Below are 894,146 nucleotides of genomic sequence, written 5' to 3' on the forward strand. Positions count from 1 at the left end.
CGCGCTGCTCGATGCCCCGCAGCCTGGCCTCTTCCTGGCCGATATAGTCGCGGGTGATCGGCACGACGCCCTGCCGCTTGGTGAGCTGGAGCTGGAAGTTCATCATGTTCTGCTTGCGGAACGACATTTCCGACGCCGCGAAGTAGAACTCCCACATCCGCGCAAAGCGCTCGTCATAGAGGCGGACGGCCTCTTCGCGCCGCGCCATGAAGCGCTCCCGCCAGGCCTTCAGGGTCTCCGCATAGTGCAGGCGGAGGATCTCCATGTCGCAGACCAGGAGCCCGGCCTTCTCGATCGCGGGCATGACTTCGGAGAGCGCCGGGATATAGCCGCCGGGGAAGATGTACTTCTCGATCCAGGGACTCGTCACGTCAGGCCCCGTCGACCGGCCGATCGAGTGCAGCACCATGACGCCGTCGTCGGTCAGCAACTCGGCGCAGCGGCGGAAATAGGTTTCGTAGAAGTCGACGCCGACATGTTCGAACATGCCGACCGAGACGATGCGATCGAACGGACCGGGGATGTCGCGATAGTCCTCGAGCAGGAAGCGCGCCGACTGCGACAGGTTCTTCTCCGCCGCCCGCGCGTTCGACACCTGGAGCTGCTCGGTGGAGAGCGTGACGCCGGTGACGTCGGCCCCCGTCATTTCGGCGAGGTAGAGGCCAAGCCCACCCCAGCCTGAACCGATATCGAGCACGCGCTGGCCCGGCCGCACCACGAGCTTGGCGGCGAGGTGGCGCTTCTTGGCGAGCTGGGCGTCGTCCAGCGTCGCGTCCGGGGCTTCGAAGTAGGCGCAGCTATATTGCTTGTCGGCGTCAAGGAAGAGGGAATAGAGTCGGCCGTCCAGGTCGTAGTGATGGGCGACGTTGCGCCTCGACCGGCCGCGCGGATTGAACTGCCAGATGTGCCTGCCAAGGTAACGCAGCAGCCATTGCGGCTTGGCCCAGCCCGGCAACATGTCGGGCTGATCCATCAGGATGGCCAGCGCGTCCGCGATCGAGCCATTCTCGACAACGAAAGTGCCGTCCATATAGGCTTCGCCGAGATGGAGCTCGGGATCGAGCAGGATCCGCCGCTCGGCGCTTGCCGTCTTGAACCGTACCGAGACCGGCTGGCCGGAGCCGTCACCGCAGGTGAACTTCGCCCCTCTCGCAGTCGTGACGGTCAGCGCGCCACGGCGAATGTATTGTTCCAAGAAATAACGCAATAAACGGTCCATCGAAGCACCACAGAGCGACTGGCCGTTACCCCTGACGCGCAGTGGAACAGATGGTTCCAATGTGAGTCAACATCACGATAGGTATGATCAGGGAGAAGCGCTATTGCGTTGTAGTCAAAGCGGATATTCCCGAATGTGACAATTGCGTGGATGGGTCATAACTGCGCTTCCATTCGCCCGATAATCGGCTAAAAGGGGCGCGCCGCGACCGGATCGAGCAGGGCCGGAGGGCGTTTCCATGATCAGGAGAATGGGGGATGTGGGGCCGAGCGCTCATTTTCGCGACGGTGATTCTTGTTGTCGCCGGCCTTGCGGCGAACTCGGCACATGCCCAGCCGACCAACCTTGAGGCCGGCAAGAGCCCCTCGCAGATCTTTGCGGGCACCTGCAGCGCCTGCCACAAGTCTCCGCGCGGCCTGCTCAAGAGCGTCAGCTCGTCCGCGCTCCCGGGTTTCCTCCGCCAGCACTACACCACCAGCAGCGATATGGCCTCGCTGCTGGCGTCCTATCTCGTTTCCAACGGCGCCAGCGATACGCGATATCAGGGCCGGCAGGAGCAGGCCAAGCACGGCAAGGATGCGAAGCAGCAGCAGGAGGCCGCGCGGCCGGCCAACCCACCGGAACCGGACCGGCCCAGCCGCAGGTTCTTGTTTCCATGGAGCACGCCCGAGCCCGCACCCGACGCGCAGCAGGCCGCCAAGCCTGATGCTGACGGCCTCAATCCACAAGGCGAGGGCAGACGGCAGCGGCGCAACGCCAAGCGGTCGCCGCCGCCGAGCGAGGGGGCGCCTGACGCAACCAATCCGGAGCAGGCAACCGAGTCCAAGCCGGGTGCAAAGCAGAAGCTGGGCAAGCGAAATAAGCCCAGCGAGGAAATCCAGCCGGAGCCTGCCAAGCAGTCCGAGCCCGCTGGAGACGCGACGCCGAAGGACAATGCGGCCAAGGTTGATGGCAGCAAGGGCGAAATCGACAAGCCAGCCGAAAGCGCCAAGCCTGCCTCCGAAAGCAAGCCGGATACGGCCAAGGCTGATGCTCCGAAGGAGAACGGCGGCAGCGCGCCGGCATCGCCAGCCGCCGCTGCAGCGCCGAGTGCGCCGGAACCGCCCGCAAGCCCGTCTGCAGCTACTCCAGCGGCTCCTGCACCTCAGCAGTGACGGCGTCACGCCGACCTCGCGTAGCCTCGACAGAATGCAGTTCCGCACTACCGCGGAACTTGACCGCGACTAGAGTGTTGCTCTAGAGTGCGCCTCTAGAGAGGCGGAGCATGGCTACCACAGCGCGAGATGACCTGTTGGCCGCGGGTCTCGCGGTCTTCGACCGCGATGGGTTTGAGGGCGCGACAGTTGCGGCCATCCGAACCCATGCACGGGCCTCCAACGGCAGCTTCCTTCCACTTCTTCGGATCGAAGAAGGAGCTTGCCGGCACTCTGTTTCTGGACATCCTGCAGCGCTATCACGCCGCCATGCTCGCGGTGCTCGATCGATCCTGCGGAGCGCGGGAAGGGGTCAGGCGGCTGATCCGCGCGCATCTCGACTGGGTCGTGAGCGAACGGCGCGAAGCGCGCTTTCTGTTCGAGATATCCCGCAGCGAATGGAGCGACGAGCTTCGTGACGCACAGCGCGCCGAGAATGTGCGGCTCGCTGACGGGATCGAGCGCTGGCGAGCGCCGCTGCTTGCGAGCGGCGAGCTCTTGCCGACGCCGCCGACCGTTTTCATCAGCCAGATCATCGGGCCAGCGCAGATCTTTTGCCGTGCCTTCCTGTCGGGCCGCGACCGCACAGATCCGAGGGAGCAGACCGACGCGCTGATTGCCTGCGCGATCCGCGCCGTTGTCGCTCCCAGTGCAGCAGACAGAAGCGGAGATACGCCATGACGGAGGATTTGGATTCCGATTTCAAGCCGATCGCGACGCGCATCCGCGACAATGTCGGTCGCCAGGGATTCATGGATCATATCGGCGCGGAATTGTCCGAGCTTGCCCGCGGCGCCTGCACGATCGAGGTCGGGCGGCGGCCGGAGCTATTGCAGCAGCATGGTCTGTTCCACGGCGGCGTCACCGCCTTCCTGGTCGACAATGCAACCACCATCGCGGCGGCGACCACGCGCGGCCAGGCAGCGCTCACGGCCGAATACAAACTGAACCTGTTGTCGCCGGCATCCGGCGATCGCCTGATCTGCCGCGCGCGGGTGATCAAGCCGGGGCGGCAGGTCGCCGTCGTCGCAGCCGACGTGTTCTGCGTGATCGACGGCAAAGAGAAGCACACCGCGACCGCGCTCGCTTCGATTGCCATGCTGGATGAGAAGGCGGCGGCCCGAATCGAAAGCCCGGCCTGATCGAGGCCGGGCTTTTGATCCTGTAGTAGCAGACGAAGAGGCTTACTTCTCTTCAGTCGCCGGCGCCGGCTCCGCCGGCTCCTCGTGCTGCGCTTCCGGATCGAAGAACTCGCCGGCGGCGGCAAGCGCCTCGGCTGCGGCGTCCTGGTCTTCCTGGCGGGTCGAGATGTCCTCGCCGCGCTTGATGCGCTCAGCCTCGTCGGCACTGCGCGCGACGATGACGGCGATGCTGGTCTCGACCTCGGGGTGGACGGCGATCGTCACCTTCTGCTGGCCGATCACCTTGATCGGCGAGTCCAGCCAGACTTGCGGCCGGCTGACGGTGACGCCGTCGGTCGCCAGCGCCGCGACGATGTCGCGTACCGAGACCGAGCCGAATAGCTGACCGCTCTCGGAGGCCTGGCGAATGATCACGATCTCACGGCCGTCGATCTTCTCCGCCACCTTGCTGGCTTCGGACTTGGCCTTGAGGTTGTTCGCCTCGAGCTCGGCCTTCATGCCCTCGAACTTGGCGCGGTTATCGGCGGTGGCGCGCAGCGCCTTGCCGCGCTTCAAGAGGAAATTGCGCGCAAAGCCGTCGCGCACTTTCACGACCTCGCCCATCTGGCCGAGTTTGGCGACACGTTCCAAAAGAATGACTTCCATATTGCTTCTCCTTCAATCTTGGTTGGGTTGATCGGTTGAGTTCAGGACACAGGGAGCGGCGGCGGCCTTCTGCGCAGATAGCGTTGGCGCAATCCGAACAGCGCATCGGCTATTCCGAGCACCACCATCGCCACCACAGGCCAGGTGAAGATCACGACCACGGCATAGGCGCAGCTCAGCCAGAACGCGCGGCTATTGAGCGATTGCGTCACCGTGTGCAGGACGGCGAAACCGGTGAGCGCATAAGCCGCCATCAGGGCTGTGGTCGTGACCTGTGCGAGGATGGCCAATAGGCCACTGGTGAAGCAGAAGGCGATGGCGACGCACGAGGCCACCAGCGTCATCGCCGGGAGCGCCGTCGCCCGCAGGTCGGGCCATGGACGTCGCAGGCGGCCCGAGGTCGCCGTGATCAGGGTCGCGAGCCAGAGATTGATCGTCAGAGATATCATCGTGACAATGACCGCGGCGAGGGGCGCGATCGCGACCATTGCGTCGACCACGCGTTCCATGTCGCCGCTCGCCGTCACCATGCGCGAGTCCAGGACCCGCAGCAGGCCGCGCTTCATGGCAGCCGAGATGCTGGCGGCGTCGGTGCCCAGCGTGAGCAGGGCCGCCATCGTGGTGAGTACGGCGAAGCCCGCGATCCAGAGCAGGATACGGCCGACCGGGTACCATTCGAGATTGACGGCCGCCGGCGCAGGTGCGCCGCCCGGGTTCGGCTCGGCAACCGAGCGTCCCAACAGCGCGAGGTGCCCGAGCCACCAGGCCGGCAGCGCAACCATGATGACAAAGGTGATGCAGTAGGGCAGGCCGAAGATCGCGCCGAGGCCCAGCGCGGCCGCGATCCCACCAATACTTGCCGTGAGCGGACCCCAGCCGAGCCCCGCCACCATCAATGGCAGCGGCGCCAGCCAGAACAGCAACAGCGAGATCATCGCGCCCGAAACGAGCGAGGCGAACATCAACGCCGACGCGCAGCCCGCTGCGATAGCAATGAACAACGTCACGATCATCAGCTGTCCCGCTCCTTTCGAGCGGTTAGAGGTCCTGCCTGCGAACCCCAACCATCGGCGACCGGACGACCCGGAAGCCTTATGAGTAAATGGTCCGCGGTGCGAGAGGCGCCGCGGACCGGATCGATTAGCGAATCACGTAGGGCAAGAGGCCGAGGAAGCGCGCGCGCTTGATGGCGCGGGCGAGCTCACGCTGCTTCTTGGCGGAAACGGCCGTGATGCGGCTCGGCACGATCTTGCCGCGCTCGGAGACGTAACGCATCAACAGCTTGGAATCCTTGTAGTCGATCTTCGGCGCATTCGGACCCGTGAACGGGCAGGTCTTGCGGCGACGGAAAAACGGACGGCGTGCACCAGCATCAGCCATGATTCTTACTCCTCTTCCGCCGCTGCTGCTTCTTCGTCGCGCGGACGGCGCGGGCCACGGTCGCCCCGGAAGCCGCCACCGTCGCGATCACCACGGAAGCCACCGCCATCGCGGTCACCCCGGAAACCGCCGCCACGATCATCGCGCTCGCGGTCACGGTCGGCCTTGCGCATCATCGCGGACGGGCCTTCCTCGAGCTCTTCGACGCGGACGGTGAGATAGCGGATGACGTCTTCGCTGATCCGCTCCTGACGCTCGATCTCGCTGATCGCGGCAGACGGCGCGTCGATGTTCAACAGCACGAAATGCGCCTTGCGGTTCTTGTTCATCCGGTAGGTGAGGGAGCGCACGCCCCAGCTCTCGGTCTTGGTGACCTTGCCGCCGGCCTGTTCGACGATGCCGGTCATCTGCGCGGTCAGCTCGTCAACCTGCTGGGTGCTCGCGTCCTGGCGCGCGAGAAAAACATGCTCGTAAAGAGGCATGGATGTCCTTTCTAAAGTCGTTGGCGCGGTTCCCGGCGACAAGCCCTTCGAGACCTTCGGAAAGGACTCGATGTTGCTCAGAAGGCGGAAGCACGGGACGACGGGCCGACTGGCCCTGCCACATCAAAATCAACGAGTGAGATTGCTGAGACCGTCCGTTCAGCTCCCGGCCGGGACCCACGGATGGCGCGCTTTATAAGGATTTTGCGCGCCTTGGCAAGGTTGCCGGGCGAGGTTTTCAGCCTGTCGGCGGGTCTATCTGCCCCGAATCGGATGGTCTAGCTCGATCTTGATTTATTTGTTTGTATATCATACAAATAATTCGGGAGATGTCCAATGGCGGCCAGACCGACTTCCGAACCGTCGGCCACTGATCCAAAGCACGCTGTTCGCGCCACGCGTGCGGCCGGGCGCAAGATGCGTTCGTTGCTGCTCGACGCCGCAAGCCGCCTGTTCAAGGACCACGGGCTCGCCGGCGCCTCGATCACCGATATCGCTGCGGCGGCGGACGCCTTTCCGAGCCAGATCACCTACTACTTCCGCACCAAGGAAGCGCTGTTCGTCGAGGCCGCCTGCCGCGATATGCTCTATGTCGCGCGCGCGGCGGAGCAGGCCGCGCTGCGGGCGGAGACGCCGCGGGACTACACGCGGGCGCTGGTCGAGACGGTGACGGCCACCGATTCGGTCGCCTTCTTTGCGGAGGCGCTGACCCTGACGCGACGCCGCCAGGATCTCGCGCCGCTGGTGGAGCGCACCATCGAGCGACTGCACAGCGAAGGGCTGCGCGCCTATGCGGGGCAGATCGAGCGGCACGGCTGGCGCACGCTGCGCGACCCCGCGGCGACCTCACGGCGGTTCTGGGCGGTCGCGATCGGCGTCATCCTCGAAGGCTACGCGATGGGCCGCTCGGCGGAGGAATTGTGCAGCGAGATGCTGCGCGTGCTGGGCGAGCAGGCCACCGCCACATCCGGCAGCGACAACAGGCGACTGCGCCTGGTCGGCGATCCCAACACATCCACTTCCACCTCACGCGACGAGGAGGCTTCGTCATGACCGCGCTTCGCATCCGTGCCCGCGACTTCCTGACCGAGGATCAATTGATCGCCGTCCGCCAGCGCTCGACGTTGAAAGGCGTCGCACTGATTGCGCATGCCTGGGCGCTGATATCAGGCGCGATCGCGCTGGTGGCGTGGTGGCCGAATCCGCTGACATATCTCCTCGCGGTCGCGGTCATCGGCTCGCGCCAGCTCGGGCTCGCGATCCTGATGCACGACGGCGCGCACGGATGCCTTTCGGCTGACGAGAGGGCCAATCTGACATTGAGCCAATGGTTCTGCGCCTATCCGATCTTCGCGGAGACGCGGGCCTATCGCCGCTATCACCTGCAGCATCACGCACGGACGCAGCAGGAGGATGATCCCGACCTCGTGCTGTCGGCGCCGTTTCCGATCACCAAGATGAGCTACCGCCGCAAGTTCATTCGCGACATCACCGGTCAGACCGGCTATCAGCAGCGCAAGGCGCAACTGCTCAATGCGCTCGGGCCGAAGCAATGGCCATGGCGGCAGCGTGCCGCGCATTTCTGGGAAAAGCTCGGGCCGCAGTTCGTCGTCAACGGGCTGCTGTTTGCAGCGCTTGCCGCCGCCGGCGTGTGGTGGGCTTATCCACTGCTATGGCTGGTTCCGCTGCTCACCTGGATGATGGTGATCACCCGCATCCGCAATATCGCCGAGCACGCCGTTGTTCCCGACAGCCACGATCCCCTGCGCAACACCCGGACCACGCATGCCAGCTTCCTCGAGCGGCTGTTCATCGCCCCGTATTACGTGAACTATCACCTCGAGCATCACCTGCTGTTCTACGTCCCGTGCTACAATCTGCCACTGGTTCACCGCATTCTCAGCGAAAGCCGGCATGCCGGCCACATGGAGGTGCAGCCGGGCTATCTCGCAGTGCTGAGACTGGCGACCGCGAAGCCGGACCATGAGGATCGGCCGGGGCAATTGGTGAGCAGCGCACGCAGGGCGAGGGCCGGCGCGGAAGTGGGCGCGGACCAGAGGGCCGGCGGGTTCTAGGGGAAAGTCCCCGTTTCGATGCCGCAACGCGGCTTGACATCCCAGCCCCGGACAGTGTCTTACGCGCCCGTCCAGAGCATGATCCGGAGGAGCGGAAACCGGCTTTCCGGAGATCATGCCCAAACAGGTTGGGAGCGCCATGACGGCAGCATTCACTTTTCCGGGGCAGGGGTCGCAGGCGGTCGGCATGGGCAAGGCCCTCGCCGATGCCTTTCCAGTGGCCCGGGCGGTGTTCGACGAGGTCGACGCCGCGCTGGGAGAGAAGCTGACCGGGATCATCTGGGATGGTCCGGCTGAAACCCTGCAGCTAACCGAGAACGCCCAGCCGGCGCTGATGGCGGTCTCGATCGCGACGCTGCGGGTGCTCGAGACCGAGGCCGGCTTCTCGGTCGGTCGCGACGCCGCCTATGTCGCGGGCCATTCGCTCGGCGAGTATTCCGCGCTGGCCGCTGCCGGCAGCCTCAGCGTCAGCGATACCGCGCGCCTGCTGCGCACCCGTGGCCTTGCGATGCAGAAGGCGGTGCCGGTCGGCGTCGGCGCCATGGCCGCGCTGCTCGGCCTCGACTACGAGGCGGCGATGGCGGTCGCCAACGAAGCCGCGCAGGGCCAAGTCTGCCAGGCTGCCAATGACAATGGCGGCGGACAGGTTGTGGTTTCCGGCGACAAGGCCGCCGTCGATCGCGCGGTCGAAATCGCCAAAGGCAAGGGCGCCAAGCGCGCGATGCTGTTGCCAGTGTCGGCTCCCTTCCATTGCAAATTGATGCAGCCGGCGGCCGACGCCATGGCCGAGGCGTTATCCGGCGTTACCATCAAGGCGCCGGCCGCGCCGTTGGTCTCGAACGTGCTGGCGAGCGCCATCACCGATCCCGACGAGATCCGCCGCCAGCTGATCGAGCAGGTCACCGGCACGGTGCGCTGGCGCGAGTCGGTCGCCTATATGGCAAGCAAGGGCGTGACGCATTTCTTCGAGATCGGTGCCGGCAAGGTCCTGACCGGTCTGGTCAAGCGCATCGCCGACGGTGCGGTCGGGATTTCCGTCAGCGGACCGGGCGATATCGCCGCCGCCAAGGATGCGTTGGCCGCTTCGGCCTGAAGCATAATCCGGCTCCAAGAGAGCCGAGAGGAGACAGTAATGTTCGATTTGACGGGTAGGACCGCGCTGGTCACCGGCGCGACCGGCGGCATAGGCGGCGCGATCGCGCAGGCGCTGCACGCGCAGGGCGCGACGGTTGCGATCTCGGGCACGCGGCGTGAGGTGCTGGATGCGTTCGCGGCCAAGCTCGGCGAGCGTGTTCACGTTCTGCCGTGCAATCTCTCCAACACTGCCGAGGTCGAGGCACTGGTGCCTGCGGCGGAGACCGCGCTGGGGCAGGTCGACATCCTCGTCGCCAATGCCGGGATCACGCGCGACAATCTGTTCGTGCAGTTGCGCGACGAGGATTGGGACGAGGTGATCGCGATCAACCTGACCGCGACGTTCCGCCTCGCGCGCGCCGCCACCAAATTGATGATGCGCAAGCGTTTCGGCCGCATCATCGCCCTTACCTCGATCGTCGGCGTCACCGGCAATCCGGGCCAGGCCAACTACACTGCGTCGAAGGCCGGTATCATCGGCCTGATCAAGACGCTGGGCGCCGAATACGCCAAGCGTGGCGTGACCGCCAATTGCATTGCGCCGGGCTTCATCAAGACGCCGATGACCGATGCACTGAACGACAAGCAGCGCGAGGCCATCCTGGCAAAGGTTCCTGCGGCGCGACTCGGAACGCCCGAGGACATCGCCGCCGCAGCCGTCTATCTCGCTTCCAACGAGGCCGCCTACGTGACCGGACAGACGATTCACGTCAATGGCGGAATGGCCATGTTTTGAGCGGGTTACCGGAGCGTTTTTGCGTGGCGGAATGCCCTACCGGGGGCCGGGCGGGGCTTATAGTCAAGGTGAGGGAATTATGATAACCGAACCAGCCGCGGATGGGCAAAGAACGCCATTGCAGGATGTTGAAACCCTGTATATTGGCGTGGCGACGCCTGCCGTTCGCCGGGACTTAGTCGGCCACGACCGCCGAATCAAGACTATGCGCGACAGCTTAGGGAAACTACACGACCACGATGGCTCGTATCGTCTTGGGGTCGGGTCCAATGGAACAAGCACGAGGGTGAACGATGAGTGAGATTGGCGAGCGGGTAAAGAAGATTGTGGTCGAGCACCTTGGCGTTGAGCCGGAGAAGGTGGTCGACAGCGCAAGTTTCATTGATGACCTCGGCGCTGACAGTCTCGACACCGTCGAGCTCGTGATGGCATTTGAAGAAGAATTTGGTTGTGAGATTCCCGACGACGCGGCGGAAACGATCCTGACGGTCGGCGACGCGACGAAGTTTCTCGAGAAGAACGCGAAAAGCTGACGCCGTTCGCGGTGCCGATGAAGCCGGACGGACCGTTGTCAGGCGGTCCCCCGGTTTCTTGTTATTCACCGCGCATTTCGGGACGGAGTTCTTGATATGAGACGTGTTGTCGTCACCGGGCTGGGCATGGTTACACCACTCGGCTGTGGCGTCGACACTAGCTGGGCACGTATCCTTGAGGGCCGCAGCGGGGCGCGCAGGATCGAGACCTTCGATGTCTCCGACCTGCCGAGCCAAGTCGCCTGCGTGGTGCCGCGCGGCGATGGCAGCGAGGGTACCTTCAATCCCGACCTGTGGATGGAGCCGAAGGACCAGCGCAAGGTCGATGACTTCATCATCTTCGCGATGTGCGCTGCGACGCAGGCGCTCGACGATGCCGGCTGGCATCCGGAGAGCGAAGAGGACAAGTGCGCGACCGGCACCCTGATCGGCTCCGGCATCGGCGGCCTCTCCGGCATCGCCGACACGGCGGTGCTGCTCAAGGAGCGCGGCCCGCGCAAGGTGTCGCCGTTCTTCATTCCGGGCCGGCTGATCAATCTGGCATCCGGCTACGTCTCGATCGAGCACGGCCTGAAGGGGCCGAACCATTCGGTCGTCACCGCCTGTTCGACCGGCGCGCATGCGATCGGCGATGCCGCGCGGCTGATCGCGCTGGGAGATGCCGAGGTGATGGTCGCCGGCGGCACCGAGTCGCCGATCTGCCGCATCGGCATGGCCGGCTTCTGCGCGGCGCGCGCGCTGTCCACAGGCTTCAACGAGACGCCGACCAAGGCGTCGCGTCCCTACGACAAGGATCGCGACGGCTTCGTGATGGGCGAGGGCGCCGGCATCGTCGTGCTCGAGGAATATGAGCATGCGAAACGGCGCGGCGCGAAGATCTATGCGGAGGTCGTCGGCTACGGACTGTCTGGTGACGCCTACCACATCACCTCGCCCTCGCCGGATGGAGACGGCGGTTTTCGCAGCATGTCGGCGGCGCTGAAGCGCGCCGGCATGACGCCGTCCGATATCGACTACATCAACGCCCATGGCACCTCGACGCTGGTCGGCGACGAGATCGAACTCGGCGCGGTCGAGCGGCTGCTCGGCAATGCAGCGTCGAAAGTGTCGATGTCGTCGACGAAGTCGTCGACCGGACATCTGCTGGGCGCCGCCGGCGCGATCGAGGCGATCTTCAGCATCCTGGCGATTCGCGACAACGTCGCCCCGCCGACCATCAATCTCGACAATCCGTCGGTGGAGACGGCGATCGATCTCGTGCCGCACACGCCGCGCAAGCGCGAGATCAACGTCGCGTTGTCCAACTCGTTCGGCTTCGGAGGCACTAACGCTTCCGTGATCCTGCAACGTGTTATCAACTAGATCATGATCCGATTGGCCGAATCGGGTCATGATCTGATCTCTTTGTTTGGGCATGATCCCCGCGCAAGCACTGTGCGTTTGTCACAAGGGGAAACCGGTTTCGACTTTTCCGGATCATGCCGTAGCAGGCGGGTTGGAGCCGATTCACCGTTTTGCCGCAATCGCCGATGACTTCTAGGCGCGGGCGCATACTCGTATAGTATTGATCGTATTGGCAGGACTTTAGATTTGTCAGGTCACGATTGAACCGGCAGGATTCAGGTCGAATCGATGAGTGAGAGGCCGCCCATTTCACCGCGAAGCCCGCGCGCCGCGCTGGAGCCTGAACAGGTCCCGCCGCCGCCGAAACGGTCGGACCGTGCCCGCAATCCGTTCGTCGTGGTCGGCAATGCCATCATCACCCTCCTGATCCTTCTGATGATCGGGGCCGGCACCGCCTACTACTACGGAAAGCAGACCCTGGAAGCGCCGGGGCCGCTGCAGGAGGACAAGATCGTCAACATTCCGCAGCGGGCCGGCAAGCGCGATATCGCCGACATCCTGCAGCGTGAGGGCGTGATCGACGTCAATCCCTGGGTCTTCATCGGCAGCGTGTTTGCGATGAAGGCAAGTTCCGATCTCAAGCCGGGCGAATATTCGTTCCAGAAGAGCGCGAGCCTGCGCGACGTCATCGGCACCATCGTCGAGGGCAAGGTGGTGCAGCATGCGGTTACCATTCCCGAAGGGCTGACCTCCGAGCAGATCGTGGCGCGGCTCTCGGACAACGATATCTTCACGGGTTCGGTGCGCGAGATACCGCGCGAGGGCACGCTGTTGCCGGAGACCTATAAATTCCCGCGCGGTACCACGCGCGAGCAGGTGATCCAGCGGATGCAGCAGACCCAGAAGCGCGTGCTGGCGGAAATCTGGGAACGCCGCAATCCGGACATTCCGGTCCGAACGCCGGAGCAGCTCGTGACGCTGGCGTCGATCGTCGAGAAGGAGACCGGCAGGGCCGATGAACGCAGCCGCGTCTCGGCGGTGTTCGTCAATCGTCTCCGGCAGAAGATCAAGCTGCAATCGGACCCGACCATCATTTACGGCCTGGTCGGCGGCAAGGGAACGCTGGGTCGGCCGATCAAGCGCAGCGAGATCACCCAGCCGTCGCCGTACAACACCTACGTCATCGACGGCCTGCCGCCGGGCCCGATCGCCAATCCCGGCCGCGCTTCACTGGAAGCAGCAGCCAATCCGGCCCGCACCCGCGATCTCTTCTTCGTTGCCGACGGCAGCGGCGGGCACGCCTTCACCGAGACCTACGATCAGCACCAGAAGAACGTGGCGAAGCTGCGTTCGATGGAAAAGCAGATCCAGAACGACACGGTCGAGCCGGCGGACGATCCGCCGCCTGCCGCCGGCGCGCCGGCTGACACCAATCCGACTGCAACCACGACGCCCAAGCCGCCGGCCAACTCGAAGAAACCGTCGAGGCCGGCCCGGCAGGGCGCGGCGCAGTCGACCACGTCGCCGCCGGTCCTGCAGCGCTAGCCCGTTGTGCCGAACGTAATTCCACTTTCGGGGAAATCGGCCTAAGGTCGCACGCGTTTTCGCCGAGTCTCACATCTCTTGCCAGAAAGTCCTATGCGATGGCCCTATCGAGCATGACCGGTTTTGCCCGAAGCCATGGCGCGAGCGGCCCCTACACCTTCGAGTGGGAACTGAAGTCGGTCAATGCCAAGGGCTTTGACCTGCGGCTGCGGCTGCCGCCGGGCTGGGACGAACTCGAGGCCGTCGTGAAGAAGCGCGCGGCCGAAGTGCTGTCGCGCGGAACCGTCTATGCCAATCTCAATATCAAGCGCACCAACGCCGTGTCGGCGGTGCGCATCAACGAGGACGTGCTGGCCTCGATCGTGAAGGTCGCGGGCACACTGGCGCAGAAGATCGACGCGGTGGCGCCGAGCATCGACGGCCTGCTCGGCATCAAGGGCGTGATCGAGGTGGTCGAGCCGGAAAGCGACGAGGCCGAGGACAAGGCGGCACGAGAGGCCGCCGCGCTGGCCTTCGAGCAGGCGCTCACCAATCTCGTCGAGATGCGCCGCCGCGAGGGCACGGCGCTCGGGCAGGTGCTGATCCAGCGGATGGACGAGATCGAGCGGCTCGCCAAGAAGGCGGAAGCAGCGCCAGGCCGCAAGCCGGAGGCGATCCGCGCGCGACTCGCCGAACAGATCGCGGCGCTGCTCGAAACCTCCGATCGGTTCGACGCTGATCGGCTGAACCAGGAGGCTATCCTGATTGCGACCAAGGCCGACATCCGCGAGGAACTCGACCGCATCGCTTCCCACATCGCGCAGGCGCGTGAGATGATCGGCAAGGGCGGACCGATCGGACGCCGGCTCGATTTCCTGGCGCAGGAGTTCAATCGGGAGGTCAACACCTGCTGCTCGAAATCGAACGATATCGAGCTCACCAATACCGGGCTCGAGATGAAGAACGTGGTCGAGCAGTTCCGCGAGCAGGTGCAGAATCTGGAGTGAGGATAATGGTGGCCCAAGGAGAGGCCCGCGGGTTGGATGGGGCGTTTGACGGGGTCGAGCGGCGCGGGCTGATGTTCGTGCTGTCGTCGCCATCAGGCGCCGGCAAGACCACGCTGTCGCGGCTGTTGATCGAGCGGATGCCTGGCCTGAAAATGTCGGTGTCGGCGACGACGCGGCCGATGCGGCCGGGCGAGGTCGAGGGCCGCGACTATTTCTTCGTCGACAAGGCGAAGTTCGAGAAGATGGTCGCGCAGGGCGAATTGCTCGAATGGGCGACCGTGTTCGACAATCGCTATGGCACGCCGCGCCGGCCGGTCGAGGCCGCGCTATCGGCCGGGCAGGACGTGCTGTTCGACATCGACTGGCAGGGCACCCAGCAACTGCGCGAGAAGGCGCGCGCCGATGTGGTCAGCGTCTTCATCCTGCCGCCCTCGGCGGACGATCTCGAGAAGCGGCTGCACACACGCGCGCAGGATTCCGCCGAAGTGATCCGCGGGCGGATGAATCGCGCCACCCATGAGCTCAGCCATTGGGCCGAGTACGATTACATCGTCATCAACCAGAACATCGAGTACGCGTTCGCCGAGGTGCAGTCGATCCTGAAGGCGGAACGGTTGAAGCGCGAGCGCCGCACCGGCCTGACCGAGTTCGTGCGCAACCTGCAGCGCCAGCTCGAGAAGTAATCTTCTCCGTTCAGGCCGTCGCGCTTTTCGCCAGACGTGCCAGCATTTCCTTGATCTGCCGCTGCGTATCTTCAAACGAAGGCTCCGGCTGCGCGACCTCGACGCGACGCGGGCGCGGCGGTTCGACCGGCCGCGGCGGGATCTCCTTGTGCTGCTCGGCGGCCAACTGCGGGGCGCGCTCAGCGTGGTCGCGATCCCAGGGCGCACGCCATTCGTTCTCGACTTCGTAGGGCGGTGCGCTTGCGCGGTTGAGCCGGAAGATGAGGCCGCCGACCAGGCCCGCGAGCGCAAGCGTGCCTGCCATGATGAACAACAGCGTCTGTGTCGAGGTCGATTGCTTGTCACCCGTCGCATGCGCGGTCGCGGCGGGCGCCGGCGGCGGCGCGGGTTGCGGCTCTGCCTGGGGCTCTTCCGGCGGGCTCGCAGCCGTATCGTTGGCAGCGAGCTTGGTGCCGGATGAGGCCATGCTCGACTGGTCAAGCCAGCGCGCAGAGACGAGCGAGCCGGAACCGGGTGCGCCGACGTTGGACGGCGCGCTGTCGAGCGCGGAGGCCGGCTTCTGTCCTGTGCCCGCCTGGGCTGAGGTTAGTTCGGCGCGCGCATCCGCGACCGATGGGCTGATGCTGGCGGCTGGCTGCGGCGGGTTGGCGGCTTCGGCCGGCGGCGGAGATTCCTGCTGTACGGGCGCGGCCTTCGCCGCCTTGTTGTTCTCTTCGCGCACATACCAGCACTTGCGCTTGCTGGAGCGTTCAAGGCGATAATACCAATGGCTTCCTGCGGGTGCGGTTCCCTTTGGAGCCGACAGGCAAGTGTCGGCGGCCTTGGCGCTATCGGCATTCTCGGTGGCGTTCTCCGCGCTGGCAGTGAAGCTGGCGCCCGCCAGCATGGTGGCGACAAGTGCTGAAATGAATTGCGCGGTACGCTTTGACATCTACTTCCCCGATAACAGCGGCTACCCCTTAACCCCTAACTCTCGGTAGGAAGTTGGGTGGCAATGCGCCGCAAATCCGGAACGGGTAGGGCTTAATTGAGGCTCGCCGGCCGCCTCAATTGCGGTAAATCGGGGCTGCAGAGGGGGGCCTGGATCTCGTTATTGCTTCGAGGCGGTCCAGCGACCGACGCAGCCGTCGGACTGCCGAAAGCTCCCTGACCCGGAACGGGCCGAGATGCGGCCGGTGCTGATCACTGTGATCCCGTTGGCATTGCCGACAGCGCTCACCGCGCCGCTTGGACTGACGCGGCCGCTGACGCCCTGACCGATGATCTTGCCGCTTGAGACAACCACCGCCGTGGTGCTGCCGCCGGAGCAGGTGGTGCCGACGCTGACCACGACCCACGCCCCGTCGAAGCCGCCGCCGCCTCCTCCTTCGCCACCGCTCTTGCGCGAGGCGCGGCGAGACTCCTCGCTCTCGGGCTTGCTGCGTCGTGCGGGGCGATCGGATTCGACCGTGCGCGGTGCCTCGCGCGATCCGGACAGCGATTTCTCGTCATTGCCGATGCTGCCGCCGGCGCTGCCGGACTGGGCATACCCGGCGCCGGTGCCAGCGGAAACCAAAACCGAAACGAGGATCGTTCGAAGCGCGCGTTGAATGACGTTCTGCATAAGGCCCTTAATCCAAAATCTCAAAAGTGCGCCCGCAGCCTGGGATTATCGGGACGGTTGTCTCACTGTTTCGATGACGTCCACCTTCCCGAACAGCCATCGGATCGTCTGAACGTTCCGGAGCCGCTACGGCCGGACGCATGGCCGGTACTGATGACGGTGATACCGTTGTAATTACCGACGGACCTGCTGGCGCCGCTGGGACTGATGGTTCCGGTGAGGCCCTCGCCGATGATCTTGCCGCTGGTCACGACGACAGCCGTCGTGCTGCTGCCGCCACAGCCGACCGCGACGACCACCCACGCGCCATCGAAATTGCTGCCACCGCCGCCACCGCTCTTGCGCGAGGCGCGACGCGGCTCGTCGGCGTCTGGTCTGCTGCGCCTGGGCGGTCGATCGGATTCAACCGAGCGCGGCGCTTCGCGTGAACCGGAGAGGGATTTTTCGTCATTGCCGATGCTGCCGCCGGCGCTGCCGGATTGCGCAAGCGCCGCGCCGCTAGCGGCAATTGAAATCAGCGCAGCGAGGAGGGCGGCTCGGAGCGAGCCTTGAACAGTATTTGACATAAGCACTTAATCCAAAATCTTAAGTCTAGCGGCCCGAACCGTCGGCACAGATCGCACCAATAATGCGACAAGCTTTGCCACCCTTGCCGCACTCGTCAAGCGCGGCATCCCGCGCGCGCTCGACGCTGTCTCGCTGCACCAGCGACCACGACTTTCCGGAGATCGCGAACGCGCCGCAGCGCGCTCCGTAGAAGCTCAGTTCGATCGGACATTTGGCGGCTCCGCAATTGGAGCGTGCATCGTCGACCGCAGCACGGCGCGAATTATGATTCCAGGACATGCCCCATTTGTCGCTGTCGGGCCCATAGACGATCGAGCCCCAGGGCTTCAGGTCGTCGAGCTTGCGCAGCCGGATCAGGACTCCTTCGGTGGCTTCGCCCGTCGGCGTCATGTTGCTCTTCTCCTGGAACTTGCTGATCGCAAGCCGCATGCCGTTCTTGCTGTCGAGCGGCTCCGGATCGAAATTGTGCTCGTAGAGGCGGTCGCTCAGCTCTCGCAGGAGTGCGACGTCCTTGATCGGCACGCGGTCGGGATCAGGCCGCAGCGTGCCGGCGACAGGCTGCTCCGGCGGCGCGGCCACGGCGACCTGCGGCGATGTGGGCGCGCTCGGAGGAACGAAATAGAAAGTGCCGTCGATCGGCGACGAGGAGACCCAGGGCTGCTGCGAGCCGCCGGTTGCGCGCTTCACGGCAAGGCCGACCTGGTTGAAGGTCTGGAAGATGTCGAGCCCAGCCTGCTTGATCGTGGTCGCGAGTGCCCTCGTATAGGGGCTGTGGCCGTCGCTGCCGTCCTGGGCGACGTTGCCGGGCTGCGTCGCATAGGAGATCAACGTACCTTCCGGCGCGCGCATCTGCGCCAGTCCGCCATCGGCCGCGCGCAATCCGCGCGCGCCAAACGGGTTGTTCCGGCAGGCATCCAGGATCACCATGTTGAGCCGCGTGCCTGAGCCCTGCATCTGCCGCAGCACCAGGTTCACATCCGTCATCTGGAAGTCGACATCGGCTTCGCGCGACGGATTGGCACCGACCGGCACCAGATAGTTCGAGCCGGAGACCTGGACGCCGTGGCCGGCGTAATAGAACAGCGCGACGTCGGCGCCCTGGACCTGCCGGCCGAAATTCTGCACCGCAACGTCCATCGCCGTCTTGTCGAGATCGAGCTGGGCGCGGCCGCCGATCAGCGTGAAGCCGAGGCTGGCGAGCGTATCGGCCATCAGCTTCGCGTCATTGCGCGGATTGTCGAGCCGGGTGACGTTCTGGTAGGCCGAATTGCCGATCACCAGCGCGATGCGCTTTTCGGCCGCGGCGGGACCGGCTACGACTAGCGTCAGCAAGCCGATCAGCGCCGCAAACGCCAAGCCGTTGATAGCCCCGCGCATCCCCCGTGCTCCCGTGACGCCGGGATACACTAGCAGCGAGCGGGTCGGCCGAAAAGCGTCAGCACTTTGGCAGAGTGAGGCAGGTCACTTAGTTCTTCAGCACGATGCGTCCGACGACCTTGCCGGCGCGCAACTGGTCGATCCACTTCTGGACGTCGGCCATCGGCTCTTCCCGCATCGGTGTCGGCTTGATCTTGCCGGCACGCGCGAGGGCCATCAATTCCTGGCCCTCGGCCAGCGTTCCCACCATGAAGCCCTCGATGGTCATCCGCTTGTAGACCCATTGTACCATCGGCAGGTTGAAATTGCCGCCCATCAGGCCGGAGACCACGACCTTGCCGCCGCGCGCCAGCACGGAGACTGCGAACGCCATGGACTTCTCGTTCCCGGCGAAATCGACGACTTCGTCAAATCCGCCTTCCGTCTCTTTCAGGATACGCTTGACGACGTCGGGCTCGGCCGGGTCGTAGGCGACGGAAGCGCCGTTCTGCAGCGCGGTCTCACGCGCGGCCGGGCTGAGGTCGGCGACCGCGATCGGTTGCTTGAACATCGCCTGCGCGAACGAGAGCCCCATCATGCCGACGCCGCCGAGCCCGATCAGCAGCAGGTTGCGCTGCCGAGGGCGGTCCACCAATCGTTTCAGCGCGCCGTAGGCGGTGACGCCCGAGCACATCAGCGTCGCCGCCTGATTGACCGGCAGCGGATCGTAGTCGAGCAGGTATTTTGCGTCGGGTACGAGCACGTGGGTGGCGAAGCCGCCATCGATGGAGACGCCGAGGAAACGCTGCTTGACGCAGAGGTTCTCATCGCCGTTCAGGCAGTCGCGGCACTGACCGCAGCCGATCCATGGAAAGACGGCTTTCTTCTTGCCGATCAGGCCAGCCGGAACGTCGGGACCGACTTCGTCCACCACACCCGCAATTTCGTGGCCGAGCGTGAAGGGCAGCGTCATGCCGCGTGTGGTATCGAGCTTCTTGCCGCCGCCGAGATCGGCATAGCCATCCTGGATGTGCAGGTCGGAATGGCAGAGCCCGCAACGCTCGATGCGGACCAGCACTTCGCGTCCTTGCGGCTTCGGCGTCTCGATGATGGTCTCGCACAACGGCGCATCAAATTTGACGAGGGACTGGCGTACCATTTGCGCCATGGCGTTCACTCCTTAGGCAACGTTCGATGTTGTGTTTCGTATATTGGCCAATTCACGGGCCATGGCAACAAAGCCGGAGATGGGAACAGTTTCGGCGCGGCGGGTGGTATCGATATGTGCGGCCGCAGCGAGCTGGGCCGGGTCGACCGCAAGTGACTTCAGGCTTTGGCGCAGCATCTTGCGGCGCTGGCCGAAGGCTGCAGCGGCCACTTGTTCCAGCGCACGACGGTCGCAGGGCTCGGGGGTGGCGCGTGGTATCAATCGTACCAGCGACGAGGTGACCTTCGGCTGCGGCACGAAGGCTGCCGGCGAAATGTCGAACAGGATCTTTGTCTCGGCGCGCCAGTTGGCGAGCACGGCAAGCCGGCCATAGGCCTCGCTGTTCTCCTGCGCGACGATCCGCTCGGCGACCTCGCGCTGGAACATCAGCACCATCGTGTCGTACCAGGGTGGCCAGGGTTCGATCGAGAGCCAGTCGACCAGAAGCTGGGTCGCGATGTTGTAGGGCAGGTTGGCGACGATCTTTGCCTTGCCGCCATCGAGCAGGGGACGGGGATCGAAATGCTGCGCGTCGGCATGCACGATCTCGAGCCGTCCCGGGTATCGCTTGACGATGTAATCGAGCGCAACCAGCGCCCGTTCGTCGCGCTCGATGGCGATTACGCGTTTTGCGCCGAGCGCGAGCAGTGCCCGGGTCAATCCGCCTGGGCCGGGGCCGACCTCGATCACGGTAGAGTCCTCGAGCGGACCTGCGGCGCGGGCGATCCGCGCGGTGAGATTGAGGTCGAGCAGGAAATTCTGTCCCAGCGACTTGCGCGCCGACAAGGAGTGTTCGCGAATGATGTCGCGCAGCGGCGGCAGATCGTCGATCGCGCTCATTCAGGCTTCGTCGCGGCCATCCTTGCGGCCAGCCGCAGCGCCGCGATCAGGCTCGACGGATTGGCGCGGCCGGTGCCGGCGATGTCGAATGCGGTGCCATGATCCGGCGAGGTCCGGATGAACGGCAGGCCCAGCGTGACATTGACCGCGTCCTCGAAAGCGATGGTCTTGATCGGGATCAGTGCCTGATCGTGATACATGCATATCGCGCAGTCATAGGTGGCGCGCGCAGCCTTGTGGAACAGTGTATCCGCCGGCAGCGGTCCACGGACGTCGATGCCGTCGCCGCGCAGGATTTCGACGGCCGGCGCCACGATCTCGATATCTTCGGCGCCGAGCGTACCGTCTTCGCCGGCATGCGGATTGAGGCCCGACACCGCGAGACGCGGACGGGCAAGCCCGAAACGCGCTTTCATGTCGGCCACCACGATGCGCGCCGTCGAGACGATCAAGTCGGTCGTGAGCAATACGAGCGCTTCGCGCAGCGAAAGGTGGATCGTCACGGGCACGACGGCGAGCTCAGGCGACCACAGCATCATCACAGGCTGCGGCGCGACCCCGTCTTTGGCCGCGAGCTCGGCGAGGAATTCGGTATGGCCGGGGTGACCGAAGCCGGCGCGATAGAGCACGTTCTTGGCGATCGGGTTGGTGACGACGGCAGCGGCCTTGCCGGCCATGACGTCGGCGACCGCGCGTCGGATCGAGGATAGCGCGGCATCCGCGCTGGTCGCATCCGGCGTGCCGGGCCGTGCTGTTGCTGGTTTGCCGGCCGGAACGACGGGCAAGGCTCGCGCAAACGTCGTGAGTGCCTCCTCGGGGCAGGCATCGGCAAGCTCGACTGCGAGGCCAAGACGGCGAGCGCGGTCGGCGAGGAAATCGCGGTCGCCGAGCAGATAGAAGGGCGGAAGCTTCAGTTCATCACGCCGCAGCCACGCGGCAAGCGCAATGTCGGGGCCGATGCCTGCGGGTTCGCCGGATGTCAGCGCAAGGGGCTTCGACATCATCAGCGATATTCGATCATGGCCGCTTTGCGGACTTCCTGCAGGTAGGATTTCGATTTCGCCTCGTACTTCTGGGCGTACATCTTCTCGCGGATTTCCTTCTTCTTCGGCGAGTCGATCATCGTCGTCTTGCGGCCGCACAGCACGACCATCTCCACGCCCTGTTTGGTGATCTCCGGCGGAGTCAGGTGGCCGATCGGCGTCTTGTCGAGTACCTCGCGAATGGGCGGCGGCAGGTCGGCCGTCGTCTTGGTCACGGTGTCGCGGATCGCGGCGTTCGGTATGGTCTTGAAATAGGAGTTGGCTTCGTCGCAGCTCGTGATGCGCTCGCGCAGCCCCTCGGCTTCCTTCTTGCGCGCTTCGATCAGTGCAGGCGTCGAGCCGCGCGGCACGATCAGCACAATGGGCTGCATCTTGTATTCGAAAGCTTCGACCTCGGTCTTCTCGCCGCCTTCCTGCGCGGCGGCGGCGACATCCTTCTCGCCGACCTGGAGGCTTTCCTTGTAGCGGCCGCGGACCAGGCTGGTCCAAACCATGTCGGCCCTGATGCGGGACTTCAGCGTGTCTGCGCGGATGCCCTGGCTCTCCAGCGACTTCGTCAGTTGCTCCGGCGAGATCCGCATTCGCGCGCTCATTGCGGCATAGGATTGATCGATGTCGGAGGAGGAGGGGTCGACGCCGAACTTCTTGGCTTCCTTGATCTTCACCTTTTCGTCGATCAGTTCCTCGATCACTTCCTGCCGGTTCGCCTGCTTGTGCGTGGTCAGGAAGTTCAGCTTGCTGCGCTGCTCGATGTCGTAGTTGGTGATCGGCTCGCCATTGACCATGACGGCCACGGTCTGCGCTTTCAGCGGCGAAGTGCCGCAGAACATCAGCGCAAGCGCAATGGCGCACGCGGGGGCGAGGGCCGAAAGGCGATTGGGCAAGGTCGTCATGGTCATCTCAGCCATATGGTCATATCAGCCATATCAACCAATTCGCACCGAATTTCGGAGGTGCGGATCACGCTCTACTGATAGCCGCTTGCGCTGCTCGACGACGTGGTCGAGTTCGCGATGGTCCGCAGCCCGATTTGCAGCATGAACGCGTGGCTGAGGACCGGCGGCGTCGTGCCGGCAGAGTAGGTGTAGGACGTGATATAGTTCGCGGCCAGCACGAAGCAGTCGTCCACATAGCCGGCGCCGATGACGTACTGGTTGATCTTGTTCGCTTCAAGGTCCCAACGCGCCGAGCCAGATACCACCCAGTTCGACGCGACCTTGACCGAGGCGCTGGTCAGGATGCCTTCGCGACGAGTGAGATAGCCGAGTTCCGGTTGCGCCGCGTAGTTGCCGTAGAGCAGGCTGACTGCCCAGCGGTCGAAGTTTGCGCGTCCCTCGGCCTCGAAGCGGTTGATGTTCCAGGTCGCCTCGTCCATTCGCGAGCGGACGCTGAACGTGTAGGTCCGGTTGGGCGAATAGCTGACGCTGCCGACATAGTCGGAACGGGGGTTCTGCAGGCCGGAATCGAGGCCGGTGTTGGTGGCGTCGGCGACTGCGAACGAGTTCAGGCCGAATAGCTGGTAGGACTGTCCGAACAGCACCTTGACGGCACCGCCTCGATCGAACTGCGTGGTCGCCTGCACGCCGACATTGGCGCGGCCGCCGCCCTCGACACGGTCGTAGCCGGAGAACTTGTCGACGGAGAACAGGTTGCTGGTGTCGAACACCAGGCTCTGCGCGTCCTCGTTCGGCAGCTTGCCGGCGTAGGTCTCGTTCGGGCGGATGATGACCTGTGCGATCGGCTCGAGCGTGGTGGTGCCCCACGGCTGGACGTTGATGAACGGGTAGCGATATTCGAGGCCGACGGTCGGCATCAGGCGCAGCGCCTGCGTATCGCCGACCGGAAGGAAGTTCGAGACGCCCGGCTGGTTCGAGACCGAGGCATCGATCGCGTCGGCGCGAAGGATCGCGAACGGCGTCCAGATCTGGCCGAGCGGGTCGGTGTACGATCGCCGCCATTGAGCTTCGGCCGTCAGGCGCGTGTAGGTGCCGGGGAAGCCGCGCAACAGGCATTGCGAGGGTAGCCGGGCGAGCGGATCGGCGGATGCCGTGAGGCACAGGCCGGCGGTATTGGCGAGCGTCGTGATCGGGTCGAAGACCGCCTGGTCGCGCGTCAGGCTGGTGAAGTTCATCTTGTAGCTGAACTCGCCGCCGAAGATCGGGCTGTTGATCACGTTGTTATAGTCGATCACCGGATGGATCACCGGCACCTGGCCCTGGTTGCCGGAGAAGCTCAGGTAATAGATCGTGCGCGCATCGAAGAAGCTGCGATTGCCGACGCCGGTCAGATAGAGCTGCGAAATCGCTTCGGTCGGCAGGCTCAGGAATGCTGCGAACGGGTCTCGATACTGGGCGAGGCGATAGTCCGACATGAAGAAGTAGTCGGACAGGAGCACGCCGTCCCAGCCCCAGACCCATTTGTCGTTGATCGCGAATTGGCCATGGGTATCGATGCCGCCTCGGAACTGGCGGTCGCCCGGCTGGCCGGCGAAGGCGCCGGGGTCGAGCTGGTCGATGCCGTAAGCGCGGATCGAGTAGGAGCCGTCCAACAAGCGCTGGCGGAATTCGCCCTGCAACAAGACGCCCTGACGCGAGGTGAAGCGCGGGTTGAACGTCGCGTCATAGTCTGGCGCGAGCGCAAAATAGTAGGGGACCTCGACGGCGTAACCATAGGTCGACGCCTGGCTGATGCCCGGCATCAGGAAGCCGCTCTTGCGCTTCACGGTCGGGTCCGGCGTCGAGAAATAGGGCATATACGCCATCGGAACGCCGAAGAATTCGAGCTGGGCGTTCTCGAAATAGAGCATCTTCTCGGTCTGGTTATGGATGATGCGAGCGCCCTTGACCTGCCATAGCGGCGGTTTCTTCGGGTCGTCTTTACACGGCGCGCAGGCCGTATAGACGCCATTCTCGAACACCGTGTAGTTGCCGGCGGAGCGATCGGCGCGGGTCGCCGCCATGCGCGTCTGATCCTCGGTGTCGACGCGCAGCGAATCGACGAAACCGTCCCGGTAGTCGTCGCTGAGATCCATGATGTTGGCGTAGGTGATCTTGCCCTGCGCATCCGTGAAGCGGATGTTGCCCTCCGCATGGAGGCGCTTGGTCTTCTGGTCGTAGATGACCTTGTCAGCCTCGACGCTGGTGCCGTTGTAGAACATCTGCACGTTGCCGACCGCGGAGACGCGCTGATTGTTGTAGTCGTAATCGACTTCGGTCGCCTGCACGAGCATCTGCCCGTCGTTGCGTGGCGGGGCCGGCGTCGGCTTCGGCGGCCGCGGATTGTAGGTGAAGCTTTGCGCGGCAGCAGGCGTCGTCAGGCCAACGCCGATCGTCCCCGTAAGAATGAATCCGGCGGTCAGGGTTAGCAGGAAGCCGGCCAAGCGGGTTCGAAGACGGCGCACGAGACTGCGCCGCCTGAACGCAAGCGACTCCAACTGGCGGGCGGCGACAACGGCCACTACCCGTCCTCCTGATACAGCAAGGCCAAGAAACCGGTGAGGCCGCCTACGCACACAGGCAGCCACGCCGCAGCGATGGGATGCATCAACTCAGCCTTGCTCAAATCCTCAGTTACTTTCGAGAGCACGTAGAGCAGAAAGCCCGCACCCACGCCACTCAAAACCATCTTTTGCACGCCGCCGAACCGGAAGAAGCGCAAGCTCACCGAAGCAGCCAAAAGCACCATTGCAGCCAGCAAAAACGGCTGTGCAATGAGCTTGTGGTACTGCAGCCGGTAGCCGGCGGTCGCGAAGCCCGAGCTCTCCGACGAACGGATGTAGCTCGGTAGTTGCCAAAACGACACAGTTTCTGGAGTGGAAAAGCTGTTACGGACCTGGGCCGGCGTCAGCGTTGTGGCCAGGTAGAAGGTGTCCTGGTCGACTGAAGGCTTGTCGAGAGAGTATCGGCGTACCCCTTTGAACACCCAGCGGCCTTCTTCAAGGGAGGCTTCGCGGGCTTCGATTCGCTCCTTGAACTGCAGCCCGGTATCGAATCGGAAAACGGTCAGCCCGGTCAGGCGCTCGCCCTGCTGCTCGCTGCGGGCGGCGTTGATGATCGACTGGCCTTCGCTGTTGACCTGGTTGAGCCAGAAGCCGGAGGCGTCCTGGATGCCGCCGCCGGGCGCCGAGCCGAACAGCTCCGCCTCCATCTGCTTGGAGAGCTCGCGCAGATTTGCCGACATCGGATTGTAAGCGGTGGTCGCCGCGATCCCCAGCACGATCGCGCTCGCCAGCGCGGGTGCGATGAACTGCCAGGCCGAAACGCCGGCGGCGCGCGCGACCACGAGTTCGAGCCGGCGTGACAGCGCGAGATAGCAGGTCATGGCCCCGATCAGCACGCAGAACGGCATCAGCTTTTCGAGCAACTGCGGCACGCGAAACAGCGAGGTCTCGGCGACCGTGATCGCAGAGGCCGTGACCAGCCCGGAGGTCTTGCGCACCATCTCGATGTAGTCGACCAGGACCAGCAGCACGAAAATGCCGACGAACACGCCGACGGCCGAGATCACGAAGCGGCCGGCGAAATAGCGCCCGAGCGTATTGGTGACCATGCTCATGCGGTTGCCGGCCTCCCAAAGAGGCGCGCGAGCCGCGCATTCGACTTGTTGATGGCCTCGATCAATCCGGCGGGTGGCTCCACCACCACGCCGCCGATGATCATCCAGAGCCCGACGCCGATGCCGCCGAGCAGCATCAGGTACTGTGCGCCGACGGCAAGCGAGGATTTCACCGCCATCACCGAGCAGGCAAATCCGGCCATGCGCAGGCCGAGCACGGCGAGCACCGAACCGCCGATCGAGAAATTGCGACTCTGGCGCGTCGTCCGCGGCGCGCCCAGGAAGGCAAATGTGAGTGCGGCAAACGCGAACGGATAGATCGGCGCCATGAAGCGATCGTGCAACTCGGCGCGGAACTGGCCGGACAGTTGATCAAAGGTCGGATCATCAGCCGCAGGCCAGATCAATTCCCACAGATATCGCTCGCGAATCCCCAATGTGACGTCGCGCTGGTTGGAGAATTTCGACATGTCGAACGCGTAGCGGCCGAAGGCGACGAGGGCCGGGTCGCGCTTGCCGGCTTCGAATCGCTCGAGATTGCCGTCCTCCAGGACCAGATACGAACCGTTCTCGTTCTTCAGCACCGTGCCACGGTCGGCGATGATCGTGACGCGCTCCTTGGGATCGCGGCGATCGTCGACGAAGATGCCGCCGAGGACGCCGCCCGGCAGCCGCTCACGAATCCGAATCGTCAGGTTCTGGTCGAGCTGGGCGAAGCGGCCGGGCTGCAGGATGTTGGTGAGTACGTCGGCGGTGATCTCGGCGTCCCATTGCTTGATCCGCCGCATGCCGTCCGGGGCGAGATAGGCACCGATGAAGGCGACCATCGCGGCTACGACGCAGGTGGCATAGAAGAATGGGCGGAACAGCCGGAATGGCGAAAAGCCCGCGGCGTTCATCACGATGATCTCGGAATCGGTCGCGAGCTTGTTCAGCGTGTGCGAGACCGCGATCATCAGCGCAATCGGCGCGATGATCAGGACGAGCGCCGGAATCACGAGGCCAGTGATGCCGAGGAAGGTGATGATGGTCTGACCCTGGCTGGTCATCAGGTCGATGCCGCGCAGCGCTTGGGTAATCCAGATCACGCCGGTGAGGCTGACCAGGACTACCGCAAACGACGCGAGCGTCGTGCGGAAAATATACCTGTCAATCGACCCCATCGATACCGCAAGTCCCACCTGGCGCGCCAAAACACGCGGCTTCCCGGCCAATCCCGTTGAAGGGCTCCCCTTTGGCCGTGCCGCTTATCCGTCCAGCCGTCAATCTCTCATTACCATCCCTTTGATCCGTCAACAAAATGGCTGGGCCAAGGCACTCTTTCCATATGGTTAATTATTCCCCTTTGTGGCCTTCCGGCCACGCCGCGCTTGGCAGTGCGGCGGCTGGCAGGCCATAGTGTTGCTGAACCTCGGGGCTGACCAAATCTGGACAGCCGCGAGCCAACATCACACCTACTAGCCACGCCAGCGGATCCCGCCCGCGACAGCCCTGATTCTGGAGGATTTTCCTATGTCCGACGCCGTTAAGGTCGGCTTTGTCCCGTTTTCCGCGCCCGTCCGGGGCGTGATGGTGGTGTTTTGCGACGAGGCACTGAAGGTCGGCGCGGCGACCGAGAAGGCGCTCGGGAAGGCGGCGGAAACCGTGAAGCGGGCGGCGGCGGCCAACCAGTTCAAGGGCAAGAGCGGCGCCGCTCTCGACATCCTGGCGCCTGAGGGAATCAAAGCCGAGCGTCTGATCGTCGTCGGAACCGGCAAGACGTCGGCGCTGAAGGAGAAGGATTTTCTCAGGTTCGGTGGTGTCGCGGCCGGCAAGCTGAACGCGGCGACCGATACGGTCACCGTGATCGCCGAGACGCCTGAGGGCGCGATGAAGCCGGAGCAGGCGGCCGCCATCGCCTCTGGTATTCGGCTCCGGGCCTACAAGTTCGATCGCTACAAGACCAAGAAGAAGGACGGCGAGAACGACCAGGTGCGCGCCGACGTCTCGATCGCAACTGACGATGTCGCCGCTACCAGGAAGACGTTTGCGCCTGACGCCTCCATTGTCGAGGGCGTCGTGATCGCGCGCGACCTCGTGAACGAGCCGCCGAACGTACTCTATCCCGAGGAGTTCGCGCGCCGCGCCAGCCAATTGCGCAAGATCGGCGTCGACGTCGAGGTGCTGGACGTCAAGGCGATGACCAAGCTCGGCATGGGCGCGCTGCTCGGCGTCGCGCAGGGCTCGGCGCGGCCGGGCCGCGTCGTGATCATGCGCTGGAACGGCGGCAAGAAGAGCGAGCAGCCGGTAGCCTTCGTCGGCAAGGGCGTCTGCTTCGACACCGGCGGCATCTCGATCAAGCCGGCCGGAAGCATGGAGGACATGAAAGGCGACATGGGCGGCGCAGCCTGCGTGGTCGGGCTGATGCACGCGCTGGCCGCACGCAAAGCCAAGGTCAACGCGGTCGGCGCCATCGGCCTCGTCGAAAACATGCCCGACGGCAACGCGCAGCGTCCCGGCGATATCGTCAAGTCGATGTCGGGCCAGACCATCGAGATCATCAACACCGACGCCGAAGGCCGCCTCGTGCTCGCCGACGTGCTCTGGTACGTGGCCAAGAAGTTCAAGCCGAAGTTCATGGTCGACCTTGCGACGCTGACCGGCGCGATCATGGTCGCGCTCGGCACCGAGCATGCCGGCCTGTTCTCCAATAATGACGAACTGGCCGATCGGCTCATCAAGGTCGGGCAGGAGACCGGCGAGCGGGTGTGGCGCATGCCGCTCGGTCCCGAATATGACAAGCTGATCGATTCGCAGTTCGCCGACATGAAGAATACCGGCGGCCGCCACGGCGGCTCGGTCACCGCCGCGCAGTTCCTGCAACGCTTCGTCGACGGCACGCCCTGGGCGCATCTCGATATCGCGGGAACCGCGATGGGCGCGCCGAAGACCGACACCAACCAGAGTTGGGGCTCGGGCTACGGCGTTCGCCTGCTGGAACGCCTGGTCGCGGACTATTACGAGACGAAGAAATAGCCTGATATGACCGAGGTCCTGTTCTATCATCTGCAGAGCATGTCGCTGGAGAGCGTGTTGCCGCCGCTGCTCGAGAAATCGCTGGAGCGCGGCTGGCGCGTGGTGGTGCAATCGACTTCGCTGGAGCGGGCCGAAGCGCTCGACGCGCATCTGTGGACCTACAGCGACGATTCCTTCCTGCCGCACGCCACCTGGCGTGTCGCCGATGCATCGGACCAGCCGATCATCCTCGCAATCGATGACGGCAATCCGAATCGCGCCAATGTCCGCTTCCTGGTCGACAACGCGGCGCTGCCGGAAGACTGCGACAGCTACGCGCGGGTGGTGCTGGTGTTCAACGGCGACGATGCCGAGGCCGTGGCGGCGGCGCGCGAGAGCTGGACCGCCTGCAAGGCGAGGGGATTCGACGTGACCTATTGGCAGACCGACGAGCGCGGCCGCTGGCAGCGCCGGCAATAGAAAGTTGCGAAATTAATGATAATTTGCACTTTGTGGCCCGGAGTCGGCGCCCAGCCACGGTCATGCCGCAAAGGGATGTTCGGACAAAGGTTTTACGGTGAAAGCGCGCGGCGCGCGTGACGCTTGGGGATCGCTTCGCGCGAAAAGGCGCGACGGGACAAGAGGGTAGAGACGGGAGCCCAATCGATCGTGCGAGACGGAACACTGATTCGGAAACCGCTGGTGGCCCTGCTTCTGCTTGCGCCGGTCCTCGCCGGCTGCTCCGGGGGCTCGTCCATTTTCGGGGGCTCGGAGATTTTCTCGAAGGATGCCGAGTGGTTCTCGCGCTCGGGCCGGGTGTTCATCCGCAACATTTCGATCGAGACGCCGCCGCTGACGCCGACCAAGCCGGTCACTGCCGAAGACATGGTCAGCGCCGATGGCGGTTGCCCTGGGATGGCGCCGGCGGGACCTGCGAATGCCAATGCGCTCGCTGACGGCGCAACCGGCGCGCCACCGCCGCAGAACGTTGGATCGGTCGCGCTCGGACATACCGAGTGCGATGTGGTGCGCGGCATCGGCGCGCCCGACAATGTCAGCCTCTCCAACAATGCGCGCGGCGATCGCGTCGCGGTCATCACGTATACGCACGGCCCGCGTGCCGGTCTCTACACGTTCACCTCCGGCCGCTTGTCGTCGATCGAGCGCGTTGACGTGCCTGCGCCGCAACCGAAGCCCGGCAAGCCGAAGGCAAAGAAGCACGCGGCGACCGGCTGAGACTTCTGATTCAACTGTCAAACAGCTTTCCGCTGTCATCGTCCGCGAAGGCGGACGATCCAGTATTCCAGAGACGTCTCGGCTTAAGTTGAGAGGCCGCCGGATACTGGATGCCCGCCTTCGCGGGCATGACGGTGGAGCGTGGGGAGAGGATGTGAGTCGGCATTCTCGCGGCATGGATTGCCCGAGCTTTGCGTCTCGTTTCGCCCTCCTCGATATCAGAGGGCGCAGGGAAAGCCGGGTGCCGGTTGCACCCGTGGGCCCCGTGCAACAAAAAGCACGGGGGTAGGACCACAGGTCAACCGGAGCAACACCGGCTTTCCCTGCGCGATGGTTTTACGGCTTACTTCGTGCTCTTCCCGGTGACCGGGCTTTCTTGCCACCGTCGCCTCTCGCGCGAACTTCTTCGCGCAAAAAACTTAGCGCCAGCGTCGGGGCGCCAGAACCACACGACTTCGCCGTCCGCGTTACATGCGCTCGTCAGTCGCACGCAACACGTCCACCGCATCTCACCGCAACGTTCGTGACGATCGCGAGCCGCCCCTCATCTGGGTGAGACGCGGGAGTCATAGTGCTGATTTGCCCGACGACGGAAGTGGAATGTTTTTTGCGCGAGGGCTGGACAGACTTTTGGTGATTTGCCCGTCGGGTTGTTTTGTCGCACCCAAAGCAACCACATTGTCCTTGCGAGCCATCGGGTCGGCGCGAAGCGCCGCTCGATCTTGCATCGCTTCCTGAGGTCTCACCTCAGGAAGCGCACCAGACCAATACTTATCAGCAGGAGCAGAGCGAGCGACAGGATCACGGCCGCACTGACGCGTCCGCCAACATTGGAGAGTACGCGAATGTCGACTCCCAGGCCAAGCGCAGCCATCGAGATGACGGTCAGCACGGTCGCAAGCTTGGTGACTGGCGCGACAACACCATCCGGGATGACCTGAAACGATCGCAGCGCCGCCATGACAAGAAAGCCAATGATGAACCACGGGACCAGCTTGAGCGGGCCGATGGATTTGATGCGTCCGCTTCCGGCGTCTCCGCGCAAACGAGGCGCGAACAGCGATATGACGACGACCAGTGGTCCGAGCATCAGCACGCGGACCAGCTTGACCAGCGTGCCGATCTGGGTGCTGACCAGCCCGGCCGGCACTGTGGCCGCAAGAACCTGGGGAACCGCGTAAACTGTCAGACCGGCCAGAATTCCGTATTGCGTCGCGGACAACTGCAACAGCGGAATAAGCAACGGAAGACCCAACACCATCAGCACACCAAGAACGGCCGTGAACGAAATGGAGGATGCGATATCGTCGCCATCCGCAGCGATGACCGGAGCGACCGCTGCTATTGCGGAGTTGCCGCAGATCGAATTGCCGCATGCGATCAAGATCGACAGCTTGGTTGGCAAACCCAGTAGCCGGCTCACACCAAAGCTCGCGGCTAACGTCGCGCATACCGTTGCGAGGATCGCGCCAATGATGACCGGACCGAACGCTGCTATCGCGGCGAAACTGATCGACGAGCCAAGCAGCATCACCGCAGTCTCCAGGAGCTGCTTCGCGCTGAACGCGATTCCACTCCGCCAACGTTCCGACGGCGTGATGACCGTGCGGATTGCCATTCCAAGCAGGATCGCGGCTACCAGGGCTTCGATGTACGGATGTCCGAAGGCGCGCTCCTCCAGATGCTGGATGCCCATCGAGATCAGCGCGATCAGGACGCAAAGAGTGAGGCCCGGGATCCGGCCGGCGAGACTACCGAACCAACCGGCCATGACCTGCCCGATAACGGGCGATCCGCCCATGTAGTCCTTCTGGAGCGAGTGATCGAATGAGATCAGCCAGATCGGCATTGTTCGTATCAACGCGGGTAACGCGCAGCAAGTCGGCAGCCGCGTTGTGGGACAGCCCTTCATGCTGGGCCATCAGATGCTCGGCGGTCGGAAGCAGTTCCGACTCGTCTACCAGATGCGTCAGGAGACCCGCCTCCAGAGCCTCTTCCGCCGACAATGTGCGGTTTTCAAGCAGGATCGCCCGCGCTCCATCGGCTCCGACGATGTTCACGAGCCGCCTTGTGCCAAGCGCGACGCCGAAGCGAAAGCCCGGAAAGCGGAACTTCGTCCGCGACGTTCCAATCCGATAGGCACAGGCTGCGGCAAGGTCCGCTCCAGCGCCGAACGCGGCTCCGTTGAGCAGCGCAAATGAGACCACAGGCGCGGAACTGACTGCCTGGAGAAGGAGTTCGATCCGTACGAAACGCAGCAGAAGATCGCCTGCGCTTTGTTGCTCGATACAAGTAAAATCGAAACCGCCGCAGAAGGCCTTCCCGTCACTTGCCAGCGCGAAAGAGCTGCCCTCGGCAATTGTTGCGAGGACTGCTTCGTGCAGATTTGCGACCGTTGCGGCATCAAGCGCGTTCGCTTTCTCCGGCCGATCGATCTTGATCAGACTTGGCACCCGGCCAAGGGCCGGGATTCTGCTCACAGAACCTGCGCTGAACGGCGTTGTATCCATTCGTCGAAGACCTCTTCACTGTGCTCGCCAAGCTGCGGAGGCGTGCGGGTGATTTCGAATGCAAAATCGGAAATGCCGATTGGAAACCCGACAGTTTCTGTCCCTGCGCCGTTCGGCATCGTGATCGGTTGAACCCAGCCCATCTTGCGAACATGCGGGTCGGCGAGAATTTCCGCGAAATTGTTTATCGGCGCGCACGGGATGCCCTTGGCATCGAAGTCTGCGATCCACTCGGCCGCGCTCCGGGTCGAGAAGATAGGCTGCAGGATGGCAGCGAGCTCGTCCTGATTCCTGGCGCGCAGGGACTGGGTGATGAAGCGGGGGTCGTCCGGCAGATCCGGCCGGCCGACAATCGCGCAAGTGTCGCGCCACAGCTTGTCATTGCCGGCTGCGATGGTGAACGGCCCGTCCGCGCTATCGAAGCCCGCGTAGGGCGCATTGCGCGGATGAGCCGAGCCAAGACGGGATGGCGGGACGCCGGTGCCGAAATATTCGCTCGTCTGCAGTGCGGCGATGCCCAGCAAGGATCCGAGGATCGAACAGTCGATGTGAGCGCCTTGGCCTGTCTGGCGCGCACGCATCACTGCAGCGAGAATCACGAAAGCGGCATAAAGACCGGTCGCAAAATCGCCAACCGGCACACCGCATTTTACTGGTGGTCCATCAGGCTCGCCCGTGACGCTCATCATCCCGCTCATGGCCTGGACGGTGACATCGAAGGCGCCCTTCTGAGCATAGGGGCCGGTCTGCCCGTAGCCTGTGATAGAGCAGTAGACCAGCCGCCGATTGCGCGACTTGACCTGCTCATAGCCGAGACCGGCGCGGACAAGGACTCCGGGGCGAAAGTTCTCGATGAACACGTCCGCATTTTCAATCAGAGCATAAAGGCGCTCCAGATCCGACTCGTTCTTGATGTCGAGCGCGATCGAGCGCTTGTTGCGGTTCACCGAGGTGAAGTTGCCGCTGAATGGGTCGGCATGGTTCTCACCACGATGCAGCGGAGGCCATCCCCGCATGCCGTCACCACCATCGGGCCGCTCAATCTTGACAACGTCCGCGCCGAGGTCCGCGAGAAGACAGCCCGTGAAGGGACCCGCGGCAATCTGGGCAAACTCCAGGACGCGGAGTCCGGCCAGCGGCTTGGGTAAGGCAGATCGTGCTTTGCTCACGCAACCATCCTCTCGCTTTTGAGGGCGGCGTAGTTGCCACGGTGATAGAGCAGCGGTTCTCCGCCAAAGACATGGATGTTGTCGACCGCGCCGATAATGATGGCGTGGTCTCCGCCCGAGCACACATCAGACAGGCTGCATTCGGCAGCCGCAACCACGCCCTCGATGAGCGGACTGCCGCGCCGGCCTTGTCGGAAAGAGACATTCGCGAACTTGTCGTCCCGCTTGGACGCGAAGACCTGCGAGATCTCGGTCTGCTCACGCGACAGGAAATGCAGCCCGAAATGGCGGCTGGCGAGCAACGCCGCCAGCGTGTTGGAATTGTGGTTGAGGCAGACGAGGAACAGCGGCGGATCCAGCGAGAGCGAGGTCACCGCGTTGAGCGTCACGCCATGCAGCGCACCGTCGGGATGGGCAGTGGTGACGACAGCCACGCCTGTCGCAAAATGGCCGGCGAAGTCGCGCAGTTCTCTCGGCGAGACGTTGAGCGACGAAGTCATGGCGGGATCATTCATGTGAAGCACCTCGGCTGAACGTGGACACGCGACTCAGGCCGCAGCGGTGAACGTAGCGGGAAGACGCAACCCGGCCTCCTGCATCAACGGCATCACCCGCTCGCCGAAAAATTTCAGATCAGGGATGAAGTCGAAGAAGTTGACCTGGACGCCGTCGCAGCCGGCTTCCCTCAGACGCCTGAAACCGTCGACGACCTGCGCAGGCGTACCCACGATGTGGACGTTGCCGCCGATCGTCCATTCTTCCAGCGTGGCGGCCTTCCATGAAGCCTGATCACCGCCGGTGAAGGTCTTGTAGAAGTTCTCCGCCGCCACGCAATCCTGGTGCTTCAGGATCGCATTGTATTGCGCCCATGCCTCAGCTTCCGTTTCTCGGCAAATCACATGGGGATTGATGAGAATGCGGACGTCGCGGCCTTGAGCCGCCGCCGCCTCCTTGATCCGGGCGGTATGGGTCGGAAGCGCAGCACATGCCTTGTCGAGATTGGCACCCGCGGGGCTCGTCACGAAGATCAGATCCGAATGCTTCGCCGCGTAGGTGAGACCCGCACCGGACGACGACGCGTTGACGAGGATACACTGGCCTCCGGCGGGTTTGGGGGCGACGAACGCATCCTTCATTTTCCAGAAGCGCCCATTGATCGTCAGGTTCTCATCCTCCGACCACAGCCGCTTCATCATGGTGACGAACTCGTCCGCCATCACATAACGATGATCGTGCTCGATCGACTCCAGCCCGAACATCTCGAATTCGCTTTTCTTGTAGCCGGTGACCATGTTGAGTCCCCAGCGTCCACCGCTCATCTCCGAGATCGTGGCGCCGAACTTGGCCAGTTGGAGCGGGTGCCAGCCATAGAGGATGTGGACTGTCGATACCAACAGGATCCGCTTGGTCAGCCCGGCAAGGCCCGCGGTGACCAGGAGCGGATCCGTCGCCATTTCGCGGAATTTCATCTTGCCGCCGTAGCCGCCTTTTCCCAGCCACTGGGCGAGCCCAAAGACGAGATCGAAACCGAGGTTCTCCGCCATCACGGTGCAGCGCGCATTGTAGTCGAACGTCCAGGAGGTCTCGCGCGGCGCAAGTGACGGGCTCCAGGCTCCCGATTGAATCGGCAGAAACAGTCCGAGCATCAGCGGCTGGCGCTTGGCCATTGCAAGCGGCGACAATCCCGCACTGCCACTCACATTGTTCTTCGGCATGGATCTCTCCCTCGATTTCAGATTTGCTGATCCCGACAACGCGCGGCGTCGCGAGACAACGTGGTCAAGGCCGATACTAGGTGGTTGCGCATCGACTAAAAGCGATAGTTTTCGATATGATTTGTTCGACATAGTCGATGATGTCTGCGCACACGGACACAGCGGCGTGCTGTGCCCGTGAGCTGTCATCGATGAAGTCAGGTTTGAATCGATGGCGAGGCCGCACTAGCCGCAAGGGATGCAGGCTCGTCGCGCACCCAACCTTCGTTGCTGGCGTAGTCGTCTTGCGAACGATCGCGGAGGAACAGCGCCGAGATGAAGCTGATGGCCGCGATTATAGCGAGATAGGCGCTGATCGCCGTCGACGTTCCATAGACGTGCAGCAGATAGGCGGCGATCATCGGCGCGGGCCCGCCGGATGTGATCGAGGCAAGCTGATAGCCGATCGAAGACCCTGAATAGCGCACACTCGGCGGGAAGCTTTCGGCAATGAACGCCGCCTGCGGCGCGTATTGCATGTCGTGGATAGGGAGGGACAACACGATGGCGAGCACGATGAAGAACGGAATCTTCGTATCGAGCATCCAGAAATAGGGGAAGGCGAACGCCAGCATGGTGAACGCGCCGATCAGATACATGCGCTTTCGCCCAATGCGATCGGAGACATAACCGAAGAACGGTGTAGTGAACAGCGAGATCGCCGCTGCCACCAATACACAGTTAAAGAGAAACGACTTTTGCAGGCCAAGCCTGCTTGTGCCGTAGGAGAGAAGGAACGTCGTGAACAGGACGAAGGGCGCCTGTTGGCCAGTGCGGATCAGGCAAGTGAGGAGAATTTCTCGCCAGTAGCCGCGAACGGCATCGATGACCGGCGCGCGGACGATCTGCTTTTTCTCCTGTATCTGTCGGAAGACCGGCGTTTCGAGCACGCCAAGCCGAATATAGAGGCCTACGACGATCAGAGCGGAACTGATCAGGAAGGGAATGCGCCAACCGATCGTTTCGAACCATTCCGGCGAGCCGGCATAGGAGGTGACCGTCAGCGCAGTCACCGCGAGCAGCATGCCTAGCGGCGAGCCGAACTGAGGCCAACTCGCGGCGAGGCCGCGCCGCGTGTTGAACTTCGACCATTCCGTCGCAACCGCGATGGCGCCGCCCCATTCACCGCCAACACCGATGCCCTGAAGCAGGCGCAAGACCGTGAGCGAAACGGCGCCCCAGATGCCGATTTGCTCATAGGTCGGGACCAGACCAATGAGCACCGTGCTGATCCCCATCAGAAGCAGCGTTGCCACCAGGGTGCCTTTGCGCCCGATCCGATCCCCGAAGTGACCGAAGATCAGGGCGCCGACGGGACGGGCCACGAAGCCGAGGAAGAATGTGGAGAAGGCGAGCAGCGTCGCCGAATAGGGGTCCTGGGATGGAAAGTAGAGCTTGCCGAAAACAATGGCTGCGACCAGCCCGTACAGATAAAAATCGTACCACTCGATCATTGTGCCTACGGTCGACGCAATAACTGCGCGCCGCGCATGTCGTGCGGAATCGGCGTCGTTCAAAGGCGACAATTTCAGATGCGAAGCCATCAACTCCTCCTAAATGACTCCCTTCTTCGGGAGCGGTGCGTTTCCCATGCGTGCAGCGACGCCAGCGTTTCCCGATCCTTGCTAACGACGCATGGAGCGGGCCACCGCAGGCGGCGCAGACGTCATCAATGCGTTTCGTACGGCTGCGAAACGCGTTTCATTTTTGTTTTATGCAGACGAGGCGAACTGGCACCCCATCAAGGGACAGGTTAGGAGATTGACTTTTCGGTTGAAAACGATTGTTTTCGATCAGTACTGTGCAAGATAATCGATGGGAGGAGGGGAAGCCGCTCGATGAACTTCCGGCAGCTCGAGACATTTATCGAGATCGTGCGCCTCGGCAGTTTCGCAGCGGCTGCAACCAAACTCAACGCCACGCAATCCACGATTTCGGCACGCGTTCAGGAGCTGGAGAGCGATCTCGGCGTCGTTCTTTTCGACCGTAGCCAACGCAAGGCCACGGTCACCGCCAAGGGGCGCGAGTTGATCGGCTATGCCGAGCGCGCGCTGCAGCTTCAGTCCGAGATCCGTCAGCAGATCGCTCCGAGCCAGTCGCTTTCCGGCGTCATTCGCGTCGGCGTCGCCGAACTCGTGGCAGTGACCTGGCTGCCGAACCTTGTGGCGATGCTACGTCAACGTTATCCGAACATCACTCTGGAACTCGACGTTTCACTCACCTTGCCACTTCGATCACGGCTTCAGTCCGGAGAACTCGATATCGCCCTCATCCCCGGCGAAACGTTCGACCCGATAATGGTCGTCTGCCCGCTTGGATCGGTGGTGTTCCGGTGGATGAGAGGAGCTGATCTGGCCGTTCCGGACGATGCGCACGAACCTGCAGATCTCGCCTCTGTTCGTGTTCTCTCGCTGGGAGAGAGCTCTGTTCATTACGAGAGTGTCTCGACCTGGCTGGAGCAGAGCGGCTCTGTGCAGCGGCCCGACCTGTGCAATAGCATGACCGTTCTTTCGACACTTACGATGGCCAATGTTGGAGTTAGCCTTCTGCCGCCGATCTGCTACGAAAAGGAACTCAGCGAAGGACGGCTGCAGATCATTCCCACCAGATCGGAGCCACCGCCCGTTCCGTTCGCGGCTGTCTACAAGCGCAGCCGCCTCGCACTGCTCCAGCGAGTGATCGCTGAGGCGGCCATGGAGGCGACCACATTCTTGCGCAGTGCGCGACTTCCAATGGGGGAGTCGGACTCAACGGCACCCGCCGCGACTAAGGCCGGTGAAAAGCACGAGTCGCGAGAGTGATGCGCTCGGCGGTTAGTTAACCCGCCGCCTCATCCGAGAGCGAGCTCGCTTCGAGCCATTCTTCCTCGGCGCGCTGCAGCGCGCTTTCGGCGCCGGCGCGTGCCTTGGCGAGTTGCGCCGCCTGCTTCGGATCGCGCGTGAACAGGTCCGGCAGCGCGAGCGCCGCGTCGATCTTGGCGATGATGCCGGTGATGCGTTCGATCTCGGCCTCGGCCTGCGTGATCCGCTGCTTCAGCGGGGTGCGCTTCTCGTTTTTCGGACGCTCGGGCTTTGCGCTCTCCTTGCTGCGTTCGCGCGAAGCCGGTCGCACATCATTCGCCGAGAGGATCGTCCTGCGGTAGTCGTCGAGATCGCCGTCATAGCTCGTCACGGTCTGGTTGGCGACGACCCAGAGCCGCTCGGCGCAGGACTCGATCAGGTAACGGTCGTGCGAGACCATCAGCACCGCGCCGGGGAAATCGTTGATCGCTTCGGCGAGCGCGGCGCGACTGTCGATGTCGAGATGGTTGGTCGGCTCGTCCAGGATTATCATGTTGGGAGCGGCGAAGGTGGCAAGGCCGAGCAGCAGCCGCGCCTTCTCGCCGCCCGACAGGCTCTTCACCAGGGTATCGCCAGCCTTTCCGGAAAAGCCGATCGCGCCGACGCGGGCGCGCACCTTGCTCTCCGGCGCATCCGGCATCAGCTTGCGGACGTGGTCATAAGGCGAGCCGTCGAGATTGAGCTCATCGACCTGATGCTGCGCGAAATAGCCGACCGAGAGCTTCTCCGCCCGCGTGATCTTGCCGGAAAAGGGCGCGAGCCGGCCCGCAAGCAGCTTCACCAGGGTCGACTTGCCGTTGCCGTTGGCACCCAACAGCGCAATGCGGTCGTCGGTATCGACGCGCAGTGTCACCCGGTTCAGCACCGGCTTGTTCGCATCATAGCCGACGGCGACGTCGTCGACGGCGATGATCGGCGGCGACAGCGTCCGCTCGGGCACCGGAAACGAGATCTCATGCACGTCCTGCGTCACCAGCGCGGTGACCGGCTTCATCCGCTCCAGCATCTTCATGCGCGATTGCGCCTGGCGGGCTTTCGAAGCCTTGGCCTTGAAACGGTCGACGAAGGCCTGGAGCCGCTTGCGCTCCTCGGCCTGTCGCTTGGCGTGCTTTGCATCGAGCATCTCGCGCGCGGCGCGCTGCTCCTCGAACGAGGAGTAGGTCCCCTTGTAGAGCGTCAGTCCGCGGTGATCGAGATGCAGGATCTGGTCCACCGACGTATCGAGCAGGTCGCGGTCATGGCTGATCACGATCACGGTACGCGGATAGTGCGCAAGATGATCCTCCAGCCACAACGTGCCTTCGAGGTCGAGATAGTTGGTCGGCTCGTCCAGCAGCAGCAGATCCGGCGCCGCAAACAGCGTCGCGGCGAGCGCAACCCGCATGCGCCAGCCGCCGGAAAATTCGGCGCATGGCCGCGCCTGGTCGGCCGCCGAAAATCCGAGGCCGCTGAGAATTGCGGCCGCGCGGGCAGGGGCGGAATGGGCGTCGATGTCGACAAGCCGGGTCTGGATTTCGGCGATCCGGTGCGGATCGTGCGCAGTCTCTGCCTCGCGCAGCAGCGCGTCGCGTTCGAGATCCGCCTTCAGCACGATCCTCGATCAGGCTTTCCGGACCATTGGGCGCTTCCTGCGCCAGGCTGCCGATCCGCCAGCGCGGCGGGATGGTGATGCTGCCGGCTTCAAGCGGGATATCGCCGCGGATGGCATGAAACAGCGTCGACTTGCCGACGCCGTTGCGGCCGACAAAGCCGACACGGGCGCCGGGGATGATCTGTACCGAGCTGTTCTCGATCAGAAGCCGCCCGGCGATGCGGACGGAGATGTCGGAGATGGAGAGCATGCGGCGTTGTCACCGGAGCCGCGGCCAAAGGCAACCCACCAATCCGGTAAATTATGCTCCAGCTTTCCAACTTCGCAGAGTTGCCCGAGCTCACCCGCGAGGGCGGCCTCTTTCAATGCAGGCTCTCTTCCTCGCGCCGGCGCAGCTCGTCCAGCAGGTGTTGCAAATGAGAGGTCAGTGACGTCTCCGGGCGCAAGCTTTGCTGCAGCCGTTCGCCGACCGCGTCGCAAATGGATCGGCAGGTCTTGTGATCGAGCAGCTCAAAATCAGCGTGGCTTCGGTTATTCATGATCGGTCTCTCGGCGAGTTCCACCTCGCCTTGCTTGAACGAAAGCTCGCAAGATCAAGTCCCAAGGGCCGAATTTGTTTCCGATGGTCGCGCCGCCCGTGCCCTCGCTCGCAGGTAGCGGACCCGCAGGTTCCAGGCGCAAAAAAAGCCCCGGCATTGCGGCCGGGGCGCTCAAGTCTGGGGGAGTTCAGGTCAGGTCAATAGCAACGGTTGATGAGGCGCCAGCGGGGGCCCCAGGGCGTCGGCACCAGGCGCCGGACGTAGCAGCCGCCAGCGCCATAATAAGCGGGCCCACCGTAGTAGGCGGGGCCGCCGACAACGACGCGCGGACCCCAGCCCCAGCCGTGACGCCAGCCGCCGTGCCAACCGCCCCACGCCGAGGCGGAGGTCGGCGCCAGCGCGGCCGCGCCAAGCGAGGCCGCGGCAAGAGCGACAAGCGAGAATTTGCGCAGCATGGTCGTCTCCTCGAGTTTCGGCGCCAGTTGGAAGCGCCGGCGGTGACAATGTCTCCCGTGGCGCCCTCGCTTTAGCTGAGCAGATGAGCTTCGAAGGCGTCCGAGATCGGTGAGCAGCCTAGGCCGCGCGAGCTGAACGGAAGCGCGACGGCGGTTACAGAATGGGTTCACGTTCGTGAAATTTTCGAAATCTTACTAGCGGCGCCCCCTTGTTCCGCAAGGATTTCCGAGGCTTGGCGCATCTTCGGGAAGATTTCCAACCCCATAATGGCGCCGAGCCGGGCGTGGGGGGTTACCTCACAGGGTTTCCGCTTTTCGGTAGGATGGACCACGATCCGCTCGAAAACGTTCCGGAAGGCCGCCCGGAACGGGGCAAGCTGTTTGACATCATCCTCGCCGCTGGTGAGGGCCTTGTGCATTTCCTCCATGGCGGTCGCGAATTGATCGATGGCCTTCGGGTGCAAATCGACAACGTTCGTTTCCCGATCGATCAGACGAAGCTTTTCGGTAAGGCTGGCTCGTTGGACTTCCAACTGCTTTAACTTATCCAGCAGCGCCTTGACCGGGTCGTCGCTATCGCTGATCGCGGTCACAACCCGGTCTATCTGAACTGTCACCCGGTTAAGTTGCTTTTGGGTGGCGTGCCGGTCAGCGCGCGCCGCTTTCTGACGTTCCGCCCATCGGGCGTGATAAGACCGAGTGAGTTCGAGCAGCACCCTTCGGTCGGTAAGCTTGGTCTTAACGCCATCCATCACCGTGGCCTCAAGTTGCTTGAGGCAATAACTGCGGCGATGGGTGCAACCAACAGTCCGGTGGCCCTGGGAGCAAATGACGCGCGGCGAGCCATCGGCATTGTTCTGGCCGATGATCATGGTGCCGCCGCATTCCGCACACGTAAGAAGGCCAATGAGCAACTGGTCTCGATTGACGAATTTGTAGGTGCGCGGGCCATAACGGCCCTTTGCGCTGCGCCGGCCAGAACGCACCGCTTCGACCCGATCCCAAAGCTTCTGCGGGATAATCCGCAATTCTGGAACGTCGGTCGTGATTAAGTCCTCGGGCTGTCCCCGGCGGAAATGCCGCTTGCCGGTATCCGGGTTCTTGATCGAGGTGGTCGCGTTCCAAACAACCTTGCCGATGTAAAGCTGGTTTGCGAGCATCGCGCCAATCGTGCCGCTGTTCCATACGCGATTGTTGCCGGGGGCAGGGACCTTTTCTCGGGTAAGGTCAGCGGCGATATCGCGCGTTGGCTTGCCGTCAGCATACTCCTCGAATATCCAGCGCACGATCTTAGCCGGCGCCGGATCGATTTCCCGTTCGCATGCCTTGCCGCCGCGACGATAGCCGTAAGCTATTCGGCCGGGGACCAGCCCCTCGCGGACGAGACCATTGAACGAGCGGCGAACCGAGATGCGAAGATTTTTGATGAATTGCGAATTGACAATGGTTCCAACGCCGACGTGGACTTCGCTCACCTCGCCGTTGGTATCGATGATCTTGATCTCGTGATATTTGAGCCGCTTATAGATTGCCGGCATGTCAACCTCGTCGCGTGACAGGCGGGAGAGGCTTTCGGTGAAAACGGCGTTGAATTTTCGCGCGATGGCTGCATTCATCAGCGCGAGAAGTCCGTCGCGCTCAAACATACTCTCGCCGGAAATGGCGCGGTCAGCATAAACATCTATGACCTTATAGCCGTGGCGAGCCGCAAGCTGGCGGCAGTGCGAGATTTGGTCGTCAATCGATCGCTCCTTTTGATTATCGCTTGAATATCTTGCGTAAATGACGGCGGTCCTCATCAGTTTTCCCTTCGCGCTCTAGCCGATCAAAATCCCGATCCGCCATTGCGCGGCCCAAGGCCCTCGCCAGTTCGAGCCAGCGCTCGTCGTGGCTAGGATGATCGGGGTTTCGCGGGTCGGATGGATCAAGTTTGCGGATGATCCCCGGAGCCGGCCCCCTCGGCCTTGCGGGCTTGCGTCGCGCTGGGCGGGTACGCATTACTGAAACTCTGTCGGACATGGGGGACAGGGGCAAAGAAGGCAACAATCCCGCTATCTCCCGACAGTCCCCACATTTTTTGGGTCGGATTTTCCGGCCTCGGCGGCCGGGCCGACTCACTCAATGCTGATTTGCGGCCGGGCGGCCATCGGGCCTAATCCCGTCCTCGGCCCGCTTGTCGGGCCTTTCGCATATTCCGAAAAACGCGCCTCGTGGTATCGATACAGACCTGCATGCGATGTCGCGCGACTGATCTGTTTGAGGTGCCGCCCACTGGTCGTGAGTGCGGGCAGTGACGCCGTGGCGAGGGTGCTGGTCGTAGCTCTTGCGACCAGCACCGCGTAACTTTTTTCTGCTGCGCGTTGAGAGTCAACATAGCGCCGAAAAAAAATGGGAAGAAGGAACGACCCAGCAAGGCACCGTGAGAAGTTCAAATTCCGCCGGAGCAAACGATCGCATCGCGCACCGCGTGCGGCGAACCTTTTGAAGTATTTGATTTACGCAATTAGTCGGAAGAACCTGCGATTTACACCGTGACGAGAAGGCAAACTGTACCTATCATTCATGCGATGGGGCGCTGCGGGCGCGCCGCTGGACGGTTACGACGGTGGCGGCGGCGCGCGACTACGCAACACCACGGGGCCTGACCACGTTGCAAAGCCTGGTCCGAAAGGCGCGGAGGGCGGTCAGCGCGGAGGGAGACATCCGCGATAAGTAGCGCGCCAACATGATCCGCACTCCCGCGCGATCATGGCCCAAAGCGACGGCATGGCTCCGGCCGACAGATCGCAAGGGTACGGACCAGCCCGACATCTTTGCCGGGGCTGGTCGTCCTGTGCCCTTCGCTCAAGCATCCACCAACCGACAGGGACCGTGCTTAAGTATAGGAAGGGTATCAGCCAATTCGGAAAGGGCGCGCCGAATTCTCCCAAAGGCACCGACACCGGCCCGTGACGGCATAACCCGACCAGCGTAACGTCGAACCTATGCTTCCGATCGTTCAATCCTGGCCAGTCCGCTGCGCCAAGTGCGGCCACACCGGCACGATCAGCGCGGCGACGATCGATCTTGCGGCGAAGCCGCTGCGCTGCGGATCATGCGGCCATCGGCAAGCGTTCGCGCCAGAGACAATTGTCCGCGCGCCGCGCCGACCGAACGGGCGCAGGGCGAGAGCCGAGCGGCGGGCGGCCTATCCGGGGAATTCCCCAGTTGCGACCGATCCGCTGCTGAACGATCGGCTGGACGATCTGGCGTGGGCGGGGTGACTTCGGGGGCATACCCATCGTTCCGGCGCATCCATGGTTCAGGCGATAGCAATGACACGAGAGCAACGGGTTCGGGCATACGCAAATCACCTTGGCCTCATGGTGCGAGGGAACAACGGCGCGTTCAGATTGGTCGAGCGCTACGGCAAGAAACGGATCATCGGAACGTATCGTTCAACCGACACGCTTGAGCGTGGCATTTATCGGTACGGCGAGCGAGTGCTGGCCGCAGCGGATCGCCAAGGTTAGGACCCGCCCGATCGATCAAGGTTCTGATCGGCGGCTGCCCGGCGCGGGAACGCGCCACCCGGCATATCGGTCTTTGAAGAATTTTTCGGACAAAGCAGGCGGCACATAAATTCGCCGCCGTCCCGCTCTAAGTGTTTTGTTTGCGAACACGGCGCTTCAAAAGAAACACTTACGTAATGAGCCGGGGGAACGGACGTATACAGCGCGACCTCGTCGCAGCGCTGGAAAGTCGGGACAAGCTGGTCGATACGTTCCAGCTTACGGCGGAAGTCTATCGGCTCGAACCAAACGACGAAGGCGTGATCATGTTGAACGACGCCATGCTGGTCAGCGTCCGGCGGGCGCTCGTCAAGCTTGCTGCCGAACGCAAAATCTTCAAGGTCATGCGCGGCCACAATAAGCGGGCGTATTGGGCGAACGAACGGCTTGGTCTCTGGTACACGGTGCGAGAGATGCGACGCCAAACCATGGCCCTGTCGCAGACGGGAGACATTGAAGCCGCCCGCACCCATGCTGATCGGTTGCTGCCGCTGATCAACCGCGCGCATGAACTTGGCATTGACATCAACCAATCATCGTTTTCGCGCCGGGCTTAGAGATCTTCGCCATGATCAAGGCATCCGGCCGTACCGCGCCGCCGAAAGGGCCCACGATCGAGCGCGGCGGGCTCGCCGCCGCGCAAGCTGTTCTGACGACGATCAAGGCGCAAAACCCGCGCGGCGAATTGGTCGAGGCTGCCGCCGTTGAAGCGGAATGGTCGGACGTGCTGCGGACGTCGCGCCGCATGCTCTCCGTGCCGTCGCGCGTCGCCGTGAGGTTGCCGCATCTGAGCGAACACGACGTTGCCGAGATCGATGCTTGAGATCAGGCAGGCATTGGGCGAGAACGGCTGACCGCGATCACGTGTGACCAACAATGACTGTGCCTATCTGGCTTGATCTCGCCTCGCTCTCGCTGGATGAACTGGCGGCCTTGCGGGACGCGCTGCGCACGAAACCGGGCCAGCGGTCACCGGAAACGCGAGCGGCGATTGAGCGCAGCGATAATCTCATTTGCGAGTACGCGCGCCGGTTCTATCCCGGCTTGACCCGAAACCAGCAGGCTGAACATACGGCGCGCGATTTGGCTCGCTATGAGACAACGAGTTGGCAGCATGCTCGCGCCGACGTCGAATGTCCTCACAACGACGCTCGTCGCCAATTGCTGTGGCGAATTCTCAAAGAGCGCGGCCGAGCACTGCGAGTAAGGGCAATCACCGAAATCCTGTCCCGACGTCCGTGAGCACGGCTGTTTGCAGTGAGCTACCCGGATTTCACTGCAAAGACGATGTGCTTCGATGCGCCAGCGTTCATCAACGAGGCACATCATGACGCGCAACCCATTCCGAAACGAAACTGGCTTTCCCACTGCACCCCCGGGTTCTGTTTATGCGAGCGTGGTCGAGGGACCGCTCCAAACGATGATGACGATGCGGACTGGCGACCCGATGGAGGTGTTGCCGGCCGAGGCGCGCGAGAAGTACCGGGAGTTTGAGCAGAAGCGTTCCGAAGCCAGCATCCTCATTCGCGCGGTCGTGGAGGACGAGCAGCAACTGCGGATTGATATTCAGCGACATAGGAACCGGCTCAAGGAATTGCAGGCGCCACGCGGCGCAGGCGGCTTCGGGCTGAGCGACGACGCGCCACAAGTGGCAGCAGAACGTAGCGTGCTTGAGGAAAAGCTTGCGGAACAGCACCGCCTCGCTGCGCTGAACAACGCGCGGTCGGCGGTCTACCAACGGGCCGGCGAGCTAGTCCGCAACATCGAGCAAGCCGTAGCGGCACGCCCGGCCGGACGCATGGGGCAGATGGTCAAGTTTGATCTTCCGGCCTTCAAAGGGAATATCCCCGACGCGATCGAGGATCGCCGCCGCCGTGGCCGCGAGCTAATGGCCGATCTCAACCGCGTTCGCTCGGCACCGTGGCCGTCGTCTCTGGCGAAAAAGAAAATGCGCGAACAGATCGCGCGGTTGGCCGAGAGCGGCGCGCCGCGCGCGGATGACGCGATCGAGCATGATGAACCGATCGGGTTTCCGACCAAGTCCCATCGGGTCAGGATTTTCAACGCCGACCCGAGCGCGATCGGATTTGTCGAGTTGCCCGATACACTCGGCTTATTCGCGTGGCTCCATCGCGATGCGCTGATTGCGGCGCTCGACCGCGAGATCGACTTGGCGGCCGACGATGACAGCGCGTTGACGGCCGAGCAACGGCGCGAGGCGGAGGTCGAAATTCAGCGCGATCTACTTGCCGTCGAGCGTGAAGAATGTCGGCTGGTCGAGGTAGCGCGGTCACAGGGATTGCCGGCCGAGTACCGGATCGATTGCGACCCGCGCGCAATCCTCGGCTTTGAATGGGTCAGCGCGCCGCCGCTCGCCCGGCAAGAGGTGGGTCAGACAGGTGTGGTTCGCCAGGTGGGCCCGTGAACGTTCAGGGATGCGCCGCTGTCTTGCGAGCATTGGACATGGCGGCGCGGCACCGGCGGGTGGGCAATTCCGATAGGGCTCACCCGCCGGGAGCCGGTCTGGCGCTGCCAGCCGTTTACCCGGGCCGGTAAACGGGCTTTCCTGCGTTTACGCAACCCGCCCGGCCCGGAGAGCCGGCGGCCGAAAGACTCACCAGCGGCGCTCTAAACCCAACTCGGTGGCAGTCACCGTCAAGTCCGTCAGACTTTCGACCCTCGCGCCATGGACGGCATGCCCATTCTTCCGCCGCACCGCCGCGCGGTCGCGTGCATACGCCTCGCGGAATAGCGTGAGAAACTGCGCCTTCTCGGTCCTCGAAAGCGCCCGCCACGCCCACCATGCTCGGTCCAGATTGGTCATCGCCTGCTACCTCGCGGATTTGGCAATACTAGCCGGCCGAACAAATCCGGAAACCCCAAACCGCAGATATGCTGAAACGGGGCGGTCCCGCGTACCCGCGCGGCGTCTCGCTATCGGTAGGACCCGCAAAACGCATGGTGGGGGAAAACTGCCACCGCGCTCTGTCGCCTCCTTTTCGGGCTGATAGGATGTGCGGCAGATGCGACCTTTGATCGAACTCGGGGCCTTTCGCAGCCTCGATTGAGCGACCTTATAGTACATGTCGAAACATTTTAGTTGGAAGGCTGGCTGCAACCGCAACCTATTGCTGAGTAAAATAGCGAGTGCGCGGAATATCCAGAACGGCCAGTGTTCATTTAATGCCGGGGACTATGAATTTTGGTTACCGGTACTTAGTTCGGCGATCCAGGCCGCCGCTGCTGCCGAGCCGCTAAAAGACCGATGCATCACGCAATCGCTGTCGGACGCTTCCGTCACATTGAACAATCCCGACGCATTCCTGCTTCGTTGCGATGACGCATATGCCAGTCTATCCAAACGACCCAAATCGACCTTCGTTCTTTACACCACGATCACCTATTCCGGTCCCAAATTGATCGAGTCGATCGTTGAGGGGCCTCACAGGATTTCGTGGCCGAGTAAGACAGCGAAATTGGTCCGCAAAGCCACCGAGGCGCGCAAGAGCCTCGAGTTTTATCGAACCGCTCGTAAGATAGCCAGCGAAGGAGAGGAATTGACCCCTCTCCTAGCATACGTTTCCGGATACGATGCATCCGACGCGTTTGAGACGGCCAACGACTGCATTGATCGCTTTCGAGGAATGGTCAACCTGTTGGTCAATTCGACGAATGCGATACATCCGCTCGGTGGACTTGCGCCGCCGCATGCGATCAATCGAGTTCGGCGAGGTCCAATGCACACGCTTCACCGTCCTGATGGCTCGCTCGCGACCGAGACGTTTTGGTACGAGCCGAGATGGGACCACAATCAGCCAACGGTGAAGTTTGCGAGTGACGTTGGCCGAAAGTTACGAGGATGGTGGAACAAGCTCCAGGATAATCCCATGAAGGATTTCGTGGGCAACGCTTTGCTGCGCTATTGTCGTGCTCTGGACCTGCACGAGGCGGACGCCGCGTTGCTGGGGTTGTGGCAAGTGCTTGAGAAGATGACTGGCACCGATAGGTACGATCAGCTTATTAGCCGCATCTCCCGATTGTTTCGAGACCATGAGGAGGCGCGCGAGATTGCAAATCACCTTAGAATTCGGAGAAATCAAACGGTCCATTCTGCTCACAACATTAGCCGTGAGGCACACGTCATCCTGCATCAGGCGGAGGTATTGGCCGGTCAAATCCTTTTCTTTTGTATCAAGAACGGTGCAAAATTCAGCAGCCAAGCTGAGTTGGTCGAATTCTTGGACCTGCCGCTAGACTTAACGAAACTGACTCGTCACCAGCAGTTAGTGGACTACTTCATGAGGTACCAAAACCGGCCATAAGAGTGCAGTGCTGGTCGGGGCACCACCAGTCGAACTCGTTCGGGCCGCCTCCAACTTTTCAATATGGCCTCAAGCTCCTTTGACCATGCGGCTGGTAGTCCGCCTCAAGCATTCGCGGAACCGTCACGACATAGCTGCCGGCCCATATTCGCGATCGTTGTGCCGCGCGCCCCGACTCGTGGTAAAGCAAGGGCCGATCATCCCGGATTGGTCCACCATGTTGCAGTCTACGCCCGACGAGAGACAGGCCATCATTGACTATATGACCTGGCAGGCGCCTGATCTAGCTGTCGAGTTTTTGCAGAAAGTCTACGCCGAGAACGTTCTGAGCCATCAGCATGTCGTTTGGGATGTTCACACCAACGTCGATCGCTGGTGGGTGATCACCAATCCGACCAACCTGTACTCGCAAGAACAGTTTCCGAATATGGACTTGGCCGTTACGTTTCATGTTGGTCTCTGCTTGCGTATCCCCCGGGGCCAAAAGATCAAGTTATCAGAACTTCCTGTCGAGCCACTTGCGGCATGTTTCCGTCACCTGACCGAAGCGTCTGATGCTCTAGCCTGCGCACAAGAGGTCAGCGACTTTCAAACCATAGGCGTTCGTTGTCGTGAGGCATTGCTTGCGTTCACGAGCGCTGCGCAAGTGATCGTGCCTTGGGAGGGCGATGAAGGCACCAAACCTAAGCAGGGCGACTTCAAAGCTTGGGCGGACTACATCTGTTCGACTTGCCTCGGTGGGCAGACCCACGAGCACCGCCGCCATTTATTCAAGATGTTGCTGGATGAGTCGTGGCGCTTCTCCAACTGGCTCACCCACGCCAAGGCTTCAACGTGGCATGACGCCGAGGCGGCGACGACCACAGTTGAACATGCGCTCGGCTTGGCGGGGTCCCTCGCTATCCGGCATCTCCGTGGCGTGCCCGACGCATGTCCCGCCTGCGGCTCGAACCGGCTATCTCCGCAGCGCGGATTTCATTCAAGCGTCCCCGACGTCGAATGGGAGCGGCCGACATGCGACAAGTGCGGGTGGAGCGGTGAGCCGGTGCCGATCCTAGGCGATCCGGAAGCCTACGCTGCGCAGGAGGAAGATCGTCCGCCGCCCGAAGGCGAGTGCGCTATACCAAGCATCCCGTTGCGGGAACTTCGCAAGCCAACGCGGAGGGGATAACTAGCAACCATGAAGTCCGCCTCTACACAATTGGGCCCCATAAGAAAGGAAGAATTTCTGAGATCGATTTTTCGCATGTCAAATCGGGGATAATCGCCGCCGCTTCGTTGGCGAAGTCCTTTTCGCGTCTGATGTCCTCGTCGGTCCAATGAGATATGCGCACCAGTTGTTCATACATCTCCCGATCACGCCGGACGCCATACTTGGCCCATATCGCCACACAACCGGCCTTCTTCGCCATCAAAATATCTCGTGAAATGCTGTCTCCGATGTAGGCAATCGACGAGATTGCGATGCGTTCGGTCCTTGCTATGTCGAGGAGCACGCGCGGATCAGGCTTTGCTTCGTCTGCCGGAAGCTCGATCGTTATTGCGTGCAAACTATCCTCGGGGTCCGCAACAAACTGCCGATCAGCAAGGCTGCTCTTGCTTCTTGCACGGCAGAATATGTGCCTGAACGAATTCGCGAGTTCCAGTTGACGGATGCGGCGCAAGGCGGCGAAGTAGCTGCTATCTGTAAATGCCACTAGCTTGATATTTCGGCGTTCTAGTTCTTTGAGCGTCTCCCGCACTTCCGGGAATAGTTTCAGATTGTCTTTTCTGGACTTGTTGAAAGCATAGAATGCGGGATCAAGGGCCTCTCGCGCATTCTTGCCGAGAAGTTGCTGAACAATTGGCGTCTCGAGCAAGCTATATGGGTGCTCGACATCGTGGTGCCTGACATGGATGGACCGGAGTTGATCCAATAGCAGTTCGCGATCACAGCATAGGATCGAGGTCGCCGCGTCGACCATTGAATAGAAGGCAGGCAGAAAAGACGCATACCAATCATATAAGGTGTTATCGAGGTCAAATACGGCGAGATCGACGTTCTTCATCAGACGGCTTTCAGAAAATTGCTCGCCACGAAGATAGCTGCACCGAAAACTGCCAAGAAGCCTAGAATGATGTTGTAGAAGCCCGCCAACTTGTCACCTGCATTCTTTCTGTCGTCGCCCAAGTAAACATAGCTACCGTCATCACCTGTTGACGTCCGAGCGTCGCTGTTGCGGCTAAAATGGGAAATGGACTGAGTCATGCCCTTTTGTAGTCCCACGAGCGGTCGGATGTGCTTCTCCTCTAGGTCCTCGCCGAACGTAACGGCGCCGCGAAGCATCTGGTGGTAAACGCCCAAATCAAGCTTTTTAACCGCGATAACCGCCGCTATGGCGGCTAAAATGATTGCGAGTGAAACGTGCAGAACGATCGAGTGGCCGCCGACATCGAAGGCATATGCATAGACCGGGACAACGGAACTACCTGCGCCGCCTTCGCTCGTACCACCGGGCGTTCGGATGAAAAGATACAGGGCGGCGCCCAAACTCGCTGCCACGAACGTTAGCCCAAGCTGGCGCGACTTACCGCACATATCATTGAAATGTTTTTGGGTATCAACAGCCTGCTTCCAGATCTCGACAAGAAGCTTTTGACGAGTATCTGCGCCCTCGTCATCTGATTGTGCCGAGTGGCGAGATGACTGTTCCTCAGTTTCGTCAGCAGAGATTTCGGACATGCACCCTCCTGTATTCTTCCGGCCCATCGACCATCAATGATGCCGTTGCGCTCATGGCTCGGCGATTATTCGTTCACGCAGCCGCACGATCTTCCTTTTCGTCGCCGCGCATCACGATCTTGAGCAAGTTATCGGGCAATGGACGCTGCAACTCCTTCGCTTCGCCCCACGGCGCGCGCATCCAGACGTCGCGCTCTTCATCCGTCGTCAGGATCACCGGCATCGCCTTCGGATGGATTGGCTTGACGACGGCGTTCGGTGCCGTAGTCAAGAAGCCATAGACGAGATGCGGCCCGGGGATCGGCTTGGACTTGGTGCCTCGGTTGCCCTTGAACTCGGTCCATATGCCGGCAAAGGCAAACAGGGGGCGGTCCTCGTTGAGCGCGAACCAGACAACGTCCTTTTTCTTGGTCTCGGGGTTTGGCTCGGGCGCGTACTCGGCAAAGCTGTTCGCCGGGACCAAGGAGCGGTTCTCCGGCTTGAGCCATCCGCGCCAGTGCGGCGACGACGTGTTGCGGATGTTCGTCACGGGCGGTCCCGGCGTCCGCGGCGCTGACGGCATTCCCCACCGCATCAGCACCATCTCGCGGCCGACGTCGGTGTTGCGGACGACCGGCGCTGGGTAGTCGGGGAACACACCCGGCATCGGCGGAAGATTGCCTACGTACTGGTTGACCACGCGGAAAAGCGCGCGGATGGCCTCTTGGTTTGTGGTGATCGAATAAAGATTGCACACGGCCGAGCCGAAAATCAGATTGATGGGTTCCAAGCTAACGTAACAGTTTCAACTACGCCGCTCGACGAATTTTCGAGCTTCTCAATGAACCCTGCATGCTCAGCGATCTTTATGCAGCCGTAGTCCATGCGCTTTGGGGTTCCGTCATGCGTCAAAAATTCAATAGGAAGTGTCCTCGACCCTGTTTGTTCAGCGAGGCGAACCAGATTTCTATAGAACGCCGACTGACGAGCCGTCTGCTTGGCCGGAGCATCGGCAAATCGATCTGCAGACCGCGCGTTGCCGGGATTGCTCAGGGTCCTTGCTCCCGGCGCTTCTTCCCATTCGAAATTCAAAGTGAGAGGCATGGTTTCAACTGTCCTCTAAGTCACCGCTCGCCGGGCCACCAATGTGACGCCGGATCGTCGGCGGATATTTTTGTCGGCCGCAACGCAACGAGATGGCTGCGCTTGTATGGGTAGCCGCGTTCTTCCGAGCATAGTTTGCAGCGCATGTAGCGCTCAAGCTCGTGGACCGGCGTCGCCTTCGGCCGGCGGATGATGTCGAGTGCGACCGTCTGGTGCGTCTCGCAGCCGAGGCACTTCACTTCGAGATAGATGTAACCGGCGTTGAGCGCGTCGCCGAGCGCTGGCGAAGGCTGTGCCGGGCCCTGAAACGCCAGCATGCGCTTGTTCCAGGCCTCACAGGCGAGCCGGTCGGCTTCCTTGCGCGCCTGGGCCGCTTGCTCGGCAGATGCGCGCACGGTCGCGCCGAAAAGTCTCTCGCGTGATTTCGACCCCATAGCCGGAATGATGCGTTGGGCAGTCATTCGCGGCAAGCCGCTAGGGATTGCGGTGGATAAATTCGAGACACCTAGCTGTCTGTCGAGCCACGGGACGTTCGCGATGATCAGGCGCCGGCCGGTCCCTGCGAGACGTCGATCACGTGGCGCTCGGTGCCGATAGTGATGATGATGGTGTAGCTCTTTGCCGCGCCGCCCTGATCGGTCGGCGGGGCCAGATGCAGTTGGCCGCCGTACCATTCGCCCGGCATCAGCGTGTTGTCCTTGATGACCGACTGCTCAAGGGCGGCCATGTTGCGTTGCCCGGTTTCAATCGTCGCGGCGACCATGGCCTCGTTCTGAGCGGAGGCGTTACCTTGGGCGATCGCAGCGGCGGTCGGGCTGTAGAACGTTCCGGTGTGGCCCCTCGGAGTCGTATAGCTACCGTACCCGGCCTGTGATGCGCTGTAGGCGTTGCCGGCCGCCGCGAGGCCGGTGAAGATGGCAGCCGCAACCTGCCGGTTCTTCTCCTCCTGGACCAGCATCTCGTAGGTGACGACTTGCATCGGATAGTCGGAGCCGGCGACGTGCTGCATCGCCTCAACTTGAGAGACCCGGAAATCTACGGGGGTCTTGCCGAGATTGTTGATACCGACGACAAACACCGGACGGCCGTTAGTCTGCAATTGCCGCGAAGCCGGGCCGACCAGAACGACCGAATTCTTCTGGCGGGAAACCAAGGCCGGCCGCCCATCCCTTACGAGCGCCTGCTGCTGCGGATTGGATGCTCGAAACTGGACTGTCTCGCCGCTTGTTACGCAACCGCCTAGCGTGGCGCACAGCGCCACGATGCCCCACCTATGCATCGATACACCCCTCAGACCCGGACGGCATAGAAGCTCAACCGGCCGGCGAGTCAATAGGGACAGGTGCGAAGCGGCAGCAACACGACTAGATGTTAGTTGGTGTAAACACCCGCCTGCTCGACGAGCGGGTGCCTCGCGGAGTCAGGGAGCGGGCCTACGCTCTCCCCATGATGAGCTTCTCGCGAGCAATCTGTTGCTCCGTCAGTCGCTTCCGCTCCGCAATATACCATTTTGCGGCTTTGATCAGGCAGGCGCGCGTAGCGCTCGGCCCGACGCGCTTTCGCGGGTCCCAGTGGCCTTTGAAAGAGAAGTTGCAGGTTCGGCAGGTGGCGGCGAGGTTGTCAAAGTCTTCCGAACCTCCACGCCTTCTCGGGACGATATGATCGCACTGCCATTGCTTGTAGTTTTCCGGCGACGCTAGAAAATCCAGACCGCAATATTCGCATTTGAAGTCGGCCCGAAGGCTCAACCTAACAAATCTATCTGACCACTTTCCGGTCGCCACCATCTGCTGGATAACTTGCTCGGTGTCCCGCCCCATGATCTTCTTTCTCCGTTGGTCCTCATCTACAATTAATGCGATCACTGAACTGATAGTCACAAGATGTTGCGACAGTTGCACGCGCGGCGACCGGATCAGCGAGCGCAGCGCGGAGGTCGTCGATCCCGTCCAGCGTGCCCCGGTATCAACCTTGCGATTTACTTCGGGAATAGCTTGTCGCGGATGTAGCGCGAGGTCGGCGTCAGCCGCACGCCGCGCGGTTTGCGCCATATCGCGCGGTCGATCTCTTGTTTGTCGCCAATCTTGAGCGCGCCGGAAGCCTTATTCGCGATGAAGATCGCGTCGCTCATCTTGCGACCGGAGCGGCGGTTCTTGGCCCTTACCTCTTTCCAAAGCTTTAGCTGTCCAACCTTTAGCTTTGGCAATTCTTCCTTGATTTCGCGTCGCAAGCACTGTTTCTCGGTCTCGCTTCCGCGCTTGCGTCCGCCGGGAAACATCCACAGCCTGTCACGCCGTCGTCTGACGAGAAGTACGCGACCGCGCTTCGAGGCCACCAGCTTTGAGGACTTCGCCATTTCCTGTTGGACCGCTCTGGTCGAAAAATTCATCGAGAACTCACTCGATACTAACGGGAGCAAACGATCGCAGAAGCTGCTGATCGATCTCCACCGGATTTGTCCGGACATGGAACCAGTACGGCGGCCCGGCGGCTGCCGATTTCGTCGTGCGCGGCAGCCCCGGGGAGGCTAGGCGGCGAGCCACAATCCGGCTTCCGCTTGTCTGGCGGGCTGGCCGATGTAGACCTTGCCGGTGACGGTCTGCATCATCTGCCGTTTGCTCCTTGGGCGGGCACATGTCCCATATCGGGCACATGGGCGGTCCCACTCAAAGCCCGTAGGACGGCCGCCGGCTGGTCGGCCGGACGCCGCCTATCGACCGGGCGATCCGTCAAAACGCATGCGCGCGTCTAGTTTCCCCGCTCCCGGTCAGGGGCGGCCCGAATAGGTGAGGGATGGGCGAAGGCGGAACAAGGCGGCCAGGCTCCAAATGCCCAGCGGCACGATGGCCGCCTCGCTATTACAATCCCGCGCATTTCGCTTTCGTGAAATTGTCGTAATCCGGGCCGGTTAACGCCCCGGCAGCCGGGGCCCGAGGCTGATCCTGGTCGCCAAATCGCGCTGAAAACTAAAGGCGTGAGGGCGACACCGGGTCGCTTGCCGTCCCGAGATCGCGCCGATATAAGCCCCCGCAACTCGTTAACCAGCGTTTGCAAGGACGAAATCATGGCGACTGAACGCACTTTCTCGATCATCAAGCCCGACGCGACGGAGCGTAACCTGACCGGCGCGGTCAACGCGCTGATCGAGAAGGCCGGGCTGCGGATCGTGGCCCAGAAGCGGATTCGCATGACCCGCGAGCAGGCCGAGACTTTCTATGCGGTCCACAAGGCGCGCCCGTTCTTCGGCGAACTGGTCGAGTTCATGACCTCCGGTCCCGTCGTGGTCCAGGTGCTGGAAGGCGAGGGGGCGATCGCCAAATATCGCGACGTGATGGGCGCCACCGACCCGTCCAAGGCGGCCGAAGGCACGATCCGCAAGCTCCATGCGAAATCGATCGGCGAGAATTCCGTGCACGGATCCGACGCCCCGGAGACGGCCGTGATCGAGATCGCGCAGTTCTTCTCGGGTAACGAGATCGTCGGCTAGAGCGTTTTCTTCACGCGAACGGATATCCACTCCGCTCGAAAACGCTCTAGTGCAACAAGGTTGCGGCGGCCTGACCGCCGCGTGAGGGGCGGCCGCAAAGGCCGAAAGGAACCGCTGTGGACTGGCTGTCGCAGATCGTTGATCCCGCGAATCTCGCGGCTTTCTTCACGCAGTTCAAGAGCGAGATGGCGACCACCACGTTCTGGGTCGCCGTCGGCAAGATCATCTGGATCAACGTGCTCTTGTCGGGCGACAACGCATTGGTGATCGCGCTGGCCTGCCGCGGGCTCGCGCCGCGGCAGCGGCTGTGGGGGATGATCTTCGGCGCGGCGGCCGCGGTGCTGCTGCGCATCATCTTCACCGGCATCGTCGCGACCTTGATGGAATTCCCTTACCTCAAGCTGATCGGCGGGCTGGCGTTGCTCGTGATTGCGGCAAAGCTGCTCGTTCCCGAACACGATGACGAGGACAGCGTGGATGCGGCCGCGCATCTGTGGGCGGCAGTGCAGATCGTCGTCGTCGCCGACATCGTCATGAGCCTCGACAACGTGATCGCGGTTGCCGCCGCGGCCAATGGCAGCGTGCCGCTTCTGGTCTTGGGCCTTGCGATCAGCGTGCCCCTGATCGTCGCGGGCGCGGCGCTGATCATGGCGCTGCTCAACAAGCTGCCGGTCCTGGTCTGGGCCGGCGCAGCGCTGCTCGGCTGGATCGCCGGCGACGTGATCGCGACCGACCCGGCAGTGGATCCGAAGCTCGATGCGCTGTTTGCCGGACCGGTCGGCGACAAGCTCGATTCCTGGCTGGGCGCGCTCGGCATCGGTCCGCATTTTGCCAGTGGCGGCCATGGCGGCGAGATCGCGCTGGCGCTGCTTGGCGTCATCGTGGTGCTGGTGGTCGGATCGATCTGGCGCCGGCGCGCGCTGCATCACGCCGAGCGGGCCGCCAAGGCGGCCTAATACAACTCCCTCAACCCAGCGGAGGTCTTGATAAGGGCCCGGTAACGGTGCTGCTCTCCCTCCTGAACGCGCGGCGGGTCTTGCAGGCCAAGTGTTTCATGAGCGGCTTTGACCGTTGTCGGGTCCGGATGTTCGACCGAGAATTCGACAAGTGACAGGTCGAGATTCGTCATCGTCTTCGCAGGATGTCCGCGCTCTCCCCAGTCGATGACTGACGGCGCAATGCCGCTCATGGGCAATGATCCGTCGTAAGGCACCGAGAAAGACCAGGAGCGATCCCCGCGCGACACACGCGTCTTCTGCCCGAGGATAGCCCCGTGAGCAGAAAGGACTGCGTCGATATTGCTCGTCCGGACGACCCATCCGCGAAGACGACGCCCGGCATCCCAAGCACGTTTGACATTGGCCGGATCGCTCAAGCCAAACCAGCGAATGCGTCCCGGATCTCCTGCGTCCGGATCAACGGCTATGACCTCGAGGAACACATCGTCGCCCAAGCGCAAGAGCAGATTATGGGTCCCCATCTCTGGATGGCGGCCTCCGAACTGCATTTCGACACCAAGCAGATTGCGGACATGCTCGGCGCCCGCCTCAAGATTGGGGGCAATGATCGTCAGGTGGTCGAGTTGCAAGGGAGGCTCCCTTTCGTCCGGCTTGCGAGCTTATGCGGCGAGTGGTGAAGCGAAGGCGTCATTTCTCGCCGCCCTTACGCTCCCATGTGCGGACGCGGACGACGCTGCATATTTGGTATTTGAAGGCGCTGAAGAACTTTGTGAAGCCAAGCTTTTTGGCCTCGATGTGGTCTGGATGTCCTTTCCATTGGCGAAGCGCTTCCTCGGATTCGAACTCCACGATGGTCACCCTTTCACCGTCCTCTGCAACAAACCCTTTGTGGGACACGTAGCCGGGCACGGTACGCGCCAACTCGCCCATGCGCTTTGCCATAGCGCCGTATTCTTCTTGCGCCTGCATGTTGAGACGGGACCGAAAGACTGTGACGATCATGAAACGTGGACCCCTGCAATCGAAGTGAAAGCGCAGGCTCGCGTCGCCTCGATCTAGACCGATCCCTTGCGCAGTGAGGGGACTATGGAGGCCACGAGAATATCGATCAAATGCATATTTCAGATAATGATTATGCGTTGTCATTATCATCAAGCTTGGCCTTCAGCTCTTGTGCCAGCAACTCGATTGCGGGATCGAAACGGCTGGGCACCACGTTGCGGATCAGTGTCACCGTTGCGGATATCTGGAAGTCAGCCACGTCGAGGGCCTGGAGGCGGGCGCGATGAGGGCTCCGCTCAAATTGCCGATAAGGCACAAGCCCCAGTCCGCCACTGTGGGCAAGGAGCGACAGCTGAAGGTCTTCGCCAAAGACTTCAGCCGCTATGTGGACGGGAGTGTTGTGCCGGTCAAACGCGCGCTCGAGGGCGGCGCGGCAGCCGCAGCCTCGCGGATTAAGGAGCCAGCCCTCTTGCGCCAAATCACGTAGCCGCCACGGACCGCCATCTCGCTTGGTCGACGCTCGCGAAGAAGACACGACAATGACCCGCTCGCTCCCTAGCGAAACGCGCAACAGGCTAGTTGGCACGGCATGCGCGTCCGTCAGCAATCCAATGGCGCAATCGATGGCGCCGCCACGGACTTCCTCAATCAAACCGGTGCTCCAGTTTGAGCTGACTTGCATCCGGATGCGTGGATATGATCGTCGCAGCGCATCGAGTGGAGAGGTCAGGACCATTTCGCCCAGCCCGTGAGCTACGCCGACCCTCAGTTCGCCCGTAGGATTGGCTGCGCTTGTTGCGCACGCCTCCAACTCGGCAACCGCGACGAGAACGCGCCGACAATGTTCGAGCACATGGTTCCCGTGTGCAGTCAGGATCGCCGGCTTCACCGATCGGTCGAACAGAGGATCTCCGCGGAGGGCGGCCTCAAAATTCTGAATTCGTCGCGTGGTGGCAGGCTGGGTCAGGTTGAGCCGAACCGCGGCACGATTGACCGAACCCGTTTCTGCCACCGCAATGAACGCCTGAATGTCCTGGATGTTCATAAACAGAAAGCATAAACCATGGATGTTTATGCGAGAAGCACATTAGAAGCGTCTCTCAGCGCCGCACGATCGAACCGGTGCGTCCGACCAGGCGCGCCAATTGCTTGAAGCGGCTGCCGACGCGATCGGCGACGAGATCGACCATCTGGTGCTCGAACACCAGCATGAGTTTACGTCCGTCGGTGCGGAAATGCGTCGCCGGCAGCACACCGGGTCGTGCCGCCGAGATCAGGTGGGCGACCCGAAACGCGGCGCCGAGCAGGCGGGCGCGTTCGAGCATCGTGTGCGGCACCATCTCCTGCACGATTTCCGGCGGTTCGTTCTCCAGGCTCAAGCCGGCATAGCGATAGAACACCGAGAGCGCGACGAAGGTGCGGCCCTGATGGGTGATGGAGCCGAAATTGCCGTTGGTGATGAGGCTGAGCGTCTCCTCGCCGCGGTGATCGGGATGCACCCGCCACCCGATGTCCGACAGCAGGCAGGCGGCATGACGCAGCCTGCGGTCCTCGTCGGTTTCGCGCAGCCTCACGACGCGCACCAGCCGATCGGTCCAGGCGATCAGTTCCTCGGCATGGCGCGCCGATCGCGAGAGCAGGCCGTTCATCGTCTGCGCCGCGCAGATCAGGCCATCCTTGGCGCGCTCGGCTGGCGGCAGCATTTCGTAGAGCAGGCCCTCGCGCACGCCGAAGGTGGAGAACACGATCGTCTTCGGCTTTGCCACCCGGATGATGTATTCAAGAACGAGCGCAGCGTAGGTGAGCAGCGGCCGCCGCGCATCGGCCACCGCCTCGATATTGGCGAGCATGTTGGCTGCCGCCAGCCGGCGCAGGCGCTGCGCGAAATCGAGCGCGTCGGCAGCGGGAATCGAATAGCCGTGCATCACCTTGAGCGGATAGCCGCTCTGGATGATGTGGATCCGCGCCAGCGCGCGCCAGGTGCCGCCGACCGCGTAGAAGCTGCGGCCGCGGCCCGCCTTGAGTTGCGGAACGTTGGACAGTTCGTTGCGAACGATGCGCTCGGCGCGCTTCAGCGATTTGTGCGAGAGGTCCTGCAGGGCGAGGCTGCCGAGCGGCAGCGTCACGCCGCTGTGGACGCGATTGCCCTTGACGTCGATCAGTTCGACCGAGCCGCCACCGAGATCGCCGACGATGCCGTCGGGCTTGTGCACGCCGGAGACGACACCCAGCGCGGAGAGCTTGGCTTCCCGTGGGCCCGATAGAATTTCGATCCGCGTTCCGCAGATGCGTTCGGCCTCGGCAATGAAATCGGGACCGTTCTTGGCGTCGCGACAGGCCGCCGTCGCGATCGCATAGACGCGGCCGACCCTCTGGATCCGGCACAGCGCGCGAAACCGCCGCAACGCCGTCAGCGCCTTCGCGACCGCATCCTCCGCGAGAAGCCCGGTGCTCTGCACTTCGCGGCCGAGACCGCACAACGCCTTCTCGTTGAACAACGTGATGAGGCTGCGCGACAGCGACTCGTAGACCACGAGACGCACCGAGTTGGAGCCAATGTCGATGACAGCGACGCTGGTAGCGCGCTTGCGCGGTCGCTTCACCGGAAAGTCCCCTTGTGGCGGCTAGCGCTCGTTGCGGCGAGTAAGTCGGCGCGGCGAAGATTCCTTGAGAGACTTTCCACGGCCGGACAGACTCGGATTCGTCATGAAGTAATTATGAAGGTTGAAAGGCTCTTCGCCTTTCGCGGCCTTCATACGCGTTGACGATCCGTCGGGCAACAATCGCCAGCTCTGCTCGGTATCCTTCAGATTCGCGACCATGATCTGTTCGAGAACCTGCTGATGAACCGTGGGATTTTGCAGCGGACAGAGCACCTCGACGCGACGGTCGAGGTTCCGCGGCATCATGTCGGCGGAGGAGATATACACAGCCGCTTTCGCGCTCGGCAGGCCATATCCCATGCCGAAGCAATAGATTCGCCCGTGTTCCAGGAAGCGGCCGATCACCGATTTGACGCGGATGTTCTCGGAGAGTCCCGGCAGGCCCGGCCTGAGGCAGCAGATGCCGCGGACCACGAGTTCGATCGGCACTCCCGCTTGCGATGCTTCGTAGAGCGCGTCGATGATATCGGGGTCGACGAGCGAGTTCATCTTCATCCAGATCGCGGCGGGCCGGCCATGACGCGCATGACCGATCTCGCCCTGGATATGCTCGATGATGCGCTTGCGCAGCGTCAGCGGCGACACCGCCATCTTTTCGATGTCGCTCGGCTCGGCATAGCCGGTGACGTAGTTGAACACGCGCGCGGCGTCGCGGCCGATGATCGGGTCGGAGGTGAAGTAGGAGAGATCGGTATAGATGCGCGCGGTCACCGGATGGTAGTTGCCGGTACCGGTGTGGACATAGGTGGTGAGATTGCCGCCCTCGCGGCGCACCACCATCGACAATTTGGCGTGGGTCTTGAGCTCGATGAAGCCGTAGACCACCTGCACGCCGGCGCGTTCGAGGTCGCGCGCCCAGCGGATGTTGGCTTCCTCGTCGAAGCGAGCCTTCAGCTCGATCAGCGCCGTGACCGACTTGCCGGCTTCAGCCGCCTCCGCCAGCGCGCGCACGATCGGCGAATTCTGCGAGGTGCGATAGAGCGTCTGCTTGATCGCAACGACGTCGGGATCGCGCGCGGCCTGCTGCAGGAACTGCACCACGACGTCGAAGGATTCGTAGGGGTGGTGGACGATCAGGTCCTTCTGCCGGATCGCGGCAAAGATATCGCCGCCGTGGTCGCGCACCCGTTCCGGATGGCGCGGCACATAGGGGGTGAATTCGAGATCGGGCCGGTCGAGCCGGGTGAGCTGCGACAGCTCGTTCATGGCCAGCACGCCGTCGACCAGGAAAACCTCGTCGTCGGCGGCATTGAGCGCGTGCTGCACGAACAGGCGCAGCTCTTCCGGCATCTTGGCCTCGATCTCCAGCCGGATCACCGATCCGCGCCGGCGCCGCTTCAGCGCGGTCTCGAAGGTGCGGACGAGGTCTTCGGCTTCTTCCTCGATTTCGATTTCGGAGTCGCGGATGACGCGGAAGGCGCCCTGGCCATTGACCGTGTAGCCCGGGAACAGACGGCCGATGAAGAGGCCGGTGGCCTGCTCCAACGTGATCAGGCGCAGCCGGCCTTCACTGGGGATGCGGATGAAGCGGTCGATCTTGCCGGGCATGCGGATCAGCGCGTTCATCGCCTTGCCGTCGGAGATCCGCGACAATTGCAGGGCCACCGTGAAGCCGAGGTTGGGGATGAACGGGAAGGGATGCGCCGGATCGATCGCAAGCGGCGTCAGCAGTGGGAAGATGCTGTGGAGGAAATGGTCCTCGATCCAGGCCCGCTCCATCTTGGTGACCTCTCGCCCGTCGACGAGGTCGATGCCGACTTCCGAGAGCATCGTGCGCAGGTCGCTCCAGATCGCTTGCTGGTCGGAGGCGAGCTTGGAAACGGTCTGGTTGATCAGGACGAGCTGTTCGGATGGCGTCAGCCCGTCGGGGCTGCGCTCCGGGATGCCCTCACGGACCTGCGCCTTGATACCGGCGACGCGGACCATGAAGAACTCGTCGAGGTTATTGGCCGATATCGACAGGAATCTCACCCGCTCGAGCGCGGGATGGCCGGGATTGACAGACTCTTCCAGCACGCGGCGGTTGAAATGCAGCCAGGAAAGTTCGCGGTTGATGAAGCGTTCGGGGCTCGTCGCGATCGCCGGCAGACGCTCAACAACCTGCTCTTTCTCTTGTACTTCAATAGGTTGTGCCGATTCCATGAAGTTCTCGATCCGTTCGAGGGAGGCCAGAGCCAGTTAAACAAATGCAGCGCAAACCATGTGATAAACGGATGACGTTTCGATGACATTGACGTTCCGCCACCTTGCGCCGTCAAGTCGCCGCAGGGTCAGGCGTTGCGCCACAATTCCGCGGCCAGTGCCCGCGTCACCGGACGGCCGAGCCGCAGCGCTTCGGTGTCGAGCAGCTCCACCGCCTGACGCGCGGCGGCGTAGGAGCGCTCGATCCGGCTGGCGAGATAGCTCACCAATGGTTCGTCCACGGCCATCTGGCGATCGGTGCAGTATTTGACGATCAGTCCGCGAAACAGGAGATCGTCGGGCGGCAGCAGCGACACGGTCGGCACCGCACGCAGCCGCGACCGGAGGTCGCGCAATTCGATCTCGAAGGCTGAGGGCGGAATGCGAGCGGTCATCAGCACGAAGGCTTCGTCCTGGCGGGCGAGATTGAGCAGATGAAACATCGCGCGCTCGTCAAAGCCGTGCGGCTTCAGGTCTTCAACCACGAGTGCTCCGGTTGCGAGGTCCGCTGGCACGCTCTCGGCTGACAGCGCGTGCGCCGATGTCGAACGCGCGCCGGCGCGCTCGGCCCAGATCGCGGCCAGGTGGCTTTTCCCTGATCCCTCAGGGCCGACCAGCAGCATGATGCGGTTCGGCCAGTCCGGCCAGCTCTCGATCAAGGCGAGGCCGGCCTCGTTCGCCGTTCCCTCGAGGAAGTCATCGCGGGTCAGGCTCTCCGCATGCGGCAGCGCCAACGCAAGCTGACGAGGGTGAACGCTACCTGCCACGCAAAACTCTCCGGGGCCTTCCGTTCTTGTTTGACGCGTTTTCTTCACGCGAACCGGTGCCCACTTCGCTCGAAAACGCTTTAGCGCGCTTCGATCGTGCTCATGTGCCGCACCCACTCCACGAGATAGAGGGAGACGGAAACCAAAGTAAAGATGGTGACAAATCCCATCAGGATCAGATCATAAGGCCTTGGCTGGAAACCGAAACCGAGCGAGGCCAGCACCAGCGCCGCGAACGCGACCTGAGCCACCGTGTTAAGTTTCGAGACCATCAGCGGTTTTATCTCGACCGGCTTGTCGAACAGCCAGGACACGATCACGGCTGCCACGATCATGATGTCGCGCGACACCACGAGGATGACAAGCCAGCGCGGCACCGCGCCCCAGATCCCGAGCGCCACATAGATCGAGACCAGCAGCGCCTTGTCGGCCAGCGGATCGAGCAGGGCGCCGAGCTCGCTCGTCATGTTGAAGCGCTTGGCGAGGAAACCGTCGACGGCGTCGCTGACGCCGGCGATCACGAAGATCGCAAACGCGATTTCCATCTGGCTGGAGACGATCGCCCAGACGATGACCGGCACCAGAATGATGCGGCCCAGGGTGATGATATTCGGAATGCTCAACTCGGTCGCTTCCCGGCTACCGGCCTGAATTCACGGAAGATTCGGCTCTTTTGGGGGCTGAGCCGGTTGTTATCTACATAGTATACCGCCGGCCGCCTTGCGAGCCATTGCGCAGGCGCGGAATTCCTCGTAACCAGCCCTCTTCAACTGGAATTTTCCATGACCGAGCGCAAGAACGGCCTCACTTACGCGGATTCCGGCGTCGACATCGATGCCGGCAATCGGCTGGTCGACTTGATCAAGCCGATGGTCCGCGCCACCGCGCGCGCCGGCGCTGACGCCGAGATCGGCGGTTTCGGCGGCCTGTTCGACCTGAAAGCGGCCGGCTTCAAGGACCCCGTGCTGGTGGCCGCGACCGACGGCGTCGGCACCAAGGTCAAGATCGCGATCGAGACCGGGCTGCATGACGGGATCGGCATCGACTTGGTGGCGATGTCGGTCAACGACCTTGTCGTACAGGGCGCGGAACCGCTGTTCTTCCTGGACTATTTTGCCTGCGGCAAGCTCGATCCGGAGGCGACGGCCGCGATCGTCGCCGGCGTCGCCGAGGGCTGCCGCGAATCCGGCTGCGCACTGATCGGCGGCGAGACCGCCGAGATGCCGGGGCTCTACAAGGACGGCGATTACGACCTCGCCGGGTTTGCGGTAGGGGCCGCCGAGCGCGGGACGCTGCTGCCGCGACCGGATATCGCCATCGGCGATGCCGTGATCGGGCTTGCCTCCTCCGGCGTTCACTCCAACGGATTTTCGCTGGTGCGCAAGATCGTCGAGCAGTCGCGCGTCAGCTTCGACGCTCCGGCGCCGTTCTCGCCGGTCATGACGCTCGGCGGCGCCTTGCTGACGCCGACGCGGCTTTACGTCAAATCCTGCCTGCGTGCGATCCGCGAGACCGGGGCGGTCAAGGGGCTGGCCCACATCACCGGCGGCGGCTTCACCGACAACATTCCGCGGGTATTGCCGAAGCATCTGGGTGTCGGCATCGATCTCGCCCGGCTGCCGGTGCTGCCGGTGTTCAAATGGCTGGCGGAGGCGGGCGGCATTGCCGAGCTCGAGCTGCTGCGCACGTTCAATTGCGGCATCGGCATGATCGCGATCGTGAAAGCGGATGCGGTCGACCGGGTCACGGAGGTCTTCACCGAAAGCGGCGAGACCGCGACATTGCTTGGCGAAGTGATCCACGCGACGGGCGAGCATCGCGTGGTCTACAACGGCCATCTCGATCTTTCGCAATGAAGCGCCGCGTCGCCATCCTGATTTCCGGGCGCGGATCGAACATGGTCGCGCTGATCGAGGCCGCGAAGGCGGAAGACTTTCCGGCCGAGATCGTCGTGGTGATCTCCAACCGCAGCGACGCCGCGGGCCTCGCGAAAGCCAGTGCGAGCGGTATCCCGACCATCGTCATCGAGAGCAAGCCGTTCGGCAAGGACCGCGCCGGCTTCGAGGCGATGCTGCAGCGCGCGCTCGACGAGAATAACGTGGAGCTGATCTGCCTCGGCGGCTTCATGCGGCTGTTCACTGCGGAATTCGTCCAGCGTTGGTACGGCAAGATGCTCAACATCCATCCGTCGCTATTGCCGTGCTTCCCCGGCCTCGATCCGCATGGCCAGGCGCTCAAGGCAGGCGTGAAGATCTCGGGAGCCACGGTGCATTTCGTGATCCCGGAGACCGATGCCGGGCCGATCGTGGTGCAGGGCGCGGTCGTGGTCGCCGATGACGACACGCCGGAGACGCTGGCGGCCCGCGTCATCCAGATCGAGCATCAAATCTATCCGGAAGCGCTGCGGTTGCTTGCGGCAGGCCGGCTCAGGCTGGAAGGCGATGTCTGCAAGACAGCGGGAAACGCGGCGTCAGGCGGCACGCTGATTTCGCCCGCGGCGAGGTAGTGCAGCGCCCGCGTCCGTCAAAGAAATCCCCCCGGGGTGATGCCGGGGGTCACAATCATGATTGCCTGAGCGGATCGTGACTGAAGTCTAGGAGACCTTGAGGTTTTCCGCGGATGACTTGCCGCGGTTCTCCACCAGGTCGTACTCGATCGTCTGGTTTTCGTTGAGCGTAGAGAGTCCTGCGCGCTCAACCGCCGAGATGTGGACGAAGACGTCCTTGTCGCCGACGGCCGGCTTGATGAACCCATAACCCTTGGTCGGGTTGAACCACTTGACGGTACCCTTCGGCATCGCCTGTCTCCTCGTCTAGACATAAAAAAGACGCGGCCACGCTTCGCGCGTACCACGCCACAAACCGGTTTTCGGCAGTCTGATCAAATTTCGATTCTTAGACTTCAAGGTCACGAAACGCACAGTCGAACGGCCCAATCCGATTGTGCCTGAGATTGCAACACGAAAATTGCAAGTTAGCAAGCCTCTGGTGTGCCAAGGGAAATCGGTGCGCCGCGGCAACTCCCTGTGGCCGATGGACCACAATGCTGTTGCCTCGGCCGCAGTGCGCGAGGCCGCCAATTGACGCTCCCGGCGAAGTAGGGGCAAATCGGCCGATATCGATCGCTGTTTTTGCGCATTTTCAGGCTCGCGTCGTTTGGGAATTACATGCATGCGCTCATGGCGCCCGTCGCGAGCAAGCTCCGTCAGAGGCGGCCGCGGCCCGGCATGGGCATTTGTGGTTGCGCTTGTTCTGGCCATCGGCACGATCTGTTCGGCGCAGGCGCAATCCCCGACGCCGACGCCCACACCAACCCCGACGCCCAGCCCGAGCCCTATTCCTGCGCCCACCCCGTCGCCGACGGCCAGCATGGTTAACGCCGATCTTGCGGCGGGCTCGGCGATGACCAATCTCGGCAGCAATTTCCTGGAGCGGATCGGCAATCAGGCGACCAACGGCTTCAACCGCATGTCGCGGAACAATCCCGGCGGGGGAGGTGCCTCCGAGAGCCTGGAGGCGCCTGGCTTCCGCACCTGGTTCGAGGGCTACGGCATCTCGGCGCGCAACGACGCAGTCGGCGATTTCGTCGGCGACCGTCGCAAGACCTGGGGCGGGGTGGCCGGCATCGGCGCCCGGATCGCGCCTGGCGTCAATCTCGGCTTCTCCATCGACCAGAGCCGCACCGATATCGACGTGCCGCTCGCACTGCAATCGGCGGCCATCGACCTGACCCAGTTCGGCGCCCACGCCACCGTCGACAAGGGGCCGTGGACCTGGGTCATCGCCGTGGTGCACGGATTCGGCAACATCCGCTCCAGCCGCGACACCGGTTTTGGTTTTGCGACAGCGGGTTACAACGCCAAGCTCGATGGCGCGCTGAGCGAGCTCAGCTACTACTGGGACAAGGACCAGAGCCGCATCGTGCCGAAGGCGAGCCTCGAATATGTCCGCGCCAGGACCGGATCATTCCAGGAATTCGGCGGCCTCGATCCCGTCTTCGCCGGCGCCGCCACCGTGGAGCGGATGCGGGTGATGATCGGGGCGGAAGTCGGACACTACTGGATATTCGACCAGAAGGTGTTCGACCTCTCGGCCTATGGCAAGTTCGTCGACAATGTCGCGCAGAACTTTGGCGATATCACCGTGAGTCTCGGCAGCCAGAGCGTCACGCTGCAGGGCATTGCCGAAAGCCGATATGGCGCGGATGCCGGCGCGTCGGCGTCGCTCAGCCTGACCAATACCGCGCGGCTTTACCTCAACTACGACGGCAAGTTCCGCGCCGCGATGCAGTCGCACCAGGGGACCGTCGGCGTCGAGTTCAAGTGGTAGTCGCCTCGATCGGGAACGGCTTGGGCGCCACGTAGTTCTGCAATCCAAAATGCTCGCGCGATCCCACCATCAACGGCGTCAATTCGTCGGGATGGATGAATTCGTCGCGGAAGCAGGCATAGACCTTGGGGTCGAAGATGCTCTTCAGCCATTCGATCATCAGCCTGTGGCGGTCGGATTGGCGGAACTGGCGATGATAGCAGAGCCACAGATCCAGTTGATGGTTGACGCCGAGATCGACCGCGACCAGAGGCGCGCCGAGCGCAATCACCGAACTCGGCAGGAAGCCAATTCCCGCGCCCTGTTCGACCGCGTAGAGCACGGCCACGCTGGAATTGGTGGAGATGCCGACGATGCCCTCCAGCGAGTCCACGCCGAGGATCCGCTTGTAGGTGCCGTCGCCATGCGGCACCCCATCCTGCTTGACGATGCGGTGGTGCTTCAGTTCGTCGAGCGATGCCGGCAGGCCGTAGGCATCGCGATAGGCTTTCGAGGCGAAGGCGTAAATGTGCAACCGGCCGATCTTAGTCGCGATCAGTTCGGGATCGTTCGGCCGCTCGATCTGAAGCGAGATGTCCGCCTCCTGCCGCGGAACTTCCGCGCAGCCGGATACGCAACGCAGCTCGACGATGATATTGCGGTAGGTCCGCTCGAACGTGATCAGCCGCGGCAGCACCCAGAAGTTCCCGGGTCCCTCGGTCACCGCGATCCGCACGGTGCCGCTCACCTCCGCCGGTGCCCGCGCACGCCTGGCGATGTTCAGGCTGAGACGCTCCATCTGCTCGACATCGAACAGCAGCGCCCGGCCTTCGCCGGTCAGCGTCAGTTGCGCCTCGTCGCGCGAAAACAGCTTGCAGCCGAGATCGTCCTCGAGCTTGTCGATCTTGCGCATCATTGCGGTTGCGGGAACGCCGAGGACGTCGGCGGCGCGGCTGAAGCTGCGGTTCCGCGCGCACAGCAGGAACACCCGCAAATCTCCCCACGCAGGGCGAAGCGCGTCTTCAAGTTTCTTGCGCTGCATGGGCGCAGCGCTGCCGGCCAGATCATGCGGCATGCGTTTCTTGTCCCGTGTAAAGGGAAGATGCCGCAACCTATGGGATGAGTGTGCACAAAGTGTTGCTTGCGACCCGGAATTTCAACATAAGTGCGCGGGTCTGCGCAGGGGTCGCATAACTACTCCATTACTCCTTGCTGCGTTCGACCTTCACCACGCGTCCCTTGTCGATCGCAAGCGCCAGCCGGCCGTGCTTGAGCTTGAGCGCCGACTCGCCGAACAATTCGCGCCGCCAGCCGTGCAGGGCGGCGACGTCGGCATGATCGTCGGCGGCGATCTGCTCGAGATCGTCGACGGTCGCGATCACCTTGCTCGCGACCGCATGGCGCTCCGACGTCATCCTGAGCAGCACCTTCAACAGTTCGACGATCGCCGCACCGTTGGCGTTGTTGCGCGGCTTCTCGATCTTCGGCAGTTTCGCGAAGTCGCGGGCGAGCCCGCGCTGCACGGCGGCGATGATGTCGGCGCCCCATTTCGAGCGCTCGAATCCTTTCGGCAGCGAGCGCAGGTTGGCAAGCTTCTCCAGCGACGTCGGCGCATGCGTTGCGATATCGCCGACCGCCTCGTCCTTCAGCACGCGCGAGCGCGGCACGTCGCGGCCTTGCGCCTCCTGTTCGCGCCACGCGGCGACCTCGATCAGCACCGCGAGTTCGCGCGGCTTCCGCACCCTGGTTTTCAACCGCTCCCAGGCGCGCTCCGGATGGAAATCGTAGGTGCGGGGCGAGGTCAATATCTCCATCTCCTCGCTGACCCAGTCGTTGCGGCCGCGCTTCTTCAGGTCGGCATCGAGCGCGGTGAAGACGTCGCGCAAATGCGTGACGTCTGAGACCGCGTATTGGACCTGCTCGGCGCTGAGCGGCCGACGTGACCAGTCCGTGAAGCGGTGGGTCTTGTCCGGCCGGTGGCCGGTGATGCGCTCGACGAGCTGGTCGTAGGCGATGCTGTCGCCATAGCCGAGCACCATGGCCGCAACCTGCGTGTCGAAGATCGGGTGCGGGATGGTGTTGGCACGGTGCCAGACGATCTCGATGTCCTGCCGGGCGGCGTGGAAGACCTTCAGCACCTTCTCATTGGCCATCAATTCGAAGAACGGCTTCAAATCGATGCCGGGGGCGAGCGCGTCGATTACGGCGGCCTCGTCCGGGCTTGCCATTTGCAGCACGCAGAGCAGGGGATAGTAGGTCGTCTCCCGCAGGAACTCAGTATCGACGGTGATGACGGGGTGAGCGGCCAAGCGGTCGCAGGCCGCCTGCAGTTCCCAGGTGGTGGTAATCAGATCCATGAACAGTCCATGACGCTTCCGACACGCGTTCTGCCGAAAGCGCAGGTATGTCAAGGGTCTTGGCTGCAATTCTGGCCTTGCATAGGCTCAGGCCAGGTCATCCGGAACAGGTTGCGAACGCGCCCGATGGGCGGCGCGGGGCACGAAACGGTGGTCGAACCGCCGCCTTACTCGTGCCGCGGGTGCTTGGACGGCCGCCGGGCCGCGGGCATCGCGAGCACGATCAGGCAGAGCGCCACCATTGCCATTCCTATGAACTCGAGAGCAAAGGCGTCCATTGGCAATCTCCCTAACAAAGTCGTTAGACTTGTCGGGATCAGATTGACGGTCTGTTAAGGGATTTGGTTACCGGCCGCCGCCCGCCGCGATGGTGGACGAAGGGTTAATGGCGGATCTGCGTGACGGTCGCCGCTGGCCTGCGCCGCAATGATAAGGCTGGCACCTATGTCGCCCCTCATGGTGAGGAGCGCCACCGGGTCCGCGCGAAGCGCGGCCCGATGACAGGCTCCGCGCGTCTCGAACCATGAGGCCCCGCCGGTGGCCTCGGCCTTCGAGACGGTTGCTGCGCAACCTCCTCAGGCTGAGGGGACACTTTGAGTGCGCTTCGCTCTACCCATCCTACGGCTGCGGCTATGCGGCTCATATACCGCTGCGAGACGGTCGCTCTCGAAATCATATCCGGCTGCGAAGATATTACGTGCGGCCCGACACGCGCGGGCGAGAGCGAATGCAATAGGTGATGTCATGTCTTCCCTTCAGGTTGGCACTGGCGACAGGATCATTGATCCGATGATCCAACTGGCGGGCTGCTCGATGCAGCACCGAATCGTCGTCGCGGGGTCCAAGAGCTTTGAGCTGATGCTCGAGCTGCAGCGGCGCGGCTATTTGCGCGCGGCCGCGACGGGCAATTGCGGGCGTCCGGCCGGGCAGTACGACGTTGCGCTTGTCGACTGGCGCCGACGTCCGCTGCGCACGCTCGAGGCGACGCTGGACTGGCTGGTGAAATGCCTGAGCGCCAGCGGCGTGCTGGTGGTCTGGGTCGACGCCCAGAAACCGGCAGCGAACGATAGCCTCCGTGCCTTGCTGGAGAGGCGCCGCTTCGTCGTTGAGCACAGCACCGTGCATGACTACGGTTGCGCGCTTTCGGCACGGCGCCTGCAGACTTATCCGCTGCAGAAGGCGGCCTAGACTCTTCGATGTATCCAAACGAAAAGCCCGGCAGTGTTGGCTGCCGGGCGAACGTGAATATCATTACATGAACACTTCATCCTAGACCGAAGGCGACCGGAGCCCTATCCGGGAAAACACTGGTCGAGCGACGGAACATGCTCGTTGCGAGCCGAGCTGGTTCTGACAGGCGCGTCACAGGATCGCCGCGCCCATTCCCGCGATCGCACTGAAGGCGACGACCACGAGCGGAGGTGCGCGCCAGGCGATGAGCAGTACAAATCCGACGAGGGCGATCGCAAAGTCCCCGGGCGTCTGCACCGTGCTGGTCCACACCGGATCGTAGAGCGCCGCGCCAAGGATGCCGACGACCGCCGCGTTCACGCCGCGCATCATCGCCTGGGCGCTGGGGTGTTTGCGAAAGCCGTCCCAGTACGGCAGCGCCGCAAACAGGATCAGCACGCCCGGAAGGAATATGCCGAGCAGGCCGACGATGGCGCCGGCGACGCCGTGCGGCGACGTCTTGACGACCGCGCCCAGATAGGCGGCGAAGGTGAAGAGCGGTCCGGGGACGGCCTGGGCCGCGCCATAGCCGGTCAGAAACACGTCGTCGCCGACCCAGCCCGGCGTAACCACTGCCTCGCGCAGCAGCGGCAGCACCACATGACCGCCGCCAAACACAAGGGCGCCCGAGCGATAGAACGCGTCGAACAGGGCGATGCCGGAGGATGGCCATAGCCGGGCCAGGATCGGCAGGCCGACGAGCAGGACGAAGAACGCCGCCAGTGCGGCAAGCGCGGCGGCGCGCGACACCGGCACGGCGAAATGGCTTTCCCCGCTCGGCTGCGCGGCGCGGCAGAGCCACAACCCGGCAAGTCCGCCGAGCAGGATGGCGCCGATCTGCGCCACCGATGACGTGCTGAACAGGATAATGACTGCCGCGATCGTCGCGATCGAGGCCCGCTCGCGGTCGGGGCACAACGTGCGCGCCATGCCCCATACGGCTTGCGCCACGATCGCGACCGCCACCAGCTTCAGGCCGTGCACCAGTCCCGTTCCGACCGGTCCGCTCAATGCGCTGGCGCCATAGGCAAACAGCACGAGCGCGATGGCCGACGGCAGCGTGAAACCCGTCCACGCCGCCAGCGCGCCGCGATAACCGGCGCGCATCAATCCGAGCGCGAAGCCGACCTGGCTGCTTGCCGGACCGGGCAGGAACTGGCAGAGCGCCACGAGGTCCGCATAGGATTGTTCGTCAAGCCATTTGCGGCGCTCGACGAACTCGCTGCGGAAATATCCGATATGGGCGATCGGGCCGCCGAACGACGTCAGCCCGAGCTTGAGGAAGACCAGCAGCACTTCGAGCGGCGTGCCCGCGCGCGGGGGCGAAGATTTTGCTTCGCTATCTGAAATCCGCTCAATGTCCATCGTCCAGAGTTCCTGTCAGCGGGGTCGAAATTCGCCCGAGCTATCTCTTCTATCGGAGCATAGTCGGACAGGTCGCGACAACAAGCTTCAGGTACTGGATTGGGATCGGCAATTGCTCGTGATTCACTTCGCGGTGAAACGCTCGCGGCGACGCTGCAGGGTGGGCAAAGCGCAGCGTGCCCACCGTCAGCGCTTGCTCGGAATGGTGGGCACGCTTCGCTTTGCCCACCCTCATATGGGGCTTTGTGAGTCAAGGCTCTTGAACCGGTGCGGGTTGGGTTTTTGCAGTGAGAGGGCGGCGCGCGGAGCCATGCGTAGCGCAGCGCGACGACCGGGCCCCGGGCGAGGATTGGCTTCCGAAGATTTCTGCAGCTCACTGCATCACCTCATATCCGGTCGGATCGGCTGATCCGTACCCACATTCCGCATGCTTGCGGCGAGGAAGCCAAGAGGATGAGACCCATCTACAAAGCGGCCTGGTTGGGCCCCTGGGTGGCACGGTCATCATCCATCCTGTACGGGGCGCGCGGCGCGGAGCCGCCTCGCCCTGGTGGCGTGGTCCGGTGCTAGGCCTTCATCACGGCCTGCTCCGGAACAAGGCCGGTGGTGAGATAGCGCCACAGCGCCACGATCAGCTTGCGCGCCAGCGCGACGATGGCGATGCGCTTGGCGCGCTTGCCGGCGTTTTCGGTGCGGGTGCGGAACCAGCGGCTGAGCGCGCTGTCCGGCTGATGGCGCAGCCAGAGCCAGGCCAGTTCGATCGTCTTGTGGCGGGCGCGCCGGTTGCCGGCCTTGCTGATCCCCTGCTCGCGATCGATGCTGCCGCTTTGCCAGGGACTGGGCGCCAATCCGCAATAGCTGGCGACCTCGCGCCGGTTGCGGAAGTCCTTGTAGAACACCTCGTTCACCAGCGTCGTGGCAAACGCCGGGCCGAGCGCCTTGAGCTGCTGCAACTGATCCCGTCGCTTCGCCATCGGCGCCGGCGCCGCGGCGGCTTCCGCCGCGACTTCTGCCGCGACTTCTGTAGCGACTTGGGCCTGCTCCAGCGCCTTGAGCTGGTCGCGCACCAGCATCAGCCGGGCATGCTCGCGCTTCACTTCGGCCAGAAGCTGCGGCGGCAGCGGCTGCCCTTGCCAGTCCCGCTGCTGCTCCAGCCAGGCGAGCCAGGTCCGTCGTCGCAAGGTGCCGGCCGCCATGCCCAACAGGCGCAGCAGCGCCTTGATCCGGTTGGTGTGCCCCGTCTGCTCATTCACCAGTCGTTCGCGTTCGCGGCTGGCGCGCCGGGCGTCCTCCTCGGCCACGCTCGGCACCCGGACGATTCGCACCACCCGCGGCTCGCCTCGCAAATGGGCCATCAAGGTGCGCAGCAGAAGCTCACCATCGATCCGGTCTGTCTTCGCCCGCCGCGCCCGTTGCTCCACCGCGATGCTCGCCGGGTCGAAGATGAAGTTGGTGATCCCAGCCGCCGCGAGCAGCCGGTGCAGCCAGAAGCCGTCATAGCCAGCCTCGTAGCAGCTCACCACCCGCGGCGCCGCTCCAAGCTTCGCAGTCGCCCGGGCCTTGACCTGCTCGATCAGCGCCAGCAGCCCGGCGTGATCGCCGCCTTCCAGCTTGTGGCGCGATATCCGGTCCCGATCCGGACTGTGCAGCGTCACCAGCCACGTCTTCTGACTCAGTTCGATCGCAACGAAAATCGTGCCACAATGCCCGGCGGTGGGCGTGTTCTTGGTCAATGCTTGCATCAGACTCTCCGATGGTTCGAGTGTGGAAACCCAAACCTACCGGAAAGGGCGCGCTCACCGCCCCATGGAATCTACAGCGCTACGGCTGAGCATCATCGTTCGATCGTGCCGGTGCGCCGGATCTTCTTCTGCAATAACATGATGCCGTAGAGCAGGGCCTCCGCGGTCGGCGGGCAGCCGGGAACGTAGACGTCCACCGGAACGATGCGATCGCAGCCGCGCACGACCGAATAGGAATAGTGATAGTAACCGCCGCCGTTGGCGCAGGAGCCCATCGAGATCACGTAGCGCGGCTCCGGCATCTGGTCGTAGACCTTGCGCAATGCGGGGGCCATCTTGTTGCAGAGGGTTCCCGAGACGATCATGACATCGGACTGTCGCGGCGAGGCGCGTGGCGCGGCACCGAAGCGCTCGACGTCATAGCGCGGCATCGACACCTGCATCTGCTCGATGGCGCAGCAGGCAAGACCGAACGTCATCCACATCAGCGAACCGGATCTCGCCCATGTCACGAGGTCGTCGAGCGGCGCGACGAAATAGCCGCGATCGCTGAGGTCATATTGCACATTTTCCACCAGTGGCCGGGTATCCAGCATTGGCGGTCTCCCAACACTCAGGCGGTGTGGCCACCGGGATCAGCATTCGCCGGCGTCTTCTTGGCCCGTTGCGGCGTCATCCTTGCCGGATCCGCTTGCCCCGGCACCCCGCGCGGCCCGAATTGCTGTCTTTGAAGATCATCCTCGGAGAATTCCGGCTCGACGCCGTTAGGCTCGACCCGCTTTAAAGGAGTTCCCGGATTGTGATCGCGCTCGTTCATGCCCTGCTCCATCGCTGTCTGACGTACGGCCAACGATCCGAATGGCAAATTGTTGCTAGGAATGTGAGCTTCGTAGATTCCATGGGGCGGTGAGCGCGCCCTTTCCGGTAGGTTTGGGTTTCCACACTCGAACCATCGGAGAGTCTGATGCAAGCATTGACCAAGAACACGCCCACCGCCGGGCATTGTGGCACGATTTTCGTTGCGATCGAACTGAGTCAGAAGACGTGGCTGGTGACGCTGCACAGTCCGGATCGGGACCGGATATCGCGCCACAAGCTGGAAGGCGGCGATCACGCCGGGCTGCTGGCGCTGATCGAGCAGGTCAAGGCCCGGGCGACTGCGAAGCTTGGAGCGGCGCCGCGGGTGGTGAGCTGCTACGAGGCTGGCTATGACGGCTTCTGGCTGCACCGGCTGCTCGCGGCGGCTGGGATCACCAACTTCATCTTCGACCCGGCGAGCATCGCGGTGGAGCAACGGGCGCGGCGGGCGAAGACAGACCGGATCGATGGTGAGCTTCTGCTGCGCACCTTGATGGCCCATTTGCGAGGCGAGCCGCGGGTGGTGCGAATCGTCCGGGTGCCGAGCGTGGCCGAGGAGGACGCCCGGCGCGCCAGCCGCGAACGCGAACGACTGGTGAATGAGCAGACGGGGCACACCAACCGGATCAAGGCGCTGCTGCGCCTGTTGGGCATGGCGGCCGGCACCTTGCGACGACGGACCTGGCTCGCCTGGCTGGAGCAGCAGCGGGACTGGCAAGGGCAGCCGCTGCCGCCGCAGCTTCTGGCCGAAGTGAAGCGCGAGCATGCCCGGCTGATGCTGGTGCGCGACCAGCTCAAGGCGCTGGAGCAGGCCCAAGTCGCTACAGAAGTCGCGGCAGAAGTCGCGGCGGAAGCCGCCGCGGCGCCGGCGCCGATGGCGAAGCGACGGGATCAGTTGCAGCAGCTCAAGGCGCTCGGCCCGGCGTTTGCCGCGACGCTGGTGAACGAGGTGTTCTACAAGGACTTCCGCAACCGGCGCGAGGTCGCCAGCTATTGCGGATTGGCGCCCAGTCCCTGGCAAAGCGGCAGCATCGATCGCGAGCAGGGGATCAGCAAGGCCGGCAACCGGCGCGCCCGCCACAAGACGATCGAACTGGCCTGGCTCTGGCTGCGCCATCAGCCGGACAGCGCGCTCAGCCGCTGGTTCCGCACCCGCACCGAAAACGCCGGCAAGCGCGCCAAGCGCATCGCCATCGTCGCGCTGGCGCGCAAGCTGATCGTGGCGCTGTGGCGCTATCTCACCACCGGCCTTGTTCCGGAGCAGGCCGTGATGAAGGCCTAGCACCGGACCACGCCACCAGGGCGAGGCGGCTCCGCGCCGCGCGCCCCGTACAGGATGGATGATGACCGTGCCACCCAGGGGCCCAACCAGGCCGCTTTGTAGATGGGTCTCATCCTCTTGGCTTCCTCGCCGCAAGCATGCGGAATGTGGGTACGGATCAGCCGATCCGACCGGATATGAGGTGATGCAGTGAGCTGCAGAAATCTTCGGAAGCCAATCCTCGCCCGGGGCCCGGTCGTCGCGCTACGCTACGCATGGCTCCGCGCGCCGCCCTCTCACTGCAAAAACCCAACCCGCACCGGTTCAAGAGCCTTGACTCACAAAGCCCCATATGAGGGTGGGCAAAGGCGCGCATGCGCCGTGCCCACCATCCACCCGCATGCTGCGAATGGTGGGCGCGCTGCGCTTTGCCCACCCTACAAGGCTGCCATTACGTTCCGCAGAAGGTCTGCAGCACGCGCTGATCGGGGAGGGGCGGATCAGCGTAGGCTGCGTATTGCGGCTGATCGTCATACGGCTTTGACAGCACCGTCAACAGTTCCTCGAACGGCGCGTAGTTGTCGTCGTTCGTTGCGGCCGCGATCACCGCTTCGACACGGTGGTTGCGCGGGATGAAGGCCGGGTTGACGGCGTGCATCGCGGACTGACGCTCGGACGGCGTCTGCGGCTCGAGGGCGAGGCGTTCGCGCCAGCGCGTGGCCCACTCGTCGAAGGCTTGCGGATCCATGAACTGCGCGCGGACGCTCTCGTCGCCCGACTGATCTCGCGCGGCGTCGCCGAGGCGGCGGAAGGTGAGGGTGAAGTCGGCCTGGTTTTTCGCCATGGCGTCCAGCAGGCCCTCGATCAGCGCCTCGTCACCGTCGCGTTCGGTGAACAGGCCGATCTTCCGACGCAGACCGGCTGCATAGGCCGCGCTGAACTTCTCGGAGAAATCGCCGAGGATGAATTGCGCCTGTTCGATTGCTTTCTCCTGGTCGTCGGAGAACAGCGGCAGCAGGCATTCGGCGAGGCGCGTCAGGTTCCAGAGCGCGATCCGCGGCTGGTTGCCATAGGCGTAACGGCCCATCTCGTCGATCGAGCTATAGACCTGCGCGGGATTGTAGTCGTCCATGAAGGCGCACGGACCATAGTCGATGGTCTCGCCCGATATCGAGGTGTTGTCGGTGTTCATCACGCCGTGAATGAAGCCGATGAGCAGCCAGCGCGCGATGAGCTCGGCCTGGCGCGCAACGACGCCTTCGAGCAAAGCGTGATAGGGGCGGTCCGTCTTCGCGATGTCCGGATAGTGCCGCGCAATCACATGGTCGGCCAGCGCCCGCACGCCATCAGTGTCGCCGCGGGCGGCGAAGAACTGGAAGGTGCCGACGCGGACATGGCTTGCCGCCACACGCGTCAGCACGGCGCCGGGAAGCGCGGTCTCGCGGATCACATGCTCGCCGGTGATGACGGCGGCAAGCGAGCGCGTGGTCGGAATGCCCAAAGCGAACATGGCTTCGCTGACGATGTATTCGCGCAGGACAGGCCCGAGCGCGGCACGACCGTCGCCGCGGCGGGAGAACGGGGTCGGCCCGGAACCCTTGAGCTGGATGTCGCGGCGGACGCCGTCCCGGTCGATGACCTCACCGAGCAGGATGGCGCGGCCATCGCCAAGCTGCGGAACGAATTGGCCGAACTGGTGGCCCGCATAGGCCATGGCGATGGGATCTGCCCCCTCGGGCAGGCGCTTGCCGGCGAGGATTTCCGCGCCCTCCGGGGTTTCCAGCAGGTCCGGATCGAGCCCGAGTTGGACCGCGAGCGGCCGGTTGAGCTTGATCAGGCGGGGGGCGGCAACCGGGGTGGGCGCAACGCGGGCGAAAAAGTTCGCCGGCAGCGCCGCATAGGAGTTTTGGAAGGGGAAATGCACCGTCATGCCCCAAAGATAGGCTCGGCCCTCGAATAGGCAAACACTTCGCGCCATCGGGGCCGAAAATGTCCGGTTCGGGCGCAAATCAGGGCGTTCCCTTGGTTGCCGCACCCCGCGGCCTCGGGTAAACCCTGCGCAAATTCGGGCAGGCTGTTGGCCGCCCGATTCCACCCTCCGACATCTGTTTGGGAAGTCCATGCATCGCTACCGGTCACATACATGCGGCGCGCTCCGCGAGAGCCATATCGGCGAGACGGTCCGCCTTTCCGGCTGGGTCCACCGCGTTCGCGACCATGGCGGTGTGCTGTTCATCGACCTGCGCGACCATTACGGCATCACCCAATGCGTGGCGGACCCGGATTCGGCAGCGTTCCACGATGCCGAGAAGCTGCGCTCCGAATGGGTGGTGCGGATGGACGGCAAGGTCCGCCGCCGCCCTGAAGGTACCGACAATCCGGAGCTTCCGACCGGGCAGGTCGAGATCTATGTCAGCGAGATCGAGGTGCTCGGCCCCGCGGCCGAGCTGCCGCTGCCGGTGTTCGGCGAGCAGGAATATCCTGAGGACATAAGGCTTAAGTACCGTTTCCTCGACCTGCGTCGCGAGAAGCTGCACCAGAATATCATGACCCGCGGCGCGATCGTCGATTCCATGCGCAAGCGGATGAAGGAGCAGGGCTTCTTCGAATTCCAGACGCCGATTCTGACGGCGTCCTCGCCGGAAGGCGCGCGCGACTTCCTGGTGCCTTCGCGTATCCATCCCGGGAAATTCTACGCACTGCCGCAGGCGCCGCAGCAATACAAGCAGCTCATCATGATGTCGGGCTTCGATCGCTATTTCCAGATCGCGCCCTGCTTCCGCGACGAGGACCCGCGCGCCGACCGGCTGCCGGGCGAGTTCTACCAGCTTGACGTCGAAATGAGCTTCGTCACGCAGGACGACGTGTTCGCGGCGATGGAGCCTGTGATCACGGGCGTGTTCGAAGATTTTGCCAAGGGCAAGCCGGTGACGAAGAACTGGCCGCGCATTCCCTTTGCCGAAGCGATCCGCAAATACGGCACCGACAAACCCGACCTGCGCAACCCGATCGTGATGCAGGAGGTCTCCGAGCATTTCCGCGGCTCCGGCTTCAAGGTGTTCGCGCGGATGCTTGAAGATCCGAAGAACCAGGTGTGGGCGATTCCCGCCAAGGGCGGCGGCAGCCGCGCGTTCGCCGACCGCATGAACTCCTGGGCGCAGGGCGAGGGACAGCCGGGCCTCGGCTACATCTTCTGGCGCGAAGGCAGCGAGGGCGCCGGCCCGCTTGCGAACAACATCGGCCCCGAACGAACCGCCGCGGTTCGTGAACAACTCGGCCTCCAGGAAGGCGACGCGGCGTTCTTCGTCGCCGGCGAGCCCGACAAGTTCTGGAAATTCGCCGGCCTTGCGCGGACAAAACTCGGCGAGGAGTTGAACCTGATCGACAAGGACCGGTTCGAGCTCGCCTGGATCGTCGATTTCCCGATGTATGAGTACAACGAGGAAGACAAGAAGGTCGACTTCTCGCACAACCCGTTCTCGATGCCGCAGGGCGGATTGGAAGCGCTGCAGACGCAGGATCCGCTGACGATCAAGGCGTTCCAGTACGACATCGCCTGCAACGGCTACGAGATCGCCTCCGGCGGCATCCGTAACCACAAGCCGGAGGCGATGGTGAAGGCGTTCCAGATCGCGGGCTATGGCGAAGAGGACGTGGTCGAGCGCTTCGGCGGCATGTACCGCGCCTTCCAGTACGGCGCGCCGCCGCATGGCGGCATGGCGGCGGGACTTGATCGCATCGTGATGCTGTTGTGCGGCACCACGAATCTGCGCGAGATCTCGATGTTCCCGATGAACCAGCAGGCCGTCGATCTGCTGATGGGCGCGCCGTCGGAAGCGACGACCAAGCAGCTCCGCGAGCTTCACATCAGGGTCAACCTGCCGAACAAGGGTTAGGTGGCGCGCGAGCTTCTTCACCTCTCCCGCTTGCGGGGGAGGTCGCTGCGCTCGAAGAGCGCAGCGGGTGGGGGCTGTCTCCCCACGGTCGGACAGCGTGAATCGCCCCACCCCAGCCCTCCACCGCAAGCGGGAGAGGGAGCGGAGCTTCACCGCGGACGCAAATCGATCTAATTCGGCAGCGCCTATAGCCCCGTCGAGGCCTCGACGCGGAATTGCGCGAGCGCGATCAGCGGGTCGGTTTTGAGGAGTTGAACGAGCTGGAGTCCCGGCACCTTGCCGAGCGGCGTCAGCTTGATGATGAGCGTTTGTCCGGGACTCTCGACAAAGCGGACCACGGCATCCACCGCGATGGCGGCATCGGGGTTGGCGGCGACGTTTTGGCCAAACGCCTTGATCTGGTCGATGATTGCGCCTCTCGCCGCCTCGCGACTGACGTTGTGGGCGCGAGCATATTGCGCAACCGCAAGATCGACGCAGCCACTGTCGTGCAGGGTGAGCTCGATTGTCCCTGCTTCGATCTGGGTCGCCAGGCTCGCCGCTTGCACCGGATCGGAGGAGAACACGCCGCGGGGCACATTGGCGAGCGCAATGCGGGCTGACGCCTTCAGCAGGTTGCCGATTTCAAGGCTTGCGGGCGCGAGCACGAAAGCGCCTGACTGTTCGGTCCAACCTGCGCCGAGATCGATGTCGATGGCCGCCCGGTCGATGCCGGCCGCGCGCAGTGGCTGCATCGCCGGATCGGTCGCATCTACGGGCAGGTTCAGCTTTGCCACCAGATGCGCCTTGCTTGGGACGGGGCCGATGAACTGGCCCCAGCCCAGGCTGAGGGTGTCGATGTTGATGAGCTTGTTGGTGTCGCGGAAGGGGGTGGCGGCGCCCTTGACCTCGACGCCCTCGAACACCCCGAATAACCCAAAGATTTCGTCCGGCGTGGGCGTTGCCCCTGCGTTGGCGCGCGCCGCAAAGCGCATCAGTTGCGGAATGTCGAACGAGTTCACCGTAAAACGGTCGAATCTGAATGGCCCCTTTGGCGTTGCGACGTCCAGGCCCTCAAGCGCCAATTGGCCGCGGCCGTTTTCCAGGTTGGTCCGGATAGCCGCCAGCTTGAAGGGCCCTTGCGGCGTCCGCATCGTGTGTCCGCGCAATTCCGCATTGCCGATGCGAATGCCCTCATAGAGGCCGGCCATTTTTTCCATGATCTCGCGCGCCTGGGCCTGGGTCGGAGGGCCGGCCGCAGGCTGCGGCATCAGCGCAAGGATCGCCGCCAGTTGCAGCTTTGACGGGCGCACCGCGATATCCTCGACCGTGATGCTGTCGATCTGCGCCCGCATGCCCTGGTCGGTGGCCAGCACGTAAGGGCCGGCCGAGACTTGCCGGTAGACGCGGTGATAGCTGTCGTCGTTCGATGTCTCGGGATCCAGCACGGTCCCGGCCGCCGCCGCGTCGAAATCATGGGCGACGAGATTGGAGAGCGTGCCGGTAAGCTTCTCGCGCCGGCCCGCCTGCGGCGTGTTCACCGTGAAGGTGAACCCCTCCGCTTTGGTAATGACGACCTTGCCATCCCTGATGCCCTGCAGCGCAATCCCCGAATAGGCAAACTCGCCGCCACCCGGCGTCGCCGCGCCGCCGTTGATGGTGCCGGTCACCGATGGGACCGTGATCGATGAAGCCGCGACGGCGGCGAATTGCTGGAGCGCAAAGCGATAGACGTCGATCAGGGATTCCGAGGCGGGCAGTTGCGCCGGGTTGGCGGGGCCGGAATAGTCCCTCACCGTGAAGCGCGGCACCTTGTAGGTGACCTTTGCCGGGACCTTGTCGGTCACCTCGGTTGCGAGCTCGATGTCGGAAAGTTCGATGTTGTCGGCCGAGATGCGCGCCCGGTCGGGCTGGCGGATGCCGGTGGCGGTCAGGCTCGCGATCCGCAGGCGCGCCGGCGGCTGCGCTGCCGATTCGGCCACGATGTCCACGACCGTGACGGTGCGCGCCAGCATGTCCACGGTCACCTTGCCATGGCTCGCCTTGCCGCCGGCGGCGCGGACCTGCGCGAAGGCGGCCTCGATGCCGCTGGTCATGCGATGCTGCACGTAGAGATTGAAGCCGAGCAGGGCGGCGGCGGCGACCACGACCGCGGCGATCAGGCCGATCAAAATCCGTATCATCCGGTCAGCTCCGAATTACCGATCATGCGGGGGACAAATTGCCATGTTCTCAAGGAGGTGACCGGGGAAGGAAAGGGCGGTATGGCTTCAAATATTGCGCTGCCGGACGGTTGTTGACGGGGCTGCGATCCGATGTTGCATCAGGGGGGTCCGGCGTGCTTCACATCCGGGCTCCATCTGCCGGACAACTGGCCTTGTCAGACTGCACAGAACAACACTTGCACAGAATAAGAGCTTGAGGCCGGAAACGCGAGAGTACGATGTCATCCTCTTCTGAAGATCTTCATTCGGCGGCGCTGGCCTATCACCGGCTGCCGCGACCGGGCAAACTCGAGATTCAGGCGATCAAGCCGCTCGCCAACCAGCGCGACCTCGCGCTCGCCTATTCGCCCGGCGTCGCCGCCGCCTGCACGGAGATCGCAAAAAACCCCGCCGAGGCCGCCTCGCTGACGGCGCGCGCGAACCTGGTCGCGGTGGTCAGTAACGGTACCGCGGTGCTCGGGCTCGGCAATATCGGGCCGCTGGCGTCGAAGCCGGTGATGGAAGGCAAGGCGGTCCTGTTCAAGAAATTCGCCGGCATCGACGTGTTCGACATCGAGATCAAGGCCGACACGATCGAGCGCGTGGTCGAGACGGTGGCGGCGCTGGAGCCGACCTTCGGCGGCATCAATCTGGAGGACATCCGCGGGCCGGAATGTTTCGAGATCGAGGCGCAGCTCAAGGAGCGAATGAGGATCCCGGTCTTCCACGACGACCAGCACGGCACCGCGATCATCGTCGGGGCTGCGATCGTCAATGCGCTGCTGCTGAACGGCAAGAAGCTTCCCGAGGTGAAGATCGTCTGCTCGGGCGCGGGCGCGGCGGCGATCGCCTGCCTCAATCTGCTGGTGTCGATGGGAGCGCGGCGCAAGAACATCTGGGTCTGCGACATCGACGGTGTCGTGCATGAGGGCCGCAACACCTCGATGGACCGCTGGAAGGCGGTCTACGCGCAGAAGACGGATGCGCGGGTTTTGGCCGACGTGATCGGCGGCGCCGACATCTTCCTAGGCCTCTCAGCGCCGAATGTGCTGAAGCCGGAAATGGCAAAACAGATGGCGGAGAAGCCGCTGATCATGGCGCTCGCCAACCCGGTGCCGGAGATCATGCCGGACGAGGCGCGGAAGGCGCGCCCCGACGCCATGATCTGCACGGGACGTTCGGACTTCCCGAACCAGGTGAACAACGTCCTGTGCTTTCCCTTCATCTTCCGCGGTGCGCTCGACGTCGGCGCGACCGCGATCAACGAGGCGATGAAGCATGCGGCGGTGGACGCGATCGCGCAGCTCGCGCGCGATCCGCCGTCGGATGCGGTCGCCTCGCGTTACGACAGCGGTGAGACGCAGGGTTTCGGGCCGGGCTCGCTGATTCCAAGCCCGTTCGACCCCCGCCTGATCTTGCGTATCGCGCCGGCGGTGGCGAGGGCGGCGATGGAATCGGGCGTGGCGACGCGGCCGATCAAGAATTTCGACGAATATACCGCGCTGCTCGAGCGCTTCGCGTTCCGCTCCGGCCTCGTCATGAAACCGGTGTTTGCCAAGGCCAAGACGCAGCCGGTGCGCGTGATCTATGCCGAAGGCGAGGACGAGCGTGTGCTGCGCGCCACGCAAGTGGTGCTGGAAGAGAAACTGGCGCGGCCGATCCTGGTCGGGCGGCCCTCGGTGGTCGAAGCCCGCATCAAGCGCTTTGGCCTCGCGATCAAGGCCGGCAAGGATTTCGACCTCGTCAATCCCGAGGACGATCCGCGCTACCGCTCCTATGTGCAGTCCTATATCGAGGTCGCCGGCCGGCGCGGCGTGACGCCGGATGCGGCGCGCACGGTGGTGCGCACCAACAACACGGTGATCGCCGCGCTCGCGGTGGTGCGCGGCGAGGCGGATGCCATGCTGTGTGGCGTCGAAGGCCGCTACATGAGCCATCTGCGCCACGTGCGCGAGATCATCGGCTTCCTGCCTGGAGTGAGCGACTATGCGGCGCTGGCGCTGATGATCTCGACCAAGGGCGCCTATTTCATCGCGGATACGCAGGTCCGGCCGAATCCCAGCCCGGAAGAGCTGTCGGAGATGGCGTCGCTCGCGGCGATCCACGTCCAGCGCTTCAATTTCAAGCCCAAGGTCGCGTTCGTGTCGCATTCGGATTTCGGCAGCTACGACACCGAATCCTCGCGCAAGATGCGGCGCGCCACGCAACTCCTCAAGGAGAAGCATCCGGAGATCGAGGCCGACGGCGAGATGCAGGGCGACACCGCGCTGTCGCAGGCCGTGCGAGACCTGGTGCTGCCGGACTCGAAGTTGCAAGGCGAGGCCAACATCCTGATCATGCCGAATCTCGACGCCGCCAATATCGCCTACCAAATGATAAAGGCGTTGGGTGATGCGCTTCCCGTCGGCCCGATCCTGATCGGCCCGGCGCGGCCGGCGCATATCCTCACGCCGTCGGTCACGGCGCGCGGTGTCCTCAACATGACGGCGGTCGCCGCCGTCGAGGCGCAGGAGCGTGCAGGCCGCGCACAGCCGACGCTATTTGGCTAGTTCAAGGCAAGGAGCATTCGGCGCAGGCGGATTCGAATTGCTCGCAGCGGGCGGAACGACCATAATCGTTCCGCGCTTGGTTCATGACTGCGATCAATGGGGAAGACCATGCCGGGGTTCATTGCTTTCGGACGAGTCTTGTTCGCCGTGCTGTTCATCTATTCGGGAGCAAGCAAGCTGTTGGCGATCCAGGCGACCGCGGATTCCCTTGCAGCCAAGATCGCGATTCCGGCGATTGCAGCGCCTTATGCGCAGCAGCTCGAAACCATGGCGGCAATGCCGATCATGCAACTGATCGCGATCTCGGTCGGCGCCTTCGAGATCATCGCCGGCCTGATGATCGCGCTGAACTGGCTGGTGCGCTTCTTCTCGATCCTGCTGATCATCCTCGTGGTCGGCGCGACCTTCTATTTCCACGATTTCTGGAATCAGCCGGCGCCGGACAACGCCCATACGCTGACGGAGGCGCTAAAGAACCTGTCGATCATCGGCGCGCTGTTCATCTTGGCCGGCTACGGCCGCACGCCGCGCAGTGCCGAGACCGCCTACGGCGACGTTTAGTCTTGTAGGGTGGGCAAAGCGCAGCGTGCCCACCATTCAAGTTCGAGCGCGGACGGTGGGCACGCTTCCGTCTTCGCTCGTGCTGACTACGGCGCAAGAAGTCGCTTTGCCCACCCTACGGCATCGCTGTCGCAGCTAAGTGTCGCGCCGCCACGGCGTGACGGTGACATCCGGCTCCAGCAGCTTTGGCTCGCCAGACTTCAGGCCGTGGGATGCGAGGATTTGCTGCGGCGAGCGGGCAGGGACGCCGGGAAAACAGGGCTCCCCGTCCGGTAGAGTAACCCGCGAGGCCTGCGACAGCCAGAATGTGTCGTAGCGGTCCATGAACATGTCGAACACCGAAGGACCGCCGATGATGGCGACGGTGCCGGAGGTGACGCCGGCTTCCGCGCGCGCTGTCTCGAACGAGGCGCCGGCGGGATTCCACAGCGTGGCGTTCGGATTTGCGGGATCGGGCGCGGTGGCGTGCACCTTGCGCGTGACGATGATGCGCTTTCGCTGTGGTGAGTTCGGCTGGTCCTCGTAGGAATTGCGGCCATGCACGATCAGGTCAGCACGGTCGAGGGCGGCGGTGAAGAACCTCTTGTCGCCCTCGAACTTCAATTCGTTCGGCATCTCGTTATCGGCATTGGCCAGCCGGCCGTCGGCGGAGACGATGACATAGCCTTCGAAACGCAACGCCGGCCCGACCACGCGGGACGCTATTCGGAGACCGTCGTGACGACGCTGTTGACCGGCCGCGCGCTCACCGTCGGCAGCTTGGCGTCCTTGGCGAGCTCTTGCTCGTACTGCGGCAGCACCTGCACCGGGAACTTGGCGCGCATCGCGACGACCTTGTAGCCGCCGGCCTTCAGCCGGCTCAACAGTTCGGGCAAGGCCTCCGCGGTGTGCTTCTGGAAGTCGTGCATCAGGATGATGCCCTTGCCGAGCTTGTCGACCTTCTTCATCACGGTGTCGATCACCGCCTGCGGCTTGCTCGCCTTGAAGTCGAACGAGTCGAGGTCGCAGGAGAAGATCGCGATGTTGCGGGTGCCGAGATAGGTCACCATTTCCGGCGGGTGCTGCAGCGCAGGGAAGCGGAAGAACGGCGCGGGCGAGACGCCGAGCGCCCATTTGACCGCGGCGAAGCCTTTCTCGATCTCGTCCTTGCGCTGGTCTTCGGTCAGCTTCTTGTTGTTCAGGTTGGCATGCGACCAGGTGTGCGCGCCGACGGTGTGGCCGGCGTTGTAAACCTGCTTGAGGATTTCGGGATGGTAGGTCGCATGCTTGCCGATCGGAAAGAAGATGCCGGTGGTGCATTCGTCCGCCAGCGCCTTCAGCACGGCAGGCGTGTTGTTCGGCCACGGACCGTCGTCGAAGGTGAGGACCACCTCGTGGTCGCGCAGGAAGTCGAGTTGCTTGAAATGCTCGAAGCCGAAGCCGGGGCCGCCCGTGGTATCGATCTCGACGGTGCGGCCGACGCCGAGCGCATTCGGATTGTTGCACGCGGCGCGCGCGGGCTGCGGTGGCTGCGCGGGGGCTGCGGCGGGAACCGGCGCAGGTGCCGCTTGCGGAGCGGCCGCCTGCTGCGCGGGCGCAGGGACAGGAGCGGCGTTCGCACCCTTGGCGGCTGGAGCGCCTTTGGTGGGGGGTGGGGTCTGCGACCAAGCCGCGGTGGACGAGAGCAGTGAAACCACGCCCGCAAAAATCAGACCTGCCGCAATGCGCATGGCTGTGTTCCCTAGAGCTATCGTGCGGATGGAGGTATCCAATGCCCGCCCGAACCGCCTCCTACCCCAACTAATAGTAGCCTAGTCGCTCGCCCGCCGCCAATGCAATGGAGGCGGGTTTCCTGCACAGGTTAATTGCGGGGAATCAGGCGGCCGCCAGCGCCCGCGCGATGGTGGTCTTGACCCTCGTGTCCTCGGGCGCGACCTGCTCAGGGAAGACGTCGGCGATGTAGCCGTCGCGGCCGATCAGATATTTGTGAAAGTTCCAGCGCGGGACATCCTTCGGGCGCGCTTCGGCAGCCCATCTGTAGAACGGATGCGCATTGGGGCCCTTCACCACGGCTTTGGCCGCCATCGGGAAGGTGACGCCATATTGGTGATGCGCGGTCTCGGCGATCTCGGTTGCCCCGCCGGGTTCCTGGCTGCCGAAATCATTCGAGGGGACGCCGATAATGATCAGGCCGCGATCGCGGAATTCTGTCCACAGGGCCTGCAGCCCCGCATATTGCGGGGTGAAGCCGCACAGCGAGGCGGTGTTGACGACCATGAGCGGACGACCGGCATGCTCGGCGAGGCGGATGTCACCGCCCTGCAGCGCAGGAAACGAGAAGGCATAGGCGGTGATCCGGCTCATCGCCGGCTCCGCCTGCAAGGCCCCGGAGCATAAAGGTTCGGCCAATACCGCGACCGCACCCGCGATAAAGATTCTGCGGCTGATCATGGCATTCCCCTTCGCGTGAAGATTCACGGAACAATAACCCGACCGGGCGGGAGACGGCCTTCAACAAGCCGTTACGGACGTAGTGGGACTTCGCTAACGGAGAGACGCGTCATTCCGGGGCGCGCGAAGCGCGAGCCCGGAATCCATTCATCCACGCGTTTTGCGGCCCGATGGATTCCGGGCCTGCGCCTTCGGCGCATCCCGGAATGACGAGGGAGAAGTGTTCATCGCGCTGGTGGCGGTCGGAAGGCTGGCCGGTGCGACCCGTGCTCCGCCGCGAGCCGAGACGCTTAGCGCAGCGGGATGATGAAGTCGGTGCCTTCGCCGGTTTCGCCCTGGTTGATGCCCTGGTCGGAGACGATGATCGAGCCGCCTGACGTGAGTGCCTCGTTGACGCGCGCCATCGCATCCTGCGGGATGGTGATGCGGTCGAGCGCTTCCGCCGGGCTGCTGGCGAGCGGCTGCGGCTTGACCTCGACGGACCCGGCAGCGGTGCGGCGCCGTCGTGCCGGATAAGCGTCGTCCTCGAGACGCGCGGCTGTGCGCGCGGTCGGCAGCGAGACTACCGACCAGCGCAGGAGGTTGGGATCGCTCTTGTCGAGCTGGGCGGTGAACACGTGCGTGCCCAGCGGCCGGTCGCCGGGCGCGATCACCACAGGCACCTCGAACAGCGGCGCAAAGTTCTGTCGCACGTAGAGCTTGGAATCCTTGCGGCTGATCAGGACGGCGATCTGGCCGGTTCGCTTCGGCAGATCGAGCTTTGCGGCGCCCGGCAAACGTGAAGCATCCTTCTTGGCGTCGGCCGCGGGCGCGTCGCCCGACTTGGCGGGCTCGGCCGGTTGCCCGGCAGGTTTTTGTTCAGTCGCGTTTGCCGCGTTGATCTTGGGTGCATCCTGCTTGACCGCTTCGGCCGTTGTCTCGGCTGTCACGCCTTCGGTCTTCGAAGCTTCCGTGCTGGCGGTGATCTCTGTCGGACTTTGGTCGCCGCCGGCGGATTTCGACTCGCCGATCGTGCTGTCGTCCAGCTTGACGTCGGAAGCGGTCACCGCGGCGGTTTTGATGAGCGCAGTTTCGGTTTCTGCCTTCACTTCATCTGATGCCGCGCCCGTCACTTCGCTCTTCAAGACCTCGTCAGCCTTTGCGATGGCCACACCGGACAATGCGAGGGAAGGGCGATCGGCCGCCATCGCGCCACTGGCGTCCGCGGTATGGGTCTGCTCGCGCAGCGGCGTTTGCAGCTCAGCATGACCTACCGTCGCGCGCAGCTCAAGACTGGTTTCGTTGGCAGGTTTGAGCTCCGCGCCCTTGTCGCCCTTGACGCCGAGCGGAGCATCCACCTTCGGTTCTTCTGCGACTGGCTGCGGCACCACTTTCTGCGTGGCGAGGAGTGGATGCGAAAAAGCTGCAGGCGTGATCTCGCCGGGCGTGATGATGACGCGCGCGCCCATCTTGGTCCAATTCCACATCTTGATCGCGAATGACATCGGCATCCGGATGCAGCCGTGCGACGCCGGATAGCCGGGCAGCACGCCGGCATGCATCGCGACACCCGACCAGGTGATCCGCTGCATGTAGGGCATCGGCGCGTTGCTATAGATGTTGGAGTGATGGAATTTGTGTTTCTGGATGACGCTGAAGATACCCATCGGGGTGGAGTGGCCCTTCATGCCGGTCGAGACCGGGCTCTCGGCGAACAGGCCGTTGGCGTCAAAGACGCGCATCTTCTGGTCATGGATCGAGACCGTGACGATCAGCGGCGCCTGCGGCTTGACGCCGGTCTCTTTCTCGGGGGCCGCGGCCTTTGCGGCGGGCTTGCGCGGCTTCTGCCGCCGCGGCTGGATCTGGGGCTCCGGCTGGTAGTAGCTGGGATCATAGTTATTCCAGTAGTAGAGCGCGGCATCGGCCTGCGACGTCGCGCCGAGCGTGCCCAGCGTCGCCAGGATCGCAATCTTCCAAGCCCGCTCATTTGCAGTATGCGAAATCCGACGCCCACTCACACGCATAGTCCTTAAGATTCCCAGTCCAATATTGGTTGGTTGTCGCAGACGCGAAAAACGTTCACCAGCGCAGGTACTTTAACCCTTCTGTGATCGTAGTGCTTTTCGTCGAAAGCGTAGCAAAAAAGCCTCACATTAGGTTAAACCGGTCACTGCGCCTCTCAATGCGCGCAGCCTTCCTCTGCAGCCTTTTCGCCATACATAGGCCGCGCCAACAACGTAGCGGAGCCATCATGCGCGCCAACGCCATCACTTCTCCTCAAATGCCTTGGAAGAGGCTGGCTTTGGCCATAGTCGTCGCGACGCTCGGACTGGTACAGGCAGCGGCGGCCGCCGACGAGCCCGACCTGATCTTCCGCCGCTCCACCGTGTTCAAATGGATCTCGCCCAACGACAAGCTCGCGACCTATGGCGTCGACGATCCCGAGGTCGAGGGCGTGGCCTGTCATTTCACGGTGCCGGAGAAGGGCGGCTTCAAGGGTTGGCTGGGGTTGGCGGAGGAGGTGTCCGACATTTCGCTGGCCTGCCGGCAGATCGGTCCGATCCGCTTCAAGGACAAGATGAGCCAGGGCGACGACATGTTCCGCCAGCGCCGGTCGCTGTTCTTCAAGAAGATGCAGATCGTCCGCGGCTGCGATGCCAAGCGCAACGTATTGGTCTACATGGTCTATTCTGACAAGCTGATCGAAGGCTCGCCGAAAAACTCCACCTCATCGGTGCCGATCATGCCCTGGGGTGCAGCCGACACCGTGGTGCAGAAGTGCGGCGACTTCATCCAGTAGTGGAAGGAAGAGTTAGAACTGCCGCTTCTTCAAGTCGGCTCCCCGCACGCCGGCCTGAAGACGGGCTTGAGGATCGCGACAGCCTACGAGGCGCACAAGCTTCTGCTGCGCGCATTCATTGTCACCCATGACGTGAGGGCCCTGCTGCGACATCTCACCCGCCATCTGCTGCTGGCCGGGTTTGGGGGTCGCGGTTTCCTTGCCAACATCGATGTTGCCATTGCCCACGACTGCGATCCTTCGTTGGATTGGGGAGAAGAAACAACGCGCGACCATCAACAAAGGTTGCGGGTTGTTCGACTGAGTCGGCGGAGTAAGCTGTTGCGTTCAGTTTGCTGCAGCGCTCCTAGCGGCCAAAGATTAAGAACTCGCGACGTTTGCGCTCAGTGCGGTGACAATCTAGCGCGAACCTGTGGTTGCCGGCGTTGATCTATGTCATTCGCGCGATGAATCATTTCGTCGCTGCCGGTGAGGCGCGGCTCGGGGGCGCTGGTGTACCAGGATTGTGGCTACTGAAATCATTGAGTTTTTTGCCCCAATGTTTCGTCGCGCGGAGCCGACGAAACAATTCTGCAGTGGAATGAAACCATTTTGCGCTTTTGGTGCAGATGTCCGGAAACAGGCCGTGGATATCAAATCGCCAATGAGACGGCGGGGACGCTGGAAGACCGGAGACAATCAATGCGGACGATCAGCTTCATCCTTGCCTTCGCCTTCGTCCTGGCTGGACCCTCGATGGCCGGGTCCTCCAACAGCGACCTTCCGGGCATCGGCACCTTTTCGTATACGGGTTCGCCGGTCGCAGGCGCCGCGACGCAGACGATCGTCGTCGCCGCCAACTAAGCGTCGTAGAGAAGTCTGCAAGAAAGCCGACGGTAAATGAACTGCAACCTCTTGCGCACCTGTCTCGCCGTCATCGCAGCATCGATCGCTTTTGTTGGTTCCGCGCAGGCACAGGTGCCGACAACGCTTCAGACCCAGCCGGTGCAATTCCGCACCCTGTTCAAGGTGCTGCCGGATCCGCGCGGTGAGTTCGTGCGTCAGTGCGCGCCCCACATGCTCGGCCGCTGGGCGCATCCGGAAACAGTCTGCGGCTGCCTGCACGATTATGCCGCCGCCACCGTCGAGGATCCCGATCTGCGTGAAGCCTTGCTGCGCGGCATCAGCGAGACCGGCGTGCCGACGATCGAGACCGACTGGGTACCGCCGTCAAAGCAGTCCGAGATCGGCCCGACCTTCACCAAGATCGCCAAGCCCACGCTGCAGTGCATGTTCGATCCGGCGACGGAGTAACGGCCTCAGCGTTTCTTGGTGCCGAGCCGCGGGACGCATTTGCGCACGCGCGTCACGCCATGGCTCGTCATCTGTGAGCCCGAGACTTCCTTGATCTGGCCCGCGGGGCACGATCCGTCGTCGACCAGCACGCGCTGCCCCAATCGCAGATCGACGATGTCCTGCTCGCGTCCCATCACCTGCGCCGACGCCGCTAGCGGCGATGCAAGCCAGCCGAGCAGCACGATGCCGCCGACGCATGGAAGTTTTCTCGACATCATCAGCATCGCTTGAACATTACTTTCCTTGGATCTTCAAGCCGTCGGGACCGACATTGATCTGGAAACCTTCGGGCTGCTTCTTGGCCTGGTAGAGCTGGTAGCTGAGCACGCCGATGACGGCGAGTAGCGCACCGATGATCAGATACAGGACGTTGCGATTGCCGGGCATCCGGTATTTCCGCCGTGAAGACTTGTCATTTTCAGCTTAGTGAGGCGCCGGCGATTCTCATAGAGCGGCGCTTCGTGCGCAGCTCCGCGAGCGATGCTTTCGCCAGTCGTTCGGCCGCTGCTTTCAGTTGCGGAAGGTCGTGGCCGGCAAATCCCAGCACGAAGCCGGGCAGGGGACGCGCGCGATGATAGGTTTCCGCGAGCAGCCAGCCCTCGACGCCGGCCGCGCTCCTGGCCTCCGACGCTATGACCGGTTCGGTCGATGGATCGAACCCGCGCCACCAGATGCAGGCCCTGCGAGGGCACCGGTACCGACAGCTCACCATCGGAAGCCGTCGACAGCGTCGAGGCCAGCACGTCGCGGGCTTCGCGGTAGAGCCTGCGCACCTTCTTCAGGTTTGCGGCGAAGGCACCGGAATTCAGCATATCGGCGACGGCGCCTTCCATCAGCGTGCCGGGAAAGCGGTCGAGCGCGGCGCGGGCCGTCGTCACCGCACCGATCAATTTCTCGGGGAGCGCGCAGTAGCCGATGCGCAATCCCGGAAACAGCGTCTTGGCAAACGTGCCCATGTAGATGACGCGCTGGAGATGATCGATGCCGGCGAGCGACAGCAGGGGAGCGCCGTCATATCTGAACTCGCTGTCGTAATCGTCCTCGAACACGAAGGCATCGGCCGCCTTGGCCCAGTCGAGCAGTTCCAGCCGGCGCGGCATCGACATCTGCACGCCGAGCGGAAATTGATGTGAGGGCGTGACATAGGCCGCACGCGCTGCCGGCGCGCGAGCACGGCCGTTTGCCACCACCAGGCCCGATGCGTCGACAGGAACGGAAACGGCGCGATAGCCGCAATGCTCGATGGTCCTGCGCGCGATTGGGTAGCCCGGGTCCTCGCACCAGATCTGGTCGCTCGGCTTGAGGATCGCGCTCAACACGATGCGCAGGGCGTGCAGCGTACCCGAGGCCAGCATGATCTGCTCGGGATCGCAGCGCAGTCCTCGCGCCGAGAGCAAGTGGTCCGCGATCGCAGCGCGAAGCTGATGGCTTCCCCTGGGATCACCGTAGTGAAGATGCTCGGTGCCAAAGGCGCGCATGCGTCGTCCGACGAAGGCCCGGAAGCGCTGCAGGGCACGCTCGTCGATATGGGTGCAGCCAAGCGCCAGCGCGCCTTGTTGGGGCGCATCGATGGTGATCTTCGGCTTCGGCGCCTCGCGGGCTCGCGCCGGGATGCGCGCCGCGACGAACGTCCCAGCGCCTGTGGTCGCCACCGCGAAGCCATCGGCAATCAAGCGCTCATAGGCGGTGACGACGGCATTGCGGCGAAAGCCGGTCTGCCGTGCCAGCGTGCGGGAGGGCGGCAGCGGCTCGCCCGGCTTGACGATGCCGCCAAGGATCGCATGGCACAGCGCCTGGTAGAGGCGCTGCTGGGCGGAGGCGCCTGGTGTGACGTGCGGTCCGGAAAGGTCGAGCGGCAGCTCGGCCTTGCGGGGCGACGTGGAATTGGTCGAAATTTTTCGCATGGAATTGGCACTATCGCAGACCAAATCCGGCGCTACAACTGCTTCGAAACGTTCAAAACTGCAATAGGAGCCGCCGTGAGCGAAGGTGCTGCCGCCTCATATCCGCTGTCACCACGAAACCAGGTGAAGCGCCGCCATGATCGCGGCTTCTATGATCACGCCACCGTGCACCGCATCCTCGACTCCTCGATGCTGTGCCACGTCTCCTATGCGATCGACGGTCAGCCCTATTGCACGCCGACCTTCTTCTGGCGGGAGGGGACAAGGCTGTACTGGCACGGCAGCAGCGCGAGCCGCATGCTGCGGAGCCAGTCCGCAGGTGAGAGGGTCTGTCTCACGGTCGCGCATCTCGACAGCCTGGTGCTGGCGCGCTGCGGCTTCAATCATTCGGCCGACTACCGCGCGGTGATGGCGTTCGGCACGGCCTATCTCGTCACCGATCCGGAGGAGAAGCAGCGCGCGCTGGTCGCGATGGTCGACCGCTTCTTTCCCGATCGAACCGCGAGCCTGCGGCCGAGCAATACGCAGGAGATCAAGGCGACATCCTTCATCGCGATGGAGATCGAGGAGGCTTCCGCCAAGATCCGCGCCAAAGGCGTCGCCGACGACGACGAGGATTACGAGCTGCCGATTTATGCCGAGCGCATCCCGGTGCGCACCGTGCTCGGCGCGGCGGAACCCTGCCCGCGGCTGCTTGAAGGCGTGACGCGGCCGGCGTCGCTCGACGGTTATTCGGAGGGCCGTCTGCTCGAAGACGCATTACGGGATGCCTATTTTGTGCAGTACCCCGGCGGCTGAGATCACGCTATAGCGTTGCAGGCCAAGCGCCCGTACGCTTGATGATCGAACCTGGAGCTGGAGCCGCCGCATGAATGCCGATACGCAACAAAGGATCCTGGACGCGGTTGATGCCGGCTTCGATGCGCAGCTTGCGACCACGAAGGAATTCGTTGCGATCCCCTCGACCCGAGGCGCGGAAGGTCCGTGCCAGGACATGATCGGCGATCTCCTGCGGGCTCGTGGCTACGAGGTCGACGACTGGCATATCAATGTCGATGATCTGAAGGACCTGCGCGGCTTCGGCCCGATCGAGCATGATTTCTCCAGGGCGCGCACGGTGGTCGGCACCTACCGGCCATCAAGCAATGGCGGCAAATCGCTGATCCTGCAGGGGCACTGCGACGTGGTGCCGACCGGCCCGCTCGACATGTGGGAGACGCCGCCATTCTCGCCGACGGTCAAGGACGGGCGGATGTACGGCCGCGGCGCCTGCGACATGAAGTCGGGTACGATCGGTGCGCTCTATGCGCTTGATGCGATCAAGGCGGCGGGCTTTCGGCCAACGGCGCGGATCCACTTCCAGTCCGTGATCGAGGAGGAGAGCACCGGCGTCGGTGCGCTCTCGACCCTGCAGCGCGGCTATCGGGCCGACGCCTGCTTCATCCCGGAGCCGACCGACGGCAAGATGATCCGCTCGCAGGTCGGCGTGATCTGGTTTCGCCTGAAGGTGCGCGGCTTCCCGGTGCATGTGTTCGAGGCCGGCGCCGGCTCCAACGCGATCATGGCGGCGTATCATCTGATCCACGCGCTGGAGAAGCTCGAAGCCGAATGGAACGAGCGCGCCAAGGCTGACCGCCACTTCAAGGAGGTCGCGCATCCCATCAACTTCAATCCGGGAATCATCAAGGGCGGCGACTGGGCTTCCAGCGTGCCGGCCTGGTGCGATGTCGACTGCCGCATCGCGGTGCTGCCGGGCTGGTCGATCGCGGAGTGCCAGAAGGAGATCCTGGCCTGCGTGTCGGCGGCCGCGCGCGACCATCGCTTCCTCTCCAACAATCCGCCTGAAGTGCAGTGGTCGGGCTTCCTGTCCGAGGGCTATGAGCTGACTGACGCGGCCGCCCCGGAGGCGGCGTTCGCGAAGGCGTTCGGCGCGGTCTATGGCGGCACGGTGGAAGACCGCGCCTTTACCGCGCTCACCGACACCCGCTTCTACGGATTGAACTACAACATCCCGAGCCTGTGCTTCGGCGCCAGCGGCGCGGCGATGCACGGGTTCAACGAATATGTGGATCTGGAGTCGCTGCGGAAATCGACCAAGGCCACCGCGCTATTCATCGCGGAATGGTGCGGGGTGGAGAAGGTGTAGACCCTCATCCTGAGGAGCCGCGTAGCGGCGTCTCGAAGGATGAGGCCAGTGGCCGGGCCTCATGGTTCGAGACGCGCTGCGCGCTCCTCACCATGAGGATTTGGCATCGGTCGGCCACAACGCTTTGACGATCGCATCCAATCCATCGGTGAGCGCGGCCGGGCCCGGTTGCAAAATGATCGTCGACTTGATCTCGACGATGCGGTCGTTGCGTACGGCGGGAATATCGCTCCAGCCGGGACGGTTGCGGATGCGGTCGGGCACGACCTTCTTGCCGCACCAGGAGGCGAGGATCACGTCGGGCGCGGCGTCGCGCACGATTTCGGGCGCGATGATGCGATCCTTCGCGGCCTTCTGGTGCCGCAAGCCTGGCAGCGCGTCTTCGCCGCCAGCGATCTCGATCAGTTCGGAGACCCAGCCGATGCCGCTGATCAAGGGATCGTCCCATTCCTCGAAATAGACTTTTGGCTTCGGCTGTGAACGCGGCGTCGCGGCGATGGCGGCAAGGCGCTGCTCGAAGGTTGTCGCAAGCTGGTCGGCGCGTTCCGCGGCGCCGACGATGGCGCCGAGGGTGCGAGTCATCGCCATGATGCCGGCAATGTCGCGCTGGTTGAAGACGTGGACGTCGACGCCGGCCCGCACGAGATCGGCGACGATGTCAGCCTGGATGTCGGAGAATGCGAGCACGAGGTCCGGCTCGAGCGCCAGGATTTTCGGGATGTCGGCCGAGATGAACGCCGCGACGCGCGGCTTCTCGCGGCGGACCTGCGGCGGCCGCACCGCGTAGCCGGAGACGCCGACGACGCGGTCCTGCTCGCCGAGCAGGTACATCGTCTCCACGGTCTCCTCGGTGAGACAGACGATCCGGCTGGGAGGGAAGTGGCGCATCGGCGAACTCTCGAGTTGGCGCATCGTCACGCCGGCCATTACCTCCGACGTCATTGCCTGATTTACCGGCTCCGTCCATTCTCTGTCGCTGCTGCGCGCACAACAAAACGGGAGGACGCATGACGCCGCTGGAGAAGATCCAATCGATGAAGATGCCATTTGCGGAACTGAAGGGCGTCACCTTCACGGAGGCAGGCAAGGATCGGGTGGTGGCGAAGATGCTGGTGCGGCCGGATCTCTGCACGCTGCATCACACCATTCACGGTGGCGCGGTGATGGCGTTTGCGGACTCGGTCGGGGCGGCGGCGACGGTGATCAATCTGCCCGAGGACGCCAAGGGGACCACCACGATCGAGAGCAAGACCAATTTCATCGGCGGCGCCAAGGAGGGGAGCACGGTCATCGCCATCACCACGCCCGTGCATCGCGGCCGACGCACGCAGGTTTGGCAGACCCGGTTGGAGACTGAGGACGGCAAGCTGATTGCCATCGTGACCCAGACCCAGATGGTACTTTAGTACGCGCACGGTCTTGAATTCATCAATGAATTCAACGTGAAAGATTAAGTGAATCCGAGTGCAGGATTCGGTGAATCTATGTACTTGAATTTCATGCTGCGACGCACAATATTGGGCGTCTAGGGATTCGACGCCTCCTCGAGGGCCACCACGAGGAGCTATGGAATGAACTACGATTCTACCCGTTCGGCACCGGCTAAAGGCACCGTTCGGACTCTCAGCCAGTCGGAATTGCCGCTTCTGCGGGATCATCTGCTGAGGCTGGACCGAACCAGCCGCTATGATCGCTTCCATGGCTTCATGGACGACGGCTTCATCAAGCGCTACGCCGAGAAATGCGCCAATGACGGCACCGTCATCATCGCCTATTTCGAGAACGGCACGGTGCGTGGCGCGGCCGAACTGCATCCGCCGGAGCAGTCGCCTGATGGCGAGCCTGAGATCGCCTTCAGCGTGGAGCGCACGGCGCGCCGGAAGGGCGTCGGCAGCATCCTGTTCCGCAAGTTGATCGGAGAGGCGCGGGCGAGGGGCTATCGCTCGCTTCGGATCACCACCGGCGCGCAGAACGAGGCGATGCGTGCGCTCGCGAGCAAGTTCGGCGCGAACCTGACGTTCCGCCACGGTGAATCTACCGGCAGCATCGATCTCGCGCGGCATGGCCAGCCGGAACCGGTCCCCGCGGCGACGGTCGCGCCGCTGGAGGCAGCGCGCGCGATCGCCAGTCTCAACCACGCCTATTGGCAGATGGTGTTCAAGATGTACGGCTGGAACCGCGCCGCCTGACTAGAGCTTCGATTCTGATTCAATCAGAACCGAAGCTCTAGATTCTTGTCTTAACGCGTTTCTTTACGCGAACCGGTGTCCACTTCGCTCGAAAACGCTCTAACGCGCGGCCGCGCCCGGGCAATTCGCTCGGATGAAGGAATTGCCAGTCGGAGTTCAGGTGCCGGTGCGCTTGTCGTTGCCGAACCGACGGACCACGCGGCGCTCGACCACGACGGCGCGCTGTGCGCCTTGCTCGCCCGCGATCACGCGGGTTGCCGACCTCGCCATGGTGCGAGACGTCTTCTTCACCTCGGCCAGCACATCCTCGTAAGGAAGGCCCATCAAGGCGGACGCGATCTCGGCCTGCTGTTCGAGGTCGTCGGTGATGCCGACGGCAGCGAAGATCGCTTCCTCCAGCGTGGGCGGATCGCGCCTCACGCGCCGGGGACCATATTTCGTTTGCCAGTCTTCGCTCATTGGGGCCTCGCTGGGAGCGCGACGACGGTTTTACGAGTCATCGTCCGCCCGCCTCTTTGTCTTGAGCATGATCTCCGCGCAGACGCTTCGTATCTGTCGCAAGGAAAAGCCGGTAGCTACTTTTTCCGGATCATGCTTTGGGCCGGATACCTAGGCGGCATATTGTTGCATTGCAATATGAAACTGACATGGCAATCCAGCCATGCGCTGTAGACTTTCTCTGGTTTGCGTCCTCATCGCGCGATCGTTACCGGTTATCCACTGCAATCGACCGCAATCGTGCGTCGCTACGCCGTGGTCATTCGCATCGAAGCCGCCGTCTCGATGGTTTTGGAGTCAACCGCCGGCTGCGGCCAGCGTTGCAACGCGGCGCGGCCTGCGTCGGTCAGCACATAAATGCCGCGCTCGGCGCGGTCGAACCAGCCATAGACATTGTGCAGCAGGATCTTGCCGGCATCCGGAATATCGATCCGGAGGTCGCGCACGCGCCGTGGTCCATTTGCGAGCGCAGACGCACAGGCGAGCGCCTGCTGGCGGTAGGCGGTCATGATCGGTGCGCGCGTGCTGCCGCCCATCACGGGATCGCCCTTGCGGCGATTGTGCTCGGCAACCAGGCGGGAGCGCTTCTTCGGATTGCGGCGCGGCGCCGTGGTCGGCGGTTTCACCAGCACCTCGACCTCGCCGGCGCTGGTCACTCCGAGCATGCCGAAGCCGAGACGGCGGCAGAGATTGCGGTAGCGCGCATCGCTTTCGCGGCCCTTGCCGCGTGTTGATAATCTTGCGGCGATCCATATCTCGTCGCAGGCGCCGGCGCGATCGACCGCCTGCAGGATCAGTTCCAGATTGAAGGTGAGCTTCAGCTCACCGACCACCACGACCGGCGGATCGTCGCCGCTCAGCGCCACCAGGTCGCAGCCGCCGATCTCGCCCTTCACCGTGAAGCCGAGCTTTTCGAGGAACCGTTTGACGGGCAGATAGAGCGAGGTTTCCACGCGCAGAGCTCCAGCCGCGGAATGCCGCGACTCAATTTGCAGGAGTCTACCGCAAAGCGTTTGCCGGGACGGTGGCAAAACGGCTAGTCTTGGTGCGGGACAAGATCAAATGGCAATCGGCGAGCCGGCGCGGGCAAACGGTCTGCGCGGGCGCTGACGTATTTTTCGCATAAGAAACGGGGCGCCAGAGTGCTGCAGGGGCTGTACAAATTCTCGTTCAGGACGGTGCGGGGCACTGGTTGTGGCGTGATGGTCGCAACCGCCTCCGGCAAGCTGTATGGCGGCAATTCCGGTTCGTCCTTCATCGGTAGCTATACAGAGGAGGGCGGCATCATCTCGTCCGAGCTGAAGATGTCGCGCCACAACCATGACCCGAACTATGTGCCGATGTTTCCGGTCGACAACATCGTCATGACCTTCAAGGGTGCGCACAAAGGCGATGAGGTTCACTTCGAAGGTGGGACCGCTGCGTTGCCCGGCATCGTGTTCACGGCGATCCTGACTCCGATCAACGACAAGGATGCGCCCGCGCCCGGCAGGGTCGGACCCGACGGCATCAGCAACGGACTCTATTCCATCCACATCCGCATGCTCGATGGACTCGACGGCGGCAATACCGGTGTAATGCTGCTGCATGACGGCCGTATCCGCGGCGGCGATGCCTATTTCGACTATATCGGCTCCTACAGCGCCGCGGATGGCCGGTGGAAGGGCGAGCTCGTCAATCGCGAGCATACGCCGAGCCTGGGCGAGCGGCCGCTGTTCGGCGGCCACGAAGTCGGCATCGGCTTCTCCGGCACATACGATTCCGAAGGCGCCGAGGCCGAGGCTACCGCGCTCGCGGGCAAGCGCAGCGTTCGCTTCAAGGCAGTGCTGAAGAAGCTGGTGGAGGCGTGAGCTTCAAAGGTCTCGACATTTGCCAGCGCGATAGGCGCTGATTGCTGCGATGGCTAACGGATCGAGCTTGCCCGCGCAGGCGTCACGCTCGATTTCCGTATCGAAGCTGCCGGCATCGAATGTTTCAAACCATGCGCGAAAGCGCGCCAGCTCTCCAATAGGGAGCTGTTCAACGGCTCGCGCAATGTCTTTGGCGGTCCTCATCTCGAAAAACGTTGCTAAACGCGCCCATTCACCGGCAGCAGCGTGCCGGTGACCGCGCTGGCCGCGTCGCTGGCGAGGAACAGGATGACGTCGGCGAGTTCCTTCGGCGCCACCCATTTTGAGAAATCCGCCTTCGGCATGCTGGCGCGGTTGGCGGCCGTGTCGATGATCGAAGGCAGCACGGCGTTGACCGTGATCTTGCCCTTGTGCTCGGCGGCGAGCGCTTCGGTCAGGCGGTGCACGCCGGATTTCGAAGCCGCATAGGCGCCCATGCCGGCGCCGGCCTGCAGTGCACCGAGCGCGCCGATATTGATGATGCGTGCGGCGCTGGACGCAAGCAGATGCGGGATCGCCGCGCGCGAGGCGTTGAGCGCGGTCGTGACGTTGAGCGCATACATCCGTTGCCAGGTTGCGGGATCGCCCTCCGAGACCGTCTCGAAGGCAAAGCCGCCGGCGATGTTGATGAGCGCGTCGAGCCGGCCGAAATGCGAAGCCGCCGCGTCGATCGCTTTTTTCGCCTGCGCCGCGTCCGTCAGATCAACGCGACCGAGCTCGATCCGGCTCGACGTCGGGAGGAGCGATGGTGGCGCGTGATCGACGGCGGCCACGCGTGCGCCGCGCGCCAGGGCCTCCTCGACGACCACCTTGCCGAGCGCGCCCAATGCGCCGGTGATGATGACGACCTTTTCCTGCATGACTACTCCCGGGTCAGTAACCTGCAGGCCACACTATGATCAGGAGAATGTCATTTGCAATGTCCAGTGCTTCATCGCCAAATACGAGTATATTTCGTACTTTTCTCGTAGAGGATGTTCACAATGGCTAACGCGCTACAGCCCTGCAACAATCACCTCGAACTCTTCGAATTTAAACCGCTGACCCATTTCGCGAAGGCGCTGAAACATCAACGGAAGGTCAAGGTCGTGGCGATCGGATCGTCCTCGACCGCTGGCACCGAAGGCGTGCTGCCTTATCCGCCGAGACTCGAAATGCTGTTGCGGCAAGGCAATGTTCCTCGGATAGATGTCCCTCGGATAGAAGGCTTCTATGGCCGCCTAATCGACGTTCTCAACCGCGGTATCGGCGGGCAGGAGGCCCCTGAAGAACTGTCGCGCTTCGAATCCGATGTTCTCGGCGAGGCACCCGCGCTAGTGATCTGGCAGGTCGGCACCAACGCGGTCTATCGCGACCACTATAGCCCAGACGACGTCAGGGCAGCGATCGAGGTTGGACTCGACTTGCTGTCCACGTTGTCGGCGGATGTTGTGATCATGGATTCCCAGTGCACAAGGGCTGTCGTTGAAAAGCCCGAGAAGCTGGAACGATCCAAACAGATGACTGCTTTGATCTCGACCGTCGCCAACGCAAAAGGCGTTAACTTATTCAGTCGTTTTGCGCTGATGCAGCGCTGGGTGGAGCAAGACAAGGTCCCGCTCGCGGAACTGGACGATGGCGGGCAGTCCCAACTTCACACCAGCGAGTGGGCGACGGAATGTGTCACGCATGCCCTGTTCGACGTGATCAAGCAGGCGGTAGACGCGGCCAAGCCGGCGGCAGAGGCCGCGCCGTCCACGTAAGACTACGGCTCTGCCGTTGATCGGTAAAATTTGCCGAACTTCTGTAAGTCGATCGCAGAACCATGTCGCTACAAGCGAGGTCCCATCAAGGCAGGGGATCAGACCATGGGAAACTTACCCGATCACGGTTTACCGCTCGTTCAGCTTAAGGAGCAGCGGCGGGACTTGGTCGTCGCGCTGCAGAATCGCACCGGTCCGGTCAGCGGCTGGGAGCTGATGCAGATCGCGGCCGTACAGCAGGCGATCTCGGCCTTTGAGGAAGTCATCGCCGACCTCGACGCCGAGCTGGAAGCGGCTGCTTAAATTCTCTCGAGATAGAGCGCGGCAAGCTGCTTGTGCTCGGCTTCTCCGATGCCAAGGCCGTCGCGGATATAATTGTCGAGACCGCCGTAATCGGCGTTGATGGCCTCGAACGACGTGGCCAGGAATGCCGCCCGCACCGTGCCGATCACCTGCAGGACACTGTCGGGCAGGTCGCTGGTGACGGAGGGATCGCGCCGATAGAAGCGGTTGGTCAGCAGATAGTCTTCCGAGATCATCTCGTCGGGAACGCCGAGCGTGTGCAGGATCAGCGCGCAGGCGAAGCCGGTGCGGTCCTTGCCGGCGCTGCAATGGATGACGAGCGGCGCGCGGTCCTCCAACAGATGCGCAAACAGCGCACGGAAGCGCGGCGTGTTCTCCTGCACATAGCTGCGGTAGGAATCACGCATCACCTCGATGGCATCGTTCTCGGTCGGCGGTCTGCCGGCGGCGGCGATGGCGCGCAGCGCGGCGATCACCGTCGGTTCGACCGGCAACGAATGCACGGTGATATCGGCCACGCCGCACAGCCCCTCCGCGCGCTCCTCGCGTCCACGGAAATCGAACGCGCTGCGGACGCCGAGGCCGCGGACCACTGCGACATCGTCGTCGGTGAGCCGGCCGAGATGGTTGGAGCGAAAGATCTGGCGCCAGCGGACGCTGCGGCCGTCGCGTGTGAGGTAGCCGCCGAGGTCGCGGAAATTGCTGGCGCCGGCGAGATTGAAATGTCGGGCAGGAGAGTCTGGCATCGGGCTGACTTAAGCAATCTTCTACGGCAGGCAGATGACCGGATAAGAGATGGTGCGCGTCCCGCGCTCGTCTATACTCAAGCCGGCTCCAGGGGCGAAGGATGAATCATCGGCAGGCAGCTATTTTTGCGGTGGTGTTGGTGGCGGGAACCCTGGCCGGCAGGTCGCAAGCGCCGGCCCAGAGCGCGTTTCAGAACTATCGCTGCGCCGACGGCACGCAGTTCATCGTCGGGTTTTTCCAATACGATTCCCGCGCCCATCTGCAGCTCGACGGCAAGGCGGTGACGCTGTTGAAGCGGCTGACGCTGTCGGGCGCACGCTACTCCGGCACCGGCGTTACGCTGAGGATCACGAAAGCCGGCCTCGCCACGCTCAAGCACGCCAAACGGCCGGCTACGGCCTGCGAACTGGCATGAAAAAGGGCCGAAACGCGCTTGTTCCGACCCTCTTCTACGCTGCCGATCCCCGACATTTCCGTCGGGAGGCTATCCGACATCTGCACGGCATTAGTGGTCACGCGCCGGCTTGGATTCGTCGATAGCCGCCTGGTGGTACCAGCTACCGCTGCAATCGGCCTTGTTCACCTGTGAAGCGGCAATCTCGAGCGCGGACCTGGTCTCGCCATAGCGGCGTCCCGCGAGGGAGGCCCGGCCGCCGACCGGGAATTGGTAGATCGTGGCAGATCCCTGATTCAAACCCGTAGTCATGTCGTTCTCTCCTCTGATCGGAGCCGCGATCCTCCATGGTGCGCCCGACTCGTTCTCGTGTGGTTACTTCGACGGTTACTGGACCTGCGATATCGGCCGTGCCCCGCTCGGATGCAAGATGATGAAAAAATGTCACTCGGTGATCATTCTATAGGCATTTTCGGTTTTGCTTCGTGCAAGGCAACGAGCAGGTGACCAACGCTTGAGCCGGGCCGAAGGTTGCGGGCGCGGGGCCGGGCATCTGAGGAACGGTGCGGGCGTCTGCCAACGCTTTAATCGGACGATGGGCGCCTGGCGGAATTGCCGGAGAATCGGGCGCTGGCGGTATCCTCGGATGGCCATTTGGCCGCTCAGCGTGCATGCCAGCCGCGCTCCTATGTCGCAGCGAAAATGACAGCGCCCCGTCTGGACTTTTCCCCAGGAGCTCGATCCCGCACCGCAGCGATTGGCACTCAAATTGCTTGGTAAATCCTCGGCCGATGGTGGCCGGGTACGCGTGGGGCGAGCTGGCTTCGGCCCCTCGCGTTTTGCATCATCAACAGAGAGGCTCAATGACCAAGTACAAGCTCGAGTATATTTGGCTCGACGGGTATACGCCGACCCCGAATTTGCGCGGCAAGACTCAGATCAAGGAATTCGCGTCGTTCCCGACGCTCGAGCAGCTTCCGCTCTGGGGCTTCGACGGCTCCTCCACGATGCAGGCCGAAGGCCACAGCTCTGATTGCGTGCTGAAGCCGGTTGCGGTCTACCCCGACGCGGCGCGCACCAATGGCGCCCTGGTGATGTGCGAAGTCATGATGCCCGACGGCGTCACCCCGCATCCCTCCAACAAGCGCGCCACCATCCTCGATGACGCAGGTGCCTGGTTCGGCTTCGAGCAGGAATACTTCTTCTACAAGGACGGCCGTCCGCTCGGCTTCCCCTCGAGCGGCTATCCCGCTCCGCAGGGCCCGTACTACACCGGCGTCGGCTACAAGAACGTCGGTGATGTCGCCCGCAAGATCGTGGAAGAGCATCTCGACCTCTGCCTCGCGGCCGGCATCAACCACGAAGGCATCAACGCCGAAGTGGCGAAGGGCCAGTGGGAATTCCAGATCTTCGGCAAGGGCTCCAAGAAGGCCGCCGACGAAATGTGGATGGCGCGCTACCTGATGCTGCGCCTGACCGAGAGCTACGGCATCGACATCGAATTCCACTGCAAGCCGCTTGGCGACACCGACTGGAACGGCTCCGGCATGCACGCCAACTTCTCGACCCAGTATATGCGCGAAGTCGGCGGCAAGGAGTACTTCGAGGCGCTGATGGAAGCCTTCAAGGCAAACCGCGCTGACCACATCGCGGTCTACGGTCCGGACAACCACATGCGCCTGACCGGCAAGCACGAGACGGCCTCGATCGATACCTTCAGCTACGGCGTGGCCGATCGCGGCGCTTCGATCCGCGTTCCGCACTCCTTCGTCAACAACGGCTACAAGGGCTATCTGGAAGACCGCCGTCCGAACTCGCAGGGCGACCCCTACCAGATCGCTTCGCAGATACTGAAGACCATTTCCCAGGTCCCGACCGGCAAGAAGGCCGCGGCCTAAGCCCAACACCGCTCCCGGCCAGGGCTGGGGGCGCCCGGGCCGCAATCAAGTCCGCCAAAGCCGTCCGGCTTTGGCGGACTTTGCATTTTAATGACAGTGGACCGGTTGCACTTGTGGGTGTCGACACGTTTTGTTCAGCGTAAGCCGGTATCGACCTCGCCGAAAGCGCGATAGACTGCATTTGGATGCGCGCAGGCCGAGGACCGACGTGGGTTTCGGAGGCTTCTACAAGGTCAGGTTTCAGCTCAACGATGCGGTCGGCCGCAGCGTGATGCATGCCCACGATGGCAAGATGCTCGGCGGTAACTCAGCCTTCGCCCATATCGGCACCTACGAGGAGAGCGGCGACGAGGTCTCGGTCGTGGTCAGGACCGTGCGCCACAACCCGGATCCCAACTATCCCGCCATGGCCGGCACTGATGATGCCACGCTGGTGGCGCAGGGCCGGCCCGATGGCGACACCTATCGCTTCGAGGGAGGGTTGCGGGAGGTGCCCGGCGTCCCGTTCCAGGCAGTGTTGACGCCGATCGAGGAGCAGGAGATCCCGATTGCCGGCGGCGTCGGCGAGGGCGGGATCGCCAACGGCCTCTATTCCATCCATCTTCGCCTGCTCGACGGGGTCTCGGGCGGGTTGACCGGTGTGATGTTGCTCAAGGATGGCCGCATCGTCGGCGGTGACGCGTGCTTCTATTATCTTGGGACCTACGTCTCGGAGAACGGCCGCTGGAAGGGCCAGATCCTCAACCAGGAGCATACGCCGGCCAGGGGCGAGAATCCGATCTTCGGCGGCCACGAAGTCGGCATCGGCTTTTCCGGCACCTGTAATGAAGAAGGAGCGGTGCTGGAAGCAACCGCGCTCGCCGGCAAGCGCAGCCTGCGTTTGATGGCAGTGCTGAAGCTGATGCGCCGTCTGTAAGACGCGATGCCCGACACCATTCGCCTGCTCTCCACCTTGGCGCTGAGAGGCGCAGTTGCCAATCTTGCCGGACGATATGAGGCCTCCAGCGGCGCGCGGATCGACGCCGATTTCGCGCCGACGCTGGCGCTGCTCGATCGGATCAGGCGCGGCGAGGCCGCCGACATCCTCATCCTGACGCAAGAGGGACTCGCCGAGCTCGTGCGCGAAGGCCGCGTGATCGCGGCGAGCTGCGTTGATCTTGCGCGCTCTTATGTCGGCCTTGCCGTGAAGGCCGGAGCCCTTCATCCCGACATCGCCAGCGAGGCGGCGTTGTGCGCGACGCTCCTGGCTGCGCGCTCGGTGGCTTATTCTAGAATTGGCGCCAGCGGGATTCTGTTCGCGCAACTGATCGAGCGTTTGGGCGTCGCGGCCGAGGTCAACGCGCGCGCAACCATTATTCCATCGGGCTTCACCGCGGAACGGCTCATCACTGATGAGGCCGATCTCGCCGTGCAGCAGATCAGTGAATTGAAGCAGGTTGTGGGCATCGAGGTCGTCGGACCAATTCCGCGTGAATTGCAGACGCCGGCGGTGTTCTCCGCCGGCCTCATGACGGGCTCGGAGAAGGTGGGGCAGGCGGGTCGGCTGCTGCGCTATCTCGCTTCCGCCGATGTTGCGCCGGTGCTGCGCGAGTCGGGGCTCGAGCCTTGAATTTGCCGGTCCTTCGACGCAACTTGCCGGCCATGATCAAGCAAATTCACCTAGCCGCACTCCTCGTAATCACCCTGGTTGCGGCGCCGGGGCTCGCCCACGCGCAATCAGCCGACCTTGTGCTGTGCGACCGCATCGCGGCTGATCCCTCCGATCCCGACAAGCCCGCTGACGTCAAGGGCGTGCCCGAGGTGGCGCTGGCCGACACTGCGACCGCAATCAAATACTGCGCTGTTGCTGCGAAATCCTCGCGCCGGGCGATGTATCAGCTCGGGCGCGCCTATGCCGCCAATCGGCAAACGGCGGAAGCGGTCGCGGCCTGGCGCAAGGCGGCAGACAAGGGATCGACCTCGGCGATGGTCGAACTCGGCGTGCTCTACGGAACCGGCGCGGGCATCGCGAAAGACGAGGCGCAGGCGCGCAAATTGTTCGAGCGCGCTGCGCAGGCCGGCAATCCGCGCGGCGTCACCAACCTCGCAGCGCTCGGCGGCTCCTCGGCGGCCGACCCAGTGCGCGCCCGCGAATTACTTGCGAAGGCCGCCGAAACCAACCCCGAGGCGCAATATCAGCTCGGCCTGATGCTTTCCGAAGGCACCGGCGGCGAGAAGGACGATGTCGCGGCGCGCACGCTGTTCGAGAAGGCGGCGGCGCAAAATCACCCGGGTGCGCTGGAGCGGATGGGCGCCTTCGCGCAATCCGGCCGCGGTGGCCCGAAGGACTCGGATGCTGCGAAAGCCTATTACGAGCGCGCCGCCGCACTTGGCGATGAGGACGCCAAGAAGGCGCTGGAGCGGGCGCGATGTCCGATGACGATCAAGGACAAGCGCGGCAACGTCGTGACGAATCTCTGCTTCTAGCAACGCGGGATCATCGGCAATCCCGGCGAATGGCCTGATTCCGCAAGCGGCTTTGATCGAGCGCAAAACTTCCGCAACTCGACTCGATAGGCTCTGAGCAAACCAATGTTCTGCGCGGTCGCTGCCGCGGGAAGAAATGGAGTTTGCGATGAAACGACGCGGCGTAGTGGGGGCTGTGCTTCTGTTGATGGCATCGATACCGTTGGCGATGGCACAGTCGGACCTGAAAACGCCCTCTTCGAGCGACCGATATGTTCCGCGGCTTGGCGACATCATGAGTGCTGCGCAACGGCAGCACCAGAAGCTGTGGCTGGCCGCCACGGGTCAGAATTGGGAGCTTGCGGCTTACGAACTGAGCCAGCTCGAGTCCAGCCTCGCGGAGGCGGCCATGCTGTACTCCGGTATCCCCGTCAGCAATGTCACGACGCTGAAGGATCCATTGCAGTCGGTGTCCGACGCGATCGCAGCGAAGGATGGCCGCAAGTTTGCGAAGGCTTATGGCTATCTGACCGAGGGCTGCAATTCCTGCCACGCATCGATGAGCCGAAGCTTCATCGCCATCCGTGTTCCGACGGGCCCGCAGCCTTTTGCCAATCAGCTATTTCCCCCGCAGCGCAAGCCGTGAATGGAACCGAGGCGGCGCACCGTGGTTGATCGGGCAAAGGAGACCCGACCATGATCCGCAAGTTGCGATCCGGCGAATACCGCCTCTATTCGCGGAAGGTCAATCCGAAGACCGGCAAACGCCGCAATCTCGGCACCTTCAAGACTCGCGCCGCGGCCGAAAGGCACGAGCGCGACGTGCAGTATTTCAAGCGCCATTAGCCGGAGGGAAATTCGCGTCTGATGCGGGCGGCGTAACATCTTTGCGCCGGCGGGCGAAATCGACTAAGAGCGCCTGCACAGATGTCCCACCAGATAGCGCAATGATCCGTCTCGATAACGTCAGCAAGCAGGCCGGCCACCAAATCCTCTTCATCGAAGCTTCCGCAGCGCTCAACCGGGGTGAGAAGATCGGCCTGGTCGGGCCGAACGGCGCCGGCAAGTCGACGCTGTTCCGCATGATCGCAGGCCAGGACGCGCCCGATGAAGGGCAGGTGGCGGTCGATCGCGGCATCACGATCGGCTATTTCAGCCAGGATGTCGGCGAAATGTCCGGCCGCAGCGCGGTCGCCGAGGTGATGGATGGCGCAGGTCCCGTCAGCGTCGTTGCGGCCGAGCTGAAGGAGCTCGAGGCCGCGATGGCCGATCCTGATCGTGCCGACGAGATGGACGACATCATCGCGCGCTATGGCGAGGTGCAGGGGCGCTTCGAGGAACTGGACGGCTACGCGCTCGACGGGCGGGCGCGCGAGGCGCTGGCCGGCCTTGGCTTCAGCCAGGAGATGATGGATGGCGACGTCGGCGCGCTCTCGGGCGGCTGGAAGATGCGCGTCGCGCTGGCGCGCATCTTGCTGATGCGTCCGGATGTGATGCTGCTGGACGAGCCGAGCAACCATCTCGATCTCGAAAGTCTGATCTGGCTCGAGCAGTTCCTGAAAGGGTATGAGGGCGCCCTATTGATGACGTCGCACGACCGCGCTTTCATCAACCGCGTGATCGGCAAGGTGATCGAGATCGACGGCGGCGCGCTCACAACTTACTCCGGCGACTACGAATTCTACGAGCAGCAGCGTGCGATGGCGGACAAGCAGCAGCAGGCGCAGTTCGAGCGCCAGCAGGCGATGCTGGCGAAGGAGATCAAGTTCATCGAGCGCTTCAAGGCACGGGCCTCCCACGCGGCCCAGGTGCAAAGCCGCGTCAAGAAGCTCGACAAGATCGAGCGGGTCGAGCCTCCGAGACGCCGGCAAACCGTGGCATTCGAATTCCAACAGGCGCCGCGCTCCGGCGAAGACGTCGTCGCGCTGAAGAAGGTCGACAAGGGCTACGGCAGCAAGCGGATCTATGAAGGACTGGACTTCATGATCCGCCGGCGCGAGCGCTGGTGCGTGATGGGAGTCAATGGCGCGGGAAAGTCGACCTTGTTGAAGCTGGTGGCCGGCTCGACCGAGCCGGACAACGGTGCGGTCGTGCTCGGCGGCAGCGTCAAGATGGGCTATTTCGCGCAGCACGCGATGGATCTGCTTGACGGCGAGCGCACGGTGTTTCAGTCGCTCGAAGACGCGTTTCCGCAGGCAGGGCAGGGCTCGCTCCGCGCGCTCGCCGGATGCTTCGGATTCTCCGGCGATGATGTCGAGAAGAAGTGCCGGGTGCTGTCGGGCGGCGAGAGGGCGCGGCTGGTGATGGCGAAGATGCTTTACGATCCGCCGAACTTCCTGGTGCTGGACGAGCCCACCAACCACCTTGATCTCGCCACCAAGGAGATGCTGATCAACGCGCTGTCGGAGTTTGAGGGCACGATGCTGTTCGTCTCGCACGACCGGCATTTTCTCGCCGCGCTCTCCAACCGCGTTCTGGAGCTGACGCCGGACGGTATCCACCAATATGGCGGTGGCTACACGGAGTATGTCGCTCGCACCGGCCAGGAAGCGCCGGGGCTGCGGAGCTAGCTTTGGCCGCTTGGTAGCGGCGAGGGCGGATCAACGGTTCAAGGCGACGTCCCTGAACGCTTCGACCAGCGGCCGTTCGAGCTTGCCCTTCATGCCCTGCAGGACTTCGTAGGCGGTTGCCCGCGACATCGCCTGTTTGTAGGTCCGCTGTTCGATCAGCGCGGCGAAGATGTCGGAGATGGTCAGGATGCGGACGATATCGGAGATGCTCTCGGCGCAAAGCCCGTCCGGATAGCCGCTGCCATCAAGAAACTCGTGATGATGCCGTACCGCATCGAGGATTTCGGCCGAGATGCCAGGCGTTGCTTTCAGCACGGCATGGCCTGTGGCAGGATGGGTCTCGATCAGCGCACGTTCTTCGGCATCGAGCTTGCCAGGCTTGTCCAGGACGGCGAGCGGAATCCTCGCCTTGCCGAGATCGTGAAACATCGCGGCTGCATAGAGCCGCTCGATATCAGCCTTCGCTATGCCGAGGCTGAGGCCGAAATCGACGGCGATGCCGGTCACCAGCAAACAGTGCTGGTACGTGCCCTCGTGGTGACGGCGAACCGTCGCGAGCCAGTCGGACAGCCCATGCTCGGCGATCGTCTCCGCGATCACGTTGCCGGCGTCCTTGGCCTCCGCAACGTTGACGGCCCAGCCGCACGTGACCGCCGAGAACATCGAGGCGAAGCTGGCCGCTCCGACCGACGCAGCCTCCCGGGTGCTCGATGCCGGTTCGCTCGGAACGATCGATGGCGTCTCGCCGCGCGCGAGCTTTGCCAATAACTGGGCCGGCTTGACCGGACTGAGCAACGCATGCGTCGCGCCGAGCGCATAGGCCTGCACGACCGCCAGCCTGGTCCGCTCGTTGATGACGAAGATGCGCTTGGGGACACGCGAGAACGTGCTCGACATGGCTTTCAGCGCCGTGATGTTGTCGATGACACGCAGATCAGCGTTAACGACAATGGCCGCGACGTCATTGCCGGGAATGCTGGCAGCGCCAAGCAGGTCCCCCGCGACGGGATGCTTTGGCTCCAGCATGGCGAGCAACGACGAGAGCCTGTCCTGCGTATCGGCTACAACGTAAACGGACATCGAGACGGTGTTGTTGGCATTGCTTCAGATCTTGTCGAAAGCCCGCTGCCGGGCCTGGGTGAGAAAATGATCGAGATCGCTGCAGAGACTATGCGCGATATCCTCGTTGAGTTCGAATCGCAGCGTCGTTCCGGCCATGTCGATCTCGACGATTCCGCGCAGCGGCTCCGCGCAATTCGTGGTGACGGAGAAGGCTGCGATCTTGTGGACGGCCATCGGTCGTTCCTCCCTGGAAATTGTGTCGCGGACATGCTCACTTTGGAATGATGGCGCGCCCTTTCTTCTTTCTTTCGGCGACAAACTTCACACCGATCTGCATCCCGTCGACCCGAACCAATTCGCATCGACGGAAGGCAAGTCCTCTCGATGACAGGATCAGGAAGAATTCCTGCGCCCGCAGCACGTCGAGTGGGCCCTCGACCTCCAGCTTGGCGCCGGTCTGGGATACGTCGAGAAGAATGCAGGTTCGTTGCCAGGTGCCATCGACGCCCATCAGGTTGACCGGATAGCGGTGCTCGAAGTGGACACGCTCGGCTTTGCGGTTTCCGTAAGCCATCAATGCACTCCCCCAGCGGACGGTATGTCGGCGGATAAGGGCTTGGCGCCGCCCTCGCTTGCGGATCCGAAGCGGATGGCGCGCTGCGCGGTGGAAAGCGCAAGTGTGTCAAAGGCCTCCTTGGCCAGTTCGAGTTGTTCCGGCGAAACCGGCTTGACGCCTCTACGACTCCTGATGATGGCGACCGCGGTCTGCCAATCGAGCCGCGACGCCCGGCAGGCGAGGATCAGGCCGTAGCAATCCTCGGTCTCCATCAGCGGCTCGATGGTTTCGATCGGAACGGTTGCCAGTAGCGACAGCGCGGCGATGACACTCGGATGGTCGCGCCGGATCGCAAAACGGTTGACGGTGGAATCGTTCAGTTGGCCGGCATTGTTGAGCGCCAGCACTGTCGCTCTTGCTTCGGAATAGTCGACGGGGACGAGCTTGCGAGCGCGCCCGCGTGCGGCGGTCTCTTCGATCAGGGTTCTGATCGCGACGTGTCGCTCGGGCGGTGCGGTCTTGAGCAGTCGGGCCTGCGCGAACGGGCTGCACTTTGCCACCAACTCGCAAAGCACATCGCGCGGTAGATCCAGCCGCTGCACCAGCGCGTAGGCGATATCATCGTCGCGCAGGGCCATATCGACGAGGGTCGCAAAGCCCACAACGGAGAACTGCGCGCCGGGATTCCTCGCAAGGATGCAACAGATGGCGGCGTCGCCGCGCATCAGCAGGGCATCCGTGAGGCTGCGGCCGACGGCGCTGCGTCCGGCGATGGCGCCGAGGTGTTTTTCACCGCGGGTCCGGGCGATCTCGATGAGGTCGTCCTCGGACAGGCATTCGCACTTGCGAAGGATCGGGACGGCGACTGCCGCGTCCTCGTGTTGGGCGAGGCGGCGCACCACCTCCTTCGGCGCCGACTTCAGATCGGCCAGGGGGGCGCTGAGCTTGGTCAGCGTGCGCGCTTCGACGGCCCCGATCAGACGGACCAGGACGTCGTCGAATATATCGATCTGGTGCTCGCTGAGCCGGTCGGCGTCCGCGAGGAACAGGCTCGCCACCTGCCGCAATATCCGGATGCGGCGTTCGGGTGAGCCGGCTCTTACAACATCTTCAAGTTCTGCAATAAGCTCGGTCGAGGCAATGGCAGTCATGGCGGCACCAATAATCCGCTGCAGGACGTCAGGGTCCCTCAGCCGATTTCGCGCCTAGATTGTTAATTACCACTGTAAATTGGTGTTTTAAGGTTGTGCCCTCCTGAAAATTCTACCAGAAAACAGTATCGAAATTCGGCAATGGTACTTTGCCGCGTTGTCTTTCTGGGGACCCGCGGCCCAACTAGCGAAGAGGAGGGGGACGGAACGAGTCGTTGAGCGAAGATCACCGCTTTTTTGCGTTGCGGCATGTGTGCCGCCGCCATCGACGGATCTTACTCTTACAGAACTATTTTCAATGAATGATCATTCACCGGCGCCAACGCTGGTGCCAAAGGTATTTCGATTCGATGACATCGACACGTTTCGGAGCTTCATTCGGAACGTGCAGGTCGAGTGTATTCCGCTCGCCCGGGAGATTTCAGCCGAGCAAACCATCCTGAATTTGCCGGGCTGCGACCTGAACTACACAAAGGCGTTCCCGCGCGTCATCGATGTGCAGCTTGCGCCGAACACGACGGCCGTCGGGTTCCCGATGGACGAGGGCGCTGCCATTCGCTTCAACGGCGTCGAGCACGACCGTTCGTTGCTGGTGATCGGCAACGGTGGGGCCTCCTATAGCGCTCTCGAGCGAACCCCACGACAGTATGCCTCGATCGTTTTCAAGCCGACGGTCGAGGATCGCGGCTGGCCCAAGACCGGGCTGAGCTTCAATCTCTACGAGACCAGCGATACGGCGAAACGGCGGCTGCGCCAACTGGTGCGGGAGGTCCTGGCGATCGCACCGCACCTGGCCGAAGCGCCTGAGGTTCCCGGAGTAGCGGTCGCGATCCGCGAATCCCTGATGGCTGCGATCGATCATGCGTTCGCCGAGGTCGTGCCGGCAAAGTGGACGGCGCGGGCGAACGCCGCCCGGCAGTTCAAGGTTTTCAAGGAGGTGCAGGCTATCCTGTCCGGCGATCTCGCGCAGCCGATCTACAGCAGCGACCTCGCCAGGGAGGTCGGCGTGTCTGTCCGTACCATGCACGATGCGGTGCAGCGCTATCGGGGAATGAGCCTGCACCGATATCTCCGCTTGCGGCGGCTCTGGCTCGTTCGCCAAAATCTCTTGGCCGGTGCCCACAGCGTCAAGGCCTGCGCGCTCGCCTATGGCTTTTGGCACCTCAGCGACTTTTCCAGAATATACCGGTCGCACTTCGGCGAATCGCCGTCCGAGACCCTTTCGAAGTCGCGGCGATCCTGAGCTCAGTTGGCCACGAGCGGCTATGCGCCGCTCTGGCACTTCTTCATGAAGCTGGTCTTGGCGGCGCCGGCGAGCTTCTTGCCGTCGGACCCGACCGCTTTGGCCTCGCAGGACTCGGTGGTGCATTTCTTCATGAACGAGGTCTTTGCCGCGCCCGACAGCGGTTTGCCGTCCTTGCCGATGGCTTTGCTCTCGCAGGACTCCTGCGCGAACGCCGAGCCGATCGCAAAGGTGGTGACGACCGCTGCCAACAAGATCCGCTTGAGCATGGGCTTCCCTCCCGATTTGCCAAAATAGCGGTGCGGATTGGATATCGGAATTTTGCCGCGATCAAGCTGGTAGCCCGCGGATTCCTCCGCGAAATCGACAACCCATACCCGCGATTACGCCGCCCGGACTTCCGCGAGGAAGCGGTTGACTTGGCCCTGCGAGGTCGCGCGACTGCGTGGAAAGTTGTTCAGCGGCGCCGAGCACCTGGCCGGCGGCGGTCCCGGTGTCGTCGGCGGCACGCTGCACGCCGGAGATGTTCGAATTGACTTCCTGCGTGCCGCGCGCCGCTTCCTGGACGCTGCGCGAGATCTCCTTGGTGGCCGAGCCTTGTTCCTCGATCGCGGCGGCGATCGCGGTGCCGATCTGGTCGATCTCGGTAATGACGTCGACGACGTTCTGGATCGCTTTCACCGTCTCGTCGCTTGCGGCCTGAATGGTGGCAATCTGCTCGGAAATCTCGGTGGTCGCCTTCGCGGTCTGGCCGGCCAGCGACTTCACTTCCGAGGCTACCACGGCAAAGCCGCGTCCGGCATCGCCGGCGCGTGCCGCCTCGATCGTCGCATTCAGCGCGAGCAGGTTGGTTTGCGCCGCGATGTTCTGGATCAGCGTGACGACATCGCCGATCTTCTGCGCGCCTTCGGCGAGCGAGCGGGCGGTATCGCCGGTGCGGCGCGCATTCTCCACGGCGCGCGCCGCGATCTCGGTCGACTGGGTGACCTGACGGCCGATTTCCGAGATCGAGGACGTCAGCTCTTCGGTCGCGCTTGCGACTGTCTGCACATTGGTCGAGGTCTGGTCGGAGGCCGCTGCAACGACAGCGGCCTGCCGGTTGGTGGCAGATGCCGTCGAGGACATCGACTGCGCGGTCTCCTCCATGGTGGCAGAGGCGGCCGAGAGCCCGCCGACGAGCTCGCTGACCTTCGCCTCGAACGCGTGGGTCAGGTTGTCGAGCACTTGCGCGCGGCGCATCTTGACCTGGTTCTCGGCTTCCTTCTCGGCGGCCAGGCGGTCGGCCTTGATCATGTTGTCCTTGAAGACGCGCACGGCCTGCGCCATCGCGCCGATCTCATCGCCGCGTTCGGCGCCGGCGATCTCGTCCGCGACGTCGCCGGCGGCAAGCCGCGACATCCTGGCGGTCAATTCCACGATCGGCCTGCAGACCCGGCGGAGCACCATCATCACAAGCGCGACGCTCGCTGCGAGCACGGCGATGAGGCCGGCGAGCGCGATCAGGAAGCTGAGACGCGCGGAGGAGTAAGCGGAAGACAGCACCTGCTCGGCATTGTCATAGAAGGCGTCGCGCACCTCGATGATCGAATTGAGCCCACGCTGCGATTCCGCGTAGAAGGTATCGACATCGTGCTCGTACTTGCCGCTGGCCGCGCCTTCCTTCACGAGCTTCAACTCCTTGCCGAACCGATCGACATAGGCCTCGTTCATGCGGTCGAGCGCGGCTGTGACATTGGCGGGCAGGTTGGGATTGCCGCGCAGTTCCTGCAGTGACATCAACACCTGGTCCGCACGGCCCTGGGCGCGGGCGAGATCGACCTTCTCGGTTTCGGTCGCCGCGCGCCTGGCGCCGACGAGGTTCTTGTGCTGGCTTGCATTGAAGCCGCCGACGTCGCGCAGCGACCAGGCGATATTGGCATAGACCGCCTGCCGATAGGCGTCGCCCTCGATCAGGGCCATCTTGCGCACCTGGCCGTCGAGCAGGGAGGCGGCGGCGTTGTTGAGCACCGCATTGTCGGCGATGATCTTCTTGGCGGCGTCCTTGCGCGCTTCCGCCGGGCCATCGATCGCCTTGTCCATCGCCTCGCGCAGCGCATTGAATTTCGCGTTCACTCCATCGATGCCAGCGCCGATCGCTTCGCCGTCGTCGAGCGAGCCAGGCAAGGCCTTGCGCAGCGTGGTCATCTTGTCGCGGGCGCGGTCGGTAGCTGTCCGCATCTTCTCGTTCAGATCGGCCCGCTGCTTCGGATCGACCGTCGGCGGCCCGAACAGGATATTGGTGGCGAAGCCACGCTCGGAATTAAGGTAGCGCGGGATGTCACTGATCGCGCGCGCGATTGCGAGCCGCTCCTGCGCCACTGACACATTCTGCATCGTCTGGTATTTCGAGGCCGCGACATAGACGGCCAGTCCACCACCCACGGCCGACAGCGAGACGATAGCGGTGGTCAGGAGCGTTCCGATTTTCATGGTATTGGTGCCATTCTGGACAATAGAGGAGCTTCAAGCTCCATGGTAACCAGCGCGGCTTAATCCCGCGTTTACGCTTCCCGATCGGAGTGAACGGCATGGCCCACCGCATTCTCGTCTTCTACGGCTCCTATCGCTCCGACCGCATGGGCATTCGGCTTGCGAGCTTCGTGGTCGAGGGCCTGCGCGCCCGCGGCGAGGACGTCGAATTCATCGACGCCAAGGAGGTTGGATTGTCCATGCTCGACCGCATGTACAAGGAATACCCGAAGGGTGCGGCGCCCGCTGCGCTGGAGAAGCTTGCCGGCCAGATCCGCGAAGCCGACGGTTTCGTGTTCATCACCGGTGAATACAATTGGGGCATCCAGCCGGGGCTGAAGAACCTCACCGACCATTTCCTGGAGGAGTGGTTCTGGCGGCCTGCCGCGATCGCAAGCTATTCCGCCGGACGCCTCTCTGGCGCGCGCGCCGCCACCGCCTGGCACGGCACGCTCTCCGAAATGGGCATGGTGGTGATTTCAAGCACGATCGGCGTTGGGCCGATCGCGCAGACGCTGGCGGCGGATGGAAAACCGATCGGCGAGGGCGGCAAGGCGCTGGAGCGGGCCTTTCCGCGCTTTGCCGATGACCTCATGTGGTGGGTCGAAGCCGCCAAGGAGCAGCGGGCGCGCAAACAGCCGCCTTATTGAGTTGAGGCGAGTGGCCGTACCGACTCAGCGCGTTCGCTGATCCGAGTTTCCAGTAGCCGATTTGCGTTTGGTCTCGGCAGGCGCGCCCATCTCCTGGCATGGCATTTCCTGCCATGAACCGTCGGCTGCCTTCTGATAGGCGCGGCACGGCGAGGTCACCTGCTTGTCGTCGGCCTTCTGGGTGTCTGACTGGGTTTCTGAGTTCTTCGCAAGGACCGGTGCTGCAAAATGTGCAAGCGCGGCCACCGAACCGGCAAAGATCACTGTTGCGATCCGCATCGGAGGTTCTCCTTTTCGATGCAGACTTTTCTAGAAGCAATTGTGGAAATTTTTTGCCAAACGGCCCCACGCGCCTGACCTTGCTTAACAATCGGAAAATGACCGGTGAGCCGGGAGGAACGAGGCCGCCGTTCGGCGGTTAAAAAAAGCTGCGGCCCAACCAACCGGGACGGTGCGACGACGGGAGCAAGCAACATCGGGAGAGCGACATGATGCCAGAGACGCAGATTCACATGATCGCGCGGCAGATGTTGGAGCAGCACGGCTTTGAGGCGATCGCCCGGGCCGCGCAAAAGGCGCAGGCCTGCGAGAGCCAGGGCGAGGCCGACGAGGCCCGCGAATGGCGCCACATCGAAGCCGCCATGAAGATCATGCGCGGCCCACGCCAGAGTTGACGGGCTAGAGCTTCGGTTCTGATTGAATCAGAACCGAAGCTCTAGATTCTGGTTTTGTCGCGCTTTCTTGACGTGAATCGGCGTCCACTTCGCTTGAAAACGCTCTATCGTACCGGCATCGGCGGCCGCACCACCGGTCCGCCGTCCTGCGCCTGCGGCTCGGGCAGTGTTTGCACCGGGGCAGGGGCTGGCGCGGGCGGTGGCGGCAGCGGCGGAGCAGCGGTAGCGGTTTGCGCGGATGGGTATGCGGGCGGCTTCGGCCTACGCACAGGCGCTGCGACCGGCCGCGGCGGCGGAGCCGGCCGCGGCTGCGCGGCTTGCGCCGAAACCCTGGCGTCGGAATTCCTGGCCTCAGAATTTCTGGCCTCAGAATTTCTGGCCATGTCGCGGGCCATCTGATCCTGGCCCGCCTTGAGCTGCTCGATGGTGGCTTTGAGTTGCTGGATCTGTTGACCCATCGTCGCGAGATCGTGCGCCATCGACTGCAGCAACTGCGACGAATCAGGGGAGAGGGCGGCAGCCGTTGTCGGCGTAGCGGCTTCCGCGGGCTGAGCCTGAGCCTGAGGCGGGGTGTCCGGCTGAGCGACCGCCTGATCTGTCGAGGCGGTTTGAACGGCGGGTGAAGCCGGCTGCTCCGTAGCGGTTTGAACGGGTGGCGGGGCCGGCTCCTCCGCGGCCGCCGTCGAATCTCCCGAAGGTGGCGACGAGAACTGATCTGTCGAGGCGGTTTGAACGGCGGGTGAAGCCGGCTGCTCCGTAGCGGTTTGAACGGGTGGCGGGGCCGGCTCCTCCGCGGCCGCCGTCGAATCTCCCGAAGGTGGCGACGAGAACGACGACAACAGCGAGACCTGCGGTATCCAGTCCGCAATCATCTGCTTGGCGGTGTCGCCATGATGCTTCCAGGCCGCCGCCCCGAAAGCGCTGAGCAGTGCGAACAGGAAGGCTATCGCGGAACGTTTGGCCCATTTGGCGAACGGCGAAGGCTCGCTCGGGAGCTGGATGTGATCGCTGGCCGTCACGCGAAAGCTGGTATCGAGCGAAGGTGCTGAGGCGCTGGATGCCACGTAGCCCTGCGGTGCCGGTGCGTGATTTACGTCGGCGCGCGGCGTTGGCGGTGCACGATCGCCGCGCGCGGCCAGAACAACTTCGGGATCGATCACGAATACATCGTGCGGATCGGAGTCTTTAGCATTCAGCGTGGAAAGCATTGGCGCTCCATCTTCAGTCCAATGCCACCCGCTTAAGGAAGCGGCCGGCGGATTTACGCTACGTCAACCATCCTCTGCCCGGCCCCACGACTCCAGCCAGGTTTGACCAAAGCAAGGCGAGAGGAGGGAGAGTCTGGGGCCGCCCACGGCGACGGGCTTTCCGGGAACTCGGGAAGCAGCCGTGAAATAGGACGTGCGCGCAGCTAGTTCTTCGGACGGATGAAACCGGCGAGGTGGGTCTTTTGCGCTTCGCACCAGGTCGTCATCCCCAGCCGCCGCTGGTCGAGATCAGTGGCCTGTGTGGCGACCGCGACTTCGGCCATCAGTTCGTCGTCCTGGCGCTCGCCCATCTTGCCGCCCGTGTGCATGAAAGCGATCGCCTTGCGCACTTTCTCCGTGGTTCCGTCGGGCAGATGCATCTCTTCGGCCTTCTGCACGAGGTCCTGATAGACGAGATCGGTATTGGGACATTCGACCTTGGCGGCGAACGCCTGCAGCACCAGCGTGACATAGGCCGAGCGCGGATCGGCCTGCGCAGGCTGAGCCGCAAGCACAAGCAACAGGCCTGCGATTAACGGAGTATGGCGCATCCTCGGGAACCTCCTGTTTTTCGGGGAGGCTAGCGTTGGCCGAGGCGCTGTGCAACCGATGCAACACACAGCCCGCCGTCTCAATCAAACAGACGTGTTCCAACATCCTTTGCCATGATTTCAGCACTATTCTGGCAGCAACTGGGTAATAGGTTAACGCAGGGGAGACGTGCGGTGTCGAGACTGGGGCTCGCAGTTTTGCTGACGGGGGCGGTGTCGCTGGCCGGCTGCATGCAGGCGACGTTGTCGCCATCCACCGATGCCAATATGACGCCGCGCGACCGGCAATTGCTGGCCCATCCACCTTACGCGCAGGCTTCCATTCCGCAGCAGTTCCAGCGCCACATTGTCGACTATACGCGCAAGGAACAGCCGGGCTCGATCCTGGTCGATACCGACGCGCGCTATCTCTATTACGTGCTGCCAGACGGCAAGGCGATACGCTACGGCGTGGCGGTCGGCGAGGAGGCGATGGCTTTCTCCGGCGTCGCCACCGTTGGCCGCATGGCCGAGTGGCCGGACTGGGTTCCGACCAGGGAGATCCAGGAGCGGCTCGGGCCTTATCCGTCGCGTGTTGCTGGTGGCCCGGCCAATCCGCTCGGCGCGCGGGCGCTCTATCTCTACCAGGGCAACAAGGACACGCTGTATCGCATCCACGGGACCAATCAGCCGGAGTACATCGGACAGGCGATTTCCTCCGGTTGTATCCGCATGGCCAATGCCGACGTGATCGATCTGTTCGGCCGGGTGAAGCCGGGCGCGACCGTCGTCGTGCTGCCGCCTGCCGCCGGTACCGCGTCGGTCGGGCCGTTCAGCCCCCGCCGCGGCTGATTTGATCTAAGCCAAGCCACCATCCGTCATTCCGGGGCGACGCGTTAGGCGTCGAACCCGGAATTTGGCGTTTGCACCTGCAGCCCAATTGATTCCAGGCGTGCGCATTTCGCGCGCGTCTCGGCCGGAATGACAGCGCTGGCTGTGGCGCAATCACCACACCTCGAGGGAATTGCGTAACGGTAAACGCGCTCTGAGGCCTCCTGCCCCGGTTACGCCCCGATTGGAGTTCGCCCTAGGAACGTTGGATTTCGGCTTGGGCTAGGGGCGCGAGTTGGGGATGCAACATGTGTTTCGACCGTGCCGTGAATTCGTACGTCGACATCAGAGGGCGGGCGCAGGTTGAAGCGCACTTGGTGTCATCCGGTCCCCTGTGGAGAGCCACGCGGCTCATCGCGGTTGTTCTCGGGGCCGCTTCGTTGGCGGCCTGTGCGCAATCGACCGTCGTCAGCCAGCGATCGGAGATCGGCGCGAGCAGGCAGGCATCGTTCGTGCACACCCGCACCGCGGCGGTAGCGATGAAGAAGCGGGTGGCGGCGACGCGGAAGTACACGCGGGCCGCATCGCGCAAGGATGGCGATGCCAAAGTCGCATCCCAGGGTGTCGCGAGCTTCTACAGCGAGGATACGCAGACCGCGAGCGGAGAGAAGTTCGACAAGAACGAATTGACTGCGGCGCATCGGACCTTGCCGTTCGGTACCAAGCTTCGCGTCACCGACGTCAAGAGCGGCCGTTCGGTGACGGTGCGGGTCAACGACCGTGGTCCGTATGTGCGGGGGCGGGTCGTCGACGTCTCCTATTCCGCCGCGCAAGAACTCGGAATGGTCGGCAAGGGTCTCACGAACGTCAGGCTTGATGTGCTCCATTAGCTGATGGTCCCGTAGCTCGGGAATTTTCTTCGTCGTCGTCGGGAAAATCTCCCTCGCGCTCGGCGCTTTAATCACGTTGCCGCCGCCCATCGTCACGATAGATTCGAAACGCTACGTCCCGCGCCTTGAACTTATCCATTGCGTGCGGATTTCTTACCCAATGAACTTCAACCCCGCCTTCCATTCGTGGAGGCGGGGCTTTTCCTTTTGCGCAGCGCCAATTGTCGGCGGTGCCGTCGCCAGCGATTGGCATTCCTTCCCTTGATACCTCTGATCTTGATTAGACGAATTCCAAGCAACGTAGCGCCTTCGAGACGATCCGCTTCTGGTTGCGCGGCAACACGCGCCCGTCTATGTGGATTGCGCTATCAAGGACGGCGGGCTGGACGGCTGGGGCTTCGGCGGTGGTATCCGCTACCACTACCGTCAGCCGAACGGCATTCAACTTGGCACTCAACGTGAAGAACATTCCCGAACGCGTCACTACGGCCTGCACCATGAGTGGCGGCTGTCAATGCTCGAGCCCGCGCACCATCACGGGCACGGTCAGCTATCGCTGGTAAACACGCCGATGGCTCGACCGCAAACGATCCGGCTGTGGTCGCGCATTCACACGTGGACCTCACTGGTCAGCATGGTGTTTCTGCTGATGCTGTGCGTGACCGGCCTGCCGCTGGTTTTCCATGACGAGATCGACGAGCTCCTCGAAGAGGAGATCGCGGCGCCTGAGATGCCGGCCGACACGCCGCGCGCATCGCTTGATCGCCTGATCGAGGTCGCGAAGCAGCGCTATCCCGGCCAGTTCGTCCTCCTCGCCAATCTGAAACAGACGGAGCCGCTGGTCACGGTGGCGATGTCGCCGACCGCCATTCCCGTGCCTGGCCGGTTTCATCGCGTGACCATCGATGCGCGCACGGCCGTGGTGCTCGGCGAGGAGACGCCGCATCAGGACGTGATGGATTTCGTGCTGCGCATCCACAAGGACATGTTCACGGGTTTGCCGGGCGAATTGTTCCTCGGCGTGATGGGGCTTGTCTTCGTGGTGTCACTGATCTCGGGCATCGTCGTGTACTGGCCGTTCATGCGGCGGCTGGATTTTGGCACGATCCGACGCGGGTCGTCGCCGCGGCTCAGATGGCTCGATACGCACAATCTGCTTGGCATCGTCACAGTGATCTGGGCGTTGGTGGTCGGCTTGACCGGGACGATCAACACGCTGGCGACGCCGCTGTTCGACCTGTGGCGCGCGCAACTCGTGCCGGTCCTGCTTGCCCCTTACCAGGGCAAACCGGTCGCGCCGCTTCCCTCCGTTCAATCCGCCGTCAGCCGCGTGCGTGAAAAATTTCCGGATAGGCTGGTGACATCCATCACCATGCCGACATCGGCTCGTTTCGGCAGCCCGCAACATGTGATCGTCTGGACCAAGGGCGCAACGCCGTTCACGGCGCGCATGCTGCAACCGGTGCTGGTCGACGCCAACAATGGCGAGAACATCATTGCGCCGCAGGTGCCCTGGTATCTGAGGGCGCTGCAGGTCTCGCGACCGCTGCATTTCGGCGACTATGGCGGACTGCCGCTCAAGATCGTCTGGGCGCTGCTCGATCTCGTCACTATCATCGTCCTGGGTAGCGGCATTCATCTCTGGATCGCCAAGCGGCGCGCCGCGCCGGCGCGGAGCAGATTGCCGGGTGTGCGGCACGCTCTGGAGACCAAAGTCTAGCCATCTGGCGTGCGCCCGAAGCGCGGAGGAACCGGAACTTCACGGCCCGTTGAACGAACCATGGGAACGGCATCCGCACCCCATCGTTGCCGCTTTCGAAGAGGCACATTGGAGGAGGACCGATGAAGAAGCTTGCATTATTGGGCGCCGCCGCCGTGTTAACGACGACGTTCGCCACCCCGCTGATGGCGCAGGGCGTCACGCAGGAACCCGGCTCGATCGGATTCAACTATCCGAACTCGCGCTACCTGACCGGCAGCTACGGCGTCGGTACGCCCTATAACACCGGCCGCTACCCCCGCATGGGTTATTATTATCGGCAGGTCTATTACGGGCCCGTTTATCACCGACCCTACTACGGGCCGGGACCGGGCGAGGTCGCAGCCGGCGTCATCGGCGGCGCGATCGGTACCGCAGCCGCGATCGCCGCTGCGCCGTTCGAGCCGGATGATTCCTACGCCTATTACAGCTACGATCCTTACTGAGGAGCGAAGTAGCGACAGGAGAGCGGCCCACGGGCCGCTTTTTTGTTGCGTTTCGTCGTGCGCCCGTCGCGACGGTCGGGGCGGCGTCGGTGCCGTTCCATCAAATCGTCACGTTCCCGGCGAATTGCGGCCAAAGGCTGTTGGCTATTGGCGAGCCGGGCAGAGCAAGAACACGGGATAAAGAAATTGTCCTACAGGATGATCGCAGAACGCGACAACGAGAAGGTCAAGGTCGAACGACAGAGTTCATTGGTCATCGTCGCCAAGGCGCGTGTCTTCGCGAGCGCCGGCTGGCAGGTCGTGATCACGGACGACGAGGGCAAGTCGTACGCCCCCGCGGAGTTTGATCAATTGTTGGCGGCTTGATTTTCGCGGTTTATGTAGGGCGGATTGCGCTTGCACCAGTCCGCGTCTGGATTCTGCATTCGCGCAAATCTGCGGCCGGTGGACGGCGCGATTATCGCATTGAATTTTAGAACGTGATAGCGCGCTAGGCGATCAAAGCGTGATCGCGTCATGCTGCCGGCGCCGGCAATTCAGCAAAACGTGAACGCCTGATCGATATCGTGAGAGGCGGCCTGAATTGAGCGCGGGGTGCATCGGCGGTCGGTGCCCGGGAAGATCATTCTATTTCAGGCCGCGATTAAGAACGTCCCGTTCGTCGGCCGGCGGTCACAGCGAAGCTTCTTCTGAGGATGATTGGGGCGCGATGCGCCGGCCGCTCTGCGCGCACGCGTCCATCGTGATCGATCACGATGATGTTTTTAGATGATGAATGTCATTCTATTGAACGTGAACATCCGATCGCTATCTGCAGGGGCGAACGCCACGATGACTTCGAAGCGTTGGCGAGAGTTCAAACGCTACTCGTTTGGTCAAGTCGAAAGGGGAATAGGCAATGACTAGGTTCAAGCTTTTCAGCGCGGTTGCATTGGTATCGGCGGCGATCGTCACTCCGGCGGTTGCGCAGCAGGCGGTCCAGGAACCTGGCGCGCAGGCATTCTATCAGAGCCTGGGTGTCGGCTCCCATTCCTATCCGCAGAATGCGCTGGCATCCGTTGGGCGCGTCGATCTGTCGGTTGCAACGCCTCCGGCGCGCCATGCGCGCCGGTCCGCGAGGCATCACGTGTCTCGACAGTGACGTGGCAACGAGGTCGGCGAGCACGGTGTAGGCCGCCGCCTTCTTCATACGAAGGCGGATCATACGAAGGCGGATAGCGTTCGCGCGCCGTCCGCCTTCACCTCGATTGACGCGCGCCGCTACTCAAATCCGCCTTGCGGAGCGCCACGCCGGAATAGGATCGAGCGGCGTGCGATAGAGCTCGACGTTGTCGACGTCGGTGACGCGAACCGCGCAGCCTTTGGCTTTCAACTCGGGCTTGACTTGCGAGAGCTCGTTGGCGAGCTGGTCGGCTCTGTCGGAGGCGACGTGCAGGTCTTCGAGGATGATCGAGCCCTGATTCCTGAACTCTTCCCCAACGACGAGATCGAAGCTGTAGCAAGGCATCCGAAGCGCTCCTGTTTCGGTATGCACTGCATGGTACCACTGAGTCGGTGGTTCCCTAGGACTGGCAACGCGCAATGGTTAAGCTTCGCGCGCAAACAGTGTGCAGCGATGCGCGAATGCATCACGCGACTCGTCGCGCGATGAAGGCTCCGTAGTTTTCCGGTGACGTGTAGCGAGTGTGATCCAGGCCACTATTGCTTTGTTAAGACTTTATTAAATTTATCGGCGTCAGCCTAAGGGCAGAGGAATTTGCAGCGGAACCGGACTCCGGGAGCCGGCAGCTACAAGAGAAGGCCGGCGGCGTAACGCCCGCCGGTCTTTTCTCTGGGGCGGAGTGCTCCGGCGCAAGGTCAAAGAAGCCTCTGCACAATCCTCGGTCCCCAGTGCAAGGCCGTGAAATAATACGTGCTCACTGCGATGAACGCGGCGGCGACACCCATGCAAATCGCCGCTCCCACTTTGACGTAAGCAGGAGAGCGGAGCTGGCGCGCGCGAATGAAGACCTCTGCGACGATCAGATTGGGAATGTAGAAAAAGAAGGCCATCACGACGTCAAAGCCGCCATCGAACGTCGGCGTGTGACCCATGTTGTGGCCGAGCAAATGCCAGAATCCGTAGTCCATCCGGTAGAGCCAGGACCCGATCACCAGCGCAAACAATCGGATCGCCCAGGCGCGATGCTGCTCGAAGCGTTTCCCTCGCGCGTGCCAGAACGTTGCGACGGCGGCGATGGCCGTGAGCGCGCCATAGAGGCTGAAACCGATGTTCATCGGTGTGCCGCCGATCGTGCCCTGCATGGCGATAAACGCGAGCCCGCCCAGGCCCGCCATGAATGCCGACAACGCGTAGAGCCGGCCGACCCACCGATGAAACGTCGGCGCTTTCGCCCGCACAGCCCCGATCAGTTGCAATGGGCCGAGCAGAAGGAGCACCGTGCCCGCCGCAAAATGCAATCCGATACCCATCGTCGCCACGAACGAATTCGGATCGTGAAGGCGCGGCAGATCCCTGTTCCACTGATCGAGATTTCCGTCCGCCAGCGCGCCGAGGTAGATCGCAACAATATAGAAACCGAAGATCGCCGCGCTGATCCAGACGGCCGCCACAAGGGCGATCATCGTCCATCGCAGCGCCGCCGCGCCGGCGGCATTTGCGCTGATCGAGCCGCTCTGCTGCCGATCGAGTTCGAATTGCAAGGACACCGCGATAGCCCCAATCTGCCAGACCATCAATCGCGCAGCGTAACTCTTGCGCGCCACGAACAGGCTTTAGGGCCGATTGAGGCATTGGGATGGCTGCAACGTCCAGCGGCCGGCCGACAACGTTACTGTTGTAATCCGGAGCGCGTGTGACCGATCGAGCGCAACTTCCCTGGTCTCCAGCGCGTTGTGACGACGGCGATTGCGGGTAGGCGGGACATGAGCGCCCGGCCGGTCGTACTTTCCGTGGTTGCCTCGGGCGGCAAGGGCGGATATCCGTCCGCTGGTCCGGGCCAGCCCAAATTTCCGACGATCGGCCCGGCCAGACCACGATCGGACGACCGATGCCCCTCTCTCTGCCCAAGCAAAAGATCCGCGTCCTGCTGCTGGAGGGCGTGAACGTATCCGCCGTTCGCCTGTTCGACACCAACGGCTATACCGAGGTCGAGCGTCTGCCGAAGGCGCTCGGCGCCAAGGAGCTGAAGCGGGCGCTGTCGGGCGTGCACATGCTGGGCATTCGTTCCAGGACCCAGCTCACCGCCGACGTGATCGAGGCGGCGGACCGGCTGATCGCGGTCGGCTGCTTTTCGGTCGGCACCAACCAGGTCGATCTCGACGCGGCGCGGCGGCTTGGCATTCCCGTGTTCAATGCGCCTTATTCCAACACCCGGAGCGTCGCGGAACTCACCATCGCCGAGGTGGTGATGCTGCTCCGAAGGGTGTTCCCGCGCTCGGTGGCGGCGCATGGCGGCGGCTGGGACAAATCGGCGGAGGGCAGCCGCGAGGTGCGCGGCAAGACGCTCGGCATCGTCGGCTACGGCAATATCGGCTCGCAATTGTCCAACCTCGCCGAAGCCATGGGCATGCGCGTGATCTTCTTCGACCAGACCGACAAGCTCCGTCACGGCAACACCGAGCCGGTCGAGACGCTGGACGAACTGCTTGCGGCAAGCGACGTCGTCTCCCTGCACGTGCCGGAGACGCCGGCCACCGCCAACATGATCGGCGAGCGCGAGCTGCGGCAGATGAGGCAGGGCGCCTATCTCATCAACAACTCGCGCGGCACCGTCGTCGATCTCGATGCGCTGGCCCGCGTGCTGGGCGAAGGCTGGCTCGCCGGCGCGGCGGTCGACGTCTTCCCCGTGGAGCCGGCCTCGAATGCGGACCGCTTCGTCTCGCCGCTGCAGGGCCTTTCCAACGTGATCCTGACCCCGCACATCGGCGGCTCGACCGAGGAAGCCCAGGACCGCATCGGCGGCGAGGTCGCGCGCAAGCTGATCGATTATTCCGATGTCGGCTCGACGTTCGGCGCCGTCAATTTCCCGCAGGTGCAGCTCCCGGCCCGGCCGACCGGCACCCGCTTCATCCACGTGCACCGCAACGTCCCCGGCGTGCTCCGCCAGGTGAACGACGCCGTCGCCCGCCATGGCATCAACATCCTCGCGCAATACCTGCAGACCGATCCGGAAGTCGGCTATGTCGTGCTCGAGACCGATGTCGTCGGCGGCGAGGGCGAGGGATTGCTGGCGGACTTAAGGGCCGTCGACGGCACCATTCGCGTCCGCGTGCTGTACGATCATGACCGGCCGGTGGCGCGGTGAGGGGAATGGGGCGCGTACGGGTTGAGGCTGTAGGGTTGGCAAAGGCGCACTTGCGCCGTGCCCACCATCCAGCACCACGCTCGTGATGGTGGGCACGCTTCGCTTTGCCCACCCTACGGCGCCGCCGCAGACTTCTGATTCAAATATCAAACAACGGAAGGGATATGAGTCCGCATTCTCGCGGCGCGATGCGTCCGAGCTTTGCGTCTCGTTCCACCCTCTCATCGAACAGAGGGCGCAGGGAAAGCCGGGTGCTGGTTGCACCCGTGGGCCCCGTGCAACAAAAAGCACGGGGGTAGGACCACAGGTCAACCGAAGCAACTCCGGCTTTCCCTGCGCGATGGTTTTACAGCTTACTTCGTGCTCTTCCCGGTGACCGGGCTTTCTTGCCACCGTCATCTCTCGCGTGAATTTGTTCACGCAAAAAACTTAGCGCCAGCGTCGGGGCGCCAGAACCACACGACTTCGCCGTCCGCGAGTGCCACGCTCGTCAGTCGTGACACTCTCGTCCACCGCATCTCACCGCAACGTTCGTGACGATCGCGACCCGCCCCTCATTTGGGTGAGACGCGCGGATTAATAGTGCTGATTTGCCCGACGACGGAAGCGGAATATTTTTCGCTGATAGTCTGGACAGACTTTTGGTGATTTGCCCGTCGGGTTGATTTGTCGCACCCAAACTAGCCACATCGTCATTCCGGGGCATCGCGAAGCATCGAGCCCGGAATCCATTTCGCCGCTTGAGGTCGTGGACGAATGGATTCCGGGCTCGCGCCAAGAGGGCGCCCCGGAATGACGGAGGTATTCTGTTTCGGTGCGAATTTCAGCGGTCTGATGCTGTGCTTCGTGCGGGCGGCGAAAGAAATCGCTACGCGAGGCGATGGATCGCAATCCTGCATTGTTGCAATGCAACAAGATGCGTACCGCAATGCAATAAGAGGCTTATCTCCTGGCTTCGAACCTACCCAGGAGAATTGCAGTGAAGAAGACTTCCCTCACCATCGCAGCCGTGGTCGCGGTCTCGATCGCAGGCGGCACTGCCAGCTTCGCTGCGGAGTTGCCGACCTACGCAGTGAAGGGGCTGCCGATTTCGCCCGTACAAGTCGGGCTATTGGGAGCCGCAAATGTCCAGGAGCAGCCGCAGGTCGCCCCCTCGGCGGCTTCCCCGCACCAGCTCAGCGTACTCACGCCGCGCCCGAAGGTAAGGGCAGCGACGGCCTCGCGGACCGAAACCGGGCTCGCATCCCGCTGACCGAGGCGTCCCAAGCCTTGTGACGGTAAAAGGCCCGCGACCATGTCGCGGGCCTTTTACATTGATGGGGTGTTGCTCGATCGCGAATTGCGCCGATGTGCGGCCCGCCAATCCGCTTTACGAGGCCCGATGCCTTGCGTGCCATCTCGGGCCGCGCCCTCGCATGTAATGAAGCTCGGGCCGATAGGGGTCCCAGACGGCTTCGATCAGCTTGTGGCAGCTTGCGATGATCGCGTGCAGGCGTCGGCGCAGCGGCCGCCAGGAAGCTTTAGCGAGCGGCATGGCGCCCGCCTCAGTGCAACTTGCCGAGCACGGACGTGAACGGCACGTCGAGGAGTTCGTTGCCGAGCTCGTCGGTGACGTGCAGGATCCAGCTCCGCCAATCTTCATCGCTCGGCGTCATGATGAGCGCGCGCACCAGGCCTTCCGCGTGCTCGCGCGCCTCGGCCAGGTCCATGGCGTGACCGCATTCATCGATCAGAACGTGTTCGGCGTCAGAGCAATGGAAATAGAGTTCAGCCATGTTCCGCCTCCTGCGGCTAGCGACCTCAGGCTCTATCGATAGCAGCACGGACGGCGGCGGAGAATCCGGGTGATCCCCCATCGGGAAATTACGGAGAATGTTGAGGATTCGACTTAAGTCGACGGGGGTCAATGTGATCAGCCTCAGGCTGATCCGCCATGCGGCTGGCTCTGGCGAGCGCTGCTCGCAGCGGGCTCTTGGGTTAACAAATTGGTCATTTCTTTACCCGCATTTTCACGACCTCATTCAGCAAAGAGGCACCATGTCTGACATCACCATTCCCGGCGGGCGTATTCGTTCCTTCGTCGAGCGGATCGAGAATCTGGACACCGAATTGCAGGAGTTGAACGAGCAGAAGAAAGAAGTCTTCTCGGAAGCCAAGGGCGAAGGCTTCGACGTGAAGATCCTCAAGGAAATCATCAAGCTGCGGAAAGAGGATAAGGAAGAGCGCGACGAGCGCGAAAGCCTGCTCGATCTCTACATGCGCGCCATGGAAACCGCACCAGCGGAGAAGACCGCCAAGGCGGCGTGATGCAATCGAAGTGAAGTGCATAGGGCGGCTCAGCCACCGGGTCTGCGTTTCGCGCGGCCCGGTGACAGGCTCCGCGTAACCCGCCGACGCGCCAAGAGTGTGCGGCGGAATAGGCCGACGCCAATCCGTTCTACGGGTTCATGGCTGCGCGCCTGATATCACCGAAACAGCGCGACGTAGATCACGTAGAGCCAGCCCAGGATGCCATGGATGATTGCCCACAGGATCGAATGGTTGTTGGTGTAGGAGATCGCGATGGCCAGGGCGGAGCCGAAGCCCACGCCGTATTTCGCGCCCTCGACCCGAACTCCGTAGTATCGATTTCCGTTCATGGTGATCCTTTCAGCCCATAGGGAGGAATATCCAAACTAGAGCACGTTGTTTTTTAGCAGAATCGGGATTCCCAATTGTACGGCGCCAATCGGCCTCTGCGCCCGTCAGCCTTGCATGGCCGTGGGTTGATCCGCTGTGACGGCTGACGTAAGCGTCGGCGATGACCAAGCCGACCATCGGCGCCAATGCTCCAGCCCAAAAATCGGATGCGAAACCGGCCCTGCTTGGGGTCGCCTGCGGCCTTGGCGCGGCGTTGTTCTGGGCGCTCGGCTTCGTTTCGACACGGCACGGGCTGAAAGTCGGATTCACGCCCGCGGACCTGCTGATGCATCGCTACGTGTGGTCGGGCATCGCGTTCCTGCCGCTCGTGCTTCGCGCCGGAATAGGCAATCTCTGCGGCATCGGATGGGGCCGCGGACTGGTGCTGATGGTGCTCGGCGGACCTGTGATGTCGATCATCAGCTATACCGGCTTCCTGTTCGTGCCATTGGGGCATGGCAGCGTCATCCAGCCTTCCTGCGCGACGCTCGGCGGCGTGTTTCTCGCGGCCGCTTTCCTGAAGGAGCGGATCTCGTTTTCGCGGGTGTTCGGGGCGGTCGTCATCGTCGGCGGCCTTGCCGTGATCGGCGCTGAATCGATCGGCCATATCGGGCCCGACGGCGTCCTGGGCGATCTGATCTTCGTGCTGACCGGATTGATGTTCGCGGTCTTCGGCACGCTGCTGCGCCGTTGGCGCGTCTCCGCTTTCTCCGCGGCCACCGTCATCAGCGTGCTGTCGCTCTCGCTGCTGCCGGTCTATGCGGCATCCGGCGGTCTCGGCCGCGTGATGGCGCTGGGCCTCGGCGAAAACGCGCTGCAGGCGATGGGGCAGGGGGTCCTGGCCGGCCCCGCGGCGCTGTATCTGTTCGCATTCTCGATCCAGCTTCTCGGCGTTGCCCGCGCCGCCGTCTTCCCGGCGATGGTGCCGGCGCTGACCCTGCTCGTCGGCTGGCTCCTGCTCGGCGAGCCCCCGACCGCGCTGCAGGCGACGGGGCTGGTCGTGGTGCTGTCCGGATTCTATCTGGCGCAACGGCAGCGGTAGAGGATCACCCGGCCTTTGGGCGACAGTGCATCCAATCCGCCCTGCGAGCTACTTTTCCCCGCGTGGATCATTCAGTTGCATGGTGATCACATCCATCGGTCGCCAGTACGTCTCAAATCCATTGTCGTAATCGGCACGAATGGTGTGGATGTTGAGTTTGCAGTCGCCCGTCTGCCGATAGATCGGCCCCGCAAGTCCATTTTCCACCCACGCACACACGTGCCTGCCAAAGCGAATTGCGCCTGATGAGCTATCGTAGATAAGGCCAGCAACTCTGATTTTGTGCTGGTTGTATAGTTTGCAGTCGGACGCTGCCCAATCTCCAGTGACGTATTTATCGCACAGGGTCGCTGACACCCACGCACGATTTTGATCGGGATTGCCACGGAATTCCAAAAACGCCGCACCGTTGGGCGTGCGCCAGACGCTGGGCACTTTTGCAACAAAAACGGATTCGGAATGCGCTTCCCCAGATACGACCAGCATGAAAATCGTCGACAATAACGCAATCACTGTCTTCATTTTTGCCTCCGCTGGCATGTGCCTCAACGTCGAAATGTTCGCAGCAGTTTGCGCCGGAGAGAAATAAACTCAGCGTTTGTATTCGTCGGTGTGTCCATCACTTTCGTTCGATCCGAGGCCGCCAGTATTGCGCGTATATTGCGCACCTCACCAATACGGATCGTCCCAGGGTTCGGCCATATACGGCGGCGGCCTCCAGGGCGCTGGCGGCCGCCTGGGCCGCAGAGGTGCGGCTGCGGGCAGGCGCGGGCGCGCAGCAGCATCGTTTTCCTTCTTCACGGTCGGCGCGGAAGATTTCGCGGACAAGGCGGCAAGCTGTGCTTGCAGCGCCTGTATCTGCGCAGCGATGCGCGCGCTGTCCCGGGCACCTTGCTCCTGCGTCGTCTTGAGCTGTTGAATGGCGTCGGAATGCTCGCGAAGCGTCTGGTCGTGACTGCTTTTCAGTTGCTCCAGCTTTTCGTTGATGTTCGCAAGGCCCTGCGCGATGGTCTTCAGCGATTGTGCCACGTCGGCGGATGTCGAGTCGGCGGATGGGGTGGCGGCGGGCGGAACGTCTTTCGTTTCCTTGCCGCTCGAAGGCGCCGGCACGTCTTTCTGGCTCGCAGGAGCTGGCGGGGAGGGCTGTTCGCCCGCATCGGCGACCTGGACCATCAGCGACTTCGTCGAAGCGCGAGGCTCGGACGCCGCCGAGGGCGCGATCGAGGCTTGCGGGATCCATCGCGCCATGATCGCCTTGGCCTCATTGCCATATCGCGCAGCGAAGGCAGCACCAACGATGCCTATCGCCAGGAGAAGGCCGACGAGGACTCGCAGCATCGGCCGGCCCCGTCTCGGGCCTGGGGGAGGAGCCTGGTTCTCCGATGCTGGCGCCTCGTTCACGGCAGCGTCGCGTCGCTCCGCCTCGGCGCTTTTCTGCTGGTTTGGTGGGCTGTCGCCGCCGCGCTCCAGTCCGGCGACCATTCGGTCCAACCGTGCAAGGTCTTCCTCGGCGCTCTTGATCCGTTCATAGGCGCGGGCCAGCTCGCCATCGGCGGGTTTCATGCCGTGCGGTTCGTCCGGCTTCGGGTCATCCGTCTGAGGCACCGATGCGCTCTCCATTCAGTCTTGCATCAACGGAATGAGTGCGGCAGTCCGAGATTGTCGAGAAGGATAGGCCCCGCCGCCGCTTTGATCAAGACAACGCGGGCGTGAGGGAGAATTTATGGCGACCTCGGCCGGACGCTTCCGCCGGGTTCATGCCCCCGGCGCAGCAGACGCAGCTCCCATCAACGCCGAGCTGTTTGCGCCTTCGACAAGTCCCGTAGAAACCAATCGTTAGGCTTTCATCGCGACCGATTTACTCGATTCCGATTCGTTCTTTGGGAACGAAATAGAGTCAGATGCAGAACGTTTCGGGTCGGCCGTGCCTGCTCGATTTGCCTTTCGTGGCCGATCGCACAATTGAGCTGCGCAGATTCCGAATCCGCATAGCGCGCCGCTCCTGGTGGGCCCACGCTGGCCGGGCGCCCTGGTTCTCGGACGGACCTCTTTCCTTCCCTGGTGCGCACCTTCGGGCCTGTGCTCGATTGGTTCGAAATCGATGGCGCTGCTTTTCGGCAACATCGCAACAACGACTTCCTCCGTCGAACCAGGCACCAATTCTCAGGAGGTATCTCATGCGGCGTCTTTTGTTCGCCCTGTCCGTGGCCGTTCCGGTAGCTGTGGGCGCAATCGCGCCAGCCGCCGCGCAGGACTACCCTTACTGCCTGCAGGGAAAGGACTATGGCCTTCCGGGCCTTTGCTACTACTGGACCTACCAGCAATGCCTGGCGAGCGCATCCGGCACGTTCTCATATTGCGGGATCAACCCGCGCTTCGCCTTTTTCTACGCGCAGCCAGGCCGCTGGCCGCCGCCGCGCTGAGATCGTGTTGACCTAGAGCATGAGCCGATCAGGTTGAATCGGCTGCGGATTGATTTCACCTCTCCCGCAAGCGGGAGAGGGAGCGCAGCCTCGCCGGTTCTGCGTTTGAACCTGATCGCCGATTCCTCTAGGGGAAGGCCTCGCGGCGGGCTGACGAGTTATCGTCGTGTCGTGAACTCATGCGAAGGGTGTCGATATTCCCAACCTGCTTGTTCAAGCTCGGGATGGTCAAGCTCCATCTGGGGATAGCCCACGCAGAGATAAGCGACGAGTTTCTGAGAGCTTGGCACGTCCAGAATTTCATTGATCCGCACCGGGTTCAGGATCGACACCCATCCGAGCCCGATTCCTTCGGCCCGCGCGGCGAGCCACATCGAGCAGATGGCGGCGACGACCGAATATTCGATCGTTTCCGGCATGGTTGCGCGTCCGAGGCCGTGGCCGATATCGCCGGCCTTGTCCGCGAAGACAGCCAGATGACCCGGCGCCTCCTCGAGACCTGACAGCTTCAGTGCGGCATATCGGGCCGCGCGATCGCCCGAATAGGATGCCAGGGCATCGGCGTTGCAGGCCCTGAAATCGTCGATTACGGCGCTGCGTCTTGCCGGGTCCTCCACGATGACGAACCGCCACGGCTGGCTCAGGCCGACCGATGGGGACAGGCAGGCGATATCGATGAGCCGCTCCAAGGCGCCGTCAGGCAGCGGATCGGTCCGGAATCGCCGCACGTCGCGACGCCAGATGAGGAGTTCGCGAAGTTGCCGGCGAAATTGCTTGTCGAAGGTGACCATCAGAGTTGCAGATTCGGATGAAAGAGCGCGGCGGGCAAGCAGTGGCCGCACAACGTTCCGAGCTAACCATAATAATATTGCCACGAGCCACGGCGACACGAGAACGACAATCTGCGACATCGCTCCAAAATTGATCGGTTTTCGACCTAAAATGGGAGCTGAGCCATGAAATGCACTAAGCAGTCGTTTGCGCGCTGCTGGCAGTGTCTCTGTCCTTGAGTATTGGAAGACTCAATGCGCGCGATTCCGATCTCGCCACTGATACGTTGGCAGCCGCTCAGACCGCCAGGCAGCAATGCATGAATACCTGTCGTGCGCGATATCGCGATTGTCGTCGTCTGAAACAGCGGCCATCGTTCGAGTGTCGGGGTGTTTACCAGGACTGCACACGATTCACTTGTAGTGGTTCAGGACCGGGGTAACCTGCCTTCTGCGGCCATCAGCGGCAACGCCCGCACCCGACGGTCTATCCCTTGACGCTCTGCTGATCGCGTCGACGAACAGCAAGTGGGGCGGGGTAGTTAGTGGAGTGTAACCCGCTGATCTTGAGAAACGAACGGCGGATTACGCCTTCGGCTAAGCGCTCTACGCGCTGGTTGCCCGTCACCGGTGCGAGCATCGCTGTCTTTCAGGCAAGTTTTGGACTCGATGCCCGCTTGGAATGTCCACTGATTGCAACCTAGCTTGTCCTCTGTCGACGCGACAATGCGTTGCCGACAACCGACAGGCAAAAAAACTGCGATGTGACTGAAAGTCCCAGGCGGCCGACTGAAGACTTGGTCCCAGTCTCTGGTCGATATCTTCCAACGACTTTTCCTGACATAGAACGCTAGGCAAGATTCATCACAGACGCGCAGACGCCGCGCATCGATGGCTCACCGAACGCGCGCAACTTGAAGCCGCAACGCTTCAAGGCGTTCGATACATATTTCTTTGAATCTCATTTCCCCACGTTACTCCTCATAAGCTCTGCAAAACGATTGTTGCGCGACCACCTGAAGGACTAGTGGCGACGCACGATCAAACTATCTAAAGTTGTGTATGGGAACAGGCCTCGACCGGACCGGAGCCGAACCACAGCGAACGCAAGAAGATCCCACGGTATTTTAGCGGCTTGCGATGCAAGTCGCCGAATAGAAGGACTGTTCCCATGACCTTTCGACTCCTCGCAGATCAGTCGCTACTCAACCAGGGCGGGAGATTCTCCGCAGAACTTGGCTTGGCGGCATTGCCGCTTGGCCTCTTTCTCGATCGTTCCGACCTTTATCGATGGGAGGTTTAATGTCGACGCAGGAAGCAGTTTTGAACTTGGGCTATGATCCGACGATCGTCGAAACAGGGCCGTCGATCAGGCCCGTCTTTACGGGAACGCTCCCGACAAATGCGACGGTTAATCCGGACTATTTGCCACCGCCGAAAGCCCAGGGGACGGCACAGCACGAGGGCAGCCCCGGCAGTTGCGCGGCATGGGCATCGACTTATGGCCTCGCCACCTACACGGCTGCCGCTACGTCTGGCCAGTCGCCATCGAGCACGTCGCTGCAGGCGAGTCCTGCCCACATCTATATTCAAGTCATGAAGAGCTACGGAGCCACGACCTGCCAGGGCTCGCAGCTCGGTTCCTATCTCAATATTCTGAAACAGGGCGGGACACCGAACTTGGCGACGTCGCGTTACTATCCTAATTGCAAGGAGCTTTGGTCGAGCTACGACCCGAACGCGACTATCGACCCGAACTTCCAGATACCCGGTTGGGCCATCGTGGAGACGTCCGATCTCGATGCCGTCAAGGCGGTCATCGCCAATGGCGGGGCGCTCTGCTATGGCACCGCGCTTAACGAGGGCTTCATGACCTACAGCAGCTCTTCCCCGAGCCCGATGACCGGTCCCTTCAACAAGGTTACGAACCCAAGCGGCCAACTTGTCGGCCACTGCATGCTCATCATTGGCTACGATGACGCCAACGAGGCCATTCTGATCCAGAATAGCTTCGGCGAGAGCTGGGGTCACCAGTGGAACGGCAGGGGTGGCTATATTTGGATGAACTATAAGCTCTTCCAGTATCTCGCGCAGGGGCAGGCGGCGTACGTCACATCCTAAGCGCCGGCAGCGTTGCCAGATCAGACCTACGTTTGGAAAGTGGATGTCAGGCCCACGACAGGGCTCGCGAATGGCGATAGCGAGCCCATGCTGATGGTGCCCAACGCAACCCTATTAAAGCCACCGTCGTTCGAGTGTCGGGTGTCTACCAGGACTGCGCCCGATTCACTTGTACTGGTTCAGGACCGGGGTGGCCGACTTGCCTTTTGTGGCTGTCAGCGGCGAAAGTGCAAGGCAGATTACGCTGGCGCTAATCGTACTGAGTCAGACGGTCGCAGTCATTGAGGCTGAGAATCAAGTAATTGAGGAGATTCAATATTTGGCGCGGAGGGCCAGATGAATCTCGATCAGGGTGGCGATAGCGAAACGCGGTTTGCGGAGTATGTAGCCGGTCTTGGAAGCGTGATCGGTCACGTGGAGCGGACGAGACCGCTGCGCGACTATTGCACGGGCCTGATGCTGCCTGGGGAACGCAAGAGCGTTGAGCCGATGGCGGCGCGGACGGCTCCAGCGCGCACGGCGGCACAGCACCAGTCGTTGCTGCATTTTGTCGCCAACGCGGCATGGTCGGATGAGGACGTGCTGGCGAAGGTGCGCGAGATGGTGCTGCCGGCGATCGAGAAGAGCGGACCGATCGAGGCGTGGATCATCGATGACACCTCGTTCCCCAAGCAAGGCAAGCATTCGGTCGGCGTGCACCACCAATATTGCGGGCAGCTCGGCAAGCAGGCCAATTGCCAGGTGGCGGTGTCGCTGTCGGTTGCCAATCATGCCGCCAGCCTTCCGGTGGCCTATCGGCTGTACTTGCCGGAAGCCTGGACGAAGGATCGTGCCCGGCGGAAGAAGGCAGGCGTGCCGAAACAGATCAAGTTCAAGACCAAGCCGCAGATCGCGCTGGAGCAAATCCGCGGGGCCTGCGAGAGCGGCCTGCCACGCGGCGTCGCGTTGATGGATGCGGCCTACGGCAGGGACGCGCGGCTGCGTGCAGGCATGACGGAATTGGGTGTGCCTTACGTGGTCGGCATCGTGCCGACCATCTTGATGTGGGCCCCTGGCAGCGGCCCACGGCGGATGGACAAGCCGATGAACAACACCGGCCGCCGCGACGAGCCCGAACTGGTCTCGGCCAAAAAAGTGGCACTCGGTCTACCGAAGCAGGCTTGGCGCACGGTGACGTGGCGGGAAGGCTCGGCCGACCAGCTATCCTCGCGCTTCGCCCGTGTGCGTGTCCGCGTCGGGTACAACAAGCTGATCCCCGAGAAGCTGTCGCCTGAGTGGCTGTTGATCGAATGGCCGGAGGGCGAAGCCGAGCCGACCAAATACTGGCTCTCCACGCTGCCGGAGAACGTCAGCTTCACGCAGCTCGTCGATCTGGCCAAGCTGCGCTGGCGCATCGAGCGCGACTATCAGGAGCTCAAGCAGGAGGTCGGACTCGGTCACTACGAAGGGCGCGGCTGGCGTGGCTTCCATCATCACGCAACCCTGTGTATCGCGGCCTACGGCTTCCTCATCGCCGAACAGGCGACGATTCCCCCCTCAGGACCTCGTTCCGCCTCGCCAGTCCAGGTCCCTCCCTTACCCGACAACTATCGACCCAGAGGATCTGCCCTTGCGGCCTGAACGCCTCGTCCCGAACTCGATTGCAACCATGCGCGTGCGGCTGAGCCGTGCCCTCAGCAAAACGATCACACGATGCCCTTGTTGCGGCGTCCTCGCCGCATCACGCACGCGCAGAAAAATCATGACGCAGTAAGACTAATCCGCCCTACGAGCTACGCTAATGCATATGCGGGTAAGCCGCGATCTGGCAACGCGGCTGCGGTCGGCGAACGATAAACGATGACTTCCTCGTCGTGATAGGTCGCTCCGCGCTCAAGGATGAAATTTGATTTCTCCAAGACGCGACGCGATGCGCAATTCTTGGCGGAAACCACTCCGATAAGAGACGGCAAGCGAAGCTCCCGCAGCCCGATACTGGTCAGCGCATATGCGATTTCGCTCGCGAATCCTCGCCCCCAAAGCATTCGCTTGAACGTGTAGGCAACCTCAACCTCTTCAACGCCTTCAACGAAAATGTGCCGGATTCCAGCGCGCCCCGCGAATTCGCCGGTCCGAGTTCTCAACGCCCAGAGCCCAAAGCCATGACGGTCCCAATGGGCAATGTTGAGGCTCAGATAGGCCCGCGTTGTCTCGGGCGAGCGCACGCCACCCAAATAGCGAGATACTTCCGGATCCAAGTGCAGCGCGACCAAGTCCTCAAGGTGACATTCGTGCAACCTCTCGGCGGTCAATCTACTCGTGGTGAAGTGCTCCATAGGGTTCAAACCCGCGCGCAGTGCAGCGCGAGGAGGATTACGCCTACGGCTAATCGGCCCTGCGGGCTAGTCCGCCCACATGGTTTGATGCGATGTTAGTCAAGCTGCATGCTGCGTGGATCGAGTGACATCCCCGTGACCGGCCAGGAGGCCTGCGATGGAGATGTCCTCATCGATCGCCTCCCAGTGCAGCCCGACTCTGCTTAGCTCAACCTGCTCACGCTCCGCAGGCGTTGCGTGCAGCAGTCGTGGAAACCACGCGATGGGGACGCCCAGCGTCCGTCCGTCGGACAGCTCGACCCACATCGTGTGCTCGTCGAACCGAACACTAGTTGGCGAAGTGCTCATGCCACGCTCTCAAGATAAGATCCCGGTTCTCGGCGACAACTCGCAGGATATTCGAAAGCTCGCGCGGATTAAAGCCGTAACTGTCGGCTAGCGTAATCTCCGGCTCGAGCCAGACTTTGGCATCTCTTCCACCACCCTTGATGTGGACATGGGCCGGTTCCGGTGGCTGCCCCTCGTTCGAGAAGAAATAGTAGCGCAAGCCGCTGTTGCGAAACACGACAGGCATGAAGGCCTCCGAGCGGCTTGCGCCTAAGTCAGATCACGAACACCCCGTCGTCGACCCGCACGTATCGCACTTCATGCACGTGCCATTCCGCACCAGCGTGAAGTTGCCGCACTCTGAGCACATCTCGCCTTCGTAGCCTTTGGCTTTCGCCTCAGCGCGACGTTCGGCCTTGCTGGGGGCGAGGGCAGCGGCGGTGCCGGCCTTGCTCCAGTGTCCTACCTTCTCCGCGGGCGAAAGGTCGTGCTCGGTCTCCTGCTTCAGCGCCACGGCGCCTTCGATGGTGTCGGAGACGCGAGACGCGCCTTGGGAGGAGAGGGCGGTGACGCGGGAGCCGCCGGCGGGGGCGTTGTCGGCGGTCTGGCTGACTGCGGTCGAGCCGCCGCGCATGACGACGAGGTTGTCGGTGCGCGAGCGGGTGAGGCCGCGTGACAGGTACTTCGTCGCCTGGTGCTGCGGCCCCTCCGGGTCCTTGCCTTCCTCGACGCCCTTGCCGAGCGCGTCGAAGCCGCTCTCGTTGGGGTCGACATGGGCGAGGTCGAAGCGGGCGAGATAGCTCACCGCGAGCTCGCGGAAGACATAGTCGAGGATCGAGGTCGCATACTTGATGGAGTCGTTGCCCTGCACCGGGCCCGCCGGCTCAAAGCGGGTGAAGGTGAAGGCGTCGACATATTCATCGAGCGGCACGCCGTATTGCAGGCCGAGCGAGACCGCGATCGCGAAGTTGTTGATGAAGGAGCGGAGCGCGGCGCCTTCCTTGTGCATGTCGATGAAGATCTCGCCGAGACGGCCGTCGTCATATTCGCCGGTGCGCAAGTAGACCTTGTGGCCGCCGACCACCGCCTTCTGGGTGTAGCCCTTGCGGCGATCCGGCATCTTCTCGCGCTCGCGCATCACGACGATGCGCTCGACCAGCTTCTCGACGATCTTCTCGGAGACCTGCGCGGCACGCGCGGCCACCGGCTTCTCGTAGAGCGCCTCCACCGCATCGTCCTCGTCTTCATCATCGCTGATGAGCTGCGAGTTGAGCGGCTGCGACAGTTTCGAGCCGTCGCGGTAGAGTGCGTTGGCCTTCAGCGCCAGCTTCCAGGACAGCATGTAGGCTGCCTTGCAGTCCTCGACCGTGGCGTCGTTCGGCATGTTGATGGTCTTGGAGATCGCGCCCGAGATGAACGGCTGCGCCGCCGCCATCATGCGGATGTGGCTCTCGACCGAGAGATAGCGCTTGCCGATCTTGCCGCAGGGATTGGCGCAGTCGAACACCGGATAGTGCTCGGCCTTCAGATGCGGGGCGCCTTCCACGGTCATCGCGCCGCAGATGTGGACGTTCGCCGCTTCGATCTCGCGCCTGGAGAAGCCGATCGCCGACAGCAGGTCGAAACCGGGCGCTGCGATCGCTTCCGCGCCGATGCCGAGCTGGTCGCGGATGAAGTCCTCGCCGAAGGTCCATTTGTTGAAGGCGAACTTGATGTCGAACGCGGTCGGCAGCGCCTTCTCCACCTTGGCAATCGCCTCGTCGGTGAAGCCTTTGGCCTTGAGGGTCGAGGCATTGATGCCCGGCGCGTTGGACAGCGAGCCGTGGCCGACGGCGTAAGCCTCGATCTCCGCGATCTCGCTCTCGCGATAGCCGAGCGCGCGCAAGGCTTCCGGCACCGCCTGGTTGATGATCTTGAAGTAGCCGCCGCCGGCGAGCTTCTTGAACTTCACCAGCGCGAAATCGGGCTCAATGCCGGTGGTGTCGCAATCCATCACGAGGCCGATGGTGCCGGTCGGCGCCACCACGGTGGTCTGGGCGTTGCGATAGCCGTTGATCTCGCCGAGGGCCAGCGCATCGTCCCAGGCCCTGGTCGCGTGCGTGACGATGTCGGCCTGCGGGCAGGAGGCGTGGTCGAGCGGCACCGGGTTGACCGCGAGCGCCTCATAGCCCGACGCATTCCCATGCGCGGCGCGGCGATGGTTGCGGATCACCCGCAGCATGTGGGCCGCGTTCTTCTTGTAGCCGGGGAAGGTGCCGAGCTCGGCCGCCATCTCGGCCGAGGTCTTGTAGGCGATGCCGGTCATCACGGCGGTCAGCGCGCCGCAGAGCGCGCGGCCTTCCTTGGAGTCGTAGGGCAGACCCATGGTCATCAGGAGGCCGCCGATATTGGCGAAGCCGAGGCCGAGCGTGCGGAACTCGTAGGACAGCTCCGCGATCGCCTTCGACGGGAATTGCGCCATCAGCACGGAGATCTCGAGCACGATGGTCCAGAGCCGGCACAGGTGCTCGTATGACTCGACGTCGAAGCGTCCCCCACCCAACCCTCCTCCGCCTGCGGGGGAGGGAAGGGAGGGGGTGTAGAAGGTCAGCAGGTTCGCGGACGCCAGGTTGCAGGCGGTGTCGTCCAGGAACATGTATTCCGAGCACGGGTTCGACGCGCGGATGTCGCCGGACGCCTTGCAGGTGTGCCAGTCGTTCATCGTGGTGTTGAAGTGCAGACCCGGATCGGCGCTGGCCCAGGCGGCGTAGCCGATCTTCTCCCAGAGATCGCGCGCCTTCAGCGTCTTCGTCACCTTCTTGTTGGTGCGGGCGATCAGGTTCCAGTCGCCGTCGGTCTCGACCGCGCGCAGGAAGTCATCCTTCAGCGACACCGAGTTGTTGGAGTTCTGGCCGGAGACGGTGAGATAGGCTTCCGAATCCCAATCGGTGTCGTAGATGTCGAACTGCAGGTCCTTGTAGCCCTGCTTGGCGAACTGGATCACCCGCTTGATGTAGTTGTCGGGCACCATGGCGCGGCGCGCGAGCTTGATCTCGCGGCGGAGCGCCGGGTTCTTCTCGGGATCGAAGCAGTCGTCGCCCGAGCCTTCGCAGTTGACGCAGGCCTTCAGCACCGCCTTCAGATGCTTCTGGTTGATCTTGGAGCCGGTGACGAGGGCGGCGACCTTCTGCTCTTCCTTCACCTTCCAGTCGATATAGGTCTCGATGTCGGGGTGATCGATGTCGACCACAACCATCTTGGCCGCGCGGCGGGTGGTGCCGCCGGACTTGATCGCGCCCGCAGCGCGGTCGCCGATCTTGAGGAAACTCATCAGGCCCGACGAGCGGCCGCCGCCGGACAGCCGTTCGCCTTCGCCGCGCAGGCGCGAGAAATTCGAGCCGGTGCCGGAGCCGTATTTGAACAGGCGCGCCTCGCGCACCCAGAGGTCCATGATGCCGCCATCGTTGACGAGGTCGTCCTCGATGCCCTGGATGAAGCAGGCGTGCGGCTGCGGATGCTCGTAAGCCGATTTCGACTTGGTCAGCTTGCCGGTCTTGTGGTCGACGTAATAGTGGCCCTGGCCGGGGCCGTCGATGCCGTACGCCCAGTGCAGGCCGGTGTTGAACCATTGCGGCGAGTTCGGCGCCACCATCTGTTTCGCGAGCTGATAGCGGATCTCGTCGAAGAAGGCCTGTGCGTCCTCATCCGAGGAGAAATAGCCGCCCTTCCAGCCCCAATAGGTCCAGCAGCCGGCCAGGCGATCGAACACCTGCTTGGCCGAGGTCTCGCCGACATAGCGCTCGTTCTCGGGCAGCAGCGCGAGCGCCTCGGTGTCGGGCACCGAGCGCCACAGCCAGGAGGGGACGGTCTCTTCCTCGACCTTCTTCAGGCGCGCGGCGACGCCGGCTTTGCGGAAATATTTCTGCGCGAGCACGTCGGAGGCGACCTGCGACCAGAACTCGGGCACCTCGACATTGTCAGCCCGGAACACGACGGAGCCATCGGGATTGCGGATCTCAGACGTGGTCAGCCTGAAATTGATCCCACCGTAAGGAGACTGTCCAGCTGTGGTGTTGCGCCGTTCGATAATCATGCGTCGTGCCCCGTCTTCTGCCCGGCCTCCCTGCATTGCCGCGAGGGATGGTCCGGAAATGTTATTCCCAAAGCGAGTCCCTGGTCCCATCCTTCCGTCCAAAGGGTGGGGGCCAGAGCCCCGCAAGCTCAGCCGGTGGACCGGCCTGTTTCTCTCGACCGCAGGATTCGGCTGGCACCGATCCGGCGGCGGCATGTCCCTGACCGGCCCAGGCGGACCGTTCGGGTCATGCGTTCAACGCCCCAAAACTCGTAACGCGACAGGTCACCGCTGGGCCTTTTCCGGCCCGTTTTGGCGTCCCAAAATGCCCGGGAAATTCCGGGAGGAATTTCCGAAATTGCGGGCTGCAAAGCCCTTCACCCGCAGCCTGTTCGGCTGACGGAGTGGTCGTTCTGGACCCTTTTGGGAGCGACCGGCGGGGACCCGAAACACACTCGCGCCGAACAGGAGGAAAGCTAGGCCAAGTCCGTGACGCCCGTCAAGGACTAGTACGAGTTCCTGAATCAAATACTAAATATGGTGGAAAAGGGAGGAAAACAGGGGCAGTGCCACGCCTGTGATACCGCCAAGTATCAGTGAGTCCTGAAGGATTCCCAAGAGAAAAAAATCTCATGGCGCTGTGGAACAACGCTTCGCCCGCTTTTCACAGGACAGGTATTTTTTGGCAGCCCACGGATTGCATTCCGAAGACTCACGTGGGCTTACGGAGAAACAACGGGCAGGCATGCCGGCAGGCCCGTGGCTGGCCGCCCCAAATCACTTCGAGAAGCGAGTCGATGCCGCTGATTGGCGAAGGCATTCGTTGACAGTGGTGATCAGCGCCTTCGGCGTGAATGGCTTGCGCAGGCAGCGCGCCGCGCCGATCTCGAGGGTCATGCGCAAAAAATCCGGCGCGCGCTCGGCATTGGCGAAGGCGTAGCCGGACATCGCGATGATCGGGATATCGGGTGCGCGCTCGTGAAAGATCCGGATCGATTCGAAGCCGCTCATGTGCGGCATGAAGACGTCGATCAGCATCACATCGAAGCTGCGATCTTCGAGCGCAACCATCCCGGCGTCACCGCCGTCGGCGACGGTGACGTCAAAGCCCTTGCGCTTCAGACAGACCTCGATGGCGGCGCACACCATCGGGTCATCATCGACCACGAGAACGCGCGGCACGAGGGATCCTCTTGTTGAGACGATACCGATACAGGTTTGATTAGGCGGAAGCGCGGTAGCACGTCTGCAAGATGCTGTGCATATGAGATTCGGTTACAGCCGAATTCATGTTCGCGACGCTGGAGGTGGCCTCTCAACAGAAAAGGGCGGCTTTCGCCGCCCCTTTTCACGCGAAACGCATCAAATCGGTCAGGGGCAGGGATGACGCTTGCCGTCATAACCGAGATAGGTGCCCGACGCCGGGTCGTAGGACTTGTAGCGCTGCTGGCAGTAGGCGACGTCACCGCCGCCAGGCGCGGCCGCAACCGCCGCGCTGTCATCATAGTAGTAGCTGTCGTCGTAATAGCCCGGCCCATACCCGTAGCCATAGTAGTTGTCGTAATAGGCGCTCGACGCGAGCGCGCCACCGATCAGGGCACCCGCAGCAACGCCGGGCCAAACTCCGTAGCGGCGGTGACCATAGTAGCCGCCGCGCCAGCCAGGCCGATACCCACCACTCCATCCAGGCCGGCCGCCGCTCCAACCGGGACTGGCGATCGCGCCGCCGCGGAAGGCGGGAGCGCCTGCGAACTTGGTGCCAAGGCCTGCGCCACCGCCGGCAAAGCCGCCTCGGTAGCCGCCGCCACCGGCAAACCCGCCTCCGCGGAATCCACCACCGCCGCCTCCGATGGCTGCTCCACCGCCGAAGCCGCCTCCGCGGAATCCACCACCGCCGCCTCCAATGGCCGCTCCGCCGCCGCCGACTCGCCCGGCGGAAAACTTGGTACCCTGGGCAAAACCTTCGCTAGGCGCCACGAGCGGCACTACCAGCGCGAGCGCAGCGGCGGTGCTTAAAATCTTGAGATTGATCATCGTTGGGACTCCATCTGCGGGACATGGCCCAACCCTTTCCGGGGGCCGGCGTTCCAGAGCCGCGCGCAACCTTGGTGCGCGGGCCCTCAACCTCTCAGATAGGAACTGTATGGCGAATGAACGGGTTAGACCGAATTCCGCGACAATTGGCCGCCAACACTGCGCCGTGATGTTCCGCTCTGGTCACAACTCGTGCGGCAATCTGGACAATTCGATCCGCCGATGGCATCAGAGCCCAACGATCCCGAACCGGCCGGCGCTTCATGAAACAATTCCTGCTCAAATTCTTCACGTGGTGGAACGGCCAGACCTTTGGCACGCAGCTCTGGACTTGGCGGTTCGGCGAACTGGTCGGTACGGACGAGCAGGGCAATCGCTACTATCGCACCCGCGGCGGCAAGATCGATCCGGTCCTGCACTTCGAGCGCCGCTGGGTGATCTATAACGGCTATGCCGAAGCCTCGCGCGTGCCGCCATCATGGCATGGCTGGCTGCATCATGTCGTCGACGTGCCGCCGACCGAAGAGAAATACACGCCGCGGGAATGGGAAAAGCCGCATGTGCCGAACATGACGGGCACGCCGGCGGCGTATCGTCCGTCCGGCTCGACGCTGGCGAGCGGCCGCCGCCCGAAGGCGACCGGCGACTATCAGCCCTGGACGCCTGCGAGCTGAATCAAACTCATTCGTACGTTGTGCGAGCGCGCAATTGCGCGTGCAGCGCACGCGTGCCTGTGAACAACGGTAACAGCGGGGACGGGCGCTACAGCGTTCTTGCGCTTCACGCGGGGTCGGAGCTCAATAAGGTCATCTTACGGAGGTGGATGACCATCGCGTCGGATCGGGCTCCAGAATCGCGACTGCCCCGATGAGCAGCGGCCTCCGAGTGGGATGCGGCCGGGACATAGGCCCCCGGTGCAGACGTCCTGAAATCGCCCGTTAATGTGAGGCCACCGTAAGAGAGGAAAGGCCGCCCGGGAAACTTGGCGGCCTTTTTCTTTGCCTCGAGGTTCTTATCCGAGCCGCGCGGCGGCGCGGGCGATCATCTCGCCGCGGCGCGCCTGTGACGATGCCATCTTCTCTTTCATGAAGGCGAGGATCTCGGCCGGCGCGGTGTCCGGCGAGCCGGCGTCGAACGGCGGCTTCGGATTGTATTCGAGCCGAAGCTGGATCGCCTCCGCCGTCCTGCGGTCGACGAGCTCCGACACCAGCGTCAGTGCGAAATCAATACCGGCGGTGACGCCGCCGCCGGTGATGCGGTTGCGATCGACACACACTCGCGTCCGCGTCGGGATCGCACCGAAGGCTGAGAGAAAATCCATCGCCGACCAGTGCGTCGTGGCGCGATAACCCTTGAGCAGGCCGGCGGCGCCGAGCACCAGCGAGCCCGTGCAGACCGAGGTGACATACTTTGCGCCCTCCGCCTGCTTGCGCAGGAAGGCGAGCATCTCCTCGTCATCAGTCATGTCGTCGGCGCCCATGCCGCCGGGGACGCAGATCACGTCGAGTTGCGGGCAGTCGGCAAAGCTGACGGTGGGCATCAGCGCCAGCGCGGTATCGCTCGGCACCGGTTCGATACGTTTCCACACCAGATGCACTTTGGCCCCGGGCACGGAGGAGAACACCTGCAGCGGGCCGGTGAGGTCGAGTTGCGTCACCTTTGGAAACACCAGAAGTCCGATTTGTAGCGGGGTCGACATGGGAGCGCCTCAAATATCCGTTGACCGCGACACAATGGCATGGTGGCCTCATGTCCAAAATGGCATAATTCCCTCATTTCAGGACAATCGTGCGTTCTGAAGATCGACAGGAGAAGCCCCGATGATCGGCGTCCTCATCTTCCCGGAGTTTCAATTGCTGGATGCCGCCGGTCCGATTTCGGCGTTCGAGATCGCCGCGCGCTTTGCCGACAGTCCGCCCGCGCTCAAGGTGATCGCGGTGACGCCAGGGCCGGTGCGTTCGTCCTCGGGCGCCGAGATGTTTGCGCGCGGGCTGCGACCGTCAGCGGCTCTCACAACGCTGATGGTCGCGGGCGGCGAGGGCGTACGTACGGCGGCGAAATGCGAAAAGACGCTGGCGTTCGTGCGCGGGCTCGCCAAGCGCGGTGTCCGCATCGCGAGCGTCTGCTCGGGCGCCTATGTTCTCGCGGAAGCCGGCCTGCTCGACGGCCGCCGCGCCACCACGCATTGGCAGCGGACCAAGCATTTCCTGGCTGCCTATCCGAAAGTGAAACTGGAGCCGGATCGCATCTTCACCCGCGACGACAACATCTGGACCTCGGCCGGCATCACCGCCGGGATCGACCTGGCACTGGCGATGATCACCGAGGACTATGGCGAGGAGATCGCGCAGAAGACTGCGCGGCAACTCGTGCTCTATCATCGCCGCAGCGGCGGCCAGTCGCAGTTCTCCTCGCTATTGGAGTTGAAGGCTTCAAACGGCCGCTTCGGCCCGCTGCTCGCCTGGGCGCGCGAGCATCTCGATGCGCCGCTGACAGTCGAGGACATGGCGGAGAAGGCCGGCATGAGCTCGCGCCACTTCACCCGCGCCTTCGTCGCCGAGACCGGCACGACGCCATCGAAAGCGGTCGAGCGCCTGCGCATCGAGGTGGCGCGGCAGCGCGTGCAGTCTTCCGCCGAAGCCATTGAGCGCGTCGCGGAGGCCACCGGTTTCCGCGATCCCGAGCGGATGCGCCGCGCCTTCATCCGCGCCTTCGGCCAGCCGCCGCAATCGCTGCGGCGGGCGGCGAGGGCGGGTTAGCAGTTGTCGCTTCAAGCCGCTAACACGAGCAAGATTGATGCACATCACTATCGACATCGACGATATCGTTCTTGAGAAGATTCAGACGATCCGCGAACGTGAAGGTCGTCCCATCAGCGCGATTATCTCCGAATTGCTTACGGAGGCGCTCGCCGCGCGCCGCGCGGCTGGCGCAACGTCGCCCTTCTGCTGGACAGCCCGTCCAATGAACGCACTGGTGGATATCTCAGATAAGGAGACGTTGCGCGCGCGGCTGAGTGACAATCCGATCGACTAAGGCGACAGTTTAGCCGTTCAGCGCCCTCAGCCACGCGCCGATATCGGTCGCTGCGACATTCGCCTGATTGAGCAATTTGCCCATGGTGAAGAAGCCGTGGAACTGGCCGGGAAAGTGCTTGTAGGTGACGGGCACGCCGGCCGCCTTGAGGCGTTCGGCATATTCGTCGCCTTCATCGCGCAAGGGATCGGCGCCGGCGGTCAGCACATAGGCCGGCGGCAGGCCGATTAGGGTGTTCGCACGTGCCGGTGAAGCCCGCCAATCGTGCGTGTCGGCGGCGCCGTTGAGATAGTGATCGCGAAACCAGCGGATGACGGAGTGCGTCAGCAGGATGCTGGTTTCCGGCTCGCTGTGCGAAGGATGCGTCATCGCGAAATCGACGGCCGGATAGATCAGCACCTGTCCCGCGATCGCAGGGCCGTTGCGGTCGCGCGCAGCGATCGATACGACCGCGGCGAGGTTGCCGCCGGCGCTGTCGCCGCCGACGCAGAGCCGCGCAGCATCGATGCCGAGCTGCTTTGCGTTTGCCGCCACCCATTTCGTCGCGGCGATGGCATCGTCGACGGCCGCGGGGAATTTGTGCTCGGGCGCGAGACGATAGTCGACGGAGATCACGATCAGCTCGCCTTCATCGGCAAGCTTCCGGCAGACCACATCATGGGTGTCGAGATCGCCGATCACCCAGCCGCCGCCGTGGAAGAACACCAGCGCCGGCGACAGCCCGTGCTTCTGGCGCAGCTTCTTCGGCCTGTAGATCCGCGCCGGGATCGCGCCGTGGGGAGCGGGGATCGACAGCGGATCGACCTGGGCCAGCTCCGGCGGCTCGGGATTGGAGACGAAGCGCGCCTGCAGGTAGTACTCACGCGCTTCGGGCGCGGTCAGGGTTTCGTAAGCCGGGCGTCCGGCTTCCTGAAAGGCCTTGAAAACGGCGGCGGCATCGGGATCGAGAACGACAGGCATGTTGTACGGGCTTCCTCTGGATCTTCCGGTACGGATGCCGGATTTTTTGCTTTTTCCGCGTTGCGGTCTTGCGGACGTCGGTGGAGCCGGAACTATTCCATGGGGCGCCGAGGCTGACCAGTGGCCGGTGCCGCCCTTTCCCCGCCGTATTCGGCGTGTTAACCGGTGGTCCTGCGAGCGGCCCATAGCCAATAATCGATTAGTATGTTGAAAGTCCGATTCGCTCCTTGAAGCCGCGCGAGATGCTCCGAACCGTTGCCCTGACTGGCTTTGCGGCCCTGATCGCCGCCTCAACCCTCGCGCTTGCACCGCCAGCACGCGCGCAGATCGGCACGATTTTCTCCGATCCTGCGCCGCGTCCACCGGGCGCGATTCCGCGCGGCGGGCAACCGGCGCCTTCCGATGATGAGGAGGAAGTGCCGGAGTTGCCGCGCGGCCGGCTGTTGCCGACGCCGAACCGGCCGCTGCCGGGGCAGGGCGTGCCGCCACCCGGCAGCGTCCAGTCGCAGCCTCTGGCGCCGCCGCCGGGCACCCAGGGACCTGCTCCGAATGCGCCGCCCCCAGTCGCCGTGCAGCCGCCGTCGCCCGGGGCGCCCAACGTCGCCAATACACCGCCAGGTGCCAATCCGTTGCCGGGACTGCCGCCCGGACAGCGCCAGCCCAAGAACGTGCCGCAGACGCCGGCGACGCTACAGCCCGGCGACGAGGTGGTGAGCGAACCGCCGTCGACCAAGATCGCGAACAAGAAGGCGAGCTTCTCCGGGCTCGACAAGATCACCGGGCGCATCATCAATTTCGAGGAGGATATCGGCGAGACCGTGCAGTTCGGCGCGCTCCGCGTGAAGACGGACGCCTGCTACACGCGGCCCTCGACCGAAGCCGCCAACACCGATGCGTTTGTCGAGGTCGACGAGATCACGCTGCAGGGCGAGGTGAAGCGGATCTTTTCGGGCTGGATGTTTGCCGCAAGTCCGGGCCTGCACGGTGTCGAGCACCCGATCTACGATATCTGGCTGACCGACTGCAAAGGGCCGGAGCAGACCATCGTCAACGCGGCGCCGGATCTGCCGAAGCAGCCGACTCCACCGCCGGCACAGAAGAAGCCGCCGCAGAAGCAGGCCGCCCCGCGTCCGCCACCGCAGCAGCAGCCGCAATTCCAGCAGCCGCCGGCGCAGCCCCAACCGCCGCCACCTCCACCGCAACAGCGGCCGGGCGGGCTCTTCAGCATATTCGGGAATTAGAGAATCTTCGGTTCTGATTGAATCAGAGCCGGACTAGAGCTCGATGCGATAAGATCGAATTGTGTCCGCCATGGGCGCCGGCTCTTTTTCACCTCTCCCATAGGGAGAGGTCGGCGCGCAGCGCCGGGTGAGGGGACCTGCTCTATCGAGGGACCGTAACCCCTCACCCGCGCCTCCGGCGCGACCTCTCCCTACGGGAGAGGTGGACTCGCGGCCACGCCGATTCAACCAAATGACATCGCGCTCATGCGCGCTCGGCGATGATCGCGAGCGCTTCAGTCCCCTTGATTGGCTGATCGGTCGGCAACTTCAGGAAATCCGCGGGCGCGCCTGCGATTGCCTGGTCGAGCAGCGCGCGATAGCGGCGGCGCGGGATTTCGAGCGCACCGAAGCTGCGCAGGTGCTCGGTGACATATTGCGTGTCGAGCAACTCAAAGCCGCCGGCAATGAGCCGCGCCACCAGATGCACCAGGGCGACCTTGGAGGCGTCGCGTGCCGTGTGGAACATGCTCTCGCCGAAGAAGGCGCGGCCCAGGCTGACGCCGTAGAGACCGCCGACCAGTTCGTCGTCCTGCCACGCCTCGACGCTATGGCAGTGGCCGAGCTGATGCAGTCCGATATAGAGTTCGCGGATGCGGTTGTTGATCCAGGTGTCCTCGCGTCCATCCGCCGGCGCCGCGCAGCCGGCGATGACGGCCTTGAACGCGGTGTTGACCGTCACGGTGAACGCATCGGAGCGCACCGTGCGCGCCAGCCGCGAAGTGACGCGAAACCCGTCGAGCGGGATCACGCCGCGCATTTCCGGCTCGACCCAGAACAGGGTGGGGTCGTCGGCGCTCTCGGCCATCGGAAAGATGCCGCAGGCATAGGCGCGCAGCAGCACGTCGGGTGTGATCTCGGATGCGGCGGAGTCGCGCGATGTCATGGTTGCAGGATAGCAGGCGAGGGCGGGCGGCGCGATGGGGCGATGCCTGGAGGCTAGCTCGCGGCGGCGCTGGTGGATGTCGTCGTTGCGGCGCTGGCGCGGGGAAAGCGCACCAGGATGCGCGTGCCGCTATGGTCGGGATCGCGCTCGACGCTGGCCTCGAGCTTGGAGGCCATGGCGCTGACGATGCGCTGGCCCAGGCCCGTGGAGCGCGGATCGGCCTTGACGTTGAGGCCGACGCCGTCATCGGAAATCGTCAGCAGCAGATCGTCGCCCTCGGCCTTGAGCTCGACATGGATCGGGCCGGCGCCATCGGGATAGGCATATTTCACCGCGTTCATCACCAGCTCGTTGACGATGATGCCGATCGCGACCGCGCGATCCGGATCGATCTCGATCGGCTCGGCCTTCAAGGTCAGCCGCGACATCCGGTTGCCTTCGGCCGAGCGGCGGAGATCTTCGAGCAGCGATTCCAGATACTGGTTCAGCAGCACGCTCTTCAGGTCGTGCGAGGTATAGAGGCGGCGGTGCACCTGGGCGACAGCGGCGACGCGGCCCATTGCGTTGGTGAGCGCCGCCTTGACGTCGTCCTGCGTCGCGGAACTCGCCTGCAGGTGCAGCAGCGAGGCGATGATCTGCAGCGAATTGCCGACGCGGTGATTGACCTCGCGGAGCAGCACCTCGCGCTCGGCGGCGAGCGCGGCGAAGCGGTCGCGCGAGGCGTGGATCTCGGCTTCCGCCTCGTCGCGCGCGCGCTGCAATTCCGCCTGACGCAGCGCGCCGTTGACGGCGACCTGGAGCAGCGGGATGAATTCGCCGTGGATGTCCTTGACGAGATAGTCCGCTGCGCCGGCCTTGAGCGCGGTGACGGCGATCGCGGAATCCTGCGAGGCTGTGACGAACACGACCGGAGGGGCGTCAGGAATTTTCAGGATCTGCTCGAGCGTCTCGAGCCCGTCGAGGCCGGGCATGTACTGGTCGAGCGCGACCACGTCGATGCCGCCTTTGGCGATACGGTCCAGCCCCTCCTGGCCGCTCGCGGCATGCACCACGTTCAGCCCGAGCCGCGTCAGGCCGCGGTCGACAAGCCGCGCCAGCGCCTCGTCATCGTCGATATAGAGCAGGGTGGGGCTTGTGGTGCTCATGCTGCGGCTGGCGGAACCTGGATGACCGAGAAGAACAGGCCGAGCTGGCGGATCGCGTTGGCAAAGCTCTCGTAGTTCACCGGCTTCGTGATGTAGACGTTGCAGCCGAACTCGTAGCATCGCTTGATCTCCTGCGAATCGTCCGTGGTGGTCAGCACCACCACCGGGGTCGACTTCAGGTGCTTGTTCTCCTTGACCCGCCTCAGAATATCGATGCCGGTCATGTCAGGCAGGTTGAGATCAAGCAGGATGAGCAGCGCCTGGCCCTTTTGGTCAGTGCCGCTTCCATCCGGGCCGAAGAGATAGCTGACCGCGTCTGTACCGTTCGTGAACGGCAAGATCTCATTGTTGACACCGGATCGGCGAATATTCCGCTCAATCAGCCGCGCGTGGCCTTCATCGTCTTCGATCATGATGATGGTGACTGGATTGCTCATGCATCTGCCTTCCGGTTGGCGGCCCAGTTGACTGGAAGTGTTATCGTGAATGTGCTGCCCTTGTGAAGTTCAGAGGCGACCGACATGGTTCCTCCGAGACGCCGCACCAGCGCACGCACATGCGCCAGGCCGATGCCCTGGCCAGGCTTGTCCTGGGTTCCCGCCCGGCGGAACAATTCGAAAATGCGCTGGTGATCCTTGGGATCGATGCCGCGGCCATTGTCGCTGATTTCGAAGATCGCAAAGCCGAGCTTGTTGCGCCCGCGGATGGCGATGTCGCCGGGAACACCGTCCCTCAGATATTTGAGCGCATTGTCGATCAGATTGGAGAAAATCTGCTCCAGCGCAAGACGGTCACTGGTGATATCAGGTAGTGGCTCGACGCGGATTTGCGCATTCGCCTCGGCGGCCTGATGCGCCACCGTGGCGGCGATGCCCTCGATCAGCTCGCGGCTATTGATCCGTTCCGGTTTGAACTCGCGCCGCCCCTCGCGGGTGAGATTGAGGATCGCGGAGATCAGGCGGTCCATCTTGGCGATCGAGGATTTGATGAAGCCGAGCGCCTCGGAGAAATCGTCGGAGAGCTGCTTGTCGGCGCCCTCGAGCGCAGGCTCGGCGCTGTCGGTGGCGTTCTCCGGCAGCGCGGCTGCTTCCGAGCCGGTGTGGCTCAGGGTCGCGATCCGCTTGAAGATGTCGCCGCGCAATTCCTCGAGTTCGCTGGTGAAGCCCATGATGTTGACGAGCGGCGAGCGCAGGTCGTGGCTGACGATATAGGCGAAGCGCTGGATCTCGTCATTGGCTTCGCGCAGATCGGCGGTACGCTCCTGGACGCTGGTCTCCAGCGTGACATTGAGGTCCCGCAATTTGGTTGCGGCCTCATCGCGGACGCGCGAGGAGCGGCGCACCTGGAACGCCGCGATCGCGCCGAGCGCGATCACGATGCACGAGCCGGCGATGGTGACGGAGGACGCCAGTATCTGCGAGCGGTCGGCATTGGCCGTCCGCAGATCGAACAATCGCGCTTCCTCGGCGCGCATCTTGTCCGTCACGTCGCGAATGATGGCATTGGTGTTGCCCGCGGCCGCCTCGCGGACCAGGGCCGCGGCACTGGCCGGTTCGTCGCGCTTGATGAAATCCATCTCGCGCCTGAACTGATCGAGCCGGATGTCGATCGCCGCGCGCATCTTCTTCACGTGCTCGACCTCGAGCGGATTGTCGGCCGTGAGCTGCGCCAGCTTGTCCGCATAGGGGATGACGTTGGCCACGGCCTGTTCGTGATCGGTGAGGAATTCCGGCCAGCGGGTCAGGAGATAGGCGCGCGCCGAGCTTTCGGCGCGGCGGAGTTCGAGCAGGAGGGCATTGATCTGGTTTTCCACCTCGACAGTGTGGACCACCCAGGCGTTGTCCTGGCGTGCCTTGTTCACCAGCAGGACGGACGCGGCGCTGATGGCAACCAGCACCAGGAGCCCCGCAGCAAGCAACAGTATTTGGCCCAATGCGCGTCGGCGCTTGGCGTCAGACGTCACGGTGCCTTGTGTCATCGATCCAGTGGGGTGCAAGCGGTCCTTGGGCGTGGGAAATCCCGGTCGCTGCAAACGCGCGGTTCCGCGCTTTGTTCCATCCGGAATGGAACTGATCGAGGCCCTCAGCCGACGGTCGGCTGCCCGGCGAGATACTGCTCCAGCCAATGGATGTGATAGTCGCCGTCGATGATGGAGGGCTCGCGGACCAGGGCGCGGAACAGCGGCAACGTGGTCTCGATGCCGTCGACCACCATCTCGTCCAGCGCCCGGCGCAGCCGCATCAGGCATTCGCCGCGGGTCTTGCCGTGCACGATCAGCTTGCCGACGAGCGAGTCGTAATAGGGCGGAATGACATAGCCCTGGTACACCGCCGAATCGATCCGCACGCCCAGGCCACCGGGCGGGTGGTATTGCGAGATGCGCCCCGGTGAGGGGCGGAAGGTCTGCGGGTTCTCCGCATTGATGCGGCATTCGATGGCGTGGCCGATGATCGCGACCTCGTCCTGCTTCGCCGGCAGGTCGCCGCCGGCGGCAATCCGGATCTGCTCGAGCACGAGGTCGATATCGGTGATGCTCTCGGTGACGGGATGCTCGACCTGGATGCGGGTGTTCATCTCGATGAAATAGAACTCGCCGTCCTCGTAGAGGAATTCGATCGTGCCGGCGCCGAGATATTTCAGGTCCCGCATCGCCTTCGCGCAGGTCTCGCCGATCCTTGCGCGCGCCGCGGCCGAGAGGACCGGCGAGGGGCCTTCTTCCCAGACCTTCTGGTGGCGCCGCTGCAGCGAACAGTCGCGCTCGCCGAGATGGATGGCGCCGCCGCGGCCGTCGCCGAGCACCTGGATCTCGATGTGGCGCGGCTTCTGCAGGTATTTCTCGAGATAGACCGAGGCGTCGCCGAAAGCGGATTTCGCTTCGGTCGCGGCGGTGGAAAGCGCCAGCGCCAGATCGGCTTCGCTATGGGCGACCTTCATGCCGCGCCCGCCGCCGCCGGCGGCGGCCTTGACCAGCACCGGGAAGCCGATCGACCGGGCGATGGCCATCGCATCGTTATCGGAGCTCACGGCGCCGTCGGAGCCGGGAACGACGGGAATGCCGAGCCGCTTGGCGGTCTTCTTGGCCTCGATCTTGTCGCCCATCAGGCGGATGTGCTCGGCCTTCGGGCCGATGAAATGCAGATTGTGCTCGGCCAGGATCTCGGCGAAGCGGGCATTTTCGGACAGAAAGCCGTAGCCCGGATGCACCGCCTCGGCGCCCGTGATCTCGCAGGCGGCAAGCAGGGCGGGAATGTTGAGATAGGAATCCTTCGACGGCGGCGGCCCGATGCAGACGCTCTCGTCCGCAAGCCGCACATGCATGGCGTCCGCGTCCGCGGTCGAATGCACGGCCACCGTCGAAATGCCGAGCTCCTTGCAGGCGCGCAGCACGCGCAGCGCGATTTCACCGCGGTTGGCTATGAGGATCTTGTCGAACATCGCCTATTCGATAATTACCAGCGGTTCGCCGAATTCGACCGGCTGGCCGTCCTCGACAAGGATCTGCGTCACGGTGCCCGCGCGCGGCGATGGAATCTGGTTCATCGTCTTCATCGCTTCGATGATCAGCAGCGTCTGTCCGGCTGATACCTTGCTGCCGACCTCGATGAAGGGTTTTGCGCCCGGCTCCGGCGCCCAATAGGCGGTGCCGACCATGGGCGAGGGTACCACGCCGGGATGTTTGGCGAGATCGGTTGCCGCCGCGGGAGCTGCGGCCACGGGCCCAGCCACCGGCGAAGCCGGTGCGACGGCCGCTGGCACGTGTGCAGCGATGCTGACGTTGCGCGCGACCCGCAGCCGGACGCCCGCGCGCTCGATCTCGATCTCGGTCAGGTTGGTCTCGTCGAGCAGGAGCGCGAGTTCGCGGATGAGCGCGGCGTCATCCTTGTCGTTCTCTTTGCCGGGCTTTGCGGCGGGTTTGTCGTCAGGCTGGCGCGCCATGATCTTGGTCCGAAACTCTCTGTCTGATGACGGGGAATGCGTCAGGCTCTCGCCTTGGCGCCGATCTTGGCGGCGAGGCCTGATATCGCGAGGCGATAGCCATCGATGCCGAAGCCGCAAAGCGACGCGAAGGCGGCTTTAGCAGTGAAGGAATGATGCCGGAAGCTCTCGCGGGCATAAATGTTGCTGATATGCACTTCGACGGTCGGAATTTTCACCCCGACCAGCGCGTCATGCAGCGCGATCGAGGTGTGGGAGTAGGCGCCGGCATTGATGATGATCCCGGCCGCCTGCTTCGAATGCGCCTCATGGATGAAGTCGATCAGCTCGCCCTCGCGATTGGATTGCCGGCAGTCCGCGGTGAGGCCAAATTGGGCCGCGGTCTCCCTGCAGAGCTTCTCGACGTCGGCGAGCGTGGCATGGCCATAGGTCTCAGGCTCGCGGGTCCCAAGCAGATTGAGGTTCGGGCCGTTGAGCACGTAGATCGTCGCGGCAGGGGCCTGGGCCATCCAGAACTCCAAGAAATAGCGCTAAAGCGTTTTGAGCGGGACCCTTTCGGAAACCGGGTTTCCCGATCCTGCTCCAAGTCGCGGGGTTTATAGGTAACAACGGACCAGAGGGAAAGCTTTAGGTTTGTTGGAATGTGGTTCAAACGGCTCATTCGGGCTGTCAGATTGCGCCGCTAACTCACGGAAAACACTGATTAACCAACTTCTGTGGAAAAGCCCGGCCGCCCGGCTGCGACCTGCGCGCCTGCGGGCAGGATAACGCGAGGACGGGTTGGACCCCGTCCTCGCGTTCGAGCTGCTGCTAGCCCTCGAGGATGTAGACGATCTCATGCGTCTGCGGACGCACGATCACGTAGCGGCCGCCGACCAGGATGAACTGGTAGCCGCGCCACTCCGGATAGATTTCGACGATCCGGGATGGGAGCGGATGGAAGCGCACGGTCGTGGGCACGGTGGCGCCGACCGAGACGTTGAAGTTCACGTTCCTGACCTCCTCGACCCGCTCCGACCTGATCGCGGAGACGATCTGGGTCCGCTTTTCGGCCGGCGGAGCCGCGGTCGCCGAGGTGGCTGCATTGCCGGTCGTGGTCTGCGAGCGGCTGGTGTCGGTCGCGCCCTTCTGAGGCTGCATGCCGCTCTTGTCGCGAGGCTCGGCATTCATGCGATCACGACCTTCGCGGCCTTCCGCCTTCATGCCCTTGTCGCTCTTGGTCCTCTCATTGTCCGAGCTCATGCTCTTAGATTTCTGACCGGGCGCGGTGTCCTGCGCGTTCCTGTCGGCTGCGCCGCCTCTGTCGGAATCCGACCTCATGCCAGAAGAGCCCGAGCCCTTGCCGGATTGCTCGGCGCCACTCATACCCGAGGTGCCGCCGCTATCGCGGTTCATCGTGCCTGAAGACGCGCCGCCGCCGGATGGTGCGCTGTGCTGCGTCGTAGCGCCGCCGCCGGACGACGGCGATTCACGGCCCATGCCGGTGCCCTGCGCGTTCGCAAAGCCGGTTCCCGCGATCAAGGCCGCTGTCGCGACCGAAATCAACAAGCGGTTAGTCATTTCGATTCCTCCTCACAAGTCCTGCATTGCCCGCGCGACAACGAAAGGAGGAGAGCGACGTTCCGCGCCGACAGCGGTTCCACGCGGTTTGTTTTGTGAATGCGCGATGAATGGAAGTGTGCAGAATCGCACAGATAAAAGGCCGGCTGCAGAGCCGGCCTTTTTGCATCCGATGTTTGTCTTGCTGTTACGTCAGCACGTCGCCTTGCCGCAGCGGGCGATGCCGATCTTCTCCTTCAGATTCTCGAGCCCGACCGCGCCGATCACAACCTGCTTGCCGATCACGTAGCTCGGCGTGCCGTTCATGCCCATGGCTTCGGCGAGCTTGAAATTCTCTTCGATCGTCGCCTTCGCTTCCGGGCCCGCCATGTCCTTCTCGAGTCTCGTCATGTCGAGGCCGACTTCCTTGGCGACAGCCATCGCGCGCGCCTTGTCGGCGGCGCCGCGGCCGCCGAGCAGTTTCTGGTGGAAGTCGAGATATTTCTTCCCCGTCGGATCCTGCATGCGCACGGCGACGGCGACTTGCGCGGCTTCCACCGAGCCCTGGCTCAGCACCGGAAATTCCTTCAGCACGACCTTCAGCTTGGGATCGGCCTTCATGAGGTCGAGCATGTCGGCCATCGCGCGTTTGCAGTAGCCGCAATTATAGTCGAAGAATTCAACGAAGGTGACGTCGCCGTCCTTGTTGCCGAGCGTCACGCCGCGCGGCGAGTTGAAGATCACGTCGGCATTCTTCTCGATGCTCGCCTGATGCTTCTCGGCCTCGGCCGCGGCCTGGCGCTTGGCGAGTTCGTTCATCGCCTCCTCGAGCACCTCGGGATGCGCGATCAGGTAATTGCGCACGATGCTCTCGATGTCGCTGCGTTGCGTATCGGAGAAGCCCTGCGCGGATGCCGGGAGCGATGCGCCTGCGAGCGCGGCGGCGAGCAGGGCGGGAGCAAGAAAGCGGAGCGGGCGCATGGGCAAATCCTTGTGCGGCTTTACGGTTTGGGGCCGGTTTCGCAATCGTTGTAGACGATTTACGTTGATGGCTAGTTGTTTTTCTGACCCGGCATCGGCCGGGCGCTCACAATATCGTCAGCCTTGACCCAACCGGGGGTTCCGACGGCAAAGCGCGTCTTGGCACGCGAGGCCAATTCGCGCGCGGTCTTGCTGTCGCCGCGCAGATAGGCGGCCTGGGCGGAAGCAAGGTCAGCCTGCGCGTAATCGCCCTTGCGGCCATAGGCCATGGCGAGCTGGGTGTAGCCGATCGGCGCCTCGCTTTCGCGCGCCACCGCGGCGCGCAGGATGTTGATGGCTTCATCGGTGTAGGCGTTGTTGTTGCTCGCAACCAGCGCCTGGCCGAGCAGCATCTCGATCAGGGGCGCGTTGCCCGAGAGCTGCACGCCCCTGCGCAACGGCGCGATCGCCTCCGCCGGCCTGCCGCCCTCGAGCAGCGCCTGGCCGCGCAATTCGTAGAAATAGGCGTTGTTGGGCTGCACCTGGATCAGGCCGTCGATCTGCGCCAGCGCGCTGCGGAGATCGCCGTGCAGATAGGTCGTGATCGCCCGCGCATAGCGGGCGGGCAGGCTGTTGTTGGACGAGGGATATCGGCGATAGACGGTGTCCGGCCGCTCCATGAAGGCGGAGATCTTGGCGCGCACCATGTCATGGCGCAATTGCAGCGCCGGGTCATCCTTCTTGTCCCAATAGGGGCTGGAACGGGCGATCTCCGCCAGCGCAGCGACACGATCGGCCGGCATCGGGTGGGACATCAGGTAGGGATCGGCACCGCGTGCCGCGAACAGGCTCTCGTCGGTGAAGCGCTTGAACGTCTCGTACATGCCCTTGGCGGACTGGCCGGTCGCGTTCAGGAATTTCACACCGGCGCGGTCGGCGTTCTCTTCCTGCTGGCGCTGATAGGAGAGCAGCGTTCGGCGGATCGCCTCCTGCGGCGCAGCCACTGCCGCAGCGCCGGCATTGGCGAGGCCGTTGTTGCTGCCGCCGCGCGCGCCTGCGACCATCGCACCGGCGCCGAGCAGCATGGCGATGATCATCTGGGTCTGCGCCTGCGCCAGTTGCTCGCGGAGCTTTGCGAGATGGCCGCCGGCAAGATGCCCCGTCTCGTGCGCGAGCACGCCGATGATCTGGTTCGGCGTCTCCGACTGCATGATCGCGCCGTAATTGACGAAGATGCGGCGGCCGTCGGCAACGAAAGCGTTGAAGGCGCTGTCGTTGATGATGACCATCTGGATGTTCTGCTTCTCCAGTCCCGCGGCGCGCAGGATCGGCCTCGTATAGTCGCGCAGCAATTGCTCGGCCTCGGTGTCGCGCAGGATCGGCGGACCCTTGTTCTGCTGCGCCAGCGCCATCGTGGGCGCGACCGCCAGTGCAATTGCGGTGGCGAGCGCGGTCAATTTCAGGGTCTTCTTGCGCAGCGCGAGATGGAGCAACATGGAGCGGTCTTGGCGATTGGCGGCGGGCCGCGGACAATATATGCCCTAACAAACCGCCGAATGCGGCCAGTCTGGGGCGCAACCGGTCGTTACGGAACCCGGAACCGGCGACGCCGGCCCAAATAGCAGATATCCATGGTCGAAGCGACACTTAGACACCGCGTGAATCACCTTTTGACCGCCTCGGGACGGAGCGAAGTTCCGCCCTTCATGGTGATGGACGTGATGGCCGCGGCCGCGCGAATCGAAGCGGCCGGCGGGCATGTGATCCACATGGAGGTCGGCCAGCCCGCGCCGCCGGCGCCGAAGGCGGCGATCGCAGCCGCCCATGCGGCGCTCGATGATGGACGTATCGACTATACCTCGGCGCTCGGCATTCCCTCGCTGCGCGCGCGCATTGCGCGGCATTATCGCGAGACATATGGATGCGACGTCGATGCCGAGCGCATCGTGGTCACGACGGGCTCGTCGGGCGGCTTCATCCTGGCGTTTCTCGCGATGTTCGAGCCGGGCGATCGCGTGGCGGTCACCGTGCCCGGCTATCCGCCATACCGGCACATCCTCAGCGCGCTCGGCTGCGAGCCGGTGCTGATCGAGACGACGAACGAAACGCGGCATGCACTGACCGGCGAGGCGTTGCTTGAGGCGCATCGCAAGGCGCCGCTCAAGGGCGTTCTGGTGGGCAGCCCCGCCAACCCGACGGGCACGATGATGTCGCGCGAGGCGCTTGCAAGCCTGATGGCGGCGGCGGAAAGCGCCGGCATTCGCTTCATCTCGGACGAGATCTATCACGGGCTCGACTACGCCTTTCCGGCGGTGACGGCGGCCGAATTGTCCCCACACGCGCTCGTGATCAATTCGTTCTCGAAATATTTCTGCATGACCGGCTGGCGGGTCGGCTGGATGGTCGCGCCTGAGCCGTTGGTGCGCCCGATCGAGCGATTGCAGCAGAATCTCTCGATCTCGGTGCCGACGCTGTCGCAGATCGCAGCCGAAGCCGCCTTCGATGGCCGCGAGGAGATGGAAGCGATCAAGCGCGGTTATCAGGAGAACCGGCGCATCCTGATCGAAGGACTGCCGAAGGCAGGGCTGACCAGGTTCCTGCCCGCAGATGGCGCATTTTACCTCTATGCCGATGTGTCGGACTTTACCGCCGACAGCTTCGAATTTGCCCGCGAGATGTTGGAAAAGGCCTATGTCGCGGCGACGCCGGGCGTCGATTTCGATCCGATCCGCGGCCGCTCCTTCATCCGTTTTTCCTATGCACGGTCCGCAGAGGAGATGCAGGAAGCGGTTGCGCGGATCGCTGGTTGGCTTAAATAGCGCGCCAGTTTGTCGCACCTCCCGGAGTTGGCCTTGTCAGTCAGATCGGTATCGCAGTCCGCCGCCGCCAGGCATTTTCCTCTTGCGTCGGTGCTGTGGCCGAACCGGTCGGGTGAATTCTCCTCGCTATGGCGTGGAATCATCCTGGCGTTCCTGGGCACGGTGCTGCTGACACTGTCGGCCAAGGTCAGTCTGCCGCTGCCCTATGTGCCGATGACGCTGCAGACGCTGGTGGTGCTGATGATCGGCGCCGCCTATGGCTCGTGGCTTGGAGCTGCGACCATGATCGCCTATCTGGCGGAAGGCGCGATCGGCTTTCCGGTGTTTGCCGGACCGGTCGGCGGCCTCGCGCCGCTGATGGGGCCGACGGCCGGTTATCTGTTTGGCTTCGTGGCGGCGGCGTTCGTCACCGGCTGGCTCGCCGAGCGTGGCTGGGACCGCAGCATCGTCTGGCTGTTTGCGGCGATGGCGCTGGGCCACCTCATCATCCTCGCAGCCGGTTTTGCCTGGCTCGCCTTCGGCGTCGGCCTGGGTGCCGAGAAGGCGTGGCTGGTCGGGATCGTGCCGTTCATTGCGGGCACGATCGTCAAGACCGCGCTCGGGGCGGCGCTGCTGCCGGCCGCGCGGCGGCTCACCGATCGCCGCATGTAAAGAGGGGCCTCGGCCGAGGCGCCTGCCAATCTGATTTTTCGAGATGGTCATCCCCGGATAGCCCGGCGGACCGGCCTTGCGCATCTTCGAGTAGGAGTAAGAGTCATGGCAACGATTGCGACGAGCGGGCCTGCCGAGGTCAGCGCAGCAAAACCGTGGTACCGAATCCTCTATGTCCAGGTGCTGATCGCGATCGTGCTTGGCGCCGTGGTTGGCTGGCTGTGGCCGAGCCTTGCGACCAACGACTGGATCAAGGCGCTCGGCGACGGCTTCATCAAGCTGATCAAGATGGTGATCGCTCCGATCATCTTCTGCACGGTGGTCTCGGGGATCTCGCATATCCAGGACGCCAGCAAGGTCGGCCGCGTCGGCGTCAAGGCGCTGGTCTATTTCGAGATCGTCTCTACCTTCGCGCTGACCCTTGGCCTGATCATGGGCAACCTGTTCCAGATCGGCCATGGGCTGGCAGCAAAGCCGGACGCGGCGGCGGTCGCGAGCTACGTCAAGCAGGCGGAAGCGCAGAAGAGCGTCGATTTCGTCCTCAACATCATCCCCGACAGCGTGTTCGGCGCGTTCGCGCGCGGCGACATCCTGCAGGTGCTGCTGTTCGCGATCCTCTTCGGCTTCGCGCTGATGGCGATGGGCAAGCGCGGCGAGCGGCTGCGCGACATCATCGACGACGGCGCCCATGCGGTGTTCGGCGTGATCAGCATCGTCATGAAAGCGGCGCCCGTCGGCGCGTTCGGCGCGATGGCCTTCACCATCGGCAAGTTCGGTCCCGCAGCGCTCGGCAACCTGATCGGCCTGATCGGGCTGTTCTACGGCACCGCCGCGCTGTTCGTGGTCCTGGTGCTCGGCCTGATCGCGCGGGTGATGGGCTTCAGCATCTTCAAGTTCATCGCCTACATCAAGGATGAGCTGTTGATCGTGCTTGGCACCAGCTCGTCCGAAAGCGCGCTGCCGCAATTGATGGAGAAGCTGGAGCGGCTCGGCTGCTCCAAGCCGGTGGTCGGGTTGGTGGTTCCGACCGGATACTCCTTCAATCTCGACGGCACCAACATCTACATGACGCTGGCAACGCTGTTCATCGCGCAGGCGCTCGGCGTCGATCTCAGCTTCGGCCAGCAACTGACCATCCTGATCGTGGCGATGCTGACCTCGAAGGGGGCGAGCGGCGTCACCGGCGCGGGCTTCATCACGCTCGCGGCGACGCTGACTGTGGTCAATCCAGCGTTGGTGCCGGGCATGGCCATCGTATTCTCGATCGACAAGTTCATGAGCGAGGTGCGCGCGCTCACCAACATCACCGGCAACGGCATTGCCGCGGTGTTCGTCTCATGGTGGGAGGGCGAGCTCGACCACGCGAAGCTGCACGCCAACCTGAACAAGCAGATCGATCCGTCCGACGTCGAGACGGCGATTACTACAGGTTGACCTGCCAGCGAGCTTTTCGCCGCGGCAAACCAAACGATGACGGGGCGCACCATTTTCATGGTGCGCCCCGTTCCGCATAGTTTTGCGCGAAATGCGCAATAAGGCTTGAATACTGCGCGATGCGGGCATATACGGCGGCCGTTTGCTCATTTCTCTGGCAGAAATGCGCAAAATGATCGGATGGGCGCCGTGCGTGGGAGAAAAACAGAAATGCAGGTTCCAATTAAGCGGGCGATCGAGAAGGTGCCTGGCGGGATGATGGTGGTTCCGCTGTTGGTCGGGGCGCTTATTGCGACCTTCTTTCCCGATACACCGAAGTTCTTTGGCTCCTTCACCGGCGCACTGTTCTCCGGCGCACTGACGATTCTCGCCGTGTTCTACGTTTGCATGGGCGCGAGCATCGACTTCCGCGCGACCCCCTACATTGTGAAGAAGGGCGGCACCCTGCTGATCGTGAAGGTTGGCGTTGCCGTTGTCCTCGGCCTGATCTTCGGCCGCATTTTGGGAGAAGCGCCGGTCGCGGCCGGCATGTTCGCGGGTGTTTCGACTCTCGCGATCGTCGCGGCCATGAACGACACCAATGGCGGACTCTACATGGCGTTGATGGGCCAATATGGACGTCCGCGTGACGTCGGCGCCTATACCGTCATGTCGCTGGAGAGCGGTCCTTTCCTCACCATGATCACCTTGGGCGTCGCCGGCCTCTCGGCATTTCCATGGCAGACCCTCGTCGGCGCTATCTTGCCTCTGATGGTGGGCATGATCATCGGCAATCTCGATCGCGAGATGCGCGACTTCCTGGGCCGCGCGGTGCCTGTGATGATCCCGTTCTTTGCCTTCGCGCTCGGCGCCGGCCTCGATCTGTCGAAGGTCTGGCACGCCGGTCTGCTCGGGCTCGGCATGGGAGTGGGCGTGGTGGTTCTGACCGGCATCCCGCTGTTCTTGGCCGATCGCATCACTGGCGGGAATGGTGTCGCGGGTGTTGCGGCGGCCTCGACGGCCGGTAATGCGGCGGCCGTCCCGGCGATTGTCGCCGCGGCCAATCCGGCCTATGCAGACGCGGCGCGGCCTGCGACCATCCTCGTCGCGGCGTGCGTCGTGGTCACCGCAATCCTCGTGCCGATCGTCACCGCCTGGACGGCCCGCGTTGTTGGTCGCGACGTCGAGGAGCCTGCAGAAGAGAACGTGGCTTCTGCCGGCAAGGTGACCCCCGCGGCGCGCTCGGTTGTCACGGAGGCAGGTCACTGAAGATGGCCCCTAAAGCGTTTTCGAGCGAAGTGGATACCGGTTCGCGCCAAGAAAATGCATCAAGCCAAAGCTGGCTGATCGTCGCCGACGATCTCACCGGTGCCGCAGACTGCGCGATCGCCTTCGGCAGAAGGGGGCGTGCGGCGGCGGTGACGTGGGGTGAGGTGACCGACGCGTCGGGTTACCAGCTACCCGTCCTGGCCTACGATGCAGCGAGCCGAGGCCTTTCGGCCGGGGCCGCTGCAGCCCGCCATGCCGATGTGCTGGCGCGCCTGTGCGAACCCGGGCGTATTCTTTTCAAGAAAATCGACTCGACGCTGCGGGGACAACCTGCAGCGGAGACTGCCGCCGCGCTTGCGCATCTCAAGTCACGGTCGGGTCCGGCCTTCGGCGTGTTCGCGCCGGCCTTTCCGGCCACCGGCCGCACCACCATCGACGGGCGCATCCTGGTCAAAGGCCGGCCCCTCGAGGAGGCCGAGGTCTGGCGGCGCGATCACACCTATCCGAATGCCGATCTTGTCGACGTTCTCGCGACCGCGGGCATTTGCGGTGAGAAGGTCAAGCTCGCTGCCGTGCGCGGTGGCGATCTCAAAGCCACGTTCGCGAGGCTCGCCGGGGAGGGCGATGTGGTCGCTGCCTGCGACGCCGAAACTGAACACGATCTGCATTTGATCGCGGAGGCGAGCCTGCATGCATCGCCCGCAACCTTCTTCATCGGCAGCGCCGGCCTCGCACACGCGCTGGCCGGCCTCGAAGCCAGCCATGCCGCCGAGCCGCTGTGCATTCCGAGGAGCGCATCCGGCACCCTGATCGTGGTGGGATCGCTCGCCGGCGCGTCTCGCACCGCCGCGCGCGAACTGGAGGCGACCGGCACCGTGGCGCATTTCACGGTCGCGCCGGAGACGCTGCTCAACGATGGTGCCGGCCGGGCGGCGCTCGCCGCGGACGTGATGAAACGACTTGCCGGCGGCGGCGATGCACTGGTTGAGATCATGATGGATGATCACCCCGACATGTCGCTCGGCCCGCAGCTCGCCAATGGTCTCGCCGACGCTCTGGAGGCCGTCGCACCCGCGATCGGCGCCTTTGCTGCGACCGGCGGCGAAACCGCCGCGGCGATGCTGTCGCGCTTCGGCGTCAACGGCATCCGTCTTGCCGACGAAATCGAGCCGGGCGTGTCGCTCGGCCTCACTTTTGGCCGATTGTCCGTTCCGATCGCCACCAAAGCGGGCGCGTTCGGTGACGAGCGCAGCCTCATCCGCATCAGCGAGCGCCTTCGCGCCGTCCGAACCAGAGGAAGTTTCATATGACGCGTCCGACCATTGCGATCACCATGGGAGATCCGGCCGGTATCGGGCCCGAGGTGATCATGAAGGCGCTGGCGCAGCCGGAGGTGCAGGCGATCTGCAATGCGCTGGTGATCGGCGACGCCAACCGTCTGCGCAAGGCCGGTCAGATCGTCAGCGTGCCGCTCAAGGTCGATGCGTTGAGCGACGCGAAGGAGGCGAATTTTGCGTCGAAGGCCGTGCAGTGCGTTGACCTGAAGCTGGTGCCGGACGATCTGCCGTTCGGCAAAGTTTCCGCGACGGCAGGTGAGGCGGCGTATCGCTACATCGAGAAAGCCGTGCAGGTGGTGCAGGCAGGGCTCGCTCAGGGCATCTGCACCGCGCCGCTCTCCAAGGAAGCGCTGCATGCGGCCGGCCACAAATATCCCGGCCATACCGAGCTCCTCGCGCATCTGACCGGCACGCCGGAAGTGTCGATGATGCTGGTGTCGCCGAAACTCCGCGTCATTCACGTGACCACTCACATCGGCCTGCTCGATGCGATCGAGAAGATCGAGCCCGGCCTCGTCGAGCGTGTCATCGCACGCGGACATGACGTGCTGGTGCGCGCCGGCATCGCCAATCCGAAGATCGGCGTCTGCGCCATCAATCCGCATGCCGGCGAGAACGGGTTGTTCGGTCGCGGCGAGGAAGCCGCGAAGATCACGCCGGCCGTGGAAGCCTGTCAGCGCAAGAGCTGGGACGTGCGCGGCCCGCTGCCTGCCGACACGCTGTTCTTCCTGGCCGGCCGCGGCGACTACGACATGGTGGTCGCGATGTACCACGATCAGGGCCATGGACCCATCAAGGTGCTGGGGCTGGAAGCCGGTGTGAACATCACTGTTGGCCTGCCGGTGATCCGCACCTCGGTCGATCACGGAACCGCCTTCGACATCGCGGGCAAGGGGATCGCCGACGAGCGCAGCCTGATCGAGGCGCTGCGGCAGGCGGTCTATCTCGCGCCGAAGAAGGCGGCTTGAGGGGACTGCCTGAGAAAGGCAGGGCTATCGCATACGAAATAGAACTTGGTGGGCGGTCCCTTCGCGGCCCATCCTTCGAGACGCCGCTTCGCGGCTCCTCAGGATGAGGAGCTAGACGTGGGTTAAGCGCTGATATTGCGCGGCCGATGCATCGTGGTATCCATCGGCTGCGCCGTGAAGCCGACACGGTCGATCTCGGCTGACGGCAATGAATCTGGGGGCTGAGGTTCGATGTCGATGCGCAGCAAGGAGCGTCACGCTCGTCTGTTGGAGGCACTGAACGCGGGAGAGATCGATGTCGACGATCTCGCGCGGCGCTTCGACGTCTCTGCCTCCACCGTGCGGCGCGACCTGCAGCATCTCTCCAAGAACAATGCCGTGCGCCGCACCTATGGCGGCGCCATTCTCACCGTCCACGCAAGCGAGACGACGCTCGAGCAGCGCCTTGCGGTCCAGGGCAAACAGAAGCAGGCGATCGCGCGCGCGGCGATCGATCTGATCGAGGACGGCGATACGCTGATTCTCGATGCCGGCTCGACGGTCGCAGCCTTCGGCCGACTGCTGCAGCAGCGGCGGCTGCGCATCATCACCAACAATCTCGCGCTGCTGCCCTTCCTCGCCAAGGCTCCGACGATAGAGCTTGTGGTGCTGGGCGGCGCGCTGCGCACCACCAGCATGAGCACCATGGGGCCGCTCGCCAATGAGGCGCTGCGCCGCATGACCGCGGACCGCGCCATCATGAGCGCCGACGGCGTGGTGCATGGCCGTGGCCTGTGCGAAGCGGATCTCGATCAGGTCGCACTGAAGTCGCTGATGATGCAGCAGTCGAAAGAAGTCATCGTTCTCGCCGACGCCAGCAAGCTCGGCCGCGCCGAACAAATGGCCTGGGCGCCGCTGCCGCCGCGCTGGACTCTGGTGACTGATGTCGGCGCATCCGAGGAGCAGTGCAAGCGTCTTGCCGACGCGGGAGCGCGGTTGATCGTTGCTGGCGTTCGCTGAGCCGGCATCGCATTTTCCGCGTGATCGGAGAAAAATAGCGATCGAGGCGGGGTTGCGCTCCCTCTCCCGCTTGCGGGAGATGGCTGGGGTGAGGGTGTCTCAGCATTGGGATTCCCCCGAGTGGAGAGAGCCCTCACCCGGCGCGGAGCCTGTGCTCGGACGGCGCGAAGCGCCGATCCGAGTGCGCCGACCTCTCCCGCAAGCGGGAGAGGTGAAGATTTAGTCCGATCTGATCATGCTCTGGTCTAGCCACCGCCACCAAAGCGGCGCGACCACCAGCCGGCCTTGCGCGGCGGGGCTTCGGTGGTTGCAGCAGGGGCGGGCTCTGCGACCGCCGCGGGAGCGGGTTCTGCTGCTTCTGGAATCGGCTCGGCCTCGCTCTGCACCACGACGGGCGTGGGCTCGGCATGGGAGGCGAAGCTCACTTTTTCGCGCACGGTCGAGCGGCGACGTGTCGCACGATCGTTCTCCTGCGCGGGCTCCTCGGGCGCGGCGACGCTCACCGGCTCCGGCTGGGAGCTCTCGGCCGGCTGCAGTTCGGGCTCTGCGACCGGCTCGGGCTGTACCAACGCCGGCTCGGGCTGAACCAATGTCTGCGCAGGCTCGGACCAACCGCCGTCGAAATCGGCGACAGCCTCCGTTGCTTCCGACTCCGCACGCGGGCCGAGTTCGTCGGCAATCGAGGCGGCAAGCCCCTCATCTGCGCCCTGGCCGCCGCCACGACGGCGGCGTCCGCCGCGCCGTCCACGCCGGCGCGGACGCCGTTCGCCGCTCTGGCCTTCGTCACGAGCGAAAGCCGACTGCTCTTCGCTCTCGTCCTCATCGGTCTCGGCTTCCTCGGCGGCGGTGCCGTCGGCGGTCTCGGGCGCAAGCGGCAAAGCCTCGCCATCCTCGCGCGGCACACCGCCTTCGCGGGCTTCGCCGCCGCCACCGCGGCCGCGCCGCCGCCGGCGGCGCCGGCGCCGCGGCCCCTCGGCCTCTTCGCCAGCTCCCGCTTCGTCGCTCAGGCCTTCCGTCTCCTCGGTCTCGATCTCCGCCTCGATGTCGAACGGCTCCTCGTCGTCATAGGACTCCTCGACTTGAGGCGGCGCGGACGCGGCCTGCGCCGCGAGCAGCGCCTTGGCGGCTTCCAGCGTATGCACCTGCTCGCCGCGGTCGATGATGTAGGACTGCTGGCCGCTCACGGTCGCGTCCGCCGCCACCGAGATCTGGACCTTGAAGGCGGTTTCGAGATCGCGCAGATGGCCGCGCTTGTGGTTGAGGACGTAGAGCGCGACGTCGGTGCGTGTGCGCACCACGAGATTGTGGGTTGCGCCCTTCATCAGGATTTCCTCGATGCCGCGCAGAAGCTGCAGCGCCACCGACGAAACCGAGCGGACATGGCCGGAGCCGCCGCAATGCGGGCAGGGCTCGGTCGAGCTCTCGAGCACGCTGGCGCGGATGCGCTGGCGCGACATCTCGAGCAGGCCGAAATGCGAGATGCGCCCGACCTGGATGCGCGCGCGGTCCTGCCGCAGGCAATCCGAGAGCTTGCGCTCGACCGCGCGGTTGTTGCGCTTCTCGTCCATGTCGATGAAGTCGATGACGATCAGGCCTGCGAGATCGCGAAGGCGCAACTGCCGCGCGACTTCCTCCGCCGCCTCGAGATTGGTCTTGAGCGCGGTGTCCTCGATGTGATGTTCGCGGGTGGCGCGGCCGGAGTTGACGTCGATCGAGACCAGCGCCTCGGTCTGGTTGATGACGATGTAGCCGCCGGAGCGCAGTTGCACGGTCGGAGAGAACATCGCATCGAGCTGGCTCTCGACGCCCATGCGCGAGAATAATGGCTGGCCGTCGCGGTACTGTTTCACCGCGCGCACGTTCTCTGGCATCAGCATCTTCATGAAATCGCGCGCTTCCCGGTAGCCGGCTTCACCGGCAACCATGATCTCGTCGATCTCCTTGTTGTAGAGGTCGCGCAGCGAACGCTTGATCAGCGAGCCTTCCTCGTAGACGAGGGTAGGGGCCTGCGACTTCAGGGTCAGGTCGCGCACGGTTTCCCACATGCGGATCAGATATTCGAAGTCGCGCTTGATCTCCTGCTTCGACCGCGAGGCGCCGGCGGTGCGCAGGATGATGCCCATGCCCTCGGGCACGTCGAGATCCTGCACCACTTCCTTGAGCCGCGAACGGTCCTGGGCCGAGGTGATCTTGCGGCTGATGCCGCCGCCGCGCGCCGTGTTGGGCATCAGCACCGCGTAGCGGCCGGCGAGCGAGAGGTACGTCGTCAGCGCCGCGCCCTTGTTGCCGCGCTCTTCCTTGACGACCTGCACCAGCATCACCTGCCGGCGCTTGATGACTTCCTGAATCTTGTACTGGCGGCGCGGCCGGAACGTACGCTCCGGCACCTCTTCGAGCACGTCGTCGCCGCCGACGGATTCGACGACTTCCTCTTCTTCTTCTTCGCCGTCTTCGCCTTCCTCGTCGTCCTCATCGTCATGCGCTTCGTCGCCGAGCGGCTCGGCGCCATGCTCGTCGTGCGGCGCAGCCCCCACGGCGAGTTCCGCCGGGGCATGCTCGTCGGACACAGGATGCTCCTCGCTGGGCGGCGTGGTGTGTTCCGCATCCTCGGCGTGGGCGGTGTTTTCCTCGACCCGCTCCTCCCGGGCACGTTCGGGCTCGTGGCTCACCTCGATGTCGGCCCCGACCTCGGGAGCGGCAGCGGCGACCGATGCCTCGACCGCGGCGACAACCGGGTCGGGTTGCGCTTCCGCAGTGGCGGTTTCGCTCAGAGCGGGGGCATGATCATGGTCGTCATGAGCATGTTCGTGCTCGCCGCGCTCGCGCCCGCCATGATCGTGCTCGTCATGACGGTCGTGATCGTCGGGATACTCGTGGTGATCCTCAGGATGCTGGTGTGCTTCGGGCTCGTGGTGTTCATGCGCTTCGGAGCCAAGGTCGTGCTGCCCGGCCTCCGCATGCAGCGCGTGATCCTCATCGGCTTGAGGATCGAGCGGTTCGGCGCTCTCGACGACCTCGCTCTGCACGCGCTCGCCGTGGCCGCGGCGGCGGGCATTGCGGTGGCGCGAGCGGCGGCGGTGAGGCCGGCTTTCGCTCTCCTCCTCGGCCTCGCGATGGGCGCGTTCTTCGGCCTCGATCAGCGCCTGACGGTCGGCGACCGGGATCTGGTAATAGTCGGGATGGATTTCGCTGAAGGCAAGGAAGCCATGGCGGTTGCCGCCATACTCGATGAACGCCGCCTGCAGCGACGGCTCTACGCGCGTCACCTTGGCGAGGTAGATATTGCCGCGCAGTTGCTTGCGTTGGGCAGTCTCGAAATCAAATTCTTCGACGCGATTGCCGCGGACCACGACGACCCGGGTCTCTTCCGGGTGGGTGGCATCGATCAACATCTTGTTGGGCATTTTGGAGCTCTTGAAGGCGGCGGGCGCGTAGCATGGCGCGCGCAAATTGCGCCGCCCGGTGACGCGACGGTCCACCTGATTCGGGGGTGAGGGGAAGGCCAAAACGCAAATCGGAGCGCCGTGCCGAGCCCGTGCCCACCGGAACAACGCGGCGTGCGGAGCTTTCGCCTCGCGTAGTCGCGATTGTCTGGGGGCTGTTGGTCGGCAACACAGTCTGGCGCATCAAGCGGTTGGCCCGTCTGAACATATTTTGGCGGCAAAGAATACCGCCGCATCCTTCGCTGAAGGCCCGGCGCGGCGCGAACGCGCTCGCCGGCCAATCGCATATCCGGCCCGTTGTTTGAGCGTGATCTGTTCGGAAAACCGGTATCCAGTTTTCCGGATCATGCTCCAGGGCCGAATAATCAGTTCTGCCGTGTCTCAAACCGCCCCTTGCCACACAGAATGTGTCTGGGACCGGACGCCGCTCGGGCTCAAACCGCCACTCCATGTCAGCCGCGCGCAGCGCTGGCTGGGGAGGGACCGGGAAAACACGCTGGCTCCTTCGGGCTTGAAGGTTCCACCGCTGCACCGGGAGGCTGAACGCGACACAACCGGGAGTATTAGCCGTCAGCACTCCGTACATACGTGGATTGGTCGCCGCACGCAAGGGAGCGTCGCGGCGGGGCAACACTCGAACCATTTAGCAAGCGCGGTATTATGGTCTCGTTAACCCTGTGGTTCTAATGCGGTATGACGACGGCTCGGAGGGCGCCGAATCGTGGCGGACCGCGCAAATCGACGGGTTTTACTGGGATGCGGGCTATTGTGCGCCGCAGCACTGTTGTGCGGCCCTGTCGTTGTTCCCAGCACGGCTGAGGAAACGCCGCCAAACCCCTCTGTAAGCACCGATTTTCCTGTCGTTTCCGATGCCCGGCTGGCCGGAGACGCCAAACAGACCCGATTTATCGTCGACCTCGACAAGAAGATCCAGTTCCGCGCCTTCACGCTGGCCGATCCCTACCGGGTGGTCGTGGATATTCCCCAGGTAACGTTCCACCTTCCCTCCGGAACCGGCAATACCGGGCGCGGGCTGGTGAAGGCATTCCGCTACGGGCTGGTGATGCCGGGCGGTTCGCGAATCGTCTTCGACCTGACGGGTCCGGCAAAGATCGCCAATTCCTATGTGCTGGACGCGGCCAACGGCCAGCCGCCCCGCCTGGTCCTGGAACTGGAGCAGGTCGATCGCAGTGCCTTCACCCAGCAACTCGCGCCGGAAGACCGGCCGGAGCTCAAGCCGACCATTGCGGATGCCAAGGCGGCGGCGCCGGCTGACGCCGCGGGCGCCACAAAACCGGGCGAGCCGCCGGATTCGCGGCCCCTGATCGTGATCGATCCTGGCCACGGCGGCATCGACAACGGCACCCAGTCGAACGGCGAGATGGAAAAGAACCTCGTGCTCGACTTCGGGCTCGCGTTGCGCGACCGGATCGAGAAGTCGGGCAAATACCGGGTCGTCATGACCCGTACCGACGATACCTTCATCCCCCTGAACGACCGCGTCAAAGTCGCCCGCAGCCAGTCGGCGGCGCTGTTCGTCTCGATCCATGCCGACGCGCTGCCGCGCCGGGAGGGCGATGCCCAGGGCGCCACCATCTACACACTCTCGGACAAGGCCTCCGACGCCGAAGCGGAGCGGCTGGCGGAAGCCGAGAATAAGGCGGACGCCATCGCCGGGGTGAACCTGTCCGATGAGCCGACAGAGGTCGCCGATATCCTGATCGATCTCGCCCGCCGCGAGACCAAGACATTCTCCAACCGCTTTGCGCGGCTGTTGGTGTCGGAGATGAAGACCACGGCGCGGATGCACAAGCGTCCGCTGAAATCGGCGGGCTTTCGGGTCTTGAAGGCGCCCGACGTGCCCTCGGTCCTGGTCGAACTCGGCTATGTCTCCAACAAGGGCGACCTGGAGCACCTGGTATCGGAGAACTGGCGCAACAAGGCGGTCGGATCGATGCTGCAGGCCATTGATGCCTTTTTCGCCAAGCGACTCGCAACAGCCACACCGGACAAGTGACTCCGCGGGGAAGTGACACGGCCGAGAAAAGGCGCGGCTTGGAACCGGGAGGCCCTAGTTTGGCCACAGCGGCAACGGTATAGGGAATTGGCTGAGGGCCTCGCGGAATCAGCCGATTTCGTCCGCGAAGCGCTGCGTTGTTCGCCTCAAGCACCGGCAGGCTGTTAGAGCCGGACGCATTCGCAACGAGGAACTGTCGCCGGCTGGTCCGGCACAATAGGGTTGGAACGGAACTTCGATAATGCGCTTGCTGGTGCGGTTCATGGGTTTCTTGTTCGCCGCAGGGACCGTCGTGTTCCTGGTTGGCGTAGCCGGCGTCGCAGGCGCGATCTGGCATTTCTCCAAGGACCTGCCTGACTATTCGCAGCTTCAGGACTATGAGCCGCCGGTGATGACGCGGGTGCATGCGTCCGACGGTTCGCTGCTCGGTGAATATTCCAAGGAGCGACGGCTCTATCTGCCGATCCAGGCGGTGCCCAAGCTCGTCATCAACGCCTTCCTCGCGGCCGAGGACAAGAATTTCTACGAGCACGGCGGCATCGACTTCCAGGGCATGGCGCGCGCCGCGATGCTGTACGCGCAGAACTATGGCTCGGGCCGCCGGCCGCAAGGTGCGTCGACGATCACCCAGCAGGTCGCCAAGAACTTCCTGCTCACCAACGAGGTCTCGTTCTCGCGCAAGATCAAGGAAGCGCTGCTCGCGATGCGCATCGAGCGCGCCTATTCCAAGGATCGCATCCTCGAACTCTATTTGAACGAGATCTATCTCGGCCTTGGTGCCTACGGCGTCGCGGCAGCCTCGCTGGTCTATTTCGACAAGTCGGTGAATGAACTGACCGTCGCCGAAGCTGCCTATCTCGCCGCGCTGCCGAAGGCGCCGGCGGCGCTGCATCCGGTGCGCAACCGCGACCGCGCGATCGAGCGCCGCAACTACGTGATCGACCGCCTGCTCGAAAATGGCTGGATCAAGCAGGCCGACGCCGACAAGGCGCGCAAGGAGCCGCTGGTCGTCACCAACCGCAGCAACGGCGCGCACACCTTCGCCGGCGAATACTTTGCCGAGGAAGTCCGTCGCGACATCTTCGAGCGCTATGGCGAGAAGAAGCTTTACGAGGGTGGCCTGTCGGTGCGCACCTCGCTTGATCCGAAGATCCAGGTGATGGCGCGCAAGACCATGGCCGCCGGCCTCGTCAACTACGACGAAGGGCAGGGCTGGCGCGGCCCGATCACCAAGCTCGATGTTTCCGGCGATTGGGGCGTGAAGCTCGCCGACGTCAAATCGCTCTCCGATATCTCGCCGTGGCGGATGGCGGTGGTGCTCGAGACCAGCGAGCAGTCGGCGCGGATCGGATTCCAGCCCGGCCGCGAACTCGGCGGCGCCGTCAGCAAGCAGCGGCAGACCGGCATTATCACGCTCGACGGCGTGCGCTGGGCCAAGGCGGCTTCCGGTCCGGCGCGCGGGCGGACGCCAACGGCGGTGTCCCAGGTGCTCTCGCCCGGTGACGTCATCTATGCCGACCCCCTGGTCACCAAGGAGGGCACGGCAGTGGAGGGCCAGTACCGGCTGCGGCAATTGCCGGAGATTTCCGGCGCCATGGTCGCGATGGATCCCTGGACCGGCCGCGTGCTGGCCATGGTCGGCGGCTTCTCGTTCGACCAGAGTCAGTTCAACCGTGCGACCCAGGCCTATCGGCAGCCGGGCTCGTCGTTCAAGCCGATCGTCTATTCGACGGCGCTCGATAATGGCTACACACCATCCACCGTGGTGGTCGATGCGCCCATCGAAATCGACCAGGGGCAGGGGGCGGGCGTCTGGCGTCCGGAGAACTATTCGACCGGCAAGTATTACGGTCCGACCACGCTGCGCAATGCGCTGGCGCGCTCGCTCAACACCGTCACGGTGCGGCTGGCGCAGGACATCGGCATGCCCCTGATCGGCGAATACGCCAAGCGCTTCGGCGTCTATGACGAACTGCCGAACTATCTCTCCTACGCGCTCGGCGCCGGCGAGACCACGGTGATGCGGATGGTCACGGCCTATTCGATGTTCGCCAATGGGGGCCGCCGCGTGAAGCCGACGCTGATCGACCGCATCCAGGATCGTTACGGTCACACCATCTACCGGCATGACCAGCGCGAATGCCGCGGCTGTGACGCGCCCGGAGGATGGAAGAACCAGCCCGAGCCGCAACTCGTCGATCGCCGCGAGCAGGTGCTCGATCCGATGACGGCCTACCAGATCACCTCGATGATGGAGGGCGTGGTCCAGTACGGAACCGCCACGGCGGTGAAGGAGGTCGGCAAGCCGATCGCCGGCAAGACCGGCACCACCAACGACGAGAAGGACGTCTGGTTCATCGGCTTCTCGCCGGATCTCGTGGTCGGCGTCTATCTGGGTTACGACAAGCCGCGTAATCTCGGTCGCAAAGCCACCGGTGGCGCGTTGGCTGCGCCGGTCGCACGCGACTTCCTGAAGCTCGCGCTGGCGGAGAAGCCGGCGACGCCGTTCAAGATCCCGGCCGGCATCAAGCTCGTCCGTGTCGATTCCAAGAGCGGCATGCGGGCTGGCCCCGGCGATGGTGGACGCACTATCCTGGAGGCCTTCAAGCCGGGCACGGCGCCGCCGGATAATTACTCCGCGATCGGGGTTGCTGACGCTGAGGGACGGATGGCACCGGCCGCCGCGCCCGATCCCGGTGCCATCATGCGTCCGGGCGGGCTGTGGTAGCGGGCTGAAGTTCCGGATCATCAACGGGTAAAGAAGTCGCGGCGGATTGCGCTTCGGCGCTTCGGCCGCTACATCGCTAGCATCACAATTGAGACCAGAAAGACCATGCGCGCGGAAGTCGAACGCCTTGTTGAAGAGATCAAGCAGTCGGTCGGGCTGCTGAGGAGGCATCTTTGACGTCGAGAAATCGACGGCACGGCTGGCCGAGCTGAACAAGCTCGCCGAAGATCCCGATCTCTGGAACGATCCCCAGAAAGCCCAGAAACTGATGCAGGAGCGCACCTCGCTGGAGGATGCGCTGTCCGGCATCAGCAAGGTCGAGCGCGAGCTCGAAGACAATGTCGGCATGATCGAGCTCGGCGAGGCCGAGAACGATGAAGGCGTCGTCGCGGAAGCCGAGAAGGCGCTCAAGGACCTCAAGAAGGAAGTCGCCCGGCGCGAGCTGGAAGCGCTGCTGTCAGGCGAGGCCGACAAGTTCGACTCCTATCTCGAAGTCCATGCCGGCGCCGGCGGTACCGAGAGCCAGGACTGGGCGCAGATGCTGCTCCGCATGTACACGCGCTGGGCGGAGAAGCATGGCTTCAAGGTCGAGTTTCTCGAGGAATCCCAGGGCGAAGAGGCTGGCATCAAATCCGCCACCATCCAGATCAGCGGCCACAACGCCTATGGCTGGCTGAAGACGGAAGCCGGCGTGCATCGCCTCGTCCGGATCTCGCCATTCGATTCCAATGCGCGCCGCCACACCTCGTTCTCGAGCGTGACAATCTTTCCAGTGGTCGACGACAGCATCAAGATCGACATCAAGGAGTCGGATGTGCGCACCGACACCATGCGCTCCGGCGGCGCCGGCGGCCAGCACGTCAACAAGACCGAATCCGCGGTGCGCCTCACTCACATCCCGACCGGCATCGCCGTGGTCTGCCAGGCCGGCCGCTCCCAGCACAAGAACCGCGCGCAGGCGTGGGACATGCTGCGCGCCCGGCTCTACGAGATCGAACTGAAAAAGCGCGAGGAGCAGGCGGCCGCCGATCAGGCCGCCAAGACCGATATCGGCTGGGGCCACCAGATCCGCTCCTACGTGCTGCAGCCCTACCAGATGGTGAAGGACCTGCGCACGGGCGTGCAGACTTCCGACACCGAGGGCGTGCTCGACGGCGACCTCGATGAGTTCATGGCGGCAACGCTGGCGCAAAAGGCTTTCGGCACCACGGCCGGCGCGATCGAGGATGTCGACTAGGCGACGGTGAGAGAAGTCGTATCGTGGCCGGAATAGCCGACGCGCTGGTCGGAAATCGGGTGGGAAAGTCCGCGATTGCGAGGTAGGTGCCCGGTGGGTCACCGACATGAAACGCGATGCTTTCCACGACACCCGGATCGACGCGAGAGACTGGTCGCTGCTCGCGCTGCTCTCGATGCTCTGGGGCGGCTCGTTCTTCTTTAACGGCGCGGCTTTGCGCGAACTGCCGCCGCTGACTCTCGTGTTCCTGCGCGTGGCAATCGCTGCCACCATCCTGGTGCCGCTGCTGCGCGTGTACCGGGTCAGCTTTCCGAACAATGCGGCGGCCTGGATGCCATTCCTTGCGATCGCGCTGTTCAACAATGTGCTGCCGTTTTCGCTGATCGTGACGGGACAGACCCTCATCTCAAGCGGATTGGCCTCGATCCTGAATGCGACCACGCCATTGTTCACTGTGGTCGTCATGGCGGCGGCCGGAGAAGAGCCGCTGCACGCCCGGCGGATCGCAGGCGTCGTTGTCGGGCTGACCGGTGTCATTATTCTCCGGGGCGCGGGGATTGAACAAGTGAGCGGCCAGGCCATCGGCATCGTACTTTGCCTCGCTGCAGCCTTCAGCTATGGGCTGTCCGCTCTGATCGCGCGGCGATGGCTGTCGAATTCACCGCCGCTGGGAACGGCGGCGTTCCAGATGCTGGCCTCGACGGCTGTGATGGCGATCGTCGCCGGCGCGATCGAGCGGCCGTGGCAATTGCCGATGCCGGGTGTTGCGACGTGGCTTGCCGTGCTTGGTCTGGCGGGCTTGTCGACGGCATTCGCATACATCGTCTTCTTCCAGATCCTCAGACGTTCCGGCGCGACCAATGTGATGTTGGTGACGCTGCTCATTCCGGTGACCGCGATCCTGCTCGGCTGCGTCGTGCTGGGCGAGCCGATTTCGCCGCGCGAGATCGCGGGCGCACTGGTGATCGGCAGTGCGCTGCTCCTGATCGATGGGCGCGCGCTAGAGTTCCTGCGGCGATAGGCCAAGCTCGGCCTTCCATTGCGAATGCCACCCCGTGAACCGTCCGCTATCGCGCTCGCCACCGTGCCACGCAGCGTACACGGTCCCATCGCTTGCAACCATGATGACGGCGTCCAGCCCCTTGGAGCGGCGCAGCGTCTCGATGGCCTGGCTTGGCGTCTGCGCGATGGGACCTGCGACATTGAACGACGTGTTGACCGACACTTCGACACCGATGCGGCGGCCGAGTGCCTTGAGATAGGCGTAGGTGAGGGGATCGTCCTTCTCGCGTACGATCTGGATGCGGCCGGTGCCATCGGCGTGGATGACTGCCGGGATCCTGTCGCGCGCGTGCGGCTTCGACCGCGCCGTCAGCACCATGTAGTTATAGGCGTTGTAGTCGTCGTCGGAGGCGCCCGGCAGCAGTTCGAAGTAGTATTGCGCCGCCTCCAGCGTGGCCATCGGCGCCAGGGGTCGGATCGCCTCGCGATATTTCACCCGTTCATTCAGCCGCTCACGCGTGTCGGGATCGCAGGGGTTGGCGAGGATCGAGCGATGGCCAAGCGCGCGTGGCCCGGTCTCGGCCGCGCCCTGATAGATCGCGATGACGCCGTTCTGCGCCACCATTGATGCCATCAGGTCGGCGATGGCGTCGCGTCCCTCGGGCGTCGAGATGTCGCCGATCCGCTGCGAGGCGATGTCGTCCGCTTTCAGCGCGGCCGCGATGTCGTCAGAGGCCGGCGGCGTGCCGCAGTAGAACGCATGCGTCATCGGCGCGCCGCGCGGTGCGCCAGCGAGATGCGCGAACAGCCAGGCGGCGCCGATGGTGACGCCGGGATCGCCGGGCACCGGCGGCACCCACAGATGCAAGTGCGTGCGCCGGCCCTGCGCGTTGGCAAACCATGTCTCATCGAAATGCTCGATCAGCCGCATGTTGCCGACGGCATTGAGCGCGACGCCCCCGGTCAGCACCAGCCGGTGCGCGCCGGTCGCACGCAACAGATGATCCACGACATGGATCATCGCGTCCTCGAACACGAGTTGCGTCGCGGCAGCCTTGTCGAGACGGTCCTGGGTGTCGGGGCGGTGCTTGATGTCCTCGACGCGCAGCACCGCATCCGGATTCCAGAGTTGATCCGGCCTGAGCGGTTCGCCGAGGATATCGGTCAACGCGGCCTTGTAGGGATTATCGAACGGGTCGCAGTACCAATTCGCCATCGCGCGATTGAGCCAGACTTCACCGTCAGCGCCGAGATGCAGCACCTTGCGGAGCCGCCGATAATAGGGATTGCTCGATCGGCTCATATCGCCCCAGGCCGCCGCGCCCATGTAGCGTCCCTCGCAGGACAGCCAGGTCCAGCCGCCCTGGGTCGAAGAGATCACGCTGTAGAAAGCGCCGAGTGAATCGAACATGCTCTCGTTGCAGTAGAGCCGGCGCATCGCGCCGTTCTCGACGACATAGAGCGAGACCGAGCCGAGATCACCGGTGCCGTCGAGCACGGCGATGGCGACCGGCTCGCCGTCATCCTTGAACGGGGAAGCCGCAAACGAGAACCAGGCATGGTTGTCGTGGTGGGGCAGGCAGATCAAAGGGACGCGCTCGGAAACCTTGAGCTGGCGGGCGAGAATCTTTGGCGTTCGCGTCATCTGCTCGAGGCGGCGGCTGTCGAAGCCGGCGGCCTCCGTGGTGCGAAGCAGTTTCAGGCTCTGCGGCAACTCCTCCAGCACCGAGCGCGCCAGCGTGCCGGCGAGCGTCGGATAGTCCCAGCTCGTCAGCCAGGCATCGATCGCGCCGATATCGCGCCCCATGTCTCGCAGCGTCGCGACAATGGCGTCGATTGATTTTTCCGGATATTCCGTAGTGTGCTTGTTGCCGGAAAAGCGTTCTTCCTCGTTGTTGACGATCAGGCGCGGGCCGTTCTGCTGCGTCACCTCGACCAGTGCGATGCCCGAATTGTGGGTGCCGGGAGCGCCGAGGCCCGCAAGATAAACGGTCTCGCCGCGCGCGAGCTTGTTGCGTACGGCGGCAATCCGCGCGTTGGCGAACTCGGAGCCGAGCTGATGGAAGCCGGCCGCTCCCATCGTCTTCGCCGCCAGCCATCGGGCGGCACGAAAGCCGGCGGCGGCGAGCCTGCGATGTCGCGGACCAATTCGCGTGTTCGGTTCCAAGTCGGGCGCCCCTGTCATTGGTGATCGCCAGCATCAATCACAATTGGCGCTGCGCAACAATGCCGTTTCGTCGCGCGGAATAAGCGCGTCCTTGCAGGGTGGCCGAAGCCTTGCAACACTCGGGCAAAAACAAAAATCGAAAAGAACAAAATTGAAAAGGGAGAAAACAATGCCGCCTCGAACGCAGATGCTTGTGGTGCAGACCGTATTTGCCGTCGCAATGGCCCTCGCGACGGCGGCCAACGCCCAGAAGAAATACGACCCCGGTGCTGGCGATACCGAGATCAAGGTTGGCAACATCATGCCCTATAGTGGGCCTGCGTCGTCCTACGGCGTGATCGGAAAGACCGAAGCCGCCTATTTCAACATGGTCAATGCCGAGGGCGGCATCAACGGACGCAAGATCAATTTCATCTCCTATGACGACGCCTATAGCCCGCCGAAAGCGATCGAGCAGGCGCGCAAGCTGGTCGAGAGCGACGAAGTGCTCCTGATCTTCCAGCCGCTCGGCACGCCCTCCAATTCGGCGATCATGAAATACATGAACGCCAAGAAGGTGCCGCAGCTATTCGTCGCCTCCGGCGGCACCAAATTCGGCGATCCGAAGAATTTTCCGTGGACCATGGGCTTTCAACCCAACTACCAAAGCGAGGGGAGGATCTACGCCAAATACATCCTCACGCATTTTCCAAACAGCAAGATCGCCGTGTTCTGGCAAAACGACGACGCCGGCAAGGATCAGTTCAAGGGCCTGAAGGATGGGCTTGGCGATAAGGCCAACATGATTATCGCCGACAAATCTTACGAGGTGAGCGATCCCAGTGTCGATTCCCAGATCGTTGCGTTGCACGATTCAGGTGCTGACATCTTCTTCTCCTGGGCCGCACCAAAGGGCTCGGCACAGGCGATCCGCAAGGTCGGCGAGCTCAGTTGGAAGCCGAAATTCTTTCTCGCCAACACCGCAACCTCGGTCGCATCGGTATTGAAGCCGGCCGGCCTGCAATACGCGAAAGACATCATCTCCACGGCCTACCTGAAGGATCCGACTGATCCGACCTGGAAGGACGATCCCGGCGTGAAAGCCTGGCGAGCCTTCATGGACAAGTATTATCCCGATGGAGACAAGGCCAATGCAAACAATGTCTATGGCTATGTCCAGGCGCAGGCGATGGCCCAGGTTCTAAAGCAGTGCGGCGACAATCTTACGCGCGAGAATGTCATGAAGCAGGCTGCGAACCTGAAGAACTTCCACTCCGACCTGATGCTGCCGGGCATCATGGTCAATACCTCTCCCGACGACTATTTCCCGATCGAGCAGATGCAACTGATGCGGTTCAACGGCGAGGCCTGGGAGCTGTTCGGCGACGTCATCACTGGCGAGGTCGGCCACGAGGCTTCGCGCTGAATGTCCGTGGCACGTCAGCCGGCGCTCAGGCGCACGCCGGCGCGCAGGAATTTCTGCGGGTCGACCGCGTCGCCGTCGATGCGCGTCTCGTAGTGGAGATGCGGGCCGGTCGAACGGCCGGTCGAGCCGACGGCGCCGATCACCTGGCCGATCTTCACGGTTTCGCCGACCTTGACGTTGATCTCCGACAGATGGCCGTAGCGGGTCGAGAGGCCGTTGCCGTGATCGACCTCGACCATGCGGCCGTAACCGCCGGCCCAACCTGATGACACCACCTTGCCGTTGGCGGTGGCGCGGACCGGATCGCCCATCGCGGCGCGGAAATCGAGGCCGGTATGCATCGCCGGGCGACCGAGGAAGGGATCGGTGCGGACGCCGAAGCCCGAGGTAAACTCGACTTCGCCGATCACGGGCTTGCGGTAGGGCACCAGCGTCAGCGTCGCATTCAAGCGCTGCATCTGCGCGCGGGTGATGTTGATGCGGTTGAGCTGCCGCTCGAACGGACCGGCGTCGGCGGGCAGCTTGACGGGCACGAAGGGACCGCCGATGGCCGAGCGCGGGGTCGCGGCTTCGAGTTGCGACATGTCCAGGCCAAGATCGGTGATCACGCCGCGCATCCGGCGCACACGCGATTCCATGGTCTCCTCGGCGGAGCTCAGCGCCGCCATCTGGCGCCGCTCGACCTGATCGAGCGAGGTCTGGAGGCGGACCAGGACATTGTCGAAGCCTTGCAGCTTGGCGAACTGATTCATCGGCGCCGCCGGCTTGATCGGGGCGCGCGATTCCAGTCGCGCCTCGCGATCCGGAGGCGCCACGAAGATCACGGTGTCGCTGATCGGCGAGGGTTTGGGCGCTGCCCCCGATTCCGGTGCGGCATTGCGCGCGGGCGGGCGGATCGAGCCGGTCGTCGCGACATCCGGCATCGAACCCAGCGCGGTGGCGCGGGCCTCGAGAGCGGTCTGCCGGCGCATGATCTGTTCGAGCTTCTGGTCGAACTGCTCCTGGTCCAGGAGCTGCCGGCTGGTGGTGCGATCGACCTTGGCGCGCAATTCCGCGATCCGGTCTTCATAGGCGAATTGCATCTCGGCCTGGCGGGCGAGCAGCCGGGTCAGGACGTCGTCGCGGAACGCAAAATAGGTCGCGGTCGCCGCCGACCAAATGCCGAGCAGGACTACCGAGCCGACCGCAGCCCAGAACAGGACCGGACCAATGCGAACCTGCTTGCCCGCATGCGCGAAGGTATAGTCGTTCGCCGGCTGCGCGACGGCTGCAGCGTGGGGAGCAGGGCGGCGAGGGGACGCCCGCCCGTGCTCTCGTGGATGATGGTGCTGCTGGTGATGGTCGAAATGGTGACCGGAACGATAGGACATCGGCACTCCCGCGCCGGTCGGATCAAGTTCCGTACGGCCTCAGTTCGGGAGCGATTTGAGCCGGTCATGGTTAATTTTCCGGAAACGGAACCTGGTCGATCAGAGCGACCGCGCGGCGGCCAGGACCTCGTCGGCATGGCCGTCGACCCGCACATTGCGCCAGATCCTGGCGATCCGGCCGTCGGCATCGACCAGAACCGTGGTGCGAAGAATCCCCAGGAAGGTCCTGCCATACATGGATTTCTCGCCCCAGGCCCCATAGGCTTCCAACATCTCGTGCTGCTCATCCGAACCAAGCGGAATGGCGAGCTGATGCTTGTTCCTGAACGATTCCTGCGCCTTCACGGTGTCGCCGGAGACGCCGAGGACCTCGGTGCCATCATCGGCAAACGCATCCTTCAGCCGCGTGAAATCGATCGCTTCCTTGGTGCAGCCGGGCGTGTCGGCACGCGGGTAGAAGAACAGCACCAGCTTCTTGCCGGCGAAGTCGGTGAGTGAAACCTCACCGCCGCCGTCACGGGGCAGGTGGAAGTCGGGCGCCTTGGCGCCCTCGACCAGGGCTGTCGATTTGGTCGCGGCCGGTGCAGCGGATTTTAACGATTTCGATGCGTCCTTGTGGGACGCTTTCGCGGGAGCGGCTTTGGCCGCCTTGCTGGATTTCTTTGCGACCGCCTTGCGCGCCTTTGCCGCGGGCGGCTTGACCGATGCGACGGCCTTGCTGCTGACAGCCTTAGGCCGAGACGATTTGGCCGGGGACGACTTGGCTGTGGTCTTGGAGGATTTCTTGCGCGTTTTCTTGGACATACGCCTTCCTTTCGTCGCTTTCCGGGGCTCAACCATTGAATCAGTGCGGGTCTTGTCCCCGGCGATCGGATTTGCGCCGACTGCTGGGCAAGTCTGATGGCGGCGGAGTATGGTCACAAGGATTTCGACGCGTCACCTATCCGCTCGCCGACCTGGCCTTCGAAAGTTCGCTCAAATGTTCGCTCAAATGTTCACTTGGGGCTGACGGCGAGTAACAGTATTAATCGAGGATTGGCAGCGATGCCGGCACAGGAGCGCTCGATACGGATCGACGGGCGCGCCTTGGGCGGCGATCAACCTCAACGCCTGCACCGAGAGGCAATGGCAAGGAATTCGTCGTCCCAAGGATCGCTCCAAGGCCACAGCCCGAATTCGCGTGCCGACGCCCCTGACTGCGGCTGGGACGACGAGATCGGCTGGGATGAGCAGGACGAGGCGGCCGGCCGTCGCGCGCGGCGGCTGTTGTCGCGCTCGGATACCAGCCTGCATCGGATCGGCGATTTCTTCGGCGCTACGCAGCGATCGGTTCACGGCGCGCGCTGGGTCAAGCGCATCGCGCTGGTGCTTGGTGTGCTGGCGGTGATCTTCATCGGCTGCTTTGGCGCGCTGTGGTGGCGGCTGGGGGCAGGGCCGATCAATCTCGACATGGCGACGCCGTGGCTCGCGGCTGCGATCGAGGACAATATCGGCCACGGCAACACGGTCGAGGTCGGCGGCACTCAGATCGAGCGCGCCGGCCATGTCCGAATCGCCGTGCGCATCCGCGACATCATCGTGCGCGACCGCGACCATGCGATCGTCGCCAGCGCGCCGAAAGCCGAGGTCAAGCTGTCCGGCACCGCGCTCCTGATGGGCCAGCTCCGCGCCGAAAGCCTCAACCTCGTCGATGCCGAGCTGGCGATCCGGATCACGCCGGACGGCTACGTGACCGTTTCCGCCGGCGACACCGCCAAGCCGCTCGCGACCGGTGTCGCGTCCAAGCATGAGGCGGGCCTGCCGCCGACATTCCCGCGCCCGGCCCCCCCGCAGGGGCCGCTATCGCCGCCGTCCTCGCCGTCCGTCAGCGTCCCGGCACCGCCCGAGAGCACGCAGAGCGGATTGCTCGCCGGTCTCGATTGGCTCGACAGCCTCAGCATGACCGGCCTCGACGGCCAGAACCTCAACGAGATCGGCCTGAAGAACGGCAACCTGATCGTCGACGATCAGCAGCGCGGCGGCAAATGGACCTTCGAGAATATCAGCCTGAGCCTGCGGCGGCCGAGCAGCGGCGGCGTGGCGCTGAGCGTCGGTGAAGAGGGCGCCCGTCCGTGGTCGCTGCGTGTCGCGGTCGGGCCGCTCAAGGACGGCGTGCGCTCGGTCGACCTGCGCGCCGACAAGCTGCCGTCTGCCAATATCCTGCTCGCGCTCAGGGTGAAGGACCTCACCTATAACGCCGAGCTGCCGCTATCCGGCGAACTGAAGGGTGAACTCGGCCGCGACGGCCTGCCGACCTATTTCCGCGGCAAGATCACCGCCGGCGCCGGCAACCTGATCGACACCGATACGCCCGACTATCCGATGGCGATCGATTCGGCGGAAGTGAATGTCGAATGGGACGCCGGACGCCGCGTGCTGCTGGCGCCGTTCAAGGTCATCTCCGGCGCCAACCGGGTCACGCTGCTTGCCCATCTCGAGCCGCCGAATGACGATATCAACGACTGGCAGCTTGGCCTCAGCGGCGGCACCATCCTGCTCGCGGGCATCGACGACGAGCCGCCGCTGATCTTCAACCGCATCGCGGTTGGCTTTCGTTTCGACACCGACAAGAAGCGCGTGCTGCTGACGCAGGCCGATATCAGCAACGGCGAGATCGGCATCGCCGGCACCGGCAGCATCGACTATTCCGCCGAGCCGCGGCTGCAGCTCGGTTTTGCGGGCACGCCGATGTCGGCCTCGGCATTGAAGCGGATCTGGCCGGCCCTGATCGTGCCGGAGTTGCGCGAATGGGTGATCGAGCGGATCGAACGCGGCACGCTCCAGCGCATCGAGGTCGGCGTCAACTCGCCGGTGCGCAACCTGTCGCGCAAGGGGCCTCCGATCCCGGATGAAGGGCTTGCCGTCAACATCGTCGCGAGCGGTGTGACGGTGCGTCCGGTGGACGAGCTGCCCGTGGTTCATGATGCCGATTTGCGGGCGCGGGTGACCGGCCGCACTGCCACCGTCAACATTACCCAGGGCATCGCCGACACGCCGGGCGGGCGCAAGATCACGCTGTCGGACTTCTCTTTCGAAGTCCCGGATATGGTGCCGAAACCTTCGCCGGCGAAGATAAGATTCCGCGTCGATTGTCCGGTGCCGGCCTGCGCCGAAATCCTCGCCTCCGACCGCCTCAGCGATGTGTCGGGCACGACGTTTGTCGATCCCAATGCGAGCAAGGGAACCGTCTCGGCCATCATCAATCTCGGCCTGCCGGTCAAGGGCGTGCTGACCAAGGAGGACACCACCTACGCCGTCACCGCCGATCTCGGCGGCGTCGCGATCGACAAACTGGTGATGAACCAGAAGCTCGAGGCCAACGCGCTGAAGGTCGTCGCCAACAATGCGGGCTATCAGGTCAAGGGCGACGTCAAGATCGGCGGGCAGCCAGCCTCGCTGGATTACCGCAAGCCGAGCGAGGGCGACGCCGACATCCGCCTGCAGTCGACGCTCGACGACGCAGGTCGCGCGCGGCTCGGGCTCGACCTTGGCTCCGCGGTGAGCGGCTCAATCCCGGTCAAGGTCGTGGGCAAGATCGCAAACAGCAGCGATCACGACAGCAAGCTCGGTGTCGAGGCCGATCTCACCCAGCTCAGGATCGATAATGTCCTGCCCGGCTGGGTCAAGTCATCAGGCAAGTCGGGCAAGGTCACCTTCAACGTGGTGCAGAAGCCGCAATCGACACGCTTTGAGGACATCGTGGCCGAAGGCGCCGGCTCCTCGATCAAGGGATCGGTGGAGATCGACCAGAACGGCGATCTCATGAACGTCAACTTCCCGACCTATTCGCCTTCGGAAGGCGACAAGACCACGCTGCGCGCCGACCGCGGGCCCGACGGTGTCCTGAAGGTCTCCATGCGCGGCGATGTGTTCGATGGCCGCGGCTTCCTTCGCACGGCGATTTCGGGGCGTGACGACCCCAAGAACAAGACCAAGAACATGGATTACGACATCGACCTCAAGCTCGGCGCCGTTGCCGGCTTCAACGGCGAAGCGTTGCGCAGCGTCGATGCAAAGGTGTCCAAGCGCAACGGCGCCATCAAGAGTTTTGCGCTGACGGGCAAGATCGGGCGCGATACGCCCGTCACTGCGGATCTGCGCGGGCGCCAGCAGGGGCGCGAGGTGGTCTACCTGCAGACCAATGACGCCGGCGCGTTCTTCCGCTTCACCGATTTCTATTCCAAGATCGTGGGCGGTCAGCTCACGCTCGCGATGGAGCCGCCGGCAGCGGAGCCGAACCCCAAGGAGGGGCTGATCAACATCCGCGACTTCTACGTCAAAGGCCAGCCCGAGCTCGACCGCATCGCGGCTGGCGGGTCGCCCGGCACGACGGGCGGCGTTGCCTTCAGCGCCTTGCGCGCCGAGTTCACGCGGCAGAGCGGACTGCTCACGATCCGCGACGGCGTCGTGAAGGGGCCGTCGATCGGCGCAACCATCGAAGGCAGCATCGACAACATCGTCAATCAGGTGCGCATGAGCGGCACGTTCGTGCCGATGTACGGGCTGAACAACATGTTCGGCCAGTTGCCCGTACTCGGCCTGTTCCTCGGCGGCGGCAGCAACGAGGGCCTGATCGGCGTGACCTACGAGGTTGTGGGGACACCGGCGCAACCGGTACTGCGCGTCAACCCGATATCGGCGATGGCGCCGGGTGTGTTGCGCAAGATCTTCGAGTTCAACACCGGCAAGCAGAACAACCAGATAGAATTCCCGCCGAACAACTGAGCGGGGTGGCTTAGCCGACTACGCCTCTGCTGCCCGCAACCACGGTGCTTTCGTTTTCCTGAAATCCTGCCACGTGTCTCGCAGGCGTGCCGCAACGCCGATCGATGCATGTGCCTGCCAGCCGGCGATCGCGGCTGTCGCTGTGCCGCTCTCCGAGAGCTCGCCACCGAGCTCAGCGAAAAGGCTGTCGGTGATCGCCATGTCGTTAAAGGAACCAAGTTCCTCCTGTAAGTCGGCCAGGCTGCGAGAGAAACGCCTGACGGACTTGCGGTCTCCATACAGCGGTAACAGGAAGTCGGCGACGTAACGCAGTCTCTTTGCAGCGAGCCTCAAGCGATGCAGCTTTTCCGCCGGAAGCGACTTGAAGCGGCGGCCGCGCTTGAGCACCCTTGCATACTGATCCGACAGGATGTGTCCGGCGAAGTTGATGGCAGGCTCGGCCAGTCGTCCGAGATCTTCGGGAGCGACGTCGCTACGCCACCCCCTAGCCTCAATCCAACCGCCGAGACCGATCAGGAAAGATGAGCATCGACGGTCAGCCAGCGCGAGACGTACCTTCTCGTAGGCGGCTGACCGGCGTTTCTCTGCGACCTGTTCCAGGGCATCAAAGCCCGCGACCGAGGAACAGGCCTGCGCGATAGTCGGCAGCGTTCCCCGTTGAAACATGTCCCAATCACGTGCGGCGGAAAGGTTTTGCGCCAGCCATCTTGCTTCCGACCGGAGCGAGTCGAGGTTGCTCAACGGTCCAACGGATCTCATCAAATCCAGGGCCGCGCGAAGGCGGCGCAGCGACACGCGAAGCTGATGGACCCCCTCTGGATCGCGACCGTCCTCGGCGGCCGCCAGAGATCCAAGAAGATGGTGAAGGCAGGAGCGCAGAATCTTTGCGAAGGCCTCATCGAGGGATATCGATGGGTCGAGGCGAAGCTTTCGCGGCTTCCGCAGGGCTGGCGACGTCTCGGCCGCAAGGTCAAAGCCGCGCGCCGACTTGCTGCGGATTGACGGTCTCACTGACCCATAGTCCGCGAGACGAAGCGCGAGGTCGTAGATTGCGCTGGCGCTTCCATCCTTGAGCTCCAACTCAATCTCGCTCACGGGCATCGATCGATCGCCCGACTTCAGCAATCCCTGATCGAAAGCGACCTCGATCGTTCCGGATGGCAGCTCAACGATCCGCGCGTGCCGGTGGATATCAGCGGTGAAGGCCGCCTCGAGCTGACGACGTCTGAGATCCGAGCGAAGCTTGGCGGGGATGAAAGGCATCGCCAGTTCGACATCGGGAGCAATCGACGGAACGTTCGCCTCCCACTCGCCGCGACGGAGCGGATCGTCTGCGAATTCGGCTTTCACGGTCTGCACGAAACGCGCGCCGTTCTGGCGAACCCGCAAACTCAATCCGTGTCGTCTCAGTGTCCGCTCGGGCGTATCGTAATAGACGGACTTGAGGTGCTTTCGCGTGCCCTTGCTGCGTGCATTCGTCGCGATGATCGGAGCGGCGTTGAAATCCGCCATGCGATCGGCATCGACAAGAAGCTTGAGTTCGATCTCACCGCCGGGAAACGTGGCAACCTCTTGCGCTGCGATTTCCGATGTTGCATCGCCGTGACGCTGCGCTTCAGGAAGCTGCGGCTCATCAAGGAGAGTTTTCGGCGGCTCCTGCGAACGGGGTTCCGCGACGCTGTGTTGCCCGGAGGCAACAGAGTTTTCCAGTCTCTTGTTGTCCTGCGGGGCAGGGGCGCTATCGAGCCCGGGCACGGCGCGTGCACTTTCCCGGGCGGGCGTCGGCGTGTCGGGTTCTGACATCTACGATTGTGTGACGGTTGGATGACGATTCGATAACACATCGCAGCGCGATCCAAAAGGAAGAACGACTTCAATCTAGCTGGAGAGATCATCGGTCTGTGAGTGAGCCAGATCAAGCCGGGATCTCCGCTCCCGAAGCTTTCAGTCCGGTCCTCTCGATGGAACCGACGCACCGTCGCGGCTCAGGAAGATGGTTGATGTCCCAGGTTTGCAACGCTGGATGCTGCCGGACCGAGCTTTCACCGCTCGGCGGAGCCGGGCGCAAAACGAGGAAAGCCGCCCAAAGCCTAACTCTGCAGCGCGAATCCATTTGCCGCCATCCGATGCGAGTGGTTGAATTGTTTGCCAATTCGACTCGTTGAAATCCGGAAACACAAAGGTCAGCGAGGTTTACGCTATGCTTGCCGAAAAGTTTTTTCTGGTATTGGAAACGCTAAGGAGCCACGCATCGGATGGTGCACCGCAGATCGCAATAAGCACCACGCAGCATGTTCCGATCGCTCCGCCGCGCAGGAAGCCAGTCAAAGGCTGAGCCACGTCGCTCTCTGGAGAAGGAAGACCAGGTCTTGCGGGGTTACCAAGTCTTGCGGGGTTCACGACGTCCGAGTCTGGCTGTGAGCCAAACCGCGCTCGAGCTTCCACCATGTCGGCTGTCTCCTGACGAATACACCACGCGGATGCCATCGCTGGATCAACTGATCGTCTGAGAGCGAGACGCGCTATCCCAGCTCGAAGGTGGTGACACCGAATACCCGCTCCAGCCGCAATGGCGGCACCGCGCCGGTATACATGCGCGCGGTCTCGAACACCGGCGCAAGGCCCAAGTCTTGCGCCAACGCGACCGCGTCGCCATTGATGCAGGGAACGTCGAGGAATATCTCGCCGTCGCCCACGCGGGCCAGCAAAGCCGATAGAACCACCTCGGCGCTGGCGCGGTCGTCGGCGACCAGCGGGCCGATCTTGCGGCCGTTCCGGCACGGACGGATCACGCCCCATCCGGCAAGCTCGCCATCGCGCACGAGCGCGCAACCGACATGACCGGGCGCGCCGATCCAGGCGCGCAGGAACGCGGTGCGCCGAGCCGGAAACACCGTCGCGTCATCCGCCTCCACAGTCGCCAACGGGACGTCGGTGAGCGTGATCACATTTGCCTGCGGCGCATCCAGGGCCACGGGGGTGCCGCCGTAGCGGACGTTGGTATAAGCGAGCTCGAACCCGGATTTCCTGTAGTTGTCCTGCTGCGCCACCACGCCGTCGAGCCCGATCACACGACGGCCAGCGTGCGCAATCGCCGCGTTCCACATGCGCAGACCGTAGCCACGGCCGCGCAAGTCATTTCGGACGATGTAGAAGCCGAGGAACGCAAAGCTCTCATCGTAATTGACGCAGGAGACGGTCGCGACCGGAGCGCCGTCGAGTTCGCCGATGAAGAAGCCTTCCGGATCGGCCGCGGCGAAGCAGGTGGCGTCTGCGAGGCCCGGATTCCAGCCTTCGGCCGCCGCCCAGTTCACGGCTATCGAGATCTCGTCCGGCCGCATCGTCCGGATGCGCAGGCCATTCGCGGCGGGCGGTGGTACGGATGGACTCATGAACCGATATCAGCACGAGTGAGTTGCTACCGGCAACGCTGGTGAAATGGAAATTTCACCCCCGTGCGTGTCTGACCCAACACCGAAAAGGGATAAAATCCCCCAGGGTCACATCCGAGGAGCAACGACATGACCCGACAAATCTCCAAGGTAGTTTCCACCAGGATCGACTGGCGTGTGTTCGCGATCATGGGCAACACGATGCCGCCCCGAGATCCTGATGATGACGACGAAGAGGACGAGGACGAAGAACAAGACGACGAAGAGAACGAAACCGACGAACCGCCGGTCGTGCGCGAGCCGGACGAAGACTAAGCAGGATACTCTGGGATTGGCATAGCCTGAGCGTCGGAGAGCGTGATCCGCATCCACGTGCGGCCAGACGTCGAATGGACGACGGTTCTCGGCGGTGCAACCTCTCGGCGTTCACCGGTGCAGGAGGCGAGCATGACCCTCATATGGCTTGGTGTGCTCCTTGTTTTCGGCGGCGTACTCCAGATGGCGTTTCAGCCAATCTGGCGAGGCCGATTAAGCGGTGGAAGGCGGCTTGGCTCAGACCGCGACACGCTGGAACCTGAAAGACCGGCGAGCGGCTTTGAAATCAAATCAAATTGGCCTGGACTCGTGCTGATCGCGCTCGGCGCGGCCTTCTTGCTGGCCGGGGCCGTTATTTAAGTCGAAACAAACCTCGTTAACGCCTCGCCCGCCTACGGCTCGGCATCAAGCCTGATCACAACATCGGCATCGCTGCAGGGGCCAATGCCCCGCCTTCACCATGATTTGGGGCGTAAATCCGACGCGTGTCGAGCAAAGCATGGGCAGGGCAGCGCCAATGACGGCTCAGCTCCATAAGACGGCGGAAGAGGAGCACGAGGAGCAGCTTCGCAACCTCGTCCGCGTCGTTTCAGCCTGCACCTTGGGGCTTTGGTCCTTTGCCGCGGGCATCCTGATCGGGACCTTCTTTCTGTTTTGAACAGTGTTGCACGTCGCCTGACTCGCCGTTCGTATGCGTGTGCGGCGCAATCATCGACCCGGCCGACGTCCTCGCGGGCTCATCGATGCGGCCATTAAATCGAAGCCGTTTGGTTCGTCTCGTTTGTTTATGCCGCTTCGCCTAAGTTGTGGACGCTGCCTCCATGTCTGTTTCCCGAGTGAGATAGTGTGATGTCATCATTCTAGATACACCGCCGAGGAGAATCCGGATCGGCGTTGATGTAGACCAAATTTCATTGGCGCTTGTTCCTCCCATGCTGCAACCGTCTTGTTTCCGAGTGTACGGCGAGGCGTCACTTGGCGCGCGCCGGAAGAGCAATCCCTCAGCTTCATCAGCGCGTCGGTAACCGTCCGGCCCAATTGCTCAATCGCCTCGTCGGTCAGGATCGATCCTGCGCTTGCCAGCCGGTCGACGCTGATATTCAACACGGTCAGTGCCTCCTTCAGTTGCTCGATCTCCGATCGAAGGGCCGGGTGTTCTCCTGCCTTGATGTCCCGAAGGGAGTTGCCAAGCGTGCGGACTTCCGCCGTCAGGTTTTGGAGATTCGCCAGCACGTCTTTCGGCGGCAGATCGACTTTCGCCAGCACGGCCTCTGTCATCGTCGCCGCGACGTTCTTGGCAAAATGATTGATGCGCGCCATCGCGACGAGTGCAAGAATCGCAGCGACAATCACCAGGATCGCCGTGGCATTGATCAGCGCCAGCAGCAACTGCCCAGGGACCCTCCACAACCGCGCGGAAATCCCATTGCGATCGGGCTTGGCCATGGTTGCCTCCTGTCGTCTCCGGTGCAGGGCTCTTCCCTTCGCATCTGCTTTCAAAAGTGAAGGGGCTCTTTTCAGACTTCGCGCGATGTTCGACCAGATGGCGATGCGCTAGCCCGGGTCATGTGCGCGGGTTGATAGGAAATCGAGACGAATTGCCGTCGCGATTCATAAGCGTGACATATGTGGAAGATCGCAGTTCAACGTGTTCGACGGGCCGGGAGTGGCGATATTGAACGCCGCTCCCGGTCCAAGATCATCAGGTTCATTCGGCTGCAATTGGGTGCAGCGTTCCGCCCTGGTCTTCGCTCGTGAAGATGAAGCCCTCGTAGCCCTTCTCGGCGATCTCGGCGCACTTCCTGCGGTAGCCGGCGACACCTTCGGGGCCGAGATAGGGCAGGAAGCGGTGCGCCTTGCCGGCGATGTTGGCTCCCATGTACCACGAATTGGCGGTGGTCATCAGCGTTGAGTTGACCACCTCCGCGACATGCGTGCCCCACGCGTCTTGCGCCTGCGGGCTCGCTTCGATGGTCGCCAGCTTGCTTCGCCGCATGTGGGCGATGCATTCGGTGATCCACTCGACATGCTGCTCGATCGATACCGGCATGTTCGAAAGCACCGAGGGGCTCTGTGGGCCGGTGATCATGAACAGGTTCGGGTAGCCGGAGATCGCCAGACCGAGATAGGTCAGCGGACCGTCTTCCCACTCCTGCGCCAGCGTCCTGCCGCCACGCCCCTTGATACCGAGGCTCTTCAGGGGGCCGGTAAGGGCATCGAAGCCGGTGGCGACGACGATGATGTCGAGCGGGTATTCTTTGCCGCCGGCGCGAATGCCATTCGGCGTGATCTCCTCGATCGGCCCGTCCGTGCTCGCATCCACCAAAGTTACGTTCTTCTTGTTGAAAGTCTCGAAGTAGTTGGAGTCGAGTGGCTGGCGCTTGGTGCCGTAAGGATAGGTCTTGGGTATCAGCTTCTCGGCCGTGACCGGATCGTTGACGGTGGATCGAATCTTTCGCTTGAGGTAGTCGGCAATCATATCGTTCGCCTCCTTGGAGAAGAACATGTCCTGGTAGTTGGCCAGCCAGAAGCTAAAGCCTCCCACATCCCACATCCTGTCGAACTCTCGCTCGCGTTCCTCAGGCGTCGCTTCGAGCACCGACTTCGGAATGAAATCCAGCTCGAAGCCGAAGAACGAGTCCTTGATGCGCCGGCGGATCCCGTCGTAATCGGCCTTGCGTGCTCTGGCGACCTCGGGATCGACACTGCCGTTGCGTGCCGGCACGCAGAAGGCCGGTGTGCGCTGGAACACCGTCAGGTGCTTGGCCTGCTGCGCGATCTCCGGAACCGCCTGCACTGCGGTAGCGCCGGTGCCGATGACGCCAACGCGCTTTGCGGTAAAGTCGACGCCGTCGTGCGGCCACTGGCTGGTGTGGTAGCACTTGCCCTGGAAGGTGTTCAGCCCCTTGAACGGCGGCACGTTGGGGGCCGACAGCGCGCCGACCGCGGTGATGACGAAACGTGCTCTGGCGACGTCGCCTTTGTCGGTGCGCACCGTCCAGAGCCCGGCGTCGTCGTCGAGGACGACCTCGATGACGCGCTTGCCGAACTGGATGTCGGGCTTGAGGTCGAAACGCTCCGCGCAGTGCTCGAGGTAGCGCAGGATCTCGTCCTGCTCCGGATAGCGCTCGGACCAGTTCCATTCCTGCAACAGGTTCTTGTCGAACGTGTAGCAGTAAATGTAGCTGTCCGAGTCGCAGCGCGCGCCGGGATAGCGGTTCCAGTACCAGGTGCCGCCGACGCCGTCGCCGGCCTCAAACACGGTGACATTCATGTCGAGCTTGTCGCGCAACGAATGCAGCATATACATGCCGGAGAACCCGGCGCCGATGATGATCGCATCGTAGTCTGCTTTCGCACCTGCGCTGCGCGACTCACCTTGCACGTTCGTCATGACACTTCTCCTCTCCTGAGCAGTCTCCCTGAAGTCCGGCCAGTCTTCTTGCCGTGATCGCAATGCCCTCTCGACGCCGCGCGGCCGATGGATCGCTCGCACCATTCGAATTGAGGATGGCAGCGGCCAGCCTGCCGAACGACAGACTGGCCGACTGCATGTGGTTCCGGCCGGAAACGTCGCAAACCCACGCAGATTCAAGAGCCGGGAAGCGTGGCGGCGCGAGGAAGGCCGCTTCGCTTCATCGGCACTACGCTGCTGCGCGCACCTCGCCGGTTGCATAGGCGGCAGTCTCGAAATCCAGGTAGCCGCCGAACGATGTCGGATCTCCGAACGGCAGGATCTGCGTCGCCCAATATCCTCCGAACCCGTTCTTTCGATCGATCCAATAGAACAGGTTGGCGAGTCCGGCCCAGCCGATCGAACCGGCCGGTCGGCCGGTCGGCGCGTCCTCGTCGTTGACCATGAAGGTGTAGGACCAGGATTTCTTCAGTCCGGGGAAGAACTCCGCATCGTTCGACAGCGTCGGAATCACGCCGGGCAGCATCACCACGGTCTGGTGCGCCTCAAGGCCATTACGAACCGCGGCCTCCACCGTCTCCTGCTTCAGCACGCGGCCCTGCGGTCCCGCTCCGTCGTTCAGCCACATGCGGATGAATTTCATGTACTCGCCGATCGAGGCGTAAAGTCCGTGACCGCCCATGTCGACCTCGGGCTCGGGCGGCAATTGCAGATCGGGAAGCGGGGTCAGCGCGCCATCGGCTTCGCGCTGGTGGATGACGGCAAGGCGCTCGCGCATCGAGGGCGTCAGCGAGAAAGCGATGTCCTCCATGCCGAGCGGCGCAAAAATCCGCTCCGCCATCACCTCGCCGAGGCGCTTGCCGCGAATGCGCTCGACGACCTGGCCGCACCAGTCGAGGTTGCTGCCATACTCCCACTTGTCGCCGGGATCGAACAGGAGCGGCGTCATCAGTGATGCCCTTGAGCAGGTGATCACGCTTGGCTGGCCATGTTCTTGCGCCAGGCGAAAGTAATTGGCGTTGAAGAAGTCGTAGCCGAAGCCGGCTGTGTGCAGCATCAGCATGCGCGTGGTGATGTCGCGTTTCGGTGCCCGCAGCGTTGGCTTGCCTTGCGCGTCGAAGCCTTCGAGCACCTCAAGCTTGCCGATCTCGGGAACGTAGGTCTTGGCCGGGGCGTCCAGATCGAGCTTGCCTTCTTCGACACATTGCAGGATCGCCGTCCCCGTGATTGCCTTTGTGGTCGAAAAGATCGCAAAGACGGTGTCGGTCGTCATTGCCTGGCTGCCGCCAATGCTACGCTCGCCGGCGGCGCCTTCGTAGGTGTTGGCTGAGCGGTCGGTGACCATCGCCACCACGCCCGGAACGCGGCTCTTTCCGGTCACAACTTTCTGCAGGATACCGTCACACGCGGCTTTCAACTCGTTACCCATTGCCGTTCCTCCCGTTTTGGAATTGACCAAGCTCGATCCCGTCGCTTGTCGACAGGCCGCCGTCGGTCTCCGCGGAACGATATCAACCGTTGTAACGTATCAAGATCGGGCTGCAGTCCGATTGCCCCAGCGACGGTTGCGCGAACGAAGGCCGACCGTGGCCGTAGCAGCCATAGCGATTGGCGTCTTCACCATCCTTGCATTGAGGTTCTACTCACGCGTCGGGAAGACTAGACCGATTTCTTTTTGTCGGCCACGCATTTCACCCCTGGCATCTCAAGTGCCAGGAATTTTTCGCTGAGACATGTCAGCGAAGTTGACAGGTGCAACTTCCTTTGGGTCGCATCAGACGGCGCGACACAGGCTCACGCGGCGCGTACGCCGGCGAGGAAGGTCGAGACTTCGCCCGAGAGCTGTTCGGCCTGCTTGGACAAATTGCTGGCCGCGGCGAGAACGAGGCCTGCGGCGTTGCCGGTTTCGTTGGCTGCGGTGCTGACGCCACCGATATTGGTCGTGACCTCCTTGGTCGCTTCCGCCGTCTGCGACACGCTGCGCGCGATTTCGGCCGTCGCTGCGCCCTGTTGCTCGATCGCGGAGCCGATCGAGGTTGCGATCGTGCTGACCTCTTCGATGGTGGCGGTGATCCCGTCGATCGCCTCGACCGCTTCCTTGGTCGCGCCCTGGATCTGCGCGATGCGCGTGCCGATCTCCTTGGTGGCCTCGGCGGTCTGGCTTGCCAGGCTCTTGACCTCGGATGCGACCACGGCAAAGCCTCGGCCAGCTTCACCGGCGCGCGCGGCTTCGATGGTGGCATTGAGCGCCAGGAGGTTGGTCTGCTCCGCAATGCTGGAGATCAGCTCGGCGACATGCTCGATCTGTTGGGCGCCATCGGCGAGCGCTCGCACGATGGTATCGGTGCGGCGGGCGCTTTCGACGGCGCGGCCGGTGATATTGGCCGACTGCGTGACCTGACGGCTGATCTCGGAGATCGACGAGGACAATTCCTCCGCAGCCGAGGCCACGGTCTGAACGCGCGAGCTTGCCTCCGTTGCCGCCGAGCCGACCACGGACGCGCGATGATTGGTACCCTCGGCGGTCGCGGACATCGATTTTGCAGTGGCTTCCAGTTCGCTCGATCCCGACGCCATCAGTCCGACAAGCTGACCGACCGATGCATCAAAGCGATCGGCGAGCGCGATCAGGGCGTCGCGCTTCTCCTTCTCGCTCTGCTGCTTGGTCGCAACCTGTTCCGCTTCCAGCGCCCGCGCGGTGATCGCGGTCTGCCGCAGGACTTCCAGCGTTTCCGCCATGCGGCCGATCTCGTCACGGCGTCCGGTCTCCTCGACCGCTTCGTCGAGCGAGCCTTCGGCGATGCGCTGCATGCGGTTCTTCTGGCGCTCCAGTGCGCCCACGACGTCGCGGGCAATCAGCCACGACAACAGCCCCATCAGCAGCATAAGGCCGCCGCCGATCGCGCCGAGCTGCAGCAGCACGGCATTCATGTCGGCGTCGATGTCATCCACATAGAGGCCGTAGCTCATGACGATGTTCCACGGCTCGAAGGCGCGAACATAGGTCATCTTTCGCGCCGGCACGGTCTGCCCGGGGCGCGGATAGAGGTAGGATGTGGTGCCACCTTCCGGGCTCTGGCGACTGGCAGCGATCTGGGCATCGGCGATCAGGACGCCATTGGCGTCCTTGGTGCCGTTGATCTTGCCTTCGAGCTTGGGATTGGCGCTGTTCAATAGCAGCGATGTGTCGGCGACGTTGTAGGCGTTCGGATATCCCTGGCCATTGTTGAATGTCATTTTCCGGCCGCGCTGACGAAACTGCTCCTTCGCCTCGGCAACGGTCATCTTTCCGGCGGCGACATCCTCCTGCAGCGACTGTGCCACGCCGTAGAGCAGGTCAGCCGCCGTCCGCATCTGTGCGACGCGGTCGTCGAGCATGCGGTTTCGGTTGATCCAGGCTGCACCCGCGACGATCGCAAAGACGGTCATGGCCGCGAGAACCACCATGCTGGCGAGTTTGGTGCGGATCGTCAGTCGGCTGAGAAGGTTCATGGTGGCCTCTACGGGAATTGTTTCCCGAGGCGTAGCAGAAACTGTCTTACCAATCGTGAATACGGTATGCCATCAAGGAATACCTCTGAGACGCCCTTGATCAGCGACGCAGCGCCGGTACGACCAGGAACGGAATCATTCCCAGGATCACGCTGACCAGCGCGAATGCGATCACCGGATTGTAGCTGTGGCTGACGTCGTGGATCAGGCCGCCGGCCCAGGAGCCGAACGCGGAGCCGAGCCCGCTGCCGATCGAGATCGTGCCGTAGATCGTACCGACCCGCTTGCCGCGGAAGATCTTCATTGCGGTGGCCGTGATCAGCGGGCCGCGCGAGCCGATCATGCTGCCGAAGCAGACGACGAAGCCGGTGAGCAGCCAGAAGTTCGGGTACCACTGCAACAGCCAGAGCAGGATGATGCCGACGATCGAGATCGCATAGCTGAGCAGGACCGACGGCCGGCGGCCGATGATGCTGTCGAGTTCGGAAACGCCGAGCATGCCGAACAATAGCACGATGCCGCTGAAGCCCCAGGCGGTCGCGGCCTGCAGCGGCGGAAAGCCGGCGTCGATCAGATAGGCCACGATCTGCGCCGAGATCGCGTACATGCCGATCGCGGTGAAGAAGAAGGTCGCAAACAGCGCCCAGAAGGCGTGGTGACGCATCGCGCCGACGAGCGTCCAGCCTTCGTCGACAACGTCAGGATCGGCCTTCTTCACCACATGCGGCGAGCCGCGCGAGAACAGCCGCCAGGGTAACAGCAAGAGCGGCGCCAACAGGCACAGCGCCGTGATGCCGAATATCTGGTACGCGCCGCGCCAGCCGACGCCATCGATGAGAAGCTGCGAGGCCGGCAACAGCACCAGCACCCCGGCGCCGGTCGCTGAATAGACCACCGCCATCGCGGTCGGCAGGCGCGGGCCGAACCAGCGGCCGAGCAGGATCGAATTCGGCACGTTGCCGATGAAGGCGATCCCGATTCCGACGCACAGCCCAATGCTGAACTGCAATTGCCAGAGATATTGCGCATGCGCCGCCACCAGGAACGCGCCACCGAGCAGGAGCAGTCCCAACGAATAGACGGCTCGCGGCCCCGAATGATCGAACAGGCGGCCGATCAGCGGCGCTGTCAGGCCGCCCGCAAGCCAGGTCAGCGAATAGACCGAGACGATCTGCGCGCGATCCCAGCCGAAGCTTTCCGAGATCGGTTTGAGGAAGACGGTGAAACTCTCGCCGAGGCCGCGGCCGATCACCGAGAGCGCAAAGCACAACGCGAGCACGTTGAGCGCGATGCGCGTCGGCGGCTGCGCCGCGATTTGCTCCCCGGGCGTGTTCTTGTCCATGAGCAGAGGGAGCGCGTTTCCGCGCCTCCCCACAAGCCGCAAAAAGCGAATGCGCCTATGCAGCCTTCAGCAGGACGTGCCGCTTCTTGCCGAGCGACAGCTTGATCACGCCCTCAGTGGTGAGGTCGGACGGCGTCAGCACCATCTTCTCGTCGGTAACTGCTATGTCGTTAACGCGCAATCCGCCGCCCTTGATCTGGCGCCGCGCCTCGCCATTGGAGGCGACGAGGCCGGCCTTCACATAGGCAGCCAGCACGCCGATGCCTGCGTCCAGTTCGCCACGCGGAATTTCGATCGTCGGCAGCGTCTCCGCCAGCGCGCCTTCCTCGAAAGTGCGCCGCGCGGTCTCGGCGGCCTCAACGGCGGCGTCGCGGCCGTGGAGCATGGCGGTCGCCTCCGTCGCCAGCACCTTCTTGGCCTCGTTGATCTCCGAGCCCTGCAGCGCCTCCAGCTTCCCGATCTCGCTCATCGAAAGCGTCGTGAACAATTTCAGGAATCGTCCGACGTCGGCGTCTTCCGTGTTGCGCCAGTATTGCCAGTAATCATAGGGGCTGAACTGGTCGGCATTCAGCCAGACCGCGCCGGCCGCGGTCTTGCCCATCTTGGCGCCGGAAGCGGTGGTCAACAGCGGCGTCGTTAATGCGTAGAGCTGATGGGTGCCCATGCGGCGGCCGAGGTCAACACCGGTCACGATGTTCCCCCATTGATCGGAGCCGCCCATCTGCAGATTGCAACCGTACCGACGCGCCAGTTCGACGAAGTCGTAGGATTGCAGGATCATGTAGTTGAATTCGATGAAGCTCATCTCCTGATCGCGATCGAGGCGGAGCTTGACTGAGTCCATGGAAAGCATGCGGTTCACGGAGAAATGCCGGCCGATGTCCCGCAACATCTCGATGTAATTGAGCTTGGTCAGCCACTCCGCATTGTCGGCCATCACGGCATCGGTCTTGCCGTCGCCGAACTTCAGGAAGCGCTTGAAGACGTGCTTGATGGATTCCTTGTTCGCGTCGATTTGCTCGATGGAGAGAATTTGACGCGTTTCGTCCTTGCCCGAGGGGTCGCCGACGCGCGTGGTGCCGCCGCCCATCAGCGTGATCGGTTTGCCCGCACCGGTTTCCTGCAGCCAGTGCAGCATCATGGCCGACAACAAATGGCCGATGTGCAGGGACGGGGCCGTGCAATCGTAGCCCACATAAGCCACGATACCGCCCTTGGCGGCGAGTGCGTCGATGCCCGCGGCGTCCGACGCCTGATGAATGAAGCCACGCCACTGGAGCTCATTCATGAAATCTGATTTAAATGCAGTCATCTGTCGGCAGGCCCAATCATTCTTATTTTACGGTAATTGCAGCCGGTTGGGGAACCTTGACCGAACGGGCTGCCGCCGCGAGGCGCGCTGTGGCATTATAAGATGTGCTTGTTTGATACAAGCCGGGCGTCAGGGCAGGGCAAAAGGGGCGTCGAAGGCACACGGATGATATTGACCGCACTCGGTCTGATGAGCGGGACCTCGCTCGACGGGGTCGACGTCGCACTGATCGAAACCGATGGAAAGCTGGTCAAGTCGTTCGGGCCGTCCGGCTACCGGCCCTACAGCAATGCCGAGCGCAGCCTGCTGCGCCAGGCGCTGACCGAGGCCGTCCATCTGTCGCACCGCGACGCCCGGCCCGGAATCCTGGCCGAGGCCGAACGCGCCGTGACGCTGGCGCATGCCGAGGCGGTCGCCGCCTTCCTCGCGCAGAATCGAATCACGCCGGAGGAGATCGATATCGTCGGCTTCCACGGCCAGACCGTGCTGCACCGGCCGGAGCGCCGATTGACGGTGCAGATCGGCGACGCAGCGGCGCTGGCGAAGGCGATCCACATTCCCGTGATGCATGATTTCCGCGCCGCCGATGTCGCCTCCGGCGGTCAGGGTGCGCCGTTCGTGCCGGTCTATCACCGGGCGCTGGTGCAATCGGTGCAGCGCGAGGAGCCGACCGTCGTGGTCAATGTCGGCGGCGTCTCCAACATCACCTATATCGACGGCACCGACACGCTGATCGCCTGCGACACCGGTCCCGGCAACGCGCTGCTCGACGACTACATGTTCCGCGTCATGAACCAGCCGTTCGACTCCGACGGCCGCTTCGCCGCGCAGGGCAGGGTCGATGAGGCCTGGATTGCGCGCGCGTTGGAATTGCCGTTCTTCGCGCTGCCGCCGCCGAAATCGCTGGACCGCAATGATTTCACCGCATTGAAGTTCGGTGACGTCGCGCCCGCCGATGGCGCGGCGACGCTGACCGCCTTCACTGCGGCCGCGATCGCCCGCGTGGTGCCGCTACTGCCGAAGCTGCCGAAGAGCTGGATCGTCGCCGGCGGCGGCGCGCGCAACCTGACCATGCTGCGAATGCTGCGCGAACGGGTTGCGCCCGCGACTGTCGAACCGGCCGATGCGCTCGGCTGGTCGGCAGACGCGATCGAGGCGCAGGCTTTCGGCTTCCTCGCGGTGCGCGGCATGAAGGGGCTGCCGCTCAGTTATCCCGCCACCACGGGCGTACCGATCCCGATGACCGGGGGCGTCATCGCGCGGCCTTAAGGGTAGATGCAGTTGCATCTATCTTGATTGTTCATGCGGATGCATTTAAATATATGCATCTGCATGAAACCAAGGAGTGCGCCTATGGCCGCCGCGTTGAAACTGATCAGCCACAAGCTCTGTCCCTATGTGCAGCGCGCGGTGATCGCGCTCACGGAGAAGGGCGTCGCCTTCGAACGGATCGATATCGATCTCGGCAACAAGCCGGACTGGTTCCTGAAAATATCGCCGCTCGGCAAGGTGCCGGTGCTGACAGTGGCGACCGACAAGGGCGAGGTGGCGCTGTTCGAGAGCAACGTGATCTGCGAATATATCGAGGAGACGCAAACGGGCGCCAAGCTGCATCCGCAGGATCCGCTCGCGCGTGCCGAGCATCGCGCCTGGATGGAATTCGGCTCCGCGATCTTAAGCGATCTCTGGGGCCTCGAGACCGCCAAGGACGCCGCGACCTTCGAGGCCAAGCGCCGGGCAGTCGCCGCCAAATTTGCCCGCGTCGAGGCAGCGCTCGGCTCGGGTCCGTACTTTGCGGGCGAAAAGTTCAGCCTGGTGGATGCAGTGTTCGCGCCCATCTTCCGCTATTTCGACGTGTTCGATGAGTTCATCGACCTTGCGGTGTTCAAGGACTTGCCAAAGGTGCGGAAGTGGCGCGCGGAGCTGGCGAAGCGTCCGAGCGTGGAGGCAGCGGTCGGCGCCGACTATCCGCAATTGCTGCGCACCTTCCTCAAGCAGCATGATGCGCATTTGCTGAAGCTCGCGGCGTAGCATGTCGTAGATGGTGGGTTACGCTACGCTAACCCACCCCTACGCAGCGCGTGCTTAGCGCACGTTGGCGAGGCGCATGTCGAGATAGCCGGTGACCGTTTCCATCAACGGCTCGAGCTTGCCGTCGAAGAAATGGTTGGCGCCGGGGATGACCTGCTGATCGATCACGATGCCCTTCTGCGTCTTCAGTTTCTCGACCAGCGTGTTGACGTCCTTGGGCGGCACCACGGCATCCTTGTCGCCGTGCACGATCAGGCCCGAGGACGGGCAGGGCGCCAGGAACGAGAAGTCGTAGAGGTTGGCGGGCGGCGCGATCGAGATGAAGCCCTCGACCTCGGGCCGGCGCATCAGAAGCTGCATGCCGATCCAGGCGCCGAACGAGAAGCCCGCGACCCAGCAGGCGCGCGCCTCGGGATTGATGCTCTGCGCCCAGTCGAGCGCGGAGGCCGCGTCCGACAATTCGCCGGTGCCATGGTCGAACGACCCCTGGCTGCGGCCGACGCCGCGGAAGTTGAAACGCAGCACCGAAAAGCCGCGATGCGCGAAGGCATAGTAGCACTGGTAGACGATCTGATGATTCATCGTGCCGTGAAACTGCGGGTGTGGATGCAGGATCATGGCGATCGGCGCATTCTTTTGCTTGGCCGGGTGGTAACGGCCTTCGAGACGGCCCGCCGGGCCGTTGAAAATAACTTCAGGCATCCGTGATCCCTTGAGTGATCCTACGCTTGACCCTTGGTTGGCGCTGGGCAATCAACCGAGTTGTGCTGACTTCATCGGCCCCCGGCAGACAAAGTGGCTGGATTACCGTGATCGGCGTCGTCAGGCGGCTTCCCGCGAACGAACGGCGCCTCTCGGTTGGTTTTTGAGGCCCGCGTTCTAGCATGAGGCGAGGGGCAAAAAGCAAGCATCTTGAACATCGCCAAGCGTGTTCAATGCGTTAGCTGGTGATTGCGGGCGGCGTTACAATCACCAACTGGCATAACGCCGGCAAGACTCGAGCGAAGATTGCAGGCAAGAGCCCGGAAGAAGCGTTGAGGTATTATAATACTCCATGACGGACCGCGTCTATCTCGACTGGAATGCGACCACGCCGCTTCGCCCCGAGGCGAAGGCGGCGATGGCGGCGGCATGGGAGCTGTGCGGCAATCCGTCCTCGGTGCATGCCGAGGGACGGCAGGCGCGACGACTGGTCGAGGACGCCAGGGGCGCGATTGCCGCAGCGGTCGGCGGCAGGGCGCAGGATGTGGTGTTTACCTCATGCGGCACGGAGGCGAATGCGCTGGCGTTGACGCCGGGCGTGCGACGCGGCGGCGGTGCCCCTGTCCAGCGGCTCCTGGTGTCGGCAATCGAGCACGCCTCGGTGCTGTCAGGGGGGCGCTTTGCGGCTGAGGCGATCGAAACGATCGCGGTGACACCGTCAGGCGTGCTGGACCTTGATGATCTCCGCAGCAAGCTTGCTGACGGACCGCCTGCGCTGGTGTCGGTCATGCTGGCCAACAACGAGACCGGCGCACTGCAGCCGGTCTCGGAGGCGGCCGAGATCGTTCATGCCGCTGGCGGACTGCTCCACGTCGATGCGATCCAGGCCTTCGGCAAAATTGGCTTCGACCTCGAATCGTTGCAGGCGGATCTGGTGACGCTGTCCGCGCACAAGATCGGTGGCCCCAAGGGCGTCGGGGCCATGGTTCTGGTCGAAGGCGTGGAGAGGCTCGAACCCCTTCTGCATGGCGGTGGCCAGGAACTCGGGCGCCGTGCCGGCACGGAAAATGTTGCCGGCATTTCGGCTTTCGGCGCGGCCACCAGGGCCGCGATGGCGGCCCTCTCGAACGATACCGTCCGGGTGCGGTCACTGAGGGACCGTCTTGAGGCCGGCCTGAGGGAGGTTGACGGTATTATCGTATTCTCAGATAGCGTGCCGAGGCTGCCTAACACCACGCTCTTTACCGCACCCGGTCTGAAGGCCGAAACGGCTGTCATCGGCTTCGATCTCGCCGGTATCGCGGTATCCTCGGGTTCCGCGTGTTCCTCGGGAAAAGTCCAGCCGTCGCATGTGCTGGCCGCGATGGGGTTCCGGCCGGACCTCGCCCAGGGAGCAGTGCGGCTTAGTCTTGGCTGGTCTACATCCGGAACAGATGTAGATTTGGCCGTTAAGGCTTGGCGAAAGCTCGCCAATACCTTACTTAGAGGGGGACGAAACACAGCTTGAACGGTTCTAAGCGGGTGTTTCGTCCACTAAACAACCGTACCACTCTTAGAACTGATCCACCGCGGTCCTTGAAACCGCGAGCGGAGGATTGAATGCCTGCTGTACAGGAGACGGTCGACCGTGTCCGACGGATCGACGTCGATCAGTATCGATATGGGTTCGAGACGCTTATCGAGTCCGAAAAGGCCCCCAAGGGGCTCTCGGAAGATATCGTCCGCTTCATCTCAGAGAAAAAGAACGAACCGGCCTGGATGCTGGAATGGCGCCTGGAGGCGTATCGCCGCTGGCTGACCATGACCGAGCCGACCTGGGCGCGCGTCAACTATCCGAAGATCGACTACCAGGACATCTATTATTACGCGGCGCCAAAGCCGAAGAAGACGCTGTCGTCGATCGACGAGATCGATCCGGAGATTCTGAAGACCTACGAGAAGCTCGGCATTCCCTTGAGGGAAGTCGCGATTCTCGAGGGCGTCGAGCCGCCGCCGGGCGCGGAGCCGACGGAGCAGCGCAAGATCGCGGTCGACGCCGTCTTCGATTCGGTGTCGGTTGCGACCACCTTCCAGAAGGAATTGAAGAAGGCCGGCGTGATCTTCATGCCGATCTCGGAAGCGATCCGCGAGCATCCTGAACTCGTGCGGAAGTATCTCGGCAGCGTGGTGCCGACGTCGGACAACTTCTTCGCCACCTTGAATTCGGCGGTGTTCTCCGACGGTTCGTTCGTCTACGTGCCGCCGGGCGTGCGCTGCCCGATGGAATTGTCGACCTATTTCCGCATCAACGAGCGCAACACCGGCCAGTTCGAGCGCACGCTGATCATCGCCGACAAGGGCTCGTATGTCTCCTACCTCGAGGGCTGCACCGCGCCGCAGCGCGACGAGAACCAGTTGCACGCCGCCGTAGTCGAGCTCGTCGCACTCGATGACGCCGAGATCAAATATTCGACGGTGCAGAACTGGTATCCGGGCAACTCGGAAGGCAAGGGCGGCATCTACAACTTCGTCACCAAGCGTGGCGATTGCCGTGGCGACCACTCGAAGATCTCCTGGACCCAGGTCGAGACCGGATCTGCGATCACCTGGAAATATCCGAGCTGCATCCTGCGCGGCGACAATTCGCGCGGCGAGTTCTACTCGATCGCGATCTCGAACGGTTACCAGCAGGTCGATAGCGGCACCAAGATGCTCCATCTCGGCAAGAACACGTCGAGCCGGATCATCTCCAAGGGCATCGCCGCCGGCAAGTCGCAGAATACCTATCGCGGCCTCGTCACCGCGCACCGCAAAGCCATCGGCGCGCGCAACTACACCGCCTGCGACTCGCTCCTGATCGGCGACAAATGCGGTGCGCACACCGTGCCCTACGTCGAGGCGAAGAACTCGTCGGCGACGTTCGAGCACGAGGCGACGACCTCGAAGATCTCCGAGGACGTGCTGTTCTACTGTACTCAGCGCGGGCTGTCGCAGGAGGAGGCGGTCGGCCTCGTCGTCAACGGCTTCGTCAAGGACGTGCTGCAACAGCTCCCGATGGAGTTCGCGGTCGAGGCGCAGAAGCTGATCTCGATCTCGCTGGAAGGTTCGGTTGGATAATCCTCATCCTTCGCGGGCCTGCCGCAGCGGCGCCTTAAGGATGCTACCCTGGGAAAAACTGTAATGGCATTGCTTGAAGTGAAAGATCTCCAGGTTCGTGTCGAGGATCGCGAAATCCTCCACGGCCTGTCGCTGACCGTAAACGAAGGCGAGGTGCACGCGATCATGGGGCCGAACGGCTCCGGCAAATCGACGCTGTCGCACGTGATCGCCGGCAAGCCGGGCTATGAGGTCACCGGCGGGCAGATCCTGTTCCGTGGCGAGGACCTCTTGGAGATGGAGCCGGACGAGCGCGCCGCCAAGGGCGTGTTCCTGGCGTTCCAGTATCCGGTGGAAATCCCCGGCGTCGCCACCATGAACTTCCTGCGCACCGCGTTGAATGCGCAGCGCAAGGCGCGCGACGAAAGCGAATATTCGACGCCGGACTTCCTGAAGAAAGTCCGCGAGGTCGCGAAGACCCTCAACATCCCGCAGGACATGCTCAAGCGCGGCGTCAATGTCGGCTTCTCCGGCGGCGAGAAGAAGCGCAACGAGATCCTGCAGATGGCGTTGTTCGAGCCGAGCCTCTGCATCCTGGACGAGATGGACTCCGGCCTCGACATCGACGCGCTCCGGATCGCGGCCGACGGCGTCAACGCGCTGCGTTCGCCCGAGCGCGCCATGGTCGTGATCACTCACTACCAGCGGCTACTCAACTACATCGTGCCGGATTTCGTGCATGTGATGGCCAAGGGCTCGGTGGTGAAGACTGGCGGCAAGGAGCTGGCGCTGCAGTTGGAAGAATCCGGCTATGCGCAGTTCGAAGACGCCTAAGCCTGAACGGAATTCGTGATGAACGTCGTGTTGGCAAAAACCGATACCGGGCGCGCGGTGAGCACCAGCTTTGCGCTCGCGCGCGAACGGTTGCCCGGCTCGGGCAAGGTCGCCGAGCAGAGGCGGCAGGCCTTTGAGGCCTTTGAGCGCGCAGGCCTCCCGCACCGCCGGATCGAGGACTGGAAATATACCGACCTGCGGGTCTTGATGCGCGAGGTGTTGCCGCTGGCGGCAGCGCCCGATACGGCGGCGCTGTCGCGCGCGGAAGCCACGCTCAAGCTGCACACTATTGAGGGTACACGCCGGCTGGTGCTGGTCGACGGCGTATTCGCGCCAAAGCTTTCCGATCTCGGCAAGGCCGAGAAGGGCCTTTCCGTCCGCACGCTGCGCGAGGTGCTGGAGGCAGGCGACGGCGCGCTGCAGGAGCAGTTGCTGGCGTCGGATAACTCCAATCCCATGATAGCGCTGAACACGGCAATGGCGACCGACGGCGTCGTGATCGAAATTGCGAGCGGCACCGTGCTGGAGCAGCCGCTGCATGTGATCCATGTCGCGAGCGCGAGCACACCGGCTGCGATGTACACGCGTTCGCTATTCCGGCTGGGCCGCGATGTGAGCGCGACGCTGGTCGAAAGCTTTGTCGCCAGCGAAGGTGCAAAGGCGTACCAGACCTACGACTCCCTGATCGTTGCACTCGGCGACAACGCGCGGCTCGATCATCTCCGCCTGGTCGAGGACGGGCTGGAAGCCTTCAACATTTCTTCCGCAGTGGTGACGCTCGGCGCGCATGCGCAGCTCAACACCTTCGGCATGGTGTCGGGTGCGGGCGTCAGTCGTTACCAGCCGACCATCCTGTTCGCGGGAGAGGGCGCCCGGGTCGACACCAACGGCGTCAACCTGATCAAGGGCCGGCAGCATGCCGACACCACGCTGTTCATGGATCACGCGGTGCCGCACTGCGCCAGCCGCGAGGTGTTCCGCGCCGTGATCGACGACCGCGCCCATTCGGTGTTCCAGGGCCGCATCGTGGTCCGTCCCGACGCGCAGAAGACCGACGCCAAGATGATGACGCGGGCGCTGCTGCTCTCCGATGAGGCCGAGGCCGACAACAAGCCGGAGCTCGAGATTTTTGCCGACGACGTGACCTGCGGCCATGGCGCGACCACCGGTGCGCTCGACGAGAGCCTCCTGTTCTATCTGCGTGCGCGCGGACTCCCGGAGAAGGAAGCGCAGGCGCTCCTGATCCAGGCCTTTGTCGGCGAGGCCATCGAATCCATCACGAGCGACTCGCTGCGCGAGCATGTGATCGCGGCGGCACGGCGCTGGCTGGAGGCACGGGGATGAGCACGCATCCGGCGGTTGCCAACGGCGCCTACGATATCGCGCGGGTGCGCGAGGACTTTCCGGCACTGGCGCTCAAGGTCTACGGCAGGCCGTTGGTCTATCTCGACAACGCGGCCTCCGCGCAGAAACCGAATGCGGTGCTCGACCGTATGGCCGAGGCCTACAGGACCGAATACGCCAATGTGCATCGCGGCCTGCATTACCTCGCCAATGCCGCGACGGAGGCTTACGAAGGCGCCCGCACCAAGGTTGCGCAGTTCGTCAATGCCCGGCGCAGCGAAGAGATCATCTTCACCCGGAACGTCACCGAGGCGATCAACCTCGTCGCCTCGTCATGGGGCGAGCCCAATATCGGGCAGGGCGACGAGATCGTGCTCTCGATCATGGAGCACCATTCCAACATCGTGCCCTGGCATTTCCTGCGGGAGCGGCATGGCGCCGTCATCAAATGGGCGCCGGTCGATGACGACGGCAATTTCCTGATCGACGAATTCGAGAAGTTGCTCTCACCGCGCACCAAGCTGGTCGCGATCACGCAGATGTCGAACGCGCTCGGAACGCTGGTTCCGGTCAAGGAGGTCGTCAGGATCGCGCATGACCGCGGCATTCCCGTGCTGGTCGATGGCGCCCAGGGTGCGGTGCACCTGCCGGTCGACGTCCAGGACCTCGACTGCGATTTCTACGCCTTCACCGGACACAAGGTTTACGGCCCGACCGGCATCGGCGCACTCTATGCCAAGCATGAGCTTCTGGTCGCTATGCGGCCGTATAACGGCGGCGGCGAGATGATCCGCGAGGTCGCAAAGGACTGGATCACCTATGGCGACCCGCCGCACAAGTTCGAGGCTGGAACCCCGCCGATCGTCCAGGCGATCGGGCTCGGCGCTGCTATCGACTACGTCAATTCGATCGGCAAGGAGCGCATCGCCGCTCACGAGCACAGCCTGCTCACCTATGCCCAGGAGCGTCTGCGCGAGATCAATTCGCTGCGGCTGATCGGCACCGCCCGGCAGAAAGGGCCAATTATTTCCTTCGAGATGAAGGGCGCCCATCCCCATGACGTCGCGACCGTGATCGACCGCCAGGGCATTGCGGTGCGCGCCGGCACCCATTGCGTGATGCCGCTCTTAGAGCGGTTCAATGTCACAGCCACCTGCCGGGCCTCGTTCGGCATGTATAATACGAGGGAAGAGGTCGACCATCTGGCGCAAGCCTTGATCAAGGCCGGGGAATTGTTTGCATGACCGAGACAGCCGACGACGTCAAAACCGCCCATGTGGAGACGAACTCCGCCTTGCCGCCGGAGGAGACCGAGCGTCTCAGCCAGGAGATCGTGGCTGCGCTGAAGACGGTATTCGACCCGGAAATCCCCGCCGACATCTACGAGCTCGGATTGATCTACAAGGTCGACCTCAAGGACGACCGCGGCGTCGACGTGGTGATGACGCTGACCACGCCGAACTGCCCGGCGGCCGGCGAATTGCCGACCATGGTGGAGAATGCGCTGGCCAGTGTTCCCGGCGTCGGCGTCGTCAATGTCAACCTGGTCTGGGAGCCGGCCTGGACGCCGGATCGGATGAGCGACGAGGCCCGCCTCGTGCTCAACATGTGGTGAGGTTCGTTGCCAAAGCTATCCGGTGTCATCGAGACCGCGCTCTATGTCGATGATCTCGACCGCGCCCGCGCGTTCTACACCGATGTGCTTGGTCTTGAGCCACTGACGAGCGATTCGCGGTTTCTGGCCTTCGACGTGGGAGGCCGCAACGTGCTGCTGCTGTTTCGTCGCGGCGCCACGCTCGATACGGTCCATCTGCCCGGCGGCACCATTCCGCCGCACGACGGCAACGGTCCGACCCATGCGGCCTTTGCCATTGCCGCCGATGAACTGCCGGCCTGGGAAAAGCGGCTGGGCGAGCGTGATGTCGCGATCGAGGGCAGGACCGATTGGCCGCGCGGCGGCAAGAGCATCTACTTCCGCGATCCGGACAATCACCTCCTGGAATTGGTCACGCCGGGAGTATGGGCGATCTACTAGCAATGACCGGGAAAGATGAAACGAGTTTTCCGGACAGGTTCTAGGACGAGTTGGAACATGAGACCTTCACAGCCGGAATTTCGTTGCTATTTTTAGAGGTAACAGACTTCGCCGCCGTGCGGCGGCAAGGAGATCCACTGCAATGGACACCATCGCACCAGTTGCCAAGCCGAAGCCCCGGCCGCGCCCGCAGGTGATGAAGCTGACGGACGCCGCGGCCGCGCGGATCACGGAACTGACCAGGCGCGCCGATTCCGAGATCGTCGGCCTTCGCGTCGGCATCAAGAATGGCGGCTGCGCCGGACAGTCCTATACCGTCGAATACGCCCACGAGATCCGGCCCACCGACGAGGTGGTCGAGGACAAGGGCGTGAAGATCCTGGTCGATCCCAAGGCGGTCCTGTTCCTGCTCGGCACCGAGATGGACTACAAGGCCGACAAGATGCAGGCGCAGTTCATCTTCAACAACCCGAACCAGGTTTCCGCCTGCGGCTGCGGCGAGTCGGTGCAGCTCACGCCGGCGAAAGTGTAAGCCGCTCGCCAAGTATACGGGACCTCATCCCGAGGAGGCCGCGTAGCGGCCGTCTCGAAGGATGGCCACGGGCGAGAGCGGGGGCCTCATGGTTCGAGACGCGCTGGCGCGCTCCTCACCATGAGGGGTCGCAGTGGGGGGCTGTCGTGGACCGCGAATTCCTGATCGATCTGTTTGCCGATTTCGGGCCGGTCACCATCCGCCGGATGTTCTCCGGCTACGGCATCTCCGCCGACGGCACCAACTTCGCGCTATCGCTGCGCGCCGGGCTCTATTTCCGCGCCGATGACGAGACCATTCCGCGGTTCGAAGCGGAGGGCTCGAAGCCATTCCAATATCAGACCAGCACCAGGACCGTCACCGTGAACTCCTACTGGCAGTTGCCGGCGCGGCTGTTCGACGATTCGGAAGAGCTGGCGCAATGGGCGAGGGCGGCACTTGCAGCCGCGCAGCGCGCCGCATTGCGCAAGCGGCCGAAGGGAAGGAAGGCGGCGAAGGCTACGGCTGGTAAGGCAAAGGCGAAAAAGCCAGTCGAGAAAAAGAAAGTAGCGAAGAAAATCAGACAGAGCCGGCCGCGCAAAAGGTCCTCGTCCTGAGGAGGCCGCGCAGCGGCCGTCTCGAAGGATGGGCCACGGGTGAGATCGGGGCCTCATGGTTCGAGACGCGCTGACGCGCTCCTCACCATGAGGGGCTGATATCACGCCACGCGGCTGCGGATTTCGGCGGTGTATTCGGGGTCGACTTCGCAGACCACGCGGTTGCGGCCGGCGCGTTTGGCGGCGTAGAGGCAGGCATCGGCGCGCTCAATCAGCGAATCCGTGTCGTCGCCCGGCTTCAGCATGGAGACGCCGACCGAGATGGTGACGCGGCCGAGGATCTCGCCGGTGGACTTCTTCTTCAATTCCTTCGCCATCACGGCGCGGCGGATGTGGTCGGCCACCGTCAGCGCCTGGCGCAGCCCGGTGTTGGGCAGCACGACCGCGAATTCCTCGCCGCCGTAGCGCGCGGTGATGTCCTGGCCCTTGATGGTCTGCTTCAAGGACATGCCGACCAGCCGCAGCACCTGGTCGCCGGTGAGATGGCCGTAGGAATCGTTGAACGATTTGAAATGGTCGATGTCGAACATCAGCAGCGACAGCGGCTCATCATTGGCGATCGCGGTCTGCACTGCCATCTCGATCGAGCGGTCGAAATATTTGCGGTTGCCAAGCCCGGTCAGCGGATCGGTCAGGCTTTCGGCGCGGATCGCCTCCAGGCTGTGCTGGAGATTGCTGATCTCGGTCTTTGATAGCGCGAGGCGATTCTCCAGCGCCTTGTTGATTTCGCGCATCTCGTGCGTGGACTTCACGAGCTGCTCGATGATCGGCTTGAGCTGGTCGCGGTTCTTCGCGCTAGCGAGCTTTTCGCTGGCGCCGCTCAGGCTTGCGTCATAGCTCGCGGACATGCCGAGCGCGTCCGAGATCAGCGTCACGACATCGTCGATCTCGCCGATCACGCGCGCGCCGACCTTGTCGATGCGATCGGAGGTCTTGATGTGGGAGAGATAGGTTTCGTAGATCTGCTCGAGATCGGCTTCGCTCAGCTTGCCGTTGCGCGCGAGAGTCTCGTTGATGATCTTGTTGAGCGGAGCGTTATATCCGGTCGCGTAGACGTACCAGATTTCGTAATTGCGGGGGACGGCGGTCTGACGAAGCGACCTGATCTGGCCAAGCGCAACCTCGGCAAAAGCCATCGTGCGTTCGTGTTCGTCCAGCAGCTTGACCACTGATCAAGTCCCCAATGCCGAGCCGCGCCGCTCAGCCGCAATGACTAAAAGTATCGTTGTTACGCTAATGGAGGATAATGAACGCCGCGTAAACAGGGGAATCGCACGCTACGCGCTGACGGAAGAATCGGCGGCACGAAAAAACGAACCGCAGCAAAAGATTACAGCGTCGGCTCGATTCGAGCCAACGCTGTGCAAAGCGTTAGACGCGGGCCCGCACGGGGCGCAGCAGAAACGCGGGGAGATGCGAGTGATCGGCTGGCTCTGAGTCGATGTCGCGCGGTGCGCGTCGCGGCTCTGCGCGTCCGATCGAAGGTACACGCGGGCTAGCTGCCTGCGGCTGTGAATTGCCGTTGAGTCCTTCGCGGCCATGGCCATGACGCGGCTCGCGTTCGCGCCGCGAGTTGCGGCCGCTGCGCTCGCGCGAACCGTCGCGCCGGCGCGACTCACGCGGCCGCTCGTCACTCTCGTTCGCATCCGATTGAACCGCGAAGTCGCCTTCGGCGCGCGGGATCGGCTGGCCGATCAGCTTCTCGATCGCGGCAACCGACTTGGCGTCGAGCGGCGTGACAATCGAGATTGCGGTACCGGTGCGGCCCGCGCGGCCGGTGCGGCCGATGCGGTGAACATAGTCGTCGGGATGATGCGGGACGTCGAAATTGAACACGTGGCTGACGGCGGGGATGTCGAGGCCGCGGGCGGCGACGTCGGAGGCGACCAGGAGCGGGAGTTCGCCCTTGCGGAATTGATCGAGCGCCGCCATGCGCGCGCTCTGATCCATATCGCCGTGCAGCGCACCGACACTGAAGCCGTGCTTCTGCAGCGACTTGTGAAGAATGGCGACTTCGCGCTTGCGATTGCAGAAGATAATCGCGTTGTTGAGGTCTTTGGCCTCACGCAGCAGACGGCGGAGGATTTCGCGCTTCTGGTGCGGCTCGCGCCCGGCGGGCACCTGCGATTGGGTGACGGTGACGGCGGTGGTGGCGGGCTTGGAGACCTCGACCCGGACGGGGTTGTGGAGGAAGGCTTCGGTGACGCGCCGGATTTCCGGAGGCATGGTGGCGGTGAAGAACAGCGTCTGCCGGGTGAAGGGCACCAGTTTGCAGATGCGCTCGATATCGGGGATGAAGCCCATGTCCAGCATGCGGTCCGCTTCATCGATCACGAGCAATTCGACGCCGGTGAGCAATAGTCCGCCGCGCTCGGTATGGTCGAGCAGCCGGCCGGGGGTTGCGATCAGGACGTCGACGCCGCGGGTCAGCTTGGAGTCCTGGTCGCCGAACGAGACGCCCCCGATCAGGAGCGCGACGTTGAGCTTCTGGCCGGCGCCATAGCGGTCGAAGCTTTCCTTCACTTGGGCGGCGAGCTCGCGCGTCGGCTCGAGGATCAGGGTCCGAGGCATCCGCGCCCTGGCCCTTCCTTTCTCAAGGATGGTGAGCATCGGAAGCACGAAGGCGGCGGTCTTGCCGGTACCGGTCTGGGCGATGCCGAGGACATCGCGGCGGGCGAGGACGTGGGGGATCGCCTGTTCCTGGATGGGGGTCGGATTGGTGTATCCGGAGGCCGCTACGGCGGCCAAGACCTTGTCAGAAAGGCCAAGATTGGAAAAAGACATTGAGCCTCTTGTCGACACCGCCGTTCGGAATCGAGGGTAAAAAGGCTGGTCGCGTTTCGCCCCGAAACGGCGCGCTTCTCAAAAAAGCTCGGGGGCTCTGACTGACGCTGACGGGCGGCAAACTCGGGGAATCGCGCTTCGATCCAAGGCCGCGTTGCCCGGAACATAGGTTCGAAATCGCCAAAGTCAATCTGGGAACCGCCCAAATGGCCGAAAAAGCTTAATGTTTTCGCACAAATAACGGGCGAGCTGTCATTTGGCCGTCAAACGGCGGGTCGGTATTGGCGGAGCGCGAAAGGTCATACACTGAACCGGTTGGGGCGGTTTGCCGACTACGCCATCGGCGGTCGCGCGGCCTTACGGCGCTTGGTGAGACGGGGCAGAGAATGGCTGGCTTTATTTCGCGGGTTCTGACGATGGCGGGTATTGCCCTGGCATCGGCCACTCTCATCGCGCCCGCGCAGGCCGAAAAGCGGGTTGCGCTGGTCGTCGGCAATAATGACTACAAATACGTCCCTAAGCTGCAGAAGGCCGTCAACGACGCCCGCACCATGGGGGACACGCTGAAGCAGCTTGGCTTCTCCGTGATGATTGCCGAGAACCAGAACCGGCAGCAATTCTCCGAGACGCTGCTCGCCTTCGACAAGGCGATCGAACCCGGCGACACCGCGTTCTTCTTCTATGCCGGCCATGGCTTCGAGATCGCCGGCCAGAATTTCCTGCTGCCGACCGACGTACCGGCGGCGACCGAGGGCCAGGAAGAATTGGTGCGCGACGCATCGATCCTTGCCGACCGCATCGTCGAGCGCCTGCAGAACAAGAAGGCGCGCAGCTCGATCCTGGTGTTCGACGCCTGCCGCAACAATCCGTTCGAGCGGCCGGGAACGCGCGCGGTCGCGGGCGGCGGCGGGCTTGCGCCGATGACGCAACTGCCGGAGGGCGTGTTCTCGGTGTTCTCGGCCGGCCCGCGCCAGACCGCCCTCGATCGGCTGTCGAACGACGATACCAATCCCAATTCGGTATTCACGCGTACCTTTGCGAAGGAGTTGCTGCAGCCCGGCAAGAATCTCGTCCAGGTCGCCCAGCACACACGGCGCCTGGTCAGCGAGGCGGCTGAGACCATCAGGCACAAGCAGATCCCGGTCTATTTCGACCAGATGGTGGACGACGTGTTCCTGAACGGCATGGCGAAAGGGCCGGATATGGCGGGAGCTGCCGAGGCACCGCAGAAGCTTGCAGCATTGCCGCCGGTCTCGGTGCCGCGTATCCCGAAGGACGATTCAATCAACGCGCCGATCGCGAGTTTCTCCCGCCATAATGGCGGCTGGACGGTGGTCTTCTCGATCGCCGACCCCGCGCTCGGGATCTCCTGGCGGATGGGCGACAGCGGCGATTTCCGCGAGACCGGGTTCATTGACACACTTGATCCGCGCACCCGCAAGCGCATGCCCAATCCCTCGATCGAATTGGCGGGCGATGCGCCGGCCGGCACTATCCAGGTCCGCTATGTCGATGCGAGCGGCGAGATGCAGGGGCCGTTTCCGATCCGGTTCGACCCTGAAGCGGCCTTGATCCGCGACCAGCGCAAGATCCTCGACATGACCGCGACGAGCTGGCTGTCGTTCCGCGAGTTCAATGGGCTCCTGGTTTATTACACCCATCTGATGTCCTATCGCTGCGCGATCCGCGAGGTGCGCGTCGGCATCGACAGCGCGGTGCCGGACAAGGTGCTGAAGATGCCACCCTGCGATCCCCGCGACCCCAGCGTGATCCCGCACGAGGCGCAGCCCTATCTGAAGCTCGCACCGCAGACCAGGTCGGTCTCGGTGGAGCTGACCTATCGCGACGGCAGCGTGTCCGAGATCAAGACGTTCCGGCGCTAGCCGTTCGCGTTATAATTCAGGTCGAGTCTCGACGAGGGCATCATGAGCGGCAATGTGTTGCAGCATCCGTCAGCGCGCAGGATGAAGGTACGCTGCTGCATCGTCGGCGGTGGGCCGGCGGGTATGATGCTCGGCTATCTGCTGGGCCGTGCCGGAATCGATGTGGTGGTGCTGGAGAAGCACGCCGACTTCTTTCGCGATTTTCGCGGCGACACCGTGCATCCCTCGACCTTGCAGGTGATGGATGAACTCGGGCTGATCGACGGTTTTCTGAAGCTGCCGCACCAGCAATTGCAGAAGCTCGACGGCATGTTTGGCGGCAGCAAGGTGCGGATCGCCGATCTCTCCCGCCTCGATGCAAGGTACCCGTTCATCGCCCTGATGCCGCAATGGGATTTTCTCAATTTCCTGCGCGAGAGCGGCAAGCGCTTGGCCTCGCTGCAGGTACTGATGAGCACGGAGGCGACCGACCTGATCCGCAATGGCGAAGCGGTCGCCGGCGTGAGGGCGAAGACGCCGGAGGGTACGCTCGACATCGAGGCCGATCTGACGATTGCCTGCGACGGCCGTCATTCGACCGTGCGCGAGCGCGCCGGACTTGCAGTCGAGGAGATCGGCGCGCCCATGGACGTGTTGTGGTTTCGGGTCGGGCGGCAGCCGGACGAGCGCGAGAACCTGTTCGCGCGCGTCGAGCCCGGCAAGATGATGGTTACCTTCGATCGCGGCGACTACTGGCAATGCGCCTATGTCATCGCCAAGGGACAATACGATGCGGTGAAGGCGAGGGGGCTCGCGGCGCTGCTGGATGAGGTGGTGCGGCTCGCGCCGATCCTGAAATCAGGCATATCCGACGTCAGAAGCTGGGATGACGTGAAGCTCCTGACGGTTGCGATCAATCGCCTGAAACGCTGGACGCTGCCGGGACTGCTCTGCATCGGCGACGCCGCGCATGCGATGTCGCCGGTCGGCGGCGTCGGCGTCAACCTGGCGGTGCAGGACGCGGTCGCGACCGCCAATCTGCTCGCCGCAAAGCTTGCGGGCGGCTGTCCGACCGAGGATGAACTCGACGCGGTGCGCAAGCGGCGCGAATTTCCGATGAAGATGACGCAGACGATGCAGGTGATCGTGCAGAACAATATCATCAGCGGCGCGCTGAGGCCGGGCAACCAGCCGCTCAAGATTCCGCTCGTGGTCCGGCTGATCACGGCCGTGCCATGGCTGCAGGGCATCACCGCTCGCTTCGTTGGGATTGGCGTGCGACCCGAACATGTGCAGTCGCCGGCCCTTTCCTGACGCGGCGTCTAGCCCATGATCGAATAGCCGCCGTCGACGGGAATGGCGGTGCCGGTGACGAAGTCGGAAGCCTGTGAGGCGAGGAATACGGCGATCCCCGAGAAATCGCCGATATCGCCCCAGCGCGCCGCTGGCGTTCGCGCCAGCACCCTCTCATGCAGCCCGGCGATCTCGCTGCGGCCGCGCCGGGTCAGGTCGGTGTCGATCCAGCCGGGCAGGATCGCGTTGACCTGGACGTTGTCGGCAGCCCAAGCGCAGGCACATGAGCGCGTGAACTGCACGATGCCGCCTTTGCTCGCCGCGTAGGCCGGCGCGAAGCTGGCGCCGAAGATCGACATCATCGAACCGATATTGATGATCTTGCCGCCGCCGGCCTCTTTCATCGCCGGATGCACCGCCTGCGAGCACAGGAAGGCGCTGGTGAGGTTGGTCGCGATCACGCTGTCCCATTCGCCGATATCGAGCGCATGCGGCGGCTTGCGGATGTTGATGCCGGCATTGTTGACGAGGATGTCGATCGGCCCGAGCTCGCCTTTGACGCGCGCCACCATGTCGGCGACGGCCTTGCCATCGGCGACATCGGCGGCCACGGCAATGGCCTTGCCGCCGCGCTGCTTAAGCTCAGCGACCGCGGCCGCCGATTTTGCCTCGTTGCGGCCGACGACGGCAATCGCAGCACCGGAATCCGCCAGCCCGCGCGCCATCCCAAGCCCGATTCCACCATTACCGCCAGTGACGATCGCAACCTTGCCCGTGATGTCGAAGGGGGACGTTCCCATTGTTGCTTTCCGTTTCTGTTGAGATTGGGGGAGGATGCCGACTCGGGCGCGCCGTTGCCAGCCCCGGATGTCGCAGAGGTGTCAGTCCTCGAGCGCTAGCCTCAGACGCAAAAAAGCCCCGGACAATGCCGGGGCTTTTGCCTGCTGATTTAGCCGAGATCAGTACTTGCCGACAACCGGGGCGCCCCAGTTGAAGCGGTAGACGATCGATGTGCTGATGGTCTGCACCCAGGGCTTGAAGGTCGTCGAAATTCCCGTCGGCGCACCAAGGAACGACTCCGGCAGGGAGATACGGTCGTAGAATGCGGAGCGGTATTCGGTCTTCATGAACCAGCCGGGTGCGCTGATGCCGAAGATGTCGAGGTTGTTCTCAACGCCACCACCGACGAACCAGCCATCACGACGGAACGAATCGGTGGTCACCCCGGTCGGGTTCCCAGCCAAGTCGTTCATAGCGGTGCCCGACCATTCCGAGCCTGAATAGCCGCCGTTGACGTAGGAGTAGACATTCGGTGCAACGAGATAGCCGAGGCGCACACCAGCCGCATAGCTGGTCCGAAGCTTCTCGCGTCCCTCAATATTGCCGATCGGATCGGTCAGCGAACCGCGAATGCTGCCGAACTGGCCATCGGCGAACACGCCGGCAACCCACCGGCCGCTGAACTGCCAGTCATAGCCGATACCAACGGTACCGAACCAGCCGTCGCCGCCGAGCCGCGTGTCGCGCGACAGCGGAATCCCGCCAACGGTGGTTTCAATGTTGCTGTCGGCATTCCACAGACCGCCGCCGCCACCGCCGAAGATGTAGAAGCCCGTCCAATTGTAGGCCGGCGCAACCGGGGGAGGCGCCTTCGTATACGGCCGAGCGCCAAGATCGGCCGCCGAGGCCGACCCCGTCAGTGCTGCGACCGTAGCCACAGCGAGCGCCAATTTCTTCATGTCCAAATCCCCAACTTTGCTAGACGAACGCCTGACGGCCGCGTCGAATCCATTCCGTAGCTGCACAAACTATAGCTATTTCAACCAGGAATGCTGTTGCGGGACAGGCACACTTACCCGAAAACGCTCCGGTATTTTGCGGCCTGGAACCGTCCGCGTGCTGCGGCAGGATCAAAATCCGCTGCTTGCACATAGGGTTAGGTTAGGTGGAAAGCGGAGGTCAGACGTCCAGCAGATCGTCGCTGGCGAATTCCGCCTTGTCCGAGATGAACGCAAAGCGCGCCTCGGCCTTGGTGCCCATCAGCCGCTCGACTGAATCGGCGGTGCCCTCACGGTCGTCGGCAAGCAGAACGACCCGCAACAGGGTGCGCTTGGCCGGGTCCATGGTGGTTTCCTTGAGCTGTGCCGGCATCATTTCGCCGAGACCCTTGAAGCGGTTGACCTCGACCTTGGCGTTGGCATTGAACTCGCTCTTGATCAGCGCGTCCTTGTGCGCATCGTCGCGGGCATAGACCGATTTGGAGCCGTGGGTGAGCTTATAGAGCGGCGGCACCGCCAGATAGAGATGCCCTTCGTCGATCAGCCGCGGCATCTGGCGGTAAAAGAAGGTGATCAGCAGCGAAGCGATATGGGCGCCGTCAACGTCGGCGTCGGTCATGATGATGATGCGATGATACCGCAGATCCTCTTCGCGATAATGCGCGCCGGTGCCGCAGCCGATCGCCTGCACGAGGTCGCTGAGTTGGACATTGCCCATCAGCTTGTCCTTGCCAGCAGAGGCGACGTTGAGAATCTTGCCGCGCAGGGGCAGCACGGCCTGCAGCTTGCGATCGCGCGCCTGCTTGGCGCTGCCGCCGGCCGAGTCGCCCTCGACGATGAAGAGCTCGGAGCCTGCAAGTCCGGCGTCGGTACAATCGGCGAGCTTGCCGGGCAGGCGGGCCTTCTTGCCCGCGGTCTTGCGCGCGACCTCCTTCTCCTGGCGCCGGCGCAGCCGTTCCTCAGCACGCTCGATCACGAAATCGAGCAGCCTGTTGGCCTGCACCGGATTGCCCGACAGCCAGTGATCGAATGGGTCCTTGATCGCCTGCTCGACGATACGCTGAGCCTCTGCCGTGGCCAGCCGGTCCTTGGTCTGGCCCTGGAATTCCGGCTCGCGCACGAACACGCTGAGCATCACCGCGGCGCCGACCATGACGTCTTCCGAGGTGACGGACGCAGCCCGCTTGCCCTGGCCGACGCGTTCGGCGTGGTCCTTCAGGCCGCGCAGCAGCGCGCTGCGCATGCCGGATTCATGGGTGCCGCCATCGGGGGTCGGAACCGTGTTGCAGTACGAGGAGAGGAAGCCATCGGCGTCCGCCGTCCAGGCCACCGCCCATTCGCAGGCGCCATGGGCGCCGTTGCGGCCTGACTTGCCGGAGAAGATATCCGGATGCACCAGCGTGTCGGCATGGATCGCAGCGGCGAGGTAATCCTTCAGGCCGCCGGGGAAGTGGAAGGTTGCTTCCGCCGGAACGTCCTCGACGCCCTTCAGGAGTTCCTCGTCGCAATGCCAACGGATCTCGACACCGCCGAACAGATACGCCTTCGAGCGCGTCATCTTGAACAGGCGCTGCGGCTTGAACGTCGCCTTGGCGCCGAAGATGTCGGTATCGGGCTTGAAGCGGATGCGCGTGCCGCGGCGGTTATTGACCTTGCCGAGGTCTTCGAGCTTGCCCTTGGGATGGCCGCGCTCGAACGTCATGCGGTGAAGCTTCTGGCCGCGCGCGACCTCGACTTCGAGCCGCGAGGAGAGGGCATTGACCACGGAAATGCCGACGCCGTGCAGGCCGCCCGAGGTCTCGTAGACCTTGGAATCGAACTTACCGCCCGAATGCAGCGTGCACATGATGACTTCGAGCGCGGACTTCTTCGGGAATTTCGGGTGCGGATCGACCGGGATACCGCGGCCATTGTCGGTGACCGTCAGGAAGCCGTCCGCGGTCAACTCCACCTCGATGAAGGTGGCGTGCCCCGCCAGCGCCTCGTCCATTGAGTTGTCGATGACTTCGGCGAACAGATGGTGCAGCGCCTTTTCGTCGGTGCCGCCGATATACATGCCGGGCCGCCGTCGGACCGGTTCCAGCCCTTCGAGCACCTCGATATCAGCAGCGGTATAGTCGGCCTCAGCGGAACCCGACCGCGCAGCGACCTTCAACGCCGCCCGACCCTTGGGCTCGGCGCCGGCGAACAAGTCGTCATTTGATTTTGTTTTTGCAGCGGATTTCAGTGATTTGGACATGGCTCTTTATAGATTACGCGAACGGCGCACAGCGAATCAGTCAATACTGACTATGCCATGGATAGGCTTAAAAGGTGACGGCCGGGAGAGGAGCAGCCGATCCCCTTCATCCGGCCGTCACAGCAGAGATAGGAACCCCTGATCAGACGCGGGAGGTGCGGAACACGATCAGGGCAAACAGGGCCATGGAGGCCACCACCATCAATGAGCCCACGACCGGTGCGATCTCGAACGAGGGTCCCTTCAGGAGCACGACAGCCACGCCGGCCGGGAACAGGATCGCACCCATAATGTGCAGCCAGCCCTGGATCCGGGCCAGCATCGTCGTCCCGGCGGCCGGAATCAGGTGGTAATAGAGCCCAAACAGGAACAAAAGCACCCCGCCGACGAGGTTGAGGTGCGCATGCGCCGGCGCCAGGGCGAAGTTTTGCTGGATACCCATGGCAATGCCGGCGAGCATTCCGAGCAAGAGAACGACAGCACTCACGCACATCATCAATGATCCAATCATCAAAAAACCTCGTCTTGTGGAAAAAAAACGGCCCGGCCGGGGGGCCGGAACTGAAATCACGCCCCTTCCATCGGCTTTGTGACTTGATTGTCACGCAGGGGGCTGGCTTACCTGTCCTTAGGCTATGGGCCCGCAGAAAGGTTCAAGCCGCCAGAGCGGGGCGGGGAAGGCGTTCACTACATGGAAGAATTTGCGCGTGCCGTGGCCGATTTCGTGCGCCACCACCAGGTTTGGGCCGCGCCTATCGTGCTCGTGCTGGCGTTCGGCGAGTCGCTCGCCTTCGTTTCGCTGGTGATCCCGGCTTGGGGCGCGCTGGTCGCAATCGGCGCACTGATCGGGGTGACCGGCATCAGCTTCTGGCCGGTCTGGATCGCCGGCGGCATCGGCGCGGCACTAGGCGACTGGGTCTCCTATTGGTTCGGCTACCGCTACAAGGAGAAGGTCGCGCAGGTGTGGCCGCTATCCTGCTATCCGGACATCCTGGCGCGCGGCGAGGCGTTCGTGCGCAAATGGGGCGTGCCCAGCATTTTCATCGGGCGCTTCTTCGGGCCGTTGCGTGCCTCGGTTCCGCTCGCGGCCGGCATTTTCGAGATGTCATATTGGCCATTCCAGATCGCCAATTTCGTTTCGGCGCTGGTGTGGTCGGCGGTGCTGCTGCTGTTCGGGGACGTGATGGCGCATATCGCCGAGTGGTTGTGGCGGACGGTGTGAGGCATGGAATAAGCGAGCGAGCCGGGGGTTAGGCCCGTCGATACCGGGCGCTCAATTTCCGGTAGCTGGGACTTGCAGGAAGCCGACGCGGACAACGCCGCAGTCATCGTTTCACTGGGAGAGCATCATGGAAATCACACGTCGTCACGCCCTCACGGGCGCAGCCGCCATTGCGGCTGCGCCGCTGTTGCCGAACATTCCCGCACAGGCCTCGGCGCCGCTCGCTGACAAGCAGGCGCCGAGCTTCTACCGCTACAAGGTCGGTGACACCCAGGTCACCGTGGTGTCCGATGGCAAGAACGTCTTCAAGCTGGAAGACTCCTTCATCACCAATGCGAAGAAGGAGGAAGTGAATGCGGCACTGGAAAAGGCGTTCCTGCCGCGCGACGTATTCACGATCCATTTCGCCCCGCTCGTGATCAACACCGGCAGCAAGCTCATCGTGCTCGACACCGGCAACGGCCCCACGGCGAAAGCCAACAGCAAAGGCGCCAATGGATTGTTCATCGACCATATGACAGCGGCGGGATTCGATCCCAAGGCCGTCGACATGGTCGTGATCTCCCACTTCCACGGCGACCATGTGAACGGGCTGCTGACGGCGGACGGCACGCCGGCATTTCCGAACGCCGAGGTGCTGGTGCCTGCGGTGGAATGGAAGTTCTGGATGGACGATGGCGAGATGAGCCGCGCGCCGGCCGGTCGCATGCAGAATCTTTTCAAGAACAACCGCAGCGTCTTCGAGGCAAGCCTCAAGAAGAAGGTGACGCCCTACGAGTGGGGCAAGGAGGTCGCACCGGGACTGCTCGCGGTCGAGACCCCCGGCCACACGCCGGGCCACACCTCCTACGTGTTGTCGTCGGGTTCGGGGAAGGTGTTCATCCAGTCCGACGTCACCAACAATCCGAATCCGTTCGCGACCAATCCGGGCTGGCACGCCTTCTTCGACCAGGACGCCGCTATGGCCGAAAAGACCCGTCGCCGGGTCTACGACATGGTGGCCGCTGAGAAGCTGCAATTGCAGGGCTTCCACTATCCGTTCCCCGGGCTCGCCAATATCGAGAAGGACGGTAATGGCTACCGGGTGGTCCCGGCGCCGTGGAATCCCGTGATCTGACTTGGGCCCACGCTCGTCATTCCGGCGCGCGCGCCTTTGGCGCGTGAACCCGGAAGCCAGAAGTTGTGGCGCTAGATTCCGGGTTCGACGCCACCGCGTCGCCCCGGAATGACGGCGTTGCGCCTTGACGATCAGGCTCCGCGCCCCTATAGCGTCGCGCATGATCTACGTCGCGACCAATTTCATCGCCCGCCGCCGCGCTTGCGCGGTATGGGCGGTCGTCTGCGTTTAAGATCATCGCCTCTGCCGCCGGATCACTTCCCGCGGCATCTTTCCCAAGAAAAGAAACGCGGTCGGTCTGGCGGCTCCTAGCCACCTCCGGAGTTCGACATGTATACGCCACCGCCGTTCAAGCCCGACCGCGCCGCAAGTCTCGCCTTCGCCGAAGCGCGCGGGTTCGGTCTTGTCTGCGCCTGGGACGGCGCCAAACCGATCGCTTCGCCGCTGCCGTTCTACCTGTCCTATGCCGCGGACGGGACGCCGCGCGCGGTGTTTCATCTGGCCCGTCACAATCCGCTGATAAAGCTTGCGGGGACTTCGTCCTGGCTGCTGGCCGTCACCGGATCGGATGCCTATGTGTCGGCGGACTGGTATGTCTCGCCGGATCAGGTGCCGACCTGGCTCTATCAGGCTGTGCACCTGGCTGGTCCGGTGCGGCGGCTATCGGACGACGAGCTTGCGGTGCAGATCGACACGCTCAGCGCCAAGTTCGAGAATCGGCTGCTGCCGAAGAAGCCGTGGACGTCGGCGAAGATGACCGCCGCGCGGCTGGAGGCGATGAAGAAGGCAATCGTGGGCCTTGAGATGACGATTGAAGAGATCGAGGGTAGCTTCAAGCTCAACCAGCACAAATCCGAAACCGACTACGCGGCGGTGGCGGGCGCGCTCGCCTCGCAGACTGACGCGGGCGCCCAGCAGATTGCGCATCTGATGCGGGAAGCGCGGCCGCAGGCCTTTGCAAGTGAAACGAACAAGCTCGAAAGGACCGAGCCATGACCCTCTCGGACGTCAAGCAATCCGCAGCCGTCGGCAGCGCAACCAGGCCTGCCGTGTTCGTCGACGGTGCCAGTGGAACAACGGGCCTCGGCATCAACGAGCGGCTTCGGCTGCAGAACGACGTGGTGGTGAAGAGCATCGCCGAGGACAAGCGCAAGGACGCAGGCGCCAAGCGCGCGCTGATGGAGAAGGTGGATCTCGTGATCCTCTGCCTGCCGGACGATGCCGCCAAAGAGACCATTGCGCTGATCGACAGCATGGGCGCCGCAGCACCCAGGGTGCTTGACGCGTCGACGGCATTTCGCGTCGCCAGCGACTGGGCTTACGGCTTTCCGGAGCTCGCGCCGGATCAGGCGGACAAGATCCGCACCGCTCGAAAGGTCTCCAACCCCGGCTGTTATCCGACCGGCGCGATCGCTCTGCTCCGCCCGCTGGTCGACGGCGGACTCCTGCCTGCGGATTATCCGGTCACCATCAATGCCGTCAGCGGCTATTCCGGCGGTGGAAAGTCGATGATCGCAAGCTTCGAGGACGGCACGGCGCCAGCCTTCGAACTCTATGGCCTTGGCTTCGAGCACAAGCACGTGCCGGAGATGCAGCTTTACTCGCGGCTGACGCGGCGGCCCATCTTTGTGCCGTCGGTGGGCAACTACCGGCAGGGCATGCTGGTGTCGGTGCCGTTGCAGCTTGAGACGCTGCCGGGCAAGCCCGGCGCGGCCGCCCTCCACGCTGCGCTCGCGAAACGCTACGCCGGAAGCCGCTACGTCTCGGTCATGCCGCTCGAGAATGAGGCTGCCAAGAGCGGGCGGATCGAGCCCGAGGCGCTGAACGAGACCAACAGGCTCGAACTGTATGTCTTTGCCAGCGACAAGCACCAACAGGCGGTGCTGGTCGCGCGTCTGGACAATCTGGGCAAAGGGGCCTCGGGCGCGGCGGTGCAAAACATGCGGCTGATGCTGGGGCTGCCCGACAAGTAGCCCCGACGCCCGCTGCTCGTCTCATCATGGCCGGGCTCGTCCCGGCCAGATGGCCTTTGGCGCAAGTCAGAACGCCCTGAAGATCGCCAGGGCGAGCACGGCCTGCGCGAGGAAGCCGATCAAGAAGGCCAGCGTCCGGAACACCGGCAGGCCAAGCGTGTAGACGATCAGGTGTGCGACGCGCGACCAGAAATAGACGGCGCAGGCGAGCACCGTCCATGTGCTGGAATAGTCGATTGCGTTCAGGATCAGGACCAGCGGGGCGAAGACGATGAGGTTCTCGACCGCATTGTCATGCGCGAACATCAGCCGGTTCGCCCATTCGGCCTGAGGCTTGTCGTTGCGCGACGGATTGGCCATGCTGCCCGTGAGGCCGCGGACCTGACAGCGGTTGATCATGTAGGGGATCCACAATACGCCGGTCAGAATCACCGTCAGCGTCAGCCAGAACAGTTCGCGCGTCATTGGTTTCCCCCTCGATTGATCTGCATACGGGACGCTCGCTTATACCGAAGCGGCGCGCGTCGCGCTATGCGCGCACCCGGACATAGCTGCCGGGGGCTTCCTCGATCGGCGGCTGTGTCTCCGAGCCGACCGTGCGCGCGGAGACTTTCTCGGCATCGATGCTTTCCAGCCATTCGCGCCAATCGGGCCACCACGATCCCTTGTGCTCCTTGGCGCTCTTCAGCCAGTCGGAAAGCTTGGCATCCCTGATGTTGTCGTTGGTCCAGTACTGATACTTGTTGGCCGCGGGCGGATTGACCACGCCGGCGATATGGCCGGAGCCGGACAGCACGTATTTCACCGGCCCGCCGAAGAACTGCGAGCCGTACAGCACTGACTCGGCCGGCGCGATGTGGTCCTCGCGGGTCGCGAGATTGTAGACCGGCACCTTCACCTTGGAGAGATCGAGCAGCGTGTTGTCCAGCACCATGCTGCCGGAGGTAAGCCGGTTCTCCAGATAGCAGTTGCGCAGGTAATAGGAATGGTTCGCCGCCGGCATCCGCGTCGCATCTGAGTTCCAGTGCAACAGGTCGAAGGCGGAGGGCGGCTGCCCCTTCAGATAGTTGCTGACGACATAGGACCAGATCAGGTCGTTCGAGCGCAGCATGTTGAAGGCCATCGCCATCTTGCTGCCCTCGAGCACGCCCCGCTGCTCCATGTCGCGCTCGAGCGCGGAGATCTGGTCCTCGTCGACGAACACCAGGAGGTCGCCGGCATGGGTGAAGTCGACCTGCGCGGCGAAGAACGTGGCTGACGTCGCGCGCACGCGGCGCTTCTCTGCGAGCCAGGCGAGCGTCGCTGCGAGCAGGGTGCCGCCCACGCAATAGCCGACGGTGTGAACCTTCATCTCGCCCGTCACCTTCTCGATGACGTCCATCGCGGTCAGCGGACCTTCGGTCATGTAGTCGGCAAAGGTCTTCTTGCCGAGCTCGCGATCGGGATTGACCCAGGAGATCACGAATACGGTCAGTCCCTGGTCGACACACCATTTGATGAAGGACTTCTCCGGCCTGAGATCGAGGATGTAGTACTTGTTGATCCAGGGCGGCACGATCAGGAGCGGCGTGCGCAGCACCGTCTCCGTGGTCGGCGAGTACTGGATCAACTGCATCAAATCGTTCTGGTAGATCACCTTGCCCGGCGTCGTCGCCATGTTGACGCCGACCGCGAGATTGGTCGGGTCGGACTGGCGGATCCGCAGCGTGCCGTGGCCGGCCTCGATGTCCTCCGCCAGCATCTTCATGCCGCGAACGAGGTTGTCGCCATTCGTCTCCACCGTGGTGCGCAGCACTTCCGGATTGGTCAGAACGAAATTCGACGGTGCCAGCGCGTTGGTGATCTGCTGGACGTAGAACTCGGCCTTCTTGCGGGTGTGCGGATCGACGCCCTCGGCGTTGCGCACCAGCTCCTGCGCCCATTGCGTCGTGAGCAGATAGAGCTGCAGGATGAAGTCGAAGAACTGGTTCTTCCGCCATTCCGGGTCGGCGAAGCGCTTGTCGCGCGGTGCCGGTTCGATCGCGGGCTTGGCGTCCTGGCCGGCCATGCGGCGCGCGGCCGAGCCGAACAGGTCAAGATAGGCCTTGCCGAGCTTGGTCTGCAGCTCGGCGGCCCGGTCCTGGTCCGAGAGCCAATATTCGGCGACCGTGGTGAAGGTCTTGATCACCTCGGCAAACTCGCCTCCCGCCTTGTCCTTGAGGTCAGCGCCCTCGCGCGGCTTCAAATAGGCCGCAAGCGCCTGGCCGGAGCTCTCCAGCGCACGCGCAATATTCATTGCGAAGGCTTCGCCGTCGAACTTCTTCGTGGCCTGGGTTTCGATGGTAACGTCGCTCATGCACTGGACACTATCGCTTCAGTTCAGCCGCGTCATCGCGCGGTGCGGCAAGGAAGATGTAGGATTTCTCTAGGCTTTCGCATTGTTGCACTGCGACAAATTCCTCCCAGTTCCGACACATTGAAGCCGCATCAATCGGATTTGTTGTTCACGGCTTAGTCGTTTCGGGCGACAATGGTTTGACCGCTTGGGGCAGAGCCGACGCAGCCAGACGATTTGTCGCTGCAAGGCTCGTACCAGTGATTAGTTACCGGCAAGTGGGGACTTCCGGACGTATGCGTATCGATCGAATGACAAGGCTGCTCGCGGCCAGTGCGCTGCTCGCGTCGGCGGTTGCGGTTGGCGGCTGCTCCACGTCTATCGCGGATCTTCCCGGGGTCGGCGTTCCCGCCGATGCTCCGGCGCGTCCGAAGGAAGCCGGCGGCTATCTGCCGGTGCACGACATGCCGCCGGATCGCGAGGAAGCGCCGATGAAGCCGGCGGAGCAGGCCAAGATCGAGGCCGAGCTGAAGGCAGCGCGCGACCGCCAGGCCGCAGCCGCGCAAAACGCCGGCAAGTGAGCGGGCGTCACGCTAATCGCTGGCGCCGCTCCCGCTACATGCTAAAAGAGCGTCAATTCAACCGCATATCCGGTCGCCGAGCCCAGATTTTGCGTCTGGAGACGCTCTAAGTCATTGATTGGGCGTAATTTCCGGGCCAAACCGGGCTTGGTTTCGGCAAAGCGCGCAAATGTCCGCGATTCTGTCGTGCCGGTCGTCGGAGCAAAGGTCCCATGGAAGAGTTTTATCGCATTCGCCGTCTGCCGCCTTACGTCTTCGAAAAGGTCAATCAGGCCAAGGCAGCCGCGCGAAATGCCGGGGCCGATATCATCGACATGGGCATGGGCAACCCGGACCTGCCGACGCCGCCCCATGTGCTTGAGAAGCTCAAGGAAACCCTCGGCAAGCCGCGGACCGACCGCTACTCGGCTTCGCGCGGCATCAACGGCCTCCGCAAAGCGCAGGCCGCGTACTATGCGCGGCGTTTCGGCGTGAAGCTCAATCCGGACACCCAGGTGGTGGCGACGCTGGGCTCGAAGGAGGGCTTTGCCAATGTGGCGCAGGCGATCACCGCGCCCGGCGACGTCATCCTGTGTCCAAATCCAAGCTATCCAATTCACGCCTTCGGCTTCCTGATGGCGGGCGGGGTGATCCGCTCGGTGCCGTCGGAGCCGACGCCGCAATTCTTCGAGGCCGTGGAGCGCGCGATTATCCATTCGATCCCGAAGCCGCTCGCGCTCGTGGTCTGCTATCCCTCCAATCCGACGGCCTATGTCGCCGATCTCGACTTCTACAAAGACCTCGTCGCGTTCGCGAAGAAGCACGAGATCTTCATCCTGTCGGATCTCGCTTACGCCGAAGTCTATTTCGACGACAACAATCCGCCGCCGTCGGTGCTGCAGGTGCCGGGCGCGATGGACGTCACCGTCGAATTCACCTCGATGTCGAAGACCTATTCGATGGCCGGCTGGCGCATGGGCTTTGCGGTCGGCAACGAGCGCATCATCGCGGCGCTGGCGCGGGTCAAATCCTATCTCGATTATGGCGCTTTCACGCCGATCCAGGTGGCCGCGACCGCGGCGCTGAACGGGCCGGACGACTGTATCCGCGAGATGCGCGACACCTATCGCCGCCGGCGCGATACGCTGGTGGAAGCCTTCGGCCGCGCCGGCTGGGAGATCCCGCCGCCGCAAGCTTCGATGTTCGCCTGGGCGCCGTTGCCGAAAGCGTTCGAGGATGTCGGCAGCATGCAGTTCGCAACTCTGTTGGTGGAGAAGTCCGGCGTGGTGGTGTCGCCCGGCGTTGCCTTCGGCGAGCACGGCGAAGGCTTCGTCCGCATCGCGATGGTGGAAAACGAGCAACGTATTCGCCAGGCCGCGCGCGGTGTGCGCCGCTTCCTTGAAAGCGGCATCGAAACGTTGCACAACGTGGTTCCTCTCGCCAACCGGCGCTAGTCTTTTTCCGGCAGGTTTTCCTCGATGATCGCACCGCTAAAAGTGGGCATAGCGGGGCTCGGCACCGTTGGCGCCGAAGTCGTCCGCCTGATTGAGCAGCAGGGAGCAGCCTTAGCGGCGCGCAGTGGCCGCGGCGTGCGCGTCGTCGCGGTCACCGCGCGCTCGAAGGCGAAGAAGCGCGGGCTCGATTTGCGCGGCGTCGACTGGGCCAAAAGCCCGCAGGCGCTGGCCGAGGATTCCAATGTCGACTGCTTCGTCGAATTGATGGGCGGCGCCGATGATCCCGCCTTCTCGGCGATCGAGACCGCGCTGAAGGCCGGCAAGTCGGTGGTGACAGCCAACAAGGCGCTGATCGCCAAGCACGGGCTGCGGCTCGCCAAGGCCGCGGAGCAGAATGGTGGCGCGCTGAATTTCGAGGCCGCGGTCGGCGCGGCTATTCCGGTGATCAAGACGCTGCGCGAGGGGCTCTCCGGCACCAGCGTCAACCGCGTCTATGGGATCCTCAACGGCACCTGCAATTACATCCTGACGCGGATGGAGCACGAAGGGCTGTCGTTCGAGGAGTGTTTGAAGGACGCGCAGCGGCTCGGTTATGCCGAAGCCAATCCGTCCTTCGACGTCGACGGACACGACACCGCGCAAAAGCTTGCGATCCTGGCGAGCCTCGCCTTCGGCACCAAGGTCGCGCAAACCGCTGTCTATGTCGAAGGCATTTCCTCGATCACGCCCGAAGACCTGCGTGCGGCGGAGGAACTCGGATATCGCGTCAAGCTGCTCGGCGTTGCGGTGCGGACCGCGAAGGGCATCGAGCAGCGCGTGCATCCGACCATGGTGCCGAAATCTTCGTCGATTGCCCAAGTGATGGGCGTCACCAATGCAGTGACGATTGACGGCGAGGGCATTCCGCCGATCACCCTGGTCGGTCCGGGCGCGGGCGGTGCGGCGACCGCGTCCGCCGTGGTGGCTGATATCGCCGATGTCGCGCGCGGCATCCGTGCAACGCCGTTCGGCCGGCCGGTCGACAGCCTGCGCGCGACGACCAAAGCGCCGATGGAGCGCCATGAGGGCGGATATTACATCCGCCTTCTGGCCCGTGACCACGCCGGCACCGCTGCGACCATCGCAAGGCGGCTCGCGGATGAGAAGATTTCGCTGGAATCGATCGTGCAGCGCCACCGTAATGACAGCGATGTTAACGGTTCGGCCAAAAAAGCTTCACCGGTTCCGGTCATTCTGATTACCTATGCGACCAGTGAAGACGCGGTTCATCGGGCGCTGAAGGCCGTGCAGCGTGACAGGGTCATCAGCGGTCGCCCGCAGGTGATACGAATTGAGAAAAATTAGTGTGCGATAGCGAACGCCTTCTGCGTTAGATCATTGAATGCGGGCGAGGGGCCCGAAGGCTTAAGGAGTGCAGAGATGTCGACCCATATTTCCGTCCCGCCGCAACTCTTGCTCGAGCGCATTCTCACGCTCGAAATCGTGCGGGTAACGGAGCGGGCGGCGGTGTCGGCCGCGCGGCTGCGCGGCCACGGCCAGGAGAAGGCGGCCGACCAGGCTGCGGTCGACGCGATGCGCCGCGAGCTCAACAAATTGCCGATCGAGGGCACCGTCGTGATCGGCGAGGGCGAGCGCGATGAAGCGCCGATGCTGTTCATCGGGGAGAAAGTCGGGCTCAATGCCGGCCCGCAGGTCGATATCGCCGTCGATCCGCTGGAAGGCACCACGCTTTGCGCGAAGAATATGCCGGGCGCGATCGCGACCATGGCGATGGCCGATGGCGGCACGCTGCTGCATGCGCCTGACGTCTACATGGAAAAGATCGCGATCGGTCCGGGCTACGACAAGAACGTGATCGAGCTCGACGCCTCGCCCGCCGACAACATCCAGCGGCTCGCCAAGGCCAAGGGCGTGCCGGCCGCGGCGATAACAGCGCTGGTGCTCGACCGTCCGCGCCATGCCGACATCATCGCAAGCATCCGCTCGACCGGCGCGGCCGTGCGCCTGATCACCGACGGCGACGTGGCCGGTGTGATCCACACCACCAACCCGGATGAAACCGGCGTCGACATCTACATGGGCACCGGCGGTGCGCCCGAGGGCGTGCTGGCGGCGGCAGCGCTGCGCTGCATCGGCGGCCAGATGCAGTGCCGCCTCATCCTCGACAGCGACGAGAAGCGCGAGCGCGCGCAGAAGATGGGCATCACCGATCCGAAGATGATTTACGGCATCGAGGACATGGCGCGCGGCGACTGCCTGTTCGCCGCCACCGGCGTTACCACGGGCTCGCTGCTGACAGGCGTCAAGTTCAAGAAGGACACGATCGAGACCGAGACGGTGGTGATGCGCTCGGTCACCGGCACCGTGCGCTACATCAAGGCGGAGCACCGCCAGCTCGAGAAGTTCCATCTCGACTAATGTTCCGTTGTTCCGGGTTCGATGCTTCGCATCGCACCCGGAATGACAACGAGAATAAACGGGAGGCGAGCATGGCCGATCTTTCGGCGGTGAAGGCGCTGGTGTTCGACGTGTTCGGCACCGTCGTCGACTGGCGTACCAGCCTGATCACCGACTTCACCAAGTGGTCGAAGACGCGCGGCATCGAAGCGGACTGGACCGCCCTCGTCGACGGTTGGCGCGCGGTCTACGTCGCCTCGATGGACGAGGTGCGCAAACATCCCGAACGCGGCTATGTCATTCTCGACGTGCTGCACCGTCGCTCGCTCGAGAAGCTGGTCGAGCAGCAGGGCATCAAGGGATTGACGGACGCGGACCTGCACCACCTGACCATGGGATGGCACCGCCTGCATCCCTGGCCCGACAGCGTGGCGGGGCTTGCGCGGCTGAAGACGAAATACATCATCTCGCCGCTCTCGAACGGCAACGTCGCGCTGCTGACCAACATGGCGAAGTTCGCAAGGCTGCCCTGGGACCTCATCATGTCGGCCGAACTGTTCGAGCACTACAAGCCCGATCCCGAAACCTATCTTGGCGCGGCGAAATTGCTGTGCCTGCCGCCGGAGCAGGTCATGATGGTCGCCGCGCACAACGGCGACCTCAAGCATGCGCAACAGAACGGCCTGAAGACCGCCTTTGTGGCGCGCCCGACCGAATACGGCCCGCTGCAGAAAGTCGACTTCGAAGCCACCGGCGACTGGGACATCGTCGCCAAGGATTTCGGCGCAATCGCCGATCGGCTAGGCTGCTAGCTAAGAAGTGCGCCACGTAAGAGGTCCTCATCCTGAGAGCGTGAGAATCTTTAGGCAATGAGCATTTGCCACAGCCGCGGTGCTGTGATTCGCTTGCGTTGCGCGCGAGGCAGGGGCTGACGATGGCTGACGAGCAATTGTTCGAGGGGTTACCTGAGCAGGAAAGACCGCAGGCCGAAGGGCGTGGTGCGCTGCGGCTGCGGGTGCCGGAACGCAGTCAGATCGGCATGCAGGTGGCGGCATTGGACGATCTGATCTCGGAGGATCATCCGGTCCGCTCGGTCTGGGCGTTCGTCGAGGGGCTGGATCTGTCGGCGTTGCACGAGGTGATCAAGGCGCGCGAGGGCCAGCCCGGACATCCGCCAGCAGCACCGGAACTGATGTTGGCGCTTTGGCTGTGGGCCACGGTCGATGGGGTGGGCAGCGCCCGCCAACTGGATCGGCTGTGCCGCGATCATCTGGTCTATCGCTGGTTATGCGGCGGGGTGTCGATGAACTATCACAGCCTGTCGAACTTCCGGATCGCGCATATGGCAGTTCTGGAGCGGCTGCTGGCGCAGGGGGTCGCATCCATGGTGGAAGCTGGCCTGGTGTCGCTCGACACGTTGGCGCAGGATGGCTTGCGGGTGCGCGCGGGTGCCGGGGCGAGTTCCTTCCGCCGGCGCGCGCGGCTTGATGATCTGCTCACCGCGGCGCAGACGCGGGTGGCGCGCCTGCGCGCTGAAGCCGAGACGGATCCGGCGGCTGGCGATCGTCGCCAGCGGGCGGCGAAGGCGCGTGGCGCCCGCGAGCGCGAGGCGCGGATCGCGGCGGCGCAGCAGCGCATGAAGGAACTGGAGGTCGAGCGGGAGCGGCGCGAGAAGACCAACAAGAACCAGGTGGCCAAGCAGAAGGAGCCGCGCGCTTCGACCACCGATACCGACGCGCGGGTGATGAAGATGGCCGATGGTGGGTGGCGTCCGGCTTATAACATGCAGATCATCTCGGCGCCGGAACACCAGGTGATCGTTGCGGTCGACATCGATACCAGCGGCTCGGATCGCGGCCTGGCGCAACCGGGGATCGAGACGGTGCACGCTGAAGGCTACGACCCCTCCAACTATCTGGTCGACGGCGGCTTCACCAAGAACGACGACATCGAGTGGGCCCACGCCAAAGATATCAAACTGTGGTGCCCGGCGGGGCAAACCAGGCACGGCACCGACCCTTATGCGCCGAAGCAGGGTGACGGTGTTGGCGTCGCGGATTGGCGTGAACGCATGCAGAGCAAGGACGGTAAGGCATTCTACCGACTGCGCGCCGAGCACGAATGCATCAATGCCCATGCCCGCCGCATGGGACTGCGCCAGCTAACCCTGCGCGGCAAGATCAAGGCCCGCCTCCATCTGCTGTGGTTCGCCGTCGCTCACAACATGATGCGCTTCCTCGCCTTGCACGCCAAGGCGCAGGTCGCGGCATGAACAGAGGCGTCCACGCCAGCAGGTGCCCACAAAGCGCCGCAGCAGCCGCAGCACCGGCCCGGAGGTCAGATCGCGGTCATTCGGCGCCGGCTCAACCGAAAAGCTTTACGGTCTGTGCCTTCCAGCCCATCACATGTAAAATTCTCCGGACAAGGCGAATCATTCTCACCCTCTGAGGAGCGGCCGTCAGGCCGCGTCTCGAAGGATGGCCGCGGGTGACATCGGGGCCTCATGGTTCTCCCGGCGATGCGAAGCATCGTCCGGAGACGCCGCTGCGCGGCTCCTCACCATGAGGGATGCACAGCGCAGGTCGCAACACTCGCTTAAGAAGCCGCCCCGCAGAGAATGACGCCGTACCAGCCGAGACCCTTGTAGGTCTCGTAGCCCGGCGTGGCGTGGAAGGCGACCAGCGCGCCTGTGCGGTCCTGGTAGAAGCCGCTGCGCTGGCCGTTCAGCGAGAGCGAGACGTGCTCCGTCAAAATGCCCTGGCCGTCGGAAGCCGCGATCACCCGGAAATTGGAATCGATCAGCAGCACGCGCGCTCTGTCGGCGGCACCGACGCGCACGCCCTGGACGATGGCGCGCGCCTGCGGCTCCCAGTCGAAATGGATGGCGAGCACGCCGGTTGGTTTGCCATGAGCCTTGCCGCCTTCGCGGACGCTGGCGCAATAGGTTGCGACCTGAGCGTTGCCGAGCAGCGGCTGGCACTCGATGTCGCCGGCGACATAGTCGTCGCCCGAGCGCAGATCGCGCGCCTGGCGAAACCATTTTGTCGCGGCAACATTCTGGCCGATCACCTTGAAGCGATCGGCGCGCCCGTTGGCAATCACATTGCCCTCGAGGTCGCAAAGCCAGAGATCGAGATAGACGGTGTAGGCGGAAAGGATCACGCCGAGTCGCTCGGACGCGTGCGCGACCACCGCCGGTTGAGGTGAGGCGGCGCAGTCGACGACGGCGGAATCGGTCGCCCACCAGCGCACGTCGCAGGTGCGCTCATAGAGGTTGCGGTCGATCAGCTCGATCGCGTTCAGCGACAGGTCCACCATGCGCTCGCCACGCGAGCGGTCGGTCATGCGCTCGATCGAACTCATGAGACTGCCGGTGCGCCGCGTCAGTTGGGTCTCGAGCTCGCGGGCGATGGTCTCGACCTGCTGGCCGACGCCGCGCACTTCCTGCGCCACCACCGCAAAGCCCGCGCCTTGCGCGCCGGCACGTGAGCTCTCGATCAGCGCGTTCAGCGCCAGCATCTTCATCTGGTTGGTGATCTTCTGGATCGACCTGGTCTTCTCGCAGGCGATCTGGTTGACCTCCGCGGTGAGCCGCGCGATCAGGGCCGAAATGTCGGATTCATCATCGATATCAGGCGAGACCGCCGATTCGCTCGCGATTGATTTCGCGCGCGCAAGCGCGATGGACATAGGCGGACTTCCCCTGCGTTATGCCTTTGACCGCTTCCAGCGGACGGAACTGAACCAAGAAATCGCACATTAAACACACATCCTTTCTCGGGGATTTCGGCTAACGTCGGCTTAATTTTCCGAATTTGCCACCTATGTAGAGCTGCACTTTATTTGGGCATCCCGCTGTTTCTTGTCGTGAATCCCGCTGCAAGCCAAGTCCGTGCCATCCGTCTCCTGCGAAAAGCGGGCAAAACCGGCTGGCAGCGCTTCGCGATCGGCCGCTCAGGGGCGAGGATGGAAGCACTGATTCGCTCTGTTGCCAGCGCTGCTCGTCGGGACCGTTATGACGCTTCACACCGCCATCCTGCCTGTGGAGATGCCGCCGGCCTTTCTCGGCGTGGCGCGCTCGCTCACGGGCAAATTCTGGCGCGACCGCCTGGACGCCCGCGGTGCCGCGCGCGCGCTTGCGATCGCGCAGCGCCACCAATTGCCGGAAATGTTGGCGCGGGTGCTCGCGGGCCGCGATGTCGCGATCGATGACGTCCCGGATTTCCTTGATCCGACCATCCGCAAATTGATGCCGGATCCCTTCACCGTGACTGCGATGGAAGCGGCGGCGAAGCGGATCGCGGATGCGGCGATCCGTAACGAGAAGGTCGCGATCTTCGGCGATTACGACGTCGACGGCGCGACCTCGGCGGCGCTGCTCGCCTGGCACTTGCGGCATTGCGGCCTCGATCCGCTGATCCACATTCCCGACCGCCTGTTCGAGGGCTATGGCCCGAACACGGAGGCCGTGCGTGCGCTCGCAGCCAAGGGAGCGACATTGCTGGTTACCGTCGACTGCGGCACGACGAGCCTGGAGCCGCTGGCCGAGGCGCGACGGCTCGGCATGTCGGTGGTCGTCATCGATCACCATCAATGCGGTGAGGCGCTGCCCGAGGTCGATGCGCTGGTCAATCCGAACCGGCTCGACGATCTCTCCGGTCTTGGTCATCTCGCGGCCGTCGGCCTCGTGCTGGTGACGCTGGTTGCGGTGAATCGGGAATTGCGCCAGCGCGGTTTCTGGACTTCGGAAATGCCGGAGCCGGATCTACTCAGCATGCTGCATCACGTTGCGCTTGGCACGGTGGCCGACGTCGCGCCGCTGATCGGCCTCAATCGCGCGCTCGTCGCCAAGGGATTGATCGCGCTACGCAGGCGCGACCATATCGGGCACACCGCGCTGATGGATGTCGCCCGGCTCAACGGCCCGCCGGAGGCCTGGCATCTCGGCTTCATGCTGGGGCCGCGCATCAACGCCGGCGGCCGCATCGGACGCGCCGATCTTGGCGTGCGGCTGCTGCTGGAAGGCGATCCCTCGGAGGCCGCGCGGATCGCGGCCGAGCTCGACCGCCTCAACAGCGAGCGGCGTGTCATCGAGCAGGCGGCCGAAGCGCAGGCCGAGGCGGAGGCGCTGGCCTCGCTTGGATTGGAGGACAAGGGCTCAGTCATCGTCACGGCCGCCGAGGGCTGGCATCCCGGCGTCGTCGGTCTCGTGGCCTCGCGCTTGAAGGAGAAATTCGGCAGGCCCGCCTTTGCCATCGCGCTCGAGCCGGGCGGCATCGGCACCGGCTCGGGGCGCTCGATCGGCGGTGTCGATCTCGGCAAGGCGGTGCGGCAGGCGGTGGCGGACGGCCTGCTGCTGAAGGGCGGCGGCCACGCGATGGCAGCGGGCGTAACGCTGCGCAAGGAGAAGCTCGCGGAGTTCCGCGCCTATCTGGAGAGCGTGCTTGCCGCCGATGTCGCCAATTCACGTCACGAGAACGAATTGTTCATCGACGGCGCGGTCAGCGCGCGCGGCGTCACGGTGGAATTTGCCGCGATGCTGAACCGCGCCGGCCCGTTCGGCAGCGGCAATCCGGAGCCGGTGATTGCGCTGCCGTCGCACCAGCTCGTCTATGCCGATGAAGTCGGCCAGGCGCACTTACGGCTGCGCTTCAAATCGGGCGACGGCTCGATCGTGAACGGCATGGCCTTCCGTTCCGTCGGCCAAAAGCTCGGCAATGCGCTGATACAGAATCGCGGCCAGCCGCTCCATGTCGCAGGCTCGCTTGCGATCGACCGTTGGCAAGGCAGCGAACGTGTGCAATTGCGTGTGCTCGACGTCGCGGTCCCCGATCAGGGGCCCGCGGTGATCAGATAAGAAAACAGTCGGGGAGAGCACATGGCAGGACAGGTTGAAGGCAAGGTGGCGCTGGTCACCGGCGGCGCCTCGGGCATTGGCGCGGCGGTCGCGGAATTGCTGGCGCAGGAGGGTGCGACTGTCGTCGCGACCGATATCGACGAGCTCCGGGGACCCGAACTCGTCGCCGATATCAAGAAGGCTGGCGGCAAGGCGGTCTTTCTGCAGCAGGACGTGACCAGCGAGGCGCGCTGGGTGGAGATCGTCTCGGAGATCGAGAAACGGTTCGGCCGGCTCGATGTGCTGGTCTCCAACGCCGGCATCGGCATCTCCGTACCATCGATTGTCGACATGACCTTCGCCGATTGGCGCCGGCAGACCGCGATCAATCTCGATGGCGTTTTCCTCTCGGTGAAATATTCCCTGCCGCTGATGCGCAAGGGCGGCGGCGGATCCGTCATCATGATGTCCTCGCTCGCGGGCCTGCGCGGCGCGGCGGGGTTGGCGGGCTATTGTGCAACCAAGGGCGGCGTACGGCTGTTTGCGAAAGCGGTCGCGATGGAATGCGCCGCGGCAGACGACGGCATCCGCGTCAACTCGGTGCATCCCGGGATCATCGACACCCCGATCTGGGGCAAGATCCCGACGGAAGCGACGGGCAGGGGGACGAACGCGCCGATCGACCCGGAGGAGCGCGCGAAGCTCGCAACCCCGCTCGGCCGCGCCGGCCAGGCGGCGGAGATCGCGAGTGGCGTGCTGTATCTGGCCTCCGATGCGTCGCGCTACGTGACGGGGACTGAACTCGTCATAGACGGCGGCATGAATGCGGGGGCTATCGCGCGCAAGGCGTGACGCATCAATTCCCCTGCCTCAACCGCGCCAGCACCTTGAGCCCGCCATAGCCGTCGGCGGGCAGCAAGCCCGTCTTAGTCTGATAATCCCGGATCGCCTTCATCGTGTCGTTGCCGACGCGGCCGTCGGTGCCGCCGGTGTCGAAGCCGGCCTTGGTGAGCCGCGTCTGCATCTCCTGCACCTCGGCCAGCGTCAGGGCGCGTTCGGAGCCGGGGAAAGGATGGATGAAGGGTGGCGCGCCCAGAATGCGGTCGCCAAGGTGGCAGATCGCCAGCGCATAATTCATCGAGGGGTTGTAGCTGCGCACGGCGTAGAAATTCGGACCCAACAGGAATGCGGGGCCGCCCGCGACCGGAATCCATAGCTGCGCCGACGCATTCGGTTGAGGGAACGGCTGGCCATCGGCGCGGGCCACACCGGCGCTGGCCCACGCCGCGTAGGTCCGGTTGCCGCTCATGCCGCCATTGGCGCGCACCTCATAACCCCAATGCTCGCCGCGGTGATATTTGCCGCGCTTGACGAGGTATTTCGCGGTTGATCCGAGTGCGTCGTCCGGCCGGCCGAATGGCGAGACCTTGCCATCGCCGTCATAGTCGAAGCCGACATTGAGCCACACTTCCGGCATCCACTGCGAATGCCCCATGGCGCCAGCCCAGGAGCCGCGCATCTCATCTGGCGTGCTCCAGCCGCGGTCGACGATCCTGAGCGCATTGATCAGCTCTGTCTCCCAGTAGGTCTTGCGACGCGGCTCATTCCAGGCGAGCGCGGCGAGGGCAGGGAACACCGGCTTCATGTGGTTCTGCTGCACCAGCGGATCGCCGTAGGCCGATTCAACGCCCCACAATGCCAGCAGGGTGCCGCGCTCAACGCCAAAATCCTTCTCGATCCGCGTGAACAGAGCCTCGTTCTTCTTGAGCGCCTCGCGGCCATTGATGATGCGCCAGTCCGAGACGCGGCGGTTGATGTACTGCCAGATCTGCTCGTTGAATTCCGGCTGCTTCTGCATCTGCCGGAACACGCTCATGTCGGGCTCGATGCGGCCCATCACACGCGTCCAGGTCGCCTCCGAGATTCCCTTCGCGAGCGCGCGGGCGCGAAAATTGTCGCGCCATTGGTCGAAGCCCGGCGGGGCCGCAAGCACAGCGAGAGGGCCGGCAAGCAGGCTGCCGGTCGCGATGCTACCCTGCAGGAAGGTCCGGCGGGTAGGGAATTTCAGAGAATCAAGCTGCTTCATGACCTCAGTCTAGCGGCGCTGTCGGCGCGGACCAAAGGCCACGACGCCGCGGGAACTAGCTATCCTGCAGGTCTGTGGCGATTTTGGACAGCCAGCGCCTCACGACGAGTTCCGCTTTGGCGTTGAGCCCCTCCGCGAGCCGCCGGTCCACGGCATGGGCATGGCGGCGGCATTTCTCCAACAGCCCTGTCCCGCGCCGGGTCAGCGTCCACTGCAGGACGCGGCCATGGACCGGATGCGGTGTCTTCTTGATCGCGCCATCGCGCTCGAGATTGCGGATGATGACGCCGACGGTCTGCGGCGTCAGCAAGGCCACCCGCGCGAGATCGGCGCCTGACAGCCCGGGATAGGCGCGCAGCATCGTCAGCACGACGAATTGCGGCGGGGTGACGCCGAGCGTTCCCAGCGCCCGTTCCATCGTCAGCCGCGTCGCGGCCTGGGCCTGCCGCAGGAGATAAGCGAGGTAGCCTTGCTCGCCACGCTTGCCCTGGCCGGGCGGCGGCGGGCGGATCATCGCGAGCGCCGGATCTGCCTCGGCGGGCGTTTTCCGGTTCCGAGCGGGATTTTTCGATTTTCCGCCTCTTGACCTCTTGCGATCGGCGATCGATTGCTCGCCAGACGATCGTGCAGTCTTGCGCGACATATCAGCACTCTTATAATGTATCAGCATACTGATAACATGAGGCTACACCGATGTCACATGCGAGAGCCGAATACGCCGACTTTCAGAGGCTCACGCCCGATGTTTGCGATGCCGTGCGGGCGCTGGGTCAGATGGCGGCAAAGGCCGGCATCGACAAGCAGTTGCTCGAACTGGTCAAGCTGCGCGCCTCGCAGATCAACGGCTGTGCCTTCTGCGTGCAGTTTCACATCCTGCAGGCCGAGAGCCTCGGTGTATCCGCCGACAAGCTCAACCTCGTCGTGGTCTGGCGGGAGGCCCCGCAATTCTCACGCCGCGAGCGCGCCGCGCTGGCGTGGACCGAAGCCCTGACGAAGCTGGGCGACGGCGTGAATGACGAGGTTTATGCCGAAGCGCACGCGGAATTCTCCGAGCAGGAGCTGAGCTATCTCACCTCGGCGATCGCGGCGATCAACGTCTGGAACAGGTATGGCGTCGCCTATCGCTGGACGCCGCCGACACGGAAGCCGCCGGCGGTCGGCGCAGCCGCGTCGTGAATCCGAAAGACAGAGGGGGCGAATAACGTCTTTCTCCAAAGGAGAACAACATGACATCGATGCTGGCGACAACTCCTTTCGCACCGACGCGGCCGATTTCGCTCGCGGTCATTGCTGGTCTTGCCCGCGCTTTGGTCACCGCAAAGACCGTGCCGGCGATGATGGATGCGGTATCCGGCGCGATAGCGCCGCTTTGTGCAAACGCCGCCGAGGGATCGCCACTCGACAAGGTCGAGCCGATCGGCTCATACGCACTGCCGAACGTGCCGGGCAAACGGGTCACCATCGTGCGCGTGTTCTACGGCCCCGGAGGTTTCACGCGCGCGCATCGGCATGCCGGCTCGGTGACGGCCTATATCACCAAGGGCGAAATCCGCTCGCAGCTCGGCGGCGGACCGCTTGAGACGTTCAAGGTCGGTCAATCCTTCTTCGAGCCGCCGGGCTCGACGCACCTGGTCTCGGCCAATGCCAGCAACACGGAGCCCGCGGAGCTGATCGCCGTGTTCGTGGCGGACGAGGGTGCGCAGCTTACGACGTTGATCGAGTAGCCCGCTGAGCGGCCGCGGATTTGGCCACTAATTGCCGCCGCCTTCCTGCGGATCGAGATGTTTGATCACGTCCTCCGGCTGCGCATGCGCCACCGCGGCCGCCACTGGCGGCTCGGGGCCGATCTCGCGGCCGCGGCCGTGGATCAGGCGTTCATAGGCAGAGACCAGCGTGGTGTAGGGATTGACCCAGAGCCAGCCGTCGCGCGTGAACACCTGGACGTCGAAATGCAGATGGCGCGTGGTGCCGTTGGGGTGATCGAGATAGTTCGAGACCACGCCGATCTTTTCGCCTTCCGTGACGCGGCGTCCATTGAGAAGGCCGTCCGCGTCCATCGTCGATGGGTTCATATGCATATAGCGGAAGCGAATATGCTCGGTCTGGGTGTTGATTTGCAGCGTTGCTCCCTGCTGGCCCGGCGAACGGATCACGACGCCATCGCGCACGGCAACGACCGCCTGCCGCCTGGGATCGCAGGGCTCGTTCCCCTCCTTGTTGGGCGGGCAGGCGCCTGGGCGGATATCCTGCCCCTGGTGGCCAAAGCCGCCCGTGCATTGGCCGACTTCGAAACTGCGCGCCTCGCAAAAACTGTCCTGCCAGGGATATTGGTCGGCGCGTCTGCCAAACGATTGCGAATGGATGAAGGCCGGCGCCTTCGCCAGGGGGAAGCGGATTTGTGAATAGGTGGTCAGGTCGGTGCGGCCGGCCTGCTTGTGGTAACCGCTGTTGGCGACGATGTCGCCGCTCGGCCGGTAGGTGAAGTCAGGTGAAGCGGTTGCCGGCCGCTCGGCACTCACGGAGGCGATATCCCGTCGCGGGCGCGAGGGTTGGCCGCCAGTGATGCGCAGCGCCTTCAGGAAGCGCTCGGCGACCGGATAGGCCTCGCGGCAGGCCAGCCGCCGCGGCCGCGGCGTGCTGTCGAGGCAGTGGATCGAGACCACATACGGCACGCCGAAACGGGTGAAGGCGTAGCGCACATAGCCTTCGCGGATGACGCGCCGGATATCAGGGTACTGCGCCGAAAGCGATTTGACCGGTTCACCCTTGCCGCCGAGCCGATCGTTGAGATCGTAGAGCAGCAGCGAGCCGGTGATATGCACCTCGACGGGTCTTGCGAACGTCCGCTCCGGCATGCCATCACCGGCACCCGGCTCGAGTGCGAACATCGCGTCATAGCCGGCGGCTCCCGCATGGAAGAGATCGGCCGGACGGAAGTCCGCCTGATAGCGTGACACCGACAAGCTTTCCACCGCGCCGCTCCGTCGCGCCTCGAGATAGCTTGCGGTATCGAACGGCAAGAGCACCGGAATCGGGCTGCGGCCGATACCTGGGAACAGTTGCGAAGTGATCGCATTGAGCTGCACCAGCGCGGGCCGCGAGCGCGGATCATAAGAAGGTACGCGGCGCTGGCTCGCAAAGGTGAAGTTCGCAGTAATCGAAGGCTGGGTGTTGATCTCGGCGCGGAGTTGATCGAGCACCGCGCGCCATTCGACGCGCACGGCCGAGATCGAAGGGGTACGGAATTCGTCCGCGGAAGCGGCGAGGGGATCGGCAAGGAGCAATGCGAAAGCTGCCAGCCAAGGTGCGACAAAGCTGACAGCTTTCCCTTTCAACGCGTCGCCCCCCGGCGCGGCACTCCCTTAACCGATCGGCTAATCCTTGGCGCGTTCGACGTAGGAGCCGTCTTCGGTCATCACGACGATGCGCGTGCCGGTGCTGATGTGCGGCGGCACGGCGGTGCGGATCCCGTTCGACAGCACGGCGGGCTTGTAGGAGGAGGAGGCGGTCTGGCCCTTCGTCACCGGCTCGGTCTCGACGACCTCGAGGGTGGCGCGCTGCGGCAACTGGATCGCGACCGGATTGCCCTCATGCATCGAGAGCTTCACGGTCATGTTTTCCTGCAGGTACGGCGCGGACGACCCGACGATGTCCTTCGGCACCTGGACCTGGTCATACGTCTCGCCATTCATGAAATGGAAGCCGTCGGCGTCCTCATAGAGGTAGTTGAAGTTGCGATCCTCGACCGTTGCCTTCTCGACCTGGTCGGTGGTCTTGTAGCGTTCGGAGACCTTCACACCATCGCCGATGCGGCGCATTTCGATCTGGCTGACCGGGGTTCCCTTGCCAGGGTGGATGTTTTCGGCCGACAGGACAATGTAAAGCTTGCCATCCTGCTCGATGACATTGCCTTTGCGGATGGAACTGGCGATGACTTTCAAAGTGGTTTTCCTGAATGGTTCGGCCGCCGGCTCAGCTCGGCTGATGCGCTCGGCGGCCTGGCGGGCAGTTTCGGGCTGCAACATACTGATTTGCCCCCGAGATGCCAGCCTTTTGCGGCCGGTTTTGGCAGGTTGCTGACAGGTGTGGCGTCCTCTGCCGGCTGTCAACCGCGCGAACCGCGGGCCGGAAGGTGGTCCAGCCCCGTCATGTGGACAAAGCATTCGCCGTCGGGCATCAAGGGCTCGCCGCTTGTCGATGGAAATCCAGCGATTTCAATGATCTTTACCGATTTTCTCAACTTGTTGATGGATAACCCGACGCATCGCCTGAAGCGTCCTTTAGCGGGAGCGCGGCCATGAGTGGCGTCGACCGCCCGTCACCTTGGTGGGATCCAGTTCGGTACGCCGACAGAAAGCCGTTTCTCGAGGCGCGCAGCGCCGTGACCAAGGCGGTGCGGGCCTGGTTCGAAGGGCGCGGATTTTCGGAGGTCGAGACCGGCATCCTGCAGGTTTCGCCCGGCAATGAGACCCATCTGCATGCGCCACGAACGGAGCTGACGAAGCCCGATGGGAGCCGGGTGCCACGCTACTTGCGGACGTCGCCCGAATTCGCCTGCAAGAAGCTGCTCGCCGCGGGCGAAACCAAGATTTTCGAATTCGCGCGCGTGTTCCGCGATCGCGAACGCGGTGACCTCCATCTGCCTGAGTTCACCATGCTGGAATGGTACCGCGCCAATGATGACATCCACGCTGTGGTGACCGACACCCTCTATGTCATCACCGAGGCCGCGCACGCGACCGGCATCGAGCGATTCTCGTTTCGTGGCAAGACCGCAGAGGTCGGCGGCTTGCCTGAAGAGCTGACGGTCGCGTCCGCGTTTGAGCGCTTCGCCGGGATCGATCTCCTGGACACCATCGTTGACGGCGAGGGCGACCGCGCGGCGCTTGCGGATGCGGCGCGGGACCGGGTACGGATTGCCGAGGATGACACTTGGTCGGATATTTTCAGCAAGGTTCTGGTCGAGCATGTCGAGCCGCATCTCGGGCAGGGACGCCTGACCGTGCTGTCCGACTATCCGATTCCGGAAGCGGCGCTGGCGCGCGCAGATCCTTCCGATCAGCGTGTCGCCGAGCGGTTCGAGGTCTATGCCTGCGGCGTCGAACTCGCCAACGGATTCGGTGAATTGACCGATGCCGCCGAGCAGCGCCGTCGCTTCGCCGCAGCCATGGATGAGAAGGAGCGACGCTACGGCGAGCGCTATCCGCTGGATGAGGATTTTATCGTCGCCGTGGGCGAGATGCCCGAGGCGAGCGGCGTGGCGCTCGGCTTCGACCGGCTGGTGATGCTGGCAAGCGGCGCGCTGCGGATCGACCAGGTGGTGTGGACGCCGCCGGCAGGTGAGACATGAACCAGATCGACCGAAATCTGACCGCAACGCTGCGCCAGCCCGCCGAACTCGTCGAGCGCGGCCTTGCGCCAGAGACAGCGCTTGCCGATCTCGAGCAGGTCGCGGTGCGCTATGCGATCGCAGTGACGCCTGACATTGCGGCGCTGATCGATCCAGACGATCCAAACGATCCGATCGCGCGGCAGTTCATCCCGGCCGCGAACGAACTCCTCACGCAAGTGGGCGAGAACGCCGATCCGATCGGCGACGATGCGCATTCGGCTGTTCCTGGCATCGTACACCGCTATCCCGACCGGGTGCTGTTCAAGCTCGTGCATGTCTGCGCGGTCTATTGCCGGTTCTGCTTCCGCCGCGAGATGGTCGGGCCGGGGAAGGCGACTGCGCTGTCGGAAGACGCCTATCGCGACGCGCTTTCCTATATCCGCTCGCGCCCGCAGATCTGGGAGGTGATCCTGACCGGCGGCGATCCATTGATGCTGTCGCCGCGGCGGCTCGCCGAGATCATGGCCGATATCGCTGCGATCGATCACGTGAAGATCGTCCGCCTGCACACGCGCGTGCCGGTGGCCGATCCGGCCCGCGTCAGTCCGGAGATGGCCCGCGCGCTGCGCGTGAAGGGCGCGACGACCTGGATCGCGATCCACGCCAATCATCCACGCGAACTGACGCCCGAGGCGCGCGCCGCCTGCGCGCGGCTGGCGGATGCCGGCATTCCCCTGGTGAGCCAGACTGTGCTGCTCAAGGGCGTCAACGACGATGCCGCCACATTGGAAGCTTTGATGCGGGCCTTCGTCGAATGCCGGATCAAGCCCTATTACCTGCACCACGGCGATCTTGCGCCGGGCACCGCGCATCTGCGCACGACCATCGAAGAGGGCCAGGAACTGATGCGATCGTTGCGGGGCCGCGTCTCCGGCCTGTGCCAGCCCGATTACGTGCTCGACATTCCCGGCGGCCATGGCAAGGCGCCGATCGGGCCGCGCTATTTGTCGCAGGAGAATCCGTCACATCGTGAAGGAACTGACGAAACACGCTATCGTGTCGTTGATTATTGCGGTGACGTGCATCTCTATCCACCTAGAGCATGATCCGGAAAAGTGGAGACCGGTTTTCCGAAAAGATCATGCTCAAGCAAAGAGATGGAATCGGAGACTCGTGAATATCGACGTTGCGGAACCGGCGCGATAGAGTGTTGAGAGGCAGGAGAATCAGGATGCGGAAAACAATCTTGTCGATGGCACTTGTGACCCTGATCGGTGCGCCTGCCTTTGCGCAGGGCGGGACCACGACAGTGCCGAAAACCGGTCCCGAGATGAGGCCGATTCCGGCGGCGCCGATTGGCCATCGTCAGCCGCGCCGCTCGGACGTGCCGAGCGAGAGCAATATCAACGACCCGAACAATCCGGTGAACAAGGAAGACGCTGCCCTTGATCGCAAGATCAAGAGCATCTGCAGGGGTTGCTGAGCGAGCCGCCGGACGCTGCGACGCCCAGCGGCCCCGTGCCGACTAGCGTCTAGGCCAGCCGTTCCCGGACATCGCGGCGTTGCGCCTTGCGCCGTGCCTCGACGGCATCGGCGAGCACGTTGAGCGAGGAGACCGTCGTCTCCCAATCGATGCAACCGTCGGTGATGCTCTGCCCGTAGGTGAGCGCCACTCCCGGCACCACGTCCTGCCGCCCGGCGACCAGGTTGCTCTCGATCATCACGCCCATGATGCGCATCTCGCCGCCGGAAACCTGGTCGGCGATGTCGGCGACGACCAGAGGCTGGTTCTCCGGCTTCTTGCTGCTGTTGGCGTGGCTGGCGTCGATCATCATGCGCTGGTTGACGCCTGAGCGCGCCAGCTCGGTCGAGGCGGCGTCGACGCTTGCCGCATCATAGTTTGGAGCGCGGCCGCCGCGCAGGATGATGTGGCAGTCCTCGTTGCCGCTGGTCGCCGCGATCGCCGAGCGCCCGCCCTTCGTCACCGCCATGAAATGGTGCGGGTGGGAAGCTGATTTGACGGCGTCGGCGGCGATGCGCACATTGCCGTCGGTGCCGTTCTTGAAGCCGACGGGGCAGGAGAGTCCGGAGGCGAGCTCGCGATGGATTTGGCTCTCGGTCGTGCGCGCGCCGATCGCAGCCCAGCTCACGAGATCGGCGATATATTGCGGCGTCGTCATATCCAGGAATTCGGCGCCGGCAGGCAGGCCGAGATTGTTGACGGCGGAGAGTACGCTGCGGGCAAGCCGCAGGCCCTTGTTGATGTCGAAACTGCCGTCGAGGTTGGGATCGTTGATCAGCCCTTTCCAGCCCACCGTGGTGCGCGGCTTCTCGAAATAGACCCGCATCACGATCTCGAGCCGGTCGGAGAGCTGCTCGCGCAAGGTAGCGAGGCGCTCAGCGTAATCGATCGCCGCTTCGGGATCGTGCACGGAGCAGGGGCCGACGACGACCAGCAGGCGGTCGTCCTTGCCGTTCAGGATGGCGTGGATGGCGTTGCGCGCCGCCATCACCACCCGCGTCGCCGTCAAGGTGCGCGGGACCTCTCGCATCACCTCTTCGGGCGTACTCAGCTCTTTCAGTTCTCTAATTCGAAGATCGTCAGTTGTACTCAACACGGCGGGCTCCTTTGACTTTTGGACCTGCCGGCCAACAAAAAAGCCGCCAGGTCTGGCGGCTGTTCGGACGTCTTGCTGCAATTTCACTAAATTGAGCGCGATCCTCCCGCCGCCAGCGAGCTGTCGTAGCTAAAGTACCAAAAATAGCTGGTGGCGACGTTGATCATGGCGGGCTCTATAGCGGAAGGATTCGGTCTTGTCACCTCCAAAGATTCGGTTCTGATTTAATCAGAACCGAATCTTTAGTTTCTTTTTTTGACGCGTTTTCTTCACGCGAACCGGTATCCACTTCGCTCGAAAACGCTCTAAATCATGGGTCGGTGCTGTGGGCGGCGAGCGCCATGCCGATCAGCGTGGCCCCGCCGAATAGGAGATTGAGGCCGACCAGGAGCCCGAGCGCCCATTCAGCTGAGCCGGGCAGGCCGGCGATGATGATGAAGGCGATCACGATGTCCATCAGTCCCGCGATCAGGAGCCACGACCAGCGCCCGGTTAATTCGCGCCGGTGCTCCAACGCATACATGATGGTGGCGACTCCCTCGGCGACGAAATAGGCGCCGACCACGATGGTCAGCGTCAGCACGCCCTGCATCGGCCGCGCCAGCAGGAGGAGACCGGCGAGCACGGCAAGCGCAGCAGAGATCAGCGACCACCAGAAGCCCGGCATCTCACGCGCCCAGTAGGTGAGGATCAAGCCGCCAATCCCCGAGATCAGGAACATCCAGCCGAGGAAGATGGTGACGGCGAGGCTCGCGAAGGGCGGTACGATCATCGCGGCGAGGCCAAGAACCGCGAGCAGGATGCCTTCGAACAGGAAGGCCTTCCAATGCGCCTTCACCGCGGCGTTCACTTCGGACTGCAGCTTGTCGAAGTTGTCTGGAATGGTCATCTCAGCTCTCCGGGCAGGCGCGTGATTGCACGAAATCCTAGAGCATATTCGGTTCTGATTATATCAGATTAGCCCGGTCCCGGCGCCGACGAAAAGCCCTCCGATGTCGTGCGAATCCGATTTCGCCCGAAGATGTAGATCGCCGTGGTCGCGATCAGGAGCGCTACGCCGATCACGATCGAAATCGCCGCGACCGGGACCAGGATCGCCGCCGGATTGTGCTCGGGATTGATCAGCCAGCGGCGGATCGACGTCAGCACGAAGGCCAGCCCGAGAAAGCCGGCGCCGCTGCCGAGGACGAGCACGGCCCACATCCGCCGCAACTGGCTCAGCCGTTCACGCGCGAGCGCGGTTCGCGGGGCATGATGGCGGCCGACCCGGTAGACCAGGCGGATGGCGAAGCCGATCGAGCTGAACCCGATCAGGACGCTCGCCGAGCCCAGGATCATCCGCAGCGTGGAGCCGAGATCGCCGCCCCGCTGCAGGGTCAGGAGCGGGAAATCGAACGCGGCATGCAGCAAGACCGGGGCGAGCAGCACCATGGCCCAGCTCGACAACCGCGCCCAGGCACGGTTCTGGCGGTGTGCGCCGAGCGCGGTGCCGGAGCGCGCGATCGCGACATAGGCGCCGGCGATGATGCCGAGCGCGCCGTGAAACGGCACGGTGAGCACGCTGCGCAGCACGGCGAGCGCGCGCCACATCTCGGCGTGCTGGACGAGGTAGGCGAGGTTCTCGTATGCGGCGAAGCCGAGCCCTACGGCGGCGCCGTAGACCACCGGGTCCATCGGGTCGGCGGAGGCGCGGCGCCGCGACGAGACAGCGATGATCACCGCGATCTTCACGATCTCCTCGGGCAGGGCGACGCCGAACAGCGAGCGCAGCACCAGCGTCATCCAGGGGTTTTCCGGTATCGCCAGCAATGCATTGAACGGCGCCCGCACCAGCCCAAGCAGCGAGATGCTGGCCGCGCCGAGCAGGAAAGCGAGCCAGACCTGCGCCGGCGGGCCCGGGCGTTCATCGGCGGCGATGACGAGCCAAAGCATCAGAAGCGCCGGCGCAATGGCGGCGGCGCCGATGACGGTTGGGAGAGACTCGAGCAACAGCATCTGCAGGCAATCAAACCGGGTACAGCTCAGGAAAATGGCCACAAAGCGAGCGCTTGGCAAGGCAACGTAACCGCTTTGCGATGAGTTCGGCGCGCCACATTCACGGCTTTTTGTCGCATTGCAGCGCCCATCCCACGGCCGTCCCCCGCGGAAAGCGGGGACCCATAACCACAGTCGCTTGTGATGTGCTCAGCCGCAACCGCTTGCTCGCGCACAATGCCTTCCTGTGGTTATGGGTCCCGGGTCAAGCCCGTGACGACGTGGGATGAAGCGCGCTTCGCTGTGCTCACATCACCAGCAAGCGCCGGCACGCATCGACGAAAACCTTCGCGCCCGTGACGATGTCGGCGTCGTTGGTGTTCTCGCTCCAGTGGTGGCTGATGCCGCCGATCGAGGGCACGAACAGCATGCCGGATGGCATGATGGTGGCCAGGACCTGGGCGTCGTGGCCGGCGCCGCTTGGTATCCGGATCGACTTGCCGTCGGCAAAGCGTGCGCTTGCGGCTTCGATGGCGTCCTGGAACGCGGCATCCATCATCGCCGGCGCGCCGGTGCGGATGCGCTCGACCTCGATGCTGCAGCGGCCTTCCGCCGTGACCTCGGCGGCCATGCGGCGCAAATGCGCTTCCAGGCGTTCGATCACGCTCGCGTCGTCGTCGCGCATCTGGAACAGCATTTCGGCGCGGCCCGGGATGATGCTGGGCGCGCCGGGGTCGAGCGTGATGCGGCCGGTGGTCCATACCGTGCGCGGGCCACACAGGGCAGGGAAGCTGTCGTCGATCGCGACGCAGAACTTGGCGAGCGCAAGTCCGGCATCGCGGCGGATCGCCATCCGCGTGGTGCCGGCATGGTTCTGTTCGCCGGTGAACGTGATGCGATATTGCCAGATGCCGACGATCGAGGTGACGACGCCGATCTTGAGGCCGCTGTCTTCGAGCGTCCTGCCCTGCTCGATATGGGCCTCGAGATATCCGACGTGCCGCCCGCGCTCGGCGGTCAGGCGCGGGCGGCCGGCAAGCCCGGCGCTCTCCAGCGCCTGGCGCATGGTGCGATCGCTGCTGCGGTCGCGCGCGGCATCGATCTCCGCTTCCGTCACGGCACCAACGTAGGAGCGGCTGCCGAGGAAATGGCCGAAATGTCCTTCCTCGTCGCACCAGGCGGCGACCTCGACGGCACCTTTGAGGTCCGCGTCGGGATTGATGACGCGAGCGGCCCTCGAGCGCGTAGATGACGCCGAGCGGCCCATCGAGCCAGCCCGCGAAATTCTGACTTTCGAGATGCGAGCCGGCCAAAAGTTTCGGACCGGGTTTTGCGCTGGTGCCGAGAACGTTGCCGATGCCGTCGATCGCGGAGGCGAGGCCGGCTTCCGGAAGCTTTGCGGCAAGCCACTCGATCGAGCGCATATGCGGTTCCGAAAATGTCGGCTTGTGCACGCCGGTCTTGTACGCGCCGATGGCGCGGAGAGCATTGAGATCGGCGAGAACGCGTGCGCCGTCGACAGGCAGGTTTGGATCAGGCATAGGAATGCACCCGTGAATGGTTTCTTCCATCCAGGCTCGCACACGGCGCGCAACAGGGAAAGCCGGCTTCCATCGGGGGCGGCGTTCGATCGGCGCGGACGAAGGGGTCGCCCTCTGGTCTCCGCAGCCAGAATGCATAGATGACGGATTGGTGAAGCGAATATTGATTTGGCGCAAGCCGGGACAACCCTGACTTGCTTCCAATGCGATCAGCCCCAAGTAGACGGGCAGCAAAAAAATCGGGAAACGGCCGTGGGCGAGATCACTCACTTTGTCGCCATGCCATTCGACCTGACCGACGATGGTCTCGTCGCCGGCGAGCCCTTCAAATGCGCCAGTCCCGCGGCGGCGATCGAGCGTGCGAAAGGCTATTGGCAGGTCCTGGGCCATGCCGGAGCCGTCGCGTTCGTCCGCGTCGGCTATCCGGAATCGACGACGACCGTGCTGCGCGCGTTCGGCAACGTGCCTGACGATCTGTTGCACGGCTAATGTGGCAGCAGCGGCATCACGCAGTCAGCCACGCAAATGCACGGCGCAGGTACGCGTGGGCATCCTTTTCCACGGGTATGCCGTGGGCCATCAGCACCTTCTTGGCTGGCCACGCGAGAATATGTTCCAGAGACTTTCGCGCGGCGCGGCGGTTGGTAAAGGCTATACGAAATTTCCGCGGCACCGATGGCTCGGGCCCTACCATCAGGTCGAGCTTTGCCACCATGGCGCGCCAGCCGGAATTGCGGTCGGCCGGAATCTGCTGGATCAGATCGGTAAAGAGCACGGTGCCGCTCTTGATGTGAAAAAACACCACCTCCGTCGTGATAAGGTTGCCGTGCATCAGGACCTGATCGATCTCCTCGATCCAATCCGAGCTCGGCACACTTCCGAGGTCGGCATCAAAGACGATGTCATAGCGTTTCTTTCGCAATCCCGGTGGAGCGTAGAGCTTGGCGCCGGGATAGGCGCGCTTCCACTCTGGAAGAAACAAATGATGAAGTGAATTGGGAGCAATAATGTGCCGCACCTGACCGACGGCATCGACCTCTGCCCGTAGGCCATCGGTGAGCCGTATCGGCGACCAGATGAAGAGGCTTCCGTCCGACAGTCTGATGGCAGCCATCCGAGTGGGATAATGAAATCCGGCCACCGCGACGTCAGGTCCGTCCGCAGTCCAGATATCGCGATCGAATTCCTTCAACATGGCTGATCCAATTGGTACCGACGGAGGTTAGCTGTCGCAGGCTGTGATAGGTGGCGGACTCACTAAAGCACAGCCATAGTTGCATCTTGCTTATCGGTTCCCGATAAAGCCTCAGTCCTGAGCATCAAGTTCTTTTGTTTCCAGAGGTGCCGTGCCCGGCTGTCTCCGGACACGCAATTGGTGCTAGTTCAACGTGTCTACCCGTAACGGGAGTACGCGATGGCAAGGCTCGGTCGAGACGAAGGATGCCGGACGCAGCCGCTCTTGAGCCGCAGGGCATTACTTCGCGGCGCGCAAGCCGGCGCATTCTCGCTTGTGGCGGCCCAAACCACGCCAGTTGCGCGCGCTCAGAGGCAGCCGAATGAGACGGCCGATCATAAAATCCGGATCGCTCCGACCTCGCTGGAAATCGCGCCCGGAAAGGTAATCAAGACCACGGCCTACAATGGGACCGTCCCCGGCCCGGTGCTGCGCCTGAAGGAAGGACGACCGGTACGGATCGACGTCACCAACGATTCCGGGTACCCGAACCTGATCCACTCGCATGGCCTGATGATTCCTTCGCTTCAGGACGGCGCAGTCGAGGAGGGCTCGCCGATCATCGAGCCGGGAAAGTCGCTGACATATTCATACGTTCCCAAGCCTTTCGGGACGCGCTGGTATCACAGCCACGCGATGGCGATGACCGATCTCGCCAAGAGCACCTATTCGGGCGAGTTCGGCTTTCTGATCGTCGAGCCTGCTGCCGGCGATCCCGGCAGCTACGATCGCGAGGTGTTGCTTGCCGCCCACCATTGGGACGGCCACTGGGTCAGCATGCAGGATATCAAGAAGGGGCCGCCACCGGACAACGGCCTCGAAGTCATGTATCACGCCGCCACCCTGGGCGATCGCATGCTCGGCCACGGCGAGCCGGTCCGGGTGCGCGAAGGCGAGCGCGTGCTGTTTCGCGTGCTCAATGCGAGCGGCAACATGGGCATCTCGCTCGCGCTGTCGGGGCATCGCTTCAAGGTCCTGGCGCTCGATGGCAATCCCGTTCCGACGCCCGCGACAGTCGATGTGTTGAAGCTGGACGTCGCCGAGCGGGCCGACGTGATCGTGGAGATGAACAACCCCGGCGTCTGGGTGTTCGGCGCGACGGATGACGAAGACCGCAACATGGGGATGGGCGTGGTCGTCGAGTACGCCAATCGACGTGGCGAACCGACCTGGTCGGCGCCCGTCAATTCCAGATGGGACTATACCGTCTTCGGTCAGCCGGGCGCGGCCGCTGCGGCTCCCGACGAAACGATCAGCCTCAAATTCGAGAAGATCCCGGGCGGACGCGGCGGGTACAATCGCTGGACCATCAACGGCAAGTCGTGGCCGGACACAAATCCCCTGTTCACCGTCGAGCGAGGCAGGCGGTATCGCCTCCTTCTGAATAACAACAGCGGCGACGAGCACCCGGTGCACCTTCACCGGCACTCTTTCGAGATCACGAAGGTTGGCGACAAGCCGACATCCGGTGTGATCAAGGACACGATCAGCTTGCCTCGCTTTTCCACGGCCGAGGTCGATTTCGTCGCCGACGACCCCGGGCCGACCTTCTTCCACTGCCATCACCAGGACCACATGGACGAAGGCTTTGCGGGACTGATCACGTATGGATGACAGCGTGAAATGTGATCCAAATTTAAGATGACGCGCCGGTGCAGCGGGCTAGTTTCGCTGCACATGGTTCGATGAGTTGGGTCCGCAGAAATGGGACGTTTTGCAACTACAGTTGGCCTCTACGAGCAATTCCGGCCGCCTTATCCTGTCGCATTCTTCAGTGAGGTCGCCCAGCGCCTGGGGCTCGCAGGGCGGCATGCGCTGATCGATCTCGGTACGGGGCCTGGCCTGCTCGCGCTCGGCTTTGCGGACTATGTCGGACGCATTGTCGCCGTCGATCCCGAGCCGAATATGCTTGCGGCCGCGCGGCAGACGGCCAAGCGGGCCGGACGGGACGTGACACTGGTCGAAAGCAGGGCGGAGGACTTGCCTGAAGGCATCGGCCGCTTCGATCTCGTTACCATCGGACGAGCGCTCCATTGGTTGGACGAGAGCACCCTGGGCCCGCTGTTCGAACGGCTGGTGGCGCCGGGTGGCGTCGTGGCCGTATGCGCGTCCTCCTCGGCGACAGACGGGCGCAATGTGTGGCTCGAGGAATACACCACAGCGCGGCGTGACTGGTCGGATCAAAAGCTATGGTCCGAGTCGCGCTCGGGTCAGCGCGTGCGTCGCGAGCTTTCCTCGCTGCTGCAAGGCACCGCATTTCAGGCCGCCGAGGTGATCCGGGTCGAGAGCGTGAACGAAACCAGTGTGGCTGACCTGGCGCAACGCATGTTGACCTTCTCGTCTTCCTCGCCGGCCGCCTTGGGCGAGAAGGTCGAGCCGATGCTGCGCGATGTAAAGGCGCGCTTGATGCCGATGAGCCGGAACGGCGTGCTCACCGAGTTCGTTATATCGACCGCGCAGATCGCGCGCCGTCGGTGAAGAGAAAAGGCCGCGGTCGCAGAGCTTGCTTCTCACTGGCTTGCACATTGTTCGCGGCGATCCGCATCGCAGCTTCGGCCATCTTTTGGCTTTACTCGGCAAGTATCTGACAAAAACGATTTGTTAGCCCTTCTGCTTTTAGCTCACAGCATCAGTTGCGTCAGAGTATCGCCATGCGCCATGTTCGGAACCGGTTCAGCCGGATCGCCATCCTGCTTCTTCCGCTCACGCTTGGCGCCTGCGCGCAATATGGCGTGATGAATACGGCCTCGACCGGGCCGGGAGCGTTCGCCTGGGACGGAGCGGGAGAGGATCCGAACCAGCCGCGGCGAACGCCCAGGCGCGCAGTGAACGTATCTCAGGCGATCGCGCCATCCGCGGATGAGCCGGAGTTGGCCTTTGACGCCGATGCCGATCGCAAGCTCGCCAGCAAACTTGTGATCTGCAAAGGCTGCATCAAGCCGTCGGAAACGGCCGAGCAGGCTGATGGATCGCGCGTCGCCAGCCGCTAATCCCGGGTGATACACACGTGCGCATCGCGCGTTGCGTTTGGTTGCCGATCTGTTAATTCGATCGCGCTCACGTTGCATTCGCCGATTGCTTCGGCGGGCTTGTCTCGTTAGGCAATGCCGACAGCCTACTCGGCCGCGCTCAATCATCAAAAGGTCTGGAACGACGGCTCGGGCATCGTCCGCTCCGACGTCTATGCGATCGGCAATCTGCATTACGAGTTCCTCAACGACACCAGATCGATGTCGCGAGCACCAGCTTCGCCAATGCAATCGACCGGCTTTGGGGGCACCGGCGGCTTCCGCATCGTCTGGTGATCGGGCTGCAGGCCGCAGCCTCAGGCAAGTCAGCCACGCTATTTGTTGAACCACTGTAATCCTGGTTTCTCTGGAAATTGGTCGCCCCGGCGACCATATTTCGATTGGGTCCAATGAGGCGAAGAGCGGAGGATCGATGGCCGACGCTGTGGAACTTCGGAAGCGAGCGGAAATGTTCGAGCGACGCGCGGAGGAGGCGCAGGATCCGATCTCGCGGGCGCATTACCGGGAGATGGCTGCGCATTACCGAACACTGGCCGTCGAGCACCAGCGTGTTCGCAACGAGGAATCGGCCGATCACTAAAGCATGATGGCGCGCAGCTTCGCTGGAGAGCTGGCGGTGGACCGGCTCGCGGAGTGCCAGGCCGAAGGGCGGCAAATCCAGCGCGGCTTGGGCTTTTGCAGGTGCACAGGAACAATGACTCGCTAACCCCGGCGAGGAGGCGTAGGCTTTTGCTTTTACCGCTGAGGGGGCAAGAGGGCGACAACTCTCACGCGCTATTGCAATTGGACCCGCCCTTGGTTTGCAAAAATGCCCAGCGAAATGATGATCCGCAGGCTGCGGGTCAATTCCAGACTGAGCGAGGATGATGTTGCAGCGCTCCGCTCCTTGCGTGTTCAGGTAAAAGAATTCCCGGAAGAAACGGTCGTCGTTCGCGAAGGCGAACGCGCGACGCATTGCAGCGTGATCTTGAGGGGCTTTGCCTATCGCGCCAAGGTGGCGGAGAACGGCAAGCGACAGATCCTCTCGTTCCACCCTGCAGGGGATATGCCGGACCTGCAGGGTCTTTACCTGGATCGCATGGACCATGATCTGGTGACGCTGTCGCGCGCCCATATCGCCTTCATTGAGCACCGCGCCATCCATCAGCTCATCGAAGCCAGGCCATCCATAGCGCAGGCGCTCTGGCGCGAAACGCTCGTGGACGCGGCTGTCTTCAGGGAATGGATCGTAAGCCTGGGCACGAGAACGGCCGCGGGACGCATGGCCCATCTCATTGCGGAACTCCGCCAGCGGCTGACTGCAATCGGGCTGGCCGCCGATGACGAGTTCGAATTTCCGATCACGCAATCGAAGCTCGCGGAGGCGCTGGGGCTAAGCGCTGTACATGTCAACAGGGTGCTGCAGTCCTTTCGTGCGGAGGGCGTGCTCGACATTCAAAAGAACATGGTGAAGCTGAGCGACATCGAGAAGCTGGTGGAGATCGGAGGGTTCAACGATACCTACTTGCACCAGCAATGAAGCTTTTGCGGAACGAGAGGGAGCTGCGCCGCGTTGGCGCAAAATGCATACCTATCAGTTTCACATTGGCGGGCTCAGGCCTTTCCATGATGTGGAGGGCATGGAACTGCCGGATGCCGAAACCGCCTGGGCGGAAGCTCTGCGACTGGTGCGCGATATCGAGGGAGCGCTGCAACCGGGGGAAGGCTGGGCGCTGGACGTGGTCGAAGACGGCGCAACGATTTTCCGCATCAGCCTTGAGACTGCAGACCTTCGGTTCGGGCGTGACAGCCGTCCCATCAAAACAGTGAGGCGTCTCGGCTAGAGGTCTTTGATCGCGGCAAGCCAATCCGCTCCGGCAATGCTTCTGTTCAAAAGTGCACAAACCGGCCGATCTGAACGCCGGAGCATGCGCTGAGAGGACGCGATCTCCGGAAATCTGGAATCACATGGGTTATTGCAAAGGCCCTGGCTCATGGGAAAAGCTAGCGGCATTTCGCAGGGGAGGGGTAGCCAATGCGACGACCATGCGGGCCTCTGATGTCCGAGGCGCATTTTTATCTCAATACCACCAGCCTGTTTGATCTTCAGCGCGAAGTGACGGCGCTGTTTGCCCTTCGCAAGCGTGTCGCGGATGCCGAATTGGCAGCCACGCGCCGCGCACGCGAGGTCCGCGCCGCGGTCGACCGGCGCGTCCCACCCCGGGGGCGACGAAAGGCTCATTGATCTCCAGAACTACGTGGCCGATCGCCAGCGAAGCCTTGGTGCGCTGGGCGGCAGTCCTGGGATGCCACATCGGCTGACATAATCCTGTTGTAGGCCGGGCAGAGAGCCGGCCGGCGATCGATCTTTGAGCCAATGCGACAGAGTTGGCAGGATGCGAACTGGGTTGGAATTCGATTGGTTTGTTCAACGAGCTGTCACAAAAGGATCGAGGCGGCGCCTGCGTTCGGGTATGGCATCATCCTGCCGTGCGCTCATTGTAGTGCGGCCGGAAGCCCGGAAGCGAATATCGGATGGCGATCAAGAACGACCCGTTAGGTGATGCAGAGGCGCTGCCGGCGGAGGCATCGAATCCGTTCCTGCAATTCGTTCTGCCGTCGGTAGTCGCCATCATGCTGCTGGCGGGCGGCGTCTATTGGATCAGGCAATTGCCGACCAAGCTGACGCCATCAGGGACCAGCGGTACCATTCAGATCAGTCTCATTCGGACATCTGAGGTCGCCCCACTGCCGGTGCGGGCTGCGGATCAGCCGATCGCTTCCAATCCGGGCGTTCAGTCGGAGCTGCAGGGGCGATCCGAGCAGCAGGCCGAGGATCGGCCGCCGACGCCACCGGCTGATGCGTCGGCCTCGATCGAGCAGCCGGCGACACCAACCGTCAGCGCGCTGCAATCATCCGTCAGCTTGCCGCCGAACAGCGTTGCGGTCAGATTTCAGCACGTCTTGATGCGGCATATCGAGCGCTTTCAGCGCTATCCGGGAGCCGCGCGGCGCGGGCACCTCGAGGGGACGGTCAAGGTGGCGTTCGTGATGGACCGCGACGGCAGGATCGTCAACGCGTGGGTGAGGTCAAGCTCGGGCAAAAGCGTCCTGGATAAGGAAGCGGTCGAGGCGCTTCGACGTGCTGAACCCTTGCCGAGCATTCCCGGCGAATTGCCGGGCCGGCTCAGCGTGCTGCTGCCGGTGTCCTTCGCTGCGAACTAAAGCGTGGTGACTTTTCTTCGAATTGTCATGCCGCTTTAGCTTTTTGTTTGAGCATGATCTTTTTGGAAAACCGGTCTCCTCTTTTCCGGATCATGCTCCAGCCAATGCCATGCTATCTGCTGAAGCGCGCCAGACGGTTGCCGATCTGGCTCTTCTTCCGCACCTTGATCCTGAAATCGTCGATCCGTTTTCCCAACCTTAACTGCGCGACCAACCACCGCGGCCTCTTGCCTCGACCGGCCCAGGTTTCTGATGGTTGATCAGGATTGCGGTATTTGGGCTGTACCTCCGGATATGGCCGGCGCGCCGAAGCTGGAGCCCGCAACTGCTTCAGACGATCTTCCAACTGCGCCTTCATCAACCGAATTTTCTGTCGCAGGACGTCAGCGAGTTCGACATGCAACGCCCAAAGGCTGTCAGAACTCATCCGCCTAAGTTTGGTTCGTTTCATGACAACAACTCCATCACGATCCCAACCTCATAATGATCATTATCCATCCGCCTCGCCGGGCACGCTGCGACAAAACGTGCCTCGACAATGACGATTCCGTGTAGAGGTGCATCACTGTCTGCAAGACGACTTGATCATCGGATTTGCACCTCGCGAACGCCTCGCTCTCGACCAGCCGCGTCACGAAATTGCATGAGTAAGCGATCATCTGTATCAATCAGTGCGGCCGTTGCGCCCCTCTCTCAAGCTCGCGATTCTCCCCGATGGCACGTCATCTGTTATTCCTGTGCACCGGCAATTATTACCGCAGCCGGTACGCGGAAGAGCTGTTCAATCACCGCGCAGGGCGCGCCGACTTGGACTGGCGCGCCTTCTCGAGAGGCGCCGCGGAAAGGGGATCGCCTGACAACATCGGTCCAATGTCGCCATTCGCGCTGGAAGGTCTCCAGGCTAAGGGCATCGTGCCGATCGGAAACTTGCGGTACCCTCAACCTTGTACGCCGCCTGACCTGAGGAGCGCGGATCTCATCATCGCACTGAAGGAGGCGGAGCATCGGCCTCTCATCGAACGGCGTTTTCCGGAGATGGCGGGCAGGGTGACATATTGGCACGTGGACGATGTGGACATCGCCAAGCCCGCCATTGCCCTGGCCTTGATCGACGACCTCGTCGACGATCTATTGAACTCGCTCTCGGACCATCGGGCGCCGTAACGGAGCGCGCATCGTTTCCCTGGTCGGCGGCCGGTCTGCTCATGCGTCCACTGCTTGCTCGGCTACGGACCGCGGCCCGATGCCGGCTAACCTCTCCGCATGTGCTTGATTTGCAAGAGATCTGGCGCTCCCTAGCGGAATCGAACCGCTCTCTCCACCGTGAAAGGGTGGCGTCCTGACCGATAGACGAAGGGAGCAAAAACAATCGGCAAATCAACGCGTTAGGCGCAAGATGTGCCGGATTGGCCGCCGACGGTTACTGGCGGCGACGGAGCGAACGTATAGTGGTGATTGGATGGGGGGGCAAGCCGCAGGACGGCCCTTTTTGCAGCCATCCCCGGATGGCCGCGGACCGGCGCCGATACCCGAAAAACCGCGGGTATTTCGCAACGCTTTGTAAAGCCTGATGCCGTAGGCGTCCCCCATGGCGTTCAACAGCAAGAAGCGCGAGGCGCGCAAATCGATGCATCAGCCGGGCTGGATCACGCTGGAGGGCGGATTCGCCGCGCGGCCCTGCGTGGTGCAGGACATGTCATCCACCGGCGCCAAGGTCACGATCAACGATCCCAACACGCTGCCTGGGAAATTGCGCCTGGCATTCTCGCGCGATGCGCGCACCGGACGGCCCTGCGAGGTGGTCTGGCGCCGCGGCAGGACCGTGGGCGTCAAGTTCGTGAACTGAAATCCAGGGTCCTTAGGTCTGAGCCCAGCATGCACACGGTGTATGTCCGGACATCCGTCCCTCTCCGGCAACCGAGGGCAGCAGCGGGCACAGTTCATCCTGAGCACGCTGCAACGAAAACTCACTCCGGCTGAATATTGGCGTCCTTGACGACCTTGGCCCACTTCTGAATTTCTGCGCGAATATGATCCGCGAATTGTGATGGCGTTCCTCCGACGGGTTCTACGCCCTGATCCGCGAAACGGCGCTTCACATCGTCCATTTTGAAGATCGTGTTCATCTCGGCGTTCAGCTTGTGCACGACTTCCGGCCGCATGCCTGCGGGCCCGACGATACCGAACCACACGGTAACCTCGTATCCGGGAACGCCTGCCTCCGAGACCGTCGGTACGTCTCCGGCGAGCGCCGAGCGAGTCTTGCTGCTGACGCCAAGCGCCCGCAGTTTGTCTGCCTTGACCTGGGGCAATACGTTCGGTGTGTTGTCGAAGGCAGCATCGATGTGCCCGCCGAGCAGGTCGTTCACCATCGGCGCACTGCCTTTATAGGGTACGTGCACGATGTCGATTCCGGCCATGCTCTTGAACAATTCCATCGAGAGATGGTTGGACGAGCCGATGCCGGTGGAACCGTAACTGACTTTGCCGGGATTCTTCTTGGCGTAGTCGATCAACTCCTTGACGGAGTTGATCGGCATTGAGGGCCTGACAACGAGGAGATTCTGCGTCTGACCCGCGAAGATCAGCGGCGTAAAGTCCTTCACCGTATCGTAGGGCAGATTCTTGTAGATGCTGGGATTTGCGCTAAAGGGAAACGCGACGCCGAGTAGGGTGTAACCGTCAGGCGGGGCCTTGGCGACGGCTTCGGTGCCGATCAGCGTGCCGCCGCCCGGTCGGTTCTCGACCACGACGGGAACACCCCAGGCCTCGCCGAGCTTTTGCGATACGATACGCGCCAGCGTGTCATTGAATCCGCCCGGCGGGTAGGGAACGATGTAGCGGATGGTCCGGCTCGGGTAATTGTCCGGATCGGCCGCTGTTGAGGCAGTCTGCGCGGACGCGGCGGTGGCGCCGACCAGGAAAGCGAGAAGGGCGCGGCAGGCGAAGTGAACAAGTCGGAGTGCGCTCGAGGCAACTTCAGCCTGCTGCGTTTCAGACATAACAAGGTCCCTCGATCAGCGGATGCGCGTTGATGAACGCCTCGTTGATCTCGACGCCGAGGCCGGGCACTTCCGATGGCTTGACGCATCCGTCGGCGTCGAGCTTGTACGGGACGCCGCCGACCTCGTCGCGGAACGGATTGTGCTTGGCGACGTCGCCCTCGAAATAGCCGGGGGCATCGACGGCCGCGAGCACGTTGATGGTGGCCGCCATGTTGATGCCGGTCGCGGAGGTGTGCGGATTGAAGGATAGCTTCCACGCATAGGCCATCCCGGCGATCCGCATCGCCTCGGTGACGCCGCCGGTCTTGGACAGATCCGGCTGTACGAAGCTGACGGCGCGATCCTCGATCAGGCGAGTGAATTCGAAGCGCGTAAAGTGGTTTTCGCCGGCCGCCAACGGCGTCGAGCCGAGCGAGGCGGCGGTCTGGTACGAACGATAATCCTGCGCCGGGAACGGCTCTTCGAGCCATCCGATCTGCAACTCGTCATAGGCAGGCATCACGCGACGCACGTCATCGACCGTGTAGCCGGTATTGGCGTCGACCAGAATTTCGATGGTATCTCCGACTGCCTTGCGCACCGCGGTGGCGCGGGCGACGTCGTCGCGCGGAGTGTCACCGACGCGGAGCTTGATCGCCCGATAGCCCTGCGCGACGTAGCCCAGCGCTTCCTGCGCCAGCGATTCCGGCGCCTGCCATCCGAGCGAGATGCCGCCCGCATAGGCCTTGACCGGCTTCGAGGCGCCGCCGAGCAGACGATACAGTGGCCAGCCCGCCGCCTTGGCGCGGATATCCCACAGCGCCAGATCGAGGCCGCTGAGCGCCATTGCGGCGGCGTAGCCCATGCCGTGGCTCGAGAGCTGCATCTGGTAGACGCGCTGCCAGACGTCGACGACGTTCATCGCATCCATGCCGACGACCAGTTCGGAGATCGTGGTGTCGATCAGCTTGGCGATCGCACCGGGGCAGCGGCCGTGATGGGCTTCGCCCCATCCAACCAGGCCTTCGTCCGTGATGACCTTGACCAGCACCGCGTCGCGCTTCACCGCGCGGCCGATACCCAACCGGACGTTCTGGCCCTGCGGCACGGGATAGGAGATCGGAACCGCCTTGATCGATGTGATACGCATTTGAAGCCTCAGACCGCCTTGTGTTCGGGATTGACGAGATTGTGCGGCTGCTCGCCGCGCAGGATTCGGAGCATTTCTTCAGCCGAGCCAACCGCCATCGCACGGCCGCTGGCGGCGGTGATCCCCGCGATATGCGGCGTCAGCACCAGGTTGGGACAATCGAACAATGCATCGTTGGGCGGCAGCGGCTGGACATCGAACACATCGAGCGCGGCACCGGCGAGCTTGCCTGACCGCAATGCGTGGATGATGGCGGGCGTGTCGATCACGGCGCCACGCGAAACGTTCACCAGGACGGATTGTGGCCGCATGTGCGCCAGGAGATCGTGGCTGACGAGCTTGCGCGTCTCCTCAGTCAGCGCGCAGCAGACCACCACAGCGTTGCTCCGGGCGAACAGCTCCACCAGCGTAACTTCCTCGACGCCCGGCGGCAGCGACCCCTTGCGGCGCGACGTGCCGAGCACGGTCATTCCAAAACCGTTGCGCGCGATGCTGGCGACACGGCGTCCGATCGTTCCGACGCCGAGGATGCCGAGCGTCGTTCCGCTCAGTTCGGTGAGCCCGTCCGCCATCGCGCGGGCAGGAGCCCAGCCCTCAGCGCGCATCAGCGCATCCACGCGCTGCAACGGCCGGCGCAGATGCATCAAGGCCGACATGACATATTCGGCCACGGCGTTGGTGTTGCTTCCAGGCAGGTTCGCCACCGCGATGCCGCGCGCGGTGGCGGCCGCGACCGGGATGAAGTCGAGGCCGACGCCGTGACGGACGATACCCTTGAGGCGCGGTGCATGATCGACGATGTCGTCGGGCAATTTCGCGCGCACGATGATGCCGTTCGCGTCAGCCGCCCATTGGCGCAGCGTCTCCGGCCTGGTGTCGGGCGCGACGATCAGCCGGACGTGCGGGAGGAGGATTGCCTCGCCATCGCGATGCATGGCGTTGGTCAAGAGGACAACGGGTTTCTCAGGCATCTGGCGGGGGCCCCTCGATGATTGGATTTTGCAGCCGGCCGAGGCCTTGAACCTCGACCTCGACGGTCGAGCCGGGCCTGAGCCATGTCGGCGGCTTGTGCAGCCCGGCCACGCCGGCCGGCGTGCCCGTCGCTATGATGTCGCCGGGGTCGAGGGCCTGTTGCCGCGACAGATAGGAAACGAGGTCGGCGACATCGAACAGCATGTTGGCTGTCGAACCGGACTGCAGCGTGCGGCCGTCGACTTTCAGCGTCACGGTGAGCGCGTGCGGATCTGGCACCTCGTCGCGGGAGACGAGATAGGGTCCGAACGGGCCGAAGGTCGGGTAGTTCTTGCCGCGGTCGAAATGGCCGTCGGCCTTGATGATCTCGCTCGCGCTGACGTCGTTGAAGCAGCCATAGGCGACGACGTGATCGAGCGCATTTTCCTTGCGGACGTTCTCGGCCCGCGTGCCGATGACGGCGGCGAGTTCTGCCTCATAGGTGACGCCGCCGATCGTTGCCGGCAGGACAATCGACTGCTCCGGCCCGATGATCGTTCGCGGCGCCTTCATGAACAGCACTGGTTTCTCCGGCAATGCCATGCCGCGTTCAGCCAGCGCGTCGCGGTAGTTGTGCGCGATTCCGAAAATGCGCCGCGGTGCCGGCAGTGGCGCCATCAGCGTGACCACGTCGCGCGAAAGCCGTGCCGCCGGCGCGAGGCCATGCGCGCGAATGCTCTCCACGATTTTGGACAGGCCGGCCTCGATCAGGGCCTGCATCTGCGGCGCCGTACCGCTAAGGGATTCCCGCATTGCCAAATGCGCGAGGTCGACGATCGTTTCGCCGCCGTTGTCCAGCAACACGCCGGCGCGCGAAAAACCTTGCTCGCTGAAGGTGACGAATTTCATGCGCGGACCATCGGTTCACGCCACGCGGTAGCGATCGATCACGCGGCGATCGATTTCGATGCCCAGCCCGGCGCGGGTCGGGACCGCAATCCTGCCCTTGACCTGAACGATCGGTTCGAGCGCCAGATGATCGCGAAACGGGTTTTCCTCCTGTTCGAATTCCAGCATCGGCGGCATCGGAAACAGGCTCGGCGGCTGGTTCGGGATCGACGCCAGGAAGTGAATGGTGGCGGCAAGGCCGACCGCGGAACCCCAGGCGTGCGGCACACATTCGACCCCATGCGTTGCGGCAAGGCTCGCAATCTTCTTGCATTCGGTGATGCCGCCGGCCGCGCAGACGTCGGGCTGCACGATGTCCATCGCCTTGCGCACGATGGCGTCGCGAAAGCCCCAGCGGGTGAATTCATTCTCGCCGCCGGCGACCGCCATATCGAGCGCGCGCGAGACCTCGACATAGCCGTCGATGTCTTCCGGTGAGATCGGCTCCTCGAACCACTCGATGTCGAGTTCTTCGAGCTTGCGGCCGAGACGGATCGCAGCGGGCACGGTGAAGCAATGATTGGCGTCAACCATCAGCTTGATGCCGGGGCCGATCGCCTCGCGGACGGCTTTCACGCGCTCGAAATCGCGCTTGATCGATCCAAGCCCGATCTTCATCTTGATCGCCTTGAAGCCGGCCTCGACGTAACCTGTCGCTTCCTCGACGGCTTCGTCGACCAGCCGGTCCATGTCGGTGAAATAGAGCCCGGTGGCGTAGGCATTGACCTCGGTGCGGAAGGCGCCGCCGATCAGCTTGTGCAACGGCTTGTTGCAGGCCTTGCCGATAATGTCCCAAAGCGCAATGTCGATGCCGCTGATGGCGGCGATCGACATGCCCTTCGGCCCGTAATCCTTGATCCGGTTGTAGAGGTCTTCCCAGATCACCTCGATGTCGAAGGGATCGTGGCCGATCACGCGCGGGGCGAGCTGGGTGTCGATGAAGGCCTTCGCGACTGCCGACGGGCCGTAGCATTCGCCCCAGCCGACGATGCCGTCATCGGTTTCTATCTCGACCAGGCAGGTGCCGCGCGTCTTGTAGAGCCAGCCGCGCGACGAGGTAAAGGGGCGTTGCACGGGAGCGGCGACGACATGACAGGTGATCTTCTTGATGGACAAGCGCGTGGACCTTGGTTGGAGAATGTCGGAATGGAGGGGAGGGCGACGGTGCTGCCCGCGTCAGTTTATTCCTTCGGAAATACCTGCGAGGCCACCGTGCCGAGCGCGGCTGCAACGCGGTCGACTTCCTTGGTCAGTGCATCGCCCGTCATGTCGTCGACGAGGAATACGTTCTTCTTGGCGAATTCCTTGAAGCGCGGATCCTGAATGGCGGCGCGGAATGCGGTGATCAACCTGGTGCGGACATCGTCGGGCAGGTTTGCGGGACCGACGACATAGGCCATCTGGACGACCGGGCCGTAAGGGAACACGTCGTAGCCCTTCTCCTTGAAGGTCGGCACGTCCGGAAACATCTCAAGTCGCTCATTGGCGAAGATGCCGATCGGTTTCAGCAGTCCTTCCTGGATCTGGCCGAGCGTTTCCGACGGCTTCAGCACGCCGGAATCGACGTGCTGGCCGAGCAGGTCGGCCACCACTTTCGACCCGCCGGTGTAGGGCACGTTGACGAAGTTCACGCCTGCCGCGCGCGCGGTCATCGAGGCGAAGATGTGGTTCAGATTGTAATTGCCGGGGGTGCCGATCGTGACCTTGTCGGGATTGCCCTTCATGTACTTGATGAAGTCGTCGAGCGATTTCTGCTCGGCCTTGGTCGAGACCAGGAGCATCAAGGGATCGGTCGAGACGCGCGCGATGTGGGTGAACTGCGCATTGCTCAGCGGCGCCTTGCCCTGCGCCATCAGCGCCAGCGTCGAACTGGTGCCCATGCCGAGCGTGTAACCGTCCGGGGCTGCGCTCGCGACGCGACGCATGCCGATCACGCCGGTTGCGCCAACGACGTTCTCGATGACGATCTTGATGCCGTGTTCGCGCAGGATCGGATCGAGCGCCCGCGCCGCGACGTCGTTCGAGCCGCCCGCGTTCCAGGGCACGATGAAGGTGATGTCCCGCTGGGGAAAGGCCGACTGGCCGTGGCTGACGGTCGCCTGGAACGCCGAGATCACGCACGCCAAAGCAATCGCAGTAACTTTTCGCATTGTTCTTTCCTCCCGATTTGATGTTTGTTATAACAAACATCGTCAGCAGGTCAAGACAGGCCTGGATAGGGGGATTTGCGCCATGTCGCGCGCTGGGATAGCGAGCGTCGTATGACGGCATTGAAGCGAATCGAGCGTGAACCGCTGTGGGACCTCGCGCACGCCCAGTTGCGCGATGCCCTGCTGGCCGGTCGGTTCGAGCCGGGCACGGTGCTGACCCTGCGTTCGCTGGCCGAGAGTTTCGGCACCTCCATCACGCCGGTACGCGACGCCGTCACCCGTCTGGTGGCGCAAGGCGTGCTGCAACAGGGGCCGCGCAATTCTGCGATCGTGCCGCATCTGTCCCGCCGCGAGCTTTCGGACCTGACGGTGGTGCGTTGTGCCCTGGAGGGCCGCGCATCGCGGGAGGCCGCCTTGCGCCGGCATGACGAGGCGGCATTGCGAAAGCTGAAAGAGCGGCTCTCGACGATGCAGTCGCTGATCTCTGCTCGCAAGCTCGATAGCTATCTCGAACATCACCGCAAGTTTCACTTCGGCATTTATGCGATGTCGGGCATCCCCCTGCTTGTCGAGACCATCGAGAACATGTGGCTGCGTTGCGGGCCGGTGCTGTCCTACGTGATCCCCGAATATGTGGTCCTGCTGAAGGGCTGGGATCATCACACCGCGGCGCTGAAGGCGATCATGGCGGGTGACGCCGATGGCGCCGAACGCGAGATCGTCGCCGACATTAGTGATGCCGCGCACTACCTTGCGAGTCTTGCAGATTCGACGGGGCAATTGAGGCGACCGTCCAGCTAGTCACGTCAGGGCTACGCCTGCGCTAGAATCTCCCGGCCACGGATGCGGTTCGACCTGGTCTCATGATGCGCTGGCTGTTCCCGCCTTCGCGCGGTAGAAGGCCGGATGCGAAAGACGCTGATCCTCATCTTCGCGCTGCTGCCGGCAATCGCGCTCGCCGAGCAGCCAAGCCGACCGAAATCCGGCAAAGCAGCGGCTTCCACAAAGCCGCTCCCGCTGAAGAGAGCCGCGCGGCCAAATCCGTGCGCAGAGTTCGGCGCGGGCTTCGTCAGAATCGAGGGCTCCGACACCTGCATCAAGATCGGCGGCGCCATCGGCATCGGCGGCGGCGTCGCGACCGGCGGGCGCTGAACCCTCACGACATCGGCGGCGCCAGGAATTGGACGAAGCCCGGGCGCGCGGAAATCTCGGCAAACCAGCGCTCGAGGTTGGACAGGCTCGGCTTGGTCACGCCCTCGACGCCGAACCAGCGCCGCGCAAAGGCGCCAATTGCGATGTCGGCGATGGTGAACCCGTCGCCTTCGATGAAGCGCCGGCTCGCCAACTGCGCGTCGGCGATGCGCCACACTTCAGCTTCGGCATCGGCGTCCTTCTGGATCGCAGCCATATCGCGCTTCTCCGGCGGCGTGCGCACCAGAGCCCAGAACACCGGACGGTCGACCGGCTGCAGCGTCGACAGTGTCCAGTCGAGCCAGCGGTCGACGCCGGCGCGCTGGCGTGGCGCGGCCGGATAGATCGGCGAGCCCTCGCCATAGGCGAGGCAGAGATAGCGCATGATCGAATTGGATTCCCACAGCGTGTAGCTGCCGTCGACGAGCGTCGGCACACGGCCGTTGGGGTTCATCGCGAGATAATCGGGCTGGTCGTTCTTGCCGAACTGCATGCCGGCATCGATGCGGTGATAGGGCAGCTCGAGCTCGCTGAGGCACCACAGCACTTTGTGCACGTTGACCGAGTTGGCCCGGCCCCAAACCGTGAGTTGATATTTTTCCGCCACGCGTCTGTCTCCCATCCCTTGCTGTTCGCGTTGACGGCCAAATAGCAGAAAGCGCGATCCCGATCATCCCGCACCAGCAAAAATCAGGCCCGCTGAGCGGCACCTGATTTTATTGTCATGGTTTGCGCGAGGTCTACCAGTGGCCGGTGTTCGGCATCGACAGCCACGGCTCGGCCGGCGGCTTCGGATCGCCCTTCTGCAGCAGCTCGATCGAGTGCAGATCCGGCGAGCGAATGAAGGCCATGTTGCCGTCGCGCGGCGGACGGTTGATGGTGATGCCGAGCTTCATCAGCCGATCGCAGGTCGCGTAGATGTCGTCGACCTCGTAGGCGAGGTGGCCGAAATACCGGTCCTCGCCGTATTTCTCCTCGTCCCAGTTGTAGGTGAGCTCGACCAGCGGCGCGCCGCGCGTGCTCGGCAGGTTCTTCAACTGGTCGACATCCTCGGGCGCGCACAGGAACACCAGCGTGAAGCGACCCTTCTCGCTGTCGGTCCGGCGCACTTCCTTCAGCCCCAGCGCGTCCTGGTAGAATTTCATCGCGGTGTCGAGATTGCGCACGCGCAGCATGGTGTGGAGGTAACGCATGTTTGTTGTCCCTCTGAGACTTGTGAGAATTTCCGCCCGTATCGGCACGACAGGGTAGAAAGTAGCAGCAAATTGGACGAGGGGCAGCCCTCTCACGACCTCGGCCGGAGTTCATTAAGTAACTGCAACGACACATGGTCGTGAGTCTCAGGCTTGTGAGTGGCGGGCAGGGGCGCTCCGACTATTTTCGGCGCGCCGGGAGACTGCGATGCCATACAGTCCTGAACTCATCGAGACCATGCGGGCCGCGCTGGAAGCGGTCATGTCGAAGATTCCCGCCGATCAGTCTGTGTTCGGCGTCAAGGCGGCGGTGGCCGAATGTATTCTGAAGGCCGCAGCCCACGGCCAAACGTCCTTCGATGGCCTCGTCGCGTCAGCCTCTGTGCAGGTGCAGCCGATCATTGCCATGCTGTCGTGAGCGAGTCCGAAAAAGGAAAACCCCGCGCGTGGGGGCACGGGGCTTTCAGGCTGACGGACTGGGGATTCAGGGCGCGAGCCGTCAGCTTCAGGTGTTAACTTAAGGTTGAATTTTCAAAAAGCAACAGCGCCGCCTAGAGGAGTATGTTCTCCGGGCGACGCTGCCGCGAAATACTGGGCCCTGAAATCCCCAGTTCCACTATGTCTGTCGGCGTGCAAATAGGTTCAAAAGAAAACCCCGCGACGGGGGGTATCGCGGGGTTTCTTAGCCGGTAGGCGGCAGGGGGAGTGTCCTACCGGCACTTCCTGATGCTCATTCAATTCGTGAGGGCCAGAAGCGTTCCCGCGGGGGCTGTCACGTGAGTGATCGAGGCGGAATACCGCATGCGGCAATGGCCCGATGTTCTGATCTCACCTTTTTACACGAGCGTTTGAACCTGCATCGCGCTGCCATGCCGCCATGCGCATGTTGGGTTCGAGGCGACGGCACTCAGCGAGGAGCAGATTCATGAAAAGGATCATTCTGGCCACCGCGATCGTCGCAGTGGCCGCAACCTCCGGACAGGCGTTCGCACGTTCGGGCGCCGCAACGCCGCGGCAGGAGGCGGCTGCCGACCAACGGGCCTACATCGACCAACAGGCGTACGATACGCTCAACGCGTTCGATCAGGAGATGGTGCCGCAAATGACCGATGCCGACGCCCACCGCTACCACGGCGGACCGAAATCGAACGACTGAGCGCGAGCGCGCAGTTTTGGCGCTGGCGCCAGGAGAACGCGGCGGCGCTTGTCGCCACGTCAGTGGAAGGCGGCGCCCCTCCGAGTGCTAGCTACGCCTTGCGGTCCAGCAATGCCTCGCGTTCGGCCTGGGCTTGGGCGTCGATGACATTCTGGACGTCGGCATTGATCTGATGCGGCGGTGCTTTGGCAGTCTCGTCGATGACGAGTTGGACCTTCGCCTGCGTCACCGCGACAGGGACGGGGTAGATGACCATGACGGCAACCTCCTGCCTAAAACTCGCAGCTTCGCATTTACGCTTTCTAAAGAGGTTCGGTTAACAGAGGCAGGATTCGGTTGTCCGGCCGTCCGGGAACTCCGATCGCGAGCAGGGGGCGGCGAATGTGGATCGCTGCGCAGCAAGATCGTGAAATCGTTTCGTAAAGGCTGATCCAGTGCGCTGTGGATTTGCTGCGGATAACCTGGGGACGAGAGGCACTAATTACCGCCAGAATGGTGTCCGGGTGCACCGTGTCCTAACGATCCCTTTCGGCGCAGCCGATAACGCTATTCAGTTAGGTTAAGCGCAGTATCGCGTTGCGATCACCGGAGGTTGCGCATAGGGAACAGGCGCGGAACCCGAGCCATGATGATCCCTTCGTTTCACAATGCTGACAGGCGGACTCACCGGCGCGTGATGGTGGTGGGGTTGTTGTTTTGCCTCGCCTTCGTCGCCATCAGCTTTTCGCTGCGACCGCAGACGGACGATGGACGTGTGCTGGTGAAGGCCGATCGCCTGGTGCGCACCGCGGGTGAGCCGCGCAAGGCGAATTAGAGCATGATCAGGAAAAGTGGAAACCGGTCTTCCGAAAAGGTCCTGCTCAAACAAAGAGATGAGATCATGATCCGATTCCTTGGATCATGATCTAGAACGCTCTCAAGCGAAACCCGTCTCGCACTTGATGCGGAATGGGCACCGGTTGGCGTGAAGAAAATGCGTCAGACAAGAATCTAGCGGGAGAGTCGCGCTCCGGCAATTTCTCGCTCGACGACCGGTGATACATCGCGATGGCGATGAACCCGCCATAGCCGATGATGTTGATCAGAATTTCCAGCCAGACCGGCATGGGCCATACCCCTTCTCCGCACAATACGCGCAGAGGTGGTGTTTTGTTCCTGCGCCCAATCCATGGGTGGTCCGGCCGAGTTGCATAGCTCGAGGGCACAGGGCCCGCGCCGAGCGCTGCAAAATGCCTTTTGCGGCAACGTTCCCGTCGGTTCCGGATGCAACCAATCGGGGATTTCTGCGTTGGAGCGCCGGATGAATGTGTGGAGGCGAGGATGAAAAAGGCACTCGCAGTTTTGGCTACGGTCGCCACGGTCGGCGCGATGAGTTCGCCGGCCGAGGCGTACTGGCGCGGCGGCTGGGGTTGGCGGGGCGCAGGTCCGGGGTTGGCATTCGGTCTCGCAGCGGGCGCGCTGATTGCGGGCGCCGCCGCAGCGTCCAGCCCCTACTATTACGGCCCCGGCTACGGTTACGGCGGCTATTACCCGGGCTATTATGGCCCGCGCTACTATGGCTACCCGGCCTATTATGGAGGTTACGGGTACCGACGCTATTACGGCGGTGGCCCTTACGCCTATTGGGGCGGACCGTATTATCGGCGCGCCTACTGGCGCCCCTATTACTGGTGACAAAAAGCCCGGGGCGACGCCCCGGGCTTTTGACTCCGCGTGGGCTGCGAGCTCCTAATCGGTCTCAACAACCGACGCGCGCTGATAGCCGTGCCAGGCGCTGCCGAGCGTGTCGTCGTAGTATTCCTGGCGTTCGCGTTCGAACTTTTGCTGGGTCGCTTTGAAGCTGGCGATGCGAGCGGCGATCTCCTCGCGTTCACGTGCAAGCCGCTCGTCCTTCTCGGTCATGGCGTTTTCGGTCATGGCCCATCCCTGTAATCGTAGTGTCATGCGGGCGAATTCGCCTTCCCATTGGGGCGCCAATGGGGAGGAGCCGGTGCAGGATTGTGGTGAGATGATGGGCAGCGAAGGCGGTGGATAAGGCTCCTCCGCTGCTTGTCGCCCCTCCGCGGCCCCGCTAGCCCAAAAGGGAAACTGGGGAGGCCATCATGGCAAAGATCGATCTGGATTCACTGAGCATCGAAGAGCTCGCAAGCTTGCGCGAGCACGCGACCGACAAGCTGTTCGAGAAGGTCGCCGCGCGCCGCGCCGAACTCGAAGCGGAATTGGAGAAGCTTGCCCAATACGGCAAGCCGGTGAAGAAGTCCGATGCCGCTCCCGTCGCGAAGGCGAAGAAGAGCGACGAGGTCAAGGAGCCGCAAGAGGCGAAGGAGCCGGTCGCCAAAGCGGCGTGACAAAGCCGGCGTGACAAAGGCGGCCTGACACCTGCATGGCAGGTTCGGTCCCTCGCTCCGGTTGGCCGTGCTATAGTGCTTGCGGCCAACTCGGGTTTCTCACGTGATTGCAAAAGATCTGCGCAGTGGCGTCGAGGCGCTCGGCAATTTGATCGCCGACGCCTCCACCATCGTTCCGTTCACCGGTGCGGGCATTTCAACCGAGAGCGGGATTCCCGACTTCCGCTCGCCCGGCGGGCTGTGGACGCGCAACCGGCCAATTCCCTTCGACGAGTTCGTCGCAAGTTCCGACGCGCGCGACGAGGCGTGGCGGCGGCGCTTTGCGATCGAGCCGACCTTTGCGGCGGCGAAGCCCGGGCGCGGGCACCGCGCGCTCGCCTCGCTCTATCGCGCGGGGAAGGTTCCGGCGATCGTCACCCAGAACATCGATAATCTGCATCAGATGAGCGGCTTCAAGTCGGATCATGTGGTCGAGCTGCACGGCAACACGACCTATGCCCGCTGCATCGGTTGCGGCAAGGCGTACGAGTTGCCGTGGGTGAAGCAGCGCTTTGATGAGAACGGCGGTGCGCCCGATTGCACCGACTGCGGCGATCCCATCAAGACCGCAACGATCTCGTTCGGCCAGGCGATGCCGGAGGATGCGATGCGACGGGCGACGGAACTTGCGCAGCACTGCGACCTGTTCCTTGCGATCGGATCTTCGCTGGTGGTGTGGCCCGCGGCGGGATTTCCGATGATGGCGAAGAACTGCGGTGCCAGGCTTGTGATCATCAACAACGAGCCGACCGAGCAGGACGATATTGCGGATCTCGTGATCCGGCACGACATCGGCGAGACCCTTGGGCCATTCGTAGGCAATTGATGCTCAATTGATTCGCGGTTGTGCAAGCCTGTTCATAGTTCCCGCCGGATTCGTTTTTTATCTATGCGGCGCAAGCGGGAGTGTTATCTTTTGATTCGAGATTCGGCGCGTTGTTCATGAGCGGTCGTGCAACAACGTGCTGGTAGGTACCGTCGCAGAGAGACGGGTTGCAGATGATGTGCGGGGTCCGGGGTCATGGGGTCGGACGGATTTGAGTCCAAGAAGCTCGGCGGCCCGCCTTCGGGCGGCGCCGGGCAGGGTAGGCTTGGGCCAAGTGAATATGGGCCAGGCGAATATTCGGATAGAGCGCCGCGCGATCCCGTGGCGGATGCCTTCTCCGGCCTTGGCGATGCCGCGGCCAACCTCGTCGAGATCTCCGGCGTCATCAAATGGTTCGATGCCTCGAAAGGCTACGGCTTCGTCGTTCCTGACAATGGCTGGCCCGATGTGCTTCTGCACGTGACCGTGCTCAGGCGCGACGGCTACCAGACGGCGTACGAGGGCGCTCGCGTGGTGGTTGAGTGCGTGCAGCGCGCCAAGGGCTACCAGGCCTTCCGCATCGTCTCGATGGATGAGTCGACGGCGATCCATCCAGCGCAGATGCTGCCGCCGCGGACCCATGTCACGGTCACCCCGACCAGCGGGCTGGAGCGGGCGCAGGTCAAGTGGTTCAACCGGCTGCGCGGCTTCGGCTTCCTGACCTGCGGCGAAGGGACGCCCGACATCTTCGTGCACATGGAAACGCTGCGCCGCTTCGGCATGACCGAGCTGCGCCCCGGCCAATATGTGCTGGTGCGGTTCGGGCCCGGCTCCAAGGGCATGATGGCGGCCGAGATTCACCCCGAGACCGGCCCGTCGGCGTTGTCATCGCACTGATTTCCCATTCCGGCTCTAACGCAAACGTGAGCCGGATGGTGGGCATCCAGTCTTTGCCCTATGGCCATTGCCGCCGTCGTCGGGTTAGGTTCCCCGCGGTTTGATTTCCCGTGAGTGCTGTTGCCATGACTTTCGATCGTGTCGCCGGGCATCGCCTGCTCGTTGGCCTGTTTGCGTCGCTCGCCCTCCTGCTCGGTGTGATCGCGAGCCCGGCCGCAAGGGCCGCGACGGTCCAGCCGCTTGAGATCGTCACCAAGAACGGCGTGCACGTCTTCTCCGTCGAACTCGCGACGACCGAGGAGGAGAAGACGACGGGGCTGATGTACCGGAAGGAACTGCCCGACGGCAAAGGCATGCTGTTCGACTTCTCGCCGGAGCAGCAGGTCTCGATGTGGATGAAGAACACCTACGTCTCGCTGGACATGATCTTCATCCGCGCCGATGGCCGCATCCTGCGGATCGCCGAGAACACCGAGCCGTTGTCGACCAAGATCATCTCCTCCGGCGGGCTCGCCAAGGGCGTGCTGGAGGTGGTCGCAGGCACGGCGCAGAAATACGGAATCAAACCGGGCGACCGGGTAGCGCACCCGCTATTCAACGGCAAATAGGCGGCGGGCGAGCGGCTTGCTGGCGCCCGTCTAACCGTGTATCGACATCGCCTGCGGATTGCTCGGGGTATAGCGCAGCCTGGTAGCGCGGCAGTTTTGGGTACTGCAGGTCACAGGTTCGAATCCTGTTGCCCCGACCAAAAATATTGTATTATTAAGCACTTAGCGGCGTTGCAGTTTTGGCGTGGCAGTGTTCGGGCCCCTTTGGGGTCCCGTTTCAAGCGATCGGCCGCACCGGTTCATTCGGACTGATCTCGTTCTCAATCGAGTATCGCGCTTTGCGGTTGATCAGATGGATGGCAATGACCTTGGGGTCGGAACAGAACGTAGACGTTGGTAAAGCTGATGTGCACGTTGCAGCCTGCCGCCCTCAGCCTTGTCGGGTTTGCGCCGCGCGGTCTCGCCCCACGGATCTTGAAAACGCTCATATGCCAAGAATAACGCCGTAGCTGCAAGCTCTAGCTCCACAGCATCGGCACTGACCAGTTCTTGCGCAAGCCGTAGGCGCGCCTCAGGCACTCGAACTTCCGGCGGGAGCAACGAATGGTAGATCGAATACACACCGCCCCATGCGGCGTGCGTCTCTTGCTCGTTCAGCATCCCGAAAATGCGCGCAGTCTGTGCAGCATCCGCGAGTTGCTCGGAGTACGGACCGTAATGTTTATAGCGGAACGGGAAGCCCGCTCCGAGCCCAACAGCTTCCAAGATATACGCGATCTTTTGTAGACGCGTACGGCCTACAATTTGGCCGCCCGCATCACGTACGATTTCGGCGGCTCGCTGCGCTTCGTTTAGGCCTGCCATTTTCGTATCTCCGCGTCCATGATGTCAATCAGCTTGGTCTTCGTGTCTTGATCATCCTCGGCATGGTAGACGCGAAACGATTTGTACGTGCCGAGCTTTGATACCACTTCCGATCGTTTGGCGAGATCCTCTAAGCGGTTGCCCTCAGTCCGGATATTCACCTGATTGAGCGGGGCTTTGGGATCTTCGGGAAACATCTTCTTGTAGGGTGACCGTTCTGCTTCATCGACCAAGATCCTCGGTGGGCATCCCGGTTCCTTCTCGGAACGGCTGTCCAAATACTTCGTGATCTCAGCTTTTATATCTTCGCAAACCTTATCGGCGGTCTCGGATAAGGCGTCTGCATCACTTCTATCGTGGGCAATTTTCGTGCGAACGTCGATGCACTTGTAGAGCTTGCGATCTCGCAGCCGTTGGGCGAGGACGCTGATGCAGACGTCATCAGCTTCCGCCATGAGAGAGAGTGCTCCCCAGATGACGGTATCGTCGAGAGCAAGCGCGCATTCGATGTTGTCGGGGGATTGAGCGAATCTCACGAGTGGATGTTTCGGCGGCAGTCCGGTTTTGTCGATATGACCGTCTCTCACGAGGGTAAAGGTCCGCGCGAGTAACTCCACATAGATTTTCTCAGCTCCACGCGTCGCCTTATGGAGGTAGACTGTGGGATAGAGCTGGAATAACCCGAGAACGTACGCTTCAGCCGCGAAGATGGCCTTGCGACCAAGCACGAATGTCTGCACCGGCTGGAGGCGGGTCTCGCCGACACTATGGTCCACTTCGGCGACCTCGAGATTTTCAACGAGCCATCCGAAATCGATACCAGCGTGCTGAGAGCCAGTCATGAGGCGATCGCGGCGCATATAGTCGAGGCGATCCGCATCAAATTGACTAGAGACCACGGCAGAGTAGATGGTGCGCATACCGCTGCCGGTCACCATATCCGCAACGTCATTCGCGAAACCGGATCCCATCTCCTCACGCAGAAGCGGCGTGATTTCACTGTCGCGAATTAACGCGTCGCTCACGGTTTCGTGGTGCGCCATCTTCAAATCGAAGCGCTCGCCGACCGCCTCAAAAGCGTGACTGAACGGACCATGTCCTACGTCGTGCAACAATGCTGCGGCGAGCGCCTGGAAAGCTTTTTGATCTTTCGCGTGCACAAATTTGTCGACCACTGTCATCAAACGCCTCGCGGTATGAAAAACACCCACGCTGTGAAGAAGCCGCGAGTGGGTTGCGCCTGGGTACACAAAGTCCGAAAATCCCAGCTGCTTTATTCTCCGGAGCCGTTGAAAGGGACGCGTCTGGAGTACCCGCCAAAGCACCCGCTCGATCTGCAATCTCTCCACATCAAACTCGATGAGGTCGTGTAGAGGATCCCGGATCCGTTGCTGCTTAGTCATTCCGGACGAATCTCGCCTTTGCAGCACAGTTGTAGCATAGAACAAAAAGAGAACATGTCAATTCAGCTTAGAAATCCTCAGCCGGTACGGTTAATTTTCGGTTCTGACGCGTCGCGTGCCCCGACCGCTGACCTGGTATCGGCTCCTAAGGGTAGGGCGTGCCATCCTTGTGCACGAACCGGCCGTCGGCGCTGGAACTCATCATGTCGATGTCCGAGCAAATCGTAATGTCGGCCGGCGAGCGTGAGCCGACTTCGAGATAGACCGCCATGGCGTCTGATCTGTTGATCAGGTGGTGGCCGTTGCCGGAGTCTTTTGGAAACGCCGCGCAATCGCCGGCGCGGAGCAGCGTCTCGCCGGCATCTTCAATCAGCGTTAGTTCGCCTTCGAGCACATAGACGAATTCGTCTTCGGCCGAATGCCAGTGACGCTGGCTCGACCAATTGCCCGGCGGCAGGCGCATGAGATTGACGCCGAAGTCGGTGAGCCCGCCGGCGTTGCCCAACCGCTGCCGCACGCGTTCGGCACAGGCGGCGTCGAATGGCGGCGGGTAGCCGGAGCCCTTGCGTTTCGGCACGGCGGCGATATCGATCTTGGGCATAGGTCTTTCCAGCGGTTAGCGACCGGGCTTGTGCGCGCCAGCATATCCGCTAGCGTCGATGCGCGCGATTGCATGCCAGGTTAAGAAAATGCGGGATCTCGGCGAGTACTTGCGAGCCTATTGGGCTTATGTCTCGAACAACCTCGGTTGGGGCAAAGCGCTGAGGTTTACACTTCTGTGGCTTGCTGGAATGTTCGTGCCGCTCTTCGCAAGAGGGGTGGTGCAGTTGCCGGAGTGGGCGGCGATAAGTTGGATGATCTGCTGGGCGCTGCTGGGTTATGTTTTCGCGCCTTACGGGATGTGGAAGCACCACCGCGCTCAGATCACGGGCTCGAGCCGGCCAGAGCAAAAATAGCCGCGGCGGCAAAGAGCGAGCAAATGACCGCGCGGCCGTGCTCTTTGCTCAACGCCGACACATCAACCGAGCGAGATGTCCTGATCGGTAGATCAGGAAAAGATCACCGGTGTAGTGGAAATACTCGCCCGTGAAATCCTTGGTTCTGAATTTGAGCTGAATCCTGTTGTTGCTGACGATCGAAGCGCGCTGCGGGCCATTCCCGGTATCGATCGAAACCGGCGGACCGAGGGCAAGCGTCGCAGTTTTTGACGAGGGCGCGGATCCGGATGGATCGAGCAAGGAGCCGCTGCAGGTGACAGGCTGGGCGGCGGCCGAAGCAATCATTGAGGCGAGGGATGACAGAATTATCAAGGACGTTCTGAACATTCATGGCTCCAAAAGGAATTCAAGAATCGCGGCGGGGCTCGCAGCATCGGAGCATAGTAGGCGACGTCTTGGTTTGCCAGCAACGGTTGCGGTTGCCAAATCGCACATTGTCGGTACCGCGCCCACATACAGTCGCAGCGGAAATCCGAGGGTGCAGCGCACTCCCTTCAGGGGAGCGCGGACACCTTAGTCGTTGGACGTAAGGAACGGCAAAACCGGCACGTCGATGCCAATGGCCAATTCGAGCACCGCACCGACCGCAGCGATTGCTGCGGACAATTCAAGCAGGACGAATGCGAATAGCGCGCTGAGCCCGATGACTGCGTTCTTGCGGCCGTTCCACATGATGTCACCTGCAATTCTGGCTCTCGGAAAGAAAGCTCGATTTAGCCCGGTTGGGTCATAGGCCGCAAATCTGCTACAGCGAACTCGCTTTACCATTGCGGCCACTGCGCTCAAGACGATCCTGGTCTTAACCTAACCGATCAACCTTAACGCTCGTGCGGCGCCGCGCGTTGTTCCCTCCGCAGCGTCCTGGGCCGCTTCAGCATCCTCGGCAGATCGATCCGATCATCTTGTCGACCTTCGCATCTTCGCGATCGAGCGAGGGATCGGTGCCAAGCAGCGGACCTTTCTGGGGGCCATTGGCAATGCCCTCGGACGAAAGCGCCGTTCCGAGCGAGTTGGTGCCAGGTGTGGCTGGGCTGGTTCCAAAAGCGCCGCCGGTCACCGGGAGACCACCGCTCATGGGTAAGCCGCTGCTCATGGGCATGCCTCCGTGCATCCCCATGGCGCCCATACCGTGCCCCATGCCGCCTCCGCCGCCGCGCGCGAATGCTGCGGTGGTCGAAAGGCCGACGGCGAGGGCGATGCAAAGAAGGGATAGTTTCTTCATGGCGAGACTCCTGTCTTCGCGAGACAGCGCGGCCGGTCCGTTCGGCCGGCCCAGCGCAAGTAAAAAGTAGGAATTGCGATCTCGCGCGGCGTCGTCGCGCGCATCAAATCCTTTGGCGCGAAGCATCCTGTTGGATCGCGGCCGCGAGAGTTGCAGCGATGCCGCTCATCATTCTCAACGATTTGTAACCAAGGCCTTGCTGTGGGCGGCGATCGCCGCTTCCTCGTCGGTGGGGACTACCAGGGTTGCGACACGCGCAGTTCTTGCGCCGATCCTGAGCTCATTGGCGCTGTTGGCGGCATCATCGAGCTCCACGCCGAGCCAGCCGAGACCGGCGCAGATCTGCTTCCTCACCTCGGGGCTGTTCTCACCGATCCCGGCGGTGAAGATGAGCGCGTCCAGGCCGCCCAGGCTGTGGGCCATCGCCGCGATCGCCGCGCCCGCGCGGAAGGCGAACAGTTCGAGCGCCTCGGCGGCACGGGGATCGGCGCTGTTGGTGAGCACGCGCACGTCGGCGCTGATCCCGGACACGCCGAGCAATCCGGATTCGTAATAGAGCAGGTGCTCGATCTCGTCGGCCGAAAGCCCGCGCTGTTGCTGCAGGTAGAGGGGCAGGCCGGGATCGATCGCGCCGCAGCGCGTGCCCATCATCAGCCCGTCCAGCGTGGTGAAGCTCATCGTCGTATCGACGCTGCGTCCATTGCGCATCGCGCACAGGCTGGCACCGCTGCCGAGATGGGCGACCACCACCCGTCCCATCGCCAGGTCCGGCGCGATCTCGCGCAAATGGCCCGCGATGAACTCGTAGGAGAGCCCATGAAAGCCGTAGCGGCGCACGCCTTCCTGTTCGAAATGCCGCGGCAATGCAAAGCGGCTCATGGGCGGTGCGACGCTGTGGTGGAAGGCGGTGTCGAAGCAGGCGATCTGCGGCAGCTCCGGCCGTAGCGTCTGCATCGCCTCGATCGGGGCGAGGCTGGCCGGCTGGTGCAATGGCGCAAGTGGCGTCAGCTCGCGCAGCGCCTGCAGGATCGCCGGCGTCACTTTCACCGGTTCAAAGAACTTCAGACCGCCATGGACAACGCGGTGACCGACCGCGACGAGTGTTCCACCCGCGAGGAATTCGTCGATCCAGCGCAGGAGATCGGCGAAGAAGCTCTCGTCGTCCGCTTCGGCTGCGGCGCGCCGCTCGAACAGCACGTTGCCCTGCAGGTCCTTCACGATCATCTGCGGCTCATGCTGATGATGGTCGAGCATGCCCTTGCAGAGCAACGCGGGCTCGCGTGAGCCGTCGCTCGCAAACAGCGCCAGCTTGATCGAGGACGATCCCGCGTTGATGACGAGGAGGGCGTTCGGCATCGTCTTGAGCCTCAACGCTTGCGATCAGCCGTCAATCGCCGGCGTTCGCGGCCGTTCCATACGGCCAGGACCACTCGCGGATATCGGGCATATCCTCGCCGTGCTCGCGGACATATTTGCCGTGCTCGATCAGGCGGTCGAGGCAGTGCTGCTTGACGGTTGCCGCGGACGCCGCAAGACCCGGCACGCGCTTGATGACCTCGATCGCCAGATGGAAACGGTCGAGCTCGTTCAGCACAACCATGTCGAACGGTGTCGTCGTCGTTCCCTCTTCCTTGAAGCCGCGCACGTGAATGCCGGAATGGTTGGTACGCGCATAGGTGAGGCGGTGGATCAGATAGGGATAGCCGTGATAGGCGAAGATCACCGGCTTGTCGCGGGTGAACAAGGTGTCGAACTCGCGGTCGGTGAGACCGTGCGGATGCTGTTCGCGCGGCTGCAGGGCCATGAGGTCGACGACGTTGACGACCCTGATCTTGAGATTTGGGATCTGCTTCCGAAGAATGTCGACGGCGGCGAGTGTCTCCAGCGTCGGCACGTCGCCCGCGCAGGCCATCACCACATCGACGTCGCTATCAGGTGTTTCCGTTCCGGCCCAGGCCCACGCGCCGATCCCGGCCGCGCAATGCACCGCGGCTTCCTTGATCGTCAGCCATTGCGGCGCGGGCTGCTTGCCGGCCACGATGACGTTGATCCGGTCGTAGGTGCGCAGGCAGTGGTCGGTGATCCAGAGCAGCGAGTTGGAGTCCGGCGGGAAATAGACGCGGACGATGTCCGCCTTCTTGTTGGCGACGAGATCGACGAAGCCCGGATCCTGGTGGCTGAAGCCGTTGTGATCCTGGCGCCAGACGTGCGAGGTGAGCAGATAGTTCAGCGAGGCGATCGGGCGCCGCCAGGGCAGGCTGCGCGAGACCTTCAGCCATTTGGCGTGCTGGTTGAACATGGAATCCACGATGTGGATGAACGCCTCATAGCAGGAGAACAGTCCATGTCGCCCGGTGAGCAGATAGCCCTCGAGCCATCCCTGGCAGAGATGCTCGCTCAAGACTTCCATCACCCGGCCGTCCCGGGACAAATGGACGTCATAGGACTCGATCTTCTCCATCCAGACGCGATCGGTCGCTTCGAACACGGCATCGAGCCGGTTGGAGGCGGTCTCGTCCGGGCCCATGATGCGGAAGTTGCGGGTGCTCTCGTTGCGCCGCATCACGTCGCGCAGGAATTTCCCCATGGTTCGCGTCGCTTCATCGATGACGCCGCCGGGCGTGGCGACCTCGATGGCGAAGTCGCGATAGTCGGGCAATTCCAGTTCGCGCTTCAGCGTCCCGCCATTGGCGTGCGGGTTGGCGCCCATCCGGCGCGCGCCTGCCGGCGCCAGTTCCTGCAGCTCTGGAACAAGCCTGCCTTGCTCATCGAACAGAGTTTCCGGTTGATAGCCGCGGAGCCACTGCTCCAGCACAGCAAGGTGGCCTGGATTGCTGCGGACCTCGGCAATCGGCACCTGGTGCGCGCGCCAGAAGCCTTCCACCTTGAGCCCGTCGACTTCCTTCGGCCCGGTCCAGCCCTTGGGGCTACGCAGCACGATCATCGGCCATTGCGGCCGCTCGCGCGACGGCGAGGCGCCTCGCGACGCCTGCTGGATGGCGCGGATACGATCCGTCGCCGCGTCCAGCGTGGCTGCCATCTGCCGGTGCATCGTCGCGGGATCGTCGCCCTCGACGAACATCGGCTCATGGCCAAAGCCCAGGAACAGATGACGGATCTCCTCGTCGCTCATCCGTCCGAGCACGGTCGGGTTGGCGATCTTGTAGCCGTTCAGATGCAGGATCGGGAGCACCGCGCCATCGCGCGCGGGATTGAGAAACTTGTTCGAATGCCAGGAGGCGGCGAGCGGCCCGGTCTCGGCTTCACCGTCACCGATCACGCAGGCAACCAGCAGATCGGGATTGTCGAATGCCGCGCCATAGGCATGGGCGAGCGCATAGCCGAGCTCGCCGCCTTCATGGATCGAGCCCGGCGTCTCCGGCGCGGCGTGGCTCGGGATGCCTCCGGGAAAAGAGAACTGCCGAAACAGCTTGCGCAGGCCGTGGGCGTCCCGCGTGATGTCAGGATAAATCTCGCTGTAGGTGCCTTCGAGATAGGTATTCGCCACCATGCCCGGCCCGCCATGGCCGGGGCCGCAGATATAGATGACGTTGAGATCGCGGTGCTTGATCAGGCGATTGAGATGGGCATAGACGAAATTCAAACCGGGCGTCGTGCCCCAATGGCCGAGCAGGCGCGGCTTGATGTGCTCTTTGCGAAGCGGCTCGCGGAGCAGGGGATTGTCGAGCAGATAGATCTGGCCGACGGAGAGGTAGTTGGCGGCGCGCCAGTATCGATCAAGCAGATCGAGTTCGGTGCTATCGAGAACGGCGGACGGGCTGCTTGCATCTTGCATTGGACGCCTCGTTGTTTCCTGGCGACGATTGCCAATCGTGACGGCTTTGCGGGACGCGCCACTGTCCATGCCGGTGCGGCTCGGATGTTGAGCCAAATCAACCGCATCCAGCCATCCTCGATTCCGGCGCCGTCAGAGTATGCGTCGACCGCGCCAGATCTGTGCCATCTGTCCGATGACAACGAGCGCGGATCAGCGCCGTTCCGGCGCGGGAAATGTCAGTTTATAGTGGCGGCGTTTGACGAAACTGCGATGCCGCGCTTTTGACCAGGGGCGTGCCGCCAAACGCCATGCGCGATGCGGCCGGCGCTATCGGCTGGAGACCAGTTTCAGTTGAGGCTGGAGGGTCGCTTCGAGTTCCGTCCGCAGGCGCTGGACTCGTGGATCGCTCGAGCGCTCGGCACAGACGGCATATTGATGGACGGATTGGGCCAGCGCGCGCAGCTCCGGGGCTGTCTTCGACACCGCGGCGAGCTTGAGCACGATGGCGCCGAGGTTCACCAGCATTTCGTCCAGCGTCCGGTCGATCTTGTCGAACTCGTTCTTCATCCGCACTCCTTGCACGTCAATGAAGGCTGGTGAATGACGTTCCTGTGGCAACATCGGTAAAGCTAACCATTGGTAAATGCCGTAGGGTGGGCAAAGCGAAGCGCGCCCACCATCACGAGCGGAGTCTTGACGGTGGGCACGCTTCCACCGGTGTTTGATTGAATGTCGGTGCAAGAAGTCGCTTTGCCTACCCTACTCGCTGCTCACCAGAAACCGAGGAGTCCCCATGGCGCGCAAACTGATCGACATCTCCGTTCCCCTGCAGAACGACGTGCCGGCCGATCCGCCGGGCAACCACCCGACCATCCAGTATATCGATCATCAGCAGGGCCTGCCGCGCATGCTGGAATTCTTCCAGGGGCTGAAGGCGGAAGAGCTGCCGGACGGGCAGAGCTGGGCGGTCGAGCAGGTCAACCTCTCCACCCATAACGGCACGCATCTGGATGCGCCGTGGCACTTCCATCCCACGATGAACCGCGGCGAGCGTTCCTGGACCATCGACGAAGTGCCGCTGGAATGGTGTTTCCAGCCCGCCGTCAAGCTTGACTTCCGGCATCTGCCGGACGGCTATGTCGCCACCGCCAAAGATGTCGAGGAGGAGCTCCAGCGCATCGGCCATACGCTGAGGCCGCTCGAGATCGTCGTGGTCAACACCAGCGCCGGCGCCAAATATGGGCGGCAGGATTATGTCGTCTCAGGTTGCGGCATGGGCTATGAGGCGACGATGTATCTCTTGGAGCGCGGTGTGCGGCTCACCGGCACCGACGGCTGGAGCTGGGATGCGCCGTTCGTCTACACCGCGAAGAAATATGCCGAGACCAGGGATGCCAGCCTGATCTGGGAAGGGCACAAGGCCGGCCGCCATATCGGCTATTGCCACCTCGAGAAGCTGCACAATCTCGAACTATTGCCCCCGACCGGCTTCATGGTGTCGTGCTTCCCGGTCAAGATCGAGCGCGCATCCGCCGGCTGGACGCGGGCGGTCGCGATCATCGAGAGCTGATCTCAGCTTTCGCAATCCGAGTTTGCGGCAAAAGAAAATCAGGTGCGCCGTTTCCGACGCACCTGATTTTTTCATTCGATAGCGTGCAGTAACGTCAGTCGGGCTGCCGTTACCACCTGCAGACGCGAACGCCGCGCGGGGTCCACCAGCAGCGCCGGCCACCATAGCCGTAGTAGCCGTAGCCGCGGGGATACCAGCCTCGGCGATAACCGCCGCGATAACCCCATCCGCCGCCACGATATCCACCGCGATAGCCCCAACCGCCGCCGCGCCCGCGCCACTGCGCCTGCGCCGGCGAGGTGGTCACGCCGACCAGTACCGCGGAGGTGCTGGCCACGTAGACGAAGAGCAGGGCCACCGCGGCAAGGCAGCGCGTCAGCAAATTGTAGCGTTTAGCCATTCCATGAATCTCCCGGTCACTTCCAGACATCCAAACAATCCGAACTGTCTTGCTTAGACGTTTGAGACAGCCACTAGTTCAGATGCACTAAGACAAAATTTTGTCGAAGGTCCTTGCGCTTCGCAAAAACTCTATTGGGCAGGTCGGGTAAGGTCAAGTTACAGTCCCGCTTGCGAAAATGCGTCGCTTGTCTTGCTGTTCATCCGTCGTTCATCTTGTTCATCTTCGTTGTATCCAATGATTTGTGCGCCGCAGAACCGAGGCAAAAAGATTTCGACAAAATCCCGCAGAGAACTTGATGTCGACACGATCGCATTCCTAAGCCACGCGATGATTCCCGCCTGACGAGTCCCCATGCCCAAGCAGCACACCTACGTCCTCGGCCTCAACACTTACGATCACGACGTCAGCGCCTGCCTGTTGCGCGACGGCGCGATCGCCTTTGCGATCGCCAAGGAGCGCATCACACGCGAGAAGCACGCATCCGGATTCCACAAGGAGGCGATCGACTATTGCCTGAAGGCCGAGGGCATCACGCTCGATGACGTCGATCTGGTCGTCAGCAATTGCTACATCCTGCCGGTGCCGGAATTGGAAGAGCGGCTGATCTATCAGGACATGGCCGGCTTCCTTCCGTATCCCGAGCGCCAGGAAGCGGCGAAATATCCGCTGTTTCGGTCGACCTCTAGCAAGGTGGCATCGGTCTCGCACCATCTGGCGCATGCCTACAGCGCGTTCGCGGTGTCGCCGTTCGATGAGGGGGCGGTGATGGTGGTCGACGGGGTCGGCAACTATCAGTCCGACGTCATGGAGAACTATCCGAATGCGGACGCGGTGTCGCCGCTCGCGCGCGAATCCGAAAGCTACTACCACTTCGCGGGCGAGAAGCTGGAATGCCTGAAGAAGGTCTTCATGGAGCCTTCGCGCGGCATGCTCAGCGACGAATTCTACAACATGCCGGGCCTCGGCGCGCTCTACAGCCGCGTCTCGTCCTATGTGTTCGGCGACTGGAACAAATGCGGCGAGTTGATGGGCCTTGCGCCTTACGGCCGCCGCGAGCAGGTCAAGCATCTCCTCGACATGAGCGACGGCAAGTTGCACGTGCCGCCCTGGACCAGTGAATTCCGCGAGCCCTATCTGCTCGACAGCGGAAGCTGGGAGAAGAATCCGGCGATGCGCCACTGGGAGGATATCGCCTGGCGCGTGCAGGACGACACCGAGAACGTGCTGCTCGCCCGCGCCCGCTGGCTGCGCGAGGCCACGGGCGCCAAGAACCTTTGCATCGCCGGCGGCGTCGCGCTGAATTGCGTCGCCAACGGACGGATCGCGCGGGAAGCCGGCTTCGAGAATGTGTGGATCCAGCCCGCGGCAGGCGACGACGGCACCGCGATCGGCTGCGCCTATTATGGCTGGCTCGAGATCCTGAAGCGGCGGCGCAGCTTCGTGATGGAGCACGCCTATGTCGGCAGGCCCTATAGCGATGCAGAGGTTGCCGCCGCGCTGCAGAAGTTCCTGGTGCGCGTGCAGGTGAATGCCAGGCGCAGCGACGATATCTGTCGCGACACCGCGAAACTGCTCGCTGACCAGCGCGTGATCGGCTGGTTCCAGGGGCCGTCCGAGTTCGGGCCGCGCGCGCTCGGCAACCGGAGCCTGATTGCCGATCCGCGCCGGGCTGAGATGAAGGACATCCTTAACAGCCGCGTCAAACACCGGCAGGCGTTCCGCCCGTTCGCGCCGATCGTGCTGGCCGAGCGGATGAAGGAAGTCTTCGAAGGCGAGGAGGATTCGCCGTTCATGCTGATCGCAAAGCCGGTCCGCCCGGAGTGGCGCGACAAGATTCCGGCAGTGGTCCATGTCGACGGCTCGGCGCGCGTGCAGACCGTGCGCGAGGCGACCAACCCGAGGCTCTACCGGCTCCTGAAGGAGTTCGAAGCGCTGACCGGCGTGCCGGTGCTGATCAATACTTCCTTCAACGTCAAGGGTGAGCCGATCATCGAGACGCCGGAGGATGCCGTGAACTGCTTCCTCACCACCGGGGTCGACAACCTGATCCTGCACGACACGATCGTATCGAAGGGCCGGATGCACAAGGTCGTCGCGCCGCTGGTCAGGACCTACGGCGATGTCGCGAACATCGTCGCCTCGACCGCCCCGCCGCCGAACTGACGGCGGGCCGTCGCATCATCCTACGTCGCCTTCGCGGGTGTCGGCGTCTTCGGCAGCGGCTTGTCCTGCCGCTTCGACCAGGAGATGTAGTAGGCCACGATCGTCATGATCGCGATGCCGGTGACGCTGACGAAGATCTGTGCGAACAGCGAGCCCGAGCTCATCGACAGCTCGAAGTGTCCGACAAAGGACAGGAACACGCCGACGCAGAACACCGCGAGCGACTGCTGGCCGCAGACGATCAGGGGATCGAACACCCTCCATTCCAGCGCCGCCCAGTCCTTCGGGATGAAGCGGATCACGAGGATGACGATGACCGCGAAGTGGATGAAACGGTAGGGCGCGAGGTTGGTCTTGTCGTTCGGGTTGAAGGCCGAATAGAGCCAGTCAGGGAACATGGCGCCGAAATCCGGGAAGCGGCCGGCCATGGTCATGATGAGCGCGAAGATCAGATAGGCGACGCAGAACCAGAGCGTGTAGGGCGAGTTGATGATGTTGGCATTCTGGCGTGCGCCGCCGAGCGCGCACCAGGCGCCGAACACGAACAGCACCTGCCAGGCGAACGGGTTGAAGTACCAGACGCCGGCCGGATAGGCCGACAGGTTCCAGCCCATCTGCCGCGATGCCAGCCACAGCACGATCGAGGCGATCATGGTCACGTTCGGTTGCCGCAGCATGAACCAGAGCACCGGCGGGAACAGGCCCATCAGCACGATGTAGAGCGGCAGCACGTCGAGGTTGACCGGCTTGAATTTGAGGAACAGGCCCTGGCGCAGGGTCTCGGTCGCGTTGTCGACGAGGCCGGCGACGTTGAACTCGTTGATGAGGTTGGAATCGCCGAAGCGCAACGCCAGGTAGCTGATTGCGGCGATATAGATCACGAACAGAATGATGTGGGCGACGTAGAGCTGCCAGACGCGCTTGGTCAGCCGGGTCGCGCCGACGATGAAGCCGCGCTCCAGCATCATCCGGGCGTAGACAAAGGAGGCGGTATAGCCGGAGATGAAGACGAAGAGGTCGGCGGCGTCGCTGAAGCCGTAGTTCCTCGTGGTGATCCAATTCACCACATTGTCAGGGATATGATCGAGATAGATCGCCCAGTTCGCGACCCCGCGAAACAGGTCGAGCCGGAGATCGCGTCCCTTTTCGGGCAGGGTGGCGTTGATTTTCATGGGTCCCGCTTCGAAGTGATGCTTTCGAGAAGGCCGCGCCGCGAGGCCGCTGGCGACCATCCGCGGCCAGATTGTCACAGCGCGGTAGAATGGCTATACCGGACGGGAAGGTAACATCCGGGTTCAGGAATCACCCATCACATCCGTGAAAGGTGTCTCTATACTATCCCGGGCGTTCCCTCCACACGCTCCATGTCGCACATCCCCGAAGGTTCGACGATCCATGACGACAGCACGCATTTTTAAGCCCGCCAAAAACGCGATGCAATCAGGGCGTGCCAAGACCAGGGAATGGCAGCTTGACTACGAGCCGGAACAGCCGCGGATGGTCGAACCCCTGATGGGCTGGACCTCGTCCGGCGACATGAAGCAGCAGCTCACCCTCCGTTTCCACACCAAGGAAGAGGCGATCGCCTATTGCGAACGCAAGGGCATCCCCTACCAGGTGATCGAGCCGAAGGAATCGCTCCACCGGCAGATCGCCTATGCCGACAATTTCTCGTTCAGGCGCGGCGAGCCCTGGACGCATTAGCGTAATGAGATCAGGTCGAGTGGTATCCGCAATGGATGCTGCGCTCCCTCTCCCGCTTGCGGGGGAGGGCGGGGTGGGGGTGTCTCCGCGATTCACACTGTTCGACCGTGGGGAGAGAGCCCCCACACCCGGCGCTATGTGCCGACCTCCACCGCAAGCGGGAGAGGTGAAGTGAACTCGCCGTAACGGCGGCCGGCGACCTCAGGGCGCCCGTAGCAGGGAATATTTGCCGACGATGCGGCCGACCCGCTTCCTGGCGCCGAACAGCATGATGCCGAGATATTCGATGCTATCCGGCGTGAGGCCGCTCATCATGCGCCGGAATTCACCGTAGTCGTTGGTCTCTTGTCCCTGCACAGGGAAGTCGACGATCTCGATCCCTGCCTCGGCCGCCTTGTGCCGGATCCGCGGCAAGTCCTCCTTCGGCGCGCCGAGCACGGGAATTCCGATCGGGATCAGTCCCGCATGGGGATTGCCTGCGGCGTCGATCAGCGCGTCGCCCACGAGGTGGGGGTGGCGGGCGCCCATCGTCAGCGCCATCACGGCGGCGGCGTTGGCGGCCTTGCCGAGCGGCAACCCTGCATCGATCACCGCCACGCAGCGCTGCGGCTCGACCGGGTCTTGCTCGTAATCGCGATCAGCAGGATCCACCATCACCAACCTCGCTGTACAAGTAACTCGTATACAAGTAACATGCGTGCGTGAAAACCGTCAACCACCTCGGATGGCTGCAACGGAACGATGGACAAGATCGAAGACTGCATCAGCTTCCTGCTCGGAAAGGCGCAGCAGCGGGTGACACGCCGTGCCAAGGAATTGCTGGCCGAGCACGATGTCACGCCGGTGCAGTACGCCGCGCTATGCGTGCTCTGGGAAAAGGACGCGCAGACGGCGGCCGAGCTGGGCGCGCGGCTCGTGATCGACAGCGCGACCATGACCGGCGTCATCGACCGGCTCGAGCGCTCGAACCTCATCACGCGCGAGGCCCATGCGAGCGACCGACGCATCTACCATCTCTACCTGACCGATCGCGGGCGTGCGCTGCGGGCTCCGCTGGATTCCGCCATGGAGAAGCTCAACTCCGAAGTCGCAGAGCTTCTCGGCAGGGACTGGCCGCGCTTCCACCGCATGCTGCGCAAAGTCGGCGTGTCGAGCTAGGGCAACGGGAGCGGCAGCGGTGCGTCCTTCGAGACGCCGAGCACCGGGAAGCTCCTGATGGTGCGCACTTCGGCCATCGCGGAAAATTGCAGGAGCTGCCGATGCATGCCCTGCACACTGCTCGCCACGCATTTGAGCAGAAAGTCCGCCTCGCCTGAAATGCGCCAGCATTGCTGCACCAAGGGCAGGCGGGCGATCGACGCCTCGAACGCTTCCAGCGTGGCCTGGTTCTGGCTGGTCAACTGAATCAAGACAAAGGACACCACCTCGTAGCCGAGCGTCCGCTCGTCGAGACTCGCGCGGATGTCCCTGATGACGCCGCGGCTACGCAGCGCGCGGACGCGGCGCAGACAGGCCGGCGCGGAGATGCCGACCCGTTGCGCCAAATCGTTGTAGCGCAGCCGGCCGTCCTGCTGCAGCTCGGACAAAATCTTCAGATCGATCTCGTCGAGCTCGGCGCGTTCTGTCATGAATGTCTCGTGCGCTGATAAACGAATTATCCTGCGGCGACGCGCCGTGTGGCCCTGCGGCTGACGCGGGCAGGGGGAGCGGCTGCCTGCGGCGCGATGCCTGATAGCACCAGCTTTTCATGGGTGGCGATGATGGATTCCTTCGAGAGCCGGCCGCCTGGACGATACCAGGTGCAAGGTCCGGTCAACATCGCCAGGATCGCAAAGGTCGCGACCTGGACATCCACCAATTCGAAGACGCCTTGCGCAACACCTTCTTCGAGGATGCCGGCGAGGCGCCGCTCATAGGCCTCGCGCAAGGCGATCACCGCCGCATAATTCTTCGACTCCAGGCTGCGCAGCTCGGAATTGGCGATGTAGACCTCGCGCTTGCGCGTCATGTGATAGCTGACGTGGAAGGCGATGAAAGCGCGGAGTTTTTCTTCCGCGCCACTCTTGCCGTCGAGCGCGAGGTCGAGCTGGCGCAGCAGTTCGTTGATATGGTGCTGCACCAGGTCGAACAGCAATTCCTGCTTGGTGCTGATATGGTTGTAGAGCGATCCCGCCTGGATGCCGACCTCGGCGGCGAGCTGGCGCAGGCTCATGGCCTCATAGCCATGCTCGAAGATCAGGCGCGTTCCGGCTTTCCGGATGGCCTCCAGCGTCGTTGGGCCGTGTGAACCGATCGTGCGCGCCATCGGGACCCTCGCAGGAGCGTTGGAAAAGTAAGGAAACAAGCGAACGATCGTATGTTTATAACCAGAAAACGAAGTGAAATCAACGTGCTATAGCTTAGATATTCGCTCAGTGCGGATGCTCTTGAGACCGCAGTAAAAAAACGTATGATCGTTCGTTATAAAAATCCAGGACGATCGGAGGAATCATGGCCCCGAACCCGGCGGTGATGGTGAATTTCGCAAGACGGGATGGCCCCGATTACGCGTCCGAGCCTATCGCGCGAGGAGCCGCGATATTCTAGTTTGAAGGTTGTCGAAACACGCGGGCAGAAAAGCGCAACATGCAGCTTCATTCCACGATCGATCCCAAATCCCAGGAATTTTCTGGCAATGCCGAAGTGATGCGTGGCCTCGTGGCCGAGCTCCGCGACAAGCTCAGCCAGGTCGCGGGCGGCGGAGGCGAGGCCTCCCGTATCAGGCACACGTCGCGCGGCAAGATGCTGGCACGCGACCGCGTCGACCTCCTGGTCGATCCCGGCACCGCGTTCCTTGAATTGTCGCCGCTCGCGGCCAACGGCCTCTATGGCGGCGATGTGCATTCGGCGAGCGTGATCACCGGAGTGGGGCGCATTGCGGGCCGCGAATGCGTTATCGTCGCCAATGACGCCACCATCAAGGGCGGCACCTATTATCCGATGACGGTGAAGAAGCACCTGCGCGCCCAGGATATCGCGCGGCAGAACAATCTGCCCTGCGTCTATTTGGTCGATTCCGGCGGCGCCTTCCTGCCGTTGCAGGACGAGATCTTCCCGGACGAGCGGCATTTCGGCCGCATCTTCTACAACCAGGCGCAGATGTCGGCTGCCGGCATTCCGCAGATCGCGATCGTTATGGGCTCCTGCACTGCAGGTGGCGCCTACGTGCCGGCGATGTCGGACGAGAGCATCATCGTCCGCAATCAGGGGACAATCTTTCTCGGCGGCCCGCCATTGGTGAAGGCTGCGACCGGCGAGGTCGTCACCGCCGAAGAGCTCGGCGGCGCCGACGTGCATTCGCGGCAATCCGGTGTCACCGACCACTACGCGCAGAACGATGCGCACGCGATCGGCATCGCCCGGCGCATCGTTGCCACATTGAAGCCGCCTGCGCGAGCCGCGCTCAACATGCGCGAGCCGCGCGAGCCGCTTTTTCCGGCCGAGGAGATCTATGGCGTAGTGTCGTCCGATGGCCGCAAGCCGTTCGACGTCCACGACATCATCGCGCGGATCGTCGACGGCTCCGAGTTCGACGAATTCAAGAGGCTCTATGGCACGACGCTGATCTGCGGCTTTGCCCATATCTGGGGTTTCCCGGTCGGCATCATCGCCAACAACGGCATCCTGTTCAGCGAAAGCTCGCTGAAGGGCGCGCATTTCATCGAACTGTGCTGCCAGCGCGGTATCCCGCTGGTGTTTTTGCAGAACATCACCGGCTTCATGGTCGGTAAGAAATACGAGGCCGGCGGCATCGCGCGGGATGGCGCCAAGCTCGTCACCGCGGTTGCGACCGCCGGCGTGCCGAAATTCACCGTCGTGATCGGCGGCTCCTATGGCGCCGGCAATTACGGCATGTGCGGGCGCGCCTACAGCCCGCGCTTCCTCTGGCTGTGGCCGAATGCGCGCATTTCGGTGATGGGCGGCGAACAGGCCTCCATGGTGCTGAGCCAGGTCCGGCGCGACAATATCGAGGCCAAGGGCGACACCTGGTCGGTTGAGGAAGAGGAGAAGTTCCGCGCGCCGATCCGGGAGCAGTATGAGAGCCAGGGCAATCCCTATTACGCGACCGCGCGGCTCTGGGACGACGGCGTGATCGATCCCGCCGACACGCGTCTCGTGCTCGGCCTCGGGCTATCGGCTGCCGCCAATGCGCCGATCGAACCGACGAAGTTCGGCCTGTTCAGGATGTGACGATGAACCGCTCAAAACTCTACCGGCGTTTTCGCACCCTGCTGATCGCCAACCGGGGCGAGATCGCGGCCCGCGTGATCCGCACCGCCAAGGCCATGGGCCTGCGCACGGTCGCCGTCTATTCCGAGGCCGACCGCGATGCCCTGCATGTCGCGCTCGCGGACGAGGCCGTCCTGTTGGGCCCGGCGCGGGCGCGCGACAGCTATCTCAACATCCAGCGCGTGATCGAAGCGGCGCGCGAGACCGGCGCCGAGGCGATCCATCCCGGCTACGGCTTCCTGTCCGAGAACGCCGAATTCGCGCAGGCCTGCTTTGAGGCAGGGCTGGTGTTCGTCGGCCCGGCGGCCGAGATGATGAATGCGATGGGCTCGAAATCAGGCTCCAAGGCGTTGATGGAAAAGGCCGGCGTGCCGCTGGTGCCGGGCTATCACGGTGAGGCGCAGGACGAGGCGACGCTGGCTGACGCCGCCGAGCGTATTGGTTTCCCGGTGCTGGTGAAGGCTTCCGCCGGCGGTGGCGGCCGCGGCATGCGGGTGGTGAATTCGGCGGCCGAGCTGCCGGCTGCGATCGTCAGCGCCAAGCGCGAGGCCAAGGCGGCATTCGGCGACGACCGCATGCTGATCGAGAAATACGTCCAGAATCCGCGCCACATTGAGGTGCAGATCATCGGCGACAGCCACGGCAATCTGCTCTCGCTATGGGAGCGTGAGTGCACGCTGCAGCGTCGGCATCAGAAGGTGATCGAGGAAGCGCCGTCGCCCACGCTGAACGCCACCCAGCGCGAGACGGTCTGCGCCGCCGCGCGGAAGGCGGCCGCGGCCGTGAACTACGTCGGCGCCGGCACCATCGAATTCGTCTCCGACGGCAAGGACGTGTTCTTCATCGAGATGAACACGCGCCTGCAGGTCGAGCATCCCGTCACCGAACTGATCACCGGCGTCGATCTCGTGGAATGGCAGCTCCGCGTCGCCTTCGGCGAAAAGCTGCCCGTCAGCCAGGACGAGATCAAACTGAACGGCCATGCTATCGAGGCGCGGGTCTATGCGGAAAATCCGCAGAAGAACTTCATGCCCTCGGTCGGTCGCATCAGGACCTGGCGCACGCCGCAGGAGGGCGACGGCCTGCGCATCGACGCCGGCTATCGCAGCGGCGATAACGTCTCGCCGTACTACGATGCGATGCTGGCCAAGGTGATCGCGTGGGCGCCAACGCGCGAGGTGGCGATCGAGAAGCTCAACCGCGGCCTGCAGGAGACCGATGTTCGCGGCATCGTCACCAACATCCCGTTCCTGTCGGCGCTGGTGACGCATCCTGCTGTGGTCGCGAATGCGATTGATACTGGCTTCATCGAGCGCGAACTGAAGAGCCTGACGGCGGAACGTGGTGCGGCCGGTGTGTTCGAGCTGTGTGCCGCAGTCGCTGCGATCTTGAACGAGGAGCAGAAAGCCGCGCGGAAGGACGCACATTCGCCGTGGCAGACCTTTGGCTGGATGCCGGTCGGCCAGCGGCAGCGGGTGTTCTCGTTCCGGCAGGGGCAGGGCGCCGAGCAGAAGGCGACGTTGCGCTATGGCAACGGGCCGTCGACGGTCTCGGTCGGCGGTCGCGAGTTCGTGCTGGAGATGGCGCCGTCCGCGGACGGCGGCTTTGATCTGACGCTCGACGGGACGAGATCCCGTGTCATGGCGGTGATCGAAGGGCACGAGCTCTACTTGCGCACCCGCAACGGCCGCTTCGACCTGCATTGGGTCGATCCGTTCGGCGGCGAGACCGAGGAGCAGGTCGGCGAGGACAAGATCGTGGCGCCGCTCCCGGGCACCGTGGTCGCGCTGCTTGCCGAGGAGGGGGCGAAGCTGGAGAAAGGTGCGCCGATCCTGACGCTGGAGGTCATGAAGATGGAGCAGACGCTGCGGGCGCCGTTTGCGGGCGTGTTGACGAAGCTGATGTGCAAGGTCGGCGATATTGTCGGCGAGGGTGTCGAACTCGCCGAAGTCGAGCCGGTGGAAGCGTGATGAGCGGGAACGTCCGCATCGTCGAGGTCGGCCCGCGCGACGGGCTGCAGAACGAGAAGACGCCGATCAGCGTCGCCGATCGGATCACCTTCATCGAGCGCCTGATCGCTGCCGGCCTGCCGATCGTCGAGGTCGGCGCCTTTGTGTCGCCGAAGGCGGTCCCGCAGATGGTGGGATCGGCCGAGGTGCTGCGCGGCGTCAGCAGCCTTCCCGGCGAATTCCACGTGCTGGTGCCGAACGAGAAAGGCTATGAGGCCTCGCAAGCCGCCGGGGCCAAGGTGATCGCGGTTTTCGCGTCCGCCTCCGAAGGGTTCTCGCGCGCTAACATCAATTGCACGGTCGCGGAATCGATCGAGCGCTTCAAGCCGGTGCTGGCGCGTGCCAAGGCCGACGGCATCAAGGTGCGCGGCTATATCTCCTGCGTGCTGGGCTGCCCCTTCGACGGCGAGGTCAAGCCGCAGGCCGTGATCGACGTCGCCAGGACGTTGTGGGATCTCGGCTGCTACGAGATCTCGCTCGCGCGACACCATTGGCGTCGGCACACCGCTGAAGGCGAAGCATCTGATGCGCGCTGTTGCAGCCGAGGTGCCGTTGCAGAACCTCGCGATGCATTTCCACGACACCTACGGCCAGGCGCTCGCCAATCTCTACGCCGGCATGGAGGAGGGCGTCCGCGTCATCGATTCCGCCGCCGGCGGTCTCGGTGGCTGCCCCTACGCGCCCGGCGCGACCGGCAATGTCGCGACGGAGGACGTCGTCTATATGCTCGAAGGCATGGGCATTGCGACCGGCGTCGACATGGACGAGCTGCTCGCCGCGACCAATGAGGTAAGCCGTTTGCTCGGCCGCCCACCGGTGAGCCGCGTCGCCAATGCGCTGAACGCGAAGAAGAAACGTCAGTAGCCCGGACGGTTTTTCGACAAACCTTCGATTGCTGCAGACACGCATTGCGTCCTCATGCAGCTTAAGGTAGTATACCGGAGTTCTGTTTTTTATGATTTTGCGCTCACGCATTGACCAGCGGTGTTATTGCGATGCGAGTAGAAATTTCACTCCCGACCAACGATAGCCAGCAACGAGCATTTCTGACCTGGGTGCCAGTCAAGGCCACGGCGCGAATAGTCGATGCGTCAGGTGCGCCGAATCCGTCGATTGTTACGCTGAAAAACGGAGGGACTGACGGCGGCGGCCGAGTCGTGTTTGACCTCCAGCGAAGTGACGCCGGAGCTGAGGAGATTCAGCTTCAACTGCCGACCAACGGTACCCCGGTGGAATTCTGGGTAGCCGGCCAATTCCAGCATCCAAGCAGCGCGTACGGAGACGCGGCGATAGATGTGGTAGCTTCGGGGGCATCGGTCGGGCGACGCGAGTTGATGATCCGTGTTCGCAAGAACGCGGTAAAATTATCTGATGCCGAACGGGACCGCTTCCTGATTGCGTTGGGTCAGCTCAACGATGCGGGACACGGCATCTTCCAAGGCTTTCGAGATACGCATGTCCAGCAATCGGTGGACGAGGCTCATGGCTATCCGGCCTTCCCGCCGTGGCACCGCGCCTATCTGCTCGATCTCGAACGTTCGCTTCAGGCGATTGATGCGACGGTGACACTGCCCTATTGGCGGTTTGACGAAGCCGCGCCCGCGCTGTTTTCCTCGGCATTTCTCGGTATGCCGCCGACCAATCCCGCTTTGGGCGATACAATCCAGTTTCCGCACGGCCATCCGCTGGAGTTCTGGAAGACCGACGGTACGGATTCGATTGATCGGCGGCCTCGTTTCAACATCAGCGGCCCACCGCCCCAGAGCCTGCAGGACGGAACACCGTGGGTCATTTCGCAGGACGACACCATGGCGCTGGGGACGGACTACGCCGATTTTCGGGAGCTCGAATTCGCGCCCCACGGTAACGCCCATGTGAGCTTCCGCGGACCGATCAGCAGAGTTCCGCAGGCAGCCAAGGATCCGCTGTTCTTTCTCCTGCATGCCAATGTCGATCGTCTCTGGGCTTTTTGGCAATGGCTCAACCGCCGGACCGACGCGAGCGATTCTGCGACATATTCCTTGGGCGGATCGCTGGCAGGCAACCGTCCAGGGCTGATTGGCCATAACCTTGGCGACACCATGTGGCCGTGGAATCAGTCCCGAACACCACCGCGACCCACATTCGTTCCGCCGCGAGGTAAGTTCCCCGAATCGGACGCGGTCAACCGGCCTAGCTCCCGGCCGAGGGTTCAGGATATGATCGATTATCAGGGAGTTCAGGGTGGGGAATCCCTGGGCTTTGACTACGATGATGTGCCGTTTGAACTGCACCCTGGAGCGGTCGCATGAACGTCAAGGAATATCGCGCACAGGTCGAGGCGCAGCTTGGCGGCGCCAACAGGGCTGCTAGCGCCGCGCCAGCGGCCAAATCACCATCACCGGAGAAGATCTGGCAGGACGCGCTCGCCAAGCTGTCCAATGCGGCTTCCTCGGACCAGGAGCGAAAGCAGGCGCTTCAGGTATTGCAGGCGGGGACCTTCCTTGGCCAGAAGTTCGATTCTGTTCGCGCGCAATATACGGATGCGCTCCGAAGAGCGGCGACGGATGCCGACATGGAGATCCGCCATTTTGCGCTCGACGTGCTGGTGGATTCCAAGGACGCCGTTGCTCGCCAGTTGCTGACCGACGGTTTGCAGGGCAAGATGGCGCCGCTGCTTCCCGCGGCGGCCGCGCTATCGCTATTGGCGAGAGACGATCATGGTTCGGCGAGCGCGGTCGCGCGCGATTTGCTGTCGCAAAGCGGTGATGAAGCGACGCGCGCGCAAGCTGTACGCGTGCTCGGTGCCGACCCAAGTGCGACCGATCTGGTCACCGAAATCTTGAAGAACAAGGACGAGTTCAGGGAGGTTCGTCGGGCCGGCGCTGTCGCCTTGAAGGGGCTAAACCCGAACCTGTTTGAGCAGAGCGCCAAAGAAATACTCGACGACGGGACCGACTACGACGACATCAAGTCGACGGTTGGCGGTGCTCTCGAACGTTCCGGGATTTCGTTCGATCGAACTCCTGGCTTGAAATGAGTGAAGCATCTGTTCTGCCGGATGACCTGGCATCCGCATTGGAACAGATCGCGTCCGCCGGTGAATGTCGCAAGGCGCGGTCGAATCTACTTTCGCTGATGAATGAGGATGCCTCGCTCTACCGCGGCAAGGGCACAGTCGAAGTCGAACGGTTGCGCGCTTTCATTGCGGTTAGACTGGGAGAGATCGGCCTCGCCGATGCCCTCATCCCCTATGCCATCGAGGAGCTGGAAACAGGGACCAATGCCTATGCGGTAGCCGCTGCGACCCGCATATTGCGCGCGGCGTCGGAGCTGCCCAACGGCATCGAAAGGTTGATTGGCCGCGCGATCGGCAGGATTCGTTCAGTCGACGAATTTGTTCAATTCGACACCTATCCAGGCTCGCCCGGCATCGCCTCGGTCAGCGCGATCGAGGAAATGAGGGAGGTGCTGTCAACGCTTCGTCCGAAAGCGCGGACAGACTTCGGAAGGATCGATGCGCCGGCATCCGAACATCATTCGTGTTGCGGCCATGACGACGGAATTGCCCCCGATCCGAATCCGATCGTCGGTTCGATTGTCGGCTTGCGCGACGTCGAACTGCAGAATCAGGATGGCGAAGGCGCGACATTCGGAGATATTTTTTTGGGTCGCCCGAGCCTCATCACGTTTTTCTACACGCGATGCATGAATCCGGACAAGTGTTCGCGGACCATCAGTCAGTTGGGCGAGATCCAGCGTGTGATACGCGATCGTGGTGTCGGAAGTTCAGCCATGATTGCAGGCATTACCTATGACCCGCAATATGATCTGCCGCAGCGCCTCCGCCGGTATGGCGAGGATCGTGGGCTGGTATTCGGCGAGAGCTGTCAGCTCCTGCGCACAACAGGCCCCTTCGAGGTTGTTCGAGACAGCCTGCAACTGGGCGTCGGATATGGCTCGGCGACAGTCAATCGGCACCGGATCGAACTGCTGCTGACGGACGCGGCTGGCGCGATCGTTTACTCCAATGTTCGGCGTCTCTGGGATGCGCGGGAAGTCACGGATCTGCTTCTCGCCATCCAAGGATGATTTATCGCGCTCCCTCCGGTCCCATCACGAGATCCGGCAGCCACGTCGAGATCCCCGGGAAGAAGCAAAGCAGCAGCACCGCCAGCATCATCAAGAGCACGAAGGGCAGCGTGCCCCAGATCACTTCGCTCAAGGGAATGTCGGGCGCGACATTGCGGATGACGAAGATGTTCAAGCCCACCGGCGGATGGATCAGGCCCATTTCCATCACGATGGTCATCACAACGCCGAACCAGATGATGTCGAAATTGGCAGCGCGGAGCGGCGGCAGGATGATCGGGGCGGTCATCAGGATGATCGAGACCGGCGGCAGGAAGAAGCCGAGCACGATCACCATGAGCAGGATCGCCGCGAGCAATTCCCAGCGCGGCAGGTGCATCGCGACGATCGCCTCCGCGGCCGATTGCGAGATGTGCAGGTAGCTCATCACGTAGGAGTAGAGCAGCGACATGCCGATGATCATCATCAGCATGGTCGATTCGCGGATGGTGGATTTCAGGATCGGCTCGAGGTCGCTCGGCTTCCAGACGCTGTAGATCACGGCGATCAACCCGAGCGCCAATAGTCCGCCGAGGCCGGCGGTCTCCGACGGCGTCGCATAGCCGCCATAGAGCGCGATCATCACGCCGGTCAGAAGCAGCACGAACGGCAGCACCCGCGGCAGCGCATTGAAGCGGTCGGCCATTGTGAACTCGTCGCGCTGCAGGATCGCGGAGTCCGTACCGGTCGCGTCATAGGCGGCACGCGCGGCCGCATATTCCTTGCGGAAACGCAGCACGGCGTAGACGCCGAACAGCGTCACCAGCAAGAGACCCGGTCCGATGCCGGCAAGGAACAGGCGCCCCAGCGACTTCTCCGCCGCGACCGCGAACAGGATCATGGTGATCGAGGGCGGCAGCAGGATGCCGAGCGTGCCGCCGGCGGCGATGATTCCGGCCGCAAAGCCGCCGGAATAGCCGCGCTTGCGCATTTCGGGGATGCCGGCCGAACCGATCGCCGAGCAGGTCGCCGGCGAGGAGCCCGCCATCGCCGCAAACAGAGCGCAGGCGAACACGTTGGCGACCCCGAGCCCGCCGGGCACGCGATGCAGCCAGGCGTGCAGGGCCGAATAGAGATCCTGCCCCGCGCGGGATTTGCCGATCGCCGCGCCCTTCAGGATGAACAGCGGGATCGACAGCAGCGTGATCGAGGCCATCTCCTCGTAGACGTTTTGCGTCACGGTATCGAGCGAGGCGGTCGGCATGTAGATCGCCATGAACACGACCGCGACCGCGCCCAAAGCAAATGCAATGGGCATGCCCGAGAACATCGCAAACAGAGTGGCAAGCCCGTAACTGATGCCGATGCCAAGTACAGTCATCGGCGCGCACCACCAGTGAGTGGGATAATGATCTGCAGCAGGAGCTGCAGGCAGAGCAGCGTCATGCCAAACGCCATCAGCACATAGGGGATCGCGAGCGGCGGCGACCACATCGAGTTCGAGACCTGGCCGTCGACATAGGCCTCATGCGTCAGCGTCCAGGATTTCCAGGCAAAGAAGGCGCAGAAGGCCAGGCTCGCGGCATCGACAAGCCACAGCCTGATGCGATTTGCGAGCGGCGACATCAGCCCGACGAAAGCCTCGATGCTGACATGGCCGCGCTGGCCCTGCACATAGGCCGCGGTCATGAAGGTGGCGCCGACCAGAAGGAACACCGCGGCCTCGTCCTGCCAGTAGTTCGGGCTGTGGAATAGAGCGCGGCCGAGCACGCTGTAGCTCAGGATCACGCAGGCCGCGACCAGCGCGATGGACGCGAACACGACGATGATGTTGTTGCAGATGGCAAGCCCGCGCGACAGCACCGTCACGAGCGCATTGCCCGTGACGGCGGTCTGGCGTTCGGCTTGATCCGCGACCGGACCATGCATCATGCTGCGACGTCGCTTGCGAGCTTCAACAGATTGGCTGCCGTCGCGGTTTTAGCACCATAGTCCTTCCAGGCGGTATCCCGTGCAATATCGCGCCACTTGTTGACGGTGGCCACATCAAGCGCGGCGACCTTGGCGCCGGCCTTCTCGTAGACCTTGGCGACCTCGATATCGTCGTCCTGCGCGCCCTTCTTGCCGAAGGCTTCGAGCTCGGCGCCGACGGCAATGATGATGTCCTGCTGCTTCTTCGGCAGCTTGTCGAAGATCGCTTTCGACATCATCAACGGCTCCAGCATGAACCAGTAGGAGGTGCCGGCACCGGAGGTCAGGGATTTCGCGACTTCCTCCAGGCGGAACGAGATCAGGCTGGTGGAGGAGGTGATGCCGGCGTCGCAGGCGCCGGTCTGCATCGCCGCATAGAGCTCGTTGGAAGGTACCGACAGCACGGCCGCGCCGGCCGTCTGCAGCACCATGTCCATCTCGCGCGAGCCGCCGCGCACCTTCATGCCCTTGGCGTCCTCGGGCGCCACGATCGGCTTGGAGCGGCTGGCGACGCCGCCGGCCTGCCAGACCCAGGTCAACAGGATGATGCCCTTGTCGGCCAGGAAGTCGGAGAGCGCCTTGCCGACCGGCTCCTTCTTCCAGCGCAGGCCCTGGTCGTAGGTCGTGACCAGGCCCGGCATCAGGCCGATATTGGTCTCCGGCAGTTCGCCGCCGGCATAGGGCATCGGGTAGAGGCTGATGTCGAGTGCGCCCTTGCGCATGGCGGAGAACTGCGCGTTGGTCTTGATCAGCGAGGAGTTCGGATAGACTTCGGCGGATATCTCGCCGCCCGAGCGCTTCGCCACTTCGGCGGCGAACATCCGGCAGAGGCGGTCGCGGAAATCGCCCTTGTCGATGGTGCCGCCGGGGAACTGGTGCGAGATTTTCAGCGTGGTCGCGGCATAGGCGGTACCGACGCCGAAGCGTAGCACCGCGGGCGCGGCAAGCGCCGAGGCAAGGACGTGGCGGCGAGTGAGCATAAAGTTTCTCCCATTGGAAAGGCTGTTCTTGATTGGCGATAAGGCGGAACTTTGAGGGCCGCATTTAGGCGAACTCTGCCAAAATCTCTAGTCCGATAGTTCCAGGCGGCTGATCGATCGGCGCCAAAGCATCACAGCTAACAGAATTGCTGCGCTGCACACTGCGGCTGACGATCGGTCCCAGCGCCTGATTTTCAGGCAGTGCCGGTCCGCGCGCCCTTTCAAGACTTCGTGAAGGGGTAACAACGGTCATTCCGGCTGCGTCGAGGGGAGAGCGGCAGACGTCGCTTCATGTCAATCGTCAGCAAGGATGACCACAATGACCTTCTCGACCCGTATCGGCCTCGGCGTCTCCGCCGCACTCGTTGCCCTCAGCGTCGCGCTGTCGCCGGCCGCCTTTGCCCAGGACAAGATGGGCAAGGACGACGCCATGAAGAAAGACACGATGTCCAAGGACGCCATGTCCAAGGACGCCATGTCGAAGCATGACGGCATGAAGAAAAGCGACGGGATGATGAAGAAGGATGATGCGATGAAGAAAGACGACGGCATGAAGAAGAACTGATTGCCGTCTCTTCTTCACCGCGCGCGGCGCGATAAGAGGACACCACGCCGAGATGCGTCGCCCGGGTGAAGCGCCAGCGTAACCCGGGACCGCTCGTAAACCTTGGCGCAAATGTCCCGGGTTGCGCGTTCCGCTGAACCCGGGCTACGACGGCTCCGCTTCAATTCGCGTGCGGCGAGTCACCTTTTTTTCTTGCCGCGTTCCTTGCGGGCGGCGTAGCGCGCGTCGCGCTTGGCCTTCTGTTCGGCCTCGAGCGCGGCCTGCCGCGCGGCTTCCTCTTCCTTCTCGCGCGCGATTCTTGCCGCTTCCGCGGCGGCAGCCTCTTCCTCGATACGCTTCTGCTCGGCCTTCGCGGTCTCCCGCGCAAGCCTTGCCTGCTCGCGGCTGGCCGCGATCGCGGCGCGCTCGGCGGCGCGCGCCTGCACCGTGGGATCATCGGGCCCGGGGCGGGAACGGAATTTTTCCAGAATGTTCTGCCGGGCCTGCTGCGCCGCCCTCTGGCGGTCGGAAAAGTTCGGTTCCTTGAAGCCGCTCATCGAGAGAGCCTTGTTATCTTCACTGCTGGTTGGAGGAATGACGAAAATCGGGTTGGCGCAGCACATAAGCGAACCCGGGGCAAAATGCCAGCGTCCAATTGGCATGCCAAACAGGCTTGTTCGCAGTGTATGCGCAGCACAAGCGAGCCGATGATTGCCGAAGGCAATACGGTGATCTGCGTCGAACTTCGCTAAAATTCTAGCCGAGCCAGAACAAGCTAGAAGTTGTCGCGCTGGCGGGAGGTTCCCAGCACCCTGGCGACGGTCTGCGCCGTCATGGCCACGCGATCGGAAGTCCGCTGCGCTTCGAGCTTGTCCCGGGCTTTCTCGCGGATCAGAAGCTCGATCAATTCGAGCCGCTTGCTGTCGTCGACCGCTTCCCGCCAGCAATCTCTTGTATCGATGATAGTCGTAGCCCGCGTCCTGTTGACCCATGGCACGCTCCGCACACGCGCTTCCTGAGAAGGCGCGCAGTCTTGAGCAGCGCGCGGACGCGTGCAACGGATTTGCGACACTTATGCCCAGGCTTTGAGAGTTTATCCGTCAGTTGTTGCAGATGTGATCACACCGGCACTTGCGAAGCGGCTAGTGCAACCACGATCTCTGCGGGAACGGTGCGGGAACCGACACGATCATGACAGACCCAAGGGAACGCCCAACGGAGCGCCCAAGGGAAGGCGGCAGCCGCCGCGGCGCGATTGCCGGTCTCCTGATCGCTGCCGCCATGCTGGCGGCCGGCTTGTGGCTGGCGCGCGAGCTGACCGCGGCGAGCAAGATGCAGGACTGCCTGATGTCGGGGCGGACCAACTGCAACGTGATCCAGCCGGCGCAATAGCGCGCGGGGCCAGCGCTAAAACGCCGCGGGCAATTGTGATGCCGATCACAGGGAGAGGGGGCAGCCGGTCCTATGCTCCGCGCAAACTGAACAGGAACGATCGCATGATCCACCAACTCTATAGCCGCAAGGGATTTGCGCTGCTGGCCGTCATCGTCGTGATCGGTTTTGGCGTGGCGCTGCTTTCAGCCGGCAGCCTCTCTCACGAGACGGTCGCGAGCGCGGCGCTCGGCCCGGGGTGGCAATGCAGCCGCATCGCCTTTGTCATGACGACCTGCACCAGAAATGCAAGGCCGCCGGAGCGCGCGCGCGTGCACGTGGAACAGCCGTCCCGCAGCTAGTCTCCCCGAGTGCGACCGCCGCAACATAATCGCGGATACGGTCGCCCTACGTTGAGAAGACCGCGTCGACCCTCCGCGTTGGCGCGAAACGGGCTTTCGCGGTCTCATGCTGCGCATTGCACGACCGCCTGGCGTTCGACACTATTGGAGTTTTCAGAATTGGAGTTTTCAGATGAAAAAGCTTTCCGGCCTCGCCGCGGCCACTGCGGCGCTCATGTTGATGTCCTGCTCGGGTTACGCGCTGGCACAGACCGCGCCGGCGGCCGGAACTGACGCTACCGCGCCCGCAGCGGACACGGCGCCGCCACCTGCCGCGACCACAGCGCCCGCCGCCACGACAACGCCAGCCGCCACTCAGCCGGATACGAATTCGCCGACCACTGAAAAAGCCGCGCCAAAGAAGAAAAAGACCGCGGCAAGGAAACGGACGCGACAGCAGGAGATCGACCATTCGATCGAGACCGGAACCGTGCCGGCCCGCTATCGCAGCTCGGTGCCGAAGCAGTACCAGCGATACATCCCGTTCGCCAAGCAGTGACCCGCGCGTCACCAGGCGACCGACCGCGATCGGCCGTCACCCGGTCCAATGTCAGTCGATGCGCATGCGCTTACTACGCGATGGCCGTGATCGTACGGGCTTGCCCGTCATCGTTTCCTGTCATTCAACTGTATTGTGCGGGCATTCAATCCTTGTGATCGATCGCCACGCGTTCATTCGTCGCTCGATTGGTCGATTCCAATGTCGCATCACCTGCTGAAGGCCATCGACGCCATCTATCAATCCGCAGCGGAACCATCGCATTGGCCGGTGGCGCTGCAGATGATCGCCGATTGCCTCGATGACGTCGGCGCCATTCTGCTCTATGGCAAGGACGACGGAAGTTTTGGCGCCATCCAGTCCGCCTCTCTCGATGCGATCGCGGAAGAATACATGCGCGAGTGGAGCTTTCGGGATATCCGCGCCATCCGCGCGCGCGAGCGTGGCTATTTCTTCAACCGCGATGTCGTGACCGACCGCGACGTCGTCTCCGAACAGGACATCGCAACCGACCCGTTCTATTCCGTGCTGCTTCGGAAGCACGGCCTGAAATATTTCGCCGCCGCAACGGTCTCGCCGGATGCGAAGATCGAAGTGGCGATGAGCATCCAGCGCGCGAGCGGCAAGCCGGTCTATAGCGATGCCGAGCTCGATCTCGTGGCCCAGCTCGGCCGCCACGTCGAGCGGTCGCTCCGCCTTGGCATCCGCCTGATGGATTCGGAACTGAGCAAGCTTGGCCTCGGCGCCGCCCTGGCGAAGTTGGGAACCGGGGTCTTTGTGCTGGATTCGGTTGGCCGCGTGATCTTCTCCAACCCGAAGGCGGAGTCCCTGCTCGGCGATGGTCTCGAGATCGTCGAGGAGAAGCTGGCCGCGGGATCGCTAGCCCTGAATTCGCCGGCCTCGGCGGCGATGAAACGCCTCGCGGCGTACCGCGCCGAGGATCTTCTGGCCGGCGAAAAGCCGATCATCGTGCACCGGCGAACGTCGGGGCGGCCGCTTGCGCTCTATGTCCTGCCTGTCTCGATGGCGGCCAACAGCATCAATCAGTTCCTGACGCAGGCCAGGCTGCTTATCCTGGTCGTCGACCCCGACAACAACAGCCCGCCGGATCCATCGCTGATCCGTGATGTGCTCGGCCTGACGCTGGGCGAGGCGAGGGTGACGGCGCTGGTCGGCACCGGCCAATCGCCGCGCGACGCCGCCGACAAGCTCGGCATCACCGAGGAGAGCGCCCGGACCATTCTCAAGCGCGTGTTCTCGAAGGTGGGCGTGTCGCGGCAGGGCGAACTGGCGGCGCTATTGGCACGGCTGGTGCTCAGATAAAAATGCTCTAGCCGGCGCAAGATACGGGTAGTTTGGCCGTATCACCCTCGCACTGCAGAGAAAATCAGCGGACAGTTCCCATTTGGGGAATGTCGGCGCGCCCGCGACCGGTGAAGAGATCACGTTGGGGCAATGGTCGGGTGATTGAGGCGAGCGGCATTCAACGCCTCACCTCCGACGATCGCAACAAGACAAGCTTTGAGAATTGGCGCGCCCGGGTTTTGCTCGGGGCGTGGTTGGCGGGGCCAAACCACGCGGCGGCATTGATCCTCGCCGCTCGCGTCAGCTCCGCCCCTGCGTTGAGGCCTTCGTTCCAAGGCCGCGAACGGCGGCGAATTTCACCGGCAGGACATTCCGGCTTCCATCTCGCCCCAGAAGCCGCACTGCGTGGCCGGCCTTGCGTGCAGTTCGTTCCGGAGCACCAGCAGGCTGGCTCCCACCAGAAGGGCGGCCGAGAGCGTGACAAGTAGTTTTCGCATCGCGTTCCAGTGAATCATTGACGGCAATTCTGCAGGCGCGCTTAAGGCATGCTGGCGGCGCCGGCAAGGCGCTGCGCGCAAACCTGTTCGTCTTCTCGGGCTGTACGTCAGCGGTAATATGCTGCCTTCAGCCGATTGCAGGTGCGCGCGCCGTCAGTTGGCCCAGCCGTTCCTTCAGCGCCCGAATGGTCGATTTGAGATTGTCCCGGCGCGTCGAAAGCGTTCTGGCGAGCAGCGGATACCGCGGATCCGCAGCATCGCAGATCCCTCCGGTGGCTTCCTCCGTCGCGATATCGCAATCGAGGATCCGGACGGACCTTTGCAGATCCTCCAGCATGGTCTGAATGACGAGGACGTCACGTAACGCAGTAATGCTGGAATTCCCAATCTGAGACGCGGCACCCATGGGCATTGCTCCCGCTTGATCCAACTCGGCGCAGCCCCGTCGGGGACTGCAGTGTCGGAGCAGCGATTAGCAAGACCTTTGCCAAATTCGGCAACCGGGCATTAACCACGCCGGGGGCTACCCGCGTGTCTCTCCAGCGATCGCCCGAGCCGGACCAGCCGCAGAGCGTTCCTCCGGAAGGATGGCCGTCCGGGGTCCCGAGACTCACCAAACGGCCCCAGGTGCGCTGGGGCCGCCAACCTTGGAGGTTTTCCTCCGGCCGGTGGGGGTAGGGGGCGTTCGACCGGAGGCCATGATTCGACTCAGGTCCCGCGGCTTCGTTCCTAGGCTCGGCTGGGAAGATGGTATTCTGGTCGGCCGCCCCAGCCGTTTCGGCGCCACCAGGGCTAAGCAACGGACCGAGTAGAAACTAAAAAGCCCGGGCTTGGCCGGGCTTTTGCTTCGTGTCTTGAGAAGATCAGTACTTCGCGACGACCGGAGTGCCCCAACCGAACCGATAGTTGATGCCGGCCTTGACGGTGTGAACGTCGGCGCCGAAGCCAATGCCGCCCGGCACGAACGCGGTCAGATAGTTCTCGTTGGCGTAGCTGGCGAACATGTATTCGACCTTGCCAGACCAGTTGGGCGCAAATCCGTATTCAAATCCACCGCCGACTGTCCAGCCCGAGTGGAATTGGCTTTCGGAAAAGAGCGTAATTCCCAACGCACCAACCGACATGCGATTGTCGGCCCACGCGTAACCGCCCTTGAGGTACAGCAGCGCAGCATCGACCGCGTATCCCACTCTGCCCGTGACGCTTCCGAAGGCTCTGATCCGATCTTCAAGGGTCACCCCCAGAATCGTTTCGCTGTAGCTGATGTCGGACCACGCGCCATCGGCTTCGATGCCGAATACGACAGGACTGCCGGCGGCCTGCCAATTGTAACCGATGGCGCCGCCGCCGAAGCCGCCCTTGATGTCGTTCGTCGTACCAACAATTCCGGCGATGTCGACGCTCTGCGACCAGCCGTAGCCACCCTGGGCGCCGATATAGAAGCCGGTCCAGTTGTAGGCAGCAACCACCGGCGGAGGCGCCTTGGTGTAAGGCCGTGCGCCGAGATCGGCCGCCGACGCCGAAGACCCGACAGCCGCCAGAGCGGCCACGGCAAGCAAAAACTTCTTCATTTCAAATCCCCCATACGCTTCGAAACGAAGCGCAATCCCCTAGGCGCGAGCGCCAAATTTCAACTCAGCGGTGCAATTCATACCGGATTCCCGGGCTATGTCTGTATCCTGAATGCAACAATGATCAGGAGAGTGATCGCAAGGGATCAACTGTGGGTTGGGAAGCGGTGCGGCCAGAAGGCGAGGCCACAGCTCAGTGAGACCGAGGCCGATGAGGCGGCGCCGAGCCGGGGCTCGGCTCGCATGAACTGAGTCAATCAGCGCCTTAATGGTTTCCGTGGCCAACTGTTACCCATGTCTCCGGTATCAACCGTAACCCATGTGTCCGGAACGGACCGTTTGCCACTGGCGATCCCGGCAGGATTCGAACCTGCAACCCGCGGAGTAGAAATCCGCTACTCTATCCAGTTGAGCTACGGGACCGTCTTGGCACGGCATCGGCCGCCGAGCCTTTCCATAGTATAATCATAGACCTGTCGCCAACATGGCACAGTCCAAGATAACAGTAAAAATAAGGCTGGGGATCCCGGCAGAGCTACCCTAGGCCCGCCTCCCGAGCCCAGGATGCGATTGCCTAGGGCAAGCCGACAAGACCAACATTACAAGCTCGCGCGAAACCAGTCGCCCGATATCCGCTGGGCCGTGGTGGAAACGCCGGCCATGGCGCGTCGTGCCCGTCAGCTCGCGACCAATCGGCTGATGTTCTTCAGCGATATCCAAGAAGCCGCGGACTGGCTCGGAGAGGTCGAGCTGATGCACTCGAGCGGCGCCATCCAATACGTCCCGGATGCAATCGAGACCATCCGGGCGTTGTGCGCCACGCGCCCGATCGCGATGGCATGGTACCGCGTGCCGATCAGCGACGCCAACGCCAAAGCAGAGGTGCAGACATCGTTCCTCAGCGACAATGGTCCGGGATCGCTGGCGACGTCGAAGGACAAGCTCGTCAAATATGCGAGGAACTGGATTTCGGCGGAGGCATTTCTCACGGCGCACGACGGTTATCGCGTTGTCGAGCGCGGTCCAGATCCGCGTGAGCACGACACCCAGCAATTCCGCTTCGTTCGACACTAAGCCAGAGCGGCCGTCGGCTCGTCGCCGGTGTGAAAGATACGATTTTTCGGCGAACCGATCTATCCGGCCTCGTATCGTTACCACGTTCCGGCAGAAACGGCTCAGAACGGCACCGATCCTCGCGCCTTGAAGGTCAAGAGTTGAGTGCCGCTGCCGAGTGGTCCGGTCTCGGCGCCGATTAGCCGGTCTACGGGACATCGCACTAAACGGATGATCAGGTCCCCCAATATCGGAGACATTGGAAGCTCGGCACCAAGCAACCATGGAGGAGGGGCGCGCTGCAACAGAAAACACCCCCGCACTTAACGCCGTGGCGGTCGGTGCATGATGCTCCAACCTTCAATTACTAAGGTTGGAGAAGAACGATGAGCGACGAACTGTCGAAGCGCGACGACCACCACAAGAATGCCAAACCCGAGGCGGAAAAACCCGCGCCACCCTCGTCTGCCCGAGACGAACCGGCGAAACCTGGCCGAAATCGATTGCAGGATTTCGACGTGTTCGCGCCGTCACGGCACGACTTCAATCTGTGGTGACCCTTTTCGAGAGACCGCTCACGGGTGGTCTCTCTTTGCTGTTTCTCTCGTTCGGAAAACCGGTAGCCGCCCTAGGCGATGTCGTCGATATCGACGCGCAGTGCGGCTGCGATCTTCTTGAACGTCTCGATGGTCCCCTCTCGTTTACCGGTCTCGAGCTGCGAGATGTACGGCGCGGCGAGACCGGTTACTTCAGCCAATTCCTTCGCGGACATGCCGCGATACTCGCGCCAAACGCGAAGCTTGTTCTCGCCGTCAATGAGTCGGTCCACGACTTCTGCGGGGATCAATTCCTCTTCGCCGGATGCAAGGCGACGCTTGATCTCATCAATATCACGCGCATCGGTCGTATCCTCGGCGGCTGCGATCAGGCGCTCATACTCCTCGAAAGGAATGAGCACCATGCGGTCCCCGCTCGGAGTGATGATAATATTCGGTTTGCTCATAGTCCTAGTCCTAGTCCTCGTAAGCGCTTCCGCGCGGACGCACGTTCAACACATCCAGAACAACGCCTTCCTGGGTGAAGATGACGCGCCAATCCCCCACACGCAGCCGGTATTCGTCCTCGCGCCCCTGAAGCTTCTTGACGTTGTTTGCCAAGCTTGCCGGGTCCGCCGCATATTGTCGAATTTTTCCCCGGACCAGTTGCGCCGTGTTGGCCGGCATCTTCATCAGGGCCTTGGTGGCAGCTTTGGTGTAGCGAATTTCCATGTGCTGGACATTAGCATGTAGCTAATATCGTTCAACAATGAAATAGCAACTAGCTAACAATACTTTGCCGGCCGATATCGAATCACGAAGGCTGTGCCTGATTGGAGGTCACGCTGGCCATGGTACGTCGTGCCCGTCAGCTGGCGACCGATCGGCTGATGTTCTTCAGCGATATCCATCAAGCCGCGGACTGGCTCGGAGAGATCGAGCTGATGCACTCGAACGGCGCCATCCAATACGTCCCGGATGCAATCGAGACCATCCGGGCGTTGTGCGCCACGCGGCCAGCCGCGATGGCATGGTATCGCGTGCCGATCAGCGACGCCAAGGCGAAAGCAGAGGTGCAGACATCGTTCCTCAGCGACAATGGTCCGGGATCGCTGGCGACGTCGAAGGACAAACTCGTCAAATACGCGAGGAACTGGATTCCGGCGGTGGCATTTCTCACGGCGCACGACGGTTATCGCGTTGTCGAGCGGTCCAGATCCGCGTGAGCACGACACCCAGCAATTCCGCTTCGTTCGACACTAAGCCAGAGTGGCCGTCGGCTCGTCGCCGATTTGAAAAATTCACTCTTTCGGTAGGTAGACTGCGAACCCTTTTCGGCGATCGGGCGACAAAGAGGCGTGCGGGTGGAGCGCGGGTTGCGGTCCACGATCACCGCCTGCCGCGCCGGCGCTCCGCCGGGCGGGCATAGTGACTGGTCTGGCAATGCCTGTTTGCGACCTCCTCGCCACGTTGTTTCCGCGCCATCAGTCTGTCACCTTTTCGCGCCCTTTTATTCGTCGCGCGGCGTTGGTCCGCGGCCCCGGGAGATCCATCATGATCGGTTTGGTTCGTGCCGCAGCTTTTTGCGCAGCGCTGGCGCTTGGCCTTGCGAGCGCGCAGGCGGCTGACAAGGCCTTCAAGCGCGACGACCTCGCCGATTCCGCGATCAAGCTGGAGGCGCAGATCAAGAGTGAGGCGGGGCCGGTCGCCAAGAGCACGGCGACGCTGAAGACCGATGCGGATGCCGCCTTCCGCCGCGCCGACTTCCGCACCGGACTGCAGATCCTCGGCCAGATCGCCGCCACCACGCCGGAGGACAGCGGCAACTGGCTGCGGCTTGCCCGCACCATCTTCCAGATCCGCACGTCCAGCTTGACCGAGCAGACCTTCCTGCTCGAGCGCGCCTCGACCGCCGCCTATATCGCCTATCATCGCGCCGGCAACCAGGCGGAGGAGGCCGATGCGCTGGCCGTGCTCGGCCGGGCGCTGTCGGATCGCAAATTATGGCGGCCGGCGCTCGATGCGCTGCGGATGTCGCTCGACATGCGCGAGGTCGCCGATATCAGAGGCCAGTATGAGAAGATGCGCGACGAGCATGGCTTCCGGCTGCTCGACTACAGCGTGGATTCCGACGGCGCCACGCCGCGGGCCTGCTTCCAGTTCTCCGAGGAATTGGCCAAACGCGTCGATTTCGCGCCGTTCGTGGCGCTTGCCGGCACCGACAAGCCGGCGCTCACCACCGAAGGCAAGCAGCTCTGCGTCGATGGGCTGAAGCACGGCGAGCGGTACAACATCAACCTGCGCGCTGGCCTGCCGTCGACCGTGAAGGAGGTGCTGCCGAAGTCGGCCGAGTTCAACATCTATGTCCGCGACCGCAAGCCGTTCGTGCGCTTCACCGGCCGCGCCTATGTGCTGCCGCGCACCGGTCAGCGCGGCATCCCGGTGGTCAGCGTCAACACGCCGGCGGTCACCATCGACGTGTTCCGGATCGGCGACCGCAACCTGATCAACACCGTGATCGATAGCGACTTCCAGCGCACGCTGAGCAGCTACCAGCTCTCCGATCTCGGCGACCAGCGTGGCATGAAAGTGTGGTCCGGCGAGCTTGCGACGGCCACCACGCTGAACCAGGACGTCGTCACTGCATTCCCGGTCGACCAGGCGCTCGGCGATCTGCAGCCCGGTGTCTACGTCATGACCGCCGCCGCGAAGGGGCCGAGCAGCGACGATGACGGCACGCTGGCGACGCAATGGTTCATCGTCTCCGACATGGGGCTGGCAGCGTTCTCCGGCAATGACGGCATCCATGTCTTCGTCAATTCGCTGGCGTCCACCGAGCCGGTTGCGAAGGCCGAAGTAAAGCTGGTCGCCCGCAACAACGAGATTTTGGCCACCCGCAAGACCGACGAGAGCGGCCACGTGCTGTTCGAGGCGGGGCTGGCGCGCGGCGAGGGCGGGCTGTCGCCGGCGCTGCTCACCGTCATGAGCGACAAGGCGGACTATGCCTTCCTGAGCCTGAAGAGCAACGCCTTCGACCTCACCGACCGCGGCGCCGCGGGCCGGGTGGTGCCTGCGGGCGCCGATGCCTTCGTCTATGCCGAGCGCGGCGTCTACCGCTCCAACGAGACCGTCTATCTCACCGCGCTCTTGCGGGACGGGCAGGGCAACGCCATGACCGGCGGTCCGCTGATGCTCGTGATCGAGCGCCCCGATGGCGTCGAATTCCGCCGTGCCGTGCTGCCGGATCAGGGCGCCGGCGGCCGGACTCTTGCCGTCGCGTTGAATTCGGCGGTGCCGACCGGCACCTGGCGGGCGCGTGCATTCACCGATCCGAAGGGCTCTTCCGTCGGCGAGACCACTTTCATGGTCGAGGACTACGTCCCCGAACGGATCGAATTCGATCTGACCGCCAAGGACAAGGTCATCAAAGCTGAAGTTCCAGTGGAACTTAAGGTCGACGGTCATTTCCTTTACGGCGCGCCGGCTTCCGGGTTGCAGCTCGAGGGCGACATGCTGGTGACGCCGGCGTCTTCGGGGCGTCCCGGCTATCCCGGCTACCAGTTCGGCGTCGCCGACGAGGAGAGTGCCAGCAATGAGCGTACTCCGATCGAGAACCTGCCGGAGTCTGATGCGAAGGGCACGGCCATTTTTCCGGTAAAGCTGGAGAAGGCACCGACCTCGACCCGCCCGCAGGAGGCACAGATCTTCGTCCGCATGGCCGAGACCGGCGGCCGCTCGGTCGAGCGCAAGATCGTGCTGCCCGTGGCGCCGGCGAGCTCGCTGATCGGCATCAAGCCCTTGTTCGGCGACAAGAGCGTGGCCGAGGGCGACAAGGCCGAGTTCGACGTCGTGTTCGTCGATCCCGATGGCAAGCAGCTTGCGCGCAACGGCCTGCGCTACGAACTGCTGAAAATCGAGTCGCGCTACCAGTGGTACCGTCAGGGTTCGTCCTGGGACTATGAGCCGGTCAAGTCGACCAGCCGCGTCGCCGATGGTGATGTCAATCTCGCCGCCGACAAGCCGTCGCGGCTGTCGTTCGCGCCGCAGCCGGGCCGCTACCGCCTCGACGTCAAGTCTGATGATGCTGACGGTCCGCTGACCTCGGTGCAGTTCGATGTCGGCTGGTATTCCGATGGCAGCGCCGATACGCCGGACCTGTTGGAGACCTCGATCGACAAGCCGGAATACCAGTCCGGCGACACCATGGTGGTCTCCGTCAACGCCCGCTCCACCGGCCGGCTGACCGTCAACGTGCTCGGCGATCGCCTGCTGACCACACAGAGCGTCGACGTCAAGGAAGGCACCCAGCAGGTCAGGCTCACCGTCGGCAAGGATTGGGGCACCGGCGCTTATGTGATGACGACCTTGCGCCGTCCGCTCGATACCGCCGCGCAGCGCATGCCGGGCCGTGCGATCGGCCTGAAATGGTTCGGCATCGATAAGAAGGCCCGCACGCTCGCGGTGACGCTGTCGCCGCCGCCGCTGGTGCGGCCGGGCGCGGCGCTGAAGATCCCGGTCAGGCTCGACGGGCTCAATCCCGGCGAGGACGCCAAGGTCGTGGTGGCTGCCGTCGATGTCGGCATCCTCAACCTCACCAATTACAAACCGCCGGCGCCTGACGACTACTATCTCGGCCAGCGCCGCCTCACCGCCGAAATCCGCGATCTCTACGGCCAGTTGATCGACGGCATGCAGGGCACGCGCGGCCAGATCAGGACCGGCGGCGATTCCGGCGGCGCCGAATTGCAGGGCTCGCCGCCCACCCAGAAGCCGCTCGCGCTCTATTCCGGCATCGTCACCGTCGGCGCCGATGGCACCGCCGAGATCAGCTTCGACATCCCGGAATTCGCCGGCACGGCGCGGGTGATGGCGGTGGCGTGGAGCGCGACAAAACTCGGCCGCGCCACCACCGACGTCACCGTGCGCGATCCCGTGGTGCTCACTGCGACGTTGCCGCGCTTTCTGCTCAACGGCGATCACGGCACCATGAGCATGGATATCGACAATGTCGAGGGCGCGGCGGGTGATTACGTCATCAACGTAAAGGCCTCTGGCCCTGTAAGGCTCTCGGGCAATCCAGCCACCACGGTGAGGCTGGTGGCAAAACAGCGCACCTCGCTGTCGCTGGCGCTGGAGGCCGGCGGCGCCGGTGCGGCAAATCTCGACGTCGACATCAGCGGTCCGAACGGCCTGACGCTGGCGCGGCACTACGCGCTCGACGTCAAGGCGGCGACGCAGGTGCTGGCCCGCCGCTCGGTTCGCACGCTGGCGAAGGGCGAAAGCCTGACCCTCGCGTCGGACATGTTCAGCGATCTCGTCCAGGGCACCGGCAGCGTGTCGCTGTCGGCGAGCCTGTCGACCGCGCTCGACGCCGCCACCATCCTCAAGGCGCTCGACCGCTACCCTTACGGCTGCTCGGAGCAGATCACGAGCCGCGCAATGCCGCTGCTCTATGTCAACGATCTCGCCGCCGGCGCGCATCTGGCCATGGACACCGCGGTCGACCAGCGCATCAAGGATGCGATCGAGCGGCTCCTGGCGCGGCAAGGCTCGAACGGCTCGTTCGGCCTGTGGTCCGCCGGCGGCGACGACGCCTGGCTCGATGCTTATGTCACCGACTTCCTCACCCGCGCCCGCGAGAAGGGTTTTGTGGTGCCGGACGTGCTGTTCAAGAACGCGCTCGACCGCATCCGCAATTCGGTCGTGAACGCCAACGAGCCGGAGAAGGACGGCGGCCGCGATCTCGCTTACGGCCTCTACGTGCTCGCCCGCAATGGCGCCGCTCCGATCGGAGACTTGCGCTATCTGGCGGACACCAAGCTGAACAACCTCGCAACGCCAATTGCCAAATCGCAGCTCGCAGCCGCACTGGCGCTGGTCGGCGACAGAGCGAGGGCGGAGCGGGTCTATGCCGCCGCGCTCGATGCGCTCAATCCAAAGCCCGCGCTCGAGTTCGGCCGCACCGACTACGGCTCGGCGCTGCGCGATGCCGCGGCGCTGGTCTCGCTCGCCGGCGAAGGCAATGCGCCACGCGCGACCATGATCGGCGCCGTCGCGCGCGTCGAGGCGGCGCGGGGGCTGACGCCGTACATCTCGACCCAGGAGAACGCCTGGCTGGTGCTGGCCGCCCGCGCGCTCGCCAAGGAGACGCTGAGCCTCGACGTCGACGGCCAGCCGGTCAAGACGGCGGTGTTCCGCAGCTACAAGGCCGAGGCGATGGCAGGCCGACCGATCAAGATCACCAACACCGGCGAGGCGCCGGTGCAGGTCGTGGTCTCCGTGTCCGGCTCGCCGGTGACGCCGGAGCCGGCCGCTTCCAACGGCTTCAAGATCGAGCGCAATTATTTCACGCTCGACGGCAAGCCGGCCGACATCAGCAAGGCCAAGCAGAACGATCGCTTTGCCGTGGTGCTGAAGATCACCGAAGCCAGGCCGGAATACGGGCACATCATCGTGTCGGACTATCTGCCGGCCGGGCTCGAGATCGACAACCCGCACCTGGTGTCCTCCGGCGACTCCGGCACGCTCGACTGGATCGAGGACGGCGAGGAGCCCGAGCATACCGAGTTCCGCGATGACCGCTTCACCGCGGCGATCGACCGCGCCAGCGACGCCAAGTCGGTATTCACCGTGGCCTATGTCGTGCGCGCCGTCTCTCCAGGCAAATACGTGCTGCCGCAGGCCTATGTCGAGGACATGTACAACCCCTCGCGCTACGGCCGCACGGGCACGGGCGCTGTCGAGGTACGCGCGGCAAGATGAGCGGGATGGCAAACAAGCCGCACTGGCGATGGATCGGGAAGACGGTCGTGATGGCGACCGTCGCCGGTGTGGTCGTGATAGCCGCCTTCACCGCCTGGGCCATCTCCCTCGGTCCATTGCCCCTTGCAGAAGCGCGAAAAGTCTCCACCACCATCGTCGACCGCAACGGCAAACTGCTGCGTGCCTACGCGATGGCCGACGGCCGCTGGCGGCTGCCGGTTGACGCGAAGACATCAGTTGATCCGACCTATCTGAAGCTGCTGCTCGCCTATGAAGACCAGCGCTTCTATTCCCACCGCGGCGTCGATCCGCTGGCGCTGTCGCGCGCGGCGTTGCAGCTCGTCACCTCCGGCCACATCGTCTCCGGCGGCTCGACCATCACGATGCAGCTCGCGCGGCTGATGGAGCCGCGGCGCCAGCGCTCGCTCCACGCAAAACTGCGCCAGATCGTACGCGCAATAGAGATTGAACGAGAGCTCGACAAGGACGAGATCCTCGATCTCTATCTCGCGCTGGCGCCGTTCGGCGGCAATCTCGAAGGACTGCGCGCGGCCTCGATCGCCTATTTCGGCAAGGAGCCGAAGCGGCTCACTTTGGCGGAGGCGGCATTACTGGTCGCGCTGCCGCAATCGCCGGAGCACCGCCGGCTCGATCGCCATCCGGAAGCCGCCCGCGAGGGCCGTGACCGCGTGCTCGATCGCATGGTGGAGGAGGGCGTGCTCTCGGCGGAAGACGTGGCGCAAGCCAAGTCGGAAGCGGTGCCGAAATTCCGCAAGCCGATGCCGATCCTGGCGCCGCATGCGGCCGACCAGGCACTGTCGACGATGAAGGATGCTCCCGTCATCAGATTGACGCTGGATTCCACGCTGCAGAAGAGTCTGGAATCTCTGGCCCGCGACCGCGCCATCGCGCAAGGGTCGAACATCTCGGTCGCGATCATCGCAGTCGACAATGAGAGCGGCGACATCCTCGCCCGCGTCGGCTCATCCGATTATTTCGACGAGCGCCGGGCAGGGCAGGTCGACATGACGCGCGCGGTGCGCTCGCCCGGCTCGACGCTGAAGCCGTTCATCTACGGTCTCGCCTTCGAGGATGGCTTTGTGCACCCCGAAAGTCTGATCGATGACCGTCCGATCCGCTTCGGCTCCTACGCGCCGGAGAATTTCGACATGACCTTCCAGGGCACCGTGCCGGTGCGGAAGGCGCTGCAATTGTCGCTCAACGTGCCCGCGATCGCGCTGCTCGACCGCGTCGGCGCGAGCCGATTGTCGTCGCGCCTGAAGCAGGCGGGCACCAGCCTGGTGCTGCCGAAGGACGAGGCGCCCGGCCTTGCGATGGGGTTAGGGGGCGTCGGCATCACCTTGCAGGATCTGGCGCAACTCTATGCCGGCTTCCCCCGGCTTGGCACCACCAAGCCGCTCCGCGAGATCATGCTCGACCAGGACGAGCGCGAGCCGATGCGGCTGATGGACCAGGTTGCCGCCTGGCAGGTCGGCAATGTCCTGATCGGGACGCCACCGCCGGAGAACGGCGTGCACAACCGGATCGCCTTCAAGACCGGCACCAGCTACGGCTATCGCGATGCCTGGTCGGTCGGCTTCGACGGCCGCATCACCATCGGCGTCTGGGTCGGCCGTCCCGACGGCGCGCCGGTGCCCGGCCTGATCGGCCGCAGCGCGGCGGCACCGATCCTGTTCGACGCCTTCGCGCGGACGGGCAGAATTCCGGCAGCACTGCCGAAGGCGCCGAAGGGAACGCTGGTCGCAGGCAATACCAAGCTGCCGCTGCCGCTCCGCCGTTTCCGTCCCATGGGGGAACTCGTGCGCACAAGCAGCGATCAGGCGCCGCACATCCAGTTCCCGATCAACGGCTCGCGCATCGATGTCGATCGCGCGACCGGCGGCGAGGTCACGCCGATGCCGGTCAAGGTCGCGGGCGGTGTGCTGCCGTTAACCATGCTGGTCAACGGGGTCGCGGTTGGCGATCTCGATAGCCGCCGCCAGCGCCTGATCGATCCGCCGGGCCCGGGCTTTGCGCGATTGACCGTGATCGATGCCACCGGAGCCGCCGATACGGTGGTGATCCGGGTGCAGTGACCTGGAGCCCACACTAGGGACAAAACGGAACCGGTGCGGTTGTTTGGCCTATCGTTTCATCGTATGCGAAGCGCATGGTTGAAACCGTCCATGTCAGGCGCTTCGGATCAGGGCAACAGCCTGTAAAACCTGCGCATTCCGGCCGCAGGCTGGCGCTGGCGTTCGAGTTTGCGACCGCCGATCACTGGCGCTCGGTTCTGTTCCTGGTGCTGTGCTGCCTGGTCCTGTTCCTGCCCGGCTTCTTCGCGACCCCGCCGATCGACCGCGACGAGGCACGCTTTGCGCAGGCGACCAGGCAGATGGTCGAGAGCGGCGATTTTGTCGACATCCGCTTCCAGGACGACGTCCGCTACAAGAAGCCGGTCGGCATCTACTGGCTGCAGGCGGCGGTCGTCGAAACTGCATCCGCCCTCGGCATGCCGCGGGCGCAGGCGCGGATCTGGCTCTATCGGGTGCCGTCCCTGATCGGCGCGATCGGCGCCGTGCTTTTGACCTACTGGACCGCGCTTGCCTTCGTCACCCGGCGCGGGGCGGCGCTGGCGGCGCTGATGATGGCGAGTTGTGTCCTGCTCGGCGTCGAGGCGCGGCTTGCAAAAACCGACGCGATGCTGCTGCTCACGGTTACTGCCGCGATGGGCGCGTTGGCGCGGGTGTATCTGTCGTGGCAGCGCGGCGAGGATCCAGCACATCCGCCGTGGTCGGCGCCCGTGATCTTCTGGACCGCGCTGGCCGGCGGCATCCTGCTCAAGGGGCCGCTGATCCTGATGTTCGTGGGGCTCGCCATCGCGGTCCTGGCGATCCTCGATCGCACGCTGGAGTGGTTTGGGCGCATGCGTCCGGTCTGGGGCCTGATGTGGTGCCTGGTGCTGGTGCTGCCGTGGTTCGTCCTGATCTTCCTGCGCGCGGGCGAAACCTTCTTCGCCGACTCCGTCGGCGGCGACATGTTGAGCAAGCTCGGCGCGCAGGAATCCCACGGCGCGCCGCCCGGACTCTATCTCGTCCTGTTCTGGATCACGTTCTGGCCAGGCGCGCCGCTGGCGGGCATGGCGGCACCGGCGGTGTGGCGGGCGCGGCGCGAGCCCGGCGCGCAATTTCTGCTGGCCTGGCTGATCCCGTCCTGGATCGTGTTCGAGGCGGTGCTGACCAAGCTGCCGCATTATGTGCTGCCGCTCTATCCCGCGATCGCGATCCTGACCGTCGGTGCGCTCGAACGGCGTGTGCTGTCGCGGTCCGCCTGGCTGATCCGCGGCTCGGCCTGGTGGTTCGCGATCCCCGCGATCACTGCCGTGATCGCCGTAGCCGGCGCGATCAAGCTGACGCATCAGCCGGCATTTCCGGCCTGGCCGATCCTGGCGGGCGCGATGATCTTCGGCCTGGTTGCGTGGTGGATGTTCGAGGACAGCCGCGCCGAGCGCTCGTTCCTGAATGCGGTGATCGCGGCGATGCTGCTTGCCATCGCCATCTATGGCGTGGTGCTGCCGTCATTGAAGCCGCTGTTTCCGAGCGCCGAGGTCGGGTACCTCCTGCGCTACGCCAATTGCCCGGGTCCAAAGCTGGCCTCGGCCGGCTACCACGAACCGAGCCTGGTCTTCCTGACCGACACCTCGATCGTGCTGACGGACGGCTCGGGCGCCGCGGACTTCCTGGCGCAGGGCGCGTGCCGATTTGCGCTGGTGGAGGCGCGTTCCGAGCGCAATTTCGTGCAGCGGGCGGAGGCGATCGGCTTGCGCTACAACGCGGCGATGCGCATCGATGGCTACAACATCTCGCAGGGGAGGGCGATCTCGATCGCCATCTACCGTTCCGAGGACGCGCAGTAGAGCATGATCCGGAAAAGTGGGAACCGGTTTTCCGAAGAGATCATGCTCAAACAAAGAGATAACATCATGATCCAATTCAACTTGATCGGATCATGATGTCTGCGCCGGTGATCCGCCAGGAATCCGCAACCTATCCGGCGCGTTTGGCCACGCTGACGGGGCGCTCGCTTGCCCAGCTCGTGCGTGCGCCGTCGCATTCGCGGCGTGCGGAAGCTGGCCGGCGCGCGGCGCGGCACGGGCTCGCCCTGATCGCGATCATCGGCGCTGCCATCATCGCGCTGATGCTTGTGTTCGATGTGCCCGAGATCAAGCTGATGCCGCCGCGGGGCACTGCAAGTCTCTGGTGGGTCCGCATCCTCACCGATTTCGGCAAGGATGCTTATGTGCTGTGGACCTTGGCCGGACTGTTGATCCTGATCGCGATCATTGCGCCGGTGTTGCATGGCGTCAGACGATCGCTGCTGCCGGGCCTGGGAACGCGGTTGCAGTTCCTGTTCTTCGCGGTGCTGTTCCCGGTCCTGCTCGGCGACCTCCTGAAATGGATCGTCGGGCGCGGCCGGCCCTTTGTCGGCGGCGAGCCCAACGCCTTCAACTTCTCGCATTTCGCCGGCAGCGAGGCCTATGCGAGCTTTCCTTCCGGGCATGCGACCACCGCCTTTGCCCTGGCCTTTGCGATCTCCGCGCTGTGGCCGCGGGCGCGGTTCGTCATGCTGATCTATGCGCTCGTGATCTGCGCCACCCGCCTGGTATTGCTGGCGCATCACCCGAGCGACGTGGTCGGCGGCGCGCTGGTCGGCGTGATCGGTGCCATGGCGGTGCGGTACTGGTTTGCGGCACGGCGGCTTGGCTTTGCAATCCAGCGCGACGGCACGATCTACCCGCTCGCCGGCCCCTCGCTGGACCGCCTCAAAAGGGTTGCCGGGGGCGCTCCCGCCCCATAAAAGCGGGCGCGGTCTGGCCGCTGGTTTCACTTCACCTCTCCCGCTTGCGGGGGAGGTCGGCGCGTAGCGCCGGGTGGGGGCTCTCTCCCCACGCTCGAGCAGTGTGAATCGCGGCGGCCCCCCCACCCCAACCCTCCCCCGCGCGCGGGGGAGGGAGTGTAGTAAACTCAAGAGTGCCGAATTGCCTTCTTCCGACCAGACCGCGGTGGCCGTCTCCATCGTTGTGCCCGTACGCAACGAGGCCGAGAACGTCGCGCCGCTGATTGCGGAGATCGCCGCCGCGCTCGGCCGACGCTGGGCCTACGAGATCATCTATGTCGACGACGGTTCGACCGATGCGACGGCGGAACGGATCGGCGCGGTCATGAAGGAGCGCTCCAATCTGCGCCAACTCCGCCACGCGGTCTCTTCAGGACAATCGGCGGCGGTGCGCAGCGGCGTTCGCGCCGCGCGCGGCGCGATCGTCGCGACGCTGGATGGCGATGGTCAGAACGATCCCTCGTTCCTGCCGGATCTGATTGCCGCGGTCGAAAGCGGTGGCGGCCGCGTCGGGCTTGCCGCCGGCCAAAGGGTAGGGCGCAAGGATACCGGCTTCAAGAAACTGCAGTCGCGCATCGCCAATGCCGTACGCGGCTCGATCCTGCGCGACGGCACGCGCGACACCGGCTGTGGATTGAAGGCATTCCCGCGCGAGGTGTTCCTGATGATGCCCTATTTCGATGGGCTGCATCGCTTCCTGCCGGCGCTGGTCCGTCGCGAAGGCTGTGAGATCGCCTATGTCGATGTGGTCGATCGTCCCCGCCGTTCCGGTGTCTCGAATTACGGTTTCTTCGACCGGCTCTGGATCGGGATCATGGATCTTCTTGGCGTCTGGTGGCTGATCCGCCGCAAGAAGCCGACGCCCGTGGTCACAGAAGTGACCGTGGTCACTGAGGTGACCGTGGTCACTGAGGTGACCGAAGCGACCAAGGTGACGCCCAATGAATGACTTGCTGAACTACCTGCATGACGTCTTCGTCGTGAAATTCGACGCCTGGGTCGTGCTCGGCTTCATCGCGCAGGGCTTTTTCACCATGCGCTTCGTCGTGCAGTGGATCGCATCCGAACGCGCGCGCAAGAGCGTAATCCCGGTAGCGTTCTGGTTCTTCTCGGTTGGCGGCGGTGCGCTGCTGCTGGTCTACGCGCTCTATCGACGCGACCCCGTCTTCATCGCCGGCCAGGCGCTGGGTTTGCTGGTCTATATCCGCAATCTCTATTTCATCATGCTGAACCGTCCCTCAGTGACGTCGGAGTGACCGTCTCCTGATCCCAGGAGGAGCCGAGTAAGCACGAGGCTCTCACGTGAAGCGCTCGATGATCCCGCAAAGACGGTCGCAGGCTCTCGCAAGATGCTTGTTTGGTACCGTCGCGATGCCCAGGAGAAGTCCGGGTCGTCCGGAAGCCGGCCGTGCGTACCAGGCCGACAAGGGAGCCGGCGCCATTCCGAACGCCAGGGATTCCCTGGCGATGGATGTGTCCGGCGCGCCGTCGGGCAATCGCAGAAGCGCAGCCAATCCCGCTGTTGTGATGCTGGCAGCTTTGACGTGGAGCTGAAGGCACTCCAGCAAGGCGTCACGTTTGGCGGAGTAGGCACGCTTGGTGCGCCGAAGATGGCGCAGGTAGTGGCCTTCGCGCATGAACTCGGCAGTCGCAAGCTGCACGGACGGCCCGGGCGATGGCGCAAGGCACGCCGCGACTTCCGCGAAGCGGGACAACAGCGAAATGGGCGCGACGAGGAAACCGAGCCGCAACGTCGGACTGATGGTCTTGCTGAAGGAGCCGATGTGGATGACGCGCCCGGCGCGATCAAGTGAGGCGAGCGCCGGCGCGGCTCGCCCCTTGAGCTGCAGTTCGCTCAGATAGTCGTCTTCGATCACCCACACGCTTTCTTGAGCGGCCCAATCGAGCAGACGCAATCGACGTTCCAGCGACAGAGTAACCCCGAGCGGCGCCTGCTGCCCTGGAGTCACGACAACCAGCTTCGCATCCGGGACGTGGCGCAGGCCATGGTCGACATCGATGCCGCTGGCGTCGGCCGGTATCGGTGCAAGCGATAATCCTGCGAGCTCCAGGCCTCGACGCGTGAACGGGAAGCCGGGGTCCTCTGTCCAGGCCTTCTGTCCGTCGAGGCCAAGCACGCGAAGCGCCAGTCCCAGGCCGCTGCTGAATCCCCCGGTTATGATGATCTGGGAGGGCGAACATTCGATGCCACGGGCAATGGCAAGATAGCCGGCGATTTCCTGCCTAAGGTCAAGTTCACCGCGAGGGTCCGGATAAATGGGTGCTGCGCGCGCCTCGGCGCGAACGGCGTGCGAGCGAATTCGTGCGAGCAGTGTGGCCGGAAAGGTCTCCTCTGCAGGCACCCCCATCTGAAAGATGGCCGGTCCTTGGGTCATCTCCTGGTACATTTCCATGAACGAGCCCGGATCGGGTGGCTGTTCGGGCCGGGCGACCGCGCGGGGCCGCTCCGCGACATGGGTGCCGGTCGCCCGCGATGCGACGATGAGCTGTGCCGCCAGCAGCTTTTCATAGGCCGCGCGTACGGTGCCGCGGGCGACGCCGAGCTGCGCCGCAAGGTCCTGCCAGGACGGCAGGCGCGCGCCGGGTGCGAGTACGCCGCTCTCGATCGCCGCGCCGATGCCGTTTCGGATCTGCTCGGCCAGAGGCGTCTTCGCAGAGCGGTCGAGTTTCAACTTGAGCGGCTTGGTCACGGCGTCCGTAGTACACGATTTTTGTGCGTTCTTGGTGCTTTTTTCCGACCCAAGAGGAGGACATCTATTTGAGCGAAAGGAGACAGAGCCATGAAGATACGAACTGTCATTAGCGCAGTATTCGCTGCCATTGCCATTGCAACTGCTTCGCCCGCCTTTGCGCATGATGTCGGCGACAAGGTCACGAAGAACTTCGAGCAGGTGATACCCAACATTCCCGGCAAGTCGCTGATCGCCTTTGTCGTCGACTACGCACCGGGTGCGGCCTCCGCTCCGCATACCCACGCAAAGTCGTCGTTCATCTATGCTTACGTCATCTCCGGAGCGATCGAGTCGAAGGTGAACGATGGCACAACGCGGGTCTACAAGGCGGGCGAGAGTTGGTCCGAACCGCCCGGCGCCAGCCATCCCGTCAGCCGCAATGCGAGCAAGACCGAGCCGGCAAAGCTGCTCGCGGTCTTCGTCGTCGATACCGACGACAAGGCACTGACCACGCCCGTCAAATAGAGTCTGACGTCAAATGGAGTCGGAAGATCAGGGAGAACAACAATGACCAAGCGTCTCGATTACAACCAAGTCGCTCCGAACGGCGTAAAAGCCCTTGGCGGGGTCTATGGCTATATCATGCAGAGCGGTCTTCCCGCGGTGCTGGTTGATCTTGTTTACCTGCGGGTTTCGCAGATCAATAACTGTGCCTACTGCCTCGACATGCATACCCGCGACCTCATCAAAAAGGGTGTGAAGATCGAGAAGCTCGCGCTGGTGCAGGCCTGGGCCGAAGCTGGCCATCTCTTCAGCGAGCGTGAGCGTGCCGCGTTTGCCTGGGCCGAAACGGTGACCCGTGTGTCAGAGACCGGCATACCGGATGAAGCGTTCCAGGCCGCGCGCGCAGTCTTCGAGGAAAAGGAGCTGGTCGATCTCACGATCGCGATCGGCCTGATGAATGCCTACAACCGGTTGGCTATCGGCTTCCGGAATACGCCACGGGCGGTACTTGAAAACTAACACGCCGGGCGCCAGCGTCGGAGCAGGCAGCCAGGGAGGTCGTCATGAAGATGTTAGTCGTGGGCGCTTCGCGTCTGGACCACTAGCCGACCGTCGCATGATCCGCTTCAGTGCAGATCCAGTCCTTGAACGCCGCGATTCCCGGGTCGCCGTCGGCGCCGGGCCGATGGACAACATAGTAGCCAAGCTCGCAGCTCATTGCGTCGCCGAAAGGACAAACAAGGCGGCCCGCCTCCAAGTCCAGGGCTACCAGTGTCGTCCTACCAAGAGCAACGCCGCTGCCATTCATCGCCGCTTGGTAGGCTGCCGCGGAATCGTTGATCTGCAGCCCACGGTCGCAGTTGATGTCCGGAAAGCCTGCTGCTTGCAGCCATGTCCGCCATGTCGGGAATGCAGCTTCAAGCGCCATCGAACGATCATGGATAAGCGTGTGATGCTTCAGGTCTTCCGCGCCGCGTAGCGGTTGCGGCCCTTCGAGCAACGCTGGACTACAGACTGGAAAAAATGCGTCACGCAACAGGAAGGTCGATTTGAGGCCTGGCCAGCGACCACGACCGTAACGAATGCCGAGATCCATTCTCTCTGCTGCGAAATCAACGAGCCGGCCGCTGGTATCGATGCGCAGGTCGTATAAGGGATGAGTGGCGGCAAAACGCTCGACGCGCGGCAGTAGCCACTTGTCGGCAAAGGCTGGCGGCACCGTGATATTGATCGTGACTATCCCGCGCGACGCTTTCAAACGTTCAAAGGCTGTCGTCAGGTGATCGAACCCGGTTTGAAGCTCGGGTAGTGCGGCTTGCGCGGCTTCGGTCAGAACAAGTCGTGCGGGACCCGCCTGCGAGCGGTGAAAAAGTTCGACTCCGACAACCGCTTCGAGGGTCCGCACGAGGCTTCCCACCGCCGCTGGCGTCACGTTGAGTTCGTCTGCTGCGGCAACGTAGCTAAGATGCCGGGCAGCCGCCTCGAAGGCGCGGAGCGCGTTTAGGTGGTTGGGAGCCCGCATAAATCTCCGAACAAGTTTTTCTCTGTCGCTCGCATAGATCATCTCTGTTGCGACAGCGAGGGTCAACGATCATGTTTGCTGACAACGGAACGCGCGCTCCGGTCACAAACCCTTGGACCAGGAGAGAACCATGAAACTATCGAACAAGATCGCCCTTGTTACCGGCGGAACCTCTGGCATCGGCCTGGAAGCGGCAAAGCTGTTTCGGGACGAAGGTGCTACCGTGATCATCGTCGGGCAGGATCCGGCCCGGTTGCGGTCGGCGGCAAGTCGACTCGGGGACGGCATCATCGCGTTGCGTGGCGACGTGAGCAAGCCGGCGGAGATTGAAAATATCGTTCGCCAGATCAGCGAGCAGTTCGGCCGTATCGACGTGCTGTTCGCGAACGCTGGCATGGGCATAGCGGCCCCGCTGGAAGCGGTCACGGAAGATCAGGTCGACACGCAGTTCAACGTGAACTTCAAGGGTGTCTTCTTCACCGTTCAGAGGGTTGCCCCACTGCTGGCCAAAGGTGGAAGTGTTGTCATGACGACGTCGTTCCTGAACGAAGTTGGTTCACCGGGCCTTTCCATTTTGTCGGCCACGAAGGCAGCAGTGCGTTCGCTGGTGCGGTCGTTGGGCGCGGAGCTTGCGCCACGCGGCATTCGCGTGAATGCTGTAAGCCCGGGTCCGATCAGCACCCCGTTTCATGGCAAGCTCGGGCTTTCCGAGAAGCAGCTCAATGAAGCGGCCTCGACAATTGAGGATCAGATCCCGCTGCATCGTTTCGGCGAAGCGGAAGAAATCGCCAAGGCTGCCCTGTTCCTGGCGAGCGAGGAATCCTCGTTCATGACCGGATCGGAACTGGTTGTCGACGGCGGCATATCGCAGCTTTGACATGTCATGCGGCTCAGTGATGGCTGCTTCGCCAGGAGGGCAAGGACGATTTCTGCGCGCGGGTGCGACACAACGACCCGACGGGCAAATCACCAAAAGTCTGTCCAGACTCTCAGCGAAAAATATTCCGCTTCCGTCGTCGGGCAAATCAGTGATTTAACTCCGCGCGTCTCACGGTAGATGAGGGGCGGCTCGCGATCGTCACGAACGTTGCGGTGAGATGCGGTGGACGTGATGGGTGTGACTGACGAGCACGCCCATCACGGACGGCGAAGTCGTGTGGTTCTGGCGCCCCGACGCTGGCGCTAAGTTTTTCGCGCAAACAAGTTTGCGCGAGAGATGACGGTGGCAAGAAAGCCCGGTCACCGGGAAGAGCACGAAGTAAGCTGTAAAACCATCGCGCAGGGAAAGCCGGAGCTGCTTCGGTTGACCTGTGGTCCTACCCCCGTGCTTTTTGTTGCACGGGGCCCACGGGTGCAACCGGCACCCGGCTTTCCCTGCGCCCTCTGATATCGAAGAGGGTGAAACGGACGCAAACCTCGGACGCAAAGCGTCGCGAGAATGCGGACTCACATCCTCTCCGCTGTTTGAAAATTGAATCAGAACTCACCCCGCGTCGTCCCGGGCTCGACCCGGGACCCATAACCACAGGCGTTTGTGATGTGCTCCGCTGCAACCGCTTGCGCGTGCCACAACACCTCTCTGTGGTTATGGGTCCCTGCTTTCGCCGGGACGACACCGGAGTCAATTGCCTCTACCGTGCGGATTGGCCGTTCGCAGCGATCAACTACCGCGATGTCGGCTGTGCGATGGTTACCGGCAGCGCATCGACATCCCGCTCGGCGCTGCGATCGGCGGCGAGTTCGCCGGCGGAAACGAGTGCCGTATAGGCCACCGAGCAGATATGCGAATGGATGCGGCGGAGGTCGCGCAGCACGTCGAGGTGCAGCGACGTCGTCTCGATGGTTTCGGGGCGGCCCTCGCGCAGGCGTTCGAGATGCCGCTCGGTGGCGGCGAACTCGGCGTTGCGCAGCGCGGCTTTTTCCGCAACCAGCTTGCGCGCCTCGTTGACGTCGCCCGACATGAACACGCCGAACGCGATGCGGAGCGAGTCCAGCGTGCGCTTGTGGAAGGCCGAGAGTTCCTCGGTGCCTTCGGGCGAGAACTGCAGGCGGCGCTTGATCTTCTTGGTGGCGAGCTCGCTCAGATTCTTGTCGATGATGTCGCCGATATGTTCGAGGTTGATCGCAAACGAGATGATCTCCATCGCGCGCTGGCCTTCGCGCTCGTCGAGACTGCCGCGGGTGAGCTTCGTGACATAGAGCTTGATCGCCTCGTCAAGGCTGTCGACGCTGTTGTCCATCCGCGACACCTGCTCGACCAGCACCCGGTCATCCGTCATCATCGCCGCCATCACCTTGCGCAGCATCTCCTCGACGATGTCGCCCATGCGCAGCGTCTCGCGCGCGGCATCGGCGAGCGCGAGCGACGGCGTCTCCAGCGCGCTCTCGTCGAGATGGCGCGGCCTTGCCGGATCGGTATCGCGGACGCGCCGGGGCAGCAGCCGTTTGAGCAGCCGTGCCAGACTGTCGAGCACGCCGATGAAGAGGACCGCGGTCGCGACGTTGAAAGCGATGTGGAACAGCGCAGTTGCCTTGGCGAGATCGGGCTGGAAGGCCTGCAAATGTGCGGCGATCGGACCAAGGAACGGCGCGACCAGGAGGATGCCGACCACGCGATTGATCAGATTGCCGAGCGGCAGCCGGTAGCTCGCGGGATCGTCGCGCCGCGCGCCTTCGAACAGCGGATTGATCGCGCTGCCGAGATTGGCGCCCAGCACCAGCGCGAACGCCGCATAGGGCGAGATGAATTGCGAATAGGCGAGCGACATCACCAACAGCACGCTGGCGACACTGGAATGCACCAGCCAGGTGACCACGGCGCCGATGAAGATGCAGAGCACGGGATCGCCGGTGATCGCCTTCATGACGACGCGCACGCCGGGCGCATTCTCCGCCGGCGCCAGCGTGTCGAGCAGGATGTGCAGCGACAGCAGCATCAACCCGAGCCCGATCGAGACGCGGCCGACATCCTTGATGCGCGAGCGCGGCCCGCTGCGGAAGGCGACGAGCCCGACGATGAAGAGGAGAGGAGCGACCGCGGCGATGTTGAACGACAGGACCTGGACGATCAGCGTCGTGCCGACATTGGCACCCAGCATAATCGCCAGCGCCGGGACCAGGCTGACGAGTCCCTCGGACGCAAACGAACTTGTGATCAGGGCGGTGGCGGTTGAACTCTGGAGCAGGGCGGTCAGGCCGAGGCCCGCGGCCAAAGCGGTGAATCGGTTGTTCAGCGCGTTCGCCAGCAGGATGCGCAGATCTGGCCCGAACGCGCGCAGAATCCCGCTGTGGACCATGTGCAGGCCCCACAGCAGCAACGCCACGCCGCCCATCAGATCGAGAAGAACCACGCTTCCCATGCTCGTCAGCTTCCCGGCAAAATCGAGTCGAAGGGTCAGGCTATCGCCAAATGACGGTGGATCAACCCCTTTATTCCCAAGGAATGTCCCAAGGAATGGAGGCAGGAATTCATCCGCGCCTGGCCTCTGTTTGCCTGAGATTGCATCAGTTCGAGGAAAAGGCCCGCAGAGCCGGTAAATGGAGTTTGAAGGCGACAGTTCAACTGCGAGCGGTCCCGCTAGCCAGATTCCAACGATTTCCCGCTACAGCAGATGGAGAAACGGGCTAGTCAATGAACAGGGGCCAGGGGTCGACATGTTCGTCAATCGACGGAAGAGCGAGCGTCGTCTGTGCAGGAGTCTCGCCAAAATCCAGTTCGGCACTGGCACCCTGCCGCGGGACTGCATGATCACGGACATTTCCGATGGCGGCGTCAAGGTGATCGCCGAATATCCGGAAATTCCCACTGAATTCACGATCATCCTGTCGAACGGCAGTCCGCGCCAATGCCGTCTCGCCTGGCGGATCGGCTGCGAGTTCGGCGCACAGTTCGTCGATTAGGCGCAGCGCGTGCGCCGCTGCCGATGAGACTTGCCGGCGGCGCGGCGGGCGGCGGGATCGATCGATATCCGCTGCGGATGGAACTCCCTTAACTCGGATTTAGGGTTAAGCTGCCAAGCATTCTGGGCAGTCGCCGACCGTGGTCAGGGTACATGTCCCAGAAGTTGCTTCACCGATCTCCCGCCGCAAGGCTCCTCGCCGGCGCGGCAGCATCGGCGGCCCTGGTGCTGGCGCTGAGCGGCTGCCAGACCTCCAGCCCTTCCGACATCACGGGCTCGCTCGGCGACAAGGCCGAGGCCAGCCGGCCAACTGCCGATCCCCGGCGCGAGCTGGAGACCTATCAGGAGCGCTTCAAGGCCAGCCCGAAGGACGCCGAAGCAGCGCTGCAATACGCCAGGGCGCTGCGCGCCACCAGGCAGCGCGCGCAGGCGGTTGCGATCCTCGAGCAGGCCTCGATGACCCAGCCGAACAACAAGGCGCTGCTCGCCGGCTATGGGCGCGCGCTCGCCGACAACGGCAATTTCCAGCAGGCCTTCGATGTGCTCGGCCGCGCCCACAGCCCGGACGATCCGGATTGGCGGATCCTGTCCGCGCAGGGAGCGGCGCTCGACCAGCTCGACCGTCACGACGAGGCGCGGCAATATTATGCGAGCGCGCTCAAGATCGCGCCCGATGAGCCGTCGGTGCTGTCCAATCTCGGGCTGTCCTACGTGCTGTCGAAGGAATTGCCGCAAGCCGAGGAGACGCTGCGCAAGGCCCGCAGCCGCGCGCCGAACGATCAGCGGATCAAGGCCAACCTGGCGCTCGCGGTCGGTCTGCAGGGCCGCACCGGCGAGGCGGAGAACATCGTGAAGGCGGATTTGCCCCCCGAGGAAGCCGCAGCCAACGTCGCTGCATTGAAGCGTGTGCTGGCCCGGAAGGAGGGGCCGCGGGGCGGCGGAAAGATCCCGGTCGCGGCGGCCGCCGACACCGATTGACGCGCGGCGTCTAGGCCGACGCGCCCTTCGAGCGGCCGCCGACCGCGCGCAATCTCTTGATGATCGGCGACAACAGCGAATTGCGCTGCGCCCTGGTGTCGGCGCGCCCCGTCATCCGCTGCGCGATCTGCAGGAACGTCTTGGTGACACGATGATTGGCGGCGATCTCCGCGATCATCTGGCCGTTGTTGGCGGCGGTGCCGAACAGCTTCGAATCGAAGGGAATGGTGGCGATCGGCTGGCTGTCGATGGTCTTGGCGAAGGCGCGCACCTCGATCTCCGGCCGCTTGGTCATGCCGACCTGGTTGAGGCAGTAGAGCGGAGGACGATCATTGGGCCGCGCCGCCTTCAACGTGTTCATCATGTTCTTGGTGTTGCGCATGTTGGCCAGATCGGGCTCGGCGACGATCAGAATGTCGTCGGCGCCGATCAGGGCGCGGCGCGTCCAGGCGGTCCATTGGTGGGGCACGTCGAGCACGATGCAGGGCGTCGTCATGCGCAGCGTGTCGAAGATCGCATCGAATGCATCGGCGCCGAAATCGTAGACATGGTCGAGCGTCGCCGGCGCCGCCAGCAGGCTGAGATGGTCGGTGCATTTCGCCAGCAGTCGCTCCATCAGCGCGCTGTCAGGGCGCTCCGGCTGGAATACCGCGTTGGCGATGCCCTGCGCCGGGTCCTGGTTGTAATCGAGGCCGGCCGTGCCGAACGCGAGGTCGAGATCGATCACGACCGAATCAAGCCCGATGTCGCGCGCGATCGCCCAGGCGATATTATGTGCGACCGTAGACGCGCCGACGCCGCCCTTGGCGCCGCAGACCGCGATCATCCTGCCGACGGTGATGGCCTCGGACGCCGAGAACAGGCTGCAGATCGAGCGCACCACGTCGAGCACCTCGACGGGGCCGATCACATAATCGTTGACCCCGCGGCGCACCAGTTCGCGATAGGGCGCCTTGTCGTCGGCCCTGCCGATCACGACGACGCGGGTGCCGGGATCGCAGACGGTTGCGAGTTCGTCGAGGCCGGCCAGGAAGTCGCTGCCGCTCTCGGTCTCGAGCAAGATGACGTTCGGGGTCGGCGCCGTGTGATAGGCGTCGATCGCGGCAGTGATGCCGCCCATATGCACCGAGAGATGCGCCTTGGCGAGGCGGCGGTCCTCGCTCGCGGCCTTCACGGTGGTCGCGGTCGCCACCGTCGCGCAGAACGCCTGCACCGACACACGCGGGGCAGGGGCGATGTAGTCGTCGGCATGCGGCGCGGCTTCGGTCTCGTTATCCGGATGTTTGGCGCGGCTGATCATTTGCCTGTATCGCTGAGCTTGGCCTTGTCGGCTTCGGGGTAGTTGGTGGTGGTCGAAACACCCTTTCGGTACTTCTCGAACGCCACGTCACGCCGCGGCGAATAGGCTGGTGTCTCGGCGCGGGGCTGTTCGAGGTCGGCGGGATTGTCGATCATCGCCGCCAGGTTGCGCTGGGTCGCGCAGCCCAGGTTGTAGTACGGCTTGTTCTGGTTGTAGCCGTAGTTGTCGAGCGAGGGACCGAGATCCTCCGGCCACAGCCCGCAGGGACCCGCGACCGCGGTGATCTTCGGGTAGCTCAGGCGGATCGTCGCCAGCGTGCGCGGATCGTCGGGATGGTAGTTGCGCAGCGTGATGGCGCGCGATGGCACGCCGCCGGCCGTGAGCAGTGAGCGGATTTCCTGATAGGTCACGCCCGCCGCCCGCGCGTTCGGCGTGTCGACCGGCACCTCGGCGATGATCGCGCCGGTGCCCTCGCGGGTCCAGGTTCGCGCCAGTCCCATCACATCGGCGCGCTGCGGGGCGGTGAGGCCGGGCCGGCCGTGTCCGACAAAGATGACCATCGAGCGATCGGCTTCGGTAACGGCGATCGGATGCCGCAGACGGTAGTCGTTGGGGACGGTCGCGGTCGTGAGCTCGTCGCCGCCGCTGCGGGCAGGCCGCAAGCGCGACCGACAAGCCGACGAGGGCGCCCAGCCGGTATAATGTGCGATGGTGATGTGTCCTGCCCGTCATCGTCGCCCCCAAAGCTCAGTCAATGATGAAGCCGAAGTTGGCGGGATAGGCTCCGACCGGCTCGGCGCGGGCCGCCACGCCATAGATGCGGTTGATGCGCGCGAGCAGCGTCGATTGGGAATCGGCGGCCGGCGCGAACCCGTCATCGGGCCGCGACAGCTCCTTCTGCGCCACCGCGCGCACGACATAGGGCGTCACCAGCACCATCAGCTCGGTCTCGTTGTTGACGAAGTCCTGGCTCCTGAACAGCGCGCCGAGGATCGGCAACTGGTCGACGCCGGGCATGCCGTTGATCGCCTGCTTGGTCTTCTGCTGGATCAGGCCGGCCATCGCCATCGAGCCGCCGGACGGGATTTCCAGCGTGGTCTCGGCGCGGCGGGTGGTGATCGAAGGAACCGTCAGCGACGTGCCGCCCTGATTGAGGGTGATGGCGTTGTCGGTGGAGAGCTCGGAGACTTCCGTCATCACCCGCAGGCTGATGCGGCCTTCGGTCAGCACCACCGGGGTGAAGTTGAGGGAGATGCCGAACTTCTTGAACTGGATCTGGGTCGTGCAGACATGCGTGACCGGATCGCAGGAATAGCCGGCGGGGATCGGGAATTCGCCGCCGGCAATGAAGGTCGCCGACTCCCCTGAAATCGCGGTCAGGTTGGGCTCGGCCAGCGTGCGCGCGACGCCCGCGCTCTCCATCGCACGTAAAGTTGCGGTGACGGTGGGAATGCCCTTGGCGACAGCCGCAACGGTGCCGCCATTGTCCGGCACCAGCGAGCGGCCGTAAGCCGTGAACGGATTGGTGTTGTTGAAGTTCACGATCGCCGTGCCGTAGTTCATGTTGGCCGAAAGATCGACGCCCATCTGCTTGACGATGTCGCGCCGCACTTCCGAAACATTGACCTTCAGCATCACCTGGTCGCGGCCGCGCACCGTGATGGAGTTGACGACCTTGTCGGCTCCGCCGACCAGCCGGGCCGCGAGGTCGCCGGCCTGCTGAGCCTCGATCGGGGACGACACCGAGCCGGTCAGGATCACGCCGTCGCCGACGCCCTCGATCTGGATGCCCGGCAGCGTCTGCTTCAGGGCGGCGCGTACGCCGTTGAGGTCGCGCTTCACCGCGATGTCATAGGAGGCGACCTGCTGGCCGTCGGCATCGAAGAACACGACGTTGGTCTGTCCGACAGCCGCGCCGATGATGTAGGCGCGCTGGGCGGAGCGGACGACGGCATTGGCGATCTTGGGGTCGGCGACCAGGACGTCCTTCACGTCGCGCGGCAGGTCGACGATCACGGATTTGCCGACGCCGAGCGCCAGGAAGCGGGTCTTGGCCGGCGAATTGGCAATCGACGGCGCGCCCTGCGTCTCGGAATCGGCCGCGATCACGGGCGAAAGCGTCAGTACGGCCGCGGCCGAAAGCCAGAGGATGCGGATCAGCGCGGACCGCACCGCAAATTTGGTTCGACCGCGTCTCATGGCAGGCGTCCTTCTCACTTCTGTGTCGTTGTCGAGCTCGGGACGCCGTAGCGAACCACGTTGATGCTCTGGCCCCGCTTCAGGGGCTGGTCTTGGGAGGCGTTGTCGGCGACGTTGACGTCGGTGATGCTGCGCAGCGCGAGCGAGAGGACGCCGGATTGGCGCGACCGCGCCAGCGTCTCGGTCTGCTCGGGCTTCAGTTCAAGCGTGACGGTCTTGCCGAGCAGGGAATTGGCACCGTCCTTTTCCTTCGGAGCCTGGTCGATGGCGAGCACGCGGATATTGCTCAGGATGATCTCCGAACGGACGAGATCGGCGCTGTTCTGGTCCGGGTTCTTCTCGCGCTTCGTGAGGATGACATCGACGCGGTCGTTCGGCAGGATGAAGCCGCCGGCGGCGGTCTCTGCCGAGATTTCCGTCGAAACCGCGCGGCTGCCTGAGGGCAGGATTGCCGCCATGAAGCCCGATCCGTCCGCCTTGACGAGCTTCTGCTCCCGGATCGGCTCGCCGGCGATCAGCGGCGCGCGCGCAATCGAGCCGACCACGTCCTTGATGGCATCTGGCCTGTCGTTGCGGCGGATGAAACTGCTGCTAGCAGTCGCAGCCGGCCAGGCTTGCCATTGCAGGTTCTCCTGCCTGACCGATTGACCTAGTCCGATATCGGACTGCGCGACCAGAACTTCGACGGTCGGCAGTTGCTGCGCGACCGGCTCGGCCGGACCGGGCTTGGTCTCGGGCTGGCGGACCAAATAGGCCGCGACGCCGCCAGCACCAAGCGCGATGGTCAGGACGACGATACGTGCGATGTTCATACGCTTGACTGCTTACGCTTACCCCAGACTGCCAACGCCGCAGGACGATGGCAGCCCAACCCGGGAGCATGACTAAGGCAGCAAAGGTGTAAGGGAACTTGATGCGCGGGATGATTTGGCTGACGAGGATTTGGAGTTCTTCGTCATGGTGAACGCGTGGTTATTGCACGCGCGAAGAAGCCCGCAAAATACCGGTGCTTGTGTGCCTACATCGCCGCCTTGAGCGCGGCAAAGCCGCGATCGAGATCGGCCTTGAGGTCGTCGATGCTTTCGAGCCCGATATGGAGCCGTAGCGTCGACCCCCCCGGCGCCCATTTGGTGGCCGTGCGATAGTCGCTGCAGTCGAAGGGGATGACCAGGCTTTCGAAGCCGCCCCAGGAATAGCCCATGCCGAACAGCTTGACGGTGTCGAGCAGGGCGTCGACGGCTTTCTGCGGGACCGGTTTCAGCACGATGCTGAACAGGCCGGAGGCGCCGGTGAAATCCCGCTTCCAGATCGCGTGGCCGGGATCGCTCTCGATTGCGGGATGCAGCACCCGCGCCACCTCGGGACGTGCCTGCAGCCAGCGCGCGATCTCCAGACCGGAACGGTAATGCTGCGCTAGCCGGACTGACAGCGTGCGGACGCCGCGCAGCGCCAAATACACGTCATCGGGCCCGGCGCAGACGCCAAGCAGGCGGATGCCCTCGGCGAGCAGCGGCCACGCCTTGGCATTCGCCGAGATGGTGCCAAACATGATGTCGGAATGGCCGCCAATATATTTGGTCGCGGCCTGGATGCTGATGTCGACGCCTTGCTCGAGCGAGCGGTGATAGAGCGGGGTTGCCCAGGTGTTGTCGTCGATCACAAGCGCGCCGCGCGCATGCGCGACGGCGGCGATCGCGGGAATGTCAGGCATTTCGAAGGATTGCGAGCCGGGCGCTTCGACCAGCACCGCACGGGTGTTCGGCTTGAACAGCGCTTCGATGCCGGTGCCGACCAGCGGATCGAAATAGGTGGTCTCCACGCCATAGCGCGCCAGCATGCCGTTGCAGAAATTGCGCGAGGGGCGATAGACGTTGTCGCAGACCAGGAAATGGTCGCCCGTCTTGAGCACCGACAACAGCGCCGTGCTGATCGCCGCCAGGCCCGACGGCGCCAGCCCGACGCCGGCGCATTGCGGCCCCTCCAGCGCCATCAGCACGTCCTGCAGCGCCCGCGTTGTAGGTGTGCCGTGGCGGCCATATTGATATTCACCGCGATGGGCATGGAGGTCGTCCGCGGTCGGATAGAGCACGGTGGAACCGTGGACGACCGGCGGATTGACGAACCCCTTCTGCGCCTCGGCGTCCCGGCCCGCGGTCACCAGGCGGGTTTCGGGCTGTTGTGGATGGACCGGTCCGTCGTTCGAAAAGCTCATGCGCCTCGCCGTTAAAGACTTTTTGCCGCAGCCGCGACGTATCGGAAGAAGCGGGCCCTGGCCCGGGGTTAATAACAAGACATGGAAGAGGCCCGTCAACCCCTTGACCCGGATCGCCAGTCGCTATGTGATGCGGCAACTTCAAGTCGCCGCACGTTGAGGGGCCTGCCGCGACCTTCGATCCATCGCTTGGCTGATTGGCACGCAAGATGCAGGCCAGATCGGCGATTCGCTCGGGATCATCGGTCGGTCCGTTAACGTTTGAGGCGACCGCGAGCAAACCTTCCCGGACGACCCCTTGAAAGGCCTAGCCATGAAACGCGTATCGCTGGTTCTCACCCTTGCCCTGGCCGCCGGCCTCTCGGCGCAGGCCGCTTCGGCGCAAACCCTCAAGACGGTCAAGGACCGGGGCATGCTGTCCTGCGGGGTCAGCCAGGGCCTGCCGGGATTCTCGTCCCCGGACGACAAGGGGAACTGGACAGGACTTGATGTGGACGTGTGCCGCGCGATCGCGGCGGCGATCTTCAACGACGGCACCAAGGTCAAGTTCGTGCCGTTGTCGGCAAAAGACCGCTTCACCGCGCTGCAGTCCGGCGAGATCGACGTGCTCTCGCGCAACACCACCTGGACGCTGTCGCGCGACACCTCGCTCGGCGCCAACTTCACCGGCGTGACCTATTATGACGGGCAGGGCTTCCTGGTGAAGAAATCGCTGAAGGTCAATTCGGCGCTGGAGTTGAACAGTGCCTCGGTTTGCGTGCAGACGGGGACCACGACGGAGCAGAACCTCGCCGACTATTTCAAGGGCAACAACATGAAGTATGAGGTGATCGCGTTCGCCTCTGCCGACGAGACGGTGAAGGCCTATGAATCCGGCCGCTGCGACGTCTTCACCTCCGACGTTTCCCAGCTTTATGCCGAGCGTCTGAAGCTCGCCAATCCCGCCGACCACGTCGTGCTCCCCGAGGTCATCTCGAAAGAGCCGCTCGGCCCGATGGTCCGCCATGGCGACGACCAATGGTTCGATATCGTGAAATGGACGCTGTTTGCGATGGTCGATGCCGAGGAGCTCGGCGTCACCCAGAAGAACGTCGACGAGATGGCGAAATCCGACAAGCCGGAGCTGAAGCGCGCCTTCGGCACCGACGGCAATCTCGGCGAACAGCTTGGCCTGACCAAGGACTGGGTGGCGCGGGTCGTGAAGGCGGTCGGCAATTACGGCGAGTCGTTTGATCGCAACGTCGGCGCCGGCTCGAAGCTCGGCATCGCCCGCGGCCTCAATAACCTCTGGAACAAGGGCGGCATCCAGTACGCGCCGCCAATCCGCTAATCCGACCGCTGGCGGCGGCGATGGCCATCGAGCCCCGGAAACCACCGTCGCAGTTTGTGATCAAGCTGCAACGTGCGCTCGGCGGCCGCGCAGGGTGGGGAGGCTTCGTCCTCCAGCTCCTGTTCGTCGCCGTGCTCGCCTGGATTGCCTATGAGATCGTGGCCAATGCCCGCGCCAACCTGCAGGCGCAGCGGATCACCGCGGGCTTTGGCTTCCTGCAGAACACCGCCGGCTTTGACGTCAGCCAGACCCTGATCCCATACACGGGCTCGGACACCTATACCCGCGTCTTCCTGGTCGGCCTGCTGAATACGCTTCTGGTCTCGGTGATCGGCATCTTCTTCGCCACCGTGATCGGCTTCATGGTGGCGCTCGGGCGGCTGTCGCCGAACTGGCTGTTGTCGCGGATTTCCGGCGGCTATGTCGAACTGGTGCGTAACCTGCCGGTGCTGTTCCAGATCCTGTTCTGGTATCTCGCGGTGCTCGCGGCATTGCCCAGTCCGCGGCAGAGCATCTCCGTGTTCGAGATGTTCTTCCTCAACAACCGCGGCCTGGTGATTCCGAGGCCGATCGGCAATCCCGGATTCGAGCCGTTTGTCGTGGCGGTCTTGATTGCGATCGTGGCGGCGCTGGTGCTTTGGCGCTATGCACGGCGGCAGCTCTACCAACATGGCAGGATGATCACGATCTGGCCCTACCTGCTGGGGCTCCTGATCGGCCTTCCGCTGGCGACGGCGCTGATCTTCGGTCCGCCGGTGACCTTCGAGATGCCGGTGCTGAGGGGCTTCAATTTCGCCGGCGGCTCGCGCCTGATTCCGGAGTTCGTGGCGCTGACGGTTGCGCTGTCGACCTACACCGCCGCTTTCATCGCCGAGATCGTGCGCGCCGGCATCCTGTCCGTGCACAAGGGACAGATGGAGGCGGGCTCCTCGCTCGGGCTGCACCGCGGCGAGGTGCTGCGGCTGATCGTGATCCCGCAGGCGATGCGCGTGATCCTGCCGCCGCTCACCAACCAGTATCTCAACCTCACCAAGAACTCCTCGCTGGCGGTCGCGATCGGCTATCCCGACCTCGTGTCGGTGTTCGCCGGAACGACGCTGAGCCAGACCGGGCAGGCGATCGAAATCATCGGCATCACCATGGGTGTCTACCTGTTGATCTCGCTGGTGACGAGCGCGATCATGAGCTTCTATGGATGGCGGATCAGTCGGAGCATGGGCTGATGAGCGATATCGCCGTTTCCAATTTCGTCCGCGAGGAACTCGTTCCGCAGCGGCCGGCGCCGGTGAAGACCACGGGCTTGGTGGGATTCCTGCGCACGCGGCTGTTCAACTCGCCGACCAACATCCTGATCACGATCGTCAGCGTTCTCCTGCTATGGTTCGTGCTCGTCCCCACGGTCAAATTCCTGTTTGTGGATGCGGTCTGGACCGGCAACGACCGCGCCGCGTGCCTCGCCGAGAATGCCGGGCATCCGGTCGGCGCCTGCTGGCCGTTCATCCAGGCCAAGCTCAGCCAGTTCATTTATGGATTCTACCCGGAGCCCGAGCGCTGGCGGGTCAACCTGACCTTCTTCCTGGCGGCCGTGCTGCTGTTGCCGCTGTTGATTCCCCGGCTTCCGGCCAAGGGCATCAATGCCAGCCTGTTCTTCCTGGCTCTTCCGGTGGTGGCATTCTTCCTGCTGCGTGGCGGCGGGCTCGATGGCTTTGCCGTGAGCTGGATCACATCGCTATTGTCGGGCTTCAACGACAGCATCGGCGATGGCGGGCGCAAGCTCGCCGCCACGGGCGAGGCCACCGCCGTGATCGGACCGGTGCTCTGGGCGCTCGGAAAGCTGATTGTCCTGATCAGCACGGTGGTCTCCTGGGCGCTGTTGCCCCTGCAATGGCTCCGCGGCCAGATCCAGATTGCCGGTCAGCCGGTCTGGATCGATTTTGCAATCACCGCCGTGATCGTCTCGCTGCTGCTGTTCTTCCTCGGCGGCGGCTTTCGCACCGGCTGGCGGCCGCTGGTCGTTAGTCTCGCAACCTTTGCCGGGATTGGCCTCGTCATAGCCGTCATGAAGCTCGATCGCGGCGGCTTCCCCGTGGTCGACACCAGGCTATGGGGCGGCTTGCTGGTGACGCTGGTCGTTTCGGTGACAGGCATCGTCACTTCGATGCCGGTCGGCATTGCCCTGGCGCTGGGCCGACGCTCGACCATCCCCTTGATCCGTATCTTCTCGATCGCCTTCATCGAGTTCTGGCGCGGCGTGCCGCTGATCACGGTGCTGTTCTTTGCGACCTACATGCTGCCGCTGTTCGTGCCGACCGGCTTCACCATCGATGGTCTGGTGCGCGCGCTGATCGGCATTGCGCTGTTCGCCGGCGCCTATCAGGCCGAGGTCATCAGGGGCGGGTTGCAGGCGATCCCGCGGGGCCAGGGGGAGGCGGCAAGCGCGCTCGGCCTGTCCTGGTGGAAGACGACGGCGCTGATCATCCTGCCGCAGGCGCTGCGCCACGTCATTCCCGGCCTCGTCAACAGCTTCATCGCGCTGTTCAAGGATACCTCGCTGGTGTCGATCGTCGCGCTGTTCGACCTGCTCGGCCAATTGCGCGCTTCCTTCAGCGATCCCACCTGGGCGACGCCGACCACGGCTTTCACCGGCTTTGCCTTCACCGGGCTGATCTATTTCGTCTTCTGTTTCGGTATGTCGCGCTATTCTCTGTTCGTCGAGAACAGGCTGAACGCGCACCGGCGCAACTGAGTGCATTCGCCATGAGTTCGAATCCGATCGTCAGCATCAAAGGCCTCAACAAGTGGTACGGCGAGTTCCACGTGCTGCGGGATATCAATCTCGAGGTTGCCCGGGGCGAGCGCATCGTCATCTGCGGTCCTTCGGGCTCTGGCAAGTCGACGCTGATCCGCTGCATCAACGCGCTGGAGGAGTTTCAGGAAGGCGAGATCATCGTCGACAACATCGAGCTTGGTCCGAACTTGCGGCGGGTCGACGAGGTCCGGCGCGAGGTTGGCATGGTGTTCCAGAGCTTCAACCTGTTTCCGCATCTGACCGTGCTCGACAATTGCACGCTGGCGCCGATCTGGGTGCGCAACATCCCGAAGAAGGACGCAGAAGCGGCGGCCATGAAATTCCTGGAGCGGGTCAAGATCCCGCATCAAGCCAACAAATATCCGGGCCAGATGTCAGGCGGCCAGCAGCAGCGCGTCGCGATCGCGCGTGCGCTCACCATGAATCCCAAGGTCATGCTGTTCGACGAGCCGACCTCGGCGCTCGATCCGGAAATGGTCAAGGAAGTCCTGGACACCATGGTCGACCTCGCCAAGGAGGGCATGACCATGCTGGTCGTCACCCACGAGATGGGATTTGCCCGCGAGGTCGCCGACCGCGTCATCTTCATGGACGCCGGCCAGATCATCGAGTCGAATACGCCGAAGGAATTCTTCGCCCATCCGCAGCACGCGCGGACGAAGCTGTTCCTCAGCCAGATCTTGAGATGAGCGAAGTAGCGAATGGCGAGTGGCGAATAGGGCATTCCATTCGCTATTCGCCACTCACCATTCGCACTTTAAACAAACGGCAGGTCGATCTTGGTGCGCTTCTCGAGCCACGCCGGCACCGGCAGATTCTTCGAGCGCATGAAATCCGGATTGAAGAGTTTGGACTGATAGCGGTTGCCGGAGTCGGCGAGGATCGTCACGATCGTCTTTCCGGGCCCGAGCTGCTTTGCCAGCCGGATCGCGCCGGCGATGTTGATGCCGGTCGAACCGCCGAGGCAGAGTCCCTCGTGCTCCAGGAGTTCGTAGATCACGTTGACCGCTTCCTCGTCCGGGATCAGGAAGGCGTCGTCGACCTTGGCGGTCTCGATGATGGACGTGACGCGGCCAAGACCGATGCCCTCGGTAATCGAGTTGCCCGGCGTCGACTTGGCCTCGCCATGCTTGAACAGTTCGTACATCGCAAAGCCTTGCGGATCGGCGCAGGCGACGACGATGCCGTTGTTCTTTTCCTTCAGGTAGCGGCTGGTGCCGGCGAGCGTGCCACCGGTGCCGACCGAGCAGATGAAGCCGTCGACCTTGCCGCCGGTCTGCTGCCAGATCTCCGGACCGGTCGATTCGTAGTGTGCCTTGGCGTTATCGAGATTGTTCCACTGATCGGCGAACAACACGCCATTCGGCTCGCTCTTGCGGAGTTGCTCGGCTAGCCGCTTGCCGACATGTTGATAGTTGTTCGGATTGGCATAGGGCAGTGCCGGCACCTCGACCAATTCGGCGCCGCACAGCCGCAGCGTATCCTTCTTTTCCTGGCTCTGGGTTTCCGGGATCACGATCAGGGTCCGGTAGCCGCGCGCGCTGGCGACGACTGCAAGCCCGATGCCGGTATTGCCGGCGGTCGATTCCACCACCAGCCCGCCCGGCTTGAGCGCGCCACGTTTCTCGGCCTCCAGGATCATCCATTTGCCGGCGCGGTCCTTGACCGACTGGCCGGGATTCATGAACTCGGCCTTGCCCAGGATGGTGCATCCGGTCAGCTCGGAGGCGCGCTTCAACTTGATCAGCGGCGTATTGCCGATGGCTTCGACGACGTCGTTGTTGATTGTCATGTCGGGGGTATTCTTTGCCGGTTATTTCGCTCCCCGGTGACCCTAGTGCGGGGGCGGCAAAAGGGAAAGGCCCTTGCGCCGCGGCGCAAGGCGGCCCGAATCGTTCCCCGGTCCGCGGCAATCCGCCTCGCGACTCCCGGCTTGCGAAACGCGTTGCCGGATAGTGTCGGCGCGATGGGGGATTCGAGGCAACAGGGGCGGGAAATCCCCATGAAATCTTCGTAAGATTCTGACAGCTCCCGGTGCTGACGAAATTGAAGTAAGGCCCGTAAAATAAAGACAACTTGGCCTTTCCGCGGTTCCCCGGTTGAGCTTGGCCACAGTCTCCCGTTGGGTCGTCAGGACTGTCCGCTTGCCATGCCCCCGGGGTAATATGACGGGTCGGTTCCATTGGAAGCATCACTCCGTGACGGTTCTGCAGACCATCCACCAACGCGTTGCGAACTCGTCGCGACTTGATTCGGCGCGCGGAGGAGAACGGAGGTGACCCAGCGCGTCCGGGGGGCTGCTGTCGGCGAACGGCCGCGTGTGCCTGTGCCAAACCTGCGAGGCGTCGTGCGCGCGCTTGCGGGTTTTGTGATCGCCGCCAGCTCGGCCGGCTGCATCCTGACCAGGGACCTTCCCGATCCTGCGCTGGATATTCCCGGCGGCTACAAGGCGACGCGGCAGACGAAGGCCTCCGACGCGCCACCGACGCTCGACTGGTGGCGCGGCTTTCGCTCCACGGAATTGACGACGCTGATGGAAGAAGCCCAGCGGGTCAATCTGGACATTGCAGCGGCAGTGGCGCGTTTCCAGCAAGCGGACGCGCAGGCGCGGATCGCCGGCGCGGCCTTGCTGCCGACGCTCTCAGGCTCCGGATCCGAAACCTATTCGCGCACCTCTGGCTCGAGCGCGAGTGGCCTGAGCATCGGCGGGCGCGAGGTGGTCAACTACAACGCCTCCCTTGCCGCGAGCTATCAGCTCGATTTCTGGGGCCAGAACCGCGACGCCGCGCAGGCGGCGGAAGAGACTGCGGTTGCCAGCCGGTTCGATCGCGAGGTGGTGGCGCTGACCACGCTGACCAGCGTCGCCAACGCCTATTTCCAGGTATTGGCGTCGCAGGATCGGATTCGTACCGCCCAGCGCAACATCGCCAGCGCCGAGCGTGTCCTCAACGCGATCAGGGATCGCTTCAATGCCGGTACCAGCACCGATCTCGACGTTGCGCAGCAGGAGAGCCTGGTGGCCAACCAGCGCGCGCTGGTGCCGCCGCTCCGGCAGACCCTCGACCAGAACATCAATGCGCTGGCCACGCTGGTGTCGCGGCCGCCGGAGAGCGTGCGCGTCACCGGCGGCTCACTCAACAACATTGGCATTCCCCGGGTGACGCCGGGCCTGCCGTCGGAATTGCTGACGCAGCGTCCTGACATCAGGCGGCAGGAGGCGCAGCTCGCGGCCGCGACCGCCAATGTCGGCAGCGCTCGCGCGCAGTTCTTTCCGAGCATCCAGTTGACCGGGCAGGGCGGCTACCAGAGTTCGGCGCTGTCCTCGCTGTTCCAGCCGCATGCGGCGTTCTTCAGCCTGGTCGGCAGCGCGACGCAGCCGATCTTCGACGGCGGGCGGATCCTCGGCAATTTCGAGTTAACGAAAGCGCAGCAGGATGAACTGCTGCAAACCTATCGCAAGACGGTCGTGCAATCCTTTGCCGACGTCGACAACGCGCTGGTGGCGATACGCCAGACCACGATCAGGCTGAGGCTGCAGCGTGACGTCGTAGCGTCGTCACAGCGGGCGTTCCAATTGGCCGAGCAGCAGTTGCGGGCCGGAACTGCCGACATCGTAACTGTGCTACAGACTCAACAGACTCTATTCGTGGCCGAGGACGCGCTGTGGCAGGCGCAACTGGCCCGGCTGCAGGCGATCATCAGCCTGTATCAGGCGCTGGGCGGCGGCTGGGAGCCAAAGGTGGAGAGACCGGTCGATGCTCTTTAAGCCGGAAGCAAAGGACGACGCGAAGGCTGCGGAGCTGAAGAAGCCGGGCTTGTTGTCGCGCCTGCTCAAGCGAATGGTGTCGCTCGCCATTGCCGCCGTGATCCTCGGCGGGCTCGGCTATATCGGCTGGCTGGCCTGGCAGCAGAAGGGCGGCGGCCACAACGCCAACGCCCGGCCGGACCTGCCGGTACCGGTGCTGGCGGCCATGCCGCGCGTGCAGGACATGCCGGTCTATCTCGACGGCGTCGGCTCGGTGCGCGCGCTGAATACGGTCACGGTTCGCTCGCAGGTCGACGGCAAGCTGATCAAGGTGAACTTTGTCGAGGGACAGGACGTCAAGAAGGAGGACGTGCTCGCCGAAATCGATCCTGCGATCTATCAGGCGCAGTACGATCAGGCCGTCGCCAAGAAGGCGCAGGATGAGGCGCTGCTCGCCAACCAGCGGCTCGACCTCGCGCGTTACCAGCAGCTCGCCCAAAGCAACGCGGGTTCGAAGCAGCAGTATGATACCCAGAAGGCGGTGGTCGCGCAGCAGGAAGCGCTGGTGAAGGCCGATCAGGCTGCGATCGACAACGCGGCAGCGACGCTGAGTTATACCAAGATCGTCGCACCGATTGCGGGTCGCGCGGGTCTCCGCCAGGTCGACCAGGGCAACATCATCCATGCCTCCGACACCACGGGCCTCGTCGTTCTCACCCAGTTGCAGCCGATCGCGGTCTGGTTCAGCCTGCCGCAGCAGCAGATCGTGCGGGTGAACGCCGCAGCCGCCAACGGCCAGCTTGCGGTCGACGTGTTCGGCAATGACGGCGTGACCGTGATCGACACCGGCAAACTGACCGGTATCGACAACCAGGTCGACCCGACCACCGGCACGCTGAAACTGAAGGCGGAATTTCCCAACGGCAATTTCCAGCTCTGGCCCGGCCAGTTCGTCAATGTGCGGCTGAAAGTCGAGACGCTGCCGAAGGCGATCGTGGTGCCGACCTCGGCCGTGCAGCGCGGGCCCGCCGGCACCTTCAGCTATGTGATCGGCGAGGACAATATCGTCACCGCGAAGCCGGTGACTGTCATCCAGCAGAACGAGCATGACGCGGTCATTGGCAAAGGGATCGCGGTCTCCGACCGCGTCGTCACCACGGGATTTGCCAATCTCGCCGATGGAGCGAAAGTCATCATCGGCAAGGATGACGCCGCGCCGACCGCCGATCTCGCGCCGCGCAAGCGCAGCCGCAGCCCGGATGCGAAGAACGGCCAGAAGGATGGTCAAGCCAAAGATGGTCAGGCAAAGGACGGCCAGGCCAAGGATGGCGAGCATCGTTCGCGGCGCGAGCGCACACAAGGTGAGGGCGATCAGAAGGGCTCGAGCGGAACGACAACGGGGGGTGATACGTCAGGCGGCGCAGCGAAGTCGCAGCCATGACCGAACGATTAACCTGAATATCTGACTTCGCAAGGACGAGCACGCAAAGCCATGGGCGTCTCTGAACCGTTCATCCGCCGGCCGATCGCGACCTCGCTGCTCGGGATCGCGCTTCTGATTGGCGGCGCGCTCGGCTATTTCGCTCTGCCGGTCTCGGCGCTGCCGCAGGTCGACTTCCCGACGGTGCAGGTGTCGACGCAACTGCCGGGCGCCAGCCCCGACGTGATCGCGTCGCTGATCACCGCACCGCTTGAACGCCAGCTCGGACAGATCCCGTCGCTGTCGTCGATGAACTCGACCAGCTCGTTCGGCGTCAGCCAGATCTCGCTGCAGTTCGACCTCAACCGCGACATCGATGGCGCGACGCAGGATGTTCAGGCCGCGATCAATGCGGCCGCAGGCGTATTGCCGAAGAACCTGCCATACCCGCCGGTGTACGCGAAAGTGAATCCGGCGGACGCGCCGGTCATGACGCTGGCGCTGACGTCGGAGACGATCTCGCTGCGCGCGATGAGCGATCTCGCCGACACGATCCTTGGCCAGCGGCTCAGCCAGATTTCCGGCGTCGGCCGCGTCGCCGTGCTGGGCGGGCTGAAACCGGCGGTGCGGGTGCAGGCCGACCTGGCGCGGCTTGCGGCCTATGGCATCTCGATGGAGGACCTGCGCAACGCGATTGCCGGCGCCAACGTCTCTGGGCCAAAGGGATCGCTCGACGGCGCCCAGCAGGCCTACACGATCGCCGCCAACGACCAGATCGCGGCGGCGGAGGCGTACAAGCCGATCATCATCGCCTATCGCAACGGCTCGCCGGTGACGATCGGCGACGTGGCGGTGATCGTGGACGGGCTCGAGAACGACCGTACCGGCGGCTGGTACCAGGGCATGCCGGCTGTGATCATCGACATTCAGCGCCAACCCGGCGCCAATGTGATTGATGTCGTCCGCCAGATCCGCGACGAAATTCCGCGGTTGCAAAGACTGATTCCGGCCGGCGTCAATCTGACCGTCGTGAGCGATCGCACCGTCACCATCCGCGCCTCGGTTCGCGACGTGCAGTTCACGCTGATCCTGAGCGTCGTGCTGGTGACGCTGGTGGTGCTGTTGTTCCTGCGCTCCCTGCGCGCCACGCTGATTGCGGGCGTCGCACTTCCGCTGTCGCTGATCACGAGTTTCGGCATCATGTATTTTGCCGGCTTCAGCCTCGACAATCTGTCGCTGATGGCGCTGACGATCGGCACCGGCTTCGTAGTCGACGACGCCATCGTGATGATCGAGAACATCGTCCGCCACATGGAGGAGGGCGAGTCGGTCATGGAAGCGGCGCTCAAGGGCGCGAGCGAGATCGGCTTCACCGTGATCTCGCTGACGTTGTCGCTGATCGCCGTCTTCATTCCGCTGTTGTTCATGTCCGGGCTGGTCGGACGCATGTTCCGCGAATTTGCGCTGACGCTGACGATTGCGGTCGTAACTTCGGCGGTGGTGTCGCTGACGCTGACGCCGATGATGTGCTCGCGCCTCTTGAAACATGTCGGTGAGGAATTCGTGCTCCCGGGCCTCGGCGCCATCAGCCGCTTCATCGACCGGATGGTCGACTTCTATCACCGCACGCTGCTGTGGGTGCTGCAGCGCCAGCGCGCCACCCTGCTGGTGACCTTTGCCACCGTCGCGCTGACGCTGTTCATGTATGTGATCGCACCAAAGGGTTTCCTGCCGCTGCAGGATACCTCCTCGATAACAGCGGTGACCGAGGCCGGCCCGGACGTCTCCTTTGCTGAAATGCAGGCGCGGCAAGCCAAGGCGGCGGACCTGATCAAGTCGGACCCCGACGTGACCGGCGTGGTTTCGGTGATCGGCGCCGGTTCTGTCAACCCGACCACCAATGTCGGCCGGCTCGTGATGACGCTGAAGCCGCTCGGCGAGCGGCGCGACGACGTTTCGACAGTGGTTGCACGGCTGAAGCAGAAGACGGCGTCGATCCCCGGCATGACCATCTATTTCCAGCCGGTGCAGGACGTGCAGATCTCGACACAGTCGAGCCGGTCGCAGTACCAGTACACGCTGAACGGCACAGACGCGAAAGAGGTGTCGCTCTGGGCGGGCAAGCTGGTCGCCGAGATGCGGCGTGATCCGATGTTCCGCGACGTATCATCGGAGGCGCAGGAAGCGGGCTTAAGGGCGGCACTCGATATCAATCGCCAGCGCGCCGGCCAGCTCGGCGTCAACCTGCAGGCCGTCAATGACACCCTGAACGACGCGTTCGCGCAGCGCCAGATTTCGACCATTTACGGGCAGGCCAACCAGTACCGTGTGGTGCTGGAGGCGCTGCCGATGTACCAGCGCGATCCATCGATCCTCGACAAGCTGTATTTGCCCGGCGTGAACGGCGCGCAGGTGCCGCTGTCGGCGGTGGCGACCCTGACGCGCACCACGGCGCCGCTCGCGATCTCGCACCAGGCACAGTTCCCGGCGGTGTCGCTCAGCTTCAACCTCGCGCCCGGCGAGGCTCTCGGCGATGCCGTTGAAGCGGTGAAGACGATCGAGACCCGGATCGGCATGCCCAACAGCATCGTTGGGGTTTATTCCGGCGATGCCGCGGAATTTTCCCGATCGCTCGCCGGCCAGCCCTGGCTGATCCTCGCCGCGATCATCACGATCTACATCGTGCTCGGCGTGCTCTATGAGAGCTATATCCACCCGATCACGATCCTGTCGACGCTGCCTTCGGCGGGCGTCGGCGCGATCCTGGCGCTGATGCTGTTCGGGCAGGATCTTTCCGTCATCGGCCTGATCGGCATCATTCTGCTGATGGGCATCGTCAAGAAGAACGCGATCATGATGATCGACTTCGCGCTGGAGGCGGAGCGGCATCAGGGCATGTCGCCCTATGACGCGATCGTCCAGGCCTGCCTGTTGCGCTTCCGGCCGATCATGATGACGACATTGGCGGCGCTGTTCGGCGCCCTTCCGCTCGCCATCGAAAGCGGCACCGGTGCGGAGCTGCGCTTCCCGCTCGGCATTTCCATCATCGGCGGCCTCCTGCTCAGCCAGTTGCTGACGCTCTACACGACGCCGGTGATCTACCTTGCGCTCGACCGGCTGAACCGCAGGATCGAGCACGCGCTGCCGGACCCGGGGCCGCAAGGCCCGCCGGTGGCGGGGGCGACCGAGGGGATGCAGTGATGGCATCGATCTCGATCTCTGAGCCCTTCATTCGTCGTCCGGTCGGCACCACGCTGATGGCGATCGGGCTCTTCCTGGTCGGGATCGTGGCCTACGAGTTCCTGCCGGTGGCGTCGGTTCCGAACGTCGATTTCCCGATGATCCGGGTGGCTGCCACGCGGCCGGGCGCCGACCCCTCGGTGATGGCTGCGACGGTAGCGGCGCCGCTGGAGCGCCGGCTCGGCGAGATCGCGGGCGTCGAGCAGATCACATCGACGAGTTCGCTCGGCACCACCAGCATCCAGGTGCAGTTCGCGATCGGACGCAACATCGATCGTGCCGCGCGCGACGTGCAGGCCGCAATCAACGCCTCAATGGCGGATCTGCCGACCGACCTGCCGACATTGCCGATCTTCAGGAAGGCCAATCCTGCAGCGGCGCCGGTGTTCGTGCTGGCGCTGACGTCGAAGACGATGTCGACCAGTGCGATGTACGACGTTGCGGATACCGTGCTCGCACAGCGCATCTCGCAGGTGCCGGGAGTGGGCGAGGTCACGGTCTCAGGCGCCGATCAGCCGGCGGTGAGGATCTCGCTCAATCCGGTGGCGCTGTCGAACGCCGGCATTGCCACCGAGGACGTCCGCCAGGCCATCGTCAACGCCAATCCGCTCGGGCCAGTCGGTATCTTCAATGGCGGCCGGCAGAGCGAGACGCTCTCGATCAATCCGCAGATGCGGACCGCCGCCGAGTTCCGCAACATCATGATCAAGAGCTCGAGCGGCAATTTCGTCCGCCTCTCGGATGTCGCCGAAATCGAAGACAGCGTGCGCAACGTCCGCTCGATCGCCTGGTTCAACAAGCAGCCGGCGGTGCTGATCCAGATCACCAAGCAGGGCGACGCCAACGTCATCGACACCGTCAACCGGGTGACGGCGATGCTGCCGGAGCTGAAGCAATGGATTCCCGCGGGCCTCGAGATTTCCACCCTCGTGGACCGCACCGGCACCATCCGCGCCAGCGTGCTCGACATGCAACTGACGCTGCTTGCCACGGCCGGGCTGGTCATGGTGGTGGTGTTCGTGTTCCTGCGCCGCTTGACGCCAACGATTGCGGCGGGCGTCTCGGTGCCGCTGGCGCTGGCGGGCACTTGCGCCGGCATGTGGCTTGCCGGTTTCTCGATCGACAACCTGTCGCTGATGGCGCTGGCGATCTCGGTCGGCTTCGTCGTCGACGATGCGATTGTGATGATCGAGAACATGTACCGCAATCTCGAGCAGGGCATGGCGCCTTATCCGGCGGCGCTGGAGGGGGCCAAGCAGATCGGCTTCACCGTGGTTTCGATCTCGCTGTCGCTGATCGCCGCCTTCACGCCGCTGATCTTCATGGACGGCATCGTCGGCCGGCTGCTCCGCGAATTCTCGCTGACGCTGACCTTCGCGATCCTGGTCTCGACCCTGGTGTCGCTGACGATAACCCCGATGATCTGCGCGCATTACATCAAGGAGGCGACCTCCGACCGCGCCACCTGGTTCGACCGCCTGATCGAGGGAACGCTGTCGCGGGTCGTGCGCTTCTATACCTGGACGCTGCGCGGCGTGCTCGAGTTTCCGTTCCTGACGTTGCTCGTGTTCTTCGCCACGATCGCGCTCACCGTGACGCTCTACATCAAGACGCCGAAGGGCTATTTCCCGACCGACGACAGCGGCTTCATCATCGGCGCGACGCGGGCGTCGCCCGACATCTCGTTCCAGGCCATGCTCAAGCTGCAGCAGCAGGTAGCCGACATCGTGATGGCCGATCCCGCGGTCGCGAGCATCGGCTCATCGATCGGGAGCGGCGGCGGGCCTGGTGGCGGCGGGGCAAATCGCGGCACCATGTTCATCAGCCTGAAATCGCCGGAGGAGCGGCGCGGAGTTTCGACGCAGCTCGTGATCGATCGCCTGCGCCGCAACCTCTTCAAGGTGCCGGGTATCCGCCTGTTCATGTTCGCGGCCCAAGACGTCCGCGCCGGCGGGAGACAGAGCGATTCCGACTACCAATACACGCTATCGAGCGCCGATCTCAACTTGTTGCAGAAATGGGCGCCGATCGTCGCCAAGCGCATGGAAACCGTCGAAGGCATCACCGACGTCTCCAGCGATCGCGACCCCGGCGGTTTGCAGCTCAACCTCGTGATCGACCGCAAGACTGCCTCAAGCCTCGGCGTCCGCGTGCAGGATATCGACAACGCGCTCAACAACGCCTTCTCGCAGCGGCAGATCTCGATCGTCTATACCCAGCGCAACCAATACATGGTGGTGCTTCAGATCGATCCGAAATTCCAGACCGATCCGTCCAATCTCGAGCGTATCTACGTGGCCGGTGCCAATGGCGTTCAGGTGCCGTTGTCGGCCGTCGTCCATTACCAGCGCGGGCTGGCTCCGCTCGCCGTCTATCACACGCAGTCGTTCCCCTCGACCACGGTGTCGTTCAATCTTCTGCCAAACGTGCCGCTGGAGGAAGCAACCTCGAATATCCAGCGGGCCATCGACGAATTGCACATGCCTGAAGGCATCCGCGGCAGTTTTGATGGCAATGCCGGTGACTTCAACAAGACCAGCGGAAGGCAGCCGCTGCTGATCCTGGGAGCGCTGATCGCGATGTATATCGTGCTCGGGGTGCTCTATGAGAGCCTGGCGCATCCGCTCACGATCATCTCGACCTTGCCGTCCGCGGGGCTCGGCGCGCTGCTGTCGCTGCAACTGACCAGCACGCCGCTGACCGTGATCGCCTTCGTCGGCATCATCCTCTTGATCGGCATCGTCAAGAAGAACGGCATCATGATGGTCGACTTCGCGCTCGATGCCGAGCGGCAGCGCGGCCTGTCCTCGGCGGATGCGATCTTCGAGGCATGCAGCGCGAGGTTCCGGCCGATCCTGATGACGACCATGGCGGCGCTGTTTGCCGGCATTCCGCTGGTGCTCGCCACCGGTCCCGGGACGGAGTTGCGCCGGCCGCTCGGCATCACCATCATCGGCGGCCTGTTCGTTTCACAGATCCTGACGCTCTACACCACGCCGGTGATCTATCTCCTGATCGACCGGTTGCGGCGACGCCCCGAACCTGCGGCGCTGGCGGCGCCGGCGGAATAGTTGATTTGACGGCCGCGAAGCGTATAGCGGGCGGATGACGCAACCAGATCAGACAATCCTTGCCGAGCCAGTCGCGGACTGTCCACATTGCGGCAAGCCGATGCCGCTGTGCATCTGCGACAGCGTCACGCCGATCGAGAGCCGGATTGCACTCCTGATCCTGCAGCATCCGCAGGAGCAGGATAGGGCGCTCGGTACCGCAGGGCTGACCGCGCGCCATTTCGAGGATGGGGTGGTGCGGATCGGGCTGTCCTGGCCAAGCCTGTCAAAGGCGCTGGGACGACCGGTGGCTGACCCGTCGCGCTGGGCGGTGCTCTATCTCGGCTCCGCCAAGGTCGCCGATCTCGACACCGATGCCGAGGTCGTCGCCATCGACCGCAAGGGCGAACTCGAGCCGAACCAGCGGAGCATTCTCGGACGCATCGAGGGCATCGTGCTGCTCGATGGCACCTGGAGCCAGGCCAAGGCGCTGTGGTGGCGCAATCCCTGGATGCTGAAATGCCAGCGAGTGATTCTGGGCCCCCGGCAGCCGTCACGCTACGGCCAGCTCCGCCGCGAACCGCGCCGCGACGGACTTTCCACCATCGAAGCCGCCGGCATGCTGCTCGCCGCGCTCGAAAAGCGGCCGGACATTGCCGAAACCCTGAACGCCAGCTTTGAGCGGATGCTGGCAAGATATCGCCAGGTACAGCGCACGATGCCGGAACTCGCCCCAAAACCGAAAAAGCGCGATTTTCGGCGGCGGAAACGATGAAGCGACCCTTCATCTATCGGGCGTAAGTCATTGATTGTATGAGTGGAGGCCACGACCAGAATTGAACTGGTGTACACGGTTTTGCAGACCGTTGCGTAACCACTCCGCCACGTGGCCCCAAGCGGGGCGGATCAATACAGAGGTTCAAGGACTTAGGCAACCGGCCCCGAGCCGGTTCCTGCAGAATTCTGAAACTCCGGCTGCGTCGCGGGCACCGCGGCACACAGCGCCTTTCGGCTGGATGACTGGAATGGCGGTCTTCCCGCAACGGTTGGCCGCGGCCGCGTCAGCCGCGACGTTGCGCTCTTCAGGAGGCGGCGAACCAGCCCTCCGGAAATGGGATGAGCGGCCAGGGTGCCTCATTATCATTCGCGGGGCGGGGCGGCGGCTGGAAGCGCGGCAACGGCTGAGCCATGAAATCCTCCTGCGGCGTCGGCGCGACGGCTGTACGCACGGCGTCCAACACCAGATCAAATTCGACTTCGCTCATCGCGCTCTCCCGGATTCGTGAGCGCAACGTCGCAAAATGGCTTTGTGGGCGGATTGAGCGGATCGCTCGAATTTTAGCGATTCCGCAGCCGCTCCGTAACTTGGTTACCAGAGTCTTGATAGCAACGTATGAACGCTATTGCCGGCGGTCCGACCGCACTGTGAGAAAAATCACATTCGACCAAAATCAATTCGCGTAAGTCACAATCACGCCCGCAGTGAAACAGGCCCGGTTTCGAGCTTAGGGAGACGCGGACATGAAGGCAAGCGCTATGCAGTTGGCGGCTCTGAAGAGCCGCGCCTGCACGCCCGACGTCTACCGGCTTTGTGCCGGCGAGATCCCCCAATGTGAAAGCCATCACCGCCTGCCTGCGTCGGCGGAAGGCGAATCTGAGCGCGGCATGCGCCTCCGTGTCCGAGCAATGAATCGCGCGCGCCAAACATCGAACCGTCGCCCGAATACAATTTGAGCAGCCTTTGCCCAAACCGCGGGCCCGCTCCATCCAATTTTTTGTACGCCGGCAGACAAGCTTTTGCGGGGCGGTTCCCCGTAGCTTTCCCTTTGAGCTTTGGAACATGGCCGTGGCCATGACAATTTCGGAGGAGCTGGCAACATGCAGAAATGGCTTTGTGGGGAAGCACGGCACGGGTCACTTCCGTGGCGCCGGGCGATTCTGGGCGCAATCGTCGCCGCTGGATTTCTGGCGCCGCTAAACGCTCAGGCGGCGGTGCCGGCGGCGTGCGCGGCGCTGCAGGAGAAATATCCGGACTGGAAGGGCAAGACGCTCGTCAATGCGATCAACCCGCATACGCCGGGCTATGAATCGATCGACCCGAAGGACCCCAGCAAATATGTCGGCTTCGACATCGATCTCGGCGAGAGAGATGATCGGCGAATGCCTTGGCTTCAAGTTGACCTACAAAGCGGTGACCTTTGCCGCGTTGCTGACGACGCTCGCCAGCGGACAGGCCGACATCGTGATCTCCGACATCTACGCGACCGAGGAGCGCGCCAAGGCGGCCGACTTCATCACCTATTCGAAGGTTTTCGACGGCGTTCTGGTCGCCAAGGGCAATCCGAAGGGGATCAACGGCATCAATCTCTCGCTCTGTGGCGCGGCGGCGGCCGAAAACACCGGCTTCGTCGAAGTGCCGTTGGTGCAAGCCCTCGTTCCCCAGTGCAAGGCTGCCGGCAAGCCCGAGCCGACGCTGCAGCTCTATGACAACAACGCCAACTGCATCCAGGCCATCCTGGCTGGCCGCGCCGACACGTACATCAACGACGTCAACACCGTCGACAACGCGGTGAAGGCCTATCCGGACAAGCTCGAGAAGGCGATCGCGGTGACGATCCCGTACTCGGTCGGCATCGCCGTGCCCAAGGACAAGCCGAAGTTTCGCGACGCGGTAATGGCCGCCCTGACGGAGATCTACAAGTCCGGCGATCAGCTCGCGCTGCTCAAGAAGTGGGGACTTGATCCCGACAATCTCAAGGAGCCGGGCCTGCTCACCGTCAACTGATGTCCCTGTTCCTGCACTATCTCAGCCTGCCTTACCTGCTCGCGGGCATCGAGCTCACCCTGGAGGTGACCGCCCTCGGGCTCGCAGGCGGGCTGATCCTCGGCCTGATCCTAGCCTGGATGCAGCTCAGCCACCTCTGGTGGCTGTCGGCGATCGCACGCGGCTACACCGTGATCTTCCGCGGCACGCCGCTGATCCTGCAGATGGTGTTCGCCTACGACGCGCTGCCGCATATCGGCATCAAATTGCCGGCCGTGCTCGCGGCCGGCCTCGCGCTCGCCTGCAACGAGGCGCCCTTCATTGCCGAGATGCTGCGCGCCGGCGTGCTCGGCGTCGATCGCGGACAGATATCGGCGGGACAGGCGCTCGGCATGACGCCGGCAGTGCTGATGCGGCGGGTGATCGCACCGCAGGCGATCCGCACGATGATCCCGGCCTTCGGCAATGAGTCGGTCAGCGCGTTGAAGAATTCGTCGCTGGCCTCCGTGATCGCGGTCCAGGAATTGACACTGCGAAGCACGCAGCTTGCGTCTTCGACCTTCGATTTCTTCTCGATCTTCTTCGCCTCCGGCTTGATCTATCTCCTCCTGACCGGCGCGATCAGCGGCATCCAGCTCGCCTTGGAATGGTTGCTCGATCTCGACCGCACCTCGCGCGAACGCAAGCTTGCCGACTATCTGCCCTGGCGCCGGGTCGATCTCCTGACCAAGCTGGAGCTTACGGAGAAGACCGCGCCGGCGATCGACGTTGCGGCTGGCATGGAGCCGGAATTCCCGGTGCCACCATCCAGGATGCTCACGCCGGAGGAACGCGCCAGGCGCACCGCGACGATCGCGCGCAACAACGTCGCGGTCGAGGTCAAGGGCCTCCGCAAGAGCTATGGCGCGCAGAGCGTGCTCGACGGCCTGGATCTCACGGTTCGCGTCGGCGAAGTCATCGCGCTGCTCGGACCCAGCGGCTCCGGCAAGAGCACGCTGCTCCGCTGCATCAATCATCTGGAGAACTGGGATGCCGGAACGGTGCGGGTTGGGGGACGGCGGCTCGGCTTCGACGACGACGGCAGGCCCCTCTCGCCGCGCGCGATCGCCAACGAGCGCGCCAATGTCGGCGTCGGCATGGTGTTCCAGCAGTTCAACCTGTTCAGCCACCTGACGGCGAAGGAGAATGTCGCCGGACCCCTGCGCTGGGTCCACGGCATGACGCGAATTGATGCCGACCGTCGCGCGCGCGAACTGCTTGACCGCGTCGGCTTGAGCCATCGTGCCGACGCGCTGCCGCGGCATCTGTCGGGTGGGCAACAGCAGCGGGTGGCGATCGCCCGCGCGCTGGCGCCAAACCCGAGCGTGCTGCTGCTGGACGAGCCGACCTCGGCGCTCGATCCTGAACTCGTCAACGAAGTCCTGGAAGTGATCCGGCGGCTCGCCATCGACGACGGGCTGACCATGATCATCTCGACGCATCAGATCCGCTTCGCTGACGAGGTGGCCGACCGCGTCGCCTTCCTCAGCGGCGGCAGGATCCTGGAGGAGGGGCCGGCGCATGAAGTGCTCTCCAACCCGCGCAACCCCGTCACCGCGCGCTTCCTCAGCGTGATGGAGGCCGACAAGACGCTGGAGCCGGTGAGATGAAGCTTCGCGCGCCAGAACTTCGATCGTCCCAATTCCCTGAAGAGGCACTTGCATGAGGCACTTTACCCTGCCGGTCTCGCCGGCCACCGTTCATTGGGGCTACTTCAGCAAGAAGGTTCAGCCTGCGCTGACGCTGCGCTCGGGTGACCGCGCCACCATCGAGACGCTGACCCATCACGCCAATGACGATTACGAGCGCATGATTGCGGGTGATCCCGGCGCCGAGAGCGTGTTCCTCTGGACCCGCGAGCACAAAGCGGTTGTGCGCCGCGGCTCCGGTCCAACTGAGGGCCCGTTCATCCGCGGCGCTGGCGAGGGGCTTGGCGTGCATCTTTTGACCGGGCCGGTCGCGATCGAGCACGCCGAGCCGGGCGACGTGCTGGAGGTGCGCATCCTCGACATCAGGCCGCGGCCGAGCTGCAGCGCCTGCCACGCCGGCAAATGCTTCGGCTCGAACGCCGCGGCCAATTGGGGCTTCCATTATCATGATCTCATCGAAGAGCCGAAGCCGCGCGAGGTGATCACGATCTTCGAGCTCGACACTTCCGGCGAGCCGTTCGCGAAGGCCGTCTACAATTACGTCTGGACGCCGCAGACCGACCCCGACGGCATCGTGCATGCGACCATCGACTATCCCGGCGTGCGGGTCGACCATGCGACCATCCGCAAGCGTGAGAACATCCTCTCCGGCGTCAAGGTGCCGGCGCGGCTGCATTTCGGCACCATGGGACTCGCTCCCTCCGAAGCGGACTACGTCAGCTCGATCCCGCCGAGCTATACCGGCGGCAACATCGACGACTGGCGGATCGGGAAGGGCGCGCGGATGTATTATCCGGTCGCCGTCCCCGGCGCGTTCTTCTCGGTCGGCGATCCCCACGCCGCGCAGGGCGACAGCGAACTCGGCGGCACCGCGATCGAAACCTCGCTGACCGGGGATTTCGAATTCATCCTGCACAAGAAGAACGATCTCGCTGGAACCGCGCTCGAGGGCCTCACGCATCCGATGCTGGAGACTGATCACGCCTGGTCGGTCTATGGCTTCACCTATCCGAACTATCTCGCCGAACTCGGCGCCAGTGCGCAGACGGAGATTGCCAACCATTCCAGCCTCGACCGTGCGATGCGCGATGCGTTCCGCAAGCTGCGTCGGTTCCTGATGACGGTGCACCGGCTGAGCGAAGATGAGGCGATCTCGTTGATGTCGGTCGGGGCCGATTTCGGCGTCACCCAGGTGGTCGACGCCAATTGGGGCGTGCACGGCACGATCCGCAAGAACGTCTTCAGGTGCGACTAATGCATTGAACAAGGGCAGCTTTCCTTCGGCGTCGTTTTGACGCCGCCATTTTGCGGGAGGATGACGTTTGTCTGGCACGCGGGTTGCTTCGATCGACCCTGATTGGGTCGAGCCGATGAGCTTCCGTCCGTTCACGAGTGAATCCTACGCGCGAGACGACCGCCTGGAGGCCTGGCGGGACGTCCTGGCCGCGCTCGGCCTGCAGCCGGCTTCCACAAGCTCGTTCGATGACGGTCACGCGACGGCCTCGCACCGCAACGCCGTCGGCGTGGCGCTGACCCGGATCGCGGCGGGATCGCAGGGGATCGCGCCGCTGCCGCAATCGGGTGAGGGATTGCCGATCGCGCTGCTCCCGATCGAGGACGGCGTGATGCTGCGGCAAGGCGCGAGCCACCGTATCGTTCCGGTGGGCCACCTCCTGCTGCTGCCGCGCCACGGCGACTGGAGCCTCATGTTCCAGCGCGACATGCGCGCGATCATCCTCGCTGTCACGGCCGAAGCGCTGCACGGCCGCCTCATCGGCAGGCCGATCGCGTCCGAAGCACGCGTCGTCGCGCCGGGCGGGCTCGCCGACGTTTTCTCGCGATTGCTGGATGCAACCTCCCGCACCTTGGAGACGCTGAACGACGTCGAATGGGCGGCCATTGCGCAAAGCCTCGTCGATCTCCTGCTCACGCTCGCGCACCAGTCCGCCTCTCCCGCCTCAGAGGTGGCCGGTACGGCGACGCAAGCCGCGATCCTGCACCGGATCTGCCAGACCATCGAACGCAACCTCGACGATCCCGAGCTTGCGCCTTCGCGCGTCGCGCAGGCCGAAGGCATTTCCGAGCGCTATCTGCAGAAGCTGTTCGAGGGCGTCGGCGACAATTTCTCCCATTATGTGCGCGAGCGGCGGCTGCAGCGCGCCTGGGCCGATCTGTCGAACCCGGCGGAGGCGCATCAATCGATTTCGGAGATCGCCTATCGCTGCGGCTTTAATGACTCCGCGCATTTCAGCCGCGCGTTCCGTCATCGGTTTGGCCTGCCGCCGCGCGAGTTTCGCCAGCAGGAGGCCGAGCGCACAGCGCCGCCGTCGATCGCCGCGGGCCAGCGCGGCTGGCCGCTGGAGGCACTTGCGCAATTGCGGTCGCATCAGCCGTCGAGTGTCGGAAGGAATATGGCCGGCGTCCCAGCGGAGCCGGCGCAAGACGGCGAGCGGGAGTATCGCCCGACCCACCACCATCTCTCCGTTGACGCGAGCCGCGTGCATTGGGGTTATTTCAGCCGCACGCTCGCGCCGCAGGCCGAGATCAATTCCGGCGACACGATCACGATCGAGACCCTGACCCAGCATGCATCTGACGACCCGGAAAGAATGATCACGGGCGATCCGGGCGCCGAAAGCGTGTTCGGCTGGACCAAGGACCGCAAGAATGTCGACCGGCGCGGCGCCGGACCGATGGACGCCTCGGTGTTCGGGCGCGGCGCGGGGGAGGGGTTCGGCGTGCACATCTGCACCGGCCCGATCGCGGTGAAGGACGCACAGCCCGGCGATGTCCTGGAGGTGCGCATCCTCGACATCGTGCCGCGGCGGAGCCGCAATCCGCATTATGAGGGCAGGGTGTTCGGCTCCAGCGTCGCGGCGTGGTGGGGCTATCACTACAACGAGTTCCTCGCTGGTCCCAAGCCGCGCGAAGCGGTGACAATTTACGAGATATGCCTCGCGGGGCGCGAAGGCGGCCATGACGAGACGCCGCATGCGCGCGCGCTCTATTCCTACCGCTGGGAGCCGCAGACCGATCCGTTCGGCGTGGTCCACACCACCTACGATTATCCCGGCATTCCCATAGCACCAGGTTCGGTGAGGCGCCGGCACGCCGTGCTCGACGGCATCCGCATTCCGCTGCGGCCGCATTTCGGCGTGATCGCGGTCGCGCCGCGCGAAGTCGATTTCGTCGATTCCGTGCCGCCGTCCTATTTCGGCGGCAATCTCGACAATTGGCGGCTCGGCAAGGGGGCGACCGTCTACCTTCCGGTCTCGGTGCCTGGCGCGCTGCTCTCGGTCGGCGATCCCCATGCAGCCCAAGGCGACGGCGAGTTGAGCGGGACGGCGATCGAATGCTCGATGACCGGGACGTTCCAGGTGATCCTGCACAAGAAGGGCAATCTGGCCGGCCAACCCTTTGCCGATCTCAGCTATCCCCTGATCGAGACGGCGACCGATTGGGTGCTGACCGGCTTCAGCCATCCGAACTATCTCGCCGAGTTCGGCGCGCAGGGACAGAGCGAGGTCTATGCGACGTCCTCGCTCGACCTTGCGATGAAGGATGCCTTCCGCAAGATGCGGCGCTTCCTGATGAACGTCAAAGGCCTCACCGAGGACGAGGCGATCGCGCTGATGTCGGCCGCGGTCGATTTTGGCGTCACCCAGGTCGTCGACGGCAATTGGGGCGTGCACGCAATCCTGAGCAAGCGCCTGTTCGAGGACACGGCCACGTCGCGATAGCAGAAGGATACCGACATTGAAATTCCACATGATCGCGGGCGGGCCCAAGCCCGTCGCGCCGTTCAGCCACGCAGTCGAGACCGACGGCTTTGTCTTCGTCACCGGCCAGATGCCGGACACGCCCGCAACGCCCGGCGTATTGCCCGACGGCATCGTTGCGCAGACCAAGGCGGTGATGGAAAATCTGCGCGTCGTGCTCGAGGGCCTCGGTCTCGGCTTCGAGCACATCGTGATGTCGCGCATCTATCTCACACGCTTCAAGGAGGACTACGCCGCGATGAACGAGACCTATCGCAGCTATTTTCCGCCGGACCGGCTGCCGTCCCGCACTTGCGTCGGCGTCACCGGGCTTGCTTACGACGCGCTGATCGAGATCGATCTGGTGTGCCGCCGGCCGTAATGGACGAACGCGTTCTTCAGGGATTGCGCGGCCCACCGTCATTTACAGAAGCTTGCTTCTGCGAACTTAGCGCCAGCGTCGGGGCGCCAGAACCGCACGACTTCGCCGTCCGTGATGTGTGTGCTCGTCAGTCGCACGCATCGCGTCCACCGCATCTCACCGCAACGTTCGTGACGATCGCGAGCCGCCCCTCATCTGGGTGAGACGCGCGGAGTTAAATCACTGATTTGCCCGACGGCGAAAGCGGAATGTTTTTGCGCGAAGGACTGGACGGGCCAAATCACGTTGAAATCGCTTGGATAATTCGCGTGGCTGTGCACGCGATATCGGCCCCTCCTGGTGAGGGAAGCTCAGATGTTAAGGGCTGGCCCGGTTCAAGGCCGCCCTTGGCAACGTCGTGTGACTAGGTGATCCGCCCCAACACAGATGGGCACCGTTCGCTCCGCCCGTCCGAAAAACCGCTGAAGACGCTCCAAGGGGGCTTGTTCTTATACCTACTAGAAGGTAGATAAATCGCATGACAAACCTTTCTTCCACAGCCGATGACATCCTGGCCTGCGCGCGCGCGCTCGTTACCGCCGGAGGCTATAACGGCTTCAGTTATGCCGATATCGCCAACGTGGTCGGCATTCGCAAGCCGAGCATTCACCATTATTTTCCCAGCAAGGTCGATCTGGTGCGCACGCTCGTTTCTCGTTACCGCGAGGAAGCCGAGGCGGGGATCGCTGATCTCGAACGCCATGTCTCTGATCCGGTCGAACAGCTTCGAAATTATACCGGCTATTGGGAGGCGTGCATCACGGACGCGAGCGCATCCTTCTGTGTCTGTGCCCTCTTGGCCGGCGAACTTCCTGTCTTGCCGGAAGAGGTCGCGCTTGAGGTCAGAGCGCATTTCCGCTCCTTGTCGGCCTGGCTAACCTCCGTGCTGGAGCGTGGGGCGCGGCAGGGCCGTCTCCAGCTCATGAGCACGCCCCGCGTGGAAGCCGAAGCGTTCATGGCGACCGTGCACGGCGCGATGCTGTCCGCCCGGGCCTATGGCGACCCGAAGATGTTCGGGACCATCACCGCTCCACTGCTGGATCGGCTTTCCACCCGGCACTGAACCTGCCTGAGCGGGGTCTTTGCCCAGCTCGCCTTCTTCATCTACCTACTAGTCGAAAGGACGCGTCAATGACGAACCATCGCACGGATTTCGCTCGTGCTAGCCAAGAACGATGGCTGAAGCTCTACTATTTTGTTCGGGCAGCGTTCTCCGCTGCCTGGGTGGCAGCCGCGTTCACGGTGGGACAGCATTCTCCGGCGATCGCGGCAGTTTTGCTCGTCGCCTATCCCGCATGGGATGCTCTGGCCAATTATATCGATGCTTCACGTAGCGGCGGATTGAGCCAGAATCGTACCCAGACCATCAACGTCATTGTGAGTCTGGTGACCACTCTGGCAGTCGTTCTGGCGCTGCGGATGAACATGAATTGGGTACTCGGGGTGTTCGGCGTCTGGGCCACACTCTCTGGATTGCTCCAGCTCGGCACCGCCGTTCGTCGATGGAAGAGTTACGGCGCGCAATGGGCGATGATCCTGAGCGGCGGTCAGTCGGCGCTGGCGGGCGCGTTCTTCATTGTGCAAGCGCAGATGCCGATGCCGCCTTCGATCACGAATGTGGCCGGCTATGCTGCGGTAGGTGCCTTCTATTTCTTGGTTTCGACGGTGTGGCTGTCCGTTAGCGAACTGCGCCGCAAGGCCGCTCGAGCATCCTGAAGAGCGGGGATGAGCGAGCAAGCCTTGGGGACCGAAGCGCCGTTGTAACGTCGTGGCGACAGACTCTTGGCATCACGATCCGACGGCTCGTGATGTTACCTTTTCAGACCATGCGGCGTGGCCCATTTGGTCCTTTGCAATCAGGGAAGGCTTTGTTATAGGGCTGACCGCAAGCGAAACGTCGGTTTCGCCTATTCCTCGGTAGCTCAGCGGTAGAGCATTCGACTGTTAATCGAATGGTCGCTGGTTCGAATCCAGCCCGGGGAGCCAATACCTCAATCAAATCAATTGAGTAGGCGGACTTCCTGAGCTCTTTGTTTCGCGCGCGCGAGGCCGGGCAAGGTCGGTTTCCTATCCGTCGTCCAGGTTCAGGTGACCCTGACGGGCGCGACTCAATCACCTCCGCGTGGGGCTTGGCGGGTTGGTTGCGGACAGCCGCCAAATCGACTCATTCGTCGTCGATCCTCTTCGAGGCAAGGTTCCTCGCGAGGTGATTCCATGCCCGTCTTCGACACTGAGGTGCCGAAAACCACACCCTCGATCGTCCCGAGCGATATCCCGACCATGAGCGATGATGAATGCCTCCGGCGGCTCGCGCAGATCGTCGAAGAGCACGATTCCGCGCATCTTGACGAGGCGGCGAGGCTGATCGGCCGGCTTGCCGTTGCGATCGAATAGGCGGCGTTCCCTGCAAGAACGCACGCGTCCGGCACTGCCCATCGGGCATGTTGCGTTTTGATCCTGCTTGTTCCAAAAGACGGCGGTCTCACTTCCTTCGCGGCCGCGCCGCGCGACTTGCAGGTTTCAGTCCATGTCCGGTTTCTCGACCGCGCGCCAGAAAATGGTCGATGGCCAGGTGCGCACCAGTGACGTCACCGACGCGCGAATCCTCGATGCGATGCTTGCCGTACCGCGCGAGGCCTTTGTTCCCGACAGCAAGCGCGCGCTGGCCTATCTCGACCTCGACCTCGATATCAGTGAGGGCGGGGCGGCGAAGCGCTACCTGATCAAGCCCGCGGTGATGGCCAAGATGCTGCAGGCGGCCGAGATCAATTCGACTGACCGCATTCTGGTCGTCGGTTGCGCCACGGGCTATGCGGCTGCCGTGGTCGCACGCTTCGCCGGAGAGGTGTTCGCCACCGAAAGCGAGACCGGACTCGCCGATCGGGCCAAGGCCGCGCTCGCGGGGGTTGGCGCCACCAACGTCGCAGTCCGCGCTGCGCCGGCGGCCAAGGGCGACGCCGCGGACGCGCCGTTCGACGTCATTATCCTCAATGGTGCCACCGAGATCGTGCCGCAGGAGCTCTACGAGCAACTCCGCGAGGGCGGGCGGCTGGTGGGGGTGTTTGCCTTGTCGCAGCCGCAACGGGCCGCGATTGTGACACATACCCATGGGGATTTCGGGCATCGGCCGCTCTTCGATGCCGTGGCGCCGGTCCTGCCGGGCCTGGAGCGCGTGCCGGCTTTCGTGTTCTAAGGCGGATCGTCCCGGAGGGAGGAAGGCCTCTTTCCCGACGCTTCGGCGAATACCGGTTCACACTATGGGAAGGATTCTGGCGCAAACTCTGCGGAGCGAGTCCGGATCGTGGCGGCCTGGTGGCGATTCGAAGCGTTAAAATCCCGTTCTGAATCAGAAGTGTGGCCCGTTTGCCCCACGTGAAGAGTTTCCACCGGGTTCCGTTGCAGGGTAGTTCCGTCCAGCCTAGCTGCGGAATAAGGTGAGGCGGGACTCACTTCGATCGAAGCGGCGCCCGGTTCATGTTCTCGAGCCGGGTGATGAATAGCAATGGATGGATTATTGGGGATGCGTGGGGTGAAGGTTGTCACCGGAGCCGCGGCAGCGGTCCTATTGTTGGCTTGCATGGGACCGACACCGGTCCTGGCCGACACGATCGAGGCCGCACTGGTTCGCGCCTATCAGAGCAACCCGCAACTCAACGCGCAGCGCGCCTTCGTGCGCTCCACCGACGAGAACGTACCGCAGGCGTTGTCGGGGTACCGGCCGAGGGTGTCGATCACGGCGAGCGGCGGCTATCAATACACTGATGCCACTACGAGTGGGCAGGCTGCGCACGGAGTGCAGATCCCGCGCGCCGTTGGCGCCACGATTTCGCAGACTCTGTTCAACGGATTTCAGACCGGCAACCGGACGCGCGCCGCCGAGAGCCAGGTTTCCGGCGCGCGCGAAGCGTTGCGGAACATCGAACAGACCGTGCTGTTCAGCGCTGCCTCGATCTACATGGATTACTTGCGCGATGCGGCGATCGTCGAGGTCCAGCGCAGCAACACCCGCGTGCTCGAGCAGACGCTCAAACAGACCCGCGACCGATTCAACGTCGGCGAGGTGACGCGCACCGACGTCGCGCAGTCGGAAGCGCAACTTGCGGCCGGCCGCACGCAGCAGCTCACGGCCGAATCCAACTTGACCACCACGCGATCGAATTTCCGGCGCATCATCGGCAGCGAGCCGACGAATCTTGCGCCGGGCTCGCCGGTCGATCGTTTCCTGCCGCCGACCCTCAATGCCGCCATCGAACTCGCGCTGACGCAGAATCCGAACGTGACTGCGGCGATGTTTGGCGTCGACGTCAATTTTCTTAACGTCAAGATTGCCGAAGGCGCGCTCTTCCCGAGCGTGACGCTGCAGGCCAGCGCGCAGCAGGCCTACGAGCAGTCGCTGATCATTCAGCGCCAGTTCCAAGCGTCGGCGATAGCGCAGATCTCGGTACCCATCTACCAGGGCGGCGCCGAATATTCGCTGATCCGCCAAAACAAGGAATCGCTGGCCCAGCAGCGCCTTGTGCTCGAACAGACGCGCGATCAGGCCCGCGCCAATGTCGTTACGGCATGGGGCCAGTTGTTGGCCGGCAAGGCGCAGGTGTCTTCCGCGCAGGCGCAGGTGACGGCATCCGAGATCGCGCTCAACGGCGTGCGCGAGGAAGCCAAGGCCGGGCAGCGCACCACCCTCGACGTGCTGAACGCGCAGCAGGCCCTGGTCAACGCCCGCAACGCTCTCGTGGTCGCGCAGCATGATCGTGTCGTCGCCTCCTACAGCGTGCTGCAGGCGGTGGGCCGGCTGCAGCCGCAGGTGCTCAACCTGCCGACCACGACCTACGATGCGAGCGTGCACTACCAGCAGGTGCGTGATAGCTGGGCCGGGGTCCGAACGCCCGACGGCCGCTGATCGTCGCTTCCGCCTCATTGTGCTCTGAACAGACAATTGGGCCCGCTGCAGCGGGCCCAATGCATTTCAGGGTGCTTGTCTGTCCCACGCGCGACCCTCGAGTCCCTATGTCGCGTGGCGGTCATGAAGACGCCGCAAAACTTCGAAGCGCGCGTTGCTTGCAATCGATTATTGCCCTGACATACCGTTCCCATAGGCAACAGAACGATTCGCAACGTCTTTTTGCGTCCATCGGTGCGGATCGGTTGCGGTGAGGGCGAACGGGCCGCGTGCAACGCACCGGGTGACCGTTGATCTGGGGACAAGTCCGGACTCGAGCGATGAAAAATTCCGGCCGCTTCATCCGGAACCGCCGAATCCCATGTGGCTTGGTGTAGGATAAATTTCGATGTGGAGTCGGAAATGACGCAACCTGCAAAGGTCCAAGAGCCCTCGATGGAGGAGATTCTGGCGTCGATCCGTCGCATCATCGCCGATGATGAGGCCAAGCCCGCTTCCGCCGACAAACCGGCAAACGACAGGCCGGCAAGTGTCGCAGCAGCACCGGAAAAACCGGCGGCCACCGTGGCACCGGTTGCCAAGCCGGTGATGAAGGACATTCCGCCATCGCCGACTCCACCGTCGCCGACTGCGGCGGGGCAAGCTGCGGCAGCGAAGCCGGCGCCGCCATCGCCGAAACCTGCGCCGCCGCCGCCCGCCCAAACCAACAGCCAGGACGATATCGACGCCATGCTGGCGAGCCTCGACGAGGCAACGCAGGAGGCCGAAATCAGGCCGCCGCAACCCGATGGCGACGTATTCGAACTGACCGACGAAATGGCCTTGCCGGATCCGGCGCCGACGCCCAAGCCGCCGCCGCCAACCTTTCAGAAGGTTGAACCGGAGGACGACATCGAGTTCACGGAAGCCACCAAGCCGCCGCCACCGCCTCGGCAGCCGGCCTTTGAGCCGCCGGCGACCGAGAGTTCCTACACGCAGCAGCCGATCCTGTCGCGTACGACCATGAACGCGGTCGAAAGCGCGTTCAATTCGCTGGCCAACACCGTGCTCAGCAACAATGCACGGACGCTGGAAGATCTGGTCAAGGAAATGCTGCGGCCGATGCTCAAATCCTGGCTGGACGACAACCTGCCAGGGCTGGTCGAGCGGATTGTGAAAGCCGAGATCGAGCGGGTTTCCCGGGGGCGCTAGCCGCCCGGGCTGCGGCCACCCCTCAATTCAGCCATCCCAAACGGGTGTTATGGCGGCCTGGACGCGCCGGTCCGGTTGACTCGGCGTGTTCAGGCGGCTTTCTAGCCCTTTCCAGCATCCTCATTTGTAGTGCCATGATCGAGAAAAACTACCAGCCCGCCGATATTGAAAGCCGGATGTCCCGCGTCTGGGAGGAGAGCGGCGCGTTCGCGGCCGGCCGCCCCGAGCGGCGCGACGCCGCCCCGTTCACCATCGTGATCCCGCCGCCGAACGTGACGGGCTCGCTGCATATGGGACATGCGCTCAACAACACGCTGCAGGACATCCTCTGCCGCTTCGAGCGCATGCGCGGCCGCGACGTGCTCTGGCAGCCCGGCACCGACCATGCCGGTATCGCCACCCAGATGGTGGTCGAGCGGCAGTTGATGGAGCGGCAGGAGCCGGGTCGGCGTGAGATGGGCCGCGCCAAATTCCTCGAGCGGGTCTGGCAGTGGAAGGCCGAGAGCGGCGGCACCATCATCAACCAGCTCAAGCGCCTGGGCGCATCCTGCGACTGGTCGCGCGAGCGCTTCACGATGGACGAGGGCCTCTCGCGCGCCGTCGTGAAAGTGTTCGTCGAACTCCACCGCGAAGGGCTGATCTACAAGGACAAGCGGCTGGTCAACTGGGACCCGAAACTGCTCACCGCGATATCCGACCTCGAGGTGCAGCAGGTCGAGCTCAAGGGTCATCTCTGGTATCTGCGCTATCCGATCGAGGGCAGGGCGTTCAGCCCTGACGACCCCGCAAGCTTCATCGTGGTCGCGACCACCCGCCCGGAGACGATGCTCGGCGACACCGCGGTGGCCGTGCATCCGGACGATGAGCGCTACAGCGCGCTGGTCGGCAGCCACGTGATCCTGCCGCTGGTCGGCCGCAGGATTCCGATCGTGGCCGACGCTTATTCCGATCCGGAGAAGGGCTCCGGCGCTGTGAAGGTCACGCCGGCGCACGACTTCAACGACTTCGAGATCGGCAAGCGCCATGGGCTGCCGCAGATCAGCGTGCTCGACCAGGAAGGCAAGCTCTCGCTTGTTGGCAACGAGGACTATCTGCGCGATCTGCCCGAGGGCGCGCTGCAGTTCGCCGAAGAATTCCATGGCGTCGAACGCTTTGCTGCGCGCAAACAGATCGTCGCGCGGCTGGAGGATTTCGGCTTCCTCGAGAAGATCGAGCCGAACACGCATATGGTGCCGCATGGCGACCGCTCCGGCGTGGTCATCGAGCCGTTCCTGACCGATCAATGGTATGTCGATGCCAAGACGATGGCCCAACCGGCGATCGCAGCCGTGCGCGCGGGTGAGACGACCTTCGTGCCGAAGAACTGGGAAAAGACCTATTTCGACTGGATGGAGAACATCCAGCCCTGGTGCATCTCGCGCCAGCTCTGGTGGGGCCACCAGATCCCGGCGTGGTATGGGCCCGACGGCAAGGTCTTCGTCGCCGAGACCGAGGAAGAGGCCGTCGGCAACGCGCTGGGCTATTACGTCGAGCAGGAAGTCATCACGCCGGAGCAGGGCCACGACATGGCGGAGGATCCCGCCAGGCGCGAGGGCTTCATCACCCGTGATGAAGACGTGCTCGACACCTGGTTCTCCTCCGCGCTGTGGCCGTTCTCGACGCTTGGCTGGCCGGACGAGACGCCGGAGCTGCAGCGCTATTATCCGACCGACACGCTCGTCACCGGTTTCGACATCATCTTCTTCTGGGTCGCGCGGATGATGATGATGGGCCTTCACTTGATGAAGGAGGCGCCGTTCTCGACCGTTTACATCCACGCCCTCGTCCGCGACGAGAAGGGCGCCAAGATGTCGAAGTCGAAGGGCAACGTCATCGATCCGCTGCATCTCGTCGACGAATACGGCGCCGACGCGCTGCGCTTCACGCTGGCGGCGATGGCGGCGCAGGGGCGCGACATCAAGCTGTCGACGCAGCGCGTCGAGGGCTACCGGAACTTTGCCACCAAGTTCTGGAACGCCTGCCGCTTCGCCGAGATGAACGGCTGCGTGCTGCCTGACGGTTTCGAGCCGGCGCAGGCCAAGGAGACGCTCAATCGCTGGATCGCGCACGAGACATCCCGCGTCACGCGTGAGGTGACGGAGGGGATCGAGACCTATCGCTTCAACGACGCGGCGAACGCGATCTATCGCTTCGTCTGGAACGTCTATTGCGATTGGTATCTCGAACTCGCAAAGCCTGTGCTTTTGGGCGAGGAGAGCGCGGCGAAGGCCGAGACCCGCGCCATGATCGCCTGGGCGCGGGACGAGATCCTGAAACTGCTGCACCCGTTCATGCCCTTCATCACCGAGGAGCTCTGGGCGGTGACGGCCAAGCGCGATGGCCTGCTGGTGCTCGCGCCATGGCCACGCAAGGCCGCCGCGCTGACCGCAGAGCAATTGGCCACGATCTCGCTGGCAGGTCCAACCGAGCCGATCATCCCGCCCGTTGTCGCCGCGCTCGACGCGGACGACTTCAGCGACCCCGAAGCCGAGGCCGAGATCGGCTGGGTGGTCGACCTCGTCACCGCGATCCGCTCGGTGCGCGCGGAGATGAACATTCCGCCGGCGACGCTGACGCCGCTGGTGCTCGCCGCCGTTTCGGATGAAACGAAGGCGCGCGTGCAGCGCTGGAGCGATGTGGCGAAACGGCTGGCACGGCTCGCGGACATCTCCTTTGCCGATGCCGCTCCCGAAGGGGCCGTGCAGCTATTGGTGCGCGGCGAGGTCGCAGCACTGCCGCTGAAGGGTGTGATCGATCTTGCCGCCGAGCGCACGCGGCTCGAGAAGGAAATCGCGAAGGCCGACGCCGACATCAAGCGCGTCGACGCCAAGCTTTCCAACGAGAAGTTCGTCGCCAACGCGCCGGAAGAGATCGTCGAGGAAGAAAAGGAAAAGCGCGAGGCGGCGCTGGAGCGAAAGGCAAAGATCCTCGAGGCGCTCGAGCGATTGAAGAAGGCCTCTTGAGAAGCGCCGTAGGGTGGGCAAAGCGAAGCGTGCCCACCATTCACGTTCGGTGCAAGCAAGGTGGGCACGCTGCGCTTTGCCCACCCTACAATTCGTCGCGTAACCTCGCTTAGACGAATGTAAAATCGCTCGCGTGGAGCTGATCCAACGTCGTGTTCCTGATCTCGACCGAATTGTTGTCGTCGAAGGTGATCACGACGCTCGTCCCGCTCTGCGCCATGTGCGACTGCACCGCGCTGAAATCCGCAAAGGCCGTGCGGCTGAACTGAATCAGGTCATGGGCGCCGTCGGTGTTCTGGAAGTCGACAATGGCATCCTTGCCGAAGCCGGGGCTGAAGATGAAGGTGTCGTTGCCCGCGCCGCCTGACAAGGTGTCGTTACCGCCGTCGCCGTTGAGCCTGTCGTCGCCACTGCCGCCGTACAGGAGCTCGTTGCCGGTTCCTCCCATCAGCGTGTCGCTGCCGTCATCGCCGGACATCTGGGTCGCGCCCTGACCGCCTTTCATCGAGTCATTGCCGGCGCCGCCGTAGAGGGTGTCGTTACCGCCGCCACTGGAAAGGTAGTCATTGCCGTCGCCGCCATTGATGACATTGGTGGCCCATCCGCCGTAGAGCTGGTCGTTGCCCGCGCCGCCGTCGAGCAGGGCGCCGGTATCGCCGTTGCCGGCCTTGATGATGTCGTTGCCATCGTCGCCATAGAGTTGATCGGTCGCGGTGGCCATGCCGGGACCGCCATTGATCGAGTCGTCACCGGCGCCGCCATGGATCACGTCGGCACCGGCGCCGCCGTTGATCACATCCTTGCCCGGGCCGCCGTCGATGACGTCGTTGTCGGTCGATGAGCCAAAGAACAGGTCCTGGCGGCCGCTCATGTCATAGTGGATCGCCTTGTTCTGATAGAGATTCCAGGTTCCCGGCGAGCTCGGATTGACCGCATCGGCAGTCGATAGATGCTCGCCGTTGACCGTGATGTCCTTGATGTAGAGGTTGCGGTCCCCACCGGCACCCGCGATGTCGTTGATGAAGGCGAGATCGAGGCTGGAGATCGTCGCGGGATTGGCGAATGTGAAGGTGAAGGTCTGGAAGCCCGACGGGTCGGTCGCATTGTGGAACTCGACCGTGTTGCCGACCTGCTGGCCATTGACCAGAAGCTGCATCTGGGCGCCGATGCCGTCGACCACAGAGCTGTAGCCGGTCACCGTGACGGTGGTCTCCGTCAGTTTCGGAATCGTATCGGGACCGCCGGTGATGGTGTCGTTGCCGTCGCCGGCCTTGATCGTATCGTTGCCGACCCCGCCCGACAGCACGTCATTGCCGCCGCCGGTATCCATCAGGTCGGCAGCCGGGGAGCCGGTCAGCGTCTGGCCGGGTGGCTGACGCTCGCCGCCATACCATTCCGTGATGAGCCCCTGCGCTGGCTTGCCCTGGGGCGAGTAGCCGAGTTCCGAATATTTGTTGTCCGCATCCCAGTTCCAGATCGAGGCGCCCCTGAACCAGCTTCCGCCTTCCGATCCCCACACCTGAAAGAAGGCGTTGAACGCGTCATATTGCTCTTGAACGTCTTGCGTCGTGCTCCCGGCCGAGCCCGGGTTGATATTGGTTCCATCGACGCTGCGATAGCCGGTTTCGGTGAAGATCACCTGCTTGCCGTATTGAAGGGCAAGGGAATGGAAGAAATCGACCGGCGACTTGTGATCCATCACCTTGGCCCAGTAGTCATCGGTGGACATGGTGTTCCACGCGTTGACCATTTCCTGGACGGTCGGGTCGCGTTCGGTCGTCAGCGGTGGATAGGCGTTGATGCCGATGACGTCGACCTGGTCCCAGAAGCTGACATTGATGGCCTCGTCGGTCGCGGCGGCGTAGGTGATTTCGCCGTGGTACACGGCGCGCACGGAATCGATGATGTCGACCCAGTAGTCGCGATATTCGGGGCCGGAGAGCTTGGCGAGCTCGTTGCCGATCACGAACATGCTGACGCCGGCCTGCTGGGCAAGCTCCGCCATGTGCACGATCTCGGTCTTGTAGGACGCGAAGAAGGCGGCGGGATCGTCCGGAGTCAGTACGTGTGCAAGCGAGCCATCAAGAGCCGAGACCATCGGTTTCATCGAAACCGAAAGGCCGAGCGCCTGCGCATTGGCGACGGCCTGAAGAATATTGGCGTCGCTTTCGGTCTTCCCGGGATCGGCGAACACGTCGTCCGAATGCCTCGTATTGGTGAAGAGCCGAGGCGCTAGCTCGATCGAATTTGCATTGGTGTCCGCGATGGCCTGCATGGCATCGCGCGCAGCGCTCGTGGCGAATGCGCCATTGTAGTTGGAAGGAAATCCGAATCCTTCGAGAGTAAACACATTCGCCATCGGCACAGCTCCTTAAGTTTCTAAGTTTTCTATTTCGCTGTTTCGGTGGCCAGCATTTGCACAGAGCTTATTCACCTGCGTTGTGTTCCGTCCTTTCAGCAGAGCACAATTCATGAGCACTCACACGCGTGCAGCGAAGCGACGCGCGTTCAATCTGCACGCGCAACGTGGGCGTGTCGTGACAGGATTGCGTCGATGTTGGGATTGTTGATGCGCGCCGCGTTACGATTGCGATGCAAGTTCGACTCAAACTGGAAACGGCTTGCTCAGAAACTTCGAGCCCTTCGCACCGTAACGCCAAGGCAGATCGATTGCCTTGGTGATTCCGATTCGCACGCCTGCGACAACGTCGACACTGCCGACGCGCGCATGCAGCGAGAACGGTGCCTGATCGAGCGGCAGGGCGTTGTGCTCAACCGTTATGCCGAGTGCTTCGGTCAGTTTTCCGGGACCGGAACATAATGCGTGGGCTTCCTTGAGATGACGCCGGCGCCGCATGGTCGCGATCCCGTGCGTGGGCTGCAGCGCGCGGATCAGCACGGCGCTCGCCGAGCCTTCTTCTTCGCAGACGAGATTCACGCACCAGTGGATGCCGTAGGAGCGATAGACATAGGCAAAACCGGGCGGGCCGAACATCACCTGGTTGCGCGCCGTCGGCCCGCGATAGGAATGGGCGGCCGGATCGGTGTGGTGATAGGCCTCCACCTCCACGATGAGGCCGCCGACGCCATTGAAGAGCAGAGTCGCGCCGATCAGGTCGGGCGCGACCTCATGCACGCTGCGGCCAAAGAATGAGCGTTTGAGCGCCTTGCCGAGGCGGGTAGGTGCTTCGCCCGGCAGTCTGGAATTTTGAACCATTTTGGTGGGAATCAGAGGGGAACGCTGGGGAATGCTGCCCATATGTTGCACGTTCTGCTAGCATGCGCGAGCCGGGTTGCGGGTTCGGGCAATACGGATTAGCTAACAGTCTCGAAGATCCGCAGAATTCCCATGGTCACCCTGATCGACACCATTTCAGTCAACCCGGTGCGCCCGCGTCACCCCGAAAAGGTGAACCGGCCCGACGCGCTGTCGCCGCCGAAGCCGGACTGGATCCGGGTGCGCGCGCCGAATACGCGCGGCTACGCCGATACCCGCAAGATCGTCAAGGAGAACGGCCTCGTCACGGTCTGCGAGGAGGCGGGCTGCCCGAATATCGGCGAGTGCTGGGACAAGAAGCACGCCACTTTCATGATCATGGGGGACACCTGCACCCGGGCGTGCGCGTTCTGCAACGTCAAGACCGGCATGCCCGGCGCGCTCGATACTGCTGAGCCGGAGCACGTGGCGGAGGCGACCTTCAAGCTCGGGCTTTCCCATGTCGTCATCACCTCGGTCGACCGCGACGACCTTAAAGACGGTGGCGCCGAGCATTTTGCCCGGACCGTCAGCGCGATCCGCGCGCGCTGCCCGAACACCACGATCGAGATCCTCACCCCCGACTTCCTGCGCAAGGACGGGGCGCTTGAAGTCGTGGTGGCGGCAAAGCCCGATGTCTTCAACCACAATCTCGAAACCGTGCCCTCGCGCTATTTGTCCGTGCGGCCCGGCGCGCGCTATTTCCACTCGATCCGCCTGCTGCAGCGGGTGAAGGAACTTGATCCGACGATCTTCACCAAGTCCGGCATCATGGTGGGCCTCGGCGAGGAGCGGCACGAGGTGCAGCAGGTGATGGACGACCTGCGCTCAGCCGATGTCGATTTCCTCACCATCGGACAATATCTGCAACCGACGCGGAAGCATCACGCCGTGATGCGCTACGTCACGCCGGACGAGTTCGCAGGCTACGAGAAGGTCGCCTATACCAAGGGCTTCCTGATGGTGTCGGCGAGCCCGCTGACGCGCTCGTCCCATCACGCGGGCGACGATTTCGCCAAGCTGCAAGCGGCGCGGGCAGCTTTGTCCCGCTGAGCCAGACATGCCGAGATATTCCAGCAAGCGGCGGGTCCGTCACTCAGCGTCGCAGATGTTCGATCTGGTCGCCGATGTCGAGCGCTATCCGGAATTCGTGCCGCTGTGCCAGGCGCTGAAGATCCGGCAGCGCACGCCGAAGGAGGACGGCACCGAGGTCCTCGTGGCCGATATGACCGTTTCGTTCAAGCTGGTGCGCGAAAGCTTCACCAGCCGGGTCACGCTGGACCGGCCCAACCTGAAGATCACAGTCGAATATCTGCGCGGCCCCTTCAGCAATCTCGAGAACCGCTGGAGCTTTGAGTCGAAATCCGAGACCGAGTGCGACGTTGGCTTCTTCATCTCATATGAGTTCAGAAGCCGGATGCTGGCGATGCTGATGGGATCGATGTTCGATGCCGCATTCCAACGCTTCGCCGCCGCGTTCGAAAAGCGCGCTGACGCCATTTATGGCAAGCCGGCTACGACTATTTAAGCTCGCGGCGGTCGCCGCCGCTTGACGGCACTGCGGCGCGGGGACCTCGCGACGCGGGGACGCAGGCGGCTGGCAGCTTCGCGGCGCGGCTTGACTGCGGCCTGCGGGCCACGCGCCAGTTCCATCAGCATGCGCAGGGCTTCCACCACGGAGCGTTGCCGCACCGTGGTGCGCCCGATCGCACCGAAGCGGTGCTCACGGTGCATGATCCGGCCGTCGCGGGCGGCGACCGCGAAGTGCACCAGGCCGACCGGCTTGCCCGGGGTAGCGCCGCCGGGGCCGGCGATGCCGGTGATGGCGACCGCAAGATCGACGCCGGCGCGCTCGAGCGCGCCGACCGCCATGGCGGTCGCGGTCTCCTTGCTGACCGCGCCGAAGGTCGAAAGCGTGAGCGCGTTGACGCCGAGCATCGCGCGCTTGGCCTCGTTGGAATAGGTGACGAAGCCGCGGTCGATGACGTCGGACGAGCCGGGGATATCGGTGAGCGCGCCCGCGACCAGCCCGCCGGTGCAGGACTCCGCCGTCGCGATGGTCAATTTCCGCATCCGGCACAGGTCGAGCAGCGAGCGGGAGAGGGCGCGCGCGTCGCTGCCGCTCATGTTACTCGCTCCAACCTTTGTCGTTCCAAGGTAGGCGAATAGTGGCGCTCGCGGTGGCTGCGATACCTTCCTCACGGCCGGTGAAGCCGAGTTTCTCGCTGGTGGTCGCCTTCACCGCGATGCGCGAGATATTCACGCCCGAGATCTCGGCGATCTTCGCCCGCATGGTGTCGCGCAGGGGGCCGATCTTCGGCCGCTCGCAGATCAGCGTCACCTCGAGATTGGCGATGCGGCCGCCGCGCGCGGTGACGCGATCGACGGCATATTTCAGGAACCGATCGGAAGAGGCGCCCTTCCACTGCGGATCGCTCGGCGGAAAATGCGAGCCGATGTCGCCGTCCGCGAGCGCGCCGAGGATGGCGTCGACCAGCGCATGCAGGCCGACATCGCCATCGGAATGGGCGAGAAAACCCTTGGTGTGCGGCACCCGCACGCCGCAGATCATCACGTGATCGCCTTCGCCGAAGGCATGCACGTCGTAGCCGGTGCCGGTCCTGATGTCGCCGAGCAGGCTTGCGAGGCGTGCTTCCTCGCGGACGAAGTCTTCGGGTGTGGTGAGTTTCATGTTCGCAGGATCGCCTTCAAAGGTCGCCACCGTCAATCCCGCCCATTCAGCAATTGCGGCATCGTCGGTGAAATCGCTCAAACCCTCGCGCGCGGCGCGGCGATGTGCGTCCAGGATCACATCAAAACGAAAGACCTGTGGCGTCTGCGCGATTCGCAGCCGCGCACGATCGGGCGTCGCTTCGACATCACCGTTCGCACCGGTCAGCTTGATGGTATCGGTGACCGGGACCGCTGGAACGGCGGCACCGGTACGGCCGGCCGCATCGATTGCGCGCGAGATCAGCGCCTGTGTCACGAAGGGCCGCGCGGCATCGTGGATCAGCACGATGTCGGGCTTCTCGCTGGCAAGCGCCTCAAGTCCCGCACGCACCGACGCCTGCCTGGTTGCACCACCGTTCGTCGGCGGCCGGTGGCGAAGGCCCACGACGGCTTCATTGAAGAGGGCGGTATCATCAGGGTTGACGACGGGCTGCACGGCGAAAACATCGGGATGGCGGCTGAACGGCTCCATCGCCCGGAAGATCACCGTCTGTCCGCCGATCACCCGATATTGCTTCGGCCCGCCGGCACCGGCGCGAAGTCCGCGGCCGGCTGCGACAAGGATGGCAGCGGTACGCTCAGGTCTGGGCATCGACGAAACTGCATACGAATCGGGTTGAGGAGGGTGGTGCCGCGCTTTTCGCCGGCGCACAGCCCTTACCATGCTGGATGCGCAATGACAGAGCTATTCCCATTCGCTGTGGGAAAAGCAGTTCTTGTTGCAGTGCACTTGCGCAAATGGTAGAAATGTCTAAACCGTAGGCATAAAGCTTGACTGCACAAGAATTGTGCTCAAAATACAGGGCAGCGGCGCGATGAAGCTGCCGCCAGTAGAACGAGAAGCCCGTGACCGGCCTCGCAAGAACGCGTCGTAACTCATTGAAAATAGGTGACATTGCCGTCGCCAACCCGGTGCTTCTCGCCCCCATGTCCGGCGTGACCGATGCCCCGTTTCGGCGTCTCGCGGCGCGTCTCGGTGCGGGGCTTGTCGTCTCCGAGATGACCGCGAGCGACGACCTTGCGCAGGGCAGGCCGATCTCGCTTTTGCGCTGCGAGGCGGCCGGGATCGGGCCGCACGTGGTCCAACTGGCGGGCTGCGAGACCCGCTGGATGGCCGAGGGCGCGCGGATCGCGGAGGCGGCCGGCGCCGACATCATCGATATCAACATGGGCTGCCCGGCACGCCACGTGACCGGCGGCCAATCCGGCTCCGCTTTGATGCGCGACCTCGACCACGCGACAAGCCTGATCGAGGCGACGATCGCGGCGGTCAGGGTGCCGGTGACGCTGAAGATGCGGCTCGGCTGGGACGACCGCTCGCGCAACGCGCCGGAACTGGCGCGCCGCGCGCAAGCCGCCGGCGTGCAGATGGTGACGGTGCACGGCCGCACCCGCTGCCAGTTCTACAAGGGCGAGGCGGATTGGGCCGCCGTGCGCGAAGTCGGGAGCGCCGTTTCGATCCCGCTCGTCGTCAATGGCGACATCACGTCCTTCGAGAGGGCGGTGACCGCGCTCGAGAAGTCCGGGGCGGATGCGGTCATGATCGGACGCGGCGCGCAGGGCCAGCCCTGGCTGCCCGGGCAGATCGCGCGTCGGCTCGAGACCGGCATCGCGGAGAAGGCACCGCCGCTCGTCGAGCAGCTCAACCATATCCGTGAGCTCTATGATGCCGTCCTGAGCCATTACGGGGTCCGCGTCGGGCTCAAGCATGCGCGCAAACATCTCGGTTGGGCGCTGGAGATCGCCGCCCACTATAGCCGTGCTCCGGCGGCGACGCTGAAGGGCTGGCGGCAAATGATCCTGACCTCCGACGAACCCTCGAGCGTGCATCAATCGCTTCAGAATGCTTACGACGATTTCGCATGGAGTGCTGCTGCATGACATCAGTCGCAGAGACTCGCCGGCGCATGCCCTCCGACAGCGAGGCCATCCTCAATGCGCTGCCGAACCCGGTGCTGCTGGTGGCGCCGGATGGCCGCATCGTCGATGCGAATATCGCCGCTGAATCGTTTTTCGAAATCTCGACGCAATTCCTGCAGCGGCAGTCACTGAAGGAACTGGTGCCGTTCGGCAGCCCGCTGCTCGCGCTGATCGACCAGGTGCGCACCTCGGGCTCGCCGGTCAACGAATACAAGGTCGATCTCGGCACGCCGCGGATCGGCGGCGACCGCCAGGTCGACCTGCATGTGGCGCCGCTCACGGAGCGGCCAGGGCATATCGTCGTGATGCTCCAGGAGCGCACCATCGCCGACAAGATGGACCGGCAGCTCACCCATCGCAGCGCCGCGCGCTCGGTGATCGCGCTGGCGGCGATGCTGGCGCATGAGATCAAGAACCCGCTGTCGGGTATCCGCGGCGCGGCGCAACTCTTGGAGCAGCAGGCCTCCTCGGACGACCGCATGCTGACCCGGCTGATCTGCGACGAGGCCGACCGTATCGTGACGTTGGTCGACCGCATGGAAGTGTTCGGCGACGACCGTCCCGTCGCCCGCGGTCCGGTCAACATCCATTCGGTGCTCGACCACGTCAAACGGCTGGCGCAGTCCGGCTTCGCCCGCAACGTCCGCTTCATCGAGGACTACGACCCGTCGCTGCCGCCGGTGCTCGCCAACCAGGACCAACTGATCCAGGTGTTCCTCAATCTCGTGAAGAACGCCGCCGAGGCGGTGGCCGATCTCGGCACCGATGCCGAAATCCAGCTCACCACCGCGTTCCGCCCCGGCGTCCGGCTGTCGGTGCCCGGCAAGAAATCGCGGGTGTCGCTGCCATTGGAATTCTGCGTCAAGGACAACGGTTCCGGCGTGCCGGAAGACCTGTTGCCCAATCTGTTCGATCCCTTCGTCACCACAAAACAGACCGGCAGTGGCCTCGGGCTTGCGCTGGTGGCCAAAATCGTCGGCGATCACGGCGGCATCATCGAATGCGAATCTCAGCCGCGGAAGACCACCTTCCGCGTGCTGATGCCGATGTACAACCCCGCCAAACAAATCGACCAAAGCAGCCGCGAGGACGTTCCGGGTACGCCGTCGCATGCCTCCCAGGACGCAAGATGAGGAACAACAATGCCCGCAGGTAGCATTCTCGTTGCTGACGACGATACCGCCATCCGGACGGTTCTCAACCAGGCCCTGTCGCGCGCCGGCTATGAGGTGCGATTGACCGGCAACGCGGCGACGCTGTGGCGCTGGGTCAGCCAGGGCGAGGGCGATCTCGTCATCACCGACGTGGTGATGCCCGACGAGAACGCGTTCGACCTGTTGCCGCGCATCAAGAAGATGCGGCCCAACCTGCCCGTCATCGTCATGAGCGCGCAAAACACCTTCATGACGGCGATCAGGGCGTCCGAACGCGGCGCCTACGAATATCTGCCGAAGCCGTTCGACCTGAAGGAACTGATCACCATCGTCGGGCGCGCGCTCGCCGAACCGAAGGAGAGGGTGGCGAGCGCCGCCGACGATTCCGAGTTCGACTCGATCCCGCTGGTCGGGCGCTCGCCGGCGATGCAGGAGATCTACCGCGTGCTGGCGCGGCTGATGCAGACCGACCTCACGGTGATGATCTCGGGCGAATCCGGCACCGGCAAGGAGCTGGTCGCCCGCGCGCTGCACGACTATGGCAAGCGGCGGAACGGCCCGTTTGTTGCCGTCAACATGGCGGCGATCCCGCGCGACCTGATCGAGTCGGAATTGTTCGGCCATGAGCGCGGCGCGTTCACCGGCGCCAATACCCGCGCCTCCGGCCGGTTCGAGCAGGCGGAGGGCGGCACGCTGTTCCTCGACGAGATCGGCGACATGCCGATGGAGGCGCAGACCCGGCTGCTGCGCGTGCTGCAGCAGGGCGAATACACCACCGTCGGCGGACGCACCCCGATCAAGACCGACGTGCGCATTGTCGCCGCCAGCAACAAGGATTTGCGCATCCTGATCCAGCAGGGCCTGTTCCGCGAAGACCTGTTCTTCCGCCTGAACGTGGTGCCGCTGCGGCTGCCGCCCCTGCGCGAGCGGATCGAGGATCTGCCCGACCTCATCCGGCACTTCTTTGCGCTTGCCGAGAAGGACGGCCTGCCGCCGAAGAAGCTCGACACCCAGGCGCTGGAGCGCTTGAAGCAGCACCGTTGGCCCGGCAACGTCCGCGAACTGGAAAACCTCGCACGCCGGCTGGCGGCCCTTTATCCACAGGACGTGATCACTTCGTCCGTGATCGACGGCGAGCTGGCGCCGCCGGCCGTCAACTCCGGCGGTAACACGCAGCACGGGGTGGACAATCTCGGCGGCGCGGTCGAGGCCTATCTGTCGTCGCACTTCTCCGGTTTCCCGAACGGCGTACCGCCCCCGGGCCTTTACCACCGCATCCTCAAGGAGATCGAAGTACCGCTGCTGACGGCCGCGCTCGCCGCCACGCGCGGCAACCAGATCCGCGCCGCCGACCTGCTCGGCCTCAACCGCAACACGCTGCGCAAGAAGATCAGGGACCTCGATATTCAGGTCTACCGGAGCGGGGCGTAAACCCCGATCCGTCATTCCGGGACGCGCGCAGCGTGAACCCGGAATGACAGGACTTTCCGATAGGGCTGTGGACCTTGGTTCAATCTTAAGCAGGCGCCGCGGAAATGTCGCAATTCGGCAACATTGTGATATGATTGCATCAGTCCGCTCAACCAGCGGACGTTGAGGCCTTCAGTTCATCCTTGCCGGGAATGACCAGCCCAGAGACCACGGCTCAGCCGTTCGACCCGCCGCGCACCGAGAAAAGAGGCTTGCCGTTCGCGAAGTGGCTGGCGCCTTTTGCGGTGGCGATTGCGCTGTTGTCGGCGTTCCTGACGTTCGTGGTGCTGACGGGTCTGACCCCGATCGAGCCGACCAAGCACGTCGTCTATTCATTCCTGGCGATCAACGCGGGCACGATCCTGCTGCTGGTCGGGATCATCATCCGCGAGATCTGGCAGGTCATTCAGGCCCGGCGCCGCGGCCGTGCGGCGGCGAGGCTTCACGTCCAGATCGTCAGCCTGTTTTCCATTATTGCGGTGCTGCCTGCGGTGGTGGTCGCCATCGTCGCCAACGTCATGCTCGATCGCGGCCTCGACCGGCTGTTTTCGGGACCGACGCGGGTGGCGATCCAGAATTCGCTCACCGTCGCGCGGGCCTATACCTACGACCACGCCCAGCTTATCGGCGGCGACATTCTGGGGATGGCCAACGACATTTCCCGCGCCCGGCCGCTGTTCGATCAGGACCGCCGTACCTTCCGCGAACTGCTGACCGCAAGCGCCGCTGCTCGGAACCTGCCCGGCGCAATGTTGATCGACAAGGATCGCAACGTCCTGGAGAGGGCAGACACGGGTATCCAGCAGGACTTCACCACGCCGCCGGAGGAATTCCTCAAAGACGTCGGCGAGGACAAACCCGAGATATCGGTGTTCCCGGAAGCGAACTACGTGGCCGCCGTCATTCGTCTGCGCGCCTTCACCGATACCTTTCTGTACGTCGCGCGCCTGCTCGATCCGCGCGTGATCAGCCAACTGAAGCAGACCGAGGCCAGCGCTGCCGAATATGCCGCAATCGAGTCGCAAAGGCTCGGCATCCAGGTGACCTTCGCGCTGGTGTTCGCCGTGATCGCGCTGACCATTCTGGTGGCGTCGGTGCTGATCGGGCTCAATTTCGCCAACTGGCTGGTGTCGCCGATCCGCAGCCTGATGAGTGCGGCCAACCAGGTGTCGACCGGCGATCTCAACATCCAGGTTCCCGTCCACAAGTCCGAGGGCGATCTCGCCCAGCTTGGGCAGACCTTCAACAAGATGACGCAGGAGCTGCGGACCCAGCGCGACGAACTCGTCAATGCCAGCGAACTGATCGACAGCCGCCGCCGCTTCATCGAGGCGGTGCTGTCGTCGGCCAGCGCCGGCATCATCGGCGTCGATGCGTCCGGCAGCGTCGGCATCCTCAACCGCTCGGCGGAGAAGCTGATCGGCCACGCCGAGTCGGAGACCCTGGGCCATCCGTTCTCGGACGTGCTTCCCGAGCTCGACGAGATGATGAAGACGGCACGGGAGGGCACCCAGCGCCTGGTCCAGGGCCAGATCACCATCACCCGCGACGGCCACGAGCGCAATTTGTCGGTCCGCATCTCCGCCGAAAAGACCAGCCACTCCTGGGACAATTACATCATCACGCTCGACGACATCACCGAGCTCGTCTCGGCCCAGCGCACCTCGGCCTGGGGCGACGTGGCCCGCCGTATTGCACACGAGATCAAGAATCCGCTGACGCCGATCCAGCTTTCGGCCGAACGCATCCGCCGCAAGTTCGGCAAGACCATCACCGAGCCGAAGGACAAGTCCATCTTCGACCAATGCACCGACACCATCGTGCGCCAGGTCGACGACATCAGGCGCATGGTCGACGAATTCTCGCGCTTCGCCCGCATGCCGAAGCCGGTGATGGAAGGCGAGGATGTCGCCGACACCGTGCGGCAGGCGGTGTTCCTGATGAAGGTCGCGCACCCCGAGCTCGATATCGAGGCCGACATCAAGCAGGACCCGATGCGGGCGCAGTTCGACCGCCGGCTGATCTCGCAGGCGCTGACCAACATCATCAAGAACGCGACCGAAGCGATCGAGCAGGTGCCGCCGGAAGAACTGGGCAAGGGTCGGATCGACGTCATCGCGCAGCGCGAAGGCGAGGAGATCATCATCGACGTGATCGACAACGGCATCGGCCTGCCGAAGGTCGCGCGCGCGCGCCTGCTCGAGCCCTATGTCACGACGCGCCAGAAGGGCACCGGGCTCGGCCTCGCAATCGTCGGCCGCGTTCTCGAAGACCATGGCGGCCGCATCGAGCTCAAGGATGCCGCCGATTTCCGTCCCGGGCAGCGCGGTGCCTGGATGCGGCTTCGATTCGCCGTCTCCGGCCAGCCGCCGAAGGCGGCGACGAAGGAGCCACCTCCGACCACCGATCCCGAGTCGCAGCAGTCAAGCGCGCCGGACCAAGAAAAAAATCCGCCGGAATCCGCGACCAGCGACCCGGCATCCACGACCAATATCCAAGCAAAAATCAAAGCCGCAACAGGCGACTGACAGGCAGGTGTAACCCATGGCAAGTGACATTCTGATTGTCGACGATGAAGCAGACATTCGCGACCTCGTTGCGGGCATCCTCGAAGACGAAGGCTTTTCCACGCGCACCGCGCGCGACAGCGATTCGGCGCTGGCGGAGATCGCCAACCGCCGTCCGCATCTGGTCTTTCTGGACATCTGGCTGCAGGGCTCGAAGCTCGATGGACTGCAGCTTCTGGAGCAGATCAAGAAGGACAACGCCGACCTGCCGGTGGTGATGATCTCCGGCCACGGCAACATCGAGACCGCGGTCGCCGCGATCAAGCGCGGCGCCTACGACTTCATCGAAAAGCCGTTCAAGTCGGACCGGCTGATCCTGGTCGCGACCCGGGCGCTGGAGAATTCGCGCCTCAAGCGCGAAGTGAAAGAACTCAAGCAACAGGCTCCAACTGCAAGTGTTTTGACCGGCCGTTCCGCCTGCATGAACCAGCTCCGCCAAACCATCGAGCGCGCCGCCAAGGCCAACAGCCGCATCCTGATCGTGGGGCCGGCAGGCTCCGGCAAGGAGCTGGTGGCGCGTACGCTGCACCAGGCCTCGAGCCGTGCCGACGGCCCGTTCGTCGTCATCAACGCGGCTGCGATCACGCCCGAGCGGATGGAGGTCGAGCTGTTCGGCATCGAGGCTTCCAATGGCGAGCAGCCGCGCAAGCCGGGCGCCCTGGAAGAGGCCCATGGCGGCACGTTGTTCATCGACGAAATCGCCGACATGCCGCGCGAAACCCAGAACAAGATCTTGCGCGTGCTGGTCGACCAGACCTTCCAGCGCTCCGGCGGCACTGCAAAGGTCCATGTCGATGTCCGCATCATCTCCTCCACCGCGCGCAACCTGGAGGAGGAGATCGCGGCCGGCCACTTCCGCGAGGATCTCTACCATCGCCTGTCGGTGGTCCCGATCCGCGTGCCGCCGCTATCCGAGCGGCGCGAGGATATCCCCGAATTGATCGACTATTTCATGGACCAGATCTCGGCGGCGACCGGCCTGCCGAAGCGGCAGATCGGCCAGGACGCGATGGCGGTGCTGCAGTCCCATGTCTGGCCCGGCAACGTCCGTCAGCTCCGCAACAATGTCGAGCGGGTGATGATTCTGGCCGGCGGCGGCCCGGAGGCGATCATCACGGCGGACATGTTGCCGCAGGACGTCGGCTCGATGGTGCCGGCGATGCCGACCAGCAGCAATGGGGAGCACATCATGGGGCTGCCGCTGCGCGAGGCGCGCGAAGTGTTCGAGCGCGACTATCTGATTGCCCAGATCAGCCGGTTTTCCGGCAATATCTCGCGCACGGCGGAGTTTGTCGGCATGGAGCGCTCCGCGCTCCATCGCAAACTCAAGGCGCTGGGGGTGGGCTGAGCCATCCGGTCGCACCTCCATGCAATTAACTGGGAATGATCGCTTTTTTCCCCATGCTTTTGCGGCAATTGCCGATTCTTGTTCATGGGTGGCGCGTCAACTGGCTTGCCTAATGAGCGGGCCTGCCCTCTAATCCTACCGCCGAGCTTGTCGGAGGGGGAACTCAGGGCAAGCCGGCGACCGGGGAAAGGCTCCGTCAGAGGGCTCCAACCGGTTCCAACATTCCAATAAGAAGACCCACAAGACGGCGGGACAACAAAAATGGCGGCAGACCGCGCTCAAAATCTACAAGACACCTTCCTAAATCATGTTCGTAAGACCAAGACACCACTGACGATCTTTCTGGTGAATGGCGTGAAACTGCAGGGCATTGTCACCTGGTTTGACAATTTCTGCCTTTTACTCCGGCGCGACGGTCATTCGCAGCTTGTCTACAAGCACGCGATCTCGACCATCATGCCGGGCGCACCGATCCAGTTGTTTGAAGGCGGTGAGGATACACAGGGTTGAGAGTGAACTGATTGGAGCCCCGTGATCGTGAAGGGGCCGCCGACCGGCCACGGTCGGCGGAGGGAGTTGAGACGGGCCGGGTGATTGTCGTCGGCCCGTATACGCGCATGCGCCGCGGCGACGCCGAGGCGCAAATGGAGGCGTCTGTCCGCGACTTCGAGGGTCGGATCGAGGAAGCGGCAGGCCTCGCGCGCGCTATCGACCTCACGGTGATCGACATCGTGGTCGCTCCGGTCAGCCAGATCAGGCCGGCGACCTATCTCGGCAAGGGCAAGGTCGAGGAGATTACCGGCCTCGTTGCCAGCCACGACATCGAACTCGTGGTGATGGATTGCGCGCTGTCGCCGATCCAGCAGCGCAACCTCGAGAAGGCCTGGAACACCAAGGTGCTCGATCGCACCGGCCTGATCCTGGAGATTTTCGGCCGCCGCGCCAAGACCAGCGAAGGCGCGCTGCAGGTCGAGCTCGCGCATCTCAACTACCAGCGCAGCCGGCTGGTGCGGTCATGGACCCATCTGGAGCGCCAGCGCGGCGGCTTCGGTTTCATGGGCGGCCCCGGCGAAACCCAGATCGAAGCCGACCGCCGGCTGATCAGCGAGCGCATCACCAAGCTCGAAAGCGAGCTGAAGAAGGTGCAGGCGACGCGGCGATTGCACCGCGCCGGCCGCCAGCGCGTGCCGTATCGGGTGGTGGCGCTGGTCGGCTACACCAATGCCGGCAAGTCGACGCTGTTCAACCGCCTGACCCGTGCCGATGTCCAGGCCGCCGACATGCTGTTCGCGACGCTCGATCCGACGCTGCGTGCGCTGCATCTGCCGCATGGTGGCAAGGCGATGCTGTCGGACACCGTCGGCTTCATCTCCAACCTGCCGACACAGCTCGTCGCGGCCTTCCGCGCCACGCTGGAAGAGGTGCTGGAAGCCGACCTCATCCTCCACGTCCGCGACATCTCGCACGAGGATGCGGAAGCTCAGGAACGCGATGTCGAGGCGGTGCTGCGCCAGCTCGGCATCGACCCCGATGCCGACGGTGGCCAGCGCATCATCGAAGTCTGGAACAAGATCGACCGCTTCGATCCCGAGGAGCGCGCGAATTTGCGCAACATCGCCGCCCGCCGTCCGCCGGAGCGGCCGGCCTTCCTGGTCTCCGCCTGGAACGGGGAGGGCGTCGATGAACTCCTCGCCGCCATCGAGGATCGGCTGGCGGCAAGGCGCATGACGCTGGATCTGTCGATCGACGCCGCCGACGGCGCCGGCATCAGTTGGCTGCACCGCAATTCCGAGGTGCTCGACAAGAAGCTGCACGACGGCCGCTTCGACATGACGGTGCGCGTCGATGAGACCAAGCGCGACATTGTCGTCTCACGCTTCGACGCCGTGCCGCACGTTCTCTGACGTCGTCCCCGCGAAACGCTGTAGCTACGGACTAACCGTCATTGCGAGCGAAGCGAAGCAATCCATACCGCCACTTGCGGAGAGATGGATTGCTTCGTCGCTTCGCTCCTCGCAATGACGGATGGATTAGTTAGCCTGGCTTACGCTCCATCCGAGCGACCAGCGCGCTTCGCCTCGTTCCACAGCGCATCCATCTCTTCGAGCGACGCATCTTCCAGCGAGCGTCCCTTCGCCTGAAGTGCACGCTCGATATAGGCAAAGCGGCGCTCGAACTTGGCATTGGTGCCGCGGAGCGCGCTCTCAGGATCGGCGCCGACGTGCCGCGCGAGATTGACCACGGCGAACAGGAGGTCGCCGGTTTCTTCCGCCAGCTCATCCGCATCGGCGCCGTCGAGTGCGGCCTCGATCTCGTCGGCCTCCTCGCGGATCTTCTTCAACACCGCGCGCGGATCGCTCCAGTCGAAGCCGACGGTCGAGGCCTTGCGCTGCAGCTCCATGGCGCGCGTGAGGGCAGGCTGGCCGGCCTTGACGCCTGATAGCAGCGATTTGTGCGCGGCCTCTTCCGGCGGCCGGCGGGCCGCACGCTCGGCCTTCTCCTCGGCCTTGATGCGATCCCAGACTTCCTTGACGTGGGAGGGGGCTAGATTGCCGTCCTTGTCGGCGAACACATGTGGGTGCCGCCGGATCATCTTCCTGGTGATCGCCTCCACAACATCGCCGAACGCAAAGGCGTCCTGTTCCTCCGCCATGCGGGCGTGGAACACGACCTGCAGCAGGAGGTCGCCAAGTTCATCCCTGAGATCGTCGAGGTCGCCGCGGGTGATGGCGTCCACCACCTCATAGGCTTCCTCGATCGTGTAAGGGGCGATCGTCGCGAAATTCTGCTCGAGGTCCCAGGGGCAGCCGGTCACCGGCGTGCGTAGCGCCGCCATGATCTCGAGAAGGCGTGAAATGTCGCGGGAAGGGGTCATGCGGGCACCAGAATTCTGCTTGTCTTGCTTTATGCCGTAAGCGACCATCCGATCCCAGCGCAACGCGCCGAAATCGGCCGATTTCCACCGGTTGGCCGCGATCGCTGGCGGTGCTAAAGCGCGCGCCATGAGCGACAATTTATCGTCCGAAACCGCGCTGGTGCTGTTCTCCGGCGGGCAGGACTCCACCACCTGCCTTGCCTGGGCGCTTGAGCATTTCGCACGGGTCGAAATGCTCGGCTTTGCCTATGGTCAGCGCCACGCGATCGAGCTCGAATGCCGGGAACGGCTGGTTTCCGGTATCAAGGCGCTGCGATCGGACTGGGCTTCAAAACTGGGCGAGAGTCACACGCTGGAAATCCCGACGCTCGCCGAAATCTCCGACACCGCGCTGACGCGTGACGTCGCGATCGCGATGGGGGCCGACGGCCTGCCCAATACCTTCGTGCCCGGCCGTAACCTGGTGTTCCTCACCTTCGCCGCCGCGCTGGCCTACCGGCGCGGCATCCGCCACATCATCGGCGGCATGTGCGAGACGGATTATTCCGGCTATCCCGATTGCCGCAACGACACCATCAAGGCGCTGCAGTCGGCGCTCAGCCTCGGCATGGCCAAGGATTTCCAATTGCACACGCCGCTGATGTGGCTGAGCAAGGCCGAAACCTGGAAGCTCGCGCACGACCTCGGCGGTGCCGGCCTGGTCGACCTGATCCGCGAGCACTCCCATACCTGCTATCTCGGCGAACGCGGCGCACCCCACGACTGGGGCTACGGCTGCGGCGAATGCCCGGCGTGCACGCTGCGGGAGAGGGGATGGCGGGAATATGCTGCCGGGCGCTAGCCCGCGAAATCCTCCGGCCGCAGTTCGATCGGCTTGCCGTGCGGGGTGCGGTCGGCGGCGTGGTCCCAGGCGTCGCGGTAGCGGTGCAGGGTTTCGGTGGAGGCGACGCCTTTCTCGGCGATGAGGTGTTCCAGCGTGGCGAGCCAGTGGCGGTAATAGGTCTCGCCGGTGTCGGGATCGCCTTCTGCCTGCGCGCGCTTGATCTGGTCGGCGAGGGCTGCGGCCCATTCGCTCCAGGTGAACAGGCCGCGCTCGTGCAGCGTCAGCGCCATCGCAAAGGCCTGCGCTTCCCAGGGTTCGCGGAACACCGGGCCTTCATCGTCGCGTGGGATGCTTGGCACGGCGGCCGTGGCGCGCGCGGCAGCAGTGCTATCCATCAGGCGCGCTCCAGATAGGGCTCGAAGGCGTCGACCGAGATCTTGACGGTCGGATCGGACTCCGGTCCCCACAATTCAGTCCCGTCGAACACCACGGTGTAGAGCCATTGCGGGTTCTCGCCGGCTTCCATCGCGGCCGAATCCGGGAACACGTGGCAGCCATGGTCGCGCTCGACCGTGCCGACATGGCCGCGCACATAGCGGGGCAGCCGCGTGTGGGTGAGGGGGTGGATATTCTTGGCGCGCACCTTGTCGCCCGGCTTGAACTTTGCGGGCGCCGGCGCCGTGCGGCCGAACTTGCCGCGCACCATCACGCGCTCGACGTCATCGAGCGCGAATTTGCCATGCTTGAGCGGCTTCGCCGGCTGCACCGCATGGCCCGTCGTGACTTCCTCTTTTGCGATGAACCCCTTGTCAAGCAGCAGGTCCTCGAGCCCGAGCAGCCACTTCTTGTAATAGGAGCTCGCGAGATAGACATGCGGCGGCAAGGTCTCGCGATAGTAGCGCGAGGTGTCGATGTTGAAGGCCCCAGTGGCGCCCATCGCGCGCACCATCGCCATCACCCGCGCCTCCCAGTCGGCATGGAACATCGGCTCGTTCGGCTCGGGTTCGACCTTGCCGAACCCGTCCATGCCGCCCATGTCGTGCACGCCGTTCATGACGGCGCTCCCGGCCGCTTCGGAAATCCGGTGCCGATCATGGAATCGCGCGTCACGAGGTCGGCAAGCTGCGCCTCGCTCCAGCCTTCGGTGCCTTCGGGCCGCATCGGCAGCACCAGGAAGCGCGTCTCGGCGGTCGAATCCCAGACCCTGATCTCGGTTTCCTTCGGCAGCGTCACGCCGAAATCGGCAAGCACGCCGCGCGGGTCCTTGACCGCACGCGAGCGGTAGGGCGCGGCCTTGTACCAGACCGGCGGCAGCCCGAGCATTTCCCAGGGGTAGCAGGAGCACAGCGTGCACACGACCATGTTGTGGCGATCAGGCGTGTTCTCGACCACGACGAGGTGGTCGCCGACCCGGCTGACATGACCGAGCGTGCCGACGGCCTTGCTGCCGTCTTCGAGCAGCGCCTGCTTGAACGCAGGATCCGTCCACGCCTTGGCGACGACCCGGGCGCCGTTGTGCGGGCCGATCCGGGTCTCGTAGGCCTGGATGATGGCGTCCAGCGCGGCGGGCTCGACATAACCCTTTTCGGTCAGGATCGTCTCGAGCGCGCGTACGCGCAGCTCGGTCTCCGACAGTTCCGAATGGTCGTGGTCGTGATGATGATCGTGATCGCTCATGGCATGAAGATAGGCGAAAAAAGCCGACCCTGTCGAGACGTGGACTCTGCTAGCATTTCGGACAGGGAGGCAATCGTGGCGGAATACATAAAAATCGAAAAAGGCCTGGGGCCGGAAGGCCGCATCGCGGTCGTGCGCTTCGACCGCGGCGACGGAATCAATGCGCTGTCGCCGGAGGCGCTTCGCCAGCTCACCGATGCCGCGCGCAGCTTCGAGGATGATGCCGCGACGTCCGTCGTCGTGCTCACCGGCGGCGCAAAATCCTTCAGTGCCGGCTTCGACCTCAAGGACGCCGAAGGCCGCTCGCGCCGCACCATGGACATCGGCACGCTGCGCCGCCACCTGAAACTGGGGCCGCGGCTGACGCGGGCCTGGCAAGACATGGAACAGGTCACGATCGGCGCTATCGAGGGCTTCTGCATCGGCGGCGGCGTGGCGCTGGCGGTTGCGCTCGACTTCCGCGTGATGGCGCGCGATGCCCATATGCGCGTGCCCGAGATCGGGCTCGGCATGAACATGAGCTGGCAGAGCGTGCCGCGCATGCTGCACCTGATGGGACCTGCACGGACCAAGCAGGCCGTGATCCTCGCCGACGACCGCATCTCGGCCGCCGAGGCGTACGAATGGGGATTGGTGGAGCAGGTGGCCGATCCCGGCAAGGCGTTTGAGGCCGCCATGGCGCTCGCAACAAAGGTCGCCGCGCAGCCGCCGATCTCGGTTGCCATGACAAAGCTCACGGTGAACCGCCTGGCGCACGCCCTCGACGATCTCGCTGGCCATATGGACGTCGACCAGTTCGCGCTGGCAAGCATGACAGAAGATCACAGGGAGGGCGTCGCGGCATTCCTGGAACGACGCAAGCCGCGGTTCAAGGGACGATAGCGCTATCCGCGCTATCGTCGCGATCCCGTCGCCACACGCGCATCCGAGGCCATTTCGAGGCAGGTTTGGAGTTCGACATAACTCGGCGTGCCATCGATGCTGGACTCGCTGGTGCAAGCCGCTTTGTCTTTCGCCGTGAACTTGCTCCATTGCCCGGCCACTTGCGTTCGGGCCTGCTCTTCGGCCTTCATGCATGACGCCAGGGTCTCTCCGATCCCGACCGTCTCTGCCGTTTCGGCCTTGCAGATCCGGGCGATGTCAAACTTCGGCACCGCGTCCGCCGCGCGCACGCCGTGTGATGCAGTGATTGAAATTGCCGCGCCGAGCGCAGCCAAAATGATGGATTTACGCATGTTCGACCTCCGGTCGCATCAATCATCCCTAGACAAGCTCGTTCGATGTTGACGAAGATCAAGCCGCTGGCCGAGCACGTGAACGTGATCGTCTTCCCTAATTCGATGCTGAACTGAGCGTGGAGCGGAAGCGCAGCAGCGACAGCATCAGGAACAGCGAGGCGATGCCGGCGACGGCGAGGAATTGCGGCCACACCACATCGAGACCGGCGCCGCGATAGAGGATCGCCTGCGCGAAGGAGACGAAGTGAGTCGAAGGCGATGCCTGCATCGCGGTCGCGAGCCAGGTCGGCATGCTCTCCAGCGGCGTCGCGCCGCCGGACAGCACGTTCATGGGAACGGCGACCAGCATGTAGAGCAGGCCGAGTTGCGGCATCGATCGCGCAACCGTGCCCAGGAACAGGCCGATTGCGGTCGCGAAGAAAAGATAGAGGATCGTTCCAAACATGAAGAGCGGGATCGAGCCGGCGATCGGGATCTTCAGGAGCAGGCGGACCACCAGATAGAGCGACAGCCCGACTGCGACCGCGATGACGAACCCGTTGGCCCATATCTTCGACATCGCGATTTCGAACGGGCTCAGCGGCATCACCAGCAGATGATCCATCGTGCCATGCTCGCGCTCGCGCACCAGCGCGGCGCCGGCGAGGATGATCGCAAGCATGGTGACGCTCGAGATGATGCCCATGACACTGGCGAACCAGGCCGTCGTCACATTGGGATTGAAGGCGATCCTGACCGCCAGGTTGACCGGCGATTCGGTCACGCGCTCCACCTGCGATACGAACTGAGCAATCTCGGTATTGATGATCTGTTGCGCGTAGCCCGAGCCCAGGCCGGCCTGGATCATTGCAGTTGCGTCGACAATTGATCTGGAGCCCAGGCTGGCGCCCCGCCAAAACGTCGCGCTGGAAGTTCGGAGGAATATCGATGACGAAGGTGTATTTGCCGGTATCCATGAGATGCTCGATATCGGCCTGCGCGATCGCCACCGGCTCCTTGAAATAGGGCATCAGGAACGCGCGCGTGATCCGGCGGGATAATTCCGAATGGTCTTCATCGACCACGCCGATCGAGGCGTGGAACACTTCCTGGGCATTGCTTTGCGCCTGGCTGATGACAGCGAGCGAGAACGAGTAGATCACGAACCCGAGCAGCACCCAGTCGCTGAAGAAGCTGCGCAGTTCCTTGGTGCCGAGCCAGAAGATGTTGGAGAGAGAGCGCATGGTCTCAGCGCTCCTGCTTGGGGAGCAGCATCATGCTCAGGCACGTCAGCACAGGGACGAAGACGAGGAGCATGAGGATGCTCGAACCGAGATCGGCAAGGCCCAGTCCCTTGGTGAAGGTGCCGACGCTGATCGGGCGGTAATAGCTCATCGGGAAGCAGAGGCCGATGAGCTGCGCCGAGCCGGATAGCGAAGATACGGGCGTCATCATGCCCGAAAACTGCTGGGCCGGCAGAATGGTGAGAATCGCCGTGCCGAACAGCGCGGCGATCTGGGTCGTGCAGAAAGTGGAGATCAGCATGCCGTAACCGGTCGTCGTGAAGACGTAGATGACCGTGCCGGCAAGCAGCGCCACGAAGCTGCCTTTCAGCGGCACGTTGAAGATGAAGACCGCCATCGCGAACATGATGATGAAGTTGATCAGCGCGACGGCGACGTAAGGGAGCTGCTTGCCGACGAGGAATTCCAGCCGCGTCACCGGCGTGACGTAGAGGTTGGTGATCGAGCCGAGTTCCTTCTCGCGAACCACGGCGAGCGCCATCAGGATGGCCGGAAACAGCGCGAGCATCATCGCAAGTGTCGACGGCACCATGGCGTAGATGCTGTCAAAGTCCTGATTGTACTTGAATCGGACCTCGATATTGGCGGGCAGGGGCGCTGCCGCCTGCGTTGTGTTGAGCGCGGGATCGCTCAGATAGAGCTGGTGCATGCCCTGCAGGTACCCCCGAATGGTCGAGGCGCGGAAGGGCATGGCGCCATCGATCCAGGCGGACACGTAGGCGGGCCGCCCGCGCTTGATGTCGAGGCCGAAGTTCGAGGGAATCTCGATGCTGACACTGATGCTGCCGTTCTTCAGGCGGCGATCGAGATCCGCATAGTCGGTCAGCGGAGGTTTTTCGAGGAAATAGGGCGATCCTCTCAGTTCCGACAGATAGGCGCGGCTTTCGGGCGTCTGATCGCGGTCGAGCACGGCAAAGGTGAGATTGTTGACGTCGGCCGAAATGCCGAAACCGAACACGATCATCAGGAGCGCAGTGCCGAACAGGGCGAACATCAGCCGGATGCGATCGCGCACCAGCTCAAGGCCCTCGCGGATCGTATAGGCGAACAATCGCCGGAAGCTGAAAAAGCTGCGCCTGCTATCGCGGCCGGCTGTCGTATCCGGTTGGACGCCGACTGCTTGCGGCTGATCGATAGTCACGGCCGATAGCGCGCCCGGCTTTTCCTGCTCGAGGAAGCTGATGAACGCATCCTCGAGGCTCCTGGCGTCTCTCGCCTTGATCAGTCCGGCCGGCGTGTCGGTGGCAAGCACGCGCCCTTCGTGCATCAGCGACAGCCGATCGCAGCGCGCCGCCTCGTTCATGAAATGCGTCGAGACGAAGATGGTCATCCCTTGATTGCGCGACAGGTCGATCAGAAGCTGCCAGAACTGGTCGCGTGCCAGCGGGTCGACGCCGGAGGTCGGCTCGTCCAGGATCAGGAGGTCGGGCTTGTGGACGACGGCGACAGCAAGCGACAATCGCTGCCTGATCCCGAGGGGAAGTGAAGAGGCGAGATCATCGAGATAGTCGGCGAGGTCGCATTTCTCGATCAGCTCCGCGATGCGCGTCTCGGCGAACGCCGGGGGCAGGTGAAACAGGCGCGCGTGCAGGACAAGGTTCTGGCGAACCGTGAGTTCCCCGTAGAGGGAGAAGGATTGTGACATATAGCCGACATGGCGGCGCGCTTCGAGATCGCCGGCACGCAGCACTTCGCCGAAGATCAGCGCTTCGCCCTCGGATGGCGGCAGAAGTCCGGTGAGCATCTTCATCGTCGTCGTCTTGCCCGATCCGTTCGAGCCGACGAAGCCGAAGATCTCGCCACGGCGGATCGTGAAGTTCACGCGGTCGACGGCCGTGAAGTCGACGAACCGGCAGGTCAGGTCCTTGGCGACAATGACGGGCTCGGCGTGACCGTCGAGCGGTGGACCGATCGGCTTGTCGTTACCAGTAGGCTGTCGCTGCGGAAGCAGGGCGACGAAGGCGTCTTCGATCGATTCGGTGCCGGTTTGCCGTTTGAGATCGGAGGGTGAGCCGTTCGCGAGGATCTTTCCCTCGTTCATCGCAAACAACCAATCGAAGCGCTCGGCCTCTTCCATATAGGCGGTGGCGACCACCACGCTCATTTTCGCGGTGCGCCCTCGTATCCGGTCGATGAGATCCCAGAACTGGCGCCGCGACAGCGGATCGACGCCCGTCGTCGGCTCGTCGAGAATCAGGAGATCGGGATCATGGATCAGCGAACAGCAGAGCCCCAGCTTCTGCCGCATTCCGCCCGACAGCTTGCTGGCCGGCCGGTCGGCGAACGGCGCAAGCCCGGTGCTTTCCAGGAGCTCATTGATGCGCCACTCTCGCTCCTTGCGCGACTGCTCGAACAGGCGGGCGAAGAACTCGACATTCTCCCTGACGCTGAGGTCGGGATAGAGATTCTTGCCGAGCCCCTGCGGCATGTAGGCGATGCGCGGACAGATCAGCGCGCGCTCGGCGGCCTTGGAGATGTCGGTGCCGAGAACAGCGACCGCGCCCTCCTGGATCTTCCGCGCGCCCGCGAGAATGGCGAGCAGCGAGGATTTGCCGACGCCGTCGGGTCCGATCAGCCCGACCAGGCGTCCGGCGGGAATGTCGGCCGATATGCAATCGAGCGCCGTCACCGAGCGATAGCGATGGGAGAGGGCTCGAACGATTGCGACCGGATCGTCGCTGCCGTTCATGGAGTACCCTGCAGCTTCGCCGGCCAGACAATCGCGGGATCCCAACGGACATAGGCTACACCGGGCAGGCCGCTTCTGACTGCGTCCGCGCGCGCAAGCAGGCGTTCCGGGTCGATGCGAACCCGGATGCGAAACATCAGCTTGTCGCGCTCGGTCTTGGTCTCCACCGTCTTCGGCGTGAACTGTGCCTGGCTGGCGACAAAGGAGACCTTTGCCGGGATCGGGTGATCGGGGTAGGCGTCGAGAACGATGCGCGCGTCGGCGCCGACCTTGACCTTGCCGGCCTCCGTCGTCGGCAGGTAGATGTCCATGTAGACATAGGTCAGATCCAGCATCGTGAAGACCTTGCCGCCGGCCGCGAGGACTTCGCCGATATTGGTCAGGCGGTACTGGATCCGGCCTGCTTTCGGCGCCACCAGCGTGTTGTCGGCGATCTGCACCTTGTAGAGCCCTGCGTCATGCTGGGCGGCCTCCAGCGCATGTTGCGTTTCGAGCACCCTGGCCTGGGCCGCGGCAAGCGCACCATTGGCGGCATCGAGCTGTTGCTTGCGCTGGTCCATCAATTCCTTGGTCGCCCAGCCATTCTTGTGGAGGTACTCCGTCCGCTGGTTCTCCTGCTCGGCCAGGGTTTTCTGCGCCTGCTGCTGGCTGAGCACGGCCTGGGCTTCCTCGATCGCGCGCTGCGCCTGCCGGCCCTGCGCCAACGATTTCGAGAGCGACTGCTCGAGATCGCGTGTGTCCATCCGCGCCACGACCTGTCCGGGCGCAACCATGTCGCCGATATCGGCGAGCAGCTCGTATACGCGCCCGGCATACTTCGTGCTGATGTCGATTTCGTCGGCCTCGATACGGCCGTTGCCGACGCTGATACCGACGGGTAGCGGCGGATGCGCTTGCTTCCAGATGTAATAGCCGCCGCCACCGGCGCCGAGCACAACAAGGAGGAGCGCTGCCGCGATCCGCAAACCGCGCCGCTTGCCGTTTCGACGGACCGGCACAGGCAGATGCCGGGAGGCGGGAGCAGGCGTGGGCGAATGAGATGCATCGGCGGCTTGCGCGCCTCCTTTGATCTCTTCGATTTGATCTTGCATCGGTCGGTGCCTTGGGTTGCATAACTTGTTCTTAGTTTGCACCGCCGCATCCGCAGGCTGTTGACGTAACGCAAATTCTGTCGCGGACGCCTCCGAGCCATGCTCCAGTACCGGTTACAGGTTCCAAGGCAACCCGTTCATCGGTACGCGCCGCAAAGTTGATTTCGCTCAACCCACGCCGCAGCGAATGGCTCATGCTTTATCCAGTCGCACAGCAAGACGGCGCGCTTTTCGATCACCGAGGACAGGCCATGGCCGACAAGAAGAACGTGGTTGCCACCGAACCCGGGACAGGCACCCAGGAGAGCCTCCAGAGCAAAGACAAGCAGGCAAAGGAAGTGGGGCGGGTCCTCGATTGTCTGGAAGACGACGAAGTTCGAGAAGCCCTGGACCGTCTCCATGCCCGCGACGAGAGAACGCCTCCCTCGCAAGGCTGAGGCGCTTTCCGTCATCCTGACCGTTTTTGCGGCAGCGGTCGCGTTCGCCTTCATTCTCGACGCCGTCAAGGCGCGTATCTTCCGCGCGCTGGAAATGGAATGAGCGCCGCGCAGGGGGCGCTTGATCCACGTCAACGGCTGTTGTCCTGGCGCGCGCTACGTGTTTTCCATCAATTCGCTGGGGAGTTTTTCCGTGTCGCTGAGAACGATAGCCGTCTTCTTCGATCCGTCGCCTGCCGGCGAAGCACGTGCCGACTATGCCGTCAAACTCGCATTCCGTCATCGCGCGCATCTGGTCGGAATCTTCGTGGTGCCGTTCGGCTGGGATGGCAATCCGTCCGAATCGTTCGTTCGAGGGCAGGCTGCGGTTCGCGAACTCATCCAGCGCCATATGGCAAGCGAACTGGCCGCGACGAAAGCCGCGAGCCAAAGCTTTGCGACCGTCTCCACTCGCGAGGACATCAGTTGCGAGTTTCGTTGCATCCGCCCCGGTGAGGCCAACGAGGGAGCTGCACTGAACGCGCTCCATTCCGATCTCGTGATCGTCGGCAGTCCGCGGTCGGGCGGCCTGCCGCAGGAGTGGTCGGCGGAATCGCTATTGCTTGCGACCGGTGTACCCGTCCTCCTGTTGCCCGAGCAATGGAGTGGGACCGCGGCCGAGCACATCGTTGTCGCCTGGAATGCCAGCCGTGAGGCGCGCCGTGCCATCACTGATGCTCTTCCGCTGCTTGCAGCGGCGCAGTCAGTGACCGTCCTTCTGGTGGATTCCCACAAGAATGACCGCCATGGCGAGGAACCCGGCGCCGATGTGGGGCTGTATCTGTCGCGCCATGGCGTGAAGGTCGCGGTCGAGCGGATCTGGTCCAATGGCGCTTCGGTCGCCGACGCCATCCTTGGTTTTGGCAGGCGACACGCCAGCGATCTGATCGTCGTCGGGGCTTACAGCCACGCGCGAACGAGCCAAATGATGTTCGGCGGCGTGACCCGAGCCTTGCTGCGGGACGCGACCGTCCCGTTGTTGATCGCGCATTGAGAGGTCGGGGGCGCGTTCGTCGCTTAGGACCGCGTCACGTCGCCCGCAGCAGGTCCGCGACAGCTCGCCGGGCGATTGCGTTTTCCTCGGGCAGGCCGATCGAAATTCGTACCCACGTGTCGAGCGGCGGATAGCTGCGGCCGATGTCGATGCCTTGTGCTGCGAGCGTGGACGCGATGGTTTGTTGCGGCCGGCCGGAGTCGAAAAACACGAAGTTGCCCTGCGATTCCGCGAAGCGAACTTTGCGTGTCCGGAACAGCTCGTGCCACGCATCGCGCTCGGCCGCGACCTTCGCGCGAACGGATGCTACATAATCTGTATCTTTCAGACTTGCGTTTGCCGCGACCAGGCTGAGCCGATTGAGGCCGAAAAAGGCACCGATGCTGAGTTGCTTCACCGACTTGGCCAACTCGGCGGGCGCCAGCGTGTAGCCGATGGCAAGGCTCGCAAGCCCGTAGATTTTCGCGAACGTCCTGAAGACGGCGACCTGGTCGCCATTGCGGACGAGGCCGGCGGCAGTTCGCTTCTCGAAATCCGGCGTGAATTCGAGATAGGCCTCATCGACGATTACGAGGGTGCGCCTGGAGAGTTCGTGCACGAATTCGATGAACTGCGCCGCGTCGCTCACCGTGCCGCTCGGATTGTGCGGATTGACGAGATAGACCGCGCGCGTCCGTCCATTGACCTTGCCGGCGATGGCGGGAAGATCGTTCTGAAGCTGGGCGTTGAGGGGAACACCGACGACGCCGCCGCCGGCGGGCGAGACGGCATCCACCAGCGCGGTATAGCCGGGTTCGGAATAGACGAACTCGCCGCCCGGACCGCCGTGGGCCGACAGATACAGGCCGAGCACGTCGAGGATCTCGCCAAGCACGATCTGCTCGGCAGCGACATTCTCGCGCGCGGCAATCGTCTGCGTCAGCTCGGCGAGTTCGTCGCCGGTATAGCGGCTGAGCCCGGCGAGATGGGCCTTGATCGCCTGCAATGCGCGGGGCGAGGGACCGAACGGGTTTTCATTCAAGGAGAGGTGAATTCGGTCGTGTTTCGATGCATCGGCCATGGCTGGATACAGGAGACTGCTGGCTGCGGCGGTACTGATCAACAGCCAATCGCGTCGAGAAAGCTCCGTCAGGGTGCTGCTCCTTACGGTCGATGGCGGTCGCAAAAGATCGCCCCCAATCACCACCGACTATAAGCGACCATTGGGACGATCTGGAACACGTCAGACCGCACCGTCGCGCGATTGTTACGCCTGGTGAAAAGCGGCTCAGGCAAACAGTCAAGCGATGGATGCGGCATCACCACACTTGTTTCCCGATTGGAAAGCTGCAGAGAACAAATGCAATGTCGTAGGGACAAGAACGAATTTTGCGACCATCGAATTGTCGGCCGTTCAGCTTCTTCGATATCAAGCCGGATCTCGACTTCTTCGGCCATCGCGTGCTGCCATTGATGGAGCAGGCGGGACTGCGCCTGCCCGCGCGCCACCTGAGGGCGGTTGGCACGCTCCGTTCCGCCGCTTGCGGAAGGGTTGAGGTTATGGGCGTTCCGATAGGCGTGCGGTGTTCTCGCTCGTGAACGGGGGTGGTTCACGGCCGTGATGTCCGTGCAACGCTCGATCACCAGTCAATCCGACGTGTGCATTTCGAGCTTCACAACGCGGCAGGTGTGCGTTTTATTGCAGAAGCTGTCCGGAGCAGGGGCTTTCATCTCCAAACAATTTTCATTTCCGGAACGGAAGGCCGCCGGCACTGAACCGGCGGCCTTTTCGCAAGGTTGCTTGTTCCAGGTCGCGGAGGCGAACGGTCGGCAGTTCATCGCTCGGCTTGCTTCTTTGGACCGGGTTGGTGGTAGGCTAGCCTGCGTGAAAATTTAGAAACTGCTTGGGGCTCTCCTAATGACGGCCGGGTCAGGCCAGCGCCCCATCTATGCATGCGCGGGATGGGAAATCGATCTTGCCAGGCGGGAGTTGCGCGCTCAGGGTGTGCCCGTGCCGTTGGGGGGACGGGCCTTTGAAATCATTGCGGAATTGGTCCAGGCCGAAGGCGAACTGGTTTCCAGGAGTGATCTGGCCAAGCGGGTTTGGCAGGGAGTGATCGTCGAGGACGGCGCGCTTCGGGTGCACATCGCCGCGATCCGCAAGGCCCTTGGTTCCGATCGCGACATGCTGGCCACGACGGTCGGGCGCGGGTATCGCCTGTTGGGATCGTGGCGGGTCCGGCATGTCGATGCGCTGGCTCAACCGGCTCCGCCCGAACTGTCGCCGTCGACCAACATTCCGGCCGCAACGTTTGATCTCATCGGCCGTGCTACGGCGATCGCTCATCTGTGGGAGCTTCTGTCAGCCTATCGAGTCGTGAGCCTTGTCGGGCCCGGCGGGATCGGCAAAACGGCGCTGGCGATGCAGGCAGCAAGATCGCCGCCGGCAGGCTTCACGGCCGACCGGCTGCTCATCGAACTGGCCTCGCTTTCAAATCCTGAGCTCGTACCTTCGGCGGTTGCGGGCGTACTCGGCATCAAACTGGAAGGAGAAGATATCTCGGCGGAGGCGATAGCGCGTGCCATCGGAGACCGGCAATTGCTGCTCGTTTTCGACAACTGCGAGCACGTCATCGGTGCCGTAGCCACGCTGACGGAGACGATCGTCAGCCGCTGCCCCGGCACCACCATCATTGCGACCAGCCGCGAAGCGTTGCGCATCGATGGCGAACATGTCTATCGCGTGCTTCCACTGGAAGTGCCGCCTGAGCCTCTGCTTGCACCGGACGCGATATTTGAACACACCGCCGTCGAACTGTTCATGACCCGGGCAAAAGCGCAGGGTTCCAGTTTCGAGGGCGATGAGGAGAATCTTGGCGCGATTGCCGCCATTTGCCGCCGGCTGGACGGCATTCCGCTCGCGATCGAATTTGCCGCAGCACGCGCGCCGATGCTTGGCCCGCCCAAGATCGCGGCGCTTCTGGACGACAGATTCAAATTCCTCACGACGGGCCGGCGCACCGCGCTGCCCCGGCAGCAAACGCTGCGCGCGACGCTCGACTGGAGCTATGATCTGCTCCCGGAAACGGAGGCGCGGGTCTTGCGCCGGCTCGGCATATTTGCCGGGGACTTCCTGCTCGATGCGGTGATTGCGGTCGCCGGCGATCACGAGAGGGTCGAAGTCACGGACCACCTTGCCAACCTGGTAGCCAAGTCCCTTGCCGTCGCCGACATTCGCGGCGACCGGCCGCACTACCGCCTCTTGGATACGACGCGGGCTTACGCGCTGGAAAAGCTGCGTGGTTCAGGAGAATATCCCGACGCCGCGCGCCGTCACGCGCAATATTACCGCGGCTTCTTCGCCAATGCAGAAGCCGAAAGCGAGCTGAAGCCGCAAGCTGAGTGGCTTGCCATCTACGGCCGGCACATCGACAACGTGCGTGCTAGCCTTGATTGGGCATTCTCGCCCGGCGGCGATGCGCAGACCGGCGTGGCATTGACCGCGGCCGCGGTGCCGCTGTGGGTCCAACTGTCGCTGCTCGCAGAGTGCCGAGAGCGTACTGAGCTGGCACTAGCAAGGATAGACGAAACCGTCGCTGATGCATCGCGCCTGCGCATGCAACTGTCGGCGGCACGCGCCTGGTCGCTGATGTATGGCGTCGGCAGGGCTCGTGAAGCCGGTCCCGCCTGGGCCTTGGCCTTGCAGCTCGCGGAGCACCTCGGTGACGCCGACTATTTGCTGCGCGCGCTGTGGGGGCTGTGCATCGATCAGTTCAACAATGGCGAGATCGGCAAGGCACTGGAATTCGCGCACCGTTTCGCTGTGGTCGCGGGTGACTCGAGCAACTCCGTCGACCTGATGATGGCTGACCGGCTTCTCGCCACCACGCTGCACTACCTCGGCGACCAGAACCTGGCGCATCATCACATCACGCGGACCTTGTCGCGGCTTTCGGATCTATCGCCAAAGCCGCAGGTGATCCGCTTCCGCTTCGACCTGCGGGTATCGGCGCACTATTTCCAGGCGCGCATCCTGTGGCTCAGGGGACTGGCCGACCAGTCATTGCGCGTCGTCGAACGCAACATCGAGGAAGGCCGAACGAGCGGGCATGCCCTGACATTCTGCAGCGTGCTGGGGCAGGGTGCCTGCCCGATCACTTTCCTTGCCGGCGATCTCGATGCGGCGGAACGTTACTGCGCGCTATTGATCGAGCATACCGAGCGGCACCCGATCCGGCTGTGGAATTTGTGGGCACGCGCCTTCAGGGGCATCGTGATGGCAAGGCGCGGCGGCGTCGCCACGGGATTGCCGGTGCTGCGAAAAGCGCTCGAGGTGGCTGGCGAAGCGCGGTTCCTGCCGCGCTTCCTGCTTCCTCTTGGCGAACTGGCGGCCTGTCTCGGCGAGGCCGGCGACGTCGCCCACGGGCTTGCCGCCGTCAATGAGGCGCTTGCGCGCTGCGAGGCAAGGGACGAGCAGTGGTACCAGGCCGAGCTGCTGCGCATCAAAGGCGAGCTGCTGCTCCACGCAGGCCAACATCGCTTCGTTGCCGGCGCCGAGCAGTCCTTCGACCGGGCGCTCCAGGTGGCGCGTAGCCAAGGCGCGCTGTTCTGGGAGCTGAGGACGGCAATCAGCCTCGCACGATTGAGAGCCAGTCAGGACCGTGCTGCCGACGCACACCACACGCTTGCCTCCGCGTATGGAAAGTTCACCGAGGGTTTTGGGATATCGGATCTGCGAACCGCAAAGGCAATGATGGCGCAGCTATCGACCGAGTGAGCCGCGGTCGCCGAATACAAACGCTGAGCTTATTTCGAAGCGGCTGCGCTGGTCGGGAAATAACTTCAAGACAATTACTGATTGTTGGCGTGACGCAAGTCAACAATTGGCGCGGCTGCAGGCGCGGAATCGTCCTTGAGTAGGTGGCGCGGTGATGAACTGGCCGCTTCGAGGCGACAGATCAGGCAGGTGCGGGCCGGCCGTGGGCGTTTAGCGCATCGCGGAACGGGCCAGAAGAAGCGCTGCTGCCGCGGCGATCAGCGCCGGAACGGCGGCCACCGCGAACAGCGGCTGCGCTTCCATATTGCGGGCAAGCATCACGCCGCCGATCAAAGGGCCGACGATCGACCCGATGCGGCCGATGCCCAGCGCCCAGCCTACGCCGGTTGACCTGATCGCGGTCGGGTAAAACGTCGCGGTTAAGGCATTTGAGGCGATCTGCCCCCCGACGATGCAGAACCCGGCAGCAAAGATCGCGATGGTGACGAGGTTCGTCGAATGACTGGTCAACCCGATTGCCGCCACCGCGACCGCAGCGGAGAGATAGGTGAGCGCGAGTGCGCGGAACGAGAAGCGATCGATAAAGTGACCAAGCGCGAACGTGCCGACCACGCCACCGACTTGCAGCATCGCCCCGATCGCCGCGGCGACCGACACCGAGACGCCGAGATCGTTAAGCACCGTCGGCAGCCAGTTTGAGAGCAGATAGAGATCGAGCAGGCTCATGAAGAATACGATCCAGAGCAGCAACGTGACGGCGCTCCGCTGCTCCGTGAAAAGATGGACCACCGGCAGGCCGGACAATTTCGGCTCCTGCACCGCAAAACGGACGTCGTTCCCAAGATGCGCGGTCCGCGTGATACGCCGCAACAGCCCGGCGACCTCGCTATCGCGCCCTCCTGCCAGTGCAAGGTAGCGGATCGATTCCGGGAGCGCATACAGAAGAACTGGAACGAGCAGGAGCGGCCCGATGCCGCCGACCAGAAACACCGAGCGCCAGCCAAAAGCGGGGATCAGCGCAGCCGTGAGCAAGCCGCCGAGCGCCGCGCCGATCGAAAATCCGGCAAACATCGCCATCACCATGGTCGCTCGACGGCGATGCGGGCTGAACTCGGAGGTCACTGCAACCGCGTTTGGCATCGCGCCGCCGAGTCCAAGACCGGTGAGGAAACGGAGCGCCATCAGCCAAGTGACGTCCTGAACCAGCATCGTGAGCAGGCTTCCGATACCAAATGCAGCGGTGCTGGCCACGATGATCCGCTTGCGCCCGATCCGATCGGCGAGCGGGCCGAAGATCAAGGCGCCGAGCATCAGGCCGAATAACCCGGCGCTGAACACCGGTCCCAGCGCGCCGCGCGGCAGCTTCCATTCTTGCGCCAGGGCGGGCGCGACATATCCGATCGCCTGCGTGTCGAACCCGTCGACGAAGAGCACCGCAGCGCAGATCAGCAACACGCGAATCTGGAACGCGCCGACCAGTTGTTGATCGATGTACGCCGGCACATCGATGACCGTCGGTGCGGACCCGTCCTCAACGCCGATGGTCATTCTGCGATTTCCTCCCGGCGGGGTCGATCACCCGCATCTTGTCTTGTAAATCTCTTATAATGAGATTTTTGTAAGGGCAACCCTGCGGTCATGCCCCATTCCCGGAAGCGCGGGAGGGCGGTATCAGGACGGCACGACGTTGGAACGGACGGACAGGTGGGGAAAAGAAACAGCCAGGATCGGGTGCTCGGTGTGCTGGAACTGTTCAGCGAGGCGCGCCCGCTCTGGACGCCCGACGAACTCATGGGTGAGCTTGGCTATACACGTCCCACGCTCTACCGCTATCTCAAGAGCCTGAGAGAGAGCGGGCTATTGATGTCCGTTCGCGGCGGCCGCTTCGCTCTTGGGCCGAAAGTCGTCGAGATGGACTATTTGAGCCGCCGCGCGGATCCGCTGGTCGCCGCCGCCGCGCCGCATCTGGAGCGTCTGACGGCGGCGCATCCCTGTACTGCTCTGATTGTTCGCTGGTATGGCGACAAGATGCTCTGCGTTGCCTCACAATCGTCAGCGCCCCATCCGGTGAGCAGTTATCCGCGGGGCCGACCGATGCCGATGGGGCGGGGCGCAATTGCCCGCTCGATCATGGCCTTTCTGCCGAAACGCAGTCTGGCTCCGTTGCTTGCCCGTTACGCCGACGATCTTCGCAGTGTCGGCGTCGGTGCGACGGCCGAGGAAGTCGCAACGGTGCTGAAGCGAATCCGGCGAGCAGGCGTCGCGGTCGCCTTCGGCGAAGTGACGCCCGGGGCAATTGGCATCGCCGCTCCCATCCTTGACGCAAACTATCCGGTCGCGAGTCTCTGTCTCACAATCGCTGGACAGCATGCGAATGGTGGCCTGATCGATCGGATCAGCGGGGAAGTGCGCGAAACGGCCCAATCAATCTCTGCCGAGGTCTTTGATAATTCTTAAAAATCTCACATTTTGAGATTTTGTCTTGACCTGAGGCTGGGTCGGTCGCATTGAACTACAGGCCTCTGCTGCAGCCGGCGTCCGGTTGACTGAGAGTGGGTAGGTGAGGGTCTCTCCGGATGCTGAGTTCAGCCGACGTTGTCCCGGTGGTGATCATCGGCGGAGGACCCGTCGGGATCGGGCTTGCGATCGATCTCGGTCTGCGTGGCATCAACTGCACCGTCGTCGAACGCCACGTCGAGCCGCAGCCGATTCCGAAAGGACAGAATCTCACTCAGCGTACCCTCGAGCATTTCCATTTCTGGGGCGCAGAAAAGGAATTGCGCGCCGCCCGAACCATACCGACCGATTATGGCATTGGCGGCATGACCAGCTATGGCACCTTGCTGAGCGGTTACCGTTACGACTGGCTACAGCGCGAACTCGTACGGCCGTTCTATTTCTGCGACAATGAACGCCTGCCGCAATACGCCACCGAGGCGGTGTTGCGCCGAAGGGCGGCGCAGATTCCAAACATCGATACCTTGTACGGCTGGAGCTGTGAGACGATACGTCCCGGTGGAGACGGGGTGAGCATCGACATCGTCAGTCGCGATGGAAACGAACGCAGCTTGCGCGCCGATTATGTCGTCGGTTGCGACGGAAGTCGATCGATCGTGCGCGACCACGCGGGCATTCGCCAGGCCCGTTCCGACCATGACCGCTTGATGGTCCTGCTCGTATTCCGCTCAACCGGCCTCCATCGGTTGCTCGAGCGCTATCCGGGCAAGTCGTTCTACAATGTGCTGCACCCGGAACTTGACGGCTACTGGAAATTCTTCGGCCGCGTGGATCTCGGCACCACGTGGTTCTTCCACGCGCCCGTTCCCGCCGACACCACGCGCGACAATTTCGATTTCCGCCGGCTTCTGCACGAGGCCGCCGGTGCGGAGTTCGACATCGAGTTCGATCATATCGGCTTCTGGGACCTGCGCTTTGCACTCGCCGACAGCTATCGCGCGGGGCGCGTTTTCATCGCCGGCGACGCGGCGCACAGCCATCCCCCTTACGGCGGCTATGGGATCAACAGCGGTCTGGAAGATGCCGTCAACCTCTCCTGGAAGCTCGCGGCGACTGTGCAGGGCTGGGGCGGCTCCGACCTGCTCGACAGCTATGATGCGGAGCGGCGACCTGTCTTCGCCTCGACCGCGCGCGACTTCATCGAGAAGTCGGTCTTCGATGATCGGGATTTTCTCCGCCGGCACAATCCCTCAGTCGACCGAGCCGACTTCGAAGCGGCCTGGCGCGAGCGACAGTCAGGCGCGCGTGCCGAGGTCAACGCCTTTGAGCCCAATTATGAGGGCTCGCCGATCGTGTTCGGACCGCCGGGTACCGTGAGCAGCGCGATCGGCTCCCACAGCTATGCGGCTCGTGCCGGCCACCATCTCACACCGCAGCCTCTCTCGTCGGGCAAGAACCTCTACGAAGAACTAGGGAGCGGTTTCACGCTGCTTGATCTGGGCTCGCCGAGTGCCTTTGTGCAGGAATTCCGGCGTGCCGCCGACAGGCTGCGCCTGCCGCTGAAGGTGATCCACGACAACCGCGCGCAGGGCCGCGAGCTTTACGACGCCTCGCTCGTGCTGGTCCGCCCTGATCAGTTCGTTGCCTGGGCGTCCAACGAGGCAATCGGCGATCCGGCGGATATCCTGCGACGCGTTATAGGCGACCCATGAAGTCAGACCACTCCAGGTCAGAACAAGAACACTGAAAAAGCCGAAACCGGCAGGGAAACGTCAGGGAATTAGGGCATGAGCTCTTACAGCGCCGCGCATTATTTTCTCGAAGGTCTCGTCGACCTCGGAGTGGACTATATCTTCGCCAATCTCGGGACCGACCATGTGTCCCTGATTGAGGAAATCGCGCGGTGGGACAAGCAGGGCCGCAAACGTCCGCAGATCATTCTTTGTCCTCATGAGGTCGTTGCCGTCCATATGGCCGGCGGTTACGCACTAGCAACCGGGAAGGGACAGGCCGTTTTCGTGCATGTCGACGCCGGCACCGCAAATGCATGCATGGCGATCCAGAACATGTTTCGCTACCGTTTGCCCGTGATGTTGTTCGCCGGCCGCGCGCCATTCACGTTGCACGGCGAACTGCCTGGCTCGCGCGACACCTATGTCCATTTCGTGCAGGATCCATTCGACATCGCGAGCATCATTCGTCCGTATGTGAAATGGGAGTACTCGCTGCCGTCCGGCATCGTGGTCAAGGAGGCGCTGGCTCGCGCCAGCGCTTTCATGCACAGCGATCCTCCCGGACCGGTCTATATGATGCTGCCGCGTGAGACGCTGGCGGAGACGTGGGACGAGACGCGGATGCCGGCCTACGACCCCGCCCGCTACGGCGGCGTTCGGTCCGGCGGCATCGATCAGGCAAGAGTCGAGGCCATCGCCGATCAACTGATGGCCGCGGGCAACCCGATCGCGCTGACAGCCTATCTCGGTCGCAAGCCAGAGGCGGTTACGGTGCTCGATCGATTGGCGCGGACCTGCGGCATCCGGGTGGCCGAATTTAATTCAATCGATCTCAATATACCGCAGGACTCGCCCTGCTTTGCGGGCTTCGATCCTCTGCCGCTGCTCGAGCAGGCGGATCTCGGGCTCTTGCTGGACACCGACGTCCCATTCGTTCCGCAGTACGCCAAGCGCATCGATGCGATCCGGTGGATCCAGATCGACGTCGATCCCCTGAAATCGGACTTTCCGATGTGGGGCTTTCCAACCGATATGAGAAGCCAGGGTGACTGCGCAACCGTGCTCCAGCAGGTGCTCGACGTCGTCGAGGCGCGCGCTGACGACAGCTATCGCCGGCGCGTCGCTGAGCGCATCGCGAACTGGGGCGAGGCGCGCAAGGCCGCCGCAAAACGCCGCGCCGCGGCTGCCGCCAACAAGGGCGTTCCGGGTGCGCTCAATCCCAGCTATCTGTTTGCTGTCCTGAATGGCAAGCTGGCGCAGGACGATATCGTTCTCAACGAGGCGATCCGCAACGGCCCGATGCTGCAGGAGCAGATCCGTCGCACGCAACCCCGAAGCTACGTGGGACTCGCCGGTGGTGGCCTCGGTTTCAGCGGCGGCATGGCGCTGGGATTGAAGCTGGCGCAGCCGCATCGGCGCATCGTGCAGATCATCGGCGACGGCGCTTTTCATTTTTCCTCGCCCGACTCCGTCTATGCAACCGCGCAGCAGTACGAGCTTCCGATCCTGACCGTGGTGCTGGACAACGGCGGCTGGCAGGCCGTGAAATCCGCAGTTCAGCGCGTTTATCCCACGGGCGTTGCCGCGGAAACCAACTCGTTCCAGTCCAGCTTGAGGTCGGATCGTCAGGGTGAGCAACGCCGTTTCGCCGACGTCGCACGCGCTTTCGGAGCCCATGGCGAGAGTGTGACCGAACCCGATGAGCTCGCGGGGGCGATCGATCGGTGCCTGGCGGCAGTGGATGACGGCAGGGCCGCGGTCCTGCATGTTCACGTTACGCCGCTTTAGTTCACAACGTTGAACGGTGCCGTCGTCACAACAAGAAAACAAGACGCGGCAATAGCAGGGAGAAACGCCGTCATGAAGGTTTTGAAAAGGCAATTTCTGGCGGGTATCTGTGTTGGATTGTTTGCATTGTTCTTTGTGCACACCGCCGTTGCGGAGGAGGCCGCAAAATATCCGTCGCGACCTATCCATATCATCGTCGGTTTCACGCCGGGCGGCGGCAACGACATTATCGCGCGTCTGTTCGGACAGAAATTGTCAGAGAGCCTTGGTCAACCGGTCATCATCGAAAACAAGCCAGGCGCTGGCGCGATCCTCGCGACCGATTATGTCGCGAAATCGGCGCCCGACGGCTACACGCTGCTGATCGGTGCCAGCGGCGCCATGGTCATCAATCCGGCGGTTTACACGAAGTTGCCGTACGATCCTGTTCGCGATTTCATTCCGATTTCAGAACTTGGCTCGTTTCCGCTGATCCTGATCGTCAACGCCGCGTCGCCGCTCAAGTCCGTATCCGAGCTCGTCGCTTACGCTAAGCAGAATCCGAGCAAAGCGAACTATTCGAGTTCGTCCGCGGCGTTCCAGCTTGCCACCGAGCTGTTCAAGCAGAAGACTGGCGCGCCGATGCAGATGATCCCGTACAAGGGCGCCAACGATTCCGTGGTCGCGGTGATCGCGGGCGAGGTGACAGCAACGATTGCCGACGCCGGTTCGGTTTGGGGCCAGATCACGGGAGGCCAGGTGCGCGCGCTCGCCGTTGCCGCGCCGAAACGCATGGAGGAGCTGCCTGACGTTCCAACCATGAAGGAGGCAGGTGCAGACGTCGATGCCGTGTTGTGGAGCGGCGTTCTTGCGCCCAAAGGAACGCCGCCGGAAGTCGTGGGGAAGCTGCAGGACGAATTCACGCGGATTGCCAAACTTCCGGACGTGGTTTCCCGATTGAAGCTTCTCAATATCGACTCGGTCGGCAGTTCATCGGATGAATTTTCCCGAATGATCGTATCGGATATCGCGCGCTGGACCGAGATAGCACGGATCGGCAACGTCAAGATCGAGCCGTGAACGGCACGGGGGAGCGGTGTGATGGCCGGAATGCTTGAGGCGGACGTCGTGGTTGCCGGCGCGGGGCCGGTCGGGCTCACGCTTGCCATGGATCTGGCTTGGCGCGGCAGACGCGTGATCGTTCTGGAGACGCGCAGACGTGACGAACCGCCCAGCGTCAAATCGAATCACGTCTCGGCGCGCTCGATGGAAATCTTCCGGCGGCTCGGCGTCGCTGCAAAGGTGCGCAACGCCGGCCTGCCACCAGATTATCCGAACGATGTCGCCTATCGGACCTCGTTCCTTGGTCGTGAACTGACCAGGATCAAAATTCCCTGCCGCGCGGAGCGATATAAGTCGGAGGACGGCCCGGATACATGGTGGCCGACGCCGGAGCCGCCGCATCGGATCAACCAGATCTACCTTGAGCCCGTCCTGTTCGAGCATTTGTCCTCGATGCCCGGCGTGCGCATCCTGAGCGGAACGTCGCTCGTTGATTTTCGACAGAGCCCGGAGGGTGTCATCGCATCTGCGCGGGAGCGCGATACGGCGGAAGAGATAGCAATATCCTGCCGATTTCTGGTTGGCTGCGATGGTGGCCGGTCTCTGGTCCGCAACAGGATCGGAGGGCGGCTGAGCGGCGATCCTGTCCTGCAACGCGTGCAGTCGAGCTTTATTCGAGCGCCGAAACTGCTCGAGATGCTGCGACAACTCGGCGGGACGCCGGCGTGGGCTTCCTTTGCGTTGAACCCGCGACAATCCGGCAACGTGTACGCGATCGACGGCAGGGAGACCTGGCTCGTCCATGTCTATCTCAATGCTGATGTGACGGAGTTCGATGCCATTGATCGGGACAGTGCAATCCGAACAGTGCTCGGCGTCGACCGGAATTTTCAGTATGAATTGCTCGCCAAGGAGGACTGGATCGGGCGGCGTCTCATCACGGACAAGGTCCGCGACGGGCGGGTCTTTATATGCGGGGACGCCTGCCACCTGTGGGTTCCTTACGCCGGCTACGGCATGAATGCGGGGATCGCCGATGCCGCAAACCTGGCGTGGTTGCTTGCGGCGCACCTGGAAGGATGGGCTGATGCGCGCATTCTAAATGCCTACGAGGCCGAGCGACTTCCGATCACAGAGCAGGTGTCACATTTCGCCATGAACCACGCCCACGCGATGGCGAAAGCGCGAAAGACCGTTCCACCCGAAATCGAAGTGGCGGGGCCGGAAGGTGACGCCATTCGCAGCTCGATCGGACAATCGGCGTACGACCTCAACGTTCAGCAATATTGCTGTGCGGGGCTCAACTTCGGCTACTATTATCAGGGTTCACCGATCATTGCTTATGACGATGAGATTCCGCCGCCCTATACGATGGGTAACTTCACGCCATCGACCGCTCCTGGCGCGCGCGTTCCTCACTTTTGGCTCGCCGATGGTCGCTCCGTGTACGACGCAATGGGACCTTACTACACACTGCTTCGCAGCGATCCACACGTCGATGTGTCCGGCTTGATGACAGCTGCTTCGGCGGTCGGCATGCCTTTGACTGTTCTCGACATTGGCGCAGCGGAGCCGCCCGACGTCTATCGACACGGTCTCTTGCTCGCTCGTCCGGATCAGCATGTCGCATGGCGCGGCGACCGGCTGCCGGAGAATCCCGCAGCGCTGCTGAACATTATTCGCGGAACCCGAGCGACCAGCACAGACAAACAGGAATATTGACCAACGCCTGACGGGCGCTTGGCCTGCGGTCGCCGCGGAGGCGCCGAACGGCGATTGCGACATCACCGTTCAGTCATCTTGTCTTACTGTCCACTGCCAAGATTTGACAGGAGCCTAAATCAAGAAGCGGCTTGTCAGGTCTATGCGCTGCAAAAAACCTCAGAAGTTACGTTGGGCGCGAAGCTGCAGGTGGAACGTGTCCTGATCGCTGAACTCATAGCGCGCGGCCGGCTTGGGAGCCGAAGGTCCAAGGATGGCGCTGCCCTGGAATTTTTGATCGAGGTGGATCCATAGGAATTCGGCCGAGAAGGTCAGGTTCTCGACCGGGGTCCAGCGGGTGATGACGCCAAGCTGCGACAGGTTGAAGTCGGGGTTGCAGATGTAGTCTGCGCTGACCGCCTTGGCCGGCGTGGTGTAGTTGGCGCACATGAAGGCCTTGGCGGCGCCGTCATAGCGGACGCCCACATACGAGCCGAAGAGACTCGACGACCAATATGGGTTCCAGTTATGGTTGAACGCCCCGCGAACGCCAAAGGCCTCTGTCAGATGCAGCGAGCCGTCGCCGCCGGCTGCGACCGGCAGATAGACGGCGTCGGTCGTCGCACCGAACCCGATGCTCTGATAGGCGCCAAAAGCGCTGGTGCTGCCGAACATCGCAAAGCTCGGCGAGGTTGAAGCCGACGAGACGACGTACTTCGTCGCTCCCTTGGCATAGCTCGCGTCCATCTTGATGTCGTCGCCGGCACCGGTCGGGATGTTCTTGATCTGCAACGCCGCCATCACTGCGCCGCCCCACGAGGTGTCGGGATGTCCGGAAAGCTCGGATGCTGCGGTCGGCGCCGCGCCCGGCAGGCCGACGGCGCCGGCCGGCGCTCCGAGTGCGTTGAGCGTGTTGTAGGAGCCGCTCGCTTCATGGGCCGCGGCCGAAATCTGGAACAGACCCCAGGCCTGGTCGATGCGAATGTTGCCGACCACGTCGGGCGCATGGACGCCGGCATAAGCGTTACCCGTGTTCAGCGTGGCGTTCAGCGGCAGCGACAGGTTGTAGACCGCGGTGCGGTCCCACACGGTTGGATCGTCGAGGCCGATGGTGCCGGTCACTCCGTTGCCGAAATCCGTCGTGTACTGGATGTTCTGGACGCCGGTATCAGTGTTCTGGCCGCCGAGCAGGAAGTCCGTGATGTTGCCGGGATAGCCCTGCCAGGGCGACGCGTAGGCAGACGCCGACTGACCGAAGGTGAAGCCTGCGAACTGGATAAAGAGGTATTGGATGGAAACCTGGCCGCCGCCCGGCGTATCGAGCAACTGCTGGCCGGCCACCGGAAGCGAGCCGTTGATCGAGTTCGGGTTGAAGGTGTTGTTGCCAAGCGTGCTGAACGTAAACCGGCCCTGCCCGAAGGTACGGACCACGCCATATTCGGTGGCGGTGCGGGTATCGATTGACAATAGCATACGGGCGCGGGTGGAGAAGTAGTCGAAGTAGCGGTTATGTTGTCCTGCGTCACCGTTCCAGGCCGGCGTGCCCTGTATGCCGCCATTGAATGTGGTATCGACCCGGAGATAGCCGCCGAGCTTGATGCAGGTGTCGGTGCCGGGAATGAAGAAGAAGCCCGCGCCGTAAGCCGAGCAAATCTTCACATATTCGATGGGCTTTGCTTTGACAGGAAGGTCAGCGCCTGCGGCTCCGCTGGTTGCGAGCAAAAGACTCGCCGCCGGACCGAGGATAAGGATTCGAGTTGTCGCCATGCCGGCCTCCGCCGTGAGACCTGTACGTCCACTCGGAAATCGAACGCTCCCCAACTCTTAGCGCAGGAGCCATGTCGCACAATGCACCGCGACGTGACGCCAGCCGGTTGTTGTCGCCGTGTGACTTTTTCGCAACGCATGCAAGCGCTACTTGGAGCGCATGCAGAGCAGCCCTTGGAACCCGGATCAATGCTGTAGCTACGGTCGCTGCGAAGAGCTTCGCTCCGCTATTCCATGAGAATGATCGTCGGTGATTTCCGCTTGCGCCGCGGCGGCCACGCTCATGCTTTGGCTCCCGAGCCCCTTTATTTTCCTCATGAACTGGGCTGCGACCCTGTAACCAAACGGTACCGGCCCACGAATATAACTTCGTCGGATTGGACCCGCGAAGTTGCGCGCAGGCCGGAGAGGCCGGCGGCGAGGAATTTGGACGTCGCCGGTCTCGATCATTGAATATTTATAGGAGAGAGCAGTGGGACTGTCCTGGCAACAAGGTCCGCTCTCAACGGGAGCAATTGGTCGGTTCCTCGTGCCCGAACCAATGCCCAAGCGACTGTTGTACGTAGAGCGTTTGCGCCGGCGCATGCGCGTGCGATTCGGACCAATGTGGATCGCCGATAGCGAGCAGGTCCTCCTGCTTTTCGAACCGGGCCGCTATCCCGTCGCCTATTTCCCGGAAACCGACGTTTCTCCACACGTCCTGGAACGCACCGAGCATACCATCCAGCATCCCGATCTCGGGCCCACGTCCTGGTACAGCGTCCGGGCGGACGAACAACACATCGCGCCGCGAGGAGCGTGGCAGCACACCAGTCTGCCCGCCCACGCGAGCGAACTGCAGGCACGCGTCGCTTTCGCTTGGCGGGCCATGGATGCTTTCTACGAGGAAGACGAAAGAATCGTGGGCCATGCCGCTGACCCCTACCACCGCATCGACATTCGCCAGGCCTCTCGTCACCTCGTGGTCCGCCATGGTGATCGGATCATCGCCGACACCAAGCGGCCGCTCGTTCTCTACGAGTCCGGCTTCGCGCCGCGCTGGTACGTTCCGCGCGTCGACATAGATGAGTCCGCCCTCACTCCCGTGAAACTCCAGACCTTCTGCCCGTATAAAGGGCTCTGCAGCTATTACTCCATCGAGGATGCACGTCAGGCGGCATGGTCGTATCCTGACGCCTATCCCGAGGTCCGCCGCATCTCCGACTTGGTCTCGTTTGAACCGAACAGCGTCTCGGTGCATCTCGATGGCAAACAGCTCCATCTTGAGCCGGGTCAGACGGTGGTTCCGCACGGCCCCGATCGCAATCTAGACACCGCCGAGGTGGTTCACGATCCCGATAAGGGGCCCTCGGCGGCTGCGAGCGGAGGACCATAAAAACGGAGCGGTACATGGCTCGACTGCTTTCGGTGAACGTCGGACTTCCCCGAGATATCGACTGGAAGGGGCGCACCGTACACACCGGAATCTGGAAAAATCCTGTGCGTGGCCGCTGTTGGGTCGGGCGGCTCAATCTGGACGGAGACGGTCAAGGGGACCTGAGCGGCCACGGGGGTGAGCAGCGCGCCGCCTTCGTCTACCAGATCGAGTCGTATCGCTATTGGCAGGAGCGGCTGAAGCGGACCGACTTCGTCCACGGACAGTTCGGCGAGAACTTCACGATCGAGGGGTTGCCCGACGATGCCGTGTGCATCGGCGACCGTTATCAAATCGGCAGCGCGCTGTTCGAGGTCACTCAGCCTCGCGTGACCTGCTATCGCGTTGGCATTCGGATGAACGAGCCACGGATGCCGGCATTGCTGACATCCAGCGGACGGCCCGGGTTCTACTTCCGCGTCCTGCGGGAAGGGGAGGTCGACGCTGGCGACGAAATCGTGAAGGTGGGAGAGGCGAACGAGCGCATGACGGTGGCAGAGATCAACGCGCTGCTCTATTCGCCCGATCATGTCCGCGACCGATTGGAGCGCGCCTTGCGCATCGAGGCGCTTTCGCCTGGATGGCGCTCCTCGTTTGAGGCATTGCTGCAGGGCCAAACGACTGCCGCGGGAAGTGGCAACGTGGGGCTTGCGCCGGCAGCAGCTTTGCATCCGGTTGCACCAGGATTTCGGCCGCTCGCCGTGTCGGCAATCGATCAGGAGTCCGCGGACGTCCTCTCGCTGTCGATGCAGGATCCGGACGGTCAGCCGCTGCCACCGGCTTTGCCAGGTCAGTACGTCGTCTTGCGTCTTCGACCGACCGGCGGCGGCCCGCCACTCTTTCGCAGCTACTCCCTCTCGGGTCCCCCCTCGACGGAGCGCTATCGGATCAGCGTGAAGATCGAGCCGAATGGGGCGGCTGGAACCTACCTGCGGGACCATATCCAGGTGGGCGATGTTCTCGACGTGAGCTCACCGCGTGGAAGCTTCATTCTGCAGTCCGGGGAGCGGCCGGTGGTGTTGCTCAGCGCGGGAATCGGAGCGACGCCTGTCCTGGCGATGCTGCAGGCGCTGGCGGAGGCCCGCTCGGAACGGCAAGTGGTCTGGCTGCATACGGCGCGCGACCGACAGCATCATCCGTTTGCCGCCGAAGTTCGCCGCCTCATGCTCGGGCTCACCCACGGCCGCAGCTATGTTTGCTACAGCAGGCCGGGCGAGAGCGATAAGATCGGCAAGGACTTCGACACCACTGGTCATCTGTCGCAATCGGCCTTTGACGAAGTCGGCATCCCGCGAGAGGCGGATGTCTACCTCTGCGGGCCGACTCGCTTCATGGCGGACATGAGGGAAGCCCTCGGGACATTCGGCGTGCCGCCGGAGCGGGTTCATGTCGAGATCTTCAACGGCAGCGAGCCGATGACGCCCGGCATTGTCGGCACAGCGATGCGAGCGCCTCATCCGCCGGGGGACGACGCCAATACCGGCCCGCTGGTATCGTTCGCGCGAAGCGGCGTCGCCGCACATTGGAAAGCGTCAGCCTATCAGAGCATTTTGGAGCTGGCCGAAGCGTGCGACGTGCCGGTTCGTTGGTCGTGCCGGACCGGTGTTTGTCATAACTGCGAAAGCGGTTTGGTTTCGGGCGCGGTCGCCTATGGACCGGAGCCGCTCGATAAGCCCGCCGACGGCAACGTTCTGGTTTGCTGCTCGCAACCTGTTCGCGATGTCGTTGTCGATCTGTGAACCCTGAGAGGGCCTATTGGACCAAAGACGGGCAGGGATGAACACAACCAGCACAGCAGTCATGAAGTTCTCAATCGAGGTGCTGATACTGCCGGTCAGCGATGTCGATCGGGCGCTGCGGTTCTATGTCGACAAGGTTGGCTTCACGCTCGACGTCGACTATGCGCCGAGCGACACATTCCGCGTTGTGCAGCTCACTCCGCCGGGCTCTGGCTGCTCGATACAGATCGGCAAAGGAATCACCGACGCGCCTGTAGGATCACTTCGGAACATCTATCTCGTCGTCACCAACATCGAGGATGCGCGGCGTCGCCTGCTCGAGCGCGGAGTCGAAGTTGGTGCGATCCGGCACAAGGTGCCCATTGATGCCTGGGACGGAGGTTTCGTACCCGGGCTCGACCCCGCGCGCAGGGACTACGCCAGCTTCGCCGACTTCTCGGACCCGGATGGCAACGGCTGGGTGCTACAGGAACGGGGCTATCGCACTGCCTGAAGTTCCCTTGGAGGTGTCTCAGGGGAGGCGGTGCCTGCCCGCGACGCGCCAGTGAACATGTTCGACCCGCCCACGCGGACCACGTCCGATCTCGCGCAATCATCTCCCAGTTTTGTTCGCGCAGCTTTCGGTGCGCCGGCATGCGCGGAGCAGAAGGGCCTCGTGCTCAGGCTCGCGCGAACGACTCAGATTCAACCAGAGACGACAATAGCCGCTGAATCTGGTCATTATCGAATTCGCATAAGGTATATTATGGAACATTTTTATCTACAATCAGATCAAATATTTAGGCGAGCTTCCTCATAGAAATGCCGATCTGGGCGTCAGCCCGAAGCCTGCCGTCACGCGATCCTGAGTGACCGTATCGGCCCGTCCGCATGTGAGCATCCAGCCGACCGCCGCCCTGTCTCAAAGCCGATATTGCCGTGGGCTCCAGACGCTGCAATAAGCGCCGGCGAGATCGCTTGCCGACCCCGCGGCACCGACAACAACAAGCCTCGCTAAAGGGAGAAAACCAGATGAGCTTTTCACGACGCGCGCTACTGAAGGCTTCGGCTGCCTCGGCCGTTCTGGGCGGCCTTGGCGCGCCATGGGTGGCCCGCGCGCAGACGGCCGAGTTCACGTACAAATACGCCAACAACCTGCCGGACAGCCATCCCATGAACGTCCGCGCCCGCGAAATGGCGGCGGCGATCAAGACCGAGACCAATGGCCGGTTCGACCTGCAGGTTTTTCCCAACAACCAGCTCGGTTCCGATACCGACGTGCTGAGCCAGATCCGCTCCGGCGGCGTCGAGTTCTTCACGCTATCCGGCCTGATCCTGTCGACGCTGGTGCCGGCGGCGTCCATCAACGGCATCGGCTTCGCGTTCCCGGACTATGACACGGTCTGGAAGGCCATGGACGGCGGGCTCGGCGCCTACGTCCGCGGCGAGATCAAGAAGGCCGGCCTCGAGGTAATGGAAAAGATCTGGGACAACGGGTTCCGCCAGACCACGTCCTCGACCAAGCCGATCAACGGTCCGGAGGATTATAAAGGCTTCAAGATCCGCGTGCCGGTTTCGCCCTTGTGGACCTCGATGTTCAAGGCGTTCGACGCCGCCCCCGCCTCGATCAATTTCAGCGAGGTCTATTCGGCGCTGCAGACCAAGATCGTCGAGGGCCAGGAGAACCCGCTGGCGATCATCTCGACCGCCAAGCTGTACGAGGTGCAGAAGTTCTGCTCGCTGACCAACCACATGTGGGACGGCTTCTGGTTCCTGGCCAACCGCCGCGCCTGGGAGAAACTGCCGGAAGACGTCAAGACCGTCGTCGCCAAGAACGTCAACGCGGCCGCCGTCAACGAGCGCGCCGACGTCGCCAAGCTGAACGCCAATCTGCAGCAGGAACTGGCCGGCAAGGGCCTCGCCTTCAACCAGCCGACCATCACGCCGTTCCGTGACAAGCTGCGCGCTGCGGGCTTCTACGCCGAATGGAAGGGCAAGTATGGCGACCAGGCCTGGGAGCTCCTGGAGAAGTCCGTCGGCAAGCTGTCGTAAGCACGCTGCACGCCAACACAATAATCTCTAGTGCAGGGGGCCGTCATGGCTCATGCCGAACTGAGCGAGATCATGGCCGGCGAGGCGGATCACCCCCCTCGCCGCCGTTCGTTCACGGAGTCGGTCGAACGGGCCCTCGGATGGCTGGTGGAGATCCCGGCCGCGCTGCTGGTCGTGGCCGAGATCGTGATCCTGTTCGCCGGCGTGGTCGCGCGTTATGTGCTGCACAGCCCGCTGATCTGGTCCGACGAACTGGCCTCGATCCTGTTCCTGTGGCTGGCGATGCTTGGCGCTGCGGTTGCGTTCCGCCGCGCCGAGCATATGCGGATGACGGCGATCGTCGCCAATGCGCGTCCGCCGATGCGGGCCTATCTCGATCTCGTCGCGACCGCCGCGGCCCTGGCGTTCCTGCTCTTGATTGCCTGGCCGGCCTACGAATACGCCTACGAGGAAAGCTACATCACGACGCCGGCGCTGCAGATCCTCAATAGCTGGCGGGCGGCGGCGCTGCCGACCGGAATCGGCCTGATGGCGCTGTTCGCGCTGCTGCGGCTCGCGCGCGCTGCCAATATCCGCACCGTGAGCGCCGCAATCGTGTCGGTGGCGGCGGTGATCGCCGTGTTCTGGCTGCTGAAGGGCACCTTGCGGCCGCTCGGCAATCTCAATCTCATCATCTTCTTTGTCGGCGTCACCGGCTTCTCGGTCTTTGCCGGCGTGCCGATCGCGTTCGCCTTCGGGCTCGCGACCTACGGCTATCTGGCGCTGACCACATCTACGCCGCTGATGGTGCTGGTCGGCCGCATGGACGAGGGCATGAGCCACCTGATCCTGCTGTCGGTGCCGCTGTTCGTGTTCCTGGGGCTTCTGATCGAGATGACCGGCATGGCGCGGGCGATGGTCGCATTCCTGGCGAGCCTGCTCGGCCATGTCCGCGGCGGGCTTCACTATGTGCTGGTCGGCGCGATGTACCTGGTCTCGGGCATTTCCGGCTCCAAGGCCGCCGACATGGCGGCCGTCGCGCCGGTCCTGTTTCCGGAGATGAAGGCGCGCGGCGCCCGCCCCGGCGATCTCGTCGCCCTGCTCGCGGCTACCGGCGCCCAGACGGAAACCATCCCGCCGAGCCTCGTGCTGATCACCATCGGCTCGGTCACCGGCGTCTCGATTGCCGCGCTGTTCACCGGGGGCCTGCTGCCCGGCGTCGTGCTGGCGATCACGCTGTCAATGCTGGTCTGGTGGCGCTACCGCAAGGAGGATCTGCAGCACGTCAGGAGGGCGAGCGGCGGCGAGATTTTGCGGGCGCTCATCATTGCCCTGCCCGCGCTCGCGCTGCCTTTCGTGATCCGCTACGCCGTTGTCGAGGGCATCGCCACGGCGACGGAAGTCTCCACGATCGGCATCGTCTATGCCTTCATCGTCGGCTTCTTCATCTATGGCCTCTTGATCTACCGCAATCTCGACTGGCGGCGACTCGTGCCAATGCTGGTCGAGACGGCTTGCCTGTCCGGCGCGATCCTCCTGATCATCGGCACGGCGACCGGGATGGCCTGGGGGCTCACCCAGTCCGGCTTCTCCCGGGCGCTCGCCGCGGCCATGACCGGCCTGCCCGGCGGCTCGGCGAGCTTCATCGCGGTGTCGATCCTAGCATTCGTGATCCTCGGCAGCGTGCTCGAAGGGATACCTGCGATCGTGCTGTTCGGGCCGCTGTTGTTTCCGATTGCGCGCGCCGTCGGCGTCCATGAGGTGCACTATGCCATGATCATCATCCTGGCGATGGGCGTCGGATTGTTCGCGCCGCCCTTCGGCGTCGGCTATTATGCCGCCTGCGCCATCGGGCGCGTCGATCCGGCGCAAGGCATCCGGCCGATCTGGGGCTATCTTCTGGCGCTGATGGTTGGTCTGATCATCGTCGCGATCTTCCCGTGGATTTCCATCGGGTTCCTGTGAGTTCTTAATCTTTAATGGGATCGAGCCATGAGCGCAGCCCAGAACCAGTACGATATCGGATTGGACAAGACGCCGGCCAACTACGTGCCGCTGACGCCGCTCAGCTTCCTGGCGCGTTCGGCCGCCATCTATCCCGACCATCTCAGCACGGTCTATGAAGGCCGCAGCTTCACCTGGGCCGAGACCTATGATCGCTGCCGGCGCTTCGCGTCCTATCTCGCCAGCCGCGGCATCGGGGTCGGCGACACCGTTGCGGCAATGCTGCCGAACATCCCGGCAATGAACGAACTGCATTTCGCGGTGCCGATGACCGGCGCGGTGCTGAATACGTTGAACATCCGGCTCGACGCGCCGTCGATTGCGTTCCAGCTCGATCATGGCGGCGCCAGGATCATCGTGGTCGATCCCGAATTCGCCGGCGTCATTGCCGACGCGCTGGCGCAGATGAAAGGGCCAAAACCCTTCGTGATCGACGTCGATGACGCATCATTCGGCGGTGGCCAGCGCATCGGCGAGATCGAATATGAAGCAGCGCTTGAACTGGGCGATCCCAATTTTGTCGAGCGTCGGCCCGACGACGAATGGGACGCGATCGCGCTGAGCTACACGTCGGGCACCACGGGCAACCCGAAGGGCGTGGTGACGCATCACCGCGGCGCCTATCTCAATGCCGTCAGCAACATCCTGGCCGGCAATCTCGGCCAGCATCCGGTCTATCTCTGGACACTGCCGATGTTCCACTGCAACGGCTGGTGCTTCCCATGGACCGTCGCTGCCGCGGCCGGCGTCAACGTCTGCCTCCGCAAGGTCGAGCCCACCAGGATCTTCGAGCTGATCGCGCAGCACGGCGTCACCCACATGTGCGGCGCGCCGATCGTCTACAACGTTCTGATCAATGCGCCGGACGCGCCGAAGGGCGCGCACGCAAGGCCCGTGATCGGGTTGATCGCCGGCGCTGCTCCCCCGGTCGCCGTACTCGAAGGCGCCGAGCGGATCGGCATCAAGCTCACCCATGTCTACGGCCTGACCGAGGTCTACGGCCCCGCCTCCGTCTGCGCCGAGCAGCCCGGCTGGGACGAATTGCCCGCCGCACAGCGCGCGCAGATGAAGCGGCGGCAGGGCGTGCCCTACCCGCTCGAAGAGGCCGTCACCGTGCTCGATCCCAAGACGATGCAGCCCGTGCCGCGCGACGGCGAGACCATCGGCGAAGTGATGTTCCGCGGCAACATCGTGATGAAGGGCTATCTGAAGAACGAGAAGGCGACGCAGGAAGCCTTCGCCGGCGGCTGGTTCCACACCGGCGATCTCGGCGTGCTCGACGAGCACGGCTATGTCATCATCAAGGATCGCTCCAAGGACATCATCATCTCCGGCGGCGAGAACGTCTCCTCGGTCGAGGTCGAGGACATCCTCTACAAACATCCCGCGGTGCTGTTTGCGGCGGTGGTCGCAAAGCCCGATCCGAAATGGGGCGAAGTGCCCTGCGCCTTCATCGAGCTGAAGCAAGGCGCAAGCGCCACCGAAGCTGAGATCATCGCCTTCTGCCGCGAGCAGATGTCCGGCTTCAAGACCCCGAAGGCAATCGTGTTCGGCCCGATTCCGAAGACCTCGACCGGCAAGATCCAGAAATTCATGCTGCGCGATCAGGTCGGATCGGCAAAGGCGATCTCGGCGTAGTTCTTCGTCGTCCCCGCCTTGAGCCGGGACCCAATAAGGGATCGTTTGCGGGACGGGGCGGAATTCTACGCTAAGGCTTTGGCCAACGATATTCGCCTGTGAGGTCGATGTGTTCCCAGCCGAGCGGAGAGAGATAGGCGAGGAGATCGGGTGACAGCGGTGTTCCTTCGCGTTTCCAACTGGCGGCGACGACTTCACCCAATTTCATGGTGTTCTAGAAGATGATGATGGCCCAGGGTGCTGATCGCAAGCGTTATTGATTGAATGTAGCGTCTGCAAAGCAAGAAGCGATTTCTGTGTTCGCTCCTAATTCTCGGGCCCACTTCGCGATTTTGGGACCTTCGCCCACTTCCGCCGCGCCGCCCCAAACCGTCTTAAACTTTGGTGCCCCACTCGACGCATCAAAGAAGAAGAAGCCGGGATCGGCGATCGGAACGTCGGCGTAAACCACTGTCCATGTGCCCGCTTTCATGAATTTCAGGACACTAATATCTGATGGATTGACTTTCGCGGTCAGGCTCTGGGCGACCAGTTTGGCGTATTCGGATTTGCGCTGTTTGGTAAGCTGCGTATCAACGCCTCGGCATGGCGAGGCCGCAGAAGCTGCTTGAGGCCCTGCCGGGAGTACGGCAGCAACGATGCCAAGCGCCAAAGTCCGTCTGAAGGAGTTATCTGCCATCGTGCAATCCGCTGTCATTTGGTGGTAGCAATAAACCACAGGAGCGATGCTCAATCTATGCTCAACTGCCGGACGACTTGTTGAGGGCTCGGCTCAACCGGCCTTATCCAACACCAGCCGCATCCCATCATATCCCGGCACGACGCCGGCGGGCAGGCTTTGGCGGAGCACCTCGTAATCGAGGTCGGCATGCATGTTGGTGATCACCGCGCGCTTCGGCTTGAAGCGGTCGATCCATGACAGCGCATCGGCCACGCTGAAATGGCTGGAATGCGTCGCATAGCGCAATCCGTCGACGATCCAGAGATCGAGGTTCTCCAGGGCCGGCCAGCTCGTCTCGGGAATGTCGTGGAGATCGGGCGTGTAGGCGGCGCCCCCGACGCGAAAACCGAGCGCGGGAATCTTGCCGTGCTGAACCAGGAAGGCGGAAAGCTTGACCGGACCGCCCTTCCCTTCGGTGGTGTGGTTCTCGCCCGCCTCGATCGAATGACGCGTCAGGATCGGCGGATAGTCGCTGCCCTCGGGCGAGATGAAGCAATAGGAGAACCGCGCCATGATGTCCTTGGCGGTCGACTGGTTGAAGTAGACCGGAATGCGCCGGCGCTGGTGCATCACGACCGAGCGGAGATCATCGATGCCGTGGGTCTGGTCGGCATGTTCATGGGTCAGATACACCGCGTCGATGTGATCGACATTGGCATCGATCAACTGTTCGCGCAGGTCGGGCGACGTGTCGATCACGATCCGCGTGGTGCCGTGCGCGCCGTTGCGCTCGACCAGCAGCGAGCAGCGGCGGCGGCGGTTCTTCGGATTGTTCGGATCGCAGGCGCCCCAGCCGAGTGCCGGGCGCGGCACGCCGGCGGAAGAGCCGCAGCCCAAAATCGTCAGCGTTATCGTCATGCCGCCTCTTTCGGAGCCGGCACTTTCGAGAACAGCCGGAAGAAGTTTTCGGTGGTCTGCCGCGAGATCTCCTCCAGCGAAACCCCGCGCGTCTCGGCGAGGACCTTTGCGACCTCGACCACGTAAGACGGCTCGTTGCGCTTGCCGCGGAATTTGCCGGGCGCAAGATACGGCGAGTCGGTCTCGACCATGATGCGATCGTCAGGCAGTTCTGCCGCCAGCGCCCGCAACGCCTCCGATTTCTTGAAGGTCAGGATGCCCGTGAACGAGATCGACAGGCCAAGCGCAATTGCCTTCATCGCCAGCTCGCGCCCGCCGGTGTAGCAATGCAGCACCGCCTTGAACGGCCCCTTTGCCACCTCGTCTTCCAGGATGCGGCCGCAATCCTCGTCCGCCTCGCGGGTATGGATCACGAGCGGCAGACCGGTCGAGCGCGCAGCGGCGATATGCGCGCGAAAGCCGCGCTCCTGCGCCTGGCGCGAACCATGCTGGTAGAAATAGTCAAGCCCGGCTTCGCCGAGCGCGACCACCTTCGGATGCCTGGTCAGCGCGATCAGTTCGGCCGGCGGAATGCCGTCTTCCTTGTCGGCCTCATGCGGATGGGTGCCGACCGAGCAATAGACGTTCGGGAAACGCTCGGCGATCTTAAGCAGCGCATCGAGCCGCCGAACCCGGGTCGAGATCGTGACCATGCGCCCGACGCCCGCGCTCTCGGCCCGCGCGACGATGGCGTCGAGATCCTCGGCAAAATCCGGAAAATCCAGGTGGCAATGGCTGTCGACCAGCATGTCCTTCCAATCGCTCAATCGGCCTTTGGTTCGACGTAGCGCGGGAACACGCCGACCGGCGGCGGGAGTTGAACGCCAGGTTTGAGCCGCTCACCAAGTGCCGCGAATTCGCGCGACCTCTTATCATCCGTGGGGATGCCGAGGCTATCGAGCAGCTTGGCCGAGGCGTCCGGCATCACCGGTTGCGTCAGGATCGCGATCTGGCGTACGACTTCCGCAGTCACATACAGCACCGTCTTCTGCCTGGCTGGATCGGTCTTGGCCAGCGCCCACGGCGCCTCGCCCGCGAAATAGCGGTTGGCTTCGGCCACCACGGCCCACACCGCGTTCAGCCACTGGTGGATCTGCTGGGTCGCCATCGCATTTCGCGACGCTTCGAGCATGCTATCTGCCTGCGCCAGGATCGCCTTGTCGTTGTCCGAGAACTCGCCGGGCTCCGGCAGCACGCCGCCGAGCTGCTTGGCGATCATCGACAGCGAGCGCTGCGCCAGATTGCCAAGATCGTTGGCGAGGTCGGCATTGATGCGCGCGACGATGGCCTCATGGCTGTAATTGCCGTCCTGCCCGAACGGCACTTCGCGCAGGAAGAAATAGCGCATCTGATCGACGCCGTACTGATCTGCGAGGTTGAAGGGATCGACGACATTGCCGACCGACTTCGACATCTTCTCGCCCCTGCTGAACAGGAAGCCGTGGGCATAGACGCGCTTCTGCACGGGGATGCCGGCCGACATCAGGAAAGCCGGCCAGTACACCGCGTGGAAGCGGATGATGTCCTTGCCGATGATGTGCACGTCCGCCGGCCAATAGCGCCAGTTCGCATCGTTCTCATCGGGATAGCCGACGCCCGTGATGTAGTTGGTGAGCGCGTCGACCCAAACGTACATCACGTGTTCGGGATCGTTGGGCACCTTGACGCCCCAGTCGAAGGTGGTGCGGGAGATCGAGAGATCCTTCAGCCCGCTCCTGACGAAGCTCATGACTTCATTGCGGCGCGAATCCGGCCCGATGAAATCGGGCTGGCTCTCGTAGAGATGAAGCAGCTTGTCCTGATAGGCGGACAGCTTGAAGAAGTAGCTCTTCTCCTCGACCCATTCGACCGGCGTGCCCTGCGGTCCGCGGCGGACATTGTCCTCGCCGACGACGGTCTCGTCCTCGGCGTAATAGGCCTCGTCGCGCACCGAATACCAGCCGGCATAGGTGTCGATATAGATGTCGCCATTCTCCTGCATGCGATCCCAGATCGCCTGCACCGAGCGGTGATGCGCCGGTTCGGAGGTGCGGATGAAGCGATCGAACGAGACGTTCAACCGCTCGTCCATCTCCTTGAACCGGGCGGCGTTGCGGGTGGCGAGTTCGGACGGCGTCAGTCCCTCGCTCTGCGCGGTCTGGATCATCTTCTGGCCGTGCTCGTCGGTGCCGGTCAGGAAGAACACGTCCTTGCCGTCGAGCCGTTGGAAGCGCGCCAGCGCATCGGTCGCGATCGCCTCATAGGCGTGGCCGATATGCGGCTGCCCGTTCGGGTAGGCGATGGCAGTCGTGATGTAGAACAGGTTGCCGCGACCGGTCGATGCCGGCGCAGGCGTCGGTTGGGCGGCGGGAGCGGGTCGCGCCGGCTTCGGCTTTGGTTTCGGAGTCGGCTTCTTCTTCGCTACCGGTGCTGTGTCCACGGGCGCAGGCGGGCTGACCTGCTCGGGAGCTGGAATCTCCTTCTTCGGCGCAGTCTCCTTTTTGGGCGCAGTCTTTTTCGCCGCCTTCCCCGCCGATTTTTTTGTGGTCTTCTTGCTCTTGGCAATCGCTTTCTTGGCTGTTGCCTTCTTGCCCGCGGCTTTCTTGACAGCCGATTTCTTAGCAGCCTTCTTCTTGGCAGCTTTCTTCACAGCCTTCTTGACCGTCTTTTTCGCCTTCTTCGCAGGGGCCTTCTTCTTTTTCGCGCGCGTCTTCACCGCGGCCTCGGCGGCGCGGCGTGCTGCCTTCTTCGTCTTTTTCTTCTTCGAAGCTTTCCGGGCCACAACGAATTCCTTAGACACGTTCAAGCGAAAATGATCGGGATTGGTGAAACGGCGGATTACCGCACGGCTTCCGCGAGCATCGAAAACACCGAGAACACCAGCGGCTTGCGTTCCAGGTTGTAGGATTCGGTATCGCGCGCGGCGAGGACGATCTTTTCCCATACCTCCGCCAGCCGTGCAAGGCGCGGCAGGTTGGCATTGGGATCGCCCGTGCGCAGCTTTTCGCTGATCCAGCGTTCGACGCCCTCGATGAAGGCCGCAAGCGCGACGCGATCGCTCAGGCCGAGCGCATCCCCGAGCGCATGAAGCTCGCGCGGATCGACCTGCGGCAATGTCGCAAGCAGCGCCGCGGTCTTCTGCTGCAGCTTCAGCGCGTCGCCGCCAAGCAGGTTCAGCGCCCGCGCCACGCTGCCCTCCGCCGCCGCAGCGGTCTCGAGCAACGCCGGATCGTCGCCCGCCAGTTCAGCGGCCGCGGAAGCGGCGCGGATCACATCGTCGGCATCAAGCGGCCTGAGCAGCAATTTGCGACAGCGGGACAGGATCGTCGGCAGCACCCGCGACGGCGCGTGGCTGACCAGCAGGAACAGCGATTGCTGCGGCGGCTCCTCGAGAATCTTCAAGAGCGCATTGGCCGCATTCGGGTTGAGCTCGTCGACAGTGTCCACAATGCACACCCGCCAGCCCTCGACCGCCGCGGTCGAGCCGAAGAACGAGATGGTCTCGCGGGTTTCATCGACCGTGATCACCGTCCGCAGCACGCCGCGGTCGTTGAGCCCGCGCTCCAGCACCAGGAGCCCGCCATGGGCGCCGGCCGCGACCTGCCGTGCCACCGGATCCTGCGGATCGACCGCCAGCGTCTCGGCCTGCTGCACGGCCGACCCGAGCGGATCGCGGTGCGCCAGCACGAAGCGCGCCATGCGGTAGGCCAGCGTCGCCTTGCCGATGCCACCAGCGCCGCCGATCAGCCAGGCGTGCGGAATCCGGCCCGAGCGATAGGCGGCGAGCAGGGCCGCCTCCGCCTCGCGATGCCCGAAGAAATCGGGCGTCTCGCGCGGATGCCGGACCGCGATCTCCTGTTCGACCTTGCGCGCGCTCATGCCGTGCTCGCGGCCGGAAAGGCGGCGTGGAGGTGCTTGCGCAGTGCCGTCCAGATGCGTTTGGCCACCTTGTCGGCATCGGCGTTCGCGTTGATCAGTACGCAGCGTTCCGGGTCTTCGGCCGCAAGCTGTTTGTAGGCCGCGCGCAGATCCTGGTGAAACTGGATGTCCTCGGACTCGAACCGATCGGGCGCCGCGTTGCCGCGGCGTGCCGCGGCCCGCTTCAGGCCGACCTCCACGGGCACGTCGAGGATGAAGGTGAGATCCGGCTTGAGGTCGCCGATGGTGACGCGCTGCATGGCGTTGACGAGACCGGGCGGCACCTGCCCGAGCCGGCCCTGATAGACCCGCGTGGAGTCGAAGAAGCGATCGCACAGCACCCAGATGCCCTGGTCCAGCGCCGGCAGGATCACGGAGTGGACATGGTCGTCGCGCGCGGCCGCGAACAGCAGCGTCTCGGCATCCGGCCCGAGCAGCTTGCCCATGCCCGACAGCAAAAGATGGCGGATGATCTCCGCGCCGGGCGAGCCGCCGGGCTCGCGGGTGACGATGGCGCGCAGCCTGGCAGCGTCCAGCCGCTCGGCGAGCCGCCGGATCTGGGTGGATTTTCCGGACCCCTCGCCGCCTTCGAACGTGATGAAGCGCCCGCGCAAGGGTGGTCGCTTGACCGTAGCATCAGCCATGTCAGAGCTTCTCGACGCCCGCGCGGAACGTGCCAATAACCAACTCCTGGGCGCCATCGAGCGCCCGACGTATGGTCGATCCCGTACCGACCGCTTCCGCTGCATAGACCGGTGTCTCCACGGCAAGATTGCCGCTGCGCCAGACCTTGACGACGCCGACCTGCTGCCCGGCTGCGATCGGCGCCCGAACCGGGCCGTTATAGACCACGCGCGCGAGCAGCCGCTCGTTGCCGTTCTTCGACACCATCACCTTGATCGGTTCCGGGCTCGTCAGCTTCACCGAGCGGCTTTCCCCGCCGAACACCCTGGCGTAGCCAATGGTCTGGTTGGCGGCGATCAGCGTGCGGGTCTCGAAACTGCGGAAGCCCCATTCCAGCATCTTCTTGGCTTCGCTCGCGCGGTCGTCGGCGTCCTCCAGCCCGTTGACCACCACGATCAGCCGTGTGTCGTTCTGCACGGCCGAGCCGACCATGCCGTAGCCGCCTTCCTTGGTGTAGCCGGTCTTGAGGCCGTCGGCGCCGTTCAGCGCGTTCAGCAGCGGATTGCGGTTCAACTGGCGGATCTTGTTCCAGGTGAATTCCTTCTCGCCGAACAGTTTATACATGTCGGGATAGGTCAGGATGATGTAGCGCGCCAGCTTGCCGAGCTCGCGAACGGTCATCTTGTTGCCGGGGTCGGGCAGGCCGTTGGAATTGGCGAAGGTCGACTTGGTCAGCCCAAGTTCGCGGGCACGCTTGGTCATGACGTTCGACGCGAAGTCGCGCTCGTTGCCGGCGATGCCTTCGGCGAGCGCGATGCAGGCGTCATTGCCGCTCTGGATGATCGCCCCATGCAGGAGGTCGTCGACCGAGACCTTGCTGTTGATGGCGGCGAACATCGTCGAGCTGCCGGAGGGCGCCCCGCCCCGTCGCCAGGCGTACTCGCTGATCCGGTATTCGTCGGTCGGCTTGATCTCGCCCTTCTTCAGCGCATTGAAGACGACTTCCGCCGTCATCAGCTTCATCATGCTGGAGGGCGCGCGGAGCTCGTCGGCATTCTTCTCGAACAGCACGCTGCCCGAGGACGCCTCGATCAGGATCGCGGTCGGCGCGTCGCCGTCGAAGCCGCCCTCTTCCTTCTTGGCGCCCTGCACGCTGTTGTTGGCGGCATAGACCGCGGTGCCGCAGCCGATCGCAAGCGCGACGGCAGCCGCCGTCACCGCGCGCCAAGGCAAATACCGGGGCCGGCGCGCCAGGAAAGCGGATCGAGAAACAGCGATCATCGGCGATGTCCTGAAACGGTGGCCTTCTACCAGTTGGAAGTATCGCAAACAACTGAGGTTTTGGCCGCAAGGCTAGACGCCGGCGCGCCTCTTCCGCAGTGAAAATGATCCTATCCCGCAAACCGCGCCGGTTTCCTGAAGCAAATCCGGCAAAGACGGCGGAAACGCGTGCGCCTTTGGGGCTCGAAGCTGCAGCCGGCGCTGATCAGGTTTCTCAGATAAGCGCGTGAAGTGCTTGATTCAGTACAGCCCGCGGCCGCTCAGCACTTCCGCCGGGCCGCGCGGGTCGATCGGGACATAGGCCGAGCGGGTGCCAGTCGCGTAGCTGCCATCGGCGTCATACGACACTTGGCGCATATTCTCGGTGCCCCGCCCTCGCCCACGGCCGGAGGCGGACATTTCCGAGGTCGCATTGACCGAGGCGTAATCCGCCGACGTGTTGCCCAGCGAATAGGGCCGTCCCTCCGGCAATGGAACCTCACCGCGGATCCGGCCGGCCGAGGACGACATATCCGGCACGAACGGCCTGGCCGAGGCGACCCGGACCGTGGACGGCGACGGTGCGGGAGCGCCGGTCCGCAGCGTCGCCATCAACTGGCGGTCGTCGGAGCCTTCGAGCGGCGCTCGCCCGACATATTCGACGCGGACGCGGGCGACGCCATTGCCTTTGAATTCAAGCAGTTCGGCGGCCTTGTTCGAGACGTCGATGAGGCGGTTCCCGTGATAAGGGCCGCGATCGTTGACGCGCACGATCAGCGACTTGCCGTTCCGCAAATTCGTCACCCGCGCATAGCAGGGCATCGGCAGCGTCGGATGGGCGGCGGTCAGCGAGGTCATGTCGAACACTTCGCCGTTGGCGGTCAGCCGGCCGTGGAAGTCATCGCCATACCAGGAGGCGAGTCCCTCCGCGCGGTAGTTGGCATCTTCCTCGGGCACATACATGCGTCCGGCCACCATGTAGGGCTTGCCGATCCGATAGGTCCCGCCGCCCTTCGGCACCGGTTCGCCGAAGGCGACCACGCGCGGGCTTGCGGAAACGCCGTATTTCGGATCGACGCGGCTCGCGAACTTGTTCGAGGAGGCGCAGTTGGCGAGCACAAGGCAGGTTGCGACCGCAGCCGCGCTCCGCGCCATCGCCCGAATCGGATATTGCCGCCGCTTCCCCATTGACCCCAACTACCACGCTGTCGGACGCGCGCCCACTTTCGAGGCCCCCTTCGCGTCACTGATCCCCACGATGCGGCCCACCTCCGCATCAGAACGTGAAGATATCGCAACCGGAACACGGCGGAAATGGGGAGAGCCGTACCGTGGTAAATTGTCAGTTGCGCCCTCCCCGGCATTCTACGGGCGCAAGCTGTCCCAGCTTCAGACATCTGTTGCAGCAAATCATCACCTCACGGCCGATCGCAGCCTTGCCCGCAGGATTCTTTTGACTGTGCAAGGCCACGGTCGTTCTCTCCCCCGTGCGCAGGGGGCGCAAAGGAAGTTCTGAAATGATCGAGACGGTTACGGCGGTGATGGGCCTGGTGAGCGCGGGGATCTTTCTGGCCCATGCCTATGAGGGTTTTCGCACCCGGGCGTAAGCCCAACGCGAAACGGAAAGACGCATCACCTCTTTCTCGAAAGGCATGTTCGTAAAGCTTTAATAGATTCGGACGAGCATCGGAGTGTAGCAGGTGCATCATGCGCAAACACGACTTGGTCTCCGACGGATTCCTGACGCTCACAGCAGCAAGCTTCGTGCTGCTGTGCTCGAGCCTGCTGGCCTTCGCGCTGAGCTAGGCTAGGACGGGCCGCTTACGGCTCCCAAACGTTGCGGACATTGCGCTGTCAATGCCCGCCGAACACCTACAGGCAGAGCCTGTCTTTTCTGCAACGAGACCGCGATCGATATTGCGGCAGCATTCCCTGCCCTCGCGAGCCGCTTTCGTCTCCCCCTATTCCGCGTCGTCTCGATCAGTGGGTGGCAAATGACTCCCCTGCTTCAGGCAAGGCGCCATTGAGAAGGACCCGCCAGCCAGGTCCGGGCCGCCCTCACGTCTTGTGAACTACCTCACACGTGAGGTCGCGCGGTCTTGCTAGAATGCTGGTGCTGGGATTTCAGGGCACCAGTTGAGACAAACGCCGCCGGGACGCCGTATTTCGAGCCCGGCGGCGCAATTTTGCGAACCATCAGACGCCCAGGCTAAGCCGACCGAACCGCAATCTGACCAGGGATGCTCGATGACCGACGAGAAAGTCGCCCGTCTGCGGGCCCATAACAACAACATCAGCCGCTATCGGCGGCTGCTTGGGACCAATCTCTCGGATCTTGAGCGTGGGTTTGTCGAAAGGCGCTTGAACGAGGAAAGGTTGGCTGTGCAAAGCTTGGCCAATCCTCCAGTTTCAGCTTGCCGCTTCGACTGGAGCGGCCCGCCAGCGTGAACCGGCGGGCGCAGAACGGCCGATCGCCAGCGCCAGCATGCCTCCGGCCGGGGCCCAGAATTCGATAGGGCTGCGTGCGCGGCTTGGATGCGGGCCAAAGCTCTTGGGCCATCGGGTCCACGTTCGATTTGCGTTCGACCCAGCCCTACGGTAAGCGACTGAATTCCTGATCCGGAAGGGTGGCCGAGTGGTTTAAGGCACCGGTCTTGAAAACCGGCGTGCCCGCAAGGGTACCGTGGGTTCGAATCCCACCCCTTCCGCCATATCACTGCGGTTTTAATAGCGGCATTTTCCGGAAGAAATCGGCGACGCGGTGAAAGGCCTCCTTCGGCGCCCAAGGCGGCATCTGCTTCGACCTCGGATCGTCTTCTGGAAACGTCTTGACCAGCGAGAAGCTCATCATATCGAGGTCCCTCGCGCCTTCACCAAGGCGACAGCTCGGGAACGAAAACACATAGATGAAGACGCCATCGATGCCTGCATTCGACAGGAGCTCGAGTTGCTCTCCGGCATAGTCGGCCTGCTCCCGCTCGCTGCGTGTCGGGACAACGCCGCCTGCGAATTTGCCTGTGCCGTCAGCATTCTGCCCTTCTAAGAGCATGAAGCCGCCAGCGCCACGAGCCGCGGCCCCCTCGTAGGCGCAGGATCCTACCTCCATAACGACGAGCGGCTTGCCGGCGCGGAAACGATCTAATCCGGCAACATACTCGTTCGCCGGCTCCCCATTCCGATAATAGTCGACACCGACAATATCGAACGGGCTCCAGTCGACAGTCTCCCAGGTCCCGGAGGAGTACGTCACGGAGCCACCGAATTCCAAACGCACCGCATCGACGATCGGACGGAGCACGCCATTGATCATCCCCGACTTCTCGAGGAAGTTTTTGAACCTTTCCGTCTCTCTATCGGCCCCACCCAGGGCGCTCATCCACGCCACGCGCTCCATCACCGTGCTACCAGGGAAGATGCCTCGATTGAACAAGGTGATTTCGCAACCGCAAACGAAAACGATGTCGGTGCCTTCCTTTCGGAGCTGCTCGGCCGCTCGCGCCGCCTCCCTGAAATAGGCGGCAAGCTCGCTGGTCGGAACATTCATCTTCCAGGGATTGAAGAAGACGGTCAGGCCGACAGCATGGGCAATGCGGGTCGCCGTTACCAGGCGCTCAATCTCTTCGCCCTCGATCCGCACAGCGTTTGCATGGAGGTTCTTGGCAATTGCAGTGATGTCGTGTTGCACGAGTACGGGGTTGAAGGGCTCGACCGAATAGGGCTGGTCGGCAACGAACCTCAGGCCGACGTCATAAACAACACCCCGATATTTCATGGTCTTCCCGCCTTCCGCTTTCGCTGCGAATATGCCGCCTATGAGCGTAGATAACGCTGCAACGTTCATCGTCGTATTTAACAACTTCCGTCGACTAAGCATAACTTCGGTCGACCTTTCCTTCCCTTTATGTGGCTTGCGTCGGTCCATGGCGCAGTTGGTGACCCGCGTCAAAGACAAGCTTGGCGGCACTTCACGGCAACGGCGCCTCGTGCTGCCCCTCCCGATCATTCAGCGGCCGCCGTCGAATACTCGTTACGCGCGCTCAGTCGCGCCAGGACGGCGAGGCCAAGCGCTACAAAAGACAGGATGGCTCCGGCCCAGTTCGGAGATGCCAGACCAAACCCCGCAGCGATAGTTGCGCCGCCGGCCCATGCGCCGATGGCATTGCCCAGATTGAACATGCCGATGTTTACCGAAGCAACCATTGTAGGAGCGCCGGCCTGGCTGGCCCGGTCCATCACCAGCTTCTGGATGGGAGAAACCGTCGCAAAGCCGAACGCTGCCATGAGGAATACCGAGGCAAAGGCTACCACGCTGCTTTCGACACCCATCCAGAAGATGATGAGCACCAATCCCTGCGCCGCCAGCGTGACAAACAGCGTGCCGAACAGCGAGCGATCCGCGAAACGTCCGCCCATCCAGTTGCCGACCGCCAGACCGAGGCCGAAAAGCACCATCAGCCACGCTACGCCCGCGTCCGAAAACCCAGCCTTTCCGATCACCATCGGGGCGATATAGGTGATGGAGGTGAAAAAGGCCGCTGGACCGAAAATCGTGATCCCCATGACAAGGAGCACCTGAGGATCGATAAAGGCGCGCAGCTCCGCACGCAGTGCGATGGCCTTTCCCTTTTCGATGCGCGGGACCAGCAGGACAACGCTCACGATGGTGAGGAGACCGATCCCGGCAATTATCCAGAACACGAGCCGCCAGTCATAGACCTGAGCGAGCCATGTGCCTACGGGAACGCCTAAGAGATTGGCGAGCGTAAGCCCCGAAAACATGAAGGCAATTGCGCTGGCCTGTCGGCCCGCCGCCACCAACGACGCCGCGATGATCGAACCAATACCGAAAAAGGCGCCATGGTTGAACGAGGTTATGATCCGACCTACCAGCGCAACCTGCAGCGTCGGAGCAAGGGCGGTGATGACGTTGCCGAGCGTAAAGACAAGGGCCAGGCCGATTAACATGGTCTTGCGGGGAACCCTCGCGCCTAGAACCGTCAGAAGCGGCGCGCCCATGAACACACCGAGGGCGTAGGTGGTGGCGACAAGACCGGCAGTCGGAATGTCGACACCGAAGGCAGTGGCAATCTGGGGAAGAATGCCGGCGACGACGAATTCGGTGAGACCTATCCCGAAAGCGCCGACAGCCAGCGCGAGAAGTGCGAGTGGCATGGGAACTCCAATATGCTTTGTCGTCCGAATTTTATTCGGTAGAATTACGCATATGGGAATTCCTGTTCGGAGAGAGGGTCGCTATGGACGAATCTGAGAAAGAAACAGACGTCGTTCGGCAGATACGCCATAATCCGGTCGAACTCGATCGAACCGACCGAAAAATATTAGGCGCGCTCGCAGAGGATGCGTCGCGCAGTTACAACGAACTGAGCAAGACCGTGAACCTCTCCGCTCCTGCCGTACATGACCGCGTGAAACGCTTGAAGCGGGACGGGGTGATCAAGGCAACCGTTGCGATACTCGATGGCTGCAAGCTGGGCCGGACGCTTCTAACGTTCCTCGTGATCGATACGGGCAACTACAAGGCGACGCGTGAACTTCTCAAATTCACCAATCGGCCAGAAGTCGAGGAGCTACACACGGTTGCGGGCGATGGCTGCGTGCTCGTGAAGGTGCGGGCTGCCGACACTGAGTCACTGGAGACTTTCCTTATGGAGATTCAGAGCCTTGATGGCGTCCGATCAGTACGCAGCTATATCGCGCTTTCCACGTTTCTCGAACGTGGACCGTCCCCCGATTGAGGGGGCCTCCGCGCCAAACTTGCATTAAGGAGGGCTCTAGAGGGCTATGGAGAAGATATAGTTCTCATCGGTATCCCGTACGGCCCGCGAGAATATTGCTCTCCACCGTTCGCCGACGTTCAGAAGATTCAATAAAAACAACATTTTATCCCGAAAGATTGTCTCTAGCCATTCGTCAGCGGTGATCACAATCTGCGTGTCGTTCGTGGTTTTTTCCGTGGGCTCCAGGAAAGTAGGCTGATGGTGTTGGCCTCTACCTTAGTGTGACTGCAGTCTCGGCACGCAATCGCCCTTGGCTAAAGGTCAAGGAGCGTTGGCATAGTTCAGGCTCAGTGACCGACGTTTTCTGAGGGAGGCCCGGATTCGCAACCCGGCGGGATCGAATTGTGCTGATCCGCCGACAAGAATTCCGTCCGCACTTTTGGGGAGCGGAATGCGAACCAGTTCACATTCACCGGCGCCGGCGGTGCTATTATTGTAGAGCGGTGACCATCTTTTTCAGCTCGCGCGCCGGCGAGTCCCAGGCAGGTTCAAACCGATGGGGATTAGAGATGAGTCAGGTTTCTAAGCTCATTGACCGATTCTGCATTTTCGCCATCTCGCTGGCCCTAGGGCTCCAGCGTTTCCTGATAGGTCCCCTGCCAACAGGCGGGAACGGCGTGAGAGGCGGAATCACGCAGTTCATTCAAGTTGTGCTGCAGTACCGTCCTCTGCTTTACCGAATGGCCATCGCCATTATGGCGTGCGGCCTCCTTGAATGGCTGGGCTGGCGTCTCGCCGCGAACCTGGCGGCGTTGGCAGCGGAGATCTATGTATCGCTCTTGGCTGTAAGATGGGTCGCCGACGCGCCGCGAGTGCGCCACTACAGCAGGATCGTCGCGGCAATGTGGCTGCCAATAACCGTTATCGTTGCTGCGACCTATCTGTTGCTCTTCAACGATCAAGGACGCGAACTTAGCGTCGGCCTGATGGACCCGTATCAGAAAGGATTCGTCTTCTTAGGCCTCGCACTCATTTACTGGGCTCTGAACAACTGGCTGTCTGCACGCGTCGGCCTCGACAGGTCGTTTCGCAAGCCTGAGAAGGAGCAAGCGCTGCTTTTCTGGGGACCCCGCCTCGTCGGTGTTGGGGCCCATTTTCTCGCGGCGATCAGCCTTTCACTCGCGGCGTGGAATCAGCCCGACACGCAAGGCGCTATCAAATGGTGGCCCATACTAGCGGCACCTCTTGCAATTGTGCTGGCGACGATTTTCGCTTGGCTGTTGGACAAGGGATTTGTGTCACATCGATACCCAAGAGACGAACAATTGAGTGCCCGGAAATGGACGTATGTTACGGGAGTTCTCGAGTTTGCTATCTTGTCGGGCCTTGTTGTCTCGTCGCTGCTTGACAACCAGCCGGGTCTCTCATCGGCAACCTTGTATATAGCCGCCTCCGCCCTGGTCTTTCTGATCGTGATTAGCGTGCTGCGGAACAAGGTGCCGCTCGGCAAAGACGCTCCCTCCGAGGCTCGGAAGCAAGACGAGACGTTCGAGCGCAATGTTACGATTTTCTGCACACTTGTCCTGGCGGCGCCAATGGTGGTGGCCGGAGCGGCGGTTTGGAACTGGCCGGTGCAGATCGGGAGAATGTTCGGATCACTCACAATCGCCTGTTTCTCTTTCGGCGCTTTGCTTGCACTGATCAATCTGCTCGACCTGTCGATAAGCGGACTGGCACGTTATGCGAGAGGCGCCGGCTATAAGGTTGCGCCGCGGGCTGTCACCGCCGTTCTCGCGTGTGTTCTCGTTTGCCTCGCAATCGTGGCGTCGTTTACCCACACCTTCCATCGCGTGCGACTATGCGACGGCGAATGCAGCGCGGCGAAGGCGGGCAAGGATTGGGCGGCCGTTGGAAGTCCTTCCGAACGGCCAGACGTCGCAAGCGCGGCTCGTGCCTGGTACGTGCAGGCCGAACGGGCATACCATTCCGTTCGTCCGAAAGAAGAGCCTGTTCCGCTGTTCATCGTAGCAACGGCAGGCGGCGGCATCCGCGCGGCGTACTGGACCGCAACAATCCTCGAAGCGCTCGAAACGGATTTCAGCCGAGAACACCTCGGCCCCCCGGAACGGAACATCCCTACCGAGAATCTGATGCGCAATCTTCTCTTTGCGATCAGCGGCGTGTCCGGAGGCAGTATCGGTGCGGCCGCCTACACCGCGTCGCTCCACGATCACGAAGTCAACGGCACCAAGGTGCAGCCCACCCGCTATCTCCGGGAGGACTTTCTTGCTCCGGGCCTGGCAGCGATGGTCTTCAGTGACGGACCGGCCAATGTCCTGCCTTACTTCAGGCCGATCGACAGGGGCGAAGCGCTCGAGCTCGGTCTCGAGTATGCGAGCAAGACCGACAATGACACGGATGGGTTGCTATCCCACAAATTCCTCAGTTTCTTTCCTGCCATCAGGCAAGACAGCACGCCTCAATCCTGGAGACCCGCGCTGTTGCTGAACGCCACCCACCTGGAGACCGGGCGGAGGATCATCACCAGCCACCTCAAGATCGAGCGCGACGTGTTCATCGACAGCTACGACGCATTGCAGGTTCTCAACTCCGACGTGCGTCTGAGTACCGCCGCTCACAACAGCTCGCGGTTCACCTACCTGTCGCCGGCCGGAAATCTAAAGAGCGCCACAACGCCGAGCCACAACAGGGGCTATGTCATCGACGGTGGGTATTTCGAGAATTATAGCGCCCAGACTGCGCTCGAGCTCGCCCGCAAAGCGATATTCGCGATCGACGCAATGGATCCCGACCATGGCAAACCTGGTTTCAAAAGCAAGGTCAAGCTGGTCATCCTGCAAATCAGCAGTGACCCCGGGCTGAGGAAGGATCGGACACTTGTGCGCGCCCGGCGAGAGGGAAACGGATGCACGATCTCGATCTTCGAACCGAGGACCGCCAATTCTGACCCAACTGATCAGGCCAATTACCTCAAGCTGATCGATCCCGATCGTTGGTCCAAGAACGAGGGGGAAGGCTTCGGTTTTGGCTTCGTCAATGAATTGAGCGCACCTTTGATCGGCATCATGTCGGTCCGCGAGTCCCATGGCACCATTGCTGCCGAAGAGCTCGCCGCCTCGATCTGCCAAGGCGAGGGAAAAGTCGAACCAGCGCTGCAGGACCCGACGAAACGCAAAGCTACCACCTACCCCAGCGACAGCATTCCAATCGCGCCAAGCGGCGGAAACGACTCGCCGCAATTCGTGCACTTGGCCATGTGCGATGTCTCCCCGGACGGAAAGCCCGGCATCAACCCTCCGCTTGGGCTGGTGCTCTCTGATCGCACTCGCGCAAAATTTGGCGACATACTTGGCGATTGCGGAAACCCCGGAGAACTTGGCGCTTTGAAAACGGCGCTTGGTCTTCCGCCGCGTTCCGAGATCACAATGAATTCCGCGAAGGATGTGGCACGGTAGTGGTACGCCGGACGTTTCCCCCCGAGCTTCGGAGAAACGTCCGACGGCCAAAAGAGTGCTCACTCGGAACGTTCTTGCGGGCTGCAGCGCGGCTCGGTTACTCGGTGCGAAACGTACCGAACATGCGATCCCAGACGCTGGTAATTACCCCGAAATTGCAGGGCGTCCTGCCATAATGGTGGAGCGCATGACGGCGCTTCAATCTCCAGAGATAGGTGCCGCGGCTCGGATGGCTGTGATGGATCCTGTGGTGAAGCAGACCAAACCAGAAATATCCCAGCATGAGTCCCGCCGTCACGCTGCATGCGTCCCTGACACCGATCAGGAGCCAGAGCGGCAAGAGCGCTCCACAACAAAACGCTCCCAGGCTCAGCCAGACGGGTGAGCCGACCAGTGCGCGCGGATTAGAATGATGCATTTCGTGCATGGCGGCAAAGTAAGCGATGCCGTGCAAGGCGAACCTGTGAATGAGGTATTCGAGCAAGCTCCAGACGGCAACCCCGCAGGCGCAACCGGCGGCCAGCTCTGCCCAGTAAGGAGGCGATCGCTGGCGCAACGCAGCCGCGAACAGAATGACGATGACAAGAGGATAGACGACGAAATCGGCAAAATAGACAAATCTGTTCAATCGCATGGGTTTGTCTTTGCCGAACGGCCCAGAATTTCCTTGGCTTCGCGCGCCTCCGGTAGCTCCTGCGCGCTCGCGAATTTCCCCGCCGCGGGGATGAGCACTTGCCGCGCTTGTTCGCTGGCGTCCCTTGCCAGATACAATTTGGCAAGCGAGAGAGCGGCCCGCAGCTCGAACGTTGCGGCCTGCTGGCGACGCGCCGTTTCGATGGCGCGCGCAAAGGCCGCCTCCGCGGCGACCGGATCGCTCCGGTCTTTGCGGAGCAGCAGCTCGCCGCGCCGCCGGTGGATCTCCGCGGTCAACCATTGCTGGCCGGTTCGGTCCACCTCGACGAGTTGTTCATCGAGAATTGTCAGAGCGTCGTCGAACTGCCCCTCGCCGGCCTTTGCCTCAGCAAGTAGTGTCCAGGTCAACGGCACATAGAGCCCCGTCACCATCTTCCCGACGAGCGGCAGCGCGATGCTGTCCTGCATTTCGCGGAGCCCAGCCTCTTTCTCGCCGGTGTGCCAGCGGATCCAGCCGAGCCAGAACTTGCTCGCCCGCGTGTAGAGCAGCAGCCCGTGCTCGCGGCTGAGCTCGATAACGGCATCGACGTTCGGTTTAGCCCGTTTGGGGCTGCCACGAACCGCTTCGAGAACGATTTTGTGGAAATGCGCGTAAACCATCGTCGGGACATGACCGCCGTCCGCGGCACGGTCGATCGCCTCCTGCGCCAACTGTTCGGCCCGGTCCACTTCGCCAAGCGGCCAGAGCACCAGCGCGAGGTAAATCGCCGCCGCGATGCCGTAGTCGTGTCCGTACAGGAATGTGAGATTTCGATCGTGTTCGTATCGATAGATGTCGAGCGCCTGCTCGAGGTGCCGCTTGGCCTCGAAGAAGTTGCCCTCGAACCAGCGGGTCATGCCGCTGACGCGATGTGCGATCCCCGCCTCCGGCGAGCCAGGCCGATCGTCCGCATCGCAAAGGAAAGCCTGTGCGAGCTCCTGCATGGATCCAAGCTCGCTGCGAACCAGGCTGCCCACCCATAGACCATAATAGGCCGCAAAGCGCTCGGGAGCATCCTTGAGCCCCGATGCAAGTTCGCGGGCCCGCGTGAAGGCGACCGATGTCTCCGGGGCTCCGTATCCGCGCGTCGAGATGAGCGCGTTGCCGTAGGCAATCTGCAATTGCAGCCGGCGGAGCTGGCCAGCGCGGCCCTCGCTCAGCGCCTCCGCGAGGCCAATGGCTTTCGTAAGATGCGCGATGGCCTCGTGATAAGCCGAGCTGCGCAAAGCCCGGTCGCCCGCCTTGCCCCACCACTCCACCCCCTCCTCCACCAGTCCCGCTTGCGTGAAGTGATGCGCGGCGATTTCGGGCGCGGCGGCAGCAGTTTCGGGAAAGAGGTCCCGGAGCGTCTCGGCGATCCGCTCATGCAATCTCCGCCGGCGGCTCTTGAGCAGGCTCTCATAAGCTATGTCCTGCACCAGGGCGTGCTTGAAGGCATAGACTGCTTCGGGCGGCTGCTTGCTCTGGAATATCAGTTCGGCGCGTTCGAGTTGGGCGAGTCGGGCATTGAGCTCGGCCTGGTCCTTCTCGGCGATGGCACGCAGCAACACATCCGAGAATTCGCGACCTATGACGGCGCTGATCTGCGCCACTTCCTTCGCCGGTCCGAGACGGTCGAGCCGCGCCATCAACGAATCCTGCAGGGTCGAGGGAATCGAGAAGCGCGGCAGACTGCCGTCGATCCGATAGCGGCCGTTATCTCCTTTGTGAAGGATGCCCATTTCGAGCACGGTTCGCGTCAATTCCTCGACGAACAGGGGAATTCCGTCCGTCCTGTCTGCGATCTGAGTGATAAGTTCGGAAGGCACCGAGCGGCTTCCGATCACCTCCTCAATCATCCGTTCGACATCGGTCTCCTTGAGGCGGCCGAGCGCCAGCGTCGTTGCGTTCGGCAGGCCCGTCCACGGCGGCGAGAATTCGCCTCGGAATGTAATGACAATCAGAAGGCGAAGCCGATCGCTTTGTTTTACTGCAAGATCGAGCAGCTCGAGCGAAGTCGCATCCGCCCAGTGCAGATCTTCGAAGATACAGAATACGGGATCTCGGGCGCTCAAGCGTTGCAAACGCTCGATGAGCGCCGTGAGCGTGTTACGCCGCAACTGCTGCGGCGTCCACTCGAGCGGCGGATATCGCCCGTCCGTGGGTATCGACAGCAAATTCGCAAAGATGGGCACTAGGGTCTGCGCCTGCCCGTCGGCGGGCGCCAGAAGCGTTTCGAGTTTGCGCAGCCGCTCCTCGGTGGTATCGGCGGCGCCGAGCTTCGCGGCCCTCTGGAGCTGAGCGATGATCGGATAAAGCGCGCTGGCGCGGTGATGCGGCGAGCACTGATAGCGCAACCGAATGTGCGGCTCCGAGGCGATCTGCTCGTCGAAGAAATGTGCCGCAAGCCGCGACTTGCCGATGCCGGGTTCGCCGGAAATCAGGACGATCTGGCCTTGGCCTCGCCAAGCCCTCTGCTTGCATTCGGCAAGCCGGTCGATCTCCTGTTCACGACCGACGAACCCGACGAGGCGGGCGGACCGGAAAGCCTCGAAGCGACTTGAGAGCAGAAAGGGGCTTTCCACCGCCCAGACCTCGATGGGCTCGCTGAACCCCTTGATCTCGCGCACTCCCAACTCGCGCAACTGGAACAGGTTTCCCAGCAGCCGGCGCGTGGAGGAAGCGATGACGACGCTGTCCGGATCTGCGAGTGCTTGCATGCGCGCCGCCAGGTTGGGGGGCCCTCCGATCACCTCCTGCTCGCTCGAAGTGCCCTTTCCGATCAGATCGCCGACAACGACGAGCCCGGTCGCGATGCCGATACGGACTTCCAGCCGCTCCTGCCGCCCCGTGTCAATCGCCCGAACCGCGGCGATCGTCTCGAGCCCCGCTCGGACCGCACGCTCGGCATCGTCTTCGTGGGCTGAAGGGTAGCCGAAGTATGAAAGGATCCCGTCGCCCAGGAATCTCGCTACGACTCCGTCATAGCTGGTGATGACCGCCGTGGCGGCGTCACGATACGCTTGTAGAAGCTCGCGAAGCTCCTCGGGATCGAGCCGCTGCGAAAGAGCGGTCGAATCGACGAGGTCGCAGAACATGATCGTGAGCTGGCGGCGCTCCGGCTCCCCAGTGGGCGCCGCTTCGGTTTCCGGCGCAGGAAGGCGCGACTTCGGAGCGTCTAGTTCGGCGATCGAACGCAGCAGTTTGCGCCGATGCCCGAGCAATATGCCCATGCTCTCCAGATCGCGGTCTGTGATCTCCGGAAGGACATCGAAATCAATGCCGTGGTCGGAAAAGGGCTTTAGGTATTGCGGGAGGCCGACCTTCTCCAACCAGGCAGCAACCTGCCCAGTCATGACGCGGGTCCAGCATCAATTGCACCAGTAAAATTAGGGTACACCTCACTTGCGAACGAAGTCAATCGCGTCCGGCGCTCTTCGCCGTTGACGTGTGCCATACCGGGGCGCATCCTTCTGTCGGAAGCGACGCAATTTCGCGTGGGGCTGCTCGCTCGTGAAACAGGATCTGACCCCGACAGGGACGAGCCTCTTCGAAACGGCTGCCCTCAAGCTGTTCTATTCGCGTGCCGCGCACTACCTCTTTACGAATACGTGGTACTCCCTGCTGAGCAAACTCGACAGGCAAGCCGCCGTGACCTTCCTCAATTACGGCTACGCTTCCCTGGACGGACAGCAGATCCCGCTGCAACCAGAGGACGAGCCCAACCGGTATCCGATCCAGCTCTACCACCACGTGCTGTCCGGGACTGCGATCGCAGGAAGGAAAGTTCTGGAAGTGGGAAGCGGCCGGGGCGGCGGGGCATCATACGTCGCGCGGTTCCTGCGTCCCCGTGCCTTTGTCGGAGCCGATATCTGCAAGGCGGCAATCCGATTCAGCACAGCCCATTATGCGGACCAGGAGAACCTGGAATTTTGTGTCGCAGATGCGTGCAATCTTCCTTTTTCGAACGACAGCTTCGATGTGGTGTTGAACATCGAGAGTGCGCAGCACTACGGCGACATGGGACGGTTTCTCGATGAAGTCTATCGGGTCCTCAGGCCCGGTGGCGACTTCTTGATGGCGTGCTTCGAAGACGCGCCAAAAAACGTGTTTCCCCGAGAAGCTTTGCGGCAAGCGCGGTTGCTGCTCATCGACGAGCATGAAATCACAGCCAACGTGGTCCGAGCTCTCGAACTCGACAGTTCGCGACGGCACGCGCTGGCGATGGCGATCTCGCCGCGGCCGCTGCTGAGACTCTCGAAAGAGTTCGCCGGCACTCCGGGCACGGAGCTTTACGCTTCCTTTGCGAGCGGGGAATGCAGATACTTCTGCTTCGCCTGCCGCAAGGAGTGAACGGACCGGGCTGGCGTCCGGCTCACAGCGTCTTGAGATATTCAATAAGCGCCTTGCGATCCTCCTCGCTCAGATCCGTTCCGTATTCATGCCCGGCATTTGAGTTTCCGCGCGCTGCCGTATCGATCGGCAACGCGTCCGGAAACTGGTTCTTCATGTCGTATCCCACGATCTCTGGATTGAACTCCCAGTTGCCGACATAAAGCTTCCTGGGTCGCTGGTCCGGCGGAAGCAAGAGGTCATAGAGCGATGGAACAGAGCCGTTATGCAGATACGGCGCCATCGCCCAGATGCCATTGAGCGGCCTGGCCCTGTATGCGAGCGGCGCCCGGAAGGAGTTTGGACGGCCGCAATTGATCTCCTCCGCGAGAGCTGCATTTGCCGGAGACTGGCTAATCCATTGCTCGTCGATGTGCTTCGTGACGGTTTCGGCTGCCTTGTAATTGGCGATATCGGGCGGCCCATGTATCTTTTCCAGCGATATCCTGCGCTTGTTGAACGTCGTCGCCTGCTCGCGATCGGTCCCGATCGTATCAAGATCGAACAGCGGGATTCGGATCTCCTCACAAGCGCTTCCCTCGGAGCGCGTTCGGGTAGGACGGGCGTCGTGACAGTCGGCGCATGCGTTTGCGTATAGTTGGCCGCCACGTGCAACTTTCTTTTGGTCAAGCATGCCGAGGATCGACTCTGGCCAGGGAGGTGATCGCAAATCCATCAGCATTCGCTGACCCCAGATCACGTTGTCCATCTGGATCGCATGCACCACGCGGTCTCCGAGCATCGTGTTATGCTGGATCGGAGCCTGGACGCCGAGCGCTTCGATGACGTTGCGCGCCAGCGGCTGGCGGATGGAGCCGTTGTACAGCACCCAATTGAAGTACGGAGTATCCCACAGCGCGGGAAACCGGACCGGCGCGACTAGCGGTGCATAATTCTTGACCTCGCCCAGGGGAGCCGCAAGGAGCTGGTTGAGGCCTTTCCCGTGTGCATCCAATCTGCCGAATCCCGCCGCCGTATCATCCTTGCCTTCGCGCACCGCTTCACTGAACACCTTCTGGAGCTTGAAGACGTTAGCAAAACAGGCCAAGCCGCTCCGCACGTCAGCCGCTGGAGCGCGCACCCGCCCTACAAAACTCGCGGTCGCTCTTGGGTCTAGCAGCACCTTGGCCAAGGAACGTTTGATTTGTTCGACAAATCCATCGATGTCGATATGGGCAGGCCCCCCCTCGATACGGATCTGCTGGCCGCGGTAATTGACCTGCCCGGTGTGACACCCGGCGCAGCCCAATCCGAGCCAATTTCCCTTCCAGCACACGTATTTGCTGTCGTCGAAGTTCACCGGCAGCTTGTAAAGCCCGACGGGAAGGCCGTCCTCGTTGTCGCCCGGGCGCGCAGGCTCGGCGAGAAAGCCCAGCCTCTGCAGATTCTCGGGCGAGCGGATCGGCGTCGTGTGCCCCGGCTGTTCGTGTTCGAGCGCTAGAAACCACTCGTAGGGGATGAGCGGCGTGCCCTGAGAAATGAAGTGCCAACGATTGAGGGTGTCGGTACTCCACCCCTGCGGCAGATGCACCGGATTTTGCCGAACCGTGTTGTCTTGGGTTACCGCGATACTGGAAAGAAACAATAACGCTGCAATCGCGAGTAACGGTACGCGCAAACCAACTTTCATGTTCGGCCTCGATTGCAATGAAGCTCTAGGCACCTACACCAAGTCGGTCAGATTGCCGCGATTAACGGGGCAGAAATGGCGTCGAAAAAATCGCGGCCTTTGCCGGCTCAGCGTCATCAGTAAACAATCTTGCTTTAAAGCCTTCTTTGCGTAACCCAATCTGCGATCGTGCGGGATCCCGATATAGCTGCGCCTAGAGCGAGCGCTCCAGACCCATTGTTTGCTTGCATCTCTCAGCGCCGTTGAGTTGAAGCTACACCATACTACCGATTAGAGTAAATAAGGAGTGAGGTCGCCGCCCTGAGCCCGAAGCGCGCACCAAGACGGCGGTCGCTGACAGGAATGAGATCGCCGCGACCTCCCCGGCCAATACGCGTTACGGGTTCAGCGATCGCCATCTTGCACAGTGCTTGAGAACTCATGTGTCAGCATTGCTTTCCTAATGCATGACCGAGTCGGTAACGATCAGCCTATTGTTGGCTCCCTTGGTCACCAGGACGTCAGCTACGCGAACCAAAAATCACTCGCGCCGAGATTCGCAACGCCGGCAATGGTGACGTCATTATTCGCGTCAAAGTGAATGATGGTGTTTCCACCGGTCACTTCGATATTCAAGTCGTCAAAGTCGTGGACGTTGTTCGCTGCCAAGGCCGTAAGGTCGATTTTATCTCGCCCCGTCTCGAAATCGGCCGTGTCATGGCCGTTCTGGGCGGCGAAGACGAACGTATCCGCGCCGCGTTCGCCAAACATGTCGTCGTTTCCGATGCCGCTCGTGAGCGTGTCGCGGCCATCGCCCCCATTGAGGACGTTTCCTGACCCACCAAAGACCGTGAGTTGATCATTGCCTGCGCCGCCGCTGAGGAGGCTTGATCCGATCGAACCCGGCGCAACGGTTGCCGCCAGGACATCGTTTCCGGCGCCGCCATCCAGACGGTTCTCGGCAACAGAGTTGTCGGTAACAGCAGGATTGGGAGTTGCCGAAAGAAACGCGGTGAGGCTCGTCATCTCCAGCTCCGCCATTCAGGACATTCGCGACATTGTAGCGATCGCCGCCGGGACCAATTCCACCGTGAGCCACAGCGTCGAGATGGGCCGTGAGGCTGTCTCTTCCACTGCCCCCCTCGAGCTGATTGAGTGCGCGAACGAATCCGCCAAGCGCGGTGGAGTTCGCAATCAGGCTATCATTGCCTCTCCCGCCATCCAGATAATTGGTGACATCAGTAACGGCGTTCTCCCCATCGGTGGAATGAATAGCCTCGAGGGTGTCGTTGCCGTCATCGCCCCAGAGCTGGTTGATACCGACCGGCGCGCCGGTATTGGAGTCTGTCAGGTTGAAAGCGTGCAATACGTCGTCGCCTCGGCCGCCGTGAAGCTCATTTGTCACCAAATCGGTGGAATTGGATCGCCCCTCAGCGCTCGCATCCAATACGTCGTTGCCGTCGCCACCGAAGAGTACGTTGCTGGCTGTGCCGCCGATCGCATGGAATTCCGTCTCGGCATGAGCTGTGACGTGGTCATCGCCGGATCCGCCGTCGACGGTGTTCTTGGCGATGCTGTTTTTGAGAGCGTTACGACCGTCTGCAACGACATGAATGGTGTCGTCGCCGCTTCCGCCGATCACATCGGTTCTGACGGTTACGCTTCCCAAGATAAAAGGCGCCACATTTGCCGTGACGTTGATCGTGTCGTTTCCGCTGCCGCCGTCGAGCAGCACGTCTGCGGTCAGTTCCGCGCTTTGCGGCGTGGTTGCACCCTGAAGAGTGACAGTGGCGTCGAGGTCGTCGTTGCCTGTTCCGCCGAACTGAATGGCAAGTCCGTGCAGTGGCGCATCGCCCTGCTGCGGGACAACAACATTGGTTGTGAGAGTGTCGTCGCCGCGATCGCCGATCAATGCTGTCCGGTTGAACGCGCTGCTCAAGCGGTCATTGCCGGCAAGGCCCCACACAATGTCGCCGTCAGCCTGTGTGCTAAGGACATCGGCGTGTCTGGTGCCAATGATCCGACTGTTGACGGGATCTATAAGGGAAAGCCAATCGAGCGCTCGGGGATCTGCAAGAGAGTCCGTTCCCACCAATTGCTGGGCCAGGCTTTTAATTTGATTGGTATTCGCCATAGTTTCCTCCTTGGCATCCGGCTAACGATGTCGGTCAAAGCTGAGCGCTCGGATCAATTCCGCGACACGCGAAATAAATGACAATTAAATAATGGAATTCGGCGTTGCCCCCGCACAAATATCAATCTGCCTTCTTAGCGCGCCGCCGCCCGATTGATTAATGTTGCTCTTGCCGTTGAGGCTGCCACTGGCGCCGGAAGCGCATTCATTGCGAATTTGCTGCAGAAAACTGAGAATTTCTGCTGACCGAAATCGGCTTGTACGTATGCATTGGACTTGGCATTCCTGATTTCAGCCATGCTAATTCTCTTTTTGCGGCCCAAAGTGGCGGGCGGGCCGATTTAAATAACGAATAAAAAATTAAATCGGAAGTTGCATAATGTCCAATCACATTTAATGTGCTCGGCGGGAGGGCAAGGATGCTTCAGCGGATCCGGGAGGGTTACGACTTCCCACTCCCTGCTCTGACGCGCTTCGCCCTCGGATGAGTTCCTTCATAAGATCGGAGCTTTCGTTTTTCCGGCATGCTTGCGGCAAGATGCCCCACGCAAACAAAGATTAAGCAAAATGGAACCGTATTTTGCTCAATTGTGTTGGGTTGCATTAGCCACTTCTGGAGGCGACTAGAATGACGGATGAGCAGCTAGCTCTTCAGGCCGTTCGTGATGCCCAGGGCATACTTGAAGAATATTTGCAGCCGCGACCGCGCAATAACGAGCGGGTCATCCTCGATCGATTGGTGGAAGTGTTGGAGCGGCCCGAGCTTCTGGTCGCCGTCAACCGGATGCAGCGCGGCCCGTAGGCGCGTCTTCACCAGACTCTGCGGCCTCATTGGCCTTTGCAAGCGCCAGCCAATCGGCTGCGAGCGTCAGCCAGGCATCTTCGTCCGCCGGACTGCGAGCCTCGGCTGCCCGGTCCTTGCATTCCTGAGCTAGCTGACGAAACCGGATCAAATCTTCCCTCATGGCAGAGCTACGCTCCAACTGAGCAAAAGTTGCAGAGGGGCACTGACCATTAGCGATACACCGGACAATGCCGGCCTATTCCCGCGACGGGATCAAATAAGTCCGTTTTCCGTCATACCCCTGTGGCATACGCGTTGCACTTCAATGGCTACTGGGGATTTCAGGGGCCCAGTATGAGACAGGGCGCCGCCGGGACAGCGTATTTCAAGCCCGGCGGCGTATCTTTCTGGGGCACGTTGAACACGGTCTCGCGTCGAGCTACGGCCCATCGGGACGGACAGAGACAAGGACATGCCCCGGCCAGGGATTGCGGCCGTCCCTGAGCCACAGGAGCGTGTCGGTCCAGAAGCCGGCTGCGTGACTGTCGTGGAAGAGATTGAAATGGCCGATCGTGTTGCGGCCGTAGTCGGACGGCTCGATCAGCACGGCCGTGCGCGGCGCGCCGGTGTAATAGCCAAGCGTGCGGCGGATCGCGGGCACGGTGCCGAGTTCGTCGTCCGACACGGCAATCGCAAGGATCGGCGCCGTCAGCGCCGCCATCCGTGAGAGAACGGCTTGCCTTTCCCCGCGCGGATGGCTGCGCTCGAAGCGCGGCCCGCGAAAACTCCATTCATTGGCGACGCTGGCGGGCAGATCCTCCAGCCAGCCGAGCCTGCGGCCGGGAAAGTAGCCGCAGAGCGCGGTCATGATGGGCATGGCGACATGCCATTTGAGGAACAGGCCGGCGCGCCGGCGCGGCGCATAGTCGCCCCACCAGGCATATTGTGCGCCGGCCGTCAGCATCCGCTCGATCAGGCCAGCGCTTTTGGCCAGGCCCGGCAGGAAACCGCCGATGCTGTGTCCGACAACGATGAGGCGAGCCGACGGCGACCGCTGGTGCATGAAGCAAAGCGCCGCCTCGAAATCGAGTTCTCCCCAGTCGCGCCAGCGATAGCCGCAGCCTCTCAGGCGGGCCGGCCGCGAAGCGCCGATGCCGCGATAGTCATAGGTGAGGACATCGAAGCCGTGGTTGGCCAGGAAGCACGCGTAGCGGTGGTAATAGCGCGCCGCCACTCCCGTGGCCGCATTGACGATAATGCTGCCGAAGGACGCGCCGGCCGGCGCAAGCCACAGATGCCCGCCGATGGTGACGCCATCCCGGCAGGCAATTGTGACGGCTATCCCGTCCTCGATCGATATGCGCAACGCCAGTTTGGTCATGCGCGCGACGATACGAGGTCGACGGCGTTGTGTATATTCACTGGTCGGTATACATAGGGCCATGAGCGAGACTGGCCGTTCGACGCGTGAACGCATCCTTCAAGCCGCCGGCAAGCTGTTCTACGGCGAAGGCATCCGCGCCGTCAGCGTCGATGCGGTGGCGGAGAAGGCCGGCCTCACCAAGCGGACGCTCTACTATCATTTCCGCAGCAAGGACGATCTGATCGCGGCCTATCTCGAAATCCGTGACCAGCCAAATCTGGCCCTGTTCAAGCGCTGGTTCGCCGAGGCCGAGGGCGACGTGGCGGCCAAGGTGGAAGCGATCTTCGGTAATCTCGCGCGGTCGGCGCGACACGCAAAGTGGAAGGGGTGCGGCTTCCTGCGCACCTCGGTCGAGCTGGTCAACCTGCCCGGCCATCCGGCGATGGTGATCGGGCGCGCCCACAAAAAGCGTGTCGAAGACTGGCTCTGCTCCATCTTCGAAGAGGCGATCACCGCGCGGGAAGCCCGGCAGCTCGCGCGGCAGGTCATCCTGCTATTGGATGGCGCATTTGCCGTCGTGCTGCTGCATCGGGATCCAAGCTACATGGAAACCGCCGGAGCAGCGGCCGCCCACTTGGTTCGCGGGCTGATGCCGGCGCCACTCAAGTCAATCAAGGTTGCCAAGGTCCGGCGGACCATCCGAGCCCGGGCTGTCTGACGCCCGATCGAGCGTTCCCGCCACCCAGCGCGCGACGGCCTAAGCCTTGCGCTTCGTCCTGGGCGATACGGCCAGGCCGAGGAAAACGAGGATCGCCTGATTAAGGCGCAGCACATCTCCGTCATCCAGACGACCGATCCGTGTGCCGACCTTGGATTTTGGAACGGTGGTGATCTTGTCCACCATCAGCCGGCAGGTCGCGCGCAGACCGTTGTGCTCGTTCGGCTGAACGGGCAGTCGAAACAAGGGCGCTTCAGTCGCGTCGGTCGTGAATGCGCAGATGGTGATCGAATCCGTCGCGTCGAAACTGTCGTCCTGCACGATGACCACCGGGCGCGGCTTGCCCGCATAATCCTTGCCGCCCGCGACGCTCCAGATGTCGCCGCGTCTCATTCATCGCCTCGATCCGATACCGCATCGATGAATGCCTGATCCTCTTGCGCATGAACGCTCGCCGCCACAGCTAGCGACTGGCGATGCGCTTCCGATCGAAACGATGGTGCACGCACATCCGGCACCCAGATCTGGATAGGGCGCAAACCCTGAGCTCGCAAGCGTGCACGATGTTGCCTCACCTTCCCTCGTGAGGACTTGGGCTTCGATGCCGAGGTCATGACTTCCTTTGAAAGGATTACTTCATGATGGTTACATGTAACTGTATCACAAGCGCCGAGTGCCTGCCTAGCCCAACACTGCGGTTTTCTGCGACGTAGAGAACTCTCTGCGCTACTGGGCGCGTATCGCGCAAAGAGCAAATCGGTGCGCACAGTGAGCGCCTCGGAAGGCGCATCGTTGCCGCTTTCGTGAAAAAAGGTGCGCGTTTTGGGAAGCCCGCCGCGACCAAATTCTGCATGGCAGGCAGCGTTCGCGTTGCGCCAACATCCGGTCGAAGCGGAGGATATCCGATGCGATTTGTTCTTTGCTTGGGCGTGCTGATCATGCTGTGCGCCGCTGCCGAGGCGGCGACGGTCCGTCGCGCCAGACATCCCGAGCGGCACTTCCGTTTCGAACAGCCCGTCCCGCCCCCCATTGCTCCGCCCAAGGGAATTGCCGTTCCCGGCTGGACCGACGAAGAAACACGGCAATGGCTCAACAGCGCCTCGGGGCCCAAGGGGTAGTGAACGCGTGCCCGGCGCGCCACAGTAGCCAAGCTCTGCGCGGAATGTTACGCGACAATGATGGCGGCAGTCCCGGATGGGCAGGTGAGCACAAGCAAGTCAGGAAAACTCGGTTTTCTGCCTCGCCTTGAATCGCTGCGCGGCATCGCGGCGGTCTCGGTCGTCGGCTATCACATCACGAGCCTGTTCACCGACACCTACGTGACGGGCATGGCGCCGGTCGTGATGTTCTTCGTGCTCAGCGGTTTCGTGCTGGCGCGTTCGCTGCAGAACAATCCGAATCCGATCACGTTTCTGCGACATCGCCTGTTCCGGCTCTTCCCGGCAGCGATTGCGGTGGTCGCTTTGCTGACGCTACTCCACCATCAATACGGCTTCTATGTCGGCTACGAGGGGAAATTCGATCCGCTCAACGTCGTGCTCAACGCGATCATGGTCCGCCATGACATCAACGGCGTGATGTGGTCGATGACCGTCGAGTGTTTTGCGACGCCGGTGATCCTGCTGTCGGTCTGGATCTTCCAGCGCTTCGGCCGGCAGCCGCTCATCGTGTCGATCGCAGTGCTGTTCGGCCTCTCCTTCTGGGGCCCTTATGTGCATCTGCTTGGCGGCGTTGCCAGCCTCGCGCCGCTCTACGCCTTTGTCGCCGGCGTCCTTCTGCAGATGCAGGGCGGGCGGACGGCCGAGCGGCTCCGCACGGCTGCCGCCTGGATCCTCTCGATCGCGGCCATCGCCCTGCTCTGCTTCTGCGGATCACAGAAACAGACCGCGCCGATCATTGCGCTGGAGACCTTGAGCTCCTCGCTGCTCGTGCTGCTGGTCGCCTTTCGAAGCTCGATCGGCCTCTTTGCGGTTCTCGATCTCCGCCCTGTCCGCTTCTACGGCCGCATCTCCTACAGCTTCTATCTGCTTCACCCGATCGGCATGGCGCTCGCCATCCGGCTGCTCGACGCGAGGGGGCTGCCCGTCCTGCTCGCGATCTCAGTAGCGACCATCGCGGCGGTCGCGCTGACGACGCCGATGGCCTGGCTCTCCTGGCGCTATATCGAGAAGCCCTTCATCGCCATGGGCCGACGGCTGGCTTCGAAACAGCCCTCGCCGGCGAGCGCAATCGAACCAGGGCAGCAGCAATTGCTGTCTCTCGCTTCGACGTCAAGGCCGCTGGACGCCTGTGGAAATGAATGAAGATATCTGGACTGCCCGGAGCAGAACACCCCAATTGTTCGGATGCACTCCGTCGTGAGTGAGGGCCCGATAGTTGGCCTTGCCGACTCCGCTTGAATTGAAAAGATCGAGACATGGGATGCGGTTTATTGCCGCCACGCGCAGCATGGCGGCGATGTAATCGCGGAGAAAGATTCCTAGCCCATTCGGATATACGTCGCTGTCACGATCGTCGTAGGTTGGCAACCACCAGGGCGTGATGAGAAAGACCCGCGCCGTTGGGTAGGATTTCAGCAGAAGCCTGATCGAATGATTGAGGGCCCCTTTGAAGGTCTCGTCACCGACATCGTCGTCCGATCCGATCGGGCGGTCATAGCGGAATTCGTTAGCGCCATACTCCAGGCCAATGTGAGTGACGCTCGGAAAGTTCGTCGCTTGCAGGTTACCGAGAGACGAATCGTGGACCGGTTCTCCGGTCCGCGTTTGTGCAGACCAATCGCCCGAGGAGATCGCGTTGACGATCGCATAGAGTGAAACGGCGTTGAGCGACGGATATTTATGTTGACCCGCGCACGAGCCCGGAAAGGCGCCGTTTATGGCGAACATTCCGAGCCGCTCACCTATGATGCTTGGTGCAGCACCGCCATGGGTTGAGCCGGTACCTGCACTGATGCTGGTACCGAGCTGAAGATAGCAACCGCCGCGCAAAGCACTCCGGCTGCCAGCCCAAAAGGCTGTGCCCAAACCGACCGCGCCTACTCCGAATGCCCTAAGAAAAGCCCGCCGCTCCATATGGCGGGCTCTCTATCATCCACAACAGGTTCCGAGCAACCGCGCTCCTCATACAAAGGAGCCGCGTAAGCGGCGTATCGAGGGTAAGCGGCGTATCGAGGGATGGGCCAGTGCTCCTCACTCTCCGTCATTCCGAGGCGTCCGAAGGGCAAGCCCCGAAATGACGGCGGAGAAAAATTCGCCAGCGTTTTCAATCTGATTTGCCCTGTCCAGCCCTCGCGCAAAAAACATTCCGCTTTCGCCGTCGGGCAAATCAGTGATTTAACTCCGCGCGTCTCACCCAGATGAGGGGCGGCTCGCGATCGTCACGAACGTTGCGGTGAGATGCGGTGGACGCGGGTGCTGTGAACGACGAGCGCAGCTATCCGCGGACGGCGAAGTCGTGTGGTTCTGGCGCCCCGACGCTGGCGCTAAGTCCTGGGGGATGGAAACATCCCTAAGGGTGACGGTGGCAAAAAAGCCCGGTCACCGGGAAGAGCACGAAGTAAGCCGTAAAACCATCGCGCAGGGAAAGCCGGTGTGAATCGGTTGAACCTGTGGCCCTACCCCCGTGCTTTTTGTTGCACGGGGCCCACGGGTGCAACCAGCACCCGGCTTTCCCTGCGCCCTCTGATATCGAGGAGGGTGAAACGAGACACAAAGCTCGGACGCGATGCGCCGCGAGAATGCGAACGCACATCCCCCCGGCTGTTTGAAAATTGAATTAGAATCCATCCCCACGTCGTCCCGAGGCGGCCGCTCACTGCAGAAACCAGCACGCTTCTGCTGATCGCCAGTTGCGCCTCGGTCGCCGGGTGGTCGGAACCGAGCACGCCGAGCACCGGCGGCTGCAGCACCCGGGACGCCCGGACATCGCCTGCTCCCGCGAGCGCACCGGCGAGCCTCCGCTTCCGCACCACAACAGGCGCCGGCGTATCGGCGACCGATCCGGCCCCTGATCGCATCCGCGTGCCAGGCCACGTCCAGCGGGCCGGGCGCGCCAGTGAGATCGTCGGCCAGAAGCCTTAATTGCTGCATGATGCTGTGCCGGAAATGGTGTGCACGTCCTAGGCATCGCCCTGGCTGGATGCAATCCAGCAATGGCGGCGCGCCCAGCCTTTACGCTAGAATGTGCCTTGCTCCAACGTGGGAGGTGTGGCGATGCCGAGAAAGGGAATCACCGGCCACGACGAATGGGTTATCACCGAGGCGCTGGCGACGGCGTTCGTCGCCCTCGAGCAGCTTCCTCCAAAACACCAGCCGCGGCCGCACATGGAAGACATTCGAAAGCTGCTTGCCGCCGGCTGCGATCCTGGAACCGTCACCCTGCATCTGGCGCAGGCGAAGTGCCGGCTGTTCCCCGACGCCGATCCGCTGGCGATCTACGAGGAATACGGTCTCAGCGACGGGCAAGGCTGAGGGCCTAGCGGCTGATCCGCCAGATCGTGCCGTTGCCGTCCTCGGTGATCAGCAGCGCGCCATCGCGTGCGACGGTGACGCCGACCGGGCGTCCCCAGACCTCGGAATCGTTGATGACGAAGCCGGTCGCGAAGTCCTCATATTCGCCGGTCGGCACGCCGTCCTTCAGCCGGATGCGGATCACCTTGTAGCCGGTGCGCTTCGACCGGTTCCACGAGCCGTGAAGGGCCGCGAATATGTCGCCGCGATAGTCGGCGGGAAAATTCTGGCCGTCATAGAACGCGAGGCCGAGCGACGCGGAATGCGCCTGCAGCAGCACGTCGGGCACCGTGACCTTGTCCTTCAGGTCGGCACGCGCGCCGACGTGCCGCGGATCCTGGTTGGCACCGATGTAGAACCACGGCCAGCCATAGAACGCATTCTCGCGCACGCGGGTCACGTAATCGGGCACGAGGTTGTCGCCGAGGCCATCGCGCTCATTGGTCGAGCACCAGGGCACGCCGGTTTGCGGCTGGATCGCAAGCCCGACGCAATTCCGGATGCCGGTGGCAAAGAGGCGCTGGTTCTTGCCGTCGGGATCGAAGGCAAGCACCGCCCCGCGGTCGGTCTCATTGCCCCAGGCGGCGCCGACCGGGCGCTCGCGCTTCCAGGTGTCCAGGCCACCCGGCGGGGTACCCATGCCCTCGCCCGAATTGCCTGCGGAGCCGACCGAGACCAGCATCCGCTTATTGTCGGGCGCAAAGACGATGTCGCGGGTCGAATGGCCCCAGCCGTGCGGCAGATTGGCGACGATCGTTTCCGGCTTTCCGGAAGCCTTGAGGTCGCCATTGCGATAGGCAAAGCGGACCACGCTTCCGGTGTTGGCGACATAGAGCCATTGCGGGTTGTCGCCATTCGGAAAGAAGGCGATGCCGAACGGACGATCGAGGCCGGTGGCATAGACCTCGTTGACCGTAGGTTTGGTCGCACCATCGGCAGCGCGCAACACCCGGATGCGCCCGGCGCGGGTCTCGGCGACGAAGATGTCGCCGTTCGGCGCGGTCTTGATGATCCGCGGCCCGTTCAGGCCGTCGGCGAACAGTTCGGCCTTGAACCCCGGCGGCACTTGCGGAATTGCGGAGGCCGGTCGCGGCGCGACCCGCGACATGTTCGCGGACGATGGTGTCGCTCCGGGTTTGGGCAGATCCTGCGGGGTGATCAGGCGCACCGTGCCCGGCTTGTCGCGTCGCCAATCGCCATAGGCTTCCTGTCCCTTCAGCACAGCCGGCTGTGCATCAGCCGGGATCGTCAACACAAGCAAGGTCGTAATCGTGACGCTTGCTGCGACTGGCTTCCAGGGCATTTCATATCCTCACGCGAGACGACGATCTCGCGAATACGCATCCATAGCGCAGAACCTTGGCGGGCTCATTTCACAATCTCGTCTGTGGTTGCGGCGATTTGGCCGTCAATGTCCTCCTGCCGGTGCATTGAGATCGATCGAGCGCATGCTCAGCGCGAGCGGGATCATCAGAGCGCCGATGACGGCGAGCGTCCAGAACACGTCGATATAGGCGAGGAAGTCGACCTGGCGCTGCAATGTCTGGCCGACCCATGCGACCGCCTGCGAGGCGGCGTCGGAAGCGCGCTGCGCCAGCACGGTCTGCGCCAGCGCGACTCCCATCGAGCCGCCGATGTTGCGGGCGACATTGATCAGCGCCGAGGCTTGGTTGGTCTGTCCGGCGGCACACCGTCGTAGGACGCCGTCGTCACCGGCAGGAACAGGAACGGCAGGCCAACGCAACTGCCGATTGGAACCCTCGCGCAGAGTGTCGGTTCTCCGTGCTCCATTGCACTCCAACGCATCGCGAAGTGATGGCACGTATTCTGATCGGGACGTCTGGCTGGCACTATGATTCGTGGCGCGGGCCGTTCTTCCCGAAGGGCCTGCCGCTCAAGAACCAGCTTCGCTACTACGCCGGCCAGTTTTCGACCACGGAATTGAATGGCGTCTTCTATCGCACGCCGACGCCGGAAGCGGTGAAAGGCTGGCGCGAGCAGACGGACAACGATTTTGTCTTCGCCTGGAAGGCATCCAAGTTCATCACGCATTGGAAGCGCCTGTCGGAGAACTCGGTGAACAGCCTTGAGCTGCTCGAAGACCGTCTGTCGCTACTGGGCAACAAGGCCGGCCCCATCCTGTTTCAACTGCCGCCGCAGTTCGAGGTCAGCCCGGATCGCCTCGCCTCGTTCTTCAAGCTGCTGTCGAAGAGGCGCCGCTACAGCTTCGAGTTCCGGCACCCGAGCTGGTACGCCCCGAAGATCATGCGGCTACTCACGGATGCGAACATGTCGCTGTGTATCTCGGACCACCACGATGCGCCGGCGCCGTGGAGGCGCACCGCCGATTTCGTCTATGTCCGGGGTCACGGCCCTGGAGGCCAGTACAAGGGCCATTATCGCAACGCGACACTGGCCGAGTGGGCTAGGCGCATCCGCTCCTGGAAGAAGCAGGGCTGCGACGTCTACGTTTATTTCGACAACGACCAGAAGAGCGCCGCGCCCGCCGACGCGGCAAAGCTGCGACAATTGGTTGAGCGGAGAAAGTAGGAACCACGCGAGCCGCGTGATGTTGGTTGCCGAGAGCCGCTTGCGCGGCCTCGGATACATTTGAGGAGGTTAACGTGGGATTGCTTTCGAAAGACATCAAGACGATGAACGACCTGCTCCTGCACGGGCTACAGGACATCTATTATGCTGAGCAACAGATCACCAAGGCGCTGCCGAAGATGATAGAGCTCGCTACCAACAGGGATCTGACGCAGGGCCTCAAGACTCATCTGGACGAAACCAGCAAGCAGATCGAACGCCTCGATCAGGTTTTCAAGAAGCTCGGCAAGCAGCCGTCCGGCACCGACTGTCCGGCGATCGATGGGCTGATCAAGGAAGCCAACGAGGTTGCCGGTGAGATCGAGGACAAGTCGGTGCTCGACGCCGCAATCGTGGCGAGCGCGCAGGCGGTCGAGCACTACGAGATTTCCCGCTACGGCACCCTGATCGCCTGGGCGGAAGAGCTCGGCCACGATGACATCGTGCGCTTCCTCACCACCAACTTGAACGAGGAAAAGGCCGCCAATACCAAGCTCAACACGATCGCGCTGCGCAAGGGCGTCAATCGCAAAGCGGCCAGTTGACCGCGTGACTCCTGGTCAAAAAAATGCCGGCGCACGGCCGGCATTTTTCTTGATCGCATCGATCCGTTATCGGCCGCCCGGCTGCTTGCCCATGTTGTTATTGGTGCCCGGACCGACATTGCCTTGGCTGGAAGGATTGGCCGCGCGGCCCGAGCCGCTGCCAGCGCCGGTCGTCATGCCCTTCTTGCTTGGGTGCGTACTCGTATGCGGTGTCGCGCCAGGCCCGACATTGCCCTGGCTGGACGCACCCGGCGCGGGCTGCGCCTGCTGCGCAAGCGCGCCGCCGGCCGACAGCGCAAGAACACATGCAGAGGCCAGAATGATCTTCTTCATCAGCATCTCCCTGGGGTTGAAGTGAGGGCTCAACCCGACGCCCGCCGACCAGTTCCTACCGCCATGAACGCAAGTTCGGGCGCTTCAGCATCGATGGCCCCGTCAACAAAAGACCCCGCCAGTTATTTTCATAACCGACGGGGTACTTGCTTGGAGTTTTCTCTTCTTCCGGATGTCTCCTCTTCCGGATCTCTCCTTCCGAAGTTACTTGCTCCGTCCCAACAACGTCCGCGCACCGCAGTCGTTCCTAATTACTTCGGGGCCGATTGCGGTCTTGATCGGGAGAAAGTTAGGAACCAAGCAGGCCAAACCGGGTTCCCGACAGAGATTCGCGGGACCGACATGTCCGTATGGTTCAAAGACGAGGCCTTCCCTGCGCTGCTGGAAAGCGCGGTGGAGATCGCGTGGGACTATCTTGAGCGGGCTGGCGAAATCGATGATCCCGTGGAAGCGCATCGCTTCCTGATCGAGAAAGTCGCGTTCATGATCAGCCAAGGCCAGCACAACAGACTTATGCTGTCGAACCGAGCCATTTCCGCCTTTCAGCAATACAAGCACGCCCGCACGATCGAGTTGTCGCTGATCTCGCAATAGGGCGGCCGTGGATGCGTTTTTCGCCTAGTGGATGATGTCGAGCGGCAATCGGCAAATCTCGTCACCGTCTTCGTTGGTCACGAGGATCGAGTAGTGCCGGTTCTTCAGGTCCGGGTGCTCGCCGAGCAGCCGCCGCGCAATGTCGTCGGCCGAATCCATCGCGGCGATGTCATCGGAAAGTTCCGCGCCGCCTTGATCGGCAACCGTCTTGGTGTTGACGAGATCGAAATGGTAGAGCGGCATTTTTCGCTCCTGGCATCGTCTCACCCAGGAATACGCACGGCAACCCGGCTTGGTTCCCTGGCCGTAGTCCGCTGTCCCGTCCGCTTAGAAAATCCTGGCGGCTTGAAGGAACGCCGGTCCGCAACGTCGGTTAGGCGCTAAACAACGACAGCGAGGTCTGCCATGAGAGTTTGCGATGCGATGACCCCAGACGTTCAGCTCTGTACTCCCGAAGACAGCTTGAAGGATGCGGCAGAGGCAATGGGCGCGCTCGGCGTCGGACTGTTGCCGGTAACCGAGAATGACCGTTTGGTCGGCATGGTGTCCGACCGCGACATCGCGGTTCGCGGCATCGGCATGGGTCGCGGACCGGAGGCGCGGATACGGGACGTCATGACTGCCGAGGTGAAGTACTGCTTCGAAGATCAGGATCTCGACGAGGTCACGGCAAATATGGGTAAGATCCAGGTCCGCCGCCTGCCCGTGCTCAATCGCGAGAAGCGGCTGGTCGGCATCATTGCGCTCGGCGATATTGCGCAGGCAAAGGGCGGTGACGGCGCGGGCGCGGCGCTAAGCGAGATTTCTCGTCCCAGCGCCCAGCATGCGCAGCTATAGCAATGCGCGAGCATCAGCATGAGAAGGTCAGCCTCAACCTTGATCTGCTTTGCGCGACGTTGGCGATCGTCAGCGCGGCACCGCCCACGGGGATGCTGAGATATCTGTTGGGATGAAGCGGGCCAATCATGTGCCGCGGACCGCCGGCCCGCCGCCGACGTCGCTGTTCCTGCCGGGCTTCCTGATTGCCGCCGGCATCATCGTGGCTTTGGGCGCGATCGCCTATCTGCGAATAGCTTACGTCGAGTCGGATTAGGATCCCGTCGTTCCCGAGGACACGATCGGGGAAACAGCTTCATCTGTCGAGAGCTGCTGCTCGTCCTTCGTCTCGAAGGTCATCGACAGGCCGCCTGTTGGATCGATGGCACGCTCAAGCCATTTAATCGATTCTTCGATCCAGTGATCGCTGTTCGCGGGGTCGGCTTGCGCCATCGCCCGGCAGGCGTCGGCCTGCGCCAGGCAGGCAGCCTTGCGATCCATCGTCATGTCAGCGCGGCGATTGCAGGCCGGGTGATGTCAACCATTCGTTCAGATGAGCAGCGGTCTCCGCTTGCCTTGCCTTTTTCAACAATGCATCGCGTGCTTCGCCTTGCGGCAACTGCTCTGCTGCCCGCACGCGCCTCGTCCGCCGCCCTCTGGAGCCGCTCGTCGAACGGCACGCTGTTCTTTCTTCGATTGCGTTTTGCCGTCATGGAAGTCTCCTGCTTCGCGAATGAGCCAAGAATCGCGCTTCCGCCAACCTATCGTCGCTAACTCAGGTTACTTCGCGCGAACAAAATAAAACGGTTGCGCAAGGAATGAACCATCTCGAAAAACCGCCACGACAAGCTTTTCTCCTGACGACCGTCATTCCTCCGCAGCTAAGGTTTGGCTTGCGTGGCGGCTTCGCCCTGCTGCCGTGCCGGCACGCTCAGATGCACCTCATGGCCCTGTCGAATCGCGAGCGATGCAGCAGCGACGGCCGATTCGAACGCAGACTCCTTGGTCGCATATTCACCGTTCACAGCGCCGTCATGCAGCACGCCCCATTGGTCGCGAATTGGCACGATGGCGTATTGCGCAAGTCCCATCTTCCTCTCCGTTGCAACCTCTTTGCGATTACTTCTTGTCGGGAGTGTTCGGGCGAACGGTCATGTTGGTCTCGGGCATCCTGTCCCTGCCCTCGTCGCCGTTGTCGTCCCGTCCGCCTGAAGTCGATGTCCCGCTACCGCTGCGGCTCGGCCTCGTTGCGCTGCCGGTTGTCGGCGCGGAGCCGGGTGTGGCGGAGCTCGCGGCCGGGTCTCCCGTGGTCGATCCGCGCCCGCTCGGTGCGCCACCGGCTTGCGCCAGTGCAAGTGTGGAGCACAGCGTGACTCCGAAAGCCAATGCAGTTCGTGTCAGTTTCATCGCAACCCATCCTTAAGACGTCGATGAAACTAATCGGCCAGCGACGAGAACGTTCCTAATTGCAGTTCCCGATGCCTGATCTGTCGCGGCTATGCGGTGCGTGAACTGAGCGCCGGCTCCGGTCCTGGCGCATTCATATCCCGATAGGGAGTCGCCTCAGTGCGCGGCTTGCCCTGCAGCGGCACCGTGAGCCGGCAGACCAGGCCTTCGGGACGCCAGTCGAAATCGGCCTTGCCGCCGAGCTGCGTCTCGATGCTGGCGATCACGCTCCTCGTGCCGAATCCCTTGGAGGTCGGCTTGGTCACGCGCGGGCCGCCTGTTTCAACCCACGCCATGATCAGCTTGTCGCTTTGCACTTCCCAGGTAATGGCGAGCCGTCCCGAGAGCGAAGAGAGGCTGCCGTATTTCGCGGAGTTGGTGACGAGCTCGTGCAGCGCCAGCGCCAGCGTTTGCGCCGTGGCAGGCTCGAGCTGGACTTCCGCTCCCTCGTATTGGATTTGTCCGGCCTCCGAATAGGGCGCCACTTCTTCAGCGACCAGTCGGCGGATTTCAGCACCCTGCCAGCTCGAGAGCGACAGCACGGTGTGAACCCGTGCCAGCGCCGTGATGCGGCCTTCTACCGCCTGCACATACGCGTTGACATTCTGCGCGCGCGTCAACCGCACGATCGACTGCGCCAGCGCGAGTGCGTTCTTGGCGCGATGATCGACTTCTCGCGTGAGCAGGCTCTGCCGTTCTTCGGCGCGCTTGCGGTCGGTGATGTCGACGGTGACGCCGCTGACCCGCACCACCCGGCCGTTCTTGTCGGTGGTCGCTGCCGCCGTGCCGACGCACCAGCGCACCTCCCCATCGGGGCGGATGATGCGGAATTCAGCCTCGTACGATTTCACGCCCTTCGCGAATTCCGTCCAGGCCTCACGCAAGCCATCGAAATCCTCGGGATGAAACAGCGCTTGAATGTTCGCGGACGTCAGCTCGAAGCTCTTGGCATCGACGCCGAAGATCTTGTACTGGCCGTCGTCCCACATCCAGTCGCCGTTGACCCAATCCCAGTCCCAGGAGCCCATCTTGCCGGCAGCAATCGCCATGCTGCGGCGCTGTTCGCTCTCGACCAGCCGCGCGGTTGATTGCTCGAGCTCTGCGGTGCGCGCGCGGACACGATCCTCAAGTTCGGAGTTGAGCCGCTCCAACTGCCGGGTCTTGCGGTAGAGCTCGGCGAATACGCGGATCTTGGCGCGCAGCACTTCCGGCACCACCGGCACCGGAACGTAGTCGACCGCACCCATTTCATAGCCGCGCAGCCGGTCGATATCGCTGACCTGGATCGCCGAGATGAAAATCATCGCGGTCTTCTGGAAGCGCGGATGCTCGCGGATCATGGCCGCGAGCTCGAAACCATCGAGCTCGGGCATGCAGACGTCGACCAGGATGACCGCAACCTCGTTCTTGAGCAGAAACTCGAGAGCTTCCCGCCCCGAAGCGGCCACCACCAAATTCTCGCCGAGCTCCTTCAGGATCACTTCATAGGCCAGCAGCTTTGCCGGCTGATCGTCGACCAGAAGGATGTTCACCTTTTCGTGGTCCATCATTTTCACGCTGCTTCAGCGATGTAGCCACATGCGGATGGCGAGCAGCAATTGCTCGGTATTCACCGGCTTGGCCAGATAATCCGACGCTCCCGCTTCCAGGCATTTCTCGCGGTCGCCTTTCATCGCCTTCGCGGTCAATGCGATGATGGGAAGACGGGCAAGTGCCGCATTCTGCCTGATTACGCCGATGGTCTGATAGCCGTCCATCTGCGGCATCATGATGTCCATCAGGACGATGGCAATCTTGGGATTGGATTCGACCAGCGCGATAGCCTCGTGGCCGGTCGTAGCTGTCAGTACCTTCATACCACGCCGCTCGAGCACGCTGGAAAGCGCGAAGATGTTTCGTGCATCGTCATCGACGAGAAGCGCCGTCTTGCCAATCAGATCCTCATCGGAACTGTTAAGTTTCTCGAGCATCCTTTGTTTTTCAATCGGCAATTCCGTGATGACACGGTGCAAGAACAGTGACGTTTCATCGAGCAGACGCTCTGGCGATTCGACGCCTTTTACGACAATGCTGCGCGCCATCGTGTGAAGCTCGGCATCCTCCTCGGCCGAAAGTTCCCGTCCGGTGAAGACCACGATCGGAACATTGGACAGGCTTTCGTCCTTGCGGATTGCGTCGAGCACCTCAAACCCGCTCATGTCCGGCAGCCGGAGATCGAGCACGACGCAGTCGCAGGGATTGTTGCGCAGGGTGGACAGCGCGCCTGCTCCGGTACCGGCGGTGACGATCTCGACGTCCTTGTGATCGAGCAGTTCCTTGATGCTGAGCTGTTCGGCGGGATTGTCTTCCACGATCAGAAGCCGCTTGCGTCGAGGCCTTGCGTATTCCTTGATCTGGGCGAGTGCCGCGCTGACGCCCTCGGTCGTCGTGGGCTTGTTGACGAAAGAGAATGCGCCACGCGCCAGCGCGTGCTGCCGGTCTTCGTCGAGCGTGATGACCTGCACGGGAATGTGCCGGGTTAGCGGATTGTGCTTGAGCTGGCTCAGCACGGTCCAGCCGAGCATGTCGGGCAGGAACACATCGAGCGAAACCGCGGTCGGCTGGAATTGCTTGGCGAGGTCCAATGCGTCGCCACCGTGGTTCGCCACCAGGACCTTGAAGCCCTTGTCTCGGGCCAGATCGACCAGGACCCGCGCGTAATGCGGGTCGTCTTCGACGATCAGGAGGATCATGTCTCCAGGCTCGAGATTGAGCCGGTCGTCGAGCACCTCCACCACACGCTCCTGCGTTGCGGGCGCTTGCAGCGCCGGCGCGCCACCCTGCGATAAGGGCAGCGGCGGCGGCACGCGAAGCGCGACGGTCGGGCCGGAATATTTCAGCGGCAGATAGAGCGTGAAGGTGCTGCCTCTGCCGGGCGCACTTCGCAGATGGATTTCGCCGCCAAGCAGGCTCGCGAGTTCGCGGCTGATGGCAAGGCCAAGGCCGGTGCCGCCGTACTTGCGGCTGGTGCCGGCATCGGCCTGCTGGAACGCTTCAAAGATCAGCTTCTGCTTGTCCAGAGGGATGCCGATGCCGGTATCGCTCACCTCGAAGGCGACGACTGCGGGCGCGGTGTTGAGGATCGGATGCTCGGCACTCCAGCCGCCGACCGCGGCCGAGACGGTCAGCTTGACGCCGCCCTCGGCGGTGAACTTGAAGGCGTTCGACAACAGGTTCTTCAGCACCTGCTGCAGGCGCTTGGAGTCGGTGACCATGCTGCGGGAAAGCGTCTCGTCGACCTCGATGCTGAACGACAGATGACGGTTTTCCGCCTCGTGGCGGAACGGCCGGCCGACGGTCTCGAGCAGGCTCGATGTCAGGATCTCCTCGGCGTCCACGGTCACGGTGCCGGACTCGATCTTCGAAAGATCGAGGATGTCGCTGATCAGGTTGAGCAGGTCGGTGCCGGCGCCATGGATGGTGCGGGCGAATTCAACCTGCTTCGGCGACAGATTGCCTTCCGGATTTTCCGAAAGCTGCTGGCCGAGGATCAGAATGCTGTTCAACGGCGTGCGCAGCTCGTGCGACATGTTGGCCAGGAATTCGGACTTGTATTTCGAGGTCAGCGCAAGCTCGCTCGCTTTTTCTTCCAGCGCGCGGCGCGCCTGCTCGATTTCCTGGTTCTTGCGTTCAACCTCGACGTTTCGTTCGGCGAGCTGCTGAGCCTTCAGTTCGAGCTGCTCGTTGGTCTGCTGCAATTCCCGCTGCTGGGTCTGAAGCTCGCCGGCGAGCTGCTGCGACTGCTTCAGCAGGCCCTCGGTCTGCATCGTCGCCTCGATACTGTTGAGCAGGATGCCGACGCTGTCGGTAAGCTGCTCCACAAAGGTGATCTGCGAGGCGGTGAACGCCGCGAGCGAGGACAACTCGATCACCGCCTTGACCTGGTTCTCGAACAGGACGGGGAATACGACCACGTTTTTCGGTAGCACGCGCATCAGCGCGGAATTAACCGGCACCACGTCGCGCGGAATATCCGAGAGCAGCCGCTGGCGCTTGTCCAGTGCACACTGGCCAATCAGTCCCTCGCCCATTCGCACAAAGGGCGGGTGGGGATTGGCGCCATCGTCTGCATAGGCGGACAACAGACGTAGCTGCGGGTTCTCGGCGTTCTCGACCTGGTAGATCACGCCCATATGCGCGTTGATCACGGGCGCCAGTTCGGTCAGCAATAGCCGCCCCACGGTCGACAGGTCGCGCTGGCCCTGCAGCATGTTGGTGAATCTGGCGAGATTGGTCTTCAGCCAGTCCTGCTCGGTGTTCCGGTCCGTCGTCAGACGGAGGTTGCCGATCATGGTGTTGATGTTGTCCTTGAGCTCGGCCACCTCGCCGCGGACGTCGACCTGGATGGTGCGGGTCAGGTCGCCTTTTGTCACCGCGGTCGCAACTTCTGCGATGGCGCGGACCTGCGAGGTCAGGTTCGCGGCGAGCAGGTTGACGTTGCCGGTCAGATCCTTCCAGGTGCCGGCGGCGCCGGGCACATTGGCCTGGCCGCCGAGCCGGCCTTCAACGCCGACTTCGCGCGCCACGGTCGTGACCTGATCGGCGAACGTCGCCAGGGTTTCTGTCATGTTGTTGATGGTGTCAGCGAGCGCGGCCACCTCGCCCTTCGACTTCACGGTCAGGTTCTGCTTCAGATCGCCATTGGCCACCGCGGTCACGACCTTGACGATGCCGCGCACCTGCTCGGTCAGGTTGGCTGCCATCACGTTCACGGTATCGGTGAGGTCCTTCCAGGTGCCGGCGACGCCGCGTACCTCGGCCTGGCCGCCGAGCTTGCCTTCGGTGCCGACCTCGCGCGCCACGCGCGTCACTTCGCCGGCAAACGCATTGAGCTGATCCACCATGGTGTTGATGGTGTTCTTCAGTTCAAGGATTTCACCCTTCACGTCGACGGTGATCTTGCGCGAGAGGTCGCCGCGCGCCACGGCGGTCGTGACTTCCGCGATGTTGCGCACTTGCGTGGTGAGGTTCGCCGCCAGCAGGTTGACGTTATCAGTGAGGTCCTTCCAGGTGCCGGCCACGCCGGGCACCACGGCCTGACCGCCCAGCCTGCCCTCGGTGCCGACCTCGCGCGCCACGCGCGTCACTTCCGCTGCGAAGGAGCGGAGCTGCTCCACCATCGTGTTCAGCGTCTCCTTCAGGAGCAGAATCTCACCGCGGACGTCGACGGTGATCTTCTTCGACAGGTCGCCGCCGGCGATCGCGGTCGCGACCTCCGCGATGTTGCGCACCTGGGCCGTCAGGTTCGACGCCATGAAATTGACGTTGTCGGTGAGGTCCTTCCAGGTGCCGGCGACCTCGGGCACTTCGGCCTGGCCGCCAAGCTTGCCTTCGGTGCCGACCTCGCGCGCCACGCGCGTCACTTCGGAGGCGAAGGCGTTGAGTTGGTCCACCATCGTGTTGATGGTGTTCTTCAGCTCCAGGATTTCGCCCTTCACGTCGACCGTGATCTTGCGCGACAGGTCGCCGCGCGCCACCGCGGTCGTGACTTCCGCGATATTGCGGACCTGCGCGGTCAAATTGCCGGCCATCGAGTTGACGCTGTCGGTGAGGTCCTTCCAGGTCCCGGCGACACCGGGCACATTCGCCTGGCCGCCCAGACGCCCTTCGGTGCCCACCTCGCGCGCCACGCGCGTCACCTCGCCCGCAAAGCGGTTGAGCTGGTCAACCATCGTGTTCAGCGTTTCCTTGAGCTGCAGGATCTCGCCGCGCACGTCCACCGTGATCTTGCGCGACAGGTCGCCGCCGGCGATCGCGGTCGCGACCTCCGCGATGTTGCGTACCTGTGCGGTCAGGTTGCCCGCCATCGAGTTCACGGAGTCGGTGAGGTCCTTCCAGGTGCCGGCGACGCCGGGCACCTCGGCCTGGCCGCCCAGCTTGCCGTCGGTACCCACCTCGCGCGCCACGCGCGTGACTTCGCCCGCGAACGCGTTGAGCTGGTCCACCATCGTGTTCAGCGTCTCCTTCAATTGAAGGATTTCGCCTGACACGTTCACCGTGATCTTCTTCGACAGGTCGCCCTTCGCCACCGCGGTTGCGACTTCCGCGATGTTGCGGACCTGGCCGGTCAGGTTCGATGCCATCGAGTTGACGCTGTCGGTCAGATCCTTCCAGGTGCCGGCCACGCCGCGTACCAGCGCCTGGCCGCCGAGCTTGCCTTCGGTACCGACCTCGCGCGCCACGCGCGTGACTTCGCCGGCGAACGCGTTGAGCTGGTCCACCATCGTGTTGATGGTGTCCTTCAGTTCCAGGATTTCACCGCGGACGTCCACCGTGATCTTCTTCGAGAGGTCGCCGTTGGCAACGGCCGTCGTCACTTCCGCGATGTTGCGGACCTGGGCCGTCAGGTTGGACGCCATGAAGTTGACGTTGTCGGTCAGGTCCTTCCAGGTGCCGGCCACGCCGAGCACATTGGCCTGGCCGCCCAGCTTGCCTTCGGTGCCCACTTCGCGCGCCACGCGCGTGACTTCGGACGCGAAGGCATTGAGCTGGTCCACCATCGTGTTCAGCGTCTCCTTCAATTGAAGGATTTCGCCTGACACATTCACCGTGATCTTCTTGGAAAGGTCGCCACCGGCGATCGCGCTGGCGACGTCGGCGATGTTGCGCACCTGGGCGGTCAGGTTGGACGCCATGAAGTTGACGTTGTCAGTCAGATCTTTCCAGATGCCGCCGACGCCGGGCACCTGGGCCTGGCCGCCGAGCTTGCCTTCCGTGCCGACCTCGCGTGCCACGCGCGTGACCTCGCCGGCGAAGGCGTTGAGCTGGTCCACCATCGTGTTGATGGTGTCCTTCAGCTCGAGGATTTCGCCGCGGACGTCAACGGTGATTTTCCGCGACAGGTCGCCGCGCGCCACCGCGGTCGTCACGTTGGCGATGTTGCGCACCTGCGCGGTCAAGTTGCCGCACATCGCGTTGACGGAATCGGTCAGATCCTTCCAGGTGCCGGCCACACCAGGCACGATCGCCTGGCCGCCGAGCTTGCCGTCGGTGCCCACCTCGCGCGCGACGCGCGTCACTTCGGACGCGAACGAGCGCAACTGGTCGACCATCGTGTTGATCGCTTCCTTGAGCTGCAAGATCTCGCCACGGACGTCGACCGTGATCTTCTTCGACAGGTCGCCATTGGCGACCGCGATCGTCACCTCCGCGATGTTGCGGACCTGACCGGTCAGGTTGTTGGCCATCGAGTTGACGCTCTCGGTCAAGTCTTTCCAGACGCCGGTCACCTCCGGTACCTGCGCCTGTCCGCCAAGCCGCCCCTCGACGCCGACTTCGCGCGCCACGCGCGTCACTTCCGATGTGAACACGCCGAGCTGCTTGATCATCGTGTTGACGATGTTGGCCGACTGCAGGAATTCGCCGCGCAGCGGCCGCCCTTCGACGTCAAGCTGCACGGTCTGCAGCAGGTCGCCTTGTGCGACTGCCGCGACCGCGCGCGTCACTTCCCGCGTTGGCCACAAGAGGTCGTCGATCAGCGTGTTGATGGAGCCTTCCATGTCCGCCCAGGAGCCACTGGAAAGACCGAGATTCACGCGTTGGCGGGTCTGTCCCTCGCGGCCGACGACCTCTCCGACGCGCTCGAGCTGCTGGGCCATGCGCTCGTTGGCCGCGGCGATCTCATTGAAGGCGTCCGCGATCTTGCCGTCGATCCCAAGATAGTCGCCGCGCATGCGCACGGTGAAGTCGCCGGCCCTCATTGCCTGAAGGGACTGCAACAGGTCCTGGGTGGGATCGATCTTGCCGTTTTGTCTGTTACGGCGGGGTTCGCCACGACTACGAGGAGCGGGACCAAGATCGGTCATAAAATTCCCCCTGCACGCTGGCCGGCTTTGGATTTTCGAAGTTCCGGACCATCGGACGCATAAGAAGGGTAGGTTGCGATCTAATCAAGCCAGAAAAATATGCGGTAATTCTTGGGACAGAGCCAAACGTTATCAATGAGACATCCGACTGAAGGTTCCCGCCCGTCGGGAACTTTTTTAAGACCGATCAGCGAACCCTGGAAGACTTAAGCCTGGTGCAGGAACGAAAGTCTCGCCTTGGCGTTGGCCGTCCGCGGGGCAGGATCTCAGATGGCCAAGAAGACCAAACAGCTCGAACTCGAAAAGGACTACTTCGAGAGCGAGCGCAATTTCCGTCTTCTGGTCAAGGGCGTCACCGACTACGCGCTCTACATGCTGAGCCCGCAAGGTATCGTCGCGAACTGGAATGCGGGCGGAGAGCGAATCAAGGGCTACGCGGCCGAGGAAATCATCGGCCAGCATTTCTCGCGCTTTTATACCCCGGCAGATCGAGCGGCGGGCAAGCCGGCGCGGGCGTTGAAAATCGCCGAGGAGACCGGTCGCTACGAGGAGGAAGGCTGGCGCGTCCGCAAGGATGGCTCGTTCTTCTGGGCGAGCATCGTGATCGACCCGATTCGCGATCCCTCCGGCCGCCTGATCGGCTTTGCCAAGATCACCCGCGATATCACGGAGCGGCGCGAAGCGCAGCTCAAGCTCGAGCAGGTACAGCGACAGCTTGCGGAATCCCTGAAGATGGACGCGCTGGGCCAACTGACCGGCGGTGTCGCGCACGACTTCAACAATCTCTTGATGATCATCTCGGGCAATTTGCACACGATCAAGAAGGAGCTGACGAGCCCGCGGGCTGTGCGTGCGCTGAGTGCGATCGAGACCGCTACACAGCGTGCCGCATCCCTGACCAGCCAGCTCCTCAGCTTCGCCCGAAGACAGAGCGTCAATCCGCGGACCATCGACGTCGATCGCCAGATCGCGTCGGTACGGGAGGTGTTGGCCAGCGCGCTTGGCAGCATGGTGGCGTTGCAGATCGATATCCAGTCCGACGTCTGGCCGGTCTTCGTCGATCCCACCGAGTTTGAAACCGCCCTCCTCAACCTTGTCATCAACGCTCGGGATGCGATGCCGGAAGGCGGCACCGTCGCCGTCTCGGCGCGCAATGATCCGGACAAGGATCAGGTTCTGATTTCGGTCGGGGATACCGGCACGGGCATCCCACAAGATGTGCTAGGCAAAGTGTTCGATCCCTTCTTCACCACCAAGCCCATCGGCAAGGGAACCGGCCTCGGCCTCTCCCAGGTGCATGGCTTCGTCCATCAGGCCGGCGGTACGATTGAGATCGAAAGCGGGCTTGGCAAGGGCACCACGGTCCGCCTCCGCCTGCCCCGGAGCAGCGCGGCCGAACATCACGAACGGGAGAGCCTGAACAAGCAAGCCTCCGCAACCGTCCTGCTGGTCGAGGACAATCCCGCCGTGGCCGATGCTAGCGCCGGGCTGCTCGAGCAGCTCGGCTACACTGTCCGCTGGGTGCCCAACGCCGAAACGGCGCTGCAAGAGATCGAGGCTGACGATGTCGACCTCGTGTTCAGCGACATCATCATGCCCGGCAAGATGGACGGACTGAAGCTGGCGCGCGCGATCAGGGAACGAAACCCGACGTTGCCGGTCCTGCTCACGACCGGCTATTCCGATACTGCCAAGCACGTCAGGGTGGATTTTCCCGTCCTCCGCAAGCCCTACCAGCTTCACGAGCTCAGCCGTGAGTTGTCGAAGCTGACCGGGCACGGTTGATCCGCGCCGCGGGTCGTCATTTCATCCGACCCGCAGGAACCTGGCCGCGCCCGGATTTGTTGTTCGGAGCGCCACGGGAAATGCCGCTGGAGCATTGATGGCCAATGACGACCCGAAGGAGACCGCCAAAACGCAGTAAGCTCGCGCATGGGCGGGATTTGGCGCCGTGTCGCCCACTCGTGCTCGACGATTCCAGTTACGAGGAATTGCTGGACGATTGGATGGTCGCCTATCCGGGCACCGAGTTGGTCCCGTTGGCGACCTCAATCAGCTAGCCTGGCTCGCGGACGGCCAGCTTCCCCGCACGAGCCGGACCCGCTCGATGCGCCCGCATTGCTCGCAGCGATACTGAATGACGTCCTTGCCGTCATCGCCCGGGGTGCTCCTCTCGAGCCGCATCGTCTTCCTGCAGATAACGCAGGAGATCAGTGTGAGCAGCGGGTTGCGATCGTCATTCATCGTTCCCGTCCGACACAAAACTCCTCGAAGTTAACCTATGTGACGGTTGCGGCAGCCGAAATGGGCCATGTTGTCACTATTCCATGTCGTTAATATTGATGGCCGCGGGGGGCGGATTCCTATGGAACGTAAGCGATCTCCGGTGGAGCAACAGGCGGCCGACGCGCTGCGCCGCGCACGCCAGCTTCCGGTCGGTGCCGACCGCAACGATCTCCGCCAGCTTGCAGTCGGACTGTTATGGTTGCACCGCCGTGGCATGGACGCCCTGCTGGAGGGGCGCCTCCAAGGGTTTTCCCCGCTGAGCCGCCCTCTTTCCGAGACCCTCGTCGATTGACATCAACGGAAGCATCGGGCGACCCCGGCGCGGGATCCGGGCCGCGTCATTCCGGCCGCCAGATGTCGGCCAACTGCTCGGCCTTGACGAGGTCAATCTGTTCGGTGAAGCGCAATCGATACATCGTCATCAGAGCGTCATGACCGGCGTCGGAGGAACTGCACAGCGCGTCCTCGACGATGATCACGCGAAAGCTGAGGTTGACAGCATCCAGCACCGTCGAGAGCACGCAGACGTCCGTCTCGGCTCGACAAAAAAGTCCAGCGGAAGCTGGCTCCGCCAGACAGTTAGATCCGGGCCGTGAGAAGAACCAGAGCCCCGATGCCGTAAGCGGTTTCAAGGCCCATGCAGACCTCCGGATATAGCAAGAACAGTGTCGACCACGCGTCCTCGCATTCAAGTCAAAGCGTGAAAGCCACGTAGACAAGGAGCGCAATCAAAAGTGCGAAGCCGATGCTGATCGTCGCAAGCATTGCCTTCGCCATTGCGCCCTCCCGCGGCTTCGCGCGTTAGCTTGTTGACGGGTCGTCCGACGCTCAAACGCGTCAACGTGGTGAAAGTTGCTTGGAGAACCTCAGCGTCGATTTTCAGCCGCTCTTCTCGGCGCTGTCGATGCTTTCGCGATGGATTTCGGTTCCGGCATCATCGAGCACCGCAACCGCATAACCCTTGCCGAGATATTCCTGCCTGCTCTCGGCGATATCGATCGCAAGCCGCTTGGCGACTGCGAGCGCCTGGTCGCGGTCGTCCACCGGTCGCCCCGTGACATCGATCGTCCGATCGTGGTCAACAAGCCTGAAGTGATAGTGGCTCATCGGCATGCTCGTGGCGTTAGACCAGCTTTGACTGGTATTGCTCTCGTGCCACCTTTCCAGGTCAGGTTTCGGGCCGCCGGGTCGCTGCTCCTTCTCCGGATTCCCCTTCCACGGTTTATCGGTCTGTTTGTGCGAACCCCAGTCGGTCTGCTGCCGGGGATCATCGAGTGGCGTTTCCTTGCTCATGCGACACCTCCTCACGAGGCAAGCGCGAGAGCCAGATCGGTTCCTGACGCGGACATTCCGTCGCGGTCCCGCAGCACCTCGCGCTATGGGCCTCCTGCCACCGAACCGGCGATGACCATAACCAGCGCGTCGAGATCGATCTTGCCTTTGACGACGAGATCGGAGGATCGTTCAACGTGCAGGGCCTGCGGGTTGTTGCCCGCCTGGCGCAGCAGCTCGCCTACGATTGCTTCCTTCAGCTTCTTCTCGAGCATCCTGGCTTCCTCGCAACCGTGCACTCACGTCGCCGGCGCAAGCTCTGGCCCGACCCGCATCGCGCGCCTGCGCTTGAAGCCCCGATAGTCGTCGATCGCCTTGTTCGACAGCAGAAGGCGCCGCCGCTCTCCCCGTTGCACCATCAACTCGATATCATCGACGAGAAAGCGGCTCGCGACTGCGGCATCGTCGAGCTCGCCGGTGCGCTCGAGAAAATCCCAGGCGATCTGCACCGAATGTTCGATCAATATGGGTAAGGGCTCGGTCATGTTCTCCTCACGATCCAAACGCGCGGAGACAACGTCCGTTCCTGGTTCGAAACGGGCGGAAGTACATCGTGCTGTCGCGCAACTTCCTTGTTCACGGAGCCGCAACACGGTCCGCTGGCGAGGCTGATTGACGCGCTCAATCCTTCTTCAGTCGCGCAACCGGTTGGCGTTTCAGGTGCTCTCTGACATCGGGCAGCCGTTCGCTGCCGCCGGCAGCTTTCCACTGACCGATCAGCACCGTCATCTCCGAACGCATGGCAAGCAGCCGGCGCGCCGCTTCCGTGCAATCGTGATCGTGATTGACCTGGTCGCGGATCACGCCCTCGACGACGATCATCTCGTCCCGTAACGCACTGATCTTACGACGGATTTCATTAATTCTATTGTCCATGCCTTGTTAGAACAAAAATAGAACATAAAGTCAAGTCACGGATTTGAGACCGTGAGGCAGACCATGAGGACATCGGCCGTGAAATATGGCGGGGTGCGCGAGCGCGCCAGCGCCCAAATGACCCGCGCCCAGGCATTGCGATTAAAGGGCCTCGCAGAGGAGGCCTACCAGCCCAAGCAGTACGCGCGAGATCTCAGCTTCGAAGAAGCCGAGCGGCGTATTCATGCGCTCGAGACGGAAATCGCGCTGGCGGATTCGTTCTAGCTGATGGTGACAACTCCCTCGCCGCGTCCGGAGCCATCGGCCTTATCAGCCGTTATCGGCCGATGACGGAGGAAGAGCGTCAGCTCCTCAAGGATACCTCGGAAAATCTGCTGCGGCTGTTGCGCCAATGGGATGACACCATCGCGGGAATGCACATCGCCATTTCCGAACTCTACCGCGCGGGCATGGTGACTTCCGAACGAAAGGCAGTCGCGCTCTCGCGGCTGAAGCTTAGACGAGACCTGATCCGCCGGGAAAACAAGCCGACGGAATATCTGGACGGGCTGATCGACGAACTCGACAAATGGACGGCTCGTTGAGGATATGCGGAACACCTATGCCTATAACGACGGCTACTATGGCTACGGCTACAACAGCGGCTTCGTCTGCCAGCCCGGAACGACATTCATCGGCCGGGATGGCCGACGACACATCTGTCAGTGACGATCAGGCGTTGCGAATCGAAGGAAGACGGCCGCAAGGGCCGCCTCCTCTTTTGTGTCCTCGCCTTCCGTTAACAAATGATATAGCCGGGGTGACTAAGCGTCGGTCGGCCGATTGGTCACTGCCCGGAGCACCTCTTGCTGGACATCGAACGGAATTCGCCGCTTCCTTTCCCGCTTGCGTTGAAAGACGGGCGGACGATCGAAACCGTTGGCGACGTAGCGGACTTCCTTTCATCGCTCACTGAGGATCAGCGCGAGCGCGTTCACTGGAGAACGGCGATCCTGATGCTCAACAATGCCATGAAGGAATCGCGCTATCTGAAGATCGCCACCATCAACCTGCGCTCCGCACTCACCTATGAGCGCTTGCTGGCGTAGGACGCGCCGTGACCGTGTTCGTACGGACATGGCCGAATCGTGGCTTTTTGCCTAAGCAAAGCTTGTTATGGCCGCAAACAAGGTAACGGCGGTACAACACGGCGGCTCGGGCTCAATCCGCCACGGCTGCAATCTCGGGCCGCCTTCGGCGCCGGGCGGCCCGTTTCCTCTCAGAGCAGTCTTGCGCGCACGAACAGCGAGCGCAGCGCATTGGTCGCCGGGATTGCCAACATCGCGTTGTCGGCGGCTTTCTCCAGCGCGCTGACCGCCTCGTCATGCAGTTGGCGGAATTCCATCCACTCCACTGAATTCAGATTGGTGATGAACCGGTAGGCTTGGCCGACGGTGGCAATAGTGACCGTCTCGCCGTTCAGCTTGATCTTGAACGTCGCCTTCAGCGGTGTGTCGGAACTCGTTACGTCACCCATCGCGCGGTTGTGCTCCGGACGCAGCCAAAGTCAATCTAATTCTCGCACCACCCCGGAGGTTCATCCCAACAGGCCCGATGTCTGTTAGCTTGCTCCGGGGTGATTCGTGCTCGCGGACAGCAAAGACACATATCTGGATGCGCTCAATCCTGCGCAACGGCGCGCCGTCGAGCACGGCGTCGGGCCGGATGGAACCATTGGCGCGCCGCTCCTGGTGATCGCCGGCGCGGGATCGGGCAAGACCAACACGCTGGCCCACCGCGTCGCGCATCTGATCGTCAGCGGTGCAGACCCGCGCCGCATCCTCCTGATGACCTTCTCGCGCCGCGCAGCGGCGGAAATGACCAAGCGTGTCGAACGGATCGCCCGCCGCGTGCTCGGCGACAATGCCGGCGTTATGACCGATGCGCTCACCTGGTCCGGCACCTTTCACGGCATCGGCGCGCGGCTGCTGCGGGAATATTCCGAGCGGATCGGGCTCGATCCTGCCTTCACCATCCATGACCGCGAAGATTCCGCCGACCTCGTCAACCTTGTCAGGCACGACCTCGGATTCTCCAAAACCGAGAGCCGCTTCCCGACCAAGGGCACGTGCCTTGCGATCTATTCCCGCTGCGTCAATTCCGAGACGCCGATCGAGAGCGTGCTCGGCACGTTCTATCCCTGGTGCTCGGGCTGGGCGAACGAACTGAAGCGCCTGTTCGCCGCTTACGTTGACGCCAAGCAGCAGCAGAACGTGCTCGATTACGACGACCTCCTGCTCTATTGGGCGCAGATGGTGATCGATGCTGCGCTTGCCGACGAGATCGGCGGCCGCTTCGACCATGTCATGGTCGACGAATATCAAGACACCAACCGCCTGCAGTCGTCGATCCTGCTCGCGCTCAAACCCGGAGGAAACGGCCTTACGGTCGTGGGTGACGATGCGCAGTCGATCTATTCGTTTCGCGCCGCCACGGTCCGCAACATCCTGGATTTTCCGGACCAGTTTACGCCGAGGGCGGAGATCATCACGCTCGATCGCAATTATCGCTCGACCGAGCCGATCCTGTCGGCCGCCAACGGCGTGATCGCGCTGGCCAAGGAACGCTTCACGAAGAATCTCTGGACCGAGCGGACATCGTCGCGCAAGCCGCTTCTCGTCGCCGTCCGCGACGAGGCCGATCAGGCCCGATACATCGTCGAGCAGGTCCTGGCGAACCGCGAGGAAGGCGCGCTGCTCAAGCACCAGGCCGTCTTGTTTCGCACCTCCTCGCATAGCGGCCCGCTGGAAATCGAACTCACCCGCCGCAACATTCCTTTCGTCAAGTTCGGCGGGCTGAAATTCCTCGATGCCGCCCATGTCAAGGACATGCTGGCGCTGTTGCGCTTCGTGGAGAACCCGCGCGACCGCGTCGCCGGTTTTCGCATCCTGCATCTGCTGCCGGGCGTTGGGCCGAGCTCGGCGCAGCGGGTGCTCGACCGCATGGCCGAGGCTGCCGATCCGATTGCCGCACTCGGCACCCTGCCCTCGCCGCCACGCGCCGGCGAAGACTGGAAGGGGTTTGTGCGCTCGGTCGAAAACCTCCGTTACTCCGAATGGCCCGTCGATATCGAGCGGGCGCGGCTGTGGTACGAGCCGCATCTCGACCGCATCCACGAGGACGCCGAGGTCCGTCGGGCGGATTTGATACAGCTTGAGCAGATCGCAAGCGGCTATCCCTCGCGCGAGCGCTTCCTGACCGAGCTCACGCTCGACCCGCCGGATGCGACCAGCGACCAGGCCGGCCCGCCGCTGCTCGACGAGGATTATCTGATCCTGTCGACGATCCATTCCGCCAAGGGACAAGAATGGAAATCAGTCTTCATGCTCAACGTCGTCGACGGCTGCATGCCGTCGGATCTCGGCGCCGGGACCAGCGCCGAGTTGGAAGAGGAACGCCGCCTGCTCTACGTCGCCATGACCCGCGCCAAGGATGATCTGCAACTGATCGTGCCGCAGCGTTTCTTCGTGCACGGCCAGAGCGCCAAAGGCGACCGGCACATGTACGCCTCGCGCACGCGTTTCATCCCGGAAAGGCTGGCGCCGCTGTTCGAGCGCACCACCTGGCCGATCGCTCGCCCGGCGGCTGCCGCGCTGACAGATCGTGCCGCGCAAGTCGACATCCGCGCCAAGATGCGCGGGATGTGGCGCTAGCCGAGCAGTGATCGGGAACGATCCCTGCTGGGCCACGTTAACGGCAAGTCCGAAACTCTTGCGACGACTCCCGTGGCGGGTGACGAAGCCGCGCTAGAGCCGTCGTCCGATTGACCGGTCGTGAAAGCCTTTCCGTACGCAGCGCGCCTATTTCCTCGAGAAGATCTGCTTGAGGTAGCAGAGTCCATCGTAAGTCAGCCGCGTCTCGCGGGTCTCGCCTTTCGCCACTTCGCCTTCCAGGAACGTCTCGAGCTCCGGAAGCGCGCGCTCGAACTTCTCCGTGATGCCCATCATCACGCAGGTTTCCTTGATGCGTTCGATCGGTTTTTCAAGAACGTCGATTTGAACCATCGCCTTCAAATTCATGATCCAACGCTTTGTTCCGACCGCCGCTGCGGTAGCCCGCCGCCGGTCCCGGAGAATCATCTGGTGATCGCTTGACCGGCCGTGAGTCTACTTGCCATGCGTGTCAGCAAGACGAAGGGCGATCAGACAACGCGGCGCGGCAGCGCCTCTGCTCGCTCTGAACTTCGTCACGGCGGACATACAGGTCGTGACTCGATCGTCGGCATGCGCGCGGCGGAAGGCCGCAGCTATTGGCCCCTGTTGCTCGCACCCTTCCTGGTGCCGCCGGTGCGCCTCGCTGAGCCCCGCGCTGGCGGCAAGATCGCTTCATGGTCGGCTTTGCCTCCGCGATGAAGAAATATTGATGCCGCTGGCCCGCTCTGGTTCCGGCGGATCGGAATACTTAGATCAGGATAATTACCCCTCCGCCGATGTCCCCCTGTGAAGAAATCCGTGGTCATCCTTGTTCTGCTGATTGTCGTTCCGCTTGCTTTTTCGACGGTCGCCTATTTGCTCGGAGATCGGCGCGTCAATTGGCAGACGGCCGACCGCTCGAGCGCCGGCTTGTTGCCCAAGGCCTCAGAACATCCGGACGCCGTCATCCGCGTCTATGCTGCGCGCACTGTGCGCTGGCGCGGGATTTTTGCGGTCCACACCTGGATCGTGGTCAAGGAACGCGATGCGCCGCGCTATAGCCGCTATGACTACACGGCGTGGGGCGCACCGGTTCGGGTTGACGGATTCGTGGCCGACGGCCGATGGTTTGGTGCCGTGCCGGAAGCGATCGTGAGTGTGGACGGCGCGAACGCCGAGCAGTTGATCCCGAAAATCCGGGCAGTCATCGAGAATTACAGATTTCGCGACTATGGCGATTACAGCGCCTGGCCGGGTCCAAACTCGAACACATTTGTTCAGGCGGCGCTCGACGCCGTCCCTGAACTGCGAGCGATACTGCCGCCGACGGCGATCGGCAAGGACTACCCTTACCGGGGTGAGTGGTATGGCATCACCGCGTCACGCACCGGTGTCTTCGCCACATTGGGCGGCTATCTCGGTCTGACGATCGGCTGGATCGAAGGGATCGAGTTGAACTTGTTCGGCGGAGTGCTTGGTATCGATATCCGTCGCCCTGCCCTGAAGTTCCCCGGCATCGGCCGGCTCGGCCTGCCGCTTGTCCAGCGATAGACTGGCTGCGGGCCGGCTATCGGAAAACGGTATTCACTTGCGGAGTATTTCGTTGCCTGTTCTCAATCGCTCGACCAGCACCGCCTTGGGGTTCATTGTCCTGCTTGCGTTTCTTGCGCCGCCGACAGTTCGGGAAGCGAAGGCACAGAGCGCGACCGCAGCCGCCGTCGCCAAACCCGTATCACTGCCCGACATCGCAATCGGCTCGCCGAAGGCGCTGGTGACTATCACCGAATATGCCTCGATGAGCTGTCCGCATTGCGCGGCGTTCGGCGAGAACGTCTTTCCGATGCTGCGTTCGAAATATATCGATACCGGCAAGGTCCGCTTCGTGTTTCGCGAATTCCCACTCGACATCAAGGCAGCGGCCGCCTCGATGCTGGTGCGTTGCATCGGCAAGGATGATGCGGAAAAGCACTTCGCCGTCATCGAGACGCTGTTCAAGCAACAGGCCCGCATGATGGATCAAACAAAGGAAACGCTGTTCATGGTCGGCAAACTCAACGGCATGAGCGAGCAGGAAGTCGAAACCTGCGAGAAGGATCAGGCGCTGCTCGACAAGATCGCCGCCGACCAGCGCTATGCGATGGAGACGCTGAAGGTCGACGCTACGCCAACCTTCTTCGTCAACGGCGAGCGATGGCAGGGCGCGATGTCCTACGAAGAGCTCGACGCGAAGCTCAAGACGCTGCTCAAGCGCTAAACTCCTCACTCTCGCACATGCGATTGTGCAGAGCGGGATACATCGCCTCATCGTCACAACGCAGACGTGCCCCGCGTGCTGGTGGGCTTGTCGTTCGCCGCGGCTCAAGGATAGCCTCGTCGCCCGTAGGCGGGGCGATGGGCGCGACGCTCGCTTGAATCAAAATGAACAGGCGCCAAGGGGAAACGCCATGTTCGAGATTCTCGATCGCCGGAGGAGTCTGACCGGCAACCAGATCAAGATCCTTTCGGCTGCCATCATCGGCGACGCGCTGGAATTCTTCGATTATTTCCTGATCGGCTTCGTGCTCGCCTTCCTGATCGGGCCGTGGAAACTCACCTTCGGACAGTCGGCGATCGTGCTGATGAGCTCCGGCATCGGCGCCATCATCGGTGCCTATGTGTGGGGATGGCTGGCCGACCGAGTCGGCCGTCGTATCGTGTTCGTCGGCACAGTGCTCAACTTCTCGATCGCCACCGGACTGCTCTATTTCACGCCCGAGAATGGCTGGATCTATCTCGCGATCATGCGCTTTTTCGTCGGCACCGGCGTCGGCGGGCTCTACTGTGTGGACCTGCCGCTGGTGCAGGAGTTCATGCCCTCGCACAAGCGCGGCTGGATCGGCGGACTCGTCACCTGTGTGATCCCGCTCGGCGTCGGGCTCGGCGCCATCCTCGGTGCAGTGATGGGCTCCGACCAGTGGCGGCTGTTGTTCGCGATCGGCCTGCTGCCGTCGCTGCTCGTGCTGCTGGTCCGGCTCTGGGTTCCGGAGAGCCCGCGCTGGCTGTGCCGCCAGGGCCGCTACGAGGAAGCCCGCAAGTCGCTCGCCTGGGCGCTGCAGGTGGAGCCGTCCTCCCTCCCGCTGCCGTCGGCCGCCGATGCCGGCCCGGTCACCAAGACGAACTGGCTCGATCTGTTCAAGTATCCGCGCAGCCTGATCGTCTCCTGGCTTGGCAATGCCGGCGCTCAGACCGGCGTTTACGGCATCACCCTGTGGGCGCCGGCGCTGTTCGTGCTGATCCTGAAGGTGACGCCGCAGGAGGCCGCCAAGATGATGATCCTGCTCAGCGTCTCCGGCTTTCTCGGCCGCCTCTCCTTCTCCTATCTCTCGGAGCTCGTGGGACGGCGGACCTCCGGCGGCCTGCTCGGCTTCGGCGCGGGCGCGCTGACAATCATCGCGGGCTATCATTACGACGTGACGCTGTTCGGCGTCTCGGCATTCTGGCTGCTCTTGACCCTGGCGTTCTTCTTCGCCGATGGCGGCTTTGCCATTGTCGGTCCCTATGCGGCGGAGGTCTGGCCCTCGCATCTGCGCACCACCGGCATGGGTTCGGCCTATGGCTTCGGCGGTATCGGCAAGATCATTGGTCCGGTCGGACTCGCGTTGATCGTCGGCTCCAGCAACTACTTGAAGCCGGATGTCCCGCTGACGCAGATCCCGACCGCCTTTGTCTATCTTGGCTGCTGGTTCCTGATGGCGGGCGCCGTCTATTACTTCCTCGGCATTGAGACCAGGGGCAAGTCGATCGAACAGATTGATCGGGAGCTGACGGCTGGAGCCGACGTGGCGGCGACCGCGTCGGTTCGGCAAGCCTAGGAGCTATGAGCGATGATCGCGACGTCTGCCGAACTTGCGGGCGATCCGGCCGTGATCGCCTGCGCGAAAGCTGTCCAGCCGCTGGTCGCAGCGGCCGCAAACGAGATCGAGCAAACGCGCCGGTTGCCGCCGACGCTGCTCGACCGGCTTCATGACCACAGGCTGTTTCGCCTGTTGCTGCCGCGGTCGTCACAGGGCATCGAAACCGATCCCCTCACCTTCTTCCACGTCATGGAGACCATCGCGCAGGCCGACGCCTCGACGGCATGGTGCCTGAGCCAGGCCGGCGGCTGTGCGATGGCGGCCGCCTATCTCGATCTGCCCGTGGCACGTGCCGTGTTCGGCGATCCCCGTGCGGTGCTGGCCTGGGGTCCCGGTCCGAAGGTGAAGGCGATCGAATGCGAGGGTGGCTATCGCGTCACGGGCACCTGGTCGTTCGCTTCCGGCGGGCGACACGCCACCTGGCTCGGCGCGCATTGCCCAATCTATGCGGCCGACGGCTCGCCGAAACGCGACGCCCATGGCGCGCAGATCGAGCGCACCATGCTGGTGCGGACCGAGGACGTCGAGTGGGCCGACATCTGGAACACGGTCGGCCTGCGCGGCACTGCGAGCGACCAGTTCACGTTGAACGACTTCTTCGTCCGCACGGACCATTCGATCACCCGCGAATTCGAGCGCGAACGCCGCGAGGCCGGTCCGCTCTACCGCATGGGTTCAGGCACCTGCTACCAGGTCGGCTTTGCCGGCGTCGCCTGCGGCATCGCCCGCGGTGCGCTCGACAATTTCGTCGACGTGGCCCGCAACAAGGTGCCGCGCGGCGCCAAGAGCCCGCTGCGTGACAACGCCGTGGTGCAGTCCGGCTTGGCCCAAGCCGAAGTCCATCTGCGCGCCGCGCGCGGCTTCGTGCTGCAGTCGATGGCCGACATCTGGAAGGACCTCGTCGCCGGCAACGACATCACGGTGGAGCAGCGGATCATCATCCGCATGGCCGCCACTCACGCCATCCACAAGGCGCGCGAGGCGGTCGACTTCACCTACAATGCCGCGGGCGCAACCGCGATCTTCGAAGGCCATCCGCTCGAACGCCGCTTCCGCGATATCCACACCGTGACCCAGCAATTGCAGGGCCGGCTCAGCCATTTCGAAACCGTCGGCGCCTGGATGATGGGTGCCGATTGCGACCTCACCTTCGTGTAGAGCGGGATGATTTTTCTTCGAAACATCATCCCGCTCTATCTTTTTGTTTGAGCATGATCTTTTCGGAAAACCGGTATCCACTTTTCCGGATCATGCTCTAATTTCCAGGGAGAACACCATGCCGCTTGGCCCATTGCAGCACTACACGATCGAACCCCAGGATCTCGAAAAGACCAAGAACTTCTATTGCGACGTGCTGGGTCTCGAGAACGGCGAGCGCCCGCCGCTCGATTTCCCCGGCTACTGGCTCTATTCCGGCGGCGTCGCCACCGTGCACCTGATGGGCACCCGCAAGCCCCGTAAGGGCATCGTGGTGCGTGGTACCGAGAAGAAATACGAGGACACCGGCCGGCTCGACCACATCGCCTTTTCCGCCACGGACGTCGAAGGCGTGCGCAGGCGCCTGCGAGAGCACAACATCAAGTTCCGCGAAAGCATCGTTCCGCGCACCGGCGACACCCAGTTCTTCTTCTACGACCCGGACGGGGTCGGCGTGGAACTCAACTTCGCCAAGGCCTGAGGGAGCCCCTTCGGGCATAAGCCCCACCCGTTCGTCGGCCAGCCCCGGAGGCTGGCCGACGCCATTTTGTGGCGCCCCGCCAACGGGTTCCCGACAAGACCTTCAATCAGCCATAAGTCCGGCGTGAATCAGTCGAGGTTTCTTCAACTTTGCATGACGATTGGAGGGGCCGCGCCGCTGCGGCAGGATAGCCGGGTGCCGCGCCTTCAACCTACCCCAGGGCATGGTTACCCGGCTATTCGTGGTGGCGCCCGATCCCAGGGCGTTTTCAGTCCAATCCGCGTTCGTGGCTGAGGCGGACCATTTCGTTGATGAAGATCTGCTTCTGCTTGTCGTCGAGGCTTGCATAAAGCGGCTCGGCGGCGTCGGCCACGTTGCGCTGATCGACCGCGCGGTCGTTGAGGAACTGGGCCTCATTGCGCATCTGCTCGATGACGTCGTCCGGCGGATCGCGCTTGGCGCGGGCAATGCGCAGGTTCACGCGATCGGCACCGTTGTGGCCGAGATAGTGCATCGCACTGTTGAAGCCCCCCCAATACTTCTCCTGCTCCGGCGTGAGGTTCAGCTCCTTCTTGATGCGCTCGATATTGGCGTCGCTGTTGGCGACGATCTGTTCGGCCGTGAGCTGCGGCACGCTCTCTTGAGTCATCATCTGCGGCTGCTTGGCGGCAACCTTGTCCTTGGCCGCCTTGCCAGCCTTGCTGCCCTTGGCCGGGCCGCCTCGCCTATCGGCTGGCGCAGGGTTGTTGCTATTGGTGCCGGTGAGCACGCCGGTCACCCCCGTGACCACGCCAACCACACCTCCGATCGCTCCGCCCAAGACGCCACCGACCGGTCCGGCCGCCTTGTTGCCTTCGCGGGCGCCCTGCTGGACACCCTGAACCAACCCTTGCGCCTCCGCGCGCGGCGACGCGCTGACACACAGGATGGCGGCCACCGCCAGCGCGGCGCAGAGGCTCAAGCGCGCACGCAGCTTCGATACCAGGCTTGGCATTATCGGAGTCTCCATGATCGATCCGGGTTACGGTCTGACATTCGATTGCGGCTGGAGCGCCGCCAAGTCCGGACTTTATCGTTGTAGCCGCGAGCAGGTCTACCGGTTGCGCCTCTTCGGTCCGACGACGCAAAGCGGCGAGGGACGACTCGGGCCGCCGGCTTCGCCGGCTCTGCAACCGCTTGCGTGCGCCGCAAAAAGATTCCTCCCGGCGCCCCTGCGGCAGGCATAGCGCGAAGATTAACAGCCCCGACTGCCTGCGATTTGTACACAACGTTAGTTTTAGGAAAGGATGCACCTGCTTTCTCGACAGGCGCCAACAATTCTGCTCTGATCTGTGACGAGGAAATCGCCCCGCCGCCTCGAATGCGGCGAGCCAAAAAACAAAAAAGAGATTTCGGAAGTCTTTGACCGTCGGCTCACCAGGGAGGGAACGCCATGTCGCGGAAGAAGCTGTCTCGACGAGAATTTGTTGCGGCTACAGCGCTGTCATCGGCAGCGCTGATCACGGCTCCTTACGTTCGCGGCGCCTATGCCGCGGGCGCGCTATCGATTGGTTTCTGGGATCACTGGGTGCCCGGGGCCAACAAGGCTTCGACCGACCTCGTCAATGAATGGGCGGCGAAGGAAAAGGTCGATGTAACGATCGATTACATCCCGAGCCAGGGCAACAAGCTCCTGCTGACGATCGCCGCCGAAGCCCAGGCGAAATCCGGCCACGACATTATCCAGATGTCCACCTGGTGGCCGCACGCGCAGGCCGAATTGCTCGAGCCGGTCAACGACATCATGGAGCAGCTCGTCAAGCAGAACGGCGAGGTCAACGGGACAGTCAAATATCTGGGGCAGGCCAACGGCAAATGGCTCGGCGTTCCCGCCAGCGTCGGCAGCCAGATCAAGGGTCCCTGCTCACGCATCGATCTGATGAAGAAACATGCCGGCATCGATGTGCAGGAAATGTATCCGGCGGGTTCGCCGCCAAAAGCCGACAACTGGACATTGGATACGTTCCTGAAAGCGGCGGAGGCCTGCCACAAGGCCGGCGTTCCCTTCGGCATCGGCCTCGGCGAGACCAGCGACAACGTCGACACCGCGGGCGCGATCTTCCAATCGTACGGTGCCGAGTTGGTCGATGCCAAGGGCAACCTGACCGTCAAGACCGACGCGGTACGGCAGGCGCTCGAGTTCTACAAGAAGCTAATCACATTCCTGCCCCCGGATGTGTCGGCATGGGACGACGCTTCCAACAACAAGTGGCTGGTCTCCGGCAGGGGCGCGATGATCATGAATCCGCCGAGCGCCTGGGCAGTCGCCAAACGCGATGCGCCGCAGATCGCCGAACAGTGCTGGACGCACGGCTTCCCGGCCGGGCCGAAAGGCCGCTTTGCGCCCTACCTACCCTTCTTTTGGAACATCTGGGCGTTCTCCAAGAACAAGCCAGCCGCCAAGAGCCTGCTGCTCCACCTGTCGCAGCCGGCATCGATCGAGAAGATGGTGGTGGCGAGCGGCGGCTACGATCTGCCCGCCTACGAGAAACTAACGAAGCTGAAGGTCTGGCAGGAAGAAGCGCCGCCGAAGGGCACCCTCTTCCACTATCCGGACCCCTACAAGACGCAAACGCTGTCGATCGCGGCCTCGCCGGCGCCGCCCAAGGTCGCGCAGCAGATCTACGTGCAGGCAACACTGACCAAGATGTGCCTGCGCTATTCCCAGGGCGAAAAGATGGAGAACACGCTCGCCTGGGCTGAAGGCGAGTGTGAAGGCTTCATGCGAAGCTGAAGACGAACGTGTGGTCGCGGCGGCCCGAAGAGGCCGCCGCGGCGCGGACCGTCGTCGCTTGCTTGCGGCATCGGGTCCGACGTTCCGGATTTCCGTTGAAATAACTCGCGCAAGGAAGATCGATCATGGTTGATGTCGCCGTTCAACCGCACCGTGTTCAGGCAACACAGGCCGCACGGAGGCGCAACGGTTTACACAAGGCGCTGAGGCGCAAATCGACGGTCGCATTCCTGATGACGCTGCCCCTGATCCTCCTCGTCGCGGCGCTCGTCATCTATCCCGCCTTCTACTCCCTGCATCTGGCGACACTGAACAAGTCGATGACGAAATTCATCGGCCTCGGCAATTTCGAGTTCCTGTTCAAGCGCGACACTTTCTGGCTGGTCGTCAAGCAGTCCTGCATCTTCGCGATCTCGGCCGTGATCTTCAAGGCGCTGATCGGCTTCATTGTCGCGCATTTCGTCCACAACGTTCCCGCCAACAAGCAGCGCAGATGGCGCGGCATGTTGCTGGTGCCCTGGGTGATCCCGCCGGCGATGAGCACGCTCGCTTGGCTGTGGCTGTTCGATCCCTCCTATAGCGCCTTCAACTACACGCTGTCCTTCTTCGGCATCGGGCCGATCCCATGGACAGGCGATGCGAACTGGGCGCGCTTCTCCGTCATCCTCGTCAACATCTGGTACGGCGCGCCCTTCTTCATGATCATGTATCTGGCGGCGCTGAAATCGGTGCCGGAACAGCTCTATGAGGCGGCCGCGATCGACGGCGCCAATTGGTGGCAGCGCATATGGTATGTGACGCTTCCGATGATGCGCAACATCATCGCGATCACCACGCTGTTCTCGCTGATCGTGACCTTCGCCAATTTCGACATCGTGCGCATCCTCACCGCCGGCGGCCCGCTCGATCATACTCACATCTTCGCGACCTGGGCGTTCCGGGTGGGCATCGAGGGCAGCGACATCCCGCTCGGCGCCAGCGTGTCGCTGTTCATGGTGCCGATCCTGGCGGTGGCCGCGATCTTCATCCTGCGTGATGTCTCCAAGCGGGGGAACGAAGCCTGATGAGCTCAATCACGATCGACAAGGCCGGACCGACCCGCAAGGTCAAAAAATATGGCAGCATGAGCCGCGACCGCGCCTGGGCGCTGCGCTGGTCGTACTTCTTCCTGATCCTGTTCGCGATCTTCTCGCTGACGCCGCCGCTCTACATGCTCATCACCTCGCTGAAGAGCAGCGCGGAGATCTCCGCGGCGACCAATCCATGGTGGGTATATCATCCGACGCTCGAGAACTATATCGGGCTGCTGACATCGAACCAGTTCCTGCGCTTCTTCTGGAATTCGGCGTGGGTCTCGATCTTCGTCGTGACCATCACCATGCTGATCAGCGTGCCCGCGGCTTTTGCGCTGGCACGGATGAAATTCTGGGGTTCGGCAACGCTCGCGACCGGCGTGTTCCTGACCTACCTCATTCCGGACACGCTGCTCTTCATCCCGCTGTTCAAGATGTTCGTTTTGATCGGCGACTGGACCGGCATCCAGCTCATCAACCGCTGGTACGTGCTGCTGTTCATCTATCCGACGCTGACGGTGCCGTTCTGCACCTGGATCATGATCGGCTATTTCGCCTCGATCCCGAAGGAGCTCGACGAGGCCGCGATCATCGACGGCGCATCCTGGTTCCAGACCTTGACCCGGATCTTCATTCCAGTCGCGCTGCCCGGACTGATTGCGGCGACGATCTTCGCCTTCACCGTCTCCTGGGCGCAGTTCCTCTATCCGCTGGTGTTCACGACCTCGACCGACCAGCTCGTACTGCCGGTCGGCATCATCACCACGCTGATCAAGGGCGACGTGTTCAACTGGGGACAGATCATGACCGGAGCCCTGCTCGGCGCCGCGCCGCCACTGATCATCTACGCCTTCCTGATGGACTATTACATTGCCGGCCTGACCGCCGGCGCGACAAAGGGTTGAACTCATGGCCGAAGTCTCGCTGCGAAAAGTTGTGAAGCGCTATGACGAAGTCGAGGCGGTGCGCGGCATCGATCTCGACATCGCCGACCATGAGTTCGTGGTGCTGGTCGGCCCATCGGGCTGCGGCAAGTCGACCACGCTGCGTATGATCGCGGGGCTGGAAGATATCTCGGATGGCGACATCACGATCGGTGGCGACATCGTCAACGACGTGCCGCCGAAGGACCGCGACATCGCGATGGTGTTCCAGAACTACGCGCTCTACCCGCATATGACGGTCGCCGAGAACATGTCGTTCGGGCTGCGGCTGAAGCACTATCCCAAGGCCGAGATCAAGAGCCGGGTGGCGGAAGCCGCGCGCATGCTCGATATCACCGACCTGATCGACCGCAAGCCGAAGCAGCTCTCCGGCGGCCAGCGCCAGCGTGTCGCCATGGGCCGCGCCATCGTGCGTAACCCGAAGGTGTTCCTGTTCGACGAACCCCTGTCCAACCTCGACGCCAAACTGCGCGTGCAGATGCGGATCGAGATCAAGAAGGTGCACCAGAAGGTCCGCACCACCACCGTCTACGTGACCCACGATCAGGTGGAGGCAATGACCCTCGCCGACCGCGTGGTGGTGATGAACCATGGCCGCATCGAGCAGATCGGCACGCCGAACGAGCTCTACCACAAGCCGGCGACCCGTTTCGTCGCCAGCTTCATCGGCTCCCCCGCGATGAACTTCGTGCCCTGCCGGCTCGAAGATGTCGGCGGCCGGCTGCATGTGCGCCTGACCGACCGCCTCGCCTTTCCCCTGCCGCCGGCGCGTGCCAACCGCTACCAGGCGGTGCCGCGCACCGACAAGCTGCTGCTCGGAATCAGGCCGGAACACATCGCCGAGGCCAGGCCGCATCTGGAGCCTGGGGTCGAGCCGTTCGACTCCGTGCTCGACGTCACCGAACCGATGGGCATGGAGACCCTGGTCTATTTCACCCTCGAGGGCACCCAGCTCTGCGGCCGGGTCAATCCCAATGCCGGCGCGCAGGATGGTGCCCCGCTCCGCTTGGCTGTGGACCTCAACAACATGCATTTGCTAAACGAGGTGACAGGCGTCGTCCTTTGACGGCGCAATACGCAATAGCCAAGGGCAGGAAATGGCCACCAACAAGAAGAAGATTTTCGTCACCCAGACATTCTCACCGGGAGCGCGGGCTCTCCTCAGCGAACGGGACGACATCGAACTCGTCGAATTCCCCAACCTGATCTCCGCCAAGGAGTTCGAGGCTTTGCTGAAGCAGCATGCGCCGGTTCACGGCGTCGCGCTCGGCGCCACTCGTTTTGGCGAGCCGGAGCTCGAGGCGTCCGGCGACATGAAGGTGGTGACGCGGATCGGCGTTGGTTATGACGCGGTCGACGTCCCGGCACTCTCGCGCCGCAAGGTACCACTGATGGTGGCGGGCACGGCGAACTCACCGTCCGTGGCCGAGCAGGCCCTGTTCATGATGCTGACGCTGGCCAAGCGCGCGCAGGAAATGCATGCCGTGGTCAAAGACGGTACCTGGGCGAACCGGCTCGGGGTGCTGCCCTTCGATCTCTACGGCAAGACGGTGTTGATCGTCGGCTTCGGCCGCATCGGCACCCGCACCGCCAAACGGTGCCTCGCGATGGAAATGCAGGTGCTGGTTTACGATCCCTATAAGCCAGCCAGCGAAATCGCAGCCGCCGGCTGCGAGGCGGTGCCGGATCTCGACGCGGCGCTGCCACGTGCCGATTTCGTCACCATCCATTGCCCGAAGACGCCGGAAACGATTGGCATGTTCAACGCAGCGCGCTTCAAGCTCATGAAGCCGGCCGCCTATCTCATCAATACCGCCCGCGGAGGCATCGTCGATGAGAAGGCGCTGCACGACGCGTTGGTGTCGGGCAGGCTTGCCGGCGCCGGCCTTGACGTGTTCGAGCAGGAGCCGCCGCCGGTCGGTCAAGCCCTGCACAGCCTGCCGAACGTGATCATGGCGCCGCACGTTGCCGGCGTCACGGTCGAGGCCGTCGACCGGATGAGCGAGCAGACCGCACGCAATATCCTGAGCGTCCTTGACGGCGCGCCGCTGCGGCAGAACGTGATCAACCAGGACGTGCTCAACTAATCCGCCAGAACCGTCTATCTTCGGACCGGGCCGACAATGATCGGCCCGTCGTCAGAGCATGACCTGTGGGTACCGGTTCTCTTCCGAAGGATCATGCTCCAACAAGAGGGATAGAGACGAACGCGCGCCCTAAGATGCGCTGTTCGGCTCTAGGTGTGAATATGGCTTTCAAGGAATTCGGCAATTTCGACGCGGTGGGCCTCGCCGAGCTGGTCCGAAACAAGCAGGTCACCGCGCGCGAACTGCTCGACGAGGCGATCGACCGCACGGCCAAGGTTGATCCGCAGGTCAATGCCGTCGTCGTCAAACACTACAACTATGCCGAGCAGCAGATCGAGAAAGGGTTGCCGGACGGACCGTTCACGGGGGTACCGTTCCTCCTGAAAGACCTCGATCTCCTGCAGGGAACGCGCACGACCTCCGGCGCCAGCGTTAACAGGGATTTCGTCGCCGATCACAGCAGCACCCTTACCCAACGCTTCCTGGACACCGGCGTGACCATCTTCGGCAAGACGTCGAGCCCCGAATTCGGGCTGATGCCGACCACGGAAAGCCGCCTGTTCGGGCCGACCCGCAATCCCTGGAATCCCGCGCATTCCTCGGGCGGCTCCTCCGGCGGTGCCGCTGCGGTCGTCGCCGCGCGCATCTTGCCGGTGGCGCATGCCAGCGACGGCGGCGGCTCGATCCGCATCCCCGCTTCCGCCTGCGGCGTGTTCGGCATGAAGCCGAGCCGGGCCCGCAACCCGGTCGGTCCCGATCGCGGCGAGGGCTGGGGCGGCTTTTCGACCGCGCATGTCGTCAGCATCAGCGTGCGCGACAGCGCCGTGATGATGGACGCGATCCACGGTCCGGAGCCATGGAGCCTCTATGTCGCGCCGCCGCCGGCGCGGCCGTTCTCGCAGGAAGTCAGCCGCGATCCCGGCAAGCTTCGCATCTCTTTCACGGACAAATCGCCCTATGGGGACGCGATCGATCCCGAGGTCGCCGCGGCCGTCCGCGACACTGCAACACTGCTCGCCAACCTCGGCCATCATGTCGAGGAGCGCTCCCCCACCCTTCCCGCCGATCCTGCAGCGGTGATGACCGCCATCGTGAGCGCGAACACGGCGGTCACGGTGCGGACCATCGAGCAGCGCATCGGCCGCGTGGTGACGCCGGACGATCTGGAAGCACTGTCGCTCGCCAGTGCCCACAATGCGCAGGGAATCGCTTCGGCGGACTACATCACCCAGCAGCTCGCGGCGTTCCAGATCTCGCGCAGCCTCGCGATCTTCTTCGAGGGTTGCGACGTGTTCCTGAGTCCGACGCTGTGCACGCCGCCGATCCGGCTCGGCGAGATCAACACCATGTCGGAGGACCTGACGCATATCGGGCCGATCCTGCGGCGCTATATGCCGGGTACCTCGATGTTCAACATGTCCGGCCAGCCAGCGATGTCGGTGCCGCTGGCCTGGAGCAAGCACGGCCTGCCGCTCGGCATGATGTTTGCGGCCAAACTCGGCGACGAGGCAACGCTGTTCCGCCTGGCCGGCCAGCTCGAGCAAGTGCGGCCCTGGAAGGACAAGCGTCCTCCGGTATGTGCGTAGAATAAAAGATGCCGCAGGGCCAAAACTCAGCCTCATTCCGGGGTTGAGTAGATGGGAACTATCGGCAGTAATGTTTGCCGACCAAGCTCCAAGGAAAGAGATTTTGAGCCAGAGCGATCCTACCGATAATGCACTTGCCGCCATCGCCAGCATTTTGGATGAGCAGCAGACGACTTCCCCGCCTGAAAAGTCGGAGGCTGAGTTGGCGGCGGTCGAAGAGAAGCCCGCAAGCTCCCCGCCGCTGGAGGCCCATGGCTATTCCAAGGTCAGCCCCGGTCCGATGGTCGCTCTCCGCTTCAAGTGGACGGTGCGCGAGCAAGATGGCCAGTATTATGTCGACGAGACCATCGGCGAGAATTCGAAGCCCATGGTCAGCGGCCCGATGGATCGGGAGACCGCGATCAAGTTCGTCGACGACCACGAGGCCGACGCACATCATCGCTTTGAGGTTTTGAAGCAGGAAATGTCCAGCCGTGCCGCGGTCGCCAGCCTGATCCGCGAGGAAGGCGGCGAGATCTAGCTTCCGCAGCTACGCCGGTCTTGGCGGCCCCAGGAAATCCTTCTTCACGAGATCGACGCCGGCGTGACGCAGGATGTCGTAGGCGGTCGTGACGTGGAAGAAGAACTGCGGCACGCTGAAGGTCAGCAACAGCGACCGCCCGGTGAATGTGCGCTGCGCGCCGCTCTTGAAGGTGAACACCACCTCCTTGTCACCGGCCCCGTCGATCGCAGCACGCGGCAGGCTTTGAACGAAATCGATCGTGGCCGCGATCCTGCGCTGGAGCTCGTCAAGATCAGGCTCGATATCGCCGAACGTGATTGGCTCGTGCCCGGCCAGCAGCGCGCAACAGGCGATCGCATGCCGATTGGCTTCCGCCACCTGCTGCCTGAGACTGTACATGTTCGGATAGAGCCGCATGCCGAGCAGCACGACGGGATCGAAATTTCGCGCTTTTGCGTAGGTTGACGCGTGATCGATCAGCCCGGAAAGATTGCCAAGATACGGCACGAATACGCCGACCGGTGCTTCGTAAACTGAGATTGTCACGATTTGATTTCCTTTGACTGGCTCGACGCTGACATCTCATCTAAAGCCGTCGCAACAAGCTATCAACGAAGCAATCGATGGAGGAATATTGATGTTGCGCGCATTCGTCGGCCTTGCGGCCGCCGTACTGTTGATGGCTTCCGCCCATGCCCAGCCGGCGGCGTCGCCTTCCCGGCTCGACGACATCGTCCAGCGCGGCACGCTGCGGGTCGGCATGACCGGCGACTATGCGCCATTCAGCCTTGTCGACAAAACGACGTTCGGTTTCAAGGGATTCGATGTCGACATGGCGGAAGCGCTCGGCAAGGCGCTCGGCGTCAGGGTCGAATATGTCAGAACGGCCTGGCCGCAGATGACGAACGATCTGGAAGCCGACCGCTTCGACATTGCGATGGGAGGCGTCTCGATCACGCTGGAGCGCCAGAAGAAAGGCTTCTTCTCGATCCCGATCATGCGCGAAGGCAAGACGCCGATCACCCGCTGCACGGATGTCGACAAATACCAGACGCTTGCCCAAATCGACCATGCCGGCACGCGCGTCATCGTCAATCCCGGCGGCACCAACGAGCGCTTTGCGCGGGCGCATGTGAAGAACGCCGAGATCAAGGTCTTCAATGACAACACCAGGATCTTCGACGAGATCACCAAGGGCGAGGCCGACCTGATGATGACCGATGCGTCCGAGACGCGCTACCAGCAGAAACAGCATCCCGGCGTGCTCTGCGCCGTACATCCCGATCAACCGTTCGACTTTGCGGAAAAGGCTTATTGGCTGCAGCGCGACGTCGCGCTGAAGTTCTTCGTGGATCAATGGCTGGACATCGCAATGAAGGACGGCACGTTCAAGCGCATTTATGCCGCCTGGTTCGAATGATCCGATCGGCAGCATAGGCCGCCGCAGACTGGAAAATTGACCACCTGATGAGCCCTCACTACACTGCAACCAGCCGTTTGAACCCAAAGCCGCTAGTACACGACTCACGTTTTGAAAGTGATCTAGGTCACGTTGCATCAGGTTGCTGATGTGTAGCTTCGCTGACCGGGGTTCCTGCTCAGGAGGTCATCATGAAGAAGCTTCTGGCTATCGCTGCGCTTTTGCTTAGCGGCACCGCAGCGCAGGCCCAGTACACCTTCGAATATGGTGGCCGCACCATCCGCATCGATCCCGACCGCGGCACCGTCTCGATCCCCGGCGTCTACGACAATACCGGCCGCAAGTCCAAGCGCGCCAAGAGCGAGGAAGGCACGCGCAAGCAGAAGTCGCAGCAGCAGGAGGCGAAGACCGATTCGCAATCCGCGCCGGCCCCTGCGCCCGTCCCCGCTGCGCCGCCTGCGGCGGCGACCTCCACCGAAGCCACAACGGCTGCCGTCGCGCCGAGCGATGCCGCGAGCGTGCCTCAGACCTCACCGCCCAGCGCGCCGGCGCCGCAGACCCAGCAGAGCGCCGCGCCTGCTTCGCCTCCACCGCAAGCGCCGGCCCCAACGGTCGCCGCAGCCACTCCGGCGCCGGTCGCGAAACCGGCAGTGCCCGCGATCGCCGCGCAAGCCAATTCGCCGGTCGGCGTTTGGCTGACGGAGGAGAAGGAAGGCAAGGTCCGCATCGAGCAGTGCGGCGCCAATCTCTGCGGCTATGCCGTCGACAAGCAGTCGAACCAGAACGGCGAGCAGGTCCTGATCAACATGAAGCCCGGCAAGGACAAATGGAGCGGCCGCATCCTCGATCCGAACACCGGCAGCACCTATGATTCGACGATCGCGCTCAAGGGCTCCGACAGCCTGCGTGTCCAGGGCTGCGCCTTCGGCGGCATGTTCTGCGGCGGCCAGACCTGGACGCGGGTGAACTGATCCTTCTCACGAACGGGTAACCCGGATGAACTAGCCCACCTTCGCGTTGTATTGCTCGTCGGTGACGTGCTCCATCCAATTCGAATAGACGCCGTCGAGCGCTTCCTGCATCGCGATATGGGTCATGGCGTTGGTTGGCGAAGCGCCATGCCAATGCTTCTCGTTCGGCGGAATCCAGACCACGTCGCCGGGCCTGATCTCCCTGACAGGACCACCCTCGGCCTGGACCCGGCCGATGCCGGAGGTCACATAGAGCGTCTGCCCGAGCGGATGGGTGTGCCAGGCGGTGCGCGCACCCGGCTCGAAGGAGACGCGCGAGGAGTTCAGTCGCGCCGGCGCGGGCGCCATGATGATGGGATCCTGCAGCACCGTGCCGGTGAAATATTCGGCCGGCCCGCGACGGGTCGGCCGCGTGCCAGCGGTATGGATTTCCATGGGCTTACCTCGCTCTTTTGAAGTTATTTCTTGCTCGCGGCGTAGCGCGCCTTGGTCTCGGCGTTCATGGGGTAGAGGCCCGGCAGTTGCGCGCCATTGTTCACCTCATTGACGATCCAGGCTTCCATCCGTTCCTGCTCCGGTCCTTCGGCGAGCACATGGCCGAGGAAAGCCTGCGGGATCAGCACCGCACCGTCCTGATCGGCGACCACGACGTCGTTCGGGAACACCGCCACCCCGCCGCAGCCAATCGGCTCGCCCCAGCCGACGAAGGTCAGGCCTGCGACCGATGGCGGCGCGGCGAAGCCGTTGCACCACACCGACAGCCCCGTGCCGAGCACGCCCTCGACGTCACGCACGACGCCGTCGGTAATCAGCGCGGTCACGCCACGCTTCACCATCCGCGCGCAGAGAATGTCGCCGAAGATTCCGGCGTCACTGACGCCCATGGCGTCGACCACGGCGATGCAGCCTTCGGGCATCGCCTCGATCGCGGTGCGGGTCGAGATCGGCGACGACCAGGATTCCGGGGTCGCCAGATCTTCGCGCGCCGGCACGAAGCGCAGCGTGAAGGCCGATCCGACCAGCCGGTTCTGGCCCGGCTTGAGCGGCTTGGTGCCGCGCATCCAGATGTTACGCAGCCCCTTCTTGAGCAGGACCGTGGTGATGGTGGCGGTGGATACGTGCGACAGCGTCGCGATCGCTTCTGCAGTCAGGGACATCTTGAAAGATCGGCTCCGGTGGGAATGAATTGGCGCGCGCATCTTGCGAGCCGCGGCACTCGCGTCAAGGGCGAGAATGCAATCACCGATTACGCTATCTTATCGCCAGCCCGCGGTTTAATTTATTGATGTTGCTTGGTGATTTTTCACAGGCCGAATTCCACTCCGCTGCAAAACACGCTAGCTTGATGCTCGATGAGCAATCATGTGGCCGCGAGCGAAGCCCTACCCCGCCTTTTACCGAGTGGCGACAGCGCCATCACGGTGGAATTCAGTCGCGACATCGATGACGCCGCCAACCGGCGGGTGCTGGCGCTCGACCGTACCCTTGCAGCTGCGCCGATCGCCGGCGTGACCGAGACCGTTCCGACCTATCGTTCGCTGCTCGTGCACTATGACCCCTTGCAGATCGGCTTTGAGGCACTGGGGGAACAATTGCTCGCCCTGGCGCAACGCCCCGATCCGGCCGCCGCAAGAACCAAGCGCTGGCGCATCCCCGTGGCCTATGGTGGCGAGCATGGCATCGACCTCGAGGACGTCGCCAAGGCCCTCGATACCACGCCCGACGACATCGTAAGGCGCCATGTCGCCGGCGACTACCGCGTCGCCATGATCGGCTTCACCCCCGGCTGGTCGTATCTCAGCGGCCTCGACAAGTTCCTGCACATGCCGCGCCGCCAGAATCCACGCGTGCTGACGCCTGCCGGCACGATTTCGATCGGCGGCGTGCAGACCGGGATCCAGTGTATCGCCGGACCCAGCGGCTGGCACCTGCTCGGCCGCACCGCGGTCCGCACCTATCAGCTTCACCGCGATCCGATCTTCCTGCTCGAGCCGGGCGACACTGTCAGCTTCACGGCGGTCGACGCCAAGACCTTTGCCGAGCAGGACCGCGCCGCGGAAGCCGGCGAGTTCATCGCCGAACTGGTCGCCGCATGAGCAAGCTCATCGTCTCCTCGATCGGTCCGGCCACTTCCGTGCAGGACGGCGGCCGCCCTGGCGCGCAGCGTTATGGGCTGACGCCAAGCGGCGCGATGGATCGCCTCGCTTTAGCGGCCGCGAATACGCTGGTCGGCAATGAGCCGTTCGCCGCTGCAGTAGAGATCGGTCCGTTCGGCGCGACCTTCACCGCACGCTGCGGCGCGGTACGCATTGCGCTCTCGGGCGCCTCGCGCAGCGCTGATATCGCGGGACGAACCGTCGCGTTCGATACCTCGGCCACCCTTGCCGACGGCGAGACGCTGACGCTCGGTTTTGCCAAGGGCGGTGCGTTCAGCTACCTCGCGATCGAGGGCGGGATCGCAGGCGAACCGATGTTCGGCAGCCTCGCCGTGAACGCGCGCGCAGGCCTCGGCAGCCCCTATCCGCGCCCGCTGCAGAGCGGCGACGAACTACAGGTGCAAACCGCGAGCGGCGCGGCCGAGCGCCGGATCGAATTGCCCGCGCAGCCGGACGCGCCGATCCGCATCGTGTTCGGTCCGCAGGACGACGAGTTCTCCGAGGACAACCAGAAACTGTTCCTCGACAGCGAATGGAAGATTTCCGCGACCAGCGACCGCATGGGCTACCGGCTTGAGGGCCCTGTGATCAAGCATCTGCACGGCCACAACATCGTCTCCGACGGAACCGTGAACGGCAGCATCCAGGTGCCCGGCAACGGCCAGCCGATCGTGCTGATGCCGGACCGCGGCACCAGCGGCGGCTACCCGAAGATCGCTACCGTCATCTCTGCGGATTTCGGCCGCTTCGCCCAGATTTCCGCCGGTCACTCGTTCCGGTTCAAGGCGGTCACGATGGCCGAGGCGCAGGCTGAGGCTCGAAAATTCGCCGAACTGTTGCGTACCCTGCCCGACCGGCTGCGCCCGCTTGAAGGCCTCGATGTCAACCTTGAAGCGCTGAGCGCGGCCAATGTCGCGGGGCACGCCGTCAATGCCGTTGACGCCGCCACATGGCAGGTCGCGAAATCAGCGACTAGCTAGAGCATGATCCGGAAAAGTGGGAACCGGTTTTCCGAAAAGATCATGCTCAAACAAAGAGCTAAAGCGGGATGACGATTCGAAGAAAAGTCATCACGCTTTAGCCCAAGAACCACCCACGCAAAGCGGGACAAGCACCATGACTGCTACCATCGACCTCAACTGCGACCTCGGTGAAAGCTTCGGCCCATGGGAGATGGGCAATGACGCCGCGATGATCGAGCTGGCGACCTCCGTCAATATCGCCTGCGGCTTCCATGCCGGCGACGCCGACATCATGCGCCGTACCGTCGATCTCGCAAAGGCGCGCGGGGTGAGCATCGGCGCGCATCCCGGCTACCGCGACCTGCACGGCTTCGGCCGCCGACCGGTTCCCGGCCTCAAATCGTCCGAGATCGAGAACCTCGTCGCCTACCAGATCGGCGCCCTACAGGCGATCGCGACCGCGGCCGGCCACAAGGTCACCCACGTGAAGGCGCATGGCGCGCTCTCCAACGTCGCCTGCGAGGACGACATGACCGCGAAAGCGATCGCGAGCGCGATCAAGGCAGTCGATCCGAATTTGATCTTCGTCGTGCTTGCCAACTCGAAACTGGTGCGCGCCGGCGAGGACGTCAATCTTCGCTTAGCCCATGAAGTGTTCGCCGACCGCGCTTATGAGGACGATGGCAACCTGGTCTCGCGCAAGAAGCCCGGCGCGGTGCTGCATGACCCGAAAGCGATCGCAGATCGCGTGGTGCGGATGGTGCAGGACGGCGCGGTGGTCTCGGTGTCAGGCAAGGTGATCAAGATGCGCACCGATACGGTCTGCATCCACGGCGATACGCCAGGGGCGGTCGAAATCGCGCGCGGCGTGCGGCAGGCCTTGAAAGAAGCGGGAATCGCGGTCGCGCCGTTCAAGGCCGCGCATTGATGAGTTGTAGGGTGGGCAAAGGCGTTCTTCACGCCGTGCCCCACCTTCCGCGGAACGACAGAAGTGGTGGGCACGCTGCGCTTTGCCCACCCTACAGAATCAAAACGGATGGACGGACAGCGAGCCGAACACGATTGCCGCGATGACGGCGAATGCGCTGTAGAGCGCAATCGTATGGAATCCTGTTCCCGATTTCCGCGACAGGCTGCGCGCGTAAAGATGCAGGCGGGCTTCCGCCGATAGTTCGCGCATCGTCGATCTCCAATGCAACATCCGCCACATATGGAATAGCGTTCGTGCTCGAACGCAAGACGAGCCGAAAAATAGTGACACCGGCGCTTCCGGTCAGTTCCTTCGAAGACAAAACTTCTCCGCCTGCCAAGCGGAGAAGAATATTATTCGTCCGAATTTGCGCCGGATTTCGTGATCAATAGACGTCGAGCTGGAACCTGCTCTTCTTCTTGAGGTCGGCAACGAAGGCAATCGCCTCGTCAACCGAGCGGGCGCCGAACTGGGCAACGATATCGACCAGCGCGCGTTCGACATCCTTGGCCATGCGCTTGGCGTCGCCGCAGACATAAACATGTGCGCCTTCCGCGAGCCAGGTCCACAGTTCGCGGCCGACCTCGCGCATGCGGTCCTGCACATAGAACTTCTTCTCGCCGTCGCGCGACCAGGCGAGTGACAGCCGCGTGAGCAGGCCCGCCGTCTTCATCGCGTTGAGTTCGTCGGCATAGAAGAAATCACAGTCGCTACGCTGATGGCCGAAGAACAACCAGTTCTTACCGGGCGCGCCGGTGGCGCGGCGGTCGAGCAGGAAGGCGCGGAACGGCGCGATGCCGGTGCCCGGCCCGATCATGATGATCGGCGTCTTCGAATCCTGTGGCAGCGCGAATCCGTGCGCCTTCTGCACATAGACCTTCAGCTCGTCGCCGGGATTGATGCGTTCGGCGAGGAAGGTCGAGGCAAGCCCGAGCCGCTTGCGCTTGTTGACGACGTAACGCACGCAGTCGACTGTCAGCGACAACTTTCCGGGCGTCGCGTTGTGCGACGAGGAGATCGAATAGAGCCGCGGCTGTAGCGGCTCCAGCGCCTCGACGAAAGCTTCCGGATGCGGCCGCACCTTCGGGAATTTCTGCAGCACCGCCATCACGTCGAGCGTCGCGGCGTCGCCATCGGGGTCCTCGCCCTGCGCCAGCGCGCGGGCCTTCTCGCGCTGAGCGCCGCCCGTCAGATAGGTGATCAGCTCGAATAGCGAGTCCGGCGCCGGCGACAGCGAGACGTCGTTGAGCAGCACGTCCCGCAATGTCTTGCCGCGCACCTCGGTCACATGCGAGGCACCGAGCAGCGCGATGATCTGATCGACCAGGCCGAGATCGTTCTTGGCGAAGATGCCAAAGGAATCGCCGACGACATAATCGAGACTAGAGCCGGAGAGGTCGAACTCGATATGCCAGGTCTCCTTCTCCGAGCCGAGCTTGTTGAGCAGACGCCGCGAGATGAATTTCGCCGGCACAGGATTGTCGCGCGAGCGTCCGGGTTCGCCGGCAGGCGTTGCAATCACGGGCGCGGCAGCGGCCGCTGGCGCCGACGCTGCTGATGGCGCCTTGTCGAGCTCTTCATAGAGCGACTTCAGCATGCGCGCGGTTTCCTTGCCGCCGGGCACGCAGAGGTTGAGCCGCGCTTCGCTCTTGCCGGCAATCGCCTCCGAATAGTCGTGGCAGTTGTAGCCGCACTGTCCGCAATCCTGCTGAGCCATCGCCGCCATCATGCGCCGCCGCAGCGGGCGGCCTTCGGCCAGCTTCATGCGCTCGGCGATCGGCATGGTCTGGTCATGCCACGGCGCCTCGCCGTCATCGCCGTCGCCGGCCGCGCCCTGCATGACGGCAGCGCCCTGCTCCGCCGATAGCGGCGTCGCTGCGTCAGGAGACAGGAGCCCCGCGAAGAAGCCGTTGAGCCACGAACGCTGCGCTTCGGAGAACGGCGCGCTAGCCGGGATGATGTCGAGTTTCGGTGGAGGCGTGATCTGGTTCATGCGGATGCCTCGGCGAGCTTGCGCAGCGTCTCGCCATCATGGCGGCGCGCGAAGGAGAGGAAGGGTTCGTCGGGAGATGAACGATGCGCGAGATAGGCCTTCAGAAGCCCCTCGACCGTCTTCGGCGCGTCCTCCGCCTTGAGGTCGTGATAGACCTCCTGCCCGACATCGGCGTCGGGGCCGAAGCCGCCGCCAGTGAAGAGGTGATAGCCCTCAACCGGATCGGCGTCCTCGCCGACATCTACTTTCGCCGCGATCAGACCGATATCGCTGATATAGTGCTGGGCGCAGGAATGATGGCAGCCGGTGACATGGATGTTGACCGGCTTGTCCATGGCAACGCGCGGCTCGCACCAGTCGCCGATCTCGGCGGCGTGGCGCTTGGTATTCGAGGCGGCAAAGCGGCAGCCGGCATTGCCGGTGCAGGCAATCAGTCCGGCGCGGATGTGCGAGGCGTCGACCGCGAGCCCGATCGTCTTGATCGCGGCAATCGCGAGTTCGACATTCTCATTGCGCACGCCTGGTATCAGCAGGTTCTGCCAGACTGTCAGGCGGATCTCGCCGTCGCCGAGATCGCGTGCGATCTTGGCGAGTCCACGCATCTGCTCGCAGGTGATCTTGCCGAGCGGCAGCGACACGCCGATCCAGTTCAAGCCCTCCTGCTTCTGCTTGTGCACACCGATATGCGCCATGCGGTCGGTCAAAGGCCGCGGCGACTGCGCTTCGGTCGGCACGCGGGTGAAGGGTTTCTTCAACCGCTCCTCGACCAGCTTGAGGAACTGGTCGTGACCGATCCCGTCCAGGACATATTTCAGCCGGGCCTTGTTGCGGTTGGTGCGGTCGCCGAGATCGATGAAGACCCGGACGATCGCGTCCGCCACCTTCGTCGCCTCGTCCGGCTTGACGATGATGTCGGAGTATTTTGCGAAATCCTTGTGCCCGGTAATACCGCCGAGGCCGAGCCGGAACCAGACGCCGGGCTCGACGCCAACCCCCTCCTTCACTTCAACTGCGGTAAACGCGATGTCGTTGGTCTCCTCCAGAACTGCGATCCTTCCGCCGCCATCGAAGGCGACATTGAACTTGCGCGGCAGGCCGTAGAGCGAGCGGTCGTTGAGGATGTGGTAGTGCCACTCGCGCGCATAAGGCCGCGTATCCAACAGTTCCTGCGGATCGATGCCCGCGGTCGGGGTTCCCGTGACATTGCGGATATTGTCGGCGCCGGAGCCGCGTGAGCACAGGCCGAGGTCCTGGATGCCCTCGATCAATTTCACCGCGTTCTTCGGCGGGATTTCACGCACCTGCAAATTCGCGCGCGTGGTGACATGAGAGTACGGACCGCAGAGTTCTTCGGCGAGATCGGCAAGGCCTGCGAACTGCCAGTGCTTCAGGATGCCGTTTGGAATGCGCAATCGGCACATGTAGGAATCCTGCGCCGGTGCGACGTAGAACAGGCCGAAATAGCGCCAGCGGAAATTATCGGCGGGCGACGGCGGCGCGTTATCGAGCGCCTGCTGCCTCAAGCGCGGATAGGCGTCGAAGGGATGCTCGTCGCGCTTGAATTTTTCCTGGTCGACGAGCTTCTTGCCTGACGCGACGACCTTGTCCTGCGCCGTGATATGTGCGGCATCCGGGCCGGTCGGCTCGGCATTGGCTTTGGTGGCACCCCCGCCAAGCCCGCGGCCGACCCGGCTGATCTGCAGGCCGGTGGCAAAGCCTTCGAGGTAGCGTTTCTGCTCGTCGGTGAAGTCGACTGCGAGCGGCTCGATTTTCATGGTCTGCGACGAAGCTCCTGCGGCCACGGCGAGTGGCGTCAACGACGTGGAAAGCGACCGCTCGGAATCCGGCGTGGCCTAGGAGTGCCTTGCTTGATTCCTGGGAACGGTCCGATCAGCTTCGTTGCTGCGGAAATCCATCTTGGACGTGAGCCAGCAGGCATCTGCGACAGGCTGGCCGCACTGCAACATTCAAGTTGCGTGCCAGACGCTGCCGATGAAAAATATCTCGCTGTTTCAGTATATTAGGCCGACAGCCCGGGAACCAGGAGGCTGGCCTCATTGCGAATTTCGAGCAGCCCGCTCAAAATTTAGTCGACCTGTGCCGGCTGCCTAACATCGCTGCAGCGGCCGTCACGGCTTCCAGAAACCGATCTTGAATGCGGCGAGATGGCCCTGAATATCGCTGGGATCGAAGGGCGGTCCGGCGAAGGCGCCGATCGCCTTGGGCGCATCGGTGGGTGGCGGCCGCCCCACGGCCGCGTCGTAGAGGTCCGGCCGGAACACATCCATGGCCGTCTTCAGGGCGTCCGGCTTCATCGCCGCCTGCCCCCACCGCACCATCTGGGCATAGAGCCAGGCGGCCTGCGCCGGGTCAGGCCGTGCCGCGCCCTCCCGGCCGACCAGCAGGTAGCGATGGCTTTGGCGCTTGGTGCCGTCGGGGGAGATTTTCAGCCGGCCGTCGAGGGTACGCAGGATCACTTCGGCATCAACGCCGATCCGCTCCGGCTGCGCCAGGAGCGCGGCCGCCTCGGCGCGGTTCTCCGGCCGCTCGATGAACTCGGCGGCGCGCAGGTGCGCCCGCACCAGGGCTGCGACGACGTCAGGGTTCTTCTCCGCCCAGTTCTGCCTGATCGCCAGCACTTTCTCGACCGCGGCGACCAGGATGTCGGAAACGAAATGCAGGATGTGGCCAATGCCGAGATCGACCGCGACCGAGTTCCACGGCGCGCCGACGCAGAACGCATCGACATGGCCATTGGCGAGGCTGTCGACCATATAAGGCGGCGGCAGCACCACCAGCCGCACGTCCTCGTCCGGATCAACGCCGCCCGCCGCCATCCAGAACCGCAATTGATAGTTATGGGTCGAGAACGGGAACGTCATGCCAAAGATCAACGGCTCCGCCCCGCTCTTGCGCCGCTTGGCGACCACGCGCGAAAGCGCGAGCGCCGTCGCCATCGGATCGAAGCGGTCCCCGTCGATCTCCTCCATGAGAGCGGCGTGCAGCGACGGCGAGACCGTGATCGCGTTGCCGTTGAGGCCGAGGTTGAAGGGCGCCACGATCGGCACCTTGACATGGCCGAGGCCAAGGCTGGACGCGATCGCGACCGGCGCCAGCAGATGCGCGGCATCGAACAGGCCGATATTGAGCTTGTCGCGGACGTTCGACCACGAGACCTCCCGCACCAGGGTGATGTCGAGCCCCTCGGCGGCGGCAAAGCCCTTGTCGGCGGCGACAATCAGCGCGGCGGCGTCGACCAGCGGAATGAAACCGATGCGAAGCGGTGTGGTCATTTGAGCAACTCCGACGCGGTCAGGATCGACTGCGCGATCTCGCCGATCTTCTTCTTTTCGCGCATCGCCGTGGAGCGCAGCAGCACATAGGCCTCCTCTTCGGTGAGACCCTTCAATTTCATCAGGATGCCCTTGGCGCGATCGATCACCTTGCGCTCTTCCAGCGCGTGCTTGGTGCGGTCCAGTTCGTCCTGCAGCCGCGCGAACGCGTTGAAGCGGGACACGCAGAGGTCGAGGATCGGCTTGATGCGCTCCTTCTTGAGGCCGTCGACGATATAGGCCGACACGCCCGCCTCGACGGAGGCTTGGATCGAGGCGGCATCGCTCTGGTCGACGAACATGGCGATCGGCCGGCGCACGGCCCGGCTGACCTGGAACATCTGTTCCAGCACGTCGCGGCTGGGGTTTTCCAGGTCGATCACGATGATATCGGGGTCGACGGCGTAGATTCGCGCCAGCAGGCTGTGCATCTCGCTGATATGCACGACGCTGGTATAACCCGCCTCCCGGAGGCCCTCCTCCAGGATCGCGGCGCGGATCGGACTTTCATCGACGATAACGATTTTCGGAGACGACTCGGCGGCCATCGCTCACTCGTATTCCCTCAAAACTATCCATAGCACGACGGAAGCCAGCTCAAAGCCTTGTAATTATGGGCAATTGGGACTAGCTCCTGCCGATCAATCAGGCAGATTTGAATATGCAGCAGGCGGCCGCGCCGAAAATCAGCTTTGTCTCGCTTGGATGCCCCAAGGCGTTGGTGGATTCCGAGCGCATCATCACGCGGCTGCGGGCCGAAGGCTACGAACTCGCGCGCAAGCATGACGGCGCCGATGTCGTGATCGTCAATACCTGCGGCTTCCTCGACAGCGCCAAGCAGGAATCACTCTCGGCGATCGGCGAGGCCATGGCCGAGAACGGCAAGGTGATCGTGACCGGCTGCATGGGGGCGGAACCCGAGCAGATCGAGAGCGCCTATCCGGGCGTGCTCTCCATCACCGGCCCACAGCAATATGAGAGCGTGCTGGATGCCGTGCACCGCGCGTTGCCACCGGTGCATAATCCGCTTCTCGACCTGGTGCCGCCCCAGGGCATCAAGCTGACGCCGCGCCATTACGCCTACTTGAAGATTTCCGAGGGCTGCAACAACCGCTGCACCTTCTGCATCATCCCGAAGTTGCGGGGCGACCTGGTGTCGCGGCCTGCCAACGATGTGCTGCGCGAGGCCGAGCGGCTGGTGAAGGCCGGGGTGAAGGAACTGCTGGTCATCTCCCAGGACACTTCGGCCTATGGCGTCGACCTGAAATATGCCGAGAGCCCGTGGCAGGATCGCGCCGTCCGCGCCAAATTCTTCGACCTCGCAAAGGAACTCGGCGAGCTCGGCGCCTGGGTGCGGCTGCAATATGTCTATCCCTACCCACATGTCGATGAGGTCATCGGCCTGATGGCCGAGGGCAAGGTGCTGCCCTATCTCGACATCCCCTTCCAGCACGCGAGCCCGAATGTCCTGAAAGCGATGAAGCGCCCCGCCGCGCAGGACAAGACGCTGGCGCGGATCAAGCAATGGCGCGAGCAGTGCCCCGAGCTTGCGCTGCGCTCGACCTTCATCGTCGGCTTCCCCGGCGAGACCGATTCCGATTTCGCCTATCTGCTCGACTGGCTCGACGAAGCCGAGATCGACCGCGTCGGCTGTTTCAAATACGAGCCCGTCGCCGGCGCGACCTCCAACGCGCTCCCCGGTGCTGTGCCGGATGAGGTCAAGCAAGAACGCTACAACGCGCTGATGGCGCGCCAGCAGAAGATCTCGGCGCGCCGGCTGAAGCGCAAGGTCGGCACAAGGCAACAAATCATCATCGATGAGGTCGGCCCCACCGTCGCGCGAGGCCGGTCGAAGGCCGATGCGCCGGAGATCGATGGCGCGGTCTATCTCTCGAGCCGCCGCCCGCTGAAGATCGGCGAGATCGTCACCGCAAAGATCGAGCGCTCGGACGAATACGACCTGCACGGCAACGTCGCCGGATTCTGAGCGGCCCCACGCCGTCAAGTCGTTGCACTTCGGGCGATTTGATCCAGCTCAATGCCGGTTCGACGTCCGCCGGACGATATTCAAAATTCAGAGAATCCGGCCGCTACCTCCGCGGCACGGAACGGCGTTGCCCGATCATTCGCAGCCTGCGAATGCGCTTCTGCGCTCCTCAATCACAGATAAATTATCTAGATTATAACAACTTAAAGATGTCATGCTCCATTCACGGACTCGACGTATGGCTCGCGCACCTTCAAATCTAAGGGGTGAATAATGATGAGCCGCTTCTCGGATACACTGCGCACGCAACGTTGGGACGATTACCGCTACTACCACCAGAGCCGCATCAATCAGACGCTGCACCTGATCAGCGCTGTCATATTCCTGATTTGCTATGCGCTGCTATTCACCGACCCTGCGCTGGCGGGTCTCGTCGGTTGGCTTGCGATGCTGACGCGACAGACCGGGCACTTCTTCTTCGAGCCCAACGGCTACGACGCCGTCAACAGGGTCTCAAACGAATACAAGGAAGCGATCAAGGTCGGCTACAACCAGAGCCGCAAGATCGTCCTGCTGGTCGTCTGGGGCCTGGCTCCAATCGCGCTGTTCGCGTTTCCGACACTGTTCGGCGTGTTCTCGCCGCCGGCCACCAGGCTGGATTTCATCCGTCACGTCGGCGCCGTCTGGCTTGTGATCGGCATCGCCGGCGGGGTTACCCGCATGGTGCAGCTTTTCATCATCAAGGACGTGCCAACTGGATTGATTTGGGTCTGCAAGGTCCTGACCGATCCGTTCCACAACATCGCGCTGTACTACAAATCGCCGCTTGCCCTGCTGCGCGGCGAGTTGATCGATATATCCATCGCCGACGCCGATTGGGGCGAGGAGGACACCGAAGAGGCGCCGCGCGCGACTTGACATTCCCTGTCCTTGGGCTGTATGGCCCTTCGCCATGAAGCTGAACCGGACCAACCGCCGCGCCACTTTCCGTCGTCGCACCCGCGACGATGAGGGGTTGCGCCATGTCCGACGCCAGCGCTGACTAGCTAGTTCAGCCCAGGGGTTTTCGAGAAGGCCGCACCCTCAAAAGTGCGGCCTTCTTGCGTTTCCGCCTGCCTTTCATCCTAACCTATCAAGGAGCCTGACATGCCCAACGCCATCCATCCGTTCGACGCGCTGATGGACATCACCGCGCGCCCGAAGACCGTGTTTGTCCGCGGCGAAGGCTCCTATCTCTGGGACGACACTGGCCGCCGCTATCTCGATTTTATGCAGGGTTGGGCCGTCAACTGCCTCGGCCATTCGCCGCCGGCAGTCGCCGAAGCGCTCGCCGCACAGGCCAAGTCTCTGCTGACCCCGAGCCCGGCCTTCTACAACGAGCCCAGCCTCAAGCTCGCCAATGCGCTCGTCGAGCAGAGCTGCTTCGACCAGGTGTTCTTCGCCAATTCCGGCGCGGAAGCCAATGAAGGCGCGATCAAGCTCGCCCGCAAATATGGCGCTAAGCACAAGAACGGCGCCTTCGAGATCATCACCTTCGAAGGCGGTTTTCACGGCCGCACGCTCGCGACCATGTCGGCGTCCGGCAAGAAGGCGTTTGAACCGCTGTTCGAGCCGAAAGTGCCGGGCTTCCGGAAAGCGCGGCTCAATGACATCTCCTCGGTGAAGGAGCTGATTTCATCGAACACGGTGGCCGTGATGCTGGAGCCGATCCAGGGCGAGGCCGGCGTCTGGCCCGCGACCGATCAATTTCTGAAGGAGCTGCGCGCGCTGACCAGCGAGCATGGCCTGCTCCTGATCGTCGACGAGATCCAGACCGGTATGGGCCGCACCGGAAAGCTCTTCCATTACGAGCATGGCGGGATCGCGCCCGACATCATGACGCTCGGCAAGGGCATCGGCGGCGGCGTACCGCTCGCCGCCTTGCTTGCGACCGAGCATGCGGCCTGCTTCGAGCATGGCGACCAGGGCGGCACCTTCAACGGCAATCCCCTGATGTGCGCGGCGGGACTTGCCGTGCTCGAACAGGTCGGCAAGCCGGAATTCCTGAAGTCCGTAGCCGATACGGGCCTGTTCCTGGAAAGCGAGCTGCAGCGGCTCTCGGCCCGGCACGGCCTCGGTGATATCAGGGGACGTGGACTGCTCTTGGCGCTCGATCTGAAACTGCCGATCGGCGCCGCGATCGTGGCGCAGGCGTTCTCAAAGCGCCTGCTGATCAACTCGCCGCAACCCGACGCACTGCGCTTCATGCCCGCGCTGAACGTGTCGCGAGCCGAGATCGCAGAGATGATCGAGGGCCTGGACGCGATCCTGACGCAAGTGGGTGCCGCGCGGCGGGTGGCATGACGTAAGGCGATCCTGTCTCCTCATCGTCATGGCCGGGCTTGTCCCGGCCATCCACGCCCCTCCTCGCACCCCACAAAAACGTGGATGCCCGGGACAAGCCCGGGCATGACGAGTGGAGAGACCGAGCACCGCAACGACTACGGCCTCAGGATCGACGCCCCCGTGGTGGCGCGGCTCTCCAGATCGATATGCGCCCGTGCAACATCCTTCAGCGCGTAGGCATGGTTGATCGGCACGTGCAGCTTGCCATTGATCACGGCGGCGAACAGCGTGTCGGCGCCTTCGAGCAATTCCTTCCGGGTGGCGACATAGTCGTTGAGCTTCGGCCGGGTCGCAAACAGCGAGCCGTGGTTGTTGAGTTCGGCGAGCGCGAACGGCGGCACTGGACCGGACGCGTTGCCGAAGCTCACGAACAGGCCGCGCGGCTTCAGGCACGACAGTGAGCCCGGGAAGGTGGTCTTGCCCACGCCGTCATAGACGACGTCGCAGAGCTCGCCGCGACTGATCTGCTTCACCCGCGCGACAAAATCCTCCTCATTGTAGAGGATGACATGATCGCAACCGTTGGCGAGCGCAAGATCGGCTTTCGCTTTCGAGCCGACGGTGCCGATCACGTGCGCGCCCATTGCGCTGGCCCATTGGCAGGCAAGCAATCCGACGCCGCCGGCGGCTGCGTGGATCAGCACGCGGTGGTGCGGCTCCACCTTGAAGGTCTTGTGCAGGAGATACCAGACTGTCAGCCCCTTCAGCATCAGCACGGCGCCCTGCTCATAGGTGATGTGGTCGGGCAGCTTCACCACCTTGTCGGCGGGGATGACGCGCTCGGTGGCGTAGCCGCCGAGATTGAAATAATAGGCGACGCGGTCGCCGGGATGGAAATTGGTCACGCCGGGTCCGACCGCGACCACTTCGCCAGCCGCTTCGTTGCCGGCGATGAAGGGAAGACCGGGCGCCTTGTAAAGACCGGTGCGGAAATAGACGTCGATGAAGTTGAGCCCGATCGCATGCTGGCGAATCCGCACCTCGCCCGCCGCAGGCGCCGGCACCTCGACATCCTCGTAGGTGAGGACTTCCGGGCCTCCCACCTTGTGCACGCACACGGCCTTGGTCATGTAGGGCTCTCCCCTCAACTATCTCGCTGCCACCGAACCGAAAGCCATCGGCGCCTTGTTGTCAACTCGCGGGCCGGATCGGCTACTTCGTCACTGTCTTCCTCCGGTTGCGCCTCGCCAGCACGTTGAACATCTCCACTGCGGCTGCGAACGCCATCGCAAAATAGATGTAGCCGCGCGGGATGTGGAAGCTGAACCCATCGGCGACCAGCGCCACGCCGATCAACAGCAGGAATGCCAGCGCCAGCATCTTGGTGGTCGGATGCTCTGCGACAAAACGCGCCACCGGGCCCGACGAAACGTACATGACGATGCAGGCGATCACGACGGCCGCGATCATGACCTCCAGATCCTGCGCCATGCCGATCGCGGTGATGATCGAATCCAGCGAGAACACCATGTCGATGATGATGATCTGGACGATCACCCAGAAGAACGCGCTGCGGTTGGACGACGCCTCTTCCTCGCCCTCACGCGCTTCGACCTCGCCATGGATCTCGTGGGTCGCCTTTGCGATCAGGAACAGCCCGCCGCCGATCAGGATGATGTCGCGCCAGGACAGCGCGAGCCCCCTCACCGTGATCACCGGTTCCGTCAACCCGATCAGCCACACCAGCAGGCTTAGCAGCAGGATGCGGAACACGAGCGCCAGGAACAATCCGATCTGCCGCGCGCGCTTCGCCTGCGGCGGCGGGATGCGGGAGACCAGCACCGACAGGAAGATCACGTTGTCGATGCCGAGCACGATCTCCAGTGCCGTCAATGTGACGAGCGCCGCCCACGCTTCCGGGCTGGCCAACAGTTCGATCATGTTCTGAGCGACCTCATCAACCGGATGACGGCGTCGCTGCCGACGACATAGGCGGCGATCGCGCAGAGCGCCACGACGACCGGCGCGCCGACATCGAAGTCGCAGGCGAGCGTGTACAGCGCCAGCACCGCTCCGGCGGCCATCAGCCACAACGTCAGCCAGCGCAGCCGCGCCACGCGCACCGGATGCAGCACGTGGAACGGCGCGAAGGTGAGCGCGATCAGGATCGCCACGGCAAGGCTCGACCACACCGGCGGCAGATGCAGCAGGAACAGATAGAACGCCACCGCGTTCCACAGGCCGGGGAAGCCGCGGAAATGATTGTCGGCGGCTTTCATCCTGCGGTCCGCGAAATACAGCGCGCTCGAGATCACGATGCCGATGCCGAGGATCGGCGCCGCCAGCGGCAGCAGCAAATGACTTGCCGTGATCGCATAGGCGGGAACGAAGACATAGGTGACGAAATCGACGACCAGGTCGAGCACCTCGCCGGACCAGTTCGGCTGCAGCCGCACCACGTCGAGCTTGCGCGCGATCGGGCCATCGATCGCATCGATGACCAGCGCCACCCCGAGCCAGCCGAACATGTTGGCCCAGTGTTCGCGCACGGCCTCCATCAGTGCGAGCAGCGCGACGCCCGCCCCCATCGCCGTGAAGATGTGCACGGAGAATGCCGCCATCCGCATCCGCAGCGATGCGGTAAGAGTAGCTGGCTCGCTGGGCTGGTCCATCTCCATCGCCGGGCAGTGCTATCAGGAATCGCCTATGTTTGCATATCCGCGCTTGCGGCGTTCCGCCGCGCAAATCGGTGGAAAGATTTTAGCGAATTTGATGGCTTGAAAATGCCGGCAATCCCGTCAAATGTTCCGATATGAAAGATGCACCGCATGTCTATGACGCAGTGGTCATCGGCGGCGGCCCCGCAGGGCTGACCGCCGCCATCGCGCTTGCGGATGCCGGGGCGAAGACCGCCCTGCTCGCCCGCCGCGCGCCCTATGCCGACAATCGCACCACCGCGCTGCTCGGCGCCTCTGTCGACCTGCTCGCGCGGCTGGATGTCTGGCGGCGGCTGGCCGACAAGGCCGCGGCTTTAAAGGTGATGCGACTGGTCGATGACACCGGGCGGCTGATCCGCGCCCCGGAGGTGCGGTTCTCGTCGGACGAGATCGGCCTCGAGCAGTTCGGCTTCAACGTCGACAACCGCTCGTTGATCGCGGCGCTGGAACAACGTGTGGCGGAACTGCCCGATCTCACGCGCTTCGACGACGAGGCCGAGGCCATCACTCCGGAAGAAGCCATCGTCACGATCCGGACCGGTCGCGGCGAGCCCCTGGCGGCGCGGCTGGTGATCGGCGCCGACGGCCGGCAATCTCAATCGCGCGAGGCCGCCGGCATCGAAATCAGCCGCCACGAGCTGAAGCAGTCGGCCCTGACCTTCAACATCGCCCACTCGCGCCCGCACAAGAATATCTCGACCGAATTCCACACGCCGAATGGTCCCGTCGTGTTCGTGCCCTTGCCCGGCAATCGCTGCAGCGTGGTCTGGGTTTCCTCGCCCGCGGAAGCCGAGCGGCTGAAGGCACTGAGCGATGCGGAACTGTCTGACGCCGCCGAGAAGCAGTCGCACTCGATTTTCGGCCGCGTCGAGGTCGAGCCGGGGCGCAATCTGTTTCCGCTCGCGATCGAACAGCCCTGGCAGTTTGCCAGGAACCGGATCGCGCTGGTCGGCGAATCCGCCCACGTGGTGCCACCGATCGGCGCGCAGGGCCTCAACCTCGGGCTGCGGGATGCCACCGATATCGCCAAGTTCGCCGGCGAAGCGCTCTCGCATGGCGAGGACCCCGGCGCGCCACAGATATTGGCGCGCTACCAGTCGGCACGGCGGAGCGACGTCCTGAGTCGGACCTTCGCCATCGACCTCGCCAACCGCTCGCTGCTCAGCGATTTCCTCCCCATGCAGTCGATCCGCGCCGCGGGCATGCATCTGATCGGATCGATCGGCCCGCTCCGACGGCTCGCCATGCGCGAAGGCCTTGCGCCGTCGTGGCGGCAAGTGGGCTGACGGTCTTTACGGAAAACTCAGCCTTCCGGTCTGCAGCACCCACATCACGCTGGTCAGCGTGACGACAGAGGCAAAGGTGCCGACCAGCACGGCGACCGAGGCCGGCTTGACCCAGGTGTCGTTCTGCCGCGCGATCACGAACACGTTCAGCGCCGGCGGCAGTGAGGCCATCAGCACGGCGGTCGCCGCCCACGACTGCGCGAAGGGGCCAAACGCCAGCATCAAGCCGAACGCAAGCAGCGGATGGATCAGAAGCTTGACGGCAATCACGCCCGGCACGTCCCACGGAATCCAATCGAGCGGCCGCAGCGCGACCGTGACACCGAGCACGAACAGCGCCACCGGCGCCGCGGCGTTCTGCAGGAATAGCAGCGTATTATCCAGCGCAATCGGAAAGCGCAGATGCAGGGCCGCGGCAAGCGCTCCGAAGCACGCCGCCATGATCAGCGGGTTCAGCACGATCTGGCGCGCCACGACCCCGAACGCGTGCAACAGCGAGGGATGGTCGCGGTCCGTCAGTTCGATCAGAAGCGGCACGATCGAGAACAGGAAGATGCTGTCACAGCAGAAGATCAGCGCGGTCGGCGCCGCGGCCTTCGGCCCCAGCACCGCGAGCGCTAGGCCCGGACCCATATAGCCGATATTGCCATAGGCGCCGGAGAGCCCCGCGAGCGTCGCCTCGCGCAGCGACAACCGCCCCAAGAGCTTGGCGACCAGCATCGCAAGGAAAAAGGCGATCATGGTTCCGAGCGTGGTTGCAACCAGGAACGGCGGGTTGTTGAGTTCTGAGAACGGTGTCTTCGACATGATGCCGAACAGGAGCGCCGGCAGCGAGACGTAGAGCAGGAAGAAATTCATCCAGGCGAGCCCGGATTCGGGCAGGCCCTTGGCCTTGCCGCAGGCGAAACCGATGAAGATCAGGCCGAAGTAGGGCAGCGCAAGATTGAGGATATCGACCACGGAAGGCGTCTTTTTGGGGATTTTCTAAGGGGAAATGCCGGAAAATCCGGCAGAAGCGAAAGGTTAATTCGCGCGCTTGCCCCTAGCATCCGCCGCTATCATGGTCTATCGACGAGCTATGATAAAAGCGCGTACCGCCAAGTTCCAGATCGGGCAGATCGTCCGCCACCGGGTGTTTTCCTTCCGGGGGGTGATCTTCGACATCGATCCGGAGTTCAACAACACCGAGGAATGGTGGCTGTCGATCCCGGAAGAAGTGCGGCCGCACAAGGATCAGCCTTTCTACCACCTGCTCGCCGAAAACGCGGAAACCGAATACGTCGCCTACGTCTCCGAGCAGAACTTGCTCCCCGATAATTCCGGCGAACCGATCCGCCACTCCCAGGTGGCCGAGATCTTCATCCAGGACAAGTCCGGCGGCTACCGCCCGCGCAATCCCTCGCTGAACTAGATCAGCTCTCGCGCGATGCGGATTCTGCTGCACCGCATCATCAGATCGGATCAGATTTCTCTCGTAAGAAAAAAGGCGCTCCACCCGGAGCGCCTTTGATTTATCGGGAGAAATCCTGTCGTTACTTTGCCCCCGCCGGAGGCGGGCTGGAGACACCGGTTGCCGGCGGATTGGCCTCAAGCTTCTTGCGGGCCTCTTCGGCGCGCTTCTGCAATTCTTCCTGCAGCTTCTTCTGGTTTTCCTCGAACACCTTCGGATCGGTCGGCGGGCCGTCATAGGCCTTGGCGAATTCGTTGACGAGCGGCAGCGGCAGCGTCAGCGGCGCGCCGTTGGCGTTGATCGCCTGCACCACCAGGTTCTGGCCTTTCTTCAGGCTGTTGAGCAGTTCGGGGGTCGCCTCATAGTCCGACATGCAGCCATTGGCGAAGCAGATCACATAGGGCGCCTGCTGCGGCGGGTTGTTGTCGACGATGATGCGGGTGCCGTGCACGAGTTGCATGCCGAGCGGCAGCGTCACGCGCAGGATCTTCTTCGGTTCACCCTCGGGCTCGATGATCACGGCAGCGATCACCGGCTGACCTGATTCGATACGGCCGTCCTTGCCCGTGAAGCAGACCTGCTTGGCGTTGGCATCCTGGCCCTTGAGGCAGAACTTGGTCCAGGGCGCGTAGATGAGCTGGACCTGCTGATCCTGGGCCGGAGGCTGCTGCGGCTGGGCTTGCGCGGCCGGAGCGCCCTGGGCCGGAGGCTGACCCTGGGCTGCCGGCGCGGGCGCCTTGGGGGCAGCCTTCGGCGCCGCCTTGGGCGCGGCCTTCGGTGCCGCTGGCGCCGCCGGCTGCTGGGCGCCCGCCTCGGGAACAAGCAGGGTGGCCGACAGGGCCGTCGCTGCCAAGGCGGCGAAAATTCGCCCACGCGGCCGGGCCGACGCGGCCAAGATACGGAAATTCATTGCGGAAAACCCTTTCTCAACGGCGGCGCCCGAAACCGCTGCAGGCACCGACACCTAGCCGTTTGGGGCGGCTGTCTCCTAGTCAATTGAGGCGGATACGTGACAGGCGCTGCCGCCTTGTTCAATTGCACGCCTTCAATACAGCGGCAGACGAAAAGATCAATGCCGACAAGCGGGTTTGCCCCAACGTCACGGCGAGTTGCAAGGTCCTGTGGTAAAGCTCGTTCCGTGAAATTTCGCGAATCAGATCGACGCGTTGCTCCACGCGTTTCCTGGGTTGCATTAGGGCGTGGCGCGCGCGCCGCGGTGGTTCTCGCGATCGCCCTCGCGCTGGTCGGGACCGGCCCGGCGCGAGCGTCGGAAAGCTACGCCATCGCGATGCACGGCGCGCCGGCGCTGCCGGCCGATTTCACCCATATGCCCTACGCCAACCCGGATGCGCCCAAGGGCGGCCGGCTGACCTGGGGCATCCTCGGGACGTTCGACAGCCTCAACCCGCTGATCGTTCGCGGCCTGGCCGTGCAGCAGATCAGGGGCTTCGTCGTCGAGAGCCTGCTTGCGCGCGGCAATGACGAGCCGTTCACGCTCTACGGCCTGCTCGCCAAGACGGTCGAGACCGATGATGCGAGAAGCTACGTCACCTTCCATCTCGATCCCCGCGCCCGCTTTTCCGACGGCAAAGCGGTCACCGCCGAGGACGTGCTGTTCTCCTGGGAGCTGTTGCGCGACCACGGCCGTCCCAACCACCGGCAGTATTATGCCAAGGTCGCGAAAGCCGATTCCCCCGACCCGCTCACCGTGCGCTTCGACCTCTCAGGCGCCAATGACCGTGAACTGCCGCTAATCTTGGGACTGATGCCGGTATTGCCGAAACACGCGGTCGATCCCTCAACCTTCGAGGACACCACGATGACGGGGCCGATCGGCTCCGGTCCCTACCGCGTCGGCGCGGTGAAGCCTGGCGCGAGCGTCACGCTGGTGCGCAATCCGGATTATTGGGGCCGCGACCTACCGATAAATCGCGGTCTCTACAATTTCGACGAGATCAGACTCGACTTCTATCGTGAGGCCAATGGCCAGTTCGAAGCCTTCAAGCGCGGCCTCTACGATTTCCGCGTCGAGTCCGAGCCGCTACGCTGGCATGACGGCTATGATTTTCCCGCGGCCCGCAACGGCGAGGTGATCCGCGACACCATCAAGACCGGCATGCCGCAACCGTCCGAATTCCTGGTGTTCAACACCCGCCGTCCGCTGTTTGCAGACGTTCGCGTGCGGAAGGCGCTGACGCTCCTGTTCGATTTCGAATGGATCAACCGCAACTACTTCTTCGGCCTCTATGCCCGTAGCGGCAGTTTCTTCGCCGGCTCCGAACTATCCGCCTATGGCCGCCCCGCCGACGCGCGCGAACGAGAATTGCTGCAGCGGGCGAGCGCGCATATCGCGCCCGACATTCTCGACGGCAGTTATCACCTGCCGGTCAGCGACGGCTCGGGCCGCGATCGCACCGCGCTGCGCAGCGCCCTCGCGCTTCTTTCGGAGGCCGGCTACGAGATCGACGGTACCGTGCTGCGCAACCGCGCGACCAAGGCGCCGTTTGCGTTCGAGATCCTGGTGACGACCCGCGACCAGGAACGGATCGCCCTCGCCTACCAGCGCGACCTCAAGCGTGCCGGCATCGAGGTGCGCGTGCGCGCGGTCGATCCGGTCCAGTTCGACCAGCGCCGGCTCGGCTACGAGTACGACATGATCCAGAACCGCTGGGACCAATCGCTGTCGCCCGGCAACGAGCAATCGTTCTACTGGGGCAGCCAGGCCGCCGATATTCCCGGCACCAGGAATTACATGGGCGCCAAGGATCCCGCGATCGACGCCCTGATCGCCGCGCTCTTGGAGGCGCGGGAGCGCCCCGCATTCGTCTCGGCGGTGCGGGCGCTGGACCGCACGCTGATATCCGGTTTCTACGCAATTCCCCTGTTTAACGTCACGGAGCAATGGATCGCGCGCTGGAATCGGATAGAACGGCCAGAGAGCACTGCTCTGACCGGCTATCTGCCGGAAACCTTATGGCAGAGGCCAGAGCCGCAACCGAAGTAGCCGCAGCCGAACTGATGCAACCGACGCTGAACCCGTGACCCAGTCCGCTTCGCCCACGCTCGATTCCCTGTTCAAGCGCGTGCTGGCGCGCCAGCCGGACGCGCTGGCGCTGGTCGATCCGCTCAACAAGCAGCGCATCACTGGCCAGACTCGCAAGCGCTTGACCTATGCGCAGGCCGACCGCGCGATCTCGGCGATAGCGGCGCATTTCATTGAAGCGGGGTTGCCGGCGAATTCCGTGCTTGCCGTGCAATTGCCGAACACGGTCGAATTCGCGCTGACGGTGCTGGCCGCCCATCGCTGTGGCCTGGTGGTCGCACCGATGCCGCTGCTCTGGCGGCATGCCGAGCTCACCGCCGCACTCAACCGCACTGCGGCGCGGGCGATCGTGACGACGAGCCGGATCGACGGTGTCCTCTATGCCGACTTCGCAATGAACGCGGCCGCCGAGGCGTTCTCGATCCGCCATGTCTGTGGTTTCGGCGACGACCTTCCCGAAGGCATGGCCTCACTCGACCAGGCCATCCTGCGCGAATCCTCGACCACGCGGGCGGTGATCCAGGACGGCCGCAAGGCCTCGCTGATCTCCTTCGATGTGACCGCCGATGGCTTCCGCCCCGTACCGCGCGCCCATTTCGCGCTGATCGCCGGCGGACTTGCGATGTCGCTGGAGAGCGACGTGCCGCAGGGCGCAACCATCATGTCAACTTTCGCCCCGATGTCCTTCGCGGGGCTGGTTTCTTCGCTTGCGGTCTGGCTGCTCACCGGCGGCACCTTGGTGCTGCACCACCCCTTCGACGAAGAGGCGCTGCAGGCCCAAATCAATGACCATGCCTGCGACACGCTGATTGCGCCGGCGCCCCTGGCGCTGCGGCTGGCTGAACTCGACCTCGACGCCAACATGCCGAGCTTGCGCAACGTCATCGGGCTGTGGCGGGCCCCCGAACAGGTTGCCTCCAGCGCGCCCTGGACCGCGCAGCAGGCGACGCTGACGGACGTCTATCTGTTCGGTGAAGCGGGCCTGTTCGGCGCGCGCCGGAGTGCGGGGGACGGCTCGCCCATGCCGATCAAGCCGGGCCCGCATGGCGCGCCGCGGGACGTCCCTGGCTCCTCCATAGCCGGCGAGATCCTGCTGACGCCAACGGGAACGCTGGGCCTGCGCGGGCCGATGGTGCCGGCCGCGGCCTACGCGCCGCCCCAACAGCCGAACGACGCGCTGATCGCCCCGCCGCCCCGCGACTACGTCGATACCGAATATGCAGCGCGGCTCGACCGTTCGACCGGCGCCATCAATATCACCGCGCCGCCGTCCGGCATCATGGCGGTGGGCGGGTACCGCTTTCTCGCCAACGATCTGCAGGAATGGTCGCGTCGGCTCGGCCAGGGCGCGCTGCTCACCGCGCTCCCCGATCGCCTCGCCGGCCATCGCCTAGCCGGGCGCGCCCAGGACAATGCGCGCGCCCGCAACGCCATGACAGAACTCGGCCTCAACCCGTTGATGGTCGAAGCCTTTCGTGATCGGACCGGCGGCGTCTGAGCAGACTTCGCACGCAGCGTTGACGCTGCATTAAGCGGCAACAACTAGCATCGGCCAAAGCTTGCGCCGATCCGAGTTGCCGAATGCCCCAGCAAGGTCCGATCCTGATTGCGTCGACCACGGGTCGGCCAGCCTTTGCGCGCGCGCTCGATGAAGCCAGGCTGTTTCCGGTGGTCGAGACCACATGGGTCGATGCCGCGCGCGCAGTCGCCCAGGTGCAGCCGGCCGCCGTGATCGCCTCTGCTTCGACCGCCGACGAGGCGGGACTGGCCGAATTGGCAGCGGTGGTCGCCCCGCGCCAGCCCTATCTGCCGTTGATCGCCGTCGATCCGGAAGCGGCGTTGCCCGACAATGCCATTCCATTCTTTCACGCCAAGACGCACCCCAACCGCCTGCTCGCGCGTCTGAACGCGGTGCTGCGCATCCGCTCGCTGCATTCGACCGTGATGCGCCGGCTGGTGCCGCCCTCGCCGATCCTGCTTTCCGATATCGATACCAGCCGGGACGCGACCGTGCTCCTGATCGGCCGCGGCGGCGCCTATCCGGCACTCTCGGTCGTGCTCGGCGAACGCTGCGGCGTGGTCGGCGCGCTCAGCATCGAGGCGGCCGCCAAGCATCTCAATTCCCGCGACGTCGACGGCATCGTGCTCGGCGAAGGCTTCACGCTGCGCGTGATCGATGCCTTCCTTACGGTGCTCGCCGAAGACGCCCGCTTCCGCAATCTGCCGGTCGTGGTGACGCCGGACGGCCTCGCCCCGAACTACGAGCTGCCGCATCTCGAGCTGGTTGCGGGCGAGCCGGCCAATGTCGCGGCGATCGCTCTGCCCCTGGTGCGCCAGCACGCGTTCGAGATGCACTTGAGCCGGACGCTGCGCGCCATCGACGCCGAGGGCCTGATCGATGCCCGCACCGGCCTGCTCACCCGCTCCGCCTTCGAGCGTGATTTCGCCACCGCCGTCTATCAGACCATCGAGCACGGCGGCGCGTTGAGCGTGGCGCGATTCGCCTTCGATCCCGCCCATCCCCGCGCGCAGTTCGACGGCGCCCGCATCATCAGCCGCCTGATGCGCCAGATGGACTTTGGTACGGCCCAGGAAGACGGATCGGTCATCGTCGTGTTCGCCGGGGCCGACCTGCGCAACGCCCATGCCATCGCGCGTCGCCTCTCCAGCGTCATGCGCCACACCAGCCACGGCAAGCGCGATATGCGCACCGAGCCCAGCGTGAGCGTCGCAACGCTGCTGCCGAACGACACTGCTACATCGCTGATCGTGCGGCTGCATGACGAGGCACATCGCGCGGCGTCGTAACTCTGCATAGGGATGGTGTCGGCTCCCTTTGGAGGCAGAGCCGAGTTAATCTTACTGCGTCATGATTTTTCTGCGCGTGCGTGATGCGGCGAGGGCGCCGCAACAAGGGCATCGTGTGATCGTTTTGCTGAGGGCACGGCTCAGCCGCACGCGCATGGTTGCAATCGAGTTCGGGACGTGGCGTTCAGGCCGCAAGGGCAGATCCTCTGGGTCGATAGTTGTCGGGTAAGGGAGGGACCTGGACTGGCGAGGCGGAACGAGGTCCTGAGGGGGGAATCGTCGCCTGTTCGGCGATGAGGAAGCCGTAGGCCGCGATACACAGGGTTGCGTGATGATGGAAGCCACGCCAGCCGCGCCCTTCGTAGTGACCGAGTCCGACCTCCTGCTTGAGCTCCTGATAGTCGCGCTCGATGCGCCAGCGCAGCTTGGCCAGATCGACGAGCTGCGTGAAGCTGACGTTCTCCGGCAGCGTGGAGAGCCAGTATTTGGTCGGCTCGGCTTCGCCCTCCGGCCATTCGATCAACAGCCACTCAGGCGACAGCTTCTCGGGGATCAGCTTGTTGTACCCGACGCGGACACGCACACGGGCGAAGCGCGAGGATAGCTGGTCGGCCGAGCCTTCCCGCCACGTCACCGTGCGCCAAGCCTGCTTCGGTAGACCGAGTGCCACTTTTTTGGCCGAGACCAGTTCGGGCTCGTCGCGGCGGCCGGTGTTGTTCATCGGCTTGTCCATCCGCCGTGGGCCGCTGCCAGGGGCCCACATCAAGATGGTCGGCACGATGCCGACCACGTAAGGCACACCCAATTCCGTCATGCCTGCACGCAGCCGCGCGTCCCTGCCGTAGGCCGCATCCATCAACGCGACGCCGCGTGGCAGGCCGCTCTCGCAGGCCCCGCGGATTTGCTCCAGCGCGATCTGCGGCTTGGTCTTGAACTTGATCTGTTTCGGCACGCCTGCCTTCTTCCGCCGGGCACGATCCTTCGTCCAGGCTTCCGGCAAGTACAGCCGATAGGCCACCGGAAGGCTGGCGGCATGATTGGCAACCGACAGCGACACCGCCACCTGGCAATTGGCCTGCTTGCCGAGCTGCCCGCAATATTGGTGGTGCACGCCGACCGAATGCTTGCCTTGCTTGGGGAACGAGGTGTCATCGATGATCCACGCCTCGATCGGTCCGCTCTTCTCGATCGCCGGCAGCACCATCTCGCGCACCTTCGCCAGCACGTCCTCATCCGACCATGCCGCGTTGGCGACAAAATGCAGCAACGACTGGTGCTGTGCCGCCGTGCGCGCTGGAGCCGTCCGCGCCGCCATCGGCTCAACGCTCTTGCGTTCCCCAGGCAGCATCAGGCCCGTGCAATAGTCGCGCAGCGGTCTCGTCCGCTCCACGTGACCGATCACGCTTCCAAGACCGGCTACATACTCCGCAAACCGCGTTTCGCTATCGCCACCCTGATCGAGATTCATCTGGCCCTCCGCGCCAAATATTGAATCTCCTCAATTACTTGATTCTCAGCCTCAATGACTGCGACCGTCTGACTCAGTACGATTAATGCTCGCTACAAGTATTACGGCTCGTGGACCCGGACCGGGCACTGCGCCGCCGCGGCCAGGGAACATCAAGGCAGGAATTCAGCAGCGATAGCTGTCTCCACCTACTGTAGGTATCTAGACGCTAGTTTTGCTGCCTGGGTTTGATGCTCATCGAGTTCAGCAGCGTTGCGATCGCGATCATCGCAACGATGCCACCGAGACTCAGCGCTATCTGCATCGCAAGCCCGTCCGAGATCTCGAGCAGCGCCAAGTGGCTGGCGAACGCCAGCAGAACGCCGAGACAATAGATCGGCAATGAGTTCTGGCCACAGTGGATCGAGCCGCGCATCACCGGCGTGCATAGCCATTGCCAATCGCGAGGCACGAACCACGCCGCCAAGACCGCCAGGGCCAGGAAATGCAGCAGTCGCAATGGATCGAGGTTCGATTTGTCCAACGAGTAAAGCGGCTGCGCGAGCACCTGCGGGATCAGTGCTTCCAGCGGTTTGATGCGCCAGCTCAAGGCGACGACTAAGCTGAGGAGCAGATACAGGGCGGCAAGCACGAGCGCCGTGCGTGACGTCACCCACGTCTGATTTCTCCTGCCTTCGATCATCCACCACGCACCAAGCACAACCAGCAACTGCCAAGCGAGCGGATTGAAGGCCCAATGGCCGTTCGGCCAAGCCGGGACGGTCCAGCCGAAGACATGCACCAGCACGTAGAGCACCAGGGACGCGCCGAGCGTCACGTTGGGCACTCGTAGCAGCAGCCACAGCAACGGCACGAACAAGAGATGAAGCAGCACGAAGATCGGCAACACGTCGGTATTGACCGGACGGTATTGCAGGATCGCGGCGTGGGCGAGCGTGACGCCCGGATGGTCCAACAAGATGCGTGTATTGCTGTCGTCGGCAAGACGGCCGCCGCCTGCGAGGTGAACCAGGATGGCGCAAGCGAGCGTAAGCAGCAGAAACGCGACATAAATGTCCCAGCTTCGCCGCAGCGTCCGGCTGATCGCTCCGGTCCAGCCCTCGCAGTTCAATGCTTTGCCGTAGGCCAGCGCGCAGGTTACGCCCGAGACGAACATGAACACTTCCGCGGCATCGCTGAAGCCGTAGTTCCGCAGCGTCAGCCAACTTCCAATGTTGTCGGGGACATGGTCAAGAAAGATCCACCACAGTGCGAAGCCTCGACAGGCATCAATCCGCAGGTCGCGGCCCTGCCCTTTCAGCTCACGCAGCTCGCCGACCAATGGCTTGGAGGTGGGAAGCCGATCGCGCATCTGATTTACCTCAAGCCAGCAAAATGAACCTATCGCCGGAGTCACTGCTGTGAGCTGGTTCACCTCCAAAAGACTTATTTTGCGCTGTCGCCTGTGATCAATCTGCGCGCCAACGTTGAGCTCTACCAGCTTCGCACGCGTACAGTTGAGAGAGATGAAGACCGCTCGTCGTCGGCGGTTGACGAAGTCGGCCCTGCGTCCGCTGGTTTGCTCCCAGAAGCTGAAAGAAACGACAGCTCGCCAGCCAGTTGTTTCGCGGTCTCGCAAGCGGCAAGCATGGCAGCAATCGATTTGCACAACGCCTTCGCCGCCGTCAGTCTCTGACGGTTGAGCATCGGACGGATCAATCAAGCTGATCGTTGGTATCGTGAGGGAATAAGTCTTGGCAATGAACTTCATGCAAGCCGCACGTAACGGCGCTGGGGCCCAGCCATCCAGGAACGGATCCTTGAACGCCGGCTTTTCACGTGGCGATCGCGATCATTCTCGCTCGCAACACACACTTGCTTGTGGGTACCGGCGATTTGGCCGCGTGCCGAAATGCTCTCACACGATGCGTGCTGCTCAAGTCCCTGGGTCCAAGTCGTTTCCAGTGCAGACGGAGTCCTTCTCACCCGCGTCAACAGCCATCGTATATACGTTGCCGTTCTGACAGCCAACGCTCCAGTAATCGGGCCCTGATTCGAGGCCGCCCTGATACGAAGCGCGGACAACAAGATTGCAAGTCTGCTTCTTACCCTTCAGAACGAGGGTCCAGAAAGTGAGACGCTTTGCCTGATCCAGCGCAAGTATCCTCATCGTTGTCTGGTTGGCGGCATGAGCCGTTTCGAAATGCACGGGAGGCCTGATCTGGGATCGTACGGCGGTCGATGTCGTGGCGTCCGCCTGCTTCAAATGCAAATCAACGTCCATCGCAAACCAACCAACCAGCCACAAGCTCGCGGCAGCAACTATAAAAAGAATAGGTAATCGCTTCTTCGACATGCCTCTCCCTCCCGGGGTTCGAGACATTTGGCAGCCATCGCCGCGTCGCGAGGCGGCAAAAATCTCAGCTACGACCTCGCGAAGCCAATGGCTGCATCCATTATATGCTGGGCCCGCAAACTCGATGAGCACCTCACCGAGGCGGTCGCAACAACGGGCGAATTCAGGCAGACGCACTGACGTGTCGCAAAGGTCAAGGTGAGGCTGACTAAAACCTTGAGACCGGGTCAGCTCGGTTCAAATATTGCGTGTCACTCCGTCGGTGCCAATATATCGTACCGCGATAAGTGAACAGGCCTCTAATATCCGACGCCAACTCAGCCACAGGTGATCAGCTTGATAAATTAAGAATGATAAGATCAGCGGCAAAGTTCAGTTCACGAATTATGAACCCGCGGAGGTTTAGCAGCGAGCGCTGATACCCCACAATGTGGAGGCTTCGATATCGCTCTCGTTGATCTCGCGTGTGCGCCTCCAGTCTAGCTGTACACAGCCACCCCTCCGCATCCGATCAGGACCGCGGCGGCACGTTTGCGAACAGCGGACCCAATCCTTCCGCGATGGTGAGATGAGCGATGACGGCATCACGCAGCCTTGGGTACGGCAACCCCGCAAGCATTGCAGCCTGGATGACGGCCATGACCTCGCCGGCTTCGGAACCGATCATTGAAAAGCCGAGGATACGGTCGTCGTTCGCGCTGACGACCACCTTCATGAATCCGTCGGTCTCGTCGGTTGCCTCCGTGCGCAGGACATTGCTCATCGGCAGCTTCGCGACACGCGCAGGGATGCCTCGCCGCTTGGCCTCTTGCTCGGAGAGGCCGACACGGGCGAGCGGCGGATCGGTGAACACGACATAGGGAATGAGGCGATCGTCGGTTCTGCGGCTGCCGCCGGCCATGTTGTCCCTTACAATTCTGAAGTCATCGACCGAGACATGCGTGAACTGGGGGCTGCCGCAGCATTCGCCGATGGCCCAGACACCGGGCGCCGTCGTTTGCAGACGCTCGTTGACACGAACGAAGCCGCGGGCATCGAGTTCTATTCCGGCCTCGTCGAGCCCGATGCCGGCGGTATTGGCGACCCGGCCAACCGCCACGAGCAAGTCGCTGCCTTTGATCTTCTCTTCGCCCCCAGCAGTACGTACGCTCACCGATACTGCATCGCCGGAAACACCCTGGACACCGACAGGTTTGGCGTCCAGCAATACATCAATCCCCTCGCCGCTTAGAATGCGCTGAATCTCTTCGGCAGCGTCGGCATCTTCCCGTCCCATGAGCTGGCGACCCGGCTCGACGATCGTCACGCGGCTGCCGAACCGACGGAAGCCCTGCGCCATCTCGACACCGACGTATCCGCCTCCGAGCACGATCAAATGCGATGGCACATGGTCGAGCTCGAGCGCTTCGATATGAGTGAGCGCATGCGCCGCCTTGAGACCGGCAATATCTGGAACGGCTGCGTGCGTGCCAACATTAATGACAACCTCGTTTCCGGCGAGCAAGCGCGTGCCCCCGTCGTTCAACGCGACCTGAAGGGTCTTTGGACCCACGAAGCGGCCGCTGCCCATGATGAGTTCTGCGCCGCTCTCCTTGTAGGCGTTCAGGTGCAATGCGATCTCGCGATCGACCATGTCCTGCTTGCGAGCGCGTACCTTGCCCATATCGGTCTTGACGGCATCCGTCAGTGACCCGAACTGCGCAGCGTTGCGGACGATGTGGGCGACCCGCGCGCTCCAGAGCTCGTTCTTGGATGGAAGACAGGCGACTGCTGGGCAGGAACCGCCGACCCAGCGGCGCTCAACCACGGCGACTTTCTTGCCGGAACGGCCGAGATGCCATGCGAGCTGCTTTCCGCCCTGACCGCTGCCGAGGATGACAATGTCGAACTGTTCAGCCTGAGACATGGACAATCTCCGTGTTGTCTCCGAAACGGACCCTTGCTTTCGGGGACATAGGATTGCGCCAGAGATGCCACCGCTACGCGCCGCAGATCGTGATCGCGCACACCGCGCCGCAGTTCGCCGATCTGCCGCCGCTCTGGAAGCTCGGTCTCAACGCCTGCAGCAGTCAGGCTCAGCCGTGAGCGTTGTCGTCGTCGCTAGAGCACATTCGGTTCTGATTGAATCAGAACCGAAGCTCTAGTCGCTCGAAAACGCTCTAGTAGCACCGCGTGATGTTGACGGTCTGCTCTCCGCCGCCACGCCCAGGGACCGTCACGCTCTCCGAGGGGCAGCTCGAGACATAGGGTCGATCGGACGGTGCGACCATCGGCGGATATCGATGGGCCCAGTCCCAGGGAACGTCATAGGTATAGGTGTTGCGGAAGTCGCCCGAGACCGATTGCGATTGCGGAATGCCGGCGATGGCTTCGCTGGCCGGTGGCGCATAGAAGTCACCTACTGTGCCCGGCCAGAAGCCGCCGACAAAGCCTCTCCGGTGGGGCCGGAACGAGGGGCCGACGTGCCCACGCGCGACCGGCGGCGCCGAAGCAACGCCCGCGCGCGCTGCTCCTCCCGACCTTGCGGATGCATCGTTCGCAGCGAACAGGAGCGCCGCGGCGCCGACAGACGCGATCAACGCGCCATGGATTCGATAGCTCATGATACGCACCAACTCGCCGGTTACGGAGCCGCACTCGGCGCAGGCTAGGCCATGCGCTTTCGTGCCGGCAAACGCATACTTAACTGGTAGTTAAGCAGTAAGATTAACAGGGCGCCATTGCCTCAAAACATCGGGATCGGCGGCTCGTGTGTGACCGGCATCCCGTAAACAAGAAGGCGAGCTTACGCCGCCTTCTTGTTCTCGGCGAGATTGGCAAGTTGCCGCAGGATTTCCGTTGTCCCTGCAAGCCGTTCTTCCGGAGTCTTCCACTCCTGGAAGAACACGACTTTCATGTCGGGCCGCACCTTCGCGGCCTGGCCATGCTGGCGGATGAAGGCGACCAGGCGGTCGGGCTGGGCAAAGGCATTGTCCCGGAACGAGATCACGGCGCCCTTCGGACCGGCATCGACCTTCTCGACATTGGCGCGGCGGCAATAGGCCTTGATCGTGGCGACCTTGAAGAGGTAGCGCACCTCGTCCGGCAGCACCCCGAAGCGGTCGCGCATCTCGGCCGCGAAATTGTCGATCTCCTCCTCGGTGTCGAGGTCGGCGAGCCGGCGGTACAGCGACAGCCGCACCGCGAGATCGTTGACGTAATCCTCCGGAATCAGCACGGGCATGCCGATCGTGATCTGCGGCGACCAGCGGTCGGCGGCGGGTTCGGCAACGCCGGCCTTGAGGTTGACGATCGCCTCCTCCAGCATCGATTGATAGAGCTCGAAGCCGACTTCCTTGATGTGGCCGGATTGCTCCTCGCCCAGAAGATTGCCGGCGCCGCGGATGTCGAGGTCGTGGGACGCGAGCTGGAAGCCCGCACCGAGCGTTTCCAGCGATTGCAGCACCTTCAGTCGGCGCTCCGCCTGCGGCGTGATCTTCTGCTGCGCCGGCAGCGTGAACAGCGCGTACGCACGCAGCTTCGAGCGCCCGACCCGGCCGCGGAGCTGATAGAGCTGGGCGAGACCGAACATGTCGGCGCGGTGCACGATCAGCGTGTTGGCGTTGGGGATATCGAGTCCCGACTCCACGATCGTGGTCGACAGCAGGATATCGTACTTGCCGTCGTAGAACGCGGACATGATGTCCTCGATCACGGTCGGCGGCATCTGGCCGTGCGCCACCGCGACCTTCATCTCCGGCACGTTCTTGTCGAGGAAGTCCTTGACGCCGGCGAGATCCTCGATCCGCGGCACCACGTAAAACGCCTGTCCGCCGCGATAGCGCTCGCGCAAGAGCGCCTCGCGGATCATCAAGGGATCATGCGGCGCGACGAAGGTGCGCACCGCGAGCCGGTCGACCGGGGGCGAGGCAATGATCGAGAGCTCGCGCACGCCGGTCAACGCCAGTTGCAGCGTGCGCGGAATCGGCGTCGCGGAGAGCGTCAGCACATGCACCTGCGCCCGGAGCTGCTTCAGCCGCTCCTTGTGGCCGACGCCGAAATGCTGCTCCTCGTCGACAATGAGAAGGCCGAGATCCTTGAACTTGATCGACTTGCCGAGCAGCGCATGCGTGCCGACGACGACATCGACGCTGCCGTCGGTGAGCCCCTTCTTGACCTGCGTCAGCTCCTTCGCCGGGATCAGCCGCGAGGCCTGCGCGACATTGACCGGGAAGCCGCGGAAGCGCTCGGCAAAAGTCTTGCTGTGCTGGCGCGCCAGCAGCGTGGTCGGCACCACGACCGCAACCTGCTTGCCGTCGAGCGCGACGGCAAACGCCGCGCGCAGCGCCACTTCCGTCTTGCCGAAGCCGACGTCGCCGCAGATCAGCCGGTCCATCGGGCGGCCGCTCTCGAGGTCCTTCAGCGTCGAGGTGATCGCGCCAAGCTGGTCCTCGGTCTCCTCATAGGGGAAGCGCGCGCAGAACTCGTCATAGACATGCGGCTGCACCGGCATCTTCGGCGCTTCGTGCAGCATCCGCTCGGCCGCGATCTTGATCAGCTCGCCCGCGATCTCGCGGATGCGGTTCTTGAGTTTCGCCTTGCGCGCCTGCCAGCCGGTGCCGCCGAGGCGATCGAGTTCGACATTGGCGCCGTCGGAGCCGTAGCGCGACAACAGCTCGATGTTCTCGACCGGCAGGAACAGTTTTGTTTCCGCCGCATAATGCAGTTCGAGACAGTCATGCGGCGCGCCGGAGACTTCCAGCGTCTGCAGCCCGATAAAGCGGCCGATGCCGTGCTCGACATGCACGACGAGATCGCCGGCCGACAGGCTCGTGGCCTCCGAGATGAAATTGTCGAGCTTGCGGTGCGCCTTGCGCGGCCGCACCAGGCGGTCGCCCAGGATATCCTGCTCGCTGATGACGGCGACGTCGTCGGTCTCGAAGCCGCTTTCCATGCCGAGCACGGCGAGCATCGCTTCGTTGCGCGGCGTCGCCTGCACCATGCGCCAGGTGTTGACGTTGGTGAGATTGTGGAGCTTGTGGTCCTGCAGCATCGAGCCCATGCGGTCGCGCGAACCCTCGCTCCACAACGCGATCACAACTTTCTTGCGCTGCGCCTGCAGGGCCTGCACATGGGCGACGACGGCCTGGAACACGTTGACTGACGTGTCGGTGCGTTCCGGCGCGAAGTTGCGGCCCTGCCGCGCGCCGGCGTCGAACACCTCGGCGCTGCCTTCGGGCACGGCGAACGGTGTCAGCCGCGCCAGCGCGCCATCGGCGAGGCGCTGCGTCCATTCCGCGTCGGTCAGATACAGCCGGTCCGGCGGCAAGGGCTTGTAGATCGCGCCGCCACCGGGATGCTCCATCGCCTCGCGACGCGCGTCGTAGTAATCGACGATCTGCTTGAAGCGTTCGCGCGCGGCATCCTCGCCCTGCGGCTCGATCGCGATTGGTGCGTCATCGAGATAGTCGAACAGCGTATCCATCCGCTCCTGGAACAGCGGCAGCCAGTGCTCCATGCCGGGATGGCGGCGCCCTTCGGTGACGGCTTCATAGAGCGCGTCATCGCGCTCCGGCGCACCGAACGCGGCGACATAGCCCATTCGGAAGCGGCGGATGGTTTCCGTGGTGAGCTGGAATTCCGAGACCGGAACGAGATCGAGCCCGCGCATGTCCAGGAGCGTGCGCTGGGTCTCGGCATCGAAGGTGCGGATCGACTCCAGCGAGTCGCCGAAGAAATCGAAGCGCACCGGCTGGTCCAGCCCGGCCGGAAACAAATCGAGGATACCGCCGCGCACCGCATATTCGCCGGGCTCGCGCACGGTGGAGGAGCGTGTGTAGCCATTGTGCTCGAGCCAGGCGACGATCGAATCCATCGGCACGACGTGGCCCGGCGCGACCGACAGCGCCTGCGCCGCCACCACCTCGCGCGCCGGCACCCGCTGCACGATCGCGTTCACGGTGGTCAGCACGATCAGCGGCTTGTCGCTGCCGGCGAGCCGCGACAATCGCGCCAGTGTGGTCAGGCGTTGCGCCAGGATGCCGCCATGCGGCGAGACACGGTCATAGGGCTGGCAGTCCCATGCCGGGAACTGCATCACGGCAAGATCGGGCGCGAAGAATTCCAGCGCGCGGGCGAGCTGCTGCATCCGCGGCCCGTCGCGGCACACCACGGCAAGGCTGACCGCCGGCCGCGTCGGCTTCGCCGCGATCGCGCGCGCGAGATCGGCGATAACCAGCCCCTCGGCACCCTCGGCGACATTGGCAAAGGTCACCGCGCGCCCGGGGGCCAGCAACGCGGCAGGCGATTTGACTTGCTGCTTCATGCGTCGTGTTCCACCGCGCGAAACGTCTTCATGCGGGCAAACAGCGTGCCCGCGCCCTCAAGCGGCCTGTCGCCGGTCAGCGCGGCATAGAGGTCGGGATCGGGCACCTCGAGCAGGTGCTCCAGTTCGGACAATTCGGCGTCCGACAGATTGCCGATTTCGGCGTCCGCGAAGCGGCCGAGGATGAGATCCATCTCGCGGGTGCCACGATGCCAGCAGCGAAACAAAAGCCGCTTGCGGCGGTCGTCGAGCCCGCCGCTCGACCGTGTCGTTCCCGTCATGTCGCCAAATCCATCCAAACGCCAAAAGCCCGGACGTGCCGGGCGGGGGTGATATAGCGACTGACATGACCAATGTCAGCCCTTCTTGTTCCGGATTTATCAACTGTTGCGTCATCGCCGGGCTTGACGGCACACGGCTGCCTGATGACGGATGCTGCCATGCGCCCTGCTCTGCTCAATCCCCTGTTTGCGCCGGTCACGAGCCTGTCGGGCGTCGGGCCGAAGCAGGACAAGCTGCTCCGCTATCTGCTCGACCGCAGCGAGACGCCGCGGCTGGTTGATCTCCTGCTGCATCTGCCCGCAAGCGTGATCGACCGCCGCGCGCGGCCGAAGATCCGCGACGCGGTTCCGGGCACGGTGGTGACGCTTGAGGTTACGATCGACCGCCATCGCCCGCCCCCGCCGCGCAATTCGCGCGCGCCTTATCTCGTCTATGCCAGCGACGACACCGGCGATGTGGTGCTCACCTTCTTCCGCGCCCAGCCGAACTATGTCGAGAAGCTGCTGCCGGTCGGCGCCAAGCGCTACGTCTCCGGCACCCTGCAGATGTACGACGGCATCCCCCAGATCGTGCATCCCGATCGCGTCGTCGATGAAGAAGGCTTTGCAAAACTCTCCGGCATCGATCCGGTCTATCCGCTGACCGAGGGCCTTGCGATCGGTTCGCTCCGCCGCGCCATCGCGCAGGCGTTGCAGAAACTCCCCTCACTGCCGGAGTGGATCAGCCCAGAGGTGCTGCGCCGCTGCAGCTTTCCGCCGATCGGGCAAGCGCTGCAGCGCGTCCATGTGCCGGTCGAACTCACGGACATCCTGCCTGACGGTCCGTTCTGGTCCCGCCTTGCCTTCGACGAGCTGCTCGCCGGCCAATTGGCGCTGGCGCTGATCCGCGCCCAGCTCCGCCGCCCCGCCGGCGACCGCAATGCCGGCGACGGCCATCTGCGCAACAGGATCATCGATGCGCTGCCCTATGCGCTCACCGCATCGCAGCGCGCCGCGATGGCGGCGATCGCGGACGATCTGCGCCAGCCCGTGCGGATGCTGCGCCTGCTGCAGGGCGACGTCGGGTCCGGCAAGACGGTCGTGGCGCTGCTCGCGGCCGCAGCCGTCGCCGAGGTCGGCAAGCAGGCCGCGTTGATGGCGCCGACCGAAATCCTGGCGCGGCAGCACATCAAGACCATCGCCCCGCTCGCCGAGCGCTCAGGTCTTCGTGTCGCCATTCTCACCGGCCGCGAAAAGGGCAAGGAGCGGCGCGAACTGCTCGCCCGGCTCGCGGCCGGCGAGATCGACCTGTTGGTCGGCACCCATGCGCTGATCCAGGACGACGTGATCTTCAAGTCGCTGGCGCTTGCGATCGTCGATGAGCAGCATCGCTTCGGCGTGCGCGAGCGGCTGGCGCTGACATCGAAAGGTGAAGCCGTCGATGTGCTGGTGCTCAGCGCCACGCCGATCCCGCGCACGCTGGTGCTCACTTATTTCGGCGACATGGACATCTCCGAATTGCGCGAGAAACCGGCCGGCCGCCAGCCGATCGATACCCGTGCGGTACCCGCAAGCCGCATCAGCGATGTGGTCGACGCCGTCGGCCGCGCGCTGAAGGCGGGCAAGCTGGTCTACTGGATCTGTCCGCTGGTGGAGGAATCCGAAGCCGAAGGCACCGAACACCTCACCAACGCGACCAAGCGGTTCGAGAGGCTGCAGAAGCGTTTCGGGGACCGCGTCGGCCTCGTCCATGGCCAGATGAAGGGTGCGGAGAAGGACGCGGTGATGGCGCAGTTCGCCGCGCATGAGATCACGCTCCTGGTCGCCACCACGGTGGTCGAAGTCGGCGTCGACGTGCCGGCCGCGACCATCATGGTGATCGAGAACGCCGAGCGCTTTGGACTTGCGCAATTGCATCAGCTTCGCGGCCGGATCGGGCGCGGCTCGGAAGCGTCCACCTGCCTGCTGCTCTATCAAGAGCCGCTCGGCGAGATCGCAAAGGCGCGGCTGAAAGTGATCCGCGAAACCACCGACGGATTCCGCATCGCCGAGGAAGACCTGAAGCTGCGCGGCGAAGGCGACGTGCTCGGCATCCGCCAGAGCGGCCTCCCCGGCTACCGCATCGCGCGGCCCGAGGTGCACGGCCAGCTCATCGCCCAGGCCCGCGAGGAAGCGCTGCGCATCATGAAGGACAATCCGAAACTGAAAGGCGAACGCGGCGAAGCCTTGCGCTGCCTGCTCTATCTGTTCGAACGCGACGAAGCGATTCCGCTGATCGGCGCGGGGTAAGTCGTCATTGCGAGCGCAGCGAAGCAATCCATCGTCACCGCACGTGCGGAGGGCTATGGATTGCTTCGCTTTCGCTCGCAATGACGGTGTTGATGGCAGCGGGATCGCGTATCCCCCAATCGCCGTCATTGCGAGCAACGCGAAGCAATCCATGCCTCCACGCTCACGAAAGCAAATGGATCGCTTCGCCGCTATCGCGGCTCGCAATGACGGTGTAAGGTTGCGTTGTGGGGGGCCGGACCGATGAAACAACCGTGCGTGTACATTGTCGCAAGCAAGCGTCACTGAACGCTTTACACAGGCGTAACATCTTATCTACCTAGGAGAGCCTTCGAACATCGCGAAGGGCTCGTAAAGGGCTTCACGGCGAAATACGGCTGCAAGGTGCTGGTCTGGTACGAGCCCCACGATACCATGCTCGACGCCATCGCCCGCGAAAAGCAGATCAAGGCCGGCAGCCGTGCGAAGAAAATCGCCCTGATCGAAGCCCTGAATCCGGACTGGAAGGACTTGTACAACACGTTAATCTGAATTGACTCGGCTTCCGCTCGGTCATTGCGAGCGCAGCGAAGCAATCCATCTCTCGACCCGCGGAAAACATGGATTGCTTCGTCGCTGTCGCTCCTCGCAATGACGGCGGTAGATCTTACGCCTTCTGCTCCTTGCAGCTCTCGGCAAACGCTTTCAGCTTCGCAACATCCGTCCCCGCGCCGTTGGCGTCAGCGGCGATATGCTCGAACAGCCTGGCGAATCCCTCATAGGCGAGACTGGCGGGATGGTCACGACCGAGGAAGGCCGCGATCTCGCGCATCTCGGCGACCCAGCGATACGCCTTCGGCACCATGTCCGGTAGCGCGACCCCAAGCCGCGCCAGCACATGCGGCTGGCTCAGTGCCAGTTCGTCGCGCAACGCGCCCGCGGCACCCGCGCGCGTGGCCGCCAGCACCATCGCGGCGCCAACGGCCGTCAGCCCCTTGTTGATGCCGGCATACGACATCTTCAGCGCCGAAGCCGCACCGACCGGCCCTTCGATGATGCGCAAGTCGAGGCCGAGCTGCTTGAGAATGGCGAGGTCCTGCGCATGCTCGCCCGAGACATAGAACGCCGGCCCGGCCGAGCCTGGTTTCGGCGGCAGGCCGATGATGGCGCCATCGACGAAGCGCGCGCCGGAAGCAGCGATGATTTCGCCGACTTTCTGCACCGTCTCGACATTGACGGCGTTGCAATCGACGACTACGGGCATCGTCCGGAATTTCACGATATTGGCGGCGAGCTGCTCGGCCAGCGCGATTGCCTCTCCGGGAGGCACGATCGAAAGAATAATGTCGGCGCTGGCGATATCGGCATCGTCGGCCGCCACCATACCGGCGGCAGCCGCCCGTTTCGCGCTCGCTTCGCTCCGGCCACGGAGCGAGGTGAGGACGCGCGCCCCATGCTCGGCGAGACGTTGCGCCACCGCGCTGCCCATGGCGCCCGGCGCGAGGATCGCGATCGTATTGGACATGATGGATCCTGAAGGTTTTGCGAGACCGCACTTGTAGAACGATCCGGAAGCGAACACGAGTTCGCCTCACCTTCAAAATCGGGAGAGCCCCTATTCCACTTTCGCAGGCGTGGGCTTGGGCTGCAGCGAGGAAGCGGAATTGGCGATGCGGGCCGCATTCGCCACCCCGGCAAGCGCGGCCATGCGCTTTGCATCGCCGTTGCCCGGCTGCACGACGCCTGCGGACATGATCAATGTCGCGGCGTCCTCGGCGCTCAGTTCGACCTCGATGATCTTGCTCTTCGGCACGTAGAAGAAGAATCCGGTGGTCGGGTTCGGCGAGCATGGCAGGAACACCGAGATGTGCTCCTCCTGCCCGGGGAGGCTCGCCGCGATGTTCGCGCTCGGGGATTGCGAGATCAGGACGATCGACCACATGCCCGGCGAGGGAAATTCGACCAGGCCGACGCGGCGGAAGCTCGATCCATTGCCCGAGAACAGCGTCTCGAACACCTGCTTCAGCCCGCGATAGATCGCGCGCACGGCCGGAATCCGCCCAAGCAGCCGCTCGCCGAGATCGACCAGCGTCCGCCCGATCAGGTTGGCAGTGAGGAAGCCGAGCAGCGTCAGCGCGATCACCGCGACCACCAGCCCGGAACCGGGCACGCCGAACGGCAGGTAGGTTTCGGGGCGATAGGCCGAAGGCACGAACGGCCGCACCAGGCCGTCGACCCAGGTCACGAACCACCAGGTCAGATAGAGCGTGATCGCCACCGGCCCCGTGACGATCAGCCCGGTCAAGAAATAGTTTCGGAAGCGGGCCATCAGGCCGCGCGGGCCGTCTGGCGAGTGTTCGTCCGGGGGCGGGATCGGAGACGGTTTGTCGGGTTTCATCGCGGTTCCAGGTCGCAAAGGCGCAGCCAGAATCTGCCAGCTAAGCCATCCTAGCAGGTTTTTGAAGGGCCAACGTAATCCCGGCGGTTGCGGCTATTCGACCGTAACTGACTTGGCGAGGTTGCGCGGCTGGTCGACGTCGGTGCCCATGACCACGGCGGTATGATAGGCGAGGAGTTGCACCGGAATGGCATAGACTATCGGCGTAAAGGCCGCCGCCATGTCCGGTAGCACGATCGTGACCAGGGAATCGACGGTCGCCTCCGCTGCCCCCTTGGCGTCGGTCATCAGGATGATGCTGCCACCGCGAGCCGCCACTTCCTGCATGTTGGAGACGGTCTTCTCGAACACCTTGTCGAACGGCGCGATCACCACGACCGGCACGTTCTCGTCGATCAGCGCGATCGGGCCGTGCTTGAGCTCGCCGGCGGCATAGCCCTCGGCGTGGATGTAGGAGATTTCCTTCAGCTTGAGCGCGCCCTCGAGCGCGAGCGGATAACTGGTGCCGCGGCCGAGATAGAGCACATCGCGCGACTTGGAGATCTCGCGCGCGAGCTTCTCGATCTGCGGCTCCGTGGTCAGCGCCGCCGCGATCAATCGGGGAATTTCGATGAGGCCATGCACGAGCCTGGCTTCGTCCGCATCGGACAGTTCGCCGCGCGCCTTGCCGGCGGCGACCGCGAGCGACGCCAGCACCATGAGCTGGCAGGTGAAGGCCTTGGTCGAGGCGACGCCGATCTCGGGGCCCGCCAGCGTCTGCAGCACGGTCTCGCTCTCGCGCGCGATCGTCGAGGTCGGCACGTTCACCACCGAAACCGTATGCGCGCCCTGCTCTTTCGCGTAACGCAATGCAGCCAGCGTGTCGGCGGTCTCGCCGGATTGCGAGATGAAGATCGCAAGGTCCCCCTTGCGCAAGGGCGCTTCGCGGTAGCGGAATTCGGATGCGATATCGATCTCGACCGGCAGGCGCGAGAACCGCTCCAGCCAGTATTTCCCGACATAGCCCGCATAGTTCGCGGTGCCGCAGGCGGTGATCGAGACGCGCTGAATATCGTTGAAATCGAACGGCAGCTTGACCGGCAATATGACCCGCTCGGTCGCCATGTCGACATAGCGGGCGAGCGTGTGGCCGACCACTTCCGGCTGCTCGTGGATCTCCTTGGCCATGAAGTGCCGGTAGTTCGCCTTGTCGACCAGGAATGCCGATGCGCCGGATTTCAGCACGTCGCGATTGGCGACCGCGCCATGCTCGTCGTAGATCACGCCGACCTCGCGCGACAGCACCACCCAGTCGCCATCCTCGAGATAGCTGATCGTATCCGTGAACGGCGCCAGCGCGATCGCATCCGATCCCAGATACATCTCGCCATCGCCATGCCCGACAGCGAGCGGCGAGCCCTTGCGGGCGCCGATCAGGAGATCATTGTGGCCCTTGAACAGGAACGCGAGCGCGAACGCGCCGCGGAGTTGCGGCAACGACGCCTTCACGGCTTCCTGCGGCGAATGGCCCTTCAGGAGGTAGGAATTGACGAGATGGGCGACGACCTCGGTGTCGGTTTCGCTGGAGAATTTCGCGCCCTGCCTCTCGAGCTCCAGGCGCAGCTCACGAAAATTCTCGATGATGCCGTTGTGGACGACAGCGACATTCTCCGTCGCATGCGGATGCGCATTGCCCTCGGTTGGCCGGCCATGCGTCGCCCAGCGCGTATGGCCGATGCCGGTGTGGCCATCGAGCGGCTCGGCGCGCAACCGCGCTTCCAGGTTCTTCAGCTTTCCTTCCGCACGCCGCCGCACCAGATGGTCGCCCTCCAGCGTGGCGACGCCCGCGGAGTCGTAGCCGCGATATTCGAGCCGCTTGAGCGAGTCCACCAGCAGCTCTGCGACCGGTGCCTGTCCGAGAATTCCGATAATGCCGCACATGCGGATGAAAATCCCCAAATCGCCGAAAATTTGCCAAACCGACGACACGCTCCCTTAACGGGAAACGCGGGCAGCAACAAACTCAATAATTATTGCGGATTGAGACAGTGTTAAAGAGGAGATTAACGGGGGCGCAAGAACCTAACACCCTTCTTCCGTTCTCGCCATAAACCATCGTGTCATTCCGGGGCGATGCGATAGCATCGAGCCCGGAATCCATTTCTCCACCTGTACTTGCGGCACAATGGATTCCGGGCTCGCGCTACGCGCGCCCCGGAATGACGGCGGGTGTGCTGGACGATGACAGTAGAGAGCTGTTTGACAACGACGTCAGCTTCCCTTCGCGGCCTTCGCTTTCATCTTCATCTCGCGATAGCGCGCAGCACCGCCTTCGCGGACGCTCTGCGGGCTGCGCTCGACGGCCATCGCATCGTCGGGCACGTCCTTGGTGATGACGGAGCCTGAGCCGATATAGGCGCCGGCGCCGATCTTCACGGGCGCGACCAGCGAGGAATTGGTGCCGATGAAGGCGCCCTTGCCGATCAGGGTCTTGTGCTTGAGGAAGCCGTCATAATTGCAGGTGATGGTGCCGGCCCCGAGATTGGAGTTGGCGCCGACATGGGCGTCGCCGACGTAAGAGAGATGGTTGACCTTGACGCCCTCCTCCAGGATCGCGGCCTTGGTCTCCACGAAATTGCCGATCCGCGAGCCGTCACCGAGCGAGGTGCCGGGCCGCAGCCGCGCATAGGGACCGATCGAGACCTTCTTGCCGATCGTGGCCTCGACGATATGCGAGAAGGAGTGGATCACCGCGCCATCGCCGATGCTCACGCCGGAGCCGATCACCACGAAAGGCTCGATGGTGACGTCGCGGCCGAATTTGGTGTCGGCGGCGAGATAGACGGTCTCCGGCGCGATCAGCGTCACGCCCGCCTCCATCGCAGCCTTGCGCAACCGCGCCTGCAGCACCGCTTCGGCTTCCGCAAGCTGCGCCTTGGTGTTGATGCCGCGCACTTCGTCTTCGCTGGTCTCGATCACGACGGCCTCCAATCCTTTTTCGCGCACGATGGCGACAGCATCGGTCAGGTAGTATTCGCCCTTGGCGTTGGCATTGCCGATCGCATCGAGGATGCCGAGCGCCTTACGCCCGTCGAACGCCATCACGCCGGCATTGCACAGCGTGATCTTGCGCTCCTCCGCGCTGGCATCGGCCTGCTCGCGGATCGCAACAAGCTTGCCGTTCTCGACCACCAGCCGGCCGTAGCCGGTGGGATCGGCGGCGCGGAAGCCGAGGACGGCGAGCGTCGCGCCGTTCTTCAGCGGCTCCCGCAGGCGCTTGAAGGTTTCCGCCGAGATCAGCGGCGTGTCGCCGAACGCGATCAGGAGATCGTCGGCGCCATCGGCGACCGCCTCGCGCGCCGCCAGTACCGCGTGCGCGGTGCCGAGCCGCTCGCGCTGCACAAAAATTTTGGCATCGGGACGTACGCGCCGTGCCTCATCCATAACCGCCTGGTGGTCCGGTCCCACTACGACCGAGAGGAACGAGCCTGTGCCGGCGGTCGCGGCATAGAGCACGTGCGACAGCAGCGACTGGCCGGCGACGGGGTGCAGGACCTTCGGCAGCGAGGATCGCATGCGCGTGCCCTCGCCGGCCGCGAGCACCACCGTCAGGCTGGATCGAGCAATCATCAAGAGTCCTCAAACATCGTGCGCCGGTCGCGCCAAGCCGTCTTAATTGGTTTCCCAGGGAGAAGAAACCTACTCGCCTCCTGTGACGGTACAGGTTCCACCCGCATTTCCTGTTAATCTTTACGGCGTGATTCGGCGGGCCTTGAGGAGGGCCAAAGGGGTTTTGGCCAAAGATCCTGACAATCTGGCTGGCGATCTCGGCGCGGAAAGCACCGGCGGTTTGTTCACAGGTCTCCTTGCCGAGGAAGACGAATTCGACCGCCGTACGCTGTGGCGCCTCGGCTCCTGGGGTTTTGCCGCGGTCGGCGCCGTCACGCTGGCGGTCCTCGCCAGCCAGTCCTCGCTCGGGTGGCGGCGTGACCAGGTTGCCGCCGCGGAGGTGGCGCGGCAGGCGCAGCAGATCCAGATGCTCACGAAGGAGAGCCAGAACGAAGCGCGGCGGCTTGCGTCCGCGATCGAGACGCTCAACTCCGACCGCGACCGGCTCTACGCCCGGGTCACCGTGCTGGAGCAAGGACTGGATTCCGTTACCGGCGCGATCGCGAAGCAAAGCACGGCGACCACGCCGCAGCCCGCTCCCTTGCCATCTCCGGCGCCGGTGCAAGAGCCGGCGGCGCAGCCTGCCCCGGTTGTGGCCCCAGTCGCGGCAACGGCCCCCGCTCCAACTGCGTCTGAGAAACCCGCCGCTGAAAAGCCCCCGGTGACGGCGTCGGACAAACCACCAGTCGCGGCAAGCGAGAAGCCGCCCGCGGAGAAACCGCCGGTCGCTGCTGCCGACACGGCGCCGGCCGCCGCCCCAGCAGGCAGTGCGGACCTCGCCAACGCCGCAGTAGCGGCACTGCCCGCGATGCCGCTCGTCGCCGCGAAGTCGATGATCGGGCCGCCCGATCCGGCCGCGAGCAAGCCGGTCGAGGCGGCCAAGCCAGCAGCCGCCGTCACCGCCAGCCCCATGCCGGAGGTCGTCGCCGCCGCACCTGTCACCACCGACGGGGAGAAGGCGAAAGAAGACGCCAGCGTGCCGAAAGCCGAGGTGCAGCGCACCGAATTCGGCGTCGATCTCGGCACCGCCAATTCGGTGCCGGGGTTGCGCGCGCTGTGGCGGGGCCTGTTGAAATCGCGCTCGAATGCGCCGCTGTTCAACCTGCGCCCGATCATCGTCATCAAGGAAGGCACCAACGGGCTCGGCATGCAGCTTCGCCTGGTCGCCGGGCCGCTGCGCGACGCCGGCGCCGCGGCGAAGATCTGCGCGGTGCTCGCCGAGAACGGCCGCGCCTGCGAAACCGCGGTTTTCGATGGCCAGCGCCTGACGCTCAAGGACGAGCCACCGCCGACCGCCACAGCACCCAACAAGCCCGCACCACGCCGGCACGCGGCGCCGAAACGGGCGGCAGCGCCAGTCGTGGTCGAAGAGCCGCCGAAGAAGCCGGAGCCGCCACCTTCCGCAGTGTCGGCGATCACCTCGCTGTTCGGCCGGAAGGAGCAATAATGGCGTGACCGCAGGACATTGCGGCCACATTTTCACCCGCTTTCACGCCGCCTGAAGCAGCTTGTCCTCCTCCCCGTTCCCGACCATATTCGCGCAATGACAAAGACCCCGTTTCGCCTCACGCCCTATCAGGTGCAGTTCCTGCTGATCGTCGGTTTCCTCACCGTCGGTTACGCGCTTTACCTGCGCTATCTCGTGATCGAGTTCTCGACCGTCGCACTCGCCTGCGATGCGGGCCTGCAGACCATGAACTGCAAGATGCGGGTGCTGGCGACGTCCCTGTTCAAGAACTCGGTGTTCGGCATCGTCGCACTCGTTATCGCAACGCTGCACGTGATGCGGCCGTCGATCGTCCTGATGACCGGCGGGCTGATCGCGGCGGGGCTCGGGATCGTGCTCTACAATGTCGCGCTGTCGGGGATCGCGATCGGCCTGCTTATTTTGGGCTTTGCGCGACCCGCGCCCGCCACAGCGTAAGCGCCAGCAGCACATACATCGCGCAGGTCCAGACCGACTGCCAGTTGTCGGTGCCCTCGTTGAGGAAGGCGTAGCCGGCTCCGACCACCAGAAGGCCAGCGAACACCGCCTCGGCGATCGGCCTTACCCCCTCCTGCGGCCGGTTGAGCAGCATCAGCAGCGCAAACGGCACCACGGCCATGGTGAGCGAGGCGAACGGAAAGTCCTTGTAGCGCGGGTCGAAGGTGAAGCCGAGCGCGGTTTCCGCCCCGATCACGGTCGTCACAACAAGCGAAAGGCCGAGCAGCGCGGTGAGCAAGGTGCCATGCCGATATTGGCGCGGCCCGAGAAGTTCGAGGAAGGTCGGCAGCGACTTGCCCGCCATCAGCGCATGAGCCGACAGGATCGGCGCGAGAGTGGCAGCCGCAAGCAGCGCCCCCCATTGCAGCCAGCCGCCGATGCCGTAGCTCTCGTAGATCATCTTGTCGATGGACACCCCAAGCAGGATCCCGGCACTGGTTGCGGAGATGCCGACCGCGATCCAGGACATGATCCGCGGCGCCCATGGCCGCCGCCGGACCGTCAGCCAGGCCACCAGGAAGGTGATGAAGCCCAGCCCGAGGCCGGCGCCCATGTACCATTTCCACAGCGGATAATTGCTGATGGCGATGCCGGGCGGGTACTTCACCACCCGGTGGACGGAATCGAACAGGCCCCAATAGCCGCCGACGGTGCCCTCGAGCTGGCGCTTCCAAGGCTGGTCATAGGCCTCGATCAGGTTGACGCGGAAACCCTCGCGCTTGGCGAGATCGAGGATTTCCGAGACGATCCGCGCCTGGTTGGTGCGCGACGGCAGCGCGCCCTCGCGCATCCTGCCCATGCTCGGCCAGCCGGTCTCGCCGATCAGGATCTCCTTGCCCGGGAAGGCCACCGCCATCCGCTTTCGGATGGCATCGACATGGGCGGCGGCGAATTTCGCCCGCACCGGCATGTCTTCCCAATAAGGCAGGATGTGAATGGTGACGAAATCGACGGCGTCATAGACCTCGCGGTTGCGCAGCCAGAATTCCCAGACATCGGCATAGGTCACGGGCACCTGGACCTGCGCCTTCACCGCGCGGACATAGGCGGCGAGATCCGCGGTCGTCATCTCCCCGCGCAGCAGCACTTCGTTACCGACGACCAGCGCCGTGATCACATCAGGATATTGCTTGGCGAGCCCGACCACGACCGCGATCTGCGTCTGGTTCTTCAGCCGGTCGCTGCCGAGCCAGATGCCCTGGATGACCTTCAGCCCGACCTTCGCCGCGATGCCCGGCACCTGGTCGAGCCCGTTCTCGATCGAATATGTGCGCACGCATTCGGTGACCTTGGCGAGATCAGTCAGATCCTGCTCAATCTGCTCGGCCGGAATGTGCGTGGTGCGGATCAGCGGCGTCTGCGTGTCGCGGAACGGCGCATAGGAGACGCATTGCAGCTTTGCATTGGGGTCGATCGGCGCGCGCGACAGCGTGATCGGCGTGGCGAGCCACCACCACACCGCCGCAATCACACCCAGCGATATCAGGAGAAGCGCCAGTGGCGTACGAAGAGAAATCAGTTCCATCCTCCGGGGGACCGTCGATTAGCCGGTCACGCACCGTCTGCCAAGACCACGAGTCGGGCAATACCAAGGTTGTCCTGCGACAGTTTTGCGCTCTTGCGATAAAGTTGTGACTTTGCTGGACAAAATCCGAAATACCAGTCATGGGATTCCGCCAGCGTCTCCGCCGCACTGGAGACCTATTTGGACGGCATTACGCCATGGCCGTTTGGGATGATTTGTTGGGCGGGAAATCGATCGGGGAAGGTATGGGTCGACGGGTGCTTCAGTTCAAAATCGCGGTCTTGCGCCAGTTCGCCACTGCCGGCCTCGCGCTTCTGATCGGTACCGGTGCCGCTTTTTCCCAAAGCGGCAACCCGAATCCACAGGATCAGCAGAAACAGGGAAGCGCCGACGCCGCCAAGGACAATCAGCGCAAGACCGACGAATTCGTCGAGGCCACGCAGGCGATAAACGGCCCCGCCGGAAACCCGGAATGCGTCTGGCTCGGCCGGCGCGTGGTGCGGCTGATGTGGCTTGACGACCTCGACACCGCCTTCCGCCACCTTGACCTTTACGACCGCTTCGGCTGCCCCGGCGGTCACGTGCAGGCGACCTTCCGCTGCCTGACCCGGTTCGGCGCCACCATCGACGACAAGGTGCCGCGCAGCCTCGATGGCCGCATCCACGCCTGCTGGATCAACCCCGGCGCCCAGCCGCCGGCGGCCGCAGCCGCGGCGGCAGCGCCCAACCCGCAAGCATCGCCAGCCACGGCCGGCAACGCCGCGCCGCAGCCTGCCGCCTCACCTTCTCCATCGCCGTCGGCTTCGCCCGCGCCGGCCGCGAAATAACGGCCTTCGACTTTGGAACGATCGCGCTTCCTGCACTTTAAGCCGCGTGGCGCCCTCAAAACGCCATGCGGTCATATCAGTTGTGGAATCGCGTGGCAGGATTATCTTTGAATTTGCCGCCATGTCGGTCGAACCTAGGGGACGGGTTCGCTTTCTCCTCAATAGCAGGCCCCGTATGGTTTAGCCGCGATGCGCGCTGTCGCCGCCGTTCTATTGCTCGTCACCGCCGTGCACGCCGCACTCTGGGGCGTTCTCCAGGAGAAACAGCAGGCGCCTGACTTCCGCGGCATGTTGCCGAGCGTCTCCTATGCGCCGTTCGAGGGCACCGCGCATCCCGACGTCGACAATATTCCGCAGGCCGAGAAGATTCGCGCCGACCTGAAGAAGCTGTCGACGATGACGCGCGCGATCCGCCTGTACTCGTCGACAGGCGGCGTCGAACTGGTTCCGCCGATCGCCGCCGAATTCGGCTTGAAGGTCATGGTCGGCGCCTGGATCGACAAGAATTCAGAGCGCAACGAGCGCGAGATCGACGCCGCGATCAACCTCGCCCGGCGCAACAGCAACGTGATCGGCGTCGTCGTCGGCAACGAGGTGATCTACCGCGGCGAGCAGAAGATCGACGACCTGATCGAGCTGATCAAGCGCGTCAAGAAATCGGTCAATGTCCCCGTCACCACAGGTGAAATCTGGAACATCTGGCGCGACTATCCGCAGCTCGCCAATTCCGTGGATTTCATCGCCGCCCACGTCCTGCCCTACTGGGAAAACTTCACCGCCCAGCAGGCGGTCGACCAGGCGGTCGCCATGTTCCAGCTCCTGCGCGACCAGTTCCCGGGCAAGCGCATCGTGATCGCCGAATTCGGCTGGCCGAGCGCGGGCTACAATCTGCGGAATGCCGAGCCCGGTCCGTTCGAGCAGGCCTCCGTGCTGCGCAATTTCGTCACCCGCGCCGAAGCCATCGGCATGGACTACAACATCGTCGAGGCGATCGATCAGCCCTGGAAATTCTTCGAAGGCGGCGTCGGCCCATACTGGGGCATCCTGAATGCCTCCCGCGAGCCGAAATTCGCCTGGACCGGGCCGATCGTGAACGAGAATTACTGGAAGCTCGCGGTGATCGCCCTCCTCGTCGGCATCCTGATGTCGCTGCCGATCCTGCGCCTGGGGCGCCCGACGGTGATGCAGGCTTTGATGCTCTCGGCGGCCGCCAATGCCGTCGGCGCCTGGGTTGCGACCGTCTTCGCCTATTGGGCCGGGCACTATTTCGTCTTCGGCTCGGCGTTCGCACTGACACTCGGCCTGATCCTGCTGGTTCCGCTGATCCTGATCGCGATGGCGCGGATCGAGGAGATCGCCGATGTCGCCTTCGGCCGCGGCCCGCACCGGCTGATCAGGAAGAGCGCGCCGGTTGCGCCCGCCACCATCGGCGAGCAGGTCGCCTTTCCGAAAGTTTCGATCCACATCCCCGCTTATTACGAGCCGGTGGAGATGCTGAAGCAGACGCTCGATGCCGTGTCGCGGCTCGACTATCCCAATTTCGAATGCGTCTGCATCATCAACAACACGCCCGATCCGGCGTTCTGGCAGCCGATCCAGGATCATTGCCGCGCGCTCGGCGAGCGCTTCAAGTTCATCAATGCCGAGAAGGTCCAGGGCTTCAAGGCCGGCGCCTTGCGCATCGCCATGGACCGCACCGCGGCGGACGCCGAGATCATCGGCATCATCGATGCCGACTATGTCGTGCATCCCGACTGGCTGAAGGACCTCGTGCCCGTCTTCGCCGACCCGCGCGTCGGCCTGGTTCAAGCGCCGCAGGAGCACCGCGACGGCGACCGCTCGCTGATGCACTACATCATGAACGGCGAATATGCCGGCTTCTTCGACATCGGCATGGTCCAGCGCAACGAGCACAACGCCATCATCGTGCACGGCACGATGTGCCTGATCCGCCGCGCCGCGATGGACATGGCCGGCGGCTGGTCCAGCGACACCATCTGCGAGGATACCGATCTCGGGCTTGCCATCATCGAGCGCGGCTGGCTGACGCATTACACCAACCAGCGCTACGGCGAAGGCCTGTTGCCCGACACCTATGAAGCCTTCAAGAAGCAGCGGCACCGCTGGGCCTATGGCGGCTTCCAGATCGTAAAAAAGCATTGGCGGCGTTTCCTGCCCGGCGCGAGCCGGCTGTCGCCGGATCAGCGCCGCGAATTTTCGCTGGGCTGGCTGAACTGGCTGGGCGCCGAAAGCCTCGGCGTGCTGGTCGCGATCCTCAATTTGATCTGGGTGCCGATCGTCGCCTTTGCCGACATCGCCATCCCCGACAAGATCCTGACGCTGCCGATCATCGCCTCCTTCGTCGTTTCGCTCGTGCATTTCGTCGCGCTGTACCGGATGCGGGTAAAGGTGAAGGCCGGCCAGATGCTGGGCGCCATGATCGCGGCGATGAGCGTGCAATGGACGGTGTCGCGCGCCGTGGCGCAGGGATTGATCACCGAACACCTGGCCTTCGCCCGCACCTCCAAGGGTGGCCTGTCGCGGATGTCGATCGAATTCCAGGCGTTCTGGGAAGCGGTGATCGGCGTCCTCCTGCTGGTTGGCGCCGCCGTCCTCGTCGCCACGAACGGGTTCAAGCAGGTCCACGAGATCTACATCTTCGCTGGCGTGCTGGTGCTGCAGAGCCTGCCGTTCCTCGCCGCGGTTGCGATCGCGATCCTGGAGAATTCGCGCATCAACTCGTTCTCATTCTGGCGCAACAGCGCCATCCGCACCGCGGAACTGATCGGCCTGCGCCCGGTCGCGATGCCCACGATCGCCGCTCCCTCCCAACAGGGCGCCTCCGAAATCCGCCGGGACGCCAACTAGCCGCCGGAAACCGTGGACTAGTTTCACGGCCGGGCTTGAAGAAACGGCGCGAGCCGCCAGCTAATCCAGGGAAACCCGGGCCCGGACGACCATACGTGTGCCGCGCTTTGCGCTATTGACCCGCCGGGCCCCGCCCCCTACACAGCGCGGGCTGGAGCATGATCCGGAGAACGGGAGTCGGTTTCCGGCGGATCATGGCCAGACATAGCTGGAACGGGATGACAGCTTAAAGCGTCGTCACGCTTCGGTAAGTGAGCGCGTAGCTCAGGCGGTAGAGCACGTGACTTTTAATCATGGGGTCGAGGGTTCGAGTCCCTCCGCGCTCACCACAACTCAACCCGTACCTCGACGAAGATCTACCGATCACCGCGCCCAAGCGACTGCGTTGATGAGCGGTCTTCGCGGTCCAAGCTTCGCTTTGTGTCGCGCGCCGCCTCAGAGATCTTTGCCGACTGATTTGCTTGCTCGCGCTCAAGTTTTCATTTCGCACGAAACTCGCTAGCAGCGACGCCGGCCTGATCTCGTTTTCCTCCGCAGGGCGCCCAACTACACGAACCTGTCCCGCAGGAGGAAGTGAAATGAAATTCGTTGCAGCTGCCCTGACCACTCTGGCCATGCTCTCGATGACGTTCGTGCCGGCGGACGCCGCTTCCAAGCGTCACCACCGCGCCCACCAGGCAAAAAACCTGGGTAACCCGAACGGCACAGCCGGTGGCCCCACCTCGCTGAGCGGCACCGGATCGTCGCAGTACGGAGGATCAAGCCCGGGTACCGCGGGCAAGAACTGATCCGACGAGGCGTATTTCTCGGTGCCGATGGCGCGGCGACGGTGCGTGTGCGGATGTCTAGCCGCTTATCCCGGCACCCAGCATGAATGCGTCGCTGTAGCCGCTCCTCCCGCGGATTGTGGCCTGATCTTGTCCCTCCCGTGGCGGACTGCGTCAGCCGAAACAACCCTCGCGTCGCACGAAACCATTTTCCAGCGCCGACGAAAACGTCCTGAAACAAAGTGCGGTCTATCTACGTTTCCAAGCGAAAACAGGGATGGCTAACATGCAGTTCATATTGGACCTGTTCTGGGAACAATCGTGCAGCAGATATCTCGCCTCCTTGGCACAGCAGGAGGTGAAGCAATGATCGAAACCTCAGCAGCAATCCTCGCGCTGGTGAGCGTGGGAATCTTCATCGCGCACGCGCTAGACGCTTATCGGATGGGTTAGCGCACGCACGTCGCGTTTTGATGCGGGCCCCGCTTTCATCACTGTCCTGATTTGAGACCCCGTTATTGTACGGGCGTGGTCGGCTGGTTTTTTTGGACATGGTACCAGCGACATGTGCCGGGTTTGATTGCGCTTGGCGGGCACGGCCAGACACGCCTGGCTCCAGCGTTGTTCTAATGCTCCGGGAAACGTTCGCGGCCTCGCGCGTTTGAGCAAGGGGCGAACACCGGAGGAGCCTGGATGCGAACTTCAATTTTAGCGCTGCTCGTCGCTCTGGGAACCGCCGTCGCCATGCCCGCGATGGCACAGCAGCAACAGCAGTCGGCACCTAACAATCCTCAGATGCAGGATGAGGCGGATAAAGGCGTCAAGACGCGCAATTCAGGAGAGTCCGGCTATGTGGCGGATCAGAACAAGCCGGGCGCGTCAGCCAACGCTCCTGGTCGGCCGAACAGCAGCCAGACCACGGGCTCCGGCAGCGGAACTGAAGGCACGACGAGTCCTGGATCAAGCGGCAGGTCCCGTTAGTCTGCGGGAATTTGTCATTGCAGCGTTTCGCGCGCCAGGAGATCCGAATGACCACCGCCGCAAAGCTCCTCGCGCAAAAACAGCAGCTGCTCGAGCGGCTGCAGGAGGATCCCGGTCCGAATGAACGCGCCGAGATCGAGCGGTTGCTCGAGCAGATCGACACCGCGTTGAATCTGCTCGATGATGCAGGCTCGGGCGGCTCCGACGAAGAGCCCGACTAACGCCCGCCAGATAGCTGCCTACAAAATCGTCTTGCCGGAACCGGATCTCGGCGCTTTCCTTGAACGCGTGGGTCCTTGGGGCGACACCTAGGTTTCACCTGGCCTCGTGCCATCCACCCGCAAGAGCCCCTGCCTTCCTCCCGGTCGGTGGGGGTTTTGTTTTTCATCCAGCGGATCGGCCCGAAGAAAAAGTATAAGATGGGGCCGCGAGGAATTGCTCCAGCTTATTTCGAGGAAGTGCAATGGATGTTGATTTTGTCGGTTACCAGCATGCGATGCTTGTTCTGATGCGCCACATATTGGCCGAGCAAGCGCTGCAGAGCGGTGAGGAGCCGATGCAGTGGCTCCGTAATTTCAAGAGCCGGGTCGTCCAGGACATCAAGGGGACTTCAGGTCCTTCGGAGCAGGACGAACTGGCGGTGATCCCGGTGTCTCTTGCCGTTATCGACGACGTTTTTGCCGATGTGATGTAGTTGAGAACGAGCGCCGTCGGAACAGCAGGTCTGTCACCCCGCGCCGCCGGCCGCATTCATGCGGGAGATGTTGAGGATTTCCGCCTCGCCGCTGCCAACGCGGACAACGTCTCCCACGGTCCTGCCAAACAGCGCCCGCGCCAATGGCGAGGCGTGCGAGACGGTGCCGTAAGCAGGATCCGCCTCGTCCTCGCCGACGATCCGGAAGGTCTGTTGTCGACCGTCATCGCGGAGGATCGTAACCGCGTGTCCGAAACGAACCTGGCTGTCGTCCTCAGCCTCCGCGACCACATGGGCGGAGGCGCGCCTGGCGCTCCAATAGCGCAGGTCGCGTGAGGCGCTCGCGATCGCCGTGCGATCGCCTTCCCCCTGCGCGGCCGCCAGCGCTTCTTGCGCAGCCGCGACTGCGGCCTCGATCTGGGCAAGGCCTTCCCTGGTGACATCGTTCGGCGCGTCCGAGATCGGCCGATCGGGCAGATCGTCAAGATTACCCTCGCCTTCCCTGACAAAAGCTCGGCTCATTTTGCTCCCGTACGCGTCTGGCTGGGGCGCGGATCGCCCACGACCTTCCCCTTGCGGCCCTGGTCCTGCAGGCCTTCAAGGTCGTTCTCTTCTGGCATCTTCTTCTCCAAGGCTGCAGATATCCAACGAGCGCGAACCAGTGTCGTTCCTCGATCGCCTTCTCGACAGCGGAAGCGGATGATAGCGAGTTCATTCGGGATAATTCGGCATCATTCTTGGGAAGAGACGGAACCCCTCGCAGCCTCCCAGGTTATCGCCCCGTCGATTGGGACGACGTGATCACCTTCCCCAAGGGCCCCGGCGATTGTCCCCGTGCAAGCCGGGGCCCGACTTTTTGAGAAGCAACGATAGAACGCACTGAATCGCTTTGGACCGAGCGATGCCAGCCCGTCGCGATATCACGACGATCGCTGATCGATCGCGAGTTGAAAAAGCGGCGTCAGGAAAATGCCGGGTGAAGCGAGATCGGCGCGCCCGGGGTGCCGACATCCGTGCACCACCCAAAAGCAAAAAGAACGAGGCCCGGTCACCTGGAAGACCGGGCCTCGTCGCATCATCCCCCGCCCCATCAGCGCGATGACGTCTGGTGGAACGGTCGTGTCATACGCAAAGTCCGCGGCGCGATCCATCCGGGCGAATACGGGACGCGTCGAGCATGGGCAATCGATGCAGCATGACCAGACCTTCGAACACGCTTTGCCCGACCTCATCATCGGCGCCAGCGCTTGCGTTGCAGCAACGGCCGCGTCCACAACCTCTCGTTTAGTTGATTGAATTGCCGCCGGCGCGCCTCGCACAGATTATAAAGCACTGATGGAGGCTGCCGTGCTTGCCGAGAAATTCATCCTGCTGCTGGAGACTCTGAGGAGCAACACCGAGAGCGACGGAGGTCAGCGCGTGGTCAGCACGTCGCCACACATCCCGGTCCGGCTACCGAGCCGCAAGTAACTTCCTGCACCCGCTCAGGGCCGATACGGGACATCGACGCGGCTTGAATATCTGACGTAAACCACGTCACAGCCGTCCGCGTGTCGGCGCGCTGAACAGGGCACCGTAGAATCGCGGTGCCGCCACGGAAGACAACTTCGACCTGCCAACGCTCATCGCCGCCATCTTTGTCGCAGGCTACGCGGCGATCATGCTGGAATATGTCGCTCACGACGATCTCGGCTTTTCCACCGCGCAAATCCGGCACATCGCGATGATCGCTGCGGTGCCCGTCGGCATGTGGGTCGCGATGGATATGCTGCGCTCCAATCCGGACAGAATCGAATGAAGATGTCAATCCGGGTGATCGGCCGTTCGAAATGCAACCCTGGCGCTATTTTGTCCTAGGCGTTTTGCGACGAATCAGACCTACTATGCGCTTGATCGAATCTCGCGAGATTTTGGCGGCATGACCCAGCCGGAGATCTTGGATCAAGACATCCGTGCGCTGCAGGAATGGCTCCGTGCCGCCTGGCAGCAACTCGCCGATCCCTCGCTCACCGCTTTCGGCCGGCGCGAGCTGCGCAACCAGATGAAGCAGTACAACGCTGATTTGCGCGCCCATCTCAAGCGCGCCGCCGAGCTGCAGCCGCAGCATAGCGCAGAGCCCAAGCGCAACTTCGCACGACCGGAGATGCGCATTCTTGCCTGGCGCTAGACGCGTCAAAAAGAATCCAGGTTCTGACTCGAGTCGAAACTCCAGGCCGTCAGGCTCGGATCATCCGCCCGCGCCGCTCCGTCGCCAGCCATGAGCAGAAGGCGGCCGGCACGGCGCCGATCAGGCCGAACAATACGATCGGGGGATCCTGCAGAACGCCCATCCACAACGCGCCGAACATCGACACGTAACTCAGCGCATAGGCAAACAGCGCGGTGTAGCCGATCCGATAGGCCGCATTCGCTTTCGCGAGGAGATGATCGATCCACGCAGCAAGCAGCGCCGGAAGCAGGCCGACGAGGTAGGACATCGGCAACAGCAGGATCTGCCGCGCTTCGATCGTGAGCGGATGGCCGGTCGCCCAGTTGGCGAACTGCAGCATTCCCCAGAACGCGGTGATGAAGCCAAGTGGCGGTCCTAGGATCGCAAAGATCAGGAAGCGTTTCATGGCGGCCTGATGCCTTCTCGCACGATGCCCAGGTTTGTACTGCCGCTCCTTGGCTTTACGATGTGACATGCCTCACACCGAACCTGTGTTAACACATTCGCACGGAGCGCCTGTTCCGGACGGCGTCGGCAAGCCGCAACCAGACGGGTTGCGCTTCCTATATGTTCGGTGCTGTCGCGGCTGAGCGTCAAAGAAGGTTTAATCGTGCTTTATCTGGAACTTGCGATCGTTTTTGTTCTGATTGTCGTCAACGGCCTGCTTTCGATGTCGGAACTGGCGATCGTTTCCTCCCGGCCGGCAAGGCTGGCGGGACTGGTCGAAAAGGGGGTGAGCGGCTCGCGGCGGGCGCTGGCGCTATCGTCAGACCCCGGTAAATTCCTTTCCACCGTGCAGATCGGAATTACCCTGATCGGGGTGCTGTCGGGCGCGTTTTCCGGGGCAACGCTCGGGCAGCGGGTCTCACAGTGGCTGCTGGGGCTTGGAGTCTCGCCAACGCTCGCGGATGCCATCGGCGTCGGTCTCGTCGTCACCGTCATCACCTATGCCTCGCTGATCGTCGGCGAACTCGTCCCCAAACAGATCGCGCTGCGCGATCCGGAGGCGATCGCGGTCAGGGTCGCGCCGGCGATGGTATGGATGGCAAGAATCTCGCTGCCGCTGGTCTGGCTGCTCGATCGCTCCGGCAAGGCGCTGCTGTGGCTGCTTGGCCATAGGGGCGAAGCCGAGGAGAAGGTCAGCGAGGAGGAAATCAGGACACTGGTGGTCGAAGCCGAGAACGCCGGCGTGCTCGAGCCCGGCGAAAAAGAGATGATCGCGGGCGTGATGCGGCTCGGCGATCTTCCGGTCGGTGCGGTGATGACGCCGCGCCACGAGGTCAGTTCGATCGACCTCGCCGATCCCCCCTCCGAGATCCATGCAACGCTGCTCGAGACCAACCACTCGCGCGCCGTCGTGTTCGACAACGATCGCGACATTGCGCTTGGCATCGTGCAGGCCAAGGATCTGCTCGATGCGTATCTGTCGGGCGGAACGCCAGACATCCGCTCACTGGTCCGCCAGGCGCCGGTGATCCCCGAGACCGTCGATGCACGCGACGTGATCGCGATTCTGCGCGATTCCGCCGTTCATATCGGACTGGTGCATGATGAATACGGCACCTTCCAGGGCGTGGTGACGAGCGCCGACATCCTGGAAGCGATCGTCGGCGCCTTCCACACCGAGGAGGGGCCGGCCGAGCCCGCTTACGTCAAGCGCGATGACGGCTCCTACCTGATCTCGGGCTGGATGCCGGCGCTCGAATTTGCCGACCTCTTGGACATCACCCTGCCCTCGCCGAGGCCCTACCAGACCTTTGCGGGTTTCCTGCTGCAGGAATTCGGCGCGATCCCCAATGTCGGAGAGAAGGTCACTGCCCATGGCTGGCAGTTCGAGATCGTCGACCTCGACGGCCGGCGGATCGACAAGGCTTTGGCCAGCCGCGTGGAAGAGACCTGACTTGTTCCTCCTGAAACCAGGAAGCCCGCCGGTTCCCGACCTGCCGTGACGGCTGTTGCGCACCCGTCCCATGCGCCAGACCGGCTCACTGCAGCGCCGTTCTGTTGATAACCAGGAACTCGTCCATCCCCGGCGGCAGGACAGCCGGTTGCCTTGTGCTATCGGCATAACGGCAAGATCAGGTACGGAACACAGATATGCGGATCACCCTCGTCGGTTCCCGCCATTTCGGCGTGGCGACCTTGAATATGCTGCGCCAGCGCGAAGTCGATGTCGCCAGGGTCGTGGTGCACGATGGCGAAGACCGGCTGGCGGCGGCCGCCCGGGCCACAGGCATCGATGTGGTGGTCCAGGCCAACCCAAAGCTCGTCGTGGCCTCCGAGATCGCCCCCAACACCGATCTGATCGTGACGGCCCATAGCCACGCCCGCGTCAGCAAGGAGGCCCTTGCCGCCGCGAAACTCGGCGGGATCGGCTACCACCCTTCGCTACTGCCCCGACATCGTGGCATGGCTGCGGTGGAATGGACCATCAAGGAGGCTGATCCGATCGCCGGTGGCAGCATCTATCATCTCGCCGACCGCATGGATGCCGGCGCCATTGCTGCGCAGGACTGGGTGTTCGTCAAGAAAGGCGAAACCGCGCGCGAACTCTGGGAGCGGGCGCTGGCGCCGCTCGGCCTTCGGCTGCTCGCCGAGGTGATCGATTACGCCAGAGCCCATGGCAGCCTTCCCGCCAAGCCGCAGGATGAGCAATTCGCGACCAAGGCACCGAGTCTCTCGGACGCCAGGCACTGACTGCCTCAAACATGCCGGAAGAATCGAACGCCCCGCCTCTTCCTGTGCGCCGATTCACCATCGGAATTCACCACGCGAATTCACCATGATGTGCTTGATGTCAAAGGAACTTTTTGCCTTCCACAGGACGGCCCATTTTGAACACATTGTGACCGGATAAGCCGGAATGATCACACACATTTCAAGGAAATCTGATCCATGCGTCCTGACCGCATTCGCGCGCTCTTGTTTGCGTCTTTTCTCGGTTCTGCTGCCGTGATTTCTGCCCCCGTTTCGGCCCAGCAGCCCTATGATGGCCTCTGGCAGGTCACCGTGGTCACCAAGACCGGAACCTGCGAGCCCTCGACCTCTTCCACGGTGACGGTCACGGACGGTCAAATCTCAGCGCCGGGCGCCGGCATCTCGGGCAGGGTCGGCCGCGAGGGCCTTGTGCGGGTCTCGATCAATGGTGCATATGCCAACGGTCAACTCAGTGGCAACTCCGGATCGGGGAAGTGGAATGGGGCATCAGCAGGCGTGCCGTGCAGCGGTCGATGGGAAGCCTCCCGTCAGTAAGATCCAGCGGACTTCGAAACTGCTCCCCACCGCACGCCGGCTGACCCTCGCCGCCGCATTTGCGGTGACGACGTTTGCGGTCTCCCCCAGCCATGCCCAGTCAGGCCCGTTTGCTGGGATGGCCGGCACCTGGTCTGGTGGCGGCAGCGTGACCTTGGACGACGGCTCCAGGGAACGCATTCGCTGCCGTGCGACCTACCGCGTCGGCGGCGTTAACATGGCGATGTCACTGACCTGCGCCAGCGATGCCTACAAGTTCAACCTGCAAGCCGATGTGGTCGCCCAGGGCAGCGCGATCTCCGGCAACTGGACCGAGGGCAGCCGCGGGATTAGCGGCAATCTGCAGGGCCGCGGCGGCGGCGGTAATTTCCAGGTTGCCGCCAGTGCCGCCGGGTTCAACGCCAACCTCAGCATGCGGACGAGCGGCAACAAGCAATCCGTCAGCATCAGGGCCGACAACGGCTTCCGCGAGGCCAACATCTCGCTGTCGAAGTAGCGCGCGAGTAGCCGCCCGCGGAGGCAGGCGACTAACACGCGAAGGGTTCAGCTCGTCTTCGGCTTCGCCAGCCGCTCGGCGGTGTCCTTGATGGTCTTGGCGATCAGCAGGGCCTGTTCCTTGTTGAACGCAAAATCAAGCACGCCTTTGTGCGTCGTCAACGACAGCACCATGATATCAGGCTGATGTTCGGGCCAGCCGGTGGCGAAGCCGGTCACGAAATCCGCCGACGTTTTGCGGTTTGTCATTCGCGCCCTCCTATGCCGCAGGAATGAAGGCGGTGACTTCGATCTCGACCTTGGCGCGCTGATCGACCAGGCCGTCGATATAGAGCAGCGTGGAGGGCGGAAAATTGCGCCCCAGCGTCTCCTTCCAGGCCGCGCCGATCCCGGCGCCCGCGGCCTCGTATTCAGCGCGGCTGGTCAGGTACCAGGTCAGACGCACGATGTGCTCAGGCCCGGCGCCGGCTTCGCTCAAGAGCTTGATGATCCGCTTCAGCGCAGTGGCGACCTGCGCGGCGAGGTCCGGCGCGTAGTCGCCCTTTTCGTCGCCGCCGGTCTGGCCCGCCAGCACGATCCATTTGCCGGGTCCCTCGAAGCTGACGCCGTGCGAGAAGCCGCGGGGTTTCGACCATTCGGCCGGTTGCAAGACATGCATGAATTTATCCTCCCAAACGCGGGGCGATGCTTAGCACCGAACAGGCGCTCACGGCAAAGCTCAAGGACCTGCATCGCTGCCTTCTCGGAATTGCGAGTTGCAAATCGCGTAGACCTCGCCGATACCGACGTCCCCGCTCGCCCTCTCCTTTTCCGCTTTTCCGCTTCACCGATGGACCGCACCCCTTCCAAGACCAAGGCCGCGTTATGGATGGCGGGCTGGCTTACGCTGATGCTGGTCATCGCGATTTCCGGCCGCGAAGCCATGCGCGACATGAACGTGTTCCAGCTCATGGAAGCGCGCTCGATCCTCGGCTTCTTCATGCTGTACCCGCTGATCCACGCAAATGGCGGATTGTCGATCCTGAAGACCGCGCGCGTGCACATGCACATTGCGCGCAATTTGATCCATTACGGCGCGCAGCTCGGCTGGTTTTTCGCGTTGACGCTGATCCCGATCGGCCAGGTCGTGGCGATCGAATTCACCATGCCGATCTGGACGGCGATCCTCGCCGCAGCCTTCCTCGGCGAACGCATGACAATGTGGAAGACCGTGGCGATCGTGCTCGGCCTGATCGGCGTGATCATCATCGTCCGTCCCGCCACGGGCGAGGTCAATCCAGGCCAATTGATCGCACTCGCTGCAGCCGTGGGTTTCGGCATCTCGGTTGCGATGGTGAAGTCGCTGACCCGCACCGAGCAGACTCTGGCGATCATCTTCTGGATGCTGGTCGTGCAGTCGGCCGCCGGCCTCGTGCCGTCGCTCTATGTCTGGACATGGCCGCCGGCGCATGTGTGGATCTGGGTGGTCCTGATCGCCTTCTGCGGCACTTTCTCGCACTACTGCATGGCGCGCGCGATGCTGTACGCGGATGCGACCGTGGTGATTCCGATGGATTTCCTCCGCGTGCCGCTGACCGCGACCGCGGGCTGGCTGATCTATTCGGAACGCCTCGACCTGTTCACCGTGCTTGGCGCGGTGCTGATCCTGACCGGTAATCTCTTGAATTTGAAACCGAACGCGCCGGCTCACGCCCGTGCAGGGACCTGACATTCGACACGGCTGTGAGATAGATCACGCAGTCGCGGCGCGTTTCGTGGCATGCCTTAATGGCAACGGATTCTCCCCTCGACCGCAGCGGTATTTTTTTGCTGCGCGAACGGTGGTGTTTTCGTGTAGTCTGACACAACGCGTTACAGACAAAGTGTTTTCGATTCTGCTGGGGGATTTCAGATGCGCACCCTTACCCTGCTCGCGTCCCTGATCTGCATGGCGCTGACCGCAACCGCCGCCCATGCCGACAGACGCGTCGCCTTCGTCGTCGGCAACGGCGCCTACAAGAACGTGACCCCGCTGCCGAACCCGACCATCGACGCCAAATCGATGGCCGGCGCATTGCGCAATGTCGGCTTCGAAGTGGTCGAAGGCACCAACCTCACCCGCGACAAGATGACCGAGAAGCTGCTCGACTTCGGCAAGAAGGCGCAAGGAGCCGACATCGCGGTGTTCTACTATGCCGGCCACGGCATCGCGATCAGCGGCACCAACTATCTCCTGCCTGTCGATGCCGACATCAAGTCGGAGATGGACGTCAAACTGGGTTCTGCCATCAACATCGACCTCACGCTCGACCAGACCATGAGCGACGCCAAGGTCAAGCTGGTGTTCCTCGATGCCTGCCGCGACAATCCGTTCGCCGCCAAGATCAAGTCGAACTCGCCGACCCGCAGCGTCAATGTGCAGACCGGCCTTGCCGAAATGAAATCCGGCGAGGGCACCCTGATCGCGTTCGCAACCGGCCCGGGCCAGACCGCGCTCGACGGTCAGGAAGGGGCCAACAGCCCGTTCACGCGCGCGCTGATCGCCAACATCACCCAGCCCGGCGTCGAGATCCAGCAGGCGATGACCAAGGTCCGCGCCCAGGTCAACGAGGAGACCAACAAGGGCCAGTTGCCCTGGGGCCACACCAACCTCATCGGCTCGGTCTATCTCAACGGCGCGCCGGCGAACAACCCGGCCGCCGGCGCTCCGGCGGCATCGACCGCGGTTGCGGCCGCGCCGAGCTCGGATGTCGAGCTCGAATTCTGGCGTTCGATCAAGGACTCCAACAAGACCGAAGAGCTCAACGCCTATCTCTCAAGCTATCCGAACGGCCAGTTCCGTTCGCTCGCCCTCGCCCGCATCGCCGCGCTCGAGAGCGGCGCAGCTCCGAGCACGCAAACGCGCAACCTGACGGCCGGCATCGATCCTGCGACCTTTACCGAGGAGGCGAGCCAGGTCACCGAGGACCAGATCGGCCTCGACAAGGGCCAGCGCCGCGACGTGCAGCGCCGTCTGAACGGGCTCGGCTTCGACGTCAAGGCGACCGGCAAGTTCGACGAGCCTACCCGCGCCGTGATCACGCGCTGGCAGGCCGCGCGTGGCTATCCGAAGAGCGGCTACCTCAACAGATTCCAGCACAAGGCGCTGCTGACCGAGGTCGTGGCGACCACGTCGACGAGTTCGAGCGATGAAGAACGCCCGCGCCGCCGCGCCAACAGCGGTGGCGGCGGCAGCGCTCCCCCTCCTCCCCGCCACCATGGCGGTGGCATCGATCCCGGAGCCGCCTTCGTCGGCGGCGTCGTGGGTGGCATGCTGGGCGGCGCGTTCCGTCGCTAGAGGATTGACTTCACCTCTCCCGCTTGCGGGAGAGGTCGGCGCGTAGCGCCGGGTGAGGGCTCTTTCCACTCGGGGAGTCCCAATGCGGAGACACCCCACCCCGGCCCTCCCCGGCAAGCGCCCGGCAAGCGGGAGAGGGAGCGCAGCTTCACCGGGGCTGCATTTCAACCTAATCTGCGATTGCTCTGGTGGCGGCTCCTCGCTGGAGCTACTTTCCCGCCGCTTTGCGTAGCGCCTCGTTGATGCGGTCCTGCCATCCCGGGCCGCTCTCCTGGAACCATTCCAGCACGTCTTGGTCGATGCGCAGCGTGACCTGTTCGCGCACGCCGGGAACGGCGTTCGGCTTCGGCGGCGCTTCCGCCACCTTGGCGGTAGCGCGCTTGAACGCCGCCTCCGCCTCGCTGCGGGCGTCATTTAGCGTGCGCGGTCGTCTGGGCTGATCGGCCATTGCTAGATCCCTTCAAACAGTGCCGTCGACAGATAGCGCTCGGCGAACGACGGCACCACAACCAGGATGGTCTTGCCCGCCGCTTCCGGCCGCTTGCCGATCTGAAGCGCCGCGGTGATCGCCGCCCCTGAGGAAATGCCGCCGGGAATACCCTCGTTGCGCGCCAGCGCGCGCGACATCTCGATCGCGGTGGTGCTGTTGACCTTGACGATCTCGTCGATCACGGAACGATCGAGGATATCCGGAATGAACCCGGCGCCGATGCCCTGGATCTTGTGCGGCGAATGCTGACCGCCCGACAGCACGGGGCTTTCCTCGGGCTCGACGGCGACGATGCGTAGCGACGGCTTGCGCGGCTTCAGGACCTGCCCGACGCCGGTAATGGTGCCGCCGGTGCCGACGCCCGCGACGAAGTAATCAATGTTCCCGCCGGTATCGTTCCAGATCTCCTCCGCGGTGGTGCGGCGATGAATTTCCGGATTGGCGAGGTTCTTGAACTGCTGCGGCATCACCGCGTTGGGCGTCGTGCGCACCAGCTCCTCCGCGGTCGCGATCGAGCCTTTCATACCCTGCGATGCCGGCGTCAGCACGAGTTCGGCGCCGAGGAACGCCAGCATCTTGCGGCGCTCGATCGACATCGATTCCGGCATCACAAGTTTCAACCGATAGCCGCGCGAGGCCGCGACGAACGCCAGCGCGATGCCGGTATTGCCCGAAGTCGGCTCGATCAGCACCGTATCGGCATTGATGATGCCGGCCTTCTCCATCGCGACGATCATCGCAGCGCCGATGCGATCCTTCACGCTCGCTGCCGGATTGAAATATTCCAGCTTGGCGAGGATCGTCGCGTGCGCGCCGTGGGCCTGCGGCAATCTGCGCAGCCGGACGATCGGCGTGTCACCGATCGCATCCACGATGGAGTCATAGACCAGCCCTCGTCCCGGCCGTTGCACTGCACGCGTAGTTGAAGACGCATCCATCGCGGGACTCCCTGACAAAATGTGCCGCGGACATCGCGGCCTTCGTTAGTTAGGAACTGCGTACACCGCAGCGCAAGAAGGGGAAACGAGCGATTAACAAATCGCTGCATCGCAACAGCGAAATGTTTCTAAATTGCGATAAACCAACGTATTTGTGTTGCGACAACGTCAAAGAAACCGGTGTATAAGTTATCCGTACGTTAAGCCCCCAGGTCAGATCGGAAGGAGGTCACGATGACAGCCATCGCTGAAATCCCCTCGACCATCGCGGTTCGTCCGGATCCGCGCGGGTGCGATCTACCGACCTGTCCGGTGTGTGCAGACTCAATGATAGCGGCGGAAGCGTCCGCCTATCTGTACGACAGCATCATCAGCTATCTCTGGACCTGCGACACCTGCGGTTACGGTTTCGTGACCAAGCACGCGGTCAAGCGCTTCGTCTGCAACTAGACCCTATCTGGCGGCGATGTCACCGCGCGCCCAATCGGCGCGCGTTCGCTGTTGGAAATCTTCAAATCTCCCGCCTGCGATCGCGGCGCGAATGTCCTGCATGAGCTGCTGGTAATAGGCGATGTTGATTTCCGACAGCAGCATTGCGCCGAGCGTCTCGCCCGATTTCACGAGATGATGCAGATAGGCGCGCGAATAGCTGCGCGCGGAAGGCCATGCACTCTCCTCGTCCAGCGGACGCGGATCGTCGGCGTGTCGCGCGTTGCGCAGGTTCACCGGCCCGAACCGCGTGAACGCCACGCCGTGGCGTCCGTTCCGCGTCGGCATCACGCAGTCGAACATGTCGATGCCGCGCGCGACTGCTTCCAGGATGTCCTCCGGCGTGCCGACGCCCATCAGATAGCGCGGACGGTCCGCCGACAGCACCGGCGCAGTCTCCTCGATCATCGCAAGCATCACCGCCTGCGGCTCGCCGACCGCGAGCCCGCCGATGGCGTAACCGTGAAAGCCGATCTCGACCAGCGCCTCGGCGCTGCGCCGTCGCAGCTCCGGCACATCGCCGCCCTGCACGATGCCGAACAGCATGTAGCCGCCAGGTGCGGTCTCGAAGGCGCGCTTGCTGCGCTCAGCCCAGCGCAGCGACAGCCGCATCGCGCGCTCGATATCGTCGCGCTCGGCCGGCAGCCGCACGCATTCATCCATCTGCATCGCGATGTCCGAGCCGAGCAGCCGCTGCACCTCGATCGAGCGCTCCGGCGACAGTTCGACCTTGGCGCCGTCGATGTGCGAGCGGAAGGTCACTGCGTTCTCGCTGACCTTGCGCAGATCCGATAGCGACATCACCTGGAAGCCGCCGGAGTCCGTTAGCATCGGCCCGTTCCAGCCGGTGAACGTCTGCAGGCCGCCGAGCGCTGCGATGCGCTCGGCACCGGGCCGCAGCATCAGATGGTAGGTGTTGCCGAGCACGATGTCGGCGCCCGCATCGCGCACTTCGCGCCAGTGCATGCCCTTCATCGCACCGGCGGTGCCGACCGGCATGAAGGCCGGCGTGCGCACCACGCCATGCGGCGTGGTTAGCCGGCCAGTACGGGCGTTGCCGTCGGTCGCGAGCAGTTCGAAATGATTGGGAAGGCTCATGCGGCCGCTTATGGCGTGACAACGGCCCCGATTCAACCGCGCCGAGGCCGATTCCGACCTCAAGGCCGTTGACGGCGCCCAAACTCTCCCGCATAAGTTCCGCCGCCATGATGACCGCGACCAAACGCACCACCACGACCAAAGAGCTCTCCGGGGCCTTGGGAGGCGTGCGCGCATAGTCGAACCGACCGCATCATCTCAAACCGAAGCCCCGCCTGATGAAGGTCCGGGGCTTTTTTATTGTCGCATCCTGATGGAGATTCCCGTGAAGAACGATCCTGTTGTTGCCATCGCCGGCGTGACCGGCGCCGTCGGCGCCGAGTTCATCGCGACCATGGACCGGCGCGGCTTCCCCGTGCGCAAGCTGAAGCCGCTCGCAAGCAGCCGCTCGGCAGGCAAGACCATCGACTTCCGCGGGCAGAAGCTCGTCATCGAGGAGCTCAATGAGCGCTCGTTCGAGGGCGTCGACATCGCCCTGTTCTCGGCCGGCAGCGGCGTCTCGAAGAAGTTCGCGCCGATCGCGGTGAAGGCCGGCGCCGTCGTCGTCGACAATTCCTCCGCCTTCCGCATGGACCCGAACGTGCCGCTGGTGATCCCGGAGATCAACGCTGGCCGTATCCGCGAGCACAAGGGCATCATCGCCGTCCCGAACTGCGCCGCGATCACCGCGCTGGTGCCGCTGTGGCCGATCCACCGGAAGAACCGCATCAAGCGCGTGATCATCTCGACCTACCAGGCCGCGAGCGGCGCCGGCGCCGCGGCCATGGAAGAGCTGGTGGAATCGACCCGCGCCAATCTGAATGGGCAGGTCTATACGCCCAAGGTGATGCCGCATCCTTATGCCTTCAACCTGTTCAACCATAACACCGCCGTCGATCCAGAGACCGGCTACAACGACGAGGAGACCAAGGTCATCAAGGAGACCCGCAAGATCTTCGAGGATGACAGAATCGCGGTCGGCGTCACCTGCGTCCGCGTGCCGGTGCTGCGCGCGCATTGCGAGGCCATCACCTTTGAATGCGAGAAGCCGATCAGCGAAGACCAGGTGCGCACGCTTCTTGCGGCCGCGCCGGGCGTGCGGATCGTGGACGATCGCGCCGGGAATTACTTCCCGATGCCGATCGATGCCTCCGGCCAGGACGACGTGCTGGTCGGCCGCATCCGCAAGGATCTGAGCGACCCGAGCGGCCATTCGATCTCGATCTTCGTGGCCGCAGACCAGCTCCTGAAGGGCGCGGCGCTGAACGCGGTCCAGATCGCGGAGCTGTTGCCCGAGCGCGCGATGGCATGAGGCCGCCAGATTGGCGATGACGACTCTGCGTCGGCGCGATATAGAGCGGAGAACACCGTAGCGCGGAGAGGACGAAACCACTGACGAGGTTAATGGCACGGGCGGCACGGCAGAGCGTTGCGAAATCTCGCGGCGGCCGCCCGACAAAAAGCGCCGCCATCCAGCGCGACCTGCGGCTGATCGAGGTTGCCACCCGGCTTTTTCTGGAGCGGGGCTTCGAGGCGACGTCGATCGACGCCGTCGCGGAGACGGCGCGGGTCAGCAAGCCTACCGTCTACGCCCGCTATCGCGACAAGCGCGGCCTGTTCGAGGCCGTGCTGCGGCGCGAGATTGCGCGCTGGCTCTCCCCGCTCGCGACGGCAGCGGAAATGCAGTGCAGCGACGTTTCCAGCGTTTCCGTCGAGCAGGCTCTCCTCAATCTCGCGCGGCAGATGCTCGATTTGATCAGCGGACCCGAGCCTGGCGCCCTGAGCCGCATTGTCGCGGCGCAGGCAACCAATTTTCCCGAGCTCGCAAGGCTCGCGGAGGAAGAAGGTTACCTGAAAGCCGTTTCGACGATGACCCGTCTGTTCGATCGCCTGGTCGCCGAGGGAGCGGTCCAAATCGAGGACACGACGATTGCCGCCGAGGTCTATCTCAACATCACCGTCGGCCACACCTTCCGGCAGGCCACCAACGGCATTCCAATCGACCGGAAGGCAGAGGAAAAACGCCTGCGGGCTTCCCTGCGGCTTTTGATGACCGGCATCGGCGGACCGGGCGGTCGGCCGCGCCGGCCCGACGCACGGACCCGCCCGCCCCGCTGACATCTCGATAAGCCATGCCGGACCCTGCCGACAGCCTTCCGATTTGGGAGGCATTCCAGCGCTGGAAAGCGGTTGACGATAACTAAACGATACCGTATGGTTTCATTAAGTGGGCCGGCGATGTTCGCCGCACCGGATGTTGCCCAGTGCTCACGCCGTCGCAGACTTCGACCGGCGCAACCCGAGTCTCTCCTGGCCCCCAAGCCCGGCTTGCGTTGTTCGGACGGCCGACCCGGACACGGGTCGGCCGTGTCCTTTCGGCGCAACGAAGTTGACGAGAAGAACGCTGCTGCAGGTGACACGACGCGCGGTAGTCGTCTCGACCAGGAAGGATCCCCTCATTGGCCCCTGCCACGTTGCAAAGACGCATCCAATTCGCGGCCGCGGGTCTTGCGATCACGGCGCTGTCATGCACAGCGCCGGCCAATGCAGGAGATCAGGGAACACCGGAAGAGCGCGAAGCCTGCACACCCGACGTCTTCCGGTTTTGCTCCGGTTCCATACCGGACACCGACCAGATTGTGTCGTGCCTTCACGCAAATAAGCAGCGGTTGAGCGAAAAATGCCGCGGTGTGATCTCGGTTCGGAACTCAAAAATGCCGGATCGAAGTGCCAAATGATGGGAGACGCACTGCTGCGGACCAGGTGCTCTCAGCCACGAAGGAGGATTGATGGTGAATCCGCGCACTCGCTCCGCGAGGGCGATGTCCAAGACGACACGGCACCTGCTCGTGATCGGTCTCTTGACGCTGCTCGCATCCGCGCCCTCCTTTGCTGTCGCCGCCCCTTCAAGCCCTGAGTCTTCTTCCGGCCAGGAGCAGGCTACGAATTCTGACGACCTGGAAGTCGCCCACCAGATTGAGCTCTTCCGGACCGCACAGGTATCGCTCAGCCGCGCCATCGAGATCGCCGAGCGGGCGCACGCCGGCGCGAGGACCTCCGATGTCAGCTTTGACGGGGGATCAGGCGCGCCGGTCTACCGTGTCCGGACGTTCTATGACGGTCAGCTCTGGGAGCATGCCGTCGATGCTGCCACCGGTGAGATTTCCAAGGATCGGCTGGTATCTTCCCTGAAGGAACTCAATACGGAGGACCGCACCAACATCGCCTCGCTGTCGGGTGTCGAGCAGCAGCTCTCGGATGCAGTGCGGGTGGCGGAACGAGCCGCCTCGGGCAAGGCCATCAGCGGAGGCCTGACACGCGAACGCGGCAAGCTGAACTTTGTGGTCATCGTCGTCAGCGGACTGGATCTGAAACAGGTGATCCTCGAACCGCCCCGCCGTAAGGGGCGTTGATAGTAGGTAGGGTGGGCAAAGCGAAGCGTGCCCACCATTTCTTGCGGCGTGCGGATGGTGGGCACGCTTCGCTTTGCCCACCCTACAGATCTACAGGATCGCGTCACGCGTGCGTGCGGAAGAGCAGGCAGGCGTCGCCGTAGGAATAGAAGCGGTAGCCCGCCGCGATCGCATGCGCATAGGCCTGCTTCATGGTCTCGAGCCCTGCGAAGGCTGACACCAGCATGAACAGGGTCGAGCGCGGCAGATGGAAATTGGTGAGCAGGATATCGACCGCGCGAAAGCGATAGCCCGGCGTGATGAAGATCGCGGTGTCTCCGGTGAACGGCTGGATAGTGCCATCCTCGCTCGTCGCGCTTTCGAGCAGCCGCAGCGAGGTGGTGCCCACCGCGACGATGCGTCCGCCCTTGGCGCGCGCCGCGTTCAGCGCGGCAGCGGTCTCCGCGGAGATGCTGCCCCATTCGGAATGCATCCTGTGCTCGGAGGTGTCGTCCACCTTCACCGGCAGGAACGTCCCTGCCCCGACATGCAGGGTCAGTCTGACAATATCGACGCCGCGGCCGCGCAGCGCGGATTCCAGCGCCGGCGTGAAATGCAGGCCCGCGGTCGGGGCCGCGACCGCGCCCTCATTGGCCGCGAACATGGTCTGGTAGTCGGCGGTGTCCTGCTCGTCGGGCGTGCGCTTGGAAGCGATGTAAGGCGGCAGCGGCGGGCTGCCGAGATCGGCAATGGCCTGGTCGAGTGCAGGCCCATGGAACGAGAATGACAGCGTCACCTCGCCCTCCTGCCCCTTGGCTTCGACCTGCGCATCGAGATGCCCGAGCAGGCAGATCTTGCCTTCATTGCCGAAGCGGACTGTGTCGCCTTCCGTCAGTTTCTTCGCCGGCTTCACCAGCGCCTGCCAGCGCGAACCATCGAGCCGCCTGATCAAGGTCGCCTCGATCTTCGGCTCGGTCTCGCGGCCGATGCGGCGGCCCGTCAATTGCGCAGGGATCACCTTGGTATCGTTGACCACGAGCTGGTCGCCCGGCTCGAGCCATTGCGGCAGCTCGGCCACCGTGCGGTCGCGCAGCACGCCGTCGCCCTGCACCACCAGCATCCGCGCGGCATCGCGCGGGCTCGCGGGCCGCAGCGCGATCCGTTCAGGCGGGAGGTCGAAGTCGAAGAGATCCGTGCGCATGGTGCCGAGCGCCGTACAATCAGACCCTCATCCTGAGGAGCGCGGAACGCGCGTCTCGAAGGATGAGGCCCCACTGTAGCAACATGGGGGCCTCATGGTTCGAGACGGCGCTTCGCGCCTCCTCACCATGAGGGGAAACAACTACTCCGCGTCAGCGGCCATGCGCGCCTTGACGATCTTGTCGGGGTTCTGCACCGGCTCGCCGCGCTTGATCTTGTCGACGTTCTCCATGCCTTCGGTGACCTTGCCCCAGACCGTATACTGGCCGTTGAGGAAGGAGGCGTCGTCGAAGCAGATGAAGAACTGGCTGTCGGCGGAATCCGGATTGGCGGCGCGCGCCATCGAGGTGGTGCCGCGGACATGCGGCTCCTTGTTGAATTCCTGCTTCAGCTTCGTTCCGGAGCCGCCGGTGCCGGTGCCATGGGGGCAGCCGGTCTGCGCCATGAAGCCGTCGATCACGCGGTGGAACACGATGCCGTCGTAGAAGCCCTCGCGCACCAGCTCCTTGATGCGAGCGACGTGGTTTGGCGCGAGATCCGGCCGCATCTCGATGGTGACGGGACCCTGGGTGGTCTCGAGGATCAGAGTATTTTCGGTGACAGCCATGCTCGCCTCTCTTTGGCTTCGGGTTGACGCTTGCGGGTTCGGAAAGGAATCGCCATCGGCCGGCCGGCAACCGCGCCGCCCAGTGCATCGGTAAATGGTAACGGCGTGCAGCGTTCCAAGGCCTGCATCACGGCGATGCGGTATTGCAAACGGTCATTTTCGCTCGCCTCTGCCGTCTCATAGGTGATCCTGGGACGGCCGAGGATCGCGCCCTGACGGTTGAAGCTGACGATCACCGTGATGTCGATCGGGTTGGCCTGCGACAGCGGCGGCGGCTTGAAGCAACTGTGCAGCTTTATGAAAAGATCCTTGAGCGTGTCCAGCTTTTCGGGCGCCGGCTGCGCCCGCGCCGCGCAGGCAAGCAGCATCAGTGGCGCAGCAAACCAAAGAATTGGCTTGCGGCGCAGCATCGCCGGCCCTCACTTGATGTCGGATGCGACTTGCACCTTCACCATCTTGTCGGGATCGGTCACTGCGCCGCTCGGCGATCCGGACGGCGCCTTCTTCAGCTTGTCGACCACGTCCATGCCGGACACGACATCGCCGATCACGGTGTACTGGCCGTTCAGGCTCGGCCCGTCGGCGTACATGATGAAGAATTGCGAGTTGGCGCTGTCAACGCTGTCGCCACGGCGAGCCATGCCGACGATGCCGCGCTTGAAGGGGACGTTCGAGAATTCCTGCTTCAGGTTCGGGTATTTCGAGCCGCCGGTGCCGTTGAAGTTCTGGCCGTCGCCGGTCTGCGCCATGAAGCCGTCGATCACCCGGTGGAACGGCACGTTGTTGTAATAGCCCTCGCGCGCGAGCTGCTTGATGCGCTCGGCATGCTGCGGCGCGATGTCCGTCCTGAGCTTGATGACGATGCGGCCCTTGTTGGTGTCGATCACGATCGCGTTGGCCTTGTCCAGATTGGCCGGCAACGGCTGCGCGACCGCGGGAGCCACACAGAGGAGCGCGGCGAGAACGGCGAGAATTCGGATCATGAAAGCTCCGGAGCGGATACTGGGGTATGAGTGCGAAGGTTAGCTGGCGAATTTGGCCTTGAGGCGGACGGCAACGGCTTTGGGCACGAAGCTGGAGACATCGCCGCCCATGCCGGCGATCTGGCGGACGAGGGTCGCCGTGATTGGTCGGACCGTCGGCGAGGCCGGCAGGAACACGGTGTGCACCTCGGGCGCCATGGCTTCGTTCATGCCCGCCATTTGCATCTCGTAGTCGAGGTCGGTGCCATCCCGCAGGCCCCGAATCAGAATCGTAGCACCGGCGCGTTGCGCTGCGGTGACGACCAAATCGTCGAACGTGATGCATTCAAAGGCGCAGCCGGCTTTGGCGGCGACGGGGCCGAACACCTCCGCCAGCATCGCCAGGCGCTCTTCGACCGAAAACAGGGGCTTCTTCCCCGGATGGACGCCGATGGCGACGATCAGGCGGTCGCAGAGGGCGACGGCATGTTTGACCACGTCGAGATGGCCGTTGGTAACCGGGTCAAACGAGCCGGGATAAAGCGCGATGCGAGGCATATCCCCCTCTAACCTGCCCGGGGCTGGCCGGCAAGCCAACCGGGTTCCCTAGCGCGCCCTGAACCCAATGTTTCATCGGTCTGGCCCCGATGAAACAGAATCCCGAGGGAACGAAACCATTTTCGACCCCGGCGAAGACAGCGGGAAACGGACGACCTCTATCACGCCCACCAACGAAACGACGGGCCAGCAAGGCCCACCGACAGGGGACCGTCATGATCAAGGCACTTTCCGCCGTCGCCGTTGCCGCCTTCATTGCCGCTGCGCTCACCGTTCTCCCGGGCTTTGCGCCCCAGGTCGAAGCCAGCGTGCCCCGCGCCCTCGCCAAGGCCGACCGGCTGGATATCCGCCCCGCCGCCAACAACTGCTCGGAGCAGAATTGGCCGAACTTTGACGCCTCCTGCCTCCGCAATGCCGGCGGCAAGGCCGCAGTCCGCGAAGCTCGTCTGGTCACCGCCGACCGCACCCCGTAGGAAAAGCCTCCCCCCCCTCCTCTTCACCGCAAGCGTGTGCCGTGCCCGCCGGATCGCCAACCGGCGGGCACAACCGCATTGCGGTGCTGCCATTGCGCAACACTCGCACTAATTGTATCGGCTCGCATTGCCCGACCACTACCGGACGTTGTAGAAGTTGGAGCATTGCAGTCGGAGGCATTGCCTTCCGCGCGCGTACTTAGCCGATCTCATGACCTGACCGGTATTTGCTCGACCCGCTATTCTGGGAGAGGGCTGATGCTTGGCTGCGTAGGTCACGGCCGCAACGGTGGTCGAAGGATCGTGCTTACTGCGTTGGTCCTGCGGAGCTCGGACCAGCACGGGGATAGGCGTTCGAACGCCGGGGACGCAGCCCCGCTTGAGGTCGCATTGGCGGCGATCGTCCTGTTCGGCATCGCGACGCTCGGTGCCGCACCAAACGCCCACGCGCAGGCATGCAACACAAACCCCGCCAATGGCGGCATCCTTCAGAGCGGCGGGACCTGTGTCGACAACAACCCTGTGACCACTGGCTTCGGAACGGCCGTCGACGCGTCGAACAGCGGCAATGTCAGCATGAACGGCCCTATCACGGCCAATGGCGGCGGCACGGGGATCAGCGCCACCACCAGCGCCACGGTCACGGCAAATGCCAACGTGACTGCGGCCGGCCTCGCCTTGAGCGCCGCCAGCGGCGGCACGATCATCGCCAACGGAATCACGTTGGGAAATACTGGCGGCGGCGCGATGGCGATGAGCGCCAACGGCGGGACGATCATCGCGAATGGCGTCACGGTCAATTGGCCAAACGGTTTTGGCGCGGCCCTGGTGGAAGCGACAAACGGCGGACTTGTCCAATTCACCCCTGGTTCGTCGGTCACCGTGCCCAGCGGTGGCTTCGGTACTGCGGTGTTCTTGTCCAATGGGGCGACGAGCGCCATCACGGCTGACGGCCTGACGGTAAACATTACCAGCGGATCGGGTGGAGAGAACGCCTTCAAGGCGCAGAATGGCGCAAGCATCAGCCTGACCAACAGCGCGATCAATAATTCGGTGTCGTCTTCGGGAGGTGGGGATTCCGGATTTTGGGCCACAGGCGCCGGGAGCACGATCACGGCAACCAACGTGAATCTCTCGGTGGGCGGCAGCGCCGGTGACTTCGGGGTGCGGGCGGACACGAACGGCAGCGTTGTGATGAGCGGCGGCTCGGTCACCGTCATCAACGGTGCGGGCGGGCTGCTGCAGAACGGCGGCACGGTCACCATGACCGGCACCGATGTGACGGCGTCCGGGAATGGCGGCAGCGGCTTCCTGTTCAACGGAGGCGGCGCCGCCAACACGCTGAATTACAGTGACGGCACGATCACGGCGAGCGATGCGTCCTTCTCCGTGCAAGGCGCCACGGCCAATATCGACCTCGTCAATGCAATCGCGACCGCGAACAACAATACCCTGCTCGCGACGAGCGCGTCGGGCAACACGACGTTCAACGCGCGGACATCGACCCTGCAAGGCGTGATCACGACCGATGCCAGCAGCACCAGCACGGTCAATCTGACGGATCGAACCATCTGGACGATGACCGGCAATTCGAACGCGACCAATGTCACCAACAACGACAGCCAGATCATCTACACGCCGCCGACGGGCGATACGACACAATTGTCGAGCTACAAGACGCTGACGGCGAACAACTACACTGGCGCAGGCGGTCTCATCGCGCTCAATACGTTTCTCGGCAGCGACGGCTCGCCGTCCGACCGGTTGATTATCAATGGTGGCACCGCAACCGGCTCCACCAATCTGAGGATCAGGAACACCAACGGTCCGGGCGACCAGACCACGGCCGACGGCATCCTCGTCGTGGATGCAGTCAACGGCGGCACCACCGCCCCCGGCGCGTTCTCGCTTGCCGGCCGGGTGCGCGGCGGCGCCTATGATTACTTCCTGTTCCGCGGCGACCTCACTGGCGGCTCACCGGATAGCTGGTTCCTGCGCTCGACGTTCCCGGTGTCGCCGGTGCCGCCGATAGGGCTAGCGCCGCCACCAACGTCGCCGGGTCTTCCAGGGCCGCCGGGGCCTCCCGGACCTCCGGGACCGCCGGCACCACCAGTCTTTCCACCGGCGCCCCCTGCGTTGGCTGTGCCGCCTCCGGTGTTGCCGACCGACCCGCCTCCCGGGGTCCTGCCGCCAGGCCTCTATCCGATCATCGGGCCGGAACTTGCGACGTATGGTGTCGTGCAACCCGCCGCCCGCCAGCTCGGACTGGCCACGCTCGGCACGCTCAATCAGCGGATTGGCGACACCATGACGTTCGCCAACGCGGCCGGCACAGGCACGGGATGGGGCCGGTCGGACTGGGGACGGTTCTTCGGCCAGCAGATCGATAACCATTATCAGGCCTTCGCCGATCCGCGCGCGAGCGGCTGGCTCGGCGGCGTCCAGGGCGGCGTCGATCTCTGGCGCGGCAGCTCGGCCCCCGGGCATCGCGATGCCGCCGGCGTCTATTTCGCCTACGGCCGGGCCGAGATGAACGTGGATGGTCTCATCACCAATCCGAGCGCGACCGCCTACATGCTGACACGGACCGGCACGGTTTCGCTCGATGCCTATACCTTCGGCGGCTACTGGACCCACTACGGTCCGACCGGCTGGTACATCGACGCGATCATGCAGGGCACGATCTACCGGGGCCTCGCGACCACGCGGTCCGCGCAACTGCCGGCCGATGGCTCTGGCTTCGCCTCGTCGCTGGAGTTCGGCTATCCGATCCCGCTGCCGCTTGGACCCGACTTCGTGCTGGAACCGCAGGCGCAGATCATCTGGCAGCAGATCACCTTCAACGACGCCAATGACGGTCTTGGCAATGTTGGTCTCGGTACGACATCAGGCCCGACCGGCCGGCTCGGCCTGCGCGGCAAATGGACCATCGAGGGCCACAACGGCGTGCTTTGGCAGCCCTATATAGGCGTGAATTTCTGGCGCGGCTGGGGAGCGCAGGCGACCACCAGCTTCGGCTTCGACCAGGTGCGGTTGCTCGACGAATCGACGCGAACCGAAGTCTTCGCCGGACTGACCGCCAAGCTCGACAACAGCGTCAGTCTCTACAGCCAGCTCGGCTATCAGTTCGTCATCGACAAGACCGCCGACAACAGCCGCCATGACGGCCTGCGTGACGATCTTGGTTTTCGCTGGAGCTGGTGAAGTTCGTAGCACGGGTGAAGCGAAGCGACCCGCGCTACTGATTACTGGCCGTTCCCGTTGCCGTTCTCGCCATTCTCGCTGTCGTCGCCGATATGCTCGACCGAAACGACATGCTCGTCGTCGGCCGTGTCGAACACGATGACGCCCTGGGTCGAGCGGCCGGCGATGCGGATGTCTCCGACGGGGCAGCGGATCAACTGGCCCTTGTCGGTCACCAGCATGATCTGGTCGGCCTCCTCGACCGGGAACGAAGCTACCAGCTTGCCGTTGCGGCTGTTGACGCTCATCGCGACAATGCCTTTGCCGCCGCGGCCGGTGGTGCGGTACTCGTAGGACGAGGTCCGCTTGCCGTAGCCGTTTTCGGACACCGTCAGCACCACCTGCTCCTGCGCCGACATATCGACATAGCGCTCCTGCGAGAGCTGGATCGCGCCCGTTGTCTCCTCGGCCTCGGTCTCCGCCGGCTCCTCGGCGGCCGCTTCGCCCGCGACCGCGCGGCGCATCTTCAGATAGGCCGAGCGTTCGTCCGAAGTCGTCTCGACATGGCGCAGGATCGCAAGCGAGATCAGCTTGTCGCCTTCGGCCAGCGAAATGCCGCGCACGCCCATCGAGGTGCGGCCGGTGAAGACGCGCACGTCGGTGACGGGGAAACGGATGCACTGGCCGCCGGCGGCGGTCAGCAGCACGTCGTCATGCTCGGTGCAGATCTGCACGTCGACGATCGCCTCGCCCTCCTCCAGCTTCATGGCGATGATGCCGGAACGGCGGACGTCGATGAAGTCGGACAGCTTGTTGCGGCGGACGTTGCCGCCTGTGGTGGCGAACATCACGTCGAGATTGCTCCAGGAGGATTCGTCCTCCGGCAGCGGCATGATGGTGGTAATGCGCTCGCCCTGCTCCAGCGGCAGGATGTTGATCAATGCCTTGCCGCGCGCGTTCGGTGCGGCCATCGGCAATCGCCAGACCTTCTCCTTGTAGACCTGGCCGCGCGAGGAGAAGAACAGGACCGGCGTGTGGGTGGAGGCCACGAACACGCGGCTGACGAAATCCTCGTCGCGGGTCTGCATGCCGGCCCGGCCCTTGCCGCCGCGGCGCTGGGCGCGATAGGTCGACAGCGGCACGCGCTTGACATAGCCGGCGTGCGACACGGTCACCACCATGTCCTCGCGCTGGATCAGGTCCTCGTCCTCCATTTCGCCTTCCTGCTCGACGATGACCGTCTTGCGCGGGGGTGGCGAACTCCGCCTTCACCTCGGCGAGCTCCGTCTTGACGATCGCCTGTACGCGGGCGCGCGAGCGCAGGATGTCGAGATAGTCGGAGATCTCGGCCGCGAGCTTGGTGAGTTCCTCGCCGATCTCGTCACGGCCGAGCGCGGTCAAGCGCTGCAGGCGGAGATCGAGGATTTCTCTCGCCTGCTCCAGCGAAAGGCGGATGGTGCCGTCCGGGTTGATCCGGTGGCGCGGATCGTCGATCAGCGTGAGCATGTCCTCGACGTCCCGCGCCGGCCAGTCGCGCGACATCAGGGTTTCGCGCGCGGCCGCCGGATTCGGCGAGGTGCGGATCACGCGGATGACCTCGTCGATATTGGCAACGGCGATGGCCAGACCGACCTGGAGGTGGGCGCGGTCGCGCGCTTTGCCGAGCAGATATTTGGTTCGCCGGGTCACCACCTGTTCGCGGAAGGCGACGAAGATGGTCAGCAGATCCTTCAGGTTCATCTGCTGCGGGCGGCCGGAATCGAGCGCCAGGATGTTGGCCGGGAAGTTGGTCTGCAGCGGCGTGAAGCGGTAGAGCTGATTCAGCACCACGTCCGGCATCGCCTCGCGCTTCAGTTCGATCACGACGCGGAAACCTTCGCGGTCGGACTCGTCGCGCAGGTCGGCAATACCCTCGATCTTCTTCTCGCGGATGAGCTCGCCGATCCGCTCGACCATGTTCGCCTTGTTAACCTGGTACGGGATCTCCGTGATGATGATCGCCTCGCGATCCTTGCGCAGGGTGTCGATCGCGACCTTGCCGCGCATCACGATCGAGCCGCGGCCGAGATGATAGGATGAGCGGATCCCCTGCCGGCCGAGGATGATGCCGCCGGTGGGGAAATCCGGTCCCGGAATGATGTTGATGAGTTCGTCGATGGTGAGCGCCGGGTTGTCGATCAGCGCCACACAGGCGTCGACGACCTCGCCGAGATTGTGCGGCGGGATATTGGTGGCCATGCCGACGGCGATGCCGCCCGCGCCATTGACCAGCAGATTCGGAAACCGCGTCGGCAGGACCGACGGCTCCTGCTCGGTGTTGTCGTAGTTGGGCTGGAAGTCGACCGTGTCCTTCTCGATATCCGCCAGCACGGCCTCTGCCGCCCGGGTCAGGCGCGCTTCGGTGTATCGATAGGCGGCCGGCGGGTCACCATCGACCGAGCCGAAATTGCCCTGGCCGTCGATCAGCGGCACGCGCATCGAAAAATCCTGCGCCATGCGCACCATGGCGTCGTAGATCGACTGGTCGCCGTGCGGGTGATACTTACCGATGACGTCGCCGACCACGCGCGCGGACTTGACGTACTTCTTATCCGGCGTGTGCCCCTGGTCGTACATCGAATACAGGATGCGGCGGTGGACGGGCTTCAGCCCGTCGCGCGCATCGGGGAGCGCCCGCGCCACGATCACGCTCATGGCGTAATCGAGGTAGGACTTCCTCATCTCGTCGAGGATGGAAACGGGACGAATGTCTGAGGGCTCCGGCGGCTCGCCGGGCTTGTCGTCTTCGGGGTCTGCCAAAGGGGGAATCCGGGTCGGTTCTACTGGGGAATCATATAGCGTATCGGCGGCCCGATAACCACCCCGGAACGGGTCCCGGCGACCGGTTTTTCCCTTCGTTTTTTCATAGACTTACGGGGTTGACGCGCGCTCCGCGGGAACCCCGTCTCGGAGCGAAGCAAGGGCGCGTCGGAGGCAAAGGCCGTGACCGCGGGCCGCGTTGGAGCGCCACTGCGGTTAGCTCGATTTCCTCACGATTCACATTAGCCGAGACCGCAAGGATGCTCGCCGCGCTTGATCACGCGGCATCAATGGCTTGATGAGGTTATCTGCAGTCATTCAAGAGGATAAGTTCATCCCATCCCTCAATCACGGAAGGGAATTTTCTTATCCTCACGACGCCCTCCAAGGGTGCTCCCGTCGATCAGAACGGAATGTCGTCATCCATGTCGCTGTTGCGGGCGCCGGCCGGCACCGCGCGGCGTGGCGCGGAACTGGAAGGCCCGCTGCCCCCGAAATCTCCGCCGCCACCGCCCATGTCGTCGGAGAAGCTGCCGCCACCGCCCCTGCCGTCCAGCATCGTGAGGTTGGAGTTGAAGCCCTGCAGCACCACTTCGGTCGAGTATTTCTCGACCCCGCTCTGATCGGTCCATTTGCGGGTCTGAAGCTGGCCCTCGATATACACCTTGGCGCCCTTCTTCAGATATTGCTCGGCGACCTTGGCGAGCCCCTCATTGAAGATGACGACGCGATGCCACTCGGTTTTTTCCTTGCGCTCGCCGGTGGCCCGGTCGCGCCAGGTCTCGGAGGTCGCGACGCTCAGATTGGCGATCGGACGACCGTCCTGGGTCCGCCGGATTTCCGGATCCTTGCCGAGATTGCCCACCAGAATGACCTTGTTCACACTTCCCGCCATCGCCGCTCTCCACTCAATCACTGGGCCGGCCGGTTGCACGGCCGCCACGTTCAGTCTTCGCTAACCACATCTTACATCGCTGCCGGACCCTATACGCCCGCCGGCGCAGCCATTCCCGTCCATCCCGCGGTTATCCACATATAGCACCAACCGCGCCATTGTTCCAGTTTTGTTCCGCACAACCTGACGTAATCATGGCAATATCGTGGCCTAAATTTGGTGCGGCGGGAATGGAACCCGAAATCGATCTCCGGGTTCCCGAAAATAACAAGCAAATCATTAACTTATGTTATCCGCACTTCGCCGTTAAGTGTTGCCTTTCGGCGACGGTATTTCCGGTTGAATCGGGGTATATGCCTAAAACGACGGCGCGGCGCTCGCGTCCTTATACCGTAACGCTTCGGGACCAATTGAAGCGAACAAAGGCTGGAGAGCTACGATGAAGAAGTTTTTGCTTGGAACGGTTGCCTTGGTTGCGCTGGCTGCGCCAGCGTCGGCTGCCGATCTTGCCGCGCGCCCTTATACCAAGGCACCGCCGGCGCCCGTCGCCGTCGTTTATGACTGGAGCGGGTTCTATATCGGCGGCAACGGCGGCTGGGGAACGAGCCGCACGTGCTGGGACGTCATCGGCTTCGGCGATGGCTGCCACGACGCGGACGGCGGCACGGCTGGTGGTCAGATCGGCTATCGCTGGCAGACCGGCACGTGGGTGTTCGGCGTCGAAGGTCAGGGCAACTGGGCCGATTTCAAGGGCAGCAACATCAGCCTGCTGACGGGCATCGACACCAACGAGTCGAGGATCGACGCCTTCGGCCTGCTGACCGGCCAGATCGGCTATGCCGCCAACAACGTGCTGTTCTACGTCAAGGGCGGTGCGGCCGTGACCGGAAATCGCTACCGCGTCCTCGACACCGCCACTGGTTTCCCGATCACCAACGACGTCAACGACACCCGTTGGGGTGCCGTGGTTGGCGCCGGCGTCGAATTCGGCTTCGCGCCGAACTGGTCGGTCGGCGTCGAGTACGACCACATCTTCCTGGGCGATCGTTCCTACGACTTCATCAATAACGGCTTCGCCGGCCCGGTCGGCACGCTCTTCACCACCGAGAATGTCAGTCAGGACGTCGACATGGTCACCGTCCGCGTGAACTACAAGTTCGGCTTCGGTGGCGCCCCACTCGTCGGGCGGTACTGATCTCGCGATCGGATATCAATCTTAGAAAAGGCCGGCCTTGCGCCGGCCTTTTTGTTTTTTGAGCCGTCTACTTCCGAGCCGTTCATCCGGGAAGCTCCGGTCGCGCGAGCGCGCTCTTGCTGCCAGCTACTGCCAAAGCTGCACGAAAAAAAATACGACCAGAAACAAATCGTTGATGATTCGTCCTAGGCACTGGAAATCATCGCGCGTTCTTCCTATGTTCCAGCATCACCCCATCGGCGCCGTGGTACGGATTTCCGACGACGCGCGCCCGTAACGTGGCGCGCTTACAAGCGCCTGGAATTGCCGATATGGATGAAGTGCTCAGGGCGAAGCGCCAACAACCCGCCGGCTCCTCAACGCGTGCCATCACCATCCGCGGCGCGCGGGAGCACAACCTCAAGAACATCGACGTCGAGATTCCTCGCGACAAGCTCGTCGTGTTCACCGGCCTGTCCGGCTCCGGCAAGTCCTCGCTCGCCTTCGACACCATCTATGCCGAGGGCCAGCGCCGCTATGTCGAATCGCTTTCGGCCTATGCCCGCCAGTTCCTGGAGATGATGCAGAAGCCGGATGTCGACCAGATCGACGGCCTGTCGCCCGCCATCTCCATCGAGCAGAAGACCACCTCGAAGAACCCGCGCTCCACCGTCGGCACCGTCACCGAGATCTACGACTATATGCGCCTACTCTGGGCCCGCGTCGGCGTGCCCTATTCGCCGGCCACGGGGCTGCCGATCGAGAGCCAGACCGTCTCGCAGATGGTCGACCGCGTGCTGGCGCTGCCCGAAGGCACCCGCCTCTATCTGCTGGCGCCGGTCGTTCGCGGCCGCAAGGGCGAGTACCGGAAGGAGCTCGCCGAATATCTCAAGAAGGGCTTTCAGCGCGTCAAGATCGACGGCACCTTCCATGAGCTCGCCGAAGCGCCGAGCCTCGACAAGAAGTTTCCGCACGACATCGACGTCGTCGTCGACCGCATCGTGGTGCGCCCCGACATTGGCCAGCGGCTCGCGGAAAGTTTTGAGACCGCGCTGAAGCTCGCCGAAGGTCTCGCCGTGATCGAATTCGCCGATGCGCCGGCGGCGGCACCCGCCGAGGAAAAGAAGAAGACCGCCAAGATCCACGACAAGAGCGGGCCTGAGCGGATACTGTTCTCGGAAAAGTTCGCCTGTCCGGTCTCCGGCTTCACCATTCCCGAGATCGAGCCGCGGTTGTTCTCGTTCAACAATCCCTATGGCGCCTGCCCCGCCTGCGGCGGCCTCGGCGTCGAGCAGCATGTCGACGAGGACCTCGTCATTCCCGACAAGGATCTGTCCCTGCGCAAGGGTGCGATCGCGCCGTGGGCAAAGTCCTCCTCGCCCTATTACCTGCAGACGCTGACCGCGCTCGGCAAGCATTACAAGTTCACGCTCGACACCAAGTGGAAGGACCTGGCCAAGAAAACGAGAGACGCGATCCTGCACGGCTCCGGCGATGACGAGATCAAGTTCTCCTACGAGGACGGGGTCCGCGCCTACGACACCAAGAAGCCGTTCGAGGGCGTGATCACCAACATCAACCGCCGCTACCGCGAGACCGAGAGCGAGTGGGCGCGCGAGGAGCTAGCGAAGTATTTCACCGACATCCCCTGCGCCGCCTGCAACGGCTATCGCCTCAAGCCGGAAGCGCTGTGCGTCAAGATCGGTGGCAAGCATATCGGCGAGATCGCCGACCTCTCGGTGAGGCGAGCCGGCGAGTGGTTCGAGACCGTGCCGGAGGCGCTGAACGCGCAGCAGAACGAGATCGCCGCCCGCGTCTTGAAGGAGATCCGCGAGCGGCTGACCTTCCTGCTCGACGTCGGCCTCAACTATCTCACGCTGTCCCGCTCCTCCGGCACCTTGTCCGGCGGCGAAAGCCAGCGCATCCGCCTGGCTTCCCAGATCGGCTCGGGGCTCACAGGCGTGCTCTATGTGCTGGACGAGCCCTCGATCGGCCTGCACCAGCGCGACAATGCGCGGCTGTTGGATACGCTGAAGCGGCTGCGCGATCTCGGCAACACCGTGGTGGTGGTCGAGCATGACGAGGACGCGATCCGATTGGCCGATTACGTGCTCGACATCGGCCCCGGCGCCGGCATGCATGGCGGCCACATCGTCGCCCAGGGCACGCCATCAGACATCATGCGCAATCCGAAATCGCTGACCGGCAAATATCTCACCGGCGAGCTTTCGGTGCCGATCCCCGATCGGCGGCCGCCGAACCATCGCCGCACCATCAAGGTCGTCAACGCCCGCGGCAACAATCTGAAGAACGTCACGGCGGAGATTCCGCTGGGGCTGTTCACCTGCATCACCGGCGTCTCCGGTGGCGGCAAGTCGACGCTCCTGATCGACACGCTCTACAAGGCGATCGCACGCAAGCTCAACAATGCGAGCGAAGCCGCCGCCCCGCACGACCGCATCGAGGGCCTCGAGCACATCGACAAGATCATCGACATCGACCAGTCGCCGATCGGCCGCACCCCGCGCTCCAACCCCGCGACTTATACCGGCGCCTTCACGCCGATCCGCGAATGGTTCGCCGGCCTACCCGAAGCCAAGGCGCGCGGCTACGAGCCGGGACGCTTCTCCTTCAACGTCAAGGGCGGCCGCTGCGAGGCCTGCCAGGGCGACGGTGTCATCAAGATCGAGATGCACTTCCTGCCGGACGTCTACGTCACCTGCGATGTCTGCAAGGGCAAGCGCTACAACCGCGAGACGCTGGAAGTGCTGTTCAAGGGCAAGTCGATCGCCGACGTGCTTGACATGACCGTGGAAGAAGCCGCCGACTTCTTCAAGGCGGTGCCGCGCGTGCGCGAAACCTTCCAGACCCTGCACCGCGTCGGCCTCGACTACATCCACGTCGGCCAGCAGGCGACAACGCTATCGGGCGGTGAAGCCCAGCGCGTCAAACTGGCAAAAGAACTTTCAAAGCGCGCCACCGGCCGCACCCTCTACATCCTGGACGAGCCGACCACCGGCCTGCACTTCCACGACGTCGCTAAACTCTTGGAGGTGCTGCACGAACTGGTCGCCCAGGGCAACACGGTCGTCGTGATCGAGCACAACCTCGAAGTCATCAAGACCGCCGACTGGGTCATCGACCTCGGCCCCGAAGGCGGCGACGGCGGCGGCGAAATCGTCGCCTGGGGCCCGCCGGAGGACATCGCGAAAGCGCCGCGGAGCTATACGGGAAAATCCCTGGCGCCGGTGCTGAAGAAGGCACAGGGCAAGCCACGCAAGAGCAGCGCGAGCGAGGCGGCGGAGTGAGGCTGGAGCTCACTTGCTCAGCCCATTTTTCCGTTGCCGAAGACGAAGTTGGATTCCGGGGCAATATTGATGACCAAGACCATCGTACTAGGAAATGAGTATGATGATAATCTTCGAAGCATTCTCGCAGGCGTAATGCGCGATTTGGGTGCAAAACGCTCGGTGCTGATTGGTCGGTCGTTGGCTCTCAAGAACTGAAAACCGCAAAATTGGAGCTGCGGGGAAAGACCGTTGACGTGGAATCTGAGACCTACGTCGGGCTGTCAATAACTGGCGACGAAAATGACATGAATGAGATAGCTACTCTAGTCTCGGTGCGCAGGACAGACTAGCGAAGCGTAATTCGCCCTCTCGCTGCCAAAGCAGCGGAGTGAGCGGTTTTCCGATGTGTCGGTCGCAGTTCCGGCGCAAATCGGTTCCGACGTTGATCTAGCGCAAATACCCCGACGATTTTAGCGCCTATTTTCTGCGATGGTTCACCCCTGTGGATCATCGCAATGATCATCGATCTGCTAAGCCAAGAGCACCGCAATATTGAACGGCTGCTTGCCGTCCTCGAGCACGAGCTGGATATTTTCGATCGCTCGGGCCGACCGGACTACGAGGTCATCCGCGCCATCATCGCCTATTTCGAAGTCTATACTGAAATGTACCACCATGCTCAGGAAGACCGTGTCTTCGCCAAGCTGAAAACTCGCGATCCCGCCGCCGCTGCCAAAATCGGCGATCTGGCGCATGAGCACCGGCAAGGCGCCGAGCGCTTGCGCCGCGTCGCCAATGCGGTCGACGGCGTGCTCGCCGATCGCGAAGTCCTTCGTCAGGAGGTGGACCGGATCGTTCGCGATTTCCTGCAACACGAGCGGCATCACATCATGATGGAGGATCGTGATTTCTTCCCCGCCGCCCTGAACGCATTGCAGCCCGACGATTGGACCGAAATCGCGTCAGCCTTGTCCCCTCACAAGGATCCGCTGTTCAGCGACGCCACGGAAGCCAGGTTCGACGCACTCCGAGCCCATATTTTGCAGCTCGAGCAAGAGGCAGAAGCCGAACGGCATTAGTGCGGTTATTTCTCTGAGCGGCATGCACGGCGAGAGTTCAATGTTCGCCGCAGGCGCATTCTTGCCGCAGTTTTTTCATTTGTGAATTTCGCAGTCCCCTGCGGGCGTGCTATCCCTTGTTGCGCCCAATGCCCCACTCCTTGGCCATCTTCGATCTCGACGGAACGCTCGCCGACAGCTTTGGCTGGTTCCTGCGCCACGTGAACGATGTCGCCGATCGGTTCAACTTCCGCCGGGTGGCGGACGAAGATATCGAAGATCTACGGCATGCGGGCTCGCGCGAGATCGTCGCGCGGCTCGGGGTGCCGACGTGGCAGATTCCCTTCATCGCGCAGCATATGCGGCGGCTGAAGGCGGAGCATCTGGCCGATATCCCATTGTTTCCTGGTACCGAGACCATGCTGCGCGCGCTGAGCGATGGCGGCCTGAAGCTGGCGTTGGTCAGTTCGGACAGTGAGGCGAACGCCCGCTGCCTGCTTGGCGAGTCCGCAGCGCTGTTCTCCTGGTTCGACTGCGGCGCCTCGATCTTCGGCAAGGCCACAAAATTCCGCCGCGTCCTCAAGCGCGCCAGTGTTGCGCCGTCACAGGTGATCTCGATCGGCGACGAAACCCGCGACATCGAAGCCGCGCGCGCCGTCGGCATCGCATGCGGCGCCGTGTCGTGGGGCTATGCGGCGCCCGCCAAGCTGCGGGCGCTCGGGCCTGACCTGATGTTCGAGCGGATGGAGGATATTGTTTCGTCGCTTTGCGGCGGCGCTGAAGGGCGGATTGGCGAAGCGTAATCCGCCGTTCCGCTGCCGACGTACCGTGGCGGATTACGCATCGCTAACCCGCCACACGCACCGACCTCCATCCGCGCATTAGAGTAAACGCCGATCAGGTTGAAACGCAGCCCCGGTGAAGCTGCGCTCCCTCTCCCGCTTGCGGGAGAGGGTTGGGGTGAGGGTGTCTCCGCATTGGGATTCCCCGAGTGGAGAGAGCCCTTACCCGGCGCTACGCGCCGACCTCTCCCGCAAGCGGGAGAGGTGAAGATTCAACCTGATCGGCGATTGCTCTAGCGCCGCAGAAAAGCTCCGAACGCGCGCGGACCGTCGCCGACCTTGGTCTCGCCGATCACCTTAAGCTCGGCCGCATCGATGACGCTGAGCGTGTTGCTCTCCCAGTTTGCCACGATGATGCGCCGCGCATCCGCCGTCGCGGCGATGCCTTCCGGATAATCGCCGACGCTGATGCGCTTGATCGGCGCCAGCGTCGCGAGATCGAACACGCTGACGGTGCCGTCATATTGGTCGGTGACGAAGCCACGGCCCTGCGCCAGCGCAACCGCATAGGGGCGCAGGCCGGCCTTCACACGACCGATCTCACGGCCCTCTGCGATATCGATGACCGACACGTCGTTCGATTCGACATTGGCCGTGTAGGCGCGCCGGCCTTCTGCATCGATGGTGACTCCGAACGGGTGCATCCCGACCTTGATGACCGCCTGCCGGCCGCGCATTGCGGTATCGATGACGGACACGGTGTTGTCGTCGCGGTCCGCCGAGAGCAACAGCCGGCCGTCGGGCGTCACCGCGAGGCCTGACGGCGATGCGCCGACCGCGATATCAGCGACAACGCGCAGCTCCCGCGGGTCGATCACCCGCACCGCCGCGGAATGCCAGTCAGCGACATAGACCGCAGCGCCGTCCGGCGATACCGCGACACCGAGCGGACCGCCGCCGACTTTGACTCTCCCGACGACCTGGCGCGCGGCAGCATCCACCACCGTGAGCGCCTTGGCGTCGGGGCTCGTCACATAGGCGAAGCGTCCATCCAGCGTGACGGCAACGCCGGCCGGCTTGCCGCCAATCGCGATGGTCGCGACCGGCTGCACGGTTGCGAGGTCCACGACCGTCAGGTTTTCGCTGAGCTGATTGGTGACGAACGCCTCCTCGGCGGAGGCTGAGCCGATGCTGGCGACCACAGCCGCCAGAACGATGGCCCGCATGATCAGCTTCCGCTCTCGACCTTCTTCTTCAGCACCTCAAGCCCTGAACGATAAAGCCCGCTCACCGCCTTCACCGCGGCCTCATCGTTCAGCTCGGGTGGCGGGTCGTTGTTGGGATAGCCGCGATAGAACGCGCCGGCCCACTCCAGGACGCTGCCCTTGCCGTCGGCGCCTGGCAATACCGTCAAGGTCGAGGAATAGTTGGTGACCGGCAGCACCTTCACGTCGACCGCCGTAATCCGGTACGAATAGCTCAACTTCTCGGCGTCGTATTTGTAGAGCTCCTCATCAATCGTGCCGCCGCTCGCAAGCGTCAGCCGGCGCGTGGCGCCGATCTCGTTGCCTTTCTCACCTTCGGTCTTGCTGACCGGCTGCAGCCAGTTCATGTCCTGAAAATTCCCGATCGTCGCCCATACCTTTGCAGGCGGCGCGCTGATCTCAATTGATTCCCGCACTTTTTGCCGGGTCGGCCCATGGGCCCAAGCCGCCCCCACCACAGCCAGCGCCGCCACCGCGGCCCCCACCTTCGCGATCGTCACTCTCATGTCGTTTCCTCATTTATCTTCTATCTTGGCAGCCAGCGCAGGCGCGCGGGCTGCCATTATCGTAGGGCATTTTCAGACCAAAGGCGGCTGGTTTGTGGCGCGGGTGGGACGCGGCGCTGCACCGGGAAGACGAGCGCCCCGCGGGTCAGCGCTCCGCTCGCCTCACTCCTCGATCGCCGCCTCGACGAACCCGTGGGGATCATCGCAGAACTCACGCATGACCCTGTAATGATCGGTGTCCTTGACGTTCACTGGCTCAAGCCCGTATTTCGACAGCCGTAGCAGCGTCGCGTTTGGATAGGCCATCAGGATCGGCGAATGCGTGGCCATGATGATCTGGCATTGGCCGCTCTCGTCCATCCGGCGCATCAGCTTCAGGAATTCGATCTGGCGTGAGGGCGACAGCGCGGATTCCGGCTCGTCGAAAATGAAGATGCCCTGGCGCTGGCAGCGTTCTTCGAAGAAGTAGAGAAAGCCTTCTGCGTGGGAATAGGAGAGATAATCGGGTGCCGATCGGTTGAGCTGTCCGCCAAGCAGTCGTTCGGCTTCCTGCGCGGCGCGATCCAGATGTCTTGCGACGGAAAAGAACGTCTCTGCCCGGAAAAACCAGCCATAGTTGACCTTCGGTAACCAGCCGGCGCGGAGAGCAACCGAGAGGTCTTCGCCCGTCACTTCGATGGCGTCGGAATGATCGATCAACGTCTGCCCCTTGCCGCCGCCACCGCTGTCGAACCCCGCAAGCGCTGCGATGCCTTCGAGGATGGTCGATTTGCCGGTCCCGTTCTCGCCGGCGATGATGGTGATGGCTGACGCGAAACTGAGATCGAACTCGTCCCTGAAAATGGGAAGACAGAATGGATAGGCTTCCCAATCCGGAACGAGGGACCGATCGAGCCAGACCCGCTTCAAATACGGCGCAGGCAGATTGATCGTTCGGTTTCGTTTTCGGCCCATGCCCCTGCCCCAATCTATTCCGTGAGCGCCGCTGTCACAAAGCCCGCCGGGTTCGCGTAGAACTCGCGCATCACCTTGTAGTGGTCGGTCTGCTCGACGGTAGTGGGCTCAAGGCCGTATTTCGTCAGCCGCAACAGCGTTGCGTTGGGATAGGCCATCAGCACTGGCGAGTGCGTGGCCATCAGCACCTGGCAATGTCCGATATCATCCATGCGCTTCAGCAGTTTCAGGAACTCGATCTGGCGCGCAGGCGACAGTGCAGATTCCGGCTCATCGAAGATGAAGATACCCTGCCGCTTGCAGCACTCGTTGAAGAAACGCAAAAAGCCTTCGCCGTGGGAGTGGGACAGGAAGTCCGGAGGGATGCCGCGACCAATCCCTGGAATAAATTCGTTGTTGACCTCATCCAGATATCTCGCAACAGAAAAGAAGCTTTCCGCCCGAAAGAACCAGCCATTGGTGATTTTCGGCAACCAGCTTGCGCGAAGCGCTGTCGACAGTTGCCCACCCATCTTCTCGATCGCCTTCGAGTGATCGACCGGCATGTACCCGTTTCTACCACCGGCCTCATCGAAGCCGGCCAGCACCGCAATTCCTTCCAAGAGCGTCGATTTACCGGTGCCGTTCTCGCCGACGACGATCGTGATCGCACGATCGAAGCTCAGCTCGAAATCATCCCGCAGCAAAGGCAAACAGAATGGATAAGCCTCCCGATCCGTGATGCGGGACGGATCGAGCCAGATGCGCTTGAGATAGGGCGCCGGCAGATTGATCGTTCGGCTTCTTCGCGAGGCCATGGCGTACCTAACAACCGACGCAGTTCAGAGCTTCAATCCCGAGTTGATTATCTGGCATAGACGACGGAACATAACAAGAACTATCCTGCCTATGAGCATCCGCTCCGCGCCAAGCGCCACCTACGCTCTCTTCCGTAATGCCATTCTCGGCGAGCAGCAGGTCGTCTGCACCTATGAGGGCCGGCCGCGCGAGCTTTGCCCGCACATCATCGGCACCAACAAATCAGGCGAAGAGGTCGTGCTGGCCTGGCAGTTCGCCGGCGAGAGTTCAGGCAGGCTCCCGCAATGGCGCTGCCTGCGGCTTGCCAATGTCCGCGATGCCCGCCTGCGCAAGGGACGCTGGCACGAAGGCGGCTCGCACCGCACCGAGCAGACCTGCGTCAGCACGATCGACCTCGACATCAACATTCACGTCCGCAAGCGGCGGTGAGGATGTTTGCGCCCTGGCCACCCGCGTCGATGCCAGCCCCTCATGGTGCGCTGTTGGAAAATTAGATCGGAATCGTAGGATGGGTAGAGCGCAGCGAAACCCATCATTCGGGCGGCTTGCTACGAGGTCGATGGGGTTCGCTGCGCTCTACCCATCCTACGGCATCGGGCTCGTCCCCTACCCCTCCTCGTCCAGCACCTCGAGCACGAGCTCCATCGTCATCAGCACCGGGTTGTCTCCGCGCACCAATGTTCCCTCGGCGATGCCCCCGAGATAGTCGACCAGCGCGACCTCGAGCTCGGCTTCGAGCTGGCCATCGGCATCGGGGGCGATCGTGCCGGCGTGGACTGCGAGCTCGGTCGCAAACGGCACCACCGTTCGGCCATCGGTGAAGCAGGCGCCAATGGTCGAGCCGACGCCGCCATGCAGGCGCGCGTGCAGGATGCCATGCAGGCGGCAGAACTTCTCCAGCGCGCAGGCAAAATCCTGGTTCGGGCGCAGCCGCAGCGCAAAAGCGCGGCTGGTGGTCTCCGCACTGGTCGCTGCGCGCGGCACCGGGCCGAACAGTTTGAAATTGGTCTCGGGATCGGGCTCGGCCACGAATGTTGCGCCGTCGAGACCGAAGGCCTGCACCTCGAAGGGCTCGGCGACAACAGTTTCCTCCGGCAGCATATGGCCGCCGTTGAAGCGGCCGGAGGCCTCGGTCCAAAATCCATGGCAGTGAAAGAACGGCGCGCCGTCGCGCTCGCCCAGCGTCATAGTGGCGAACTTGAGCCGAGTGATGCCGTCGGGGCGAAAGGTCTCGCTGTAGAACGCGGCGTTGGCACCGGTCTTCGACAGCGCCGGCATCACGTAGGCGAACGGGCCAAGCGCGCCGCCGCCTGCGCTGAGCACGCCGCCCGAAAATCCTTCCGCTGCAAAGCCGCGGCGGGCGGCTTCCAGCAGCGGAATGCCGGCCTGCAGCGTCAAGGAAAATGCGCGTCCGCGTGCTTCCACCCATTGAATGCGCTCGCGCGCAGCAGGACCCGGTTGGGCGATGCTGCGCATCGTCAGGTCTGCTTGGTGGAGATGTCGAGCAGCCCGCGCGCTTCCAGCTCATCGCGGATCAGGCGCTTGGGTATCTTGCCGTAGCCCGACTTCGGCAGCGCATCCCAGAAGAAGAAGCGCTTCGGCATCTTGTAGCGCGGCACCTTCGGCGAGAGATAGGCGGCAAGCTCCGCCTCGCTGACCGCGCTGGCACCCTCGCGCGCGACGCAGACGGCGACGCCGACCTCGCCCCAGAAGGGATCGGGGACGCCGAGCACGGCGACCTCGCCGACCGCCGGATGCGTCAGGATCTTCTCCTCTATCTCGCGCGGATAGATGTTGGAGCCGCCGGAGATGTACATGTCGGAAGCACGGCCGGTGATGTAGACAAATCCCTCCTCGTCCATGTGGCCGAGATCGCCGGTGCGAAACCAACCGTCGCGAAACGCCTTCGCGTTCGCTTCGGGGTTGTCGTAGTAGCCCGCGAACACCGCAGGCCCGATCACGCAGATCTCCCCGGTCTCGAACGGCTTCAGCTCGCGCCCCTGATCGTCCTGGATCGAGACCTGCATGCCGACGCGCTCGAAGCCGCAGGTGCCGATCCGCGCATGCGGGCCGTCCTCGGGATCGTGCAGCGCCGGCGGCAGCACGGTGATGTTGCCGGTGACCTCGCCCAAGCCGAAATACTGCACCAGCACGGCGCCGAGCTTCCGCATCGCCAGCTTCTGGTCCTCGCGGTACATCGGCGCGCCCGCATAGATCACGTGGCGCAGCGAGGAATGGTCGAACTGGTCGACGGCGGGATGCTCGACCATCATCTTGAGGATCGTCGGCACCGTGAAAAGGTTGCTGACGCGGTGCTGCTCGATCAGCCGGAACGTTTCGGCGATATCGAACTTCTCCGAAGGCAGCAGAATAGTCGGCACGCCGCGCGCGGCCTGCATGAGCTGATGGATGCCGGCGCCATGCGACAGCGGCGCGACCACGATCGAGGCATCCTGCTCGCTCACGCCGGGCGTCAGGTCGGCGAGATGATTTGTCACCACAAAGGCCATCTGGCCATGGGTCAGCACGGCGGCCTTGGAGCGCCCGGTGGTGCCGGAGGTGAAGAAGAACCAGCAGGGATCGTCATGCTCGACCGCGACATTATCGACCTTCGCGCCGGCATACGCCGTGATCGCGTCAGTAACGGTCCGCTCGCCAAAGCTCCCCTCTTCTCCAATCCGCCAGGTGAACTGCAGCGCGGGATTGGCGGCAGCGGCGGCATGCTCGGGAAAGTCGCCGTGGCAGAGAAAGGCCTTGGCGCCGGAGGCTGCGGCCAGATAGGCGACCTCGTCCGGCATCAGGCGAAAGTTGGTCGGAACCCAGACCGCGCCGAGGCGGAAAGCGGCGAACATCGACCAGAACATCTCGTCGCAGTTCTTGGAGTGGACGAGGATGCGGTCGCCCTTGACGATACCCTGCGCCGCGAGCGCAGCCGCAAGAGCGGAGACCAGGCCGTCGATCTCGCGCCAGGTCCAGCTTCGATCCCGCCAAATGAAGCCCGCGCGGTCGCCGTGCCGGCGCGCATTCTGGGTCACGATATGCGCCAGGTTCATAACCCGGCGCGACATCCGCAACTGTCCGCCGCGCGGCGCGGCCACGCTACCCGTCTCTCCGCTCATTTCCGTCCCATCGGGAGTTTCATCACGCGGGGCTTCTGGCCGCCCCTCTGCGGTTTATCGTCTCCGCACCGGGTTCGGCAAGGGCGGACGCGACCCCTCCGGCCGCCAGCCACCGCTTCGCCGCGAGGGCGGTCACTGCTGCGGATGGTCGGCGAGTTCCTGGTCGCTCCTGCCCCAGTCCTGCCAGAGTTGCAGCGCGCCCAGCAAGACCACCAGCGCGCCGAGGATCCCGTGCCAGACCTGCAGCATCGTGTCGCCGGAATAGCCGAACAGGAACGGCGAAGCGATCAACCAGCAACCGAGCACGATCGCCGAAACCTCCTCCCAGCGCTGCAGGGCGACATATTCGAGCTGGGCCAGGCCGAACACCAGCATGCCGATCACGAAGGTGTTGAGGATCATGATGCTGCGGTCGGCATCGACGACATCGCGGCCAGCCTGCATCGGAAACCACGGCGAGACCACGATCAGCACGCCGAGCAGCATGCCGAACCAGTCCTCCCAAGGCCTATGGGTGCTAAAGAAACGCTTATCCGACATGGTAGACCTCCCTGGAAAAGAGGCATACGTCAGCAGCCAGCGATCATGACATTGCAGTACCAAACGACCCATCCGGCCGCTTCGGGGCGTATGTCTTGAGAAAAACGTAGGCCGGTTATGATCTGCTTGCAAGGCTCGCCGGTCGGCAATTTGTTCACAGCCGCAGACGATGCGGCGATGCAAACAACGGGAATGAAATAATGGATGGAAGTGCGAACGACGCGGTCGTCAACAACCCCGGGCGCAAGCGCTACGAGCTGGTGGTCGACGGACATATTGCCGCAACCTACTACGAGAAAGCGGACGGTGTGATCACCTTCGTCCACACCGAGGTGCCGCCGGAGCTTGGCGGCAAGGGTATCGGCTCAAAGCTGGTCCGCGGGGCGCTGGACCAGGTGCGCGCCGAGGGCCTGAAGGTGATCGCGCAATGCCCATTCGTGAAGGCCTTCATCGAGAAGCACGCGGATTATCAGGATCTGCTGAAGCATTGAAGGCGACACATCAGACATGACCAAGGTCCGCAACAACGAGGCGCAAAGCCGGTTTGAACTCGACGTCGAAGGCGGCGTTGCCTTCGCGAACTACCGCACCACGCCGTCGGCGATCGTCATCACCCACACCGAAACGCCGCGCGCATTGCGCGGCCGCGGCATCGCCTCCGAACTCGTCAAGGGCGCGCTCGAATTGATCCGCGCCGACGGCCACAAGGTGATCGCCGGCTGCGGTTTCGTCGTCGACTATCTCGGCAAGCATCCCGAATACCGGGATCTCGTGGCGTAACGATCGGGTGTCCCGCTACACGATCCGGATCGACATGTCCGGCAGGCCCTCGAGCTTGCACAGCAGCACGTCGCCCCTGACCACCGGGCCGACATTTTCCGGCGTGCCGGAATAGATGATGTCGCCGGCCTTCAGCTCGAAGGCCTCCGACAGTTTTGCGATCTGCTCGGCGACGCTCCAGATCATGTTCCGCAGGTCCGAGTTCTGCCTGACGGCACCGTTGATCGCGAGCGAGATCGCGCCCTTGGTGAAATGTCCGGTCTTGGACGCCGGATGGATCGGGCCGAGCACGGCGGCGTGGTCAAAGCTCTTGCCGATCTCCCACGGCTTCTTTTCCGCGGCCATGCCGTTCTGCAAGTCGCGGCGCGTCATGTCGAGACCGAGCGCGTAGCCATAGACGTGGTCGAGCGCCTTATCGGCGGGGATATTGGTGCCGCCGGATTTCAGCGCGGCGACAAGCTCAACCTCGTGATGATAATTTTTCGTCAGGGACGGATAGGGATGATCGGCGACCGTCCCGATCGCAACGTTCTGGATCGCATCGGTCGGCTTCTGGAAGAAGAACGGCGGCTCGCGGGTCGGATCGGAGCCGCGCTCGATCGCATGCGCGGCATAGTTACGGCCGATGCAATAGATGCGGCGGACCTGGAATACCTCGCTCTCACCGACGATCGGGATTGTCGTCGCCGCCACGGGAAACATTGCCTTCGGCCCAACCTGCGCGTCGGCGGACGTGGCCTGCGCAGCCGTTCCCGCCAGCGCGAGCGCGCCGGTAGCGAGCATAGTTCTGCGATCGATCGTATTCATGGGCGTTCTCCTTCGTTGTTGTTGTTTGGCGCAGTCGATAAAAAAGGCCCGCGACGATCGCGGGCCTTCGAATGCTCAGTAGCAGCGTCGCCTTAATGCTTGATTTCCGGGGGCAGCTTGCCGCCATTGGCGGCGAGCTTGGCCATCACCTGCTTGTGCAGCCAGATGTTCATGCTGGCGGAATCGCTGGTGTCGCCGGTATAGCCGAGTTCCTTGGCGAGCTCCTTGCGCGCCGACAGGCTCGAATCGATGTCGAGCGCCTTCATCAGGTCGACGATCGATGTGCGCCACTCGAGCTTCTCCTTCTTCGCGGCAACGGCGTTGTCCAGGATCGGAGCGACATCGACAGTCTGCGCGGGCGCTGCGGCCGGCGCGGCCGTAGCGCTCGGCGAGGCGCCGGCGGGCGCGCTCCCCGCAGGCGCACCGCTGGCCGGCGCCGCAGTTGCTGTGCTGCTGCCGAAGATCGAGCTCATGATTTTTCCGAAAATGCTCATCGTTCGCTCCCAAAGGACTTGAGATGTGGTGTCAGGTGGTTCTCTCGGGGCTCTTTTTTTGACCGGCAGCACCTCGCCGGCTCGCACAGCGACTTTACCCGGCCCAACCAAGGTTGCCAATGCGACATTCACCGAAGCGTGAGCGCGTCTGTCCCGGTTTGGGAGTACCCTCACAATTCAGTTCGCGACATGGCCGGTTGGGTGTCTTCGCGTCTGGCCTGTTCGTGATCGCTTAGGAGACGGCACGTTGTGCCCCTCACTGGCGGGCACAGAAATGCGGCCGCCGGAGGGAGACAACGACCATGGCCACCTATCACGACAACGTCACATCACTGACGCAGAACGGACAGGAAGTCGCGGCTGCGCCCGAGATTCGTTCCATTGGTCTCGGCGATCTGCATCGCGCGCTGCAACTCGGCTGGGAAGATTTCAAGGCCGTACCAAGCCACGCCATCATCCTGTGCGTGATCTATCCGGTGTTGGGCCTGGTGCTCGCCCGCGTCGTGCAAGGCTATTCGGTGCTGCCGTTATTGTTCCCATTAGCCGCGGGCTTCGCCCTGCTCGGCCCGTTCGCGGCGATCGGTCTCTATGAACTCAGTCGCCGTCGCGAGAGTGGCGAAGAGCCTTCGGCATGGGACGCGATCGAGATCATCCGCTCGCCGTCATTCGGTGCCATGCTTGGATTAGGCACGCTGCTGTTCGCACTGTTCGTGAGCTGGATCGCCACGGCGCAAGCCATCTACGTCGCGGCGTTCGGCTATGCGACGGCGGCGGGAATTCCCGATTTCCTCACGCAGGTGCTGACGACAACGCATGGTTGGTGGCTGATCCTGGTCGGCTGCGGCGTCGGCTTCCTCTTCGCCCTGCTCGCGCTTTGCATCAGTGTGGTGTCGTTCCCGATGATGCTCGACCGCCACGCCACGACCGGTGAAGCCATGGTCACCTCGCTTCGCGCGGTCGCACGTAATCCGGTACCGATGGCGGCCTGGGGCCTGATCGTCGCAGTATTGCTGGTGCTGGGAACGTTGCCTTTCTTCCTCGGCCTTGCCGTCGTCATTCCCCTGCTCGGCCACGCCACCTGGCACCTCTACCGGCAGGTCATCCTTCCCGATCCCAATGTGCGGCCGCTCCCGCCACGTCCGCACGAGCGCAAGCCCGCTGCCGACTTCCCCGCCAATCTGTTCCCATGGCGGCGCAAAAACAGCGCATAGATCTTCGGCATTCTGTTCCGTCATCCCCGGCCTGGTGCGCGAGCACCTGACCGGGGATGCGCATGGTCCGGCTCCAGTACGTGACATCGCCTCTACGTGACATCGCCTCGACATGGTGGATTGACTTGCTTGTACAATGCCGACAAGCCTTGTTTTGGCCGCTCTTGCCGCAAACATTTTGGTAGCGTTTCGAGATTAGTGTCGATCATGCGTCGACATGGAGTGAACGATTTCATGGTCTTTCGCTTTTCCCTGCGGACTGCACTTGGAGCCCTGCTCCTGACCTGGACCACGCCTTCGTTCGCTGCGCCCTGCGGCAGCGGCTCGTTTGACGCGTGGCTGGACGACTTCAAGAAGGAAGCGGCGTCGAAGGGGATTTCGCAGTCGGCGATCCAGGCCGGCCTGAACGGCGTCACGCCCGACAAGAACGTGCTCACGCGCGACCAGTCGCAGAAGGTGTTCAGCCAGACCTTCGAGGAGTTCTCCGGACGCATGGTGCCGCCCCGGCTGACCCGCGGCGCCAACATGATGAAGCAATACGGCTCGGTGCTCTCCCGCATCGAGGAGGCCTACGGCGTACCCGGCGAAGTACTGGTGGCGATCTGGGGATTAGAGACCGATTTCGGCGTCAATATCGGCAAATTCGCAACCACGCGGTCGCTGGCGACGCTCGCCTATGATTGCCGCCGCTCCGACATGTTCAAGGCGGAGCTCCTGGATGCGCTCCGCATCATCGAGCGCGGCGATGTCGCGCCGCAGGAACTGCGTGGTGCGTGGGCTGGAGAGATCGGCCAGACTCAATTCATGCCGTCGAACTACATCAAATTCGCCGTCGATTTCGATGGCAACGGCCGCCGCGATCTCCTGCGCAGCCCGCCGGATGTGCTGGCCTCCACGGCCAATTTCCTCGCCAACCACGGCTGGCAACGCGGCAAGGATTGGCAGCAAGGCAGTCCGAACTTCGCCGTGATCCAACAGTGGAACAAGAGCGAGGTCTATGCGCGGACCGTCGCTTATTTTGCCACCCAGCTCACCCGCGTGCCCTAAGGCGCCGATCGCCGCGAGACGATCGGCGCCTTTGTGAAGCCTCGCTTCCTACTTCGCCTCGCCGGCGTGCATCGCCTTGTTCAGATGCGCCGCGCACACGCCCATCTTGCCACCGAGCAGAGCGTCCTGGGCTTGCGCAACCTCCTTTTGCGCTACGATTTTGCCTGGACCGTCCGCCATGTTTTCCACCGCGGATTCGGTCTTGGCGAGATTGTCTCCGCTGCAACCGGCGCTCACCTTAGCGGCGTGGGCAGGAACAGCGGAGTAGGCAACGACAGCCATCGCGGTAGCTGCGAGCAATGTCTTGAGCATGGTATTTTCCCCAGTTTCTATCTCTTGAACGGAAGCCGACGTCATTGCCGGAATCCGTGAAAGCAATTGTTCGACGATCATCGAAAAGTTCAGAATGAATTCCGCGCGATAGAGATGTGATCGGCGCCGCGAACAAAGCACGCATGCGCTGCATCGGTTTTTCATTACAGCCCAGTAAGGAAGGGCAAGCAGCGCGAGAGATCGCTGCCGCTACTCCAGCGTCCCGCCATCTCGCCCCACGACCGTGCCCCGGGTGATCGGGAGTCGAAGGTTCGGCAGTATCGGCGGCCAGCCTTTCCGATCGCGAACATCCTGGCGATCGGCCTAATGGTTCGGTGGTCCACCGGACGGACGATCCTGCCCGGGTTCGGGAATCCAACACCAATCCTGGTTCGCTAGGAATATCCTTTCTAAATCGACGCCATAAGGAATGATTTTCTATTCATTTTTAAACATCAAGCAGCATGCGAATCACGCATGAGGATCCAGCCACCTTGAGTCGTGCTCGCCCCGGCATCGCTTGGGTTCCAAAGCCGGACGTTGGATTTCAGGCCCGTCGGCAACCATATACGAGGAGCGCGACGGAGGTGCCACTCTCGTAACAAACCCGTGATTTTACGGAGCTTTTCTGATCGGAACAGGCGTTGGCGCGGGCGCGGTGGCATCCTCCCGGGCAGCTCAGCCGATGGGTTAATCGGGCCTTACCAGCGCCATGCATTTTCCACTTAGCTGCATCGCAACATAGGAACTACCGCACTGCATCAACTCAACTTATGTTCATTTCATCAACGATGATGCATCACACAAAGGCTGAATCGTAATTTCTAGGAGACTACCATGTTGCTCTCGCTCATCCGTATGATCCGGGCCTTCCGCGATTATCAGCGTAATGTTGCCGAGCTGTCGCAGCTTAGCGATCGCGAGCTGGCGGACATCGGCCTTGATCGGTCTGACATTCCGCGCGTGGCCGCCGGAAGCTACAACGGCTGATCATCGGTCAGCCCCGACGAACGGATAACGCCCGCTCTTCGTGCGGGCGTTCTCGTTTTCCCTCCCCAGTTTCCCTGCCGGTTTCAGATGCACTCGCGGACAAAACGCGGTAACCCTGCGCGATGACTGCGACCAAGCCTTCTCCAGATCCCGTCCATATCATTGGCGCCGGCCTTGCCGGTTCTGAAGCCGCCTGGCAGGTCGCGAGCGCCGGCGTCCGGGTGGTGCTGCACGAGATGCGCCCGCAGCAGATGACCGAGGCCCATCGCACCGACGGCCTTGCCGAGCTCGTCTGCTCCAATTCCTTCCGCTCCGATGACGCCGCCAACAATGCGGTCGGCCTGCTGCATGCCGAAATGCGCCGGCTCGGCTCCCTGATCATGCGCGCCGCCGACGCCAACCAGGTACCTGCCGGCGGGGCGCTGGCGGTCGATCGCGAGGGATTTTCCGCTGCCGTCACCAAGGCTCTCAACGATCACCCCTTGATCGAGATTCGCCGCGAGGAAATCGCAGGCCTCCCGCCCGCCGAGTGGCGCAACGTGATTGTCGCGACGGGCCCCCTCACCTCGGCGCCGCTGGCGGAGGCCATCCGCGAGTTTACGGACGAAAACGCACTCGCTTTCTTCGATGCGATCGCGCCGATCGTGCACAAGGATTCGATCGACATGAGCGTGGCGTGGTTCCAGTCGCGTTACGACAAAGTCGGCCCAGGCGGCACCGGCGCCGACTACATCAACTGCCCGATGACCAGGGAGCAATACGACGCCTTCGTCGACGCGCTGCTGGCTGGCGAGAAGGTAGACTTCAAGGACTGGGAGACCAACACCCCCTATTTCGACGGCTGCCTGCCGGTCGAGGTGATGGCCGAACGCGGTCGCGAGACCCTGCGGCATGGACCGATGAAGCCGGTCGGCCTCACCAATCCGCACGATCCCACAGCCAAGCCTTACGCGATCGTACAGCTTCGCCAGGACAACAAGCTCGGCACGCTCTACAACATGGTCGGCTTCCAGACCAAGCTCAAGCATGGCGCGCAGCAGCGCGTGTTCCGCACCATTCCGGGCCTCGAACACGCCGAATTCGCCCGGCTCGGCGGGTTGCACCGCAACACCTTCCTGAACTCGCCCAAGCTTCTGGATTCGCAACTACGGCTTCGCGCCGAGCTACGCTTGCGCTTCGCCGGCCAGATGACCGGTTGCGAAGGCTATGTGGAGTCCGCCAGCATCGGCCTCTTGACCGGCCTCTATGCCGCAGCGGACGCCCGCGGGCATTCGCTGGCGCCGCCGACCCCGACCACGGCGCTGGGCGCGCTGCTCGGCCACATCACCGGCGGCCATATCGAGACCATCGACACGGGACCGCGCTCATTCCAGCCGATGAACATCAATTTCGGCCTGTTCCCGCCGCTGGCCAGCCCGCCGACGAAGAAACCCGACGGCACGCGTCTCCGCGGCAACGAGAAGACGGTAGCGAAGAAGCAGGCGATTTCCGCCCGCGCGCTCGCCGATCTCGACCGCTGGATATCGGACCATCTCCACATCGCGGCGGCGGCTTGAGCCATGAGCTTGCCGAAAGACGACGCCGCCACGTTGTCGGCGCGATGGCGCGAAGGTGTCCTGCTTAAGCGCGACGTGTTCTCGACCGTCGAACGCGGCCGTTTCCACGGCGAGAGCGGCGAAACCGATGCGGTGCTGCGCCGGCTCGACCAGGTGCCGTTCTGGTCGTTTCCACTGGCGTTGCACCTGTTTTCCCGCGAGCGCCGGGCGCTGTCGCTGGCCCGCGACCTCGACGTCGGACCGAAGCTGCTATGGGCTGGCCAACGCGCGCTGGTGCGCGGGTTTATCGACGGCGTGGCGCTGCACCTGGCCAAGCCGCATGGCGATGTCGCCTATTTCCGTTCGGCCAAGGACGCGCTGCGCAAACTGCATCGCGCCGGCATCTGCCACAACGATCTCGCCAAGGAGCAGAACTGGCTGGTCGGCCGCAACGGCCGCGCCTATCTCACCGATTTCCAGCTCGCCGCCTGTTTCAAGCGCCGCAGCCGCCTGTTCCGCATCGCGGCCTACGAGGATTTGCGGCATCTGCTGAAGCACAAGCGCAGCTATGCACCCGATGCGCTGACCCCGAAGGAACGCAAGATCCTCGCGCGCAAGTCAGTCGTCGCCAGCGTCTGGCTCAAGACCGGCAAGAAGGTCTACCAGGCTATCACCCGCGGACTCTTCAATTTCACCGATCGCGAAGGCGGCGGCCGGCGGCTGGTCAACGATGCGCCGGTCCTGGTCGATCTGATCCGGCGGAACCCTGATGTTCGCGACACCGCGATCGTCGCCTTCGCCGACCGCCGGGTCGGCGTCGGGCTCTATGCTTTCGTGGAAGCCGACGAGGTCGCGCTGGAGAAGAAGCTGCGCAGCACGCTTGCTTCAGCCAAGGGCGTCAAGCCGCCCGAGCATATCCAGGTCGTCCATGCGCTGCCTCGCGACGCCGCGGGCAAGCCGCGCACGGAAATATTGCAACTCGTGGCGATGAACCAGATCGACCTGATCGAGCCAATGATGCGGAACGAGGCCGACCGCGCGTTCCTCAGGGACATCCTTGAGCAGCGCAAGAACCTTCGCGACCGATTCAATTTCGAAGTCGCGGAAATGGACCGGCTGACGCGCTAACCATCGGCGTCGCCACCTCAAAGCCATCGTTGCGAAACAATCTTGGAATCAACGCCAAGGAGAGTGTTTCGATGCCGCTGACGCGTGGCAAGATTGGTGGGCATGATTCCGAACGGCTGGCGTTCACGTTCACGATGCTGAACGAGGGCGAAACCGTGGAGTGTCAGATCAGCGACGCCGCGATGGACGAGCTTGCGGGGACGCGCGGCACGCCGAGCATGGCGCGGCAGGGACAGTTTGTGTCGCTGCGCGACGACATCGAGAGGATCGCGTCCGATCTGTTCGATACCGGCCCTGTCGTGAAGGGCCGCACGATCAGGATCTTCACCAAGCATATCCAAAAGTAGCGCGGGTACTAGCCGCCGAACTCCACTCGCCGTGAAGCCCGCCACACGGTCCACAGCACCCGCAGCCGTGACGTCACCTGCGGCACGAAAGGATCGCTGCCGGCCCGCGACATCCGCGCAAGATTGCGCTCGGTCAACGCCAATGGCAGGAAAATCGGCCGTACCGCCCGCGGAACCGTCGGCAGCAGCGAGAGCGTGGTCTTCAGATGACCCTTCGCCTCGCCGATGAGTTGGTCCATCGCTGCGCGTAGCTGCGGCGTCTGCTTGCCGGAGAACACGTCTTCAATGTCCCCGCCATGCTGCTCAAGGACCTGCAGCGGCAGGAACAATTGTCGCCGCGAAGCGTCGCGCGGCAGCGCGACGATCACTTGCGCGATACCTTGCGCGAGCCCGGCGTGCTGCGCGAGGTGATCGATCTCCTCCGACGGTCGCGCCATCACGCGCGCTGCGAGCAAGAACAGCGCCGAGACGGTCTCGGTGAGATAGCCCTCGAGCGCCGCCATCGACGGCATCGGATCGTTGTAGAGATCGAACTGGTGCTGCTCGATCAGCCGCGACAGCGGCTCGACGGGCAACCGGAAATTCCTGATCGCGAGCAACAGCTCCGCGGCGACCGGGTTGCCCTCGACGCTGCCATGGCCGCTGCCTGCGAGCATGTCGGTCCACCATTGCAGGCGGATCTCGCCGGGCAAGGGCTGGCTGACCAGCTCGTGAACGCGGGAAATCTCGGTGTTGAAGGCGTAGATCGCGAGCAGTGCACGGCGCTCGACCGCAGGCACGAACAGCGTGGACGCATAGCGCGCGAAATCATGCGTGCGCACCAGATCGGCGCAGAACGCCGCGGCGTCCGTGCGGCCGGGCTCGGTCATGGCACCGCAATCAGCGCCGCCGCCACCCGCCGACGCTCGCCCATCATGATGTTGTAGGTGCGGATCGCAGGTCCCGTCTGCATCGTATCCAGCACCACATGCACCGCACGCAAGGCGTCGCGCAGCGCCTTGGGCGCAATCCATACTTCCGTGCCGGTGCCGACGATCAGCGTGTCGATGATGTTGGCTTTCGCGAACACGCGCTCGAGCGAGTATCGGTCGATCTGCTGCGGCGCCGTCACCGGCCAGGCCCAGATCCCATCGGGCAGGCAGAGCAGCGAGCCGCGATGCGACATGTCGGCGAACGCAAAGCCGCCCTTGCCGTAGGCATCGATCGGCGCCGACCTCGGAAGATGTGGGGCGTCCGAGGATTGAGCCATGGTTCGCTACTTCTTTATCGCCGCTTCCGGTTTCTTGGCCGGGGTCTCCGGCGTATCACCCCGCGTCGTTCCGACGCCGAGATAGATCAGGATCGGCGCTGCGATGAAGATCGAGGTGTAGGTGCCGACCAGCACCACGCCGAACATCATCACGGCAGTGAAGCTGTGGATGGCATGGCCGCCGAACAGGAGCAGCGCCAGCAGCGCCAGCGTTACGGTGACGTGAGTGATGATCGAACGCGACAGCGTCGAGTTGATCGATTCGTTCAGGAGCTGCGGCATCGGCATCTTCTTGTAGCGCCGCAGCATCTCGCGGATTCGGTCATAGATCACGACCGTATCGTTGAGCGAATAGCCGAGAATCGTGAGCAGCGCCGCGATGCTGGTGAGGTCGAAATCGACCTGGGAGATCGACATGAAACCGATGGTCAGCACGATATCGTGGACGTTGGCGATCATCGCGCCGAGCGCGAACTGCCATTCGAAGCGGAACCAGAGATAGATCAGGATGCCGACGATCGCGAGCATCAGGCCGAGCATGCCGTAGGCCAGGAGCTCGCCGGAGACGCGAGGTCCCACCACCTCGACGCGGCGATAGTCGACGGAATCGCCGAGCGCGCCGCGGACCTTCTGCACGGCCTCCTGCTGGGCGCTGTCACCGCCGGGCTGCTCGGCGACACGGATCAGGACGTTTGCCGGACCGCCGAACTGCTGCAACTGGACCTCGCCGAGGTTCAGGCTGCTGAGCGTGGCGCGCATCGCGGCGATATCGGCGTTGCCGGACTTGGCCTGCACTTCCAGAAGCGTGCCGCCCTTGAAGTCGATGCCGAAGTTCAGGCCGTGAGTGAAGAACAGCGTGATCGCCACCATCGAAAGCAGCGCCGAGATCGGGAAGCTGATGCGACGGAAGCGCGTGAAATCGAAATGCGTGTTATCCGGGACGATGCGCAGCGGCGGCAGGATGCCGAGCGCGGCGACGACGGTCAGCACGACGATCAGTATGCCAAGGCCGATGAGAACGTAATGAGTCACAACAGGCCTCTCAGATCGGCACGGTCTTTTGCGGCCGCTTCCACCACACCCACCACGCGACGATCAGCCGGGTGAGCGTAAACGCGGTGAAGACCGTGGTAATGATGCCGATCCCGAGCGTGACGGCGAAGCCGCGCACCGGGCCGGTGCCGATGTAGAACAGCACCGCAGCGGCGATGAAGGTGGTGATGTTGGAGTCGAGGATGGTCGCGAGCGCGCGCTTGAAGCCGGCATCGATCGCCGAGATGGCGTTGCGCCCGCTTCGCAGTTCCTCGCGGATACGCTCATAGATCAGCACGTTGGAGTCCACCGCGATGCCGACGGTAAGCACGATGCCGGCGATGCCGGGCAGCGTCAGCGTGGCGTTCAGAAGCGACAACAGGCCAAAGATCATCGCGACGTTGATGGTCACCGCGATATTGGCGAACACGCCAAACAGCCGATAGGTGATCAACATGAACACGATGACCAGGATCGAGCCGACATAGGCCGCAAGTTCGCCCTTCTCGATCGAATCCTGGCCGAGCCCCGGACCGACCGTGCGTTCCTCGATCACGGTCAGCGGCGCCGGCAACGCGCCGGCGCGCAAGAGGATCGCGAGATCGTTGGCGGACTGGACGGTGAAGTTGCCGGAGATCTGACCCTGCCCGCCGGTGATCGGCTCGCGGATCACAGGCGCGGAGATCACCTCATTGTCGAGCACGATGGCGAAGGGCTGGCCGACATTCTCAGTCGTGGCCTGGGCGAATTTCCGCGCGCCCGAGGTGTTGAAGCGGAAACTGACGATCGGCTCGCCGGTGCGCTGGTCGAATCCCGGCTGCGCGTCGGTCAGGTCGCCGCCGGAGACCAGCACCTGCTTCTTGATGACGTAGGGGACCTTCGGCGTCGACGCGCTCATCAGGACTTCGGAATCGGGCGGAACCCTGCCCTGCTGGGCCTGGTCGGGCGACACCGAGGAGTCGACCATGCGGAATTCCATCTTCGCGGTCTTGCCGAGCAGTTCCTTCAGGCGCGTCGGGTCCTGCAGACCCGGCACCTGCACCAGGATGCGGTCGGTGCCCTGGCGCTGGATCACGGGCTCGACGGTGCCAAGCTGGTTGACGCGGCGCTCGACGATCTGGATCGATTGCTCGATGGTCTGGCGGATGCGCTCGGTGATGGCGGCCTGTGGCACGGTCAGGCGGATCAGCCCGCCGCCGGCATCGGACACTTCGAGGCTGCGCTGGCCGCTCGAACCGAGCAAGCCGCCGAGCGGCTGCGAGAGTTCGCGCAACTTCGAGAGCGCGGTCGGCAGGTCGGTGTCGCGGCTGATCCGCACCTCCACGGCGTCATTGCGCGCGTTGAGACCGGTGTAGCCGATCTTGGCGTCGCGCAGCACGCGCCGCGCATCGTCGCGAATCTGATCGAGCTTCTCTTTCCTCACATAGTTGGAATCAACCTCGAGCAGCAGATAGGAGCCGCCCTGCAGGTCGAGGCCGAGCACCAGGCGCCGCTGCGCCCATGCCGGCCAGGTCTTGACCTGGGATTCCGGAAAGAAGTTCGGCACGGCGCAAAGGCACACTACGAGCGCCGTGAGAATGATTCCCAGCGCCTTCCACCGCGTGAAATACAACATCGAGTTGACCTGTCAGATCAGAAAATGCGGCGTGACAATCAGTTCGCTGATGTCTCGTCCTTGGCCTCGGCCTTTTCCTTCGCCGGCTCGCCCTTGGTACGCACGCCCGAGATCATCTGCCGCATCTGCCGCACCCGGACGCCATCGGAGATTTCGAACTCGATCTGGTCGTCGTCGACCACCTTGGTCACCTTGCCGACGAGACCGCCCGAGGTCACGATGGTGTCGCCGCGCCGGATGTTTTTCACGAGTTCGGCATGGTCTTTCACTTTCTTCTGCTGCGGGCGCAGAATCAGGAAATACATGATCACGAAGATCAGCGCGAACGGCAAAAGCGACATCAACATGCTGTTGGCATCGCCGCCGGCGCCAGCCTGGGCAAACGCAGGAGTAATCAGCATTCGGACAATCCTCGTGAGACGGGAGAAGGACCGGCGACGCCTGGCGCGTCAAGCCCGGTCCGGGGCAAATTCGCGCGGACTATAGCGGCGGCCAGCCCAATTGCAACGTTAACAGCCCCTCATTTAGGCCGCTTGCGGCAGCCGCCAAGGCCCGTTAAAGGCTGCCCCGTCAGGAACTGCGCAAATGTCGAAAAAAGCCAAAAAATCAGCGCCTCGCGCCATGCCTAAACTGGCCTCCCAAGGCCCCCGCAAAACCGCGACAAAAGGTCCGGCAAGCGAGCTCAACGCCGATACCGGGAAGCGGATCGCGAACGCCCTCGAGGCGATCGCGCGCCACCTCTCCGCCGCCGCCCCGGACGCGGATGCAAGCGAGCAGCTTGCTGCGGCCGACGCCTTCGTCTGGCATCCGGACGGGCGGCTCGCGCAGGTCGCCCGCGTCAGCCGCGTCGAGATCTTCCTGCTCAAGGGCATCGACCGGATGCGCGACATCCTGATCGAGAACACCGAGCGCTTCGCCAATGGGCTGCCCGCCAACAACGCGCTGCTCTGGGGCGCGCGCGGCATGGGAAAATCCTCGCTGGTGAAAGCCGCGCATGCCAGCATCAATCTCGATCGCAAGCCTGCCGATCGGTTGAAGCTGATCGAGATCCATCGCGAGGACATCGAAAGCCTGCCGGCGCTAATGGAAGTGCTGCGCGCCTCCGATTTCCGCTTCATCGTGTTCTGCGACGACCTCTCCTTCGACGGCAACGACGCCTCCTACAAATCGCTGAAGGCGGTGCTCGAAGGCGGCATCGAGGGACGGCCTGAGAACGTCATTCTCTATGCCACCTCCAACCGGCGGCATTTGCTGGCGCGCGAGATGATCGAGAACGAACGCTCGACTGCGATCAATCCCGGCGAAGCGGTCGAGGAGAAGGTCTCATTGTCCGACCGCTTCGGCCTGTGGCTCGGCTTCCATCGCTGCAGCCAGGACGAATACCTCGCCATGGTCAAAGGCTATTGCGACCATTTCGGCATCAAGATCGGCGACGAGGAATTGGAGCGCGAGGCGCTGGAATGGTCGACCACCCGCGGCTCCCGCTCCGGCCGCGTCGCCTGGCAGTTCACGCAGGAATTGGCCGGCCGGCTTGGGGTCAAGTTGAGCGCGAAATAACGGGAAGTCTCGCGGCACTGACAGCCGTCATTCCTTGCGAAAGCGGGGAATCCAGTACGCCGCGGCCTCTCCGCTCAACTACGACTGTCTCCAAATACTGGATCGCCCGGTCAAGCCGGGCGATGACAGCGTCCCTGTGATGAGAAGTCCCGCGGGCTCCAGCCCGTGCCTCACGCGCCGTTGAGGAATTGCAGCGGGTCAACGGGAGATGATCCCTTGCGGATCTCGAAGTGAAGCTGCGGCGAACTCACCTCTCCCGACTGGCCCGACTTGGCAATCACCTGGCCGCGCTTGATCGTATCGCCGCGCTTCACCAACAGCTCACTCGCATGGGCATATGCGGTGACGTAGCCGTTGGAGTGCCGCACCAGGATCAGATTGCCATAACCCTTCAATTCGTTGCCGGAATAGGCGACCACGCCATCCTCGGCGGCCTTTACCGGCGTGCCCTCGGGCACCGCGAGATTGATGCCGTCATTGGACTTGCCGTTGGTCTTGGCGCCATAGCCGGTGATCACCTTGCCGCGGGCCGGCCAGCGGAAGGTCGGCAATGAGCTGGTGGTCTCGCTCGGCTTGACCGCCACCGGTTCCGCGGCCGGCGCAGGCGCTTCGACATTCGCCGCGGGCTGGACCAGCCGGGCGGCTTGTGGCTGCGCGGCCGCGACCACCTTCGGTGCCGGAGCGGTCGGCGCGGCAAGGGGCGCGGGTGCAGGCGCCGGCGCTGCGGGCGCAGCCGCGGCCGTCTTGGCCCCCGGGACGGTCAATTTCATGCCGAGGCTGAGCTTGGCCGACTGGTCGAGATGGTTGGCCTTCGCAAGCTCGGCCGGCGAGATGTGATGCTGGCGCGCGATGCTGTGCAGCGTGTCGCCCTTGTTGACGTAGTGGAAGCCGCCGGCCGTTGCCGCAACGGCGACCGGCTTGCTCGCCGGCGGCGCCACAGCGGGTGCCGGCGCGGCCGCGACGGCAGCCGGGCGCGGGATGATCAGTTGCTGGCCCGGCGACAGCGCACGCGGCCCCTTGTAGCCGTTGGCGCGCAGGATCTCGGCGGTCGAGACGTTGTAGCGTTTCGACAGCACTTCGAGCGTGTCGCTGGTGCCGACGATGATCGCGGTGCCGCCATGGCCCGCGGGCGCGCGGGCCACCGACTGCGGCACCGTGCCGGTCGTCTCAAGGCGCGGCGGCTGTTGTGGCGGCGCGTAGGACGCCACCCCTCGCCCGCCCCCGGACACGCCGGAGTTCGAGACCGGATAGGATTGCGGCGCAGCAACCGGCGGCGGCAACGGCTGGGACTGATAGGGTTGCGACTGCGGATAGGGCGATTGCGGCCGCGCATATTGCGGCAGCTCACGCCGTTCGACCGACTGCTGCGGCACCGAGCCGGTCGACTGGGGCTCGAAGGCGAAGGGGTTGTTGGAATAGGAGTTTTGCGAGAAGCGCGTCGACATGTCGGCGCTGCACCCAGCAAAACCGAACGACATCAGCGCCAGCACCGCGACCTGCGGCGCACGGCGCGAGCGAAGCAACTCAACGAGAGCGGACATGGTTACTCACTCGTACGCAACAAAATACTGTTTTGAGTAAACACGTACCGAGTAAATAACCGCTTAACCTTCGGAATAAGGTATTGGCGCGAGGCAGCAATCCCCAAACTCTACAGTTCCCGCGCCACCCCCGGCAGGGCCGGCACGAAGCGCACGTCGACCAATTCCTTGCGCTCGAAGCCGGTCTCGGTCCTGGTCACGCGGACCAGCGTCTGGGTACCATGGTGTGGGCCGACCGGCGCGATCAGGATGCCGCCGACCTCGAGCCGCTGCAAAAGCTTCTCCGGAATCTGCTCCATCGCCGCGGTGACGATGATGCGGTCGAAATCGCCGGCGCCGGCGGGCACCTCAAAACCGTCGCCGAGCATGACCTCGATATTGTAGTAGCCGAGCTTCTCCAGCCGCTGGCGGGCCGTATCGGCCAACGTCCGGTAGCGCTCGATGGTCAGCACATGCTTGCACAGCCGCGAGAGGACCGCGGCCTGATAGCCGGAGCCGGTGCCGATCTCGAGCACGCGGTGGTCCCGCTTGAGCTGGAGCTGTTCGGTCATGTAGGCGACCACGAAGGGCTGGCTGATGGTCTGCCCGCAGGCGATGCCGAGCGCGCTGTCTCGGTATGCATGTTCGCGGTCATGGGCCTCGACGAAGCGCTCGCGCGGCACCTCCTCCATCGCACGGAGCACCGACTGGTCGCTGATGCCGCGCCGCCTGAGCGTGAGCTGAAACATCATTTTCTCGGGTGGCTCAGATGTGGTGGCCATAGCGGGTCTCGTAAGCTTGCTGCCGCGGCACGGTTGCCGCGCACGATCCTAGCCGATTAATGCCACTCCAATTCGAAATCCCGCGTTAAGGAAAATTTTCCTCACGATCGCGTTCCCTCGCCGGAACCATCGCCATGGCCCGGCGTTGGGCGAGCAGTATTTTATACCCGATATGATCGGCAACGACGCACGATCGAGGCTCTGCGAGGCGAGCGTGAGTGCGAACGTTTACGTTGCGCCTGCGGGAGATATTTGCGAACGTGGCGCGGGGACAGGCAAGGATTCCGTCATGACTGCCACACGGCCTGAGGGCTGTTCTGTGTTTCTCGTCGAGGACGAGGTCATGATCCGGATGATGGTCGCCGACATGCTGGAAGAGCTGGGTCACAGCGTAGCGGCCGAGGCCGGGGAGATTTCAGAGGCGGTCAAGCTCGCGCAATCGACCGAGTTCGACCTCGCGATCCTCGACGTCAATGTCAACGGCAAGGTGATCACGCCGGTCGCCGAATTGATCAACGCGCGCAACCGTCCCTTCATTTTCGCGACCGGCTATGGCTCGTCGGGCCTGCCGGAGGAATATCGCGACCGCCCCGCGCTGCAGAAACCATTCCAGCTTGAAACGCTCGCCCAACTGATCGACAGCACGCTGAAGAGCGCGCCTGTCTAAGCATCAACGAACGCGGCGAAGCCTATTTCAGCGTCGACGTCAGCGTTTCCGAGAACGCTTCATCGGTGCGGTCAAGCCGTAGCGGTGTCACCGACACGTAGCGCGCCGCAAGCGCCGCGAGATCGGTGCCTTCCGCGGGCGGGTCCATCATCGCCGTGCGCTCGAAACCGATCCAGAAATACGGATTGCCACGGCCATCGCGCCGCTGGTCGATCTTCAGGAAACCAAGATTGCGCTTGCCCTGCCGGGTGACGCGGATGCCCTTGACGTCGTCAGGCACGCAGGCCGGAAAATTGACATTGATCACCGTGTTCTTCGGGATGCCGGCATCCATCACCTTGCGCACGATGTCGGGGCCGAATTGCAGCGCCGTGTCCCAGAGCGGCTTCTCACGGGTCTCGAGGCTGAATTCCTGCGACAGCGCAAATGACGGCAAGCCCAGAATGGTGCCCTCAAGCGCGCCGGCGATGGTGCCGGAATAGACCACGTCCTCTGCGACGTTGCGGCCCTTGTTGACGCCCGACAGCACGAGATCTGGCAGTTTGGCACCCAGGATATGGCGCGCGCCCATGATCACGCAGTCCGTTGGCGTCCCCCGGACGGCAAAGTGGCGCGGGCCGATCTCACGCAACCGCAAAGGATCGTTCAGCGACAGCGAATGCGACACGCCGGACTGGTCGAGCTCCGGCGCCACGATCCAGACATCGTCGGACAAAGCGCGCGCGATCTGCTCGACGACCTTCAACCCGGGCGCGTGGATGCCGTCATCGTTGGTGCAGAGAATTCGCATCCGTCCAAAATGCCTCGTTCAATTCCTGGTAACAATCGCCTGAAGGCCGTCTTAACCGGCAAACGCCGCAGAGGCAAACCCCGGCGATCGCGGGTTCTTACCGCTTCACCTGGACTCGCCAGGGACGCTGGAATTTGGCACTGCCGGCGCCCCCGAGCTGAAATCCCGTCGTTTTCGGAGGCAGCGGCTCAATGGCTCCAGCCGTTGCAATCTCGACTGTCTCAGCGGCCAGTGGCTCGGGCGCCGAATCGATCTCACTTGGTGCCGGTGGTCTCGTGTGGCGCTGCCGTGCGACCCAAAGCCCTTTGCCAAAATCGACCGGATCGAACCATTTCTGAGCGCTCAAATCGGCCGCGAGCCCCTCGTCCCAGAGCCGTGCGATCTCGATATCGAACTTTCCGCCGTGCCGTTGATCGATGAGCTGCATCCCGAAACCGGTGACGGCCCACTGCCGTCCGATCCAGTAGATGTCGCGATGCAGCGCCATCTTGCAGGTTCAGTTCACTTGTCGTGCTCGATCACTTTCAAGCCGCCCATGTAGGGCTGCAGCACGTCGGGAACGGCAATCGAGCCGTCCTGCTGCTGATAGTTTTCCATCACGGCGATCAGTGCGCGGCCGACGGCGGTGCCGGAGCCGTTCAGCGTATGCACGAAGCGCGGCTTGCCGTCGCCGGCGCGATAGCGCGCGTCCATCCGGCGGGCCTGGAAATCGCCGCAGACGGAGCAGCTCGAGATTTCACGATAGGCGCCACCATCGCCCTGCCCCGGCATCCAGACTTCGATGTCGTAGGTCTTTTGCGCGGAAAAGCCCATGTCGCCGGCGCACAGCGTCATCACGCGATAATGCAGGTCGAGCTGGCGCAGCACTTCCTCGGCGCAGGCGAGCATGCGCTCATGTTCGTCGCGGCTGGTCTCCGGCGTCGTGATCGAGACCAGCTCGACCTTCGTGAACTGGTGCTGGCGGATCATGCCGCGCGTATCGCGGCCGGCGGCGCCCGCTTCGGCGCGGAAGCAAGGCGTCAGCGCAGTCAGCCGCATCGGCAGCTCTTTTTCGTCGACAATGGATTCGCGGACGAGATTGGTCAGCGAGACCTCGGCCGTCGGGATCAGTCCGAGACGTTCGCTCTTCAGCCGCTCTTCACCCGCGGTCAGCAATTCGCCCTTGATCGCCCAGAACTGATCGTCCTCGAATTTCGGCAATTGCCCGGTGCCGAACATCACCTCGTTGCGCACCAACAGCGGCGGATTGATTTCGGTATAGCCGTGCTCGTTGGTGTGCAGGTCGAGCATGAACTGCCCGATCGCCCGCTCCAGCCGCGCCAGGCCCTTCTTCAGCACGACGAAGCGCGCGCCGGACAGTTTCGCGGCCGTCTCGAAATCCATGTAGCCGAGAGCGCCGCCGAGATCGTCATGCGGCTTCGGCGCAAAGCCGTACTGCCGCGGCGCGCCGAACACGTGGTGTTGCACATTGCCGTGCTCGTCGACGCCGTCGGGTACGTCCTGTGCAGGCAGATTCGGAAGCGCGGCGAGGTGCGTGTTCAGCTCCTCGTCGGCCACCTTCGCGGCGCTCTCGAGCTCAGGCAGCGAGACCTTGAGCTCGGCGACCTCAGCCATCAGCTTCGCCGCGCGCGCCTCGTCTTTGGCTTTCTTGGCCTCGCCGATCTCCTTGGACGCCGCATTGCGCCGCGCCTGCGCCTGCTCGGACGCCAGAATGGCCGCACGGCGTTTCTCGTCGATCGCAAGCAGCGACGGCGACAGCGGCGCAAACCCGCGCCGGCTCATTCCGGCGTCGAAAACTTCGGGATTGTCGCGGATCGCTTTGATGTCGTGCATGACGGATTCCTGGGACTTAGCAACGTAGATCGTCAGCGCGTAACGTTGACTGTCAACGGCGCGTTTCCAGTACCACGACCGTCATCGTCAGCGAAAGCGGGTGATCCAGTATTCCAGAGGCCGCAGTGACAAGTCGATGGGCCGTCGCTTACTGGATACCCCCGCCTGCGCGGGGCATGACCGCGGTGTGGGAGACGCCCCTACTCCGCCGGATTGGTGGCGCCGGGCGTGCCGCCGGTCGAGGTTCGGGCGGCGGCCGCCTTCCTTTCCACCACGCGCACCGCGATGATAGCGCCCTCGTAGAGCGCCAGCAGGGGGATCGCGAGCGAGGCCTGGCTCAGCACGTCCGGCGGGGTCAGGACCGCGGCAATGATGAAAGCGATGACGATGAAATAGCGCCGCTTCTCGCGCAGCATCTGCGAGGTCACGATGCCGATGCGGCCGAGCAGCGTCAGGATCACCGGAAGCTGGAACGCGATGCCGAAGGCGAAGATCAGCGACATCATCAGCGACAGATATTCGCCGACCTTCGGCAGGAGCTGAATCTGTGCCGTCTCCTCGCCGCCCATCTGCTGCATGCCGAGCGAAAACCGGACCAGCATCGGCAGCACCACGAAATAGACCAGCATCGCGCCGGCCACGAAGAACACCGGGGTTGCGATCAGGTATGGCAGAAACGCGTTGCGCTCGTGCCGATAGAGCCCGGGCGCCACGAACTTGTAGATCTGGGTTGCGACGATCGGGAACGAGATGAAGCCGGCGCCGAACAGCGCAAGCTTGAGCTGAGTGATGAAGTATTCCAGCAACGCGGTGTAGATGAATTTCGAATTCTCGGGCCCCGCGACCCAGACGAACGGCCACACCAGCACGTTGTAGATCTGCTTGGCGAAGAAGAAGCAGAAGATGAAGGCCACGCCGAAGCCGAGCAGCGCCTTGATCAGCCGCGAGCGCAGCTCGATCAAGTGGTCCATCAAGGGCGCCTTGCTGGCTTCGATGTCTTCGGCGCTCATGACGCTTTGGCGCTCTTTTGCACGTCGGGCACCTCAGGCGCGTCCTGCGGCGCCTCTTTGACGATCGCGAGCGGCTCGTTCGCCGCCGCGTGCGCCTCCGCCTCGACAAAGGTCTCCGGCGTAGGTGTGGCCGGCGTCGTTGGCACGACCGGCGTATCGCTCGCCGGGGTCGGCGGCGTCAGGGCGGCCGGCGCATCGCCAGGCTTGGCCTCCGCAGGCTTCTCGATGTCGCCGATCTGCAGGGCGTCGTTGACGTCCTTCTGCAGCGACGTCATGACATTGCCGCTGGTAATGCCCGTGGCGGCTTCCCTGACCTCGTCAAAGCCCTTCTTGAGCTCGGCCATCTCGGCCTCGCGCATGGCTTCCTGGAACTGGCCCTGGAATTCGGCGGCCATCCGGCGCGCCTTGCCCATCCACTGGCCCACCATCCGCAGTACACCGGGGAGTTCTTTCGGGCCGATGGCAATCAGCGCGACGACCGCGATGACGACCAGTTCACTCCACCCGATGTCGAACATGAAAGCTTCCGCTCACGCGCAAACAACCCCATTCCTTGTAACAGGATTTGAGGCCGCGCGCGTCTTTTCTCAATGGAACGTCTGACCTAGACGGCCTTGCTGCCGACGTCCGACCGTGCCGCCGATGGTGCCGCGTTGTGATCGATGGTCTTCACCGGCTCGGCGGGCTTTTCTGCAGTCTTGTCATCGTCCTGCATGCCCTTCTTGAAGGCCTTGATGCCTTGCGCGACATCACCCATCAGGTCGGAAATCTTGCCGCGGCCAAACAGCAGCAGGACCACTGCGATCACGACGATCCAGTGCCAAATGCTAAGAGAACCCATCCTGCAAACCCTCCAGAGGTGACCGGCGCACCGGCCTAAGCTTTGAGCGGAAGGTAGGCCCGCGGGGTGTCAAAAACAAGGACTTAAGCCGCGGCAAAACGCTGTCGCGGCTACGCAATATTGCTACCGTTAACCTACGGCGTTCCGGCTGCGCAGGTCAGGCTGAATCCTTGCCGCCACCCTCTTCAGGCTCGGCGACCGGCGCGAGGAACAGTTCCAGATTGTCGCCGGGTTCGAGCGGATCCTCATCCTCGCGAAGCGTCGGATCGTCTGACGGCGTCGGGACATTGAAGCCCGAAGGCAGGCGCGAATCCAACAGGCCGGTTCCCTTCAGTTCGTCGAGACCCGGCAGGTCGCCGAGCGCCTCCAGGCTGAACTGCGAGAGGAACGCTTCCGTCGTGCCGAAAGTCAGCGGCCGTCCCGGCGTCTTGCGGCGCCCGCGTGGCCGGATCCAGCCGGTTTCCAGGAGCACGTCGAGGGTGCCCTTGGAAGTAACCACGCCGCGGATCTCCTCGACCTCGGCGCGGGTTACCGGCTGGTGATAGGCGATGATCGCCAACACCTCGATCGCCGCGCGCGACAGTTTTTTCGTCTCCGTGGTTTCGCGCGTCATCAGCCAGGCGAGATCGCCGGCGGTGCGGAACGTCCATTTGTTGGCAACCCGGACGAGATTCACCCCGCGCGGGGCATACTCCGCCTGCAGTTGCGCCAGCGCGGCCTTGACGTCGACGCCCTCGGGCATGCGCTTGGCCAGAGCGGCCTGGTCGATCGGCTCGGCGGAGGCGAACAGCAGGGCTTCCAGCAGCCGCAATTCCTCGGGCCGCGCCTGCGGATCGGTGACATGCTCCTCGGCATCTTCCATGCGCTTTTCCGCCAGGCTTGCCATGGCTCGGTCTCCTTCTTCCACTTACTCGGCCGTAAGGTCCGGCGCGGTGGCACCGGTCACTTGCGGCAAACGCTTTCGAAAATAGAGCGGCGCAAAGGCTCGGCTCTGGTTCAGCTCCATCTCGCCTTCCCGCACCAACTCCAATGCGGCGGCGAAACTCGATGCGAACACGGTTGCCCGCTGCGACGGTTCGACGACGTAGCTCGTCAGATATTCATCGAGGCAGCTCCAGTGCTCGGTATCGGCGGCGCCGACAAGCCGTTCCAGCGAGGCCCGCGCCTCGGCGAGCGACCACACCGTGCGTTTCGCCAGATGCACGCTGGCCAGCACCCGCTGCTGGCGCTGCACGGCGTAAGCCGTGAGCAGGTCGTAGAGCGTCGCTGTGAATTTCGGATGCTTGATCTCAGCGATGGATTCCGGATTGCCGCGCGGAAAGATATCGCGCTGAAACTGCGGCCGGTTCATCAGCCGGTTCGCCGCTTCCCGGATCGCCTCGAGCCGCCGCAGCCGGTTGGCGAGCGCGGTCGCCATCTCCTCGGCGGTCGGCCCTTCCGCCGCCGGCGGCTCCGGCAACAACAGTCGCGATTTCAGGAAGGCGAGCCACGCCGCCATGACAAGATAATCGGCGGCAAGCTCCAGCCGGATCTTCCGCGCTGCCTCGATGAACTGCAGGTACTGATCGGCGAGCGCCAGGATGGAGATCTTGGACAGGTCGACCTTCTGTTGCCGCGCGAGCGTGAGCAGGAGGTCGAGCGGACCTTCATAGCCGCCGACGTCGACCACCAGCGCCGGCTCGTCCTCGCCGATTTCCGCCGGCCGGCCGGTCTCAAACGACAGAATTTCCGCGGTCATGCCGTACCTACTTGTCCTATCAAGGCATCCAGTTCGGCCCGTGCCGCCGTCCGGTCGAACGGAAGCGGCGGTTTTCGCGCTGCCAGCGCGCGCTTGGCGCGCTCCAGCGCCTCTCCGGTCAGCTCCGGCGTTTCGCGCGCAACTTCGCGCATCTCGTCGAGCTTGCCGTTGCAGTGCAGGACCATGTCGCAGCCTGCGCTGATGATCGCCCGGGTTCGATCGGCGATCGATCCCGAGAGCGCATTCATGGACACGTCATCACTCATTAACAAACCCCGGAACCCGATACTGTTGCGAATCACCTGTTGGATGATTGTCGCAGAAGTCGTCGCCGGTTGGGCGGGGTCCAGTGCGCTAAACACAACATGTGCAGTCATCGCCATCGGCAGGTCCGCAAGCGGCCGGAACGCCGCAAAGTCGGTCCGTTCCAGCTCGGGCCTAGGTGTATCAACGGTCGGCAGCCGGAAATGGGTGTCCGCCGTGGCCCGCCCATGACCAGGTATATGTTTCAGCACCGGTAAAATGCCACCCTGCTCCAACCCGTTCGTGACGGCACGCGCGACGGCAGCCACCTTGGCCGGATCGGTTCCATAGGCTCGGTTGCCGATCACGGCGTCGGCGCCCTCAACCGGCACGTCCGCCAACGGCAGGCAGTCGACGGTGATCCCGAGATCCGCCAAATCGGCAGCGATAAGCCGCGCGCTGAGCCGTGCCGCGGTCAGCCCGAGCTGCGAATCACGATCATACAGCGCGCTGAACACCGCCCCGGCGGGATAGGCGGGCCAGTGCGGCGGTCCAAGCCGCTGCACCCGCCCCCCCTCCTGATCGATCAGGACGGGCGCGTCGGGTTGGCCTGCGATCGAGCGACATTCACGAACAAGTGCAGACACTTGATCCGGAGTGTCAACGTTGCGCTTGAACAGGATGAAGCCCCATGGCCGCTCGGCGCGAATGAATTCGCGCTCGGCATCGGTCAGCTCCAATCCAGCTACGCCCGTTATGAATGCGCGGCTACCCATGCGGCCGATTAGGCCGCATGTATCCTGAGCGTCAAGGAAACCGCCGTTAATTTCTTTGGATGAGGCACTGCGGCCCGCCGGCAGCCTTCAGGCTGCTGCAAACCTGCGTCGCCTGATCCAGGGAGCTGAACGGACCGGCGAAGGCCCGATAATATACCCCCTTCTCGCCGAGATCGACGCGCTTCACGACCAGCGACTGCGAACCAAGCACGCTTGGATACTTGCCCTGCAGCGCCTTGTAGGAGGCCTGCGCATCCGCCTCGTTCCGCTGCGAGGAGACCTGGACCACATAGCCTCCGCCCCCACTGCTGACGCTCGCCGTGGGGTTGGTCGAAGCGACCCGGGTCGGCGCCGGATCAGGCTGCGGAGCTCCAGGCGCCAGCGACAGCGGTGTGTTGGCGCTGGCATTGGCGGAGGCCGGGTTGCCGTGTGACGGGTTCGCAGACACAGTCCGCGTGGCAGGCGGTTGCTTGGCCGGCGGAGGCGGCGCTGACGCCGGTACGCCGGCATCGGCCGCATCGCCCTTGACCGAGAGCGTTCGGATCCGGCGCGGCTCGTTGTTCGGCAGCGTGCCGCTCGTGGTCATCGGCGAGGGTGCCGAGGGAGCTACGCTAGCCACCGGCGGCGGGTTGGCATTCTGGTTCAACGGCGGGAACACCACGCGCGGACCGGAATTGGATGTGACCTCGACCGGCGTCTCCTCGCGCGAGATGAGTTTTTCCGTGCCATCGCCAGACACCATACGGTCCGGCGCTTTGCCGGCACCGTCCGGCTGCGCCGGCATGACCTTGGTCGGGCTGTTGTCGGCCTTGATGATCGGCGGCTCGCCGCTGCGGGGCGACCCCACATAGGTCCGGTAGGCAAAGGCAGCACCCGTGCCCACCACCGCGAGCGCGAGGACAGCCCCGACCGTCATCAGTCCGCTGGTGCGCTTGCGCGGCGGAGGTTCCTCGTCCTCGTAAGCGGCATTCTGATAGGCGTAGGGATCGTCTGGGTACGCCGCCTCGCGCTGAAAATCTTGCTCGCCGGTTTCGATCTGGCCGTAAAGCGCATCGTCGTAGCGCGACGGATCGGGCTCCTGCGCCGGCTCCTCGAGCGGCAACTCATCGCGATATTCCACTGCCGGTGCCGCCGCGTGCTGCGCGGCGTAGCGGTGCAGCGGGTGCACGGGACTCGGCTGCAGATCCGGCTGCTCTTCATAGTCCTGCGATGGATAGTCCTGCGACGGCGCAGCATACTGCTGGGGTGGCGCGACCTCGTGGCGGGTGCGCTGCATCCAGGGCGGCGGGCCGGCCGGCAGGTCCACCTCCTCCTCTTCAGGCTGCCGCTGATAGGCCTGCGGGCGGACATTGGCCCGCGACTGCAGCGGATGCGGCGCCGGTTGCGGCGGCTTGGGCGGAGTGGCGGCAAACGGATCGGTCTGTCCGATCAGCCGCGCCAGTTCGGCCAGAGGGTCGTTTTCGGCCCGACCGGCGGCATTGGCGCCGCGATCATAGTCGTGGTCGGAGGGAAAAGGTCGGTTTTGATATCGATCAGCCATCGTGATCATGCATCCCCTTGGGGACAGCGCCAAGTCGCCAGCAACTTCCTGGTACGAACGAGTTGGTCCCTGCCAAATACCCCCACGACCCCCATCGCGAGAGGCTTCGCCCTTGCTACCGCATCTCGGTTGGGGCTTGGACGCCTAGAACCGCTAAGCCCGATGCCAGAACCGAGACGACGCCCTGGACCATTGCCAGTCGCGCCCTTGTGATCTCTGCATCATTATTGATAATGAAGCGTAAATAGGGCAAATCGCCCCCTTTGTTCCACAGCGCGTGAAATTCGCTGGCCAAATCATACAGATAAAAAGCGATTCGGTGCGGCTCATGGGCGACGGCCGCAGCCTCGATCATGCGCGGATAGAGCGCCAACTGCTTGAGCAGGCTGAGCTCGGACGGATCGGACAGCCGTTCCAACGCTGCCCCAGCAAGATATTCCCGCCGCGCGCCGTCCTCCTCCGGCAGGTCGGGTAAAACCCCCTGCTGCCGCGCGTTGCGGAAGACCGAATGGCCGCGCGCGTGTCCGTACTGGACATAGAACACGGCATTGTCCTTGGTCTGCTCGATCACTTTGGCGAGATCGAAATCGAGCACCGCGTCGTTCTTGCGGAACAGCATCATGAAGCGCACCGCGTCCGAGCCGACCTCATCGACGACTTCGCGCAGCGTCACGAACTCGCCGGCGCGCTTCGACATCTTCACCGGTTCGCCGTTGCGCAGCAGGCGGACGAGCTGCACGATCTTCACGTCGAGCTCCGCCTTGCCGGCGCTCACGGCCTTCACCGCGGCCTGCATGCGCTTGACGTAGCCGCCATGGTCGGCGCCGAACACGTCGATCAGATTGTTAAAACCGCGCTCGAACTTGTTGCGATGGTTGGCGATGTCGGAGGCGAAATAGGTATAGGAGCCGTCCGACTTGATCAGCGGACGATCGACATCGTCGCCATAGGCGGTGGCGCGAAACAGCGTCTGCTCGCGGTCTTCGTAGTCCTCGACCGGCTTGCCTTTCGGCGGCGGCAGACGTCCCTCGTAAATGTCGCCTTTGTCACGCAGGAAATCGATGGTCTCGGCGACCTTGTTGTTGCCGGTGTCGATCAGCGAGCGCTCGGAGAAGAACACGTCGTGCTTGATGTTGAGCGCGGCGAGATCGTCCTTGATCTCGGCCATCATCATCGCGATCGCCTTGTCGCGCACGATCGGCAACCAGGCGGCCTCGCGCATCGAAAGCAGCTTGTCGCCGTATTCCTTGGCAAGCGCCTGCCCCACCGGCTTCAGATAGTCGCCGGGATAAAGCCCCTCCGGAATGGCACCGATGTCCTCGCCCAGCGCCTCGCGGTAGCGGAGATAGGCCGAGCGCGCGAGCACGTCGACCTGGGCGCCGGCGTCGTTGATGTAGTATTCGCGCGTGACGTCGAACCCTGCGAACCGCAGCAGGCTGCACAGCGCGTCGCCGAACACCGCGCCGCGGCAATGGCCGACATGCATCGGCCCGGTCGGATTGGCCGAGACATACTCGACATCAACCTTTTCATTGCCCCCGACCGCGCTTCGCCCGTAGCCGGCGCCCTCGCACAGCACGCTGCGCAGCGCGTCCGTCCAAACCCCTGGCTTGAGAGTCAGGTTGATGAATCCGGGGCCAGCGACCTCGACGGAGGTCACGAGTTCGTCCGCGCGCAGTTTGGCTGCGATCTTCTCGGCGAGATCGCGCGGCTTGGACTTGGCTTCCTTGGCGAGCACCATCGCGGCGTTGGTCGCCATGTCGCCGTGGCTGGCCTCGCGCGGCGGCTCGACCACCACCCGGGAGAAGTCGATGCCATCAGGCCAATTGTCCTCGGCCGCGAGCACGGCGCAAATCGCGTGCACGCGCGCGAGCACATCGGCAAAAAGATGCGGAGAAGCTGGTTTTTCGGCCATGGGCGCCGCCTAACGCAAATCCGGGGTCGAGTCAAAAAGCCTGTTGTGCTCGATCAGGGCGTAGCGGTCGGTCATCCCGGCAATGAAATTACCGATCCGCCGGGCGCGTTCCGCCTCGGTCTCCGTCTCCCTGCCCTCCACCCATTCGGGGGGGAGGTCGCCGGGGGATTCCCGGTAGCGCGCGAACAGGTCGAACACGATCTGTTCGGCATCGTCCATCACCCGCATCACCCGTTGGTGGCGGTACATCCGCTGCCAGAGGAAGGCCTTGATCTCGGCCTCCTCCTGGGCAACGGCCGGCGGAAACGCGATCAGCGGCCCATTGTGACGGCGCACATCGTGGGCGGATTGCGGCTGTGCTGCGTCAAGCCGCCGGCTCGCCTCGGCAAACACCGCGCTGATGAAATGCGAGATCAATTCGCGCACCAGTTCCGCGCCGCGCCGGACTTCGTCCAGACCGGGATAGTGTCGGTCGATTTCCGCGATGATTTCCGCGGTCAGCGGCATCACCTTGAGCTCGTCGACCTTGAACAGCCCCGCGCGCAAGCCGTCGTCGATATCGTGGGCATCGTAGGCGATGTCGTCGGCGAAAGCTGCGACCTGGGCTTCGAGCGACGCAAAGCTCCACAGCTCCAGATCATAGGTCTTGTTGTACTCGAAAATGCCGATGGGAATGCCGCCGGTCTCGCGGTAGCGCCCGGCCGGCGCACCGCCACGCTCGGTCAGGGGACCGTTGTGCTTGACGATGCCCTCTAGCGATTCCCAGGTGAGATTAAGCCCGCTGAATTCGGGATAGCGGTGCTCCAGTGCGGTGACCACACGCAGCGTCTGTGCATTGTGATCAAAGCCGCCATGGGGCTTCAGGCACTTGTCCAGCGCCCGCTCGCCGGCATGGCCGAACGGCGGGTGTCCAAGGTCGTGCGCGAGCGCCAAGGTCTCCGTCAGGTCCTCGTCCAGCCCGAGTTGGCGGGCCAGCGCGCGGGCGATTTGCGCCACTTCGAGCGAATGGGTCAGCCGCGTGCGGTAGTGGTCGCCCTCGTGGAACACGAATACCTGAGTCTTGTACTTCAGCCGTCGGAACGCGGTGGAATGGATCACCCGGTCGCAATCCCGGCGGAAGGCGCTGCGGGTCTTGCTCGGGGCCTCCGCGAACAGCCGCCCGCGGCTGCGATCGGGGTCGCAGGCATAGGGGGCGCGGGGAGCAGCCATACCGACCGACACGGTTTTTTAGTCCTTATCCATTTGATTCCGCTTCCTTCCGCACTTAACTATGGTGAGCGTGGGATACCAAATGAAATGGGTATGACCCTGCGAGGATGATCCGGAAAAATGGATACCGGTTTTCCCTCGCGACAAACGCGGAGCGTTTGCGCGGAGATCATGCTCAAATGAGGCTTCGGAGCTTGCCATGACTGATTCTGTCACCATCACCGAGCGGGCCGCCCGCCGGATCGGGCAAATCCTCAAGAATGAGGGTGACGGTGCGATGCTGCGCATATCGGTCGAGGGCGGCGGCTGCTCCGGTTTCCAGTACAAGTTCGACGTCGACCGCGCCAAGGCGGAAGACGATCTCGTGATCTCCCGTGAGGACGCGGTGGTGCTGGTCGATTCGGCCTCCGTGCCGTTCCTGACAGGGTCCGAGGTCGATTTTGTCGACGATTTGATCGGCGCGTCGTTCCGCGTGGTCAATCCCAACGCGACCGCGTCCTGCGGCTGCGGCACCAGCTTCTCGATCTAACGCGGGTTGAGCTGCCGCGTCAGGCCAGTTCTTCCAGAAGACCGCCAGCAAGATCTCCCCGACGGACAGCTTCGTGGCGCTCGGCGTCATACGCCTTGCGTCAAATGCGGCTAATCAATTCGAACGCTCTTTTCCGGCGGTTTTGGGGTTGGTCCATGCTACTACCCTATATTGAATATTGCCTGCATTGCTATCTCTGGTAAAATTCGTTTCGTTGTCGCAATCTCTCAGTGAGGGAGCCGTCCATGGCAGCAACCGCGAAGTCGAGATACACCCTCATCAAAGGCAATTTCTGGATCCGTTATCCGGACAAACCCCGGCAAGGACCGCAGCCTGACGGCGACACGACGACATTTCACGCCGACAACGTCGCATTGGTCCGTAACCTGCCCCGACTTTCGGGCCGAGGTCCCAACATCAACGCCCGCGGCAATATCCCGGTGCGATACGAGGGCATCGACACGCTGGAAACTCACTTCGAGGGCACGCACCAGCAAATAGGTTTTGCGGATGCGGCACGCGATGAGAATTTGCGCCTGCTCGGTTTCCGCGACGTCAAATTTTTCGATGACATGCCGAACAACGTCGAGTCCGCCAATAGCGATTCAATGCCGGGCTTCGTGATCGCCAACGGCATCGAAGCGAACGGGCGGCTTCTCGGACTGGTCTATCCAGGGTCCATCGAACAGGCGGACGGCGAGCACATATTTGTCGATTCGGAACTGCTGGATCGAAGTGTGAACGCAAAGCTCGTTACGGCAGGACTGGCCTATGTCGAGCCCTACGACACGATGCCGCTTTCCCTGGTGAGGCATCTGCGTGATGTGATCGGTACGGCTCGGGCGGACAAGGCCGGGCTCTTTGCAGTCGAGGACGTCAGCGTGACCAAGGCCTCCTCGATACGCAATCTCGCCAAGCTGCAAGAACTGGCAATGTGGCCCAAGCTTTTCCGCCGCCTGGTGGCCTATTTTGCCGAGGGCCATGCCGGCCTCGGCCAGTTCGACAACTGGATCCGCGACGACCCGGTTCATCGCGACGACTCGCTCAGGTTGCCGGACGGCGAGAAGGGCAACATGCACGACGCCTACATCATCAACGGCGACTCGATGAAGCTGCAGTTCGATCCGGAAGACCTCCTGATCGCGCCGGATCCCAAGCCGATGTTGCCGTAGAGCATGATCCGGAAAAGTGTGAAGCGGTTTTCCGAACAGATCATGCTCAAACAAAGAGCTAAAGCGCGATGACGATTCAACCCAACTCATCGCGCTTTAGCGGAATTCGGGGCGATCAGCGGCTGGCGAATAACGCCCGCGCATTGCGGTGCGCGATCTTGGCGGCAACATCCGACGGTAGCTGATCGAGCCAGGCCCGATAGCCGGCCATGATGTCGCCATAGCTCGCCCAGCGTTCCGGCACCCAGGTGTCGGAGCCGAGCAGGAAGCGGTCGGGATAGCGCTCGAACAGCGCGCGCCATTCGGCCGTCAGCTTCCCTGCCCCGTCGACGATGCCGCCGCGATAGGACAACTCGCCCCAGAGGTTCGGATATTTTTCGAGCATCGCCGCGACGCGATCGGTCGCCAGGCCGAAGCCGGTATGCGCCCAGATGATCCTGGCGCGCGGGTTGTGCCGCATCAGGATCTCGACGGCTTCCTGATCGGCATGCGCATGCAAATAGAGGTCATGGTCGACGGCGAAATCGACGGTCTTCTTTACCCATTCGGTATCCGCAGCCTTGCCCGACAAATGAAATTCGCCGATGCCGCGATAGTACCCGCGCTTGAACTCCTCCTGCACGAGATCGAAGATCGCAGGATCGCCAAACCAGGTCTGGATATCGGCACGTACGCGGTAAGGCCGGATGAACGGCACCACCTCGAGGCCTTCCGCCTTGGCCTCGACCAGCGCATGGGTCCCGGTATTGGGACGGCTGGTGGCGATGATGCCGGTGATGCGGTGCTTCCTGAACAGCGCCAGCACTTCTTCGAGCTTGTAGGTCGGTGTCGGCTCCCAATTGTAATGCAGATGCGCGTCGAAGATCTCGATCGGCTCGGCCGCGCGTGCGGGCGCGCCGATCGTTGCCAGCCACAGGGCGGCGGCAAATCCCGCCGCCCACATTGCACAGGAACGCATCATCACTCCGCGGCCGCCACGTGCGGCCGATCCTCGCCGCTTTCCTCGAGCTGCGGCTCGAGCCGGCGGCGCAGCCGACGGTCGACGCGGTCGAGATAGATGTAGATCACCGGCGTGATGAACAGCGTCAAGAGCTGCGAGACGCAGAGTCCACCGACCACGGCCACGCCGAGCGGCTGGCGCAGCTCGGCGCCGGCGCCCGCGCCGAGCGCGATCGGCAGCGTGCCGAAGATCGCGGCGAACGTCGTCATCATGATCGGGCGGAAGCGCAGCAGCGCGGCTTCACGGATCGCGTGTTCGGCGCTCAGGCCGACGCGACGACGCTCAAGCGCGAAGTCGACCATCATGATCGCATTCTTCTTGACGATGCCGACCAGCATCACGATGCCGATCATCGCGATCACCGACAGCTCCATGTTGAACAGCATCAAGGTGAGGATTGCGCCGATGCCCGCCGACGGCAGGCCGGAGATGATCGTGATCGGATGGATGAAGCTCTCGTAGAGAATGCCGAGGATCACGAACGCCGCGAACACCGCGGCGAGGATCAGGACGCCCTGCCCGCGCAGCGAATCCTGGAACACCTGCGCGGTGCCGGAGAATCCGGTCGCGATCGTCGCCGGTAGATTGGAGCTCTGCTCCAGCGTCGTGATCTGGTCGACCGCATAGCCCAGCGAAGAGCCGGGCGCGAGGTTGAAGGAGATCGTCACCGCCGGCTGCTGGCCCTGATGGTTGATCTGCAGCGGCCCGACCGAAGGCACCAGCCGTGCGACGGCATCCAGCGGAATGGTCTGGCCGGTTCCGGTCTTCATGTAGAGCTTGGACAGATTGGACGGATCGACCCGGAACTCCGGCTGCACCTCCAGGATGATCTGGTAGTCGTTGGAGGGCATGTAGATGGTGCCGACCTGGCGCGCGCCATAGGCGTTGTAGAGCTGGTTGCGCACCTGATCGACGGTGACGCCATAGACCGCGGCCTTCTCGCGGTCGATGTCGACCGTCATCTGCGGATTCTTGATGTAGAGATCGGTGGTGACGTCGAGCAGGCCCGGGATCTTCTCGATCTTGTCGCGCATGTCAGGTGCAATCCGGTACAGCGACTCGGTATCGCCGCTCTGCAGCACATATTGATATTGGCTCTTGGAGACGCGGCCGCCGATGTTGAGGTTCTGGACGCTCTGGAAGAACGCCTGCACCCCCGGGATGGCGCGCGCCTTCTGGCGCAGCCGCCCGATCACGACGGCGGCGTTGTCACGCTCCTTCTGCGGCTTCAGCGCGATGAACAGGCGGCCGTAATTGGCGGTCGGATTGGGGCCGCCCGAGCCGACGGTCGAGTTGACGTAGTCGACCGCAGGGTCAGTCCGGAGCACATCGACCAGCGCTTGCTGGCGCACCTTCATCGCTTCGAACGAGGTGTCGGTCGCGGCCTCCGTGACGCCGATCAGGAAGCCGGTGTCCTCTTGCGGGAAGAACCCTTTCGGCACGATCATGTATAGGTAGATCGTGCCCGCCAACGTCGCCAGCGTGACGAAGAGCATCAGTGCTTTCTTCGCCAGCACCCAGTCCAGCGCCCATTCGTAAGCCCGCAGCCAGGAATCGAATACCGCCTCGAACGCCCGGAGCACGACGTTCGGACGCTTGGTCTCGTCATGGGAGCGCAGGACCCGCGCGCACAGCATCGGCGTCAACGTCAGCGAGACGAAGCCGGACACAAGGATCGCGACCGAGATCGTCACCGCGAATTCGCGGAACACGCGGCCGACGATTCCGCCCATCAGGAGCACCGGGATGAACACGGCGATCAGCGAGAAGGTGATCGAGATGATCGTGAAGCCGATCTCGCGCGCGCCCTTCAGTGCCGCCTCGAACGGTCGCATGCCGCGCTCGATGTGGCGGACGATGTTTTCCAGCATGACGATGGCGTCGTCGACCACAAAGCCGACTGACAATGTCAACGCCAGCAGCGTCATGTTGTTGACGGAGTAATCCAGCGCATACATCGCCGCGAAGGTGCCGAGCAGCGAGATTGGAACCGCGAGCGCCGGAATGACCGTGGCCCACAGCGACCGCAGGAACAGGAAGATCACCAGGATGACCAGCGCGATCGCGATCATCAGGGTTTCCTCGACGTCATTGACCGACTGCCGGATCGACACCGAGCGGTCCATCATCACCTGCATGTTCACCGACGGCGGGATCGAGGCGCGCAGCCCCGGCAGCTTCGCCAGTACGGAGTCGACCACCGCAACCGTGTTCGCGTCGGGCTGCTTCTGGATCGCGAGCACGATCGCGCGCTTGTCGTTCAGCCAGGTTGCGATCTTGTCGTTCTCGACGCTGTCATAGACCTTTGCGATCTCGTCGAGCCTGACCGGAGAACCGTTACGCCAGGCGACATAGATCTGGTGGTAGTCGGCTGCCTTGTCCATCTGGCCGGAGGCTTGCAGCGCGACGTCCTGCTTCGGCCCGTTGAGCGTTCCGACCGGCGTCGAGGAATTGGCGCGCGACACCGCGGTCCTGATGTCATCGAGCGACACCCCGCGCGCCGCCGCGGCGACGGGGTCGGCCTGGACCCGGATCGCGAATTTCTGCGCGCCGTAGATCAGGACCTGGGCGACGCCAGGAAGCTGCGACAGCGCCTGGCCGACGGTGATGTCGCCATACTCATTGACGGTCGAGAGTGGCAGTGTCGCCGAATTCAGCGAAATGAAGAGAACCGGGAAGTCGGCAGGGTTCACCTTGCGGAAGCTCGGTGGTGTCGTCATCTCGATCGGCAGCCGGCGCTGCGCGATCGTCAGCGCGGTCTGCACGTCGAGCGCCGCGGCATCGATGTTGCGGTTGAGATCGAACTGGATGGTGATGACGCTCGTGCCCTGCGAGGAGTTCGAGGACATCGAGGAGATGCCTGATATCGTCGAGAGCTGCCGCTCGATGATGCCGGCGACCGAGGCCGCCATGGTGTCGGCGCTCGCGCCCGGCAGCGTCGCGGTCACGGCGATGGTCGGGAAATCCACTTTCGGCAGCGCCGAGACCGGCAACAGGCGGAAGCCGAAGATGCCAAAGGCGATGATCGACGCGGTGATCAGCGTCGTCATCACCGGCCGTCGGATGCAGAGTTCGGGCAGCGACATCGCTATCTAAGCCCCGGCCTTGCGGGCGCGCGGCTCGGCCCGCGTTCCATCCGACAACAGCAGTTGGCCATCGACGACGACATCCTCGCCGCCGGAAAGCCCTTCGGAGATGACAGAGAACCCGCCGAAGGTGCGGTCAACTTTGACCGGGATGACGTTGGCCGTGCCATTCCTCACCGCGAAGACATAGTTGCCGTTCTGGCTGCGCTGGACCGCCACCGTCGGCACCACCACGGCGTCCTCGTTACGGATGATCAGCTTGGTCTGGACCAGGATGCCCGGCCACAGGGTTTCGCTCGCATTGTCCATGATGCCGCGCACGGTGACCATGCCGGTGGTCGAATCCACGGTGTTCTCGACCATCGCCACCTTGCCCTCTTCCGAGCGCTTGTGCCCGGGGATGGTCGCGATCACCCTGGAATCGCCCTTCGCCATGGCGTCGCGGAGGTCGACAAGCACACGCTGCGGGATCGCGAAGGTGACGTAGACCGGTGCCATCTGGTTGATGGTGGCGAGCGGCTGGGTGTCGGCGGGACGCACGAAATTGCCGACCTTCACATTGGCGGCGCTGATGCGGCCGGCAAACGGTGCGCGGATCGTGGTGTAGCTCTTCTGGACCCGCAGATTCTCGAGCGCCGACTGGTCGGCCTTGATGGTGCCGATCAGGATGTCGGACTGGGTCTTGGCGTTATCGAGATTGACCTGGGTGGTGGCGCCCTTGGCGACGAGATCGCTGTAGCGGCGGAAATCGCGCTGCGCGCCCTCGAGCTGAGCCTGGTCCTTGGCCAGCACGCCCTCGGCCTGCTCGATCTGGGCGTCGATTTGCCGGGCGTCGAGCGTGAACAGGAGGTCGCCCTCGCTGACCCTGGCGCCGTCCTCGAAATGCACCCCGATGATCGTGGTCTCCAACCGCGACTTCAGCGCCACGCTGGCAATCGGCGTGACGGTTCCGATGGCGTCGACATCGACCGGCACCGACCGCCGCTCCGCCTTGGCGAGTTCGACCGAAACCGCACGCGGCCGCTGCGGCGCTTGCGCGCTCGCGCCGCCACCCAACATCCACGAGGAGCGGGTGGCGTAGGCGGCCACGCCAGCGATGGCAATGACGCCTGCAACGAGAATCAAATTACGTTTCTTCATGCTTTTTGCTCGTCCGCCGGCTCACAACAGCCGTGACGACCCAATCCTGCCCCTGCCTGCCCCTCGACGGCGCAATTTGCGCCATTATTTTAAATGGTTATCACAACCGTACGGCAGATGGTATGCCAACGGCGGAAATTGCGACTATAGGTCCCCCTCATGCGCATCGCGACGTGGAACGTCAATTCGATCCGGCAGCGGCTCGAGATTCTCCTGACCTGGCTCAAGGAATGCTCGCCCGACATCGTCTGCCTGCAGGAAATCAAATGCACCGACGAGGCCTTTCCGCGCCTGGAGATTGAATCGCTCGGCTACAATGTCGTGACCCACGGCCAGAAGACCTTCAACGGCGTCGCTTTGCTTTCCAAGCTGCCGTTCGATGAGACCAAGTCGGGCCTGGCCGGTGATGACGAGGATGCGCACGCCCGCTTCCTCGAAGGCGTCGTCACCCACAAGCACGGAGTGCTCAGGGTCGCTTGCCTTTATCTGCCCAACGGCAATCCGGCGAACAGCGACAAATATCCCTACAAACTCAAATGGATGTCGCGGCTTCTTGAGTATTCGAGGGAGCGGCTTAAAGCGGAAGAGCCGCTGATCCTCGCCGGCGACTTCAACGTGATCCCGGCGGCGCTGGACGTTTACAACCCGCCGGCCTGGGTGGAAGACGCGTTGTTCCGCCCCACCACCCGCGAAGCATTCCAGTCCCTGCTTGGTCTCGGCCTCACGGACGCGCTGCGCGCCGTCACCGACGCGCCCGGCCAGTACACGTTCTGGGACTACCAGGCCGGGGCGTGGCAGAAGAATTGGGGCTTGCGGATCGACCATCTGCTGATGTCGCCCCAGGCCAGCGACCGGCTGACCCATGTCGGGGTCGACAGCTACGTCCGTGCTTGGGAAAAACCGTCGGACCACGTGCCGGTTTGGGCCGATCTCGATTTCGAGGCCGCGTAACGCTCTAGAAGCTTGAGATCAGTCGCGGCGGCCCTGCACCCAGTGCTCGAGCATCTGCAGCGCCATCGCGCGGTCGTCGTCGGAGGCTTTGGCGAACGCGCGGTTGTAGCTTTCTTTGATCCACATCTCGTCGGGAGCGGCGCTATCGCGCGCCAGCGTCAGCCACATCAGGCCACGCGCCCGCTGCGGCGGCAGCCGGTCGCCGTTGAACAGCATCTGGCCGAGCAGCGCCTGAGCCTGGTGCTGACCCTTCTGGGCCGCCAGCCCAAGCCAGCGCGCGCCATAGCGGAAATCTTCCCGCGAGGCGTCGGGCGTCTTCAGGTAGAGCCGGGCGAGGTCATACTGGGCGTCGGCATTGCCGAAATAGGACGCGGCATAGGAGAACATCTCCCGCGCCCGGTCGGTGTCCGGCTTGATCTTCGAGTTCGGGATACCGTTGAGGTAGTATCGTCCCAGCGCCACGAAGGCCTGGGCTACGATCGTCGCCTGCGGCGCCGAGGGGCTATCTTCGGCGTGCGCATTGGCGATGCGGCTGAAATATTCGAAGGCGCGCAGGTCGTCCTGGGCGACACCGTCGCCCTCGGCATACATGCGCCCGAGCTTCCACTGGGCGACGGGATGGCCGCCCTCTGCGGCAAATTGCAGCGACGAGAACGAGCTCGTGGAGTTGGCGGCATTCGCCGCGGGCGCCGGAACCGCCACCCGCTTCAAGCCACCCCCAGCGCTGGGCTGCGGGGAAACCATCGGGATCGTGGCGTCCTGCGGATTGACCGGGGCGCCGTCGAACGCGAATCCGGGGCCCGCTACCGGAATGGCCCCTAAAATCAACGCAATAATCGTACGCTCAAATGTCCGCATAACACTGTTTCTCGTGCGCGCCACCTGGATGGGTGACGGCGCCATCCACCGCAGGCCCGACCTGCTGGGCATACTTCCACAGCGCACCAGATGTGTGGTTAGTCGCGCGAGGGGCCCATTTGGTCTTGCGTTCGGCGAGCTCGGCGTCGCTCAATTTTACGTTAAGAGTCCCGGCGACGGCGTCGATCTCGATGATGTCGCCGTCCTGCAGCAGCGCGATCGGCCCGCCGATGGCGGCTTCCGGTCCGACATGGCCGATGCAGAAGCCTCTGGTGGCGCCCGAGAACCGGCCGTCGGTGATCAGCGCGATCTTGCCGCCCATGCCCTGCCCGGTCAGCGCCGCAGTCGTTGCCAGCATTTCCCGCATGCCCGGACCGCCCTTCGGCCCCTCATAGCGGATGACGATGACCTCGCCTTCCTTGTAGGTGCGCTTCTGGACCGCCTCGAAGGCGTCCTCCTCTCGGTCGAAGCAGCGGGCAGGACCCGTAAACTTCAAGTTCGACATGCCCGCGACCTTCACGATCGCTCCTTCCGGCGCAAGATTACCCTTCAAGCCGACGACACCGCCGGTGACGGTGATCGGCTTGTCCGCAGGACGGACCACGTCCTGGTGCGGATTCCATTTCACGCTTTTGAGGTTTTCGGCGATCGTTCGGCCCGTCACGGTCAGGCAATCGCCGTGGAGGTAGCCGTTATCGAGCAGCGTCTTCATCAGCAGCGGAATGCCGCCAGCTTCAAACATGTCTTTGGCAACATAACGGCCGCCCGGCTTCAAATCCGCGACATACGGAGTCTTTTTGAAGATTTCCGCAACGTCGAACAGATCGAACTTGATGCCGCATTCATGAGCGATCGCCGGCAGATGCAGGCCGGCATTGGTCGAGCCGCCGGAGGCCGCGACCACGGCCGCAGCGTTCTCCAGGGATTTACGGGTGATGATGTCGCGCGGCCGGATGTTCTTGGCGATCAGCTCCATGATCTTCTCGCCTGCGGCGGCGCAGAAGGCGTCACGGATCTCGTAAGGCGCCGGAGCCCCGGCAGAATACGGGAGTGCGAGCCCGATCGCCTCCGACACGGTCGCCATGGTGTTGGCGGTGAACTGAGCGCCGCAGGCGCCGGCCGAGGGACAGGCCACACGCTCGATCTCGTCGAGATCGGCATCCGACATGGCGCCGACCGAGTGCTTGCCGACGGCTTCGAACATGTCCTGGACGGTGACTTGCTGGCCGCGGAAATTGCCGGGCAGGATCGAGCCGCCATAGATGAAGATCGAGGGCACGTTGAGGCGGACCATCGCCATCATCATGCCCGGCAGCGACTTGTCGCAGCCAGCAAGGCCAATCAGCGCGTCATAGGCGTGGCCCCGCACGGTCAGCTCGACCGAATCGGCGATGCATTCCCGCGACGGCAGCGAGGAGCGCATGCCGTCATGGCCCATCGCGATGCCGTCGGTCACGGTGATGGTGCAGAACTCGCGCGGCGTGCCGCCGGCGGAGGCCACGCCCTTCTTCGCCGCCTGGGCCTGGCGCATCAGCGAAATATTGCAGGGAGCGGCTTCGTTCCAGCAGGAGGCCACGCCGACGAACGGCTGGTGGATCTGCTCGGTGGTGAGCCCCATGGCATAGAGGTACGAGCGGTGCGGAGCGCGCTCGGGGCCCTCAGTCACGTGGCGGCTTGGCAGTCTCTTCTTGATATTGGTCTTGGCGTCCATCGCGAACCCTGTTTCCCCAGCCATCTCTGTCTTGACCCGGGAAATGGTGATCTTCCCTTCGCTTCGCGAGTGCCGTGGCTTTAGCCTTACGAACATGATTTCATGCAGGGGTGTGGCTAAAAAGCGGCGCGTGCAAGACCCGGCTGATTAAACGGTTAAATCTTAGAGAACTGTTGCTTCATAGCAACGATCGTTGCCCGGCAGCAACCATTTGGACCGGTTCCAGGCATCCAGCGGGCATTTTTCGGGCGCAAAAGCCAGCATGGCAGGGAACCATTCTGGCGAAACGGCAGGTTGGGCTTCGCCACACGCACCCCGCGATTCTCCCTCCGTCGCTCCCTGGGAAAGCATGCGAAGCAGCGACCTATAACCACCGGAGGTTGCCAGGCACGGGCAAGCGGCCGCCGCTTGGCGCATTGCCATCGCGCAGCCATGCAAGGACCATGATCGCGTCACTTGCGCGTGCTCGTGAGAAGCCACGCAAGAGAGCACTGTTCATCGACAGAGGCGAAGTTCCATCTCGACCAATCCGCAATTTCACCACGTGAAGGTTCCGGTCACTTCAGCGTTTTTTGCGCGCTGTGGCCTGAGCGCGACAGTTGCGAATCGATGCTGTGCTAACCTTAGGTCATTCAAGCCGCACGGTTTGCGACTTGGTTTGTGTCTGATGGTTCGCAGGGGGACCATGGAATGAACCAGTGCTTACGTTCGCTGTCTTGTCTCCTCACGGTGGCGGTGCTCGCGCTGTTCTCGACGGACGCGTCGGCACGATCAAGCCACAAGCAAGCACACATCAAGAAGACGAACGACGCGAAGGCGCGCAGCCAGCGCGACGCCTCCGTCGGAAAACGCGGACGCGCCAAGCAAGCCGATGCGCGCCGCAAGTCGAAGCAATCGAAGGATGCTTCAGCACAGAAGGAAGATTCTGCGCCGACCCCGGCACTGTCTGGCGATCTCGCGCTGGTGAAAGACGCGATCGATCTGGCGCGCAAGGCGAAGACGGAAGAGGCGACCGCCACCAGAGACAGGATCACCGATCCGGCGGGCCAGAAGCTCGTCGAATGGTACATCCTGCGCCACTCGGAGACGACGGCGAATTTCAAGCGCTACGACGCGTTCATTGCCGCCAATCCGGATTGGCCGAGCATGGCGTTGCTGCGGCGCAAGGCCGAGGGACGGCTGTGGGAGCAGCGCACCGATGCGGTCACGGTTCATCGCTTCACCCGCGATCGGCCCACCAGCGCCAAGGGCAAGTTCGCGCTGGCGCGTGTGCTCCTGACCGAAGGCGACCGCGATGGTGCAGAGCGCCTGGTGCGCGACGCCTGGCGCTCGGATGAATTGTCGGAACGGCTGGAAAGCGACGCCTACGAGCTGTTCGGCGATCTTCTGACCCGCGAGGATCATCGCGCGCGCATGGACAAGCGCATCGGCGCCAAGGATCTCGCCGACGCCAGGCGCGCGGCGCAACGGCTTGGCAGCGACGAGCTTGCCATTGTGAAGGCGTGCAGTGCGGTGGCAGCGAAATCGAGCAAGGCGCTCGACCAGCTCAACGATGTCGCAACTGACGCCCGTAAGGATCTCGGCTACACGCTTTGCCGCCTGCAGTGGCTGCTCGGCCAGAACCAGATCGACGATGCGGCCAGCCTGGTGATATCAGCGGCGCCCGAGACCATGGCGCTGCAGGACACCGATCAATGGTGGCGCGAGCGGCGCCCGCTGGCCCGCAAGCTGCTCGATCAGGGCAAGTTCCAGACCGCATACGACGTGATTGCCGCCGCCGCGCTGCCGGCCAACGAATATTACCGCGCCGATTTCCACTCCATGTGCGGCTGGATCGCCTTGCGCTATCTCGATGATCCCGTGACGGCGGCGACGCATTTCGCGCGCATCGACGAAGGCGCGGCCAATCCGATCGTGCTGGCGCGCGCGAACTACTGGCGCGGCCGCGCCGCCGAGGCGCTCGGAGAAAAGGACGCGATGCGCGCCAGTTACGAAGCCGCCGCGCGCTATCCGACCGCCTATTACGGACAGCTTGCGCGCGCCAGGCTGGGCCTTGACGCGATCGAGCTGCGGGCACCCTCGCCTGTTGCCGCCGCCGACGGCACGGCGGCTGCCGACGAGCGCGTGCGCGCCGCCGATATGCTCTACCAGATCGGTGAACGCGACGTGGTGCTGTACTTCGCCGCCGACCTCGGCGAGCAGAGCACGGATGTCCCCATGCTTAACGCGCTCGGCGAACTCACCGCCCGCCGCAACGATGCGGCGGCCATGATGCAGCTCGGCAAGCTGGCGCTCGGGCGCGGCCTTGCGCTTGACTACTACGCCTTCCCCACCATCGGGATCCCCAAACATACCCAGGTTGCGCCCGAGATCGAGCGCAGCATGATCTATTCGGTGGCGCGGACCGAGAGCGCGTTCGACCAGCGCGACAAGTCGCCGGCCAATGCGGTCGGCCTGATGCAGGTGACGCCGGAAGCCGGCCGCGACACCGCCAAGCGCTTCGGCGTGACCTATGACTGGGACCGGATGGTTTCCGATCCCGTCTACAACACCCAGATGGGCGCCGCCGAGCTCAGCGCGCTGCTCGCAGATTACAAGGGCTGTCACATCATGACCTTCGCCGGCTACAACGCCGGCCGCGGCCGGGTCCGCGACTGGGTGAAGGCCTATGGCGACCCGCGCGATCCGAACGTGGATCCGGTCGATTGGGTCGAGCGCATTCCGATCTCCGAGACGCGCAACTATGTGCAGCGCGTGATGGAAAATTTGCTGGTCTACCGCGCGCGCTTTGAGAGCGGCACGGCGGTGGCGACGAAGGCGGATCAGCGCGTGGTCACGCAGGAGGTCAACGCGGCCGCGCCGGCTTCGGCCGCATCTGCGGCGCAGTGATTTCCCTTGCGGCTCGCGTCCTGCCAGACCCTCATGGTGAGGAGCGCGCAGCGTGTCTCCGGACGATGCTATCGCATCGCCGGGCGAACCATGAGGCCCCGCTCTCGCCCGCGGCCCATCCTTCGAGACGCGCGCGATGCGCGCTCCTCAGGATGAGGACATCACGCGTGGCAGCACCCTGAATTGAGCCGGGAAACCTCAATCCACCTTCACGTCGGCGGCTTTGATCATCGGCCACCATTTTGCGATCTCGGCCTTCTGCCAGTTGCCGAGGGCTTCGGGCGTGAGCTGATCCTTCGGCGGCATGCGCAGGCCGAGATTTTCGAGCTGTTTTATGACCGCGGGATCGTTCAGCGCCTCGATGGCCGCGGCGTTCAGCTTGGCTGTGATCTCCTTCGGCGTGCCCTTGGGCACCCAGAGGCCGGACCACAGCGTCATGTGGAAGCCCGGCAGGCCGGCTTCGTCGGTGGTCGGAACGGCAGGCGCGGAAGCAACGCGCTTGTCGTCGGTGACGGCGTAGGCACGGATGTTGTTGGCGCGGACCTGGTTGATGGAGTTGGAGGTCTGATCGATCATGATGTCGATCTGCCCCGCGACGAGATCGTTCAGCGCAGGCCCCGTGCCGCGATACGGCACATATTGCAGCTTGATACCCGAGACGTTCTCGAAATAGAGCCCGGCGATGTGGCTGCCGGAGCCGGCGCCCGCGGTGCCAGCGGTCGGCGGCGACGGGCGCGACTTCAGCCAGGCCAGGAGTTCGCTCAGCGACTTCGCAGGAATAGCGATCTTGCTGACGATGATCATCGGGTTGCTCGGCAACAGCACCACGGGATCGAGATCGGCGACGAGGTCATAGCCGAGCTTGTAGACGGCGCCATTGGCGACATGCGTGCCGAGATGGCCGAAAGAGATCGTGTAGCCGTCCGCCGGCGAGCGCACCGCGCGGCCGACGCCGATCGAACCGCCCGCGCCCGTCACGTTCTCGATCAGGAGCGTCTCGCCAAGCGAAGCCTTCATCCGCTCGGCGAGGATACGCGCCATCGCATCCGACGGCCCGCCGGCCGAGAACGGCACGATGATCGTGATCGGACGCGAGGGAAAATTCTCCGCGACAGCGACGCTGCCGAACAAGAGGACTGCCAGCATCGCCAGAACTGTTCTTCGCATCGCTCCCTCCCCTGTGAAGCCGTGCTCGGCTTGTTCTTATTTGGACATGGTCAACTCGACAGAACGGTACCCGCCTTCTCCAATTCCCTAGAACTGCGCGAAGTCGATCGGCTTGAAACGATCGAGCGTCCGCGTGACCGGCGGCAGCGGATATTTAAGACCTGTGGCGCAATTGAACAGCATCACGCGATCGTTTTTCGTGACGCGCCCGTCGGCAAGACTTTGCTTGTAGGCGGCGTAAGTGGCCGCGCCCTCGGGGCACAACAGCAGCCCCTCCTCGCGCGCGACCTCGCTCAGCGCAGCAGAAATCTTCGCGTCGTCGACCGCAATGGCAAAACCTTTGCTCTCGCGGACCGCGCGCAGGATCAGAAAATCTCCGATCGCCTGCGGCACGCGGATGCCCGAAGCGATGGTGTGCGCGTCTTCCCAACGCGCCGCATGCTCGGTGCCCGCTTCAAAAGCACGCACCATCGGGGCGCAGCCGGAGGCCTGCACCGCCACCATGCGCGGGCGCTTCTTGCCGATGAAGCCGATCGCCTCCAGTTCGGCAAAGGCCTTCCACATGCCGATCAGGCCGGTGCCGCCGCCGGTCGGATAGAAGATCACGTCGGGCACGTCCCAGCCGAGCTGCTCGGCAAGTTCGAGCCCCATCGTCTTCTTGCCTTCGATCCGGTACGGCTCCTTCAACGTCGACGTGTCGAACCAGCCGACCTTGGCCTTGCCCTCGCCGACGATCTTGCCGCAATCGTCGATCAGGCCGTTGACGCGGTAGACGGTCGCGCCCTGCAGCTCGATCTCGCTGACATTCACTTCCGGCGTGTCGGCCGGGCAGAAGATCGTGGTCTTGATGCCGCAGGCGGTGGCGTAGGCGGCGAGCGCCGCACCGGCATTGCCGTTGGTCGGCATTGCCATGTGCTTGATGCCGAGCGCCTTGCCCATCGACACCGCCATGACCAGGCCGCGCGCCTTGAATGAGCCGGTCGGCAGCCGGCCCTCATCCTTCACGATGATCTCGCCGCCGCCGAGCCTGGCGCCGAGTTTCGGCAACCGGATCAGCGGCGTCGTCACCTCGCCGAGGCTGACGATGTCCTTGCACTGGCGCACCGGCAACAGCTCGCGATAGCGCCACATGTCGGCCGGACGCTCCTTGAGCGCGTCCTTGCTCAGCGCCCTCTTCACGCCCGCAAGGTCGTAGCGCACGAGCAACGGCTTGCCGGCCTTGGAGAGGTTGTGCACTTGGTCGGCGGGATAGTGGTCGCCCTCCATCGCGCATTCGAGATGCGTGACGAAGCTCGGGCGTTCGATGGTGAGGTTGTCGTTGTCTTTCACGGTTCGCCGTCCCTCTCGTTACATGTTGAGGACGCGGCCATAGGCGTCCAGCACCGCTTCTTTCATCATCTCCGACAGCGTCGGATGCGGGAAGATCGTGTGCATCAATTCTTCCTCTGTCGTCTCCAGGTTCATCGCGATCACATAGCCCTGGATCAGCTCGGTGACCTCTGCGCCGACCATGTGCGCGCCGAGGAGCTGGCCGGTGTTCTTGTCGAAGATCACCTTGACCATGCCCTGGTCTTCGCCGAGCGCGATCGCCTTGCCGTTGCCGACGAAGGGGAAGCGGCCGACACGGATGTCGCGGCCGGCTTCCTTGGCCTTGGCCTCGGTCATGCCGACGGACGCGACCTGCGGATAGCAATAGGTGCAGCCCGGGATCATATTCTTGTCCATGGGATGCGGATGCAAGCCCTTGATCGCCTCGACGCAGACGATGCCCTCATGCTCGGCCTTGTGCGCGAGCATCGGGGGACCGGCGACGTCGCCGATCGCGTAGATGCCGGGGACGTTGGTCCGGCAATAACCATCGATCGCGATGATGCCGCGTTCGGCCTTCACGCCGAGCTTCTCGAGCCCGATGCCCTCGACATTGCCGACCACGCCGACGGCCGAGATCACCCGGTCGAACTCGATGGTCTGCGGCTTGCCCTTGCCGTCGTCGATGGTCGCGACCACGCTGTCGCTCTTCTTGTCGAGCTTTGTCACCTTGGTATTGGCCAAGATCTTGATGCCCTGCTTCTCGAACGCCTTGTGCGCGAATTTCGCGATCTCGACGTCCTCGACCGGGAGGATCTGCGGCAGCACCTCGACGACCGTCACCTCCGCACCAAGCGTGCGGTAGAACGAGGCAAACTCGATGCCGATCGCGCCGGAGCCGATCACCAGCAGCGATTTCGGCATCTTGTCCGGCACCATCGCCTCGAAATAGGTCCAGACCAGTTTCTTGTCCGGCTCGAGCCCCGGCAGCACGCGCGGCCGCGCGCCGGTCGCGATGATGATGTGCTTGGCCTGATAGGTGCCCTCGCCGAGCGCGCCCTTCGGTGCTTCCACGGAGGACTTCTTGACCGTCAGCCTGCCAGGCGCATCGATCGTCGCCTCGCCCCAGATCGTCGTAATCTTGTTCTTGCGAAACAGGAAGCCGACGCCGTCATTGAGCCGCTTCACCACGTTGCGCGAGCGCTGCACCACCGCCTTCGGATCGAAGGCGATGTTCTCCGCCGAGAGGCCGTAATCCTTGGCGTGCTGCATCAGGTGATAGACTTCCGCCGAGCGCAGCAGCGCCTTGGTCGGGATGCAGCCCCAATTGTTGCAGATGCCGCCGAGATAGGCCTTTTCCACCACCGCGGTCTTGAAGCCGAGCTGCGCCGCGCGGATCGCGGTGACGTAGCCGCCGGGGCCGGCGCCGATGATGATAACGTCGAAGGAGGTGTCAGCCATCACAAATCCGATCTAGCGAGAGCAACCAGAAATCCGGTCCAACCAAGCGCAAGCAGCCCGGCGCCGCCCAGCATGATCCGGAACTGGGTCGTCGATGCCAGGTCACGGGCGCGGACGATCAGCGCGGCAATCGCCAGCGCTATTGCAAGAACATAGGGACCATAGAGCAATGCGTCGGACGTCACGCATCACACCATCATCATGACGGGGTTTTCGATGAGCTGCTTGAAGGCGCCGATCAGCTCGGCGCCGAGCGCGCCGTCGATGGCGCGATGGTCGCAGGAGAGCGTCACGCTCATGATGCTGGCGATCTCGATCTTGCCGCCCCGCACCACCGGCCGCTCCTCGCTGGTGCCGACCGCGAGGATCGTCGCATGCGGCGGGTTGATCACGGCGGTGAAGTGGTTGATGCCGTACATGCCGAGGTTGGACACGGCGGTGGTGCCGCCCTGATACTCTTCCGGCTTCAGCTTGCGCGCGCGGGCGCGGGCGGCGAAGTCCTTCATCTCGCCGGAGATGACCGACAGCGTCTTGGTCTCCGCTTTCCGGATGATCGGCGTGATCAGTCCGCCCGGCATCGCCACTGCAACGCCGACGTCGGAATGCTTGTGCTTGACCATGCCGCCTTCGGTCCAGCTCACATTGCAGTTCGGGATCTTCTGCAGCGCGATCGCCATCGCCTTGATGACGAAGTCGTTGACCGACAGCTTGTAGAGCGGCTTCTTGTCGGCATCCTTCGGCGCGGCGGCGTTGATCTCCTCGCGCGCGGCAAGCAGCTTTCCGATGTCGCAGTCGATCGTCAGATAGAAATGCGGGATCTGCTGGATCGACGCGGTGAGGCGCTGCGCGATGGTGCGGCGCATGCCGTCATGCGGCACGATGTCATACGAACCCGGCTCGAACAGCGCGAGGATCTGCTGGTCCGACATCGAGGGTGCGATCGACGGCGTCGTGGCAGGCGCGGCCGGCGGCGCCTTCAGGCCCTTGCCGGACTTCGCCTCCTCGACGTCGCGCGCGATGACGCGGCCGTGCGGGCCGGTGCCGTTGATGCGCCCGAGCTCGATGCCGGCTTCCTTGGCGAGACGGCGCGCCAACGGCGACGAGAAGATGCGGCCATGGCCGTTGACCTGCGCTGCCGGTGCAGCGGCTTGCCGCGCGGGTGACAGGGCTTCAGCAGGTGCCGCAGCCTTCGGCGCCGGCGCGGGTTGGGCGGGAGCCGGCGCAGGCGGCGGTGCAGCAGGCTTTGCGGCAGGCGCCTCAGCGGCTTTCGGGGGCGCAGCTCCTGCGCCGCTCGCGGCCGCCTTCACGTCCTCGCCGTCGCCGGCCAGCACCGCGATCACGTCGTTGACCGGAACGTCCTGCGTACCCTCAGGCACCAGGATCTTGGCGATCGTGCCCTCGTCCACCGCCTCGACTTCCATCGTTGCCTTGTCGGTCTCGATCTCCGCGATCACGTCGCCGGACTTGACCTTGTCGCCCTCCTTCTTGAGCCACTTGGCCAGATTGCCCTTCTCCATGGTAGGCGACAGCGCGGGCATCAGGATGTTGATGGGCATGGTGACCTCACAAAGCTAGCTCTTGCATGGCGGCTTCCGTCGCGTTGAGGAAGCCAGCCGGAATCGTCTGGGCGGATCGGCACGGGCGCAGGACGCCTCAATTGCCGATATCGCCCTGCCAGGTGCGCTCGTTGGCGGGATCCGAGCGCCAGTTCTTCATCATGTCGATCGACCTGATGTCGGCGAGATCGATGAAGGGAATGCCGAACTGCGTCAGGATGTCCTTGCTGCCCGGAAACGTCACGGACTCCCCGATGACGAGCAGCTTCAGCTTGAACAATCCGATCGCGCCGGCGCACATCGAGCACGGCGACAGCGTCGTGTACATCACCGTATCATGGAACGAGATCAGGCCGGCGTCACGCAGGCACGACATCTCGCCGTGCAGGATGACGTTCTTCTCCTGCATCCGCCGGTTATGGCCGCGCGCGATGATCTTGTTGTCGCGCGTCAGCACCGCGCCGATCGGCAATCCGCCCTCGGAGATGCCGATCTCCGCCTCGCGGATCGCTTCCGCCATGAAGTCGTAGTGGTATTGCTCGACAGTCACGATCAATGCCCCTGTTTCGATCGCGGCGTGGTGCTGCCCGGATCGGTCGGCCGCGCGACCTCAGCTTCGAACATGTCGATGATGCGAGCCAGCGCCTCTTCTTCCGTGTATTCACTCTCGCGCGCATAGGCGCGTGCGGCATGGCGGGCGATGTCGACCAGCATCAGGCCCCACATGTCCGGCTCCTCGAAGGCGCGCTGGAAGGCGATGGAAAGTCCGCCGTCGACGACAAAGGCGCGCAGCACCTCGATCGCGTCGTCGCGATCCATCACATCAGGCGGTAACGGCTGTTCCTGCGGCCCCGCCATGCGTCACCGGTAACAAACGGCCTTGGCGGCTTCCACCACCTCGGCGACCGAAGGCAAGGCCATCTTCTCGAGATTGGCCGCGTAGGGCATCGGCACGTCCTTGCCGGATACGCGCGCGACCGGCGCATCCAGATAGTCGAAGGCGTGCTCCATGATGCGGGTGGCGACCTCAGCGCCGACGCCGCTCTGCTGCCAGCCCTCCTCGACCGTCACCGCACGGCCGGTCTTCTGGATCGAAGCGACGATGGTCTCGGTGTCCATCGGGCGCAGCGTGCGCAGGTCGACGACCTCCGCCTCGATGCCTTCCTTGGCGAGTTCGTCGGCCGCCTTCAGCGAATAGGTCATACCATTGGACCAGGAGATGATCGTGACGTGCTGGCCCTTGCGCGCCACACGCGCCTTGCCGATCGGCACGATGTAATCGTCGAGCTTCGGCACTTCGCCGGAATGGCCGTACAGCACCTCGTTCTCGAGGAAGATCACCGGGTTGGGATCGCGGATCGCTGATTTCAGCAGGCCCTTGTAGTCCGCGGCCGAGAACGGCGCGACCACCTTGAGGCCCGGAATGTGCGAATACCAGGACGAATAGTCCTGGCTGTGCTGGGCGGCGACACGGGCGGCGGCGCCGTTCGGCCCGCGGAACACGATCGAGCAGCCCATCTGGCCGCCCGACATATAGAGCGTCTTGGCGGCGGAGTTGATGAGCTGGTCCATCGCCTGCATGGCGAAGTTGAAGGTCATGAACTCGACGATCGGCTTCAGGCCCGCCATCGCCGCGCCGATGCCGATGCCGGCAAAGCCATGCTCGGTGATCGGCGTGTCGATCACGCGCCTCGCGCCGAATTCCTGCAGCAGCCCCTGGCTCACCTTGTAGGCCCCCTGATATTCGGCGACCTCTTCGCCCATCAGGAAGACATCCGGATCGCGCCGCATCTCCTCCGCCATGGCGTCGCGCAGGGCTTCACGGATGGTCTGCGTGATCATCTCGGTGCCGGCGGGCACCTCCGGCTCAGGCTCGCTGACCGCCTTCGGCGCGGCCGGCACTTTCTCTTCCGCCTTGGGCGCGGGCGCCTCGGTCTTGGCCTGCGCCGGTGGTGCGGACTCGGCGGCCTTCTGCTGCTTTGCCGGGCCTGCCGCCCTGGCGAGATCGGCAGCGCTTTCGCCGTCGGCCAGGATGGTTGCGATCGGCGTGTTGACGGCGACGTCGGCGGTGCCTTCCGGGATCAGGATCTGGCCGAGCGTGCCCTCATCGGTGGCCTCGACCTCCATCGTGGCCTTGTCGGTCTCGATCTCGGCGATGACGTCACCCGACTTGATCGGCTCGCCTTCCTTTTTCAGCCATTTGGCGAGGTTGCCCTTCTCCATCGTGGGCGACAGCGCAGGCATGAGAACTTGAATGGGCATATCGGCTCCCGGATCACTCTTTCGTTTTCAGTCTGCGCTTAGCGGTAGACGTCGGTGTAGAGCTCGGACGGATCGGGCTCGGGATCGTGCTGGGCGAAGTCGGCGGCGGCATTGACGATGTCGCGCACCTCGGCGTCGATCGACTTCAAGTCCTGCTCGCTGACATCGGCGGCGAGCAGGCGGTTGCGGACCTGCTCGATCGGGTCATGGTCATGGCGGACCTTTTCCACCTCCTCGCGGGTCCGGTACTTGGCCGGATCGGACATCGAGTGGCCGCGATAGCGGTAGGTCTGCATTTCCAGGATATAGGGGCCCTTGCCGGCGCGGCACCAGGCGACCGCCTCGTCGCCGGCGGCCTTCACCGCACGCACGTCCATGCCATCGACCTGCCGGCCCGGGATGTTGAAGGAGGCGCCGCGCTTGGAGAAATCGGTCTGCGCCGAGGAGCGCGCCACCGAGGTGCCCATGGCGTAGCGATTGTTCTCGATGATGTAGACCACCGGCAGCTTCCACAGCTCGGCCATGTTGAAGCTTTCATAGACCTGGCCCTGGTTGGCGGCGCCGTCGCCGAAATAGGCCAGGCTCACGAAATCGTTTTCCCGGTAGCGGTTGGCGAAGGCGAGCCCGGTGCCGAGCGAGACCTGGGCGCCGACGATGCCGTGGCCGCCGTAGAAATGCTCGGCCACGCTGAACATGTGCATGGAGCCGCCCTTGCCCTTGGAATAGCCGCCGCGGCGTCCGGTCAGTTCGGCCATCACGCCCTTGGGATCCATGCCGCAGGCGAGCATGTGCCCATGGTCCCGGTAGCCTGTTATGACCTGGTCACCCTTCTTCAGGGTCATCTGCATGCCGACGACGACGGCCTCCTGGCCGATATAGAGATGGCAGAAGCCGCCGATGGCGCCCATGCCGTAGAGCTGGCCGGCCTTCTCCTCGAAGCGCCGAATCAGGAGCATGTCGCGCAGTGCCTTGAGTTCCTGCTGCTTGGTGAATTCCGGCGGGGAGCCGTCCCCCTTTCTCCTGCCCTGCTTCCTTTGTGACGCTTTTCTTGGGTGCGGCCATGGGATTTCCGGATGAGAGGGATGATTTGGCCCTCTCTATCCCAACTCAAACGGCCGTGGAAGGATTGCGTGCGCTAGATGGAATATTGCTATGCCGCAGTGCAGCGCAGATCAAAATATTGCTATCGATTGATGCAGTTGTTCGGAATTTCATTGCGTGACAACGGCGCGGACAGACGTCGCGCCGTCGTCACGATCCCGGATCAGAAGAAGCCGAGCTTCTTGGGGCTGTAGCTGACCAGGAGATTCTTGGTCTGCTGATAGTGGTCGAGCATCATCTTGTGGGTCTCGCGGCCGATGCCCGATTGCTTGTAGCCGCCGAACGCCGCATGCGCCGGATAGGCGTGGTAGCAGTTGGTCCAGACGCGTCCGGCCTGGATCGCCCGCCCAAACCTATAGCAGCGGTTCGCATCGCGGCTCCAGACACCGGCGCCAAGGCCGTAGAGCGTGTCGTTGGCGATGGCGAGCGCCTCCTCGTCGGTCTTGAACGTGGTCACGGACACCACCGGGCCAAAAATCTCCTCCTGGAAGATCCGCATCCGGTTGTTGCCCTCGAACACGGTGGGCTGGACGTAGAAGCCGCCCTCGAGATCGCCGGGCAGCATGGCGCGGGCACCGCCGGTCAGGAGCCTGGCGCCCTCCTTCTGGCCGATGTCGATATAGGAAAGAATTTTCTCCAATTGCTCGTTCGAGGCCTGGGCACCGATCATGGTCGCGGGATTGCGCGGGTCGCCCTGCTGGATCGCAGAGACGCGCGCCAGCGCCTTCTCCATAAAGCGCTCATAGATCGACTCCTGCACCAAAGCCCGGCTCGGACAGGTGCAGACCTCGCCCTGGTTCAGCGCGAACATCACAAAGCCCTCGATCGCCTTGTCGAGGAAATCGTCGTCTTCCGCCGCCACGTCCTTGAAGAAGATGTTCGGCGACTTGCCGCCGAGTTCCAGTGTGACCGGGATCAGGTTCTGGCTGGCGTATTGCATGATCAGCCGGCCTGTCGTGGTCTCGCCCGTGAAGGCGATCTTCGCGATCCGCGGGCTCGACGCCAGCGGCTTGCCGGCCTCGAGCCCGAAGCCGTTGACGATGTTGAGGACGCCAGGCGGCAGAAGGTCGGCCACGAGCTCGATCCACACCATGATCGAGGCCGGGGTCTGCTCGGCCGGCTTCAGCACCACGCAATTGCCGGCGGCCAGCGCGGGCGCCAGCTTCCAGCACGCCATCAGAAGCGGGAAATTCCACGGGATGATCTGGCCGACGACGCCGAGCGGCTCGTGGAAGTGATAGGCTACCGTGTCGTGGTCGATCTCGGCCAGGCTCCCCTCCTGCGCGCGGACGACGCCGGCGAAATAGCGGAAATGATCGATCGCGAGCGGCACGTCGGCGGCCCGGGTCTCGCGGATCGGCTTGCCGTTGTCCCAGGTCTCGGCGATCGCGAGCCGCTCGAGATTTTCTTCCATGCGGTCGGCGATCCGGTTGAGGATGTTGGCCCGCTCCACGACGCTGGCGCGCCCCCATGCGTCCTTGGCCGCATGTGCCGCATCCAGCGCGAGCTCGATGTCCTGCGCATCCGAGCGCGCGATCTTGCAGACCACCTTGCCGGTGACCGGCGAGGCGTTGTCGAAATATTTGCCCGAGCGCGGCGCGACCCATTTGCCGCCGATGAAATTGTCGTAGCGCTCGGCAAAGGGGTTCGTCGATGTCGTGAGGAATTCAGGCTTGTTCATTGCTTCACTCCCGCTGTTGTTTGATTGCTGACCATCGCCGGCTCGTTCCGCGCGACGGCGCGAAAAACATGTCGGGCGGAAGCAAGGATGTCAGCGGGGTGACATCCGAACACGGCGCCGACCTGTCGCAGATTTGCGACACTCACAGCTCGGCACGGGCGCGTTTCATGCTGAATGACGACGGGGCGCGAGGCCAAAAAGCATTCAATCGGCTATTTGAACAAGCGGGCCAGGATCGCTTTACCCACCGGGACAGCCCGAACACTGCGGAACGCACGAACATATTCACCGGCGTAAAAGGCGCGCACGAGACCTGCGCGCGTGGCAACCCCCTCCTCAAATCGAACGCCGAAACCGTCCCTGGTTCGCCGAACCACAAGAGCGGACACCTCCTGTCCATACACATTGCAGCGGAGCATCGTTCCGACTGGCGGCGGCTCCGGATCGACAAAGCGGGCGCCGGTTATGGAGATATCGGCCATCCGCACCAGTCGGGCGCCACTCCCGTGATGGACAAGAACCGGCTCATCGCGCGCGAACCGCTCGGCCTTGCGGCGTCGCGGCTGCTCGATGCAGATGAAGCAAACGATCGTGAGGACGATGCAGTTGTACAAGCTCCAGGCCAACGCCAGCCCGCCATAGGCGATGCTGTCGCCCCGAAGACGGATAATGAAGGCATAGGCAATCGCCAGCAGAGTTATCGCGAGCATCGTCCCATAGACACGCACAAGCGGCCACTCGACGAAACGTTGACCGCGATCGCCGCCTTTCGCCGTTACCTTGAACTTGTGACCTTGTGGCCTCAGAAGCCCTGTGACGACCGCCTGGAGCACGGCGGGCGCTGCGATGTACTGCGACACGTCGGTCATGATCGCCAGCGAACGGCCGCGGGAAAGCCAGGCCATCGTGAACGCATGCCAGACGTAGAACGGCAGAAAATATTTCAACAGCTCGAACAGGTCGGCATGGACCGCCTTGATCCCGAACAACAGATACAGCCAGGGCACCACGAGAGCGAGCATCTTCGTGCCATAGACGGCGGCCCAGCTCATGAAGGCATCCACCAGCGAAATCCGGTCGATGAAGGTGAGCTTCGAGCGCAGCGAGAATGGTCCGCTCCGCCCCCGCATGATCTGCATGAAACCAAGGCACCACCGACCGCGCTGCGTGATGTATTCCTTGATTCCTTCAGGCGCCAAACCGATCGTGAGCCGTTCGTTCAGGTAGATGGTCCGATAGCAGAGTTCCTTCAGGCGCAATGTGACGAGATAATCCTCTGTAACGGAATCGGTCGGGAAGCCACCGATCCGCATCAGGCTTGAAAAGCGGATCACCGACGACGTTCCGCAGCAGAAGGCGACGCCCCAGGCATCCTTTGCGGGCATCAGGATGTCGAAGAAGAAGCGCTGCTCGTCGGGCCACACCTCGGTAGCGGTAAGGTTGGACTGAATCGGGTCCGGATTGATGAAATGTTGCGGGGTCTGCACCACACCGACGCTCTTGTCCTTCATCAGACTGGTCGCTCGCACCAGGAAGTCCGGCATCGGCACGAAGTCGGCATCCAGGATGGAGATGAACTCAGGCCTCTCCCGCAAGGAGGCGACGTGCCGGAGCGCGTGATTGATGTTGCCGGCCTTGGCGTGCCGATTGTCAGGACGGGTCAGATAGCGACAGCCGAGTTCGTCCGCCAGGTGCCTGAGCCAGGGCCGCCTTCCATCATCCAGCACCCAGACGCGATAGTTGCCGTAGTTGAGCCCGGTAGCCCCGATGATGGTGCGCTCCAGAATCGCCTTTTCCTCATTGTAGGTGCAGATGAAGACGTCGACGAGCGGTACCGGCGAAGTCGCAGGGGAGCCTCTCAAGATCGCCTGCACGTCGGCGGTGCGGTCGATGGTTCGGCTGAGAAACAATAGCGAAAGAGTGACAGATAGCATCGAAGCTGCTTCCGCGAGCATGAACGGATAACCCACCAGGAAATCCGCGTTCCAGCCCGCCGGCGGCAGCGTTCGGGTCACGCGCCAGACGCAATATTGGCACAGCAGGATGAAGGAAATTCCCGCCATCAGCGATCGCGCCAGCGTGTTCTCGCGTTTCAGCAGCGGCAGGATCGCGAGGCACGCGCCGAACGCGACCAGGCCTGGCGCGAGCGCCGAGATCATGATTTGGGTGCGTCGTGTCGGAACACGACGCGGCCCGTGCGCCCCACGTTGCAATCCTTGACCACGCTGTCGGCGCTCGGCAGCGAGACCGTCACGCGATATGGCTCCTTGCTGAGAGCATCCGGATTGATGGCGAGGTTTGCGGGCGCGCCGGAGGCGCCGGTGAGATTCACCACAGTACCGTCGACGGACGGTCCGCCATCGTTAGGTTCAAAGGTCGCCTGCTCGCCAAGCTGCAGCAGGTTGTAGACGCTTTCGGTGACATTGGCGGTGACGACCGCACCACTGCAGTCGAGCAGCTTCAACAGCGGCTGGCCAGCGCGCACATCTTCGCCTGGCGAGGTCATCATCTCCCAGATCCGTCCGGAAACAGGAGCCTTGATGTCGGCCTCTGACCGGCTGATATAGTGCACTTGCTCGGATGCGATCTCGCCATTGAGCCAGTTGGTCTCGGCGTCGGCATGCGAAATATCCGCCTTCAGATCCTCTGCGCGTTGCCGCATCTCCTCTTCGCGCTGAACCGAGCTCGGCCGATCGTTGTAGCTGTCTCCGAGATAGGTGCCTTGCCGCGCCGCGGTGAGCTCGACCTTCGCAGCATCAAGCCGGCGGCGCGCGCCAGTCTCGGTCTGTTGTGCGATGGCCTGCTCGCGCGTCAGGCGATTCAGTTCGACGCTGGAAACGTTTCCCGTCCTGGCCAGCGATGTGGCCCGCTCCACGGCGGCAACCGCCTCCTCCCGCCGCGCGCCGGCGGCTTCGATCGCCGATTGGATCTCCGCGATGCGCGCCTCTAGCTGAAGAATCCGCCCCTCCCTGAATTGCCCGGCCTGGCGCGCCAGATCCTGCTGCGCAGCCTGCGCCGTGGCGAGCTTGGCCGCCAGACTCGGCCGCTCGTTTTCCAATCGCGACACCTGGCGACGCAGGTCATCGAGCCGGATTCTATCGCCGCGCGGATTGACCACGCGCAGGATGGTGTCGCCTTCGGCGATCGAACTGCGGGGCGTTGGACGATCGGACTTGGCCGTCACCTGGCCATCGATCGGAGATCTCAGCGTCACCAGCCTCGCATTTACGACGGCCTCCACGCTGGATGTTTGCCACATGGCACGAAGAGGAAGCCAGCCAAACACGGCGACGATGACCAGGCCGATCGCAATCTTCAGGAGCCGTCGGACATTTGGCAACGCTCGGGCTGGAATCTGGTGATCGGACGTTGCGTCTCCCGGAGGCTCGCTAAAATTGTGCTTTAGCCGCTCATCGAGATCGCGCTGGAGGTCCTTCGCGCCAGTGGCAGCATCTGACGCTCCACCTCCATGATCCTCTGGTGATACAGGAACGTGTTGCTGAGAAAATGGGGATTTTCGCGCTGGGTCCATGGGACACCGAACCAAGTCAGGTTGACGAACGGGCTAACGCATGAAGCGCACATCCTGAGGTTGGGGTTGCACAAGATAAAAACCCGCTATGTTTCCGTTTTGCTAACCTGCAAGTTTCAGCTTTCGGCAAATTGTTGGCATCCGAAACGACATATTGCGCCTGCTGATGGCTTTCGGCTCTGTGTCCTGCTGCTTTGGCTGGGCCCGTCGGCGGGAGATCAGATGCTGCTGCCGCGCCAAGCGAAGCGTGTTCGTCGATGCTATTGCGACCGCGACTTCCGCACATCCGGCAAGGATACCACTTGTCCCGACATTACCACCTGGTCGCGACCATTATCCTTGGCCGCGTACAAGGCACGGTCGGCTGCTGCCACCAAGAGGCCATGGTCGGCCATGCCTTGGGTTGGCAGCAAAGCGGCGCCGCCAATGCTCACGGTAACGACTCCGGAGGGCGAGTTTTGTGCGTGAGGCACGCCCAGCTCGCGTATGGCCGCGCGCAACCTTTCGGCAACCTGAGCGCAACCGTCGGCGTCCGTACTCGGCAGCAAGAGCGCAAACTCCTCCCCGCCATATCGGGCCGCCAGGTCGGCCGGTCGCTGGGCCTGCAGGACGAGAAGCTGCGCGATTGAGCGCAGGCAGGCATCGCCGGCCTGGTGGCCGTAATGATCATTGAACCGCTTGAAGTGATCGACGTCAATCAGCAGGAGTGATAGCGGCGCAGCTTCGCGTTTGGATCGCGTCCATTCCACTGCAATTCGCTCGTCGAATAGCCTGCGGTTGGCAATGCCGGTCAGTCCGTCGGATGTAGCGAGTGCGGCGAGTTTTTCTTCCAGATCTTTCTGTTCAGTCACGTCACGCGAGATCGCGACGACACCATCGATCTTGCCGGTGTCCGTCGCTCGCGTCACTCGCAATGCGCTCTCGAGCCAGACCTCCCCCCTTTCCCGGTGTCGGGTGCGATAGATGATCCTGGCTTCCTCGGCTTTGCCGTCCTTCAGTGACGCAACGGTCTGCGCAACATGCGGCATATCTTCTGCATTGACCCCGGCAAGGGCCGGTGTTCCGATCAATTTGGCTGCGCTCCACCCGATGACACGGGCAGCCGACGGCGAGACGTAGCGAATCTGTCCGTCCAGATCGATCCGGGTCACCATATCGCTCGACTGTTCGGCCAGGAGACGAAAATCGGCTTCCGTGGCGGCAAGCGTCGCAGCCATTCGTTGGCGATTCAATGTCTCGCGCACCAGATAGGAGCCGATCGCAGCGATCAGCAATGCCAGACCCAGGACGACGGCCAGATGCTGGATCATGTCTTCGCGCCAAGGCGCCAGCACGTCATCGATGGACTTCGTCGCCAATACCATGATCGGGTATCGACTGCTGCGCTGGTAGAAGCTCACACGCCGCAGACCATCGAGTGGCGACTTGAAATAGTACACGCTCGCGGCGGCCCTGCTGTTCAGGTCCCTCATTAGCGGCGCACCGGACATGTCGCGTCCGATGAATGCCCCCTCGTCGTCACGGCTGCGCGCCAGCAATATTCCATCGGTACTGAGCAATGAGATTGCCCCGTTCATTCCGATGTCGAATTGCTCATAGAATTTCACGAACATCGATACGTCGATGGTCGTCAACACCACACCGGCGAAACGGCCATCGGGATGATTAAATCGCCGCGAAGCGGTGATGATCCACTGTCCGCCGGAACGGCTCTTGATCGGCGGTCCGATCAGCGTGCCGCGATCGGGCGATGTTGCATGGCGCTGGAAATAGTCCCGATCAGCATTATTGAGCCCTGCGAAGTTGATGTGCTCGCTGGTCGCCAGCCAGCGGCCGGTCTCGTCATAGACAAAAATGGCGCGGATTCTTTCCTTGTCGAACTTGCGCTGTTGAAGAAAGGCCTGGAGGTTCGCAAGGCTGCCAGCATCTGTTCCGTAGGTCTCCAGCCGATCGACCACTCCTGCAAGGATGACATCCGCCAGCCCAAAGACGCCATCGGAGTGCTGCGTCAGCGACCGGGCCAGATTTGCGACATCTATTTCGGCATTCTTGAACTCTACCCGTCGCGACTCCCACGCGCGCCAGCCACTCAGGACCAGAATGGCCACGCAGGCCAGGGACACAAATCCCGTGGTCCATAGTGTGAGACGGCTCCTGCCCAGTTCGCTGTGAGTCATGGTCATGGAACTTGCCTGGTCCCGGCAAGCTTCCCATCTCTCGCTTAACGCGTTGTTGTATCGGCCACTCTAATTGACCTGAGCGCTTGCACTGCAACAACAGCGGCGTGTCGGGTTCCGTCGCGCCGCTTTCGTTTCTAACCAGCCGGCGGATGAATCACGACGCCATACTGCTCGGCGATTGCAGCAATTGTGTCGATAGGTGGCATGTGCGCGGTGCGTTTGCTTACGGCGTCGAGGGCAGTGAACATCTGATCGAGGCCGGCGCCTGGCATCGCGAACACCAGCAGGTGCGCCGTAACAGTGCCGACATTGCGATAGGCGTGCCGTCGGTTGCGCGGGGCAAAGAGAAATCCGCCGGTGCCGAGACGCAACGGATCGGCGGCGCCTTCGACTTCCACCAGCACTTCGCCGCTTAGTACATAGAAGACTTCGTCCTCGCGGGTATGCGTGTGCGCCGGCGTTCCGGCGCCCGGTGGCACGATCGATTCCCACACCGAGAATTGGTCACCCGTCTCGCTTGCCATCGCTTTGTAGATATGCGGAACACCGAGCACGTCGAGCGTGGGTCCGGCGCCGGCCGCGCGCCAGAGCGGGCTCAATTGCGTCAAATCGCGGTTCATGGCAGTCCCTCCGCGGATCAGGAGAGCCTAGAATTTAGATGAGCTACCGGGCGGAAAGTTGTCTAAGCGCTGCTCGACCGTCGCATCACACAGATGCACTGCTGCAACTTTGTTCCGCCGGTAGTTCCTCAGCATTCGGATCGCCCGGAGCTGTCGCCCAGGCCAGTTCGACCAGTGTCACGATCCTTCGACCTGCACCGTCAAGCTGGCAGACGATGAGGCCCTGATCCTCGATATACGTCAGCAGACGCTGTGCGCGGCGGAGCGAGTGTGAGCCATAGGCGCGCGCGATCGCTGCATCGCTGGGGCACGGCCAGCCCTCCTTCGCCGCGCGAGCAATCATCATGAAGACGCCCTGCATGTCCTCCGGCAAAATGGAGGCGCGGACCGAGACATCCTGCCACGCGTCATCCTCCACCAGATCGGAGCCAAGCCCGGCGCGGGCGCGCGTCAGCATGCGGCGGAAGTCGTTCAGGTCCGGCACCGCCGAACCTAGGCCCTCGATCCGGCAGCGGACCACGAACTCCTGATAGAGCACGCCGATGGTGCGGAATCCCGCATCGGGTTCGGCCAGGACGGCGCTCAGGATACGGTCCACCTGCTCGCGCCGCTCAGCCAGTTCTTCAGGACTGATTGGCACTTCAATCGGCTCGGGAGCGATATCCGGAACCGCGGACTTCGCAGCCCTGAGCTGATCGAGAAGATCCGGCGCCGGCCGGCGCTGCGGCCGGCCGGCCTCGGGCGGCGGGGCCGCCAGGATAACGGCGCGCGCATCTTCCAGCGTCGCCTCGGGCAGCGGCATCAGTCGCGGAGTCGCATTGCGCGCGTGGGTATCCGTTGGACCGATGCGCAGCCCCAACGGACGGCGCGACAGCGCCGGGCCCAGCGCCATGAATTGTCCGCGCTCGAGGTCCCGGAACGCCTCCGCCTGCCGCCGTTCCATGCCGAGAAGATCGGCGGCGCGTGCCATGTCGATGTCAAGGAAAGTCCGGCCCATGAGGAAATTGGACGCCTCGGCCGCGACGTTCTTGGCGAGCTTCGCAAGCCGCTGGGTTGCGATGACCCCGGCAAGCCCGCGTTTGCGGCCACGGCACATCAGGTTCGTCATGGCGCCGAGCGAGAGTTTGCGGGCCTCGTCCGAAACTTCCCCGGCAATCGCCGGCGCGAAGAGCTGCGCCTCGTCCACCACCACTAGCATCGGGTACCAGTGGTCGCGCTCGACGTCGAACATTCCCCCAAGGAAGGCGGCGGCGCGACGCATCTGGTTCTCCGCGTCCAGCCCCTCGAGGTTGAGCACTGTGGAGACGCGATGGATGCGCGCCCGCTCGCCGGCAACCTCAAGGCCGCGCTCGGTATGTTCCTCCGCATCGATCACGAGGTGACCGAAACGATCGGCCAGCGTCACGAAGTCGCCTTCGGGATCGATGATGGCCTGCTGCACCCAGGCGGCACTCTGTTCAAGGAGCCGGCGCAGCAGATGGGATTTGCCGGAGCCTGAATTGCCCTGCACCAAGAGGCGGGTCGCCAGCAGTTCCTCGAGGTCCAGAGTCGCGCGGGCGCCGGCCGTCGTGTGCCCCATCTCGATCGCAACGGTCATGTCCCGACTCAAACTCTCCTTGCGGAGAGGGGCTTATCAACCAGACGACAGCCCGTCGAGCGCCACATGGCCAGTGTTCCACACGGCTGTACAGGCAGCACCGGCGAGGCCTCTAATGCGCCTTGAGGTCGAAGCGCTTCAGCTTGCGATGCAAGGTGGCGCGGCTGACGCCGAGCGCCTTCGCCGCGGCCGAGACGTTGCCGTGCGCACGCGCCAGCGCCCGCTGCAGCGCCGCGCGCTGCGCGTCGCCGAGATGCTCGCAGCGCCCTTCCCGGCCATCGAGCAAGTCGACCGCCGGAACTGGCCGGAGCGCGCGGTCGGGCGCGAGCCCCAAGGCGAGCCGCGCCGAACGCGTGGCGCCGATCACGAGATCGTCGCCGTCGATCGCCAACAAGCCGCCGCCATGGGCCTCGGTCGGCGGCGTGAGAACGATCCGAGCATTGGCAAAGGCGCGACGGAACAGCTCGGCCTCGATCCGCCGCGCCGCTTCGCCGGCCGCGAGCGCAATCAGGCTGGCGAACGCATCGGTGCGGTCGGCGCGGCACGAGGAGACATCGAGCACCCCGACGAGCCTTGCGTGCTCGTCATAGATCGGGGCCGCGGTGCAGCTCAGAAGCGTGTTGCGGGTGAAGAAATGCTGTTCGCGGTCAATGGTGAGGACGCGCTGCTCGACCAGGCAGGTGCCGATGCCATTGGTGCCTTCGTGCTCTTCGTTCCAGATCGCACCGGTCCACAAGCCCCAGTCCGCGAAGGTGGAATCGTCCGCCGTGTTGCCGCGCCGCTCCAGCGGGATGCCGTCGCGGTTGGCGAGCAGCACACAGCAGCCGGCGGCTCCCACTGCCTGATACAGTCGATCCATGCTGGCTTGTGCCGCGCGCAATAGCGGCGCGACGCGCTCCCGCGCCTGCTGGAACTCGGGCTCGGTCAGCCGTTGCGGCGGCCGCGTTCCGGCGGGATCAAGCTGATGCAATCGGGAACAGCGCCGCCATGACGCCACGAGCGCGGATCGCGCGGCCTGGCCGGCTTCGATCGCGGCCTCGACACGGGCCGCGTGATGAGCGAGCTTGAGCTCCTTCATCCCGCTGATACTCCTCCCATTTTGAAGGATACGGCATTCCCACCACCGCTTTTTTGATCTTCGTCAAATTCGCGAGACGCGCCGGACCGCTACCCGCGGGCGCGAAACCCACGTTACGGCGGTTGGCGAAGTTCGACAATCAGTTTGGCCGGGAGGTCCGCACCAGGTCGCGCGGGTTGGCGTAGTCGAGCTGGTAGCGGGCACGCTCGTCCAGCATGTCGGGATCGAGGCTCTCTGAACGGAGCAAGGAGACGCGCTGCTCGCCTTCGGCGCGCTCCTTCTTCAGCCGCGCCAATTCGGAGGTCAGCGCGATGATCTCCTGATCGAGTTCCTGCCGCGCGTTCAGGCCGTATTTGCCGGTATAGGCGTTGACGCCGAAATAGCCGATCATCAGGGCCGCCATCGTGTAGAGGGCGAGCCCGGTCAGGATCGATTTGAGGCGCGTGCGGGAGACCATGCCGCCAGCTTGAGACGCCGCGGTTAATGGACTCCTAAGGCCAGAGCGTTTTCGAGCGAAGTGGACACCGGTTCGCGTGAAGAAAACGCGTCAAAACAAGAATCTAGAGGTACCTGCCGTGCTTTTCCACGTGGGCCGCGAAAGCGTCGATGTACTGCTGCAACACCGGCCGCAACGACTCCTTGGTGAGCTCACCGTTGGCGTCGAAGGCGTCGCCGATGCCGTTCAGGTAGATCTCCGGCTGCTGCAGGATCGGACCCGCAATCCCCGGCAGGATGTTCTGCAGGTGCTTGGCGGCAGACACGCCACCGAGCGGCCCCGGCGAGTTGCTGATGATGCCGACCGGCTTGCCGTTGAACGAGCTCTTGCCATAGGGGCGCGAGGCGACGTCGATGGCGTTCTTCAGGACGCCGGGAATCGAGCGGTTATATTCCGGCGTCACGAACAGGACGCCGTTCGACTGCTGCAACTTCTCCCGGAACGACAGCCAGTCGGCCGGCGGGTTGGCCTCCAGATCCTGGTTGAAGAAGGAAATGCCGTGCGGGGTGATGACGTCGAGCTTCAGCGAGGACGGCGCGAGCTTGGCGAGCGCCTTGGCAATCTTCAGTGAGAAGCTTTCCTTGCGCAGGCTGCCAGCGATGGTGACGACGGTGTAGGCCATTTGGTTTCCCTTCGATCGAGGAGTTCGACGGCAGACTTAAGCCGCCCCCTCGAAAAGAATGCAAGTGCATGGAACATGCAATTACGGAAACACAGCGTTCGCGGAAATGAGCCCGTCACGGGAGCTGACTGCAAATCAGCCGCCGGAGCGCGGGTGAAGCGGAGCGCCTAACCCACCCACAGTGTCGTCCCTGCGAAAGCAGGGACCCACAGGGCGTTGTTATGTGCTCCGCTGCAACTGCTTGCTCGCGTTACAACAACGTCCTGTGGTTATGGGTCCCGGGTCAAGCCCGGGACGACGTGAGGAGAGGTTGTCATTCCTTGTTCGGATTGATCAGGAATTTCTCGCCGGTGGCGCGCTTGGCATAGATTGCGATGTTGGAGAGCGACAATGCTTCCTGCAGCGACACCACCTGCGTGTAATGGCTTGCAAAGGTGGTCTTGAGCTCGTCGACCACACGCTGGCGCAGTCTTGCGAAATCCGCTGGCGGAAGCTTCTGCAGGAAGTAGGTCAGGAGCCAGCCACCGACGCCCCAGGCCATGCCGAAACCGCGCGGCAGTTCGACCGGGCCGGTGTCGAGGCTGCCATAGATGTAGACCTGCTTGTGCACGGCCGAGCCGTAGCGGCTGTATTCCTTGGCGGTCTTGTTGATCGCGACTTCCATCGCGTTGAGGATCTGGCCGGCGAGCTTGCCACCGCCGATCGCATCAAAAGCAATGGTGGCGCGGGTCTCGACCAAGGCATTGGTGAGATCGTCGAGGAACGTCGGCGCGGAGGAATCCACGACGTATTTGGCGCCGATCTTGTGAAGGATGTCGGCCTGCGCCTTGCTGCGCACGATGTTGACCAGGGGAATGCCGTCCTTGAGGCAGATCTTGTTCAGCATCTGGCCGAGATTGGAGGCCGCCGCGGTATGCACCAGCGCCTTGTGGCCCTCGCGCCGCATGGTCTCGGTCATGCCGAGCGCGGTTAGCGGATTGACGAAGCAGGAGGCGCCTTCCGCAGGTGTGGTGCTCTCGGGCAGCACCAGCACGTCCTTCGCCCGCGCCACGCGATACTGTGCATACATCGCGCCGCCGAGCAGCGCGACCGTCTTGCCGAGCAAGGCCTTTGCCGCATCCGACGATCCGGTCTTCACCACCACGCCAGCGCCCTCATTGCCGACCGGCATCGATTGGTCGAGCCGCGCCGCGAGCCCGCCAAGCGCCGCTTGCGGCACGTTTGCTGTGATGACAGGAAGATCTTTGGCGCCGGAGGCCTTGGCGGTCGAGAGGTCAGCGGGGCCGATCAGAAGCCCGAGATCGGACGGATTGATCGGCGTCGCCTCGACGCGGACCACAATCTCGTCCGGACCGGGTTCGGGAGTTGGCAGCTCCACCAGCGAGATTTCGAGTTCGCCACTCTTCTTGATCAGCGAACGGAGCTGAAGCCCAGTCTTGCCGTCGGATGCCATCGTACCCCTCCCTTGCTTGTTGTCCGGCCGCCTTCAGTTAAGCGGGCCGGCCGGGACAAACAAGGGCGACGGCGAGCTCACCTCTCCCGCTTGCGGGAGAGGTCGGCGCGGAGCGCCGGGTGAGGGCTCTCCGCACGATCGGAAAGGGTGAATCGCGGAGATACCCCCACCCCAGCCCTCCCCCGCAAGCGGGAGAGGGAGTACAGCATCCGTCGCGGATGCAATTCGGCCAAATATCACCGCGCGTTATGCCAGCGCCTTGAATGCCGCCCTGCCCGCGTACTTCGCCTGCTTGCCGAGCTGCTGCTCGATGCGCAACAACTGATTGTACTTCGCGGTTCGGTCAGAGCGCGCCAGCGAGCCGGTCTTGATCTGTCCGCAATTGGTGGCAACCGCGAGATCGGCGATGGTGGAGTCTTCCGTCTCGCCGGAACGGTGCGACATCACCGAGGTATAGCCGGCCTTGTGCGCCATCTCGACGGCGGCAAGCGTCTCCGTGAGCGTACCGATCTGGTTGACCTTGATCAGGATCGAATTGGCGCGGCCGCTCCTGATGCCGTCGGCAAGGCGCGTCACGTTGGTGACGAAGAGATCGTCACCGACGAGCTGGCACTTGCCGCCGATCAGATCGGTCAATTCCTTCCAGCCCTCCATGTCGTCTTCGGACATGCCGTCCTCGATGGTGACGATCGGATAGCGCGACACAAGATCGGCGAGATATTTCGCCTGCTCGGAGCGCGAGCGTGTCTTGTTCTCGCCGCCATAGACATACTTGCCGTCCTTGAAGAATTCGGTCGAGGCGCAGTCGAGCCCGAGCATCACGTTATCGCCCGCCTTGTAGCCGGCCTTGCCGATCGCATTGACGATGAAATCAAGCGCAGCGTCCGCGGTCGGCAGGTTCGGCGCAAAGCCGCCCTCGTCGCCGACATTGGTGTTGTGGCCGGCCTTCTTCAATTCGCTGCGCAGCGTGTGGAAGATCTCCGACCCGCAGCGCAGCGCATCGGCGAAGGTCTCCGCGCCGACCGGCAGGATCATGAATTCCTGGAAGTCGATCGGGTTGTCGGCGTGCACGCCGCCATTGATGATGTTCATCATCGGCACCGGCAGCGTCCGCGCCGAAGTCCCGCCGACATAGCGATAGAGCGGCATGTCAAAGGATTCGGCGGCCGCCTTGGCGCAGGCGAGCGAGACGCCGAGGATGGCGTTGGCCCCTAACCGGCTCTTGTTCGGCGTGCCGTCGAGGTCGATCATGATCTGGTCGATCCGGACCTGGTCCTCGACCGCCTGGTCGCTGAGCGCCTCGAAGATCTCGCCGTTGACGGCGCCGACCGCCTTCTGCACGCCCTTGCCGAGATAGCGCGCCTTGTCGCCGTCGCGTAGCTCGACGGCCTCGTGCGCGCCGGTGGAGGCGCCCGACGGCACCGCGGCGCGGCCGATCGCGCCGTCTTCCAGCACCACATCGACCTCGACCGTGGGATTGCCTCGGCTATCGAGAATTTCGCGGCCGATGATGTCGACGATGGCGGTCATGATGTGCACTTCCTCAGGTGTGGTTCTGGTTGGATGCGCTGCGTCATACACGGCATGCAAGCAAATGTGAACGCTGACGCTGCCGCACGCGTCTGACGCCGCAATGTGGTAGGTTTATGCTGATCTCGCGTTCCAACCCATTGTTTCACAAAGCCGGGGTAACGCAATGAATCGTCGCCAGTTTCTCGCTTCGAGCGCTGCCGCAATTTTGGCCACGCCCAAATTCTCGCGAACGGCTGACGCCCAGGAACAACCGTTCCGGGTGAGATATTTCAGGATTGACGCAGGAGTCGGCCTGCACGACGTCACGCCGGCGCCCGATGGGGCAATCTGGTTCACAGGTCAGCGCAACGGGACGCTGGGGCGGCTCGATCCGCGCGACGGCTCGTTCAAGCTGATCGATCTCGGCAAGGGCGCGGCGCCGCACGGTGTCACAATCGGGCCCGATGGCGCGCCCTGGACGACGGAGGGCGGACAAAATGCAATCGCGCGCGTCGACCCCGGCGATCTCAAAGTGACGCTGTTTCGGCTGCCCGAAAAGGCCGCCTACGCCAATCTCAACACCGGCGTGTTCGACCGAAACGGAATCTACTGGTTCACCGGCCAATCCGGCTTCTATGGCAGGCTTGATCCGAAATCCGGTGACATGAAGGTATTTGCAGCGCCGCGAGGGGTTGGACCTTATGGCATCACGGTGACGCCGAAAGGCGACGTCTGGTATGCCTCGCTCGCGGGAAATCACATCGCCCGGATCGACCTGTCGACGGGCCAGGCGACCGTGGTTGAGCCGCCCACGCCCAAGCAAGGCGCACGACGAATCTGGTCGGATTCCAACAATCGCCTCTGGGTCAGCGAGTGGAATAGCGGCCAGGTGTCGAGACACGATCCGGCCGATGGCTCCTGGAAGGCATGGAAGCTGCCGGGCAACAGCCCGCGCGCCTATGCGGTCTATGTCGACGACAGGGACAAGGTCTGGCTGACCGATTTCTCAGCCAATGCGATCGTGCGGTTTGACCCGCTGACGGAAAAATTCACGACGTTCCCAAGCGACAAACCCGGCGCCAATGTGCGGCAACTTGACGGCAGGCCCGGCGAAACCTGGGGCGCCGAATCCGGCAACGACCGCATCGTCGTGATCCAGACGGCGTCACCGGCGTAAGCCCTTCCGTAACAGCCCCGCCTCTCCTGCCGACGGTTGACGAATGGGGCTGCTTGCGTCCATGACAGCCCGCTTAAAGGATGAGGTTCATGGCGCAAAGACCCCTGCAGCTCGGCCGTGCCGTCAAATGGCCCGACAGCCCGGACAAGGCCGTGCTCGACCGCGTGCCCAATCCGCAAGCCGGCACCGATTACCTGGTGCGGTTCGCCGTGCCGGAATTCACGTCGATCTGCCCGGTCACGGGCCAGCCTGATTTCGCGCATCTCGTAATCGACTACGTGCCGAACCGCTGGCTGCTGGAGTCCAAATCCCTGAAACTCTACGCTGCGAGCTTCCGCAATCACGGCGCCTTCCATGAGGACTGCACGGTGATGATCGGCAAGCGGATCGCAAGTGAGATCAAGCCGAAATGGCTTCGCATCGGCGGCTATTGGTATCCGCGCGGAGGCATTCCGATCGACGTGTTCTTCCAGACCGGCCGCCTGCCCAAAGGCGTGTGGGTCCCCGACCAGGGCGTCGCGCCGTATCGCGGGCGGGGCTAAAGCGTTTTCGAGCGAAGTGGACAGCGATTCGCGTAAAGAAAAACGCGTCAAAACAAGAATCTAGAGCTTCGGTTCTGATGCAATCAGAACCGAAGCTCTAGCCTCGCGCCGTCGCGGCGCGCTTCCGCGTCACCAGCCACATCAACCCCGCTGGCGTCAACGCGTTGAGGATCTGGATCGCCGCCAGCACGGCGTCCCCGAACCAGAAATGGAGATAGGCGATCAGCGAGCCCATCAGCACCGCATGCGCGATGATGCCCGCCAGCGGTACCGCGAGGACCGCGCGGATCCCGGCTCCGTAGCGCCGCGCTGCCACCAGGAGCGTCCACAGGCTGAGCGGGGCGAAGATCAGCACCGCCGTCAGCAGGCCGGGATTATAGTGGTGCCTAATGATCGCTGGCCCGACATGGGCGAACAGGTTCACCAACGGGATGGCGAAGAAGGAGAGGCCGATGAGCGGCCGTCGTGGCGCCAGCAGCGCCGCGATCAACCCCGCGCCCCACACCGAACCCACGTTTACCGCGGTGATGAAGGAAAGCGGGATGGGGCATGAGCCCGTGTCGCGGAAACCGAAACTCGCACACGCCTCACCGAGGAAGGCGTAAGGATGGCCGAAGAGATCGATGCCGTGCTCCTCGAACTGGTGCAGCAGATAGGCCGCGACCCCAAGCCAGGTGAGCCATGTCATGTCCTGCCAGCGCGACACGCTGCGGTCGGTCTCAAGACCGTCCCCGGCGACGAGCAGGATCAGCAAGATGGCGGCGGCGCCGAGACCGATCCAGGGCCAAGTGTGTGCGAACAGCGGCATGTTGTGCCAGCTTAGGTGCAAATGGTTTCGGAGAGAAAAATCTCCAGAGAAAAAATTTGTTCGGCGCATCGAGGGCGCGGCGCCCTATCGCGGGCGCGGCGGAACCGCCCTCTTCGCGGTCAAGATCGATACGCGTCGACAGCGGCGTGGGCGCTTGAGCCGAAGCCCGCTACGCCGAGGCTCATCAATGCCGGCCACACGATCGGGCCGGCCTCATGGGCGCCGAGATGCCACTTCATGGCCGTCACGACGTCCGGCGGCGGTTGCAGCGCAAACGACGCGCATCCGAAGGCTGCAACCAACAGACATATGGCAAGCGTGCCCGCTGTACGCTCCGGTTCGGAAGGCGATGCCAGGCGCGAGGCGTGACGGATTCGCGCGCTCGTCAACCCAACATAGCGATGCTTCGTCAGCGCCACTCCCGCGGCCAGCAACAGGTAGATCGATCGCAGTGACGCAACCACCGGAAATGCCCGGTCGTCACCGGTGCCCGACGCGTAGGAGATCACGAGCGGCGTAACCACGAGGATAACAGCGACTTGAACACACCCGGCGACCAGGCCGGCCTGGAACAACTGAAGTCGTTCCCGGCCCCTCAACTGGTACTGCCATTTGCGGCCGTACGATCGAGCAGAGACAGAAGTCCCTGCAGGATCTTGGCGGGCGACGGCGGACAGCCGGGAATATGAAGGTCGACGGGAACGACCTGCGAGACTCCCCCGACGACCGCATAGCTGCCGGCAAAGCATCCACCATCGCGCGCGCAATCGCCGACCGCGACGACCCATTTCGGATTGGGCGTCGCATGATAGGTCCGCTCCAATGCCTCGCGCATGTTTTTCGTCACCGGCCCGGTCACCATCAGCACGTCCGCGTGGCGCGGCGAGGCCACGAAGCGGATCCCGAAGCGCTCGACGTCGTAATACGCATTGCTGAGCGCGTGAATCTCGAGCTCACAGCCGTTGCACGAGCCGGCATCGATTTCGCGGATCGACAGGCTCCTGCCGAGGCGCTGCCGCGCCGCACGCTGGAACGATGCCGCCAGTTCGTCGACGGCGGCTTGTTCGGGCAATGGCGGCTGCTCCGCGAGCGGACTTCGGAACAGACTCTGAAAGAGAAGCTTGCGCATACCCTCTCCTAAAGGTCGTGCCCGGAATAGGAGCAGTTGAACGATTTGTTGCAGAGTGGAAAATCCGCGACGATGTTGTTCTCGATGGCAGCTTCCAGCAACGGCCACTGAAACCAGGATGGGTCGCGGAGATAGCAGCGGTCGATCCGGCCGCCGCTGAGCCGGAGCCATGCCAGGATGTCGCCCCTGAAGCCTTCGACCAGTGCCATGCCCTCTCGCGGCTCTGCTTCCGAAGGGATCGGCACGCGCAGCGGGCCTTCGGGAAGCCCGTCCAGGATCTGCCCGGTCAAAGACAGGCTCTGTTCGACTTCGCGAATCCGAATCCAGACGCGGGCGTTCACATCGCCGTCGTCGAGCACCGGCACCTCGAAGCGCAGCGCGTCATACGGCGCGTAGCCCGGACGGCGACGAACATCGAACGCGCGTCCGGACGCGCGGCCCACATAGCCGCCCGCAGCATATTGTCTTGCCAGAGCCGCCGTGACGATCCCGGTAGCGACAGTGCGATCCTGAAGCGAGGCCGTATTGTCGTAGAGTTCGATCAGTGCCGGAAACCGTCGCCTGATATCGTCGAGCGCCGCGCCGATGGCCGCCCGTCCGTTGTTATCGAGATCGCGGACGATGCCGCCGGGAACGATGATGTCCCGCATCAGGCGGTGACCGAAGGCAATATCGGCTGCGCGGAGAATTCCTTCGCGCAGCACGTTGCAATGGGCTTGCATCAAGTTGAACGACGCGTCGTTGCAGATGGCGCCGATGTCGCCGAGATGATTGGCGAGCCGCTCGAGCTCCGCGAGCAGCGCACGCAGCCCGACCGCGCGGGACGGCACCTTGAGCCCGAGCGCCGCCTCCACCGCTTGCGAGAACGCGAGCGCATAGGCAACCGTGCTGTCTCCGGAGACGCGGCCGGCGAGCCGGACCGCCCGGTCGATGTCCGCTCCCGCCATCAGTCCATCGACGCCCTTGTGGACGTAACCCAGGCGCTGCTCGAGCCGGACCACGGTTTCCCCGCTTGCGCTGAAGCGGAAGTGCCCGGGCTCGATGATGCCGGCATGGACCGGCCCGACCGCGATCTGGTGCAGGCCCGGCCCCTCGGCGGCAAGAAACGCGTAAGCTGCCGATTGGCTGGGCGAGGCGACGGAATCGCCGAGCGGATGCCGAACTCCCCACTCGCCATGATCGAGCCACGGGCGCGCGTCAGGCGAGCCTTCCGCCGCAACGCCGAACAAATCGGCGATGGCGCGCTCAGGGCGAAGCGCCGGCGGGTGCTGCCGTCCGATGGACGGAAAACGTCCGTCCGCACATTCAAGGCTGAGGACCGCGATCTCCGCGGCCTGCTCCTCCAGCACCGCCATGTGCACCATCGCCTGCTCGCCCCACAGGCCGAGCAGGCTCCATCGGCCGGATGCCAATTCGCCGGCCGCGAGATTCCAGGTGTCGGCGTCGACGACCGCCCGTCGCCAGGGTGCGTGGTGCTCAGCCGGTCGGCCGGTCAGGACGAGATCAATCAGCGACGGCATGGCCTGACCTCCTCACCCTATCCAAGAAGCCGCGCCACATGCTGGAACCAGTCGACCAGCGGGCCAGGAAGATAGATGCCTGCAATCAGTACCAATGCGAGATGCGCGAACATTGGCAGATAGGAACCGTCTGCCGGCGCCTTGCTGCCACGGGGCTCGCCGAACGCAACACTGGTCAGACGAAGGATCAGCGCGCCGAACGCAACCAGGATGCCGAACACGAGCGCGACGGCAAGCAAAGGCTGCCGCGCGAACGTCGAGCTCACGACCAGGAATTCGCTCATGAAGATGCCGAGCGGCGGAAGTCCGGCGATCGCCACGACGCCGACCACGAGCCCCCACCCGAGCGCCGGATGGGTCACGGTCAATCCCCGTATCCGCGCAATTCGTTGCGTGCCCTTGATCTGCGAAATATGCCCGACGGCAAAGAAGATCGCCGACTTCGTCAGGCTGTGCATCACCATGTGCAGCAAGCCGGCGAAATTGGCCAATGGACCGCCCATTCCGAATGCGAACACGATGATGCCCATGTGCTCGATCGACGAGTACGCGAACAGGCGCTTGATGTCGCGCCGCCGGTAGAGCATGAACGCGGCGAACACGACGGAAATCAGCCCCATCGTCACCATCAGCGGGCCCGGCGCGATCGCACCGGGGCTGGCGGCGAGCAGGATCTTGAACCGCAACAGCGCATAGAGCGCGACGTTGAGCAGCAGGCCCGACAAGACCGCCGAGATCGGCGTGGGGCCTTCCGCATGCGCGTCGGGGAGCCACGCGTGCAGCGGCGCCAGTCCGACCTTCGTGCCATAGCCGAGCAGCAGGAAGACAAAGGCCACGTTGAGCAGCGCCGGGTCGAACTTCGCGGTCTGCCCGACCAGCACCGTCCAAACCATGGCGTCGGGTCCCTCGCCCACCACCGGTCGCGCGGCCATGTAGACCAGGATCGTCCCGAACAGCGCGAACGCGATCCCGACGCTGCCGAGGATGAAATACTTCCACGCCGCCTCGAGCGCCGCATGCGTCCGGTAGATGCCGACCATCAGCACCGTCGTCAGCGTCGCCACCTCGACTGCGACCCACATCAGCCCGATATTGTTCGACACGAACGCGAGATTCATGCCGAACATCATGATCTGATACATCGCGTGGTAGAAACGCAGATAGGCCGGCGTCAGCCGCCCGGTCTCGAGCTCATGCGCGATGTAGCCCGCGCTGAAGATACTGGTCGTGAATCCGACGAAGGTGTTGAGGACGATGAAGACGATGTTCAGATCGTCGACCAGCAGATAGGACCCGGCCGGCGGGCGATCGATCAGGAACAGCGACAGCGCCGCAACGAAGGTCGCCAGACTGGCCGCGACGTTGAGACGCGCCGTCAGGCGGTAGTCGGGCAACGCTGCCAGCAGCAGCGCGGCTGCCGCCGGGATCCACAGCACCGCCGCCGCGGGATCGAACGAGAACCCGCTCATCGCCGCTCTCCCCGGAAGTCGTCGAGCGTGGACACGTCGACGGAATCGAACCTCTCCCGGATCCGGAACAGGAAAATGCCGATGACGATGAAGGCGATCAGGATCGAGAATGCCACGCTGATCTCGACCACGAGCGGCATGCCCTTGGCGCCGGTGGCCGCAAGCACCAGTCCGTTCTCCAGCGACATGAAGCCGACGACCTGGCTCACGGCATTGCGCCGGGTCACCATCACCAGCAGTCCAAGCAGCACCACCGAGAGCGCGAACGCCAAATCCTCGCGCGCCAGCGGGTCGGCCTCCGGCGTGACCCGCAGCATCAGCACCATCGAGAGCGCGACCAGCCCCATCCCGGCCAGCATGGTCGGGCCGATCCCGACCGCAGACTCGATGTCGCGGTGAATCCCAAGCCGCTGCACGATGCGGTGCAGCGCCACCGGGATCACGATCGCCTTGAACACCAGCGCGATGACCGCGGTGACGTAGAGATGCGGCGCATCCTGCACGAAAGCCTGCCAGGCGACCGAAAGCGCCAGCACCAAGGCGTGCAGCGCAAAGACGTTGAGCAGCGAATAGAGCCGGTCCTGGTACAGCATCAGGAAGCTGATCAGGACGAGCCCGCCGGCGAGCGTATGGGAAACGTCGAAGGCGAGACTGTGCAATTGCATCAGAAGCTCCTCGACACGAACAGCAGCAGCGTTCCGAGCAGACCGAGCATCAGGGCTGCGCCGAGAAACTGCGGAATGCGGAAAACCCGCATCTTCGCCGTCGCGGTCTCGAACAGCGCCAGCAGGAAACCTGCAACCATGAGCTTGACGACATAGGCGCCTGCGCCGATGGCGTAGGCCACCGGGCCGGAGCCGAACACCGCGATCTTCCAGGGCATGAACACGCAGGCGATCAGCGATATATAGAGCAGCAGCTTGAGGAAGGCGCCAAATTCGATCATCGCGAGATGGCGTCCCGAATATTCGAGAACCATCGCCTCATGGACCATGGTCAGTTCAAGATGCGTCGCCGGATTGTCGATCGGGATGCGCCCGTTCTCTGCCAGAGCGACCATGATCAGCGCAATCAGCGCCATTCCGAGCGACACCCGCAATCCGACATAGGACGAGGCCAGGACGTTCGCGACCGTCGACAACTGCGTCGAACCGGCAACCAGCGCCAGACAGAACACCATCAGCAGCATCGCCGGCTCTGCCAGCGCCGCGATCATGACTTCACGGCTGGAGCCGATGCCGCCGAAGCTGGTGCCGACATCCATGCCCGCGAGCGCCAGGAAGAAGCGCGCGCTTCCGAGCAGCGCGACGATGGCGATCAGGTCCGCGGTCCAGTTGAACAAGAGGCCGGTCGCGAACGTCGGCACCAGTGCGGCGGCGACCCAGATCGCGGCAAAGGTCACGTAGGGCGTAACCCGGAACAGCCACGAAGCATTGTCGGCGAGCACCACTTCCTTGCGCATCAACCGCAGCAGATCGCGATAGGGCTGAAACACCGAAGCTCCCTCGCGGCGCACCAGGCGGGCCTTGACCTTGCGCACGAAGCCGGTCAGCAGCGGCGCGAGCAGCAGCACCAGCAGCATCTGCACACCCTGCACCAACATGTCCGAGATCACGTCCATATTGCGAGCACCAGCAGCAGCGTAACGAGCGTTGCGAAAACGAGGCTGAGATAGCGTCTGATGGTCAGGAATTGCAGGCGGTTGAGCCACCCGGAAGAAAAGCCGACGGCTGCCACGATCGGCCGATAGCCTCGCTCCCATATCAGATCATGCAATTCGATCCTGAGTCGCGCCGGCCTTGTGTCTCCGGGAGGCGGCATCGCGACGTGATCGCGGGCATGGAAGGCGAGCGTACCGAACACGCGGCGGATCGGCTGTGCAAAGCTTTCGCCGGAATATTGCGCCGCCGGCACGGTATCGGAAAATCCGCAGCCCCAGGCCGGCCCTCGCCTTAGCGCGCGGGAGGCATAGCGATGGATGAAGAACGCGGCCGAAGAGGCGCAGATCGTGATGAACACCATCACCAGCAGCCCGTTATATGAACTGCGGCTGTCCGCGATCGGCACGATCGAAAGCCAGGCTTCGTTGGCCTGCACCGGCATGCGGCCACCGAGGATGTCGATGCTGACAGGCGAAAGCGCGTCGATCACCAATCCCGGCAAGATGCCGGCGAGCAGGCACAGGGCGACCAGAACGAACATCGCAGTGAGCGAGTAGCGGTCGACCTCGGTTGCGGCGTCCGCTGGCCCGCTGCGCGGCCGTCCGAGGAACGTCACGCCGTAGGCCTTGACGAAACAGGCCGCCGCCAGCGCTGCCGCAAGGGCCAGCGCCGCGCCGACCGCGGGCACCATGACCTTCAGCGCCCATTGCGGCAGGTCCGGACTTTGCAGCACGGCCTGGAACATCAGCCATTCCGAAACGAAGCCGTTGAACGGCGGAAGCGCCGAGATCGCGACGCAGCCGACCAGCACGGCGAAGCTCGTCTTCGGCATGCGGTGGATCAGACCGCCCAATCTGTCCATGTCCCGCTCGCCGGTCGAGATCAGCACGGCGCCGGCGCCGAAGAACAACAGGCTCTTGAACAGCGAGTGGTTGAGCACGTGAAACAGCGCCGCGGTGAGCGCGAGCGCGGCCGCTAGGCGGAAGCCGTTGGCCTGAAACCCCAGCGCAAGGCCGAGGCTGACGAAGATCACGCCGACGTTTTCGATGGTGCTGTAGGCCAGCAGGCGTTTCAGGTCCTGCTCCATCATGGCGTAGAGAATCCCCATCACGGCCGTGACGGCCCCGAGGAAGAGGACGATCACGCTCATCCACCAGGTCGGCTGTCCCAACAGATCGAAGACCACGCGGATGAAGCCGTAGATCGCGACCTTGGTCATGACCCCGCTCATCAGCGCCGAGACGTGGCTCGGAGCCGCCGGATGCGCCAGCGGCAGCCAGACGTGCAAGGGCACGAGGCCGGCCTTGGAGCCGGCACCGAGCAGCATCAGGGTCAGCACCAGTCCGACGGCGCCAGGCGCATGTGGCGCGGCGCGGATGGCCGAAAATCCATAATCGCCCGCCGGTCCCGCCAGGAGACCAAAGGCCAGCAGCAGTGCCAGCGTGCCGAAGCTTGCCATCACCAGATAGACGTAACCTGCCATGGCATTGCCCGCTTCGCGATGATGCGCGAGCACCAGCGCCCATGACGCCAGCGACATGAACTCCCAGCAGAGCAGGAAGGAAAACGCATCGTCGGCCAGGATCACGAGGTTCATGCCGGCAAGAAACGCCGGAAAGAACGGAAGCACCCGGTGCGGCTCGGTTTCGTGGTGGCCGTAACCGAGACCGTAGACGCTTGCGGCCGCCCCGCCGAAATTGACCACGACCAGAAAGAAGGAAGCGAGATGATCGAGGCGGAAATGCGCGCCGAGCCATGGCAGCCCGACCGGCAGGACAAGCGCGGAGGTTTCCGGCCCGCCCCTGATCAACCAGTTCATCGCGACCGCAGTCGCGACGACACAGATGGTTATCGTCATGCCGTAGACGAGGCTGGCGGCGTTCCTTGAGCGGCTCAACACGATCGCCAGCGCGGCAGCCGCCAGGAGCGCCGCGACGCATGACATCTGGAGAGCGGCCGCCGACATCATCAGGGCATCGGACCTCCCGCCGCCTTGTTGTCGGAGCGGTCGCCCGGCGATGCCTTGTCGGATGCCACTCGATCCCTCAGCCGCACCCCGCGGCCCTGCCCGGTGCTTGCGGTCCCCTCGTTGATCAGCTCGATCCCGGCTTTCTCGAACGCGGTAATCAACTTCATCAGCGAATCGACATTGCCGCGAACCACGGTGTCGCTCGCTTCCATGCGTTGTATCGTGGGAACCGACAGTCCGGAGAGATCCGCAAGCTGCCGTTGATCAATTCCCAACAGACCCCTGGCCGCCCGCATTTGCCCTGCAGTGATCATCCGCCTGGCCGCCCAAGCGCTTCGCAGCGCACAATGAATTGTTGAGGCTGTATCCTAACTAATGATGTCAGGATGGCAAGAACTGATATCCCAGACATCTTCGCTCCCCAAGGAACGCTCAGATGCTGTGAGGGGGTCCGTCACGGACCCGAGGCGGCCGCGTTGTCGTGGCCCTAGGCCGCGACGTCCGGACGACCGGCGGCGACGGCGGGAGTCCTCTGCTTCAGCAATGCTGCGCAGGCAAGTCCCAGTGCGACCATGATTGCGGCCGCCCACCGCAAAGCCCGCGATGACGATGCCCGCGATCGACAGCGAGGTTTCGCCGAGGTCGAACAGGAACGACGCCACGAACGGAAACAGGCCGAGCACGCAGCAGCCTTCGATGAGCGGCTCGCTGAAGCTGACGCCTTCGCGATTTGAGCTGCAGGGCGCGCCTATTCCACTCCGCTTTACACCTTACGGCTTGCGGCCGATCACGGCGCCGCTCGCGGCGGGTGCGTCGAACCAGACCGTCTCGACGTGCCGAAATCCGGCTTCATCGAGCCACGCGGAATATTCGGCCCGCGTGTAGTTTCGCCCTTCCGTCTCGATCAGCATGTTGAGGCTCATCAGCGCGGCCGGCGCTGGTCCGGTCTTCTCGTCATTGACGAGAAGCTCGCTGATGACGACTGCGCCGCCGCTCGGCAAAGCCTCGAAGGACCGGCGCAGCAGGGCGCGGTTCTTCGCCTCGTCCCAATCGTGCAGGATCATCGACAGGAGATGCACGTCGTGATCCCCGGGAAGCTGTTCGAAGAAGCTGCCGCCGGCGGTCTCGATGCGGTCGGTCAAGCCGGCCTCGGCAATCTTTCCCGCGGCGATCGCGGCCACATGCGGCAAGTCGAACACGGTCGCGCGCAGCTCCCCATACTGTTTGCAAAGCTCGATGTCGTACGCGCCCGATCCGCCGCCGATGTCCAGAAGGCGGCGGAAATGACTGAGATCCAAGGCTTCGCCGAGCTTGCGCGCGGTCATCGTGGAGACCGAATGCATCGCCTCCCAGAACAGTGCCAACACCATCGGATCCTCGCCGTCGAACATTGAGGATTGCACCGCCGGGTCCCACGTGGTCGGCCGGTTCGTGCGCAGCGCCTCTGTAAGCCTTCCCCAGCCCGCGTAGAGCCGCTTATCGGCCATCTGCACGAAGCCACCGAAGTAATACGGTTTCCCGCGCACGAGATAGGCTTCGCTTAACGGCGTATTGCGATAACGGCCGTCCGTTTTCTCCAGAAGCCCAAGTGCAGCGCAGCCGGTCAACAGCATCTCGGCCGGGCGTGGATGCAGGCCGAGCGCTTGTGCCAGCTCGCCGACCGTGGTGCCGGCGCCGCCGGCAAGACGGCTGAAGAGGTCCAACTCGTGCGCAGCGGCCAGAGTCTTGGAGGCCCAGAAACCGGTCGAAAGCGCCATCAGCGGGACGGCGGAAGGAAGCTCCGGCGTGGCGGCAATCGGCTGGACGTTTGCATCCTTGGCCGGAGGCGCTGTCCGCGAAAGCTGACTGGCCATAATCACCTCCCCTTCAGAGCGAGTCACAGCCGATCGTAAGGAATTACAGGACTAGCAGAAGTGCCAATTCATGGATTCTCGGCCAGTCCAATTCTCGTACGCCTGTCACTTCAGCCTAGAAGGAAGCGCAGGAACCGGCTGGCCTGTGTGGCCATCTACTCGGCGAGCTGTGGCTACCGTCTACTGGGCTGCGAATCTGGCGGCGATGGATTACGCTACGATTTCAGAAAGAGAAAATTCGGTTACGCTTGAAACATCTATTATTTGGCCGGAGTCGGCTGACTTTCTCGATCGTGCCGGCAAGCGCTTACACTTCGCGAAACAATCGATGCCACCACTTGCGGAGGTCGGCGCCTTCGCGCTGGTCCCAACTCGCAATGACGCCCCTCACAGGCGCGAGCGCGGCGCAGGGAGTGGCGTGGCCTTAAGGCTCGACGTCGGGACGGCGCGCGGCGTCGGCCGGCGTCCTCTGCTTCAGCAATGCTGCGCAGGCCAGTCCCAGCGCGATCATGATTGCGGCTGCCGTCAGCAACGTCGGCAGCTTGCCGGCATGCGCGAGGCCGAAGCCATAGGCGATCGGGCCCACCGTTTGGCCCATGAAGAAGAAGAACGAATGCAGCGACATCGCGGTCGCGCGCGCCTCCACCGACAATTCGCTGGCGAAGACCTGCAGGCAGCCATGGATCATGTAGAAGCCCCAGCCCATCGCCAGCAGGCTCAGCGCCTGGATCTTCCACCCCGGACTGAACGCGACCGCAACAAGCTGGACGGCGACCAGCGTCGCGCCGGCGATCATCATGCCCTTGACGCCGAGCTGTGGGAGGAAGCGCGACACGGTCATGGTGTAGAAGAGGCCGCCCACCGCAAAGCCCGCGATGACGATGCCCGCGATCGACAGCGAGGTTTCGCCGAGGTCGAACAGGAACGACGCCACGAACGGAAACAGGCCGAGCACGCAGCAGCCTTCGATGAAGACCGCCGAATAGCAGATGGGCGCGTTCGGATTGGTGAAGATTGTGCGGTAGCCATGCTTCAGGCCGGAGAGGCTCGTCTTCGGCGGATGCGCGAGCTTGGCGCCGCGGAAGCCGGCGAGCACCGCAACCGAGGCCAGCACGACAATCACGCCGAGCACGGCGAGCACGCCACGCCAGCCGAGGAAATCGCCGATCAGGCCAGAGGCCGAAGCGCCGAGCAGGTTGCCGGTCATGGCGCCCGCCAGCGTCCGCCCGATCGCGACCTGGCGCTTGTCGGGCGCCACGAGATCGCTGGTCAGCCCGAGCGCGACCGGAAACACGCCGCCGGAGCCGATGCCGGCGAGGATCCGGGTGGCGAACAGCATCGAGAATGATGTCGACAGCGCGCCGAGAATGTTGGCGAGCCCGAGCAGCACGAGACAGATGATCATCAGCCGCGCCTTGCCGAACAGGTCGGCGGCGGCGCCAAGCAGCGGCTGGACGATCGCGAAGGTGAAGGCGAATACCGCGGCAAAGCTCGCGGCGGTCGCGATGCTGACGCCGAACTCGTCGGCGACATGGGGCAGCACCGGATCGAGCGCGCGAGCTGAAAGACTTGCGGCAAACGTCGCGATCGCAATGATGTTGAGTGCCGGCGGCAGGCGGCTATGTGCGGTCACGACCTTGCCAACTGCCCCCTCAGCGCGCCGTCGTCTTGGCCAGCGCGTCGAATTGCATCAGCGTTCTGACGAGCCCTTCGAACTCGCGGAGCGGCACCATGTTCGGCCCGTCGGATGGAGCGCGATCGGGATCGGGATGGGTCTCGATGAAGACGCCCGCAACGCCGACCGCCACGGCCGCGCGCGCCAGCACGGGGACGAATTCGCGCTCGCCGCCGGAGGATGCCCCCTTCCCGCCCGGTTGCTGCACCGAATGGGTTGCGTCGAAGATGACCGGTGCGCCGGTGGTGCGCGCCAGGATCGGCAGCGCGCGCATGTCGGAGACCAGCGTGTTGTAGCCGAAGGAGACGCCGCGCTCGGTCACCAGCACGTTCGGATTGTTGGCGCCGGTCAGTTTTGCAACCACATTTGCCATGTCCCACGGCGCGAGGAACTGCCCTTTCTTGACGTTGACGACCTTTCCGGTCGCCGCCGCTGCAAGCAGCAGATCGGTCTGGCGGCAGAGGAAGGCCGGAATCTGCAGCACATCGACCGCCGGCGCCACCTCCGCGCATTGCGCGGGCTCGTGCACGTCGGTCAAAACAGGCAGGCCGAGCGAAGCACGAATCTCGGCGAAGATCGGCAATGCCTGCTTCAGTCCGATACCGCGCGCGGCGGATGCGCTGGTGCGGTTGGCCTTGTCGAAGGACGTCTTGTAGACCAGCCCGACCTTGAGGCGATCGGCGATCTCCTTCAGCGCACCTGCGACCTCAAGCGCATGCGCCCGGCTCTCGAGCTGGCACGGCCCGGCGATGAACGAGATCGGCAGATCATTGCCGAACTTGACCGGGCCGACGCTGACGATCGATGCCGCCGAGGTGTTGGCGCTCAAAAGGGTGGTCCTTTCTGTTTCGCGCGGACCATGCCGGTCCGCGACACCAGGATCAACCCCGTTTTGTCCCCGGGAATATCAGGGTTGCGCCGAACCTCACTTCAGCGCGGAGAATGAGGTCGGCACCAGCAACTGGTTGACGATATTACCGACGATCTGGCCATCCTCTTCCGTCTTCGCCCGCGCCGAAATCCATTCCGGATCGGTCTGGAACGCAGTCCATTTCTTCTCGCGATCGGCAAGGGATTCCCAAGCCAGCATATAGGTCAATTCCTGGTTGGATTCGCCGACCAGCGTGGTGAAGAACCCGGCCTGCTTGATGCCGTGCTTCTCCCACAGCTTGAGCGTGATGGTTTCAAAACGCTTGAGCAGCGCCGGCAGCCGGCCCGGCAGGCAGCGATAGACGCGGGTCTCGTAGATCATTCGGCAGTCCTCCCTGAATTTATGGTGTGGCGCTTATAGCGACTACAGGGAGCACTGTCTTGAGGAGCAAATTACATGGCTCCCCTGCCCTGCTTGACTTACCCGAACAGCTAATCGTATATACGAAAAGTGAGTGACTTCGATCCAGCGAAGGATAAAATCAATCGTTCCAAGCACGGGATTTCGCTTGCGCGCTGGGTCGACATGGATATCCGGGCAATCGTCAGGGCCGGGCCGTTCGACTATGGCGATCCCCGATATCGCGCGTACGGCTTCATCGATGGCGTTGCACATTGTCTGGTTTTTACGGTGCGCAACGAACGTTACCGACCCATCAGCCTCCGACGCGCACGTGCAAAGGAGATGAGACGCCATGTCAAAGAAAGCTAAGCCGCCTGTATTTGATGAAGATAACCCGGAATGGACCAAGGCGGATTTCGCCGCGGCGACGAAGTTTCCGCGCGGCGTGCGCCTGAAGGATTTGAAGCCCGATGAACTCGCGCGGATCGTACGAAAGCGCGGACCGCAGAAGACGCCCACGAAGATTCCGGTATCGATCCGCCTCAGCCCCGAAGTCGTGAGCCACTTCAAAGCCAAAGGCCCAGGCTGGCAGTCGCGGATTGACGCCGCGCTACGCAAGATCGCCAAGAAGGCGAGCTGACGGACGACAGCCCGCTCTACACCAATCGGCTCTGCGCCATCGCCGCCTGGATGAAGGAGGCGAACAGCGGGTGCGGCTCGAAGGGGCGCGATTTCAGTTCGGGGTGGAATTGCACGCCGATGAACCAGGGATGGTCTTCGTATTCCACGATCTCCGGCAGCACGCCGTCCGGTGAGAGCCCCGAGAAGCGCAGGCCGTGCTGCTCGAGACGGTCCTTGTAGGCGGTGTTGACCTCGTAGCGGTGGCGGTGGCGCTCGGAGATTTCGGTGGCGCCGCTATAGACTTCGGAAACGCGGCTGCCCCGCTTGAGGACGGCAGGATAAGCTCCGAGCCGCATGGTGCCGCCGAGATCGCCAGCCTGCGACCGTTTCTCCAGTTCGTTGCCGCGCAGCCATTCCGTCATCAAGCCGACCAGCGGCTCCGGCGTCGGGCCGAATTCGGTTGAATTCGCCTGCTCGATACCGACCAGATTCCGTGCGGCTTCGATCACCGCCATCTGCATGCCGAAGCAGATGCCGAAATACGGCACATCGCGCTCACGCGCGAATTGCGCCGCCCTGATCTTGCCCTCCGCGCCGCGCTGGCCGAAGCCGCCGGGCACCAGGATGCCGTTGACGTGCTCAAGGAACGGCGCCGGGTCCTCGTTCTCGAATACCTCGCTCTCGATCCAGTCGAGATTGACCTTCACCTTGTTGGCGATGCCGCCGTGGGACAGCGCCTCGATCAGCGACTTATAGGCATCCTTCATCCCGGTATATTTGCCGACGATCGCGATCGTCACCGCGCCCTCGGGGTTGCGGATACGCTCGTTGATGACGTTCCAGCTCTGCAAGGCAGGCGGAATCTTCGGCGCGATCCCGAACGCGGCCAGCACCTCGTCGTCGAGGCCGGCGGCGTGATAGGCCTCGGGCACGGCATAGATGTTGTCGACGTCGCGCGCCTCGATGACAGCGCTTTCGCGCACGTTGCAGAACAGGCCGAGCTTGCGCCGCTCCTCCTTTGGAATCTCCCGGTCGGTGCGGCAGAGCAGGATATCCGGCTGGATGCCGATCGAGCGCAGCTCCTTCACCGAGTGCTGGGTCGGTTTTGTCTTGAGCTCGCCGGCACTTGGGATGTACGGCAAAAGCGTCAGATGAATGTAGACCGCATGATCGCGCGGCAATTCATTCTTGAGCTGGCGGATCGCCTCGAAGAACGGCAGGCCCTCGATGTCGCCCACCGTGCCGCCGATCTCGACCAGGACGAAGTCATAGCCATCGTTGCCGTCGAGGACGAATTCCTTGATCGCGTTGGTGACGTGCGGGACCACCTGGATGGTCGCGCCGAGATAATCGCCGCGGCGTTCCTTTGAGATGATATCCTGGTAGATGCGCCCGGTGGTGATGTTGTCGGCCTTGGTCGCCGGCCGCCCGGTGAAGCGCTCGTAGTGGCCGAGATCGAGATCGGTCTCGGCGCCGTCGTCGGTCACGAACACTTCGCCATGCTGGTACGGCGACATGGTTCCGGGATCGAGGTTGAGATAGGGATCGAGTTTGCGGAGACGGACCTTGTACCCGCGTGCCTGCAGCAGGGCCCCAAGTGCCGCTGAAGCCAGACCCTTGCCGAGTGAGGAAACCACGCCGCCGGTGATGAATATGTACCGCGCCATGGGGCCTAACCTTTATCTCGACGACGGCGATTCGCCAAAATGATTCGTGTTGTCCCGGCAAACATAATGCCGGGCTGTGAGTGACGTAAATTTTACTGCTTAGTCAGGCCGTTAATGGGGCTTCCTGACGCAGGATGCCAGCCCTGCAGCCTGCATAGCCACCCCGCATTATTGCGAGCGCGGCGCCTGCGGACCGGCCGGGGCCTGCTGACCCTGCTGCTCGTCGGCCTTCTTCAGCGAATCCAGGATGCCGCCCGAGGTCGGCGGCGTGATCGGCGTGCCGCCCGCGGGCTGCTGCGTCGGTGCCGGCGCGCCGGTGCCGATGATCGAAGCGGGCTGGCGGCCGAGACCGGCGTGCCAGGACAGGAACAGGCTGGTCGCGAAGAACAACACCGCCAGAACCGCGGTCGTCCGCGTCAGCAGGTTGGCGGTGCCGCGGCTCGACATGAAGCCTGCGCCCCCACCCATGCCAAGACCGCCGCCCTCGGATTTCTGCAGCAGCACGGCGCCGATCATCACGGCGACGATCATGAGGTGGATGACGATGACGACAGTCTGCATTGTGACCTTCCGTCGCAAGCCTGGAAGCGCCGGGTTCCGGCGGCTCGCGCGCTATCAGCGGGTTTTCCTGAAGTTGCGCGGTGTTACACGATCGGGACAGGCAACGCCACCCTAATAACCGCCGCAGTTTAGCTAGGGAGCGCCCGCTGCGATCGCAAGGAAATCGGCGGCCTTCAGGCTGGCGCCGCCAACCAGCGCACCGTTGACATTGGCAACGCCCAATAGCTCGGCCGCATTCGAGGGCTTTACGGAGCCGCCGTAGAGAATACGGATGTTTACACCCTCACCTTTGAAGCGATCCGTCAGGACACCCCGGATAAACCGATGAACTTGCTCGACATCCTGCACCGTCGGGGTCAGCCCGGTACCGATCGCCCAGACCGGCTCGTAGGCGACCACGAGGTTCGCGGCGGTCGAACCGTCGGGCAGCGACCCCTTGAGCTGGGTGCCGCAGACGTCGAGCGCCTGCCCGGCGTCGCGTTGCTCGCGGGTCTCGCCGATGCAGACGATTGCGGTGAGGCCCGCGCGCCAGGCGGCTTCCGCCTTCTGGCGGACCAGCGCATCGGTCTCGCCATGGTCGGCGCGGCGCTCGGAATGGCCGACGATGATGGCGCTGGCGCCGGCATCCGCCAGCATTTCCGCCGCGATGTCGCCGGTGTGGGCTCCCGACGCCTTGGGGTGGCAATCCTGGGCGCCGACCGCGACCCTCGAGCCGCGGGCCTTGTCGGCAAAGGCGGCAACCAAGGTCACGGGCGGGCAGACGAGGAGATCGGCCTTGCCGGCAAGCGCGCCGGCACCCGCCAGCATGGCGTCGAATTCGCCCGTGGAAGCTTTCAGGCCGTTCATTTTCCAGTTGCCGGCGATCAGCGGCCGGATGGCGTCGGTCATGGCAGAATTCCCGAGAAATGGTCGTCGACATGCGCTAGCAGAGCCCGGCCGTCACTTCCAGACCCGGCTATCCGCCGCTTCAAATCGCCGCTTGCTCTAGGTTGCGACGGCGCAGTTGCCACTTTATGATGCGTTCCCAACTCGGTGACGCGCTTTAAGGAATCCGCTTATCGGATTTTCCCCGGGCACGACCCGGTTCCCCTCCTTTTCAAACAAGTTGGACCCATGCTTCGAGGAATTCGGACAGCCTCATCAAACTGGCTCGGCAAGATTGTCATGGCCGTGGTGATGGGCGTTTTGATTGTCAGTTTCGGAATCTGGGGCATCGCCGACATCTTCAGGGGATTCGGCCAGTCGACGCTCGCCAAGGTTGGCAGCACCGAAATCTCGACGGAGCAATTCCGCCAGATCTACACCGACCGGCTGCAGCAGATCGGCCGCCAGTTCGGCCGTCCGTTGACCCCGGACCAGGCGCGTGCGTTCGGCTTCGACCGGCAGGTGCTGCAGCAGACGATCGCGGAAGCTGCCCTCGACGAGGAGGCCAGGCGGATGCGGCTCGGCCAGTCCGACGCCGAGACTATGCGCTCGATCTACAACGATCCGAACTTCAAGGGGCTGAACGGTCAGTTCGAGCCGCAGCGCTTCCAGTCCGTGATCCGTCAGTTCGGCTACACCGAGCAGCGCTACCTCGCCGAGCAGCGCCGCGTCGGCCTCCGCCGCCAGATCGCCGGCACGATCGGAGCAGGCATCGAGCCGCCAAAGACACTGATCGAGGCCCTGATCCGCTATCAGAACGAGCAGCGCTCGATCGAATACATCAAGCTCGACGCGGCGCAGGCCGGCACCATCGACCCGCCGTCCCCCGAGGCGCTCGCGGCCTATTTCGAGGATCACAAGGCCCAGTTCCGCGCGCCCGAATACCGCAAGATCGCATTCGTCGTCGTGACGCCCGAGGAGATCGGCAAGTGGACCGAGGTCTCCGACGAGGATGCGAAGAAGATATTCGAACAGCGCCGCGCCCAGCTCGGCACGCCGGAGAAGCGCGAGGTATCGCAGATCGTATTTCCGAACATGGAAGAGGCCAACGCCGCACGTGCGCGGCTGACCTCGACCACCTCGTTCGATGACCTCGCCAAGGAGCGCAAGCTCAATCTGTCCGACGTCGATCTCGGCATGGTCGCGAAATCGGCGATCCTCGATCCGGCGGTGGCGGATGCGGCCTTCTCCCTGCCTTCGGGCGAAGTCAGCCAGCCGGTGCAGGGCCGCTTCGGCGTGGCGCTGGTCAAGGTCGGCAAGATCGAGCCGGGCACGACGCCGACCTATGAGAGCATGGCGGGCGAGATCAAGAAGCAGATCGCAACCGAGCGCGCCCGCGAGAAGGTCGCCGATCTCTACAACAAGATGGAAGACGAGCGCGGCGGTGGCGCCAACCTCGTCGAGGCGGCGCAGAAGCTTGGGCTCGCCGCCGTCACCATCGACGCCGTCGACCGCTCGGGGCGCATGCCGAACGGCCAGCCCGTGGCGAACATTCCGACCGGGCTCGATGTGGTCTCGCAGGCCTTTGGCAGCGATGTCGGCGTCGACAACGAGCCGATCCAGTTCCTCGGCGGCTACGCCTGGTACGACGTCCTCGGTGTGACGCCGTCGCGCGAGCGCGGCCTCGACGAGGTGCGCGACCAGGTCGAGGCGAAATGGCGCGAGGACCAGATCGCGACCAAGCTGCGCGAAAAGGCGACCGAGATCGTCAAGAAGGTCGAGGCCGGCGGCAAGCTCACTGAGGAAGCTTCCGCGCTCGGCGTGAAGCTCGAGACCGCGGATAAATTCCGCCGCGATGCCGCGCTGCCCGGCGTGCCCGAGAGTGTGGTTTCGGCTGCGTTCCGCACCGCCAAGGACGGCGTCGGCCAGGCCACGGGTGCCAGCGGCGGCGAGCGCGTCGTGTTCCGCGTCACCGACATCACGGTGCCGCCGGTCGATCTGGCCTCCGAGGAGGTGAAGAAGCTCAAAGAAGCGCTGCAGCGCGGCTTGACCGACGAGCAGGTCGCGCAATACGTCAACAAGATCGAGACCGACATCGGGACATCAATCAATCAGGCCGCCTTCGCACAGGTGACGGGCGCGAATAGCAACTGAGGGGCGATGGACGACCTGAAATCGATACTTGGAAAAGTCGCCACCGGCGCAACCTTGTCGCGCGACGAAGCTGCAAGCGCCTTCGACAGCATGATGTCGGGCGAAGCTACGCCCTCGCAGATGGGCGGCCTGCTGATGGCCTTGCGCGTGCGCGGCGAGACCGTCGACGAGATCACCGGCGCGGTGTCGGCGATGCGCAGCAAGATGCTGCGGGTGACCGCGCCTGCCGAAGCGGTCGACGTGGTCGGCACCGGCGGCGACGGCTCCGGATCCGTGAACGTGTCGACTTGCGCGTCCTTCATCGTGGCCGGCGCGGGCGTGCCGGTCGCAAAGCATGGCAACCGCGCATTGTCGTCGCGCTCGGGCGCCGCCGACGTGCTGGCCTCGCTCGGCGTCAGGATCGACCTTACGCCTGCGGAAGTCGGCCGCTGCGTGCAGGAGGCCGGGATCGGCTTCATGTTCGCTCCCGCCCATCACCCCGCCATGAAGAATGTCGGCCCGACCCGGGTCGAGCTTGCGACCCGCACCATCTTCAACCTGCTCGGCCCGCTCTCCAATCCCGCCGGCGTGAAGCGGCAGATGGTCGGGGTGTTCTCGCGGCAATGGGTGCAGCCGCTCGCGCAAGTCTTGAAGAACCTCGGCTCGGAAGCGGCCTGGGTGGTGCATGGTTCCGACGGGCTCGACGAGATCACGCTCACCGGCCCGACCTTCGTCGCGGCGCTGGAAGGTGGCGATATCAGAACCTTTGAAGTGACGCCGGATGACGCCGGCCTCGGCCGCGTCGGCGGCGAGGCCCTGAAGGGCGGCGATGCCGATGCCAATGCGGTGGCGCTGCTCGGCGTACTCAATGGCAAGCCGAGCGCCTATCGGGACGTCGCGTTGCTCAACGCCGCCGCGGCGCTGATCGTCGCCGGTCGTGCCAAAGATTTGAAGGAAGGTGTCTCGCTTGGGACCCATTCATTGGATAGCGGTGCTGCCGCCGCGAGGCTCAAACACCTGATCGCGGTTTCCAACAGCTAGAGCATGATCCGGATCATGCTCACATAGAGACTTAGGGTCCGCGATGTCCGATATCCTGAAGAAGATCGAAGCCTATAAGCGCGAGGAGATCGCCGCCGCCAAGCGCGCGCATCCGCTTTCCGAGATCGAGGCACGCGCCAAGGCGGCGTCGCCGCCGCGCGGCTTCGTGCGCGCGATCAGGGAAAAGCACGGCCGTGGCGACTATGCGCTGATTGCCGAGATCAAGAAGGCCTCGCCATCCAAGGGGCTGATCCGCGCCGATTTCGATCCCCCTGTTCTGGCAAAGGCCTATGAGGCCGGAGGCGCCGCCTGCCTGTCGGTGCTGACGGATACGCCATCGTTCCAGGGGCATCTCGATTTCATGGTCGCGGCGCGCGCGGCGACCAGTCTGCCGGTGCTGCGCAAGGATTTCATGTTCGACACCTATCAGGTGGTCGAGGCCCGCGCCCATGGCGCCGACTGCATCCTGATCATCATGGCCGCGCTCGACGACGCCGCAGCGAAAGACATCGAGGACGCCGCGATCTCGCTTGGCATGGACGTGCTGGTCGAAATCCACGACCGCGCCGAACTCGACCGCGCGCTAAAGCTTCGCTCGCCGATGATCGGCGTCAACAACCGCAATCTCCGCACCTTCGAGACCACGCTTGCGACCAGCGAAGCGTTGGCGCCGGTGATCCCGAAGGAGCGGCTGATGGTCGGCGAAAGCGGCATCTTCACGCCGGACGATCTGGCGAGGCTCGAGCGCGTGGGCATGTCGACCTTCCTGGTCGGCGAGAGCCTGATGCGTCAGGCCGACGTGACGGCGGCAACCCGCGCGCTGCTCACGCGCCAGAGCGCGCCGCGCGCCACGGGAACGCGCTAGGGCGATGGCGGAGAAATCGAAGGGCGGTCCGGCCCTCACCCATATCGATGCCAGCGGCGAGGCACGGATGGTCGACGTCTCCGCCAAGCCCGCAACCGAACGCACCGCGGTCGCCGAAGGCCGCGTCGTCATGAGCAAGGCCACGCTCGAGCTGATCGTCTCGGGCAACGCCAAGAAGGGCGACGTGCTCGGCACCGCGCGCATTGCCGGCATCATGGCGGCGAAGCGCACCTCGGAACTGATCCCGCTCTGCCATCCGCTGGCGCTGTCGAAGGTGACGGTCGATATCGAGCCGGACGAGAAACTGCCGGGCTGCATCGTGCAGGCAACCGTCAAGGTCACCGGCCCGACCGGCGTCGAGATGGAGGCGCTGACCGCGGTCTCCGTCGCCTGCCTCACCATCTACGACATGATCAAGGCGGTGGAACGCGGTGTCCGCATCGAGGGAATCCATCTCGTCGAGAAAAAGGGCGGCAAATCCGGCCACTATCGCGCCGGCGATCGATGACGCACATTCAAATGGCGATGCGTCACGACGGCTCTGTCACGCGGCTGTGACCGGGTGGCCTGGAGTGCGTCACCGCTCGCGGTGTTACATTTGGCGTGACCTTTTGAAGGAGCAACGCAATGTGGGCCTTCAAGCTTCTTGGTGCGGCTGCAGCACTCTGCATCGTCGGCGCGCCGGCAACGGCACAGCAGGTGATTTCCGAGCCTGGCTATTGCGCGCAATTCTACCCCAACGCCAATTGCCAGAACAAAGGTCCGAACAACCCCTATACAGGCGGCTATCAGCGCCAAATTGACCAGGGTTACGGGATGCTGGCTCCCAATCCGCCGATCGGGTCGGCCGGCAAGCGGTCGCGGAGCCACCGCTCCGATTCATCCGCCATCCGCACGCGCTGAACCGATTGAATGCGGTAGGGTGGGCAAAGCGAAGCGTGCCCACCATCAACATTCCGCCCGCGGACGGTGGGCACGCTTCGCTTTGCCCACCCTACGATTCTCGCTCGATCTATCCCCTCACCCTGAGGAGCGCGCAGCGCGTCTCGAAGGGCGAGGCCACCGGCCGGGCCGCATCCTTCGAGACGCGGCGAAGGTGCCGCTCCTCAGGATGAGGGGAGAGAGGATCGCTCGCGAGATCAACTCGAGTGCTCGGCAGTTGCAAGCCCACGCAACTTTCTCCCCTCATGGTGAGGAGGCGCGAAGCGTCGTCTCGAACCATGAGGCCCAGCCGGTGGCCTCATCCTTCGAGACGCCTGCTGCGCAGGCTCCGCAGGATGAGGGTCTGGCGCCGACAGCCTCAGTTCGGGACCGTCCGTTTCGGCGCGCCCTTGGCGTCGGCGTTGACGGTGACGCCGCGCAACAGGTTGTAGGCGGCGTTCAGCGCCTTGTCGTTCTTCTCGTCGGGCGGAACGAACGATTGCGAGCCGGTCTGCTCGGTACCTTCGGCGGCCAGGTGCCCGCGCATCGACGCCTCGCCCTTGATCTCGGCGCGGGTCTTCAATTCGTCCGGCACGTCCTGCAGGATCTCGATGTCGGGCGCGATGCCCTGTGCCTGGATCGAGCGGCCCGACGGCGTGAAGTAGCGCGCGGTGGTCAGCGCCAGCGCGCCGTTGCCGGCTCCGAGCGGAATGATGGTCTGCACCGAGCCCTTGCCGAAGGTGCGGGTGCCGATCAGGGTCGCGCGCTTATGGTCGTGCAGCGCGCCCGCCACGATCTCGGAGGCCGAGGCCGAGCCGCCGTTGATCAAGACCACCAGCGGCTTGCCCTTGGTCATGTCGCCGCCGCGCGCGGTGAAGCGCTGCGTCTCTTCCGGCAGGCGGCCGCGGGTCGAGACCACCTCGCCGCGCGACATCAGCGAGCTCACCACCGACACCGCCTGGTCGAGCAGGCCGCCGGGATTGTTGCGCAGGTCGATCACATAACCGGCAAGCTTGTCCTGCGGGATCTGCTTGGAGATCTCGGTGATCGCCTTGTGCAGGCCCTCGGTGGTCTGCTCGTTGAACGAGGTGATCCTGATATAGCCGATATTGCCGCCGTCGGTGTGGAAACGCACCGGGCGCACGCGGATGATCTCGCGGGTGATGGCGACGTCGATCGGCTTGTCGGCATCCTTGCGGATGATCTTCAGCTTCGTCTGGCTGTTGGGCGCGCCCTTCATCTTGTTGACGGCCTGATCCAGCGTCATGCCCTGGATCGGCTCGTCATCGATCTGGGTGATGATATCGCCCGACATGATGCCGGCCCGTGACGCCGGCGTATCGTCGATCGGCGCTACGACCTTGATGAAACCGTCTTCCATCGTGACTTCGATGCCGAGCCCACCGAACTCACCATGGGTGGTCTCCTGCATGTCGGTCCAGCCCTTGGCGTTCATGTAACGAGAATGCGGATCGAGCGAGGAGATCATGCCGTTGATTGCGCCCTCGATCAGCTTGGAGTCGTCGGGCCTTTCGACATAGTCGGTCCGCACGCGTTCGAACACGTCGCCGAACAGATTGAGCTGGGAATAGGTATCGGAGCGAACCGCGGCCTTCGCGACCGCGACCAGATTGGCGCCCTGCGGCGCGGTGACGAGAAGGGTAAGACTAGCGCCGGTGACCGTGCCGAGGAGAAAGCCAAAATTCCTGCGCATTGCGTGCGATCCTTCCCGCTTGTTGCAGCCACGACTGTGATGAATCGTCGTTCTCACCCGACAGCAGCAAACACACAATGCCTTTTTGGTCGGATCAAGGCCAATTTTACCGGAGAAATACCGTCGCTCACGACAACGTGCGTTGCCCGTTGCCTCATGGACCTCGTTCTTGGAGTCCGCTCTGCCAGGTCGACGGATTTGTGCCAAAGCCACGTTTGGCGCGCGTGCCCAGCCAATAGCCGAACTGCGGCGGAACATTACGAAATGGCAATTCCACGCCGAGCTTCAACGCGGCATCCATCGGCCAGTTGGGGTTGTTGAGGATCTCGCGGCCAATCGCGATCAGATCTGCCTGTTTTTCGCGCAGGATCTGTTCGGCCTGGTCACCATGGATGATGAGCCCGACGGCCATGGTGAGGATGTCGGCGTGACGGCGGACGTATTCCGACAGCGGCACCTGGTAATTGTACTTGATCTCCTTGCCGAGGATCGGCGCCATGTCGGTGATGCCGCCGGACGAGCAATCGATGACATCGACACCCTTTGCCTTGAGGATCCTGGCGAGCCGCACGCTCTGCTCCGGGCCCCAGCCGGCATTGTCCTCGACCGACAGCCGCACGAACAGCGGCTTGTGATCGGGCCAATAGCTACGCACCGCTTCAGTCACCTCGATGATGAAGCGCATGCGGTTCTCTTCCGAGCCGCCATACTCGTCGGCGCGCTGGTTTGCGCGCTCCGACAAGAACTCGTGCACGAGATAGCCGTGGGCGCCATGCAATTCGAGCACGTCGAAGCCGGCCTCATTGGCGCGGCGCGCAGCATGGCCCCAGGCCTGCACGAGGTCCTTCACCTCGCTGCGCTCCAGTGCCCGCGGCACCGGCCAGCGCGCACTGTGCGCGATCGCACTCGGCGCAACCGGTGTCCAGTCGTCCCAATCCTCGATCTCCGGCGACCGCTGCAGCGGCCCGTCGCCTTCCCACGGACGCGTTGCGCGCGCCTTGCGGCCGGAATGGCCGAGCTGGATGCCGGCAAGCGCATTCTGCTGCTTGATGAAGGTGACGAGCCGGTTGAGTGGCGCGATGAACTTGTCGTCCCAAATCCCGAGATCGCCAACCGTGCCACAGCCGCGCCGCTCGACCTTGGTTGACTCGACGATGACAAGCCCCGCCCCGCCGGCGGCAAACTTGCCCGCATTCATCAGGTGCCAATCGGTCGGAAATCCTTTCACGGCCGAATATTGATGCATCGGCGGCACCACGATCCGGTTCTTCAGCGTGATCCCGCGGATCGTCATCGGTGAGAACAGGAGCGTGCCGGACATGTCTGGTTTCCTCGCGTCATTGGGACGTCGTTACCCGTCGTTGCGCCGGGATCGGTCTCTGGCTGCGACTGCGCCTACGCACTGCCCGATGATGACGAACCTAGAAATATCGCCACGGACAAGCACGCGCAATCTGTGCGTTAGGAACTTTGTTCAATCTCATGATCCTTCTAATATTTGCACTGCCGCAGGCAGGACAGAAGTACCAAGATTCACTTGCGATGACCCTCGGACCCGGACTGGGATTGCTGCCGCACATCGTTCGATGACATTGAAAGCCGTCACAAGCATCGTAACCGATGAATGCAACTTCAGGGGCGGGATAACCTGAACAATACACTTTCGTTCCAGTCCAGCATTCGTCACCGTCCCCTTTTGAATCACTCCTCACGTATGTCATTCCCAGATCAGTGCAGTCTGCTGGCGACCCAAAGCAAAATGGGGCTGTCCCGATCCAGATCCCCGGCTCCGCAAATGCATCCCTGGTTAGCAAGATAGCGGCTACTACGAAGACTATCCTGAATAGGATCATAGAAGAGCCTCCCTATCTGTGACAGATGTGGAGGGGGATACCCTGACCCACCACAGATGATATTTGAGCAACCAGAGACGCCTGTAAAGAAAGATGCGCATGTCGCACGACACACCAGTGGTCAGTCGCGCTTATTGCTTTCCTTTTCCTTCATGATCTCGCGGAGAGACTTCGGCCGCGGAGGTGACCTGTAGCTGCCCGCCCACGAGGCCGCGATCACGCCCTCGAAGGGAGCTTCCCCAGAGTGCAACTCGGCATTCCGCTATTGGTCGTGACTAGTTTAGCGTTTGCCGCGCTAGGCCCTGTCACCGAAGTGCCCATGCCGATCCTCGACGAGATAACGCAGCCTGATCCGGCAGGGATGGAGGAGGTGCTAAATCGTAATGGCCATCATACACTGGATGCGAAGGACCTCGACCGATTGATGTCGCGTTTGGGTCAAACCGAGAAGAACGTGCGGTGACGGCCGAACAATTCGCAGGCGCATATTTGAAATCCCGGCTTGGTCGGGTGGATAGACGACCTCAGCCGGGATACGGCAGCGGAGTGAGTTGGGGTGGGAGGGACCGCTGCCGCCCTCCATCAGAACCGGCACCGAAGAAAGCACTTTAAATATCTGTCCGAATCTTGTTTTAAATCTAATATTATATCTTTCTTTAAATACAGCATTTTAGATCACCAAAGATATCAACCACATAGATAGAAGCGATGCGCGATTTATCCGGCGCTTCCAATTTAAATAGAGCTTGTCAAAATCATTTAAAACTGATTTATTAAACAGCTCGATATTAAAAACTTTTTGGTTGGGACCACTTGTCATGGACGAGAGAATTGACCGTTTGCGCGCCCATCAAAAGAACATTGAACGCTATCAGCGCCTGCTCAAGACCGAGCTGACCGATGTTGAAATGCATTACCTCGAAAAGCGTCTGTCCGAAGAGCGTTTCGTGATGGCCGTTCTGAGCGCCGACCATCAGCGAAGCATCGATCTTCCCGACGCGCTGCAATAGGGGCGAAATCCAATTCCAACGAGCATTGGAGAACGGAGGGTGTGTCATGCGAAATCAAGACCGCGTTTCCGATAGCTACCTCGCCCTCACCGCGGCGGGATTTACCTTGCTCTGCTCAAGCCTCCTGGCTTTTGCCTTCCTTTGACCTTAAGGGCCCGAAGCTTGCGGAGCGGGCACGGCGCATGCTTACGAAACGCGACTGTGCCGAGAGTCCGCTATGGCTCATAAGCGCCGTTTTGGCGGCCAAGCCGTCACTTCCCGTCTCCCCGGCGCAGCAGACGTTGTTGACCGGCTGTTGGCAGGTCTTTGCTACCCGCCACGGCAATGGCAACCGCCAGAGAAAAAAGCGCGCGACGTGTCCATGTGAGAGCGTTCGTCGTACCGCAATCTCCACATGTCCCATCAAGCATCTATCTCTTTGTCGCGCGCTCGAGAAATTGCACCAGTGCGGCGCGGTCCTGTGCCGAGCCAATGCGCTGCTCGGGCATCTTGGTGCCCGGGGTGTAGGCCGAAGGTCCGATCTCGAACAATCTGGAAACCGTCTCCGGCGTCCAGACAATATCGAGGCGCTTGAGTGCTTCGGAAAAATTATAGCCCGGCACGGTTGCGATCCGTCGGCCGAAGATGCCGGACAGAGTTGGGCCCGCCCTGTTGGCTTGCTCGGCGCCAAGGGTATGGCAGGCGATACAGGCACGAAACACCTCCGCACCATGGTCGCCGGCATAGGCGGCCAGCGGATCTCCCGTGGTCTCCAGGAGAAGTGGATCGACGGGATCTCCCGTCACCACGTTCCAGCGGCGGATGATGTTGTCCGCGCCACCGGTGAGCAGGGTGCGGCCATCAGGCATAAACGCGACCGACCAGACCGGCAGCTCGGGACCGGCCAGTTTGCGCGCCAGAGTGCGCGTCTTGCGATCGATCACGGCGACCGATCCGCCAACGCTCGCGGCAGCCACCAGCGCGCCGTCTGGCGAGATCGCAATCGAGGTCACTGGTCTCGGGCCGGCTGCGATTTCACCGGCAGCCGCGCCGGCTCCCGTCAGAAAATATAGCTTACCATCAGCGCCGCCGGTCGCGATTTCGCCATTGCTGCCGATTGCCACGGCGTTGAGCGGGCTCGGCATTGCAACAACGGTCGGCGTTTCGCCGGCGAACGGCCAGATGCGCACGCTCTGATCGTAGCTCACGCTGACCACGGTGCGACCGTCGGGGGCGAATGCAACGCCATTGACGTTCTGGGTGTGACCTTCGAGCACACGCGCCGCACCGCCCGCGAGCGGCCACAACCGAACCGTATGATCCCACGACGCGGAAGCCAGTGTTGTGCCGTCGGGCGACAGCGCGAGCGCGGCGATGGGCGCCGTATGGCCTTCCAAAACTGAATCGGGCTCCGCCTGGCCGGGACTCCAGATTGCAATGCGCCCGTCGGCGCCTGCTGTCGCGGCGTGCCCGCCCCCCAGCAGCACGACTGCATTGACGGCGTCGGCATGGAACCGCAGCACCTGTTCGGCCGCAATGCGCGTCAGCGACCAGCGGATTGCGGTTGAATCAAAGCTTCCTGAGATCGCGGTTTGTCCGTCGGACGAAATCGCCAATGCCCGCACCGGCCCGCCATGGCCGCGCAACTGCGCGCAGGCGGTAGTCATCCCCAGAGGCAGAATTACCAACAAGGCAGCGCACGTCAAAAACGCAGGGGCGCATTTTGCGAGGTGGAGCATTCGCGGCAATCGTGTCCTCCATTCGCACCGCCCTCGGCGCGCCTGTCGGCCGCGCGCCAGACCCTTCGACGACCGCAAGCGTCAAAAGCTCACGCCGTCGCATACCCGCTCCCAAGCATCAGAAAGGCACTTTAACCCCTCGATCGGAGCTTCGGGAAGAGGCCGAGGGGCGTGAACATACGCCATTCTATGCCGGCATGCGGCGCGAGTGGCGCGCCAAAACCTCCGCTGTCATTCCGGGGCGCGACGAAGTCGCGAGCTATGATGTGCAATTGCACATCAGAGAATCCATTGGGCCACAAGCGCAAGCGGTGAAATGGATTCCGGGCTCGATGCTGACGCATCGCCCCGGAATGACAGCCCCGTCATTGCGAGCGGAGCGAAGCAATCCATGTCTCCGCTTGTGGCGCTGTGGATTGCTTCGCGTCGCTCGCAATGACGATGTGGTTAGTTTGGGTGCGACAAATCAACCCGACGGGCAAATCACCAAAAGTCTGTCCAGACTATCAGCGAAAAATATTCCGCTTTCGCCGTCGGGCAAATCAGTGATTTAACTCCGCGCGTCTCACCCAGATGAGGGGCGGATCGCGATCGTCACGAACGTTGCGGTGAGATGCGGTGGACGCGGCTGTTGCGACAGACGAACGCAACATCCGCGGACGGCGAAGTCGTGTGGTTCTGGCGCCCCGACGCTGGCGCTAAGTTTTTTGCGCAAACAAAATTTGCGCGAGAGATGACGGTGGCAAGAAAGCCCGGTCACCGGGAAGAGCACGAAGTAAGCCGTAAACCACTGCGCAGGGAAAGCCGGAGTTGCTTCGGTTGACCTGTGGTCCTACCCCCGTGCTTTTTGTTGCACGGGGCCCACGGGTGCAACCGGCACCCGGCTTTCCCTGCGCCCTCTGATTGATGAGAGGGTGAAACGGTACGCAAACCTCGGGCGCAAAGCGCCGCGAGAACGCGAACTCACATCCTCTCCGCTGTTTGAATCCGAATCTCACCCCACGTCGTCCCGGCCTTGCGCGCCGCGGCGAAGCCCTTGGCGTAGCCGGGACCCGGGACCCATAGCCACAGGATGTCGTGATGTGCTCCGCTGTAACCGCTTGTGCTCACGCAACAACGCCTCGCTGTGGTTACGGGTCCCTGCTTTCCAGGGACGACAGCGGTGTGCGTGACCGTTGCCGACGGTTGCCATTGACGACATTGCCGTGGTCGCAGGATTTTCGTACACCACCGTCGTCATGACCCAACCGTCCCTCTCCCCCGGCTCCGCCGACGTCCTGTTGTTCGATCTCGGCCGCGTCGTGCTCGATATCGATTTCGGCAAGGTGATGACCATCTGGGCCGGCCATGCCGGCTGCGAGCCCGCCGAGCTCGCCGCCCGCTTTGTCATGGACGAGAGTTACAGGCATCACGAGGTCGGCAAGATCGATGACGCCGCCTTCTTCGCAAGCCTGCGGCAGTCGCTCGGCATCGAAATCTCCGACGCCCAGTTCCTGGAAGGCTGGAACGCGATCTTCGCCGGCGAGATGCCAGGAATCGCCGAGCACCTGGCGCGCGCCAAGGTGCGCCTGCCGCTCTATGCTTTCTCGAACACCAATCCGCCCCATATCGAGCATTTCTCGACAGCCTATTCGGACGTGCTCGGCCACTTCCGCCAGATATTCTTCTCGTCGACGATCGGGTTTCGGAAACCCGATGCGGAAGCCTATGATTACGTGGTGAAGGCGATCGGCGTGCCGGCCTCGCGCATCGTGTTCTTCGACGATTCCGCCGAGAACATCCGCGGCGCACGAGCGGCAGGCCTTAACGCCATTCACGTCACATCGTCAGATGATGTGACGAACGCGCTTCTCGCACTCGGAATTTAGGAGTTGCCCGTGGCCCTGATGCCGGTCGCCGATGCGCTAGCCGCTGTTCTCGCCGGCGTGGAACCGTTGACGGAAGAGATGGTCGCGCTCGATGCTGCCTGTCACCGCACCCTCGCGCATGACGTCGCAGCGAGGCGCACGCAGCCGCCACTGGCGATGTCAGCGATGGATGGCTATGCGGTGCGCTCAGCCGATGCCGCCGATCTCAGCGCGCGGCTGAAGGTGATCGGCGAAGTCGCCGCGGGCCGGCCGTTCGATCGGGAACTTGGCCGGCGCGAAGCGGCGCGGATCTTCACCGGTGGCGTCATTCCCGCTGGCGCCGATGCCGTCGTGATCCAGGAAGACACCAGGGTCGACGGCGATCACATCACCATCACCGAGGCCGCCATCGCCGGGCGGCATATCCGGCCCGCCGGGATCGATTTCCGCGAAGGCGACGTGCTGCTTCAGCGCGGCAGCCGGCTGACCGACCGCGCGCTGTCGCTGGCGGCGTCGATGAACTATCCGGAACTCGCGGTGCGGCGCCGGCCAAAGGTCGCCGTGCTCGCGACCGGCGACGAACTGGTGATGCCGGGCAGCTCGCCGGGTCCGGGCCAGATCGTCTATTCCAACGGCTATGCGCTGCGGGCGCTGGCCCGCGCGGAAGGCGCCGAAACGATCGATCTGGGGGTCGCCGCGGACACGGTTGCCGCCACCACCGAAGGCATCCGCCGCGCGCATGCCGCGGGCGCCGATATCCTCGTCACCACCGGCGGCGCCTCGGTCGGCGACCATGACCTCGTGAAACCGTCGCTCGAGGCCGAGGGTGTCACCATGGCGTTCTGGAAGATCGCGATGCGGCCGGGCAAGCCGATGATGCATGGCCGGCTCGGCGCGATGCGGGTGATCGGCCTGCCCGGCAATCCGGTGTCGTCCTATGTCTGCGCCTACCTGTTCCTGGTGCCGTTGATTCGGGCCCTGCTCGGCCGCTCGGCGATCCATCACGTCAGGAAAAGCGCCCTGCTCGGCCGCGATCTCGCCGCCAACGATCAGCGCGAAGACTATCTTCGTGCGCTGCTCGAAGAGCGCGCCGACGGCACGCTGATCGCAACGCCGGTCACCCGGCAGGACAGTTCGCTGCTCGGGAATCTCACTGCGGCGCAGGCACTTGTGATCCGTCCGCCATTCGCGCCGGCGGCGCCGAAAGGCGCCCCCTGCGACATTCTCCGATTGCCTGAATGAAGCCGCGACCAGCACGTACGGGAGCATTTCCAATCGCGTTCACCTGAAATTAAGTGGTTGCGGAACACATATCGAACATATAGTGTCCGTTCATGATTTGTTTCGAAACTCGCTGTCTACGAATGGGAGTGCGTGGCTCCCGAGATCAGCTCTTCTCAAGTCTCGGATCGAACGACGCTACCAACCGGGGGAATGCTCGCGATGCTTACGCGCAAACAGTATGAACTTCTGCGTTTCATCAACGAACGGCTGAAAGAGGCCGGTGTGCCTCCTTCCTTCGACGAGATGAAGGACGCACTCGACCTGCGCTCGAAGTCCGGCATCCACCGCCTGATCACGGCGCTGGAGGAACGGGGCTTCATCCGTCGCCTGCCGAACCGCGCCCGCGCGATCGAGGTGATCAAGCTGCCCGAGCTCTCGGCGGCCGGCAACGGCCGCCGCGGGTTCACGCCGAGCGTCATCGAAGGCACGCTCGGCAAGCGCACGAGCAGCACGGCCGTGGCCGAGGACGATGGCAACCGTCCCGTCGCGGTCCCCGTGATGGGCCGGATCGCGGCGGGTACGCCGATCGAGGCGCTGCAGACCCGCAGCCACACGATCAGCGTGCCGCCCGACATGCTCGGCTCCGGCGAGCACTACGCGCTCGAGGTGCGTGGCGATTCCATGGTGGAGGCCGGAATCCTCGACGGCGACATGGCGCTGATCCAGCGCAACGAGACCGCCAACACCGGCGACATCGTGGTGGCGCTGATCGATGAGGAGGAAGCTACGCTGAAGCGCTTCCGTCGCCGCGGCGCCTCGATCGCACTCGAGCCTGCCAATGCCGCCTACGAAGTCCGCATCCTGCCGCCGAACCGGGTGCGGATCCAGGGCAAGCTGATCGGGCTTTATCGCAAGTATTGAGCGTCCGGCACAGCAGCCCGTCTGGTACTTGGGTGGGTACTTTGTTCATGCGAGACGCTGACAAGAACGACTTAGAATGATTAGAATATGAGTCCCGGTAGTTCGCCGCCGGGGCTATTCTGTGCGAGGCAACGTACGGCAGCGCCTCGCTATCGTGTTTGTGAACGGACACAAGGCGTGGGCCGTACAAATGCCAAGAACGAAGCAGAGGCTTATAAGTTATCGTCCACTCTGATAGAGGCCTGCGCCTCTCCCAGGCCCGGGTCGGCTATCTCGAATGAGGAGCAATCCGATGTGTGACTATAGCCTGCATGCCGTGGCGACGCGTCCCGCCCAGGTTGGAGAGACGCTCATCACCACCACCTTCCGCGGCACCTCGACCCGCGGCTTCGCTTCGGAAAGCGATCCGACGGTCGCGGTCTGCATGCTTCCCGGGACCGAACTCGCGTTCGCTGACAACGTCCGTTACGACAATCGCTGGATTTGGACCAAGACGACCGGCTTCCGCGTCGGCAAGTTCAACCAGATCGATCCGCATATTCGGGATCGTCACCACGACGCTATCGAATTCCCCGATGGCAGCCATGTATTGGTGACCCAGCTCTGCGAAGGGCAGCGGGCGACCGTGCTGCAACTGCCCGTGACGCATCATGTTGTCGAGCCGGCGCAGAAGGTGGTCGAGCAGCGCCCGGCGCCGAACCCGCTGTTCATGGGCTGACGGCCTCGCGCAGCGTGCGCCGCCGGTTTCGGCCGGCGGAACGTTGCCGCGAGCGACAAGCAAAGTGTTTTGAGCGGCCCCGGAGGGCACATCCGGGGGCGCGTGTGATTTTGTGTTGAACGAGTGCTTCATTTCGCCGAGGGGGCGTGATCGGTGGTCACCAAGATCACATGGCAAAGAGCCGGACGCGTGGCCGAGCCGGGCCGGTACATGTTCAGGTTCGGCTGGCTCACCGTGGCAGCGGAAGATCTTGCCATCTGGGAGCGATATCCGGATGCGACCTTTACGCTCGTTCAAATGCCTTCGCGTTCAGGCAGCCCGGACGAGTTTCGACTCGGCGCGTTCGAGTTGCCGGCCAGCGCCGGCGGAGATTGACGGGGCGCTCAGTCTTCTGGCTGCAGGTCGGATTCGGACGGGGTCGCATCGATCGCGCGCGGCGCAGGTGCTCCCTGGATTCGGATCGTGGTCTCGGGCTCGCCTTCGCCTGACATCGCGGGGGACCACGGCCGGTCGAGGCCGGCGGGCCTGACCGCGTCGATGACGAAGCCGTTCCGGTTCCGCCGCAGCGTCAGCCCGCCCTGCCGCCGCAGGCGCTCGGCATCGATGACCGCCGCGGTGCAGCCCTGCGGAACGGGCCTTGCCGTCACGATCAGCACCGCCCGCTCGCAATCGTCCGCAAGCGCCTCAGCGCGCTGCGTGAGGGCAATGAACGCGCCGCCCGCTGCAGGGCTCACGCAGCCGCCCTCATCGCACGACACACCCTCGGTGAGCGAGGGATCGCTTGCGGCCCGGGCATCGGCGTCGGCAGCCAGCCACTCCTTCGCGAGGAACGCGTCCTTCGCGGTCCGCATCAGGTGCAGTCGCCCGTCACCGCCGCGCACGGCGACATGGCGGCCGTCGCCGGAAATCAGGATGTCCGGTTGGGGCGCCCTCACCGCCCAGACCACCGCAATGAGAAGCACGGCCGCGCCGACGAAGCGCAGCGGCGTGCGCAACAGCCCGAGCAGGATGATGCCGAGGCTCGCGGCGATCAGAGGGCCGATCCCGAACGCACCAATGCGGCCGACCGCGCCCGGCAACGCGGCGACCCATTGCGCGACCACGATCATCCAGTCGATGCCGGTGCCCATGATCGCCCAGAACACGCCGTCGAAGCCGAACGGCATCGCCAAGAGGCCAAGCAGCCCTGCCGGCATCACCAGCGCCGACACCACCGGCATCGCCGCGAGATTGGCGAGCACGCCAAAGGGTGCCACCCGGTGAAAGTGGAAGGCGGCATAGGGCGTGGTCGCAAGCCCCGCCACCAGCGACGCCAGCAGCAGCATCGCGACCTCCCGCCCACCCCACAGCGCAATCCGCGCGGTCGTAGAATGATCGGGAGCGGCGAACAGATGCGGCATGCCGATCTGCACCAGCGCCACCAGCCCGAGGGTGGCCGCAAACGACATCTGGAAGCTCGGATGCACCAGCGCTTCCGGCGCGATCACGAGCACGATCATGGCCGCGACCGCGAGCGTCCGGAACGTGACCGCGCGGCGGTCGACCATGACCGCGATCAGCACCACTGCCGTCATGAAAAACGAGCGCTGCGTCGCGACCTCGGCCCCCGACAGCAGCAGATAGAAGGCGGCCGCCACAAGCGCGGCGGCGGCGGACCATTTCTTGATTGGAAAGCCCACGGTGAGCACCGGGAACAGCGCAAGCAACGCGCGGACCGCGAAGAAGACCACGCCCGCGACCACGGCCATGTGGTAGCCCGAGATCGACAGCACGTGGCCGAGCCCCGAGACGAACATCGCGTCATTCACCGGCTCGGAGATTGCGTCGCGCCGGCCGGTCAGGAGCGCGGTCGCGATCGCGCGATTGTCGCCCTCGAGCACGTTGCGGATGCGCGCGTCGATCGCATCGCGCATGCCCTGCATGAACGCCGCATAGCGCAGCGCAAATCCGCGGCCTTCCGGCGGCGCCGTCGTCTTGATCGCGCCGAGTACGAAACCGGAGGCGCCGATGCCCTGGAAATAGAGATCGCGGCCGAAATCATAGCTGCCGGGCCGTAAAGGCGAGAGCGGCGGCTGCAGCCGCGCCTTCAATTCGACGAAGCTGCCGACTTCAGGGGCGGTGCCCTTCTTCACCGAAAGCCTGATACGCTCGAGCTTCGGCGCGCCGCGCTGGCTTTCGATGCTCGCCACCCGCAGCACGAAACGATCGGTCCGCTCTCGGATGTCGCGCGTCTCGACAAATCCGGTGAGCGAGACCGAAAACAGCGGCCGCGCCAGCACGCCATGCGCGACCCGCGCGGTTCGCCAGGTAGCAACCGCAAAGCCCGCAGCAACAGCGGCAATCATGACGGCGACGACGAACGCCTGCCGCCGCCTGAGCAGGAATGCGAGAATGCACAGCGCGATCGCGACGATCACCGCGACCGACAGCACCGGTTCATGGTCGGCGGCGAAGTAAAGCGCGATGCCGCTGCCGAACGCGACCGGCACCCAAGGCAGAAGCCGCCCGGCGCCCGCTTCGGCACGGGCCCATTGGCGCAATGTCTCGATGATCGGGGGCCAGGCGCCGACGCTGATCGGGGCATACCCACCCGCCGACGCGATCGCCTCGCGTGGCGGCCAGGTGCCGGCATAGCCGCGCCTGCCGCCCGGCGTCCTGCCCTCGTCCGACATCCTGCGCCCTGGACTACCCCTGTTTCTGCGAAACTACCGGAAGCAGGTATCCGCGGGATAGCGGAACAGATGCGAACATCCTGCCGGAGCGCTCCCAATCCCGGCACCGGCTTCTTCCGTCGGCCTCAAGCCCGATTGAGCCGAAAGTCTCGTAAGGCTGCAGTCCCATTGAGGATTGGACTGCGGTCGCGCCTCCGCCCGTACAGATGGGAAAGAGGCTTATCACATCGGCAACGGCTGGGGCGGCGGCTTGGTGCCGTTGTCACCTCGGCGGCTTTCGCCGCCACCGGCAGCGTCGGCTACGCGCTGATCTGTCCGATCCTAGTTCCGGCGGTCTGCTTCGTGCTCGCCGTTTTCCTGATGCCGGAGACGCGCAAGACCAGCATCTGGGAACCGGTCGAACCGAGAACCGCATCGTGACAGGATAGCTTCGCCGCGGGACCACCAAGTCCCGCGGCGGGGCAGTCCACTTTCCGGCAAGAGCGCGCCGACGTTTCTCGGGGACGACGCACGTCGCCCCCGCCGCCGCGTAGCGGTCGGACCAATGGCTCGGCCAACCTACCTTCTCAGCCGGCTCGGTGATGCCAGCGATCGTGCCACCAGGTGGTGAATTCACGATCCGTCAGCAGCTCCCAGCCTGCAAGAAGAATTACCAGTACGCCCGACAGCACGCTGCTTACCGTTGCCGCGACCTGCTCGTAGCCGACCGTCCAAGGTGCAACCAGCAGAGCCAGTCCGAGGAGCATCTCTCCCCATTCCTCCAGATAGGATGGAATGACAAATGCCTCGACGGCAAACAGGATGACAGCCAACCCAAGCGCGATGGTGATCCAGACGGCCGCCCCGGCGAAGCCCAGGGCAAAGGGCGACCCGACCAGCCACACACCCACCAACAAGCTGGCAACGTCCTGCCAGTGTTGAATGCGCATGACACTCACCTCCCCTCTCACATGGATATGGTGGGGGTGCCGTTGGAAAGATATCCGTCCGACCTGCGCTGTGTTGCCGCTGCCAGTGCTCCGGGGCCGCTCTCCAATCCCGGCGGCCCATCACCCGGAAAGCACTCTTGCAAGTGCGCCGCAGCAGGATGCACACTGCTGCGCTCAGTTAGGTGTCAACGTCTACGGCTCTCGGCCCGACCGGAATTCACGGTTGCGCCCAGAACGAGAGGAGCATGACGCCATGCGAGAAATCGAGATCCACAATTATGCGCGGCAGCTCTTGGAAGCACATGGCGCCAAGGCCATTGCGGAGGCTGCTCAGAACGCCATCGAGCTCGAGGCAAAGGGCCAGGTCGAACTCGCCAAAACCTGGCGGCATATCGAAGACGCCATGAAGCTGATGCGCGGGCCGCACCAAAGCTGAAGCTGCCGGCGCGGCGACACCGAACGTGGAGCAGGATCCATCGCAGGTCGCGGCCGAACGGCAATGGGGCCTCCAGGATACGGCTCTCCATGACAGGAGCGAAGCCATGTTTCCCAAATGTGCGACAGCCGAAGATCTCGTGAAGGCGATCAAGGACGAGAAGGTGCAGATGATCGACCTGCGCTTCACCGACCTGCCGGGGGTGTGGCAACATTTTTCCGTCCCACCGAGCGCGGCGAGTATCGATGCTCTCAACGAAGGCATTGGCTTCGACGGTTCATCGATCCGCGGCTTTCAGGAGATCCAGGAAAGCGACATGCTTGTTGTCGCGGACCCGACCACGGCCTTCCTCGACCCGTATTCGCCGGCATCGACCCTGGTGTTGATCTGCAACATCCGCGACCCCGTGACCGGTCAATCCTATAGCCGCGATGCCCGCTACATCGCGCAGAAGGCTGAGACCCATCTGAAGGGCACCGGGCGCGCCGATACGAGCTACTTCGGTCCGGAGGCGGAGTTCTTCGTGTTCGACGACGTCCGTTACGGACAGGGCATCAATTACGCCTTCCACGAAATCGATTCCGACGAAGGCAGTTGGAACACGGGCAAGGAGGAAACGCCGAATCTCGGTCACAAGCCGCGCCCGAAAGAGGGATACTTTCCCGTTCCCCCAACCGACAGCATGCAGGCTCTGCGCACCGAAATGGTGCTGACGATGGAAGATCTCGGGATCCAGATCGAAGCCCATCACCATGAAGTCGCGACCGGCGGCCAGAATGAAATCGACATGCGCTTCACCACGCTTACCCGCATGGCCGACCATCTGATGATCTACAAATACGTGGTGAAGAACACCGCGAAGCAACATGGCATGACCGCGACGTTCATGCCCAAACCGCTGTTCGAGGACAACGCTTCAGGGATGCACGTTCACCAATCGCTGTGGAAGGGCGAGACCAATCTGTTCTACGACAGGGGCGACTACGCCGAGCTGAGCCAGCTTGGCCGCTACTACATCGGCGGTCTCCTGACCCACGCCTGGGCGCTGTGCGGGCTTTGCGCCCCTACCACGAACTCCTATCGGCGCCTGGTGCCGGGCTATGAGGCTCCGATCAACCTGGTCTACTCCCAGCGCAACCGCTCAGCCTGCTGCCGCATTCCGATGTATTCGCCGAACCCGAAGGCCAAGCGCGTCGAGTTCCGCTCGCCGGATCCTTCCTGCAATCCCTATTTGGCCTTCTCCGCGATGCTGATGGCCGGCCTTGACGGCATCAACAACCGGATCGACCCCGGCAGCCCGATCGACAAGAATCTCTATGACCTGCCGCCCGCCGAGGCCAAGGATGTGAAGTCGACGCCGGGATCCCTGGATCAGGCGCTCGACGCGCTCGAGCGCGATCACGCCTTCCTGCTCCGTGGCGACGTCTTCACTGCCGACGTGATCGAAACCTGGCTCGACTACAAGCGGAAGAGAGAGGTCGATCCGATCCGGCTACGCCCTCATCCTTACGAGTTCCACCTCTATTACGACATCTAGCGACGACCGCCGGGTGACGGGTGACCAGCCTATCGGTCAATCAGTGGCGTCTTCGATGAAACGTGATGGCTGGCGATTTTCCAGTCGCCATCTTCGCGGACCATGACCCAGGTGATCTTGACTGAGAGAGACGGATCGCCCTCACCTAAGAAGAACGTCGCGGTGCCGGCCATGTTCATCACCTCCGGGCCGGCCTGCGCCGCGCGCACGTCGGAAAACTGAACGGTCGGCGAACGCCATCGCGGCAGGCCGTTGAAGTAGGCCGCAACCCCTTCCCTGCCACGATAGAGCGTGGGATTGGAGCCGAAGAAGAATGCGCTTTCCGAATAGAGCGAGGCGAGTGCTGCGGCATCCAGCCTGCTGAAGCCGGCGGACCATTTTGCCATGATGGCGGAGACGATCTCGTCGGCTTCGCTTTTCACGTAAGCGCCTCTAGCCCTTGCCGCTGACTTCCTTGGCGAAGGTGTCGCGCAGGCCGATGGTGCGGTTGAACACCGGCTTGTCCGCCGTCGAATCGGGATCGCGCACGAAATAGCCCTGGCGCTCGAACTGCATCACCTCGTTCGAATTGCTCTCCGCGATCGCCGGTTCGACGCGCGCGTCCGTCAGCACTTCCAGCGACTGCGGGTTGAGGTCGGCGGCGAAATTGCCGGCGTCCGGATTGGGCGCCGCGAAGAGCTGGTTGTAGATGCGGATCTCGGCCGGTTTCGACTGCGCTGCCGGCAGCCAGTGCATGGTCGCCTTCACCTTGCGGCCGTCGGGCGCATTGCCGCCCTTGGTCGCGGGATCATAGGTGCAGCGCAGCTCGACGATCTCGCCGGCCTCGTTCTTGATGACCCCGGTGCACTTGATGAAATAGGCATAGCGCAGCCGCACTTCGCTGCCCGGCGAGAGGCGGAAGAACTTCTTCGGCGGATTCTCCATGAAGTCGTCACGCTCGATATAGAGCTCGCGACCGAAGGCGATTCTGCGGGTGCCGGCTGCGGGATCGTCGGGATGGTTGATCGCCTCGAGCTCCTCGACCTGCCCCTCCGGATAGTTCTCGATCACCACCTTGAGCGGCCGCAGCACCGCCATGCGCCGGAGCGCGGTGCGGTTCAATTCCTCGCGGATGCAGAACTCCAGCATGCCGACGTCGACGACGCTGTTGGACTTGGCCACCCCGATGCGCTTGATGAACTCGCGGACTGCTGCCGGCGGCACGCCGCGCCGCTTCAGTCCCGCGATCGTCGGCATCCGCGGATCGTCCCAGCCGGCCACATGGCCGTCGCGGACGAGCTGCGTCAGCACGCGCTTGGAGAGCAGCGTGTAGGTCAGGTTCAGGCGCGCGAATTCATACTGCCGGGGCGTCGACGGCACCGGCAGCTTCTCGAGCAGCCATTCATAGAGCGGCCGATGGTCCTCGAATTCGAGGGTGCAGATCGAGTGCGTGACGCCTTCGATCGCGTCCGACTGGCCGTGGGCATAGTCATAGCTCGGATAGATCGACCATTTGTCGCCGGTGCGCGGATGGTGCGCGTGCAGGATCCGGTACAGCACCGGGTCGCGCATGTTGATGTTACCCGAGGCCATGTCGATCTTGGCCCGCAGCACGCGCGCGCCGTTCGGGAACTCGCCGGCCTTCATCCGGCGGAACAGGTCGAGGTTCTCCTCCACCGAGCGGTCGCGATAGGGCGAATTCCTGCCAGGCTCCGTGAGCGTGCCGCGCGAGAGCCGGATCTCCTCCTGGCTCTGGTCGTCGACATAGGCGTCGCCCTGCTTGATGAGGCTTTCGGCCCATTCGTAAAGGCGCTCGAAATAGTCGGAGGCAAAGTAAAGATTGTCGCCCCAGTCGTAGCCGAGCCAGTGCACGTCGGCCTGGATCGCGTCGATATATTCCTGCTCTTCCTTGGTCGGATTGGTGTCGTCGAAGCGCAGGTTGCAGTGGCCGGGAAACTCCTGCGCGATGCCGAAGTTGAGTGCGATCGACTTGGCATGGCCGATATGCAGGTAGCCGTTCGGCTCTGGCGGGAAGCGCGTCACGACGTGGCTGTACCTCTTTGAAGCGAGGTCGGCCTGGACGATGTCGCGAATGAAATCGCGCCCGGTCTCCGCCGCCACCGTTTCTGCCGCCACAGGTTCTGTCGTCATCGAGGGTTCCTATGCACGATCTGGAAAGTCGAACTTCCGAAAGATCATGCTCAAATAAGGGATCAGCCGTCCTTCTGCCAAATTCGTCCCGGCCCGCCAAGCCCGCTTTCGAGGCTGCTTTCCGAGCGTCCAAGGCTTTAATGAGGCCAAGGCTTTAGTTATGCATCGTTCCTGCTATACACCACCGCCGTTCAAGCCTGAACCCGCATCCGGTCATGTCTGATTCCGTCGTCACACGCTTTGCCCCCTCGCCGACCGGCTTCCTCCATATCGGGGGTGCCCGCACCGCGCTGTTCAACTGGCTCTATGCCAGGAAGCACGGCGGCAAAATGCTGCTCCGTATCGAGGACACCGACCGCGAGCGGTCCACCAGGGAGGCGATCGACGCCATCCTGGATGGCCTGACCTGGCTCGAGCTCAATTGGGACGGCGAGGTCATCTACCAGTTCAGCCGCGCCGCCCGCCACCGCGAGGTCGCAGAGCAACTGCTCGCGGCCGGGCTAGCCTATCGCTGCTACGCGACCGCGGAGGAACTCGCGGCCATGCGCGAGAAGGCGCGCGCCGAGGGCCGCACCCGCCTCTATGACGGAATGTGGCGCGACCGTGATCCGGCCGACGCGCCGCCCGGCATGAAACCCACCATCCGGCTGAAGGCGCCCCAGACCGGCGAGACCGTGATCGAGGACCAGGTCCAGGGCCGTGTGGTCTGGCAGAACGAGAATCTCGACGACCTCGTCCTGCTCCGCGGCGACGGCACGCCGACCTACATGCTCGCGGTGGTGGTCGACGATCACGACATGGGCGTGACCCATGTGATCCGCGGCGACGATCACCTGATCAACGCCGCGCGCCAGAAGCAGATCTACGACGCGCTCGAATGGAACATCCCGAGCATGTCCCATATCCCGCTGATCCATGGCCCCGACGGCTCAAAGCTTTCCAAGCGCCACGGCGCGCTCGGCGTCGATGCCTACCGCGCCATGGGCTACCTGCCGGCGGCGCTGCGCAACTACCTGGTCCGGCTCGGCTGGAGCCATGGCGACCAGGAGATCTTCTCGACGCAGGAGATGATCGAGGCGTTCGATCTGCCGTCGATCGGCCGCTCGGCGGCGCGGTTCGATTTCGCCAAGCTGGAGAATCTCAACGGGCACTACATCCGGCACAGCGACGATCAATCTCTCGTGACGCAGTTCGAGAACGTCCTGGACTACGTTCCCGACGGCGCCGCCATCAAGGCCAAGCTCAACGACAACACGCGCGCGCAATTGCTGCGGGCGATGCCGAGCCTGAAGGAGCGCGCCAAGACGCTGATCGAATTGATCGCGGGCGCCTCTTTCATCTTCGCCGACCGGCCGATCGAGATCGAGCCAAAGGCTGCCGCGCTGCTTACGTCGGAAACGCGCGCGCTGATCGGGAAGCTTCGCGCGGCGCTCGAGGCCGTCACCGACTGGCGGCTGGAGACCACGGAAGCCGCGATGCGGAATTTCGCGGAGCAGAACAATCTCAAGCTAGGCGCCGTCGCCCAACCGCTCCGGGTGGCATTGACGGGACGCACCACCTCGCCGGGTATTTTCGATGTCCTTGCGGTACTGGGGCGGGAGGAAAGTCTTGCCCGCCTGGGCGATCAGGCGGCTGCGTAAGCCCTGCCATGCCCCTCCGAGGGTCCATCTTGCAGCGCACTGGCCAATAAGCTACCCATCTGACGACGCCTTCTAGACAATCCGGCCTGTCCCGACATCCGCCGTAGAACGGCACCTCGGGCAGGGTCGATTTTCGCAACGAATTCATCGGGGACTACACGATGGACGCAAAATCCAGCAGCAAAACAGCCACCCTCACGATCGGCAACAACACCTACGATTTCCCGATCCTGAGTGGCACCGTCGGCCCTGATGTCATCGACATCGGCAAGCTGTACAGTCAGGCCGGCGTGTTCACCTACGACCCGGGATTCACCTCGACGGGGAGCTGCCAGTCCAAGATCACCTATATCGACGGCGACGCCGGTATCCTCGAATACCGCGGCTATCCGATCGAGCAGCTCGCCGAGCACGGTGACTTCCTGGAGACCTGCTATCTGCTGCTCTACGGGGAGCTGCCGACGCCCGCGCAGAAGAAGGATTTCGACTACCGCGTGACCCATCATACGATGGTGCACGAACAGATGGCGCGCTTCTTCCAGGGCTTCCGTCGCGATGCTCATCCGATGGCGATCATGGTCGCAGCCGTCGGCGCCCTTGCCGCGTTCTATCACGACTCCACCGACATCAATGATCCGCAGCAGCGCATGATCGCTTCCATGCGCATGGTCGCGAAGATCCCGACGCTGGCCGCGATGGCCTACAAATACACCATCGGCCAGCCCTTCATGTATCCGAAGAACTCGCTGAAGTTCGCCGAGAACTTCCTCTATATGTGCTTCGGCGTGCCTTGCGAGGATTACAAGATCAACCCGGTGCTGGCGGATGCGCTGGAGAAGATCTTCATCCTGCACGCAGACCACGAGCAGAATGCGTCGACCTCGACGGTACGCATCGCCGGCTCCTCCGGCGCCAACCCGTTCGCCTGCATCGCGGCCGGCATCGCCTGCCTGTGGGGCCCGGCGCATGGCGGCGCCAACGAAGCCGCGCTGAACATGCTCTACGGCATCGGCAAGGTGGAGAACATTCCGGACTTCATCGCCAAGGTGAAGGACAAGAACAGCGAAGTCCGCCTGATGGGCTTTGGCCACCGCGTCTACAAGAACTACGATCCGCGCGCCAAGATCATGCAGAAGATGTGTCATGCCGTGCTGAAGGAGACCGGGCACGGCGACGATCCGATGCTGAAAGTGGCGATGGAGCTGGAGAAGATCGCGCTCAGCGACCAGTACTTCATCGACCGCAAACTCTATCCGAACGTCGATTTCTATTCGGGCATCACGCTGAAGGCGATGGGCTTCCCGGTCTCGATGTTCACGGTGCTGTTCGCGGTTGCCCGCACCGTCGGCTGGATCAGCCAGTGGAGCGAGATGATCGAAGATCCGCAGCAGAAGATCGGCCGCCCGCGCCAGCTCTACACCGGCGTCGCCCGCCGCGAATACGTTCCGATCGATAAGCGGAAGTAAGCTTCCGGCTTTCGCGAATTCGAAACGGCGCCATCATCTCTGGTGGCGCCGTTTTCGTTTGCCGCGCGCTGGGCCGATCTCGTCAGACGACCGCTGCTGGAGCAATCGCCGATCAGGTTGAAACGCAGCCCCGGTGAAGCTGCGCTCCCTCTCCCGCTTGCGGGGGAGGCTATCGCATATGGCTGTTTGGTGGCCGTGAACGAGGCGGGCCTCATGGTTCGAGACGCGCCGCAAGCGGCGCTCCTCACCATGAGGGTCTAAGATTCCGCCGCGAAATCAGACCTCATCCTGAGGAGCCGCGCAGCGGCGTCTCGAAGGATGGGCCGCGAAGGGACCGCCCACCAAGTTCTATTTTCATATGCGATAGCCCTGCGCTTGCGGGGGAGGGCTGGGGTGGGGGTGCCTCCGCATTGGGACTCCCCGAGTGGAGAGAGCCCTCACCCGGCGCGGAGCCTGTACTCGGACGGCGCGAAGCGCCGATCCGGGTGCGCCGACCTCTCCCGCAAGCGGGAGAGGTGGAGATTCAGCCTTATCGGATCATGCTCTAGCTAGTACGCGATCGTGCTGCGTACGCCGATCAGCGCCCCGCTCTTCACCGCCGAACTCGGCACAATCGGGTCCGGAACGTGTCCACCGGGATGGACGATGTATTCAAAGACCGGCTGAAGCGTCCAGCCTGGCTTGATCTGAGCCTGATAGCTCAGCTCGATCGTGAGCTCGAAATCCCTGAGCGGCTGCCGGACTCCGGTCAAGTCGATCATGTCGCGATCGAGCGCGCGCGCCCGATCGGAGATATGCGCGCAGATGAATGAAGCCCCAAACTTGTCCTCGGGTCTGCCGGGCAGCAGGCCTGAGAACACGATTCCGGCGTCGAGGAAGAAGTCGATCAGGTTGCGATCCGATGGTGTACCCGAGATCCGGCTGAACACGGCGATGCCGCTTGCAGCGTCCCCGCCCTCAGGTCGATAGATCTGCTGATCGATGATGCCGTAGATGCCGCTCGACCCCCGAAACAGACGGGCGTTCCCGCTGCTGAACGGGCTTGCCTGCGAAAGGCCGCCGTCGTCGAACCTCATGTCCGCGAATGTCCCGAAATGGTGCCATCCGCCAAGCCGCAACGCGCCAGCCAGCCCGCGCGAATCCTTGTCCTGATTGTAGCGATACTGCAATTCTCCCATCAGCAAGGGCGGATCGTTCACGCGGAAATTGGTGCCGTTGCGATTGACGATCGCCTGATCGCCCGGATCGCCGTTGAACAATCCGACCAGGGCCGTCCAGCTTGGGCTGGGATCGAATTTGAATCGGATGCCCGGCGTGGCCAGGGGATAAGCCGGACCGCCACTCGGCAGGTTGCCGCCGGCGATGGTCGGCCAATCGCTGCTGATGAGCATCTTGCTGTAGTCGCTGACGAAGAACTCGGTGTCCGCCGCAAGCTGGCCGGCGCGGATGCTGAAGCTGTCGTTGAGCAGCTTCTGCTCCAGCCATAACTCGGAGAGGCGCGTCGAGGGCACAGCCTCGACGTTGCTGATCGTGATCAGGCTTCCGAAATGCTGGTCGCGCAGTCCCGCCGTGTGATGAATTCTGGAAGGCGTTGGCGAAGAAGCTCAGCCCCGCCCACCCTGTGAGCTTTCCCAGATCCGCCGCGACGAAGCCTTCGAGCTTGCCCTCATAGAGCCCGCCTTGCTGAATTCCTCCGGACAGGTTGCGCAGCCCCTCGCCGGTGTAGATCAGCCCATAGGTGATCCCGCGTTGCGCCAGCCACCTGCGCAAACCCGTGGGGTCGCCGTCGGCCGGCAGGCTCGTCGCAATCGACGACGGAGGGATGCCGTTCGATGAGAGATCGTCGTCAGCGAGGGCGGGCACGGAAGCGAAAAGTGCGGCCAGGAAACATGTGATCGACGTCCGCGACCGCCGAAGAGTGCCAGAAAATTGCAATTGCCTTTCATTCGCAACTAAGCCGCAGATTTCGTCTGAATTGTTGATCTCACGCCGGATTCCCACCGCTTGCCCTGCTCCAGTTGCGAATTATTCGCAATACGGATTGACACAGAAAGTTCCGCCATGCAAGCTTCTTGCAACTAAGTCGCAACTGCAACAGGCTATCAGTGAGCTGCGTTGCGGCGATCGATCGGGGCAATGCACTGAACTTGGGAGAACGAACGTATGACGCGGGACTCGACGCGCCGGCTTTTTGTGATGGCCGCTATCACCGTGATATGGGCCGGCATGCTGATGCAGAGCCCGGCCGCAGCACAGGCGCGCAAGCCATTTCGTGTCGTGACGACCTTCACGGTGATCCAGGACATCGCCCAGAACGTCGCCGGCGACAAAGCGATCGTGGAATCGATCACCAAGCCTGGCGCCGAGATTCACGACTATCAGCCGACCCCGCTCGATATCGTGCGCGCACAGGCAGCCGACCTGGTGTTGTGGAACGGCTTCAACCTCGAACGCTGGTTCGAGCGCTTCTTCGAGAACGTCAAGGAGGTGCCTAGCGTGGTCGTCACCGAAGGCATCGAGCCGATGGGGATCGTTGACGGCCCCTACACCGGCAAGCCCAATCCGCATGCCTGGATGTCGCCGAGCAATGCGCTGATCTATGTCGAGAATATCCGCAAGGCGCTGGTCAAGTACGATCCCGCCAATGCTGACGACTACAACCGCAATGCCGGCAGCTATTCGGCTCGGATCAAGTCGCTCGATGAGCCGCTGCGCAAGCGCCTGTCGGAGATCCCCGAAGCCCAGCGCTGGCTGGTCTCGAGCGAAGGTGCCTTCAGCTATCTCACGCGCGACTACAAGATGAAAGAAGCCTATCTCTGGCCCATCAATGCCGACGAGCAAGGCACCCCGCAACAAGTGCGCAAGGTGATCGACATGGTGCGCAAGAACAAGATCCCTGTCCTGTTCAGCGAAAGCACGATCTCCGATCGCGCCGCAAGGCAGGTCGCACGCGAGACCGGCGCACACTACGGCGGCGTACTTTATGTCGACTCGCTCAGCGCGGCGAGCGGACCTGTTCCGACCTACCTCGACCTGCTCCAGGTGACGGTCGAGACGATCGTGAAAGGGTTCGGCAAATGACCGCACAGACGCAGATCGCCCGCGCGGCCGAGACGGCTGCGACGCCCGGCGCCAGCATCTCGATGCGCCGCCTCACCGTGACCTATCCGAACGGGTTCACCGCCGTGCGCGATGCAAGTTTCGAACTCGATCCCGGTACGATCTGCGCCTTGGTCGGAGTCAATGGCAGCGGCAAATCGACTATCTTCAAATCGATCATGGGCTTCGTCCAGCCGTCGTCCGGAGAGGTGAAGCTCTGCGGCTTGCCGGTCGAGGACGCGTTGAAGAAGAACGTCGTCGCCTATGTGCCGCAAAGCGAAGACGTCGACTGGAATTTTCCCGTTCTGGTCGAGACCGTGGTGATGATGGGACGCTACGGACACATGAATTTCCTGCGCATGCCCTCTCGCGCCGACCGCTACAAGGTGGACGAAGCGCTGGAACGCGTCGGCATGAGCGCCTACCGCAAGCGGCAGATCGGGGAGCTGAGCGGCGGACAGAAGAAGCGCATCTTTCTCGCGCGCTCGCTGGCACAGGAGGGCCGCGTCATCCTGCTCGACGAGCCCTTCACGGGCATCGACGTCAAGACCGAGGCCGCGATCATCGCACTGTTGCGGGAGTTGCGCGCCGCCGGCCACCTGATCCTGGTCTCGACCCACAATCTGGGCAGCGTGCCGGAATTCTGCGATCAGGTCGTCCTCATCAATCGCACCGTGCTCGCCGCCGGGCCGACCGCGGAAGTCTTCACCCAAGGCAATCTCGAGCGCGCCTTCGGCGGCGTATTGCGCAATTTCCAGCTCGGCGGGCCGGCGCTGCACCAGGACGATGATGCGCGGCGGATCACGGTCCTGACCGACGACGAGCGGCCGCTGGTATTCTACGGCGACGGACACAGCCAGCGCTCGGACAAGAGCGGAGCATGAGATGAGCGAGGGCACGTATCTGTCAGAAATGCTCGTCCCATTCAGCTACGATTACATGCTGAAGGCCATGTGGGTGAGTGCGCTGGTCGGTGGCGTCTGCGGCTTCCTGTCCGCTTATCTGATGCTCAAGGGCTGGTCGCTGATGGGCGACGCCTTGGCGCATTCCATCGTGCCGGGCGTCGCTGCAGCCTATATCTTCGGCGCGCCATTCGCGGTGGGAGCGTTCTTCGCCGGGATTCTCGCAGCCGCCGGCATGCAGTTCGTGAAGCTGAAGTCACGCCTGCGGGAGGATGCCGTCATCGGCCTCGTCTTTACCACGCTGTTCGCCCTCGGCCTATTGATGGCATCGATCTGGCCGACCTCCGTCAGTGTCCAGACCATCGTGCTCGGCAACATACTGGCGATCTCCGACGAGGACGTAGTGCAGGTCGCGATCATCTCCGCCGTCTCACTTTTCGTCATGGTGCTTCTCTGGAAGGACCTGATGGTGACTTTCTTCGATGAGAGCCACGCCCGCAGCATTGGCCTGAACACGCGCGCGCTCAAGATCGTCTTTTTCACGCTGCTCAGCGCCTGCACGGTCGCGGCTCTACAGACGGTCGGCGCCTGCCTCGTGATCGCGATGGTCGTGACGCCCGGCGCCACCGCCTATCTGCTGACCGACCGCTTCGGTCGGCTTATTATCATCAGCGTTGCGCTCGGCGTCATGACGAGCTTCGTCGGGGCCTATATCAGCTACTTCCTCGACGGCGCCACCGGCGGCGTCATCGTCACGCTTCAAACCCTGCTTTTCCTTGCCGCCTTCTACTTCGCCCCGAAGCATGGCGTCATCGCCGCGCGACGCCGGCGGCATGCTGCAAGTGAGGTTACCGCATGACAATTGTGTTCGACTGGATCTTGGGTCCCCTTGCCTATCCGTTCATGCAACGGGCGCTGGTCGTATCCGTCATGGTCGCTGCCGTCTGTGCGGTGCTGTCCTGCTACCTCGTGCTGAAGGGCTGGTCACTCATGGGCGACGCCATCTCGCATGCGGTCCTGCCCGGCATCGTGCTCGCCTACATCCTGAACCTGCCGCTCGCAATCGGCGCGTTCGCCGCCGGTTTTTCCTGCGCAGTGTTCACGGGTTATCTGAAGGAGAACAGCCGCGTGAAGGAGGACACGGCCATGGGCATCGTGTTCTCCGGCATGTTCGGCCTGGGCCTCGTCATCTTCACCAAGATCGAGACCGATCAGCATTTGCTGCATATCCTGTTCGGCAACGTGCTCGGCGTGACGGTGCGAGATTTGATCGAAACCGCTGTTGTCGCCGGCGGCACCTTGCTGATCGTGCTCCTCAAGCGCCGCGACCTCCTGCTCTATTGCTTCGATCCGAACCACGCGCGCTCGATCGGCTTGCCGGTGCGCACGCTGCACTACGGCCTGCTGGTTCTGTTGTCTCTCACCATTGTCGCGTCGCTGAAAGCTGTCGGGATCATCCTGGTCATTGCCATGCTGATCGCGCCCGGCGCCACCGCCTATCTCCTGACCGATAGTTTTGAGCGCATGCTCGGTATAGCCGTAATGGTATCCATCCTGTCGGCCATGCTGGGCACCCTCATCAGCTTCCACATCGATGGCGCAACCGGCGCCTGCATCGTGCTCATCCAGGCGCTCTTCTTCACTCTGGCATTCCTGCTTGCGCCGAAGCGCGGTCTTTTGCGGGTGCGCGGCACCGGCGAAAGCCTTGCTGTTGAGAATGACGAAGACGCAGCAACTTTCGAGATCCGGTGATCCCGCAGAATCTCTCGCCGCAACCGAAGTCGCCTGCAGCCCGGCTCAACTCGGCCGCGGCTAATCAGTGCGCGGGCCGTTCCGCATCGTCGCCATCACGATGTCGGCGGCGCGAACGCTCGGCGGCTGGTCGCCGGTCGACATGATCGCGTCCAGCGTGGCGAAGGCCTCGATCTGACTCCGGCGCAGTGCGGAATCTGCAAGGACTTCGCCGAGCGCCCGCGACAGCTTCTCGGGCGTCGCGTTCTCCTGCAAGAACTCCGGGATGACTTCCTTGCCGATCACGAGATTGGCCAGGATCACCGATGGCACGCGGATCGCCCGGCGCAGGATGAAGGCTTCGACCGCGCCGACGCGATAGGCCGTCACCATGGGAACGCCTGATAGGGCAAGCTCCAGCGTCACGGTGCCTGACTTGGCGAACGCGGCATGTGCGATCCTGAACGCGGCGCGCTTCTCGCTCTCGCCGACCACGATTTGCGGCTTGACCTGCCAGCCCTCTATGCCCTCGCGGATCGTCGCTTCCAGATGCGGCATGGTCGGCAGGACCGGCTCGAAGGCAGCGCCGCTTGCGCGCAATTGCGCCAGCGTCTCGCCGAACAGCGCGAGGTGGTGCCTGATCTCGCTGCGGCGGCTCCCGGGCAGCACCAGCAGGACCGGCGGCTGCGCATCGCGCCGCTTCGCTTCCTCGGCATTTGGCCGCAGCGAGGCAAACTGCTCGGTCAGGGGATGGCCGACATAGCTGCAAGGCGGCCCGCCGAGCTTGCGATATTCTTCCGGCTCGAACGGCAACAGCGCCAGCACGTGATCGACATAGCCGAGCATCGCGCGCGCCCTGCCCGGCCGCCAGGCCCAGACCGACGGCGACACATAATCGACGATCGGAATCCCGGGATTGCGCGTGCGAACGCGGCGGGCGACGCGATGGGTGAAATCGGGACTGTCGATGATGACGAGCACGTCCGGTGCCGCATCGATCACGGCGTCAGTGGTTCGCCGGATCAATTGCAGGATCTTCGGCAACTGCTTTGCCACCGCGGCAAGGCCGACGATCGAGAGCTCTTCGATCGGAAACAGCGACGCGAGACCCTCGTGCGCCATCATGCGGCCGCCGACGCCGACAAATTGCACGGCATCGCCGAGCCGCTGGCGCAGCACCTTCATCAGTGCGGCACCGAGGCGATCGCCGGATTCCTCCGTCGCGATCAGGAAGATCTTGCGCGTGATGTGTTCGGTGCGGCCGCGCATCAGCTCTGCAGACCGATCACGAACAGCCGTTTTGCATCCGCAGCCTCGATCATGGCCTGCGGTTCGGCGGCAAGGGTATTGCCGGCAATGACGGCGATGCCGGCAAGGCCCGCTCTCGCGACGCCCTCCACGGTACGCGGCCCGACCGTCGGCAGATCGTAGCGCAGGTCCTGGCCGCTCTTGGGCGCCTTCACCAGCACGCCACAGCCGCTCGGGGCACGGATGCGGCCGTCGGCACGGAGCCGCGCCACGCGGGCCAGCAGCCCGTCGGTCCCCTCGATGTCCTCGACCGCCACCACATGCCCGTTGATCACGACCGCAGCCTGGCCGATGTCGAACGGACCGAGCGCGGCAAGCACCTCGCGCCCCCGCGCAATGTCGGCGCTGGCACTGCCAGTCGGCATCGCGCGCGTGATGCAGCCTTCGGGCATCAGCAGATCCGGAGCGACATCCTTGATCCCGACCATGCGAAATCCATCCCGCTCGAGAATGCGGCCGACCCCGGATAGCAGATGATCGTCACCGCCGCGAAACGCGCGGATGACGTTTCCGAGAACACGGAGTGTCTTGAGGTCCAGCGCGGATTTCGGAGAGCGCCGGCCGCATCAACGTGCCAATGAAGATCAGGTCGCGACAGCCCTCCTCGCGAAACAGCTTGGTCGCACGTCCAAGCTGGCCGACGGAAATCCAGCGATGGCGGAAGCCCTCGACACGGACCGGATCGCAGGCGCCGCGCAGCGCGAACAGCACCGGCGCGATGCCACGTTTGGCAAGCGACTCCGCGACCGCAAACGGCATGGCGCCGCCGCCTGCGATGACGCCAACCGGAGAGGAAATCGCTGGAGCCGCCGACGTCATGGCCCGGGCGCCCCTCTCATCAGTGCTTGCCGTCAACAGCCGGAAGACAGAGCGGTCGCTTGCCCTTGCCGATGAAGGCGAGGATCTCGGCGATCGCCGGATCCTCGGCCGCCAACGGCTGCACCGCGGCCAAGCGCTCGGCGAAGACACCGTCGCCGTGGAACAGCTTCTGGTAGAAGGCGCGGACAGTCACCAGCCGCTCCCTGGTGAACTTGCGGCGCTTCATGCCGATGATGTTGAGGCCTTCGAGCACGGCGTATTGGCCGTTGGCGAGACCGAACGGGATGATGTCGTCGCGTACGCCGCAGACGCCGCCGACCATGACCTGCCGCCCGATCCGCGTGAACTGGTGCACGGCGGAGAGCCCGCCGATGTAGACGAAATCCCCGATCTCGCAGTGGCCGCCAAGCGTGGCGGACGTTGCGAAGATCACATCATTGCCGACCGTGCAGTCATGACCGACATGGCTGTTGTTCATGAAATAGCCGCGGTCGCCGACGCGCGTCAGTCCGCCGCCTTTCACCGTGCCGATGTTCATCGTCACGCCTTCGCGAATGGTGCAGCCGGTGCCGATCTCGAGCCGCGTCGGCTCTCCGCGATAGCTCAGGTCCTGCGGCGGCCCGCCCAGCGCCGCAAACGGCGAAATCACGCATTCCGCGCCGATCGACGTATGGCCGGTGACGGTCACATGCGCAACGAGCTTGCAGTTCTCGCCAATCACGACATCGGGGCCGATGACGCAATAGGGGCCGATCGAGGTGCCCTCGCCGATTACGGCGCCATCCGCAATCCGCGCGGTGGGATCGATCATGCTCATGACAAGAGGCCCGCTACTGGTTGATGCGCAAGCGCGCTAAACAATCGAATTTTCCGGTGGTTAGCGCGACATTGCCCGACATGTCCAGTGACGTATCATGACCACGTATTGCAGCGCGCGGGTGTGCGGATCGCATCCGGAGATCGAAAGGCGCACCGAGCCGTTCAATCCGTCAGCATCGCACCGACATCGGCTTCGGCGACGATCTGACCGTTGACCTTGGCGTCGCCGTGAAACCACCACATGGTCTTGCGGCGGCCGATCGAGCGCATGTGGTACTCGATGGTGTCGCCGGGCATCACGGGCTTACGGAATTTGCACTTGTCGATGGTGAGGAAATAGACGGCGCGCGGCTTCTCGGTACCCTCCACCGACTTGATGCCGATCACGCCGGCGGTCTGCGCCATGGCCTCGATCATCATCACGCCGGGATAGACGGGGCGTTCGGGAAAATGCCCGAGGAACGATGGTTCGTTGTACGTGACGTTCTTGACGCCGATGCCGCTATAGTCCGCGCGGATGTTGATGACCCGGTCGATCAACAACATCGGATAGCGGTGCGGCAGCGTCTTGAGGATGTCGTTGATGTCCACAAGCTCGAACCTGACCGGTGACTCCTCCATTACTCCCGTTCCTCGCCTTTCGAATCCGGCGCACCGTCGCGCACCAGCCGCTCCACCGCTAGAATCTCCCTAAACCACTGCTTGGTCGGTTTGGCAAAGTGACCACCCCAGCGACCATTGGGTGGGATGTCGTCCTTCACCGCGCTCATCGCCGTGACCTGGGCGCCGTCGCCGATCTTGAGGTGATTGTTGATGCCCACCTTGGCGCCCAGCGCGACATTGTCGCCGATGGTCAGGCTGCCCGCGAGCCCGATCTGCGCCGCAAGCAAGCAGTGCCTGCCGATCGTCACATTGTGGCCGATCTGGACCTGGTTGTCGATTTTGGTGCCCTCGCCGATCACGGTGTCGCGCAGGCTGCCGCGGTCGATGGTGGAACCGGCGCCGATCTCGACATTGTTCTGGATCAGGACCCGTCCGGTCTGCGGTACCTTGAGATGGCCATCGGGCCCGAAGAAGATGAAGCCGTAGCCGTCCTGGCCGATATTGCAGCCGGGATGGATCAGGACGTTGTTGCCGATCAGGGCGTTCTGGATCGTCGTCTTGGCGCCGACATTGCAGTCGCGCCCGATCTTGACGTCGGCTGCGATCACCGCGCCCGCGCCGACGACGGTGCCGGAGCCGATCTCGACCCGGGCCCCGATCACCGCCAGCGGATCGACGATCACGCCGTCCTCCAGATGCGCCGTTGGGTCGATGATTGCCGACGGCGCAATGCCCTCGACACCGAACCAGGAGCCGGGCCTCAGTGCATCGCTGTGCCATTGCCGGGCCAAGTGCACGAAGGCATGGAACGGCTTTGGGGCGCGCAGCACCGCCACATGAGCGGGAACCTCGGCCTCGAAGCGTGGGCTGACCAGGCAGGCGCCGGCCTTGGTCGAGGCGAGCTGGTCGACATATTTGAGATTGTCGAAAAACGTCAGATGCATGGGGCCGGCCTCGTCGAGCGAGGCAAGCCCTCTGATCACCTGGCTGTCCCTGGAGGGGTCGACCAAATGCGCCTTCGTCAACGCGGCGATGTCAGCCAGCGTCGACGAAGGAGGACTCTTGAAGAAAATCGGCTGCGCCATTCCATCCGTCGCACTGCGGCCGACGATCGCGCTTAGAACGATGTTCCGCCGCCAAACTTGAATTCCTGCACGCGATCAAACTGACCCTTGGTAAGCGGGATCGCATAGTCGAAGCGCAGCGGACCGAACGGCGAGGCCCAGATCAGGCCGACACCGACTGAGGTGCGGACGACGTTGCCATTATCATACTGCAGTCCGAGGCAGGTACCAGGATTGGACGGGACCACCCCGTTGCCAACGGTTGGCGGAATGCAGCCCGGCAAGTTGACTTCGCCCGTCTCCGCCCACGATGTCGGCCCCTTGTAGTCAAACAGACCGCCGGCGTCGGCATAGATCGAACCCTTGAGCCCGACCTCCTTCGGCAGGAACCAGAATGGCATCTGCAGTTCCGCCGACACGCCCCAGTACTTGGTGCCGCCGAGCGCGTCCATCGTGCCGAACGGATTGATGTCGCGTGGACCGATGCCGTTCGGAGCGAAACCGCGGACCAGGTTCGGACCCATCTGGAAGTGGTCGAGCATGCGGATCTGATCGTTGCCAATCTGGTTGAGAATGCCGCCCTGAGCATGGATCAGGCCGACGATATCGGCGACCAGCGGGGTGTAGTACTTCACGTCGATCGCGGTCTTGATATAGCTGACGTCGCCACCGACGCCGGCAAAGTCCTGCTTGAAGTCGACCAGAAGGCCGTCAGTCGGGTTCTTGTTGTTATCGAGCGTGTTGTAGTTGAGCGAGTAGCCGAGCGCCGAAGTGAGCGTCTTGCCACCCTGCAGCTCCTTGCGGACCGGCAGCGATGCTTCGCCGTCGCTATAGCACCACAGACCGAGACCCGAGGCGTCGGTGGCGCTCTGGCCCCCAGCCGTCGCTGTGCCTCCCGCAGGAATTCCGTTCAGTTGCGCGAAGGCCGGCGATGGGTTGAACGCGAGCAGGCCGTTGTTGGGATTGTTGTTACAGTTCGCGAGCTGGAACGGCAGGCTGATCTTCTGCTGATAGATCGAGTAACGGAGCTGCAACGCGAGGTCTTCACGCAGGCTGAAGCCTAGCCGCGGGCTGAAGCCGAGCGTCTCGGTGCCGTACGAAATATAGCTGTTGGCGAGTTGCTGGCGCTGGTACAGGTCGAGGCCGAGCGCCACGCGATAGTCGAGCAAATACGGCTCGACAAACGACAGCGAGTAGCCGCGCGCATATTGTCCGTAGGTCACGGACGCCTTCGCGAACAGACCTCGCCCCAGGAAGTTGCGTTCCGAGATGCTGACTTCGGCGAGCGCACCGTCGGTGGTCGAATAGCCGCCCGAGACCGAGAAGTCGCCGGTCGACTTCTCCTCGAGATCGACGATCAGGATCACGCGGTCGCTGGAGGAGCCCGGCTCGGTGACGATCTTCACGCTCTTGAAGAAGTCGAGGTTCTTCAGCCGCCGCTCGGCGCGGTCGACCAAAGCGCGGTTGTAGGCGTCGCCTTCGGAAATATCGAACTCGCGGCGGATCACGTAGTCGCGGGTGCGGGTATTGCCGCGGATATTGATGCGCTCGATATAGGTTCGCGGACCCTCGTCCACGGCGAACACGATCGAGACCGTGTGATTCTCGAAATTGCGATCGCCGCGCGGCCGCACGACGGCGAAGGCATAGCCGCGCCGCGACGCCTCGATCTGCATTTCCTCGACGGATTTCTCGAGCGCCTCGGCGTTGTACAGCGAACCGACGGAAACGCGCGAGAACGAGCTCAGCGAGTTCGGATCCAGCGTCGCGATCGAGGACTGGTAGCTGACGGACGCCACCCGATACTGCTGTCCCTCCTCGATCTTGAAGGTGACGAGGAAGCCCTTCTTCTCGGGATCGTATTCGGTCAGCGCGGCCACCACCTGAACATCGGCGAAGCCATGCTTGAGGTAGAAGCGGCGAATCAGGTCGCGGTCGGCCTCGACGCGATCGGGATCGTAGGTGTCGGAGCCGCCAAGGAAGCTCAGCAGGTTCGATTCGCGGGTCTTGATGACGTCGCGCAGGCGGTAAGACGAATAGTAATTGTTGCCGATGAACTCGATCGACCGCACACCGGTCTTCGGGCCTTCGGTGATGGTGAAGATCAGGTCGACGCGGTTGTTCGGCTGCTCGATGATCTCCGGGTTGACGCGCACGTCATAGCGGCCCGAACGGCGGTAGATTTCCGCGATGCGCTGGGCGTCGGACTGCACCATCGGACGCGAGAAGGTACCGCGCGGCTTGGACTGGATTTCCGCCGAAAGCTGGTCATCCTTGACCTTCTTGTTGCCCTCGAAAGCGATGCGGCCGATCACGGGGTTTTCGACCACGGTGACGACGATCCGGCCGCCGGTGGGGGTGATTCGGACGTCCTGGAACAGCCCGGTCTCGATCAGCGCCTTCAGGCCATCGTCGATGTCGGCCTGGCTCAAGCGCCCGCCCGGACCCGGCTTGAAATAGGAGCGGATGGTCTCGACCTCGACACGGCGGTTCCCCTCCACCGTGATTGAATCCACCGTCTGGGCGGCAGCAGGCGCAGACACAAGCATAGCCGCCAGCGAGGCAGCCACCGGCACAGCGAACATGATCAGGGTGGCAAGTAGTGCCCCCCTCACTCGCATTCCAACAATCATGCGCACCGCGCCCTTATCATTCCACTGCCGGCCCGTTCCCCAACGGTCCGACAGATTCCCAACCTTACTGCTCAGCTTGTAGCCAATTTTGCCATGGCGGCAAACGATTGGCGGCCGTGCAATTCCATTTTCATTCCAAGACGTTGCCGTTAGGCAACGCCACAAAAAAGCCGTTTCACGATGCCGCGAGATGGAGGATGTCGTTGTAGGTCGCAAACACCATCAGCATTAGCACCAGAGCGAGGCCGATTCGGAACCCCATTTCCTGCGCGCGTTCGGACAGCGGCCGGCCGCGGATCGCCTCCACCGCATAGAACAGGAGGTGGCCGCCATCCAGCAGCGGCACCGGGAACAAGTTCAGGAGCCCGATCGAGATCGAGAGCACGGCGGCAAGGTGAATCAGCGCGGCGAGGCCGATGCTGGCGACCTGACCCGAGATTCGCGCAATCCCGAGCGGCCCGCCGACCTGGTTTGCGGCCTCGCGGCCGGTGAAGACACCGCCGATATAAGAGAGCGTCCGGTCGACCACGAACCAGGTCTCCTTGACCCCGAGCCAGAGCGCGGTAGCGGGATCGACCCGCTCGGTCACGGCCTCGCCCGGCGCGGTGGCGCGGGTGATTCCGAGAATGCCCTGCCGGTGGGTGTTCCCGAAGGGATCCTTGATGTCGCGAAGTTCGGGCGTCGCCTGCAACTGGATCGTGGAGCCGCTGCGCTTGACAGTGAAAGTGAGCCGGTCGCCACCGTGGATGCTGACGATGCGCTGCATGTCCGAGAAGCTGCCGATCGCGGTTCCGTCGATCGCGGTGATCACGTCGCCGACCTGGAACCCGGCCGCCGCCGCGGCACTCCCCTGCTCGACCTTGTCAACCTGCGCCGTGGTGCTCGGCTTGCCGAAGAAGGTGAACAGGCAGGTGAAGATCACGATCGCCAGGATGAAATTGGCGATCGGCCCGGCCGCGACGATCGCTGCGCGCGGCCCGACCTTCTTGTGATGGAAGCTGCCCTTGCGCTCCTCCGCGGTCATGGCCGCGAGGGACTCGGTTGAAGGCGTGGAGGCCTCACTTTCGTCGCCGAAGAATTTGACATAGCCGCCGAGGGGGATCGCGGAGAGCTTCCAGCGCGTGCCGTGGCGGTCGTTGAAGCCGAACAGTTCCGGTCCGAAGCCCAGCGAGAAGGTTAACACCTTCACGCCGGCCCAGCGGGCGACCAGGAAATGGCCGAGCTCGTGGAAGAAGACGACGATGGTCAGGACGAACAGGAAGGGAACCACGTAACCGATGAGCCCGTGGCCCAACGTATTGAAACTATGCAAGAAAAACTCGGTCATTCAGTTCCCCTCGACCAGGGCCGGAGGCCCCGTTCCAACCCTCTAGGATGCCTTTAAGGCAATTTGAGGCAATAGGGAGGCAGCCCTATTTCTGGCGTTATGGTCAACGGAAATCGCATCATCGGCCGATGTCAGAGGCGCCAGATTGCCGGACCTGATCCAGTCGTTCAGGGTCGCCTCCACCAGACGCGCGATCGCGCCGAACTTGATCTTGCCGGCGATGAAGGCGGCAACCGCCACCTCATTGGCTGCATTGTATACCGTGGTCGCGCCCCCGCCGGTCCTTAACGATTCGTAAGCCAGCCGGAGCCCCGGGAACCGCTCGAAATCCGGCGCCTCGAAGGTCAACTGGCCGATCTTGGCCAGGTCGAGCTTTGCCGACGGCCCGACGATGCGATCGGGCCAGCCGAGGCAGTGCGCGATCGGGATGCGCATGTCGGGGGTACCGAGCTGCGCGACCACCGAACGGTCCGAGAATTCCACCATGCCATGGATGATCGACTGCGGGTGCACCAGCACGTCGATCTGGTCCGGCGCCAGCGCGAACAGATAGGAAGCCTCGATCACCTCGAGCCCCTTGTTCATCATCGAGGCCGAGTCGATGGTGATCTTCTGGCCCATGCTCCAGTTCGGATGCTTCAGCGCCTGCTCTAAAGTCGCCTGCTCGATATCGGCCGGCGCCCAGGTGCGGAACGGCCCACCGGAGGCGGTGATGATCACCCGCACCAGCTCCTCGCGGTTGCCGGAGCTCAGCGCCTGAAACAGCGCGTTATGCTCGGAATCCGCTGGCAGGATGCAGGCGCCCGCCTTCAGCGCACGCTGCATGAAGAAATCGCCGGCGCAGACCAGACACTCCTTGTTGGCGAGCGCGACCGCCGCCCCGCGATCGACCGCCGCTAGCGCCGGCTTCAGGCCCGCCGCGCCACTCACAGCCGCCATCACCCAATCGGCGGGCCGCGCAGCAGCCTCGATGATCGCGCTTTCGCCGGCGCCGCACTCGATCCGGGTGCCCGCCAGCGCGTCCTTCAATTCGGACAGCTTGCTCGGATCGGCCACCGCCGCAAATCGCGCGTTGAATTCCCGGGCGAGCTTGGCGAGTGCCTGCACATTGCCATTGGCGGTCAGCGCCTCGACGCGGAAACGATCGCGCGCACCGCGCAGCAGGTCCATGGTGCTGTCGCCGATCGAGCCGGTGGCGCCCAGCACGGTCACGGTGCGGACCGCGGATGCCGCGGCCTTGTTGTTTCGCAATGGGACAGCGCTCATTTCCTCACCAAACCATAAGACCGCGGCCGACGCCATCCGCGCCGCCCCGCAAGAAGCCGAAAATTGCGGCGACGGCAACCGCGGCGACGAATCCGTCCAGCCGGTCCATCAGCCCGCCATGGCCGGGAATGAGATGGCTGGAATCCTTCACGCCGAACCGCCGCTTCACCGCGGATTCGAAGAGATCGCCGAACTGGGAAATCACCGACAGCACCGCGCCCAGGACCAGCAGCGGCGCAACCGGGCCGAGGCCGAACGCTGCAAAGCCCGCCGCGACGACAAGGCTACCCACAAAGCCGCCAAGCGCGCCAGCCCAGGTCTTCTTCGGGCTGACCCGCGGCCAGAGTTTTGGGCCGCCGATGCTGCGGCCGGCGAAATAGCCGCCGATGTCGGTCGCCCAGACGACCAACAGCACGAACATCAGCGCCACAAACCCTTCGTCAGGATCCCGCCGCAGCAGAACCGATGCGACTTCCGCAACGGCGGCATAGCAGAATCCGGCTATCGTCCACTGACGTTGCTCGGGTGAAATCACGGTAATCGCGATCAGCCCGATCGCCAGCACCGATAGCGAGACGTCAAGCCGCCCTGCCCCAAGACAGAGTCCCGCAGCCGCCAGCGCGATCACACCGGCCACGGTCACGCGCAGCCTGCGTCCGACTCCGACGATCATCAGCCATTCGACATAGAGGCCGACCGCGGCGAGCGTAACCAGGAGAGTCCAGAGAAAGCCGCCGGCATAGGCGATTGCAATCGCGACCGGCGCCAGCACCAGCGCCGCGATCACGCGCATCAGGAGATTGCGCGATGGCGGCTCGCTCGTTGCCGCGGGTGCGGCTTTATCTTGGGTCACGATGCGGTTTTCGCAGCCAGGCCACCGAAGCGGCGCTCGCGTCTGGCATATTCGGCGACCGCGCTCTCCAACGCCGCCTTGTCGAAGTCCGGCCAGTGGATCGGCACGAACACGAGCTCGCTATAGGCCGCCTGCCACATCAGGAAATTCGACAACCGCTGCTCGCCGCTGGTGCGGATGATCAGATCGGGATCGGGAATGTCGGGGGCGTCGAGATATTGCCCGAGCGTGTCAGCGTCGATCGATGCGGGATCGCGCTTTCCTTCCGCGACCTCCTGCGCCAGCCGCCGCGCGGCGCCGGCGATCTCCTGGCGCGAGCCATAGTTGAAGGCGACGACGAGATTGAGCTTGGTGTTTTCCCTGGTGAGCTCTTCGGCTTCGTTGAGCAGCGCGCAGATGTCAGGATCCAGCCCCTCGCGCTCGCCGATGACGCGCACCCTCACCCCGTCGCGGTGCAGCGTTGCCAGATCGTTGCGGATGAAGCGGCGCAGGAGGCCGAAGAGATCGCCGATCTCGGTCGCCGGGCGGGACCAGTTTTCGGACGAGAACGAGAAGATGGTGAGATAGAGGATGCCGAGCTCGTGCGAGGCGCGCACCACGCGGCGCAGCGCCTCCACGCCGCGCCGATGTCCCTCCGCACGCGGCAGGCCCCGTGCCGCCGCCCAGCGCCCGTTGCCGTCCATGATGATGGCCACATGCAACGGACTGCCGGTTCGATCCGGTCCGGCAGTTGCAGGTGCAGGGGCGTTCGACATCGGCGCTGTCCAAATCAGACGGTCAGGATTTCCTTTTCCTTGGCCGCCAGCAACTGATCGATTTCGGCGATCACGCCGTCGGTCGCCTTCTGCACCTCGGCGGCGAGCCGCTCCTGATCGTCCTCGGAGATCTCGTGGTTCTTCTCGAGCTTCTTGACGATGTCGAGCCCGTCGCGGCGGACATGGCGGACCGCAACCTTGGCCGCTTCAGCATATTTATGCGCGACCTTGACGAGCTCCTTGCGACGCTCGGCGTTGAGTTCGGGAATACGCAGCCGCAACACCTGGCCTTCGGTCGCGGGCGAGAGGCCCAGATTGGAATCGACGATCGCCTTCTCCACCGCCTTGACCATCGACTTGTCCCAGACCTGCACCGAGAGCAGCCGCGGCTCGGGCACGCTGACAGTGGCAAGCTGGTTCAGCGGCATGTGCGAGCCGTAGGCCTCGACCTGCACCGGCTCGAGCATTGACGCTGCGGCACGGCCGGTGCGAAGGCCGCCCAGTTCGTGCTTGAGGGACTGGGTCGCGCCCTGCATGCGGCGCTTCAATTCGTTGATGTCAAAACCAGGCGTGGGCATGACGTTCTCCCCTTCCTCTGGAGCATGGGCCGATCAGGCTGGATCGGATCATGATCTCATGTCTTCGCTTGGGCATGATCTCATCGGAAAACCGGTTCCCGCTTTTCCGGATCATGCCCTGGAAACCAACCGCCATGCCGCGACGCCTAGGCGTCAGCCGGCGACAACCGTACCGTGGCCCGCGCCGCGCAGGATGGCGCCGATCGAGCCAGGCTCGGCGATCGAAAATACGATGATAGGCAGCGACGTCTCGCGGGCAAGCGCGAATGCAGTCGCGTCCATGACCTTGTAACCGCCCGCAATCGCCTGCGAATGCGTCAGGCGATCGAAACGCTTGGCCGACGGGTCCTTCTTGGGATCGGCACTGTAGACGCCGTCGACATTGGTGGCCTTCAGGACCGCATCCGCACCGATCTCGGCCGCGCGCAGGACCGCGGTGGTATCCGTGGTGAAGAACGGATTGCCGGTTCCGCCGCCGAGCAGGATGATCTTGCCCTCGGCGAGGTATTTGTGCGCCGCACTGCGGGTGAACAATTCGGAGATCTCCGGCATCACGAAGGCCGACAGCGTCCGCGCCGGCGTCCCCTTGCGTTCGATCGCCGATTCCAGCGCGAGGCAGTTCATCACGGTCGCCAGCATGCCCATGGTGTCGCCGGTGGTGCGGGATACGCCATGGGAGGACACCTGCACGCCGCGCACCATGTTGCCGCCGCCGACCACGACCGCAACTTCGGTCCCGAGATGGCGCGCCGCGATCAGGTCGTCGGCGATGCGGTCGATGGTGGGCTGGTCGATGCCGAAGGATTGGCTGCCGGCGAGGTATTCCGCCCGAAAGCTTGATCACCACGCGACGATAGACCGGCTCAGCCATGATCGCTTCCTCAAATCCCGCGCAAGCAGGTCCCGGCGCGCGATGGGCGCCGGAACCGTCCGATCCCCGCGGTTACTTCTTGCCGCTGGCCGCCGCGACTTCGGCTGCGAAATCGGATTCCTGCTTCTCGATTCCCTCGCCGAGAGCATAGCGCACAAAACCGGCGACCTTCACCGGCCCGCCGACCTTACCCTCAGCTTCCTTGAGCGCCTGCGCCACGGACTTTCCGCTATCGTGGATGAAAGCCTGCTCCAGCAGGCAGACTTCCTTGTAGAAGGTCTTCAGGCCGGACTCGACGATCTTCTCGATCACGTTCTCCGGCTTGCCCTGCTGACGGTACTTGTCGGCGAGCACGTCCTTCTCGCGCCTGACGACGTCAGGATCGAGCCCGGCGGGATCGATCGCCTGCGGGTTGGCGGCGGCGACATGCATGGCGAGCTGGCGGCCGAGCGCGGCAAGCTCATCGGCCTTGCCGGCCGATTCCAGCGCCACGATCACGCCCATCTTGCCGGCGCCCTCGGTGACGGCGTTGTGGATGTAGCTCGACACCACGCCCTTGCCGACCTCGAGCGCAGCCGCGCGGCGCAGCGTCATGTTCTCGCCGATGGTCGCGATGGCGTCGTTGATGGCAGCCTCGACCGTGACGGCGCCGATCTTGGCCGCCTTGATCTTCTCGACGTCGGCGCCGACGTCGAGCGCGACCTGGGCGATCATCTTGACGAGGCCCTGGAATTGCTCGTTGCGCGCAACGAAGTCGGTCTCGGAATTGACCTCGACGACGACACCCTTGGTGCCCTTGGTCAGGGCGCCGATCAGGCCCTCGGCGGCAACGCGGCCGGCCTTCTTGGCGGCCTTCGACAGGCCCTTCTTACGCAGCCAGTCCTGCGCGGCCTGCATGTCGCCGGCGGTCTCGGTCAGCGCCGCCTTGCAATCCATCATTCCCGCGCCGGTCGACTCGCGCAGGTCCTTGACCATCGCTGCTGTGATCGTTGCCATCGTTGAATTCCTTCTTGCCTGTGAAGCGCTGCGGCGCCGTTAAGGCGCCGCCGCCAGCGACAGGAAATGCCTTGATCTGGGAATTGAAGCGCTGGCCGGAAAGGTCCGGCCAGGCTGCCGTTCGCGTTATTCCGCTTCCGCGGTGAGCGCCTTGGCCTGAGCGACCCAGGCGTCGGCACGGCTCGGCAGACCGACCTCTTCGCCGATCTTGTGCGCGGTATCGTGATCGAGCTCGGCGAGCTGCCAGTAGTGGAAGATGCCGAGATCGTTGAGCTTCTTCTCGATCGTGCCGGACACACCGGTGAGCTTCTTGAGGTTGTCGGCGGTGCCGCGCGGCCCCGGCAGGCCCTGGAAGCCGGTCGCCGCCGTGGTCGCCGGGAGCTCTTCCTGTACCGGCTGGACGGAAGCGCCGACATCGATGCCGGCATCGCCCTGCGCGCGCGAAATACCGTCGATCGCGGCCCGCGCGACCAGGTCGCAATAGAGCGAAATCGCCCGGCCGGCGTCGTCATTGCCCGGCACCACATAGGTGATGCCCTTCGGATCCGAATTGGTATCGACGATCGCGGCGACGGGGATGTTGAGCCGCTGCGCTTCCTGGATCGCGATGTCTTCCTTGTTGGTGTCGATCACGAAGATCATGTCGGGCAGGCCGCCCATGTCCTTGATGCCGCCGAGCGAACGGTCGAGCTTGTCGCGCTCGCGCTGCAGCGTCAGCCGCTCCTTCTTGGTGTAGGAATTGGCTTCGCCTGACGAGAGCACCTCGTCCAGATGACGCAGCCGCTTGATCGAGGCCGAGATCGTCTTCCAGTTGGTCAGCGTACCGCCGAGCCAGCGCGAATTGACGAAATACTGCGCCGAGCGCTTCGCCGCGTCCGCGACGCCATCCTGCGCCTGCCGCTTGGTGCCGACGAACAGGATGCGGCCGCCCTTGGCGACGGTATCGCTGACCGCCTGCAATGCACGATGCAGCATCGGCACGGTCTGGGCGAGATCGATGATATGGATGTTGTTGCGGGCGCCGAAAATGTACTCCGCCATTTTCGGGTTCCAGCGGTGGGCCTGGTGGCCAAAGTGCACGCCAGCTTCCAAAAGCTGACGCATGGTGAAATCGGGTAGCGACATCGTCTTGATTCTCCGGTTGGTTCCTCCGGAAACGTGTGAGCAAGCGAGCCTTCTCGGCCCGGCTGCCACCGGACGGCCTTCTAGAGCCATGTTTCCGTGTGAGATGGCGCGCTATATAGCGCGATTTCCGCCAGAAGCAAGGAAATATGGGCGGATTGGGGGGCTCCCCCTTCTAAAGGGTCTCGGGCCACCGCCGGGCGCCGTGAAGTACCCGCAAAACCTGAACTGTCTGGCCCGCCACCCGATAGGGCACAATATACGGCGTCTTCGAAATCACCAGTTCTCGCGTTCCCGGAACCCGGCCCGGCCTTCCCATTTCGGGATTATCGGATAGCAGCATCTCCACATTGTGCATGATGTGGAGCACGATACGCTTCGCCGCCGCTGGGCTGCTCTGTTCAATATAGGCTCGTATCGCGATCAGGTCCTCGACAGCTTCAGGGGACCAAACGGCGCTCATGTCCGCTTGGGAAACGGCCTTTCTTTGCCGCTACCCCACGATGTCACCCAGTCTTTGACCTCTTCGTGCGAAATTCCCTCGCCGCGATCCAGTGACGCGATCGCTCGCTTTATACCCGCAACCTGCCATTCGTTGATGTCGAGATACTCGTTGATCGCCTCGGCGGCGAGAAAGGAACGGCTGCGCCCGGTGCTCTTGGCCAGCTTTTCCAGCCGCTTCTTTGCCGCGGAATCTACGCGCACTGTGAATGTGGTAGAGGCCATATCTCACCCAATGTACCAGCTTGTGTACAAATAAGCATAGCCTGCCCGATCCGCAATACGGCGCTCATAGCGTCTCGACCATCTCGACACCCGTCACCGCCTTGATGGCGCCGGCGATCTGCGGGGACACCTGGAAGCGGCCTTCAAGCTTGAATTCGACCTCGGTCTCCAGATCGAGCCGCAGCACCAGCGCGATATCGCCACCGGTGCCATTACCTGGCTGCAGGCGCTTGGCGATCGAGTCCAGCGGCTTGGTGTCGCGCAGGAAGATGCGCAGACCCTTTTGCGTCTTGGCGGCCGCGGCATCGAGCGGCTCGGCATGCAGCACGCGGGCGCGGACGTCCTCGCCCTGCAGTTCGGCGCCGAGTTGCAACAGCACGGCAGCCCCCGGCTCCAGCACGTCGCGGTATTGCGCGAGCCCTTCCGAAAACAGCACCGCTTCGAAATGGCCGGTGGGGTCGGACAGGCCCATGATGCCCATCTTGTTGCCGGTCTTGGTGCGCCGCTCCATGCGCGACACCACGGTTGCCGCGACCTTGCCCGCGGTCGCACCGGTTTTCACCGCGCGCGAAAACTCGGCCCAGGACTGCACCCGGAGCCGCTTCAAGGCTGTGGCGTAGTCGTCGAGCGGGTGGCCCGAGAGGAAGAAGCCGATGGCGTCATATTCGCGTCGCAGCCGATCCGCCGGCAGCCACGGCTCGACCTGCGGCAGTACGATGCTCGGCGCGTCCGAAAGTCCGCCGAACATATCGTTCTGGCCCGATGTCGCCGCCTCATGGCTACGCTGGCAGGCAGCGAGGATCACGTCCGCACCGGCGAAGACGCGAGTCCGGTTCGGCTCGAGCGAGTCAAAGGCGCCGGCGGCGGCGAGACTTTCGATGATGCGCTTGTTGATCGCGCGGGGGCTCACGCGCGCGGCAAAATCGGCCAGCGACGTGAAGGCGCCCTTGCGCCGCTCCTCCACGATCTGCTCGACCGCCTGCAGACCGACGCCTTTCAGCGCGGCCAATGCATAGTAGATGGTGTTGCTGCCGACCTCGAAGGTTGCGCCGGAGCGGTTGATGTCGGGCGGTTCGACCTTGATGCCGAGCCGCTGTGCCTCGGAACGGAATTCGGAGAGCTTGTCCGTGTTGTTGAGTTCGAGCGTCATCGACGCCGCCAGGAACTCCACCGGATAATGCGCCTTCATATAGGCGGTTTGATAGGACACCAGCGCGTAGGCCGCGGCGTGGCTCTTGTTGAAACCGTAGTCGGCGAACTTGGCGAGCAGTTCGAAGATCGTCTCCGCCTGCCCTTTCGGCACGCCATTCTTGACTGCGCCGGCGACGAAGATCTCGCGCTGCTTCTCCATCTCGGCGCGGATCTTCTTACCCATGGCGCGGCGCAGCAGGTCGGCTTGGCCGAGCGTATAGCCTGCCATCTGCTGCGCGATCTGCATCACCTGCTCCTGGTAGATGATGACGCCGAACGTCTCTTTCAGGATCGGCTCCAGGATCGGATGCAGATATTCCGGTTCTTCGTCGCCGTGCTTGCGCGCGCAATAGGTCGGGATGTTGGCCATCGGGCCGGGGCGATAGAGCGCCACCAGGGCGATGATGTCCTCGAAACGGTCCGGCCGCATGTCGATCAGCGCCCGCCGCATGCCCTGGCTTTCAACCTGGAACACGCCGACCACATCGCCCCGCGCCAGCATCTGATAGCTTTCGGCGTCGTCGATCGGCAGCGTCGCCAGATCGACATGCTCATTGCGCTGCTTGAGCAGTCTCACGGCGACATCAAGCACCGTCAGCGTCTTCAGGCCGAGGAAGTCGAACTTCACAAGCCCCGCCGGCTCGACCCATTTCATATTGAACTGGGTCACCGGCATGTCGGATTTGGGGTCTCGGTAGAGCGGCACGAGTTCGCTCAAGGGGCGGTCGCCGATCACGATGCCGGCGGCATGGGTCGAAGCGTGCCGGGTCAGACCTTCCAGGCGTTGCGCAATGTCGAAGGCGCGCGCAACCACAGGATCCTCGTCGCGGAAAGCCTGCAGCTTGGGCTCGCCCTCGATCGCCTGCGCCAGCGTCACCGGCGCGGCGGGATTTTGCGGCACCAGTTTTGTCAGCTTGTCGACCTGGCCATAGGGCATCTGCAGCACCCGGCCGACGTCGCGCAGCACGCCGCGCGCCTGCAGCGTGCCGAAGGTGATGATCTGCGCCACCTGATCGCGGCCGTAGCGCTCCTGCACATAGGAGATCACCTCGCCGCGGCGATCCTGGCAGAAGTCGATGTCGAAGTCCGGCATCGATACGCGTTCCGGATTGAGGAAGCGCTCGAACAGGAGGCCGAATCGGATCGGATCGAGATCGGTGATGGTCAGCGCCCAGGCGACCAGCGAGCCCGCGCCCGAGCCGCGGCCCGGCCCGACCGGAATGTCGTGGGCCTTCGCCCATTTGATGAAGTCGGAGACGATCAGGAAGTAGCCCGCATAGTTCATGCGGTTGATGACATCGATCTCGAAGGCGAGACGCTTCTGATAGTCCTCTTCCGTAGTGCCCGGCGACAAGCCATGGACCTTAAGACGCCTCGCGAGCCCCTCCTCGGCCTGTCGATTCAGCTCCGCGGCCTCTTCGCTTGCCGCATCGGAGGCCGATCCGGCACCGACGGTGAAGCGCGGCAAGATTGGCTTGCGCGTCTTCGGCCGGAACGAGCAGCGCTCGGCGATCTCGACCGTCGACGCCAGGGCTTCCGGAATATCGGCAAACAGCACCGCCATCTCGGCGCGGGTCTTGAAACGGTGGTCGGGCGTGAGCTGCTCGCGATCGGTCTCCGCGATCAGCCGGCCGCCCGCAATGCACAGCAGCGCGTCGTGGGCCTCGTAGTCGTCGGTGCTCGCGAAATAGGGCTCGTTGGTCGCGACCAGCGGCAGGCCCTTGGTATAGGCGAGATCGATCAGGCCTGTCTCGGTGCGGCGCTCCTTGTCGACGCCGTGGCGCTGCAGCTCGATATAGAGACGGTCACCGAACAGGCTTGCCAGGCGCTCGCAACGCGTGGCGGCGAGGCTCGCGTGATCGGCCGCCAGCGCAAGCGCGAGCGGGCCGTCCGGACCGCCGGTCAAAGCGATCAGGTCCTCGGCATCGTCCTTGAGCCAGTCGAACTTGATATGCGGCAATTGGTGAACGGGCGTCTCCAGGAACGCCCGCGAGTTCAACCGCATCAGGCTGCGATAGCCGTCTTCACGCGCGGCGAGCAGCACGATTCGGGCCGGAGCGCCGGCGAGCGCGCTGCGCGAATTCGGATCGACATCGCCGAAATCGACCGCGAGCTCACAGCCGACGATGGGCTGGATGCCATAGCCGGCCATCTTGTCGGAAAATTCCAGCGCACCGAACATGTTGTCGGTGTCGGTCAGCGCGAGCGCCGGCTGGCGGTCCGCTTTGGCAAGCTCGCCGAGCTTGGCGATCTTGATCGAACCCTTCAGCAGCGAATAGGCCGAATGAACGTGAAGATGAACGAATCCGGCACTGGGCATGGTGCTTCGAGGCTTTCGCGCGTCAGGGGGTTAGAGCGATTCTCGGGCCGACTGCCCGACTCGCTCCATAATGGTGGTGCCTCGGTCGCGCGAAGTCTACGCGCAACGCGTACTCTCCACACGGAGCCCGGCTTTTCCCCAAACCGTCTCCCAAGCCGTCCCGCCGACCGCCCTCGCTTAGAACTGGGGAATCAGTTGCGCCCAGACCGCAATCATCCCAATGAACAGGGTGATCGATGCTAACGCGGCGGCCTCTTCCACGAAGATCTTCAACATCGCCCGTCTCCCTCGACTAGAACGTATAGAGAACATTGTTCTCATTTTGTTCTTTGAGTCAAGGGCACCGGCTGCCGCGATCTCCCGATGGTTAATCCTGCAGGTGAATAAAAAAAAGCCCCGGGCGATTGCCCGGGGCTGATTGTGCCGCGTTGGTCTTCGCGAAAATCAGTACTTCGCGATGAGCGGAGCGCCGCCGAAGCCGAACTTGTAGTTCACGCGGACGGTGACGAGGTCGACGTCCTGCTTGATGTCGTCGATACGCGTGACGCCGAAGGCCGGGTTCACGAACGTGTTGCTCTCGGTGTCCATGAACAGATGGTTGTATTCGACGCCGGCCGACCAACCGGGAGCGAAGGCGAATTCGAGGCCGGCGCCGACGCTGCCGCCCCAACGGGTCTTCTCGACGCTGTCGGCGACCACGCCGAGGAGCAAGCCCTCATGCTTGCTGTTGGTGACCGCAGCACCGCCCTTCACGTAGAGCAGCACGTTGTTCCAGGCGTAACCGACCTGGCCGGTGATCAGGCCGAAGGCGTCGATCTTGGTGCGGTTGGTGGCAATCAGAGCAAGGCTGGCGTTGGAGCCGCTGAAGTCGGCCCAGTTGCCCTGGCCTTCAACACCGAACACCCAGTTGCCGGCCTGCCAGCGATAGCCGAGCTGGCCACCGACCGTGCCGCCGGTCGCATCATGGGAACCCTCGCTGACGCCAAAACCGAAGGCAGAGGTGTTGGTCCAGTCGTTGCGGCTCGAGCCCCAGCCGCCGTTGACGCCGATGTAGAAGCCGCTCCAGTCATAGATGGTCGCAACCACCGGCGGAGCCTTGGTGTAAGGACGCGCAGCGAGATCCGCAGCCATCGCCGGCGCAGCGGCGCCGATGGCGACCAAGCTCGCCGTAACAAGCAAAACCTTTTTCATTTTTATTTCCCGTTCCAGATGTGATGACCCCAAGGTCTTCACGCGCCTGAATAACAGGGTTCCGCAAAATTGCTGTAACTTGGCTGCAACAGATGTGACGAAACGATTCTGACGAAAATGTGAGTTAATGTTGTATTACTTATACTTAGATCGAAGAGCGTACCGCTCGACTGCCACAGAAAAATCACAGTTCAGCCTTCGCGACACTCCGTGTGTTGCATATTTGTTTGACGTCCTCTCGGTTGTACGGCTTGGATCGGGTGACGAGCGAAGGGCTGCGATTAAGGAGAAGAGATGCGCAACGTGATCCTGGTTTTGTCCGCGGCCGCCGCGATCGGCGCCCTCGGAACCGCGCCGGCCACAGCGGTGGGCACACGCTATCCATTCTGCATCCAGGGGAGCGAACAGCCCGGACTCAGCAACTGCACCTTCACGAGCTACGAACAGTGCCAGGCCACCGCCTCCGGGCGCTTCCTGTATTGCATTCCCAATCCCTTCTATGCGGGCGGCGGCAACGGTCGGCGGGCTTCGCGCCGGCCTCCTCCTCCGCCCCCGTCTGAGATTCCTTTCTTCGAGCCCTTCAACGATTGAGCCGGAACACGCCCTCCGCTGCGCCAGACCAAATGATCGGCGCGGGAACGTGACTTGACGGTCGCGCCCGCGAATACTCTGTTTTGAGCGGGGTTAGCGATTGGGGGACGGAATAGTCGCCCCACCGCGGGAGGAACTGATGCGCATTCCGATATTGGCGATCATAGCCCTTGCGACGGTCGCGGCGGCACCGTCCGCCGGCGCGCAGACCTATGATCCGAACTATCCTGTCTGCCTGCATGTCTACGGCCCCGTCAACTATTACGAATGCGGTTACACCTCGCTGCCCCAATGCGCGCTATCGGCGTCGGGTCGCGCCGCCCAGTGCGTAGTCAATCCCTACGTGGCCAATGGCTACCCTTACGCGGCCAACGCCTACGTCGACCCGTCACCGCGGCGTCACAAACGATATCGCCACGTCTACTGAGCCTTAATCGAGCTCGACCACCTGCCCGTTCGCCAGCGACACGCGGCGGTCCATCCGGGCGGCGAGGTCCATGTTGTGGGTCGCGATCAGCATCGCGACCCGCGTCGCCTTCACCAATTGCATCAGCGCGTTGAAGACGTGGTCGGCGGTCTGCGGATCGAGATTGCCGGTCGGCTCGTCGGCGAGCAGCGCCCGTGGCGCGTTCGCAACCGCGCGCGCAATGGCGACCCGCTGCTGCTCGCCGCCGGAGAGCTCGGCCGGCCGATGCTTGATGCGGTCGCTGAGGCCGAGATACGACAATATCTCGGTCGAGCGCTTCACGGTCTCGGAACGTTTGAGGCCGCGGATCATCTGCGGCAGCATCACGTTCTCCAGCGCGGAGAACTCCGGCAACAGCCGGTGCGACTGGTAGACGAAGCCGATATCGGTGCGGCGGATCTGGGTGCGGTCGATATCCGACATTTGCGAGGTCGGCGTGCCCCCGACATAGACCTCGCCGTCATCGGGCGTCTCGAGCAGGCCCGCGATGTGCAGGAGCGTCGATTTGCCCGAGCCGGACGGCGCCACCAGCGCCACCGACTGTCCCGGCCACAACGCCAGCTTGGCGCCGTTCAGGATCGTCAGCGTCGCCTCGCCCTGCCGGTACTGGCGCTTGATATCGTGGAGATAGATGACCGGCACATCTTCCGCCCCCTCCGCCATCTCAGCCCTCACTCGTAACGCAGCGCTTCGACGGGATCGAGCCGCGCGGCCCGCCACGACGGATAAAGCGTCGCCAGGAACGACAGCGTCAGCGCCATGATGACGACGGCCGTGGTTTCGCCGAAATCGATCTCGGCCGGCAGTTTCGACAGGAAGTAGAGTGTCGGGTCGAACAATTCGGTGTTGGTGAGCCAGGACAGGAACTGCCGGATCGATTCGATGTTCAGGCAGATCAGCATGCCCACGAGGAAGCCGACGATGGTGCCGACGACGCCGATCGAGGCGCCCGTGATCAGGAAGATGCGCATGATCGATCCCTGTGAAGCGCCCATCGTGCGCAGGATCGCGATGTCCTGTCCCTTGTCCTTCACCAGCATGATCAGGCCGGAGACGATGTTGAGCGCCGCGACCAGCACGATCATGGTCAGGATCAGGAACATCACGTTGCGCTCGACCTGCAGCGCGTTGAAGAAGGTCGAGTTGCGCTGCCGCCAGTCGACCAGGAACACCGGCCGTCCCGCCGCTTCCGTGACGGTCTTGCGAAACGTGTCGATGCGATCGGGATTGGTGGTGAATATCTCGATCGCGGTGACGTCGTTGTTGCGGTTGAAATAGGCCTGCGATTCCGCAAGCGGCATGAACACGAAACCCGCGTCATACTCCGACATGCCGATCTCGAACACCGCCGCGATCTTGTAGGGTTTTATGCGCGGCGTCGTACCCATCGGCGTCACCGCCCCGCGCGGGGCTACCAGCGTGATACTGTCGCCGGCATGCAGCGACAATTGATCGGCAAGGCGGCGGCCGATCGCGACCCCCTGCCCTTCGTCGAAATTCTCGAGGCTGCCCTGTTTGATGTTCCGCGCGATCGAGAACAGGTTGTTCAGATCTTCCGCCCGCATGCCGCGCACGAGCACGCCGGAGGCATTGAAGGCGGAGGACGCCAGCGCCTGGCCGTCCACCACCGGCGCCGCAAGCCGGACGCCATCCACCTGGCTGATGCGCTCGGCGACATCCTTCCAGTCGGTCAATGGCGATTCCAGCGGCTGGACCAGGAGATGGCCATTGAGACCGAGGATCTTGTCGAGCAGTTCCTTGCGGAAGCCGTTCATCACAGCCATCACCACGATCAGCGTGGCGACGCCGAGCATGATGCCAAGAAAGGAAAAGCCGGCGATGACGGAAATGAAACCTTCCCTGCGACGCGCCCGCAAGTAACGTCCGGACAGCAGCCATTCGAAGGGCGCAAAAGGCGGGGTGCGGACTTTCTCGGTCATGGCCTCATCCATGTGTCGATAATCCCATGATTCGGGCCAAATGTGGCCGGACTGGCCAACCGCACGCGGATGCGGTGGATAAACGCTATCCCGCGATCTTCACAAGCGCGTCGTCGAGCGCAAGATTTTCGCGCACGCCGTCGCTGCGCCGCTTGATCTCGACCTTGCCTTCGGCAAGCCCCTTCGGGCCGACCAGGATCTGCCAGGGGATGCCGATCAGGTCGGCGGCGGCGAATTTCGCGCCGGCGCGCTGATCGGTATCGTCATAGAGCACGTCGACGCCCTTGGCCTTCAGATCCGCGTAGAGCTTCTCACAGGCCGCATCGACGGCGGCATCGCCCTGCTTCAGGTTCAGGATCGCCGCCCTGAACGGCGCAACCGCTTCCGGCCATTTGATGCCGGCCTCGTCGTGACAGGCCTCGATGATGGCGCCGACCAGCCGCGAGACGCCGACGCCGTAGGAGCCGCCATGGATCGGCACTTCCGCGCCATCGGGACCTGCGACCAGCGCCTTCATGGTGTCGGAATATTTGGTGCCGAAATAGAAGATCTGGCCGACCTCGATGCCGCGGGTACGCACCCGCTTGTCATCAGGCACCTCGCGCTCGAAACGCGCGGCATCATGGACGTCCTCGGTCGCGGCATAGACCGACGTCCACTGCCTGATGATCGGAGTGAGATCGCCGTCGTAGTCGACGTCATCGGGCGGGATCGGCAAATCGAGCACGTCGCTGTTGCAGAAGACAGCGGACTCGCCGGTCTCCGCCAGCACGATGAATTCGTGGCTCAGGTCGCCGCCGATCGGTCCGGTCTCGGCGCGCATCGGGATCGCCTTCAGCCCCATCCGCGCAAACGTGCGCAGGTAAGCGACGAACATCTTGTTGTAGGCGCGCCGCGCGCCAGCCTCGTCGAGATCGAAGGAATAGGCGTCCTTCATCAGGAATTCGCGGCCGCGCATCACGCCGAAGCGCGGGCGCTGCTCGTCGCGGAACTTCCACTGGATGTGGTAGAGATTGAGCGGCAGGTTCTTGTACGACTTCACGTAGGCACGGAAGATTTCCGTGATCATTTCCTCGTTGGTCGGCCCATAGAGCAACTCGCGCTTGTGGCGGTCGGTGATGCGCAGCATTTCCGGGCCATAGGCGTCGTAACGGCCGCTCTCGCGCCAGAGGTCGGCGAGTTGCAGGGTCGGCATCAACAGTTCCAGCGCGCCGGCGCGGTTCTGCTCCTCGCGCACGATCTGCTCGATCTTCTGCAAGACCTTGAAGCCGAGCGGCAGCCAGGCATAGATGCCGGCGGCCTCCTGCCGGATCATGCCGGCGCGCAGCATCAGGCGATGCGAGACGATCTCCGCCTCTTTCGGGTTCTCTTTCAGGATCGGCAGGAAAAACCGCGACAATCGCATGGGCGCACTCAGGAATCAGTTTGAGGAGGCAAGAGGAACGCAGTGAAACCGGATCGGGTGCGAAAACACAAGGCCGGGAGCTACGAAAAAGCCGCCAAATAAGCCGATTTGCAGGCATTGCGCCGATTTGTAATGAGATCGGCGGGGTGGGGCAAACCTTACCGGCCTGTCACCTCCCGCCCCTGAGCTTATACTCTAGGCCGACCTGTGTAGATTCCATGGGGCGGTGAGCGCGCCCTTTCCGGTAGGTTTGGGTTTCCACACTCGAACCATCGGAGAGTCTGATGCAAGCATTGACCAAGAACACGCCCACCGCCGGGCATTGTGGCACGATTTTCGTTGCGATCGAACTGAGTCAGAAGACGTGGCTGGTGACGCTGCACAGTCCGGATCGGGACCGGATATCGCGCCACAAGCTGGAAGGCGGCGATCACGCCGGGCTGCTGGCGCTGATCGAGCAGGTCAAGGCCCGGGCGACTGCGAAGCTTGGAGCGGCGCCGCGGGTGGTGAGCTGCTACGAGGCTGGCTATGACGGCTTCTGGCTGCACCGGCTGCTCGCGGCGGCTGGGATCACCAACTTCATCTTCGACCCGGCGAGCATCGCGGTGGAGCAACGGGCGCGGCGGGCGAAGACAGACCGGATCGATGGCGAGCTTCTGCTGCGCACCTTGATGGCTCATTTGCGAGGCGAGCCGCGGGTGGTGCGGATCGTCCGGGTGCCGAGCGTGGCCGAGGAGGACGCCCGGCGCGCCAGCCGCGAACGCGAACGACTGGTGAAGGAGCAGACGGGGCACACCAACCGGATCAAGGCGCTGCTGCGCCTGTTGGGCATGGCGGCCGGCACCTTGCGACGACGGACCTGGCTCGCCTGGCTGGAGCAGCAGCGGGACTGGCAAGGGCAGCCGCTGCCGCCGCAGCTTCTGGCCGAAGTGAAGCGCGAGCATGCCCGGCTGATGCTGGTGCGCGACCAGCTCAAGGCGCTGGAGCAGGCCCAAGTCGCTACAGAAGTCGCGGCAGAAGTCGCGGCGGAAGCCGCCGCGGCGCCGGCGCCGATGGCGAAGCGACGGGATCAGTTGCAGCAGCTCAAGGCGCTCGGCCCGGCGTTTGCCGCGACGCTGGTGAACGAGGTGTTCTACAAGGACTTCCGCAACCGGCGCGAGGTCGCCAGCTATTGCGGATTGGCGCCCAGTCCCTGGCAAAGCGGCAGCATCGATCGCGAGCAGGGGATCAGCAAGGCCGGCAACCGGCGCGCCCGCCACAAGACGATCGAACTGGCCTGGCTCTGGCTGCGCCATCAGCCGGACAGCGCGCTCAGCCGCTGGTTCCGCACCCGCACCGAAAACGCCGGCAAGCGCGCCAAGCGCATCGCCATCGTCGCGCTGGCGCGCAAGCTGATCGTGGCGCTGTGGCGCTATCTCACCACCGGCCTTGTTCCGGAGCAGGCCGTGATGAAGGCCTAGCACCGGACCACGCCACCAGGGCGAGGCGGCTCCGCGCCGCGCGCCCCGTACAGGATGGATGATGACCGTGCCACCCAGGGGCCCAACCAGGCCGCTTTGTAGATGGGTCTCATCCTCTTGGCTTCCTCGCCGCAAGCATGCGGAATGTGGGTACGGATCAGCCGATCCGACCGGATATGAGGTGATGCAGTGAGCTGCAGAAATCTTCGGAAGCCAATCCTCGCCCGGGGCCCGGTCGTCGCGCTGCGCTACGCATGGCTCCGCGCGCCGCCCTCTCACTGCAAAAACCCAACCCGCACCGGTTCAAGAGCCTTGACTCACAAAGCCCCATATGAGGGTGGGCAAAGCGAAGCGTGCCCACCATCAACATTCCCCGCTCGTAGCGGTGGGCACGCTTCGCTTTGCCCACCCGACAACTGTCACCCCGGCCTCACATTTTGCCGCCGGAATGATCGTGCGATTTCTGCATCTCCATGTGACCGCCATGGCCGCCGCTAGGGGCCTGCGCGCCGACGGCCTGCACGTCGAGCGACAGCGTCACCTTGCCCGCCTTCTCGAATTCGAGGGTGACCGGCACCTTGTCACCCTGCTTCAGCGGATTCTTCAGATCGAACATCATGAGGTGATAGCCGCCCGGCGCGAGCTTGACGGTCTTGCCCGGCTCGATCACGAGGCCCTTGTCCAATGGGCGCATCTTCATCACGCCGTCCTCCGTCGCCATCTCATGCACCTCGAGCTTGCCGGCGATGTCGCCGGAGCCCCCGACCAGCCGGTCCGGCGACGAGCCCTTGTTCTCGATCGTGAGATAGCCGCCGGCAACCTTCGCGCCGCTCGGCGTTGCCCGGCTCCAGGCCTGGCTGATGACGAGATCGCCGGCCTTGATGTCTTCAGCATGCACCGGGACACCGAGCAGGATGACCAGGAGCGGAGCGAGCGTAATGATGGAAGAAAGTCTTTTCATGTTGTTCTATCCCGTATTCCAGATTGGCTTGTTATCTTGATCCCGTCGTCCCGGCCTGTCCCTGTGCCCATTTGTCGAGCTCCGTCATTTCGGCCGATCCTTCGATCGTGGTGATCGCGCCGCCGCGCGCGATCAGCATCGTGCGCGGAATATCGCCCTGCCAGGCCGGGTCGATTTCAAATCGCAGCCGATCGGCGAAGCCATCGCTGAACATCCAGTTCTCGGCCGCGGAGAGCCCGGCCTTTTGCAGCATCGATTGCGTCGCCTCCGGCAGATTGGGCACCAGGTCCGCACTGATCGTGACCACATCGATTCCAGGATGATCCTTCATGAACTTGCCGAGCTGGGGTAACTCGACCTTGCATGGACCACAGGTCACGCCCCAGAAATGAACCAGGGTGGGACGACCGGCGTGTGAACGCACAATCTGCTGCCAGCTTCCACGTTCGAATGGCTTGAGCTCGGCATCCTCCGCGGCCGTTGTGGCGGACAACGTCCCCAACAGAAATACCGCGGCAAGCAGTTCGCGTTTCATGGCTCACCCTCAATTGGTTGGAGACGGTATCCATCGGCCTTCGTCATCCAGGAGAGATAGACTCGCCTGCTGTCTGAGACGAGCAGCGGATGGTCGGAACTATCCGTCGTGCTGGCGATGACCCTGGATGTCGACCAGTTCGCTCCATCATCCCGTGACGTCATCAGCTTGACCTCGGTCTTCTCACCGTCGAACTCCTTCCAGACCATCATAAGCCCATTCGGTCCGGCGATGACCTGGGGCCGCGACGGGCTTCGGTTCGGCTCGCCGATCGGCAGCGGATCCGAGAAGGTCTTTCCCGCGTCCGTCGATCGCGCATAGAACAGTCCCTTACGCACCTTGCCGTTCGTGTACCAGGCGACATGATAGGTTCCATTCGCCGAGATGGACAGGCTCGGTCCGTGATGCGGACAAGCCGCGATCTGCCAGTCATCCCGGCTAACGCGGTGGACCTCGCCCGGCGACGCCGCATCCGAGAAGGTGACGACGGCATGATCGCGGACACCGCCTTCGAAGATGTTCCTGAACACGATGACCGGATGGCCGGCACCATCCAGGGCCAGGCCGAGACGACAACATTCGCAAGTGTTGTCGGCCACGAGCCGCGCGTCGGAGTAAGTCGAACCGCCATCTTTCGATGTCGCGAAGAACAGGCCCGCGCCATCGTAGGGCTTGCCGTTCTGCCGCGCCGGCACGCGGTTGCGCTTGTCGAGCCAGGCCGCGAACACGGTGCCGTCAGGCTCGAACGCAATGGCCCCGAAGCGCTGGCTCTCGTTATCAGCGGTGATCGGACGCAACGGAGCAAAGCTCTTTCCGCCATCGGTCGATTGCGTCGTGAGCACCTGGCCGTTGAAGGCCTTGTCCCTGAAGATCGAGAACGCCAGCGCAATCCGCCCCTTGCCATCGATGGCGATTTTCGGACGGGCATCCGGTCCCCAGTCCAGGTTCAGGTTCTCGCGCGTGACCTGCACCGGCGAAGAGAAGGTCTTTCCTTCGTCCTTCGAGCTTGCAACAGATATCTGGCCGCCGGCCATCCAGACCAGCCAGAGCGTGCCGCCCGGACCGAACGCGGGCGTGACCTTGCTCGCGCAGCGGAGGAGCGTCTCCTCGCACGCGGCTTCCGACGCGTGCTGATGGTTCATCTGGGCGAATGAGCCGCCGAGCCAAAGCGTAAAGACGGCCGCGATGGCGGCAGCGCCGAGAACAGGTCGGGCGTCCCTCATGACAACATACCTCATTTGAACGCCAGTTTCATGCCGGCCACAAACGTTCTGGGCGCTCCGGCATAGATCGAGCCGGTGGTATTGGCCAGCACGCTCGCGGGGTTTTGAATGCCCCCTGCCGTCACGGTGTCCGCGATGTTGTTGGCGGAAGCCACGTATGTCCGGTCAAAGACGTTTCGCACCTCGAAATAGACGTTGATCGCCTTGAAGTAGTCCGAGACCAGGTCGATGCCGTAGTGGACATTAAGATTGACCAGCTCATAGCCGGGCGCCTTCAGGAGGTTGGCGTTGTCCATGTAGAAGGAGTCCTTCCACTGTACTTCCACAAACGCGCCAAGACCGCGCAGCGGCCCGGACAACTGGTCGTAGGAAAGTCGTGCGGTCAATTCGTTCGGCGAGATGCCGGGGATCTTGTTGCCCGCGCGGTCGAAGCCGAACACCGCACCATTGGTGATGTTCTCGACGTATTCCGTGTAGACCTCATCGAGATAGGTGTAGGCCGCCGTCAGCCTCCAGCCCGAATAGAACCGCCAGTCGGCCGCCAGCTCTACGCCGCGATGTTCCGATCGCGGCGCATTGAACGTATAGCTCGCATTGGGCGATCCGACCGGCGTTGCCTGCGTCACCAGTTCGTCCTTGAAGAACTCGTAGAAGCCGGTGGCGCTCAGCCTGAGCGCGCTGTTCGGCGTCCAGTCGAATCCCAGATCGTAGCCGAGGTTCTTCTGCGCCTGCAGTTGCGTATTGTTGCCGTTCTGGCCGCTCGGGAGCACAAAAAGGTTGCTGACCTGCGGCGTCCCGTAGCCGGTGGCCACCCTGCCGCGGAATTGCCACTCGCTGTTCAGCCTGTAGAGAAGCGCAAGCTCTGGGGCAGTGTTCTGGAATTGCCGATCGGCGGTCGTCACCGTCGTCGTCGTGATCGGCGTCGGCCCAGTATAGGTGTACGCCGTGTTCCTGCCCTTGAGGTTGGTCGTTTCCCATCCAATGCCGGCAATCGCCGTGAGCCACGGAGTGAGCTTGAGTTCCTCGCGGGCGCGAACGCCGTAGTTGGATGTATCGCTATACAGATTGCTGGAAAGCGCTCCGAGCGTGGCATTGCCGCCCGGCATGACAAAGCGCGTATCGCTGGAGGCGACGAGCGTGTTGTACCAGCCGCCGAAATAGGTCGTCGAGTCCATGCCAAGGACCTCGCCGCGCCGCGTGATGTCGCTCATGTAGTTATAGGATGGGAAGTCACCGATCGCGCTGGTCGCGCCTGTCGGCTGGCTGATGTTGCGGTCGTCGAACACGAACTGGTTGCGCCAGGTGGTCTGGTTGTCGAAATCATGCTCCCAGCGGCCGCCGACAATGGTGCGACGATCGTTTCGGCCGAGCCCCGCCTGCAGCGCGGTCTCCCTGTCGGTTCCGGCCGCCGCATTGAAGCCGTTGTTGAACAGCGGCACCGTTGCGCAGCCCAGCGCGGCCGTGGCTCCGGTTATGCAACCGCGCTGGAACGGGTTCTGGTTGTATTGGTTCAGCGACAGCCGGATCGGCAGCCGCGCGCTTAGGTCGTTGTTGATCAGCTTGACCGTGAACCGGTCATCGGGCGTCGCCTGCAGCGTGCCGAGGAAATTCACCGTCTGGGTGTTGAACCAGCTATTGCTGATATAACCGTCGCCGCGCACATCGCTCGCAAACAACGAGCCCTCGAAATTGCCGACCTTCTTGCCGGCAGCGAGATAGTTGTTCAGGTAACCGAAGCTGCCGCCATCTACGCCGTATTCGACACCGTCGATGGTGCGGCCTGGCCGCGTCCGGAAATTCAGCGCACCGCCGGTCGCGTAGTTGCCGAACAGCGCCGAGGACGGTCCGCGGATCACGTCGATCGCGCCATAGGCGTGCGGGTCGATCAGGTCGCTGCGCGACAGCCCGTCCGGCTGGGTGACCGGAAAGCCATCCTCGAAGATGACGAGGTTGCGAATCCCGAACCCGTTGCGGGCGTTCGATCCACGAATCGAAATGCCGACGTCGCGCGGTCCATTGCCCTGCTTGATCGAGATGCCGGGGCTCTCGCGCAGCACGTCTCCGACCGAAAACGCCGGCCGATTGTCGAACTGGCTGCGGTCGACGGTGGTTTGGGTCTGCCCACTCGGCGCCTGGTTGAGCCCGTCGCGCGCGATCGAGGGCGTAACGTCGCGCTCCACCAAGACGGTCGGGATGGTGGTGGTCGTCGGCGGCGTCACCCGCGGCCGGGCGGCGAGCGTGCGTCCAGCCGGCTTCGGTTTCGCCGGCTTGGCGCGGGCTTCACGGGGTGCATCCACATTGACCGGCGGCAACGCAGTTTGGCCTCTTGCCGGGGATGGATCAGTGGCGAGCATGGCACCAAGCACCAGTGTGCCGGCACCGCTCGGGAAAGCGAGGCGTAACATTGAAATTCCTGACACCGGCTCTGCGGCCGGCTTGATTGAGGACGTCAACCGGCGCCGCGAAGGCGCGCCGGCAGCGAACGGCGGTCAGGAAATCGATGGAGGAGCGCGCGCCTGCGCGTGGGAGCGTGCCCGCACATCTGTCAGGCGAGACACGAAATCGAGCCACGCCACCTGTTCGGGCGACCGCTCGACAATACCGGCAGTCATCTCTGGCGGATCGACCGGCGCGCCGGTCTGCAGCACATTACAGACCGAGCAGCAGCCGTCTCGGACGTGCGGCCCGCCCTGGTCCGTTTCGTCGGAACCGGTGGTGTTGCCGTGGCAGATGATGGCGGCAGCCAGTGGATCGGAAGCGGCGATTCCAGCCGCCCAGCAGGCGGCAATCGGTGCAAAGACTTGCACCACCAGCGCAATCAGGAAAACGGGCAGAAAATTCTTCAGCCGCCGGCGCATCGCGAAACCCATCCGATTGCGGAACTAATCACTGCTCCTTGCCGGAGTCGAGGTCGCAAACGCTGCCTTTTTGTCCGGGCACAAGGAAATGATCGGTTCGGATTGGTGTATGTCTCGCACCCTACCCCTTTACCCCGAAGCGGGTCCCGACCTCAGCTTTACAACCGTCAGTGGCGGAATCCCAATCATTTCGCAGAATGCTCGAATTTTGAACAATCGTTGCTGAAATTGATGACAAAACAAAAAAGATGGTCTACCAATTCGGGCTCAGGCCAGCCACAGGGCTGACGTCTGGTGGTCCAAGTCTCGGGAGGAGCCCGGCGCGCACAAGCAGCGTCACCCCATCAATCAAGATCAAATCGAATTTTTGGGGAAAATAGGGTCGACACAATTTCTCGAGCAGGGCTTGGTGCCCTGCTCTTTTTTCTTTGGGCCATCACGATCGCTGATCATGTCATCGGCAAATCCGATCGAGCGCAGCTTCGAACGTGCAGCAGCGCGCTGCGATGATCTGACGCCGCTCGTCTATCGTCGCTTGTTCGAAGCGCATCCCGAAGCCGCGGCAATGTTCCGCACCGAAGGCAGCGAGCTCGTCAAAGGCTCGATGCTGGCGCTGACGATCGAAGCGATTCTCGATTTTGCCGGCGAGCGGCGCGGCAACTTCCGCATGATCGAATGTGAGCTGTCCTCGCACGAGGCTTACGGCACGCCGCGAGATTTGTTCGTCGAGTTCTTCGCCGCCATTGCGGGCACGCTCCACCAGATTCTTGGCGCGGAGTGGACAGTCGAAATCGATGCTGCGTGGCAAAAACTGCTGCGCGACATCGAAAGCATCGTGATGGCGGACGTCGATTAGCGCAACCGCGAGATCGGAACCGGTGGCACGAACGCTCCGATTGTGACAGTCTCTCCTTGATCCGCGGCGCGTGCAACAGACGCCGACGGCGCCAAAAATAGACATCAGGGAGCGTGCGATGCCAGGGAAGGACACATCCTCAAGGACCAGGCGCGATCTTCTTCAGACAGCGGCGGCCGGCGGCGCAGCAGCCGCGCTGCTCGGCGGGATTGGCGTGAGCCCTGCGCTCGCGGCGGAAGTTGGACGTTCCGAGAAACCGCTGAAGGCTGCGTTCTCCAACGCCGGCCTGCAGGCCACCTGGTGCGCGCAAGGCAAACAGGCGGCCGAATATTGGGGCAAGCTCTTCAACGTCGAGGTCACCTGGTTCGACGGCCAGCTCGATGCGGTGAAGCAGCGCGCCGCGATCGACAACATGGCATCGCAGAAGTGGGACTTCGTCGCCATCCAGGCGTTCGGCATCGGCACGCTGACTCAGCCGGTGCAGAAGATGATCGACGCCGGCATTCCCGTCATCGACATGGATACGCTGATCGCTCCGCTCGATCAGATCAACGTCCATTCCTTCCTCGCCCCCGACAACGAATTCATGGGCTCCTCCGTGACGCAGGCCCTCGTCAACGCCATCGGCGGCAAGGGCAAGATCATCATGACGCAAGGCGCTCTCGGCCACACCGGCGCTCAGGGCCGCGCCAAGGGCTTCAACTCTGTCGTGAAGCAGTATCCGAACATCGAGGTGCTCGACACCCAGCCGGCTGATTGGGATGTCTCCAAGACCGCGCGTCTGTGGGAGACCTATCTCACCAAATATCCGCAGATCGACGCCGCCTTCTTCCACAATGACGATATGGCGCTCGCCGCCTACAACATCATGAAGGCGCGCAACCGCACCAACATCCTGATCGGCGGGGTCGACGCCATGCCGCCGGCGATCCAGGCGGTGAGCGAAGGCCGCATGTTCGCAACCGTCCGTAATCCATCGTGCCGCATCCATGGCGGCGCGATCATCGCCGGCGTCGCCGCGGTGACCGCGGGCGAGAAGAGCGGACAGGGCATTCCGAAGAGCGTGGTGACCGACGGCCCAGTGGTCACGAAGGCCAACGCCGCGGGCATGCAGTGGATGGAGGATCATTTCCTGATCTGAGCCGCCCGCATGCCACAGGGACGCTCACCCATCCTCCAATTGAAGGAGATCACGAAGGCCTTTGGCGGTGTCGAAGCGCTTCGTGGGGTCGACTTCGCGCTCCACGCCGGCGAGATCCACGGCCTCGTCGGCGAGAACGGCGCGGGAAAAAGCACGCTGATGAAGATCATCGCCGGCGTGCATCCGGAATTCTCCGGCCGCTTCGCGCTCGACGGGCGCGAGACCCGCTTCCGCTCGGCGCGCGATGCGCACGCGGCCGGCGTCGCCATGGTGCATCAGGAACTCAGCGTCGCGCCCGATCTTTCCGTTGCCGAAAACGTCTTTCTCGGGGCACAGCCGACCAACCGTTTCGGCCTCGTTCAATGGCGCAGAATGGCGCGCGAGGCGGGCGAGCAGCTTGCGCGCTTTGGCATCGACGTCGATCCGATGACACGGCTCGGCGATCTGCCGATCGGCCTGCAGCAACTGATCGAAATCGCCCGCGTGCTGTTTTCCGGTGCCCGCATCATCATCCTCGATGAGCCGACTTCAGCGCTCTCCCCGCCCGAGGTCGAGCGGTTGTTCGCGACCTTGCGACGGCTGCGCGACGAGGGCACCGGCATCGTCTTCATCTCCCATTTCATCGAGGACATCCTGCGCATCTCCGACACCGTGACGGTGTTCCGCAACGGACGGAAAGTCCACGAAACGGACGCCGCCGCGACCAGCAAGGCCGCGCTGATCGAAGCGATGATCGGCAAGGGCCGCGAGGCGCTGGAAGAGACCTATGCGCACGACATCACGCTGCCGCCGCGCGGTGACCGCCCCGTGGTCTTGAAGGCCGACGCGCTGTCGCTCGCCCGCAGCGTCCAGGACGTCTCGTTCGAGGTGCGCGCCGGCGAAGTGCTCGGTATCTACGGCTTCATGGGATGCGGGCAGCTGGAATTGGCGCGCGTCCTGTTTGGCAAGATCAAGCCCGACAACGGCACGGTGGTCATCGACGGCAACCGCAAAGCCTTCGGCAGCACGGCCTCTGCCCGGCGCGCCGGCGTCGCCTTTGTGCCCGAGAGCCGCCGCGCCATGCTGTTCCACCAGGAGCCGGTCTACAAGAACATCTCGATCAGCGTGCTCGATCGGATATCTGCTCTTCTGCTCAAGCCGGCGCGCGAGCGTTCTATTGCTAGCCGACAGGTCGAGCAATTGCAGATCCGCCCGGCGGCCGTCGAGCTCGATCTCGGCATGCTCTCGGGCGGCAATCAACAGAAGGTCGCGCTCGCGAAGTGGCTGAGCTATCCGCCACGGGTGCTGGTGCTGTGCGAGCCGACCCGCGGCATGGATGTCGGCGCCAAGAACGATGTCATCAATATCGTCCGCGAGCTCAGCGCCAAAGGGCTCGCGATCATCGTGCTCTCGACCGAGCCGGAGACGGTGTTGTCGCTTGCCGATCGCATCATCGTCATGAAGCGCGGCGCGGTGGTGCGCGAATTTGCGGACGAGGTGGTCAGCAAGGACCGCCTGCTCGAGGCAGCCTGACGGAGAATAGCATGGCTACCAGCGATGGGGTGACTGCATCGGTGCATCGCGGCGGGCAGCGCAGCGCGACTGCGATCCTGCGCTCGCAGATGCGCAACATCGCGCCGTTCCTGACGCTGATCCTCCTGAGCGGATTCTTTGCGATCGCAAGCCCCTCCTTCGCAACCCTCGACAATCTCGGTAACATCCTGACGCAAGTCTCCGTCACCGGCATCATCGCCGTCGGCCTGACCTTCGTGATCCTGTGCGCGGAGATCGACTTGTCGATCGCCGCGATCGCCAACGTGACCGGCATTGCCGTTGCCTATTTCACGCTGCAGGAATCCTATGTGAACATCGCCAATGTCCCGCTGCCGGGTTGGGCGGCGATCCTCTTGTCATTGGCGCTCTGCGGACTGCTTGGCCTCGTCAACGCGCTGGGGCTGACCGTGATCGGCATCCCCTCCTTCATCATGACGCTCGCGATGATGCAGATCGCGGCCGGCATCTCCGCGCTCCTGGTGCGCGGCCAGATCGCCTACAAGGTGCCCGACCTGGTCGTGACGCTCGGTTCCGGCTCGATCGGCGGCATTCCATGGATCGTGATCGTCGCGGCGGTGATGCTGCTCGCCGGCCATCTGGTGCTCACCTACACCCGCTTCGGCCGCTACGTCTACATGGTCGGCGGCAATCGCGAAGCGGCGGAATATTCCGGCCTCAACGTCAAGCTGATCCTCGGCAGCGTGATGGTGATCTCAGCGATCTGCTCCGGCATCGCCGGCATGCTCGGCGTGGCGCATTTCGGCAGCGCGCAGCAGAATGAATTCGACACCTACCTGCTCGATTCGATCGCCGCCGTCGTGGTCGGCGGCACCAGCCTGTTCGGCGGCCGCGGCGGCATCGGCAACACCATTGTCGGACTGTTCGTGCTGGGCGTGCTCAACAACGGCCTCGACCACGTCAATATCGACAGTTTCCTGAAGATCCTGATCCGCGGCCTGATCCTGCTCGCCGCGCTCGTCATCAACGTTTACGCGCAGCGGCTGCGTGCACGGGCGGCGGAATAGCGAATCATGCTCTAGAAAGGCGTTCCCATCAGCTTCGACAATCTTTCGATGCTGAGATAGCCGGCGCTATAGGCCCACATCCCAATGGCGAAAATGACCGCCGAGATCAGCGTGGTCCAGATGAGCTTGCGGCCCATCCGCGCCATGATCGGCGCGCCGGGATCGGTGCCTTCAACGCCCCCGCCCTCCTCGTGCTGGCTGCGCACGCCGAACGGCAGCGTCAGGAACAGCACGATCCACCACAGGACAAAGTAGATCGCGAACGCGGTTGAGATGCTGTAGGCCATACCGTAGCGTTTTCAAGCGAAGTGAATTCGCGTCAAGGCGTTACGCCTGCTCGATCTCGACCAGGGCGCCGGAAAAATCCTTCGGGTGGAAGAACAGCACCGGCTTGCCGTGGGCGCCGATCTTGGGCTGGCCGTCGCCGAGCACGCGTGCGCCTTCCCCGATCAGCCGGTCGCGCGCGGCGATGATGTCGGGCACGTCATAGCAGACGTGATGGATGCCGCCGTCGGCATTGCGCTCGACGAATTTTGCGATAGGCGAAGCATCGCCGAGCGGCTCGATGAACTCGATCTTGGTGTTGGGCAAGGTCACGAACACGGTGATGACGCCGTGCTCCGGCAACGGCACTGCATCCGAGATCTCGGCGCCGAACGCCGTGCCGTAGATCTTGGCCGCCTTCTTTGCGTCCCTGACCGCTATCGCGACGTGGTTGAGCCGGCCGAGCATGTTGTCTCTCCCTCGTAGTTGGGTCTGTTCTTGTCGCCGCCTGTGCCGAACCGGCGTCAGACCGTCAGCACGTGAACCAGGCAGATCGGCTTCTTGCCCCAATGCTCGTTCACGGTTGCCCGCACCGCGCGACGGACCGATTCCGCGACCGCATCCGGGTCGCGCCGGCGCGCCCGCGGCAGGCTTTCCACCGTCGATACCACCACATCGAACACGATCTCGTCGAGCGCCTCGCCGGCGGTATTTTTCTCCGGCACGCCGACCAGGTCGACCTCCGGATCCTCCGCCAATTCCCCCTGCTGCGTCATGGCGATCGCAACGAAGGCGCAGCCGGCAAATCCCATCCGCCGCCGCTCGACCACGGCGCGAGACTTGGCGTCCTCCAGAATGATGCCGTCCTTGTAGAGGCGCCCCGAGGGCAGCTCAGCGATGATCCCAGGCTCGCCCGGGCCGAGTTTGACCAGGTCGCCGTTACGGCACTCGATGACTTTCGGCACGCCCGCGGCTCGCGCAAGCTTGGCGTGCTCGTGCAGATGCAGCGCCTCGCCGTGCACGGGGATGAGAACTTGCGGCCGCACCCAGGACAGCATGTCGCGCAGCTCGTCGCGGCGCGGGTGGCCGGAGACGTGGACCAAACAGTCGCGGTCGGTGATGATCTCGATACCCTGCTCGACCAGGTCGTTGATGATCGAGCCGACCGCTTTCTCATTGCCGGGAATGGTGCGGGAGGAGAAGATCACGCAATCGCCCTTGTTGAGCGTGATCTCCGGATGATCGTCCTTGGCGATCCGCGCCAGCGCCGCGCGCGGCTCACCCTGGCTGCCGGTGCAGATCGCCAGCACCTTGTCGGGCGGGAAATGGCCGTAGAGATCGGGCCCGCGGAAATTCTGGACGCCGTCGAGATAGCCGGTCTCGCGCGCGACCTGGACCACGCGGTCCATGGCGCGGCCGACCACCACCACTTCGCGGTCCGCGACCCGCGCCGCATCGGCAACCGCCTTGATGCGCGCGACGTTGGAGGCAAAGGTGGTCACCGCGACGCGGCCCTTGGCGCCCTTCACCAGCTCAGCAATGGTCTTCGACACCTCGGCTTCCGAGGGCGAGCGCCCGTCGCGCACGGCGTTGGTGGAATCGCCGATCAGCGCGAGCACGCCGGCGTCGCCAAGCTCGCGCAAGCGTTTCTCATCGGTCGGCGAGCCGACAGTCGGCGTCGGATCGAGCTTCCAGTCACCGGTGTGCAAGACCGTGCCGACCTCGGTGTGGATCGCGAGCGCATGCGACTCAGGGATTGAATGCGCGACCGGGATGAATTCGACATTGAACGGGCCGATATCGACGCGCCCGCCGGAGGGCACTACGGTGATCGGGATTTTCGGCGGATTGCGCTCAGCGGCGCATTTGGCCTCGAACAGCGCCGCGCTGAACTGGGTCGCGTAGATCTTGCACTGCAGCTTCGGCCAGAGATCGATGATGGCGCCGAAGTGGTCCTCATGGGCGTGCGTCAGCACGAGGCCCATCAGGTTCTGCCGCTCCTTCTCCAGGAATGAGATGTCAGGCATGATCAGGTCGATGCCGGGCAGATGCTCCTCGTCACCGAAGGAGACGCCGAGATCGACCGCGAGCCAGGACCGCTGATGGCGGTTGCCGAGCCCATAGATCGACAGGTTCATGCCGATCTCGCCGACGCCGCCGAGCGGCGCAAAGGTCAGTTCATCCGGCCGCGCCATCAGGCCGATCCCACTGAGGCCGCCGTGCCGAAATAGATCTCGCCTGCGGTTATGGGGACGTGCTTGCCGTCGGGCAGCCGGATAATCATGCAACCTGTCTCATCGATCGTATCGAAGGTACCTTCGAGAATAGCGTTCCCCGTCCGGATCGCCACCTTCTCCCCGAGACGGGCGGCACGCTCGAGCCAAAGCCTCCGGATGTCCGAAAAGCCACGGCCGTTGTCCCAGATGCCGCGGAATTCCACCCAGGCCTCCGAAAGCGCGGTAAACAGCTCCTCGGCACTGATATGGACGCCAAGGGCGGCCAGCGAGGTCGCGGGCGTCGGCGTGCCCTCCGGTGCCCCCACGACATTAGTGCCGATGCCGACCACGACTGCAAGGCCGCTATCGGCAATGCTCTCGGCCTCCAGCAGGATGCCGGCGAGCTTCTTGTCCCCGGCCAGGACATCGTTCGGCCATTTCAGCGAGAACTTCAGCGCGTTCGCCCCACCCAGGCGCTGCGCCGCCTCGACGCTGATTTTTTGCAGCGCGGCCTCCAGCGACAGCCCGGCAGCAAAGCCGAGCGTCGCCGCGACCGCGGGGGCGACGTCCATTACCTCGAGGATGCTACTGGCGAGATTGCCACGCGGCGCGATCCATGCCCGCTGCCGTCGGCCGCGCCCTGCCGTCTGCTCCGGCGTGACGAACCAGATCGGCCCCCGCTCGCCCGCGCGGGCGCGGGTTAGCGCTTCCGCATTGGTCGAACCGATCTGGTCAAAGGCGGCGAGCCGGTAGCCTGCGGAAGTAGCGCGCTGACCAAGCGTGAAAGGCATCTAAAAGAGCGACTTCGCCGCGGCGGTCGCGACGCTGACCAGCGGTCCCGGATAGGCGAAGAAGAAGATGTTGAAGAGGCCCGCGACCGCCAGTACCCCGCGCAATTCGATCCGGACCGGGTCGAGCTTGCCGGCCGGCTCGTCGAAATACATCGTCTTGATGATGGCGAGATAGTAGTAGGCGCCCACCACGCTGGTGAGCACGCCGATGACGGCGAGCGTGAACAGGTTGGCCTTGATCGCCGCGACGAAGACGTACCACTTGGCGAAGAAGCCCGCCAGCGGCGGAATTCCGGCAAGCGAGAACAGGAGCATCGCGAAGAAGAAGGCGAGCAGCGGATTGGTGCGCGAGAGCCCGGCAAAATCGCTGATCTGCTCGACCGCCTGCCCGTTGCGCTTCATCGCCAGGATGATCGCGAACGAGCCGAGCGTCATCGCGACATAGATCGCGATATACATCAGCACGCCCTGCGCGCCTTCCACCGTACCGGCGGCGAGCCCGACCAGCGCAAAGCCCATGTGGCCGATCGAGGAGTAGGCCATCAGGCGCTTGATATTCTTCTGTCCGATCGCGGCAAACGAGCCGAGCGCCATCGAGGCGATGGAGACGAACACCAGGATCTGCTGCCACTGCGGCACGATGCCGGGGAATGCGGTCAGCGTCGCACGCGTGAAAACGGCCATCGCCGCCACCTTTGGAGCGGAAGCAAAGAACGCCGTGACCGGCGTCGGCGCGCCCTCATAGACGTCGGGCGTCCACATGTGGAACGGCACCGCCGAGACCTTGAAGCAGAGACCGGCGAGCAGGAACACCAGCCCGAACACGATGCCGGGGGTGCCGGTCGTGGCCGCCGCTGCGATGCCGGCGAAGCTGACGGTGCCCGTGAAGCCGTAGATCAGCGAGGCGCCATAGAGCAGCATGCCCGAGGACAGCGCGCCCAGCACGAAATACTTCAGGCCGGCTTCGGTCGACTTGGCGTTGTCGCGGTGGCTGGCAGCGACCACGTAGAGCGCAAGGCTCATCAGCTCGAGCCCGAGATAGAGCGAGATCAGGTCGCCCGCCGAGATCAGCACCATCATGCCGAGGGTGGAGAGCAGCACCAGGATCGAATATTCGAAGATGCGGCGCGACGGATCGGACAGGAATTCCGTCGACAGGATCAGGGTTGCCGCCGAGCCGATCAGCGCAAGTATTTTCAGGAAGCGGGCGAAGTCGTCAACGATGAAGCTGCCGCCGAAGGTGACGAGCTTGCCGGACGGCAGCATCAGTACGAGCACGCCGGTGAGGATCAGCAGCAACGTCGCAAGCGTGGTCACGAGCCGGGTCGTCCCCTGCCCGCGATAGGCCCCGATCATCAACAGCACCATCGAGCCGACCGCGAGCACGAGCTCGGGCAGCACCGGCTGCAACTGATAACCTGCACTCGAAAAGCTCATGGACTAAGGCCTTATTGAACCGCCAAAGCGGCTGCCTTCACGGCAGTCACGGCGGTGTTGTAATTGTTGACGAGCTGCTGCACCGATGCCTCGGACATATCAAGCACCGGCTTCGGATAGACGCCGAACAGGATGGTCAGCGCCACCAGCGGGAACAGGATCAGGCATTCGCGCGCCGTGAGATCCTTGATGCTCACCAGGGATGGCTTGACCAGTGCGCCGAACACCACCTTGCGATAGAGCCACAGCGCATAGGCCGCCGACAGGATCACGCCGGTGGTCGCGAACACGGTGGTCGGCAGCGACACCTTGAACGTGCCGAGCAGCGTCATGAATTCGCCGATGAAACCGCTGGTCCCGGGCAGGCCGACATTGGCCATGGTAAAGACCATGAACACCAGCGCATAGAGCGGCATCCGGTTCACCAGGCCGCCATAGGCGGCGATCTCGCGGGTATGCATGCGATCGTAGACAATGCCGACGCAGAGGAACAACGCGCCGGAGACGATGCCGTGCGAGATCATCTGGAACACGCCGCCGGCGACGCCCTGCATGGTACCAGCGAAGATGCCCATGGTGACGAAGCCCATATGCGCCACGGACGAATAGGCGATCAGCTTCTTGATGTCCTCCTGCATCAAGGCCACCAGCGAAGTGTAGATGATGGCGATGACGGACAGCGTGAAGATCAGCGGCGCGAAGTCGTGCGACGCCAGCGGGAACATCGGCAGCGAGAAGCGCAGGAAGCCGTAGCCGCCCATCTTCAGGAGGATCGCCGCCAGGATCACCGAACCTGCGGTCGGCGCCTCGACGTGGGCGTCGGGCAGCCAGGTGTGCACCGGCCACATCGGCATCTTCACCGCGAAGGAGGCGAAGAACGCAAGCCAGGCCCACTTCTGCAGATTGTGCGGCACGGCGGTGTGCAGCAGGGTTGGAATGTCGGTCGTGCCCGCGTTCCAGTACAGCGCCATGATGGCGAGCAGCATCAGCACCGAGCCGAGCAGCGTGTAGAGGAAGAACTTGAAGGAGGCATAGACGCGGCGCGGGCCGCCCCAGACGCCGATGATCAGGAACATCGGGATCAGGCCGCCTTCGAAGAACAGGTAGAACAGCACGAGGTCGAGCGCCGAGAAGGTGCCGACCATCAGCGTTTCCAGGATCAGGAACGCCATCATGTATTCGCTGACGCGCTGCGTGACCGATTTCCAGCTCGCGATGATGCAGAACGGCATCACCGCCGTGGTCAGGATCACCAGCGGCAGCGAGATGCCGTCGACTCCCATGTGATAGTTGATCCCGGTGGCGAGCCACGAGGCCTTCTCGACGAACTGGAAGTCGGCGTTCGCCGGATCGAACCGCGCCACCAGGATCAGCGACACCAGGAAGGTGATCAGCGTGGTCCAGAGCGAAATCCAGCAGGCGTTGCGGTTTGCCGCTTCGTCCCCGCCCCGTGCGAGCAGATAGACCAGGAGCGCGCCGAGCGCCGGCAGGAAGGTAACAACGGAAAGGATGGGCCAGGTCGTCATCACTGGGCTCCCAGGCCGAACATGAACCAGGTGATCAGGCCGGCGACGCCGATCAGCATGGCAAAGGCGTAATGGTAGAGATAGCCGGTCTGGATCTTCACGGCGTTGCGGGCGACGTCGAGCACACGCGCCGACACACCGTCCGGTCCGAGGCCGTCGATGATGGAGCCGTCACCCTTCTTCCAGAAGGTGTAGCCGATCCACTTCGCGGGCCGCACGAAGATGAGGTCGTACAGCTCGTCGAAATACCACTTGTTGAGTAGGAACTGGTAGAGCATCGGTTGCTGCTTGGCGAGTTCGACCGGCAGATAGGGCCGGCTGATGTAGAAGAGGTACGAGATCAGGAAGCCCAAGACCATCATGACCGTCGGCAGGAAGGCGATGCTCTCGGGGATGTGGTGCATTTCCTCGATGATGTGCGGGTTCATCTTCACGGATTCGCGGAAGAACTCCTCGATGCCGTGTCCCGCGAACAATTCCTTGAACGGGAAGCCCGCCAGGATCGAGCCGGCCGCGAGGATACCGATCGGGATCAGCATCCAGATCGGGCTCTCGTGCGCGGCCTCGTAGTGCTCCTCGTTATGCGGCGCGCCGTGGAAGGTCTTGAAGATCAGGCGCCAGGAATAGAACGAGGTCAGGAGGGCAGCGATCACCGTCAGCAGGAAGCCGTAGAACGCGAATGGGTTGTGCGAGGCGTAGGCGGACTCGATGATCGCGTCCTTGGAAAAGTAGCCGGCAGTCAGCGGGAAGCCGGTCAGCGCGAGCGTGCCGACCACCATCACCGCGTAGGTGTAGGGGATCTTCCGCCACAGCCCGCCCATGTTGCGGATGTCCTGCTCGTGATGCATCGCGTAGATCACCGAGCCGGAGCCCAGGAACAGCAATGCCTTGAAGAAGGCATGGGTGAACAGGTGGAACATGCCGACCGAATAAGCCCCCGCTCCCATCGCCACGAACATGTAACCGAGCTGGGAACAGGTCGAATAGGCGACGATGCGCTTGATGTCGTTCTGCACCAGGCCGATGGTCGCGGCGAAGAACGCCGTGGTCGCGCCGATGAACATCACCACGGCCTGCGCGTCCGGCGCCAGTTCGAACAGCGGTGACAACCGCGCCACCATGAAGACGCCGGCGGTCACCATGGTCGCGGCATGGATCAAGGCCGAGACCGGGGTCGGGCCTTCCATCGCGTCCGGCAACCACGTGTGCAGCAGGAATTGCGCCGATTTGCCCATCGCGCCCATGAACAAGAGAAGGCAGGTCAGCGTCAGCGCATCGGCATGCCAGCCGAAGAAGTTGATGGTCTTGCCGGTCAGGCCGGCGGCCCCGCCGAAGATGGTGTCGAAATCGGTCGAGCCGATCAGCGCGAAAATCGCAAAAATGCCGAGCGCGAAGCCGAAATCGCCGACGCGGTTGACGACGAAGGCCTTGATCGCGGCGGCATTGGCCGACGGTTTCTGATACCAGAAGCCGATCAACAGATAGCTCGCCAGACCGACCCCTTCCCAGCCGAAGAAGAGCTGCACCAGGTTGTCGGAGGTCACCAGCATCAGCATCGCGAAGGTGAACAGCGACAGATAGGCGAAGAAGCGCGGCCGGTAGGGATCCTCGTCCATGTAGCCGATGGAATAGAGGTGCACGAGCGAGGACACGGTGTTGACGACGACCAGCATCACCGCGGTCAGCGTGTCGATGCGGAGCGCCCAGGAGACCTGCAGGTCGCCGGAGGTGATCCAGGGGAACAGGGTGACGCGCGCGTCGTGGTGCAGGAAGCCGACGTCGACCAGCGCGAACCAGGACAGCGCCGCCGAGACGAACAACAGCCCGGTCGTGATCAGTTCCGCCGCGCGCGAGCCCGCCGCCGGCGGCTCGGAGACGTGGTGGTCGTCGTGGCCGTGATCGTCGTGAGCATGTTCATCGTGGGCCGCGGAGGCATGGGCGTCGCCATGCGCATCATCGTGATGCTCGACGGTGTCGCCGCTCGGATTGCGTCCATGCGCGCCGACGACCGCAATCAGGCCGGCAAGAATGGCGCCGAGCAGCGGCAGAAAGACGATTGCCTGGTACATCGGCGCGTTAGCCCTTCATCAGATTGACGTCTTCAACCGCGATCGAGCCGCGGTTGCGGAAATAGACCACCAGAACGGCAAGCCCGATCGCCGCCTCCGCGGCCGCGACGGTGAGCACCAGCAGCGCGAACACCTGGCCGACGATGTCGCCGAGGAAGGTCGAGAACGCCACCAGGTTGATGTTGACCGAGAGCAGGATCAGTTCGATCGACATCAGGATGACGATGATGTTCTTGCGGTTCAGGAAGATACCGAGGATCCCGAGCGTGAACAGGATCGCGCCGACCGCGAGATAGTGTCCGAGCCCGATCGTCATTGCACCCACTCCGCCGCGTCAGCTTCCTGCAGCCCCTGCCCTGACGGCACCTTGCGCAGCGCCATCGCCATTTCCGGCGTGCGCGCGTTCTGTACGGTGATGTCCTGCCGCTTGATGTATGCCTTGTGGCGCAGCGTCAGCACGATCGCGCCGATCATCGCGACCAGCAGCACGAGGCCCGCGATCTGGAAGTAATAGATGTACTTCGTATAGAGCACGAGCCCGAGCGCCTCGGTGTTGGAGACATTGGTCGGGATCGCCGCGGTAATAGTCTTGGTAACGGCGGGATTGATCACCCAGGCGCCGACTATCAACAGAAGCTCGAACATGAAGATGCCGCCGATCACGAGGCCGACCGGCAGGTACTCGATGAAGCCCTCGCGAAGCTCGCTGAAATCGACGTCGAGCATCATGATCACGAACAGGAACAGCACCGCGACCGCGCCGACATAGACCACGATCAGGATCATCGCCAGGAACTCCGCGCCCATCAGCACGAACAGGCCGGAGGCGTTGACGAAGGCCAGGATCAGATACAGCACGGAATGAACAGGGTTGCGCGAGACAACCACCATCACCGCCGACGCCACGCAGACAGCGGCGAACAGGTAGAAGAACAATGCGGGAAGGATCATGCCCTCACCTCAGCGGTACGGCGCGTCGAGCGCGATCGCCTTCGCGATCTCGCGCTCCCAGCGGTCGCCATTGGCGAGCAGCTTGGCCTTGTCATAGTAGAGTTCCTCGCGCGTCTCGGTCGCGAACTCGAAGTTCGGTCCCTCGACGATCGCATCGACCGGGCAGGCCTCCTGGCACAGGCCGCAATAGATGCACTTCACCATGTCGATGTCGTAGCGCACGGTGCGGCGGGTGCCGTCGTTGCGGCGCGGGCCGGCCTCGATCGTGATCGCCTGCGCCGGGCAGATCGCCTCGCACAGCTTGCAGGCGATACAGCGCTCCTCGCCGTTGGGGTAGCGGCGCAGCGCATGCTCGCCGCGGAAGCGCGGCGAGATCGGATTCTTCTCGAAGGGATAGTTGATGGTCGGCTTCGGCTGGAAGAAATAGCGCATGGCGAGGAAGAACGCCGAGACGAATTCCGAGAGCAGAAGCGAGCGGGCTGTTGCGTTGATATTCATGACGGTCTCACTTCGGCGCGATGCCGGCGAACTGCAGCACAGCGGCAACGACCACCACCATCACCAGCGACAGCGGCAGGAACACCTTCCAGCCAAGCCGCATCAGTTGATCGTAGCGGTAGCGCGGCACGATCGCCTTCGCCATCGCGAACAGGAAGAACATGAAGAAGAGTTTCAGCGCGAACCAGATCACGCCGGGGATCCAGGTGAACGGCGGCAGCGCCACCGGCGGCAGCCAGCCGCCGAGGAACAGGATCGTCGCCATCGCGCACATCGTGGTGATCGCGACATACTCGCCAAGCATGAACAGGAGATACGGCGTCGAGCCGTATTCGACCATGAAACCCGCGACCAGCTCGGATTCCGCTTCCACGAGGTCGAACGGCGGGCGGTTGGTTTCCGCCAGCGCCGAGACGTAGAACACCACGAACATCGGCAGCAGCGGCCACACATACCAGTTCAGGATGGTGAGCTGCGGCAGGCCGATCAGGTGGGCCAGTCCGCGGGTGTTCTGCGCTTCGACTACCGCGGACAGATTGAGCGAGCCTGCGCAGAGCAGCACGGTGATGATCACGAAGCCGATCGAGACTTCGTAGGACACCATCTGCGCCGCGGAGCGGAGCGCGGCAAGGAACGGGTATTTCGAGTTCGACGACCAGCCGGCCATGATGATGCCGTAGATCGACAGCGAGGAGATCGCGAAGATGTAGAGGATGCCGACATTGATATCGGAGATCACCCAGCCGAAATCCATCGGGATCACCGCCCAGGCGGCAAGCGCGAGCACGCAGGACACCAGCGGCGCCAGCAGGAACACGCCCTTGTTGGCGCTCGCCGGGATCGTCGGCTCCTTCAGCACGAACTTCAGGAGGTCGGCAAAGGACTGCAGCAATCCGAAAGGCCCGACCACGTTGGGACCGCGGCGGATCTGCACCGCCGCCCAGATCTTGCGGTCAGCGAGCAGGATGTAGGCGATCGCGATCAGAAGCACGACGAGCAGGAGCACGCTCTGCGCCACCATCACGATCAGCGGCCAGAGAAAACCGGTCCAGAACGAGCTTGCGAAGAAATCAGCCATCAGGTCACGCTCACTCCGCTGCCGTCAGCATCCGCCCGGACGCCAGGCGCGAACATTCCGCCATCACGGCGGACGCCCGGGCGATCGGGTTTGTCAGGTAGAAGTCCTCGACCGGGCTCTTGAACACCGCCTTGTCGGCGCTTCCGCCCCTCGACGCAAGCGCCTTGATATCGTCGGCCTTGCCGGGCTCGATCTGGTCGATCCGCATCAGATGCGGCACCGCCTTGAACAGCGCCTGGCGCAAGGCAGCCAGCGAATCGTAGGGCAGCTTCTTGCCCAGCACGTCCGAGAGCGCGCGGATGATCGCCCAGTCCTCGCGCGCTTCCCCAGGCGGGAAAGCGGCGCGGGCGGCCATTTGCGCCCTGCCCTCGGTATTGACGTAGATGCCGGACTTCTCGGTGTAGGCCGCGCCCGGCAGGATCACGTCGGCGCGGTGCGCGCCGCGGTCGCCATGGGTGCCGATATAGACGACGAACGTGCCGTCCGGCACCTTGATCTCGTCGGCGCCGAGCAGGAACAGCACGTCGAGCGTGCCAGGGGCCGTCATCTGCGCCGCATTCAGGCCGCCGGCGCCGGCCGAAAAGCCGATATCGAGCGCGCCGGCGCGGGAGGCGGTATCATGCAGCACGCCGAACCCGTTCCAGCCGTCCTTCAGCGCGCCGAAGTCAACCGCGAGCTTCGCCGCCTGTGCCAGCACCGCGGCGCCGTCAGGACGCGCGAACGCGCCGGCGCCCACCAGCACGATCGGCTTCTTGGCATTCTTCAGCACGTCGGCGAAGGAATGCTTGCCGGCTGCGAGCGCCACGAGCGTCTCCGGTCCGGCGCCAAGATAGTCATAGTGGTAGGTCAGGTCCGCCTGCGGGCCGATCACGCCGACCTTGAGCTGGCCGGTGCGCCAGCGCTTGCGGATGCGGGCGTTGATGATCGCGGCTTCCTTGCGCGGGTTCGCGCCGATGATCAGAAGCGCATCCGCCTGCTCGATGCCTGCTATCGTCGGATTGAAGATATAGCCGCCGCGGCCGGCCTTCGGATCGAAGGCATCGCCGCCCTGCACGGCGAGGTTGGACGAGCCGTATTTCGCCAGCAGCTCCTTCAGCGCGAACATCTCCTCGACCGCGGCAACGTCGCCGGCGATCGCGCCGATCCGCTTGCCGTCGATGCGGCCGGCCTTGGCGGCGATCGCCGCAAAGGCTTCCTGCCACGAGGCCGGGCGGAGCTGGCCGTTCTCGCGGATATAGGGCCGGTCGAGCCGCTGCACCCGCAGGCCATCGACGATGTGACGGGTCTTGTCGGAGATCCACTCCTCGTTCACGGCCTCGTTGATGCGCGGCAGGATCCGCATCACCTCGCGGCCGCGGGTGTCGACCCGGATCGCGGAGCCGACGCCGTCCATGACGTCGATCGACTGCGTCTTGTTGAGTTCCCAGGGCCGCGCCACGAAGGCATAGGGCTTCGAGGTCAGTGCGCCCACCGGGCAGATGTCGACCAGATTGCCCTGCAGTTCCGAACTCAGCGCCTGCTCCAGATAGGTCGTGATCTCCATGTCCTCGCCGCGGCCGGTGGCACCCATTTCCGGCGTGCCGCAGACCTCCGTGGAGAAACGGACGCAGCGCGTGCACTGGATACAGCGGTTCATCGAGGTCTTGACCAGCGCGCCCAGATATTTGTCCTCGACCGCGCGCTTGTTCTCGGCAAAGCGGCTGGTGTCGACGCCGTAGCCCATCGCCTGGTCCTGCAGGTCGCATTCGCCGCCCTGGTCGCAGATCGGGCAATCCAGGGGATGGTTGATCAGCAGGAACTCCATCACGCCTTCGCGCGCCTTCTTCACCATCGGCGAGCGGGTGGAGATTTCCGGCGGCTCGCCCTTGGGACCCGGACGGCAGTCGCGCACGCCCCAGGCGCAGCTTGCGACCGGCTTCGGGCCGCCCTTCACCTCGACGAGGCACATCCGGCAATTGCCGGCGATCGACAGCCGCTCGTGGTAGCAGAAGCGCGGGATTTCGGCGCCGGCGGCCTCGCACGCCTGCAGCAGCGTGTATTCCGGCGGCACATCGATCTCTTTGCCGTCGATGATCAGTTTGGTCATTGCCTCTACTCCGCCGCCACCATGTGCACGGGGTCGCGTACCCCGACATCGTCGATGTCAGCCTTGTGCGAATATTGGTCGATGCGCGCTTCGATCTCATGACGGAAGTGCGCGATCAGGCCCTGGATCGGCCAGGCCGCGGCGTCGCCCAGCGCGCAAATGGTGTGACCCTCGACCTGCTTGGTGACCTCCAGCAGCATGTCGATCTCGCGCTTGTGCGCGCGGCCCTCGGCCATGCGGGTCAACACCCGCCACATCCAGCCCGTTCCCTCGCGGCACGGCGTGCACTGGCCGCAGCTCTCGTGCTTGTAGAAATAGGAGATGCGCGCGATCGCCCGGATCAGGTCGGTCGACTTGTCCATCACGATCACGGCCGCGGTGCCGAGGCCCGAGCGCAATTTGCTCAAGGAGTCGAAATCCATCGGCGTGTCGATGATCTGCTCGGCCGGCACCATGCGCACCGAGGAACCGCCGGGAATCACCGCCTTCAGATTGTCCCAGCCGCCGCGGATGCCGCCGCAATGCTTGTCGATCAGCTCGCGGAACGGGATCCCCATCGCCTCTTCGACGTTGCAGGGCCGCTCGACATGGCCGGAGATGCAGAACAGTTTGGTGCCGACATTGTTGGGCCGGCCGATCGCGGCAAACCAGGCCGCGCCACGCCGCAGGATATCCGGTGCGACCGCGATCGACTCCACATTGTTGACGGTGGTCGGGCAGCCGAACAGGCCGACATTGGCCGGGAACGGCGGCTTCAGCCGCGGCTGGCCCTTCTTGCCCTCGAGGCTTTCCAAGAGAGCGGTCTCTTCGCCGCAGATATAGGCGCCGGCGCCATGGGCAACGTAGAGGTCGAACGGCCAGCCATTGACGTTGTCCTTGCCGATCAGCCTGGCCTCATAGGCCTGATCGATCGCTGCCTGCAGGTGCTCGCGCTCGCGGATGAATTCGCCGCGGACATAGATGTAGCAGGCATGCGCGCCCATCGCGAAGCTCGCGAGCAGGCAGCCCTCGATCAAGAGATGCGGATCGTGCCGCATGATCTCGCGGTCCTTGCAGGTGCCCGGCTCGGACTCGTCGGCGTTGACCACGAGATAGCTCGGCCGGCCGTCGGTCGATTCCTTTGGCATGAACGACCATTTCAGGCCGGTCGGAAATCCCGCCCCGCCGCGGCCGCGCAGGCCGGAGGCCTTCATCTCGCTGATGATCCAGTCGCGGCCCTTGTCGATGATCGCCTTGGTGCCATCCCAGGCGCCGCGACGGCGCGCGCCCTCGAGGCCCCAATCGTGGAGGCCGTAGAGGTTCTTGAAGATGCGGTCCTTGTCGTCGAGCATGCCTAGAACTTTCCAAACATCAACGATTGGCCTGGGCGTAAGCGAGCCCGGCGGCGCATCCGCCGAAGGTCAGCGCCCACAACAGGCTGGATTCAAGCGAGGCGTTCAGCCCGTAGCGCTGCAGCAGGAAAATGAACACGGCGGCGACCGCCGCGTGGAGAGCGATGTAACGCCAGTTCTTCATCGCGACCTCCCTTCCCGCTCTCTGCCATGCGAGACCAGGCCTCATGTGGTTTCCTTCAGCGTGGTCGGGCCGCCCACCGGCGCCGAGAACTGACGGTCGACCTGCGGGCCCGGCTTCGGCGGATTACCCGAAGCAAAACCGTCCAGCAGCTTGCCGAAGCTCTCCTTGGTCAGGTCCTCGTAGGTATCCTTCCAGATCTGGACCATCGGCGCGTTCACGCAGGCGCCCAGGCACTCGACCTCTTCCCAACTGAAATTGCCGTCCTTCGACAGCTCGAAGGGCTCGTGACTGATGCGATGCTGGCAGACCTCGATCAAGTCGCCGGCGCCGCGCAGGCGGCACGGCGTGGTGCCGCAGACCTGCACATGCGCCTTCTTGCCGACCGGCTGCAACTGGAACATCGTGTAGAAGGTCGCGATCTCCAGCACGCGGATGTGGGGCATTTCGAGCAGGTCCGCGACGGTCCGGATCGCGGCTTCCGAAACCCAGCCCTCGTTCTGCTCCTGCGCCCGCCACAGGATCGCGATCACCGCGGAGGCCTGACGTCCCGGCGGATACTTCGCGATCTGCTGCTTGGCGAAAGCGAGGTTCTCCTCCGTGAACGCAAAGCTCGCGGGCTGCAATTCCTTCGGGGCGAGGCGACGGACGGACATTTCTTACTCTCTCATTGCACGCGGCGCACAGCCTTCGCATTCAGCGCGTTGATCCGGTCCTGCCAGAAGGCGCTTGCGGTGCCGAACACGTTGTAGCCGACATGGGTCGATACCTTGATGCGATCGAGGATCGAAAGCTCGGTCACCGTTTCAAGGCGATTCGAACTGGGATCGTAGACGATCAGCTTGAGCGGGGTCTGTTCCAGGATGTAGCGCGACACGGTGTGCTTGCGATCGCTGCCATGCTCCTCGCAGAGCAGCACGCTGTCGCCCTGCATCAGCCGGACGCCGCCCTTCATTGCCTCGATCTCGACGCCCTCGACGTCGAGCTTGATCAGGTATTTTCCGTTCAGCGCGATCTTGCCGTCGTCGAGCAGATTATCGAGCGCGATGACCGGCACTTCCTCGCCATCGGTCTGGTCGCCGGCAATGCTGAACGCCTCATGCTTGGTGCCTGACAGGCGCGCGGTGCCCCTGGCCGCGCCGATCGCGCATTTCATCGTCTCGAAGCGGTTGCCGTTGATATCGGCGTTGCTCGCAAGCTTCGGGAAATTCTGTCCCGACGGCTCGATCGCGATCGCCTTCTGCGCGCCGAACGGCCTGCTCGAGACGAGCACCGACCAGTAGCCGTAATTGGCGCCGCAATCGATCAGCATGTAGTCGACGTCGGCGGAATCCTTGAACAGGAGTTCGAGTTCGTCCTCGTAGTGGTAGGCGCGGTTGAGCAGCTTGCTCCAATAGCCGTCGCCATAGGGAAACTCGAACACCGCGTCCTCATTGAGGCGGACGGCGATGTTGCGATCGGGCAGCGTCTTGCGCAGCAAATTGGCGCAGGCGATGTAGCCCATGTGGGAAAAGTGCGAGGAGATCTTCGAACCCGTCGACAGCGCCAGCGCAGCCGTCCGCTCCCACAGGTTGGCTCCTTCAAGAGCCCCCGAGGTGCGGTCAAACTGGATGGGCGGCTGCACCATCACCGATCGACCTCTCCGAACACGATGTCGAGCGAGCCCAGGATCGCCGAGACGTCGGCGAGCAGATGGCCCGTGCAGATGTGATCCATCGCCTGCAGATGGGCAAAGCCCGGCGCGCGAATCTTGCACTTGTAGGGCTTGTTGGTGCCGTCGGCGACGAGGTAGACGCCGAACTCGCCCTTGGGCGCTTCCACCGCGGCGTAGACTTCGCCGGCCGGCACGTGCACGCCCTCGGTGTAGAGCTTGAAATGATGGATCAGTGCCTCCATCGAGCGCTTCATCTCGCCGCGGCGCGGCGGCGCGATCTTGTTGTCCTCGACCACGACCGGCCCCTGCCCGTCGGGCGATTTCAGTTTCTGGATGCACTGCTTCATGATGCGCACCGACTGGCGCATCTCTTCCATCCGGATCAGGTAGCGGTCGTAGCAGTCGCCGTTCTTGCCGATCGGGATGTCGAAATCCATCTCGGCATAGCATTCGTAGGGCTGCGCCTTGCGCAGGTCCCAGGCCGCGCCCGAGCCGCGCACCATCACGCCGGAAAAGCCCCACTCCCAGGCTTCCTTCAGCGGCACGACGCCGATGTCGACGTTGCGCTGCTTGAAGATGCGATTGCCGGTCAGCAGCGTATCGAGGTCGTCGACCACTTTAAGGAACGGGTCGCACCATACTTCGATATCATCGATCAGCTTCGGCGGCAGGTCCTGGTGCACGCCGCCGACACGGAAATAGGCCGCGTGCATGCGCGAGCCGGAGGCGCGCTCGTAGAACACCATCAGCTTCTCGCGCTCTTCGAAGCCCCACAAAGGCGGGGTGAGCGCGCCGACGTCCATCGCCTGCGTGGTGACGTTGAGCAGATGCGACAGGATGCGGCCGATTTCGCAATAGAGCACGCGGATCAACTGCCCGCGGCGCGGCACCGTGATGCCAAGCAGCTTTTCCGCCGCGAGGCAGAAGGCATGCTCCTGGTTCATCGGCGCGACGTAATCGAGCCGGTCGAAATACGGGATCGCCTGCAGATAGGTCTTGTGCTCGATCAGCTTCTCGGTGCCGCGATGCAGCAGCCCGATATGCGGATCGACACGCGCGACGACTTCGCCATCGAGCTCAAGCACCAGACGAAGCACACCGTGCGCTGCCGGATGCTGCGGCCCGAAATTGATCGTGAAGTTACGCAGATTCTGCGGTTGTTCGTTCATGATGCAGCTCCCGCTGCCTGGCGAATGGCGAGTGGCGAATAGCGAATAGCGAAGGTCATCTTATGGACTTGTCCTGCAGAGAGCGTATCAATGCTCGCACCATTTTGCCCAAGCTTTCGCACCGCCCGATCACCGTCTCCAATTCGGACGAGGGCAGAATGCCAACGCGTTCCGCTAGCAGCAGATGAGTTTCCAGTTCCTTCAAAGATCCCTGCGACACACGCAGTGACTGCACGAAACTGCCCGTACTTTCGCGCCCATGACCTTCCGCGATATTGGCGGGGATCGACGCCGCAGCACGCCTGACCTGAGATGTCAGACCAAACAGCTCGTCGCGAGGAAATCGTCCCGTTAAGCGATAACAGGACTCCGCTAAGATCATGGCATCTTGCCACACTCTTAGGTCCCTGTACGAGCTGATCGATGGGTCGCTCAACAATCATCCCTATTCGCCACTCGCCATTCGCTATTCGCCACTTCTCTTCTCGTCGCCCGGCAGCGGATAATCCGCACCTTCCCAGGGCGAGAGGAAATCGAACTTGCGGAATTCCTGGTTGAGGCGCACCGGCTCATACACCACCCGCTTCTCCTCGTCGTCGTAGCGGACCTCGACGAAGCCGGTGAGCGGAAAGTCCTTGCGCAGCGGATGGCCGTCAAAACCGTAGTCGGTCAGGATCCGCCGCATGTCGGGATGGCCGGTGAAGATCACGCCGTAGAGGTCGTAGGTCTCGCGCTCGAACCAGTCGGCGCCGGGAAAGACCTCGATGATCGACGGCACCTGCGTGTTCTCGTCGGCCTCCGCGCGCAGGCGGATGCGTGTATTCAGCGTCGGTGACAGGAAGTGGTAGACGACGTCGAACCGCTTCTCCCGCTCGGGGTAATCGACTGCGGTCACGTCGGTGAAGTTGACGAAGCGCAATGCCGGATCGTCACGCAGGTGCTTGACGACATCGACGATCTTCTCCGCGTCCACATCAACCGTGAGCTGGTTGAACGCAACCGAATAGGCTTTCGCCGCGCCGGCAAGCGCGCTAACGATCGTCTGCCCCAGTGCGTCGAGCTTGGCGTCGTCCATGACGTAATACCTTAGCGTTCAATAGTGCCGATGCGGCGGATCTTCTTCTGCAGCAGCAAGACGCCGTAGAGCAGCGCTTCCGCCGTCGGGCGGACAGCCCGGCACATAGATGTCGATCGGCACGATGCGGTCGCAGCCGCGCACCACCGAATAGGAGTAGTGGTAGTAGCCACCACCATTGGCGCATGAGCCCATCGAGATCACGTAGCGCGGCTCCGGCATCTGGTCGTAGACCTTGCGCAGCGCCGGCGCCATCTTGTTGGTCAGCGTGCCCGCGACGATCATCACGTCGGACTGCCGGGGCGAGGCGCGCGGCGCGAAGCCGAAGCGCTCGACGTCGTAGCGCGGCATCGAGACCTGCATCATCTCGACCGCGCAGCAGGCCAGGCCAAACGTCATCCACATCAGCGAGCCGGTCCGGGCCCACGTGATCAGGTCGTCGGCGGCCGCGACGAAGAAACCCTTGTCGGAGAGCTCATGATTGATTTCGCGGAAATACGGATCATTGGCGCCGACCGGCTTGCCGGTGGCGGGATCAAGGATGCCCTTCGGCGCCGGCGCGATTGCCGGCTGGGACGTTGCGGCAGTGGGGCTCAATCCCATTCGAGCGCGCCTTTCTTCCATTCATACGCAAAGCCGACCGTCAGCACGGCCAGAAACACCATCATCGACCAGAACCCGGTCGCGCCCAGCTTGCCGAACGCCACCGCCCAGGGGAACAGAAACGCCACTTCGAGGTCGAAGATGATGAAGAGGATCGCCACCAGATAGAAGCGCACGTCGAACTTCATGCGGGCGTCGTCGAAAGCGTTGAATCCGCATTCATAGGCGGACAACTTTTCCGCATCCGGCTGCTGGAATGCGAGCAGGAATGGCGCGATCAGGAGCGCCAGGCCGATCACGGCCGCCACCCCGATAAACACCACAAGTGGAAGATAATTCTGCAGGATGCCGGTCATCGGCGGTGCCTTCTTGCTGCGGTTTCGGACAGCCGCAGATTCGTTTCATTGGAATTATTCTTGAGCCTTAGCGCAGCGCAACAGAGGGCGCAAGACAAGCAATTTTAAAGCTCTGTCGGGCTCGGCAGCCTCCGATCAACCGGTATTGAGCGCTCGTTCTCGCCCCAGACGAAGAACGCGTGGCGGCGAAGGTCGGTGCCCGGATTTGCGGCTTCAGATCGCTCAAATCCGCCCTGTGCAATAGCCATCTTTGCACGCCTCTCGTTTAGTTGAACGCAGGGTGCTGTCGATCCGAAACGGTATGCTGGTCCGTCCCTCTGACGGCGTTATCCCCAGGGATCGCCGGGCGAGGATCTCGGCTCTGGAAGCGCCGCTACTTGTGACTTTTTCGTTTGCCCTGCGTCCGCCGTTGCTAGCCGTATGTCGCACGAAACCGATCCAGCCCAGCAACGAAACCATTTTGGGGAACCCGCGAAACCATCCTGAAACAGACCAGGCGTACCTCTCTGCCCAACAGGCGACGGCAAAGCTCGCCCGGAGGCTTCAGATGAACCACTCAATTCACTCGGCGGATCGCTCGACCCACCTGAAGATCGTGGTGGTAGCGCTGGTGGCGGGCATTGCGGTCACAGCCTTGGGCATCGCCGCGCGCAACAATTCGGAATTCACCCAGACCGCCCAGACCCCGGTTGTGAAGGCCGGCAAGCCGGTGGCAATTACAAGCTCGGGGACCTCCACGGTCCGCTGACCCAGACATTTTCAGACAAGGCACGAAAGGCCGCCTCCGGGCGGCTTTGTTGTTTGGTGGGCTCAGAAGGTGATGGGCTGCCCGGTTTGGGACGGCCTGTACCAATCCGGCGCATACCCCGCCGTGGCACACCTGCGCTTGGCCCCCGCCAATTGGAGCCACTTTGCGCCCTTGCCTAAGCCGCGGACGGAAAATCCCGAAAAACCCCGCCTCCGTTACCGCCGTTAACCGCGTTGCACGGGCTTCGGCGACGCAGATGGCCGCATCGGCCACTGCGGCACGATCGCTGCCCTTCCACGGCATCACCCATCGTAGCCCGCCCCGATGCGGCACAGAGGTAGCCTGGAGGACTGCATGTCCGTTACCCCCTACGCGCCGCCGTCGGCGGGTCTCGCCGACTACATTGCCATCGCGCGGCCCGACCACTGGATCAAGCACGTGCTGATCGTCCCTGGCGTCGCCTTCGCGATGATCATGGCGGGGGCCGGACCGGTGGACTACGCGACGCTGGGCGAACGCCTGCTCGCCTGCCTGTTCGTCGCGATGGCGCTGTCGTCCGCGAACTACACCATCAACGAATGGCTCGATGCCCCCTTCGACGCCATGCACCCGACCAAGCGGGCGCGCCCGGCAGTGCAGACCGCGATGTCGCCCAGCATCGTCTTCGCCCAATATGTCCTCTTGACCGCCGTGGGCCTGCTCGCCGCCAACCAGCTTGGCCGGAGCTTTGCTCTCACCGCGACCGTATTCGCCGTTTTCGGGATCATCTACAATGTGCGGCCGATCCGCGCCAAGGATCGCGCCTTCCTCGACGTCATCGTCGAGTCCCTCAACAATCCCCTGCGCTTCCTGTTCGGCTGGTTTGCGGTGGTCCCGCATATCGCCCCGCCGATCTCGATCCTGCTCGCCTATTGGTTCGGCGGCGCCTTCCTGATGGCTGCCAAGCGCGTTTCCGAGCATCGCGCGATCGTGGAGGCCGGCGGCACCGCCAACCTCGCCGCCTACCGGCCTTCCTTCGCCGTCTATACGCATTCGAGCCTGGTGACGAGCTGCCTCGTCTACGCCCAGGGCTTTGCGTTCATGATGGCGATCTTCCTGATCAAGTACCGGATCGAATACATCGTCGCGATCCCGTTCCTGATCGCGCTGTTCGCCGCCTATATGCGGCTTGCGCTGACCCCGGATTCCGCGGCCGCGCGGCCCGAGGAACTGATGCGGCAGCCGTCGATGCTGATTGCCGCCGCCGTCACCATGGCGCTGTTCGGCATCCTGACCTTCGTCGACCTGCCGCTGCTCAACAGCCTGACCAGCTCCGATCTCATCCGTCTCAGCGGGGGTCGCTGACCATGTCGATGACGGCTTCCCTCAGTGCCCCTCGCAACTACGCCGGCGTCGCGGTCGCGACGCTGGCGTTCGCCGCGCTGGCGCTTCTGCTCGACGGCCCGGTCTGGCTGGTGAAGCTGGTGCCGACCCAGGACGGCCCGGTGCATCTGGCGCAGGCCGACCTGATCGCCCGCTTCGGCTGGGGCGGCGTCCTGCAGGAGCCTGCGGCCTCCTTCTACCAGTGGAATTCGCGCATCGAACCGAACTCCGCGATCTATCTGGTGCTCGCCGGCCTGATCCGGCTGACCGGCAGTCCGCTGCTCGCCAACACGCTGTTTCTGAGCCTGTACGGGCTGCTCTGGATCGCAGCCGCCTTTGTGGTGTCCCGCACTGAGACCGAGCGGCCGGTGCTGCCGATGCTGCTGCTGTTGCCGGTCGCCTTCGGCGTCTTCATCCACTGGGGCTTCTATAATTTCGCGCTTGGCGTGCCGCTGTTCCTGTTGTTCGCGAGCTTCTGGGGCAAGGTGCACGAGCGCGGCGACATCTTCACCTTCCTTGCCACCGCAGCGTTCCTGACGGCCCTCTATCTGACCCACATCACCTCCGTGGTGGCGGCCTGCCTGCTGCTCGCGGCGGACGACATCGCCCGCGCGCTCCGCACGCTGGAGCGCGCCGGCCCGCGTGCCGCCGGCCGTCGATTGCTCATCGATGGCATCTGGGCGATCGCAGCGGCCATGCCGGTGCTGGTCTTGATCGCTAAGTTCCTGCTCGCCTACCAGAACATTCCCGGCGAGGTGCCGGGCGAAGGCGGCATTGCGCAGATCCTGCGCCGGATCGTTGCCGCCACGCACCTCTTCACCTTCACCTCCTGGGAGGTGGTGGCGCTGGGACCGCTTCTGGCGGCAGTGCTGGTGGCCGGCGTCATAGCGCTCCGGCACTTGAGGTCGGGCAACCTGACCTGGCCCGTCTTCTTCGTCCTTGTCGTGCTGCTCTCGCTCCTCAATCTGAAAACCGGCTCGGCGCTGCTGTCGGAGCGGCTCGCGCCCTATAGCTGGATCGCGGTCGTGCTCTTCATCGCGAGCCGGCAGCCACACGAAGCGCTGGTGCGCATCCTGTGCTTCGCGGCGATCGCCGGCCTGGTCGGCCAGAGCGCGATCCGCGCGGTGGCCTACAAGAGCTGGGCGCCGGTGCTGGAAAGCGAGCTCGATGTCGGCCGCGAGAATCCCGGCAAGACTTTCGTCAATGCCGATCTGATCGCCCAGCGCGACAGCTCTCTGTTCGCCTGGCGCATCCGCCCCACCCTGCACGCAGCCCAGACCGCGGCGCTGGCCGCCCGCGGCGCCGGTCTCTCTTCCACGCTGCCCTCGACCCGGTATTTCGGCTATTTTCCGCTGCAATATGTGCCATCGCATGATTTCCTGCGCGCGACCGCCGACTGGGAAACCGAGCCCGATGCTGCTGACGTTGCAAAATTCCGCAATGTCAATCGCGGCGCGCCGCAGGTGCTGATCGTGTCGTCCTCCGACCAGAGCGGATCAGCCGTCGCCCGCAATCTCGGCTACGGCGACTGCAAGGCGAAGCAGAGCGGCGGACGCGAGATTGTAGCCTGCACGGTGCCGAACCAACTGAGTGCGATGCGTGACTGACCTTACCATGCACATCGCCCCAACGCCGCTGGAGCGGCGCGATGCACGCACCGCCGCCGCGGATACGCTGCTTGGCCTCCCGATATCGATGCCGCTGGTGCTCGACCTCGACGGCACGCTGATCAAGGGCGACCTCCTCTACAAGAGCTTCTTCTCGATCCTGCGCCGCAATCCGCTGATTGTGCTCGCCTGCGCCAGATGGCTGTTGCGAGGACGCGCCGTGCTCAAGCGCCAGCTTGCGCTGCGCAACCGCATCGACTGGGACCGGCTCGAATTCCATCAGGAAGTCGTCGCGCTGGCGCACCGGGAGCAGGCGGCCGGCCGCATGATCGTGCTCGCTACCGCTGCCGACGCAGTGCTTGCCGGCCAACTGGCATTCCGCCTGCCCTTCTTCGATCAGATATTGGCGTCCGACGGCGCGCGAAATCTGAAGGGACCAGCCAAGGCCGCCTTGCTCCGGCAGCTATTTCCAGACGGCTTCATCTACGCCGGCGACAGCAAATCCGACCTCGCGGTCTGGGCCGACGCCAGCGGCATCGTTCTCGTCACCACACGCCGATCGGTCCGTGACGCCGCGCTGGCGCTGGGACGGCCAGTGCTGGACTTGTCCTCCCCTCCAGACAGCCAGCGTTAACAAGCCCTAACGCAATCGCTCGATTGCAACCGACGTTGCGATCCCAAGCTTAAATCTCGGCGCGTATAGAGAAGGTCGACAGGACCCTCGCCGCCGATGAATCTGCATCAGGAAACATACTCTTCCGGCTTCAAGATCGTCTGCACCGATTGCGGCAGCCTCTCGATCAAGCTGGAGAGACCGGCCGCCGCATCCGACGACACGGTCATCGAATGCCGCTGCTGCAGCGCAGTCCGCGGCACATTGGCCGATCTCCGTGATCTGGCGCGCCGGGGCCGGGATAGCTTCGAATTCTAGTCCGGGCCTGAAGAATCGCGCGACCTCCGCCGTCAGGCTGCGTTCAAGCGAGTGCCGACACCCGCTGCCGGAATGGCTCTGATCGGACCGTCTCCGAATATCCAGGCTTGCTCTTCAATATCGAGCGCACTGCTTCGCAGCTTGGCCGCGTATCCCAGAAACAGGAACAATGCGACGTCTCTGCTGATCCTGCCATGCGCCATGCCCAGCATGAGCGTGAACACCAGGCTGCACAGCACGAAGCGGGCTTCGCGATTGATCCTCGCGAGCGAGAACATCCGCGTTCCCACGGTGTGACAGACCATCAGGATGAGGAAGACGCCCGCCAGCCATCCGAATTCGATGATGACCTGGAGGATCGAGTTGTGAACCTGGAAGCCTTTCAGGCACGACCGCTGGGTGAAGCCGTCCAATCCCAGTCCCGTCAGCCCGGCCTCCGGCAGCAACGCGAACGCGTCCTTGTAGAGCTGCTGTCGGATGATGATCGAATTATCCCGGTCGATGGCAGGACAGGAGGCTTGCGGAGGCGCCGGGACTGGCGGAGCTGGCTGAGTTGCGGCGCTGCCTGACGCGGCGGGGGCCGGCACCGCGGCGGCCGGCGGTGGAACCGGCGTCGCCGGCGCCGGCGTCTCGTTGTTGCTCAGCACCGCTTCGGCGTGCCTGGCGAATTTGAGCGTTGTCGATGACCTGGCGACCGCGCCGAGTGCGACCGAAGCGATCGTGGCGCACATGATCACAGCAATGAATTTGCGTTGCTTGGGCCTGGTCGCCACCATCGCCGCGAACAGCGCCACGACGATCACGACAAAGGAGTAGCGCACGATCGACGCCGCGAAGATCGCTGTCGGCACGGCCGAGAGGATCGAAATCCATGCGGTCCGTCGCCAATTGAGTTCTGTGCAGGCCAGCGCCAGAAGCAGAAAGCCAAACGATATCGTGAACTGCGCCGGCGCGGCGTCATACTCGTCAAAGACCAGCGGCTTGCCATGGTTATCGTTCCATTGGCCAAGCAGCGCCACCGAGGTGACGACGGCTCCGGCCGCCACCACGGCGCCTGTGACGATCACGAAGGCTTGCGGAACTTGACCACAACGGGAGCTCACTCTGACCGCGGGATATGCCGCAAGCGACATGCCGAGCAGGACGGCCTCTTTCGGCGCAATGACGCCGTTGGCGGCGAACGAAAGCCCGACGCCGCAACAAAAAAGCACGAACAGCACGTCGCAAATGTCGGGCTTGAATTCACGCCATCTCGCCAGAACAAGGAGCGCAGCAGTTGGCGCCGCCATCAGCAGACCGGTGATTGTCGAGCCGGCCCCGGCGAAACCGTGAGCGAGCACCGCAATCGGCCCAGCGGATAGCAGGATGGCGAACAACACCGATTGCAAGGCCCGGCCCCCGTGAATTGATAGTGTCAAAGCTGAATCAAAACAGTTCTCAGGGCAGTTCTATATCGATTTCATGACAGAATCTCGCCGCCGGAAAGTATGGCACGCGTCGGTGGTTGATCAATGGAGTTTCTCTGTATGATTGTGGTAACATGACCACATCTCGAAAGGCTTTTCGTCGGGATGTCTTCCGGCCTGCCGCTGGTGGAAGCCCGGCGCGTCGATCTCGCTGTGCGAACCGTCCCGTTCGCCATGAATGCAGCCGGTGGCAGGTTTCGCGGACCAGGATCGGATCGAAGGTCGGGCGCGGAGCTAACTGCCTGAAAAATACCGCCAAAATGGCGCGAGAGACGGGGCTCGAACCCGCGACCTCCGGCGTGACAGGCCGGCGCTCTAACCAACTGAGCTACTCCCGCGTGATGCGAAAATCCGCGAGACGTGGGGGACTTAAAGGGGCGACCTTTTGAAGTCAAGGATGTTGAGATTCCCCCCGCCCTGCGGCTGTTTTTGCGGTTTCGATGCCGATGGCGGCCGATTTTCGGGCGAAACGACGTAGTCAGTCAGGGTCCGAATCAACTAAGGCCTGAAATGTCAGGGTTTCCTGGACCCTCGCCGTCGAGATCCCCAAGGGCTCCAGATCTCCGTTGACGCGTTTTCCCCAACGAACCGGTATCCGCTTCGCTCGAAAACGCTTCTCTTTAAGCCATTCACCACGAGGAGGGCCACATATGGCGAAGAAAGCTGCGACCCCGGCGACCATCACCCTGAAGCACCTGGCGGCGGCGATTGCCGAGGACCAGGAACTCTCCAAGAAGCAGGCCGAAAGCATCCTGACCGACGTCGTGACGCGAATCACCAAGCACCTGAAGAAGGGCGAGCGCATCCGCATTGTCGGCCTCGGCATCCTGCAGGTACGCAAACGCGCCGCCCGGATGGGCCGCAACCCTGCCACCGGCGAGCAGATCCACATCAAGGCCAGCAAGAAGGTCGCCTTCCGCCCCGCGAAGGAACTCAAGGAAGCGATCTGATCGGCCAGACCTTTCGTTCAGTCAGCGCCATTCCGGCTCTTCGACGCGGCCCCCGGAGTGGCGCTTTTCTGTTATAGAGCCAGCCCAATCCTTCTCCTGGAATTGTGGTCACCATGCTGGCTCCGACGCTTGATTTCAAACATACCGTCACCGAGCGCTTCCTGCGCTATGTCGTGATCGATACCCAGTCCGATCCGGAATCGCCGACCTGCCCTTCCACCGAGAAGCAGAAGGATCTCGGCCGCCTCCTCGTCTCGGAATTGCAGGCAATGGGGATCAACGACGCGCATCTCGACCAGCACGGCTATGTCTACGCGACCATCCCGGCGACGTCAGACAAGAAGGTGCCGGTGATATGCTTCTGCTCGCACATGGACACCTCGCCGGATTGCACCGGCAAGAATGTGCGGCCGCAGATCGTGAAAAACTATGGCGGCGGCGACATCTCGCTGCCGGCTGACCCCGCCCAGGTGATCCGCGCCGCCGAACATCCAGCGCTTTCCGACCAGATCGGCAACGACATCATCACGACCGACGGCACCACGCTGCTCGGGGCCGACAACAAGGCCGGCGTCGCCGAGATCATGGATGCCGCCCATTTCCTCGTCCACAATCCCCAAGTGAAGCACGGCACCATCAGGATCCTGTTCACGCCCGATGAGGAGATCGGCCGCGGCGTCGATAAGGTTGATCTGAACAAGCTCGGCGCCGATTTCGCCTACACGATCGACGGCGAAACCGCCGGCCATATCGAGGACGAGACCTTTTCCGCCGACGGCGCCAGCGTCACGATCGAAGGCGTTTCCACCCATCCCGGCTTCGCCAAGGGCAAGATGGAGCACGCGATCAAGATCGCGGCCGCGATCGTCGAGCGGTTGCCGAAGACCACCTGCTCGCCCGAGACCACCGAAGGCAAGGAAGGCTTTCTGCATCCGATCTCAATCTCGGGCGCGCTCGAGCAGGCGAGGCTCGATTTCATCGTGCGCGATTTCACGGAAGCCGGGCTGAAGGAGAAGGAGGCGCTGCTGGAGGCGATCGTCAAGGACGTGATGAAGGCCTATCCGCGCTCGACCTACCGCATGGAGGTCAAGCAGCAGTACCGCAACATGAAGCAGGTCATCGACCGTCACCCGGAGATCGTCAACTACGCCGTCGAGGCGATCCGCCGCGCCGGCCTGACCCCGGTGAAGACCTCGATCCGCGGCGGCACTGATGGCTCGCGCCTTTCGTTCATGGGCCTGCCCTGCCCCAACATCTTCGCCGGCGAGCACGCCTTCCACTCACGCCTGGAATGGGTGAGCCGGCAGGACATGGAAAAGGCGGTACAGACCATCGTCCACCTCGCGATGATCTGGGAAGAGCGGGCGTAGCGTTTACGCACGTACAACAGCACTCTCCGCCGTCATTGCGAGGAGCGCCAGCGACGAAGCAATCCATTGCTTCCGCATTCGCTGATAGATGGATTGCTTCGCTTCGCTCGCAATGACGATGAACAGCTACGACGCCCGCGCCGTCACGATCCAGATCGAAGCGGGCAGCAGCACCTGATCGCCTTTGACGAACGGCACGAGCGCCTCGCGGATCGCGCCCGCGGCAGCGGCGCGGAGTTCAGGTGGCTGATCCTGCAGCGCCCGGCTGACCGGCCCGATGTCGAGCGCACCTTGCACGGCGCCATCGAGGCCGCGACCGATCGCGGCGTCGAGCGAGAGCGGGCACGGCTCCATCTCTACATTCTTGAAGCCGGCCGCACCTAAGATGCGTCGCACGCGTTCCTCCGAGGCGAACGCGAACGGCCCGGGATCCTCGGGCCCCTGCTGCGGCAATTTCGGCACGTGCTTGTAGGCGGCCTGCAACGGCGTCATGAAGAACGGATTCTCGCGCGGCTCACGCCAGCAGATGAACGCAAGCCGCCCCGATGGGCGCAGCGCCTTCCTCATATTCGCAAACGACACCGCGGGATCGGCGAAGAACATCACTCCAAAGCGCGACGCCAAAAGGTCGAAGCTTGCGGGGACGAATGGGTACACCGTTGCGTCCTCGAGCGCGTACTCCAGCGACAATCCAGGCGTCACCCGTTGCCGTGCCCGCTCGAGCATCGGGCCGGACACGTCGATGCCGAGCACGTGGCCGGACGGCCCGACCTTCTCCGCAAACGCGACCGTGGTTGCGCCGCTGCCGCAGCCGACGTCGATCACGCGCTCGCCTGTCTTCGGCTTGGCGCGATCGATCAGGATGTCGAGGATCGGAGTGAGCAGGATGTCCTGCGCCGCCTGCCGGTCGGCCCAGCGCTGGCCGCCCGGCCCGTTCCAGTAGGCGATCTGGTCGGCATTCTGTTCATGGCCAAGGGCGGCGTCCATCAGCAGGTCTCTTTCGTTGCAGCCCGCAGCATCGGTATCACCTGATAGGTGAAGCCGGCGTCGGTCTTCATGACGGGATCGTTGGCTATAATGGTCTGCGGATCGGTATCGTCAGACAATTGTAGCACGCCTAACCCCCAAACACCGGCCGGATCGGCCACGGCGCCGAACACGATCGCCTTACCGGCCCGCAGCAGTTCCCCGCAATAAGCCGTATGTGCCTGCATGATCTCGGCCTCGCGCGGCGTCATATCCTGAGGGAAGGTCGGACGCGGCGGGACAAGCTTGCAGAGGAAGTATTTCATTGCGGCGCCTATTTCGCCGCACTGCCGGTCTTGGATTTCTTCTGCGTTGCATTGGTGGTCGACGGAGGCGCGCTGTCGCTGCGCACGGCGCCCCAGGGATCGCTGGGCCCCGCCTTGTCGGGAATATTGCGCAACGATCTCTTGTAGGCGCGCTCGGCGTTGCGCTCCTCCTCCTTCTGCGACGGACTCTTTTCCTTGTCGACGTCGCCATATCGCGGCACGGCTTCCTGCGCGAATGCCGATCCGGCCATCAGCGCGATCATCACGGCGACAACAAAGGCTCTCATGGTCTGCTCCCCGGTTTTCGCGCGATGATATCACCCGGTTGAGAACATCGCCAATCCGCCCGTGACCGCCGGCGTTGCGCATTGAGGCCGCATTGCTTTCACTGAATGGCCACATGAAAAGCAGATGCCAACCAGATTTCACAGATAGAACTTGTTCATTCCTCAACCTGGAAAGGCATGACCATGCGCATCTTTACGGCGTCCGCCATCATTGCAGCTCTCTGCCTCGGAACTCCGGCACTCGTGCTGGCGCAGGGAGCCCCCTCGCAACAGCGCGGAGCGGAGTCACCGCCTGCTCAGTCCCAGCCCGGCACCGTGATACGGAGCATACAGGTTGTCGACGTCAAGGAACTGCAGCCGGCCGTGCGCTCGAAGGTCGATGAAATCATCTCGCAGACAAGCGATGAGGACATGCAGTCACTTCGGAAGTCCATCGACGCGACACCGCAGGCGGTCTCCGCGCTCAAGGCCAAGGGCATGACTTCGTCACAAGTCGTTGCCATCAACATCGCCGATGGCGTCCTGACGATGTTCACCAAGACGGCGTAAGATCGGAATACTTTGTGCGGCTCGCTGAGCCGCGCTTTGCTCGAACTTTTACTTGCCGAACAGTCCGCCTTCGCTCTTCGAGCTGCGGCGCGACAGCCTTCGCCCTGCGTACTCCGGCCTGCCGGGCCGAAGCTCGCAGGGCGAAGGCTGGTAGGCGGTGACGGGATCGAACCGCCGACATCTTCGGTGTAAACGAAGCGCTCTACCGCTGAGCTAACCGCCCTCGGCCGCTTCTTTACCCTCGCCCTGCCCCGAGGCGCAAGGTGGGCACCATCATTCAGTCGGAAGACCCGGCAATGCCTTGAGATCGTTGATCCACGGCGCGGCCGAGCGGCACCAGATCTGGCGCCGTGGCCGCAATTGGTCGCGCTGGCGGATGCTGCCCCAGCGGATGCCCCAATCCTCCGGGCCACCGTCCTCGCCGCTCGTGAACAGTGGGGAACCGCATTCGGGGCAGAAATGTTGGAAGCGGGTCCGGCCATTATCGCCGGCCTTGCCATAGATTTTCGGCGACTGGCCCGTAAGGCGTATCGCTTCGCCGGCGCAGATCACGGTGACGCGGTACGGCGAGCCAGTCAGTGTCTGGCAATCCGTGCAGTGGCAGATCGAGACCCGCTCCGGATCGATATCGGCCTCATAGGTCACGAAGCCGCAGTGGCATTGCCCATCGATCTTCATGGCGTCCTCCTCTCCGCCTGCTCCCTATCCTGGTGCGCTAGAGCCTGATCCGATCAGGTTGAATCGGCTGCGAGTTGGCTTCACCTCCCCCGCTTGCGGGGGAGGTCGGCGCGACGCGCCGGGTGAGGGTTCTCTCCTCTTGGGGAGTCTCAACGTGGAGACAGCCCCCACCCCAGCCCTCCCCCGCAAGCGGGAGAGGGGGCGCAGCTTCATCGCAGTTGCATTTCAACCTGATCGGACCACGTGCTAGCTTCCCGCGAAACTCCCATAAACAAAAACGGCGCCCGAGGGCGCCGTTTCGTTATTCACGTGATCGGGTCTGGTCAGTGCGCCGTCAGGCCGCCCGCCGCTTCTTCGGCAGTGTCGGGCTTGACGTCGACCTTGGTGTCCTCATCCCAGACGATCGGCGTTGGCACCCGTACCAAGGCCTTGGCGACGACCTCGTCGAGACGGGAGACCGGGATGATATCCATCCCCCCCTTGATCGCATCGGAAATCTCCGTGAGATCCTTGGCGTTGTCCTCGGGGATCAGCACCGTCTTGATGCCGCCGCGGGCGGCAGCCAGGAGCTTCTCCTTCAGACCGCCGATCGGCAGCACGCGGCCGCGCAGCGTGATCTCGCCGGTCATTGCGACATCATGGCGAACCGGGATACCGGTCATGACCGAGATGATCGCGGTGGCCATCGCGACACCGGCGGACGGACCGTCCTTCGGGGTTGCGCCCTCCGGCACGTGCACGTGGATGTCGCGTCGGTCGAACATCGGCGGCTCGATGCCGTAGTTGATCGCCCGCGAGCGGACGTAGGACGCCGCCGCCGAGATCGACTCCTTCATCACGTCGCGCAGGTTGCCCGTGACCGTCATCTTGCCCTTGCCAGGCATCATGACGCCCTCGATGGTCAACAACTCGCCGCCGACATCGGTCCAGGCCAGACCGGTGACGATACCGACCTGATCCTCGCTCTCGATCTCGCCGAAGCGGTACTTCGGCACGCCGAGGAACTCTTCGATGTTCTTCTCGGTGACCTTGACCGACTTCTTCTTGGAGATCATCAGCTCCTTCACCGCCTTGCGGGCCAGTGTGGAGAGCTCACGCTCCAGGTTGCGCACGCCCGCTTCGCGGGTGTAGCGGCGGATCATCAACAGCAAGGCATCGTCGTCGATCGACCATTCCTTGGAGTCCAGGCCGTGCTTGGAGAGCGCATTCGGGATCAGGTGCTTGCGCGCGATCTCGACCTTCTCGTTCTCGGTGTAGCCGGCGATCCGGATGATCTCCATGCGGTCCATCAGCGGCCCGGGAATGTTCAGCGTATTCGCGGTCGTGATGAACATCACGTTCGACAGGTCGTAGTCGACCTCCAGGTAGTGGTCGTTGAAGGTCGAGTTCTGTTCGGGGTCCAGGACCTCGAGCAGCGCCGATGACGGATCGCCGCGGAAGTCGGCGCCCATCTTGTCGATCTCGTCCAGCAGGAACAGCGGATTCGAAGTCTTCGCCTTCCGCATCGACTGGATGATCTTGCCGGGCATCGAGCCGATATAGGTGCGGCGGTGACCGCGGATCTCGGCCTCGTCGCGCACGCCGCCGAGCGAGACGCGCACGAATTCGCGCCCCGTCGCCTTCGCGATCGACTTGCCGAGCGAAGTCTTGCCGACGCCGGGAGGGCCGACCAGGCACAGGATCGGTCCGGTCAGCTTGTTGGCGCGCGACTGCACCGCCAGATACTCGACGATGCGGTCCTTGACCTTCTCGAGCCCGTAGTGATCGGAGTCCAGCACCGCCTGTGCGGCTTCCAAGTCCTTCTTGACCTTGGACTTCTTGTTCCACGGAATCGACAGCAGCCAGTCCAGATAGTTGCGCACCACGGTCGCTTCCGCGGACATCGGCGACATCTGGCGCAGCTTCTTCAACTCATGCTGCGCCTTCTCGCGCGCTTCCTTGGACAGCTTGGTCTTGTTGATGCGCTCTTCCAGATCGGCCAGCTCGTCGCGACCTTCGTCGTCGCCGAGCTCCTTCTGGATCGCCTTCATCTGCTCGTTCAGGTAATATTCGCGCTGGGTCTTCTCCATCTGGCGCTTGACGCGCGAGCGAATGCGCTTCTCGACCTGCAGGACCGAGATCTCGCTCTCCATCAGGCCGAGCACCTTCTCCAGGCGCTGGGTGACCGACAGCGTCTCCAGGATGGCCTGGCGATCGGCGATCTTGACCGCCAGATGCGAAGCGACGTTGTCGCTGAGCTTGGCGAAATCGGTGATCCCCTGAACAACGCCGACGACTTCGGCGGAGATCTTCTTGTTCAGCTTCACATAGCTCTCGAAATCGGACACGACCGAGCGCGCCAGCGCTTCGGCTTCAACCGAATTGGCGTCGGTGTCGGCGAGCGCGACCGCGGTCGCCTCGTAGAACTCGGCGCGATCGGAGTATTTCTCCACGCGCGCCCGCTCGAGCCCTTCGACCAGCACCTTCACGGTGCCGTCGGGCAGCTTCAGGAGCTGCAGCACGCTAGCGAGCGTCCCCGTCTCATAGATCGCCTCGGGCGCCGGATCGTCGTCGGACGCATTCTTCTGCGTCGCGAGCAGGATCAGCGCGTCGTTCTTCATCACTTCTTCAAGAGCGCGGATCGACTTCTCGCGGCCGACGAAGAGCGGCACGATCATGTGCGGGAAGACGACAATGTCACGGAGCGGCAGCACCGGATAAGAATGGCTTTCGCCGTAGACGATCGATGGCCGGGGTTTTGTGGTTGTCATGGCCTATTCCTTTCGTTGTGCCCCCTTGCACGCGGCCCGCTTGCTTGCGCAACCACCACAAGGTGCCTGTATGATCCGAATGTCGCTCGGCCGTCGGCCGCTTCTCGTTTCGGATTGCAGATGACGAATCTCGAGACGTAAATTTCCGCCACCGACAGCATTAGGTGGCTATCGGCTATGGGGGTGTCAAGTACTTAGAAATACCGGAAAATCCGGGATAAACACGCAGCATTAATTACGTCGAAATGGCCGCCGGAAATCCCGGCAGCCATCCTATTTCACTCATCCGGCCGCTGCGGCCGGCGGCGCGATCAGGCGCTCGCGCTGCTCTCGACCGCACGGTCGGAACGATCCGCGTAGATGTAAAGCGGACGGGCCGTTCCCTCGACCACCTCGCGCGAGATCACGACCTCCTCCACGCCTTCGAGGCCCGGAAGATCGAACATGGTCTCGAGCAGGATGCTCTCCAGGATCGAGCGCAGCCCACGCGCGCCGGTCTTGCGCTCGATCGCCTTGCGGGCGACCGCGCCAAGCGCCTCGTCGGCAAAGGTCAGCTCGATATTCTCCATCTCGAACAGCCGCTGATACTGCTTGACCAGCGCGTTCTTCGGATCGGTCAGGATCTTCTTCAGCGAGGTCTCGTCGAGATCTTCCAGCGTCGCGACCACCGGCAGGCGGCCGACGAACTCCGGGATCAAGCCGTACTTCAGCAGATCTTCCGGCTCGACGTGGCGGAAGATCTCGCCGGTGCGGCGATCTTCCGGCGCGAGCACCTGCGCCGCAAAGCCGATCGAGGTCGAGCGGCCGCGCGCGGAGATGATCTTCTCCAACCCGGAGAAGGCGCCGCCGCAGATGAAGAGGATGTTGGTAGTGTCGACCTGCAGGAATTCCTGTTGCGGGTGCTTGCGGCCGCCCTGCGGCGGAACGGAAGCCACCGTGCCTTCCATGATCTTCAAGAGCGCCTGCTGGACGCCTTCACCCGACACATCGCGCGTGATCGAGGGATTGTCCGACTTGCGGCTGATCTTGTCGATCTCGTCGATGTAGACGATGCCGCGCTGTGCGCGCTCGACATTGTAGTCGGCCGCCTGCAGCAGCTTCAGGATGATGTTCTCGACGTCCTCGCCGACATAACCGGCTTCGGTCAGCGTCGTTGCGTCCGCCATCGTGAAGGGCACGTCGAGGATGCGCGCCAGCGTCTGCGCCAGCAGCGTCTTGCCCGAGCCGGTCGGACCGATCAAAAGGATGTTCGACTTCGCAAGCTCGACGTCGTTGTGCTTGGTCTGGTGGTTGAGCCGCTTGTAGTGGTTGTGCACGGCAACCGACAGCACCTTCTTGGCATGGCTCTGGCCGATCACGTAATCGTCCAGCACCTTGCAGATTTCCTTCGGAGTCGGGATGCCGTCGCGCGACTTCACCAGCGAGGACTTGTTCTCCTCGCGGATGATGTCCATGCAGAGCTCAACGCATTCGTCGCAGATGAAAACGGTGGGACCCGCGATCAGCTTGCGGACTTCGTGCTGGCTCTTGCCGCAGAACGAGCAATATAGCGTGTTCTTGGAATCGCTCGTGCCGACCTTACTCATTCTTATCTCCGTCCGCCGTTCGAACCCGTCGCTCGATCGACCCATTCCGGTACTACCCGGGCTTTAGGGTGTAGATAGAGCAAAAACCGTACCAAAAAAGACCCTACTTAATACTGATCCGGCGAATCGCGGTTCAGTCGAATCTTCCCCGCAACTACATCCGATACGCCAGAGCCAATCATGCTGTCACCCGACTATCAAGAATTCGCTAACCGGGGGCGTACCTGGCACCGTGACAATACCGTGATTTATAAACTCCGCACGTGGATAACCTGTCGAAAACGCACGGTCGTTGCGAGATTGCCACGCGACAGCGCCATGCGAAAGCGGAACTTTCTGCCCAAGTTGGGGCATACTGCACCGCAATCGCCTGAGTTTGCCGACAGGGGTTTCGACGTCAACGTCAAAATCGCGCAAGCGATCCCGTAAGACTACGCAGCTTTCGCGGCAGCCGGATCGTCAGGACGCTTGTCGATCACCTTGTCGACGAGACCAAACGCTTTCGCGTCGTCCGCCGTGAGGAACTTGTCGCGCTCGAGCGCGTCCTCGATGGCCTTGTAGGTCTGGCCGGTGTGCTTGACGTAGATTTCGTTCAGCCGCTTCTTGAGATTCAGGATCTCCTGCGCGTGCAGCATGATGTCGGTGGCCTGGCCCTGGAAGCCGCCCGAGGGCTGATGCACCATGATGCGCGAGTTCGGCAGAGTGAAGCGCATGTCCTTCTCGCCGGCGGCGAGCAAGAGCGATCCCATCGAGGCCGCCTGCCCCGTGCACAGCGTCGACACCGGCGGGCGGATGAACTGCATGGTGTCGTAGATCGCAAGACCCGATGTCACCACGCCGCCGGGCGAGTTGATGTACATCGAGATTTCCTTCTTCGGATTCTCGGCCTCGAGGAACAGAAGCTGCGCCACGATCAGCGTCGACATGCCATCCTCGACCGGGCCGGTCACGAAGATGATGCGCTCCTTCAAAAGGCGCGAGAAGATGTCGTAGGCGCGCTCACCGCGGTTGGTCTGTTCGACGACCATCGGCACGAGGTTCATGTAGGTTTCGACGGGATCGCGCATGGGATTACCCCTGGAGTTGGCGGGGCCGAACGCCCGTCGGTAGGCCCGGACGGACACTCGTCCCGTGATGCAGGACTGCGTTAAGCTGCGCTCAGATATGCGCCATTTTCGCGGCGGCAAGACCGCTCAGATGGCCAGGTCCGAACGCGGCAAGTCAAACCGATTCGGCTGATCCCGCCTAGCGACGGAACACCGTCGCCGGGCCGGTTTCGCCGTTCATCATTAACACGAAGTGCCGGGATTATGCCGCAGTTTTCTCGGCGTCATCATCCTTGAACAGGTCTTCCTTCGAGACCTTTTTCTCGGTCACGTTGGCGAGTTCGAGGATGAAGTCGACCACCTTGTCCTCGTAGATCGGGGCGCGAAGCTGGGCGAGCGCCTGGGCGTTGTTGCGATAGAAGTCCCAGACCTCCTTTTCGCGGCCCGGCATCTGACGCGCGCGCTCGATCACGGCGCGGCCGACCTCGTCATCGGACACCGTGATCTTGTTCTTCTCGCCGATCTCCGACAGCACGAGGCCGAGCCGCACGCGGCGGTCGGCGATCTTGCGGTACTCTTCCTTGGCGGCGTCCTCGGTGGTGTTCTCGTCGGCAAACGTCTTGCCGGCGGAGTCCATCTCCGCCTTGATCGAGTTCCACATCAGGTTGAACTCCTCGTCGATCAGCGACGGCGGCGCCTCGAACTTGTGGTTCTCGTCCAGCCGGTCGAGCAGCGCGCGCTTGACGCGCTGACGCGTCGCGGCGGCGAATTCGGCCGTCAGCCGCGCCCGCGCGGCTTCCTTCAGCTTGTCGAGCGATTCCAGCCCGAGCGTCTTGGCGAACTCGTCGTCGATCACGGTCTCGCCGGGTGCTTCCACCGCAGTCGCCGTGGTCTCGAATTCGGCCGGCTGGCCGGCGAGCTTTTCGCTGGCATAGTTCTTCGGGAACGTGACCTTCAGCGTGCGCGTCTCGCCTGCGCCGATGCCGATGAGCTGCTCCTCGAAGCCCGGAATGAACTGGCCGGCGCCGAGCACCACCTGGATGCCCTCGCCGGTGCCGCCGTCGAAAGCTTCGCCGTTGATGGTGCCCTTGAAGCTGATGGTGACGCGGTCGCCGTTCTCTGCCTTCGCGCCCTCGCTCTTCGCTGAATAGGGACGGCTCTGGTCGGCGATGCGCTTGATCGCCTCGTCGACCTCAGCGTCGGTCACCTCCGCGACCGGTTTCTCGACCTGGAAGGTCTTGAAATCGGCGAGCGTGATCGGCGGCACGACCTCAATGGCCACGGTGTAGGTCAGGTCGCTCTTGCCGGCGAGCAGCTCCTCGACTTCCTTCTGCTCGGTCGGCATCGTGATCTTCGGCTCGGTCGCAAGACGGAAGCCGCGGTCGGTGAAGATCTGCGTGTTGGTGTCGCGGATGGTCTGGTCGATGGTCTCCGCCATCACCGAGCGGCCGTAGATCTTCTTGAGATGGCTCACCGGCACCTTGCCGGGACGGAAACCGTTGATGCGGACCTTGTCCTTCAGGTCGACAAGTTTCGCGTCCGCCTTGGCATCGAGGTCGGTGGCGGGAACGCTGATCTTGAACTCGTGCTTCAGTCCCTCATTAAGGGTCTCGGTGACCTGCATCTTCTTCTTCCGCTCCTGTCGCGCCTTTGCGGGCGCGACTGTGTCAATGGTTCGACGCCTGGCTCAACGCCTGCGCCGGTGGTTCGGCTGACCTGCCTCCCGAAAAAGAGACAGGCCCTCCAGAAAGGGATCATGCAAACGCTGGATGAGCGCTTGGTGCGGGTGGAGGGACTCGAACCCCCACAACTTTCGTCACTGGAACCTAAATCCAGCGCGTCTACCAGTTCCGCCACACCCGCTTGGCGCATCATGTCCGGCCGCGATGCCGCGGGCGGCGGCTTATAGCATGGGCCCGCCTCGACGCAGCAAAAAAATGGCCGTTTTCGCATGTCCGCTCGGCCGAATGGCCGCTGGACTCACAGGTGCAAAAATGGTCCGGATCGGGCCGATGGCAAGCCTTTTTCCGATGCTCGATCGACGCACCCTGTTGGCCTGGCTCGGCGCCGCAGCGCTCCAGGCGGGCCTTCCCTCCGCAACCTGGGCGCAGGGCCGCCGTCCGCTCGCCATGTCCGCCAAGCCCGACAGTCTGGTGCTACGCCCGGGCGGCACAGTCACGTCGATCTGGTCGTTCCCGGGCGGGGACATCAGGGCGAGTCGCGGCGAGACCATTGACCTGACACTCGGCAACGATCTCCCCGCGCCGCTTGCATTGTACTGCCGGGGAATCGACGGTGCTCCCGCCGCCGAGCCCCTGCTCACCCGGGCACCGCTTGCCGCCGGGGCGAAGGAGAGCTTCCAGCTTCCCCTGCGCCACGCCGGCACATTCCTGTGTGATCCGAGCCTTCTGAATGACGGCCAGCCACGGCCCTTGCGCGCAAAGCCACTGGTTGTCCTTGAAAGCGAGCGGGTCTCCGTCGACCGCGACGAGGTGCTCCTGATCGAGGAATGGCGGCTGCGTCCGGATGGCACGGCGGCCGCGCCCGGGACCGACGCCAAGGATACGACGCCGGTCTATACCCTTAACGGCCGGACTTCATTCGAACTCTCAGCACGCGCCAATGAACGCTTGCGCCTCCGCTTCATCAACACCTCGCAACGCACTGTGCTTGCTGTGAAATTGGAAGCGCACGAGCTCCGCGTCATGGCCCTCGACGGCGAGCCGGCCGAACCGTTCCCGGCGCGCAACGGCGCGCTCGTGCTGGCGCCCGGCGGCCGCGCCGATGTCTTCGTCGATGCGGCCGCAACGGCATCGATGCTGCTCCATGACGGCAAGGAAGCGCGTCCCGTCGGACGACTCATACTCTCCGGGGAGGCCCCGCTCCGGCCCGCCCCGCTGCCATCGGCGCCGCCGCTTCCGTCCAACGGCCTGCCGGCGCAGCTTGACCTCAAGAATGCGCAGCGGTTCGAACTGGTCCTCGGCGTGCCGGCCGACTGGACACGTCCGGCCAGCTTCACCCCGTCCGCGCCACCCGCCTTTCGCGCCAAAGCCGGCCGCGCGGTGGTGCTGGCGCTGGCCAACCGCGCGCCGACCGCCACCGTCCTCCACGTGCACGGCCATCACTTCCGCCTGCTCGACCGGCTCGACGACGGCTGGAAGCCGTTCTGGCTGGACACGCTCGCGATCGAACCCGGACAGACCCAGCGCATCGCGTTCCTGGCCGAGCATGCCGGGCGTTTCCTGGTCGAACAGGTCGCGACCGACTGGGCGGCGCCGCGGCTCGTGCGATGGTACAGTGTTGAATAAGAACAAGAGGAAACGACCATGAGCCAAACAGTTCCTGCGATCCGTGGCATCAAGGCACGAGCCGTCGTCGTGCCGCTCAAGCGTCCTGTGAAGAACGCCTTCGGCGTGATCGATTCCGGGCCGCTGGTCCTGATCGATGTCGAAACCGATCAGGGCGTTACCGGCCATTCCTACATCTTCGCCTATACGAAGCTCACGCTTAAACCGCTGGTTCACCTGGTCGAGGAGACCGGGCACGAGCTCACGGGGAAACCGGTCGCGCCGTTCGACCTGATGAAGACGATGGACGCCAAATTCCGCCTGCTCGGCTGGCAGGGCCTAGTCGGTATGGCCGTCTCCGGCCTCGACATGGCCTGCTGGGACGCGCTCGGGCAGATCGCAAACAAGCCGGTCGTCGAGTTGCTCGGCGGATCGGCACGCCCGCTTCCCGCCTACGACAGCTATGGCGTGGTCGATCCGACGGCCGATGAGCGGGCGCTCCGCCGCTCGCTCGACCAGGGTTTTCGCGGCATCAAGATCAAGGGCGGCGACGGCGATGCCGCCAATGACGAACGCGTGGTGAAGGGTGTGCGCGCCGTGATCGGGCCCGACATCGCGTTGATGATCGACTTCAACCAATCGCTCGACCCGGCGGAAGCCAAGCGCCGCATCGCCCGCCTTGCGCCTTACGACCTGCACTGGGTCGAGGAGCCCGTGCCGCAGGAAAATCTCTCCGGCCACGCCAGCGTCCGGATGGACTCCCCGATCCCGATCCAGGCCGGCGAGAACTGGTGGTTCCCACGCGGCTTCGCCGAGGCGATTTCCGTCGGCGCCAGCGATTTCATCATGCCCGACCTGATGAAGGTCGGCGGCGTCACCGGCTGGCTGCAGGTCGCAGGCCAAGCGGACGGCGCCTCGATTCCGATGTCGAGCCATCTGTTCGCGGAAGCAAGCTCCCACGTGCTCCCGGTGACCCCGACCGCGCATTGGCTCGAATTCCTCGACCTCTCCAGCGCGATCCTGGCAAAACCGGCCGAGGTCATCGACGGCGCGGTCACCGCCCGCGGCCCGGGCTTAGGGCTGGAATGGAACGAGGCTGCGGTGGCGAAATATCAGGTGACGTAGAGCTCGATGCCGTAGGGTGGGCAAAGCGCAGCGTGCCCACCCTTGCGAGCGGAATGTCGATGGTGGGCACGCTTCGCTTTGCCCACCCTCATATGGGGCTTTGTGAGTCAAGGCTCTTGAACCGGTGCGGGTTGGGTTTTTGCAGTGAGAGGGCGGCGCGCGGAGCCATGCGTAGCGCAGCGCGACGACCGGGCCCCGGGCGAGGATTGGCTTCCGAAGATTTCTGCAGCTCACTGCATCACCTCATATCCGGTCGGATCGGCTGATCCGTACCCACATTCCGCATGCTTGCGGCGAGGAAGCCAAGAGGATGAGACCCATCTACAAAGCGGCCTGGTTGGGCCCCTGGGTGGCACGGTCATCATCCATCCTGTACGGGGCGCGCGGCGCGGAGCCGCCTCGCCCTGGTGGCGTGGTCCGGTGCTAGGCCTTCATCACGGCCTGCTCCGGAACAAGGCCGGTGGTGAGATAGCGCCACAGCGCCACGATCAGCTTGCGCGCCAGCGCGACGATGGCGATGCGCTTGGCGCGCTTGCCGGCGTTTTCGGTGCGGGTGCGGAACCAGCGGCTGAGCGCGCTGTCCGGCTGATGGCGCAGCCAGAGCCAGGCCAGTTCGATCGTCTTGTGGCGGGCGCGCCGGTTGCCGGCCTTGCTGATCCCCTGCTCGCGATCGATGCTGCCGCTTTGCCAGGGACTGGGCGCCAATCCGCAATAGCTGGCGACCTCGCGCCGGTTGCGGAAGTCCTTGTAGAACACCTCGTTCACCAGCGTCGCGGCAAACGCCGGGCCGAGCGCCTTGAGCTGCTGCAACTGATCCCGTCGCTTCGCCATCGGCGCCGGCGCCGCGGCGGCTTCCGCCGCGACTTCTGCCGCGACTTCTGTAGCGACTTGGGCCTGCTCCAGCGCCTTGAGCTGGTCGCGCACCAGCATCAGCCGGGCATGCTCGCGCTTCACTTCGGCCAGAAGCTGCGGCGGCAGCGGCTGCCCTTGCCAGTCCCGCTGCTGCTCCAGCCAGGCGAGCCAGGTCCGTCGTCGCAAGGTGCCGGCCGCCATGCCCAACAGGCGCAGCAGCGCCTTGATCCGGTTGGTGTGCCCCGTCTGCTCCTTCACCAGTCGTTCGCGTTCGCGGCTGGCGCGCCGGGCGTCCTCCTCGGCCACGCTCGGCACCCGGACGATCCGCACCACCCGCGGCTCGCCTCGCAAATGAGCCATCAAGGTGCGCAGCAGAAGCTCGCCATCGATCCGGTCTGTCTTCGCCCGCCGCGCCCGTTGCTCCACCGCGATGCTCGCCGGGTCGAAGATGAAGTTGGTGATCCCAGCCGCCGCGAGCAGCCGGTGCAGCCAGAAGCCGTCATAGCCAGCCTCGTAGCAGCTCACCACCCGCGGCGCCGCTCCAAGCTTCGCAGTCGCCCGGGCCTTGACCTGCTCGATCAGCGCCAGCAGCCCGGCGTGATCGCCGCCTTCCAGCTTGTGGCGCGATATCCGGTCCCGATCCGGACTGTGCAGCGTCACCAGCCACGTCTTCTGACTCAGTTCGATCGCAACGAAAATCGTGCCACAATGCCCGGCGGTGGGCGTGTTCTTGGTCAATGCTTGCATCAGACTCTCCGATGGTTCGAGTGTGGAAACCCAAACCTACCGGAAAGGGCGCGCTCACCGCCCCATGGAATCTACGAATCCTCAATACTCAATCCCCAGTTCGTCATACAACCGGCGGAAGACCGCCGGCAGCGTCTCCGGAAGATCTTCCGCGATCAGGCCCGGCCCGGCTTCCACTGCGGCTTCACCGTGCATCCAGGCGCCGATGCTGGCGGCCTCGAAGGCAGGCACGCCTTGCGCCAATAGCCCCGCGATGATGCCGGACAAGACGTCGCCGGCGCCGGCGGTGGCGAGCCATGGCGGCGCGTTGGAGGCGATGGTGGCGCGGCCATCGGGCGCGGCGACTACCGTGTCCGGTCCCTTCAGCAATACCACCGCGCCCGAGCGCTCGGCGGAGGCGCGCACGCGCTCGAGCTTGGAGCGGCCGGGATGCTTGTTGCTGATGTCGCTGAAGAGCCGCGGGAACTCGCCTTCATGCGGCGTCAGCACGACCGACGCGCCGTCCGATGCCTTGATCGCCTCGAACAACCGCTCCGGCGCATCGGCAAAGCTTGTCAGCGCATCAGCATCCAGCACCAGGTTGCGCTTCGCCGCGAGCGCGGTGTGGACGAAATCGCGCGTGCGCGGACCGGCGCCGGCACCGGGCCCGATCACGCTGGTGTTCAACCGCCTGTCGTTCAACAAATCCGCGAACTGGATCGCGTTGTCGACGGCGCGCACCATCACCGCCGTCAGCGCCGCGGCGTTCACCGCGAGGGCGTCGCTCGGCGAGGCCAGCGTCACCAGGCCCGCCCCTGCCCGCAGCGCGCCACGCGCGGCAAGCCGCGAGGCGCCGGTCGCGGCGATGTCGCCGGAGACGGCAAGGACGTGGCCGCGGGAATATTTGTGGCCGTCGATCTTCGGCACCGGAAACGCGTGCTGCCAGGTCGACGGAACGTTCTCGAAGGTCGCGGGGCGGATTTCCTCGAGCACCTTCGGATCGATGCCGATGTCGGCGACGCGCACCCGGCCGCAATGCACCCTGCCCGGCAGCAAGAGATGCGCCGGCTTGCGGCGGAAGAAGGTCACGGTCTCGGTGGCGCGGATCGCAATCCCCATCGGGGCGCCGGTGGTACCGTTGATGCCACTCGGCAGGTCGACGGCAAGCACCGGCGTGCCATGGGCGTTGACCGCCTCGATCATGTCATAGGGTTCGCCCTTCACCGGCCGGTCGAGCCCGGCGCCGAACAGCGCATCGATGATCAGGGCGGGCTTGCCGATCGCCTGCGGGTTGAACGGCAGCACCGGATATTTCCAGCCGCGTGCAGCGAGCGCCGCGTCGCCCTTCAGGCTGTCGCGCTCGCACAACAGGATGACCGAGACCTCCCGCCCCCGTGCGGCGAGTTCGGCGGCAGCGACAAAGCCATCGCCGCCATTGTTGCCGCGGCCCGCCACCACCAGGATCGGCCCCTCCTCGACCAGGTCCATGGCCGCTTCGGCGACCGCCTGGCCTGCGCTCATCATCAGCGCAAAGCCGGGGGTCCCGCCGGCAATGGTCAGCCGATCGGCGCGTTCCATTTCAGCCGTGGTCAGGACTTCCATGCTGAATCCTCAATCTATCAGCCTTTTCGACAGGCATCTCGGGCGGCTCGCGTCGATCTTCCGCCGCTGATTGCACACCAATTCATCCGTTTGCCTATTTCGCAGGCTTCGGTATCATGGGGCGCTTGGTCGAACCTTGTCTGTCTGCCCGTTAAAAGGCTGATAACATTCCGAAATCAGGGACATTTACAACTTGGCATAGACCCTGCTTTTGAGGAAGCCGCTCAGACGGCCGCCCCGTACGGCCATGATGGGCGCTTCCGGCTCCGCCGGAGTTGACGGATCGAACTGATTGCGCCACGCGCATCGAACCTATCTGCACGTTGTATTCTGGAAATGCCCGGGAGGCCCTCAGTGAAGAAAATCGAAGCCATCATCAAGCCGTTCAAGCTCGACGAGGTGAAAGAGGCGCTTCAGGAAGTCGGACTTCAGGGCATCACGGTAACGGAAGCCAAGGGGTTTGGACGGCAGAAGGGTCACGCGGAGCTTTATCGCGGCGCGGAATACATCGTCGACTTCCTGCCCAAGGTGAAGATCGAGATCGTGATTGGCGATGAACTGGTCGAGAAGGCGATCGATGCGATCCGCCGCGCGGCGCAGACCGGCCGGATCGGCGACGGCAAGATCTTCGTTTCCAACATCGAGGAAGCGATCCGCATTCGGACCGGAGAATCCGGGCTGGACGCTATTTAGGCCGGGTGCTATCCGGAATCTTGCGACCCAAGAATAGAATAAGGCTGCCTTTGGCGGCCTGATTTCGTTTGCGTCATCGCACAAATTCGCCAAAAGCGAGAATAACGTCGCTCACCTGGAACCGACCCGCAAAGTCAAAAGGGATACTCATGAAGACCGCCAAAGACGTCCTGAAATCGATCAAGGACAACGACGTCAAATACGTCGATCTTCGCTTCACCGACCCGCGCGGCAAGTGGCAGCACGTGACCTTCGACGTCAGCATGATCGAAGAGGACACCTTCGCCGAGGGCCAGATGTTCGACGGCTCCTCGATCGCCGGCTGGAAGGCGATCAACGAGTCCGACATGTGCCTGATGCCCGATCCCGTCACCGCGACGATCGACCCGTTCTTCGCCGAAACGACCATGGTCATCATCTGCGATGTGCTGGAGCCGACCACCGGCGAGCCCTACAACCGCGATCCGCGCGGCATGGCGAAGAAGGCGGAAGCCATGGTGAAGTCGATGGGCATCGGCGACACCGTCTATTTCGGCCCCGAGGCCGAGTTCTTCGTGTTCGACGACGTCCGCTTCTCCTCCACGCCGTACAACACCGGCTTCCGGCTCGACTCCTCGGAGCTGCCGACCAATTCCGACACCGAATATGAAGGCGGCAATCTCGGCCACCGCATCCGCACCAAGGGCGGCTATTTCCCGGTGCCGCCGCAGGACTCGGTGCAGGACATGCGCTCGGAGATGCTCGGCGCCATGGCCAAGATGGGCGTCAAGGTCGAGAAGCATCACCACGAGGTCGCTTCCGCCCAGCACGAGCTCGGCATGAAGTTCGACACCATGACGCTGATGGCCGACCAGATGCAGATCTACAAATACTGCATCCACCAGGTCGCGCACATCTACGGCAAGACCGCCACCTTCATGCCGAAGCCGGTCTACGGCGACAACGGCTCGGGCATGCACTGCCACCAGTCGATCTGGAAGGAAGGCAAGCCGGTGTTCGCCGGCAACAAGTATTCCGACCTCTCGGAGACCTGCCTCTCCTACATTGCCGGCATCATCAAGCACGCCAAGGCGATCAACGCCTTCACCAACCCGTCCACCAACTCCTACAAGCGCCTGGTGCCGGGCTATGAAGCCCCCGTGCTGCTCGCCTACTCCGCGCGCAACCGCTCGGCCTCCTGCCGCATCCCCTACACGGCTTCGCCGAAGGCCAAGCGCGTCGAGGTCCGCTTCCCCGATCCGATGGCCAATCCCTATCTCGGCTTCGCCGCGATGCTGATGGCCGGCCTCGACGGCGTCAAGAACAAGCTCGATCCGGGCCCGGCGATGGACAAGGACCTCTACGACCTGCCGAAGGAAGAGCTGAAGCAGATCCCGACGGTGTGCGGCAGCCTGCGCGAGGCGCTCGAAAACCTCGACAAGGACCGCGCCTTCCTGAAAGCCGGCGGCGTGTTCGACGACGACTTCATCGACGCCTATATCGAGCTCAAGATGACCGAAGTCGAGCGCTTCGAAATGACCCCGCACCCGGTCGAATTCGACATGTACTATTCGCAGTGAGCTCTCACTGCCGCGACGCTACGAAAGGCGCTCCACACGGAGCGCCTTTTTGTTTTCCCGTCATTGCGAGCTGCGTTCCCGTCATTGCGAGCGGAGCGAAGCAATCCATCGCGCCGCTTGCTGAGACATGGATTGCTTCGCTCAGCTCGCAATGACGATGCGGCTAGCTAGGGAACGATACCTCGGCAGGCCCACGCGACGTTCGCAAATGACCTCGGGCCGTCGGGCCGGCCGGCCTCGTAGGCATCGCGCACGGCGGCGCCGGTGCGCGCTCGCTCCGCAGCGTCGAGCGTCGCCATATATTTGCCGAGCGGCCCTTCGCCTGCAGCAATCGGCGCCCAGTAGTCGTCGAAGCTGCCGTAATCCATGCGGATCATCAGCTCCACTTCCGTTACGTCCGCGAGCCCCTGTTCGACAAAAGTCCGTTTCATCTCGCCCGGCTGCATCATCGGCTGGAAACAGTAGCGAGCGCGCAGCTCGCGCCCGGCTTCGCTGAGTGCCGCCACCGTGTCGACCATCATGCGCATGCCGGGCATGCCGCCGAGATGATCCCACACGGAGGCCGCGACCACGCCGCCCGACCGAACGACGCGGCGCATCTCGGCGACTGCTTTGCCGGCTTCGGGAACGAAGTGCAGCACCAGCAGCGCCAAGGCCCGATCGAACGTGCGATCCTCGAACGGCAGAGCACAGGCATCCGCCTGCCGGATATTTATTCGCGGGTCGGTGTTGCGCCGGACGGCTTCCTCGACAAACACCGGCGAATAGTCGATCGCGGCAATCTCGCTGAGGTCGGCGGCCCGGGCGAGCGCGAAGGTCAGGCTGCCGGTCCCGCAGCCAACGTCGAGGACCCTTTCACCGTCGGCAACCCCCGCGAAGTCAATGAACAGCGGCGCGAGCCTTTGACTCCAGCGCCCCATGAGTTGCTCATAGCCGGCAGCATTGCGGACGTTGAATTCCGAGGTCATCGAAGCCTCCGTACGCTCGGCAAATGCTAGACCTCGAGCGGGTGGTTGCCAAGACGCCAAAGCACCGCATTACCAGGGCAGCCGCTCATGGCGCCCCTCAGGGCGTGCGTGGTCATTCCAATCGTTGCACGAACGTCCGCTGCGAGAAGACCCAGGCCGGTCCGGGCCGACTGAACGTCCGACGATAACAGTAGCGTATTCGAGTCCTCAGCTTACGCCGCCGAGCAGCGACGAACTGGAGTCACGTCGGATAGCTGCAGTGAACCGGACATCGATGGGCGTCCGCCCACACCGTCACGTTTGTCCCAAAGTGGCCTCCAGAAGAGCGCAATTCGAATCTCGTCTAGCGCGCCATTCTACGCCAGAGCACGCTATCGCCCACAAGAAGCGCCTATCCTGCGCGGGCGTCGCGGCTGCTTACGCGGCCGACCTTCGGCCGCGCGTTCGCGGCGGTGCGATCAGGGCTTCCGCCGGAATGTCCCACTCGCGGTGCAGCTTCCAGGCCATTCGCATCGTAAGAGGGCGCTTCCTGGTCAGGATGTCCGACGCGCGTTGGCGCGAGCCGAGCAAACGGCCGAGATCCGCTTGGGTATAGCCGCTCGTCTCCATGCGATAACGAATCGCATCGATCGTGTCAGGCGGCTCGATCGGCCAGCGCTTACGCTCATAGTCCTCGATGATCAGTGCGAGGAGATCGAAGCGGTCGGCCTCCGGTGTGCCCGGCTTTGGTTCGTTTTCGAAGTATCGTTCGATCTCGTTGAGCGCCGTATCATAGTCGGCTTCAGAGCGAATCGGACGGATCAATTTTTTCGCCATGATACGGTCTCCGGATCGATGCGGTCGTATTCTGAATGAGTGCCGATGAACTTCACGAGCACGCGGCCGAAAGCATATGACACGTGAACGATCAGCCGATATCTGTTGTCGCCGAGATCGAAGATAACTCGGTTGTCGCCCACGAAATCGACCGTGCTTCCGAACTGCCGCTTTATCTCGGCTGGGTTGGCCCAATGCGCCTTGGCCGCAATGGCGAACCACGCCCGAGTTGGGCCTTCGGCATGCGGGTGTCGCGCCCAAAATTCTCTCAGAGCGCGAAGGGCGATCACCTGCATGGCGAAATTATATCATGTCACCAATCTGGTGACAGCCCGGCCGGCCGCGATTCCCGAACTCCGAAATCGTAGGGCCAAGAGGGCTCGATCGAGCGGCCGGGGGAGACAGCGAACCAGCGCGCGTATCATCATAGTGCGACGGCGAAGCAATAGTGCCCATCTTCGTCGGCCGTGGCGCGCCAAAATTCATCGGTCTCTTGAGACGTTCGATTTGTGATGACTTTTCTTCTAATCGTCATCGCGCTCTATCTTCTGTTTGAGCACAAGACCGGTGCCCGCTTCTCCGGGTCATGCTCTAAATATTTCGCGAACTTGCCCGACTTTCGCGCGTTACCGAGTCGGAACTCGGCCAGGTCGGTGTCCTCCCGGGTTAGGCTTGCCAGTCACGAGGGGGGCTACCTGTTCCATCGGTAAAGGAAAAACTACATTGCTTCGTGCGTTTCTGATCGGCAGTCCAGGTGCTGCGGAAGACCGCCAGCCGCTCGTTGTCGACGAGCAGGAGGTCAAGCGCGCTGTTGGTGCCACCGCGATGGGCAACGCGATGGAGTGGTTCGACTTCGGCATCTACAGTTACCTCGCGGTTGTTCTCGGCAAGGTCTTCTTTCCCGCCAGCGGCGACGGATTGATGTATAGCCTGGCCGCATTCGCAGTCGCCTTCCTGGTCCGACCGATCGGTGGGTTCTTCTTCGGAATGCTCGGTGACCGGATAGGTCGCCGCGGCGTACTCGCCGCGACGATCATCGCGATGGCGGCGGCCACCTTCTCGATCGGCTTGATCCCGAGCTACACGTCGATCGGCATCTGGTCGCCTATTCTGCTCTACGCCGCGCGACTGGTGCAGGGCTTCTCCACCGGCGGTGAGTACAGCGGTGCCTGCACATTCGTCGCCGAGTTCGCACCCGATCGGCAACGCGGCTTCCTCGCATCGTTCCTGGAAGTCGGCACCATCTCCGGATTCGTCGCGGGAGCGGCGCTGGTCACCGGTCTGACGGCGGCGCTCGGGGACACCGGGATGGAGTCATGGGGCTGGAGGGTGCCGTTCCTGCTTGCTGGTCCGCTTGGGGTCATTGGACTCTATCTGCGGCTGAGGCTCTCGGAGACACCAGCGTTCGCCTCAATGGATGAACAGGCGCATGCGCGGTCCGGCGGGAGCCGATTGCACGACATCGTCATCAAGCACGGTCGAGTCTTTCTGCTCTGCATGGCCGTGGTGCTGGCGCTCAACGTCACCAATTACCTGGTGCTGACCTACATGCCGAACTACCTGTCGGGGACACTTGGTTACGACACCACGCACAGCCTCTTCCTCAACCTGCTGACCATGCTGGTGATGTTGGCGGCGATCCCGTTCGTAGGGTGGCTGGGCGATCGGATCGGGCGACGTCCAGTGCTGCTCGCAGCCTGCGTCGGCTACTTGGCGCTGTCGTTGCCGGCGCTATGGCTGCTGCAACAGGGTTACATCGTGGCGATCCTGGCGGGACTCCTGACCCTCGGCCTGTGCCAGACGCTCTTCATCGGGACGACACCGTCGACGTTGCCGGCCATGTTCCCGACGGAGATCCGCTACGGCGGGCTGTCGATCGCATACAACGTGTCGGCCTCACTGTTCGGCGGAACCGCACCGTTGCTGGCGGAGTGGCTGGTGCGCACCACTGGCAACGATGACATGCCTGCCTACTACGCGATGCTGGCAGCGCTAATCGGGCTACTTGCCGTGCTGCTCATGCACGAGACGTCCGGGCAGCCGCTGGAGGGATCGGCGCCGACCATTAGCACCGACGAAGCCTACGGCCTGCAAACCGCTACCGCCATGGCGCAATGAGCGCAGGCCGCCCATCGGGCTGGCGCCATACCTCGACGACATTCACTTTCAAGGGCGGTCGGGCGGGATTGTTCTCCCGGGCCATGCTTCCGAGTGATCAAGTCCTCGAGCCATAGCGACTCATGCAGCCTGCCTTCAATGCGTTTCGATCTGCCGACGTCTCGTTGAAAAGGGTTTTCTCGACCCGGCTGGTTGTAGGCCTTCGGAGGTGACATCGTGTGCAAGCCGAACAGCGACGAAGCCGCTGTCACGTCGGATAGCTGCAGTGAACCGGACATCGATGCGCGTCCGTCCCACCGTCACTTTGACCCTAAGCTGACTTCCCCGGTGAGACGGCCGCCGTACGCCCAAGTAGAACGATCATCGCAGCCATCAACTGGATGCAAGCGACAATCCCGAACGGCAGTACATAGCCCGAGGTTGCATCGCGCAAGGCCCCGACGATGGCTGGCGCGAACGCAAAGACTGCTTGATTGATGGCGACGATCAGGGCAACCACTGTCACCACATCCTCGCGATTGAATTCCTTCTGCGCGATCAATGGCGGGAGAGACGTTAGGTTGCCGATGCCCAGTCCGAAAACGACGCAGCCAAGTGTCAGTAAGACCCATCCGTTGCCAAAGATAAGCAGCAAGACTCCTGCGATCTGAACAGCGAAGTTGATAGCTGCCACGATCCGCCGGTCATGATCTCCGATCCACCATCCCGCCAGAGTCCGCCCGGTCACGGCACCTACCGTCGCCAGGCTGAGAAGCAGGCCTGCACTTGTCGCACCGACGTCGGGTGTCAGCCGGACGATCAAGTGTGAGAGGAGGCCGATCTGCGCGAACAGGCCAAGTGCAAACGCTGCCGAAAGCGTGAGAAACCGCGGCATCCGAACAATCTCGGACCGGGATAGTTTCGGCCTCGGCTTCGCGATAGCCGTAGGCGCTCCGCCGCCATCGGGGGCGAGACCAAGGTTGGTGGGAGACAGCTTGAAGTATCTGGTGGAGAGCCACGCTATGATGACGACAGCGACAACAGAGACGGACAGCGCAGCGGTCTGGAAGCCAAGCCGATCAATCAAGAAGACCCACAGCGGCACGAACAGAACACCCCCGACACTTGCGCCATTGAATGCCAGACCCATCGCTTTCGGGCGATCGCGCTCAAACCATCTGGCGACTATGGCGTTCAGGGCTGCCCCGCTGGTCGTGGCCCAACCTGCCGCACTCGGCACAGCCGCCAAGAAGAGTTGCCACGGCTCCCAAGCACCGGACCATCCAGCCAGTCCGATGGCCATCAGAAGAGCACCGCCCAATGTCGTTCCGGCAATTCCGAACCTGTGATGGACTTCTGGCAAATACGCGATCAGGAGTGAACTCAGCAGGAAATGGAACGTAATGGCTGCCGATATTTCCGCGATAGACCATCCGCGCGAGGCGTGCAGAGTCTGAAGGAAGACCGAAGGACCATAGAAGCCGATGCCCCAGGCGAGCACTGCCAGGGTGAAGGCAGCCCATGCCACTGACCAACCGAGAAAGCGCTTTTCGCCACCCATTGTCTCGCTCATTCATGCTGATAGGTTGATGGCGACGTAGCAGTTGGAGCGTATTGTGGCTCGCCGGAATCGGACTCCGTCGTCGGTCTTGACGGACATCGGGGCACTCGATGCCGCAGCATGCGAACGTGCGCGTGTCGGCCGGGACCGGCGCTATGACGGCTTGTTCTTCTCGGGTGTTCGAACGACGAGGATCTACTGCAGACCCGTGTGCCCCGTGCGACCCGCCAAGGCCGAAAACGTGACGTTCTATATTTCGGCAGCGGCAGCCGAGCAGGATGGATTTCGGCCGTGCCTCAGGTGCCGCCCTGAGACCGCGCCGTTCTCTCCAGCGTGGAAAGGCTCACGGACGACAGTTGAGCGCGCCCTACGCCTGATCAGCAATGGCGCACTGGACGATGCGAGTGTCGAAGGGCTGGCGAGACGTCTGGGCATCGGACCGCGGCATCTGTCACGACTGTTCAAGAAGCATCTTGGGGCGAGCCCCGCTCAGGTCGCGCGGACGAGTCGCGTTCAACGAGCGAAGCGTCTCTTGGATGAGACGGATCTTCCGATGACCGAGATTGCGCTTAGATCAGGATTCCGTAGTTTGCGGCGTTTCAACACGGTGTTTGCCGAAGTGTACCAACGCGCACCGACAGCAATCCGGCGTGCGCGCGTGACCAGCTAGCTTGGGAAAGCCGCTCTCCGTCCAACGCCTGGCGGGAGCGAGCAAGCGCGAATCCGCGATCTCTTTCACCTGTGGCGCTATGGATTGCTTCGCACCCCTCGCAATGACTATGTGGTTGCTTTAGGTGCGACAAATCAACCCGACGGGCAAATCACCAAAAGTCTGTCCAGACTCTCAGCGAAAAATATTCCGCTTCCGTCGTCGGGCAAATCAGCACTATGACTCCGCGCGTCTCACCCGAATGAGGGGCGGCTCGCGATCGTCACGAACGTTGCGGTGAGATGCGGTGGACGCGGATGTTGCGAACGACGAACGCAGCTATCCGTGGACGGCGAAGTCGTGTGGTTCTGGCGCCCCGACGCTGGCGCTAAGTTTTTTGCGCGAAGAAGTTCGCGCGAGAGATGACGGTGGCAAGAAAGCCCGGTCACCGGGGAGAGCACGAAGTAAGCCGTAACACCATCGCGCAGGGAAAGCCGGTGTTGCTCCGGTTGACCTGTGGTCCTACCCCCGTGCTTTTTGTTGCACGGGGCCCATGGGTGCAACCGGCACCCGGCTTTCCCTGCGCCCTGCTATCGAGGAGGGTGGAAAGTAACGCAAAGCTCGGGCGCAACGCGCCGCGAGAATGCGGACTCATATCCCTCACACTCCATCGTCATGCCCCGCGAAGGCGGGGTATCCAGTATCCGGCGGCGTTTCAGCGTAAGCACCGTCGCCTCTGGAATACTGGATCATCCGCCTCCGCGGACGATGACAGCGGAGAGCTGTTTGACAATTGAATCAGCGCTCTCCTCGCGTCGTCCCGGCCTTGCGCGCCGCGGCGAAGCCCTTGGCGTAGCCGGGAGCCGAGACCCATAACCACAGGCCTTTGTAGTGTGCTCCGCCGTAACCGCTTGCTCGCGCCACAACATCTCGCTGTGGTTATGGGTCCCGTCTTTCGACGGGACGACAACGGTGCAAGACGAAGGCAACCAGCCAATCCACGTGTCGCAGGCGGTGAGATGGATTGCCCCGCTCCGCTCGCAATCGCTACAACAGCAGCAAAGGCACTACGCCGCCGCGCTCTGCCGCTCGCGCAGCGCCGCGCCGAAGGCCTCAAACAGCTTCCTGTTGATCGGGTTGCGCTGCGGGTCGTACTCCGCATGCCACTGCACGCCGAGCGCAAAGCCCGGCGCGTCGGCAATGCGGATCGCCTCGATGGTGCCGTCCTCGGCGACGCCTTCGATCACGACGCGTTCGCCGGGCTCCAGGATGCCCTGCCCGTGCAGCGAATTGACGCGGATGGTCTCGCAGCCGAGGAGTTTCGCGAACACGCCGCCCGGCGTGAGCTTCACGTCATGACGGTCGGCGAACACGACCAACGGGTCCGGATGGATCTCGCCATTCTCCAGCCGCGGCATGCGATGATTCATGCGCCCGGGCAGTTCGCGGATCTCGGGATGCAGCGAGCCGCCAAAGGCGACGTTCATCTCCTGCAGGCCGCGACAGATGCCGAACAGCGGGATGCCGCGCGCGACGCAGGCTTCCGACATCGCCAGCGCAACCTCGTCACGGTGGATGTCGTAAGGCTCGTGACTAATATGCGGCTCGCAATTGAAGCGGGTCGGGTGGACATTGGCCCGTGCCCCGGTCAGGACCACGCCGTCGACCACATCGAGCAAGGCGCCGACGTCGGTGATTTCAGGCGAACCGGCGAACATCAGCGGAACGGCGTCCGCGACATCGGTGATCGCGCGCAGGTTGCGCTCCCCAACCATCTGAACCGTGAAACGATCTTCGATGCGATGGGCGTTTCCGATCACGCCGACCACGGGCCGCCTCATTGTTCAGTATCTCGCGTAGGAATGATTTTCTATGTTTGTCATGGTTTCAAAGCGATAATGCCCCCGACTCGGCCATTGATCAACATATTATGCTGGCGGAGCACATCGGCGCGGGACGCAGGCGCTGTGGGGTCAGGGGACGAAGCGCGGCGTCGCAGGCTCGGCTGGACGGCATGCCGCCATCTCGCGGGAAGGCTTGACCGGCGGGCAGCGGCAAACCGGCGCACGGCTTGATCCCGGCGGGATTTTGGCGACAAAATGAGGGCAGTCGATGCGCGAAGGAATCAATGTGAGACTACCGGGTGGCGACCGCCTTCAGGCCCGCAACGATATGGCGTGGGCCATCAGCGTCGGCGGCATCGGCATCGTGCTGTTCGCGGCGCTACTTGCGCTCGCCTGGCACTACGCGGCGACGCTGTTCCTGATCTTCGCCGGGGTCCTGCTCGGCGTCGCGCTCAACGCCCTCACCAACCTGCTCGGCCGCGGGCTCAAGCTGCCGCATGCCCTGCGCCTGACCATCGTCTGCCTGGCGCTGGCGGCGCTGTTGTCGGGCGTCGTCTTCCTCGGCGGGGCCACCATCGCGCAGCAGGCTTCTGCGCTGAGCGACACCATCAAGTCGCAACTGGTGAACGTGAAGTCGTTCCTCGAGCAGCACGGCATCGACACCAGCTATCTCGATTTCAGCAACCAGGCTTCCGCACCGACGGAATCGTCGACACCGACGACCCCGGGCGCGGCGGCGACCCACAGTCTTCCCAGCGCCGGCGCCCTCGCCTCCAGCGGCGGCGCGATCATCAGCCAGACCTTCAAGGTGCTGCTCGGCACCGTGAGCGCGGTCGGCAACTTCTTCATCGTGCTGTTTCTCGGGCTCGCCTTCGCCACACAGCCCAGCCTCTACCGCGCCGGGCTGTTGTTCGTGATGCCGGCCAGGCATCGCGAGCAGGCCACCATCATCGTCGACCGTATCGGTGACACGCTGGAGCGCTGGCTGATCGCCCAGATCATCACCATGGCCGCGGTGTTCTTCGTCACCTGGATCGGGCTCTCGATCATCGGCATCCAGAGCTCGTTCATTCTGGGCATCCAGGCCGGCCTGCTCGCCTTCATTCCGACGGTCGGCGCGATCCTCGGGGGATTGATCGTGGTGCTCGCGAGCCTTGCCTCGGGCTGGATCGCGGCGCTCTCCGCCTTCCTGCTGTTCCTGGGCGTGCACGCGATGGAGAGCTACATACTCACCCCGATCATCCAGCGGCAGGCGCTGAATATTCCGCCTGCCACGCTGTTTGCGTTCCAGATCCTGCTCGGGGTGGTGTTCGGCGTCTGGGGGCTCGCGCTTGCGCTCCCCCTGATGGCGATCGCCAAGGTTATGATCGACCACTTCAAGGCCGAGCAGCCGGCTGTGGCGGCGTGAGCGACCTCAGGCCGTGACCACGATCTCGGTATGCTCGACCTCCGGCGGCGCAGCAAAGAACGGCCCGACCAGCGCGCGCCAGGCGGCGAAATCTTCCGAGCCGCGGAAGTCGACGGTGTGGTTCTCCAGCGTCTCCCACTTCGCGACCAGCCGGTAGCGCGACGGCTTCTCGATCGACTTGTGCAGTTCGAACCCCTTGCCGCCCTTGGCGCGCAGAAACAGCGGCCGCGCCTTCTCCACCGCGGCTTCGAAATCCTTTTCGGAGCCGGGCTTGACGTCGATGAGTGCAATTTCGGTGACCATTGAGCTTCTCCCTGGAAAGGGCCCGTCTCTAGCCCAGTCTATGGAAAAGAAAAAGGCGCCTCGCGGCGCCCTCACCGAGACGGGATCTGCTGTCGGCTCAACTGAACACGAGCACCGTGCCGAGGACCATCAACGTGATGCCCACAAACATCAGCATCGGCCAGGGGCTGCGCGGGCGGCCGTAGCGACCTTGGGCGCGGCGCTCGGCAATCAGCGCGGTCTCATATTCGTCCGAGCTCGAGAACAGGCAGCCGAACCCGCCGCGGGCGGTAGCGGCGGCAGCTTCGAGCGACAACAGGGCGGATTGGGCATTGTGAAGGCGGGTCGATTCCATGCCCGGGATGATAGGAATCGAATGGTAAACGGAAGCTTACCGCAACATCTCTCACGCCGCGATCGGCCTCTCGCGCGCCTGCGGTGCGAGGCCGGCGGTCTTGCGCCGCCAGTTCTCCAGCGACAGCGGCAATTCCTCGGCGGCCTCGACGCGGTTACGGCCGCCGCGCTTGGCCTGATAGAGCGCGGTATCGGCGGCTGCCAGCAGCACCTCGAGCTCGGTGCCGGCCGGCCCGCCGGCAACGCCGATGCTGACGGTGGTGTCGACCGGACCTTCGTCGCAGACGATGCCGGAGGCCTGGAAACACTCGCGCACGCGCTCGGCGGCGAGCACGCCCTCCTCCAGCGAACACGGCAGCAGCGCCGCGAATTCCTCGCCGCCAATGCGGCCGGAGAGATCGCTGATGCGGAGGTTGTTGACGACGACCGCCGAGAACAGTTTCAGGATCTCGTCGCCGGCGGGATGGCCGAAGCGGTCGTTGATCGACTTGAAGTGGTCGATATCGAAGATCATCACCGTCACCGGGCGGCCGGCCTCGGCCTCGCGTTCGATCACCCGCGCGCAGGCCTCGGCAAAGCCACGGCGGTTGAACATGCCGGTCAGGGGATCCATCGAAGCCGCCGTCTTGTGCGCGGCCACCTCGCGATCCGATACCAGCATGAAGATCACGAAGACGGTGCCGATCGCATAGAGAATGAGCTCGACCGAGAACACCGTCACCCAGATGCTGTTGCCGAACGCCGCATCATGCGGGCGCAGGAAATTGCCGAGCAGGATCGGCAGCAGCAGCACGCAGCCGTGCAGCACGGGCACCGCGAGTGCAGGCCAGCGCCTCTGCGCCGCGCGTCGCCGCTCGCTCCACAACTCGGCCGCCGTGAGGCACGCATAGATCGCGATGATCGCAGCGCCGATGGTCAGCTTCAGCGCGGGCTGCTCGGGGGGCAGGGTCAGCGCGGCGCCGACCCAGGCGATCGCGCCGAGCACGAGACCGGGGATATTCGGCTTGCGGCCATGGAACACGCGTGCAGCGTTCCAGACCATGCCGCAGGCGATGAAGCCCGCTGCATTCAGCGCCAGCGAGACAATTTCGCCGAGGCTGGAGCCCGCCACGGTCGATGCCGCAACCGCAGCCGCGCCGAGGAGATACGCGCTGCCCCACCACTTCAACGCCGGAATCTTCTCCTGATTGCCGAAGAACAACAACATGACGCCGAGCATTGCGGCCACCATCGTGGCAAACAGATAAAGCGTCGAAATATCGAACGACATGAGCCCCCGCTAGCGCGCGTGTGATGAAAGCGTGTGATGCCACGTTCTCAAGGGCGCGATCCGAAAAGGATGGCGCATCGCTATACCGCTCAAGCTATGCCTGCCGCGTTGGCAATCCGTTTGCGTGCACACAAAACTTTTCAGGAAAAACTGCGACAATTGATGCGCAAAGACGCAGCAAAAAGGGCGCCTCGCGGCGCCCTTCGCAGTTGGTGCAAATTGCAGTGAAGCGGTTAGCGCTTCGAGAACTGGAACGACTTGCGCGCCTTGGCGCGGCCGTACTTCTTGCGCTCGACCGAGCGCGAGTCGCGGGTGAGGAAGCCGCCCTTCTTCAACACACTGCGCAATTCCGGTTCGAAATTGGTCAGCGCCTTGGAGAGGCCGTGGCGCACTGCGCCGGCCTGGCCGGACAGGCCGCCGCCGGTGACCGTGCAGATCACGTCATACTGGCCGGCGCGGGCGGCGGCGACCAGCGGCTGCTGGATCATCATCCGCAGCACCGGACGGGCGAAATAGACTTCGACGTCGCGGGTGTTGACGGAGATCTTGCCGGAGCCCGGCTTGACCCAGACGCGGGCGACCGCGTCCTTGCGCTTGCCGGTGGCGTAAGCGCGGCCGTACTTGTCGACCTTCTTGACATATTTCGGCGCCTCGGGAGCCGCCGGCTTGAGCTGCGCAAGCTGGTCGAGAGACTGCATGGTATCGGACATCTTATGCGGCCCTCATGTTCTTGCGGTTCGCGGACGCGAAATCGATCTTCTCGGGGTTCTGGGCTTCATGCGGATGCTCGGCGCCGGGATAGACGCGCAGATTGCCCATCTGCATGCGGCCGAGCGGGCCACGCGGGATCATGCGCTCGATGGCCTTCTCGACCACGCGCTCGGGGAAACGACCCTCAAGGATGGACTTCGCCGTGCGCTCCTTGATGCCACCGATATAGCCGGTGTGCTTGTGATAGACCTTCTGGTCGCGCTTGCGACCGGTCAGCACGACGTGAGCGGCGTTGATGATGATGACGTTGTCGCCGCAATCGACATGCGGCGTGTAGGTGGGCAGGTGCTTGCCGCGCAGGCGCATCGCGACCATGGTAGCGAGCCGGCCGACCACCACACCCTTGGCGTCGATCACGACCCACTTCTTCTGCACCTCGGCGGGCTTGGCCGAAAAGGTTTTCATGTGAGCTGTCCGTGGAAAGGAGTTTTCGGCGCGAAAAGCCGCGCCGGATTGGCGGCTTTGTAGAGAAGCGAACGAAATTCGTCAACGCCAATAGACGCAATTTAGTCTAGCAAAAACAATAGCTTACAATTAAGGTGTAATAATACCTCCAGAAACTCTATTTGTTTGGAATGGAATAGGTCGCCGTCACATGCGCAATCGGATCCGGCGAATCACCCGAAAGCAGGTTGACCTCCCCGACCGCCAGCCGCTTGCCGAGCTTGAGCAGCTTCGCCGCCGCCAGCACGTCCTGCCGCGGCTGGCCCTTGCGGAGGAAATTGATGTTGAGATTGGTGGTGACGGCGAGCCCTACCGGGCCGATCGCCGACAGCAGCACCACATACATCGCAAAATCGGCCAGCCCCATCAGCGTCGGGCCCGACACGGTACCGCCAGGCCGCAGCATCCGCTCGCTATAGCGCTGGCGCAAGAGACAGGTCTCACCGTCGGCGCTCTCGATGATGATGTCGTCCCCGCTGAACGCCTGGGGAAACTCAGCGCGCAGGAACTTCTCCAGCTCAGCCACGCTCATTTTCGCCAACGCCATGCCGTCCCCACCCTCGATTCAGTCCGCGTGTTACACTAAGTTGCAGCCAAGCCTTAGTCGAAAAAAGCCTTAGTGGAAATTTGGAGATGCCCCAAGCCGCCCGCGCCGCCGCGCCGCAACCGCCGATCCTCCTGCGCGAGCAGGTCGGCAGCATCGCCGTGCTGACGCTCAACCGCCCCGCCGCGCGCAACAGCCTCTCCGAGGGCCTGATCGCCGAGTTGCATGGCGCGCTCAAGGAAATTCATGACGACCGAACTGTGCGCGGCGTGGTCATCGCCGCCAACGGCCCCGCCTTCTCGGCGGGCCACGACATGAAGGAACTCACCGCGCGCCGCAGCGACGCCGATCGCGGCCGCGCCTATTTCGCTGAGATCATGAACGCCTGCAGCGCCATGATGCAGGCGGTCGTGCATCTGCCGAAGCCGGTGGTCGCAGCCGTCCAGGGCGTTGCGACTGCGGCCGGCTGCCAACTGGTTGCGAGCTGCGATCTCGCAGTCGCCTCGGAAAATGCGACCTTCGCGACGCCCGGCGTCGATATCGGCCTGTTCTGCTCGACGCCGATGGTGGCGCTGTCGCGCAACGTTCCGCGCAAGCAGGCGATGGAGATGCTGCTGACGGGCGAGCCGATCTCGGCCGCGACCGCGCAGGCCATCGGCCTCATCAACCGCGTCGTGCCTGCCGGCACCGAGCGGGAGGCCGCGATTGCGCTGGCGCAAAAAGTGGCGCTGAAATCCGCCTATACTGTCAAGCTCGGCAAAGAGGCGTTCTACCGCCAGGCCGAAATGACCCTCGCGGACGCGTATCGCTACGCCGCCGAGGTGATGACTGAAAACATGATGGCACGCGACGCCGAGGAAGGCATCGGCGCCTTCATCGAGAAGCGCGAGCCGAAATGGCAGGATAAATGATCCTCATCCTGAGAAGCCTGCGAAGCAGGCGTCTCGAAGGATGCAGGCCCGTCTGGGGCCTCATGGTTCGAGACGCGCGTAGCCGCGCTCCTCACCATGAGGGTCGAAGGAATCGAAGATGAACCACGACACCTACCCCGATAATTACATCCGCGGCATCCTCAACAGCGTGAAGTCGATCGCGATGGTTGGCGCCTCGCCGGTCAACGTGCGGCCGAGCTACTTCGCCTTCAAATATCTGGCGGAGCGCGGCTACGACATGATCCCGGTCAATCCCGGCCATGTCGGCAAGAGCCTGCTCGGCAAGCCCTTCGTCGCCTCGCTCGCCGACATCGGACGTCCGATCGACATGGTCGACATCTTCCGCAACTCCAGCCACATCATGCCGGTCGTCGAGGAGGCGCTCAGGCTGTCGCCGTTGCCGAAGGTGATCTGGATGCAGCTCGGCGCGCGCGACGACGCAGCCGCGGCAAAGGCCGAAGCTGTCGGCGTCAAGGTCGTCATGAACCGCTGTCCGAAGATCGAATATGGCCGGCTGTCGTCGGAGATTTCCTGGATGGGCGTCAATTCGCGAACACTGAGCTCCAAGCGTGCGCCGATGCCGACGCAGGGCATGCGGCTGTCGCTGAATCGGATGAGCGTCGGCGGCGGCGAAACCGCTGCCTCCGATCGTGCCGCGAAAAACAAGACCGAGACGACCTGACGCGAATGCGAAACAAATGTTTCGACATCGCGTCATAACGAAGCACGCTATTTCCAACGCGCATGCGGCTCGCAACGCGCCTTGACGGCGGTTGTTGCTGCCATCAGCATGCCGCGCATTTTTGTTCCGACCCAAACACAGGACGACCAGAATGACCGATCGCCTTCCGGGATTTTCGACCCTCGCCGTGCATGCCGGTGCGCAGCCCGACCCCACCACCGGCGCGCGGGCGACGCCGATCTATCAGACGACGTCATTCGTGTTCAACGACGCCGACCATGCGGCTTCGTTGTTCGGCCTGCAGTCGTTCGGCAACATCTATACCCGCATCGGCAATCCGACCAACGCGGTGCTGGAGGAGCGCGTCGCCGCGCTCGAAGGCGGCACCGCGGCGCTCGCGGTCGCCTCGGGACACGCCGCGCAGGTCGTGGTGCTACAGCAGTTGATGAAGCCCGGCGACGAGATCATCGCCGCCCGCAAGCTCTATGGCGGCTCGATCAACCAGTTCACCCATGCCTTCAAGAGCTTCGGCTGGAATGTCGCCTGGGCCGATCCGGACGAGATCGAAAGCTTCGAGCGCGCAGTGACGCCGCACACCAAGGCGATCTTCATCGAATCGATCGCCAATCCTTCCGGCAGCATCACCGACATCGAGGCGATCGCCGCAGTGGCGCGCAAGGCCGGCGTGCCGCTGATCGTCGACAATACGCTAGCGACACCGTATCTGATCAAGCCGATCGACCACGGCGCCGACATCGTCGTGCACTCGCTGACCAAGTTCCTTGGCGGGCACGGCAACTCGCTCGGCGGCATCATCGTCGATGCCGGCACCTTCGACTGGTCGAAGGACAACAAATATCCGATGCTGAGCGAGCCGCGTCCGGAATATCACGGCATCAAGATCCAGGAGACGTTTGGCAATTTCGCGTTCGCGATCGCCTGCCGCGTGCTCGGCTTGCGCGATCTCGGCCCGGCGCTGTCGCCGTTCAACGCCTTCATGATCCTGACCGGCATCGAGACGCTGCCGCTGCGCATGCAGAAGCATTGCGACAACGCGAAAGCGGTCGCGGAATTCCTCGCCGGCCACCCCGCGGTGGCGTCAGTGAATTACGCCGGCCTGCCTGGCGACAAGTACAACAACCTTGCGCGCAAATATGCGCCGAAGGGCGCGGGCGCGGTGTTCACCTTCAGCCTCAAGGGCGGCTATGACGCCGGCGTCAGCCTGGTGTCGAACCTGCAATTGTTCTCGCACCTCGCCAATGTCGGCGACACCCGCTCGCTGGTGATCCACCCGGCCTCCACCACCCACAGCCAGCTCGACGACGCCGCGAAGATCAAGTCCGGCGCCGCCCCCGACGTGGTCCGGCTCTCGATCGGCATCGAGGACAAGGACGACCTGATCGCCGATCTCGACCAGGCGCTGCGGGCGTAGCGACTGACCGTCGTTCCGGGATGGTGCGCCGGCACCAGACCCGGAATGACCTGATCTCATTAACGGTCATTCCGCTATAAGGTGGCATTCTGTCGGCCCCCTCGATTCGGAGACGACGATGCTGCGCTCGATATTGTTCTCTTCGATCGCCCTGTTTGCGATTGATGCCGCCTTTGCCGCCGACGGCCCGGTTGCCACCAAGCGCGCGGCCTACCACGCCGCCCGCCAACTACCGCCCGGCCTGCCTCGCCCGCACTACAGGTACCGGACATCAGTGACGTCAGCCCCCTACGTCCGCCGCGGGCGCCAGATCGTCGTAGCCGAACAGGATCCGGACGTGCTGTTCACACCCGCCGCCGTGATCCCTTACGTGCCGTTCGTCAATGGCGAGCCGATCCTGCCGGGCTCGTCGAGCCTGCCCGGCTATTACGGCAATCACTTCTCCTACAGCTATGACGGCCCGTACTATGGCGGCCCCTACTACGGCGGTCCCTACTGGAATCGCCTGCCGTACGCCTGCGGCGTTTACGGCTACTGCTAGCCGCGACAGGACATCCGCGTGGCAAAGGCACCGCGAAAAGCCGAAACATCGATCGACGCGATGACCGCTGACCTGGTTGCCGTCCTGGTCGCAGTGACCGAAGGCGAGCCCAAGATCATGACGATCGCAAATGCGACCGCGCTGCCGAGCGGCCCGTTCCAGTTCGGGCACCGCTCGCTGCAGACCGGCCTGCGGGCCTGGGTCGAGGCACAGACCGGACATCCGCTCGGGTATGTCGAACAGCTCTATACCTTCGCCGATCACGGGCGCACCGGCGATGCAAGGGCGCCGCATCGCATCTCGATCAGCTATCTCGGCCTGACCCGCGAGGACCAGGTCCGAGAAGGCTCGGAAGGTCACTGGTCGGGCTGGTATGAGTACTTCCCGTGGGAAGATCATCGCGCCGGTACCCCGGCCTTGATCGCAAAGATCGTGGCGCCCAAGCTCCGCGCCTGGGCCAAATCGGCAGAGAGCACTTCGGTGCAGAAGGCGCGCTGGCAGCGCGCTGCCATCACCTTCGGCCTCGACGACCGCGCGTGGAACGAAGAGCTGGTGCTGCAGCGCTACGAGCTGCTCTACGAGGCCGCGCTGGTCCCCGAAGCGGTTCGCGACAAGCGCGCCGGAGAAGCCGTCGTGCCCGGCCGCGCCATGATCTCGGATCATCGCCGCATTCTGGCCACCGGCATCGCGCGGCTGCGCGCCAAGATCAAATACCGGCCGGTCGTCTTCGAGCTGATGCCGGCCGAATTCACCCTGCTGCAACTGCAACGCAGTGTTGAGGCCCTTGCAGGCCGCACAGTGCACAAACAGAATTTCCGGCGCCTGATCGAGCAGCAGGAACTCGTTGAAGAAACAGGCGCAATGGCCGCCGAGACGGTCGGCCGTCCCGCCAAGCTATTCCGCTTCCGTCACGGCATTGTGGCCGAACGGGCCGTCGCCGGCACCAAGCTCCCGCTCTCGCGCTCTTGACTTCCCTTATGCTCAGGATAAGTATAATCTCAAATATACTCAAGGAGAGCATAAATGGTCGCAACCCAATCCAGTGCGCTCGCGCGCACCGCGCCGCTTTATGACCGCGTCAAACGGGTGATCCCGCCGTTCGAATGGGCCACCTTCGCCGACGACGTCGACGCCATCCTCGACCTCAAGCGCAAGCGCAACGCAGTGGTGCTCGCGCACAACTATCAGACCCCGGAAATCTTCCATGGCGTCGCCGATATCGTCGGCGACAGCCTCATGCTCGCGCGCGAGGCGACCAAGGTCGATGCCGACGTGATCGTGCTCGCCGGCGTGCACTTCATGGCCGAGACCGCCAAGCTGCTCAATCCCGAGAAGACCGTGCTGATCCCCGACCTCAAGGCCGGCTGTTCCCTCGCGGAGTCCATCACGGCGGCCGATGTGCGGCTGATGCGCGAGCGCTATCCGGGTGCTCCCATCGTCACCTATGTCAACACCTCGGCCGCGGTGAAGGCTGAATCCGATATCTGCTGCACCTCGGGCAATGCGCTCGCGGTCGTGCAATCGCTCGGCGCCGAGCACGTCATCATGCTGCCGGACGAATATCTGGCGCAGAACATCGCCGCGCAGACCAAGGTGAAGATCACCGCATGGAAAGGCCATTGCGAGGTGCACGAGCTCTTCAACGCCGAGGACGTGCGCCAGCTTCGCGAGAATCATCCCGGCGTCACCATTCTGGCGCATCCGGAATGCCCGCCCGAGGTCGTTGCCGAGGCCGATTTCTCGGGCTCCACCGCAGCCATGTCCGGCTTTGTTGACAAGGAGCATCCGGCACGCGTGGTGCTGCTGACGGAGTGCTCGATGAGCGACAATGTCGCGGTGCTCCATCCCGACGTCGAGTTCATCCGCCCCTGCAATCTCTGTCCGCACATGAAGCGGATCACGCTGAAGAACATCCGCCACGCGCTCGAGACCAACGAGCACGAGGTCACGATCGCCCCTGAGATTGCCGGCCGCGCGCGGCGCTCCGTCGAAAGGATGCTGGCGCTGTGAGTACGGATGTTTCGACCCTGGCCGGGCAACCGGTGATCATCGGCGGCGGCGCTGCCGGATTGATGACAGCCCTGCAGCTTGCGCCCGCACCGGTCGTGCTGCTGTCGAAATCGCCGCTCGGGGCGGAGGCCTCCAGCATGTGGGCGCAAGGCGGCCTCGCGGCGGCGGTCGGCGAGGACGATGCCCCTGCCCTGCATCTTCAGGACACCATCGCCGCCGGCGCCGGCCTTTGCAACGAAGAAGCTGCCAGGCGCATCGTGGATGCCGCGCCCGCTGCCGTCGAGCGCCTCGCACGGCTTGGCGTCGGCTTTGACCGCAGGCCGGATGGACGCTGGCAGCTCGGACTCGAAGCCGCGCACAGCCGCAAGCGGATCGTTCACGCCACCGGCGACGGCACCGGGCGCGAGATCATGCGCGCACTGATCGCCGCCGTGCGCCGCTGTCCGTCGATCACCCTGATCGAGGGTTTTGAGGCCCGCCAACTCGTCGTCGAGGACAATGCGATCAGGGGCGTGCTCGCTGCGAACGAGCGTGGTCCGCTGGTGATTGCCACCAACCGCGTCGTGCTTGCGACCGGCGGCATCGGCGGCCTGTTCCAGGACAGCACCAATCCCATGGGCTGTTTCGGCCAGGGGCTGGCGCTGGCGGCCCGTGCCGGCGCTGTCCTCTCCGATCTCGAATTCATTCAGTTTCACCCGACCGCCTTCGACGGACCGTCGCGGCCGATGCCGCTATTGACCGAAGCGATCCGCGGCGATGGCGCGGTCTTGATCGACGAGACGGGGCAGCGTTTCATGGCGAACGAACCGGGCGCCGAGCTCGCACCGCGCGACATCGTGGCGCGCGCGGTCTGGCGCCGTCGCGCGGAAGGCCATCGCATCTTCCTCGATGCACGGCGGCATCCGGGCAAGGATTTCGCGCAGCGCTATCCCGTCATCAGCGCATTCTGCAGGATGGCCGGAATCGATCCGGCTGACGATCCGATCCCGGTGCGTCCGGCGGCGCATTATCACATGGGTGGCATCGCCGTTGATGGCGAAGGCCGCAGCACGGTGACGGGCTTGTGGGCCTGCGGCGAGGTCAGCCGCACCGGCCTGCATGGCGCCAACCGGCTCGCCAGCAATTCGCTGATGGAAGCCATCGTCTGCGCGCAATGGGTCGCTGCGAGCATCAATGGCGTGGCTGGCAGTGCCGCTGCTCCGCGCACGCCGACCGCGCTGCTGCCCGCATCCGATCCTTCGATGGTGCGCCCTCTCGTCTCGCAGGGACTCGGTGTGCTGCGCGATCGTCCCTCGATCGAGCGCGCCATTCGCAATCTCTATCCGATAGCCAGGGGGAACGGCGGCGCCGCTGATCCGGCGCTGGTCGGATTGATGATTGCTGTTGCCGCGTCAAAGCGCGAGGAAAGCCGCGGCGGCCACTACCGCACCGACTTTCCGGACACGTTGCCCAAGGGTGTGCCCTCTGCCTTCACCCTCGCGGAGGCGTTCCGCGCCGCCGGCGAGATCATCGAGTCAGAACTGCCGATCAGGAGCGTTCAGTCGTGACACTCAACCCTCTTCTGCCCCTGATGTACGAACCGCTGGTGCGAACCGCGCTGCTTGAGGACATCGGCCGCGCCGGCGACATCACAGCGGATGCAGTCGTACCCGCCGACCAGCGCGCTTCGCTCGCCTTGCGGGCGCGCCAGCCGGGCGTCGTCGCCGGCCTCGACGTGGCACGCTGCGCCTTTCAAACGATTTCGCCGGCGATCCGCATCGAGATCGAACGGCCCGATGGCAGCGTCGTCGTCCCCGGCGACACGATCGCAACCATCAACGGCCCTGCGCGTGCCCTGCTGACCGGCGAGCGCACCGCGCTCAATTTCCTCTGCCACCTGAGCGGCGTCGCGACCGCAACGGCCTCGCTGGTAGCTGCGGTAAGAGGCACGCGCGCGCAGATCGTCTGCACCCGCAAGACCACGCCCGGCCTGCGCGCATTGGAAAAATACGCGGTGCGCGCCGGCGGCGGCAGCAATCACCGTTTCGGCCTCGACGATGCCGTGCTGATCAAGGACAACCCACATCGCGCTTGCCGGCGGCATCCGTGCCGCGATCGAGCGCGCTAAGGCGCATGTCGGCCACCTCGTCAAGATCGAGGTCGAAGTCGACACGCTGGTGCAGCTCGAAGAGGCGCTGGCGCTCGGGATCGACGCGGTCCTGCTCGACAACATGACGGCCGACGACCTCAGGCAGGCGGTGGAGATGGCCTGCGGCAAGGTGATCACGGAAGCATCGGGCCGCATCACCGCCGCCACCGCGCACGCGATCGCGGCAACGGGTGTCGACCTCATTTCCGTCGGCTGGGTCACGCACTCCTCGGCCGCGCTCGATATCGGGCTGGATTATCTCTAGCGCGATGAGGCCCCGTTCGGCCGCTTCTCAAAGAGCTGCCCGCGCGCCGTCCTTGCGATAGTAGAAAACCTGCCGCGCCCTGACCTCGTTCTCAACGACGCCGATCAGACCGATCAGCTTTTCAGTGGTTCGAACCTGCGCAATGTCAGGCGTAACCACGAACACCGTCGCTTCATCATAAGGCCGCGCGCTCATGATCATCATGCGTATTTCAGCGACCACGTTTGCCCATGCCTTGGCATGGCGCTCGGATCTCGCGAAATATGAGGTGAATGTCTTGAGCGCCAGATCATAGGTCGCTTCCATTGATGGCATGGCCATCGACGGATATTCCCGATCGAAATAGACGAGCGCGTCGGCTAAATCGGTCGTCACCGAGGGGCGGAGCGCTTCGGCGAGCGCCTGCGCGTGGTTGAAGCAGACGTTGTTGAACATCCAAGACCGCTGCGCAAAGCGTGCTTCTGCGAATGCGGCCGCCGCCTTCGGCACGAAGCCGAACCACCAGCGCGCGACCTCGAGTAGCTGGAATCGGACATTGTACTGCTCGCGCACGAAATCGCCGGGCGCAAGCACGGCGAGCGCCGCGATGCGATCGGTATCGAGCAGGCGCAAACTGGTCGCCGCAACCGTGGCGGCGGCTCCGAGATTGATCAACAGGGCCGAGGCGCGATCGGGATCATCGAGCATCGAATCGTTGAAGGCTTCGGTAGCCAGGAACGAATCCCACAGCGCATTGGCGATAATCAGTCGGATCAGGGAATGCTCCCCGGTCGCCGCCAGCAGCGGGGACGAGGCTCGCGGAACGTAGCTCACGAGAGTGGGATTGTGCCCGACATAGGGACAGGTGATCGCCGTGTTGATCCGCTTCGATCCGGCCGTGAAGCTGCCCCAGAAGGCAGTGAACGCGGGCGACAAAAAGGTCGACAGCATCGTCTCGCGGGACCGGGCCGGCGATATCGATGTCCTCTCGCCTGCCGCCGACCTCATCCGCTCGCGGATATCGCGCGACGTCGCATCGATCAGCTCCCGGCGCATTCCGCCGTCTCCGACCGGCGCAGGGTAGGTGTCGTGTGTTTCGAAGAAGTACTCGCCGCGTAGAGACCCGTTGGCCCGATCCTCACCGCTCTCCGTCATCGATGCGCCCCCCGCCCGCAAAGCCCCTATTCAACAGACTTTTCGGCGGGACCAAATCCGCAATGCAAATGAGAAAAAAACGACCTAGGGTGTCATAGTACCGCGTGACGTCCGGGCGGCCCTTCGTACCCAGCTCGCCAGCGATAAGTGAGACTACTCGGCCGCTGAGCCGGACGACGCCTTGCTCTGGCGCGTCAGGCGACTGTTGCGCTGGAACACCGAATAGGTCGCGAGCGCGAACAGGATCACCATGAGCTGCAGCGACAGCGCTTCCAGCGTCGGGTTCAGGCCGAGATCGGCGAGCCAGGACAGGCTCTTCAACTCCGTGAACGGCAGCAGCGCCTGCTCCTGGAATTCCTGCACGGCCTCGCCGATGAACTTGATCGCCATCACGAACAGGAAGGCCGAGGTCAGGATGAACAACGGCCGCAGCGGAATTTTCCGCGCGATCAGGTTGATGAAATAGAACAGCACTGCAAGCCCGATGGTGGCGGCGCCGAGGCCGGCAAACAGGCCTGCGCTCCAGCCGCCTTCGGTGGTCGCGAGCGCATTGATGAACAGCACGGTCTCGGCACCCTCGCGGAACACGGCGAGGAAGGCGAGCGCGCCGACCGCCCACTCCGTGTCCTGTGCCAGCGCAGCATCCGCTTTGTGGGCAAGAAAATCCTGCCAACCCTTTGGATCCTGCTTCGTCATCAGCCAGCCGCTGACGTAAAGCATGAGCGCCGCCGCGGCCAGGATGATGATGCCTTCAAGGAAGTCGCTGTGTTCGCCGGAATTGAACACCGCGAACAGCCAGGCCGCAATGATGCTGGCGCCGATCGCCGCCAGCGCGCCGCCATAGAGCGCCTGGATGCGATGGCCGGCGCCGACCTTGGAGAGGTAGCCGGCGAGTGCGGCGATTACCAGCATCGCCTCCAGTCCTTCGCGCAGCAGGATAACGGCGGCCTGAATGAATGCAGACGACATGAGCGAACCCATTTTTCGCTCGTTCTATCGCCAGGGATTTTCAAGTAAAGCGATGTCGGCCTGCACGACTTCGTCAACTGCCGGGGGCACGCAAAAAATCCGCGCAAAACCGGCACTTCTTGCGGCGACGACAGATTAGAATAGTTCAATTCAACCGGGTTGCCCGACCGGCATGGCAAGCTTTGCCCGCCCCACTTTGTGGCGTCGTGGCAGCAGCCGCTCGACCTGCAGGACCGTCAGCGTCAGCACCACGATCGCCACCGCCTGGTGCATGAGCGCGAGATCGATCGGCACCTGGTTAAGGAGTGTCAGGATGCCGAGCGTCGCCTGCAGCGTGATCGCAGCTACCAGCCACCAGGCGCCGGCGATAGCCTCGCCGCTTGCGCGCGAACGGACGGCGTCGATCGCATGCAGGATCGCCAGCGCCAATAGCGCGTAGGCGGTCATGCGGTGCTCGAACTGCACGGTGAGCGTATTGTCGAACAGGTTGCGCCACCAGGGCTGCTCGAAGAACAGACGCCCCGCGGGGGGAATGAAGGCACCATCGATCTCGGGCCAGGTGTTGTAGACCTTTCCCGCGCGCAGGCCTGCGACCAGCGCGCCGAAATAGAGCTGCAGGAAAGTCAGCGCCAGCAGCAGCAAGGCGGCGATCTTCAGCCGCGGCGGCGCCGGATTAGGCGGCCGGTCGGTAAGCCGTCGCACCGTCCATACGATCGCCGAATAGATCAGGAGCGCCAGTATGAGGTGGACCGCGAGGCGATATTGCGAGACCTCGACCTTACCGGACAGACCCGAGGCGACCATCCACCAGCCCACCGCGCCCTGCAGCGCGCCAAGCCCGAAGATCAGCCATAGCCGCTTTTTCAGCTCACCAACAACAGCGCCGCGCCAAAGGAAATAGAGGAACGGCAGCAAGTAGGCGATGCCGATCACGCGCCCGAGCAGGCGGTGGCTCCATTCCCACCAGAAGATCGTCTTGAATTCATGGAGCGTCATCCCCGCGTTGAGCTCGCGATATTGCGGGATCTGCTTGTAGCCCTCGAAGGCTTCCGTCCATTGCGCCTCGGTGAGCGGCGGCAGCGTGCCGGTCACCGGCTTCCATTCCACGATCGAAAGCCCGGATTCGGTGAGCCGGGTGGCCCCGCCGACCAGCACCATGATCGCGATCAGGGCTGCGACCGAAAGCAGCCACCAGCGGACGGCGGCGTTTTGGGACGGCTCGGAGACGGAACGTGCGGTCATCGGTCCTGCTTGATCGGATTGGCGCGCCCCTTATAGTCCGCCTCCTCGCAGGCGCAAGGCGCGCTTTGCCTCACGAGTGATCGATCAATCGGCCATGAATATACGCACCCGCAAGCTGCTTGGAACCATCTTCCTGCTGATGCTGGTGGTGGTGTGGTCGCTGCTCGGCATGACGGTCGCGCAGACGCCGTGGCTTGCCAATTCGGGCGTGCTGCAGGCGATTTTCTATGTGGTGGCCGGGCTCGGCTGGGTGCTGCCGGCGATGCCGATCGTGGCCTGGATGTCGCGGCCCGATCGCATCTAGATCTGCACGCGCCGCGTCGATCGGACCGGCGGAAACATCACGCCCGACAACACCACGCGCATCATGCGCAGCGAGCGCTGCCGCCCGTCCCAGGACACCCGTGGCAGCACATGCAGGTTGGTGCGCCCCTGTGCTTCCACGATCCCTGCGATGCTCGACACCGCACTGTCAAAGCCGATCTCGCCGGCCATCAGCACATGGGGACGGCGAAAGCTCTCGCGGTCTCCAAACGGATAGGCAAAATGCCTGACCTCGCGACGGATGCCGGCCTCCAGCACGGCCTTGCCCATCGCCATCTCGCGCTTGGCATCGCCGTCGGGCAGGTTCGACAGCGCCGGATAGTTCACGGTCGCGCTGCCGATCGTGACGTTGGGATCGGCCGCGAGCGTTGCGATATCATCCCAGTCCATCGAGACGCCGCGAGAAAGCGCGGCCAGGTCCGCTCCGTAGCGTTTGCAGAGATCGTTGATCGCGACGGAGAGATCCGGCGACGTCAGCGTCCGCATCCATTTCGCGAGGAAGTCGTAAAGCTGGTATTTCTCCGCGACACCAGCAATCGAAAAGTGCCGCTCGCTGCGCTCGATCACGAGGCTGACGCGGCTCTCGCGCGCAATGATCTTCTCCAGCGCCAGCCACCACGCCTCCCCTAGCCCATCCGGAAACGCGGTCGGCAGGTAGATGGCGAAGGGCACGCCGTGCTTCGACAGGACCGGATAGGCATCCGTCACCACGTCCTTGTAACCGCCGTCGAACGTGAGGCAGGCAAAGCGGCGTGGCAGCGGCAAGGTGACGGCGCGCCGGCAGGCTTCGTCGATCGAGACGATATCGTAGTTCCAGCGCTCGAGCGCCCGGATCGTGCACTCCAGGAACTTCGGGGTGATCTCGCGCGAAGCCAGCGGCTGAAACCGTTCCCGACGACGCGGGCGCACGCGCTCGAAGCGCAGGATGACGCCGGCCCCGCCGGTCTGCCACTGCCGCAGCCGCGCATAGCCAGAGAAGTAAGCGAACTCCATCTGCGCCCGCTGCAAGAAGCTGATATCCGACACCACGTCCCGCCCCCGATCCGGCGGTTCCCAGGCGCCGTCTAACGATTGTTATTACTCTTTGTTGACATTTCCCTGCGAAGGTCGCCCGAGCCGAATTGTAAATAATCGATTAACAACAGGTTCAGCGATGACCATGGCTGCCGCGATCGAGGCACGAACGGCGGAGTCGGGAGCGTGGTCGAAGACAAGCCGCGTCGCCGGCGTCGACATCATTCGCGATCTCGAAGCCGCCGAACCGATCTGGCGCGGCCTCGAACAGCAGTTCTGCACGCCCTACCAGCGCTTTGATTTCCTCGCCGCCTGGCAGCGGCAGGTCGGCGCGCACGAGGGCCTCACGCCATTCATTGTGATCGGCCACGACGGCGAGCGCCGGCCGCTGTTCGTGCTGCCGCTGACGCTCGAGACCGCCTTTGGCGTGCGCTGCGCCAAGTTCATGGGCGGCAAGCACGCCACCTTCAACATGGCGCTGTGGGATCGCGACTTCGCCACGGGTGCAACGGCCGCCGATCTCAGGACCATGGTCTCGGCAATCGCGGCACATGGCGAGGCCGACGTGCTCGCCTTGCACCAACAGCCGCTCAACTGGCGCGATCTGGCGAACCCGCTGGCCCTGCTTCCGCACCAGTCCTCGGTGAATGACTGCCCGGTGCTCGCCATCGAGCCCGGCGCCGAGCGCGCCAACCTCATCAGCAATTCGTTCCGGCGGCGGCTGAAGGGGAAGGAGCGCAAGCTGCAGCAGCTTGCCGGCTATCGCTATCAGGTCGCGACCACCGACGCCGATGTCACGCGGATCTTGAACTGGTTCTTCCGCGTCAAGCCGCAGCGCATGGCTGAACAGAAATTGCCCAACGTCTTTGCCGAGCCGGGCGTAGAGGATTTCATCCGTGCCGCCTGCCTGACCGAAGTTCCGGGCGGCGGCCGCGTCATCGACATCCATGCGCTCGAATGCGACGACGAGGTGATCGCGATCTTCGCCGGCGTCGCCGACGGCCATCGTTTCTCGATGATGTTCAACACCTACACGATGTCTGGCAACGCCAAGTTCAGCCCCGGCCTGATCCTGATGCGCAACATCATCGATCACTACGCCGCGCTGAACTACCGCGCCCTCGACCTCGGCATCGGCTCGGACGAATACAAGCGGCTGTTCTGCAAGAGCGACGAGCCGATCTTCGACAGCTTCATTCCGCTCACCTGGCGCGGCGGGCCTGCAGCGAGCGCGATGTCCGGCGTCAACCGCGCCAAGCGGCTGGTCAAGCGCAATCCCGCGCTGTTCGATCTTGCACAAAACCTGCGCAAGGTGTTCCGCTAAGGGCGCATCGATCGGTCGCAACCGACGTGCAGTTCACGACGTGTGGGCCGCTGACTTGCCTGCCATCGACTTCGCGACATCGCGAACGCATGCGATGAATATCTCGGCGGCCGGGCTCAACGTACGGTTCTTCAGCGTTACAATCGCCGCCGCTACGGCTGAAGTTCGCGACAGCTTGAGGGGAAGTCTCTTCAGTGACAGATCGCGTCCGCTGAACTGCACGATCGAATTCGGAAGCAAGGTGATGAAGTGCCCGGTCGCGGCGAGCCTGCAGCAGAGGTGAAGCGACAGCGTCGTGACAGGCGTACGCGGCATGCTCAATCCGCTCTCGCGAAACAGATCAGCGGTTGCGGAGCCTGGAAAAGTATCCGGCGGAGGCAGTATCCACGGTTCATCGGCAAGATCGGCCAAGCTGACCTTCGAAGATCGCGCCCATTTGCTGCGCTGCCCCACGACCACGACCCGTGGGTCACTTAGCACCGGCTCCACCGCCAGATCTTCCTCGGCGAATGGCGTTGGAATCCAGCCTAGCAATAGATCGATGCTCCGTTCGCGCAGTTCGCGGTAACGCGTGGTGCCCAACACCGTTTGCGCGACGTTCAGGCGGATCCCTGGATGGCGTCGCGTGAATCGATCGATCACGGCGGGAAGCAGGCCGGCCGCAACGCTTTCCGAACTACCGATGCGGAGCTGTCCGATGGTTGGATCGGCAAGAAACTCGAGCTCCTCCAGCCCTTGCATCAGCTCGTCGAAGATCGTCGTACCGCGCTTGATGAGAGCGCGGCCATAGGGCGTGGGCTCGATGCCGTTGCGGCTGCGGTCGAGAAGTCGAAGCCCGAGTGCGTGCTCCATGTCGGCGATCGCCCTCGACACGGCCGGTTGCGAAATCGCCAGTTCTGCCGCGGCTTTAGCCATGCTGCCCCGCTGGGCAACGACGAGCAGGATATGCAGATCGCGCAGCTTGATGCGACGCCGGGCTCTCTCAATGGATTGCATGTCCGATCCTTATCAAAACGGTTATGAAACCCTCACATACTAGCATTGGACGGATATGCCCGCCTCAAGCATCGTTGATCCCGCCCCGCTCGTTTCGGCCGTGGAGGATCCGATGGCTTGGATGGTGATGACGCGCCGCGATGTGCTGGCAATGTCAGGGGCCGGCATGGCTCTCTCCACCACCGGTTTCGTGCCCCAGAGCATCGCCGAACCGAGCCTGAAGACCGCGCATATATTGACAGGCTTCACGCCCGGCCTCCCCGATGCCGTGGCAAGGCTGGTTGCCGATCAGATGAAGGATTATGCGGCGTCGATCGTGGTCGAGCCCCGGCCAGGTGCAAGCGGTCGCGTCGCGGTGGAGGCCGTGAAGGCCGCGGCTCCCGACGGATCTGTCCTTCTGCTGGCGCCCCTCGGCTTCGTGACGCTGTTTCCTCACGTCTACAAGACGCTCAGATACGAGCCGCGGGATTTTATTCCGGTTACGACCGTCGCCTCATTCCCGACATTGCTGACGGTGGGCCCGAAGGTACCGCGTGAGGTAATAACCCTGGCTGAATTCATCACATGGTGCCGCGCCAATCCAACTCAGGCGACCTACGGAACTGCGGGTGCCGGATCCACACTGCACTTCATCGGGGCTATGCTGGGGCGCACTGCGGGCTTCGAGTATCTCCACGTGCCCTATCAGGGCAGGGCCGCCATACAGGACCTCGTGAAAGGCGAGATCGCATCGGCCATCATGCCACTCGGCAGCTCCCTTGGTCTCGTGCAGTCCCGAGAGCTTCGTGCGCTGGCGACCACTGGTCCGCGCCGCAGCCCAATTCTTCCCGATGTGCCTACGATGGCCGAAGCCGGTTATCCCTCGCTTGAGGACCTGACATGGTTCGGGTTTTTCGTTCCGGCAAAGACCCCGGCGGTCACAGTCGAAAGGCTCAATAGCGCGATTCAGCAGGCCTTGCGCACCGACGAGGTAAAGGCCGGCATGGCAAAACAGTTCGTTGAGATCGACGCAATCCCCCTCGCCGACTTCGCCCGGCTCATCACATCCGAATCCGAGCGCTGGAAAGCGATCGTGCAGGCAACCGAGTTCACGCCGACCGATTGAAGGTCTCGGCCCCTCCGCGTGCGAATGATCTACGCCGCGACCACGCGCGGGCCCGGCTCAACGGCGTCCGACGGCTCGCACGGCTTGGTCAGCATCGTCACTTCCGAGAAACCGACCGCGGCAAGCTGCTCGCACATCAGGCGGCGGGCAGCGTCGGCCATCGAAGCATCCGGCACCACGACGGCGCGGGCATGCGCGGTCAACAGATCGGCCGGCAGGTCCGAAGCCGTGCCGGCATCGAGCAGCACATGGTCGTAGACGCCTAGCAGCGCGTCGATCGCGAGCGTCAGCCGCGGCGATTGCAGTTGCGTGCGATCGAAGCCGGGGCGGCCAGCGCCGACCAGATTGACCCGCGACAGCCGGTCGCGCGTGATGATCTCCGAGAATGTCGCCTCGCCCTGCATCACTTCGGCAAGCCCGGGCGCGCCGGGATCGGTCGAGATTGCCGCCATCGTCGGCGACGCAGCCGCGAGATCGACGACGGCGACCTTGGCCTCGCGCGCCATCAGCCGCGCCAGCGTCAGCGTGGTCAGCGCGATGCTCTCGCTCGAGGCCGTTCCCAATACCGTGACCTTGCGTGCATCGGCGCCGGCCCGGCGCAGCTTCTCGGCGAGCTGCTCGATCTCTCCGATGGCGATGGGGGCTTCTGGCTGCGGTGCGATGGATGCAGCTTCGATCTCAGGCTCGACCTCCGCCTCCGGCTCTGATTCCGGTTCCGGCTCATCGTCGCTCTCGACGGCGGCAGCGCGAACGGGCATGCGCGCCGTCATCTGCGGCGCGGCGGCAGGTGCTGCAGCAGCGCGCGGTGCGGTCATGCGCAGCAGTTCGCCGGTGATGATCAAGCCCGAAGAGAGCAGCAACGTCGCCAGCGTCGCGATCAGCACGATCGGCAGTTTCTTCGGATAGGCCGGCGTGTTGGAGACCGAGGCGCGCGAGATGATGCGGCCATCGGACGGTCCTGCCTCGATGTTCTCGCGGGTATTGGCTTCGCGATATTTCGCCAGATAGGATTCGAGCAGGTCGCGCTGCGCCTTGGCTTCGCGCTCCAGCGCGCGGAGCTGAACGTCCTGGCCGTTGTAGGATGACGCCTGCTTCTTCAATTGATCGAGGCTCGCGCTCAGCGCCTCCACGCGGCCGCCGGCGACGCGCGCGTCATTGTCCAGCGAACGGGAGATCTTGCTCGCCTCCTCGCGCAACTGCCGATCGAGATCGGCAAGCTGCGCCTTCAATTCCTTGATGCGCGGATGGTTGTCGAGCAGCGTCGACGATTGCTCGGCGAGCTGCGCGCGCAGCGTCACCCGCTGTTCGCTGAGGCGGCGGATCAGTTCGGAATTGAGCACTTCGGAGGCTTCGATCGGCTTGCCGCTCTGCAGCATCTCGCGGATCAGCCGCGCCTTGGTCTCGGCGTCGGCCTTCAGCGCACGTGCATTGTTGAGCTGCGTGTTGAGCTCGCCCATCTGCTGGTTCGACAGCGAAGTGTTGTTGGTACCGACGAACAGGCTCGACTTGGAACGGAAATCCTCGACGCGGGATTCCGCGTCTGCGACCTTCTTCCTCAGATTCTCGATCTCGCCGGCAAGCCATTGGCTCGCCGTCTTCGCCTGCTCCTGCCGCGCATTCTGCTGCAGCACCAGGTAACCTTCGGCAATCGAGTTGGCGACGCGCGCGGCAAGCTCGGGATCGCGCGACTGGAATTCGACGACGACGACGCGCGACTTGTCGACCGCGTAAGCCTGCAGGCGGTCATAATAGGCTTCCAGCACGCGCTCTTCCGGCGTCAGCGAGAACGGGTCGCGACCGATACCGAACAGCGCCAGCAGCGATTTCAGCGGGGAGAAGCCCTGCAGCACCGGATCGAATTCCGGCCGCTCGGCAAGCTTGTTCTTCTTGATGATCTCGCGCGCGAGATCGCGCGACAGCAGGAGCTGCACCTGGCTGGTGACGGCCTCCGGATCGACGACATTCCGTTCTTCGTTGCGCTCGCCGCTAGGCCGCAGGAAGACATTCTCGCGGCCGTCGATCAGGATGCGCGCTTCCGACTTGTAGCGCGGCGTCACCATGTTGACCGCCGCGAGCGACAGCGTGAAAGCCAGCACCGTCGGCACGATGATCCAGCTCCGCTTGCGCATCAGCGCCTGGCCGAGCGCAGGCAGGTCGAGATCGCCTGCGGGCAACGCGGCGATGGTTGCAGGCTCGGGCGCAGCCGGCGCGGGCTTTGCGAGCGCGCGCCGGACCACGGCCTTGTCCTTGCCTGCACGCCAGAACGCAAAACGCATTGTTCACTCCCGCGGGGACGCCACTCAACCTACCTCAGCCGGCGCGATTACACTCCATTAAGGTTGCCGCCGGGTTAATCGGCCCGCTTGACGAACAGCACGGCCGGCCCGCACGTCATGCTTTGTTAACTATGAACGTCCTTAATCGGTCGCGATATTTTGCCGGGATTCTCAGGAATGCGCCGTCTGCGCGCCGCTGCTTTTTGCCTGCTTTCGATCTTAGCGCGCGGCGCCTCAGCCCGCGCCGGCGATCGCACGTTTATCAGCGGGCGCCTGGCGTGACCATGGATTCCGACCAGCCGCTCCGCATCCTGCATGTCGTGCGCGCCCCTGTCGGCGGCATTTTTCGCCATATCCTCGATGTCGCCAACGGACAGATCGAGCGCGGCCATCACGTCGGCATCGTCGCCGACAGCATCACCGGCGGCGAGCGCGCCGCCACGGCGCTTGCGGAAATCGAACCGCGCCTGAAGCTTGGCGTTCGCCGTGTGGCCATTCGCCGCGAACCGCGATTTGCCGATGTGACGGTCTGGGCACAGCTCACCGGCCTGATCTGGAAGCTGAAGCCCGACGTGCTGCACGGTCATGGCGCCAAGGCCGGCGCTTACGTTCGCCTGCGGCCGCACTCCAAGCACACCATTCGCGTCTATACCCCGCATGGCGGCTCGCTGCACTACCCGCTCGACACGCTGAAGGGCAATTTCTACAGCCGGCTCGAGCGTGCGCTGATGAACAGCACCGACCTGTTCCTGTTCGAGAGCGCCTTCGCGCGCGACACCTATCAGCGCACGGTCGGCACGCCCACCAGCGGCGTGGTTCGCTGCGTGTTCAACGGCGTGACCGCGGAGGAATTCGATCCCGTGGAGCGCGCCGAGGATGCCACCGACATCGTCTATGTCGGCGAATTCCGGCACATCAAGGGAGCCGACCTCCTGATCGATGCGGTGGCGAAATTGCGCGCTGAAGGCAAGCAGGTAGCGCTGACGCTAGCCGGCGACGGCGAGGAATCGGAGAAGCTGAAGGCGCAGGTCAAGAAGCTCGCGCTTGGCGACGCCGCGCGTTTCATCGGCCACGTCAAGGCGCGCTACGGGTTCTCGAAAGGCAAGCTGCTGGTCGTTCCCTCCCGCGGCGACTCGATGCCCTATGTCGTGATCGAAGCTGCAGCCGCAGGGATCCCGATGGTAGCCGCCAATGTCGGCGGCATTCCCGAGATCTTCGGCCCGCATACCGATGCGCTGTTTGCGCCGAGCAACGCTGCCGCCATGGCGGAAGCGATCAGCCGCGCGATCGACGATCCCGCCGCGACGTTGGCGCGCGCACAGGCGCTGCGCGAGCGCATCTCCGCGCATTTCTCCCAGCAAGCAATGGTCGAGGGCGTGCTCGCCGGCTATCGCGATGCATTTGCCAATCATTAACTGGTAAACCAGCAAAATCAATGACTTCCCACGGTTTTTCCCACACCTGAACCGGGGTTTTCCCACACCGTGTTTCCGCTCTGTTTTCGCGCTCCTTCCGGTGCGGGTGCGGTGGTATACCTCGCGCCAGCCGCCAAAGGTGGTGAAGGATACCGTCGATCATGTGGAGAAGAAGATCGGCCTTGCGCCGCCCCCCCCCGGTGTGCGCGCGCTGGATTCTCGCGCGGCTCTCAGTCGGACTTATCCTCGATTTCTCGTCTCAAGTCGTCTAAGCGTTTACCTTTGTACGTCCAAGCCCACGGGCCAGACACTGAAGGCCAGTCGTCCCCGAGTGCGTTGTGTGCTTGAAGTGCCGCGTCCGAGAGCGAGGTGATATCGCCCAGATAGTCCACCTTGTTGCCGTCATCGATGGTCGTGCAAATAATCTTCGGGTCCTTAGCAAGTTGAAGTTCGGTACCCGGCGCAACTCCTATCATTGAGAGCCGGAAGCGGCTTCGGCGCTTGGCTGCTTCCACCTCCGCTTTAATTTCATTGGTTTCAAATATCTCGTCCCCAAGCCTCACCTCGCGGACTTCGGCCAGGGAAAGGGCGGCCTTTGCGCGTTCAGGAGCCAATCGAAAGAACTCGCGGCCCTTGCTTATACGGTGATCCCCAAAGGCATCATGGAGTTTGCTCTCAACAGAAACGCAATCGGTCACTTCGCAAGCGTAAAACAGTTCAAACGGCAGCGGCACGCCAGTCGAATACAATTGCTTAATTCGTGAGGCCAATTCGCCGTTGGTACAGCCTATCTTGATCAAACCTGGCATGGATTCGTTTGTCAGAATGTATACGATGTCTACCATGTGGCCCTTCGCGTCAGGGGACGACGGCCATCATCAGAAATTGTCATGGCTGCTCTCAGCGGTTCGTCGGAGGCGGTGGCGGGAATTTATTCGCCGAGGGGCTGGGCTGAAATGGGGTGATCGGCATTGGCCGCCTGCCCTGCAGTAGCTCCAATGCGAATTGTCGCAGAGCATTCTGTTCGGCTTCGATGTTGACCCAAGCCTGCGGAGCGTAAGAGTATTTCGCAAGCTCACGCTTATCGAGCGCGAAGCCCAGATGCTTCCCAATCTCAAACATCATCTCATTGAAGGCGTCGTCGCGCTCGTCAACGAAATGGCGAATAGCTTCGTTTGATGATCCCGGCGGCAATGCCGGGCCTCCTAGGTTGTCGATGTATTTCTTGTAGGCGGTGATTACCCTATCATCGTCGTGAAATTCGGTCTGGATCACATTGAGCGCTGTGACGTGATCAGCCGAAAGCGTTACCCGCCGCGTCCTCATGAGCGCGTGGAACGTATCATATTTCCTGCGGCGCTTCTCCCGCTTTTCCTCAAAGCGAAGCGTAATCTGGACGGCCACGATCGGACCCACGACAATCGCAACGGCTGTGACGACAAGGATTGCAACGTTGAGCCAATCCTTGAATTGCATGCACCAGAAGCCATCGGGGCAATTCATGAAGGCACGTCCTTGACCTTTTCAAACTTCGCATTCACAGGTCCGAGTGGCGTCTCGATTGTTATGACGCGACCATCAGCAAAATCGGCTGGCAGTGTGAGTTTCACCGAGACCCTAGTGGGAGCAGCGCTAGCTGGCGCTCCAGTGATAAGCGAGGCTCCGGCTGGAAGCACATATTCAACCACGCCTTCGAGACTGCCGTCGGGCTTGGTTTGATAGGAGCCGTCATATTGCATCGTCGCGACGTCGATGCCGACAAGCATTCCGTCGCCGATATAGAAAAGGCCAATGCTTTGACCTGCGACGCCCGTGAAGTAGGCGACGTAGAGCGCCTTCGCCATGCGAATTAGTCCCCCAAACCCCCGCTAAAACCGCGCTTGGGCTCCCTAGCACAGTAAATTGTGTGACCGTAGGCCCTCGCGCCCTGGATGCACCGATATTTTTGGTGTCAGGCAGGGGCGGATGGGGCGGTGAGCCGCGCCCAGCCTTGCATCGCCGCCCTCCGTCAGATTGCCACATGTCGTGAGCTTAATTCAGGAAAGGAAAGTCGAAAAACGAAAACTGCAAATATGCCGAAATGGCGCGATGCCGAGTACCCCGCGTGCCCAAAGTACCTTGAAGACCGTGCGGAGGGTTGGTCACCTTCGACGGTCCAGCGTTCGCCGCATCACGGCGCGCCAGCGGCTCGCCACTTTCATTCCCTCGCCACGACGGTGTCGTAGAGCCCATAATGGGTCAGTCCCTCGTGGCTCTCGATACCCATGTACCGCAGTGACGCATCCTCATAGCGCCGGAACGCGAACACCGCCTGATTCATCTGCTCTGTATTGAAAACCTTGAGGCGCACGAGCAGGTGAAAGTCTTTCACTGTCAGGCCAGTGACGGCCAGGAACAAATCCGGCTCGAGCTTGGTGATCACGTCCTGCAGCGTATTCTCGCGGAAGTCGGTCAGGTACATGAACGCGGGAATGCGTGCAGCGAACTTAATCAGCTTCTCCTGGACGAGCTTGCGCTTGGATTTGTACTCCTTTTCCTCGGCCGTGAGTTCCTTCTTCTCCTTCTCCGACAGCTCGCGTTCCTTGGCCTTGTTCTTCAGTTCTCTGACCTTCTCGCTCTTGTTGATGATGGTCTCGATGATGTTGTCGCCAAGTGAGCGCCAGCCCTCGATGCGGTCCACGGCGGCCATCGCCTCAGGGTTTTCGAGGATGCGGCGCAACGTGTCATTGTCCACGTTCACCAGCACCGCGCTCTCCCACTTGCGCGCGAGCAACGTGGCCGAGGTGCCTGCCATGGCGATGTCGAGAATGCCTCCGGCGTCTATCTGCGTCATGTTCGCGCCGTCATAGGCCAGCACGGGCAGAAACGACACGAGGTCTTTGACGGCCTTCTCCGGGTTCGCCTCGTTGGGAGAGAGCCCGATCCCGTACTCGGAGAGTTGACGCAGCGCGCGCGTGGGCGCGAAGTCGAACACGAAGCAGACGGGTTTGAGGATGTCTTCCTCGTTAGGATTGTCGCCATTCGGGTTCTTGATGGACCACGGCGACTGCACGCGGAACGCAGCCTGAAAGTAGGTCTCAGGGCTCTTTAGATTTCGCAGCATCAGGATTGATGACCACTGCGGTACGGTCACTCCGGTGGTGAGCTTGCCGCATGATAGAGTGATTGTTTTGGTCTCGAACCCGCTCCCGATGGCCTTGCGCACAGGCGGCAGCGCGTCGAGCCCGATTCCTGCTGACACACCGGCTGCGGCGACGACCTCGAACTGATGCCAAAAGGTGTTGTGCTTCTCAGCCAGCAGGTTCGCCATCGCGTGACAGGCCGCGACGGTAGGCAGAAACCAAAATGAGTGCTGCAGGTACGGCAGCAGCCGCACGTCCGAATACGGGAACGGCGGCTGCGTGCCCGTCTTGAGGCTCTCGACTGCCTTGAGCGCGTACCCACCGCGGATGATGTCCAGCCACTTCTGCACCTCACTCTTGTGCTTGAACTGCGCCTTGGCACCCGTGCCCGATGCCTCGAAGAACGTGTTGAGATCAAACTCGTCGAACTCCCCGGCGCTCGCGATCGCCACCAGCTCATCCGGCATCTGGTACGTCAGCAGCCGCATCTGCGGCAGTGCGCCATACGGATTCCACTTGCCTGGGTTCCTTGTGGCAAATTCTTCCTTGGCACGCTGCTCGTCAGTGTAAGTCCAGTTAAAGATTTGTTCTTCGATGAACTCGCCCGTTGCAAGTGCCTTAAATGGCGTGCCGGAGAGGTAGAGGTAGGCCTTGGTCGTGATGGGCAGGAACTCGGTTTCATTTTCCGAGAGCACGCCAAGGTCTTCGTTAACTTCCTCCAGACTAGGGGCGTATTCGAGCTTGGCCTCCTTCTTGGCGACCGCGTCGTCCTCCCCCTCAAAAAGCTCCTTCGCAGTCTCTCGCCAAGCGCCGAAGTGATACTCATCAAAAACCACAAGGTCCCAATTGACCGTGTGGAGCCATTCGTTCTTGGGCTTGATGTTTCCCGCCGCGTCGCGGCCAAGAAGGTCCTGAAAGGAGCCGAAATAGACCACCGGCTTCTCGCCGTTGGTCTTCGACGGGTCGCCGTCGGAGTTACGCGACAGATACTGCCAGCCGTCGAAGTCCACGTGACTCTCAAGGTCCGTCTGCCACGCATCCTCCACCGCGGGTTTGAATGTCACTACAAGCACGCGCTTGGCGCCGAGCTTCCTGGCAAGCTGGTAGGTGGTGAAGGTCTTGCCGAAGCGCATCTTTGCATTCCAGAGGAAGTGCGGCACGGCGTGCACGTCTTCCGCCCAGCGCGAGAGAAAATAGGCGTGCGTCACCTCCACCGCTTCAACCTGTTCACGGCGCATCGGGAACGTCTGGTGATGCGTTCCGGTGAACCGCTGGCCGGTGCGCAGTTCGGTGAGCACGGTCTTCACGTCCTTGACCGTGCAGCACATCCATTCCAGTTCGGTGTTCTCAAAGCCCTTCTTGCCGAGCGCCGCGCGCACCTCATGGTCGCTGAAAATGGTGCCATCGTCGCACTCGGCGGATTCGTCCAGTTCGATGGTGTAGTTCTTGATCGCGGCGGTTTTGACCTGCTCGGCGACGCGCTGCTTCACCTCGCGCGTGGTTTGCCCGATCTTGAGTAAACCCTTGTGCGCTACATCGGCGATCGAGTAGGCGTAGATGCGCGGCCTGGCTTCCGGCTTCGGGGCAAGAATTTCCTCGATGGGCTTACTCATCTTCGACTTCGTCCGCGGCGACCTCGTCGAATAGTTCGCCGTCGTGCTCGGCGACTTGCGACTCGATGAAAGCGATCTCGGCTTCGGTCAGCCCGTAACGCTTGTAGAGCTTCGCGTCTGTCCACTCTTGGTCTAGCGGCAGGTCAGGGATGAAGGCGTAGACATGCTTCGGTGCGTCTTGGGTGGACTTGCGGAGTGAAACAAGGAAACGAGCGAAGCGCGTACGCAGGTAGCTCGCGTAGTTCTTTGCCTCGACTTCGGTGTCAAAGAGGCCAGCAACGAGATAGCTCTCAGTACAAGCCGTGCCGGGCTCAGCGATGATCGGCTTGCTGAGGAACTTGGTCTCGATTGCCGCACTTGTGCCCTGGACACGAGTCATCAGGACCTTCCACTTGTCGATCCAGGCGGCATTCGTTGGAATCTCCGAGCGATTGACCCAGCTAACCTTCTGGGATCCGAAGAGCTTTATGGGATCCTTGAGACGCTTAGAGTCCGGCTTGCCGTGGAAGAACGTACGGAGGCCAAAAGGTTTCTGGCTGGACACGCGACCCTCAAGCGTAGGCTCACCTTTGGCCTTGACTTTCTCCAGAATTGGCACCGCCTCGTTGCGCCGCACGAGGATGTCGTACGTATCGAGGTGGCGCGCGACGGCGGGGCCGGTCGGCTGCCCGTCCCAGATGGTCTGCACCGCGCACGGCCCGTTGTGCTCGCGATCCCACAGGAAGTACGAGATGCCGCCGCGAATCTTCACGCCCGGAAAGCCCTCGTAGAGCTTCGGGTAGTCCACAACGCTCCGCATCCGCTTGTCGGAGAGCATCCGCTCGCGGTACTTGTCGAGCCCTTTGCCCCCGGCCATCCAGCGCGATGGCGTCACGAACACCGCGTAGCGCGGATCTAGGTCAAGCGCCTTCTCCACGAACAACTGATAGATCGGCGCCGCGCTCGTGCCGTAGCCGCCGTCATCCAACTGGTAGGGCGGGTTGCCGATGATCACGTCGAACTGCATATCGCCTCCAAACAACTCGGCTACCCGAGTCTTGATGTCATCGGTATGAATGAACGCATAGGCGTGGGTTTCAAGCCCTTCGCCTCGTTCAAAGGTCTTCTGGCTTGCCCCGCAATACCTGCACTTGCCATCCTTCCACGCGTGCTCGGTGCGCTCGAACCAGATGTTGCCCGCGTCGCTGATGAAGCCCTGAGCGATCGAGTGCTTGCCCTGGGCGTGCTTCGAGCAATACACGCTGCGCCGCGCCAGCAGACTGGTGAGATACGTGATACCGATACCGAACACCTGCTTCGTCAAGATGTGACTGACGCGCTCCTCGAGGTCCGGAATCTCGGCCGCCAATCCTTTCGTGAGGCGGCTGGCGATCTCGCGCAGGAACACGCCCGATTTCGTGCACGGGTCGAGGAACTTCACCGTCTTGTCGGCCCAGAGATTGGCGCCGTTGCGGTCGGCCGCCCAGGCCTCGGCCAGCGTATCGAGCATCCGGCTGGCAAACTCGGGCGGAGTAAACACCTCGTCGTTCGAGAGGTTTGCGATACACGTCAGCACATCCGGGTTGCGCCCGCGCAACGCAAAGCCAGCCCGCGCGCTCATGCGGCCTCCTTCGGTGTGCCTCCGAGCGCGGCGGCGGCCAGTTCGCTCACAGTCATCGGCGGGTAAGTCTTGGTCGGCGTGAAGATTTCGTGCTTGCCCAAATGAGCGAAGAGTGAACCCTCCGCGCTGAAAGCAGATGAGCCAGTGAGAACGTCGAAGCGGAAGTCGCGCCGCTGGAATTTGCCTTTGCCGAGGTAGCCCCACTCGACAAAGGTGATGGGCTGGCCGTCATGCGTGCGCATCGTTAGCGCGTCGCCATGCACCAGGTTCTGCAGCAGCACGTAGGACGCGGCGCGGTACAGGTCGTCGGTCTCGTCGATGCTCAGATATTCGGCGAGAATCTCGAGCACATTCGCGCGGCACTCAGCGACGTTGTCCGCCAGCAGTTCGATGCCGTAGATGCACATGAGAGCGAGGAGAGCGTAATGCCGCTTTTCAAACTCGGACTTTCCGAACTTGATTTCGACGGCACCGAGCTTCCGCTGCAGGACCCGGACCAGGAAATTCCCGCTGCCGCATGCTGGCTCCAGGAAGCGCGAGTCAACACGCTCAGTCTCGCCCTTGACCAGGTCGAGCATCGCTTCGACCATCCAAGGAGGGGTGAACACCTCCCCGTGGTCGGCGACGCGTTTCTTTGATTTGATCAGGCTCACGGGTGCAGTGTACTCGGACTATTTCGCCACGTTCGGCGGGCCGCCCTTGCATTCATATCCATTTTCGAATCCCCAGCCCCTCGCTGCGTTTCAGTGACCATATCCGCGAGGCGGGCGGATGCATACCCCAGGGTGCGCGTCAAAATTGGCTCTATCACCAGCAAATCGGCGTGCATTTGGTCCCCGAATCACCAAATCGTCGGGAAGAACCCAAGCCCCGTCTATGCATCCGCCTTGAAACGATGGCAACGCGCATTTCCCAAAGCAATCGTTCAATTTCACCACCAAGGCGAAGCCGGTGGGCGTTGCGAAAACGATGGCAGGACAAATCGGTAAAGCCATGGGCGTGGTCGAGGAAACCTGCGGTTCCTTTCGCCGCGCGCGTCGCGCGAGGCGGAGCGGATCGGGCGCGCCATGCTCTACGAGCGCAGCGAGGCCGGTCGGCCGTGAACCGTGATTGTAGTGCGGCATCCACACCGAGCTTTCGCCGCGTTCTTGACCCTCGCACCAGTCTGCGCTTTCGTCATGGCTCGCAGGCTTGGGGGGCAGACGGTGCTGAAGCGTTTGATTGCAGCGATGATCATGGTCGGGTGCAGCGCGCCTGTCGCTGCGGCTGGCCAACCGACCCTGCTGACCTGCACCGGCACGTTCGGCCAACTGGCGACAGAGTGGATACAGGGCAAAGTACCGCCGACCTCGGCCGCCATCGATCTCGACCGGCGCACTGTGCAGGTTCTCGGCGGCACCTACGACATCACCGACGTCAAGGAGACCGAACTAATTCTGTCCGGCTCGACCTCCGAGCTGGTGTTTTTCGGCACGGTTGACCGTACCGCAGCCACCATCTTCATCTCGGGCATGCGGCCCGAGGAGCGCGCCAAGCTCCAAAAAGGCCAGTCGGCTCAGGCGTCGATGAATTACAATCTGACGTGCGCGCCTGCCAAGCAACGCATGTTTTAATCGGTCAAACTGAACAGCTCGGCCTCAGACCGTCTGCTACTTGAAGAGATCGAGCTGCCTTGTGTCGGGGGGCCTCCTTGGGGGGCGCTGGGGCGGCGGCTTGAGCGTTTTGGTCGTCTCTCGAATGAGCCGCACGAACACTGCTGTATCGAGAAAATAATTCGGATAGGCCTTCCGCACCGCGTCCAGGGAATCGACCGAGACAAGGACAGCCTCCGCGCCGGGGACGTCCTTCAGCTTGCGCTCAACTTCGAGATATTTTTGATTCGCCAGCGTCGATTCGCCGAACTTGAAGGTGGTGACCTGGACCGACATCAGCGCGGGATTCATCTCCAGTAGAAAATAGTGATTGTCGCCTCTGTTGTGTTGCGGGCTGGACAATAACTTCATCGCGTGCCCGTAAGCCTGCAGCCGCTTCGCCAAATCGAGCCGACGCACATAATCGCGCATTTCGCGGACGAGATCACGATACGCGCTCGGCGTTCCCGGCACCGGAGGCGTGCCTTCCCGCGATGCAAAGGCGCTGCTGGCCAACGCGAAGAATCGCAGCCAATCTTTCTCACCTTGGCTGGACTTGAGCGCCTGTTGCTGGAGTGTGCCGACAGTCTCGACTGCCGTTGCCCACGCGTGCTGCAGTTGCGATCGAATCTGTATCTCGATCTTCAGCGTGTTGTAGTCGGCCTTGCGATCCGAGAAGTATTTGTAGACGAGATGAACGCCCCGATATCCGGAGGGCTTCGGCGAGGCGACATAATCATCGTTCACCGCCAGCGTGTGCTTGAGGTCGCTGGAGGCATAGGCTTCGCAGAGCTGCCTCACAGCCTTGCTCGATCTCATGATAGCGCGACACCCGCCGATGTCCTGCATCTGCGAAAGCGTCATCGTCGGGAAGCGATCCAGCTTGTGCTCAATCGAGGACAGACGTTTGATGCGTTGTGCTGTGATTATCCCGCTATCGATTTGTCTTCCTCTCTTCCTCAGGCCCACGTGGAAGGTGTTCAGCGGGAAATTGTGAGCCGAGCGCCAGTTGTTCACAACGTCCAGAGCTTCAAGATACTTCGGATAGCCGATCTCCGACCCCAAATCATAGGTCGCCACGAGCGCACCGGCATCATTGACGCGACGTTTCGAATGTTCGGGTCGTGCCCACGGCATGACGTAACGGCCCCCGTCCGTTGCGTCCGTGAGATTATCGTTGCTCGCTCGTTCTGGTAGAACCTAAAAGGACATATCCCCAGCTTCCGGACCGAGGCTCAGGCCGTCGATGCTGGCCTACATCACAAAAGCGAAAGCTGGATATCGACGCGGTGGCCGTGCCGCGCCAGAAAGTCCTCCAGCGTCGGCGGGACCTCGCCGCGTTCGGCGCAGCGCTGGCTCAGCTCGATGGCGATCTCCTCCGAGACATCGCGCGACCAGCCTTCCGCGGTGTTGAAGCTGACGATCCGCACCGGGTTGCTGTACTGGCCCTCCATCAGATGGCGCAGCAAGGTAGCGCGGTCGGTGTCGCCCTCGTCGGTCTCGCGCCACACCCGCCCCAACTGGTGGCCTAACTCATCCAGGACCAGATAGACATCAATGTCGTCAGAGGGCGGCACAATCGAGGGCGCGAAACGCATACGCAATACTCCAGGCGACAATCAGAACTGATCCTGCACCCTTCGATAGGCCGGATGCTGCGGGTTCTTGACCTTGATCCAGTGACTGCACGGGCCGGCACCATACCAGCGCCCGCCATGCTTCGACACCAGCCCCTCCAGCCCCATGTTGCAGGCGGCGCGGAACAGGTCCGGCCCGATCTCGCCGGTCTCGAACGGCGCCACGAAGATGCCGCTGGCGCGCCGCGCCAGGAGCCGTTCCAGGTTCAGCTTGCGCATCGACAGCGGCAGCTTGCGCACGTCCTCACCATTATCGGCCAGGATGTCGAAGGCATAGAGCTGCACCTCATCGTTGTATTTGCCGGAGTGCAGGCCGTCGAAATCGCTGATGCCGTCGACCCCGAGCAGCACCGCCTCGCCGTCCAGCACAAATTTCCTGGTGCGGATCTGGCGCGCGGTCTCGGCGATCAAGGGAAAGCGCTTGGTGCAGTCCTGCCCGCCTTTGGATCGCAGCCGCACCGTGGCGCCGTCGCGGATCACCATCAACCGGTAGCCATCGTGCTTGACTTCGTGGAACCATTCAGCGGCCGATGGCACCGTGGTGCCCTTCTTCGGCAGGGCAAATTCAAGGTTCTTGGTCATGGCGCTGATCTATGCATCAGCCGCGGCGAATCAAATTTTTTGATCCGGTTTGTGCCCGGTCGGATAAAACGCAAAGCGCCCCGCATCCTTTTTTGGAGTGCGGGGCTCGTTGCGTTGCGCGGCGTGGCGGGGCGGCGCGCGGAGGAGATCAACCGATTCAGTGCCTCGATGTCAACTCGGCGCGCACCCCCCTTTGCTTGACCGACGTAGTACGTATGGTGTATTACGGCAAGGCATGGCAATTGCCAATCAGGAGAATACCAGTGTCGCGAAACCACCCTCACCCCGGCGAGATCCTGGCCGAGGAATACATGAAGCCCTTGGAGTTGTCCGCCAACGCGCTGGCGCGGGCACTGGACGTCCCGCCGAACCGGATCAGCTCGATCGTCAACGGCAGCAGGAATATCACGGCCGACACCGCGCTGCGTCTGGCGCGCTATTTCCGCACCACGCCCGAGCACTGGCTCGAAATGCAAAACGCCTACGAGCTGTCGCTGGCGCGCGAGGAGAATGGCAAGGAAATTCAGAGCAAGATCCAGCCGGGACCGAAGATCGAGGCGCGCTCATAAATGAAAGGATTTCTGACCATGAAACACATTCTCGCTTTTACCCTTGCCCTCGCCGTGCTGGCGCCCGCGACCGCCGACGCCTGCTCGGATCACCGCCGCAAGCCGGTGCACTGCACGTCCTACACCAACATCAACGGGACGACGAAATCGACATGTCGATGAACTAACCCTCTCGATTTTTTTGACGAACCAGTTGTTTTGATCCGCTATACGTATTACATACTATTCATAGCAATGAGAGACCCAATTAGATGATTTACGGATATGCGAGAGTCTCGACGACCGGCCAGACGCTGGCCACACAAGAGCAGGCGTTGAAAGCGTTCGGTGTTAGCCAGATCTTCAGCGAGAAAGTTTCCGGTGTGAGGCAACGCCAGGAACTGGAACGGCTGCTGGCCAGATTGCGGCCGGGCGATATTGTCGTGGTCACCAAACTGGATCGCCTGGCGCGCAGCACGCTGGACCTGCTGCGGATCATCGACAAGATCGGCAAGGCCGGCGTCGGCTTCAAGTCGTTGGGCGACAATTGGGCCGACACCACCACGCCCCAAGGCCGGCTGATGATGACGGTCCTGGCCGGTATCGCCGAATTCGAACGTGAGCTGATCCTGCAGCGGACCAGCGACGGCCGAGCTCGGGCCAAGGCGGAAGGCAAGCACCTCGGTCGTGCTCCGAAGCTGACGCCGCACCAGCAGCGCGAGGCGTTGGCACGGCTGGCGGCGGGCGAGCCGACACGCGCAGTGGCGCGGACCTATAACGTCGATCATTCGACGATTTCGCGACTGGCCGCCCGGTCGGCCGTCGCCCCTTAAAGAGAGAGAGGAATAAGTGGCTAAAAAATACACAATCGTGAAAGTGACGAATACTTATCTGGTCTATGACCATGAGACGTTACGCCGGAAGGCGCACGAGGTGGCTGCGGATCAGGATAAGGATAGTCCCGTCCCGAAGGACGATGATCGCTACATCACACATTGCGAGGTTCTTGCTGAGGCCGAGGCCGATGCCGCAGAAGAGGGCGATAAATTCGGAGCTACCTGGGCCTGGCTCGAAGAAGCGCTCGGCGTTGCTGATCACCCTCACGATGACGGGGATGGCTATACCTTCCTCTCGGCCCAAACGCAGAACTCCGACGAGCAGCCATCCGATTTTGAGCTTGGCGTTCTTCGACTCGGCATCGAGATCGGTAGCAAACTGGTGCGCCAAAACGCGGATGGTTCGACCGACATTGTCACCGTCAGCAAAGCGACACCGCGCGACGTTTGTGTCGAAGGCGACGAGCGTCGCTATTGGGGCCCCGGCACGTTTCCCCTGACCCACTCGGAAAGCCAGACGGCCCTGATCGGTTTTGCCGACAATGTCGTGCCGCTCAGGCAATAACTGAGAATCGAATCACGAGGAAGAAAACCAGCCGATGACGACGCCGGTTTCACTGCGAAAGTTCGTCGAGCACGTCGCTGATCGTGCCGGTTAGCGTCAGAGTTGGCACGAGCGAAGTAATTGCTCTGAACTTGCGCTTACTTTGCCTTGCAACCTCCGGTCACTACGTTAAGAATGCCTAGCAGTTGGCTGGGGATTCTTTATGCGACATGTGGTGATGTTTAGCGCGGGAGCTGGCTCATGGGCAGCGGCGAAGCGCGTGGCCGAACGTTTCGGTAGCGATGATTTAGTCCTTCTGTTCACCGATACTCTTACTGAAGACCCGGACGCATATCGATTCTTGATCGAAGGCGCAGCCAACGTTTTCGGCCTCTGTCTATCGAAGAAGATGAAAGTCCCTTCATACACCGAGTTTCCGGACTTCCGCGACAGACCCAAATGGAAGCATTTCTTGGATCAATTGAGCGTGGAAGCCACTGCGCATATACCTCAGCTCATTTGGCTGAAGGACGGCCGTGACGTTTGGGAGGTATTCTTTGACGAACGATTTTTGGGCAACAGCAGACTCGATCCATGCAGTAAAATTCTGAAGCGGCGTGCAGCCGATCGGTGGCTCGTCGAGAATTGCGATCCTTGCGATACCATTTGCTACGTGGGGATCGATTTCACTGAAGCGCACCGATTCGATGATGGACACGGTGGCGGTCTCGGCCCAAGACGAGCCTTGGAGGGATGGAAGTATGAGGCCCCACTTTGTTCAGAACCCTGGGTGGCAAAGTGGGACGTCATGGAGTGGATGCGGGCTGAAGGGCTTGTGCCGCCTCGCCTATACGCGCTTGGCTTTAGTCACAATAACTGCTTTGGATTCTGCATCAAAGCGGGGCACGCACACTATCGCCTGCTGTTGCAGACGCTTCCCGAAATGTATTCCTATCACGAGCAGAAAGAACAAGAAATCAGAGGATACCTCGGGAAGGACGTATCCATTCTCGCCGACCGGCGAAATGGGAACAGAAAACGGCCAATCACGTTGCGCGCCTTCAGAGAGCGCGTCGAGAAAGAAGTCGCTCCATCGATTGACGATTCAGACTACGGTGGGTGCGGATGTTTCATCAGCCAATCGGCTTCAACGGAGTAAGTCATGTCTATCGGCGGCGCGTTTATACAAGTTGCTAGCACAGCTGCATCGGCCGGCGAAGTGTGGAGCGCCAAGGACTACGCTACTGTTATCTCGCCCGTAGGCAGCGCATTAGTTGGTATTGTTGCACTCATCGTCAGCGCGAGAATGACTACAAAGACGCTTCGGACGTCTCAACTGAACAATGAGGCTACGATCTGGCAAAAAGCAAACGAGCTGGAGGTAAAGGAAATCCAGGAAAAGCTGGACCGCTTCTATGGTCCATATGCCCAGATGTCGGGGACCAACGCTCTGTTATCCAGAGATTTGCGCAGCAAGCAAAGTGATTCAACGAGATTTCTCTTGATAGAGAAGCTGTTCGATTGTGAATGGTTGGCTTCTCTACCTGACGATCAGAAGGCGCTCGTCGATGAGCTGGTATCAAATGCAGCGACCCTTCGTAACTTCATCGCGGACAATGCGAAGATGGTTGACTTAAAATTGCAACCATACCTCTCCCGTGTTTCGGCGCACTATCGGATTTTGGAATTGGCGCATGCCGGTAAGCTCGGCACGGACTCGAAACCTTACGTTGCCAAATATGTATTTCCTGTTCAGATCGAAAAGGTCTTGGCGTTGGAAGTTGAGAGACTTGAGAGGCGTAAGCAACTATTGCGGTCTCACCCGAGCAAGCAGCCACCGATCATAGAAGAACTCGCGATACCGGATAACCTCAAATTACCAGATTGGCCTTATCCGAAGCGCGAAAACAGAGAAGGCCTGAATATGCCAATCGATGAAAAGGCCGGCGCAAACAAGCCGGCCTGAACTTTTTTCAAGTTCGGAAAGAAAGCTCGCCCAAAAATCATTTCTTCGACCGGCCAAGCGTCGGTGCCGTCCTCGCTGAAGTCGTAACGGATCACCGTGTAAAACTCCACGACGGGCGATTCAAAGATCGCCCACATCGAGATCGACAGGGGTTGGATCGGACATGGCGGAACTCCTAACTGCGCAGCTCACGCCGCCGCATGGTGTGCGACGGCTTCTCAAACATCGTCCTTCTTTTTGCGCACACCGTTACCGAGGAATGTGTCAGGCGACGCGTTGTCCTTCAGGAGCGCATTTGACCTCTCGATAAACTGAAGGCTACGCGCCAGAAGCTCATTGGTATGTGGGTCGCGGAAAATACCGCGCCGGCCGCGCCGCATGGTGTGGGATGGCTTCTCGCCGAACAGCTCCTGGTACTGGCTCGTGAACAGGGGGTAATGGATAAAGCCGTGCTCCCTGGCGATGTCCTTGATGAACAGCTCGGTCTCGGCTTCATTGAGCGCCAGGTCGGACACGCCAATCCGCAGCCTCGTATGCACCTGATGCAATCGCTTGCGGCGCTGAAAGGCGATCAACCCCAAGCCGGTCTCGTCGTAAAATGCGCGCTGCAGACTGCGCAGGCTCATGCCGAACTTCTCGGCCAGCTCGGCGTTGTGAACGGGCCGGTCTTTGATGTCCGTCAGATACTGTTCAACCTCTCGCACCAGCCTCGCCGTCGACTGTCGCAAGCGCGGTTTGCGATAGTCGACCCGCTCAAGGAGCGGCTGGATGAACAGATCCAGCAGGGCACGCCTGAAAAATTCGGTGGCGCCGTCGGACATGGTCCCGGCTTCTTTCGCGCTGAGTTCTGCCAACAGCCACTGGAATGTGCGGATTCTCTCGGCGGCGATAACCGGATCGGCGGACAGCACCGCATCAGGCCTTTGCAGCATCACAGCCTCCGCTGCGCCTGGATACGCACGCAGTTCCTCTTGCGTCATAAAGACGGTCATATAACCGTTGGCAGCGGAAAAATGAGTATGAAGCTCAGTGCCGGGCTGGAGCACCAACAACTCGCCCGGCAGCATCTCGACTTGGTTCATCACTGCCGGCCCGTGAAGCACCATGCCGATACCCAAGCGGTGATCGCTTAGGCTGCCGCGGCTCCGAATGCCGCGCGTGAAGTCGCCAGTCGAGACACCAAGCTTCTCGTCAAACTCCAGATGCAGCACGCTTCCGTCCATCCTGCCAGATTCAATCTGCATGATGTCGACGGACGTATCTTGCACCGCATTGCGCAGCACCTCGAAGTCAGAGACCCTGAGTCGGCGTATTGCAGTAATGGGCACGGCGTCTTTTCTCGTTTTCTTGGCGACGCCTGTATCGGGATAAATCAGCAAACACAATCCGCGCAAATCGCACGACGCATTCGCGCTACGCAAGGCCATCACTCCGCTGCACATCCACGCTGCGATGCTAACCGTCGCAATTCGATAGTTTGCCAAGGTCGCTCGTCGCAATTCGATAGTTTGCCACGATGGAGCCGCAGTCGATCCACTGATGCGCGCGAATTTTTGTCGATGCTTTTGTTTCGCAATTGACAACAAAAATTGATTAGGGAAAATCCCGCAACGTTGATCGCAGCACTCGTTACGTAACGACTGATCGCAGCGCTGGCGTCGGCTGATAACAAGAACAATACGGACGACGAGGGCAATGATCGTAATCACAAAAATGCACGATGTGATGAAGCCGACCAACGTGATGGTCGATGGCAGATCTTGGACCGCATGATGTAGCGAACAGTCCTGACAATGCCGACAAATCATGATGAAGCGCGCAATAACTCACCAAGGTGTTGAATGTCGGCTGAACTGCCGCCTGTCAGGCTGCCGCAATTGAAGGGTCGTGCCCTGAACGCGCGGCCTCTTTTTTCGCCGATGGTACGAGCGTCACCCCCAACCTGGAGAAAGGACCAATGCCAAAGACCTTCCCGATCCGACTTGAAGTCGAGGAAATCGCGCTCGGCACCGTGCTGCGCAAGCTGCACGACATGCCTGGAATCGTCGACTTGCATCTCGACCTTGGCCATGGCGGCCAAGGCGCCGGCCGAAAGCAGCTGGATCAGCACGCGCAAGCCCAACGCAACGGCGGCAACAATCAACAGACCATCGTCAAGCTGTTGCTGGATGGACCAAAGCACATCAACGACATCGCCAGAGCGATTGGCGGTAATAAATCCAGCGCCTACACGGCGACGTCAACGATGCGCAGGCAAGGTCTGATTGAAGCCGGCGTCAGCAAGGGCATGCACCAGCTCACCGCAACCGCGCGCACGCAGCTGGGTGGTGCCATGCCAGCCCTGCCCGCGCCTGAAGTGAAGCACGGCCCCGGTGGACGCGCGTCTCCCGGCTCCGGCAACATCGTCTTGCGCGCGGCACTTGAGGCTGGGCCGCTGTCGCCCTCGGATCTGCGCCAGCGCATGGCCGACAGAGGCATGTCGCCCAAATCTGTTTCTGGTGTGCTCGAACGCGCCAAGACGCATGGTCTGATCAAGAAGAACGGCCACGGCTATGAACTAACCAGCAAAGGCAAGCAGATCGAGATGGCGGTGGCGGCCAATGGCTAAGGGGTTTTTACGGATCTACCGAACCTACAATCCTTTGGGCGGCAGGAATCCCGTCATCGATAAGGTGAAGACGCTGGTCGAGGACGAAGGTCTGATCAAGAAGCTTGGCATCGTCCATGAGATATCAGGTGTCTCAACCAGCACCTTGAACAACTGGTTCAAGGGCGAGACCCGAAGCCCGCAGCACGCGACCATCGCTGCCGTGATCACCTCGCTCGGATACCAGGAGCAGTTCGTCAAACAAAAGGATATCGACATCGAGAAGGAACGCGAGGTCGCGGCCAAATGGCAGGAGAAGGCAAAGCTACGAGAGAACGCGAAGACCAACGGTTTGAGCAAGCCGAGAAAAAAGAAATGAGCCAAGATGATCCGTTTCTCCAGATGGTCGACAAGATCCAGCGCACCCAATACGAGGCGTCGCAACGCAGCGTGCTGCAGATGTGGACGGTCTACGACCACCCGGCCAATCACCCGACCGGATTCGTGGCGCGGAAGTTCGAGATCAGCAATGGGGCCGTGGTCGCTACCGAGGACGCATTCGGCACCGTCGATTCCTCCGCGACCGGCCTTCTGTTCATGCGCGAAATCTTCATCCGCGCCGGACTGCACTGCGTACCGCGTCACGATAACGACGACCCGACGATCGTGGAGGCCTGGATGTGAGCGAACGCGCCAAGTGTGAAGAAGAATATTTGGGCGATGGTCTTTATGCCTCGTTCAACGGCTATAGCTTTATCCTACGCGCACCACGGTACGACAGCGATCATTGGGTCGCCCTGGAACCGGACATCTTACGCGCATTTGATGCCTACCGCCGGCGCGTCGCGGCCCAGCAGGGAGAAGCCGATGCCGGCCTGGAGTAGATTAAAAATGAACTTGAGGTGGTTGATCGTTGAATGGAGCCGCTCGAACACCAGCACTGGCAACGGGCGATGGTTGCTGGACGTCTACCATCATTTGCTCGCGGAAGGCGCCTCGCCCGAGGACGCGATTAAGGCGATCTCCTCCTTCGTCGACGAGATCATCGCAACGAAAGCACGGCAAAGGGCGCGGGGCGAGCAATGACACAGATCGTCTTCACCACGGCTCAGGTCCCCGGCGCGCTGCCGAACGGCACCGAGATCGTCAAGGTCGAGGGAGTTCGACCCCGGCGAGTTCGCGATCAATCTGCTGTCGCTCTACGCACCGGCCGAAAGAGGTCACGCATAACAATGGAATGAATTCGCTGCAACCGGGTGTCCCATCCAAAAGACCGGTTGCAGTGGTCCGAAGGCCCGTCGCCCGCAATGCTGCCCCCAGCCCCCAGCGGGCGGCGGGCCGGAGGACCAACATCTATGGAGCGGAACGAAACACAATGACGCGATTTGGCGCGCGCCTGACCTCCTACAAGAACGATTGCGTGCTGTGCCGCCAGGGCAAGGGCATCTGGCGCCACCCCGAACATCGCCGGTTCGTTATTTGCGATGACTGTTTCTTCACCGATCGACACCTCAACGTAAGCTGGCCCGCGCTGCCGGGCGCGGCACCCTCACGAACAACGCAAGAGGAAACGCATGGCTGACGATCCGCTGCGGATGATGAAATCCGAGTTTGACTTGTGGGGTGTCAAGTTCGAACACCGTACGCGAGGCAGCGGTCACATCGAGATCCGCTGGCAGGTCTCGCCGTACAAGCCGGTGCGCTCTCACGTCATGGCCAAGACGCCGAGCGACCATCGCTGGTTTCTGAATGAGCGCGCCCGCGTCCGGCAACTATTCCGCCAGGACGGCCTCACGCCGCCTCAAGACAGGGAGAAGAAGGCGGCGCCGGTCGGCGAGCTCGAAATCCCGCGACCGATCGGCAACACGCTGGAGAAGGCGCTACAGATCCCGCCACCGGTCGAGACCGACCGCGACCTGCTGAAGAGCATGCGCGCCGAAATCGCAGTCCTCACCGACCTGGTGCTTCAACTGTTGACGACAATACCGGCGCCAGCAACGCCAGCGGTAGCACCCGAACCAACCGTACCCGTGTCAGCCGAACCCACACCGGTCGAACCCGCGCCGGCCGTTGTCGTCGAAGCACCCGCGAATAACCAACCATTCCGCCGCGTCGATATTCTCGCCTGTGTATGCGACGGCTGGAACTCACTCGAAGCTATCGCGAAGGCCGCTGGCATCCCGGCCAAGTTCGCCTATCGCAAGCTCTATTATCTGCAACAAAAGGGCGAACTAGAAACCTCGGAAGGCCGATGGCGCCGCAAGCCGAAGCCGAAGCTCGAACTGGTCACGGGGCGAGCCACCAGACCGCCAGCAAAGGCGAAGCCAAAGAACGTCAAGCTCACGGGCAAGCGAAAGGCAACTGCATGAGCAGCACTCCCGGCACAATCCTTCCTGGAGGCATCGTTCTCATCGACGAACCGGCGCACGCTGGCGTGACGACATTCGCCGAGAATGGCGAGGTGCTGTTGACGTTCAACACGCGCGAGGGCGGCGACTGCGGCCAAGTCATCATAGGCTTGACCCCAAATCAATGCCTGCAGTTGATCGAGCGGCTGCAGGCTCACGCCGATACCTGCGGGCGCGCTGTCGTGAAGGGCAAGGGCGGCGTGCGGTTTCCAGATTGCGCGCCCTGAAGATGACTGAGGTCGTCAAGGTGCAGCTGCCGCTAGTCACCAGCGGGTTGAATTACGACGCGCTGATCTAAGTCGGAAGAACATCGTGCAGCAACGGCTGGACGCCGCCACCAGGACTGATGGGCACCGACTTCAAGGCATTCTTCGAAGCCGAGTACCTGCCCGCCAGCGACACATGGATGATCGGCAAACGTGTCGGGTATCAGGATTGGTAGAGGAGCTCCGACAAGGCCACGATGAAGCTACAAGACGCAGCCGCCTATATTCGGACCAAGAACGCGCCGCGCGATTTTCGAGCGCTGGTTGCCTCGATCAAGCGCATCTTTCACTTCCCGCAGGAGCGGGCCAACCGGCTGGCGCGCTATGTCGTCATCACCCGCGCCTATGAGAAGGGCGAGGACGTCAACCGGATCGCCGACCGGTTCGGATGCACCCGCGGCACGGTGTTGCGCTACGCGCGGATGGCCGGATTGCCGACGCGCCCCAAGCATTTCCCGACCAAGATCCGCCGTGCCGTGATCCGCGATTACAAGGCCGCCATGCCGGTCGCCGACATCGCGAGGTTGCACGAAGTCAGCCCCGCCTACGTCTCAAAGGTTGCGCGCGAGCAAGGAATCTCGCGGTACGCGCCGCGTCCGAAAAAGCGAACATAAAACTTTTGTAGCCCGGAAAATCCCGGATGTACCTTTGTCCAGTTGGACGGGCGTCAGCCGGCGTGTTCAATCGGGGTCTGCTCCATTGGAACAATGACGATGTTCAACAGAGACACCATCGTCCACCTGATCGGTGACCCCTGCCTAAACCTGTACCGGGCTTTAGGCAAAGGCTATTGGTATTTCAAATTCGACGATGGCGGACTGTCGGACACCAAGGCGGTGCTGGTGAAAGCGCTCAACGATCTGCCGCTCGATACATGGGTGCGCGAGGGCAAGGTGTTCGCCGCCGAGATGCGGGCGAAGCACAGGAGTAACGGGAGCAAGCGGTGATCGACAGACCCAAGCAAGCCGACCTTCCGCCCGAGGTCGCACGCGCCTTCATGGAAGATCTGCGCGCCTACTTTGACGAACCCAACGAGCACAAGCGCAACGAGATCGCCGCGCGCCAGATGCACGTCCTGAACCAATATCGGCCGCGCCGCGCCAAGCGTCTGTGGATCTCCGACATCAAGGCGATGTTTCAGCAGATGCGCGGGTGAAAAAGAAAAATCCCCGCCAGTTTTCCCGGCGGGGTGAAGAAGCCACTTTGGCGTGTTGAGAGAAACGGAGACGTTCCCACCAACGTCGGGCAGCTTGCGTCTGCGCAACGGTAGGCGTCAAGCAGTAGTTCTTTAGCAACCCCTGCAGATCGAGGGCAGCGGCGGACCGGCCGGCGGCAACGCCTCGAACTGTGACTGTCTATTTGTAGTGCCAAAACGTCGGCAAGCCGGCCCCCGCACCCAGCATGCCCGCGACCCACACCACGATGGCTATGATACAGAGTAAGCCGACCACGATCGTTGCCCACTTCAGGACCATCGCATCGATGGGCCAGCCGAGGAAGCCGGTGATCACCCATTTGATGGCGTAGGCAATCAGGATGATGATGGCGAGATAGAGCAGAAGATTCAGAAAACTGATCAAGACGCTCATGACGACAGCACTCCTCTCAGGGCCGCGGTGGCAACGGCCCGCATCGAGATGGCGGTGACGCCATCCATGATCCGTCGATTGCTGATATACGTCAGCGCCTCTTCCAGGACGTCGATGCGGGATTGCATTTCAAACATCGTCGTCCGCAACGCGCGCTGCATGTGCAGCTGGGCATTGGCGACGTCGGTCCATTGACACATGCCGTTGTCATCGACCGGGATATCATCCAGGACGTTGCCGATGCAGGACGGGTCAAGCATGGTTGTGACTTCAAGACTGGTCGAATACTTCCTCGACCAATGCCAGCATCATGGTGGTGCTGCGCCTGATATCCTTCAGGCCGTTGCGGGCACGGTCGCGGCAGCCGTGATCGCCGCTGTTGGCGACTCGAAACAGGTTGGCGGCGGCCTCGCGCACTCCACACAGGATGCCGTCGATCACCTCTTGCCGGATGTCGCTCATGTCAGTCGGTTCTGCGTTGCTCGATCAATCTGCGCGCGGCCTGGCAGCTCTCGACCACCGCGACGTACTTGCCATCGGTGAGGCTGATCATGCAGGCGACGCCTTCGGCGAACAGCTTGTCCGGATGGTTGCCGGGACGCGCCGCGCGCATGCTGGTCACCTGCTCCGGATTGACCATGATCTCGTGCTGATCCGCGCCGTGCAGCACGATCAGCGTCGCGAGCAGGATGACGCGCATAGCTCTCTACTGAATGCGCCCCGAGCTGCCGCTGATCGGCGGGCGCGGCCGGCGGGGCGGTGGCGGCTTCTTGATATAGACCGTGGCCGTGCATTGCTTTTTCGGATCGTCGCAAATGTAATTGCAATAGGTGCTGCCACAGTCACGCATGCACTTGGTCTTGCCCTCACAGTGCTTCTTCACATCATCCTGCGTGGTCTGGATCACCGTGACAGCCGAGGCTTCAGTGGTCAGGAAGCCAAAGGCGGCAATCGCCGCGGCAAGGATCAGTGGTCGCATAGCACCCTCCCCTTCATTTCCTGGCGGCTGCCGCCGCCGGCGGCGAGTAAACCGGCGGATACGGCGGCAACGGAATGGCGGCATTGACGGTGCAGCCGCTGCGGCATTGCACGATAATCATTGGTTAGCCCTCCTCGCGGTACGGAAAGATCACCTCGACGTCGTCGTCGGTCTCGATGCCGAGGTCGTGCATCAGGCCCGGCGAGATGTCGGCCAGGCGGTCGGTGTCACCATGCGGGCCCCAGTCCGCCGGGAATGCCGTCAGTTCGACGCCGGTCTTGAGGGCGCGCACCAGCGCGACATGCTTCAGGATCTCGTCCTTGGCCATCTCGTCGTAATTCCAACGGCAGGCGATGTAGTGGACGAACGGATTGAGTCGCCGCGCCAGGCCGGTGGTGTCCTCCGGCTGGTACGGCAGAAACAGATGCGGCGCCTGCTCGACGTTGTAGATAAACGCCAGCCCCTCATCCGGCGCGACGCCCATGTCCCCCGGGCCGCCGAACCATGACACCTTGCCGGTCATGGTGGTCTCGCACGGCGGCAACGGCACGTCCGGAATGTCCTCCCCGCTCATGCCGCTGAGCGTGTCGGCGATGGCGGCCGAGATGTCGTCGAAGTAATCGCGATAGGCGAAGCAGTCGGCCTCGCTGTCGACAAAGCAGACCTCCAACAGGATCGCCGGCGCCTCGGTCGAATTCAGAAAGAACAGATCCGTGCGTTTCTTGGCGCCGCGGTTGATGAGCCCGCCGGCAGCCGCGATGGCGGCCGAGACTTGGCCGGCGAGCGTCCCTTGCGTCACGTAGAGCACTTCCACACCCATGCCATGAGAGACCTGCTCATAGGCGTTGAAGTGCACGCTGATATCGAGCTGTCGGATGTGGCCGTTATGGAAGTCCACGATCCGGTTCAGGTTCTCGTTCTGGGTATAAGACACGTCGTCGTGGAAGGTTTTGACATCGACACCGCGAAACCGGAGGTCGGTGGCGAGCCGCTCGACCAGGATGCGGGCCTCGTTGACCTCGTCGATGATGCCGCAGGCGCCGCGCACGTATTGCCCGTGACCGGACGAGATGATGATCGAATTGTAGACCATTGCACGCCTCCCAGGTGGCGAGGTGAATGGAAATGGCGACGGATTCGGTTCTCGACGGTGACGTTGATGTCAGCGCCGAAGGCCGGTCAGAACCAGCAAGGAATCTCTATTGGTGAGGAGCGATCACAGGTATTGCCCGCCGGTATCAGTCGAACCGGGGACACTGCCGGGGAACCAATTGCCAATCGCGGTCTGGTCCTGAACCATGCCATTGCCGCCGACGATATATCTCGGACCAGAGATGTTGCCGGCCCCTTGCCATTCCGGGGTGGTTTGCGGAATGGCGATGGAGGCGCCGCCCTGACAGAACATATTGGCCTGCGTCACCCCAATGGCCGCGGCGATGGTCTGCTGTTCGGGAAGATATCCGATATACCCACCGAAGTTGGCCCAGAACAGTGACCACGCACTGCCGTAGTAGGTGGTGGCGCCGATGTAGAGCGAAGCGTTGGAGGTAGACTGATAAACCGACGAACCACCCATGCCATAAGCGTAGATGTTTTTGGCGGTGAGCGACGCCCCCGCGCCGGCGACGATGACCCCGCCCGCCAGCGGCGCGCCATTGCCGCGAACCGCGATGTCGTGAAACTGCCCGTTGTTCGGCCCCTGAATGGAGAAAGCCTTACCGGTGCCGCCGCCGGCATCGATCATGGTGCTGGCGCCTTGGCCGGTGATGTTCAACGATGGGCCGGGATAGATCGGCGTATAGGCGCCGGCGTAGGTGCCGGCCATGATGTGAACATTGACCGGATACGGTCCGGGTTGATAGCTGAACGCAATATTGATGGCGCGCTGGAACGTCGCCAACGCATGGGCGGGGTCATTCGCGTGGCCATCGTTGTTGTCGTTACCGAAGGCGTTGTTGACCCAAAGGTCGAGCGGCGCCGTCAGTGGCCCAGGGGGCACCTGACTGGCCACGAAGCCGACGTTGAAGAAGTAACCGTTCCAATAGGCGATGATGGTCGGGACCCCACCGGTCCAGTCCTTGGCTTGAAGTTCTTGGCCGTCATTACGGAGAACCGGCACCAGGCCGAGGTTGTCGATATTGACCCGCACCACAGTGGTGTTGGTGATCGCCGGGACGATAGTCAGGGTCAGAAAGTTGTTGTAGCGCGTTAGCGTCGGGTCCATCGCCAGCGTATAGACGGACCCGCCACCAGCGGCATAGGCGCCACGCGGGATTCCGCGTTGGACCAGGTAGCGGGCCGCGCGTTCGATGTTATCAAACCGCGTGCAATCATAGACCACCTCGCCGCGGGCGATCAGATTGAGCAGCTCGGCGAGCATCGCATTGGCCGCCGCCGGATCGAACCGCGGCTGGCACCGGCTGGTCGAATACCACAGCTCGATGCAGTTGATCGTGTTGGGATCAAGCAAACTGTTCTTGGCATCCGACGCAGGGACGCCGGAGTCAGGAAACATCGCAGTCATGGGATTTTACCTTTCCCTGGCTTCTAACGCCGCCACCTTGGCCTCCAGCGCCGCCACCTTGGCTATTAACTCCGCCTTGGCTTTGACCTCTGCCTCGGCTTCGGCCTTGAATTTGGCTATCTCGATCTCGGCCGCCGCCTTGCTCTCTTCCATGTACTTGTCTGCCGCCGCCAGGTTTTCCTGTGCGATTCTCCAGTCGGCCTCTATCTTGTCTTGAATTTCTTTTTCCTTCTTATCGTCGATGGCCTTCTGTTTGCGCCACTGCTCGATATAGGGCATGAACTTGGAAAAATCGGTGATGCGCTCGTTCGGCGGCCGATATTGCGGTACCGCCTTCCAATCGGTGGCGAACTCGATCTCGCCCCAATCGTCGTGCCACTGCACCGCATCGATCTTCTCGGCACGCAGCCTGACGCAGTCCACCGTGTGCGGCTCCTGTCCAACGAACATCATGTCATCAACTGCGTTTATCGCGACGCGCATCAAGCAGTCTCCCCTGCTGTTGGTTGGCGGCCATCGCGACCGCGGTCATCACGCTATCGACCACGCCATTGCGGAAGCTCTCGACCGCAGCGCCTGTGGCGCGGGACTGCTGCGCATTCTCGACTAGCAGCACCGGCAGCACCGCGATGGCGCAGTACCAGTTGTCAATCATCTCCTCGTTCTGCGGGTGTTTGCCGCGGATCATGGTCCACCACGGACACTTGTGGCACACCTGCGACATGTCCTGCTTGTGTAGCGGACAGAGCAGGCCTTCTTCCGCATGCGGGACCTGAGCCATTAGTCTTTACTCGCCAGAATGAGGTCGATGTATTGCATGTTGAGATTGATCGGGTGGTTGTGCGCGGCGCCGCTGACGTTGTTCACAGCGACAGAAATGCCGTTGCTGGCCTGATGGTAATTGGAGTTCGTGATGCTGTTGCCGTTGAGGTGACCATGATAAAACGAGCCAGGAGTGCTGGTGCCGGCGCCCCACGCCACCGAGCTGACATCGATATAGTAGCCGCCGTTGGCATTTGGGTAGACCGTGATGGTGTTGGCGCCGTAAGAGGTGATGCCACCCGGGATGTGCGCAACCGCCAGCGTGGTGGCGCCGGTCACAGTCTGCGCGATGATGGACGAGAACGAGTAACCGCCGCCGGCGCCGCCGCCATTGCCGCTCACCACCCGCAGCACCTTGTCGTTGTGGGTGGTGACCTTGGTCCAGCCAACCGGCGCCGCAGCCTGATAGAACAGCATCACGGTGCCGGACGGAACGGCTACCGGCGGCGGCGCTCCGGCGATGGCCGCCGCGATGGCGGTGTCGATGTAGTGCTTGTTGCCGGCCTCGGCGTCGGTGGTCGGGTCGGCCGCCAAATTAAGTGGCCCAGTGAGAGTGCCGCCGCCGATCGGCAGCGCCTCACTCCACGCGGCGTTGCGCCGCCCGTAGGTCTTGCCGTCAGATGGCGCTTCCTCGGCCACCGGGGACCACGCCGCGTCGCGGCGCCCGTAGGCCTTGCCATCTTCCGGCGCTTCGCCAAGACCTACCGGCGCCGAGCTGTCGTATATCAGTTTCCGCTGGAATGGATCGAGGGTCGGCGGCACCCCGACCCAGAACCGCAGCGGATCACCCATCTCGACCGCCAGTTCACCAGGTCGCAGCAGCTCCGGCGGATTATCCGGGGTCTCGGTCCGCTTGATCTGGACCACTGGCGGCGGGTTCGGCAGCGGTGTGACGAACGAGTTCAACACCCACGCTTCGCCGGTCCAGGTGAAGACCACGCCGTTGAGTTCGTAGGTCTCGCCGACGGCCGGTTCGAGAGGGAAATGAAACTCAGCCATCAGTAACTCCCGCAGTCGATAGCGCCGACTGACAGTGGCCGGCCGGCAATCCCGGTGCCAATGATGGAGACTTGATCCACGACCGCGCCGTTAGCCTGCACCCATTGCTTGGCGCCGGTGAGCGGGTCCTCGTAATAGATATGGAACACCCCGGTTTCGTTATCCCACCAAAACGCCTTGTGCGGCTCAGGTGGCGGCTCCAGGGTGGTGTAAAGCCCCATATGCACGAACACCCATTCGGCGAAGGCGGCGCGCAGGTTGGTCAGCGAGTTACAATCCCATGGCCCGTCGGGGTCGTAATATTCCGCCAGCGCAAGCAGCTCCGAAACGATGGCGTTGACTTGCTTCGCCTCCAGCCGCGCGGTGCAATCGGCCGGCAACGCGGTCGGCGGACAAGTGATTACATACTCCGGCGCCGGGACATAAGCGCTCGGCACGTTCGGCGGATTGGTCGGCTGACCCGCCTCGTCGCGGATCACAAGACCGCCGGCCGTGGTGCTATCGGGGAAGATCGACATCTCAGCACTCCGACCTTACGATGCCAGGACAAGGCAGCATCGATCTGACGATGCATTCAGCGGCCAGCACGCCCGGCCAGATCATCTGTGGCAACCCGAGCGGATCGCAGACGGTCGGGGTCCAATAGGCCGGCACCTTCGGCCGCGGCAGATGGGTTTGGCAGACATCGCCCGAGCCCACGCCTTCGAGCCAGTCCCGGGAATGACGAACGATGAACAGCGCATCGGCGCAGCCCCATGGATCGCACGGCTCGAACATGCGGTCGTCGACGTGAAGAAGGTCCGGAACAATCTCGGCGCCGAGCGGATCGATCACCCAGTTCAGGGCGCAAAGGTTCTTGATGATGCCGGTGTTGGCGCGGGTCAGGGCGATGGCGACGCCGCGCTTCACCGCCAATTCCAGCTCCCCCGAGAAGGTTGGCGGACAAAACACCGGGCCGCACTCGCCCATGATTTCCAGCGGCGTAATTTCACCCAGCAGGACCGAGCGACAATGCTGGTTGTAGCAATCCTCCCAGTGCAGTCGGGCCAGATGATCGTCCAGCGTGGTCACCGCCGTGTAGGGATTGCTCTCGCGGAATGAGACCCATAGGGCGCCCTGCACCATGACCCGCAGCTTCAGGACCGTATAGATCGCGTGCAGGATCAGCGATGGACACTGCGGGTCCTTCAGCAATGGGCACTGCGACGGATCGTCGGAGCGCTGGAAGTAGCTGATGGCGGCTTCCTTCCAGTAGTCCCACAGCGGTCCCGACGGCAGCAGATTGAAGAACGCGACAAAGGTGCAGCACAGATCATTGCCGCATAGCGGCGGCGGACAGCAGGCGGGGTCGACCGGCGCCAGAACCTCGACGCATCCATCCGCGCCTAGCATGCTGGCTTCCGCGTATCAGGAGCAACGAAGATCACCTCGTTCAGGCACGGCAGCACATCGCACTCCGGTTCGAGGTCGCCGCAGGTGGTGACCCAGACCAGATCCCGCGGGAATGGCGGCACCTGGTCCTCGTAACCGACGATCTCGAAACGGACCTGCGAATTGACCTCGGCGCCGATCACCGACGCGACGATCAGGTCCATCTGCTTGACCCGCAGCGGCAGCGATGGACAGATCCGCTTGAAGATCTCGCGGATCTGATCGGCGATCATTTGTTTCTGCGCCGATGACGCGCAGCCTTCGATGTCAATGAAGACATTCACCATCAACGGCACCGGGGTGTAAATCTTCCCGCACACCCCAATCTCGACCTGCCCCTCGCCATAGCCCTGCGGATCGCCGAACAGCCACGTGGTGATATCATCAACGATGTTCTGCGGTGGAATGCCGCACGGAAACACGTCATCGAACAACACGTAAAATTCCATCCGCGTGCCGCAATATTTGCAGCCGCACTCGATGCAATCGCTGCACTCCGGCGTGCAACGGCAACAGGTGCCTTCCCGCACGCAGACCCGGGTGGCGCAGGGAAACTCCAGCAGCTTCGCCTTGATCCAGGCCATGGTGGCGCGCGGCTGATAGGCCAGACGGTCCAGATAGCGCTTGCGAAACGCCTCGCAGCTCTCGGCGTCGGCACCGCCGCAAAACTGGCCGCCGCAAATCTGCACCTCGCCGTTGATGCCCGGCGCTGATGTGTTCAAAGTGCCAGTGGTGATTTCGCCGGCCGAGTTGTACTCAGGACCCGGCGTGAGGGCGCGGATGCGAACCACGATCTCGCCGCTGTTGGGAATGGTCAGCGGAATGGTGCCGACCGAGACGAAGGTCCCAATGCTGGTCTGGATTTCCAACGACGGCGGCACCGGCGAGCCAACCACCCCGCTCAGCTTGGCGTAGCCTTCGGCGTGGGTGGCCGGCCGCGGATAGACCCCGCGCTGCGCCGCCATCTTGTAGAGGTTGTCACAGCAGGCGGTCTCGGGATTGTTCTCGCGCCACAGCTGATCGGCGATGGCGAAATACTGCTCCGCCATCGCGTAATCGTTGCTGACGACGTACCACTCGTTCGACTCCGGAATGACCTTGGCGCCGCCGAGCACGGTCGACGAGAACATATTCTGGAGCTGATCGAACAGCGCCTTCGGATCGGGCCGGAGAATGACACATGACATTGCATCGATCCGTTAGTGCCAAACCCAGGTCCCGGAAACGAAGTGCCCGGATAGACTGAGGACGTGGCGGTTGTTCATCACGGTCGCAGTGACGAGAACCTCGACCAGATTGCGCCCGCGATAGGTCGCGCTCACATCGACGCTGTCAGCCACGCCCATGGCAATCAGCTTGCCCATGTCGGCTTGCACCGCGGCCTGGATTGCCTTTACCGCGTCAGCGACCCGCACGTAGGCCTTCGACGCCGCATTCCACAATCGCGATCCGATGTAGAGCCCATCATCGCGATAAGACTCCGACCAATGCCCGAACACCGCCGCTGGCGAGGGGCACTTGGCGTCGGTACGGGCGCGGGTGTTGAGGATGTTGAGGATCAGGCCGTTCAGCCACTCGTCGGTCTTGATGGTGCGACCAGATTCACTGTCCTCATATTCTAGCCCCGGAATCGTGCATGGCTCGCCACACAGAGTGTAGTTGCCACAGACCTCCACCCTTGTGGTCCAGAAGATCCTCCGGCGCCCGGTGTTCTGGGCCAGGCAAGGATCATCCGCCAGCGTGACCATCAGATGTCCATCTCGATCTGGGTCGGCTGGCTACCGCTGTCATCGTCCTTCGCTTCGGCCTGTTTGGCGCCCTCGAACTTCGGCGGATCTTCGCTGCCCTGCACCACCTCGGGCGTCTTGACCCGCTTGTTGACGATCAGCTCGCCGGTGACGATCAATTTGTCGACCCGGAAATAGCTCTCCTTGCCCTTGACCTCGAACTCGCCGTTCTCGCCGACGCCAAACTTGTTCTTGGTCAGATGCGCAATCTTGTCGCTGAAGTCGAGCGCGAACTCGTCGTCGGTCGGATGCTGCACGCCGCCGTGCCCCTCCATCCACCGCCGTTGCTTGTCCTTTGGAATCGTCAAGAGCGCCATCTTCAGTTGGGTGTCCGACGACGACGCCAATAACATGACCTCGGTGTTGAACTTCTCTTTGACGTTGAAACTGACGCCGCCGATGACGAGCACCGCGGCCTCCTCGTCCTCGGTGTCGGTGCCGCGGACCTTGATGATCGAGCCGGCGCTCTTGATATATTCCTGCTTGCCCCACACGTGGCGTTCGGTGCCGTCCTGCACGTCCCTGGATCGCTCGCGAAACCGGGTGAAACTCATGATGTCTCTCCAAACCAGGGGGGCAGAACCAGCGGCGGTTCTCGTGTCGGCTCTGCGTCATCGTCTTTCGGCGGCTGCGCCGCGGCCTCGACCAGGGTGATCTGTGGCAGCTCGGCCAGCATCGGCGGCGACCACGGCGCCGGGTATTCGTCAGCGGATAGGGCGACTCCAGCCTGGCTGCGCCGGGCCTGGCCCATGTTCAGATTGAGGTTGGCCAAACCGAAGCCACCGCCACCCCCTCCGCCGCCGCCCGCGCCACCGGAGGGCGGTGGCGACAGCACCAGCGTCGTCTTCAGAACCTTGTCGGCCTGCACCGTGTAGGTCAGCTCGGTGCATTCGAACACGTCGAAGATGCCTTCCGGCGGCACCTCGACGTAATGCGTGTTGCCGATGTCCCACGGCTGGCCCGACGGCGACTGCACGTGAAACACCTCGATGGTGATCTTCTTGCTCTCGCTATTGCGCTTGTTGGCCTCGAACCGGGCGCGCCGCTCCAAGGTCTTGTCGTCGCCGTCGCCGTAGTGCTGCACCGTCTGCGGCACGAAATCCTTGACCCAGCTGTCCTGCACTTCCTTGAAGGTCTTGAACAGGGCCTCCTCGCCCCACTTCTTCTTTTCGCTGCGCTGGCCCTTGACCTTGATCTTGCTCTTGGCCTCGTCCTCGCTCTGCTCGGCCTTGAAGCTCAATATGTTCTGGCCAAGAATAAGAGCATCGCCGCCACCGCCAGAATCAGCACCAACACCGTCAGTAACGCGCAGCTTCCCATCACGGGTCTCGTACATGAAATAGCAGTTCTCCATCGCCACCCGATGGAGCTCGTCGACCACCCGCGCGCCGTCGCGAAACCGCATCTTGTCGAGCTTGATGGTCTCGCCCTTCCATTCGACCTGGGTCTTCCACGGCTCGACCAGCTTTTCGACGACCTCCTTGGTCGTCGGCTTCAGCATGTTGGTGGTTGGATGCTGGTGACTAGAGTCGATCAGCCGCTTGGTCTTGCCGCGCGCGGTCAGCTCGATGGTGTATTCGTTCGGTCCGATCGACACCGACATCGAGGACTCACCATGGGTCTCCTTGTTGTCGGCAGCGGTGCCATCATTGCCATGCTTGGCACCGGTGCCCTGACGCTTGTCGACCGTGCCGGTGAACGCCAACTGCCCGGCGATATAAACCTGGATGTCGGCGCCCACCCTGGCGCCACGCGCGATCGGCGTCGGCGGCATGGCGCCGGCAAAGAGCGTCACGCTCAGATTGCCGGTCAGTTCGTCCTTGCTCCGCTGCAAGGTCATCTCGGTCCAGTTTTCCAGTGCCGAACCGCCGACCGTGATGACAACGGGTTTCATGCCGGCGCGACACCCACCACGATCGGCGAGAACCTGCCGTTGGCGTCAACCTTGTTGCGCAGCTCCAATTCGCGATGCCGCTTGGCATCCTTGTAGATCGCATACGCCGCGACCAGCGGATGCACGCCGCCCATGAAATCGACCGCGACCAGGCTGGGCAGCCGATACGCCAGGTCGTTCATCATCTTGTTGAACTCGGTGGCGTACTTGCGCAATTCCAGGAACAGCGGATTGTCGCAGTTGTCGTAGGCGACCTGGGCCTCGTCTTCGAGCACCGCCAGCACCGCATCCATCGCCGCCAGCGCTTCGTCGACATAGCCATATTTCTGCGCCATCGCCGCCTCGGCCATGCCGATCGCCGCCAGCACCCGATGGCGGCTCAACACCGCCTCCTCGCTCTCTTCCGCAACGCCCGCCGGCAAGGTCGAGATGTGCGAGGCGGCGTTGGCCAGGCGCTTCATGGTCCTGAATTTGGTCGCCGGGTCCTGGACGTTGTCGGCGATGGCGATGAAGCCGGTGGACAGCGCCTTGTCGATATTGCCCGCCGAGGCCGCCAGTCCGTCATCCTGCGCCACCTCCTGCATCCGCAAGGCATCGCGCCGCTTCTGCGCCGTCGCGTCCGGCGGCATGGTCTGGATCGCCGTCGTGGCGACGACATCGACCAGGCTCTGCGCCCGATCGATGATGTCCGTCCGCCACGGCTGCGACACCAGCGTCGGCCGATAGTCACGGATGAACGAATCCCGCGAGGTGGTGCTGAGCCCGGAGGAGATGATGCCGAACAGCGAGCCGGCGAAGCCGCCAATCGTGTTGGCCTCGACGAACTCCATCTCGGCGTAGGTTTGCCCGGCTTCGTCCTCGATCTTGTCGGTGAGCTTGATCTTCCGACAGGCGACCATGACGGCGCCGCGGGTCGGATGCACCAGGATGCCGGGTCCGGGCGACTCGCAAGCCGCAAACAGCGCGCCGGAGTCCGAGACATGATCGTCCTCGCGGAACATCGCGGTCAGATTATAGGACCGGATCCTCCGGCCCAGATCGGCATAGGCGGTCTGCTCGCCGAACGGAAACTCGCCTTCGGCGCCGCGCCGGCCGCCTTCGACGTCGGCCTCGGTGCAATAGAATTGCACGCCCTTGAACGAGGCCGGGACGTAGTCCTTGCCGATCGCGCAATTGGTTCGGGACATTCAAGTGTCTCACGCAGCCTGTGTGGACGCCTTCTGGCTGCCGGTGTCGGCACCCTTGGCCTGCGTAACGCCGGAAACATCGACGCCAATCCTGAGACCCGACGCCTGGGCGATGAACGCCGCCGCAATCGCCGAGCCAACCCCACCGGCCCCTGACTGCATATTCTCGATCGCCACGCTGCCGCCGCGGCCGATTTTCTCCGGCGCGCTGTCGAACGCGGTCGTGAAGCTGGCGGCGGTCGCCTGCAGCGCCGGCGCTGCGTCGGTCATCTTGGTCGCCGCGCCGTCGTTCAACTCGGCGGCTTTCTGAATCATCTCCATGATATTGGGCACTGGCTCCGGTATCGGTTTCTCCGGCCCTTCCGGTTTGAGCGGCGGTTCCGGCGGACCCTCCTCGACGGTCGCGCCGGTGCCCTTTTTCTTACGATGCCGCTCTTTTTCTGCCTCGATCTGCGCAGGCGTAAGCTTGCTTAATCGCTTATTCTCCCGCGCGTACATCGCCGCATCTTTTTTGGCCGCCGCTTGGCGCTGCTCCATCACTCTTTTTTCGGCCTCTGTTCTGGCCTTTGCGTTGGCGGTTTCAGACACCACGATCGGATCCTGGTCCGAGATGTCGCGCTCCGCCGCCGCCTTCGCCAGCTCGTCCTGCTGCCGCTTCCTGATCCGCGCCCTCGCCGCTTCGGCCTTCTGTGCGAGTTCGGTCTGTTTTCTGTCGTAATCGATTAATGCCTGTTCGGCTCTCGCCCGCAGGCTGTCATCTCTTGTCTTTTTGATGATATCCCTTTCGGCGGCTTTCCTTTTCTCGATATCCGCCGACTGTTGCTCCAGCGATTTCACTTCCGCAACATCAGCGTCGGTCGCGGCCTCCGGCGTACCAGGCTTGGCCGGCGGCTCCTTGCCCATTAACCTGTACGCCGCCTCCGTCAGAGTGGCACCAGCCCCCTGCAACGCCCTGGCAGCCAGGTCCATCTCCGGCATCTTGTTTATGGTAATGATGGAATCCAGTGCGCCTTTTGCCAGCGTTTTGGCCGCGTCTCCCTTCGGATCTGCAATCGCCTGCGAAAGCAGTTTGAGCTTGTTGGGAATGTCCATCGCGGCGGAGGCGGATTCACCTAGCGCCGCTGCCTGATTCTCCAACTGGGTCTTGACCTTCTGCAGTTGCGCGACCCACGACGCCTCCATCGCCTTGGGCATATTGTTTTTCAGAAGCGCATCCTGCGCCTGCTGCAGCTGCTGATTGGCCTGCTCGTTGCCGAGCAGGGCATCGGTAACGCCCTGCTTGGCCGCGCCCGACATGCCGGCCATGAAGCGCGAAATAAACTCCACCCGGTCGGCTTGCGTGACCTCGCGTTGCTTCGCGACCTCCTCCTCCGACTTGCCCGCTTTCCTTGCCGCCTCGGCTCGCTTGTCCGCCTGTTTTGTCAGGTCGGCTTCCATCTTGGGCCGGAAATGCGTATCGAGCCACTCGAAGGGGTTACGCTGCAACGTTTCGGCATCGATCGCGCGACCGGAACCGGCCTTGACATTGCCCTTGGCGTCGGACGTGGTACCCAGCAGCAGGCCCAGATCGCGCAGCTTGTTGTTGAATTTCTTGACGTCAACCGTGCCGGTGAAGGCTTCCTGCGCACGATACATCTCGTTGGCGGCGCGCACGCCGCGCGAACCGGCAGACATCAGCGTCTTGGCGATTGCCACCGTGTCCATCCGCAACGCGCTCGACTTCATATTGGCGAGCGTCGTCTTGATCAGTTGCGGTGCCAGGTCCGGATCGGCGGCCTGCGCCAGCTGGATGGCTTCCGCGACGCGCTTGCCTTCCGCCGACATCTCGCCTTTTCGACCGATCAACCTGCCTTGCAGATCGAACTTGTCGGTCTCGTTGACAATGTCGGTCGACGCCAGGTTCATCGCCTGAACCAGTTTGCGCGCCCCTTCCTGGACCTCCTCGAAAGATGCGCCGGGACGCAGCGCGAACTGTCGCGGGATCACTTCCTTCTCGATGTAATCCGCGATGTTGACGGCGGCACGGGCACGGTCGCCAGCGGTTGCACCGGTAACATCGCCCAGCAGACTGGTCTGCAGTTCAAGCCGCTTGGTGTCGCTCAACGGCAGCGGACCGCGATCCTTGGCCCTGTTGGCCATGTCCGCTTCCAGAATCCGGCGCTGCTCTGGCGTGGCGCCAACCGCAGCCTGCAATCTGGCGCGGTCGCGTTGCTCGGCGCTTTCAGCTACTTTCTTGAGCGCCGCTGCCGCCGCGTAGGCGGCAGCTTCCAGCGCCACCAGTCCTGGCGGTCCGCCCAGCGGAATCCCGAGCCCGAAGCCGGACGACAGACCCTGCGCGACCGCACCGATCGCACCGCGACCAAAGCCACGACCACGACGGGGAAACAACTGATCCTCGTCGTCGCCACCGCCGCCGCCTCCTCCTCCTCCAAGGCCACGCCGCCGCCGACGCCGAGGCTCGTAATCCCGCGGCGATACGCCGCCGCCGGCCGCGGCCTGCCGCGCCTGTTGCTTCAGGTCGGCGATCTGACGCTTCGCCTGCGAGGTGTCGATCTTGACCTTCAGGTTGGCGGCCATGTTCTGCAGCGACTTCATGTCCTGCGCGGTCTTGCCGATCATCTTGCCGGCTTGCGCGAGGCCGCTGGTCTTGATGTCGAGCTTGGCCGAAACGTCCTTCAGCTTCTTGCTGGTGCGAAACAGCGCCTGGAGCGCCTTGTTGATCTCCTTGATCTGCGCGCTGGATTTGTCGACGACGGCAAGCGTCGCGGTTTCGGTGAAGCTGGCCATCAGGAGGGCTTGCCTCCGGCCAGCAGAATGCGGTTGCGCATCTCTTGCCGGTGGACCTTAAGGAAACTGTTAATGCGCAACACCAGCAACCTGATGGTGAGCGGGCGCACGTCGCCAGCCGACGCCGAGTAATAGCGATACTCCTCGACGCGCTCGATCATTCGTCCGGCGACCCGAGAAAACGCGGCAGGACATCGCGCGATATGACAATGCCATCGGTGACCGTGATCAGATTAATTGCCCACGACGGCAGTTGTATCAGTGACGTGCCGAGCGGCTTGGCGATGGTGGAAATCAGTTGCATGGTCTGCTGGATCCCGTCCGGCGCTGCCATGATGTCTTCGACATCACCGTAGGTTCGGGCATGAAACTCCAGCTCGCTGATCGGAGGCTTGTCGGCACCGACCGGGATCGGCGTACCAAGCTCATAAGTGATTGCCTTGTCGATGCCGTCGCCGTCGCGGATGATCTTGCCTGGTTGGCCTTCGTTGTCATCGATCTTGTCGAGCAGCTTGCGTGCTTCCGGTATCGGCAGCTGCAGCACATCATCCACCGCAACCGGCACAATCGTGCCATTGATGTAGTAGGCGATCTGCTTGGACAGACGAACGCGGCGCAACCTGGCTTCAAACGTCTTGGCCCCTTTCATCGCATTCGCTTCGCTGATGTAGTCGGCGAAGTTCTGAAACGACATCGGCCGGATCACGGCGCCGTCGATCACGTGATCCCGAAGCTGGAATTTGATCGGAATCTTTTCCAGCTTGGCCCCGTTGACTGCTTTGTCGGCCATGGGTCACCTCATGCCACCGCCGCGGTCGGTGCGAAGGTCGGCGTGATCACCGCGGGCGTGGATTCCAGCAGCCCGTTCGGCAACATTTCGTCGATCTCCTTGAATGAGATCGTCATCGAAACCTCGTGGGTGTCGCTCTTCTCGTCGCCGGTGCCGGTGCCCTTGGCCGCGCTGTAGACCAACCCGTTGTAGTATTCGACCTGCAGCGTCACGTCGCTACAGCCCTGATACATACTGAGGGGAATCCGAAGATCCCTGATCACCTTGATCTCGACCTCCGGGTTGGTCGGCTGACGCTTGACATAACCATGCGGCAGCGGATCGTTGTTGTACGGACAGAGCCGCCACGTCGGCAGATCCTCGCTGGAGAGCAGATGTGAAATCGGCCCGTAGACGGCGTCGGTGTCGCAGTCCTTGAACGTGATGAGGATGTTCTTCACGCCTACTTGGTTCTCGCAGGTCATGTTCGACTACTCCTTCTCGGCCTCTTGTTCCGATCCCTCTTCCTTCTCCGGCTCAGGCGGCGGAGGTGGCGGCGGAGGAGCAGGTTCGGGAGTTGGTGCGGGATGATCGTTGCCGTTACCGTTGTTCATGTGAGCTACTCCGAAGGGTGATCAGCAATTGGTCAACAGCGCCGGCTTGGCGTTGATGATGATGTTGGAGATGCGGACCGGCGGCCGATAGACGAAGTCGACCCACAGCTTGCCGGGAATGCCCTGGCATTTCGGCGCCACCTCGAAGTCGGTCTTGAGCTGGATGTCGCGGTCGATGTCGTCGAACTCGGAGAACAGGATGCCGATGTTCGATTTGGCCCACGCCCGCAGATTGCCCAGGATCAGCTTGGGATTGGTGCCGCGGATGCCACGCGGGATCGCGGTGTTCTTGGTGAACAGCCCGAGCCCCAGCGTATGCCCGAGGTGGATCGCCATCGCGTCCGCGGTGGCCGCCGCCAGCCGCCGGCTGTTGACGTTCCACCAGGTGGCGTTGAGGCGACCCTCGTTATCGTAGCGGTTGTTGGTGATGTCGTTGACGATCATGGGAGACGTCAGGCTCCCGGTGCCACCGCCCAGCGGCACCGTGACCACGAAGCCGTTGGCCTCCAACAATTGCTGCTCGTCAAAGCTGAAGCACTGGAAGCAGGATTCCGGCTGCTTGACGCAACCCAGCACGCCGAAGTCCGGCCCCTGGATCGACATTTCCGGGTTGTCGACCGTCGAGCAGCAGCTCTGCGCGGCGTAGGCGGCAACCTTGAGATAGCCGAGGACCGGATCATCGCAGCAATGGGCCATCCGCGACACCTCGGCCGAGTTGGTGTCGCAAGACATGATCTGACCGAGCGTGCCGGAGTTGTAGGTATAGCCATGGCCGAAGCACTGCGGCTTGTCGCAGGACCACGCTGACGCGATGTAGGCGATCATCGCATCCTGCCATGCCGGATCATCATAGAGCATGCCGATGCAGCAATAGCAGCACTCGCCGAGAATGGCGTTATAGTCCGGCGGCGTGAACGCCGATTGAGTCCCAATTCCCGTCTGATCGACCGTCATGGTGACGCCGGCCGGTGCGTAATCCCGCCTCTGGTGCCAGTTATAGAGTGGGTTGAGACAGTTGCCGACGGTGCCACCGTTCTTGGCGGTCAAGAAGATGCCCCCGACCGTCGTGGTGATATCGAACGGAAACCCGGTTTCGGCGCGGATCGACGCAGCCACCGCGGTGGCGATGTCGTCGGCGGTCATGCCTTCGGTGATCCGGGTCGAGGTGTTCCAACGACCATCGCCCATGAACAGATCAATCCGGCCGTCGGAAGTCGCCGGACCGGTAAAGGTCAGCGTATAGGCCGCCTTGTCGGTGGCGCCGACGCTGGCGTCCTTGTGCGGCAAGGCATAGAACTCCATGGCCTGGTTCGGACAGCAGCCAAACCCGGTGACCAGACCGTTGTAGATCACCGAGCCCTCGCCGAACAACACATCGATCTCGCGCAGCGACGGGATCTTGATCAGCTCGCCATCCACCGCCGTGCCGCTATCCAGCATCTGTCCTTCGATCAGGATGCGGCACTTGTTCGGATAGGCGTTCAGGGAAGGATCGAAACAAATCCGGATCGCACCGGACCGCAGGCTGTCAATCGACATGCTACTACTCCTTTGCCTTGGCCGGCTGCGGCGCCGGGGGTTGCTGAGAAGGTTTGGCTTTCGGCTTGGCGCCCTCGACTTCCAGATCGTCCCAGACAGTGATCAGGCGCCGGATATACGGATCCTCGATCACCGGAATGAACTGGTCATGCGGGATCACCCGTCCCTCGTAATAGGCCCGCCGGCCAGGGCGAGCTCGCACGTAGATCATGGCCATATCGGCCCTCCCTTTGGTTGCAGCGGCAGTCGGATATTTCATAGTCACGGATGGCATTCGTCTTGCTCTTGTTCAGGACAGGTCGGATCCGGAATGCAGGCTTGTGGCGTGCACAGCCGGAAACCGATCTTGTCGATCGGAATGCCGATATCGTGCGGGGCCACGCACCACTCAAAGGTGGCGACGAAGGTAAAGGTCAGCCGCGCCGCCAGCGGATCCGCCTCGACATGGAGACCGCGATAGGCGACGCGCTCGCCGCGTGGACCCTGCCAGTCAATGAATCCGGCGATCAGCTTGTCGCGGATGAACTCGTAGGGATAGTAATTCCAGTACGGCGTCTCCTTGCCCCTCAAGGTCTTGACCCTGGTCGGCGGCATCCAGAACTCGACGATGAAGCTGTCGGTGATCTCGAATTCCGAACTGCGGCTGCGCAGCAATTGATGGCCAATCGACTGTGTGAACGCCACCAGCACCAGCGGCAAAGTCGGGATGTTCTCCTTGGTGATGTCGATATCGCTGACTGCGACCGAACGCGGCGGACCACCATTCGGATTTTCCAGTTCGGGGTAGAACCACTCGGCGATCGCTTCGGCCACCGCGGGCAGAAAGCGTTTCTCTTCGGTGGGAGTTCGGGCGTCCATCTACTGCCTCGACCACTCAACCCAGTGACCCAGCCGTCCGGCGCTCATGCCCTCCTTGAGCGCGTCATCACTCATCTTCCGACGCGCCATTCGCGACGTGCCGTTCCGCAGATAGATCGAATAGGGCATGTTGCTGCCGATGGTCATGGAGTCGTTGGTGACTTCAGTGCGGATCGAGCCCTTGAGCCGGCCAGTGCGGATGTTGGGCCAGGCGCCTGGCGCCGACGCCGGCGGATAATTGCCCATGCCGCCTTTGAACGCTTGCTCAGACGCCTTGGCCACGCGCTGCAGCCAGCTCTGGATCTCGGCATCGTTCTTGCGGGCGTAGAACGGACGCCACGGCGTGAATTCGAGCGTGATGTCCATCAGATCTGCGACGCGTCTGCCGCCAGCCTGTTGCTCTGCGGCGGCGACGCCTGTTCCGAGCGCTGCACCAGATGGGCGTGGATCACAATCCAGTTTTCGTTGTCATAGAAGCCCAGCACCTTGTACCAGCGCGGCGGCGACTTGCGGCGTTCCTCGTAGACCCAGGCCGCCGAGGTGAAGTCCAGATCGACCTTGTAGCGCACCGTGATCAGATGGGTCGGACGTTCGGCCTTTTCCTGGATGGCGTAGCCATAGGGCGAGATGAACGACTGCAGATGCGGCTGCGCATAGATCGCGGCCCAGACCGAGGCGATTGACGTTCGCGACAAGGTCATGACGCCGCCCTGCTCCACCACGTCGTGCATGGTGCACAGCGACACCCGGTTGCGCAGGTCAGAGATTTTGGTGTCGAGCTGCACTAGATCGCCTCATTGTCGTAGAGGCGCCAGCTTTCCAGCGCGCCCGACACCATGGCGATATTGTTGGAGCCGGACACGCCGCCGATCTTGGTGGAATTGTCCTTGCGATTGCGCTGGGTCAGCAATTCGTCGCCGGGGTGCTCGATGATCCAGGCGATGTATTGCAGGCAGCCGACGATGATCCCGGCCGGCACGTCATCGACGCAGGCGAAACCGGCCTTGTAGGCCGCCATCATGCCGCGGTTGAGATAGTGCGTCGCGCAGGGATCGCAGCAGTTCGACAGATCGAGCAGGCCGGTGCGGATCGGTATCCGGATCGCGCGCGTGCCGGGTGGCACCGGAAACGCCATGTTGTTTCCGGGAGCGCCGCCATAGAGGTACACCATGCCGTCGGCGACGGGGTATTGGAGCCGAAACCGGTAGGTCAGCTTGCCCGGATGCAACGACGGCCAGATCGATTGCCGCTCATGCCGTGGCGGCGACTGGATTGCCTCGACCACCGTGCGCTGCCCCGCCAGCAGCATCCCGGTATAGAATTCCGCCGACTCCACCGAAGACGCCCGATAGAGATCGAGCTGGTCGTCGGTTACGCCGGGCACGTCGTCGGTCTTGGTGTGCTGGCGAATGAGGTCGAGCGACAGCCGCCTGGACCAGTCGAATTTGGTGACCTGGTCCGGCTCGAACGGCGGCTCGGCCTGCGCGTGCCGCTCACCCGACGTCGCCGTCAGCATTTGACGATCCCGATATCGAAGCAGTCGGTGCGCTGATAGCAGGTGCAGTCGCAGTCCAGCGCGCCCTGCAGCACCGTCAGCCGCCACACCTCGCAAAGCTGCGCCGCCGGCGACACCTTGACCGGAAATGACACCGTGAAATAGCGCTGGTCGACGGTGACGCCGTCATGGTCGATGCTGACATGCGGCGTCGGGCTCAAGGTGGCGCTGGCGATGCCGACGGCGATCACGGCCTCGAACACGACAGGCGGGTTGACGCCGTCGCTGACCGAGCAGAAGAACCGATCCTCGCCCTGGTAGTTGAAGACCGGGTCGTAAGCGAACAGGCCGGCAGGATCGAGCACCAGCTTGCCGTGCTTGGGTCCGTACAGCGGCAATAGCTTGAAGGTCAGCGGGTCGGTTTCCGGGTCGCTCACTTGAATGTTGAGATCACCATCGAGGTGCACGTTGACGGGCGTATCGAACCTCACCAGATCGGCCTGCGGCTGCGGCGGCAGGTTGCCGCCGACCGGCACCGGGCATGTCTGCAGCGGCTCGATCACGAACTGCGGCGGGCAGTGCAGTTGCCCGATGGGGACCGCCCATGGCGCGTAGCCGACGCTGACCTTGCTGATGGTGCCCGGCTTGAGCGACAGCTTCTCGCAGCAGCATTTGACACAGCCGCCGTTCGTCACCTGCTGATCATCGACGGTGAAATGCAACATGGAGGCGGTCCTCGGTTAAAGGAAAAAGTGCCCGGGAGCAGTTAGGGAGCAGGCGCTAGCAACACTCCCGGGCCTCGCCAGTGTCCTGGGGCTGGGGGCATTACGGACACTGGAAGCGCTCATGTCAGGGGTTGGGAGGACACGCGAAGCATGGCGGCGCTGCGAGCGTCTGCGCGACATTCTGTTTACAGGCGTTGCTGCACTTGACCTTGATCATGATTGCTTCTCCTTCGGTTTGCGCGACGGTGCTTCCGGTGCAGGTGACGGCGCGTCCGTCGCTTGCTCCGTCTCCTGCAATGCTTTGTTGTAGCTGCGGGCTTCCTTGCTGGTCATCAGCCGCGCATAGCCGCTGCGGAGCAGATAGTCCGACACGTTAGGCGGCAGTACGACCTGCATGGTGTCCCGGTCCCAGCGGACCTGGATGATGTCCTGGAAGAAGCCCGGCCGGTAGTCGAAGAACTTGATGGGGTTGCCCTCGTCGTCAACGGTCTCGCCGCTGACGACCAGCATCACGCAGCCGACGCGACCATCCGCGGTCTCCGGCCGCTTGCCTTCCGCGATTACGAGAACTTCACTGTCGGCCATGCCAGCAACCCATCTATGCGGCGCAACATCCGCTCCCACCAGGACAGATCCGGACAGATCGTTCGCGTCAGCCTCACTCGGGCGAGCGGATCCGCCGCGGTGTCGACCTCCTGCATCACGCAGACGAAGCCGTCGATGTCGGCGACGAACGAGATCTGCTTCGAGGGCCGCTCGGCCACCAGCCGCATCGACATCGGTTGCCGCATCGACGGCGCATCGCCGACCGCCAGCGCCGCGATATGCGGCACATAGGGCGAGAATGACTCCTCGGAACGTTCTTTGGCAAACACGTACAGCCGCCCGAGAGTGGCGGTGGTCAGGTGAGCCCGGACGATGACCTCATCGCCCGGACCCACCCGGATCGGTCTGCCGGTCGGCACGCGCATTCAGCGCGGACCTCCCAGCACGACGACGACGTGCAGGAAGCCGGTGTCGCCGCTGACCGCCATCACCTTGATGAAGGCGTCGGGCTTGCACGGCAGGGTGGCGGTGCAGATGGTCCCTTTCGGAGTGCCGGCCGGGATCGTCACTTCCGATTTCGTCGCAGGCAAAGCGCCCCACGGCGACATGCAGGAAACGACTTCCTCGACCGGATGGAAGGCGCCGGGGGCACACGGATCGGCGGCATCGGCCGGCGCAGCCTGCACTTCGAAGACTGCATCAGCAGTAAGGTCATCAATCGCCTGAAACGTGATGCCGAAGTTGACGTGGTGACGAATGTCGATGGGCGGGTTGACGTTCGTCGCAGCAACAGCTCGCCACGCCAGGATACCCTGGTTCTGGGACGCAACATTGATGTTCATAGTAGATACTCCCTATGGGGCTGCTGGATGTTACGGACCAACGGTGAGGATGCGCGCCGCCGGGCAGCAGCCCGTGAAGCCGCCATCCTCGGCGCCGAACTGGTACTTGACGCACCAGGCCGAGCTCTGGCCCTGCCACTGCTCGATCCACAGCGGACGCTTGTTGACCATGTAGTAGGCCAGATTCCAGGCGCCGGCCGCGACCAGGAAGTCGCCGGTGGTGAACGGATTGGTCGTACTGCCCTTGGTCAGGCCGTCGGTCGGATCCGGCAGACAGTTCGAGATCCGGATCCGCTCACGCACATCCTCCGGCGAGTAGGTCATCAGCCCGTCGCCATAGACGAATTCGCCGATGCTGTTGGTCATGGCCGCCAGGTAGGCGAACATGTTCTGGTGCATCACCACGGTGACCGGGCCGTACTCCACCGGGCACGAGGCCACGAACAGCCGGAAGTCGACATGGTTGAAGGCGGCAGTGGCGGTCTTGTTCTTGGTGAAGCAGTCGGCCGTCAGCCAGCCGAGCGGCTCGTTGTGGCCGTCACCGACCATCAGGGCGCGATTGCGGTTGATGCGGTAGCTCCGCGAGGCCGCCTGGTACATGAACTGCAACAGGTCGTAATTGGCTTCCGCCAGCACCTTGCGCTGCAGACAGAACACGCCGCGGAAGTCCGAGACGTTGCCGTTCTTGTACTGGATGTTGCCCTCGGGGCCGTATTCGGCGTCGCACTTGGCGTCGCAGTCGTACTTGCCGATGTCGCCGTAGTCCATCACCTGCGGATACAGGAAGGTCGACTTGCTGACCGTCACCGAATTGTAGAGGTCGAGCAGTTCGGCGCAGATGATGTTGCAGTCGACCACGATGCCGAGCAGCTCCGGCGAGAACATCGCGCTGTCGAGCGAGGCCGCCTCGAACGCCTTGTGCTCCAGCTCGGTGAACGACCGGATGATGTGCTGCTTGGACTCGATGCCGACCTTCATCAATTTACGAACCGCCGACCGATACTGCGAGGCATCGACCAGGTTGTTCATGTCCGGCTTGAAGTCCTCGTCGAGGCCGCCCTTGAACAGGAAGGCGCGCCGCTGCAGCTCGATCGCCGCCTTGACATCGCTGTCCTTGAGGTCGCTGCCGCCGCGCAGGAACGGCACGTCGATCTCCTTCTTGACCTGGTCCAGCGCCTGCTGCAGCGCCTGCTGCTGGGTCACCAAGGCGGCGTATTCAGCGGCGTGCTTCTGCACGGTGGCCTTGATCTCGTCGCTGTCGGCCTTGACGCCGTTGTAGTGGTTGGTGAGCTCGCGGTAGTGGGTCTCGGTCGCATGCTTGTTGGCTTCCAGCGAGGTGACGATGTTGCCGAGCTCCTTGGACAGGTTGGCGAGCATCGCCTCCGCCGCAACAGAATCGGTGGGCGGCGCTTCCTTGGTCAGGAAGGCCCCCTTGCGGATGTGGGTGTTCATGGTGTGATTTCCTTGAGGACGTGGTTTTGGAAATGACCTTTCCGCTAGCGCAGAGCGCGATTAGCTCGGGCGGCGAGGTCGTGACAGGCCTTCAACATCTGAACATCCAGCAAGGGACGGTCGGGTTGGGTGGCAGGGGCCGCCAAGGGCGGCTGCTTGCCGAGGAACAACGGCGCATGCCGTTTCAGGAACACGGTCCAGGCATGGGCCTCGTTCCGGCTGCGACAGAGCCGCTCGGCGACAAGCGCCTTCTCGAACTCGGCCACAGTATCCGGGGATAATTGCTTGATGAAATCCATCGTCGCTTCCGGCTGCGCCGGGAAGGTGACGACCGAGACCTCGATCAGATTGCCCTGCTTGATGATGAGGTACTCGTTGTCCTGTGCATCCTTCTGGTCGACGAACTCAAACTCCTCCAGCTCAAATCCGACCGAGAAGCTGAGCCCGCCGATCTGCTTGGAGACCGTGTAGAGATCCTTGACGTAGGAGACGTCGAGGAACAGCTGGGCGTCAATCTTGAGATTCTCGCCGACGGTCTCCAATCGCTTGATCATGCCGGCCGGCTTATGGACGTCGTGCTGCGCCAGCAGCTTGATGCCTTTCGGGCCGTTGAGACCGTTGCGCCGGATCGAGGCGTCGAACGCGTGCGCCATCACCCGATGGCCCATCAGGTCGGTCGACGGCGTCGAGGCGGTGCCGGAGATGAAGCCGTCCGCGAGATCGTCCTGGCTCTCCACTGCGAATGCGAGATCGCAATTGATGCGATCGCCTGGCTGCCAGTGCTTGGTCATCGCAGTCGTCTCCTGTTCATTGCACTGTCCTCAACTGTGCCTTTGCCTTCTCCGGCAGCGGCGTCGGATCCTCGGCCGCGCCCGGCGGAGGCTTGGGCGGCTCGACCTCGGCCGAGGTGCCGGTCCCCGACGACAGCAGCACCGCCGGGATCTCGTTGGTCTTCTCGAAGCCGAGGATCTCGCGCTTCTCGTTGGTGGTCAGGAAGTTGACGCGGCTGAGCGTCGCGCCGAGATTGGCGCGGCCTTCCCACAATGCCGGAATGGCATCGAGATCGAACGAGACCCGCGCGCCGGGCGGGCAGATCGCCTGGGTCATGCCGGCCGCGATCGGCGCCAGGTAGCAGGGCGCGATGGTGTCCTGCCAGAAGCTGAGCCGGCTTTCGTTGTAGTTCGAGGCGTACTTGGCGCTGTCGGCGCTGCCGAGCCCGAGCAGCGCGATCGGCACCCCGAACACGCCGGCAATCTGCCGGGTCATGTCGTCGAGCGGGATCTTGGAGTGGATGTCCTTCAGATCGTTGTCGAGCTTATGCACCACGACCGTGGTGTTGTAGAGGAACAGCACCGAGCCGGAATTCTCGTCGCCAGGACCACCCTCCTCCAGGTGCTGCGCCAGCGCTTCGCGCTGCTGCTTGGTCAGGGTCTTCTCGGCGGTGATGACATACTTGACGTTGGGATGACCGCTGGCGGTGTCCAGCGCCCGCTGCATCAGCGCGTTGATGATGGCGATCGGCTGCGCGATGCTTTCGATCGCGGCCGGCGCCTTGTTGTATTCGACCAGGCCGGTCAGCGACGGGAACGAGATCTCGGCGCCGTAGGCTTCATTGCGGCCACGCTTCTCGGCGGCGCGCCGCGACGGCAGCACGGTCATGTCCTGGCCAAGGCCGTATTCGTAGGCGTCGACCGTGCCGCGGTTGTTGAGGACGCCGCGGACGTATTTTGCTGCGAGAGGATAGAGCCCATTGGGCGAACCGGTCGAGCCGATGCCCACCTTGAAGTGAGCGCGGGCGTAGAGCATGAGGTTAAGAGCGATCCAGTACTGGAATTGCTGACTGGTGAAGGTGTCGTTGGGCGATTTGAGCAGATCATTGATGGCCTTGATCTTGGTCGCCGCCGCCCGCTCCGAGGCGATGACGTTGGGATCCTGCTCGCAAAACCACGGCACCGCCTGCACGCTGGAGGCCACGAAATTGGTGATGCGGTAGAGCTGCGGGTTCTTGCGCTGCGCGACGTCGGCCGCCTCGACCGCCGCCGACGACAGAAACCGCACCGGCACCCCGCCCATGAAATGGATGGGCGAGACCGGTTCGTCGGTTTCCAGCCGCTCCGGCTTGGCTTTGCGGAACAGGTCGAGCAGGCTCATCGGCGCAAGGAACTACCTGAGGCTCGCAACAATGCAGCGCCAACCCAGGCGCAGCATCTCGATGCGGCTCATGCACCACCGTGTTTTGACCTCCGGGTTGAGGTCTTCCACGCGAAGCATGCCATCTTCGTATTTCACGAGCGGACCGCTCTGGTGCCAGAACAGGGTCATTTCAGTCTCCCTAGACCTGGCGCCTAGCCGCCGCGCGCCGTGACGACAGCGAGGCCGATTGCACGATGTGCTGCGGCGCCTGCGTCGGCTGATGCTGCGTCGGCATCCGCTGCGGCGTCGCCATGGTTGACGGCCGCTGTTGCTGCTTGCCTACCGGCGCCGAATGCCGTCTGAACGATTTGCCGCATCCGCATCCCATTAGCCTGCTCCTCTGTTGGTTATTTGCACGATGGCAATGACGGATAGCGCCGACACACCGCCGCCCTCACCCGCGCCTTCTGGCTTGGCGTGCCGTGCTGACTGACCCGCGCCAGCGCATTGGCGGCGTGCGCGCGATCGTGGATCGGGTATTTGCGCTTGCCAGGAATGGCGAACGCCTTCGTCGGCAGCCGCTTGCGGCTCCGACCGGACAGCTTGGCCATTTGGAGATGTCCTCGTTTTGCTACCAGAACTTAAACAGCCTGAAGACGCCGCCATGCGGGTCGCTGGAGGGGTCGTCGCCGTCGAGCGAGAAATCCTCCAGCGCGTAACGCACCGAGTCCCAACCGTGGTTGTTGGCGTCGACCGGCACCGACAGCGACTGCCCGGTGCGGCGGTCGGTCTGCCAGGAATAGAGCCGCGCCTCCTCCCGCATCTGCTCGCAGGACGGATCGATGACGATGTCGTAGCTCTGCAGGAAGTTGATGCCGCTCTTGACCGAGCCCGGCCCCTTCTTGGCTTCGACGACGTTGAGAGCGCGACGCTTGAGGAATTCGATCGTGCCGGGCTGCGAGCTATCCGCCTTGATCAGATCGCGGTCATTCTCGATCACGCCGCGGATCAGCTTCGGTAAGTCGTCCATCGCAACCCGGCCGGAGGCCTCCGCGGCGATATAGATCTGCTTGCGGTCCTCGTTGATGAAGACCTTGGTAATGAACGACGGATCGGAGCCGAAGCCAAAATCGAGGCCGTAGCGCGCCGGTGTTCGGTCCGGGTCGATCTCGATCCGGCCAGTGCGGGTGTTCGGAAACACCTTGCTCTCGTGCTTGGTGTCGTACTCGCCGAGCCAGACGTGCTTGTAGCGGGCGAGGTTGCCGGCTTTCAGCACCTCCATCTCGTTCACGAGCTCGGTGTCGCGGAAGAACGGGTTGTCGCGGTAGTCGACGAAGGTGACGATGCTTCGCGGCGGTGGTCCTTGCGGACCACGGAAATAGATATCGACCGGATCGTCCGGCAATTCCGGATTCCAGGTCCAGATCAGCTCCGAGCCGGCCTTGCGCACCGTCGGCAGCAGGATCTCCATGCTTTTCGCATTGATCGTCCTGGCCTCCTCGATCCAGACGATGTCGGCGCCTTCGAGGGAGCGGATGCTTTCGATGTTCCGTTCCAACCCCATGAACAGGAAGTCGGACTTGGTGTTCTCGTTGACGATTGTGCGGTCGGTGGCGTTGAACTGCGCGCTCAGTTCGAGATCGCGGATCCTTCGCTCGATCAATTCCTTCGAAGAGTCGCGGATCGAATTCTGAAACTGGCGGCAGCAGACGATGCGCTTGCGGGCCTGCAGCGACTGGATCAGCAGATAGGTCGCGACGCTCCAGCTCTTGGCCGAGCCGCGCCCGCCGAAGATCGCCTTGTGCCGGGCCGGCGCAAACAGCGTGCGCTGGAATTTCTCGCCAAAGGCGACGTTGAGCTGGCGCTTTGGCGGCTCGTCCGGCGGCGGCGGCGGCATCACTAACGGCGCCTGCGGTGGCGGCGTGCGATCTATCGGGGCGAGATCCTCCGGCATGGTCTTCTGCGGTCGCCAGGAGGTATTGGTCTTGAGGCCAGCCTTGGGCTTGGCCTGCTTGGCCTTCGGCTTCGGCTTCGGCTTCATGCCGCGGCGACCAGCACGCCCAGCACCAGGCCAACGCCCATGGCGCTAGCCAGCGCGAGCCCGATGACGACGCCGACGACGACGCCGCGAAACAACAGACAGCACGGGCAATCGGTGAACAGGTATCGCGTCAGCCGCGAGGTCCAATGATCCTCGGTCTGGCACCAGCCCGGTGTCAGGCGGTAGCTGGCCCAGGCGAAAGTGTTGGAGAGGTGATTATCCTCCCACTCCACCGGACCGCCCGGATGTGGATCGCCCTCATGGGTCTGGCGCGGATCGTCCGCGGGGCGAAACTTCATTGCAGCCACCGCCGCGCCCACAGCACGCCGTCGCGCACGCGGTACTCGAACTCGTCGGCCTGGCTCGGCCCCGGGCAATCGCACTCGGCATAGTCGATGCCGCACACCGGGCAGTTGCCGTAGGCGTCGCACTCGGCGGCATGGATCACCCGGCGCCAGGCGGGTTGCTGGTCGGGCGTGTTGCGTAGCACCATTACAGATTCCCGGAAAAACCACGGACAGACACCGACCGGTATGTGTGACATAACAGGGAATGGCCGCGTATTACGAAGACGACGACGATTTCGCCGAACCCAGCCGGTTCAGGCGTTTGAAGCCCTGGCTCACGATCATCGCGCTCGGCGTCGCCGGCCTGTTCTTCTGGCCGCTGCTGGTGGTCGCCATCTGCTGGGCGATGTCGCGCTATCGCGGCCCCAACCACTACACCAAGTTCATGGTGCCCTACGCCTACCGCTTCAAATGGGATGCGGTCTGGATCACCATCGCGGTGCTCGGCCCGTTCAGTTGGCTGGTGGTGTGGGCCGGGCTGTACGCCTACGGTGCGCCGCAGCCGATCTGGGCGTTGATCGCCGCCGTCACCCTCATCGTCGCGCTGCTGCGCGTCGTGGTCTGGCTCTGCTTCCGCTTCCCGTTGACGTCGTGGTTCTTCGTGATGCTGACCGTCTTCCTGTTCGGCATCGGGATCCGCCGCTTCGCCTACCTCCTGCTGTAGGATGCTGACGAACGAAGCCGCGCCGTTTGTCACCAGCAACGCCGCTCCCTCACCCGGGGCGGCGTTTTGCTTTGCACCATTCAGATTTCAGAAAAAACTCGGGCGCGATTCCGCAGCCTTGGATCGAACGGCTCGAATTTCCTGAACCGCGGTCCGGCCTCATCCACCGTGGTGCCGGCGCCGGCAGCCACCGTGCAGCTCAGCTCCGGCCGGTCGCATCCTGGCCGAAACAGCGCTACGCGTTCGCGGCTATCGACGCCGATGCGCTGGAGCTCGCGGCAGGCGTCAAGCAGAGGCTGGCGCGAATAGCCGCTCAGCGGCGGATGCGGACAGCACCAGTGCCAGATGCCGTGACGCTTGTGGTTGGCGCGGTCGGTCTCCTCGCCGAGCTCGATACGGATCATGGGGTTTATGGTGCGGTGCAGCATTCGAATTTTCGGAAGGTGCGATGGAGGGGGCCGCCGTCAAAGATCGAGGGCCGGATGTGGAACAACCCCTCCCCCCTTCTAATTCATTGAAAGATCGGATTATTTTACTCCGATCGGGTGATTTATCCCGATATTCGGCTGTTTTCACCTGATAACCGGCTGTTTCCGCGCCCGATTTCCCGGCCGGTTTCGCTGTTGCGGAAGTTGTAACTTGTTCAACAGCGCGCGAACGTTGATCGATCAAAGGCTTAAGCGGTGCACAAGATTGGTGCGTTACGCCGCGTCTAGATCCGGTTCGTTCGAGCTCGACTCCGCGGGCGCCGCGGCTTGCGGCTCATGTTCGATTGTCGGCGGCTCTGGCGCAAGCTTGCGCGCATCTTCCTTCGTTAGATACTGATCTGACGGAATAGAAACGATGTTCACTTGCCCGACGACAGATTGGATTGATCCGTTAACCTGTAACGGAAGCATCTTCCCGAGCAGGCTGGCAAACGCCTTTGGATGGCTGCCAGCCAGGAAGAACAGATAGCCGGTCAATCCGCCTGTGCCGTGGCCATCGCTTCCGTAGGCTGTCGCTGCATCGATAATGCCTAGCTTTAGATCGCGGGTTATGCGGTTGATTGTGCCGATGGTACGGCCGACAGGAGGAGTCGGCTTGCTCTTAGTGAGCCGCGGCAACTCAAGAGAGTCGGGAACAGGCATGCCAGATTTTTTATCCTATTCACGGGAAGATTCAGGGCATGTCATCTGCGATTCCAACCTGCCCGCAATCCCGCACAAACGGCCCTGCAGCGCGCTAAACCAAACCGCCGCTAGCATCCCGACGCTATGATGCCACGCGTACCAGTGAGCTCGACAGCGCGACTCGCGCGCAACAAAAAACCCGCTCGAAAGCGGGTTATTGTCAGCTTGCCTATCGGACAATGAATTTTTTGCTCTGTCAAGCCGGTTTCGGCAGGCGATAGGCGCGCAAGCCGGCATGTCCAAATGCCGGATCATTGCGCAAGCCTTCCAAACAAAAAAAACCCACCAACTAGTGGCGGGTTTGCTTTTTCGATGGCTTGCGGCGTTCCAGGATCCGCAACATTTCCTCTAGCACGGCTAACCGCGCCAAGATCTCTTGCACTGTCATGCGGCTAACGGCATGTCGGCGGCTAGTACCGCCTGCCGCAGATAGTCGGCGGCTTTCTGTGCTGCGCTCGCGGCCGTCATGAACGCCTTAGCGTCATCCTTAAGCAGCGCAATCCAATTGCCGATATAACCGGCATGGCGCAACTCGCCATCGATCGAAAACTCGGCGCAAAGAAACGCCGCGGTCAATTCCGCTACCAATTCCTCCGCCGCATAGGCGCGATCACCAAACCGCTTGCCGAATTCCCGCGCCAGTCGCTTGGCGTTGCCGGTCCAATGCCCGAGCTCATGAAACGCCGTAGCGTAGTAGCTGGCAGCCGATTTGAAGCTTTCGAACGTTGGCATTTGCACGCGATCGAAAGCTGGCGAGTAGAACGCCTTATCTCCGCCGGTTTCGGAATAGTCGGCGCCAGTGGCCGCAATGAATTCGTCAATCGTTGCGTCACGCTCATCCGAGTTGCGCGGCTTGACTGGCGCGGGCGAAGTGATCTTGTCCGGCAACCCGTCGCACTGATCAACGTTGAAGACAGTATAGTAGCGCAGCACGGTATAGGCCTTGCCATCGACGGTTTCGCCCTCGCCATCGCGCGGCTTGCCAATGCAGCGCTTGACGAAAACCACCTGATAGCCGTGTTCGCCCTTGCGCACGTTGCCGCCGAGTTCCTGGGCCTGCTTATAGCTGAGAAACCGCGGCGTAGCGAACCGCCCATGCGACAGCCAGAGCAGAACGGTATTGACGCCGCTATAGGGCCGGCCGGTTGCGGCATTGTGCGGAATGTTTTTGCCCGGCGTTGCGGACCATGGCTTAACCCATGGCGCGGCGCCGTTCTCAAGATCCGCGAGAATTCGCGCGGTCACTTCGCTGTAAACTTTGTTTGCCATTTCCTAAACTCTCGTTTGCGTTGCTTGATGTCTGGTATCTAGTACGTATATCGTACTACGTCAAGCAAACTGGACACGCAAACCGGAAATAATTTTCGGGCAAGAAAAAACCCGCCAACTGGGCGGGTTTGCTTTTACTCGGCAATCGCTTGGAATGGTTTCTGTCCTTTCGTTATGCCGCGCGAACCTTCGGCAGATTGTGCAGGGTTTTGCGTGCGTTGCGGATTGCTTCCCGCACCATGTCCGGGAAGTAATGGCAGATAACACGCTTGTCGCCTTGAGCCGCTCGCATGATCGAACAATTGCGATTCATCGGGTTAGGGTCGCGATGGCTGGAAAAGAATTCGGCCGGATCCGCATAGATCGAACCGCAAAGGGTATCGGATCCGAGTTCAATTCCACTGCCGATCATGACGGTGATTGTTGTCGTAAAGGCCTGCCATTCGCCCGACTCCAGTTTGCTTGCGGTTTCGTCGGTTTCATCGAATGAAATATCGACGTCGTGATCGGGACGGATTGTCGCGCTAACAATGAAGTTAGCGGTTTCGAACCGAAACATTTCGGTTCCTCTGCAGCGGTACATTGGGTTTACCTTTCGTCGTTTGCTGATATAGCTGCTATCTAGTACGTGCTACGTACTAGCGTCAAGAGCAACCAAAAAGAAAAACCCCGCCAACTCGGGCAGGGTTTTTGCAATGGCTAGGGTTTTGGCTGTTTAGATCTGGCGCAGGTATTCCTCCAATGCGCGGCCAATCGTGGTATCGGGCAAATCGCCATAGCTACGGCGCCCGTAGTGCCAAACCGGTTCTTTCTGCAGCCAGTGATATTTGCTGCGAACGTCCATAGCCATCTGGACCTTGTCCCGCGGCGAAAGGCTATCCCAATAGTCGGCGGCTTCGTTCCATTCGAGCTCAGACCAATGGGATTCATCAATTACGGGATAGTCCGCGAGCGCGCCCTTGATTTCATCGGCGGCTTGCAACGCCTTGGCGTCGGTTTCATGGATGGCAATCCATTCCACCCACCCTACCGCCCAATGCCCTTCGCGGACTACGCGAACGGTTTCACTCTCTCCACCCAACGCATGCAACATGCATTCGAAGTTGGAACGTTCCAGGCTATCGCTGTCACGCGAGTGCCCGACGCCTGCCGAGAAGTAGTCCTTCCACTCGGCGCCGACATAGCACTTGGGCAGTGTCCAGCGCTGCAGATTCTCGGGTTGATAGTTCATAGCTGCTTTCCTCGTTTTCTGGACTGGTACTTAGTACGTTATGCATACTACTGTTAAGCCAAAAAAAGCCGGACCTAAGCCGGGCTTACTTCAGTGATTGTAGAACACCCACAATTCGTCCTCGTAACGGACGAAACTGATATCGCCGCTTGTCCGCGCGTCCCGGGCATACGCCGCATAATCAATGTATCGTTTCAGATGTTCCGGAACGCCTTCGAGTCCGCCAGTTTCTTCCAACCATTCTTCGGCCCAATCCGCTTCGCTGTCCGCCTTGCCTGCGAACGCATCGCGTGCCTGCTCTATGGTCCCGGATTCGTCGACGCCGTCCTGATACGCCGCGAGCAATGCGCGGTCATGCTCGTCTAGCGCCAGCCAATCCCAGAGCTCCGCCGGAACGCTGCTCTCGGAATAGAAGGCTCTGGGGAATCCCTCGTAATCCTGAAACATCAATTCCGGATCCGACTCATCCTTGTGCAATTCAGCACAAGCCGCCAGGAACGCGTCGCGGTCGCTGTAGTCCTCGAGATCCAGCCACGCGCCTTTAAGCGAGCCGGAATTGTATTTGGCATAGGTGCCAACGTAGATTCTCGCGGTATCCATTTGTCTGTTTCCATAATGGTGTGTGTTGCGATGGCAGTTAATATGTGATACGTACTAGCGTCAATAGCCACACACCAAAATATTTTTGAAACATCCCGCTCGACGTGGTACGTATGACGTACTAGCTCTCAAACGCCATGACGCCGCGGGATTGCCCGCAGGCAAACCAACCGAGGGAATTCCATGCTGACTAAGAATGACATTGCCGCTATTCGCGCGGCGGACGATATCTGCATTCACCTGGGTTCACGTCATCCCAAGGGACTTGTCCGCTTGATCAAGCGTAAAGGCTGGAACGCCAAAGCATTCGAGACGGATCAAGAATACGTCCTGGAAAACGCGTGGGTGACCATGGAAACGACAGGCGGTCGCGATGCCTTGGAACGCGGCGTTGCCGAATGCTTCGCAATGGCTGGCATCTATCACGGCCAACGCGCGCCCGTATCGTCTATCCTCAAGACATTGCGCGCGGGCGATGAAATCACGTTCTCTTTCTATCCCGACGGCCACACCAACGGCTATGTTGCCGCGGCCGGCCTGCATGCTGACATCCTCTATTTGCACGTTCGCCGCAACGGTAAGCGCCAGACCTGGGAATTCGATGTTTCGGTTTGCCCGTCGAATTCCGCCCGCATGTGCCGCGGCGTTCCCAATGGCGATGGTTACGAGCGAATGGCCGCCGAGCGCCGCGAGTTAGCTTGAATCCTTTGGGTTTCTGCCTCGATAAGCCCGCCCTAATCGGCGGGCTTGTGCATTTGGGTTTCGCCCTTGGTGTAAGGTAGGTGGATTTCGGCTATGGGTTTCGGCTCTGACAAAGCCCGCCATATCGGCGGGCTTTTTTTGCATTGGGTTTCGGCACCGGGTTTCAGTCTTGGGTTTTGGCCCTATGGGTTTCGACCATGCAGCAATTGCTGCGCCCCGGCAAACGCCGCCTGCTTTGACAGCCGGCCATTGATGGCGCGCCGGCTGGCGTTCTCGTCGAAATAGATAAACTCGATCGAGCCGTCGGCCCGCACCACCTCGAACGATTCCTCATGCTGCACGATCACAGGCGCAATCGCGTCCTGTGCGATCGGCGCCCTCTCCTGCCGGCTGACGACGCTGATGTCCCAGCCATACTTCCGGCAATACTCCCGGACCCGATCGCGCGACCAGCGCCGCATGAAACGCACGATCGGCGCGGTTTCGACCACGACATCGTCGTGCAACACGATGCCGGCCACGAAATTCGCGCGCTGCGGATCTGCGCCAGGATCTCGATCACGCTGGGTTTTGCCCTATGGGTTTCGGCACTGGGTTTTGCCTTGGGTTTTTGCTTTGGGTTTTTGCCTTGGGTTTCGGCATCATCCTTATACGCTAGGTTTCAGCACACCGGGTTTTGGCACATTGGGTTTCGGCATATTGGGTTTCGACCGCCGACCGTTTGCCGTCCAGAATGCCGCCAGCGTTTGCAGTCCAATCCGCAGCGCGTCGACCTCAACAAACGTAGCCGGCGCCAGATCCTGTTCGCAGACCGCAGCGACAACGCGCGCGGGCGCGCGACCAGTGCGGTTGAGCACCTCGGCACTATTCTCGTAGCTCTCGATCACGCGCGCATGCCGGCGAGCTTCCTTGATCCCTTTCAGGCTGTCCGGATCGGCGACGTTGCCGCCCGCGGGTTCGAGCTTGGCCGACTGCGGCATCCGCGGCGCCTGACAGGCTTGCGCATACTCCGCGACCAATCTGCTCCAACGCTTGCCCGCAGCGTACTGGGTTTCGGTGATCCGCCCGGACAGATACAGCCGGCCGAGCATAGTGCCCCATTCCGCCGCCCGCATGCCGGCGATCGACATTTCCATCAGCCGCTTGGTCTCTGTCGGTGGCGGCAATTGCAGCTCCCGGTACAGATTCACCCGTTGCGGCCGACCATTGGGTTCGCGCCTGACCAGGCGCTTACGACGTGACATCACCCTTCCCCTTTCATCCTCTCGACCTTGACCACCGTGCTCTCTGACGGCACCAGGTACGGCCGCAAGAATTGCAGGCCGAGCTCCTTCCGGAGCTTGGTGCTGTCGATCCGTTCCGACTTCACCTTCGAAATCGTCGCCGCATAGTCGTCGCCGATCGGGTCGCACGCGCCCGCGATCAGCATGTCCCGCAGCTCGTCCTCACGCGCCTTGAGCTCCCGGATCCGCTCCCGGACGTCGGCGAGCTCGTCCGGCGGTTTGCGATTGGTTGGCACCCTTACCTCCCAAAAAGTTCTCAGCGAAGCTGTCCCAACAACAGCCTCGCCGCACCCGAGCCCTGCTTCTCCAGCGCCGTGACACCGCCGACGGCGAACGCCGCAACGGCGCGCAGCAGCTCGCCAAGCAGAGCGGCGCTGTCGTGGTCGAAGCGATGCCAGGCGCCACGGGTGATTTTGGCGATGTCCTGAAAGTATGTTTCGGCGACGGGGTTGCGGCCTTCCTGAAACAGGAACACCGGCACCCCAAGCTGGCCGAGCTTCCGAGCCGGCCCCATAATCTGTTCGGGATCTTCCTCGCAGGCGTCTCCGATGAATACCAAGGCGCCGATCTTGCGCTGTTGTGCTTCACTCAAGGCGTGGTTCAGCACCTTGGCGATCTGGGTTTCGCCGGCCTCGCACCGGATCGGTGCCATGAACTTCGCCAGCATCATCGGATCGCTGACCCACTGCGACGCCTTGCACTCGCCGTTGAAGCCGTCCATGCCGCGATAGAACACCAGCTGGACATTCAACGCGCCGATCGTCGCCGCCTCGCGAAACATCCCGGCCTGCAGCTGGACCGCACTGTCCCAGGTCTTTTCCCGGCTCGCGGTGGCATCGAGCGCGAAGATCAGATTGCCGCGTTGGAACGCCGGCTTCTTGGTCGCGCTGGCGAGGAATTTGTCGACGCGCGAAACAGCCTGATCACTCACTTTCACCTCCCAAAAACAGCTATTCTTTGCGGTAACCACCGTCAGTAGCGTCAGCACCTCGCTCCCTCAGGATGAGCCGCAAAACCGCCTTTTCACCTCCGAAATGGTCATATTCCTACACCCTGATACCTTTTTCTGACAGTTCTGACAGCAAAACGCCGTCAGCCATATACACGGGGGTACGCGCGCGCCTACGTGCGCGCACACGTGCGTGCGTGCGGTGCCATTACCTCTCTGCTTATTTCCCCAACCCTCTATTAGAGATTTACTGTCAGTACCTGTCAGCACGTCAGAAGCCCTTTCGTTTCAACCGGTGCGAACTGACACAAAACCGGCTCGCGCCACGCCTCAGTGTCGGTAGTGTCAATCGTTCCTCCAGTAGCGTTCGCCGTTGGGGCCGCGTTTGGCCCGGTACCAGCCCAACTGGATCATGATGTTGGCGATACGGCGCGCCTCGCCGCCGCCCAGTCGGTTATGGATGAAGCCCAGCGCGCTGGTGGCGACCTGCAGCACTGTCGTCGGGGGTGCCTGTCCGCGCAGCCAGGCTGCGATCGGCTCTTCCCACGGATCCGGCTCATAGCGTTCCGCCTGCTGGACGCGGGCGTAGTCCTCCTCGAACTTGGCCGTCGGCCACCATTGTTCGCCGGCCTTGAAGGCAACCACCGCCTCGGCGAACAGCTGGTCACGGTCCCGCCTCAGCTCGTCGATCCTGATGATGCCGACCTTTTCCGGCCAGAACCGCCGCCCGCCGGTCTCATCCCGGAGGTAAGTGTCCTTGTTGGTGGTGCCGATGAACACGCATTGCCGCGGCTCGATCACGTCCAGCCGTCCGTAGGACGGGCGATAGCGTTCGGACTGCCGGCTGATGAAGCTCTTGAGCAGCGTCACCTCGGCGCGGTTCAGCGCGTGCAATTCGGCAATCTCGACCAGCCATTTGCCGCGCAGATGCTGCGAGGCATCCTTGCCATGCGTGATGTCGGGCAGGTTGTCCGAGAACCATTTGTCGGCCAGGACCGCGCAGGCGGTGGATTTCATCCGTCCCTGCAGGCCTTCGAGGATCAGCATGTGGTCGGCCTTGCACCCCGGCGAGAAGATCCGCGCCACCATCGAGATCGGGAACATGCGGCCGATGCCGCGGCTATATTCGGTGTCGGGAGAGCCAAGATAGACCGGCATCCAGGTGCCCAGCCGCGCGACGCCATCCCATTGCAGGCCGCCCAGATAGTCGCGCACGGGATGAAACTCGCATTCGCGAATCCGCTTCTCGATGGCGTTCCAAACGGTGTCCTTGCCGACCGTGCCCATGCCGTTGCGTTGCAGATATTCCAGAACACTGATGGTGTCGGCGTCAATTAACGGTCGCGGCTCAAAGTTGGGATCATGGATCAACAGCGGCTTGCGCAGCACCGGCATGCACAGCATCTGGTCGTAGCCGAGCGCATCGCGCAGCTGGGGGTCCTCGCGCAGCGCCAGCAGCACGTTGGTGACGTTGCCGGCGATCAGGGCTTTGCCGTCGATGGTGCGCGTGCGCCAGTCCGAGGCCCTGGCGGCGTGCGCCTTGGCGATCTGGCGCTGCGCCGCGGCCTGCGGATCGGGCTGGTTGTAGATATGCTCGGAGATCCGGTTGGTTTGATCGAGCAGGATGGCGAGGATGTCGCTGTCGGGAATGTTGCGCCGGATCAGCTCGTGGATCACCCACCAGACCGCGGCGGACTTGTCGTTGTTGAAGCGACCGCCTTCACCATTCTTGATGATGTCGTCGAGATCGAGCTTGCTGCTGGCCTTGCCACCGGATTTGCCGGCCCTCGGCTTCTTTGCCTTGGCTTGGCTCGATCCCGGAGTCTGTTGCCCTTGCGCCTGCTTGGCCTGCAGCTTCAACGCATCCAGCCGCGCCACCGTCTGATCCAACAATATATCGCCGTTGACGATCTGGTCGGGCACGCCGGGCAATGCATCGCCGGTGATGGTGATGTAGCGTTCGCAGCGACGGTAGGTTTCAATCACCATGCCATTGGCGTTGGGGATGGCTTGGCGCCGGTGCACCTTTGGGCCGGTTGCCTTGGTAATGATCCGCAGGCCGGAATCGGAAGGCGTGATTTCCGTGTAGCTCGCGGCCTGATTCACCAGGATGCGCGCATCAGGCAACAATTCGCCGGTCTGGGGATCGCGGCAATGGTCGACGTCGAACACGCCGAGATCGGTGTCGCGCAGCGCCAGACCGATACCGTCGCCGTAGCCGGCATTGAACGCGGTCAGCGCCGCGTCGAACGACGCCCAGGTCGAGGGGTCATCGGATGCAGCCTTGCGCCTGGGCCTGGTGGCGCAATACGGGACCTTGGTGGACTTCACCGTGCCGTTTTTGGCCCGCCGCGTTTCCATCTTCCAGATCACCCAGATCGGTTTGGTGGCGTAGGGCTGTAGTGCGGGTGGCAGGCTGGTGAACTTCCCCATCGTCCGGCCTCCTTAGATCCGCTCGCCGAACTTCTTATGGAAAATGTCGTGGATCTTGGCCGCCTGTTTCGGCGACGGCGGCCGGTAACGAAGCATGCGGCCGACATCTGCGGTGAAGTCCCGCTCCCAGTCGTTGAGACGATGGACGTTGCGCTGGAAGTGCTGGACGATCTCCAGCCAGGTGTAACCATTGACACCGGCGCCGACGTCGCCGGGCGTCGAGGCTGGGACGATCGTGACCGCGTTCCGACGCGCGTTCTCGATCTCGTCGGCACGTCCATGCGCGACACCCGCATCGAAGATCCTCTGCATCTCTTCTTCACCAAGCGGCGGCGCCTTGATCCGCTCGACCAGCTCGTGACTGTCGCAACCGGCGCTCTCCAGCTGCCGCCGCATCGCATTGATCGCGTTCACGCGCTCGCCTTCGGTCGCGCCGGAACTCAGCGCCACCAGCAACAGCTGCGTGACTCTCGGTACGATCTTGGCGAGCCGGTCCTCCGTCATGTTTGCTCCCAGCAGAACACGCGGTGCGAACACATCTTGCAGCGCCAATCGTCCGGCCCCTTCTCGGTGATGCGCGGCAGCAGTTCGCCAACCCGCGTGGCGCGGATCACCGCGGCGGCCCGGTCGGACGCGGCCTGCGCCGCCTCGACGTCGAACTCCACGGTCAGCGGCAAGAGATGACAGGTGTCGGCATTCTCGGCGGTGAACAGCGCCGGGTGTTCGTCGAGGCCGAGATAGGCCATATAGATCTGACATTGGTCGTAATAGACCGGATAGGCCGCGCGCAGCCCGTACTTTTCGATTTTCTTCCAACCCGTGGATCCGAGACACTTGTTCTCCCAGAGACACGGATATTTCAGGCCGAAGATCCTGGGACCGTCCAGGATAATGCCGTCGCAATGCCCCCTGAACATGCCGTCGGCGGACGAGAACTCGCATCGCGGCGTGCCGCGCTCCATGCGAAAGCCGGCCCCCACAAACGACGCCGCGATCTTCTCCTCCGAGGCATGCCCCCTGTCAAAAATCCGCCGCGTGCGCGCCGGGAAAACGGAATCGCGCATCCAGTCGAACTGGATTTTGCGCAGACACTCTGAACCGATCGCCGACGCGCCGAGATAATTCCGCTGTTGCTCGCGCTCGCGGATCAGCTCCGCCGCATCCAGCACGGCGTTGAGCTCGCTGTTGAGCTTGCTGGAGATCGGCGGATTGAGATCGATCATGCCCATCACGCGATCCTCTCAGAACGGCACGTCGTCATCGTTCAATTCGACGCGCGACATCAGCGGCCCGCCATTCCGCGCGCTCAGTTCGCGCTCGGTGCGCGCCTGGGATCCCTGCGTGATCTTGCCCTCCGCGCCCTCCTCGCGGCGCGCGATTGCGCCGTCGATCAAATAGTGCACGTTCCACGTGAAACGGATTACTTGCTCTTTCGACCATTCGCCGATCGGCTTGTCCCACGGCACTCCCTTGAGTTCGGCGAGCGCCGGCAGGATCGACTCCACCGCGCCGGCATCCCACGGCTGCGGAAAATAGTCGGGCATGAATCGGATCGCCTGGTCGTAGCCGACGCCTTCCGCCACGGCCTGTTGCGACTTGGTCTTGATCCAGGCAAAGATCGCCGCACAGCAGATCCAGCCCCATTCCAAGTCCGAGAGCGACGACACCATGGCGCGGGGCTTGATGCCGTGCTCCGAGATCACCGCACGCGCCGCGTCGATCGCGGAACGGGTTGCTTTCGCCATCCATTCCGCATCGACGTCGCGCAGCTTTTGTATCGGCGTGACCATGGTCTAGCCGCTCGCCCACTTCGGTTTTTGCATAGTGCTCTGGGTCGGCGCCGCCTGCGCGCCGCCCAAGGTCGACCCGACCGTCGCGACCGCAGTCGCGGTCTTCAGCGTTTGCTCGACCTTGGTCCAGGCCGCGCGATCCGGCGTGATCGCCGCGTCGAGGACATTCTTGTCCTTGTAGCCCGATCCCGGCTGCGCCTTTTCGATGCCGATCTTGGCAATGAAGCGGATGCCGTCGAACGCGCCCCAATTGTCAAAACGACGCACCGCCTGGGCTTCGTCGCTCATATCGTCGGGACGGATACCGAATGCGCTTTCGCGGATCGCGCGCAACCGCGACATCGAGATCTCCGCCGCCTTCTGGTGCCCCTCGCTCACGCCCACCAGCACGAACGAGTTCCAGAACTTGCGCTTGGCGAACGGCCCCTGGACCACGGTGAACTCGCAGTCGAGCATCTCGCACTCGCCACTCTGCGAGCGCTTCAACCAGCCCCCTTCGCCGGCATGGCCGGGACGGACATTCATCTGCACGACGGCGATGGTGCCGTCGTCGATGACGCCCATTTCGCGCTGGGTGTCGGCTCCATTGAGATCGATAGGCATGGCTTGTCTCCTCGGTTTGCTTAGGCTGCTTCGGTTGAGGTGGTTGGCGGAAGGCTGTGATCGACCCGATGCCGCGGGCTGCTCGCGCCGATCTTGGCCATCAGCCTGCCAAGGTGCGGCTCCTCGATCTGGTCGAGCTTGCCGCTGCGATCCTTGGCCGGATATTTCCAGGGATTGGGCTGCGTGCAGATGAGCGCGCGAACCTGCTGACCGTCGCCGAAATCGACGAACTGCATGGTGACGATCTCATCGACGATGCCCGGCAGTTCCTTGCCGGTCTTCGAGCCGTCGATCTGCAGTTCCCACGAGGTGATGTTGAAATCGTCGCGGACGTTTTCCAAAATGCCGACGAAAATCACGTTCTTGTCGCGCGCGTGCTGCAAATGGGTCAACCACGAGATCATCTCGCGCCCCATGAGCCCGTAGGTGCCGCGCACGTCCTTCTTGCCGCGATCGTTGAAACTCTCGGGCTGCTGCTCGCACCACTTGAAGCAGAGCCGGCCGGCGACCGTGATCGAGTCCACGAAGTAGGTCGCATACTTCCCGATCGCGTCGGCCGCGCCCATGGTCTCGACCATGGCGTCATAGTGGGCTTGGCTGTAGCAGGCGGTCGGCGGCAATGCCGGATTCGGGCCGCTCAGATAACAGGCGAGATCGCGGCATTCTTCCCAGGTGCGCGGCTGGAAGGTGTCGACGTTGAGATCCCGCACGGCGAGATCGCCGGCTTCGAGATCGATGAACAGTGTCGTCTTCGGATCCAGCGTCCGCAGCAACGTGGTCTTGCCGATGCCGGCGGGACCGACGACGAGGGCCTTGATCCCCTTGTCCTGCGCCATCCGTTCCTCGGCCGTAATGATCTTCAGCCTTCGTTGCACTGCGCCTCTCCCCTGTTTATGTCACTTGCAAGATGTCACGGATGCGTTCGAAGGCGGTCGGCGGCTCGCCCGGAAGCGCGTCGTCGATCGGCGCATAACCGTTACGGATCCGCAGCCGAATGAGGGCGTTTTCGATCACGTCCAGTACAGCCGCGCGCACCAGCTCGTCGGCTTCCAGCAGCCAGGTCTGCCGCCGGATATAGTCCGGCAGATAAACCGTTTCCTCGATCGACATCTGCCGCAACACCGATCGCAACGCACGCCATTGTTCTCCCGATGGCCCGCGCGCCAGCAGTTCGGCCTCGCTGTTTTTCCAGGCGTGGTATCGCCGCAGCTGCTTCGTCTGGTCGTTACGCTTCTGCTCATGCGCCGACGGCTTCATCGGCGCGTCCTTGTCGGACTGCAGGATCTTGACGGCGCGGTCCTTGCTCATGTCAGCTACCTCAGAGACTTCCCCTCAATAGTTTGACAGCTTCAGCACGCCCATGCGCCGGAGTGCCGTGATGGCTTCGTCCAGGTTACGAGCCAGTGCGTAGGGATGACCGAGCCGGATACAGCGAGCTTCGAAACCCTTTTGATGATCAGACTGGCGACCCCTCAGCGTCTTCAGTTCCAGCCAGCCTGTCCGACTCTCCGGCATCATGATGCAGACGTCGGCGATGCCAGCCTTCAGACCTTCTGCCTTCATCTTGGTGGCGGTCTGGAAGCCGCGTCGGCCGGCGTTCGGAATCGCAAACGCGAAGATATCGGGATGGATCTTGCCGACGTTGATGACGTCGAGCACCTGGACCTGAAGCGCGTGCTCGCTCGGCTCGCGGGGGTCATGATCGACACGGGCGATCATTTCGACACCTCGCAGATCAAGCTGCGCCAGACGGCCAGCGGACGATTGTGATTGCTCCTGGCTTCCGTCGTATTGGTCTTCTTGCAGTACCCCGCCTTCGCCGCGCGCAACATCACCGGCCCCAGCGCCCGCGGTTCGTGGGTGACCGGCGCATCCTCGACGTGACGGTACAGATCCACCACGTCATCGACCGTGAAATACTCGTGCGTCAGGCACACCACGCGCGTCAGTTCGAGCATAAGATCGAGCCAGGCGGCATTGGCATGAGACTCGGCCTGGTCCATCGCCGCCGTCTTGGCGTCCTTGGCTTCAGTGTACTGGTCGGACAAATCGGTCATGCCGGCACCTTCACAATCCGGTAGCCGCCATTCTCCTTGCCGCCGAATTTTTCGCCCCGAATCCTGAGATCGGTCCCTGCCAGCATGTCGTTGATCTGGCAGATGTGAACGCGAACGCGCTTCACCGAAGCTTTCTCGTCGAAGAAACAATTCGCCAAGATGCCGTCGGCGGTAATGCCGGGATGCTTGTGAATGGTGTCGAAGATTGCGGCCTTCTTGGCCGGCAGATAGACACCCGCACGGAGCTGCGGCGGTAACGGCTGTTTGCAGCGCGGACAGAGTTCAATCTGAGTCATGGCTGATCTCCCGTCAGCCGGTCGACCACGGCGCCGATGATCGAGGACGGCGCACCCTGCCCATCGCGGGTGATGGCATGGCTGATGGTGTCGAGCGGAACGCCGTGCTGCAGCGCCAGCGACAGCACCACCGCGCCATCGCGAGCGATGGCTTCGACGGCTTCGCCGCTCTTGCCGCCATTGACGAAGATCTCGCCGACGGTGCCGTCGTGGTAGAAGCCCATGGTGACGACGTAGCCCCTCGCGAGCCCGCCGAACAGCAGTTCGAAGGTCTCGGAGAAACGGCGCATCGGCAGGGCGCGACGTTCGGCCATCACAGCTCCCTCCTCGGACAGAACGCGCGGGCGAAGTGTCGGGCGCAGTAGGCAGAGCCCGCGACCTGCGGCTGACGGCAGAACACGTAGGGATACTCGCCGCTCGGGAAGCGGCATTCCCCAGGATTGAGCGCCAGGATCGGCAGGTGCTCGCAGCGCAGAGCTTTCCGCGGCAACGTTGTCGTGGGCAGCGGCTCCAACTCCGTCGGCTCCGGCGTCTCCGGCGTCTCCGGCTCCGCCGACTTCGCTGGCTTCGGTGTTGCCGATGGAGCCAGATCCAATCGGCGACGCGGCAACGACATGCGCCGCGCCTTACCGAGGGCCTGGTTCTTGGTGATCGGAACGCCAAATTCCTCGGTCAGGATCCTGGCGATGGCGGAGAATTCCACGCCATCCCGGTGCAACATGACCAGCCTTCCGGTCAGCCCCTTCACGGTATACCAGGGAGCCGTCTTCGTGCTGTTGTTGGGACGGATCGAACCCGGATGCGGGACCGACATGGCCTTGCACCTTCTCTATTTTAAGCGGCGGCGTCGTTGTTTCCTTTTTCGAATGTCGCTTCCAGCTTGCCGAGCGCATCGCTGGAGGCGTTGTTGAGCTCGTTCACGGTGCAGACGATCTCCTCCGCGCACCGCGTCAAAAGGCCGATGTTGCTCATGGCGGTCGCGAGCTCGATCAGACGGCTGCGGAAGATCAGCGCTTCGGCGCGCCACCGATTGCGCTCTTCGATCAGCATCTCGACCTTGTCCTGCTCGCGCTGGAGCTCAACGCGGAGCTGATCGTTGGCTTCGTGCGTCGCGACGAGGTCGTCGCGCATCCGCTGAATATTGACGACGACCTTCGCGTGGCGATCGAGCGAGCTGGCGTCGGCATCTTCGGACAAGGGTGAGGTGGCGAGCTGCGCGATATTCATTGGGCGGTTTCCTCGTTTTGCTCTGTATTGGCGACAGGTCATCGACCTGCGCGCTTGGACAGCACCTCGTCGTCGAATTGGGCCATGAAAGCCTCGACGTGTTCGACCAGATCGAGATTGGGTCTGCGTCCCTGGCGCAGATCCTTCACGAAGTTCGGATCGTTAAGCACGACCTTGCCGAACACGGTCGGCGGGAGGCCAGTGCGCGTCAGGAAGGCTTCGATCTGGGCGAGAAAGGCGGCGGTTCTGCTCTTCACAAAAAGTAGGCTAGCGCCTGTCGTCAACTAAGACAATCATTTAAATCTTATAATCAATTAACGACAAAACCTTTGGCGAAATTCATTGAATAAGATAAGACGAAATTCGAAGCCTATTGCTGGTTGTATTCGAAATAGGGAATCCCCTAAAAGTTCGTTGATCAGACGTAGAGGGAATCATGGACAACAGTGCCGTCCGTCAGTTGCTTGCCCGCCGACTTTCAGAACTCAAGAAGACAGGGAACGGCATCACCATGGCGGAACTATCGCGCCAGATCGATCGCAATCCCGCCTATTTGCAGCAGTTCATCGCCCGCGGTGTGCCCACTGAGCTGGACGAAAACGATCGCCATAAACTAGCGGAGATACTGCAGCTCAATCCAGAAGATTTGAAAGGCCCCGGACGAGCAAGAAAGTGGAATCGCAGCTTCGACTGGCGGCAAACTTCGCTTCCACAAAGCATGCCGGTCGGTCCGCTCAATAAAGAAGTCTACGATCTTCGGCGTAGAGACGAGAGAATTGAAGAGCTTTGCCGACTGATAGTTGAGTCTAGCAACTCACATCTTAGCCCCGGCGCAGGCAAGAGTTCACACCTGTTAGAGCTTCTTCGAAGCTTCTTGCAATCTGAAGACACGTTGCGCTCCTCACGACACGAGGGCTTTCTACCGGTCTATCCCTTAGTTGAGGAAGGCAACACTCTTCGCATAAGTATCCAACGCACCCTTCTGCCGAAAGAGATCGACTCTAATTTCAGCGGTGACGCTTACGGCGTCGTCATTGCCGATGACACGATGACGCCTGAACTTCGTAAGGGAGCGATTGCAATCGTTGATCCGAAACTTGACGCTAAACCACACACGACTTGCATCTTCCGAGAGCGTGATGCGGATCGAGGTGGCGAAGTGTTGGTTCGCCGCTTGTACGAAATTTCAGACGAAACCTTTAAAGTATACTCATACGAACACGTTGCGAATTTACTGAACAAATTCGAGCGTGGAGCCAGGTCTGCAAAGCATGATGCTCCGCTGAAGCTCGAAACGCTGTCGCGCAAGTCGTATCCAAATTGCCACGTCATTGTTGGGACGCTCTCGCCGCCGGTGACGTAGGCAAGACCATCCAGCAGGTCATTATTACTGACCCAGTTATCCGCTGGGGCACTTCCTATTTTCTCGATTTAATTCCTAGTTGACGAATGCGTGACCCTGGGCTTACGCTATCGCTAATTTATCGCCGCTTCCACGCTTTGCTGACTTGATGATCGAAATCCTCACCTCGGTTGGGAGAGGTTATCCATGCCGTTTGCGTACAACGAACCACGCCACAACCGCCTCTTGGGCGGCTCGCATCCGCAGCTGACTGCGATCATCGCGAGCGGGTGACGGCCTCGCCCGTCCGCGCACCAATCCAACCAACACAATCAGCTTTTTGAGCAGCGAGCGGCGGGCATGCCGCTGCCGCGAACGGGAGGGTATTGCTTCATGTCGACAACGAGAACCCCACTCAAGATCGAGCGCGACATTCCTTATCCAGGCAAGTCCAAGACCGGCGTCGGCAGGCCGCGGCTTTACCCATTCGCTGACATGGAAATCGGCGACTCCGTGTTCGTGGAGTCGGCGGGGCCGTATTTTTCGCGCATGAGCAGCCTCTCGGCCTCGCTGGCGAGGGCGAAGAAAAAAACCGGCTTCAATTTGAAATGGGAGCCCGTGCCAGGTGGCTTTCGGATCTGGCGTCTTGAGGGGAAGTGTGAACTCAAGCGGGCCAAACCCGCGCAACGCCGACAGGTTTTGAAGAAAACGACGCGGCGCGCAAAGTGATGACCCGGCTCAAGCTCGCACTGACAGTGATGGCGGCACTGGCGTTGGCGGCGACGTGGGCCGCCGGTCGTTCGTCGATGCCGGCTGTTGCGGACGTGCCCAAGGAAGCCGGATTCGACGACACCTGGCGCGAGGCCGCGGTGACGGTGGCGCTGAAGTCGGCCTCGCTGAGGAACGCCGATCCCAAGCCGGTGGCGACGCTGCGGATCGCTCCCGAAGCACCGGTGAGCACGCCGCCGGTGATCGCGGCACCGGTCGTTGCTGCAGCGCCGATCGAAGCCAAGGCGCCGCGACGCAGGCGGCATATCGCGCGGCGCGATGTCTGCGCCCGGCATGGTCTGCGCAAGGTCTCTATTCGAGGCGGTCGATCGTGGAGGTGCCGGCGGTGACCAAGACCTACGATCCCGAGTGTTATGCGCTCGCCGAGCATTTCATGCAGGACGAGCCGGTCCGTAACGACCCCGAACTCTATGCCCTGTACTGCCACGATCTGGCGCTGGAGATCCAGCAAACGGTCGAAGACTTCTTCTTCGTGCGAACGCCACCGGAGCGCAGCGAACCATGAGGACGATCATTCCCGCGAAATTGGAGGATGGCCGCATTCGCCAGGGTTATTACGCCAGCACAGCGCAGGACGGTCCGCGCGGCGCCTTCATGATCATGGGGCCGACCGGCGAGTATCTGACCATCCTGTCGAGCGGTACCGATCGAGAATTCGGTTGGGAGCACGTCAGCGTCTCCACCCGGCGCCGCACACCGAACTGGGCCGAGATGGTTTTTACCAAAAATCTGTTCTGGGACGAGAGCGAGTGTGTGGTCGAGTACCACCCGCCCCGGTCCGATTATGTCAACCATGCTCCTAACTGTTTGCATTTATGGAAGCCGGTGACGGGCGATATTCCGATGCCACCGTCGTTTCTGGTCGGGCCGCTGTCATGACGACGCCCTATGAGAACGCGACCAGTGGTGTCGCTGCACGCGAAGAGATCACCAAGCTGTTGCGCCGGTTCGGCTGCGAGAGTGTCGGGTTCTTGGATGACTATGAGAAGCATGAGGTGCTGCTCGCCTTCCGTCACCGCGGTCGGCAGATGCAGCTGCGCGCCTCGGCCAAGGGCTGGGCCGCGCTGTACCTGAAGGAACACCCGTACAGCTACCGCATCAAGCGCAGCGAGAAAGCGCATCGCGAGGCGGCGCTGGCGCAGGGCCAGATCGCGGTCAACTCGATCCTGCGCGATTGGGTGCGCGGTCAAATCATGGCGATCGAGACCGGCATCCTGTCATTCGACGCGGTGTTCATGCCGTACATGCTGACCAATGATGGCCGCACGCTGTCCGAGCGCGTCGACCAGCTCGGACTGTTGGGGGCACCATCGTCATGAGCGACGACAACATCAAGCCGCTGCCGGTGAAATTCAAGGCTCCGCCGAGCGAAGAAGGTCCGATGCTCAAGGTCATCGACCTGCGGTTCGGCGAGAACGGCTGCAACCATCGGTACTTCTATCGCGACGGCCGGATGCAGCACGTCGGTTACCTGATCCGCGAGGGTGAGACCGAGGTCGAATGCGGCCATTGCCACACGCGGCTCGATCCCATGTTCGTGCTGCGGATGATGGCGACCGAGGAGACGCAATGGCTGCGCACGCGCAAAGCCTACGTCGAGGAGATGCAGCGGCTCAACGAGCGCCGTCGCACCAAATGCGATCACTGCGGCCAGATGACCAGGATTAGCAAATGAGGAACACCGGTGGCGACCGCGGATTCACGCATCCGAATTTCGGCAACCAGGCCCGCGTCGAGGTGTGGGGCAACGAGGTGCGCCTGATCCTCGTCGCCGGCACCAACGCGAAGGCCAATGATCTCGCCGAGTACCTGGTGGCCCAGCTGCAGGCGGGATTCCTCAATCTGACGCTGATGGGCAAGCCGACCCTCATCATCGAGGACGAGCCATGACACACATCAAATATGCGACCCACGAAGGCATCGTCTCCGGCCAGCTCGAAGATCTCACCCGCACGATGGTGGCGTTCTCGATCGGGACCGCGCCGTATTTCAATCGCAAGGCGTTGGCGACCGCCGTGCTGTCCTGGCGCGCCCTCAAGATCAAGCCGTCGACCGCCATCGTCCTCCACCTCGGCGGCTACGATGACGATCCGCGCGAGCTCTGGGAGATCCCGCAAGCGCGGGATTTCATCCGCCGGTTCGCCGAGAAGACCAAGGCACACGAGCACCCTGCCCTCGATCCGCAGTCGCGCACGCTGTTGTTGGCCTGCGGCGCCGATCCCGATCGGATCGTCGGCGTGATCCCGATCAGCGCAGAGGAGTCGCTGCGGCGAAGCGGCGAGTTCTTCAAGACGCGGATCAAAGGTGACGACGAGCATTGACATGTCTCATCTGACGCGATTGCCCGGCGTGCCCGACAGCGGCGACATCCGGCCGGGCATGGCCTACTTCCCCGGCACGGCTTCGGTTGTCGGCGCCACCTGTGGCGACTGCGTCCATCGTGGATATTGGCGCGCCGGCAAGACCAAATACAATTTGCAAACCGGGCTGCTCGAAGAGAAGCGGGTTCGTTCGAGCGGCTGTCGCGAGTTCCTGCGATTGACTCATCGACACGGACCGGCGGTCAATAAGACGTGGGCCGCTTGCAAATACTATGTGCCCGCAGCGTCCGCTCCAGGCATCACGTAAGATCGGCGGCAAAGCCGGGAATGGGAATGGGAATGATAGAGGCGGCACGGCAAGAACAAACGACCATCGAAGACATTCTGGTGCGCATCGGCCAGCTCAACGAGATGCTTCGGAAGCTGCAGGGGCTGGCGGCGGCCATCGACGACGGCGCCCACCGGCGAGCACCGCGAATGGTTGGAACCCAACGCCGGGTAGTGACACGGGTCCGGCGCGGGCCGGGCTGAGCGGTACGCTTGACATACCACGTAACAGATCTTAGTAAGGAGGCCGCGGATGGGACGAAAAGCATCAGATGGTCTGGCTTACCCGCCGCGGGCGATGCGGGCCGAACAGGCGGCGGCGTATCTGTCGATCTCGACCAGCCTGTTTTATGAGATGGTCGAAGACGAGCGGATGCCGCCACCGGTCAAGGTCAACAGCGCATCGTTATGGGACCGGCTGGAGCTGGACGCGGCGTTCGAGAATCTGAAGGACGTCCCCGGCAGCGAGTCGAGCCTGATGCGACGACTGAGGGAGATCCGGGCCGATGCCGCCAAGAACCGAAAACCCGCGAAGTGACTATCTCTATCGCAAGGGGAAGTATTTATATTTCCGGTTTCCGAAAAAGTTTCGCGTCAAGGATGCGCCGCTGCCGGCCGACGAGACCTCGCTGGCCTTTGAGC

Annotated in this window: 875 protein-coding genes, 10 tRNA genes and 21 pseudogenes (2 of these 906 only partly in view); 401 read left to right on the forward strand and 505 right to left on the reverse strand. The window is 63.2% G+C overall.

Annotated features, from left to right (window positions below; genetic code table 11):
- Positions 1-1,219, reverse strand: the 5' portion of a protein-coding gene (locus ACVJGD_RS04815) for a class I SAM-dependent methyltransferase (protein WP_456633287.1). 32 nt of this gene lie to the left of the window's left edge; the window shows 1,219 of its 1,251 coding nt (coding positions 1-1,219); its start codon is at positions 1,217-1,219; the stop codon falls past the left edge of the window.
- 257 nt (positions 1,220-1,476) lie between these two features.
- Between ACVJGD_RS04815 and ACVJGD_RS04820 the strand changes: the two genes are divergently transcribed.
- From ACVJGD_RS04820 to ACVJGD_RS04830, 3 genes and pseudogenes are all read left to right on the forward strand, one after another.
- Positions 1,477-2,373 carry a hypothetical protein gene (locus ACVJGD_RS04820; protein ID WP_456633288.1) on the forward strand — a complete coding sequence of 299 codons (897 nt, stop codon included), beginning with the start codon at positions 1,477-1,479 and terminating at the stop codon, positions 2,371-2,373.
- Positions 2,374-2,483: 110 nt separating this feature from the next.
- A pseudogene (locus ACVJGD_RS04825) lies at positions 2,484-3,093 on the forward strand (TetR/AcrR family transcriptional regulator).
- Positions 3,090-3,554 (forward strand): PaaI family thioesterase, encoded by a 465-nt coding sequence (locus ACVJGD_RS04830; RefSeq protein ID WP_456633289.1) that lies wholly within the window; start codon positions 3,090-3,092, stop codon positions 3,552-3,554. The pseudogene ACVJGD_RS04825 and the gene ACVJGD_RS04830 overlap by 4 nt, the downstream one beginning before the upstream one ends.
- A 42-nt stretch (positions 3,555-3,596) precedes the next feature.
- Here ACVJGD_RS04830 and rplI read toward each other — a convergent pair whose 3' ends face one another.
- The 4 genes from rplI to rpsF form a co-directional block, all read right to left on the reverse strand.
- Entirely contained in the window at positions 3,597-4,199 is a 603-nt protein-coding gene (rplI, locus tag ACVJGD_RS04835) for a 50S ribosomal protein L9 (RefSeq protein WP_456633290.1), read from the reverse strand.
- A gap of 41 nt (positions 4,200-4,240) precedes the next feature.
- Positions 4,241-5,212, reverse strand: a complete 972-nt coding sequence (locus tag ACVJGD_RS04840) for a DUF2232 domain-containing protein (protein WP_456633291.1) — start codon at positions 5,210-5,212, stop codon at positions 4,241-4,243.
- Between the two features lie 127 nt (positions 5,213-5,339).
- A complete protein-coding gene (gene rpsR, locus ACVJGD_RS04845; RefSeq protein ID WP_054163395.1) occupies positions 5,340-5,579 on the reverse strand; it encodes a 30S ribosomal protein S18 in 240 nt (79 codons plus the stop codon).
- Positions 5,580-5,584: 5 nt separating this feature from the next.
- Positions 5,585-6,061 (reverse strand): 30S ribosomal protein S6, encoded by a 477-nt coding sequence (rpsF, locus tag ACVJGD_RS04850; protein WP_456640169.1) that lies wholly within the window; start codon positions 6,059-6,061, stop codon positions 5,585-5,587.
- 336 nt (positions 6,062-6,397) lie between these two features.
- Between rpsF and ACVJGD_RS04855 the strand changes: the two genes are divergently transcribed.
- The 9 genes from ACVJGD_RS04855 to gmk all read left to right on the forward strand — a co-directional run bounded on the left by ACVJGD_RS04855 (position 6,398) and on the right by gmk (position 15,097).
- Positions 6,398-7,114 (forward strand): TetR/AcrR family transcriptional regulator C-terminal domain-containing protein, encoded by a 717-nt coding sequence (locus tag ACVJGD_RS04855; RefSeq protein WP_456633292.1) that lies wholly within the window; start codon positions 6,398-6,400, stop codon positions 7,112-7,114.
- On the forward strand, positions 7,111-8,136 hold the full coding sequence (locus ACVJGD_RS04860; RefSeq protein WP_456633293.1) for a fatty acid desaturase family protein: 1,026 nt from the start codon (positions 7,111-7,113) through the stop codon (positions 8,134-8,136). The genes ACVJGD_RS04855 and ACVJGD_RS04860 overlap by 4 nt, the downstream gene beginning before the upstream one ends.
- A gap of 139 nt (positions 8,137-8,275) precedes the next feature.
- Positions 8,276-9,229, forward strand: a complete 954-nt coding sequence (gene fabD, locus ACVJGD_RS04865; RefSeq protein WP_456633294.1) for an ACP S-malonyltransferase — start codon at positions 8,276-8,278, stop codon at positions 9,227-9,229.
- A gap of 39 nt (positions 9,230-9,268) precedes the next feature.
- Positions 9,269-10,006: a 3-oxoacyl-[acyl-carrier-protein] reductase gene (fabG, locus tag ACVJGD_RS04870; protein WP_456633295.1), complete on the forward strand. Its 738-nt coding sequence runs from the start codon at positions 9,269-9,271 to the stop codon at positions 10,004-10,006.
- Between the two features lie 293 nt (positions 10,007-10,299).
- Positions 10,300-10,539, forward strand: a complete 240-nt coding sequence (locus ACVJGD_RS04875; RefSeq protein WP_002716125.1) for an acyl carrier protein — start codon at positions 10,300-10,302, stop codon at positions 10,537-10,539.
- Between the two features lie 96 nt (positions 10,540-10,635).
- Positions 10,636-11,901, forward strand: coding sequence for a beta-ketoacyl-ACP synthase II (gene fabF, locus ACVJGD_RS04880; protein WP_456633296.1), 1,266 nt, complete (start codon positions 10,636-10,638; stop codon positions 11,899-11,901).
- Positions 11,902-12,171: 270 nt separating this feature from the next.
- Entirely contained in the window at positions 12,172-13,428 is a 1,257-nt protein-coding gene (gene mltG, locus ACVJGD_RS04885; protein ID WP_456633297.1) for an endolytic transglycosylase MltG, read from the forward strand.
- Positions 13,429-13,526: 98 nt separating this feature from the next.
- Positions 13,527-14,414 carry a YicC/YloC family endoribonuclease gene (locus tag ACVJGD_RS04890; RefSeq protein ID WP_456633298.1) on the forward strand — a complete coding sequence of 296 codons (888 nt, stop codon included), beginning with the start codon at positions 13,527-13,529 and terminating at the stop codon, positions 14,412-14,414.
- 5 nt (positions 14,415-14,419) lie between these two features.
- On the forward strand, positions 14,420-15,097 hold the full coding sequence (gene gmk / locus ACVJGD_RS04895; protein ID WP_456633299.1) for a guanylate kinase: 678 nt from the start codon (positions 14,420-14,422) through the stop codon (positions 15,095-15,097).
- A 10-nt stretch (positions 15,098-15,107) separates the two neighbouring features.
- On the opposite strand, the gene ACVJGD_RS04900 is transcribed toward gmk, so the two are convergent.
- The 11 genes from ACVJGD_RS04900 to lptF form a co-directional block, all read right to left on the reverse strand.
- Positions 15,108-16,028 carry a hypothetical protein gene (locus ACVJGD_RS04900; protein WP_456633300.1) on the reverse strand — a complete coding sequence of 307 codons (921 nt, stop codon included), beginning with the start codon at positions 16,026-16,028 and terminating at the stop codon, positions 15,108-15,110.
- 159 nt (positions 16,029-16,187) lie between these two features.
- Positions 16,188-16,700 (reverse strand): hypothetical protein, encoded by a 513-nt coding sequence (locus ACVJGD_RS04905; RefSeq protein WP_456633301.1) that lies wholly within the window; start codon positions 16,698-16,700, stop codon positions 16,188-16,190.
- 62 nt (positions 16,701-16,762) lie between these two features.
- Positions 16,763-17,266: a hypothetical protein gene (locus ACVJGD_RS04910; protein WP_456633302.1), complete on the reverse strand. Its 504-nt coding sequence runs from the start codon at positions 17,264-17,266 to the stop codon at positions 16,763-16,765.
- Positions 17,267-17,291: 25 nt separating this feature from the next.
- Positions 17,292-18,644, reverse strand: a complete 1,353-nt coding sequence (locus tag ACVJGD_RS04915) for a caspase family protein (RefSeq protein WP_456633303.1) — start codon at positions 18,642-18,644, stop codon at positions 17,292-17,294.
- A gap of 88 nt (positions 18,645-18,732) precedes the next feature.
- The gene (locus ACVJGD_RS04920; protein WP_456633304.1) at positions 18,733-19,791 is read right to left on the reverse strand and encodes an alcohol dehydrogenase; all 1,059 of its coding nucleotides are present in this window, start codon (positions 19,789-19,791) and stop codon (positions 18,733-18,735) included.
- Between the two features lie 12 nt (positions 19,792-19,803).
- Positions 19,804-20,670: a 16S rRNA (adenine(1518)-N(6)/adenine(1519)-N(6))-dimethyltransferase RsmA gene (gene rsmA / locus ACVJGD_RS04925; protein ID WP_456633305.1), complete on the reverse strand. Its 867-nt coding sequence runs from the start codon at positions 20,668-20,670 to the stop codon at positions 19,804-19,806.
- Positions 20,667-21,671: a 4-hydroxythreonine-4-phosphate dehydrogenase PdxA gene (gene pdxA / locus ACVJGD_RS04930; protein ID WP_456640170.1), complete on the reverse strand. Its 1,005-nt coding sequence runs from the start codon at positions 21,669-21,671 to the stop codon at positions 20,667-20,669. Before pdxA (ACVJGD_RS04930) ends, rsmA begins: the two co-directional genes overlap by 4 nt.
- A gap of 2 nt (positions 21,672-21,673) precedes the next feature.
- Positions 21,674-22,612, reverse strand: coding sequence for a SurA N-terminal domain-containing protein (locus ACVJGD_RS04935; RefSeq protein ID WP_456640171.1), 939 nt, complete (start codon positions 22,610-22,612; stop codon positions 21,674-21,676).
- A gap of 68 nt (positions 22,613-22,680) precedes the next feature.
- A complete protein-coding gene (locus ACVJGD_RS04940) occupies positions 22,681-25,080 on the reverse strand; it encodes an LPS-assembly protein LptD (protein WP_456640172.1) in 2,400 nt (799 codons plus the stop codon).
- Positions 25,081-25,169: 89 nt separating this feature from the next.
- Positions 25,170-26,267 (reverse strand): LPS export ABC transporter permease LptG, encoded by a 1,098-nt coding sequence (gene lptG / locus ACVJGD_RS04945; RefSeq protein ID WP_456633306.1) that lies wholly within the window; start codon positions 26,265-26,267, stop codon positions 25,170-25,172.
- On the reverse strand, positions 26,264-27,430 hold the full coding sequence (gene lptF / locus ACVJGD_RS04950) for an LPS export ABC transporter permease LptF (protein ID WP_456633307.1): 1,167 nt from the start codon (positions 27,428-27,430) through the stop codon (positions 26,264-26,266). The genes lptG and lptF overlap by 4 nt, the downstream gene beginning before the upstream one ends.
- Before the next feature lie 349 nt (positions 27,431-27,779).
- On the opposite strand from lptF, the gene ACVJGD_RS04955 reads away from it, so the two are divergent.
- From ACVJGD_RS04955 to ACVJGD_RS04965, 3 genes are all read left to right on the forward strand, one after another.
- On the forward strand, positions 27,780-29,282 hold the full coding sequence (locus ACVJGD_RS04955) for a leucyl aminopeptidase (protein ID WP_456633308.1): 1,503 nt from the start codon (positions 27,780-27,782) through the stop codon (positions 29,280-29,282).
- 6 nt (positions 29,283-29,288) lie between these two features.
- Complete coding sequence (locus ACVJGD_RS04960; RefSeq protein WP_456633309.1) at positions 29,289-29,741, forward strand: DNA polymerase III subunit chi; 453 nt, start codon at positions 29,289-29,291, stop codon at positions 29,739-29,741.
- Between the two features lie 222 nt (positions 29,742-29,963).
- The gene (locus tag ACVJGD_RS04965) at positions 29,964-30,497 is read left to right on the forward strand and encodes a hypothetical protein (protein WP_456633310.1); all 534 of its coding nucleotides are present in this window, start codon (positions 29,964-29,966) and stop codon (positions 30,495-30,497) included.
- Between the two features lie 742 nt (positions 30,498-31,239).
- On the opposite strand, the gene ACVJGD_RS04970 is transcribed toward ACVJGD_RS04965, so the two are convergent.
- From ACVJGD_RS04970 to ACVJGD_RS04995, 6 genes are all read right to left on the reverse strand, one after another.
- A complete protein-coding gene (locus ACVJGD_RS04970; protein WP_456640173.1) occupies positions 31,240-32,298 on the reverse strand; it encodes a YeiH family protein in 1,059 nt (352 codons plus the stop codon).
- Positions 32,249-33,007, reverse strand: coding sequence for an enoyl-CoA hydratase/isomerase family protein (locus tag ACVJGD_RS04975; RefSeq protein ID WP_456633311.1), 759 nt, complete (start codon positions 33,005-33,007; stop codon positions 32,249-32,251). The genes ACVJGD_RS04970 and ACVJGD_RS04975 overlap by 50 nt, the downstream gene beginning before the upstream one ends.
- Positions 32,974-34,176: a CaiB/BaiF CoA transferase family protein gene (locus ACVJGD_RS04980; protein WP_456640174.1), complete on the reverse strand. Its 1,203-nt coding sequence runs from the start codon at positions 34,174-34,176 to the stop codon at positions 32,974-32,976. The genes ACVJGD_RS04975 and ACVJGD_RS04980 overlap by 34 nt, the downstream gene beginning before the upstream one ends.
- On the reverse strand, positions 34,173-34,691 hold the full coding sequence (locus tag ACVJGD_RS04985; RefSeq protein WP_456633312.1) for a flavin reductase family protein: 519 nt from the start codon (positions 34,689-34,691) through the stop codon (positions 34,173-34,175). Before ACVJGD_RS04985 ends, ACVJGD_RS04980 begins: the two co-directional genes overlap by 4 nt.
- 33 nt (positions 34,692-34,724) lie before the next feature.
- Positions 34,725-35,891, reverse strand: coding sequence for an LLM class flavin-dependent oxidoreductase (locus tag ACVJGD_RS04990; protein ID WP_456633313.1), 1,167 nt, complete (start codon positions 35,889-35,891; stop codon positions 34,725-34,727).
- A 197-nt stretch (positions 35,892-36,088) separates the two neighbouring features.
- Positions 36,089-37,474 carry an MFS transporter gene (locus tag ACVJGD_RS04995; RefSeq protein ID WP_456633314.1) on the reverse strand — a complete coding sequence of 462 codons (1,386 nt, stop codon included), beginning with the start codon at positions 37,472-37,474 and terminating at the stop codon, positions 36,089-36,091.
- Positions 37,475-37,768: 294 nt separating this feature from the next.
- Here ACVJGD_RS04995 and ACVJGD_RS05000 point away from each other — a divergent pair, with 294 nt between their 5' ends.
- Complete coding sequence (locus ACVJGD_RS05000) at positions 37,769-38,731, forward strand: LysR family transcriptional regulator (RefSeq protein WP_456633315.1); 963 nt, start codon at positions 37,769-37,771, stop codon at positions 38,729-38,731.
- 16 nt (positions 38,732-38,747) lie between these two features.
- On the opposite strand, the pseudogene ACVJGD_RS05005 reads toward ACVJGD_RS05000, so the two are convergent.
- From ACVJGD_RS05005 to ACVJGD_RS05020, 4 genes and pseudogenes are all read right to left on the reverse strand, one after another.
- Positions 38,748-40,611, reverse strand: a pseudogene (locus ACVJGD_RS05005) (ABC-F family ATP-binding cassette domain-containing protein).
- 112 nt (positions 40,612-40,723) lie between these two features.
- On the reverse strand, positions 40,724-40,924 hold the full coding sequence (locus tag ACVJGD_RS05010) for a hypothetical protein (RefSeq protein ID WP_456640589.1): 201 nt from the start codon (positions 40,922-40,924) through the stop codon (positions 40,724-40,726).
- Between the two features lie 173 nt (positions 40,925-41,097).
- Entirely contained in the window at positions 41,098-41,355 is a 258-nt protein-coding gene (locus ACVJGD_RS05015; RefSeq protein WP_456633316.1) for a sulfur globule protein precursor, read from the reverse strand.
- Positions 41,356-41,522: 167 nt separating this feature from the next.
- A complete protein-coding gene (locus ACVJGD_RS05020; protein WP_456633317.1) occupies positions 41,523-43,154 on the reverse strand; it encodes a recombinase family protein in 1,632 nt (543 codons plus the stop codon).
- A gap of 1,889 nt (positions 43,155-45,043) precedes the next feature.
- Here ACVJGD_RS05020 and ACVJGD_RS05025 point away from each other — a divergent pair.
- The 6 genes from ACVJGD_RS05025 to ACVJGD_RS05050 all read left to right on the forward strand — a co-directional run bounded on the left by ACVJGD_RS05025 (position 45,044) and on the right by ACVJGD_RS05050 (position 50,399).
- Positions 45,044-45,463, forward strand: coding sequence for a hypothetical protein (locus ACVJGD_RS05025; protein ID WP_456633318.1), 420 nt, complete (start codon positions 45,044-45,046; stop codon positions 45,461-45,463).
- 11 nt (positions 45,464-45,474) lie between these two features.
- Positions 45,475-45,729 carry a hypothetical protein gene (locus ACVJGD_RS05030; protein ID WP_456633319.1) on the forward strand — a complete coding sequence of 85 codons (255 nt, stop codon included), beginning with the start codon at positions 45,475-45,477 and terminating at the stop codon, positions 45,727-45,729.
- Between the two features lie 53 nt (positions 45,730-45,782).
- The gene (locus ACVJGD_RS05035) at positions 45,783-46,148 is read left to right on the forward strand and encodes a hypothetical protein (RefSeq protein WP_456633320.1); all 366 of its coding nucleotides are present in this window, start codon (positions 45,783-45,785) and stop codon (positions 46,146-46,148) included.
- Between the two features lie 85 nt (positions 46,149-46,233).
- Complete coding sequence (locus ACVJGD_RS05040; protein WP_456633321.1) at positions 46,234-47,331, forward strand: hypothetical protein; 1,098 nt, start codon at positions 46,234-46,236, stop codon at positions 47,329-47,331.
- A gap of 658 nt (positions 47,332-47,989) precedes the next feature.
- Entirely contained in the window at positions 47,990-49,228 is a 1,239-nt protein-coding gene (locus tag ACVJGD_RS05045) for a hypothetical protein (protein WP_456633322.1), read from the forward strand.
- Between the two features lie 217 nt (positions 49,229-49,445).
- Positions 49,446-50,399: a hypothetical protein gene (locus tag ACVJGD_RS05050; RefSeq protein ID WP_456633323.1), complete on the forward strand. Its 954-nt coding sequence runs from the start codon at positions 49,446-49,448 to the stop codon at positions 50,397-50,399.
- Positions 50,400-50,421: 22 nt separating this feature from the next.
- Here ACVJGD_RS05050 and ACVJGD_RS05055 read toward each other — a convergent pair whose 3' ends face one another.
- From ACVJGD_RS05055 to ACVJGD_RS05090, 8 genes are all read right to left on the reverse strand, one after another.
- Positions 50,422-51,276, reverse strand: a complete 855-nt coding sequence (locus ACVJGD_RS05055) for an HAD family hydrolase (RefSeq protein ID WP_456633324.1) — start codon at positions 51,274-51,276, stop codon at positions 50,422-50,424.
- Positions 51,276-51,950 carry a hypothetical protein gene (locus ACVJGD_RS05060; protein ID WP_456633325.1) on the reverse strand — a complete coding sequence of 225 codons (675 nt, stop codon included), beginning with the start codon at positions 51,948-51,950 and terminating at the stop codon, positions 51,276-51,278. The genes ACVJGD_RS05055 and ACVJGD_RS05060 overlap by 1 nt, the downstream gene beginning before the upstream one ends.
- A gap of 73 nt (positions 51,951-52,023) precedes the next feature.
- Positions 52,024-52,686: an SOS response-associated peptidase gene (locus ACVJGD_RS05065; RefSeq protein WP_456640175.1), complete on the reverse strand. Its 663-nt coding sequence runs from the start codon at positions 52,684-52,686 to the stop codon at positions 52,024-52,026.
- Positions 52,687-52,700: 14 nt separating this feature from the next.
- Positions 52,701-53,033 (reverse strand): hypothetical protein, encoded by a 333-nt coding sequence (locus ACVJGD_RS05070; protein WP_456633326.1) that lies wholly within the window; start codon positions 53,031-53,033, stop codon positions 52,701-52,703.
- Between the two features lie 20 nt (positions 53,034-53,053).
- Positions 53,054-53,467 (reverse strand): hypothetical protein, encoded by a 414-nt coding sequence (locus tag ACVJGD_RS05075; protein WP_456640176.1) that lies wholly within the window; start codon positions 53,465-53,467, stop codon positions 53,054-53,056.
- 107 nt (positions 53,468-53,574) lie between these two features.
- Complete coding sequence (locus tag ACVJGD_RS05080) at positions 53,575-54,312, reverse strand: hypothetical protein (RefSeq protein ID WP_456633327.1); 738 nt, start codon at positions 54,310-54,312, stop codon at positions 53,575-53,577.
- Between the two features lie 154 nt (positions 54,313-54,466).
- A complete protein-coding gene (locus ACVJGD_RS05085; RefSeq protein WP_456633328.1) occupies positions 54,467-55,084 on the reverse strand; it encodes an HNH endonuclease in 618 nt (205 codons plus the stop codon).
- Positions 55,012-55,389, reverse strand: a complete 378-nt coding sequence (locus tag ACVJGD_RS05090) for an NUDIX hydrolase (protein ID WP_456640177.1) — start codon at positions 55,387-55,389, stop codon at positions 55,012-55,014. Before ACVJGD_RS05090 ends, ACVJGD_RS05085 begins: the two co-directional genes overlap by 73 nt.
- Before the next feature lie 708 nt (positions 55,390-56,097).
- Here ACVJGD_RS05090 and ndk point away from each other — a divergent pair.
- A complete protein-coding gene (gene ndk / locus ACVJGD_RS05095) occupies positions 56,098-56,520 on the forward strand; it encodes a nucleoside-diphosphate kinase (protein WP_456633329.1) in 423 nt (140 codons plus the stop codon).
- Positions 56,521-56,636: 116 nt separating this feature from the next.
- A complete protein-coding gene (locus tag ACVJGD_RS05100) occupies positions 56,637-57,476 on the forward strand; it encodes a TerC family protein (protein ID WP_456633330.1) in 840 nt (279 codons plus the stop codon).
- Here ACVJGD_RS05100 and ACVJGD_RS05105 read toward each other — a convergent pair.
- The 7 genes from ACVJGD_RS05105 to ACVJGD_RS05135 all read right to left on the reverse strand — a co-directional run bounded on the left by ACVJGD_RS05105 (position 57,473) and on the right by ACVJGD_RS05135 (position 64,715).
- Positions 57,473-58,108, reverse strand: a complete 636-nt coding sequence (locus tag ACVJGD_RS05105; protein WP_456633331.1) for a VOC family protein — start codon at positions 58,106-58,108, stop codon at positions 57,473-57,475. The two genes, ACVJGD_RS05100 and ACVJGD_RS05105, sit on opposite strands and share 4 nt — an antisense overlap.
- Positions 58,109-58,166: 58 nt before the next feature.
- Positions 58,167-58,481: an antibiotic biosynthesis monooxygenase family protein gene (locus ACVJGD_RS05110; protein ID WP_456633332.1), complete on the reverse strand. Its 315-nt coding sequence runs from the start codon at positions 58,479-58,481 to the stop codon at positions 58,167-58,169.
- Between the two features lie 130 nt (positions 58,482-58,611).
- Positions 58,612-59,526 carry a LysR family transcriptional regulator gene (locus ACVJGD_RS05115; protein WP_456633333.1) on the reverse strand — a complete coding sequence of 305 codons (915 nt, stop codon included), beginning with the start codon at positions 59,524-59,526 and terminating at the stop codon, positions 58,612-58,614.
- A gap of 55 nt (positions 59,527-59,581) precedes the next feature.
- On the reverse strand, positions 59,582-61,084 hold the full coding sequence (gene ppx, locus ACVJGD_RS05120) for an exopolyphosphatase (RefSeq protein ID WP_456633334.1): 1,503 nt from the start codon (positions 61,082-61,084) through the stop codon (positions 59,582-59,584).
- A gap of 21 nt (positions 61,085-61,105) precedes the next feature.
- Complete coding sequence (locus tag ACVJGD_RS05125; protein WP_456633335.1) at positions 61,106-63,286, reverse strand: RNA degradosome polyphosphate kinase; 2,181 nt, start codon at positions 63,284-63,286, stop codon at positions 61,106-61,108.
- A 128-nt stretch (positions 63,287-63,414) separates the two neighbouring features.
- Positions 63,415-64,092, reverse strand: coding sequence for a chromosomal replication initiator DnaA (locus ACVJGD_RS05130; protein WP_456633336.1), 678 nt, complete (start codon positions 64,090-64,092; stop codon positions 63,415-63,417).
- An 80-nt stretch (positions 64,093-64,172) separates the two neighbouring features.
- On the reverse strand, positions 64,173-64,715 hold the full coding sequence (locus ACVJGD_RS05135) for a CDP-alcohol phosphatidyltransferase family protein (protein ID WP_225703874.1): 543 nt from the start codon (positions 64,713-64,715) through the stop codon (positions 64,173-64,175).
- A 159-nt stretch (positions 64,716-64,874) separates the two neighbouring features.
- On the opposite strand from ACVJGD_RS05135, the gene purM reads away from it, so the two are divergent.
- Positions 64,875-65,948, forward strand: coding sequence for a phosphoribosylformylglycinamidine cyclo-ligase (purM, locus tag ACVJGD_RS05140; protein WP_456633337.1), 1,074 nt, complete (start codon positions 64,875-64,877; stop codon positions 65,946-65,948).
- Entirely contained in the window at positions 65,945-66,598 is a 654-nt protein-coding gene (gene purN / locus ACVJGD_RS05145; RefSeq protein ID WP_456633338.1) for a phosphoribosylglycinamide formyltransferase, read from the forward strand. Before purM ends, purN begins: the two co-directional genes overlap by 4 nt.
- Positions 66,599-66,685: 87 nt before the next feature.
- Here purN and ACVJGD_RS05150 read toward each other — a convergent pair whose 3' ends face one another.
- Positions 66,686-66,889 (reverse strand): cold-shock protein, encoded by a 204-nt coding sequence (locus tag ACVJGD_RS05150; protein ID WP_225116250.1) that lies wholly within the window; start codon positions 66,887-66,889, stop codon positions 66,686-66,688.
- Positions 66,890-67,262: 373 nt separating this feature from the next.
- Here ACVJGD_RS05150 and ACVJGD_RS05155 point away from each other — a divergent pair, with 373 nt between their 5' ends.
- Positions 67,263-68,420: an autotransporter outer membrane beta-barrel domain-containing protein gene (locus ACVJGD_RS05155; RefSeq protein WP_456633339.1), complete on the forward strand. Its 1,158-nt coding sequence runs from the start codon at positions 67,263-67,265 to the stop codon at positions 68,418-68,420.
- Here the strand turns inward: ACVJGD_RS05155 and ACVJGD_RS05160 are convergent.
- Positions 68,410-69,474, reverse strand: a complete 1,065-nt coding sequence (locus ACVJGD_RS05160) for a LysR family transcriptional regulator (protein WP_456633340.1) — start codon at positions 69,472-69,474, stop codon at positions 68,410-68,412. The two genes, ACVJGD_RS05155 and ACVJGD_RS05160, sit on opposite strands and share 11 nt — an antisense overlap.
- A 127-nt stretch (positions 69,475-69,601) precedes the next feature.
- On the reverse strand, positions 69,602-70,756 hold the full coding sequence (rnd, locus tag ACVJGD_RS05165; RefSeq protein ID WP_456633341.1) for a ribonuclease D: 1,155 nt from the start codon (positions 70,754-70,756) through the stop codon (positions 69,602-69,604).
- Between the two features lie 789 nt (positions 70,757-71,545).
- Between rnd and ACVJGD_RS05170 the strand changes: the two genes are divergently transcribed.
- Positions 71,546-71,944 (forward strand): hypothetical protein, encoded by a 399-nt coding sequence (locus tag ACVJGD_RS05170; protein WP_456633342.1) that lies wholly within the window; start codon positions 71,546-71,548, stop codon positions 71,942-71,944.
- Positions 71,945-72,118: 174 nt separating this feature from the next.
- Here ACVJGD_RS05170 and chrA read toward each other — a convergent pair whose 3' ends face one another.
- The 4 genes and pseudogenes from chrA to ACVJGD_RS05190 form a co-directional block, all read right to left on the reverse strand.
- Entirely contained in the window at positions 72,119-73,351 is a 1,233-nt protein-coding gene (gene chrA / locus ACVJGD_RS05175) for a chromate efflux transporter (protein ID WP_456633343.1), read from the reverse strand.
- Positions 73,352-73,917: 566 nt separating this feature from the next.
- On the reverse strand, positions 73,918-75,093 hold the full coding sequence (locus ACVJGD_RS05180) for an IS110 family RNA-guided transposase (RefSeq protein WP_456633344.1): 1,176 nt from the start codon (positions 75,091-75,093) through the stop codon (positions 73,918-73,920).
- A 92-nt stretch (positions 75,094-75,185) separates the two neighbouring features.
- Positions 75,186-75,653, reverse strand: a pseudogene (locus tag ACVJGD_RS05185) (NuoB/complex I 20 kDa subunit family protein); the annotation flags it as partial.
- A 53-nt stretch (positions 75,654-75,706) separates the two neighbouring features.
- Positions 75,707-75,910, reverse strand: a complete 204-nt coding sequence (locus ACVJGD_RS05190) for a hypothetical protein (RefSeq protein ID WP_456633345.1) — start codon at positions 75,908-75,910, stop codon at positions 75,707-75,709.
- Between the two features lie 147 nt (positions 75,911-76,057).
- On the opposite strand from ACVJGD_RS05190, the gene ACVJGD_RS05195 reads away from it, so the two are divergent.
- Positions 76,058-77,233, forward strand: a complete 1,176-nt coding sequence (locus ACVJGD_RS05195) for an IS110 family RNA-guided transposase (protein ID WP_456633346.1) — start codon at positions 76,058-76,060, stop codon at positions 77,231-77,233.
- A gap of 430 nt (positions 77,234-77,663) precedes the next feature.
- On the opposite strand, the gene ACVJGD_RS05200 is transcribed toward ACVJGD_RS05195, so the two are convergent.
- Positions 77,664-79,142: a protein adenylyltransferase SelO gene (locus ACVJGD_RS05200; RefSeq protein WP_456640178.1), complete on the reverse strand. Its 1,479-nt coding sequence runs from the start codon at positions 79,140-79,142 to the stop codon at positions 77,664-77,666.
- 190 nt (positions 79,143-79,332) lie between these two features.
- Between ACVJGD_RS05200 and aspS the strand changes: the two genes are divergently transcribed.
- Positions 79,333-81,108, forward strand: a complete 1,776-nt coding sequence (gene aspS / locus ACVJGD_RS05205) for an aspartate--tRNA ligase (protein ID WP_456633347.1) — start codon at positions 79,333-79,335, stop codon at positions 81,106-81,108.
- Between the two features lie 185 nt (positions 81,109-81,293).
- Here aspS and ACVJGD_RS05210 read toward each other — a convergent pair whose 3' ends face one another.
- Positions 81,294-83,270 (reverse strand): hypothetical protein, encoded by a 1,977-nt coding sequence (locus ACVJGD_RS05210; RefSeq protein WP_456633348.1) that lies wholly within the window; start codon positions 83,268-83,270, stop codon positions 81,294-81,296.
- Positions 83,271-83,530: 260 nt separating this feature from the next.
- Between ACVJGD_RS05210 and ACVJGD_RS05215 the strand changes: the two genes are divergently transcribed.
- Both ACVJGD_RS05215 and ACVJGD_RS05220 read left to right on the forward strand, forming a co-directional pair.
- The gene (locus ACVJGD_RS05215; RefSeq protein ID WP_456633349.1) at positions 83,531-85,840 is read left to right on the forward strand and encodes an NADP-dependent malic enzyme; all 2,310 of its coding nucleotides are present in this window, start codon (positions 83,531-83,533) and stop codon (positions 85,838-85,840) included.
- A 108-nt stretch (positions 85,841-85,948) separates the two neighbouring features.
- Positions 85,949-86,401 (forward strand): DoxX family protein, encoded by a 453-nt coding sequence (locus ACVJGD_RS05220; RefSeq protein ID WP_456633350.1) that lies wholly within the window; start codon positions 85,949-85,951, stop codon positions 86,399-86,401.
- A gap of 135 nt (positions 86,402-86,536) precedes the next feature.
- Here ACVJGD_RS05220 and ACVJGD_RS05225 read toward each other — a convergent pair whose 3' ends face one another.
- The 4 genes from ACVJGD_RS05225 to ACVJGD_RS05240 all read right to left on the reverse strand — a co-directional run bounded on the left by ACVJGD_RS05225 (position 86,537) and on the right by ACVJGD_RS05240 (position 90,834).
- The gene (locus ACVJGD_RS05225; protein WP_456633351.1) at positions 86,537-87,094 is read right to left on the reverse strand and encodes a dihydrofolate reductase family protein; all 558 of its coding nucleotides are present in this window, start codon (positions 87,092-87,094) and stop codon (positions 86,537-86,539) included.
- 8 nt (positions 87,095-87,102) lie between these two features.
- Positions 87,103-88,110 carry a polysaccharide deacetylase family protein gene (locus tag ACVJGD_RS05230; protein WP_456633352.1) on the reverse strand — a complete coding sequence of 336 codons (1,008 nt, stop codon included), beginning with the start codon at positions 88,108-88,110 and terminating at the stop codon, positions 87,103-87,105.
- Positions 88,111-88,255: 145 nt separating this feature from the next.
- A complete protein-coding gene (locus ACVJGD_RS05235) occupies positions 88,256-88,831 on the reverse strand; it encodes a glutathione peroxidase (protein WP_456633353.1) in 576 nt (191 codons plus the stop codon).
- Positions 88,832-89,121: 290 nt separating this feature from the next.
- A complete protein-coding gene (locus ACVJGD_RS05240) occupies positions 89,122-90,834 on the reverse strand; it encodes a L,D-transpeptidase (RefSeq protein ID WP_456633354.1) in 1,713 nt (570 codons plus the stop codon).
- Between the two features lie 257 nt (positions 90,835-91,091).
- Here ACVJGD_RS05240 and ACVJGD_RS05245 point away from each other — a divergent pair, with 257 nt between their 5' ends.
- Entirely contained in the window at positions 91,092-91,610 is a 519-nt protein-coding gene (locus ACVJGD_RS05245) for a CreA family protein (RefSeq protein ID WP_456640179.1), read from the forward strand.
- A 12-nt stretch (positions 91,611-91,622) separates the two neighbouring features.
- Here the strand turns inward: ACVJGD_RS05245 and ACVJGD_RS05250 are convergent, their stop codons facing one another.
- Positions 91,623-91,838 carry a hypothetical protein gene (locus ACVJGD_RS05250; RefSeq protein ID WP_456633355.1) on the reverse strand — a complete coding sequence of 72 codons (216 nt, stop codon included), beginning with the start codon at positions 91,836-91,838 and terminating at the stop codon, positions 91,623-91,625.
- A gap of 453 nt (positions 91,839-92,291) precedes the next feature.
- Here ACVJGD_RS05250 and ACVJGD_RS05255 point away from each other — a divergent pair, with 453 nt between their 5' ends.
- Positions 92,292-92,453: a hypothetical protein gene (locus tag ACVJGD_RS05255; RefSeq protein WP_456633356.1), complete on the forward strand. Its 162-nt coding sequence runs from the start codon at positions 92,292-92,294 to the stop codon at positions 92,451-92,453.
- Positions 92,454-92,489: 36 nt separating this feature from the next.
- Entirely contained in the window at positions 92,490-92,903 is a 414-nt protein-coding gene (locus ACVJGD_RS05260; protein ID WP_456633357.1) for a hypothetical protein, read from the forward strand.
- A 5-nt stretch (positions 92,904-92,908) separates the two neighbouring features.
- Here ACVJGD_RS05260 and ACVJGD_RS05265 read toward each other — a convergent pair whose 3' ends face one another.
- From ACVJGD_RS05265 to pdxR (ACVJGD_RS05275), 3 genes and pseudogenes are all read right to left on the reverse strand, one after another.
- Positions 92,909-93,163: a DUF6719 family protein gene (locus ACVJGD_RS05265; RefSeq protein WP_456633358.1), complete on the reverse strand. Its 255-nt coding sequence runs from the start codon at positions 93,161-93,163 to the stop codon at positions 92,909-92,911.
- Positions 93,164-93,179: 16 nt separating this feature from the next.
- Positions 93,180-93,332 (reverse strand): hypothetical protein, encoded by a 153-nt coding sequence (locus tag ACVJGD_RS05270; protein WP_456633359.1) that lies wholly within the window; start codon positions 93,330-93,332, stop codon positions 93,180-93,182.
- A gap of 31 nt (positions 93,333-93,363) precedes the next feature.
- Positions 93,364-94,849: pseudogene (gene pdxR / locus ACVJGD_RS05275) on the reverse strand (MocR-like pyridoxine biosynthesis transcription factor PdxR).
- A 75-nt stretch (positions 94,850-94,924) separates the two neighbouring features.
- Here pdxR (ACVJGD_RS05275) and ACVJGD_RS05280 point away from each other — a divergent pair.
- Complete coding sequence (locus tag ACVJGD_RS05280; protein WP_456633360.1) at positions 94,925-95,647, forward strand: pyridoxamine 5'-phosphate oxidase family protein; 723 nt, start codon at positions 94,925-94,927, stop codon at positions 95,645-95,647.
- A 70-nt stretch (positions 95,648-95,717) separates the two neighbouring features.
- Positions 95,718-96,995, forward strand: coding sequence for an ArgE/DapE family deacylase (locus tag ACVJGD_RS05285; RefSeq protein ID WP_456633361.1), 1,278 nt, complete (start codon positions 95,718-95,720; stop codon positions 96,993-96,995).
- Between the two features lie 87 nt (positions 96,996-97,082).
- Here ACVJGD_RS05285 and ACVJGD_RS05290 read toward each other — a convergent pair whose 3' ends face one another.
- The gene (locus ACVJGD_RS05290; protein ID WP_456640180.1) at positions 97,083-97,883 is read right to left on the reverse strand and encodes a cobalamin-binding protein; all 801 of its coding nucleotides are present in this window, start codon (positions 97,881-97,883) and stop codon (positions 97,083-97,085) included.
- Positions 97,884-98,002: 119 nt separating this feature from the next.
- Between ACVJGD_RS05290 and ACVJGD_RS05295 the strand changes: the two genes are divergently transcribed.
- On the forward strand, positions 98,003-98,401 hold the full coding sequence (locus ACVJGD_RS05295; protein ID WP_456633362.1) for a PaaI family thioesterase: 399 nt from the start codon (positions 98,003-98,005) through the stop codon (positions 98,399-98,401).
- A gap of 165 nt (positions 98,402-98,566) precedes the next feature.
- Positions 98,567-99,184: an N-acetyltransferase family protein gene (locus tag ACVJGD_RS05300; protein ID WP_456633363.1), complete on the forward strand. Its 618-nt coding sequence runs from the start codon at positions 98,567-98,569 to the stop codon at positions 99,182-99,184.
- Positions 99,185-99,340: 156 nt separating this feature from the next.
- On the opposite strand, the gene ACVJGD_RS05305 is transcribed toward ACVJGD_RS05300, so the two are convergent.
- Together ACVJGD_RS05305 and ACVJGD_RS05310 are read right to left on the reverse strand one after the other, a co-directional pair.
- Complete coding sequence (locus tag ACVJGD_RS05305; protein WP_456633364.1) at positions 99,341-99,643, reverse strand: hypothetical protein; 303 nt, start codon at positions 99,641-99,643, stop codon at positions 99,341-99,343.
- A 287-nt stretch (positions 99,644-99,930) separates the two neighbouring features.
- Positions 99,931-100,635, reverse strand: coding sequence for a DUF2161 domain-containing phosphodiesterase (locus ACVJGD_RS05310; protein WP_456633365.1), 705 nt, complete (start codon positions 100,633-100,635; stop codon positions 99,931-99,933).
- 189 nt (positions 100,636-100,824) lie between these two features.
- Here ACVJGD_RS05310 and ACVJGD_RS05315 point away from each other — a divergent pair, with 189 nt between their 5' ends.
- The gene (locus ACVJGD_RS05315) at positions 100,825-101,532 is read left to right on the forward strand and encodes a GrlR family regulatory protein (RefSeq protein WP_456633366.1); all 708 of its coding nucleotides are present in this window, start codon (positions 100,825-100,827) and stop codon (positions 101,530-101,532) included.
- A 3-nt stretch (positions 101,533-101,535) separates the two neighbouring features.
- Here the strand turns inward: ACVJGD_RS05315 and ACVJGD_RS05320 are convergent, their stop codons facing one another.
- Together ACVJGD_RS05320 and fabG (ACVJGD_RS05325) are read right to left on the reverse strand one after the other, a co-directional pair.
- A complete protein-coding gene (locus ACVJGD_RS05320; protein WP_456633367.1) occupies positions 101,536-101,736 on the reverse strand; it encodes a hypothetical protein in 201 nt (66 codons plus the stop codon).
- Between the two features lie 14 nt (positions 101,737-101,750).
- Entirely contained in the window at positions 101,751-102,431 is a 681-nt protein-coding gene (gene fabG, locus ACVJGD_RS05325; RefSeq protein WP_456633368.1) for a 3-oxoacyl-ACP reductase FabG, read from the reverse strand.
- Positions 102,432-102,554: 123 nt separating this feature from the next.
- Here fabG (ACVJGD_RS05325) and ACVJGD_RS05330 point away from each other — a divergent pair, with 123 nt between their 5' ends.
- Together ACVJGD_RS05330 and ACVJGD_RS05335 are read left to right on the forward strand one after the other, a co-directional pair.
- A complete protein-coding gene (locus ACVJGD_RS05330) occupies positions 102,555-103,313 on the forward strand; it encodes an SGNH/GDSL hydrolase family protein (protein ID WP_456633369.1) in 759 nt (252 codons plus the stop codon).
- 165 nt (positions 103,314-103,478) lie between these two features.
- The gene (locus tag ACVJGD_RS05335) at positions 103,479-103,616 is read left to right on the forward strand and encodes a hypothetical protein (RefSeq protein ID WP_456633370.1); all 138 of its coding nucleotides are present in this window, start codon (positions 103,479-103,481) and stop codon (positions 103,614-103,616) included.
- Here ACVJGD_RS05335 and ACVJGD_RS05340 read toward each other — a convergent pair.
- A complete protein-coding gene (locus ACVJGD_RS05340) occupies positions 103,613-104,362 on the reverse strand; it encodes a tyrosine-protein phosphatase (protein ID WP_456633371.1) in 750 nt (249 codons plus the stop codon). The two genes, ACVJGD_RS05335 and ACVJGD_RS05340, sit on opposite strands and share 4 nt — an antisense overlap.
- A 101-nt stretch (positions 104,363-104,463) precedes the next feature.
- Here ACVJGD_RS05340 and ACVJGD_RS05345 point away from each other — a divergent pair, with 101 nt between their 5' ends.
- Positions 104,464-104,778 carry an MliC family protein gene (locus tag ACVJGD_RS05345; protein ID WP_456633372.1) on the forward strand — a complete coding sequence of 105 codons (315 nt, stop codon included), beginning with the start codon at positions 104,464-104,466 and terminating at the stop codon, positions 104,776-104,778.
- 90 nt (positions 104,779-104,868) lie between these two features.
- Here the strand turns inward: ACVJGD_RS05345 and ACVJGD_RS05350 are convergent, their stop codons facing one another.
- Positions 104,869-105,069 (reverse strand): DUF2735 domain-containing protein, encoded by a 201-nt coding sequence (locus ACVJGD_RS05350; protein WP_456633373.1) that lies wholly within the window; start codon positions 105,067-105,069, stop codon positions 104,869-104,871.
- Positions 105,070-105,620: 551 nt separating this feature from the next.
- On the opposite strand from ACVJGD_RS05350, the gene ACVJGD_RS05355 reads away from it, so the two are divergent.
- From ACVJGD_RS05355 to ACVJGD_RS05385, 7 genes are all read left to right on the forward strand, one after another.
- Entirely contained in the window at positions 105,621-106,655 is a 1,035-nt protein-coding gene (locus tag ACVJGD_RS05355; RefSeq protein ID WP_456633374.1) for a glutamine synthetase beta-grasp domain-containing protein, read from the forward strand.
- A gap of 271 nt (positions 106,656-106,926) precedes the next feature.
- Positions 106,927-107,571 (forward strand): GrlR family regulatory protein, encoded by a 645-nt coding sequence (locus ACVJGD_RS05360; protein ID WP_456640181.1) that lies wholly within the window; start codon positions 106,927-106,929, stop codon positions 107,569-107,571.
- A gap of 6 nt (positions 107,572-107,577) precedes the next feature.
- On the forward strand, positions 107,578-108,264 hold the full coding sequence (locus ACVJGD_RS05365) for a substrate-binding domain-containing protein (protein WP_456633375.1): 687 nt from the start codon (positions 107,578-107,580) through the stop codon (positions 108,262-108,264).
- Between the two features lie 32 nt (positions 108,265-108,296).
- Positions 108,297-109,121, forward strand: a complete 825-nt coding sequence (locus ACVJGD_RS05370) for a tetratricopeptide repeat protein (protein ID WP_456633376.1) — start codon at positions 108,297-108,299, stop codon at positions 109,119-109,121.
- Between the two features lie 148 nt (positions 109,122-109,269).
- A complete protein-coding gene (locus tag ACVJGD_RS05375; protein WP_456633377.1) occupies positions 109,270-109,746 on the forward strand; it encodes a hypothetical protein in 477 nt (158 codons plus the stop codon).
- 50 nt (positions 109,747-109,796) lie between these two features.
- Positions 109,797-109,946 (forward strand): hypothetical protein, encoded by a 150-nt coding sequence (locus ACVJGD_RS05380; RefSeq protein WP_456633378.1) that lies wholly within the window; start codon positions 109,797-109,799, stop codon positions 109,944-109,946.
- A gap of 101 nt (positions 109,947-110,047) precedes the next feature.
- Entirely contained in the window at positions 110,048-111,670 is a 1,623-nt protein-coding gene (locus tag ACVJGD_RS05385) for an ABC-F family ATP-binding cassette domain-containing protein (RefSeq protein ID WP_456633379.1), read from the forward strand.
- Positions 111,671-111,700: 30 nt separating this feature from the next.
- On the opposite strand, the gene ACVJGD_RS05390 is transcribed toward ACVJGD_RS05385, so the two are convergent.
- From ACVJGD_RS05390 to ACVJGD_RS05405, 4 genes are read right to left on the reverse strand one after another with little or no spacing between them, the layout of a single operon-like run.
- Positions 111,701-112,750, reverse strand: coding sequence for an HD-GYP domain-containing protein (locus ACVJGD_RS05390; protein ID WP_456633380.1), 1,050 nt, complete (start codon positions 112,748-112,750; stop codon positions 111,701-111,703).
- A gap of 24 nt (positions 112,751-112,774) precedes the next feature.
- A complete protein-coding gene (locus ACVJGD_RS05395; protein ID WP_456633381.1) occupies positions 112,775-112,966 on the reverse strand; it encodes a hypothetical protein in 192 nt (63 codons plus the stop codon).
- Between the two features lie 37 nt (positions 112,967-113,003).
- The gene (locus ACVJGD_RS05400) at positions 113,004-113,306 is read right to left on the reverse strand and encodes a PilZ domain-containing protein (protein WP_456633382.1); all 303 of its coding nucleotides are present in this window, start codon (positions 113,304-113,306) and stop codon (positions 113,004-113,006) included.
- Positions 113,306-114,439: a DUF2336 domain-containing protein gene (locus ACVJGD_RS05405; RefSeq protein ID WP_456633383.1), complete on the reverse strand. Its 1,134-nt coding sequence runs from the start codon at positions 114,437-114,439 to the stop codon at positions 113,306-113,308. The genes ACVJGD_RS05400 and ACVJGD_RS05405 overlap by 1 nt, the downstream gene beginning before the upstream one ends.
- A 298-nt stretch (positions 114,440-114,737) precedes the next feature.
- Between ACVJGD_RS05405 and ACVJGD_RS05410 the strand changes: the two genes are divergently transcribed.
- Positions 114,738-115,682, forward strand: coding sequence for a helix-turn-helix domain-containing protein (locus tag ACVJGD_RS05410; protein WP_456633384.1), 945 nt, complete (start codon positions 114,738-114,740; stop codon positions 115,680-115,682).
- A gap of 20 nt (positions 115,683-115,702) precedes the next feature.
- Here ACVJGD_RS05410 and ACVJGD_RS05415 read toward each other — a convergent pair whose 3' ends face one another.
- Together ACVJGD_RS05415 and ACVJGD_RS05420 are read right to left on the reverse strand one after the other, a co-directional pair.
- Positions 115,703-115,951 (reverse strand): hypothetical protein, encoded by a 249-nt coding sequence (locus ACVJGD_RS05415; protein ID WP_456633385.1) that lies wholly within the window; start codon positions 115,949-115,951, stop codon positions 115,703-115,705.
- Positions 115,952-116,065: 114 nt separating this feature from the next.
- Positions 116,066-118,151: pseudogene (locus tag ACVJGD_RS05420) on the reverse strand (methyl-accepting chemotaxis protein).
- A gap of 98 nt (positions 118,152-118,249) precedes the next feature.
- Between ACVJGD_RS05420 and ACVJGD_RS05425 the strand changes: the two are divergent.
- The gene (locus tag ACVJGD_RS05425) at positions 118,250-118,840 is read left to right on the forward strand and encodes an NADPH-dependent FMN reductase (RefSeq protein ID WP_456633386.1); all 591 of its coding nucleotides are present in this window, start codon (positions 118,250-118,252) and stop codon (positions 118,838-118,840) included.
- Between the two features lie 24 nt (positions 118,841-118,864).
- On the opposite strand, the gene ACVJGD_RS05430 is transcribed toward ACVJGD_RS05425, so the two are convergent.
- Entirely contained in the window at positions 118,865-119,119 is a 255-nt protein-coding gene (locus ACVJGD_RS05430) for a hypothetical protein (protein ID WP_456633387.1), read from the reverse strand.
- Between the two features lie 209 nt (positions 119,120-119,328).
- Between ACVJGD_RS05430 and ACVJGD_RS05435 the strand changes: the two genes are divergently transcribed.
- Positions 119,329-119,514 carry a hypothetical protein gene (locus ACVJGD_RS05435; protein ID WP_456633388.1) on the forward strand — a complete coding sequence of 62 codons (186 nt, stop codon included), beginning with the start codon at positions 119,329-119,331 and terminating at the stop codon, positions 119,512-119,514.
- Between the two features lie 104 nt (positions 119,515-119,618).
- Here ACVJGD_RS05435 and ACVJGD_RS05440 read toward each other — a convergent pair whose 3' ends face one another.
- Positions 119,619-120,722: a hypothetical protein gene (locus ACVJGD_RS05440; protein WP_456633389.1), complete on the reverse strand. Its 1,104-nt coding sequence runs from the start codon at positions 120,720-120,722 to the stop codon at positions 119,619-119,621.
- 203 nt (positions 120,723-120,925) lie between these two features.
- On the reverse strand, positions 120,926-121,312 hold the full coding sequence (locus tag ACVJGD_RS05445; RefSeq protein ID WP_456633390.1) for a hypothetical protein: 387 nt from the start codon (positions 121,310-121,312) through the stop codon (positions 120,926-120,928).
- A gap of 231 nt (positions 121,313-121,543) precedes the next feature.
- On the opposite strand from ACVJGD_RS05445, the gene ACVJGD_RS05450 reads away from it, so the two are divergent.
- The 6 genes from ACVJGD_RS05450 to ACVJGD_RS05475 all read left to right on the forward strand — a co-directional run bounded on the left by ACVJGD_RS05450 (position 121,544) and on the right by ACVJGD_RS05475 (position 126,358).
- Positions 121,544-122,143 (forward strand): L,D-transpeptidase, encoded by a 600-nt coding sequence (locus ACVJGD_RS05450; protein ID WP_456640182.1) that lies wholly within the window; start codon positions 121,544-121,546, stop codon positions 122,141-122,143.
- A gap of 419 nt (positions 122,144-122,562) precedes the next feature.
- Positions 122,563-123,012: a septal ring lytic transglycosylase RlpA family protein gene (locus ACVJGD_RS05455; protein ID WP_456633391.1), complete on the forward strand. Its 450-nt coding sequence runs from the start codon at positions 122,563-122,565 to the stop codon at positions 123,010-123,012.
- 571 nt (positions 123,013-123,583) lie between these two features.
- Positions 123,584-124,732 (forward strand): PepSY-associated TM helix domain-containing protein, encoded by a 1,149-nt coding sequence (locus ACVJGD_RS05460; protein WP_456640183.1) that lies wholly within the window; start codon positions 123,584-123,586, stop codon positions 124,730-124,732.
- Between the two features lie 122 nt (positions 124,733-124,854).
- On the forward strand, positions 124,855-125,217 hold the full coding sequence (locus ACVJGD_RS05465; protein ID WP_456633392.1) for a hypothetical protein: 363 nt from the start codon (positions 124,855-124,857) through the stop codon (positions 125,215-125,217).
- Between the two features lie 186 nt (positions 125,218-125,403).
- Positions 125,404-125,583: a hypothetical protein gene (locus ACVJGD_RS05470; protein ID WP_456633393.1), complete on the forward strand. Its 180-nt coding sequence runs from the start codon at positions 125,404-125,406 to the stop codon at positions 125,581-125,583.
- A 532-nt stretch (positions 125,584-126,115) separates the two neighbouring features.
- Positions 126,116-126,358: a hypothetical protein gene (locus ACVJGD_RS05475; protein WP_456633394.1), complete on the forward strand. Its 243-nt coding sequence runs from the start codon at positions 126,116-126,118 to the stop codon at positions 126,356-126,358.
- Positions 126,359-126,481: 123 nt separating this feature from the next.
- Here ACVJGD_RS05475 and ACVJGD_RS05480 read toward each other — a convergent pair whose 3' ends face one another.
- Both ACVJGD_RS05480 and ACVJGD_RS05485 read right to left on the reverse strand, forming a co-directional pair.
- Positions 126,482-126,724: a hypothetical protein gene (locus ACVJGD_RS05480; RefSeq protein ID WP_456633395.1), complete on the reverse strand. Its 243-nt coding sequence runs from the start codon at positions 126,722-126,724 to the stop codon at positions 126,482-126,484.
- A 350-nt stretch (positions 126,725-127,074) separates the two neighbouring features.
- Positions 127,075-127,926 (reverse strand): DUF2306 domain-containing protein, encoded by an 852-nt coding sequence (locus ACVJGD_RS05485; RefSeq protein ID WP_456633396.1) that lies wholly within the window; start codon positions 127,924-127,926, stop codon positions 127,075-127,077.
- A 341-nt stretch (positions 127,927-128,267) separates the two neighbouring features.
- Here ACVJGD_RS05485 and serA point away from each other — a divergent pair, with 341 nt between their 5' ends.
- Together serA and ACVJGD_RS05495 are read left to right on the forward strand one after the other, a co-directional pair.
- Positions 128,268-129,524: a phosphoglycerate dehydrogenase gene (gene serA / locus ACVJGD_RS05490; protein ID WP_456633397.1), complete on the forward strand. Its 1,257-nt coding sequence runs from the start codon at positions 128,268-128,270 to the stop codon at positions 129,522-129,524.
- Between the two features lie 979 nt (positions 129,525-130,503).
- Complete coding sequence (locus ACVJGD_RS05495; protein WP_456633398.1) at positions 130,504-130,776, forward strand: hypothetical protein; 273 nt, start codon at positions 130,504-130,506, stop codon at positions 130,774-130,776.
- A gap of 292 nt (positions 130,777-131,068) precedes the next feature.
- Here the strand turns inward: ACVJGD_RS05495 and ACVJGD_RS05500 are convergent, their stop codons facing one another.
- Positions 131,069-131,299, reverse strand: a complete 231-nt coding sequence (locus tag ACVJGD_RS05500) for a DUF6894 family protein (RefSeq protein ID WP_456633399.1) — start codon at positions 131,297-131,299, stop codon at positions 131,069-131,071.
- Positions 131,300-131,561: 262 nt separating this feature from the next.
- Between ACVJGD_RS05500 and ACVJGD_RS05505 the strand changes: the two genes are divergently transcribed.
- Positions 131,562-131,831: a DUF2312 domain-containing protein gene (locus ACVJGD_RS05505; RefSeq protein ID WP_456640184.1), complete on the forward strand. Its 270-nt coding sequence runs from the start codon at positions 131,562-131,564 to the stop codon at positions 131,829-131,831.
- 158 nt (positions 131,832-131,989) lie between these two features.
- On the opposite strand, the gene ACVJGD_RS05510 is transcribed toward ACVJGD_RS05505, so the two are convergent.
- Entirely contained in the window at positions 131,990-132,163 is a 174-nt protein-coding gene (locus ACVJGD_RS05510) for a hypothetical protein (RefSeq protein ID WP_166816488.1), read from the reverse strand.
- Positions 132,164-132,324: 161 nt separating this feature from the next.
- Here ACVJGD_RS05510 and ACVJGD_RS05515 point away from each other — a divergent pair, with 161 nt between their 5' ends.
- The gene (locus ACVJGD_RS05515) at positions 132,325-133,245 is read left to right on the forward strand and encodes a DMT family transporter (protein WP_456633400.1); all 921 of its coding nucleotides are present in this window, start codon (positions 132,325-132,327) and stop codon (positions 133,243-133,245) included.
- Positions 133,246-133,293: 48 nt separating this feature from the next.
- Here ACVJGD_RS05515 and ACVJGD_RS05520 read toward each other — a convergent pair whose 3' ends face one another.
- Positions 133,294-133,767: a hypothetical protein gene (locus tag ACVJGD_RS05520; RefSeq protein WP_456633401.1), complete on the reverse strand. Its 474-nt coding sequence runs from the start codon at positions 133,765-133,767 to the stop codon at positions 133,294-133,296.
- A 147-nt stretch (positions 133,768-133,914) separates the two neighbouring features.
- Positions 133,915-134,850 carry a hypothetical protein gene (locus tag ACVJGD_RS05525; RefSeq protein ID WP_456633402.1) on the reverse strand — a complete coding sequence of 312 codons (936 nt, stop codon included), beginning with the start codon at positions 134,848-134,850 and terminating at the stop codon, positions 133,915-133,917.
- A gap of 572 nt (positions 134,851-135,422) precedes the next feature.
- On the opposite strand from ACVJGD_RS05525, the gene ACVJGD_RS05530 reads away from it, so the two are divergent.
- A complete protein-coding gene (locus ACVJGD_RS05530; RefSeq protein ID WP_456633403.1) occupies positions 135,423-135,668 on the forward strand; it encodes a DUF3551 domain-containing protein in 246 nt (81 codons plus the stop codon).
- Positions 135,669-135,826: 158 nt separating this feature from the next.
- On the opposite strand, the gene bluB is transcribed toward ACVJGD_RS05530, so the two are convergent.
- Positions 135,827-136,459, reverse strand: coding sequence for a 5,6-dimethylbenzimidazole synthase (gene bluB / locus ACVJGD_RS05535; RefSeq protein ID WP_456633404.1), 633 nt, complete (start codon positions 136,457-136,459; stop codon positions 135,827-135,829).
- A gap of 1,281 nt (positions 136,460-137,740) precedes the next feature.
- Here bluB and ACVJGD_RS05540 point away from each other — a divergent pair.
- Both ACVJGD_RS05540 and ACVJGD_RS05545 read left to right on the forward strand, forming a co-directional pair.
- Entirely contained in the window at positions 137,741-138,559 is an 819-nt protein-coding gene (locus ACVJGD_RS05540) for a C1 family peptidase (RefSeq protein WP_456633405.1), read from the forward strand.
- Positions 138,560-138,895: 336 nt separating this feature from the next.
- A complete protein-coding gene (locus ACVJGD_RS05545) occupies positions 138,896-140,179 on the forward strand; it encodes an IS701 family transposase (RefSeq protein ID WP_456633191.1) in 1,284 nt (427 codons plus the stop codon).
- A 152-nt stretch (positions 140,180-140,331) separates the two neighbouring features.
- On the opposite strand, the gene ACVJGD_RS05550 is transcribed toward ACVJGD_RS05545, so the two are convergent.
- From ACVJGD_RS05550 to ACVJGD_RS05575, 6 genes are all read right to left on the reverse strand, one after another.
- Positions 140,332-140,874, reverse strand: coding sequence for a GNAT family N-acetyltransferase (locus ACVJGD_RS05550; RefSeq protein ID WP_456633406.1), 543 nt, complete (start codon positions 140,872-140,874; stop codon positions 140,332-140,334).
- A gap of 99 nt (positions 140,875-140,973) precedes the next feature.
- On the reverse strand, positions 140,974-141,222 hold the full coding sequence (locus ACVJGD_RS05555; RefSeq protein WP_456633407.1) for a DUF2442 domain-containing protein: 249 nt from the start codon (positions 141,220-141,222) through the stop codon (positions 140,974-140,976).
- Positions 141,203-141,448 carry a DUF4160 domain-containing protein gene (locus ACVJGD_RS05560; protein WP_456633408.1) on the reverse strand — a complete coding sequence of 82 codons (246 nt, stop codon included), beginning with the start codon at positions 141,446-141,448 and terminating at the stop codon, positions 141,203-141,205. Before ACVJGD_RS05560 ends, ACVJGD_RS05555 begins: the two co-directional genes overlap by 20 nt.
- Before the next feature lie 33 nt (positions 141,449-141,481).
- On the reverse strand, positions 141,482-145,273 hold the full coding sequence (locus tag ACVJGD_RS05565; protein WP_456633409.1) for a vitamin B12-dependent ribonucleotide reductase: 3,792 nt from the start codon (positions 145,271-145,273) through the stop codon (positions 141,482-141,484).
- A gap of 756 nt (positions 145,274-146,029) precedes the next feature.
- Positions 146,030-146,434, reverse strand: coding sequence for a response regulator (locus ACVJGD_RS05570; RefSeq protein ID WP_456633410.1), 405 nt, complete (start codon positions 146,432-146,434; stop codon positions 146,030-146,032).
- A gap of 189 nt (positions 146,435-146,623) precedes the next feature.
- Entirely contained in the window at positions 146,624-147,286 is a 663-nt protein-coding gene (locus tag ACVJGD_RS05575; protein WP_456633411.1) for a BA14K family protein, read from the reverse strand.
- Positions 147,287-147,549: 263 nt separating this feature from the next.
- Between ACVJGD_RS05575 and ACVJGD_RS05580 the strand changes: the two genes are divergently transcribed.
- Entirely contained in the window at positions 147,550-147,960 is a 411-nt protein-coding gene (locus ACVJGD_RS05580) for an NADH:ubiquinone oxidoreductase subunit NDUFA12 (protein WP_456633412.1), read from the forward strand.
- 338 nt (positions 147,961-148,298) lie between these two features.
- Here ACVJGD_RS05580 and ACVJGD_RS05585 read toward each other — a convergent pair whose 3' ends face one another.
- Positions 148,299-148,985, reverse strand: coding sequence for a DJ-1/PfpI family protein (locus ACVJGD_RS05585; protein ID WP_456633413.1), 687 nt, complete (start codon positions 148,983-148,985; stop codon positions 148,299-148,301).
- A 121-nt stretch (positions 148,986-149,106) separates the two neighbouring features.
- Here ACVJGD_RS05585 and ACVJGD_RS05590 point away from each other — a divergent pair, with 121 nt between their 5' ends.
- Complete coding sequence (locus ACVJGD_RS05590; protein ID WP_456633414.1) at positions 149,107-150,045, forward strand: GlxA family transcriptional regulator; 939 nt, start codon at positions 149,107-149,109, stop codon at positions 150,043-150,045.
- Between the two features lie 37 nt (positions 150,046-150,082).
- A complete protein-coding gene (locus tag ACVJGD_RS05595) occupies positions 150,083-150,322 on the forward strand; it encodes a hypothetical protein (protein WP_456633415.1) in 240 nt (79 codons plus the stop codon).
- Positions 150,323-150,331: 9 nt separating this feature from the next.
- On the opposite strand, the gene ACVJGD_RS05600 is transcribed toward ACVJGD_RS05595, so the two are convergent.
- Entirely contained in the window at positions 150,332-151,282 is a 951-nt protein-coding gene (locus ACVJGD_RS05600) for an alpha/beta hydrolase (protein ID WP_456633416.1), read from the reverse strand.
- Positions 151,283-151,524: 242 nt separating this feature from the next.
- Between ACVJGD_RS05600 and ACVJGD_RS05605 the strand changes: the two genes are divergently transcribed.
- The gene (locus ACVJGD_RS05605) at positions 151,525-152,523 is read left to right on the forward strand and encodes a DUF2155 domain-containing protein (protein ID WP_456633417.1); all 999 of its coding nucleotides are present in this window, start codon (positions 151,525-151,527) and stop codon (positions 152,521-152,523) included.
- A gap of 244 nt (positions 152,524-152,767) precedes the next feature.
- Here ACVJGD_RS05605 and aat read toward each other — a convergent pair whose 3' ends face one another.
- The 10 genes from aat to ACVJGD_RS05655 all read right to left on the reverse strand — a co-directional run bounded on the left by aat (position 152,768) and on the right by ACVJGD_RS05655 (position 162,524).
- On the reverse strand, positions 152,768-153,448 hold the full coding sequence (gene aat / locus ACVJGD_RS05610; protein WP_456633418.1) for a leucyl/phenylalanyl-tRNA--protein transferase: 681 nt from the start codon (positions 153,446-153,448) through the stop codon (positions 152,768-152,770).
- 53 nt (positions 153,449-153,501) lie between these two features.
- Entirely contained in the window at positions 153,502-154,593 is a 1,092-nt protein-coding gene (locus tag ACVJGD_RS05615; protein WP_456633419.1) for a sensor histidine kinase, read from the reverse strand.
- A complete protein-coding gene (locus ACVJGD_RS05620) occupies positions 154,590-155,030 on the reverse strand; it encodes a response regulator (RefSeq protein ID WP_456633420.1) in 441 nt (146 codons plus the stop codon). The genes ACVJGD_RS05615 and ACVJGD_RS05620 overlap by 4 nt, the downstream gene beginning before the upstream one ends.
- Positions 155,027-156,556, reverse strand: a complete 1,530-nt coding sequence (locus ACVJGD_RS05625; RefSeq protein WP_456640185.1) for a sensor histidine kinase — start codon at positions 156,554-156,556, stop codon at positions 155,027-155,029. The genes ACVJGD_RS05620 and ACVJGD_RS05625 overlap by 4 nt, the downstream gene beginning before the upstream one ends.
- A 119-nt stretch (positions 156,557-156,675) precedes the next feature.
- Positions 156,676-158,028, reverse strand: a complete 1,353-nt coding sequence (accC, locus tag ACVJGD_RS05630) for an acetyl-CoA carboxylase biotin carboxylase subunit (protein WP_456633421.1) — start codon at positions 158,026-158,028, stop codon at positions 156,676-156,678.
- A gap of 3 nt (positions 158,029-158,031) precedes the next feature.
- Positions 158,032-158,529 carry an acetyl-CoA carboxylase biotin carboxyl carrier protein gene (gene accB / locus ACVJGD_RS05635; RefSeq protein WP_456633422.1) on the reverse strand — a complete coding sequence of 166 codons (498 nt, stop codon included), beginning with the start codon at positions 158,527-158,529 and terminating at the stop codon, positions 158,032-158,034.
- Positions 158,530-158,570: 41 nt separating this feature from the next.
- Complete coding sequence (gene aroQ / locus ACVJGD_RS05640) at positions 158,571-159,038, reverse strand: type II 3-dehydroquinate dehydratase (RefSeq protein WP_456633423.1); 468 nt, start codon at positions 159,036-159,038, stop codon at positions 158,571-158,573.
- A 301-nt stretch (positions 159,039-159,339) separates the two neighbouring features.
- On the reverse strand, positions 159,340-160,089 hold the full coding sequence (locus ACVJGD_RS05645; RefSeq protein WP_456633424.1) for a DUF1236 domain-containing protein: 750 nt from the start codon (positions 160,087-160,089) through the stop codon (positions 159,340-159,342).
- 192 nt (positions 160,090-160,281) lie between these two features.
- Complete coding sequence (locus tag ACVJGD_RS05650) at positions 160,282-161,049, reverse strand: DsbA family protein (protein WP_456633425.1); 768 nt, start codon at positions 161,047-161,049, stop codon at positions 160,282-160,284.
- A gap of 71 nt (positions 161,050-161,120) precedes the next feature.
- The gene (locus tag ACVJGD_RS05655; RefSeq protein ID WP_456633426.1) at positions 161,121-162,524 is read right to left on the reverse strand and encodes a M48 family metalloprotease; all 1,404 of its coding nucleotides are present in this window, start codon (positions 162,522-162,524) and stop codon (positions 161,121-161,123) included.
- Between the two features lie 135 nt (positions 162,525-162,659).
- Here ACVJGD_RS05655 and ACVJGD_RS05660 point away from each other — a divergent pair, with 135 nt between their 5' ends.
- The 7 genes from ACVJGD_RS05660 to ACVJGD_RS05690 all read left to right on the forward strand — a co-directional run bounded on the left by ACVJGD_RS05660 (position 162,660) and on the right by ACVJGD_RS05690 (position 170,484).
- On the forward strand, positions 162,660-163,847 hold the full coding sequence (locus ACVJGD_RS05660) for a pyridoxal phosphate-dependent aminotransferase (protein WP_456633427.1): 1,188 nt from the start codon (positions 162,660-162,662) through the stop codon (positions 163,845-163,847).
- A gap of 93 nt (positions 163,848-163,940) precedes the next feature.
- Positions 163,941-164,498, forward strand: coding sequence for a biotin transporter BioY (locus ACVJGD_RS05665; protein WP_456640186.1), 558 nt, complete (start codon positions 163,941-163,943; stop codon positions 164,496-164,498).
- 105 nt (positions 164,499-164,603) lie between these two features.
- Positions 164,604-165,932: a C4-dicarboxylate transporter DctA gene (dctA, locus tag ACVJGD_RS05670; protein ID WP_456633428.1), complete on the forward strand. Its 1,329-nt coding sequence runs from the start codon at positions 164,604-164,606 to the stop codon at positions 165,930-165,932.
- A 210-nt stretch (positions 165,933-166,142) separates the two neighbouring features.
- Positions 166,143-167,180, forward strand: coding sequence for a 2-keto-3-deoxygluconate permease (locus tag ACVJGD_RS05675; RefSeq protein WP_456633429.1), 1,038 nt, complete (start codon positions 166,143-166,145; stop codon positions 167,178-167,180).
- Positions 167,181-167,182: 2 nt separating this feature from the next.
- Entirely contained in the window at positions 167,183-168,490 is a 1,308-nt protein-coding gene (locus ACVJGD_RS05680; RefSeq protein ID WP_456633430.1) for a four-carbon acid sugar kinase family protein, read from the forward strand.
- Positions 168,487-169,485, forward strand: a complete 999-nt coding sequence (pdxA, locus tag ACVJGD_RS05685) for a 4-hydroxythreonine-4-phosphate dehydrogenase PdxA (RefSeq protein WP_456633431.1) — start codon at positions 168,487-168,489, stop codon at positions 169,483-169,485. The genes ACVJGD_RS05680 and pdxA (ACVJGD_RS05685) overlap by 4 nt, the downstream gene beginning before the upstream one ends.
- A gap of 231 nt (positions 169,486-169,716) precedes the next feature.
- Positions 169,717-170,484 (forward strand): DeoR/GlpR family DNA-binding transcription regulator, encoded by a 768-nt coding sequence (locus ACVJGD_RS05690; RefSeq protein WP_456633432.1) that lies wholly within the window; start codon positions 169,717-169,719, stop codon positions 170,482-170,484.
- Between the two features lie 245 nt (positions 170,485-170,729).
- On the opposite strand, the gene ACVJGD_RS05695 is transcribed toward ACVJGD_RS05690, so the two are convergent.
- The gene (locus tag ACVJGD_RS05695; protein ID WP_456633433.1) at positions 170,730-173,888 is read right to left on the reverse strand and encodes an Rne/Rng family ribonuclease; all 3,159 of its coding nucleotides are present in this window, start codon (positions 173,886-173,888) and stop codon (positions 170,730-170,732) included.
- Positions 173,889-174,648: 760 nt separating this feature from the next.
- On the opposite strand from ACVJGD_RS05695, the gene ACVJGD_RS05700 reads away from it, so the two are divergent.
- From ACVJGD_RS05700 to ACVJGD_RS05715, 4 genes are all read left to right on the forward strand, one after another.
- On the forward strand, positions 174,649-175,944 hold the full coding sequence (locus tag ACVJGD_RS05700; RefSeq protein ID WP_456633434.1) for an N-acetylmuramoyl-L-alanine amidase: 1,296 nt from the start codon (positions 174,649-174,651) through the stop codon (positions 175,942-175,944).
- A 241-nt stretch (positions 175,945-176,185) separates the two neighbouring features.
- Entirely contained in the window at positions 176,186-178,672 is a 2,487-nt protein-coding gene (locus ACVJGD_RS05705; protein ID WP_456633435.1) for a penicillin-binding protein 1A, read from the forward strand.
- Between the two features lie 105 nt (positions 178,673-178,777).
- A protein-coding gene (gene prfB, locus ACVJGD_RS05710) for a peptide chain release factor 2 (RefSeq protein ID WP_456633436.1) occupies positions 178,778-179,909 on the forward strand; the annotation gives its coding sequence in 2 pieces (ribosomal slippage) (positions 178,778-178,846 and positions 178,848-179,909; 1,131 coding nt in all).
- 106 nt (positions 179,910-180,015) lie between these two features.
- Entirely contained in the window at positions 180,016-180,930 is a 915-nt protein-coding gene (locus tag ACVJGD_RS05715; protein ID WP_456633437.1) for a DMT family transporter, read from the forward strand.
- On the opposite strand, the gene ACVJGD_RS05720 is transcribed toward ACVJGD_RS05715, so the two are convergent.
- Positions 180,910-183,096 carry a carbamoyltransferase C-terminal domain-containing protein gene (locus tag ACVJGD_RS05720; protein WP_456633438.1) on the reverse strand — a complete coding sequence of 729 codons (2,187 nt, stop codon included), beginning with the start codon at positions 183,094-183,096 and terminating at the stop codon, positions 180,910-180,912. The genes ACVJGD_RS05715 and ACVJGD_RS05720 overlap by 21 nt on opposite strands.
- A gap of 169 nt (positions 183,097-183,265) precedes the next feature.
- On the opposite strand from ACVJGD_RS05720, the gene ACVJGD_RS05725 reads away from it, so the two are divergent.
- Positions 183,266-184,483: an ABC transporter substrate-binding protein gene (locus ACVJGD_RS05725; protein WP_456640187.1), complete on the forward strand. Its 1,218-nt coding sequence runs from the start codon at positions 183,266-183,268 to the stop codon at positions 184,481-184,483.
- A gap of 14 nt (positions 184,484-184,497) precedes the next feature.
- Here ACVJGD_RS05725 and ACVJGD_RS05730 read toward each other — a convergent pair whose 3' ends face one another.
- A complete protein-coding gene (locus tag ACVJGD_RS05730; protein WP_456633439.1) occupies positions 184,498-185,853 on the reverse strand; it encodes a peptidoglycan DD-metalloendopeptidase family protein in 1,356 nt (451 codons plus the stop codon).
- Positions 185,854-185,952: 99 nt separating this feature from the next.
- Positions 185,953-186,657, reverse strand: a complete 705-nt coding sequence (locus tag ACVJGD_RS05735) for a peroxiredoxin (RefSeq protein ID WP_456633440.1) — start codon at positions 186,655-186,657, stop codon at positions 185,953-185,955.
- A gap of 240 nt (positions 186,658-186,897) precedes the next feature.
- Here ACVJGD_RS05735 and ACVJGD_RS05740 point away from each other — a divergent pair, with 240 nt between their 5' ends.
- Positions 186,898-190,617 (forward strand): YhdP family protein, encoded by a 3,720-nt coding sequence (locus ACVJGD_RS05740; protein ID WP_456633441.1) that lies wholly within the window; start codon positions 186,898-186,900, stop codon positions 190,615-190,617.
- Positions 190,618-190,635: 18 nt separating this feature from the next.
- Here the strand turns inward: ACVJGD_RS05740 and ACVJGD_RS05745 are convergent, their stop codons facing one another.
- Together ACVJGD_RS05745 and ACVJGD_RS05750 are read right to left on the reverse strand one after the other, a co-directional pair.
- A complete protein-coding gene (locus ACVJGD_RS05745) occupies positions 190,636-192,420 on the reverse strand; it encodes a CYTH and CHAD domain-containing protein (protein ID WP_456633442.1) in 1,785 nt (594 codons plus the stop codon).
- Positions 192,421-193,139: 719 nt separating this feature from the next.
- Entirely contained in the window at positions 193,140-194,009 is an 870-nt protein-coding gene (locus tag ACVJGD_RS05750; RefSeq protein WP_456633443.1) for a GNAT family N-acetyltransferase, read from the reverse strand.
- A 129-nt stretch (positions 194,010-194,138) separates the two neighbouring features.
- On the opposite strand from ACVJGD_RS05750, the gene ACVJGD_RS05755 reads away from it, so the two are divergent.
- The 3 genes from ACVJGD_RS05755 to ACVJGD_RS05765 all read left to right on the forward strand — a co-directional run bounded on the left by ACVJGD_RS05755 (position 194,139) and on the right by ACVJGD_RS05765 (position 194,982).
- Positions 194,139-194,324 carry a hypothetical protein gene (locus ACVJGD_RS05755; protein ID WP_456633444.1) on the forward strand — a complete coding sequence of 62 codons (186 nt, stop codon included), beginning with the start codon at positions 194,139-194,141 and terminating at the stop codon, positions 194,322-194,324.
- A 132-nt stretch (positions 194,325-194,456) separates the two neighbouring features.
- Positions 194,457-194,684 carry a hypothetical protein gene (locus ACVJGD_RS05760; protein WP_456633445.1) on the forward strand — a complete coding sequence of 76 codons (228 nt, stop codon included), beginning with the start codon at positions 194,457-194,459 and terminating at the stop codon, positions 194,682-194,684.
- Positions 194,685-194,841: 157 nt separating this feature from the next.
- The gene (locus ACVJGD_RS05765; protein WP_456633446.1) at positions 194,842-194,982 is read left to right on the forward strand and encodes a hypothetical protein; all 141 of its coding nucleotides are present in this window, start codon (positions 194,842-194,844) and stop codon (positions 194,980-194,982) included.
- 197 nt (positions 194,983-195,179) lie between these two features.
- On the opposite strand, the gene ACVJGD_RS05770 is transcribed toward ACVJGD_RS05765, so the two are convergent.
- The 6 genes from ACVJGD_RS05770 to tyrS form a co-directional block, all read right to left on the reverse strand.
- Complete coding sequence (locus ACVJGD_RS05770) at positions 195,180-195,770, reverse strand: hypothetical protein (RefSeq protein ID WP_456633447.1); 591 nt, start codon at positions 195,768-195,770, stop codon at positions 195,180-195,182.
- Positions 195,771-196,032: 262 nt separating this feature from the next.
- Positions 196,033-197,718, reverse strand: coding sequence for a flavin-containing monooxygenase (locus tag ACVJGD_RS05775; protein ID WP_456633448.1), 1,686 nt, complete (start codon positions 197,716-197,718; stop codon positions 196,033-196,035).
- A gap of 250 nt (positions 197,719-197,968) precedes the next feature.
- Positions 197,969-199,168 (reverse strand): serine hydrolase domain-containing protein, encoded by a 1,200-nt coding sequence (locus tag ACVJGD_RS05780; RefSeq protein ID WP_456633449.1) that lies wholly within the window; start codon positions 199,166-199,168, stop codon positions 197,969-197,971.
- Between the two features lie 365 nt (positions 199,169-199,533).
- On the reverse strand, positions 199,534-201,231 hold the full coding sequence (locus tag ACVJGD_RS05785) for a methyl-accepting chemotaxis protein (RefSeq protein ID WP_456633450.1): 1,698 nt from the start codon (positions 201,229-201,231) through the stop codon (positions 199,534-199,536).
- Positions 201,232-201,331: 100 nt separating this feature from the next.
- Positions 201,332-202,573, reverse strand: coding sequence for an MFS transporter (locus ACVJGD_RS05790; protein ID WP_456633451.1), 1,242 nt, complete (start codon positions 202,571-202,573; stop codon positions 201,332-201,334).
- Between the two features lie 55 nt (positions 202,574-202,628).
- Complete coding sequence (gene tyrS / locus ACVJGD_RS05795; RefSeq protein WP_456633452.1) at positions 202,629-203,885, reverse strand: tyrosine--tRNA ligase; 1,257 nt, start codon at positions 203,883-203,885, stop codon at positions 202,629-202,631.
- 165 nt (positions 203,886-204,050) lie between these two features.
- Here tyrS and ACVJGD_RS05800 point away from each other — a divergent pair, with 165 nt between their 5' ends.
- Positions 204,051-205,154: an anhydro-N-acetylmuramic acid kinase gene (locus tag ACVJGD_RS05800; RefSeq protein WP_456633453.1), complete on the forward strand. Its 1,104-nt coding sequence runs from the start codon at positions 204,051-204,053 to the stop codon at positions 205,152-205,154.
- Positions 205,155-205,238: 84 nt separating this feature from the next.
- Positions 205,239-205,916 (forward strand): glutathione S-transferase family protein, encoded by a 678-nt coding sequence (locus ACVJGD_RS05805; RefSeq protein ID WP_456633454.1) that lies wholly within the window; start codon positions 205,239-205,241, stop codon positions 205,914-205,916.
- 54 nt (positions 205,917-205,970) lie between these two features.
- On the opposite strand, the gene ACVJGD_RS05810 is transcribed toward ACVJGD_RS05805, so the two are convergent.
- Positions 205,971-206,618 (reverse strand): alpha/beta hydrolase, encoded by a 648-nt coding sequence (locus ACVJGD_RS05810; protein ID WP_456633455.1) that lies wholly within the window; start codon positions 206,616-206,618, stop codon positions 205,971-205,973.
- A gap of 352 nt (positions 206,619-206,970) precedes the next feature.
- Between ACVJGD_RS05810 and ACVJGD_RS05815 the strand changes: the two genes are divergently transcribed.
- From ACVJGD_RS05815 to ACVJGD_RS05855, 9 genes are all read left to right on the forward strand, one after another.
- On the forward strand, positions 206,971-208,125 hold the full coding sequence (locus ACVJGD_RS05815; protein WP_456633456.1) for a cysteine desulfurase family protein: 1,155 nt from the start codon (positions 206,971-206,973) through the stop codon (positions 208,123-208,125).
- Positions 208,126-208,217: 92 nt separating this feature from the next.
- Positions 208,218-209,714, forward strand: a complete 1,497-nt coding sequence (sufB, locus tag ACVJGD_RS05820; RefSeq protein WP_456633457.1) for a Fe-S cluster assembly protein SufB — start codon at positions 208,218-208,220, stop codon at positions 209,712-209,714.
- A 63-nt stretch (positions 209,715-209,777) separates the two neighbouring features.
- A complete protein-coding gene (gene sufC / locus ACVJGD_RS05825; protein ID WP_456633458.1) occupies positions 209,778-210,527 on the forward strand; it encodes a Fe-S cluster assembly ATPase SufC in 750 nt (249 codons plus the stop codon).
- Positions 210,528-210,545: 18 nt separating this feature from the next.
- Positions 210,546-211,871, forward strand: coding sequence for a Fe-S cluster assembly protein SufD (gene sufD / locus ACVJGD_RS05830; RefSeq protein WP_456633459.1), 1,326 nt, complete (start codon positions 210,546-210,548; stop codon positions 211,869-211,871).
- Positions 211,868-213,115 carry a cysteine desulfurase gene (locus tag ACVJGD_RS05835; protein ID WP_456633460.1) on the forward strand — a complete coding sequence of 416 codons (1,248 nt, stop codon included), beginning with the start codon at positions 211,868-211,870 and terminating at the stop codon, positions 213,113-213,115. Before sufD ends, ACVJGD_RS05835 begins: the two co-directional genes overlap by 4 nt.
- Positions 213,112-213,486, forward strand: a complete 375-nt coding sequence (locus ACVJGD_RS05840; RefSeq protein ID WP_456633461.1) for an SUF system Fe-S cluster assembly protein — start codon at positions 213,112-213,114, stop codon at positions 213,484-213,486. The genes ACVJGD_RS05835 and ACVJGD_RS05840 overlap by 4 nt, the downstream gene beginning before the upstream one ends.
- Positions 213,487-213,492: 6 nt before the next feature.
- The gene (locus ACVJGD_RS05845) at positions 213,493-213,906 is read left to right on the forward strand and encodes a VOC family protein (RefSeq protein WP_456633462.1); all 414 of its coding nucleotides are present in this window, start codon (positions 213,493-213,495) and stop codon (positions 213,904-213,906) included.
- A gap of 142 nt (positions 213,907-214,048) precedes the next feature.
- Entirely contained in the window at positions 214,049-214,438 is a 390-nt protein-coding gene (locus tag ACVJGD_RS05850; protein WP_225117795.1) for a HesB/IscA family protein, read from the forward strand.
- Positions 214,439-214,584: 146 nt separating this feature from the next.
- A complete protein-coding gene (locus tag ACVJGD_RS05855) occupies positions 214,585-215,034 on the forward strand; it encodes a TfoX/Sxy family protein (RefSeq protein WP_456633463.1) in 450 nt (149 codons plus the stop codon).
- Positions 215,035-215,135: 101 nt separating this feature from the next.
- Here the strand turns inward: ACVJGD_RS05855 and ACVJGD_RS05860 are convergent, their stop codons facing one another.
- Together ACVJGD_RS05860 and ACVJGD_RS05865 are read right to left on the reverse strand one after the other, a co-directional pair.
- On the reverse strand, positions 215,136-216,203 hold the full coding sequence (locus tag ACVJGD_RS05860; RefSeq protein WP_456633464.1) for a GGDEF domain-containing protein: 1,068 nt from the start codon (positions 216,201-216,203) through the stop codon (positions 215,136-215,138).
- Positions 216,204-216,405: 202 nt separating this feature from the next.
- Entirely contained in the window at positions 216,406-217,818 is a 1,413-nt protein-coding gene (locus ACVJGD_RS05865; protein ID WP_456633465.1) for a DEAD/DEAH box helicase, read from the reverse strand.
- A gap of 416 nt (positions 217,819-218,234) precedes the next feature.
- Here ACVJGD_RS05865 and ACVJGD_RS05870 point away from each other — a divergent pair, with 416 nt between their 5' ends.
- Complete coding sequence (locus tag ACVJGD_RS05870) at positions 218,235-219,701, forward strand: caspase family protein (RefSeq protein ID WP_456640188.1); 1,467 nt, start codon at positions 218,235-218,237, stop codon at positions 219,699-219,701.
- A gap of 42 nt (positions 219,702-219,743) precedes the next feature.
- Complete coding sequence (locus ACVJGD_RS05875; protein WP_456633466.1) at positions 219,744-220,994, forward strand: FAD-dependent oxidoreductase; 1,251 nt, start codon at positions 219,744-219,746, stop codon at positions 220,992-220,994.
- An 8-nt stretch (positions 220,995-221,002) separates the two neighbouring features.
- On the opposite strand, the gene ACVJGD_RS05880 is transcribed toward ACVJGD_RS05875, so the two are convergent.
- From ACVJGD_RS05880 to ACVJGD_RS05895, 4 genes are all read right to left on the reverse strand, one after another.
- Positions 221,003-221,773 carry an SDR family NAD(P)-dependent oxidoreductase gene (locus tag ACVJGD_RS05880; protein WP_456633467.1) on the reverse strand — a complete coding sequence of 257 codons (771 nt, stop codon included), beginning with the start codon at positions 221,771-221,773 and terminating at the stop codon, positions 221,003-221,005.
- A gap of 159 nt (positions 221,774-221,932) precedes the next feature.
- Complete coding sequence (locus tag ACVJGD_RS05885; RefSeq protein ID WP_456633468.1) at positions 221,933-222,712, reverse strand: outer membrane protein; 780 nt, start codon at positions 222,710-222,712, stop codon at positions 221,933-221,935.
- Positions 222,713-222,932: 220 nt separating this feature from the next.
- Complete coding sequence (parE, locus tag ACVJGD_RS05890) at positions 222,933-224,990, reverse strand: DNA topoisomerase IV subunit B (protein WP_456633469.1); 2,058 nt, start codon at positions 224,988-224,990, stop codon at positions 222,933-222,935.
- 142 nt (positions 224,991-225,132) lie between these two features.
- On the reverse strand, positions 225,133-225,483 hold the full coding sequence (locus ACVJGD_RS05895) for a hypothetical protein (RefSeq protein ID WP_456640189.1): 351 nt from the start codon (positions 225,481-225,483) through the stop codon (positions 225,133-225,135).
- Positions 225,484-225,681: 198 nt separating this feature from the next.
- On the opposite strand from ACVJGD_RS05895, the gene ACVJGD_RS05900 reads away from it, so the two are divergent.
- The 4 genes from ACVJGD_RS05900 to argC all read left to right on the forward strand — a co-directional run bounded on the left by ACVJGD_RS05900 (position 225,682) and on the right by argC (position 229,302).
- Positions 225,682-226,212: a DedA family protein gene (locus tag ACVJGD_RS05900; protein WP_456633470.1), complete on the forward strand. Its 531-nt coding sequence runs from the start codon at positions 225,682-225,684 to the stop codon at positions 226,210-226,212.
- A gap of 127 nt (positions 226,213-226,339) precedes the next feature.
- Positions 226,340-227,329: an MBL fold metallo-hydrolase gene (locus ACVJGD_RS05905; RefSeq protein ID WP_456633471.1), complete on the forward strand. Its 990-nt coding sequence runs from the start codon at positions 226,340-226,342 to the stop codon at positions 227,327-227,329.
- A gap of 330 nt (positions 227,330-227,659) precedes the next feature.
- Entirely contained in the window at positions 227,660-228,325 is a 666-nt protein-coding gene (locus ACVJGD_RS05910; RefSeq protein ID WP_456633472.1) for an FMN-binding negative transcriptional regulator, read from the forward strand.
- Complete coding sequence (gene argC, locus ACVJGD_RS05915) at positions 228,322-229,302, forward strand: N-acetyl-gamma-glutamyl-phosphate reductase (protein WP_456633473.1); 981 nt, start codon at positions 228,322-228,324, stop codon at positions 229,300-229,302. The genes ACVJGD_RS05910 and argC overlap by 4 nt, the downstream gene beginning before the upstream one ends.
- Positions 229,303-229,368: 66 nt before the next feature.
- On the opposite strand, the gene ACVJGD_RS05920 is transcribed toward argC, so the two are convergent.
- Both ACVJGD_RS05920 and ACVJGD_RS05925 read right to left on the reverse strand, forming a co-directional pair.
- Entirely contained in the window at positions 229,369-229,767 is a 399-nt protein-coding gene (locus ACVJGD_RS05920) for an MAPEG family protein (RefSeq protein ID WP_456633474.1), read from the reverse strand.
- A 64-nt stretch (positions 229,768-229,831) separates the two neighbouring features.
- Positions 229,832-231,637, reverse strand: coding sequence for a PHA/PHB synthase family protein (locus tag ACVJGD_RS05925; RefSeq protein ID WP_456633475.1), 1,806 nt, complete (start codon positions 231,635-231,637; stop codon positions 229,832-229,834).
- A gap of 275 nt (positions 231,638-231,912) precedes the next feature.
- Between ACVJGD_RS05925 and ACVJGD_RS05930 the strand changes: the two genes are divergently transcribed.
- From ACVJGD_RS05930 to ACVJGD_RS05955, 6 genes are all read left to right on the forward strand, one after another.
- Positions 231,913-232,197 (forward strand): hypothetical protein, encoded by a 285-nt coding sequence (locus tag ACVJGD_RS05930; protein WP_456633476.1) that lies wholly within the window; start codon positions 231,913-231,915, stop codon positions 232,195-232,197.
- A 212-nt stretch (positions 232,198-232,409) separates the two neighbouring features.
- Positions 232,410-233,630, forward strand: a complete 1,221-nt coding sequence (locus tag ACVJGD_RS05935; protein WP_456633477.1) for an LL-diaminopimelate aminotransferase — start codon at positions 232,410-232,412, stop codon at positions 233,628-233,630.
- A gap of 24 nt (positions 233,631-233,654) precedes the next feature.
- Positions 233,655-234,974, forward strand: a complete 1,320-nt coding sequence (locus ACVJGD_RS05940) for a homoserine dehydrogenase (protein ID WP_456633478.1) — start codon at positions 233,655-233,657, stop codon at positions 234,972-234,974.
- Between the two features lie 75 nt (positions 234,975-235,049).
- A complete protein-coding gene (gene glpX, locus ACVJGD_RS05945) occupies positions 235,050-236,048 on the forward strand; it encodes a class II fructose-bisphosphatase (protein ID WP_456633479.1) in 999 nt (332 codons plus the stop codon).
- Positions 236,049-236,119: 71 nt separating this feature from the next.
- Positions 236,120-236,839, forward strand: coding sequence for a haloacid dehalogenase type II (locus ACVJGD_RS05950; protein WP_456633480.1), 720 nt, complete (start codon positions 236,120-236,122; stop codon positions 236,837-236,839).
- 122 nt (positions 236,840-236,961) lie between these two features.
- Positions 236,962-238,299: an IS1182 family transposase gene (locus tag ACVJGD_RS05955; protein WP_456633186.1), complete on the forward strand. Its 1,338-nt coding sequence runs from the start codon at positions 236,962-236,964 to the stop codon at positions 238,297-238,299.
- A 323-nt stretch (positions 238,300-238,622) separates the two neighbouring features.
- Here ACVJGD_RS05955 and ACVJGD_RS05960 read toward each other — a convergent pair whose 3' ends face one another.
- The gene (locus tag ACVJGD_RS05960; protein WP_456633481.1) at positions 238,623-239,717 is read right to left on the reverse strand and encodes a methyl-accepting chemotaxis protein; all 1,095 of its coding nucleotides are present in this window, start codon (positions 239,715-239,717) and stop codon (positions 238,623-238,625) included.
- 325 nt (positions 239,718-240,042) lie between these two features.
- Between ACVJGD_RS05960 and recJ the strand changes: the two genes are divergently transcribed.
- Entirely contained in the window at positions 240,043-241,884 is a 1,842-nt protein-coding gene (gene recJ, locus ACVJGD_RS05965) for a single-stranded-DNA-specific exonuclease RecJ (protein WP_456633482.1), read from the forward strand.
- A 21-nt stretch (positions 241,885-241,905) separates the two neighbouring features.
- On the forward strand, positions 241,906-242,715 hold the full coding sequence (locus tag ACVJGD_RS05970; RefSeq protein ID WP_456633483.1) for an SDR family NAD(P)-dependent oxidoreductase: 810 nt from the start codon (positions 241,906-241,908) through the stop codon (positions 242,713-242,715).
- 4 nt (positions 242,716-242,719) lie between these two features.
- Here ACVJGD_RS05970 and ACVJGD_RS05975 read toward each other — a convergent pair whose 3' ends face one another.
- Together ACVJGD_RS05975 and ACVJGD_RS05980 are read right to left on the reverse strand one after the other, a co-directional pair.
- The gene (locus ACVJGD_RS05975; RefSeq protein WP_456633484.1) at positions 242,720-243,949 is read right to left on the reverse strand and encodes a lytic murein transglycosylase; all 1,230 of its coding nucleotides are present in this window, start codon (positions 243,947-243,949) and stop codon (positions 242,720-242,722) included.
- A 55-nt stretch (positions 243,950-244,004) separates the two neighbouring features.
- The gene (locus tag ACVJGD_RS05980; RefSeq protein WP_456640190.1) at positions 244,005-244,463 is read right to left on the reverse strand and encodes a MarR family winged helix-turn-helix transcriptional regulator; all 459 of its coding nucleotides are present in this window, start codon (positions 244,461-244,463) and stop codon (positions 244,005-244,007) included.
- A gap of 179 nt (positions 244,464-244,642) precedes the next feature.
- Between ACVJGD_RS05980 and ACVJGD_RS05985 the strand changes: the two genes are divergently transcribed.
- Both ACVJGD_RS05985 and ACVJGD_RS05990 read left to right on the forward strand, forming a co-directional pair.
- The gene (locus ACVJGD_RS05985) at positions 244,643-245,125 is read left to right on the forward strand and encodes a carboxymuconolactone decarboxylase family protein (protein ID WP_456633485.1); all 483 of its coding nucleotides are present in this window, start codon (positions 244,643-244,645) and stop codon (positions 245,123-245,125) included.
- Positions 245,126-245,175: 50 nt separating this feature from the next.
- Positions 245,176-245,673, forward strand: a complete 498-nt coding sequence (locus tag ACVJGD_RS05990) for a cupin domain-containing protein (protein ID WP_456633486.1) — start codon at positions 245,176-245,178, stop codon at positions 245,671-245,673.
- A gap of 27 nt (positions 245,674-245,700) precedes the next feature.
- On the opposite strand, the gene ACVJGD_RS05995 is transcribed toward ACVJGD_RS05990, so the two are convergent.
- Both ACVJGD_RS05995 and efp read right to left on the reverse strand, forming a co-directional pair.
- Positions 245,701-247,284, reverse strand: a complete 1,584-nt coding sequence (locus tag ACVJGD_RS05995; RefSeq protein WP_456633487.1) for a M23 family metallopeptidase — start codon at positions 247,282-247,284, stop codon at positions 245,701-245,703.
- A 39-nt stretch (positions 247,285-247,323) separates the two neighbouring features.
- Positions 247,324-247,890 (reverse strand): elongation factor P, encoded by a 567-nt coding sequence (efp, locus tag ACVJGD_RS06000; RefSeq protein ID WP_454618872.1) that lies wholly within the window; start codon positions 247,888-247,890, stop codon positions 247,324-247,326.
- Between the two features lie 356 nt (positions 247,891-248,246).
- Between efp and epmA the strand changes: the two genes are divergently transcribed.
- The 3 genes from epmA (at position 248,247) to ACVJGD_RS06015 (ending at position 250,764) form a co-directional block, all read left to right on the forward strand.
- The gene (gene epmA, locus ACVJGD_RS06005) at positions 248,247-249,299 is read left to right on the forward strand and encodes an EF-P lysine aminoacylase EpmA (protein WP_456633488.1); all 1,053 of its coding nucleotides are present in this window, start codon (positions 248,247-248,249) and stop codon (positions 249,297-249,299) included.
- Positions 249,296-250,387 carry a lysine-2,3-aminomutase-like protein gene (locus ACVJGD_RS06010; protein ID WP_456633489.1) on the forward strand — a complete coding sequence of 364 codons (1,092 nt, stop codon included), beginning with the start codon at positions 249,296-249,298 and terminating at the stop codon, positions 250,385-250,387. Before epmA ends, ACVJGD_RS06010 begins: the two co-directional genes overlap by 4 nt.
- A gap of 125 nt (positions 250,388-250,512) precedes the next feature.
- Positions 250,513-250,764: a hypothetical protein gene (locus tag ACVJGD_RS06015; RefSeq protein ID WP_456633490.1), complete on the forward strand. Its 252-nt coding sequence runs from the start codon at positions 250,513-250,515 to the stop codon at positions 250,762-250,764.
- Between the two features lie 49 nt (positions 250,765-250,813).
- Here the strand turns inward: ACVJGD_RS06015 and ACVJGD_RS06020 are convergent, their stop codons facing one another.
- The 4 genes and pseudogenes from ACVJGD_RS06020 to ACVJGD_RS06035 all read right to left on the reverse strand — a co-directional run bounded on the left by ACVJGD_RS06020 (position 250,814) and on the right by ACVJGD_RS06035 (position 255,414).
- Positions 250,814-251,899: a 3-deoxy-7-phosphoheptulonate synthase gene (locus tag ACVJGD_RS06020; protein ID WP_456633491.1), complete on the reverse strand. Its 1,086-nt coding sequence runs from the start codon at positions 251,897-251,899 to the stop codon at positions 250,814-250,816.
- A 310-nt stretch (positions 251,900-252,209) separates the two neighbouring features.
- The gene (locus ACVJGD_RS06025; RefSeq protein WP_456633492.1) at positions 252,210-252,788 is read right to left on the reverse strand and encodes an HdeD family acid-resistance protein; all 579 of its coding nucleotides are present in this window, start codon (positions 252,786-252,788) and stop codon (positions 252,210-252,212) included.
- 68 nt (positions 252,789-252,856) lie between these two features.
- Positions 252,857-253,894 (reverse strand): PrsW family intramembrane metalloprotease, encoded by a 1,038-nt coding sequence (locus ACVJGD_RS06030; RefSeq protein ID WP_456633493.1) that lies wholly within the window; start codon positions 253,892-253,894, stop codon positions 252,857-252,859.
- 286 nt (positions 253,895-254,180) lie between these two features.
- Positions 254,181-255,414 (reverse strand): annotated as a pseudogene (locus ACVJGD_RS06035) (hydantoinase/carbamoylase family amidase).
- Between the two features lie 252 nt (positions 255,415-255,666).
- Here ACVJGD_RS06035 and ACVJGD_RS06040 point away from each other — a divergent pair.
- Positions 255,667-255,903, forward strand: a complete 237-nt coding sequence (locus tag ACVJGD_RS06040) for a hypothetical protein (protein ID WP_456633494.1) — start codon at positions 255,667-255,669, stop codon at positions 255,901-255,903.
- Between the two features lie 16 nt (positions 255,904-255,919).
- Here ACVJGD_RS06040 and ACVJGD_RS06045 read toward each other — a convergent pair whose 3' ends face one another.
- Complete coding sequence (locus tag ACVJGD_RS06045; protein WP_456633495.1) at positions 255,920-256,609, reverse strand: DUF4336 domain-containing protein; 690 nt, start codon at positions 256,607-256,609, stop codon at positions 255,920-255,922.
- A 219-nt stretch (positions 256,610-256,828) separates the two neighbouring features.
- Between ACVJGD_RS06045 and ACVJGD_RS06050 the strand changes: the two genes are divergently transcribed.
- From ACVJGD_RS06050 to ACVJGD_RS06090, 9 genes are all read left to right on the forward strand, one after another.
- Positions 256,829-258,262: a multicopper oxidase family protein gene (locus ACVJGD_RS06050; protein ID WP_456633496.1), complete on the forward strand. Its 1,434-nt coding sequence runs from the start codon at positions 256,829-256,831 to the stop codon at positions 258,260-258,262.
- A gap of 90 nt (positions 258,263-258,352) precedes the next feature.
- A complete protein-coding gene (locus ACVJGD_RS06055; RefSeq protein ID WP_456633497.1) occupies positions 258,353-259,126 on the forward strand; it encodes a class I SAM-dependent methyltransferase in 774 nt (257 codons plus the stop codon).
- Between the two features lie 173 nt (positions 259,127-259,299).
- Positions 259,300-259,638 carry a hypothetical protein gene (locus tag ACVJGD_RS06060; RefSeq protein ID WP_456633498.1) on the forward strand — a complete coding sequence of 113 codons (339 nt, stop codon included), beginning with the start codon at positions 259,300-259,302 and terminating at the stop codon, positions 259,636-259,638.
- Between the two features lie 114 nt (positions 259,639-259,752).
- Entirely contained in the window at positions 259,753-259,953 is a 201-nt protein-coding gene (locus ACVJGD_RS06065; protein ID WP_456633499.1) for a hypothetical protein, read from the forward strand.
- Between the two features lie 136 nt (positions 259,954-260,089).
- Positions 260,090-260,257, forward strand: a complete 168-nt coding sequence (locus ACVJGD_RS06070; RefSeq protein WP_456633500.1) for a hypothetical protein — start codon at positions 260,090-260,092, stop codon at positions 260,255-260,257.
- A gap of 228 nt (positions 260,258-260,485) precedes the next feature.
- Positions 260,486-261,196 carry a Crp/Fnr family transcriptional regulator gene (locus ACVJGD_RS06075; protein WP_456633501.1) on the forward strand — a complete coding sequence of 237 codons (711 nt, stop codon included), beginning with the start codon at positions 260,486-260,488 and terminating at the stop codon, positions 261,194-261,196.
- 43 nt (positions 261,197-261,239) lie between these two features.
- Positions 261,240-261,500, forward strand: a complete 261-nt coding sequence (locus tag ACVJGD_RS06080) for a DUF6894 family protein (RefSeq protein ID WP_456633502.1) — start codon at positions 261,240-261,242, stop codon at positions 261,498-261,500.
- Positions 261,501-261,715: 215 nt separating this feature from the next.
- The gene (locus ACVJGD_RS06085) at positions 261,716-261,901 is read left to right on the forward strand and encodes a hypothetical protein (protein WP_456633503.1); all 186 of its coding nucleotides are present in this window, start codon (positions 261,716-261,718) and stop codon (positions 261,899-261,901) included.
- A gap of 290 nt (positions 261,902-262,191) precedes the next feature.
- A complete protein-coding gene (locus tag ACVJGD_RS06090) occupies positions 262,192-262,881 on the forward strand; it encodes an energy transducer TonB (protein ID WP_456633504.1) in 690 nt (229 codons plus the stop codon).
- Positions 262,882-262,993: 112 nt separating this feature from the next.
- Here ACVJGD_RS06090 and ACVJGD_RS06095 read toward each other — a convergent pair whose 3' ends face one another.
- Entirely contained in the window at positions 262,994-263,332 is a 339-nt protein-coding gene (locus ACVJGD_RS06095; RefSeq protein WP_456633505.1) for an H-NS histone family protein, read from the reverse strand.
- Between the two features lie 263 nt (positions 263,333-263,595).
- On the opposite strand from ACVJGD_RS06095, the gene ACVJGD_RS06100 reads away from it, so the two are divergent.
- Positions 263,596-264,045 (forward strand): arsenate reductase/protein-tyrosine-phosphatase family protein, encoded by a 450-nt coding sequence (locus tag ACVJGD_RS06100; RefSeq protein WP_456633506.1) that lies wholly within the window; start codon positions 263,596-263,598, stop codon positions 264,043-264,045.
- A 122-nt stretch (positions 264,046-264,167) separates the two neighbouring features.
- Here ACVJGD_RS06100 and ACVJGD_RS06105 read toward each other — a convergent pair.
- Positions 264,168-264,242, reverse strand: a tRNA-Glu gene (locus ACVJGD_RS06105).
- A gap of 227 nt (positions 264,243-264,469) precedes the next feature.
- On the opposite strand from ACVJGD_RS06105, the gene ACVJGD_RS06110 reads away from it, so the two are divergent.
- Positions 264,470-264,727 (forward strand): PilZ domain-containing protein, encoded by a 258-nt coding sequence (locus ACVJGD_RS06110; protein ID WP_456633507.1) that lies wholly within the window; start codon positions 264,470-264,472, stop codon positions 264,725-264,727.
- A 121-nt stretch (positions 264,728-264,848) separates the two neighbouring features.
- Here ACVJGD_RS06110 and ACVJGD_RS06115 read toward each other — a convergent pair whose 3' ends face one another.
- The 6 genes from ACVJGD_RS06115 to ACVJGD_RS06140 all read right to left on the reverse strand — a co-directional run bounded on the left by ACVJGD_RS06115 (position 264,849) and on the right by ACVJGD_RS06140 (position 271,064).
- Positions 264,849-265,883, reverse strand: a complete 1,035-nt coding sequence (locus ACVJGD_RS06115) for a tripartite tricarboxylate transporter substrate binding protein (protein ID WP_456633508.1) — start codon at positions 265,881-265,883, stop codon at positions 264,849-264,851.
- On the reverse strand, positions 265,876-267,015 hold the full coding sequence (locus ACVJGD_RS06120; RefSeq protein ID WP_456633509.1) for a mandelate racemase/muconate lactonizing enzyme family protein: 1,140 nt from the start codon (positions 267,013-267,015) through the stop codon (positions 265,876-265,878). The genes ACVJGD_RS06115 and ACVJGD_RS06120 overlap by 8 nt, the downstream gene beginning before the upstream one ends.
- An 8-nt stretch (positions 267,016-267,023) precedes the next feature.
- Positions 267,024-267,986, reverse strand: coding sequence for an NAD(P)-dependent oxidoreductase (locus ACVJGD_RS06125; RefSeq protein ID WP_456633510.1), 963 nt, complete (start codon positions 267,984-267,986; stop codon positions 267,024-267,026).
- A complete protein-coding gene (locus tag ACVJGD_RS06130; RefSeq protein ID WP_456633511.1) occupies positions 267,979-268,875 on the reverse strand; it encodes a fumarylacetoacetate hydrolase family protein in 897 nt (298 codons plus the stop codon). The genes ACVJGD_RS06125 and ACVJGD_RS06130 overlap by 8 nt, the downstream gene beginning before the upstream one ends.
- Positions 268,876-268,890: 15 nt before the next feature.
- Positions 268,891-270,030, reverse strand: coding sequence for a mandelate racemase/muconate lactonizing enzyme family protein (locus ACVJGD_RS06135; RefSeq protein ID WP_456633512.1), 1,140 nt, complete (start codon positions 270,028-270,030; stop codon positions 268,891-268,893).
- 65 nt (positions 270,031-270,095) lie between these two features.
- Positions 270,096-271,064: a Bug family tripartite tricarboxylate transporter substrate binding protein gene (locus tag ACVJGD_RS06140; RefSeq protein ID WP_456633513.1), complete on the reverse strand. Its 969-nt coding sequence runs from the start codon at positions 271,062-271,064 to the stop codon at positions 270,096-270,098.
- 111 nt (positions 271,065-271,175) lie between these two features.
- Between ACVJGD_RS06140 and ACVJGD_RS06145 the strand changes: the two genes are divergently transcribed.
- A complete protein-coding gene (locus tag ACVJGD_RS06145) occupies positions 271,176-271,865 on the forward strand; it encodes a GntR family transcriptional regulator (RefSeq protein ID WP_456633514.1) in 690 nt (229 codons plus the stop codon).
- A 105-nt stretch (positions 271,866-271,970) separates the two neighbouring features.
- Positions 271,971-272,216 (forward strand): hypothetical protein, encoded by a 246-nt coding sequence (locus tag ACVJGD_RS06150; RefSeq protein ID WP_456633515.1) that lies wholly within the window; start codon positions 271,971-271,973, stop codon positions 272,214-272,216.
- Positions 272,217-272,220: 4 nt separating this feature from the next.
- On the opposite strand, the gene ACVJGD_RS06155 is transcribed toward ACVJGD_RS06150, so the two are convergent.
- Together ACVJGD_RS06155 and ACVJGD_RS06160 are read right to left on the reverse strand one after the other, a co-directional pair.
- A complete protein-coding gene (locus ACVJGD_RS06155) occupies positions 272,221-272,862 on the reverse strand; it encodes a glutathione S-transferase family protein (protein ID WP_456633516.1) in 642 nt (213 codons plus the stop codon).
- A 133-nt stretch (positions 272,863-272,995) separates the two neighbouring features.
- A complete protein-coding gene (locus ACVJGD_RS06160; protein WP_456633517.1) occupies positions 272,996-273,448 on the reverse strand; it encodes a VOC family protein in 453 nt (150 codons plus the stop codon).
- A 208-nt stretch (positions 273,449-273,656) separates the two neighbouring features.
- Between ACVJGD_RS06160 and ACVJGD_RS06165 the strand changes: the two genes are divergently transcribed.
- Complete coding sequence (locus ACVJGD_RS06165) at positions 273,657-273,866, forward strand: hypothetical protein (RefSeq protein ID WP_456633518.1); 210 nt, start codon at positions 273,657-273,659, stop codon at positions 273,864-273,866.
- A 507-nt stretch (positions 273,867-274,373) separates the two neighbouring features.
- Positions 274,374-274,604, forward strand: a complete 231-nt coding sequence (locus tag ACVJGD_RS06170) for a hypothetical protein (RefSeq protein WP_456633519.1) — start codon at positions 274,374-274,376, stop codon at positions 274,602-274,604.
- Between the two features lie 91 nt (positions 274,605-274,695).
- On the opposite strand, the gene ACVJGD_RS06175 is transcribed toward ACVJGD_RS06170, so the two are convergent.
- Positions 274,696-274,860, reverse strand: coding sequence for a hypothetical protein (locus ACVJGD_RS06175; protein ID WP_456633520.1), 165 nt, complete (start codon positions 274,858-274,860; stop codon positions 274,696-274,698).
- Between the two features lie 369 nt (positions 274,861-275,229).
- On the opposite strand from ACVJGD_RS06175, the gene ACVJGD_RS06180 reads away from it, so the two are divergent.
- Positions 275,230-275,418: a hypothetical protein gene (locus tag ACVJGD_RS06180; RefSeq protein ID WP_456633521.1), complete on the forward strand. Its 189-nt coding sequence runs from the start codon at positions 275,230-275,232 to the stop codon at positions 275,416-275,418.
- 91 nt (positions 275,419-275,509) lie between these two features.
- Here the strand turns inward: ACVJGD_RS06180 and ACVJGD_RS06185 are convergent, their stop codons facing one another.
- On the reverse strand, positions 275,510-275,710 hold the full coding sequence (locus ACVJGD_RS06185; RefSeq protein WP_456633522.1) for a hypothetical protein: 201 nt from the start codon (positions 275,708-275,710) through the stop codon (positions 275,510-275,512).
- A 214-nt stretch (positions 275,711-275,924) separates the two neighbouring features.
- On the opposite strand from ACVJGD_RS06185, the gene ACVJGD_RS06190 reads away from it, so the two are divergent.
- Entirely contained in the window at positions 275,925-276,278 is a 354-nt protein-coding gene (locus tag ACVJGD_RS06190; protein ID WP_456633523.1) for a hypothetical protein, read from the forward strand.
- A 54-nt stretch (positions 276,279-276,332) separates the two neighbouring features.
- Here the strand turns inward: ACVJGD_RS06190 and ACVJGD_RS06195 are convergent, their stop codons facing one another.
- Positions 276,333-276,521, reverse strand: a complete 189-nt coding sequence (locus ACVJGD_RS06195) for a hypothetical protein (protein ID WP_456633524.1) — start codon at positions 276,519-276,521, stop codon at positions 276,333-276,335.
- Between the two features lie 185 nt (positions 276,522-276,706).
- Between ACVJGD_RS06195 and ACVJGD_RS06200 the strand changes: the two genes are divergently transcribed.
- The 5 genes from ACVJGD_RS06200 to ACVJGD_RS06220 all read left to right on the forward strand — a co-directional run bounded on the left by ACVJGD_RS06200 (position 276,707) and on the right by ACVJGD_RS06220 (position 279,441).
- A complete protein-coding gene (locus ACVJGD_RS06200) occupies positions 276,707-276,952 on the forward strand; it encodes a hypothetical protein (protein ID WP_456633525.1) in 246 nt (81 codons plus the stop codon).
- 103 nt (positions 276,953-277,055) lie between these two features.
- Positions 277,056-277,817, forward strand: a complete 762-nt coding sequence (locus ACVJGD_RS06205) for an SIR2 family NAD-dependent protein deacylase (protein WP_456633526.1) — start codon at positions 277,056-277,058, stop codon at positions 277,815-277,817.
- Between the two features lie 195 nt (positions 277,818-278,012).
- Positions 278,013-278,693, forward strand: coding sequence for a cold-shock protein (locus ACVJGD_RS06210; RefSeq protein WP_456633527.1), 681 nt, complete (start codon positions 278,013-278,015; stop codon positions 278,691-278,693).
- A gap of 125 nt (positions 278,694-278,818) precedes the next feature.
- On the forward strand, positions 278,819-279,301 hold the full coding sequence (locus tag ACVJGD_RS06215; RefSeq protein WP_456633528.1) for a DUF192 domain-containing protein: 483 nt from the start codon (positions 278,819-278,821) through the stop codon (positions 279,299-279,301).
- A gap of 63 nt (positions 279,302-279,364) precedes the next feature.
- Positions 279,365-279,441 (forward strand) — tRNA-Pro (locus tag ACVJGD_RS06220).
- Between the two features lie 148 nt (positions 279,442-279,589).
- Here the strand turns inward: ACVJGD_RS06220 and ACVJGD_RS06225 are convergent.
- The 3 genes from ACVJGD_RS06225 to ACVJGD_RS06235 all read right to left on the reverse strand — a co-directional run bounded on the left by ACVJGD_RS06225 (position 279,590) and on the right by ACVJGD_RS06235 (position 282,109).
- Positions 279,590-280,105: a hypothetical protein gene (locus ACVJGD_RS06225; RefSeq protein ID WP_456633529.1), complete on the reverse strand. Its 516-nt coding sequence runs from the start codon at positions 280,103-280,105 to the stop codon at positions 279,590-279,592.
- On the reverse strand, positions 280,093-281,508 hold the full coding sequence (locus ACVJGD_RS06230) for an HD domain-containing protein (RefSeq protein WP_456633530.1): 1,416 nt from the start codon (positions 281,506-281,508) through the stop codon (positions 280,093-280,095). The genes ACVJGD_RS06225 and ACVJGD_RS06230 overlap by 13 nt, the downstream gene beginning before the upstream one ends.
- A gap of 145 nt (positions 281,509-281,653) precedes the next feature.
- Positions 281,654-282,109 carry a cupin domain-containing protein gene (locus ACVJGD_RS06235; RefSeq protein WP_456633531.1) on the reverse strand — a complete coding sequence of 152 codons (456 nt, stop codon included), beginning with the start codon at positions 282,107-282,109 and terminating at the stop codon, positions 281,654-281,656.
- 58 nt (positions 282,110-282,167) lie between these two features.
- Here ACVJGD_RS06235 and ACVJGD_RS06240 point away from each other — a divergent pair, with 58 nt between their 5' ends.
- On the forward strand, positions 282,168-282,464 hold the full coding sequence (locus ACVJGD_RS06240) for a hypothetical protein (protein ID WP_456633532.1): 297 nt from the start codon (positions 282,168-282,170) through the stop codon (positions 282,462-282,464).
- A gap of 114 nt (positions 282,465-282,578) precedes the next feature.
- Positions 282,579-282,716 carry a hypothetical protein gene (locus ACVJGD_RS06245; protein ID WP_456633533.1) on the forward strand — a complete coding sequence of 46 codons (138 nt, stop codon included), beginning with the start codon at positions 282,579-282,581 and terminating at the stop codon, positions 282,714-282,716.
- Positions 282,717-283,019: 303 nt separating this feature from the next.
- Here the strand turns inward: ACVJGD_RS06245 and ACVJGD_RS06250 are convergent, their stop codons facing one another.
- From ACVJGD_RS06250 to ACVJGD_RS06270, 5 genes are all read right to left on the reverse strand, one after another.
- Positions 283,020-283,178: a hypothetical protein gene (locus ACVJGD_RS06250; RefSeq protein ID WP_456633534.1), complete on the reverse strand. Its 159-nt coding sequence runs from the start codon at positions 283,176-283,178 to the stop codon at positions 283,020-283,022.
- 199 nt (positions 283,179-283,377) lie between these two features.
- Positions 283,378-283,728, reverse strand: a complete 351-nt coding sequence (locus ACVJGD_RS06255; RefSeq protein ID WP_456633535.1) for a hypothetical protein — start codon at positions 283,726-283,728, stop codon at positions 283,378-283,380.
- 174 nt (positions 283,729-283,902) lie between these two features.
- Positions 283,903-285,084, reverse strand: coding sequence for an acetate/propionate family kinase (locus ACVJGD_RS06260; RefSeq protein WP_456633536.1), 1,182 nt, complete (start codon positions 285,082-285,084; stop codon positions 283,903-283,905).
- A 31-nt stretch (positions 285,085-285,115) separates the two neighbouring features.
- On the reverse strand, positions 285,116-287,524 hold the full coding sequence (locus ACVJGD_RS06265) for a phosphoketolase family protein (protein WP_456633537.1): 2,409 nt from the start codon (positions 287,522-287,524) through the stop codon (positions 285,116-285,118).
- Positions 287,525-287,833: 309 nt separating this feature from the next.
- On the reverse strand, positions 287,834-288,073 hold the full coding sequence (locus ACVJGD_RS06270) for a hypothetical protein (protein WP_456633538.1): 240 nt from the start codon (positions 288,071-288,073) through the stop codon (positions 287,834-287,836).
- A gap of 226 nt (positions 288,074-288,299) precedes the next feature.
- Here ACVJGD_RS06270 and ACVJGD_RS06275 point away from each other — a divergent pair, with 226 nt between their 5' ends.
- Entirely contained in the window at positions 288,300-289,076 is a 777-nt protein-coding gene (locus tag ACVJGD_RS06275) for a cyclase family protein (RefSeq protein WP_456633539.1), read from the forward strand.
- 109 nt (positions 289,077-289,185) lie between these two features.
- Here ACVJGD_RS06275 and ACVJGD_RS06280 read toward each other — a convergent pair whose 3' ends face one another.
- Positions 289,186-289,476: a hypothetical protein gene (locus tag ACVJGD_RS06280; protein WP_456633540.1), complete on the reverse strand. Its 291-nt coding sequence runs from the start codon at positions 289,474-289,476 to the stop codon at positions 289,186-289,188.
- A 354-nt stretch (positions 289,477-289,830) separates the two neighbouring features.
- Between ACVJGD_RS06280 and ACVJGD_RS06285 the strand changes: the two genes are divergently transcribed.
- Entirely contained in the window at positions 289,831-291,642 is a 1,812-nt protein-coding gene (locus ACVJGD_RS06285; RefSeq protein ID WP_456633541.1) for a carbamoyltransferase family protein, read from the forward strand.
- Positions 291,643-291,662: 20 nt separating this feature from the next.
- Here the strand turns inward: ACVJGD_RS06285 and ACVJGD_RS06290 are convergent, their stop codons facing one another.
- Positions 291,663-292,814, reverse strand: coding sequence for an OpgC domain-containing protein (locus ACVJGD_RS06290; RefSeq protein ID WP_456633542.1), 1,152 nt, complete (start codon positions 292,812-292,814; stop codon positions 291,663-291,665).
- A 223-nt stretch (positions 292,815-293,037) separates the two neighbouring features.
- On the opposite strand from ACVJGD_RS06290, the gene ACVJGD_RS06295 reads away from it, so the two are divergent.
- Positions 293,038-293,346: an ETC complex I subunit gene (locus ACVJGD_RS06295; protein ID WP_456633543.1), complete on the forward strand. Its 309-nt coding sequence runs from the start codon at positions 293,038-293,040 to the stop codon at positions 293,344-293,346.
- A 201-nt stretch (positions 293,347-293,547) separates the two neighbouring features.
- Here ACVJGD_RS06295 and ACVJGD_RS06300 read toward each other — a convergent pair whose 3' ends face one another.
- Positions 293,548-294,000 (reverse strand): DUF2000 domain-containing protein, encoded by a 453-nt coding sequence (locus tag ACVJGD_RS06300; RefSeq protein ID WP_456633544.1) that lies wholly within the window; start codon positions 293,998-294,000, stop codon positions 293,548-293,550.
- Between the two features lie 87 nt (positions 294,001-294,087).
- Between ACVJGD_RS06300 and ACVJGD_RS06305 the strand changes: the two genes are divergently transcribed.
- The gene (locus ACVJGD_RS06305; protein ID WP_456633545.1) at positions 294,088-294,504 is read left to right on the forward strand and encodes a MarR family winged helix-turn-helix transcriptional regulator; all 417 of its coding nucleotides are present in this window, start codon (positions 294,088-294,090) and stop codon (positions 294,502-294,504) included.
- Here the strand turns inward: ACVJGD_RS06305 and ACVJGD_RS06310 are convergent.
- Together ACVJGD_RS06310 and ACVJGD_RS06315 are read right to left on the reverse strand one after the other, a co-directional pair.
- Positions 294,501-294,974: an Lrp/AsnC family transcriptional regulator gene (locus ACVJGD_RS06310; protein ID WP_456633546.1), complete on the reverse strand. Its 474-nt coding sequence runs from the start codon at positions 294,972-294,974 to the stop codon at positions 294,501-294,503. The two genes, ACVJGD_RS06305 and ACVJGD_RS06310, sit on opposite strands and share 4 nt — an antisense overlap.
- 26 nt (positions 294,975-295,000) lie before the next feature.
- Positions 295,001-295,651 carry a TetR/AcrR family transcriptional regulator gene (locus ACVJGD_RS06315; RefSeq protein WP_456633547.1) on the reverse strand — a complete coding sequence of 217 codons (651 nt, stop codon included), beginning with the start codon at positions 295,649-295,651 and terminating at the stop codon, positions 295,001-295,003.
- A gap of 320 nt (positions 295,652-295,971) precedes the next feature.
- Between ACVJGD_RS06315 and ACVJGD_RS06320 the strand changes: the two genes are divergently transcribed.
- From ACVJGD_RS06320 to ACVJGD_RS06345, 6 genes and pseudogenes are all read left to right on the forward strand, one after another.
- Positions 295,972-297,576 carry a carboxyl transferase domain-containing protein gene (locus ACVJGD_RS06320; RefSeq protein WP_456633548.1) on the forward strand — a complete coding sequence of 535 codons (1,605 nt, stop codon included), beginning with the start codon at positions 295,972-295,974 and terminating at the stop codon, positions 297,574-297,576.
- Positions 297,577-297,578: 2 nt separating this feature from the next.
- Entirely contained in the window at positions 297,579-299,585 is a 2,007-nt protein-coding gene (locus ACVJGD_RS06325) for an acetyl/propionyl/methylcrotonyl-CoA carboxylase subunit alpha (RefSeq protein ID WP_456633549.1), read from the forward strand.
- Positions 299,585-300,488 (forward strand): annotated as a pseudogene (locus tag ACVJGD_RS06330) (hydroxymethylglutaryl-CoA lyase). Before ACVJGD_RS06325 ends, ACVJGD_RS06330 begins: the two are co-directional and overlap by 1 nt.
- Positions 300,489-300,598: 110 nt before the next feature.
- Positions 300,599-301,915, forward strand: a complete 1,317-nt coding sequence (locus tag ACVJGD_RS06335; protein WP_456633550.1) for a tyrosinase family protein — start codon at positions 300,599-300,601, stop codon at positions 301,913-301,915.
- Positions 301,912-302,643, forward strand: a complete 732-nt coding sequence (locus ACVJGD_RS06340) for a hypothetical protein (RefSeq protein WP_456633551.1) — start codon at positions 301,912-301,914, stop codon at positions 302,641-302,643. The genes ACVJGD_RS06335 and ACVJGD_RS06340 overlap by 4 nt, the downstream gene beginning before the upstream one ends.
- 275 nt (positions 302,644-302,918) lie before the next feature.
- Positions 302,919-303,695 (forward strand): SCO family protein, encoded by a 777-nt coding sequence (locus tag ACVJGD_RS06345; RefSeq protein WP_456633552.1) that lies wholly within the window; start codon positions 302,919-302,921, stop codon positions 303,693-303,695.
- A gap of 1 nt (position 303,696) precedes the next feature.
- Here the strand turns inward: ACVJGD_RS06345 and ACVJGD_RS06350 are convergent, their stop codons facing one another.
- From ACVJGD_RS06350 to ACVJGD_RS06360, 3 genes are read right to left on the reverse strand one after another with little or no spacing between them, the layout of a single operon-like run.
- Positions 303,697-305,055 carry a TRAP transporter large permease gene (locus tag ACVJGD_RS06350; RefSeq protein WP_456633553.1) on the reverse strand — a complete coding sequence of 453 codons (1,359 nt, stop codon included), beginning with the start codon at positions 305,053-305,055 and terminating at the stop codon, positions 303,697-303,699.
- A complete protein-coding gene (locus ACVJGD_RS06355) occupies positions 305,052-305,606 on the reverse strand; it encodes a TRAP transporter small permease (RefSeq protein ID WP_456633554.1) in 555 nt (184 codons plus the stop codon). The genes ACVJGD_RS06350 and ACVJGD_RS06355 overlap by 4 nt, the downstream gene beginning before the upstream one ends.
- Positions 305,603-306,625 (reverse strand): TRAP transporter substrate-binding protein, encoded by a 1,023-nt coding sequence (locus ACVJGD_RS06360; RefSeq protein WP_456633555.1) that lies wholly within the window; start codon positions 306,623-306,625, stop codon positions 305,603-305,605. The genes ACVJGD_RS06355 and ACVJGD_RS06360 overlap by 4 nt, the downstream gene beginning before the upstream one ends.
- Before the next feature lie 319 nt (positions 306,626-306,944).
- Between ACVJGD_RS06360 and ACVJGD_RS06365 the strand changes: the two genes are divergently transcribed.
- Positions 306,945-307,190 carry a pentapeptide MXKDX repeat protein gene (locus ACVJGD_RS06365; RefSeq protein WP_456633556.1) on the forward strand — a complete coding sequence of 82 codons (246 nt, stop codon included), beginning with the start codon at positions 306,945-306,947 and terminating at the stop codon, positions 307,188-307,190.
- A gap of 179 nt (positions 307,191-307,369) precedes the next feature.
- Here ACVJGD_RS06365 and ACVJGD_RS06370 read toward each other — a convergent pair whose 3' ends face one another.
- Together ACVJGD_RS06370 and ACVJGD_RS06375 are read right to left on the reverse strand one after the other, a co-directional pair.
- A complete protein-coding gene (locus ACVJGD_RS06370; RefSeq protein ID WP_456633557.1) occupies positions 307,370-307,726 on the reverse strand; it encodes a DUF6481 family protein in 357 nt (118 codons plus the stop codon).
- A 218-nt stretch (positions 307,727-307,944) separates the two neighbouring features.
- A complete protein-coding gene (locus ACVJGD_RS06375) occupies positions 307,945-308,175 on the reverse strand; it encodes a hypothetical protein (protein WP_456633558.1) in 231 nt (76 codons plus the stop codon).
- Between the two features lie 185 nt (positions 308,176-308,360).
- On the opposite strand from ACVJGD_RS06375, the gene ACVJGD_RS06380 reads away from it, so the two are divergent.
- The 4 genes from ACVJGD_RS06380 to ACVJGD_RS06395 all read left to right on the forward strand — a co-directional run bounded on the left by ACVJGD_RS06380 (position 308,361) and on the right by ACVJGD_RS06395 (position 310,763).
- Complete coding sequence (locus tag ACVJGD_RS06380) at positions 308,361-308,561, forward strand: hypothetical protein (protein WP_456633559.1); 201 nt, start codon at positions 308,361-308,363, stop codon at positions 308,559-308,561.
- A gap of 104 nt (positions 308,562-308,665) precedes the next feature.
- Entirely contained in the window at positions 308,666-308,902 is a 237-nt protein-coding gene (locus tag ACVJGD_RS06385; protein WP_456633560.1) for a hypothetical protein, read from the forward strand.
- Between the two features lie 172 nt (positions 308,903-309,074).
- Positions 309,075-309,440, forward strand: coding sequence for a hypothetical protein (locus ACVJGD_RS06390; RefSeq protein WP_456633561.1), 366 nt, complete (start codon positions 309,075-309,077; stop codon positions 309,438-309,440).
- Between the two features lie 201 nt (positions 309,441-309,641).
- Positions 309,642-310,763 (forward strand): helix-turn-helix transcriptional regulator, encoded by a 1,122-nt coding sequence (locus ACVJGD_RS06395; RefSeq protein ID WP_456633562.1) that lies wholly within the window; start codon positions 309,642-309,644, stop codon positions 310,761-310,763.
- 338 nt (positions 310,764-311,101) lie between these two features.
- Here the strand turns inward: ACVJGD_RS06395 and ACVJGD_RS06400 are convergent, their stop codons facing one another.
- The 4 genes from ACVJGD_RS06400 to ACVJGD_RS06415 all read right to left on the reverse strand — a co-directional run bounded on the left by ACVJGD_RS06400 (position 311,102) and on the right by ACVJGD_RS06415 (position 313,236).
- Positions 311,102-311,242: a hypothetical protein gene (locus tag ACVJGD_RS06400; RefSeq protein ID WP_456633563.1), complete on the reverse strand. Its 141-nt coding sequence runs from the start codon at positions 311,240-311,242 to the stop codon at positions 311,102-311,104.
- Between the two features lie 127 nt (positions 311,243-311,369).
- Positions 311,370-311,648, reverse strand: a complete 279-nt coding sequence (locus ACVJGD_RS06405; RefSeq protein ID WP_456633564.1) for a hypothetical protein — start codon at positions 311,646-311,648, stop codon at positions 311,370-311,372.
- Between the two features lie 457 nt (positions 311,649-312,105).
- Positions 312,106-312,813, reverse strand: a complete 708-nt coding sequence (locus tag ACVJGD_RS06410) for an outer membrane protein (RefSeq protein ID WP_456633565.1) — start codon at positions 312,811-312,813, stop codon at positions 312,106-312,108.
- Between the two features lie 346 nt (positions 312,814-313,159).
- A tRNA-Arg gene (locus ACVJGD_RS06415) sits at positions 313,160-313,236 on the reverse strand.
- Positions 313,237-313,473: 237 nt separating this feature from the next.
- Between ACVJGD_RS06415 and ACVJGD_RS06420 the strand changes: the two genes are divergently transcribed.
- Together ACVJGD_RS06420 and ACVJGD_RS06425 are read left to right on the forward strand one after the other, a co-directional pair.
- A complete protein-coding gene (locus tag ACVJGD_RS06420) occupies positions 313,474-313,887 on the forward strand; it encodes a hypothetical protein (RefSeq protein ID WP_456633566.1) in 414 nt (137 codons plus the stop codon).
- Between the two features lie 365 nt (positions 313,888-314,252).
- Positions 314,253-314,423, forward strand: a complete 171-nt coding sequence (locus ACVJGD_RS06425) for a hypothetical protein (RefSeq protein WP_456633567.1) — start codon at positions 314,253-314,255, stop codon at positions 314,421-314,423.
- A 71-nt stretch (positions 314,424-314,494) separates the two neighbouring features.
- Here ACVJGD_RS06425 and ACVJGD_RS06430 read toward each other — a convergent pair whose 3' ends face one another.
- The gene (locus tag ACVJGD_RS06430) at positions 314,495-314,869 is read right to left on the reverse strand and encodes a helix-turn-helix domain-containing protein (RefSeq protein WP_456633568.1); all 375 of its coding nucleotides are present in this window, start codon (positions 314,867-314,869) and stop codon (positions 314,495-314,497) included.
- Positions 314,870-314,879: 10 nt separating this feature from the next.
- On the reverse strand, positions 314,880-315,134 hold the full coding sequence (locus ACVJGD_RS06435; RefSeq protein ID WP_456633569.1) for a type II toxin-antitoxin system RelE family toxin: 255 nt from the start codon (positions 315,132-315,134) through the stop codon (positions 314,880-314,882).
- 119 nt (positions 315,135-315,253) lie between these two features.
- On the opposite strand from ACVJGD_RS06435, the gene ACVJGD_RS06440 reads away from it, so the two are divergent.
- The 7 genes from ACVJGD_RS06440 (at position 315,254) to ACVJGD_RS06470 (ending at position 327,316) form a co-directional block, all read left to right on the forward strand.
- The gene (locus ACVJGD_RS06440; RefSeq protein ID WP_456633570.1) at positions 315,254-315,628 is read left to right on the forward strand and encodes a hypothetical protein; all 375 of its coding nucleotides are present in this window, start codon (positions 315,254-315,256) and stop codon (positions 315,626-315,628) included.
- A gap of 328 nt (positions 315,629-315,956) precedes the next feature.
- On the forward strand, positions 315,957-321,164 hold the full coding sequence (locus tag ACVJGD_RS06445; protein ID WP_456633571.1) for an alpha-2-macroglobulin family protein: 5,208 nt from the start codon (positions 315,957-315,959) through the stop codon (positions 321,162-321,164).
- Positions 321,165-321,214: 50 nt separating this feature from the next.
- Positions 321,215-323,260 carry a penicillin-binding protein 1C gene (gene pbpC, locus ACVJGD_RS06450; RefSeq protein WP_456640191.1) on the forward strand — a complete coding sequence of 682 codons (2,046 nt, stop codon included), beginning with the start codon at positions 321,215-321,217 and terminating at the stop codon, positions 323,258-323,260.
- 74 nt (positions 323,261-323,334) lie between these two features.
- The gene (locus ACVJGD_RS06455) at positions 323,335-325,080 is read left to right on the forward strand and encodes an ArnT family glycosyltransferase (RefSeq protein ID WP_456633572.1); all 1,746 of its coding nucleotides are present in this window, start codon (positions 323,335-323,337) and stop codon (positions 325,078-325,080) included.
- Positions 325,081-325,175: 95 nt separating this feature from the next.
- Positions 325,176-326,021, forward strand: a complete 846-nt coding sequence (locus ACVJGD_RS06460) for a phosphatase PAP2 family protein (RefSeq protein WP_456640192.1) — start codon at positions 325,176-325,178, stop codon at positions 326,019-326,021.
- A 181-nt stretch (positions 326,022-326,202) separates the two neighbouring features.
- A complete protein-coding gene (locus ACVJGD_RS06465; RefSeq protein WP_456633573.1) occupies positions 326,203-327,009 on the forward strand; it encodes a glycosyltransferase family 2 protein in 807 nt (268 codons plus the stop codon).
- Positions 327,002-327,316 carry a lipid-A-disaccharide synthase N-terminal domain-containing protein gene (locus ACVJGD_RS06470; protein ID WP_454618943.1) on the forward strand — a complete coding sequence of 105 codons (315 nt, stop codon included), beginning with the start codon at positions 327,002-327,004 and terminating at the stop codon, positions 327,314-327,316. The genes ACVJGD_RS06465 and ACVJGD_RS06470 overlap by 8 nt, the downstream gene beginning before the upstream one ends.
- A 42-nt stretch (positions 327,317-327,358) precedes the next feature.
- Here ACVJGD_RS06470 and pdxR (ACVJGD_RS06475) read toward each other — a convergent pair whose 3' ends face one another.
- Positions 327,359-328,771: a MocR-like pyridoxine biosynthesis transcription factor PdxR gene (gene pdxR, locus ACVJGD_RS06475; protein WP_456633574.1), complete on the reverse strand. Its 1,413-nt coding sequence runs from the start codon at positions 328,769-328,771 to the stop codon at positions 327,359-327,361.
- A gap of 90 nt (positions 328,772-328,861) precedes the next feature.
- Between pdxR (ACVJGD_RS06475) and ACVJGD_RS06480 the strand changes: the two genes are divergently transcribed.
- Positions 328,862-329,278, forward strand: a complete 417-nt coding sequence (locus ACVJGD_RS06480) for a cupin domain-containing protein (RefSeq protein WP_456633575.1) — start codon at positions 328,862-328,864, stop codon at positions 329,276-329,278.
- Between the two features lie 42 nt (positions 329,279-329,320).
- Entirely contained in the window at positions 329,321-329,776 is a 456-nt protein-coding gene (locus ACVJGD_RS06485; RefSeq protein WP_456633576.1) for a carboxymuconolactone decarboxylase family protein, read from the forward strand.
- Positions 329,777-329,858: 82 nt separating this feature from the next.
- Here the strand turns inward: ACVJGD_RS06485 and gcvA are convergent, their stop codons facing one another.
- The gene (gene gcvA, locus ACVJGD_RS06490) at positions 329,859-330,821 is read right to left on the reverse strand and encodes a transcriptional regulator GcvA (RefSeq protein WP_456633577.1); all 963 of its coding nucleotides are present in this window, start codon (positions 330,819-330,821) and stop codon (positions 329,859-329,861) included.
- Between the two features lie 88 nt (positions 330,822-330,909).
- On the opposite strand from gcvA, the gene ACVJGD_RS06495 reads away from it, so the two are divergent.
- The gene (locus ACVJGD_RS06495) at positions 330,910-331,656 is read left to right on the forward strand and encodes an SDR family oxidoreductase (protein ID WP_456633578.1); all 747 of its coding nucleotides are present in this window, start codon (positions 330,910-330,912) and stop codon (positions 331,654-331,656) included.
- Between the two features lie 787 nt (positions 331,657-332,443).
- Here the strand turns inward: ACVJGD_RS06495 and ACVJGD_RS06500 are convergent.
- The gene (locus ACVJGD_RS06500; protein WP_456633579.1) at positions 332,444-334,138 is read right to left on the reverse strand and encodes a Na/Pi cotransporter family protein; all 1,695 of its coding nucleotides are present in this window, start codon (positions 334,136-334,138) and stop codon (positions 332,444-332,446) included.
- A gap of 295 nt (positions 334,139-334,433) precedes the next feature.
- Between ACVJGD_RS06500 and ACVJGD_RS06505 the strand changes: the two genes are divergently transcribed.
- Positions 334,434-334,679 carry a PilZ domain-containing protein gene (locus ACVJGD_RS06505; protein WP_456633580.1) on the forward strand — a complete coding sequence of 82 codons (246 nt, stop codon included), beginning with the start codon at positions 334,434-334,436 and terminating at the stop codon, positions 334,677-334,679.
- Between the two features lie 152 nt (positions 334,680-334,831).
- Complete coding sequence (locus tag ACVJGD_RS06510) at positions 334,832-335,656, forward strand: tetratricopeptide repeat protein (RefSeq protein WP_456633581.1); 825 nt, start codon at positions 334,832-334,834, stop codon at positions 335,654-335,656.
- A 10-nt stretch (positions 335,657-335,666) separates the two neighbouring features.
- Here ACVJGD_RS06510 and ACVJGD_RS06515 read toward each other — a convergent pair whose 3' ends face one another.
- The 5 genes and pseudogenes from ACVJGD_RS06515 to metC form a co-directional block, all read right to left on the reverse strand.
- Entirely contained in the window at positions 335,667-336,956 is a 1,290-nt protein-coding gene (locus tag ACVJGD_RS06515) for an AAA family ATPase (RefSeq protein ID WP_456633582.1), read from the reverse strand.
- Positions 336,953-337,688: pseudogene (locus tag ACVJGD_RS06520) on the reverse strand (CpaD family pilus assembly protein). The gene ACVJGD_RS06515 and the pseudogene ACVJGD_RS06520 overlap by 4 nt, the downstream one beginning before the upstream one ends.
- A 15-nt stretch (positions 337,689-337,703) precedes the next feature.
- Positions 337,704-339,155, reverse strand: a complete 1,452-nt coding sequence (locus ACVJGD_RS06525; RefSeq protein WP_456633583.1) for a type II and III secretion system protein family protein — start codon at positions 339,153-339,155, stop codon at positions 337,704-337,706.
- Positions 339,156-339,169: 14 nt separating this feature from the next.
- Complete coding sequence (gene cpaB, locus ACVJGD_RS06530; protein WP_456633584.1) at positions 339,170-339,967, reverse strand: Flp pilus assembly protein CpaB; 798 nt, start codon at positions 339,965-339,967, stop codon at positions 339,170-339,172.
- Positions 339,968-340,173: 206 nt separating this feature from the next.
- The gene (metC, locus tag ACVJGD_RS06535; protein WP_456633585.1) at positions 340,174-341,367 is read right to left on the reverse strand and encodes a cystathionine beta-lyase; all 1,194 of its coding nucleotides are present in this window, start codon (positions 341,365-341,367) and stop codon (positions 340,174-340,176) included.
- A gap of 313 nt (positions 341,368-341,680) precedes the next feature.
- Between metC and ACVJGD_RS06540 the strand changes: the two genes are divergently transcribed.
- From ACVJGD_RS06540 to ACVJGD_RS06555, 4 genes are read left to right on the forward strand one after another with little or no spacing between them, the layout of a single operon-like run.
- Positions 341,681-342,697: an amino acid ABC transporter substrate-binding protein gene (locus ACVJGD_RS06540; RefSeq protein WP_456633586.1), complete on the forward strand. Its 1,017-nt coding sequence runs from the start codon at positions 341,681-341,683 to the stop codon at positions 342,695-342,697.
- A 20-nt stretch (positions 342,698-342,717) separates the two neighbouring features.
- Positions 342,718-343,920 (forward strand): amino acid ABC transporter permease, encoded by a 1,203-nt coding sequence (locus ACVJGD_RS06545; RefSeq protein ID WP_456633587.1) that lies wholly within the window; start codon positions 342,718-342,720, stop codon positions 343,918-343,920.
- Positions 343,920-345,443: an amino acid ABC transporter permease gene (locus ACVJGD_RS06550; RefSeq protein ID WP_456633588.1), complete on the forward strand. Its 1,524-nt coding sequence runs from the start codon at positions 343,920-343,922 to the stop codon at positions 345,441-345,443. The genes ACVJGD_RS06545 and ACVJGD_RS06550 overlap by 1 nt, the downstream gene beginning before the upstream one ends.
- 11 nt (positions 345,444-345,454) lie before the next feature.
- Positions 345,455-346,195, forward strand: a complete 741-nt coding sequence (locus ACVJGD_RS06555) for an amino acid ABC transporter ATP-binding protein (RefSeq protein WP_456633589.1) — start codon at positions 345,455-345,457, stop codon at positions 346,193-346,195.
- A 68-nt stretch (positions 346,196-346,263) separates the two neighbouring features.
- Here ACVJGD_RS06555 and ACVJGD_RS06560 read toward each other — a convergent pair whose 3' ends face one another.
- Positions 346,264-347,298: a cysteine synthase A gene (locus tag ACVJGD_RS06560; RefSeq protein WP_456633590.1), complete on the reverse strand. Its 1,035-nt coding sequence runs from the start codon at positions 347,296-347,298 to the stop codon at positions 346,264-346,266.
- Between the two features lie 528 nt (positions 347,299-347,826).
- Here ACVJGD_RS06560 and ACVJGD_RS06565 point away from each other — a divergent pair.
- The 5 genes from ACVJGD_RS06565 to ACVJGD_RS06585 are packed head-to-tail and all read left to right on the forward strand — an operon-like array spanning position 347,827 to position 357,736.
- Complete coding sequence (locus ACVJGD_RS06565) at positions 347,827-349,272, forward strand: efflux transporter outer membrane subunit (RefSeq protein WP_456640193.1); 1,446 nt, start codon at positions 347,827-347,829, stop codon at positions 349,270-349,272.
- A complete protein-coding gene (locus tag ACVJGD_RS06570) occupies positions 349,262-350,692 on the forward strand; it encodes an efflux RND transporter periplasmic adaptor subunit (protein WP_456633591.1) in 1,431 nt (476 codons plus the stop codon). The genes ACVJGD_RS06565 and ACVJGD_RS06570 overlap by 11 nt, the downstream gene beginning before the upstream one ends.
- 51 nt (positions 350,693-350,743) lie before the next feature.
- Positions 350,744-353,872, forward strand: coding sequence for an efflux RND transporter permease subunit (locus ACVJGD_RS06575; RefSeq protein WP_456633592.1), 3,129 nt, complete (start codon positions 350,744-350,746; stop codon positions 353,870-353,872).
- Positions 353,872-356,982 (forward strand): efflux RND transporter permease subunit, encoded by a 3,111-nt coding sequence (locus tag ACVJGD_RS06580; protein ID WP_456633593.1) that lies wholly within the window; start codon positions 353,872-353,874, stop codon positions 356,980-356,982. Before ACVJGD_RS06575 ends, ACVJGD_RS06580 begins: the two co-directional genes overlap by 1 nt.
- Before the next feature lie 34 nt (positions 356,983-357,016).
- Positions 357,017-357,736, forward strand: coding sequence for a tRNA-uridine aminocarboxypropyltransferase (locus ACVJGD_RS06585; RefSeq protein ID WP_456633594.1), 720 nt, complete (start codon positions 357,017-357,019; stop codon positions 357,734-357,736).
- 43 nt (positions 357,737-357,779) lie between these two features.
- Here ACVJGD_RS06585 and ACVJGD_RS06590 read toward each other — a convergent pair.
- A tRNA-Cys gene (locus ACVJGD_RS06590) sits at positions 357,780-357,853 on the reverse strand.
- Between the two features lie 190 nt (positions 357,854-358,043).
- Positions 358,044-358,226: a hypothetical protein gene (locus ACVJGD_RS06595; RefSeq protein WP_456633595.1), complete on the reverse strand. Its 183-nt coding sequence runs from the start codon at positions 358,224-358,226 to the stop codon at positions 358,044-358,046.
- A gap of 613 nt (positions 358,227-358,839) precedes the next feature.
- Between ACVJGD_RS06595 and ACVJGD_RS06600 the strand changes: the two are divergent.
- The 13 genes and pseudogenes from ACVJGD_RS06600 to ACVJGD_RS06660 all read left to right on the forward strand — a co-directional run bounded on the left by ACVJGD_RS06600 (position 358,840) and on the right by ACVJGD_RS06660 (position 374,685).
- A pseudogene (locus ACVJGD_RS06600) lies at positions 358,840-359,746 on the forward strand (ABC transporter substrate-binding protein).
- Complete coding sequence (locus ACVJGD_RS06605; protein ID WP_456633596.1) at positions 359,746-361,374, forward strand: amino acid ABC transporter permease/ATP-binding protein; 1,629 nt, start codon at positions 359,746-359,748, stop codon at positions 361,372-361,374. Before ACVJGD_RS06600 ends, ACVJGD_RS06605 begins: the two are co-directional and overlap by 1 nt.
- 52 nt (positions 361,375-361,426) lie before the next feature.
- A complete protein-coding gene (locus ACVJGD_RS06610) occupies positions 361,427-362,668 on the forward strand; it encodes an acetamidase/formamidase family protein (protein WP_456633597.1) in 1,242 nt (413 codons plus the stop codon).
- Between the two features lie 115 nt (positions 362,669-362,783).
- Complete coding sequence (locus ACVJGD_RS06615) at positions 362,784-365,153, forward strand: acetamidase/formamidase family protein (protein WP_456640194.1); 2,370 nt, start codon at positions 362,784-362,786, stop codon at positions 365,151-365,153.
- Between the two features lie 16 nt (positions 365,154-365,169).
- Positions 365,170-365,553 (forward strand): RidA family protein, encoded by a 384-nt coding sequence (locus tag ACVJGD_RS06620; RefSeq protein ID WP_456633598.1) that lies wholly within the window; start codon positions 365,170-365,172, stop codon positions 365,551-365,553.
- A gap of 517 nt (positions 365,554-366,070) precedes the next feature.
- A complete protein-coding gene (locus tag ACVJGD_RS06625) occupies positions 366,071-366,655 on the forward strand; it encodes a TetR/AcrR family transcriptional regulator (RefSeq protein WP_456633599.1) in 585 nt (194 codons plus the stop codon).
- A gap of 68 nt (positions 366,656-366,723) precedes the next feature.
- Positions 366,724-367,308, forward strand: coding sequence for a DUF308 domain-containing protein (locus ACVJGD_RS06630; protein WP_456633600.1), 585 nt, complete (start codon positions 366,724-366,726; stop codon positions 367,306-367,308).
- Positions 367,309-367,503: 195 nt separating this feature from the next.
- Positions 367,504-367,578: transfer RNA gene (locus ACVJGD_RS06635), tRNA-Asn, on the forward strand.
- A 228-nt stretch (positions 367,579-367,806) separates the two neighbouring features.
- Positions 367,807-367,986, forward strand: coding sequence for a hypothetical protein (locus tag ACVJGD_RS06640; protein ID WP_456633601.1), 180 nt, complete (start codon positions 367,807-367,809; stop codon positions 367,984-367,986).
- 133 nt (positions 367,987-368,119) lie between these two features.
- Positions 368,120-368,785 carry a protein-L-isoaspartate O-methyltransferase family protein gene (locus ACVJGD_RS06645; RefSeq protein WP_456633602.1) on the forward strand — a complete coding sequence of 222 codons (666 nt, stop codon included), beginning with the start codon at positions 368,120-368,122 and terminating at the stop codon, positions 368,783-368,785.
- 327 nt (positions 368,786-369,112) lie between these two features.
- Positions 369,113-370,492, forward strand: a complete 1,380-nt coding sequence (locus ACVJGD_RS06650; RefSeq protein WP_456633603.1) for a TolC family outer membrane protein — start codon at positions 369,113-369,115, stop codon at positions 370,490-370,492.
- Positions 370,493-370,894: 402 nt separating this feature from the next.
- Positions 370,895-371,683 carry a PopZ family protein gene (locus ACVJGD_RS06655; protein ID WP_456633604.1) on the forward strand — a complete coding sequence of 263 codons (789 nt, stop codon included), beginning with the start codon at positions 370,895-370,897 and terminating at the stop codon, positions 371,681-371,683.
- Positions 371,684-371,817: 134 nt separating this feature from the next.
- The gene (locus ACVJGD_RS06660) at positions 371,818-374,685 is read left to right on the forward strand and encodes a valine--tRNA ligase (RefSeq protein WP_456633605.1); all 2,868 of its coding nucleotides are present in this window, start codon (positions 371,818-371,820) and stop codon (positions 374,683-374,685) included.
- A gap of 109 nt (positions 374,686-374,794) precedes the next feature.
- Here the strand turns inward: ACVJGD_RS06660 and ACVJGD_RS06665 are convergent, their stop codons facing one another.
- Together ACVJGD_RS06665 and ACVJGD_RS06670 are read right to left on the reverse strand one after the other, a co-directional pair.
- Positions 374,795-377,044, reverse strand: a complete 2,250-nt coding sequence (locus tag ACVJGD_RS06665) for a glycoside hydrolase family 113 (protein WP_456633606.1) — start codon at positions 377,042-377,044, stop codon at positions 374,795-374,797.
- Between the two features lie 246 nt (positions 377,045-377,290).
- Positions 377,291-377,902, reverse strand: coding sequence for a DNA-3-methyladenine glycosylase (locus tag ACVJGD_RS06670; RefSeq protein ID WP_456633607.1), 612 nt, complete (start codon positions 377,900-377,902; stop codon positions 377,291-377,293).
- 132 nt (positions 377,903-378,034) lie between these two features.
- On the opposite strand from ACVJGD_RS06670, the gene lipA reads away from it, so the two are divergent.
- Both lipA and ACVJGD_RS06680 read left to right on the forward strand, forming a co-directional pair.
- Entirely contained in the window at positions 378,035-378,994 is a 960-nt protein-coding gene (gene lipA / locus ACVJGD_RS06675; RefSeq protein WP_456633608.1) for a lipoyl synthase, read from the forward strand.
- Positions 378,995-379,001: 7 nt separating this feature from the next.
- Positions 379,002-379,469 (forward strand): type II toxin-antitoxin system RatA family toxin, encoded by a 468-nt coding sequence (locus tag ACVJGD_RS06680; RefSeq protein WP_456633609.1) that lies wholly within the window; start codon positions 379,002-379,004, stop codon positions 379,467-379,469.
- Here ACVJGD_RS06680 and ACVJGD_RS06685 read toward each other — a convergent pair.
- Together ACVJGD_RS06685 and ACVJGD_RS06690 are read right to left on the reverse strand one after the other, a co-directional pair.
- Positions 379,466-380,068, reverse strand: a complete 603-nt coding sequence (locus ACVJGD_RS06685; protein WP_456633610.1) for a CinA family protein — start codon at positions 380,066-380,068, stop codon at positions 379,466-379,468. The two genes, ACVJGD_RS06680 and ACVJGD_RS06685, sit on opposite strands and share 4 nt — an antisense overlap.
- 1 nt (position 380,069) lies before the next feature.
- Positions 380,070-381,266 carry a bifunctional 2-C-methyl-D-erythritol 4-phosphate cytidylyltransferase/2-C-methyl-D-erythritol 2,4-cyclodiphosphate synthase gene (locus ACVJGD_RS06690; RefSeq protein WP_456633611.1) on the reverse strand — a complete coding sequence of 399 codons (1,197 nt, stop codon included), beginning with the start codon at positions 381,264-381,266 and terminating at the stop codon, positions 380,070-380,072.
- Between the two features lie 287 nt (positions 381,267-381,553).
- On the opposite strand from ACVJGD_RS06690, the gene dusB reads away from it, so the two are divergent.
- From dusB to hflX, 7 genes are all read left to right on the forward strand, one after another.
- The gene (gene dusB / locus ACVJGD_RS06695) at positions 381,554-382,555 is read left to right on the forward strand and encodes a tRNA dihydrouridine synthase DusB (RefSeq protein ID WP_456640195.1); all 1,002 of its coding nucleotides are present in this window, start codon (positions 381,554-381,556) and stop codon (positions 382,553-382,555) included.
- Positions 382,552-383,727: a two-component system sensor histidine kinase NtrB gene (locus ACVJGD_RS06700; protein WP_456633612.1), complete on the forward strand. Its 1,176-nt coding sequence runs from the start codon at positions 382,552-382,554 to the stop codon at positions 383,725-383,727. The genes dusB and ACVJGD_RS06700 overlap by 4 nt, the downstream gene beginning before the upstream one ends.
- 9 nt (positions 383,728-383,736) lie before the next feature.
- Positions 383,737-385,179, forward strand: a complete 1,443-nt coding sequence (ntrC, locus tag ACVJGD_RS06705; protein WP_456633613.1) for a nitrogen regulation protein NR(I) — start codon at positions 383,737-383,739, stop codon at positions 385,177-385,179.
- A 191-nt stretch (positions 385,180-385,370) separates the two neighbouring features.
- Entirely contained in the window at positions 385,371-387,746 is a 2,376-nt protein-coding gene (locus tag ACVJGD_RS06710) for an ATP-binding protein (RefSeq protein ID WP_456633614.1), read from the forward strand.
- A 16-nt stretch (positions 387,747-387,762) separates the two neighbouring features.
- Positions 387,763-389,133, forward strand: coding sequence for a nitrogen assimilation response regulator NtrX (gene ntrX, locus ACVJGD_RS06715; RefSeq protein ID WP_454618985.1), 1,371 nt, complete (start codon positions 387,763-387,765; stop codon positions 389,131-389,133).
- A 261-nt stretch (positions 389,134-389,394) separates the two neighbouring features.
- Positions 389,395-389,643, forward strand: coding sequence for an RNA chaperone Hfq (gene hfq / locus ACVJGD_RS06720; protein WP_027578348.1), 249 nt, complete (start codon positions 389,395-389,397; stop codon positions 389,641-389,643).
- Positions 389,644-389,654: 11 nt separating this feature from the next.
- Entirely contained in the window at positions 389,655-391,037 is a 1,383-nt protein-coding gene (gene hflX / locus ACVJGD_RS06725; RefSeq protein ID WP_456633615.1) for a GTPase HflX, read from the forward strand.
- Positions 391,038-391,177: 140 nt separating this feature from the next.
- On the opposite strand, the gene mazG is transcribed toward hflX, so the two are convergent.
- Positions 391,178-392,008: a nucleoside triphosphate pyrophosphohydrolase gene (gene mazG / locus ACVJGD_RS06730; RefSeq protein WP_456640196.1), complete on the reverse strand. Its 831-nt coding sequence runs from the start codon at positions 392,006-392,008 to the stop codon at positions 391,178-391,180.
- A 127-nt stretch (positions 392,009-392,135) separates the two neighbouring features.
- On the opposite strand from mazG, the gene queC reads away from it, so the two are divergent.
- On the forward strand, positions 392,136-392,849 hold the full coding sequence (gene queC, locus ACVJGD_RS06735; RefSeq protein ID WP_456633616.1) for a 7-cyano-7-deazaguanine synthase QueC: 714 nt from the start codon (positions 392,136-392,138) through the stop codon (positions 392,847-392,849).
- On the opposite strand, the gene ACVJGD_RS06740 is transcribed toward queC, so the two are convergent.
- Genes ACVJGD_RS06740 through nthA form a run of 3 tightly spaced genes read right to left on the reverse strand, consistent with a single transcriptional unit; the run spans position 392,846 to position 394,508 of the window.
- The gene (locus tag ACVJGD_RS06740; RefSeq protein WP_456633617.1) at positions 392,846-393,226 is read right to left on the reverse strand and encodes a nitrile hydratase accessory protein; all 381 of its coding nucleotides are present in this window, start codon (positions 393,224-393,226) and stop codon (positions 392,846-392,848) included. The genes queC and ACVJGD_RS06740 overlap by 4 nt on opposite strands.
- Entirely contained in the window at positions 393,226-393,885 is a 660-nt protein-coding gene (nthB, locus tag ACVJGD_RS06745; RefSeq protein WP_456633618.1) for a nitrile hydratase subunit beta, read from the reverse strand. Before nthB ends, ACVJGD_RS06740 begins: the two co-directional genes overlap by 1 nt.
- Positions 393,882-394,508 (reverse strand): nitrile hydratase subunit alpha, encoded by a 627-nt coding sequence (gene nthA, locus ACVJGD_RS06750; protein ID WP_456633619.1) that lies wholly within the window; start codon positions 394,506-394,508, stop codon positions 393,882-393,884. Before nthA ends, nthB begins: the two co-directional genes overlap by 4 nt.
- Before the next feature lie 75 nt (positions 394,509-394,583).
- Here nthA and ACVJGD_RS06755 point away from each other — a divergent pair, with 75 nt between their 5' ends.
- Positions 394,584-395,390 (forward strand): enoyl-CoA hydratase/isomerase family protein, encoded by an 807-nt coding sequence (locus ACVJGD_RS06755; RefSeq protein WP_456633620.1) that lies wholly within the window; start codon positions 394,584-394,586, stop codon positions 395,388-395,390.
- Positions 395,391-395,401: 11 nt separating this feature from the next.
- On the opposite strand, the gene ACVJGD_RS06760 is transcribed toward ACVJGD_RS06755, so the two are convergent.
- The 5 genes and pseudogenes from ACVJGD_RS06760 to ACVJGD_RS06780 form a co-directional block, all read right to left on the reverse strand.
- Positions 395,402-395,743, reverse strand: a complete 342-nt coding sequence (locus tag ACVJGD_RS06760) for a hypothetical protein (RefSeq protein ID WP_456633621.1) — start codon at positions 395,741-395,743, stop codon at positions 395,402-395,404.
- A gap of 97 nt (positions 395,744-395,840) precedes the next feature.
- Positions 395,841-396,969, reverse strand: a pseudogene (locus tag ACVJGD_RS06765) (ABC transporter permease).
- Between the two features lie 4 nt (positions 396,970-396,973).
- On the reverse strand, positions 396,974-399,718 hold the full coding sequence (gene rbbA, locus ACVJGD_RS06770) for a ribosome-associated ATPase/putative transporter RbbA (protein WP_456633622.1): 2,745 nt from the start codon (positions 399,716-399,718) through the stop codon (positions 396,974-396,976).
- Complete coding sequence (locus ACVJGD_RS06775; RefSeq protein WP_456633623.1) at positions 399,715-400,809, reverse strand: HlyD family secretion protein; 1,095 nt, start codon at positions 400,807-400,809, stop codon at positions 399,715-399,717. Before ACVJGD_RS06775 ends, rbbA begins: the two co-directional genes overlap by 4 nt.
- 137 nt (positions 400,810-400,946) lie before the next feature.
- Positions 400,947-401,381 carry a hypothetical protein gene (locus ACVJGD_RS06780; protein WP_456633624.1) on the reverse strand — a complete coding sequence of 145 codons (435 nt, stop codon included), beginning with the start codon at positions 401,379-401,381 and terminating at the stop codon, positions 400,947-400,949.
- Between the two features lie 58 nt (positions 401,382-401,439).
- Here ACVJGD_RS06780 and ACVJGD_RS06785 point away from each other — a divergent pair, with 58 nt between their 5' ends.
- Positions 401,440-402,279, forward strand: a complete 840-nt coding sequence (locus ACVJGD_RS06785) for a universal stress protein (RefSeq protein ID WP_456633625.1) — start codon at positions 401,440-401,442, stop codon at positions 402,277-402,279.
- A gap of 34 nt (positions 402,280-402,313) precedes the next feature.
- Here ACVJGD_RS06785 and ACVJGD_RS06790 read toward each other — a convergent pair whose 3' ends face one another.
- Positions 402,314-403,339 (reverse strand): pyridoxal phosphate-dependent aminotransferase, encoded by a 1,026-nt coding sequence (locus tag ACVJGD_RS06790; protein ID WP_456633626.1) that lies wholly within the window; start codon positions 403,337-403,339, stop codon positions 402,314-402,316.
- 924 nt (positions 403,340-404,263) lie between these two features.
- Between ACVJGD_RS06790 and ACVJGD_RS06795 the strand changes: the two genes are divergently transcribed.
- Positions 404,264-407,035 (forward strand): ATP-binding protein, encoded by a 2,772-nt coding sequence (locus ACVJGD_RS06795; RefSeq protein ID WP_456633627.1) that lies wholly within the window; start codon positions 404,264-404,266, stop codon positions 407,033-407,035.
- A gap of 210 nt (positions 407,036-407,245) precedes the next feature.
- On the opposite strand, the gene ACVJGD_RS06800 is transcribed toward ACVJGD_RS06795, so the two are convergent.
- Positions 407,246-408,583: an MFS transporter gene (locus tag ACVJGD_RS06800; protein WP_456633628.1), complete on the reverse strand. Its 1,338-nt coding sequence runs from the start codon at positions 408,581-408,583 to the stop codon at positions 407,246-407,248.
- A gap of 156 nt (positions 408,584-408,739) precedes the next feature.
- Between ACVJGD_RS06800 and ACVJGD_RS06805 the strand changes: the two genes are divergently transcribed.
- The 5 genes from ACVJGD_RS06805 to ACVJGD_RS06825 all read left to right on the forward strand — a co-directional run bounded on the left by ACVJGD_RS06805 (position 408,740) and on the right by ACVJGD_RS06825 (position 415,776).
- Positions 408,740-409,492 (forward strand): IclR family transcriptional regulator, encoded by a 753-nt coding sequence (locus ACVJGD_RS06805; protein WP_456633629.1) that lies wholly within the window; start codon positions 408,740-408,742, stop codon positions 409,490-409,492.
- Between the two features lie 119 nt (positions 409,493-409,611).
- Positions 409,612-411,204: an FAD-dependent monooxygenase gene (locus ACVJGD_RS06810; RefSeq protein ID WP_456633630.1), complete on the forward strand. Its 1,593-nt coding sequence runs from the start codon at positions 409,612-409,614 to the stop codon at positions 411,202-411,204.
- 75 nt (positions 411,205-411,279) lie between these two features.
- The gene (locus ACVJGD_RS06815; RefSeq protein ID WP_456633631.1) at positions 411,280-413,013 is read left to right on the forward strand and encodes a thiamine pyrophosphate-requiring protein; all 1,734 of its coding nucleotides are present in this window, start codon (positions 411,280-411,282) and stop codon (positions 413,011-413,013) included.
- A 72-nt stretch (positions 413,014-413,085) separates the two neighbouring features.
- Positions 413,086-414,072 carry a Bug family tripartite tricarboxylate transporter substrate binding protein gene (locus ACVJGD_RS06820; RefSeq protein WP_456633632.1) on the forward strand — a complete coding sequence of 329 codons (987 nt, stop codon included), beginning with the start codon at positions 413,086-413,088 and terminating at the stop codon, positions 414,070-414,072.
- A gap of 30 nt (positions 414,073-414,102) precedes the next feature.
- Complete coding sequence (locus ACVJGD_RS06825; RefSeq protein WP_456640197.1) at positions 414,103-415,776, forward strand: FAD-dependent oxidoreductase; 1,674 nt, start codon at positions 414,103-414,105, stop codon at positions 415,774-415,776.
- A gap of 159 nt (positions 415,777-415,935) precedes the next feature.
- Here ACVJGD_RS06825 and ACVJGD_RS06830 read toward each other — a convergent pair whose 3' ends face one another.
- Entirely contained in the window at positions 415,936-417,522 is a 1,587-nt protein-coding gene (locus ACVJGD_RS06830) for a porin (protein WP_456633633.1), read from the reverse strand.
- A 529-nt stretch (positions 417,523-418,051) separates the two neighbouring features.
- Between ACVJGD_RS06830 and ACVJGD_RS06835 the strand changes: the two genes are divergently transcribed.
- The 6 genes from ACVJGD_RS06835 to ACVJGD_RS06860 all read left to right on the forward strand — a co-directional run bounded on the left by ACVJGD_RS06835 (position 418,052) and on the right by ACVJGD_RS06860 (position 426,327).
- Complete coding sequence (locus tag ACVJGD_RS06835; protein ID WP_456640198.1) at positions 418,052-418,897, forward strand: DUF427 domain-containing protein; 846 nt, start codon at positions 418,052-418,054, stop codon at positions 418,895-418,897.
- Positions 418,898-418,911: 14 nt separating this feature from the next.
- On the forward strand, positions 418,912-420,675 hold the full coding sequence (locus ACVJGD_RS06840) for an MOSC domain-containing protein (protein ID WP_456633634.1): 1,764 nt from the start codon (positions 418,912-418,914) through the stop codon (positions 420,673-420,675).
- A 61-nt stretch (positions 420,676-420,736) separates the two neighbouring features.
- A complete protein-coding gene (locus ACVJGD_RS06845; RefSeq protein ID WP_456633635.1) occupies positions 420,737-421,168 on the forward strand; it encodes a VOC family protein in 432 nt (143 codons plus the stop codon).
- 518 nt (positions 421,169-421,686) lie between these two features.
- Positions 421,687-422,706 carry a TRAP transporter substrate-binding protein gene (locus tag ACVJGD_RS06850; RefSeq protein WP_456633636.1) on the forward strand — a complete coding sequence of 340 codons (1,020 nt, stop codon included), beginning with the start codon at positions 421,687-421,689 and terminating at the stop codon, positions 422,704-422,706.
- 45 nt (positions 422,707-422,751) lie between these two features.
- On the forward strand, positions 422,752-424,650 hold the full coding sequence (locus ACVJGD_RS06855; RefSeq protein ID WP_456633637.1) for a TRAP transporter large permease: 1,899 nt from the start codon (positions 422,752-422,754) through the stop codon (positions 424,648-424,650).
- Between the two features lie 27 nt (positions 424,651-424,677).
- Positions 424,678-426,327 carry an acyl-CoA synthetase gene (locus ACVJGD_RS06860; protein ID WP_456633638.1) on the forward strand — a complete coding sequence of 550 codons (1,650 nt, stop codon included), beginning with the start codon at positions 424,678-424,680 and terminating at the stop codon, positions 426,325-426,327.
- 70 nt (positions 426,328-426,397) lie between these two features.
- Here the strand turns inward: ACVJGD_RS06860 and ACVJGD_RS06865 are convergent.
- The 9 genes and pseudogenes from ACVJGD_RS06865 to ACVJGD_RS06905 form a co-directional block, all read right to left on the reverse strand.
- Positions 426,398-426,541 (reverse strand): annotated as a pseudogene (locus tag ACVJGD_RS06865) (Tn3 family transposase); the annotation flags it as partial.
- Positions 426,542-426,580: 39 nt separating this feature from the next.
- Positions 426,581-427,006 (reverse strand): hypothetical protein, encoded by a 426-nt coding sequence (locus ACVJGD_RS06870; RefSeq protein WP_456633639.1) that lies wholly within the window; start codon positions 427,004-427,006, stop codon positions 426,581-426,583.
- Between the two features lie 93 nt (positions 427,007-427,099).
- Positions 427,100-427,906 (reverse strand): MBL fold metallo-hydrolase, encoded by an 807-nt coding sequence (locus ACVJGD_RS06875; RefSeq protein WP_456633640.1) that lies wholly within the window; start codon positions 427,904-427,906, stop codon positions 427,100-427,102.
- Positions 427,903-428,694 (reverse strand): TatD family hydrolase, encoded by a 792-nt coding sequence (locus ACVJGD_RS06880; RefSeq protein WP_456640199.1) that lies wholly within the window; start codon positions 428,692-428,694, stop codon positions 427,903-427,905. Before ACVJGD_RS06880 ends, ACVJGD_RS06875 begins: the two co-directional genes overlap by 4 nt.
- Positions 428,695-428,708: 14 nt before the next feature.
- Positions 428,709-430,706: a methionine--tRNA ligase gene (gene metG / locus ACVJGD_RS06885; RefSeq protein WP_456633641.1), complete on the reverse strand. Its 1,998-nt coding sequence runs from the start codon at positions 430,704-430,706 to the stop codon at positions 428,709-428,711.
- 56 nt (positions 430,707-430,762) lie between these two features.
- The gene (locus tag ACVJGD_RS06890; protein ID WP_456633642.1) at positions 430,763-431,803 is read right to left on the reverse strand and encodes a DNA polymerase III subunit delta'; all 1,041 of its coding nucleotides are present in this window, start codon (positions 431,801-431,803) and stop codon (positions 430,763-430,765) included.
- Positions 431,800-432,486 carry a dTMP kinase gene (gene tmk / locus ACVJGD_RS06895; RefSeq protein ID WP_456640200.1) on the reverse strand — a complete coding sequence of 229 codons (687 nt, stop codon included), beginning with the start codon at positions 432,484-432,486 and terminating at the stop codon, positions 431,800-431,802. The genes ACVJGD_RS06890 and tmk overlap by 4 nt, the downstream gene beginning before the upstream one ends.
- Before the next feature lies 1 nt (position 432,487).
- Positions 432,488-433,747, reverse strand: a complete 1,260-nt coding sequence (locus ACVJGD_RS06900; RefSeq protein WP_456633643.1) for a D-alanyl-D-alanine carboxypeptidase family protein — start codon at positions 433,745-433,747, stop codon at positions 432,488-432,490.
- Positions 433,748-433,987: 240 nt separating this feature from the next.
- Complete coding sequence (locus tag ACVJGD_RS06905; RefSeq protein ID WP_456633644.1) at positions 433,988-434,914, reverse strand: septal ring lytic transglycosylase RlpA family protein; 927 nt, start codon at positions 434,912-434,914, stop codon at positions 433,988-433,990.
- A gap of 1,059 nt (positions 434,915-435,973) precedes the next feature.
- On the opposite strand from ACVJGD_RS06905, the gene ACVJGD_RS06910 reads away from it, so the two are divergent.
- On the forward strand, positions 435,974-436,174 hold the full coding sequence (locus ACVJGD_RS06910) for a hypothetical protein (protein ID WP_456633645.1): 201 nt from the start codon (positions 435,974-435,976) through the stop codon (positions 436,172-436,174).
- A 173-nt stretch (positions 436,175-436,347) separates the two neighbouring features.
- Positions 436,348-436,437: transfer RNA gene (locus ACVJGD_RS06915), tRNA-Ser, on the forward strand.
- 2 nt (positions 436,438-436,439) lie between these two features.
- Here ACVJGD_RS06915 and ACVJGD_RS06920 read toward each other — a convergent pair.
- Positions 436,440-437,567, reverse strand: a complete 1,128-nt coding sequence (locus ACVJGD_RS06920; RefSeq protein ID WP_456633646.1) for a hypothetical protein — start codon at positions 437,565-437,567, stop codon at positions 436,440-436,442.
- 158 nt (positions 437,568-437,725) lie between these two features.
- On the reverse strand, positions 437,726-438,898 hold the full coding sequence (locus ACVJGD_RS06925) for an MFS transporter (protein WP_456633647.1): 1,173 nt from the start codon (positions 438,896-438,898) through the stop codon (positions 437,726-437,728).
- Between the two features lie 83 nt (positions 438,899-438,981).
- On the opposite strand from ACVJGD_RS06925, the gene ACVJGD_RS06930 reads away from it, so the two are divergent.
- Both ACVJGD_RS06930 and ACVJGD_RS06935 read left to right on the forward strand, forming a co-directional pair.
- Positions 438,982-439,482, forward strand: coding sequence for an Lrp/AsnC family transcriptional regulator (locus ACVJGD_RS06930; RefSeq protein WP_456633648.1), 501 nt, complete (start codon positions 438,982-438,984; stop codon positions 439,480-439,482).
- Between the two features lie 551 nt (positions 439,483-440,033).
- Positions 440,034-442,940 carry a hypothetical protein gene (locus ACVJGD_RS06935; protein ID WP_456633649.1) on the forward strand — a complete coding sequence of 969 codons (2,907 nt, stop codon included), beginning with the start codon at positions 440,034-440,036 and terminating at the stop codon, positions 442,938-442,940.
- 97 nt (positions 442,941-443,037) lie between these two features.
- Here the strand turns inward: ACVJGD_RS06935 and ACVJGD_RS06940 are convergent, their stop codons facing one another.
- Both ACVJGD_RS06940 and ACVJGD_RS06945 read right to left on the reverse strand, forming a co-directional pair.
- Positions 443,038-443,574 carry a sterol desaturase family protein gene (locus ACVJGD_RS06940; RefSeq protein WP_456633650.1) on the reverse strand — a complete coding sequence of 179 codons (537 nt, stop codon included), beginning with the start codon at positions 443,572-443,574 and terminating at the stop codon, positions 443,038-443,040.
- On the reverse strand, positions 443,565-446,948 hold the full coding sequence (locus ACVJGD_RS06945) for an AAA family ATPase (protein ID WP_456633651.1): 3,384 nt from the start codon (positions 446,946-446,948) through the stop codon (positions 443,565-443,567). The genes ACVJGD_RS06940 and ACVJGD_RS06945 overlap by 10 nt, the downstream gene beginning before the upstream one ends.
- 157 nt (positions 446,949-447,105) lie before the next feature.
- Here ACVJGD_RS06945 and ACVJGD_RS06950 point away from each other — a divergent pair, with 157 nt between their 5' ends.
- On the forward strand, positions 447,106-447,945 hold the full coding sequence (locus ACVJGD_RS06950; protein WP_456633652.1) for a class I SAM-dependent methyltransferase: 840 nt from the start codon (positions 447,106-447,108) through the stop codon (positions 447,943-447,945).
- Between the two features lie 22 nt (positions 447,946-447,967).
- Here the strand turns inward: ACVJGD_RS06950 and ACVJGD_RS06955 are convergent, their stop codons facing one another.
- The 4 genes and pseudogenes from ACVJGD_RS06955 to ACVJGD_RS06970 form a co-directional block, all read right to left on the reverse strand.
- A complete protein-coding gene (locus ACVJGD_RS06955; RefSeq protein WP_456633653.1) occupies positions 447,968-449,614 on the reverse strand; it encodes a di-heme-cytochrome C peroxidase in 1,647 nt (548 codons plus the stop codon).
- 504 nt (positions 449,615-450,118) lie between these two features.
- Positions 450,119-450,619, reverse strand: coding sequence for a calcium-binding protein (locus ACVJGD_RS06960; protein ID WP_456633654.1), 501 nt, complete (start codon positions 450,617-450,619; stop codon positions 450,119-450,121).
- A 439-nt stretch (positions 450,620-451,058) separates the two neighbouring features.
- A pseudogene (locus tag ACVJGD_RS06965) lies at positions 451,059-451,727 on the reverse strand (hypothetical protein); the annotation flags it as partial.
- Positions 451,728-451,861: 134 nt separating this feature from the next.
- Positions 451,862-452,026 carry a hypothetical protein gene (locus ACVJGD_RS06970; RefSeq protein ID WP_456633655.1) on the reverse strand — a complete coding sequence of 55 codons (165 nt, stop codon included), beginning with the start codon at positions 452,024-452,026 and terminating at the stop codon, positions 451,862-451,864.
- Positions 452,027-452,355: 329 nt separating this feature from the next.
- Here ACVJGD_RS06970 and ACVJGD_RS06975 point away from each other — a divergent pair, with 329 nt between their 5' ends.
- Positions 452,356-452,529 carry a hypothetical protein gene (locus ACVJGD_RS06975; protein WP_456633656.1) on the forward strand — a complete coding sequence of 58 codons (174 nt, stop codon included), beginning with the start codon at positions 452,356-452,358 and terminating at the stop codon, positions 452,527-452,529.
- 421 nt (positions 452,530-452,950) lie between these two features.
- On the opposite strand, the gene ACVJGD_RS06980 is transcribed toward ACVJGD_RS06975, so the two are convergent.
- Positions 452,951-453,892, reverse strand: a complete 942-nt coding sequence (locus ACVJGD_RS06980) for an alpha/beta hydrolase family protein (RefSeq protein ID WP_456633657.1) — start codon at positions 453,890-453,892, stop codon at positions 452,951-452,953.
- 61 nt (positions 453,893-453,953) lie between these two features.
- Between ACVJGD_RS06980 and ACVJGD_RS06985 the strand changes: the two genes are divergently transcribed.
- A complete protein-coding gene (locus tag ACVJGD_RS06985) occupies positions 453,954-454,592 on the forward strand; it encodes a TetR/AcrR family transcriptional regulator (RefSeq protein ID WP_456633658.1) in 639 nt (212 codons plus the stop codon).
- A 39-nt stretch (positions 454,593-454,631) separates the two neighbouring features.
- Here ACVJGD_RS06985 and ACVJGD_RS06990 read toward each other — a convergent pair whose 3' ends face one another.
- On the reverse strand, positions 454,632-454,985 hold the full coding sequence (locus tag ACVJGD_RS06990) for a type II toxin-antitoxin system PemK/MazF family toxin (RefSeq protein ID WP_456633659.1): 354 nt from the start codon (positions 454,983-454,985) through the stop codon (positions 454,632-454,634).
- Positions 454,982-455,578, reverse strand: coding sequence for an antitoxin MazE family protein (locus tag ACVJGD_RS06995; protein ID WP_456633660.1), 597 nt, complete (start codon positions 455,576-455,578; stop codon positions 454,982-454,984). The genes ACVJGD_RS06990 and ACVJGD_RS06995 overlap by 4 nt, the downstream gene beginning before the upstream one ends.
- Between ACVJGD_RS06995 and ACVJGD_RS07000 the strand changes: the two genes are divergently transcribed.
- Together ACVJGD_RS07000 and ACVJGD_RS07005 are read left to right on the forward strand one after the other, a co-directional pair.
- Positions 455,498-455,710 (forward strand): hypothetical protein, encoded by a 213-nt coding sequence (locus tag ACVJGD_RS07000; RefSeq protein WP_456640590.1) that lies wholly within the window; start codon positions 455,498-455,500, stop codon positions 455,708-455,710. The genes ACVJGD_RS06995 and ACVJGD_RS07000 overlap by 81 nt on opposite strands.
- 84 nt (positions 455,711-455,794) lie before the next feature.
- Positions 455,795-456,895, forward strand: coding sequence for an acyltransferase family protein (locus ACVJGD_RS07005; RefSeq protein ID WP_456633661.1), 1,101 nt, complete (start codon positions 455,795-455,797; stop codon positions 456,893-456,895).
- On the opposite strand, the gene ACVJGD_RS07010 is transcribed toward ACVJGD_RS07005, so the two are convergent.
- Positions 456,863-457,480 carry a hypothetical protein gene (locus ACVJGD_RS07010; protein WP_456633662.1) on the reverse strand — a complete coding sequence of 206 codons (618 nt, stop codon included), beginning with the start codon at positions 457,478-457,480 and terminating at the stop codon, positions 456,863-456,865. The two genes, ACVJGD_RS07005 and ACVJGD_RS07010, sit on opposite strands and share 33 nt — an antisense overlap.
- 1,326 nt (positions 457,481-458,806) lie before the next feature.
- Between ACVJGD_RS07010 and ACVJGD_RS07015 the strand changes: the two genes are divergently transcribed.
- A complete protein-coding gene (locus tag ACVJGD_RS07015) occupies positions 458,807-459,064 on the forward strand; it encodes a hypothetical protein (protein WP_454619063.1) in 258 nt (85 codons plus the stop codon).
- A 4-nt stretch (positions 459,065-459,068) separates the two neighbouring features.
- On the opposite strand, the gene ACVJGD_RS07020 is transcribed toward ACVJGD_RS07015, so the two are convergent.
- Together ACVJGD_RS07020 and ACVJGD_RS07025 are read right to left on the reverse strand one after the other, a co-directional pair.
- Positions 459,069-460,406, reverse strand: a complete 1,338-nt coding sequence (locus ACVJGD_RS07020; RefSeq protein ID WP_456633663.1) for a PQQ-dependent sugar dehydrogenase — start codon at positions 460,404-460,406, stop codon at positions 459,069-459,071.
- 105 nt (positions 460,407-460,511) lie between these two features.
- Positions 460,512-460,843: pseudogene (locus tag ACVJGD_RS07025) on the reverse strand (DHA2 family efflux MFS transporter permease subunit); the annotation flags it as partial.
- Positions 460,844-460,918: 75 nt separating this feature from the next.
- Here ACVJGD_RS07025 and ACVJGD_RS07030 point away from each other — a divergent pair.
- A complete protein-coding gene (locus ACVJGD_RS07030; protein WP_456633664.1) occupies positions 460,919-461,653 on the forward strand; it encodes a DUF72 domain-containing protein in 735 nt (244 codons plus the stop codon).
- A gap of 74 nt (positions 461,654-461,727) precedes the next feature.
- Positions 461,728-462,237, forward strand: coding sequence for a YciE/YciF ferroxidase family protein (locus ACVJGD_RS07035; protein ID WP_456633665.1), 510 nt, complete (start codon positions 461,728-461,730; stop codon positions 462,235-462,237).
- A gap of 66 nt (positions 462,238-462,303) precedes the next feature.
- On the opposite strand, the gene ACVJGD_RS07040 is transcribed toward ACVJGD_RS07035, so the two are convergent.
- A complete protein-coding gene (locus ACVJGD_RS07040) occupies positions 462,304-462,570 on the reverse strand; it encodes a hypothetical protein (RefSeq protein WP_456633666.1) in 267 nt (88 codons plus the stop codon).
- Between the two features lie 150 nt (positions 462,571-462,720).
- Between ACVJGD_RS07040 and ACVJGD_RS07045 the strand changes: the two genes are divergently transcribed.
- A complete protein-coding gene (locus ACVJGD_RS07045; RefSeq protein WP_456633667.1) occupies positions 462,721-463,164 on the forward strand; it encodes a hypothetical protein in 444 nt (147 codons plus the stop codon).
- Between the two features lie 24 nt (positions 463,165-463,188).
- Here ACVJGD_RS07045 and ACVJGD_RS07050 read toward each other — a convergent pair whose 3' ends face one another.
- Complete coding sequence (locus ACVJGD_RS07050; RefSeq protein WP_456633668.1) at positions 463,189-463,407, reverse strand: DUF6894 family protein; 219 nt, start codon at positions 463,405-463,407, stop codon at positions 463,189-463,191.
- Between the two features lie 162 nt (positions 463,408-463,569).
- Between ACVJGD_RS07050 and ACVJGD_RS07055 the strand changes: the two genes are divergently transcribed.
- Entirely contained in the window at positions 463,570-464,001 is a 432-nt protein-coding gene (locus ACVJGD_RS07055; protein ID WP_456633669.1) for a CBS domain-containing protein, read from the forward strand.
- A gap of 112 nt (positions 464,002-464,113) precedes the next feature.
- Positions 464,114-464,257, forward strand: coding sequence for a hypothetical protein (locus tag ACVJGD_RS07060; protein ID WP_456633670.1), 144 nt, complete (start codon positions 464,114-464,116; stop codon positions 464,255-464,257).
- On the opposite strand, the gene ACVJGD_RS07065 is transcribed toward ACVJGD_RS07060, so the two are convergent.
- The 3 genes from ACVJGD_RS07065 to ACVJGD_RS07075 form a co-directional block, all read right to left on the reverse strand.
- Positions 464,254-464,481: a hypothetical protein gene (locus ACVJGD_RS07065; RefSeq protein ID WP_456633671.1), complete on the reverse strand. Its 228-nt coding sequence runs from the start codon at positions 464,479-464,481 to the stop codon at positions 464,254-464,256. The two genes, ACVJGD_RS07060 and ACVJGD_RS07065, sit on opposite strands and share 4 nt — an antisense overlap.
- Before the next feature lie 2 nt (positions 464,482-464,483).
- Complete coding sequence (locus ACVJGD_RS07070; protein ID WP_456633672.1) at positions 464,484-464,693, reverse strand: hypothetical protein; 210 nt, start codon at positions 464,691-464,693, stop codon at positions 464,484-464,486.
- A gap of 168 nt (positions 464,694-464,861) precedes the next feature.
- Entirely contained in the window at positions 464,862-465,071 is a 210-nt protein-coding gene (locus ACVJGD_RS07075; protein WP_456633673.1) for a hypothetical protein, read from the reverse strand.
- Positions 465,072-465,133: 62 nt separating this feature from the next.
- On the opposite strand from ACVJGD_RS07075, the gene ACVJGD_RS07080 reads away from it, so the two are divergent.
- The gene (locus ACVJGD_RS07080; protein WP_456633674.1) at positions 465,134-465,403 is read left to right on the forward strand and encodes a hypothetical protein; all 270 of its coding nucleotides are present in this window, start codon (positions 465,134-465,136) and stop codon (positions 465,401-465,403) included.
- Between the two features lie 73 nt (positions 465,404-465,476).
- Here ACVJGD_RS07080 and ACVJGD_RS07085 read toward each other — a convergent pair whose 3' ends face one another.
- Together ACVJGD_RS07085 and ACVJGD_RS07090 are read right to left on the reverse strand one after the other, a co-directional pair.
- Positions 465,477-466,973: a sensor histidine kinase gene (locus ACVJGD_RS07085; protein ID WP_456640201.1), complete on the reverse strand. Its 1,497-nt coding sequence runs from the start codon at positions 466,971-466,973 to the stop codon at positions 465,477-465,479.
- Between the two features lie 15 nt (positions 466,974-466,988).
- Positions 466,989-473,270 (reverse strand): HAMP domain-containing protein, encoded by a 6,282-nt coding sequence (locus ACVJGD_RS07090; RefSeq protein ID WP_456633675.1) that lies wholly within the window; start codon positions 473,268-473,270, stop codon positions 466,989-466,991.
- A gap of 270 nt (positions 473,271-473,540) precedes the next feature.
- On the opposite strand from ACVJGD_RS07090, the gene ACVJGD_RS07095 reads away from it, so the two are divergent.
- On the forward strand, positions 473,541-475,055 hold the full coding sequence (locus ACVJGD_RS07095) for an ATP-binding protein (RefSeq protein WP_456633676.1): 1,515 nt from the start codon (positions 473,541-473,543) through the stop codon (positions 475,053-475,055).
- A 267-nt stretch (positions 475,056-475,322) separates the two neighbouring features.
- On the opposite strand, the gene ACVJGD_RS07100 is transcribed toward ACVJGD_RS07095, so the two are convergent.
- Positions 475,323-475,514, reverse strand: a complete 192-nt coding sequence (locus tag ACVJGD_RS07100) for a hypothetical protein (protein ID WP_456633677.1) — start codon at positions 475,512-475,514, stop codon at positions 475,323-475,325.
- Positions 475,515-475,581: 67 nt separating this feature from the next.
- Here ACVJGD_RS07100 and ACVJGD_RS07105 point away from each other — a divergent pair, with 67 nt between their 5' ends.
- Positions 475,582-475,848 carry a hypothetical protein gene (locus tag ACVJGD_RS07105; RefSeq protein WP_456633678.1) on the forward strand — a complete coding sequence of 89 codons (267 nt, stop codon included), beginning with the start codon at positions 475,582-475,584 and terminating at the stop codon, positions 475,846-475,848.
- A gap of 46 nt (positions 475,849-475,894) precedes the next feature.
- Here ACVJGD_RS07105 and ACVJGD_RS07110 read toward each other — a convergent pair whose 3' ends face one another.
- The 5 genes from ACVJGD_RS07110 to ACVJGD_RS07130 all read right to left on the reverse strand — a co-directional run bounded on the left by ACVJGD_RS07110 (position 475,895) and on the right by ACVJGD_RS07130 (position 477,710).
- The gene (locus tag ACVJGD_RS07110; RefSeq protein WP_456633679.1) at positions 475,895-476,077 is read right to left on the reverse strand and encodes an isochorismatase family protein; all 183 of its coding nucleotides are present in this window, start codon (positions 476,075-476,077) and stop codon (positions 475,895-475,897) included.
- Between the two features lie 358 nt (positions 476,078-476,435).
- The gene (locus tag ACVJGD_RS07115) at positions 476,436-476,669 is read right to left on the reverse strand and encodes a DUF6894 family protein (protein ID WP_456640202.1); all 234 of its coding nucleotides are present in this window, start codon (positions 476,667-476,669) and stop codon (positions 476,436-476,438) included.
- Between the two features lie 263 nt (positions 476,670-476,932).
- Positions 476,933-477,103, reverse strand: a complete 171-nt coding sequence (locus tag ACVJGD_RS07120; protein ID WP_456633680.1) for a hypothetical protein — start codon at positions 477,101-477,103, stop codon at positions 476,933-476,935.
- A 24-nt stretch (positions 477,104-477,127) separates the two neighbouring features.
- The gene (locus ACVJGD_RS07125) at positions 477,128-477,373 is read right to left on the reverse strand and encodes a hypothetical protein (protein WP_456633681.1); all 246 of its coding nucleotides are present in this window, start codon (positions 477,371-477,373) and stop codon (positions 477,128-477,130) included.
- A gap of 136 nt (positions 477,374-477,509) precedes the next feature.
- Positions 477,510-477,710: a hypothetical protein gene (locus ACVJGD_RS07130; RefSeq protein WP_456633682.1), complete on the reverse strand. Its 201-nt coding sequence runs from the start codon at positions 477,708-477,710 to the stop codon at positions 477,510-477,512.
- Between the two features lie 117 nt (positions 477,711-477,827).
- On the opposite strand from ACVJGD_RS07130, the gene ACVJGD_RS07135 reads away from it, so the two are divergent.
- The 3 genes from ACVJGD_RS07135 to ACVJGD_RS07145 all read left to right on the forward strand — a co-directional run bounded on the left by ACVJGD_RS07135 (position 477,828) and on the right by ACVJGD_RS07145 (position 478,852).
- The gene (locus ACVJGD_RS07135) at positions 477,828-478,028 is read left to right on the forward strand and encodes a DUF3072 domain-containing protein (protein ID WP_456633683.1); all 201 of its coding nucleotides are present in this window, start codon (positions 477,828-477,830) and stop codon (positions 478,026-478,028) included.
- A 62-nt stretch (positions 478,029-478,090) separates the two neighbouring features.
- Positions 478,091-478,348, forward strand: coding sequence for a hypothetical protein (locus ACVJGD_RS07140; RefSeq protein ID WP_456633684.1), 258 nt, complete (start codon positions 478,091-478,093; stop codon positions 478,346-478,348).
- A 261-nt stretch (positions 478,349-478,609) separates the two neighbouring features.
- Positions 478,610-478,852 (forward strand): hypothetical protein, encoded by a 243-nt coding sequence (locus ACVJGD_RS07145; protein ID WP_456633685.1) that lies wholly within the window; start codon positions 478,610-478,612, stop codon positions 478,850-478,852.
- A gap of 170 nt (positions 478,853-479,022) precedes the next feature.
- Here ACVJGD_RS07145 and ACVJGD_RS07150 read toward each other — a convergent pair whose 3' ends face one another.
- Positions 479,023-479,280, reverse strand: a complete 258-nt coding sequence (locus ACVJGD_RS07150) for a hypothetical protein (protein WP_456633686.1) — start codon at positions 479,278-479,280, stop codon at positions 479,023-479,025.
- 106 nt (positions 479,281-479,386) lie between these two features.
- Here ACVJGD_RS07150 and ACVJGD_RS07155 point away from each other — a divergent pair, with 106 nt between their 5' ends.
- Positions 479,387-481,456, forward strand: a complete 2,070-nt coding sequence (locus ACVJGD_RS07155; RefSeq protein WP_456633687.1) for an ATP-dependent helicase — start codon at positions 479,387-479,389, stop codon at positions 481,454-481,456.
- A 147-nt stretch (positions 481,457-481,603) separates the two neighbouring features.
- Here ACVJGD_RS07155 and ACVJGD_RS07160 read toward each other — a convergent pair whose 3' ends face one another.
- On the reverse strand, positions 481,604-481,822 hold the full coding sequence (locus tag ACVJGD_RS07160; protein ID WP_456633688.1) for a hypothetical protein: 219 nt from the start codon (positions 481,820-481,822) through the stop codon (positions 481,604-481,606).
- Positions 481,823-482,254: 432 nt separating this feature from the next.
- Between ACVJGD_RS07160 and ACVJGD_RS07165 the strand changes: the two genes are divergently transcribed.
- From ACVJGD_RS07165 to ACVJGD_RS07185, 5 genes are all read left to right on the forward strand, one after another.
- Positions 482,255-482,986: a DUF3750 domain-containing protein gene (locus tag ACVJGD_RS07165; RefSeq protein WP_456633689.1), complete on the forward strand. Its 732-nt coding sequence runs from the start codon at positions 482,255-482,257 to the stop codon at positions 482,984-482,986.
- Between the two features lie 52 nt (positions 482,987-483,038).
- Entirely contained in the window at positions 483,039-483,689 is a 651-nt protein-coding gene (locus tag ACVJGD_RS07170) for a DsbA family protein (RefSeq protein WP_456633690.1), read from the forward strand.
- 190 nt (positions 483,690-483,879) lie between these two features.
- Positions 483,880-485,286, forward strand: coding sequence for an MFS transporter (locus tag ACVJGD_RS07175; RefSeq protein WP_456633691.1), 1,407 nt, complete (start codon positions 483,880-483,882; stop codon positions 485,284-485,286).
- A 12-nt stretch (positions 485,287-485,298) separates the two neighbouring features.
- A complete protein-coding gene (locus tag ACVJGD_RS07180; RefSeq protein ID WP_456633692.1) occupies positions 485,299-486,486 on the forward strand; it encodes an acyl-CoA dehydrogenase family protein in 1,188 nt (395 codons plus the stop codon).
- Between the two features lie 118 nt (positions 486,487-486,604).
- Positions 486,605-487,006 (forward strand): VOC family protein, encoded by a 402-nt coding sequence (locus ACVJGD_RS07185; RefSeq protein WP_456633693.1) that lies wholly within the window; start codon positions 486,605-486,607, stop codon positions 487,004-487,006.
- A 268-nt stretch (positions 487,007-487,274) separates the two neighbouring features.
- Here the strand turns inward: ACVJGD_RS07185 and ACVJGD_RS07190 are convergent, their stop codons facing one another.
- Entirely contained in the window at positions 487,275-488,000 is a 726-nt protein-coding gene (locus tag ACVJGD_RS07190; RefSeq protein WP_456633694.1) for a Spy/CpxP family protein refolding chaperone, read from the reverse strand.
- Between the two features lie 438 nt (positions 488,001-488,438).
- On the opposite strand from ACVJGD_RS07190, the gene ACVJGD_RS07195 reads away from it, so the two are divergent.
- The 7 genes from ACVJGD_RS07195 (at position 488,439) to ACVJGD_RS07225 (ending at position 495,989) form a co-directional block, all read left to right on the forward strand.
- Positions 488,439-489,779 carry an ABC transporter substrate-binding protein gene (locus tag ACVJGD_RS07195; RefSeq protein WP_456633695.1) on the forward strand — a complete coding sequence of 447 codons (1,341 nt, stop codon included), beginning with the start codon at positions 488,439-488,441 and terminating at the stop codon, positions 489,777-489,779.
- Positions 489,780-489,904: 125 nt separating this feature from the next.
- Positions 489,905-490,843, forward strand: a complete 939-nt coding sequence (locus ACVJGD_RS07200; protein WP_456633696.1) for a carbohydrate ABC transporter permease — start codon at positions 489,905-489,907, stop codon at positions 490,841-490,843.
- Complete coding sequence (locus ACVJGD_RS07205) at positions 490,843-491,757, forward strand: carbohydrate ABC transporter permease (protein WP_456633697.1); 915 nt, start codon at positions 490,843-490,845, stop codon at positions 491,755-491,757. The genes ACVJGD_RS07200 and ACVJGD_RS07205 overlap by 1 nt, the downstream gene beginning before the upstream one ends.
- 4 nt (positions 491,758-491,761) lie before the next feature.
- A complete protein-coding gene (locus ACVJGD_RS07210) occupies positions 491,762-492,862 on the forward strand; it encodes an ABC transporter ATP-binding protein (protein WP_456633698.1) in 1,101 nt (366 codons plus the stop codon).
- Between the two features lie 31 nt (positions 492,863-492,893).
- Entirely contained in the window at positions 492,894-493,883 is a 990-nt protein-coding gene (locus ACVJGD_RS07215; protein WP_456633699.1) for a hydroxyacid dehydrogenase, read from the forward strand.
- Positions 493,884-494,044: 161 nt separating this feature from the next.
- Entirely contained in the window at positions 494,045-495,469 is a 1,425-nt protein-coding gene (locus ACVJGD_RS07220; RefSeq protein ID WP_456633700.1) for an amidase, read from the forward strand.
- 103 nt (positions 495,470-495,572) lie between these two features.
- The gene (locus ACVJGD_RS07225) at positions 495,573-495,989 is read left to right on the forward strand and encodes a hypothetical protein (protein WP_456633701.1); all 417 of its coding nucleotides are present in this window, start codon (positions 495,573-495,575) and stop codon (positions 495,987-495,989) included.
- Positions 495,990-495,998: 9 nt separating this feature from the next.
- On the opposite strand, the gene ACVJGD_RS07230 is transcribed toward ACVJGD_RS07225, so the two are convergent.
- The gene (locus ACVJGD_RS07230) at positions 495,999-496,517 is read right to left on the reverse strand and encodes a DUF1993 domain-containing protein (protein ID WP_456633702.1); all 519 of its coding nucleotides are present in this window, start codon (positions 496,515-496,517) and stop codon (positions 495,999-496,001) included.
- Positions 496,518-496,608: 91 nt separating this feature from the next.
- On the opposite strand from ACVJGD_RS07230, the gene ACVJGD_RS07235 reads away from it, so the two are divergent.
- Together ACVJGD_RS07235 and ACVJGD_RS07240 are read left to right on the forward strand one after the other, a co-directional pair.
- Positions 496,609-497,391: a transporter substrate-binding domain-containing protein gene (locus ACVJGD_RS07235; protein WP_456633703.1), complete on the forward strand. Its 783-nt coding sequence runs from the start codon at positions 496,609-496,611 to the stop codon at positions 497,389-497,391.
- Between the two features lie 191 nt (positions 497,392-497,582).
- Complete coding sequence (locus ACVJGD_RS07240) at positions 497,583-498,362, forward strand: DUF2147 domain-containing protein (RefSeq protein ID WP_456633704.1); 780 nt, start codon at positions 497,583-497,585, stop codon at positions 498,360-498,362.
- Positions 498,363-498,392: 30 nt separating this feature from the next.
- On the opposite strand, the gene ACVJGD_RS07245 is transcribed toward ACVJGD_RS07240, so the two are convergent.
- Positions 498,393-498,797: a (R)-mandelonitrile lyase gene (locus ACVJGD_RS07245; protein WP_456633705.1), complete on the reverse strand. Its 405-nt coding sequence runs from the start codon at positions 498,795-498,797 to the stop codon at positions 498,393-498,395.
- 23 nt (positions 498,798-498,820) lie between these two features.
- On the reverse strand, positions 498,821-499,519 hold the full coding sequence (locus ACVJGD_RS07250) for a ribonuclease activity regulator RraA (RefSeq protein ID WP_456633706.1): 699 nt from the start codon (positions 499,517-499,519) through the stop codon (positions 498,821-498,823).
- 195 nt (positions 499,520-499,714) lie between these two features.
- Here ACVJGD_RS07250 and pxpB point away from each other — a divergent pair, with 195 nt between their 5' ends.
- The 3 genes from pxpB (at position 499,715) to ACVJGD_RS07265 (ending at position 502,408) form a co-directional block, all read left to right on the forward strand.
- On the forward strand, positions 499,715-500,458 hold the full coding sequence (gene pxpB, locus ACVJGD_RS07255) for a 5-oxoprolinase subunit PxpB (protein WP_456633707.1): 744 nt from the start codon (positions 499,715-499,717) through the stop codon (positions 500,456-500,458).
- Positions 500,455-501,498, forward strand: coding sequence for a 5-oxoprolinase subunit C family protein (locus ACVJGD_RS07260; protein ID WP_456633708.1), 1,044 nt, complete (start codon positions 500,455-500,457; stop codon positions 501,496-501,498). The genes pxpB and ACVJGD_RS07260 overlap by 4 nt, the downstream gene beginning before the upstream one ends.
- 136 nt (positions 501,499-501,634) lie before the next feature.
- The gene (locus ACVJGD_RS07265) at positions 501,635-502,408 is read left to right on the forward strand and encodes a LamB/YcsF family protein (protein WP_456633709.1); all 774 of its coding nucleotides are present in this window, start codon (positions 501,635-501,637) and stop codon (positions 502,406-502,408) included.
- Positions 502,409-502,507: 99 nt separating this feature from the next.
- Here ACVJGD_RS07265 and ACVJGD_RS07270 read toward each other — a convergent pair whose 3' ends face one another.
- From ACVJGD_RS07270 to ACVJGD_RS07290, 5 genes are all read right to left on the reverse strand, one after another.
- Entirely contained in the window at positions 502,508-502,660 is a 153-nt protein-coding gene (locus tag ACVJGD_RS07270) for a hypothetical protein (protein WP_456633710.1), read from the reverse strand.
- Between the two features lie 175 nt (positions 502,661-502,835).
- A complete protein-coding gene (locus tag ACVJGD_RS07275; RefSeq protein WP_456633711.1) occupies positions 502,836-504,443 on the reverse strand; it encodes a sulfite reductase subunit alpha in 1,608 nt (535 codons plus the stop codon).
- A complete protein-coding gene (locus ACVJGD_RS07280) occupies positions 504,440-506,218 on the reverse strand; it encodes a NirA family protein (protein WP_456633712.1) in 1,779 nt (592 codons plus the stop codon). Before ACVJGD_RS07280 ends, ACVJGD_RS07275 begins: the two co-directional genes overlap by 4 nt.
- Positions 506,219-506,572: 354 nt before the next feature.
- The gene (locus tag ACVJGD_RS07285) at positions 506,573-507,736 is read right to left on the reverse strand and encodes a CmpA/NrtA family ABC transporter substrate-binding protein (protein WP_456633713.1); all 1,164 of its coding nucleotides are present in this window, start codon (positions 507,734-507,736) and stop codon (positions 506,573-506,575) included.
- The gene (locus ACVJGD_RS07290; protein WP_456633714.1) at positions 507,733-508,323 is read right to left on the reverse strand and encodes an ANTAR domain-containing response regulator; all 591 of its coding nucleotides are present in this window, start codon (positions 508,321-508,323) and stop codon (positions 507,733-507,735) included. The genes ACVJGD_RS07285 and ACVJGD_RS07290 overlap by 4 nt, the downstream gene beginning before the upstream one ends.
- 113 nt (positions 508,324-508,436) lie before the next feature.
- Here ACVJGD_RS07290 and rimO point away from each other — a divergent pair, with 113 nt between their 5' ends.
- The 3 genes from rimO (at position 508,437) to ACVJGD_RS07305 (ending at position 512,105) form a co-directional block, all read left to right on the forward strand.
- Positions 508,437-509,762 (forward strand): 30S ribosomal protein S12 methylthiotransferase RimO, encoded by a 1,326-nt coding sequence (gene rimO, locus ACVJGD_RS07295; RefSeq protein ID WP_456633715.1) that lies wholly within the window; start codon positions 508,437-508,439, stop codon positions 509,760-509,762.
- Positions 509,763-510,038: 276 nt separating this feature from the next.
- Positions 510,039-510,680 (forward strand): Mpo1-like protein, encoded by a 642-nt coding sequence (locus ACVJGD_RS07300; protein WP_456640203.1) that lies wholly within the window; start codon positions 510,039-510,041, stop codon positions 510,678-510,680.
- Positions 510,681-510,908: 228 nt separating this feature from the next.
- Positions 510,909-512,105 carry an acetylornithine transaminase gene (locus ACVJGD_RS07305; protein WP_456633716.1) on the forward strand — a complete coding sequence of 399 codons (1,197 nt, stop codon included), beginning with the start codon at positions 510,909-510,911 and terminating at the stop codon, positions 512,103-512,105.
- Positions 512,106-512,242: 137 nt separating this feature from the next.
- On the opposite strand, the gene ACVJGD_RS07310 is transcribed toward ACVJGD_RS07305, so the two are convergent.
- From ACVJGD_RS07310 to pcsA, 3 genes are all read right to left on the reverse strand, one after another.
- Positions 512,243-513,217, reverse strand: a complete 975-nt coding sequence (locus ACVJGD_RS07310) for a quinone oxidoreductase family protein (RefSeq protein ID WP_456633717.1) — start codon at positions 513,215-513,217, stop codon at positions 512,243-512,245.
- 82 nt (positions 513,218-513,299) lie between these two features.
- Positions 513,300-514,028, reverse strand: coding sequence for a TerC family protein (locus ACVJGD_RS07315; protein ID WP_456633718.1), 729 nt, complete (start codon positions 514,026-514,028; stop codon positions 513,300-513,302).
- Positions 514,025-514,759, reverse strand: a complete 735-nt coding sequence (gene pcsA, locus ACVJGD_RS07320) for a phosphatidylcholine synthase (protein WP_456633719.1) — start codon at positions 514,757-514,759, stop codon at positions 514,025-514,027. The genes ACVJGD_RS07315 and pcsA overlap by 4 nt, the downstream gene beginning before the upstream one ends.
- Positions 514,760-514,899: 140 nt before the next feature.
- Between pcsA and ACVJGD_RS07325 the strand changes: the two genes are divergently transcribed.
- Positions 514,900-516,090 carry a UbiH/UbiF family hydroxylase gene (locus ACVJGD_RS07325; protein WP_456633720.1) on the forward strand — a complete coding sequence of 397 codons (1,191 nt, stop codon included), beginning with the start codon at positions 514,900-514,902 and terminating at the stop codon, positions 516,088-516,090.
- A 6-nt stretch (positions 516,091-516,096) separates the two neighbouring features.
- Here ACVJGD_RS07325 and ACVJGD_RS07330 read toward each other — a convergent pair whose 3' ends face one another.
- The gene (locus ACVJGD_RS07330) at positions 516,097-517,050 is read right to left on the reverse strand and encodes an AEC family transporter (protein ID WP_456633721.1); all 954 of its coding nucleotides are present in this window, start codon (positions 517,048-517,050) and stop codon (positions 516,097-516,099) included.
- A gap of 118 nt (positions 517,051-517,168) precedes the next feature.
- Between ACVJGD_RS07330 and hspQ the strand changes: the two genes are divergently transcribed.
- Positions 517,169-517,501 (forward strand): heat shock protein HspQ, encoded by a 333-nt coding sequence (gene hspQ, locus ACVJGD_RS07335; RefSeq protein ID WP_456633722.1) that lies wholly within the window; start codon positions 517,169-517,171, stop codon positions 517,499-517,501.
- A 121-nt stretch (positions 517,502-517,622) separates the two neighbouring features.
- On the opposite strand, the gene ACVJGD_RS07340 is transcribed toward hspQ, so the two are convergent.
- Positions 517,623-518,450: an invasion associated locus B family protein gene (locus tag ACVJGD_RS07340; protein ID WP_456633723.1), complete on the reverse strand. Its 828-nt coding sequence runs from the start codon at positions 518,448-518,450 to the stop codon at positions 517,623-517,625.
- A 306-nt stretch (positions 518,451-518,756) separates the two neighbouring features.
- Here ACVJGD_RS07340 and ACVJGD_RS07345 point away from each other — a divergent pair, with 306 nt between their 5' ends.
- From ACVJGD_RS07345 to ACVJGD_RS07355, 3 genes are all read left to right on the forward strand, one after another.
- Complete coding sequence (locus ACVJGD_RS07345; RefSeq protein ID WP_456633724.1) at positions 518,757-520,544, forward strand: extracellular solute-binding protein; 1,788 nt, start codon at positions 518,757-518,759, stop codon at positions 520,542-520,544.
- 34 nt (positions 520,545-520,578) lie between these two features.
- On the forward strand, positions 520,579-522,081 hold the full coding sequence (locus tag ACVJGD_RS07350) for an AMP-binding protein (protein WP_456633725.1): 1,503 nt from the start codon (positions 520,579-520,581) through the stop codon (positions 522,079-522,081).
- 83 nt (positions 522,082-522,164) lie between these two features.
- Positions 522,165-523,391 carry a GGDEF domain-containing protein gene (locus ACVJGD_RS07355; RefSeq protein WP_456633726.1) on the forward strand — a complete coding sequence of 409 codons (1,227 nt, stop codon included), beginning with the start codon at positions 522,165-522,167 and terminating at the stop codon, positions 523,389-523,391.
- A 184-nt stretch (positions 523,392-523,575) separates the two neighbouring features.
- Here the strand turns inward: ACVJGD_RS07355 and ACVJGD_RS07360 are convergent, their stop codons facing one another.
- The 4 genes from ACVJGD_RS07360 to ACVJGD_RS07375 form a co-directional block, all read right to left on the reverse strand.
- Positions 523,576-524,859, reverse strand: coding sequence for an IS701 family transposase (locus ACVJGD_RS07360; RefSeq protein WP_456633191.1), 1,284 nt, complete (start codon positions 524,857-524,859; stop codon positions 523,576-523,578).
- A 208-nt stretch (positions 524,860-525,067) separates the two neighbouring features.
- Positions 525,068-526,210 (reverse strand): OpgC domain-containing protein, encoded by a 1,143-nt coding sequence (locus ACVJGD_RS07365; RefSeq protein ID WP_456633727.1) that lies wholly within the window; start codon positions 526,208-526,210, stop codon positions 525,068-525,070.
- 564 nt (positions 526,211-526,774) lie between these two features.
- On the reverse strand, positions 526,775-527,194 hold the full coding sequence (locus tag ACVJGD_RS07370) for a hypothetical protein (protein ID WP_456633728.1): 420 nt from the start codon (positions 527,192-527,194) through the stop codon (positions 526,775-526,777).
- A 511-nt stretch (positions 527,195-527,705) separates the two neighbouring features.
- On the reverse strand, positions 527,706-529,100 hold the full coding sequence (locus tag ACVJGD_RS07375) for a mercuric reductase (RefSeq protein ID WP_456633729.1): 1,395 nt from the start codon (positions 529,098-529,100) through the stop codon (positions 527,706-527,708).
- A gap of 53 nt (positions 529,101-529,153) precedes the next feature.
- On the opposite strand from ACVJGD_RS07375, the gene ACVJGD_RS07380 reads away from it, so the two are divergent.
- Positions 529,154-529,279 (forward strand): hypothetical protein, encoded by a 126-nt coding sequence (locus ACVJGD_RS07380; RefSeq protein WP_456633730.1) that lies wholly within the window; start codon positions 529,154-529,156, stop codon positions 529,277-529,279.
- Positions 529,280-529,353: 74 nt separating this feature from the next.
- Here ACVJGD_RS07380 and ACVJGD_RS07385 read toward each other — a convergent pair whose 3' ends face one another.
- The 3 genes from ACVJGD_RS07385 to ACVJGD_RS07395 all read right to left on the reverse strand — a co-directional run bounded on the left by ACVJGD_RS07385 (position 529,354) and on the right by ACVJGD_RS07395 (position 533,779).
- On the reverse strand, positions 529,354-529,797 hold the full coding sequence (locus ACVJGD_RS07385) for a hypothetical protein (protein ID WP_456633731.1): 444 nt from the start codon (positions 529,795-529,797) through the stop codon (positions 529,354-529,356).
- A 182-nt stretch (positions 529,798-529,979) separates the two neighbouring features.
- The gene (gene mfd / locus ACVJGD_RS07390; RefSeq protein ID WP_456633732.1) at positions 529,980-533,498 is read right to left on the reverse strand and encodes a transcription-repair coupling factor; all 3,519 of its coding nucleotides are present in this window, start codon (positions 533,496-533,498) and stop codon (positions 529,980-529,982) included.
- Complete coding sequence (locus tag ACVJGD_RS07395; RefSeq protein ID WP_456633733.1) at positions 533,495-533,779, reverse strand: FAD assembly factor SdhE; 285 nt, start codon at positions 533,777-533,779, stop codon at positions 533,495-533,497. The genes mfd and ACVJGD_RS07395 overlap by 4 nt, the downstream gene beginning before the upstream one ends.
- A gap of 159 nt (positions 533,780-533,938) precedes the next feature.
- Here ACVJGD_RS07395 and recG point away from each other — a divergent pair, with 159 nt between their 5' ends.
- Complete coding sequence (gene recG / locus ACVJGD_RS07400) at positions 533,939-536,047, forward strand: ATP-dependent DNA helicase RecG (RefSeq protein ID WP_456633734.1); 2,109 nt, start codon at positions 533,939-533,941, stop codon at positions 536,045-536,047.
- A 243-nt stretch (positions 536,048-536,290) separates the two neighbouring features.
- Positions 536,291-536,578: pseudogene (locus ACVJGD_RS07405) on the forward strand (GIY-YIG nuclease family protein).
- A gap of 115 nt (positions 536,579-536,693) precedes the next feature.
- On the opposite strand, the gene ACVJGD_RS07410 reads toward ACVJGD_RS07405, so the two are convergent.
- The 4 genes from ACVJGD_RS07410 to glmU form a co-directional block, all read right to left on the reverse strand.
- The gene (locus ACVJGD_RS07410) at positions 536,694-537,551 is read right to left on the reverse strand and encodes a DUF1932 domain-containing protein (protein ID WP_456633735.1); all 858 of its coding nucleotides are present in this window, start codon (positions 537,549-537,551) and stop codon (positions 536,694-536,696) included.
- A 90-nt stretch (positions 537,552-537,641) separates the two neighbouring features.
- Positions 537,642-538,424 (reverse strand): DUF502 domain-containing protein, encoded by a 783-nt coding sequence (locus tag ACVJGD_RS07415; protein WP_456633736.1) that lies wholly within the window; start codon positions 538,422-538,424, stop codon positions 537,642-537,644.
- A gap of 93 nt (positions 538,425-538,517) precedes the next feature.
- The gene (gene glmS, locus ACVJGD_RS07420; protein WP_456633737.1) at positions 538,518-540,344 is read right to left on the reverse strand and encodes a glutamine--fructose-6-phosphate transaminase (isomerizing); all 1,827 of its coding nucleotides are present in this window, start codon (positions 540,342-540,344) and stop codon (positions 538,518-538,520) included.
- Positions 540,345-540,674: 330 nt separating this feature from the next.
- Entirely contained in the window at positions 540,675-542,033 is a 1,359-nt protein-coding gene (gene glmU / locus ACVJGD_RS07425) for a bifunctional UDP-N-acetylglucosamine diphosphorylase/glucosamine-1-phosphate N-acetyltransferase GlmU (protein ID WP_456633738.1), read from the reverse strand.
- 163 nt (positions 542,034-542,196) lie between these two features.
- On the opposite strand from glmU, the gene ACVJGD_RS07430 reads away from it, so the two are divergent.
- A complete protein-coding gene (locus ACVJGD_RS07430) occupies positions 542,197-543,519 on the forward strand; it encodes a hypothetical protein (protein WP_456633739.1) in 1,323 nt (440 codons plus the stop codon).
- A gap of 96 nt (positions 543,520-543,615) precedes the next feature.
- Complete coding sequence (locus ACVJGD_RS07435; protein WP_456633740.1) at positions 543,616-543,996, forward strand: hypothetical protein; 381 nt, start codon at positions 543,616-543,618, stop codon at positions 543,994-543,996.
- Here ACVJGD_RS07435 and ACVJGD_RS07440 read toward each other — a convergent pair.
- The gene (locus ACVJGD_RS07440; RefSeq protein ID WP_456633741.1) at positions 543,956-545,581 is read right to left on the reverse strand and encodes a glycoside hydrolase family 17 protein; all 1,626 of its coding nucleotides are present in this window, start codon (positions 545,579-545,581) and stop codon (positions 543,956-543,958) included. The genes ACVJGD_RS07435 and ACVJGD_RS07440 overlap by 41 nt on opposite strands.
- Before the next feature lie 245 nt (positions 545,582-545,826).
- Between ACVJGD_RS07440 and ACVJGD_RS07445 the strand changes: the two genes are divergently transcribed.
- The 7 genes from ACVJGD_RS07445 to ACVJGD_RS07475 all read left to right on the forward strand — a co-directional run bounded on the left by ACVJGD_RS07445 (position 545,827) and on the right by ACVJGD_RS07475 (position 551,718).
- Positions 545,827-546,408, forward strand: coding sequence for a beta-1-3, beta-1-6-glucan biosynthesis protein (locus ACVJGD_RS07445; protein ID WP_456640204.1), 582 nt, complete (start codon positions 545,827-545,829; stop codon positions 546,406-546,408).
- Between the two features lie 189 nt (positions 546,409-546,597).
- Positions 546,598-549,276, forward strand: a complete 2,679-nt coding sequence (locus ACVJGD_RS07450; RefSeq protein WP_456633742.1) for a glycosyltransferase — start codon at positions 546,598-546,600, stop codon at positions 549,274-549,276.
- Positions 549,277-549,529: 253 nt separating this feature from the next.
- A tRNA-Lys gene (locus tag ACVJGD_RS07455) sits at positions 549,530-549,605 on the forward strand.
- 249 nt (positions 549,606-549,854) lie between these two features.
- On the forward strand, positions 549,855-550,064 hold the full coding sequence (locus ACVJGD_RS07460) for a hypothetical protein (protein WP_456633743.1): 210 nt from the start codon (positions 549,855-549,857) through the stop codon (positions 550,062-550,064).
- Positions 550,065-550,736: 672 nt separating this feature from the next.
- Positions 550,737-551,024 (forward strand): hypothetical protein, encoded by a 288-nt coding sequence (locus ACVJGD_RS07465; protein ID WP_456633744.1) that lies wholly within the window; start codon positions 550,737-550,739, stop codon positions 551,022-551,024.
- 47 nt (positions 551,025-551,071) lie between these two features.
- Positions 551,072-551,245 carry a hypothetical protein gene (locus tag ACVJGD_RS07470; RefSeq protein WP_456633745.1) on the forward strand — a complete coding sequence of 58 codons (174 nt, stop codon included), beginning with the start codon at positions 551,072-551,074 and terminating at the stop codon, positions 551,243-551,245.
- A gap of 242 nt (positions 551,246-551,487) precedes the next feature.
- Positions 551,488-551,718, forward strand: coding sequence for a hypothetical protein (locus tag ACVJGD_RS07475; protein ID WP_454628273.1), 231 nt, complete (start codon positions 551,488-551,490; stop codon positions 551,716-551,718).
- A 33-nt stretch (positions 551,719-551,751) separates the two neighbouring features.
- Here the strand turns inward: ACVJGD_RS07475 and greA are convergent, their stop codons facing one another.
- Together greA and ACVJGD_RS07485 are read right to left on the reverse strand one after the other, a co-directional pair.
- Positions 551,752-552,240 carry a transcription elongation factor GreA gene (gene greA / locus ACVJGD_RS07480; RefSeq protein ID WP_456633746.1) on the reverse strand — a complete coding sequence of 163 codons (489 nt, stop codon included), beginning with the start codon at positions 552,238-552,240 and terminating at the stop codon, positions 551,752-551,754.
- Between the two features lie 398 nt (positions 552,241-552,638).
- Positions 552,639-552,992: a hypothetical protein gene (locus ACVJGD_RS07485; RefSeq protein ID WP_456633747.1), complete on the reverse strand. Its 354-nt coding sequence runs from the start codon at positions 552,990-552,992 to the stop codon at positions 552,639-552,641.
- A 73-nt stretch (positions 552,993-553,065) separates the two neighbouring features.
- Here ACVJGD_RS07485 and ACVJGD_RS07490 point away from each other — a divergent pair, with 73 nt between their 5' ends.
- The 3 genes from ACVJGD_RS07490 to ACVJGD_RS07500 all read left to right on the forward strand — a co-directional run bounded on the left by ACVJGD_RS07490 (position 553,066) and on the right by ACVJGD_RS07500 (position 553,885).
- Positions 553,066-553,188, forward strand: coding sequence for a hypothetical protein (locus ACVJGD_RS07490; protein WP_456633748.1), 123 nt, complete (start codon positions 553,066-553,068; stop codon positions 553,186-553,188).
- A gap of 190 nt (positions 553,189-553,378) precedes the next feature.
- Positions 553,379-553,516: a hypothetical protein gene (locus tag ACVJGD_RS07495; RefSeq protein ID WP_456633749.1), complete on the forward strand. Its 138-nt coding sequence runs from the start codon at positions 553,379-553,381 to the stop codon at positions 553,514-553,516.
- A gap of 120 nt (positions 553,517-553,636) precedes the next feature.
- A complete protein-coding gene (locus tag ACVJGD_RS07500) occupies positions 553,637-553,885 on the forward strand; it encodes a hypothetical protein (protein WP_456633750.1) in 249 nt (82 codons plus the stop codon).
- A gap of 49 nt (positions 553,886-553,934) precedes the next feature.
- Here the strand turns inward: ACVJGD_RS07500 and ACVJGD_RS07505 are convergent, their stop codons facing one another.
- Positions 553,935-554,402, reverse strand: a complete 468-nt coding sequence (locus tag ACVJGD_RS07505; protein ID WP_456633751.1) for a DUF5413 family protein — start codon at positions 554,400-554,402, stop codon at positions 553,935-553,937.
- A 135-nt stretch (positions 554,403-554,537) separates the two neighbouring features.
- On the opposite strand from ACVJGD_RS07505, the gene ACVJGD_RS07510 reads away from it, so the two are divergent.
- From ACVJGD_RS07510 to ACVJGD_RS07525, 4 genes are all read left to right on the forward strand, one after another.
- Positions 554,538-555,827: a hemolysin family protein gene (locus ACVJGD_RS07510; RefSeq protein WP_456633752.1), complete on the forward strand. Its 1,290-nt coding sequence runs from the start codon at positions 554,538-554,540 to the stop codon at positions 555,825-555,827.
- 197 nt (positions 555,828-556,024) lie between these two features.
- A complete protein-coding gene (locus ACVJGD_RS07515; RefSeq protein ID WP_456633753.1) occupies positions 556,025-556,624 on the forward strand; it encodes a formyltransferase family protein in 600 nt (199 codons plus the stop codon).
- Between the two features lie 198 nt (positions 556,625-556,822).
- Positions 556,823-557,179 carry a hypothetical protein gene (locus ACVJGD_RS07520; RefSeq protein ID WP_456633754.1) on the forward strand — a complete coding sequence of 119 codons (357 nt, stop codon included), beginning with the start codon at positions 556,823-556,825 and terminating at the stop codon, positions 557,177-557,179.
- Positions 557,124-557,675, forward strand: a complete 552-nt coding sequence (locus ACVJGD_RS07525) for a hypothetical protein (protein ID WP_456633755.1) — start codon at positions 557,124-557,126, stop codon at positions 557,673-557,675. Before ACVJGD_RS07520 ends, ACVJGD_RS07525 begins: the two co-directional genes overlap by 56 nt.
- Positions 557,676-557,722: 47 nt before the next feature.
- Here ACVJGD_RS07525 and ACVJGD_RS07530 read toward each other — a convergent pair whose 3' ends face one another.
- Complete coding sequence (locus ACVJGD_RS07530; protein ID WP_456633756.1) at positions 557,723-557,923, reverse strand: hypothetical protein; 201 nt, start codon at positions 557,921-557,923, stop codon at positions 557,723-557,725.
- Positions 557,924-557,933: 10 nt separating this feature from the next.
- Positions 557,934-558,332, reverse strand: coding sequence for a RidA family protein (locus ACVJGD_RS07535; RefSeq protein ID WP_456633757.1), 399 nt, complete (start codon positions 558,330-558,332; stop codon positions 557,934-557,936).
- A gap of 171 nt (positions 558,333-558,503) precedes the next feature.
- On the opposite strand from ACVJGD_RS07535, the gene ACVJGD_RS07540 reads away from it, so the two are divergent.
- Complete coding sequence (locus tag ACVJGD_RS07540; RefSeq protein ID WP_456633758.1) at positions 558,504-559,382, forward strand: DMT family transporter; 879 nt, start codon at positions 558,504-558,506, stop codon at positions 559,380-559,382.
- 183 nt (positions 559,383-559,565) lie between these two features.
- Entirely contained in the window at positions 559,566-560,990 is a 1,425-nt protein-coding gene (locus tag ACVJGD_RS07545) for a caspase family protein (protein ID WP_456633759.1), read from the forward strand.
- Between the two features lie 208 nt (positions 560,991-561,198).
- Here the strand turns inward: ACVJGD_RS07545 and ACVJGD_RS07550 are convergent, their stop codons facing one another.
- Complete coding sequence (locus ACVJGD_RS07550; protein ID WP_456633760.1) at positions 561,199-561,438, reverse strand: BrnA antitoxin family protein; 240 nt, start codon at positions 561,436-561,438, stop codon at positions 561,199-561,201.
- Between the two features lie 2 nt (positions 561,439-561,440).
- Positions 561,441-562,418 (reverse strand): cysteine synthase A, encoded by a 978-nt coding sequence (gene cysK / locus ACVJGD_RS07555; protein ID WP_456633761.1) that lies wholly within the window; start codon positions 562,416-562,418, stop codon positions 561,441-561,443.
- A gap of 234 nt (positions 562,419-562,652) precedes the next feature.
- On the opposite strand from cysK, the gene ACVJGD_RS07560 reads away from it, so the two are divergent.
- Entirely contained in the window at positions 562,653-562,868 is a 216-nt protein-coding gene (locus tag ACVJGD_RS07560) for a hypothetical protein (protein ID WP_456633762.1), read from the forward strand.
- Between the two features lie 3 nt (positions 562,869-562,871).
- Here ACVJGD_RS07560 and tgt read toward each other — a convergent pair whose 3' ends face one another.
- Positions 562,872-564,005 carry a tRNA guanosine(34) transglycosylase Tgt gene (gene tgt / locus ACVJGD_RS07565; protein WP_456633763.1) on the reverse strand — a complete coding sequence of 378 codons (1,134 nt, stop codon included), beginning with the start codon at positions 564,003-564,005 and terminating at the stop codon, positions 562,872-562,874.
- A 253-nt stretch (positions 564,006-564,258) separates the two neighbouring features.
- On the opposite strand from tgt, the gene ACVJGD_RS07570 reads away from it, so the two are divergent.
- The 3 genes from ACVJGD_RS07570 (at position 564,259) to ACVJGD_RS07580 (ending at position 567,397) form a co-directional block, all read left to right on the forward strand.
- The gene (locus ACVJGD_RS07570; protein ID WP_456633764.1) at positions 564,259-565,296 is read left to right on the forward strand and encodes an aspartate-semialdehyde dehydrogenase; all 1,038 of its coding nucleotides are present in this window, start codon (positions 564,259-564,261) and stop codon (positions 565,294-565,296) included.
- A 92-nt stretch (positions 565,297-565,388) separates the two neighbouring features.
- Complete coding sequence (locus ACVJGD_RS07575; protein ID WP_456633765.1) at positions 565,389-566,102, forward strand: TetR/AcrR family transcriptional regulator; 714 nt, start codon at positions 565,389-565,391, stop codon at positions 566,100-566,102.
- 743 nt (positions 566,103-566,845) lie between these two features.
- Positions 566,846-567,397 carry a PepSY domain-containing protein gene (locus ACVJGD_RS07580; RefSeq protein WP_456633766.1) on the forward strand — a complete coding sequence of 184 codons (552 nt, stop codon included), beginning with the start codon at positions 566,846-566,848 and terminating at the stop codon, positions 567,395-567,397.
- Between the two features lie 103 nt (positions 567,398-567,500).
- Here ACVJGD_RS07580 and queA read toward each other — a convergent pair whose 3' ends face one another.
- The 5 genes from queA to coaD all read right to left on the reverse strand — a co-directional run bounded on the left by queA (position 567,501) and on the right by coaD (position 570,703).
- A complete protein-coding gene (gene queA / locus ACVJGD_RS07585; protein ID WP_456633767.1) occupies positions 567,501-568,577 on the reverse strand; it encodes a tRNA preQ1(34) S-adenosylmethionine ribosyltransferase-isomerase QueA in 1,077 nt (358 codons plus the stop codon).
- Positions 568,578-568,718: 141 nt separating this feature from the next.
- Positions 568,719-569,183, reverse strand: coding sequence for a peptidylprolyl isomerase (locus ACVJGD_RS07590; RefSeq protein WP_456633768.1), 465 nt, complete (start codon positions 569,181-569,183; stop codon positions 568,719-568,721).
- Positions 569,159-569,593: a hypothetical protein gene (locus tag ACVJGD_RS07595; protein WP_456633769.1), complete on the reverse strand. Its 435-nt coding sequence runs from the start codon at positions 569,591-569,593 to the stop codon at positions 569,159-569,161. The genes ACVJGD_RS07590 and ACVJGD_RS07595 overlap by 25 nt, the downstream gene beginning before the upstream one ends.
- A gap of 9 nt (positions 569,594-569,602) precedes the next feature.
- A complete protein-coding gene (locus ACVJGD_RS07600; RefSeq protein WP_456633770.1) occupies positions 569,603-570,166 on the reverse strand; it encodes a peptidylprolyl isomerase in 564 nt (187 codons plus the stop codon).
- Positions 570,167-570,205: 39 nt separating this feature from the next.
- Complete coding sequence (gene coaD, locus ACVJGD_RS07605) at positions 570,206-570,703, reverse strand: pantetheine-phosphate adenylyltransferase (RefSeq protein ID WP_456633771.1); 498 nt, start codon at positions 570,701-570,703, stop codon at positions 570,206-570,208.
- Positions 570,704-570,918: 215 nt separating this feature from the next.
- Here coaD and ACVJGD_RS07610 point away from each other — a divergent pair, with 215 nt between their 5' ends.
- Both ACVJGD_RS07610 and ACVJGD_RS07615 read left to right on the forward strand, forming a co-directional pair.
- Positions 570,919-571,176, forward strand: a complete 258-nt coding sequence (locus tag ACVJGD_RS07610) for a hypothetical protein (protein ID WP_456633772.1) — start codon at positions 570,919-570,921, stop codon at positions 571,174-571,176.
- Positions 571,177-571,566: 390 nt separating this feature from the next.
- Entirely contained in the window at positions 571,567-574,380 is a 2,814-nt protein-coding gene (locus ACVJGD_RS07615) for an autotransporter family protein (protein ID WP_456633773.1), read from the forward strand.
- A 41-nt stretch (positions 574,381-574,421) separates the two neighbouring features.
- Here the strand turns inward: ACVJGD_RS07615 and gyrA are convergent.
- A pseudogene (gene gyrA, locus ACVJGD_RS07620) lies at positions 574,422-577,158 on the reverse strand (DNA gyrase subunit A).
- 403 nt (positions 577,159-577,561) lie between these two features.
- Positions 577,562-578,053 (reverse strand): single-stranded DNA-binding protein, encoded by a 492-nt coding sequence (locus tag ACVJGD_RS07625; RefSeq protein WP_456633774.1) that lies wholly within the window; start codon positions 578,051-578,053, stop codon positions 577,562-577,564.
- Positions 578,054-578,492: 439 nt separating this feature from the next.
- On the opposite strand from ACVJGD_RS07625, the gene ACVJGD_RS07630 reads away from it, so the two are divergent.
- From ACVJGD_RS07630 to ACVJGD_RS07650, 5 genes are all read left to right on the forward strand, one after another.
- Positions 578,493-579,248 (forward strand): outer membrane protein, encoded by a 756-nt coding sequence (locus tag ACVJGD_RS07630; protein ID WP_456633775.1) that lies wholly within the window; start codon positions 578,493-578,495, stop codon positions 579,246-579,248.
- 311 nt (positions 579,249-579,559) lie between these two features.
- On the forward strand, positions 579,560-582,535 hold the full coding sequence (gene uvrA, locus ACVJGD_RS07635; RefSeq protein ID WP_456633776.1) for an excinuclease ABC subunit UvrA: 2,976 nt from the start codon (positions 579,560-579,562) through the stop codon (positions 582,533-582,535).
- Positions 582,536-582,604: 69 nt separating this feature from the next.
- Positions 582,605-582,733, forward strand: a complete 129-nt coding sequence (locus ACVJGD_RS07640; RefSeq protein ID WP_456633777.1) for a hypothetical protein — start codon at positions 582,605-582,607, stop codon at positions 582,731-582,733.
- A gap of 299 nt (positions 582,734-583,032) precedes the next feature.
- Positions 583,033-583,596, forward strand: coding sequence for a hemerythrin domain-containing protein (locus ACVJGD_RS07645; RefSeq protein ID WP_456633778.1), 564 nt, complete (start codon positions 583,033-583,035; stop codon positions 583,594-583,596).
- A gap of 128 nt (positions 583,597-583,724) precedes the next feature.
- Complete coding sequence (locus ACVJGD_RS07650; protein ID WP_456633779.1) at positions 583,725-584,378, forward strand: HAD-IA family hydrolase; 654 nt, start codon at positions 583,725-583,727, stop codon at positions 584,376-584,378.
- Between the two features lie 272 nt (positions 584,379-584,650).
- Here the strand turns inward: ACVJGD_RS07650 and ACVJGD_RS07655 are convergent, their stop codons facing one another.
- The 4 genes from ACVJGD_RS07655 to ACVJGD_RS07670 form a co-directional block, all read right to left on the reverse strand.
- The gene (locus ACVJGD_RS07655) at positions 584,651-585,583 is read right to left on the reverse strand and encodes a YVTN family beta-propeller repeat protein (protein WP_456633780.1); all 933 of its coding nucleotides are present in this window, start codon (positions 585,581-585,583) and stop codon (positions 584,651-584,653) included.
- Between the two features lie 2 nt (positions 585,584-585,585).
- Positions 585,586-586,128 (reverse strand): SRPBCC family protein, encoded by a 543-nt coding sequence (locus ACVJGD_RS07660; RefSeq protein WP_456633781.1) that lies wholly within the window; start codon positions 586,126-586,128, stop codon positions 585,586-585,588.
- Between the two features lie 162 nt (positions 586,129-586,290).
- A complete protein-coding gene (locus ACVJGD_RS07665; protein WP_456633782.1) occupies positions 586,291-587,082 on the reverse strand; it encodes an AAA family ATPase in 792 nt (263 codons plus the stop codon).
- A 14-nt stretch (positions 587,083-587,096) separates the two neighbouring features.
- A complete protein-coding gene (locus ACVJGD_RS07670; protein ID WP_456633783.1) occupies positions 587,097-587,879 on the reverse strand; it encodes an AAA family ATPase in 783 nt (260 codons plus the stop codon).
- Between the two features lie 91 nt (positions 587,880-587,970).
- Here ACVJGD_RS07670 and ACVJGD_RS07675 point away from each other — a divergent pair, with 91 nt between their 5' ends.
- The gene (locus tag ACVJGD_RS07675; RefSeq protein WP_456633784.1) at positions 587,971-588,309 is read left to right on the forward strand and encodes a hypothetical protein; all 339 of its coding nucleotides are present in this window, start codon (positions 587,971-587,973) and stop codon (positions 588,307-588,309) included.
- A gap of 177 nt (positions 588,310-588,486) precedes the next feature.
- Here the strand turns inward: ACVJGD_RS07675 and ACVJGD_RS07680 are convergent, their stop codons facing one another.
- The 3 genes from ACVJGD_RS07680 to ACVJGD_RS07690 all read right to left on the reverse strand — a co-directional run bounded on the left by ACVJGD_RS07680 (position 588,487) and on the right by ACVJGD_RS07690 (position 591,539).
- Positions 588,487-589,356 carry a PCC domain-containing protein gene (locus ACVJGD_RS07680; protein ID WP_456633785.1) on the reverse strand — a complete coding sequence of 290 codons (870 nt, stop codon included), beginning with the start codon at positions 589,354-589,356 and terminating at the stop codon, positions 588,487-588,489.
- 2 nt (positions 589,357-589,358) lie between these two features.
- Positions 589,359-590,999: an acyl-CoA synthetase gene (locus tag ACVJGD_RS07685; RefSeq protein WP_456633786.1), complete on the reverse strand. Its 1,641-nt coding sequence runs from the start codon at positions 590,997-590,999 to the stop codon at positions 589,359-589,361.
- A gap of 132 nt (positions 591,000-591,131) precedes the next feature.
- Positions 591,132-591,539, reverse strand: coding sequence for an SPW repeat protein (locus tag ACVJGD_RS07690; protein WP_456633787.1), 408 nt, complete (start codon positions 591,537-591,539; stop codon positions 591,132-591,134).
- A gap of 200 nt (positions 591,540-591,739) precedes the next feature.
- Between ACVJGD_RS07690 and ACVJGD_RS07695 the strand changes: the two genes are divergently transcribed.
- Positions 591,740-592,030: a GNAT family N-acetyltransferase gene (locus tag ACVJGD_RS07695; RefSeq protein WP_456633788.1), complete on the forward strand. Its 291-nt coding sequence runs from the start codon at positions 591,740-591,742 to the stop codon at positions 592,028-592,030.
- A 16-nt stretch (positions 592,031-592,046) separates the two neighbouring features.
- A complete protein-coding gene (locus ACVJGD_RS07700; protein ID WP_456633789.1) occupies positions 592,047-592,319 on the forward strand; it encodes a GNAT family N-acetyltransferase in 273 nt (90 codons plus the stop codon).
- Positions 592,320-592,334: 15 nt separating this feature from the next.
- Here ACVJGD_RS07700 and ACVJGD_RS07705 read toward each other — a convergent pair whose 3' ends face one another.
- Positions 592,335-593,126, reverse strand: a complete 792-nt coding sequence (locus ACVJGD_RS07705; RefSeq protein WP_456633790.1) for a fumarylacetoacetate hydrolase family protein — start codon at positions 593,124-593,126, stop codon at positions 592,335-592,337.
- A gap of 92 nt (positions 593,127-593,218) precedes the next feature.
- Positions 593,219-593,620: a DUF3597 domain-containing protein gene (locus tag ACVJGD_RS07710; protein ID WP_456633791.1), complete on the reverse strand. Its 402-nt coding sequence runs from the start codon at positions 593,618-593,620 to the stop codon at positions 593,219-593,221.
- Between the two features lie 302 nt (positions 593,621-593,922).
- Between ACVJGD_RS07710 and ACVJGD_RS07715 the strand changes: the two genes are divergently transcribed.
- Together ACVJGD_RS07715 and ACVJGD_RS07720 are read left to right on the forward strand one after the other, a co-directional pair.
- On the forward strand, positions 593,923-594,831 hold the full coding sequence (locus ACVJGD_RS07715; RefSeq protein ID WP_456633792.1) for a DUF2189 domain-containing protein: 909 nt from the start codon (positions 593,923-593,925) through the stop codon (positions 594,829-594,831).
- A 234-nt stretch (positions 594,832-595,065) separates the two neighbouring features.
- Positions 595,066-595,878, forward strand: coding sequence for a lytic murein transglycosylase (locus ACVJGD_RS07720; RefSeq protein ID WP_456633793.1), 813 nt, complete (start codon positions 595,066-595,068; stop codon positions 595,876-595,878).
- 48 nt (positions 595,879-595,926) lie between these two features.
- On the opposite strand, the gene ACVJGD_RS07725 is transcribed toward ACVJGD_RS07720, so the two are convergent.
- Positions 595,927-596,271 carry a hypothetical protein gene (locus tag ACVJGD_RS07725; RefSeq protein ID WP_456633794.1) on the reverse strand — a complete coding sequence of 115 codons (345 nt, stop codon included), beginning with the start codon at positions 596,269-596,271 and terminating at the stop codon, positions 595,927-595,929.
- Positions 596,272-597,027: 756 nt separating this feature from the next.
- On the opposite strand from ACVJGD_RS07725, the gene ACVJGD_RS07730 reads away from it, so the two are divergent.
- From ACVJGD_RS07730 to ACVJGD_RS07745, 4 genes are all read left to right on the forward strand, one after another.
- Positions 597,028-597,180, forward strand: coding sequence for a DUF1127 domain-containing protein (locus ACVJGD_RS07730; protein WP_456633795.1), 153 nt, complete (start codon positions 597,028-597,030; stop codon positions 597,178-597,180).
- Positions 597,181-597,302: 122 nt separating this feature from the next.
- A complete protein-coding gene (gene trmFO / locus ACVJGD_RS07735; RefSeq protein ID WP_456633796.1) occupies positions 597,303-598,736 on the forward strand; it encodes a methylenetetrahydrofolate--tRNA-(uracil(54)-C(5))-methyltransferase (FADH(2)-oxidizing) TrmFO in 1,434 nt (477 codons plus the stop codon).
- A 3-nt stretch (positions 598,737-598,739) separates the two neighbouring features.
- Positions 598,740-599,843 carry a serine/threonine protein kinase gene (locus ACVJGD_RS07740; RefSeq protein WP_456633797.1) on the forward strand — a complete coding sequence of 368 codons (1,104 nt, stop codon included), beginning with the start codon at positions 598,740-598,742 and terminating at the stop codon, positions 599,841-599,843.
- Positions 599,844-599,914: 71 nt separating this feature from the next.
- Positions 599,915-600,190, forward strand: coding sequence for a DUF1488 family protein (locus tag ACVJGD_RS07745; RefSeq protein WP_456633798.1), 276 nt, complete (start codon positions 599,915-599,917; stop codon positions 600,188-600,190).
- Positions 600,191-600,198: 8 nt separating this feature from the next.
- Here the strand turns inward: ACVJGD_RS07745 and ACVJGD_RS07750 are convergent, their stop codons facing one another.
- Genes ACVJGD_RS07750 through yajC form a run of 5 tightly spaced genes read right to left on the reverse strand, consistent with a single transcriptional unit; the run spans position 600,199 to position 604,487 of the window.
- The gene (locus ACVJGD_RS07750) at positions 600,199-601,059 is read right to left on the reverse strand and encodes a phytoene/squalene synthase family protein (RefSeq protein ID WP_456633799.1); all 861 of its coding nucleotides are present in this window, start codon (positions 601,057-601,059) and stop codon (positions 600,199-600,201) included.
- Positions 601,056-601,439, reverse strand: a complete 384-nt coding sequence (locus tag ACVJGD_RS07755) for an Mth938-like domain-containing protein (RefSeq protein WP_454619194.1) — start codon at positions 601,437-601,439, stop codon at positions 601,056-601,058. Before ACVJGD_RS07755 ends, ACVJGD_RS07750 begins: the two co-directional genes overlap by 4 nt.
- Positions 601,440-601,445: 6 nt before the next feature.
- Positions 601,446-602,471 (reverse strand): protein translocase subunit SecF, encoded by a 1,026-nt coding sequence (gene secF / locus ACVJGD_RS07760; protein ID WP_456633800.1) that lies wholly within the window; start codon positions 602,469-602,471, stop codon positions 601,446-601,448.
- A gap of 10 nt (positions 602,472-602,481) precedes the next feature.
- On the reverse strand, positions 602,482-604,086 hold the full coding sequence (secD, locus tag ACVJGD_RS07765) for a protein translocase subunit SecD (RefSeq protein WP_456633801.1): 1,605 nt from the start codon (positions 604,084-604,086) through the stop codon (positions 602,482-602,484).
- A gap of 38 nt (positions 604,087-604,124) precedes the next feature.
- The gene (gene yajC / locus ACVJGD_RS07770) at positions 604,125-604,487 is read right to left on the reverse strand and encodes a preprotein translocase subunit YajC (protein WP_456633802.1); all 363 of its coding nucleotides are present in this window, start codon (positions 604,485-604,487) and stop codon (positions 604,125-604,127) included.
- Positions 604,488-604,671: 184 nt separating this feature from the next.
- On the opposite strand from yajC, the gene ACVJGD_RS07775 reads away from it, so the two are divergent.
- Positions 604,672-605,643, forward strand: a complete 972-nt coding sequence (locus ACVJGD_RS07775; protein WP_456633803.1) for an ATP-binding protein — start codon at positions 604,672-604,674, stop codon at positions 605,641-605,643.
- A 170-nt stretch (positions 605,644-605,813) separates the two neighbouring features.
- Here ACVJGD_RS07775 and ACVJGD_RS07780 read toward each other — a convergent pair whose 3' ends face one another.
- Both ACVJGD_RS07780 and ACVJGD_RS07785 read right to left on the reverse strand, forming a co-directional pair.
- Positions 605,814-607,184 (reverse strand): peptidoglycan DD-metalloendopeptidase family protein, encoded by a 1,371-nt coding sequence (locus tag ACVJGD_RS07780; RefSeq protein WP_456633804.1) that lies wholly within the window; start codon positions 607,182-607,184, stop codon positions 605,814-605,816.
- 110 nt (positions 607,185-607,294) lie between these two features.
- Positions 607,295-607,945: a protein-L-isoaspartate(D-aspartate) O-methyltransferase gene (locus tag ACVJGD_RS07785; protein ID WP_456633805.1), complete on the reverse strand. Its 651-nt coding sequence runs from the start codon at positions 607,943-607,945 to the stop codon at positions 607,295-607,297.
- Positions 607,946-608,234: 289 nt separating this feature from the next.
- Between ACVJGD_RS07785 and ACVJGD_RS07790 the strand changes: the two genes are divergently transcribed.
- A complete protein-coding gene (locus ACVJGD_RS07790) occupies positions 608,235-608,612 on the forward strand; it encodes a response regulator (RefSeq protein WP_225122443.1) in 378 nt (125 codons plus the stop codon).
- 22 nt (positions 608,613-608,634) lie between these two features.
- Here ACVJGD_RS07790 and surE read toward each other — a convergent pair whose 3' ends face one another.
- The 12 genes from surE to ACVJGD_RS07850 form a co-directional block, all read right to left on the reverse strand.
- The gene (gene surE, locus ACVJGD_RS07795; protein WP_456633806.1) at positions 608,635-609,402 is read right to left on the reverse strand and encodes a 5'/3'-nucleotidase SurE; all 768 of its coding nucleotides are present in this window, start codon (positions 609,400-609,402) and stop codon (positions 608,635-608,637) included.
- Positions 609,403-609,499: 97 nt separating this feature from the next.
- Entirely contained in the window at positions 609,500-609,889 is a 390-nt protein-coding gene (locus ACVJGD_RS07800; RefSeq protein WP_456633807.1) for a hypothetical protein, read from the reverse strand.
- Positions 609,890-609,903: 14 nt separating this feature from the next.
- A complete protein-coding gene (gene serS / locus ACVJGD_RS07805; protein ID WP_456633808.1) occupies positions 609,904-611,235 on the reverse strand; it encodes a serine--tRNA ligase in 1,332 nt (443 codons plus the stop codon).
- A 200-nt stretch (positions 611,236-611,435) separates the two neighbouring features.
- Positions 611,436-612,245: a twin-arginine translocase subunit TatC gene (tatC, locus tag ACVJGD_RS07810; protein WP_456633809.1), complete on the reverse strand. Its 810-nt coding sequence runs from the start codon at positions 612,243-612,245 to the stop codon at positions 611,436-611,438.
- On the reverse strand, positions 612,242-612,763 hold the full coding sequence (gene tatB / locus ACVJGD_RS07815; protein WP_456633810.1) for a Sec-independent protein translocase protein TatB: 522 nt from the start codon (positions 612,761-612,763) through the stop codon (positions 612,242-612,244). Before tatB ends, tatC begins: the two co-directional genes overlap by 4 nt.
- A gap of 86 nt (positions 612,764-612,849) precedes the next feature.
- Positions 612,850-613,086, reverse strand: coding sequence for a twin-arginine translocase TatA/TatE family subunit (locus tag ACVJGD_RS07820; RefSeq protein ID WP_028165598.1), 237 nt, complete (start codon positions 613,084-613,086; stop codon positions 612,850-612,852).
- A gap of 157 nt (positions 613,087-613,243) precedes the next feature.
- Entirely contained in the window at positions 613,244-613,972 is a 729-nt protein-coding gene (gene scpB, locus ACVJGD_RS07825; RefSeq protein WP_456633811.1) for an SMC-Scp complex subunit ScpB, read from the reverse strand.
- A gap of 21 nt (positions 613,973-613,993) precedes the next feature.
- Positions 613,994-614,824, reverse strand: coding sequence for a segregation and condensation protein A (locus ACVJGD_RS07830; protein WP_456633812.1), 831 nt, complete (start codon positions 614,822-614,824; stop codon positions 613,994-613,996).
- Complete coding sequence (gene nagZ / locus ACVJGD_RS07835; RefSeq protein ID WP_456633813.1) at positions 614,821-615,843, reverse strand: beta-N-acetylhexosaminidase; 1,023 nt, start codon at positions 615,841-615,843, stop codon at positions 614,821-614,823. The genes ACVJGD_RS07830 and nagZ overlap by 4 nt, the downstream gene beginning before the upstream one ends.
- A gap of 46 nt (positions 615,844-615,889) precedes the next feature.
- Complete coding sequence (locus tag ACVJGD_RS07840) at positions 615,890-617,383, reverse strand: SPOR domain-containing protein (protein WP_456633814.1); 1,494 nt, start codon at positions 617,381-617,383, stop codon at positions 615,890-615,892.
- Positions 617,384-617,498: 115 nt separating this feature from the next.
- Positions 617,499-619,298, reverse strand: a complete 1,800-nt coding sequence (argS, locus tag ACVJGD_RS07845) for an arginine--tRNA ligase (protein WP_456633815.1) — start codon at positions 619,296-619,298, stop codon at positions 617,499-617,501.
- A 9-nt stretch (positions 619,299-619,307) separates the two neighbouring features.
- Positions 619,308-620,519, reverse strand: a complete 1,212-nt coding sequence (locus ACVJGD_RS07850) for a deoxyguanosinetriphosphate triphosphohydrolase (protein WP_456633816.1) — start codon at positions 620,517-620,519, stop codon at positions 619,308-619,310.
- Between the two features lie 187 nt (positions 620,520-620,706).
- Between ACVJGD_RS07850 and erpA the strand changes: the two genes are divergently transcribed.
- Together erpA and ACVJGD_RS07860 are read left to right on the forward strand one after the other, a co-directional pair.
- On the forward strand, positions 620,707-621,036 hold the full coding sequence (erpA, locus tag ACVJGD_RS07855) for an iron-sulfur cluster insertion protein ErpA (protein WP_456633817.1): 330 nt from the start codon (positions 620,707-620,709) through the stop codon (positions 621,034-621,036).
- Positions 621,037-621,281: 245 nt separating this feature from the next.
- Positions 621,282-622,208, forward strand: coding sequence for a thermonuclease family protein (locus ACVJGD_RS07860; protein ID WP_456633818.1), 927 nt, complete (start codon positions 621,282-621,284; stop codon positions 622,206-622,208).
- Between the two features lie 115 nt (positions 622,209-622,323).
- Here the strand turns inward: ACVJGD_RS07860 and ACVJGD_RS07865 are convergent, their stop codons facing one another.
- From ACVJGD_RS07865 to ACVJGD_RS07875, 3 genes are read right to left on the reverse strand one after another with little or no spacing between them, the layout of a single operon-like run.
- Entirely contained in the window at positions 622,324-623,169 is an 846-nt protein-coding gene (locus tag ACVJGD_RS07865) for an amidohydrolase family protein (RefSeq protein ID WP_456633819.1), read from the reverse strand.
- Positions 623,169-626,294 carry an efflux RND transporter permease subunit gene (locus tag ACVJGD_RS07870; RefSeq protein ID WP_456633820.1) on the reverse strand — a complete coding sequence of 1,042 codons (3,126 nt, stop codon included), beginning with the start codon at positions 626,292-626,294 and terminating at the stop codon, positions 623,169-623,171. The genes ACVJGD_RS07865 and ACVJGD_RS07870 overlap by 1 nt, the downstream gene beginning before the upstream one ends.
- Before the next feature lie 6 nt (positions 626,295-626,300).
- Positions 626,301-627,434 carry an efflux RND transporter periplasmic adaptor subunit gene (locus tag ACVJGD_RS07875; RefSeq protein ID WP_456633821.1) on the reverse strand — a complete coding sequence of 378 codons (1,134 nt, stop codon included), beginning with the start codon at positions 627,432-627,434 and terminating at the stop codon, positions 626,301-626,303.
- A 159-nt stretch (positions 627,435-627,593) separates the two neighbouring features.
- Here ACVJGD_RS07875 and xth point away from each other — a divergent pair, with 159 nt between their 5' ends.
- Positions 627,594-628,385 (forward strand): exodeoxyribonuclease III, encoded by a 792-nt coding sequence (xth, locus tag ACVJGD_RS07880; RefSeq protein WP_456633822.1) that lies wholly within the window; start codon positions 627,594-627,596, stop codon positions 628,383-628,385.
- A gap of 18 nt (positions 628,386-628,403) precedes the next feature.
- Here xth and ACVJGD_RS07885 read toward each other — a convergent pair whose 3' ends face one another.
- Entirely contained in the window at positions 628,404-629,243 is an 840-nt protein-coding gene (locus tag ACVJGD_RS07885) for a tetratricopeptide repeat protein (protein ID WP_456633823.1), read from the reverse strand.
- Positions 629,230-630,954: a dihydroxy-acid dehydratase gene (gene ilvD, locus ACVJGD_RS07890; RefSeq protein WP_456640205.1), complete on the reverse strand. Its 1,725-nt coding sequence runs from the start codon at positions 630,952-630,954 to the stop codon at positions 629,230-629,232. The genes ACVJGD_RS07885 and ilvD overlap by 14 nt, the downstream gene beginning before the upstream one ends.
- Before the next feature lie 690 nt (positions 630,955-631,644).
- Between ilvD and ACVJGD_RS07895 the strand changes: the two genes are divergently transcribed.
- Complete coding sequence (locus ACVJGD_RS07895) at positions 631,645-633,843, forward strand: lytic transglycosylase domain-containing protein (protein WP_456633824.1); 2,199 nt, start codon at positions 631,645-631,647, stop codon at positions 633,841-633,843.
- 198 nt (positions 633,844-634,041) lie between these two features.
- Here ACVJGD_RS07895 and ACVJGD_RS07900 read toward each other — a convergent pair whose 3' ends face one another.
- The 20 genes and pseudogenes from ACVJGD_RS07900 to eno form a co-directional block, all read right to left on the reverse strand.
- Positions 634,042-635,010 carry a tripartite tricarboxylate transporter substrate binding protein BugD gene (locus ACVJGD_RS07900; RefSeq protein WP_456633825.1) on the reverse strand — a complete coding sequence of 323 codons (969 nt, stop codon included), beginning with the start codon at positions 635,008-635,010 and terminating at the stop codon, positions 634,042-634,044.
- An 87-nt stretch (positions 635,011-635,097) separates the two neighbouring features.
- Positions 635,098-636,339 carry a threonine synthase gene (locus ACVJGD_RS07905; protein WP_456633826.1) on the reverse strand — a complete coding sequence of 414 codons (1,242 nt, stop codon included), beginning with the start codon at positions 636,337-636,339 and terminating at the stop codon, positions 635,098-635,100.
- An 18-nt stretch (positions 636,340-636,357) separates the two neighbouring features.
- Entirely contained in the window at positions 636,358-637,779 is a 1,422-nt protein-coding gene (gene lpdA / locus ACVJGD_RS07910; protein WP_456633827.1) for a dihydrolipoyl dehydrogenase, read from the reverse strand.
- Positions 637,779-637,964 carry a hypothetical protein gene (locus ACVJGD_RS07915; RefSeq protein ID WP_456633828.1) on the reverse strand — a complete coding sequence of 62 codons (186 nt, stop codon included), beginning with the start codon at positions 637,962-637,964 and terminating at the stop codon, positions 637,779-637,781. Before ACVJGD_RS07915 ends, lpdA begins: the two co-directional genes overlap by 1 nt.
- A 3-nt stretch (positions 637,965-637,967) precedes the next feature.
- Positions 637,968-639,335 (reverse strand): pyruvate dehydrogenase complex dihydrolipoamide acetyltransferase, encoded by a 1,368-nt coding sequence (locus ACVJGD_RS07920; protein WP_456633829.1) that lies wholly within the window; start codon positions 639,333-639,335, stop codon positions 637,968-637,970.
- Between the two features lie 97 nt (positions 639,336-639,432).
- On the reverse strand, positions 639,433-639,885 hold the full coding sequence (locus tag ACVJGD_RS07925; protein WP_456633830.1) for a nucleoside deaminase: 453 nt from the start codon (positions 639,883-639,885) through the stop codon (positions 639,433-639,435).
- Between the two features lie 2 nt (positions 639,886-639,887).
- On the reverse strand, positions 639,888-640,193 hold the full coding sequence (locus ACVJGD_RS07930; protein ID WP_456633831.1) for a DUF5076 domain-containing protein: 306 nt from the start codon (positions 640,191-640,193) through the stop codon (positions 639,888-639,890).
- 3 nt (positions 640,194-640,196) lie between these two features.
- Complete coding sequence (locus ACVJGD_RS07935; RefSeq protein ID WP_456633832.1) at positions 640,197-641,597, reverse strand: pyruvate dehydrogenase complex E1 component subunit beta; 1,401 nt, start codon at positions 641,595-641,597, stop codon at positions 640,197-640,199.
- A gap of 38 nt (positions 641,598-641,635) precedes the next feature.
- Positions 641,636-642,659: pseudogene (gene pdhA / locus ACVJGD_RS07940) on the reverse strand (pyruvate dehydrogenase (acetyl-transferring) E1 component subunit alpha).
- A 202-nt stretch (positions 642,660-642,861) separates the two neighbouring features.
- Positions 642,862-644,379, reverse strand: coding sequence for an aldehyde dehydrogenase (adh, locus tag ACVJGD_RS07945; protein WP_456633833.1), 1,518 nt, complete (start codon positions 644,377-644,379; stop codon positions 642,862-642,864).
- 212 nt (positions 644,380-644,591) lie between these two features.
- A complete protein-coding gene (locus ACVJGD_RS07950; protein ID WP_456633834.1) occupies positions 644,592-646,538 on the reverse strand; it encodes a glycosyltransferase in 1,947 nt (648 codons plus the stop codon).
- Positions 646,535-647,593, reverse strand: coding sequence for an HlyD family efflux transporter periplasmic adaptor subunit (locus ACVJGD_RS07955; protein ID WP_456633835.1), 1,059 nt, complete (start codon positions 647,591-647,593; stop codon positions 646,535-646,537). Before ACVJGD_RS07955 ends, ACVJGD_RS07950 begins: the two co-directional genes overlap by 4 nt.
- 578 nt (positions 647,594-648,171) lie before the next feature.
- A complete protein-coding gene (locus ACVJGD_RS07960; RefSeq protein WP_456633836.1) occupies positions 648,172-650,094 on the reverse strand; it encodes a sensor domain-containing diguanylate cyclase in 1,923 nt (640 codons plus the stop codon).
- A 131-nt stretch (positions 650,095-650,225) separates the two neighbouring features.
- The gene (locus ACVJGD_RS07965; RefSeq protein WP_456633837.1) at positions 650,226-650,711 is read right to left on the reverse strand and encodes a cupin domain-containing protein; all 486 of its coding nucleotides are present in this window, start codon (positions 650,709-650,711) and stop codon (positions 650,226-650,228) included.
- Positions 650,712-650,796: 85 nt separating this feature from the next.
- On the reverse strand, positions 650,797-652,308 hold the full coding sequence (locus ACVJGD_RS07970; protein WP_456633838.1) for a helicase HerA domain-containing protein: 1,512 nt from the start codon (positions 652,306-652,308) through the stop codon (positions 650,797-650,799).
- 112 nt (positions 652,309-652,420) lie between these two features.
- Positions 652,421-653,386, reverse strand: coding sequence for a GAF domain-containing protein (locus ACVJGD_RS07975; protein ID WP_456633839.1), 966 nt, complete (start codon positions 653,384-653,386; stop codon positions 652,421-652,423).
- 139 nt (positions 653,387-653,525) lie between these two features.
- Positions 653,526-653,843: an FtsB family cell division protein gene (locus ACVJGD_RS07980; RefSeq protein ID WP_454619235.1), complete on the reverse strand. Its 318-nt coding sequence runs from the start codon at positions 653,841-653,843 to the stop codon at positions 653,526-653,528.
- A gap of 103 nt (positions 653,844-653,946) precedes the next feature.
- Positions 653,947-654,504, reverse strand: coding sequence for an NADPH-dependent FMN reductase (locus ACVJGD_RS07985; RefSeq protein WP_456633840.1), 558 nt, complete (start codon positions 654,502-654,504; stop codon positions 653,947-653,949).
- Positions 654,505-654,817: 313 nt separating this feature from the next.
- A complete protein-coding gene (locus ACVJGD_RS07990) occupies positions 654,818-655,957 on the reverse strand; it encodes a zinc-binding dehydrogenase (protein WP_456633841.1) in 1,140 nt (379 codons plus the stop codon).
- A 246-nt stretch (positions 655,958-656,203) separates the two neighbouring features.
- Positions 656,204-657,487, reverse strand: coding sequence for a phosphopyruvate hydratase (gene eno / locus ACVJGD_RS07995; protein WP_456633842.1), 1,284 nt, complete (start codon positions 657,485-657,487; stop codon positions 656,204-656,206).
- Positions 657,488-657,653: 166 nt separating this feature from the next.
- Between eno and ACVJGD_RS08000 the strand changes: the two genes are divergently transcribed.
- Entirely contained in the window at positions 657,654-658,646 is a 993-nt protein-coding gene (locus ACVJGD_RS08000) for a Vgb family protein (protein WP_456633843.1), read from the forward strand.
- Between the two features lie 80 nt (positions 658,647-658,726).
- Positions 658,727-659,188, forward strand: coding sequence for a preQ(1) synthase (queF, locus tag ACVJGD_RS08005; protein WP_456633844.1), 462 nt, complete (start codon positions 658,727-658,729; stop codon positions 659,186-659,188).
- Positions 659,189-659,285: 97 nt separating this feature from the next.
- Here queF and ACVJGD_RS08010 read toward each other — a convergent pair whose 3' ends face one another.
- The 9 genes from ACVJGD_RS08010 to ACVJGD_RS08050 all read right to left on the reverse strand — a co-directional run bounded on the left by ACVJGD_RS08010 (position 659,286) and on the right by ACVJGD_RS08050 (position 668,058).
- Entirely contained in the window at positions 659,286-659,996 is a 711-nt protein-coding gene (locus ACVJGD_RS08010; protein ID WP_456633845.1) for an HXXEE domain-containing protein, read from the reverse strand.
- Between the two features lie 119 nt (positions 659,997-660,115).
- Positions 660,116-660,571 carry a hypothetical protein gene (locus ACVJGD_RS08015; protein WP_456633846.1) on the reverse strand — a complete coding sequence of 152 codons (456 nt, stop codon included), beginning with the start codon at positions 660,569-660,571 and terminating at the stop codon, positions 660,116-660,118.
- Positions 660,572-660,591: 20 nt separating this feature from the next.
- Positions 660,592-661,125: an NADH-quinone oxidoreductase subunit B family protein gene (locus ACVJGD_RS08020; RefSeq protein WP_456633847.1), complete on the reverse strand. Its 534-nt coding sequence runs from the start codon at positions 661,123-661,125 to the stop codon at positions 660,592-660,594.
- 8 nt (positions 661,126-661,133) lie between these two features.
- Positions 661,134-662,645: a hydrogenase large subunit gene (locus tag ACVJGD_RS08025; protein WP_456633848.1), complete on the reverse strand. Its 1,512-nt coding sequence runs from the start codon at positions 662,643-662,645 to the stop codon at positions 661,134-661,136.
- 17 nt (positions 662,646-662,662) lie between these two features.
- A complete protein-coding gene (locus tag ACVJGD_RS08030; RefSeq protein WP_456633849.1) occupies positions 662,663-664,114 on the reverse strand; it encodes a hydrogenase 4 subunit F in 1,452 nt (483 codons plus the stop codon).
- Positions 664,111-664,779 carry a hydrogenase-4 component E gene (locus ACVJGD_RS08035; RefSeq protein WP_456633850.1) on the reverse strand — a complete coding sequence of 223 codons (669 nt, stop codon included), beginning with the start codon at positions 664,777-664,779 and terminating at the stop codon, positions 664,111-664,113. Before ACVJGD_RS08035 ends, ACVJGD_RS08030 begins: the two co-directional genes overlap by 4 nt.
- Positions 664,779-665,735, reverse strand: a complete 957-nt coding sequence (locus ACVJGD_RS08040; protein ID WP_456633851.1) for a respiratory chain complex I subunit 1 family protein — start codon at positions 665,733-665,735, stop codon at positions 664,779-664,781. Before ACVJGD_RS08040 ends, ACVJGD_RS08035 begins: the two co-directional genes overlap by 1 nt.
- Positions 665,726-667,741: a hydrogenase 4 subunit B gene (gene hyfB, locus ACVJGD_RS08045; RefSeq protein WP_456640206.1), complete on the reverse strand. Its 2,016-nt coding sequence runs from the start codon at positions 667,739-667,741 to the stop codon at positions 665,726-665,728. Before hyfB ends, ACVJGD_RS08040 begins: the two co-directional genes overlap by 10 nt.
- Positions 667,742-667,743: 2 nt before the next feature.
- The gene (locus tag ACVJGD_RS08050) at positions 667,744-668,058 is read right to left on the reverse strand and encodes a helix-turn-helix domain-containing protein (protein WP_456633852.1); all 315 of its coding nucleotides are present in this window, start codon (positions 668,056-668,058) and stop codon (positions 667,744-667,746) included.
- A 258-nt stretch (positions 668,059-668,316) separates the two neighbouring features.
- On the opposite strand from ACVJGD_RS08050, the gene ACVJGD_RS08055 reads away from it, so the two are divergent.
- Positions 668,317-668,478, forward strand: coding sequence for a hypothetical protein (locus ACVJGD_RS08055; protein ID WP_456633853.1), 162 nt, complete (start codon positions 668,317-668,319; stop codon positions 668,476-668,478).
- Between the two features lie 36 nt (positions 668,479-668,514).
- Here ACVJGD_RS08055 and ACVJGD_RS08060 read toward each other — a convergent pair whose 3' ends face one another.
- The 4 genes from ACVJGD_RS08060 to ACVJGD_RS08075 form a co-directional block, all read right to left on the reverse strand.
- Positions 668,515-669,597: a methyltransferase gene (locus ACVJGD_RS08060; protein ID WP_456633854.1), complete on the reverse strand. Its 1,083-nt coding sequence runs from the start codon at positions 669,595-669,597 to the stop codon at positions 668,515-668,517.
- Between the two features lie 424 nt (positions 669,598-670,021).
- Positions 670,022-671,230, reverse strand: a complete 1,209-nt coding sequence (locus ACVJGD_RS08065; RefSeq protein WP_456633855.1) for an MFS transporter — start codon at positions 671,228-671,230, stop codon at positions 670,022-670,024.
- A gap of 19 nt (positions 671,231-671,249) precedes the next feature.
- On the reverse strand, positions 671,250-672,101 hold the full coding sequence (gene kdsA / locus ACVJGD_RS08070) for a 3-deoxy-8-phosphooctulonate synthase (RefSeq protein WP_456633856.1): 852 nt from the start codon (positions 672,099-672,101) through the stop codon (positions 671,250-671,252).
- 96 nt (positions 672,102-672,197) lie between these two features.
- Positions 672,198-672,524 carry an NIPSNAP family protein gene (locus tag ACVJGD_RS08075; protein WP_456633857.1) on the reverse strand — a complete coding sequence of 109 codons (327 nt, stop codon included), beginning with the start codon at positions 672,522-672,524 and terminating at the stop codon, positions 672,198-672,200.
- Positions 672,525-672,653: 129 nt separating this feature from the next.
- Here ACVJGD_RS08075 and ACVJGD_RS08080 point away from each other — a divergent pair, with 129 nt between their 5' ends.
- A complete protein-coding gene (locus ACVJGD_RS08080) occupies positions 672,654-672,914 on the forward strand; it encodes a BrnT family toxin (RefSeq protein ID WP_456633858.1) in 261 nt (86 codons plus the stop codon).
- Positions 672,898-673,185 carry a BrnA antitoxin family protein gene (locus ACVJGD_RS08085; RefSeq protein ID WP_456633859.1) on the forward strand — a complete coding sequence of 96 codons (288 nt, stop codon included), beginning with the start codon at positions 672,898-672,900 and terminating at the stop codon, positions 673,183-673,185. Before ACVJGD_RS08080 ends, ACVJGD_RS08085 begins: the two co-directional genes overlap by 17 nt.
- A gap of 16 nt (positions 673,186-673,201) precedes the next feature.
- Here ACVJGD_RS08085 and ACVJGD_RS08090 read toward each other — a convergent pair whose 3' ends face one another.
- The 3 genes from ACVJGD_RS08090 to tpiA form a co-directional block, all read right to left on the reverse strand.
- On the reverse strand, positions 673,202-674,833 hold the full coding sequence (locus ACVJGD_RS08090; protein ID WP_456633860.1) for a CTP synthase: 1,632 nt from the start codon (positions 674,831-674,833) through the stop codon (positions 673,202-673,204).
- Positions 674,834-675,001: 168 nt separating this feature from the next.
- Positions 675,002-675,394, reverse strand: coding sequence for a preprotein translocase subunit SecG (gene secG, locus ACVJGD_RS08095; RefSeq protein ID WP_456633861.1), 393 nt, complete (start codon positions 675,392-675,394; stop codon positions 675,002-675,004).
- Positions 675,395-675,526: 132 nt separating this feature from the next.
- Positions 675,527-676,282 (reverse strand): triose-phosphate isomerase, encoded by a 756-nt coding sequence (gene tpiA, locus ACVJGD_RS08100; RefSeq protein ID WP_456633862.1) that lies wholly within the window; start codon positions 676,280-676,282, stop codon positions 675,527-675,529.
- Between the two features lie 225 nt (positions 676,283-676,507).
- On the opposite strand from tpiA, the gene ACVJGD_RS08105 reads away from it, so the two are divergent.
- From ACVJGD_RS08105 to ACVJGD_RS08125, 5 genes are all read left to right on the forward strand, one after another.
- Positions 676,508-678,412: a SurA N-terminal domain-containing protein gene (locus ACVJGD_RS08105; protein ID WP_456633863.1), complete on the forward strand. Its 1,905-nt coding sequence runs from the start codon at positions 676,508-676,510 to the stop codon at positions 678,410-678,412.
- Between the two features lie 6 nt (positions 678,413-678,418).
- Complete coding sequence (trpD, locus tag ACVJGD_RS08110) at positions 678,419-679,432, forward strand: anthranilate phosphoribosyltransferase (protein ID WP_456633864.1); 1,014 nt, start codon at positions 678,419-678,421, stop codon at positions 679,430-679,432.
- A gap of 43 nt (positions 679,433-679,475) precedes the next feature.
- Positions 679,476-680,297 carry an indole-3-glycerol phosphate synthase TrpC gene (gene trpC, locus ACVJGD_RS08115; RefSeq protein WP_456633865.1) on the forward strand — a complete coding sequence of 274 codons (822 nt, stop codon included), beginning with the start codon at positions 679,476-679,478 and terminating at the stop codon, positions 680,295-680,297.
- 4 nt (positions 680,298-680,301) lie between these two features.
- On the forward strand, positions 680,302-680,805 hold the full coding sequence (moaC, locus tag ACVJGD_RS08120) for a cyclic pyranopterin monophosphate synthase MoaC (RefSeq protein ID WP_456633866.1): 504 nt from the start codon (positions 680,302-680,304) through the stop codon (positions 680,803-680,805).
- Between the two features lie 119 nt (positions 680,806-680,924).
- Positions 680,925-681,200, forward strand: coding sequence for a hypothetical protein (locus ACVJGD_RS08125; protein ID WP_456633867.1), 276 nt, complete (start codon positions 680,925-680,927; stop codon positions 681,198-681,200).
- Positions 681,201-681,597: 397 nt separating this feature from the next.
- Here the strand turns inward: ACVJGD_RS08125 and ACVJGD_RS08130 are convergent, their stop codons facing one another.
- Positions 681,598-682,932 carry a S41 family peptidase gene (locus ACVJGD_RS08130; RefSeq protein WP_456633868.1) on the reverse strand — a complete coding sequence of 445 codons (1,335 nt, stop codon included), beginning with the start codon at positions 682,930-682,932 and terminating at the stop codon, positions 681,598-681,600.
- A 154-nt stretch (positions 682,933-683,086) separates the two neighbouring features.
- Positions 683,087-684,253 (reverse strand): NADH:flavin oxidoreductase/NADH oxidase, encoded by a 1,167-nt coding sequence (locus ACVJGD_RS08135; protein ID WP_456633869.1) that lies wholly within the window; start codon positions 684,251-684,253, stop codon positions 683,087-683,089.
- 851 nt (positions 684,254-685,104) lie between these two features.
- On the opposite strand from ACVJGD_RS08135, the gene ACVJGD_RS08140 reads away from it, so the two are divergent.
- On the forward strand, positions 685,105-685,248 hold the full coding sequence (locus ACVJGD_RS08140; RefSeq protein WP_456633870.1) for a hypothetical protein: 144 nt from the start codon (positions 685,105-685,107) through the stop codon (positions 685,246-685,248).
- 355 nt (positions 685,249-685,603) lie between these two features.
- Positions 685,604-685,795 carry a hypothetical protein gene (locus ACVJGD_RS08145; RefSeq protein ID WP_456633871.1) on the forward strand — a complete coding sequence of 64 codons (192 nt, stop codon included), beginning with the start codon at positions 685,604-685,606 and terminating at the stop codon, positions 685,793-685,795.
- A 410-nt stretch (positions 685,796-686,205) separates the two neighbouring features.
- Here the strand turns inward: ACVJGD_RS08145 and ACVJGD_RS08150 are convergent, their stop codons facing one another.
- Positions 686,206-687,441 carry a c-type cytochrome gene (locus ACVJGD_RS08150; RefSeq protein ID WP_456633872.1) on the reverse strand — a complete coding sequence of 412 codons (1,236 nt, stop codon included), beginning with the start codon at positions 687,439-687,441 and terminating at the stop codon, positions 686,206-686,208.
- Positions 687,442-688,751: 1,310 nt separating this feature from the next.
- On the opposite strand from ACVJGD_RS08150, the gene ACVJGD_RS08155 reads away from it, so the two are divergent.
- From ACVJGD_RS08155 to ACVJGD_RS08175, 5 genes are all read left to right on the forward strand, one after another.
- On the forward strand, positions 688,752-689,381 hold the full coding sequence (locus tag ACVJGD_RS08155; protein ID WP_456640207.1) for an HAD-IA family hydrolase: 630 nt from the start codon (positions 688,752-688,754) through the stop codon (positions 689,379-689,381).
- 9 nt (positions 689,382-689,390) lie between these two features.
- A complete protein-coding gene (locus ACVJGD_RS08160) occupies positions 689,391-690,602 on the forward strand; it encodes a molybdopterin molybdotransferase MoeA (protein ID WP_456633873.1) in 1,212 nt (403 codons plus the stop codon).
- A 201-nt stretch (positions 690,603-690,803) separates the two neighbouring features.
- Positions 690,804-691,505, forward strand: a complete 702-nt coding sequence (gene lexA / locus ACVJGD_RS08165) for a transcriptional repressor LexA (protein ID WP_454628042.1) — start codon at positions 690,804-690,806, stop codon at positions 691,503-691,505.
- Between the two features lie 292 nt (positions 691,506-691,797).
- The gene (locus ACVJGD_RS08170; RefSeq protein ID WP_456633874.1) at positions 691,798-692,223 is read left to right on the forward strand and encodes a hypothetical protein; all 426 of its coding nucleotides are present in this window, start codon (positions 691,798-691,800) and stop codon (positions 692,221-692,223) included.
- A gap of 153 nt (positions 692,224-692,376) precedes the next feature.
- Positions 692,377-692,598, forward strand: coding sequence for a hypothetical protein (locus tag ACVJGD_RS08175; protein ID WP_456633875.1), 222 nt, complete (start codon positions 692,377-692,379; stop codon positions 692,596-692,598).
- A gap of 8 nt (positions 692,599-692,606) precedes the next feature.
- Here ACVJGD_RS08175 and ACVJGD_RS08180 read toward each other — a convergent pair whose 3' ends face one another.
- Positions 692,607-694,895 (reverse strand): ComEC/Rec2 family competence protein, encoded by a 2,289-nt coding sequence (locus ACVJGD_RS08180; protein WP_456633876.1) that lies wholly within the window; start codon positions 694,893-694,895, stop codon positions 692,607-692,609.
- 220 nt (positions 694,896-695,115) lie between these two features.
- Here ACVJGD_RS08180 and ACVJGD_RS08185 point away from each other — a divergent pair.
- Positions 695,116-695,315: pseudogene (locus tag ACVJGD_RS08185) on the forward strand (MFS transporter); the annotation flags it as partial.
- Between the two features lie 146 nt (positions 695,316-695,461).
- On the opposite strand, the gene ACVJGD_RS08190 reads toward ACVJGD_RS08185, so the two are convergent.
- The gene (locus tag ACVJGD_RS08190) at positions 695,462-695,824 is read right to left on the reverse strand and encodes an SPW repeat protein (protein WP_456633877.1); all 363 of its coding nucleotides are present in this window, start codon (positions 695,822-695,824) and stop codon (positions 695,462-695,464) included.
- A gap of 253 nt (positions 695,825-696,077) precedes the next feature.
- Here ACVJGD_RS08190 and ACVJGD_RS08195 point away from each other — a divergent pair, with 253 nt between their 5' ends.
- Both ACVJGD_RS08195 and glnA (ACVJGD_RS08200) read left to right on the forward strand, forming a co-directional pair.
- Positions 696,078-696,260, forward strand: coding sequence for a hypothetical protein (locus tag ACVJGD_RS08195; protein ID WP_456633878.1), 183 nt, complete (start codon positions 696,078-696,080; stop codon positions 696,258-696,260).
- A 106-nt stretch (positions 696,261-696,366) separates the two neighbouring features.
- Entirely contained in the window at positions 696,367-697,797 is a 1,431-nt protein-coding gene (gene glnA / locus ACVJGD_RS08200) for a type I glutamate--ammonia ligase (protein ID WP_456633879.1), read from the forward strand.
- 29 nt (positions 697,798-697,826) lie between these two features.
- Here glnA (ACVJGD_RS08200) and ACVJGD_RS08205 read toward each other — a convergent pair whose 3' ends face one another.
- Positions 697,827-698,219 (reverse strand): YybH family protein, encoded by a 393-nt coding sequence (locus ACVJGD_RS08205; RefSeq protein WP_456633880.1) that lies wholly within the window; start codon positions 698,217-698,219, stop codon positions 697,827-697,829.
- A 10-nt stretch (positions 698,220-698,229) separates the two neighbouring features.
- Positions 698,230-699,927: a glutamine--tRNA ligase/YqeY domain fusion protein gene (locus ACVJGD_RS08210; protein ID WP_456633881.1), complete on the reverse strand. Its 1,698-nt coding sequence runs from the start codon at positions 699,925-699,927 to the stop codon at positions 698,230-698,232.
- Between the two features lie 215 nt (positions 699,928-700,142).
- On the opposite strand from ACVJGD_RS08210, the gene gltX reads away from it, so the two are divergent.
- Together gltX and gltA are read left to right on the forward strand one after the other, a co-directional pair.
- Positions 700,143-701,567, forward strand: coding sequence for a glutamate--tRNA ligase (gltX, locus tag ACVJGD_RS08215; protein WP_456633882.1), 1,425 nt, complete (start codon positions 700,143-700,145; stop codon positions 701,565-701,567).
- Positions 701,568-701,728: 161 nt separating this feature from the next.
- A complete protein-coding gene (gene gltA, locus ACVJGD_RS08220) occupies positions 701,729-703,033 on the forward strand; it encodes a citrate synthase (RefSeq protein ID WP_456633883.1) in 1,305 nt (434 codons plus the stop codon).
- A 548-nt stretch (positions 703,034-703,581) separates the two neighbouring features.
- Here gltA and ACVJGD_RS08225 read toward each other — a convergent pair.
- Positions 703,582-704,544 (reverse strand): carbohydrate porin, encoded by a 963-nt coding sequence (locus ACVJGD_RS08225; RefSeq protein WP_456633884.1) that lies wholly within the window; start codon positions 704,542-704,544, stop codon positions 703,582-703,584.
- 652 nt (positions 704,545-705,196) lie between these two features.
- Here ACVJGD_RS08225 and ACVJGD_RS08230 point away from each other — a divergent pair.
- From ACVJGD_RS08230 to ACVJGD_RS08245, 4 genes are read left to right on the forward strand one after another with little or no spacing between them, the layout of a single operon-like run.
- Complete coding sequence (locus tag ACVJGD_RS08230) at positions 705,197-706,114, forward strand: metal ABC transporter substrate-binding protein (RefSeq protein WP_456633885.1); 918 nt, start codon at positions 705,197-705,199, stop codon at positions 706,112-706,114.
- Positions 706,111-707,016 (forward strand): manganese/iron ABC transporter ATP-binding protein, encoded by a 906-nt coding sequence (locus ACVJGD_RS08235; RefSeq protein WP_456633886.1) that lies wholly within the window; start codon positions 706,111-706,113, stop codon positions 707,014-707,016. Before ACVJGD_RS08230 ends, ACVJGD_RS08235 begins: the two co-directional genes overlap by 4 nt.
- Before the next feature lies 1 nt (position 707,017).
- Complete coding sequence (locus tag ACVJGD_RS08240) at positions 707,018-707,893, forward strand: metal ABC transporter permease (protein ID WP_456633887.1); 876 nt, start codon at positions 707,018-707,020, stop codon at positions 707,891-707,893.
- A complete protein-coding gene (locus ACVJGD_RS08245) occupies positions 707,890-708,786 on the forward strand; it encodes a metal ABC transporter permease (RefSeq protein ID WP_456633888.1) in 897 nt (298 codons plus the stop codon). Before ACVJGD_RS08240 ends, ACVJGD_RS08245 begins: the two co-directional genes overlap by 4 nt.
- Before the next feature lie 60 nt (positions 708,787-708,846).
- Here ACVJGD_RS08245 and lpxB read toward each other — a convergent pair whose 3' ends face one another.
- From lpxB to ACVJGD_RS08335, 18 genes and pseudogenes are all read right to left on the reverse strand, one after another.
- Positions 708,847-710,034 (reverse strand): lipid-A-disaccharide synthase, encoded by a 1,188-nt coding sequence (lpxB, locus tag ACVJGD_RS08250; RefSeq protein ID WP_456633889.1) that lies wholly within the window; start codon positions 710,032-710,034, stop codon positions 708,847-708,849.
- A pseudogene (locus ACVJGD_RS08255) lies at positions 710,034-710,892 on the reverse strand (LpxI family protein). The gene lpxB and the pseudogene ACVJGD_RS08255 overlap by 1 nt, the downstream one beginning before the upstream one ends.
- 19 nt (positions 710,893-710,911) lie before the next feature.
- Positions 710,912-711,709 (reverse strand): acyl-ACP--UDP-N-acetylglucosamine O-acyltransferase, encoded by a 798-nt coding sequence (gene lpxA / locus ACVJGD_RS08260; RefSeq protein WP_456633890.1) that lies wholly within the window; start codon positions 711,707-711,709, stop codon positions 710,912-710,914.
- A 164-nt stretch (positions 711,710-711,873) separates the two neighbouring features.
- Entirely contained in the window at positions 711,874-712,332 is a 459-nt protein-coding gene (fabZ, locus tag ACVJGD_RS08265; protein WP_028162751.1) for a 3-hydroxyacyl-ACP dehydratase FabZ, read from the reverse strand.
- A complete protein-coding gene (gene lpxD, locus ACVJGD_RS08270) occupies positions 712,332-713,399 on the reverse strand; it encodes a UDP-3-O-(3-hydroxymyristoyl)glucosamine N-acyltransferase (RefSeq protein WP_456633891.1) in 1,068 nt (355 codons plus the stop codon). The genes fabZ and lpxD overlap by 1 nt, the downstream gene beginning before the upstream one ends.
- Before the next feature lie 32 nt (positions 713,400-713,431).
- Positions 713,432-716,011, reverse strand: coding sequence for an outer membrane protein assembly factor BamA (gene bamA, locus ACVJGD_RS08275; RefSeq protein ID WP_456633892.1), 2,580 nt, complete (start codon positions 716,009-716,011; stop codon positions 713,432-713,434).
- A gap of 175 nt (positions 716,012-716,186) precedes the next feature.
- Entirely contained in the window at positions 716,187-717,338 is a 1,152-nt protein-coding gene (gene rseP / locus ACVJGD_RS08280) for an RIP metalloprotease RseP (protein WP_456633893.1), read from the reverse strand.
- Positions 717,339-717,380: 42 nt separating this feature from the next.
- Complete coding sequence (gene dxr / locus ACVJGD_RS08285) at positions 717,381-718,604, reverse strand: 1-deoxy-D-xylulose-5-phosphate reductoisomerase (protein ID WP_456633894.1); 1,224 nt, start codon at positions 718,602-718,604, stop codon at positions 717,381-717,383.
- Positions 718,605-718,608: 4 nt separating this feature from the next.
- Positions 718,609-719,457, reverse strand: coding sequence for a phosphatidate cytidylyltransferase (locus tag ACVJGD_RS08290; protein ID WP_456633895.1), 849 nt, complete (start codon positions 719,455-719,457; stop codon positions 718,609-718,611).
- Positions 719,454-720,212, reverse strand: coding sequence for an isoprenyl transferase (locus ACVJGD_RS08295; protein ID WP_456633896.1), 759 nt, complete (start codon positions 720,210-720,212; stop codon positions 719,454-719,456). The genes ACVJGD_RS08290 and ACVJGD_RS08295 overlap by 4 nt, the downstream gene beginning before the upstream one ends.
- A gap of 14 nt (positions 720,213-720,226) precedes the next feature.
- The gene (gene frr / locus ACVJGD_RS08300) at positions 720,227-720,790 is read right to left on the reverse strand and encodes a ribosome recycling factor (RefSeq protein ID WP_456633897.1); all 564 of its coding nucleotides are present in this window, start codon (positions 720,788-720,790) and stop codon (positions 720,227-720,229) included.
- A gap of 153 nt (positions 720,791-720,943) precedes the next feature.
- Positions 720,944-721,661 (reverse strand): annotated as a pseudogene (gene pyrH / locus ACVJGD_RS08305) (UMP kinase).
- 72 nt (positions 721,662-721,733) lie between these two features.
- Positions 721,734-722,657, reverse strand: coding sequence for a translation elongation factor Ts (gene tsf / locus ACVJGD_RS08310; RefSeq protein ID WP_456633898.1), 924 nt, complete (start codon positions 722,655-722,657; stop codon positions 721,734-721,736).
- A gap of 126 nt (positions 722,658-722,783) precedes the next feature.
- Positions 722,784-723,782: a 30S ribosomal protein S2 gene (locus ACVJGD_RS08315; protein ID WP_456633899.1), complete on the reverse strand. Its 999-nt coding sequence runs from the start codon at positions 723,780-723,782 to the stop codon at positions 722,784-722,786.
- Between the two features lie 172 nt (positions 723,783-723,954).
- Positions 723,955-724,242, reverse strand: a complete 288-nt coding sequence (locus tag ACVJGD_RS08320) for a type II toxin-antitoxin system RelE/ParE family toxin (protein WP_456633900.1) — start codon at positions 724,240-724,242, stop codon at positions 723,955-723,957.
- Positions 724,239-724,505, reverse strand: coding sequence for a CopG family ribbon-helix-helix protein (locus ACVJGD_RS08325; protein ID WP_456633901.1), 267 nt, complete (start codon positions 724,503-724,505; stop codon positions 724,239-724,241). Before ACVJGD_RS08325 ends, ACVJGD_RS08320 begins: the two co-directional genes overlap by 4 nt.
- A gap of 64 nt (positions 724,506-724,569) precedes the next feature.
- Complete coding sequence (gene dnaE / locus ACVJGD_RS08330; protein ID WP_456633902.1) at positions 724,570-728,016, reverse strand: DNA polymerase III subunit alpha; 3,447 nt, start codon at positions 728,014-728,016, stop codon at positions 724,570-724,572.
- 444 nt (positions 728,017-728,460) lie between these two features.
- Positions 728,461-729,207, reverse strand: a complete 747-nt coding sequence (locus tag ACVJGD_RS08335) for an outer membrane protein (protein ID WP_456633903.1) — start codon at positions 729,205-729,207, stop codon at positions 728,461-728,463.
- 294 nt (positions 729,208-729,501) lie between these two features.
- Between ACVJGD_RS08335 and ACVJGD_RS08340 the strand changes: the two genes are divergently transcribed.
- Together ACVJGD_RS08340 and ACVJGD_RS08345 are read left to right on the forward strand one after the other, a co-directional pair.
- Positions 729,502-729,798, forward strand: a complete 297-nt coding sequence (locus tag ACVJGD_RS08340; RefSeq protein WP_456633904.1) for a DUF3551 domain-containing protein — start codon at positions 729,502-729,504, stop codon at positions 729,796-729,798.
- A gap of 139 nt (positions 729,799-729,937) precedes the next feature.
- Entirely contained in the window at positions 729,938-730,225 is a 288-nt protein-coding gene (locus tag ACVJGD_RS08345) for a DUF3551 domain-containing protein (protein WP_456633905.1), read from the forward strand.
- Between the two features lie 3 nt (positions 730,226-730,228).
- Here the strand turns inward: ACVJGD_RS08345 and ACVJGD_RS08350 are convergent, their stop codons facing one another.
- The 3 genes from ACVJGD_RS08350 to proS form a co-directional block, all read right to left on the reverse strand.
- Positions 730,229-730,927 (reverse strand): ABC transporter ATP-binding protein, encoded by a 699-nt coding sequence (locus ACVJGD_RS08350; RefSeq protein ID WP_456633906.1) that lies wholly within the window; start codon positions 730,925-730,927, stop codon positions 730,229-730,231.
- Between the two features lie 8 nt (positions 730,928-730,935).
- Positions 730,936-732,216, reverse strand: a complete 1,281-nt coding sequence (locus ACVJGD_RS08355; RefSeq protein ID WP_456633907.1) for a lipoprotein-releasing ABC transporter permease subunit — start codon at positions 732,214-732,216, stop codon at positions 730,936-730,938.
- Between the two features lie 73 nt (positions 732,217-732,289).
- Positions 732,290-733,609, reverse strand: coding sequence for a proline--tRNA ligase (gene proS / locus ACVJGD_RS08360; RefSeq protein WP_456633908.1), 1,320 nt, complete (start codon positions 733,607-733,609; stop codon positions 732,290-732,292).
- Positions 733,610-733,893: 284 nt separating this feature from the next.
- On the opposite strand from proS, the gene ACVJGD_RS08365 reads away from it, so the two are divergent.
- Positions 733,894-735,069, forward strand: a complete 1,176-nt coding sequence (locus ACVJGD_RS08365) for an IS110 family RNA-guided transposase (protein ID WP_456632918.1) — start codon at positions 733,894-733,896, stop codon at positions 735,067-735,069.
- 430 nt (positions 735,070-735,499) lie between these two features.
- Here the strand turns inward: ACVJGD_RS08365 and ACVJGD_RS08370 are convergent, their stop codons facing one another.
- The 5 genes from ACVJGD_RS08370 to ACVJGD_RS08390 form a co-directional block, all read right to left on the reverse strand.
- A complete protein-coding gene (locus ACVJGD_RS08370; protein WP_456633909.1) occupies positions 735,500-736,030 on the reverse strand; it encodes a copper chaperone PCu(A)C in 531 nt (176 codons plus the stop codon).
- A gap of 31 nt (positions 736,031-736,061) precedes the next feature.
- The gene (locus tag ACVJGD_RS08375) at positions 736,062-736,565 is read right to left on the reverse strand and encodes a TlpA family protein disulfide reductase (RefSeq protein WP_456633910.1); all 504 of its coding nucleotides are present in this window, start codon (positions 736,563-736,565) and stop codon (positions 736,062-736,064) included.
- Entirely contained in the window at positions 736,562-737,788 is a 1,227-nt protein-coding gene (locus ACVJGD_RS08380; RefSeq protein ID WP_456633911.1) for a sialidase family protein, read from the reverse strand. Before ACVJGD_RS08380 ends, ACVJGD_RS08375 begins: the two co-directional genes overlap by 4 nt.
- Before the next feature lie 11 nt (positions 737,789-737,799).
- On the reverse strand, positions 737,800-740,193 hold the full coding sequence (locus tag ACVJGD_RS08385) for a TonB-dependent receptor family protein (RefSeq protein WP_456633912.1): 2,394 nt from the start codon (positions 740,191-740,193) through the stop codon (positions 737,800-737,802).
- A gap of 84 nt (positions 740,194-740,277) precedes the next feature.
- Positions 740,278-740,646, reverse strand: coding sequence for a DUF2946 domain-containing protein (locus ACVJGD_RS08390; protein ID WP_456633913.1), 369 nt, complete (start codon positions 740,644-740,646; stop codon positions 740,278-740,280).
- A gap of 448 nt (positions 740,647-741,094) precedes the next feature.
- Here ACVJGD_RS08390 and ACVJGD_RS08395 point away from each other — a divergent pair, with 448 nt between their 5' ends.
- From ACVJGD_RS08395 to ACVJGD_RS08410, 4 genes are all read left to right on the forward strand, one after another.
- Positions 741,095-741,502 carry a globin gene (locus ACVJGD_RS08395; RefSeq protein ID WP_456640208.1) on the forward strand — a complete coding sequence of 136 codons (408 nt, stop codon included), beginning with the start codon at positions 741,095-741,097 and terminating at the stop codon, positions 741,500-741,502.
- Positions 741,503-741,620: 118 nt separating this feature from the next.
- Positions 741,621-742,643 carry a sugar ABC transporter substrate-binding protein gene (locus ACVJGD_RS08400; RefSeq protein ID WP_456633914.1) on the forward strand — a complete coding sequence of 341 codons (1,023 nt, stop codon included), beginning with the start codon at positions 741,621-741,623 and terminating at the stop codon, positions 742,641-742,643.
- A 9-nt stretch (positions 742,644-742,652) separates the two neighbouring features.
- On the forward strand, positions 742,653-744,155 hold the full coding sequence (locus ACVJGD_RS08405; protein ID WP_456633915.1) for a sugar ABC transporter ATP-binding protein: 1,503 nt from the start codon (positions 742,653-742,655) through the stop codon (positions 744,153-744,155).
- An 11-nt stretch (positions 744,156-744,166) separates the two neighbouring features.
- Positions 744,167-745,201 (forward strand): ABC transporter permease, encoded by a 1,035-nt coding sequence (locus ACVJGD_RS08410; protein ID WP_456633916.1) that lies wholly within the window; start codon positions 744,167-744,169, stop codon positions 745,199-745,201.
- An 11-nt stretch (positions 745,202-745,212) separates the two neighbouring features.
- On the opposite strand, the gene ACVJGD_RS08415 is transcribed toward ACVJGD_RS08410, so the two are convergent.
- From ACVJGD_RS08415 to ACVJGD_RS08515, 21 genes and pseudogenes are all read right to left on the reverse strand, one after another.
- Positions 745,213-745,488 (reverse strand): DUF1467 family protein, encoded by a 276-nt coding sequence (locus ACVJGD_RS08415; protein WP_456633917.1) that lies wholly within the window; start codon positions 745,486-745,488, stop codon positions 745,213-745,215.
- 40 nt (positions 745,489-745,528) lie between these two features.
- Positions 745,529-745,933 carry a methylmalonyl-CoA epimerase gene (gene mce, locus ACVJGD_RS08420; protein ID WP_456633918.1) on the reverse strand — a complete coding sequence of 135 codons (405 nt, stop codon included), beginning with the start codon at positions 745,931-745,933 and terminating at the stop codon, positions 745,529-745,531.
- A gap of 56 nt (positions 745,934-745,989) precedes the next feature.
- Positions 745,990-747,660: a ribonuclease J gene (locus ACVJGD_RS08425; protein WP_456633919.1), complete on the reverse strand. Its 1,671-nt coding sequence runs from the start codon at positions 747,658-747,660 to the stop codon at positions 745,990-745,992.
- Positions 747,660-748,472 carry a biotin--[acetyl-CoA-carboxylase] ligase gene (locus ACVJGD_RS08430; protein WP_456633920.1) on the reverse strand — a complete coding sequence of 271 codons (813 nt, stop codon included), beginning with the start codon at positions 748,470-748,472 and terminating at the stop codon, positions 747,660-747,662. The genes ACVJGD_RS08425 and ACVJGD_RS08430 overlap by 1 nt, the downstream gene beginning before the upstream one ends.
- Positions 748,473-749,909 (reverse strand): NADH-quinone oxidoreductase subunit NuoN, encoded by a 1,437-nt coding sequence (gene nuoN, locus ACVJGD_RS08435; protein WP_456633921.1) that lies wholly within the window; start codon positions 749,907-749,909, stop codon positions 748,473-748,475.
- Between the two features lie 11 nt (positions 749,910-749,920).
- Entirely contained in the window at positions 749,921-751,435 is a 1,515-nt protein-coding gene (locus tag ACVJGD_RS08440) for an NADH-quinone oxidoreductase subunit M (RefSeq protein ID WP_456633922.1), read from the reverse strand.
- Positions 751,435-753,504 carry an NADH-quinone oxidoreductase subunit L gene (nuoL, locus tag ACVJGD_RS08445; protein WP_456633923.1) on the reverse strand — a complete coding sequence of 690 codons (2,070 nt, stop codon included), beginning with the start codon at positions 753,502-753,504 and terminating at the stop codon, positions 751,435-751,437. Before nuoL ends, ACVJGD_RS08440 begins: the two co-directional genes overlap by 1 nt.
- Before the next feature lie 7 nt (positions 753,505-753,511).
- Positions 753,512-753,820, reverse strand: coding sequence for an NADH-quinone oxidoreductase subunit NuoK (gene nuoK, locus ACVJGD_RS08450; protein ID WP_027537255.1), 309 nt, complete (start codon positions 753,818-753,820; stop codon positions 753,512-753,514).
- A complete protein-coding gene (locus ACVJGD_RS08455; protein ID WP_456633924.1) occupies positions 753,817-754,455 on the reverse strand; it encodes an NADH-quinone oxidoreductase subunit J in 639 nt (212 codons plus the stop codon). Before ACVJGD_RS08455 ends, nuoK begins: the two co-directional genes overlap by 4 nt.
- 9 nt (positions 754,456-754,464) lie before the next feature.
- Positions 754,465-754,953 (reverse strand): NADH-quinone oxidoreductase subunit NuoI, encoded by a 489-nt coding sequence (gene nuoI / locus ACVJGD_RS08460; protein WP_454619325.1) that lies wholly within the window; start codon positions 754,951-754,953, stop codon positions 754,465-754,467.
- A 7-nt stretch (positions 754,954-754,960) separates the two neighbouring features.
- Positions 754,961-756,031 carry an NADH-quinone oxidoreductase subunit NuoH gene (gene nuoH / locus ACVJGD_RS08465; RefSeq protein ID WP_456633925.1) on the reverse strand — a complete coding sequence of 357 codons (1,071 nt, stop codon included), beginning with the start codon at positions 756,029-756,031 and terminating at the stop codon, positions 754,961-754,963.
- Between the two features lie 10 nt (positions 756,032-756,041).
- On the reverse strand, positions 756,042-758,117 hold the full coding sequence (gene nuoG, locus ACVJGD_RS08470; protein WP_456633926.1) for an NADH-quinone oxidoreductase subunit NuoG: 2,076 nt from the start codon (positions 758,115-758,117) through the stop codon (positions 756,042-756,044).
- A gap of 5 nt (positions 758,118-758,122) precedes the next feature.
- Positions 758,123-759,448 (reverse strand): NADH-quinone oxidoreductase subunit NuoF, encoded by a 1,326-nt coding sequence (gene nuoF / locus ACVJGD_RS08475; protein ID WP_456633927.1) that lies wholly within the window; start codon positions 759,446-759,448, stop codon positions 758,123-758,125.
- A 19-nt stretch (positions 759,449-759,467) separates the two neighbouring features.
- Entirely contained in the window at positions 759,468-759,632 is a 165-nt protein-coding gene (locus tag ACVJGD_RS08480; RefSeq protein ID WP_376708272.1) for a hypothetical protein, read from the reverse strand.
- A 41-nt stretch (positions 759,633-759,673) separates the two neighbouring features.
- Complete coding sequence (gene nuoE, locus ACVJGD_RS08485; protein WP_456633928.1) at positions 759,674-760,285, reverse strand: NADH-quinone oxidoreductase subunit NuoE; 612 nt, start codon at positions 760,283-760,285, stop codon at positions 759,674-759,676.
- A gap of 11 nt (positions 760,286-760,296) precedes the next feature.
- Positions 760,297-761,256 carry an FkbM family methyltransferase gene (locus ACVJGD_RS08490; protein ID WP_456633929.1) on the reverse strand — a complete coding sequence of 320 codons (960 nt, stop codon included), beginning with the start codon at positions 761,254-761,256 and terminating at the stop codon, positions 760,297-760,299.
- Positions 761,256-762,452, reverse strand: a complete 1,197-nt coding sequence (locus ACVJGD_RS08495; protein ID WP_456633930.1) for an NADH-quinone oxidoreductase subunit D — start codon at positions 762,450-762,452, stop codon at positions 761,256-761,258. The genes ACVJGD_RS08490 and ACVJGD_RS08495 overlap by 1 nt, the downstream gene beginning before the upstream one ends.
- Before the next feature lie 55 nt (positions 762,453-762,507).
- A complete protein-coding gene (locus ACVJGD_RS08500) occupies positions 762,508-762,888 on the reverse strand; it encodes a four helix bundle protein (RefSeq protein ID WP_456633931.1) in 381 nt (126 codons plus the stop codon).
- A 30-nt stretch (positions 762,889-762,918) separates the two neighbouring features.
- Positions 762,919-763,527 carry an NADH-quinone oxidoreductase subunit C gene (locus tag ACVJGD_RS08505; RefSeq protein ID WP_456633932.1) on the reverse strand — a complete coding sequence of 203 codons (609 nt, stop codon included), beginning with the start codon at positions 763,525-763,527 and terminating at the stop codon, positions 762,919-762,921.
- Positions 763,528-763,538: 11 nt separating this feature from the next.
- Positions 763,539-764,130 (reverse strand): annotated as a pseudogene (locus ACVJGD_RS08510) (NuoB/complex I 20 kDa subunit family protein).
- Positions 764,121-764,486 carry an NADH-quinone oxidoreductase subunit A gene (locus ACVJGD_RS08515; RefSeq protein WP_456633933.1) on the reverse strand — a complete coding sequence of 122 codons (366 nt, stop codon included), beginning with the start codon at positions 764,484-764,486 and terminating at the stop codon, positions 764,121-764,123. Before ACVJGD_RS08515 ends, ACVJGD_RS08510 begins: the two are co-directional and overlap by 10 nt.
- 547 nt (positions 764,487-765,033) lie before the next feature.
- Here ACVJGD_RS08515 and ACVJGD_RS08520 point away from each other — a divergent pair.
- From ACVJGD_RS08520 to ACVJGD_RS08535, 4 genes are all read left to right on the forward strand, one after another.
- Entirely contained in the window at positions 765,034-765,234 is a 201-nt protein-coding gene (locus ACVJGD_RS08520; RefSeq protein ID WP_456633934.1) for a hypothetical protein, read from the forward strand.
- A gap of 354 nt (positions 765,235-765,588) precedes the next feature.
- Positions 765,589-766,578: a UbiA family prenyltransferase gene (locus ACVJGD_RS08525; RefSeq protein ID WP_456633935.1), complete on the forward strand. Its 990-nt coding sequence runs from the start codon at positions 765,589-765,591 to the stop codon at positions 766,576-766,578.
- An 8-nt stretch (positions 766,579-766,586) separates the two neighbouring features.
- A complete protein-coding gene (locus ACVJGD_RS08530) occupies positions 766,587-768,203 on the forward strand; it encodes a hypothetical protein (RefSeq protein ID WP_456633936.1) in 1,617 nt (538 codons plus the stop codon).
- Positions 768,196-768,837, forward strand: coding sequence for a haloacid dehalogenase-like hydrolase (locus ACVJGD_RS08535; RefSeq protein WP_456633937.1), 642 nt, complete (start codon positions 768,196-768,198; stop codon positions 768,835-768,837). Before ACVJGD_RS08530 ends, ACVJGD_RS08535 begins: the two co-directional genes overlap by 8 nt.
- A gap of 107 nt (positions 768,838-768,944) precedes the next feature.
- On the opposite strand, the gene ACVJGD_RS08540 is transcribed toward ACVJGD_RS08535, so the two are convergent.
- From ACVJGD_RS08540 to ACVJGD_RS08550, 3 genes are all read right to left on the reverse strand, one after another.
- Complete coding sequence (locus ACVJGD_RS08540; RefSeq protein WP_456633938.1) at positions 768,945-769,079, reverse strand: hypothetical protein; 135 nt, start codon at positions 769,077-769,079, stop codon at positions 768,945-768,947.
- An 87-nt stretch (positions 769,080-769,166) separates the two neighbouring features.
- Positions 769,167-770,513: an O-antigen ligase family protein gene (locus ACVJGD_RS08545; protein WP_456640209.1), complete on the reverse strand. Its 1,347-nt coding sequence runs from the start codon at positions 770,511-770,513 to the stop codon at positions 769,167-769,169.
- 348 nt (positions 770,514-770,861) lie between these two features.
- Positions 770,862-770,938 (reverse strand) — tRNA-Asp (locus tag ACVJGD_RS08550).
- A gap of 312 nt (positions 770,939-771,250) precedes the next feature.
- On the opposite strand from ACVJGD_RS08550, the gene ACVJGD_RS08555 reads away from it, so the two are divergent.
- Positions 771,251-771,550, forward strand: a complete 300-nt coding sequence (locus ACVJGD_RS08555; RefSeq protein WP_027580650.1) for an HU family DNA-binding protein — start codon at positions 771,251-771,253, stop codon at positions 771,548-771,550.
- A 113-nt stretch (positions 771,551-771,663) separates the two neighbouring features.
- On the forward strand, positions 771,664-772,920 hold the full coding sequence (pepT, locus tag ACVJGD_RS08560) for a peptidase T (protein ID WP_456633939.1): 1,257 nt from the start codon (positions 771,664-771,666) through the stop codon (positions 772,918-772,920).
- A 126-nt stretch (positions 772,921-773,046) separates the two neighbouring features.
- On the opposite strand, the gene ACVJGD_RS08565 is transcribed toward pepT, so the two are convergent.
- Genes ACVJGD_RS08565 through ACVJGD_RS08575 form a run of 3 tightly spaced genes read right to left on the reverse strand, consistent with a single transcriptional unit; the run spans position 773,047 to position 774,499 of the window.
- Positions 773,047-773,907 (reverse strand): class I SAM-dependent methyltransferase, encoded by an 861-nt coding sequence (locus ACVJGD_RS08565; RefSeq protein WP_456633940.1) that lies wholly within the window; start codon positions 773,905-773,907, stop codon positions 773,047-773,049.
- The gene (locus ACVJGD_RS08570) at positions 773,907-774,212 is read right to left on the reverse strand and encodes a YciI family protein (RefSeq protein WP_456633941.1); all 306 of its coding nucleotides are present in this window, start codon (positions 774,210-774,212) and stop codon (positions 773,907-773,909) included. The genes ACVJGD_RS08565 and ACVJGD_RS08570 overlap by 1 nt, the downstream gene beginning before the upstream one ends.
- Before the next feature lie 8 nt (positions 774,213-774,220).
- Complete coding sequence (locus ACVJGD_RS08575; RefSeq protein ID WP_456633942.1) at positions 774,221-774,499, reverse strand: hypothetical protein; 279 nt, start codon at positions 774,497-774,499, stop codon at positions 774,221-774,223.
- Between the two features lie 183 nt (positions 774,500-774,682).
- Between ACVJGD_RS08575 and ACVJGD_RS08580 the strand changes: the two genes are divergently transcribed.
- On the forward strand, positions 774,683-775,048 hold the full coding sequence (locus ACVJGD_RS08580) for a hypothetical protein (protein WP_456633943.1): 366 nt from the start codon (positions 774,683-774,685) through the stop codon (positions 775,046-775,048).
- A gap of 148 nt (positions 775,049-775,196) precedes the next feature.
- On the opposite strand, the gene ACVJGD_RS08585 is transcribed toward ACVJGD_RS08580, so the two are convergent.
- The 7 genes from ACVJGD_RS08585 to ACVJGD_RS08615 all read right to left on the reverse strand — a co-directional run bounded on the left by ACVJGD_RS08585 (position 775,197) and on the right by ACVJGD_RS08615 (position 782,971).
- Positions 775,197-775,271: transfer RNA gene (locus ACVJGD_RS08585), tRNA-Val, on the reverse strand.
- A 50-nt stretch (positions 775,272-775,321) separates the two neighbouring features.
- Positions 775,322-775,726 (reverse strand): GFA family protein, encoded by a 405-nt coding sequence (locus ACVJGD_RS08590; protein ID WP_456633944.1) that lies wholly within the window; start codon positions 775,724-775,726, stop codon positions 775,322-775,324.
- A 323-nt stretch (positions 775,727-776,049) separates the two neighbouring features.
- The gene (gene lon / locus ACVJGD_RS08595) at positions 776,050-778,476 is read right to left on the reverse strand and encodes an endopeptidase La (protein WP_456633945.1); all 2,427 of its coding nucleotides are present in this window, start codon (positions 778,474-778,476) and stop codon (positions 776,050-776,052) included.
- Between the two features lie 311 nt (positions 778,477-778,787).
- Positions 778,788-780,062 (reverse strand): ATP-dependent Clp protease ATP-binding subunit ClpX, encoded by a 1,275-nt coding sequence (gene clpX, locus ACVJGD_RS08600; RefSeq protein ID WP_024506813.1) that lies wholly within the window; start codon positions 780,060-780,062, stop codon positions 778,788-778,790.
- Positions 780,063-780,493: 431 nt separating this feature from the next.
- Entirely contained in the window at positions 780,494-781,129 is a 636-nt protein-coding gene (locus tag ACVJGD_RS08605) for an ATP-dependent Clp protease proteolytic subunit (RefSeq protein ID WP_028162822.1), read from the reverse strand.
- A 241-nt stretch (positions 781,130-781,370) separates the two neighbouring features.
- Positions 781,371-782,732: a trigger factor gene (tig, locus tag ACVJGD_RS08610; protein ID WP_456633946.1), complete on the reverse strand. Its 1,362-nt coding sequence runs from the start codon at positions 782,730-782,732 to the stop codon at positions 781,371-781,373.
- Positions 782,733-782,886: 154 nt separating this feature from the next.
- A tRNA-Leu gene (locus ACVJGD_RS08615) sits at positions 782,887-782,971 on the reverse strand.
- A 149-nt stretch (positions 782,972-783,120) separates the two neighbouring features.
- Between ACVJGD_RS08615 and ACVJGD_RS08620 the strand changes: the two genes are divergently transcribed.
- Positions 783,121-784,416, forward strand: coding sequence for a multicopper oxidase family protein (locus ACVJGD_RS08620; RefSeq protein WP_456633947.1), 1,296 nt, complete (start codon positions 783,121-783,123; stop codon positions 784,414-784,416).
- Between the two features lie 18 nt (positions 784,417-784,434).
- Positions 784,435-785,520 (forward strand): enolase C-terminal domain-like protein, encoded by a 1,086-nt coding sequence (locus ACVJGD_RS08625; protein ID WP_456633948.1) that lies wholly within the window; start codon positions 784,435-784,437, stop codon positions 785,518-785,520.
- 423 nt (positions 785,521-785,943) lie between these two features.
- Here ACVJGD_RS08625 and ACVJGD_RS08630 read toward each other — a convergent pair whose 3' ends face one another.
- Both ACVJGD_RS08630 and ACVJGD_RS08635 read right to left on the reverse strand, forming a co-directional pair.
- Positions 785,944-787,119 carry an IS110 family RNA-guided transposase gene (locus ACVJGD_RS08630; protein ID WP_456632918.1) on the reverse strand — a complete coding sequence of 392 codons (1,176 nt, stop codon included), beginning with the start codon at positions 787,117-787,119 and terminating at the stop codon, positions 785,944-785,946.
- A gap of 81 nt (positions 787,120-787,200) precedes the next feature.
- Positions 787,201-788,700, reverse strand: a complete 1,500-nt coding sequence (locus ACVJGD_RS08635; RefSeq protein ID WP_456633949.1) for an NAD(P)H-hydrate dehydratase — start codon at positions 788,698-788,700, stop codon at positions 787,201-787,203.
- Between the two features lie 354 nt (positions 788,701-789,054).
- Between ACVJGD_RS08635 and ACVJGD_RS08640 the strand changes: the two genes are divergently transcribed.
- Together ACVJGD_RS08640 and glnA (ACVJGD_RS08645) are read left to right on the forward strand one after the other, a co-directional pair.
- Positions 789,055-789,393: a P-II family nitrogen regulator gene (locus ACVJGD_RS08640; RefSeq protein ID WP_044542445.1), complete on the forward strand. Its 339-nt coding sequence runs from the start codon at positions 789,055-789,057 to the stop codon at positions 789,391-789,393.
- Positions 789,394-789,542: 149 nt separating this feature from the next.
- Entirely contained in the window at positions 789,543-790,952 is a 1,410-nt protein-coding gene (gene glnA / locus ACVJGD_RS08645; RefSeq protein ID WP_456633950.1) for a type I glutamate--ammonia ligase, read from the forward strand.
- A gap of 167 nt (positions 790,953-791,119) precedes the next feature.
- On the opposite strand, the gene ACVJGD_RS08650 is transcribed toward glnA (ACVJGD_RS08645), so the two are convergent.
- The 3 genes from ACVJGD_RS08650 to ACVJGD_RS08660 all read right to left on the reverse strand — a co-directional run bounded on the left by ACVJGD_RS08650 (position 791,120) and on the right by ACVJGD_RS08660 (position 793,032).
- The gene (locus ACVJGD_RS08650) at positions 791,120-791,920 is read right to left on the reverse strand and encodes a class I SAM-dependent methyltransferase (RefSeq protein ID WP_456633951.1); all 801 of its coding nucleotides are present in this window, start codon (positions 791,918-791,920) and stop codon (positions 791,120-791,122) included.
- A 417-nt stretch (positions 791,921-792,337) separates the two neighbouring features.
- Positions 792,338-792,736, reverse strand: a complete 399-nt coding sequence (locus tag ACVJGD_RS08655) for a helix-turn-helix domain-containing protein (RefSeq protein ID WP_456633952.1) — start codon at positions 792,734-792,736, stop codon at positions 792,338-792,340.
- On the reverse strand, positions 792,721-793,032 hold the full coding sequence (locus ACVJGD_RS08660; RefSeq protein ID WP_456633953.1) for a type II toxin-antitoxin system HigB family toxin: 312 nt from the start codon (positions 793,030-793,032) through the stop codon (positions 792,721-792,723). The genes ACVJGD_RS08655 and ACVJGD_RS08660 overlap by 16 nt, the downstream gene beginning before the upstream one ends.
- A gap of 427 nt (positions 793,033-793,459) precedes the next feature.
- On the opposite strand from ACVJGD_RS08660, the gene ACVJGD_RS08665 reads away from it, so the two are divergent.
- The gene (locus ACVJGD_RS08665; protein ID WP_456633954.1) at positions 793,460-794,854 is read left to right on the forward strand and encodes an MFS transporter; all 1,395 of its coding nucleotides are present in this window, start codon (positions 793,460-793,462) and stop codon (positions 794,852-794,854) included.
- A 310-nt stretch (positions 794,855-795,164) separates the two neighbouring features.
- Here the strand turns inward: ACVJGD_RS08665 and ACVJGD_RS08670 are convergent, their stop codons facing one another.
- A complete protein-coding gene (locus tag ACVJGD_RS08670) occupies positions 795,165-796,394 on the reverse strand; it encodes an MFS transporter (protein ID WP_456633955.1) in 1,230 nt (409 codons plus the stop codon).
- Between the two features lie 55 nt (positions 796,395-796,449).
- On the opposite strand from ACVJGD_RS08670, the gene ACVJGD_RS08675 reads away from it, so the two are divergent.
- A complete protein-coding gene (locus ACVJGD_RS08675) occupies positions 796,450-797,064 on the forward strand; it encodes a bifunctional transcriptional activator/DNA repair enzyme AdaA (RefSeq protein ID WP_456640210.1) in 615 nt (204 codons plus the stop codon).
- A 1,046-nt stretch (positions 797,065-798,110) separates the two neighbouring features.
- Here the strand turns inward: ACVJGD_RS08675 and ACVJGD_RS08680 are convergent.
- Positions 798,111-798,884, reverse strand: coding sequence for a gamma-glutamyl-gamma-aminobutyrate hydrolase family protein (locus ACVJGD_RS08680; RefSeq protein ID WP_456633956.1), 774 nt, complete (start codon positions 798,882-798,884; stop codon positions 798,111-798,113).
- Positions 798,885-799,155: 271 nt separating this feature from the next.
- Here ACVJGD_RS08680 and ACVJGD_RS08685 point away from each other — a divergent pair, with 271 nt between their 5' ends.
- Positions 799,156-800,295 carry an AI-2E family transporter gene (locus tag ACVJGD_RS08685; protein WP_456633957.1) on the forward strand — a complete coding sequence of 380 codons (1,140 nt, stop codon included), beginning with the start codon at positions 799,156-799,158 and terminating at the stop codon, positions 800,293-800,295.
- A gap of 6 nt (positions 800,296-800,301) precedes the next feature.
- Here the strand turns inward: ACVJGD_RS08685 and ACVJGD_RS08690 are convergent, their stop codons facing one another.
- From ACVJGD_RS08690 to ACVJGD_RS08715, 6 genes are all read right to left on the reverse strand, one after another.
- Positions 800,302-800,598 carry an antibiotic biosynthesis monooxygenase family protein gene (locus ACVJGD_RS08690; RefSeq protein WP_028162832.1) on the reverse strand — a complete coding sequence of 99 codons (297 nt, stop codon included), beginning with the start codon at positions 800,596-800,598 and terminating at the stop codon, positions 800,302-800,304.
- Positions 800,599-800,695: 97 nt separating this feature from the next.
- The gene (locus ACVJGD_RS08695; RefSeq protein WP_456633958.1) at positions 800,696-800,932 is read right to left on the reverse strand and encodes a hypothetical protein; all 237 of its coding nucleotides are present in this window, start codon (positions 800,930-800,932) and stop codon (positions 800,696-800,698) included.
- A gap of 51 nt (positions 800,933-800,983) precedes the next feature.
- Positions 800,984-802,201 (reverse strand): GGDEF domain-containing protein, encoded by a 1,218-nt coding sequence (locus ACVJGD_RS08700; RefSeq protein ID WP_456633959.1) that lies wholly within the window; start codon positions 802,199-802,201, stop codon positions 800,984-800,986.
- 233 nt (positions 802,202-802,434) lie between these two features.
- A complete protein-coding gene (gene rpsI / locus ACVJGD_RS08705; protein ID WP_456633960.1) occupies positions 802,435-802,911 on the reverse strand; it encodes a 30S ribosomal protein S9 in 477 nt (158 codons plus the stop codon).
- Position 802,912: 1 nt separating this feature from the next.
- On the reverse strand, positions 802,913-803,377 hold the full coding sequence (rplM, locus tag ACVJGD_RS08710) for a 50S ribosomal protein L13 (protein ID WP_456633961.1): 465 nt from the start codon (positions 803,375-803,377) through the stop codon (positions 802,913-802,915).
- A gap of 157 nt (positions 803,378-803,534) precedes the next feature.
- The gene (locus ACVJGD_RS08715) at positions 803,535-803,963 is read right to left on the reverse strand and encodes a PaaI family thioesterase (RefSeq protein WP_456633962.1); all 429 of its coding nucleotides are present in this window, start codon (positions 803,961-803,963) and stop codon (positions 803,535-803,537) included.
- An 86-nt stretch (positions 803,964-804,049) separates the two neighbouring features.
- Between ACVJGD_RS08715 and ACVJGD_RS08720 the strand changes: the two genes are divergently transcribed.
- The 8 genes and pseudogenes from ACVJGD_RS08720 (at position 804,050) to nadC (ending at position 811,950) form a co-directional block, all read left to right on the forward strand.
- Entirely contained in the window at positions 804,050-804,871 is an 822-nt protein-coding gene (locus ACVJGD_RS08720; protein WP_456633963.1) for an enoyl-CoA hydratase, read from the forward strand.
- Positions 804,872-804,989: 118 nt separating this feature from the next.
- Positions 804,990-805,574, forward strand: coding sequence for a CoA-binding protein (locus ACVJGD_RS08725; protein WP_456633964.1), 585 nt, complete (start codon positions 804,990-804,992; stop codon positions 805,572-805,574).
- A gap of 151 nt (positions 805,575-805,725) precedes the next feature.
- Positions 805,726-807,006: an O-acetylhomoserine aminocarboxypropyltransferase gene (locus tag ACVJGD_RS08730; protein ID WP_456633965.1), complete on the forward strand. Its 1,281-nt coding sequence runs from the start codon at positions 805,726-805,728 to the stop codon at positions 807,004-807,006.
- A gap of 118 nt (positions 807,007-807,124) precedes the next feature.
- Positions 807,125-807,547: a hypothetical protein gene (locus ACVJGD_RS08735; RefSeq protein WP_456633966.1), complete on the forward strand. Its 423-nt coding sequence runs from the start codon at positions 807,125-807,127 to the stop codon at positions 807,545-807,547.
- 60 nt (positions 807,548-807,607) lie between these two features.
- Positions 807,608-808,516 (forward strand): NUDIX hydrolase, encoded by a 909-nt coding sequence (locus ACVJGD_RS08740; RefSeq protein WP_456640211.1) that lies wholly within the window; start codon positions 807,608-807,610, stop codon positions 808,514-808,516.
- Positions 808,517-808,570: 54 nt separating this feature from the next.
- On the forward strand, positions 808,571-809,557 hold the full coding sequence (nadA, locus tag ACVJGD_RS08745) for a quinolinate synthase NadA (RefSeq protein WP_456633967.1): 987 nt from the start codon (positions 808,571-808,573) through the stop codon (positions 809,555-809,557).
- On the forward strand, positions 809,554-811,104 hold the full coding sequence (locus ACVJGD_RS08750; protein WP_456633968.1) for an L-aspartate oxidase: 1,551 nt from the start codon (positions 809,554-809,556) through the stop codon (positions 811,102-811,104). Before nadA ends, ACVJGD_RS08750 begins: the two co-directional genes overlap by 4 nt.
- Positions 811,101-811,950, forward strand: a pseudogene (gene nadC, locus ACVJGD_RS08755) (carboxylating nicotinate-nucleotide diphosphorylase). The gene ACVJGD_RS08750 and the pseudogene nadC overlap by 4 nt, the downstream one beginning before the upstream one ends.
- 27 nt (positions 811,951-811,977) lie before the next feature.
- Here the strand turns inward: nadC and ACVJGD_RS08760 are convergent.
- From ACVJGD_RS08760 to ACVJGD_RS08770, 3 genes are all read right to left on the reverse strand, one after another.
- On the reverse strand, positions 811,978-812,985 hold the full coding sequence (locus ACVJGD_RS08760; protein WP_456633969.1) for a hypothetical protein: 1,008 nt from the start codon (positions 812,983-812,985) through the stop codon (positions 811,978-811,980).
- Positions 812,986-813,237: 252 nt separating this feature from the next.
- A complete protein-coding gene (locus tag ACVJGD_RS08765; RefSeq protein WP_456633970.1) occupies positions 813,238-814,053 on the reverse strand; it encodes an FTR1 family iron permease in 816 nt (271 codons plus the stop codon).
- 150 nt (positions 814,054-814,203) lie between these two features.
- Complete coding sequence (locus ACVJGD_RS08770; protein ID WP_456633971.1) at positions 814,204-815,295, reverse strand: COX15/CtaA family protein; 1,092 nt, start codon at positions 815,293-815,295, stop codon at positions 814,204-814,206.
- Positions 815,296-815,389: 94 nt separating this feature from the next.
- Between ACVJGD_RS08770 and ACVJGD_RS08775 the strand changes: the two genes are divergently transcribed.
- On the forward strand, positions 815,390-815,599 hold the full coding sequence (locus tag ACVJGD_RS08775) for a DUF2842 domain-containing protein (protein ID WP_456633972.1): 210 nt from the start codon (positions 815,390-815,392) through the stop codon (positions 815,597-815,599).
- Here the strand turns inward: ACVJGD_RS08775 and ACVJGD_RS08780 are convergent.
- Complete coding sequence (locus tag ACVJGD_RS08780; protein WP_456633973.1) at positions 815,596-816,648, reverse strand: polysaccharide deacetylase family protein; 1,053 nt, start codon at positions 816,646-816,648, stop codon at positions 815,596-815,598. The genes ACVJGD_RS08775 and ACVJGD_RS08780 overlap by 4 nt on opposite strands.
- 124 nt (positions 816,649-816,772) lie before the next feature.
- Between ACVJGD_RS08780 and ACVJGD_RS08785 the strand changes: the two genes are divergently transcribed.
- Complete coding sequence (locus tag ACVJGD_RS08785) at positions 816,773-817,957, forward strand: GNAT family N-acetyltransferase (RefSeq protein ID WP_456633974.1); 1,185 nt, start codon at positions 816,773-816,775, stop codon at positions 817,955-817,957.
- Between the two features lie 33 nt (positions 817,958-817,990).
- Here ACVJGD_RS08785 and ACVJGD_RS08790 read toward each other — a convergent pair whose 3' ends face one another.
- Positions 817,991-818,953 carry a LysR family transcriptional regulator gene (locus ACVJGD_RS08790; protein WP_456633975.1) on the reverse strand — a complete coding sequence of 321 codons (963 nt, stop codon included), beginning with the start codon at positions 818,951-818,953 and terminating at the stop codon, positions 817,991-817,993.
- 112 nt (positions 818,954-819,065) lie between these two features.
- On the opposite strand from ACVJGD_RS08790, the gene ACVJGD_RS08795 reads away from it, so the two are divergent.
- Entirely contained in the window at positions 819,066-820,058 is a 993-nt protein-coding gene (locus ACVJGD_RS08795; protein ID WP_456633976.1) for a Bug family tripartite tricarboxylate transporter substrate binding protein, read from the forward strand.
- A gap of 29 nt (positions 820,059-820,087) precedes the next feature.
- Here the strand turns inward: ACVJGD_RS08795 and ACVJGD_RS08800 are convergent, their stop codons facing one another.
- Positions 820,088-822,334, reverse strand: a complete 2,247-nt coding sequence (locus ACVJGD_RS08800; protein ID WP_456633977.1) for a GumC family protein — start codon at positions 822,332-822,334, stop codon at positions 820,088-820,090.
- Positions 822,335-822,618: 284 nt separating this feature from the next.
- Here ACVJGD_RS08800 and ACVJGD_RS08805 point away from each other — a divergent pair, with 284 nt between their 5' ends.
- On the forward strand, positions 822,619-823,749 hold the full coding sequence (locus ACVJGD_RS08805; protein ID WP_456640212.1) for a glycosyltransferase family 4 protein: 1,131 nt from the start codon (positions 822,619-822,621) through the stop codon (positions 823,747-823,749).
- A gap of 230 nt (positions 823,750-823,979) precedes the next feature.
- Here ACVJGD_RS08805 and ACVJGD_RS08810 read toward each other — a convergent pair whose 3' ends face one another.
- From ACVJGD_RS08810 to ACVJGD_RS08835, 6 genes are all read right to left on the reverse strand, one after another.
- A complete protein-coding gene (locus ACVJGD_RS08810) occupies positions 823,980-824,594 on the reverse strand; it encodes a GIY-YIG nuclease family protein (RefSeq protein WP_456633978.1) in 615 nt (204 codons plus the stop codon).
- A 55-nt stretch (positions 824,595-824,649) separates the two neighbouring features.
- Positions 824,650-825,252, reverse strand: coding sequence for a DUF6680 family protein (locus ACVJGD_RS08815; protein WP_456633979.1), 603 nt, complete (start codon positions 825,250-825,252; stop codon positions 824,650-824,652).
- The gene (locus ACVJGD_RS08820) at positions 825,249-825,593 is read right to left on the reverse strand and encodes a hypothetical protein (RefSeq protein ID WP_456633980.1); all 345 of its coding nucleotides are present in this window, start codon (positions 825,591-825,593) and stop codon (positions 825,249-825,251) included. The genes ACVJGD_RS08815 and ACVJGD_RS08820 overlap by 4 nt, the downstream gene beginning before the upstream one ends.
- Positions 825,594-825,946: 353 nt before the next feature.
- Positions 825,947-828,484, reverse strand: a complete 2,538-nt coding sequence (locus tag ACVJGD_RS08825; protein WP_456633981.1) for a restriction endonuclease — start codon at positions 828,482-828,484, stop codon at positions 825,947-825,949.
- Positions 828,477-830,084, reverse strand: coding sequence for an Eco57I restriction-modification methylase domain-containing protein (locus ACVJGD_RS08830; RefSeq protein WP_456633982.1), 1,608 nt, complete (start codon positions 830,082-830,084; stop codon positions 828,477-828,479). The genes ACVJGD_RS08825 and ACVJGD_RS08830 overlap by 8 nt, the downstream gene beginning before the upstream one ends.
- Positions 830,081-830,737: a DNA methyltransferase gene (locus ACVJGD_RS08835; protein WP_456633983.1), complete on the reverse strand. Its 657-nt coding sequence runs from the start codon at positions 830,735-830,737 to the stop codon at positions 830,081-830,083. Before ACVJGD_RS08835 ends, ACVJGD_RS08830 begins: the two co-directional genes overlap by 4 nt.
- Before the next feature lie 552 nt (positions 830,738-831,289).
- On the opposite strand from ACVJGD_RS08835, the gene ACVJGD_RS08840 reads away from it, so the two are divergent.
- A complete protein-coding gene (locus tag ACVJGD_RS08840) occupies positions 831,290-831,697 on the forward strand; it encodes a hypothetical protein (RefSeq protein WP_456633984.1) in 408 nt (135 codons plus the stop codon).
- 36 nt (positions 831,698-831,733) lie between these two features.
- On the opposite strand, the gene ACVJGD_RS08845 is transcribed toward ACVJGD_RS08840, so the two are convergent.
- From ACVJGD_RS08845 to ACVJGD_RS08855, 3 genes are all read right to left on the reverse strand, one after another.
- Entirely contained in the window at positions 831,734-832,852 is a 1,119-nt protein-coding gene (locus ACVJGD_RS08845; RefSeq protein WP_456633985.1) for a RelA/SpoT domain-containing protein, read from the reverse strand.
- A gap of 122 nt (positions 832,853-832,974) precedes the next feature.
- A complete protein-coding gene (locus tag ACVJGD_RS08850; RefSeq protein WP_456633986.1) occupies positions 832,975-833,313 on the reverse strand; it encodes a hypothetical protein in 339 nt (112 codons plus the stop codon).
- 21 nt (positions 833,314-833,334) lie between these two features.
- Positions 833,335-833,934, reverse strand: coding sequence for an ATP-dependent DNA ligase (locus tag ACVJGD_RS08855; protein WP_456633987.1), 600 nt, complete (start codon positions 833,932-833,934; stop codon positions 833,335-833,337).
- A 311-nt stretch (positions 833,935-834,245) separates the two neighbouring features.
- Between ACVJGD_RS08855 and ACVJGD_RS08860 the strand changes: the two genes are divergently transcribed.
- The 6 genes from ACVJGD_RS08860 (at position 834,246) to ACVJGD_RS08885 (ending at position 837,828) form a co-directional block, all read left to right on the forward strand.
- The gene (locus ACVJGD_RS08860; protein ID WP_456640213.1) at positions 834,246-834,503 is read left to right on the forward strand and encodes a HigA family addiction module antitoxin; all 258 of its coding nucleotides are present in this window, start codon (positions 834,246-834,248) and stop codon (positions 834,501-834,503) included.
- Positions 834,504-834,521: 18 nt separating this feature from the next.
- Positions 834,522-834,665 carry a hypothetical protein gene (locus tag ACVJGD_RS08865; RefSeq protein WP_456633988.1) on the forward strand — a complete coding sequence of 48 codons (144 nt, stop codon included), beginning with the start codon at positions 834,522-834,524 and terminating at the stop codon, positions 834,663-834,665.
- A gap of 89 nt (positions 834,666-834,754) precedes the next feature.
- The gene (locus ACVJGD_RS08870) at positions 834,755-835,315 is read left to right on the forward strand and encodes a recombinase family protein (RefSeq protein WP_456633989.1); all 561 of its coding nucleotides are present in this window, start codon (positions 834,755-834,757) and stop codon (positions 835,313-835,315) included.
- A gap of 16 nt (positions 835,316-835,331) precedes the next feature.
- Positions 835,332-835,883 (forward strand): hypothetical protein, encoded by a 552-nt coding sequence (locus tag ACVJGD_RS08875; RefSeq protein WP_456633990.1) that lies wholly within the window; start codon positions 835,332-835,334, stop codon positions 835,881-835,883.
- 259 nt (positions 835,884-836,142) lie between these two features.
- Positions 836,143-837,021, forward strand: a complete 879-nt coding sequence (locus ACVJGD_RS08880) for a hypothetical protein (RefSeq protein ID WP_456633991.1) — start codon at positions 836,143-836,145, stop codon at positions 837,019-837,021.
- A 3-nt stretch (positions 837,022-837,024) separates the two neighbouring features.
- Positions 837,025-837,828 carry a hypothetical protein gene (locus ACVJGD_RS08885; RefSeq protein WP_456633992.1) on the forward strand — a complete coding sequence of 268 codons (804 nt, stop codon included), beginning with the start codon at positions 837,025-837,027 and terminating at the stop codon, positions 837,826-837,828.
- Between the two features lie 218 nt (positions 837,829-838,046).
- On the opposite strand, the gene ACVJGD_RS08890 is transcribed toward ACVJGD_RS08885, so the two are convergent.
- The gene (locus tag ACVJGD_RS08890) at positions 838,047-839,567 is read right to left on the reverse strand and encodes a helix-turn-helix domain-containing protein (protein WP_456633993.1); all 1,521 of its coding nucleotides are present in this window, start codon (positions 839,565-839,567) and stop codon (positions 838,047-838,049) included.
- A gap of 218 nt (positions 839,568-839,785) precedes the next feature.
- Between ACVJGD_RS08890 and ACVJGD_RS08895 the strand changes: the two genes are divergently transcribed.
- From ACVJGD_RS08895 to ACVJGD_RS08940, 10 genes are all read left to right on the forward strand, one after another.
- Positions 839,786-840,436 carry a hypothetical protein gene (locus ACVJGD_RS08895; protein WP_456633994.1) on the forward strand — a complete coding sequence of 217 codons (651 nt, stop codon included), beginning with the start codon at positions 839,786-839,788 and terminating at the stop codon, positions 840,434-840,436.
- Positions 840,429-840,794, forward strand: coding sequence for a hypothetical protein (locus ACVJGD_RS08900; RefSeq protein WP_456633995.1), 366 nt, complete (start codon positions 840,429-840,431; stop codon positions 840,792-840,794). The genes ACVJGD_RS08895 and ACVJGD_RS08900 overlap by 8 nt, the downstream gene beginning before the upstream one ends.
- The gene (locus tag ACVJGD_RS08905) at positions 840,791-841,099 is read left to right on the forward strand and encodes a hypothetical protein (RefSeq protein ID WP_456633996.1); all 309 of its coding nucleotides are present in this window, start codon (positions 840,791-840,793) and stop codon (positions 841,097-841,099) included. The genes ACVJGD_RS08900 and ACVJGD_RS08905 overlap by 4 nt, the downstream gene beginning before the upstream one ends.
- Positions 841,096-841,299, forward strand: coding sequence for a hypothetical protein (locus ACVJGD_RS08910; protein WP_456633997.1), 204 nt, complete (start codon positions 841,096-841,098; stop codon positions 841,297-841,299). The genes ACVJGD_RS08905 and ACVJGD_RS08910 overlap by 4 nt, the downstream gene beginning before the upstream one ends.
- A 7-nt stretch (positions 841,300-841,306) precedes the next feature.
- Positions 841,307-841,501, forward strand: coding sequence for a hypothetical protein (locus ACVJGD_RS08915; protein WP_456633998.1), 195 nt, complete (start codon positions 841,307-841,309; stop codon positions 841,499-841,501).
- 488 nt (positions 841,502-841,989) lie between these two features.
- Entirely contained in the window at positions 841,990-842,784 is a 795-nt protein-coding gene (locus tag ACVJGD_RS08920; protein ID WP_456633999.1) for a hypothetical protein, read from the forward strand.
- Complete coding sequence (locus tag ACVJGD_RS08925) at positions 842,781-843,050, forward strand: hypothetical protein (protein ID WP_456634000.1); 270 nt, start codon at positions 842,781-842,783, stop codon at positions 843,048-843,050. Before ACVJGD_RS08920 ends, ACVJGD_RS08925 begins: the two co-directional genes overlap by 4 nt.
- Positions 843,051-843,286: 236 nt before the next feature.
- Positions 843,287-843,703 (forward strand): hypothetical protein, encoded by a 417-nt coding sequence (locus ACVJGD_RS08930; RefSeq protein WP_456634001.1) that lies wholly within the window; start codon positions 843,287-843,289, stop codon positions 843,701-843,703.
- 99 nt (positions 843,704-843,802) lie between these two features.
- Positions 843,803-844,036, forward strand: coding sequence for a hypothetical protein (locus ACVJGD_RS08935; RefSeq protein ID WP_456634002.1), 234 nt, complete (start codon positions 843,803-843,805; stop codon positions 844,034-844,036).
- A complete protein-coding gene (locus tag ACVJGD_RS08940; protein ID WP_456634003.1) occupies positions 844,033-844,245 on the forward strand; it encodes a hypothetical protein in 213 nt (70 codons plus the stop codon). The genes ACVJGD_RS08935 and ACVJGD_RS08940 overlap by 4 nt, the downstream gene beginning before the upstream one ends.
- A gap of 199 nt (positions 844,246-844,444) precedes the next feature.
- On the opposite strand, the gene ACVJGD_RS08945 is transcribed toward ACVJGD_RS08940, so the two are convergent.
- From ACVJGD_RS08945 to ACVJGD_RS09145, 41 genes are all read right to left on the reverse strand, one after another.
- Complete coding sequence (locus ACVJGD_RS08945) at positions 844,445-844,678, reverse strand: hypothetical protein (protein ID WP_456634004.1); 234 nt, start codon at positions 844,676-844,678, stop codon at positions 844,445-844,447.
- Positions 844,675-844,938 carry a hypothetical protein gene (locus ACVJGD_RS08950; protein ID WP_456634005.1) on the reverse strand — a complete coding sequence of 88 codons (264 nt, stop codon included), beginning with the start codon at positions 844,936-844,938 and terminating at the stop codon, positions 844,675-844,677. Before ACVJGD_RS08950 ends, ACVJGD_RS08945 begins: the two co-directional genes overlap by 4 nt.
- A gap of 10 nt (positions 844,939-844,948) precedes the next feature.
- Complete coding sequence (locus ACVJGD_RS08955; protein WP_456634006.1) at positions 844,949-845,140, reverse strand: hypothetical protein; 192 nt, start codon at positions 845,138-845,140, stop codon at positions 844,949-844,951.
- Between the two features lies 1 nt (position 845,141).
- On the reverse strand, positions 845,142-845,378 hold the full coding sequence (locus ACVJGD_RS08960) for a hypothetical protein (RefSeq protein ID WP_456634007.1): 237 nt from the start codon (positions 845,376-845,378) through the stop codon (positions 845,142-845,144).
- 6 nt (positions 845,379-845,384) lie between these two features.
- Positions 845,385-845,657: a hypothetical protein gene (locus ACVJGD_RS08965; protein ID WP_456634008.1), complete on the reverse strand. Its 273-nt coding sequence runs from the start codon at positions 845,655-845,657 to the stop codon at positions 845,385-845,387.
- Between the two features lie 124 nt (positions 845,658-845,781).
- The gene (locus ACVJGD_RS08970; protein ID WP_456634009.1) at positions 845,782-846,750 is read right to left on the reverse strand and encodes an N-acetylmuramoyl-L-alanine amidase; all 969 of its coding nucleotides are present in this window, start codon (positions 846,748-846,750) and stop codon (positions 845,782-845,784) included.
- A gap of 123 nt (positions 846,751-846,873) precedes the next feature.
- The gene (locus ACVJGD_RS08975) at positions 846,874-848,181 is read right to left on the reverse strand and encodes a hypothetical protein (RefSeq protein WP_456634010.1); all 1,308 of its coding nucleotides are present in this window, start codon (positions 848,179-848,181) and stop codon (positions 846,874-846,876) included.
- A gap of 6 nt (positions 848,182-848,187) precedes the next feature.
- Positions 848,188-848,664 carry a hypothetical protein gene (locus tag ACVJGD_RS08980; RefSeq protein WP_456634011.1) on the reverse strand — a complete coding sequence of 159 codons (477 nt, stop codon included), beginning with the start codon at positions 848,662-848,664 and terminating at the stop codon, positions 848,188-848,190.
- Positions 848,639-848,962 carry a hypothetical protein gene (locus ACVJGD_RS08985; protein WP_456634012.1) on the reverse strand — a complete coding sequence of 108 codons (324 nt, stop codon included), beginning with the start codon at positions 848,960-848,962 and terminating at the stop codon, positions 848,639-848,641. The genes ACVJGD_RS08980 and ACVJGD_RS08985 overlap by 26 nt, the downstream gene beginning before the upstream one ends.
- On the reverse strand, positions 848,962-850,002 hold the full coding sequence (locus ACVJGD_RS08990) for a hypothetical protein (protein WP_456634013.1): 1,041 nt from the start codon (positions 850,000-850,002) through the stop codon (positions 848,962-848,964). The genes ACVJGD_RS08985 and ACVJGD_RS08990 overlap by 1 nt, the downstream gene beginning before the upstream one ends.
- The gene (locus ACVJGD_RS08995) at positions 850,002-850,520 is read right to left on the reverse strand and encodes a hypothetical protein (RefSeq protein ID WP_456634014.1); all 519 of its coding nucleotides are present in this window, start codon (positions 850,518-850,520) and stop codon (positions 850,002-850,004) included. The genes ACVJGD_RS08990 and ACVJGD_RS08995 overlap by 1 nt, the downstream gene beginning before the upstream one ends.
- A gap of 1 nt (position 850,521) precedes the next feature.
- Positions 850,522-851,394 carry a hypothetical protein gene (locus ACVJGD_RS09000; RefSeq protein ID WP_456634015.1) on the reverse strand — a complete coding sequence of 291 codons (873 nt, stop codon included), beginning with the start codon at positions 851,392-851,394 and terminating at the stop codon, positions 850,522-850,524.
- The gene (locus tag ACVJGD_RS09005; RefSeq protein ID WP_456634016.1) at positions 851,388-852,620 is read right to left on the reverse strand and encodes a baseplate J/gp47 family protein; all 1,233 of its coding nucleotides are present in this window, start codon (positions 852,618-852,620) and stop codon (positions 851,388-851,390) included. Before ACVJGD_RS09005 ends, ACVJGD_RS09000 begins: the two co-directional genes overlap by 7 nt.
- A 12-nt stretch (positions 852,621-852,632) precedes the next feature.
- Positions 852,633-853,181, reverse strand: a complete 549-nt coding sequence (locus ACVJGD_RS09010; protein ID WP_456634017.1) for a phage GP46 family protein — start codon at positions 853,179-853,181, stop codon at positions 852,633-852,635.
- The gene (locus ACVJGD_RS09015; RefSeq protein WP_456634018.1) at positions 853,181-853,774 is read right to left on the reverse strand and encodes a hypothetical protein; all 594 of its coding nucleotides are present in this window, start codon (positions 853,772-853,774) and stop codon (positions 853,181-853,183) included. Before ACVJGD_RS09015 ends, ACVJGD_RS09010 begins: the two co-directional genes overlap by 1 nt.
- The gene (locus ACVJGD_RS09020) at positions 853,771-855,114 is read right to left on the reverse strand and encodes a phage baseplate assembly protein (protein ID WP_456634019.1); all 1,344 of its coding nucleotides are present in this window, start codon (positions 855,112-855,114) and stop codon (positions 853,771-853,773) included. The genes ACVJGD_RS09015 and ACVJGD_RS09020 overlap by 4 nt, the downstream gene beginning before the upstream one ends.
- Complete coding sequence (locus ACVJGD_RS09025) at positions 855,111-856,301, reverse strand: DNA circularization N-terminal domain-containing protein (protein WP_456634020.1); 1,191 nt, start codon at positions 856,299-856,301, stop codon at positions 855,111-855,113. Before ACVJGD_RS09025 ends, ACVJGD_RS09020 begins: the two co-directional genes overlap by 4 nt.
- Positions 856,302-856,310: 9 nt before the next feature.
- Positions 856,311-858,920 carry a hypothetical protein gene (locus tag ACVJGD_RS09030; RefSeq protein WP_456634021.1) on the reverse strand — a complete coding sequence of 870 codons (2,610 nt, stop codon included), beginning with the start codon at positions 858,918-858,920 and terminating at the stop codon, positions 856,311-856,313.
- A 167-nt stretch (positions 858,921-859,087) separates the two neighbouring features.
- On the reverse strand, positions 859,088-859,249 hold the full coding sequence (locus ACVJGD_RS09035) for a hypothetical protein (protein ID WP_456634022.1): 162 nt from the start codon (positions 859,247-859,249) through the stop codon (positions 859,088-859,090).
- Entirely contained in the window at positions 859,246-859,878 is a 633-nt protein-coding gene (locus ACVJGD_RS09040) for a hypothetical protein (RefSeq protein WP_456634023.1), read from the reverse strand. The genes ACVJGD_RS09035 and ACVJGD_RS09040 overlap by 4 nt, the downstream gene beginning before the upstream one ends.
- Positions 859,879-859,886: 8 nt before the next feature.
- On the reverse strand, positions 859,887-860,342 hold the full coding sequence (locus ACVJGD_RS09045; RefSeq protein ID WP_456634024.1) for a hypothetical protein: 456 nt from the start codon (positions 860,340-860,342) through the stop codon (positions 859,887-859,889).
- A 6-nt stretch (positions 860,343-860,348) separates the two neighbouring features.
- Positions 860,349-860,471 carry a hypothetical protein gene (locus ACVJGD_RS09050; protein ID WP_456634025.1) on the reverse strand — a complete coding sequence of 41 codons (123 nt, stop codon included), beginning with the start codon at positions 860,469-860,471 and terminating at the stop codon, positions 860,349-860,351.
- A 21-nt stretch (positions 860,472-860,492) separates the two neighbouring features.
- Entirely contained in the window at positions 860,493-862,010 is a 1,518-nt protein-coding gene (locus tag ACVJGD_RS09055; protein ID WP_456634026.1) for a hypothetical protein, read from the reverse strand.
- Between the two features lie 4 nt (positions 862,011-862,014).
- Positions 862,015-862,227 (reverse strand): hypothetical protein, encoded by a 213-nt coding sequence (locus ACVJGD_RS09060; RefSeq protein ID WP_456634027.1) that lies wholly within the window; start codon positions 862,225-862,227, stop codon positions 862,015-862,017.
- A 44-nt stretch (positions 862,228-862,271) separates the two neighbouring features.
- On the reverse strand, positions 862,272-862,868 hold the full coding sequence (locus tag ACVJGD_RS09065; RefSeq protein ID WP_456634028.1) for a hypothetical protein: 597 nt from the start codon (positions 862,866-862,868) through the stop codon (positions 862,272-862,274).
- Positions 862,869-863,234 (reverse strand): hypothetical protein, encoded by a 366-nt coding sequence (locus ACVJGD_RS09070; protein WP_456634029.1) that lies wholly within the window; start codon positions 863,232-863,234, stop codon positions 862,869-862,871.
- Positions 863,234-863,653 (reverse strand): phage head completion protein, encoded by a 420-nt coding sequence (locus tag ACVJGD_RS09075; protein ID WP_456634030.1) that lies wholly within the window; start codon positions 863,651-863,653, stop codon positions 863,234-863,236. Before ACVJGD_RS09075 ends, ACVJGD_RS09070 begins: the two co-directional genes overlap by 1 nt.
- The gene (locus ACVJGD_RS09080; RefSeq protein WP_456634031.1) at positions 863,653-864,384 is read right to left on the reverse strand and encodes a hypothetical protein; all 732 of its coding nucleotides are present in this window, start codon (positions 864,382-864,384) and stop codon (positions 863,653-863,655) included. Before ACVJGD_RS09080 ends, ACVJGD_RS09075 begins: the two co-directional genes overlap by 1 nt.
- Positions 864,378-865,088 carry an Ig-like domain-containing protein gene (locus ACVJGD_RS09085; RefSeq protein WP_456634032.1) on the reverse strand — a complete coding sequence of 237 codons (711 nt, stop codon included), beginning with the start codon at positions 865,086-865,088 and terminating at the stop codon, positions 864,378-864,380. Before ACVJGD_RS09085 ends, ACVJGD_RS09080 begins: the two co-directional genes overlap by 7 nt.
- 213 nt (positions 865,089-865,301) lie before the next feature.
- Positions 865,302-865,673 carry a hypothetical protein gene (locus ACVJGD_RS09090; RefSeq protein WP_456634033.1) on the reverse strand — a complete coding sequence of 124 codons (372 nt, stop codon included), beginning with the start codon at positions 865,671-865,673 and terminating at the stop codon, positions 865,302-865,304.
- Positions 865,649-866,059: a hypothetical protein gene (locus ACVJGD_RS09095; RefSeq protein WP_456634034.1), complete on the reverse strand. Its 411-nt coding sequence runs from the start codon at positions 866,057-866,059 to the stop codon at positions 865,649-865,651. Before ACVJGD_RS09095 ends, ACVJGD_RS09090 begins: the two co-directional genes overlap by 25 nt.
- A complete protein-coding gene (locus tag ACVJGD_RS09100) occupies positions 866,060-866,476 on the reverse strand; it encodes a hypothetical protein (protein ID WP_456634035.1) in 417 nt (138 codons plus the stop codon).
- 30 nt (positions 866,477-866,506) lie between these two features.
- A complete protein-coding gene (locus ACVJGD_RS09105) occupies positions 866,507-867,928 on the reverse strand; it encodes a phage major capsid protein (protein ID WP_456634036.1) in 1,422 nt (473 codons plus the stop codon).
- A 44-nt stretch (positions 867,929-867,972) separates the two neighbouring features.
- On the reverse strand, positions 867,973-868,719 hold the full coding sequence (locus tag ACVJGD_RS09110; protein WP_456634037.1) for an HK97 family phage prohead protease: 747 nt from the start codon (positions 868,717-868,719) through the stop codon (positions 867,973-867,975).
- A gap of 16 nt (positions 868,720-868,735) precedes the next feature.
- Positions 868,736-870,079, reverse strand: coding sequence for a phage portal protein (locus tag ACVJGD_RS09115; protein ID WP_456634038.1), 1,344 nt, complete (start codon positions 870,077-870,079; stop codon positions 868,736-868,738).
- 12 nt (positions 870,080-870,091) lie between these two features.
- A complete protein-coding gene (locus ACVJGD_RS09120) occupies positions 870,092-870,250 on the reverse strand; it encodes a hypothetical protein (RefSeq protein WP_456634039.1) in 159 nt (52 codons plus the stop codon).
- 23 nt (positions 870,251-870,273) lie between these two features.
- Positions 870,274-870,438 (reverse strand): hypothetical protein, encoded by a 165-nt coding sequence (locus ACVJGD_RS09125; protein WP_456634040.1) that lies wholly within the window; start codon positions 870,436-870,438, stop codon positions 870,274-870,276.
- 30 nt (positions 870,439-870,468) lie between these two features.
- Positions 870,469-870,672, reverse strand: a complete 204-nt coding sequence (locus tag ACVJGD_RS09130) for a hypothetical protein (RefSeq protein WP_456634041.1) — start codon at positions 870,670-870,672, stop codon at positions 870,469-870,471.
- 20 nt (positions 870,673-870,692) lie between these two features.
- Entirely contained in the window at positions 870,693-872,102 is a 1,410-nt protein-coding gene (locus tag ACVJGD_RS09135) for a PBSX family phage terminase large subunit (protein WP_456634042.1), read from the reverse strand.
- Complete coding sequence (locus ACVJGD_RS09140; protein ID WP_456634043.1) at positions 872,099-872,401, reverse strand: hypothetical protein; 303 nt, start codon at positions 872,399-872,401, stop codon at positions 872,099-872,101. Before ACVJGD_RS09140 ends, ACVJGD_RS09135 begins: the two co-directional genes overlap by 4 nt.
- Positions 872,398-872,595 (reverse strand): hypothetical protein, encoded by a 198-nt coding sequence (locus tag ACVJGD_RS09145; protein WP_456634044.1) that lies wholly within the window; start codon positions 872,593-872,595, stop codon positions 872,398-872,400. The genes ACVJGD_RS09140 and ACVJGD_RS09145 overlap by 4 nt, the downstream gene beginning before the upstream one ends.
- Positions 872,596-872,654: 59 nt before the next feature.
- Between ACVJGD_RS09145 and ACVJGD_RS09150 the strand changes: the two genes are divergently transcribed.
- Positions 872,655-873,113, forward strand: coding sequence for a hypothetical protein (locus ACVJGD_RS09150; RefSeq protein WP_456634045.1), 459 nt, complete (start codon positions 872,655-872,657; stop codon positions 873,111-873,113).
- 80 nt (positions 873,114-873,193) lie between these two features.
- Here the strand turns inward: ACVJGD_RS09150 and ACVJGD_RS09155 are convergent, their stop codons facing one another.
- The 6 genes from ACVJGD_RS09155 to ACVJGD_RS09180 form a co-directional block, all read right to left on the reverse strand.
- Positions 873,194-873,541 (reverse strand): hypothetical protein, encoded by a 348-nt coding sequence (locus ACVJGD_RS09155; protein ID WP_456634046.1) that lies wholly within the window; start codon positions 873,539-873,541, stop codon positions 873,194-873,196.
- 273 nt (positions 873,542-873,814) lie between these two features.
- Positions 873,815-874,243 carry a hypothetical protein gene (locus tag ACVJGD_RS09160; protein WP_456634047.1) on the reverse strand — a complete coding sequence of 143 codons (429 nt, stop codon included), beginning with the start codon at positions 874,241-874,243 and terminating at the stop codon, positions 873,815-873,817.
- A gap of 426 nt (positions 874,244-874,669) precedes the next feature.
- Positions 874,670-875,554, reverse strand: a complete 885-nt coding sequence (locus tag ACVJGD_RS09165; RefSeq protein WP_456634048.1) for an ArdC family protein — start codon at positions 875,552-875,554, stop codon at positions 874,670-874,672.
- A gap of 172 nt (positions 875,555-875,726) precedes the next feature.
- On the reverse strand, positions 875,727-876,113 hold the full coding sequence (locus ACVJGD_RS09170) for a hypothetical protein (protein WP_456634049.1): 387 nt from the start codon (positions 876,111-876,113) through the stop codon (positions 875,727-875,729).
- Positions 876,114-876,269: 156 nt separating this feature from the next.
- Positions 876,270-876,785, reverse strand: a complete 516-nt coding sequence (locus ACVJGD_RS09175) for a hypothetical protein (RefSeq protein ID WP_456634050.1) — start codon at positions 876,783-876,785, stop codon at positions 876,270-876,272.
- Positions 876,786-876,875: 90 nt separating this feature from the next.
- Entirely contained in the window at positions 876,876-877,385 is a 510-nt protein-coding gene (locus tag ACVJGD_RS09180) for an antirestriction protein ArdA (RefSeq protein ID WP_456634051.1), read from the reverse strand.
- Positions 877,386-877,568: 183 nt separating this feature from the next.
- Between ACVJGD_RS09180 and ACVJGD_RS09185 the strand changes: the two genes are divergently transcribed.
- On the forward strand, positions 877,569-878,087 hold the full coding sequence (locus tag ACVJGD_RS09185; protein ID WP_456634052.1) for a hypothetical protein: 519 nt from the start codon (positions 877,569-877,571) through the stop codon (positions 878,085-878,087).
- Positions 878,088-878,269: 182 nt separating this feature from the next.
- Here the strand turns inward: ACVJGD_RS09185 and ACVJGD_RS09190 are convergent, their stop codons facing one another.
- The 18 genes from ACVJGD_RS09190 to ACVJGD_RS09275 all read right to left on the reverse strand — a co-directional run bounded on the left by ACVJGD_RS09190 (position 878,270) and on the right by ACVJGD_RS09275 (position 888,982).
- Positions 878,270-878,608, reverse strand: a complete 339-nt coding sequence (locus tag ACVJGD_RS09190) for a hypothetical protein (RefSeq protein WP_456634053.1) — start codon at positions 878,606-878,608, stop codon at positions 878,270-878,272.
- A gap of 126 nt (positions 878,609-878,734) precedes the next feature.
- On the reverse strand, positions 878,735-879,223 hold the full coding sequence (locus ACVJGD_RS09195; protein ID WP_456634054.1) for a hypothetical protein: 489 nt from the start codon (positions 879,221-879,223) through the stop codon (positions 878,735-878,737).
- Positions 879,224-879,330: 107 nt separating this feature from the next.
- Positions 879,331-879,606, reverse strand: coding sequence for a hypothetical protein (locus ACVJGD_RS09200; RefSeq protein ID WP_456634055.1), 276 nt, complete (start codon positions 879,604-879,606; stop codon positions 879,331-879,333).
- A gap of 20 nt (positions 879,607-879,626) precedes the next feature.
- On the reverse strand, positions 879,627-880,358 hold the full coding sequence (locus tag ACVJGD_RS09205; protein ID WP_456634056.1) for a VWA domain-containing protein: 732 nt from the start codon (positions 880,356-880,358) through the stop codon (positions 879,627-879,629).
- Positions 880,359-880,664: 306 nt separating this feature from the next.
- Positions 880,665-882,752: a VapE domain-containing protein gene (locus ACVJGD_RS09210; RefSeq protein ID WP_456634057.1), complete on the reverse strand. Its 2,088-nt coding sequence runs from the start codon at positions 882,750-882,752 to the stop codon at positions 880,665-880,667.
- Positions 882,753-882,764: 12 nt separating this feature from the next.
- Positions 882,765-883,256, reverse strand: coding sequence for a hypothetical protein (locus tag ACVJGD_RS09215; protein ID WP_456634058.1), 492 nt, complete (start codon positions 883,254-883,256; stop codon positions 882,765-882,767).
- Entirely contained in the window at positions 883,253-883,981 is a 729-nt protein-coding gene (locus ACVJGD_RS09220) for a hypothetical protein (protein ID WP_456634059.1), read from the reverse strand. Before ACVJGD_RS09220 ends, ACVJGD_RS09215 begins: the two co-directional genes overlap by 4 nt.
- 12 nt (positions 883,982-883,993) lie before the next feature.
- Positions 883,994-884,542 carry a hypothetical protein gene (locus ACVJGD_RS09225; protein ID WP_456634060.1) on the reverse strand — a complete coding sequence of 183 codons (549 nt, stop codon included), beginning with the start codon at positions 884,540-884,542 and terminating at the stop codon, positions 883,994-883,996.
- Between the two features lie 3 nt (positions 884,543-884,545).
- Positions 884,546-885,145 carry a hypothetical protein gene (locus ACVJGD_RS09230; RefSeq protein ID WP_456634061.1) on the reverse strand — a complete coding sequence of 200 codons (600 nt, stop codon included), beginning with the start codon at positions 885,143-885,145 and terminating at the stop codon, positions 884,546-884,548.
- Positions 885,146-885,165: 20 nt separating this feature from the next.
- Positions 885,166-886,020, reverse strand: a complete 855-nt coding sequence (locus ACVJGD_RS09235; protein ID WP_456634062.1) for an ATP-binding protein — start codon at positions 886,018-886,020, stop codon at positions 885,166-885,168.
- Between the two features lie 16 nt (positions 886,021-886,036).
- The gene (locus tag ACVJGD_RS09240; RefSeq protein WP_456634063.1) at positions 886,037-886,453 is read right to left on the reverse strand and encodes a hypothetical protein; all 417 of its coding nucleotides are present in this window, start codon (positions 886,451-886,453) and stop codon (positions 886,037-886,039) included.
- A 24-nt stretch (positions 886,454-886,477) separates the two neighbouring features.
- Positions 886,478-886,864, reverse strand: coding sequence for a hypothetical protein (locus tag ACVJGD_RS09245; RefSeq protein WP_456634064.1), 387 nt, complete (start codon positions 886,862-886,864; stop codon positions 886,478-886,480).
- Entirely contained in the window at positions 886,861-887,202 is a 342-nt protein-coding gene (locus ACVJGD_RS09250; protein ID WP_456634065.1) for a hypothetical protein, read from the reverse strand. Before ACVJGD_RS09250 ends, ACVJGD_RS09245 begins: the two co-directional genes overlap by 4 nt.
- Positions 887,199-887,498, reverse strand: coding sequence for a hypothetical protein (locus tag ACVJGD_RS09255; protein ID WP_456634066.1), 300 nt, complete (start codon positions 887,496-887,498; stop codon positions 887,199-887,201). The genes ACVJGD_RS09250 and ACVJGD_RS09255 overlap by 4 nt, the downstream gene beginning before the upstream one ends.
- A complete protein-coding gene (locus ACVJGD_RS09260) occupies positions 887,495-887,812 on the reverse strand; it encodes a TSCPD domain-containing protein (protein WP_456634067.1) in 318 nt (105 codons plus the stop codon). Before ACVJGD_RS09260 ends, ACVJGD_RS09255 begins: the two co-directional genes overlap by 4 nt.
- Positions 887,812-888,312, reverse strand: coding sequence for a GcrA family cell cycle regulator (locus ACVJGD_RS09265; protein WP_456634068.1), 501 nt, complete (start codon positions 888,310-888,312; stop codon positions 887,812-887,814). The genes ACVJGD_RS09260 and ACVJGD_RS09265 overlap by 1 nt, the downstream gene beginning before the upstream one ends.
- A 20-nt stretch (positions 888,313-888,332) precedes the next feature.
- Positions 888,333-888,725, reverse strand: a complete 393-nt coding sequence (locus ACVJGD_RS09270; RefSeq protein WP_456634069.1) for a hypothetical protein — start codon at positions 888,723-888,725, stop codon at positions 888,333-888,335.
- Between the two features lie 38 nt (positions 888,726-888,763).
- A complete protein-coding gene (locus ACVJGD_RS09275; protein WP_456634070.1) occupies positions 888,764-888,982 on the reverse strand; it encodes a hypothetical protein in 219 nt (72 codons plus the stop codon).
- 179 nt (positions 888,983-889,161) lie between these two features.
- On the opposite strand from ACVJGD_RS09275, the gene ACVJGD_RS09280 reads away from it, so the two are divergent.
- The 13 genes from ACVJGD_RS09280 to ACVJGD_RS09340 all read left to right on the forward strand — a co-directional run.
- Positions 889,162-890,088 (forward strand): hypothetical protein, encoded by a 927-nt coding sequence (locus tag ACVJGD_RS09280; protein WP_456634071.1) that lies wholly within the window; start codon positions 889,162-889,164, stop codon positions 890,086-890,088.
- Positions 890,089-890,460: 372 nt separating this feature from the next.
- Positions 890,461-890,796 carry a hypothetical protein gene (locus tag ACVJGD_RS09285; protein ID WP_456634072.1) on the forward strand — a complete coding sequence of 112 codons (336 nt, stop codon included), beginning with the start codon at positions 890,461-890,463 and terminating at the stop codon, positions 890,794-890,796.
- Positions 890,796-891,185, forward strand: a complete 390-nt coding sequence (locus ACVJGD_RS09290) for a hypothetical protein (protein ID WP_456634073.1) — start codon at positions 890,796-890,798, stop codon at positions 891,183-891,185. Before ACVJGD_RS09285 ends, ACVJGD_RS09290 begins: the two co-directional genes overlap by 1 nt.
- A complete protein-coding gene (locus tag ACVJGD_RS09295) occupies positions 891,182-891,361 on the forward strand; it encodes a hypothetical protein (protein ID WP_456634074.1) in 180 nt (59 codons plus the stop codon). The genes ACVJGD_RS09290 and ACVJGD_RS09295 overlap by 4 nt, the downstream gene beginning before the upstream one ends.
- Positions 891,358-891,735, forward strand: a complete 378-nt coding sequence (locus ACVJGD_RS09300) for a DUF7694 domain-containing protein (RefSeq protein ID WP_456634075.1) — start codon at positions 891,358-891,360, stop codon at positions 891,733-891,735. Before ACVJGD_RS09295 ends, ACVJGD_RS09300 begins: the two co-directional genes overlap by 4 nt.
- Positions 891,732-892,175 carry a hypothetical protein gene (locus tag ACVJGD_RS09305; protein WP_456634076.1) on the forward strand — a complete coding sequence of 148 codons (444 nt, stop codon included), beginning with the start codon at positions 891,732-891,734 and terminating at the stop codon, positions 892,173-892,175. Before ACVJGD_RS09300 ends, ACVJGD_RS09305 begins: the two co-directional genes overlap by 4 nt.
- Positions 892,172-892,531, forward strand: a complete 360-nt coding sequence (locus ACVJGD_RS09310; RefSeq protein WP_456634077.1) for a hypothetical protein — start codon at positions 892,172-892,174, stop codon at positions 892,529-892,531. Before ACVJGD_RS09305 ends, ACVJGD_RS09310 begins: the two co-directional genes overlap by 4 nt.
- Complete coding sequence (locus ACVJGD_RS09315; RefSeq protein ID WP_456634078.1) at positions 892,528-892,746, forward strand: hypothetical protein; 219 nt, start codon at positions 892,528-892,530, stop codon at positions 892,744-892,746. Before ACVJGD_RS09310 ends, ACVJGD_RS09315 begins: the two co-directional genes overlap by 4 nt.
- Positions 892,743-893,177 carry a hypothetical protein gene (locus tag ACVJGD_RS09320; protein ID WP_456634079.1) on the forward strand — a complete coding sequence of 145 codons (435 nt, stop codon included), beginning with the start codon at positions 892,743-892,745 and terminating at the stop codon, positions 893,175-893,177. The genes ACVJGD_RS09315 and ACVJGD_RS09320 overlap by 4 nt, the downstream gene beginning before the upstream one ends.
- Before the next feature lies 1 nt (position 893,178).
- Positions 893,179-893,484, forward strand: a complete 306-nt coding sequence (locus ACVJGD_RS09325) for a hypothetical protein (protein WP_456634080.1) — start codon at positions 893,179-893,181, stop codon at positions 893,482-893,484.
- A gap of 26 nt (positions 893,485-893,510) precedes the next feature.
- Entirely contained in the window at positions 893,511-893,708 is a 198-nt protein-coding gene (locus ACVJGD_RS09330) for a hypothetical protein (RefSeq protein ID WP_456634081.1), read from the forward strand.
- Positions 893,709-893,757: 49 nt separating this feature from the next.
- The gene (locus tag ACVJGD_RS09335; RefSeq protein WP_456634082.1) at positions 893,758-894,042 is read left to right on the forward strand and encodes a helix-turn-helix transcriptional regulator; all 285 of its coding nucleotides are present in this window, start codon (positions 893,758-893,760) and stop codon (positions 894,040-894,042) included.
- Positions 894,011-894,146, forward strand: the beginning of a protein-coding gene (locus ACVJGD_RS09340; RefSeq protein WP_456634083.1) for a tyrosine-type recombinase/integrase. The gene runs 1,100 nt beyond the window's last position; 136 of the gene's 1,236 nt are visible here — the first part of the coding sequence; it begins with the start codon at positions 894,011-894,013; its stop codon lies beyond the right edge, outside the window. The genes ACVJGD_RS09335 and ACVJGD_RS09340 overlap by 32 nt, the downstream gene beginning before the upstream one ends.

The organism is Bradyrhizobium sp. USDA 10063, from assembly GCF_054063735.1.

What these genes read in the sequence shown, in the direction of transcription:
- ACVJGD_RS04820 (WP_456633288.1), top strand. Translation starts at nt 1,477, where the DNA reads ATGTGGGGCCGAGCGCTCATTTTCGCGACGGTGATTCTTGTTGTCGCC.
- ACVJGD_RS04830 (WP_456633289.1), top strand. Translation starts at nt 3,090, where the DNA reads ATGACGGAGGATTTGGATTCCGATTTCAAGCCGATCGCGACGCGCATC.
- rplI (WP_456633290.1), bottom strand. Translation starts at nt 4,199, where the DNA reads ATGGAAGTCATTCTTTTGGAACGTGTCGCCAAACTCGGCCAGATGGGC.
- ACVJGD_RS04840 (WP_456633291.1), bottom strand. Translation starts at nt 5,212, where the DNA reads ATGATCGTGACGTTGTTCATTGCTATCGCAGCGGGCTGCGCGTCGGCG.
- rpsR (WP_054163395.1), bottom strand. Translation starts at nt 5,579, where the DNA reads ATGGCTGATGCTGGTGCACGCCGTCCGTTTTTCCGTCGCCGCAAGACC.
- rpsF (WP_456640169.1), bottom strand. Translation starts at nt 6,061, where the DNA reads ATGCCTCTTTACGAGCATGTTTTTCTCGCGCGCCAGGACGCGAGCACC.
- ACVJGD_RS04855 (WP_456633292.1), top strand. Translation starts at nt 6,398, where the DNA reads ATGGCGGCCAGACCGACTTCCGAACCGTCGGCCACTGATCCAAAGCAC.
- ACVJGD_RS04860 (WP_456633293.1), top strand. Translation starts at nt 7,111, where the DNA reads ATGACCGCGCTTCGCATCCGTGCCCGCGACTTCCTGACCGAGGATCAA.
- fabD (WP_456633294.1), top strand. Translation starts at nt 8,276, where the DNA reads ATGACGGCAGCATTCACTTTTCCGGGGCAGGGGTCGCAGGCGGTCGGC.
- fabG (WP_456633295.1), top strand. Translation starts at nt 9,269, where the DNA reads ATGTTCGATTTGACGGGTAGGACCGCGCTGGTCACCGGCGCGACCGGC.
- ACVJGD_RS04875 (WP_002716125.1), top strand. Translation starts at nt 10,300, where the DNA reads ATGAGTGAGATTGGCGAGCGGGTAAAGAAGATTGTGGTCGAGCACCTT.
- fabF (WP_456633296.1), top strand. Translation starts at nt 10,636, where the DNA reads ATGAGACGTGTTGTCGTCACCGGGCTGGGCATGGTTACACCACTCGGC.
- mltG (WP_456633297.1), top strand. Translation starts at nt 12,172, where the DNA reads ATGAGTGAGAGGCCGCCCATTTCACCGCGAAGCCCGCGCGCCGCGCTG.
- ACVJGD_RS04890 (WP_456633298.1), top strand. Translation starts at nt 13,527, where the DNA reads ATGGCCCTATCGAGCATGACCGGTTTTGCCCGAAGCCATGGCGCGAGC.
- gmk (WP_456633299.1), top strand. Translation starts at nt 14,420, where the DNA reads ATGGTGGCCCAAGGAGAGGCCCGCGGGTTGGATGGGGCGTTTGACGGG.
- ACVJGD_RS04900 (WP_456633300.1), bottom strand. Translation starts at nt 16,028, where the DNA reads ATGTCAAAGCGTACCGCGCAATTCATTTCAGCACTTGTCGCCACCATG.
- ACVJGD_RS04905 (WP_456633301.1), bottom strand. Translation starts at nt 16,700, where the DNA reads ATGCAGAACGTCATTCAACGCGCGCTTCGAACGATCCTCGTTTCGGTT.
- ACVJGD_RS04910 (WP_456633302.1), bottom strand. Translation starts at nt 17,266, where the DNA reads ATGTCAAATACTGTTCAAGGCTCGCTCCGAGCCGCCCTCCTCGCTGCG.
- ACVJGD_RS04915 (WP_456633303.1), bottom strand. Translation starts at nt 18,644, where the DNA reads ATGCGCGGGGCTATCAACGGCTTGGCGTTTGCGGCGCTGATCGGCTTG.
- ACVJGD_RS04920 (WP_456633304.1), bottom strand. Translation starts at nt 19,791, where the DNA reads ATGGCGCAAATGGTACGCCAGTCCCTCGTCAAATTTGATGCGCCGTTG.
- rsmA (WP_456633305.1), bottom strand. Translation starts at nt 20,670, where the DNA reads ATGAGCGCGATCGACGATCTGCCGCCGCTGCGCGACATCATTCGCGAA.
- pdxA (WP_456640170.1), bottom strand. Translation starts at nt 21,671, where the DNA reads ATGTCGAAGCCCCTTGCGCTGACATCCGGCGAACCCGCAGGCATCGGC.
- ACVJGD_RS04935 (WP_456640171.1), bottom strand. Translation starts at nt 22,612, where the DNA reads ATGACCATGACGACCTTGCCCAATCGCCTTTCGGCCCTCGCCCCCGCG.
- lptG (WP_456633306.1), bottom strand. Translation starts at nt 26,267, where the DNA reads ATGAGCATGGTCACCAATACGCTCGGGCGCTATTTCGCCGGCCGCTTC.
- lptF (WP_456633307.1), bottom strand. Translation starts at nt 27,430, where the DNA reads ATGGGGTCGATTGACAGGTATATTTTCCGCACGACGCTCGCGTCGTTT.
- ACVJGD_RS04955 (WP_456633308.1), top strand. Translation starts at nt 27,780, where the DNA reads ATGTCCGACGCCGTTAAGGTCGGCTTTGTCCCGTTTTCCGCGCCCGTC.
- ACVJGD_RS04960 (WP_456633309.1), top strand. Translation starts at nt 29,289, where the DNA reads ATGACCGAGGTCCTGTTCTATCATCTGCAGAGCATGTCGCTGGAGAGC.
- ACVJGD_RS04970 (WP_456640173.1), bottom strand. Translation starts at nt 32,298, where the DNA reads ATGGGCGGATCGCCCGTTATCGGGCAGGTCATGGCCGGTTGGTTCGGT.
- ACVJGD_RS04975 (WP_456633311.1), bottom strand. Translation starts at nt 33,007, where the DNA reads ATGGATACAACGCCGTTCAGCGCAGGTTCTGTGAGCAGAATCCCGGCC.
- ACVJGD_RS04985 (WP_456633312.1), bottom strand. Translation starts at nt 34,691, where the DNA reads ATGAATGATCCCGCCATGACTTCGTCGCTCAACGTCTCGCCGAGAGAA.
- ACVJGD_RS04990 (WP_456633313.1), bottom strand. Translation starts at nt 35,891, where the DNA reads ATGCCGAAGAACAATGTGAGTGGCAGTGCGGGATTGTCGCCGCTTGCA.
- ACVJGD_RS04995 (WP_456633314.1), bottom strand. Translation starts at nt 37,474, where the DNA reads ATGGCTTCGCATCTGAAATTGTCGCCTTTGAACGACGCCGATTCCGCA.
- ACVJGD_RS05000 (WP_456633315.1), top strand. Translation starts at nt 37,769, where the DNA reads ATGAACTTCCGGCAGCTCGAGACATTTATCGAGATCGTGCGCCTCGGC.
- ACVJGD_RS05015 (WP_456633316.1), bottom strand. Translation starts at nt 41,355, where the DNA reads ATGCTGCGCAAATTCTCGCTTGTCGCTCTTGCCGCGGCCTCGCTTGGC.
- ACVJGD_RS05020 (WP_456633317.1), bottom strand. Translation starts at nt 43,154, where the DNA reads ATGAGGACCGCCGTCATTTACGCAAGATATTCAAGCGATAATCAAAAG.
- ACVJGD_RS05025 (WP_456633318.1), top strand. Translation starts at nt 45,044, where the DNA reads ATGAGCCGGGGGAACGGACGTATACAGCGCGACCTCGTCGCAGCGCTG.
- ACVJGD_RS05030 (WP_456633319.1), top strand. Translation starts at nt 45,475, where the DNA reads ATGATCAAGGCATCCGGCCGTACCGCGCCGCCGAAAGGGCCCACGATC.
- ACVJGD_RS05035 (WP_456633320.1), top strand. Translation starts at nt 45,783, where the DNA reads ATGACTGTGCCTATCTGGCTTGATCTCGCCTCGCTCTCGCTGGATGAA.
- ACVJGD_RS05040 (WP_456633321.1), top strand. Translation starts at nt 46,234, where the DNA reads ATGACGCGCAACCCATTCCGAAACGAAACTGGCTTTCCCACTGCACCC.
- ACVJGD_RS05045 (WP_456633322.1), top strand. Translation starts at nt 47,990, where the DNA reads ATGTCGAAACATTTTAGTTGGAAGGCTGGCTGCAACCGCAACCTATTG.
- ACVJGD_RS05050 (WP_456633323.1), top strand. Translation starts at nt 49,446, where the DNA reads ATGTTGCAGTCTACGCCCGACGAGAGACAGGCCATCATTGACTATATG.
- ACVJGD_RS05055 (WP_456633324.1), bottom strand. Translation starts at nt 51,276, where the DNA reads ATGAAGAACGTCGATCTCGCCGTATTTGACCTCGATAACACCTTATAT.
- ACVJGD_RS05060 (WP_456633325.1), bottom strand. Translation starts at nt 51,950, where the DNA reads ATGTCCGAAATCTCTGCTGACGAAACTGAGGAACAGTCATCTCGCCAC.
- ACVJGD_RS05070 (WP_456633326.1), bottom strand. Translation starts at nt 53,033, where the DNA reads ATGCCTCTCACTTTGAATTTCGAATGGGAAGAAGCGCCGGGAGCAAGG.
- ACVJGD_RS05075 (WP_456640176.1), bottom strand. Translation starts at nt 53,467, where the DNA reads ATGGGGTCGAAATCACGCGAGAGACTTTTCGGCGCGACCGTGCGCGCA.
- ACVJGD_RS05080 (WP_456633327.1), bottom strand. Translation starts at nt 54,312, where the DNA reads ATGCATAGGTGGGGCATCGTGGCGCTGTGCGCCACGCTAGGCGGTTGC.
- ACVJGD_RS05085 (WP_456633328.1), bottom strand. Translation starts at nt 55,084, where the DNA reads ATGGCGCAAACCGCGCGGCGTGCGGCTGACGCCGACCTCGCGCTACAT.
- ACVJGD_RS05090 (WP_456640177.1), bottom strand. Translation starts at nt 55,389, where the DNA reads ATGGCGAAGTCCTCAAAGCTGGTGGCCTCGAAGCGCGGTCGCGTACTT.
- ndk (WP_456633329.1), top strand. Translation starts at nt 56,098, where the DNA reads ATGGCGACTGAACGCACTTTCTCGATCATCAAGCCCGACGCGACGGAG.
- ACVJGD_RS05110 (WP_456633332.1), bottom strand. Translation starts at nt 58,481, where the DNA reads ATGATCGTCACAGTCTTTCGGTCCCGTCTCAACATGCAGGCGCAAGAA.
- ACVJGD_RS05115 (WP_456633333.1), bottom strand. Translation starts at nt 59,526, where the DNA reads ATGAACATCCAGGACATTCAGGCGTTCATTGCGGTGGCAGAAACGGGT.
- ACVJGD_RS05125 (WP_456633335.1), bottom strand. Translation starts at nt 63,286, where the DNA reads ATGGAATCGGCACAACCTATTGAAGTACAAGAGAAAGAGCAGGTTGTT.
- purM (WP_456633337.1), top strand. Translation starts at nt 64,875, where the DNA reads ATGACCGAGCGCAAGAACGGCCTCACTTACGCGGATTCCGGCGTCGAC.
- purN (WP_456633338.1), top strand. Translation starts at nt 65,945, where the DNA reads ATGAAGCGCCGCGTCGCCATCCTGATTTCCGGGCGCGGATCGAACATG.
- ACVJGD_RS05150 (WP_225116250.1), bottom strand. Translation starts at nt 66,889, where the DNA reads ATGCCGAAGGGTACCGTCAAGTGGTTCAACCCGACCAAGGGTTATGGG.
- ACVJGD_RS05155 (WP_456633339.1), top strand. Translation starts at nt 67,263, where the DNA reads ATGCGCTCATGGCGCCCGTCGCGAGCAAGCTCCGTCAGAGGCGGCCGC.
- ACVJGD_RS05160 (WP_456633340.1), bottom strand. Translation starts at nt 69,474, where the DNA reads ATGCCGCATGATCTGGCCGGCAGCGCTGCGCCCATGCAGCGCAAGAAA.
- rnd (WP_456633341.1), bottom strand. Translation starts at nt 70,756, where the DNA reads ATGGATCTGATTACCACCACCTGGGAACTGCAGGCGGCCTGCGACCGC.
- ACVJGD_RS05170 (WP_456633342.1), top strand. Translation starts at nt 71,546, where the DNA reads ATGATCCAACTGGCGGGCTGCTCGATGCAGCACCGAATCGTCGTCGCG.
- chrA (WP_456633343.1), bottom strand. Translation starts at nt 73,351, where the DNA reads ATGGACATTGAGCGGATTTCAGATAGCGAAGCAAAATCTTCGCCCCCG.
- ACVJGD_RS05180 (WP_456633344.1), bottom strand. Translation starts at nt 75,093, where the DNA reads ATGCAAGCATTGACCAAGAACACGCCCACCGCCGGGCATTGTGGCACG.
- ACVJGD_RS05190 (WP_456633345.1), bottom strand. Translation starts at nt 75,910, where the DNA reads ATGAACGAGCGCGATCACAATCCGGGAACTCCTTTAAAGCGGGTCGAG.
- ACVJGD_RS05195 (WP_456633346.1), top strand. Translation starts at nt 76,058, where the DNA reads ATGCAAGCATTGACCAAGAACACGCCCACCGCCGGGCATTGTGGCACG.
- ACVJGD_RS05200 (WP_456640178.1), bottom strand. Translation starts at nt 79,142, where the DNA reads ATGACGGTGCATTTCCCCTTCCAAAACTCCTATGCGGCGCTGCCGGCG.
- aspS (WP_456633347.1), top strand. Translation starts at nt 79,333, where the DNA reads ATGCATCGCTACCGGTCACATACATGCGGCGCGCTCCGCGAGAGCCAT.
- ACVJGD_RS05210 (WP_456633348.1), bottom strand. Translation starts at nt 83,270, where the DNA reads ATGATACGGATTTTGATCGGCCTGATCGCCGCGGTCGTGGTCGCCGCC.
- ACVJGD_RS05215 (WP_456633349.1), top strand. Translation starts at nt 83,531, where the DNA reads ATGTCATCCTCTTCTGAAGATCTTCATTCGGCGGCGCTGGCCTATCAC.
- ACVJGD_RS05220 (WP_456633350.1), top strand. Translation starts at nt 85,949, where the DNA reads ATGCCGGGGTTCATTGCTTTCGGACGAGTCTTGTTCGCCGTGCTGTTC.
- ACVJGD_RS05230 (WP_456633352.1), bottom strand. Translation starts at nt 88,110, where the DNA reads ATGCGCATTGCGGCAGGTCTGATTTTTGCGGGCGTGGTTTCACTGCTC.
- ACVJGD_RS05235 (WP_456633353.1), bottom strand. Translation starts at nt 88,831, where the DNA reads ATGATCAGCCGCAGAATCTTTATCGCGGGTGCGGTCGCGGTATTGGCC.
- ACVJGD_RS05240 (WP_456633354.1), bottom strand. Translation starts at nt 90,834, where the DNA reads ATGCGTGTGAGTGGGCGTCGGATTTCGCATACTGCAAATGAGCGGGCT.
- ACVJGD_RS05245 (WP_456640179.1), top strand. Translation starts at nt 91,092, where the DNA reads ATGCCTTGGAAGAGGCTGGCTTTGGCCATAGTCGTCGCGACGCTCGGA.
- ACVJGD_RS05255 (WP_456633356.1), top strand. Translation starts at nt 92,292, where the DNA reads ATGCGGACGATCAGCTTCATCCTTGCCTTCGCCTTCGTCCTGGCTGGA.
- ACVJGD_RS05260 (WP_456633357.1), top strand. Translation starts at nt 92,490, where the DNA reads ATGAACTGCAACCTCTTGCGCACCTGTCTCGCCGTCATCGCAGCATCG.
- ACVJGD_RS05265 (WP_456633358.1), bottom strand. Translation starts at nt 93,163, where the DNA reads ATGATGTCGAGAAAACTTCCATGCGTCGGCGGCATCGTGCTGCTCGGC.
- ACVJGD_RS05270 (WP_456633359.1), bottom strand. Translation starts at nt 93,332, where the DNA reads ATGCCCGGCAATCGCAACGTCCTGTATCTGATCATCGGTGCGCTACTC.
- ACVJGD_RS05285 (WP_456633361.1), top strand. Translation starts at nt 95,718, where the DNA reads ATGAATGCCGATACGCAACAAAGGATCCTGGACGCGGTTGATGCCGGC.
- ACVJGD_RS05290 (WP_456640180.1), bottom strand. Translation starts at nt 97,883, where the DNA reads ATGCGCCACTTCCCTCCCAGCCGGATCGTCTGTCTCACCGAGGAGACC.
- ACVJGD_RS05295 (WP_456633362.1), top strand. Translation starts at nt 98,003, where the DNA reads ATGACGCCGCTGGAGAAGATCCAATCGATGAAGATGCCATTTGCGGAA.
- ACVJGD_RS05300 (WP_456633363.1), top strand. Translation starts at nt 98,567, where the DNA reads ATGAACTACGATTCTACCCGTTCGGCACCGGCTAAAGGCACCGTTCGG.
- ACVJGD_RS05305 (WP_456633364.1), bottom strand. Translation starts at nt 99,643, where the DNA reads ATGAGCGAAGACTGGCAAACGAAATATGGTCCCCGGCGCGTGAGGCGC.
- ACVJGD_RS05320 (WP_456633367.1), bottom strand. Translation starts at nt 101,736, where the DNA reads ATGAGGACCGCCAAAGACATTGCGCGAGCCGTTGAACAGCTCCCTATT.
- fabG (WP_456633368.1), bottom strand. Translation starts at nt 102,431, where the DNA reads ATGCAGGAAAAGGTCGTCATCATCACCGGCGCATTGGGCGCGCTCGGC.
- ACVJGD_RS05330 (WP_456633369.1), top strand. Translation starts at nt 102,555, where the DNA reads ATGGCTAACGCGCTACAGCCCTGCAACAATCACCTCGAACTCTTCGAA.
- ACVJGD_RS05340 (WP_456633371.1), bottom strand. Translation starts at nt 104,362, where the DNA reads ATGCCAGACTCTCCTGCCCGACATTTCAATCTCGCCGGCGCCAGCAAT.
- ACVJGD_RS05345 (WP_456633372.1), top strand. Translation starts at nt 104,464, where the DNA reads ATGAATCATCGGCAGGCAGCTATTTTTGCGGTGGTGTTGGTGGCGGGA.
- ACVJGD_RS05350 (WP_456633373.1), bottom strand. Translation starts at nt 105,069, where the DNA reads ATGACTACGGGTTTGAATCAGGGATCTGCCACGATCTACCAATTCCCG.
- ACVJGD_RS05355 (WP_456633374.1), top strand. Translation starts at nt 105,621, where the DNA reads ATGACCAAGTACAAGCTCGAGTATATTTGGCTCGACGGGTATACGCCG.
- ACVJGD_RS05360 (WP_456640181.1), top strand. Translation starts at nt 106,927, where the DNA reads ATGCATGCCCACGATGGCAAGATGCTCGGCGGTAACTCAGCCTTCGCC.
- ACVJGD_RS05365 (WP_456633375.1), top strand. Translation starts at nt 107,578, where the DNA reads ATGCCCGACACCATTCGCCTGCTCTCCACCTTGGCGCTGAGAGGCGCA.
- ACVJGD_RS05370 (WP_456633376.1), top strand. Translation starts at nt 108,297, where the DNA reads ATGATCAAGCAAATTCACCTAGCCGCACTCCTCGTAATCACCCTGGTT.
- ACVJGD_RS05375 (WP_456633377.1), top strand. Translation starts at nt 109,270, where the DNA reads ATGAAACGACGCGGCGTAGTGGGGGCTGTGCTTCTGTTGATGGCATCG.
- ACVJGD_RS05380 (WP_456633378.1), top strand. Translation starts at nt 109,797, where the DNA reads ATGATCCGCAAGTTGCGATCCGGCGAATACCGCCTCTATTCGCGGAAG.
- ACVJGD_RS05385 (WP_456633379.1), top strand. Translation starts at nt 110,048, where the DNA reads ATGATCCGTCTCGATAACGTCAGCAAGCAGGCCGGCCACCAAATCCTC.
- ACVJGD_RS05390 (WP_456633380.1), bottom strand. Translation starts at nt 112,750, where the DNA reads ATGTCCGTTTACGTTGTAGCCGATACGCAGGACAGGCTCTCGTCGTTG.
- ACVJGD_RS05395 (WP_456633381.1), bottom strand. Translation starts at nt 112,966, where the DNA reads ATGGCCGTCCACAAGATCGCAGCCTTCTCCGTCACCACGAATTGCGCG.
- ACVJGD_RS05400 (WP_456633382.1), bottom strand. Translation starts at nt 113,306, where the DNA reads ATGGCTTACGGAAACCGCAAAGCCGAGCGTGTCCACTTCGAGCACCGC.
- ACVJGD_RS05405 (WP_456633383.1), bottom strand. Translation starts at nt 114,439, where the DNA reads ATGACTGCCATTGCCTCGACCGAGCTTATTGCAGAACTTGAAGATGTT.
- ACVJGD_RS05410 (WP_456633384.1), top strand. Translation starts at nt 114,738, where the DNA reads ATGAATGATCATTCACCGGCGCCAACGCTGGTGCCAAAGGTATTTCGA.
- ACVJGD_RS05415 (WP_456633385.1), bottom strand. Translation starts at nt 115,951, where the DNA reads ATGCTCAAGCGGATCTTGTTGGCAGCGGTCGTCACCACCTTTGCGATC.
- ACVJGD_RS05425 (WP_456633386.1), top strand. Translation starts at nt 118,250, where the DNA reads ATGGCCCACCGCATTCTCGTCTTCTACGGCTCCTATCGCTCCGACCGC.
- ACVJGD_RS05430 (WP_456633387.1), bottom strand. Translation starts at nt 119,119, where the DNA reads ATGCGGATCGCAACAGTGATCTTTGCCGGTTCGGTGGCCGCGCTTGCA.
- ACVJGD_RS05435 (WP_456633388.1), top strand. Translation starts at nt 119,329, where the DNA reads ATGATGCCAGAGACGCAGATTCACATGATCGCGCGGCAGATGTTGGAG.
- ACVJGD_RS05440 (WP_456633389.1), bottom strand. Translation starts at nt 120,722, where the DNA reads ATGCTTTCCACGCTGAATGCTAAAGACTCCGATCCGCACGATGTATTC.
- ACVJGD_RS05445 (WP_456633390.1), bottom strand. Translation starts at nt 121,312, where the DNA reads ATGCGCCATACTCCGTTAATCGCAGGCCTGTTGCTTGTGCTTGCGGCT.
- ACVJGD_RS05450 (WP_456640182.1), top strand. Translation starts at nt 121,544, where the DNA reads ATGCAGGCGACGTTGTCGCCATCCACCGATGCCAATATGACGCCGCGC.
- ACVJGD_RS05460 (WP_456640183.1), top strand. Translation starts at nt 123,584, where the DNA reads ATGGCTCGACCGCAAACGATCCGGCTGTGGTCGCGCATTCACACGTGG.
- ACVJGD_RS05465 (WP_456633392.1), top strand. Translation starts at nt 124,855, where the DNA reads ATGAAGAAGCTTGCATTATTGGGCGCCGCCGCCGTGTTAACGACGACG.
- ACVJGD_RS05475 (WP_456633394.1), top strand. Translation starts at nt 126,116, where the DNA reads ATGACTAGGTTCAAGCTTTTCAGCGCGGTTGCATTGGTATCGGCGGCG.
- ACVJGD_RS05480 (WP_456633395.1), bottom strand. Translation starts at nt 126,724, where the DNA reads ATGCCTTGCTACAGCTTCGATCTCGTCGTTGGGGAAGAGTTCAGGAAT.
- serA (WP_456633397.1), top strand. Translation starts at nt 128,268, where the DNA reads ATGCCCCTCTCTCTGCCCAAGCAAAAGATCCGCGTCCTGCTGCTGGAG.
- ACVJGD_RS05500 (WP_456633399.1), bottom strand. Translation starts at nt 131,299, where the DNA reads ATGGCTGAACTCTATTTCCATTGCTCTGACGCCGAACACGTTCTGATC.
- ACVJGD_RS05505 (WP_456640184.1), top strand. Translation starts at nt 131,562, where the DNA reads ATGTCTGACATCACCATTCCCGGCGGGCGTATTCGTTCCTTCGTCGAG.
- ACVJGD_RS05510 (WP_166816488.1), bottom strand. Translation starts at nt 132,163, where the DNA reads ATGAACGGAAATCGATACTACGGAGTTCGGGTCGAGGGCGCGAAATAC.
- ACVJGD_RS05515 (WP_456633400.1), top strand. Translation starts at nt 132,325, where the DNA reads ATGACCAAGCCGACCATCGGCGCCAATGCTCCAGCCCAAAAATCGGAT.
- ACVJGD_RS05520 (WP_456633401.1), bottom strand. Translation starts at nt 133,767, where the DNA reads ATGAAGACAGTGATTGCGTTATTGTCGACGATTTTCATGCTGGTCGTA.
- ACVJGD_RS05530 (WP_456633403.1), top strand. Translation starts at nt 135,423, where the DNA reads ATGCGGCGTCTTTTGTTCGCCCTGTCCGTGGCCGTTCCGGTAGCTGTG.
- bluB (WP_456633404.1), bottom strand. Translation starts at nt 136,459, where the DNA reads ATGGTCACCTTCGACAAGCAATTTCGCCGGCAACTTCGCGAACTCCTC.
- ACVJGD_RS05540 (WP_456633405.1), top strand. Translation starts at nt 137,741, where the DNA reads ATGTCGACGCAGGAAGCAGTTTTGAACTTGGGCTATGATCCGACGATC.
- ACVJGD_RS05545 (WP_456633191.1), top strand. Translation starts at nt 138,896, where the DNA reads ATGAATCTCGATCAGGGTGGCGATAGCGAAACGCGGTTTGCGGAGTAT.
- ACVJGD_RS05550 (WP_456633406.1), bottom strand. Translation starts at nt 140,874, where the DNA reads ATGGAGCACTTCACCACGAGTAGATTGACCGCCGAGAGGTTGCACGAA.
- ACVJGD_RS05555 (WP_456633407.1), bottom strand. Translation starts at nt 141,222, where the DNA reads ATGAGCACTTCGCCAACTAGTGTTCGGTTCGACGAGCACACGATGTGG.
- ACVJGD_RS05560 (WP_456633408.1), bottom strand. Translation starts at nt 141,448, where the DNA reads ATGCCTGTCGTGTTTCGCAACAGCGGCTTGCGCTACTATTTCTTCTCG.
- ACVJGD_RS05565 (WP_456633409.1), bottom strand. Translation starts at nt 145,273, where the DNA reads ATGATTATCGAACGGCGCAACACCACAGCTGGACAGTCTCCTTACGGT.
- ACVJGD_RS05575 (WP_456633411.1), bottom strand. Translation starts at nt 147,286, where the DNA reads ATGATCAATCTCAAGATTTTAAGCACCGCCGCTGCGCTCGCGCTGGTA.
- ACVJGD_RS05580 (WP_456633412.1), top strand. Translation starts at nt 147,550, where the DNA reads ATGAAACAATTCCTGCTCAAATTCTTCACGTGGTGGAACGGCCAGACC.
- ACVJGD_RS05585 (WP_456633413.1), bottom strand. Translation starts at nt 148,985, where the DNA reads ATGTCGACCCCGCTACAAATCGGACTTCTGGTGTTTCCAAAGGTGACG.
- ACVJGD_RS05590 (WP_456633414.1), top strand. Translation starts at nt 149,107, where the DNA reads ATGATCGGCGTCCTCATCTTCCCGGAGTTTCAATTGCTGGATGCCGCC.
- ACVJGD_RS05595 (WP_456633415.1), top strand. Translation starts at nt 150,083, where the DNA reads ATGCACATCACTATCGACATCGACGATATCGTTCTTGAGAAGATTCAG.
- ACVJGD_RS05600 (WP_456633416.1), bottom strand. Translation starts at nt 151,282, where the DNA reads ATGCCTGTCGTTCTCGATCCCGATGCCGCCGCCGTTTTCAAGGCCTTT.
- ACVJGD_RS05605 (WP_456633417.1), top strand. Translation starts at nt 151,525, where the DNA reads ATGCTCCGAACCGTTGCCCTGACTGGCTTTGCGGCCCTGATCGCCGCC.
- aat (WP_456633418.1), bottom strand. Translation starts at nt 153,448, where the DNA reads ATGACATCGCGCGACTCCGCCGCATCCGAGATCACACCCGACGTGCTG.
- ACVJGD_RS05615 (WP_456633419.1), bottom strand. Translation starts at nt 154,593, where the DNA reads ATGAGCACCACAAGCCCCACCCTGCTCTATATCGACGATGACGAGGCG.
- ACVJGD_RS05620 (WP_456633420.1), bottom strand. Translation starts at nt 155,030, where the DNA reads ATGAGCAATCCAGTCACCATCATCATGATCGAAGACGATGAAGGCCAC.
- accC (WP_456633421.1), bottom strand. Translation starts at nt 158,028, where the DNA reads ATGTTCGACAAGATCCTCATAGCCAACCGCGGTGAAATCGCGCTGCGC.
- accB (WP_456633422.1), bottom strand. Translation starts at nt 158,529, where the DNA reads ATGGCGCGCCAGCCTGACGACAAACCCGCCGCAAAGCCCGGCAAAGAG.
- aroQ (WP_456633423.1), bottom strand. Translation starts at nt 159,038, where the DNA reads ATGGCCCAGGCCCCTGCCGCGACGATCTACGTGCTCAACGGCCCGAAC.
- ACVJGD_RS05645 (WP_456633424.1), bottom strand. Translation starts at nt 160,089, where the DNA reads ATGACTAACCGCTTGTTGATTTCGGTCGCGACAGCGGCCTTGATCGCG.
- ACVJGD_RS05650 (WP_456633425.1), bottom strand. Translation starts at nt 161,049, where the DNA reads ATGCGCCCGCTCCGCTTTCTTGCTCCCGCCCTGCTCGCCGCCGCGCTC.
- ACVJGD_RS05655 (WP_456633426.1), bottom strand. Translation starts at nt 162,524, where the DNA reads ATGTTGCTCCATCTCGCGCTGCGCAAGAAGACCCTGAAATTGACCGCG.
- ACVJGD_RS05660 (WP_456633427.1), top strand. Translation starts at nt 162,660, where the DNA reads ATGGTCGAAGCGACACTTAGACACCGCGTGAATCACCTTTTGACCGCC.
- dctA (WP_456633428.1), top strand. Translation starts at nt 164,604, where the DNA reads ATGGCAACGATTGCGACGAGCGGGCCTGCCGAGGTCAGCGCAGCAAAA.
- ACVJGD_RS05675 (WP_456633429.1), top strand. Translation starts at nt 166,143, where the DNA reads ATGCAGGTTCCAATTAAGCGGGCGATCGAGAAGGTGCCTGGCGGGATG.
- ACVJGD_RS05680 (WP_456633430.1), top strand. Translation starts at nt 167,183, where the DNA reads ATGGCCCCTAAAGCGTTTTCGAGCGAAGTGGATACCGGTTCGCGCCAA.
- pdxA (WP_456633431.1), top strand. Translation starts at nt 168,487, where the DNA reads ATGACGCGTCCGACCATTGCGATCACCATGGGAGATCCGGCCGGTATC.
- ACVJGD_RS05690 (WP_456633432.1), top strand. Translation starts at nt 169,717, where the DNA reads ATGTCGATGCGCAGCAAGGAGCGTCACGCTCGTCTGTTGGAGGCACTG.
- ACVJGD_RS05695 (WP_456633433.1), bottom strand. Translation starts at nt 173,888, where the DNA reads ATGCCCAACAAGATGTTGATCGATGCCACCCACCCGGAAGAGACCCGG.
- ACVJGD_RS05705 (WP_456633435.1), top strand. Translation starts at nt 176,186, where the DNA reads ATGCGCTTGCTGGTGCGGTTCATGGGTTTCTTGTTCGCCGCAGGGACC.
- ACVJGD_RS05715 (WP_456633437.1), top strand. Translation starts at nt 180,016, where the DNA reads ATGAAACGCGATGCTTTCCACGACACCCGGATCGACGCGAGAGACTGG.
- ACVJGD_RS05720 (WP_456633438.1), bottom strand. Translation starts at nt 183,096, where the DNA reads ATGACAGGGGCGCCCGACTTGGAACCGAACACGCGAATTGGTCCGCGA.
- ACVJGD_RS05725 (WP_456640187.1), top strand. Translation starts at nt 183,266, where the DNA reads ATGCTTGTGGTGCAGACCGTATTTGCCGTCGCAATGGCCCTCGCGACG.
- ACVJGD_RS05730 (WP_456633439.1), bottom strand. Translation starts at nt 185,853, where the DNA reads ATGTCCTATCGTTCCGGTCACCATTTCGACCATCACCAGCAGCACCAT.
- ACVJGD_RS05735 (WP_456633440.1), bottom strand. Translation starts at nt 186,657, where the DNA reads ATGTCCAAGAAAACGCGCAAGAAATCCTCCAAGACCACAGCCAAGTCG.
- ACVJGD_RS05740 (WP_456633441.1), top strand. Translation starts at nt 186,898, where the DNA reads ATGCCGGCACAGGAGCGCTCGATACGGATCGACGGGCGCGCCTTGGGC.
- ACVJGD_RS05745 (WP_456633442.1), bottom strand. Translation starts at nt 192,420, where the DNA reads ATGTCAGAACCCGACACGCCGACGCCCGCCCGGGAAAGTGCACGCGCC.
- ACVJGD_RS05750 (WP_456633443.1), bottom strand. Translation starts at nt 194,009, where the DNA reads ATGAGTCCATCCGTACCACCGCCCGCCGCGAATGGCCTGCGCATCCGG.
- ACVJGD_RS05755 (WP_456633444.1), top strand. Translation starts at nt 194,139, where the DNA reads ATGACCCGACAAATCTCCAAGGTAGTTTCCACCAGGATCGACTGGCGT.
- ACVJGD_RS05760 (WP_456633445.1), top strand. Translation starts at nt 194,457, where the DNA reads ATGACCCTCATATGGCTTGGTGTGCTCCTTGTTTTCGGCGGCGTACTC.
- ACVJGD_RS05765 (WP_456633446.1), top strand. Translation starts at nt 194,842, where the DNA reads ATGACGGCTCAGCTCCATAAGACGGCGGAAGAGGAGCACGAGGAGCAG.
- ACVJGD_RS05770 (WP_456633447.1), bottom strand. Translation starts at nt 195,770, where the DNA reads ATGGCCAAGCCCGATCGCAATGGGATTTCCGCGCGGTTGTGGAGGGTC.
- ACVJGD_RS05775 (WP_456633448.1), bottom strand. Translation starts at nt 197,718, where the DNA reads ATGACGAACGTGCAAGGTGAGTCGCGCAGCGCAGGTGCGAAAGCAGAC.
- ACVJGD_RS05780 (WP_456633449.1), bottom strand. Translation starts at nt 199,168, where the DNA reads ATGGGTAACGAGTTGAAAGCCGCGTGTGACGGTATCCTGCAGAAAGTT.
- ACVJGD_RS05785 (WP_456633450.1), bottom strand. Translation starts at nt 201,231, where the DNA reads ATGAACCTTCTCAGCCGACTGACGATCCGCACCAAACTCGCCAGCATG.
- ACVJGD_RS05790 (WP_456633451.1), bottom strand. Translation starts at nt 202,573, where the DNA reads ATGGACAAGAACACGCCCGGGGAGCAAATCGCGGCGCAGCCGCCGACG.
- tyrS (WP_456633452.1), bottom strand. Translation starts at nt 203,885, where the DNA reads ATGACTGCATTTAAATCAGATTTCATGAATGAGCTCCAGTGGCGTGGC.
- ACVJGD_RS05800 (WP_456633453.1), top strand. Translation starts at nt 204,051, where the DNA reads ATGATATTGACCGCACTCGGTCTGATGAGCGGGACCTCGCTCGACGGG.
- ACVJGD_RS05805 (WP_456633454.1), top strand. Translation starts at nt 205,239, where the DNA reads ATGGCCGCCGCGTTGAAACTGATCAGCCACAAGCTCTGTCCCTATGTG.
- ACVJGD_RS05810 (WP_456633455.1), bottom strand. Translation starts at nt 206,618, where the DNA reads ATGCCTGAAGTTATTTTCAACGGCCCGGCGGGCCGTCTCGAAGGCCGT.
- ACVJGD_RS05815 (WP_456633456.1), top strand. Translation starts at nt 206,971, where the DNA reads ATGACGGACCGCGTCTATCTCGACTGGAATGCGACCACGCCGCTTCGC.
- sufB (WP_456633457.1), top strand. Translation starts at nt 208,218, where the DNA reads ATGCCTGCTGTACAGGAGACGGTCGACCGTGTCCGACGGATCGACGTC.
- sufC (WP_456633458.1), top strand. Translation starts at nt 209,778, where the DNA reads ATGGCATTGCTTGAAGTGAAAGATCTCCAGGTTCGTGTCGAGGATCGC.
- sufD (WP_456633459.1), top strand. Translation starts at nt 210,546, where the DNA reads ATGAACGTCGTGTTGGCAAAAACCGATACCGGGCGCGCGGTGAGCACC.
- ACVJGD_RS05835 (WP_456633460.1), top strand. Translation starts at nt 211,868, where the DNA reads ATGAGCACGCATCCGGCGGTTGCCAACGGCGCCTACGATATCGCGCGG.
- ACVJGD_RS05840 (WP_456633461.1), top strand. Translation starts at nt 213,112, where the DNA reads ATGACCGAGACAGCCGACGACGTCAAAACCGCCCATGTGGAGACGAAC.
- ACVJGD_RS05850 (WP_225117795.1), top strand. Translation starts at nt 214,049, where the DNA reads ATGGACACCATCGCACCAGTTGCCAAGCCGAAGCCCCGGCCGCGCCCG.
- ACVJGD_RS05865 (WP_456633465.1), bottom strand. Translation starts at nt 217,818, where the DNA reads ATGTCTTTTTCCAATCTTGGCCTTTCTGACAAGGTCTTGGCCGCCGTA.
- ACVJGD_RS05870 (WP_456640188.1), top strand. Translation starts at nt 218,235, where the DNA reads ATGGCGGGTATTGCCCTGGCATCGGCCACTCTCATCGCGCCCGCGCAG.
- ACVJGD_RS05875 (WP_456633466.1), top strand. Translation starts at nt 219,744, where the DNA reads ATGAGCGGCAATGTGTTGCAGCATCCGTCAGCGCGCAGGATGAAGGTA.
- ACVJGD_RS05880 (WP_456633467.1), bottom strand. Translation starts at nt 221,773, where the DNA reads ATGGGAACGTCCCCCTTCGACATCACGGGCAAGGTTGCGATCGTCACT.
- ACVJGD_RS05885 (WP_456633468.1), bottom strand. Translation starts at nt 222,712, where the DNA reads ATGAAGAAATTGGCGCTCGCTGTGGCTACGGTCGCAGCACTGACGGGG.
- parE (WP_456633469.1), bottom strand. Translation starts at nt 224,990, where the DNA reads ATGTCCAAATCACTGAAATCCGCTGCAAAAACAAAATCAAATGACGAC.
- ACVJGD_RS05895 (WP_456640189.1), bottom strand. Translation starts at nt 225,483, where the DNA reads ATGTGCGTGAGTGCTGTCGTTCTCTTGCTCGGAATGCTCGCCGGCATT.
- ACVJGD_RS05900 (WP_456633470.1), top strand. Translation starts at nt 225,682, where the DNA reads ATGGAAGAATTTGCGCGTGCCGTGGCCGATTTCGTGCGCCACCACCAG.
- ACVJGD_RS05905 (WP_456633471.1), top strand. Translation starts at nt 226,340, where the DNA reads ATGGAAATCACACGTCGTCACGCCCTCACGGGCGCAGCCGCCATTGCG.
- ACVJGD_RS05910 (WP_456633472.1), top strand. Translation starts at nt 227,660, where the DNA reads ATGTATACGCCACCGCCGTTCAAGCCCGACCGCGCCGCAAGTCTCGCC.
- argC (WP_456633473.1), top strand. Translation starts at nt 228,322, where the DNA reads ATGACCCTCTCGGACGTCAAGCAATCCGCAGCCGTCGGCAGCGCAACC.
- ACVJGD_RS05920 (WP_456633474.1), bottom strand. Translation starts at nt 229,767, where the DNA reads ATGACGCGCGAACTGTTCTGGCTGACGCTGACGGTGATTCTGACCGGC.
- ACVJGD_RS05925 (WP_456633475.1), bottom strand. Translation starts at nt 231,637, where the DNA reads ATGAGCGACGTTACCATCGAAACCCAGGCCACGAAGAAGTTCGACGGC.
- ACVJGD_RS05930 (WP_456633476.1), top strand. Translation starts at nt 231,913, where the DNA reads ATGCGTATCGATCGAATGACAAGGCTGCTCGCGGCCAGTGCGCTGCTC.
- ACVJGD_RS05935 (WP_456633477.1), top strand. Translation starts at nt 232,410, where the DNA reads ATGGAAGAGTTTTATCGCATTCGCCGTCTGCCGCCTTACGTCTTCGAA.
- ACVJGD_RS05940 (WP_456633478.1), top strand. Translation starts at nt 233,655, where the DNA reads ATGATCGCACCGCTAAAAGTGGGCATAGCGGGGCTCGGCACCGTTGGC.
- glpX (WP_456633479.1), top strand. Translation starts at nt 235,050, where the DNA reads ATGTCGACCCATATTTCCGTCCCGCCGCAACTCTTGCTCGAGCGCATT.
- ACVJGD_RS05950 (WP_456633480.1), top strand. Translation starts at nt 236,120, where the DNA reads ATGGCCGATCTTTCGGCGGTGAAGGCGCTGGTGTTCGACGTGTTCGGC.
- ACVJGD_RS05955 (WP_456633186.1), top strand. Translation starts at nt 236,962, where the DNA reads ATGGCTGACGAGCAATTGTTCGAGGGGTTACCTGAGCAGGAAAGACCG.
- ACVJGD_RS05960 (WP_456633481.1), bottom strand. Translation starts at nt 239,717, where the DNA reads ATGTCCATCGCGCTTGCGCGCGCGAAATCAATCGCGAGCGAATCGGCG.
- recJ (WP_456633482.1), top strand. Translation starts at nt 240,043, where the DNA reads ATGACGCTTCACACCGCCATCCTGCCTGTGGAGATGCCGCCGGCCTTT.
- ACVJGD_RS05970 (WP_456633483.1), top strand. Translation starts at nt 241,906, where the DNA reads ATGGCAGGACAGGTTGAAGGCAAGGTGGCGCTGGTCACCGGCGGCGCC.
- ACVJGD_RS05975 (WP_456633484.1), bottom strand. Translation starts at nt 243,949, where the DNA reads ATGAAGCAGCTTGATTCTCTGAAATTCCCTACCCGCCGGACCTTCCTG.
- ACVJGD_RS05980 (WP_456640190.1), bottom strand. Translation starts at nt 244,463, where the DNA reads ATGATCCGCCCGCCGCCGCCCGGCCAGGGCAAGCGTGGCGAGCAAGGC.
- ACVJGD_RS05985 (WP_456633485.1), top strand. Translation starts at nt 244,643, where the DNA reads ATGTCACATGCGAGAGCCGAATACGCCGACTTTCAGAGGCTCACGCCC.
- ACVJGD_RS05990 (WP_456633486.1), top strand. Translation starts at nt 245,176, where the DNA reads ATGACATCGATGCTGGCGACAACTCCTTTCGCACCGACGCGGCCGATT.
- epmA (WP_456633488.1), top strand. Translation starts at nt 248,247, where the DNA reads ATGAGTGGCGTCGACCGCCCGTCACCTTGGTGGGATCCAGTTCGGTAC.
- ACVJGD_RS06010 (WP_456633489.1), top strand. Translation starts at nt 249,296, where the DNA reads ATGAACCAGATCGACCGAAATCTGACCGCAACGCTGCGCCAGCCCGCC.
- ACVJGD_RS06015 (WP_456633490.1), top strand. Translation starts at nt 250,513, where the DNA reads ATGCGGAAAACAATCTTGTCGATGGCACTTGTGACCCTGATCGGTGCG.
- ACVJGD_RS06025 (WP_456633492.1), bottom strand. Translation starts at nt 252,788, where the DNA reads ATGACCATTCCAGACAACTTCGACAAGCTGCAGTCCGAAGTGAACGCC.
- ACVJGD_RS06030 (WP_456633493.1), bottom strand. Translation starts at nt 253,894, where the DNA reads ATGCTGTTGCTCGAGTCTCTCCCAACCGTCATCGGCGCCGCCGCCATT.
- ACVJGD_RS06045 (WP_456633495.1), bottom strand. Translation starts at nt 256,609, where the DNA reads ATGTTGAAGGAATTCGATCGCGATATCTGGACTGCGGACGGACCTGAC.
- ACVJGD_RS06050 (WP_456633496.1), top strand. Translation starts at nt 256,829, where the DNA reads ATGGCAAGGCTCGGTCGAGACGAAGGATGCCGGACGCAGCCGCTCTTG.
- ACVJGD_RS06055 (WP_456633497.1), top strand. Translation starts at nt 258,353, where the DNA reads ATGGGACGTTTTGCAACTACAGTTGGCCTCTACGAGCAATTCCGGCCG.
- ACVJGD_RS06060 (WP_456633498.1), top strand. Translation starts at nt 259,300, where the DNA reads ATGCGCCATGTTCGGAACCGGTTCAGCCGGATCGCCATCCTGCTTCTT.
- ACVJGD_RS06065 (WP_456633499.1), top strand. Translation starts at nt 259,753, where the DNA reads ATGCCGACAGCCTACTCGGCCGCGCTCAATCATCAAAAGGTCTGGAAC.
- ACVJGD_RS06070 (WP_456633500.1), top strand. Translation starts at nt 260,090, where the DNA reads ATGGCCGACGCTGTGGAACTTCGGAAGCGAGCGGAAATGTTCGAGCGA.
- ACVJGD_RS06075 (WP_456633501.1), top strand. Translation starts at nt 260,486, where the DNA reads ATGCCCAGCGAAATGATGATCCGCAGGCTGCGGGTCAATTCCAGACTG.
- ACVJGD_RS06080 (WP_456633502.1), top strand. Translation starts at nt 261,240, where the DNA reads ATGCATACCTATCAGTTTCACATTGGCGGGCTCAGGCCTTTCCATGAT.
- ACVJGD_RS06085 (WP_456633503.1), top strand. Translation starts at nt 261,716, where the DNA reads ATGTCCGAGGCGCATTTTTATCTCAATACCACCAGCCTGTTTGATCTT.
- ACVJGD_RS06090 (WP_456633504.1), top strand. Translation starts at nt 262,192, where the DNA reads ATGGCGATCAAGAACGACCCGTTAGGTGATGCAGAGGCGCTGCCGGCG.
- ACVJGD_RS06095 (WP_456633505.1), bottom strand. Translation starts at nt 263,332, where the DNA reads ATGAAACGAACCAAACTTAGGCGGATGAGTTCTGACAGCCTTTGGGCG.
- ACVJGD_RS06100 (WP_456633506.1), top strand. Translation starts at nt 263,596, where the DNA reads ATGGCACGTCATCTGTTATTCCTGTGCACCGGCAATTATTACCGCAGC.
- ACVJGD_RS06110 (WP_456633507.1), top strand. Translation starts at nt 264,470, where the DNA reads ATGGCGTTCAACAGCAAGAAGCGCGAGGCGCGCAAATCGATGCATCAG.
- ACVJGD_RS06115 (WP_456633508.1), bottom strand. Translation starts at nt 265,883, where the DNA reads ATGTCTGAAACGCAGCAGGCTGAAGTTGCCTCGAGCGCACTCCGACTT.
- ACVJGD_RS06120 (WP_456633509.1), bottom strand. Translation starts at nt 267,015, where the DNA reads ATGCGTATCACATCGATCAAGGCGGTTCCGATCTCCTATCCCGTGCCG.
- ACVJGD_RS06125 (WP_456633510.1), bottom strand. Translation starts at nt 267,986, where the DNA reads ATGCCTGAGAAACCCGTTGTCCTCTTGACCAACGCCATGCATCGCGAT.
- ACVJGD_RS06130 (WP_456633511.1), bottom strand. Translation starts at nt 268,875, where the DNA reads ATGAAATTCGTCACCTTCAGCGAGCAAGGTTTTTCGCGCGCCGGCGTG.
- ACVJGD_RS06140 (WP_456633513.1), bottom strand. Translation starts at nt 271,064, where the DNA reads ATGCGAAAAGTTACTGCGATTGCTTTGGCGTGCGTGATCTCGGCGTTC.
- ACVJGD_RS06145 (WP_456633514.1), top strand. Translation starts at nt 271,176, where the DNA reads ATGACGGCATTGAAGCGAATCGAGCGTGAACCGCTGTGGGACCTCGCG.
- ACVJGD_RS06150 (WP_456633515.1), top strand. Translation starts at nt 271,971, where the DNA reads ATGCGAAAGACGCTGATCCTCATCTTCGCGCTGCTGCCGGCAATCGCG.
- ACVJGD_RS06160 (WP_456633517.1), bottom strand. Translation starts at nt 273,448, where the DNA reads ATGCGTTACCTCCACACCATGCTGCGCGTGCGCAATCTCGACACCGCG.
- ACVJGD_RS06165 (WP_456633518.1), top strand. Translation starts at nt 273,657, where the DNA reads ATGCCATACAGTCCTGAACTCATCGAGACCATGCGGGCCGCGCTGGAA.
- ACVJGD_RS06170 (WP_456633519.1), top strand. Translation starts at nt 274,374, where the DNA reads ATGAAAAGGATCATTCTGGCCACCGCGATCGTCGCAGTGGCCGCAACC.
- ACVJGD_RS06175 (WP_456633520.1), bottom strand. Translation starts at nt 274,860, where the DNA reads ATGGTCATCTACCCCGTCCCTGTCGCGGTGACGCAGGCGAAGGTCCAA.
- ACVJGD_RS06180 (WP_456633521.1), top strand. Translation starts at nt 275,230, where the DNA reads ATGATGATCCCTTCGTTTCACAATGCTGACAGGCGGACTCACCGGCGC.
- ACVJGD_RS06185 (WP_456633522.1), bottom strand. Translation starts at nt 275,710, where the DNA reads ATGCCGGTCTGGCTGGAAATTCTGATCAACATCATCGGCTATGGCGGG.
- ACVJGD_RS06190 (WP_456633523.1), top strand. Translation starts at nt 275,925, where the DNA reads ATGAAAAAGGCACTCGCAGTTTTGGCTACGGTCGCCACGGTCGGCGCG.
- ACVJGD_RS06195 (WP_456633524.1), bottom strand. Translation starts at nt 276,521, where the DNA reads ATGACCGAAAACGCCATGACCGAGAAGGACGAGCGGCTTGCACGTGAA.
- ACVJGD_RS06200 (WP_456633525.1), top strand. Translation starts at nt 276,707, where the DNA reads ATGGCAAAGATCGATCTGGATTCACTGAGCATCGAAGAGCTCGCAAGC.
- ACVJGD_RS06210 (WP_456633527.1), top strand. Translation starts at nt 278,013, where the DNA reads ATGGGGTCGGACGGATTTGAGTCCAAGAAGCTCGGCGGCCCGCCTTCG.
- ACVJGD_RS06215 (WP_456633528.1), top strand. Translation starts at nt 278,819, where the DNA reads ATGACTTTCGATCGTGTCGCCGGGCATCGCCTGCTCGTTGGCCTGTTT.
- ACVJGD_RS06225 (WP_456633529.1), bottom strand. Translation starts at nt 280,105, where the DNA reads ATGGCAGGCCTAAACGAAGCGCAGCGAGCCGCCGAAATCGTACGTGAT.
- ACVJGD_RS06230 (WP_456633530.1), bottom strand. Translation starts at nt 281,508, where the DNA reads ATGACTAAGCAGCAACGGATCCGGGATCCTCTACACGACCTCATCGAG.
- ACVJGD_RS06235 (WP_456633531.1), bottom strand. Translation starts at nt 282,109, where the DNA reads ATGCCCAAGATCGATATCGCCGCCGTGCCGAAACGCAAGGGCTCCGGC.
- ACVJGD_RS06240 (WP_456633532.1), top strand. Translation starts at nt 282,168, where the DNA reads ATGCGCGCGATTGCATGCCAGGTTAAGAAAATGCGGGATCTCGGCGAG.
- ACVJGD_RS06250 (WP_456633534.1), bottom strand. Translation starts at nt 283,178, where the DNA reads ATGTGGAACGGCCGCAAGAACGCAGTCATCGGGCTCAGCGCGCTATTC.
- ACVJGD_RS06255 (WP_456633535.1), bottom strand. Translation starts at nt 283,728, where the DNA reads ATGAAGAAACTATCCCTTCTTTGCATCGCCCTCGCCGTCGGCCTTTCG.
- ACVJGD_RS06260 (WP_456633536.1), bottom strand. Translation starts at nt 285,084, where the DNA reads ATGCCGAACGCCCTCCTCGTCATCAACGCGGGATCGTCCTCGATCAAG.
- ACVJGD_RS06265 (WP_456633537.1), bottom strand. Translation starts at nt 287,524, where the DNA reads ATGCAAGATGCAAGCAGCCCGTCCGCCGTTCTCGATAGCACCGAACTC.
- ACVJGD_RS06270 (WP_456633538.1), bottom strand. Translation starts at nt 288,073, where the DNA reads ATGAAGAACGAGTTCGACAAGATCGACCGGACGCTGGACGAAATGCTG.
- ACVJGD_RS06275 (WP_456633539.1), top strand. Translation starts at nt 288,300, where the DNA reads ATGGCGCGCAAACTGATCGACATCTCCGTTCCCCTGCAGAACGACGTG.
- ACVJGD_RS06280 (WP_456633540.1), bottom strand. Translation starts at nt 289,476, where the DNA reads ATGGCTAAACGCTACAATTTGCTGACGCGCTGCCTTGCCGCGGTGGCC.
- ACVJGD_RS06285 (WP_456633541.1), top strand. Translation starts at nt 289,831, where the DNA reads ATGCCCAAGCAGCACACCTACGTCCTCGGCCTCAACACTTACGATCAC.
- ACVJGD_RS06290 (WP_456633542.1), bottom strand. Translation starts at nt 292,814, where the DNA reads ATGAAAATCAACGCCACCCTGCCCGAAAAGGGACGCGATCTCCGGCTC.
- ACVJGD_RS06295 (WP_456633543.1), top strand. Translation starts at nt 293,038, where the DNA reads ATGACGACAGCACGCATTTTTAAGCCCGCCAAAAACGCGATGCAATCA.
- ACVJGD_RS06300 (WP_456633544.1), bottom strand. Translation starts at nt 294,000, where the DNA reads ATGGTGGATCCTGCTGATCGCGATTACGAGCAAGACCCGGTCGAGCCG.
- ACVJGD_RS06305 (WP_456633545.1), top strand. Translation starts at nt 294,088, where the DNA reads ATGGACAAGATCGAAGACTGCATCAGCTTCCTGCTCGGAAAGGCGCAG.
- ACVJGD_RS06310 (WP_456633546.1), bottom strand. Translation starts at nt 294,974, where the DNA reads ATGACAGAACGCGCCGAGCTCGACGAGATCGATCTGAAGATTTTGTCC.
- ACVJGD_RS06315 (WP_456633547.1), bottom strand. Translation starts at nt 295,651, where the DNA reads ATGGCGCGCACGATCGGTTCACACGGCCCAACGACGCTGGAGGCCATC.
- ACVJGD_RS06320 (WP_456633548.1), top strand. Translation starts at nt 295,972, where the DNA reads ATGCAGCTTCATTCCACGATCGATCCCAAATCCCAGGAATTTTCTGGC.
- ACVJGD_RS06325 (WP_456633549.1), top strand. Translation starts at nt 297,579, where the DNA reads ATGAACCGCTCAAAACTCTACCGGCGTTTTCGCACCCTGCTGATCGCC.
- ACVJGD_RS06340 (WP_456633551.1), top strand. Translation starts at nt 301,912, where the DNA reads ATGAACGTCAAGGAATATCGCGCACAGGTCGAGGCGCAGCTTGGCGGC.
- ACVJGD_RS06350 (WP_456633553.1), bottom strand. Translation starts at nt 305,055, where the DNA reads ATGACTGTACTTGGCATCGGCATCAGTTACGGGCTTGCCACTCTGTTT.
- ACVJGD_RS06355 (WP_456633554.1), bottom strand. Translation starts at nt 305,606, where the DNA reads ATGATGCATGGTCCGGTCGCGGATCAAGCCGAACGCCAGACCGCCGTC.
- ACVJGD_RS06360 (WP_456633555.1), bottom strand. Translation starts at nt 306,625, where the DNA reads ATGCTCACTCGCCGCCACGTCCTTGCCTCGGCGCTTGCCGCGCCCGCG.
- ACVJGD_RS06365 (WP_456633556.1), top strand. Translation starts at nt 306,945, where the DNA reads ATGACCTTCTCGACCCGTATCGGCCTCGGCGTCTCCGCCGCACTCGTT.
- ACVJGD_RS06370 (WP_456633557.1), bottom strand. Translation starts at nt 307,726, where the DNA reads ATGAGCGGCTTCAAGGAACCGAACTTTTCCGACCGCCAGAGGGCGGCG.
- ACVJGD_RS06380 (WP_456633559.1), top strand. Translation starts at nt 308,361, where the DNA reads ATGACAGACCCAAGGGAACGCCCAACGGAGCGCCCAAGGGAAGGCGGC.
- ACVJGD_RS06385 (WP_456633560.1), top strand. Translation starts at nt 308,666, where the DNA reads ATGATCCACCAACTCTATAGCCGCAAGGGATTTGCGCTGCTGGCCGTC.
- ACVJGD_RS06390 (WP_456633561.1), top strand. Translation starts at nt 309,075, where the DNA reads ATGAAAAAGCTTTCCGGCCTCGCCGCGGCCACTGCGGCGCTCATGTTG.
- ACVJGD_RS06395 (WP_456633562.1), top strand. Translation starts at nt 309,642, where the DNA reads ATGTCGCATCACCTGCTGAAGGCCATCGACGCCATCTATCAATCCGCA.
- ACVJGD_RS06400 (WP_456633563.1), bottom strand. Translation starts at nt 311,242, where the DNA reads ATGCGAAAACTACTTGTCACGCTCTCGGCCGCCCTTCTGGTGGGAGCC.
- ACVJGD_RS06405 (WP_456633564.1), bottom strand. Translation starts at nt 311,648, where the DNA reads ATGGGTGCCGCGTCTCAGATTGGGAATTCCAGCATTACTGCGTTACGT.
- ACVJGD_RS06410 (WP_456633565.1), bottom strand. Translation starts at nt 312,813, where the DNA reads ATGAAGAAGTTTTTGCTTGCCGTGGCCGCTCTGGCGGCTGTCGGGTCT.
- ACVJGD_RS06420 (WP_456633566.1), top strand. Translation starts at nt 313,474, where the DNA reads ATGGCGCGTCGTGCCCGTCAGCTCGCGACCAATCGGCTGATGTTCTTC.
- ACVJGD_RS06425 (WP_456633567.1), top strand. Translation starts at nt 314,253, where the DNA reads ATGAGCGACGAACTGTCGAAGCGCGACGACCACCACAAGAATGCCAAA.
- ACVJGD_RS06430 (WP_456633568.1), bottom strand. Translation starts at nt 314,869, where the DNA reads ATGAGCAAACCGAATATTATCATCACTCCGAGCGGGGACCGCATGGTG.
- ACVJGD_RS06435 (WP_456633569.1), bottom strand. Translation starts at nt 315,134, where the DNA reads ATGGAAATTCGCTACACCAAAGCTGCCACCAAGGCCCTGATGAAGATG.
- ACVJGD_RS06440 (WP_456633570.1), top strand. Translation starts at nt 315,254, where the DNA reads ATGGTACGTCGTGCCCGTCAGCTGGCGACCGATCGGCTGATGTTCTTC.
- ACVJGD_RS06445 (WP_456633571.1), top strand. Translation starts at nt 315,957, where the DNA reads ATGATCGGTTTGGTTCGTGCCGCAGCTTTTTGCGCAGCGCTGGCGCTT.
- pbpC (WP_456640191.1), top strand. Translation starts at nt 321,215, where the DNA reads ATGGCGACCGTCGCCGGTGTGGTCGTGATAGCCGCCTTCACCGCCTGG.
- ACVJGD_RS06455 (WP_456633572.1), top strand. Translation starts at nt 323,335, where the DNA reads ATGGTTGAAACCGTCCATGTCAGGCGCTTCGGATCAGGGCAACAGCCT.
- ACVJGD_RS06460 (WP_456640192.1), top strand. Translation starts at nt 325,176, where the DNA reads ATGTCTGCGCCGGTGATCCGCCAGGAATCCGCAACCTATCCGGCGCGT.
- ACVJGD_RS06470 (WP_454618943.1), top strand. Translation starts at nt 327,002, where the DNA reads ATGAATGACTTGCTGAACTACCTGCATGACGTCTTCGTCGTGAAATTC.
- ACVJGD_RS06480 (WP_456633575.1), top strand. Translation starts at nt 328,862, where the DNA reads ATGAAGATACGAACTGTCATTAGCGCAGTATTCGCTGCCATTGCCATT.
- ACVJGD_RS06485 (WP_456633576.1), top strand. Translation starts at nt 329,321, where the DNA reads ATGACCAAGCGTCTCGATTACAACCAAGTCGCTCCGAACGGCGTAAAA.
- gcvA (WP_456633577.1), bottom strand. Translation starts at nt 330,821, where the DNA reads ATGATCTATGCGAGCGACAGAGAAAAACTTGTTCGGAGATTTATGCGG.
- ACVJGD_RS06495 (WP_456633578.1), top strand. Translation starts at nt 330,910, where the DNA reads ATGAAACTATCGAACAAGATCGCCCTTGTTACCGGCGGAACCTCTGGC.
- ACVJGD_RS06500 (WP_456633579.1), bottom strand. Translation starts at nt 334,138, where the DNA reads ATGGGAAGCGTGGTTCTTCTCGATCTGATGGGCGGCGTGGCGTTGCTG.
- ACVJGD_RS06505 (WP_456633580.1), top strand. Translation starts at nt 334,434, where the DNA reads ATGTTCGTCAATCGACGGAAGAGCGAGCGTCGTCTGTGCAGGAGTCTC.
- ACVJGD_RS06510 (WP_456633581.1), top strand. Translation starts at nt 334,832, where the DNA reads ATGTCCCAGAAGTTGCTTCACCGATCTCCCGCCGCAAGGCTCCTCGCC.
- ACVJGD_RS06515 (WP_456633582.1), bottom strand. Translation starts at nt 336,956, where the DNA reads ATGATCAGCCGCGCCAAACATCCGGATAACGAGACCGAAGCCGCGCCG.
- ACVJGD_RS06525 (WP_456633583.1), bottom strand. Translation starts at nt 339,155, where the DNA reads ATGAGACGCGGTCGAACCAAATTTGCGGTGCGGTCCGCGCTGATCCGC.
- cpaB (WP_456633584.1), bottom strand. Translation starts at nt 339,967, where the DNA reads ATGAACATCGCACGTATCGTCGTCCTGACCATCGCGCTTGGTGCTGGC.
- metC (WP_456633585.1), bottom strand. Translation starts at nt 341,367, where the DNA reads ATGAGCTTTTCGAACGACGGACCGGTCCATCCACAACAGCCCGAAACC.
- ACVJGD_RS06540 (WP_456633586.1), top strand. Translation starts at nt 341,681, where the DNA reads ATGAAACGCGTATCGCTGGTTCTCACCCTTGCCCTGGCCGCCGGCCTC.
- ACVJGD_RS06545 (WP_456633587.1), top strand. Translation starts at nt 342,718, where the DNA reads ATGGCCATCGAGCCCCGGAAACCACCGTCGCAGTTTGTGATCAAGCTG.
- ACVJGD_RS06550 (WP_456633588.1), top strand. Translation starts at nt 343,920, where the DNA reads ATGAGCGATATCGCCGTTTCCAATTTCGTCCGCGAGGAACTCGTTCCG.
- ACVJGD_RS06555 (WP_456633589.1), top strand. Translation starts at nt 345,455, where the DNA reads ATGAGTTCGAATCCGATCGTCAGCATCAAAGGCCTCAACAAGTGGTAC.
- ACVJGD_RS06560 (WP_456633590.1), bottom strand. Translation starts at nt 347,298, where the DNA reads ATGACAATCAACAACGACGTCGTCGAAGCCATCGGCAATACGCCGCTG.
- ACVJGD_RS06570 (WP_456633591.1), top strand. Translation starts at nt 349,262, where the DNA reads ATGCTCTTTAAGCCGGAAGCAAAGGACGACGCGAAGGCTGCGGAGCTG.
- ACVJGD_RS06575 (WP_456633592.1), top strand. Translation starts at nt 350,744, where the DNA reads ATGGGCGTCTCTGAACCGTTCATCCGCCGGCCGATCGCGACCTCGCTG.
- ACVJGD_RS06580 (WP_456633593.1), top strand. Translation starts at nt 353,872, where the DNA reads ATGGCATCGATCTCGATCTCTGAGCCCTTCATTCGTCGTCCGGTCGGC.
- ACVJGD_RS06585 (WP_456633594.1), top strand. Translation starts at nt 357,017, where the DNA reads ATGACGCAACCAGATCAGACAATCCTTGCCGAGCCAGTCGCGGACTGT.
- ACVJGD_RS06595 (WP_456633595.1), bottom strand. Translation starts at nt 358,226, where the DNA reads ATGAGCGAAGTCGAATTTGATCTGGTGTTGGACGCCGTGCGTACAGCC.
- ACVJGD_RS06605 (WP_456633596.1), top strand. Translation starts at nt 359,746, where the DNA reads ATGTCCCTGTTCCTGCACTATCTCAGCCTGCCTTACCTGCTCGCGGGC.
- ACVJGD_RS06610 (WP_456633597.1), top strand. Translation starts at nt 361,427, where the DNA reads ATGAGGCACTTTACCCTGCCGGTCTCGCCGGCCACCGTTCATTGGGGC.
- ACVJGD_RS06615 (WP_456640194.1), top strand. Translation starts at nt 362,784, where the DNA reads ATGAGCTTCCGTCCGTTCACGAGTGAATCCTACGCGCGAGACGACCGC.
- ACVJGD_RS06625 (WP_456633599.1), top strand. Translation starts at nt 366,071, where the DNA reads ATGACAAACCTTTCTTCCACAGCCGATGACATCCTGGCCTGCGCGCGC.
- ACVJGD_RS06630 (WP_456633600.1), top strand. Translation starts at nt 366,724, where the DNA reads ATGACGAACCATCGCACGGATTTCGCTCGTGCTAGCCAAGAACGATGG.
- ACVJGD_RS06640 (WP_456633601.1), top strand. Translation starts at nt 367,807, where the DNA reads ATGCCCGTCTTCGACACTGAGGTGCCGAAAACCACACCCTCGATCGTC.
- ACVJGD_RS06645 (WP_456633602.1), top strand. Translation starts at nt 368,120, where the DNA reads ATGTCCGGTTTCTCGACCGCGCGCCAGAAAATGGTCGATGGCCAGGTG.
- ACVJGD_RS06650 (WP_456633603.1), top strand. Translation starts at nt 369,113, where the DNA reads ATGCGTGGGGTGAAGGTTGTCACCGGAGCCGCGGCAGCGGTCCTATTG.
- ACVJGD_RS06655 (WP_456633604.1), top strand. Translation starts at nt 370,895, where the DNA reads ATGACGCAACCTGCAAAGGTCCAAGAGCCCTCGATGGAGGAGATTCTG.
- ACVJGD_RS06660 (WP_456633605.1), top strand. Translation starts at nt 371,818, where the DNA reads ATGATCGAGAAAAACTACCAGCCCGCCGATATTGAAAGCCGGATGTCC.
- ACVJGD_RS06665 (WP_456633606.1), bottom strand. Translation starts at nt 377,044, where the DNA reads ATGGCGAATGTGTTTACTCTCGAAGGATTCGGATTTCCTTCCAACTAC.
- ACVJGD_RS06670 (WP_456633607.1), bottom strand. Translation starts at nt 377,902, where the DNA reads ATGGTTCAAAATTCCAGACTGCCGGGCGAAGCACCTACCCGCCTCGGC.
- lipA (WP_456633608.1), top strand. Translation starts at nt 378,035, where the DNA reads ATGGTCACCCTGATCGACACCATTTCAGTCAACCCGGTGCGCCCGCGT.
- ACVJGD_RS06680 (WP_456633609.1), top strand. Translation starts at nt 379,002, where the DNA reads ATGCCGAGATATTCCAGCAAGCGGCGGGTCCGTCACTCAGCGTCGCAG.
- ACVJGD_RS06685 (WP_456633610.1), bottom strand. Translation starts at nt 380,068, where the DNA reads ATGAGCGGCAGCGACGCGCGCGCCCTCTCCCGCTCGCTGCTCGACCTG.
- ACVJGD_RS06690 (WP_456633611.1), bottom strand. Translation starts at nt 381,266, where the DNA reads ATGCCCAGACCTGAGCGTACCGCTGCCATCCTTGTCGCAGCCGGCCGC.
- ACVJGD_RS06700 (WP_456633612.1), top strand. Translation starts at nt 382,552, where the DNA reads ATGACATCAGTCGCAGAGACTCGCCGGCGCATGCCCTCCGACAGCGAG.
- ntrC (WP_456633613.1), top strand. Translation starts at nt 383,737, where the DNA reads ATGCCCGCAGGTAGCATTCTCGTTGCTGACGACGATACCGCCATCCGG.
- ACVJGD_RS06710 (WP_456633614.1), top strand. Translation starts at nt 385,371, where the DNA reads ATGACCAGCCCAGAGACCACGGCTCAGCCGTTCGACCCGCCGCGCACC.
- ntrX (WP_454618985.1), top strand. Translation starts at nt 387,763, where the DNA reads ATGGCAAGTGACATTCTGATTGTCGACGATGAAGCAGACATTCGCGAC.
- hfq (WP_027578348.1), top strand. Translation starts at nt 389,395, where the DNA reads ATGGCGGCAGACCGCGCTCAAAATCTACAAGACACCTTCCTAAATCAT.
- mazG (WP_456640196.1), bottom strand. Translation starts at nt 392,008, where the DNA reads ATGACCCCTTCCCGCGACATTTCACGCCTTCTCGAGATCATGGCGGCG.
- queC (WP_456633616.1), top strand. Translation starts at nt 392,136, where the DNA reads ATGAGCGACAATTTATCGTCCGAAACCGCGCTGGTGCTGTTCTCCGGC.
- ACVJGD_RS06740 (WP_456633617.1), bottom strand. Translation starts at nt 393,226, where the DNA reads ATGGATAGCACTGCTGCCGCGCGCGCCACGGCCGCCGTGCCAAGCATC.
- nthB (WP_456633618.1), bottom strand. Translation starts at nt 393,885, where the DNA reads ATGAACGGCGTGCACGACATGGGCGGCATGGACGGGTTCGGCAAGGTC.
- nthA (WP_456633619.1), bottom strand. Translation starts at nt 394,508, where the DNA reads ATGAGCGATCACGATCATCATCACGACCACGACCATTCGGAACTGTCG.
- ACVJGD_RS06760 (WP_456633621.1), bottom strand. Translation starts at nt 395,743, where the DNA reads ATGCGTAAATCCATCATTTTGGCTGCGCTCGGCGCGGCAATTTCAATC.
- rbbA (WP_456633622.1), bottom strand. Translation starts at nt 399,718, where the DNA reads ATGAACGGCAGCGACGATCCGGTCGCAATCGTTCGAGCCCTCTCCCAT.
- ACVJGD_RS06775 (WP_456633623.1), bottom strand. Translation starts at nt 400,809, where the DNA reads ATGCAAGATCAAATCGAAGAGATCAAAGGAGGCGCGCAAGCCGCCGAT.
- ACVJGD_RS06790 (WP_456633626.1), bottom strand. Translation starts at nt 403,339, where the DNA reads ATGGCCGATGCATCGAAACACGACCGAATTCACCTCTCCTTGAATGAA.
- ACVJGD_RS06800 (WP_456633628.1), bottom strand. Translation starts at nt 408,583, where the DNA reads ATGACCATCGGCGTTGAGGACGGGTCCGCACCGACGGTCATCGATGTG.
- ACVJGD_RS06810 (WP_456633630.1), top strand. Translation starts at nt 409,612, where the DNA reads ATGCTGAGTTCAGCCGACGTTGTCCCGGTGGTGATCATCGGCGGAGGA.
- ACVJGD_RS06815 (WP_456633631.1), top strand. Translation starts at nt 411,280, where the DNA reads ATGAGCTCTTACAGCGCCGCGCATTATTTTCTCGAAGGTCTCGTCGAC.
- ACVJGD_RS06820 (WP_456633632.1), top strand. Translation starts at nt 413,086, where the DNA reads ATGAAGGTTTTGAAAAGGCAATTTCTGGCGGGTATCTGTGTTGGATTG.
- ACVJGD_RS06825 (WP_456640197.1), top strand. Translation starts at nt 414,103, where the DNA reads ATGCTTGAGGCGGACGTCGTGGTTGCCGGCGCGGGGCCGGTCGGGCTC.
- ACVJGD_RS06830 (WP_456633633.1), bottom strand. Translation starts at nt 417,522, where the DNA reads ATGGCGACAACTCGAATCCTTATCCTCGGTCCGGCGGCGAGTCTTTTG.
- ACVJGD_RS06840 (WP_456633634.1), top strand. Translation starts at nt 418,912, where the DNA reads ATGGCTCGACTGCTTTCGGTGAACGTCGGACTTCCCCGAGATATCGAC.
- ACVJGD_RS06845 (WP_456633635.1), top strand. Translation starts at nt 420,737, where the DNA reads ATGAAGTTCTCAATCGAGGTGCTGATACTGCCGGTCAGCGATGTCGAT.
- ACVJGD_RS06850 (WP_456633636.1), top strand. Translation starts at nt 421,687, where the DNA reads ATGAGCTTTTCACGACGCGCGCTACTGAAGGCTTCGGCTGCCTCGGCC.
- ACVJGD_RS06855 (WP_456633637.1), top strand. Translation starts at nt 422,752, where the DNA reads ATGGCTCATGCCGAACTGAGCGAGATCATGGCCGGCGAGGCGGATCAC.
- ACVJGD_RS06860 (WP_456633638.1), top strand. Translation starts at nt 424,678, where the DNA reads ATGAGCGCAGCCCAGAACCAGTACGATATCGGATTGGACAAGACGCCG.
- ACVJGD_RS06870 (WP_456633639.1), bottom strand. Translation starts at nt 427,006, where the DNA reads ATGGCAGATAACTCCTTCAGACGGACTTTGGCGCTTGGCATCGTTGCT.
- ACVJGD_RS06875 (WP_456633640.1), bottom strand. Translation starts at nt 427,906, where the DNA reads ATGACGATAACGCTGACGATTTTGGGCTGCGGCTCTTCCGCCGGCGTG.
- ACVJGD_RS06880 (WP_456640199.1), bottom strand. Translation starts at nt 428,694, where the DNA reads ATGCTGGTCGACAGCCATTGCCACCTGGATTTTCCGGATTTTGCCGAG.
- ACVJGD_RS06890 (WP_456633642.1), bottom strand. Translation starts at nt 431,803, where the DNA reads ATGAGCGCGCGCAAGGTCGAACAGGAGATCGCGGTCCGGCATCCGCGC.
- tmk (WP_456640200.1), bottom strand. Translation starts at nt 432,486, where the DNA reads ATGGCTGATGCTACGGTCAAGCGACCACCCTTGCGCGGGCGCTTCATC.
- ACVJGD_RS06900 (WP_456633643.1), bottom strand. Translation starts at nt 433,747, where the DNA reads ATGATCGCTGTTTCTCGATCCGCTTTCCTGGCGCGCCGGCCCCGGTAT.
- ACVJGD_RS06905 (WP_456633644.1), bottom strand. Translation starts at nt 434,914, where the DNA reads ATGGGGAAGCGGCGGCAATATCCGATTCGGGCGATGGCGCGGAGCGCG.
- ACVJGD_RS06910 (WP_456633645.1), top strand. Translation starts at nt 435,974, where the DNA reads ATGACCGACGAGAAAGTCGCCCGTCTGCGGGCCCATAACAACAACATC.
- ACVJGD_RS06920 (WP_456633646.1), bottom strand. Translation starts at nt 437,567, where the DNA reads ATGAACGTTGCAGCGTTATCTACGCTCATAGGCGGCATATTCGCAGCG.
- ACVJGD_RS06925 (WP_456633647.1), bottom strand. Translation starts at nt 438,898, where the DNA reads ATGCCACTCGCACTTCTCGCGCTGGCTGTCGGCGCTTTCGGGATAGGT.
- ACVJGD_RS06930 (WP_456633648.1), top strand. Translation starts at nt 438,982, where the DNA reads ATGGACGAATCTGAGAAAGAAACAGACGTCGTTCGGCAGATACGCCAT.
- ACVJGD_RS06935 (WP_456633649.1), top strand. Translation starts at nt 440,034, where the DNA reads ATGAGTCAGGTTTCTAAGCTCATTGACCGATTCTGCATTTTCGCCATC.
- ACVJGD_RS06940 (WP_456633650.1), bottom strand. Translation starts at nt 443,574, where the DNA reads ATGCGATTGAACAGATTTGTCTATTTTGCCGATTTCGTCGTCTATCCT.
- ACVJGD_RS06945 (WP_456633651.1), bottom strand. Translation starts at nt 446,948, where the DNA reads ATGACTGGGCAGGTTGCTGCCTGGTTGGAGAAGGTCGGCCTCCCGCAA.
- ACVJGD_RS06955 (WP_456633653.1), bottom strand. Translation starts at nt 449,614, where the DNA reads ATGAAAGTTGGTTTGCGCGTACCGTTACTCGCGATTGCAGCGTTATTG.
- ACVJGD_RS06960 (WP_456633654.1), bottom strand. Translation starts at nt 450,619, where the DNA reads ATGACGAGCCTCACCGCGTTTCTTTCGGCAACTCCCAATCCTGCTGTT.
- ACVJGD_RS06970 (WP_456633655.1), bottom strand. Translation starts at nt 452,026, where the DNA reads ATGGCTGAAATCAGGAATGCCAAGTCCAATGCATACGTACAAGCCGAT.
- ACVJGD_RS06975 (WP_456633656.1), top strand. Translation starts at nt 452,356, where the DNA reads ATGACGGATGAGCAGCTAGCTCTTCAGGCCGTTCGTGATGCCCAGGGC.
- ACVJGD_RS06980 (WP_456633657.1), bottom strand. Translation starts at nt 453,892, where the DNA reads ATGACCAAACTGGCGTTGCGCATATCGATCGAGGACGGGATAGCCGTC.
- ACVJGD_RS06985 (WP_456633658.1), top strand. Translation starts at nt 453,954, where the DNA reads ATGAGCGAGACTGGCCGTTCGACGCGTGAACGCATCCTTCAAGCCGCC.
- ACVJGD_RS06990 (WP_456633659.1), bottom strand. Translation starts at nt 454,985, where the DNA reads ATGAGACGCGGCGACATCTGGAGCGTCGCGGGCGGCAAGGATTATGCG.
- ACVJGD_RS07000 (WP_456640590.1), top strand. Translation starts at nt 455,498, where the DNA reads ATGCGATTTGTTCTTTGCTTGGGCGTGCTGATCATGCTGTGCGCCGCT.
- ACVJGD_RS06995 (WP_456633660.1), bottom strand. Translation starts at nt 455,578, where the DNA reads ATGTCTGGCGCGACGGACCGTCGCCGCCTCGGCAGCGGCGCACAGCAT.
- ACVJGD_RS07010 (WP_456633662.1), bottom strand. Translation starts at nt 457,480, where the DNA reads ATGTTCGCCATAAACGGCGCCTTTCCGGGCTCGTGCGCGGGTCAACAT.
- ACVJGD_RS07015 (WP_454619063.1), top strand. Translation starts at nt 458,807, where the DNA reads ATGCCGAGAAAGGGAATCACCGGCCACGACGAATGGGTTATCACCGAG.
- ACVJGD_RS07020 (WP_456633663.1), bottom strand. Translation starts at nt 460,406, where the DNA reads ATGCCCTGGAAGCCAGTCGCAGCAAGCGTCACGATTACGACCTTGCTT.
- ACVJGD_RS07030 (WP_456633664.1), top strand. Translation starts at nt 460,919, where the DNA reads ATGGCACGTATTCTGATCGGGACGTCTGGCTGGCACTATGATTCGTGG.
- ACVJGD_RS07040 (WP_456633666.1), bottom strand. Translation starts at nt 462,570, where the DNA reads ATGAAGAAGATCATTCTGGCCTCTGCATGTGTTCTTGCGCTGTCGGCC.
- ACVJGD_RS07050 (WP_456633668.1), bottom strand. Translation starts at nt 463,407, where the DNA reads ATGCCGCTCTACCATTTCGATCTCGTCAACACCAAGACGGTTGCCGAT.
- ACVJGD_RS07055 (WP_456633669.1), top strand. Translation starts at nt 463,570, where the DNA reads ATGAGAGTTTGCGATGCGATGACCCCAGACGTTCAGCTCTGTACTCCC.
- ACVJGD_RS07060 (WP_456633670.1), top strand. Translation starts at nt 464,114, where the DNA reads ATGAAGCGGGCCAATCATGTGCCGCGGACCGCCGGCCCGCCGCCGACG.
- ACVJGD_RS07065 (WP_456633671.1), bottom strand. Translation starts at nt 464,481, where the DNA reads ATGGATCGCAAGGCTGCCTGCCTGGCGCAGGCCGACGCCTGCCGGGCG.
- ACVJGD_RS07070 (WP_456633672.1), bottom strand. Translation starts at nt 464,693, where the DNA reads ATGACGGCAAAACGCAATCGAAGAAAGAACAGCGTGCCGTTCGACGAG.
- ACVJGD_RS07075 (WP_456633673.1), bottom strand. Translation starts at nt 465,071, where the DNA reads ATGGGACTTGCGCAATACGCCATCGTGCCAATTCGCGACCAATGGGGC.
- ACVJGD_RS07080 (WP_456633674.1), top strand. Translation starts at nt 465,134, where the DNA reads ATGTTGGTCTCGGGCATCCTGTCCCTGCCCTCGTCGCCGTTGTCGTCC.
- ACVJGD_RS07085 (WP_456640201.1), bottom strand. Translation starts at nt 466,973, where the DNA reads ATGGACCACGAAAAGGTGAACATCCTTCTGGTCGACGATCAGCCGGCA.
- ACVJGD_RS07090 (WP_456633675.1), bottom strand. Translation starts at nt 473,270, where the DNA reads ATGACCGATCTTGGTCCCGCTCCTCGTAGTCGTGGCGAACCCCGCCGT.
- ACVJGD_RS07095 (WP_456633676.1), top strand. Translation starts at nt 473,541, where the DNA reads ATGGCCAAGAAGACCAAACAGCTCGAACTCGAAAAGGACTACTTCGAG.
- ACVJGD_RS07100 (WP_456633677.1), bottom strand. Translation starts at nt 475,514, where the DNA reads ATGAATGACGATCGCAACCCGCTGCTCACACTGATCTCCTGCGTTATC.
- ACVJGD_RS07105 (WP_456633678.1), top strand. Translation starts at nt 475,582, where the DNA reads ATGTTGTCACTATTCCATGTCGTTAATATTGATGGCCGCGGGGGGCGG.
- ACVJGD_RS07115 (WP_456640202.1), bottom strand. Translation starts at nt 476,669, where the DNA reads ATGCCGATGAGCCACTATCACTTCAGGCTTGTTGACCACGATCGGACG.
- ACVJGD_RS07120 (WP_456633680.1), bottom strand. Translation starts at nt 477,103, where the DNA reads ATGCTCGAGAAGAAGCTGAAGGAAGCAATCGTAGGCGAGCTGCTGCGC.
- ACVJGD_RS07125 (WP_456633681.1), bottom strand. Translation starts at nt 477,373, where the DNA reads ATGACCGAGCCCTTACCCATATTGATCGAACATTCGGTGCAGATCGCC.
- ACVJGD_RS07130 (WP_456633682.1), bottom strand. Translation starts at nt 477,710, where the DNA reads ATGATCGTCGTCGAGGGCGTGATCCGCGACCAGGTCAATCACGATCAC.
- ACVJGD_RS07135 (WP_456633683.1), top strand. Translation starts at nt 477,828, where the DNA reads ATGAGGACATCGGCCGTGAAATATGGCGGGGTGCGCGAGCGCGCCAGC.
- ACVJGD_RS07140 (WP_456633684.1), top strand. Translation starts at nt 478,091, where the DNA reads ATGACGGAGGAAGAGCGTCAGCTCCTCAAGGATACCTCGGAAAATCTG.
- ACVJGD_RS07150 (WP_456633686.1), bottom strand. Translation starts at nt 479,280, where the DNA reads ATGGGTGACGTAACGAGTTCCGACACACCGCTGAAGGCGACGTTCAAG.
- ACVJGD_RS07160 (WP_456633688.1), bottom strand. Translation starts at nt 481,822, where the DNA reads ATGAATTTGAAGGCGATGGTTCAAATCGACGTTCTTGAAAAACCGATC.
- ACVJGD_RS07175 (WP_456633691.1), top strand. Translation starts at nt 483,880, where the DNA reads ATGTTCGAGATTCTCGATCGCCGGAGGAGTCTGACCGGCAACCAGATC.
- ACVJGD_RS07180 (WP_456633692.1), top strand. Translation starts at nt 485,299, where the DNA reads ATGATCGCGACGTCTGCCGAACTTGCGGGCGATCCGGCCGTGATCGCC.
- ACVJGD_RS07185 (WP_456633693.1), top strand. Translation starts at nt 486,605, where the DNA reads ATGCCGCTTGGCCCATTGCAGCACTACACGATCGAACCCCAGGATCTC.
- ACVJGD_RS07190 (WP_456633694.1), bottom strand. Translation starts at nt 488,000, where the DNA reads ATGCCAAGCCTGGTATCGAAGCTGCGTGCGCGCTTGAGCCTCTGCGCC.
- ACVJGD_RS07195 (WP_456633695.1), top strand. Translation starts at nt 488,439, where the DNA reads ATGTCGCGGAAGAAGCTGTCTCGACGAGAATTTGTTGCGGCTACAGCG.
- ACVJGD_RS07200 (WP_456633696.1), top strand. Translation starts at nt 489,905, where the DNA reads ATGGTTGATGTCGCCGTTCAACCGCACCGTGTTCAGGCAACACAGGCC.
- ACVJGD_RS07205 (WP_456633697.1), top strand. Translation starts at nt 490,843, where the DNA reads ATGAGCTCAATCACGATCGACAAGGCCGGACCGACCCGCAAGGTCAAA.
- ACVJGD_RS07210 (WP_456633698.1), top strand. Translation starts at nt 491,762, where the DNA reads ATGGCCGAAGTCTCGCTGCGAAAAGTTGTGAAGCGCTATGACGAAGTC.
- ACVJGD_RS07215 (WP_456633699.1), top strand. Translation starts at nt 492,894, where the DNA reads ATGGCCACCAACAAGAAGAAGATTTTCGTCACCCAGACATTCTCACCG.
- ACVJGD_RS07220 (WP_456633700.1), top strand. Translation starts at nt 494,045, where the DNA reads ATGGCTTTCAAGGAATTCGGCAATTTCGACGCGGTGGGCCTCGCCGAG.
- ACVJGD_RS07235 (WP_456633703.1), top strand. Translation starts at nt 496,609, where the DNA reads ATGTTGCGCGCATTCGTCGGCCTTGCGGCCGCCGTACTGTTGATGGCT.
- ACVJGD_RS07240 (WP_456633704.1), top strand. Translation starts at nt 497,583, where the DNA reads ATGAAGAAGCTTCTGGCTATCGCTGCGCTTTTGCTTAGCGGCACCGCA.
- ACVJGD_RS07245 (WP_456633705.1), bottom strand. Translation starts at nt 498,797, where the DNA reads ATGGAAATCCATACCGCTGGCACGCGGCCGACCCGTCGCGGGCCGGCC.
- ACVJGD_RS07250 (WP_456633706.1), bottom strand. Translation starts at nt 499,519, where the DNA reads ATGTCCCTGACTGCAGAAGCGATCGCGACGCTGTCGCACGTATCCACC.
- pxpB (WP_456633707.1), top strand. Translation starts at nt 499,715, where the DNA reads ATGAGCAATCATGTGGCCGCGAGCGAAGCCCTACCCCGCCTTTTACCG.
- ACVJGD_RS07260 (WP_456633708.1), top strand. Translation starts at nt 500,455, where the DNA reads ATGAGCAAGCTCATCGTCTCCTCGATCGGTCCGGCCACTTCCGTGCAG.
- ACVJGD_RS07265 (WP_456633709.1), top strand. Translation starts at nt 501,635, where the DNA reads ATGACTGCTACCATCGACCTCAACTGCGACCTCGGTGAAAGCTTCGGC.
- ACVJGD_RS07270 (WP_456633710.1), bottom strand. Translation starts at nt 502,660, where the DNA reads ATGCGCGAACTATCGGCGGAAGCCCGCCTGCATCTTTACGCGCGCAGC.
- ACVJGD_RS07275 (WP_456633711.1), bottom strand. Translation starts at nt 504,443, where the DNA reads ATGAACCAGATCACGCCTCCACCGAAACTCGACATCATCCCGGCTAGC.
- ACVJGD_RS07280 (WP_456633712.1), bottom strand. Translation starts at nt 506,218, where the DNA reads ATGAAAATCGAGCCGCTCGCAGTCGACTTCACCGACGAGCAGAAACGC.
- ACVJGD_RS07285 (WP_456633713.1), bottom strand. Translation starts at nt 507,736, where the DNA reads ATGACCACACCGCTTCGCATCGGTTTCATTCCGCTGGTCGACGCCGCC.
- ACVJGD_RS07290 (WP_456633714.1), bottom strand. Translation starts at nt 508,323, where the DNA reads ATGGCCGCCGAGTCGTCTCCGAAAATCGTTATCGTCGATGAAAGTCCG.
- rimO (WP_456633715.1), top strand. Translation starts at nt 508,437, where the DNA reads ATGCAGCAGGCGGCCGCGCCGAAAATCAGCTTTGTCTCGCTTGGATGC.
- ACVJGD_RS07300 (WP_456640203.1), top strand. Translation starts at nt 510,039, where the DNA reads ATGAGCCGCTTCTCGGATACACTGCGCACGCAACGTTGGGACGATTAC.
- ACVJGD_RS07305 (WP_456633716.1), top strand. Translation starts at nt 510,909, where the DNA reads ATGCCCAACGCCATCCATCCGTTCGACGCGCTGATGGACATCACCGCG.
- ACVJGD_RS07310 (WP_456633717.1), bottom strand. Translation starts at nt 513,217, where the DNA reads ATGACCAAGGCCGTGTGCGTGCACAAGGTGGGAGGCCCGGAAGTCCTC.
- ACVJGD_RS07315 (WP_456633718.1), bottom strand. Translation starts at nt 514,028, where the DNA reads ATGATCGAACTGTTGGCCAGCCCGGAAGCGTGGGCGGCGCTCGTCACA.
- pcsA (WP_456633719.1), bottom strand. Translation starts at nt 514,759, where the DNA reads ATGGACCAGCCCAGCGAGCCAGCTACTCTTACCGCATCGCTGCGGATG.
- ACVJGD_RS07325 (WP_456633720.1), top strand. Translation starts at nt 514,900, where the DNA reads ATGAAAGATGCACCGCATGTCTATGACGCAGTGGTCATCGGCGGCGGC.
- hspQ (WP_456633722.1), top strand. Translation starts at nt 517,169, where the DNA reads ATGATAAAAGCGCGTACCGCCAAGTTCCAGATCGGGCAGATCGTCCGC.
- ACVJGD_RS07340 (WP_456633723.1), bottom strand. Translation starts at nt 518,450, where the DNA reads ATGAATTTCCGTATCTTGGCCGCGTCGGCCCGGCCGCGTGGGCGAATT.
- ACVJGD_RS07355 (WP_456633726.1), top strand. Translation starts at nt 522,165, where the DNA reads ATGCCCCAGCAAGGTCCGATCCTGATTGCGTCGACCACGGGTCGGCCA.
- ACVJGD_RS07360 (WP_456633191.1), bottom strand. Translation starts at nt 524,859, where the DNA reads ATGAATCTCGATCAGGGTGGCGATAGCGAAACGCGGTTTGCGGAGTAT.
- ACVJGD_RS07365 (WP_456633727.1), bottom strand. Translation starts at nt 526,210, where the DNA reads ATGCGCGATCGGCTTCCCACCTCCAAGCCATTGGTCGGCGAGCTGCGT.
- ACVJGD_RS07370 (WP_456633728.1), bottom strand. Translation starts at nt 527,194, where the DNA reads ATGTCGAAGAAGCGATTACCTATTCTTTTTATAGTTGCTGCCGCGAGC.
- ACVJGD_RS07375 (WP_456633729.1), bottom strand. Translation starts at nt 529,100, where the DNA reads ATGTCTCAGGCTGAACAGTTCGACATTGTCATCCTCGGCAGCGGTCAG.
- ACVJGD_RS07385 (WP_456633731.1), bottom strand. Translation starts at nt 529,797, where the DNA reads ATGAGCTATCGAATCCATGGCGCGTTGATCGCGTCTGTCGGCGCCGCG.
- mfd (WP_456633732.1), bottom strand. Translation starts at nt 533,498, where the DNA reads ATGAAGCAGCAAGTCAAATCGCCTGCCGCGTTGCTGGCCCCCGGGCGC.
- ACVJGD_RS07395 (WP_456633733.1), bottom strand. Translation starts at nt 533,779, where the DNA reads ATGACGGGAACGACACGGTCGAGCGGCGGGCTCGACGACCGCCGCAAG.
- recG (WP_456633734.1), top strand. Translation starts at nt 533,939, where the DNA reads ATGCGCCCTGCTCTGCTCAATCCCCTGTTTGCGCCGGTCACGAGCCTG.
- ACVJGD_RS07410 (WP_456633735.1), bottom strand. Translation starts at nt 537,551, where the DNA reads ATGTCCAATACGATCGCGATCCTCGCGCCGGGCGCCATGGGCAGCGCG.
- ACVJGD_RS07415 (WP_456633736.1), bottom strand. Translation starts at nt 538,424, where the DNA reads ATGAAACCCGACAAACCGTCTCCGATCCCGCCCCCGGACGAACACTCG.
- glmS (WP_456633737.1), bottom strand. Translation starts at nt 540,344, where the DNA reads ATGTGCGGCATTATCGGAATTCTCGGACAGGCACCGGTCGCAGAGCTG.
- glmU (WP_456633738.1), bottom strand. Translation starts at nt 542,033, where the DNA reads ATGATTGCTCGATCCAGCCTGACGGTGGTGCTCGCGGCCGGCGAGGGC.
- ACVJGD_RS07435 (WP_456633740.1), top strand. Translation starts at nt 543,616, where the DNA reads ATGACAAAGACCCCGTTTCGCCTCACGCCCTATCAGGTGCAGTTCCTG.
- ACVJGD_RS07440 (WP_456633741.1), bottom strand. Translation starts at nt 545,581, where the DNA reads ATGGAACTGATTTCTCTTCGTACGCCACTGGCGCTTCTCCTGATATCG.
- ACVJGD_RS07445 (WP_456640204.1), top strand. Translation starts at nt 545,827, where the DNA reads ATGGGTCGACGGGTGCTTCAGTTCAAAATCGCGGTCTTGCGCCAGTTC.
- ACVJGD_RS07450 (WP_456633742.1), top strand. Translation starts at nt 546,598, where the DNA reads ATGCGCGCTGTCGCCGCCGTTCTATTGCTCGTCACCGCCGTGCACGCC.
- ACVJGD_RS07460 (WP_456633743.1), top strand. Translation starts at nt 549,855, where the DNA reads ATGAAATTCGTTGCAGCTGCCCTGACCACTCTGGCCATGCTCTCGATG.
- ACVJGD_RS07465 (WP_456633744.1), top strand. Translation starts at nt 550,737, where the DNA reads ATGCGAACTTCAATTTTAGCGCTGCTCGTCGCTCTGGGAACCGCCGTC.
- ACVJGD_RS07470 (WP_456633745.1), top strand. Translation starts at nt 551,072, where the DNA reads ATGACCACCGCCGCAAAGCTCCTCGCGCAAAAACAGCAGCTGCTCGAG.
- ACVJGD_RS07475 (WP_454628273.1), top strand. Translation starts at nt 551,488, where the DNA reads ATGGATGTTGATTTTGTCGGTTACCAGCATGCGATGCTTGTTCTGATG.
- greA (WP_456633746.1), bottom strand. Translation starts at nt 552,240, where the DNA reads ATGAGCCGAGCTTTTGTCAGGGAAGGCGAGGGTAATCTTGACGATCTG.
- ACVJGD_RS07495 (WP_456633749.1), top strand. Translation starts at nt 553,379, where the DNA reads ATGCTGGAATATGTCGCTCACGACGATCTCGGCTTTTCCACCGCGCAA.
- ACVJGD_RS07500 (WP_456633750.1), top strand. Translation starts at nt 553,637, where the DNA reads ATGACCCAGCCGGAGATCTTGGATCAAGACATCCGTGCGCTGCAGGAA.
- ACVJGD_RS07505 (WP_456633751.1), bottom strand. Translation starts at nt 554,402, where the DNA reads ATGTCACATCGTAAAGCCAAGGAGCGGCAGTACAAACCTGGGCATCGT.
- ACVJGD_RS07515 (WP_456633753.1), top strand. Translation starts at nt 556,025, where the DNA reads ATGCGGATCACCCTCGTCGGTTCCCGCCATTTCGGCGTGGCGACCTTG.
- ACVJGD_RS07520 (WP_456633754.1), top strand. Translation starts at nt 556,823, where the DNA reads ATGCGTCCTGACCGCATTCGCGCGCTCTTGTTTGCGTCTTTTCTCGGT.
- ACVJGD_RS07525 (WP_456633755.1), top strand. Translation starts at nt 557,124, where the DNA reads ATGGGGCATCAGCAGGCGTGCCGTGCAGCGGTCGATGGGAAGCCTCCC.
- ACVJGD_RS07530 (WP_456633756.1), bottom strand. Translation starts at nt 557,923, where the DNA reads ATGACAAACCGCAAAACGTCGGCGGATTTCGTGACCGGCTTCGCCACC.
- ACVJGD_RS07535 (WP_456633757.1), bottom strand. Translation starts at nt 558,332, where the DNA reads ATGCATGTCTTGCAACCGGCCGAATGGTCGAAACCCCGCGGCTTCTCG.
- ACVJGD_RS07540 (WP_456633758.1), top strand. Translation starts at nt 558,504, where the DNA reads ATGGACCGCACCCCTTCCAAGACCAAGGCCGCGTTATGGATGGCGGGC.
- ACVJGD_RS07545 (WP_456633759.1), top strand. Translation starts at nt 559,566, where the DNA reads ATGCGCACCCTTACCCTGCTCGCGTCCCTGATCTGCATGGCGCTGACC.
- ACVJGD_RS07550 (WP_456633760.1), bottom strand. Translation starts at nt 561,438, where the DNA reads ATGGCCGATCAGCCCAGACGACCGCGCACGCTAAATGACGCCCGCAGC.
- cysK (WP_456633761.1), bottom strand. Translation starts at nt 562,418, where the DNA reads ATGGATGCGTCTTCAACTACGCGTGCAGTGCAACGGCCGGGACGAGGG.
- ACVJGD_RS07560 (WP_456633762.1), top strand. Translation starts at nt 562,653, where the DNA reads ATGACAGCCATCGCTGAAATCCCCTCGACCATCGCGGTTCGTCCGGAT.
- tgt (WP_456633763.1), bottom strand. Translation starts at nt 564,005, where the DNA reads ATGAGCCTTCCCAATCATTTCGAACTGCTCGCGACCGACGGCAACGCC.
- ACVJGD_RS07570 (WP_456633764.1), top strand. Translation starts at nt 564,259, where the DNA reads ATGGAGATTCCCGTGAAGAACGATCCTGTTGTTGCCATCGCCGGCGTG.
- ACVJGD_RS07575 (WP_456633765.1), top strand. Translation starts at nt 565,389, where the DNA reads ATGGCACGGGCGGCACGGCAGAGCGTTGCGAAATCTCGCGGCGGCCGC.
- queA (WP_456633767.1), bottom strand. Translation starts at nt 568,577, where the DNA reads ATGCGCACGGATCTCTTCGACTTCGACCTCCCGCCTGAACGGATCGCG.
- ACVJGD_RS07590 (WP_456633768.1), bottom strand. Translation starts at nt 569,183, where the DNA reads ATGGCTGTCACCGAAAATACTCTGATCCTCGAGACCACCCAGGGTCCC.
- ACVJGD_RS07595 (WP_456633769.1), bottom strand. Translation starts at nt 569,593, where the DNA reads ATGCTGCGCCGCAAGCCAATTCTTTGGTTTGCTGCGCCACTGATGCTG.
- ACVJGD_RS07600 (WP_456633770.1), bottom strand. Translation starts at nt 570,166, where the DNA reads ATGATCCGAATTCTCGCCGTTCTCGCCGCGCTCCTCTGTGTGGCTCCC.
- coaD (WP_456633771.1), bottom strand. Translation starts at nt 570,703, where the DNA reads ATGCCTCGCATCGCGCTTTATCCCGGCTCGTTTGACCCGGTTACCAAC.
- ACVJGD_RS07610 (WP_456633772.1), top strand. Translation starts at nt 570,919, where the DNA reads ATGATCAAGGCACTTTCCGCCGTCGCCGTTGCCGCCTTCATTGCCGCT.
- ACVJGD_RS07625 (WP_456633774.1), bottom strand. Translation starts at nt 578,053, where the DNA reads ATGGCGGGAAGTGTGAACAAGGTCATTCTGGTGGGCAATCTCGGCAAG.
- ACVJGD_RS07630 (WP_456633775.1), top strand. Translation starts at nt 578,493, where the DNA reads ATGAAGAAGTTTTTGCTTGGAACGGTTGCCTTGGTTGCGCTGGCTGCG.
- uvrA (WP_456633776.1), top strand. Translation starts at nt 579,560, where the DNA reads ATGGATGAAGTGCTCAGGGCGAAGCGCCAACAACCCGCCGGCTCCTCA.
- ACVJGD_RS07640 (WP_456633777.1), top strand. Translation starts at nt 582,605, where the DNA reads ATGACCAAGACCATCGTACTAGGAAATGAGTATGATGATAATCTTCGA.
- ACVJGD_RS07645 (WP_456633778.1), top strand. Translation starts at nt 583,033, where the DNA reads ATGATCATCGATCTGCTAAGCCAAGAGCACCGCAATATTGAACGGCTG.
- ACVJGD_RS07650 (WP_456633779.1), top strand. Translation starts at nt 583,725, where the DNA reads ATGCCCCACTCCTTGGCCATCTTCGATCTCGACGGAACGCTCGCCGAC.
- ACVJGD_RS07655 (WP_456633780.1), bottom strand. Translation starts at nt 585,583, where the DNA reads ATGCGGGCCATCGTTCTGGCGGCTGTGGTCGCCAGCATCGGCTCAGCC.
- ACVJGD_RS07660 (WP_456633781.1), bottom strand. Translation starts at nt 586,128, where the DNA reads ATGAGAGTGACGATCGCGAAGGTGGGGGCCGCGGTGGCGGCGCTGGCT.
- ACVJGD_RS07665 (WP_456633782.1), bottom strand. Translation starts at nt 587,082, where the DNA reads ATGGGCCGAAAACGAAACCGAACGATCAATCTGCCTGCGCCGTATTTG.
- ACVJGD_RS07670 (WP_456633783.1), bottom strand. Translation starts at nt 587,879, where the DNA reads ATGGCCTCGCGAAGAAGCCGAACGATCAATCTGCCGGCGCCCTATCTC.
- ACVJGD_RS07675 (WP_456633784.1), top strand. Translation starts at nt 587,971, where the DNA reads ATGAGCATCCGCTCCGCGCCAAGCGCCACCTACGCTCTCTTCCGTAAT.
- ACVJGD_RS07680 (WP_456633785.1), bottom strand. Translation starts at nt 589,356, where the DNA reads ATGCGCAGCATCGCCCAACCGGGTCCTGCTGCGCGCGAGCGCATTCAA.
- ACVJGD_RS07685 (WP_456633786.1), bottom strand. Translation starts at nt 590,999, where the DNA reads ATGAGCGGAGAGACGGGTAGCGTGGCCGCGCCGCGCGGCGGACAGTTG.
- ACVJGD_RS07690 (WP_456633787.1), bottom strand. Translation starts at nt 591,539, where the DNA reads ATGTCGGATAAGCGTTTCTTTAGCACCCATAGGCCTTGGGAGGACTGG.
- ACVJGD_RS07695 (WP_456633788.1), top strand. Translation starts at nt 591,740, where the DNA reads ATGGATGGAAGTGCGAACGACGCGGTCGTCAACAACCCCGGGCGCAAG.
- ACVJGD_RS07700 (WP_456633789.1), top strand. Translation starts at nt 592,047, where the DNA reads ATGACCAAGGTCCGCAACAACGAGGCGCAAAGCCGGTTTGAACTCGAC.
- ACVJGD_RS07705 (WP_456633790.1), bottom strand. Translation starts at nt 593,126, where the DNA reads ATGAATACGATCGATCGCAGAACTATGCTCGCTACCGGCGCGCTCGCG.
- ACVJGD_RS07710 (WP_456633791.1), bottom strand. Translation starts at nt 593,620, where the DNA reads ATGAGCATTTTCGGAAAAATCATGAGCTCGATCTTCGGCAGCAGCACA.
- ACVJGD_RS07715 (WP_456633792.1), top strand. Translation starts at nt 593,923, where the DNA reads ATGGCCACCTATCACGACAACGTCACATCACTGACGCAGAACGGACAG.
- ACVJGD_RS07720 (WP_456633793.1), top strand. Translation starts at nt 595,066, where the DNA reads ATGGTCTTTCGCTTTTCCCTGCGGACTGCACTTGGAGCCCTGCTCCTG.
- ACVJGD_RS07725 (WP_456633794.1), bottom strand. Translation starts at nt 596,271, where the DNA reads ATGATCGTCGAACAATTGCTTTCACGGATTCCGGCAATGACGTCGGCT.
- ACVJGD_RS07730 (WP_456633795.1), top strand. Translation starts at nt 597,028, where the DNA reads ATGTTGCTCTCGCTCATCCGTATGATCCGGGCCTTCCGCGATTATCAG.
- trmFO (WP_456633796.1), top strand. Translation starts at nt 597,303, where the DNA reads ATGACTGCGACCAAGCCTTCTCCAGATCCCGTCCATATCATTGGCGCC.
- ACVJGD_RS07740 (WP_456633797.1), top strand. Translation starts at nt 598,740, where the DNA reads ATGAGCTTGCCGAAAGACGACGCCGCCACGTTGTCGGCGCGATGGCGC.
- ACVJGD_RS07745 (WP_456633798.1), top strand. Translation starts at nt 599,915, where the DNA reads ATGCCGCTGACGCGTGGCAAGATTGGTGGGCATGATTCCGAACGGCTG.
- ACVJGD_RS07750 (WP_456633799.1), bottom strand. Translation starts at nt 601,059, where the DNA reads ATGACCGAGCCCGGCCGCACGGACGCCGCGGCGTTCTGCGCCGATCTG.
- ACVJGD_RS07755 (WP_454619194.1), bottom strand. Translation starts at nt 601,439, where the DNA reads ATGGCTCAATCCTCGGACGCCCCACATCTTCCGAGGTCGGCGCCGATC.
- secD (WP_456633801.1), bottom strand. Translation starts at nt 604,086, where the DNA reads ATGTTGTATTTCACGCGGTGGAAGGCGCTGGGAATCATTCTCACGGCG.
- yajC (WP_456633802.1), bottom strand. Translation starts at nt 604,487, where the DNA reads ATGCTGATTACTCCTGCGTTTGCCCAGGCTGGCGCCGGCGGCGATGCC.
- ACVJGD_RS07775 (WP_456633803.1), top strand. Translation starts at nt 604,672, where the DNA reads ATGTCGAAAAAAGCCAAAAAATCAGCGCCTCGCGCCATGCCTAAACTG.
- ACVJGD_RS07780 (WP_456633804.1), bottom strand. Translation starts at nt 607,184, where the DNA reads ATGTCCGCTCTCGTTGAGTTGCTTCGCTCGCGCCGTGCGCCGCAGGTC.
- ACVJGD_RS07785 (WP_456633805.1), bottom strand. Translation starts at nt 607,945, where the DNA reads ATGGCCACCACATCTGAGCCACCCGAGAAAATGATGTTTCAGCTCACG.
- ACVJGD_RS07790 (WP_225122443.1), top strand. Translation starts at nt 608,235, where the DNA reads ATGACTGCCACACGGCCTGAGGGCTGTTCTGTGTTTCTCGTCGAGGAC.
- surE (WP_456633806.1), bottom strand. Translation starts at nt 609,402, where the DNA reads ATGCGAATTCTCTGCACCAACGATGACGGCATCCACGCGCCCGGGTTG.
- ACVJGD_RS07800 (WP_456633807.1), bottom strand. Translation starts at nt 609,889, where the DNA reads ATGGCGCTGCATCGCGACATCTACTGGATCGGACGGCAGTGGGCCGTC.
- serS (WP_456633808.1), bottom strand. Translation starts at nt 611,235, where the DNA reads ATGCACGACATCAAAGCGATCCGCGACAATCCCGAAGTTTTCGACGCC.
- tatC (WP_456633809.1), bottom strand. Translation starts at nt 612,245, where the DNA reads ATGAGCGCCGAAGACATCGAAGCCAGCAAGGCGCCCTTGATGGACCAC.
- tatB (WP_456633810.1), bottom strand. Translation starts at nt 612,763, where the DNA reads ATGTTCGACATCGGGTGGAGTGAACTGGTCGTCATCGCGGTCGTCGCG.
- ACVJGD_RS07820 (WP_028165598.1), bottom strand. Translation starts at nt 613,086, where the DNA reads ATGGGTTCTCTTAGCATTTGGCACTGGATCGTCGTGATCGCAGTGGTC.
- scpB (WP_456633811.1), bottom strand. Translation starts at nt 613,972, where the DNA reads ATGGCAAGCCTGGCGGAAAAGCGCATGGAAGATGCCGAGGAGCATGTC.
- ACVJGD_RS07830 (WP_456633812.1), bottom strand. Translation starts at nt 614,824, where the DNA reads ATGACCGCGGAAATTCTGTCGTTTGAGACCGGCCGGCCGGCGGAAATC.
- nagZ (WP_456633813.1), bottom strand. Translation starts at nt 615,843, where the DNA reads ATGGGTAGCCGCGCATTCATAACGGGCGTAGCTGGATTGGAGCTGACC.
- ACVJGD_RS07840 (WP_456633814.1), bottom strand. Translation starts at nt 617,383, where the DNA reads ATGGCTGATCGATATCAAAACCGACCTTTTCCCTCCGACCACGACTAT.
- argS (WP_456633815.1), bottom strand. Translation starts at nt 619,298, where the DNA reads ATGGCCGAAAAACCAGCTTCTCCGCATCTTTTTGCCGATGTGCTCGCG.
- erpA (WP_456633817.1), top strand. Translation starts at nt 620,707, where the DNA reads ATGACTGATTCTGTCACCATCACCGAGCGGGCCGCCCGCCGGATCGGG.
- ACVJGD_RS07860 (WP_456633818.1), top strand. Translation starts at nt 621,282, where the DNA reads ATGGCAGCAACCGCGAAGTCGAGATACACCCTCATCAAAGGCAATTTC.
- ACVJGD_RS07865 (WP_456633819.1), bottom strand. Translation starts at nt 623,169, where the DNA reads ATGATGCGTTCCTGTGCAATGTGGGCGGCGGGATTTGCCGCCGCCCTG.
- ACVJGD_RS07870 (WP_456633820.1), bottom strand. Translation starts at nt 626,294, where the DNA reads ATGTCGCTGCCCGAACTCTGCATCCGACGGCCGGTGATGACGACGCTG.
- ACVJGD_RS07875 (WP_456633821.1), bottom strand. Translation starts at nt 627,434, where the DNA reads ATGAAGAAACGTAATTTGATTCTCGTTGCAGGCGTCATTGCCATCGCT.
- xth (WP_456633822.1), top strand. Translation starts at nt 627,594, where the DNA reads ATGCGCATCGCGACGTGGAACGTCAATTCGATCCGGCAGCGGCTCGAG.
- ACVJGD_RS07885 (WP_456633823.1), bottom strand. Translation starts at nt 629,243, where the DNA reads ATGCGGACATTTGAGCGTACGATTATTGCGTTGATTTTAGGGGCCATT.
- ilvD (WP_456640205.1), bottom strand. Translation starts at nt 630,954, where the DNA reads ATGGACGCCAAGACCAATATCAAGAAGAGACTGCCAAGCCGCCACGTG.
- ACVJGD_RS07895 (WP_456633824.1), top strand. Translation starts at nt 631,645, where the DNA reads ATGAACCAGTGCTTACGTTCGCTGTCTTGTCTCCTCACGGTGGCGGTG.
- ACVJGD_RS07900 (WP_456633825.1), bottom strand. Translation starts at nt 635,010, where the DNA reads ATGCGAAGAACAGTTCTGGCGATGCTGGCAGTCCTCTTGTTCGGCAGC.
- lpdA (WP_456633827.1), bottom strand. Translation starts at nt 637,779, where the DNA reads ATGGCTGACACCTCCTTCGACGTTATCATCATCGGCGCCGGCCCCGGC.
- ACVJGD_RS07920 (WP_456633829.1), bottom strand. Translation starts at nt 639,335, where the DNA reads ATGCCCATCAACATCCTGATGCCCGCGCTGTCGCCTACCATGGAGAAG.
- ACVJGD_RS07930 (WP_456633831.1), bottom strand. Translation starts at nt 640,193, where the DNA reads ATGGCGGGGCCGCAGGAACAGCCGTTACCGCCTGATGTGATGGATCGC.
- ACVJGD_RS07935 (WP_456633832.1), bottom strand. Translation starts at nt 641,597, where the DNA reads ATGCCCATTCAAGTTCTCATGCCTGCGCTGTCGCCCACGATGGAGAAG.
- adh (WP_456633833.1), bottom strand. Translation starts at nt 644,379, where the DNA reads ATGAACAAGCCTGAATTCCTCACGACATCGACGAACCCCTTTGCCGAG.
- ACVJGD_RS07950 (WP_456633834.1), bottom strand. Translation starts at nt 646,538, where the DNA reads ATGATCTCGGCGCTCGCGCCAGGCCTGGTCGCGTTCGGCGCGTGCCTC.
- ACVJGD_RS07960 (WP_456633836.1), bottom strand. Translation starts at nt 650,094, where the DNA reads ATGACCATGACTCACAGCGAACTGGGCAGGAGCCGTCTCACACTATGG.
- ACVJGD_RS07965 (WP_456633837.1), bottom strand. Translation starts at nt 650,711, where the DNA reads ATGAACCGCGATTTGACGCAATTGAGCCCGCTCTGGCGCGCGGCCGGC.
- ACVJGD_RS07970 (WP_456633838.1), bottom strand. Translation starts at nt 652,308, where the DNA reads ATGACCGTTGCGATCGAGATGGGGCACACGACGGCCGGCGCCCGCGCG.
- ACVJGD_RS07975 (WP_456633839.1), bottom strand. Translation starts at nt 653,386, where the DNA reads ATGAAGGAGCTCAAGCTCGCTCATCACGCGGCCCGTGTCGAGGCCGCG.
- ACVJGD_RS07980 (WP_454619235.1), bottom strand. Translation starts at nt 653,843, where the DNA reads ATGGTCTCCCGCACGCGCCTCAAATCGATCCTGACCGGGCTCGCCCTC.
- ACVJGD_RS07985 (WP_456633840.1), bottom strand. Translation starts at nt 654,504, where the DNA reads ATGGCCTACACCGTCGTCACCATCGCTGGCAGCCTGCGCAAGGAAAGC.
- ACVJGD_RS07990 (WP_456633841.1), bottom strand. Translation starts at nt 655,957, where the DNA reads ATGGCATCCGACGGCAAGACTGGGCTTCAGCTCCGTTCGCTGATCAAG.
- eno (WP_456633842.1), bottom strand. Translation starts at nt 657,487, where the DNA reads ATGACCGCCATCGTCGACATCATCGGCCGCGAAATTCTCGATAGCCGA.
- ACVJGD_RS08000 (WP_456633843.1), top strand. Translation starts at nt 657,654, where the DNA reads ATGAATCGTCGCCAGTTTCTCGCTTCGAGCGCTGCCGCAATTTTGGCC.
- queF (WP_456633844.1), top strand. Translation starts at nt 658,727, where the DNA reads ATGAGGTTCATGGCGCAAAGACCCCTGCAGCTCGGCCGTGCCGTCAAA.
- ACVJGD_RS08010 (WP_456633845.1), bottom strand. Translation starts at nt 659,996, where the DNA reads ATGCCGCTGTTCGCACACACTTGGCCCTGGATCGGTCTCGGCGCCGCC.
- ACVJGD_RS08020 (WP_456633847.1), bottom strand. Translation starts at nt 661,125, where the DNA reads ATGCGCAAGCTTCTCTTTCAGAGTCTGTTCCGAAGTCCGCTCGCGGAG.
- ACVJGD_RS08025 (WP_456633848.1), bottom strand. Translation starts at nt 662,645, where the DNA reads ATGCCGTCGCTGATTGATCTCGTCCTGACCGGCCGACCGGCTGAGCAC.
- ACVJGD_RS08030 (WP_456633849.1), bottom strand. Translation starts at nt 664,114, where the DNA reads ATGAGCGGGTTCTCGTTCGATCCCGCGGCGGCGGTGCTGTGGATCCCG.
- ACVJGD_RS08035 (WP_456633850.1), bottom strand. Translation starts at nt 664,779, where the DNA reads ATGCAATTGCACAGTCTCGCCTTCGACGTTTCCCATACGCTCGCCGGC.
- ACVJGD_RS08040 (WP_456633851.1), bottom strand. Translation starts at nt 665,735, where the DNA reads ATGGACGTGATCTCGGACATGTTGGTGCAGGGTGTGCAGATGCTGCTG.
- hyfB (WP_456640206.1), bottom strand. Translation starts at nt 667,741, where the DNA reads ATGTCGGCGGCCGCTCTCCAGATGTCATGCGTCGCGGCGCTCCTGGCG.
- ACVJGD_RS08050 (WP_456633852.1), bottom strand. Translation starts at nt 668,058, where the DNA reads ATGATCACTGCAGGGCAAATGCGGGCGGCCAGGGGTCTGTTGGGAATT.
- ACVJGD_RS08055 (WP_456633853.1), top strand. Translation starts at nt 668,317, where the DNA reads ATGATTGCGGCCGCCCACCGCAAAGCCCGCGATGACGATGCCCGCGAT.
- ACVJGD_RS08060 (WP_456633854.1), bottom strand. Translation starts at nt 669,597, where the DNA reads ATGGCCAGTCAGCTTTCGCGGACAGCGCCTCCGGCCAAGGATGCAAAC.
- ACVJGD_RS08075 (WP_456633857.1), bottom strand. Translation starts at nt 672,524, where the DNA reads ATGATCTACGAGACCCGCGTCTATCGCTGCCTGCCGGGCCGGCTGCCG.
- ACVJGD_RS08085 (WP_456633859.1), top strand. Translation starts at nt 672,898, where the DNA reads ATGTCAAAGAAAGCTAAGCCGCCTGTATTTGATGAAGATAACCCGGAA.
- ACVJGD_RS08090 (WP_456633860.1), bottom strand. Translation starts at nt 674,833, where the DNA reads ATGGCGCGGTACATATTCATCACCGGCGGCGTGGTTTCCTCACTCGGC.
- secG (WP_456633861.1), bottom strand. Translation starts at nt 675,394, where the DNA reads ATGCAGACTGTCGTCATCGTCATCCACCTCATGATCGTCGCCGTGATG.
- tpiA (WP_456633862.1), bottom strand. Translation starts at nt 676,282, where the DNA reads ATGACCGACGCCATCCGGCCGCTGATCGCCGGCAACTGGAAAATGAAC.
- ACVJGD_RS08105 (WP_456633863.1), top strand. Translation starts at nt 676,508, where the DNA reads ATGCTTCGAGGAATTCGGACAGCCTCATCAAACTGGCTCGGCAAGATT.
- trpD (WP_456633864.1), top strand. Translation starts at nt 678,419, where the DNA reads ATGGACGACCTGAAATCGATACTTGGAAAAGTCGCCACCGGCGCAACC.
- trpC (WP_456633865.1), top strand. Translation starts at nt 679,476, where the DNA reads ATGTCCGATATCCTGAAGAAGATCGAAGCCTATAAGCGCGAGGAGATC.
- moaC (WP_456633866.1), top strand. Translation starts at nt 680,302, where the DNA reads ATGGCGGAGAAATCGAAGGGCGGTCCGGCCCTCACCCATATCGATGCC.
- ACVJGD_RS08125 (WP_456633867.1), top strand. Translation starts at nt 680,925, where the DNA reads ATGTGGGCCTTCAAGCTTCTTGGTGCGGCTGCAGCACTCTGCATCGTC.
- ACVJGD_RS08130 (WP_456633868.1), bottom strand. Translation starts at nt 682,932, where the DNA reads ATGCGCAGGAATTTTGGCTTTCTCCTCGGCACGGTCACCGGCGCTAGT.
- ACVJGD_RS08135 (WP_456633869.1), bottom strand. Translation starts at nt 684,253, where the DNA reads ATGTCCGGCACGCTCCTGTTCTCACCGATGACGATCCGCGGGATCACG.
- ACVJGD_RS08140 (WP_456633870.1), top strand. Translation starts at nt 685,105, where the DNA reads ATGCCGATCCTCGACGAGATAACGCAGCCTGATCCGGCAGGGATGGAG.
- ACVJGD_RS08145 (WP_456633871.1), top strand. Translation starts at nt 685,604, where the DNA reads ATGGACGAGAGAATTGACCGTTTGCGCGCCCATCAAAAGAACATTGAA.
- ACVJGD_RS08150 (WP_456633872.1), bottom strand. Translation starts at nt 687,441, where the DNA reads ATGACTACCGCCTGCGCGCAGTTGCGCGGCCATGGCGGGCCGGTGCGG.
- ACVJGD_RS08155 (WP_456640207.1), top strand. Translation starts at nt 688,752, where the DNA reads ATGACCCAACCGTCCCTCTCCCCCGGCTCCGCCGACGTCCTGTTGTTC.
- lexA (WP_454628042.1), top strand. Translation starts at nt 690,804, where the DNA reads ATGCTTACGCGCAAACAGTATGAACTTCTGCGTTTCATCAACGAACGG.
- ACVJGD_RS08170 (WP_456633874.1), top strand. Translation starts at nt 691,798, where the DNA reads ATGTGTGACTATAGCCTGCATGCCGTGGCGACGCGTCCCGCCCAGGTT.
- ACVJGD_RS08180 (WP_456633876.1), bottom strand. Translation starts at nt 694,895, where the DNA reads ATGTCGGACGAGGGCAGGACGCCGGGCGGCAGGCGCGGCTATGCCGGC.
- ACVJGD_RS08190 (WP_456633877.1), bottom strand. Translation starts at nt 695,824, where the DNA reads ATGCGCATTCAACACTGGCAGGACGTTGCCAGCTTGTTGGTGGGTGTG.
- ACVJGD_RS08195 (WP_456633878.1), top strand. Translation starts at nt 696,078, where the DNA reads ATGCGAGAAATCGAGATCCACAATTATGCGCGGCAGCTCTTGGAAGCA.
- glnA (WP_456633879.1), top strand. Translation starts at nt 696,367, where the DNA reads ATGTTTCCCAAATGTGCGACAGCCGAAGATCTCGTGAAGGCGATCAAG.
- ACVJGD_RS08210 (WP_456633881.1), bottom strand. Translation starts at nt 699,927, where the DNA reads ATGACGACAGAACCTGTGGCGGCAGAAACGGTGGCGGCGGAGACCGGG.
- gltX (WP_456633882.1), top strand. Translation starts at nt 700,143, where the DNA reads ATGTCTGATTCCGTCGTCACACGCTTTGCCCCCTCGCCGACCGGCTTC.
- gltA (WP_456633883.1), top strand. Translation starts at nt 701,729, where the DNA reads ATGGACGCAAAATCCAGCAGCAAAACAGCCACCCTCACGATCGGCAAC.
- ACVJGD_RS08230 (WP_456633885.1), top strand. Translation starts at nt 705,197, where the DNA reads ATGACGCGGGACTCGACGCGCCGGCTTTTTGTGATGGCCGCTATCACC.
- ACVJGD_RS08235 (WP_456633886.1), top strand. Translation starts at nt 706,111, where the DNA reads ATGACCGCACAGACGCAGATCGCCCGCGCGGCCGAGACGGCTGCGACG.
- ACVJGD_RS08240 (WP_456633887.1), top strand. Translation starts at nt 707,018, where the DNA reads ATGAGCGAGGGCACGTATCTGTCAGAAATGCTCGTCCCATTCAGCTAC.
- ACVJGD_RS08245 (WP_456633888.1), top strand. Translation starts at nt 707,890, where the DNA reads ATGACAATTGTGTTCGACTGGATCTTGGGTCCCCTTGCCTATCCGTTC.
- lpxB (WP_456633889.1), bottom strand. Translation starts at nt 710,034, where the DNA reads ATGCGCGGCCGCACCGAACACATCACGCGCAAGATCTTCCTGATCGCG.
- lpxA (WP_456633890.1), bottom strand. Translation starts at nt 711,709, where the DNA reads ATGAGCATGATCGATCCCACCGCGCGGATTGCGGATGGCGCCGTAATC.
- fabZ (WP_028162751.1), bottom strand. Translation starts at nt 712,332, where the DNA reads ATGGAGGAGTCACCGGTCAGGTTCGAGCTTGTGGACATCAACGACATC.
- lpxD (WP_456633891.1), bottom strand. Translation starts at nt 713,399, where the DNA reads ATGGCGCAGCCGATTTTCTTCAAGAGTCCTCCTTCGTCGACGCTGGCT.
- bamA (WP_456633892.1), bottom strand. Translation starts at nt 716,011, where the DNA reads ATGATTGTTGGAATGCGAGTGAGGGGGGCACTACTTGCCACCCTGATC.
- rseP (WP_456633893.1), bottom strand. Translation starts at nt 717,338, where the DNA reads ATGACCGAGTTTTTCTTGCATAGTTTCAATACGTTGGGCCACGGGCTC.
- dxr (WP_456633894.1), bottom strand. Translation starts at nt 718,604, where the DNA reads ATGAGCGCTGTCCCATTGCGAAACAACAAGGCCGCGGCATCCGCGGTC.
- ACVJGD_RS08295 (WP_456633896.1), bottom strand. Translation starts at nt 720,212, where the DNA reads ATGTCGAACGCCCCTGCACCTGCAACTGCCGGACCGGATCGAACCGGC.
- frr (WP_456633897.1), bottom strand. Translation starts at nt 720,790, where the DNA reads ATGCCCACGCCTGGTTTTGACATCAACGAATTGAAGCGCCGCATGCAG.
- tsf (WP_456633898.1), bottom strand. Translation starts at nt 722,657, where the DNA reads ATGGCAACGATCACAGCAGCGATGGTCAAGGACCTGCGCGAGTCGACC.
- ACVJGD_RS08315 (WP_456633899.1), bottom strand. Translation starts at nt 723,782, where the DNA reads ATGTCGCTACCCGATTTCACCATGCGTCAGCTTTTGGAAGCTGGCGTG.
- ACVJGD_RS08320 (WP_456633900.1), bottom strand. Translation starts at nt 724,242, where the DNA reads ATGAGCGCCGTTTGGTCCCCTGAAGCTGTCGAGGACCTGATCGCGATA.
- ACVJGD_RS08325 (WP_456633901.1), bottom strand. Translation starts at nt 724,505, where the DNA reads ATGGCCTCTACCACATTCACAGTGCGCGTAGATTCCGCGGCAAAGAAG.
- dnaE (WP_456633902.1), bottom strand. Translation starts at nt 728,016, where the DNA reads ATGCCCAGTGCCGGATTCGTTCATCTTCACGTTCATTCGGCCTATTCG.
- ACVJGD_RS08335 (WP_456633903.1), bottom strand. Translation starts at nt 729,207, where the DNA reads ATGAAAAAGGTTTTGCTTGTTACGGCGAGCTTGGTCGCCATCGGCGCC.
- ACVJGD_RS08340 (WP_456633904.1), top strand. Translation starts at nt 729,502, where the DNA reads ATGCGCAACGTGATCCTGGTTTTGTCCGCGGCCGCCGCGATCGGCGCC.
- ACVJGD_RS08345 (WP_456633905.1), top strand. Translation starts at nt 729,938, where the DNA reads ATGCGCATTCCGATATTGGCGATCATAGCCCTTGCGACGGTCGCGGCG.
- ACVJGD_RS08350 (WP_456633906.1), bottom strand. Translation starts at nt 730,927, where the DNA reads ATGGCGGAGGGGGCGGAAGATGTGCCGGTCATCTATCTCCACGATATC.
- ACVJGD_RS08355 (WP_456633907.1), bottom strand. Translation starts at nt 732,216, where the DNA reads ATGGATGAGGCCATGACCGAGAAAGTCCGCACCCCGCCTTTTGCGCCC.
- proS (WP_456633908.1), bottom strand. Translation starts at nt 733,609, where the DNA reads ATGCGATTGTCGCGGTTTTTCCTGCCGATCCTGAAAGAGAACCCGAAA.
- ACVJGD_RS08365 (WP_456632918.1), top strand. Translation starts at nt 733,894, where the DNA reads ATGCAAGCATTGACCAAGAACACGCCCACCGCCGGGCATTGTGGCACG.
- ACVJGD_RS08370 (WP_456633909.1), bottom strand. Translation starts at nt 736,030, where the DNA reads ATGAAAAGACTTTCTTCCATCATTACGCTCGCTCCGCTCCTGGTCATC.
- ACVJGD_RS08375 (WP_456633910.1), bottom strand. Translation starts at nt 736,565, where the DNA reads ATGAAACGCGAACTGCTTGCCGCGGTATTTCTGTTGGGGACGTTGTCC.
- ACVJGD_RS08380 (WP_456633911.1), bottom strand. Translation starts at nt 737,788, where the DNA reads ATGAGGGACGCCCGACCTGTTCTCGGCGCTGCCGCCATCGCGGCCGTC.
- ACVJGD_RS08385 (WP_456633912.1), bottom strand. Translation starts at nt 740,193, where the DNA reads ATGTTACGCCTCGCTTTCCCGAGCGGTGCCGGCACACTGGTGCTTGGT.
- ACVJGD_RS08390 (WP_456633913.1), bottom strand. Translation starts at nt 740,646, where the DNA reads ATGCGCCGGCGGCTGAAGAATTTTCTGCCCGTTTTCCTGATTGCGCTG.
- ACVJGD_RS08400 (WP_456633914.1), top strand. Translation starts at nt 741,621, where the DNA reads ATGCCAGGGAAGGACACATCCTCAAGGACCAGGCGCGATCTTCTTCAG.
- ACVJGD_RS08405 (WP_456633915.1), top strand. Translation starts at nt 742,653, where the DNA reads ATGCCACAGGGACGCTCACCCATCCTCCAATTGAAGGAGATCACGAAG.
- ACVJGD_RS08410 (WP_456633916.1), top strand. Translation starts at nt 744,167, where the DNA reads ATGGCTACCAGCGATGGGGTGACTGCATCGGTGCATCGCGGCGGGCAG.
- ACVJGD_RS08415 (WP_456633917.1), bottom strand. Translation starts at nt 745,488, where the DNA reads ATGGCCTACAGCATCTCAACCGCGTTCGCGATCTACTTTGTCCTGTGG.
- mce (WP_456633918.1), bottom strand. Translation starts at nt 745,933, where the DNA reads ATGCTCGGCCGGCTCAACCACGTCGCGATAGCGGTCAGGGACGCAAAG.
- ACVJGD_RS08425 (WP_456633919.1), bottom strand. Translation starts at nt 747,660, where the DNA reads ATGGCGCGGCCGGATGAACTGACCTTTGCGCCGCTCGGCGGCGTCGGC.
- ACVJGD_RS08430 (WP_456633920.1), bottom strand. Translation starts at nt 748,472, where the DNA reads ATGCCTTTCACGCTTGGTCAGCGCGCTACTTCCGCAGGCTACCGGCTC.
- nuoN (WP_456633921.1), bottom strand. Translation starts at nt 749,909, where the DNA reads ATGAGCTTTTCGAGTGCAGGTTATCAGTTGCAGCCGGTGCTGCCCGAG.
- ACVJGD_RS08440 (WP_456633922.1), bottom strand. Translation starts at nt 751,435, where the DNA reads ATGACGACCTGGCCCATCCTTTCCGTTGTTACCTTCCTGCCGGCGCTC.
- nuoL (WP_456633923.1), bottom strand. Translation starts at nt 753,504, where the DNA reads ATGTACCAGGCAATCGTCTTTCTGCCGCTGCTCGGCGCCATTCTTGCC.
- nuoK (WP_027537255.1), bottom strand. Translation starts at nt 753,820, where the DNA reads ATGACGATCGGGCTCGGACACTATCTCGCGGTCGGCGCGATCCTGTTC.
- ACVJGD_RS08455 (WP_456633924.1), bottom strand. Translation starts at nt 754,455, where the DNA reads ATGATCCTTCCCGCATTGTTCTTCTACCTGTTCGCCGCTGTCTGCGTG.
- nuoI (WP_454619325.1), bottom strand. Translation starts at nt 754,953, where the DNA reads ATGAATATCAACGCAACAGCCCGCTCGCTTCTGCTCTCGGAATTCGTC.
- nuoH (WP_456633925.1), bottom strand. Translation starts at nt 756,031, where the DNA reads ATGGCTGATTTCTTCGCAAGCTCGTTCTGGACCGGTTTTCTCTGGCCG.
- nuoG (WP_456633926.1), bottom strand. Translation starts at nt 758,117, where the DNA reads ATGACCAAACTGATCATCGACGGCAAAGAGATCGATGTGCCGCCGGAA.
- nuoF (WP_456633927.1), bottom strand. Translation starts at nt 759,448, where the DNA reads ATGCTCGACGACAAGGACCGCATCTTCAAGAACCTCTACGGCCTCCAC.
- ACVJGD_RS08480 (WP_376708272.1), bottom strand. Translation starts at nt 759,632, where the DNA reads ATGAAGAACTGGCGTTACATCGCTCTCCACGCGGCGGTCGCCGCCGTG.
- nuoE (WP_456633928.1), bottom strand. Translation starts at nt 760,285, where the DNA reads ATGTCCGTCCGTCGCCTCGCCCCGAAGGAATTGCAGCCCGCGAGCTTT.
- ACVJGD_RS08490 (WP_456633929.1), bottom strand. Translation starts at nt 761,256, where the DNA reads ATGGTGCAGCCGCCCATCCAGTTTGACCGCACCTCGGGGGCTCTTGAA.
- ACVJGD_RS08495 (WP_456633930.1), bottom strand. Translation starts at nt 762,452, where the DNA reads ATGAACGAACAACCGCAGAATCTGCGTAACTTCACGATCAATTTCGGG.
- ACVJGD_RS08505 (WP_456633932.1), bottom strand. Translation starts at nt 763,527, where the DNA reads ATGGACGACGCCAAGCTCGACGCACTGGGGCAGACGATCGTTAGCGCG.
- ACVJGD_RS08515 (WP_456633933.1), bottom strand. Translation starts at nt 764,486, where the DNA reads ATGACCGGCATCCTGCAGAATTATCTTCCACTTGTGGTGTTTATCGGG.
- ACVJGD_RS08520 (WP_456633934.1), top strand. Translation starts at nt 765,034, where the DNA reads ATGAACCACTCAATTCACTCGGCGGATCGCTCGACCCACCTGAAGATC.
- ACVJGD_RS08525 (WP_456633935.1), top strand. Translation starts at nt 765,589, where the DNA reads ATGTCCGTTACCCCCTACGCGCCGCCGTCGGCGGGTCTCGCCGACTAC.
- ACVJGD_RS08530 (WP_456633936.1), top strand. Translation starts at nt 766,587, where the DNA reads ATGACGGCTTCCCTCAGTGCCCCTCGCAACTACGCCGGCGTCGCGGTC.
- ACVJGD_RS08555 (WP_027580650.1), top strand. Translation starts at nt 771,251, where the DNA reads ATGGCGAAGAAAGCTGCGACCCCGGCGACCATCACCCTGAAGCACCTG.
- pepT (WP_456633939.1), top strand. Translation starts at nt 771,664, where the DNA reads ATGCTGGCTCCGACGCTTGATTTCAAACATACCGTCACCGAGCGCTTC.
- ACVJGD_RS08565 (WP_456633940.1), bottom strand. Translation starts at nt 773,907, where the DNA reads ATGGACGCCGCCCTTGGCCATGAACAGAATGCCGACCAGATCGCCTAC.
- ACVJGD_RS08570 (WP_456633941.1), bottom strand. Translation starts at nt 774,212, where the DNA reads ATGAAATACTTCCTCTGCAAGCTTGTCCCGCCGCGTCCGACCTTCCCT.
- ACVJGD_RS08575 (WP_456633942.1), bottom strand. Translation starts at nt 774,499, where the DNA reads ATGAGAGCCTTTGTTGTCGCCGTGATGATCGCGCTGATGGCCGGATCG.
- ACVJGD_RS08580 (WP_456633943.1), top strand. Translation starts at nt 774,683, where the DNA reads ATGCGCATCTTTACGGCGTCCGCCATCATTGCAGCTCTCTGCCTCGGA.
- ACVJGD_RS08590 (WP_456633944.1), bottom strand. Translation starts at nt 775,726, where the DNA reads ATGAAGATCGATGGGCAATGCCACTGCGGCTTCGTGACCTATGAGGCC.
- lon (WP_456633945.1), bottom strand. Translation starts at nt 778,476, where the DNA reads ATGACAACCACAAAACCCCGGCCATCGATCGTCTACGGCGAAAGCCAT.
- clpX (WP_024506813.1), bottom strand. Translation starts at nt 780,062, where the DNA reads ATGAGTAAGGTCGGCACGAGCGATTCCAAGAACACGCTATATTGCTCG.
- ACVJGD_RS08605 (WP_028162822.1), bottom strand. Translation starts at nt 781,129, where the DNA reads ATGCGCGATCCCGTCGAAACCTACATGAACCTCGTGCCGATGGTCGTC.
- tig (WP_456633946.1), bottom strand. Translation starts at nt 782,732, where the DNA reads ATGCAGGTCACCGAGACCCTTAATGAGGGACTGAAGCACGAGTTCAAG.
- ACVJGD_RS08620 (WP_456633947.1), top strand. Translation starts at nt 783,121, where the DNA reads ATGGCAAGCCTTTTTCCGATGCTCGATCGACGCACCCTGTTGGCCTGG.
- ACVJGD_RS08625 (WP_456633948.1), top strand. Translation starts at nt 784,435, where the DNA reads ATGAGCCAAACAGTTCCTGCGATCCGTGGCATCAAGGCACGAGCCGTC.
- ACVJGD_RS08630 (WP_456632918.1), bottom strand. Translation starts at nt 787,119, where the DNA reads ATGCAAGCATTGACCAAGAACACGCCCACCGCCGGGCATTGTGGCACG.
- ACVJGD_RS08635 (WP_456633949.1), bottom strand. Translation starts at nt 788,700, where the DNA reads ATGGAAGTCCTGACCACGGCTGAAATGGAACGCGCCGATCGGCTGACC.
- glnA (WP_456633950.1), top strand. Translation starts at nt 789,543, where the DNA reads ATGAAGACCGCCAAAGACGTCCTGAAATCGATCAAGGACAACGACGTC.
- ACVJGD_RS08650 (WP_456633951.1), bottom strand. Translation starts at nt 791,920, where the DNA reads ATGACCTCGGAATTCAACGTCCGCAATGCTGCCGGCTATGAGCAACTC.
- ACVJGD_RS08655 (WP_456633952.1), bottom strand. Translation starts at nt 792,736, where the DNA reads ATGGCGAAAAAATTGATCCGTCCGATTCGCTCTGAAGCCGACTATGAT.
- ACVJGD_RS08660 (WP_456633953.1), bottom strand. Translation starts at nt 793,032, where the DNA reads ATGCAGGTGATCGCCCTTCGCGCTCTGAGAGAATTTTGGGCGCGACAC.
- ACVJGD_RS08670 (WP_456633955.1), bottom strand. Translation starts at nt 796,394, where the DNA reads ATGGGTGGCGAAAAGCGCTTTCTCGGTTGGTCAGTGGCATGGGCTGCC.
- ACVJGD_RS08680 (WP_456633956.1), bottom strand. Translation starts at nt 798,884, where the DNA reads ATGAGGCGGCCCGTGGTCGGCGTGATCGGAAACGCCCATCGCATCGAA.
- ACVJGD_RS08685 (WP_456633957.1), top strand. Translation starts at nt 799,156, where the DNA reads ATGCGCGAAGGAATCAATGTGAGACTACCGGGTGGCGACCGCCTTCAG.
- ACVJGD_RS08690 (WP_028162832.1), bottom strand. Translation starts at nt 800,598, where the DNA reads ATGGTCACCGAAATTGCACTCATCGACGTCAAGCCCGGCTCCGAAAAG.
- ACVJGD_RS08695 (WP_456633958.1), bottom strand. Translation starts at nt 800,932, where the DNA reads ATGGAATCGACCCGCCTTCACAATGCCCAATCCGCCCTGTTGTCGCTC.
- ACVJGD_RS08700 (WP_456633959.1), bottom strand. Translation starts at nt 802,201, where the DNA reads ATGTCGTTCGATATTTCGACGCTTTATCTGTTTGCCACGATGGTGGCC.
- rpsI (WP_456633960.1), bottom strand. Translation starts at nt 802,911, where the DNA reads ATGTCCGATACCATGCAGTCTCTCGACCAGCTTGCGCAGCTCAAGCCG.
- rplM (WP_456633961.1), bottom strand. Translation starts at nt 803,377, where the DNA reads ATGAAAACCTTTTCGGCCAAGCCCGCCGAGGTGCAGAAGAAGTGGGTC.
- ACVJGD_RS08715 (WP_456633962.1), bottom strand. Translation starts at nt 803,963, where the DNA reads ATGGCGTTGGCGAAAATGAGCGTGGCTGAGCTGGAGAAGTTCCTGCGC.
- ACVJGD_RS08720 (WP_456633963.1), top strand. Translation starts at nt 804,050, where the DNA reads ATGCCCCAAGCCGCCCGCGCCGCCGCGCCGCAACCGCCGATCCTCCTG.
- ACVJGD_RS08725 (WP_456633964.1), top strand. Translation starts at nt 804,990, where the DNA reads ATGAACCACGACACCTACCCCGATAATTACATCCGCGGCATCCTCAAC.
- ACVJGD_RS08730 (WP_456633965.1), top strand. Translation starts at nt 805,726, where the DNA reads ATGACCGATCGCCTTCCGGGATTTTCGACCCTCGCCGTGCATGCCGGT.
- ACVJGD_RS08735 (WP_456633966.1), top strand. Translation starts at nt 807,125, where the DNA reads ATGCTGCGCTCGATATTGTTCTCTTCGATCGCCCTGTTTGCGATTGAT.
- ACVJGD_RS08740 (WP_456640211.1), top strand. Translation starts at nt 807,608, where the DNA reads ATGACCGCTGACCTGGTTGCCGTCCTGGTCGCAGTGACCGAAGGCGAG.
- nadA (WP_456633967.1), top strand. Translation starts at nt 808,571, where the DNA reads ATGGTCGCAACCCAATCCAGTGCGCTCGCGCGCACCGCGCCGCTTTAT.
- ACVJGD_RS08760 (WP_456633969.1), bottom strand. Translation starts at nt 812,985, where the DNA reads ATGCGCCGGGAGCTGATCGATGCGACGTCGCGCGATATCCGCGAGCGG.
- ACVJGD_RS08765 (WP_456633970.1), bottom strand. Translation starts at nt 814,053, where the DNA reads ATGTCGTCTGCATTCATTCAGGCCGCCGTTATCCTGCTGCGCGAAGGA.
- ACVJGD_RS08770 (WP_456633971.1), bottom strand. Translation starts at nt 815,295, where the DNA reads ATGACCGCACGTTCCGTCTCCGAGCCGTCCCAAAACGCCGCCGTCCGC.
- ACVJGD_RS08775 (WP_456633972.1), top strand. Translation starts at nt 815,390, where the DNA reads ATGAATATACGCACCCGCAAGCTGCTTGGAACCATCTTCCTGCTGATG.
- ACVJGD_RS08785 (WP_456633974.1), top strand. Translation starts at nt 816,773, where the DNA reads ATGACCATGGCTGCCGCGATCGAGGCACGAACGGCGGAGTCGGGAGCG.
- ACVJGD_RS08790 (WP_456633975.1), bottom strand. Translation starts at nt 818,953, where the DNA reads ATGCAATCCATTGAGAGAGCCCGGCGTCGCATCAAGCTGCGCGATCTG.
- ACVJGD_RS08795 (WP_456633976.1), top strand. Translation starts at nt 819,066, where the DNA reads ATGGCTTGGATGGTGATGACGCGCCGCGATGTGCTGGCAATGTCAGGG.
- ACVJGD_RS08800 (WP_456633977.1), bottom strand. Translation starts at nt 822,334, where the DNA reads ATGCGTTTTGCGTTCTGGCGTGCAGGCAAGGACAAGGCCGTGGTCCGG.
- ACVJGD_RS08805 (WP_456640212.1), top strand. Translation starts at nt 822,619, where the DNA reads ATGGATTCCGACCAGCCGCTCCGCATCCTGCATGTCGTGCGCGCCCCT.
- ACVJGD_RS08810 (WP_456633978.1), bottom strand. Translation starts at nt 824,594, where the DNA reads ATGGTAGACATCGTATACATTCTGACAAACGAATCCATGCCAGGTTTG.
- ACVJGD_RS08815 (WP_456633979.1), bottom strand. Translation starts at nt 825,252, where the DNA reads ATGAATTGCCCCGATGGCTTCTGGTGCATGCAATTCAAGGATTGGCTC.
- ACVJGD_RS08820 (WP_456633980.1), bottom strand. Translation starts at nt 825,593, where the DNA reads ATGGCGAAGGCGCTCTACGTCGCCTACTTCACGGGCGTCGCAGGTCAA.
- ACVJGD_RS08825 (WP_456633981.1), bottom strand. Translation starts at nt 828,484, where the DNA reads ATGAGTAAGCCCATCGAGGAAATTCTTGCCCCGAAGCCGGAAGCCAGG.
- ACVJGD_RS08830 (WP_456633982.1), bottom strand. Translation starts at nt 830,084, where the DNA reads ATGAGCGCGCGGGCTGGCTTTGCGTTGCGCGGGCGCAACCCGGATGTG.
- ACVJGD_RS08845 (WP_456633985.1), bottom strand. Translation starts at nt 832,852, where the DNA reads ATGCCGTGGGCACGACCCGAACATTCGAAACGTCGCGTCAATGATGCC.
- ACVJGD_RS08850 (WP_456633986.1), bottom strand. Translation starts at nt 833,313, where the DNA reads ATGCGTTTCGCGCCCTCGATTGTGCCGCCCTCTGACGACATTGATGTC.
- ACVJGD_RS08855 (WP_456633987.1), bottom strand. Translation starts at nt 833,934, where the DNA reads ATGACCAAGAACCTTGAATTTGCCCTGCCGAAGAAGGGCACCACGGTG.
- ACVJGD_RS08860 (WP_456640213.1), top strand. Translation starts at nt 834,246, where the DNA reads ATGAAGCCCTTGGAGTTGTCCGCCAACGCGCTGGCGCGGGCACTGGAC.
- ACVJGD_RS08865 (WP_456633988.1), top strand. Translation starts at nt 834,522, where the DNA reads ATGAAACACATTCTCGCTTTTACCCTTGCCCTCGCCGTGCTGGCGCCC.
- ACVJGD_RS08870 (WP_456633989.1), top strand. Translation starts at nt 834,755, where the DNA reads ATGATTTACGGATATGCGAGAGTCTCGACGACCGGCCAGACGCTGGCC.
- ACVJGD_RS08885 (WP_456633992.1), top strand. Translation starts at nt 837,025, where the DNA reads ATGTCTATCGGCGGCGCGTTTATACAAGTTGCTAGCACAGCTGCATCG.
- ACVJGD_RS08895 (WP_456633994.1), top strand. Translation starts at nt 839,786, where the DNA reads ATGCCAAAGACCTTCCCGATCCGACTTGAAGTCGAGGAAATCGCGCTC.
- ACVJGD_RS08900 (WP_456633995.1), top strand. Translation starts at nt 840,429, where the DNA reads ATGGCTAAGGGGTTTTTACGGATCTACCGAACCTACAATCCTTTGGGC.
- ACVJGD_RS08905 (WP_456633996.1), top strand. Translation starts at nt 840,791, where the DNA reads ATGAGCCAAGATGATCCGTTTCTCCAGATGGTCGACAAGATCCAGCGC.
- ACVJGD_RS08915 (WP_456633998.1), top strand. Translation starts at nt 841,307, where the DNA reads ATGAACTTGAGGTGGTTGATCGTTGAATGGAGCCGCTCGAACACCAGC.
- ACVJGD_RS08920 (WP_456633999.1), top strand. Translation starts at nt 841,990, where the DNA reads ATGGCTGACGATCCGCTGCGGATGATGAAATCCGAGTTTGACTTGTGG.
- ACVJGD_RS08925 (WP_456634000.1), top strand. Translation starts at nt 842,781, where the DNA reads ATGAGCAGCACTCCCGGCACAATCCTTCCTGGAGGCATCGTTCTCATC.
- ACVJGD_RS08930 (WP_456634001.1), top strand. Translation starts at nt 843,287, where the DNA reads ATGAAGCTACAAGACGCAGCCGCCTATATTCGGACCAAGAACGCGCCG.
- ACVJGD_RS08935 (WP_456634002.1), top strand. Translation starts at nt 843,803, where the DNA reads ATGTTCAACAGAGACACCATCGTCCACCTGATCGGTGACCCCTGCCTA.
- ACVJGD_RS08945 (WP_456634004.1), bottom strand. Translation starts at nt 844,678, where the DNA reads ATGAGCGTCTTGATCAGTTTTCTGAATCTTCTGCTCTATCTCGCCATC.
- ACVJGD_RS08950 (WP_456634005.1), bottom strand. Translation starts at nt 844,938, where the DNA reads ATGCTTGACCCGTCCTGCATCGGCAACGTCCTGGATGATATCCCGGTC.
- ACVJGD_RS08955 (WP_456634006.1), bottom strand. Translation starts at nt 845,140, where the DNA reads ATGAGCGACATCCGGCAAGAGGTGATCGACGGCATCCTGTGTGGAGTG.
- ACVJGD_RS08960 (WP_456634007.1), bottom strand. Translation starts at nt 845,378, where the DNA reads ATGCGCGTCATCCTGCTCGCGACGCTGATCGTGCTGCACGGCGCGGAT.
- ACVJGD_RS08965 (WP_456634008.1), bottom strand. Translation starts at nt 845,657, where the DNA reads ATGCGACCACTGATCCTTGCCGCGGCGATTGCCGCCTTTGGCTTCCTG.
- ACVJGD_RS08970 (WP_456634009.1), bottom strand. Translation starts at nt 846,750, where the DNA reads ATGGTCTACAATTCGATCATCATCTCGTCCGGTCACGGGCAATACGTG.
- ACVJGD_RS08975 (WP_456634010.1), bottom strand. Translation starts at nt 848,181, where the DNA reads ATGACTGCGATGTTTCCTGACTCCGGCGTCCCTGCGTCGGATGCCAAG.
- ACVJGD_RS08980 (WP_456634011.1), bottom strand. Translation starts at nt 848,664, where the DNA reads ATGCGCGTCGCGATAAACGCAGTTGATGACATGATGTTCGTTGGACAG.
- ACVJGD_RS08985 (WP_456634012.1), bottom strand. Translation starts at nt 848,962, where the DNA reads ATGGCTCAGGTCCCGCATGCGGAAGAAGGCCTGCTCTGTCCGCTACAC.
- ACVJGD_RS08990 (WP_456634013.1), bottom strand. Translation starts at nt 850,002, where the DNA reads ATGGCTGAGTTTCATTTCCCTCTCGAACCGGCCGTCGGCGAGACCTAC.
- ACVJGD_RS08995 (WP_456634014.1), bottom strand. Translation starts at nt 850,520, where the DNA reads ATGTCGATCTTCCCCGATAGCACCACGGCCGGCGGTCTTGTGATCCGC.
- ACVJGD_RS09000 (WP_456634015.1), bottom strand. Translation starts at nt 851,394, where the DNA reads ATGCTAGGCGCGGATGGATGCGTCGAGGTTCTGGCGCCGGTCGACCCC.
- ACVJGD_RS09005 (WP_456634016.1), bottom strand. Translation starts at nt 852,620, where the DNA reads ATGTCATGTGTCATTCTCCGGCCCGATCCGAAGGCGCTGTTCGATCAG.
- ACVJGD_RS09010 (WP_456634017.1), bottom strand. Translation starts at nt 853,181, where the DNA reads ATGGTCACGCTGGCGGATGATCCTTGCCTGGCCCAGAACACCGGGCGC.
- ACVJGD_RS09015 (WP_456634018.1), bottom strand. Translation starts at nt 853,774, where the DNA reads ATGAGTTTCACCCGGTTTCGCGAGCGATCCAGGGACGTGCAGGACGGC.
- ACVJGD_RS09020 (WP_456634019.1), bottom strand. Translation starts at nt 855,114, where the DNA reads ATGAAACCCGTTGTCATCACGGTCGGCGGTTCGGCACTGGAAAACTGG.
- ACVJGD_RS09025 (WP_456634020.1), bottom strand. Translation starts at nt 856,301, where the DNA reads ATGTCCCGAACCAATTGCGCGATCGGCAAGGACTACGTCCCGGCCTCG.
- ACVJGD_RS09030 (WP_456634021.1), bottom strand. Translation starts at nt 858,920, where the DNA reads ATGATCGGCAAGACCGCGCAGGACATGAAGTCGCTGCAGAACATGGCC.
- ACVJGD_RS09035 (WP_456634022.1), bottom strand. Translation starts at nt 859,249, where the DNA reads ATGATCGAGCGCGTCGAGGAGTATCGCTATTACTCGGCGTCGGCTGGC.
- ACVJGD_RS09040 (WP_456634023.1), bottom strand. Translation starts at nt 859,878, where the DNA reads ATGGCCGACAAAGCAGTCAACGGGGCCAAGCTGGAAAAGATTCCGATC.
- ACVJGD_RS09045 (WP_456634024.1), bottom strand. Translation starts at nt 860,342, where the DNA reads ATGACCTGCGAGAACCAAGTAGGCGTGAAGAACATCCTCATCACGTTC.
- ACVJGD_RS09050 (WP_456634025.1), bottom strand. Translation starts at nt 860,471, where the DNA reads ATGAACAACGGTAACGGCAACGATCATCCCGCACCAACTCCCGAACCT.
- ACVJGD_RS09055 (WP_456634026.1), bottom strand. Translation starts at nt 862,010, where the DNA reads ATGTCGATTGACAGCCTGCGGTCCGGTGCGATCCGGATTTGTTTCGAT.
- ACVJGD_RS09060 (WP_456634027.1), bottom strand. Translation starts at nt 862,227, where the DNA reads ATGGCCATGATCTACGTGCGAGCTCGCCCTGGCCGGCGGGCCTATTAC.
- ACVJGD_RS09065 (WP_456634028.1), bottom strand. Translation starts at nt 862,868, where the DNA reads ATGGACGCCCGAACTCCCACCGAAGAGAAACGCTTTCTGCCCGCGGTG.
- ACVJGD_RS09070 (WP_456634029.1), bottom strand. Translation starts at nt 863,234, where the DNA reads ATGGACATCACGCTCGAATTCACGCCGTGGCGTCCGTTCTACGCCCGC.
- ACVJGD_RS09080 (WP_456634031.1), bottom strand. Translation starts at nt 864,384, where the DNA reads ATGCTGACGGCGACGTCGGGTGAGCGGCACGCGCAGGCCGAGCCGCCG.
- ACVJGD_RS09085 (WP_456634032.1), bottom strand. Translation starts at nt 865,088, where the DNA reads ATGTTGCATTTCACCGTCGATGATCAGCAGGTGACGAACGGCGGCTGT.
- ACVJGD_RS09090 (WP_456634033.1), bottom strand. Translation starts at nt 865,673, where the DNA reads ATGGCCGACAGTGAAGTTCTCGTAATCGCGGAAGGCAAGCGGCCGGAG.
- ACVJGD_RS09095 (WP_456634034.1), bottom strand. Translation starts at nt 866,059, where the DNA reads ATGCGCGTGCCGACCGGCAGACCGATCCGGGTGGGTCCGGGCGATGAG.
- ACVJGD_RS09100 (WP_456634035.1), bottom strand. Translation starts at nt 866,476, where the DNA reads ATGAACATCAATGTTGCGTCCCAGAACCAGGGTATCCTGGCGTGGCGA.
- ACVJGD_RS09105 (WP_456634036.1), bottom strand. Translation starts at nt 867,928, where the DNA reads ATGAACACCCACATCCGCAAGGGGGCCTTCCTGACCAAGGAAGCGCCG.
- ACVJGD_RS09110 (WP_456634037.1), bottom strand. Translation starts at nt 868,719, where the DNA reads ATGACCAAGCACTGGCAGCCAGGCGATCGCATCAATTGCGATCTCGCA.
- ACVJGD_RS09115 (WP_456634038.1), bottom strand. Translation starts at nt 870,079, where the DNA reads ATGAGCCTGCTCGACCTGTTCCGCAAAGCCAAGCCGGAGCGGCTGGAA.
- ACVJGD_RS09120 (WP_456634039.1), bottom strand. Translation starts at nt 870,250, where the DNA reads ATGACCCTGTTCTGGCACCAGAGCGGTCCGCTCGTGAAATACGAAGAT.
- ACVJGD_RS09125 (WP_456634040.1), bottom strand. Translation starts at nt 870,438, where the DNA reads ATGCGGCAAATCGTTCAGACGGCATTCGGCGCCGGTAGGCAAGCAGCA.
- ACVJGD_RS09130 (WP_456634041.1), bottom strand. Translation starts at nt 870,672, where the DNA reads ATGGCCAAGCTGTCCGGTCGGAGCCGCAAGCGGCTGCCGACGAAGGCG.
- ACVJGD_RS09135 (WP_456634042.1), bottom strand. Translation starts at nt 872,102, where the DNA reads ATGAAGCCGAAGCCGAAGCCGAAGGCCAAGCAGGCCAAGCCCAAGGCT.
- ACVJGD_RS09140 (WP_456634043.1), bottom strand. Translation starts at nt 872,401, where the DNA reads ATGAAGTTTCGCCCCGCGGACGATCCGCGCCAGACCCATGAGGGCGAT.
- ACVJGD_RS09145 (WP_456634044.1), bottom strand. Translation starts at nt 872,595, where the DNA reads ATGGTGCTACGCAACACGCCCGACCAGCAACCCGCCTGGCGCCGGGTG.
- ACVJGD_RS09150 (WP_456634045.1), top strand. Translation starts at nt 872,655, where the DNA reads ATGGCCGCGTATTACGAAGACGACGACGATTTCGCCGAACCCAGCCGG.
- ACVJGD_RS09155 (WP_456634046.1), bottom strand. Translation starts at nt 873,541, where the DNA reads ATGCTGCACCGCACCATAAACCCCATGATCCGTATCGAGCTCGGCGAG.
- ACVJGD_RS09160 (WP_456634047.1), bottom strand. Translation starts at nt 874,243, where the DNA reads ATGCCTGTTCCCGACTCTCTTGAGTTGCCGCGGCTCACTAAGAGCAAG.
- ACVJGD_RS09165 (WP_456634048.1), bottom strand. Translation starts at nt 875,554, where the DNA reads ATGGCAAACAAAGTTTACAGCGAAGTGACCGCGCGAATTCTCGCGGAT.
- ACVJGD_RS09170 (WP_456634049.1), bottom strand. Translation starts at nt 876,113, where the DNA reads ATGTTTCGGTTCGAAACCGCTAACTTCATTGTTAGCGCGACAATCCGT.
- ACVJGD_RS09175 (WP_456634050.1), bottom strand. Translation starts at nt 876,785, where the DNA reads ATGAACTATCAACCCGAGAATCTGCAGCGCTGGACACTGCCCAAGTGC.
- ACVJGD_RS09180 (WP_456634051.1), bottom strand. Translation starts at nt 877,385, where the DNA reads ATGGATACCGCGAGAATCTACGTTGGCACCTATGCCAAATACAATTCC.
- ACVJGD_RS09185 (WP_456634052.1), top strand. Translation starts at nt 877,569, where the DNA reads ATGCTGACTAAGAATGACATTGCCGCTATTCGCGCGGCGGACGATATC.
- ACVJGD_RS09195 (WP_456634054.1), bottom strand. Translation starts at nt 879,223, where the DNA reads ATGGAAATGTCGATCGCCGGCATGCGGGCGGCGGAATGGGGCACTATG.
- ACVJGD_RS09210 (WP_456634057.1), bottom strand. Translation starts at nt 882,752, where the DNA reads ATGGGGAAGTTCACCAGCCTGCCACCCGCACTACAGCCCTACGCCACC.
- ACVJGD_RS09215 (WP_456634058.1), bottom strand. Translation starts at nt 883,256, where the DNA reads ATGACGGAGGACCGGCTCGCCAAGATCGTACCGAGAGTCACGCAGCTG.
- ACVJGD_RS09220 (WP_456634059.1), bottom strand. Translation starts at nt 883,981, where the DNA reads ATGGGCATGATCGATCTCAATCCGCCGATCTCCAGCAAGCTCAACAGC.
- ACVJGD_RS09225 (WP_456634060.1), bottom strand. Translation starts at nt 884,542, where the DNA reads ATGGTCACGCCGATACAAAAGCTGCGCGACGTCGATGCGGAATGGATG.
- ACVJGD_RS09230 (WP_456634061.1), bottom strand. Translation starts at nt 885,145, where the DNA reads ATGCCTATCGATCTCAATGGAGCCGACACCCAGCGCGAAATGGGCGTC.
- ACVJGD_RS09240 (WP_456634063.1), bottom strand. Translation starts at nt 886,453, where the DNA reads ATGAGCAAGGACCGCGCCGTCAAGATCCTGCAGTCCGACAAGGACGCG.
- ACVJGD_RS09245 (WP_456634064.1), bottom strand. Translation starts at nt 886,864, where the DNA reads ATGATCGCCCGTGTCGATCATGACCCCCGCGAGCCGAGCGAGCACGCG.
- ACVJGD_RS09250 (WP_456634065.1), bottom strand. Translation starts at nt 887,202, where the DNA reads ATGACCGATTTGTCCGACCAGTACACTGAAGCCAAGGACGCCAAGACG.
- ACVJGD_RS09255 (WP_456634066.1), bottom strand. Translation starts at nt 887,498, where the DNA reads ATGACTCAGATTGAACTCTGTCCGCGCTGCAAACAGCCGTTACCGCCG.
- ACVJGD_RS09260 (WP_456634067.1), bottom strand. Translation starts at nt 887,812, where the DNA reads ATGGCCGAACGTCGCGCCCTGCCGATGCGCCGTTTCTCCGAGACCTTC.
- ACVJGD_RS09265 (WP_456634068.1), bottom strand. Translation starts at nt 888,312, where the DNA reads ATGTCGGTCCCGCATCCGGGTTCGATCCGTCCCAACAACAGCACGAAG.
- ACVJGD_RS09270 (WP_456634069.1), bottom strand. Translation starts at nt 888,725, where the DNA reads ATGAATATCGCGCAGCTCGCCACCTCACCCTTGTCCGAAGATGCCGAC.
- ACVJGD_RS09280 (WP_456634071.1), top strand. Translation starts at nt 889,162, where the DNA reads ATGGACAACAGTGCCGTCCGTCAGTTGCTTGCCCGCCGACTTTCAGAA.
- ACVJGD_RS09285 (WP_456634072.1), top strand. Translation starts at nt 890,461, where the DNA reads ATGTCGACAACGAGAACCCCACTCAAGATCGAGCGCGACATTCCTTAT.
- ACVJGD_RS09290 (WP_456634073.1), top strand. Translation starts at nt 890,796, where the DNA reads ATGACCCGGCTCAAGCTCGCACTGACAGTGATGGCGGCACTGGCGTTG.
- ACVJGD_RS09300 (WP_456634075.1), top strand. Translation starts at nt 891,358, where the DNA reads ATGAGGACGATCATTCCCGCGAAATTGGAGGATGGCCGCATTCGCCAG.
- ACVJGD_RS09305 (WP_456634076.1), top strand. Translation starts at nt 891,732, where the DNA reads ATGACGACGCCCTATGAGAACGCGACCAGTGGTGTCGCTGCACGCGAA.
- ACVJGD_RS09310 (WP_456634077.1), top strand. Translation starts at nt 892,172, where the DNA reads ATGAGCGACGACAACATCAAGCCGCTGCCGGTGAAATTCAAGGCTCCG.
- ACVJGD_RS09315 (WP_456634078.1), top strand. Translation starts at nt 892,528, where the DNA reads ATGAGGAACACCGGTGGCGACCGCGGATTCACGCATCCGAATTTCGGC.
- ACVJGD_RS09320 (WP_456634079.1), top strand. Translation starts at nt 892,743, where the DNA reads ATGACACACATCAAATATGCGACCCACGAAGGCATCGTCTCCGGCCAG.
- ACVJGD_RS09325 (WP_456634080.1), top strand. Translation starts at nt 893,179, where the DNA reads ATGTCTCATCTGACGCGATTGCCCGGCGTGCCCGACAGCGGCGACATC.
- ACVJGD_RS09330 (WP_456634081.1), top strand. Translation starts at nt 893,511, where the DNA reads ATGGGAATGATAGAGGCGGCACGGCAAGAACAAACGACCATCGAAGAC.
- ACVJGD_RS09335 (WP_456634082.1), top strand. Translation starts at nt 893,758, where the DNA reads ATGGGACGAAAAGCATCAGATGGTCTGGCTTACCCGCCGCGGGCGATG.